This window comes from Paraburkholderia sp. RAU6.4a (assembly GCF_050435625.1).
Classification (GTDB): Bacteria; Pseudomonadota; Gammaproteobacteria; order Burkholderiales; family Burkholderiaceae; genus Paraburkholderia; species Paraburkholderia tuberum.
Map to the genome: position 1 here is coordinate 172608 of NZ_JBNDKQ010000003.1, position 922746 is coordinate 1095353.

At 62.9% G+C, this 922746-nt stretch carries 806 protein-coding genes, 1 tRNA gene and 64 pseudogenes (1 of these 871 cut by a window edge); 380 read left to right on the forward strand and 491 right to left on the reverse strand.

The annotated features are described in order from the left end of the window. Positions 1-94: 94 nt before the first annotated feature. From OKW40_RS25265 to OKW40_RS25280, 4 genes are read right to left on the reverse strand one after another with little or no spacing between them, the layout of a single operon-like run. Positions 95-691, reverse strand: coding sequence for a TetR/AcrR family transcriptional regulator (locus OKW40_RS25265; RefSeq protein ID WP_184050414.1), 597 nt, complete (start codon positions 689-691; stop codon positions 95-97). A 21-nt stretch (positions 692-712) separates the two neighbouring features. Continuing rightward, positions 713-1714 (reverse strand): 4-hydroxythreonine-4-phosphate dehydrogenase PdxA, encoded by a 1002-nt coding sequence (pdxA, locus tag OKW40_RS25270; RefSeq protein WP_429492253.1) that lies wholly within the window; start codon positions 1712-1714, stop codon positions 713-715. Further along, positions 1711-3045 carry a four-carbon acid sugar kinase family protein gene (locus OKW40_RS25275; RefSeq protein ID WP_429492255.1) on the reverse strand — a complete coding sequence of 445 codons (1335 nt, stop codon included), beginning with the start codon at positions 3043-3045 and terminating at the stop codon, positions 1711-1713. The genes pdxA and OKW40_RS25275 overlap by 4 nt, the downstream gene beginning before the upstream one ends. Before the next feature lie 2 nt (positions 3046-3047). Beyond that, entirely contained in the window at positions 3048-4040 is a 993-nt protein-coding gene (locus OKW40_RS25280; protein WP_026226515.1) for a 2-keto-3-deoxygluconate permease, read from the reverse strand. A 334-nt stretch (positions 4041-4374) separates the two neighbouring features. Between OKW40_RS25280 and OKW40_RS25285 the strand changes: the two genes are divergently transcribed. Further along, a complete protein-coding gene (locus OKW40_RS25285; protein WP_429492257.1) occupies positions 4375-5139 on the forward strand; it encodes a DeoR/GlpR family DNA-binding transcription regulator in 765 nt (254 codons plus the stop codon). 47 nt (positions 5140-5186) lie between these two features. Here the strand turns inward: OKW40_RS25285 and OKW40_RS25290 are convergent, their stop codons facing one another. The 7 genes from OKW40_RS25290 to OKW40_RS25320 all read right to left on the reverse strand — a co-directional run bounded on the left by OKW40_RS25290 (position 5187) and on the right by OKW40_RS25320 (position 13543). Continuing rightward, positions 5187-5588: a RidA family protein gene (locus tag OKW40_RS25290; RefSeq protein WP_184050423.1), complete on the reverse strand. Its 402-nt coding sequence runs from the start codon at positions 5586-5588 to the stop codon at positions 5187-5189. Positions 5589-5664: 76 nt separating this feature from the next. Next, positions 5665-8046 carry an acetamidase/formamidase family protein gene (locus OKW40_RS25295; protein WP_429492260.1) on the reverse strand — a complete coding sequence of 794 codons (2382 nt, stop codon included), beginning with the start codon at positions 8044-8046 and terminating at the stop codon, positions 5665-5667. A gap of 271 nt (positions 8047-8317) precedes the next feature. Continuing rightward, on the reverse strand, positions 8318-9568 hold the full coding sequence (locus tag OKW40_RS25300) for an acetamidase/formamidase family protein (protein WP_429492262.1): 1251 nt from the start codon (positions 9566-9568) through the stop codon (positions 8318-8320). 64 nt (positions 9569-9632) lie between these two features. Further along, positions 9633-11243 (reverse strand): amino acid ABC transporter permease/ATP-binding protein, encoded by a 1611-nt coding sequence (locus OKW40_RS25305; protein ID WP_429492264.1) that lies wholly within the window; start codon positions 11241-11243, stop codon positions 9633-9635. Continuing rightward, positions 11243-12169, reverse strand: coding sequence for an ABC transporter substrate-binding protein (locus OKW40_RS25310; protein WP_187619524.1), 927 nt, complete (start codon positions 12167-12169; stop codon positions 11243-11245). Before OKW40_RS25310 ends, OKW40_RS25305 begins: the two co-directional genes overlap by 1 nt. A 240-nt stretch (positions 12170-12409) precedes the next feature. After that, on the reverse strand, positions 12410-12646 hold the full coding sequence (locus tag OKW40_RS25315; protein ID WP_184050433.1) for a hypothetical protein: 237 nt from the start codon (positions 12644-12646) through the stop codon (positions 12410-12412). A gap of 24 nt (positions 12647-12670) precedes the next feature. Beyond that, on the reverse strand, positions 12671-13543 hold the full coding sequence (locus tag OKW40_RS25320; RefSeq protein WP_429492266.1) for an efflux RND transporter permease subunit: 873 nt from the start codon (positions 13541-13543) through the stop codon (positions 12671-12673). Between OKW40_RS25320 and OKW40_RS25325 the strand changes: the two genes are divergently transcribed. Next, positions 13500-13937: a hypothetical protein gene (locus OKW40_RS25325; RefSeq protein ID WP_429492268.1), complete on the forward strand. Its 438-nt coding sequence runs from the start codon at positions 13500-13502 to the stop codon at positions 13935-13937. The genes OKW40_RS25320 and OKW40_RS25325 overlap by 44 nt on opposite strands. A gap of 240 nt (positions 13938-14177) precedes the next feature. Beyond that, positions 14178-14387: an EAL domain-containing protein gene (locus OKW40_RS25330; RefSeq protein WP_429353547.1), complete on the forward strand. Its 210-nt coding sequence runs from the start codon at positions 14178-14180 to the stop codon at positions 14385-14387. A 165-nt stretch (positions 14388-14552) separates the two neighbouring features. Here the strand turns inward: OKW40_RS25330 and OKW40_RS25335 are convergent, their stop codons facing one another. From OKW40_RS25335 to OKW40_RS25350, 4 genes are all read right to left on the reverse strand, one after another. Next, positions 14553-16817, reverse strand: a complete 2265-nt coding sequence (locus OKW40_RS25335) for a molybdopterin cofactor-binding domain-containing protein (protein ID WP_429492270.1) — start codon at positions 16815-16817, stop codon at positions 14553-14555. Beyond that, complete coding sequence (locus OKW40_RS25340; protein WP_026226223.1) at positions 16817-17269, reverse strand: (2Fe-2S)-binding protein; 453 nt, start codon at positions 17267-17269, stop codon at positions 16817-16819. The genes OKW40_RS25335 and OKW40_RS25340 overlap by 1 nt, the downstream gene beginning before the upstream one ends. 71 nt (positions 17270-17340) lie before the next feature. Beyond that, positions 17341-17652 carry a high-potential iron-sulfur protein gene (locus OKW40_RS25345; RefSeq protein WP_184059819.1) on the reverse strand — a complete coding sequence of 104 codons (312 nt, stop codon included), beginning with the start codon at positions 17650-17652 and terminating at the stop codon, positions 17341-17343. 16 nt (positions 17653-17668) lie between these two features. Continuing rightward, positions 17669-18667, reverse strand: coding sequence for an aldo/keto reductase (locus OKW40_RS25350; protein ID WP_429492272.1), 999 nt, complete (start codon positions 18665-18667; stop codon positions 17669-17671). 145 nt (positions 18668-18812) lie between these two features. Between OKW40_RS25350 and OKW40_RS25355 the strand changes: the two genes are divergently transcribed. Both OKW40_RS25355 and OKW40_RS25360 read left to right on the forward strand, forming a co-directional pair. Continuing rightward, a complete protein-coding gene (locus OKW40_RS25355; RefSeq protein WP_184050443.1) occupies positions 18813-19268 on the forward strand; it encodes a winged helix-turn-helix transcriptional regulator in 456 nt (151 codons plus the stop codon). 122 nt (positions 19269-19390) lie between these two features. Then, positions 19391-19621, forward strand: coding sequence for a hypothetical protein (locus tag OKW40_RS25360; RefSeq protein WP_221309100.1), 231 nt, complete (start codon positions 19391-19393; stop codon positions 19619-19621). A 62-nt stretch (positions 19622-19683) separates the two neighbouring features. Here the strand turns inward: OKW40_RS25360 and OKW40_RS25365 are convergent, their stop codons facing one another. From OKW40_RS25365 to OKW40_RS25375, 3 genes are all read right to left on the reverse strand, one after another. Then, positions 19684-20442, reverse strand: a complete 759-nt coding sequence (locus OKW40_RS25365; protein ID WP_429492274.1) for a sulfite exporter TauE/SafE family protein — start codon at positions 20440-20442, stop codon at positions 19684-19686. A 102-nt stretch (positions 20443-20544) separates the two neighbouring features. Then, positions 20545-21285, reverse strand: coding sequence for an aspartate/glutamate racemase family protein (locus OKW40_RS25370; protein WP_429353542.1), 741 nt, complete (start codon positions 21283-21285; stop codon positions 20545-20547). Positions 21286-21332: 47 nt separating this feature from the next. Beyond that, the gene (locus OKW40_RS25375) at positions 21333-22061 is read right to left on the reverse strand and encodes a GntR family transcriptional regulator (protein ID WP_429353541.1); all 729 of its coding nucleotides are present in this window, start codon (positions 22059-22061) and stop codon (positions 21333-21335) included. A gap of 333 nt (positions 22062-22394) precedes the next feature. Here OKW40_RS25375 and OKW40_RS25380 point away from each other — a divergent pair, with 333 nt between their 5' ends. The 9 genes and pseudogenes from OKW40_RS25380 to OKW40_RS25420 all read left to right on the forward strand — a co-directional run bounded on the left by OKW40_RS25380 (position 22395) and on the right by OKW40_RS25420 (position 31449). Beyond that, complete coding sequence (locus tag OKW40_RS25380) at positions 22395-23435, forward strand: ABC transporter substrate-binding protein (RefSeq protein WP_429353540.1); 1041 nt, start codon at positions 22395-22397, stop codon at positions 23433-23435. Between the two features lie 13 nt (positions 23436-23448). After that, the gene (locus OKW40_RS25385; RefSeq protein WP_429492277.1) at positions 23449-24270 is read left to right on the forward strand and encodes an ABC transporter permease; all 822 of its coding nucleotides are present in this window, start codon (positions 23449-23451) and stop codon (positions 24268-24270) included. Positions 24271-24274: 4 nt separating this feature from the next. Then, positions 24275-25045 (forward strand): ABC transporter ATP-binding protein, encoded by a 771-nt coding sequence (locus tag OKW40_RS25390; RefSeq protein ID WP_184050455.1) that lies wholly within the window; start codon positions 24275-24277, stop codon positions 25043-25045. Next, complete coding sequence (locus OKW40_RS25395; protein ID WP_429492279.1) at positions 25045-26016, forward strand: NAD-dependent epimerase/dehydratase family protein; 972 nt, start codon at positions 25045-25047, stop codon at positions 26014-26016. The genes OKW40_RS25390 and OKW40_RS25395 overlap by 1 nt, the downstream gene beginning before the upstream one ends. Positions 26017-26020: 4 nt before the next feature. Further along, positions 26021-26821, forward strand: a complete 801-nt coding sequence (locus OKW40_RS25400; protein ID WP_429492281.1) for an SDR family NAD(P)-dependent oxidoreductase — start codon at positions 26021-26023, stop codon at positions 26819-26821. Continuing rightward, positions 26818-28206 carry an amidohydrolase family protein gene (locus tag OKW40_RS25405; RefSeq protein WP_429492283.1) on the forward strand — a complete coding sequence of 463 codons (1389 nt, stop codon included), beginning with the start codon at positions 26818-26820 and terminating at the stop codon, positions 28204-28206. Before OKW40_RS25400 ends, OKW40_RS25405 begins: the two co-directional genes overlap by 4 nt. Then, the gene (locus OKW40_RS25410; protein ID WP_184050461.1) at positions 28203-28928 is read left to right on the forward strand and encodes a maleate cis-trans isomerase family protein; all 726 of its coding nucleotides are present in this window, start codon (positions 28203-28205) and stop codon (positions 28926-28928) included. Before OKW40_RS25405 ends, OKW40_RS25410 begins: the two co-directional genes overlap by 4 nt. Position 28929: 1 nt before the next feature. Beyond that, positions 28930-30369, forward strand: a complete 1440-nt coding sequence (hydA, locus tag OKW40_RS25415) for a dihydropyrimidinase (protein ID WP_429353537.1) — start codon at positions 28930-28932, stop codon at positions 30367-30369. Positions 30370-30759: 390 nt separating this feature from the next. Continuing rightward, positions 30760-31449: pseudogene (locus OKW40_RS25420) on the forward strand (IS6 family transposase). A gap of 85 nt (positions 31450-31534) precedes the next feature. On the opposite strand, the pseudogene OKW40_RS25425 reads toward OKW40_RS25420, so the two are convergent. Further along, a pseudogene (locus tag OKW40_RS25425) lies at positions 31535-31765 on the reverse strand (transposase); the annotation flags it as partial. 71 nt (positions 31766-31836) lie between these two features. Continuing rightward, entirely contained in the window at positions 31837-32745 is a 909-nt protein-coding gene (locus OKW40_RS25430) for a LysR substrate-binding domain-containing protein (RefSeq protein ID WP_184068784.1), read from the reverse strand. A gap of 129 nt (positions 32746-32874) precedes the next feature. Between OKW40_RS25430 and OKW40_RS25435 the strand changes: the two genes are divergently transcribed. From OKW40_RS25435 to OKW40_RS25460, 6 genes are all read left to right on the forward strand, one after another. Next, the gene (locus OKW40_RS25435) at positions 32875-33897 is read left to right on the forward strand and encodes an ABC transporter ATP-binding protein (RefSeq protein WP_184068787.1); all 1023 of its coding nucleotides are present in this window, start codon (positions 32875-32877) and stop codon (positions 33895-33897) included. Further along, complete coding sequence (locus OKW40_RS25440) at positions 33894-35027, forward strand: ABC transporter ATP-binding protein (RefSeq protein WP_429402991.1); 1134 nt, start codon at positions 33894-33896, stop codon at positions 35025-35027. The genes OKW40_RS25435 and OKW40_RS25440 overlap by 4 nt, the downstream gene beginning before the upstream one ends. A 102-nt stretch (positions 35028-35129) precedes the next feature. Continuing rightward, a complete protein-coding gene (locus tag OKW40_RS25445) occupies positions 35130-36632 on the forward strand; it encodes an ABC transporter substrate-binding protein (protein WP_184068793.1) in 1503 nt (500 codons plus the stop codon). A gap of 6 nt (positions 36633-36638) precedes the next feature. Continuing rightward, complete coding sequence (locus OKW40_RS25450; RefSeq protein ID WP_184068795.1) at positions 36639-37583, forward strand: ABC transporter permease; 945 nt, start codon at positions 36639-36641, stop codon at positions 37581-37583. Next, the gene (locus OKW40_RS25455) at positions 37583-38479 is read left to right on the forward strand and encodes an ABC transporter permease (protein WP_184068798.1); all 897 of its coding nucleotides are present in this window, start codon (positions 37583-37585) and stop codon (positions 38477-38479) included. Before OKW40_RS25450 ends, OKW40_RS25455 begins: the two co-directional genes overlap by 1 nt. Positions 38480-38541: 62 nt before the next feature. Next, positions 38542-40179, forward strand: a complete 1638-nt coding sequence (locus OKW40_RS25460; protein ID WP_184068801.1) for a gamma-glutamyltransferase family protein — start codon at positions 38542-38544, stop codon at positions 40177-40179. Positions 40180-40411: 232 nt separating this feature from the next. On the opposite strand, the gene OKW40_RS25465 is transcribed toward OKW40_RS25460, so the two are convergent. The 12 genes and pseudogenes from OKW40_RS25465 to OKW40_RS25520 form a co-directional block, all read right to left on the reverse strand. Continuing rightward, positions 40412-40627: a hypothetical protein gene (locus tag OKW40_RS25465; RefSeq protein ID WP_184068804.1), complete on the reverse strand. Its 216-nt coding sequence runs from the start codon at positions 40625-40627 to the stop codon at positions 40412-40414. 22 nt (positions 40628-40649) lie between these two features. Then, a complete protein-coding gene (eutC, locus tag OKW40_RS25470) occupies positions 40650-41447 on the reverse strand; it encodes an ethanolamine ammonia-lyase subunit EutC (protein ID WP_260321468.1) in 798 nt (265 codons plus the stop codon). After that, a complete protein-coding gene (locus OKW40_RS25475; RefSeq protein WP_184068810.1) occupies positions 41444-42838 on the reverse strand; it encodes an ethanolamine ammonia-lyase subunit EutB in 1395 nt (464 codons plus the stop codon). Before OKW40_RS25475 ends, eutC begins: the two co-directional genes overlap by 4 nt. Positions 42839-42866: 28 nt before the next feature. Continuing rightward, positions 42867-43523 carry an HAD family hydrolase gene (locus tag OKW40_RS25480; RefSeq protein WP_184068813.1) on the reverse strand — a complete coding sequence of 219 codons (657 nt, stop codon included), beginning with the start codon at positions 43521-43523 and terminating at the stop codon, positions 42867-42869. A gap of 82 nt (positions 43524-43605) precedes the next feature. Continuing rightward, on the reverse strand, positions 43606-45138 hold the full coding sequence (locus OKW40_RS25485) for a sodium:solute symporter family protein (protein WP_429492287.1): 1533 nt from the start codon (positions 45136-45138) through the stop codon (positions 43606-43608). Then, positions 45135-45392: a hypothetical protein gene (locus tag OKW40_RS25490; RefSeq protein WP_184068819.1), complete on the reverse strand. Its 258-nt coding sequence runs from the start codon at positions 45390-45392 to the stop codon at positions 45135-45137. The genes OKW40_RS25485 and OKW40_RS25490 overlap by 4 nt, the downstream gene beginning before the upstream one ends. A 278-nt stretch (positions 45393-45670) precedes the next feature. Continuing rightward, entirely contained in the window at positions 45671-46606 is a 936-nt protein-coding gene (locus tag OKW40_RS25495; protein WP_184068822.1) for a choline kinase family protein, read from the reverse strand. A gap of 4 nt (positions 46607-46610) precedes the next feature. Continuing rightward, on the reverse strand, positions 46611-47561 hold the full coding sequence (locus OKW40_RS25500) for an aminoglycoside phosphotransferase family protein (protein WP_260321469.1): 951 nt from the start codon (positions 47559-47561) through the stop codon (positions 46611-46613). Between the two features lie 5 nt (positions 47562-47566). Then, positions 47567-48847, reverse strand: a complete 1281-nt coding sequence (locus OKW40_RS25505; protein WP_429492289.1) for a Zn-dependent hydrolase — start codon at positions 48845-48847, stop codon at positions 47567-47569. Continuing rightward, a complete protein-coding gene (locus OKW40_RS25510; RefSeq protein WP_429291300.1) occupies positions 48825-49583 on the reverse strand; it encodes a DeoR/GlpR family DNA-binding transcription regulator in 759 nt (252 codons plus the stop codon). The genes OKW40_RS25505 and OKW40_RS25510 overlap by 23 nt, the downstream gene beginning before the upstream one ends. Positions 49584-49841: 258 nt before the next feature. Further along, positions 49842-51275 (reverse strand): amidase, encoded by a 1434-nt coding sequence (locus tag OKW40_RS25515; RefSeq protein WP_429353530.1) that lies wholly within the window; start codon positions 51273-51275, stop codon positions 49842-49844. 1106 nt (positions 51276-52381) lie between these two features. Beyond that, a pseudogene (locus OKW40_RS25520) lies at positions 52382-52582 on the reverse strand (IS6 family transposase); the annotation flags it as partial. 256 nt (positions 52583-52838) lie between these two features. On the opposite strand from OKW40_RS25520, the gene OKW40_RS25525 reads away from it, so the two are divergent. Further along, positions 52839-53036, forward strand: a complete 198-nt coding sequence (locus OKW40_RS25525; protein WP_184068834.1) for a tautomerase family protein — start codon at positions 52839-52841, stop codon at positions 53034-53036. Positions 53037-53114: 78 nt separating this feature from the next. On the opposite strand, the gene OKW40_RS25530 is transcribed toward OKW40_RS25525, so the two are convergent. From OKW40_RS25530 to OKW40_RS25540, 3 genes are all read right to left on the reverse strand, one after another. Continuing rightward, entirely contained in the window at positions 53115-54050 is a 936-nt protein-coding gene (locus tag OKW40_RS25530; protein WP_429492291.1) for an SMP-30/gluconolactonase/LRE family protein, read from the reverse strand. A 16-nt stretch (positions 54051-54066) separates the two neighbouring features. Next, entirely contained in the window at positions 54067-54921 is an 855-nt protein-coding gene (locus OKW40_RS25535; RefSeq protein ID WP_429492293.1) for an SDR family NAD(P)-dependent oxidoreductase, read from the reverse strand. Positions 54922-55093: 172 nt separating this feature from the next. Then, positions 55094-56008 carry a LysR family transcriptional regulator gene (locus tag OKW40_RS25540; RefSeq protein WP_184068843.1) on the reverse strand — a complete coding sequence of 305 codons (915 nt, stop codon included), beginning with the start codon at positions 56006-56008 and terminating at the stop codon, positions 55094-55096. A 206-nt stretch (positions 56009-56214) separates the two neighbouring features. On the opposite strand from OKW40_RS25540, the gene OKW40_RS25545 reads away from it, so the two are divergent. The 3 genes and pseudogenes from OKW40_RS25545 (at position 56215) to OKW40_RS25555 (ending at position 59030) form a co-directional block, all read left to right on the forward strand. Beyond that, entirely contained in the window at positions 56215-57276 is a 1062-nt protein-coding gene (locus OKW40_RS25545) for an aldo/keto reductase (protein ID WP_184068846.1), read from the forward strand. 166 nt (positions 57277-57442) lie between these two features. Further along, positions 57443-57986, forward strand: a pseudogene (locus OKW40_RS25550) (IS6 family transposase). A gap of 93 nt (positions 57987-58079) precedes the next feature. After that, the gene (locus OKW40_RS25555; RefSeq protein WP_429402986.1) at positions 58080-59030 is read left to right on the forward strand and encodes an aldo/keto reductase; all 951 of its coding nucleotides are present in this window, start codon (positions 58080-58082) and stop codon (positions 59028-59030) included. Positions 59031-59256: 226 nt separating this feature from the next. On the opposite strand, the pseudogene OKW40_RS25560 reads toward OKW40_RS25555, so the two are convergent. After that, positions 59257-59572: pseudogene (locus OKW40_RS25560) on the reverse strand (IS3 family transposase); the annotation flags it as partial. 24 nt (positions 59573-59596) lie between these two features. Between OKW40_RS25560 and tnpA the strand changes: the two are divergent. The 7 genes and pseudogenes from tnpA to OKW40_RS25595 all read left to right on the forward strand — a co-directional run. Further along, entirely contained in the window at positions 59597-60049 is a 453-nt protein-coding gene (gene tnpA / locus OKW40_RS25565) for an IS66-like element accessory protein TnpA (RefSeq protein ID WP_429353528.1), read from the forward strand. Next, entirely contained in the window at positions 60046-60378 is a 333-nt protein-coding gene (gene tnpB / locus OKW40_RS25570) for an IS66 family insertion sequence element accessory protein TnpB (protein WP_184068849.1), read from the forward strand. The genes tnpA and tnpB overlap by 4 nt, the downstream gene beginning before the upstream one ends. 31 nt (positions 60379-60409) lie before the next feature. Then, positions 60410-61896 (forward strand): annotated as a pseudogene (tnpC, locus tag OKW40_RS25575) (IS66 family transposase). A 340-nt stretch (positions 61897-62236) separates the two neighbouring features. Then, positions 62237-62803, forward strand: a pseudogene (locus tag OKW40_RS25580) (IS30 family transposase); the annotation flags it as partial. 592 nt (positions 62804-63395) lie between these two features. Beyond that, a complete protein-coding gene (ltrA, locus tag OKW40_RS25585; protein WP_429492295.1) occupies positions 63396-64916 on the forward strand; it encodes a group II intron reverse transcriptase/maturase in 1521 nt (506 codons plus the stop codon). Positions 64917-65001: 85 nt separating this feature from the next. Continuing rightward, positions 65002-65458, forward strand: a pseudogene (locus OKW40_RS25590) (IS30 family transposase); the annotation flags it as partial. Between the two features lie 19 nt (positions 65459-65477). Beyond that, positions 65478-65717: pseudogene (locus tag OKW40_RS25595) on the forward strand (GNAT family N-acetyltransferase); the annotation flags it as partial. 34 nt (positions 65718-65751) lie between these two features. Here the strand turns inward: OKW40_RS25595 and OKW40_RS25600 are convergent. Next, positions 65752-67002: an IS256 family transposase gene (locus tag OKW40_RS25600; RefSeq protein ID WP_429492297.1), complete on the reverse strand. Its 1251-nt coding sequence runs from the start codon at positions 67000-67002 to the stop codon at positions 65752-65754. Positions 67003-67067: 65 nt separating this feature from the next. On the opposite strand from OKW40_RS25600, the pseudogene OKW40_RS25605 reads away from it, so the two are divergent. The 7 genes and pseudogenes from OKW40_RS25605 to OKW40_RS25635 form a co-directional block, all read left to right on the forward strand. Beyond that, a pseudogene (locus OKW40_RS25605) lies at positions 67068-67163 on the forward strand (GNAT family N-acetyltransferase); the annotation flags it as partial. A 242-nt stretch (positions 67164-67405) separates the two neighbouring features. Beyond that, complete coding sequence (locus OKW40_RS25610; protein WP_187619027.1) at positions 67406-67915, forward strand: GNAT family N-acetyltransferase; 510 nt, start codon at positions 67406-67408, stop codon at positions 67913-67915. 118 nt (positions 67916-68033) lie between these two features. Continuing rightward, positions 68034-68384 (forward strand): VOC family protein, encoded by a 351-nt coding sequence (locus tag OKW40_RS25615; protein ID WP_429353526.1) that lies wholly within the window; start codon positions 68034-68036, stop codon positions 68382-68384. A 400-nt stretch (positions 68385-68784) separates the two neighbouring features. Further along, on the forward strand, positions 68785-69102 hold the full coding sequence (locus OKW40_RS25620; protein WP_429492299.1) for a hypothetical protein: 318 nt from the start codon (positions 68785-68787) through the stop codon (positions 69100-69102). A 125-nt stretch (positions 69103-69227) separates the two neighbouring features. Further along, entirely contained in the window at positions 69228-70076 is an 849-nt protein-coding gene (locus OKW40_RS25625; protein WP_429492300.1) for a PadR family transcriptional regulator, read from the forward strand. 64 nt (positions 70077-70140) lie between these two features. After that, positions 70141-70977 (forward strand): siderophore-interacting protein, encoded by an 837-nt coding sequence (locus OKW40_RS25630; RefSeq protein ID WP_429492302.1) that lies wholly within the window; start codon positions 70141-70143, stop codon positions 70975-70977. Positions 70978-71043: 66 nt separating this feature from the next. Continuing rightward, entirely contained in the window at positions 71044-72327 is a 1284-nt protein-coding gene (locus tag OKW40_RS25635; RefSeq protein ID WP_429353401.1) for an MFS transporter, read from the forward strand. Between the two features lie 48 nt (positions 72328-72375). Here OKW40_RS25635 and OKW40_RS25640 read toward each other — a convergent pair whose 3' ends face one another. From OKW40_RS25640 to OKW40_RS25685, 10 genes and pseudogenes are all read right to left on the reverse strand, one after another. Then, the gene (locus OKW40_RS25640) at positions 72376-73470 is read right to left on the reverse strand and encodes an AI-2E family transporter (RefSeq protein ID WP_184066111.1); all 1095 of its coding nucleotides are present in this window, start codon (positions 73468-73470) and stop codon (positions 72376-72378) included. A 248-nt stretch (positions 73471-73718) separates the two neighbouring features. Further along, positions 73719-73901 (reverse strand): CsbD family protein, encoded by a 183-nt coding sequence (locus tag OKW40_RS25645; protein ID WP_018425391.1) that lies wholly within the window; start codon positions 73899-73901, stop codon positions 73719-73721. 179 nt (positions 73902-74080) lie between these two features. After that, the gene (locus tag OKW40_RS25650; RefSeq protein ID WP_429492304.1) at positions 74081-75358 is read right to left on the reverse strand and encodes a hypothetical protein; all 1278 of its coding nucleotides are present in this window, start codon (positions 75356-75358) and stop codon (positions 74081-74083) included. Next, positions 75358-77001, reverse strand: a complete 1644-nt coding sequence (locus tag OKW40_RS25655) for a hypothetical protein (protein ID WP_429492306.1) — start codon at positions 76999-77001, stop codon at positions 75358-75360. The genes OKW40_RS25650 and OKW40_RS25655 overlap by 1 nt, the downstream gene beginning before the upstream one ends. 300 nt (positions 77002-77301) lie before the next feature. Then, positions 77302-78466: pseudogene (locus tag OKW40_RS25660) on the reverse strand (enoyl-CoA hydratase/isomerase family protein). Further along, positions 78463-79263, reverse strand: coding sequence for an enoyl-CoA hydratase (locus tag OKW40_RS25665; protein ID WP_184066126.1), 801 nt, complete (start codon positions 79261-79263; stop codon positions 78463-78465). Before OKW40_RS25665 ends, OKW40_RS25660 begins: the two are co-directional and overlap by 4 nt. Continuing rightward, positions 79260-80177, reverse strand: coding sequence for a 3-hydroxyisobutyrate dehydrogenase (mmsB, locus tag OKW40_RS25670; protein WP_429492308.1), 918 nt, complete (start codon positions 80175-80177; stop codon positions 79260-79262). The genes OKW40_RS25665 and mmsB overlap by 4 nt, the downstream gene beginning before the upstream one ends. Before the next feature lie 31 nt (positions 80178-80208). After that, on the reverse strand, positions 80209-81750 hold the full coding sequence (locus OKW40_RS25675) for a CoA-acylating methylmalonate-semialdehyde dehydrogenase (protein WP_429492310.1): 1542 nt from the start codon (positions 81748-81750) through the stop codon (positions 80209-80211). Positions 81751-81867: 117 nt separating this feature from the next. Next, positions 81868-83559, reverse strand: coding sequence for an AMP-binding protein (locus OKW40_RS25680; RefSeq protein ID WP_429492312.1), 1692 nt, complete (start codon positions 83557-83559; stop codon positions 81868-81870). 153 nt (positions 83560-83712) lie between these two features. Continuing rightward, a pseudogene (locus tag OKW40_RS25685) lies at positions 83713-84847 on the reverse strand (acyl-CoA dehydrogenase family protein). Positions 84848-85068: 221 nt separating this feature from the next. Between OKW40_RS25685 and OKW40_RS25690 the strand changes: the two are divergent. The 7 genes from OKW40_RS25690 to OKW40_RS25720 all read left to right on the forward strand — a co-directional run bounded on the left by OKW40_RS25690 (position 85069) and on the right by OKW40_RS25720 (position 91839). After that, a complete protein-coding gene (locus tag OKW40_RS25690) occupies positions 85069-86115 on the forward strand; it encodes an AraC family transcriptional regulator (protein WP_429492314.1) in 1047 nt (348 codons plus the stop codon). 85 nt (positions 86116-86200) lie between these two features. Continuing rightward, positions 86201-87829, forward strand: coding sequence for an NfeD family protein (locus tag OKW40_RS25695; RefSeq protein ID WP_429492316.1), 1629 nt, complete (start codon positions 86201-86203; stop codon positions 87827-87829). Next, positions 87826-88596 (forward strand): slipin family protein, encoded by a 771-nt coding sequence (locus OKW40_RS25700; protein WP_184031463.1) that lies wholly within the window; start codon positions 87826-87828, stop codon positions 88594-88596. The genes OKW40_RS25695 and OKW40_RS25700 overlap by 4 nt, the downstream gene beginning before the upstream one ends. A 214-nt stretch (positions 88597-88810) precedes the next feature. Beyond that, a complete protein-coding gene (locus OKW40_RS25705; protein WP_429353390.1) occupies positions 88811-89077 on the forward strand; it encodes a DUF4148 domain-containing protein in 267 nt (88 codons plus the stop codon). Positions 89078-89217: 140 nt separating this feature from the next. Further along, on the forward strand, positions 89218-89712 hold the full coding sequence (locus tag OKW40_RS25710) for a YaiI/YqxD family protein (RefSeq protein WP_429492318.1): 495 nt from the start codon (positions 89218-89220) through the stop codon (positions 89710-89712). A gap of 165 nt (positions 89713-89877) precedes the next feature. Then, on the forward strand, positions 89878-91179 hold the full coding sequence (locus OKW40_RS25715) for an NCS2 family permease (RefSeq protein WP_184062724.1): 1302 nt from the start codon (positions 89878-89880) through the stop codon (positions 91177-91179). Positions 91180-91305: 126 nt separating this feature from the next. Then, on the forward strand, positions 91306-91839 hold the full coding sequence (locus tag OKW40_RS25720) for a cytochrome b (RefSeq protein ID WP_090810140.1): 534 nt from the start codon (positions 91306-91308) through the stop codon (positions 91837-91839). A gap of 165 nt (positions 91840-92004) precedes the next feature. On the opposite strand, the gene OKW40_RS25725 is transcribed toward OKW40_RS25720, so the two are convergent. Then, positions 92005-92295: a DUF1488 domain-containing protein gene (locus OKW40_RS25725; protein WP_026226687.1), complete on the reverse strand. Its 291-nt coding sequence runs from the start codon at positions 92293-92295 to the stop codon at positions 92005-92007. A 305-nt stretch (positions 92296-92600) separates the two neighbouring features. Between OKW40_RS25725 and OKW40_RS25730 the strand changes: the two genes are divergently transcribed. After that, the gene (locus OKW40_RS25730) at positions 92601-92909 is read left to right on the forward strand and encodes a 2Fe-2S iron-sulfur cluster-binding protein (RefSeq protein WP_184062727.1); all 309 of its coding nucleotides are present in this window, start codon (positions 92601-92603) and stop codon (positions 92907-92909) included. Between the two features lie 54 nt (positions 92910-92963). Here OKW40_RS25730 and OKW40_RS25735 read toward each other — a convergent pair whose 3' ends face one another. The 3 genes from OKW40_RS25735 to OKW40_RS25745 are packed head-to-tail and all read right to left on the reverse strand — an operon-like array spanning position 92964 to position 94125. Then, entirely contained in the window at positions 92964-93158 is a 195-nt protein-coding gene (locus tag OKW40_RS25735) for a YqaE/Pmp3 family membrane protein (protein ID WP_090806541.1), read from the reverse strand. Positions 93159-93179: 21 nt separating this feature from the next. Next, positions 93180-93422, reverse strand: a complete 243-nt coding sequence (locus tag OKW40_RS25740; RefSeq protein ID WP_184066150.1) for a DUF1653 domain-containing protein — start codon at positions 93420-93422, stop codon at positions 93180-93182. 58 nt (positions 93423-93480) lie between these two features. Continuing rightward, on the reverse strand, positions 93481-94125 hold the full coding sequence (locus OKW40_RS25745) for a helix-turn-helix transcriptional regulator (RefSeq protein ID WP_018425410.1): 645 nt from the start codon (positions 94123-94125) through the stop codon (positions 93481-93483). A gap of 237 nt (positions 94126-94362) precedes the next feature. Here OKW40_RS25745 and OKW40_RS25750 point away from each other — a divergent pair, with 237 nt between their 5' ends. The 6 genes from OKW40_RS25750 (at position 94363) to OKW40_RS25775 (ending at position 98328) form a co-directional block, all read left to right on the forward strand. Beyond that, entirely contained in the window at positions 94363-94581 is a 219-nt protein-coding gene (locus OKW40_RS25750; RefSeq protein WP_184054544.1) for a hypothetical protein, read from the forward strand. Positions 94582-95173: 592 nt separating this feature from the next. Then, positions 95174-95455: a hypothetical protein gene (locus tag OKW40_RS25755; protein ID WP_429492320.1), complete on the forward strand. Its 282-nt coding sequence runs from the start codon at positions 95174-95176 to the stop codon at positions 95453-95455. Positions 95456-95590: 135 nt separating this feature from the next. After that, the gene (infA, locus tag OKW40_RS25760) at positions 95591-95860 is read left to right on the forward strand and encodes a translation initiation factor IF-1 (protein WP_090806547.1); all 270 of its coding nucleotides are present in this window, start codon (positions 95591-95593) and stop codon (positions 95858-95860) included. A gap of 244 nt (positions 95861-96104) precedes the next feature. Beyond that, positions 96105-96566, forward strand: coding sequence for a hypothetical protein (locus OKW40_RS25765; protein ID WP_429494012.1), 462 nt, complete (start codon positions 96105-96107; stop codon positions 96564-96566). Between the two features lie 27 nt (positions 96567-96593). Further along, positions 96594-97169 (forward strand): ANTAR domain-containing response regulator, encoded by a 576-nt coding sequence (locus tag OKW40_RS25770; RefSeq protein WP_090806551.1) that lies wholly within the window; start codon positions 96594-96596, stop codon positions 97167-97169. A 7-nt stretch (positions 97170-97176) separates the two neighbouring features. Then, positions 97177-98328: a CmpA/NrtA family ABC transporter substrate-binding protein gene (locus tag OKW40_RS25775; protein ID WP_429492322.1), complete on the forward strand. Its 1152-nt coding sequence runs from the start codon at positions 97177-97179 to the stop codon at positions 98326-98328. Positions 98329-98420: 92 nt separating this feature from the next. Here the strand turns inward: OKW40_RS25775 and rhaS are convergent, their stop codons facing one another. The 6 genes from rhaS to rhaM all read right to left on the reverse strand — a co-directional run bounded on the left by rhaS (position 98421) and on the right by rhaM (position 104409). After that, positions 98421-99431 carry a rhamnose ABC transporter substrate-binding protein gene (gene rhaS, locus OKW40_RS25780; RefSeq protein ID WP_184066155.1) on the reverse strand — a complete coding sequence of 337 codons (1011 nt, stop codon included), beginning with the start codon at positions 99429-99431 and terminating at the stop codon, positions 98421-98423. Positions 99432-99470: 39 nt separating this feature from the next. Then, on the reverse strand, positions 99471-100502 hold the full coding sequence (locus OKW40_RS25785; protein ID WP_429492324.1) for an ABC transporter permease: 1032 nt from the start codon (positions 100500-100502) through the stop codon (positions 99471-99473). Then, positions 100495-101550 (reverse strand): ABC transporter permease, encoded by a 1056-nt coding sequence (locus OKW40_RS25790; RefSeq protein ID WP_184031485.1) that lies wholly within the window; start codon positions 101548-101550, stop codon positions 100495-100497. Before OKW40_RS25790 ends, OKW40_RS25785 begins: the two co-directional genes overlap by 8 nt. Further along, on the reverse strand, positions 101547-103076 hold the full coding sequence (locus OKW40_RS25795; protein WP_429492327.1) for a sugar ABC transporter ATP-binding protein: 1530 nt from the start codon (positions 103074-103076) through the stop codon (positions 101547-101549). The genes OKW40_RS25790 and OKW40_RS25795 overlap by 4 nt, the downstream gene beginning before the upstream one ends. 47 nt (positions 103077-103123) lie before the next feature. Continuing rightward, positions 103124-104017 carry an amidohydrolase family protein gene (locus OKW40_RS25800; protein ID WP_429492328.1) on the reverse strand — a complete coding sequence of 298 codons (894 nt, stop codon included), beginning with the start codon at positions 104015-104017 and terminating at the stop codon, positions 103124-103126. A 74-nt stretch (positions 104018-104091) separates the two neighbouring features. Further along, entirely contained in the window at positions 104092-104409 is a 318-nt protein-coding gene (gene rhaM / locus OKW40_RS25805; RefSeq protein WP_090806566.1) for an L-rhamnose mutarotase, read from the reverse strand. A gap of 121 nt (positions 104410-104530) precedes the next feature. On the opposite strand from rhaM, the gene OKW40_RS25810 reads away from it, so the two are divergent. Next, the gene (locus tag OKW40_RS25810; RefSeq protein ID WP_184054564.1) at positions 104531-105526 is read left to right on the forward strand and encodes a LysR family transcriptional regulator; all 996 of its coding nucleotides are present in this window, start codon (positions 104531-104533) and stop codon (positions 105524-105526) included. A 19-nt stretch (positions 105527-105545) separates the two neighbouring features. Here the strand turns inward: OKW40_RS25810 and OKW40_RS25815 are convergent, their stop codons facing one another. The 5 genes from OKW40_RS25815 to OKW40_RS25835 form a co-directional block, all read right to left on the reverse strand. After that, positions 105546-106328, reverse strand: a complete 783-nt coding sequence (locus OKW40_RS25815; RefSeq protein WP_184011280.1) for an SDR family NAD(P)-dependent oxidoreductase — start codon at positions 106326-106328, stop codon at positions 105546-105548. Between the two features lie 57 nt (positions 106329-106385). Further along, positions 106386-107564 (reverse strand): L-rhamnonate dehydratase, encoded by a 1179-nt coding sequence (gene rhmD / locus OKW40_RS25820; protein ID WP_429492330.1) that lies wholly within the window; start codon positions 107562-107564, stop codon positions 106386-106388. Between the two features lie 121 nt (positions 107565-107685). After that, complete coding sequence (locus OKW40_RS25825; protein WP_090810144.1) at positions 107686-108438, reverse strand: SDR family NAD(P)-dependent oxidoreductase; 753 nt, start codon at positions 108436-108438, stop codon at positions 107686-107688. Positions 108439-108600: 162 nt separating this feature from the next. After that, positions 108601-108834, reverse strand: a complete 234-nt coding sequence (locus tag OKW40_RS25830; protein WP_184066177.1) for a hypothetical protein — start codon at positions 108832-108834, stop codon at positions 108601-108603. 144 nt (positions 108835-108978) lie between these two features. Further along, positions 108979-109596: a copper-binding protein gene (locus OKW40_RS25835; protein WP_429492332.1), complete on the reverse strand. Its 618-nt coding sequence runs from the start codon at positions 109594-109596 to the stop codon at positions 108979-108981. Positions 109597-110540: 944 nt separating this feature from the next. On the opposite strand from OKW40_RS25835, the gene OKW40_RS25840 reads away from it, so the two are divergent. After that, complete coding sequence (locus tag OKW40_RS25840; protein WP_184066183.1) at positions 110541-110816, forward strand: hypothetical protein; 276 nt, start codon at positions 110541-110543, stop codon at positions 110814-110816. A gap of 118 nt (positions 110817-110934) precedes the next feature. Here the strand turns inward: OKW40_RS25840 and OKW40_RS25845 are convergent, their stop codons facing one another. Beyond that, positions 110935-111243 (reverse strand): hypothetical protein, encoded by a 309-nt coding sequence (locus OKW40_RS25845; RefSeq protein WP_429492334.1) that lies wholly within the window; start codon positions 111241-111243, stop codon positions 110935-110937. Positions 111244-112030: 787 nt separating this feature from the next. Here OKW40_RS25845 and OKW40_RS25850 point away from each other — a divergent pair. Further along, complete coding sequence (locus OKW40_RS25850) at positions 112031-112357, forward strand: H-NS family nucleoid-associated regulatory protein (RefSeq protein ID WP_184011295.1); 327 nt, start codon at positions 112031-112033, stop codon at positions 112355-112357. Here OKW40_RS25850 and OKW40_RS25855 read toward each other — a convergent pair. Both OKW40_RS25855 and OKW40_RS25860 read right to left on the reverse strand, forming a co-directional pair. Then, complete coding sequence (locus OKW40_RS25855) at positions 112354-112974, reverse strand: arsenate reductase ArsC (protein WP_429492336.1); 621 nt, start codon at positions 112972-112974, stop codon at positions 112354-112356. The genes OKW40_RS25850 and OKW40_RS25855 overlap by 4 nt on opposite strands. Positions 112975-113257: 283 nt before the next feature. Further along, positions 113258-113971 (reverse strand): J domain-containing protein, encoded by a 714-nt coding sequence (locus tag OKW40_RS25860; RefSeq protein ID WP_184066189.1) that lies wholly within the window; start codon positions 113969-113971, stop codon positions 113258-113260. 727 nt (positions 113972-114698) lie between these two features. Between OKW40_RS25860 and OKW40_RS25865 the strand changes: the two genes are divergently transcribed. From OKW40_RS25865 to OKW40_RS25875, 3 genes are all read left to right on the forward strand, one after another. Then, entirely contained in the window at positions 114699-114914 is a 216-nt protein-coding gene (locus OKW40_RS25865) for a hypothetical protein (RefSeq protein ID WP_008917353.1), read from the forward strand. Positions 114915-115116: 202 nt separating this feature from the next. Beyond that, positions 115117-116571 carry an indoleacetamide hydrolase gene (gene iaaH, locus OKW40_RS25870; protein ID WP_429492338.1) on the forward strand — a complete coding sequence of 485 codons (1455 nt, stop codon included), beginning with the start codon at positions 115117-115119 and terminating at the stop codon, positions 116569-116571. 103 nt (positions 116572-116674) lie between these two features. Beyond that, a complete protein-coding gene (locus OKW40_RS25875; RefSeq protein WP_429492340.1) occupies positions 116675-117463 on the forward strand; it encodes a CDP-diacylglycerol diphosphatase in 789 nt (262 codons plus the stop codon). A gap of 51 nt (positions 117464-117514) precedes the next feature. Here the strand turns inward: OKW40_RS25875 and OKW40_RS25880 are convergent, their stop codons facing one another. The 18 genes and pseudogenes from OKW40_RS25880 to OKW40_RS25965 form a co-directional block, all read right to left on the reverse strand. Then, positions 117515-119179: a glycoside hydrolase family 44 protein gene (locus OKW40_RS25880; protein ID WP_429492342.1), complete on the reverse strand. Its 1665-nt coding sequence runs from the start codon at positions 119177-119179 to the stop codon at positions 117515-117517. Beyond that, positions 119157-120332, reverse strand: coding sequence for an alginate O-acetyltransferase AlgX-related protein (locus OKW40_RS25885; RefSeq protein ID WP_187610752.1), 1176 nt, complete (start codon positions 120330-120332; stop codon positions 119157-119159). The genes OKW40_RS25880 and OKW40_RS25885 overlap by 23 nt, the downstream gene beginning before the upstream one ends. A 4-nt stretch (positions 120333-120336) precedes the next feature. Beyond that, positions 120337-121746 (reverse strand): MBOAT family O-acyltransferase, encoded by a 1410-nt coding sequence (locus tag OKW40_RS25890; RefSeq protein ID WP_429492344.1) that lies wholly within the window; start codon positions 121744-121746, stop codon positions 120337-120339. A 153-nt stretch (positions 121747-121899) separates the two neighbouring features. Next, complete coding sequence (locus OKW40_RS25895) at positions 121900-122595, reverse strand: cell division protein FtsQ (protein WP_429492346.1); 696 nt, start codon at positions 122593-122595, stop codon at positions 121900-121902. Positions 122596-122645: 50 nt separating this feature from the next. After that, positions 122646-123296 carry an SGNH/GDSL hydrolase family protein gene (locus tag OKW40_RS25900; RefSeq protein ID WP_184066211.1) on the reverse strand — a complete coding sequence of 217 codons (651 nt, stop codon included), beginning with the start codon at positions 123294-123296 and terminating at the stop codon, positions 122646-122648. A 52-nt stretch (positions 123297-123348) separates the two neighbouring features. Continuing rightward, complete coding sequence (locus tag OKW40_RS25905) at positions 123349-127395, reverse strand: cellulose synthase subunit BcsC-related outer membrane protein (protein ID WP_429492348.1); 4047 nt, start codon at positions 127393-127395, stop codon at positions 123349-123351. A gap of 12 nt (positions 127396-127407) precedes the next feature. Continuing rightward, positions 127408-129774, reverse strand: a complete 2367-nt coding sequence (bcsB, locus tag OKW40_RS25910) for a cellulose biosynthesis cyclic di-GMP-binding regulatory protein BcsB (RefSeq protein ID WP_429492350.1) — start codon at positions 129772-129774, stop codon at positions 127408-127410. 82 nt (positions 129775-129856) lie between these two features. Beyond that, positions 129857-132193 (reverse strand): cellulose biosynthesis cyclic di-GMP-binding regulatory protein BcsB, encoded by a 2337-nt coding sequence (bcsB, locus tag OKW40_RS25915; protein WP_429492352.1) that lies wholly within the window; start codon positions 132191-132193, stop codon positions 129857-129859. Beyond that, positions 132190-134445 carry a UDP-forming cellulose synthase catalytic subunit gene (bcsA, locus tag OKW40_RS25920; RefSeq protein WP_429492354.1) on the reverse strand — a complete coding sequence of 752 codons (2256 nt, stop codon included), beginning with the start codon at positions 134443-134445 and terminating at the stop codon, positions 132190-132192. The genes bcsB (OKW40_RS25915) and bcsA overlap by 4 nt, the downstream gene beginning before the upstream one ends. Positions 134446-134548: 103 nt before the next feature. Beyond that, the gene (gene bcsR / locus OKW40_RS25925; protein ID WP_429492356.1) at positions 134549-134971 is read right to left on the reverse strand and encodes a BcsR/BcsP family cellulose biosynthesis protein; all 423 of its coding nucleotides are present in this window, start codon (positions 134969-134971) and stop codon (positions 134549-134551) included. A gap of 484 nt (positions 134972-135455) precedes the next feature. Further along, positions 135456-135650 (reverse strand): annotated as a pseudogene (locus tag OKW40_RS25930) (tetratricopeptide repeat protein); the annotation flags it as partial. A 91-nt stretch (positions 135651-135741) separates the two neighbouring features. Further along, positions 135742-136883 (reverse strand): annotated as a pseudogene (locus tag OKW40_RS25935) (mannitol dehydrogenase family protein). A gap of 25 nt (positions 136884-136908) precedes the next feature. Further along, on the reverse strand, positions 136909-137919 hold the full coding sequence (locus tag OKW40_RS25940) for a zinc-binding alcohol dehydrogenase family protein (protein ID WP_429492358.1): 1011 nt from the start codon (positions 137917-137919) through the stop codon (positions 136909-136911). A gap of 113 nt (positions 137920-138032) precedes the next feature. Beyond that, the gene (locus tag OKW40_RS25945) at positions 138033-138347 is read right to left on the reverse strand and encodes an L-rhamnose mutarotase (RefSeq protein WP_221311446.1); all 315 of its coding nucleotides are present in this window, start codon (positions 138345-138347) and stop codon (positions 138033-138035) included. A 57-nt stretch (positions 138348-138404) separates the two neighbouring features. Beyond that, complete coding sequence (locus OKW40_RS25950; RefSeq protein ID WP_429492360.1) at positions 138405-139421, reverse strand: aldo/keto reductase; 1017 nt, start codon at positions 139419-139421, stop codon at positions 138405-138407. A 114-nt stretch (positions 139422-139535) separates the two neighbouring features. Further along, positions 139536-140480 carry an ABC transporter substrate-binding protein gene (locus OKW40_RS25955; protein ID WP_184066235.1) on the reverse strand — a complete coding sequence of 315 codons (945 nt, stop codon included), beginning with the start codon at positions 140478-140480 and terminating at the stop codon, positions 139536-139538. 68 nt (positions 140481-140548) lie between these two features. Further along, positions 140549-141577, reverse strand: coding sequence for an ABC transporter permease (locus tag OKW40_RS25960; protein WP_429492363.1), 1029 nt, complete (start codon positions 141575-141577; stop codon positions 140549-140551). Further along, positions 141570-143342: a sugar ABC transporter ATP-binding protein gene (locus OKW40_RS25965; RefSeq protein ID WP_429492365.1), complete on the reverse strand. Its 1773-nt coding sequence runs from the start codon at positions 143340-143342 to the stop codon at positions 141570-141572. The genes OKW40_RS25960 and OKW40_RS25965 overlap by 8 nt, the downstream gene beginning before the upstream one ends. Before the next feature lie 19 nt (positions 143343-143361). On the opposite strand from OKW40_RS25965, the gene OKW40_RS25970 reads away from it, so the two are divergent. The 5 genes from OKW40_RS25970 (at position 143362) to OKW40_RS25990 (ending at position 150915) form a co-directional block, all read left to right on the forward strand. Further along, complete coding sequence (locus OKW40_RS25970; RefSeq protein WP_187626522.1) at positions 143362-144102, forward strand: FadR/GntR family transcriptional regulator; 741 nt, start codon at positions 143362-143364, stop codon at positions 144100-144102. 465 nt (positions 144103-144567) lie between these two features. After that, positions 144568-145872, forward strand: a complete 1305-nt coding sequence (locus tag OKW40_RS25975; protein ID WP_429402951.1) for an ATP-grasp domain-containing protein — start codon at positions 144568-144570, stop codon at positions 145870-145872. Positions 145873-145882: 10 nt separating this feature from the next. Continuing rightward, complete coding sequence (locus tag OKW40_RS25980) at positions 145883-148582, forward strand: CoA-binding protein (RefSeq protein WP_429492367.1); 2700 nt, start codon at positions 145883-145885, stop codon at positions 148580-148582. A gap of 198 nt (positions 148583-148780) precedes the next feature. Next, positions 148781-150079, forward strand: a complete 1299-nt coding sequence (locus OKW40_RS25985) for an MFS transporter (RefSeq protein WP_184066240.1) — start codon at positions 148781-148783, stop codon at positions 150077-150079. 53 nt (positions 150080-150132) lie between these two features. After that, positions 150133-150915 (forward strand): substrate-binding domain-containing protein, encoded by a 783-nt coding sequence (locus tag OKW40_RS25990; protein WP_429493952.1) that lies wholly within the window; start codon positions 150133-150135, stop codon positions 150913-150915. Positions 150916-150955: 40 nt separating this feature from the next. On the opposite strand, the gene dctA is transcribed toward OKW40_RS25990, so the two are convergent. Both dctA and OKW40_RS26000 read right to left on the reverse strand, forming a co-directional pair. Continuing rightward, on the reverse strand, positions 150956-152278 hold the full coding sequence (gene dctA, locus OKW40_RS25995; protein WP_429492369.1) for a C4-dicarboxylate transporter DctA: 1323 nt from the start codon (positions 152276-152278) through the stop codon (positions 150956-150958). Further along, a complete protein-coding gene (locus tag OKW40_RS26000) occupies positions 152275-153243 on the reverse strand; it encodes a LysR family transcriptional regulator (protein ID WP_429492371.1) in 969 nt (322 codons plus the stop codon). The genes dctA and OKW40_RS26000 overlap by 4 nt, the downstream gene beginning before the upstream one ends. A 479-nt stretch (positions 153244-153722) precedes the next feature. Between OKW40_RS26000 and OKW40_RS26005 the strand changes: the two genes are divergently transcribed. Both OKW40_RS26005 and OKW40_RS26010 read left to right on the forward strand, forming a co-directional pair. Then, positions 153723-155870 carry a molybdopterin-containing oxidoreductase family protein gene (locus tag OKW40_RS26005; protein ID WP_429492373.1) on the forward strand — a complete coding sequence of 716 codons (2148 nt, stop codon included), beginning with the start codon at positions 153723-153725 and terminating at the stop codon, positions 155868-155870. A 458-nt stretch (positions 155871-156328) separates the two neighbouring features. Beyond that, positions 156329-156640, forward strand: coding sequence for a hypothetical protein (locus tag OKW40_RS26010; protein WP_429492375.1), 312 nt, complete (start codon positions 156329-156331; stop codon positions 156638-156640). Between the two features lie 6 nt (positions 156641-156646). On the opposite strand, the gene OKW40_RS26015 is transcribed toward OKW40_RS26010, so the two are convergent. From OKW40_RS26015 to OKW40_RS26025, 3 genes and pseudogenes are all read right to left on the reverse strand, one after another. Then, on the reverse strand, positions 156647-157540 hold the full coding sequence (locus OKW40_RS26015; RefSeq protein ID WP_429402945.1) for a class I SAM-dependent methyltransferase: 894 nt from the start codon (positions 157538-157540) through the stop codon (positions 156647-156649). A 252-nt stretch (positions 157541-157792) separates the two neighbouring features. Then, a complete protein-coding gene (locus OKW40_RS26020; RefSeq protein ID WP_429402944.1) occupies positions 157793-158464 on the reverse strand; it encodes a SagB/ThcOx family dehydrogenase in 672 nt (223 codons plus the stop codon). A gap of 250 nt (positions 158465-158714) precedes the next feature. After that, positions 158715-158859: pseudogene (locus OKW40_RS26025) on the reverse strand (nitrate reductase); the annotation flags it as partial. 181 nt (positions 158860-159040) lie between these two features. On the opposite strand from OKW40_RS26025, the gene OKW40_RS26030 reads away from it, so the two are divergent. The 4 genes from OKW40_RS26030 to OKW40_RS26045 all read left to right on the forward strand — a co-directional run bounded on the left by OKW40_RS26030 (position 159041) and on the right by OKW40_RS26045 (position 165597). Continuing rightward, the gene (locus tag OKW40_RS26030) at positions 159041-159874 is read left to right on the forward strand and encodes a class II glutamine amidotransferase (protein ID WP_018422973.1); all 834 of its coding nucleotides are present in this window, start codon (positions 159041-159043) and stop codon (positions 159872-159874) included. Between the two features lie 309 nt (positions 159875-160183). Beyond that, on the forward strand, positions 160184-161476 hold the full coding sequence (locus OKW40_RS26035) for an NRAMP family divalent metal transporter (protein WP_429492377.1): 1293 nt from the start codon (positions 160184-160186) through the stop codon (positions 161474-161476). A 212-nt stretch (positions 161477-161688) separates the two neighbouring features. Beyond that, positions 161689-163050, forward strand: a complete 1362-nt coding sequence (locus OKW40_RS26040; protein ID WP_184066268.1) for a metallophosphoesterase family protein — start codon at positions 161689-161691, stop codon at positions 163048-163050. Positions 163051-163350: 300 nt separating this feature from the next. Continuing rightward, entirely contained in the window at positions 163351-165597 is a 2247-nt protein-coding gene (locus tag OKW40_RS26045; RefSeq protein ID WP_429492380.1) for a sensor domain-containing protein, read from the forward strand. Here OKW40_RS26045 and OKW40_RS26050 read toward each other — a convergent pair. From OKW40_RS26050 to OKW40_RS26090, 9 genes and pseudogenes are all read right to left on the reverse strand, one after another. Further along, entirely contained in the window at positions 165578-166489 is a 912-nt protein-coding gene (locus tag OKW40_RS26050; protein WP_429492382.1) for a LysR family transcriptional regulator, read from the reverse strand. The genes OKW40_RS26045 and OKW40_RS26050 overlap by 20 nt on opposite strands. A gap of 63 nt (positions 166490-166552) precedes the next feature. Next, positions 166553-166832: pseudogene (locus tag OKW40_RS26055) on the reverse strand (type II 3-dehydroquinate dehydratase). Between the two features lie 49 nt (positions 166833-166881). Then, a complete protein-coding gene (gene aroE / locus OKW40_RS26060) occupies positions 166882-167715 on the reverse strand; it encodes a shikimate dehydrogenase (RefSeq protein ID WP_429492384.1) in 834 nt (277 codons plus the stop codon). Next, positions 167715-168935 carry a CaiB/BaiF CoA transferase family protein gene (locus OKW40_RS26065; RefSeq protein ID WP_429492386.1) on the reverse strand — a complete coding sequence of 407 codons (1221 nt, stop codon included), beginning with the start codon at positions 168933-168935 and terminating at the stop codon, positions 167715-167717. Before OKW40_RS26065 ends, aroE begins: the two co-directional genes overlap by 1 nt. Next, entirely contained in the window at positions 168935-169396 is a 462-nt protein-coding gene (locus OKW40_RS26070; RefSeq protein ID WP_429492388.1) for a MaoC family dehydratase, read from the reverse strand. The genes OKW40_RS26065 and OKW40_RS26070 overlap by 1 nt, the downstream gene beginning before the upstream one ends. 3 nt (positions 169397-169399) lie before the next feature. Then, positions 169400-169792 (reverse strand): VOC family protein, encoded by a 393-nt coding sequence (locus OKW40_RS26075; protein WP_429492390.1) that lies wholly within the window; start codon positions 169790-169792, stop codon positions 169400-169402. After that, on the reverse strand, positions 169789-170739 hold the full coding sequence (locus tag OKW40_RS26080) for a ketopantoate reductase family protein (protein WP_429492392.1): 951 nt from the start codon (positions 170737-170739) through the stop codon (positions 169789-169791). Before OKW40_RS26080 ends, OKW40_RS26075 begins: the two co-directional genes overlap by 4 nt. A gap of 134 nt (positions 170740-170873) precedes the next feature. Continuing rightward, the gene (locus OKW40_RS26085) at positions 170874-171194 is read right to left on the reverse strand and encodes a DUF4148 domain-containing protein (protein WP_429492394.1); all 321 of its coding nucleotides are present in this window, start codon (positions 171192-171194) and stop codon (positions 170874-170876) included. Between the two features lie 171 nt (positions 171195-171365). Further along, the gene (locus OKW40_RS26090; protein ID WP_429492395.1) at positions 171366-172121 is read right to left on the reverse strand and encodes a hypothetical protein; all 756 of its coding nucleotides are present in this window, start codon (positions 172119-172121) and stop codon (positions 171366-171368) included. Positions 172122-172419: 298 nt separating this feature from the next. Between OKW40_RS26090 and OKW40_RS26095 the strand changes: the two genes are divergently transcribed. Then, positions 172420-172569, forward strand: coding sequence for a hypothetical protein (locus tag OKW40_RS26095; RefSeq protein ID WP_429492397.1), 150 nt, complete (start codon positions 172420-172422; stop codon positions 172567-172569). Between the two features lie 59 nt (positions 172570-172628). Continuing rightward, positions 172629-174389: a tannase/feruloyl esterase family alpha/beta hydrolase gene (locus OKW40_RS26100; protein WP_429492399.1), complete on the forward strand. Its 1761-nt coding sequence runs from the start codon at positions 172629-172631 to the stop codon at positions 174387-174389. 47 nt (positions 174390-174436) lie between these two features. On the opposite strand, the gene OKW40_RS26105 is transcribed toward OKW40_RS26100, so the two are convergent. The 23 genes from OKW40_RS26105 to tssA form a co-directional block, all read right to left on the reverse strand. After that, a complete protein-coding gene (locus OKW40_RS26105) occupies positions 174437-175894 on the reverse strand; it encodes a serine/threonine-protein kinase (RefSeq protein WP_429492401.1) in 1458 nt (485 codons plus the stop codon). A gap of 40 nt (positions 175895-175934) precedes the next feature. Next, positions 175935-176813 carry a c-type heme family protein gene (locus OKW40_RS26110; RefSeq protein ID WP_129959255.1) on the reverse strand — a complete coding sequence of 293 codons (879 nt, stop codon included), beginning with the start codon at positions 176811-176813 and terminating at the stop codon, positions 175935-175937. Positions 176814-176899: 86 nt separating this feature from the next. Then, the gene (locus OKW40_RS26115; protein WP_429492403.1) at positions 176900-177925 is read right to left on the reverse strand and encodes a hypothetical protein; all 1026 of its coding nucleotides are present in this window, start codon (positions 177923-177925) and stop codon (positions 176900-176902) included. Positions 177926-178093: 168 nt separating this feature from the next. Then, on the reverse strand, positions 178094-178645 hold the full coding sequence (locus OKW40_RS26120; RefSeq protein ID WP_429492404.1) for a DNA/RNA non-specific endonuclease: 552 nt from the start codon (positions 178643-178645) through the stop codon (positions 178094-178096). A 53-nt stretch (positions 178646-178698) separates the two neighbouring features. Next, entirely contained in the window at positions 178699-179625 is a 927-nt protein-coding gene (locus OKW40_RS26125) for a hypothetical protein (protein ID WP_429492406.1), read from the reverse strand. 21 nt (positions 179626-179646) lie between these two features. Beyond that, positions 179647-180252: an OmpA family protein gene (locus OKW40_RS26130; protein ID WP_184066294.1), complete on the reverse strand. Its 606-nt coding sequence runs from the start codon at positions 180250-180252 to the stop codon at positions 179647-179649. Positions 180253-180412: 160 nt separating this feature from the next. Further along, the gene (tagF, locus tag OKW40_RS26135) at positions 180413-181129 is read right to left on the reverse strand and encodes a type VI secretion system-associated protein TagF (protein WP_184066297.1); all 717 of its coding nucleotides are present in this window, start codon (positions 181127-181129) and stop codon (positions 180413-180415) included. After that, positions 181126-184671 (reverse strand): type VI secretion system membrane subunit TssM, encoded by a 3546-nt coding sequence (gene tssM, locus OKW40_RS26140; protein ID WP_429492408.1) that lies wholly within the window; start codon positions 184669-184671, stop codon positions 181126-181128. Before tssM ends, tagF begins: the two co-directional genes overlap by 4 nt. 46 nt (positions 184672-184717) lie before the next feature. After that, on the reverse strand, positions 184718-186007 hold the full coding sequence (tssL, locus tag OKW40_RS26145) for a type VI secretion system protein TssL, long form (RefSeq protein ID WP_429492410.1): 1290 nt from the start codon (positions 186005-186007) through the stop codon (positions 184718-184720). A gap of 23 nt (positions 186008-186030) precedes the next feature. Next, positions 186031-187365: a type VI secretion system baseplate subunit TssK gene (tssK, locus tag OKW40_RS26150; RefSeq protein ID WP_429492412.1), complete on the reverse strand. Its 1335-nt coding sequence runs from the start codon at positions 187363-187365 to the stop codon at positions 186031-186033. A gap of 20 nt (positions 187366-187385) precedes the next feature. Beyond that, the gene (gene tagH / locus OKW40_RS26155; protein ID WP_429492414.1) at positions 187386-187859 is read right to left on the reverse strand and encodes a type VI secretion system-associated FHA domain protein TagH; all 474 of its coding nucleotides are present in this window, start codon (positions 187857-187859) and stop codon (positions 187386-187388) included. Beyond that, positions 187856-189133: an FHA domain-containing protein gene (locus OKW40_RS26160; protein WP_429492416.1), complete on the reverse strand. Its 1278-nt coding sequence runs from the start codon at positions 189131-189133 to the stop codon at positions 187856-187858. The genes tagH and OKW40_RS26160 overlap by 4 nt, the downstream gene beginning before the upstream one ends. Before the next feature lie 31 nt (positions 189134-189164). Next, positions 189165-191156, reverse strand: coding sequence for a type VI secretion system Vgr family protein (locus OKW40_RS26165; RefSeq protein ID WP_429492417.1), 1992 nt, complete (start codon positions 191154-191156; stop codon positions 189165-189167). Between the two features lies 1 nt (position 191157). Then, complete coding sequence (locus tag OKW40_RS26170) at positions 191158-191547, reverse strand: DUF4280 domain-containing protein (protein WP_018422989.1); 390 nt, start codon at positions 191545-191547, stop codon at positions 191158-191160. Positions 191548-191570: 23 nt separating this feature from the next. Further along, the gene (tssH, locus tag OKW40_RS26175; RefSeq protein WP_429492419.1) at positions 191571-194348 is read right to left on the reverse strand and encodes a type VI secretion system ATPase TssH; all 2778 of its coding nucleotides are present in this window, start codon (positions 194346-194348) and stop codon (positions 191571-191573) included. Between the two features lie 4 nt (positions 194349-194352). Further along, positions 194353-195432, reverse strand: coding sequence for a type VI secretion system baseplate subunit TssG (tssG, locus tag OKW40_RS26180; RefSeq protein WP_429492421.1), 1080 nt, complete (start codon positions 195430-195432; stop codon positions 194353-194355). Beyond that, on the reverse strand, positions 195417-197312 hold the full coding sequence (gene tssF / locus OKW40_RS26185; protein ID WP_429492423.1) for a type VI secretion system baseplate subunit TssF: 1896 nt from the start codon (positions 197310-197312) through the stop codon (positions 195417-195419). Before tssF ends, tssG begins: the two co-directional genes overlap by 16 nt. A 4-nt stretch (positions 197313-197316) precedes the next feature. Continuing rightward, the gene (tssE, locus tag OKW40_RS26190; RefSeq protein ID WP_018422993.1) at positions 197317-197829 is read right to left on the reverse strand and encodes a type VI secretion system baseplate subunit TssE; all 513 of its coding nucleotides are present in this window, start codon (positions 197827-197829) and stop codon (positions 197317-197319) included. Continuing rightward, complete coding sequence (locus OKW40_RS26195) at positions 197822-198658, reverse strand: type VI secretion system accessory protein TagJ (protein ID WP_429492425.1); 837 nt, start codon at positions 198656-198658, stop codon at positions 197822-197824. Before OKW40_RS26195 ends, tssE begins: the two co-directional genes overlap by 8 nt. A 95-nt stretch (positions 198659-198753) precedes the next feature. After that, positions 198754-199242 (reverse strand): Hcp family type VI secretion system effector, encoded by a 489-nt coding sequence (locus tag OKW40_RS26200; protein ID WP_184031795.1) that lies wholly within the window; start codon positions 199240-199242, stop codon positions 198754-198756. A gap of 45 nt (positions 199243-199287) precedes the next feature. Next, a complete protein-coding gene (tssC, locus tag OKW40_RS26205) occupies positions 199288-200784 on the reverse strand; it encodes a type VI secretion system contractile sheath large subunit (RefSeq protein WP_184031803.1) in 1497 nt (498 codons plus the stop codon). A 25-nt stretch (positions 200785-200809) separates the two neighbouring features. Further along, positions 200810-201316: a type VI secretion system contractile sheath small subunit gene (gene tssB, locus OKW40_RS26210; RefSeq protein ID WP_018422997.1), complete on the reverse strand. Its 507-nt coding sequence runs from the start codon at positions 201314-201316 to the stop codon at positions 200810-200812. 87 nt (positions 201317-201403) lie between these two features. Then, on the reverse strand, positions 201404-202435 hold the full coding sequence (gene tssA, locus OKW40_RS26215; protein WP_429492428.1) for a type VI secretion system protein TssA: 1032 nt from the start codon (positions 202433-202435) through the stop codon (positions 201404-201406). A gap of 783 nt (positions 202436-203218) precedes the next feature. Between tssA and OKW40_RS26220 the strand changes: the two genes are divergently transcribed. From OKW40_RS26220 to OKW40_RS26230, 3 genes are read left to right on the forward strand one after another with little or no spacing between them, the layout of a single operon-like run. Then, positions 203219-203995: a hypothetical protein gene (locus OKW40_RS26220; RefSeq protein WP_429492430.1), complete on the forward strand. Its 777-nt coding sequence runs from the start codon at positions 203219-203221 to the stop codon at positions 203993-203995. Positions 203996-204029: 34 nt separating this feature from the next. After that, positions 204030-204827, forward strand: coding sequence for a PP2C family protein-serine/threonine phosphatase (locus OKW40_RS26225; RefSeq protein WP_429492432.1), 798 nt, complete (start codon positions 204030-204032; stop codon positions 204825-204827). Between the two features lie 34 nt (positions 204828-204861). Next, positions 204862-205662 (forward strand): glycosyltransferase family 2 protein, encoded by an 801-nt coding sequence (locus tag OKW40_RS26230; RefSeq protein ID WP_221309323.1) that lies wholly within the window; start codon positions 204862-204864, stop codon positions 205660-205662. Here OKW40_RS26230 and OKW40_RS26235 read toward each other — a convergent pair. From OKW40_RS26235 to OKW40_RS26245, 3 genes are all read right to left on the reverse strand, one after another. Continuing rightward, positions 205659-210218 (reverse strand): beta strand repeat-containing protein, encoded by a 4560-nt coding sequence (locus OKW40_RS26235; RefSeq protein ID WP_429492434.1) that lies wholly within the window; start codon positions 210216-210218, stop codon positions 205659-205661. The genes OKW40_RS26230 and OKW40_RS26235 overlap by 4 nt on opposite strands. 86 nt (positions 210219-210304) lie before the next feature. After that, entirely contained in the window at positions 210305-211978 is a 1674-nt protein-coding gene (locus tag OKW40_RS26240) for a ShlB/FhaC/HecB family hemolysin secretion/activation protein (RefSeq protein ID WP_429492436.1), read from the reverse strand. A 20-nt stretch (positions 211979-211998) separates the two neighbouring features. Beyond that, positions 211999-212892: a CHAT domain-containing protein gene (locus OKW40_RS26245; protein ID WP_429492438.1), complete on the reverse strand. Its 894-nt coding sequence runs from the start codon at positions 212890-212892 to the stop codon at positions 211999-212001. A gap of 310 nt (positions 212893-213202) precedes the next feature. On the opposite strand from OKW40_RS26245, the gene OKW40_RS26250 reads away from it, so the two are divergent. From OKW40_RS26250 to OKW40_RS26265, 4 genes are all read left to right on the forward strand, one after another. Further along, on the forward strand, positions 213203-214246 hold the full coding sequence (locus OKW40_RS26250) for a hypothetical protein (protein WP_429492439.1): 1044 nt from the start codon (positions 213203-213205) through the stop codon (positions 214244-214246). Between the two features lie 295 nt (positions 214247-214541). Further along, complete coding sequence (locus tag OKW40_RS26255) at positions 214542-216527, forward strand: protein kinase domain-containing protein (protein WP_429492441.1); 1986 nt, start codon at positions 214542-214544, stop codon at positions 216525-216527. Between the two features lie 37 nt (positions 216528-216564). Next, the gene (gene mltA, locus OKW40_RS26260; RefSeq protein ID WP_429492443.1) at positions 216565-218217 is read left to right on the forward strand and encodes a murein transglycosylase A; all 1653 of its coding nucleotides are present in this window, start codon (positions 216565-216567) and stop codon (positions 218215-218217) included. Between the two features lie 86 nt (positions 218218-218303). Next, a complete protein-coding gene (locus tag OKW40_RS26265; protein ID WP_018423007.1) occupies positions 218304-218897 on the forward strand; it encodes a ParB-like protein in 594 nt (197 codons plus the stop codon). A gap of 199 nt (positions 218898-219096) precedes the next feature. Here the strand turns inward: OKW40_RS26265 and OKW40_RS26270 are convergent. Beyond that, positions 219097-219531, reverse strand: a pseudogene (locus tag OKW40_RS26270) (type VI secretion system baseplate subunit TssG); the annotation flags it as partial. A 722-nt stretch (positions 219532-220253) separates the two neighbouring features. Further along, positions 220254-220550: a hypothetical protein gene (locus OKW40_RS26275; RefSeq protein ID WP_429492445.1), complete on the reverse strand. Its 297-nt coding sequence runs from the start codon at positions 220548-220550 to the stop codon at positions 220254-220256. Positions 220551-221400: 850 nt separating this feature from the next. Between OKW40_RS26275 and OKW40_RS26280 the strand changes: the two genes are divergently transcribed. The 3 genes from OKW40_RS26280 (at position 221401) to OKW40_RS26290 (ending at position 224113) form a co-directional block, all read left to right on the forward strand. After that, complete coding sequence (locus OKW40_RS26280) at positions 221401-222615, forward strand: cation:proton antiporter (RefSeq protein WP_429492447.1); 1215 nt, start codon at positions 221401-221403, stop codon at positions 222613-222615. 410 nt (positions 222616-223025) lie between these two features. Beyond that, a complete protein-coding gene (locus tag OKW40_RS26285; protein WP_018423012.1) occupies positions 223026-223304 on the forward strand; it encodes a DUF1488 family protein in 279 nt (92 codons plus the stop codon). Positions 223305-223321: 17 nt separating this feature from the next. Beyond that, positions 223322-224113, forward strand: coding sequence for a phosphate/phosphite/phosphonate ABC transporter substrate-binding protein (locus tag OKW40_RS26290; RefSeq protein ID WP_184064717.1), 792 nt, complete (start codon positions 223322-223324; stop codon positions 224111-224113). A gap of 33 nt (positions 224114-224146) precedes the next feature. On the opposite strand, the gene OKW40_RS26295 is transcribed toward OKW40_RS26290, so the two are convergent. The 4 genes from OKW40_RS26295 to OKW40_RS26310 are packed head-to-tail and all read right to left on the reverse strand — an operon-like array spanning position 224147 to position 229945. After that, complete coding sequence (locus tag OKW40_RS26295) at positions 224147-226216, reverse strand: acetyl/propionyl/methylcrotonyl-CoA carboxylase subunit alpha (RefSeq protein WP_429492448.1); 2070 nt, start codon at positions 226214-226216, stop codon at positions 224147-224149. Between the two features lie 52 nt (positions 226217-226268). Further along, entirely contained in the window at positions 226269-227054 is a 786-nt protein-coding gene (locus OKW40_RS26300; RefSeq protein ID WP_429492450.1) for an enoyl-CoA hydratase/isomerase family protein, read from the reverse strand. A gap of 49 nt (positions 227055-227103) precedes the next feature. Further along, positions 227104-228711 carry a carboxyl transferase domain-containing protein gene (locus OKW40_RS26305; protein ID WP_184054650.1) on the reverse strand — a complete coding sequence of 536 codons (1608 nt, stop codon included), beginning with the start codon at positions 228709-228711 and terminating at the stop codon, positions 227104-227106. A gap of 52 nt (positions 228712-228763) precedes the next feature. After that, a complete protein-coding gene (locus OKW40_RS26310; protein ID WP_429492452.1) occupies positions 228764-229945 on the reverse strand; it encodes an isovaleryl-CoA dehydrogenase in 1182 nt (393 codons plus the stop codon). Between the two features lie 247 nt (positions 229946-230192). Here OKW40_RS26310 and OKW40_RS26315 point away from each other — a divergent pair, with 247 nt between their 5' ends. The 3 genes from OKW40_RS26315 (at position 230193) to OKW40_RS26325 (ending at position 233320) form a co-directional block, all read left to right on the forward strand. Further along, positions 230193-230975, forward strand: coding sequence for a TetR/AcrR family transcriptional regulator (locus OKW40_RS26315; RefSeq protein ID WP_187610721.1), 783 nt, complete (start codon positions 230193-230195; stop codon positions 230973-230975). A gap of 39 nt (positions 230976-231014) precedes the next feature. Continuing rightward, a complete protein-coding gene (locus OKW40_RS26320; protein WP_429492454.1) occupies positions 231015-231938 on the forward strand; it encodes a DUF72 domain-containing protein in 924 nt (307 codons plus the stop codon). A 263-nt stretch (positions 231939-232201) separates the two neighbouring features. Next, positions 232202-233320: a 3-deoxy-7-phosphoheptulonate synthase gene (locus OKW40_RS26325; protein ID WP_429492456.1), complete on the forward strand. Its 1119-nt coding sequence runs from the start codon at positions 232202-232204 to the stop codon at positions 233318-233320. Positions 233321-233564: 244 nt separating this feature from the next. Here OKW40_RS26325 and OKW40_RS26330 read toward each other — a convergent pair whose 3' ends face one another. After that, complete coding sequence (locus tag OKW40_RS26330; RefSeq protein ID WP_013092091.1) at positions 233565-233843, reverse strand: HU family DNA-binding protein; 279 nt, start codon at positions 233841-233843, stop codon at positions 233565-233567. A gap of 349 nt (positions 233844-234192) precedes the next feature. Between OKW40_RS26330 and OKW40_RS26335 the strand changes: the two genes are divergently transcribed. Further along, a complete protein-coding gene (locus tag OKW40_RS26335) occupies positions 234193-234576 on the forward strand; it encodes a hypothetical protein (RefSeq protein WP_429402904.1) in 384 nt (127 codons plus the stop codon). A gap of 241 nt (positions 234577-234817) precedes the next feature. Continuing rightward, positions 234818-236791: a putative bifunctional diguanylate cyclase/phosphodiesterase gene (locus OKW40_RS26340; RefSeq protein ID WP_429492458.1), complete on the forward strand. Its 1974-nt coding sequence runs from the start codon at positions 234818-234820 to the stop codon at positions 236789-236791. Between the two features lie 27 nt (positions 236792-236818). On the opposite strand, the gene OKW40_RS26345 is transcribed toward OKW40_RS26340, so the two are convergent. After that, positions 236819-237532 (reverse strand): DUF899 family protein, encoded by a 714-nt coding sequence (locus OKW40_RS26345; RefSeq protein ID WP_429353311.1) that lies wholly within the window; start codon positions 237530-237532, stop codon positions 236819-236821. Between the two features lie 286 nt (positions 237533-237818). Here OKW40_RS26345 and OKW40_RS26350 point away from each other — a divergent pair. Together OKW40_RS26350 and OKW40_RS26355 are read left to right on the forward strand one after the other, a co-directional pair. Beyond that, positions 237819-238110: pseudogene (locus OKW40_RS26350) on the forward strand (LysR family transcriptional regulator); the annotation flags it as partial. Continuing rightward, positions 238085-238603: pseudogene (locus tag OKW40_RS26355) on the forward strand (MFS transporter); the annotation flags it as partial. The pseudogenes OKW40_RS26350 and OKW40_RS26355, both read left to right, overlap by 26 nt. A gap of 42 nt (positions 238604-238645) precedes the next feature. Here OKW40_RS26355 and OKW40_RS26360 read toward each other — a convergent pair. Beyond that, positions 238646-239251 carry a peroxidase-related enzyme gene (locus OKW40_RS26360; protein ID WP_429492460.1) on the reverse strand — a complete coding sequence of 202 codons (606 nt, stop codon included), beginning with the start codon at positions 239249-239251 and terminating at the stop codon, positions 238646-238648. A 177-nt stretch (positions 239252-239428) separates the two neighbouring features. Here OKW40_RS26360 and OKW40_RS26365 point away from each other — a divergent pair, with 177 nt between their 5' ends. The 5 genes and pseudogenes from OKW40_RS26365 (at position 239429) to OKW40_RS26385 (ending at position 245001) form a co-directional block, all read left to right on the forward strand. Further along, on the forward strand, positions 239429-239845 hold the full coding sequence (locus OKW40_RS26365) for a cupin domain-containing protein (RefSeq protein ID WP_429492462.1): 417 nt from the start codon (positions 239429-239431) through the stop codon (positions 239843-239845). Positions 239846-240340: 495 nt separating this feature from the next. Beyond that, positions 240341-240544, forward strand: a complete 204-nt coding sequence (locus OKW40_RS26370; protein ID WP_260330502.1) for a hypothetical protein — start codon at positions 240341-240343, stop codon at positions 240542-240544. 308 nt (positions 240545-240852) lie between these two features. Then, on the forward strand, positions 240853-242187 hold the full coding sequence (locus tag OKW40_RS26375; protein WP_187610714.1) for a glutamine synthetase family protein: 1335 nt from the start codon (positions 240853-240855) through the stop codon (positions 242185-242187). 49 nt (positions 242188-242236) lie between these two features. Further along, positions 242237-243691, forward strand: coding sequence for an aspartate aminotransferase family protein (locus OKW40_RS26380; RefSeq protein ID WP_429492463.1), 1455 nt, complete (start codon positions 242237-242239; stop codon positions 243689-243691). Between the two features lie 580 nt (positions 243692-244271). Beyond that, positions 244272-245001 (forward strand): annotated as a pseudogene (locus OKW40_RS26385) (DUF2278 family protein). Positions 245002-245133: 132 nt separating this feature from the next. On the opposite strand, the gene OKW40_RS26390 reads toward OKW40_RS26385, so the two are convergent. The 3 genes from OKW40_RS26390 to mdlC form a co-directional block, all read right to left on the reverse strand. Further along, positions 245134-246552 carry an MFS transporter gene (locus OKW40_RS26390; RefSeq protein ID WP_429492465.1) on the reverse strand — a complete coding sequence of 473 codons (1419 nt, stop codon included), beginning with the start codon at positions 246550-246552 and terminating at the stop codon, positions 245134-245136. A 130-nt stretch (positions 246553-246682) separates the two neighbouring features. Continuing rightward, on the reverse strand, positions 246683-248134 hold the full coding sequence (locus OKW40_RS26395; RefSeq protein WP_429492467.1) for an aldehyde dehydrogenase: 1452 nt from the start codon (positions 248132-248134) through the stop codon (positions 246683-246685). Between the two features lie 37 nt (positions 248135-248171). Continuing rightward, entirely contained in the window at positions 248172-249815 is a 1644-nt protein-coding gene (gene mdlC / locus OKW40_RS26400) for a benzoylformate decarboxylase (RefSeq protein WP_429492469.1), read from the reverse strand. A gap of 104 nt (positions 249816-249919) precedes the next feature. Here mdlC and OKW40_RS26405 point away from each other — a divergent pair, with 104 nt between their 5' ends. From OKW40_RS26405 to OKW40_RS26430, 6 genes and pseudogenes are all read left to right on the forward strand, one after another. Continuing rightward, the gene (locus OKW40_RS26405) at positions 249920-250837 is read left to right on the forward strand and encodes a LysR family transcriptional regulator (RefSeq protein WP_429353302.1); all 918 of its coding nucleotides are present in this window, start codon (positions 249920-249922) and stop codon (positions 250835-250837) included. 129 nt (positions 250838-250966) lie between these two features. Next, positions 250967-251248 (forward strand): annotated as a pseudogene (locus tag OKW40_RS26410) (5-oxoproline transporter, DUF969 family subunit); the annotation flags it as partial. A 58-nt stretch (positions 251249-251306) separates the two neighbouring features. Continuing rightward, positions 251307-251480 (forward strand): annotated as a pseudogene (locus OKW40_RS26415) (5-oxoproline transporter, DUF979 family subunit); the annotation flags it as partial. Positions 251481-251490: 10 nt separating this feature from the next. Further along, on the forward strand, positions 251491-252501 hold the full coding sequence (locus OKW40_RS26420) for a DUF2891 domain-containing protein (protein ID WP_429492471.1): 1011 nt from the start codon (positions 251491-251493) through the stop codon (positions 252499-252501). Positions 252502-252656: 155 nt separating this feature from the next. Next, the gene (locus tag OKW40_RS26425) at positions 252657-255068 is read left to right on the forward strand and encodes a DNA polymerase II (protein WP_429492473.1); all 2412 of its coding nucleotides are present in this window, start codon (positions 252657-252659) and stop codon (positions 255066-255068) included. Positions 255069-255483: 415 nt separating this feature from the next. After that, the gene (locus OKW40_RS26430; RefSeq protein WP_184064654.1) at positions 255484-255855 is read left to right on the forward strand and encodes a BON domain-containing protein; all 372 of its coding nucleotides are present in this window, start codon (positions 255484-255486) and stop codon (positions 255853-255855) included. A 111-nt stretch (positions 255856-255966) separates the two neighbouring features. On the opposite strand, the gene OKW40_RS26435 is transcribed toward OKW40_RS26430, so the two are convergent. The 4 genes from OKW40_RS26435 to OKW40_RS26450 all read right to left on the reverse strand — a co-directional run bounded on the left by OKW40_RS26435 (position 255967) and on the right by OKW40_RS26450 (position 261416). Continuing rightward, complete coding sequence (locus OKW40_RS26435; RefSeq protein ID WP_429492475.1) at positions 255967-257457, reverse strand: MFS transporter; 1491 nt, start codon at positions 257455-257457, stop codon at positions 255967-255969. A 134-nt stretch (positions 257458-257591) separates the two neighbouring features. Continuing rightward, positions 257592-259547, reverse strand: coding sequence for an aconitase family protein (locus tag OKW40_RS26440; RefSeq protein WP_429492477.1), 1956 nt, complete (start codon positions 259545-259547; stop codon positions 257592-257594). Between the two features lie 133 nt (positions 259548-259680). After that, entirely contained in the window at positions 259681-260583 is a 903-nt protein-coding gene (locus OKW40_RS26445; protein WP_184064430.1) for a LysR family transcriptional regulator, read from the reverse strand. A 104-nt stretch (positions 260584-260687) separates the two neighbouring features. Continuing rightward, positions 260688-261416 (reverse strand): 2OG-Fe(II) oxygenase, encoded by a 729-nt coding sequence (locus OKW40_RS26450; protein WP_184064427.1) that lies wholly within the window; start codon positions 261414-261416, stop codon positions 260688-260690. A gap of 213 nt (positions 261417-261629) precedes the next feature. On the opposite strand from OKW40_RS26450, the gene OKW40_RS26455 reads away from it, so the two are divergent. Then, entirely contained in the window at positions 261630-262277 is a 648-nt protein-coding gene (locus tag OKW40_RS26455; RefSeq protein WP_429353295.1) for a DsbA family oxidoreductase, read from the forward strand. 187 nt (positions 262278-262464) lie between these two features. Here OKW40_RS26455 and OKW40_RS26460 read toward each other — a convergent pair whose 3' ends face one another. Next, positions 262465-262785 carry a pyrimidine/purine nucleoside phosphorylase gene (locus OKW40_RS26460; protein ID WP_008917257.1) on the reverse strand — a complete coding sequence of 107 codons (321 nt, stop codon included), beginning with the start codon at positions 262783-262785 and terminating at the stop codon, positions 262465-262467. Positions 262786-262982: 197 nt separating this feature from the next. On the opposite strand from OKW40_RS26460, the gene OKW40_RS26465 reads away from it, so the two are divergent. Beyond that, on the forward strand, positions 262983-263558 hold the full coding sequence (locus OKW40_RS26465) for a cysteine hydrolase family protein (protein WP_429492480.1): 576 nt from the start codon (positions 262983-262985) through the stop codon (positions 263556-263558). Between the two features lie 55 nt (positions 263559-263613). Continuing rightward, positions 263614-264000, forward strand: coding sequence for a BON domain-containing protein (locus OKW40_RS26470; RefSeq protein ID WP_090806852.1), 387 nt, complete (start codon positions 263614-263616; stop codon positions 263998-264000). Positions 264001-264143: 143 nt separating this feature from the next. On the opposite strand, the gene OKW40_RS26475 is transcribed toward OKW40_RS26470, so the two are convergent. Continuing rightward, positions 264144-264917 carry a hypothetical protein gene (locus tag OKW40_RS26475; protein WP_429492482.1) on the reverse strand — a complete coding sequence of 258 codons (774 nt, stop codon included), beginning with the start codon at positions 264915-264917 and terminating at the stop codon, positions 264144-264146. A 518-nt stretch (positions 264918-265435) separates the two neighbouring features. Between OKW40_RS26475 and OKW40_RS26480 the strand changes: the two genes are divergently transcribed. The 4 genes from OKW40_RS26480 (at position 265436) to OKW40_RS26495 (ending at position 269970) form a co-directional block, all read left to right on the forward strand. Continuing rightward, positions 265436-266626, forward strand: a complete 1191-nt coding sequence (locus tag OKW40_RS26480; protein ID WP_429492483.1) for an L-dopachrome tautomerase-related protein — start codon at positions 265436-265438, stop codon at positions 266624-266626. Between the two features lie 214 nt (positions 266627-266840). Beyond that, on the forward strand, positions 266841-268046 hold the full coding sequence (locus tag OKW40_RS26485; RefSeq protein ID WP_429492484.1) for a paraquat-inducible protein A: 1206 nt from the start codon (positions 266841-266843) through the stop codon (positions 268044-268046). Further along, entirely contained in the window at positions 268043-269338 is a 1296-nt protein-coding gene (locus OKW40_RS26490; protein ID WP_429492486.1) for an MlaD family protein, read from the forward strand. Before OKW40_RS26485 ends, OKW40_RS26490 begins: the two co-directional genes overlap by 4 nt. Continuing rightward, the gene (locus OKW40_RS26495; protein ID WP_429492488.1) at positions 269335-269970 is read left to right on the forward strand and encodes a PqiC family protein; all 636 of its coding nucleotides are present in this window, start codon (positions 269335-269337) and stop codon (positions 269968-269970) included. The genes OKW40_RS26490 and OKW40_RS26495 overlap by 4 nt, the downstream gene beginning before the upstream one ends. 30 nt (positions 269971-270000) lie before the next feature. Here the strand turns inward: OKW40_RS26495 and OKW40_RS26500 are convergent. From OKW40_RS26500 to OKW40_RS26510, 3 genes and pseudogenes are all read right to left on the reverse strand, one after another. Then, positions 270001-270354 (reverse strand): annotated as a pseudogene (locus OKW40_RS26500) (GNAT family N-acetyltransferase); the annotation flags it as partial. Between the two features lie 173 nt (positions 270355-270527). Next, a complete protein-coding gene (locus OKW40_RS26505) occupies positions 270528-270887 on the reverse strand; it encodes a protocatechuate 3,4-dioxygenase (protein ID WP_429492490.1) in 360 nt (119 codons plus the stop codon). Continuing rightward, positions 270887-271729: a gallate dioxygenase gene (locus OKW40_RS26510; protein ID WP_184054301.1), complete on the reverse strand. Its 843-nt coding sequence runs from the start codon at positions 271727-271729 to the stop codon at positions 270887-270889. Before OKW40_RS26510 ends, OKW40_RS26505 begins: the two co-directional genes overlap by 1 nt. Positions 271730-272120: 391 nt before the next feature. Here OKW40_RS26510 and OKW40_RS26515 point away from each other — a divergent pair, with 391 nt between their 5' ends. From OKW40_RS26515 to OKW40_RS26525, 3 genes are all read left to right on the forward strand, one after another. Next, entirely contained in the window at positions 272121-272822 is a 702-nt protein-coding gene (locus OKW40_RS26515; RefSeq protein WP_429492492.1) for a GntR family transcriptional regulator, read from the forward strand. Further along, positions 272819-274123: a LysR family transcriptional regulator gene (locus tag OKW40_RS26520; protein ID WP_429492494.1), complete on the forward strand. Its 1305-nt coding sequence runs from the start codon at positions 272819-272821 to the stop codon at positions 274121-274123. Before OKW40_RS26515 ends, OKW40_RS26520 begins: the two co-directional genes overlap by 4 nt. Before the next feature lie 290 nt (positions 274124-274413). Then, positions 274414-275010: a molybdopterin-dependent oxidoreductase gene (locus OKW40_RS26525; RefSeq protein ID WP_429492495.1), complete on the forward strand. Its 597-nt coding sequence runs from the start codon at positions 274414-274416 to the stop codon at positions 275008-275010. Here OKW40_RS26525 and OKW40_RS26530 read toward each other — a convergent pair. After that, the gene (locus tag OKW40_RS26530; protein WP_184064755.1) at positions 275005-275205 is read right to left on the reverse strand and encodes a hypothetical protein; all 201 of its coding nucleotides are present in this window, start codon (positions 275203-275205) and stop codon (positions 275005-275007) included. The genes OKW40_RS26525 and OKW40_RS26530 overlap by 6 nt on opposite strands. A 139-nt stretch (positions 275206-275344) precedes the next feature. Between OKW40_RS26530 and OKW40_RS26535 the strand changes: the two genes are divergently transcribed. The 5 genes from OKW40_RS26535 (at position 275345) to OKW40_RS26555 (ending at position 281822) form a co-directional block, all read left to right on the forward strand. Continuing rightward, entirely contained in the window at positions 275345-275755 is a 411-nt protein-coding gene (locus tag OKW40_RS26535; RefSeq protein ID WP_018423374.1) for a DUF2946 domain-containing protein, read from the forward strand. 184 nt (positions 275756-275939) lie between these two features. Next, the gene (locus OKW40_RS26540; protein ID WP_429492497.1) at positions 275940-278213 is read left to right on the forward strand and encodes a TonB-dependent receptor; all 2274 of its coding nucleotides are present in this window, start codon (positions 275940-275942) and stop codon (positions 278211-278213) included. A 70-nt stretch (positions 278214-278283) separates the two neighbouring features. Next, complete coding sequence (locus OKW40_RS26545) at positions 278284-279786, forward strand: PepSY-associated TM helix domain-containing protein (RefSeq protein ID WP_429492499.1); 1503 nt, start codon at positions 278284-278286, stop codon at positions 279784-279786. 99 nt (positions 279787-279885) lie between these two features. Next, the gene (locus OKW40_RS26550) at positions 279886-280680 is read left to right on the forward strand and encodes a DeoR/GlpR family DNA-binding transcription regulator (protein WP_429492501.1); all 795 of its coding nucleotides are present in this window, start codon (positions 279886-279888) and stop codon (positions 280678-280680) included. Continuing rightward, positions 280677-281822 carry an MFS transporter gene (locus OKW40_RS26555; protein WP_429492503.1) on the forward strand — a complete coding sequence of 382 codons (1146 nt, stop codon included), beginning with the start codon at positions 280677-280679 and terminating at the stop codon, positions 281820-281822. The genes OKW40_RS26550 and OKW40_RS26555 overlap by 4 nt, the downstream gene beginning before the upstream one ends. 183 nt (positions 281823-282005) lie before the next feature. On the opposite strand, the pseudogene OKW40_RS26560 reads toward OKW40_RS26555, so the two are convergent. From OKW40_RS26560 to OKW40_RS26615, 12 genes and pseudogenes are all read right to left on the reverse strand, one after another. Continuing rightward, a pseudogene (locus OKW40_RS26560) lies at positions 282006-282725 on the reverse strand (sterol desaturase family protein); the annotation flags it as partial. Positions 282726-283341: 616 nt separating this feature from the next. Beyond that, positions 283342-283689, reverse strand: coding sequence for a M23 family metallopeptidase (locus OKW40_RS26565; protein ID WP_429492505.1), 348 nt, complete (start codon positions 283687-283689; stop codon positions 283342-283344). Positions 283690-283763: 74 nt separating this feature from the next. Further along, entirely contained in the window at positions 283764-283991 is a 228-nt protein-coding gene (locus OKW40_RS26570; RefSeq protein ID WP_013092139.1) for a hypothetical protein, read from the reverse strand. 97 nt (positions 283992-284088) lie between these two features. Continuing rightward, complete coding sequence (locus OKW40_RS26575) at positions 284089-284232, reverse strand: hypothetical protein (protein ID WP_167368704.1); 144 nt, start codon at positions 284230-284232, stop codon at positions 284089-284091. 50 nt (positions 284233-284282) lie between these two features. After that, positions 284283-284573, reverse strand: a complete 291-nt coding sequence (locus OKW40_RS26580) for a hypothetical protein (RefSeq protein WP_429353281.1) — start codon at positions 284571-284573, stop codon at positions 284283-284285. A 246-nt stretch (positions 284574-284819) separates the two neighbouring features. Next, positions 284820-285152, reverse strand: a complete 333-nt coding sequence (locus OKW40_RS26585; protein ID WP_184064378.1) for a DUF2322 family protein — start codon at positions 285150-285152, stop codon at positions 284820-284822. Between the two features lie 45 nt (positions 285153-285197). Beyond that, positions 285198-285476: a hypothetical protein gene (locus OKW40_RS26590; RefSeq protein WP_429494013.1), complete on the reverse strand. Its 279-nt coding sequence runs from the start codon at positions 285474-285476 to the stop codon at positions 285198-285200. Positions 285477-285654: 178 nt separating this feature from the next. Further along, on the reverse strand, positions 285655-286506 hold the full coding sequence (locus OKW40_RS26595) for a carbohydrate ABC transporter permease (protein WP_018423397.1): 852 nt from the start codon (positions 286504-286506) through the stop codon (positions 285655-285657). A gap of 10 nt (positions 286507-286516) precedes the next feature. Then, entirely contained in the window at positions 286517-287491 is a 975-nt protein-coding gene (locus tag OKW40_RS26600) for a carbohydrate ABC transporter permease (RefSeq protein ID WP_184064375.1), read from the reverse strand. Positions 287492-287548: 57 nt separating this feature from the next. Further along, positions 287549-288802, reverse strand: coding sequence for an ABC transporter substrate-binding protein (locus OKW40_RS26605; protein ID WP_184025475.1), 1254 nt, complete (start codon positions 288800-288802; stop codon positions 287549-287551). Between the two features lie 85 nt (positions 288803-288887). After that, positions 288888-290867: a beta-galactosidase gene (locus tag OKW40_RS26610; RefSeq protein ID WP_429492508.1), complete on the reverse strand. Its 1980-nt coding sequence runs from the start codon at positions 290865-290867 to the stop codon at positions 288888-288890. Positions 290868-290887: 20 nt separating this feature from the next. After that, positions 290888-292054, reverse strand: a complete 1167-nt coding sequence (locus OKW40_RS26615) for an ABC transporter ATP-binding protein (RefSeq protein ID WP_429492510.1) — start codon at positions 292052-292054, stop codon at positions 290888-290890. A gap of 192 nt (positions 292055-292246) precedes the next feature. On the opposite strand from OKW40_RS26615, the gene OKW40_RS26620 reads away from it, so the two are divergent. After that, positions 292247-293290, forward strand: a complete 1044-nt coding sequence (locus OKW40_RS26620) for a LacI family DNA-binding transcriptional regulator (protein ID WP_429402802.1) — start codon at positions 292247-292249, stop codon at positions 293288-293290. A 73-nt stretch (positions 293291-293363) separates the two neighbouring features. Here the strand turns inward: OKW40_RS26620 and OKW40_RS26625 are convergent, their stop codons facing one another. After that, positions 293364-294572, reverse strand: coding sequence for an MFS transporter (locus tag OKW40_RS26625; RefSeq protein WP_429492512.1), 1209 nt, complete (start codon positions 294570-294572; stop codon positions 293364-293366). A gap of 449 nt (positions 294573-295021) precedes the next feature. On the opposite strand from OKW40_RS26625, the gene OKW40_RS26630 reads away from it, so the two are divergent. The 4 genes from OKW40_RS26630 to OKW40_RS26645 all read left to right on the forward strand — a co-directional run bounded on the left by OKW40_RS26630 (position 295022) and on the right by OKW40_RS26645 (position 299224). Further along, the gene (locus OKW40_RS26630) at positions 295022-296026 is read left to right on the forward strand and encodes a sugar ABC transporter substrate-binding protein (protein ID WP_184064342.1); all 1005 of its coding nucleotides are present in this window, start codon (positions 295022-295024) and stop codon (positions 296024-296026) included. Between the two features lie 97 nt (positions 296027-296123). Then, the gene (locus OKW40_RS26635; RefSeq protein WP_184064339.1) at positions 296124-297113 is read left to right on the forward strand and encodes an ABC transporter permease; all 990 of its coding nucleotides are present in this window, start codon (positions 296124-296126) and stop codon (positions 297111-297113) included. A 20-nt stretch (positions 297114-297133) separates the two neighbouring features. Continuing rightward, on the forward strand, positions 297134-297937 hold the full coding sequence (locus OKW40_RS26640) for an ATP-binding cassette domain-containing protein (protein ID WP_184025447.1): 804 nt from the start codon (positions 297134-297136) through the stop codon (positions 297935-297937). Positions 297938-297979: 42 nt separating this feature from the next. Next, on the forward strand, positions 297980-299224 hold the full coding sequence (locus OKW40_RS26645) for an ROK family transcriptional regulator (protein ID WP_429492515.1): 1245 nt from the start codon (positions 297980-297982) through the stop codon (positions 299222-299224). A 5-nt stretch (positions 299225-299229) separates the two neighbouring features. On the opposite strand, the gene OKW40_RS26650 is transcribed toward OKW40_RS26645, so the two are convergent. Both OKW40_RS26650 and OKW40_RS26655 read right to left on the reverse strand, forming a co-directional pair. Then, positions 299230-302343, reverse strand: a complete 3114-nt coding sequence (locus tag OKW40_RS26650; RefSeq protein WP_429492517.1) for a transglycosylase domain-containing protein — start codon at positions 302341-302343, stop codon at positions 299230-299232. Between the two features lie 309 nt (positions 302344-302652). Then, positions 302653-303591 carry a LysR family transcriptional regulator gene (locus OKW40_RS26655; protein WP_429492519.1) on the reverse strand — a complete coding sequence of 313 codons (939 nt, stop codon included), beginning with the start codon at positions 303589-303591 and terminating at the stop codon, positions 302653-302655. A gap of 159 nt (positions 303592-303750) precedes the next feature. On the opposite strand from OKW40_RS26655, the gene OKW40_RS26660 reads away from it, so the two are divergent. From OKW40_RS26660 to OKW40_RS26670, 3 genes are all read left to right on the forward strand, one after another. Then, positions 303751-304683 carry a dihydrodipicolinate synthase family protein gene (locus OKW40_RS26660; protein WP_429492521.1) on the forward strand — a complete coding sequence of 311 codons (933 nt, stop codon included), beginning with the start codon at positions 303751-303753 and terminating at the stop codon, positions 304681-304683. 89 nt (positions 304684-304772) lie between these two features. Next, on the forward strand, positions 304773-306062 hold the full coding sequence (locus OKW40_RS26665; RefSeq protein WP_429492523.1) for an NAD(P)/FAD-dependent oxidoreductase: 1290 nt from the start codon (positions 304773-304775) through the stop codon (positions 306060-306062). A gap of 105 nt (positions 306063-306167) precedes the next feature. Then, positions 306168-306908 (forward strand): TetR/AcrR family transcriptional regulator, encoded by a 741-nt coding sequence (locus OKW40_RS26670; protein ID WP_429492525.1) that lies wholly within the window; start codon positions 306168-306170, stop codon positions 306906-306908. Between the two features lie 215 nt (positions 306909-307123). On the opposite strand, the gene OKW40_RS26675 is transcribed toward OKW40_RS26670, so the two are convergent. The 3 genes from OKW40_RS26675 to aroQ are packed head-to-tail and all read right to left on the reverse strand — an operon-like array spanning position 307124 to position 309956. Beyond that, positions 307124-308503: an MFS transporter gene (locus OKW40_RS26675; protein ID WP_429492527.1), complete on the reverse strand. Its 1380-nt coding sequence runs from the start codon at positions 308501-308503 to the stop codon at positions 307124-307126. A gap of 50 nt (positions 308504-308553) precedes the next feature. Continuing rightward, positions 308554-309504: a shikimate dehydrogenase gene (locus tag OKW40_RS26680; protein WP_429492529.1), complete on the reverse strand. Its 951-nt coding sequence runs from the start codon at positions 309502-309504 to the stop codon at positions 308554-308556. Beyond that, entirely contained in the window at positions 309501-309956 is a 456-nt protein-coding gene (aroQ, locus tag OKW40_RS26685) for a type II 3-dehydroquinate dehydratase (RefSeq protein WP_090806916.1), read from the reverse strand. Before aroQ ends, OKW40_RS26680 begins: the two co-directional genes overlap by 4 nt. A gap of 319 nt (positions 309957-310275) precedes the next feature. Between aroQ and OKW40_RS26690 the strand changes: the two genes are divergently transcribed. The 10 genes and pseudogenes from OKW40_RS26690 to OKW40_RS26735 all read left to right on the forward strand — a co-directional run bounded on the left by OKW40_RS26690 (position 310276) and on the right by OKW40_RS26735 (position 317673). Then, positions 310276-312168, forward strand: a complete 1893-nt coding sequence (locus OKW40_RS26690) for a bifunctional sugar phosphate isomerase/epimerase/4-hydroxyphenylpyruvate dioxygenase family protein (protein ID WP_429492531.1) — start codon at positions 310276-310278, stop codon at positions 312166-312168. 168 nt (positions 312169-312336) lie between these two features. Next, complete coding sequence (locus OKW40_RS26695) at positions 312337-312669, forward strand: hypothetical protein (protein ID WP_090806920.1); 333 nt, start codon at positions 312337-312339, stop codon at positions 312667-312669. A gap of 153 nt (positions 312670-312822) precedes the next feature. Beyond that, positions 312823-313077: a hypothetical protein gene (locus OKW40_RS26700; protein ID WP_090810191.1), complete on the forward strand. Its 255-nt coding sequence runs from the start codon at positions 312823-312825 to the stop codon at positions 313075-313077. A gap of 244 nt (positions 313078-313321) precedes the next feature. Beyond that, positions 313322-313675, forward strand: a pseudogene (locus OKW40_RS26705) (tlde1 domain-containing protein); the annotation flags it as partial. Between the two features lie 86 nt (positions 313676-313761). Then, positions 313762-314046, forward strand: a complete 285-nt coding sequence (locus OKW40_RS26710; RefSeq protein WP_429494014.1) for a hypothetical protein — start codon at positions 313762-313764, stop codon at positions 314044-314046. Continuing rightward, positions 314043-314312, forward strand: coding sequence for a hypothetical protein (locus OKW40_RS26715; protein ID WP_429492533.1), 270 nt, complete (start codon positions 314043-314045; stop codon positions 314310-314312). Before OKW40_RS26710 ends, OKW40_RS26715 begins: the two co-directional genes overlap by 4 nt. A gap of 66 nt (positions 314313-314378) precedes the next feature. Then, a pseudogene (locus OKW40_RS26720) lies at positions 314379-315688 on the forward strand (IS4 family transposase). Between the two features lie 445 nt (positions 315689-316133). After that, positions 316134-316598: a hypothetical protein gene (locus OKW40_RS26725; protein ID WP_429492535.1), complete on the forward strand. Its 465-nt coding sequence runs from the start codon at positions 316134-316136 to the stop codon at positions 316596-316598. A gap of 39 nt (positions 316599-316637) precedes the next feature. After that, positions 316638-317198 carry a lysozyme gene (locus OKW40_RS26730; protein WP_184025388.1) on the forward strand — a complete coding sequence of 187 codons (561 nt, stop codon included), beginning with the start codon at positions 316638-316640 and terminating at the stop codon, positions 317196-317198. Next, positions 317182-317673 (forward strand): lysozyme inhibitor LprI family protein, encoded by a 492-nt coding sequence (locus OKW40_RS26735; RefSeq protein ID WP_429492537.1) that lies wholly within the window; start codon positions 317182-317184, stop codon positions 317671-317673. The genes OKW40_RS26730 and OKW40_RS26735 overlap by 17 nt, the downstream gene beginning before the upstream one ends. A 476-nt stretch (positions 317674-318149) precedes the next feature. Here the strand turns inward: OKW40_RS26735 and OKW40_RS26740 are convergent, their stop codons facing one another. The 7 genes from OKW40_RS26740 to OKW40_RS26770 all read right to left on the reverse strand — a co-directional run bounded on the left by OKW40_RS26740 (position 318150) and on the right by OKW40_RS26770 (position 324075). Beyond that, entirely contained in the window at positions 318150-318479 is a 330-nt protein-coding gene (locus OKW40_RS26740) for a hypothetical protein (RefSeq protein WP_429492539.1), read from the reverse strand. 17 nt (positions 318480-318496) lie between these two features. After that, entirely contained in the window at positions 318497-319264 is a 768-nt protein-coding gene (locus OKW40_RS26745; protein ID WP_187626420.1) for an AraC family transcriptional regulator, read from the reverse strand. A gap of 159 nt (positions 319265-319423) precedes the next feature. Then, entirely contained in the window at positions 319424-320716 is a 1293-nt protein-coding gene (locus OKW40_RS26750; protein ID WP_429492541.1) for an NAD(P)/FAD-dependent oxidoreductase, read from the reverse strand. Continuing rightward, entirely contained in the window at positions 320713-320988 is a 276-nt protein-coding gene (locus tag OKW40_RS26755) for a 2Fe-2S iron-sulfur cluster-binding protein (RefSeq protein WP_184063018.1), read from the reverse strand. The genes OKW40_RS26750 and OKW40_RS26755 overlap by 4 nt, the downstream gene beginning before the upstream one ends. After that, positions 320975-322132 (reverse strand): NAD(P)/FAD-dependent oxidoreductase, encoded by a 1158-nt coding sequence (locus tag OKW40_RS26760; RefSeq protein ID WP_429492543.1) that lies wholly within the window; start codon positions 322130-322132, stop codon positions 320975-320977. Before OKW40_RS26760 ends, OKW40_RS26755 begins: the two co-directional genes overlap by 14 nt. Then, entirely contained in the window at positions 322129-323085 is a 957-nt protein-coding gene (locus OKW40_RS26765) for a 4-hydroxyproline epimerase (RefSeq protein ID WP_429492545.1), read from the reverse strand. Before OKW40_RS26765 ends, OKW40_RS26760 begins: the two co-directional genes overlap by 4 nt. 282 nt (positions 323086-323367) lie before the next feature. Beyond that, positions 323368-324075 (reverse strand): response regulator transcription factor, encoded by a 708-nt coding sequence (locus tag OKW40_RS26770; protein ID WP_429493953.1) that lies wholly within the window; start codon positions 324073-324075, stop codon positions 323368-323370. 293 nt (positions 324076-324368) lie between these two features. Between OKW40_RS26770 and OKW40_RS26775 the strand changes: the two genes are divergently transcribed. Beyond that, complete coding sequence (locus tag OKW40_RS26775; protein WP_429492547.1) at positions 324369-325670, forward strand: MFS transporter; 1302 nt, start codon at positions 324369-324371, stop codon at positions 325668-325670. Between the two features lie 67 nt (positions 325671-325737). After that, positions 325738-327198: an MFS transporter gene (locus tag OKW40_RS26780; protein WP_429492549.1), complete on the forward strand. Its 1461-nt coding sequence runs from the start codon at positions 325738-325740 to the stop codon at positions 327196-327198. 20 nt (positions 327199-327218) lie between these two features. Here OKW40_RS26780 and OKW40_RS26785 read toward each other — a convergent pair whose 3' ends face one another. The 6 genes from OKW40_RS26785 to OKW40_RS26810 all read right to left on the reverse strand — a co-directional run bounded on the left by OKW40_RS26785 (position 327219) and on the right by OKW40_RS26810 (position 329785). Next, positions 327219-327491, reverse strand: coding sequence for a hypothetical protein (locus OKW40_RS26785; protein ID WP_090810195.1), 273 nt, complete (start codon positions 327489-327491; stop codon positions 327219-327221). Between the two features lie 94 nt (positions 327492-327585). Beyond that, a complete protein-coding gene (locus OKW40_RS26790) occupies positions 327586-328020 on the reverse strand; it encodes a DoxX family protein (RefSeq protein WP_184054217.1) in 435 nt (144 codons plus the stop codon). A 103-nt stretch (positions 328021-328123) separates the two neighbouring features. Then, positions 328124-328531, reverse strand: a complete 408-nt coding sequence (locus tag OKW40_RS26795) for a VOC family protein (RefSeq protein WP_018423431.1) — start codon at positions 328529-328531, stop codon at positions 328124-328126. Between the two features lie 36 nt (positions 328532-328567). After that, positions 328568-329032: an RbsD/FucU family protein gene (locus OKW40_RS26800; RefSeq protein ID WP_429492551.1), complete on the reverse strand. Its 465-nt coding sequence runs from the start codon at positions 329030-329032 to the stop codon at positions 328568-328570. A gap of 80 nt (positions 329033-329112) precedes the next feature. Further along, positions 329113-329394 (reverse strand): hypothetical protein, encoded by a 282-nt coding sequence (locus OKW40_RS26805; protein ID WP_429353151.1) that lies wholly within the window; start codon positions 329392-329394, stop codon positions 329113-329115. Positions 329395-329416: 22 nt separating this feature from the next. After that, positions 329417-329785 carry a nuclear transport factor 2 family protein gene (locus OKW40_RS26810; RefSeq protein WP_176379337.1) on the reverse strand — a complete coding sequence of 123 codons (369 nt, stop codon included), beginning with the start codon at positions 329783-329785 and terminating at the stop codon, positions 329417-329419. A 285-nt stretch (positions 329786-330070) separates the two neighbouring features. Here OKW40_RS26810 and OKW40_RS26815 point away from each other — a divergent pair, with 285 nt between their 5' ends. The 6 genes from OKW40_RS26815 to flhC all read left to right on the forward strand — a co-directional run bounded on the left by OKW40_RS26815 (position 330071) and on the right by flhC (position 333922). Next, positions 330071-330460 carry a type II toxin-antitoxin system RelE/ParE family toxin gene (locus OKW40_RS26815; RefSeq protein WP_429492553.1) on the forward strand — a complete coding sequence of 130 codons (390 nt, stop codon included), beginning with the start codon at positions 330071-330073 and terminating at the stop codon, positions 330458-330460. Beyond that, positions 330457-330759 carry an addiction module antidote protein gene (locus OKW40_RS26820; protein WP_184064273.1) on the forward strand — a complete coding sequence of 101 codons (303 nt, stop codon included), beginning with the start codon at positions 330457-330459 and terminating at the stop codon, positions 330757-330759. Before OKW40_RS26815 ends, OKW40_RS26820 begins: the two co-directional genes overlap by 4 nt. 88 nt (positions 330760-330847) lie before the next feature. Next, positions 330848-331696 (forward strand): helix-turn-helix domain-containing protein, encoded by an 849-nt coding sequence (locus tag OKW40_RS26825; protein WP_184054209.1) that lies wholly within the window; start codon positions 330848-330850, stop codon positions 331694-331696. A 41-nt stretch (positions 331697-331737) separates the two neighbouring features. Then, positions 331738-332274, forward strand: a complete 537-nt coding sequence (locus tag OKW40_RS26830; protein WP_429402778.1) for a GNAT family N-acetyltransferase — start codon at positions 331738-331740, stop codon at positions 332272-332274. 743 nt (positions 332275-333017) lie between these two features. Further along, positions 333018-333338 carry a flagellar transcriptional regulator FlhD gene (flhD, locus tag OKW40_RS26835; RefSeq protein WP_184007179.1) on the forward strand — a complete coding sequence of 107 codons (321 nt, stop codon included), beginning with the start codon at positions 333018-333020 and terminating at the stop codon, positions 333336-333338. Positions 333339-333352: 14 nt separating this feature from the next. Further along, a complete protein-coding gene (gene flhC / locus OKW40_RS26840; RefSeq protein WP_018423439.1) occupies positions 333353-333922 on the forward strand; it encodes a flagellar transcriptional regulator FlhC in 570 nt (189 codons plus the stop codon). A gap of 139 nt (positions 333923-334061) precedes the next feature. Here the strand turns inward: flhC and OKW40_RS26845 are convergent. The 5 genes and pseudogenes from OKW40_RS26845 to OKW40_RS26865 all read right to left on the reverse strand — a co-directional run. Beyond that, positions 334062-334564: pseudogene (locus OKW40_RS26845) on the reverse strand (divalent metal cation transporter); the annotation flags it as partial. A 46-nt stretch (positions 334565-334610) separates the two neighbouring features. After that, positions 334611-336278 (reverse strand): efflux transporter outer membrane subunit, encoded by a 1668-nt coding sequence (locus tag OKW40_RS26850; RefSeq protein WP_429492557.1) that lies wholly within the window; start codon positions 336276-336278, stop codon positions 334611-334613. A 13-nt stretch (positions 336279-336291) separates the two neighbouring features. Next, positions 336292-339477, reverse strand: coding sequence for an efflux RND transporter permease subunit (locus tag OKW40_RS26855; protein ID WP_429492559.1), 3186 nt, complete (start codon positions 339475-339477; stop codon positions 336292-336294). A gap of 43 nt (positions 339478-339520) precedes the next feature. Next, on the reverse strand, positions 339521-340741 hold the full coding sequence (locus tag OKW40_RS26860) for an efflux RND transporter periplasmic adaptor subunit (RefSeq protein ID WP_429353147.1): 1221 nt from the start codon (positions 340739-340741) through the stop codon (positions 339521-339523). Between the two features lie 34 nt (positions 340742-340775). Beyond that, the gene (locus OKW40_RS26865; RefSeq protein WP_429492561.1) at positions 340776-341642 is read right to left on the reverse strand and encodes an alpha/beta hydrolase; all 867 of its coding nucleotides are present in this window, start codon (positions 341640-341642) and stop codon (positions 340776-340778) included. 175 nt (positions 341643-341817) lie between these two features. Here OKW40_RS26865 and OKW40_RS26870 point away from each other — a divergent pair, with 175 nt between their 5' ends. The 3 genes from OKW40_RS26870 (at position 341818) to OKW40_RS26880 (ending at position 344658) form a co-directional block, all read left to right on the forward strand. Continuing rightward, positions 341818-342822 (forward strand): LysR family transcriptional regulator, encoded by a 1005-nt coding sequence (locus OKW40_RS26870; protein WP_429402776.1) that lies wholly within the window; start codon positions 341818-341820, stop codon positions 342820-342822. A 211-nt stretch (positions 342823-343033) separates the two neighbouring features. Then, positions 343034-343345 (forward strand): DUF4148 domain-containing protein, encoded by a 312-nt coding sequence (locus OKW40_RS26875; protein ID WP_429492563.1) that lies wholly within the window; start codon positions 343034-343036, stop codon positions 343343-343345. Positions 343346-343677: 332 nt separating this feature from the next. After that, positions 343678-344658: an aldo/keto reductase gene (locus OKW40_RS26880; RefSeq protein ID WP_018423448.1), complete on the forward strand. Its 981-nt coding sequence runs from the start codon at positions 343678-343680 to the stop codon at positions 344656-344658. A gap of 139 nt (positions 344659-344797) precedes the next feature. Here the strand turns inward: OKW40_RS26880 and OKW40_RS26885 are convergent, their stop codons facing one another. The 4 genes from OKW40_RS26885 to OKW40_RS26900 form a co-directional block, all read right to left on the reverse strand. Continuing rightward, positions 344798-345703 carry a cation diffusion facilitator family transporter gene (locus OKW40_RS26885; RefSeq protein WP_184064256.1) on the reverse strand — a complete coding sequence of 302 codons (906 nt, stop codon included), beginning with the start codon at positions 345701-345703 and terminating at the stop codon, positions 344798-344800. A 172-nt stretch (positions 345704-345875) separates the two neighbouring features. Then, the gene (locus OKW40_RS26890) at positions 345876-350714 is read right to left on the reverse strand and encodes an NAD-glutamate dehydrogenase (RefSeq protein ID WP_429492564.1); all 4839 of its coding nucleotides are present in this window, start codon (positions 350712-350714) and stop codon (positions 345876-345878) included. 197 nt (positions 350715-350911) lie between these two features. Further along, the gene (locus OKW40_RS26895; RefSeq protein ID WP_429492566.1) at positions 350912-351772 is read right to left on the reverse strand and encodes an alpha/beta fold hydrolase; all 861 of its coding nucleotides are present in this window, start codon (positions 351770-351772) and stop codon (positions 350912-350914) included. Beyond that, positions 351769-352806, reverse strand: a complete 1038-nt coding sequence (locus OKW40_RS26900; RefSeq protein ID WP_187611215.1) for a M14 family zinc carboxypeptidase — start codon at positions 352804-352806, stop codon at positions 351769-351771. Before OKW40_RS26900 ends, OKW40_RS26895 begins: the two co-directional genes overlap by 4 nt. Before the next feature lie 312 nt (positions 352807-353118). On the opposite strand from OKW40_RS26900, the gene phnC reads away from it, so the two are divergent. From phnC to OKW40_RS26920, 4 genes and pseudogenes are all read left to right on the forward strand, one after another. Next, a complete protein-coding gene (phnC, locus tag OKW40_RS26905; RefSeq protein WP_429364178.1) occupies positions 353119-354003 on the forward strand; it encodes a phosphonate ABC transporter ATP-binding protein in 885 nt (294 codons plus the stop codon). A 59-nt stretch (positions 354004-354062) separates the two neighbouring features. Then, on the forward strand, positions 354063-355040 hold the full coding sequence (phnD, locus tag OKW40_RS26910) for a phosphonate ABC transporter substrate-binding protein (RefSeq protein WP_429353141.1): 978 nt from the start codon (positions 354063-354065) through the stop codon (positions 355038-355040). Further along, positions 355037-355876, forward strand: a complete 840-nt coding sequence (phnE, locus tag OKW40_RS26915; protein WP_090807070.1) for a phosphonate ABC transporter, permease protein PhnE — start codon at positions 355037-355039, stop codon at positions 355874-355876. Before phnD ends, phnE begins: the two co-directional genes overlap by 4 nt. A 98-nt stretch (positions 355877-355974) precedes the next feature. Continuing rightward, a pseudogene (locus OKW40_RS26920) lies at positions 355975-356208 on the forward strand (EamA family transporter); the annotation flags it as partial. A 199-nt stretch (positions 356209-356407) separates the two neighbouring features. On the opposite strand, the gene OKW40_RS26925 reads toward OKW40_RS26920, so the two are convergent. After that, positions 356408-356752 (reverse strand): DUF4148 domain-containing protein, encoded by a 345-nt coding sequence (locus OKW40_RS26925; RefSeq protein ID WP_184064234.1) that lies wholly within the window; start codon positions 356750-356752, stop codon positions 356408-356410. A 244-nt stretch (positions 356753-356996) separates the two neighbouring features. Between OKW40_RS26925 and OKW40_RS26930 the strand changes: the two genes are divergently transcribed. Both OKW40_RS26930 and OKW40_RS26935 read left to right on the forward strand, forming a co-directional pair. Beyond that, positions 356997-357524 (forward strand): thioesterase family protein, encoded by a 528-nt coding sequence (locus OKW40_RS26930; protein WP_187611210.1) that lies wholly within the window; start codon positions 356997-356999, stop codon positions 357522-357524. 2 nt (positions 357525-357526) lie between these two features. Next, a complete protein-coding gene (locus OKW40_RS26935; RefSeq protein WP_429492569.1) occupies positions 357527-358492 on the forward strand; it encodes an alpha/beta hydrolase in 966 nt (321 codons plus the stop codon). Between the two features lie 41 nt (positions 358493-358533). Here OKW40_RS26935 and OKW40_RS26940 read toward each other — a convergent pair whose 3' ends face one another. Next, positions 358534-359496, reverse strand: a complete 963-nt coding sequence (locus OKW40_RS26940; protein WP_429492571.1) for a response regulator — start codon at positions 359494-359496, stop codon at positions 358534-358536. 587 nt (positions 359497-360083) lie between these two features. Between OKW40_RS26940 and OKW40_RS26945 the strand changes: the two genes are divergently transcribed. After that, a complete protein-coding gene (locus tag OKW40_RS26945; protein ID WP_429492573.1) occupies positions 360084-360866 on the forward strand; it encodes a hypothetical protein in 783 nt (260 codons plus the stop codon). Between the two features lie 12 nt (positions 360867-360878). Here OKW40_RS26945 and OKW40_RS26950 read toward each other — a convergent pair whose 3' ends face one another. Further along, a complete protein-coding gene (locus tag OKW40_RS26950; RefSeq protein ID WP_018423463.1) occupies positions 360879-361553 on the reverse strand; it encodes an HAD family hydrolase in 675 nt (224 codons plus the stop codon). A 148-nt stretch (positions 361554-361701) separates the two neighbouring features. On the opposite strand from OKW40_RS26950, the pseudogene OKW40_RS26955 reads away from it, so the two are divergent. Further along, positions 361702-361906: pseudogene (locus OKW40_RS26955) on the forward strand (hypothetical protein); the annotation flags it as partial. A 44-nt stretch (positions 361907-361950) separates the two neighbouring features. Here OKW40_RS26955 and OKW40_RS26960 read toward each other — a convergent pair. Beyond that, on the reverse strand, positions 361951-362832 hold the full coding sequence (locus OKW40_RS26960) for a LysR family transcriptional regulator (protein ID WP_187611205.1): 882 nt from the start codon (positions 362830-362832) through the stop codon (positions 361951-361953). Between the two features lie 120 nt (positions 362833-362952). Between OKW40_RS26960 and OKW40_RS26965 the strand changes: the two genes are divergently transcribed. Together OKW40_RS26965 and OKW40_RS26970 are read left to right on the forward strand one after the other, a co-directional pair. After that, positions 362953-363705, forward strand: coding sequence for a TerC family protein (locus OKW40_RS26965; RefSeq protein ID WP_429492575.1), 753 nt, complete (start codon positions 362953-362955; stop codon positions 363703-363705). A 7-nt stretch (positions 363706-363712) separates the two neighbouring features. Further along, entirely contained in the window at positions 363713-363973 is a 261-nt protein-coding gene (locus OKW40_RS26970; protein ID WP_090807087.1) for a zf-TFIIB domain-containing protein, read from the forward strand. Between the two features lie 47 nt (positions 363974-364020). On the opposite strand, the gene OKW40_RS26975 is transcribed toward OKW40_RS26970, so the two are convergent. From OKW40_RS26975 to OKW40_RS26990, 4 genes are read right to left on the reverse strand one after another with little or no spacing between them, the layout of a single operon-like run. Beyond that, the gene (locus OKW40_RS26975) at positions 364021-364653 is read right to left on the reverse strand and encodes a DUF2894 domain-containing protein (RefSeq protein ID WP_429492577.1); all 633 of its coding nucleotides are present in this window, start codon (positions 364651-364653) and stop codon (positions 364021-364023) included. Next, on the reverse strand, positions 364646-365299 hold the full coding sequence (locus OKW40_RS26980; protein ID WP_018423468.1) for an OmpA family protein: 654 nt from the start codon (positions 365297-365299) through the stop codon (positions 364646-364648). The genes OKW40_RS26975 and OKW40_RS26980 overlap by 8 nt, the downstream gene beginning before the upstream one ends. Next, positions 365296-367653 carry a DUF802 domain-containing protein gene (locus OKW40_RS26985; protein ID WP_429492579.1) on the reverse strand — a complete coding sequence of 786 codons (2358 nt, stop codon included), beginning with the start codon at positions 367651-367653 and terminating at the stop codon, positions 365296-365298. Before OKW40_RS26985 ends, OKW40_RS26980 begins: the two co-directional genes overlap by 4 nt. Before the next feature lie 10 nt (positions 367654-367663). Next, entirely contained in the window at positions 367664-368566 is a 903-nt protein-coding gene (locus OKW40_RS26990; protein WP_429492581.1) for a DUF3348 domain-containing protein, read from the reverse strand. A 253-nt stretch (positions 368567-368819) separates the two neighbouring features. On the opposite strand from OKW40_RS26990, the gene OKW40_RS26995 reads away from it, so the two are divergent. Further along, positions 368820-370052 (forward strand): NAD(P)/FAD-dependent oxidoreductase, encoded by a 1233-nt coding sequence (locus tag OKW40_RS26995; protein ID WP_184064204.1) that lies wholly within the window; start codon positions 368820-368822, stop codon positions 370050-370052. A 175-nt stretch (positions 370053-370227) separates the two neighbouring features. Here OKW40_RS26995 and mctP read toward each other — a convergent pair whose 3' ends face one another. Together mctP and OKW40_RS27005 are read right to left on the reverse strand one after the other, a co-directional pair. After that, positions 370228-371709, reverse strand: coding sequence for a monocarboxylate uptake permease MctP (mctP, locus tag OKW40_RS27000; protein WP_184064201.1), 1482 nt, complete (start codon positions 371707-371709; stop codon positions 370228-370230). Further along, positions 371706-371903 carry a DUF3311 domain-containing protein gene (locus OKW40_RS27005; protein ID WP_090807102.1) on the reverse strand — a complete coding sequence of 66 codons (198 nt, stop codon included), beginning with the start codon at positions 371901-371903 and terminating at the stop codon, positions 371706-371708. Before OKW40_RS27005 ends, mctP begins: the two co-directional genes overlap by 4 nt. 240 nt (positions 371904-372143) lie before the next feature. Between OKW40_RS27005 and OKW40_RS27010 the strand changes: the two genes are divergently transcribed. The 4 genes from OKW40_RS27010 (at position 372144) to OKW40_RS27025 (ending at position 375133) form a co-directional block, all read left to right on the forward strand. Next, the gene (locus OKW40_RS27010) at positions 372144-373559 is read left to right on the forward strand and encodes a cache domain-containing protein (protein ID WP_429291581.1); all 1416 of its coding nucleotides are present in this window, start codon (positions 372144-372146) and stop codon (positions 373557-373559) included. Continuing rightward, complete coding sequence (locus OKW40_RS27015) at positions 373556-374209, forward strand: response regulator (protein ID WP_429492583.1); 654 nt, start codon at positions 373556-373558, stop codon at positions 374207-374209. Before OKW40_RS27010 ends, OKW40_RS27015 begins: the two co-directional genes overlap by 4 nt. A 50-nt stretch (positions 374210-374259) precedes the next feature. Beyond that, positions 374260-374802 (forward strand): hypothetical protein, encoded by a 543-nt coding sequence (locus OKW40_RS27020; RefSeq protein WP_184064195.1) that lies wholly within the window; start codon positions 374260-374262, stop codon positions 374800-374802. A gap of 124 nt (positions 374803-374926) precedes the next feature. Continuing rightward, positions 374927-375133 carry a hypothetical protein gene (locus tag OKW40_RS27025; RefSeq protein WP_244144817.1) on the forward strand — a complete coding sequence of 69 codons (207 nt, stop codon included), beginning with the start codon at positions 374927-374929 and terminating at the stop codon, positions 375131-375133. Positions 375134-375166: 33 nt separating this feature from the next. Here the strand turns inward: OKW40_RS27025 and cls are convergent, their stop codons facing one another. From cls to OKW40_RS27045, 4 genes are all read right to left on the reverse strand, one after another. Further along, the gene (gene cls, locus OKW40_RS27030; protein WP_429353128.1) at positions 375167-376441 is read right to left on the reverse strand and encodes a cardiolipin synthase; all 1275 of its coding nucleotides are present in this window, start codon (positions 376439-376441) and stop codon (positions 375167-375169) included. A gap of 151 nt (positions 376442-376592) precedes the next feature. Further along, positions 376593-377099 carry a hypothetical protein gene (locus OKW40_RS27035; RefSeq protein WP_429492586.1) on the reverse strand — a complete coding sequence of 169 codons (507 nt, stop codon included), beginning with the start codon at positions 377097-377099 and terminating at the stop codon, positions 376593-376595. A 22-nt stretch (positions 377100-377121) separates the two neighbouring features. Continuing rightward, on the reverse strand, positions 377122-377955 hold the full coding sequence (locus OKW40_RS27040) for an H-NS family nucleoid-associated regulatory protein (RefSeq protein WP_429492588.1): 834 nt from the start codon (positions 377953-377955) through the stop codon (positions 377122-377124). A 211-nt stretch (positions 377956-378166) separates the two neighbouring features. Next, positions 378167-378505 carry a hypothetical protein gene (locus tag OKW40_RS27045; RefSeq protein ID WP_187611310.1) on the reverse strand — a complete coding sequence of 113 codons (339 nt, stop codon included), beginning with the start codon at positions 378503-378505 and terminating at the stop codon, positions 378167-378169. Between the two features lie 412 nt (positions 378506-378917). Here OKW40_RS27045 and OKW40_RS27050 point away from each other — a divergent pair, with 412 nt between their 5' ends. Beyond that, on the forward strand, positions 378918-379169 hold the full coding sequence (locus OKW40_RS27050) for a hypothetical protein (RefSeq protein ID WP_429353125.1): 252 nt from the start codon (positions 378918-378920) through the stop codon (positions 379167-379169). A gap of 53 nt (positions 379170-379222) precedes the next feature. Here OKW40_RS27050 and OKW40_RS27055 read toward each other — a convergent pair whose 3' ends face one another. From OKW40_RS27055 to OKW40_RS27065, 3 genes are all read right to left on the reverse strand, one after another. Continuing rightward, on the reverse strand, positions 379223-380296 hold the full coding sequence (locus tag OKW40_RS27055; RefSeq protein WP_184064180.1) for a DUF6765 family protein: 1074 nt from the start codon (positions 380294-380296) through the stop codon (positions 379223-379225). A gap of 276 nt (positions 380297-380572) precedes the next feature. Continuing rightward, on the reverse strand, positions 380573-381034 hold the full coding sequence (locus OKW40_RS27060; protein WP_184025218.1) for a DUF488 family protein: 462 nt from the start codon (positions 381032-381034) through the stop codon (positions 380573-380575). 103 nt (positions 381035-381137) lie between these two features. Further along, on the reverse strand, positions 381138-381488 hold the full coding sequence (locus OKW40_RS27065; RefSeq protein ID WP_373685682.1) for an FKBP-type peptidyl-prolyl cis-trans isomerase: 351 nt from the start codon (positions 381486-381488) through the stop codon (positions 381138-381140). 251 nt (positions 381489-381739) lie between these two features. On the opposite strand from OKW40_RS27065, the pseudogene OKW40_RS27070 reads away from it, so the two are divergent. The 6 genes and pseudogenes from OKW40_RS27070 (at position 381740) to OKW40_RS27095 (ending at position 391873) form a co-directional block, all read left to right on the forward strand. After that, positions 381740-383856: pseudogene (locus OKW40_RS27070) on the forward strand (helicase-related protein). Further along, on the forward strand, positions 383853-384515 hold the full coding sequence (gene pdeM, locus OKW40_RS27075) for a ligase-associated DNA damage response endonuclease PdeM (protein ID WP_429492590.1): 663 nt from the start codon (positions 383853-383855) through the stop codon (positions 384513-384515). The pseudogene OKW40_RS27070 and the gene pdeM overlap by 4 nt, the downstream one beginning before the upstream one ends. A gap of 219 nt (positions 384516-384734) precedes the next feature. Next, a complete protein-coding gene (locus OKW40_RS27080; RefSeq protein ID WP_429492592.1) occupies positions 384735-386981 on the forward strand; it encodes a hypothetical protein in 2247 nt (748 codons plus the stop codon). A gap of 894 nt (positions 386982-387875) precedes the next feature. Then, positions 387876-389264: an FAD-binding oxidoreductase gene (locus OKW40_RS27085; protein WP_429492594.1), complete on the forward strand. Its 1389-nt coding sequence runs from the start codon at positions 387876-387878 to the stop codon at positions 389262-389264. Positions 389265-389530: 266 nt separating this feature from the next. After that, positions 389531-390121, forward strand: coding sequence for a BPSL1445 family SYLF domain-containing lipoprotein (locus tag OKW40_RS27090; RefSeq protein ID WP_184007138.1), 591 nt, complete (start codon positions 389531-389533; stop codon positions 390119-390121). 264 nt (positions 390122-390385) lie between these two features. Then, entirely contained in the window at positions 390386-391873 is a 1488-nt protein-coding gene (locus tag OKW40_RS27095; RefSeq protein WP_429492596.1) for a SulP family inorganic anion transporter, read from the forward strand. A gap of 69 nt (positions 391874-391942) precedes the next feature. Here OKW40_RS27095 and OKW40_RS27100 read toward each other — a convergent pair whose 3' ends face one another. Then, positions 391943-393502 (reverse strand): methyl-accepting chemotaxis protein, encoded by a 1560-nt coding sequence (locus OKW40_RS27100; RefSeq protein ID WP_429492598.1) that lies wholly within the window; start codon positions 393500-393502, stop codon positions 391943-391945. Positions 393503-393612: 110 nt separating this feature from the next. After that, positions 393613-394167 (reverse strand): YbaK/EbsC family protein, encoded by a 555-nt coding sequence (locus OKW40_RS27105; RefSeq protein WP_429492600.1) that lies wholly within the window; start codon positions 394165-394167, stop codon positions 393613-393615. 192 nt (positions 394168-394359) lie between these two features. On the opposite strand from OKW40_RS27105, the gene OKW40_RS27110 reads away from it, so the two are divergent. Both OKW40_RS27110 and OKW40_RS27115 read left to right on the forward strand, forming a co-directional pair. Further along, the gene (locus tag OKW40_RS27110) at positions 394360-395628 is read left to right on the forward strand and encodes a YihY/virulence factor BrkB family protein (protein WP_090807133.1); all 1269 of its coding nucleotides are present in this window, start codon (positions 394360-394362) and stop codon (positions 395626-395628) included. Positions 395629-396060: 432 nt separating this feature from the next. Continuing rightward, the gene (locus tag OKW40_RS27115) at positions 396061-397245 is read left to right on the forward strand and encodes a porin (RefSeq protein WP_429402755.1); all 1185 of its coding nucleotides are present in this window, start codon (positions 396061-396063) and stop codon (positions 397243-397245) included. Between the two features lie 154 nt (positions 397246-397399). Here the strand turns inward: OKW40_RS27115 and OKW40_RS27120 are convergent. The 6 genes and pseudogenes from OKW40_RS27120 to OKW40_RS27145 all read right to left on the reverse strand — a co-directional run bounded on the left by OKW40_RS27120 (position 397400) and on the right by OKW40_RS27145 (position 404508). Beyond that, positions 397400-398273: pseudogene (locus OKW40_RS27120) on the reverse strand (peptidase). Between the two features lie 172 nt (positions 398274-398445). Beyond that, on the reverse strand, positions 398446-399246 hold the full coding sequence (locus OKW40_RS27125; RefSeq protein ID WP_429492602.1) for a transglutaminase family protein: 801 nt from the start codon (positions 399244-399246) through the stop codon (positions 398446-398448). Between the two features lie 12 nt (positions 399247-399258). Further along, entirely contained in the window at positions 399259-400209 is a 951-nt protein-coding gene (locus OKW40_RS27130) for an alpha-E domain-containing protein (protein WP_090807140.1), read from the reverse strand. Between the two features lie 159 nt (positions 400210-400368). Beyond that, positions 400369-401778 carry a circularly permuted type 2 ATP-grasp protein gene (locus OKW40_RS27135; RefSeq protein WP_187631537.1) on the reverse strand — a complete coding sequence of 470 codons (1410 nt, stop codon included), beginning with the start codon at positions 401776-401778 and terminating at the stop codon, positions 400369-400371. Between the two features lie 413 nt (positions 401779-402191). Then, entirely contained in the window at positions 402192-402644 is a 453-nt protein-coding gene (locus OKW40_RS27140) for an HU family DNA-binding protein (protein ID WP_090807144.1), read from the reverse strand. Positions 402645-403020: 376 nt separating this feature from the next. Continuing rightward, positions 403021-404508, reverse strand: a complete 1488-nt coding sequence (locus OKW40_RS27145) for a PLP-dependent aminotransferase family protein (RefSeq protein WP_429353117.1) — start codon at positions 404506-404508, stop codon at positions 403021-403023. A gap of 85 nt (positions 404509-404593) precedes the next feature. Here OKW40_RS27145 and OKW40_RS27150 point away from each other — a divergent pair. Next, positions 404594-404778, forward strand: a pseudogene (locus OKW40_RS27150) (carboxymuconolactone decarboxylase family protein); the annotation flags it as partial. A gap of 27 nt (positions 404779-404805) precedes the next feature. Here the strand turns inward: OKW40_RS27150 and OKW40_RS27155 are convergent. From OKW40_RS27155 to OKW40_RS27185, 7 genes are all read right to left on the reverse strand, one after another. Then, positions 404806-405105 (reverse strand): hypothetical protein, encoded by a 300-nt coding sequence (locus tag OKW40_RS27155; protein WP_184063128.1) that lies wholly within the window; start codon positions 405103-405105, stop codon positions 404806-404808. Positions 405106-405193: 88 nt separating this feature from the next. After that, a complete protein-coding gene (panE, locus tag OKW40_RS27160; RefSeq protein ID WP_184063518.1) occupies positions 405194-406129 on the reverse strand; it encodes a 2-dehydropantoate 2-reductase in 936 nt (311 codons plus the stop codon). A gap of 231 nt (positions 406130-406360) precedes the next feature. Further along, positions 406361-407782, reverse strand: coding sequence for an efflux transporter outer membrane subunit (locus OKW40_RS27165; protein WP_184063515.1), 1422 nt, complete (start codon positions 407780-407782; stop codon positions 406361-406363). A gap of 9 nt (positions 407783-407791) precedes the next feature. Continuing rightward, positions 407792-409363 carry a DHA2 family efflux MFS transporter permease subunit gene (locus OKW40_RS27170; RefSeq protein WP_090810214.1) on the reverse strand — a complete coding sequence of 524 codons (1572 nt, stop codon included), beginning with the start codon at positions 409361-409363 and terminating at the stop codon, positions 407792-407794. Between the two features lie 7 nt (positions 409364-409370). Beyond that, entirely contained in the window at positions 409371-410471 is a 1101-nt protein-coding gene (locus tag OKW40_RS27175; protein WP_429492605.1) for an HlyD family secretion protein, read from the reverse strand. 81 nt (positions 410472-410552) lie between these two features. Beyond that, entirely contained in the window at positions 410553-410975 is a 423-nt protein-coding gene (locus OKW40_RS27180; protein ID WP_090807154.1) for a MarR family winged helix-turn-helix transcriptional regulator, read from the reverse strand. Between the two features lie 83 nt (positions 410976-411058). Further along, positions 411059-411481, reverse strand: coding sequence for a MarR family winged helix-turn-helix transcriptional regulator (locus OKW40_RS27185; protein WP_090807156.1), 423 nt, complete (start codon positions 411479-411481; stop codon positions 411059-411061). A gap of 417 nt (positions 411482-411898) precedes the next feature. Here OKW40_RS27185 and OKW40_RS27190 point away from each other — a divergent pair, with 417 nt between their 5' ends. From OKW40_RS27190 to OKW40_RS27205, 4 genes are read left to right on the forward strand one after another with little or no spacing between them, the layout of a single operon-like run. Further along, positions 411899-414244 (forward strand): TonB-dependent receptor, encoded by a 2346-nt coding sequence (locus tag OKW40_RS27190; protein WP_429492606.1) that lies wholly within the window; start codon positions 411899-411901, stop codon positions 414242-414244. 21 nt (positions 414245-414265) lie between these two features. Continuing rightward, complete coding sequence (locus OKW40_RS27195) at positions 414266-414889, forward strand: MotA/TolQ/ExbB proton channel family protein (RefSeq protein ID WP_090807159.1); 624 nt, start codon at positions 414266-414268, stop codon at positions 414887-414889. After that, complete coding sequence (locus tag OKW40_RS27200; protein WP_184007118.1) at positions 414889-415287, forward strand: ExbD/TolR family protein; 399 nt, start codon at positions 414889-414891, stop codon at positions 415285-415287. The genes OKW40_RS27195 and OKW40_RS27200 overlap by 1 nt, the downstream gene beginning before the upstream one ends. 31 nt (positions 415288-415318) lie before the next feature. Beyond that, positions 415319-416023, forward strand: a complete 705-nt coding sequence (locus OKW40_RS27205) for an energy transducer TonB (protein ID WP_429492608.1) — start codon at positions 415319-415321, stop codon at positions 416021-416023. A 7-nt stretch (positions 416024-416030) separates the two neighbouring features. On the opposite strand, the gene OKW40_RS27210 is transcribed toward OKW40_RS27205, so the two are convergent. Beyond that, positions 416031-417755 carry a tannase/feruloyl esterase family alpha/beta hydrolase gene (locus OKW40_RS27210; protein WP_429354190.1) on the reverse strand — a complete coding sequence of 575 codons (1725 nt, stop codon included), beginning with the start codon at positions 417753-417755 and terminating at the stop codon, positions 416031-416033. 243 nt (positions 417756-417998) lie between these two features. After that, positions 417999-418963: pseudogene (locus OKW40_RS27215) on the reverse strand (GlxA family transcriptional regulator). Between the two features lie 110 nt (positions 418964-419073). On the opposite strand from OKW40_RS27215, the gene OKW40_RS27220 reads away from it, so the two are divergent. After that, the gene (locus tag OKW40_RS27220; RefSeq protein WP_184025141.1) at positions 419074-419364 is read left to right on the forward strand and encodes a hypothetical protein; all 291 of its coding nucleotides are present in this window, start codon (positions 419074-419076) and stop codon (positions 419362-419364) included. Between the two features lie 58 nt (positions 419365-419422). On the opposite strand, the gene OKW40_RS27225 is transcribed toward OKW40_RS27220, so the two are convergent. Both OKW40_RS27225 and OKW40_RS27230 read right to left on the reverse strand, forming a co-directional pair. Next, complete coding sequence (locus OKW40_RS27225; RefSeq protein WP_311734747.1) at positions 419423-420235, reverse strand: DUF4377 domain-containing protein; 813 nt, start codon at positions 420233-420235, stop codon at positions 419423-419425. A 273-nt stretch (positions 420236-420508) separates the two neighbouring features. Further along, positions 420509-421042 carry a hypothetical protein gene (locus tag OKW40_RS27230; RefSeq protein WP_090807165.1) on the reverse strand — a complete coding sequence of 178 codons (534 nt, stop codon included), beginning with the start codon at positions 421040-421042 and terminating at the stop codon, positions 420509-420511. A gap of 88 nt (positions 421043-421130) precedes the next feature. Between OKW40_RS27230 and OKW40_RS27235 the strand changes: the two genes are divergently transcribed. After that, positions 421131-422063, forward strand: a complete 933-nt coding sequence (locus tag OKW40_RS27235) for a LysR family transcriptional regulator (protein ID WP_184063497.1) — start codon at positions 421131-421133, stop codon at positions 422061-422063. Positions 422064-422093: 30 nt separating this feature from the next. Here OKW40_RS27235 and OKW40_RS27240 read toward each other — a convergent pair. The 6 genes and pseudogenes from OKW40_RS27240 to OKW40_RS27265 form a co-directional block, all read right to left on the reverse strand. Continuing rightward, positions 422094-422171, reverse strand: a pseudogene (locus OKW40_RS27240) (transposase); the annotation flags it as partial. Positions 422172-422318: 147 nt separating this feature from the next. Further along, complete coding sequence (locus OKW40_RS27245; RefSeq protein ID WP_184063493.1) at positions 422319-422786, reverse strand: universal stress protein; 468 nt, start codon at positions 422784-422786, stop codon at positions 422319-422321. Between the two features lie 181 nt (positions 422787-422967). Beyond that, on the reverse strand, positions 422968-423153 hold the full coding sequence (locus OKW40_RS27250; protein ID WP_090807171.1) for a hypothetical protein: 186 nt from the start codon (positions 423151-423153) through the stop codon (positions 422968-422970). 296 nt (positions 423154-423449) lie between these two features. After that, a complete protein-coding gene (locus OKW40_RS27255; RefSeq protein ID WP_429492610.1) occupies positions 423450-423674 on the reverse strand; it encodes a hypothetical protein in 225 nt (74 codons plus the stop codon). Between the two features lie 41 nt (positions 423675-423715). Beyond that, positions 423716-424066, reverse strand: coding sequence for a helix-turn-helix domain-containing protein (locus OKW40_RS27260; RefSeq protein ID WP_311734746.1), 351 nt, complete (start codon positions 424064-424066; stop codon positions 423716-423718). A gap of 22 nt (positions 424067-424088) precedes the next feature. After that, on the reverse strand, positions 424089-424316 hold the full coding sequence (locus OKW40_RS27265; protein ID WP_260321343.1) for a hypothetical protein: 228 nt from the start codon (positions 424314-424316) through the stop codon (positions 424089-424091). Between the two features lie 62 nt (positions 424317-424378). Here OKW40_RS27265 and OKW40_RS27270 point away from each other — a divergent pair, with 62 nt between their 5' ends. Beyond that, positions 424379-424681, forward strand: coding sequence for a hypothetical protein (locus OKW40_RS27270; RefSeq protein ID WP_429492612.1), 303 nt, complete (start codon positions 424379-424381; stop codon positions 424679-424681). A gap of 187 nt (positions 424682-424868) precedes the next feature. Here OKW40_RS27270 and OKW40_RS27275 read toward each other — a convergent pair whose 3' ends face one another. The 5 genes from OKW40_RS27275 to OKW40_RS27295 form a co-directional block, all read right to left on the reverse strand. Beyond that, positions 424869-425225, reverse strand: coding sequence for a response regulator (locus OKW40_RS27275; protein ID WP_429354189.1), 357 nt, complete (start codon positions 425223-425225; stop codon positions 424869-424871). 121 nt (positions 425226-425346) lie between these two features. Beyond that, positions 425347-425970 carry a response regulator transcription factor gene (locus tag OKW40_RS27280; protein WP_184063482.1) on the reverse strand — a complete coding sequence of 208 codons (624 nt, stop codon included), beginning with the start codon at positions 425968-425970 and terminating at the stop codon, positions 425347-425349. After that, positions 425967-427970 (reverse strand): sensor histidine kinase, encoded by a 2004-nt coding sequence (locus OKW40_RS27285; protein ID WP_429492614.1) that lies wholly within the window; start codon positions 427968-427970, stop codon positions 425967-425969. Before OKW40_RS27285 ends, OKW40_RS27280 begins: the two co-directional genes overlap by 4 nt. 215 nt (positions 427971-428185) lie before the next feature. Continuing rightward, positions 428186-428953 (reverse strand): hypothetical protein, encoded by a 768-nt coding sequence (locus OKW40_RS27290; RefSeq protein ID WP_429492616.1) that lies wholly within the window; start codon positions 428951-428953, stop codon positions 428186-428188. Positions 428954-429044: 91 nt separating this feature from the next. After that, positions 429045-429557 carry a hypothetical protein gene (locus tag OKW40_RS27295; RefSeq protein WP_429492618.1) on the reverse strand — a complete coding sequence of 171 codons (513 nt, stop codon included), beginning with the start codon at positions 429555-429557 and terminating at the stop codon, positions 429045-429047. A 318-nt stretch (positions 429558-429875) separates the two neighbouring features. Here OKW40_RS27295 and OKW40_RS27300 point away from each other — a divergent pair, with 318 nt between their 5' ends. The 4 genes and pseudogenes from OKW40_RS27300 to OKW40_RS27315 all read left to right on the forward strand — a co-directional run. Further along, a complete protein-coding gene (locus tag OKW40_RS27300) occupies positions 429876-431561 on the forward strand; it encodes an arylsulfatase (protein ID WP_429492620.1) in 1686 nt (561 codons plus the stop codon). Positions 431562-431646: 85 nt separating this feature from the next. Continuing rightward, complete coding sequence (locus OKW40_RS27305; protein ID WP_429492622.1) at positions 431647-432750, forward strand: HAD family hydrolase; 1104 nt, start codon at positions 431647-431649, stop codon at positions 432748-432750. A gap of 91 nt (positions 432751-432841) precedes the next feature. Beyond that, positions 432842-434128 carry an anaerobic sulfatase maturase gene (locus OKW40_RS27310; protein ID WP_429492624.1) on the forward strand — a complete coding sequence of 429 codons (1287 nt, stop codon included), beginning with the start codon at positions 432842-432844 and terminating at the stop codon, positions 434126-434128. Between the two features lie 279 nt (positions 434129-434407). After that, a pseudogene (locus tag OKW40_RS27315) lies at positions 434408-435025 on the forward strand (DUF72 domain-containing protein); the annotation flags it as partial. A 315-nt stretch (positions 435026-435340) separates the two neighbouring features. Here the strand turns inward: OKW40_RS27315 and OKW40_RS27320 are convergent. The 7 genes from OKW40_RS27320 to OKW40_RS27350 all read right to left on the reverse strand — a co-directional run bounded on the left by OKW40_RS27320 (position 435341) and on the right by OKW40_RS27350 (position 444572). Then, on the reverse strand, positions 435341-435835 hold the full coding sequence (locus OKW40_RS27320; protein WP_429492626.1) for a hypothetical protein: 495 nt from the start codon (positions 435833-435835) through the stop codon (positions 435341-435343). Next, positions 435832-436509: a M35 family metallo-endopeptidase gene (locus OKW40_RS27325; RefSeq protein WP_429353100.1), complete on the reverse strand. Its 678-nt coding sequence runs from the start codon at positions 436507-436509 to the stop codon at positions 435832-435834. Before OKW40_RS27325 ends, OKW40_RS27320 begins: the two co-directional genes overlap by 4 nt. A 233-nt stretch (positions 436510-436742) precedes the next feature. Next, positions 436743-436910, reverse strand: coding sequence for a hypothetical protein (locus OKW40_RS27330; protein WP_429492628.1), 168 nt, complete (start codon positions 436908-436910; stop codon positions 436743-436745). Positions 436911-437116: 206 nt separating this feature from the next. Then, positions 437117-437356, reverse strand: coding sequence for a hypothetical protein (locus OKW40_RS27335; protein ID WP_184063464.1), 240 nt, complete (start codon positions 437354-437356; stop codon positions 437117-437119). A gap of 183 nt (positions 437357-437539) precedes the next feature. Continuing rightward, positions 437540-438430, reverse strand: a complete 891-nt coding sequence (locus tag OKW40_RS27340; RefSeq protein WP_429492629.1) for a transglutaminase family protein — start codon at positions 438428-438430, stop codon at positions 437540-437542. Beyond that, complete coding sequence (locus OKW40_RS27345) at positions 438427-441057, reverse strand: circularly permuted type 2 ATP-grasp protein (protein WP_429402739.1); 2631 nt, start codon at positions 441055-441057, stop codon at positions 438427-438429. Before OKW40_RS27345 ends, OKW40_RS27340 begins: the two co-directional genes overlap by 4 nt. Positions 441058-441086: 29 nt before the next feature. Continuing rightward, complete coding sequence (locus OKW40_RS27350; protein ID WP_429492631.1) at positions 441087-444572, reverse strand: DUF2126 domain-containing protein; 3486 nt, start codon at positions 444570-444572, stop codon at positions 441087-441089. Between the two features lie 325 nt (positions 444573-444897). On the opposite strand from OKW40_RS27350, the gene OKW40_RS27355 reads away from it, so the two are divergent. Further along, entirely contained in the window at positions 444898-445998 is a 1101-nt protein-coding gene (locus tag OKW40_RS27355) for a zinc-binding metallopeptidase family protein (RefSeq protein ID WP_429492633.1), read from the forward strand. A 118-nt stretch (positions 445999-446116) separates the two neighbouring features. Here OKW40_RS27355 and OKW40_RS27360 read toward each other — a convergent pair. The 3 genes and pseudogenes from OKW40_RS27360 to OKW40_RS27370 all read right to left on the reverse strand — a co-directional run bounded on the left by OKW40_RS27360 (position 446117) and on the right by OKW40_RS27370 (position 448828). Beyond that, positions 446117-447401: pseudogene (locus OKW40_RS27360) on the reverse strand (DUF3443 domain-containing protein). A 32-nt stretch (positions 447402-447433) separates the two neighbouring features. Beyond that, a complete protein-coding gene (locus tag OKW40_RS27365) occupies positions 447434-447883 on the reverse strand; it encodes a DUF2844 domain-containing protein (protein WP_429493954.1) in 450 nt (149 codons plus the stop codon). A gap of 519 nt (positions 447884-448402) precedes the next feature. Then, complete coding sequence (locus tag OKW40_RS27370) at positions 448403-448828, reverse strand: phasin family protein (RefSeq protein WP_184063446.1); 426 nt, start codon at positions 448826-448828, stop codon at positions 448403-448405. Between the two features lie 375 nt (positions 448829-449203). Here OKW40_RS27370 and OKW40_RS27375 point away from each other — a divergent pair, with 375 nt between their 5' ends. Continuing rightward, on the forward strand, positions 449204-449656 hold the full coding sequence (locus tag OKW40_RS27375) for a hypothetical protein (protein ID WP_184046564.1): 453 nt from the start codon (positions 449204-449206) through the stop codon (positions 449654-449656). 577 nt (positions 449657-450233) lie between these two features. After that, entirely contained in the window at positions 450234-451025 is a 792-nt protein-coding gene (locus OKW40_RS27380) for a DUF4410 domain-containing protein (RefSeq protein ID WP_429492635.1), read from the forward strand. A gap of 111 nt (positions 451026-451136) precedes the next feature. Here the strand turns inward: OKW40_RS27380 and OKW40_RS27385 are convergent, their stop codons facing one another. Next, positions 451137-451568: a response regulator gene (locus OKW40_RS27385; RefSeq protein WP_429492637.1), complete on the reverse strand. Its 432-nt coding sequence runs from the start codon at positions 451566-451568 to the stop codon at positions 451137-451139. 314 nt (positions 451569-451882) lie between these two features. On the opposite strand from OKW40_RS27385, the gene OKW40_RS27390 reads away from it, so the two are divergent. Beyond that, positions 451883-454093 carry a TonB-dependent receptor gene (locus OKW40_RS27390; RefSeq protein WP_429492639.1) on the forward strand — a complete coding sequence of 737 codons (2211 nt, stop codon included), beginning with the start codon at positions 451883-451885 and terminating at the stop codon, positions 454091-454093. Between the two features lie 125 nt (positions 454094-454218). On the opposite strand, the gene OKW40_RS27395 is transcribed toward OKW40_RS27390, so the two are convergent. The 3 genes from OKW40_RS27395 to OKW40_RS27405 form a co-directional block, all read right to left on the reverse strand. Beyond that, on the reverse strand, positions 454219-454356 hold the full coding sequence (locus OKW40_RS27395) for a hypothetical protein (RefSeq protein WP_167368721.1): 138 nt from the start codon (positions 454354-454356) through the stop codon (positions 454219-454221). Between the two features lie 48 nt (positions 454357-454404). Beyond that, complete coding sequence (locus OKW40_RS27400) at positions 454405-454902, reverse strand: universal stress protein (protein ID WP_429353090.1); 498 nt, start codon at positions 454900-454902, stop codon at positions 454405-454407. Positions 454903-455454: 552 nt separating this feature from the next. Beyond that, complete coding sequence (locus tag OKW40_RS27405; RefSeq protein WP_018423542.1) at positions 455455-455772, reverse strand: DUF1840 domain-containing protein; 318 nt, start codon at positions 455770-455772, stop codon at positions 455455-455457. 301 nt (positions 455773-456073) lie between these two features. Between OKW40_RS27405 and OKW40_RS27410 the strand changes: the two genes are divergently transcribed. The 3 genes from OKW40_RS27410 (at position 456074) to OKW40_RS27420 (ending at position 459576) form a co-directional block, all read left to right on the forward strand. Next, positions 456074-457240 (forward strand): HPP family protein, encoded by a 1167-nt coding sequence (locus OKW40_RS27410; protein ID WP_429492641.1) that lies wholly within the window; start codon positions 456074-456076, stop codon positions 457238-457240. 117 nt (positions 457241-457357) lie between these two features. Beyond that, complete coding sequence (locus OKW40_RS27415; protein ID WP_184007094.1) at positions 457358-457774, forward strand: MarR family winged helix-turn-helix transcriptional regulator; 417 nt, start codon at positions 457358-457360, stop codon at positions 457772-457774. Between the two features lie 2 nt (positions 457775-457776). After that, a complete protein-coding gene (locus OKW40_RS27420; RefSeq protein WP_429492643.1) occupies positions 457777-459576 on the forward strand; it encodes a chloride channel protein in 1800 nt (599 codons plus the stop codon). A 68-nt stretch (positions 459577-459644) separates the two neighbouring features. Here OKW40_RS27420 and OKW40_RS27425 read toward each other — a convergent pair whose 3' ends face one another. Both OKW40_RS27425 and OKW40_RS27430 read right to left on the reverse strand, forming a co-directional pair. Continuing rightward, positions 459645-459956 carry a hypothetical protein gene (locus OKW40_RS27425; RefSeq protein WP_244145126.1) on the reverse strand — a complete coding sequence of 104 codons (312 nt, stop codon included), beginning with the start codon at positions 459954-459956 and terminating at the stop codon, positions 459645-459647. Between the two features lie 215 nt (positions 459957-460171). Beyond that, entirely contained in the window at positions 460172-461074 is a 903-nt protein-coding gene (locus tag OKW40_RS27430; RefSeq protein ID WP_429492645.1) for a glutamate/aspartate ABC transporter substrate-binding protein, read from the reverse strand. 258 nt (positions 461075-461332) lie between these two features. Here OKW40_RS27430 and OKW40_RS27435 point away from each other — a divergent pair, with 258 nt between their 5' ends. After that, positions 461333-461956, forward strand: a complete 624-nt coding sequence (locus tag OKW40_RS27435) for a LysE family translocator (RefSeq protein ID WP_184007090.1) — start codon at positions 461333-461335, stop codon at positions 461954-461956. Between the two features lie 23 nt (positions 461957-461979). Here the strand turns inward: OKW40_RS27435 and OKW40_RS27440 are convergent, their stop codons facing one another. Beyond that, positions 461980-463395: a PLP-dependent aminotransferase family protein gene (locus tag OKW40_RS27440; protein ID WP_090807223.1), complete on the reverse strand. Its 1416-nt coding sequence runs from the start codon at positions 463393-463395 to the stop codon at positions 461980-461982. Positions 463396-463581: 186 nt separating this feature from the next. On the opposite strand from OKW40_RS27440, the gene OKW40_RS27445 reads away from it, so the two are divergent. Beyond that, the gene (locus OKW40_RS27445; RefSeq protein WP_090807225.1) at positions 463582-464910 is read left to right on the forward strand and encodes an aspartate aminotransferase family protein; all 1329 of its coding nucleotides are present in this window, start codon (positions 463582-463584) and stop codon (positions 464908-464910) included. A gap of 99 nt (positions 464911-465009) precedes the next feature. Here OKW40_RS27445 and OKW40_RS27450 read toward each other — a convergent pair whose 3' ends face one another. After that, complete coding sequence (locus OKW40_RS27450) at positions 465010-465534, reverse strand: DUF6496 domain-containing protein (protein ID WP_090807227.1); 525 nt, start codon at positions 465532-465534, stop codon at positions 465010-465012. A 195-nt stretch (positions 465535-465729) separates the two neighbouring features. Here OKW40_RS27450 and OKW40_RS27455 point away from each other — a divergent pair, with 195 nt between their 5' ends. Next, complete coding sequence (locus OKW40_RS27455; RefSeq protein ID WP_018423554.1) at positions 465730-465981, forward strand: hypothetical protein; 252 nt, start codon at positions 465730-465732, stop codon at positions 465979-465981. 128 nt (positions 465982-466109) lie between these two features. Here OKW40_RS27455 and OKW40_RS27460 read toward each other — a convergent pair whose 3' ends face one another. From OKW40_RS27460 to OKW40_RS27510, 11 genes are all read right to left on the reverse strand, one after another. Next, a complete protein-coding gene (locus tag OKW40_RS27460) occupies positions 466110-467318 on the reverse strand; it encodes an ABC transporter substrate-binding protein (protein ID WP_090807229.1) in 1209 nt (402 codons plus the stop codon). A 103-nt stretch (positions 467319-467421) separates the two neighbouring features. Then, positions 467422-471069, reverse strand: coding sequence for a molybdopterin cofactor-binding domain-containing protein (locus OKW40_RS27465; RefSeq protein ID WP_429492648.1), 3648 nt, complete (start codon positions 471067-471069; stop codon positions 467422-467424). Further along, positions 471066-471572 (reverse strand): (2Fe-2S)-binding protein, encoded by a 507-nt coding sequence (locus OKW40_RS27470; RefSeq protein WP_090807233.1) that lies wholly within the window; start codon positions 471570-471572, stop codon positions 471066-471068. Before OKW40_RS27470 ends, OKW40_RS27465 begins: the two co-directional genes overlap by 4 nt. Before the next feature lie 31 nt (positions 471573-471603). Then, positions 471604-472803 carry an amidohydrolase family protein gene (locus OKW40_RS27475; RefSeq protein ID WP_090807235.1) on the reverse strand — a complete coding sequence of 400 codons (1200 nt, stop codon included), beginning with the start codon at positions 472801-472803 and terminating at the stop codon, positions 471604-471606. Between the two features lie 34 nt (positions 472804-472837). After that, entirely contained in the window at positions 472838-473551 is a 714-nt protein-coding gene (locus OKW40_RS27480; protein ID WP_429402728.1) for an ABC transporter ATP-binding protein, read from the reverse strand. Next, a complete protein-coding gene (locus OKW40_RS27485; RefSeq protein ID WP_429492650.1) occupies positions 473548-474357 on the reverse strand; it encodes an ABC transporter ATP-binding protein in 810 nt (269 codons plus the stop codon). The genes OKW40_RS27480 and OKW40_RS27485 overlap by 4 nt, the downstream gene beginning before the upstream one ends. Beyond that, on the reverse strand, positions 474354-476306 hold the full coding sequence (locus tag OKW40_RS27490) for an ABC transporter permease (RefSeq protein ID WP_429492651.1): 1953 nt from the start codon (positions 476304-476306) through the stop codon (positions 474354-474356). Before OKW40_RS27490 ends, OKW40_RS27485 begins: the two co-directional genes overlap by 4 nt. A 173-nt stretch (positions 476307-476479) precedes the next feature. Beyond that, a complete protein-coding gene (locus tag OKW40_RS27495) occupies positions 476480-477064 on the reverse strand; it encodes an amino acid synthesis family protein (RefSeq protein ID WP_184024981.1) in 585 nt (194 codons plus the stop codon). A 50-nt stretch (positions 477065-477114) separates the two neighbouring features. Beyond that, the gene (locus OKW40_RS27500; RefSeq protein ID WP_429492653.1) at positions 477115-477705 is read right to left on the reverse strand and encodes an amino acid synthesis family protein; all 591 of its coding nucleotides are present in this window, start codon (positions 477703-477705) and stop codon (positions 477115-477117) included. Continuing rightward, a complete protein-coding gene (locus OKW40_RS27505) occupies positions 477681-478619 on the reverse strand; it encodes a UPF0280 family protein (RefSeq protein ID WP_429492655.1) in 939 nt (312 codons plus the stop codon). Before OKW40_RS27505 ends, OKW40_RS27500 begins: the two co-directional genes overlap by 25 nt. Before the next feature lie 24 nt (positions 478620-478643). Then, positions 478644-480233 (reverse strand): 6-hydroxynicotinate reductase, encoded by a 1590-nt coding sequence (locus tag OKW40_RS27510; protein ID WP_429492657.1) that lies wholly within the window; start codon positions 480231-480233, stop codon positions 478644-478646. Between the two features lie 289 nt (positions 480234-480522). On the opposite strand from OKW40_RS27510, the gene OKW40_RS27515 reads away from it, so the two are divergent. Continuing rightward, complete coding sequence (locus OKW40_RS27515) at positions 480523-481215, forward strand: TetR family transcriptional regulator (protein WP_184063388.1); 693 nt, start codon at positions 480523-480525, stop codon at positions 481213-481215. Here the strand turns inward: OKW40_RS27515 and OKW40_RS27520 are convergent. Next, entirely contained in the window at positions 481205-481531 is a 327-nt protein-coding gene (locus tag OKW40_RS27520; protein WP_429492659.1) for a hypothetical protein, read from the reverse strand. The two genes, OKW40_RS27515 and OKW40_RS27520, sit on opposite strands and share 11 nt — an antisense overlap. Before the next feature lie 154 nt (positions 481532-481685). Between OKW40_RS27520 and OKW40_RS27525 the strand changes: the two genes are divergently transcribed. The 5 genes from OKW40_RS27525 to OKW40_RS27545 all read left to right on the forward strand — a co-directional run bounded on the left by OKW40_RS27525 (position 481686) and on the right by OKW40_RS27545 (position 483802). Beyond that, positions 481686-482057, forward strand: a complete 372-nt coding sequence (locus OKW40_RS27525; RefSeq protein WP_184063214.1) for a tlde1 domain-containing protein — start codon at positions 481686-481688, stop codon at positions 482055-482057. After that, positions 482054-482443, forward strand: coding sequence for a hypothetical protein (locus OKW40_RS27530; RefSeq protein WP_184063216.1), 390 nt, complete (start codon positions 482054-482056; stop codon positions 482441-482443). The genes OKW40_RS27525 and OKW40_RS27530 overlap by 4 nt, the downstream gene beginning before the upstream one ends. A gap of 14 nt (positions 482444-482457) precedes the next feature. Beyond that, positions 482458-482850, forward strand: coding sequence for a hypothetical protein (locus OKW40_RS27535; RefSeq protein WP_429492661.1), 393 nt, complete (start codon positions 482458-482460; stop codon positions 482848-482850). Positions 482851-483406: 556 nt separating this feature from the next. Then, positions 483407-483610 carry a hypothetical protein gene (locus OKW40_RS27540; RefSeq protein ID WP_429402720.1) on the forward strand — a complete coding sequence of 68 codons (204 nt, stop codon included), beginning with the start codon at positions 483407-483409 and terminating at the stop codon, positions 483608-483610. A gap of 33 nt (positions 483611-483643) precedes the next feature. Beyond that, positions 483644-483802, forward strand: coding sequence for a hypothetical protein (locus tag OKW40_RS27545; protein ID WP_429353079.1), 159 nt, complete (start codon positions 483644-483646; stop codon positions 483800-483802). Between the two features lie 67 nt (positions 483803-483869). Here the strand turns inward: OKW40_RS27545 and pcaC are convergent, their stop codons facing one another. From pcaC to OKW40_RS27570, 5 genes are all read right to left on the reverse strand, one after another. After that, positions 483870-484271: a 4-carboxymuconolactone decarboxylase gene (gene pcaC, locus OKW40_RS27550; RefSeq protein ID WP_187619599.1), complete on the reverse strand. Its 402-nt coding sequence runs from the start codon at positions 484269-484271 to the stop codon at positions 483870-483872. Further along, a complete protein-coding gene (gene pcaD / locus OKW40_RS27555; RefSeq protein WP_429492663.1) occupies positions 484268-485059 on the reverse strand; it encodes a 3-oxoadipate enol-lactonase in 792 nt (263 codons plus the stop codon). The genes pcaC and pcaD overlap by 4 nt, the downstream gene beginning before the upstream one ends. 5 nt (positions 485060-485064) lie before the next feature. Beyond that, positions 485065-486444, reverse strand: a complete 1380-nt coding sequence (locus OKW40_RS27560) for a 3-carboxy-cis,cis-muconate cycloisomerase (protein WP_429492665.1) — start codon at positions 486442-486444, stop codon at positions 485065-485067. 295 nt (positions 486445-486739) lie between these two features. Then, positions 486740-487399, reverse strand: a complete 660-nt coding sequence (locus OKW40_RS27565; protein ID WP_018423570.1) for a 3-oxoacid CoA-transferase subunit B — start codon at positions 487397-487399, stop codon at positions 486740-486742. Between the two features lie 13 nt (positions 487400-487412). Beyond that, the gene (locus OKW40_RS27570) at positions 487413-488120 is read right to left on the reverse strand and encodes a 3-oxoacid CoA-transferase subunit A (protein WP_062131411.1); all 708 of its coding nucleotides are present in this window, start codon (positions 488118-488120) and stop codon (positions 487413-487415) included. Positions 488121-488539: 419 nt separating this feature from the next. Between OKW40_RS27570 and OKW40_RS27575 the strand changes: the two genes are divergently transcribed. The 3 genes from OKW40_RS27575 (at position 488540) to OKW40_RS27585 (ending at position 491575) form a co-directional block, all read left to right on the forward strand. Beyond that, a complete protein-coding gene (locus OKW40_RS27575; RefSeq protein WP_090807267.1) occupies positions 488540-489469 on the forward strand; it encodes a LysR family transcriptional regulator in 930 nt (309 codons plus the stop codon). A gap of 136 nt (positions 489470-489605) precedes the next feature. After that, positions 489606-490244, forward strand: coding sequence for a GTP cyclohydrolase I FolE (folE, locus tag OKW40_RS27580; RefSeq protein ID WP_184063367.1), 639 nt, complete (start codon positions 489606-489608; stop codon positions 490242-490244). Between the two features lie 218 nt (positions 490245-490462). Continuing rightward, positions 490463-491575, forward strand: coding sequence for a VTT domain-containing protein (locus tag OKW40_RS27585; RefSeq protein WP_429492666.1), 1113 nt, complete (start codon positions 490463-490465; stop codon positions 491573-491575). A 66-nt stretch (positions 491576-491641) separates the two neighbouring features. Here the strand turns inward: OKW40_RS27585 and OKW40_RS27590 are convergent, their stop codons facing one another. Together OKW40_RS27590 and OKW40_RS27595 are read right to left on the reverse strand one after the other, a co-directional pair. Further along, positions 491642-493237, reverse strand: coding sequence for a diguanylate cyclase (locus tag OKW40_RS27590; protein ID WP_429492668.1), 1596 nt, complete (start codon positions 493235-493237; stop codon positions 491642-491644). Between the two features lie 103 nt (positions 493238-493340). After that, complete coding sequence (locus OKW40_RS27595; RefSeq protein WP_184063345.1) at positions 493341-494186, reverse strand: CHAD domain-containing protein; 846 nt, start codon at positions 494184-494186, stop codon at positions 493341-493343. 222 nt (positions 494187-494408) lie between these two features. On the opposite strand from OKW40_RS27595, the gene OKW40_RS27600 reads away from it, so the two are divergent. After that, a complete protein-coding gene (locus tag OKW40_RS27600; protein ID WP_090807273.1) occupies positions 494409-495002 on the forward strand; it encodes a short chain dehydrogenase in 594 nt (197 codons plus the stop codon). A gap of 228 nt (positions 495003-495230) precedes the next feature. Further along, a complete protein-coding gene (locus tag OKW40_RS27605; protein WP_429492671.1) occupies positions 495231-496817 on the forward strand; it encodes an inorganic phosphate transporter in 1587 nt (528 codons plus the stop codon). A gap of 98 nt (positions 496818-496915) precedes the next feature. Here the strand turns inward: OKW40_RS27605 and ppk2 are convergent, their stop codons facing one another. Both ppk2 and OKW40_RS27615 read right to left on the reverse strand, forming a co-directional pair. Then, positions 496916-497842 carry a polyphosphate kinase 2 gene (gene ppk2, locus OKW40_RS27610; protein ID WP_429492673.1) on the reverse strand — a complete coding sequence of 309 codons (927 nt, stop codon included), beginning with the start codon at positions 497840-497842 and terminating at the stop codon, positions 496916-496918. A 162-nt stretch (positions 497843-498004) separates the two neighbouring features. After that, on the reverse strand, positions 498005-498403 hold the full coding sequence (locus tag OKW40_RS27615; RefSeq protein WP_429492674.1) for a VOC family protein: 399 nt from the start codon (positions 498401-498403) through the stop codon (positions 498005-498007). 176 nt (positions 498404-498579) lie between these two features. Between OKW40_RS27615 and OKW40_RS27620 the strand changes: the two genes are divergently transcribed. Together OKW40_RS27620 and OKW40_RS27625 are read left to right on the forward strand one after the other, a co-directional pair. Next, positions 498580-499629: a S1C family serine protease gene (locus tag OKW40_RS27620; RefSeq protein WP_429492676.1), complete on the forward strand. Its 1050-nt coding sequence runs from the start codon at positions 498580-498582 to the stop codon at positions 499627-499629. 208 nt (positions 499630-499837) lie between these two features. Further along, a complete protein-coding gene (locus tag OKW40_RS27625; protein ID WP_429492678.1) occupies positions 499838-500992 on the forward strand; it encodes a Fic family protein in 1155 nt (384 codons plus the stop codon). 40 nt (positions 500993-501032) lie between these two features. Here the strand turns inward: OKW40_RS27625 and ggt are convergent, their stop codons facing one another. The 6 genes from ggt to OKW40_RS27655 form a co-directional block, all read right to left on the reverse strand. Next, complete coding sequence (ggt, locus tag OKW40_RS27630; RefSeq protein WP_429492680.1) at positions 501033-502778, reverse strand: gamma-glutamyltransferase; 1746 nt, start codon at positions 502776-502778, stop codon at positions 501033-501035. Between the two features lie 35 nt (positions 502779-502813). Then, the gene (locus OKW40_RS27635) at positions 502814-504217 is read right to left on the reverse strand and encodes an MFS transporter (protein ID WP_429493955.1); all 1404 of its coding nucleotides are present in this window, start codon (positions 504215-504217) and stop codon (positions 502814-502816) included. Between the two features lie 139 nt (positions 504218-504356). After that, a complete protein-coding gene (locus OKW40_RS27640) occupies positions 504357-505121 on the reverse strand; it encodes an NTP transferase domain-containing protein (RefSeq protein WP_187614221.1) in 765 nt (254 codons plus the stop codon). Positions 505122-505149: 28 nt separating this feature from the next. Beyond that, the gene (locus OKW40_RS27645; RefSeq protein WP_429492682.1) at positions 505150-506226 is read right to left on the reverse strand and encodes a lysylphosphatidylglycerol synthase domain-containing protein; all 1077 of its coding nucleotides are present in this window, start codon (positions 506224-506226) and stop codon (positions 505150-505152) included. Then, complete coding sequence (locus OKW40_RS27650; RefSeq protein WP_184063302.1) at positions 506223-507038, reverse strand: HalD/BesD family halogenase; 816 nt, start codon at positions 507036-507038, stop codon at positions 506223-506225. The genes OKW40_RS27645 and OKW40_RS27650 overlap by 4 nt, the downstream gene beginning before the upstream one ends. After that, on the reverse strand, positions 507035-507736 hold the full coding sequence (locus OKW40_RS27655; RefSeq protein ID WP_184024834.1) for a CDP-alcohol phosphatidyltransferase family protein: 702 nt from the start codon (positions 507734-507736) through the stop codon (positions 507035-507037). The genes OKW40_RS27650 and OKW40_RS27655 overlap by 4 nt, the downstream gene beginning before the upstream one ends. A gap of 240 nt (positions 507737-507976) precedes the next feature. Here OKW40_RS27655 and OKW40_RS27660 point away from each other — a divergent pair, with 240 nt between their 5' ends. Further along, the gene (locus OKW40_RS27660) at positions 507977-508408 is read left to right on the forward strand and encodes a hypothetical protein (protein WP_184063297.1); all 432 of its coding nucleotides are present in this window, start codon (positions 507977-507979) and stop codon (positions 508406-508408) included. 146 nt (positions 508409-508554) lie between these two features. On the opposite strand, the gene OKW40_RS27665 is transcribed toward OKW40_RS27660, so the two are convergent. Next, positions 508555-509076, reverse strand: coding sequence for a hypothetical protein (locus OKW40_RS27665; protein ID WP_184024828.1), 522 nt, complete (start codon positions 509074-509076; stop codon positions 508555-508557). Positions 509077-509837: 761 nt separating this feature from the next. Between OKW40_RS27665 and OKW40_RS27670 the strand changes: the two genes are divergently transcribed. After that, a complete protein-coding gene (locus tag OKW40_RS27670) occupies positions 509838-510191 on the forward strand; it encodes a hypothetical protein (RefSeq protein ID WP_090810230.1) in 354 nt (117 codons plus the stop codon). A gap of 149 nt (positions 510192-510340) precedes the next feature. Further along, entirely contained in the window at positions 510341-510853 is a 513-nt protein-coding gene (locus OKW40_RS27675) for a metal-dependent hydrolase (RefSeq protein WP_090807301.1), read from the forward strand. Between the two features lie 52 nt (positions 510854-510905). Here OKW40_RS27675 and epsC read toward each other — a convergent pair whose 3' ends face one another. Both epsC and OKW40_RS27685 read right to left on the reverse strand, forming a co-directional pair. Beyond that, positions 510906-511832 (reverse strand): serine O-acetyltransferase EpsC, encoded by a 927-nt coding sequence (gene epsC / locus OKW40_RS27680; protein ID WP_090807303.1) that lies wholly within the window; start codon positions 511830-511832, stop codon positions 510906-510908. Positions 511833-511979: 147 nt separating this feature from the next. Next, positions 511980-512213: a hypothetical protein gene (locus tag OKW40_RS27685; protein ID WP_013092363.1), complete on the reverse strand. Its 234-nt coding sequence runs from the start codon at positions 512211-512213 to the stop codon at positions 511980-511982. A 329-nt stretch (positions 512214-512542) separates the two neighbouring features. On the opposite strand from OKW40_RS27685, the gene OKW40_RS27690 reads away from it, so the two are divergent. Then, positions 512543-512995: a DUF3005 domain-containing protein gene (locus OKW40_RS27690; RefSeq protein WP_429402703.1), complete on the forward strand. Its 453-nt coding sequence runs from the start codon at positions 512543-512545 to the stop codon at positions 512993-512995. A gap of 143 nt (positions 512996-513138) precedes the next feature. Continuing rightward, entirely contained in the window at positions 513139-513744 is a 606-nt protein-coding gene (locus OKW40_RS27695) for a short chain dehydrogenase (protein WP_429492685.1), read from the forward strand. A gap of 3 nt (positions 513745-513747) precedes the next feature. Here the strand turns inward: OKW40_RS27695 and araD are convergent, their stop codons facing one another. From araD to OKW40_RS27730, 7 genes are all read right to left on the reverse strand, one after another. Next, positions 513748-515484 carry an L-arabinonate dehydratase gene (araD, locus tag OKW40_RS27700; protein ID WP_429402702.1) on the reverse strand — a complete coding sequence of 579 codons (1737 nt, stop codon included), beginning with the start codon at positions 515482-515484 and terminating at the stop codon, positions 513748-513750. Between the two features lie 32 nt (positions 515485-515516). Continuing rightward, complete coding sequence (locus tag OKW40_RS27705) at positions 515517-516458, reverse strand: ABC transporter permease (protein ID WP_184063285.1); 942 nt, start codon at positions 516456-516458, stop codon at positions 515517-515519. Beyond that, positions 516458-517345, reverse strand: coding sequence for an ABC transporter permease (locus OKW40_RS27710; RefSeq protein ID WP_090807312.1), 888 nt, complete (start codon positions 517343-517345; stop codon positions 516458-516460). The genes OKW40_RS27705 and OKW40_RS27710 overlap by 1 nt, the downstream gene beginning before the upstream one ends. After that, positions 517342-518421 carry an ABC transporter ATP-binding protein gene (locus OKW40_RS27715; RefSeq protein WP_184063283.1) on the reverse strand — a complete coding sequence of 360 codons (1080 nt, stop codon included), beginning with the start codon at positions 518419-518421 and terminating at the stop codon, positions 517342-517344. The genes OKW40_RS27710 and OKW40_RS27715 overlap by 4 nt, the downstream gene beginning before the upstream one ends. 172 nt (positions 518422-518593) lie before the next feature. Then, positions 518594-519763 (reverse strand): extracellular solute-binding protein, encoded by a 1170-nt coding sequence (locus OKW40_RS27720; protein WP_090807316.1) that lies wholly within the window; start codon positions 519761-519763, stop codon positions 518594-518596. 248 nt (positions 519764-520011) lie between these two features. Continuing rightward, positions 520012-520956, reverse strand: a complete 945-nt coding sequence (locus OKW40_RS27725; RefSeq protein WP_018423605.1) for an SMP-30/gluconolactonase/LRE family protein — start codon at positions 520954-520956, stop codon at positions 520012-520014. Then, positions 520953-521942 (reverse strand): dihydrodipicolinate synthase family protein, encoded by a 990-nt coding sequence (locus OKW40_RS27730; protein WP_429492687.1) that lies wholly within the window; start codon positions 521940-521942, stop codon positions 520953-520955. Before OKW40_RS27730 ends, OKW40_RS27725 begins: the two co-directional genes overlap by 4 nt. A 56-nt stretch (positions 521943-521998) precedes the next feature. On the opposite strand from OKW40_RS27730, the gene OKW40_RS27735 reads away from it, so the two are divergent. Both OKW40_RS27735 and OKW40_RS27740 read left to right on the forward strand, forming a co-directional pair. Further along, on the forward strand, positions 521999-522187 hold the full coding sequence (locus OKW40_RS27735; RefSeq protein WP_429353058.1) for a hypothetical protein: 189 nt from the start codon (positions 521999-522001) through the stop codon (positions 522185-522187). Positions 522188-522518: 331 nt separating this feature from the next. Continuing rightward, positions 522519-523223, forward strand: a complete 705-nt coding sequence (locus OKW40_RS27740) for a helix-turn-helix transcriptional regulator (protein ID WP_090807322.1) — start codon at positions 522519-522521, stop codon at positions 523221-523223. On the opposite strand, the gene OKW40_RS27745 is transcribed toward OKW40_RS27740, so the two are convergent. Beyond that, on the reverse strand, positions 523207-523524 hold the full coding sequence (locus OKW40_RS27745; protein ID WP_429492689.1) for an XRE family transcriptional regulator: 318 nt from the start codon (positions 523522-523524) through the stop codon (positions 523207-523209). The two genes, OKW40_RS27740 and OKW40_RS27745, sit on opposite strands and share 17 nt — an antisense overlap. Positions 523525-523680: 156 nt before the next feature. Here OKW40_RS27745 and OKW40_RS27750 point away from each other — a divergent pair, with 156 nt between their 5' ends. Next, complete coding sequence (locus OKW40_RS27750) at positions 523681-524274, forward strand: acyl-homoserine-lactone synthase (RefSeq protein ID WP_184063270.1); 594 nt, start codon at positions 523681-523683, stop codon at positions 524272-524274. Between the two features lie 55 nt (positions 524275-524329). On the opposite strand, the gene OKW40_RS27755 is transcribed toward OKW40_RS27750, so the two are convergent. Next, on the reverse strand, positions 524330-525019 hold the full coding sequence (locus OKW40_RS27755; RefSeq protein WP_090807327.1) for a FadR/GntR family transcriptional regulator: 690 nt from the start codon (positions 525017-525019) through the stop codon (positions 524330-524332). A gap of 281 nt (positions 525020-525300) precedes the next feature. Here OKW40_RS27755 and OKW40_RS27760 point away from each other — a divergent pair, with 281 nt between their 5' ends. The 3 genes from OKW40_RS27760 to OKW40_RS27770 all read left to right on the forward strand — a co-directional run bounded on the left by OKW40_RS27760 (position 525301) and on the right by OKW40_RS27770 (position 528206). Further along, positions 525301-525768 carry a universal stress protein gene (locus OKW40_RS27760; RefSeq protein ID WP_429353056.1) on the forward strand — a complete coding sequence of 156 codons (468 nt, stop codon included), beginning with the start codon at positions 525301-525303 and terminating at the stop codon, positions 525766-525768. A gap of 221 nt (positions 525769-525989) precedes the next feature. Continuing rightward, positions 525990-526757: a helix-turn-helix domain-containing protein gene (locus OKW40_RS27765; protein WP_429353055.1), complete on the forward strand. Its 768-nt coding sequence runs from the start codon at positions 525990-525992 to the stop codon at positions 526755-526757. 114 nt (positions 526758-526871) lie between these two features. Next, positions 526872-528206, forward strand: coding sequence for an SUMF1/EgtB/PvdO family nonheme iron enzyme (locus tag OKW40_RS27770; protein WP_429492691.1), 1335 nt, complete (start codon positions 526872-526874; stop codon positions 528204-528206). A gap of 55 nt (positions 528207-528261) precedes the next feature. Here OKW40_RS27770 and OKW40_RS27775 read toward each other — a convergent pair whose 3' ends face one another. The 5 genes and pseudogenes from OKW40_RS27775 to OKW40_RS27795 form a co-directional block, all read right to left on the reverse strand. Further along, positions 528262-528957: a hypothetical protein gene (locus tag OKW40_RS27775; RefSeq protein WP_429494015.1), complete on the reverse strand. Its 696-nt coding sequence runs from the start codon at positions 528955-528957 to the stop codon at positions 528262-528264. Positions 528958-529086: 129 nt separating this feature from the next. Continuing rightward, a pseudogene (locus tag OKW40_RS27780) lies at positions 529087-529506 on the reverse strand (TniQ family protein); the annotation flags it as partial. Then, a complete protein-coding gene (locus OKW40_RS27785) occupies positions 529499-530881 on the reverse strand; it encodes a TniQ family protein (protein WP_429492693.1) in 1383 nt (460 codons plus the stop codon). The gene OKW40_RS27785 and the pseudogene OKW40_RS27780, both read right to left, overlap by 8 nt. Continuing rightward, a complete protein-coding gene (locus OKW40_RS27790) occupies positions 530878-531984 on the reverse strand; it encodes an AAA family ATPase (RefSeq protein ID WP_429492695.1) in 1107 nt (368 codons plus the stop codon). Before OKW40_RS27790 ends, OKW40_RS27785 begins: the two co-directional genes overlap by 4 nt. Further along, positions 531962-534745, reverse strand: a complete 2784-nt coding sequence (locus OKW40_RS27795; RefSeq protein ID WP_429492697.1) for an integrase catalytic domain-containing protein — start codon at positions 534743-534745, stop codon at positions 531962-531964. Before OKW40_RS27795 ends, OKW40_RS27790 begins: the two co-directional genes overlap by 23 nt. 759 nt (positions 534746-535504) lie before the next feature. Here OKW40_RS27795 and OKW40_RS27800 point away from each other — a divergent pair. After that, positions 535505-536599: a hypothetical protein gene (locus tag OKW40_RS27800; protein ID WP_429492699.1), complete on the forward strand. Its 1095-nt coding sequence runs from the start codon at positions 535505-535507 to the stop codon at positions 536597-536599. Positions 536600-537050: 451 nt separating this feature from the next. Then, a pseudogene (locus tag OKW40_RS27805) lies at positions 537051-538142 on the forward strand (ISL3 family transposase); the annotation flags it as partial. A gap of 776 nt (positions 538143-538918) precedes the next feature. Here the strand turns inward: OKW40_RS27805 and OKW40_RS27810 are convergent. From OKW40_RS27810 to OKW40_RS27820, 3 genes are all read right to left on the reverse strand, one after another. After that, positions 538919-540424, reverse strand: a complete 1506-nt coding sequence (locus OKW40_RS27810; protein ID WP_429492701.1) for a hypothetical protein — start codon at positions 540422-540424, stop codon at positions 538919-538921. Between the two features lie 5 nt (positions 540425-540429). Continuing rightward, the gene (locus OKW40_RS27815) at positions 540430-541323 is read right to left on the reverse strand and encodes an ATP-binding protein (protein WP_429492703.1); all 894 of its coding nucleotides are present in this window, start codon (positions 541321-541323) and stop codon (positions 540430-540432) included. 90 nt (positions 541324-541413) lie between these two features. Continuing rightward, entirely contained in the window at positions 541414-543465 is a 2052-nt protein-coding gene (locus OKW40_RS27820) for a hypothetical protein (protein WP_429492705.1), read from the reverse strand. A gap of 151 nt (positions 543466-543616) precedes the next feature. Here OKW40_RS27820 and OKW40_RS27825 point away from each other — a divergent pair, with 151 nt between their 5' ends. Both OKW40_RS27825 and OKW40_RS27830 read left to right on the forward strand, forming a co-directional pair. Then, positions 543617-543790 (forward strand): hypothetical protein, encoded by a 174-nt coding sequence (locus tag OKW40_RS27825; protein WP_429492707.1) that lies wholly within the window; start codon positions 543617-543619, stop codon positions 543788-543790. A 505-nt stretch (positions 543791-544295) separates the two neighbouring features. Continuing rightward, a pseudogene (locus OKW40_RS27830) lies at positions 544296-544553 on the forward strand (DDE-type integrase/transposase/recombinase); the annotation flags it as partial. Between the two features lie 63 nt (positions 544554-544616). Here OKW40_RS27830 and OKW40_RS27835 read toward each other — a convergent pair. The 11 genes from OKW40_RS27835 to OKW40_RS27885 all read right to left on the reverse strand — a co-directional run bounded on the left by OKW40_RS27835 (position 544617) and on the right by OKW40_RS27885 (position 560464). Continuing rightward, positions 544617-545954, reverse strand: coding sequence for an MFS transporter (locus tag OKW40_RS27835; protein WP_429492709.1), 1338 nt, complete (start codon positions 545952-545954; stop codon positions 544617-544619). 571 nt (positions 545955-546525) lie between these two features. Further along, positions 546526-547842 (reverse strand): c-type cytochrome, encoded by a 1317-nt coding sequence (locus OKW40_RS27840; protein WP_429492711.1) that lies wholly within the window; start codon positions 547840-547842, stop codon positions 546526-546528. A 28-nt stretch (positions 547843-547870) separates the two neighbouring features. Beyond that, entirely contained in the window at positions 547871-550087 is a 2217-nt protein-coding gene (locus OKW40_RS27845) for a molybdopterin cofactor-binding domain-containing protein (protein WP_429492713.1), read from the reverse strand. 32 nt (positions 550088-550119) lie between these two features. Beyond that, the gene (locus tag OKW40_RS27850; protein WP_429492715.1) at positions 550120-550581 is read right to left on the reverse strand and encodes a (2Fe-2S)-binding protein; all 462 of its coding nucleotides are present in this window, start codon (positions 550579-550581) and stop codon (positions 550120-550122) included. 772 nt (positions 550582-551353) lie between these two features. Then, positions 551354-552706 carry an MmgE/PrpD family protein gene (locus OKW40_RS27855; protein WP_429492717.1) on the reverse strand — a complete coding sequence of 451 codons (1353 nt, stop codon included), beginning with the start codon at positions 552704-552706 and terminating at the stop codon, positions 551354-551356. 17 nt (positions 552707-552723) lie between these two features. After that, positions 552724-553677, reverse strand: a complete 954-nt coding sequence (locus OKW40_RS27860; RefSeq protein ID WP_429492719.1) for a Bug family tripartite tricarboxylate transporter substrate binding protein — start codon at positions 553675-553677, stop codon at positions 552724-552726. Positions 553678-553701: 24 nt separating this feature from the next. Further along, on the reverse strand, positions 553702-555117 hold the full coding sequence (locus OKW40_RS27865) for an aldehyde dehydrogenase family protein (protein WP_429492721.1): 1416 nt from the start codon (positions 555115-555117) through the stop codon (positions 553702-553704). An 11-nt stretch (positions 555118-555128) separates the two neighbouring features. Beyond that, positions 555129-556292, reverse strand: a complete 1164-nt coding sequence (locus tag OKW40_RS27870; RefSeq protein WP_429492722.1) for an iron-containing alcohol dehydrogenase family protein — start codon at positions 556290-556292, stop codon at positions 555129-555131. Positions 556293-556294: 2 nt separating this feature from the next. After that, positions 556295-557911, reverse strand: a complete 1617-nt coding sequence (locus OKW40_RS27875; RefSeq protein ID WP_429492724.1) for a class I adenylate-forming enzyme family protein — start codon at positions 557909-557911, stop codon at positions 556295-556297. A gap of 89 nt (positions 557912-558000) precedes the next feature. Beyond that, entirely contained in the window at positions 558001-559257 is a 1257-nt protein-coding gene (locus tag OKW40_RS27880) for a CaiB/BaiF CoA transferase family protein (protein ID WP_429492726.1), read from the reverse strand. A gap of 37 nt (positions 559258-559294) precedes the next feature. Then, positions 559295-560464: an FAS1-like dehydratase domain-containing protein gene (locus OKW40_RS27885; RefSeq protein ID WP_429492728.1), complete on the reverse strand. Its 1170-nt coding sequence runs from the start codon at positions 560462-560464 to the stop codon at positions 559295-559297. Between the two features lie 355 nt (positions 560465-560819). Between OKW40_RS27885 and OKW40_RS27890 the strand changes: the two genes are divergently transcribed. The 4 genes from OKW40_RS27890 (at position 560820) to OKW40_RS27905 (ending at position 565763) form a co-directional block, all read left to right on the forward strand. Then, on the forward strand, positions 560820-561422 hold the full coding sequence (locus OKW40_RS27890; protein ID WP_429492730.1) for a DUF2889 domain-containing protein: 603 nt from the start codon (positions 560820-560822) through the stop codon (positions 561420-561422). Between the two features lie 64 nt (positions 561423-561486). Then, positions 561487-562278, forward strand: coding sequence for a crotonase/enoyl-CoA hydratase family protein (locus OKW40_RS27895; RefSeq protein ID WP_429492732.1), 792 nt, complete (start codon positions 561487-561489; stop codon positions 562276-562278). 39 nt (positions 562279-562317) lie between these two features. After that, positions 562318-563802 carry an MDR family MFS transporter gene (locus OKW40_RS27900; protein WP_429493956.1) on the forward strand — a complete coding sequence of 495 codons (1485 nt, stop codon included), beginning with the start codon at positions 562318-562320 and terminating at the stop codon, positions 563800-563802. 143 nt (positions 563803-563945) lie between these two features. Next, on the forward strand, positions 563946-565763 hold the full coding sequence (locus OKW40_RS27905; protein ID WP_429492734.1) for a carboxylesterase/lipase family protein: 1818 nt from the start codon (positions 563946-563948) through the stop codon (positions 565761-565763). Between the two features lie 157 nt (positions 565764-565920). On the opposite strand, the gene OKW40_RS27910 is transcribed toward OKW40_RS27905, so the two are convergent. The 3 genes and pseudogenes from OKW40_RS27910 to OKW40_RS27920 all read right to left on the reverse strand — a co-directional run bounded on the left by OKW40_RS27910 (position 565921) and on the right by OKW40_RS27920 (position 568661). Further along, positions 565921-566388 carry a (R)-mandelonitrile lyase gene (locus OKW40_RS27910; RefSeq protein ID WP_429492736.1) on the reverse strand — a complete coding sequence of 156 codons (468 nt, stop codon included), beginning with the start codon at positions 566386-566388 and terminating at the stop codon, positions 565921-565923. 109 nt (positions 566389-566497) lie between these two features. Continuing rightward, positions 566498-567532 (reverse strand): alpha/beta hydrolase, encoded by a 1035-nt coding sequence (locus OKW40_RS27915; protein WP_429492738.1) that lies wholly within the window; start codon positions 567530-567532, stop codon positions 566498-566500. 135 nt (positions 567533-567667) lie between these two features. Further along, positions 567668-568661: pseudogene (locus OKW40_RS27920) on the reverse strand (aldo/keto reductase). A 324-nt stretch (positions 568662-568985) separates the two neighbouring features. Between OKW40_RS27920 and OKW40_RS27925 the strand changes: the two are divergent. The 6 genes from OKW40_RS27925 (at position 568986) to OKW40_RS27950 (ending at position 575662) form a co-directional block, all read left to right on the forward strand. Beyond that, entirely contained in the window at positions 568986-569903 is a 918-nt protein-coding gene (locus OKW40_RS27925) for a LysR family transcriptional regulator (RefSeq protein WP_429492740.1), read from the forward strand. 13 nt (positions 569904-569916) lie between these two features. Further along, positions 569917-570807, forward strand: a complete 891-nt coding sequence (locus OKW40_RS27930; RefSeq protein WP_429492742.1) for a LysR family transcriptional regulator — start codon at positions 569917-569919, stop codon at positions 570805-570807. Between the two features lie 330 nt (positions 570808-571137). After that, complete coding sequence (locus tag OKW40_RS27935; protein WP_429492744.1) at positions 571138-571926, forward strand: carboxymuconolactone decarboxylase family protein; 789 nt, start codon at positions 571138-571140, stop codon at positions 571924-571926. A 2-nt stretch (positions 571927-571928) separates the two neighbouring features. Continuing rightward, the gene (locus OKW40_RS27940; protein WP_429492746.1) at positions 571929-573011 is read left to right on the forward strand and encodes an alpha/beta hydrolase; all 1083 of its coding nucleotides are present in this window, start codon (positions 571929-571931) and stop codon (positions 573009-573011) included. Positions 573012-573350: 339 nt separating this feature from the next. Next, positions 573351-574154 carry an SDR family oxidoreductase gene (locus tag OKW40_RS27945; protein WP_429492748.1) on the forward strand — a complete coding sequence of 268 codons (804 nt, stop codon included), beginning with the start codon at positions 573351-573353 and terminating at the stop codon, positions 574152-574154. A gap of 206 nt (positions 574155-574360) precedes the next feature. Continuing rightward, positions 574361-575662 carry a Bcr/CflA family multidrug efflux MFS transporter gene (locus OKW40_RS27950; protein ID WP_429492750.1) on the forward strand — a complete coding sequence of 434 codons (1302 nt, stop codon included), beginning with the start codon at positions 574361-574363 and terminating at the stop codon, positions 575660-575662. 70 nt (positions 575663-575732) lie between these two features. Here the strand turns inward: OKW40_RS27950 and OKW40_RS27955 are convergent, their stop codons facing one another. The 6 genes from OKW40_RS27955 to OKW40_RS27980 form a co-directional block, all read right to left on the reverse strand. Beyond that, on the reverse strand, positions 575733-576095 hold the full coding sequence (locus OKW40_RS27955) for a BON domain-containing protein (protein ID WP_429492752.1): 363 nt from the start codon (positions 576093-576095) through the stop codon (positions 575733-575735). Positions 576096-576761: 666 nt separating this feature from the next. Then, positions 576762-577907 (reverse strand): porin, encoded by a 1146-nt coding sequence (locus OKW40_RS27960; protein WP_429492754.1) that lies wholly within the window; start codon positions 577905-577907, stop codon positions 576762-576764. 266 nt (positions 577908-578173) lie between these two features. Next, complete coding sequence (locus OKW40_RS27965; protein ID WP_429492756.1) at positions 578174-579739, reverse strand: tripartite tricarboxylate transporter permease; 1566 nt, start codon at positions 579737-579739, stop codon at positions 578174-578176. After that, entirely contained in the window at positions 579740-580225 is a 486-nt protein-coding gene (locus OKW40_RS27970) for a tripartite tricarboxylate transporter TctB family protein (RefSeq protein WP_429492758.1), read from the reverse strand. It abuts the gene before it with no gap. 82 nt (positions 580226-580307) lie between these two features. Continuing rightward, positions 580308-581294: a tripartite tricarboxylate transporter substrate binding protein gene (locus OKW40_RS27975; RefSeq protein ID WP_429492760.1), complete on the reverse strand. Its 987-nt coding sequence runs from the start codon at positions 581292-581294 to the stop codon at positions 580308-580310. Positions 581295-582498: 1204 nt separating this feature from the next. After that, positions 582499-583410, reverse strand: a complete 912-nt coding sequence (locus OKW40_RS27980) for a LysR family transcriptional regulator (RefSeq protein WP_429492762.1) — start codon at positions 583408-583410, stop codon at positions 582499-582501. A 297-nt stretch (positions 583411-583707) separates the two neighbouring features. Between OKW40_RS27980 and OKW40_RS27985 the strand changes: the two are divergent. Continuing rightward, positions 583708-584050 (forward strand): annotated as a pseudogene (locus OKW40_RS27985) (Mu transposase domain-containing protein); the annotation flags it as partial. Positions 584051-584162: 112 nt separating this feature from the next. Here the strand turns inward: OKW40_RS27985 and OKW40_RS27990 are convergent. Then, positions 584163-584987 (reverse strand): SDR family NAD(P)-dependent oxidoreductase, encoded by an 825-nt coding sequence (locus OKW40_RS27990; RefSeq protein WP_429492764.1) that lies wholly within the window; start codon positions 584985-584987, stop codon positions 584163-584165. Between the two features lie 138 nt (positions 584988-585125). Here OKW40_RS27990 and OKW40_RS27995 point away from each other — a divergent pair, with 138 nt between their 5' ends. Further along, entirely contained in the window at positions 585126-585341 is a 216-nt protein-coding gene (locus OKW40_RS27995) for a hypothetical protein (RefSeq protein WP_429492766.1), read from the forward strand. Positions 585342-585410: 69 nt separating this feature from the next. Here OKW40_RS27995 and OKW40_RS28000 read toward each other — a convergent pair whose 3' ends face one another. From OKW40_RS28000 to OKW40_RS28010, 3 genes are all read right to left on the reverse strand, one after another. Beyond that, positions 585411-586808 carry an MmgE/PrpD family protein gene (locus OKW40_RS28000; protein ID WP_429492768.1) on the reverse strand — a complete coding sequence of 466 codons (1398 nt, stop codon included), beginning with the start codon at positions 586806-586808 and terminating at the stop codon, positions 585411-585413. 72 nt (positions 586809-586880) lie between these two features. After that, positions 586881-587858, reverse strand: a complete 978-nt coding sequence (locus OKW40_RS28005; RefSeq protein ID WP_429492770.1) for a tripartite tricarboxylate transporter substrate binding protein — start codon at positions 587856-587858, stop codon at positions 586881-586883. A 14-nt stretch (positions 587859-587872) separates the two neighbouring features. Next, positions 587873-588142, reverse strand: a complete 270-nt coding sequence (locus tag OKW40_RS28010; RefSeq protein WP_429492771.1) for a hypothetical protein — start codon at positions 588140-588142, stop codon at positions 587873-587875. Between the two features lie 214 nt (positions 588143-588356). Between OKW40_RS28010 and OKW40_RS28015 the strand changes: the two genes are divergently transcribed. From OKW40_RS28015 to OKW40_RS28040, 6 genes are all read left to right on the forward strand, one after another. Next, a complete protein-coding gene (locus OKW40_RS28015) occupies positions 588357-589607 on the forward strand; it encodes a CaiB/BaiF CoA transferase family protein (protein ID WP_429492774.1) in 1251 nt (416 codons plus the stop codon). A 12-nt stretch (positions 589608-589619) separates the two neighbouring features. Further along, positions 589620-590816, forward strand: coding sequence for a serine hydrolase domain-containing protein (locus OKW40_RS28020; RefSeq protein WP_429492776.1), 1197 nt, complete (start codon positions 589620-589622; stop codon positions 590814-590816). Between the two features lie 36 nt (positions 590817-590852). Continuing rightward, positions 590853-591314, forward strand: a complete 462-nt coding sequence (locus OKW40_RS28025) for a MaoC family dehydratase N-terminal domain-containing protein (RefSeq protein WP_429492778.1) — start codon at positions 590853-590855, stop codon at positions 591312-591314. Further along, positions 591311-592813, forward strand: a complete 1503-nt coding sequence (locus OKW40_RS28030) for an alpha/beta fold hydrolase (protein WP_429492780.1) — start codon at positions 591311-591313, stop codon at positions 592811-592813. Before OKW40_RS28025 ends, OKW40_RS28030 begins: the two co-directional genes overlap by 4 nt. Before the next feature lie 73 nt (positions 592814-592886). Then, complete coding sequence (locus tag OKW40_RS28035; RefSeq protein ID WP_429492782.1) at positions 592887-594269, forward strand: MmgE/PrpD family protein; 1383 nt, start codon at positions 592887-592889, stop codon at positions 594267-594269. Positions 594270-594671: 402 nt separating this feature from the next. Next, complete coding sequence (locus tag OKW40_RS28040; protein WP_429492784.1) at positions 594672-594998, forward strand: DUF4148 domain-containing protein; 327 nt, start codon at positions 594672-594674, stop codon at positions 594996-594998. Positions 594999-595354: 356 nt separating this feature from the next. On the opposite strand, the gene OKW40_RS28045 is transcribed toward OKW40_RS28040, so the two are convergent. From OKW40_RS28045 to OKW40_RS28085, 9 genes and pseudogenes are all read right to left on the reverse strand, one after another. Beyond that, on the reverse strand, positions 595355-596593 hold the full coding sequence (locus tag OKW40_RS28045; protein WP_429492786.1) for a dienelactone hydrolase family protein: 1239 nt from the start codon (positions 596591-596593) through the stop codon (positions 595355-595357). A 723-nt stretch (positions 596594-597316) separates the two neighbouring features. Beyond that, positions 597317-597997, reverse strand: a complete 681-nt coding sequence (locus OKW40_RS28050) for a hypothetical protein (RefSeq protein WP_429492787.1) — start codon at positions 597995-597997, stop codon at positions 597317-597319. A gap of 55 nt (positions 597998-598052) precedes the next feature. After that, on the reverse strand, positions 598053-598901 hold the full coding sequence (locus OKW40_RS28055; RefSeq protein WP_429492789.1) for a 3-hydroxybutyryl-CoA dehydrogenase: 849 nt from the start codon (positions 598899-598901) through the stop codon (positions 598053-598055). A gap of 18 nt (positions 598902-598919) precedes the next feature. After that, complete coding sequence (gene bktB / locus OKW40_RS28060) at positions 598920-600107, reverse strand: beta-ketothiolase BktB (protein WP_429492791.1); 1188 nt, start codon at positions 600105-600107, stop codon at positions 598920-598922. A 57-nt stretch (positions 600108-600164) separates the two neighbouring features. Further along, positions 600165-601859 carry an electron transfer flavoprotein-ubiquinone oxidoreductase gene (locus OKW40_RS28065; protein ID WP_429492793.1) on the reverse strand — a complete coding sequence of 565 codons (1695 nt, stop codon included), beginning with the start codon at positions 601857-601859 and terminating at the stop codon, positions 600165-600167. 16 nt (positions 601860-601875) lie between these two features. After that, positions 601876-603666, reverse strand: coding sequence for an acyl-CoA dehydrogenase (locus OKW40_RS28070; protein WP_429492795.1), 1791 nt, complete (start codon positions 603664-603666; stop codon positions 601876-601878). A 169-nt stretch (positions 603667-603835) separates the two neighbouring features. Next, entirely contained in the window at positions 603836-604861 is a 1026-nt protein-coding gene (locus OKW40_RS28075; RefSeq protein ID WP_429492797.1) for an AraC family transcriptional regulator ligand-binding domain-containing protein, read from the reverse strand. 120 nt (positions 604862-604981) lie between these two features. Then, positions 604982-605371, reverse strand: a pseudogene (locus tag OKW40_RS28080) (IS110 family transposase); the annotation flags it as partial. Between the two features lie 297 nt (positions 605372-605668). Continuing rightward, positions 605669-606718 carry an NAD(P)-dependent alcohol dehydrogenase gene (locus OKW40_RS28085; protein WP_429492799.1) on the reverse strand — a complete coding sequence of 350 codons (1050 nt, stop codon included), beginning with the start codon at positions 606716-606718 and terminating at the stop codon, positions 605669-605671. 440 nt (positions 606719-607158) lie between these two features. Here OKW40_RS28085 and OKW40_RS28090 point away from each other — a divergent pair, with 440 nt between their 5' ends. The 3 genes from OKW40_RS28090 to OKW40_RS28100 all read left to right on the forward strand — a co-directional run bounded on the left by OKW40_RS28090 (position 607159) and on the right by OKW40_RS28100 (position 609172). Then, positions 607159-608043 (forward strand): IclR family transcriptional regulator, encoded by an 885-nt coding sequence (locus tag OKW40_RS28090; protein WP_429492801.1) that lies wholly within the window; start codon positions 607159-607161, stop codon positions 608041-608043. Positions 608044-608105: 62 nt separating this feature from the next. Further along, a complete protein-coding gene (locus tag OKW40_RS28095; RefSeq protein ID WP_429494016.1) occupies positions 608106-608528 on the forward strand; it encodes a hypothetical protein in 423 nt (140 codons plus the stop codon). Positions 608529-608821: 293 nt separating this feature from the next. Further along, positions 608822-609172 carry an antibiotic biosynthesis monooxygenase gene (locus tag OKW40_RS28100; RefSeq protein WP_429492803.1) on the forward strand — a complete coding sequence of 117 codons (351 nt, stop codon included), beginning with the start codon at positions 608822-608824 and terminating at the stop codon, positions 609170-609172. Positions 609173-609467: 295 nt separating this feature from the next. On the opposite strand, the gene OKW40_RS28105 is transcribed toward OKW40_RS28100, so the two are convergent. The 6 genes and pseudogenes from OKW40_RS28105 to OKW40_RS28130 form a co-directional block, all read right to left on the reverse strand. Continuing rightward, positions 609468-610145, reverse strand: a complete 678-nt coding sequence (locus OKW40_RS28105; protein ID WP_429492804.1) for a hypothetical protein — start codon at positions 610143-610145, stop codon at positions 609468-609470. Continuing rightward, positions 610139-613087 carry an SIR2 family protein gene (locus OKW40_RS28110; RefSeq protein WP_429492805.1) on the reverse strand — a complete coding sequence of 983 codons (2949 nt, stop codon included), beginning with the start codon at positions 613085-613087 and terminating at the stop codon, positions 610139-610141. Before OKW40_RS28110 ends, OKW40_RS28105 begins: the two co-directional genes overlap by 7 nt. Before the next feature lie 99 nt (positions 613088-613186). After that, positions 613187-614005, reverse strand: a complete 819-nt coding sequence (locus OKW40_RS28115) for a DUF5677 domain-containing protein (protein WP_429492807.1) — start codon at positions 614003-614005, stop codon at positions 613187-613189. 332 nt (positions 614006-614337) lie between these two features. Further along, positions 614338-614619 carry a hypothetical protein gene (locus OKW40_RS28120; protein WP_429492809.1) on the reverse strand — a complete coding sequence of 94 codons (282 nt, stop codon included), beginning with the start codon at positions 614617-614619 and terminating at the stop codon, positions 614338-614340. Positions 614620-615136: 517 nt separating this feature from the next. After that, positions 615137-615574: an SET domain-containing protein gene (locus tag OKW40_RS28125; RefSeq protein WP_134137927.1), complete on the reverse strand. Its 438-nt coding sequence runs from the start codon at positions 615572-615574 to the stop codon at positions 615137-615139. A 341-nt stretch (positions 615575-615915) separates the two neighbouring features. After that, positions 615916-616187: pseudogene (locus OKW40_RS28130) on the reverse strand (HU family DNA-binding protein). Between the two features lie 412 nt (positions 616188-616599). Here OKW40_RS28130 and OKW40_RS28135 point away from each other — a divergent pair. Beyond that, the gene (locus OKW40_RS28135; RefSeq protein WP_429492811.1) at positions 616600-616923 is read left to right on the forward strand and encodes a type II toxin-antitoxin system RelE/ParE family toxin; all 324 of its coding nucleotides are present in this window, start codon (positions 616600-616602) and stop codon (positions 616921-616923) included. A gap of 636 nt (positions 616924-617559) precedes the next feature. On the opposite strand, the gene OKW40_RS28140 is transcribed toward OKW40_RS28135, so the two are convergent. Continuing rightward, positions 617560-617838 (reverse strand): HU family DNA-binding protein, encoded by a 279-nt coding sequence (locus OKW40_RS28140; RefSeq protein ID WP_134137930.1) that lies wholly within the window; start codon positions 617836-617838, stop codon positions 617560-617562. A 717-nt stretch (positions 617839-618555) separates the two neighbouring features. Here OKW40_RS28140 and OKW40_RS28145 point away from each other — a divergent pair. Next, positions 618556-619599: an AraC family transcriptional regulator gene (locus OKW40_RS28145; protein ID WP_429492814.1), complete on the forward strand. Its 1044-nt coding sequence runs from the start codon at positions 618556-618558 to the stop codon at positions 619597-619599. Between the two features lie 181 nt (positions 619600-619780). On the opposite strand, the gene OKW40_RS28150 is transcribed toward OKW40_RS28145, so the two are convergent. The 10 genes from OKW40_RS28150 to istA form a co-directional block, all read right to left on the reverse strand. Then, the gene (locus OKW40_RS28150; protein ID WP_429492816.1) at positions 619781-621019 is read right to left on the reverse strand and encodes a porin; all 1239 of its coding nucleotides are present in this window, start codon (positions 621017-621019) and stop codon (positions 619781-619783) included. Between the two features lie 288 nt (positions 621020-621307). Further along, the gene (locus tag OKW40_RS28155; protein ID WP_429492818.1) at positions 621308-622642 is read right to left on the reverse strand and encodes an MFS transporter; all 1335 of its coding nucleotides are present in this window, start codon (positions 622640-622642) and stop codon (positions 621308-621310) included. Positions 622643-622757: 115 nt separating this feature from the next. Continuing rightward, on the reverse strand, positions 622758-623519 hold the full coding sequence (locus tag OKW40_RS28160; RefSeq protein ID WP_429492820.1) for a carboxymuconolactone decarboxylase family protein: 762 nt from the start codon (positions 623517-623519) through the stop codon (positions 622758-622760). Positions 623520-623550: 31 nt separating this feature from the next. Next, entirely contained in the window at positions 623551-624372 is an 822-nt protein-coding gene (locus OKW40_RS28165; RefSeq protein WP_429492822.1) for an SDR family NAD(P)-dependent oxidoreductase, read from the reverse strand. A gap of 42 nt (positions 624373-624414) precedes the next feature. Next, positions 624415-625470, reverse strand: a complete 1056-nt coding sequence (locus tag OKW40_RS28170; RefSeq protein WP_429492824.1) for a 3-keto-5-aminohexanoate cleavage protein — start codon at positions 625468-625470, stop codon at positions 624415-624417. Positions 625471-625930: 460 nt separating this feature from the next. Next, on the reverse strand, positions 625931-627139 hold the full coding sequence (locus tag OKW40_RS28175) for a CaiB/BaiF CoA transferase family protein (RefSeq protein WP_429492826.1): 1209 nt from the start codon (positions 627137-627139) through the stop codon (positions 625931-625933). A gap of 150 nt (positions 627140-627289) precedes the next feature. Further along, positions 627290-628111 carry an SDR family NAD(P)-dependent oxidoreductase gene (locus OKW40_RS28180; RefSeq protein WP_429492828.1) on the reverse strand — a complete coding sequence of 274 codons (822 nt, stop codon included), beginning with the start codon at positions 628109-628111 and terminating at the stop codon, positions 627290-627292. Positions 628112-628528: 417 nt separating this feature from the next. Further along, on the reverse strand, positions 628529-628753 hold the full coding sequence (locus OKW40_RS28185; protein ID WP_200654721.1) for a hypothetical protein: 225 nt from the start codon (positions 628751-628753) through the stop codon (positions 628529-628531). Further along, the gene (istB, locus tag OKW40_RS28190; protein WP_429492830.1) at positions 628750-629517 is read right to left on the reverse strand and encodes an IS21-like element helper ATPase IstB; all 768 of its coding nucleotides are present in this window, start codon (positions 629515-629517) and stop codon (positions 628750-628752) included. The genes OKW40_RS28185 and istB overlap by 4 nt, the downstream gene beginning before the upstream one ends. Then, entirely contained in the window at positions 629504-631006 is a 1503-nt protein-coding gene (istA, locus tag OKW40_RS28195) for an IS21 family transposase (protein WP_429492832.1), read from the reverse strand. Before istA ends, istB begins: the two co-directional genes overlap by 14 nt. Positions 631007-631212: 206 nt before the next feature. Here istA and OKW40_RS28200 point away from each other — a divergent pair, with 206 nt between their 5' ends. Then, a complete protein-coding gene (locus OKW40_RS28200; RefSeq protein ID WP_429492834.1) occupies positions 631213-631431 on the forward strand; it encodes a hypothetical protein in 219 nt (72 codons plus the stop codon). A gap of 812 nt (positions 631432-632243) precedes the next feature. Then, positions 632244-633923 carry a fatty acid--CoA ligase gene (locus tag OKW40_RS28205; RefSeq protein ID WP_429492836.1) on the forward strand — a complete coding sequence of 560 codons (1680 nt, stop codon included), beginning with the start codon at positions 632244-632246 and terminating at the stop codon, positions 633921-633923. A 610-nt stretch (positions 633924-634533) separates the two neighbouring features. Here the strand turns inward: OKW40_RS28205 and OKW40_RS28210 are convergent. The 5 genes from OKW40_RS28210 to OKW40_RS28230 form a co-directional block, all read right to left on the reverse strand. Further along, positions 634534-635082, reverse strand: a complete 549-nt coding sequence (locus tag OKW40_RS28210; RefSeq protein WP_121319894.1) for an MbcA/ParS/Xre antitoxin family protein — start codon at positions 635080-635082, stop codon at positions 634534-634536. A 3-nt stretch (positions 635083-635085) separates the two neighbouring features. Beyond that, the gene (locus tag OKW40_RS28215; protein WP_429492838.1) at positions 635086-635694 is read right to left on the reverse strand and encodes a hypothetical protein; all 609 of its coding nucleotides are present in this window, start codon (positions 635692-635694) and stop codon (positions 635086-635088) included. Continuing rightward, positions 635633-636028: a hypothetical protein gene (locus tag OKW40_RS28220; RefSeq protein ID WP_429492840.1), complete on the reverse strand. Its 396-nt coding sequence runs from the start codon at positions 636026-636028 to the stop codon at positions 635633-635635. The genes OKW40_RS28215 and OKW40_RS28220 overlap by 62 nt, the downstream gene beginning before the upstream one ends. A gap of 259 nt (positions 636029-636287) precedes the next feature. Then, positions 636288-637073 (reverse strand): metallophosphoesterase, encoded by a 786-nt coding sequence (locus OKW40_RS28225; RefSeq protein WP_429492841.1) that lies wholly within the window; start codon positions 637071-637073, stop codon positions 636288-636290. A 4-nt stretch (positions 637074-637077) separates the two neighbouring features. Further along, complete coding sequence (locus OKW40_RS28230; protein WP_429492842.1) at positions 637078-637512, reverse strand: hypothetical protein; 435 nt, start codon at positions 637510-637512, stop codon at positions 637078-637080. Positions 637513-637777: 265 nt separating this feature from the next. Here OKW40_RS28230 and OKW40_RS28235 point away from each other — a divergent pair, with 265 nt between their 5' ends. The 3 genes from OKW40_RS28235 to OKW40_RS28245 all read left to right on the forward strand — a co-directional run bounded on the left by OKW40_RS28235 (position 637778) and on the right by OKW40_RS28245 (position 641245). Next, positions 637778-638065 carry a helix-turn-helix domain-containing protein gene (locus tag OKW40_RS28235; protein WP_429492844.1) on the forward strand — a complete coding sequence of 96 codons (288 nt, stop codon included), beginning with the start codon at positions 637778-637780 and terminating at the stop codon, positions 638063-638065. 475 nt (positions 638066-638540) lie between these two features. After that, positions 638541-639596, forward strand: coding sequence for a DNA-binding protein (locus tag OKW40_RS28240; RefSeq protein ID WP_429492846.1), 1056 nt, complete (start codon positions 638541-638543; stop codon positions 639594-639596). Next, on the forward strand, positions 639593-641245 hold the full coding sequence (locus OKW40_RS28245; protein WP_429492848.1) for a tyrosine-type recombinase/integrase: 1653 nt from the start codon (positions 639593-639595) through the stop codon (positions 641243-641245). Before OKW40_RS28240 ends, OKW40_RS28245 begins: the two co-directional genes overlap by 4 nt. Positions 641246-641554: 309 nt before the next feature. On the opposite strand, the gene OKW40_RS28250 is transcribed toward OKW40_RS28245, so the two are convergent. The 3 genes from OKW40_RS28250 to OKW40_RS28260 are packed head-to-tail and all read right to left on the reverse strand — an operon-like array spanning position 641555 to position 643437. After that, complete coding sequence (locus OKW40_RS28250) at positions 641555-642013, reverse strand: DUF6527 family protein (RefSeq protein ID WP_429492849.1); 459 nt, start codon at positions 642011-642013, stop codon at positions 641555-641557. Next, on the reverse strand, positions 641988-643205 hold the full coding sequence (locus tag OKW40_RS28255; RefSeq protein WP_429492851.1) for a ThiF family adenylyltransferase: 1218 nt from the start codon (positions 643203-643205) through the stop codon (positions 641988-641990). Before OKW40_RS28255 ends, OKW40_RS28250 begins: the two co-directional genes overlap by 26 nt. Beyond that, positions 643180-643437, reverse strand: a complete 258-nt coding sequence (locus OKW40_RS28260) for a multiubiquitin domain-containing protein (protein ID WP_429492853.1) — start codon at positions 643435-643437, stop codon at positions 643180-643182. The genes OKW40_RS28255 and OKW40_RS28260 overlap by 26 nt, the downstream gene beginning before the upstream one ends. A 125-nt stretch (positions 643438-643562) precedes the next feature. Here OKW40_RS28260 and OKW40_RS28265 point away from each other — a divergent pair, with 125 nt between their 5' ends. From OKW40_RS28265 to OKW40_RS28295, 7 genes and pseudogenes are all read left to right on the forward strand, one after another. Then, on the forward strand, positions 643563-644408 hold the full coding sequence (locus OKW40_RS28265) for a TIGR04255 family protein (protein WP_429492855.1): 846 nt from the start codon (positions 643563-643565) through the stop codon (positions 644406-644408). Continuing rightward, entirely contained in the window at positions 644405-645088 is a 684-nt protein-coding gene (locus tag OKW40_RS28270; protein ID WP_429492857.1) for a hypothetical protein, read from the forward strand. The genes OKW40_RS28265 and OKW40_RS28270 overlap by 4 nt, the downstream gene beginning before the upstream one ends. 26 nt (positions 645089-645114) lie before the next feature. Next, positions 645115-645780 (forward strand): zeta toxin family protein, encoded by a 666-nt coding sequence (locus tag OKW40_RS28275; RefSeq protein ID WP_429492859.1) that lies wholly within the window; start codon positions 645115-645117, stop codon positions 645778-645780. A 373-nt stretch (positions 645781-646153) separates the two neighbouring features. Beyond that, on the forward strand, positions 646154-646966 hold the full coding sequence (locus OKW40_RS28280) for a restriction endonuclease (RefSeq protein ID WP_429492861.1): 813 nt from the start codon (positions 646154-646156) through the stop codon (positions 646964-646966). After that, complete coding sequence (locus tag OKW40_RS28285) at positions 646947-647132, forward strand: hypothetical protein (RefSeq protein ID WP_429492863.1); 186 nt, start codon at positions 646947-646949, stop codon at positions 647130-647132. The genes OKW40_RS28280 and OKW40_RS28285 overlap by 20 nt, the downstream gene beginning before the upstream one ends. Positions 647133-647826: 694 nt before the next feature. After that, positions 647827-648332 (forward strand): annotated as a pseudogene (locus OKW40_RS28290) (transposase); the annotation flags it as partial. 398 nt (positions 648333-648730) lie between these two features. Beyond that, positions 648731-649480: a response regulator transcription factor gene (locus OKW40_RS28295; protein ID WP_184063219.1), complete on the forward strand. Its 750-nt coding sequence runs from the start codon at positions 648731-648733 to the stop codon at positions 649478-649480. Here OKW40_RS28295 and OKW40_RS28300 read toward each other — a convergent pair. Continuing rightward, on the reverse strand, positions 649422-651425 hold the full coding sequence (locus OKW40_RS28300; RefSeq protein ID WP_429492864.1) for a hybrid sensor histidine kinase/response regulator: 2004 nt from the start codon (positions 651423-651425) through the stop codon (positions 649422-649424). The two genes, OKW40_RS28295 and OKW40_RS28300, sit on opposite strands and share 59 nt — an antisense overlap. A 424-nt stretch (positions 651426-651849) precedes the next feature. On the opposite strand from OKW40_RS28300, the gene OKW40_RS28305 reads away from it, so the two are divergent. Then, positions 651850-652116 (forward strand): hypothetical protein, encoded by a 267-nt coding sequence (locus OKW40_RS28305; protein WP_184063215.1) that lies wholly within the window; start codon positions 651850-651852, stop codon positions 652114-652116. 170 nt (positions 652117-652286) lie between these two features. Next, positions 652287-652835 carry a hypothetical protein gene (locus OKW40_RS28310; protein WP_262420019.1) on the forward strand — a complete coding sequence of 183 codons (549 nt, stop codon included), beginning with the start codon at positions 652287-652289 and terminating at the stop codon, positions 652833-652835. A 140-nt stretch (positions 652836-652975) separates the two neighbouring features. Here the strand turns inward: OKW40_RS28310 and OKW40_RS28315 are convergent. After that, positions 652976-653134 (reverse strand): annotated as a pseudogene (locus OKW40_RS28315) (M20/M25/M40 family metallo-hydrolase); the annotation flags it as partial. Positions 653135-653230: 96 nt separating this feature from the next. On the opposite strand from OKW40_RS28315, the gene OKW40_RS28320 reads away from it, so the two are divergent. The 7 genes and pseudogenes from OKW40_RS28320 to OKW40_RS28350 all read left to right on the forward strand — a co-directional run bounded on the left by OKW40_RS28320 (position 653231) and on the right by OKW40_RS28350 (position 659881). Next, the gene (locus OKW40_RS28320) at positions 653231-653686 is read left to right on the forward strand and encodes a hypothetical protein (protein WP_429492866.1); all 456 of its coding nucleotides are present in this window, start codon (positions 653231-653233) and stop codon (positions 653684-653686) included. Then, positions 653683-654543: an ABC transporter ATP-binding protein gene (locus OKW40_RS28325; RefSeq protein WP_090807368.1), complete on the forward strand. Its 861-nt coding sequence runs from the start codon at positions 653683-653685 to the stop codon at positions 654541-654543. The genes OKW40_RS28320 and OKW40_RS28325 overlap by 4 nt, the downstream gene beginning before the upstream one ends. After that, positions 654536-655348, forward strand: coding sequence for an ABC transporter permease (locus tag OKW40_RS28330; RefSeq protein ID WP_184063209.1), 813 nt, complete (start codon positions 654536-654538; stop codon positions 655346-655348). Before OKW40_RS28325 ends, OKW40_RS28330 begins: the two co-directional genes overlap by 8 nt. Continuing rightward, positions 655345-656322 carry an ABC transporter substrate-binding protein gene (locus OKW40_RS28335; RefSeq protein WP_429492868.1) on the forward strand — a complete coding sequence of 326 codons (978 nt, stop codon included), beginning with the start codon at positions 655345-655347 and terminating at the stop codon, positions 656320-656322. The genes OKW40_RS28330 and OKW40_RS28335 overlap by 4 nt, the downstream gene beginning before the upstream one ends. Positions 656323-656324: 2 nt before the next feature. Continuing rightward, a complete protein-coding gene (locus tag OKW40_RS28340) occupies positions 656325-657635 on the forward strand; it encodes an amidase (protein WP_429492869.1) in 1311 nt (436 codons plus the stop codon). 47 nt (positions 657636-657682) lie between these two features. Continuing rightward, complete coding sequence (locus OKW40_RS28345) at positions 657683-658348, forward strand: GntR family transcriptional regulator (protein WP_429402583.1); 666 nt, start codon at positions 657683-657685, stop codon at positions 658346-658348. A 163-nt stretch (positions 658349-658511) separates the two neighbouring features. Then, positions 658512-659881: pseudogene (locus tag OKW40_RS28350) on the forward strand (amidase). 469 nt (positions 659882-660350) lie between these two features. Here OKW40_RS28350 and OKW40_RS28355 read toward each other — a convergent pair. Next, positions 660351-660752 (reverse strand): nuclear transport factor 2 family protein, encoded by a 402-nt coding sequence (locus tag OKW40_RS28355; protein WP_429492871.1) that lies wholly within the window; start codon positions 660750-660752, stop codon positions 660351-660353. Between the two features lie 469 nt (positions 660753-661221). On the opposite strand from OKW40_RS28355, the gene OKW40_RS28360 reads away from it, so the two are divergent. Continuing rightward, on the forward strand, positions 661222-661512 hold the full coding sequence (locus OKW40_RS28360; RefSeq protein WP_184063196.1) for a hypothetical protein: 291 nt from the start codon (positions 661222-661224) through the stop codon (positions 661510-661512). 517 nt (positions 661513-662029) lie between these two features. Here the strand turns inward: OKW40_RS28360 and OKW40_RS28365 are convergent. The 7 genes from OKW40_RS28365 to OKW40_RS28395 all read right to left on the reverse strand — a co-directional run bounded on the left by OKW40_RS28365 (position 662030) and on the right by OKW40_RS28395 (position 668697). Next, on the reverse strand, positions 662030-662419 hold the full coding sequence (locus OKW40_RS28365) for a VOC family protein (RefSeq protein ID WP_184063553.1): 390 nt from the start codon (positions 662417-662419) through the stop codon (positions 662030-662032). A 220-nt stretch (positions 662420-662639) separates the two neighbouring features. Beyond that, complete coding sequence (locus OKW40_RS28370) at positions 662640-665030, reverse strand: beta strand repeat-containing protein (RefSeq protein WP_429492873.1); 2391 nt, start codon at positions 665028-665030, stop codon at positions 662640-662642. 592 nt (positions 665031-665622) lie between these two features. Continuing rightward, positions 665623-666045 (reverse strand): hypothetical protein, encoded by a 423-nt coding sequence (locus OKW40_RS28375; RefSeq protein ID WP_429492874.1) that lies wholly within the window; start codon positions 666043-666045, stop codon positions 665623-665625. 366 nt (positions 666046-666411) lie between these two features. Beyond that, positions 666412-666966, reverse strand: a complete 555-nt coding sequence (locus OKW40_RS28380; protein WP_429353034.1) for a TetR/AcrR family transcriptional regulator — start codon at positions 666964-666966, stop codon at positions 666412-666414. A gap of 77 nt (positions 666967-667043) precedes the next feature. Continuing rightward, the gene (locus tag OKW40_RS28385; RefSeq protein WP_429492877.1) at positions 667044-667772 is read right to left on the reverse strand and encodes a GNAT family N-acetyltransferase; all 729 of its coding nucleotides are present in this window, start codon (positions 667770-667772) and stop codon (positions 667044-667046) included. Between the two features lie 44 nt (positions 667773-667816). Beyond that, positions 667817-668155, reverse strand: a complete 339-nt coding sequence (locus OKW40_RS28390) for a hypothetical protein (RefSeq protein ID WP_429492878.1) — start codon at positions 668153-668155, stop codon at positions 667817-667819. Continuing rightward, complete coding sequence (locus OKW40_RS28395; RefSeq protein WP_429492879.1) at positions 668152-668697, reverse strand: NAD(P)H-binding protein; 546 nt, start codon at positions 668695-668697, stop codon at positions 668152-668154. Before OKW40_RS28395 ends, OKW40_RS28390 begins: the two co-directional genes overlap by 4 nt. A 185-nt stretch (positions 668698-668882) precedes the next feature. On the opposite strand from OKW40_RS28395, the gene OKW40_RS28400 reads away from it, so the two are divergent. The 5 genes and pseudogenes from OKW40_RS28400 to OKW40_RS28420 all read left to right on the forward strand — a co-directional run bounded on the left by OKW40_RS28400 (position 668883) and on the right by OKW40_RS28420 (position 674323). After that, complete coding sequence (locus OKW40_RS28400; RefSeq protein WP_429492881.1) at positions 668883-669944, forward strand: alpha/beta fold hydrolase; 1062 nt, start codon at positions 668883-668885, stop codon at positions 669942-669944. Between the two features lie 62 nt (positions 669945-670006). Beyond that, positions 670007-670999: an alpha/beta hydrolase gene (locus tag OKW40_RS28405; RefSeq protein ID WP_184063183.1), complete on the forward strand. Its 993-nt coding sequence runs from the start codon at positions 670007-670009 to the stop codon at positions 670997-670999. Between the two features lie 76 nt (positions 671000-671075). Continuing rightward, positions 671076-671720 (forward strand): annotated as a pseudogene (locus tag OKW40_RS28410) (tyrosine-type recombinase/integrase); the annotation flags it as partial. 21 nt (positions 671721-671741) lie between these two features. Continuing rightward, positions 671742-672911, forward strand: a complete 1170-nt coding sequence (locus OKW40_RS28415) for an IS91 family transposase (RefSeq protein WP_429492883.1) — start codon at positions 671742-671744, stop codon at positions 672909-672911. Between the two features lie 470 nt (positions 672912-673381). Then, a complete protein-coding gene (locus OKW40_RS28420; RefSeq protein WP_429492885.1) occupies positions 673382-674323 on the forward strand; it encodes a GNAT family N-acetyltransferase in 942 nt (313 codons plus the stop codon). 381 nt (positions 674324-674704) lie between these two features. Here the strand turns inward: OKW40_RS28420 and OKW40_RS28425 are convergent, their stop codons facing one another. The 5 genes and pseudogenes from OKW40_RS28425 to OKW40_RS28445 form a co-directional block, all read right to left on the reverse strand. Then, positions 674705-675250: an SRPBCC family protein gene (locus OKW40_RS28425; protein ID WP_184063177.1), complete on the reverse strand. Its 546-nt coding sequence runs from the start codon at positions 675248-675250 to the stop codon at positions 674705-674707. A 688-nt stretch (positions 675251-675938) separates the two neighbouring features. Continuing rightward, complete coding sequence (locus OKW40_RS28430) at positions 675939-676472, reverse strand: DUF5943 domain-containing protein (protein WP_429492887.1); 534 nt, start codon at positions 676470-676472, stop codon at positions 675939-675941. Between the two features lie 93 nt (positions 676473-676565). Beyond that, positions 676566-677537, reverse strand: coding sequence for a dipeptidase (locus OKW40_RS28435; protein ID WP_090807390.1), 972 nt, complete (start codon positions 677535-677537; stop codon positions 676566-676568). Between the two features lie 70 nt (positions 677538-677607). Beyond that, a pseudogene (gene glyA, locus OKW40_RS28440) lies at positions 677608-677775 on the reverse strand (serine hydroxymethyltransferase); the annotation flags it as partial. 30 nt (positions 677776-677805) lie between these two features. Further along, positions 677806-679161, reverse strand: coding sequence for an MFS transporter (locus OKW40_RS28445; RefSeq protein ID WP_184063173.1), 1356 nt, complete (start codon positions 679159-679161; stop codon positions 677806-677808). Positions 679162-679615: 454 nt separating this feature from the next. Between OKW40_RS28445 and OKW40_RS28450 the strand changes: the two are divergent. Then, positions 679616-679783 (forward strand): annotated as a pseudogene (locus tag OKW40_RS28450) (DAK2 domain-containing protein); the annotation flags it as partial. 17 nt (positions 679784-679800) lie between these two features. Here OKW40_RS28450 and OKW40_RS28455 read toward each other — a convergent pair. The 3 genes and pseudogenes from OKW40_RS28455 to OKW40_RS28465 all read right to left on the reverse strand — a co-directional run. After that, positions 679801-680209, reverse strand: a pseudogene (locus OKW40_RS28455) (aldehyde dehydrogenase family protein); the annotation flags it as partial. Positions 680210-680212: 3 nt separating this feature from the next. After that, positions 680213-680401, reverse strand: a complete 189-nt coding sequence (locus OKW40_RS28460; protein ID WP_429492889.1) for an aldehyde dehydrogenase family protein — start codon at positions 680399-680401, stop codon at positions 680213-680215. Then, complete coding sequence (locus OKW40_RS28465) at positions 680398-681339, reverse strand: LysR family transcriptional regulator (RefSeq protein ID WP_184063167.1); 942 nt, start codon at positions 681337-681339, stop codon at positions 680398-680400. The genes OKW40_RS28460 and OKW40_RS28465 overlap by 4 nt, the downstream gene beginning before the upstream one ends. Before the next feature lie 290 nt (positions 681340-681629). On the opposite strand from OKW40_RS28465, the gene OKW40_RS28470 reads away from it, so the two are divergent. The 10 genes and pseudogenes from OKW40_RS28470 to OKW40_RS28515 all read left to right on the forward strand — a co-directional run bounded on the left by OKW40_RS28470 (position 681630) and on the right by OKW40_RS28515 (position 694295). After that, positions 681630-683123, forward strand: a complete 1494-nt coding sequence (locus tag OKW40_RS28470) for a UbiD family decarboxylase (protein WP_429492891.1) — start codon at positions 681630-681632, stop codon at positions 683121-683123. Beyond that, positions 683116-683739 (forward strand): UbiX family flavin prenyltransferase, encoded by a 624-nt coding sequence (locus OKW40_RS28475; RefSeq protein WP_090807398.1) that lies wholly within the window; start codon positions 683116-683118, stop codon positions 683737-683739. Before OKW40_RS28470 ends, OKW40_RS28475 begins: the two co-directional genes overlap by 8 nt. Then, complete coding sequence (locus OKW40_RS28480) at positions 683736-686765, forward strand: xanthine dehydrogenase family protein molybdopterin-binding subunit (RefSeq protein WP_429492892.1); 3030 nt, start codon at positions 683736-683738, stop codon at positions 686763-686765. Before OKW40_RS28475 ends, OKW40_RS28480 begins: the two co-directional genes overlap by 4 nt. After that, positions 686762-687583, forward strand: a complete 822-nt coding sequence (locus OKW40_RS28485; RefSeq protein WP_429492894.1) for an FAD binding domain-containing protein — start codon at positions 686762-686764, stop codon at positions 687581-687583. Before OKW40_RS28480 ends, OKW40_RS28485 begins: the two co-directional genes overlap by 4 nt. Next, positions 687556-688122, forward strand: a complete 567-nt coding sequence (locus OKW40_RS28490; protein ID WP_090807404.1) for a (2Fe-2S)-binding protein — start codon at positions 687556-687558, stop codon at positions 688120-688122. Before OKW40_RS28485 ends, OKW40_RS28490 begins: the two co-directional genes overlap by 28 nt. Beyond that, positions 688115-689671 carry an AMP-binding protein gene (locus tag OKW40_RS28495; RefSeq protein WP_429492896.1) on the forward strand — a complete coding sequence of 519 codons (1557 nt, stop codon included), beginning with the start codon at positions 688115-688117 and terminating at the stop codon, positions 689669-689671. The genes OKW40_RS28490 and OKW40_RS28495 overlap by 8 nt, the downstream gene beginning before the upstream one ends. A 6-nt stretch (positions 689672-689677) precedes the next feature. After that, a complete protein-coding gene (locus OKW40_RS28500; RefSeq protein WP_184063157.1) occupies positions 689678-690484 on the forward strand; it encodes an enoyl-CoA hydratase/isomerase family protein in 807 nt (268 codons plus the stop codon). A 33-nt stretch (positions 690485-690517) separates the two neighbouring features. Then, positions 690518-692263: a GMC family oxidoreductase gene (locus OKW40_RS28505; RefSeq protein WP_429492898.1), complete on the forward strand. Its 1746-nt coding sequence runs from the start codon at positions 690518-690520 to the stop codon at positions 692261-692263. Positions 692264-692360: 97 nt separating this feature from the next. Further along, a pseudogene (locus OKW40_RS28510) lies at positions 692361-693738 on the forward strand (MFS transporter). 314 nt (positions 693739-694052) lie between these two features. Further along, on the forward strand, positions 694053-694295 hold the full coding sequence (locus tag OKW40_RS28515; RefSeq protein WP_429353021.1) for a hypothetical protein: 243 nt from the start codon (positions 694053-694055) through the stop codon (positions 694293-694295). A 7-nt stretch (positions 694296-694302) separates the two neighbouring features. Here the strand turns inward: OKW40_RS28515 and OKW40_RS28520 are convergent, their stop codons facing one another. The 6 genes and pseudogenes from OKW40_RS28520 to OKW40_RS28545 all read right to left on the reverse strand — a co-directional run bounded on the left by OKW40_RS28520 (position 694303) and on the right by OKW40_RS28545 (position 701153). After that, on the reverse strand, positions 694303-695211 hold the full coding sequence (locus OKW40_RS28520) for a LysR family transcriptional regulator (RefSeq protein WP_184063151.1): 909 nt from the start codon (positions 695209-695211) through the stop codon (positions 694303-694305). A 798-nt stretch (positions 695212-696009) separates the two neighbouring features. Next, entirely contained in the window at positions 696010-697011 is a 1002-nt protein-coding gene (locus OKW40_RS28525) for a transketolase family protein (protein ID WP_090807419.1), read from the reverse strand. Beyond that, positions 697008-697853 (reverse strand): transketolase, encoded by an 846-nt coding sequence (locus OKW40_RS28530; RefSeq protein ID WP_184063147.1) that lies wholly within the window; start codon positions 697851-697853, stop codon positions 697008-697010. Before OKW40_RS28530 ends, OKW40_RS28525 begins: the two co-directional genes overlap by 4 nt. 38 nt (positions 697854-697891) lie before the next feature. Beyond that, a complete protein-coding gene (locus OKW40_RS28535) occupies positions 697892-699220 on the reverse strand; it encodes an MFS transporter (RefSeq protein WP_429353019.1) in 1329 nt (442 codons plus the stop codon). Positions 699221-699298: 78 nt separating this feature from the next. Continuing rightward, positions 699299-700048: an SDR family NAD(P)-dependent oxidoreductase gene (locus tag OKW40_RS28540; protein WP_184063143.1), complete on the reverse strand. Its 750-nt coding sequence runs from the start codon at positions 700046-700048 to the stop codon at positions 699299-699301. 207 nt (positions 700049-700255) lie between these two features. Further along, a pseudogene (locus OKW40_RS28545) lies at positions 700256-701153 on the reverse strand (LysR substrate-binding domain-containing protein). Between the two features lie 255 nt (positions 701154-701408). On the opposite strand from OKW40_RS28545, the gene OKW40_RS28550 reads away from it, so the two are divergent. The 4 genes from OKW40_RS28550 (at position 701409) to OKW40_RS28565 (ending at position 705950) form a co-directional block, all read left to right on the forward strand. Next, the gene (locus OKW40_RS28550; RefSeq protein ID WP_429492900.1) at positions 701409-702890 is read left to right on the forward strand and encodes an ATP-binding cassette domain-containing protein; all 1482 of its coding nucleotides are present in this window, start codon (positions 701409-701411) and stop codon (positions 702888-702890) included. A gap of 39 nt (positions 702891-702929) precedes the next feature. Further along, positions 702930-703925: an ABC transporter permease gene (locus tag OKW40_RS28555; RefSeq protein ID WP_184063137.1), complete on the forward strand. Its 996-nt coding sequence runs from the start codon at positions 702930-702932 to the stop codon at positions 703923-703925. 25 nt (positions 703926-703950) lie between these two features. Beyond that, positions 703951-704973, forward strand: a complete 1023-nt coding sequence (locus OKW40_RS28560) for a substrate-binding domain-containing protein (RefSeq protein WP_429492902.1) — start codon at positions 703951-703953, stop codon at positions 704971-704973. Between the two features lie 89 nt (positions 704974-705062). Continuing rightward, positions 705063-705950, forward strand: coding sequence for an amidohydrolase family protein (locus tag OKW40_RS28565; RefSeq protein ID WP_429493957.1), 888 nt, complete (start codon positions 705063-705065; stop codon positions 705948-705950). A 266-nt stretch (positions 705951-706216) separates the two neighbouring features. Here the strand turns inward: OKW40_RS28565 and OKW40_RS28570 are convergent, their stop codons facing one another. The 4 genes from OKW40_RS28570 to OKW40_RS28585 all read right to left on the reverse strand — a co-directional run bounded on the left by OKW40_RS28570 (position 706217) and on the right by OKW40_RS28585 (position 710562). Beyond that, complete coding sequence (locus OKW40_RS28570) at positions 706217-708358, reverse strand: xanthine dehydrogenase family protein molybdopterin-binding subunit (RefSeq protein ID WP_429492904.1); 2142 nt, start codon at positions 708356-708358, stop codon at positions 706217-706219. Beyond that, a complete protein-coding gene (locus OKW40_RS28575) occupies positions 708355-709365 on the reverse strand; it encodes an FAD binding domain-containing protein (protein ID WP_429492906.1) in 1011 nt (336 codons plus the stop codon). The genes OKW40_RS28570 and OKW40_RS28575 overlap by 4 nt, the downstream gene beginning before the upstream one ends. Beyond that, the gene (locus OKW40_RS28580) at positions 709362-709904 is read right to left on the reverse strand and encodes a (2Fe-2S)-binding protein (RefSeq protein ID WP_429492908.1); all 543 of its coding nucleotides are present in this window, start codon (positions 709902-709904) and stop codon (positions 709362-709364) included. The genes OKW40_RS28575 and OKW40_RS28580 overlap by 4 nt, the downstream gene beginning before the upstream one ends. A gap of 358 nt (positions 709905-710262) precedes the next feature. Beyond that, a complete protein-coding gene (locus OKW40_RS28585) occupies positions 710263-710562 on the reverse strand; it encodes a filamentous hemagglutinin N-terminal domain-containing protein (protein WP_429402566.1) in 300 nt (99 codons plus the stop codon). 410 nt (positions 710563-710972) lie between these two features. Here OKW40_RS28585 and OKW40_RS28590 point away from each other — a divergent pair, with 410 nt between their 5' ends. Then, the gene (locus OKW40_RS28590; protein WP_429492910.1) at positions 710973-712040 is read left to right on the forward strand and encodes a diguanylate cyclase domain-containing protein; all 1068 of its coding nucleotides are present in this window, start codon (positions 710973-710975) and stop codon (positions 712038-712040) included. A gap of 327 nt (positions 712041-712367) precedes the next feature. On the opposite strand, the gene OKW40_RS28595 is transcribed toward OKW40_RS28590, so the two are convergent. The 5 genes from OKW40_RS28595 to OKW40_RS28615 form a co-directional block, all read right to left on the reverse strand. Beyond that, positions 712368-713273 carry a lipid A biosynthesis lauroyl acyltransferase gene (locus OKW40_RS28595; RefSeq protein ID WP_184061669.1) on the reverse strand — a complete coding sequence of 302 codons (906 nt, stop codon included), beginning with the start codon at positions 713271-713273 and terminating at the stop codon, positions 712368-712370. 566 nt (positions 713274-713839) lie between these two features. Then, entirely contained in the window at positions 713840-715084 is a 1245-nt protein-coding gene (locus OKW40_RS28600; protein ID WP_187613146.1) for a citrate synthase, read from the reverse strand. A 108-nt stretch (positions 715085-715192) separates the two neighbouring features. Then, on the reverse strand, positions 715193-715582 hold the full coding sequence (locus OKW40_RS28605) for a VOC family protein (protein WP_429492912.1): 390 nt from the start codon (positions 715580-715582) through the stop codon (positions 715193-715195). Positions 715583-715608: 26 nt separating this feature from the next. Beyond that, a complete protein-coding gene (locus tag OKW40_RS28610; RefSeq protein WP_429492914.1) occupies positions 715609-716925 on the reverse strand; it encodes an MFS transporter in 1317 nt (438 codons plus the stop codon). A 52-nt stretch (positions 716926-716977) separates the two neighbouring features. After that, positions 716978-717736: an SDR family oxidoreductase gene (locus OKW40_RS28615; RefSeq protein ID WP_429353012.1), complete on the reverse strand. Its 759-nt coding sequence runs from the start codon at positions 717734-717736 to the stop codon at positions 716978-716980. Positions 717737-718045: 309 nt separating this feature from the next. Between OKW40_RS28615 and OKW40_RS28620 the strand changes: the two genes are divergently transcribed. The 3 genes from OKW40_RS28620 to OKW40_RS28630 all read left to right on the forward strand — a co-directional run bounded on the left by OKW40_RS28620 (position 718046) and on the right by OKW40_RS28630 (position 721349). After that, positions 718046-719008, forward strand: a complete 963-nt coding sequence (locus OKW40_RS28620; protein ID WP_187619784.1) for a 2-hydroxyacid dehydrogenase — start codon at positions 718046-718048, stop codon at positions 719006-719008. Positions 719009-719204: 196 nt separating this feature from the next. Then, positions 719205-719330, forward strand: a complete 126-nt coding sequence (locus OKW40_RS28625) for a hypothetical protein (protein WP_260321215.1) — start codon at positions 719205-719207, stop codon at positions 719328-719330. Between the two features lie 54 nt (positions 719331-719384). Then, positions 719385-721349 (forward strand): enterotoxin, encoded by a 1965-nt coding sequence (locus OKW40_RS28630; protein WP_429492916.1) that lies wholly within the window; start codon positions 719385-719387, stop codon positions 721347-721349. Positions 721350-721369: 20 nt separating this feature from the next. Here OKW40_RS28630 and OKW40_RS28635 read toward each other — a convergent pair whose 3' ends face one another. Continuing rightward, positions 721370-723241 (reverse strand): beta-galactosidase, encoded by a 1872-nt coding sequence (locus OKW40_RS28635; protein ID WP_429492918.1) that lies wholly within the window; start codon positions 723239-723241, stop codon positions 721370-721372. A gap of 300 nt (positions 723242-723541) precedes the next feature. On the opposite strand from OKW40_RS28635, the gene OKW40_RS28640 reads away from it, so the two are divergent. Then, the gene (locus OKW40_RS28640; protein WP_090807449.1) at positions 723542-724033 is read left to right on the forward strand and encodes an aminoacyl-tRNA deacylase; all 492 of its coding nucleotides are present in this window, start codon (positions 723542-723544) and stop codon (positions 724031-724033) included. A 122-nt stretch (positions 724034-724155) separates the two neighbouring features. Here OKW40_RS28640 and OKW40_RS28645 read toward each other — a convergent pair whose 3' ends face one another. Continuing rightward, positions 724156-724419 carry a hypothetical protein gene (locus tag OKW40_RS28645; RefSeq protein WP_429492920.1) on the reverse strand — a complete coding sequence of 88 codons (264 nt, stop codon included), beginning with the start codon at positions 724417-724419 and terminating at the stop codon, positions 724156-724158. A gap of 131 nt (positions 724420-724550) precedes the next feature. Here OKW40_RS28645 and OKW40_RS28650 point away from each other — a divergent pair, with 131 nt between their 5' ends. Further along, positions 724551-725726 carry a diguanylate cyclase domain-containing protein gene (locus OKW40_RS28650; protein WP_429492922.1) on the forward strand — a complete coding sequence of 392 codons (1176 nt, stop codon included), beginning with the start codon at positions 724551-724553 and terminating at the stop codon, positions 725724-725726. A gap of 170 nt (positions 725727-725896) precedes the next feature. Then, positions 725897-726589 (forward strand): cytochrome b/b6 domain-containing protein, encoded by a 693-nt coding sequence (locus OKW40_RS28655; protein WP_429492924.1) that lies wholly within the window; start codon positions 725897-725899, stop codon positions 726587-726589. Between the two features lie 44 nt (positions 726590-726633). Here the strand turns inward: OKW40_RS28655 and OKW40_RS28660 are convergent, their stop codons facing one another. Beyond that, positions 726634-727095 (reverse strand): CHRD domain-containing protein, encoded by a 462-nt coding sequence (locus tag OKW40_RS28660; protein WP_429492926.1) that lies wholly within the window; start codon positions 727093-727095, stop codon positions 726634-726636. Positions 727096-727411: 316 nt separating this feature from the next. Between OKW40_RS28660 and OKW40_RS28665 the strand changes: the two genes are divergently transcribed. Next, a complete protein-coding gene (locus OKW40_RS28665) occupies positions 727412-727609 on the forward strand; it encodes a hypothetical protein (RefSeq protein ID WP_429492928.1) in 198 nt (65 codons plus the stop codon). A 140-nt stretch (positions 727610-727749) separates the two neighbouring features. Here OKW40_RS28665 and ilvD read toward each other — a convergent pair whose 3' ends face one another. Then, positions 727750-729612 carry a dihydroxy-acid dehydratase gene (gene ilvD, locus OKW40_RS28670; RefSeq protein ID WP_429492930.1) on the reverse strand — a complete coding sequence of 621 codons (1863 nt, stop codon included), beginning with the start codon at positions 729610-729612 and terminating at the stop codon, positions 727750-727752. Between the two features lie 479 nt (positions 729613-730091). Between ilvD and OKW40_RS28675 the strand changes: the two genes are divergently transcribed. Then, positions 730092-731483: a short-chain fatty acid transporter gene (locus OKW40_RS28675; RefSeq protein WP_429492931.1), complete on the forward strand. Its 1392-nt coding sequence runs from the start codon at positions 730092-730094 to the stop codon at positions 731481-731483. Between the two features lie 102 nt (positions 731484-731585). Here the strand turns inward: OKW40_RS28675 and OKW40_RS28680 are convergent. From OKW40_RS28680 to OKW40_RS28700, 5 genes and pseudogenes are all read right to left on the reverse strand, one after another. Then, positions 731586-731702, reverse strand: a pseudogene (locus OKW40_RS28680) (ABC transporter substrate-binding protein); the annotation flags it as partial. A 39-nt stretch (positions 731703-731741) separates the two neighbouring features. Continuing rightward, positions 731742-732185 (reverse strand): NUDIX hydrolase, encoded by a 444-nt coding sequence (locus OKW40_RS28685; RefSeq protein ID WP_429402556.1) that lies wholly within the window; start codon positions 732183-732185, stop codon positions 731742-731744. Between the two features lie 23 nt (positions 732186-732208). Further along, on the reverse strand, positions 732209-732853 hold the full coding sequence (locus tag OKW40_RS28690; protein WP_429492933.1) for a LysE family translocator: 645 nt from the start codon (positions 732851-732853) through the stop codon (positions 732209-732211). Between the two features lie 89 nt (positions 732854-732942). Then, complete coding sequence (locus OKW40_RS28695; protein WP_429492935.1) at positions 732943-733923, reverse strand: substrate-binding domain-containing protein; 981 nt, start codon at positions 733921-733923, stop codon at positions 732943-732945. Then, positions 733920-735284, reverse strand: a complete 1365-nt coding sequence (locus tag OKW40_RS28700; protein WP_429492937.1) for a leucine-rich repeat-containing protein kinase family protein — start codon at positions 735282-735284, stop codon at positions 733920-733922. The genes OKW40_RS28695 and OKW40_RS28700 overlap by 4 nt, the downstream gene beginning before the upstream one ends. 300 nt (positions 735285-735584) lie before the next feature. Between OKW40_RS28700 and OKW40_RS28705 the strand changes: the two genes are divergently transcribed. Both OKW40_RS28705 and OKW40_RS28710 read left to right on the forward strand, forming a co-directional pair. Continuing rightward, complete coding sequence (locus tag OKW40_RS28705; RefSeq protein WP_429492939.1) at positions 735585-736208, forward strand: methylated-DNA--[protein]-cysteine S-methyltransferase; 624 nt, start codon at positions 735585-735587, stop codon at positions 736206-736208. Between the two features lie 134 nt (positions 736209-736342). Continuing rightward, positions 736343-736648 carry a panthothenate synthetase gene (locus tag OKW40_RS28710; protein ID WP_429492941.1) on the forward strand — a complete coding sequence of 102 codons (306 nt, stop codon included), beginning with the start codon at positions 736343-736345 and terminating at the stop codon, positions 736646-736648. An 8-nt stretch (positions 736649-736656) separates the two neighbouring features. Here OKW40_RS28710 and OKW40_RS28715 read toward each other — a convergent pair whose 3' ends face one another. The 4 genes from OKW40_RS28715 to OKW40_RS28730 all read right to left on the reverse strand — a co-directional run bounded on the left by OKW40_RS28715 (position 736657) and on the right by OKW40_RS28730 (position 740398). Further along, on the reverse strand, positions 736657-737901 hold the full coding sequence (locus OKW40_RS28715) for a Zn-dependent hydrolase (RefSeq protein ID WP_429492943.1): 1245 nt from the start codon (positions 737899-737901) through the stop codon (positions 736657-736659). Next, positions 737895-738224 carry a hypothetical protein gene (locus OKW40_RS28720; RefSeq protein ID WP_429492945.1) on the reverse strand — a complete coding sequence of 110 codons (330 nt, stop codon included), beginning with the start codon at positions 738222-738224 and terminating at the stop codon, positions 737895-737897. The genes OKW40_RS28715 and OKW40_RS28720 overlap by 7 nt, the downstream gene beginning before the upstream one ends. A gap of 66 nt (positions 738225-738290) precedes the next feature. Continuing rightward, complete coding sequence (locus OKW40_RS28725; RefSeq protein WP_429492947.1) at positions 738291-738998, reverse strand: dienelactone hydrolase family protein; 708 nt, start codon at positions 738996-738998, stop codon at positions 738291-738293. 227 nt (positions 738999-739225) lie between these two features. After that, positions 739226-740398 (reverse strand): porin, encoded by a 1173-nt coding sequence (locus tag OKW40_RS28730; RefSeq protein WP_429492949.1) that lies wholly within the window; start codon positions 740396-740398, stop codon positions 739226-739228. 369 nt (positions 740399-740767) lie between these two features. On the opposite strand from OKW40_RS28730, the gene OKW40_RS28735 reads away from it, so the two are divergent. After that, a complete protein-coding gene (locus OKW40_RS28735; RefSeq protein WP_429493958.1) occupies positions 740768-742276 on the forward strand; it encodes an MFS transporter in 1509 nt (502 codons plus the stop codon). Positions 742277-742412: 136 nt separating this feature from the next. Here the strand turns inward: OKW40_RS28735 and gudD are convergent, their stop codons facing one another. Together gudD and OKW40_RS28745 are read right to left on the reverse strand one after the other, a co-directional pair. Continuing rightward, positions 742413-743762, reverse strand: coding sequence for a glucarate dehydratase (gene gudD / locus OKW40_RS28740; RefSeq protein ID WP_429492951.1), 1350 nt, complete (start codon positions 743760-743762; stop codon positions 742413-742415). 130 nt (positions 743763-743892) lie between these two features. Beyond that, positions 743893-745224: an MFS transporter gene (locus OKW40_RS28745; RefSeq protein ID WP_429492953.1), complete on the reverse strand. Its 1332-nt coding sequence runs from the start codon at positions 745222-745224 to the stop codon at positions 743893-743895. 417 nt (positions 745225-745641) lie between these two features. Here OKW40_RS28745 and OKW40_RS28750 point away from each other — a divergent pair, with 417 nt between their 5' ends. Continuing rightward, positions 745642-746352, forward strand: a complete 711-nt coding sequence (locus tag OKW40_RS28750; RefSeq protein ID WP_184024710.1) for a FadR/GntR family transcriptional regulator — start codon at positions 745642-745644, stop codon at positions 746350-746352. 55 nt (positions 746353-746407) lie between these two features. Here OKW40_RS28750 and OKW40_RS28755 read toward each other — a convergent pair whose 3' ends face one another. Genes OKW40_RS28755 through OKW40_RS28765 form a run of 3 tightly spaced genes read right to left on the reverse strand, consistent with a single transcriptional unit; the run spans position 746408 to position 749403 of the window. Then, positions 746408-746713, reverse strand: a complete 306-nt coding sequence (locus OKW40_RS28755; protein WP_184061648.1) for an AtuA-related protein — start codon at positions 746711-746713, stop codon at positions 746408-746410. A gap of 1 nt (position 746714) precedes the next feature. Further along, the gene (locus OKW40_RS28760; RefSeq protein WP_429492954.1) at positions 746715-748073 is read right to left on the reverse strand and encodes an acyclic terpene utilization AtuA family protein; all 1359 of its coding nucleotides are present in this window, start codon (positions 748071-748073) and stop codon (positions 746715-746717) included. A 25-nt stretch (positions 748074-748098) separates the two neighbouring features. Beyond that, on the reverse strand, positions 748099-749403 hold the full coding sequence (locus OKW40_RS28765; RefSeq protein WP_184024701.1) for a CitMHS family transporter: 1305 nt from the start codon (positions 749401-749403) through the stop codon (positions 748099-748101). 98 nt (positions 749404-749501) lie between these two features. Here OKW40_RS28765 and OKW40_RS28770 point away from each other — a divergent pair, with 98 nt between their 5' ends. Continuing rightward, complete coding sequence (locus OKW40_RS28770) at positions 749502-750398, forward strand: LysR family transcriptional regulator (protein ID WP_187610565.1); 897 nt, start codon at positions 749502-749504, stop codon at positions 750396-750398. 361 nt (positions 750399-750759) lie between these two features. Continuing rightward, complete coding sequence (locus OKW40_RS28775; protein WP_013092475.1) at positions 750760-750987, forward strand: hypothetical protein; 228 nt, start codon at positions 750760-750762, stop codon at positions 750985-750987. 188 nt (positions 750988-751175) lie between these two features. Here OKW40_RS28775 and OKW40_RS28780 read toward each other — a convergent pair. The 10 genes and pseudogenes from OKW40_RS28780 to OKW40_RS28825 all read right to left on the reverse strand — a co-directional run bounded on the left by OKW40_RS28780 (position 751176) and on the right by OKW40_RS28825 (position 762662). After that, positions 751176-753405, reverse strand: a pseudogene (locus OKW40_RS28780) (NADP-dependent isocitrate dehydrogenase). A gap of 466 nt (positions 753406-753871) precedes the next feature. Next, positions 753872-754222 (reverse strand): type II toxin-antitoxin system ChpB family toxin, encoded by a 351-nt coding sequence (locus OKW40_RS28785; RefSeq protein ID WP_184046355.1) that lies wholly within the window; start codon positions 754220-754222, stop codon positions 753872-753874. Beyond that, positions 754216-754467, reverse strand: coding sequence for an AbrB/MazE/SpoVT family DNA-binding domain-containing protein (locus tag OKW40_RS28790; protein WP_429492957.1), 252 nt, complete (start codon positions 754465-754467; stop codon positions 754216-754218). The genes OKW40_RS28785 and OKW40_RS28790 overlap by 7 nt, the downstream gene beginning before the upstream one ends. A gap of 190 nt (positions 754468-754657) precedes the next feature. Beyond that, a complete protein-coding gene (locus OKW40_RS28795; protein WP_429492959.1) occupies positions 754658-755542 on the reverse strand; it encodes an alpha/beta fold hydrolase in 885 nt (294 codons plus the stop codon). A gap of 81 nt (positions 755543-755623) precedes the next feature. Then, complete coding sequence (mhpT, locus tag OKW40_RS28800; protein ID WP_429492961.1) at positions 755624-756886, reverse strand: 3-(3-hydroxy-phenyl)propionate transporter MhpT; 1263 nt, start codon at positions 756884-756886, stop codon at positions 755624-755626. Between the two features lie 101 nt (positions 756887-756987). Next, entirely contained in the window at positions 756988-758019 is a 1032-nt protein-coding gene (gene dmpG / locus OKW40_RS28805) for a 4-hydroxy-2-oxovalerate aldolase (protein ID WP_187610570.1), read from the reverse strand. A 13-nt stretch (positions 758020-758032) separates the two neighbouring features. Beyond that, positions 758033-758983 carry an acetaldehyde dehydrogenase (acetylating) gene (locus OKW40_RS28810; RefSeq protein WP_184046345.1) on the reverse strand — a complete coding sequence of 317 codons (951 nt, stop codon included), beginning with the start codon at positions 758981-758983 and terminating at the stop codon, positions 758033-758035. A gap of 35 nt (positions 758984-759018) precedes the next feature. Next, entirely contained in the window at positions 759019-759828 is an 810-nt protein-coding gene (locus OKW40_RS28815) for a 2-keto-4-pentenoate hydratase (protein ID WP_429492964.1), read from the reverse strand. Between the two features lie 18 nt (positions 759829-759846). Next, a pseudogene (locus OKW40_RS28820) lies at positions 759847-760798 on the reverse strand (3-carboxyethylcatechol 2,3-dioxygenase). Position 760799: 1 nt separating this feature from the next. Beyond that, positions 760800-762662 (reverse strand): bifunctional 3-(3-hydroxy-phenyl)propionate/3-hydroxycinnamic acid hydroxylase, encoded by a 1863-nt coding sequence (locus OKW40_RS28825; RefSeq protein ID WP_429492965.1) that lies wholly within the window; start codon positions 762660-762662, stop codon positions 760800-760802. A gap of 221 nt (positions 762663-762883) precedes the next feature. Between OKW40_RS28825 and OKW40_RS28830 the strand changes: the two genes are divergently transcribed. Further along, positions 762884-763723 carry a DNA-binding transcriptional regulator gene (locus tag OKW40_RS28830; RefSeq protein ID WP_429492967.1) on the forward strand — a complete coding sequence of 280 codons (840 nt, stop codon included), beginning with the start codon at positions 762884-762886 and terminating at the stop codon, positions 763721-763723. Positions 763724-763876: 153 nt separating this feature from the next. Here OKW40_RS28830 and OKW40_RS28835 read toward each other — a convergent pair whose 3' ends face one another. The 3 genes from OKW40_RS28835 to OKW40_RS28845 form a co-directional block, all read right to left on the reverse strand. Further along, the gene (locus tag OKW40_RS28835; RefSeq protein WP_429492969.1) at positions 763877-764917 is read right to left on the reverse strand and encodes an ABC transporter substrate-binding protein; all 1041 of its coding nucleotides are present in this window, start codon (positions 764915-764917) and stop codon (positions 763877-763879) included. Between the two features lie 127 nt (positions 764918-765044). Further along, the gene (locus OKW40_RS28840) at positions 765045-766430 is read right to left on the reverse strand and encodes a sensor histidine kinase (RefSeq protein ID WP_429492971.1); all 1386 of its coding nucleotides are present in this window, start codon (positions 766428-766430) and stop codon (positions 765045-765047) included. A gap of 2 nt (positions 766431-766432) precedes the next feature. Continuing rightward, the gene (locus tag OKW40_RS28845) at positions 766433-767110 is read right to left on the reverse strand and encodes a response regulator (protein WP_018423692.1); all 678 of its coding nucleotides are present in this window, start codon (positions 767108-767110) and stop codon (positions 766433-766435) included. 292 nt (positions 767111-767402) lie between these two features. On the opposite strand from OKW40_RS28845, the gene OKW40_RS28850 reads away from it, so the two are divergent. From OKW40_RS28850 to OKW40_RS28890, 9 genes and pseudogenes are all read left to right on the forward strand, one after another. Beyond that, positions 767403-768422, forward strand: a complete 1020-nt coding sequence (locus OKW40_RS28850; RefSeq protein ID WP_018423693.1) for an ABC transporter substrate-binding protein — start codon at positions 767403-767405, stop codon at positions 768420-768422. A gap of 39 nt (positions 768423-768461) precedes the next feature. Beyond that, positions 768462-769256: an ABC transporter ATP-binding protein gene (locus OKW40_RS28855; protein ID WP_184024643.1), complete on the forward strand. Its 795-nt coding sequence runs from the start codon at positions 768462-768464 to the stop codon at positions 769254-769256. A 16-nt stretch (positions 769257-769272) separates the two neighbouring features. Beyond that, a complete protein-coding gene (locus OKW40_RS28860) occupies positions 769273-770136 on the forward strand; it encodes an ABC transporter permease (RefSeq protein ID WP_184061632.1) in 864 nt (287 codons plus the stop codon). 287 nt (positions 770137-770423) lie between these two features. Then, on the forward strand, positions 770424-771896 hold the full coding sequence (locus OKW40_RS28865; RefSeq protein ID WP_429492974.1) for a tetratricopeptide repeat protein: 1473 nt from the start codon (positions 770424-770426) through the stop codon (positions 771894-771896). A gap of 54 nt (positions 771897-771950) precedes the next feature. After that, on the forward strand, positions 771951-772433 hold the full coding sequence (locus OKW40_RS28870; RefSeq protein ID WP_429492976.1) for a glycoside hydrolase family 108 protein: 483 nt from the start codon (positions 771951-771953) through the stop codon (positions 772431-772433). After that, on the forward strand, positions 772433-773125 hold the full coding sequence (locus OKW40_RS28875; protein ID WP_429492978.1) for a hypothetical protein: 693 nt from the start codon (positions 772433-772435) through the stop codon (positions 773123-773125). The genes OKW40_RS28870 and OKW40_RS28875 overlap by 1 nt, the downstream gene beginning before the upstream one ends. A gap of 151 nt (positions 773126-773276) precedes the next feature. Continuing rightward, positions 773277-774821, forward strand: coding sequence for an alkaline phosphatase family protein (locus OKW40_RS28880; protein ID WP_429492980.1), 1545 nt, complete (start codon positions 773277-773279; stop codon positions 774819-774821). Between the two features lie 198 nt (positions 774822-775019). Next, positions 775020-775181: pseudogene (locus tag OKW40_RS28885) on the forward strand (MFS transporter); the annotation flags it as partial. Next, on the forward strand, positions 775162-775404 hold the full coding sequence (locus OKW40_RS28890) for a hypothetical protein (protein WP_429494017.1): 243 nt from the start codon (positions 775162-775164) through the stop codon (positions 775402-775404). The pseudogene OKW40_RS28885 and the gene OKW40_RS28890, both read left to right, overlap by 20 nt. A gap of 488 nt (positions 775405-775892) precedes the next feature. Here OKW40_RS28890 and OKW40_RS28895 read toward each other — a convergent pair whose 3' ends face one another. After that, positions 775893-776891: a class I SAM-dependent methyltransferase gene (locus tag OKW40_RS28895; protein WP_184061629.1), complete on the reverse strand. Its 999-nt coding sequence runs from the start codon at positions 776889-776891 to the stop codon at positions 775893-775895. Between the two features lie 566 nt (positions 776892-777457). Between OKW40_RS28895 and OKW40_RS28900 the strand changes: the two genes are divergently transcribed. The 6 genes from OKW40_RS28900 (at position 777458) to OKW40_RS28925 (ending at position 784186) form a co-directional block, all read left to right on the forward strand. Continuing rightward, positions 777458-778363: a LysR family transcriptional regulator gene (locus OKW40_RS28900; RefSeq protein ID WP_429492982.1), complete on the forward strand. Its 906-nt coding sequence runs from the start codon at positions 777458-777460 to the stop codon at positions 778361-778363. Positions 778364-778484: 121 nt separating this feature from the next. After that, on the forward strand, positions 778485-779564 hold the full coding sequence (locus OKW40_RS28905; RefSeq protein WP_429404235.1) for an isocitrate/isopropylmalate dehydrogenase family protein: 1080 nt from the start codon (positions 778485-778487) through the stop codon (positions 779562-779564). Positions 779565-779575: 11 nt separating this feature from the next. Further along, complete coding sequence (locus tag OKW40_RS28910) at positions 779576-780502, forward strand: ketopantoate reductase family protein (protein ID WP_184061626.1); 927 nt, start codon at positions 779576-779578, stop codon at positions 780500-780502. 298 nt (positions 780503-780800) lie between these two features. After that, positions 780801-782117, forward strand: coding sequence for an MFS transporter (locus OKW40_RS28915; protein WP_429492984.1), 1317 nt, complete (start codon positions 780801-780803; stop codon positions 782115-782117). 265 nt (positions 782118-782382) lie between these two features. Then, entirely contained in the window at positions 782383-783108 is a 726-nt protein-coding gene (locus OKW40_RS28920; protein WP_429492986.1) for a hypothetical protein, read from the forward strand. 433 nt (positions 783109-783541) lie between these two features. Beyond that, positions 783542-784186 carry a hypothetical protein gene (locus OKW40_RS28925; RefSeq protein ID WP_429492988.1) on the forward strand — a complete coding sequence of 215 codons (645 nt, stop codon included), beginning with the start codon at positions 783542-783544 and terminating at the stop codon, positions 784184-784186. Between the two features lie 243 nt (positions 784187-784429). Here OKW40_RS28925 and OKW40_RS28930 read toward each other — a convergent pair whose 3' ends face one another. The 3 genes from OKW40_RS28930 to OKW40_RS28940 all read right to left on the reverse strand — a co-directional run bounded on the left by OKW40_RS28930 (position 784430) and on the right by OKW40_RS28940 (position 787843). Next, positions 784430-784912, reverse strand: coding sequence for a 2OG-Fe(II) oxygenase (locus OKW40_RS28930; RefSeq protein ID WP_090810248.1), 483 nt, complete (start codon positions 784910-784912; stop codon positions 784430-784432). A 508-nt stretch (positions 784913-785420) separates the two neighbouring features. After that, on the reverse strand, positions 785421-786737 hold the full coding sequence (locus tag OKW40_RS28935) for a hypothetical protein (protein WP_429492989.1): 1317 nt from the start codon (positions 786735-786737) through the stop codon (positions 785421-785423). Between the two features lie 167 nt (positions 786738-786904). After that, complete coding sequence (locus OKW40_RS28940) at positions 786905-787843, reverse strand: nitrilase-related carbon-nitrogen hydrolase (RefSeq protein ID WP_184061622.1); 939 nt, start codon at positions 787841-787843, stop codon at positions 786905-786907. Positions 787844-788962: 1119 nt separating this feature from the next. On the opposite strand from OKW40_RS28940, the gene OKW40_RS28945 reads away from it, so the two are divergent. Next, on the forward strand, positions 788963-789148 hold the full coding sequence (locus OKW40_RS28945; RefSeq protein ID WP_184061621.1) for a hypothetical protein: 186 nt from the start codon (positions 788963-788965) through the stop codon (positions 789146-789148). Between the two features lie 572 nt (positions 789149-789720). Beyond that, complete coding sequence (locus OKW40_RS28950) at positions 789721-790023, forward strand: VF_A0006 family four-cysteine protein (protein ID WP_184046296.1); 303 nt, start codon at positions 789721-789723, stop codon at positions 790021-790023. 227 nt (positions 790024-790250) lie between these two features. Here OKW40_RS28950 and cysQ read toward each other — a convergent pair whose 3' ends face one another. From cysQ to OKW40_RS28970, 4 genes are read right to left on the reverse strand one after another with little or no spacing between them, the layout of a single operon-like run. Next, the gene (gene cysQ, locus OKW40_RS28955; RefSeq protein WP_187610588.1) at positions 790251-791078 is read right to left on the reverse strand and encodes a 3'(2'),5'-bisphosphate nucleotidase CysQ; all 828 of its coding nucleotides are present in this window, start codon (positions 791076-791078) and stop codon (positions 790251-790253) included. Continuing rightward, positions 791071-791688 carry an adenylyl-sulfate kinase gene (gene cysC / locus OKW40_RS28960; RefSeq protein ID WP_429492990.1) on the reverse strand — a complete coding sequence of 206 codons (618 nt, stop codon included), beginning with the start codon at positions 791686-791688 and terminating at the stop codon, positions 791071-791073. Before cysC ends, cysQ begins: the two co-directional genes overlap by 8 nt. Positions 791689-791734: 46 nt before the next feature. Next, positions 791735-793543 carry a carbamoyltransferase family protein gene (locus OKW40_RS28965; RefSeq protein WP_187610589.1) on the reverse strand — a complete coding sequence of 603 codons (1809 nt, stop codon included), beginning with the start codon at positions 793541-793543 and terminating at the stop codon, positions 791735-791737. An 11-nt stretch (positions 793544-793554) separates the two neighbouring features. Next, a complete protein-coding gene (locus tag OKW40_RS28970) occupies positions 793555-794736 on the reverse strand; it encodes a sulfotransferase (protein ID WP_429492991.1) in 1182 nt (393 codons plus the stop codon). Between the two features lie 314 nt (positions 794737-795050). Between OKW40_RS28970 and OKW40_RS28975 the strand changes: the two genes are divergently transcribed. Next, entirely contained in the window at positions 795051-795932 is an 882-nt protein-coding gene (locus tag OKW40_RS28975) for a LysR family transcriptional regulator (RefSeq protein WP_090807532.1), read from the forward strand. A 9-nt stretch (positions 795933-795941) separates the two neighbouring features. Here OKW40_RS28975 and OKW40_RS28980 read toward each other — a convergent pair whose 3' ends face one another. The 3 genes from OKW40_RS28980 to OKW40_RS28990 all read right to left on the reverse strand — a co-directional run bounded on the left by OKW40_RS28980 (position 795942) and on the right by OKW40_RS28990 (position 798871). Continuing rightward, entirely contained in the window at positions 795942-797234 is a 1293-nt protein-coding gene (locus OKW40_RS28980) for an ATP-grasp domain-containing protein (RefSeq protein WP_429492992.1), read from the reverse strand. A gap of 2 nt (positions 797235-797236) precedes the next feature. Further along, complete coding sequence (locus tag OKW40_RS28985) at positions 797237-798460, reverse strand: MFS transporter (protein WP_429404210.1); 1224 nt, start codon at positions 798458-798460, stop codon at positions 797237-797239. Between the two features lie 126 nt (positions 798461-798586). Continuing rightward, positions 798587-798871, reverse strand: a complete 285-nt coding sequence (locus OKW40_RS28990) for a YciI family protein (protein WP_429492993.1) — start codon at positions 798869-798871, stop codon at positions 798587-798589. 489 nt (positions 798872-799360) lie between these two features. On the opposite strand from OKW40_RS28990, the gene OKW40_RS28995 reads away from it, so the two are divergent. After that, entirely contained in the window at positions 799361-800704 is a 1344-nt protein-coding gene (locus tag OKW40_RS28995) for an IS4 family transposase (protein ID WP_429491420.1), read from the forward strand. Between the two features lie 110 nt (positions 800705-800814). Here OKW40_RS28995 and OKW40_RS29000 read toward each other — a convergent pair whose 3' ends face one another. Beyond that, the gene (locus OKW40_RS29000; protein ID WP_429492994.1) at positions 800815-803739 is read right to left on the reverse strand and encodes a bifunctional diguanylate cyclase/phosphodiesterase; all 2925 of its coding nucleotides are present in this window, start codon (positions 803737-803739) and stop codon (positions 800815-800817) included. Then, complete coding sequence (locus OKW40_RS29005; protein ID WP_429493959.1) at positions 803736-804971, reverse strand: ABC transporter substrate-binding protein; 1236 nt, start codon at positions 804969-804971, stop codon at positions 803736-803738. The genes OKW40_RS29000 and OKW40_RS29005 overlap by 4 nt, the downstream gene beginning before the upstream one ends. A gap of 780 nt (positions 804972-805751) precedes the next feature. On the opposite strand from OKW40_RS29005, the gene OKW40_RS29010 reads away from it, so the two are divergent. After that, on the forward strand, positions 805752-806066 hold the full coding sequence (locus OKW40_RS29010) for a DUF4148 domain-containing protein (protein ID WP_184024579.1): 315 nt from the start codon (positions 805752-805754) through the stop codon (positions 806064-806066). A 274-nt stretch (positions 806067-806340) separates the two neighbouring features. Here the strand turns inward: OKW40_RS29010 and OKW40_RS29015 are convergent, their stop codons facing one another. After that, entirely contained in the window at positions 806341-806589 is a 249-nt protein-coding gene (locus OKW40_RS29015) for a hypothetical protein (protein WP_129961873.1), read from the reverse strand. Between the two features lie 184 nt (positions 806590-806773). Continuing rightward, positions 806774-807820: a phytoene/squalene synthase family protein gene (locus OKW40_RS29020; RefSeq protein WP_429492995.1), complete on the reverse strand. Its 1047-nt coding sequence runs from the start codon at positions 807818-807820 to the stop codon at positions 806774-806776. A gap of 92 nt (positions 807821-807912) precedes the next feature. Here OKW40_RS29020 and OKW40_RS29025 point away from each other — a divergent pair, with 92 nt between their 5' ends. The 4 genes from OKW40_RS29025 (at position 807913) to tehA (ending at position 811452) form a co-directional block, all read left to right on the forward strand. Further along, the gene (locus OKW40_RS29025) at positions 807913-808380 is read left to right on the forward strand and encodes a hypothetical protein (RefSeq protein ID WP_429492996.1); all 468 of its coding nucleotides are present in this window, start codon (positions 807913-807915) and stop codon (positions 808378-808380) included. Continuing rightward, entirely contained in the window at positions 808328-809893 is a 1566-nt protein-coding gene (locus OKW40_RS29030; RefSeq protein WP_429492997.1) for an RAD55 family ATPase, read from the forward strand. The genes OKW40_RS29025 and OKW40_RS29030 overlap by 53 nt, the downstream gene beginning before the upstream one ends. Positions 809894-809899: 6 nt before the next feature. Continuing rightward, positions 809900-810250, forward strand: a complete 351-nt coding sequence (locus OKW40_RS29035) for a response regulator (RefSeq protein WP_184061613.1) — start codon at positions 809900-809902, stop codon at positions 810248-810250. A 179-nt stretch (positions 810251-810429) separates the two neighbouring features. Next, the gene (tehA, locus tag OKW40_RS29040; protein ID WP_429492998.1) at positions 810430-811452 is read left to right on the forward strand and encodes a dicarboxylate transporter/tellurite-resistance protein TehA; all 1023 of its coding nucleotides are present in this window, start codon (positions 810430-810432) and stop codon (positions 811450-811452) included. Between the two features lie 65 nt (positions 811453-811517). On the opposite strand, the gene OKW40_RS29045 is transcribed toward tehA, so the two are convergent. Continuing rightward, positions 811518-812009: a DUF4126 domain-containing protein gene (locus OKW40_RS29045; protein ID WP_429404199.1), complete on the reverse strand. Its 492-nt coding sequence runs from the start codon at positions 812007-812009 to the stop codon at positions 811518-811520. 340 nt (positions 812010-812349) lie between these two features. Here OKW40_RS29045 and OKW40_RS29050 point away from each other — a divergent pair, with 340 nt between their 5' ends. Next, positions 812350-813228 (forward strand): LysR family transcriptional regulator, encoded by an 879-nt coding sequence (locus OKW40_RS29050; RefSeq protein ID WP_429492999.1) that lies wholly within the window; start codon positions 812350-812352, stop codon positions 813226-813228. Between the two features lie 4 nt (positions 813229-813232). On the opposite strand, the gene OKW40_RS29055 is transcribed toward OKW40_RS29050, so the two are convergent. Together OKW40_RS29055 and OKW40_RS29060 are read right to left on the reverse strand one after the other, a co-directional pair. Then, positions 813233-813484, reverse strand: coding sequence for a hypothetical protein (locus OKW40_RS29055; protein WP_184061610.1), 252 nt, complete (start codon positions 813482-813484; stop codon positions 813233-813235). A gap of 40 nt (positions 813485-813524) precedes the next feature. Further along, complete coding sequence (locus OKW40_RS29060) at positions 813525-814046, reverse strand: lecithin retinol acyltransferase family protein (protein WP_184061609.1); 522 nt, start codon at positions 814044-814046, stop codon at positions 813525-813527. Between the two features lie 449 nt (positions 814047-814495). On the opposite strand from OKW40_RS29060, the gene OKW40_RS29065 reads away from it, so the two are divergent. Further along, positions 814496-814783 (forward strand): hypothetical protein, encoded by a 288-nt coding sequence (locus tag OKW40_RS29065; RefSeq protein WP_090807566.1) that lies wholly within the window; start codon positions 814496-814498, stop codon positions 814781-814783. A gap of 5 nt (positions 814784-814788) precedes the next feature. Then, on the forward strand, positions 814789-815559 hold the full coding sequence (locus OKW40_RS29070) for a PP2C family protein-serine/threonine phosphatase (RefSeq protein ID WP_429352965.1): 771 nt from the start codon (positions 814789-814791) through the stop codon (positions 815557-815559). A 45-nt stretch (positions 815560-815604) separates the two neighbouring features. Here the strand turns inward: OKW40_RS29070 and OKW40_RS29075 are convergent, their stop codons facing one another. The 9 genes and pseudogenes from OKW40_RS29075 to OKW40_RS29115 all read right to left on the reverse strand — a co-directional run bounded on the left by OKW40_RS29075 (position 815605) and on the right by OKW40_RS29115 (position 828305). Then, the gene (locus tag OKW40_RS29075; protein ID WP_429493000.1) at positions 815605-816960 is read right to left on the reverse strand and encodes a sigma-54 interaction domain-containing protein; all 1356 of its coding nucleotides are present in this window, start codon (positions 816958-816960) and stop codon (positions 815605-815607) included. Beyond that, positions 816957-820027: pseudogene (locus OKW40_RS29080) on the reverse strand (peptidase domain-containing ABC transporter). Before OKW40_RS29080 ends, OKW40_RS29075 begins: the two are co-directional and overlap by 4 nt. 39 nt (positions 820028-820066) lie before the next feature. Next, positions 820067-820819, reverse strand: coding sequence for a peptidylprolyl isomerase (locus OKW40_RS29085; protein WP_184024541.1), 753 nt, complete (start codon positions 820817-820819; stop codon positions 820067-820069). Between the two features lie 38 nt (positions 820820-820857). Then, positions 820858-822231, reverse strand: a complete 1374-nt coding sequence (locus OKW40_RS29090) for an HlyD family efflux transporter periplasmic adaptor subunit (protein WP_429352962.1) — start codon at positions 822229-822231, stop codon at positions 820858-820860. Further along, entirely contained in the window at positions 822209-824821 is a 2613-nt protein-coding gene (locus tag OKW40_RS29095; protein ID WP_429493001.1) for an FHA domain-containing protein, read from the reverse strand. Before OKW40_RS29095 ends, OKW40_RS29090 begins: the two co-directional genes overlap by 23 nt. 239 nt (positions 824822-825060) lie before the next feature. Next, a complete protein-coding gene (locus OKW40_RS29100; protein ID WP_221309169.1) occupies positions 825061-826437 on the reverse strand; it encodes an efflux transporter outer membrane subunit in 1377 nt (458 codons plus the stop codon). A gap of 349 nt (positions 826438-826786) precedes the next feature. Then, positions 826787-827065 (reverse strand): hypothetical protein, encoded by a 279-nt coding sequence (locus tag OKW40_RS29105; RefSeq protein ID WP_184061603.1) that lies wholly within the window; start codon positions 827063-827065, stop codon positions 826787-826789. A gap of 252 nt (positions 827066-827317) precedes the next feature. After that, entirely contained in the window at positions 827318-827755 is a 438-nt protein-coding gene (locus OKW40_RS29110; protein ID WP_429493002.1) for a DUF4399 domain-containing protein, read from the reverse strand. Positions 827756-827801: 46 nt separating this feature from the next. Continuing rightward, positions 827802-828305, reverse strand: coding sequence for a DUF4399 domain-containing protein (locus OKW40_RS29115; protein WP_429493003.1), 504 nt, complete (start codon positions 828303-828305; stop codon positions 827802-827804). A 312-nt stretch (positions 828306-828617) separates the two neighbouring features. On the opposite strand from OKW40_RS29115, the gene OKW40_RS29120 reads away from it, so the two are divergent. Beyond that, on the forward strand, positions 828618-830657 hold the full coding sequence (locus tag OKW40_RS29120) for an SUMF1/EgtB/PvdO family nonheme iron enzyme (protein ID WP_429493004.1): 2040 nt from the start codon (positions 828618-828620) through the stop codon (positions 830655-830657). A gap of 28 nt (positions 830658-830685) precedes the next feature. Here OKW40_RS29120 and OKW40_RS29125 read toward each other — a convergent pair whose 3' ends face one another. Further along, entirely contained in the window at positions 830686-832776 is a 2091-nt protein-coding gene (locus tag OKW40_RS29125; RefSeq protein ID WP_429493005.1) for a protein kinase domain-containing protein, read from the reverse strand. A 424-nt stretch (positions 832777-833200) separates the two neighbouring features. On the opposite strand from OKW40_RS29125, the gene OKW40_RS29130 reads away from it, so the two are divergent. The 5 genes from OKW40_RS29130 to OKW40_RS29150 all read left to right on the forward strand — a co-directional run bounded on the left by OKW40_RS29130 (position 833201) and on the right by OKW40_RS29150 (position 835208). Further along, on the forward strand, positions 833201-833467 hold the full coding sequence (locus OKW40_RS29130) for a hypothetical protein (protein WP_429493006.1): 267 nt from the start codon (positions 833201-833203) through the stop codon (positions 833465-833467). A gap of 91 nt (positions 833468-833558) precedes the next feature. Next, positions 833559-833861, forward strand: coding sequence for a hypothetical protein (locus tag OKW40_RS29135; RefSeq protein WP_429493007.1), 303 nt, complete (start codon positions 833559-833561; stop codon positions 833859-833861). A 195-nt stretch (positions 833862-834056) separates the two neighbouring features. Further along, a complete protein-coding gene (locus OKW40_RS29140) occupies positions 834057-834275 on the forward strand; it encodes a hypothetical protein (protein ID WP_184005151.1) in 219 nt (72 codons plus the stop codon). 346 nt (positions 834276-834621) lie between these two features. Continuing rightward, the gene (locus OKW40_RS29145; protein ID WP_184072833.1) at positions 834622-834828 is read left to right on the forward strand and encodes a hypothetical protein; all 207 of its coding nucleotides are present in this window, start codon (positions 834622-834624) and stop codon (positions 834826-834828) included. A gap of 224 nt (positions 834829-835052) precedes the next feature. Beyond that, positions 835053-835208: a DUF3309 family protein gene (locus tag OKW40_RS29150; protein WP_018423731.1), complete on the forward strand. Its 156-nt coding sequence runs from the start codon at positions 835053-835055 to the stop codon at positions 835206-835208. Between the two features lie 125 nt (positions 835209-835333). On the opposite strand, the gene OKW40_RS29155 is transcribed toward OKW40_RS29150, so the two are convergent. Next, entirely contained in the window at positions 835334-835522 is a 189-nt protein-coding gene (locus tag OKW40_RS29155) for a hypothetical protein (protein ID WP_429404184.1), read from the reverse strand. A 470-nt stretch (positions 835523-835992) separates the two neighbouring features. On the opposite strand from OKW40_RS29155, the pseudogene OKW40_RS29160 reads away from it, so the two are divergent. Continuing rightward, positions 835993-836070: pseudogene (locus OKW40_RS29160) on the forward strand (AsnC family transcriptional regulator); the annotation flags it as partial. A gap of 16 nt (positions 836071-836086) precedes the next feature. On the opposite strand, the gene OKW40_RS29165 reads toward OKW40_RS29160, so the two are convergent. From OKW40_RS29165 to OKW40_RS29175, 3 genes are all read right to left on the reverse strand, one after another. Continuing rightward, entirely contained in the window at positions 836087-836875 is a 789-nt protein-coding gene (locus OKW40_RS29165) for an alpha/beta fold hydrolase (protein ID WP_429493008.1), read from the reverse strand. 88 nt (positions 836876-836963) lie between these two features. Next, on the reverse strand, positions 836964-837311 hold the full coding sequence (locus tag OKW40_RS29170; RefSeq protein ID WP_429493009.1) for a DUF4148 domain-containing protein: 348 nt from the start codon (positions 837309-837311) through the stop codon (positions 836964-836966). A 376-nt stretch (positions 837312-837687) separates the two neighbouring features. Next, complete coding sequence (locus OKW40_RS29175; protein WP_429493010.1) at positions 837688-838731, reverse strand: alpha/beta fold hydrolase; 1044 nt, start codon at positions 838729-838731, stop codon at positions 837688-837690. 304 nt (positions 838732-839035) lie between these two features. On the opposite strand from OKW40_RS29175, the gene OKW40_RS29180 reads away from it, so the two are divergent. The 3 genes from OKW40_RS29180 to OKW40_RS29190 all read left to right on the forward strand — a co-directional run bounded on the left by OKW40_RS29180 (position 839036) and on the right by OKW40_RS29190 (position 841445). After that, a complete protein-coding gene (locus tag OKW40_RS29180) occupies positions 839036-840007 on the forward strand; it encodes a LysR family transcriptional regulator (protein ID WP_429493011.1) in 972 nt (323 codons plus the stop codon). A gap of 180 nt (positions 840008-840187) precedes the next feature. Further along, a complete protein-coding gene (locus tag OKW40_RS29185) occupies positions 840188-840904 on the forward strand; it encodes a cytochrome c biogenesis CcdA family protein (RefSeq protein WP_429493012.1) in 717 nt (238 codons plus the stop codon). Position 840905: 1 nt separating this feature from the next. Beyond that, positions 840906-841445 carry a thioredoxin family protein gene (locus tag OKW40_RS29190; RefSeq protein WP_429493013.1) on the forward strand — a complete coding sequence of 180 codons (540 nt, stop codon included), beginning with the start codon at positions 840906-840908 and terminating at the stop codon, positions 841443-841445. An 84-nt stretch (positions 841446-841529) separates the two neighbouring features. Here the strand turns inward: OKW40_RS29190 and OKW40_RS29195 are convergent, their stop codons facing one another. Continuing rightward, positions 841530-842396, reverse strand: coding sequence for a MipA/OmpV family protein (locus tag OKW40_RS29195; protein ID WP_429352950.1), 867 nt, complete (start codon positions 842394-842396; stop codon positions 841530-841532). 508 nt (positions 842397-842904) lie between these two features. On the opposite strand from OKW40_RS29195, the gene OKW40_RS29200 reads away from it, so the two are divergent. Next, positions 842905-844371 (forward strand): amidohydrolase family protein, encoded by a 1467-nt coding sequence (locus tag OKW40_RS29200; protein ID WP_429493014.1) that lies wholly within the window; start codon positions 842905-842907, stop codon positions 844369-844371. A gap of 60 nt (positions 844372-844431) precedes the next feature. Here OKW40_RS29200 and OKW40_RS29205 read toward each other — a convergent pair whose 3' ends face one another. After that, positions 844432-846648 carry a beta-glucosidase gene (locus OKW40_RS29205; RefSeq protein WP_429352949.1) on the reverse strand — a complete coding sequence of 739 codons (2217 nt, stop codon included), beginning with the start codon at positions 846646-846648 and terminating at the stop codon, positions 844432-844434. 399 nt (positions 846649-847047) lie between these two features. On the opposite strand from OKW40_RS29205, the gene OKW40_RS29210 reads away from it, so the two are divergent. Next, on the forward strand, positions 847048-847635 hold the full coding sequence (locus OKW40_RS29210) for a helix-turn-helix domain-containing protein (RefSeq protein WP_429333336.1): 588 nt from the start codon (positions 847048-847050) through the stop codon (positions 847633-847635). Further along, positions 847632-848159, forward strand: a complete 528-nt coding sequence (locus tag OKW40_RS29215) for an N-acetyltransferase family protein (protein WP_429493015.1) — start codon at positions 847632-847634, stop codon at positions 848157-848159. Before OKW40_RS29210 ends, OKW40_RS29215 begins: the two co-directional genes overlap by 4 nt. 13 nt (positions 848160-848172) lie before the next feature. Here the strand turns inward: OKW40_RS29215 and OKW40_RS29220 are convergent, their stop codons facing one another. From OKW40_RS29220 to OKW40_RS29245, 6 genes are all read right to left on the reverse strand, one after another. Next, entirely contained in the window at positions 848173-849801 is a 1629-nt protein-coding gene (locus OKW40_RS29220; protein ID WP_429493016.1) for an MFS transporter, read from the reverse strand. 6 nt (positions 849802-849807) lie between these two features. Continuing rightward, on the reverse strand, positions 849808-850752 hold the full coding sequence (locus OKW40_RS29225) for an ornithine cyclodeaminase family protein (RefSeq protein WP_429493017.1): 945 nt from the start codon (positions 850750-850752) through the stop codon (positions 849808-849810). A 53-nt stretch (positions 850753-850805) separates the two neighbouring features. After that, positions 850806-851822 (reverse strand): 2Fe-2S iron-sulfur cluster-binding protein, encoded by a 1017-nt coding sequence (locus OKW40_RS29230; RefSeq protein ID WP_187610616.1) that lies wholly within the window; start codon positions 851820-851822, stop codon positions 850806-850808. A gap of 66 nt (positions 851823-851888) precedes the next feature. Further along, positions 851889-852368: a GlcG/HbpS family heme-binding protein gene (locus OKW40_RS29235; RefSeq protein WP_184061585.1), complete on the reverse strand. Its 480-nt coding sequence runs from the start codon at positions 852366-852368 to the stop codon at positions 851889-851891. Positions 852369-852424: 56 nt separating this feature from the next. Further along, the gene (locus tag OKW40_RS29240) at positions 852425-853885 is read right to left on the reverse strand and encodes an aldehyde dehydrogenase family protein (RefSeq protein ID WP_429493018.1); all 1461 of its coding nucleotides are present in this window, start codon (positions 853883-853885) and stop codon (positions 852425-852427) included. Positions 853886-853990: 105 nt separating this feature from the next. Further along, positions 853991-854722 (reverse strand): TenA family transcriptional regulator, encoded by a 732-nt coding sequence (locus OKW40_RS29245; RefSeq protein ID WP_090807609.1) that lies wholly within the window; start codon positions 854720-854722, stop codon positions 853991-853993. Positions 854723-855048: 326 nt separating this feature from the next. On the opposite strand from OKW40_RS29245, the gene OKW40_RS29250 reads away from it, so the two are divergent. The 3 genes from OKW40_RS29250 to OKW40_RS29260 are packed head-to-tail and all read left to right on the forward strand — an operon-like array spanning position 855049 to position 856005. After that, a complete protein-coding gene (locus tag OKW40_RS29250) occupies positions 855049-855357 on the forward strand; it encodes a 2Fe-2S iron-sulfur cluster-binding protein (protein ID WP_184061583.1) in 309 nt (102 codons plus the stop codon). Beyond that, positions 855354-855674 (forward strand): hypothetical protein, encoded by a 321-nt coding sequence (locus OKW40_RS29255; RefSeq protein WP_187610618.1) that lies wholly within the window; start codon positions 855354-855356, stop codon positions 855672-855674. The genes OKW40_RS29250 and OKW40_RS29255 overlap by 4 nt, the downstream gene beginning before the upstream one ends. Before the next feature lie 52 nt (positions 855675-855726). Continuing rightward, positions 855727-856005 carry a 2Fe-2S iron-sulfur cluster-binding protein gene (locus OKW40_RS29260; RefSeq protein ID WP_090807615.1) on the forward strand — a complete coding sequence of 93 codons (279 nt, stop codon included), beginning with the start codon at positions 855727-855729 and terminating at the stop codon, positions 856003-856005. A gap of 212 nt (positions 856006-856217) precedes the next feature. On the opposite strand, the gene OKW40_RS29265 is transcribed toward OKW40_RS29260, so the two are convergent. Next, on the reverse strand, positions 856218-857771 hold the full coding sequence (locus OKW40_RS29265; RefSeq protein ID WP_429493019.1) for a hypothetical protein: 1554 nt from the start codon (positions 857769-857771) through the stop codon (positions 856218-856220). Positions 857772-858083: 312 nt separating this feature from the next. On the opposite strand from OKW40_RS29265, the gene OKW40_RS29270 reads away from it, so the two are divergent. The 6 genes from OKW40_RS29270 (at position 858084) to OKW40_RS29295 (ending at position 864359) form a co-directional block, all read left to right on the forward strand. Then, on the forward strand, positions 858084-858779 hold the full coding sequence (locus OKW40_RS29270) for a GntR family transcriptional regulator (protein WP_429493020.1): 696 nt from the start codon (positions 858084-858086) through the stop codon (positions 858777-858779). Positions 858780-858948: 169 nt separating this feature from the next. Next, positions 858949-860433 carry an amidase gene (locus OKW40_RS29275; RefSeq protein WP_429493021.1) on the forward strand — a complete coding sequence of 495 codons (1485 nt, stop codon included), beginning with the start codon at positions 858949-858951 and terminating at the stop codon, positions 860431-860433. Positions 860434-860490: 57 nt separating this feature from the next. After that, positions 860491-861825: an MFS transporter gene (locus OKW40_RS29280; RefSeq protein WP_429493960.1), complete on the forward strand. Its 1335-nt coding sequence runs from the start codon at positions 860491-860493 to the stop codon at positions 861823-861825. A gap of 108 nt (positions 861826-861933) precedes the next feature. Continuing rightward, the gene (locus OKW40_RS29285; RefSeq protein WP_429493022.1) at positions 861934-862389 is read left to right on the forward strand and encodes a MarR family winged helix-turn-helix transcriptional regulator; all 456 of its coding nucleotides are present in this window, start codon (positions 861934-861936) and stop codon (positions 862387-862389) included. A 60-nt stretch (positions 862390-862449) separates the two neighbouring features. Beyond that, positions 862450-863718: a M20 family metallopeptidase gene (locus tag OKW40_RS29290; RefSeq protein WP_429493023.1), complete on the forward strand. Its 1269-nt coding sequence runs from the start codon at positions 862450-862452 to the stop codon at positions 863716-863718. Then, the gene (locus tag OKW40_RS29295) at positions 863715-864359 is read left to right on the forward strand and encodes a trimeric intracellular cation channel family protein (protein ID WP_429493024.1); all 645 of its coding nucleotides are present in this window, start codon (positions 863715-863717) and stop codon (positions 864357-864359) included. Before OKW40_RS29290 ends, OKW40_RS29295 begins: the two co-directional genes overlap by 4 nt. Positions 864360-864503: 144 nt before the next feature. Here the strand turns inward: OKW40_RS29295 and OKW40_RS29300 are convergent. Next, a pseudogene (locus OKW40_RS29300) lies at positions 864504-864797 on the reverse strand (type II secretion system F family protein); the annotation flags it as partial. On the opposite strand from OKW40_RS29300, the pseudogene OKW40_RS29305 reads away from it, so the two are divergent. Together OKW40_RS29305 and OKW40_RS29310 are read left to right on the forward strand one after the other, a co-directional pair. Continuing rightward, positions 864786-864938: pseudogene (locus tag OKW40_RS29305) on the forward strand (methyltransferase); the annotation flags it as partial. The pseudogenes OKW40_RS29300 and OKW40_RS29305 sit on opposite strands and share 12 nt — an antisense overlap. Then, positions 864935-865309: a GtrA family protein gene (locus OKW40_RS29310; RefSeq protein WP_429404151.1), complete on the forward strand. Its 375-nt coding sequence runs from the start codon at positions 864935-864937 to the stop codon at positions 865307-865309. The pseudogene OKW40_RS29305 and the gene OKW40_RS29310, both read left to right, overlap by 4 nt. A gap of 23 nt (positions 865310-865332) precedes the next feature. On the opposite strand, the gene OKW40_RS29315 is transcribed toward OKW40_RS29310, so the two are convergent. The 4 genes from OKW40_RS29315 to OKW40_RS29330 form a co-directional block, all read right to left on the reverse strand. Further along, positions 865333-866568 carry a YbfB/YjiJ family MFS transporter gene (locus OKW40_RS29315; protein WP_429493025.1) on the reverse strand — a complete coding sequence of 412 codons (1236 nt, stop codon included), beginning with the start codon at positions 866566-866568 and terminating at the stop codon, positions 865333-865335. 78 nt (positions 866569-866646) lie between these two features. Beyond that, a complete protein-coding gene (locus OKW40_RS29320) occupies positions 866647-867510 on the reverse strand; it encodes a MurR/RpiR family transcriptional regulator (protein WP_187610637.1) in 864 nt (287 codons plus the stop codon). A 94-nt stretch (positions 867511-867604) separates the two neighbouring features. Next, a complete protein-coding gene (locus tag OKW40_RS29325; protein WP_429493026.1) occupies positions 867605-868687 on the reverse strand; it encodes an ABC transporter ATP-binding protein in 1083 nt (360 codons plus the stop codon). Between the two features lie 78 nt (positions 868688-868765). Further along, the gene (locus OKW40_RS29330) at positions 868766-869575 is read right to left on the reverse strand and encodes an SDR family oxidoreductase (RefSeq protein ID WP_429493027.1); all 810 of its coding nucleotides are present in this window, start codon (positions 869573-869575) and stop codon (positions 868766-868768) included. A 319-nt stretch (positions 869576-869894) separates the two neighbouring features. Between OKW40_RS29330 and OKW40_RS29335 the strand changes: the two genes are divergently transcribed. From OKW40_RS29335 to OKW40_RS29345, 3 genes are all read left to right on the forward strand, one after another. Beyond that, on the forward strand, positions 869895-871127 hold the full coding sequence (locus OKW40_RS29335) for an ABC transporter substrate-binding protein (RefSeq protein ID WP_429352927.1): 1233 nt from the start codon (positions 869895-869897) through the stop codon (positions 871125-871127). Between the two features lie 174 nt (positions 871128-871301). Continuing rightward, positions 871302-872192 carry a carbohydrate ABC transporter permease gene (locus OKW40_RS29340; protein WP_090807639.1) on the forward strand — a complete coding sequence of 297 codons (891 nt, stop codon included), beginning with the start codon at positions 871302-871304 and terminating at the stop codon, positions 872190-872192. After that, the gene (locus OKW40_RS29345) at positions 872189-873040 is read left to right on the forward strand and encodes a carbohydrate ABC transporter permease (RefSeq protein WP_090807642.1); all 852 of its coding nucleotides are present in this window, start codon (positions 872189-872191) and stop codon (positions 873038-873040) included. Before OKW40_RS29340 ends, OKW40_RS29345 begins: the two co-directional genes overlap by 4 nt. A 51-nt stretch (positions 873041-873091) precedes the next feature. Here OKW40_RS29345 and OKW40_RS29350 read toward each other — a convergent pair whose 3' ends face one another. Beyond that, complete coding sequence (locus OKW40_RS29350) at positions 873092-873385, reverse strand: DUF1330 domain-containing protein (protein ID WP_018423759.1); 294 nt, start codon at positions 873383-873385, stop codon at positions 873092-873094. A gap of 272 nt (positions 873386-873657) precedes the next feature. Here OKW40_RS29350 and OKW40_RS29355 point away from each other — a divergent pair, with 272 nt between their 5' ends. Next, a complete protein-coding gene (locus OKW40_RS29355; protein ID WP_429493028.1) occupies positions 873658-874809 on the forward strand; it encodes a peptidyl-alpha-hydroxyglycine alpha-amidating lyase family protein in 1152 nt (383 codons plus the stop codon). A gap of 66 nt (positions 874810-874875) precedes the next feature. Here the strand turns inward: OKW40_RS29355 and OKW40_RS29360 are convergent, their stop codons facing one another. The 9 genes from OKW40_RS29360 to OKW40_RS29400 form a co-directional block, all read right to left on the reverse strand. Then, entirely contained in the window at positions 874876-875316 is a 441-nt protein-coding gene (locus OKW40_RS29360) for a hypothetical protein (RefSeq protein WP_429352925.1), read from the reverse strand. A 203-nt stretch (positions 875317-875519) separates the two neighbouring features. Beyond that, positions 875520-877226: a fibronectin type III domain-containing protein gene (locus OKW40_RS29365; protein ID WP_429493029.1), complete on the reverse strand. Its 1707-nt coding sequence runs from the start codon at positions 877224-877226 to the stop codon at positions 875520-875522. A 231-nt stretch (positions 877227-877457) separates the two neighbouring features. After that, positions 877458-877682, reverse strand: coding sequence for a hypothetical protein (locus tag OKW40_RS29370; protein ID WP_184072767.1), 225 nt, complete (start codon positions 877680-877682; stop codon positions 877458-877460). 115 nt (positions 877683-877797) lie between these two features. Next, positions 877798-878220, reverse strand: a complete 423-nt coding sequence (locus OKW40_RS29375) for a hypothetical protein (RefSeq protein WP_429493030.1) — start codon at positions 878218-878220, stop codon at positions 877798-877800. A 29-nt stretch (positions 878221-878249) separates the two neighbouring features. Continuing rightward, a complete protein-coding gene (locus OKW40_RS29380; protein ID WP_429493031.1) occupies positions 878250-880199 on the reverse strand; it encodes a putative bifunctional diguanylate cyclase/phosphodiesterase in 1950 nt (649 codons plus the stop codon). Positions 880200-880530: 331 nt separating this feature from the next. After that, positions 880531-881472, reverse strand: coding sequence for an ABC transporter substrate-binding protein (locus OKW40_RS29385; RefSeq protein WP_090807654.1), 942 nt, complete (start codon positions 881470-881472; stop codon positions 880531-880533). Positions 881473-881589: 117 nt separating this feature from the next. Continuing rightward, entirely contained in the window at positions 881590-882618 is a 1029-nt protein-coding gene (locus tag OKW40_RS29390) for an ABC transporter permease (protein ID WP_429493032.1), read from the reverse strand. 13 nt (positions 882619-882631) lie between these two features. Further along, positions 882632-884149, reverse strand: coding sequence for a sugar ABC transporter ATP-binding protein (locus OKW40_RS29395; protein ID WP_429493033.1), 1518 nt, complete (start codon positions 884147-884149; stop codon positions 882632-882634). 91 nt (positions 884150-884240) lie between these two features. Then, positions 884241-885002, reverse strand: coding sequence for a GntR family transcriptional regulator (locus OKW40_RS29400; protein ID WP_429493034.1), 762 nt, complete (start codon positions 885000-885002; stop codon positions 884241-884243). 191 nt (positions 885003-885193) lie between these two features. On the opposite strand from OKW40_RS29400, the gene OKW40_RS29405 reads away from it, so the two are divergent. From OKW40_RS29405 to OKW40_RS29420, 4 genes and pseudogenes are all read left to right on the forward strand, one after another. Continuing rightward, complete coding sequence (locus OKW40_RS29405; protein WP_429493035.1) at positions 885194-886489, forward strand: L-fuconate dehydratase; 1296 nt, start codon at positions 885194-885196, stop codon at positions 886487-886489. 15 nt (positions 886490-886504) lie between these two features. Further along, positions 886505-886692, forward strand: a pseudogene (locus tag OKW40_RS29410) (RidA family protein); the annotation flags it as partial. 27 nt (positions 886693-886719) lie between these two features. Beyond that, positions 886720-887916: an aminotransferase class V-fold PLP-dependent enzyme gene (locus tag OKW40_RS29415; protein ID WP_429493036.1), complete on the forward strand. Its 1197-nt coding sequence runs from the start codon at positions 886720-886722 to the stop codon at positions 887914-887916. A gap of 78 nt (positions 887917-887994) precedes the next feature. After that, complete coding sequence (locus OKW40_RS29420; RefSeq protein WP_429493037.1) at positions 887995-889014, forward strand: D-cysteine desulfhydrase family protein; 1020 nt, start codon at positions 887995-887997, stop codon at positions 889012-889014. A 93-nt stretch (positions 889015-889107) separates the two neighbouring features. On the opposite strand, the gene OKW40_RS29425 is transcribed toward OKW40_RS29420, so the two are convergent. Continuing rightward, positions 889108-889192, reverse strand: a tRNA-Leu gene (locus tag OKW40_RS29425). Between the two features lie 265 nt (positions 889193-889457). On the opposite strand from OKW40_RS29425, the gene OKW40_RS29430 reads away from it, so the two are divergent. From OKW40_RS29430 to OKW40_RS29445, 4 genes are all read left to right on the forward strand, one after another. After that, positions 889458-889655 carry a hypothetical protein gene (locus OKW40_RS29430; RefSeq protein ID WP_162634082.1) on the forward strand — a complete coding sequence of 66 codons (198 nt, stop codon included), beginning with the start codon at positions 889458-889460 and terminating at the stop codon, positions 889653-889655. Positions 889656-889704: 49 nt separating this feature from the next. Beyond that, a complete protein-coding gene (gene yfcF, locus OKW40_RS29435; protein ID WP_429493038.1) occupies positions 889705-890361 on the forward strand; it encodes a glutathione transferase in 657 nt (218 codons plus the stop codon). 587 nt (positions 890362-890948) lie between these two features. Next, complete coding sequence (locus OKW40_RS29440) at positions 890949-891674, forward strand: cytochrome c oxidase assembly protein (RefSeq protein ID WP_260321208.1); 726 nt, start codon at positions 890949-890951, stop codon at positions 891672-891674. Beyond that, positions 891671-892183 carry a CopD family protein gene (locus tag OKW40_RS29445; RefSeq protein ID WP_429493039.1) on the forward strand — a complete coding sequence of 171 codons (513 nt, stop codon included), beginning with the start codon at positions 891671-891673 and terminating at the stop codon, positions 892181-892183. The genes OKW40_RS29440 and OKW40_RS29445 overlap by 4 nt, the downstream gene beginning before the upstream one ends. Here OKW40_RS29445 and OKW40_RS29450 read toward each other — a convergent pair. After that, positions 892147-892659 (reverse strand): DUF2231 domain-containing protein, encoded by a 513-nt coding sequence (locus tag OKW40_RS29450; protein WP_184040085.1) that lies wholly within the window; start codon positions 892657-892659, stop codon positions 892147-892149. The two genes, OKW40_RS29445 and OKW40_RS29450, sit on opposite strands and share 37 nt — an antisense overlap. A 51-nt stretch (positions 892660-892710) precedes the next feature. On the opposite strand from OKW40_RS29450, the gene coxB reads away from it, so the two are divergent. From coxB to OKW40_RS29490, 8 genes are all read left to right on the forward strand, one after another. Beyond that, positions 892711-893397 carry a cytochrome c oxidase subunit II gene (gene coxB / locus OKW40_RS29455; protein WP_429352913.1) on the forward strand — a complete coding sequence of 229 codons (687 nt, stop codon included), beginning with the start codon at positions 892711-892713 and terminating at the stop codon, positions 893395-893397. Further along, positions 893394-895931, forward strand: coding sequence for a cytochrome c oxidase subunit I (gene ctaD / locus OKW40_RS29460; protein ID WP_429493040.1), 2538 nt, complete (start codon positions 893394-893396; stop codon positions 895929-895931). Before coxB ends, ctaD begins: the two co-directional genes overlap by 4 nt. Further along, positions 895928-896263, forward strand: a complete 336-nt coding sequence (locus OKW40_RS29465) for a hypothetical protein (protein WP_184055744.1) — start codon at positions 895928-895930, stop codon at positions 896261-896263. Before ctaD ends, OKW40_RS29465 begins: the two co-directional genes overlap by 4 nt. 51 nt (positions 896264-896314) lie before the next feature. Beyond that, complete coding sequence (locus OKW40_RS29470) at positions 896315-897640, forward strand: ferredoxin reductase family protein (RefSeq protein WP_429493041.1); 1326 nt, start codon at positions 896315-896317, stop codon at positions 897638-897640. Positions 897641-897816: 176 nt separating this feature from the next. Beyond that, positions 897817-898587, forward strand: coding sequence for a tetratricopeptide repeat protein (locus OKW40_RS29475; protein WP_429493042.1), 771 nt, complete (start codon positions 897817-897819; stop codon positions 898585-898587). Between the two features lie 20 nt (positions 898588-898607). Continuing rightward, positions 898608-899306 carry a hypothetical protein gene (locus OKW40_RS29480; RefSeq protein ID WP_429493043.1) on the forward strand — a complete coding sequence of 233 codons (699 nt, stop codon included), beginning with the start codon at positions 898608-898610 and terminating at the stop codon, positions 899304-899306. An 86-nt stretch (positions 899307-899392) separates the two neighbouring features. Next, positions 899393-899548, forward strand: a complete 156-nt coding sequence (locus OKW40_RS29485; RefSeq protein WP_167368682.1) for a hypothetical protein — start codon at positions 899393-899395, stop codon at positions 899546-899548. A gap of 267 nt (positions 899549-899815) precedes the next feature. Then, positions 899816-900205 (forward strand): YunG family protein, encoded by a 390-nt coding sequence (locus OKW40_RS29490; RefSeq protein ID WP_429493044.1) that lies wholly within the window; start codon positions 899816-899818, stop codon positions 900203-900205. A gap of 62 nt (positions 900206-900267) precedes the next feature. On the opposite strand, the gene OKW40_RS29495 is transcribed toward OKW40_RS29490, so the two are convergent. The 6 genes from OKW40_RS29495 to ehuA form a co-directional block, all read right to left on the reverse strand. Beyond that, a complete protein-coding gene (locus OKW40_RS29495; RefSeq protein WP_184061532.1) occupies positions 900268-901617 on the reverse strand; it encodes an MFS transporter in 1350 nt (449 codons plus the stop codon). A 209-nt stretch (positions 901618-901826) separates the two neighbouring features. Further along, positions 901827-902600 (reverse strand): ectoine utilization protein EutA, encoded by a 774-nt coding sequence (gene eutA / locus OKW40_RS29500; protein WP_429493045.1) that lies wholly within the window; start codon positions 902598-902600, stop codon positions 901827-901829. 3 nt (positions 902601-902603) lie between these two features. Further along, entirely contained in the window at positions 902604-903263 is a 660-nt protein-coding gene (gene ehuD / locus OKW40_RS29505; RefSeq protein ID WP_429468289.1) for an ectoine/hydroxyectoine ABC transporter permease subunit EhuD, read from the reverse strand. Positions 903264-903267: 4 nt separating this feature from the next. Beyond that, the gene (ehuC, locus tag OKW40_RS29510; protein ID WP_018423791.1) at positions 903268-903927 is read right to left on the reverse strand and encodes an ectoine/hydroxyectoine ABC transporter permease subunit EhuC; all 660 of its coding nucleotides are present in this window, start codon (positions 903925-903927) and stop codon (positions 903268-903270) included. Positions 903928-904001: 74 nt separating this feature from the next. Continuing rightward, entirely contained in the window at positions 904002-904844 is an 843-nt protein-coding gene (gene ehuB, locus OKW40_RS29515; protein ID WP_429493046.1) for an ectoine/hydroxyectoine ABC transporter substrate-binding protein EhuB, read from the reverse strand. A gap of 83 nt (positions 904845-904927) precedes the next feature. Next, positions 904928-905833: an ectoine/hydroxyectoine ABC transporter ATP-binding protein EhuA gene (ehuA, locus tag OKW40_RS29520; RefSeq protein ID WP_311541786.1), complete on the reverse strand. Its 906-nt coding sequence runs from the start codon at positions 905831-905833 to the stop codon at positions 904928-904930. Positions 905834-906122: 289 nt separating this feature from the next. Between ehuA and doeA the strand changes: the two genes are divergently transcribed. The 10 genes and pseudogenes from doeA to OKW40_RS29570 all read left to right on the forward strand — a co-directional run bounded on the left by doeA (position 906123) and on the right by OKW40_RS29570 (position 912125). Continuing rightward, positions 906123-907343 (forward strand): ectoine hydrolase DoeA, encoded by a 1221-nt coding sequence (gene doeA, locus OKW40_RS29525; RefSeq protein ID WP_187610658.1) that lies wholly within the window; start codon positions 906123-906125, stop codon positions 907341-907343. A gap of 65 nt (positions 907344-907408) precedes the next feature. Beyond that, positions 907409-908500 carry an alcohol dehydrogenase family protein gene (locus OKW40_RS29530; RefSeq protein WP_429493047.1) on the forward strand — a complete coding sequence of 364 codons (1092 nt, stop codon included), beginning with the start codon at positions 907409-907411 and terminating at the stop codon, positions 908498-908500. 192 nt (positions 908501-908692) lie between these two features. Continuing rightward, entirely contained in the window at positions 908693-909052 is a 360-nt protein-coding gene (locus OKW40_RS29535) for a hypothetical protein (RefSeq protein ID WP_262413556.1), read from the forward strand. Beyond that, complete coding sequence (locus OKW40_RS29540; RefSeq protein WP_184040040.1) at positions 909052-909555, forward strand: DUF4123 domain-containing protein; 504 nt, start codon at positions 909052-909054, stop codon at positions 909553-909555. Before OKW40_RS29535 ends, OKW40_RS29540 begins: the two co-directional genes overlap by 1 nt. Beyond that, positions 909542-909886, forward strand: coding sequence for a hypothetical protein (locus tag OKW40_RS29545; RefSeq protein WP_429493048.1), 345 nt, complete (start codon positions 909542-909544; stop codon positions 909884-909886). The genes OKW40_RS29540 and OKW40_RS29545 overlap by 14 nt, the downstream gene beginning before the upstream one ends. Continuing rightward, positions 909886-910509 carry a restriction endonuclease fold toxin 5 domain-containing protein gene (locus tag OKW40_RS29550; protein ID WP_262413558.1) on the forward strand — a complete coding sequence of 208 codons (624 nt, stop codon included), beginning with the start codon at positions 909886-909888 and terminating at the stop codon, positions 910507-910509. The genes OKW40_RS29545 and OKW40_RS29550 overlap by 1 nt, the downstream gene beginning before the upstream one ends. A 7-nt stretch (positions 910510-910516) precedes the next feature. After that, positions 910517-911248: an immunity 52 family protein gene (locus tag OKW40_RS29555; RefSeq protein ID WP_429493049.1), complete on the forward strand. Its 732-nt coding sequence runs from the start codon at positions 910517-910519 to the stop codon at positions 911246-911248. A 64-nt stretch (positions 911249-911312) separates the two neighbouring features. Then, positions 911313-911660: a hypothetical protein gene (locus OKW40_RS29560; RefSeq protein WP_429493050.1), complete on the forward strand. Its 348-nt coding sequence runs from the start codon at positions 911313-911315 to the stop codon at positions 911658-911660. Beyond that, positions 911660-911905: a hypothetical protein gene (locus OKW40_RS29565; protein ID WP_429493051.1), complete on the forward strand. Its 246-nt coding sequence runs from the start codon at positions 911660-911662 to the stop codon at positions 911903-911905. The genes OKW40_RS29560 and OKW40_RS29565 overlap by 1 nt, the downstream gene beginning before the upstream one ends. After that, positions 911906-912125, forward strand: a pseudogene (locus OKW40_RS29570) (hypothetical protein). Between the two features lie 60 nt (positions 912126-912185). Here the strand turns inward: OKW40_RS29570 and OKW40_RS29575 are convergent. From OKW40_RS29575 to OKW40_RS29605, 7 genes and pseudogenes are all read right to left on the reverse strand, one after another. Then, positions 912186-913584, reverse strand: a pseudogene (locus OKW40_RS29575) (aspartate aminotransferase family protein). Between the two features lie 44 nt (positions 913585-913628). Then, positions 913629-915152 carry an NAD-dependent succinate-semialdehyde dehydrogenase gene (locus OKW40_RS29580; RefSeq protein ID WP_429493052.1) on the reverse strand — a complete coding sequence of 508 codons (1524 nt, stop codon included), beginning with the start codon at positions 915150-915152 and terminating at the stop codon, positions 913629-913631. A 166-nt stretch (positions 915153-915318) separates the two neighbouring features. Continuing rightward, positions 915319-915810, reverse strand: a complete 492-nt coding sequence (locus tag OKW40_RS29585; protein WP_429352898.1) for an Lrp/AsnC family transcriptional regulator — start codon at positions 915808-915810, stop codon at positions 915319-915321. 7 nt (positions 915811-915817) lie between these two features. After that, positions 915818-916855, reverse strand: a complete 1038-nt coding sequence (gene doeB / locus OKW40_RS29590) for a N(2)-acetyl-L-2,4-diaminobutanoate deacetylase DoeB (RefSeq protein WP_429493053.1) — start codon at positions 916853-916855, stop codon at positions 915818-915820. Positions 916856-916908: 53 nt separating this feature from the next. Beyond that, positions 916909-917913: a cyclodeaminase gene (locus OKW40_RS29595; RefSeq protein ID WP_429493054.1), complete on the reverse strand. Its 1005-nt coding sequence runs from the start codon at positions 917911-917913 to the stop codon at positions 916909-916911. Beyond that, the gene (eutB, locus tag OKW40_RS29600; protein ID WP_429493055.1) at positions 917910-918956 is read right to left on the reverse strand and encodes a hydroxyectoine utilization dehydratase EutB; all 1047 of its coding nucleotides are present in this window, start codon (positions 918954-918956) and stop codon (positions 917910-917912) included. Before eutB ends, OKW40_RS29595 begins: the two co-directional genes overlap by 4 nt. A gap of 183 nt (positions 918957-919139) precedes the next feature. Next, positions 919140-920538 (reverse strand): annotated as a pseudogene (locus tag OKW40_RS29605) (PLP-dependent aminotransferase family protein). A gap of 404 nt (positions 920539-920942) precedes the next feature. On the opposite strand from OKW40_RS29605, the gene OKW40_RS29610 reads away from it, so the two are divergent. Then, positions 920943-922358: a PQQ-dependent sugar dehydrogenase gene (locus OKW40_RS29610; RefSeq protein WP_429493056.1), complete on the forward strand. Its 1416-nt coding sequence runs from the start codon at positions 920943-920945 to the stop codon at positions 922356-922358. Positions 922359-922378: 20 nt separating this feature from the next. On the opposite strand, the gene OKW40_RS29615 is transcribed toward OKW40_RS29610, so the two are convergent. Beyond that, on the reverse strand, positions 922379-922746 hold the 3' portion of the coding sequence (locus tag OKW40_RS29615) for a chromate transporter (RefSeq protein WP_429493057.1). It continues 169 nt past the right edge of the window; 368 of the gene's 537 nt are visible here — the last part of the coding sequence; the start codon falls outside the window, past its right edge; the stop codon is at positions 922379-922381.

A 922746-nucleotide genomic window follows, 5' to 3' on the forward strand; every position in this document is an offset into this window, starting at 1 on the left:
TTCCTGCATTGATATGACCGGTCGTCTCAACTGCGGACAAACCGCGCACCGCAGAGCGATTGCGCGCCGCCCGGCGTGCCGACCTCGCTTACTGTTATTGCCGGGACTTGAAAAACAGATCGAACATCGAATGCACACAGGCCTTCAAAGGTTCGACCGAGTCCTCCAGCTTCATCCGCAACAGGCTGCCTTCCCACATGTTCCAGAAAAGGTCTGCCATTGCTTCAGCCGGAAGATCGCGGCGCACCGAACCGAACTCCTGTCCTCGGCGCAGGTACTCCGCACAACGCATGCGCCATTCGTCGACCGTCAGGCGCGCCGCACGACGGCACAGATCGCTCGACTGCGCGATCTCGCCGGCAAAATTGCCTAACAGGCATCCGCAACGATCTTCACAAGCCTCGTAGTCGGCCACCATGCGCTCGTAGATGCCGCGGAGCGCGAGCAGCGGATCAGGCGCATCCGCTTCGATCGAATACTGCTTCCACTCTGCCGCCTGCTCGTCCGCGTAGTGACGCAGGATCGCCGCGCCAAACGCTTCCTTGCTGTCGAAGTAGTTGTAGAACGAACCCTTCGGCACGCCCGCGCGCGCAACGATGTCCTTCACGCCGGTGCCGTGATAACCGGTTTCGGCAAACAGCGCGACGCCGGCCTCCAGCAGCTTCTGGTGAAAGTCCGCGGTTCTGCGCACAGGTGCTCCCATCGCCGCGTCTCAGGCTCGCCGCGTGGCGAGCTCGGCGCCCTGACGCAAGGCTTCGAGGAGACTGCGCTCATCGGCAATGCCCTTGCCGGCGATGTCGAACGCCGTGCCGTGATCGACCGAGGTGCGGATCACATCCAGACCGACCGTCACATTGACGCCCGCCTCCAGCCCAAGAACTTTGACCGGACCGTGACCCTGATCGTGATACATCGCGACCACCAGGTCGAAATCGCCGCGTCCGGCGCGGAAGAAAAGCGTGTCGGCAGGCAACGGACCTTCAATGTCCCAGCCTCGCTCGCGAAGACGCTGCACCGCGGGAACGATCTTTTCTTCTTCCTCGCCGTAACCGAACAGGCCGTTCTCGCCCGCATGCGGATTGATGCCGCACACGGCGATGCGCGGATTGGCGATGCCGGCCTTCACGAGCGTCGCATGACCGCGTTCGATCGTGCGCTGCACGAGGCCCGGTTCGATCTTGCGAATCGCATCGATGATGCCAATGTGCGTGGTCACGTGAATCACGCGCAATTTAGGCGCGACGAGCATCATCGAGACTTCGTCGATGCCGGTGAGATATGCGAGCATCTCGGTGTGGCCGGGATACTTGTGACCGCCTGCGTGAAGCGCCTCCTTGTTCAAGGGCGCCGTGCAGATCGCGTCGATCTCGCCGGCTTTTGCCAACTCGACCGCGCGCGCAATGTAGCGGTAGGCGGCGTCGCCCGCGAGTGCCGACAGCTTGCCAAATGGCAGGTCGACGGGAATCAGCGCGAGGTCGATACACTCGATGGTCCCCCGCTCATAGCGGGCCTCCGACGCGTTCTCGATACGACGCACCGTGGCGCTACCGCCGAGAATCTCATTAGCGCGTTCGAGGCGTGCCGCATCGCCGATGACAAGCGGGCGGCACTGCTGATAGACCGACTCGTGCGTCAGGCTCTTGACCACGATCTCGGGACCCACGCCGGCTGCGTCGCCCATCGTGATGCCGATGACAGGAAGATAGTTGCTCATAGTGTTTTGGCTGAATTCCGTGGGCTCGTGTTGCAAGTCGTTGAGGGTGTGGAGGGGCCGGCCGGGCTGCTGACTTCCGGCCCGCCGCGCGCGGAGTCGGTCGCGCTCCTCAGATGAAGGTAAGCGCCGTACAGCGCATGCGCGCTGCCGAATGCGCCGGCCTTGGTGACAATCCTGAGGTGCTCGCGGCCATGCGGACGCGCTACCGCTACGCCCGGCTCGATCTCCGACAGCAATTGCAAACTGGCGATACCGACCGCGCTCAGCATCGCGCGCGCCGTTTCGCCGCCGGTGGCGATCAGTCCGCTGAGATGCGCAAAGGATGGCGCAACGAGCGCCGCCAGCGCCTTCGACAGATGCGCACCTTCGGCCGGATCGAACGCTTCGTCGCGCCCGATTCGCAGCAGCAGATCGGTGCGTTCGCCAAGGTGAGCGGCCACGCGGGCCTGCCAGCCCGGCCATTGCGGATGCCGCTCGGCGTCTCGCAGCAAGGCGGGCGGCACCACGAACTCGGCGATGCCCGCCCGCTCGCGCAGCATCGCGCATTGCTGCTCCGAGACCGCCGAGAGGCTGCCGACCAGAATCAGCACCGCGCCGTCCTGCCGGTACATCTGCGGCGGCGCCGCGTTTTGGTCCGGCGCGGGCGCGGACCGGCCGCTCACCAAAGCCAACTCGCGAGCCAGTCCGCCGGAGCCGACCCAGAAGAACGCGCCGTCCAGCGACGCCGTGGCCTCGGCGAGCGCCCTGAGGTCCGCATCGGTTTGCGCATCGACGACCAGCGCCTGCATGCCGCCGCGCATCACCGCGCCAAGCGTCTCGCGCAATGCCTGCCGATCGCCGCGCAGCGCCGCGACCGTCAGCGGCGCCGTGGTGAGGCCCGCGGACTCCAGCATCGTCGCGAGGTCGGCAGAACGTTCAGCGTGTTCGAGCTGCCAGGTTTCGGTCTCTTCGAGCGGAATGCCGTGCACGAAGACCCGGCCGTCACACACAGTACGCCCGGTTGCCGGGTAAGCCGGCGCGACAATGGCGAGCCCCGCGAGCGGCTGCAAGCCGGCGACTTCGGCGGCCCAGTTGCCGCGCAAGGTGGAATCGATTTTTTTGTACAACCGGCAGGCCGGCGCGCCGTATACCTGCCACGCCGCGCCCGTGCAACGTGCCGCGTCAGCGGGCGACATACGGCGCGTGTCAGTATCCACCGCGATCACTTCGGCGTGCGGTATCGCCTGCGCCGCCGTGAGGCTCACCGCCGTGCGCAGACCAGCAGCGGCGAAGGCAATCGCGCAATCGGCGGCGCCGGACAGGTCGTCGGCGACGATCAGAACTTTGGTCATGCTCAACGTGTCGCTCCGACGGTCGAGTCTCTCGCTTCCGTGCGCGTGGCGACACGCTTTGCGACAGCCGCGGTGAGTATGGGCGAGACGATGGCCGTCACGACCACGCACGCGGCAACCAGCAGCGTCGCACTTTTGGCGGCTTCAGCGTAGACCGGATTGGCCGCGGCGATCAGCGCCGGCACCGCCGCGCCGTTGCCCGCCGTGTTGGCGGCCGCCACCCCAGCGACACCCGTGCCGCCCGTCAGCCGATCGGTCAGGTAAAGGGGAATGCCCGTGACGATCACCACGGCAATGCCGAGGCCGATGCCCAGCAGGCCCGCTTGCCATACCTTGTGCAGGTCGAGGCTCGCACCGAGCGCCAACGCGAAGAACGGAATCATGACCGGCACGGCGCGGCCAAGAAAGGCGCGCATTTCCCGGTCGAGATTGCCCAGCAGCATGCCGGCCGCCAGCGGCAGGACGCTGCCGACCAGCGTCTGCCAGGGAAACGCCGAAAGCCCGGCCACGCCGAGCGTGACCATGGTGAGGAACGGGCCGGATTCGAGCGACATGATCGTGTACGCGCCGACGTCTTCAGATTTGCCATATTGCCCCATCAACGCCATGTAGAGGCCGCCGTTGGTGTCGTTCATCGCGGCGACCACCGCGAGCGTCGACATGCCGGCGAACAGTCCGGAGGAGACGGGCATCTCGCCAAGAAAATGGCCCAGCACGAAACCGACGACAATCGCCGTCCCCACCTTCGCGGCAAACAGCGCGCCGCCCTTCTTCAGCAGATAGGGCGTCGCCTTGATATCGATGGACGAGCCCATGCACACGTAGAACACAGCAAGGATAGGCAACGCACCCGTAAACAGCGCATTCGTGAAGGAGCCGAAGAATTTCGGCATGCCCGGCAGAAAGGTGGCGATGACTGCGCCGAGCAGGAGCGGGACGATCATCATTCCGCCGGGTACGCGTTCGATTGCGCGCTTGATGGGTAGCTGGGCCATAGTTGTCTCACGGTTGTTTGTGATCGACATGATCACTTTAATGATCGATTCAATCATTTATGAGTCTACGCCCGCCCCTCGCTTCACGCAAATTTTTCTGGAATATCCTCTTTTTGCAGATGGAATTTTGAAAATGATGGTGGAGATGGCTTTCGCCTGAATTGATCGATTCAATCAATTTAGTCAATTTGACGCAACAGGCCTGCAGCCGCAGGCGGGCACATTCGCGCGGCGCACACCTGCCCGCCCCGCCCCATTGCCCCGCCAGCCCGTTTGATTACACTTACGCGATTCGACGCCTTTACACGGCGCACCACCCAGGCAAACCCTCACCATGAAAGTTACGAACCGCCGCGAGGCAATGCTGCAGGCCGTCCTCTCCGGCATGACCGATGTGAGCGCGTTGTGCGAGCACTTCGGCATGTCCGAGGCGACGGTTCGGCGCGACCTGCGCGCGCTCGCCGACGAACGGCGCATCGTGCGCACCTACGGAGGCGCGGCCGCTTCGCTCGGTATTCACGAACCCGAGGAATCGCTCGATAGCCGCCGCGAGAGTTTTCGCGAGCAAAAGGAGGCCATCGCGCGCGCGGCCGTGAGCCATGTGCAGGATGGCGACGCCATCTTTCTCGACGGCGGCACCACCACCGCGGCAATGGCACGTTTGCTCGCCGGCCGTCGCGAGGTTCGCGTTGTGACCAACAATCTGTTGGCCGTCAACACGCTCGCTGCGAGCGAAGTGCCCGTCACGCTGATCGGCGGCGATCTGCGTCCCACCAGCATGAGCACGCTCGGCCCGCTTGCGCAGCTTGCCTTGAGCCGCCTGTCGGTCGACAAGGCATTTCTCGGCGCGGACGGCGTGGTGGCTGACCGAGGCCTCTGCGAGGCGTCAGCGGAGCAGGCCTACCTGAAGGAATGCGTCATCAGGCAGGCTGCCCAACTCTTCGTACTGGTCACCTCGCACAAACTGGACCGCGCAAGCCAGCAATACTGGACACCGCTCGAACGCGAGTGGACGCTCGTGACCGATGCCCGTCGCGACGCACCTGAGATGACCTCATTCCTGTTGCACGGCGAGGTGACCGTCGAGACGACGCGGTAGCATGGGCACATTGACTGCCAGGTATAACGGCTGCATCGAGTCGCTGTTCAACTCGGCCTGCGAGCAATGAAGTCAATTTCGACGAGCGCGTCACGCGCCAATCCGGTTACGCCGATACAGGTCCGCGCCGGCAATCTCCCGGCCGGAAAATAAGCTGCATAGACCGCGTTCATCGTCGCGTAATCCCGTTTGAATTCGGTCAGGAAAATCCGCGCCGAAAGGACATGTTCGAGGCCCAGACCCATCCCCTTCATCACCAGGATCAGATTGTCCATCACTCGTGTCGTCTGGGCGGCCACGCCTTCGGGAAGCGGTGCGTTGTCGTCCTCCGGCGACGTCGGCATCTGGCCTGTGAGAAACACCCAGCCGTCGTGCTCGGTTGCATGGGAGAAAGGGCCTACCGGTGTCGGGCCGCCCTCGACCATCCAGAATTTTGTAGATACATCCATTCGAAGTAACTCCGGAAAAAGGAAAGCACCGTGCGCACCGCTTCGGCAGACCGATCGCGCACGCACGACAAGATGATTATTCCGTGAACAAGGCCTTGCGGATGATCGCGTGCACACCCCAGTTGCCGTCGACGACCTGTGTCACACCAAAGTCGACTGCGACCGACATCAACGAGATTGCTTCGTCTTCGGTAAGGCCCTTGGTCGTCATCAGAAAGCGGCGCGTCTTGATGAACGCGTCACGCATCGCGAGATCCAGCGTCGACTTCTCGTAGACCTTGCTCTGCGCGTGCGTGCCGAATTCAGCCAGATAGTTGGCATGACTGAATCCATGCAGCACCCACTCGTCGTCGGTTTCGACGAGCGGATACGTGAGATCCGCATACGGTTGGCCGGCCAGAGTTGCTCTCTTGTGCAACACCAGTTGGAACTCGCCCGTCAGCGAGCATTCGATCGCCGTCCCACATAGCTCGGAATCGCCCTGCGATGCGTGCGGATCCCCGACCGACAGCAATGCGCCGGGAACACCCACCGGCAGATAGACGCTCGCACCCTGTGCGACGCGCCAGTTGTCCAGGTTGCCGCCGAACGCGGACGGCGGAATCGAGTCGATGAGACCGTCCTGTTGCGGCGCGACCGCGATCAGACCGAAATGCGGGCGCACCGGAATCTTGACACCCTTGAGAATTCCATAATTTTCCTCAACGGTGGAATGATCGACCGGAACGCCCGGATAGTCGATGGTCGGATGCACGACACCGAACGGATCGCATTGTGGCGTCCAGCGGTAGTTGTAGACCGCGCGCGCAAAGGGCGTGCCCTGGTCCGGCCGGGGCTCTGCGTCGAGTTCGTAAATCGTGACGACTTCGCGCGGTTTAGGCTCGGTCAACAATTCACGGTAATGGAAACCCCACCACGCGGCCGCATTGCTGCCGAACGCCCGCCCGCTGAATTGCGGATTCGCGCAGCGCCGCGGATGCACCTCGAGGATCCTGACTTCCAGTATGTCGCCCGGCTCGGCGCCACGTACCGCAATCGGGCCGGTGCAGATATGCACCCCAAACCCTTCGCCTGCGCCTCGACCGTAGATCGATGCGTCGATCGGTCCGGCGCCGCGCCGGTTCACGTTTTTGCGCTCGGCGGTCCAGTGGAACACGCTTTCAGCGCCTGGATCGCCGGCCACCATACGCGCCCAGTCGTCCGACGCATGCTGCGTCAGTGTCTCGATCGTCACGCTATCGCCGCTGTCGACTTCGAGCACCGGCTTCAGGTCGTGTGAGAAATAGCCCCAATGCACCGTGTTGGCCGTTGCACGCAACAGGTGGTGGCGCGGCTTGCCGGACCGGCTGCTGATTGCCTGCCTCGAGCCGGTTCGCGTGTCGACGGGGCGACTGGCCACGATCGCGCCGGCAGCGTCGAGCGTTGCTTCCCGCGCCGCGGCTTGCGCGGGAACCAGCAGCGCATCCGTGTTGAGCGGCAATCCGCGCGAAATGCGCTGCACCACATGCCGGGCCAAATCGAGGCTCGCTTCATGACGGAAGGCGCGCGGCGACGTCTTGTACTGCTCGCGAAACGCACGGCTGAAATGCGCCGGATCGTTGAAGCCCCAACGAAAACAGATATCCGAAATCGACGTCTTTTCGTGGAGCGGATCGACGAGTTCGGCCCTGCAGCGTTCGAGTCGGCTGAGCCGCAAATACGTGGAGAAGCTCTGGCCGGCACTTTCGAACAGCTTTTGCAGGTAGCGCTGCGAGACGCGCTCTTCTGCGGCGAGACGCGTGAGACTGATGTTGGGGTCGCCCAGTTGCGCATCGATACTGCGGCACACGCGCGAGAAGATGGCCGCCTGTGACGATGTCAGTCCGCTAATCGGCGTTTCGCGCTGTTGCACGGACAGAATCGCCACCAGAAACTCGACCAGTGCGAGCTCGAGCGGACGCAGGTCGTTGGCGGACAACATCTCCACGCCTTCCGCAAGCGACGCAAGAAAACCGGAAAACACATGCCCGACACCGACATCTCCGGCGATCCGGCCGGCGTTCATCGACGATGCAAACAGCCGCCCCCTGATCGCCGAGCGCGGTACACGCGCGACAAAAGCGCGGAAATCGGTCGCGAAGAGCAGCGAGGCGCCTTCGCCCGACGGCAGAAAGACGAGGTCGTTCACTGCCAGAGGCTGACGTCCGCTGTTGGCCTGCAGCGTCGCCACACCGTCAAGGTGCAGCACAATCAGCACGCCGTCGCCACCGGCAGCGTTCGGTTCGAGCGTCTGCGCCACCGACGCCAGCAGGCCCAGATCGAAACCGCCGGGCGAGCGCTGCGCGACGATCGTGCCACGCAACGCCCGCACAGAAGCAATCGCACCGCTACGCCACCCCATCGTGTCAAGCGCTTTAACCCACGCGCGAAGCCGTTCGGCCTCCGAATAGGACTCGGTAGTAAAGCGCAGCAAATCCAACGTTGACTCCAGAACAGACGCCCGTCGCACGAGCGCAACGCCCGCTACCCGAGGACAGATTCGACGAGCGGTACGGGTCGCCCAAAAAAGCAATAACCGCACCAACTCGGGTCGGGTGCATCGCGAGGGCGCGGCGGCCCGAGCGCCGGTGGCCGCCCGACCGCGATGATTGCGCGCGCAGGCACCAGCAACGCCCCTGTGCACTGATCTGACGCATACGGGACGCCCGCGCACACGCGCGGCGAATCGCCTGCGGCCCGAGCGGGACGTCTCAGCGGCCGGCGCCGCCGACAAAGACGTTCTTGCGAATTGATCCATGCACACCCCAATTGCCGTCGACCACTTGTGTGACGCCGAAATCCGCGGCGACCGACATCAGCGCAATGGCCTCATCCTCGCTTAGCCTGTGCACGGTCATCAGGAAACGGCGCAGCTTGCGGAACGCGTCGCGCATTGCCTTGTCGAGGCTCGCGTGCTGTGCCACCTCGGTCTGTCCGGCCGGGCCGAGTTCTGCCAGGTAATTGGCGAAAGTAAATCCGTACACGGACCATTGGTCGTCGGTTTCCAGCATCGGGTGCGTGAGGCCTTCGAGAATCGTGCCGCCGAGGTCATTCTTCTTGTGCAGCACGAACTCGAAGTCGCCGGTGAGCGAGGTTTCGATCGCCGTACCGCCAAGTTCACTGTCACCCTGCGCTGCATGAGGATCGCCGACAGAAAAGAATGCGCCTTCGACCGCGACCGGGTAATACATCCGCGCACCTTTTCCGACGCGCCAATCGTCGATATTGCCGCCGGTGTAGCTGGGCGGAATCGAGCTGACATAGTCGAGTTCCGCCGGCGCGAGCCCCATCGTGCCGAAATGCAGCCTGGCCGGCACCTTCACGTTCGGCAGGATGTTCTCGCGTTTGTTCACCCGCGTAGGGTCGACCTTGACGCCCGGGTAATCGATCATCGCGTGGACCACGCCGTCCGGGTCGGTTTGCGGCGTCCACACGTAGTTGTAGACCGCACGCGCAAATGGCTCGCCCGAGGTATCGAGCTCGAAGATCGTCACGACTTCACGGGGCTTCGGCTCCTCGATGAGATCGTGGTAATGAAAGCCCCACGATGCGGCGACATTCGAACCGAAACAACGGCCGCGATAGCACGCATTGCAGCTCGGCCGCGGGCGCACGTCGAGGATTCGCACTTCGAGCACGTCGCCGGGCTCGGCCCCTTCGACCGCGACCGGCCCGGTCAGCAGATGCACGCCGACACCTTCGCCCGACCCAAGCGTAAACGGTCCATCGGTTGGCCCCGCGCCCCGGCGCGGCATGGCCTTGTGCTCGCGAGTCCAGTGGAAGATGCTTTCGGCGCCGGGGTCGCCCGCGACCATCCGTTCGTGGTCGTCGTTGGCATGGTGGGTCAGCGTCTCGATCGTGATCCGGTCGCCGGAACGCACCATCAACGCGGGCGCGACCTGCTTGCTGAAGTAACCCCAATGAACCGTTTCAGGCGAAACCGGGAGTGTATGGTGCTTCATGTCTGTTCGAACCTCGTAAGACGCCCGGCACGAACGGCCGGGCGATGCTGAATGGCGCGCGCCGTCAAGACGCGACTTCGAGCCGGTCGTCCGCGCCCATCACGCTCAGGAATCGAGCTGTCAACGGATGGCGCGGCTGGGTGAGCACTTCATGCGTGGGTCCCTGTTCGACCACCGCGCCGCCGCTCATGAACACGACGCGATCGGCGACCTGATCGGCAAAGCGCAACTGGTGCGTGGAGATGATCATGGTCAGGCCGCCTTCGTCCACGAGCCGCTGAATCACGTCGAGTACCTCGCCGACGAGTTCGGGGTCGAGCGCGGAGGTCGGTTCGTCGAGCAGCAGCACGCGAGGATTCGGCGCCAGCGCGCGGGCAATCGCGACGCGCTGCTGCTGGCCGCCCGACAGATGTCGCGGCAACGCATCCGCGCGATGACTGAGGCCGACGCGTTCGAGCAGTTCGCGCGCGCGGCGCTCGGCGTCGGCCGGTGGCATCCCGTGTACCCAGCGCAGCGGCCCGGCGATGTTCTCGCACGCCGTCAGATGGCTGAATAGATTGAAATGCTGGAACACCATGCCGACGCCGGCACTCGCTCGCTCGTTGGCGAGGTCGCCCTGTGTCATTGGCTGACCGTCGACCCGAAAACCGATGCGCTTGCCGCCGATACGGATTTCGCCGGCATCCCACTGCTCCAGGTGATTGATACAGCGCAGCAGCGTGCTTTTGCCCGATCCGCTCGGCCCGAGCAGCGCAATGACCTCGCCGAAGCGGACCGTGAGGTCGAAGCCGTCGAGCACCGTCTGCTTGCCGTAACGCTTGCTCAGCCCTTTCACCTGCACCGCCGCTTTCTGCTTCTGCAATAGCTCGTAGCGGCTTGCGCGCTCCGCATGGGCCTTGCGCGCAACCGGCACGGGCGCGGCGTCGAGCTGCGCACCGACGGATAGCGTCGCGCTTGCGGCGGAGGGCTCCACGGCGAGCGCGGCCCGGCGCCACGGCAGCAGTCGCGCAAAGCGTCCGGACGGACTGCGATCGAGATCGAGCGCGGTTTCGGCGAATAGCTGGATCGCGGCAATCAAGCCGGTCAGCACGAGATACATCAGCCCGGACGCAAAGAAGATCGAGAAGAAATCAAACGTCGACGACGCGAGTTGCGTGCTGCGCAAGGTCAGTTCGTCGACCGCGATCACGGAAGCCAGCGACGAGTTCTTCAACGCGCTGACCGATTCGTTGCCGAGCGCCGGCACCATGGTGCGGATCGCCTGCGGCGCGATCACACGGCGCAGCAACACGGTCGGCGTCATGCCGAGCGCCTGCGCCGCAAGAACTTGCCCACGGTCGACGCCGAGCACGCCGGAGCGCAGGATTTCCGCGATGAACGGCCCCTCGTTCGCCGCAAGCGCGAGACCCGCGGCGCCCATCGCGCTCAGCTTCAAACCGATGTGCGGCAGCGCGTCGTATGCGAACACGAGTTGCAGGATCAGCGGCGTTCCGCGAAAAATCACCGTGTAGCCGCGTGCGATGACGGCAAGCGGCCCCACCTTGCTCAGTTGCATGCTCGCGAGCACCAGTCCCACGATCAGACCGCCTGCCAGCCCGAGGAGCGTGACTGCGATGGTGAAACCGATGCCGCTTAACAGATACGGCAGGCCGACATAGTGCAGGAACAAATTCATCAGTTCGAGGCAATCAGCTTGGGAGTTTCGAGATTTTCAGCACCAAGCGACCACTTCTTAAGCAGCTCGGTCTGGGTGCCGGACTTCTGGATCGCGACGAGCGCCGCCATTACCGCCGCGCGCATTGCCGGATTCGTTTTAGGTACGCCGATACCGATCGAATACGGCAGTGTCACCGCATTGGCCTTTTCGAGCTGGCCCGGATACGCCTTGACCGCCTGGTCCACCGTATTGACGTCGTTGATGTACGTATCGGCGCGGCCTGAGAGAATCGCCTGGATTGCGTTCGCGTTGTTGTCGTACAGCTGCACGGCGGCTTCCGGCTTATTCGCCGCCTTGCAAGCCGGTGCGAGCTTCTGGATCAGCGGGACTTCGACGTAACCGGTGTTCTCCGCAGCAGTCGTGCCGCACATCGTCTGGTTGATGCCGCTGATTTTCTTCGGATTGCCCTTCGCAACCAGCACGCCGTCGAACACTTTCGAATAGGTGATGAAGTCCGCCGCCTTCGCGCGCTCCTCGGTCGCATAGATATCGGAGATCACGATGTCGGCCTGACCGCTTTGCAGCGTCGCCAGCAGCGCAGAGAACGCGACAGGCTTGTACGCCATCTTGAAGCCGAGGCAATTGCCGATCGCCTCGCCGAGATCGATGTCGAAGCCGATGTATTTCGTCGGATCGTTCGGGTCCAGCGCTTCGTAACCCGGCGTGTGCGGGTTGATCGCGTTGATCAGCGTCTTGCCCTTGAATTGCGGGTATTTCGCCTGCAACGCGGCGCACTCGGCGGGCACCGGCGCGGCGGCTTGAGCGTGACCCGACATCAGCAGCGCCAGCAGACTGGCTGCGCCGAGAAGCAGCTCGCGCCAGCGGCGGCCAAAACCGCCTGCGCGCGGCATGCCACGTCCATGACCGACAATATTTGTGTTCATCCCCATACTCCTGAACGGCAGATGTCAAAGGCCCACCCTATGTACGCCTCGTTGCATCGCACGAGGCCAAGGGTAGGTGAACGAAATTCCGTGGACTTGTTCCAGCGCGCCCAAATGCTTGCACGGGCGCGAAGCAGGACATCAGCGCCGCGAGCGGGTCGATGCTGTCGCACGGCCAGTCGAGTCGGCAGCGCGCCCGGCAAGCTGGACGCTTCGACTGCCGGGCGCAATGCGTCGTACTCAATGCGATGACGCCGTCCCCGCCTGCAGCGTGGCGGCAGGTATTTGCGCTTCGCGCGGGAAGTAGCACGCCGGCGATTTGACGTGCACTTGCTGATTGCCACCGGGCAGGCCCGCATAGTCGACGGTCCGGGTTGTCGCAGTCTGCGCAAGCGGCGCACGGTGAGCCTGTGCCGACGAATAGGCGCAGCCGTTCAGCAGAGCGACGAAGATCAGGCCAACGAGAGTTCGTATCATGAGGAATGTGTCGCGTGATCCGACTCAATGAGCTTCTTTTAGCGCCGCGCTCGAGACCAGCGCATCCGACCTGTTCCACCAGCCGCCGCCGACGGCCTGAAAGAGCGCCACCGTGTCCGCGAGCCTCGCAGCCCTCGCCTGGATCGCGGCAACGTGCGCCGTTTCATAGCTTTGCTGTGCCGTCAGCACGGACAGGTAAGCGATCTCCCCCGTCTGCAGCTTCCGGCGAGCGATATCGAGGCTGCGCGATGCAGCCTGTTCGGCGGCCACGGACGCTTCCAGCGTCTTCGCATCGGCTTGCACACTTTGCAAGACATCGGCAACGTTCTGGAACGCGTTGATGAGCGTCAGGCGGTACTGCCCCGGCCTGCTCGTAGACCGCCTGTGCGGCGCGCTGGCGGTGCAGCAGCGCCCCGCCCTGAAAGATCGGCTGAAGCGCATCGCACTGCAGCGCCCGTTGCTTTTCGAGCGGCGGTACCCGAGCGGAAGCTTGACCTGCGTGGCCACGGCATGTTGCGCAGCGAGCACGAACCCGGCGAAATCGCGGCCGCGCACGTTGGCCTGCACCATGATCACGCGCTGCCCCTGTTCGCGCTCGATCGTCGAAGGACCGGGCTCCATCCGGATGTCGGCGACTTCGGCGAGCGGCACGGCCTTGCCCGCGCCGTTGCTCACGCGTAGCGCGCCGACTCGCGCCACATCAGTGCGGTCTTGCGGCGTCAGACGAACGCGTATGTCGAAGCGGCCATCGTTATTCGAAATCGAGCCAACGGTGCGGCCTCCAAGCGCCTGCACCACGTCGAGCACCTGGCTCGCATTGAGGCCGTAGCGCGCCACCGCATCCCGGTTCACGATGATGCGCAAGTACGGCTGGCCGACCGTCTGTCGCGCTTGCACGTCGGCGGCTCCCGGCACGCGAGCGATCACGCTCGCAATACGCTGCGCGGTAGAGCGCGCCGGTTGCCTGCTCGAGCGCGCTGGCCTGGAGCTCGGTGCGCGCGCCAAGATCGGCATTGCCGGCGGCAATCGCGTGACTCATGCCGGCGACTGCATCGGCGCCATCGCGCACCTGTCCCACGATGTCCGCGAGCGCTTCTCTCATCCGCACGACAGTCGCCATCACCCTAGCCGTATCGCCGGTGCGCAACCCGGCGCGCTGGGAAAGATCGCCGCGCCGAATCGCATCGGCGAACGCGATCAGCTCACGCGGCTCCGCGCCGAGCGAGGGGCCGATGTTGCGCACGACAAGCACCGCAACGCCACCACCGATCACGCACGCAAGTCCGGATAGCGCAAGCATCATCCAGCGGAAATCGACGCTTATCTGACGTGCCTCGGCACCGCCCTGCCGGTTCAGCGCTTCCTGAAAGTCGATCAACTGGTTGATTGCCGCGAGCCACTCGACCAGCGCGGGGCGCGCTTGCTGGAGCAGCACGGTGCGCGCCCCTTCGGTGTCGCCGGAGGTTTGCCGTGCAACTACCTCGTCGATAAACGGCGTGGCCTTGTTGCCCGCATCGATCACGCGCGCCCAGTGATCCGCAATGCCGATAAGGGTGCGCCCTTCGCAGCCGCTATTCGCGCGTCGGCTGAACAGTTCTGTAAGCTCGGCTGCAAGGTGCTTGCTGAAGGTGTCGAAACGGCAGCCCAGCACGACGCATTGCAGAACTGCGGCATCGAACTTGCGCAAGGGTGGCTTTACGGCAAGCCGGCGGCCGTTGCGTCATTGCCAGGCCGCAGATGACCCAACGGCGGGTTCGCAAAACGATTTCGAAAGAACTGGCGCGCACCGAAGCGCACTGAACACCGCCGCCCGCGCACAGCGTTCCGTTGACGCGACAGCTCTATCGTTTAACGCTGATTTCATTCTCACGGTAGGCAGCCGCTCGAACTCCGTTGCATTTTGCCGCTACGCCCGTTTCAGCAGCGACGTATCCACCGGCAACGCACGAATGCGCTGGCCGGTCGCATTGAAGATCGCGTTGCAGATGGCCGCTGAAGTCGGCGGCACGCCCGGCTCGCCAACACCGCCCGGCGGCGCATCGCTCGGCACGATATACACGCGTGTCTCGGGAACGGAATCGATACGGGCAACCTGGTAGTCCGTGAAGTTCGATTGCTCCGACGCGCCGTTCCGGAAAGTGAGTTCACTGTATAACGTGTTGCCGAGCGCCATCACCACCGCGCCCTCGAACTGCGCAATAACCCGATCGGGATTGACGATGCGCCCGCAGTCGACGGCCAGATCGACGCGTGTCACACGCACCGAACCGTCGTCGGCCACCTGCACATGCGCGACCGCCGCCACGTAACTCAGAAAGCTGCGATGTACCGCAATCCCGCGCCCATGCCGCGCCGGCAATACGGTCGACCACCCGGAGCGCACGGCGGCCGCGCGAACCACGGCCGCATGGCGGGCGGTGTCGATCGGATACTCGTCGATCGACGCGCCGTAGTTCGGGTAATCGACCCCTAGTGCATGCAGATCGACATGCCGCGGCGTGCCGAGCAGCGTGAGCAGGTGCTGCACCGGATCCTGCCGCGCGGCCGCGGCAAGTTCATCGACGAACGCCCCTAATGCGAAGCCGTGGGGAATGTTGTATACCGATCGATACCAGCCGATGCGCGTGTGTGCAGAGGCGGCGCCGTTCTCACACCGCACGTTGGCGATGTCGTAAGGCATGTCGGTCACGCCCTGCCCCAGTTCACCCGCCGCCCCGTAACGGACATCAGCCTTGAATGTCGAACTGATCGACGGAAACACCGTGCGGTGCAACCACGCGACCGTCTTGCCTTGCGCATCGAGCCCGCCTTCCATGTGCTGGGCGCACACCGCATGGAAATAGTCATTGTGCACATCGTCTTCGCGAGTCCACGTGAGCTTCACGGGCGCGCCGACCTCGCGTGACAGGAACGCCGCCTCGGCCACGTAGTCAGGCTTGGACTTACGGCCGAAGCCGCCGCCCAATAACGTGACATTGATCGTCACGGCCCGCTCCTGCACGCCGAGCACCTGTGCCACGGTCGTGCGAGCCTGCTGTGGATTCTGCGTCGCGGTCCAGACTTCAACCGCACCGTTCGCATAGGACGCGGTCGCGGCGAGCGGCTCCATCGCCGCATGCGCCAGGTGCGGCACGTAGTAGTCCGCCGAGACATGGTGGGCGGCGCTCTTTAGCGCAGCCGCTGTGTCGCCGTTGTTGCGAACGATTTTGCCCGGCTGCCGCGCGGTGTCCTCGAGCGCCTTGCGATAAGCCTGACTGTCATACGATGCATTCGGCCCAAGGTCCCAGTCGAGCCTCAATTTCCGCCGCCCTTGCATCGCAGACCAGGTGCTGGTTGCCACCACCGCGATGCCGCCCAGCGGCTGGAAACCGGCGGGCAACGGCGCAGCGGGAATGCGGACCACATGCAGCACGCCGGGCACTTTCATCGTTTCGGTCGAATCGACGCTCTTGAGCGTCGCGCCATAGACCGCCGAATGTTCGATCGACGCGTACGTCATTCGGGGCAACACGACATCGATACCGTACGTCGCCCGGCCGTGGACGATGTCGTCGAGATCGACGATCGGCAGCGACTTGCCGATATAGCGCCATGTACCCTCGTCTTTCAGATGCAGCGTGTCACGGCTTGGCACCGGCTGACGCGCCGCCGCCGTTGCGAGCGCGCCGTAGGCGACGCGCCGCCCGCTCGCCGCATGCACGACATGACCCGGCTCGGTGTGACAGGTCGCTGGCGCCACGCGCCATTGCACGGCGGCCGCCGCCACGAGCATCTGCCGGGCCGTGCCCCCTGCTTCGCGCAATGGCTGGAAGAACTGGCGGATGCTGCGCGAGCCATCGGTATTCTGGTCGCCATACTTCGCATCGCCTTGCGCCTGCACGACCTTGACGGCGTTCCAGTCGGCGTCGAGCTCGTCGGCAAGAATCATCGCGAGACTGGTGCGGATACCGGTCCCCATCTCCGAACGATGCACGACCAGAATGATCTCGCCGGACGGCGCGACCGAGACATACACGTTCGGTGCGAAAGCCCCTTTCGCGCCATTCGCGGATGACAGCACGCTCGCCGCGAGCGCGGTGCCCGCGCCGCCGATTTGCAAGCCCAGCACAACCCCACCCGCCAAGGTCCCTTTCAACACCCCTCGCCGGCTCAGATTGACGATTTCGCCCATCACGCCTCCGACGCTGCCGCCTTGATGGCGGCCTTGATGCGTTGATAGGTGCCACAGCGGCAAACATTGCCGGACATCGCTTCGACGATCTGCTCGTCACTCGGCTTCGGCGTCTGCTTGAGCAACGACGCGGCCTGCATGATCTGTCCCGGCTGGCAGTAACCGCACTGCGGCACATTGGCGGCCTTCCACGCGCGCTGCACCGGGTGATCGCCGCCTTTGCCGAGTCCCTCGATGGTCGTTACGGGCTTGCCCTGAACATCCGCCAGTGCGGTCACACACGAACGCACAGCGACACCGTCCAGATGGACCGTGCATGCGCCGCACGCACCGACCCCGCAACCGAACTTGGTCCCGTGCAGCCCGAGCAGATCACGGACTGCCCACAGCAGCGGCATATTCGCATCCGCATCGACGTTGTGATGCACGCCGTTCACAATGAGTTCCATCAACTGATTCCTCGTAGTCGATGCGAACGGCCCAACGTCGTCATGCGCCGTATCGCTTTACCCGCACAAGCCGATCAGGCTCTCGCCTGATAGGCGTTGCACCATCCCGCGCCGCTCACCTGCTTCGCACCGAACAGCGCGCAAAGCGCGCTCGTGTCGGCTGGCTTGCCCTGATAAAACTGGCAATTCGAGCAGTGCTGGTTGGCGCTGAAGCGCGGATATTCCGCGTGATCGACACGCGATGCGTCGGTCCGGTAGCCGAGCGCCTGCGCGGCCGGATCGCCTTCCTGAAGCTGCGTGGGCGCGGCCCACGCAGTGCCGCCGGTCATTGCCAGCGCCGCGGCGCCAACGGTATGCACAATGAAGTTTCGTCGATTGGTTCGCATGTTCAATACACTCCTTTCACGACACCAGAACACGTTGCGGCGGTGCCATAAACTCCGGACCTACCGGGTCCTTGACGAATTGCGAGACGATCGCGTCGATTTGCGCAAAGGCCTCGTCGTCGAGTCGCCAGCCGAACGCGGCTTCGAGTCCGTCCAGTTGCGACGGACGGCGCGCACCCCACAGCGCGATCGTCGGGCCGCGGTCCAGCACCCAGCGCACGGCAAGCGCAAGCACCGACTTGTCGAAGTTATCGCGCGCGAAGACGTTCAGTGCTTTCACAGCGTCGACATACTGCTGACGACGCGGCGCACGGAACTTCGGGTCATGTTGACGCAGATCGTCGCCCTCGAAACGCGTTTCGGCGCCGATGCGCCCTGCCAGCAATCCGCGGCACAGTGCGCCATAGGCGAGTGCAACCAGCCCATGCTGTTTCACATAAGGCAGCACGTCGCGGTCGATGTCGCGTTCAAACAGGTTATAAGGCGGCTGGGTGGCGGACAGCGGCGCCACGCGACGGAACGCGTCCATTTGCGCCGCAGAGAAATTGCTGACGCCAAGCGCGCGAACCTTGCCTTCCTTGCGTAGGTCGTTCAGCACCGCGGCCGTCTCTTCGATTGGCACGAGCGGATCGGGCCAGTGAACCTGGTATAGATCGATGTAATCTGTCCGCAAGCGCCGAAGTGTATCCTCTACTTCGTGACGAATGCGCTCCGGCGAAGCATTGCGAAATACCTTGCCGTCCTGCCATTCGAGAGCGACTTTAGTCGCGATGACTGCCTTGTGGCGATATCCATCGGCCAGTGCTTTGCCGACGATTTCCTCCGACGCGCCGAAGCCGTACGCCGGCGCCGTGTCGATAAGGTTCACGCCGCTGTCGAGCGCCCGGCGGATCACCGCAATCGAGTCCTTCTCATCAGTGCCGCCCCACATCCATCCGCCGATCGCCCACGTGCCCAGGCCGATACGCGATACAGGCGTCGATAAACCCTCAACTTCAATTGTTTCAATAGTCATGCGATGCTCTCTGGTTAAAGCGCCGCATCCATGTCGAATGCGGTCCGAGAAAATGCGACGTGCCAAAAGGACGGGCAAGCGAGTCGATTATTTCAGCCGCATCCGGCGATCACAAGAAGGCACCTGAAGGTTCCATACTTTCCCCATGGAAACAAATTGCTACGACGGCCCTCACGCCGCCGAGAACCCGCAGAAGAAAACCGATGACCTCGCGCGCAACGTCATCGAGCAGATCGCCGACAAGTGGACGATCCTCGTGATCGATGCGCTGGGCACCCATGGCGAGATGCGTTTCTCGCGGCTACGCGACGAGGTGGGGGGCGTCAGTCAGAAGATGCTCACGAAGACCTTGCGGCAACTCGAACGCGACGGTCTCGTCACGCGCTATGTGCATCCCGTGATACCGCCTCGTGTCGACTATCAGTTGACGCCGCTAGGACGCAGTCTGCTCGACAAGATCTGTGGGATCTGGGACTGGGTGGAAGCGCATATGACGGAAATGGAATCGGCGCGACGGCAATTCGATCTCGGCGAAAAGCGTACCGATCGCGCGCCTTCGAACCGTGACGCGGAGTCCGGCTCACAAACGCGCCTGGAATAGCCGAACGCGTTCGCAGCGCGCTTGCCATGGGTGGTCGAGTCGCCGGTGTCTTCCTGAACCGTCTCAAGACACGCGAGGCCGGCCACGATCGATAGCGGCTGTTGCTCGGATTGAAGGCCACCATGAGCGAGGCCGAACTGCATCTCCTGCGTGCCCGGCTGGACGGGATATTCGCAACAAGGCCGCCCGTGGCGAATTGCGCCGCGGCCTGCCCACCGGGATGGGTGTGGGGCGAAGCCGACGGCGAGGTCAGGCTGCACCCCGACGAAGCCGTCGTCGGAGCATTGCGCACCGTGTTCGCACGTTTTGGTGAGGGTTCTGTCGCAGTAAGGCCTTCCACCCGTCTGATTTAAGTGAAGGCATGCACCAATGCGACGCTCGAGCTAGCGACGAAGTCTTTCGGACATCGATGAATTCATCGACCCCACGCGATGAGCCAAGGAATAGCAGACGCGAGAGAGGCCGCCCCCGACACTGTTAGCAGTCCAAGCACGATTTTCCGGAACGCGACTTCACTCATGCCAATGTAAAGCCGTGCGCCGATTACGGATGGGACGACCATTGCCGGCGCCACTACGGCAAACATTGGAAGGTCCGTTGCCGTAATCGTTCCGCTGAAAGTGTACGTGACCATGGTTACCGAAAGTATCGTGAGATTGAAGTTTTGAACGAGCCCGCGCTGATGATCTTTATCGAATCCACGAAGTACGCACCACAGGTTCGGAAATACACCTGCAAATCCCCCGAGGCCGCTCATGACGCCACCCAACAGGCCAACCACGCCGTCGGCCATGGGACCGCCGCGTGAGATTCGCGGCAATCTGGTGGCGAAAAACATGATTGGGCACCATAGCACCAGTAGGGCGCCAAGGAAGGCCTTGAACCGGTTGACGTCCAACACCGGGAGGAGCGCAGCGCCGACCGGAATCCCAATCAAGCCGCCCAGTATGAACGGCAAAAGATCCCGCCAGCAGATCCTTCGACGCACGGTGATAACCGACATGATCTGGCCGGTCAAGGCTCCAAAAATCGCTAGCGGGGCTGCGAGCTGTGGGTCGAGGCTCCATACCCATATGGACATTGCCACAAGGCCAAAAGCAAAGCCAGAGAGCCCCTGAACAAAGCCGCCCGCTGCAGCGCCTACCGCTACGACAATAACGGAGCTGACTGACATGGTAGCGGCCTTCTTCCTGGCTACGAACTGCGATTGATAGATTGCAACCAATGCACGGCATGCGGACCGACGATCAACCCCGTCGATTCAACCTATCCCGCTCTACGACCGAAGCAACCCGCGGATCGCGGCCGACAACCCCGCATCAGGCTTTTCAGGTGGCTTGGCAAAGCTGCCGATTTTCGGGCTGACCGGGCGCAAGCGGCAAAGCGTCTCTGCCTGGCAAACCGCGCTGGATACGCCATCGATGACAGGTACCGGAAGCCTGTCCGCGACCGTTCGCGCGAGACCCGCGAGCGGCGCACCGGCAAGGATTAGCACGTCAGCCCCGTCTTCCTGAACGGCCTGATCGCACAGATCCAGCAACATGGACGCATGGTCATCCTGGACCGTTGAGGCGTTGCGCAGTGGACGATCGAGATGGCGAATACCTGCCAGTCTGCTCAGCATGCCGTATCGATCGACGGACTCGCGATACCAGGCGGTGATGCGCCGCGAGATGGCGATGATGCCGATGCGCTGGCCCATTTGCGCAGCCGTCATCAGCGCAGCCTCGGTCATGCCGACCACCGGCACGTCGAGCACTTCGCGCAATTCGAGGAGACCCGGATCGCCGAACGCCGCGATCATCACTGCGTCGTGTTGTCCAATGCGCTCACCTGCGATGGTTGCTGCCGCGTGAGCACCGAGCAGCGCTTCAAACCGCGTTTCGATATAGGCGACCCCACTCGCCGCCGTTGCCATTTCAATTTGCGTCTCGCTGGCGGCAACATGCCGCGCTTCGGCCTCGATCAAGTCGGTCACGCCGATAGATATATTCGGGTTGATGATCAACAGTTTCATGTTCACTCTCGAAGGATGACTGTCCAGGCGCAGCCACGAGGCGGCGACTAGCCGAAGATCGCGGAAAGATCGACTTCCGTGTCTTCCGGCAGAGAGAGATCAAGAGTTGCCTCGATATGATCGAGATGCGTGATCGCTGCTGCTACCGCCGCAGTCAGATCGCCCCTCTGCATCAGTTCGACGATTTCCGTGTGTTCGTGATTCGGACACGCGGGCACGTTCGGGGAATCGAACAGCAGGATGATCAGACACGTCAGTGACGCGAGTTCCCGCATCAATTTGGTCAGCGGCGGGCTGCCGACCATCTCGGCGATCAGGAGATGAAATTCGCCAGACAGGCGAATGACGGCGTGCTTGTCGCCCTTGTCGCGAGCCGCCCTCTCCTTCGCAATATGCGCGTGCAGCCGGCGGAAATCGTCCTTGTCCGCGCGCTCGACCAATGTGCGAATCAGCGCTGGCTCCAGAATGCGGCGAGCCTGGAAGATATGACGTGCGTCATGCACCGATGGACTGGCGATATAAGCGCCGCGATTCGGAATAGTCGTCACGATGCCTTCGTGCGTCAGCCGGGCAAGCACCTTACGAATTTGCGTGCGGTTCACCTTGAATACGCCTGCCAGCTTCTCTTCCACCAGCTTCGTACCCGGGACGAGCCGGTGCTCCATCACGGCCGTCAGGATGCGCCTGTAAATGGCATCGAGCTTGTCGTCATCGACGCCCAGTATCTGTTCGGTGCTGCGCGCCTTGCGCGAGCGTGGCTCTTTCTCGGTCAACACTTCGGGCACCCTCGTCAAGCATGTTTGTGTCGATGCAATTGTAGATTGTTACAAAACAAATTGGAATTGTTCAACTGTGCACTGCCATTGTTCAGCAGCACCATGTGCGCGCTTAACAATACTCGGCCGCACCTGAAGAGTGCCGCCGACGCGTCAACGCTTGACTTCCGCCAAGGCGGCCACGCGAGGATCACGAACTGGCAGATACTGCGCCGGTCGCGGCTCACCCGCAATTCAGACCGCCGAGACGACTAAACCAGACGAAGATTGGCACATGAGTTGCTTTGTCTGTCACAACGACAATCTATTTTGTGACAAAAAAGGAATCTCCTGATGCAGCTTGCCCGTCTGTCTTTCTCTACGCTGAGGCGTGCCGCCCGGGCGCTCGTCGCACCCGTCATGATGGCCGTCGCACTCGCCCCGACCGCCGGCCATGCGACGGACGCCGATCCGGTACAGCTTGGATACGCGAAGTGCGCGCATTGCACGCCATTGTCGCTGACTCCCCAGTACGCAACTGGCGTGAAATTAACCGCGGTGCCGTTCAACACGGGCAACGACGTGCTTACCGCGCTACTGTCGAAGAGCATCGACATCGCGCAGGTCACCTACCTCCATTACGTGACCGCACTCGACAAGGGGTTCAAGGTCGTGGCTGTCTCCGGCCAGATCAACGGCGGATCGCGCATTCTGGTAGCGAACAGCCTTCCGGTTCAGCCGGGCGACTGGGACGGCCTTAAAAAGCTCATCATGGAATACAAGAAGGAAGGCAAGCCTTTCCGCGTCGCCGCCTCCCGCGGCAATGCGCAGGATATCCATATGCGTGGCGCGTTTCTAACGCACGGCATCGATATCAACAAGGACGTTCAGTTCATCAACATTCCGAATCCGTCCGATCACGCTTCAGCGCTCCGCCGTGGTGAGGTCGAACTGATCACGTCGGTCGAGCCGTTCGCGACGCAGATCAGTGCCGTGAAAGCCGGCAAGTTCTTCGCCTTTCCGTACGACCAGGCTGCGGGCAAGCTGACCAACCTGATCGTCACGCGCCCGGACGTGATCGAGACCAACCCCCAGGGTGTGCTCGAAACAGTCCGTGCCATCGTCAAGGTCGATGAACTGATGGCGGGTAACAAGCCGCTTTTTATCGACACGATCCAGAAAGTGACCGGTCTCGACAAGGAGATCGCGACGGGTGCGGTACAGAACCTTGATCCGGACTACAAGATGTATCGCACCTCGGCAGTGGCCATTGCCAAAATGATGCACGACCTGAGGTACGTGAACTCGGACGTGAGCGACGCGGTCCAGAAGAACCTCGACTACAGCTTCCTGGAGAAGGTGACCGGCAAGCCCAAGGCTCAACTCGGCTATTAATTCGGATCGCGTGATGACATCGATAACTTCATCGCGTTTCTACCGGCACATCGAGCGGGGCATTGTCCCGGTACTGCTGATCGCCGGCTGGGAAGCGTTCTCACGCTCAGGCATCCTACCGGCGGCGCTGCTGCCCGCGCCTTCGCAGGTGCTGATCGCCTGGGCTGACTGGATCTTTTCGACCGATGGCAACACTCAGACCTATTCGGGCCACTGGATCTTCGACATTGCGGCGAGCGCCGGCCGCGTGTTCGCGGGGTTTGGAATCGCCACGGTAATGGGTGTCGCAATTGGCATGGCGATCGGGTGGTCGCGATCGGTCGAGTCGCTCGTCGAGCCGACATTGCAGACGCTGCGCCCGGTTCCGCCTGTTTCATGGATTCCGCTCGCGATCATCTGGTTCGGCATCGCCAACAAACCGGCGATCTTCCTGGTGTTCATGGGCTCGTTCTTCCCCATACTGCTGTCGACGATCCATGGCGTCAAAACCTGCGACCGTAACCTGCTGAGAGCGGGCGCGATGACGGGCGGCACGGGCTCCATGCTGCTGCGTCACATCGTCTTCCCGGCGGCACTTCCCAGCATCTTCTCCGGTCTGCGCATCGCCATTGGCTCCGCGTGGATGCTGACGGTGACCGCTGAGATGGTCGCGGTCAAAAGCGGCGTCGGCTATGTACTCTGGGACGCCTACTACTTCCTTCGATACGACGTCGTCATCGCGTCGATGGTCAGCATCGGCCTGCTGGGCTTCCTGAGCGACTACGTGATCAAGGCAATCTCCGCGCGCGTCCTGCGCTGGCAACGGGGTTCCACACTGCAGGCACGGGAGCGCTGAAAACATGGCACTTATCACAATCGATCGCGTCTCGCGCACCTTCGAAGACACAAAACGCAAGCAGACCGTTACCGCGCTCGATAACGTCAGCCTGAGCGTCGAGCGCAACGAATTGCTGTGTCTGCTCGGCCCAAGTGGCTGCGGCAAGTCGACGTTGCTCAACATGATTGCGGGCTTCGACAAGCCTACTGCGGGCACCGTCAGCGTAGGCGGTTCGGTCGTCGAGGAGCCCGGCGCCGACCGTGGCGTCGTCTTTCAGCAAGCCAACCTGATGCCATGGCTACCCGTGTGGGAAAACGTCGCCTTCCATCTGAAGATGCGTAACGTGGGGAAGTCCGAGCGACGCGAGCGTGCACAGCGATACATTGAAATGGTGGGGCTGAAAGGCTTCGAAAACCATTTCCCGAGCGAGTTGTCGGGAGGTATGAACCAGCGGGTCGGCATCGCGCGTGCGCTCCTGATGAATCCGGAAGTGATTCTGATGGACGAGCCATTCGGCGCGCTCGACGAGCAGACCAAGATGGATATGCATGCCGAACTGATCCGGATCTGGCGCGAGAGCCGCAGCACGATTGTTTTTGTGACGCACGGAATCGACGAATCGCTTGCACTCGGCACGCATGTCGCAGTGATGTCGGCGCGGCCGGGACGCATCCGCGAACTGCTGCCCATCGAGCTGGAACGGCCTCGCGATCCGACCAGCGCAACATTCAACGACTACAAGCGCCACATCCTGTCCTTGCTGCGTCCCGAAACCGTGGCGGAGCTGGTTTGATGACAACCTTTGTCACAGGAAGCAGCGGCTTTGTCGGACTGGCGCTGACCGAGCGGTTGCTGGCCGAGGGCGAAACGGTCATCGGCTTTGATTGCAGCGCGCCGCGCGATGCCGCGTTGCGCGCGTTCGCCGCCCTGCCCGGCCGCTTTGTTGCCCTGACCGGCGATACCCGCGACATCCGTGCGCTGACAGATGCGATGCGTACGCACCGGCCATCGCGTCTGGTCACGCTGGCAGCGATCACTGCGGATGCCGCCCGCGAGCGCGCCATGCCGCAGACCATCTTTGACGTCAACGTCGGCGGCGCACTTGCCGCGCTCGCTGCGGCAGCGGCAGTGGGCGTCGAAAGGATGGTGCATGGCAGCTCCGGCTCAGTCTACGGTGCCAGCGGCCGGCAGAACACGCATCAGCTTAGCGAAGATCTGACGCCGCTGTTACCCGAGGCGCTTTACGGCGTCTCTAAGCGAACCGCTGAAGAAGCCGTGCTGCGGCTTGCACGGCTGCATGGGCTCTCGCTGACCATTGGCCGTATCGGCACATGCTTTGGACCCTGGGAAGCCGACTCGGGCGTGCGCGACACGCTTAGCGCACCGCTCCAGGTACTGGAACGGGCACGCAGAGGCGAGACGGTCGTGCTGCCGCGCACTCATCGCCGCGACTGGCTGTACGTGCGCGATGCGGCGGCAGCGCTGGCTGCATTGCTCGCGCAGTCAGCGCTTGCGCACGTCGCATACAACGTGGCAGCAGGTTTCGAATGGAGCGTTGCCGACTGGTGCGACCGGCTTGCAGCAAGGTATTCCGGCTTCGATTGGCGGATCGCCCGCGAAGGCGACGTGCCCAACATCGATTACTACGCGGACTACGATCGCGCGTCGATGGATATTACCCGCCTTCTAAACGACACCCCATTCGTCCCGCAATACGACCTCGCTGCCGCGGAAGCGGACTTCGATCGATGGATAAAACGCTGATTCCATGAACGCCAAACCGCATTTGACTGCAAGCCTGAGCATGGAAGGCAAGGTCTGCATCGTGACGGGCGCCGCGTCCGGCATCGGACGCGCCATCGCGCGTCAGCTCGCCGCGAACGGTGCGGTTGTCGTGATTGCGGACATAACGACCGACGTCATCGAAGGCGGTGAGCCGACTGCGACATTGATTGTTCGCGACGGCGGCATAGCACACTTTATTTTTACCGACGTGAGCGACACGGCCCAGGTCGATGCACTCGTTGCGCAGACAGTCGCGCGTTTTGGCCGGCTGGACGTGCTGGTGAACAATGCCTGCATCCGGCATGCGCGCCCCCTGCTCGACATGGAAGAGGCCGACTGGCAGCGCGTGCTCGACGTGAATCTGACTGGCGTCTTTCGCTGCAGCCGCGCCGCCGTGCGGCAGATGACCGGCCAGCCGCCGGTAGATGAAGTGCGCGGTCGCATCGTTAATCTGTCGTCGCAACACGGCATGATCGCGGCGCCGGGGGATCTCGCTTACGGCACCGCGAAAGCCGCGATCGACTACATGACGCGGCAGATCGCAACCGACTACGCGCCCCGCGGCATTGTCTGCAATGCCGTCGCACCCGGCAAGATTCAAACCGGTGCTAGCGGCCGCGCAATGGATCCCGTGGTGCTCGATCGCGCGACCCGGCGAACGCCGTGGCCGCGCCTCGGTCACCCGGACGACATTGCGCGCGCCGTTCTTTTCCTGGCAAGCGATCTCTCCACGTTCACGACCGGCACCACGCTGATGGTCGACGGTGGCTGGATGGCCGCATGAGCGCACACGACGATCTGCACGCTCCACTCGATCTGCTGATCACCGATGCCACGCTGCTGCTCGCAAATGGCCAGGCGCAGCGGGCGTCGCTCGGTATTCGAGGCGCACAGATCGCGTATATCGGAAGAGCGGCCGACGCGGCGCCGCCCGCCGCTCGGCGCGTAGTGCCGCTTCCGGGACGCGTCATCACGCCCGGATTCATCAATACGCACTACCATGCGGGGCTGAACTTCGTGCGCGGCGTCGCGGCGGACTGCGGGTTTGCGCCGTCGTACACGCCCGGCTTACCGCAGGCGTCCTGGCTCACGCCCGACGAAGCGTGCGTGCTGTCGCGGTTCGGCGCGCTCGAAGCGTTGCAAGCGGGATGTACAACGCTCGTCGATAGTTTCGTGCATGCCGAGGCCACGGTCGAAGGCATCGCCCAGACAGGCGTGCGCGTCTTCGCGAGCCAGCGTCTGGCCGACGTCGATTTCACGTCGTTATTGGCGGGCGAGCGGCGGTTTGAACGCGCCCGTGGCGAGCGTCAGCTCGAACGCGCCGAAGCGTTCGTTGCACGATGGGCGGGCTGCGCCAACGGACGAATCCAGACCCACCTGACTGCTCACGCGCCCGATACCTGTTCGATCGACATGCTGAAGGATGTCGATGCGCTAGCCCGCCGCCTGAATCTGCAGGTCAGCACGCACCTCGCGCAAAGCGCAGAAGAAGTGGCGTGGGTTCGAGCGCAGTATGACCGCTCGCCGGTCGAACTGCTCGATGAACTCGGACTGCTCAATGAGCGCCTGCTGGCCGCCCACTGCATACACGTCAATGACACGGACATCGCACTGCTTGGCAAGAGCGGCGCACACATCGTCCATATTCCATTGGGCAACGCGATATCTGGACGCCTTGCGCCGACGCGCCGCCTGATGGAAGCAGGCGCGTCCCTGTGCCTCGCCACCGACACCATGCATGGCGACATGATCGAAGCCATGCGCTGGGCGCTCGCCATGGGCCGCCTTCAGGGAGGCGGCGTGGACAGTGACTGGCAACCTCACGATGTCTTCTCGATCGCTACGCGTCACGGTGCGTTGGCGCTCGGCTGGGGCGATCGCCTCGGCGAGATCGCGCTCGGCCGTCTCGCTGATCTGGTCATTCTCGATTTTCGCCGCTCACATCTCACCCCGTGCGTCGATGCGCTCGGCAATCTCGTTCACAACGCGAGCGGTGCCGACGTCGAAAGCGTCATCGTCAATGGCGAGTTCGCCGTCAGCGACGGGCACGCTCTGTTTGTCGATGAAGACGCCGTTCGCGCGGAAGCCCAAGGCGTCTGCGAGGCCGTCTGGCGACGCTGCGACACCCCACGGCGTCCCTATCCACCTGCTTCAGGTATCCACTCATGAGTCAACGCATCCGGCTGGGTATTCTCACGCCCTCTTCCAATACTTCGCTTGAACCGCTTACGCAGGCAGTTGTGGCCGCCCTTCCCGGCGTCAGCGTTCATTTCGCCCGCTTTCCGGTTACGCAGATCGCACTTAGCCCCGACGCGCTCGCCCAGTTCCAGCGCGACCATATCCTCGATGCCGCACGGCTGCTCGCCGACGCGCATGTCGACATGATCGGCTGGAGCGGCACGTCTGCAGGCTGGCTTGGCTTCGACCAGGACGAAGCACTGTGCGAGGCAATCACCGAGGCCACCGGCGTGCCGGCGAGCACCTCGGTCCTCGCGCTAAACCGCGCGCTCGGTGCCCTCAAGATCCGCCGGCTCGGGCTCGTGTCGCCGTACCTCGCCGACGTTCAGCAGAAGATCATCGCGAACTACGCGGCACGCGGCATCGATGCGTCGTGCGAAAGCCATCTCGGCATTCAGGACAATTTCGCCTTCGCTCTGGTGGACGAACCGACGTTGGACCGCCAGGTGGCCGACGTGGTCGCTGCCGGCGCAGAAGCCGTAACGACTTTCTGTACCAATCTGTATGCCGCGCACCGTGTCGTTCATTGGGAACAGCAGCACGGCGTGCCGGTGCTCGACACTGTGACGACCGTCGTTTGGGACATGCTTCGCCGCCTTAACGTGGACACTCGCCGCATCGACGGCTGGGGCCGACTTTTTCGGGAAATCTGATATGCCTGCCTTCGATACTGTCATTCGCAACGCACGTGTGGTCACGGCCGCGGACATCTTCAGCAGCGACATTGGCATCCGCGATGGCCGGATCGTCGCCCTCGGACTCAGCCTGGACAGCGGCGAGCGTGAAATCGACGCCGCCGGCCGTCACGTGACACCGGGCGGCGTCGATAGCCACGTGCACTTCGACCAGCCAACCGGGGACGGCTCCATCATGGCCGATGACTTCCTGTCCGGCACGACATCCGCAGCGTGCGGGGGCACGACCACGGTGATTCCGTTTGCCTGTCAGCAGAAGGGACACACGTTGCGCGAAGCGATCGACGATTACCACCACTGCGCCGGCGCGAAAGCCGTGATCGATTACTCCTTCCACATGATCATTACGGACCCGACGCCTCACATCCTCAAGGAGGAACTGCCCGCGCTGATCGCCGAAGGCTATACCTCCTTCAAGATCTACATGACGTACGACGCGCTCAAGCTGAGCGACCGGCAAATGCTCGATACGCTGTCGGTGGCGCGCAATGAGGGTGCGATGGTGATGATCCACGCGGAAAACGCCGACTGCATTGCCTGGCTGACGGAGCGCCTGCTCGAAGCGGGTCATACCGCGCCACGCTATCACGCGACGTCGCGACCGATGCTCGTCGAGCGCGAAGCCACCCATCGCGCAATCGCCTTCGCCGAACTGGTCGACGTGCCGATTTTGATCGTGCACGTGTCGGGCCGGGAGGCCGTCGAGCAGATTCGCTGGGCTCAAAGCCACGGTCTGAAGGTCTACGGCGAAACGTGTCCGCAATATCTATTTCTCACCGCCGACTCGCTTGGCTGCGACGACAGTTTCGAAGGCGCCAAGTGCATCTGCAGTCCGCCACCGCGTGACAAGGCGAACCAGCAGGTGATTTGGGACGGCCTCGAAAACGGTTCGTTTGAAGTCTTCTCGTCCGACCACGCGCCGTTTCGCTACGACGGCCCAGATGGCAAGAAAGCGCACGGCGAGAACGTTTCGTTCGATCAAGTCGCCAACGGTATTCCCGGTGTCGAGACGCGCATGGCTTTGCTGTGGTCCGAAGGCGTGCGTCAAGGCCGCATCACGCCGCAAAGCTTTGTCGCGCTGACGTCGACGAATGCAGCAAAACTGTATGGGCTGTATCCGCGCAAGGGGAGTATCGCGATCGGCGCCGACGCCGACCTCGTCATCTGGGACGAAGGGCTTGAATTCGAGATCAAGAATGAAAACCTTCATCATAACGTCGATTACACCCCATACGAAGGCATCCAACTGAGCGCGTGGCCCGCCCTCACGATGGCGCGCGGAGAGGTAGTATGGGACGGGCAGAAGCCTTGCGGGGAATCGGGACGAGGCCAGTTCCTGCCTTGCGCGCGACCCGATCCGGCGAAGCCCCGGCGGCGCAAGACGCTGTTGCCGCTTTGATTATCCGCCTCGAAGTCCGGGGGCTCGCGCGGCCCTGCCTCGCGTGTCTAGCACTTCAAGCCATGCGCTCTCAATTGTCCACATCGCGCATTTTCGCGCCAGCGCGGGCGATAGGCGCGTGCAGTTGTCGCCGGTCAGGCCAGTGTCTCCGTCCCTGAGAAGGGACGGATTGAACCGCTGACGAGCCGCCGCCTGCACGTATGGGTTGTTGCATTAAAAGGCCAGACTTAGAACCCTTAACAAAATGAACGAAGGGGCTGTTAAGGAAGGTCTGCATAACCCCTCTTTCGGAGCGCTGACGTTTTAGTGTCAGCACGAAGAATACGGGCTTTGTCGCATTAACGCGGGGGAGGTAAGCTTCGAGGCTGATGAAAACGCTTCGTTCGCACAATGAAGAAGACACTGACACCACGAACTATGCTTGCTCCGGCCGTCGCCAAGGTTCTGAAGCGGCTGCACTATCCCTTTGAAGTGATGCTGTTGTGCGTGCGGTGGTACGTGGCCTACTCGCTGAGTCTTCGGAACCCTGCGGAAAATGCTGGCTGAGCGCGACATTGAGGTCGACCATTCGACGGTACATCGCTGGGTCATCAAGCTGGTGCCGCTGTTTGAAAGACGTTTCGCAAGTACAAGCGTCCGGTCGGCAAGAGCTGGCGGGTTGATGAAACCTATATCAAGGTCAAGGGCTCGTGGAAATATCTTTACCGCGCAGTGGATAAGGCGGGCAATACCATTGACTTTCTGTTCAGAGCAAGGCGGGATAAGCCTGCTGCGCGGCGTTTCTTCAAAAAGGCAATCGGTCAGAACGGTTCGCACGAGACGGTGACCATCGACAAAAGCGGCCCCGCGCTTAACGCGGTGAATGCCGAGCGCGAGATGCCCGTCAAGGTTCTTCAGATCAAGTATTTGAACAACATCGTGGAGCAGTACCATCGGGCCATCAAACGCCGAACCCGACCGATGCTCGGATTCAAGGATCTCAACTGTGCGCGTGTCATTCTGAGTAGCGTCGAATTAATGCACATGATCAAGAAAGGACAGCTGCAATGTTCTGGCAACAGCCCGCTGTCTGCCGCCTAGCAATTTTACTCGTTGGTTTCATAAGCTATCAGAACAGCCCGTTGGCAGGATTCATATGCGGCAACACCCAGCGTCTTACTCGCTAAAGCAGAGCAGTATTTGACCACTCTGATTTCAAAACGAAGTGATGCAACGACTGGTGCCGCGCGCTGACACTTTCAGGTTCGAGGTGGGCGGCCAGCGGCTCCACGCTTTTACGCCGCGACGGCAACATCAAGCCTTGGCAGTATCCCACCAGCCCAGCGTTGCGATCGCTGTGCCCGAGTGCCTCGCAAAGATGCTCCAGGTACTCATCGAACGACAATTTCCCGACCATCGCTTCCTCATGCCACGTCTGAAGGAGTTTCTGCAATGGCATGAATTTATCGACAGAGTAAAGTTAGTCCTTCACGGATCCGCAAGCGGCCTGGATATCGAAGGGTCAAGCGCCCAGTCGCTGTGCAGCGCATCGATAATCGCCCGCGTGATGCCGGGCCGGTCATATGACGCGCGCTGGATCATGCCGACCGTGCGCAACACCGGCGGATCCGAAATCGACAGCACGCGTAGTAACGGATCGTTTTGCCAGTTGCCGCGATGCAGAAGCGGCAGCACCGTGACGCCGACATTTTCGCGCACCAGCGCGACGATCGTCTCGATCGAGTTGAGTTCGAGGAATTCGTTGACCGTCACGCCGGCTGTCTGCAGTGCATGCTCGACGACGCGCCCGGTGCGCACCCGCCGGTCGAAGCGCAGAAAGGGGTGGCTGCGCAGGACCCTCTGCGGATCGTTGTCGCCGATTTCGCGGCTAACCACCAGCATCAGCGGCTCCGTGTATAGCGTCGTCCACTTCAGCGTGTCGGATAGCGTCGTGTCGGCATGCGCGACGATCGCCGCGATATCGACCTCACCCGCCTCCACCATCCGCGCCAGTTCGTCGGAGCGTGACGACAGCAGCCGCACGTCCAGTTGCGGATGCGCGGCCTTCAAATGCGCGACGACCAGCGACAGCGCGCCGATCACCGACACCATCGCGCCGATGGTCACCGGCCCGACCATCGAACCCGCCGGCGTCGCCTCGAGTTCGGCCAGCAGGTCGAAAATCTGCTCGACTTTCGGCCAGATCTCTTGTCCGTGGCGGCTCAGCGCAATCTGCCGACCGCTGCGGTCGAACAGTTGCCGGCCCAGCGCCTGTTCGAGCCCGCGCATCTGCAAGCTGACCGCCGCTTGGGTCAGCGCGACGCTCCCGGCCGCTGCCGCGAATGATCCGGTCCGCGCGACGGCTCGAAAGGTTCTTAACATGCGGAGGGTCGGCATCGCTCATGCTCAAGGAAAAGTTAAGTATCGGTAAGAAATATTAATATTTTCCATCGTGAAGCGCACCACATACTTTCCGCCAGCACAGCCTTTGAACAGGACTAGCAGCACGATATGGAGTTTCCCAGCATGACCGATGCCGCCCGCCGACCGGTTCTGGAGGTCCGCGGCTTTTCGTTGAAGTTCTCGCGCGCCGCCGAGGTGCCGAACCTCGTCCACGACGTGTCGTTCTCAGTCGGCACTGGCGAGACGCTATGCATCGTTGGTGAATCGGGCTGCGGCAAGAGCGTGACATCGCTCGCACTGATGGGGCTGCTCGCGAGTCCGCCTGCGCAACGCGTCGCCGGCACCGCGCACTTCGAAGGCAAGGACCTGTTCTCACTGTCGGAGCGCGAACTGGCCGACATTCGTGGCAACCGGCTGTCGATGATCTTTCAGGAGCCGATGACGTCGCTGAACCCGGCGTTCACGGTCGGCGAGCAGATCGGCGAAAGCATCCGGCGGCATCGCGATATCGGGCGCGGGCAGGCGCGCGAGCAGGCGCTCGAGATGCTGCGGCTAGTGCGGATCCCGGCGCCGGAAACCCGGCTCGATGCGTACCCGCATCAGCTTTCCGGCGGCATGCGCCAACGCGTGATGATCGCGATGGCGCTCGCGAACCGCCCGCGCCTGTTGATCGCCGACGAGCCGACGACCGCGCTCGACGTGACGATCCAGGCGCAGGTGCTGGCGCTCGTGAAACATCTGCAAGCCGAGACCGGCACTGCGATGGTGTTGATCACGCACGACCTCGGCGTCGTCGCGGAAGTCGCCGACCACGTGGCGGTGATGTACGCGGGACGCATCGTCGAATACGGTACCGTCGCCGATCTGTTCGACGACCCGCAGCATCCTTACACGATCGGCCTGATGGGCGCAATTCCGTCGGTCGGCAAGCGCGAAGGCGCGCTCGCGACGATCCGCGGTTCAGTGCCGTCGCCCGAGTTGATGCCGCACGGCTGCCGCTTCGCGCCGCGCTGCCCGTTCGCCGAGCAACGCTGTATTGACGCCGCGCCGCCCGACAGGGTGATCGCCGGCGTGCATCGCGTCGCGTGCTGGCTCGCTCCGGTCGAACAGATCGCCGCGCCGCTATTGCGCAAGGAAATTGCATGACGACGCCCACTAAACCGACGCCGCACGCACACCCGGCCTCGAATTCGCCGACGCCGATCATCGAGGCGCGCTCACTGACAAAGCATTTTGGCGGTACGCGGCAGCTCTTCACGCGCACGCCAACCGTCTATGCACTCAACGACGTGTCGTTCGCGGTCCACCCCGGCGAGACGTTCGCGATCGTCGGCGAATCTGGCTGTGGCAAGTCCACGCTGGGCCGCTTGCTGCTCCGTTTGATCAACTCGACAGACGGCCGCGTCTTCTATCAAGGCAAGGACATCACGCATCAGCAAGGCGCGCCGCTGCGGCGGCTGCGCCGCGAAATGCAGATCATCTTTCAGGATCCGTTCGCGTCGCTGAATCCGGGCATGACCATCGGCCAGATCGTCGGCGAGCCGATCGCATTGCACGGGCTCGCGCGCAACAACGCCGAGCACCGCGAGCGCGTCGCCCAACTGCTGCGCACGGTCGGCCTGCAACCGGCCTACGCGGACCGTTACCCGCACGAATTCTCCGGCGGCCAGCGACAACGGATCGGCATCGCGCGCGCATTGGCCGGTGAGCCGAAGCTGATCGTCGGCGACGAGCCGGTGTCGGCGCTCGACGTCTCGGTGCAGGCGCAGGTGATCAATCTTCTCGAGACACTGAAACAGGACCTCGGCCTCACGCTGATCATGGTTGCGCATGACCTCGCGGTGATCCGCCATATGAGCGACCGCGTCGCCGTGATGTATCTCGGCGAGATCGTCGAACTGGCCGATGTCGATGCACTGTTCGACGCGCCGCTGCATCCGTACACGCAAGCACTGCTGCGCGCGATTCCGGCGAGTAGCCCGCACGAGCGGCGTGCGAAGCCTTCGTTGTCCGGCGATCTGCCGAGTCCGACCGCGCCGCCTTCCGGTTGCCGTTTCCATACGCGCTGTCCGCATGCGAAGCCGTACTGCGCGCAAGCGCGGCCAACCAGCGAACGACTCGAGGACGGACGGCAGGTCGCGTGCCACTTCTGGCGCGAGATCCAGAACGCCGGCGGCGGCGCGCCGCTGGCCACGAGCGTCAGCCCGAAATTGATCGAACGGCTCGCGATCTACCGCAACCGCCAAACGACGCTGGCCGCGGCCGGTGGCGACTGAGCCGGTGGTCGAGATGAAATTCCAGTGAAGAATCGAGCCGCGCGCCGCGCCGCTGCCCCTTCACCAAACCATTTTATGAATTGGAAACAAAGGGAACTCCTCATGCGAAGAATGTTGATTGCCGCAGCGCTCGCACTCAGCGCCAGCGCCGCGATGGCCCAGACCGGTCAGACGATACGGATCGGCTTGCAGGACGACATCGGTTCGCTCGACCCCGCCCGCAGCGTGCAGCTCGTCGACCGGATCGTGTTTGCGTCGATGTGCAACGCGCTGGTTGATATCACGCCCGATCTGAAGATCGTCCCGATGCTGGCAACGTCGTGGACGACGAGCGCCGACGGCAAGACGCTGACGTTCAAGCTGCGTCAAGGGGTGAAGTTCCAGGACGACGAGCCGTTCAATGCGGCCGCGGTCAAGGCAAACCTCGACCGCGACCGCACGCTGCAGACGAGCAACCGCAAGAGCGAACTCGCGTCGGTCGATCACGTCGACGTGATCGACGACTACACGGTTGCAATCGTGTTGAAGCAGCCGGACGCCGCGCTGCTCGCGACGCTGACCGACCGCGCCGGCATGATGCTCGCGCCGAAGACGTTCGCCGATCCGGCCGGCGTTGCCGCGCATCCGGTGTGTTCGGGTCCGTACAAGTTCGTTCAGCGCGTGCAGAACGATCGCGTCGTGCTCGAGAAATTCCCTGGCTACTGGGACGCCGACAAATACCCGATCCAGCGCGTGATCTTCTTGCCGATTCCGGACAGCACCGTGCGCCTCGCCAATCTGCGTTCGGGTTCGCTCGACATGCTCGAGCGCCTCGCGCCGTCCGATGTGGCGTCGGTCAAGAGCGACACCAACTTCAAGTTCGCGCCGGTCAGCGGCTTCGGCTACTACTACGTTACGTTCAACATCGGTAACGGCAAGCGCAGCAACGCGGTGCTGAGAGACAAGCGCGTGCGGCAGGCATTCGAACTCGCGATCGACCGCGACGCGATCAACCAGGTGATCGGCGCGGGTATCTTCGCGCCGGCGAATCAGGCGGTGCCGAAGTCGAGCCCGTACTACAACGCGTCGCTCCCAATGCAGCATCGCGACATCGCGAAGGCGAAGGCGCTGCTGAAGGCGGCGGGCCACGAGCACGTCGACATCGAGTTCACTTACCCGAACAACACGGTGTCGAGCCAGATCGTGCAGATGATGCAGGCGATGGTCAGCGAAGCCGGCTTCAACCTGAAGCTGCGGCCGACCGACTATGCGACCGAACTCAATGCCGCGCACACCGGCGACTTCGAGGCGATGTATCTCGGCTGGTCGGGCCGTGTCGATCCGGACGGCAACCTGCATCAGTTCAACACGTGCGCCGGCAACCTCAATTACGCGCGTTACTGCAACCCCGGAGTCGACCAGTTGCTCGACGCCGCGCGCGTGAAACTGACCACCGCGGACCGCAAAACAGAGTACGACGCGGCGTCGAAGCTGCTCGCCGACGATGATCCGATCATCTATGTCTATAACCAGCCGTGGCCGTTCGAGCTGTCGAAGAAGGTGCAAGGCTTCACGCCCTATCCCGACGGCCTGATCCGCCTGCGCGGCGTCAGTATCAAGGGCTGACCGATCATGCTGCCGATCATTGCAAATCGCGTGCTGGTCGCCATTCCGACGCTGATTCTCGTGTCGATGCTGATCTTTGGCCTGCAAAAGCTGCTGCCTGGCGATCCGGTGACGGCCATGGCCGGCGAAGATCAGGATCCGCAGTTGATCGCGTCGCTGCGCGTCAAGTACCACCTCGACGAGCCGGTGCCGACGCAGTACGCGCTGTGGGTCCGTGACGTCGTGCATGGCGATCTCGGCGCGTCGCTGCGCACCGACGTGCCGGTGACGTCGCTGATCGCGCAGAAGCTGCCGGTCACACTACAGCTCGCGGCGATGGCGATGACCTTCGCGATCGGTATCGGTATTCCGGCGGGCGTCATCTCCGCCGCAAGCCGCGGCGGCGCGCTCGATTACGGCGCGAATATCTTCGCGCTATCCGGCATGTCGATTCCGAACTTCTGGCTCGGCATCATGCTGATCTTCATTGTGTCGGTGCGCTGGCATCTGTTGCCGTCGTCCGGCTACGTGTCGCCGACCGAAAACTTCTGGCTCAGCATCAAGACCATGCTGATGCCCGCTTTCGTGCTCGGCGCCTCGCTCGGCGCGCAATTGATGCGCCACACGCGCAGCGCGATGCTGAGCGTGCTGCGCACCGACTATATCCGGACCGCGCGTGCCAAAGGGCTGCTGCGCGGCACCGTCGTCATCAAGCACGCTTTTCGCAACGCGCTGGTTCCGATCGTCACCGTGCTCGCGCTGCTGTTCGGCGAACTGCTTGCGGGTGCGGTGCTGACCGAGCAGGTTTTCACGATCCCCGGCTTCGGCAAGCTCATCGTGGATGCCGTGTTCAATCGCGACTACGCGGTCGTGCAGGGTGTGGTGCTCGTCACCGCGCTGTGCTTCATCGTCGTGAACCTGTGCGCCGACGTGTTGTACGTCCTTCTCAATCCCCGACTGAGACGCAGCTGATGGCTACTCCCGCCACCCCCGTTCACGCATCGGCCGCTGCGTCGCAGACGACGGTACTGCCGCGCCGCAAGCGCCGCGGACTCGTGAAATTCATGCGCAATCGCGCCGCCGTGTTTGGCGCGGCGCTCGTGCTGCTCATCGTCTTCATGGCGGTATTCGCGCCGTGGCTGTCACACTACGACCCGGTGCAGGCCAGCTTCATGACCGTGCGGCAGGCGCCTTCGGCCGCGCACTGGTTCGGCACTGACGAACTCGGCCGCGACGTGCTGAGCCGTCTGCTATGGGGCGCGCGCGCGTCGCTGCTGGCGGGCGTCGTGTCGGTCTGCATCGCGGTCGTGATCGGCGTGCCGCTCGGCTTGCTGGCGGGCTATTTCGGCAAGCTCGTCGACGGCGTGATCTCGCGAATCGCCGATGCGTTGCTGTCGATTCCGTTCCTGATCCTCGCCATCGCGTTCGCCGCGTTCCTCGGACCGAGCCTGACCAACGCGATGGCCGCGATCGGCATCTCCGCGATGCCGCGCTTCGTCCGGCTGACGCGCGGCCAGGCGATCACCGTGAAGGCCGAGGAATACGTCGAAGGCGCGCGGGCAATCGGCCTTGGCCACGCACGGATCATCGTGCGGTACATCCTGCCGAACGTGCTGCCGCCGATCATCGTGCAGACCAGCCTGACGATCGCGACCGCGATCATCGCCGAAGCGAGCCTGTCGTTCCTCGGGCTCGGCCAGCTGCCGCCCGCGCCGTCGTGGGGTTCGATGCTCAACACCGCGAAGGATTTTGTCAGCCAGGCGCCGTGGATGTCGATTTTCCCGGGCATCGCGATCTTCCTGGCCGTGCTCGGTTTCAACCTGCTTGGCGACGGTCTGCGTGATGCGCTCGATCCGCGCGAGTCGTAACCGGATTCCATCACCGCTTCAATCGGCCGACTACCCTCCCATCACTTTCGTTTGAGTTTTCAATGACACGTTTCAATTGGCAAAACCCGTATCCAACGCCCCGCTTGCCCGTGTTCGCGCGCAACATCGTTTCGACGTCCCATCCGCTTGCCGCACAAGCCGGCCTGCGCATGTTGTGGAAAGGCGGAAATGCCATCGATGCGGCGATTGCCGCGGCCGCGGCAATCACGGTCGTCGAGCCAGTCTCTAACGGCCTCGGCAGCGACGCGTTTGCGCTCGTCTGGGACGGCAAAAAGCTGCATGGCCTGAATGCTTCCGGCGTATCGCCGGCGGCATGGAACGTCGATTACTTCAAGCGTAAGTACGGTGAGGAAAACGGTCTCGCGAAGCACCCCAAGCGCGGCTGGGATGCAGTGACGGTGCCGGGCGTGATCGCCGGCTGGGAGGCGTTGCATCAGAAGTTCGGCTCGCTGCCGTTCGCCGATCTGATGGAGCCGGCCATCGAGATCGCCGAGCGGGGCCATGCGGTGGCGAGCATCGTTGCGTACAAGTGGGCGGCGGCCGTGCCCGAACTGAGGAACCAGCCCGGTTTCGCCGACACGTTTATGCCGCACGGCCGGGCGCCGGAAGTCAGTGAACTCGTGCGCTTTCCCGGTCACGCGAAGACGCTGCGCAAGCTCGCTGAACAAGGCCCGCGTGCGTACTACGAAGGCGAGATCGCAGAAGAGCTCGCCGCGTTCTCGCGCCAGGGCGGCGGCGCGCTCACGATGGACGACCTGCGCAACTACCGCGTCGACTGGGTCGAACCGATCAGCAAGGACTATCGCGGCCACACGGTGCACGAAATTCCGCCGAACGGTCAGGGCATTGCCGCGTTGATCGCGCTCGGCATTCTCGAACAGTTCGACGTGGGCTCGCTGCCGGTTGACGGCATCGACTCGCAGCACCTGCAGATCGAAGCCATGAAGCTCGCGTTCGCCGACGTCTACCAGTACGTCGCCGATCCGCGTTCGATGGAGGTCACGCCCGAACAGATGCTCGACGACGCGTACCTGAAGTCGCGCGCGAAGCTGATCGACCCGAAGCGTGCCACGCAATTCGACTTCGGCATGCCGAAGGCGGGCGGCACGATCTACATGTCGGTGGCCGACGAGCGCGGCATGATGGTCAGCTTCATCCAGTCGAACTACATGGGTTTCGGCTCGGGCATCGTGGTGCCGGATTCCGGCATTTCGCTACAGAACCGCGGCTACGGGTTCTCAATGGATCCGAAGTCGGCGAACGTGGTCGAGGGCGGCAAGCGCCCGTTCCACACGATCATCCCTGCTTTCCTGACCCAGCAGGCGGACGGCAGGCAGGAAGCGGTGATGAGCTTCGGCGTGATGGGCGGTGACATGCAGCCGCAGGGGCATTTGCAATCGATCGTGCGCATGCTCGACTACGGCCAGCAACCGCAGGCCGCCTGCGACGCGCCGCGCTGGAAGGTCAATCGCGACTTCTCGGTCGACGTCGAGGCGACGCTCGATGAGGACACGGTGCGCGCGCTCGAGGGTCTCGGCCATACGATCAAGTCGGTCGAGGATCCGTATATGGACTTCGGCTCCGGGCAGTACATCTGCAAGCTCGATCGCAACGACCCCGAGCGCGGTTATGTCGCCGCGAGCGACAGCCGGCGCGACGGACTGGCTGCCGGGTTCTGATTCGGCAGCCGTGCTGTTCAGAGTGCATGGGCCTCGCAGGTGGCGACCCGCCGCTTGCGAGGCTCGGCCGCCATTCATGCGCTTGGTGAAGCGCTTCACGGCACGTGAGTCTATCTGTCCCTAAGCAACTTCCTTGGAAGGCGGACCGTGCGATTGATCGGCTACCGTGTCTGTCAATCCGTCCGGCCTGTCGATCGCGGACCTCGACTTTCATACTCAGGCCGGTTCGGCATTAGTGGTTCAGACAGAAGCACGCGCTCACAGCTTCAGCAGGCGACAGGCCGGCGCGGAAAAAAGACTGCAATCGCCGGACGAACGCGTCGTCAGGTTCCCAAGGCACGCGAATGAATCCCTCTCCGAAGGCTTCTTCGTACACGGCGTTTGTCCATGCGCGCAGGTCGAGTTCGAACGAAAGAGGCAGTGCTGTCTGATTGGACTGGATGACCATGACAACCTCCACAACATCGAAGTTAGTTGGCGTCCGGTGCTGCGATCGCCGTAGACGCGTCTTTGGCCGCCTTTTCCAGCAATGCATCGCTCTCGTCTTTAAGTCCCACGCCAGTGAGGCCCAAGCGGCGCGCATGCGTCAGCAGATAGTGCAGCTTGTGCGCGGCTGCGCCGTGACTCAATCCTTCGGGGCGCACGTTCGAAATGCAATTGCGTTGCGCATCGGCGCACCCTACTTTAGGCGCGTACGTCAGGTAGATGCCGAGGCTATCCGGCGAGCTCAGCCCGGGACGTTCGCCGATCAGCATCACGACGAGCCTGGTCCGCAGAATTTCGCCGATCTCATCGCCAAGCGCTACCCGTGCTTGCCGAGCGACCACCACCGGACCGATTCTCCAATCCGCAAGGCGTGAAGAGACGGCCCTCAAAAGCGGAATGGATTGCTTTGCAGCAGCACAGGCCGACAGCCCATCGGCAATCACGAACACCACTTCCGGCGCTTCGATGGAGGCTTGCGCAAGCGCCTCGCGGCTCTCCTCCGACAGGCGTCTCCCCAGATCCGGACGCCGCAAGTAATGCTGACGGTCCGGCGCAGCACTATGCACATCGAGCGTGGTGAAGCCGTTCGCGCGCAACTGCTCATGCAGCGAATCAGCGTCGAGCGGATGATGCACCGCATCGCGTGCCTGCGCGTGCGATAGATTGAACGCGAGCAGCGGCCCAGTCGGCAGGCTGTTGCCGGCACGACCCAATGCGATACGCGCATTGGTGAACTGACGCAATGCGCTCCAGGGGTTCTTTTCGAGGAAGTCGTTGCTCATGCGATCCCCATCCATTCGCGCGCACCTTCCAGCAATGGTTGCCGTATCGCGCCATTGAGCAACACGCCGAGCGCGTCGGCGACCTGCATCGACTCCAGCCACTCTTCGAATTCCGGCGCACGCCTTAGGCCCAATACGTCGCGCACATAAAGCGCATCGTGGAATGAGGTGCTCTGGTAGTTCAGCATCACATCGTCCGCGCCGGGGACGCCCATGATGAAGTTGATTCCCGCGACGCCGAGCAGCGTCAACAGGTTGTCCATATCGTCCTGATCGGCTTCCGCGTGGTTCGTGTAGCAAATGTCGCAACCCATCGGCACGCCGAGCAGCTTGCCGCAGAAGTGATCTTCGAGACCCGCGCGCGTGATCTGCTTGCCGTCATAGAGGTATTCCGGGCCGATGAAACCGACCACCGTATTGACGAGAAACGGATTGAACTTTCGTGCCACCGCATAGGCGCGCACTTCGCAGGTCTGCTGGTCGACGCCATGATGCGCATTCGCCGACAACGCGCTGCCCTGCCCCGTCTCGAAATACATCACGTTGTTGCCGACTGTGCCGCGATTGAGCGAGAGCGCCGCTTCATAGGCTTCCTGCAGCAACGCAAGCGAAATGCCGAAGCCGGCATTCGCTTTTTCCGTACCGGCAATCGACTGAAACACCAGATCGACCGGCGCGCCCTTGCCGATTGCGGCAATCGTGTTGGTGACGTGCGTCAGTACGCATGATTGCGTCGGCACCTGATAGCGTTGCCGGAAATCGTCGACCATCAGCAGCAGCGTGGTGATCGCGGCCAGGCTGTCGGTAGCCGGATTGATGCCGATCATCGCGTCACCGCAGCCGTACATCAGGCCGTCGAGCATCGAGGCGGCGATGCCCTTGACATCGTCGGTCGGATGATTCGGTTGCAAGCGCACTGACATGTGGCCAGACAATCCCACGGTGTTGCGAAAGCGTGTGATCACCGGACGCTTTCGCGCCGCCGCGATCAGGTCCTGGTTACGCATCAGCTTCGACACCGCGGCGACCATCTCCGGTGTGAGGCCGGCGGAGATACGCGTGAGTGCATCGGCATCCGTCTCGCTGCTGAGTAGCCAGTTGCGGAAATCGCCGACCGTCAGATGGGATATCTCGGCGAAAGCTTCGGGCGAGTGATCGTCTATGACAAGGCGCGTGACTTCATCGCTTTCGTACGGAATCAATGCCTCGTTGAGGAAGGTGCGCAACGGCACCTGCGCGAGTGCCATCTTGGCTGCGACGCGTTCTTCCTCACTGGCCGCCGCGGTGCCGGCGAGCTGATCGCCCGAGCGCAGCGGGCTCGCCTTCGCCAGCAACGTTTTGAGATCGTCGAACCGGTAGGTGCGTGTGCCGATCGCTTCGGTATAGCTCATCTCGCGTTGCTCCAGAGTGCCGCGCACGTTAGTGCCATGTCAACACAGGCCACCCACACTCCTTCGCGTGCGCTGCCAGCACCCGGTCCGGATTGACCACGTGCGGCCTGTCGACCTCGCACAGCAGAGGTAAATCGTTTCGCGAGTCGGAATAGAAGCTGGCACCGGCCAGGCTTTCGTCGTGCGCCTTTAGCCATGCGCGCAGCCGAACTACCTTGCCTTCCCGATACGTCAGTACGCCGGAGGTGCGTCCCGTATAGACACCGTCCTCCGTCTGGATATCAATCGCCAGAACATGATTGATACTGACTCGCGCCGCAATTGGCTCGACCAGATGCGCGCTCGACGCCGAGATCACCAGCAGGGTGTCGCCACGCTGGCGATGGGCGTCGATCACATTCCGCGCGTCGGCCCGAATCCTCGGCTCGATCACCTGTTCAACAAACGCATCGATCTGATGGCGCACATCAACGACGCGGCGACGGGCGAGCGGTGCGAGTGTTGCTTTCATGTAATCGTCCATCGTAAGCAACCCTTCGCCGTAGGCACGCATCATCTCGTCGTTTTGCCGTACAAATGCATCGGCGTCGCCGACCCATCCCAGGCGTGCCATCTCGCTGCTCCACAAATTCGCGCAATCTCCATTGATAATCGTGTCGTCAAGATCGAAAATCGCTAAAGTCATCCGGCCTCCGTTGAGTCAAATTCTCGATGCCGCGGCAGCATCAAAATGCGAGATCCATGCCGGCCGCCGCGGCCGCTTTTCCTTAATGTGTTACCGGTACGGCGACCGTCGAAGGTGCGCGGCCGCGCACAGGCTTCGCGAACAGCCGGTCGAGCCGGGCGATCTCGTCGGTCGACGGCTTGATCGCTAACGCAAACACGACGAACACGACGAAGTTCGCTGCGAGCCCGACAATCCCGCTGGTCAGCGAACCGAGCGCGCGGATGTCGTCCGGATAGACGGAAGTCAGCACGATCGCGATTGCAATGCCCACCAGCATTCCCGCAATCGCGCCCTGCTTGTTGCCACGCCGCGTGAAGATGCCGAAGAACAGCGGGACCGCAAGCTGGATGATCCCTTGATATGAAATCTGCGCGAGTAATTGCAGTCGGCTGTAGTCGAAAGTCAGATATGCAAGGATCGCCGCTGCGACGATGAACACGACCATGCCCGCCTTGGACAACACCATCAACTGGCGATCGGTGCGCGGCGTATTCCACGTCGCGAGGTCGTTGGCGAACTGCGTGCCGCAGACCTGCACACAACCGTCGACATGGCCGATGCTCGCCGCAAGCACAATCACGATTGCCACCGCGAGAAGCCACGAGCCGCCGATATCGGCGAGTGCGACGAACCAACCGTGCTGCGGCTGTGCGGCTACGTTCGGGTCCTGACTCGCGGCAGCCGCGAACAGCATCAGGATGCAATAGAAGCCGCCAACCAGCAGCATCGTCAGCAGCGTGCCCTTCTTGACGGCCCTTACGCCGCTCGCCGTATAGATCCGCTGGAAGCTCATCGGCCAGCACATTGAGCCGATCACACCGGTGAAGATCAGGCTGAACATGTACCAAGGACCGTAACCGGTACGCGCGTCGCCGGGAATCAGCAGCATCTTCGCCGGCAGTTGCGACAGGTGCGAGAATGACGCGCGGTTGCCGAATAGCAACAGGATGCACAGCACCGCGCACAGCACGTACGCAATCAGCCCCTGGAACATGTCGGTCATGATCAGCCCCCGCATCCCCATGCTGACGGTCCAGTACTGGCGGATCAGTACAATCACAACACCAGCAGTCAGGCAAGCCGTCACGGTCCACTGGCCGAACGTTGCGAACTGGAATAACGTCGCGAGCGCCTGGATCCCCATCACGACCCACGGAAACACCGAGATGATCCCGATGATCGACGCGATTCGCTTGACGACCGGGCTGTTGTAGCGCATGCCGAGGAGGTCCGGCTGCGTCGTCAGGTTGAACTGCCGGCCCCACGACCACGCCCGGTTTGCCATCAGATACATCGCGGTCACGCCGAGCGTCGCGTAGACCATCCCGTAGAAACCGAGCACGCCGCCGACCGACAGTGCGAAGAACGCGGTGAACGTCGAGCCGGGCCACCACGAGTTCGTGTAGCTCATCGCGACGAACCACGGGCCGTACGAGCGGCCGCCGACGGCATAGTCGGAGAAGCTTGTGCTCCGGCGGTTGGTCGCATACAGAACCGCGATCATCGCAACGAGAAACACGACGATCATGCCGAACGTGACGACCGGGTTGCCGGGATTCGTGAAGTGGGTCATGTCGGTTCTCCTTCGTTGGCGAGTTCGCCGGACACGCCTTCGGCCACGTACAGCGCCCATATGCCGAGCCCGACCAGGACCGCGTTCGCGATCCAGTAGAAGATCGGCAGCGGTACGCCGAGCACGAGTTGCTTACTGCCGCTGACGCCTAGATAGAACGGCGGACACAGCGCCATCAGAAGAAGCAGGAAGAAATAGATGCCGAATACAATCTTCTTCGAATTCGGCATCGAGCTTTGGATCGATTCAGCCATGATCGGCTCCTCGCGAGCGGCGGGTTGAGGGACACGAATGGAACGCGCTGTCATCTCGCGCGCCCAGCCGATAGGCACCGCCTTCGGCGTGCCGGACCGAAGATGGCGTCAGATCCGCCCGGACGCGGCCAATCGCTTTAAATTTCGCTCTGGATTCCTTAATAACCATAATGCCTTCCCATCCTGAAAATGAAATCGGGTTCTCAATAGGTCGTCGAGCTCAAGCGTCGGCGCAGAACCAGTTTATGCACGGAGCTGTTTTCAAGCGCCTAGTCTCTTCACGCCTGCCTCAGCCATGTTTCCCACTGCGGATCCTGAAAGACGATGCGAGCGCGCATCTGTTTCCAGAACCCGTACTTATAGAAATCGAAATCGAGCCGCGACACCGCACGCTGCACCATCGCCCACGTCGACCATTTCAGATCGGCGAGCGCCTTGTTCAACTGCACACGCGCGACGACCTGGGGCGTCACGCGACCGAAATAGTCCTCGAGCAACGCGAGTTCCATCCTAGGCGCGAAGAACATCTCGCCGAACCACAGGGCGAGCTCGTAATGCCGGTCGTTGTTCGACGCGTACTCGAAATCGACCAGGCGAATCTCGCGCGCATCGTTCAGCATGAAGTTGCCGGCGAGGGTATCGTTCATGCAGGGCGCGAGATCCAGACCCGACGCTTCGAGCGCCGCACGGGCACGACGGTATTGCTGGCACAGCCAGTCGTGATCCGGGGGTTTAACCGCGTGCAACGCTTCGACCTGCTGCTGATGTTCGTCGATCATGTCAAACATGGTCTTCGTCTGAGCGAGCACCGGCTGATCATTGAACGCCTTCAGTGCACGCAATGCGTTGTGCCGGACCTCACGCTCGAGGAAGTCGAGGTTTGACGACGCGCGCCAGCCTTCCATGAACTCGAACACCTCGACGCCCAGGTCCTCGAGGAACGCGAACACCGGCGCGCCGTAGCCGGTTATCGCGGCCTTCACGCTCGCTTCGTGTGCAGTGCGGCGGTCGATAAACATCTCTGTGCCCTGACCCGGCACTTTGAAAAAATACGCAGTCTGCGCGCCGTCGACTTCGACGCGCCAGTTCGTGTTCGAGATGCCGCCACCTACCGGTGCGTAGCGAATATCGTACCCTTTCCATGCAGGCAATTCACGAATCGCAGCTTCAATCTCGTGTTCATGATGGGTCTGAGCCTGACCGAGTGCTTTCATCGAATCATCCCTTCAGCAGACGAAGCCAGCCTTCGAAGCGCGCGTCCTGAATGCCTTGTCGGCAGCGCAACGAAGTCCATTGAGCGAGTTTCGTGAATTCGAGACGGCGCGGTGACGTCGTGCCTAGCCACAATCCCCACAGTGTCCAGTACCAGTCGTTGACAAGCGCATACAGACGGCAACGCGCGTAGTCGGCTTCGTCGCAACGGCCAGCCCAGCGCACGATACCCTCCCGCCATTGCGGCTCGAACTGATACAACTCGTTCAGCGTGATAGCCACGTCGTACCAAGGGTCGCCGCAGCCACCGTAATCGAAATCGATCAGCTTGAGTTCGCCTTGCGGGCCAACCATCACGTTGCTCGCAAGGCCGTCACCGTGCAGTGGCACGACCTCTACGTCCGATGCCTGCAACGCATTCCATGCACGATCTATGCAGTCATCGGTCCGCAACCCGTCGATCGGCAATTCCACCGCATCACGTCGACACAGCGCCCGAAGTCGGGCGATGTCGTCCATCGGAGACGAGACAAACATGGGCGCTGGACCGTCATGCACTTGCCGCTTCGCCGCCCACAGCGCGTCGAGACGCTCGGGTGACGCCAGATCGTCAACGCGCGCCCAGCGCCATTCGGAGGCCTCCAATCGATCGAACAGCAGCACGCCGCGCTGCATATCAACGATGCGCAGCGCGACCGTTGCTTCCGCTTGTGCCGCACAGCGGCTCGCGTCGACGGTCCGCGCAACGTCGATCAATTCTTTCATATCGTCGTGCAGCACTTTCGCATACCACGATTGAGCGCCCACCGCGACGACGAAGCCGGCCCATTCGGTCGCGAGCCGCGTCGGCGACGCGACTGCTCCGGTACCGTGCCCAACCTGCGCGTCGTTGCCTAGCCCTACTGCATGCAGCGCGTCGAGCAATCGAAGGGATTCAGGCGATTCCGTCAGCATCATCGTCCTCAAAGGTAGCTCGACGATTCAGTGCAGATGCGCTCCAGCAACGCGCTCAACAGACGCAGGCCGTTGTGCAGATCGGCATCAGCGGTGTACTCGGCTTCGTTGTGCGAGACGCCCCCGCGACTAGGTACGAACAGCAGGCACGTCGGCGTGACGCGACTCATGCTAATCGCATCGTGGCCGGCGACGGTGACGCTATCGCCCGCTGGCAAGTCGAGTTCGAGGCTGACGTCGTGGGCAAGTCGCGACAGGCCATCATGCAGCTTCAGCGGGGCGCGAAGCTGGCGGCTTTCGATCTCGATGCGCGTGCCGGTCTGTTCAGCGATATTCCGCAACGTCGCCTCGAAGCATGTTGCAGTGCCGTCCAGCAGCGCAGTGGACGGCGAACGGAATTCAATGTGTAGTATCGTCCTCGACGGCACGACGTTCGGCGAATTCGGATATACGTCGAGGCGGCCAACCGAACTGTGCATTTGCGCGCCGTGCCGCACGGCTTCCGCATGGACCGCGGCGATCGTGTGCGCTGCCGCCAGCAATGCATCGCGCCGGTCGGCCATCGGTGTAGGGCCGGTGTGATTCTGCTCGCCGTCGAAGCGCACTCGCCATTTCAATGCGGCCCACGTCTCGCGGACCACGCCAATTGCGAGCCCCTCGCGCTCGAGATTCGACGCCTGCTCGACGTGCATCTCGACATATGCGGCAATAGACAGATCGAGCATCGCATCGCCGAGATAGCCAATCTGCTCCAACGCACTCTTCAGCGTGACGCCTTGCCGGTCCTCGCATGCCCACGCGTCGTCGAGCGACATCGCGCCGGTGAACACGCTGCTACCCGTCAGGCTCGGCTGGAAACGCGCGCCTTCTTCGTTGGTCCAGTCAACGACCGCCAGATTGCATGGCGCACGGTGACCACTCGCGCGAAGCCTCTGCGCGATGCCGACGATCGCGGTCGCGCCGGCAAGCACGCCGTATACACCGTCAAAGCGGCCGGCGCTCGGCTGGCTGTCGAGATGCGACCCGCACAACACGTACGGCGCGCCCGGCGTCAAAGTCACAAGCCCGAAGACGTTGCCGATTGCATCGATGTGCACATCGAAACCGTGCTCGTCGAGCCAGATGCGGAACAGATCACGAACCTGTCCGTCCTGGGCCGACGCCGCGAGCCGATGCAGACCGCCGGCCGGCGTCGCGCCAATCGCGGAGCTTGCGCTGAACAGCGCGTCGAACGCGCGCAACTCATCGGCGTTGGGTTGAACCAGTTCAGGGATGGACGATATCGACATGAGCTTGTTCCAGGCGGTCTATGTAGTCGGCCGACAGCGGGCGGTTTGTGACGAGCGTCGCGATCGCGTCGAACGGTAGTGTGTTGATGAACGTGCGATGGCCAAACTTGCCATCGTCGGCGAGCACGACGCTACGCACGCAATGCACAACAAGCGTTCTGCGCAGCATGGCTTCGGATTCTTCGTAATCCATCAGCCCGAGCTTCAGATCGACCGCGCCAATGCCCATAAAGGCGATGTCGTAATGGAACTGACGGGCGAATTCGAGCGTGTGCGGGCCGATCAATGCGTTGTCGTTACGACGGACGTCGCCTGGTGTGACGAGCACGTGGTTGTCGCTCTGCTGCGTCAACAGTTGCGCAATGTCGAGCGAGTTCGTGACGACTCGCAACTGGCTGAAGCTTGTCAGCTGATGCGCGAGTGCGAGTGTTGTCGTGCCGGTGTCGAGGAACAGCGCCATTCCCTCCTGCACGAGGCCGCTTGCGCATTCGGCAATCTTCGCTTTCGCCTGTGTCCTGATCCGGTTGCGGACCTGCAGCGGTTGCTCCTCGTTAAGCCGCGGCAGGATCGCGCCGCCGTGAACGCGACGCAACTTGCCGAGTTCTTCGAGATATTTGAAGTCGCGGCGAATCGTTTCTTCGGAGACGACCAGCTGCGTAGCGAGGTCGGCGGCCTTCACGCGTTTCTGCTGGCTCAGAAAACGCATGATTTCTTCGAGGCGAGGCTGATTCAGCATAGGTAGATGAGTCCGGCGTACAGGGAAGCAACCAGTGTAACGAGGTTTGCCGCGCGTTCGGATCACGCGGTGGCAGCGCCCGGATTGTGCCAACAGGCGGTGGTGCGTCGGCGTGGCATCGTCCGCGTCGAGACGTTGCGCCACTCGCAACTTCGTCTGTTGCTGGAGCACAGGTCTCGGCGGTGCCATCAGCGCGCGCCGTTCTGGCCAGGCACCGACTTGATGTGCGTCGAAATTGCAGATCGTCACGGTACGCTCCTAGCCGACGAGCAACGGCGGCAGCCGATGTTCCCACGGCGCAATTGCCTCGAACGCCGCGCAGAACTGCAGCACGTCGCCATCTGCGAAGCGCGGCCCGATGACCTGCAAGCCGATTGGCAAACCTGACGGACTCCAGCCGCACGGCACGCTCGCCGCTGGGTTGCCGGACAGATTGAATGGGTACGTGAACGGTGTCCAGCGCGCCCACGGCACCGCGGTGTCGTCGACGCCATCGAGGTCAGATGGCGCAATCCGGTCCGCGTCGAACGGAAGAATTGGCAGCGTTGGCGTCAGCAGCAGATCGAAGCGCTCGAACAGCTTGTGGACTTTGCAAGCGAACGCCGCGCGCTGCTGGACCGCGGTCAGATAGCCGGCCAGATCGTAGTCCGCAGAACGTTCGATTAGCGTCGCGAAGCCCGGTTCGAGCTCCTCCTTGCGATTGGCAAGCGACTTGCCGTACACGATTCCGCGGCCGCCGACCCATAGGGCCTCGAACGTCGGCAACGGGTCATGCCATTCGAGCGCGGGCATATCAATCGTGACTGGCAGCGTCCGCGCAATCTGATTGACCGCCGCTTCAACTGCTGCCGCAACAGCCGGATCGACGTCAACGTTGAACAGCGTCGGACAAAACGCGACGCGCAGCGGCCGCAGCGGCGAATCGCAACGCGCGAGGAACGTTTCAGTCGGTGCTGGCAACGCCTGGTGATCGCGTGGGTCGGGACCGGATAGCACGTCGAACAGCAGCGCGCTGTCGCGCACCGTCCGTGTGATCGGACCGGCATGGCTGAGCATTTCGGTCGCCGACCAAGGCCACGTCGGAATCCGGCCGAGCGAGCCCTTGAGCGCGAACGTGCCACAAAACGCACTGGGAATCCTTACCGAACCGCCACCGTCCGAGCCGAGCGACGCGGGCACCATCCGTGCGGCGACCGCGATTGCCGAACCCGAACTGGAGCCGCCGCTCGTGAGTTGTGGGTTCCAGGGATTGCGGCCGTTGCCGAATACGCGCGACAGGCTCGCGCCGCTCCAACCGAACTCAGTCGTCGCGGTCTTGCCGACGATGATCGCCCCCGCATCCTTCAGGCGTCGGATAATCGGCGCATCATCCGACGGCACATAGTCGAGCGCGGTCAGCGAACCCCGCGTCGTCCGCAGACCAGCGGTCGAAAACAGGTCCTTGACGCCGAACGGAATGCCATGCAGTGGCCCTCTAAAACAGCCGCGGGAGGCTTCGAGCGTCAACGTTTCGGCCTCAGCCGCCGCCGTTTCGGCGTAGATGTCGCCGAATGCGTTCAATGTGGGATTGTGGGTTTCTATCGCTTTCAGGCTGTGCGCTATCAACTCACCCGGCGTCAGGCTGCCGTTCCTGATCCGATCAGCGGCATCAAGAACCGTCGGTGCAGAGACGCATTTTGACTCGTATTTCATCCTAAATCCTGAATGGGACAGCGCATTGGCTGGTTGGATGCATTACAGGTTGGACAAAAACTGGTGTCAAGCGCGTTTTATTGGTTTTGTTGGTTTTGTTGGATATGTTGGGTCCGACCATCCACTCAAGGGCTCTCGCTGGCAAATCAGGCGCTCGAGAATTTGCGTCGATCAGGCAGGAACAGTCTCACGAGTTCGCAACCGGAATCCTCCCGGCCCAACTATGCCCGCCCAAGGCCGCGTCGTCAGCCACAGAATTGGCGGGCAGCGCATTGGTTCTGACTGAACCTGAAAAAGTAGGTCGGATGTGACGCAACAGTCGAAAAAAGCCTACAGCGACCGGGCCGGGGCGGCGCAATTACGTGACTCTGGGCTGTCCATTTAACCGGAGTTAGGGATTTGCCTCCACGGGCGACTCGGCGAAGGTCGCTCCAAGCTGGGCGGATGCCGGTGTCCTGGCCTTCGCCCCTGGCTCACGTGGAGCACCAGAAAACCGTCGGTACCAGGCCAATGTCCAGGGGTTGAGACATCAATGTGATTAGGTGTGTGGGTATCCGTTAGAGGCATTCGATACCCCGTTCGCAGCCCGCACCTGGGTTGCAGAACTGGTGCACTGGTACAACCACGAACACCGCCACAGTGCGATCCGCTTCGTGACACCGGCCCAGCGCCATGCCAATCTTGCTCAGGACATCCTCGAGCGCCGCACAGCGCTCTACGAGGTTCGCGCGAACGTCATCCGCTACGATGGAAAGGTGCCACGCGGGACTGGCAGCGCGCGTTCATGTCGTGCACCTCAATCCCGATCGGGCTGAGCCGACCGTCGACATTCGACAATCTCATAACCAGGAGTTAAAAGCAGCCTGAATTCCAAACGTCGAGGCGACAACTAGCTGGAAAACTTCCCGTTGAAGGCGGAATGCCAACGCACTGCGCAACTGATGACTGCAGCCGGAAAGCGGTGGCCGAATACGGTGCGGTCATTGCACAAACAGCGTTGAAAGTACGGCAGCAGCTTCCGGCGATTATTGACGACGAACACAACGAGCTAACAGCGTTGAGTCGGTCAATGATCCGCGATATGTACGAGCGGTATTGTCAACTTGACGCTTCGCGACCGCCAGACCGAACTTCGTCGCCCAGCACCGCACCGTTTCGTACATAAGCTCGATTCCCCGTGCCGCCAGCATCTCCTCAACCATGCGCCGGCTGAGCGGGAACCGGTAGTACAGCCACACCGCGTAGCTGATGATGTCCGGCGGAAATCGATAGCCCTTGAACGAGATCGGCGCCTCGGCCGACAGCAAAACGGAAACGGAAGCTTTCTTGATGCCCCATATATTCGTCGACCCCGGTGCCAACTTGACAATACCTCGACGCGTCCTGACCACGGCTGCAAGATCAGCTGGAACTTGCCACCGACCGCGGCCGCTTGAGCCGCTGAAAAATCGCCGGGAATCAGTTTCAGGCGTATGTTGGCTTCGGCGGCCAGGCTTGAGCACACGCCGTCCAGTGACGCTATGATTGCGCCTGCAGTTCCTTGCCAATCCACTGGAGTACGTCATGCCGGAAGTCGTTGTTTACGCAGTAGCAGGGCGCTCACCCGAGCAAAAGAAAGCGCTGATGACGGGGATTACCAAAGCTGTGGTTGACAGCCTCGGTGTCCTCGCTGAACAGGTTGTCGTGCAGATCGTGGAATCTCCAGCAGACTCCAAGTCAAGAGGCGGCATTCCGTTCAGCGAGCGCCAGCGCACGTCCTAATTCGCACGAATCCACATCATCACCGCCCCGTGCGCGGTGGCACCGCCGACCGGGCGCGGACGTAATCCGCCGGCGCGCTCAGGTTGCGACCGCCGCAGCCGTATCGACGTATAGCGCATACAGTGACTGCCCGGCCGCCATGAGCAGCCGGTTGTGCGCTGCGCCGCCGAAGCAGACGTTCGCGCAGCGTTCGGGCAGGGCGATGCGGCCAATCGCGCTGCCGTCCGGCGCGAATACCATCACACCGTTCAGTCCCGGGCCGGTGCCCCAACCGGCCCACAGGTTACCGTCCGTGTCGCAACGGAAACCGTCTGGCGCGCCGTTCTCGCCCGCATCGACGAATACGCGTCCGTGCACGAGGCGCCGACCGTCCTCGACATCGTACACACGGATGCGCCTTGGCTTCGAGCCCGATTCGACGATGTAGAGGCGGCGTTCGTCGGGCGAGAAGCAGATGCCGTTCGGATTGACGATGTCGCCGGCGACCACCTCCGCCCGGCCGGTGGCCGGGTCGAGGCGGTAGACGTTGGTCGGCAGCTCGGGCTCAGCCTTGACACCCTCATAGTTGTTAGAGATGCCGAACGGCGGATCGGTAAACCAGATGCTGCCGTCGCTCTTCACGACCACGTCGTTTGGCGAGTTCAGCCGCTTGCCGTCGAAGCGGTCGAGCAACACGGTCAGCGTGCCGTTGTATTCGGTGCGCGTCACGCGCCGGTTGCCGTGCTCGCAGGTGATGAGCCGCCCCTGGCGGTCCCGTGTATTGCCGTTCGCGTACCCGGAGGGCTTGCGAAATATCGAAGTCGCGCCGGATTCCTCGTCCCACCGCATGATGCGGTTGTTCGGAATGTCGCTCCACAGCAGGAAGCGGCCGTCGCCGAACCACACCGGTCCTTCGCCGAAGCGCATGCCAGTCGCAAGCCGCTCGACCGCCGCGCTCGTGATCCGGTATTTGAGGAAGCGCGGATCGAGCACTTCCACTGCGGGATCGGGATAGGTTTCGCTTTGCTGCCACATGGTGCTGGCCCTTGAGTCAGCGGGGCTGCTTGATGAACGCTTCGAATGCCGTGGCGTAGTCCGGATGCCAGCGCGACAACGCGGGCCGGTTCTCGACGATATCGCCCGCCGCCCATAGAATGCGCCGTTCGTCGAGCGAACGCGGCACGTCGTTGTCGGGACACAGTATGTAGAAGTCGCCGGCGTCGAGACGCTCGAACATGAAATCGACGGTCTGCTCGGGCGTCCATGCGGCGGCGGGCTTTTCCACACGGCCGTTCCGTGTGAGTTCCGTGAACACGAAGCCGGGAATCAGCAGATGAGCGCTGATCCGGCCGTCGGCGGTATTGCGCAGTTCGTGCTGCAGCGCTTCGGTGAATGCTTTCAGACCGGCCTTCGCAACGTTGTATGCGGGGTCGCCCGGCGGCGTCGTGATGCCTTGCTTTGAACCGGTATTGATCACGAGCCCCGGACGGCCGCGCTTGATCATGCCCGGCACGAAGACCTGCGTGCCGTGGATCACGCCCCACAGGTTGACACCCAGCACGCGCTCCCAGTTCGCGGTTGGACCGAACATGCCGCTGCCGGGCTGAATGCCGGCATTGTTCATCAATACATCTGTTCCGCCGAAGCGTTCGACGACGGTTGCGTGCAGGCGGCGAACATCGTCGGCGACACTGACGTCGGTCTCAACCGCAAAGACGTCTTGCGTACCGTTTGCGCTCAGCGCGGCGATTTCCTCCACCGCCCGCGCGAGGCGGTCGGCGCCGAGGTCGGCAATGCAGATGCGCAGCCCAAGCTGCGCAAAGCGTTTGGCAGCAGCCAGGCCGATGCCGGCGGCGGCGCCGGTGATCACGGCGACGGCGCCGGGGGTCAGGGCAGAATGAGTCATCAGAATCCTCGTTGATGCGTGCCGGATTCGCGACGCCAACCAGCGACTGCGATCGCGATCCGTTGGAACAGTGAGTCGGCGATCCTAGCATGAACTTTTTTGCGTGACCGACGGCGCTCCCGCTGATGAGTGGTCCGAAGCATGCGCGGTACCGTGCGGTGCCAGTCAAGCGTCAGTTCGCCACCTCGGGCAATTTGAGCAAGTCCAGGAAAGCACGGGCGACGGGTATGAGCGGTTCTCCGGCGCTTCCCCTAAAAACCGCCGCGAGTTCCCAGCAGGGCTCATCGGCTTCGCGCAGGCTCGCCGTTGCGACCGGCGCCCCGCGCGTGTTGCTCCCCCTTGCGGCGGCCACCGATTCGGGCACCATACTGATCGCAAGCCCGTGCGCGGCCAGTTCAAGCAACATCGGCATGTCGTTGACCTCGAAGCTGGTCTGGCGCTGCAGTCCTGCCGCCGCAAAACTCCGATCGACGAGCCGCCGCACGCTCCACTCCGGGCGCAGGTCGGCGAATGTTTCGTCGACGAGATCGGCCAGCGCCAGCCCGCTGGCGCCCGCAAGCCGATGATGTGTCGCGCAGACGACGACCATTCCTTCGCATGCGAACATGTGCGATCCGAGGTCGTCGAGCGGCGTATCCGGTGGCTGTGTGAACGCGAGGTCTAGGCGCCCCTCCCGCACCCCGTCGATCAATGCGCGCGAGCCGTCCAGTGTCAATTCGATGTCGATCCCACCGAACGCGGCCCGAAACTGTCCTAGAGAAGCGGGCAGGTCGACGAAAGGCGCGAGCCCGTGAATCGCACCGATACTCAGCCTGCCGCGTGCAAGCCCGTGGACCTGCGTTACGGCGTGCCGCGCGTCGCGCGCGGCAGCCAGTACCCGCTGCGCCTCGGCGAACAGCACTTCGCCGGCAGGCGTCAAAGCGACTCGCCTCGTGCTGCGATTGAACAACGGTCCGCCCAAGTCTTCTTCCAGCGAGCGGATCGACGCAGACAAGCCGGACTGCACGAGGTTCAGACGCCGCGCCGCGCGCGTGAAATGTCGCTCTTCCGCGACCGCCACGAAATGTTCCAGCTGCTTCAAATCCACGTTTGCACTCTTTCTTGCAGAGACGATTAATCACAAAAATTGCACGATTGAATCACATCTTTCTATTGGCATGATAATTCAGTCTCCGTTATCGTGGGATCCCTGGGCACGTCAAAGAACACTGGGCACCCAATGCGGGCGCCATCGGACTGAACTACCGCCCGCCGGCTGTGAATCCTTGCAACATACATGGAGATTGCTTCATCATGGACTACCGTCAACTCGGCCGTTCGGGCCTCAAGGTGTCGACCATCACGCTAGGCACGATGACGATGGGCGGCAAAGGCAAATTCGCCAGCGTCGGGGAGGTCAGCCTCGACGAGGCGCGCCGCCAGATCGACATGTGCATCGACGCGGGCGTCAACCTGATCGATACGGCGGACGTCTATTCGAACGGTGCGTCGGAGGAAATCGTCGGCCAGGCGCTCGGCGGCAAGCGCAAAGGCGGCGTGCTGATCGCGACGAAAGCCCGCTTTCCCATGGGTGACGGCCCGAATGACCGGGGCCTGTCGCGGCATCATTTGATAGAAGCCTGCGAGGCGAGCTTGCGCCGTCTCAAGACCGATGTGATCGACCTCTACCAGGTGCACGAATGGGACGGACTCACACCGCTCGAAGAAACGCTTGAAGCGCTCGAGCTGCTGGTCCGGCATGGCAAGGTCCGATATGTCGGCTGCTCGAACTACTCAGGCTGGCACCTGATGAAAGCGTTGCATGTAAGCGAACGCGATCGCCTGTCGCGCTTCGTGAGCCAGCAGATCCATTACACGCTCGAAGCACGTGAAGCGGAGTACGAACTCGCGCCTATCGCGCTCGATCAAGGCTTGGGCATTCTCGTCTGGAGCCCGCTCGCAGGCGGCTTGCTGTCGGGTAAGCACCGCCGCGACTCGACACCCGAGGGCACGCGTCAGCTCGCGGGCTGGACGGAGCCGCCGATTCGCGACGCCGAACGACTGTGGTCGATTGTCGATACACTTGTCGAGATCGCCAGCGAGCAGAACGTCTCCGCCGCTCAGGTCGCGCTCGCATGGACGCTCGGGCGCCCCGCCGTCACGTCGGTCATCATCGGCGGGCGCAACGAGAAGCAACTGCTCGACAACCTCGGTGCGGCGAATCTCAGGCTGAGCGCCGAAACGCGCGAACGGCTCGACAAGGTGAGCGCGCCGCCCCTGCTCTACCCGTACTGGCATCAGGTGCAGACCGCACACGATCGTCTTTCAGTTGCGGACCTGTCACTGCTGGGGCCCTATCTCAAGGCGTCGCGGTGATGCGGCGACATCGACCTGCGGCCGTCCTGAAGGATCGCAGGTCTACACGGCTATCGTCGGCTGTAGAAAAGTCGGTCATATTTCCATGCCCGGGCGCTCTCGAAGGTTCTGTTGCAATAGCGGAGGCGGGCATGCTGCGGGACCTTACGGAATGATGTGAACGACAATGAAAGCGCTGAGTCCGACGGTAGCCAAAGTGCTGAAGCGGTTGCACTATCAGCTCGAGATAATGTTGGTGTGCGTGCGTTGGTGCGTGGCCTACCCGCTCAGCTTGCGCAATCTCTAGAAGATGATGGCCGAACGGGGTGCGCGGTCGATCATTCGACCGTGCACCGGTGGGCCATCAAGCTTCTGCCGGTGCTTGAAAGGGCGTTCCGCCGCTGCAAGCGCCCGGTCGGCAAGCGCTGGCGGATGGACGAAACCTATGTGAAGAGAGCGGTGCCAATCTGGCCGGCCTACATGCCGTGAATGCCGAGCGTGAGACGCCCATCAAGATCCGCCAGGCCAAGTATCTGAAAAATATCGTGGAACAAGGCCATCGGGCGATCAAGCGCCGTACCCGGCCCATGTTGGGATTCCATGATTTCCCTTGTGCCCGCATCTTGTTGAGCGGCATCGAACTCATGCATATGATCGCCAAAGGGCAGATGAAAGACGCACGCAAACTCAAGCCATCGGCCGCCCGGCAATTCTACTCGCTGGCGATGTAAGTAAGCCTCATCATATCGCTATCGTTCACCCAAATCGCCTTACCGCGACAGAACCCTTAGTGTTTCCAACCCACGTCTCAGAGTAGAGAAAAAATGCAACAACACACCATTGGAACGTCGGATCTTCGAATCGCACCCCTCGTCTTTGGCGGCAACGTGTTCGGCTGGACAGCCGATGAGCGCACGTCGTTTTCCATCCTCGACGCCTTTGTCGACCTTGGCTTGAACTTCATTGATACCGCCGACAGCTATTCGCACTGGGCCAAGGGCAATCAGGGCGGCGAGTCCGAGACCATCATCGGCAAGTGGTTCAGGCAAAGCGGCAAGCGGGAAAAGATCGTGCTCGCGACCAAGGTAGGCATGTGGAAGAAGCGGCCAGGGCTGTCGGCGGCGAACATCGAGGCAGCCGTCAACGAGTCGCTGCGCCGGCTACAAACCGATTACATCGACGTCTATTTCTCCCACATCGACGACGACAAGACGCCGCTCGAAGAGACGCTCGGCGCATATCAGAGGTTGATCGAGGCGGGGAAAGTGCGCGTGATCGGAGCGTCGAACTTCAGCGGCGAGCGGCTCGAGGCAGCACTGAAGGTATCAAAGGAATCGGGGTTGCCGGCGTATCAGGTTCTTGAGCCGGAGTACAACCTTTACGATCGGGAGGGCTACGAAACCGATCTCGAGCCAGTCGTGCAGGCGCACAAATTGGCGGTGGTTACTTACTTCAGCTTGGCAAGCGGTTTCCTGAGCGGAAAGTACAGTTCGAAGGCCGACGCCGCGAAGGGTGCGCGCAGCGCGCTTGTGGACAAGTATTTCAACGACCGCGGGTTACGGATCATCGATGCTCTTGTTGAAGTCGCGAAGCGCAACAACACGACACCTGCAACGGTGGCAATCGCTTGGATCATCGCGCGGCCGAGCGTGACGGCGCCGATTGCCAGTGCGACGTCCGTCGAGCAACTGAAAGGGTTGGCTGCAGCAACTCACTTGCAGCTTTCTTCCGAAGACATGAAGCTGCTCGACGAAGCCAGCGCAGCGGCGCAATAACCGAGCAGGTACTGTCACCCATTGAAAGGCGCTTGCCAACTGGTTGCGCGTTTCGAGCAGGCTCGGCGCAGCGCGGTGGGACAAGCCCATGGGATCGGAAGGAATCGCGACAGCCAGGCGTGCGATTCGACGATGTGTGTTGTTGTGTCGTTGTGCGAAGTTATCGGCATGGTGCGGGCGAGCGTCGTGCGCTGCTACGTCGACGAAATCCCGATCCACCGGCTCCCCGATTTGCGGTTGCGGCATCTGGCTTCGGCATGAAGGCGACATCGTCACGCTTCATCGTTTCCACGAAGCTTTCTGCCATGCCGTTACTTTGCGGACTGAACACCGGTGTGGTCAACGGTTTCAAACCAATGTCAGACGCAACGGTCCTGGTTTTCTCCGGCTGTGTAGCCTGAGCCGTTGCCCGTCAGCCATTCAATTTCAGCCGGTGCCTTCGAGACGTTGCCAAAGCGCTTCTCGACGGCTGCCAGCATGACGTCACGCACCACGTCGCCACTGTGGCCACCAGTTGTCGCCACCCAGCTCATCGCTTCACGGTAAGCACCTCACGACGACCGTCGTTGACGGCGGCGAGAAGCGACATCAAAGTGGTGCCCATCATTTTCGATTTGATGGACATCACTGTGACAGAGTCGGAAGCCAAGCCGGGTAGCCGCAAGGGACGCCTGAATTATGATCGCGAGTTTCGACGCCGGCTTGCGGCCGCTGCATGCGAGCCTGGTGCATCGGTCGCGAAGCTGGCGCGGGACAATGGCATCAATGCAAATATGCTGTTCACCTGGCGGCGTCGCTATCGCGAGCAATTGCAGGCGGAAACGACGTCGCTGATTCCCGTGGCGGTGGTCCATGAAACGCCGCCGCAGTGGCGATGCCCCCAGATGCAAGGGACGTCGGCAACCGGACTGCACGAGCCGGGACGATCGAGATCCAAGTTCGGTGACGTGGTAGTCAAGGTGGACGGCATCGTCGACGCCGATACGCTACGGGTCGTACTGGGGAGCATGCGATCGTGATCTCTGTTCCCACGGGCACACGCGTCTGGCTGGTGGCAGGCGTCACCGACATGCGCTGCGGGTTCCAGGGGCTGGCGGCGAAGGTGCAGACGGCGCTCGAGGACAATCCGCTGGGTGGCAACGTGTTCATCTTCCGGGGCCGGCGCGGCGATCTGGTGAAGGTCATGTGGGCGACCGAGGACGGGCTCTGGCTTCTTGCGAAGCGGCTTGAGCGGGGCCGCTTCGTCTGGCCGCAGGCCGATCATCTGACGGCGGCGCAATTGTCGATGTTGCTCGAAGGCATCGATTGGCGGCAGCCGCGTCGCACCGCTGCACTGTCGATGTTGTAAACCGAGCAGAAGACTCGTAAACATGCGCCGCATGTCGAACGGCGCCGAACTTCCTGACGATGTTGAAACTCTGCGAGCCTTGCTGGTCGAGGCTCGTGCCCAGCTTGCCGAGCGCGATCTGGAGATCGAGCAGCTCAAGGCGCAGCTCGACAAGCTTAGGCGCATGCAATTCGGGCGCAAGTCCGAGCAGTTGGACCGGGAGGTTGCACGGCTCGAAACCGCGCTCGAGGACTTGACGGGCGAGCGCGGCGTCTCTGATGTGCGGCGCGCCCGCCAATCAAGCGCGAGCACGCCTGTGGGCAACGCATCGCCGAAAGAAGCGCTGCCGCCGCATCTGCCACGCGAAGAACGCGTACTCGACGCCGACGCAACGTGTCCGAAATGCGGCAGCGCGAGATCCGGCGCAAGACGGTCTGTCCGTGCGGCCACCACTTCTCGCAGCCGCCGATGCCCGGCCTGCCGATTACGCGCAGCATCGCCCATCCGAGCCTGCTGGCCGACATCGTCGTCTCGAAGTACGCTGACCACGCCCCGTTGTACCGGCAGTCGCAGATTGCCGCGCGCGACGGCGTGAAGCTCGATCCGGCCAGCATGGGCCGCTGGGTCGGCCAGTGCGAGGCCCTTTGCGATGCACTGACCGAGGCACTGCGCCGCCACACGATGGCACCGTCGAAGCTGCACGCGGATGACACGCCGATCCCGGTGCTCGAGCCGGGCAAGAAGAAGACAAGGACCGGGCGACTGTGGGTGTATGTGCGCGATGACACCCGTTCGGGCTCGACCGAACCGGCCGCGGTGTGGTTTGCTTACTCGCCCGACCGCAAAAGCATCCACCCCCAGACCCATCTCGCTGGATTCGAGGGCATCCTGCAGGCCGACGCCTACAGTGGCTTCAACGAACTGTACGAGAGCGGCAAGATCCGTGAAGCTGCATGCTGGGACCACGCGAGACGGTACATATACGACGTGCATGCCCGAACGCCTACCGAGGCGACCCGAGAGGTGCTCGAACTGATCGGTGGACTTTACGGCATCGAGGCGGATATCCGTGGCAAACCCGCTGCTGAACGGCTGCGCGTGCGGCAGGAGAAAAGCGTGCCGCTGCTCGCGACCATCAAGACGTGGATGACGGACAAGCTCGCGACGCTGTCGAAGAAATCCGACCTTGCCAAAGCGATCCGTTACTCGCTCAACCAGTGGGACGCGCTCGCGCTGTACTGCGAAGAGGGCCGTGCTGAGATCAGCAACGCCCTGGCCGAAAACGCGCTGCGCTGTGTGAGTCTGGGCCGCAAGAACTTCCTGTTCGCCGGCTCCGACAGCGGAGGCGAGCGGGCAGCCGCGATGTACGGTCTGATCAGCACATGCAAGCTCAACGGGATCAACCCGCGCGCCTACCTCGAATACGTACTGACCCATATCGCTGACCATCCCATCAACCGTATCGACGAACTGTTGCCCTGGAACGTGGCCACGAAGCTGCCTCGGCAGTCTGGCCCATCGGCGTCTGCAGACACGTAACCCGATTCCCGATCATGCCTCACGCGGGCGCCGCGTTGCGGACGGCCGTCGCGAGGTGCTTACGCTTCACGGTCACAGCAATCCAGAGCGAACGTGAGTGTCACCAGGCTCACTCGCGCATTGAGTTGCGGGAGTTGCAGCGCAAGAGACCCGATGAACCCTGTAGCCACGGCGTTGCGCGCGGTGTACACGGAAAGCAGAGGAAGCGGCTTGAATGTCACTTTCGAGCGTCCAACAGGTGACGCTTTAGTTTGAGGTTGCAACGAGCATGTAGCCGAGGCCCCACACTGCTTAGTCTCTAGTTCCAAGTGCAACACCTTGAATGAGGTAGGGTGTTGCGATGAAGAAGAACTACAAGCATTTGAGTGCGGAAGAACGCGCGGCGATCATGATCGAACATCAAAAGGGCGGCAGCATAAGAACTATTGCGGGGCTGCTGGGGCGCAGCGCTTCGACGGTGTCGCGCGAACTGGCGCGTAATTGCAGCGTGGACGCGCCGCGCTACTGTGCGACGCAGGCGGCCTCGGCCTATCGGCTGCGTCGTCGGCGCTGCGTACGGCCGCGCAAGTTGATCGAAGGCAGCGCGCTTTATCGGCATGTGCATGATCACCTGGTCTACTGGCGCTGGTCGCCGCAGCAAATCGCTGCCAAACTGCGGGCCATGTATCCAGACGACCCAAGTCAGCACGTCAGCCACGAGACGGTCTATGCTGCCATTTACACCTATGCACGTGGCTCGCTGAAACCAGCCATGATCGCAGCCTTGCGCCAAGAAAAACCGGCGCGCGGAAATCGGCGCACGACGCTTGCTGGCGGCAGCTATGTTCCCGAGGATTTGCGCATCCAATATCGCCCCGGGCAGATCGAGCAACGGCTGTTGCCGGGGCACTGGGAGGGCGACTTCATCGTGCGACCTGCAAGTCGCATGTTTCTCTGTTTCAAGGGGGTAGGCATGACCTGACGAAACCGGCTGTTCCATCAGCTGTTCCCTACCCGCGCATGCAGAACCGGTAACAGTGCTGTGTGAAGCCTCGGGGACAACGTAGCCGCCGGATATCCGGTACGCCGAGCCGCGAGGCAAGGCGGAATCTGCCAGCACGAAGGCGGAGAGGCGCAAGGGATGGATGGGTACGACCAACACATGTGAACGTCTCAAACGCGCCGTTACGCCTAACAAGCCAAACGTGCTGACAGGCTTGAACCAAAACGGTATGCGGCAAGGAATGGCCTCTGATGAATGGGCCATCATGGACAGAACGCCGCCGGCGCATAGGACGGGTCCGCACCATCCTGAGATTCATGCGGAACAGGGTAAGCCCATAGTGCTGCCGGCAACGGCAGGCGAACCGCAAGGAACGCTGTTGGCGCTGCGGGTAAAGGAATGCGGAAAAAGCGAAGGCCCGCCTGTAATGGACGGGATACGGACTGAGACATCGTCCGACGCGAAAGCGGGCTGACTTCCGCGCGGTCATTCATGGCGAGAAAAATTTGACGAATCGTTGTACGAGGAAAAGCAGATGACGGCGAACGATACGCTAGTGTCGGGCGCTGGTGCGTCCTCGCGCGCCGCCCAGATGTGGGACCAGGCGAACTGGACATACATCGAGGCAGAGGTGAAACGACTTCAGTTGCGTATCGCCAAGGCAGTCCGGGAAGGCCGATGGGGCAAGGTGAAGGTCTTGCAACGTCTGCTGACCCGCTCGTATCACGGCAAGATGCTGGCCGTGAAGCGGGTGACAGAAAATCGCGGCAAGAGAACGCCGGGGGTGGACGGGAAGATCTGGTCATCACCGGCGGCCAGATGGAACGGAATGCTGTCGCTGCGTCATCGTGGCTATCGCGCGATGCCGCTGCGACGTGTCTACATTCCCAAGAGTAATGGAAAGAAGCGTCCGTTAGGAATTCCGTGTATGCGGTGCCGGGCGATGCAGGCTTTATGGAAGCTCGCACTGGAACCCGTGGCCGAGACACTGGCGGATCCGAATTCCTACGGCTTTCGGCCCGAGCGCTCGACTGCCGACGCCATCGAACAATGCTTCATCGCTCTGGCTAGGCGTGTATCGCCAGAGTGGATTCTGGAAGGTGACATACGAGGCTGTTTCGACAACTTCAGTCACCTCTGGCTTCGGGAGCACATACCGATGGATAAGGCGATCCTGCGCAGGTGGCTTGAGGCCGGATATATTGATGAGGGAACCCGGTTCGAGTCGCGGGCGGGCACACCCCAAGGGGGTATTGCCTCGCCCGTGATCGCGAATATGGCGCTGGATGGACTTGAGGCGGCAGTACACGCGAGCATCGGTGTCTCGAAACTCGCACGTCGCACGGCCAAACTCAACGTTATCCGGTATGCCGATGATTTCGTGGTGACCGGTGCTTCGAAAGAAGTACTGGAATCCGTGGTTCTTCCTGCGATCCGTCGCTTCATGGCGGTTCGTGGTCTGGAACTGTCGGAGGAGAAAACCCGGATTACACGCATAACGGAGGGTTTCGATTTCCTGGGCCAGAACGTACGCAAGTACGGCGGCAAACTGCTGATCAAGCCAGCGAGGAAAAGTGTCAGCTCGCTGCTTGAGAAGGTCAGGGGAATCATCAAGGGTAACGCAAGCGCCACGCAGCGCGCGCTGATACAGCAACTCAACCCGGTCATCCGGGGATGGGCCATGTATCACCGCCACATCGTGGCGAAGGCCATCTTCTCATTGATAGACTCACACATCTGGCAACTGCTCTGGAGGTGGGCATTGCGCCGGCATCCCACCAAAGGAGCACGATGGGTCAGGAGGCGATACTTCCGGACCGACGGACAAAGGTCGTGGGACTTTGCGACGGAGGCAGTTCGGTCTGACGGCAGTATCGGTAGCCTGCGGCTCTTCCGCGCAACGACGGTCGCGATTACGCGTCACGTTAAGGTTCGTGGACCGGCCCATCCGTTTGATCCGGCATGGACGCCCTACTTTGCCCGTCGTCGCGCCGCGAAACATCCGGTCGGTCTGTCCGGTGCCACCCCATGGTGCTGAAGAATGGCTTGAGCCGGATGCGGGGTGACTCGCCCGTCCGGTTCTTAGGGGAGAACGTGCCGGTAACGGCACGTTCTTACCCGACAAGGGTGCGTTTAATCGTTCCGCCGTGGGCACGCTGGTCGAACGCAAGACGCGCTTCGTGATTCTGTGCCGCATGGATGGCTGTACGGCCAAGGATGCGCTGGAAGGCTTCTCGCGGCAAATGAAGAAGTTGCCGGCCTTTCTTCGCGAGAGCCTGACCTACGGATCGGGGAACGGAAATGGCCTGCCATGTCGAGCTCTCCAGGCGGCTCAATATCGATATCTGGTTTGCTGATCCGCATGCGCCCTGGCAGCGCGGCAGCAATGAGAACACCAACGGCTTGCTGCGTCAGTTTCTGCCAAAGGGCACAGACCTTTCGACGCTCTCGCAGACCCAACTCAATGACATCGCCAAATTGCTTAACGGGCGGCCTCGCCAGACGCTCGGCTGGGACTCCCCCGAGGAAGCAATGGCTAAAGAGTTAGAGAAGGCTGGATTAGCTAAACGTTGCACTTGACTCTTGAGACTGCCAAGTGGCATCGATTCAAATTGTCGGTGTGGTGAACATTAACGAAATAGTAATGGGCGCTTTTCGCAGCGCCTATCTCGGGTATTACGGAATGTCGAACTTCGCCCGGGCAGGGTTGATGACGGACGCGGTACGGGCAGCTGTGATCTATGCTTTCAGCGAACTTGGATTGCATCGGGTGGAGGCAAATATTCAACCAGGGAATATCGCGTCGATCGCACTTGTGCGGCGGTTGGGTTTTAAACGGGGGTGTCCGGAATTTTGTGTAAACGGGTTGAGGTTTAACCCGGCACCAGCCGCTCTTCGAACTGGATCGTGAAGCGGTTCAGTGCGGCCTTCCAGTCGCGGATCGGCATCGTCCACTTCTTGCTGATGTTGTTCAGGGCCAGGTAAAACAGCTTGGTGACGGCCTCATCGGTCGGGAACGAGCTGCGGGTCTTGATCACCTTGCGCAGGCTCATGTTGATCGATTCTATGGCATTCGTGGTGTAGATCACCTTCCTGATCTCCGGTGGGTAATCGAAGAACGGAATCACACGTGCCCAGTTGCGTCGCCAGCTCTGTCCGATGGACGGATAGTCCTTGTCCCACCTGGCCTCGAAGGTGCCCAGCATCTGTTCGGCCATCTCGACGGTCGATGAAGTGTAAATCGTCTTCAGGTCGGCGGCGACTTCCTGCTGCATTTTCCACGGCACGAAGTTCAGGCTGTTGCGCACCATATGCACGATGCACAGTTGCACGGCCGCTTTTGGGTAGACCGCTTCAATGGCTTCAGGAAAGCCTTTAAGCCCGTCGACGCAGGCGATAAAGATGTCCTGCACGCCGCGCGTCTTCAGCTCAGTGACCACCTGCAGCCAGAACTTGGCCCCCGCGGTCTGGGCGATCCACAGTCCCAGGACTTCCTTGTGGCCGGCCATGTTCACGCCGATGGCCAGGTACACCGCCTTGGTCCGCACCGCGCCGCTGTCGCGCACTTTGACGTGAATGCAGTCGAGATAGACAATCGGATAAAGCGCGTCGAGCGCACGGGCCTGCCAGACCTTCACCTCATCACTGACGGCGTCGGTGACCGCCGAGATCAGCGTCGGCGAGACCTCCGTGCCGTACATTTCTTCCAGGTGCCCCTGGATCTCGCGCACGCTCAGGCCACGCGCATACAGCGAAATGATCTTGTCGTCGAAGCCCGTCCAGCGCGTCTGATGGCGCTCCACCAGCTTCGGCTCGAACGCCCCCTGACGGTCGCGCGGGATATTGAGCGGCAACTCGCCAAACTCCCCCTGCAGCGTCTTGGCGCTATGGCCATTACGGGTGTTGCCCGTGGCATTGGTCACCGTTTCGCTTTTGCCATGGCCCAGGTGTTCGGACATCTCCGTCTCTAACGCACGCTCCACCAGCATCTTGGTAAGCTGCTTGAGCAGGCCGTTCTCGCCTATCAGGTCTTCCGGCTTCTGGTAATTCGCCAGCAGGCTGTCTGCCAGCTTGACGAGTTCAGCATCGGGTTTCTCTCTTTTATTGCGTTTCGCTACGGTCATCTATGCTCCTGTTGCTGGCAGTCTCCTGCCAAATGACCGTTTACACAAAACTTTTTACACCCTCTTTTAAACAGGAAGGTTTTTCTCCTCGCTATCTCCGCGTAAATGGCGAATGGCGCGACCACGAGCGATGGGCGTTGCTGGCCGATATGCCCGGTTAGACACAGCCGCCACTCAAAAAAATAATGTGCTCACGCAGAAATTGTTTTTGTGCCAATATTAACAGCATGGAACTTCGTAACGTCCCGAGCAAGGCTCACCACCATCATCACGGTCGCTATCCGCTGCGCCGTGGGTCGTTACGTCCATAGCAAGGAATTCGACCTCACGGTCCATTCCATGTGCAAACGACCAAGGCGCTTAAGGCGCCTTTTTTTATTTCCCCCACCATCAAGAGCTGAAGATGACCGACTCGATAAGCTATCGCCGCGCAACCGTGGACGACATTTTGAAAATTTGCGAGTTGGGTCAAATCTTGAACGCGATCCACCATCAGGCACGTCCTGACGTCTATGCAAACGCCACTGAAGAGTTCGCTCGAGACAAGCCGCACTGGCTATCAAGCCTTCAGGGAGAAGATCGAGCCATGTTTCTCGCCGAGCATGGCAGCACGGCGGTCGGCTTTATCACCGTTCAAGTGATGCAGCCGACAAGTCCACTGTTGCAACCGTTGACCGTTGGCCGCATTGGCTCAGTCGCTGTTTTGGAACGACTGCGGGGACGCGGCGTCGGGAGCACGCTGATGAAACTTGCTGAAGAGTGGGCACGAAAAAACGGTGCCAACGACATGAGGCTGACCGTTTGGGCGTTTAATGAACAGGCGGTCGATTTGTATCAGGAACTTGGCTACGAGCTTCGTGCGTTCGAGATGGGAAAGCAACTGCCTATTGCTGGGGATATGCCAGTCGCATGAGGCGATGCTCGGCCAGTCTATATTCGTGCATAGATCGTGGACAATTAATTGTTCACGTGAAACTTTTGAAACCTCTATTATCTGTTGCGTCTTTCCGAAAACGTTCTTGGAGCATTCAATGCGGATTAGAACCACCTATTTGAAAGTGTCGGACATGGAACGCAGTTCTGCTTTCTGGGAAAACCTGTTGGAACGCGCGCCGATCCGCAGGTCGGATAAGTGGACCGAATTCTCGCTCGGTGAAGTCCGCTTCGGGTTGCTGCTAAATGATTTTGGCGATGAGTTCGTCGGGAGCGGATGCGTTCCTGTGTTCGAATTTGACGTATCCGCCTTGCATATATTTCTGGATCGCGCCAAGGCTTTTGGGGCAACAGTCGCTCTCGACGGGCTAAACAATGAAGCCATGAAGAGCATTGTGTTCGTTAGCCCTGATGGCCATGAGTTCGAACTTTGCGCATGTCACGACTAATCGGTTGTTCTACCCCGAAAATCTAGGCCCGCGTTGCCCGTCGCGAGTGTCCGTTCCTAAGGGCGTCAACGGGCTGTTGTGGGTCGTAAGTACGCGTTGGGGATGGCGAGACGCGTCGCTCACGACCGCTGAGGGTGTGAACGGCCGGAGAGTGTCGTGAAGCCGACCGACCACAGCCAATAGCTGACCGTCGGCAATGGCCGACATTGCGCCACTCGAAACTGCCCGCGAATGTCGCCCGATTCCGGCGATGGGCTAGTCACGAGCCTGGCCCGCACCTCCTTCCCGCCTTAAGAAGGCCACCGGCATGAAAGCGCATCGAAACATTCGTGGAGCGCCGCCTCCGGCGGGACGAATGCGCACCCTCATGTAGTCAGCCATACCATCTCCGAGCGCCAGCATGCATTCCGTAGCGGAGCTGGTGTGGAATGAGAATCTGGCGCTGCCGCGGATCAATGTCGACGAGGCCGACCAGTGGACGTTGCGCGTCTTCGGCAAGGGCGACAATCTCCGCATGAGCAAGAGTCCGAAAGTCATGAGTCGAAGACGTCTGCTTGATCCGAGGCACGGGATCACTTCAATCCATCCCTATTTAAGCGACCGAAAAAACGCCATTGCTTCCGCCCTACTTTCAGGCGTTCAAACCCTGCTAACCCCGGCAGAAAATGCTGCATTGCAATGCGCTTTTTGGACTTGCTGCAGACTTTGTTGTCTCTGAAAGCGGGGTTTTCGTATGCCGCAGACTTTGTTGTGCGCCGATAAAGATCGCAAAAAGAGTTTGACAGACAATCTTAAGATATATATCTTAAGATGCATCTTACGACACTCATAGGAGAGTCCCAGATGCGTCATCCTCATCATTTTTCCGGTCCGCGCGGCGCGCGCGACCGTTTTCATGCCGGTTTCCGCCTTCCGTCGCCGCAGGCGAGCGAAATCGCCGACCTGGGCGCCGCCGAAGCATGCGCTTCCTCCGGCGCCCGCCACCACTACCTGCTGCACGTTTTGCGTCACGCCTTTGGCCGCCATCACGAGTGGCGCTTGGGCGGCCGTGGCTCGCGCTTCGGCGGTGGTTTCGGTGGTCCGGGCGGATACGGTGGTTTCGGCGGCGGCCCCGGCGGCTTCGGCGGCGACGGCGATGGTTTCCCGCGTGGCCGCAAATTCAGCTCCGACGATCTGCAACTGCTGCTGCTATCGCTGATCGAAGCGCAGCCGAGTCACGGCTACGAGTTGATCAAGGCGCTCGAAACGCGCTCGAACGGCTTCTACAGCCCGAGCCCCGGCATGGTCTATCCAGCGCTGACCTATCTCGAAGAACTCGGCTACGTCACCGTGCAGCTCGAAGGCAACCGCAAGCGCTATGAGCTGGCGGATGCGGGCCGCGAATATCTGGCCGCGAACCGCGAGCGCGTCGAGCTGATGCTCGCGCGACTCTCGCATATCGCACGCAAGATGGATTCGGTGCGCCGCGCGTTTGCCGGCGAAGAGCCGGCCGACGTCAGCGAAGGCGGCTGGGTGCCCGAGCTGAATGAAGCGCGCCGCACGCTGAAGAACGCGCTGCTGCGCCGGGACAACGCGCCGGCCGACGAACAGCGCCGCATCGCAGCGATCCTGATGCGCGCGGCCAAAGAAATCGAAGGCGGCAACCGTGGCGACATCGCAAAGCCCGGCAACGACAGCGAGCCGACCGCCTGACAACGCGCGCCCGTCCACGAGGCGACCCGCGCGTCCTCCCGAACCGAACCGGAGCATCGCCCACATGCAAGAGCAAAACACTCGCCCTGATCTCGCCGTGCATCGCGTACGGCATCCGTTGAAGTTTCGTCTGCTGCAGGTCAAGCAGGTGCGCGCGCTGACGCCGCACCTGATTCGCGTGACCGTCACCGGCGCCGATCTGGACGACTTCGTCTCAGCCTCGTTCGACGATCACATCAAGGTCTTCTTCCCCGACCCCGGCGCCGACAAACCTACGCTGCCGCAAGCCGGCCCCGACGGCCCGGTGTTCCCGGAAGGCAAGCGGCCGACCGCGCGCGATTTCACGCCGCGCCGTTTCGATCGCGACGCCCGCGAGCTCGACATCGAGTTCGCGATGCACGACGCGGGCCCCGCGGCGACGTGGGCCGCGCAGGCGCAGGCGGGCCAGTATCTGGGCGTCGGCGGCCCGCGCGGTTCGCTGGTGATTCCGACCGGCTTCGACTGGCATCTGCTGATCGGCGACGACACCGCGCTGCCCGCGATCGCGCGCCGTCTCGAAGAGTTGCCGGCCGGCACGCGCGTCGCCGCGGTGATCGAGGTCGCCGATCCGTCGGCGCGCATCGAGTTCACGACGCAGGCCGAGGTGCATCTGGTCTGGTGCTATCGCAACGAAGCCAACACGCAAAACGGCGCGCGCAGCGAAGCGCTGTTGCACGCGGTGCGCGATACCTGGCTGCCGGTGAACGGTGAAGGCTATGTGTGGGCCGCCGGCGAAGCGGCGACGATCCGCGCGGTGCGTCAGCATCTATGCGGCGAGCGCGGCGTCGACAAAACGCGGATTCGCGCGGCCAGCTACTGGAAACAGGGCGCGGTCGCGGTCCACGAAACGATCGACGACTGAGCTTCTGCTCGCGTGGCGCGCGGCATTAGCGGCGTACTTCGAACAACGACAAAAGGAAATCAACCGATGTACTCAATCACTGCACGGCACGAGCGTCGTTTGTTGTGGCTGCTCGCGCTCACGCAGTTCACGATCATCATGGACTTCATGGTGATGATGCCGCTCGGCCCGCAGATCATGAGCGCGTTCCAGATCGCGCCGGCCGCGTTCGCGACGGCCGTATCCGCGTATTCGTGGTGCTCCGGGCTGTCGGGCCTGTTCGCGGCGACCTATATCGACCGCTTCGACCGGCGCCGTCTGCTGCTCACCATTTACGCGCTGTTCGCGCTGTCGAACCTCGCGTGCGCGCTCGCGTCGACGTTCGCGCTGCTGCTCGCCGCGCGCGCGTTCGCGGGCATCACCGGCGGCGTGCTCGGCTCCGTGATCATGGCGATCGTCGGCGACGTGATCCCGCTGCAACGGCGCGGCGCCGCGACCGGCACGATCATGACCGCGTTCTCGCTCGCGGCGATCGCCGGCGTGCCGGCCGGCGTGATGCTCGGCGCGCAGTTCGGCTGGGCGGCGCCGTTCTTCCTGCTGGTCGCGTTGTCGCTGCTGGTGTGGTTCGCGGCCTCGCAACAGGTGCCGTCGCTGGCCGCGCATCTGAGCCGCCGGCAGCCGCCGCTCGCGGAAGTACTGCCCGAGCTGTGGCGCCTGCTGAGCAACCGAAGCCATCTGAACGCGTTCGCGCTGACGTTCATGATGATGATCGCGCACATGCTGGTGATCCCGTTCATTGCGCCGATGCTGGTCGCCAATCACGGCGTCGCGCCGCGACAGCTGTCGTGGCTGTACATGGCCGGCGGCGCGGCGACCTTCTTCACGTCGCGCCTCGTCGGCAGATTCGCCGACCGCTTCGGCACGCAGCGCGTGTTCCGCTGCGCGGCGCTGCTGTCGTTCGTGCCGGTGCTGTTCATCACGCATCTGCCGAACCTGCCGTTCTACGCGCTCGTGCTGTTCTTCCCGTGCTTCCTCGTGTTGATGAACGGCCGCATGGTGCCGATGCAGGCACTGCTGACCACGGTCCCCGAGCCCGCGCGACGCGGTGCGTTCCTGAGCGCGAACAGCGCGCTGCAGGCGCTCGGCACCGGCACTGGCGCGTGGCTCGGCGGCTTGATGCTGAGCACGTCGGCTGATGGCCGCATCGCCGGGTATGGAACCGTCGGCTGGGCGGCGGTGGCGGTCGCATGCGCGGCGGTGCTGTGGGTCTCGCGCGTGAAGGGCGTGCCGCGCGAAGTGGCGGCGGCCAGCGCCGCTGGCGCGACGATGCCTCGCGCCGGCATCGAAGCTCACATCGCTGGAGAAGGTTAGCGATGCCAGGCAGCGCGCGGTGTCGCTGCGCCAACTGCGAGCCGCGCGCTACGCCTCGTCGTCGGTGCTGCCCGTCAGCGCGCGCCGCGCGGCCTCGCCCTGCCCGTGCGACGCCGAGTAAAACACGCGCGCCCGGCCGATCACGATTTTCAGCGTCGCGATGACGGGCACCGCGAGAAAAATCCCAGCGACGCCGCCAAGCTGATCGCCCGCGAGCAATCCGACGATCACCAGAAACGGACTGACCTCGACGCCTTCGCTCATCAGATACGGATTGAGCACGTAGTCCTGGAACAGCCGGTACAGCCCGATAAAAATCACCAGCCACAACAGGTGCGGATAGCCGCTGAACACCGCGACCACGAGCGTGATCGCGACCGCGGCAAGCGGCCCCGCGAACGGCACGAATTCGAGCAGCCCCGCGCTGACCGCGAGCAGAAACGCGTACGGCACGCCGAGCAGCGAGAACACGACGCCGTAGCTAAATAGCGTGGCGAGCGACAGAAACAGCAGCGCGCGCACGTACTTCGACAGCAGCACGTTCAGATCGTCGACGATCTCGTTCCACAGCACGCGATGCCGGCTGTTCAGCAACGCCAGAAACGCGTCGCGCATCCGTTCGCCGTCCTTGATCAGCAGGAAGCTCAGGATCGGAATCAGCACCAGGTAGATCAGGTTGCTCGCCGCGTGGACGACGCCGAGCCCGAGGCTGCGCGCCAACGGCACGGCGTTGTCCGAGCCGGTCTCGATCTGGCTGCGCACGAAATCGACGATCCGCTCGCGCAGCGGTTCGAGAAAATGCGGCAGCGGAAAACGGTTCGGCACATCGGTGCGCAGCAGCGCGGGCAGTTGCGTGAAGAGGCGCGTCGCCTGATCCTGCAATTCCACGCCGAACAGTGAGCCAACCACCGCGAGCAGCGCGACCACGACGATGAACACGACCGCGATCGACACGACGCGCGGCATGCGGCGCGGCCTCACGCGTTCGACCAGCACCACCATCGGGTAGATCAGATAGCTGAAAAACACCGCGAACACGACGACGAGCACCGTCGTCGACGCGATATAGATGAGGAAAAATAGCAGCGCGAGCAGAGACGCGGTCCAGACTTTCCTGGCCGCGCCGACGTCGAATCCCAGCATGAAGCGTCCTCGAATGGGCGATGCGGCGCCGGCGCGACGAGTGCGCCGGCTGACTCTGGACCGTAACAGAAATTTACACGTTCCGTGTGTCGAACGCCGCGCCGCGAGGGCGCGACGCGGCGAGCACCGGCAGCGTGCGAGGCGCTACGCACGCGGTGCGTCATTGCACGGCTTGCGTGCCTGACTTGATGCGCCCGAAACCGGGGGGCGGGATAAATGAAGCTGCGGGTACGTGAAGTTTCGGCTCGCTAACTCTTCACACGCTCTCGCACCTCTTCGGTTTCTTCGCCGATTCTCGCCTGTATCCTGCCGGCTATTTTTTCGGCCGCTCCTTCGGCCTGTTTCGCGCGATTGCCGGTGACCTTGCCAATCGCTTCCTTGACCGAGCCCTTGAGCTCCTTCGCTGTACCTTCTACACGATTCCTGTCCATGGTGCCTTCCTGCTAGGTTTGACTGTGGAGTTGCCTGCTGGTGTTGCAACGAAACAGCCAACGTACGGCGCGACGCGCCTCGTTATGGCGCGGATCGCTTCGCCAGAGGCGATCCGCGTCGGAGCAACCATAAAATTCCTAGCATCCGGCGTTCCCGATACCCAGTGCGCCGCGCATCGTCACCTCACCGTGACGGTGTCCTTCGCGGCGTCGTTGGCGGCATCCTTGCCGTGAGCCGGATCAGGATGATCATCTTTCGCGCCATGAAAGATATGCTTGAAAAGTTCCTTGTTCTTTGCGCCATTCAAGAGGTTTCGCAGCGCGGCTTCGTCATCAGCCGGCTTGAACGAAAGCACTCTCTTGCGGTAGCGCTCCCTGCGTTCATCGAGCATGTAACTCGCTGGTAGCGGCAGTTCGCGGCTGCCCACGTCGAGATCGATGCCTTCGAAGGTCAGCAGCCCCGCATCGTGATTGATGAAGCACGCGGGAGGCTTGGTCCGGTCGATCACGTAGACGCACTGCTTCTGCAGATTGCCGGCGTCGGGCAGCTTGCCGCGGAAGATCTTGTCACGCAGGAACGTGCACATTTCTTCCCAGCACTCCTCGGTGGATTTTCCCGCCGCGCAGGACCGCAAAATTTCGGTCTTCAGAATGGCCTGTGGCACGGCATAGTAAATCGGATAACCGGCCCTCAGGTAAAGTTGCAGTTGCAACACTTCGTAACAGCGGCCCAACGCATGGATCGACGGCACGAGCAAAGACCGTTCATCCGACTCGTCGCCTTCGGTGGGTCCGGTCGCCGTCTGACTGCGGATCGACGGATGTTCCGGCAGCCCGGAATTCTCCGGTTCCGGCTGTCCGCCGCCCCACAGGATCAGATCGCGAAACAGGATCATCGGCAGGAACGAATGGACGATCAGATCCGTCGACGCCCTGCGTTTGGCGCGCTCGTTCGCGTCGGCTTCCACCGGCAGCGTGGGATGCCACTTGCGCGACGAGCGCACGATATCGCCGATCGCCTTCGCCACGCAGATGCCGTTCGGTAGCCCGCCCCCCTCCTCGTCGGCCCAGGTCTGCACCAGGTCCCACGGCTCGCCAATCGGCACGCCGAGAAAGTAAAGACCGAGCGACACCGCCGTCAGCAACTCGACGTAGAACTGATTCGCCTGATATGGCGCCGCAGGAATGCCCCGCATCAACTGCGAATCGGCGAGCAGCTTCTTGCCCGATCCGACCTTGCACAGCGCGCCGGCGCAGTGCTTGAGCCGGTCGACGAGACCGCGCACGTCGCGACCGGCAAGCGGCGACTGCCCGCCGACCAGATGGTGTCTGACCATCAGCGAGATCGGCGTCGTGAAGTTCGAGCGGTCCGTGGTTTTCGTCGGCACCACGAGGGACATCACCAGGTCGCTGATGATCTCCAGGTCGGCCAGCATCGCATCGATGGAAGTAGTCATCACTCGACCTCCGCTGCTATCTCTTCGATCGACGGATCGTATTGGCCGTCGATGGTCGCCGTCTGCCCCGGCTCGGACGTGGCGATGATCGCCACGGCATCCCGGATCAATCCCTTGCAGCGCGCGGCCAACACTCGCTTGCGAATTCCCGATGGCGCGTCTCCTTCGTTCGCCCATTCCTTGAATCCGAGTCTTTCGAGTACGTGATCCTCGTTCTGTCCGAAGGTGGCCGCGCCGTCCGCGGGTATGGCCTGATGGGCATCGGTCAGGCAGGTGCAGATGTACTCCTCGACGGTCGGGCCACGCGCCGCCAGTGTTTGAATTTCACGCTTGGCCCAGCGGGCGAGCGATACCGAGATCTCATCCATGTCGTGCGTCAGGTTGCGCACCTTGACGTCCTTGCCGCGATCGTCGCCGAGAATCTGATAGACGGTCCGGTCGACCACATGCAGCCACAGCGAAGTCTGCGCAATGCGGATCTTGTGTTCGCACACGACGTCTTTCGAGTCGGCCTCGAGCGCGCGCCGTACGTGCCACAGCACGACGTAATGCCATACGAGTCCAATGAACTTGCCGAAGAAGAGTGCCTTGTCCTGCATCGAGCCGTCGTCGAACTCGGGATATTCGAGAGGCGTCACCAGCGTCATCTTCGTGCGCGCGCCTTCCTTCAAGGTCCGGTAGAGCGTCGCCGCGGGGCTGCTGCGATAGCCGTCCCAGGACTCGCGCGCCCACCATTGCTTGTCGATATCGAAGAAACGATAGATCGAAAAAATGCCTTTTTCAGACTCATGAACGTTCGCCGCGCCGCCGTGAGCCTGGTGCGCCGCGCCGGGCTGCAAGCGCTTCCTCTCCTCTGCGCGGGACTGGTCGTGGTTCGGGTCGCGATAGGCGTCGTAGATCACGCGAAGACCATAGCGGGTTCCCATCGCGTTATCGATGCTGGCCACCTTGTCGCTGAGTTCCTTGCGGATGGTCTCGAGCACCGCTTCCTGCTCGTCGACGAGCTTGCGTTGCTGCTCGAGCGCGGAATAGTGTTCCGCGGCCACGTAAATGGCGGCGAGCGCCAATGCGAGTACGACCGCATCGGTATAGCCTTCCCATATCTCTCCGCCGAACAGCAATACCGCCGGGACGTAGCAGAACACCGGAATGCACCAGCGCGACGCGAACCAGCTTCGCAGGATGCCGACTACACCCTTCGAGCGGGAGTCGACGTCGGGAGCGGCCTCGCCTTCCTCTTCCGCGATACGCTTCTTCTGCTCGAACTCGCGTTCCGCGATGGTCCGCGCCCGTTCTTCTTCTCCACGGCAAATGTGGACATAGAACACGAGGAACGTGAAGGCCGTGACCAGCAACGCAAGCAGCCAGCTCTCGCCCATGCTGGTTGCGCGATCCGCGTCGCTGACTTCCTTCATCACCGCGGCGATCTTTTTAACGCACTCGATGCCGGGAGGAAAGCAATCCGCATCCGGCACGCGATGCGAAAAGGTCACCACCCAGTAGATACCGCTGCCCACCAGAACCGCAATGCCGCCTAGCGCGGTGAGGGCGAGCTTTTTTGCATGAGGGCCCTGCTCGAGGTGGGAAGCGGGTTTGTCGCCGAAGGGTTTGGAGCGGCGATTCTCATCTGACGGCTTTTCCATACGCATTGCCTCCTGATCGATCAAGAGTACGGGAATGCGGGAAGCGGTGACGTATAAACGCACCGTAGGTCGGACGAGCGCCGTGATGAGGGCTGCGAGCAGGCTTTGCCGGTCGGGACGGGGCTGAACTATCTATCTAAGATTGCGCCCGGAAAGATGTCAATTGGCGCGCGTAGTCTGTGTCCGCCAGACCACAATTGGCACCGGCGGCTGATCGGCGGGACATGCCAAGCAGACCTAAGGGCGGGCGCGGGTGCGCCGGGCCGCGCGCCCCGCGCGGCATGCGATACGCCGCGCAAGTCAGTCGCCATGCTCCGCGCCCAGCGCCGCCAGTGGATGCGCGTCGCCATGCCACGGCGAACTCAGGAAATGCCGCACGCGCTCGGGTTGCACATCGGCGAGCGTCGCCGGTGACCAGCGCGGCCGACGGTCCTTGTCGATCAGTTGCGCGCGCACGCCCTCGCGGAAATCGCCTTCCTCGATCGAGCGCTTCACGATGCCGAGCTCCATCCGGAAGCAATCGGCAAGCGTCATCTGCCGGCCGCGCAGCAGCGCTTCGCGCGTCACGTGCAGCATCGTCGGCGAATGGGCGGTCAGTGCGTCGTAGGTCGCTTGCAGCCATTGCCGCACCTCGCGCGGCGGTTCGCGTTCGAGATCCTGACGCAGCGTCGCGACGATGCGCTCGACGCCCGAACGCCGGTCGAAGTGGCGCAGGATCAGTTGCGTCAGCGCGCCGAGCGGTGCGTGCGGCACGATATTGCACGGCGGCTCGAACACGGCGCGCAGCGCGTCGATGCGCTCGCCGTCGTGCGACATGCGCTGCAAACGTTCCTCGAAGCTCGCGAGCCAGTCGGCCGGCACGCACAGGTCGGCCAGTTGCAGGCGCATCGCGTCGGGCGCCCGCTAGCGTCGCGCCGGTCAGCCCGACATACAGCGCAAGCTCGGCCGGCATCACGCTCAGAAAACGGCTCGCGCCGACGTCGGGCACGAAGCCGATGCGAGTCTCCGGCATCGCGATGCGGCTGCGTTCGGTCACGATGCGCAGCCGCGCCGCCTGGCCGAGGCCCATGCCGCCGCCCATCGCGATGCCGTCGAGCAGCGCGACCACCGGCTTCGGAAACGTGTGCAACGCGTAATCGAGCCGGTATTCGTCGACGAAGAACGCGAGCCAGCGTGGGTCGCCCTGCGTCGCCAGCCGATGGACCTCGCGCACGTCGCCGCCCGCGCAAAAGCCCTTGTCGCCAGCGCCCTTCAGCACCAGCGCGACGATCCCGGCATCGGTGCGGCAATGCTCGACCAGCACCGCGAGTTCGCGCACCATCGCGTGCGACAGCGCATTGAGCGCGGCAGGCCGGTTCAGCGTGATGATCGCCACGCGGTTGACAACGCGAAACAGCACGTCGGGTTCGGCTTGCGGGTTCGTCGCGGCGCGCATTTCGACCGCAAAGCCGTGCAAAGTGCTCATCGCTGCGTCTCCCGCGATGCACGGCTCGTCTGCCAGCGCGGCGCGCGTTTTTCGAGGAACGCGTTGACGCCCTCGCGCTGATCGGCACCATCGAACAGATCGACGAAGCGCTCGCGTTCTAGCGCGAGCGCGGCGGCGCGCGGCACGCCATGCCGCGCCTGATGGATCAGCTCCTTGCTGAAGCTGACCGCCTGCGGGCTCAAACCGGTGACGCGCTGCGCCATGTTCAATGCGGCTTCACGCGCGGCGCCGCGCTCCACCACTTCTTCGACGAGACCGATGCCGAGCGCGGTCGCCGCATCGACGCGCTCGCCGGTCAGCATCATCCGCTTGGCCCAGCCTTCGCCGACGAGCCACGGCAGCGTCTGCGTGCCGCAGCCGCATGGCAGCAGACCGACCGCCGTCTCGGGGAGCGCCAGCACCGCATGCTGCTCGGCGATGCGGATATCGCAGGCGAGCGCGCATTCGAGACCGCCGCCCATCGCAAAGCCGTTGAGCGCCGCGACGACGACGGGCCGCGCGTTCTGCAGCGATTCGAAGGCTGCGCCGAAACGCGCGGCCGCGGTGCGCGCGACTTCGCGATCGCCGTCGGCGAACGTGTTCAGATCGGCGCCCGCGCTGAAAAACTTCGGACCGTCGCCGGTGATCACGAGCGCGCGCACGCGCGCATCGGCGTTCAACTGCTCGACGGTGCGTTGCAATTGCAGCAGACCGTCGGGCGTGAAAGCGTTCGCGGGCGGCCGTTTCAACGTGATCAAAGCAACGGCGCCGTCATGTGCGTAATCGAGCTCGATCATTGCGTGCCTCCCTGGCCGTTACCGCCGCGCTCACACGAGCGATACAGCTTGATCACCGCCGAAAAGTCCAGGCGCCCCGCGCCGTTCGCGCTCATCGTTTGATAAAGCTGCTGCGCGAGCGCGCCGAGATAGACCGGTTGACGCACGCCGCGCGCGGCATCGGTGGCGAGGCCGAGGTCTTTCAGCATCAGGTCGGTGCCGAAGCCGCCGGTATAGCCGCGCGAGGACGGCGCGGTCTCGATCACGCCCGGCATCGGGTTATACGTGTCCGAACTCCAGCAGCGCCCGGTCGACGTATTGATGATGCTACCGAGCACCTTCGTGTCGATACCGAGCGCCTCGCCGAGCGACATCGCCTCGGCGACGCCCGCCATCGAGATGCCGAGCACGAGGTTGTTGCAGATCTTCGCGACCTGGCCCGTGCCGGTGTCGCCGCAATGCACGATGTTTTTTCCCATCGCCGACAGCACTGGCTTGACCTGCTCGTACGCGCTCGCACTGCCGCCGACCATGAAGGTCAGCGTGCCCGCCGCCGCGCCGCCGGTGCCGCCCGAGACCGGTGCATCGACGAAGCAGTTGCCGTGAGCCGCGGCGAGTTCGGCAAACGCTTTCACGCTGGCGGGATCGATCGTGCTCGAATCGATGATCGGCACGCCCGGCGCGATGCCGGCGAGGATGCCATCGTCCGCGACGAGCACGCTGCGCACGTGAGCCGCGGCGGGCAGCATCGTGATCACGCATTCGACGTCGCTCGCGGCGGCTTGCGGTGAGCGGGCCGGCTGCGCGCCCGCGTCGACGAGCGCGCGCACAGCTTGCGCGCTGAGGTCGAACACGGTGAGCGCGTGGCCCGCCTTCAGCAGGTTCAGCGCCATCGGCGCGCCCATATTGCCGAGTCCGATAAAGCCTATTTTCATGGTGTCGTCTCCGGGTGTGCCCTCAGTGCCTTCAACGCAGGCGGATCGTCGTGTTGACGCCATCGTTGACGGTGTCGTCGTCGAACCAGCGCGCGGTGACCGTCTTGGTCTGCGTGTAAAACTGCACGACCTGCTTGCCGTAGGGACCGAGATCGCCAAGCTTCGAGCCGCGCGAACCGGTGAAGCTGAAAAACGGCACCGGCACCGGGATAGGAATGTTGATACCGACCTGGCCGATATCGATCTCGCTCTGGAACTTGCGCGCCGCCGCGCCGCTTTGCGTGAAGAGGCCGACGCCGTTGCCGAACGGGTTGGCGTTGACGAGCGCGATAGCATCGTCGAGCGTCGCGACGTTCAGCACCGCGAGCACCGGCCCGAAGATTTCGGTGCGGTAGATTTCCATGTCGGCCGTCACGTCGGTGAACACCGTCGGGCCGATGAAGTTGCCCTGCTCGTAGCCGTGCACGTTCACATCGCGGCCGTCGAGCACGAGCGTCGCGCCCTCTTTCACGCCAGCGTCGATCAGACCGAGAATGCGCTGCTTCGCGGCGCGCGACACGACCGGCCCGACATCGGTGCCCGGCTCGTGACCCGCGTTGACCTTCAGCGTCTTCGCCTTCGCGACGAGATCGGGCAGCCACTCGCGCGCGGCACCGACCAGCACCGCCACCGAACTCGCCATGCAGCGCTGACCGGCGGCGCCGAACGCGGCGCCGGCGAGCGCGTTGAGGGTCTGTTCGCGATTCGCGTCGGGCAGCACGACCGCGTGGTTCTTCGCGCCCATCATCGACTGCACTCGCTTGCCGTGTTCGCTGCCGAGGCGATACACGTGCGTGCCGACCGCCGTCGAGCCGACGAACGAAATCGCCTTCACCAGTTCATGCGTGCACAGCGCATCGACGACTTCCTTGCCGCCGTGCACGACGTTCAGCACGCCCTTCGGCACGCCGGCTTGGAGCGCGAGTTCGACGAGCTGCATCGTCGACAGCGGGTCCTGCTCGGATGGCTTCAGCACGAAGGTATTGCCGCACACGAGCGCCATCGGGAACATCCACAGCGGGATCATCGCGGGGAAATTGAACGGCGTGATGCCGACGCATACGCCGAGCGGCTGGCGCAGCGTGTAAGTGTCCACACCACCGGCGACGTTCTCGGCGAACTCCCCCTGCTGCAACGTGCCGATCGAACACGCGTGCTCGACGACTTCCAGACCGCGGAAGATGTCGCCCTCGGCATCGGGAATCGTCTTGCCCTGCTCGGCCGACAGCGTCTTCGCGATGCGCGGCATATGCTCGCGAATCAGCGCCTGGTACTTCAGCATGATGCGCATGCGCGCGCCGATCGGCGTGTCCTTCCACGTTTTGAACGCGGCGTGCGCGCTGCGCACCGCCGCGTCGACTTCCGCGACGGTCGCGAACGGCACGCGCGCGAGGACCGCCTGCGTGGCCGGGTTCACGATGTCGCCCCACTCGGTCGTCTTCGATTCGACGAACTCGCCGTTGATCAGCAGTTTGACGGTGGCCACGGCGCCGGCAACGTCGCGGCCGGTCTCGTTCGAAGCAAGGGTGCTCATGCTGAAACTCCTGTGATTTAGAAAACAGTGCCCCGACGCGTCGAATCCGAAGCTCGAATTCAACGCGTGCGATTCAAACCGGGGCGGCAAACCAGCAATGGCGAGGAATAAAGACAGTCACCGCAAGTCGGGAAAATCCTCTTCCCAATACTCGTCCGGCAGACGCGCTGGCTCGGCCGCGCGCTCCATTTCGCGGCGCCGCAATTCGACGCGGCGGATCTTGCCGGAGATCGTCTTGGGCAGTTCGCTGAATTGCAGACGGCGAATCCGCTTGTACGGCGCGAGTTTTTCACGCGAGAACGCGAACACCGCGCGCGCGAGTTCGGGACCGGCTTCGTAGCCGTGACGCACGGTGACGAACGCCTTCGGCACCGACAGACGCAACGCGTCCGCGCTCGGCACCACGGCCGCCTCGCCGATCGCCTCGTGTTCGATCAGCACGCTTTCGAGTTCGAACGGACTCAGGCGATAGTCGGACGACTTGAACACGTCGTCCGAGCGGCCGACGTACACGTAGTAGCCGTCGTCGCGACGCAGCGCGACATCCGACGTGCGATAGAGGCCGTTGCGCATCGACTGCGCGGTCGCGTTGGCGTTGTTCGCATAACCCGTCATCAGGCCGAGCGGCCGTTCGGCGAGCGGCAGCGCGATTTCGCCTTCGCCGACCGGTTGGTCGTCGGCGTCGAGCAGCTCGACCCGGTAGCCCGGCAACGGACGCCCCATCGAGCCGGCCACGACCGGCTGGCCCGGCGAATTGCCGATCTGGCAGGTCGTTTCGGTCTGGCCGTAGCCATCGCGAATCGTAATGCCCCACGCGTGCTTGACGCGCTCGATGACCTCCGGATTCAGCGGCTCGCCGGCGCCGACGATTTCGCGCAGCTTCACCGGATAGTCGCCGAGCGGCTCCTGCACGAGCATGCGCCAGACGGTCGGCGGCGCGCACAGCGTGGTGACGTTGAAGCGCACGAGCGCGGCGAGTGTGTCTTTCGGCACGAAGCGCGGGACGTTGAACACGAACACGCAGGCCTGCGCGTTCCACGGCGCGAAGAAGCAGCTCCACGCGTGCTTGGCCCAGCCCGGCGAGCTGATGTTCCAATGGATGTCGCCGGGTTGCAGGCCGATCCAGTACATCGTCGACAGATGCCCGACCGGATAGCTCTGGTGCGTATGCTCGACCAGCTTCGGCTTCGAGGTGGTGCCGGACGTGAAGTACAGCAACAGCGGATCGCTGGCGTGGGTGACGCCGTCCGGCGTGAAATGCGGCGAAGCCTCGTACGCGGCGGCAACATCGATCCAGCCGTCGCGCGGCGCACCGACCGACAAGCGGGTGAGCGGCACGTCGAGCGCATCGAATTTGCCCAGCTCCGCGCTGTCGACCACGACGAACTTCGCGCCGCCGATCTGCACGCGCTCGCGCACGTCCTCGGCGGATAGCTGCGTGGTGGCGGGCAGCACGATCGCGCCGAGCTTCATCGCGGCGAGCATGACGTCCCATAGCTCGACGCGGTTCGGCAGCATCAGCAGCACACGGTCGCCGCGGCCGACGCCCGCGCCGCGCAGAAAGTTCGCCATCCGCGACGAGCGCTCCGACATCTGCGCGTACGACAGACGCAGGCCGTCGCTGGAAGGATCGTCGACGATCCACAGCGCTGGGTTGTCGTTGTCATGCGCGATCGCATCGAAGTAGTCGAGCGCCCAGTTGAACTCGCCGAGCGCGGGCCACGCGAATTCGCGGTACGCGCGCTCGTAGTCGGTGCGATGGCGCACTAGCAGATCGCGCGCTTCGAGAAAGGCTTTCGCTGCTGTCATCGTCGTCTCCTGTCGACCAGAGTTAGCGCTTTAGCGCTTACTCCGGTCTCATGCAACGTAGTTGCGAGTGGCGCGGGGCGCGCTCGGTTTTTTTCGCCGCGGAGATCCAAGCGGGCATCCACGGCCAGGCTATTGTGCGCTCAAACGCCGCCCTCAAACATGGCGCGCGATCACCATCCGCTGCACTTCGCTCGTCCCTTCGTAAATCTGCGTGATCCGTGCATCCCGATAGTGGCGCTCGACCGCATAGTCCTCCAGATAGCCGTAGCCGCCATGAATCTGGATCGCGTTCGAACAGATCTCCTCCGCAAGCTCCGACGCAAAAAGCTTCGCCTGCGACGCCTCCGACAGACACGGCCGCCCCGCCGAGCGCAGCCGTGCCGCGTGATGTACGAGCAGGCGCGCGGCATTCAGGCGCGTCGCCATGTCGGCAAGCATGTTCGCGATCGTCTGGTGGTCTTTCAGCGGCTTGCCGAACTGTTCGCGCTCGTTCGCGTAGCGGCGCGCGGCGTCGAACGCGGCGCGCGCAATGCCGACTGCCTGCGCGGCGATGCCGATGCGTCCGCCTTCGAGATTCGACAGCGCGATGCGCAGACCCTCGCCCGGCTCGCCGAGCAGATTGGCCTCGGGCACCGCGCACTGATCGAGCGAGATCGGACAAGTGTCGGACGCGCGAATGCCGAGCTTGTGCTCCGGCCGGCCGACGTCGAAACCCGGCGTCGAGGTCGGCACGATGAAGGCGGACAGGCCGCGCTTACCGCGCTCGGGATCGGTGACCGCGAACACGATCGCGAGACCGGCGCGCGCGCCGTTGGTCACGAACTGCTTGCTGCCGTTGCAGAATCCACTGCCCGTCGCGCCGCTGCGCGCGGGTGCGCAGATTGTTCGCCTCGGAGCCCGCCTGCGGCTCGGTCAGGCAAAACGCGCCGATCGTCCGGCCGATGGCGAGCTCGCGCAGATAGCGGTCTTTCTGCGCGGCGCTGCCGAAGTTCAGGATCGGCGCGCAGCCGACCGAGTTGTGCACGCTCATCAGCGTCGCGCAGGCGGCGCAACCGGCCGCGATCTCTTCCAGCGCGAGCGCATAGGCGACGTAATCGGTGTAGGAGCCGCCCCACTCGGCCGGCACCATCATGCCCAGAAAGCCGAGTTCGCCCAACTGCGTGACGACCCCGGCCGGCAGTTGCGCGTCGCGATCCCATTGCGCCGCGTGCGGCGCGAGACATTCGGTCGCGAAGTCGCGCGCGGCGTCGCGGATCATCCGTTGTTCGTCGGTGTAGAAGCTGTCCATGACTGCGTCCTCGTTGGTGCTGACGGCCGTGCTGGCGATCGCGGTGATGCGGCAAGTGTAGGCAAGCGGCCCGCGCCGTTCGATGCTCGCTCCGCTCATTCTTGCTGAGCGCTTTTGCCATACTGCTACCATGCACGTGCATGGAGCCTCGCCATTTCAGGGGCTTCATGAACCACGACCCAGCCTATGCTGAGCGCTTTTGCCAGAAAAGCCGAATCCCGATGAAAAGCGACAAAGGCACGATCTCCGTCAGTCTCGTCGAGGAAACCCTCGCGCTCGCGACGGCGCGCGGCCTCGACGCGCGAGCGCTCGCCGAAGCGGCCGGCATTGCCAAGGCGATGCTCGCGTCGCCGAAAAGCCGCGTATCGTCGGCGCAATACGGCGCGCTGTGGGCCGGCATCGCACGCGCGCTCGACGACGAATTCTTCGGCCAGGACTCGCATCCGATGAAAAGCGGCAGCTTCATCGCGATGACGCAGACGGCGCTGGGCGCGCGCAACGGCGCGCAGGCGCTTGCGCGCGCGGTCGGCTTCATGCGGCTCGTGCTCGACGATCTCGGCGCGACGATCGACACCGACGCGCAGCGCGTGCGCCTGAAGTTCGTCGAGCGCGCGGGCACGCGCAAGCCGGCGATGTTCGCTTACGCGACGTATTTCATCCTCGTGTACGGGCTCGTGTGCTGGCTCGTCGGCCGGCGCATTCCGTTGCTCGAAGCGCGCTTTCGCTGCGCCGCGCCGCCGGCCGCGCACGAATACCGGCTGATGTTCTGCGAAGAGATGTATTTCGACGAGCCGGAGTCGTCCGTCGATCTCGACCCTGCGTTTCTGGAACTGCCGGTGATCCAGACTTCGCGCTCGGCGCGGCCGTTTCTGCGCGATGCGCCGGGCAGCTTCATCGTCAAGTACCGCAATCCGGGTTCGCTCGCCGCGCGCGTGCGCAAGACGCTGCGCGCGCTGCCGATGTCGGGCTGGCCCGCGGCCGATCAGATGGCCGCGCGCCTGCACGTCGCCGAGGCGACGATGCGGCGGCATCTGAAGCAGGAGGGCCACACGTATCAGTCGATCAAGGACGCGCTGCGGCGCGACATCGCGATCGCCGAACTGCAGCGCACGCAGCGCACCATCGCCGATATCGCCAACGCCGTCGGCTTCGCGGAGCCGAGCGCGTTTCATCGCGCGTTCCGCAAATGGACCGGCATGCGCCCGACCGACTACCGGCCGGCCCGGGCCGCGGGGCTCGATCTCACGCGACGCGCCGAATCGGACTAAGCTTTAAGCGGCAACAGGCCAGCCTTGATCGAGGGTAGGGGCCCGCGCCGCCGGTTCGCACCGGCTGGCGCGACGGCCGTCAGCGATGAACACGACTCCGCGTCTCCCGCTCCGGCAGTCCGGTCCGCGCAGGCCGCTTATCCGCGGCGGCATCGTGGGCCGTTTGATGCGCGGCATCGCCGTGCTCGGCGTGCTATGCGCGTTCGGCTTCGCGACGCGCGAAGCGCTGGCGCCGCTGCAAGCGGCCAATGCGGCGAGCGCGGCGAACGTCGCCACCGCGACCGCCAACAGCGTCGTCGTGATTCCGGTGAATGGCGCGATCGGACCGGCCACCGCCGATTTCATCGTGCGTGGTTTGCAGCGCGCGGCCAGCCAGCGCGCACAGCTCGCGGTCCTGCAACTCGATACGCCCGGCGGCCTCGATACGTCGATGCGGCAGATCATCAAGGCGATCCTCGCCTCGCCGGTGCCGGTCGCGACCTTCATCGCGCCGAGCGGCGCGCGCGCGGCCAGCGCCGGCACCTACATCGTCTACGCGAGCCATATCGCGGCGATGGCGCCGGGCACCAATCTCGGCGCCGCGACGCCGATCCAGATGGGCATCGGCGGCAACGAGCCGCCCGCCGGCGGCCCGCCGGTAACGCCAGCCACCCCAGGCACGCCGGGGCTGCCGGACATGCGCACGCTGCCTGGCGGCGCGTCCGCGCCTGCGCCTGCGTCACCCGGCGCATCATCCGAAGCCGCCAGCGCACTGCCGCTCGACACCCAATCGACCGAACTGCGCAAGCAGGTCCACGATGCCGCCGCCTACATCCGCGGCCTCGCGCAGATGCGCGGCCGCAACGCCGACTGGGCCGAGCGCGCGGTCCGCGAAGCGGTGAGCCTGTCCGATGAGGAAGCGCTCGCGCAGCACGTCGTCGATATCGTCGCGCGCGACGTGCCGGACCTGCTGCGCCAGCTGGACGGCCGCACGTACGTCACGAGCGCGGGCAGCGTCACGCTGCACACCGCGCATGCGCCGCTGATCACGCTCGAACCCGACTGGCGCAGCCGCTTTCTCGCCGTGATCACCGATCCGAGCGTCGCGCTGATTCTGCTGATGCTCGGCATGTATGGCCTGTTCTTCGAATTCGCCAATCCGGGCTTCGTGCTGCCCGGCGTGGTCGGCGCGATCAGCCTGCTGCTCGGCCTGTTCGCGATGCAGATGCTGCCCATCAGCTACGTCGGCCTCGGGCTGATCTTTCTCGGCATCGCCTTCCTGATCGGCGAAGCGTTCCTGCCGACCTTCGGCTCGCTCGGCTTCGGCGGCGTGGTCGCGTTCGTGGTCGGCGCAACGATGCTGATGGATACCGACGTGCCCGGCTACGGCATCCCGCTGCCGCTGATCGCCGCGGTCGTCGTGTTCAGCGTCGCGTTCGTGCTCGGCGTGTCGCGGCTCGCGCTGCGCGCGCGGCGGCGGCCGGTCGTGACGGGCTCGGAGGCGCTGATCGGCTGCGTCGGCGTGGTGCTGGACGGCGGCTTGCTGCCCGAACCCGAACACGCGGCGGGCGGCCCGCTGGCCGGCTGGGCGCGCGTGCACGGCGAGCGCTGGCGCGTCTCGAGCGCCACGCCGGCCGCGTCGGGTCAGAGCGTGCGCGTGACGGCGCGCAACGGCCTCACACTGACCGTGGTGCCCGTCACGTCGGTCGACGCCTTACAAGGAGAACGCTCATGATCGGCTTCACATTCGGCTTCGGCAGCATCCTGATCCTGCTCGTGGTCGCGCTGATTGCGTCGTCGGTGCGGATTTTTCGCGAGTACGAACGCGGCGTCGTGTTCATGCTCGGCCGCTTCTGGAAGGTCAAGGGGCCCGGGCTCGTATTGATCATTCCGATCGTGCAGCAGGCGGTGCGCATGGATTTGCGCACCATCGTGTTCGACGTGCCGACGCAAGACGTGATCACGCGCGACAACGTGTCGGTCAAGGTCAACGCGGTCGTGTATTTCCGCGTCGTCGATCCGGAGAAGGCGGTGATCCAGGTCGCGCGTTACTTCGAGGCGACCAGCCAGCTGGCGCAGACGACGCTGCGCGCGGTGCTCGGCAAGCACGACCTCGACCAGTTGCTGTCGGAGCGCGAGCAGCTGAACACCGACATCCAGAAAGTGCTCGACTCGCAAACCGACGCGTGGGGCATCAAGGTATCGATCGTCGAGATCAAGCACGTCGATATCAATGAAACGATGATCCGCGCGATTGCGCGTCAGGCCGAAGCCGAGCGCGAACGGCGCGCGAAGGTGATTCACGCGGAAGGCGAGTTGCAGGCATCGAAGCAGTTGCTGGAGGCGGCCCAGACGCTCGCGCGGCAACCGCAGGCGATGCAGTTGCGCTATCTGCAGACGCTGGTGACGATCGCCGCCGACAAGAACTCGACGATCGTGTTTCCGCTGCCGATCGACCTCGTGAGTGCGGGGCTGGAACGCTTCAACAAGCCATCGGCGTGATAGGACGATATTTGTCAGGACATCCATTCGGCGCGGATTGGCGTCGACGTTTCGGCATACCCGCCCGCTTGCGCGTTGCTTGCGCTGACGTGGCGAACGAGGCTCGCGGCGGGTTCGATTTGCCGGCAGAAATGGTGCGTTGCTTGTACCGCCTTACCCGGCGCACCGAAAAACCACCAGGTCCGGCCGTTTTTCCGCTCCGCAGGAGCCCGCCATGAAACTGTCTTCCCGCATTGGACTCGGCGCGCTGTTGGCCGCCGTGGGTATCAGCACCGTCTACGCGCAAGCGGTGACGCAGCCCGCCGACCCGTCGGCGCCGAAAACGCGCGCCCAGGTCCGCGCTGACCTCGCGGAATGGCTCGCCGCCGGCTACGACCCGTTCGACTGGATCGACTATCCGGAGAACGCGCAGCGCGCGGGCCGCATCGTCGCGCAACACCGCGAGCAGCAGCAAGGCAACGCCCCGACGGCCGTGCAGTAAAGCGGTCGCGGCTTGCGTAGTTGCAGCCTGAATGCCGCCCGCCGCGAGCGGCATGGCACGGCTTGCGTCGCGCCAAGGTATCATCCGGTCCCGCCATCCCTCACGCAGCAAACCAGCCGCACACAGCCGGAACCCGCACCATGCCAATCTGGGTCGATGCCGACGCCTGCCCGGCCGTCGTCAAGGACATGCTTTATCGCGCGGCGCGCCGGACCGGCATGCCGCTGACGCTGGTCGCCAATTCGTTCCTGCGCGTGCCGCCGTCGCCGCTGATCCGCGCGATCCAGGTGCCGGCCGGCTTCGACGCCGCCGATCAGTTGATCGTCGAGCGCGTCGTCGCGGGCGACCTCGTGATCACCGCCGACATCCCGCTCGCCGCCGCCGTGCTGGCAAAAAATGCCCACGCGCTCGATCCGCGCGGCAACTGGTACTCGCCCGGCACGATCGAAGAACGGCTGCGCATGCGCTCGATGCTCGACCAGTTGCGCTCGAGCGGCGTCGACACGGGCGGGCCGGCCGCCTTCAGCGCGCGCGATGGCAAGACGTTTGCTGGCGAACTCGATCGCTGGCTCGCGCGTCAGGCGCCTCGCGGTGATGCGCAGGCGCCACAGTCGCACGGCAAACCGCCCGCCTGACGGGCCCGGGCGGCGTGCTGGCGCCGCCGCAGGCGCCGGGGCGCTGCCATTCGTGATTACAATTCCGCCGTAACGCCGCCGCGCGGCCTGCCTTGCCGCGCCGCGCTGTCACCGCCTCGATGACAAAAACACTGTCTGAACGACGAAAGAGAGGAAACCCGCCACATGGACTCGATCAAACGCTACTTCGGCTTCGACGCCGTCGACACCAACCTGCGCACCGAAGTGCTAGCCGGCGTGACCACTTTCCTGACGATGGCCTACATCATCTTCGTGAACCCGGCGATTCTCGGCGACGCCGGCATGCCGAAGAGCGCGGTGTTCGTCGCGACCTGCCTCGTGGCCGCGCTCGCGTCGCTGATCATGGGTCTGTACGCGAACTACCCGATCGCGCTCGCGCCCGGCATGGGCCTGAACGCGTACTTCGCGTACACGGTCGTCAAGGGCATGGGCTACACGTGGCAGGCCGCGCTCGGCGCGGTGTTCATCTCCGGGTGCCTGTTCCTGATCGTCACGCTGTTCCGCGTGCGCGAGGTGATCGTCAAGGGCATTCCGCATTCGATCCGCATCGCGATCACCGGCGGCATCGGTCTCTTTCTCGCGATCATTTCGCTGAAGTCGGCCGGCGTGGTGGTCGGCAATCCGGCCACGCTCGTCACGCTCGGCAATCTGCATGACCCGCACGTCGTGCTCGCGGCGGTCGGATTCTTCGGCATCGTCACGCTGGATCATATGCGTGTGCGCGGTTCGATCCTGATCGGTATCGTCGGCGTGACGATCCTGAGCTTTTTCTTTGGCGGCAACCAGTTTCACGGCATCGTGTCCGCGCCGCCGTCGATCGCGCCGACGCTGTTGCAGCTCGATATCCGCAGCGCGCTGTCGAGCGGCGTGCTGAACGTGGTGCTGGTGTTCTTCCTCGTCGAGCTGTTCGATGCGACCGGCACGCTGATGGGCGTCGCGAACCGCGCGGGGCTGCTGGTGGAAGGCAAGATGCATCGGCTGAACCGCGCGCTGCTCGCGGACAGCACCGCGATTCTCGCCGGCTCGATGCTCGGTACTTCGTCGACGACGGCGTATATCGAAAGCGCATCGGGCGTGCAGGCCGGCGGCCGTACCGGCATGACCGCGATCACGGTCGCCGTGCTGTTCGTCGCGGCGCTGTTTTTCGCGCCGCTCGCCGAAGTGGTGCCGCCGTATGCGACCGCGCCCGCGCTGCTGTACGTGTCGTGCCTGATGCTGCGCGAACTGGTCGACCTGCCGTGGGACGACGCGACCGAAGTCGTGCCGGCCGCGCTGACCGCGCTGCTGATGCCGTTCACCTACTCGATCGCGAACGGCGTCGCGTTCGGCTTCATCTCGTACGCGGGACTCAAGCTGCTGACGGGCCAGGCGCGCCAGGTGAAGCTGGTCGTGTGGATCATCGCGGCGATTTTCCTGTTCCGGTATTTCTATCTCGGCAGCGAATGAGGAGGTCGCGCTCGCGCGGCCGGGGGGTCGAATGTGTCGTCGGGTTCGGGGACCGTTTATCATCCGATGTTTCGAATGATGATCGACCCGGTCGCAGCGGCACGGGTCGCCACCCCAGGAGCCTCGATGTCCTCATATAACCGCACGACGGACCGCTACACGAAGCCCGCGATTTTCTTTCACTGGATGATTTTTCTGCTGGTCGCGCTGGCCTATCTGGCCATCGAAATCCGCGGCCCGCGCGGCTCCGACAGCCGCGCGTTCTGGACCGGAGTGCATTTTTGGGCCGGAACGCTGGTGCTCGGGCTGGCCGTGTTGCGGCTGCTGTGGAGATTGTGGGCCGGCGCGCCGGAGGAGCTCGAAAGCAATCGGCTGCTCGCTTTTCTCGGGCGCTCCGCGCACCTCGCGCTCTATGTGTTCATCTTCGCCCAGCCGCTGCTCGGCATGCTGATGGTCAATGCGGGCGGGCGGCCGGTGTCGCTCGCATGGACGGACATCAGCTTCACGCTGGTGCGTGCGGATGCGATCGCGCGGCCGCTGTTGAAGGACGCGCACGAGTGGCTCGGCAACGTGTTCTATTGGGTGATCGGACTGCACGCGCTCGCGGCGATCGCGCACCATGTGGTGTTCAAGGATCGGGCGCTGCGGCGGATCATTTGAAAGTAATGGAGCTGGCTGCGTGCCGCCGATGCATTGCACGCGGTCGCGGCTTGCGCGCAGGCCAGCCAGCGGCAGCGGCACGGGTGAATCCGAACTTCGCGCTTCGGCAGCAGTCGCGCTTGCCGAAGCTTCGGTACCGGTAGCCAGCCGATAGTTTCAGATCGGTCAGTTACGCCAGTTCGCCTCGTAAAACCGCACGTAACCGCTTCTGAGCACGAGACACTGCGCGCGCGTTTCCGACAACAGCCGGCGCGTGGCGGCCTCGATGCGCGGCCGGTGCGCGTCGAACGCGACGATCATGTCCTCCAGCCGGGGGGACGCGGCGCCGAAGTGATCTTCGAGCGCTTCCGCGGTGATCATGCACTCCACCCTCTGCCCATCGACCATTGCCGGAAACGCCAAAGTAAGTTCGCGACCTGAGTATTCAGGGGCTTCGTTCGGGAATTGGATCTGCATGGGAGTCACCTGGAAGAGTGCGCGCACGATGCGCTCGGGTAATGCACGCGCTGATTGCTTGCTATCGCGTCCGCCGCTCGTTCCTCCTTGTCCCATGCAGCCGACGCGGGCCGTCGCCTCGACGCGGCATCGTCAGTTCGCGCCACGCGGAGGTGAATTGATTCACTTTAGACGAGTTCGGCCCAGGTGCAAGATTTCCCCGATTTTTTCTTGAAGGCGCGACTGACGCGCCGATGTTGCGGCGCGGCATAAAGCGCTGTCCGATCCCGTGTAAAGTGTCGCGCACCTAGTCATTGACCTGCACGATGTCCGCCCCCACCCGCCCGCCTGTGGTTCGCGTCGAACCGCTCGGCCAGAGCTTCGAAGCGCCCGATTCGCTGACGATTCTCGAAGCCGCCGCTTTCGCCAATCTGCGTTTGCCGCGTTCGTGCCGCAACGGCACGTGCCGAACATGCTTGTGCCGGATGACGTCTGGGCGTGTGCGCTACTCGATTGAATGGCCCGGCGTGAGCCGCGAGGAAAAGGCGGACGGTTATATCCTGCCGTGCGTGGCGGTCGCGGAAACCGACGTGGTGATCGAAGTGCCGGATGCGGTCGCGATACCGGCACGATGAGCGGGAGCGTGGGGGCCTGGCGCCCCGCTCGCCGACGCTTTCACGCGCTGTGTCTTAGCGCCCGTTGCCCATTGCGCGGGCGATTTTCTTGTCCGTGTTGTACTGGCTCAGCGAATACACCGACCAGATGGCCGCCGGCACCCAGCCGATCAGCGTGATTTGCAGAATCAGGCAGATGATGCCCGCAAACGGACGGCCGATCGTGAAAAACTGCAGCCACGGCAGAATGATGGCAAGCAACAGACGCATTCGGTTTTCCTGTTCCTGTGATTACGGCAGCATGGGTGAGTCCGCGGGGGACGCATCTGCCTCGTTGTTGAACTCATCGAGCGGCGCAAAACGCGGCACCTCGACGCCTTCCTGCTCTACCAGCTCGAAAAACACCGTCGCTGGACGGGTCCAGATCGTACCATTGGCCGCCTTGTAGACGATCATCGTGACCGTCGGATCCGATTCGAGCGTGGCCTCGCAGACCAGTTCGTAAATGCCGCCTTTGTAGTGTCGGTAGCGCATGGTGTGTGACCTTATTTTGGGCGTCGTCGAAGCATTTTCAAGCACGGCGCGCCTGAGCTCAGCCGCCCTCTTTCATCTGCTTCAGGATCTTGTAGACGGTCGCGCGGCCCATTGTCAGCACCGCGGCCACGTAATTCGCCGAGCTGCGGCCGCGAAACGCGCCCTGCGCGTGCAGCGCCTCGACGATTTCACGCTTGTGCTCGCGCGTCAGCGCATTGATGCCGATCTGCCGGTCGCGCAGCCACGTGTGCAGATACGTGTTGATGCGGTCCTGCCAGTCGTCGCGGAACAGATCGTCGGCAGGCGCGTCCGTCATCGCGCCGCCCTTGATGAACAGATCGAGCGTCGAGCGCACATCCTCGAACACCGCGATGTTGAAGTTCACGCACAGGATGCCGGCGGGCTTGCCGTCGTCGTCGAACAGGATGTTGCTCACGCAGCGCATGCGGCGGCCGTCCCAGTTCAGTTTCTCGTAGGGGCCGATGGTCTGGCCGCGCGCCGCGAAGTGCGCGTCGTCGAGCACCGACGGCGCGCCCACCTCGAGCCGCGACAGATTGTTCACCAGATACGCGATGGTCTGATCGCGCAGATCGTGAATCACCACCTCGGCGCACGGATAGAGCAGCGCGGCGATGCCGTCGGCGATCGGCGCGTAGCGCTTCAGCAGCAGGTCTTTGACAGGAGACACGTTCGGGTTGCGCATGGAAAAAACGCGAGGTTCGAAGGAGGCGGCGCGCGATAGCGGATGACGACGAAGCCAGATGCCCGCAGTGGACGCCGGCGCGCCCGCTCGGTCCGCAATTCAGGAAGTCGCCATTGTAGCGGCCTCGCGCTGGCGCCGCGACTCGACGCCGGACGGCAATTTTGTCCACCTCGCGAGCACATTTTTTTCGTGCGATAAACACTGATCCGCCGACACCCAACCGAACGGAGCCAACCGATGGCCACACTCGAAGCGCTTCGCGCCGTGCTCGACGACAAGCGCACGCCGGAGATCATTCGCAACCACATCATCGATTCGCTGCAGTACGCGCTGCGCAACCATGGTCAGGTCTTCACAGCCAAGGAAGTCGAATGGTTGACCGGCTGGGACGATGCGCGCCTGCCGCTGGCGGCCGCGCGCGAATTGCAGAAGCGCGTCGCCGAGACGTCGCGCTGACGCACGCGTTCGGATAGGAACCTCGCGCGCGCCACTCGCGCAATTCGCGCGTCCGTCGCCCGTCCCGCCTCCGACACGACTTCGCCAACCGCCCGCGAAGCCCTGCCAGTCGGGCGTTCCGGTCGTGCGCTGAAGTTTGCACTATCCAATCAGCCCTATTTCAGGCATCATGTTGCAATTGTTGTACCTCGCACCCATATTGCACTGGCAGCACCAGGCAGTCTCAACCCGGCATCTCCGCACCACCCCCGACTGTTCGACCGCCCTTATCTGCGATCCCGTCACTCCGGCAATGCGCCGCCCGCATTCGCCGTCGCGAGAAGTACACCGAGCGGTTCAGCATCATGCGTCCGGCGCCCGAATTGACGCGCCGCTTCAGCGTTTTTTCGGTCGAATCCGCGTTTTTGCGCGACCGCTCGGGCCATTGTCATTGAGCCCGCCGGGTCTAGCAGGTCTGTGCCAACCATTTTTATCGCCGGCGCGCCCATCGGTGCTGCGCCGCCGGTCCGCGCCGTGACGCGTCAAAGGAGCGTTGCCGGAAGCAGCGCCCCGCACGCGGCGCGTGGACCACGCAATACAGGACATGTTTCTCATGAATTCAGCTGTCAGGACCTACAAGGGTTACGAAATTCACCCGCTCGTTTATCCGCGCCGCCCCGCGGGCGCGCAAGCGACCCGCAATCCGGGCGCCGGTTACGACGCTTCGGTGCGCATCTGCCGCGTCGGCGCCAATCCGGCGGCCGACGGTCGGGTATTTCGCCTGCAGTATCTGTTTCCGTTCGACGGCATGGGCAAGGCGCGCATCGCGTGCATGGCGCATGCGGAACGGCTGATCGACGGCCAGGTGAGCGGTCAGTCGGTCACCGATCTTTGAGCGGCGTCATCGGCGCGTCACTCATGTCGCGCAGCGTGCTTTCGGGCGCCGCTGCTTTTCAAACGAATCCACAGTCGCGCCGCTCGCAATGCCTGCGGCCGGTTTCCCCTTTATCCCATCGACCAGGAGTTATGCATGGCGAAAGAAGAACTGCTTGAACTTGACGGTATCGTCGACGAAGTGCTTCCGGATAGCCGCTACCGCGTGACGCTCGACAACGGCGTCGTGGTCGGCGCCTATGCGTCCGGGCGCATGCGCAAGAACCATATCCGTATTCTCGCGGGCGATCGCGTGACGCTCGAACTGTCGGTCTACGACCTGACCAAGGGGCGGATCAATTTCCGCCACAAGGACGAGCGTGCGAGTGGCGGCGGTGCGCCACGGCACGCGGCGCGGCGGAGGTAAGCAGGGGTCACGGCGCCGCCCTGCGTACCTGTGATGTTGTGCAGGCGATGCGGGCAGCCCGCCCGAACCCATGCGAAAGCGCGAGGCCCGACAGACTCGCGCCATACCTTCCGACTCCGCGTTCTGCTTGAACGCGCTACGTCAGCCTCGCCGCCCAAGCTCGTGAAATAGACGTCCCTGACATTCGGGATGCTCTCCAGCGCATGCGCGAACGTCGTACGCCGCAACACGCGCGGCGTCTTGATTGGAATCTGGCGGCACGCCGCTTCGGCGACCACGCACGTCGCCGCACGTCTCGCTAAACTCCAAACACCGCCCCCAAATCCTCCCCACCCGCGCTTTTGCGCACCTGCTCGACCACCCGCTCCTCCAGCTCCATCTGCGCCCGCTGCTGACCTCGATCAGCCCGTTGATGACGGCGATTCGCGACGCGACCGGCTTGAGCTTCTACGGCGCGTCATTGCTGACCAGTCTGCCGGTGGTCGCGATGGGCGCGATGCGCCCCTTCGGTGCATCGGGCGTCCGCTGTCCTGCATGCCCCTCGCCGGTGCAGCGCGACCGGCGTGGCCGCGTCACCTCTTTCGCGGACGATTCGCAGCGATCGCCCGCAAAAAACCCCAATCGATCCCCGCCATTCGCGCGAATGCGCTCACACACCTCGCCAAGCCCCGTCGCGCGAAGGCTGGCATGTCCATTGCTTTACTGATAGTCAGATGTCCCTTCCCCTGACTCCATGCTGCGTGTTCTCCTTGTCACCGACACCGACAAACCCATCGGCGATCTGCGCGATGCGCTCGCCTGTCTCGGCTGCGAAATGCTCTCCGGCACCGCGACGCCGCAGGCGCTGCATCGCGCGGTTCAGGACGAGCGGCCCGACGTCATCATCATCGATACGGAGTCGCCGTCGCGCGATACGCTCGAACAGCTCGCCGTGATGCACGCGACCGCGCCGCGCCCCGTGCTGATGTTCAGCCACGACGCGAACCAGCAACTGATCCGCCAAGCGGTCAACGCGGGCGTCACCGCGTATCTGGTCGAAGGCCTCGCGACCGAGCGGCTCGCACCGATTCTCGAAGTCGCGCTCGCGCGTTTCGCACAGGAGTCGCAATTGCGCGAGCGGCTCGCGCAGGCCGAAAACGAACTGGCCGAGCGCAAGCTGATCGATCGCGCGAAACGCCTGCTCATGGATCAGCAGAAACTCACCGAACCGGCCGCCTACGCGAGTCTGCGCAAACGCGCGATGAACCAGGGCGTCAAACTCGCCGAGGTGGCGCGCGAGGTCGTCGCGTCGGCCGGCTCGCTCAAATGATGCGCTCATGAATCCAGCCACTTCCGTCACCGCCGCGGCCTTTGCGGAGCCGCCTGAAAAGACCCATCTGCGGCTCGGTTTCGTCGCGTTGTCCGACGCGGCGCCGCTGATCGCGGCGAAGCTGCTCGAGTTCGGCCATGCGCACGGGCTCACGCTCGAACTGTGCCGCCAGCCGTCGTGGGCCGCCGTGCGCGACAAGCTGCTAGCCGGCGATCTCGACGCCGCGCACGCGCTTTACGGGCTCGTGTATGGCGTGCAGCTCGGCCTCCGCGGCCCGCGCACCGACATGGCCGTGCTGATGGTGCTGAACCGCAACGGCCAGGCGATCACGCTGTCGAATCGGCTCGCCGATGCGCTCGCGAAGCATGGGACATTGCGCGAGGCGCTCGCGACGCTCGGCCGCAAGCCGGTGTTCGCGCACACCTTCCCGACCGGCACGCATGCGATGTGGCTGTACTACTGGCTCGCGGCGCAAGGCGTCGATCCGTTGCGCGACATCGACAGTGTCGCGATTCCGCCGCCGCAAATGGTCGCCGCGCTTGCCGAAGACCGGCTCGACGGTCTGTGCGTCGGCGAGCCGTGGAATGAAATGGCCGAGGCGCATGGTGTCGGCAAAACGATCGCTTATTCGAGCGAGGTGTGGCCCGAGCATCCCGAGAAAGTGCTCGCCTGCCGACGCGATTTCGTCGATGCGCATCCGCGCACGACGCGCGCGCTCGTGCAGACCGTGCTCGAAGCGTGCCGCTGGCTCGACGGCGCCGGGCATCGCGACGAGATCGCCCGCTGGCTCGCGCGGCCCGATTACATCGGTATCGACGAGACGCTGATCGCGGCGCGGCTCGGCGACCACCTCGACACGGCGAACCCGCGCCGCCTGCCGATGCGTTTCTTCGACGACGGCGCGGTCAACTATCCGCATCCATTCGAAGGCGCGTGGTTCCTCACGCAGTTCGAGCGCTGGGGGATCATCGATGCGCACAACGACTACGACGCGGTCGCCGCGCGCATCAACCAGACGCAGTTGTATCGCGAGGCCGCCGCGCGCGTGAACGTGCCGGTGCCCGGCGAGGACGTCGCAAGGGAACTGATCGATGGCGCGCTGTGGGGAAGCGGCTCACCATCCGCCGCTTATGCGCGGCGTTTTGCGATCCGCCGCTGAGCGGGACCGCACGCGAAAGCCCCGAGATCCGCTGCGCCGACTGCCCACGACCCGCCAACGGCGATCAGGTGGACAGTCGGCGTTGCCGAAGCTCAGAAGTTGTACTTGTCGATGTTGCTCGCATCGAACGTGGTCGGCGGCCCGAGAATGATTTCGCCGTGCGCGCCAATCGTGCGCTTGCCGAGCTTGCCGGCGTCGAACGTTTCGCCCTCCTTACCCGTGATCGTGCCCGACGCGAGCGACGCCGCCGCGTACGCGGCCAGATAGCCGAGCTCGCTCGGATCCCACAACTGGAACGCGGTCACGGTGCCGTTCTTCACGAACGCGCGCATCTGGTTCGGCGTGCCGAGGCCCGTCACCGCCACCTTGCCCTTGCTCGACGACGACGAGATATAGCGCGCCGCCGCCGCGATGCCGACCGTCGTCGGCGCGACGATCGCCTTCAGGTTCGGATACGCCTGCAGCAAGCCCTGCGTTTCGACGAAGGACTTCTGATCGTCGTCGTTGCCGTACGCGATCTTGACGAGCTTGATCTTCGAGTACTCCGGTTTCTTCAGTTCCTCCTGCATCCACTTGATCCAGGTGTTCTGGTTCGTCGCGTTCGGCGTCGCCGACAGAATCGCGAACTCGCCCTCGCCGCCCATCAGCTTCGCGACCAGTTGCACCTGGCCGCGGCCGATGCCTTCGGCGTTCGCCTGATTGACGAACAGCTGGCGGCCCTCGGGCGCGGTATCGGAGTCGAACGTGACGACCTTGATGCCCTGACCCATCGCCTTCTTCAGATACGGCACGACCGCGTTCGCATCGTTGGCGGCAATCACGATCGCATCCTGGTGCTGCGTGATCAGCGTGTTGATGTACGACACCTGCGACGATGCGCCCGCATCCGATGGCCCGACCGCCTTGCCCACGCCGCCGAATTCCTTGATCGCGGCGAGGCCGCCGTCGTCGGCGATCACTTCGTACGGGTTGTTGATCTGCTTCGGCACGAACGCGATCTTCAGCCCGCTTTTCAGTTCCGCGGCGAACGCGCCGCCGCAGCTGATCGCGAGCAACGCGGCGCAGAGCGCGGCCATGCCGGTGTGACGTAGAGGTTTGAACATGAAGTGTCTCCTGCGTTGTTGTTGGACAGAGAGGGGAAGCTAGGTTGCGGATGAAGAAGACGTGGCGGCGGACTTCGCGATGAAACGCCGGTCGCGTGCCGCCCGCCAGCGCGCGACGAGGTTCGGAATCAGCACCGACGCGAGCAGCAGCACGCCGGTCACGATGGTCAGCGTTTCGCTCGATACGTCGTCGAGTGTCAGCGCGTTCTTGAGCACGCCGATGATCAGCAGCGACAGCAGCACGCCGACCATCGAGCCGCGTCCGCCGAAAATGCTGACGCCACCGAACAGCACCGCGGCGATCACCGACAGCTCGAAGCCCTCGCCGTTATCGCCGCGCGCGCTCGTGAAGCGCAGCGTATAGACGATGCCCGCGAGCGCGCTGACGAGACCCGACAGCACGAACAGGCGCAAGCGGATCTTCGCGACCTCGATGCCGGAGAACGCGGCGGCGGTCGGATTCGCGCCGATCGCATAGAGACTGCGGCCGAACGCGGTGGCTTGCAGCAGAACCGTGAACAGCACGGCGGCGGCGATCACGATCACGAACGGCAACGGAATGAACGTGGAGCCAAGCGTGTTCATGCCGAACGCCGTATACGCGGCCGGAAAATCCGCGACCGCCTGATCGCCGAGCAGCACATACGCGAGACCGCGAAACAGCGCGAGCGTACCGATCGTGACCGCGAGCGACGGCAGGTTCAGCTTGACGATCACGAGGCCGTTCAGCAGGCCCGCCAGCGCGCCGGCGATCAGCACCACGACGATCACGACCGGCATCGGCAGCCCCATGTGCCACAGCACGCCCATCAGCGCGCTTGACGCGCCCAGCACCGACGCGACCGACAGATCGATTTCGGCGGCGACGATGATCAGCGTCATCGGCAGCGCCATCAGCGCGATCTCGGTCAGATCGGCGAGCACGTTGCTCAGGTTCGCGCCGGTCAGAAACACCGGCGACAGCCAGCGGCCCAACACCAGCGACACGATCAGCACGATCACCAGCAACACTTCCCATTGCAGCGGCGTTTCGCGCTTGCGCGTGAGCAGCGCGGAATCGGGTTTAGCCATGATCGCGTTTCCTCATCATGCGTTTGGCGACGGAGCGGGCCAGCAGCGTATCGGCGGCGATCGCGGCGACGATCAGCGCGCCCTGGATCGCCTGCTCCCAGAATGGCGACACGTGCAGCACGACGAGCGCGATGCTGATCACGCCGAGCACGAGCGCACCGAGCGTCGCGCCGAGGATCGTGCCGACGCCGCCCGTAATCGCGACACTGCCGACCACCGCCGCCGCGACGACCTGCAATTCGATGCCCTTCGCGGTGCTGGCATCGACGGTGCCGAAGCGCGCGAGCCACAACGCGCCCGCAAAGCCCGCAATCGCCCCGGACAACAAAAAGCCCGACATCACGCGACGCTCGACGTTGACGCCCGCGAGCCGCGCGGCTTCCGGATTCGAGCCGATCGCATAGTGCTCGCGACCGCCGCGAAACTGCTTCAGATACACCGACAGGCCGGCGAGTACGACGATCGCGATCAGCGCGAGCGTCGGGATGCCGAGCAGCGTGCCGGTCGCGAGCCGCGAGTACGCGTCGGGCAGACTGGTCGCGTTGATCTGGCCGCCGTGCACCCATGCGTAATCGGCGCCGCGAAAGATGTACAGCGTCGACAGCGTCGCCACCAGCGAAGGCACGCGCCCCACCGCGACGAGCAGCGCATTGATGCCACCCGCGACGAGCCCGATCGCGAGCCCCGCGGCCAGCGCGACGAGCACCGGCATATGCGGGAACCCAACGTACAGGCTGCCCACCGCGTACGCGCTGATACCCACCGTCGAGCCGACCGACAGATCGATATGCCGCATCAGGATCACGACGGTCATGCCGGCCGTCAGCAGACCGATGATCGACACGTTCAGCAGCACGTCGCGCAGGTTTTGCAGATTCAGGAACTGCGGCTTCGCGAGCCCGGTCCCCGCGATCAGCAGGATCAGCACGACGAACAACGTGGTTTCGCGGCTCTTCGCGACGCTCGCGACGAGGCCGCCCGATGAAGCGGCGGAACGCTTCGGCAGCGACTGCCGCACCGGCGCGGGATGGGTCGAATGGCGCATCATGCTGCACGTCCCAATGGTGAAAGTCCCTGACCGAGCGCGGCGCCCATGATGCGCTCCTCGTTCGCGTCGGCGCGCGCGAGCTCCGCGCTGATGCGGCCTTCGTGCATCACGAGCACGCGATCGGCCATGCCGAGCACCTCGGGCAGCTCGCTCGAAATCATCAGCACGGCCATGCCATCGCGCACGAGTTCGGCGAGCGCGCCATACACCTCGGCTTTCGCGCCAACGTCGATGCCGCGCGTCGGTTCGTCGATGATCAGCACTTTCGGGCCGGTCGCGAGCCACTTGCCGAGCACGACCTTCTGCTGGTTGCCGCCCGACAGCGTACCGACCGGCGCCCCCGGGTCGCTCGCCTTCAGGCGCAGACGCGTGCCCCACTGGTTGGCGAGCTGCGTTTCGCTGCGCGTCGACATGAGCCCATGCCGAACGAGCCGTCCGAGCACCGTCATCGACGCATTGCGCGCGATGCTCAGTTCGAGCGCGAGCCCTTGCTGGCGGCGATCCTCCGGCACGAGCGCGAGCCCGGCGCGCACCGCGGCCGCGGGCTTGCCGGTGTCGAGCCGCTTGCCGGTCAGCCACACTTCGCCCGAATCGAGCGGATCGATACCGAAGATCGCCCGCGCGACCTCGCTGCGTCCCGCGCCGACGAGGCCCGCGAGCGCGACGATCTCGCCGGCGCGCACGTCGAACGAGACATCCTTGAACACGCCGATGCGCGTCAAGCCGCGCACCGACAGACGCACGTCGCCCGGTGTGCAATCGGCCTTCGGATAGAACGTTTGCAGATCGCGGCCGACCATCCTGGCGACGATCGCGTCGGTGCTCAGATCGGCGGTCAGCGCGTCGAAGACTTTCGCGCCGTCGCGCATGATCGTCACGCGCTGCGTCAGCGCGAATACTTCGTCGAGCCGGTGCGTGATGAACAGAATCGCGACGTCGCGTTCGCGCAGCTTGCGCACGATCGCGAAGAGCCGCTCGACTTCGGGCAGCGACAATGCGGCCGTCGGTTCATCCATGATCAGCACGCTCGCGTTCAGCGACAGCGCCTTCGCGATTTCGATCACCTGCTGATCCGCGATCGACAGACCACGCACCAGTTGATCCGCGCGCAACTCGACGCCGAGCGACGCGAGCAGTCCGTCCACTTCGCGATGCATCGCGTCGTACTGAATGCGGCCGAAGCGGTCGACCGGCTGCCGGCCCATGAAGATGTTCTCCGCAATCGACAGATCGAAGAACAACGTCGGCTCCTGATAGATGACCGCGAGCCCGGCGTCGCGCGCTTCGGCCGGCGTCGCGAAGCGACGTGGCTCGCCGTTCACCAGAAGCTCGCCGGCGTCGGGCTGATGCACCCCGGCGAGAATTTTCACGAGCGTCGATTTGCCCGCGCCGTTCTCGCCGAGCAGCGCATGCACCTCGCCGGGCCACAGCACGAGGTCGCCGTCGGACAGCGCGCGCACCCGGCCGAAGGATTTGCTCGCGTGCCGCAATTCGAGTCGCGGCACCGTGGAAGGGGATGGCTGCACTGCGTGTCTCCTTTTTTGCGGCTGTCTTCTCTTCGACGCGCCGCGCGTCAAATCCGGTAGTACCGTTGCGCGTTGCGCCGAAACAGCGCGTCCTTCTCAGCCTCGCTCGCATCGCCAATGATCGCCGCATACGCGCGCCACAAATCCGTATACGAACCAAACAGCCGGTCGACGGGAAAATTCGACGCGAACATCGCACGTTCGACGCCGAACGTATCGATCGTTTCGAGCACATAAGGCCGCAGGCTTTCGACGCTCCAGTGATGATCGAACATCGCGAGCCCGCTGATCTTCACCGCGACGTTCGGACACGCCGCGAGCAGACGCATGCCTTCGCGCCACGCGCGGTAACCGGCCACGCTATTACGATCGACGAACATGCCCGCATGATTGACGACCAGAAGCGTGTCCGCATGCGCACGCGCCAAGGCGGCAGCCTCCTCCATTTGCGACGGATACAGTTGCAGATCGAACGACAGGTCGTAACGGCGCAGCAACGCGAAATGCTCGCGCCACCGCGGCTCGCGCATGTAATGACGGCCGACGTAATCGAACAGTTTGTTGTCGTGCACGTTGAGAATCTGCCGGATGCCGCGCGTATTCGCGAACGACGCATGCGCTTCGAGCAACGCGGGCGCATTTTGCGCGGACAGGTCCACGGCGGCGACGATCGCATTCGGCATGCCGCGCGAGGCGTCGCGATCCGCGATCGACTGCAACCAGCGCGTTTCCTCGACGGGATCGGCCGGATCGTGATTCGCTTCGACGTGCACGAGCTTCAGCACGTCGACGTCGCCCGCTTCACCGAGCAGATCGTCGAGCAGATAGTCGTGCTTCAGATCGCGCGCATCGCCGACGAACGACACGCCCGGGTTCTCCAGCCACGGATAGCGATGCGTCTTCAGATCCCACAGATGGATATGCGAATCGACAACCTGCATGCGGCACCTTCGTCCGGTGAAAAGCGTTTCGAGGTTCGTGCGTCGTTGCGGGGTTCAGCTGGGTTCAGCTCGACTCAATGACTGAGACGAAAGACCGGTTCGAGCGTCTGCGACAGCGGCGTGTGATCGGGCGCGGTCTGCATGATGTCGGCCATGTAATCCCACCATTTGCGCATCACGTCGAGTTGCGGCAACTGGTCCATCGTGTGATCGCTGGTGCGCGAGAGCACCGCGAAAAGATGATGCGTGTCGGGATCGAAAAAAATCCGGTAGTCGCGCACGCCGGCGTTGTGCAGCGCGTCAACGAGCTCGGGCCAGATCTGCGTATGACGCCGTTCGTATTCTTCGCGCATGCCGGGGTTCAGCACCATCCGAAAAGCGATTGTCTCCATGGCGGCCTGTCTCCTGTCGACCTCTTCGAACGACTATAATTCCTGCATCGATAGCCTCTCAATCCGTTGTTGGGATTGGTCGATCCACAAACCGAATCGCACGGGCACTCCTACTGGCACCATGAGCCAACATTCAGCCGCCGTCGCACTCGTCAATCGTCTCAAGTTCAAGCATCTCGCCCTGCTCGTCGCACTCGACGACACCCGCAACCTGCATCAGGCCGCCGAGGCCGTCAACGTCGCGCAACCGAGCGCGAGCCGCATGCTCGGCGACATCGAGGAAGCATTCGGCTTCCTGCTGTTCGAGCGCAACGCGCGCGGCATGACGCCGACGCCGCTCGGCGTCGTCACGCTCGCTTACGCGCGCCGTGCGCTCGCCGAGCTCACACGCTTCGCCGAAGACCTCGATGTCAAACGCCGCGGCGGTCACGGCCAGTTGACCGTCGGCGCGATCATGGGCGCCGCGCCCGATCTGCTGGCGATGTCGGTCGCCGCGCTGAAGACCGAAAGCCCGCTGCTCAGCGTGCGCATCCTCGGTGAAACAAGCGATCAGGTCGTGCAATTGCTGCATCGGCGCGAGGTCGATCTCGCGCTGGGGCGCCTGACCAACCCTCTGCAGCACAACGACTTCAGCTTCGAGCCGCTCGCGCGCGAAACGCTGCTGCTCGTCGTGCGCGCCGTGCATCCGCTCGCGCGGCGCACGCGCATCACGTTGCGCGAACTGGTCGCGTGGCCGTGGGTTGCGCAACCCGTCACGAGTCCGGCGCGCGTGCTGTTCGAGGAAGAACTCGCGCGTGCCGGGCTCGCCACGCCAGTCAATCTGACCGAATGCGCGTCGATCTTCGCGACGCTGCAATTGCTCGAGAATTACGATGCGGTCGCGATGCTGCCGGAGTCGGTCGTGCGCGATCATGTGCGCGGCGGGCTGCTGGTCGCGCTGCCACTCGAAATCGGCAAGAGTCTCGCCGGTTTCGGCATTCTCACGCGCAAGGAAGAGCAGCTCGCCGAGCCGGCGCTGCGCTTCATCGAACTGCTGCGCGGCTTCTCGCGCGACCTCGCGCGCGACGATCCGGCCGCCGCACCCGGCACGCCGACTACGCCCGTCACGGTCAATTGACGCCCGCATCGCGCGTCGCTTATTGCAGGTTCACGAACAGGCCGCCGTCGACGAGCAGCGCGGCGCCCGTCACATAGCGCGCGCGGTCCGACGCGAGAAACACGACGCAATCGGCGACGTCGTCGGGACGCCCGAGGCGGCCGAGCGGAATGCGCTTTTCGAAGTAGGCCTTCTTCGCTTCGTCGGCGAGATCTTCGGCGTTCAGATCGGTCGCGATCGTGCCCGGCATGACAGAGTTGCAGCGGATGCCGAACGGCCCCAACGCGATCGCGCACGACTGCATCAGCGAATGCACACCGGCCTTGGTCGGCGTGTAATGCGTTTGCATGCCGCCGCCCACCAACGCGCTGATCGAACTCGTCGCGACGATCGCGCCGCCGGTGCCCTGCTTTTTCATCTGCTGCGCGGCAGCCTGCGTGACGAAGAACGCGCCGTTCAGATTGACCGCGACCGTCGATTCGAGCACGTCCGCCGGCATGTCGAGAAAAGCGTGAAACGGGCAGATGCCGGCATTGCTCGCGAGCACGTCGAGCTTGCCGAACGCGTCGAGCGTCCGTCGCACCAGCTCCTGGCCGGTGTCGCGCGCCGCGACGTTGCCTTCCACCGCGATCGCGCGCCGCCCCAACGCCTCGATTTCGCCGACGACTTCCTCGACCGCCGAGCGCCGGCCATACGATGCGTCGTTGTCGCCCCAGTAGTTGATCGCCACGTCCGCGCCTTCGCGCGCGCAGGCCACCGCGATCGCGCGTCCGATGCCGCGCGAGCCGCCGGTGACGATCACGACTTTGTCCTTGAGCAGCACCCTAATCTCCTTTGCGGCGATTCGCCGTTCGGCACAGGTTCAAAACGTTCGACACGTTCAATGCTGATAAGGCCGCACCAGCGCGCATTCCGGATTGAGCCGCACGCCAAAGCCCGGCGTGTCCGGCACCTTCATACGCCCGTTCACCGGCACCGGCTCGTCGAGCAGCAGCGGATTGAACATCGGCACGACCTCGTCGGCTTTCGGCGCCATCATCAGAAACTCGGAGAACGGCGAGTTATGGCGCGTGACGACGAAGTGATAGCTATACACCGACGACCCATGCGGCACCACCATCACGTTGTGCGCATCGGCGAGCGCGGAAATCTTGATCAGCTCGGTGATGCCGCCGCACCAGCCGACGTCGGGCTGGATCAGATCGCAGCACTGCATCTCCAGCAGCATCCGGAAGCCCCAGCGCGTCGCCTCGTGCTCGCCGGTCGACACCATCATGCCGCGTGGCACGTTGCGGCGCAGTTCGGCGTAACCCCAGTAATCGTCGGGAGGAAGACATTCCTCGACCCATTTGAGGCCGTATTGGTGCGCGCCTTGCGCGAGCCGCGTCGCGTAGCGCAGGTCGAGGCTCATCCAGCAGTCGTACATCAGCCAGAAGTCGTCGCCGACGCGCGAGCGCATGTCGGCGAGCTTGTCGAGGTTTTGCCGGAGTCCGTCTTCGCCTTCCGCGGGACCATGCTGCAACGGCAGCTTGCCGCCGATGAAGCCCATCTCCTTCGCGAGATCGGGCCGCGCGCCGGTCGCATAGAACACCAGCTCGTCGCGCACCGGGCCGCCCAAGAGCTGATACACGGGCTCCTTGCGAACCTTCGCGAGCAAATCCCACAGCGCGAGATCGACACCGGAAATCGTGTTCAGCACGACGCCCTTGCGCCCGTAGTACAGCGTCGCGAAGTACATCTGATCCCACATCTTCTCGATGTCGGTCACCAGTTGCCCTTCGAGAAAACGCGCGAGATGCTTCTCGACGATGAACGCGCCGATCTCGCCGCCGGTCGTCACCGCGAAGCCCACGGTGCCGTCGCTCGCTTCGATCTCGACGACCAGCGTGCCGAGCACATTGATGCCGAACGATTGGCGGCTCTGGCGGTACTCGGGGTAACGCGCCATCGGCGTCGCGATGTGATCGTCGATCCAGTGTCCGCCGGCCTGGTCGTGATAGTCCGCGCCGCCGCCGCGAACGATGAAGGCACGCACGTGCCGGATGGTAGGCATGGCCATGAAAGGGCTCCGTGAGAGAGGCGTCGAAGCGGCTCGACAACGCGCGTTCGACGCGTGTGCAATACGCTGCGGGACGTGAGCACTGCGTGAGCAATGCGCGAGCAATGCGCGAGCAGCGCGCTCAATAGGTGGCGCGGCCGCCCGACAGGTCGAATACCGAGCCGGTGCTGAACGCGCAGTCTTCGGAAGACAGCCACAGGATCAGCGACGCCGCTTCTTCCGGCAGCAGGAAACGGTTCATCGGAATCTTCGACAGCATGTAGTCGATGTGCTGCTGCGACATCGAATCGAAGATTTCGGTCTTGGCCGCGGCCGGCGTGACCGCATTGACGAGGATGTTTCTGGTCGCGAGTTCCTTGCCGAGCGACTTGGTGAGCCCGATCAACCCCGCTTTCGATGCGCTGTAGTGCGAAGCATTCGGATTGCCCTCCTTGCCCGCCACCGACGCGATATTGACGATGCGGCCGTAGCCCTGCTTCAGCATCTGCGGCACGACCGCGCGGCAGGTCAGGTACGGACCGATCAGATTCACGTCGATCACGCGGCGCCACATGTCGGGCGCAAGCTCCCAGGTCGTGCCGTTGCCGCCGGTGATGCCCGCGCAGTTGATCAGCACGTCGATCGAGCCGTGCCCGGCGACCGTTTGCGCGGTGGCCTGCTGAACCGCGGCGTCGTCGGTCAGCTCGACTGTGATGGCGCTGACCTTGCCGAGTTCGCTCAGCTCGCGCTGGCTGCGCGCGAGCCGTTCGCTATCGACGTCCCACAACGCGACCGACGCGCCCGAGCGCAACGCCCGCTGCGCGACCGCGTAGCCGATGCCGCGCGCGCCGCCGGTGATGACGACCGTGCGCCCCTCCAGATCGATCCGATTCATTGCTGTGCTCCTGTAGGCCGCCGTGCGGCGTGCCATCGAGTTGTTGTATATCGCTGCGGTCAATATACGGGCGGTGCGATGCGCCAACAATTCGACTATTGGAGGGGGCGATAGCAAAAGTGGATCGGCAGCGGGAGCGGGCGCTAAAGGGAAGCGAAGCGGCTAATCATCGGCAGCGACGAAAAGCATCGAGACATACAGAATGGTCGACACGACGATGATGCCGACGCCGAGCAGCACCTTGGTCTGGTCGAAGTTGATCCCGCCGATGATCGCAATGCCGATCCCGAACACCGACGATAACGTGCCGAGCGCCGCGAGGCCCACGTGTATCTTGCTGCGGACCAGCCGTTTGCGCTCCGATTCGGCAGTGGTTTCCGTTTCGCTCTGTTCCATTCCCCGCTCCTTCGCGCGCGACGCGATGACCATCGTGAAACCTGAGCCGCAATGGCCGGCGCGACGTCGAACCGCCGGTTGCGGTTCTACGCCGTGCACCTCGATACGCTTCAGCGTAGTTTATTTAAGCCTTCTCGATCGCCGTTATTTGACGTCCGCGCCATTGCGCGACACCGACGCCGCGATGGCCGAGACGAATACCGCGCGCACCGAATCGCCGACCTTCAGTTTCTCGAGCGCAATGTCCGGCGCCACGTCGAGCGTTTCCGTGCGCGACGGCCCGCGCAGCGTGATCGTGCGCTTCTTGCGATCGATCTTGCGCACCGTCGCGACGACCTCGATGCGCCGCGCCGATGCAACGACACCGTTGGCCGCAGGCTGCGTGACTTCGGTATCGATGCGCTGGCGGATTCCGTTCGGCGCGAGTTTGTCGACGCCGACCAGCACCGCCTTCTTGTACGCAATCGTCACGACGTCGCCGACATGCAGCTTGCTGACGTCGGCGGCTTGCGGATTCACGTCGAAAGTTTCCTCGCCGCCTTGCGGGCCGCGCAGCGTCACGCTGTTCGTCGCGGAATCGATCGCGACGACGCGCGCCTGAACGTGCAGCAGCGCGGCGGCGCCAATTGCCCGCTGTTCCGGCGCGGACGCGGCCGCGTTGTCCTGTGCCAGCGCCGGACCCGCCGCGGCGATGCAAACCACCAACGCAACCGCGATCGCCTTCACCTGCATGAGCCCGGAGTCCGTTGAATTACAAGCCATGAAATGCTCCTTTTGATTGCGTCGATGTTACGGCAAATGTTTTGTCGCGGATCGCGTACTACGCTTAGCACCGGCAGGTGCACTCGCTTCGAATAAAAAGAAAAACGGACTATTAATCGCTTTTAGCGGACGGGGTTACGCTTTCTGAAACCAATGGCGGTTCCTTTCTAATGCGTCGATTTGTCCTGGAGAGCCAATCGCGAAAAGCGCGTGCTTCTCCATGCGATGCAATCGGTATGCGGAGTCGTGGCAGATGAGCTTGCGCAAGGAGCCGCGCGGCTTTGCGCATGCGTTCCCGCGAGCGTCAGCGGAGGGGTAGAGAGCTAGCCATAACATATTCCTCGCAACGAGAAGGACTACCGGGCGACCCAACGTGAGCGGGTCCGGAAATTGCCGAACGTTATGACTATTTCAAACGGTTTCGGGGATGCTAGCAAACGCGCAAAGGAATGGCAAGACAAGTGGCTGCGCATCGCCATTCCCGATTAATCGGGTTTGCCGCGTCAAATCTTTTATGACGGTGGGCGATTCATTTGCCATAAAAATATGATCGCTGCAATTCGCTGAGCTCAGAGGCCCGGCGACGCCGTCCTCGCTCTGACTCTGTCCGGTTGCCTGACAACAGTCGAATCGGCGCATTCGATATGCATTGAAAAGCGGTGGGCGCGCGGCAGATTGGCAATCGCCGAACGACTCCGCACAAACCCTTAATGGATGATACTGAAGCGATTACGCATCGCTGCGCGACGAATACAAAAAATTGTCGTCAATCATTGGAATACTGCGAACACGGCTGTATTGATCGAGCGAATTTTGCCGTCAAGGCAACGAAAAAGGACGCCTGAGCCGATGGCCACAGTCATGTGGGCATCATAGGCACAGCCTTTGCTGAAGCTCGCGTCACCGTCTAACGCACACATTGGTTTATCGAAAGGACACCACACATGGTCACGACTCGCCCCTGCACCGCCGCTTGCGTCATCGACGGCCTCCTCGTCACGCTGACGTTCTATCCGGACAACGGCGTGTTGCGTATTGCCGATTCGTCCGGCGCCTGTCTAAGAGAAACGCGCTGGCATGGGTCATGGCGCGCTCTGCTCGAGGAGTTCCGCGGCTACTACGAAGCGGCGGAGAACGACGCGGCGCGCGGCGTCGACGATATCGTCGCTCGCCTCGGCGAGCGCTGCGCTGAGGCCCAGCGGGAATCGGCATTCGCGTGAAATGGCATGCGCTTGCGATCAAGCGCGTGAAAGGCGGCGGCGGCAGCGCTCGGCACCTGTTCGTTGCCTCGCGATCCGGGGTCGTTCCTGGCGCCCCGCTGCCGCTCGCGAACTCTGGTCATTGACCGAAATAAGTCTTGCACTCCGTGCTGAACGAGCATGACTGGCTGCGCCGGCCTCCCGCTTGCGACTCGCCCGCCGGAACACCACCATACGACGCGTTGCGTATGCCCTGCTCACGCGGGTCCCAGTTCTGACCGAACGACATGTCGGTCGTCGCCTGCGCCGATTCGTCCGCGTCGTGCTCCATCATCGCGCGACCCGACACGGCGTGGTCCGCCTGGGCGCTCAACCCCTCGGCGATGGCCGTTCTCGGCGCGAGAAACAGAACGGCGGTCGCGGCAATCATCAATATACGTACTCTCATTTCCGGACTCCTCGAATCCGGCGCAGCAGCGTTCGTCCTCCACAAGAATTGATCCGCGAACAGCCAACCTGCCCAATCGGGCCGAGGAACGGGTCGATGCCAATGCGCTACTGCTGCGACGGGTCACCGAACTAAACAGATGAAGAATTACCGCGCTTGCAACCGATACTCGACGCGTTCCCGAGCGTCGGCGGAATCGGCGCGCACAAGGCGGCTGTAAGTCTGCATTCGCAGCTTGTCGTCCTTCTTTTATAGTTCGCGCACCCCGGAATTCAATCCAGGAGCTTCCAGCAGTGTCGCCAATCGTCCACACCGTTCGATAAACCGCATTCACCGACAAATTCAACGTGAACTAAGCGTGCTTTGCTCGCGCATTGCGCTATCATGTTGCTACAACGCACAAAAAGCGAACCCGCACGTCGACGAAAGTCCGGTGAAAGACGGACAGCGTGGAATGACTCCATCCATTCGCAATCATTGCATCGAGACACAGAGTTTTTCATAGCGAACGTCAGGCTTACCGGCCTCGTTCGTCGCGTTGCGACATGCTGAAATATTTGCTGATCGAGACTCTCGGTTCGAGGGTCGGTTGTTCCAGCGGCCGTCTTTGTCCGAGGCCGTATTGCAATTCAGGGAGCAACGTTTTTTAACCCGGCACATGGCATTTCCGTCAATCGACAACCCCACCGCGGGGCGGCCCCATTCAGTCGGGCTCGATGCTTCGCAGCTTTTTCCCCGCAATCTGTCTTCGACAGCACGCTGCACGTTTTAGAAGGACGAATATCCTATGGACGAAAGGAAGCGAGATAGCATGATTGCCTATCTCCGCCATCGTATGGAAGAGTTTGGTATCAGACCAGAAGACCTTGCCGCAGCGCTGGCGACCGAGTCATTGGCCAAAAAGGCTGAGCGCTATCGCAATGCGACCGGAGACAGCTGGGACGGCAATGGCGAAATGCCGCAATGGTTGAAGCAGGCTATTAGTGCCGGCCAGAGCATTGAGCATTTCGAATTGGCCGCAAAACCGGCGCCCGCGCCCCAACCGAAAAAACAGGTGGACTGGTCGAATGACCCGTTCGCCGGCACGCGGCTCGGGCGCCCGAATAACCGCTAGGTGCAGGCCGCCGCGCTCGAAGGCGCGGGCACAATGGCTGCGGCTTCGAAACGAACCACCGTGCCACGCACCGTTTTTGCGCCACCGCTTGCCACATTGACGGCATTCACCGTATTCCCCGCATTGACGGCATCCGCCGCATCGACGAGATTCGCGTGATTCGAGGCAGGCTGCGCATATTGCGGCAGCTCGATAAGCGCGCTGACCTGCCGCACGATCTGCCAGAAGGTCTTGTCGAAAAGACAGGCCTGCTCGTCAGCGGAGCCGTGGCCGCCCGCGAGCGGATCGGTAATGGTCCAATAGACGAACGCCGGTGCGCCGGGAAATACCGGCGCGTGCAGTCCGCCGACGAATTCGTCGAGCGCGATCACGATATCCATGCGCGGCGCCCATTCGCCGGTGAATTCGAGCCAGCTTTTAGGGCTCAGCACCGCGCGCCCGGAAATGCCGGGCCGCAATTGCGCGACCGCGAGTGGATGAAGGCGCGCGGCCGGTTCAGGGCCCGCGCTGAACGCGTCGAACCGGTGCCCCGCCAGTTCGCGCAGTAAAGCTTCGGCAATGATGCTGCGGATCGAATTATCGCGGCAGAGAAACAACACCTTATATTTTCTGGACACGCTTACCCCGTACCGATGTTTTTTTATTGGCCTCTGGGCGGAATTGTGCCGCTCCAGTCTTGCGCCCCCGTGACACTACGGCGTCTTTATTATTTGCGCCTCGGGATTCGCACCAGGTATCTCGACTCACGGGCACACAGCACAACTTTGCGAACGATGGGCAGTGTACCAGTGTCCGGCCCCCTGTTTCAGCACCCTGTCAATATTTGCCAGATCAACCGACGCTGCCGTCGGCCCGCCGGTCCAGCATGATGGGCCTGGCCCGGTCGCCGTCGGCAGCGGGTCAGAACTTCAGGCTGTTGAGGAACTGAAACCACAGGTTGCCGAGCGCGCCGGCCGGATGCATGTCGCTGACGGTTTCGTCGCGCTTCGCATGGTTCTCGCGTCTGGAAGGCTGCGTGTCGTGAGGGGCGGTTTGCGAGGCCGCGCCGGTGTCTTGCGCGCGGTCCGCCAGTTCGGGCTCGGACGCCTCGGCTTGCGCCGCTTGCGCGCTGTTCGCGGTCTTTCCCGCGCGCTGGGCGTTTTGCGCGGCGTCCGCCTCGTCGCGGCGCGCGGCCTGCAACGCCGCGACGCTGTCGGCGATCTGCGCGGCGCGCTGCGGTTCGCATTGCCGCCCGAGCAGCACGCCGAACAGCACGTCGCGATTGTGGCCCTGGTCGGCGAAGCGGATCGCGATCGACACCATCTCGGCATACGCGGCTTCGTCGGCCGCGCGCGCCGCTGCCTCGCGCTTCGCCTGCGCGCGTTGCCGACGCGTGTGCTGCGCCTCCCACTCGCGCATCTGCTCGGTGTAGACCGCGTCGTAGACGTTGCGCTGCTCGGCATCGGACAGGATCGCGTACGCGTCCTTGATTTCCTGGAACGCCGCGCGCGCCACGTCCTCGGCACCGTGGTTGCGGTCCGGATGCCACTTCATCGCGGCTTTCCGGTAGGCCCGCTTGATTTCGTCGTCGGTGGCGTGCGCGGGCACGCCGAGCGTCTCATACAGGGTTGCCATGCTGGACTCGATCTCGCGAAAAATCACTGCGGGCATCGTAGCATGCTAAAAGCGGCGTCATCGTGACCCGGCCTCCACGCAAGCACGCGCATGCCGGCATTGCCGCGATGGCACGGCGGCAGATCGTCCTCCAACGGCCCACGAAAAAAAGGCCCCACCACTTGCGTAGCGAGACCGAGTCCCATGTCTAAGGAGATGTCATGGAGGAGACGAGCCCATCTTATCGTCAGACCCGCACGCGCCCAACCAACGGTTCGCCATATGCTTATCGGCCGCGCGCTCACGTGCATTGCAAAGCGCCCGCCGCGTCGAGCCATGCGACTGCAAGCCTGGCCTGCGCACCGAGCCCCGCCACCTCCATCGCCACTGACGGTCGTCCCGCGCGCGTCCTGCACGCGGTCTGAATACTCCCCGGGCACCGTGACGCCGCCGCAATCGCGCGCGGCGCCACGCTTTGCGCCGAGCGACCGTGCGCCACATAACAGACACCGCGCCTCCACGCGAATAGAGTCACCGGAAACAGCGACTTCGATCCAATCCGGGCTTCTGATTACCACTGCGGCCCCCCGCGCTGATTTGCTTTCGACGAAAGATTGGTTCAACCGCTGCAGAGCGCGCCCTACGCTTGACCTGCCCGCCGCTTCACTCACCTATGGCAACGACAGGGCCGCGCCGCACGCATTGGTATTCCGCGCGACATTCGCGGGCACACAGACAAGTCAAGATCATGAACTCACACATCCGCTACAAGGGCTACGAGGTCGAAGCGGCAACGCAACTGCTCCCCAACGGATTATTCGCCGCCAATCTGACGATCGAGCAGCGCGACGAGAATACGCGCAAGGCTTATTCGTTCGACGCGCTCGACTACTTCTTCGACGAAGAGCATGCGCTCGCCTACGCGTCGGACTGGGGGCGTATGTGGATCGATAATCACCAATAAGGCGATCCCGGAGCGCATCGATGTCGATGACAGCGAGCACGACAAGCGTTGCGCATCGCCGGCATCGGGTTTGAGGCGGATGTGCCAGAATAGGTGAACCCTTGCGTTCGCTGTCTGCCCGCGTGACCTGTCCGCTACTTCGACGGATGCAGTCGAAACTCGCGCCGCCCGCGACGCACCCATCGATACGGAGACGCCGGTCATGACATGGACCGTCGACGCACAGCTCGCGCTCAGCGCGACACAAGCGGTCGAGGCGCTGCAATCGGGCCGCCTCAAAGCCGCCGACTACGTCGCCACCCTGCTCGCGCGCGCCGCCGCGCTCACGCACCTGAATGCGCTCACCACGCTCGACTTCCACGGCGCGCTCGCCGCGGCGCAGCGCATCGACGCATTGCCGCCGGCTGAGCGGGCACGTCTGCCGCTCGCCGGTTTGCCGATCGTCGTCAAGGACAACATCAACACCGCAGGTCTACCGACGACGGCCGGCACGCCCGCGCTCGCGGGCTTCGTGCCGAGCACCAACGCCCCATCGGTGCAACGCCTCGTCGACGCGGGCGCGATCGTGCTCGGCAAGGCCAACATGCACGAACTCGCGTTCGGCATCACGAGTACCAACCTGTCCGCGCACGCGGGGCCGGTGCGCAATCCGTACGATCCGTCGCTGATACCGGGCGGCTCGTCGGGCGGCACCGCGGTGGCGATCGCCGCGCGCATCGCGCCCGCCGGACTCGGCACCGACACCGGCGGCTCGACCCGCATCCCGGCCGCGCTGACCGGCACCGCGGGCTTGCGTCCATCGGTCGGCAATGGCGGTGCCGAGCGGCGCTATCACGATCCCAACGCGGTGGTGCCGATCAGCCATACGCGCGATACCGTCGGGCCGATGGCACGCAGCGTCGCCGACCTGGCGCTGCTCGACGGCGTGATCACCGGCGACGGCGCGTTGCCTGCGATTGCGCTCGATGGCTTGCGCATCGGCTTGCCCGCGCCGCTGTGGGATGCTCTCGAGCGACAGGTCGAGGACGTCGCGCGCGCCGCACTGCAAAAGCTCGAAGCGGCGGGCGTCACGTTCGTGCCGGTCGCGATGCATGAGTTGGAGTATCTGAACGGGATGGTCGGCGGTCCGCTCGCCATTCACGAAGCGCGCGACGACGTGCTCGCGTGGTTGATCGCGAATCGGGCGCCGGTGCAAACCGTCGCCGCACTGGCCGTGCGCATCGCGAGCCCGGATGTGCGCGCGATCTACGACGACGTGCTCGCCGACGTGCTCGGCTCGCACTACTCGGCGGCGCTCAACTACTGGCGACCGCGGCTGCGGAACTACGTCGCCGCGACGTTCGCGAATGCCGGTCTCGACGCGTTGCTGTTTCCGACGACGCGGCTCGTCGCGGTACCGATCGACGATCTGAACGGCTCGTCGACGGTCACGATCGACGGCGGTCCACCGATCGATACGATGGAAGCGTTCCTGCGTAATACCGACCCGGCCAGCACATCCGGCATTCCGGGGCTGTCGCTGCCGGCGGGTATCAGCGCGAGCGGGCTGCCGGTCGGCCTCGAACTCGATGGACCGCTCGGCTCGGACAGGCGCCTGCTGGCCATCGGTGTCGCGTTCGAACAGGTACTGGGAACGTTGCCCGCGCCGGTGCTTTGAAGCCCGTGTTTCACGTGCGCGCCATCAGGTTTGTGCTTTAATGCCTGCGCGTTGCAGCCCGCATTCCGACGCTTTGCCCGCCCGAACCTCCCCCTAAGCGACGATGACGAACCCCGCCACCGCCCTCTCATCTCGCGGCCTCGTACGCCGCGTCGTTCACTTGAGCGCCGTGCTCGCGGTCGCTTTCGCCGCCAGCGCCTGCGCGCGCCTCGCGACGGTCGATTCCAACGCGCTGTGGAAGATCGTCGACATCCGCTGCGTGCCGTCGCAGCAGGCCACGGGCACACCGGGTCAATGCACGCTCGTCGATCTCGACAAACGCTACGTCGTCCTGAAGGACATTCTCGGCCGCTCGCAGTTTCTGCTGATGCCGACCGATCGCATCACCGGCATCGAAAGTCCGCTGATCCTCGCGCCCGATGCGAAGGACTACTGGCGTGACGCGTGGGATTCGCGTCATTACGTGCAGCAAGCGGTCAAACGCGAGTTGCCCGACGATCAGCTCGGCCTCGAAATCAACTCCGAATCTCGTCGCTCGCAAAACCAGCTGCATATCCACATCGACTGCATGCGGCGTGAAGTCAGCGCCGCGCTCGCCGATCACGCTCACGACACGCCCGGCGAGTGGCGTTGGCAGACGCTCGATGGCGAGCGCTACAGGATCATGCGGGTGAACTCGCTGAGCGGCGCCGACAACCCGTTCCTGATCGTCGCCCGCGACAATCCCGATCCGGCGACGATGGCCACCCAAACCATCCTGGTTACCGGCGCGGGACCGTCCGCGGCTCGGGATGGCTGGCTGATCGTCAACAGCGGCATCGACATCGAAGGCGGCAGCGGCACGGCCGAAGGGCTGCTCGATCACGCGTGCCGCGTCGCGGACGATCATTGAGCGTTTGCCGAACCCGCAGAATTGGCCCGCACCAGCATGCGAGCAACGGTGTCATTGCCGGCCCGCGCCGTGCAAAACCAGCAAGGTTACGGTTTTCGGCGGCAGAGTAAGGTGCAATTGGCCGCTCGCATAGTCGGTGTCGTGCAGACGGGATAAGGCATTGTCCATGAGTTGCCAGGTCTGGGCTTTGCCTTGAGTCACATCAAAGTTGTTGATCGCAATGGTGGCGTCAGCCGGTTGATCAAGCTGCTTGTTGATCACCACGATGGTCATGACGCGGTCGTGATCACGCACGGCGGCAAAAGACGAGACCCGATCCGGGTCGGGCTGCGTGTCGGCGATGCTGGTGGTGCCAAAGCCCGAGCCCTGGCCATCGTAGTTGCGATAGAGCTTGATCGCCTTGTAGACCGGCATGTCCCGATTCAATGTGCCCCAGCGCGTGGCAATGTCCAACCCTTCCCGGCCAAAGATGCCCAGCACGTCGGCCTGGGCCGTGGCGCCGTTCATGGTCGTATCGCCGCCCCAACTGTATTCCGTCAGCGCGATCGGCGTACCGGCGTAGTAATAGCTGTCGACCCACCGCCGCATCAACGGAATCAGGGCCACCACGCTATTGATCCAGGTCGGATCCTTGTAGCTCGTATCCCACAGGTCGCGTGTGGAGCGGTTACGGGCGAGTTCAATGGCAGGCGTTTCAGCCGTGGCCGCATTCTGGTTTTCCTTGAATTCTCCGCCCTGCGGGTAAAAGTGCAGGCTGAAAACGTCGACAGGGCGGCCGGCCTGCTTCCATTGTGTGAGCAGCCATGGGACGTAATCCATGCCGCGCGTTTCGTTTTCCCTGTCCGGCGGATTGCCCTGACCGTGCGCGGCGAAGTACTGCTGATCGAAGCCGCTAAAGCGATACCCGGTCCAACCCCACTCTTCCGGTGCCACGACCCGCGCGCCCGGGTCTGCCGCCTTCACGGCGTGCGAATAGGCGATCACCTTGTTCGCTACCTCGCTGGCATGGGCGCCGATGGGATGCATGTCGCGATGGTTGAGTTGCCACAGACTCGGCTCATTGTCCATCAGGTAGTAATGCACACCGTCCGAGCCGGCACTACCGGATCCACGCATGAGTTGCCTGACGCGCTCCTGCTGGCTCTGCGGATCGTCCAGCAACGAAGCATCGTCCGGGTCGTTCCTGATAGGGGTGCCGTCGGGTGCGATGCCGTTGCCCGCGTCAGACAAACCGTGAGCGTCGACACTCTGCTGCTTGCCGTACCTGTTGACCGAAAAACTGACGAGCGGCTTACCGTCCTTATCGAGTCGCGCTACCCTGCCGATCATCGGGATGGTCAGCATCGGTAAAGCGTGTCCGTCACGGGTAAGCGCCGCGAAACGGTCGTTATATTGGTAGATGTCTTTTGGATCGGTCGGCAGGCTTTCGAAAAACCAGTCCTGGCCCGTGTTGTGAGCGTCGAGCCGCCAGTTGTAAGCCGAAGCGGTGTTGCCGCCCGAGCGGTTGATCGGCACGCGCAGATCCCGCAGGATTTCCGCCGTCCCGAAGTTCAAGCCATAGATGAGCGGGCTGATTGGATGCCGGTTGGCCGCGGCATCTACCGTAATGGTCACCGGCAGCGGCGCGGCCATGGGCAGATCGGCGAAGAGCAGCGCGCCCGCCCCTAGCATCATCGCCATCAAGCTATGGCAGTTAAAGTGTGCTGGCTTCGACATGCGGAGTCCGTGAGTCTATGGCGCTGGATTTCGGCACGACGACCGTATCTTCCGCTTCGAGCGGCGACTGCAGATCCCGTTCGTCCAATTCCCAGACGACGAGCCTGGGCGGTGTCTGAGCATAAGCCGGACTTGCGAAATAGGCGCGCGCCGAGCCGCCGAACTTGCCGCCCTCGCGTGCGAAATTACCCACGCCTGTTCCGAGTGCCAAAGCGAGCTGAGGCACGAAATCGGACGTCGTCGAATAAGAAGTGCCGATCACGGCGATGCCAGGCAGATCGGCATCGCCGAACAGATCGTCGGCTGACGCGGCCGCCTGAGCCTGAGGAATGTAGTCACGGCTGGCCGCAATCTCAGGCCTCGGCTGCCAGGACGGCGGCAAATCATCCAGGCCGGCCAGACGCACAAGATCGCCGGGCCGCCGGCCGGGAGGCTTGTCTGTGACGCGATAGTCGGGCTTACTCGAACCCAGCGGGACCCCCATCGCACGGATGCGCTGCGCCACGGCCTGCGCCGCGGCACCCGCGCCGTCCTCGGTCCAGTGCGTGTCAGTCCGAAAAAAAGCGCCGCCCGGCGCGCCACGCAGCGCCGCACTTAGATCCAGCACCTGCACGCCGTCAGCGGTCAGACGCGAGGTCCAGTCAGCGAGACGCGCACCCAACGAAACCGGACGATACAGACTGCACAGATGTTGCGGCTCGATACGCGACTTGTCGGGCACCACGACGACCAGCAACGCGATACCGTGCCTCGCCAGCTCGCGCTGCACGGCGGCCACCGTGTCCGCGCGCGTGGCGAGATGACTGTCGCTATCGGCATACACGCTGAGTTCGTCGCGCAGGAACAACCAGCCCGGGCAGCCCTGCCGCACGCGCGGCCCGAGATCGTGCAGCGTCAGCCAGCCCAGCGCACGCTGCGCGCGCGCCGCGTCGGCGGCGATCGGCGTATCGGCCATGCGATTGGCGAGTTCTTTCGATACCGCACCGTCCAGAATGCCGGCCCGGGTCACGGCATGAGGCAACACCGATTCGGTCGTCGACGCGAACCTGAGATTGGAAAGCAGGCCCGCGAACAGGAAGACCATCAGGATGACGGCAGCGATCTTGCTGGCGCGCGAGGCGGGTAATTGAGGTAGCGGCTTGGGATCTTCCATGGCGTCAGAACTGGAAGTAGAGGAAAGGCACCGCGCCGCGCGCGACGATCAGACCGAACGACAACAGAAAACCCGCTAGCGGCCACCCTGCCTGCCATAGCTGCCGCAGCGCCGTGTCGGGAAGGCTATCCCAACGCTGTTGCCAGAGCGGCAGCAGCACGCACACGATGCCCAACCCGGCAGCCAGAGCGTGCACGGGCCGCAGCAGCACGAGCGTCGCGTCGCTCAAGCCGATGCCATTCAAACCGAACTGGCCGCGATACATGGCGAGCGCGGCAGGGAAACCCGCCGCGCGAAAGAGTGTCCACGCGAGCATGACGAAAACCAGCGTCAGCACGTGCGATATCCAGGACGGCATGGTCGGCATGTCGAACCGGCGCCAGAGGCGCGCGACCATCAGGGCGATGCCATGAACGAGGCCCCACAGCAGGAAGTTCCAGCTATCGCCGCCGTGCCACAGGCCGGCGATCGCCATGGTCAGCAACAGATTGCGGCAGGCTTGCCACTCACCGTGGCGGTTGCCGCCTAGCGGGATGTACAGGTAATCGCGTATCCAGCTCGACAACGACAGGTGCCAACGGCGCCAGAAATCCTGAATGCTGCTGGCAAGGTACGGATGGTCGAAGTTCTCGGGAAAGCGAAAGCCCAGCATCTGCCCCAACCCGATGGCCATGGCGCTGTAGCCCGCGAAATCGAAGAACAACTGCAGCGTGTAGAAACCGCAGCCCAGCCAGGCGTCGGCCAGCGTGGGCGCGTGCGACGAGAAGATCGCGTCGACCATCGGCGAGAGTGTGTCGGCCACGAGCACCTTCATGCTCATGCCCACCATGAGCCGCCTTGCGCCGGCTGCAAAACCGTCCCAGTCGATCTCGCGCGACACCAGCTCGCGCCTCACCCACGCATAGCGAATGATCGGCCCCGCGATCAGATGCACGAACATCCCCTGATAGGCGCCGTAACGGATCATGCTGCGATCGGCCGCCACCGTGCCGCGCTGCACGTCGATCAGATAGGAGATGGATTGCAGCACGATGAACGAAAGCCCGATGGGCAGCACGACGTGTCGCCAGGGGATGGACCCTGCATGGCCTGCCCCCAGCACACTGTCGAGACTATCGACCACGATGTTGGCGTACTTGTACCAGCCCAATATCAGGACGTTGACGACGATGAACACGGCCAGCCAGCCACCGCGTGCACGCTGGCTCGGCGCCCTGTCTATGACCATGCCGCCGAACCAGCCCCAGAAGGTCAGCGCGATGAACAGCAGCAGAAAGACCGGGCTCCACCAGCCGTAGAAAAGCCAGCTGCAAAACAGCAGCACGCCATTGCGCCAACGCGCGGGCAACGCGACGTAGATCGCCAGAAAGGCCGGCAGAAACAGCGTCAGGAATTCGAGGGACGCGAAAACCATGCATCGTTCTCAATCGAAAAAGATATCTGGACCGACGCGCCATCGCGAAACACACCGAACCCCGCTCTGCCCGTCGTAACCAGATGACAAACGGGGAACAGCCGGAAATCGGCGATGAGCGGCGTCGCTTTCAAGGAGGAGGCGCAAATGCGATCAGTGGCTCAGCGCGTCGTTCGCCATGAAGATGCGCGAATGCGCCCCGCCCGGCACGAGCAACACCGTATAACGCTGCCCCGCCGCGAGCGTACCCAGGCTGAGCGGCTGCCCCACAGGCTGGCCGCCGCAGACCAGCTGCACCGAGAGGGCGACAGGGTTGACCTGGCGCCGCCTGGCTTGTCCCACAGCCACGCCGTCGAGCAGCACGATGTCGCGACCCGGCACTTTCAGCGTGGGTGTCGCGCAGCCAGCGTCGAGGTTGTAGAAAGCCACCGAAGCTTTGAGCGCATTGAAGTCGTCGGGTTTTTCGCGGACCGTCACCGTATGCAGGCCACCCGCTTTATCCGCGCCATCGAGCGCAACGATGCTGACGAACTCGCCAGGCTGCACCGTCGCCGATACGTCCTGGTGCGCGCTACCGGCTCTCAGTGTGCCGGCCACCGGTTTGCCGGCGGCGATCGGAAGGAAGTGAGTGGCCGGGTTCGCGGCGTCGAGCGTCAGACGCGCTTTCGACCCCACCGCGCTCACGTCGACCGGACCCGAACCGCCATCGACAAAACGCACGAACGACGAGTCCTCCGCGGGACCGCTCGGGTATAGCGGAATTTCTGCGGCCATGGCCGGCTGCACGGACAAACCGAGACCGGACAGAGCGAAGCCGGACAACAACAGGGAGGAGAGGAAATTTTTCATTCTTTTCTCAAATGGGAAACCTGGGCAGGCGCAGCTCGAAGCCCGGCGTGTCATTTCTGCGGAACGACAGGCAGCTTGACCAGTGCCTTCATGATGTCCGTGCCCCAGTACTTGTAGCCGGTCGTCGTCAAATGCTGACCATCGACCGTCGCCCATTCGCCCGGCCTGGAAAACGTGAGCGAGTCGATGTACTGACACGGCGCGACATTGGCGGCGAGGAAAGACGACAGCTGCTTCACACGGGCGAAGCTCTTCTGATACTTGCCGCCCTCCGTGCCCCAGACCGGCCCTACCCAGACGCAAGCCGTCTTGTTGGCGGCCAGGTCTTGCGTCAGCGCCGTGACCTGCTGCCAGGCCCAGGCCTTCGGGAAATCGTCCTTGCTGTATCCGCCGATCGTGTCGCCCTGGACGATGATGACGAGCTTGGCCTTGTTCGCGGCGATCAATTGATCGACGGGTTGGGTCTTCGCGTTGTGGTCGATGACCAGGGGCGCCTTGCCGTTACGCTCGGCGCCACCGCATGTGCCGGGCACGGACTTCACCCAATCGCCGGGAATACTGCCGCAGACGCTGTAGGTATGCACCTGCGCGCCAGCGGCGATCAACTGATCCTGCAATGTATCGATGAGATAACCGGGTTCGCTCAGATGGCTATCGCCGACTATGAGAATGCTGAGACCAGCAAGTACGGAAGCAAGCATGACTCTTCGACTCCTGAAAAATAATCAATGTCCGATCGATCAGTGCGGCGGGCTACTGATCGCTGTAATGCGACTGGTAAGGGATGACCGGCATATCCAGTGCCTTCGTCTGTGGCGCAAGGGTATAGCGCAGATACAGGCCCGCCGCCCACTGCCGGTAGCTGGACGCGTTGTTGGCGCCCACCGAGGCTCCGCCAGTCAGATGATTGGTGAAGCGGTATTCGGCCGTGGCCAGCAGGTTGTAGCCGAAGCCGGTCGAGGACTGGTCGGGATGGATCGCGCCGTCGGCGAGGCCAATGGTCGAAGCCGCTGAGACTGCTGCGGCCTGCAACCCGCTGTCGGTCGGGAAATACGCCGAGCCGGCCTGGTGGTAGTACTGCACACCGACGGCCGCTTGCAGCTTGTAGGTCCAGCGCTCCGAACGCTGCGCCCACGTGAGCGGCAGGTTGAACGCATAGAATCGCTGCGGGCTGAAGTAGCCGCCGTTGCCGTAGGTGAAGTTGTTTTCGTTGTGGTCGTAGATCATGCCGCTCAGGTTCACGCCCGCGCTCAGCATGCTGTTCTCCGTGCGCAGCAGGTACCAGTACGTCCCGGCGCCGACCTCGGCACCGACGTTGGACTGGACGTTATGACCGTCCAGGTATTTCGCGGAACCGTAGCCGTAGACGCCGTAGTCCTGATTGTCGAGGCCGATCGCACCATGCACGCCGGTGGCAGTCACGCCACCCCAGCTCAAGCCGGATCGCGAATCGGTCGAGCCGGCAAAAGACGTGATGCTGTCCGTCACGGCGCGGCGCGATACGCCCACGTTGAACCAACTGCCCTGCCCGGCATCGATGGAGTTCCTGAACATCACGCCGCCAACGACATTGGTGTACTTGAAACCCAAAGGCGTGGTGCCGATGTCGGCCATCCAGTTCCCAGTCTCGTAGCCGAGACCCAGACCGACGCCGTAGGCGGTCTGTTTGCCCGGTGCGGCGACCTTGCCGGCCTGCTGCGCCCGGGTGGCGGCCGGGCCGCCGCCGAACTGACTGGCGCTGAAGACGTCGGTACCCAACGTGCCGCCCTCGAGTTCAACCGGCGTCACGCGAATGGAAAGCTTGCCGTTGTCGACCGGCAGCACCCCTTCCAGAGCTTGTTGCACGCTCGTTAACTGACCCGTACCGGGTGCTGCGTTGTTCGACGAGACGAACAGCCCACCCCTGACTTCCGGTGAACGCTGCGCACGGAGGTCGCTGAGTTCATTACGCATTTCCTCGAGCGACGGCGAACCGTCCTGAGGCTCGCTCACCGCGACCGTGTCTTGCGGCGCCAGGCCGCCGACCGGCGTGCCCGCCACGGTTGGCAGAGCGGATGGAGCAGAGGACGAGCGCTCGCGCACAGCCGTGGATGTCACGGTCGAGGCAGTCGCGCTCGCCGCGGTAGCAGCCGGAGCAGCAGCGGGCCCGAAACCAGGCTTCTGGTTCGCCAGCACGCTGTCCGGCGCCGCGGGTTGCGGGGCGAACGTTTCGGCGGCGGGCTGGCGACTGTGGCGGACCTGACGACGGTGAGCGTCGTCGTGGTGGACAAAGGGATTGCCCGCCACGTGGACGTCTTGCGCCTGCACGCCGAGCCGCTTTTCCTTGGCGGCAATGGCGGATTCCAGCAGCGACTGCGCTTCGCGGGTCTTGCCCTGCATGACGTAAATGCGCGCGGCGCCGGCCAGCACGTCGGGATCGTTCGGCGCCTTCGCAACGGCCTCTTTCAATGCCGCATCGGCAACGCTGTTCTTGCCGGCCTGCACTGCCGCCATCGCGACGCCCAGTTGCAAACCCGGATTGTTGGGGTCGTTGACGAGCGCCTTCTGGTAAAGCGACAGTGCCTGGTCATACTTGTCATCGGCGGCGTACATGCGCGCGAGCGCGGCCGTGGCGAGGCTGTCGTTGGGCCGCTTCGCGAGGATCGGCGCCAGCGTGTCGTAGGCCTGCGCGAGGTCACCTTGCTGACGTTGCTGGTCAGCCAGTCGCACGGTGTAGAGGTAGTTCAGTTCGTCCAGTTGCCGGCGCTGGTCCGCGGTCAGCGTCTGGCCCTGCAACTCGCGCATCGCGAGCCCGGCCTGGACATACTGGCCGGTCTTGAGCAACAGGCCCAGATAAGCCAGTTGCACATCCGGGCCGCTGCCCTTCAGACCGTTAGGCATCAGCCCGTGCATCAGGCTCATGGCGCGCGGCGTGTTGCCCGCGTCGACATACGCCTGCGCCAACGCGCCCACCTTGGCCGGGTCTTGACCCGCCGCGGGTTCGAGCCGCGCCAGCATACTGCGCGCATCCTCCAGATTGCCTTCGAGCGCCGTTTGCGAGGCTTGCGCCACGACCATCTGAAAATCGATCTGCTGCGCCGTCGCAACCATGTTCGGGGTGCGCGAGGCGGTGGAGATGCGCGTCATCGTGTCCTGCGCGCGCGTCCAGTCGCCCATCTGCATGGCCAGCAGCGCGCTCGCATAGAGCGCTTCGGGATTGTCCGGGTTCGTGACGAGCAGGCCGTCGACGAGTTGCTTCGCTTCGTCGGCATGCCCCTGTTTGAGATCGTAGCGCGCCAGTTCCAGGCGAATCCACGGGTTGTCGGGCGCGCTGCGCTGGGCGTCTTCCAGAATGTGCCGGGCCGTGCTCAGATCGCCACGCTGCGCGGCGGCATCGGCCCGAGCGGCGGCGACGGCGGCGCGCAGCCGATCGAGCCCGCCGATGCCGGCCTTCTGCTCGGGCGACATGCCGTCGATCAACTTCTGGGCCTCATCGGCGCGTCCCGTCTGCGCCAGGATATCGATGAGGCCGCTCGCCGCCTCGCGGTTATCGGGGCTTGTCGCCAGCACGTCGCGGTAGCCCTTTTCAGCACGCGGCAGATCGCCCTGCGCTGCATCCAACCGGGCCGACGCATTGCGCCCGCCCGGCTCGGCGGGATCCAGCCGCAGCGCCTGATCGAGTTCGCGTCGCGCAGCGGCGAAGTCGCCCACGTTTTGCGCGCCCTCGGCCTGGTTCACCAGCAGCCAGTAGCGCGCGGAATTGAGGGCCTTGGCCCAGTTCGCGCCCGCGCCCGGACGCGACACCGCCCGCGACAGCAGCGTCTGCGCCTGCGCCAGGTCGCCTTGCTGCATGCGCACGAGGCCCAGTCCCCCCAGCGCATCCGTGCTGTCGGGTTTGTCACGCAGCACAGCGGAAAAGGACTGCTCGGCCGTGGTGATGTCGCCTGACTTGAACGCGGCGAAACCGCGTGTCAGTCGTGCATCCACGACCGGACCGGCCGCTGCGAGCGGATGCGGCGCCAGCATCTGATGGCGTATTTCGTCGTCGTCCGGATGCAGCTTCAGATAGTCTTCAAACCACGATCTGTTTTTCGGCGTGGGCGTGACCCAAGTCAGCACGGAGCGCCAGACTTCCGTCGCTTCGCCGCCGATGTCCGGACGAGCGGCAAGCTTTTCCAGAAGGGCGACACCCGCCGCGCGATCCTGTTCGTCGCGCACCATATGCTGGGCCAGCGGCAACATGGTGTTCGGATCGTTCGGCGTCTCGGCATTCAGGCGCTCGAGGCCCTGGATGGCCTGATCCACACCGCCATCCGTATAGCCGAGGTAGCTGTAATACTCTCGCGCCACACTGCCCTGCGGCGCTTTACCGCCCAAGGCCTTGTTATATTCGGCGATGGCCGCCGACAACGCGGCCTGATCCTTCTGGTTGACGGCGTCTTGCGCCATCTGGCGCGCCTTGGCGAACGTGGACTTACCCGGTTCGACCGCGAGGCGCAAGCTCTGCTCGAGCAGCGGCACGAAGCGGCTGCCCGGCGCGGCCGCGCGAAGTCTGGCCAGATACCCGTTCGCCGCCGCGAACTGCTGCTTGCCGACGGCGATCGTGCCCATCCCATACAGCGCCTCGGGCTGCTTCGGGTCGCTCAGCAGCAGTTTCGACCACGACTGCGCGGCCAGATCGGGCTTGTCATGCGATTGCCAGTAGCGGCCCTGTTCCAGCAGCATGTTGGACGTAGCATCCTGCGCCCAGCCCGGGTGGCCGACCGATGCGACCATCAGTCCGAGAATCCAGGCCCGGTTGCGGCTGCGTCTGACTGACATGACTTTCCTTGCTTATGATTGTTGCTGCCGCGATGCCCGCAGCCGCTCACGGGCTTCAGCGTCGCGCCGGGCCTGGCGGCGCCGCAAGAACGAAAACAGACCAACCGCGATCAGCACGAGCGCGATGATGCCCAGCGCCTTCAGCACCCACGCGAGCGACAGGCCGAATGAAGCCAGCCACCAGTCGAGGCCGCGCCAGATGCCGAGATGCCCGACGTAGTAGGTATGCTCGCTCACGAGCGAATCGACTTCCGTGCCGCGGATGGACACGAGGCTTCCCTGGATGGGCTGCTTGCCCGAGTTCGGCGCATCCAGCAACGCGGAGACTGCATCCGTCAGGCCGTCGGGCTGATTGCTGGCCAGCATGACCACGCTGCGGCCCGGTTGCTTCGGCGATTCGAAGCCTGCGAGCACGGCGCTCACGCCCGGCCCCGACCAGGCCAGCGACAGGCGGCGGGGTTCGGCGTCGAGGCGCGGGTTGGCATGGAACCAGCCCAGCACGCGACCCGGCAGATCCGAGACGGCGAACTGCGCGCTGTGGTCATACGCCGCGGGCATGGTCCGCGCCCAGTCCTTGAGCCAGGCTTGATCCGCACCCGAGGCGATCACGAGCAGATCCTTGTCGGACGGCATCGCGTCGATGCGCTGACCGCGCAGCACGGTGACGCCGCGCGCCGGATAGCCGGTCGAGTCGCCCATGCGGCCCATCACCGCCAGATACGTGCTGTATTCCGGTGTGCCCGCGTTGGGGCCCAATACGACGTCCGTTCCGGACAGGTCGGCCATGCGCGTGAACGGGAAGCCCGCCTGGGCGAACGAGGCCAGGTTCGGCATGGCGATGTAGTGCGGATACTGCGACAGATCGATCGTCGATTCGGGATCGACCGCGCCGCGCACGTTGTCGATGATGATGTCCCGGCACTCGCCCTGCTTGATGTAGTCGTACATGTAGCGGAACTGCAACTGGGTATTCGGCTGCAACAGCGCCTCCAGCGGCACTTCCAGTTTCGCCTGGCGCGGCAGGCTGCTGTCGGGCAAAACTTCACCCCGCAGCTTGCTGCCGCCCTCGAGCCGTTCGAGCGAGAGCAGCGGAATCGACTTCATGAACTGGTCACTGACGCTGAACAGCAGCGACGAATTGACCATATAAGGCTGCGGCGTATAGCGGTAATGCAGGTCGATCGGCACGTTGGGCGCGTGCCAGCCGAACAGGTCGGGCGGCACGCGCATATTGATGCGGATCAGATCGGGGCTGTAGCCCGACACCTGCAATTGTTTGGCGTCGACGAGTTCGCCCAACGACATCGGACGGTCGGTGCGCAGCCAGCGCGGCGCATCGTACGGCTTGCGCGGCGCGAGGTCGGCGAACCGCGTGATGAGCGCGCTCGAACCCGACAGCGTCCGGCTGCCCGTGACCAGCGCGTCGGCGGCCTGCTTGAGTTCCTTGCCGTCACGGCCCATCACCAGCAACAGCTTGCCGTTGGGATCGTTGGGGTTGGTCACGACGGCGAGAGTCGGACCTTGCAGCGGCGAGTCCGCCAGGCTCGCTTGCGCCGCGCTGTCGACGATGACGACCGCGTTGCCCCTGGCAGGCACGCTAGAGATCGATACCGGGAATTGCGCGCCGCGATATTTCGCCAATGCGCCGAACCACGACGACACGGCGCCGGCCGCTTCCAGCGCGGCCGTATCAGGATTGCCGGCGAACACGAACGGCAGGTTCAACCGGCGAATATCGTGCTCGTCGAAGAAGGGTCGCGGCAGGCGAGCCAGATCGCTGGCCTGCGCCAGCGGCTGGGTGTCGATGCTCAGCGTACTGTCGTTGCTGATGTTGGCCCACAGGCTCGAATGCAGCGGGTCTTCGCACTGGTTGGTGTAGTGGCCGATCAGTTGCAGACGCAGCTTGCTGTTCGCGGTGAACAGATACGGCGGCAGCGTGATAGTGCGCTGCAGGTTGGTGCCGGACGTGTTTTTGGGCACGTCGATCGATGCCGCCACCTGATCGTTGACCAGCACATTGATGTGCGACAGATCGGGCAGCAGCGCCGGCGAATAGGCATAGCGCAGGTTCAGTCGCGCACCTGTGACGACCCGATCGTCGCGCACGCCGACCGGCAGCGTATTGCTGCCGTCGACGCCGCGCAGGTTGAGCGCGTATTGCGCGCCGAGTTGCTGCAGCGAATAGGTCACCGTCGAAGAAGCCGCGGTAGCGGCTCCGGCGTCCGGCGCGGACTGCAGCGGCGCCGCGTTGCTATCTGCCGTTGCCGGCCGCGCGGACGGGTTGGCCGCGCCGCCGGCCGAAGCCGACGCGTCCTGCCGCGCAGCGGCGGCAGCCGCCGCTGGTTGCGCGGCCTGGGTTACCGTCGATGTGACAAACATACAACCGAGCAACAGTGCCGGCCATACTGGTTGCGCAGTCATGCAACGCGCAAGGCGTGCCCGGGAGATGTCAGGCCGTCTTCTAAACATGAGAACCTCTTCGTCCTTCTTCACGTTGCGATGTCTGGGGAATATCCAGGTCTAATCGATTCAGGGCACGCCGGTGCAGAAACACGCCGCCGAGCAAACCTATGAGCACGACGCTGGCGAGCGTCGCCACGAGCAGCAGCAGGATGTGGCTCGCGAAGAACCATTCGAGCGCGAGCCCAGGCGGCAAGGACCCGATGAAATAGCTTTGATCGTTGCTCAGCGTGGTGAGCGTGCCGTCATGCACGACCACGAGGCTGCCGCTGATCTTGTCGTTCGGACGCTTGCTGATGAGGTAGCGGTTGGCTTGCAGCACGTCCACGACAGCGTCGAGACCGTCCGGCGTATTGCCCGATACGACCACCGCGCTGCGGCCGCGAGCCAGCGGCGACTCGAGTCCCGCCAACATGCCGTCATGGTCGTCGCTGCCATACAGTGCGGCGATGGCGGCCTCGCGTTCAGCCTGCGCATGCCCACCCGTCAGCTTTTCCCACCACGCGGCGATCCAGCGGTCCGATGAAGCAACCGGAGCGAAGAAGCCGCGCGGCAGATCATCACGCCATGCTTTGAGCAAGGGCTGGTTATCGCCCGACGCCAGCACGAGCAGGTCCTTGCGACGCAGCGCGTCAACCTGCGCTGGATCGCCCACCGTCACGCCCAGCACCGGATAACCCGTGGTTTGACCCATGCTGCCCATCAGCGTCAGGTAAGCGGAATAGTCGCCAGCGAGCGGCTGTGCGGGCAGGATCACCGCCGTCTCGGACAGATCGGCCATCCGCGTGAACGGAAAGCCTGCGTCTGCGAAGGCGCGCAGATCCGGCATGGCTGCGTAACGCGGCAGTTGGGAAATGTCGATCGTCGAAGTCGGATCGATGGCGCTCAGGAGCGGGCCGCCGGGCACGTCCTCGACGTGGTCTTGCGGCGCCACGGACTCGTAGCGATAGTCGAATTGCAGCGTCGTCAACGGCGGCAGCAGATAGGTCGGAACGCGTATCACCGCATCACCGTCCGACGCGTCGCCTGTCAGCGGCAAGGTCTGCAGGGGCGTGTTGCCGGCCAGCACACCGAGCTCCGAGCGCGTTGACTCCGGACGGGCCGTATAACGGTAATGCAGGTTCAGCACCGCGCCGCTGTTGTCAAAACCGAACAGACCCGGCGGCAGACGCAGGTCCACATTGATCGCCCCAGGGCGAAAGCCCTGCACCGTCAAGCGGTCCGCCGCTAGCATCTCGCCCAACTGCACCGGGCGGTCACCCGGCAGCCAGTTGGGTGCGTCATAAGGCTTGCGCGGCACAACGGAAACCGGGGCGTCGATCTTGACCCGAGAGCCCGACAGCGTCTTCGCGCCAAGCACCAGCGCGGTCGCGGCCTCGCGGATCTGCGCGTCGTTGCGGCCCATGACCAGCAGCAGCTTGCCGTTAGCGTCATTGGGGTTGGGCACGATGGCCAGCATCGGCCCTTCCACCGCAGGCAGGGTCAAGCCCGGCACCTCGCCCGGCAGCGCGAGCACCACCGCATGTCCATGCGCGGGTATCGCACCCAGGCTCGCGGAGAAGTGCGCACCGCGATAGCCCGCCTGCGCACCCAGCCACGAGGTCACGATACCGGCCGATTCGAGGCGCTGCGCGCGAGGCGCTTGCGGCAGCACGACGGGCAGGTCCACCCTGCGCACATCGCGCACGTCGAGGAACGGCGCGGGCAGTTGCGACAGGTCACTGGACAGGGTCGCCGGAACCACGGTCAGTTCCAGCGCACTGTCCGGCCCGGGCTTCAGCCACAGGTCGGAACTCAGCGGATTGTTGCCCTGATCGCTCGCCTTGCTATGCGCGATCAACTCGAGGGTGAGCTGGTTGAACCCGGACAGCAGCGACACCGGCAGATCCACACTGATATGCGCCGGCGTCCGCGGTGCCGGTTCGGGCAACGCTACGGTCGCCCCCACGACGCTGTTGAGCAACACCTTGAGATGCGAGAGCGCAGGCAGCAATGTGGACGAGTAACTGTAGTCCAGCACGAGCCGCGCGCTGACCACGCGCTCGTCGCGGCGCAAACCGAAGTCCATGCCCGCATAGGCATCCTCGCCGAGCAAGGTCAATCCCTGCTCCGCGTTTTGCCGCAGCAGCGGGATCCGGTAGGTATACGCGTCGGCCGGCGCCGCCGCGCTGAGTTCCGGGTGCGGGCTTTGCCGCACGGCATCGACCGGGACAGCCGTCGCGGGCATCGTCGCGGCCAGCACGTCGCCCGCTCCGAGCAACAGGACCGAACACAACACCGCGCCCAACCGGCGCGCGCTCGTCAAGGAGCGCAAAAGCGACAGGTAGCCGACACTCACGATTGCTTTGTTCCCAAGTCGCTTGCCGGATCTGCGGACGAACGGCCAAGGCGCTCACGCCCACCCAGGAACAGATGCCGGAACAACTCCCCGAACCCGCGCATGCCGACGCCGAGCACCTCGAACAGGCTTCGCAGCGGCCTGTCGGGACGATAGCGGCCCCATGAGGCGATCCAGCTGTCGGCGCGCGAAAACGTCGCCCCTATCCAGGCGCGCTCCTGAGCGATCGTCAGGGTCGGAAAACTCACGCCGATGGTGCGTCCGCGGCACACCTGCACTTCGGCCGGGAAAACGTCCTCGTAGTCGTCGCGCAACACCGCCACCGTGATGCGATCGCCGTGCTCCGGCAACGGTGCGCCCTCAGGCAGCACCAGCCCCAGACCACCGTGCGAATAGTCGCTGGTCTGACAGTCGATGCGAGTTCCGTCGGCGTGAATCACGGCGGCCGGCAGTTCGATCTGGACCCGCGGAGCGAGACGCAACTGTCTCGATTCGCTCGCTACGCCCGCGGCCGCGCTGAGGTTCATGATGTTGTAGGTTACCCATACCAGGTTGAACAGAATGCTCGTCGCTTCGGGCCAGCCCGGACTGCGGATCAGACCTGCGACACCCACCATGAATCCGGTCAGATTGATGAGCAGCAGAACGATGTAGGGCCGGGCCATCGCCCAGTCCAGGAAGGACTGACGGATCACCCCGCCCTTGGACGTCACGTTGAAGCCTTTGCTGCCTGGAAAGAGTACGGCTTGCAACGCGGGCAGAATCACGTACCAGGCCAGTACCGTTTCGTAGACTTCGCTCCAGAACGAATGTCGGAAACGCCCTTGAATGCGCGAGGCGCCGAGGCTCGAAATGACGAGGTGCGGCACGACATAGGCCAGCACCATCAGCGCGGAAGCATGAAAGACGTGCGCGCCAAAGAACAGATACGCCATCGGTGTGATCAGAAACACGATGCGCGGCAAGCCGAAGAAAAAGTGCATCATCGCGCTCAGGTAACACAGACGCTGAGGCAGTGTTAGCCCTGCGATCAACAGCGGGTTGAAGCGACGGAATATTTCCGCCATGCCTCGTGCCCAGCGTATGCGCTGACCGACGTGACGCCCCAGACTCTCGGTGGCGAGACCCGCTGCCTGAGGGATGGCGAGATAGGCCGTGTTGTAGCCCCTCGTGCTCATCTTGAGCGCGGTGAGCGCATCTTCCGTGACACTTTCCGTCGCCACGCCGCCTACATCCTCCAGCGCCGAACGCCGCAGCACCGCGCAGGAACCGCAGAAAAAAGCGGCATTCCACAAGTCGTTGCCGTTTTGCAGCACGCCGTAAAACAGGTCACCCTCGTTGGGCACCTTGCGGAAGGTTTCGAGGTTGCGCTCGAACGGATCGGGCGAGTAGAAGACGTGCGGCGTCTGCACCATGGCCATCTTCGGATCTTTCAGGAACCAACCCATGCAGACCTGCAGGAACGAGCGCGTGGTGACGTGATCGCAGTCGAACACTGCGATGTACTCGCCGCTCGTCCTGGAGAGTGCCGCGTTGAGATTGCCTGCTTTGGCATGCGCGTTGTCCGGCCGGGTCAGATAATCCACGCCAGCCTGTTCGCAGAATTGCCGGAATTCGTCACGACGGCCGTCGTCCAGCACATACACGCGCAGCTTGTCGGCCGGCCAGTCGAGCAGCGTGGCGGCCAGCACCGACTGCCGCACGACCTGCAGCGGCTCATTGAACGTGGGAATGTACACATCCACCGTCGGCCATGCCGAGCTATCGGCCGGCAAGCGCGCAGGCCGGCGATGCAGAGGCCAGAGCGTCTGAAAGTAGCTGCACAACAGCATGAGCACCGCGTACCCTTCGGCCAGCAGCAGCAGGCAGCCAAAGGTCATGTCGAGCGAGGTGGTAAAGGACAGCGTCTGCGTCAGGCGCCAGTACAGGTAGCGCAAGGACATAAACACCGACAATGCCACCAGGGACACCGTGATGATCCTGCCGCGAATGCGGTTCAGCAGAACCGCGACGACCATGCAAAGGATGCCAAACGTCCATTGCTTCGACACGGCCAGATTGACCGTCATGGCAGAAGTGAACAACAGCGCGGCCAATAGCGTCACTGCCAGCCGCAGCCAGTTCGACGCCCATAGCGGTGTCCCCGCTTCCAGAAGTTTGTCGTCCCAACTTCTGGCATCGTCACTCTGGTCCGTGTTGCGCGTTTGCCGCCGCTGCTCCGTCTTGCTCAGCCTGCGTTTGATCTGTGCCATGGAAAGGTCTTCTAGCGCGTGCGCCGGTTCGGCACGACGCGCTGGTTCGCGGCCACCGTGGTTTTGATCAGGCCGTCATTGACGGAAAAGACTGTGACGAAGTTCATGACGTCTGGCGTTGCGGAACACCTTCTTGAGGCTCACTCCGTTCCCGCAGGCGCGCAAACACGGCGCTCAGAGAGTCCGGCTGTTGAGGAGCGGCGACAGGTTCGGGATCGAACTGAAGGACCGGCTGTTCGGGGGCGGCTTGCAATACCGGAAGAGATCCGGACACGGCAGCGGGGACGGCTGGCGCAATCAGCTGCGGCGGCGCGGCGGGGGCCACTTCAGTCACATCGGTGGGAAGAACGGCTTCAGCCTCGCGAGCCGAGTCGTCCCGGGTCGTGTCCCCTGGCGACGAGGTGGTCTGCATGGACCAACGCCCACGCGAACCTTGCCCCTGCTCTATTCTTTCTATTTCTTGATAATGCGACGGGCTCACGCCCAACATCTGGAAGAGATTCGAAATGTCTGATGCACTGCTCATACGCCATCCCCGTCGAACTGGCCATATTGTTTGTTGCAGACTGCACCGCGTACCGGTCGGGCAATTTGCTGTAATTTTTACTTAGGAATAAGGATAACCATTATTTCCGTTACATCATCGCGTCCGCCATAATAATTCCCAAATCGTGAGGCGGCACCGTTGATACACTCGCCCTTTAGAGACCTCTTCAGGAGAGCCGCGCGCAAGCCTTATTTTTCAGCCAAGGCAACCGAGGGCCCCGCCGCTGCGGTACGAGCGTGTAACTCATGAGATACCCTTGCGCTCAGGATGAGCGGCGCGTATTGTACAGCGGAACTTAATGCGTGGACCCAAATAATTCCTATCTATATATCGGCTATTCCAGAGCAAAGTTAAGCGTTTTAATTGTTAAATATGGTCAGTCAAACGTTTGCTTTTTATTGGGCGTCCGATTATTCCCGAATTTGCGCTGGGAATCGGTTTTGAAAAGCGCGCCGTGGTGTTACGGACTGTCGTCGCGCCCGAGCATCCACACCCAATGCGGGTCGACGTCGAGCAGCAGCCGTGTCGTCACACCGAGCGTGCCCGACAGATGAGCAACCGACGTGCATACGGTAACGACCAGATCGAGATTGCCGACGAGCGCCGCCGACTCGTCGAACGACTTCAGCTCTTTCGTGCAGTCGACAACATCCAGTCCGTCGGACGCCGCGTTACGAGGGCCGACGTCGGAAATGTAACGCGGGACCGGTCGATAATCGCGTCGTACGTCTATCAGGACGTGAAGAACGTCAAGGCAAACGACATGCGACGCGCTCCAGCATCGCTCGTATTCGCAGCGGTCCAGGCTTCACGCCGAGTTTGTCGGCAAGTTGCACGAGCGGCAGAAAACGCCGCTGCAATTTTTCTGTGTGATTCTGCGCGATGTCCGCTATCCGGTGCTCAAGAGAAACGGATTGAGTAGGCGCTCGCGTAACTCGACGAGATAGGCGAGAGCCTGCTCGCGCTGACCGAGGACCGCAAATGTCGGGAGCACATCTTCCGCCCAGACAGTTTCCAGGCTGGCGCGTAGTATCGGGTCGTTCATTGCCTGACATACGGTCTCGTCAACCGGTCTGCGGTCTTCTAGCCACCGCTCCGCCAGATAGCTGTGACCGAGATTGAGCAGGAACAACTTCAGGCGCTCGAAGTGCTGCAGATCGTCAGTCAAAACGATGTTTTCATGAGTGCAGGGTAGAACCAGCCCCGGCTGCTGCTCAATCGCCCAGAGCGCATACGGTTCGGCAACGGCGCCCACCGGTTCGATCGCCTGCGAAACGATGCGGTCGACGAGCGAATTGGCCCATATGCAACGCGTTCGAAGGTAGGTAGTGAACGGCTCCGGCAGCCGCCACTTTACCGCGAGAGTCACGACAAGCTCGCGCAACGTATCGCCGTTATTGACCACGAGTTCGCATGGAAAAAGGGACAGCGGCGCATCAGGGTTTCGTTCCCAACGGGCATGAAGCAACACCAGCAGCTTGGCCGGAAAGCTCTGTGGCACGCGCTCCGGATGATTCACGAGCGTCGCGGTATCCCGGTCATCAAGCCGGAATCCCCTGTCTCCCGTATTGGAAACAATCACTTCGACGTGCTCTGCCACGGCGTCTCGCACTTGTTCCCAATGAGACTCGGCGTGCCATGCTGCGCGCACCGCGTTGCCGCTCAGCATCTCGTCCACCAGCACGCCGTGACGCATACCTCGAACCCGTACCGGATATCGCCCGCCCTCTGCCAGCGCTGCAATACGCTTCTGACTGGACTGGCTGCTGGTGGTCTGCACGACTGTAATGCCACCGAGCGCGGCACCCCGCGTCATGGCTTCCGAAACAAACAGGTCGACATGCGCCTGAAGAAAGCGGCTAGTGCCGAACTGGAGAATTGGCTGGCTCATGGCAAATATCCGATATGCGTCAGAGTCAGCATTCGATGATGGCTTTCACTACACCTGCGGACGGTTCGAGCAGTTTCGAAAATTCGGCAGGAACATCGGCAAGCTTCATCCGGTGCGTGTTGAGTGCCGCATCGGGCACCTGACCGCCACGCATGGCCCTGAGCACAGTTTCGAAATCTTCCGCAGTCGCATTGCGGCTTCCGATCAAGGTGGCTTCGCGCTTGTGGAACTCCGGATCGGAGAAAGTGATCTTGTCTCTCACCACGGAAATCAACACGTATTTCGCGCCGTGCGCAATAAACTCAAAGCCACGCTCCATGGCAGCCGGATTACCCGTCGCATCGAAGACCACATCGAAGAATTCGCCGTCGGTGAGTTTCGCCAGCTCGTCGACGTCGGTATCACCGATTTGCACAGTAGCCGCCACTTCAATTTTCTCAGCGCAGAAGTTGAGACGATCGAGCCGTGTATCGAGCGCCGTCACCGTGGCCCCGCGCAGACGTGAAAAGATCATTGCGGCCATACCGATCGGACCTGCACCGACCACCAGCACGCGCTGTCCCGCCTGAACGTCCGCGCGACGAACCGCGTGCGCGCCAATGGCGAGAAACTCGATCATTGCCGCCTGATCGAGCGTGATTCCTTCAGCCTTGTGAACGAACTGACGCGGCAAACTTAGATACTCCGTCAATGCGCCATCACGATGCACGCCCAATACCTGAATGTTCACGCAGCAGTTCGTTTTTCCGTTCCTGCAGGCAATGCACTGACCGCATGACAGGTAGGGCATCACGTAGACCGGGTCGCCGGCGTCCAGGCCGGAATCCGTGTCGGCTTCTTCGACCGTGCCCGACAGTTCGTGTCCCATCACGCGGGGGTAGGCGAGAAATGGCTGATTGCCGGTAAAGATGTGCAGGTCGGTGCCGCATACGCCGACGCGTCGCACGCGTAGCAACACTTCGCCGCGATCGCGCGGTGGCCGTGAGCGCGTCTCAGCGCGTAGTACGCCGGGAGTTTCACAAATAATAGTGAGCATGAGGTTTCCTTTTTCAGCTACAGAACCCGCGAAGCCATAGTGCGGTTTCGATGCGAGTCCGGTTAATTTGTTTCTTCATGGCGAGGTCAAACGAGTGCCGTGTCGAGACAACGCTATTCGAGGTAAAAGATCTCTTCCATCTGTGCCCAGTGTTCCGACGGCGCACGACTCACCAACGGTTTCTGGCACGGGCTGCACAGGCTCCACCAACGTTGTGTTTCCGGGTCGCTCGCAATCTCGGCCATATCGCTTTCATAGTCGGTTCCGACGTATTCCCAGTAACCAAACAACAGGTTCTCGGGCTCCCGCAGGAAAATCGAGTAGCGGGTGACATTCGAGCGTTTCAGGCGATCGAGCACCGTCGGCCACACCTGCGCATGCAAGCGTTTGTATTCGTCGATGTGCTGCGGATCGATACCGATGACCATTCCCATTCGTTGCACTACGTTCTCCCTATTAATGGTGATGTGCGTCGATACACAGGCTCACTCGACCACCTCGGGCACAGGTGCGGTGTCCGCGATCAGACCGTCCGACTTCAGCTCCTGCCACAATCCGGCTGGCAGCGCCTGCTCAAACCACGCGACGTTCTGCTGGAGTTGTTCGACACTGCGCGCGCCCACCACGCACGACACAACCGCAGGATGCGCAAGCGGAAACTGCAGTGCCGCAGCGGGTAGCGGAACCTCGAATTCGCGGCAAACCTCAGCCAGCCGGTTGACGCGCGACACGACACCGGCGGGGGCGTCCCCGTAATTGAACTTGCCGTTACCTGCCAGCACGCCAGAATTGAACACACCGCCGACCACGATCGAATTCCCATACCGTACGCAATTGTCGAGAAACGGCGCGAGACAATCCTGCTCCAGGAGGGTATAGCGGCCCGCCAGTAACGTCACATCGAGTTGTAATTCCTGCATGGCTTCATGCGCGACCTGCCACTCGTTCACGCCGAGGCCGATAGCTTTGACCACTCCCGCGTTGCGCAGCGTGTCGAGCGCGCGGAAACCGCCCCCTTCTGTCAGCTGTTTCCAGAATTCGACGTTTGCATCCCCATGTGTCATTCGACCGATGTCATGCACATACAGCAGATCGATCTGCGCAATACCGAGACGCTGCTGGCTGTCTTCGAAAGACCGCATGACCCCGTCGAAGCTGTAGTCGTAGTGCGGCCGGAAAGGAAGCGGCTCAGCCCAGCCGTCGTCGCCGCATTGAACAGTCGGATCCGGCCGAAGAAGCCTGCCGACTTTCGTACTCAGCACGAACTCGTCGCGTGGCCGCGCTGACAACGCGTTGCCCACGCGGCGTTCCGAAAGCGTGTAGCCGTAGAACGGCGCAGTGTCGAAATAGCGCAGACCGAGCGACCATGCTTCGTCCATCAGCGCGCGCGCCTGTTCCGTGGGCATCGTGCGATACAAGCCGCCAAGTTGCGAACAGCCCATACCCAGTGCGCTCAGTTGCACCCCGGCACGCGACACCTCACGCAGATCACTTGCTTTCATCAGGAATTCCGTTCCCAGGGATTCATTGCTGGATGTTCAACGCTTCACCGCGCATCTTGAGTAGCGCTGGGCTCAAGGGCGGACAACGCCGTCTGGCGTCGTCCGCATCGCGCTTCAATACAAGACATTCTTCGCGGCGGGCTGATCGATGTTGTCCTTCTCGACCATCACGACGCCGGTATCCAGTTGCTTCGTAACCGGCTTGTGTTCGATGACATCCACCGCCGTTTTGACACCCTTGTAGCCCATCTGATACGAGCCCTGGACAGCGATGGCCTGGATGGTTCCGTCCTTGATGAAGCCCTGGAGGTCCTGGTTGCCGTCAAAGCCGATCGCGACGACCTTGCCGGCTTTCCCGGACTGCGCCAACGCGCGCCCCATCCCCACAGCAGTCGGTTCATTTGCACCGAAGATGCCCTTCAGATCCGGATTGGCCGACAGCACGTCGGTCGTCTGATTGAGCGCGGTTGCCATCTGCGACTGCGAGTAGAACGGTCCGACTACCTGCAGCTTCGAGTGCTGCGCGAGATACTTCCGGAACCCACCCACGCGGCCAATCTCGGAACCGGCGCCGGCGACGTACGACATCACAGCGACTTTCCCCGTCTGTCCGACACGGTCGATCATCGCTTTCGCGCACAACTCACCGGCCTTGGCGTTATCGGTCGAGAGAAACGACTGGTAATACTGCTTGCCGGAATCGGACACGAGCGAATCGATCAGGACGACCGGAATTTTTGCCTCCCAGGCCTTCTTCATTGCCGGGATCAGCGCGTCGGGATCGGACGGCGCGAGCACGATCGCCGCGACATGCCGGTTCACCGCGTTCTCGACCATATTGACTTCGTCCGCCACGGCTGACTCGGTCGCCGGTCCCTGAAACGTCATCGTGTAGCCGTTCAGCCCTTTCATGCCCTCCGTTGCACCCTTTTGCACGTTCTGCCAATAATTCGAGTTGGCCGTCTTGACGATCACGGCGATCTCTCCGCTCGCCGCATTCGCGTGGGCCGTCGCTGCGGTCAAAAGTGCGGCGGCCAATGCCAGATACATCTTTCTCATGTCTCACTCCTTGGGTTGGTGATTGCACTGCTTTGTTGGACTTCTCGAATGGCTTCATTCGATGTGCTTCATCGACGGTTTCTGACCTGGTCGATCCAGACCGTGCCGAGAATGACCAGTCCGATGATGATTTGCTGGATGAAACTCGATACGCCGTTCATGTTCAGGCCATTGCGCAGCACGCCGATCACAAACGCACCGATGGCCGTACCGGAGATCGTGCCGACACCGCCCATCAGGGACGTCCCGCCAATCACGGCGCTGGCGATCGCATCGAGCTCGTACATGACGCCTTCGTTCGGTTGCGCCGTGACGAGGCGCGACATCAGCACACAACCCGTCAGACCGGCGAGCACGCCGGACAGCACATAGGTAAACAAGGTGACGCGGCGGACATTGACGCCGGAGAGCCGCGCGGCTTCGGCATTCGATCCGACTGCGTAGATGTGGCGGCCAAGCGAGGTGCGCGTCAGCATGATCGACACGGCCACCGCCAGCACGACCATGATGATCACGGGATACGGGATCCCCGGAAATACCGTATCGGGGAACCCGTCTGCCCCGATATGCGAGATGCGGAACAATGCGCCATTTCCGAGTTCGCCGAACGCGTCGCCGAGTCCCGAAACCGGGCGCGCGCCAGTGATCTGAAGCGCGAGACCACGCGCGACCAGCATCATGCCGAGCGTGGCGATAAAAGGCGGCAGACCCATACGCGTGACGCACAGGCCATTAACGAATCCGCACAGGCCGCCCACCACGACGCCGCCGAGCATGCCGAGAGGGATCGGCACGCCGGCCTTGACGAGCAACGCGGCGACCACACCAGACAGCGCGAGTACGGAACCCACGGACAGGTCGATTCCGCCCGTAATGATCACGCAGGTTGCCGCCACGCCGAGATAGGCAATCGACGTCACCTGCAAGGCCACTGTCATGCCATTGTCGACCGAGAAGAAAGCGGAACTGGTCAATGAAAAGACGGCCACCAGCATGATCAGACTGCCGAGCGCGGCAAATTTCTGAATCAGGTCGCGACGCCGGAGCTTCGCGCTGGTGTCGACAGAAGTGGTCTGTTCGGATGTTATTTCAAGCATGATTTCGTCCCGATGCGAAGTGCATGATTTCTTCCTGATTGGTGTGGCGCGTCTCCAGGATCGTGGCGATCCGGCCTTCGTGGAATACCGCGACGCGATCGGACATGCCGAGAATTTCAGGCAATTCCGAACTGATCAGCACAACGCCGATGCCCTGCGCGGCGAGCTGGTCCATCAGCGTGTAGATCGCGTATTTCGCGCCGACATCGATCCCGCGTGTGGGCTCGTCGAAAAACAGAATCTTCGATTTGCGAAACAGCCATTTGCCGATGACAACCTTCTGCTGATTGCCGCCGGACAGGTTGCGCGTGAGTTGTTGGACCGTTGGCGTGCGGATCCCGAGCGTTTCGACGTAACGCTGTGCGATGGCCGCTTCTTCGGCGAAACGAATGAAGCCGGCGCGACCCGACACCGCCTCGATATTGGCCAGCGTGATGTTGGTCGCGACCGGCATCTTCAGCGCGAGACCGTCGCTCTTGCGGTCTTCCGACAGATACGCGATACCGTGGCGAATCGCATCGATAGGCGAGCGGATCGAGACGCGCTCGCTCCCGATATGAATCTCGCCGCCGTCCGGTTGGTCAGCGCCGAAAATCGCCCGTGCCACTTCGGTCCGGCCTGCGCCCATCAAACCGGCGAAGCCGAGAATCTCGCCTCGCCTCAGTTCGAACGAAACCGGCCCAAATGCCGGTGCGCGCGACAGATTGTCGACGCGCAGCAGCACGTCCTGCGACGGGACCGAGCGGCGCGGCGGGTACGCATCGTTCAGCGCCCGGCCGACCATTCGCGCAACGATTTCATCCATGCTGGTCGCCGCGAAATCGTCGGTTGAAATGTGGTGCCCGTCGCGCAGCACCGTCACGCGGTCGACAATCTGCTTCATTTCGTCGAGACGATGAGAGATGTAGACAATGCCGACCCCGCTCTCGCGCAACTCCTTGATGATCCGGAACAGGTGCATGGTTTCGGATTCCGTGAGCGACGAAGTGGGTTCGTCCATGATCAGCACCTGGGCGTCGAGCGAGAGCGCCTTGGCGATTTCGACCATCTGTTGCTGGGCGATCGACAGCGTCCCCACCAGCCTCGTGGGCGGCAACGACAATCCAATGCGGGCGAGCGCGCGCTGGGCGTTCCCATTCAGTCGTGCGCGATCGATGAACGGCCCGCGTTTGGGCTCGCGTGCCAGGTAGATGTTTTCCGCAATCGACAGGTGCGGCACCAGGTTCAGTTCCTGGTGAATGATCGCAATGCCTGCTTCCTGTGCCTCGAGTGAGGACGCGAACCGCCTTTGCATGCCGCGAAAAACGATCGTGCCGGCATCCGGCTGGTATTGCCCGCTGACGATTTTCATCAGGGTTGACTTGCCAGCGCCGTTTTCGCCACAAATCGCGTGTACTTCGCCGCGGCGCAATTCGAAGTGCACGTCCTCCAGTGCAACGACACCGGGAAACCGCTTGCCCAGTCCGCTCAGTTTCAAGAGCTCCGGGGGTTCCTTTAACGCGAAGCCGTCCACCACGCGCGGGGCCAGGTCAGTGCTCAGATCTGTCACACGTGTCTCCTTCTTTTGTGTAGAGGCGCTGCCGTCGGTCAGGCCAATCTGATGCAGATTAAAGAATAAACTGCGATTTTGGTCAAGCCAATTTGCAAGATACTTCTTCTGGCCTGACCAAGGGCAAACCCGAACTGTTCCTGCGAAATGCGCTGAAAACCTTGTCAGGCTTGCGTGGTAGACTTTGATCGCTGGTCGACAGACGACCCGGGCCATTTATCCTTCCGGCAGCAAAATGAAACAGACCGAGCCAAAGCGGCTTTACCAATTGGTCGCCGACCAGATTCGCGGCCTCATCCACGGAGGGGATTTCCCGCCGGGGTCGAGACTGCCGCCGGAGCGCGAGTTGTCGCAGCAACTGGGTGTTTCGCGCCCGTCTCTGCGCGAGGCGTTGATCGCACTGGAAATCGGCGGCAGCGTCGAGACCCGTATGGGTTCGGGCGTCTATGTGCTCGAAACCGCAAACGAACGTGAGGGGTCACTGGCTGTATTAGGCGAAAGTCCGACGGAAATCATGCAGGCCCGGGCCGTCATCGAAGGCAGCCTCGTCGTGCTCGCCAGCACGCGGCTTACGGCCGGCTCTCTGGACCGGTTGCGGCGCAGCGTGGATGCGATGCATCGCCTCGCCTCTGCCGGCAAATCTCCTGTGGAACCGGACCGGCAATTCCACCTGATCATCGCGGAAACGGCCGGCAATACGGTGTTGAGCCGGTATGTGGCCGATCTGTTTGACGCGAGGCGCGATCCGATCGGGGCGAGGATTAGCGAACTCGTCGAAAATACGGCCACATGGATGGCTGCGGTCGAGGAGCACGAAAATGTTCTGCATGCACTGCAAGCAGGCGACCCTATTGCTGCAGAAGCGGCGATGCGATCGCATCTGAAATCTTCTGAAGAGCGGTGGGTCGGAAGTGACATCAAGAAAGTTGCGCCCAACGATGCCGACGGTAAAGCTGGCCGCGTGCGACTGGGTTGAGTTGCGAAGTCGACCGGTGTTCCTTCAGCTCGGCCAGTTCCCTGCGCAATCCTGAACATCGCCGTGAGGCCCACCATGAAAGCAGCACTTGTCGCCACAACGTAACGGCGTTCGACGATATTGATAACCGTTGAACATCAATGCTTCAGAAAGTTGCACTTCTCGTTCGGGGCGTCTTGAGCAAATATCGATGCTCAAGAACTTCATAAACGCGTCGACAGAGAACGCATCGGAGACAGGCGCGAAACGCACAACAGCGTTTCGCCGCATTCCAGTGCAACCCGGTCACGGGTGCCGCCAACGGTAGCCGATGCCGATCTCGCATGACCCACCTCGCGTTGTGAATCCTGCCGCCGCTTTCAAGCGAGTCCACGGCAGACGAGCATTTCGCGCCTTGCGCAGCGAGCTACGCGAACTCAGTACCTGCTTCAATCGTCATTGCCTTGAATTTCAGGAGACACTCATATGCAGATCACCGGAATGTTGCACGGCGCGCGCCTATTGCAATTCGTCGGATTCCCGGCCAGCGAAGTGCTGGGGCCGAGCGCCAGCGAAGAGGAGATAAAGTCGCTGATCGACCGCCACGGGCAGGTCTTTATCAAGCCGGTATTCAAGGGCGGCGTGGGCAAGAAGGGCAAGGCCGGGTTGCTCGGGCGCGCGACAGATCTCAAGACGGCGCTCGCCGAGAAAGAGCGACTGTACTTCGCCGAGCACGTCGTGGGTCATGTGAGGGCCAAGGCGAACGGCGTCACGTTCGAAGCAGGCGTACCGGCCAAACATGAAGTCTACTTCTCGATCACCGATTCCACCCGCTTTCGCGCTCCCACCATGACGCTGTCGCACGCGGGTGGCATGGACATCGAAGAGGTCGATCCAAAGCTCGTGGCAATGGTGCCCTTTGATGCATTGACCGGCCTGAAGGCGTTCGTCGTCGCGAATGCGTTGAGCGAGATCGGCGCGCCGCGCGAAATCATTTCCCCGCTCGTGCAGCAATTGCCGAAGCTCTGGGAGCTCTTTCACGACTTCGGCATGACGACGCTCGAGCTGAATCCGATCCGCATGCGCGAGGACAAGAACGGTCGGCTCACACCCGTGGCCTGCGACTTCAAGTGCGGGTTCGACCGTGACGACCCGCGCTTCTCGCGCCTCGGCCTGCCTGCTCACCTGTTCGCTGCCGACTACTCGGACTTCGAGCAGGAGATCAACCAGCTTCGCACGCACCAGGGTCAAAGCGATGTCTATGTGATCAATGACAAGGGAACGATCCTCGCGCCCACGTTCGGCGGCGGGGCCAACTCGCTCGTCACGGAGATGTTGGGCGACGCAGCCATCATCTCTTCGGATTTCGGCGGCAATCCTCCCTACGAAAAAATGAAGGAAGTGGCGCGCATCTGCTTCCGGCATTGGCTGAAGCAGTCCAACGTACTGTTCATCATTGGCGGCAAGTCCAACAACACCGATATCTACGAAACACTGCGCGCGATGGCCGATGCGCTACGCGAGCACTTCAGCGAGCACGGTCCCACCCCGCTTTATGTCGTCCTTGGGCGCGGCGGTCCAAACCTTGTTCGTGGCATGTCGGCACTGCGCGACACCTGTGATTCGCTCGGCCTTCCCTATCGCCTGTTCGGCTTTGACTCCGACATCAGCGAAGTGATCCAGTACGCACGGAAGGCCGATGCGTGGATGCAATCGGGAGGACGCGCGCAGGTCGCAGCGCGCATCGGCGCGCGTCAGACGCAACCGCAGGCGGATACGGCAAAGGCGTAAGGAGATCGACATGGTCAAGCAAGGCAATAATCATTTCAGGTATTTCGTCGGCATCCAGTCGCTTGCACAAATAGTCACGCGCGAGGACCGCGTTTGTGTGCTCAACATTCTGGGAGGCGAGTCGTCGGACGTGACGCCGGTGAGCCACGCGTTTTCCGGTGGGAATATCGTATTCGGCACTGCGCCTGGCAAGCGCGGGCAGGTGCTCGTGACGCCTGCCGGCGACATCCCCGTCTATAACAACGTGCGCGAAGGCCTCGAAGCCGGGCATCGTTTCAATTGCGGCGTCGTCTATCTGCCGCCGTCGGCCGCGCGCGATGGGGTGGCCGAACTGATCCGCGTCAATCCCGATCTGCGCAAGATTTTTATCATTACGGAGAAGATCTCCGTGCACGACGCCCGGGAAATTCGCGCGATGGGCCAGCAAGCAGGCATCGACATTTTTGGCGCGAACGGGCTGGGCGTCGCGGACTCCTGGCAGCGGGTGCGCATCGGGGGTGCGCTCGGCGGCGATGATCCCGGCGCAACTTTGCGGCGGGGCTCGATCGCGATCTTTTCCAACTCGGGCGGGTTTAGCACCACCATTGCGCAATATCTGCGCATGAGCGGCTGGGGTACAACGACCGTCGTATCCAGCGGCAAGGACGTCTACATCCACTATGCGGCGCCGGAGTTCGCCTTTGCCCTCGCCAACGACGCGCGCAGCAAGGCTGCCGTACTGTACTGTGAGCCGGGCGGCTACTACGAGGCCGACGCCACATTTACGAAACCCGTCATTGCCTGCGTGGTAGGCCGCTGGAAGAGTCGTCTGACGCGCGCGGTGGGGCATGCGGGCGCAATGGCGGGCGGCGCCGACGATGCTCTTGCAAAGGAGCGTTGGTTCATGGAGAAGTTCGACGTCGAGCGTCTTTTTACGCCGGACGATCCATGCTGCTCGGTGAAGGGCGCCGTTGTGACAAACATCGCGCACATTCCCGCCGCGCTCACCGCAGTGATGCGCGCGAACGCGACGATGCCCGACTTTGAGCCGGAAGGCAGCCTCTCGCTCAAACCGTGGTTTGGCTCGGATCAGGGGATCGAACTGCCAGACGACCTCGCCCTGCCGGTCGTGGAAGCGGTCGCGCCGTACAACGAACAGATTACGCGGGCGAACAGCCAGATCGGCGCAATCCCGCCGCGCCAACCCTTGAAGGACGCTTCGGGCGCCTCGCAGATGGACGCAAAAACGCAGGTGAGCAGCCTGCACGGGGTATCCATGCTCGAAGCAGCGACGCGCTCGCTCGAGGAGAACATCTGCCTCGCGCTGTTGCGGGAGTTCGGCGGGGCAAACGACACAAAGCTCATCAACGTGGCTGTTGGCGCTGCAGTGAATCTGCACGGGACACCAGAACTGGCGGCCGCGCAGGCTTCGCGCGAGGCGGGCAATGCGCCCAATGCCGTGCTCGCGGCCGCGGCGGCGATCGTCGGGCCGAATCGCCAGCGTGCTGCGCGCGAGGCGGCAGCACTGATGATCGACGGCTTCGCGACAGCCAGGCTCACAGACGCGTTCGACGAGACCTTTGATGTCAATGCAGTCCACACCGCGGACACTGCAGCGCTGTTCTGCGATGAACCCGATCCAGAGGCGCAAGCCATGCTGGGCGGGCTCGCCTCGCGCGGCGTAAGTTCCGCGATCATCCGATGGCTGTCGTGTGGCCCGGGCCATCCGCGCCCGGAAGCAGTACTCGCGGCGATCACGACGACACTCGCCTGGGGCCCGCTCATGCGCAAGCGGATCTCCCGCCTGACCGCAGAAAGCTTGCCGTGGTGGACAAAGCTCTTCGGCACCATGATCGGCGCCTCAGCGGACGCCTCGCAGCACGGCCCGGACGGATTTTGCGGCTTCGCCACCGAAGAATTACTCGGCGAACGCACTCTGACGGAAATCGCCTTCGCAGCGCTGCTAAACCTGAAACCGACTGTCGACGACCTTTTCGCGTTCAAGACCCTTGTCGGTTTGCTGCTCACGAACGGACCCGGCGCCATTTCGGCGCAAGGCGCAAAGGGCGCAGTATCTGCCGATGGCCCGGAAAGTCCCGAACGGGTGCAGCTAAACAAGGCTCTGGCGGGGTTCCTCACGCACACTGGATATACGCATGGCGGCAACGGCTACGAAGGCATTGCGTTCCTCAACGAGGCGTTCCGCAGCAGCGGCCTCGAAGATCCGACCGATGCTCGTCATACCGTGGACCTCGAAGCACTCGCCCGGCGCTCCGTCGAGCGATACGCGCAGTACAAGACGCGCCAGAAGCAGTTGGGGAGCCTCGATATTGCGAAACTTCCGGGTATTAATCATCCGGTCTTCAAAGACAAGCCGGTGAACCACGACCCGCGGGAAATCTTCATCGCCAACCTTTATGAAGCCCGCGGCGAGTACAACGCGTTTCATGCGTTTTACCGTGTGCTGGTGCAGGCTTTGTTCGACGCGGGTGTCTCGCGCAATGTCTATTGCGTCAATGTCGATGCCGTGATTGCCGCGTTGCTGTTGAAGATGCTGTGGCAGCCGCTCAAGCGCGGGGAGTTCAGCGAGGCGGACCTTGAAACGGCCGCGTTCACGATCTTCCTCTATCCGCGCATGCTGGGCTGCGCTGCGGAAATTGACGATCATTTGAACCGCGGACGCAATATGGACACGCGTACGGCCGCTTCCCAGTGTCGTTTCGTGGCCTGACTGCTGGCCTCTGATGGTCGCCGCCACGCGCTGGCGCACAGCTAACGCGCGGCGGCGAAAAAGAGGCGCCGATTGATAACCATTCGACATCAATCGTTCGGAAGATTGCACTTATCGTTTGATTGGCCACGGGCCAAAATTCCCGAACAGACAAAGAGCGGGACCACCGCATATCTCGGGATTTCAGGAGACACATTGATGCACCCCTCGCCCTCTACCCTTTCGCTGGGACATTCAAAGGCCGCGGCGGTTTTCCGCGTGACGGCCGGAAATTTTCTGGAGCAGTTCGACTTCTTTCTGTTTGGCTTCTATGCGACGCAGATCGCCAACGTCTTCTTTCCGGCCGGGAGCGAATTTGCCTCGTTGATGATGACGTTCGCGGTCTTCGGTGCCGGTTTTCTGATGCGCCCGCTCGGCGCGATCGTGCTCGGCGCGTACATCGACGACGTCGGCCGCCGCAAGGGGCTCATCGTCACGCTCTCCATCATGGCGAGCGGCACCATCCTCATTGCGTTCGTGCCGGGCTACGCGACCATTGGCCTTGTGGCGCCCGCGCTTGTGCTGCTCGGGCGGCTGTTGCAGGGCTTCTCCGCGGGTGCGGAGCTGGGCGGCGTGTCGGTGTATCTCGCCGAGATGGCCACGCCCGGCCGCAAGGGCTTCTTCACGAGCTGGCAGTCCGCGAGCCAGCAGGTGGCGATCGTCGTGGCCGCGGGCCTCGGCTTCGCGCTCAACCAATCGCTGAACGCCGCTACCATCGCGGCATGGGGATGGCGCGTGCCGTTCTTCGTCGGCTGCATGATCGTGCCGTTCCTCTTCGTGCTGCGTCGTAATCTGCAGGAAACCGAGGAGTTCAAGGCTCGCCAGCATCGCCCGAGCATGAAGGAGGTATTCACGACGCTGGTCCAGAACTGGACCGTCGTGATTGCAGGCATGATGCTGGTGGCGATGACCACCGCGAGCTTCTATCTCATCACGGTCTACGCGCCGACTTTCGGCAAGACGGTCCTGCACCTCAGCACCGCCGATAGTTTGCTTGTGACGCTGTGTGTGGCCGTGTCGAACTTCGTTTGGCTGCCGATCGGCGGAGCCCTCTCCGACAGGATCGGCCGCCGGCCGCTCCTCATCGCCATGACGGTGCTCGCCATCGCGACCGCGCACCCGGCCCTGTCGCTGCTCGCTCACGCGCCCAGCTTCCTCAACATGCTGCTCGCCCTCCTTTGGCTCTCGTTCATGTACGGCATCTATAACGGCGCGATGATCGTCGCACTGACGGAAGTGATGCCGGCGCAGGTACGCGTCGCGGGCTTCTCGCTCGCCTATAGCCTCGCGACCGCCGTATTCGGCGGTTTCACACCGGCGATCTCCACGGCGCTCATTCACATGACTGGCGACAAGGCCGCACCCGGCTACTGGATGAGCTTCGCGGCAGCGTGCGCCCTGATGGCGACGTTTGCACTCTATCGCCGCCGCGCAGCGACACTGACTCCGGCGCACTGATTCGCGTCTCGCTCCGCATGCGGCTAAACACACAACCTGACACGACTCCGATCATGAGAAATCTGTTTCTGAAACTATGCGCCGCAGCACTGGTCGCAACCTCGGCTGTTGCGGCGAACGTGCAAGCCGCCGACCTGCACGTCATGAGCTCGGGTGGCTTTACCGCAGCGTACAAGGTGCTCGGCCCGAAGTTCGCATCCGAAACGGGCAACACGCTCGACACCGCGCTCGGTCCGTCGATGGGTAAATCGCCCGAAGCGATCCCCAACCGGCTTGAGCGTGGTGAGCCCGCCGACGCCGTTATCATGGTCGGATATGCGCTTGACGAACTGATCCGGAAAGGCAAGGTCATCCCCGGATCGCGGGTCGAGCTGGCCGATTCGCGCATCGGCATGGTCGTGCGCGAAGGAGCGGTGAAACCCGATATCAGTTCGGCAGAAGGCCTCCGGCAGACCCTGCTGCATGCGAAGTCGATCGCGTACTCGGACAGCGCAAGCGGTGTCTACATTGAGCGGGAGTTGTTCAGGAAGCTCGGCATCGAGGATCAGGTCAAGTCGAAGGCGAAGATGATCCCGCGGATTCCAGTAGCCTCGGTGGTGGCGAACGGCGACTACGAAATCGGTTTCCAGCAGGTGAGCGAGTTGCTGCCCGTCAAGGGGGTGACCTTCGTCGGAAAGATTCCTGAGTCCCTGCAGTCGGTCACGCGTTTCGCCGCCGGCATTCCCGTCAGCGCACAGCATCCGAAGGAAGCGAAAGCCCTGCTCGACTACCTCGCTTCACCTGGCGTACAGGCAGACGTCAAATCGACAGGGCTGGATACCGTCTCCGCTCATTGACGCAAACCTGAATGAAGGCTTGCCTCAGGCGGCCTTCCTGTCACATCCCCGAGGTATCTCTCGAGGTATCTCTCGCGGGATCCCCCGCACCGTCCGCGCCGCCTGGCGCTGCCGCCCCGAGCATTCGCGCAAGACGCGTACGATCGCAAGCACCCTCCCACATCGAAACGAAGATCACCGCGCAGGCGTTGCTGATCACGCTCGTCAGGGCGCGCGCCTCGGACATGAAGCGGTCGATGCCCACCAGTAGCGCCACCCCGGCGACGGGCAGATCGGGAATCACCGTCAGCGTCGCGACGAGCGCCACTAATCCGCTGCCCGACACACCCGCCGCCCCCTTGGACGTGAGCAACATAACGGCGAGCATCATCGCGATCTGCGGCGCGGAAAGCGGCACGTCGCACGCCTGCGCGATGAACATCGAGGCGAGCGTCAGATAGATCGCGGTGCCGTCGAGATTGAACGAGTAGCCTGCGGGCAGCACAAGCCCCACCACGCCCTTGTCGCAGCCGAGCGCCTCAAGCTTCGCGATCAGGCGCGGCAGTACCGGCTCCGTCGACGATGTCGCGAGAACGATGAGCAACTCCTCGCGCATGTAGCGCAAGAGCCGCCAAAGTGCGAAGCCGTGCAGCCGCGCGAGCGGAGCGAGCACCAGCGCAATGAACAGCAGGCATGCCACGTAGAAGGACACCATCAACATCCCGAGCGATCCGACCGAGCGGATGCCGAAGCGGCCCACCGTGAAAGCCATCGCGCCGAATGCCCCGAGCGGAGCGAGTCGCATGATCATCGCGAGGATGCGGAACAGGGCCTGGGCAATGCCGTCGATGAGCGCGAGCACCGGCCTGCCCGCCTCCGGACAGGAATTTAGCGCAAAGCCGAAGAGCAGCGAGAGCAGCAGCACTGGCAGGACCTCGCCCTTGTCGAAGGCGCCAAGCATCGTCTCGGGGATGACGCTCAACGCGAATGCGACAAGGCCGCCCGGCTGCGCGTGCTTCGCATATTGCGCGAGGATGCTCGCGTCCAGATGGTTAGCGTCGATGTGCATGCCCGCGCCGGGTCGCAGCACGAAGGCCGTGACGAGTCCAAGCGCAAGCGCCACGGCTGTCAAAAAATAGAAGAGTCCCAGCGCCTGAAAAATTGTGCGCCCGATGGCCTTCCCGCTAGCAAGCGACGTGATCCCCGAGACGATCGTGCAGAAAACGATCGGCGCAATCATCATCCTCACGAGGCCGATGAACCCGTCGCTCAAGGGCTTGAGCAGCGGGCTCGCTTGCGGCAAGAAGTGACCGAGCGCCATGCCGAGCATCATGCCCAGCAAAACCTGCAGATAGAGCGAACGAAGCGGTCTTGCCAACCTCATGAAGCGGTTTTCCTGCCTGGCCGCTCTTTTGGAGACGTGTTATTGCCCACGGCATCGCTGCATGCGACGCCGCCGCGCTTCATCTCGACAATCGTTTTGTGAAACTCCTGCGCAGCCGGTGTAAGTGGACGTCCACGGCGTCTCACGATTCCCACGCGCCGCTTCACCACTGGTTCAACGAGCGGCACGCTCGTGAGGATGGGGTGATCGCGCCCGGGCATGGCCATCGACGGCACTGCGGCGACACCGAGCCCCGCTTCGATTAAACCGAGCATGGTCGTTACGTGACGCGTCTCGCAGACGCTCGGCGCATGCGGCGCCACCGCCGACAGCGCCTGATCGAGCAGCAGTCGGTTGCCGGAAGTTTTGTCCACCGAGACGTACTCGTGCTCGTAAAGCTCGTTCCAGGTCACGCGTTTTTTGCGCGCGAGCGGGTGATCACGGCGGCAGGCGGCCACGAAGCGCTCCTGCAGCAGAACCTTGAACTCGACCTCGGACTCCTGGCTGCCCAGAAAACTCACGCCGAAATCCGCCTCTCCGCTGATGACGGCGCCAAGCACCTCATTCGCGCTCATATCCAGCATCTTGACCCTGATGCGCGGGAAGCGGCGATGATAGCTCGCGACGGCGCTCGGCAGGAAGTAGTAGGCCACCGAAGGCACGCAGGCGATGGTGACATGTCCCAGTCGGCTCGAAGAAACATCGCGGATGCCGAGCAACGCGACGTCGAGATCATCAAGCAGCTGCTCGGCGCTCGGCGCGAATACCCGGCCGACGGTGGTGAGCGTGACGCTGCGCGTGGTGCGCTCGAATAGACGCACGCCGAGTGCTTCCTCGAGCTTGTCGATCCGGCGGCTCAAGGCCGGCTGCGAAATGCTCACCGCCTCGGCGGCCTTGCGGAAGCTTCCCAGTTCCACTACTGCTCGAAACGCCTGCAAGTCGTTCAAGTCGAAGTTGATACCCACGAGTCATCCTCCACATCCTGGATGCGGCTATTTTGCATGAAGCGGCTCAAAGCGCCCATTGCGAACTACGCCCGTTCGCTCGGCCCTCCGGCGGTACTGCAGACGTGAGGCGCGACGGGCCGGTTTCACGGACTCAGCCGTCATTCATATGAGAGACGCGGGCATCGCCCTCTGGCCGACAACGGGCGAAAGCACGGCGCGCCAAAGTCGTGTGATACAGCAGCAGGGCGCTAGAACAGCGAGGCCTCTCGATGACAGTGTCGGTCGGGCAGCGGCGCTCGCAACAGGTCGCCGGGCTATTTGCCAAAATATGAACGTCGTTTATAATAGCGAATGAACGGCCGCAATCTGGCGGCGATCTAACGCTAGTCGTATGCGGGTGCTCTGTCATCGCGCAGGTATCCGGCTCGGCTTCAACCTTTACGCCGAAAGTTGTGGGTGGTTACGAGGTGTAGGCCACACTACACAAGGAGCTCGCCGTGCCACGCGAAGCCGTCACCGCCTGCCGCATCTGCGCCGGCAACTGTTCACTGCGCTTGACCCTGGACGACGCCGGACGCGTCGTTGCTGCGCGCGGCGACCGCGACAATCCGCTCACGCGCGGCTACGCCTGCATCAAGGGTGCGTATCTGCATGAGGCGCATAACAGCGCCGAGCGGCTCCTGCACCCGCTGAAACGGCAGCCCGATGGCAGTTTCGTGCAGATGCCGCTTGACGTGATGCTGGCCGAGATCGCGGCGCAACTCCAGGCACTGATCGAGCGCCACGGCGCCGATGCGGTCGCAGCCTTTCGCGGCACCATGAACTACTCTAACCTCGCCGCCAATCATATGTTGCCCGCCTTCCTCGCGGCGCTGGGTTCGAATTCGTTTTTCTCTACAATGACCATCGACCAGTCGGCCAAATGGGTGGCATTTGAGCGACTGGGCGGCTGGGCTGCCGGCAAAGATCCGTATGCGCTCGCCGACGCGCTATTGTTCGTCGGCACCAATCCGCTGGTGTCGCTATCCACGTTCAATTTTGCATTGCAGAATCCGGTCAAGCAGCTCCACGAAGCGAAGGAGCGCGGCCTTAAGCTGGTGGTGATCGATCCACGAGAGACCGAGACCGCCCGCCATGCCGATGTCTTCCTGCAGGTGCTGCCGGGCGAGGACCCGACCGTCCTGGCTGGCCTGCTGCGCATCATTCTGTGTCGCGGCTGGCACGATGCCGAATTCTGCGCGCGCTACGTCAAGGACCTGCGACGACTGGCGCACGCGGTCGAGCCGTTCACGCCCGAATACGTCGCCCAGCGCGCCGGCGTAAGCGTCGAAGGGCTCGAAGCCGCCGCTGCGGCCTTCGCGGAACCCGTGCGGGAGGCCGGCGGCCTGCGCCGCAAGCGTGGCTCGGCCGCGTCGGGAACCGGGCCCAACATGGCGCCGCACTCCAATCTGGCCGAGCATCTGGTCGAATGCCTCAACGTCGTGTGTGGCCGCTTCGCTCGCCCCGGCGACCCTGTACCGAACCCCGGCGTAGTCGCCCCACGCTACCAGCGCCGGGCCGATGTGATTGCGCCACGCCGTTCCTGGGAATCCGGCTGGAAGAGCCGTGTCGGCGGCTATGGCATGCTGTTCGGCCAGAAGATGAGCGGCACGCTGGCCCAGGAAATCACTACGCCTGGCGCCGGCCAGATCCGCGCGCTGTTAGTCGACGGCGGCAATCCAGTCGATGCCGTGCCCGACCAGCGCCGCATCGCCGAGGCGTTGCGCCAACTGCAACTGCTGGTATGCATCGAGCCATTCATGACTAACACTGCGCGGCTCGCGCACTACGTGATTCCACCGAAGCTGATGTTCGAGCGCGCCGACCTGCATTCGCGCGACTATGAGTCCTACATCATGTTTCAGCCTTACGCACAATACTCGGCCGCCGTGGCGACGCCGCCGGAGGGATCCGAAGTCGTGGACGACTGGTTCGTATTCTGGGATCTGGCGCGGCGCCTGGGCAAGACCATCAATTTCGACGACGTTCCGCTCGATATGCGCGCAGCGCCGACCACCGAAGAGCTGCTTGCGATCCTGGTTCGCCACGGCTCGATCTCATTTGACGAACTGAAGCTGTACCCACAAGGGAAAGTCTACGAGATCGAACCGATGATCGTGCAGCCCGGCGAGCCAGGGAACGCCGCGCGCTTCGACGTGATGCCGGACGACGTCGAGTGCGAACTGGCGGGCGTACTGAACGAAGCGGGGGCGCCGCCGGGGTTCACGCATCGCCTGGCGGTGCGGCGCGTGCGCGACGTGCAGAACACCATGTACCACCACCTGCCCGCGGTCCGTCGACGCATGCCGTTCAATCCGGCCTTTGTGCATCCCGATGACCTGGCTGCTCAAGGACTGACCGAAGGCCAGTGCGTGGCCATTGTTTCGCCGCATGGCCGCATTCGAGCTATCGTCAAAGCGGACGCCGCGCTGCGCCGAGGCGTCGTGTCCATCCCGCACGGCTGGGGACCGATGCCCGACGAGGAGCCCGAAACCTACGCCGGCGCCAATCCAAACCAGTTGCTCAGCACTACAGTTGGTCTTGATCCGATCAACGCCATGCCGGTAATGAGCGCGATGCCGGTACGCATCGAAGCGGTAGTCTGAATCGCAAGAGAGAACCCCGTTCGAGTCGAACGATTTGTTTCCGAGCGCGACGATGCAGCTACCCGGCCGTCCTGCTGAATCCGCCGCTCACGACCGGACGCTCGCGCCGCTGCTGTAAGTGGCCGCAGCGGGTCGAGATGGAATGGACACCGCCCTCCCTCCGGGGAGGACCGTGCGCGTTTTCCAGCCGCACGATGGATATTCTTCGAGCCCGAACTGCGAGAACATGGCCGCGCCCCGCTCTAGCAATGATGCGCAGCGCCGGCGACACGTGGCGCGCCGCTTGCTTCGTTCACAGATGCAGGCGAGAGGGGGTGGTTTTCCCCCAATGGGGCCGCAGATGGACGGTCGAGCTTCGGAGTCGTGCGATCTGCAAAAAGCGAACAGGCAATGAGACCGAGCTGGGAAGAGTCGACATCCCGCTTGCGGCACCGAGCGGGATACGAATGAGGGTGACAATGGATAGCGTGCAGTGGGAGTACGGCGATTGCGCGGTGCTGATCCGCGCACTGCGCAACTGGGTTGACCGCTACTGCCCCGCCGACTACACGCGGGTCAAGGCCGAGATCAGGCAGCTCATCGACATGGTGGAACGGGCCGGACCGCGCGACGCGATGTTTCACGGTCGTCTCGATGCGGCCCGCTCGCTGATCGTGCTCGGGCGACTGTCGGACGCGCTGGACTGTGTCGATACGCTACTGCGGGTCGTGCAACAAACTGAGCGCAGCCCAACGCGTCGGCCGATTACCGCCCGCGGCTGGCGCCCGTAGAACACGCTAAGGCTTGACGAATCTCAGCGTCATGCGATCCGATTCACCGATTGCGGCGTAGCGCGAGCGGTCGACGTCACCGCCCGCGTAGCCCGGCGGCAGCGACCATACGCCATGCGGATAATCTTTCGTATCTCGCGCGTTCGCGTTGATTTCGCTGCGTTGCGCGAGCACGAAGCCCGCCGCCTGTGCCCGGTCAATCACGAAAGCTTCAGTCACATATCCGGTTTCGATCATCTGCTGTACCGTCGAGCCGGGCCGGGCGCGATGTTCTTCCACACCAAGTTCGCCCCCGTGCTTCAGCGCGTCATGGAACGCACGCAGATTGGCATCGAGCTGCCCATCCTTGATCCAGTTGTGAATGTTGCGAAAAGTAAGCACGCGATCGAACCGCTCGTGTGCATCGAAGCCGAAAAACTGGCCCGCGTGCAATGTGCCGACCACGACGTTTCCGTAGATTGCGGGGGCGCCCGCGAGCTTACGCAAATACTCTGCATCGATTGACCGGTCTTCCGAGGCCAGGTCCGCGGACGTGCTCAGATATTGCGCTTCGTACAGGTGACCCGCGTCGTGCAGATAGGGCGCCAGAATGTCCGTGTACCACCCGCCGCCCGGCGCGATCTCCAGCACGGTTTGCGTCGGACTCAGATCGAAGAAGCGCAACGTCTGCGCCGGGTGACGATAGACGTCGCGCGCCCGGGCGGTCTGACTGCGTTGCGGATTGGCGACCGCCAGGTCGAGCGCCTTCGCCTCGGAAACTTGCGAAGGTGTGACATGACCGCTCAGCTGTGAGGAGGAAACGCATCCGGCCATGATCGTCGCGATCACCGTCATCGCGAAACGGACAGCACGACGCTTCGAATATTCCACCAGGGTCGAGCGCACGAGAATCGGCTTCATAGGCACCACGCGGAGTTGACATGGCACACACGATACCCGCTCCTTCGAAGTTCGTGTTTGCCGCACTGCCGGCCGGTGCATCGATGTCCGCGCATGCCGTCGCGCCGGGAAGGACCCCAGTCCTCGAACCCGCGTGTCAGGGAGCGGGCGGTGCCTTATAGGTGTCTTCTATTGCCGTCAGCATATCGAACGCGAGGTCGAGCACCTTTCGTTCGCGGGTGGGGCGCGTTCATTTCATTCTCACGCAATGACTTAGACCGGAAAACCTACCGGGATCAGATAGACGACGGTCTGGGCGTGAGGCAGGCCGAGCTTGCGCGCCGCCGGAGCTCCGTCGACGGCGCCCACGGTCACCGCGACGAGCCCAAGCGTGACGACCTGGAGCAGCATGTTCTGGGTCGCGTGCCCGACCTCGAGATCGGCATACAGATTCGCTCTCCCGCCATATCTCGCGCTCAGCCGACTGGGGTCGGCGGCCACCACGAGCAAGGCCGGGGCCGCCTCGACGGACGCCTGGTTGACCGCCAGTGCTCTCAGCTCGGGGCGCAGGTCGTGGGTCGCCCGCGTCTCGGCCCGGTGGCCATCAGGCAGATAGTGCATCACCTCCGTGGCGGTCACCACGTAAAGTTCGAGCGCGTACAAAGCGCCGGCCGCCGGAGCCGCGCGCTTGCCGTCCGAGCTGGTGATGCCCTGCCCGGCCCACAGCAGTTGGCCAATGGCCTCGACCGGCAGCGGCTTTGGCGCGAATCTGCGCACGGACCTGCGCTTCTCGATGGCTTCTTCGAGGGACATCGTGCCTTTGAGGTTGGGCTTGGGCAGATCGATCTGACCGGTGAATTTCGCCTGGCTTGCCTGCGCCAGGCCGGTAGAACCCTCGGCGAGCGCGCCTGCGGCCAGCGCAACCAACAGTTCACGGCGTTTCATCGGCACCTCCATCAGCAAGAAAGCAGGCTGGCTGGCAGAGCCTGCAGCCTGCGCGAATCTCAGTGCTGCACATTTGCCGCCTCGTCTTTTGCGGGGGGAGGTCCGTCGAGCGGCAACGGCGCAGTCGACCACTCGCGCGGAGCAAACACGAACACGGCTAAGCGACGGAACCCACGACCGGTGTGCGCCGCACTTCCGACAGGTAGATCAGGATCAGCGAAACCCAGACGATCTCGGTGACGACGCCCATGGAGCGAACTATCTTGTCGTGCTGCCAGCGCTGGCGGTAAGCATCCTCCCATTGCCGGTCTTCATCTGTGACAGCACCATGACCATCCGAGATCTGGGGACGGGGGGGCCGTGAAGTAACGTAACCTGTCCAGAAAGTGGCTCATGCGCGTCCTGCCTCTATCAGATCAGGCCGGTGCAAGCTCAAAGCGATGCCCGGCACGCAAGCACCTAAACGCCATCTGGCATAGTGACAGGTACGGTGTCTGCCTCAATCGGACTTTGGTCCTACAATCGCCGCCCGCGGGTGGTGTAGGGTTGTCACGCGCAACCGACAGGAGAGCAATCATGTGCCGCTGGCTCGCTTATACCGGCAATCCGCTTCAGCTCGAAACCGTGCTGTTCAACGCCCGGCATTCGCTGATCGATCAGAGCATGCATTCCCGGCTCGGCGCCACCACCACCAATGGCGACGGTTTCGGGATCGGCTGGTATGGACATCCCACTGACATTCCGTTTCGCTACCGCTGCATCCAGCCCGCGTGGAGCGACCGCAATCTACGCGAGGCCGCGCGGGCAATCCACTCGCCGCTGTTCGTCGCGCACGTGCGCGCGGCGACCGACACGCCGTCGCAGGAAACCAACTGTCATCCGTTCCGCCACGGCCGCTGGCTGTTCGCGCACAACGGCCTGGTGCGCAACTATCCGGCGGTGCGCCGCGACCTGATGGTGAAGATTGACCCCGATCTGTTCCCGTCCATCGAAGGCTCGACCGATTCCGAGGTGCTGTTTTTTCTCGCGCTGACCTTCGGGCTGGAGCTCGCGCCCGTCACCGCGCTCGAACGGATGGTCGGATTCGTCGAAGCCACCGGCCGCCGGCATGGCGTGGATGAACCGCTGAACATGACCGTCTGCGCGACCGACGGCGAGCAGATCATCGCGGTCCGCTATTCGAGCGAAGGACAGTCGCGCTCGCTGTTTCACAGCACGTCGTTCCGTCATCTGCGCGAGTTGTATCCCGACGACGAGCGCATCAAGACGGCCGGCGAGAATGCGTTCCTCGTGTTGTCCGAACCGCTCGCGGACTTGCCGGGCTTTTGGGAGGAAATTCCCGAGAGCACGGCGGTGGTCGCGCGCGGCGGCGAGATTGGGCAGTATGCGTTCAAGCCGCGACTGGACTGAGCCGCGCCAAGCCAATCGTGCTCGAAGACTTGCCTGACGCGATCGACGAGATCCACTTGCGGACGAAGCCTCTTGCACACCATGCGTGACGGTGTCCGCCGGCACGGCCCAAAGTTCGTTACTCCCGTTTAGAAACTCGCATTTCCGCGCACTGTCAGCGGAGGCGCCTTGCGCATCTTCGCCGGTGCGCTCGTCGAGCGCGTCCATGATGTGCAGCCGATTCCTATGCCCGCCTCCCGAAGCCGCGCGACGCTGGCACGAACGCCCGGGCCCGCGACTTGCTAAACGTTGCCGCGAGGTGACACATATATGAACGACGAAAAATTGATCGAGCCGGAATCCGCCGTACGCGATTCCGTGGAGCGATCCTGGATCAGACGCCTGGGCCCTGGCCTGATCACGGGCGCCGCGGACGACGATCCGTCAGGAATCGGCACCTATTCGCAGGCCGGCGCGCAGTTCGGATTCAACCTTCTGTGGGTGATCCTGATCACGTATCCATTGATGACCGCAATACAGCTGGTGAGCGCGCAGATTGGCCGGGTAACCGGCAAGGGCCTCGCATCCAACATACGCGCGCATTATCCGGCATGGCTGCTGTACGGCGCGGTCGCCCTGCTCGTCGTGGCGAACGTGATCAACATCGCCGCCGATCTGTCGGCGATGGGCGCCGCGGCCGGATTGCTGCTGCCAGGTCCGCAGCACCTTTATGTCGTCGGCCTCGGGACGCTCTGCGTCGTTCTGCAGATTTTTGTCCCCTACGACAGTTATGCGCGCGTTCTGAAGTGGACCGCCCTCTCGCTTCTCGCGTACGTCGCGGTCGCATTCATCGTTCCGATCCCCTGGGGTGAAGTCGCGCGCGCCGTTGTGTTGCCGCGCATCTCGCTGACGTCGGACTATCTGACCATGGTCGTCGCGGTGCTGGGCACGACGATCAGTCCGTACCTGTTCTTCTGGCAGGCGTCGCAGGAAGTCGAAGAAATGCGCTCGGCACCGGAACAGGCGCCGTTGCGCCGCGTACCGCACCAGGCGCCCGCGCAGTTGCGAAGGATCCGTTTCGATACGTGGGTTGGCATGGGGGTGTCCAACTTCATTGCATTCTTCATCATATTGACGGCGGCGGCTACGCTGCATCTGCATCACATCGACGTGAAAACCTCGGCCGATGCCGCGCGCGCGCTCGAGCCGTTTGCCGGGCGCTTCGCTTACGTCCTGTTTGCGCTCGGCATCATCGGAACCGGCCTGCTCGCGCTGCCGGTCCTCGCCGGCTCGGCCGCCTACGCCGCCGCGGGCAGCTTTCGCTGGCGCAGCAGTCTCGCGTTGCATCTGACACTCGCGCGTGAATTCTATGCGGTGATCGCACTGGCCATCCTGGGCGGTGTGGCCATCACCTTCATGCATTTCGACCCGATCCGCGCGCTGTACTGGAGCGCGGTGATCAATGGCGTTACCGCGGTGCCGATCATGGTCATCATGATGCTGATGGCGCGAAGCCGGCGGGTCATGGGACAGTTCGCCGTCAAGGGCGTGCTGGCCTGGGGAGGATGGCTCGCAACGCTCGCGATGGCGCTGGCGGCTGTGGGCGTGTTCGTGCCGTCGTAACAGACGCGTGCCACCGCAAACCCGGCTTTCGCACGGAACAGCGGCGCGCCGCAATTCGGGCCGCACGGGTTGCGCAACGGCAAGCGGATCTGAACTTCCCCGTTTCGGGTTCGTCTGAACGGTGCATCCGGCCAGCGCCAGCGCCGTCACATGCTGACGGTTTGCCGACAACAGCGTGGCCGCTCCCGTTCGCCGATCAAGGAGGATTGCAAATGCCGAAAAAGCGTTCAGATGAATCGTCAGCCGCACGCGGCAACCGCAGCGACAGGATTCTCGCCGCGCCCGTTTTCTCGCAGCCACAACCCACGCCGGACCCGCAAACTTTCGTGGTCAGGCACGCATCCGATGCCGCAGCCTACAAGGTCATCGACGAACTGAACCGCGAGCACAAGCTGAAGGCGCTGCCGTTTCCGCCACCGCGCGGCGGCGCCGAGCCCCGGCTGACGTTTGCGGAGGTGGTGGACAACAACCAGAAGCTCCTCGATACGATCAGCGCGAACGGACAGATCGTCTTTCACGCCACCGGCGATTGCGGCAGTACGAAAGGTCCGGTCACCCAGAATGAAGTTTCGGACAAGATGGTCAGCGACTTCGACGAAGCCGATCCCGCCGAGGTGCCGCAATTCAACTTCCTGCTGGGCGACATCGTCTACAGCTTTGGCGAAGCGCAGTACTACTACGATCAGTTCTATGAGCCGTACCGCAACTATCATGCGCCGATTCTCGCCGCTGCCGGCAATCACGACGGAATGGTTTCGCCGTTGCAGCACGAGAAGAGCCTGCAGGCGTTTCTGAGGAACTTCTGCTCCGACTGCTTCCAGGTCTCTCCCGATGCGGGCAACCTTTCACGGACGGCGCAAATTCAGCCAGGCGTTTTCTTCACGTTCGAGGCGCCGTTCGTGCGCATCATTGCGTTGTACAGCAATACGCTCGAGGACCCAGGCGTGATCGCGGACCGTCACATCGGCAACAGCCAGCTGAAGTTCCTGAAAGCGGCGTTATTGCGAGTGAAGAAAGAGAACTATCGAGGCGCCCTGCTTTTCGCGCATCACCATCCGCCCTATGTGGCGCGCGGCCGTCATGGCTGGAGCGTCGCAATGCAACAGCAGATCGATACGGTTTGCAATGAGGTCGGTATCTGGCCGCATGCCGACCTCGCGGGACACGCGCACAACTATCAGCGCTTTACGCGAACCCGTTCCGATGGCACCCACATCCCTTACATCGTTTGCGGGAATGGCGGTCACGCCGTACAGCGACTCACCACCAACGGACAGCCGCCCCTTCGCGCGCCGCAGCTGATCCAGGCTGCGTCGAAAGACACGGATGCCGTGGTCCTCGAAAGCTACGACGACCGCAACTTCGGCTATTTACGGCTCGTCGCCAACGCGAGGCAACTGCGTATCGAATACCATCCCGCCGTTGACGGACCCAACACGAAGACCCCCGACGATCAGGTGACCATCGATCTGGCCACCCGGCAGGTCGCTCACTACGTGGCTCGCGACTCGGGAATACCCGCTCTTGCGGAGCGCATTCGTCAGTTCGCGCAGGTCAAGCCCCACCAAGGCTGATGGGCGCGCAATCCGCCCCCGATCTCATGCGAACCGCGGTTCCCGCGCGTTTCCCCGCATTAAAGATTTGTGACTTCCTACCGTAATAATAAAAGTGAGGCCGGCTCGCAGCGTTCGAGCCGTCGCTCAACCCGGTAGTCGGAGAACAGCGTGAGATTCAAAGCGACTTCGTGCCCTAAAGAAACCAAACCGATTGAGTCCCGGGTCGATAGCGACGCACATGCCAATGGCTGGTCAGCCCGCAACCAGCAGTTTCTTTCCTATTTTCTGTCGCGGTACGGTCAACGCAGGACCATACCGTTGTCGAGTCTCTGCATTGCCGTCGTTGCCGGCGTTGGCATCGGTGCTCTTGTGCATCAGGCGGCCGGTGAAGCGGCGATTACCCTACGTGTCGCATTGTCGATGGTGTCGGGCGTCGCCGGTCTCGCGATCGTTCGTCGCAAACTCGGCCTGGATTACGCGCGGCAAAGCGCCGCCACCGCACTGGCGAGCGGGCTTCTGCACGCGAATCGCGACTGCCTGAAGGTGCTCGCTACCGACGGAAAAATGCTGCGGGTGTCGGAGCATGGCGCGATGTTGATGGAAGCGGAGTCACCGGAGCAACTGTCCGGCGCGGACTGGCTCGCATTCTGGACCGGCGAGGACCGCACGGCGGCCGAGAAGGCTTTGGCGGGCGCCGTTTCCGGCAAGAGCACATCGTTCACTGGAAGCTGCGCGACGACGAGGGGGCGTACCAGGTGGTGGAACTCCACGCTCACGCCAGTGACGGGCGACGACGGTGCGGTGAGCGCGCTGCTTTGTGCTTCCGAGGACGTCACCCAGCAATCCGAGCTGTTGAAGACACTGCGCGAACGCGATGAATTGATGCATGAGATGGAGTTGCATGTCCGGCTCGTGTTCTATTCGTGTAGCTCGCATTTTGAACACTGTCATCATGTCAGCGCAGGTGTCGAAAGCGTGTTCGGCATTACGCCTCAAGAGCTTGGCAACAGGCCTTCCGCGTGGCTCGATCTCGTGGTGCCGGAGGATCTGGAGCCATTGCTCGCCGAGATGAACCGCGTCGCGTCCGAGGTGGCGGAAGGTCGCGTCGAATACCGCATCCGCCGTCCGGATGGTTGCCTGCGCTGGATCAGAAGCACGGCCTATCCCGTGTGCGACGGCTCCGCGAACGTGGTGCGCATCGTCGGTGTCAGCGAAGACATCACGCTGGAACAGGAACGCCTCGCGGCGCTCGACCGTCTGGCCTACACCGATGGCCTGACGGGTTTGGCTAACCGGGGCGCGCTGATCCGCCAGATGAAGACGCTTTGCAGGCAGAACGTCGCCTTCAGTCTGATGTTCGTCGATCTCGACCGATTCAAGGTCCTGAACGATACGCTGGGCCATACGGCCGCTGACCGTCTGTTGCAGGACATCGCCAAAGTCATTCAGGGAGCGCTTGCGCCGGATGCCTGTGTAGCGCGCCTCGGCGGAGACGAGTTCGCGGTGATCGTCAGGGGCGAGAGCGACAAGGCCACGTTGGCGAGCCTGGCGCAGTCTCTGCTGAACCTGTTTTCAAGCGACGTTCGAAAAGACCACGCCGCGCCATTCGTCACGGCGTCGATCGGCATATCGATCTTTCCCGAGCACGGCCGCGATCACGAGGCGCTGCTGACGAGCGCGGATATCGCGATGTATGCGGCGAAAAAAGGCGGTCGCAACGGCTTCCGGTTCGCCGACGAAGCATCCAGCGATGTGCTCGGCGATTTCGAACTCGAGTGCAATCTGCCCACGGCGCTGGCGTCGAACCAATTCGTGCTGCATTTCCAGGGTATTCATGAGCCAGCCTCTCTGGCGGTGAAAGGCGTCGAAGCACTGGTTCGATGGAATCATCCGGCACGAGGCCTGGTGGGTCCGGGCAGCTTCATTCCGATCCTCGAAGAAAGCGGGTTCATCGTCGAAGTCGGGGCGTGGGTCGTGGACGCGGCCCTCGCTCAACTGGCCGTCTGGCAGTCCGCCGGAAGAAAAGAGCTGTCCATGTCGGTGAACGTGTCCGCGCGTCAGCTCAGGGATGACTCGCTTGTCGCCATAGTCGACCAGGCGCTGCGAAAACATCGGGTGCCGCCGCGCTGCCTCCAGATCGAACTGACCGAAAGCGCGTTGATGGAAAACCCCTCACTCGCGCAGGCAACGCTGATGGCGCTCAAGCGGCTTGGCGTGCGCATCGCCATCGACGACTTCGGAACGGGATACTCGAGCCTGCGTTATCTGGCCGATTTTTCGCCGGACATCGTCAAGATCGACCGTTCATTCACGGCAAGGCTGGGCCGCGACGCGGCGGCCGCCTCGATCGTTCGGGGCATCATTCAGATGTCGCACGAACTCGGCATCAAAGTGACGGCCGAAGGTGTCGAAACGAATCAACAGTTGCATGCGCTGCGCGACGCAGGCTGCGACTACGTGCAAGGGTTCTTTTTGACGAAGCCGATGAATGCGGAGAATCTGGTTCAGTGCGAAAGCGCTGTGTCCTCGTCCGCAGCGGGAACGACTAGGGCCTGTTCACGCTGAGAAACAGGTCCGCGACGACCGAGCGCAGCCAGCAATTGCCGGCTTCGTGATGGTACTTCGCGTGCCAGTGCTGGCGCACCGCGAACTTGTCCACCGGGAAAGGACACGAATGGACGACGACGTCATTCATTTGCGCCAGCGTTTCGCCAATGTGTCGGGGCAACGTAGCAATCAGATCGGTCGACTTGATGATCGATCCGAGTCCGAGGAATCCGGGCAATTCAAGCACGACGTCGCGTTCGATGTGCTCACGCAGCAACGCCTGTTCGAGCAGTTGCCCGCCCGTGCCAGCCGCAATGACGACGTGCCCCTCGCTACCGTATTGCCTCAGGCTCAGCCGGGCACGCACGCGAGGATGATTCCGGTTGGCAAGGCACACCCAGTCCTGCATATAAAGCCTTTGCTGGTACATACCGCCGCCCAGCCGTGGCACGTGCCCGATCGCAAGATCCGCCTCGCCGGATTCAAGCGCCCTCTCCGTATTGCCGTCGATCCTCGCCGCTTCCAGCCGAACGCCTGGCGCCTGCGCCCGCAAGCGCGCCAACATTCTCGGCAGGAGCGTAATGTGGCTCGCGTCCGTCATGCAAATACGAAACCGTCGTTTGGCAGTGGCGGGATCGAAAGAAATCTCCCACGCAGCGAACCGACGCAGCGACTCGAGAATTTCCCTGCACGGTCCGATCAACGCGTCCGCCTGCGGAGTGGGCGTCATGCCGCCCGGCGTGCGAACGAACAGTGGATCCTGCAAATGCTCGCGCAAGCGACCCAACCAGATGCTGACCGTCGGCTGACTTTGGCCGAGTTGCTCAGCGGCGCGCGTGACACTTCTCACGTCGTAAAGCAGGTCGAAAAGCTGAAGCAGCTTGAGGTCTGGAAGGTCGGTGGTACTCATGGCTGTATTGTCGTTCGCAATATCGCCATTGTATCCATTGCATCGGGCGCATGTCCCCGGCTCTCAGCCCGCGGCAGATACGGCCGCCCGCAGTCCGAGCACATAGCTTTCAGTCCCGAACCCGCAAATCTGTCCTTTCACGATCTCCGCGAAAACCGATTTGTGCCGGAACGCTTCGCGAGCGTGGATATTCGCCATGTGAATTTCGATCACCGGCACGGTCAATATCGAGGGCCTGCAGTCGAGCGTCGATGTCTTCGAGGGTGACCGTCCCGTACTGAACGGGATCGCGTTTGCCGAACATGTTGTGGTTGATGCCGTGCAGCATCAGAAACTGTTGCATCGTGTTGGTCCAGACTCATTGAAAACCGGTGGGCGCGCGCCCGCATGCGTCAGTCGAGCGGAACGGTCAGCCGGTCGATGATCGCGTGCGTCTGCGGACGAACGCCGCGCCACCACTCGAACGCTTCGGCCGCCTGCTCGACGAGCATGCCAACGCCGTCGGCGATGCCCTGCACGCCAGCATTTCGAGCGAGCCGCAAGAACGGCGTGAGTCCCTTTCCATACGCGAGTTCGTATGCGGTTCCGGTTGGGCTGAACACGCCCGGCGGAACGGCAGGCAACTGACCGGTCAGGCTTGCCGAAGTCGCGTTCACGACGAGATCGAATGGCCCCATCCCGTCTAGTTCCCGGTAGCCGCATGCGATCAATGGGCTGCTGCTCGCGACTTGCGCGACCAGCGCCTCGGCCTTGCGCACATCCCGATTCACGACGACCAGTTGCGCCGGACGCGCCGCGATGAACGGCAGCAACGCGCCACGCGCCGCTCCGCCCGCGCCCAGCACGAGCACACGCTTGCCCGCCATCGGCTGATCGAGGTTCACTTCGATATCGCGCACGAGGCCGACGCCGTCGAAATTCTCGCCAATGATCCGGCCGTTTTCGAACTTCATCGCGTTCGCGGCGCCGGCGAGCGCGGCCCGTTCGCTGCGCTCGTCGGCAATCGCGAACGCATGCAGCTTGAACGGCGCGGTGACGTTCATGCCTCTGCCGCCCGCCGCGATAAACGTCCTGACGGTCTCGGCGAACGCGTCGGCGGGCTCGATCGGACCTTCGATCGCCGAGTAGCTGATGTCCCGTCCGGTCTCCTGCGCAAACAGACCGTGGATCAGCGGAGATTTCGTGTGTCCGATCGGATTGCCGATCACCGCGTATCGGTCGGTCATCACGCACTCCTCTTCGAAAACAGCACGCCCTGGGTCTGCATTGCGTCGATCTGCGCGGCGTCGAATCCCAACGACTGCGCGACTTCCGCGTTGTGCTGACCGAGGTCCGGGCCGACTTCGCGGATCGACGTGTCACAGTCGGAGAAGCGGAACGGCAGGTTAGGCAGGCGCAGTTTTCCGAAGCGCGGATGGTCCTGCTCGATCACCATGCCACGCGCGACGATCTGCGGATCGGCGACCACTTCATCGATACGCTGCACTTTTGCGCAAGGCACGTCGACACCGTCGAGCAGCGCCAACACTTCAGCGACCGGCCGGGCTTCGACCCACGACTTTACGACCGCGAGAATTGCCTCGCGATGGGCGTTGCGTCCGTTCAGCGTATGGAACCTCGCATCGGCGCCGAAGCCGGCCGGACCGCCGTGCTGTTCGACGAGTGAAGCAAACCGCTTCCACGAATCATCGACCTGCGCGGCGATCACGAGGTCGCCATCGGCCGCGCGGAACACGCCATAGAGCGTCGACGTCGGCATGTCGTGCCCCGTCTGCTCGGGTAGCACGCCTTGCATCGTGTAGCACTGCACCGCGTATTCGTGCATCGACACCAGCGTGTCGTACAACGCCATGTCGATGTGCTGGCCGCGACCGCTCTTCACGCGGCCGAGCAACGCGGCGTTGATCGCGGCGACCGCATGAATGCCCGTGTACATATCGCCGAGCGAGATGCGCATCAGCGGCGGCGGTTCGCCGGGATTGCCGATCATCTGCATGATGCCGCTCTTCGCCTCGGCGATCAGGCCGAAGCCCGCGCGATGCGCGTCGGGCCCGGTATGGCCGTACGCCGAAATCGAGCAGTACACGAGACCCGGATTGCGCTCGGACAACGCGGCGTAGCCGAGGCCCAGCTTGTCCAGCGCACCCGGTCGATAGTTTTCGACGAACACATCGGCCGAATCGCACAGGCGCCGCATGAACTCCTTGCCGCGCGGGTCTTTCATGTCGACGCTGACGCCGCGCTTGCCCATGTTGAGTTGCAGGAAGTAGGCGCTTTGCTGGTCGTCGAGGATGCTCGCGTGCTGCCGGCCGGCATCGCCGCTGCCGGGACGCTCGACCTTGATCACTTCGGCGCCGAGCGCCGCGAGGCAGCGGCCCACATAGGGACCGGCGAGAAAGTGGCTGTAGTCGACGACGCGAATACCTTCGAGGGGACGGGCTTGCATCAGTTCGCTCCCGGACGGCGCGGCACCATCAGGCGATGTTCGCCGCGCTGGACGACCTGGCCGTCCTGATTGATCAACTCGGACGGCAGCACGACGATGCCCCAATCCGGACGGCTGTTGCTCGCGCGCATATTGCCCACGCGGAACCTGACGTGAAGCACATCGTCGACCTTGATCGGCAGCAGGAAATCCCACGTCCAACCTAGCGACATGCCGGGCAGGAAGCGATAGTCGCTCTGCGTCTTCAGGCCGTCCGCGATCGACAAGCCGAACAGCCCGTGCGCGACGATCGACCCGAAGTGGCTCGCGTTCGCATATTCCTCGTCCACATGCACGGGCGTGTGATCGCCGGTCAAATCGGCGTAAGCGAGAATGCGTTCTTTCGTGACGGTATAGGTCGGGCTCACGCACTCGTCGCCTTCGTTCGCGTCGTCCCAGTACTTTTCGATGACCGTGCTCATGCTTTACGCCTCCGCGCGTGGATTGATCGCCAGCGCCTGCGCAACGCACGTGGCAGGTTTGGCCTGAATGAGTTCGAGCGCAAGTCCATCCGGCAGACGCAGCCAGTTGCGTCCTTGCGGCATTTCACTGACGCCGAACGCTTGCGCCGCGGCAAGCGAGGCCTCGAGGTCCTCGCACATCACGCCGAGATGCGCAAGCCGGCCCTCGGAACCTTCGTAGCGCGGATCACTGATGAACTGCAGTCCGCCGAGCGTCCAGTACTGACGCGGCTCGTCGCGCGAGCCGTCCACCTCGCGCATGGTCATGCCGAGGACTTGTTCGAAGAAGCGGATGTGCCAGTGGAGATCCTTTACCCAGATGGCGACGTGCTCCAGATAGGCTCTCGCGCCGCTCATGCCGTCGCTCCTTCTTTCTGACGGTCCGTCATCGCGCGCTCGATGCCCTTGATGCACGCGACCAGCGTCGAATTGACAGGAGTCGGAACGCCGAGGCGCTCGCCCCAACGCACGACCGCTCCGTTGATGAAGTCGATTTCCGTGACCGAGCCTTTCTCGAGGCTCTGCAGCATCGAGGTCTTGAACGCGGACGAGAGTCCGTCGGCCGCCAGCGTCCAGGCTTCCTCCGCCTTCGTCATCGAAAGATGGATGCCGGCGGCCTTCGCGGCTGCCATCGCTTCTTCGATCGCCGCCAACGCGGTGGCTTTCAAAACGGGCTCTTCGTACAGTTGCCCATACGTCAGACCGGTGATGCCGGTGATCGCGCCGGTCGCGACATTGATCAGCAACTTGTCCCACATGGTGCCGAGGATGTTGTCGCTGACCGTGGTCGTCAGACCCGAACTGTTGAACGCGTCGGCGATGGCGCGGACCCGGTCCGTCACCCGACCATCGAGCTCGCCGACGATCGTCAACTTTCCGTGCACGCCCGACTGGATCTGTCCGGGCGCCTTCAGCACGCCGCCGACATAGGTCTTGCCTGCCAGCACGCGCTCCCGCCCGACGATTTCGCTGAGCACGTCCTCGTGGCCGAGACCGTTTTGCAGCGACAACACGAGCGTGTCGGGTCCGACGAGGTCGAGCGCCCCGCGCATCGCCGAATCGGTGTGGAAAGACTTGACCAGCACGATGGCGAGGTCCACCGGCCCGACTTCGGCGGGGTTCGTCGTCGCGCGGACTTTCACGCGGCGTGACCCGGTGGCATCGTCGACTAACAGGCCGTCGCAGCGCATGGCCTCGACGTGCGCCGCGAAGCGGTCGACCAGCCACGTCTGATGGCCACCTTCGGTCAGCGCGGAGCCGATCGCGCAACCCAACGCGCCGGCCCCCAGGAATGCGATCTTCATAGGTGTCTCCGTAATATGGAGACGAAGATACGATTCCGACGTCATGCTGGCAATGCAATGAATGCAATATGAGTATTGTGTATTGCAATGACGCAGTGCGCCACCGCAGGTGGATCAACGTTCCAGCCTTTCCCTCAATGCGTGCGCAGCGTTTGCCCGCTCTGTTCCGCGTTCATCGCCGCGGCTCTTTCCGTTCGATGCATCGCGGCCACCTTTGCTTCCGCGGCCTGTAGATCGGCGGGATACGAACCATCATCGCCCGTCGACGGGTTGTATCCCGCCGCTTCAAGTTCTTCGAGTTCGTGCATGACCTCCGCGCGCGTGACTTGATGAGGCTCGGGCTCCGACACAGTTTGCGCATCCACGCTTGCAGAGCTCGCCATCAACATCACACCAACGATCACGAGGCTCAGTAGCGGGGAAACCGCGTATTGATTCAACGATCCGGATTTCATCATGTACTCCTTTTGACATGGGGATGTATTCGCGCATTTGCATTCACTTCGAACCGTCTTGTCAGATTGTGAGAGTTACGCGATGTACATCCGGTAGACGGAGATTTCTCGTTGGATATTCCCGGGCTTCGCGTCAAGGAGCACTGTGATAAGCCGGATACTTCCGGATGCCTAAATAGAACTCCCACGCAATCTTCGCCGCTCGATCCCGTTGCGCAATTGACCCGCGACGAACGCGCCGACGATCAGAGCCAGATATAAGGCCATGAGATCGTGACGCCAGGCGTTCAGCGTAAGCTGATGCGCAATCAGTTTTGGATCGGGAGCCGCAAGGATCGCCCGCTTCGCTTCGACGGTTCGCATCATCCGGACAAAGCCCGCCGCGGACAGCAATGGCAGCACGATGACCGAAGCGAACAGCACAGGCTTCATGCGAAGTGCCCATTGCATGTGACGCAAGCGAAACCATAGTCCGAGGCATCCGTGTATCCATCCGGGCGCGAGCAGCGCAAGCTGCAAACCTTGCGTACCTGTCGTTAGCAACTGGATCACGACGCGCTCGTAGTCCGGTTCGAAACCATACAGCGCGGACGCGAGCCGGGTCGTCACCGCATGACGGATCAGCAGCAGCGGCATGCTGAGTCCTGCCCACAGACGCACCCACTCCACCGCAGGCAACGCCCAGTGACGGCGCGCATAGATCGTTCGCATCGCCAGCGCGAAATGCAGCGCGGCCGCCCCGTACAACGCGATCGTTCCAGGCGCGCTGCGCCAGAGCCGCAGCGCTAGAACGAGACCACGTCCGGCAAGTTCGAGCGACCAGATTCCGAGTGCGTGATTGAGCAGATGAAGAAAGAGATAGACCAGCAACACCACGCCGGAGCCGAGTTGCATCCGGCGCAGCGCGGCTTGTATCCGCAACGTCATGCGAACGTCCCGCTGGCGTCGTGCGCCACGTGTCGGGCAAACGCGGCTTCGATGACGATCTGTTCCGATGCGCGGACCATATCGACGATGTTCATTTGATCACCCATTTGCCGTCAGTCTTACCTGCAAGACCGCGGGGATGCGGTGGTTATTCCCGATTCGATTTACGAGGCTTCGCAGTGTCGAGCGAGTACGACCCTCTCGCGTGCCCGCGATGACGAATCGGCGCGTGTCGCGTGAGTTAGCGACTATGATTGATTGGTTGATTTTGGCCGACCGGAACCACATCGACAGGCCGATGAAAGACTTCTACCAAATCGAATGCAAGTGCGAATATGCGGTGTCGGGCGGTATTGCGCGCAAGACGCGACGTGGCGTTGCGCACGCGGTGGCCGCGCCGTTGACAAAAACAACAAAGGTCAAAGGTCATGGGTACGTCATGGCATAGGGGGCTGATGCCGCGACGTCCGGTGCCGTCTCCAGGCCTCATTGGAAGGAGACACGGCGATGAACTTGAGCAGAGAGTCGTGGCGCGCGCGTGGGCGCGTGCCGTCGTGGGTGGGGGCGTGCTGTGTGCTGGCGCTGTGCGCGATGTGGAGCCACGGCGCGTACGCGGGTTCGGCAGCAGGACAATGCCAGGGCGAGGCATGCAAAAGGCACGAGCCACCACCCCGATCGAAACTCAGCTGTCCGAATCTGAATGGATTGACCATCCGCACCCGTGAGATCGGTTTGCCGACGACAGGCGCCGTCGTCACCTCGACGACCCAGGTGGCGGCGAGCGGCAGCGGCGCGACGGCTACCGGATCGTACTGCCTCGTGGCCGGCGCGATTCATCCGGTCGATCCATCCGCGCCAGACATCCTGTTCAACGTCGCGTTGCCGGACCAGTGGAACGGCAAGATCCTGATGCTCGGCGGCGGGGGGTTCGACGGCTCGATTCCCGCCATCACAGGTAACGTGCCGAGCGCGCCGGCGGCTCTGCCGGGACCGTTGTCGCGCGGCTACGCGGTGTTCGCGAGCGATTCCGGGCACGAGGCGAGCAACGGTTCGGTGAACGGCGCGTTCTCCGTCAACGCCGAGGCCTACGACAACTTCATGGGCGAAGCGCTGAAGAAAACGCATGACGCCTCGCTCGTGATCATCGACGCGCATTACGGCACACATCCGTCCAGGGCGTATTTCGCGGGCGGCTCAACTGGCGGGCGCGAGGCGCTGACCGTCGCGCAGCGCTGGCCGCGTGACTGGGACGGCATCATCGCGTTCTATCCCGCGTACGACTTTACGACGCTGAGCCTGCAGCAATTGCGCGTGACCGAAGGCTTCGCAGCGCCCGGCGCATATCTCGACACAGCGCAGCGCGCGCTGCTGCTCAACGCGGTCATGCAGGCTTGCGACGGACTCGACGGCGTGGTCGACGGTCTCATCAGCAACGTGCAGGCGTGCAATGCGACGTTCAACCCGGCGACGGCCAGCGTCGACGGCAAGCCTTTGCGTTGCGCCGGCGGTATCGCGCGCGGCGACACGTGCCTGTCGGACCGGCAGATCGCGGCGCTGAACACGATGAACACGCCGCTCGTGTTTGCGTACCCGCTCGAAAGCGGCGAAACGCTGTATCCCGGCTATAACGTGTATGGCGCCGATCTCGGGGTGGGCAGCAGTTCACCGCTCGAAGGCACCGTCACGACGCTCGCGCTCGGCACGACGCAGCCGTCGTATCCGCTGCAAAGCACCGCGATGTTCGACGGCCAGATCGCCGACGACTTCGTCCGCTACACGGTGATGGACAACCCGGACGCAGACTCGCTGCAGTACAACCCCGCGATTGCCGGTCGATGGTCCAGCCGCGTCAGCATGCTGTCGGGGCTTGACGCGACCGATGCGAACCTGACGCCCTTCATGCGGCACGGCGGCAAGTTGCTGATGGCGCACGGCACCGTCGATCAGACCGTCAGCACGCGGGCAACCGAGATCTACTATCAGCGCATGCTGGTGACGATGGGCTTTGGCGCGGTCGGCTCGTTCGCGCGCTTCTATGAGATTCCGGGGCTGCAGCACGCGGTCGGCACCGAGTTCAATGCGTCGTGGGACTCGCTGACGACGCTGGAGAACTGGGTCGAGCACGGCACACCGCCGGCGCATCAGGTGGTCACCGACACGGAGGGTGTGCCGGGACGCACGCGGCCGCTATGCCAGTATCCGGCGTGGCCCAGCTATAACGGCGCGGGCGACGTGAATAGCGCGAGCTCGTTTACCTGCGTGCAGTGAAGCCGGTCATGGAGAGGCTTGCCGGGCCTCTCCATCGGCGCTGTGGGCTAACTGGATGAATCGACATCGTGCCGGAATCGACCGCGTTGCGCGGGGTCGGTGATGCAGTCCTCGACCCGCTGGACGAACTCGTCGAAATTCGCGGCATGCCGCGCCTCGCGACTGGCGATCATCTTCGCGATCGGGCCCAGATAGACGGCCAGCTTAACGGCGACGGCATCGATGCTGGCCTGATCGATCGCACTGTCTGGCGACGTGCCCGCGGCGCTGGCGGGCGATACAGCCGATACCTTTGCGGCAGCCGTCGCGACGCGTGAGCCCGGCGATGACGAGGTCACCATCGACATATCGGGCAAGCCAGCCGTCAGCCGCGCGAAGGCCTGCTCGAATTCGAGCCGCGCCGTGTCCGGCAACGCCGCCGCCAACTGCGCGCCGAGCGTCGGCAGGTCGTTCGTCTGGGTGGCCGCGCGTCGCACCAGAAGGCTCGCGAGCGGGCCCATCTGGGTCGCGAGCTGGCGTTCGATGCGCGCGAGCATCTCAGGCGGCCAACTAGGCGGCGCCGAAGGCACGGGCACAGGTGCGGGGCCGACGCCCGTCGCATGCGCTGGCAAGGAAGCGGACGCGGACCAATACGCGGACGGCGTCACGATGGTCCGGTCATCGTCGGCCGCCGCCGGTGAGACGGCCAACGACCTCAAGCTCGCCAGCCATTGCGCGGCCGAACCGAAGCGATCGTTCGGCCGTCTCGCGAGTGCTTTCGCGACCATCGCGTCGAGCGCCGGCGGCAACGCGGAGACGATTTCCGATGGCCGGGCCGGCGCATCTTTGAGGATCTTCTGCCTGATCGTGGCCGGCGAGCCGACGAACGGCTGGCGGCCGGTCAACATGCGGTACAGCACGACGCCGGCCGAGAACAGGTCCGCGCGGGCATCGACCGATTCGCCCTCGAACTGCTCGGGCGACATGTAGCTCGGCGTGCCGATCATCCACCCGGACGAGGTGGCGGATGAGCCGATGCGCGCGACGCCAAAATCGGCGACCTTCAGAAGCCCTGCCGCCGTGACGAGCAGATTCGCGGGCTTGATATCGCGGTGCACGACGCCGGCCTCATGCGCATACGCGAGCGCGGCGAGCAGTTGCGCGAGCCAGTGGAAAGCGTCCGACAGCGGCAACGCGTGGCCCGGCACCAGCAATGTATCGAGGCCATGCCCGGCGACGTATTCCATCACGATATAAGCCCTATCGCCGTCTTCGCCGAAATCGTGGACCGTGACGATGTTCGGATGCGCGAGCCGACCGGCCGCGCGTGCCTCGTTGCGAAAACGCAGCAGCATGTCGCCACTCGTATCCTCGCCGGCGAGCAGTTCGCGACGCACGGTTTTCAGCGCCACCGGTCTTTCCAGGTGCGGGTCGAACGCGAGATAGACGACGCCCATGGCGCCCCTCCCCAGCACGCGGTCGATGCGGTACTTGCCAATGCGCGTAGGCGTTGCTTCGTTGCTCATTCGGGTTCCGGTCGAGGGGCGCCTGGCCGATCACGCCAGCTTACGCCCCCAGCATCCGCAGCGCTTCGACGAGACTCGTTTTCATGCGGTTGAACGAGACCGCGAGCGAGGCGATTTCGTCGCCGCCGCGCGTCGAAAACGATGCGGTGTCGAGCTTGCCGAGGCTGACTTCGTCGGCCGCGCGCGACAAAGCCTTGAGCCGCTTCGTCACGAGGAAATGCACCATCAGGTTCAGCGCGATCAGCACGCATCCGAACACCGCGGCGAACGACAGCATGAACGTGCGCCAAACGCTGTGCGCCTGTCCCAGCGGCAGCGACATCGGCACGGACACGACCTGCGCGCCGATCGTTTCATGCAGAGGCCAGTTGAAGCCGTTCGCCGGCCCGTATTTGTCGATCATCGTGCGCGGCGCCGCGCTGGGCGTGCTGTGGCATTCGAGGCACGCGGCCGAGTCGATGCGGGTGGGCCGCGCGATGTACAGGCTGGGGCCCGACGGCGTCGCGCGTTCGCCAATCAGTTCGGGCAATTCGGGGTGGTCATGCAGGCGCCGGATCACATCGGTCTCCCAGTCCGTGGCGCGGTCGCGCGGGTTGGTCGGATCGAGCATCGCGCTCTTGTACGAGAAGCCCGGAAACTTCTTCTGGATCGCGAGCAGGCTCTCGACGGCGGAATACGCGGGAATCGACTGCGGGACGAACGCGTATTTGATTTGCGTGGCAAGCAGCGGCGTCACCTGTTCGGACGTGTAGTTCTGCGCTGCGGTAGCGGCTTCGATCATCAGGCTCGCGTCGCGCACGGTCGTCTGCACCGCGTTTTCCTGCAACACCCGGTCGGCCACGAAACCCGTCGCGGCGAATCCCGCAGCGAACACGACGAGGAAGGCGAGATTGAATTTCAGAGTCAACGACAGGTTCATGGCTGCTCCACGCGAATGGTGTGCAAGGGCGTCAACGCCCGGTGGTGCATGGTACGTCAATGCGCGTCGGCGTCGTCCGGCGTAGGTTAGTGCCGGTATAGCCAGTTGGGGCCGAATTCGGGACGCACCGCCGGCGGCGCTTGCGCGGGCCTTTTGTGTGGCTCGCTCGCCGGCGGCGCTTGCGCGGGCCTTTTGTGTGGCTCGCTCGCCGGGCGTGGCGGCGGCGGATGCAATATCGGCCGCCATTCCGGCAAAACGTCCAGATGGGTGTCGACCTGCGCGCGGAAGGCAGGGGTTTTCAGGCGAGGCACGAAGCGTTTGACGAAGGTGGCACGCTCGCTGACGCTGCTCGTGAGCCAGTCGGAGACGTCGGCGTAGTCGACGGCGCGAAGTGGCGCGGCAAGTTCGTGCCTGCTCGCGAGCCGTCCCGCCATCCCGACCAGCGCGTCCCGAAAGCCTGGCGGCATCGTGCCGATGAACTCCGCGGATGGCCGGGCTTGCGCGCGCAGGGGCCCGTCGGCAAGTCGCTCGAGGTACTGGCCCGCGTGCAGGATTTGCCTGGGCGCCTGGGCAGGGGCGCGAACGACGACGATCGCGTCATCCCCGGACTCCGCGAAGATTGCGGCGCGCTCGCCGGTGGTCATCGCGACGACCGACCACGGACCATTGCCTGAAGGTTTGATGTCGAGGCCGTGAAGTTCGATCGACAGCGGCGGTTGCGCGCCTGCGCTCACCTTGCAGCCAACCTTGAGCCAGCCGCTCAGCATCGTGATTCGCAGCGGTCTCGCCGCGGCGTTTTGCGACGTCGACGGCGTATTGAGCAGTATTTGCGTTTGCGGCCCGAGCGCGATCAGCGTCCCCGCGCCGTCTTCGAGTTGCGCGGATTTGCCGGCGTCGGTTTCGATGATGTCGTCGTCGCGCAGCCTGGCGCCCTCGCCCGTCCGATACAGCGAGGCGCCGCGAATCACCGACACGGGACTCTCGGCGAACGAGACGACGACGTCCGCGTGGACGAGCGGCACCGCCGACGCAAACAGCGCCAGCGCGCCGCCCGCGCGTGCGCGCAGGAAGGCTGACGCCAGCATGACGAGGAAACGGTGAGCGGATGGCATCATCGGGGTCCGTTACGTCGGTGTCTGCGGTACTGTTTATCGTAGACGGTCCGATTCGTCGAGGGGTTCACCGACGAAGGCCGACACACGGCGTATTTCCCCAATCGCGGCGCGCGGCTTTCAAAAAGACGCGCATCGCGTTGTTTTTTGCGGACCGCCGCGCTTGCCTCAATTCGCAAACGTCGCCAGCTTGAACGTGCATGCAGTCGCCCCCGGCATCAGAAGCCCCTGCTCCACGCCAACGGGCACCTGACTATTGCCCGGCCCGTACAGCCAGTAGGTGAAGTAAAGCGCTCCCGCATGGCTGACCGCCAGTCGTTCCAACGCCTGGAACGGCCCCGAATTGATCTTGCCCAGCTGCGGCACGAGGTTGATATCGGTCGAACCGCCGAGCGTGTGCGCAATGGCGTGCCCCCGGTGATAGGTCCCGCCGTTGGCGAGCGGATGTCCGCGCATCCGCGTCGCGATTTCCTTGCGCGCCACCGTACTCTTTCCCTGACTGATTCCCCACGCTGCAATGAGGCGCTCGGTCGTCATATCAAACAGATATGAAAACTGGCCGACGGAACTTTCGAGCAATTCGCACGATGCCACGCGCCGAACATAATCATCAGCCCACAGGGCGACCAGCAGCGGGGCCACCTCGTCGCTAAACGCAGCGGTCGCATGCGCGTGCGACAGGCGCGGCAAAATGCGGTTGAGTTCTGCGTAATCCGTCATGCGTCACCTCGATAGCGTGTGTCGCGCGATTCGCGCGGCTCGCTTCGTCCTTGCTATCCGCCCGCTCTCGCGACCGCCTCCTGCAAGCGCCGCCGCACCTTGCCGACATCGACGCCGCCAGGTCCCGGCGTGTCGCTGATCGGCATATAGCGCGCAGGCGTATGCAGCAAATAGGCCTGCATCTCATCGATCACGATCCGGTCGCTCGGGTCGTAGCCGAGATTCTCCAGTTGCCGGGTCAACTCCGCGCGTTCCTCGAAGCTCAATACCTGCCACCAGAACGCGCGGCACGCATGTGCGTATGCGCCGTCCGAAAAGTACCGCCAATGGCCTAATTCGTGACTGAGGATCGCGGCCCTGACGGTGGCGTCGATCATCTCGCCGCCTGGCGCGCGACCCAGCCCGGGAATGGTGATCAGAAAATCGTGTGCGTTCGTCGCTTTCCAGATCCCCTGCTCCTCGCGAATCAAACGCCATCGCACGAGAATCGTCTGCAACGTGCGCTCGCCCTGGTTCAGCACCACGCCCTGCTCGCGCGCGAGTTCGAAAAAATGCGCCAACTCCTCCGTGCTGAAGTTGTTGCCCGCCGTCAGCCCGGCGGGGTCGGTGCCAAAGCGCCGCGCGTGAGCCGCGATGGCCGCCGCCGACACCACGCGGTCGCGCGGCATATCGCGGCGTTCGAGCAATGCCACCACGCGCGCGAACATCGCACCCTGTTGCTCGAGGCTGGCCGCCTGCATCACATGGAGGCCGGGTTGGTCCGTCACGGTGAACAGTTGCAGGCGCGCATCGGGGGCCAACGCGGCGGCGAGCCGGGCAAGCGGCAAGCGCACCGCTCCGGTATCGTCGTCGACGGCCGCGGGTCTGTCGGCGGCGTTGTTCGAGTCCTGCGGACCCGCGGCCAGCGCGATCGTGGTGACGCACGCGAACAGCAGCGCCGCGCCCGTCGCCACGTTGCAATACACGCGATAACGTGTCATCGGCGGCAACCTCGAAAGCGCCTAATCCGTGACCGTGACGATCGTCACCCGACGGTTCTCGGGCGCCGTCGGATTGCGCTTGTTCAACGGATCGGAAGAACCTTTGCCGAGCGACGATAGCCGCTCCGCCGAGATACCGTCTTTCTGCGTCAGATATTCGACCACCGCGGCCGCACGGTCTTCGGAGAGCTTCATGTTGGCATCGGGCGACCCGCGAGGATCGGCATGCCCTTCGACGCGAAACCGGTACGCCGCGAGTTTCTCCGACTGCAATGCACCGGCGACCTTGTCGAGCGCGGCCTTCGCGCTGTCGGTGAGCGTGGCCGAATTGGTGGCGAACGTGATCAGGATTTGCGCGGCGGGTTTTCTCGCGGGCGCGGGGCGCGGCGCGGCGGACGGCGGCTTGTTCGACAGCACGAAGCCGCGCGTCACGACGTTCTCGCCCGACTCGCTCGACTGGTCGGGCTCGAGCGCGCGCGTCACCGACTGCTCGTTGATGTCCTGCTCGTTCAGGACCGGTTCGGCTGCGCGCGAGGCCGTGCACAGCAATGCGAGCAAGCACAGCGTGGCGGACAGAACGCCGCCCGGAATGCGTCGTGCGGAAGACGGATGGGTCAGGCGTGACATACGGCGATCTCCGCAGAATGGAGTTGCGGTGAGGCCGCCAGCGCCCCTTTACGGACCGTCGGCGAACACCGGCGGGAACCGGCGTATGACAGCCTCATCCTTTAAAGACGAATGATGGGAAGTCAATTTGAAACGCTTACCCTTACCCGCGGCGGCGACCTCAGTGATGCCGTTGCTGTGCGCCCGGGTTCGAAATCACGTCGATCACCGAATCCCACTCTTGCGTGCCGACGTCGAGCAGACTCGCGAACTGCAAGCCGGTCGTCGTGCCCGCGGAAACTCTCGCCGAAGCCGGCACGGCCGGTGATCCGTCGCTCCACCAGAGCGCGTGTCCCATGGCGACGGTCTGTTCGAGCAAGGCGGCGAATCCGCCGTCGGCTGCATCAGGGATGGCGAGCCGCCACGGCATCGATGCGCGATCCCGATTGAACAGGCTCTCGGCTCGCAATGCCGCGTCGAAAGCATCGAGGGCGAATTCCTGCGTCAGTGTCGACAATGCGAGCGCCACCAAGCGGTCATACCATCCTTGCGCATCGGCCAGTCGCCGTGCGAGTTCGGCGCCTTCGATCGCCTCAGCGATCGTGAACGGAAAATAGCGTCCCACACGGTCCACGCCCGGCGTCAGAACGCCCGCCCACGCGCTCGGGCCATACAGACCCGCGCCCAGCGCGAAACACCACACCGGGGCATTCAGATACAGTTCCAGCCACTGCGCGCCAAAGCGCTGCCGAGAGAGCAACATACCTTCCTGCAAGCGCTCATCCCAACGCGTGACGAACTCGACTGGCAAGCGCCGTCCCACGAAGTCGCCATGCGTGCGCACCTTGCCGAAGAAGCCGGGCCCGGATGTCGGCTCCTGCGCAAGCTCGCCGCTCATAGCCGATCCGGACAGCGGAACTGCTCGAGCATGGCACGGCGAAACGGATTCACGATGCTGCTGGCTGCCAGTTCGAACTCCGCGCGCCGGCCATCCGAGTCGAAGCTCAGGCGAAAGCGGTCGGGTTGCGCGGTGGGTTGCAGACGCGCATCGTCCATCAGATGCAGCAGTGCCCACGGTCCGTCGGCACGCGCCGCCGGTGTGCTGCCCGGCGGCGTGAACTCGACGTGCGCCTGGCCGGTGCCCTTGCCGCTCGGCCACTGGAACACCATCGATTGCGGCGTGTCGGGTTTGACGACCATTTGCTGCCCATCGATGTCGAGCGTGAACTGGGTAATCGATGGATCGATGGTGAGCGGCTTCACCGTGAAGCGCACCGACACGTCCCGGCCGCCGGCCCGGAAGAACGCGTCGCGGATCTGCGCGGCGCGCTGGAACTGGCCGAGCACGTCGACCGGGATGCCGAGCGTATCGACGCCGCTGCGCCATTTCCACTGCGGTCCCGACATGTCGACCATCGTTGCCAGATTCTTCTGGAAGAAATCGTCGATCAGGCCGCCTGGGCTCAGCAGCCTGCCGAAATCGTCGGGCGCGACGTCGCGCGTCGAGCCGCGCACGAGAGGATACCGACCGTCGAGCGCCTGCCGGCACAGCTGCGCCACGTTCGCCTGCCACAACGCGTTCAGGCGCGCCCGCTCGCCGCCCACCATCAGCGACCCCGCCCCGCTCGCGACGCTGGTGGCCACCGTCGCAAGCGGCGGCGGCGACCCCTGGGCCACCAGCTTGAGCTTGTTCAACGCATCGCCGGGCGGCGGCGGCAAGCCCTGACGGCGCGCCGAGTCCGCGGCCTCCAGATAGGTCGCGGCGTCCTTCAGCGCGGCGAGTTGCGCGTCCAGCGGAGCCGGGCCCGGTGCGCCGGGTTTGCCAGCCAGTTCGTGCAGCGCCTGGAAATGCGCGTCGACCGGATTGAGTTCGGCCGGCGCGGGCGGTGCCGCGTCTTCCGGCTGGTTGCCGAGCGCGCTCTCGAGGCGTTTTTTGGCCGCATCGAGCTTGTTGGTCAACGCGGCAACGCCCTGCTCCGTCAGCGAACCGCCCGTTCTGGTGCTGCCCAGCGTGGTTTCCTGCGCCGCGGCCAGCATCAGCGAGCGCAGCGGCGAGTCGGGCGCCGCGAGCACATTCGCCACGCGTGCCCCCTGCTGCACGCCGTCGAACGGCACCACGTCGATATCGTTGAGCAACGCGTCCCACTGGCGGATGTACTCGTCGTAGTAAAGCCGGGTGATGCCCGCCTTCAGATCCTCGATACCGTTCGGCGTCAATACCGATTCCTGACGGCCGAGCACCCAATCGTCCTTTGCGATATCGATCACCGCCGCGTCGCGCAACTGGCCGAACTTCTGATAGCCGGCCCGCGTGTACGCGCCTGAAACACCGCGCGTCAACGGCGCGCCGCTCTTGCGCACGAGCACCAGCGCGGCATTGCGCCCGGCCGCGTCGGCGACGCTGAACTCCGGCAGTCTGCTCTGTTCGAGATCGCGTTTGACGCGGTTGAACAGACGCTGCGTTAGCGGCATTTTGGCGAGCGTCGCGCGCGCCTGCGCGATCAGATCCTTGTCGAGCGGCAGCGACGCATCGAAGCGCGCCGGCTGGAACAGCGCGGCGAGATGGCCGTCGAGATCGTTGCGCTGATCGTCGCTGGCATCGCGCAACGGCCCGCGGCGCCAATCGACATCGGCCCACAAGCGCACCGAGTCGGCGTCGAAGTGCAGCGAATCGCCCAGCATCAGATATGCGCGCAAGACTTCATACTGGAAGTCGGGATTGTTCGCGTCACCGCGGCGCAGTTCTTCTTCCATGCGGCTCACGACCAGAGGCAACAGCGTCTGCCGCAACAGCCGCCGATAACTGGTCTGCGCTTCGAGGCCGAGCTTGTCGCCCTGATAAAGTCCGAGGCGCGACAGCCACGGCACGCTCCTGTCGCGGTCCGCGTAACCACCGGGAAGGTCGCGCGCGGCATTGAGCAGCGGCAGCAGCGCAAGCGGATTGTCGCCCGGCTGGGTGGTCTGCGCGAGCTTCTGCAACTCGGCAACGTGCTGTCGAACATCGGCGACGTAAGCGCGATTGCGTTGATAGCTGACGAAGAACAGAACCAGCGCCAGCACCGTGACGATGCCGATCGCCGCCAGCGCGGCGCGCTGAAACCAGGCGCGGCGCCGCTCCAGCTTCTGGTTCACGCCCGCGAGTCCGGCTTCCTCGAAGATCACGCCGCGCAGCAGCCGCGTGATGAAGTACGCGCGCCCGCTCGCCGGGTCGGGCAACACGACCTGTTGCTGGAAGCCGAGCGCCAAGGCGACCGCGCTCATCACGCGATCGATCGGCCGGCCTTCCTGGGTGCCGCTCGTGAAATACACGCCGCGCAGCAACGCGGACTCCTCGAAGCGCGAGGTACTGAAGGTTTCGTCGAGAAAGCTTTTCAGTACGGCTTGCAGACCCGCGAACTGCTGCGGAAATCCATAGACGAGCGCACGCCGGCGCACATCGGTCTCGCGCTGCATACGGTTCAACACGCGGGCTTGCAGTTGCTTTTCCAGCACGTGGAATTCGGCGGGAAATGCGGCCAGTGCGTCGTCCGGCGAGCCTCGCTCGGTGAACGGGAACGTCATGCCCCAGACCTGTTCGCGCTCGTCGCGGCCGAGGTCGTCGAAGAATTCCGCGAAACCCGCGAGCAGATCGCATTTGGTCACGATCACGTAGACCGGAAAACGCATGCCGAGCTTGCCGTACAGTTCCCTGAGACGCTCGCGCACGGCTTGCGCCTGCTGCGCGCGTTGCGTGTCGGACAGTTGCAGCAGGTCGCGCGTCGACAAGGCCACGATGACGCCATTCAGCGGCCGGCGTGGCCGATACTTGCGCAGCAGTTGCAGGAAGCCGGCCCACGCGGCCTGATCGGCTTCGGCGAAACTATCCTGGGTGGTGAAGCGGCCCGCGGTATCGAGCAGCACCGCATCGTCGGTGAACCACCAGTCGCAATTGCGCGTGCCGCCCACGCCGCCGATCGACTGCTTGCCGAGCCGCTCGGCGAGCGGAAACTTGAGTCCGGAGTTCAACAGCGCGGTGGTTTTGCCCGTGCCGGGCGCGCCGACGAACATGTACCACGGCAACTGGTACACGTACTGACTACCGAAGCGCCCCTTGACCCGCGCCTTGCGCAAGGTCGCCATGGCGGCTTCGAAACGCTGCTTCAACGCGGCGATGTCGGCCTCGGATTCTTTCTTGCCGGGCGCGGGCTCGGCCGGTCCCTCTGCCACCACGCGAGTGAACTGGATGTTGGCGAGACGCACCGCGATCCAGCGCACGCTCCAGTACACCGCCCACACCAGCAGCAACACGATGATTGCGGCCCAGCGGCTGCTGTTGCTTTCGAGCGGCTCATGACCCGCGTACGCGACGAGCGGCCCCTCGACCCACACGATCAGCGACAGTGCGAGCACGCCGAGCAACGACAGCACGATGGCTCGTCTGAGCCAGCCAAAGATTTTCATACCCGGCTCCTCTGTGCCACCCGCGACGGACTCATCCCGTAGGCCTTCACGATGCCGCTCCCGGCGCCAGCACCGTGATATCGACGCGGCGGTTGCGCGCGCGATTCGCGGCGGTGTCGTTCGGTGCGATCGGCTCGGCGTCGCCGCGCCCTTCGGCGCTGAAGCGGGCGGGGTTGCCGGCCCGCGACGCGAGCATGTCGCGCACCGCTTCGGCGCGCGCCTGCGACAGATGCCAGTTCGACGGGAAGCGCGCGGACAATACTCGCTGGCTGTCCGTGTGACCCGCGACCACCACGTTGCCCGGCACTTCCTTCAACGCGTCGCCGATACGCTGGATGAGCGGGACGAAACCCGCGGCGAGATCGGCGCTGCCCGAGCCGAACAGGCCGTCGCCATTGATCGTGACGACGGTCCTGTCGGGCAACTCCGAGACACGCACGAGGCCTTGGGCAATTTCAGGCGCGAGGAACTGCGATAGCTTCGGCGCAGGTTTGGGCGCGGCCGCCAGTTTCGACGCAAGCACCGGAGCCGGCGCGACGCGGATGCCGTGCAGCGCTTCGAACACGCGGTCGGACATGTCGTTGAGTCTGAAGCTCAAGACCAGATTGACGATCACCAGCACGAGGCAGGCGATTGCCGCCGCCACCCACAACGGCACGAGTTGCAGCAACGGCTTGCGTTCGACCTTGACCGGCAGCCAGTGCGGCGACAGATCGCGTTCGGCCGCGCCGCGCTGGCCGCGAATCATCTGTTCGAGGCGTTCGCGGATCGTGTCGAGCTGCGTGCGGCCACCGTCGATCAGACGGTAACGTCCTTCGAAACCGAGGCCGAGAATCACGTAGATCAATTCGAGCACATCGATATTGCCCGCGGGGTTCTGCGCGAGACGCTGCAGGATCAGGAAAAAGCGCTCGCCACCCGAGGCCTCGTTGTGGAACGTCACCAGCAAGCTGCGGCTGCCCCACAAGCCCGCCCCCCACGGCGTGCTGGCGATCGCTTCGTCGAGGAACGTGCACAGGCAATAGCGCGAGGCGCCGAGCTTCTCGTCGTCGATGCCGTTGGCGCGGCCTTGCGCCTCGAAGCTGCGCACCATTTGCATCAGCTGGTTGCGCAGGTCTTCCACATTCGGATGAGTCGGCAACTGCCGCAACGGCAGCGCCAGTTCGATCAGCGGGTTGGCCGCGCGCAACAGCGGATTCAGACCGCCGCCGGCGGGCAGCATCGGCGCGGGCGTTGCCGCGGCCGCCATGAACGCCGCCCGCGCGCCGCCCGGTGTCGGAATCAGAATCGTCGCGCCGGGATCGTCGGCGGGGCCACGCGGTTCGTCTGGACTCACGATGAACTTCCTCAATCAATGCATCAGCGGCGAATTGCCCAGAACTCCATCGTCAGTCCGGGAAAGTCGCCGGCGACGTGCAACGCCATGCCCGCGGAATTCGCGAACTGTTTCCACAGTTCGTTGCCGCGATCGAGTTCGAAGTAGGTAAAGCCCGCATGGAACGGCAGTTGCCGGGGTGCCACGGGCAACGCGCGCAGGCCGACGCCCGGCAATTGCAGATTGACGAGATCGCGAATGCGTTCGATCGGGCCGATCTTCACCTGTGGCGCGAAGCCGGTCAGGATGTGCTCGGCCGGCATTTGCGCGCGCACCGCGAGCACGAAGGTGGCGCCGGCAAACAGCGTCTTGTCCGGCACGATCGCCACGCGCAAGCCGAACTTGCGCTCTTCGAGCGGGATCGCCACCGCGTGCGGGTCCATCACCATGCTCAGCGACGCGCGAATGTCGTCGATCACCGGTGCGAAGGTTTCGCGCAACCACTCATGGCGATACACCGGATACGCCGGCGGCCGCTTCGACGCCTGGCTGAAGGTCGCCAGCTCGCCGGCCAACTGCACCGCCGCCTGGTACAGCGCCTCGGGATGCAGACCGGTCATCGTCGAGAGATGCGCGGCCAGCGGCTCGTGGCGATTGATCAACTGCAGCAACAGGAAATCGGCCACTTCCGCGACACCCGTCACGCCGGGCTGTGCAAGGCGTCCGGACAACGCTTCACCGCGTTGATGCAGAAGGCCCACGAGGTCATCGACGAACGCCGCGAGACGGCGCGCCACCCGATAGTCGAGACACGGCGGGCTGTAGTCGTTTTCGAGCACGACGCGGTTGTCGGGCAGCCGTTCGAGCACGCGCGCGACGCCGAGCGCGGTGTAGGCATTCGCCACTTCGGGGGCGAGCGCGAGACGCACGCGCAGTTTGCCGATCTGCAGCAACGCCGCGCCGGCATTCGGATCGTTGCTGTCGCTGACGTCGAATTCGGTGACACGGTGTCGCGCGAAGTTCTCCTCGCTGGCTTCGTTGCCGGTTTCGGCGACACCCGGCCTGCGCACCGGCAACGCCAGTTGGACCAGCATGTTGCGGGTGCCTTCGGGAATCTCGAGCGGCTCGGGCAAGTCATCGTCGGCGGGCAGATCGAACGGTGTGCCGTCCGGCATCACGCCGGAGCACGACAGCAGCGCGAGCTTGCCGAGCTTGAGCAGCGACTCGTCGATCTCCAGCGCGGTAAAGCCCCAACTGTACGGACGCAGGCCGGCCGCGCGCGTCTCCAGTTGCCGCTGCAGATAGCGGTCGTGCTGCTGCAAGTGCTGGGGCTGCAGAAACATCCCCTCCGACCAGATGACTTTGCTGTTCCAGGACATGTTGTCTCGTTCAAACGTTTCTAGGTGGGATCGGCGGGATGCTTCGGCTGACGCTCGCGGGCCGCGCGCAGTTCGTCGATCTGGGCCTCGTATGCGTCATTGAACGCCTGACCGAAGAGCTTCTGGAAATCGTCGTCGGCTTCGCGCGCGACGGCGCCCTGCAATGCGACGAACAGATCCCACAGTTTCGCCTTGCGGTTGGACAGCACTTTTTCGAGCGCACCGGAGTCTTTCAGCTGCGCTTCGATCGAAGCGGGATCGAAGCGTCCGAGCACGTGCGCGAGCGCCGCGCGCATGCCGGCGAGCACCGCGAGCTCGTGCGCCGCGATATCGTCGAAGGCGCGCCTGAGCGCCTCGTCGGGCGGCAGATAGCCGGCCGAGCGGCCAGTCAGCATCTGCGCCAGCGCGCTGTCGACGTCCGGGAAAAACTTGAGCGGATTGTTGTCGCGCGCGACGATCATCGTCGTGTCGAGACGGGCTTCCCGTTTGGTCATCGAGCGCGCGCGCAGCACGCCCATCGTGCCGCGCAGCGCGCGTCGCGCAGCATCGTGCCGATCAGACGCGCGAACTCCGCTTCGGGCAGGTTCGGCGCGCGCGACGGATCGAGGCCGAGGCCTTCGAGCAGCGCCTGCAGGGTGGCTGGGTTCTGGCTCGCGAAAGTGGCGGCGGCCGGGTGGCGAACCGGGGCCGGCTGGGCGATCGGCGCCGGCGCGGCAGGCGCTGACGTGATCGGGCCCGCGGACGGAGCCGGCTGCTGAAGCTGCTGCGCCACAGGCTCCAAAGCGGGCTGCGCAGCGGACGACGGCCCCGGCGCCGCGCCAGGTACAGGCACCCGCGCGGTGGCGGCCTGCGGCGCGACCACCGGCACGACCACCGGCACCACGGGAGCCAAAGGGGTCGGTGGCGCAAACTGCGTCGCCGGCGTTGTCGGTATCCCGAACAGATCATCGAACGGTGTCGCGGCCGACCCTGCCGCGCCGGGATCGAGCAATCCCGGCGGCAAGCCGGTCGGGCCGCCCAAAGGCGCGGCCGCCGGCGCGGGCGCAGTGGGCCATCCCGGCAACTCGTGCGCAGGATGCGGCGCGGCCGACGAGCCGCTGCCCGGCTGCCCGGGGGTTTCCCATTGCGCCAACGCATCCGCGAGCGGGTCGTAGTCCGCCGGAATGCCCCCCGTGGGTGTGGCAGGCCGGCCGGGATCGGGCCGGGACGCTTGCGGCGCCGAAAATGCCTGCAACTCCGGCGACACATGATCGCTTTCCGAGCCCGCAAAGCCCGGACCCGACGAGACCCGCTGCGGTTCGCCGAAGCCCGGCTGCCCGAGCGGATCGAGCGCGCCCATCTGCAACGCGTCGCCTTGCGAATCGGCCGGCAACGGTCCACTGAGCACCTGCGCGGCACTCAGCCGATCACGCCCGCCCGTCAGACCGCGCACGCCGGCCACCTGCTCGCCGATCGACACCTCGAGCAGATACGGACCGATCAGCAGACGGTCGCCGTCCGCGAGCCGCGCCTCGCGCGTGCCGCCCAACGCGCGCTGATTCAGCACGCTCGGATTGCTGCCCAGATCGCACAGCAGATAGTCGCCGCCGCGAAACTCGACGCGCGCGTGAACGCGCGAGATCGCGCGTTGTTGATCGGGCAGCACCAGCGTGCAGTCGTTGGCCCGGCCAATCGTGCCGCCGGCGGGGCCGAACGCGATCGCGATCGGCTCGGCCAGCGTCTCGTCGTTGAATCGCGCAACCCGCAGCGAAAGAATCGGATAGTTCACTTGGCTCCCCACGAGCGGTCAGGTGCATCACTCACGATTTGATTTTTTTGGTTCCGTCGTCGGCGTCTTTGGGCGCGCTCGGCGCGGTCGGTGACGAGCCGCTGCCGGAGCCCGCCGAGCCGCCCGAATTGAGCAGGATCGGTGTGCCCGACACCGCCACGCTGACCGGCCCGACCACCACGAAGGCGCCGCCCGCCTTCAGCGTAATGCTCGCGCCCGCTTCGATCACGATGTTCATGCCCGCCTTGATGTGGATATTCATGCCGGCGTCGATCGCATAGTCCATGCCGACCTTTTCCTGCAACTTCTGCCCGACCTTCAGCGACGCGTTGCCATCGACCTGGGCGTTCTGGTCGCCCGTCACGGCGTCGTGGCGCGCGCCGGTGATCGCCACGAACTCGTTGCCGGTCACTTTCAGATGCCGGTCGTTGCCGACGTTACTCAGCATGTCGTTCTTGACCCAGGTCTCGTGGTCCTTCTCGGCGTGGAAGAACAGTTGCTCGCTGCCCTTGTCGTCGTCGAAACGCATTTCGTTGAAGCCGCTGCCGCCCTTGGTCGAATTGCTCTTCAGCGTCGAGAACATTTGATTGGCCGGCAGTTCGTACGGCGGCATCGTGTTCGCGTTGTAGACGCAACCGGTCACGAGCGGCCGGTTCGGATCGCCCTCGACGAACTCGACGACCACCTCCTGACCGATCCGCGGCAAGAAGAACGCGCCCCAGCGTTTGCCGGCCCAGCTCTGCGATACCCGCACCCAGCACCGCTTCATGCGCGCGTCGGCATCGGCCGGCGGAGCGAACTGCTCCCAATGAAACTGCACCTTGATGCGGCCATATTTATCGGTGAGGATTTCTTCGCCGTCCGGGCCGACCACCATGGCGGTCTGCGGGCCCGCCACGACCGGCTGCGGCGTCAGCCGCTCAGAGCGGAAGTGGTTTTCCTTGCGCAACGCGGCAAACGCGCAGTCGAAGAGCGGCAGCGAAGGATCGTGGCGCACCGTCGACACATAGACATCCGAATTGATCTCGTACGCGGCGCTGACCACCAGATACTCGTGGTTCTGCCCATCGCAGGCGTGATTCTCGAGCTTGAACTGACCGCCCGGCCAGATGCCGCGCGCGCTCGATCGGCCCGAAATGCTGTCGTTGCGCGCCTGACGGATCTCGATGCCGACCTTCGCATAGCGGTCGCCATCGCTCGACTGCGCGTGGCCGCTCAGATGTTCCTGCATCGCGTACACCGGCGGATCGTACACTTTCGGCCGCGTCGCGCGCGACAGCAGGCCTTGCTGATTGCTCAACGTGGGCTTTTCGAAATCGTAGTCGTTGACTTCGTACTTGCCGGTCTGCAATTCCGCGCCCGAACTCCACGCATACACGCATTCCTTCTCGTTCGAAGGCTCGTACCACGCATCGTACGAAATCGACGCATAGTGTTCGATCGGTCCGTGAACGTCGCTCGAATCGGTCAACACCAGCGTGTGCTTGCCCCCTTTGTGCTCGAAGTAGTAGTACATGCCCTCGTGCTCCATCAGGCGGCTCACGAAGGCGAAATCGGTCTCCCGGTATTGCGCGCAGTGCTGCAGCGGCGGATAGGTCGCCTGGCATTTATTGCTGACGTCGATGTTGTAGTCCTGGAGTACGCCGGTCACGATATCGAGCACGCTCTTTTCATGGAAAAAGCGGCTGTGCGACGCGCGCGTGAGCAGCCACAGCCGCGGACGCACCACCGCTTCATAGCGCGCCATGCGGTTGCGGGTGTTGTCGCCCGGTGCGACGATCCGGAACGCCGTGACGATCCCGTTGAATTGTCGCTCGCCGTCCTCTGGCAACGACAGCGCAATCGAGATGTCATGCCCGAGCAGATCGCCGGCCTGCAGATCGTTGCGCTTGCCAAGCAGATCGAGCCGCCATTCGCTCAGGCGCCCCAACTCCTCGGTGCCGCTCAGATGCAGAAACAGCAGATCCTCGCCGGCAGGCGCGCAACTGACGGTGACGTGTCGGTTCGGGTTTTGCGTGGTCATGTCACGGAATCATCGTCTTGACTGTCGCCGGATTGACGATCGTGACCACGCCACCCCAGTTGCACATGCAGGTCGACACGTTGTCGAGCGACGGCTGGTTGCCGAGCAGCACGGTCGGCGCGCCCGGCGTCCACGGCGTCATGGTGGCCGGAATGCACGGCATCGGCGTCAGCACGCCCAACGCCGCCGCCGTCGCGGCGGCGACGGTCGGATTGGCGGGCGAGCTGCACACGCCGAACGGCATGATGTTGACGAGCGGAATGTGATCCATGATGTTGGCCGCGGGCGGCCCTTCGCCCATCACCCGGTTGACCGGCAAGACCACGAGCGTCGAAGGCGCCGCGCCGAACGAACATTGCAGCGTCGCGCCCATGCTGACTTGTTGCGGCATAAGAAGGCATCCTCCCCTTTCGATCAATCGAACGTATAGAGAAATTCACCGTCGCGCGCGCCGATCTGCACTTTCGTGACCGGGCTGCCGTTCATCATGCGCGTCAGAAACTCGGTGCTGATGCGCGGCAACAGCGTGTTGGTCAGGATTGCGTCGATCATGCGTCCGCCGCTTTCGAGTTCGGTGCAGCGGCTGCCGATCAGCTTCACGACGTCGTCGTCGTAGCTGAACGGAATCTTATGCGACACGCGGATGCGTTTCTCGATCCGGCCGAGCTGCAGCCGGATGATCGCGCCGAGCATCTCGTCGGACAGCGGAAAGTACGGAATGACCACGACGCGCCCCAGCAAGGCCGGCGGAAACACCTTCAGCAACGGCTCGCGCAGCGCTTTCGCAATACCCTCCGGCTCCGGCATCAGCTCCGGGTCCTTGCACAGGCTCGTGATCAGATCCGTGCCGACATTGGTGGTCAACAGGATCAGCGTGTTCTTGAAGTCGATCACGCGGCCCTCGCCGTCTTCCATCCAGCCCTTGTCGAACACCTGGAAGAACAGCTCGTGGACGTCGGGATGCGCCTTCTCGACCTCGTCGAGCAGCACCACGCTGTATGGACGGCGGCGCACCGCCTCGGTCAGCACGCCGCCTTCGCCGTAGCCGACGTAGCCGGGCGGCGCGCCCTTCAGCGACGACACCGTATGCGCTTCCTGATACTCGCTCATGTTGATCGTGATGACGTTCTGCTCGCCGCCATACAGCACCTCGGCGAGCGCCAGCGCGGTCTCGGTCTTGCCGACTCCGGAGGTGCCGGCGAGCATGAACACGCCGATCGGCTTGTTCGGATTGTCGAGACCCGCGCGCGAAGTCTGAATGCGCCGCGCGATCATCTCCGTCGCATGAGCCTGGCCGATGATGCGCCGGTTCAGGTTCTCCGCGAGCTTCAGGACGTTTTCGATTTCGTTGCGGACCATCCGGCCCACCGGTATGCCGGTCCAGTCCTGCACGACGGAGGCGACCGCCTGCTGGTCGACGGTCGGCAGGATCAAAGGGTCTTCGCCTTGATGCTGCGCGAGCTGCGCCTGCAACTCGCGCAGTTCGGCGAGCCGCGCTTCGCGCGTCGCGGTGTCGCTGGCGGGGTTGTCGGTCGCGCCGGTGGCCGCTGTTTCGTCTACCGTTCCGTTCGCAGCTTCGTTCGCTTCGTTCGTGCGGCTGGCTTGCGCCGCGCCTTCCACCTTGCCGGTCTCGCCGCGCAGTTGCGCGCGCAGCGCGAGAATCCGCGTCACCAGTTGTTTTTCTGCCTGCCAGCGGGTGTCGAGCGTGGCGAGACGCGCCTGTTCGGCGGCGAGCTTTTCCGCCGCGGCGGCTTCACGCTCCCGCGTGTCGACGCCCACCGCGTTTTCCCGGCCGATGATCGCCAGTTCGGTTTCGAGCGCGACGATCCGCTTGCGCGAATCGTCGACCGCTGCGGGCGTCGCATGCTGGCTGACCGCCACGCGCGCGCAGGCGGTGTCGAGCAGGCTGACCGCCTTGTCGGGCAACTGCCGCGCCGGAATATAGCGATGCGAAAGACGTACCGCGGCTTCGAGCGCTTCGTCGAGCACCTGCACCTTGTGGTGCTGCTCCATCGTCGAGGTGACGCCCCGCATCATCAGGATCGCGCGGGTCTCGTCCGGCTCGCTGACCTGCACGACCTGGAAGCGCCGCGTCAGTGCGGGGTCCTTCTCGATGTGCTTCTTGTATTCGGCCCACGTGGTCGCGGCCACCGTGCGCAGCGTGCCGCGCGCGAGCGCCGGCTTCAGCAGATTCGCCGCGTCGCCGGTGCCGGCCGCCCCGCCCGCGCCGACCAGCGTGTGCGCTTCGTCGATGAACAGGATGATCGGCTTTTCCGAGGCCTGCACTTCCTCGATCACCTGCCGCAAGCGGTTCTCGAACTCGCCCTTCATGCTCGCGCCCGCCTGCAACAGACCGACGTCGAGCGTGCGCAACTGCACGTCGTGCAGCGACGGCGGCACGTCGCCCGCCGCGATGCGCTGCGCGAAGCCTTCGACCACCGCGGTTTTGCCGACGCCCGCTTCGCCCGTCAGGATCGGGTTGTTCTGGCGGCGGCGCATCAGGATGTCGATCACCTGGCGAATTTCCTCGTCGCGCCCGACGATCGGGTCGAGCTTGCCATTGCGCGCCTGTTCGGTCAGATCGGTGGTGAAGCGCCGCAGCGCTTCCTGCTTGCCCAGCGCGGCGGCCGGCACCGGGCCGCCCGTGGTGTCCGCGTCGCCGCCTTCGCGCTGCGCGCCGCCCGCCCGAAAACCATCGCTCGCGCTCATCGCCGCTTCCGGCGACTCGCGCAGCAGGCTGTGAAATTCGTCAACGAGCGAATCGAGCTTGATGCGCTCGAACTGACGCGAGATGCCGTAGAGCCCGTTGCGCAGCGACGGCGTCTTCAGGAGGCCGACCACCAGATGGCCGGTGCGCACCTGCGACTCGCCGAACATCAGCGAGCCGAACACCCAGCCACGTTCGACCGCCTCCTCGACTTGCGACGAGATGTCGGTCACCGAAGCCGAACCGCGCGGCAGACGGTCGAGCGCTTCGGTCAGATCGCGCGCCAACGCGGAAGGCTCGAGCCCGTAGTGTTTGATGATGCGGTGCAGGTCGGAGTCCTGCAGTTGCAGGATCTGGTGGAACCAGTGCGACAGTTCGATATAAGGATTGCCGCGCAACTTGCAAAACACGTTCGCGCTCTCGATTGCGCGGAATCCGAGCTTGTTCAGCTTGCCGAACAACGCTGCCCGTTTGATCTCGGCCATTTTTCTATTCCCTCGATGATGTCGATGGCGGCGCCCCCGCGGACGCCTCGCGGGCCGCCGCGGCAATCCGTGAACGGCCGTCCGGACCGGTCGGCCGCAACACCAGTTGACGCTGATCGCCGCGCGCCGGGCGGCCGAGCGTCCAGGTGGTGTAACCGAGGCGCGTGTGGCGCCCGAGCTTCAGGCGTGGCACGTCCTCCTGTTTCAGCACCAGCCGGAGATCCCAATCGAGCCCGTCGCGCTCGTAATTGCGCACCCAGTCGACGAGGCGCTTCAGACTCTCGCCGCCCGGCAGGAAGCGCTCGTAATCAGCGCGGCTCAACGGTCCGATGACGATGCGGAATTTATGCTGGCAATCCCAGACGCGCGCGCCGAGCAGCGTCGACACGCCGAGCGCGGCCGAACCGTCCGGTGCGCCCAGGCGCAACAACGAATTCGCGGGCAGCGTCATCCAATGGCCGACCCACTGTTCGATGTCGACCGGCAGGTTGAAAAAACGCGCCAGCACGAGTTTCAAACCGGCGGCCGGACGGGTCGGGCCGCCCAGCAATCCGGCGAAGTGCAGTTTGGCGAAATCGGGCACCGCGTCGCGCTCGCGCAGCGTCGGCTCGCCCAGCCCGAACACGCTGCCGACATAAAAGGAAAAGCGATCGCGCCCCGGACGGTCGAGACTCACGGCCGGTTGCGCATTGGCCCACACGCGATAGAACAGCGACACCATCCGGTGGTGAAAGACATCGAGAAAGCGCGCGAAGGTCGGATCGTTCGCGTTGCGGGCGCGGTCGCGAGCGTACTCGGTCAGATGGGTGGGCAACGGACCGTGCGGCCCGAGCAGGCCGAAGAACTTGACCGCGAGGCGCGCGGCGTGATGCTCGCCGGCCGGGGTGAAGTCACCGAGCGTCGTCGGATGGAAAACCAGTTCGGGCTCCTGCACGAAACGGATCGCATCGTCGCGCGGCTGCATCGACTCGCCGACGCGCGGCTTGTCCGCATACGCATTCTCCAGCAGCCGCACGACCTGGAAGAAGTCGAAGCGGCGCGCATCGTCTTCGAGCCGGCGCAACAGTGTCAGAGCGTCCGGCATTGTCCGACCCTCGCTGGCCAGCGCATGATCTCGCCGCGCGACAGCGTCTTCACGACGGTCTCGGTGAACGAGTTGATCGATACGTATTGCGCGAAATATTGCGCGAGCACGGCACCGAGCAGAAACGCGCCGGCGCCTTCGAACGCGGCTTCGTCGAGCGTCAGCGTCACTTCGAGACCGCGGCCGAATACGATCGGTCCCGCGCCCGGCAAGCGTCGCGTCACCGAGCGCGAATCGATCGAGCGCACGCCTTCGATCAGCCGCTGACTCGCGATCTCGTCGGCGGGACAGTAGAGACTCAGCAGATCGCGCAGCGCGCGGGCGCCCTCCTGTGCATCGTTATCGAGCAGCGACGAGTAGTTCAACGACAGGTGACTCAACAGCCGCCACGCCACGGCCCCGTGCGCATACGACGGCAGCGGCCGGCTCGGGCCGCTCACGCAGCGCACGCTCTGCACCGGCGCTTCGACATCGAGCGTGAAATCGGCGGGGCCGACGCCGACCGGCATCGTCAGTGGCAGGTCGCGATTCGTGCACAGCACCTGCAAGCCGAGTTGCCGCAGGTCAGCGCGAAACGGCGCATTGCTCGCGTCCACCAGCGCGATGAACATCTCGCTGCCGAGGTAGCTCGTGCGCGGGCCGCGCTCATGCTGACGCGCCGACGGCAGACGTTTTTCGCGGCGCACCTGGTAGTACGCGCCGGCGCGATAGGTGGCGCCGAGATCGCGCGCGTGATAGAACGGCTCGAAGCGCTGCTCGCCGCCGGCGCCCGCGCTATAGCCGGTCGCACTCTCGATCTGATAGATCTCGAAGTCCATCGGCCGGGTGCGATCGGCCACCACGTGATATTCGAACTGTTCGTCCGACAGCGCGATGCGATCCGTACGCCGCGCAAAGAGATTGATCGCGGGCGTGCAATGCAGCGCGAAATTATTGGCATCGAGCGATTGTTCGAGCAGCGGATCACCGCGTTTGAGCAACACGATGACTTCGATTTCGGTGTCCGCGCAACGCCGCAACGCCGCGTGCAAACCGTCGATGGCGAGAAACATGAAGCGCTGCGGAAACGCGAAATACTCCTGCAACAGCCGGTAGCCCTGGAACGACTGCCGGCTGACCGGCAGCAATGCTTCATCGTCGGCAAACCCGAGCGGCCGCAGCGCGCTCGCCGGCAACTGCACATGCCAGGACGCCGGACGTTTGGCCGGCATCACGACGACGCCGCTCACCGAACCGAGCAGACGCTCGTGGATACGCGTGGCCATCCCGTCCGCGCCGCGAAGATACAGCGTTAGCCGGTCGAGTTTCAGCTGGTTGATTCTCAGACCAGCGGTGGCGCGTAGGCGCAGCCTGAGGCCGGCCTTGACAGCGGCGCCCGCCGCCATGCTCGCCGGCAGCGCGCTGTCGATGCCACCGAGCGAGCCCGCGTGCGTAAAAAACCGCGCTTCCGTGATGTCGAGCGGCCAAAGCGTCAGTTCGTGCGCGCTGCGGTATTCGCAGCGCGTCGAGCCGTTCTTGTCGAGCACGCTGCGCAGCGTACTGCCGCGTGGAACCCGCACGCCGTCCGCGAGATTGGAGCTGGTCAGGTCCGGCTGGATCTGCACCACGGCCATCGACGGCGTGGGCGCGAGGTAATGCGGGTACACCAGCTCCGCGAGATGCTGGGTGAAGCGCGGAAACTCGTCGTCGATCTTCAGTTGCACGCGCGCCGCGAGGAAACTGAAGCCTTCGAGCAGACGCTCCACGTAGGGGTCCGCGCATTCGAGGTTTTCCAGTCCGAGGCGCCCGGCGATCTTCGGAAATTCGCGCGCGAACTCGCCGCCCATCTCGCGAAGATGCTGCAGTTCCTGGCTGTAGTATTTGATCAGGTCTGGATTCATGGCTTCAGCGCGGCCCGCCCTGGTCGATCACGCGGATTTCGCCGACTTCCAGGTCGAGTTCGGTCCTGAAGTAGAGCCGCTCCGGATACGGCTGCGCCCACAGATCGCCCTCCACCAGAAACGACACGGTGTTGTGGCGCCCGGTCGTCTCTTCGAGTTGCATCGAACTGACCCGCACGGTGTCGCGCAGAATGCGCGGCTCGAACGCCCAGATCGCATCGCGCACGAGCCGCTCGAGCCGCGACGGATCGATGCCTGAGGCGGTCTTGCCGGCAATGTCCGGCAGGCCGAAATTGATCACGGAGGTCGCGACATACGGATAGCCGCTCAGATCCTGCACCGACGCGAGGCCATTCGCGTTCAGCAGCCAACCGAGGTCGCGCTGCACGCTCTCGCGCAGCGCGCGCATCGACAGAACGCGCCGCTCGCGCGCTTCCTGCTTCGCCTCCGGTTCGAGATCGGTCAGCCGGTCGAGCAGCGACGGTTGCAGGCGATCACGCGCAGTCAGTTCAGCCATGATCCGGAGCGGCCGCGCCGTCCTGTTCGGCAGGCGCGTCGCCGCTCGTCAGTTCGATGGTGCGCACGTCGAAGAGCGCGTAGTCGTTCGCATCGGAGGCGAACATACGCTGTCCCACCGGCCGCGCGAGCACGGGATCGTCACCGATCCATTCGGTCAGGCGCGCGAGCCACAACGCTCGATTCGGCTCGGCGAGCGTGCCCGGATAGCGGGCGGGAATCAGACCGGCGCCCTGGCCGTCGTTGGCCCACGTGAAAACGGCCGGCATCCAGACGCGGTCGCGCAGGTCGGACGGCGGCTCGATTTCGATCCGTTTGATGCGCGAAAAAGGAATCCAGTAATAGCGGCCGTTCAGCACGGCTTCGAGTGTCGGGCCGAGCCGGTTGTCGGCGTCGGCGAGCCACCTGAACGGTTCGCCATTCAATGCGCCGGCGGTGGCGGGCGCCTCGTCGAGCGCCCGCGCGCGCGCGGCGGCCGCCGCGCCGCTATCGCCCGCGGTGTCGAGCCGCAATGCCTCGAGGAGCAACGCAAGCCAGCCGGTCGGCTCGCCGAAGATCAGCGGCGCGCGCTCGCCTTTGAAAACCGCTTCGCGCAGCGCCTCGCATTGCAACGCTTCACGATAGGTTTGCACCATCGGCAACGCGGCCGCGTCGAGTTCGCCGGCGACGTTCAGTTGCGTCAATGCGCGATCCCAGGCGCCCGTCACCGCGAGCAACTGGAATAGAAAGACGCGATAGGCGGCTTTCGACGGATCCTTGCGAACCTGTTTTTGCAATTCGCGCAGACATCCGTCGAGATCGCCTTCGCGCAAGCATTCTTCTGCGTTCATGCCGGTTCGCTCCGGTCTGGCTCGATTCGTCCCACCCGCCGCCGCACTGCGACGGCAGGACCGCCGCAGTGCAGTCGCCCTTTGCGCTCAGCCGATCAGGTAGTCGCGTTGGCGGGGATGTTCCACTTCACTTCGACCACCCCGCCTTCCTTCTCGCCCTTCGCGTTTTGCGGCTGGTACTCGACATGGAATTTTTCGAAGTTGAGCGTGACGTTCTCGGTGAAGCGTTCTTCGCCGCCCGAGCCGCCGGTCGAGTAGGAGCTGATCAGCACGCCGTTCAACGTGATCTTGTAGTACTCGAGCGGATTGTCGCCACCTGCCTTGCGCACCGTCAGCAACGCCGTGTCGATGTGCGTGCCTTTGGTGCAGGCTGCCATGATCGGCGGACTCGCCTTGTCGCTGTATTTGGTAAATGACAGGTCCTGCACCGACACCTTGCCGGCGCCGCCGCCCGTGCCCATGTGCATCGTGCCGCTCTGGCTCATGCCCCAGCTCCATGCGAGCACTTCGATTTCTTCCTTGTGGGTCTTGTCCTGAGACTCGCCCTTGATATCGCCCAGCTTCATGAACATGTCGATGGCCATCTTCTTCTCCGCTCAAAGCAATTCGTCACTGAATGGGGATTTCCGTCATGCCGCCTTGGCGGACGGAAGCTTCGAAACCAACCGTAGCGATACGGTCAGGCCTTCCAACTGGTAGTGCGGACGCAGGAAAAACTTCGACGTGTAATAACCGGGATTGCCTTCGACTTCCTCGACGACCACCTCGGCGGCCGCGAGCGGGCGTCGTGCCTTGGACTCTTCCGTCGAGTGCGCCGGATCGCCGTCGACGTACTGAAGGATCCAGTTCTGCAGCCAGCGCTGCATGTCGTCCCTTTCCTTGAAACTGCCGATCTTGTCGCGCACGATGCACTTCAGGTAGTGAGCGAAGCGGCTGCAGGCGAACAGGTAGGGCAGACGCGCGGCCAGGTTCGCGTTCGCGGTGGCATCGGGGTCTTCGAACTCGGCGGGCTTGTGCAGCGACTGCGCGCCGATGAAGGCGGCGAAATCGGAGTTCTTCTTGTGCACGAGCGGCATGAAGCCGTTCTTCGCGAGTTCGGCTTCGCGGCGATCGCTAATGGCGATTTCGGTCGGGCACTTCATGTCGATGCCGCCGTCGTCGGTGGGGAACGCATGCACCGGCAGGTTCTCGACGGCGCCCCCCGACTCGATGCCGCGAATCCGCGAACACCAGCCGTACATCTTGAACGAGCGGTTGATATTGGTCGCCATCGCATAGGCGGCATTGGCCCATGCGTATTTGCCGCTGTCCGCGCCGGCCGTGTCTTCCTCGAAATCGAATTCCTCGACCGGATTGGTCTTGGCGCCATACGGCGCGCGCGCGAGAAAACGCGGCATCGCGAGACCGACGTAGCGCGCATCCTCGGATTCGCGCAGCGAGCGCCACGCGGCATGCTCAGGCGTCTGAAAGATTTTCGTCAGGTCGCGCGGATTGGCCAGCTCCTGCCATGAATCCATCAGCATCACCGCGGGATCGGCGCCGGCGATGAACGGCGCATGCGCGGCGGCCGAGATCCTGGATATCTGCGTCAGCAGATCGACGTCGGGCCCGCCGTTGTCGAAGTAATAATCGGCCACCAGCGCGCCATACGGCTCGCCGCCGAACTGGCCGTATTCCTCTTCGTAGAGCTTCTTGAAGATCGGGCTTTGATCCCACGCGGTGCCCTTGTACTTCTTGAGCGTCTTGTACAGATCGCCCTTCGATACGTTCATCACGCGGATCTTCAACGTCTCGTCCGTCTCGGTGTTGTTGACCAGATAGTGCAAGCCGCGCCACGCGCTCTCGACTTTCTGGAACTCTTCCGAGTGGATGATCTGATTGATCTGGGCGGTCAGCTTCTCGTCGATCTGCGCGATCAGCGATTCGATCGTCGCGAGCACATCGCCCGAAATCACGTTCGTATCGCGCAGCGCCTGTTCGGCGAGCGTGCGCACCGCCGTCTCGACGGCTTCCTTCGCCTTCTCGCTCTTCGGCTTGAATTCCTTTTGCAGCAGATTCGCGAAATCGCTCGTTTCAAGCGACGCCTCGCCGGGTTGCGCTTGCCCTTCGGTGCTAGGTTCAGCCATGGTCAGACTCCCCTGTAGATCACGCTCATTGCTGCGGCTTCGGTGCGGACGCCAACGACTGCAGCAACGCGGGATCGTTGAGCAGTTTCGCGATCAGCTCCTCGGCGCCGGTCTTGCCGTCCATATAGGTCAGCAGGTTTTGCAACTGGCCGCGCGCCTCCAGCAGCTTCGACAACGCGTCCACCTTGCGCGCGACCGCCGCGGGCGAAAAGTCGTCCATGCTCTCGAAGGTCATGTCGACCGCGAGGTTGCCCTGACCGGTCAGCACGTTCGGCACCTGCACGGCGACGCGCGGTTTCATCGACTTCAGACGCTCGTCGAAGTTGTCGACGTCGATCTCGAGAAACTTTCGATCCGCCACCGGCGCGAGCGGGTCCGCCGGCTGACCGGAGAGATCGGCCAGCACGCCCATGACGAAGGGCAGATTGACCTTTTTCTCCGACCCGTAGACTTCGACGTCATATTCGATCTGAACTCGCGGCGCTCGATTGCGCGCGATGAATTTCTGGCTGCTTTCCTTGGCCACGACCATTCCCCTGGTTGACGCCGCACGGCCGCGAGCAGCGTGGCGCATGACTGGCGTTGCTAGAAGCGAAAAAGCCCATCCCCGCCTGACTGCTTACTCGTTTTCGATACCGCCGGCCTGCCTGGCCTGGCGCACGCCTTCTGGCGCGAGGTCCTGCAGAATTTCCATGAAGTTCCTGTCGACCAGCCGGCGCGCGCGCAGCAGCAGCAGCGGCAACGGGCTGGAGGGTTCGTGACGCTCGTAGTACGCGCAGATCTTGTCGATCATGCGGATCACGTCCTGACGGTCCGTAATGTCGCCGGACAGCGGCACCGGTGCCGGCGCCGCGCCGGCGCTTTCGCCCGGGGTCACGTCGCCGTTCGGCGATGCTTGCGGCGCTCCGCCCGGGACGTCGAGACGCTCGCCGAGAAAGTCGGCTGCACGGCGCAGCAGCCTCGATAGCGGCGACAGATCGATGGAGCGCGCCGCGCCGACACGCTCGGTCAATACCGTCTCGATGCGCATCGCGCTATGCGTGGCCGCGAGCAAGGCCGTGTGCGCTTCGGCGGCGTCCTGGCGGGCGTCGGCGATCACCGCGTCGATCGAGCTCAGCGACGCCGCCTCGACGCCCTTGGGCAGCGGCACTTCGCCGGTCGCATATTCGATGTCGCGCAAGCTGACGCCACCGTGCGCGCGCGACGACGCGAGCGGTGCGTCGCGCACGTCCACCAGCATGCCGGACGGTTCGACGAGGGCGGCGAGCGCGTTGACGCGGGCGGTCGGATCGTTGTCGTCGTCGGGATCGAGCTGTGGATAGACATGGTCCCAGCGCTGTTCGAGCAGGCCTTCGACGAGTGCGAGGCCCTCGGCGAAGCCAGGGAAACGTCGGCGATTGAGTAGCGCGCGCGCCAGGTGCACCGCGACGCGCAAGTCGCGGCCTTTTGCGAGCAGATCGAGCGATAGCGCTTCGGCCACTTTCCAGTCAGGCGGCGTGGCGGCGACCATGGTCTCGCCGAACTGCACCTCCGGCTTGCCGTGGACGACCTGCTCGAGCGCAAGGAAGTCAGGGTCGTACTCGAGGTCGTCCCCGCATGGACTGGCAGCTGATATGTCGGCAAGCATTTCGCCCGCGAGAAGCGTGGCCATGTCTGGTATCGGTCTCGGATGAGTAGTCTCGACGCACCGTAAGTGACCGGTACGGGTTGCCCTTGCCCGCCGGGAATCAACGTTCCCGGAAATACGTGTTAACTCTGATTAGATTGCCTTCGCCAGCTATTGCGATGTTTTTAGCGAGCGTTGTCCTTTCTCGGCGGCAATCCGATATGAGAATAGCACGCAGCCCGGAAAATCAAAGCCGGATAGCAATAGAAACGGATTTTGTTTAATTAAGCGAAACAGTATATGTAATACCATTCAACTCCATAAACACTTAAGAAGTTTTAACCTTTTCGTTCCGGCACCATTACAATCACAAGCTCGGACAGTCGTCTTACGACCTCACCAGCGCGCCCTTTCAGGACGGTCGATTGGCGGGATCGCCCAACATCTGGGTAAACGAATCAGGTGCCCGGATTTTTTAAAAAATTTGACCTTGCCGGATTGCCGGTAAGCGCTTACGTTGCGTTCAGGGTTAGTCCTGATAGCGATAGAACCCGTCGCCAGAGCGGTGAATAACATATTAAGTTTTACCTTGTAATAAATAAAACGTGCCAATAGACTAAGTCTGTTTTCCAATCACGCGCCGGTTGCACGGCGGAATTGCCGGTATTGCAAGCGTCTGGCATACGCAATCTGCCCGATATGGCGGCAAAGCGAGTGCCGGATTCATTGGGGACAGAAAACCGGCGCACCACACACGCGGCGAAATGGGTAGTGTCAGCAGCCGGGCTCCGCCCTTAAGAAGCGGGGCTCACCACCTCGGGGTGAAAAGTGGCAGATATCCAAAGCGCTGCAATTGCCGACCACGCTGGAGAAAGCGCACTGCCCGACCTGTGGCAACGCCGCACCTGCCTCAGCCACGACGAAATGGCGTCGATCTATACGATCGTGCGCCGCGCGCTGACCGGCTACCATCCGTCGGAATTGCAGGCGCTGGGCGAGGACAAGGAAGAACTGATCTCGCAGTTCCTCTATCTCAAGGTGTTCCGCCTCGATACCGCGCCGACGGCATTGCCCACTTTCCCGCTGCACAGCGCGCCTTCGACCAGCCATGCCGTGTGCGCCTATTTCCGCCGCTATCTGATCGACTGTCTGCGCAGCGCGAGCCATCAGCGCAACGTGTCGCTCGACGAAGGCGACGTGATGCTCGAAATCGACCGGCAAACGGCTTTTCATCCCGATCCGATCGGCTCGGTCCTGTTGCAATACGGTCTGCACGAAGCCGAGGTACGCGAATCCGCGTCGCATTTCATCGCTTCGCTCGACGACGCCGACCGCATGCTGCTCGCCGGCAGTCTCGGCTGGCTGTCGAACGAGAAAGGCGGTCTGTCGCAGGTGGCCGCGCGTTACGGCATCGCGTCGTATCACTACCGGGCGCGCAAGCTTGGCGTCACGCTGAAAAAAGGCTCGATACCCGCCGACTTCGCCCGCACGCAAATCGGCCGATGGATCGAGCACAGCCTCGGCATCGACATCTCGCCGGGCAATCGCATCGTCATCCTGCTGGTTCTGGGCATTCTGTCCGCGCAGTCGCACGCGCAGGAATGAGCTCGACAGACCGCGAGCATATGAGAGGTCAACGGTGCAACTTGCCACCGCAAGCCTGACCGATCGGGGCGACCGCCCGCGCAACGAAGATTCGTTCGGCGACTGGTCGAGCGAACGGCTCTACTATTGCGTCGTCGCCGACGGCGCCGGCGGACACGGCGGCGGCGACACCGCCTCGCGCCTCGTCGTCGCTTCGGTGCTGGCGGATTTACGCTACCTGACCGTTGCCGAATTGCCGCCGACGGGCGACCGGCTGATCAGCGCGCTCACGCATGCCAATGAGAACATCGTCGAAGAACAGTTGCGCGGCAAAGGCAATGAAAAAGACATGCGCTCGACGGCCGTGGTGCTCGCCATCGACCGCGAATGCGCGACGGCCGCGTGGGCCCATTGCGGCGACACCCGCCTCTACTGTTTCCGCCATGGCGAGATCTGCGCGCGCACGCGCGACCACAGCATGGTTCAGCAGATGGTCGACGCGCGGCTGCTCGCCGAGGAGGAGATGCGTCATCATCCGCGCCGCAACGTGCTGTATGCGGCGCTGGGCACGCGCGACGCACTCTCCATTGCGGGCGTCGACGGTACTTTCCCGCTGCATGACGGCGACGCTTTCCTGATCTGCACGGACGGCCTGTGGGAGTACGCCGATGACGCCGGCATCGCCGACGCGCTGGCCCATGCGGCGACACCCGGCGCCTGGCTCGACGCGCTCGCGCAACAGGTGCGCGCGAGCGCCAGCACGAATCACGACAACTTCACGGCGTTCGCGGTGTGGGTCGGCGACGACGACGCCCAGGCGACGCAATTGATGCCCGGCCCGGCACAGGCGTAACGCAGCGGATCAGCATCGGAACGGGGCTCGCATCATGCCGATCTCGATCATCATTCCCTGTCTGCAGATGGCGGCAACGCTTGGCCGCGCACTGGAAAGCTGCCTGATCCAGCCGGAGGCCGCGCAAATCATCGTCGTCGACGATGGCTCGACCGATGCTTCGATCGAACTCGCGCAACATTACGGCCGCCTCGACGCGCGCGTGGAAGTACTGCGCATGTACGTGAATGGCGGCGTCGCCGCCGCGCGCAACTGGGCCGCGATGCACGCGACCGAGGATCTGCTCGGATTCATCGACGCCGACGACGAATATCTGCCCGGCGCGCTGGCCGCGGCGAGTGGCTATCTGCAGCGTTGTCCGGGCGAGGCATCGGTGCGGCTCGATGTCGACTATGCGGGCTTTCCGCGCGCGATCGTCGAGCATCCCGATTTCGAAAAGTACGCGGCAATCCTCAGCAACACCGTGCCGAGCAGTCTCGTGATCCGGCGGGCGGTGTATCGCGCGCTGGGCGGGTTTCCGCTCGACGCGTTCTTTCGTCGCGTCGGCGGTGAAGACGGCGCGTTTTCGTGGGCATTGAGCAGGCTGTTCGGCAACCGGCGGCTGATCGACGCGAAGCGGGTGCGCCAGCATTACCACCCGGCCATCCACGCTGAACGATTCTTCCGGATTCACCTCGGGATGGAGCAGCCCGTCCATCAGGAGGTCGTCGAAGCATGGCGGCGCTCGCAACGGTTCGTCGCGAGCGCCGAGGCCGCCATCGCGCAACTGCGCGCGCTGCATTCGCCCGCAGGCGCCGCGCCACCCGTCCCGCCCGCTTCGCCTGGCTCCCGCTAGAAGTCACCGCAGCCGTGCTGGGTGTTCGTCAGCAGGCAGCTATTCAGGTTCGGCTGCGAACGCACCCGCTTCCATTCGACCGCGAGGATGTCCTGTTTCTCGCCAGGCGGCGTCGTGCTGAAGAGCGGCTGGTTCGAGCCGATGCAGATGTTGGTGCCCTGCAGATTGTTTTCGTAGACGAACGTCTGCTCCTGGCTGCTGAAAAACGTCTGCAGACCGCTTTGCGCGACCGGATTGGGGATCGGGCCCTGCGGGTTCGAGATCGTGCTCTGAAACGGAATCACCGTCAGCGTGCCCGGCACTTCGTTGACGATATAGCCCACGCTGGACGTGAAGTTGGGGTCGATCGGATAGCCGCCCGCCGGTGAAGTCAGAGTGGCCGTGGTCGTCTCCGAGCCGCTCAACGTGCCCGCGGCGGTATCGCCGTTGATCAGACCGGCCGTCGTGTAGGTGAACGCCGGGTTCGGCGCCCCAACGTAGCGCGTCGCGCCATCCGCGTTGACCGTGACCGTCGGCCGTGCGACATAGACGAAATGATTGCCGGTGGTGGGCACCGTGCCGCCCCAACTACAGCCCGAGCCAAACAGGCAGCCGTAGAAATTGGGCTGCGCGGTGTTCGGCTGCACGCTGCCGCGTGTCCCGCCGTTCCAGGTGCTGGCCCAGACTCGCCATGCGTTGCCGGCGCCAAGTGTGCCGGAGTTCGCATCGACGAACACGCCGTTCTCCATCACCAGATCGATCGAGCCGCCCGCGCTCAGATTCGTATTCGGAGCCGTCGCGGACGGCGTGCTCGCGCCCAGCCCGATATTGCCGGTCGTAGCGGTCGCGACGAGGCTGCCGGTCAGCGTGGAGTTCGTCACGCTCATCGGGCTCAACTGGCTCGCGGCGGAGTCGAACGTCTGGCTCGTCAGCGGGCCAATCACGAAGCCATGCGAGTTCGAGAAGTCGACGCTCCCCGCCTTGGCCATCGCCAGCACGCCGACGTCGTTTTGCGGATCGGTCAGCGTGAAGGTGCCGGGGCCGGCGAGAATCAGCCCCGCGGCCTGGATGCCGCCGGGGTCCGTGACGGGACCCGCCGACAGCAGCATCAAGGTCTGGCCCGGAGTCGAGATGCCGTAGGTCAGCGCGATCCCTTGACTGCCCGCGCCCGGGTTGGACAGCGTGAGATTGTTCGCGAAGCCCGGACGTGTCGGCACGCAAGTCGAGCCGCCCGATACGCACTGTCCGCCGACGGTGATCCGCCCGGTTTGCGTGCTGGACCCGAGCACGATGCTGGGAATCGACGCGAAGGTCGAGAAAGTCGGGGCGTCGATGCTGAGACCGCCGCCCGTGCCGAGCAGCGTGATCGGCGTCGCGTTCTGAGCGGTGATCGTAAAGCTCGACGGGTCCACCGACGCCGGCATGATCGACAGCACGCCGCCCGGCGACGACAGCGTCGCCTGCGTGATGGCGAGGCTGCTCGCCGTGCCGTCGTTGAATGCGCGCAACACGATCGAAGCGGGATTCGTCGTCGAGATCGTCACGTTGTCGGCGGTGGCATTGGCGACCGCACTCGTCACGCTGCCGCCGGTGACAATGGAGGTCGGATTGATCAGCCCAAACTCGCTCTGCTCGGTCTCGGGCACCGCAAGGCCGATCGCGACGCCCGGATCGGATGTCGTGGTCGAACCGGCAATGCCGATCGTGGTGGTACGCGTCCCGGTCGCGCTGATCGCGCCATTGGCGATCAGCACGCCATAGTCGTTCTGCTGGTTCGGACTGCTGCCTGCCGGGCCGCTCACTGCGCCGCGGATATCGATCGCCCCGCCGTTGGTCGACGTGATCGTCGTGCCGTCGGTGATCAGCACACCCTGCACGAACGGACCGGTGCCGTTGCCGAACAGGCTCACCGTGCCCGTGCCGGTCGTCACCGATACGGGGGCTGTCTGGATGCAGTCCACGCATAGCGTGTTCTCGAACATCAGCCCGATCACCGAGTCGCCGTTGACCGCGGCTCCCACGCTTTGTCCGGTGAACTTGAGGTTGCCGCTCGTCGACTGGACCGACGACCCATGCATGTCGAGGCCGATGCTGACGTTCATGTTCGACGACACGCTGCCGGCGGCGGAAATGTCGCCGCTGCCGGTGCTCAACGTGGTGCCATAAAAATAGACGCCGTCCGCGAAGGTGCCGCCGGCGGCGGTGCCGGTGACATTGCCCGTCACGCCGATCGAGCCGGTCGTGTTGGAGATCGTGGTGTTCTGAATCTCGACGCCGAAGCCCCCTTGCGCGCTTTGCGTCACGCTACCGTTGACCGCGATCGCGCCGCCCGAACTGCTGAGCCCGGGCTGCAGCGCGGGACCCTCGCCCACTGTGGCGCCGCCGGTCAAGAACACGCCCATCGCGCTGCTGCCAGAAGAACTGCCGTTCACGCTCAGTGCCCCGCTCGTCGTGCTGGCTGAAGTGCCGGATAGAAGCACGCCGATGCCCTGATCCTCGATATTCGAACTGCCGGCGCCGCTGATGGTGAGCGCGCCGCTGCCGGTTTGAATCGTATTGTCACCTTGCGCGATCACGCCGTCGTTGCCTCCGCCGCCGGCGGTAGCCGTGCCGGTGATGCGAAGCGCGCCGCTCGTCGTCGAGAGCGAGCTGGTGCCGGTGATCGCCACACCATTGGCGTTCGGGCCCAGCGCGACACCCGACAGCGAGAACACGCCGCCCTCCGTGGAAATGGTCGACGAGTCGATGAAAATGCCCGACGACAACGTGATCAGATAGCCAATCGCCACGCCATTGATCGGGAACGTGCCGGTGACCGTCAGATCGCCGCCCGCGGTGTCGATGTTCGAGTTCTGGATCAGGACCGGGCTCGCGCCACCGCTTCCCAACGTCACGCTGCCGCCGTTGGTCTTCACCGTGACGCCCTGGAACGAGACCAGACTGAGCGGACTCGTGCCGCCCACGTTCGCATCGAATACGAGGCTGAGCGGCCCCGCGCTCGACGTGATGGTGTTGTTGACCAGCACCGATCCCGTCGCGCTCAGCTTCAGCGTGGCGGGAAGCGTGCCGGTCGTGAGGTTGAGCGGCGCGTCGACGACGATGTCGCCCGCGCCGAAGTTGGGATCGGTCCCTGTCAGTACTGTCACCGACGTGCCGAGGCTCAGCGGACCGGTAAGCGCCGTGTTCAGGATGAACGTGCTGCCCGTGATCGGCCCGAACGTCATGGTGTTCGAATCGGTTGCGGTCTGCGTCGGGACCGGCGCGGCGGTGACATCCGGCACCTGCGTCACGATGTCGACCTCGAACGGATCGAGCAGCCACCTGCCGCCCTGCCCCTTCGCCGCCGATGCGTCGACGCTCATGCCGGTCGTGTCGAGCGTGTGGCCGGACGTTTCGATCAAGCCGCCGTCGCCGCCCTGCGGCCCGCCCTTCGCGGTCAACGTGCCGTAAATGCGGCTGGCCGTTTCACTGTAAGCCACGACGTTGCCGCCATTGCCGTCGACGAGCGCATCCGCGTGGAGGCTGGCGGTCGGCGACATCCAGATCGCATTGGCATTGCGAACGGAGGGGTCCGCACCCGCCGGGCCGCCGCCGAAGTGGACGGTTCCGCCGCCCGCGGCGCCGCTCGCATCGACGTACGCTCCGGCCAGCAGCGCCACGTCGTAGCCGGTCACGTCGATCCTGCCGCCGGTTTGCCCCGCGCCGCCGCTGGCGTCGAGCGTCCCGCTCACCTGTGTCACGCCGTTCGTGCCGCCGTCGAGCAGAATGCGGCCGTCGTGTTCGCTCAGGCTCTGTGCGCGCACGATGCCTTGCTGGTTGATGACGGTGCCCGCCAGCGCGTCGGCCGTCTGTGCGCTCATCACCACGGTGCCGCCGTCGGCGGCCAGCGTGCCGGTATTGCCGATCAGCGCGTGCGCCGCGCCCTGGTTGATCTTCAGGGTGGTCAAACCGTCGCCGGCAAAGTCGACGGTGATGTCGTTGCCCGCGCCCAGCGCGACGCTGCCCAGTTTTGCGCTGACCGTGCCGCTATTGCTGACCGTGCCGCCGAGCAACGCGATGGTGCCGCCCGCGGCGGCCGTCAGCGACCCCGCGTTGCTGAGCGCCGCCGCGGACGCGCCAACGAAATGGAAGTTGCCGGCGAGGAAATCGGCATTGGAGATATTGAGTGTCGAGGCGATCATCGACCCCACGTTCACCGATGATCCCGGCGCAAAGATCACCCCCGCCGGATTGACGAGAAACACCTTGCCGTTGGCCTGCAGGCGTCCGGCGATCACGCTGGGATCGTTGCCCGTCACGCGGTTGAGCAGCGCGGCGGAAGCCGACGGCTGCGAGATCCTGACCGCTTCGCCGCTACCGATCGAAAACGTGTTCCAGTTGACGATCGCATTGGACGAGCCCTGCGTGATGTGCATCTGTCCCGCGCCCGGCGAGTTGATGCTGACCGTGCCGGCCACCACCTGGGCGCCGGTCGGATTCGCGAGCACGAGCGGTATATACGACGCCGCGAACAACGCGGCGACCGCGCCGGCGATCGTGCTCACATGCCCCGGTCGCACATTGCATCGCTTGTTCATCGCACACCTCGGCACAGATTGCTGCTGCTTGTCGTTGCGTTTCGTTTCGTCTCGTTTCGTTGCGTCTCGTTGCGTTTGGCTGCCTGCTAGAACGTCTTGGTCAGTTGCACATAAAAGCGCGGCAGCCTGTCGTTGCCGGTCGTATCGGGCCCGGTCGTGCGCCATGCGACCGTGCCCTGCAGCGCAATGCCGCCCGGCGCGGCCCAGAACGCGCCGAGACCCGCGCCACTGCGCGTGATCACGTTCGACCCTTGGCCCGGACGCGGCGTGGCGTTGTACCACCCGGTACCGAAGTCGAAGAACGTGAACACGGTCGCCCGCGCATCGATCGCGAAGCGCCCTTCGAGGGTGGCGACGAACCCCTCGTCGACCAGTGCCTCGGACGGCGAATAAGCGCGCACCGCGTGCGGGCCGCCGAGCAGGAAGCGCGACGAACTGTCGAGCGTGGTTCCGGCCCACTGGCCAGACACGCCGGCGAATACGCTGAGCCGCTCGGTGATCGCGTTCAGGCGGTTGGCGAAGAAAGTGGCGCGCACTTCGGTGCCTTGCGTGTCGCGCCCGAGCGGCGAGGCGTCGAGCGCCTCGGCTTGCGCGTTGCGGAAATGCAGACTGCCAATCAACAACTCGACATCCGCGCTATTGAAGCCGCCGCCGAACAGCGCGTCGCGACTTTCATAGCTCAGGCCGATACTGCCCTCCACCAGCGATCTGGGATTGTGTTGATCGACGATGCCGACGTTGTCGATCAGGTCGCGATACTCCAGATTGACACGCCCCAACAGGCTCTGATTGCGGGTGCGCACGAGCGGATGCGTGAGCGTGAAGTCCACCACGGTCGCCTCGCCCTGCGCATCGAGCGACGCGAATTCCTGGCCGAGCGCATAGTTGAGCCGCGACACCGCGACCCCGACGCGCGTACCTTGCGCATTGATCGGCGCTTCGTAGCCGACGCGCCCGTAAAGGGTGTCGCCGCGTTCGCTGCCGAGCAGCCGCAGGTCCAGGTTGTCGCCGATCATGAACGGCGAGTTCAGGCGCGCGAGCGCACCGAGCCGCCAGGTACCGCTGGACTCCGCGCCGAAGTTGTCGACATCGAGCGCAAAGGTCCAGCGTTTGGCCGGCGCGACGCTGACGGTCAGATCGACCGTGCCCGGCTCCTCGCCCGCTTCGATTGCCGAGGAGACCTGAATACCCGGCAGATCGGACAGCAGCAGCATGGTCCGTTCGAGTTCGTGCTGCTGCAGCGGCTTGCCCAACGGAATCTGCGCGACCCGCGCGCGCAACAGATCTTCGCGGATCGGCGTGCCGGCCGCGATGTCGAGCCGCACATGGCCGACGCGCCCTTCGAGCACGCTCATTTCGACGTTGCCGGATGTGACGTCCTGCGGCGGGATCACCACCTGGGCGAGCAGATAGCCGTGATCGCGATAAATCTGCGTGATGCGCGCGGCAATCTCTTCGAGCCCGGCAAAACTGGTTTGCTTGCCGAGCTTGTCCTGAACGGGCGCAAGCAGCGCGTCGCTGGCGATCGTGTCGTTGCCCTTCAACCTGATGCTCTTCAGCAGGAAGGTCGGGCCGGGCGCCGTCACGGGCGCCGCCGGCGGCGGCACGGCGGGTAACGCCTGGGTGCCGCCCGGCGGCGCCGGCCGGGTCTCGCGCGGCGCCGTCTGGTTCAGGATGCTGCCCGCGTTCGGCAGCGTCTGGCCCCACGCGAGCGCACTACTGCAGGACACCGCCGCGGCGATCAGTCGGAGTCTGTTCATCGGTCTAGGGTTTGTTTGGTTCATCCCTGCTGCTGACGCGCGATGGTCAAACGCCAGCCACCCATCAGATCGAATGGCGCCCAGAAGAACGGATGCGCGAAGCGCGGCGTGTGCAGAACCGCCAGTTGCGCGGTGCGCATCGCGTCGATCGCGTCATGGCCTTGCGCGAGTTGCGCGTAGAAAGTGCGCATCGTCAGCGCGCTCGATTCGTCCGCGACTGGCCACATCGACACGATCAGGCTGGTGGCGCCGGCATAGAAGAACGCCCGCGTGAAGCCGAGAATTTCGTCGCCGCGCGCGATCCGCCCAAGCCCCGTCTCGCAGGCCGACAGCGTGACGAGCGAGACGTTGTTGAGCTTCAGGTTGTAGATGTCTTTGGCCAGCAGCGCGTCCGGGCCGTCGGCCGGCTGCGTCGCGGGCGCGAGCAGGATGCTCGAGTGCAACGGATCGATCGTGTCGGCCTGGGCGTGCGTCGCCACGTGCAACACGCGTCCGGCGGGCGCGTTGTCGCGAAAGCTCAGGCGCGTGGCATCGCTATGCAGAAACACCTCGTTGCGCGCGAACAGCGGCGCGATGCCCTGCACTTCCGCCTCGGCCCCTGGCAGCGCATAGGCAGGTGTGATGGTCGGATTGCCGAACGCGACCAGATCGCTCGCGATCTTCTGCTGGCGTTGCGCGAGTTGTACCGCGACGCTCGCCGATGGTTCGAGCGCGATCGCATGGCGTTCGATCAGAAAGCCGTCGGCATCGTGCAGCGCCTGAAACGGCAGATAGTGCAGCGCGCCGTGCGGCACGATGATGAGCCGCTCGTTCGCGCGCAAGCCGAGCGGCGCGATCAGCAACGCATCGAGCTTGTCGCCATAGGTCAGCGCGGCCGGTCGCCGGCGGACGATCGCATTGCGCAGGTCGGTCACGGCGGTCCTCCATGTCCGCGCGCGCAATCGGCAAGGTGTGGCCGGTCAGGCCATCGTTGCGCACCACCCAGACGATCAGCTCGTTGGGCAGGCTGTGAAATTCGACGATCGCCTCGTTGGGCCGGAGCGCGCCGCGCGTCGCGGCAAGACTCGGCACCTGCCCGTTCAATTGACGGTCGTCGACGCCGGCGTCGACGCGGTTGCGCACGACGTCGAGCAGCGCACGCGCCCGGCTGCGTTCGGACAGACTCCAGGCGCTCTCGTAGTCGCCGGCTTCGACCGTCAGCGCGATGGCCTCTTCGAATACCGTTTGCGTGTCGCCGAACAGTGCCGTCTTGAACTCGTCGCTGCGAAACCGCGCGCGGATTTTCTCGGAGTCGTCGACGGCCAGCAGGTAGGCTTCGCGCGCATGCGGCTTGTCGCCGAGCGCGAGGTCGGCGCGGCCGATTCCTTCGTGGGCCCACAGGCGGTCGTAGTTGGCGTCGCTGGAATTGCCGCTTTGGCTCAACAGCGCTTCGAACGCGTGTTTCGCATCCTCGGGCTTGCCTTCGGCCAGCAGCAGATTGCCTTCGATGCGCCTGTAGGCGGGCGCGAGTTCCGCGGTGGCCGGTGCGCCGACGGCATCGAAGGTTTGGCGCGCGCCAGGCGTATCGCCCTCGGCGAGCTGCGCGTTGATGATCGACATCAGCACCAGCGGTTTGTAACGCGGCGAGGCGGTCGTGAGCGCGTCTTCGTAGGCGGCCAGCGCCTGCTGCGGCTTGCCCCGGCGCAACGCGACATCGCCGAGCACCTTGTTGGCCGGAGCAAAGACCTGCTCGGGCGCCTTCGGCGTCGAAGCGAGCGCATCGCGGGCGTAGCGTTCGGCGTTGTCGAGGTCGCCGGCATAGCTGTAGGCGATCGCGAGATCGCGTTTGGACAGGGCCGCCAGATCCGCATTGTTGGTCTGCCCGGCCACCACCAGGGCGCGCGCCGCGGCATCGACGCTGTCGCGGAAGTCGCCGCGCTCGGCAGCCGCGACGGACATGCTGCAATAGTCGTAGGCAGGGAGTTTGACGCGGTCTCGCGACAGCAGCAGACGTCCCTCGGACGTCAACGTGTTGATCGTTTCGGCGTCGCGCTCGCGTTCATCGGCCTGACGAAAGCCGAACGACTCGGGCGCAAGGGCCACGGCGCTCGCGGGCCGCGCCGCGGCGGCGGACGTGCCAGCGGCCAGCGTATTGCCCGCCGCGCCCAGCAGCATCGAGCCCATGACGAGCGCGCCCGTGATCCACGCCGCGTCGATCCGGTGCGCCCATGCGACGACCGCGCGCCGCGAGTCGCGTCGCACGACGCGGTGTGCCATCCCGCTCGATAAGCCTTGGCGCTCGTTCACTTCAACTTCCTGCAAGAAGGCAAAAGGAAGCGGCTGGGATGGAATGCGCGTACAACCCGCAAGCTGCACGCAGCGGTTGACTAACACCATATAGACGAATCCGGCCGGCCGATTTTGAAACCGGCGGCCGCACGCGGACCATCGCTCAGGCACGCGCGCCCGCCTGATTTCAAAAAATGACCCGCTCGTTCGTCTTAAAGACGGACGCGCGTGCGCGTGAGGGTGGCGCTCGCGTGTGCCGGGCTCTGCCGTCGTACCCTCCAGGGAGCCAAAGCCGATGAGCAGCCCCGACGACAAAACCGTGATCGTGCAACGGGCGTCCGGACCGGACGGCCAGCAGAACCCCGCCGAAGCGGCGGACGCCGATCGCACAGTCGTCACGCGCCCCGCCGCGCAGGGTTCGAACGCGCAACATGCGCTGCCCGCCGGCACACGGCTCGGCGAGTTCGAGATCGTCGATCTGATTGGCGAAGGCGGCTTCGGTATCGTCTATCTCGCCTACGACACCCAGCTAGGACGTCACGTCGCGCTGAAGGAATACATTCCCGCTGCGCTGGCCTCGCGCGTCGGCGCGGCCGAAGTGTCGGTTCGCTCGGAACGTCATGAAGACACCTTTCGCGCCGGCCTGAAAAGCTTCATCAACGAGGCTCGGCTGCTCGCCCGCTTCGATCATCATTCGCTCGTCAAGGTGTACCGGTTCTGGGAGGCCAACGGCACCGCGTACATGGTGATGCCGTACTACGAGGGCGTGACGCTGCGCGACGGCTTGCGCCGCATGAGTGCCCCACCCGATGAAGCATGGCTGCGCGCCCTGCTCGCGCCGCTGCTCGAAGCGCTGGCGGTATTGCATGCGGCGCAGTGCTATCACCGGGACATCGCGCCGGACAACATCATGCTGCTCAAGGGCAGCGGCCGCCCCGTGCTGCTGGACTTCGGCGCGGCGCGGCGCGTGATCGGCGACATGACCCAGGCCTTGACGGTGATCCTGAAGCCCGGCTATGCGCCCGTCGAGCAATATGCCGAAGTGGCGGCCTTGAAACAGGGGCCGTGGACCGATGTGTACGCACTCGCCGCGGTCATCTATTTCGCGATTCAGGGCAAGATACCGCCGCCGTCGGTCGGCAGACTGATGAGCGACACGTATGTGCCGCTCGCCACGGCGGCGGCCGGCCGCTATAGCGAGCGGTTCCTGCGCGCGATCGACCATGCGCTCGCGGTCCGCCCCGAACAGCGCCCGCAAAGCGTTCAGGCGCTGGCGAACGAACTGGGCATTGCCATCGATACGCGTGATGACGCGGATGCGGCGATCGAACCCACGACTCGCGCTTCCGTCGAGACAGCGGGTACCAATGCGCCGCGAACAACGACGGCCGCGACAGTCGAGGCGAAGCGCAATGAGCCAGGCACAGCGGCCATTCCTGCGCCAGGCGGTAGTCAAAAGAAACGCACGGGCTTGATCGCAGCAGGTGCCGTTTGCGTCGTGGCGCTCGCGGCGGTCGGTACGTGGTTTGCCATGCGTTCGCCACCGGCCGCGAGCCCGGCTGTCACGGCAAGCACGGATGCGCGCGACACGGCTTCGCCGAAGCCGGCCGACACGGCTGCGCCGACGCCTGGCAATGCCGCTCAAAGCCCGGCAGCCGTTGCTGCTGTTGCCCCGGTTGCCCCGGTTGCCCCGGTTGCCCCGGTTGCTCCTGCCTCGCCCGCCACACCACCCGCGCAGGGCGACAACCTCGCGCCCTTCACCCCCGCGAGCGAACTCGAGCGAATCGTGACGCTGGCCGATCCATCGATTCAGATCACCGCCACACCGCGCAGCACGTCCGCCACGATCGGCAAGGATCATCTGCAGTTCAAACTCGATAGCAACCGCGCGGGCTACGTGTATGTGTTCATGGTCGATCCGGACGGTCAGTACCTGATGCTGTTTCCGAACGGGCTCGATCGCAACAACCGGATCGCCGCCGGTCAGACGCTGTCGTTGCCGCGCGCCAGCTGGCCGATGCTGGCGGGCAACCCGCCCGGTCCCAACCACTTTCTGACGCTGGTATCGACGACGCCGCGCGATTTTTCCGACGGTGGACTGAAGTCCGCGGCGCCGTTCCAGTCATTCCCCGCTGATGCCCAGCAGCAAGCGGCCGCGCGTCGCGGCCCGCGCTACTCGCCGTTCGCGGGCAAGCCGCGTTGCCCGGCAGGCACGGCGGATTGCGCCGGCGCGTTCGGCGCCGCCACGTTCACCATCGATGCCGTCAAGCCGACAGGCTAGCGCGCGCGACGTTCGCGATGGTCCGCAAGGAGGCCGCATGCAACGGGCTCGGCTTCTCCTGCTTGCGCTGACAGCCACGCTCGCGGCTTGCGCGAGCAACACGCCCGCGACCAGCGTCATCCTGGGGGACACGAGCCATACCGCGACATCGCCGGTCGAGCAGGCGGCGCCGACGGCGCAAGCATCGCCACCCGCGCCGCCGACGATGCCTGGGCCGACGCCGGCTCCCCTAACGACACACGCGACGGTCTCGGGCACGTCCACCGGCTCCAATAACCCGCGTCCCAAGGCTGCGTTGAGCGGCGGCTTCGCCACGCGCCACGCTTACTACGAGCCGATCGCTTTCGCCAACCTGCCCGGGTGGGACACGGACGACGTCACCGCGTCATGGGAAGCGTTTCGCCGCAGCTGCACCGTGCTCGGCGCGCGCAGCGGCTGGTCGGAACCGTGCAATGCCGCGCGAGCGGTGGACGTTGGCGACGTCGCGGCGATCCGGCGATTCTTCGAAACGTATTTCCACGCGTACCAGATCCGCAATCCCGACCGCTCGCTCGACGGTACGATGACCGGCTACTACGAGCCGCTGCTCAATGGCAGCCAGCAGTACGGCGGCGCCTATCTTTATCCGGTCTATGGCACGCCGGCCGACATGCTCTACCTCGACGCGCGGCGCCTGCCGGACCGCGCGCGAGGTGACGTGAGCGCGGCTCGCATCGATGGACGTAACGTGATCCCGCTCAGCGATACGACGAGTGGCGACCTCAAAGGCGTCTACGCGCTGGATCTGCGCGATAGCGTGCCGGATATCCGCGACAAGAAGATTCGCCTGCGGCTCGATGGCGGGCGCATCGTACCGTACTACACCCGCGCCGAGATCGAGCGCGGCGCACTGAAGGCGCCGATCCTCGCCTATGTCGACGACCCCGTGATGTTGTACTCGATGCAGCTGCAAGGCGCGGGCAAGGTCCGCATGAGCGACGGCTCGATTCGCCGCTTCGCCTATGCGGAACAGAACGGCCGGCCGTTCCTGCCGTCGCTCGCGCACAGCGGCAACGCGACGGCCGGCGCGCGCAAGCTCGTCGTGCGCGGCATGGAGATCGAGGTCGACATCAGCGACGACGGCGCGCCCGCTACGAGCAACGAAGTCAACGCGGCGCTCGCCGACGGTGACGATGGCGAACCCACGTCGCCGTTGCTACGCGGTTTCACCCTGGCGACGACCACGCCGAAACCTCATCCCGTGTATGCGGTTTCGGATCCGAGCTATGTGTTCTTTCGTGTGATCCCCGATTCACCGAACGGTCCGCTGGGCGCGTTGGGCGTGCCGCTGTCGGCGGGCCGCTCGGTGGCCGTCGATCCGCGCACCACGCCGCTCGGCGCGCCGGTATTCGTGTCCACGCGTGACGACCCTCAGGCACCCGGCGCGATCAACCGCCTGATGCTCGCGCAGGATTCGGGCGGTGCGATTCAGGGCGCCGTCAGAGCCGACTACTTCTACGGCTTCGGTCAAACCGCGCAGACCCAGGCGAGCCACACCAAAGAGCGGCTGCGCATGTGGGTGCTGCTGCCCAAGGGATTGCGCATCGCCGCGCAGCAGACGTCGTTGAAAACGCGCGGCGGCGGACCTGCCGCGTCTGATGCGGATTGTCTGGTCAGCGACCCGGTGCTGTGTGTGGACGATGCGCCGTAGACGTCTGGCGGAAAGTGGGCGACGCCTCGCCCTGGGGCATGAAATTTGCGGGAGCCGCGTCAACGCATCGAGACAAGGAGACTGACATGGACACGCGGCAAATCGAAGAGCTCCGTCCCACACAAATGACCCACGGCGCGCGGGAGGTCCGCGAAAAAGCCCGCCAATACCGGTCCCTGAGCAGCCATGACCTGGAGATGGCCATCGCCGAAAAGCCGATACCGGTCGTCTGCGGACCCAACGGCATACCGTTCGCGATCGATCATCACCATGTGGCGGCGGCGCTGTGGCAGGTGGGCGTGCGCGCGGTTCCGGTCGTGCTGGTGCGGGATCTTTCGTCGTACACGTGGGCGTCGTTCTGGCTCAGCATGGAAAACCAACGATGGACCTTTCCGTATGACGCGCAAGGCATGCGCCGGCCGTTTGCCGAATTGGCGGAGCACGTGTGGGAAATGAAGGACGATGAATACCGAAGCCTCGCGGCAGCGGTCCGCGATGCCGGCGGCTATGAAAAAACCAGTGTCCCGCTGGAAGAATTTCGCTGGGCCGACTTCTTTCGCGCGACGTTGCCGCGGCCCGATAGCGACGAGAAGTTCACAGCCTTGCTCAAGGAAGCCTTGAAGCTGGCCAGGAGCGACTCTGCATTGGGGCTACCGGGCTATCTCGGTCGCACGGATTGAGTCGGCGGCCCTCTTAATCGTGGGCCGCACTGCCCGCCGGCACTAGAAACTGATCCATCAACGAGATCTTCAACGGCTTGTCCGCATCGAGCTTCTTCTTCCCTATCACATACTTCCAACCATCCCCGCTACCCGGATTGCGATAGAACGCGACGACCGCCACATAGTTCGTGTCGGCCCGCATCGGCTGCGACAGGCTTGCCGACGCACCCGCGAGCCCTTCAGGTGTGCGCGTTCGCTGGATCAGCAGACCGAGCAGCGCGAGCATCCGCGAATCGGACAAGCCGGCGCGTTGCGGCATGTCGCCCCAGCGAAAGCCGGCGAGGCACAACAGATTGCGCGAATGCGCATCGCGGCCGCCCGCGCGAAAGCTTTCCGGATAGCGGTACTTCTTCCACGCCCGATACAGCAGCGTGACGAAACGATGATTGAACCGATCGAGAAAGGCCTCGACCGCTTCGTGCCCTTCCTCTCGCATCACGATCTCGTCGATCATGTGCGACGGCATCGCCGCGTCGACGCCGTAAAGACCCATGAACGTCGTGCGCACGGTCGGCGCCGCGGCATTGACCAGAGAATCCGGATCAGCAGCGAATTCGACTGCGGCGATCTCGCCCGCCGGAAAGCCTGTGCGCGCATGCTAGTCGAATCCGACGCTACGATTCAGATTTATTCGCGAATTCGCCGGTCGATTCGACCGCGACATTTGTTCACAGTTGCTCGGCGAGTAACTCGCTATAGTGGGCAAGGTCGATCACGGGTCCGATCGACCTTCCCAGACAGGCATTGAGTCTGTCCTTCGGCAGCCTCGATCACGCCTCGTGTTCGAGGCTTTTTTCCTTGCTGCCCCGTTAGCAAGCGATCACGTGGCCAGTGTGCCGTCCGCCGCATTCATGCGCGCGGGCCGTTCGTGAGGATCGGGACTATCGGTCTGAGTCGTCCCCGCCACGGAGACAATAACTGCAAACAGAAAGAATTTTAGAATAAGCATCATTTGTTCCGCTTGCTTTTTCACCCGCATTTGACACAGCCGACATAAATCGCGAGCTAAACATGCTCTTTTCGTGCGGATGTGGCAGTGCATTACCGAGCGCCCGCAATGTCGACTGACAAAAAAAATCCCGCACAGGGGGGCGGGATTAAAACAACAGGACGCTGAGGAGACGAGCATGCCCTGCCTGGAACCCACACGCACCGCGGGGATACACGTGGTTATTTCGACGCTCGCCACGACCGACAACCGTAGTCGACGGTCAACGATCGCGAGCGCTTTGAAATGCCGGGACCGCTTGGGCACCCCTGTGCGCGACCACGCCTGCCGCGTGGCACCGCGGCGCCGAGCGCCTCGTGTGGAACTCAGGCCGCCTTGCGCGCGAACCCGTCGCCCATCACGCTCACCACGTCGTCGACGACCCGAATGGCGGCCGCGAAACCAGCCGCCAGCACTTCCCGCAGATCGGTCGACGAACGACCGGGCACCGAAGCTACCCGGAAAGCGGTCGACCACTCGCCGCCGATCAGCCGCGTCTTCAACGTGACGCTCGCCACGTACGCGCGCCGCGCCGTGGCACTGCCGACACGGGTGGACATATCGGTCGCGCGCAACGCGTTGACCACGATGTCGAATCCCCGATAACGATAGGTTTGCTCCATGCTCTTCTCCGTCTTCACCCATTGCTACATAACAGCATTTCGCTATGTATCGATGCTGCATCATTCTCGACTCGCATTTGTCAACAATTGTCATATCCCGGGCAATTCCCGGTTAGGGCCTTCCCTGCTGTCGACCTGCCAATTCTGGCGTCAACGATGCTCAATGACGAGCAAAACAGTTTTACTGTGAGATTAGATATATGCTTTACAGATTTTGGAACAATAAATTACAAGGCTCCATGCAATGTGAAGTCATCGGACCGGCAAATTCGGATTACAGATTCATACCGTTTATTCAGATTCGATTGAATAGCCTTGACGAATCAAGCCCCGCGAACCATCTCGAAATTAAAAAGCTATATCCCAAAATAAAGACCGGAACTCCTCCGGCGCTTCAGTAGTCCGAACACTGCCATTGCCCATCGTGGCGCCCTCTGGCGAGCCTGGCTCCGCCCGGTTCGCCGTCATCCGCTCGTGGTCCAATAAAAAGCACGCTGCGTCTGACCGCATCGTCCGCTGCGTTTGAATAAAGCGTCCGTCCCGGTACGTCGCTCGATCGCCGGCGGCAAAGATCGTGTCATTACAGACCGCAGATCGCTTATCGGATTGAATGAGCCTGAATAAGGAATAGCTGGTGAAACATCTCGCTGGTTCAATATCGCAATTGTGTCGGCATTCTCTGCCTGCCTGTTTTATGCCTTGTCGCGCGAGTTACCTCGGTGCCACCCTGATCACGCGTTCGCGCCGCCGCGAAGCGGGAGAGCGTGCACGATGAGCGTCTTCCAGATTGCCGGTGCGCTGTTCGCCATCGTCGCGCTGTTCGGCGTCCTCAATTATCGATTCATCAGGTTTGCCCGACACGCTCGGCATCACCGCGGTCGGGCTCGTCGTCTGCGTCGGCATTTCTGCGCTCGGGTTCTACTATCCGGCGATGGCGATCGCCGCGCGCAAGATCGTCGTGCAGATCGATTTTGCCGACATCGTGTTTCACGGCCTGCTAAGTCTGCTGCTGTTCGCCGGCGCGCTGCACGTCGATCTGTCGAAGATGCGCACGCAGCGGCGCGCGGTGCTGATGCTCGCGACGATCGGCGTATTGATTTCGATCGCGGTGGTCGGCTTCGGCTTTTACTACGCGGCGCAATGGCTCGGCCAACCGGTGAGCCTGCCGTGGTGTCTCGTGTTCGGCGCGCTGATCTCGCCGACCGATCCGATCGCGGTACTCAGCGTGCTCAAGCGCGCGGCGGCGCCCGAAAGCCTCGAAACCAAGATTACCGGCGAATCGCTGTTCAACGACGGCACGGCCGTCGTCGCATTCGTCACGCTAGTCGGACTCGCGACCGGCGCGAACGAGTTTTCCGCGGGCGCGATCGCATTCGATCTGCTGCGCGAAGTCGCCGGAGCGCTCGTGCTCGGCGCGGCGCTCGGCTTCGGCGCGTCGCTGCTGCTGCGAGGTATCGACAGCTATCCAGTCGAAATCCTGATCACACTCGCGCTCGCGACCGGCGGCTATAGTCTCGCGGAAGCGCTGCACGTGTCAGCGCCTCTCGCGGTCGTGATCATGGGGCTCGTGATCGGCAATCACGGCGCGTCGACGTCGATGTCGGAGAAGACGCGCGAGCATCTGTTCAACTTCTGGGACCTGCTCGACGAGTTGCTCAATCTCGTGCTGTTCGGGCTGATCGGACTCGAAATCATTGCGCTGTCGCTGCGCGTCGAGATCGTTTGGCTCGGGCTCGCGGCGATTCCGGTCGTGCTGTTCGCGCGCGGCGTCAGCGTCGCGATTCCGCTGCTCGCGCTGCAGAACTTCCGGCGGCTCAGTCCGCATTCGGCTGTCGTGCTGACGTGGGGCGGACTGCGCGGCGGCATCTCGATTGCGCTCGCGCTGTCGCTGCCGGAGTTTCACGGACGCGAAATGTTCATCGGCGTCACGTATCTCGTCGTGGTATTCAGCCTGCTGATTCAGGCGACGACATTGGGCCCGCTGATCCGTCGGCTCAATATCCCGGCCGCTCACGCAACCCGGCCAGCCCCGCCGGACTCATCGCCTGCACAAAACGCGCGCTAATCGTAAAGTGGATACCTACGCCGATCTGCACCGCGAGGTTGGTGAGAAAATCCAGACACAGTCCGAGACCGGCGCGAGCGGCTCTCGCGTCGATTTCGAGATTGGATTGGAGCGCCCGATTTAAGCGTTTTCTGAGCAGTGCCGCCGCGATTCTGACCCGGGGCGGCCCACCAGCAGGCGAGACCGATGGCGAGTCGAACCGCCGCCGTCTCCCTCCGGCCACGGTTCACGCCGCGGTCCTGGCTCGGACTTCAACGAGTCCGCCGCCAGTTTCTGGCTTACTTTCCGCCAGTTTCCGGACCGTCGCGCCTGCCGCGGCCCGGGCATTTGGCCGTCAATGCCGGTTCTCCCACATACCTGGCAGGCGCGGTTTGTCATCCTGTCGATTCAGGCGTCCGAAGGAGTTCGCCATGTCGGTCTATGTCGATGAAGGGTTCCGGCCCTGTGTGACGGAATGCGCGACGGTCGCGTTCCGAGTGTGCTGCGACGATCGTGCGCAGATTTTTGAAGTCAGCGCCGACGCGCTGGTCGAGTTCTGTGGCGCCGTGAGCCGTCGCAAGCAGGACCTGTTGGTCGCGTTCGAGGATGCGCAGGACGAGATCCTCTCCGTAGCCGCGCAGCGATGGCAATTCACGCCGAGCGAGCCGGTGCGGCTCGGTCTCGACGAATTCAAATTGGTCAGACATTAGGCGCGAGAAACGCCTTCATGAGCTGGATCGCCGCCCTGCCGATGTACAACGTGACACCCGCGCTCGACCTCGAATGGCGCGAGTGGCTCGACGACGTGCTGCGCCGGGTCAAACCCGCGTGCCGCATCGTCGAACCGGACGAGGAACTGCACGGCTTCTGGCGGCGCCCGAATCTGCTGATTTCCCAGACCTGCGGTTATCCGCTGATGCAGGGGCTGCACGCGCAGGTGCAATTGGTCGCGACACCCTGTTTCGATGCGCCCGGCTGCGACGGCGCGCATTACTCGAGCGTACTGGTCACGCGCGCCGACGCGCGCTTCGACTCACTCGCCTCGTGCCGCGGCGCACGCGCCGCCTACAACCAGGACGATTCGAACAGCGGCATGAACGCATTTCGTCACGCGGTCGCACCGCTCGCGCGCGCCGGCATGTTCTTCGGCGCGGTGCTGCGCACGGGCTCGCATGTCGGCTCGCTGCGCGCGGTCGCGGACAATCGCGCGGACGTCACCGCGATCGACTGCGTGACCTTCGCCTTCGTTTGCGACGTGCTGCCGGAACTCGCGGGGCGCGTGCGCGCGATCGGCATGACCGCCGCCTCGCCGGGCTTGCCGCTGATCGCCGCGGCCAATGTGCCGCCGGCCACGATCGCCGCGTTGCGCGACGCGTTGAACGAGGCGCTGAGCGTCCGCCCCGAGCGCGCAAAACGCCTGCGTTTAAGGGGCTTTTCGACGTTGCCGCTGACCGACTACGCGCGCATCGGCGAGTTGGAAAGCGAAGCGCGCGCCGCGGGCTACGCGCGGCTCGCTTGATTCACCTACTCGCTCTTCTGCCACTCGACGCGCTTATTCACCCGCCTGCTGCACCTCCAGCACCAGCAGTTGCGCGCCGTCGGCGACCTGATCGCCGACCGCGTACAGCACCTCGGCGACCGTGCCCGCCGCCGGGGCGCCGATCGTATGCTCCATCTTCATCGCTTCCATCACGATCAGCGGCGCGCCCTTCTCGACCACCGCGCCTGGTTCGACCAGCACCGCAATCACTTTGCCCGGCATCGGCGCGGTCAGACGGCCTTCGCCGTGCTCGGCATCCGCGGCATGCGCGAGCAGGTTCTGCCATTCGAATGCGAGCGTCTCGCCATGGCAGAACACGTGGAACCTGTCGCCGTCGACGAATACACGCCCCGTCACGCGCGCATCGCCGATCGTCGCGCGGAATTCATGGGCGCCCGCGCCGACCGACCACGTGAAGTCCTCGCGCACGCCGTCGTGTTCGAGTGTTTGCACGAGCTCTTGCGTGTCCCCACTGCGCGCGAAAACGACAGTGAACGCGTCGGGGCTGTCGTCGTTGGCGCCGTCGTCGATCACGCGCCAGCCGAGCGTTTGCGTGTAGCCGCTATTGAGCCGCCAGTGCGACAACGCGTCCCACGGCGACGCGCCGTGCGCGGTGCCGCCCTCGCGCGTCAACAATGCGGCGCACGCGAGCGCGAGCGCTTCCTTGAACGGCTTCTGTGCCGGCGCGAACAGCACGTCGTGATGACGCTCGATCAAACCGGTGTCGAGCTCGCCGCTCGCGAACGGCTCGCTCGCGACGATGCGCCGCAGAAACTCGACGTTCGTATGCGGCCCGACCACCTCGCAGGCATGCAGCGCACGCGCGAGGCGCGCCAATGCCTCCTCGCGCGTCGCGCCGTGCACGATCAGCTTGGCGATCATCGGATCGTAGAACGGCGTGATCGTGTCACCCTCGCGCACGCCGCTGTCGATACGCACCGGCGCCTTGCGGCCCGGCTCGCCGAGCCCGGCCGCGTCGATCGCGAACTCGACGCCTTCGGGCATGCGCAGATGCTTGAGCGTGCCGGTGGACGGCAGAAAGCCGCGCGCCGGATGCTCTGCGTAGATGCGCGCCTCGATCGCGTGGCCGTCGAGCTTCAACTGCTGCTGGGTGAGCGGCAAACTCTCGCCCGCGGCAACGCGCAACTGCCATTCGACGAGGTCCTGCCCCGTCACCATCTCGGTGACGGGATGCTCGACCTGCAGCCGCGTGTTCATCTCCATGAAATAGAACTCGCCGGTCGGCGTCATGATGAACTCGACCGTACCCGCGCCAACGTAGTTGACCGCGCGCGCGGCGGCCACGGCCGCTTCGCCCATCGCGCGCTTGACCTCGGCCGGGAGCCCCGGCGCGGGCGCTTCCTCGAGCACTTTCTGATGACGCCGCTGCACCGAACAGTCGCGGTCGAACAGATAAACGGCGCCGCCGTGCTGATCGGCGAACACCTGGACCTCGACGTGACGCGGCCGGGTCAGATACTTCTCGATCAGCACGCGATCGTTGCCGAAGCTGCTCGCCGCCTCTCGCTTGCACGACAGCAGCGCGGCCGCGAAGTCCGCGCTGCGCTCGACCACGCGCATGCCCTTGCCGCCGCCGCCCGCGCTCGCCTTCAGCAGCACCGGATAGCCGATCGTGTCCGCCTCGCGCTGCAACAGCTGCGGCTCCTGGTCGTCGCCGTGATAGCCGGGCACGAGCGGCACCGCGGCCGCGTGCATCAGCGCTTTCGCGGCGGCCTTCGAGCCCATCGCGGCAATCGCTTCGACCGGCGGTCCGATAAAGACGATGCCGGCCGCCTCGCACGCATGCGCGAAGTCTTCGTTTTCCGAAAGAAAGCCGTAGCCCGGATGCACGGCCTGCGCGCCGGTCGCGCGCGCGGCTTCGATGATCCGCTCGATGCGCAGATAGCTTTGCCCCGCCGTCGAACCGCCGATATGCACCGCTTCGTCGCAGGCGGCGACGTGTTTCGCGTTGGCGTCGGCGTCCGAATAGACGGCCACGCTCGCGATGCCGAGCCGCTTGCAGGTCGCCGCGACGCGGCACGCAATTTCACCCCGGTTGGCGATCAGGATCTTGTTGAACATGAGTGTCTCGATGAAATGGGCGGTACGGGGCGATGCTTGTTAGCGAAGCATGTCAGTTGCGCCAGCCCGGCGTGCGCTTTTCGAGGAACGACGCCACGCCTTCGCGGCCCTCTGCGCCGGCTCGCGTTTTCGCAATCCGCACGGCGGTGTCCTCGATCAGCGCGTCGCTCAACTCGCGGCCCGCGATGTCCTGCACGAGCCGCTTGCAGGCGCGCACCGCTTGCGGGCCGTTCGCGCACAGCGTCTGCGCGAGCTGCGCGACCGTTGCATCGAGCTGCTCGGCGCTCACCGCTTCGCTGACCAATCCCAGCCGCAACGCGGTCGCGCAGTCGAACGCCTCGGCGGTGAGGAAGTAGCGCCGCGACGCCTGCTCGCCGAGCGCACGAATCACGTATGGCGCGATCGTCGCGGGAATCAGCCCGAGCCGCGCCTCGGACAGGCAGAAGTGCGCGCTTTCGACCGCGACGACGATGTCGCACGCGGCAATCAGGCCCATGCCGCCCGCGTATGCGTCGCCGCTCACGCGCGCGATTACCGGCTTGTTGCAGCGATATACCGCCGACAGCATGCCGGCGAGCCGCATCGCATCGGCGCGGTTCTCGTCGTCCGAGTAGCCGGCCATTTTCTTCATCCAGTTCAGGTCGGCGCCCGCGCAGAACGCCTTGCCGTTCGCGGCGAGCACCACCGCGCGCACGTCGTCGCGCGTGTCGAGCGCGGTGAATGCGGCAGTCAGCTCGGCGATCATCGTTTCATTGAACGCGTTGCGCACGTCCGGACGATTGAGCGTGACCGTCGCGATCTGGCCGGCAAACTCGACCTTCAGCGTTTCGTATTGCATGCGTAGCACTCCTTTGCCTTACGCGGTCGCATCGCGGTGACGTGGGCCATCACATTCTGAACACGCCGAAACGCGTGTCTTCGATCGGCGCGTTCATCGCCGCCGACAAACCCAGCCCAAGCACGTCGCGAGTTTGCGCGGGGTCGATCACGCCGTCGTCCCACAACCGCGCGCTCGCGTAGTACGGATGGCCCTGACGCTCGTATTGCTCGCGGATTGGCTGCTTGAACGCCTCTTCTTCCTCCGCGCTCCAGTTGCCGCCCTTCGCTTCGATGCCGTCGCGCTTGACGGTGGCGAGCACCGACGCGGCCTGCTCGCCGCCCATCACCGAGATGCGCGCGTTCGGCCACATCCACAGGAAGCGCGGCGAATACGCGCGGCCGCACATGCCGTAGTTGCCCGCGCCGAACGAGCCGCCGATGATCACCGTGAACTTCGGCACCTTAGCGGTCGCCACTGCGGTGACCATCTTCGCGCCGTTCCTCGCAATGCCTTCGTTTTCGTACTTGCGGCCGACCATGAAGCCGGTGATGTTCTGCAGGAACACGAGCGGAATCTTGCGCTGGCAGCACAGCTCGATGAAGTGGGTGCCCTTCAGCGCCGACTCGGAAAACAGAATGCCGTTGTTCGCGACGATGCCGACCGGGTGCCCCCAGATATGCGCGAAGCCCGTGACGAGCGTGGTGCCGTAGCGCGCCTTGAATTCGTCGAACGCGGAATCGTCGACGATACGCGCGATCACTTCGCGGATGTCGAACGGCTTGCGCGTGTCGACCGGAATCACGCCGTAGATGCTCTGGGTGTCGTAGCGCGGCGGCTTCGGCTCCTGCAATACGAGCGGCGCCGGCTTCACGCGGTTCAGATGGCCGACGATGCTGCGCGCGATCCCGAGCGCATGCGCATCGTTCTGCGCAAGATGATCGACGACGCCCGACAGACGCGTATGCACGTCGCCGCCGCCGAGATCTTCGGCGCTGACCACTTCGCCGGTCGCGGCCTTGACGAGCGGTGGGCCGCCGAGAAAAATCGTCCCCTGGTTCTTGACGATGATCGACTCGTCGCTCATCGCCGGCACATACGCGCCGCCCGCGGTGCACGAGCCCATCACGACCGCGATCTGCGGAATACCCGCGGCCGACAGATTCGCCTGGTTGTAGAAGATGCGGCCGAAGTGATCGCGATCGGGAAATACGTCGTCCTGATTCGGCAGATTCGCGCCACCCGAGTCGACGAGGTACACGCACGGCAAGCGGTTTTCGCTGGCGATTTCCTGCGCGCGCACGTGCTTCTTCACGGTGACCGGATAGTAGGTGCCGCCCTTCACGGTCGCGTCGTTGCAGACGATCACGCACTCCTGTCCCGCGATGCGGCCGATGCCGGTGATCACGCCGGCGCCCGGCGCGTCGTCGTTATACATGCCGTACGCGGCAAGTTGCGACAGTTCGAGAAACGGCGTGCCCGGATCGAGCAGTTGCGCGATCCGCTCGCGCGGCAGCAGCTTGCCGCGGCTCGTGTGCTTGTCGCGCGCGGCCTGGCCGCCGCCCTGCGCGAGTTGCTCGATCTTCGCGCGCAGATCGGCGACGAGCGCTTCGAGCGCCGCCGCGTTCGCGCGAAAGTCGTCCGAGCGTGGGTTCAGTTTCGATTCGATGATCGGCATGACGTCGCTTCTCCAGAGTGCGGCGTATTGAGGGGGCTCACGCGCGCTTGCATCACAGTGTTTCGGCAAACAGCTCCCGGCCGATCAGCATGCGACGAATTTCGCTCGTGCCCGCGCCAATTTCATAGAGCTTCGCATCGCGCCACAGACGACCGACCGGATACTCGTTGATATAGCCATTGCCGCCGAGAATCTGGATCGCCTCGCCAGCCATCCAGGTCGCCTTTTCGGCCGTGTACAGAATCACGCCCGCGCAGTCCTTGCGGAGCTGGCGCACATGGTCGTTGCCGAGCGTGTCGAGTTGGCGGCCCACCGCGTACAGATACGCGCGGCATGCCTGCAGCGTCGTGTACAGATCGGCGACCTTGCCCTGGATCAGTTGGAATTCGCCGATCGACTGGCCGAACTGCTTGCGGTCGTGGATATACGGCACGACCGCGTCCATCACCGCGACCATGATGCCGGTCGGGCCGCCCGCGAGCACCGCGCGTTCGTAGTCGAGACCGCTCATCAGCACGTTGACGCCGCCGTTCAATGCCCCAAGGATGTTTTCCTCCGGCACTTCGACGTCCTGGAACACCAGCTCGCCGGTGTGCGAGCCGCGCATGCCGAGCTTGTCGAGCTTCTGCGCGACCGAAAAACCCTTCATGCCCTTCTCGACGATGAACGCGGTAATGCCGCGCGAATTCGCTTCGGGATCGGTCTTTGCATAGACGACCAGGGTGTCGCAGTCGGGGCCGTTGGTGATCCACATCTTGGTGCCGTTCAGCACGTAACGATCGCCCTTCTTCTGGGCGCGCAGCTTCATGCTGACCACGTCCGAGCCCGCGTTCGGCTCGCTCATCGCGAGCGCGCCGACGTGCTCGCCCGACACGAGCTTCGGCAGATACTTGCGCTTCTGCGCGTCGGTGCCGTTGCGATGAATCTGGTTCACGCACAGGTTCGAATGCGCGCCGTACGACAGGCCAACCGATGCCGACGCACGCGAAATTTCCTCCATCGCGACCATGTGCGCGGTATAGCCCATGTTCGCGCCGCCGTACTCTTCGGAAACCGTCATGCCGAGCACGCCGAGGTCGCCGAACTTGCGCCACAGGTCCATCGGGAACTGATCGGTACGATCGATTTCCCCGGCGCGCGGCGCGATTTCTTTGGCGGCGAACGACGCAATGCTGTCGCGCAGCATTTCGATCTCTTCGCCGAGCGGGAACTGCAAACCGGGCAGATTGGGCATTGCGGTGTCTCCTGAGTTCGTGGGCGGCCGTTGGTGGAGCGCGAAGCGGCACGCGAAAGCATGTCAACGCGCATTTCACGCCAGATTGACGTATGCGTCAATAGGTATTTCTGAGTGTTACTCAGAAATTTACAAACCCGCATTAGCTGGCCGATTCGGTGCTACGATCGCGTTCATCGGGCATAGACGCAGCGTTCAAACGCCAGCTCGAGCCCCAATCCGCATCAAAAATCTGAATTTTACTCATATGACGGTTGCCGAGAAGGCCGGATTACCTGTCTCGCGTCGCCAGCCGGCCGGGCGCAAGTCGCAGCAGCGCGTGAAGGAGATTCTTCAGGCGGGGCGCGACGTGTTCTCCGAAAAGGGCTACGAACGCGCGACGACTGCGGAAATCGCGCAGCGCCTGGGCGTTTCCGAGGCGACGGTGTTCAGCTACTTTCGCGGCAAGCGCGAGTTGTGCGCTCGTGTCATCGGCGATTGGTACGACGAGATCATCGACGCGATCGAAGCGGGCCTGCCGCGCGACGGCAACGTGCGCCAGCAGTTCGCGTTCATCGTGCGCATGCATCTGCGGCTGATGCTCGTGAATGGCACCGATCTGTGCGCGCTGGTGCTGTCCGAAGGGCGCGCGCGGCATCACGAACTGAGCGAAGCGCTGACCGAACTGCAGCGCCGCTACACCGCGCCGTTGATGCGCGTGCTCGCGCAAGGCCAGCAAAGCGGCGAGATTCGCTCCGACATGCCGCTGCGCCTGTTGCGCTCGATGGTGTTCGGCCCGATGGAGCATGTGCTGTGGGACGCGACGCTGACGAACCGGCAGATCGATATCGACGCCACCGCCGATCAGCTGATCGACGTGCTGTGGGTCGCGCTGACGCCGCCCGACCTCGCGCTCGGCGCGTTGCAGCGCTTTCGCGTGGAAGTGGCCGCAGCGAGCCGTCGTTTCGACGAAGCCAGCGCCGCGGCCGGCGAAGGCAAGGCCGAGGCCCCCGGCCCGGCAAGCGCCGCGCGCCGCGAGAAAAGCGGCTAATCTACGAGCTTTCCCGCCGCAGCCCGAAGGAGAGCCCAAGTGCCCGCAGCGACAAGCGCGAAGGAAAGCAACAAGCGAAGCGAGAAGTCTGGCGAAGAACGCGGCGACAAACCGCAAGCCGCAAAGAAAGCGCCAACGAAAAAATCAACCGAAACGTCGTCCAGATCCACGTCCGCCGCACGCATTCGCATCGGCATCGGCGGCTGGACCTATGCGCCGTGGCGCGGGCCGTTTTATCCGGAAGACCTGACGCAAAGCCGCGAACTCGAATATGCGAGCCGGCATCTGACGTCGATCGAAATCAACGGCACGTTCTACGGTTTGCAGAAACCGGCCAGCTATGAGAAGTGGTATCAGGAGACGCCCGACGATTTCGTGTTCTCGCTAAAGGCGCCGCGTTACGCGACCAACCGCAAGGTGCTCGCCGAAGCCGGCGACACGATCGAGCGATTCTTCGCAAGCGGCGTGCTGCTGCTCAGGCAGAAGCTCGGGCCCATCAACTGGCAGTTCGCGCCGACCAAAAAATTCGACGCCGACGATTTCGAGGCCTTTCTGAAGCTGCTGCCCGCGAGCATCGAAGGACAAAAGCTGCGGCACGCGGTCGAGGTTCGTCACGATTCGTTCAGGACACCGGAACTCATCGCGCTGGCGCGCAAGTACAAGGTCGCGGTCGTGCTCGCGGCCGACAGCGAGTATCCGCAGATCGCCGACATCACCGCGCCGTTCGTCTACGCGCGCATCATGGGCACGAGCGAAAAGCAAGCCAAAGGCTATTCGACGAAAGCGCTCGACGCATGGGCCGAACGCGCGCGCCAGCTCGCCGCGGGCACCACGCCCGACGATCTCGAGACCTGCGCGGAGCCGCCCGCGAAAGCCGCCACGCGCGACGTCTATCTATATGTGATCAGCGGCTTCAAGGAGCGCAATCCGGCCGCCGCGATGGCGTTGCTCAAGAAGCTCTGAATCCGCCGCGCCGCCTGCCCGCCGGTCCACCTGCCATGAGGCCGGCGCGGGTGTCATAATCGCGCCAGCGCATCCGTGCGCGGTCGCGTCGGCTTCGCGTCAAGCCCGACGCAAGACCTTGCGTCAAACCTCGCCCGAGGCACGCAGTAACCCAACCCGCACGGTCCACGTCAAACCCACGCGGCGCCCGCACGCCCTCATCGCGGCGGCGCTCGCATAATCAGGCGGCAAGGCCGCCTCATCAACCGATTGCGGAGAACATCTTGAGCGCCCTCGACAATCCCCTGCACGATCAGGAAGTCGGCTCGGCCGACGCCACCCAGGACACCACGCGCATCGACGACGTGCGCATCGGCGCGGTCCGTCCGCTGATTTCCCCCGCGCTGCTGCAGGACGAACTGCCGGTGCCGCCCGCGGTGCAGTCGCTGGTCGAGACGACTCGCGTCGAAATCGCCGACATTCTGCACAGCCGCGACGACCGGCTCGTGCTGATCGTCGGACCCTGTTCGATTCACGACCACGACCAGGCGATCGAATACGCGCGCAAGCTGAAGGCCGCCGCCGATCACTACCGGGACGATCTGCTGATCGTGATGCGCGTGTACTTCGAGAAACCGCGCACGACGGTGGGCTGGAAAGGCTACATCAACGATCCGCGTCTGGACGGCAGCTTCCGCATCAACGAAGGCCTGCGTCTCGCCCGGCAATTGCTGCTCGACATCAACGGTCTGGGCCTGCCCACGGCGACCGAGTTTCTCGACCTGTTGAGCCCGCAATACATCGCCGATCTGATCGCGTGGGGTGCGATCGGCGCGCGCACGACCGAGAGCCAGAGTCATCGTCAGCTCGCGTCGGGACTGAGCTGCCCGATCGGCTTCAAGAACGGCACCGACGGCGGCGTGCAGATCGCCGCCGACGCCATCGTCGCGGCGCGTGCGAGCCACGCGTTCATGGGCATGACGAAAATGGGCATGGCCGCGATCTTCGAAACGCGCGGCAACGACGACGCGCACGTGATCCTGCGCGGCGGCAAGAAAGGGCCGAACTATGACAGCGCGTCGGTGCAGGCGACCTGTGAAGCGCTGAGTTCAGCGGGTCTGCGCGAGCAGGTGATGATCGACTGCTCGCATGCGAACTCGAACAAATCGCACTTGCGGCAGATCGAGGTCGCGGACGATATCGCGCGGCAACTGTCGGAGCGCGAGCGCCGCATCATCGGTGTGATGCTCGAAAGTCATCTGGAAGAAGGCCGTCAGGATCTGAAGGCCGGTGTGCCGTTGCGTTACGGCGTGTCGATCACGGATGCCTGCGTGAGCTGGGCGCAGACCGAACCGGTGCTCGCCGCGCTCGCCGAGGCAACCCGCAAGCGTCGCGCGGGCTGACAGGGCAACGCACGGACCGCCCGATCGCGATGGCCGCGGCGGGTCCGCTTTAGACTCGATCGAAGCCGGTCGAGCCCACGAACGCCTGGCTCAAGGAGCCAGACACACGCGCCGCACCAGCTGCCGGCGAATCGCCTGGCCGGGTTGGGCAGCGCGTGATCCTCACGCCCGACGCATCACTCACGCGCGCCTCACAGCGGGGCTGCGGCGCGCATCGCGAATGCTCCGGCGTGAAGCGCGTTGCTTACGACGCGTTGACGGCTTCCTTGAACGCCTTGCCTGCGGTGAACTTCACCGTCTTGGCCGCGGCGATCTGGATCTCTTCGCCCGTCGACGGATTGCGCCCCACGCGTGCCGCGCGCGCGCCGGTCGAGAACGAACCGAAACCGACCAGTTGCACCGTATCGCCGCTCACCACGGCCTTGGTCACTGCCTCGACGATCGCGTCGATGGTCTGGCCGGTTGCCGCTTTGCTTTCGCCCGTCGCTGCGGCGACTGCATCAATCAGTTCCTGTTTGTTCATAGCACTTCCCGTATGGTAATCATGGAACCGGCGCCCTCTGAGGCGCCGGGACCGACACACTAACGCATAGGCGCACCTTCGCGCAAACCCTTGGTGTAAGGCTTGTATCAAGGCAAAGCCGCCGGTTTGACGTTTTTGCGCCCCAAACTGCCATAAGAATCGCGAGCTTATGCGCGCGCGCCGCCTCATGAGCATTCGCCGCGCATCACAATCCGTTGCAATTTCAGTACTTTAGGTCGCGTTACGCGATCCCGCGCCGGCTTCCCGATGACGATAGCCCTTTTCCCGATGCGCGGGCGCACCATTTGCGACACACGTCACAAGTTAACTATCGGCAAGACATAAAGAAGTGAGAATTCGCCACTTTGCAACATGCGCGCTGCTCGCCGCGTTGTCGTCGGCGGCGGCCGCGGCCGACGACAACGCGTGCGCGACCCTCGTCGGTGCGACGAACTCCAGCGCCGCGCAGAGCTTTTCGCTACGCGACGGCGAACCGGTCGACTTCGTTGGCGGCGGAAAAACCGTGCACGGCAAGCTGCTCGTGTTCAGCGACGGCGACGTGTTTCGCGCGTACTGGCAGCCGGATGACAGCCCGGAAAAATACGTGCTCGCGAATGCTGGCGCCGACGCGGTCCGGCTCGTCGCGGCCGCGCCGCGTGGCACGCCCGCGCCGGCCGGCCAGCCCGGCACCGCCATGCGGCCGCAGCGGGTGCTGTCGTGCCCCACGCTTTGAGCATGCGCGAAGGCCGCCTTTTGCTCGAGTCTCGCGATCGGCATCCGGCACAAACGTCTGGTTCCAGCGCCGCCAACACGCGCCGCCAGGTAGTACTTACCGCCCGACTATCCGTAAGCGCGCAGCCGGTTTCACGGACCCTTGACTGCGATGCTCCGTTACCCCTTTGAGCGCTCAAGTTAATCAGCCTCGCGCCGATATAAACAGCTGCGTTTAGCGCGCAAACGTTAAAGGGATGGCGATGGCTTGGCTTGCGAGATTGAAGAAGGTACTGTCGGTCGCCGAGGGTGACCGGGAGCTGATGCGTGCGCAGTTGCACGCGTTCCGCCGCCAGGTGCCGCTTCTCTACTTCATCCTGCTCGTCAACACGGCGGCGGTGGCGGCGACGCATCTGGACAGCGCGCCGGCCTGGCTGTCGATGTATGTGCCCGGCACGCTCGGCGCGCTGTGTGTGTTTCGCTGCGTGCGCTGGTGGCGCAAACGCAACCATAAGATGACGGACGCTCAGGCGGTCCGCGAATTGCGCAGCGTGACCTGGATCGTCGGCGTGTTCGGCGTCGCGTTCAGCGGCTGGTCGGTGCTGCTGTTTCCGTACGGCACCGCCTACCAGCAGGCGCAGGTCGCGTTCTATATGGCGACGACGCTGGTCGGCAGCATGTTCTGCCTGATCCATCTGCGCAAGCCCGCGCTTCTGCTGCTTTGCATCGTCATCCTGAGTTTCTCCGGCTTCCTCGTGTCGAGCGGCTCGCCGGTGTTCTTCGCGATGGCCGTCGACATGGCGCTGGTCGGCGTCGCGCTCGCGGCGGTCATCCAGCTTTACTGGCGCACGTTTGCAGACGCGGTGCACGCGCAACGCGAACTGCAGGCAAGCCAGCACAACACCCAACGGCTCAGCGACGACAACTATCGGCTCGCCAGCATCGACAGTCTGACCGGCCTGCCGAACCGGCGCAGTTTCTTCGCGGCGCTGAGCGCGATATCGGAGCAGGCGCTCGAAACCGGTGGCGGCTTCAACGTCGGCCTCATCGATCTGGACGGCTTCAAGCAGGTCAACGACATTTACGGTCACGCGAGCGGCGACCTCGTACTGCAGGAAGTCGGCACACGGCTCGTGTTGATCGGCGAAACGGGCCTGATGTTCGCGCGTCTGGGCGGCGATGAATTCGGCGTGCTCGTGCGCCACAAGGTGTCGAACGAAGCGCTGGTCGAGTTGGGGCAGCGTATCTGCGATGCGCTCAGCCAGCCTTATCAAGTCGCCGACAATGTCGCGGAGCTGTCGGGCACGATCGGCTGGGCAGCGTTTCCCGACGCGGGCTCGACGGTCGCGCAGGTGTTCGAACGCGCCGACGCCGCGCTCTATGTCGGCAAGGAAAACCGCCGCGGCATGCCGGTGATTTTCTCGACCGAACACGAAACGCAGATGCGGCGTCTAAGCCTCGTCACGCAGGAGCTGCGCCATGCTGACCTCGAAGCGGAACTGTTCCTCGAGTTCCAGCCGATCTACGATCTGCTCACGCGCCGGCCGATCGGCCTCGAAGCGCTCGGTCGATGGCACAACGCGCGGCTCGGCATGGTCAGGCCGGAGGAATTCATTCGGATTGCAGAGCGGACCGAGCTGATCCTCGGCATCACCGACGTGCTGCTGCGCCAGGCGCTCGCCGAGGTCGCGCACTGGCCCGCCGATCTGTATCTGTCGTTCAATCTGTCCGCGATCGATATCTCGACGTCGGCGCGCGCGCGCCGCCTGATCGACATCGTCGCGGCAAGCGGCGTGTCGCCGCATCGCGTGACGTTCGAAATGACCGAAACCGCGTTGACGCGCGATTTCGAGCAGGCGCACAGCGCGATGACGATGCTGAAGCAGGCCGGCTGCCGGCTGTCGCTCGACGATTTCGGCACCGGCTATTCGAGCCTCAGCTACGTGCATCGGCTGCCATTCGACGCGATCAAGATCGACCGCAGCTTCGTGAGCGACGTCGATACCAACAGCGCATCGAAGAAGATCATCAAATCCGTGATCGACCTATGCCGCAACCTCGGGCACGAATGCGTGGTGGAGGGACTCGAAACGCCGTTGCAGGCCCAGGTCGTGAAGGCGCTCGGCGCGCGCGCGGTGCAGGGTTATCTGTTCAGCCTGCCGATGCGGGCGAGCGCGGTCGGCACGTTTCTGTGGACCGCGCTCGCCCAGAGCCACGCGGCGCAGACGCATTCGTAGCGCTCGATCGCTCCATGGCAGCGCCGCTCAATACGCCAGCTTCGGATACCAGTCGGTGCCACGGCCGCCCGGCGTCATGTCGAGGATCGTCCACAACGGCATCGGATCGGGCGCGCCGCGCGGATCCTGTCCGGGGTCCGACGTCGACGGCCCCATCTCCTCGGCCCAGAAGTGCCGCACGACGCCGCCCGTGCGCGTGAATACGTTCAGCGCGGGAAGGTCGTCGCCGGCGGGATCTTCGGCCGCGTAATCGCGATTGAACGTGTTGCCGCCCGACGAATACAGCCGCAGATGCCGCCAGCCGCGCTCCTGCCTGAACGCGACGAGCCTGTCGATCGGCGAGCGGCCGATCACCGCGAACGCGACGCGCTGCAGGATATCGGGCATTTCGCCGTCCCACGCGCTCAGTAGCGACGTGCACATCGGGCACGGCCGCGCGCGTTGCGGTCCGAACATCCAGTTGTAGGTCACGAGCGTGTCGTGCGCGCCGAACATCTGCGATAGCGTGACCGGGCCCGCTTCGCCGTCGAAGCGGTAATCCTCCGGCACGACACCGCCCGCCGGCAGCGCGCGACGCTGCGCGGCGACACGCTCGATCTGGCGGCGCAGCTCGATCTCCTCGGCGAGCAACGCGTTGCGCGCGCGTCGATATTCGGGGCTCTCGCCCGGAAAGCGCGAGGGCAAGTCGGCCAGTTCGCGGGCCGGTTTCAGCGTATGCATCGAAGTGTTTGCGTCGTTCATCAGTCATCTCCTTGTGAGAAATCGTCAGAAAACGGACGGAAGACGAGCGGGCATCGTCGCTTTGCCGCCCTTCCTGTAGGGACGACGAACGAGGCCGCGGAAAATCGACAGGCCTCGCCATGATTTTGCAGCGGGGGGCTTTTTGCGGCGATTTTGCCGGCGGTTTGACCACCCACCCGCCAGCCGCCGGCGCAAGGTATGCTCGCGCCAACCAGCAAGCTCGTTACACCCGCCAACACCACCCGGCACGCGCGCCACGCACGACGCGGCGCCTTGGGGAACGCACATGCCGCTTCGTCTGCCACCCCTGCCCGCGCTTCGCTTTTTCGAAGCGGCCGGCAGGCATCAAAGTTTCAAGCTCGCCGCCGCCGAGCTGAACGTCACGCCGAGCGCGATCAGTCACGGCATCGTTGGACTCGAGGGAGCGCTCGGCGTCGAACTGTTCGTGCGCGAGCCGCGCGGCATCTCGCTAACGGCGATTTGGCGCGGATTATCTGTCGTACGTCTCCGAGGCGTTTTCGCTGATCGCGATCGGCACGCAACTTCTGCCCAATGCCCGAGTATCTGACGCTGTGTCATATGCCGATCGGGCTGGGCGCCACCGCGCTTGCGCTGATCGGCCTGTTCAACATGGCGGGCAGTTGGGCATGCGGTTGGCTCGGCGGCCGGTTCCGCCAACATCATGTGCTCGGCTGGCTTTATCTGATTCGCAGCGCGACGATCGCCGCATTCTTCGCGCTGCCGAAAAGCGCTGTGTCCGTGGTGATTTTCGCGGCGGTGATGGGCCTCACGTGGCTCGGCACCGTACCGCTGACGAGCGGGCTAGTCGCCAAGGTGTTCGGCACCCGTCACCTCGGCAGCCTGTTCGGCGTGTGCTTTCTGAGCCATCAGATCGGCTCGTTTCTCGGCGCGTGGCTCGGTGGCCTCGTGTTCGATCTGGCGGGCTCGTACTCACTGCTATGGGTAGCGACGGTCGCGGCGGGATCGATCGCGGCACTGCTGCATTTCCCGATCGACGACACCGTGGTGATGACGCCCGCACGGCGTTCATCTCGCCCCGCGCAGGCGTGATGCGAATTGCCGATAGAGATGCTGAAGCGATTCCAGCCGAGGCTACTTTTTCGGTGCATCCGCCGCGGCTTTCGGCACACGCCCCATCAGATAGAACTCGTCGTTCGGACGCATCGAGATCACGTTGGCCATCCGGTTCGACAGCCCGAAAAACGCGGTGATTGCCGCGATGTCCCAGATGTCTTCATCGGTGAAGCCGTGGCCGCGCAGTGTCTGGAAGTCTTCTTCGTCGACCGTGCCCGACGCGCGGCACACCTTCAGCGCGAAATCGAGCATCGCCTTCTGGCGGACGGTGATGTCGGCCTTGCGGTGATTGACCGCGACCTGATCGGCGAGCAGCGGCGCTTTTTCGTAGATGCGCAGAATCGCGCCGTGGGCGACCACGCAGTAAAGACAATCGTTGACCGCGCTCGTCGCGACCACGATCATCTCCCGCTCGCCTTTCGTTAGACCGCCCTCTTTCAGCATCAACGCATCGTGATAAGCGAAGAACGCGCGGAATTCGTCGGGCCGATGCGCGAGCGTCAGAAACACGTTCGGCACGAAACCCGCTTTCTCCTGCACTTCGAGAATGCGGGCACTGATGTCTTCGGGCCACTCGCTCGGCTCGGGCACCGGGTAGCGGCTGATGGGCTGAAGCGTGGCCATGTGCTGTCTCCGTGATCTCTGTCGGGGTATGCCGACCATTGTAGCAACGCGATTTCGCGCTCGCCCGCGCTTCACCAGCTCCGCTCGATCACGTCCGACATTGCCGCCCGTATCGTCTAGACTTTCAGTTCGGCATGCGTGAAGCCGCCCGGCACGGCGGTGACGAAAGGAGCGACCATGTCAAACGTTACGCACGACGCGCGGGCCCCGGTGGTCAAGGTGCGGCCCGAACGGGAAATGGCGACGATGCAGCGGCTGCCCTATTTCGTCGGCATTTCGGCGGGCACCGCGGGCAGCACCGGGCTGTCGATGTACATGGTCGTGGTCCCGCCTGGCGGCCATGCGGAGCCGCACTTTCACGCCGACTACGAGACGGCGATCTATATGCTCGAAGGCAAGATCGAGACGCGCTACGGCCCGGGTCTGCGCGAGTCGGTTATCACCGAGCCGGGCGACTTCCTGTTCATTGCGCCGGGCGTGCCGCATCAGGCGTTCAATCTCGACGCGAACGCCGCGGCGCGCGCGATCGTCGCGCGCAATCACGCGGACGAGCATGAGCGCGTGGTGCCCTATGATCCGTCCGAGGATGCGTGAGCCAACGGGCCTCTTCCCGGACCGCCTCGCCTGAAGCGAGGCAAATCATGCTTCTCAACCCGGTTTGATCCACTTGCCGCGCGGCGCATGCAGGCCGCGCCGCGTCGTGCGCCGCGCCCATTCGTCGGTCGCGCGCGATTTCGTCGGCGTTCTTTCACGACGCCGACTCGCCACCTGTGCTAAAGCCGACCAGAACCGCCGCGAAGATCACCGCACGTCTCGCGGAGTGAATGAACAGTAGACGAAACACGCGGCATCACGCTCGATGCCGCTTTGCCAAAATCTAAAAATAAATTGACGGCATTTTTAGCTCGTATATCCTAGCTAGTGGGAGATCTTGTGGGCGGCGCGACGAATTAAGCTACTACCGTCCAGTACCGTTTCTTCTCGATCAACCCGTGTCCTGTTTCTTCAATATCCGCTGTGGACTCGAAACAGGCCGTTCAATACCCTCAACTACGCCAGTCGAGTGTCATCGTGAGAGTCCGAGGCCCTTTGGTGAATTGGAATCGCAGTCAGGCGCGTTGTACTTGCGCTGACGGCGCCAGCGCCGACGGCAGCAACGGCAGCCTTGCGTTTCGCCGCTTTCTGTCCGTCATCACAGTCCTGTCGCGTCGTTCCGTTCGACGCCGCAACGTCCTCTCCACGCGCGCGTTCATCGCGGTGCGCACAGACGAAGTCGCTTCGCTGCTGCCGTAGCGCCTCTCCTCTTTCATCTCTTTTCGCTGCTCGATTCGTCCGTTTGCACGCGTTTTCGCGAGCTGGCTGCTTGCGTCCGCGCGGCACTGACTGATCACCGCGCATCGCGACGGATTCAATCGAACCGCTTCTAATCGGGTAAGCGCTGCGCGTTATTGCGCGGATTCGCTTTGGCGTCGACTCGCCTTGGCGTTTTCCCACCTCGCCGCGCGATATTTCGCACCTTCGGCGACGCGTGTCGCCAGCGCATGCATACACGAAACCCTGCACCATGACCCAGGTAGCGGACCAAAACAGAGAGAACAATCATGCATGACATCGACGAATTTCTGAAAAAGCATCACGTCACCGAAATCGAAGCAATTATTCCGGACATGGCCGGCATCGCGCGCGGCAAGATCATTCCGCGCAGCAAGTTCGAATCGGGCGAATCGATGCGTCTGCCGCAGGCGGTGATGATCCAGACCGTCACCGGCGACTATCCGCAAAGCGATTCGCTGACCGGCGTCACCGATCCCGACATGGTGTGCGTACCCGACGCGAGCACGATCCGGATGATTCCGTGGGCAGTCGACCCGACCGCGCAGGTGATTCACGATTGCGTGCATTTCGACGGCACCCCGGTCGAAATCTCGCCGCGCTGTGTGTTGCGGCGCGTGCTCGATCTATATAAGGCGCGCGGCTGGAAACCGGTGATCGCGCCGGAGCTCGAGTTCTATCTGGTCGACATGAACCGCGATCCCGATCTGCCGTTGCAACCGCCGGTCGGACGCACGGGTCGCGCGGAAACCGGACGCCAGGCGTATTCGATCGAAGCGGTCAACGAATTCGACCCGTTGTTCGAAGACATCTACGAGTACTGCGACGTGCAGGAACTCGAAGTCGATACGCTGATACACGAAGTCGGCGCCGCGCAGATGGAAATCAACTTCATGCACGGCGATCCGCTCAAGCTCGCGGACAGTGTGTTTCTCTTCAAGCGCACCGTGCGCGAAGCGGCGTTGCGTCACAAGATGTACGCGACTTTCATGGCGAAGCCGATGGAAGGTGAGCCGGGCTCGGCGATGCACATGCATCAAAGCCTCGTCGATATGGAAACCGGCCGCAACCTCTTCACCGCCGCCGACGGCGAGCCGACCTCGCTGTTCACCGGCTATATCGCCGGCTTGCAGAAATACACGCCGGCGCTGATGCCGATCTTCGCGCCGTACATCAATTCGTACCGGCGTCTGTCGCGTTTCATGGCCGCGCCGATCAATGTCGCGTGGGGTTATGACAATCGCACGGTCGGCTTCCGGGTTCCGCATTCCGCGCCGGTCGCGCGCCGCATCGAGAACCGGATTCCGGGTGTCGATTGCAATCCGTATCTGGCGATTGCCGCGACCTTGGCGGCGGGTTATCTGGGCATTACGCAGCGGCTCGCCGCAACCGAACCGCTGGCGAGCGACGGCTATGCCCTGCCCTATCAATTACCGCGCAATCTCGAAGAAGGCTTGACGTCGATGAGCGCGTGCGAGCCGATTGCCGAAGTACTCGGCGAGCAGTTCGTCCGCGCGTATCTCGCGTTGAAAGAGACCGAATACGAAGCGTTTTTCCGCGTGATCAGTTCGTGGGAACGCCGGCACTTGCTGCTGCACGTTTGAGTGCTGCGGGCCAATCGGTCAATGAGAACCTTGAAAAGACGGAGGCAGTATGAGCTATAAGACTGAAGACGTGATGTATGCGCAAAAGGAAACGTCGCAGCATGGCGGCACGAAAGACGCGCCGACCTCGCAAGCCACATCGCGCAGCACCGCCGAATACCGCGCGCTCGATGCCGCGCATCACATCCATCCGTTCTCGGATATGGGCTCGCTCAATCGCGCGGGTTCTCGCGTGATCGTCAAGGCGCAAGGCGTGTACCTGTGGGACTCGGAGGGCAACAAGATCATCGACGGCATGGCGGGACTGTGGTGCGTGAACGTCGGCTACGGCCGCCAGGAACTGGCCGACGCCGCATTCCGGCAGATGCGGGAACTGCCGTACTACAACACGTTCTTCAAGACGACGCATCCGCCCGTGATTGAACTGTCTGCCCTGCTCGCCGAACTGACGCCCGCCCCATTCAATCACTTCTTCTACTGCAACAGCGGCTCGGAAGGCAACGATACCGTGCTGCGCATCGTCCATCAATACTGGGCGACGCAACGACAGCCCGCGAGGAAGTTCGTCATCGCGCGCAAAAACGCTTATCACGGGTCGACGATCGCGGGCGGCACGCTCGGCGGCATGGCTTATATGCATGAGCAGATGCCATCGAAAGTCGAGAACATCGTGCATATCGATCAGCCCTATTTCTTCGGCGAAGCGGCAAGCGATCAGACGGCGGAAGAATTCGCACTGGCTCGCGCGCGGCAGCTCGAAGCGAAGATTCTCGAACTCGGTGCGGACAATGTCGCCGCATTTATCGGTGAGCCTTTCCAGGGAGCGGGCGGCGTGATTTTTCCGGCTGAGACGTATTGGCCGGAAATCGAGCGCATTTGCCGCAAGTACGACGTGCTGCTCGTCGCGGACGAAGTGATCGGCGGCTTCGGCCGAACCGGCGAATGGTTTGCGCATCAGCACTTCGGCTTCGAGCCGGACCTGATCACGCTCGCGAAGGGACTGACGAGCGGTTACGTGCCGATGGGGGCTGTCGGTCTACATGATCGCGTCGCCCGCGCACTGATCGACAACGGTGACTTCAATCATGGCCTCACCTACTCCGGGCATCCGGTCGCGGCGGCCGTCGCGCTTGCGAATCTGAAACTGCTGCGCGACGAGAGGATCGTGGAGCGCGTCAAAGCGGATACCGGTCCGTACTTTCAGAACAAACTGCGTGAGACGTTCGCCGGTCATCTTATCGTTGGCGAGATCAGCGGCGCGGGCCTCGTGGCGGGCGTGCAACTCGCCGAGAAGCCGCTCGAGCGCAAGCGCTTCGCGAATGGCGGCGATGTCGGTACGACGTGCCGCGACTTCTGCTTCAACGGCAATCTGATCATGCGCGCGAGCGGCGACCGGATGTTGCTGTCGCCGCCGCTCGTGGTCAGCCGGCCGGAAATCGACGAAATCGTCTCAAAGGCAAAAGCGGCGATCGATGCGACCGCGCGGCAGGTGGGCGTCCGATAGCACTGCGTGGTTGCGATTCAGTTTCCCTCAGCCGTCGAGTGCCCGCACAGCCTTCAAATCGCCGGTCAGCCGCAGGATCGCACCAATCATCTGCCCCCCGTGACCGCCGCCGGAACGCGCGGCGGTCCTACTTTACGCTGTACCGGTCGCGCGAGCGTTCCAGGTTATGGTCAGAAAGGCCACCAGCCCTTACCGCCGTTGCCTGCATCATGGTCCGGGTGCGACCCGTCATGATGCCCGTGCGTGTCGGAGTCCCGGTCGAAGTCGAAAAGATCGAACAGGTCGCCGATCGCGGGCGCATTGACCGGGCGACTTCGTTCTGTCGAGCACCCCTCGTTGATCTGTTCGACGGCCGCCTGGCCGTCAGCCGTCGTCCGACGCGAGGAAATGCCACGCCTTGTCCTTGTGCGTCTCCAACCCGTAGCGCCACGCGTGATGACCATTGCTCGCCCACCGCAATAGCGTTGGGATAAAAACATTGCAAGCGTATGACAGCGAGCACGGTTGTTTATCGACGTGTAGCACCGTATGCTTGGATATGTCGCTTTCCGTTCGTCAACTTCGAGAAGGTCATTCAGTCATGAACGAATACTGCATGTTCAAGGGAAAACTGCTGCGCGCGGCGCCTTTCAAAGATTCGTATATAGGCAGTCCGCACTATGTGATCACGGTGACTGGCAACGACAACACGCCATTCAACATCGTCGTCAATTCGGCGTCGACGCAACCGGGCGCAAGCGGTAACGACAACGTGTACTTCTATGCCGATCTGAACTTCGCCGATCCACTCACCGCGAAACTGCAGCCCCTGAACCTCGGCCTCTACACGAGCGGCTTTCCACGGCTCGATTACTTCCAGGACAGCAGCCTGCTCGACATTCACCGCATGCGGCCCGTCCCCTACAAGGATCAGAACGGCAACCGCGCCGACGTCAACGACATCATCGACGAAATCCTCACCATCGACGAAAGCAAGCCGTCGCAAAGTCTGCCCTACGACAACGGCAGCGGCCAGTTGCACAACCGCGATTTCTGGACACCGACCACCGCGGGCATCGTGGTCTATGGGTTCGGCTTTCTGTTTCTGCCGAAGAAGGACGGTCTTCACGAGACTCACATGAATCAGGGCAATCCGCACGGCCCGCATTACAACGAAAACGGCGCGTTCCAGGACGGCGCGGTGATCGTGCAGCGCGCCGATGGGTTTGCCGCGATTTACCGCGTTTCAGACACAGTATTTGCCGACCAATGCGGCCGGCGATCCGGCGGCGAATGCAGTGGCGTTGCCCGTTTATATTCAGCGAGGTTGATAGCGTCGCTCGTGCATGGGGCAAGTGGAAACCCCCGCGATGCGCGAGAAACAGGTTGTTGCAAAGGGGAAAATCAGATCGCGCGCAAAAGTCCCTCGCGATACGAACGCACCGCGAGAGACGTCGCGTCGATCAGCGCGCGCTCGCGGCGCCTCGACGCGGAATATGCCGCTGCACCACCGCCAGCGCGATCAGCACGATGACCATTGCGATACCGAGCATCAGCAGATAGCCCGAAGCGCCACCGGCCGTGATCACCGCGGCACCGGCGAATGCGCTCAGAATCGCGCCGACGCGGCCGAACGCGAGTGCCGACGCGGTGCCCGTCGCCCGCACGCTGGTCGGATAGACGTATGCGCACAGCGCGTACATCGTCGATTGCACCGCATTGACGAACAGACCGTGCAAGCCGAGACCGACGATCATCAACGCCGTATGCTGGGTCGCGCCGACGCCGAGCAGCATCCACGCACTCGCGAAGCCGCCCGCGCAGCACAGCAGCAGCGGCCAGCGCGAGCCGTAGCGCCCGATCGCCAGCGCGCACAGCACCGCGCCGATTACGCCGCCGAGGTTGTACGCGCTCAGGCCATAGCCCGCGAGCGACACGCTCAAGCCCTCACTCGTCAGCATCGACGGCAGCCAGCTGAACGCTGCATACACCGCGAGCAGGCACATGAAGAACGCGCCCCAGATCGCGACGGTGTCGCGCGAACGGCCATCGCGGAACAGCGCGGCAAAGCCGACGTGTTTCTCAGCGCTTTGTTCGCGCACATCGGTGAAGCTCGCATCGGCCGACACGTCGCGCGCCATGCGCCGCAACAGCTTCACGAGTTCGGGCCAGCGATGCGGACGGCGTGCCAGAAAACGCGGCGATTCCGGCAGCGCCGCGAGCAGGACGATGGCGAGCACGAGCGGCAGCACACCACCCGCTACGAACAGACCGCGCCAGCCATAAACCGGCAGCACCTGGCCGGCGAACAATCCCGCGACCATACCGCCCAGCGGCACGCACAGAATGGTCGCCGTCACCGCGAAGGTACGAAAACGCGCGGGCGTGAACTCGGCGGTCAGCGTCGTCGACGTCGGCAGCGCGCCGCCGATGCCGAGCCCCGCGATAAAGCGCAGCGCCGCAATGGCCGCGACGTTCGGCGCGAGACTGATCGCGCAGGTCGCCAGGCCGAACACGAACACGCTGCCGATCACGGCCCAGCGGCGGCCGAAGCGATCGGCGAACAGCCCCGCGAACGCGCTGCCGATACCCATGCCGACCAGCCCCGACGCAACCACCGGCGCAAATGCGTTGCGCGTGATGCCCCACTCCTTGGTCAGCATCGGAATCGCGAAGCCGATCAGCTGGCTGTCGAAACCGTCGACGACGATCGACAGCGCCGCGAGCACCACCGCGATTTTCTGCAGCAACGTGTAGGGGCCGTCGTCGAGTGCATGACCGATGTCGACCGTGTTGCCGCCGCGCGCGATGCCGGCGAGCGCCGCGTCGTCGCGCGCGGTCGCGGTCGAGGCCGCGGCCGAAGCAGGAGGAACGAAACTCATGAGCCTGTCTCCGTTGTTTGCGCTGCACGCGCGTTGTTCGATTTTTTTTGCTGTCGGCAGTACGGTGCGACGCGATGGCCCGCTTCGGCGAGTTGGCCGCCGAACAGCGAGCCCATCGCGACGCTCCTCATCAGAACGGATAGTGACGCGGCGTCGTTTGCAGCGTGACCCAGCGCAGATCGGTGAATTCCGCGATCCCCGCCTTGCCGCCGAAGCGGCCGAAGCCACTCGCCTTCACGCCGCCGAACGGCATCTGCGCTTCGTCGTGCACGGTCGGGCCGTTCACGTGACAAATCCCCGACTCGATGCGTTTAGCGACGTTCAGCGCGCGCGCCGTGTCGCGGCTGAACACCGCCGCCGACAGGCCGTATTCGTTGTCGTTCGCACACGCGATTGCGGCTTCCTCGCCACGCACGCGCACGATCGGTTTGACCGGCCCGAACGATTCGTCGTGATAGATGCGCATGTCCGGCGTCACGCGATCGAGCAGCGTCGCGGGCATCAGCGTGGTTTCGCTCTTGCCGCCGCACACGAGCGTCGCGCCTTTGGCGAGCGCGTCGTCGATCAGCGCGTTGCAGCGCTCGACCGTGCTCATGTCGACTACCGAGCCGAGCACGACCGGCGCCTTGCGCGGATCGCCGAGTGGCAGCGCGCGCGAGCGCGCGGCGAGCCGCTCGACGAACGCATCGGCGATGCTATCGTCGACGATGATCCGCTCGGTCGACATGCAGATCTGCCCGGAATTCGCGAACGCGCCGAACACGGCCGCATCGACCGCGGCGCCGATGTCGGCGTCGTCGAGCACGACGAGCGGCGCCTTGCCGCCTAGTTCGAGCACGCAGGGCTTCAGATTGCGCGCGCACGTTTCGGCGATCAGGCGGCCCACGCGCGTCGAGCCCGTGAAGTTCACGCGACGCACGGCCGGGTGTCCGATCATCGCGTCGACGATGCGCGCGGCGTCGGCCGGCGCATTGGTCACGAAGTTCACGGTGCCGCGTGGCAGACCCGCCTCCTGCATCGCCTCGATGATGAGACCGTGCGTGGCCGGGCAGATCTCCGAGCCCTTCAGCACGACCGTGTTGCCGCACGCGAGCGGCAGCGCGATCGCGCGCACCGCGAGTATCACCGGCGCGTTCCACGGCGCGATGCCGAGCACGACGCCCACGGGCTGGCGCACGCCCATCGCGAGACTGCCGGGGACGTCGGATGGGATCAGTTCGCCGGCGATCTGCGTGGTCAGCGCGGCGGCCTCGATCAGCCCGGCCGCCGCGAGATGCACGTTGAAGCCGGCCCAGATGCCCGACGCGCCGGTCTCGGCGGCCATCGCGGCCGCGAAGGCGTCGGCCTTCGCTTCGAGCGCGTGCGCGGCCTTCGTCAGCAGCGCGCGGCGCTCGCTCGGTCCGAGCGCGGACCACACCGGAAATGCGGCCGCGGCGGCATCGGCGGCGGCCACGGCATCTTCGACGGTCGCGGCCGGCGCGCGCGTCGCGACTTCGCCGTCGAGCGGACTGCGGCGCTCGAAGCTCGCGCCGTTGCGCGCCTGTGTCTGCTCGCCGCCGATCAGCATCGATACGTTTTTCATCGTAGGTCTCTCTCCTTTTCGTGAATGGGAAGCGCCGTTACGCGACGATCGCTTCGACGAGCGTGGGACCGCTTTTCACGTCACCTTCGGTCAGCGCGCGACGCAACACGTCGGCAAGTTCAGCCGCCTCGCTGACGCGCGCGCCAGGGCAACCCATGCCCGCCGCGATCGTCACGAAGTCGAGGCCCGGCAGGTCCGTGCCCTGCACGGTCTCGCCAGGCGCGAAACCGAACACCGGCGCGAAATCCTGCAGCGCCGCGTAGCGCGTGTTGTTCAGGATCACGAATGTGATCGGCAGCTGCATCTGCACCGCGCTCCAGATCGCCTGAATCGAGTACATGCTTGAACCGTCGCCGATCAGCGCGATCACGCGCTCGCCCGGCCGCGCAAGCGCAACGCCGAGCGCCGCCGGCATGCCGTAGCCGAGGCCGCCGCTGTCCATCGTCAGGAACGTGCCGGCGCGCGCGATGGGCAGATAGGTCTGCATGATGGGCCGCGAGCTCGGCGCTTCCTCGACGACGATGCCATCGGGATCGCGCACTTCGGCGAGTGTCTGCAACGCGAACGCGACCGACATCCGCTCGCCCCGCGCGGGCGGCAGCGCTCGCGGCGCCACCGCGCGCGGCGCGGGCAACTCGCGCGCTTTGGGCGCGGCGCGCGCGAGCAGATCCTGCACGCCGAGCCGCACGTTGCCGACCGCGGCGATGCCCTGCGGCGTCCATGCGGCAATGCCCGGATCGTCGATCAACTGACACAGCCGCGAGCCCGGGGGCACATGCGGACCACTGCCTTCGACGTGATACGTGAACGCTGGCGCGCCGATCACGAAGATCGCGTCGTGCGCGCCGAGCAACTCGACGATGCGCTCACGCAGCGCCGGCAAAAAGCCCGCGAACAGCCGGTGCGTTTCGGGGAAGCTGCAACGTCCTGTCATCGGCGCGACGTAGACGCGCGCGGCATGCCGCTCCGCGAGGCGCACGACTTCAGCCGCCGCATCCGCGCGATCGACCGCGCCACCGACCACGAACGCGGGCCGCTCGCACGCGTCGAGCACCGTGCCGATGCGTTCGAGCATCGCCGGATCGGGACGCATGATGTGCGCGACCTCACGGTCGGCCACGCGCTCGGCAGGCTGATCCCAGTCGTCGGCGGGAATCGACACGAACACCGGGCCGCGCGGCTCCTGCATCGCGATCGCGTACGCACGCGCGATCGCGAGCGGCACATCCTGCGCGCGAGCCGGCTCGATGCTCCACTTCACGTAGGGCTTCGGCAATTCGGTGGCCTGGGTCGCGGCGAGGAACGGTTCGAACGGCAGGATCGAGCGGGCCTGCTGACCCGCGGTGACGACGAGCGGCGTGCGGTTGCGAAACGCCGTGAAGATATTGCCCATCGCATTGCCGACGCCCGCCGCCGAATGCAGGTTCACGAACGCCGCGTTGCCGGTGGTCTGCGCGTAGCCGTCGGCCATGCCGACCACGACTGCTTCCTGAAGACCGAGCACGTAGCGGAAATCCGCGGGGAAATCGCGGAACATCGGCAGTTCGGTCGAGCCCGGGTTCGCGAAGATCGTCGTCATGCCGACGCGGCGCGCGAAGTCGATGACCGCGTCGCGTACGGTCCACCGCCTGCTCTGTTCTTTTGCGTGTGCCTGATTCTGCTGCGGCGCGCTGCTTGTCATGCGAAGTCTCCTGTCAGGTGAGCGCGGAAAATCGAATGGCCATTATCACGGCCGCCGGGGTAGCCGAAAATTGCCCAATTCGCAAAAAGGCATTACCTTTCGGCATGACTTACAACCTGCAACAACTGCAGGCGTTCGCGGTGATCGTCGAGAGCGGCAGCCTCGGACGCGCCGCCGAAGCCCTGCACATCACACAGCCGGCCTTGAGCCGGACCATCCGCCGTCTCGAGGAACAGGTCGGCGCGCCGCTGTTCGAGCGGCATTCGCGCGGCATGCATCTGACCGCGGTCGGCGAGGCGCTGCTGCCGCACGCGATCCAGTTGCAACGCGAAGCCGAACAGGCGCGCGAGGAAATCGACGCGATGCGCGGCCTCGCGCGCGGCACGATCCGCGTCGGCGCGGTCGGCAGCATCGCGAGCCTCGTGCTGCCGCTCGCGGTGAGCGGCGTGTTGACGAAGTGGCCGAACCTGCGCGTGGAGATCATCGAGGGCGTGTGGGACCGGCTCGCCGATGCGCTCGTCAAACGTCAGATCGATCTCGCGCTCAGCATGGCCGTGCCCGATACCGACGAGATCACCGCGATCGCCGATTGCCGCTGGGAAGACGCGAGCTACGTGGTCGCCGCGCTCGATCATCCGCTGCGGCGCAAGCCTGACCTCACGCTCGCCGACACGCTGGGCCAACGCTGGGCGATTCCGCCACGCGGCACCGGCCCGTTCGAGCACATGCAGAGTGTGTTTGCCGAGCGCGGGCTGGGACTGCCGAACGTCGTCGTCGAAACGCGCTCGGTCACGGCGCTGAAGAGCCTGGTCGCGCGTTCGGGCTTTCTGAGCTGGATGGCGTCGACGATGTACGTGACCGAAAGCAAGGCCGGCGTGTTCGATACGCTCGGCGTCCCAGGCGTGGTCGGGCGGCGCACGTTGACCGCGTTCCGGCGGCGCCAGGGGATTCTGCCGAGCCCGGCGGTCAAGCTGCTGGAGCAGTTGCGGCAGTTGACGGCGGAGGGTATGACCGCGGGTTGATCGTTTCCCGCACACGCTGCCACTTTCTCGGCGTTTACCCGATAAGTAGATTTTATCGACTATTTATCAATAAAGTCTCGCGTTAGATTCCGTCGCCATGCGTCGAGGAAACGAAGCAAGGAGAGCCGGATGGGGGTTTTGATTGGCGTGCCGATCGTGGTGCTCGGGTTCGCATTGCACTTCAACGCGCTGCTGGTGGTGACGATCGCGGGCGTCGCGACCTGGATAGCCGGCGGCTTGCAGACGGTGGAGATCGTCAGCGCGTTCGGCAAGGCATTCGCGGATAACCGCTACATGGGCCTGATCTGGCTCACGCTGCCGGTCATCGCGCTGCTCGAACGCAACGGTCTGAAGCAACAGGCGCGGCATCTGATCTCGCGCCTGCATGCGGCCACCACCGGCCGCGTGCTCTCATCACGCTGGTCGGTACGCTGACGCTCAAGTACGCGCCCTTCGTCGAAACGAAGAATCTGGTTTCTGCGGCACGCTGATGACGCCGATGGCGGCGAACTTCAACATCGTCCCCGCCGCGCTGCTCGAACTGAAGGACCAGAACGGCGTGATCAAGGCGCAATGGCCGACCGCTTTACTATTGCTGATCGTCAACAGCATACTGTTGTACGTGTTCGTATTCCGCTTCTGAGGAACCGCCGATGACCACCCAGCTCACCCGCGAATTCGCGTCCAGATTCGCCAATGTCGCACTCGCCCACCTCACGCGCGAATACCCGAACAAGCTCACGCACTCGCTCGAAGGACCGCAGGACGTGCAGGGTCCGCGCGCCTTGCATCCGATCTTCTACGGCAGCTACGACTGGCATTCGTGCGTGCACGGTTACTGGCTGATCCTGCATCTGCTCGAACGCTTCCCCGATCTGCCCGAGGCCGCGCGCATCATCGCCGTGGTCGACGAGCATTTCACCGCGGCGAACGTCGCCGGCGAACTCGCGTATCTGGAGCTGCCGCACAACCGCGGCTTCGAGCGGCCGTATGGCTGGGCGTGGCTGCTCGCGCTCGGCGCGCAGTTGCAGTCGATGAAAATCTCGGAAGCCGCGCGCTGTGCGAAGACGTTCGCGCCGCTCACTCAGGCGTTCGTCGAGCGCTTCGAGGAGTTCCTGCCGAAAGCAACCTATCCGCTGCGCGTCGGCACGCACTTCAACATGGCGTTCGCGCTCGCGCTGACGCTCGATTTCGCGCGGCAAACCTCGCGCGAATCGCTCGAGGCGCTGATCGTCAGCACCGCGGAGCGCTGGTATCTGGACGACGTCGCGTGTCAGGCATGGGAGCCGGCCGGCGACGAGTTCCTGTCGCCGTCGCTGATGGAAGCGGAATTGATGCGGCGTGTGTTGCCGTCGGCGCAGTTCGCCGACTGGTTCGGACGCTTCCTGCCGGACCTCGGCGCGAAAAAACCGGCGACGCTGTTCGAGCCCGTCACCGTGACCGATCGCAGCGACGGCAAGATCGCGCATCTGGACGGCCTCAATCTGAGCCGCGCGTGGTGCCAGCGTGCGCTCGCGCGCGCGCTGCCCGCCGGCGACGTGCGTCGCACCGTGCTGTTCGATGCGGCCGAGCGTCATCTGCACAGCGCGCTGCCGCATGTGACCGGCGACTACATGGGCGAGCACTGGCTCGCCACGTTCGCGACGCTGGCGCTCGAAGCTTGAGCGAACCGGGAACGAACTGAACCGGCTTTGAAGAGATAAAGCCGTGCTGGTTGGGGCGCTTCAGTACGAAGCGCCCTTTTCATTGCCCGTTCAACAGTCCCTGCCTGCGGCGGTAAAATCGCGCAAGGCGATTGCGCCGCTTTAAAGGTGGAAGTTTGACTGAGTTCGAGCAGGGTTTCATTTTGACCCGACATTGGCGGGACACGCCCGCCGGCACGGAAATCGAGTTCTGGCTGGCCACGCACAGCGGGCCGCGCCACATCCGTCTGCGCCCTCAGCCGTCCGTCGCCTTCATTCCGGCCGAACATCGCGAACGCGCCGAAACGATCCTGCGCCGCGACGCGCCGCTCGATCTGCGTTCGCTCGAATTGCGCGACTTCCAGCATCGGCCGGTCAGCGGGCTTTACTGCGCGCAATACCGGCAATTGAAGGGCTTCGAGAAGCGCCTCAGAGAAGGCGGTGTCGATGTCTACGAAGCCGATATCCAGCCGCCCGAGCGCTACATGATGGAGCGCTTCATCACCGCGCCGGTGTGGTTCAGCGGCGTGCCGCAGCAGAATGGTTCGGGGCTCGATGGCCCCTGGCTCGACAGCGAACTCAAACCGTCCAACGACTATCGTCCGCCGTTGAAGCTCGTGTCGCTCGACATCGAAACGAGCGCGCATGCCGAGCTATATTCGATCGCGCTCGAAGGCTGCGGCGAGCGGCAGGTGTATATGCTTGGGCCGCCGAATGGCAACATCGGCAACAACGGCAACATCGGCAATGTCACCGACGCCATCGACTTCAAGCTCGAATACTGCGAAACCCGCGCACGGCTGCTCGAAAAGCTGATCGAGTGGATGGAGCGGCACGATCCCGATGCGATCATCGGCTGGAACCTCGTGCAGTTCGATCTGAAGGTACTGCAACAACATGCCGAGCAGTATCGCGTGCCGCTGCGCATCGGACGAGGCGGCGCGGTGATGGAGTGGCGCGAACACGGCGTCACGCGCAATCACTTTTTCGCGGGCGTGGCGGGTCGTTGGGTCATCGACGGCATCGAGGCATTGCGTTCGGCGACGTGGAGCTTCCCGTCGTTCAGCCTCGAATACGTGTCGCGCTCGGTGCTGGGCGAAGGCAAGGCGATCGACAATCCGTATCAGCGCATGGACGAAATCCAGCGCCGCTTCGACGAAGACAAGCCCGCGCTCGCGCGTTACAACCTGAAGGACTGCGAGCTCGTCACGCGTATCTTCGCGAAGACCGAGTTGCTGCCGTTCCTGCTCGAACGCGCGACCGTGACGGGCCTGCCCGCCGATCGCAGCGGCGGCTCGGTCGCGGCGTTCACGCATCTGTACATGCCGCGCATGCATCGGCAGGGCTATGTCGCGCCGAATCTCGGCGACGTGGCCGGCGCCGCGAGCCCCGGCGGCTTCGTGATGGATTCGCGGCCCGGGCTCTACGACTCGGTGCTCGTGCTCGACTACAAGAGCCTGTATCCGTCGATCATCCGCACGTTTCTGATCGACCCGCTCGGTCTGGTCGAAGGCATGCTGCATCCCGACGACGCGAGCTCGGTGCCGGGCTTTCTCGGCGCGCGCTTTTCACGCACGCGTCACTGCTTACCGTCGATCGTCGCGCAGGTGTGGCAGGCACGCGAAGCGGCCAAGCGCGAGCACAACAAGCCGCTGTCGCAGGCGCTGAAGATCATCATGAACGCGTTCTATGGCGTGCTAGGCTCGACCGGCTGCCGCTTCTTCGATCCGCGGCTTGCGTCGTCGATCACGATGCGCGGCCACGAGATCATGCACACGACACGCGAGCTGATCGAGGCGCAAGGCTACGAAGTGATTTACGGCGACACCGATTCGACCTTCGTCTGGCTCAGGCACGCGCATGACGAGGAAGACGCCGCGCGCATCGGCCGCGCGCTCGTCGAACATATCAACGCGGCGTGGCGGCAGAAGCTGCAGGCGCGCTTCGGTATCGACAGTGCGTTGGAACTGCAATTCGAGCGGCACTACCGGCGCTTTTTCATGCCGACGGTGCGCGGTGCCGAGGAAGGCAGCAAGAAACGCTACGCAGGACTTACGGTATTGCCGGACGGCCGCGAGGACGTGGTCTACAAAGGGCTCGAAACCGTGCGCACCGATTGGACGCCGCTTGCGCAGCAGTTTCAGCAGGAACTGTATCGGCGCATCTTCAAGCAGCAGCCGTATCAGGATTACGTGCGCGACTATGTGCGCGATACGCTCGCCGGCCGGCTCGACGATCAGCTCGTCTATCGCAAGCAGTTGCGCAGACCGATCGACGCTTACGAGCGCAACGTGCCACCGCATGTGCGCGCGGCACGCGTCGCCGATGAGTTCAATCGCCGGCAGGGACGTCCGCTGCAATATCAGAACGGCGGCTGGATCAGCTACGTGATGACGGTGGCCGGCCCCGAGCCGCTCGAAACGCTGCGCTCGGCGATCGACTACGAGCACTATCTGACGCGGCAATTGCAGCCGGTTGCCGACGCGATTCTGCCGTTGCTACGCGACGATTTCACGACGCTGATGTCGGGGCAGAAGCAGTTGTTCTGATCGTGGCGGCGAACGCGCGGCTGCGAGCATGGACGAATTGCCTACTTCACCATGGACGGCGGCTCGGCCTCTTCATCGGAGTGCGTGTTATGCACAGCAAAGGTGCGGCAGGGCGAGTTGCCGCGGCTCGCGTATCGCATGCTCCGCGCTACCGGTAATCCGTGATTAAAGGCGGAAAAAAACTAATCCCTGGTTTTGATTTGCAACCCTATCAACAGAATTAGAGCGCCATCATAATTTGAAGTATTGTAATTTCTTCGGTTGTCCGCGCAATTGGCCGGTTTGCATTGCTGCTTGACCTAACCCTTTATTGTCCTATAGTGCCATTTGATCCGCCTCAGAAATATTGTGGGGGCGTGTGTCTGATATCCCTGAATCTGTAGCCCCAACGATCTGCAACGACAGGAGAAGATGCATGAAAGCAATCCACGCCGTCAAACTGGTCGGTACCGCCCTTCTGATTTCGGGTTCGATTCACGCCTATGCGCAGGCGAGCAACGCTAACGCCCCTGCGTCTGCCCCGACCACGACGCCCGAAGCCCGATCGCATTACAAGTCAATGAAAGCAGCGAACCGGGCGCTACAGCGTCAGGTTCGAAATGCGCTGGTGAAAGATAGGAACATCTCCACGGCCAATATCACAGTTCGCGCCCGCGATGGTGCTGTCACGCTGCAGGGCAGCGTACCGCTTCAGGCAGAAAGCGACCGGGCAACCGAGGTGGCGAAAGGGGTGCCTGGCGTAACTTCGGTCAGGAACGCGCTGTCGATCCGTCCTGTGGGCACCTGAAGCAGTCCTGGACCCCGCTTTGCAGGAAGGCCGGCGCTCTGACCGTGCATTCCATTGAGGGCATAGCCAATGCGGCACATGGTGGCGGGCCGGCTCGACAGCCGGCCTTCGCTATGCGGATATCTTCTCGAGTTCGAGCCCTTTCGTCTTCGGCCCCATCAAGCCAATCGCCAGCATCACGATCAGCATCGCGCCCGCGATGAACACGAACACGCCGGTCGTGCCGAAGTAGCGCAATACGGCCGCGATCAGAAAGGCCGTGAAAATCGCGGAAAAGCGGCTCCACGAGTAGACGAAGCCGACCGCGCGCGCCCGGATGCTGGTCGGAAACAGTTCGGCCTGGTACGCGTGATAACTGTACGAAATGATGTTGCCGGCCAGCGTCAGGCACACTCCGAGGCTCACGAGGAGCACCGCACCCGATACCTGACTGAACCACAACCCGCACACGATATTGACGCCGGCCATCACGACGATTACCGTCTTGCGCTCGAAGCGGTCGCCGATAAACAGCCCGATGATCGGACCGAGCGGCGCGGCCAATGCGATCACGCTCGAATACATCAGGCTCGTCGTGATCGTGATGCCCTGCTTGATCAGCAGCGTCGGCACCCAGTTCGCGAAGCCATAGAAGCCGACCGTCTGGAAGATGTTGAAGATCGTCATCATCAGCGTGCGGCTGCGGTACGGCGGCACCCACATGTCGCGGAAGCTGCCGCGCGGTGGGATCGGCACCGGCGGCGCCGGCGGCGGCAACTCGCGGCCATATTCGTGACGTACCTTCGCCTCGAGCGCGTTCATCACGCGGTCGGCTTCGGCGAGACGTCCTTGCTGCGCGAGCCAGCGCGGGCTTTCCGGCAACGCGCGGCGAATCCACCAGACGAATAGCGCGCCATGCGCGCCGATCAGCACGACCCAGCGCCAGCCGTCCAGACCGAACAGCGTGCGCGGCACCAGCAGAAACGATAGAAACGCGACCACCGGCACGGCCGTGAAGCCGACCGCCTGCTCGCACGCGAACGCGCGGCCGCGGATCTGCTTCGGCACCAGCTCGGAGATGTACGTGCCGATCGTCACCAGTTCGACGCCGATGCCGACACCGGCGACGAAGCGCCAGAAATTAAGGCCCGTCGCGGTCTCCTGAAACGCCATCACGAGGTTCGCCGCGGTGTACCACAGCAGCGACCAGGTGAACACCGCGCGCCGCCCGAAGCGATCCGCGAGGAAACCGCACGCGATCGTGCCGATAAACAGGCCGCCAAACAGCGCGGCGATGAAACTCGCGACGCCGGTCGAGCCGAACAGGCCATGCGTGGTCGCGGTCAACATGCCGCTTTTCACGAGGCCCGGCGCGATATAGCCGGAGTACAGCAGGTCGTAGAGTTCGAAGAAGAAGCCGAGGCTCAGCAGCACCACCAGCTTCCAGACGGAGCGCGTGGCGGGCAAGCGGTCGAGGCGCGCCGAAATGCTGCCGGCGTCGAGCGATGCGTGGCCCGCCACCTGCGCGGGCGTGCTGCGCTCGGCGCTGCCGGCCGCGTCAGTGGAATGCGCCACGGTACCGCCGCTGCGCGCGACGGACCCCGCGGGATCGGGGAATGCCATGTTGTCTGTCTCCTTCTGTTGCGACTGCTTTTACGGCAGGGCTGATCGCTTACCGCGGCCGGTTCGATGCCGGCCTTGCGTCCTGTCGCGCGTCGCACGCGCCACGATGGGTCGGCCGGAGTCCGGCCAGCATTCTAGCCGTGCCCGCGTTGCAATTGTTCGAACGTGGTGATTTTTCCGGCCAGCGCGCTCGCCGCGACCGTGTACGGGCTCGCGAGCCAGACGTCGCCAGGTCCCGAACGGCCGGGGAAATTGCGGTTGATCGCGCTGATCGTCACGTCGTTCGGGTTGGCCGATTGTCCCGGTCCGCAGTTTGCGCACGAGCCGCAGCCAGGCATCACGAGCGTCACGCCCGCGCGCTCGAACACCGGCAGATAGCCCTGCTCCTCGCAATACGCGCGCACCGCCATCGTGCCGAATTGCAGATACAAACGCGTGCGCTCGGGCACCCGTAGGCCGTGCTCGACGCCCCAGCGCAGCACCTCGTGATAGAAATCGAAGTCCTCGCGCTTGCCCGCGGTGCACGAGCCGCCGTACGCGATATCGATCGCGACGTCCTGTTCGAGCCGCGGCGCCGGCACGCCATTGCCGGGGTCGCCCGGACGCGCGAGCATCGGTTCGATCGCGTTCGCATCGATATGGATCGTGTCGCGATAGGTCGCGTCCGCGTCGCTTTTCATCCAGCCTTCCAGCACGAAATCGACGCCGCGCCGCTCCTTCAGGAACGCGACCGTGCACTCGTCCGGTTCGACGATGCCGGTGAAGCCGCCGAGTTCCGCGACCATGTTGGTCAGCGTCGCACGTTCGTCGATCGACATCGCGCGCACCGCCGCGCCGCCGTATTCGAACACGAGGCCGATCGCGCCGCCCGAGCGAATCGCCTCCATCCGCAGCAGATGCAGCACGACGTCCTTCGCGGTCACGCCGTCGCGCAACTGGCCGTCGATCTCGATGCGCATCGTCTCCGGCACTTTGCAGCGCACGTAGCCCGTGACCCAGCTATTGGCGATCTCGGTCGCGCCCGCGCCAAATGCGAGGCAGCCGAGCGCGCCCGAGTGCGGCGTGTGCGAATCGGTACCGCATGCTACCTGGCCCGGCAGCGCGTATTGCTCGGCCATCAACGCATGACAGATGCCCTCGGAGCCGGGCACACCATCGAGCGCACCGTGCGAGCGCACCGGGTAGTCGCGCGAAAACGTCGTGTGGCCTTCCATCAGATTCGCGACGCCCGGCAACAGACCGTCGCGCACGTGAGGGATGCTCTGCGGCGCGAGCACCAGATGATCCTGGAACGCGATGATGTGATCCGGCGCATGCAGCGGCGCGGGCTTGCCGAACGCCCGATGCATCAGATGCGCGCACATGCCGGTGAAATAGTCATGGCTGAAGCGCCAGTCGGCGGCGATGAACACGCCGTCGCCGCGCTGCGCGCTCGCGGTGCCCGGATGCAGATGACGGTCGATGATCTTCTCGACCAGCGTTCTCGGCTCGGCGCCCGGCGCCTCGTTCGGGGCATCGCTCGCGCGCTCGCCCGGCGCGGGCCACTCCGCAAACCGGCTATACGCGAGCAGCCCGCCGCTGCGGATGATCTGCTGCGTGAGCGAGTCGCGGCCTTTGAGGAATTCGTCGATCGGCACCGCTTCGCCTGCAAGCAGGCGATCGAGCACGGAAAAATCGGTCGTGGTCAGAATGCCGATGTTGTCGCAGTTCTGCTGATAGATACGCTCGAAGCTCTCGGCAACGATCAGGCGAATACCTGCGGACAACTCCGCGAGCGGGCTCGATTCGCGCGACGAGCCCTTGCCGTAGCGCTTGCCGGCCACCGTCACGCGAAAGCCGCCGTCCTTCACCGCATTGCGGCCGATCGGCAGACCCTCGCCGGCCTTGAAGCCGACGTACGGGTACTGGCCGAGGCGCTCGTCGTAGGTGAGCATTACGGTGACGGGCGTGATCTCGTCCGTCGACACGTTGTCGCGCAACGGCCCCGCCGTGTCGCGAGTGAAGTTTTCGCCGGCCAGTTGCGCCTCGATCACGGCCGGGTCTTGCGACAGGTACAGCACGCGGCCGTCCAAACGAATCGTATCGCTCATCACTGCATTCTCCTTGCGCTCACTATACGGCGCGCAAGGTGGATGCCGAAGTGCCGGTGCGGCAACGCTGCCGTCTCGTTTCGCGAATGCTCGATGGCGGAGCCGCGGCGCGCAGTGCGGGCGGTGGAATCGTCTAAGGCGGATTGCCGAGGAACGACACCAGCGCGGCCGCGCTCGCGCTCAACTGCTCGCGCGCCTTGAAGATGATGATCAGATGACGCTCCGCCCACGCATCGGCAAGCGGCAGCAGCCGCACGTCGAGCGTGTTCACGTAGAGCAGGCCGACCGGCTCGGGCACGATCGCGATGCCGAGCCCCGCATGCACCATCCGGCACAGCGCATCGAGACTGCTCACGCGCATCCGCACGTCGAGCTGCTGGCCCGCGCTCGCCGCCTGCTGCGCGAGCAAACGCGTGAGCGCGCTTTCGCTGCGCAAGCCGACGAAGCTGTCGTGCAACAGATCGTCGAAGTTCACCCGCGCCGCGCTGGCGAGCCGATGCCCACCCGGCACGAGCACCGCGAGCCGGTCCTGGCGATACGGCACCTGCTCGAACGCCTCACTGCCAGCAACCGGATTGCAGATGCCGAAGTCCGCGCCGTGTTCGTCGACGATACGCAGCACGTCCGCACTGTTTTCTTCTTCGAGTTCGATCGCTACATCCGGGAACGCGCGGCCGAACGCGGCCACGTCTTCAGGCAGAAACTGCACGATCGACGACAGATTCGCAACCACCCTCACGCGCCCTTTGACGCCCGTCGAAAAGCGCGACAACTCCGCGCTCATCTGCTCGATATTGCCGATGATCGCGAGCGCGTAGCGCAGCACGGTCTCGCCGACCGGCGTCACGGTAATGCCGCGCGACTGCCGTTGAATCACCGGCAGGCCGATCAGCGCCTCGATCTCGGCGATGCGCCGGCTCACCGCCGACGACGCGATGAACTCGCGCTCCGCCGCGCGCGCGATATTGCGCTCCTGGCAAACGGCGACGAACAGACGCAGCGAAGTCAGATCGAGTTTCTTGAGCAGGTTTTCCATGGGACGAGGCGACGGATCTTACGACAATGGCGGCAGATCGCTGGAATCGTGGCCGTTATCGTCTCACGGCACGCGGTGTTGCGCCATTGCGCCGACAGCGGCCCTCACAGCGCATCATGAAAGATGATGCCGACCGTATGCCGATGTCCCGAGCGCAGGCGGCTCACGCCGTGCCGCAGATTCACGCGATACGGCCCGCGCGTACCCTGCACGGGCCGGCTGTTCACGGTGAACACGACCGCGTCGCCCTTCGCGAGCGGCACGACTTCGGCACGCGACTGCATGCGCGGACGCTGCTCGGTCATCACGAACTCGCCGCCTGTGAAGTCGCGCCCCGGCTCCGACAGCAGTACCGCAACCTGCAGCGGGAACACGTGTTCGCCGTACAGATCCTGATGCAGGCAGTTGAAATCGCCCTCGCCGTATTGCAGGATCAGCGGCGTCGGACGCACCTGGCCGGCGTCATGGCAGCGTCGAATGAAATCCGCATGTTTCGGCGGATAGCGCACGTCGATGCCCATCGCCATGTTCCAGCGGTTCGCGACCGGCACGAGGTGCGGATAAAGGGCACCGCGCAAGCCGCCGACGAGCGACGGCAGCGGATACGCAAAGTACTTGTATTCGCCGCGACCGAAGCCGTGGCGCGCCATGACGACGCGGCTGCGATAAAGCGCGTCGCGTGTATAGAGCGCGCTCAGCGCGTCGCATTCGCGGGGCGTCAACAGTTGCGGCACGGCGGCGCAGCCGTACTGATCGAGATCGTGTTCGATCCGCGGCCAGTCGAGTGCGTCGACGCGTTGGTCGATCGTTTGGGTGGGAGCGATTGCGTTCATCGTCGATGAGTGGGCGGCGCGGGCTCGTCGCCCGCGCCATCAAAGTAGGTAGCTCGATGAACTTAGTGTACGAGTGTGGTGGCGGGAAAACACTCCGGGTCTTGCGGTCAAATTCAGCCGCACTGCACGGACGGACGATTCACGCTACGCTGTCGGTATCGTTGCGGCCGCACTTGCCGCCGCCGCATCGCACTTCATTCCGCCAGGACAACCATGAAACAGCAACTCACCATCGATTTTGTTTCCGACATCGCCTGCCCGTGGTGCGCGATCGGCCTGTCGTCGCTGCAGCTCGCGCTCGCGCGGCTTCAGGACAAAATCGACGCGCGCATCGTCGTGCATCCATTCGAACTGAATCCGCAGATGGGACCGGACGGCGAAGACATCGTCGAGTATCTCGGCAAGAAATACGGCCGCACGGCCGAGCAGATCGCCGAAACGCAGGCGATGATCCGCGAACGCGGCGCGAGCGTCGGCTTCGATTTCGGTCCGCGCATCCGCACCTACAACACGTTCGACGCGCACCGCCTGCTGCATTGGGCCGGCCTGAAGGGCCACCAGTTACCGCTGAAGCTCGCGCTATTGCGCGCGTATCATGCCGACGGCAAGAATCCGGGCAATCATGACGTGCTGGTCGAAGCGGCCCAGTCGGTAGGACTCGACGCCGACGAAGCGCGCGACGTGCTGACGAGCGGCGCGTATGCCGATGAAGTGCGCGAAGCGGAAAAGAACAATCAGGAAATGGGCATTCAATCGGTGCCGTCGATCATTTTCAACCGCCGCTATCTGGTGACCGGCGGCCAGCCGGTCGAGCAATTCGTGCAGGTGATCGAGGAGATCGGGGCGAAAGAGACAGCGTAAGGTTCATCGTCGAAGCGAAGCGTAATGGACGGCCCATTCTGAGCACCTGGCTCAGGCATGCACTCGCGAATGCTTGTGTGTTATCTCTTCAACACATCTGAGCAACGAGAGCCTGGGTCCATTGTCCAAGCCGTCCCGGCTGCTTGCAACAGCTCTTTCTTATCCCACTGCACGCGCCTAAAGCCGCTTACAGATAGCTGCAAACGTAGTCCAGCGTTTCGACCACATCGATATCGAAGCGGCTCTTGCCAGGCACCGAGAACGATTCGCCCGCGCCATAGGTCTTCCACTCATCGCTGCCGTCGAGACGGATGCGGCATTTGCCCGCCTGCACTTCCATCAGCTCCGGCGCGTCGGTGCCGAAGTTCAGCGTGCCGGGCAGGATCACGCCGAGCGTCTTGCGCGTGCCGTCGGCGAACAGCACGGTGTGCGACACGCACTTGCCGTCGAAGTACACGTTGGCTCGTTTGACAACAGAAACCTGGTCGAATTGCGTTGCAGCCGTCATGGCGGTCTTCCTCTGGATCATCGTGAAGGGATGCGTTGCGGCCCGGTGGGCGCGGCAGACGGCGCGCGATCCGCGCAAGCCGCCCGCGCAGGGCGCCCTGCCGTGCGCGAGCCCGCCATCATACATGGCTATTGATGGCGGCAATACGGTAAAGTCTGCCAGAACCATATCGACACCTACACAGACTCATTCGACCCATGCGCTCTCCCGCTCCTTCCGCCGGCGCCGTATTGTTGTTGATCGATCTGCAACGCGCGATCGATCATCCGAGCTGGGGCGAGCGCAACAATCCCGCAGCCGAGACGCAGGTGAGCCGCTTGCTCGCGCATTGGCGTAGCCGAGGCTGGCCGGTGTGGCATGTGCGGCACGACTCGACGGAGCCTGGGTCGCACTATCGGCCGGGTCAGGCGGGACACGAATTCAAGGCGTCCAACGTGCCGTTGCCCGACGAACCGGTGATTGCGAAACGCACGAACAACGCGTTCATCGGCACGGGACTCGAGGACCGCCTGCGCGCCGCCGGCCACACGACGCTGGTCGTGGCGGGTGTCATCACCAACAACTCGGTCGAGACGACGGTGCGGATGGCCGGCAACCTCGGCTTCGATACGTATCTCGTGGCCGACGGCTGTTTCACTTTTGCACGGACCGACTGGCACGGAACGCCGCGCAGCGCCGACGACATTCACGCGATGTCACTGGCCAATCTCGATCACGAGTACTGCACGGTCGTCACGACGGACGCGCTATTGGGCAACGGGCAAGCGCAATAGCCGCAACGTCGATCTGCTGCGCGGCGAGCGACAATCAGGTGGTACAGGAGGACTTGTGAGAAAAGACAGCGCGAGCACCCTAATTGGCGCCATTGCCGCGGCAGCGATTGCGATCGGCACTGCGACCTGTGCGAATGCGCAAACCAGTGGCGGCATGCCGAACGATGCTTCCGCGCAAAGCCAATCCATCGCGGCATCGCCGGCTCGCAACAGACCCGATAGCGAACTCGCGCGCGACGTGCGGCGCGCGCTCGCACGCACACCGAACCTGCATTCAACGTCGATTCACGTGCAGGCGCGCCGCGGTATCGTGACGCTGACCGGTTGGGTACCGCAGCGCGCTCAGGTGCAACGCGCGGGCAGTGTCGCGAGATCGGTGCGCGGAGTCAGACAGGTGAATAACCATTTGAATGTGCGCACGAGAGGTGCCAGCGGTCACTAGCGCAAAAACGAATAAAAGAAAGTACTCAGCCCGCCACGAATGCGGCGGGCTGAGTACTTTCTATCGGCCAATCAATCGATGCGTGCGAGTATTCGCCGCGGCGGTCCATTGCTGCGCAACGCCGCCACGACTCGCGCAATACCTCAACGCCACATACGATAGCTGTAGACCGGCGCGCGATACGCATACACGCGCGGCTGCGCCCAATAGACCGGCGGACGATAAACCTGATAAGCGACAGGCGCGGCCGGTTGAACCACCGTTTCCACGACCTGCGGCATTTCATCGTATTGCGCCTGCGGATAAACCGGCACGTACTGCACGGGCGGCTGAGGATAGTCCTGCCGCACGTATACCGGCTGGTTGTCGTAGACCGGCTGCATCTGCGCGTAGGCCGGCGCCTGCTGGTATTGCATTGGCGGCGCGTATTGCGGCTGCTGGTACACCTGCTGATATTGCTGTTGCGGCGGCGGTTGCGGCACCTGACGCTGCGCGTATTGGACCGGCCGCGGCTTCTGAGGCTGCGGCGGAATGCTCGTGTACTTCGAGTTATCGTCTTCGGGAACGCCCGGCGGCAGCGGCGGCACGTCGACCCGCGCGACGTCGGTCCTGGCGGGTTGCCGCTGACCGTGATTGTGCGAGTCGATCATTGCCTGGTAATCGGCCTGATCCTGCTTGCCGCGATTGATATAGCCATTGCGATACGCGCGGGCCACGTCCGACATCTTCGCATTCGGATCTTCTTTCATGCCGTCCGCATTGACCTTGTACTCGTTCGGACTGAGCGAGCCAGCCGGCACCTCGTCGTCGGACGCATAGGCCGCTTCGGGCCCGTCGGCCCACGCTGGATAACATTGCAGCGTTAGCACCGAAGCGACCGTCGTCACCCCGAGCCCCCAAAGCGTCGTTGTTCTCATGATCCACCTCGCGGCCGATTAAGAGTATTGAAAGCCGAAATTTTTACTTGCAGGCGTTGCTATTTGTCTGCGCGTGCAATTGTTATTTTCTAGCACATTCCTTTGACGTCGGCATTATTTTTTCTTTGCAAATGAGCGGTGTAGCGCACGAGTGACACGGCGGGTCCAAAGGCGAGTCAGGAGAAACCCTGAGAGTCAGAGTTGCCGAAATGGACCGTTTGGTACGGCGGCTCCGCACGCCGCCGCGGCGCGATTCTTTTCGCCCTGAATGACGTAGTAGCAACGCGGCCTTTTAGCGCGCCATGTCGTATCAAGCGCCACGCGACAACTCGGCTTTCCCTATTGCGCGCACTACCGTTCTCTGCTCGCGCGAAAGTCAAACAATTCGCATAAAGGACGGTCCGCAATTCACGTTGAATACCTTCCGAAAGATTCGCGGATTACGATTCACTTTATCTTTGCACGCGACATTCGCTTTACTGAATACGGACATTTCCGTCCTGTCCCGGAGGCAGCCCATGAAAGACACCGCCACGCCAACCGCCGCCGATCGGGTTCCACTGACCGCCGCGCCTGCATCGAGCGCCGGTGACGACGGCTCGCTGCCGCATCTGCGCGAGATTGCGTCGTTCGGGCACCAGGTGACCGGCGTCGCCGTCGCCGCGGACGGACGCATCTTCGTCAACTTCCCGCGCTGGACAGAAGACGCGCCGATCTCCGTCGGCGTACTCACGCCCGATGGCGACGTCCGTCCTTATCCCGACGATCGATGGAACGGCTGGCGCAATGCCAGGCGTGACGAGTTGAACCCGCAGGATCGCTGGGTCTGCGTGCAGGCGATGCTGTGCGATTCCCAAAACAACCTGTGGGTACTCGACCCCGGCGCGCCGGCCCAGGCGTTCGTCGTGCCGGGTGCCCCTAAACTGGTCCGCATCGATCTTGCGACGGATAGCGTCGTCGGCTGCATTGCGTTCACGCTCGACATCGCGTCTCAGGGCAGCTATCTGAACGACGTGCGCATCAGTCCCGACGGCCGTTTCGCCTACATCACGGACTCTGGAACACGCGGCGCGATCGTGGTGGTCGATCTCGGCACCGGTCAAGCGCGCCGCGTGCTCGACGGGCATCCGTCGACGCAAACGGATCCGGGCGTCACGGTCCATGCTGGCGGCGCACCATTGCGGCGTCCCGATGGACGCGGCGTCGAATTGGCGGCCGACGGCATCGCGCTCACTCGCGATGGACTGTATCTGTACTGGCAGGCGGTGAAGGGCAAAACGCTTTACCGCGTGCCCACCGAAGCGCTTCGCGATACCACGCTCGCGACCGATGAAGTCGGCAACCGCGTCGAGAAAGTGCTCGAGCATCGCCCCGCCGACGGGCTGCACATCGACCGGACGGGACGCCTGCTGATTACCGCGGTCGAAGAACACGCGGTGAAGGTATGGGACGGCGCGACATTGACGACGTTGCTGCACGAGCCCGGCCTGCGATGGCCGGATACGTTCGCGGAAGGGCCGGACGGCACGATCTACCTGACCGATTCACGCATTCCCGAGATGAACTGGTTCAAGCCGGGCCACCCCGACGCGCTGTCCTCGAGGTTGCTGATCATTGCCGACGCCGCTCCGTCAGCGGCGCCGAACACCAAACCGGGCACGCCGCCCGGCTCGCAAAGCGAAGCGGATCGGAACCGCTCACCCGACTGACGCCACACCGCCGCCGCCGACCGTCCGCGCTGCCCGGCGCGCCGAGGCCGGCCGGGAACGCGCCATGCTAGTGCAGGACAAGAGCTGGCGCGCGCCAGCGCGTCTGCCGTACATGCACGCGCCAAACGGCGCCCGGGGGTCGAGGGATGATCGGCGAAACCTCATTCGCAACGCGCTGCCCGCCTGAAAACGGACAGCCGATGGAGAACGTCGCATGACGATCGGCTGCCCCGAATGCGGCGCGCTCGAAGACATCCCGCCGCTCACCGCCCATACCTACGCGCGTTGCCGCGCCTGTCACTTTCCGCTCGAGCGGCGTAGCGGCCGAAGCCAGACCGCAGCGCTCGCCTGCGCGAGCGCGACCTTCGTATTGCTGTTTCCGGCCAACCTCGCGCCCCTGATGTATGTCCACATGCTCGGCGTCGAACGCTCATCACTGCTGTCGTCGGGCATCGTGGAGATGTGGAACGATGGCTGGTTCATTCTCGCGGTACTGCTCGGCACCTTCGGTATCGTGCTGCCATTCATCCGCTTTGGCGGCCTCGTGATCGTCCTCGCCGCGCTGCGGCTCGGCCGGCGTACCAGAGGAATCGGCGCGCTGTTTCGCTGGACCACCTCGCTCGATATCTGGACCATGCCCGATGTCTATCTGGTCGGCTGCTTCGTCGGTTACGCGCGCGTGACGCAGAATCTGACCGGCACGATCGCCCCCGGCGGCTACTGCTTCATCGCCGCGGCGCTGCTGTCGATGCTCACGCGCGCGTCGCTCGACCGGAGAACCGTGTGGCGCGCGATCGCCGCGGAAAACGAGTTGCCGGAACATGAAGCGCCGCTGTCCTGCACGGTTTGCGATCTGGTCGTGCCGATGTCGCAGGAGGGGCGCCCCTGCCCTCGCTGCGCACTGACGTTGCGCGCTCGCAAAACCGACGCCGACGTGCGCGCGGCTGCGCTGTCGCTCGCCGCGCTCGTTCTGACGATCCCGGCCAACTTCTTTCCGATGACCACTTCGATGCAACTCGGGCGGACCCACTCAACCCGGATCATCGACGGCGTCTACCAACTGTTTCACGCTGGCCTGTGGCCGCTCGGCATTCTGATCATCTGTACGAGCATCGTCATTCCGGTGGCGAAGATTCTCGGCATGGCATGGTTCGTCGTCTCCGTTCGGCGCCGTTCGCGCCGGCATCTGCGGGTCAAGGCGCATCTGTACCGCCTGATCGACGAACTCGGCCGATGGTCGTACGTCGACGTGTTCACGATCGCGGCGTTCGTGCCGCTGGTCCGGTTCGACGGCATCGCCGCGGCGCGACCCGCCATTGGCGCCACCGCGTTCGCGCTGGTCGTGTTTCTGACGATGGCCGCTTCGCGCGCATTCGACCCGCGCCTGATGTGGGACGTCCACCCGCGGAGCAAGCGATGAGCGGCACGCGTCCCCGTCGTTCGCAGGCCCAGGTGCGGCGCAGCGCGTGGCCCGGCTGGATCTGGGCGGTGCCGGTCGCAGCCTTCGCGATGGCCGGATGGCTCGGCGTTCGCGCGTTGATGAATCATGGCGAGACGGTCACGGTAACCTTCGACAACGCGTACGGCATGAAGCCCGACGACACGATTGTCACGCTGCGCGGCGTGAAGGTCGGCGCCGTCTCGGAGATTACGCTCGCGCCCGATGGCCAACACGTGAAAGCCGAACTCAAGATAGATCGCGCCGAAAAAAAGTATCTGCGCAGCGAGACCAGGTTTTTCCTGCGCGGCGCCCACGTGGATCTCAACGATCCAGCGTCGATCAAGGCAGTGCTGTCCGGCCCCGAGATCGTGATGGAGCCCGGGCCCGGCGAACCGGCATCGCGTTTCGACGGAGTCGATCGCCGCCCCGCGCTCGCGCCGGGGCACGGCCCGGTCGTCACCTATCTGGTGCGCTTCGACGGTGCGGTCGGCGACCTGAAGAGTGGTGCCGATGTGCAATTGCGCGGTTTCGACGTGGGCACCGTCACCAGCGTGCGCCTGAACTACGACGCACGCACGGGCGCGCTGAGCACCCCGGTGCAGATCGCGCTGAACCCGTCGCAGCTTGGCATCGTCGGCGCGCCGCCACCGGCCAACGGGGACTGGCGCCCGCTCGTCGATGGCATGCTCACCCGCCTCGTCGCCACAGGCTTGCGCGCGCGGTTGTCGCAAGATCCGCCGCTCGTCGGCGCGGACAAGATCAACCTCGACTTCGTGCAAGGCGCGCCGGTGGCGACGCTCGCCAGCGAGGACGGCCTGCCCGTCATTCCGAGTGTCGCCGCCGCGAATCTCGACACGACGATGGCCAAGGCCAACGAGGTGATCCAGAAAATCGACGATCTTCCGATCCGGCAAACCGGCGAACAGGTCCGCAGTATCGCCGCGCATATCAACGCCCTCAGTTCCTCGCCTCAGATCAAGGACAGCCTGACGCACATCGACCACTCGGTCGCGCAGATCGATCACACGTTGCAGCAGGTCTCGCCACAGATCGGTCCGCTCGTCGCGCAATTGCGCGAGACGGCGAACGCGGCCGATCGCACCGTTGCCGCGGCGAACCGGACGCTAGGCGGCGACGCGTCGAGCCAGAACGACCTGCCTGCCGCCATGCAGGAGCTGACCGACACCGCACGCTCGATTCGGGCACTGGCCGACTATCTCGACCGCCATCCGGAGGCGCTGATCCATGGCAGGCAGCAGGAGGCTCAATGATGACGAGGTCCACGTTCCCCGTCGGACGCGCCGTCGCGGCATTGCTCGCGACGAGCGCCAGGACGGCGGCGTTTGTCGTAACCGTCGTGGCGATGACGCTCGCCGGATGCGGACACAGCATACCGACACGCTATGTGACGTTGAACCCGATGCCCGCCGACGCGCCGCCCGCCACGGCGCCGATCCCACCGATTCAACTGACCGCCGTGCATATTCCCGCGGTGCTCGATCGGCTCGAAGTCGTCACGCTGGCTTCGCAGAACCGGCTGACGATCGACGATAGCGACCTGTGGGGCGCACCGCTCGCTCTGATGATGCGCAAAACGCTTGCACAGGACTTGCTCACGCGGCTGCCCGCCGGATCGTTCGTCGTTCCGGATGCACCCGCGCCGCCCGGCACGCGCAGGCTGGTCGTCACCGTGCTGAATGCCACGGCCGACGAGAGCGGCACGCTGACGCTGCAAGCGGAGTGGACGCTGCTGGCCGGGCACTCGGATCAGGCGCCGCTGCGGCAGCAGGTGACGCTCGACTCCGCAATCGATGGACACGGTGCGCTCGCGCAGGCGGCCGCGTTGAGCCGCGTTCTCGGCGAATTGGCCGACCGGATCGCGGGGTCGGTCCTCGCGCACTGACCGACGGCGTCGAGTTCGCTGCCGCGCCGATCACGCAGTACCGTTATCGCCTTCCCTTGCGCAAAGCCGGTTGAAACGCTGCTCGACCACGCGTGTTCCCCATTGCGTGCCTTCCGATTCTTCACTTAGCCGAAAGCCGAATGACTCGTACAGATGACGCGCCGCGTCGAGCCCCTTGAACGTCCATAGATAGGTTTCGTCGAACCGCTCGTCGACGAAACGCATGGCATGCGACAGCAATTGCCGTCCAATCCCGGCGCCGCGCAAAGAATCGTCGACGATGAACCAGCGCAAATGAGCGACACCCGTGTCGTTATCCCCGTCGATCACGACAGACGCGAGCGTGCGGCCGTTTTCGACGTATAGCCAAAGCCCTTTACCTTTCAACCGCTTGACGGTCAACGCCAACGGCACAGCAAAGAAGATATGCGACATGAACCCGCCGATAATCACGGCCGGGTCGAAGTAAGCCAGGTGGCTTGAACTACACATCGGAACCTCAAATCGGATTGCCCGGCGGACAGCGCTGCCTTGATGCGCGCCTTGATGCGCGGCCTTTAAACGGCGTCGGGTACCTGACGAGTCTTCAGAAACGCTTCGAGCGTTTCGCCGCGCATGCTCGCGTACACGCCGAGATTGGTGATCTTCACCACACGCGCGAACTTCTCGAGCACGAAGAAAGACACCCCATAACGGATCAGACCGATCCAGTCGGTGTTGTCGACCAGCCTGCGTTCTTCCGGCGTCAGGCCGGCCGCATCGTATGAGGCGGTGCGGTTTTCGAGCCACAGCGCGCGCGCCGACGCTTCGCGCATCTGCCAGAAAAAGCGGTTCAGGCGCATCGCCTTCATGCTCTGGCGGATATCGAACGGATACGTGCCGGTCAGTTCTTCGACGCCAACCAGTTGCGGATTCATTACGCCACCTCTTCTTCGTAGATCGTCACGGCCATCGCGGTGCTGGTCGCCAGGTAGTAGCTGCGATGCAGTTCGCGGACCTTCTGACCCAGCGCGCCGCGCATCGCGAGCCACATGATCGTCTCGACGCTTTCCGCGCCGCCGAGGCGCACGTAATCGACGTGCTTCATCGCGGCAAGACGCTCCGGATCGCTGACGATCAGGTCGAGGAATTCCATGTCCCATTCGGTGTTGTTGAAGCCGCTGCGTTCGCCATGCACCTGGTGCGACAGCCCGCCCGTGCCGACCACCACGACCTTCAGATCCTGCTCGAACGATTCGATCGCGCGACGCAGCGCCTGGCCGAGCCGGTAGCAGCGATTCGCGGTGGGCAGCGGATACTGCAGCACGTTCACTTCGAGCGGCACCAGCGACAGCGGCCAGCCGCCCTGATGCGGCAGCATCAGCGACAGCGGCGAATTGACGCCGTGATCGAGCGGGCGGTCCTGGAAGACGGTCAGATCGAATTCGTCGGCGACCAGTTGTTCGACGATATGGATCGCGAGATCCGGATGACCGGCGATGTCGGGCAGCGGACGCTTGCCGGCGCCTTCATCGGCGAACTCGTGGTTGGGCGACACGCCGAGCGCGAACGTGGGATAGCAGTCGAAGAAGAAGCTGTTCGCGTGGTCGTTGTAGAACATCACCATCACGTCGGGCTTCTGCTCGGCCAGCCACTGCGCCACCGGTTCATAACCCTTGAACATCGGCGCCCATGCCGGTTCGTTCTGCTTGCCCTTGTCGTACGCCAACCCGATCGTGGGTACATGGGACGTGCCGATACCACCAATGATTCTTGCCATCTTCGTTCTCTTCCGTCACTTCGTGCTGCTGCCAATCGGATAGGTCGCCAGGTTTACCGCGCTAGTCACCATGACCGTCTTGGGATACAAAGATAGAAATTGTGCCGCGATACGGGAAGCACGGGTATACCTCAGGCAGCGCCGGGTTGACGAGTAAAAACCCGGCATTTGCGCGGCCAAAGCGCGGATGAAGCGCACCCCGACCCACGCCGCGCAGGGCTCCCTCGGTATCCCAAGCCGGTGAGGCAAGCCTTCCGCGACGCCTTGGCATCTCGGCACGCGATAAATAAAACAGATGGCCCGGAAAACAACTCGCAACGCACATTTCCAAGGCTTGGAGCGGTGCTGCACGCGTGGCTATACTGCGCTGCTTCCGACGAGCGACGAAACGATGAACGAGACCACCCAGCAAGCGATTGTGCAGACCTTACGCGAGAAGATCCTGTCGGGCGAACTGTCGCCCGGGCAGCGGCTCGTCGAAGCGCAGCTTGCGCAATGGCTCGGCGTGTCGCGCACGCCGCTGCGTTATGCGTTGAGCGTGCTGTCGTCGGAAGGCCTGCTCGATCGTTCGGGCTCGCGCGGTTACGTCGTGCGCCGCTTCAGCGTGCGCGACGTGCTCGACGCGATCGACGTGCGCGGCGTGCTCGAGGGACTCGCCGCGCGCTCGGTCGCCGAAAACGGCGTGAGCCCCGCGCTCGCCGCCGCGCTCGACGACTGCCTGCGTGAAGGCGACGCGATCTTCGAGCAAAAGCATCTGCAGCCAGGCGACGACGTGCGCTACGCGCAGATGAACGGCCGCTTTCATGCGCTGATCGTCGAAGCGGCGCAGAACCAGGCGGTCACGGCCGCGCTCAGTCTGAACGACAAGGTGCCGTTCGTGTCGCCGTTCACGATCGCGTTCGACGAATCCGCGCGCGAGCGTCAATTCATGATGCTGACGTACGCGCATCGCCAGCATCACGCGATCGTCGACGCGCTGAAAAAAGGCGAAGGCGCGCGCGTCGATGCGTTGATGAAGGAGCACACGCAGATCTCGAAGGAAAGTCTGAATCTGTCGCTGCCGTCGTTGCATCTGATCGCGGGCGCGGCATGAGCAACGACACGCTTTCCGCCGCCACCAGCCAGGCGAGCGCCAAAGCGCCGCTGTCGGTCAGCAAGGACCTGCTCAATCTCGCGCAACTGCGCGCATTCCGGCTCGTCGCCGATATGGGAAGCGCGACGCGCGCGGCGGCCGCGTTGTTTCGCGCGCAGTCGGCGGTCACGCGCTCCGTGCAGGAGCTCGAGTCGGCGCTCGGCGAAGCGCTGTTCGATCGCGGTCCTTCGGGCATGCTGCCCACTCCGGTCGGCCGCGCGGTGCTGCATCGCTGCGAGCGGATCTTCGCTGAACTCGAAGAACTCGCCCGATGGTGCGCCGCGCGACAGACGCGCCGCCGGCCCGTCGCGGAAGGCGCATTGCCCGCGTATCTGCTCAACACGCGGCGGTTGCAACTATTCGCGGCGCTCGCGCGGCATCGGCATATGCCGAGCGCGGCAAAAACCTTCGGCATCAGCCAGCCCGCGGTGAGCACCGCGATCCGGGTACTCGAAAGCGGCTCGGGACTGAGTCTGTTTCACCGCAGCCCGCGCGGCATTCTGCTGACGGCCGAGGGCGAGACGTTCCTGCTTCACGTGCGCCGCGCGCTGAACGAACTGCGCCACGTCCCCGACGATATCGCCGCATTGCACGGCAAGATTCAGGGCTCGGTGACAGTCGGCGCGTTGCCGCTCGGGCGCACGCTGATCCTGCCGAAGGCGATCGCGCGAATGACCTCGGAGAATCCGGGCGTGCGCGTGGTCACCGACGAAAGCGCATACGAGACGCTCGTGGCCGGTCTGCGAGCGGGCGACATCGATTTCATTCTCGGCGCGCTGCGCGACAACGACGCGACGAGCGGCCTGAAAAACGAGCGGCTGATGTCGGAAGACATGGTGGTGCTGGTGCGCCGCGGTCATCCGCTGACTCACGCGCACGATCTGACCATCATGGGTCTGCGCGACGCGCAGTGGATTCTGCCGCGCAGCAACGCGCCGGCGCGTGCGCTGTTCGAAACGCAATTCAAGCGGATGAAGGTGAAGCCGCCTCTGCCGACCGTCGAAACCGCCGACCTCGCGGTGATTCGCGGCCTGCTGCTCGGTACCGACATGGCGGCGGCCTTGTCGGCGCAGCAGCTGCATCACGAGATTCAGTCCGGGCAATTGGTGGTGCTCGATGTACCGCTGCACAACACGCGGCGCGAGATCGGCCTGACGATGCGCGCGGCGGGCACGCCGTCACCGGCCGCGCGCGCATTGATCGACGCGATCCGGCTGTCGGTCGTCGATGTGACGCGCACCGTCAGTATCGGCGCGAACTGAGCACTTCCATTGATTAGGGCGACAAAGAGTGGAGGCTTCTTGCGTTGCGCCTGGTTCGTGCGTCCATGGGCATTGGAAAAGGACTTCGTCATAAACCTGCGAAGACGCGCACCGCATTGGACCGCCGCGCATGGAACCGTGCCGGCTCCGGCACGAACCGCAAGCGGAAATAGCATAGCGAATGACGCGTTAATGAAGCATCGCCGTATCACGTGCGGCGACAATTCTCCGACAATAGAAGAGCGCGCACCTCACCACGCGGCGCCTCGACGACACCCGGAGAAAACGTAATGAACAAACGCCAGTTCCTGACCAGCGCCGCGGCACTGGGCGCGGCGGTCGCGCCCGCATTTGGCGCGAAGCGCGAGCACGCCGAATGCGGGCCGTCTCCGGTCGTCCTGACGATCTCCGGCGCGATCAAGCACAGCAATCGCGGCGCGCTCAATCCCGCTTTCGATCAACTGCTGGCGAAGCACCAGGTGAAGTTTTCGCAAGCGTACGGCGTCGATCTGCCGTGGCTCGCCCGCATGAAGACCGTGACGATCCATCCGACGATCGAATACGATGCGCACATGCATACGTTTAGCGGCCCGCTGCTCACCGACGTGCTCGCAAACGTCGGCGCGCCCGACGCGGGCAGCACGCAAATCGTCATGCACGCGGTCGATGGCTACGCGGTGTTGACGACGCTCGACAAGGTGCGCGAGTATCACTTCATCGTCGCGACACAAATGGACGGCAAGCCGCTGGCGCTCGGCGGCGTGGGGCCGTTATGGGCGATCTACGACGCCGATCAGATTCCCGAACTCGCGGCCAAGCCACTGAAGGACCGCTTCGAATTGTCGCCGTGGGGCCTGTATCACATGCAGCTCACAGAAGCGTCATAGCGCGCCGCCGAATCGCTCGACGCACGCCTGCCGCACGCGCTCGACCGAGCTCGCCCACTGACCCAGCGCGAACGAACACGCACCGGCAATATTGAACGCTTCGGCCCGCTGATCGTTCGGCAAGGCGGAATCTTCGAGCTGCGGCGCGACGAGGGGCAACGCGTCGACGAACTGCCCGGCCGAACATAGCGCCACGGCTCGCTGGTTGTCGCCTCGGCCTCGGCGCCCCGAAATAAGCGCTTTTTCACCGTCGAATCCGCCGTTATGCCCGTCATTGCGAATGAAAGGATCGCGCGGTGATGCTAGAATCGCGCCCGTCTTTTCTTCGACGATCATGACTCGACACTCGCGCAACCACCTGACCGCATGGCTTGGCCTCGTCGCCATGTGGCTCGTCGTGTTCGCGCCGCTCGTGAGTCAGTTGCTCGAATCGGGCCGCGCCCACGAGCCGATTGCCGCGCTATGTTCGGCGCTTCATCCGGCTGGTGCAAGCAATGTGAGCGATGCGAGCGTCGTCGCTCAAACCAGCCCCGCGCCCGTGCATCTGAGCCACGACGATGCCTTCGGCGCCTGCGGCTACTGTCATCTGCTCGAACATCACGTCGCGATGCCGACGCTCGCCGCCGTCGAGCCGCCGGCCGCGCTGCCGCTGGCCGGCACTGCGCCGCCCACGCTGTCCACCCGCTTCACCCCGCTTGGCGCCTTCCCGTCGGGACGTCCGCGCGCCCCACCTGCCGTTTCCTGATCGCTACCGGTTCTGATCGCGCCTTCGTCGCCCACATCGACGAGGCCTGCGATCGCCTGTTCAATGCATCGAGGAAACGCTCATGTTCAACTTCGCGCTGCGAAGGCTCTCTTATTGCGTCCGTCGTGACGCTGTCTTTTCCGCTCATCGCGTGGTTCGTCGTTCCGTTCTATGGCCCGCGCTCATGCCTGCCTTCGTGCCGGCTTTCGTCGCAACACCCACGCATGCCGCCGACGCAAACACCGACGCGACGCTGCCCGCCGTCAGCGTCAGTGCAAGCGCAAGCGCGAGCGCCGCACCGCGCGCCGTCGACCCGAACCTGCCGGCCTCCGTCGAAACCGTGACGCGCGATCAGTTCGCGAACTGGAACGTCGTCAACACCGAGGACGTGCTCAAGTACATGCCGAACCTGGCGGTACGCAAGCGCTTTACCGGCGATCTGAATTCGATCATCGCGGTGCGCGGCACCAGCAATACGCAGAGCGCGCGCGGCCTCGTCTATGCGGACGGCTTGCTGCTGAGCAACCTGCTTGGCAATAGCTATTCGTTTCCGCCGCGCTGGTCGATGGTGTATCCCGACGAAATCCAGCAGGTCGACGTAATCTACGGGCCGTTTTCCGCGCTGTATCCGGGCAATTCGCTCGGCGCGACCGTGCTGATCAGCACGCGCATGCCAAAGCAGTTCGAGGCCAACGCCGACGTGAAGGCATTCACGCAGCACTTCAGCCTGTTCGGCGTGAACCAGAGCTTCAACGGCAGCGAAGCGAGCGCGTCGATCGGCGATAGCATCGGCAAGTTCTCGTACCGGCTCGGCGTCAATCATCTCGAGAACACGAGTCAGCCGCTGCAATTCGCAACACTCGCTAAATCGACCACGCCCGCCAAGGCCGGCGACACGCCCGTCACCGGCGCCTATTTCTACAACAACCAGACCAATGCGCCGACGGCCGTGCTCGGTGTGAACGGCGAAGGCATCGAGCACACGGTGCAGGACCAGTTCAAGCTGAAGATGCAGTACGACTTCACGCCGACGCTGCAGGGCGGCTTCACGCTCGGCTACTGGCACCAGACGTACAACAGCGAAACATCGACGTTCCTGCGCGACGCGGCCGGCAACCCTGTGTACAGCGGCAACGTATCGATCAACGGTTACCACTACACGATTCCGGCGGCCGCGTTTGCGCCGGGTGTCGGGCACAGCGAGAACTGGCTCTACGGCGTGTCGCTGAAAACGCGCAACGCGACCGGCTGGAACGGCGAGGCGATCGCCTCGTATTACGACATCGGCAATGGCGTCGCACGCACCGCGAATGCCGGCGGCCCGGGCAATGGCCCCGGCACCGTGCTGTTCAACGACGGCACCGGCTGGAAGACGCTGGACCTGCGCGGCACCTATACGCCCGCGACGAACCAGCCAGGACTGGCCAATCACGCACTGAGCGTCGGCTACCACTACGACAACTACTTCGTCGACAACCAGACCTACAACACGCTGAACTGGCGCGACGGCGACGCGACCTCGTTCGCCAACGCGTTCACCGGCAAGACGCAGACGCAAGCTCTTTATGCGCAGGACGCGTGGCGCTTTCTGCCGCGCTGGAAGCTCGTCTACGGCGCGCGCTATGAAGACTGGCAAGCCTACGATGGCGCACAGTCGCTGCCCGGCACGACGATCGCGTACAGCGATGCCAGCCAGCGCCACCTTTCGCCGAAGGCGTCGCTATCGTTCGATGTCAGCGACGAGCTGACTTTGCGCGCGTCGATCGCTCGCGCGTATCGCTTTCCGACCGCGAGCGAACTGTTCCAGGGGCAAATCAACGGCTCCGCGATCGTCAACAACAATCCATATTTGCAGCCCGAAGACGATCTGTCGAAAGAGCTGAGCGCCGAATGGGCGCATTGGAATGGCGTGTTCCGCTTCTCGCTGTTTCAGGACGACGTGAAGAACACGATCTTCAGTCAGACCGACACCACCGTGATTCCGAACGTGACGAACTTCCAGAACATCGGCAAGGTTCGCTCGCGCGGCGTCGAAGCAAGCTATTCGGGCGAGGACGTGTTCGTGCGCGGGCTCGATCTGCTCGCGAGCGTCGCGTACACGCAGTCGAAGATCCTCGAGAACGCACGGAATCCGGCCTCGGTCGGCAAGTACTTCTACCGCATTCCGCTGTGGCGCGCGAATCTTGCCGCGACGTATCACTTCGACGCGCGCGCGGCGCTGACGCTCGCTGCGCGTTACTCGGGTCGTCAGTACAACACGCTGACGAATACCGACACGAACCCCAACGTGTTCGGCGGCACCAGCACCTACACGGTTGTCGACGCGAAGTTCACGTTCAAGCCGACGAAGCTCAGCGAACTCGGCATCGGCGTCGACAACCTGTTCGACGCGCGCTACTTCGTCTACCACCCGTATCCGGGCCGCACGTTTTATGTCGAAGCGAAGCTGCATATCTAAGCCTGATGCAAGACGCGGCAAACCGCTTGTCGCACACGAACCATCGACCCATTTGCCCGACGAGGATTTCATGTCCACGACTCGAACCGCCGAACGCGTGCGCGCGCAGAACGGTACAACCGCCGCCACGAGCGGCCCGACACATCCAGGCTATCGAACCCTGTGGCGCTGGCACTTTTATGCGGGCCTCTTCGTGATGCCTTTTCTACTCGTGCTCGCCATCACCGGCACGCTGTATTGCTTCCAGCCGCAGATCGAGCCGCTGCTTTATCGACAGCAACTGGTCGTCGCACCGCAGGCCGTCCGGAGGCTGGCCGACAACGCACTGCTCGCGAAAGCGCGCGCGGCGATGCCGCCCGGCTCGATCGCGACGACCGCCGTGATCACGCGCGATCCGCAACGCAGCGCCGAATTCGTATTTCGTCTCGCGGACGGCACGCAGCAGAGCATCTATCTGAATCCGTATAGCGGCGAGGTGCTGGGCACGCTGAGCGTCGAGCATCGCTTGATGCAGGTGGATCGCATGCTTCATCGCAAGCTGCTGCTCGGCAAGCCCGGCGAACTGCTGATGGAACTGGCCGCATGCTGGACGCTCGTGATGATTGGCACCGGCGTCGCACTATGGTGGCCGCGCGGCAAAACCACCGCGCGCGCGGTGCTGCTGCCGCGCCTGGCGCTGAAAGGACGTCCGCTATGGAAAAGTCTTCACGCGGTGATCGGCATCTGGCTCGCGCTTGGCGCACTTGCGTTCGTATTGACGGGGCTGCCGTGGACCGGCTCGTGGGGCAAACAGTTCAAGGCGTTCGCGACCGCGACGAAGCTTGGCGCTCCGCCGGGCGCGTGGGGCGGTTTGCCGTTGCGCTCCATCGTGCCGGGAACGCCCTCGGACCACCCGGGCCACGCGAGCGCCACGCTCGCGCATGCCACGCGCGCCGACATGGGTTCGATGCCCGGCATGGTCATGGACGACCTGCCGTTGCCGCTGACGCCGTGGGCCGCGGGCAACGCAAGCGTGCCCTCTTCCGCGGCCACCGACGCGGCGCAGCCTCTGTCGCTCGGGCATATCGTCGCGCTCGCCGCGTCGCTCGGTATCGCGGACGGCTACCGCATCGTGCTGCCGAACTCCGCAGCCGGCGTCTACACGCTCTCCTATTTCCCCGCGAATCCCAAAGACGAACGCACGCTGTACGTCGACCAATACAGCGGCGCGATCCTGAAGGACATTCGCTACGGCGATTACGGCGCGATCGCGAAGGCCGTGTCGTACGGCACCTCGCTGCATATGGGTCGCTACTTCGGCGTCGCGAATCAGATACTGTGCGCGGCCATTTCGCTCGGCCTTGGCGCGCTCGCTGTGACCGGCTTCGTGATGTGGTGGAAACGTCGGCCGCAACGCTCGCTCGGCGCGCCGTCGCGCGAGCGCGCCGCACCGCCGATGCGTGGCTGGACAACCGGCCTCGCGCTTCTCGGCGTCGTTTTCCCGCTGATGGGCGCAACGCTCGTCGCGGTGTGGCTGCTCGACCGGCTGGTTTTCGGCCGTGACTCACGACCGGAACCGAACGGCGTCGCGTGAGATCAGGACGAGCCGGGGCGCACCGCTTGTGCCCCACGAGCGTTTACGATATATTTTGCTCGATTATGATCGATTCACGCCGAAACGGAGACGAGATCCATGCAGCGAACCCGGGAAGATGCGATCAACGGGCTACTGCCCGAGCAGCGCGAAGCACTGATTCTGGAGCGATTGCGCACGCGTGGTCGCGTGCTCGCGGCCGAGCTGGCCGCCGAGCTGCAGATCTCCGAGCACACCGTGCGCCGTCATCTGCGCGATCTCGCGGATCAGGGGCACTGCAAGCGCGTGTACGGCGGTGCGCTACTGATGTCGCCCGCCGACAAACCCGCGGCGCTGCGCATGCATGAGGCCGTCGATCGCAAGGCACGCCTTGCCGCGGCGGCCGTATCGATCGTTCGTCCGAAGCAGATCGTGCTGCTCGACGCGGGCACGACGAACGTCGCGATCGCGTCGGCGCTGCCCGACAACGCCGGCCTGACCATCGTCACGAATTCGCCCGAGGCCTGCGCGCGGCTGCTGAACCGCCCCGGTATCGACGTGATCCTGATCGGCGGCCGCATCGCCGGCGGCGCGGCGGGCTCGCTCGGCGCGACCGCGCTGCTGCAGATCCAGCAGATCCGCGCGGACCTCTGTTTTCTCGGCGCCTGCGCCTTCGACCCCGACGAAGGCGTCGCCGTATTCGACGCAGAGGACGCCGAACTGAAACGCGCGATGGTCAAAGCGAGTAGCCAGATCGCCATCGCACTGACCTCGGAAAAGCTCATGACAGCGGCGCCGTTCGCGGTAGCGCCTGTTTCGGCCGTCGATTATCTGTTCGTCGAAGCGGACGTGCCGGACGCGCGTCTCGCGAGCCTCCGGGCCGTCTGCGATAACGTGATGGCGGCACGCCCATGAACTCACTCGTCAGGGAACGCATCGCGACGCTCGCCGTCTTTCTCGCCAACGGTTTCGGCATCGGCGCATGGGCGGTCGAGGTGCCGCGCATCAAGGAAAGCCTGGCGCTCAGCGACACCTCGCTCGGCATCGCGCTGTTCTGCTTCGCGCTCGGCGCCATCGTTGCGATGCCGCTCGCGGGACAGCTCGCGCCGCGCGTCGGCAGCGGCCGCGCCACCGCGCTGCTCGGCGCGGCATTCGCGATCGCGCTGCCGTTGCCCGCGCTCGCGCCGGGCATGCTGACGTTGTGCGTGGTGCTGTTTGCGCTTGGCGCGTCGAACGGCGCGCTCGACGTGTCGATGAACGGACATGCGAGCGCGATCGAAACACGCTGGCGCGCGCCGATCATGTCGTCGTTTCATGCCGCGTGGAGCGCGGGCGGCCTGCTTGGCGCGGCGAGCGGCGCGATGTTGCAGAAAGGCGGCGTCGGCGTCGTGGGCGGGCTGTTCGCGCCCGATCTGTTGATCGCGGCCCTGATCATTTTCGCCGCGTCGTTTGCGTTGCGCGATATCGGTCCGCGCGCGGCCGCCGCGTCGAGCGGCTTCGCATGGCCCGACAGCAGCGTGATGAAACTGGCGCTGCTCGCGTTCATGTGCATGCTCGTCGAAGGCGCGGTGGCCGACTGGAGCGCGGTGTACCTGCGCTCCACGTTGAACCAGGAAGCGAGCGTCGCCGCGATCGGCTACTCCGCGTTCGCGTTTTCGATGGCGGCCTGCCGGATCGCCGGCGACGCATCGGTGCGGCGCTTCGGTTCGAGCAAGGTCGTCGCGCTCGGCGGTCTGATCGCGCTCGCCGGACTCGCGCTCGTGCTGAGCCTGCCGACGGTGCTGACCGCGTGCGTCGGCTTCGCGATGGTCGGCATCGGTCTCGCGAATATCGTTCCGGTGATTTTCAGCGCGGCGGGTCGCTCGAACGCGACGCCGGCGATCGGCGTGTCGATGGCGGCCACGTTCGGCTATGCGGGCTTTCTGGTCGGGCCGCCGCTGATTGGTTTCGGTGCCGGCGTGCTCGGCCTGCGCGCGGCGCTGGGCGTGCTCGTGATGGCCACGCTGATCGTGTCGCTGCTGGGCGGCAAGGCGGTGCGCGCCGCGCAACCCGCCTAGCCAGCGTTATTTCGCTTTCTTGTCGAGCACGGCAAGCGGCTTGCGAACGGGTAACGCATCGCGTGCCGCATGCTGACCCAATGGCCAGCTGAACGCGCCCAGCAGCGAGCTCGGCTGCGTACCATCGTCGAGACCGGTGGCCGGCCACTCGTGTTTCGCGGGCACCCAACGCGTGCCGAACACGTGATCCCACATCGGCAATAGCTGCGTGAAGTTGTGATTGAAATGCTCGGCGCGAATCGAGTGATGCAGCCGGTGATACTGCGGATTGTTGACCCACGTGACGTAGCGGCCAAGGTCCATGCGCAGATTCAGATGCGCGAAGTAGTTGCCGAACATGAACACGATCGAGGTTGCACCGACGATCCACGGCTCGACCTTGAACAGTACGCCGACGAGCGGATAAAGCAGGCAGCCCTTGAGCAGCACTTCTATCCAATGATGCCGCAACGTGATCGTCACGTTGAAATCCACCGCGCTATGGTGCAGCGAATGCAGCTTCCACAGGATGGGCCATGTGTGCTGCAAGCGATGAAACGCGTATTCGAGGAAATCGATCGTCAGCAGCACGATCACGAACGAAGCTAGCGCGCCCCACCCGCGCGACACCAGCACCACCATCCCGCCGCCGAGTGCATTGACGATCGCGACGCTCGCGGCTGCCGTCAGCGGCTTCGTGGCTTCCGCCAACGCCAGATACAGGCCCGCATACGCCATGTTCAGACGCTGCCCCGCGCGCGATTGCAGCAATGCGGCTGGCCAGCGACGCTCGAGCAACGCACCGACGCCCATCATGACCAGCACGAGCGCGTAGGCTTGCAGCCATAGGCTCGCGTGGTGCAGCAATGCGGGAAACGGGCTCGACGCTAACATGAAATTCCCTGATGCGGCGGTCGTTAGCATGATCTTCGCAGCCCGCCGGCCCGCACGCAAGCGCCCTTTAGCGGGGGCCCGCCGCGAATTCAGCTTCACCCGCAAGCACGGAAAAAAATGGCGGGGTCATCGCTTCACGCCGTCACGATCGCGAGCGGACGTTAGATGCAGCCGTATCGTCCGCTCGCGTCGTCGTTGTTTGTCGACATCCGTTTGCTATTGGCCCCGCCGCACCTCGCAAGTTGCGCCAAGCTCCCCGAGCGCGAATCGCGAGACTTTTGCTGCCGTCGGCATTTGTTCACTGCGTGAAATTCCGGCTGCAACATGTGTAGTTCTTGTGCATTCGTCATTGCAATGGCTATGCCATGCTGGAATGAAGGCCTGCTACGTATGGAGAAATGCCTGCCGGGGCAGTTCGAAGCGGGCCTGATCGCACGCAATGCATCGGAAATGAGACGCCGCGGGGATGCCCCGACGCCTTCGTGCTGGCTCGTACACGTCGTTCCACGCGCGCGGGAATACCCGAACGCGCATTGACGGACCAAGGTTTGCGACCCGTACCAGTCAACATGCCGACACGTCATGCGACGAAAGCGCGCCTGAATCATGCGGACCGGCGTGTCGCAAAGTTGAGACGGCAAGCGGCTTACAGCAGCGCGGTCAATTGCGCGACACGCGACTCGAACTGCCGTAATTCATCGCCGGCAAGCGACCTCTTCTGCGGCAGGTCGACCTTGAGCGGATCCTGCGGCACATCGTTCACGTGGACCTCGAAATGCAGATGCGGTCCGGTTGCCCAACCGGTCTTGCCGACATAGCCGATCACCTGATCGCGCATTACGCGGCTGCCGGAGCGCAGTCCTTTCGCGAAGTGCGATAGATGCGCGAACGTCGTAGAAAACGGTGCGGGGTTCTGAATGACGACCACGTTGCCATAACCGGCCTGACGGCCGATAAAGCGGATTACGCCGCGCGCGGTGGCACGCACGGGCATGTCGGCGCAATCGCGCTGCGCCGACGAGAAAACAAGCCGGAATATTCGACTCGGCCGCGCGGACGTCGACCGGGTTACGACAACGAAGCAAGCATGTTCGACAGCCGTCGGACATGGGCCTTGAACGCGTCGCTCGTTTCGCGGTTCGTGGTGGGATTCAGATGCGAGCTTTCGGCGAGTTGCGCCTGCTCGTGAAAGTCGTTGGCGATCCTGCGCTTGATATCGTCGGGCAGCGACCGCACGATGGAGACCAGCAAAGCCTCTTCGGCATGCAGCATGCCGAGAATCGAATGTGTGTCCATACGGGAACCTCCGTGGGGAACATCGTCGGTGCCGGCCGGCAGTGGCGCCGGCGCTCCTCATGTTACCCCGTTGGTTCCGCGTCGTTGGTCGTGCGCGTTACTCTGCGATCGAATAGCGCGACGGACGAGCACGCGGCTGCTCCGCCTCACGCTCGACGCGCGGACTCGCGCCGCGGATGAACAGGACCGCGCAAAACGCGACCATGGCCCAGATGCAAAGAATGACGGTCAAAGCGCTCATGTCAGTTTCCGGTACTTCGGGATAGTACGGTGATGCTGCCGCGTAGGTTGTCAATGCAGCGTGGACCGCTCGGGCGCACCGAACAGCAGCTCATCGATCAGGGCGGTCGTGAACGTCAGCTGCGTTTCGAGCGATTGGCGCGCGGCTTGCGCGCCGGCTTCGTCGCTCCGGGCGACGGCCGCGTGTGCCTGCGTGGCCAGACGCACGATGGCTTCGGAACCGCGTTGCAGTTCGCGCATCGCGCGGTCGTCCGGACCCGGCGTCGGCTGATCCCGTTCCGAGGTGGTGAGTTCCGGCAGGTCGGCGTCGAACCGGTGGGGTTTATTGTGACGGGAAGACATCCGGGGCTCCTGACGGAAAAGCGCGATATACGCGACGGGACGAACCCAGTGTGCGCCGCCCCCCGCGTTTCAATTCACCGAACAGAAGCCGAATCTGAAGCCAATCCGGGGGCTTCGGGAAAAACGAGGGTTTTTACCAAGCAATTAGCGCAGGTGGGCCGCAAATCCCGTCGCCGGGGCGTTGGAATTCGCGGCAGCGGCAGGAAAACGTCTACCTTGCCGGCGCGGAAAAGACTTTGAGCGGCCTCAAGCTGCCGGAACAACGTCGATGCGCAATGCCTCGCCGCCGGCGGCAATCGCCAACAGGTGATCGACGTTCGGATGCGCGCCCGGACGGTTGCGCGCGTCGGCCGTATGCTCGGCAAACAGCGCGAGGCCGTGTTCGGCCGCCTTCGCGTCGAGCGTGCCGAACGCGCCGCGCAGGTAGTTGTACACCGCGAGCGAGCCCTGCTTGCCAGGTTTGTTCTCGATGCTAGCGACCACGGTACCGCTGCCATTGACCAGATCGATGCGTGCGATGCCGTCGATCGCCGGCATTCTGGCGAGATTTTCCTTGAAAACGTTGCTCGGTTCGATCATTGAAACCACTCCTTCCGTTCTAAAAAATGCATGGCGGGCCGTATCTTATCCGATGGGCGGCGAGCGGGCGAATGGGTGGCCACGACGGATAGGCACGCGCATCTGATACCTGGTGTACTTCGCCTGTACGACCAACCCGTTCGCGTTGACGGGCGGCGCCAGCCGCACGCTGACGTGGACGCTGAAGTACGCTGATCCGGCCTGATAGCGGCAGGCGCCTTCCTTCCTGTTTTCAGGCAGGAAGGCCTCGTTCGATGGTTGATACGGGTAGCAGCCATACCGGTAGCAGAAGTTGGACTTCGCGATCGAAGTCGGCGAAGGCAAGCGGCCTCTCGATAGTGCGCGCGCGGCGTTGAATGCCGTTATGCAGCGGGTCAACCCGGCGTCAGCTGAAAAGCGTTGATCGAGAAGTCCGCGTGCGAGCAGCGGTTCGCCACACCGAAAAAAAGCCCGCTTCCGCGGGCAACCCTTCTCTACGCAGCAGCGCCACGCGTGAACAGCATCACCCCTTCGTCGCGCCAAACGTCAGACCCGCGACGAAATGCTTCTGCATCGCAAAGAACATCATGACCGATGGCAGCGCCGCCAGAATCGATCCCGCCGAAACGAGATTCCACGCGGTCGTCCACTGCCCTTTCAGCGCGGCCACGCCGACCGTGATTGGCGCGGCGTCATCGCCTTGCGTCAGACACAAGGCCCAGAAATAGTCGTTCCACACGAACGTGAACACGAGGATCGCCAACGCCGCGAGCGCGGGACGAATCAGCGGCAGCACGATCCTGAAGAACACGGTCCACTCGTTCGCCCCTTCGATGCGCGCCGCCTCGACCAGCTCGAATGGCAGCTGCTTGATGAAGTTGCGCAGAAACAGCGCGCAAAAGCCGGTCTGGAACGACACATGAAACAGAATCAGCGCGCTCACGGTATTGAACAGACCGAGTTGCAACGACAGATCCCGCACCGGAATCATCAGCACCTGGATCGGCACGAAGTTGCCCGCGACGAACGTCGCGAACAACGTCGAATTGCCGCGAAAGCGATAGATCGCCAAGGCAAAGCCCGCCATCGCCGCGAGTGCGATCGAACCCACTACGGAAGGAACCGTAATCAGCACGCTATTCCAGAAGTAATGCAGCATCGGCGACGTCGTCAATGCCTCGCGATAGTTATCGAACATCGCGAAGTGCTTCGGCCATCCCCAGTAGTTGCCCTCGCTCAGTTCTTCGGTCGAACGCACGGACGTGACCAGCACCGCGATCATCGGCAACAGCCAGATCACGAGTGCAATCGGCAACGTCAGTTTGTATGCGCGGCGCGTGGCCGGCTTCCATTTGTCGATCGGAATCGGAAACATCAGCGGCTCCTCATTGCTCGGCGCGCAGCATCCGCCGCAGGTGATAGACGATGTACACGAGCATGATGCCGAACAGCACCACCGCGATCGCCGCCGAATAGCCGATGCGGTAGTACTTGATCGCCTGGTCGTACATGAAATAGGCGAGCACCGTCGAGCTTTCGAACGGACCGCCGCCCGTCATCACCGAAATCAGATCGAAGCTGCGCAGCGCGCCGATGATCGTCACGACGATCGCCATGAACGTCGTGGGCCGCAACTGCGGCAGGATGACATGCCAGAGCATCGACCAGCCCTGCGCGCCTTCCATTCGCGCAGCTTCGATCTGCTCGGCGTTCAACGTGGTCAAGCCGGTCAGATAAAGAATCATGCAGTACGCGGTTTGCGGCCACAGCGCCGCGAACACGATGCCGAGCGTCGCATAGCGCGGATCGCCGAGCACCGGCACGCCGTGGCCGAGCATCATCGCGAGCAGGCCGAAGGTCGGATCGTAGAACCATGAAAAGATCAGTCCGACCACGACCCCCGACAACACGAATGGCGCGAAAAACAGCGACTTGACGATGCGGATGCCCGCCACCGCCTGATTCAGATACAGCGCGACGGCGAGGCCCATCGGCGGTGCGAGCAAAAACAGCACGAGCCAGATCAGGTTGTTCTTGAGCGCCGTATAGAAGGTGGGCGTATGGACCAGCTCGATATAGTTCGCGAGGCCGACGAAGGTCGGCTCGGTCATCCCATCCCAGTTGAAGAAGCTCAGACGGATCGTCGAGAGGATCGGCCACACCACGTACACGGCCACCATGAAGCAGGCCGGCGCGAGAAACAGGAACGCGGCGCGCCGCTGCCGCCGCGCGGTCGGCGTCGGGCCGCGCCGGCGCGACGCGACCGACGCGCCGCTCAGCGCACCGCTCGACGCCGGCAAGCCCGGGCCGCCGGGTTCAACAGGACCGTCGACGCTACGACGGCTGACGGAATGCGACACGATCAATCTCCCGATCCAATCCGATGCATCGGACAGCGGCCTTGCGGCCGCCGCCGCTCACTTCTTGTAGATACGCTGACGCGTCTGCTCGAGCTGCGCGAGGATGTCGTCCAGTTTCGACGGATCGGAGACGAACTGCTGCATCCCCTTCATCCCTTCGTCGGCCATTTCCTTCGTCATGTCGCGATCGTAGAACTGCGCGATACCACCCTTCGTATTCGACAGGATCTGGAAGCCGATCTTCGAAATCGGATCTTCAGGCTCCGGCGATTTGCTGTTCGCCGACAACGAGCCGAGTCCCTTTGCGAGTTGCGCACCGATCTGAGGCGTCTCGACGAACGCAAGGAACGTGTGCGCATCGGACTTGTTCTTCGCTTTCGACGGAATATGCAGCGATTCGACCGGTCCATCCTCGGCGGTCGGCACCTTGGAGTCGATGATCGGGAACTGGAAGTACCCCATTTGCGGCTTCACGTTGTCCGGGAAACCCGCCGCAATGAACGTCCCCATCAGCATCATGGCAGCCTTGCCCTGGAACAGGAACGGCTGCACCGCGTCGAGATCGTAGGACAGTGAATTGTTGATGAAGTAGCCGTCGTCGATCAGTTGCTTCCACGTCGTATAGACCTTCTTCACGCGCGGATCGGTGTACGGAATTTCGCCGGCCATCAGCTTCTGGTGAAACGCATTGCCGTTCAGGCGCAGATCGAGATAATCGAACCAGCCGGCGAGCGTCCAGGCATCGCGGCCCGCCACCGCGATCGGCGCAATGCCGGCGGCCTTCAGCTTTTTCGCGGCGTCGAGAAACTCGTCCCACGTTTTCGGCTCGCCCTTGATGCCCGCCTTCTCGAACAGGTCCTTGCGATAGAACATCCCCCACGAGTAGTACACGGTCGGCGCGGCATACTGCTTGCCCTTGTACGACGATGCTTCCTTCGTCGACGCATACATGTCGTTCCAGCCGTTCTTCTGCCAGTCGCCGGTCAGATCCTCGAACAGGCCACGCTGCGCGTAATACGCCATACGCTCGCCGTCGTGCCAGTTGACGATATCGGGCGCGACAGTCGAAAGCCAACCCGGCAACTGAACCTTGTAGGCTTCCTCATCGATGAACGATACCTTCACGTCGATCCCGGGATGCGCCTTCTTGAACTCGTCGACCACCTGCTGCCAAACCGCGCGCTGGCTCGCGCCCTTGTACGCGATGTTCATCGCGAGCGTGGCCGCCTGCGCGGTGCTGACGACCGAGGTCCCCGCGGCAACCGCGGCCAGCGCGAGCGCCAACAGAATCTTGCGTGGTTTCAGTTTCATCCTGACTGTCTCCTTCTTTCCATGGTTTTTACGTCGTTGTCGCTTCTATATCGAATGACTGCGTGGAATTGCCAAGGCCAGACTTCTATTGCGAGCGGTAGACCGCTACCCCTTGCGGCGCCACCTCCCGGGAGCCGATCACGAATGCGTCGTCGGAAATGTCGTCGAGCGTGTGGGTGCTATCGCCATAGTTGAACACATACGTCATTCCGCCGCGACGGCTGATGCGCACGCTGTCGCCGAGTGCCTGCGTTTCGAGGCCCGCTTCCTGCGCGATGCGCGCGAACAGGCGCACGGTCAAGGCGTCGTCGAACAGGCTCGCGAAGTAGTGATACGCGCCGCTTCGCACGTACGCCGGATGATCGTCCGCGAAACGCGCGCGCACGTCGAATGAAGATGATGCATCGCTGTCGATGAAATCGCGCCAGTGTCGCGCGAAGCCCTCGGCGGCACCGCCCTGCTGTTCGAGCACCACCGCTTCGGTCACGTTCGGCCGCATCGATTCGACGCGCCACACGCGCAGCGGCAGCACCGACGTCAATGCGCCCGGCGGCAGATTCGCCGGAATCCGCAGCTCGCGCGTCTTCGAGCCGGTGCGTGGACCGAGCACGACCTGCGCGCCCGAGCGTGCGAGACGTTCGGCGAAATCGTCGGGCACGACCGGCAGCGGCGGCACGACGACGAGGCTATAACCATCGAACGATGCATCGGCCGGCACGACATCGACGTCGAGTCCAAGCGCGCGCAAAGCCGAGTAGTACTCGAACGCGAACCGCGGATAGTGAAAGTCCGCGCCCTGCGGATGAATCTCGAACAACCACTTCGCTTCATAGTCGTAGACGAGCGCGACTTTCGAGCGGATCGACGCATTGGCATCGGCGTTCGCGGCGAGCACCGCGTGAATTTCGGACGCCACCCGCGATGCTTCATTGCCGCCGACGTCGAGCCGGTTATCGGGCGTATTGAGACCCGCGTGCATCTGCTCCTGCGCGAACGGCGCCTGACGCCAGCGGAAATACGACACGCAGCCCGCGCCGTGGGCGAACGCTTCCCAGCTCCACAGCCGCACCATGCCCGGCAGCGGCGCCGGATTCCACTGCGCCCAGTTCACCGGTCCCGGCTGCTGCTCCATCACCCAGAACGGCAGCTTCGACATGCCGCGATAGACGTCGTGATTGAACGACGCGAAGTCCGGATGACCAGTGCGCAACCAGCGCGCCTTGATGTCCGGCGCGAACCACTGCTCTTCGAGCGCGCCGAGCGGATAGCTGTCCCACGTTGCGACGTCGAGATCGGCCGCGACCTTGTAGTGATCGAACTCGGTGAAGAGCTGCATGAAGTTGTGCGCGACCGGCCGCCCCGGCGAATGCGCGCGAATGATCTCGACCTGCATGCGGTTGTAGCGCGCCACTTCGTCGGATGCGAAGCGCCGGTAGTCGAGACGATGCGAAGGATGCGCCTCGGTCACGGTGCCGACCGGCGCGTCGATTTCTTCGAAGCCGCGGTACTCCATGCTCCAGAACACTGTGCCCCACGTCTCGTTCAACGCCTGGATCGTGCGATAACGCGCCTTCAGCCACTCGCGAAAGCGCGCGACCGCGGCCGGCGAATAGCTGACCACCGTGTGATGACAACCAAATTCGTTATCGGTCTGCCAGAAAGCGACCGCCGGATGCTTGCCGTAACGCTCGGCCACCGCCGTGCAAATACGACGCGAAGCCTCGAAATACGCGGGCGACGAGAAGTCGTAATGACGCCGCGAGCCGAACGCGCGCGGACGTCCATCGGCGCCGACCGGCAGGATCTCCGGATGACGATCGATCAGCCACTTCGGCGGCGTCGCGGTCGGCGTACACATGACGACCTTCAGGCCAGCCGCGCCGAGCACGTCGACGGCGCGATCGAGCCAGCCCCAGTCGTATTCGCCGGGAGTCGGCTCGATCCGGCTCCAGGCGAATTCCGCAATCCGCACCTGCTCGATGCCGAGCGCTTTCATCCGGCGCGCGTCGTCGTCCCACATCGACTCGGGCCAGTGCTCCGGGTAATAACAGACTCCAAGACGCATCCCTATGTCCCCAGTGTTTTTCAAGCGTAGTGTTCGATGGATTCGAGCGACGCGGCCGCGAAACCGTCCTCGGTAAACAGATGACAGGCCGTGCGCGACACCCGCAGGCTCGCGCGATCGCCTGGAGCGAGGCGCGTGTTGCCGGGCGCCTTGGCGATCAGAACGGCGCCGCCGGGTTGATCGAGGTGCACGTAGCTGTGTTCGCCAAGCTGCTCGACGAGCGATACGGTGCGCGCGAGCACGCCGTCTTGCGACGCGGCCGCATTCGTCGTGGCCGATGCATCGACGAACTCGAGATGCTCGGGACGCACACCGAGCGTGACCGGCTGCGCTGGCTGCAGTCCGGCGCTGCTGACCGGCACACGCACGTTCTCGCCGGTGTGATCGAGCGTGACGAGCGCGCCCTGCGCATCGAGTGACGCCACCTTGCCCGGCAGAAAATTCATTCGCGGCGAGCCGATAAAGCCGGCCACGAAGCGGCTTTTCGGGCGGTGATACAGCTCGAGCGGGGCGCCGATTTGCGCGATGCTGCCGTAACGCTCGGTGTCCTTGCCCGAATGCAGCAGCACGATCTTGTCGGCGAGCGTCATCGCTTCGATCTGATCGTGCGTCACGTAGACCACGCTCGCCTTCGCAAACTGCTTATGCAGACGTGCGATTTCGACGCGCGTTTGTCCGCGCAAGGTTGCATCGAGATTGGACAGCGGTTCGTCGAACAGAAACACGCCGGGCTCGCGAACGATCGCGCGGCCAATCGCGACGCGCTGCCGCTGCCCGCCCGACAGCGCCTTCGGCTTGCGCTCGAGCAGTGCCTCGAGTTGCAGGATGCGCGCGGCTTCACGCACCTTGCGCTCGATTTCATCCTTCGGGGTCTTCGCGAGTTTCAGGCCGAACGCCATGTTCTCGAACACGCTCATGTGCGGAAACAGCGCATAGCTCTGGAACACCATCGCTACGCCACGCTGCGCGGCCGGCACGTCGTTGACGATCTTCCCGCCAATCGACAGGTCACCGTCGGTCACATCCTCGAGCCCGGCGATCATGCGCAACAGCGTTGACTTGCCGCAACCCGACGGGCCGAGAAACACGCAGAACTCGTTTTCGCCGATGTCCAGATCGACGTTGCGAATCACCGGCGCACCGTCGCCATACGCCTTCTGCACGCCTCGTAACGAAATGCTCGCCATTGCATCGACTCCGTGATTTAATCGGGGCGAAGTCGGAGATTAAGCGCTTAATCAGCATGACCGAAAAATCGATCGCAAGGCGATCGTTGGTCTGTCTCCGATATCGTTTTGTACGTTGTTCGATGACAGATGTTGCCGCGCCTCGCGCCGCGACGCAAATGTCGGACAGCCATCCCAAATATTGACAACATCATGCCCACACTCAGCGAAGTCGCGCGTCATGCCGGCGTCACGCCAGCGACGGTTTCCAACGTGCTGCGCAAGCGCGGCCGCGTTGGCGAAACGACCCGGCAACGCGTGCTCGAGGCAGTCGCGGCGCTCGGCTATCGCCCGCATCTCGCCGCACGCGCGCTCGCCGAAGGCCGCGCGCCGACGCTCGCGCTGATGGTGTCGAGCATCGCGAATCCGTTCTATCCGGAGTTCGCGCTCGCGGTCGAACGCGCTGCGCGCACGAGCGGCCACTTCGTGATCATCTGCAATACCAACGACGATCCGCTAAGCGGCCGCGCGTACCTCGACCAGATCGCCGGCACCTTGTCCGAAGGCGTGCTCGTGACCAACGCGAACCTCGATTTCGCCGATCTGCACGAGACCGAAGCGCGCGGCACGCCGGTCGTGCTGTGCATGTGGGAGCGGCCCACCGAGCCGCCCGGGCTGCCGTGCGTCGCGGTCGATTTCCGGCTGGCCGGCAAGCTGGCTGGCGAGCATCTGCTCGAACTCGGGCATCGGCGCTTTGGTGCGATCGTCGGCAGCAAGGTGTCGGGCATTCACGTGGCGCGCTTCGAAGGTTTCGTCGACGCGTTGCGCGCGGCCGGTGTGACGAGAAATCGCGTGCGACACGCGGCCGACACGATCCACGGCGGCTACCTGGCGGCCCGCGCGCTGCTCGAAGCCGATCCGCAACTCAGCGCGATCTTCGCGACCAACGATTTGCCTGCGCTCGGCGCGATGCACGCGGCCGCGGATCTGGGCCTGCGCGTGCCGCACGAACTGTCCGTGATCGGCATCACCGACATCCAGCTCGCGCGCGAGTCGCGCCCTGCACTGACGACGGTGGCGGTGCCGACGGTCGAGGTCGCCGGACTTGCAGTGGAACTGCTGCGCGAGCTGATCGAGACTTCGTACGGACAGCCGGGACGCGCCGCGCGGGACATGCCGGCGCCCGTGCCGATGCGGATTTCGTCCGAGCCGAAACTGGTCGTGCGCGCATCGACGGCCGCACCGCGTTCGCGTTGATGTGGCAGTTACAGCCGCGCCGCAACGTTGCAGTTCGTCGCAGTTGGACCAGGCTCGGCCAGCTTGCCGCGCGTCAACTCGCGTGACGAGGCCGGCGCGCACCGACCGCCAACGCAATACAGGCCAATCCCGCGGAAACCGCCGCGAACGCGACGTTCGCCCACAAATGTCCGACCCGGGTCGACAGCAGCGCTATGCCGACCGCCGGCAACGAGTTGCCGGTGTAACAGCAGAGCAGATACGCCGATAGCAATTCGGCGCGTTGGTCCGCGGGCGCGATCCGGTTGATCTCCTGCAAACTGCCGCGAAACCCGAGCGCGGCTGCGATGCCGCACAGCGCGGTCGCCGCGCTCAGCACTACGATCGACGCGACGACCTGCGCCGACAGCAGCAACGCGAGACTCGGCGGCAACAGCCACAGTCCGGCGAGCATCGCGGTGCGAGCGGCGAGTTTCGACGTGACCATCACGGTGATCGTGCTCGCGGCGAACAGTTCGGCGACGAGCGCCCCGCTCAGCGCGGGGCTGTGCAGATGCATGCTGTTCGCGATCAGATTGGGCAACAGCGCCGCGAAAAAGCCGAGCAGCGCGAAGGTCGCGAATGCGGTGACGGCAGGCACGACGAATGCCACGCGCAATTGCGCGGGCACGCCGATGCGTGGCGCGAACGACACCTGTGCAAACGTCCGGGCGCGCGCCTGGACCGTTTCGCATGCGAGCGCCGCCAACGCCGCGGTGACCAGAAGCGTCAACAGATAAACGACGAACACCGTGCGCAATGGCCAGGGCGCGAATTGCGCGAGCAGACCAGTCAGCAGCGGTCCCACTCCGAGCCCAGCCAGATTGACCGCCGCGGCAAGACGGCTGGCGGGCGCCTTGTCGGCGCCAACGTGCAATTCCGCGATCCACGCGGTCGCCGTGGCGGCACCGACGCCGATCGCAAGGCCGCTCGCCGCCCGGGCGACGAAAAGCCACGTCGCATGCGTGGCGAACAGAAAACACATCGTGCTCGCGATCGCGGCTGCGAGCACGAGCAGACTGACCGATCGGCGCCCGGCCTGGTCGGACACGCGACCGAATAGAAACAAAGCGCCGAGATTGCCGATCACGTAGGTCGCGTACACGAGCGTGATCGTCAGATCGGACAAGCCGAACCGCCGTTGATAGAGCGGATAAAGCGGCGTGACCATCGTGCTGCCCGCGTACAGAACGCCGATCACGAGGGCGGCGGCGATCAGCGATGCGCGGGAGCCGAGTCGTCGCTGCCACCAGTGCGAAGGCATGGGTCTCTCCGAAAGGTTCGCATTCTGTCGAGGCGAGCAAGCGCTGTTCCGCCGCGACCTCCCGCAAACATTCATCGCCCACTGAAAAAGCGCGTTACGCACCGCGAATTGCGTTGAAAAACCATCGTTGACATTTCAACCCGCTTTCAGACCAGCCAGGACTTTCCCCAAGCCGAGAAGCGCCGCTTCGCACCGCAGCACGGCGCCAAAGCGTTACCACACAAGGCTCTCAGCCTGCACGCGGTTCGCGGCGCGGCGAATTTCCGCGTTCACATTTCCTTGACGAGCAGTCGCGGGCCTGCTGTACTAAATCAACCAAAGTGATTTAGGCGATTTCCTTCGGACCACATTGCGTCGAAGCGTCATCGTCAAACGTCAAGCCCGCAGCTTCGCAGTTTCGATCTATCTGCAGTCCCATACGTCGTTGCCAATAACCGGAGGAGCGTCTCATGAATCTGAATTTCCACAGGCGTCCTGTCGCCAGGACAATCGCGTCGATGTGCGCCGCGGCCGCGGCGCTGTGGTGCGCAAGCGCGAGTCAGGCCGCCGACCAGCCCGTCATCGGCCTGATCACGAAGACCGATACGAACCCGTTCTTCGTCAAGATGCGCCAGGGCGCGGACGCGGCCGCGTCGAAAGACGGCGCGAAACTGATCACGGCCGCCGGCAAGTTCGACGGCGACAACGCGAGTCAGGTCACCGCGATCGAAAACATGATGACGGCCGGCGCGAAAGCAATCCTGATCACGCCGAGCGACACCAAGGCGATCGTGCCGAGCATCAAGAAGGCGCGCGCGGCCGGTGTGATGGTCATCGCCCTCGATACGCCGACCGATCCGCAGGACGCAACCGACGCCCTGTTCGCCACCGACAACTTCAAGGCCGGCGTGCTGATCGGCAAATACGCGAAGGCCGCGTTGAACGGCAAGCCCGCGAAGATCGCCACGCTCGATCTCGCGCCGGGCGTGTCGGTCGGCGTGCTGCGCCACAACGGCTTCCTCGAAGGCTTCGGCATCAAGGAAGGCGACCCGTCGATCGTCTGCAGCCAGGACACCCGCGGCGATCAGGCGAAAGGCCAGACGGCGATGGAAAACTGCCTGCAGAAAGCGCCCGACATCAACGTGGTCTACACGATCAACGAACCGGCCGCGGCCGGCGCGTATCGCGCGCTGAAGGCGGCGGGTAAGGACAAGGGCGTGATGATCGTGTCGATCGACGGCGGTTGCGAAGGCGTGCGCAACGTGAAGGCCGGCGCGATCGCGGCGACCTCGCAGCAGTATCCGCTGAAGATGGCCGCGCTCGGCGTCACCGCCGGCGTCGACTACGCGAAGACCGGCAAGAAGGTGTCCGGTTATCACGACACCGGCGTCACGCTGATCACCGACAAGCCGATGTCCGGCATCGACAGCAAAGACACGAAGTTCGGCCTCGACAACTGCTGGGGCAACAAGTAACGCGCATTGCACAGCGGCCCGTTGCGCGTCGCACCGGGCCGCCAATTGATTTGCAGCGTGACCTTCATGTCACGCTCATGTACCGAGGACTGCCATCATGTCGACCCCTTCCGCGCCCGCCGGCCGGCCGCGCCCGTCTTTCACCGAGCACCTGCCGTCGCTGTCCGAAATCGGACCGCTGATCGCGCTGGTGCTGGCCTGCGCATTCTTTGTCTCGCAGAGCAGCCGCTTTCTATCGTTCCAGAACCTGTCGCTGATCCTGCAACAGACAATGGTCGTCGCGGTCATCGCGATCGGCCAGACACTGATCGTGCTGACCGGTGGCATCGATCTGTCCTGCGGCATGGTAATGGCCTTCGGCTCGATCATCATGACGAAGTTCGCGGTCGTGCTCGGCGTGCCGCCGATCCTCGCGATTCTGTGCGGCATCGGCGCCAGCACCTTGTTCGGCTTACTGAACGGTCTGTTGATCACGCGCATCAAGTTGCCGGCGTTCATCGTCACGCTGGGTACGCTGAACATCGCGTTTGCGCTCACGCAGATCTACTCGAACGCGGAAAGCGTGTCGAACCTGCCCGATGCGATCATGTTCCTCGGCAGCACGTTCAGGCTCGGACCGGCGGAAGTCACGTACGGCACCGTGCTGACGCTGCTGATGTATGTGGGCACGTGGTTCGTGCTGCGCGACACGGTGCCCGGCCGGCATCTGTACGCGCTCGGCAACAACGCCGAGGCCGCGCGACTGATGGGCCTGTCGTCGCAGCGGATTCTGCTGACCGTCTACACGCTTGCCGGCGCGATCTACGGCATCGCCGCGCTGCTGTCGGTAGCGCGCACCGGTGTCGGCGATCCGCAGGCCGGGCAAACCGAGAACCTCGACAGCATCACCGCGGTCGTGCTCGGCGGCACGAGTCTGTTCGGTGGACGCGGCTCGATCGTCGGCACCTTGCTTGGAGCGCTGATTGTCGGCGTATTCCGTAACGGCCTGACGCTGATCGGTGTTTCCTCGGTGTACCAGGTATTGATCACCGGCATCCTCGTGATTCTCGCGGTCGCCGCCGATAAACTCTCGCACCGCGGCCGTTGATCCCGCACAGGAGCCTTGTCATGTCGACCTCCACCTCCTCTTCCACGTCCGCTGCGATGCCGGTTCTGCAGGCACGCGGGCTCGTCAAACGTTACGGCAACGTGACCGCGCTCGACGGTTGCGATTTCGAAGTGCTGCCCGGCGAGATCCTCGCGGTGATCGGCGACAACGGCGCGGGCAAATCGTCGCTGATCAAGGCGCTCTCGGGCGCCACGGTGCCCGACGAAGGCGAGATTCTGCTCGACGGCAAACCGGTCAAGTTCCGCAGTCCGCTCGATGCGCGCGCACAAGGCATCGAGACCGTGTACCAGGAACTCGCCGTCGCGCCGGCGATGAGCATCGCCGAAAACCTGTTTCTCGCCCGCGAATTGCTGAAGCCCGGCTGGCGCGGCTCGCTGTTCAAGATGATCGACAAGCGCCGCATGCTCGACGAAGCGACCGCGGCCATGAAGGATCTGCAAATCGGCATCCGCTCGATGCGCCAGGCGGTCGAAACGCTGTCCGGCGGCCAGCGCCAGGGCGTCGCCGTTGCACGCAGCGCGGCATTCGCGCGCCACGTGGTGATTCTGGACGAGCCCACCGCCGCGCTCGGCGTGAAGGAAGGCAACATGGTGCTCGAACTGATCCGGCGCGTGCGCGAGCGTGGCCTGCCGGTGATTCTGATCAGCCACAACATGCCGCACGTGTTCGAGATCGCGGACCGCATCCATATCCAGCGGCTCGGCCGGCGCGCGGCGCTCGTCAATACGAAGGACGTGCACATGTCGGAAGCGGTCGCGATCATGACCGGGGCGAAGGAAGCCGACGTGAAGGCGATCGCATGACGCGCCGCCCAATCCGCTGAGCCACGAGGCCGGTACACGACAATGGACACCCCCAGCACCAGCAGGCGTTCGCCGGTCAAACGCACGGTCGGTTCGAATCAGGTCGGCATGCGGCAATTCAACGAGCGCATCGTGCTGCAAACGATCCGCTTGCATGGACCACTGCCGAAGGCCGAGGTCGGCCGCCTCACGCGTCTTTCGATGCAGACGGTGTCGATGATCGTCGACCGGTTGATCGCCGACGGCCTGCTCGAAAAGCACGCGCGCGTGCGCGGCAAGATCGGCCAGCCGTCGGTGCCGATCGCGTTGTGCGCGGACGGCGCGTACACGATCGGGATCAAGGTCGGACGCCGCAGTCTCGACGTGCTCGCGATGGACTTCGCCGGGCGCATCGTATGCCGCGACGTATTCGAGTATGCGTATCCCGATCCGCGCGCGCTGTTCCCGGCGCTCGAAAACAAACTCGCGCGCGTGAACCAGACGCTCGGCGCGAAGGCGGGCAAGGTGGTCGGCGTCGGTGTCGCGGCGCCGTTGTGGCTCGGCGGCTGGCGCGACTTTCTCGGCGCGCCGCCCGACGCGCTCGACGCCTGGAACGACATCGATCTGCGCGCGCGCATCGCGACGATAACCGGCCTGCCCGTCGAGTTCGCCAAAGACACCACGGCCGCCTGCGCGGCCGAACTCGTGATGGGCCAAGGCCGCGGCATCCACAACTTCCTGTATCTGTTCGTCGGCACGTTCATCGGCGGGGGTCTCGTAATCGACGGACGTCTGCATGGCGGTCCACACGACAACGCGGGCGCGGTCGGTTCGATCCCGCTGCGCGAAGGCGGCGCACGCAAACCCGCGCGGCAGTTGCTGCACGCGGCATCGGGCTTCGTGCTCGAACGACTGTTCAGCGATGCGGGCGCGCCGGCGGCCGCGGCGCATGATCATCGCGCGTTGTCGCCCGAGTTGTGGCGGCATACCGAGCGATGGCTCGACAGCGCGTGCCCGGCGATCGCGAATGCGCTAACCAATGCGGCCGCGTTGCTCGATCTCGAAGCCGTCGTGATCGACGGCGAGTTCGACCGGCTACTGCTGCGCGAGATCATTCGCCGCACCGAGCGCGTGCTCGATCGTTTCGAATGGGAAGGGATGGTGCGGCCGCAATTGCTCGAAGGCGCGATCGGCGCCGATGCCCGCGCGATGGGCGGTGCGATTCTGCCGCTATATGCGCATTTCGCGCCGGTGCATGAGCTGTTCCTGAAGCCGGCGGCGTCGGAGACGGGTTATGACGAGCGGTGAGCGATTCACTGCGCGGCAACTTTCGTCGCCGCAGGCGTCGATCCCGCCGGCGCCGCGGTCACGGTTTTCTGAACCGGCTTATCGAGCAACGGCTGCAACGCCGGTGCCATCGACTTGAGCAACTGCACCGCCAGCGCACTCGTGAAGTCGTAACGCGCGGCATACGGCTCGTGCACCCACGCGGTCAACGTGCCGTAGAAGCGGTCGCCGAGCGCGAACACGAAGGTCGCGCTGCGATTCACCTTGCGCGACTCGATCAACCGCGCGCCCTTCGCGTACACGTTCAAGCGCTGATCGCCGGTGCCGGTCTTGCCATAGACTTCGAGCGTTTCGCCGTTCGGGAACGTCATGCCTTGCGCGAGACGCCTCGCGGTGCCACCCGTCACGACGTCGCGCAACAGCATCCGCACCTCCCCGGCAATCTCCGGCGACACCTGCTGCTGCGGCGCGACCACCGCGCGCCTGAAATGCGTTTCGTACGGCGTGTCCTTCGCGAAGTCGATTTGCGTCAGCGTTTCGGTCGGCACCTTGTTGCCGCCGTTCGTGATCACGCCGATCAGTTGCGCGAGCGCCGCCGGACGATCGCCCGACGCGCCGATCGCCGCCGCATACGACGGCGTCAGCGACGCGAACGGATAGCCGAGCGCCTGCCAGGATTTGCCGATCGCGTCGTAGGCGCGCAACTCGACCATGCGCTTGATGCGGTGATCCTGGGTCACGTGATAGCGCGTCTTGAAGAGCCACGAGTAAGTCGACAGGCGCACGTCCTGGCTCGCGGCTTCGATCTGCGCAAGCGTCGCATCCGGATGCGAGCGCAGGTAGTTCAGCGTCCATAGTTCGAGCGGATGCACACTCGAAATATAGCCGCGGTCGTTCAGGTTGAAGCGGTTGATGCCGTACTTGTCGTACAGATTCGCGAGATCTTCGTCGTCGAGCATCGAAGCCGCCGGCGTGTTCTTCAACGCCGCGTACATCAACTTGTTGAACCACGCGTTCGATTGATCCGGCGCGACGCTGCGCAACGCGGTCGCCACTTTCGGGGGCGACTTGCGCACCCCTAGCAGCAATAGCGTGATCTGCTGATCAGGCGTCTTGCCGTGGTACTTCGTGTAGAAACGCTTCATGTACACGCGGCTTTCCTGATCGGCGAAACGCGTCAGGTACATCTTGCGGGTCGCCGGATCGCCGAGCCATTGCGACGACGGCCCGGTGGTCTGCACCATTTCATAGTGCACGATATCGCGCATCAGCCGCACGAACACGAGGTTCACCGAATGCTGGAACGCGCGATGCACGGTCAGGATGCGGCTGTTGTCGTCGGACTCGAAGTTCGTGAAGGCCTGCGCGCCGCCGCCCGTAAAGAACGTTTCGCCCGGGCTCGCCGAGTATTTACGCTCGACGGCGGCGTCGAGCATAGGCTGCAGCGAATGGTCGCGCGTGTGCAGCAGATAGTCGATCGCCCAGCGCGTCAGCCGATCGTTCGGATCGGGCGTGATCGCCTTCAGTTGGGCATTGCTCAGCGATGCGTACCGTGTGTGCAAATCGGTGACGATCTGCAGATACGTGATGACGGTGCGCAGTTTCGCGGTCGAGCCGAGGTTCAGGCGCGCGCCGGAATTGATGTCGAACGGCTGGTTCACGCTATCGGTCTGCACGCGCACGAGGTTCGCGTCGCCTTGCCGCTCGAACAGCGTGAAGCTGTAGGCGATATGCGACGGATCGTCGGACCCGCGCAACATTTCGTAGCCGACGAGACCCGCGGCCTTCGCGCCGTCTTTCGTCGCGGCGGCGGCGAGGCGCTCGGCAACGGCTTGTTGCACGTCATTGTTCAGCGTGCCTGTCGCCTGCACGTCGAGGCGGTCCAGTTCATAGAAACTACGCACGCCGAGCGCGGCGAGCAGATGCGAGCGCATCGACGTGACGGCCTTGCGCGACACGAACGAACCGAGATCCGGTGTGCTGCGCGGCGCGCGATGCAGTTCGACGTGCGCCGCCAGCGCCGCGTCGCGCAACTGCTCGGTGATCACACCGCCACTCGCGAGCAGCCGCATGTAGCTGTCGGTCAGCCGTTCGAGCTCGGGATAGCCGCGCTGCAGAAAAAACGACGGCGCGCGCTGCGCGATCATCAGCGACAGCACTTCGCGAAACGCCAGACCCTGGTCGGGCAGATTTGCTTCGGTCGACGGCGCCTTCAGCAGCCGGTTGGTCTCGCGGAAATCGCGCCCATACCAGGCGGCGAGCCCATCGCCGATACCGTTGATTTCGCCGACGCCGGGCTGCGCGGCAAGCGGCACCGAGTTCAGATAATGGACCACGATCTGTTCGCGCGCGGGCAGCGTTTGCGGTCCGTTCAGATAAGCGCGCACCGACGCCGACGCGATTTGCCGCAGCTTTTCCGGCGGCGTCGCGGTGCGGCCGCCCGCCGAGTGACGGAATTTCTCGATCTGCGTCGCGAGCGTGCTGCCGCCGGGCGTCTGCTGATGACGATTGAACACGCGCGCGCCCTGGTCGACGAGCGCGCGGCTGAAGCGCCCCCAGTCGATCGCCGGATTGCGGTTCGGCTGATCCGGATCGAGCAGATAGCGGTCTTCGATGAACAGCAGCGAGTCCACCACGAGCGGCGGAATCGCGCCGAAGCTGTCGTACACGCGACCGGGAAACTGAGCGCTGTATAGCGGCACGCCGGTGCCGTCGAACAATTGCAGGCCGGCCGTGTCTTTTTCGTCGTAAGGCAGGAACAGGCCGTCATCGGCTAGCGAAAGCATGCGTTCCGAATCGCGCGCCTGCGAGCTGATTTCGAAGCCATGTTGCAACAGACGCTGCTGGATAGCCGGCAACAGCGCGTAGCCGAGGCGCGCGTCGTACGGGCCCTTGTCGGCTTGCGGAAAGCGGATGGAATGACTAGGACCGTCGGTGACCGAAAAAGCGACGTCGCGGGTCAGCTCGGAAAGGTACCGCGCCTGCAGTCGCGAGGTCTCGATCTCGATCTGCACGAGCCGTGCAATCAGCGCCACCGCGAGCAGCAAAAACGCGCCAAGCCCCCATTTGAGCCAACGCCAACTCCGCACGGGCACGGTGCTGGTCACGCGAAGCGGAAACCGAAGCGGTGGCCGATTCATGGCTGCTCTCCCCGAGCGATGGCCAGGAGGTCGAGCCTGGCTCAGTTCATTCAAACCAGTGTAGCTCGGAACGAGAAACCCTCATCGGTTCGGATTGATGCGACAGTGTCGCGGCTACAACACCTGCTGGCGTCGGATGACAGAATGCGAACCGGCATGAGATATTGAAGCTCTTTTCACACGAATAACAAACCGCCTTTTCGGGCGGTTTTGCCGTTTCTGGCGGGCCTTGCCGAAAGAAAGTCGCTTTTTGGCTGGCATTCTTACCGGCAACCGGGCGGACAGCGGAGCAATCTGTTTGCGCAGCGCCTAAATTCGCGCTTTCGTCTGTGCACGCAACAGCGCGATAAACCGTTCCGCCGGCGGCGACAGCACGCCGCCCTTGCGCGTGACGATGCCGAACGTCTGCGATGGCGATTTGAGCCTGACCGGCACGACGCGCAGCATCTTGTGCCGCACGAACGGCCCAGCAATTGCACTCGGCAGCAGCGAAACGAGTTCGGCGCTGCTTTGCAGCAGTGCAACTGTCACGAACGTGGAAGCCGTCGAAATCGGATTGTCGGGCATGTCGAGGCCGGCGAGATCCATCTCGCGTTCGAGCAGCGCATGCAGCGGCATGTGTGACGGATACATGACCCAGCGATGCCCGGCGAGATCGCGCAACATCATCTCGCGGCGCGGCAACGGCGCATGCTGATAACCGACCACCACCGCCAACGGCTCGTCGCCGAGCGGACGATACTGATACTTCGACGGATCGGCCGCGACCGCCGCTCGGCCGACCACCAGATCGAGCCGCCCGTCGTCGAGCTGTGCGAGCATTCGTGCGCTGGTGTCCTCGACCACTTCGATCGACAGAGCCGGTTGCGCCGCATGCAATTGATTCAGCGCGGGCACCACGCAGTCGGGAATCGCGCCCATGATCGCGCCGAGCGCGAGCCGCCCGCCGCGCCCCGAACGAATTTCGGCGACGTCCTGGCAGAGCGCGGTCAGGTCCGACGTCACGACGCGCGCATATCGGATCACGCAATGACCGAGCTGGTTCGGGATCATGCCACTTTTCGAGCGCTCGAAAAGCGGCGCGTCGAGCATCGATTCGAGCTCCTGCAGCGCCTTGCTCGCCGCCGATTGCGTCATCGACATCACGCCGGCCGCTTTGTGCAGCGATTTGTGATCGTCGAGCGCGATCAGCAGATGCAGCTGCTTCATGCGCAGCTTCGACAGCAGGACGTTGAGCGTGTCTTTCATCGGTGGGGTGAGTCGCAAAAGCGATCACGATATGGAAACAATTCAATATACCCGCGAGGCCCAGCGCCGTATAGTCGCCGAAGGAGACATTCATCCAGTTGCGCCGCCCGTTCGCGGGCTCGAGCGCAATCCTTCCATCCCCGTACGGACCACATCGCCATGAGCCAAGCGTCACACTCTCCCGCCCTGCGCGGCGTCTTCCCCGTCGTGCCGACGATCTTCGACGACGCCGGGCGTCTCGACCTCGAAGGCCAGAAGCGCTGCCTCGATTTCATGATCGACGCCGGCTCGAACGGCCTGTGCATTCTCGCGAACTTCTCCGAGCAGTTCGCGCTGTCCGACGACGAGCGCAACACACTGATGCATCTCGCGCTCGAACACGTCGCGGGCCGCGTGCTGGTGATCGTCACGACCACGCACTTCAGCTCGTACCAGTGCGCGGAGCGCAGCCGCGCAGCGCAGGCCGCGGGCGCCGCGATGGTGATGGTCATGCCGCCGTATCACGGCGCGACGATCCGCATCGGCGAGCGCGGCATCTACGAGTTCTATCGTACGGTGTCCGATGCCATCCAGATTCCGATCATGATCCAGGACGCGGCGGTCAGCGGCACGCCGTTGTCCGCGCCGTTCCTCGCTCGCATGGCGCGCGAGATCGACAACGTGTCGTACTTCAAGATCGAAACGCCGCAGGCCGCGAACAAGCTGCGCGAGCTGATCGAACTGGGCGGCGACGCGATCGTCGGTCCGTGGGACGGCGAGGAAGCGATCACGCTGATGGCCGACCTCGATGCGGGCGCGACCGGCTCGATGACGGGCGGCGGTTATGCCGATGGCATCCGCCTGATCGTCGATGCCTATGCGGCCGGTGATACCGAGGCCGCCGCCGCGCACTATCAGCAGTGGCTGCCGCTGATCAACTACGAGAATCGCCAGGGCGGCCTCGCATCGTGCAAGGCGCTGATGAAAGAAGGCGGCGTGATCGGTTCGGACGCGGTGCGTCACCCGCTGCCGCAGATGCATCCGGCGACGCGCGAAGGGCTGTTGAAGATCGCACGCCGGCTCGATCCGCTGGTGTTGCGCTGGGGTCGATAACGCAGAGCGAAGCGCGGCGGGGCGCCCGTCGACGTGCGGGCTCACGCGGGCTGGACGGGCACACGCGATTGCCGCTAACCTATGGCCCCATGCAAAGTTTCTACGAAGCCACCGTCACCCGCTCCTCCGCCTGCGCGCCGCTCAACGGCCGACGCAGCGCGCACGTCTGCATCGTCGGCGGCGGACTTGCGGGACTCTCCACCGCGCTAGGACTCGCCGAACGCGGCGTCGAAGACGTCGTCGTGCTCGAGGCGCAGCAGGTCGGCTTCGGCGCATCGGGACGCAACGGCGGCTTCGTGTTCGGCGGCTACAGCCTCGATTGCGCCGACCTGCTGAAGACGCTCGGGCCGACTCGCGCGCGCGAACTCTATGCGCTGACCACCGACGCGGTCGAGCTGATGCGCAAGCGAATTGCGCGCTATCGGATCGATTGCGACCCGACCGATGCCGGCGTGATCCTCGCGAACTGGTTCGACGAACCTGCGCGTCTCGAAGCGCAACGGCGTCTGATGCGCGATTCGTTCGGCATCGACTGGGAACCGATCGCTGCCAGCCAACTCGCCGCGCAACTCAAAACGAGCCGCTATCACGGCGGCCTGTTCGAGCGCAACGCGTTCCATTTTCATCCGCTCAAGTACGTTGTCGGCGTCGCCGCGGCGGCCGCGCAAGCGGGCGTGACGATACACGAGCGCTCGCCGGTCGTCAGCTTGCGGCGCGACGGCGCGGGCTTCGTCGTCGAGACCCCGCAAGGTGCGCTCGACGCGCGTCACGTCGTGATGGCGGGCGGCGGCTATGCACGCAACGTGTACGCGCGCGTCGAGCGCGCGGTGCTGCCTATCGCCACCTACGTGATGGCAACGGAGCCGCTCGGCGAACGCTTGCACGACGCAATCGCCACACGCGCCGCGATCTATGACACCCGCTTCGCGTTCGACTACTACCGCCCGTTGCCCGACACGCGCATCCTGTGGGGCGGCCGCATCTCCGTGCGCGACCGCGAGCCCGAGGCGATCGCGCGTCTGTTGCGACAGGATCTGCTGAAGGTCTATCCGCAGCTGCGCGACGTGCGCATCGAGCACGCATGGGGCGGCCTGATGAGCTACGCGCGACACAAGATGCCGCAGATCGGCCAAAGCACGGACGGCGTCTGGTACGCGGTCGGTTTCGGCGGACACGGCATGGCGCCGACCACGGTGTCGGGCGAACTGCTGGCCGCGGCTATCTCCGGTGAACGGCCGGTGCCCGACGCGTTCGCGACCTTCGGCCTCGCGCGCACGTACGGCGCGCTCGGCCTCGCGGCCGCGCAGCTCACGTACACCGCGATGCAAACACGCGACGCACTCGCCGCGCGCCGCCGGCCCACGCGCCCGGTCGCGTAAGCGCCACGCAAGCTCCTTCGAGATGCCTTCGTCGATGCCCGAGACCCACGCCAGAGGCCCATTTCGCCATGCTAGAATGCGCCGTCACTGCCGCTCGAAACCACAATGAAAAAGGGAAGCAAGGCCGCCGAGCCTGATACCAACGGCATCGTGTCTGGCACGCCGCACGCCGACGCGCGACGTACCGGCGCCAGGCGTACCGACGCCCCGCGTGTGGACGCCCCACGCAAATACGATCCCGAGCAGACTAAGCGCAACATCCTCGACGTCGCGACCCAGGAGTTCTCCGCGATGGGGCTGACGGGTGCCCGCGTCGACGCGATCGCGGAACGCACGAACACCACCAAGCGCATGCTGTACTACTACTTCGGCAGCAAGGAAGGGTTGTACCAGGCGGTGCTGGAAAAGGTGTATGGAGACATTCGCGCGCTCGAACAGGACCTGCACATCAGCGAACTCGATCCGGTCGAAGGCATGCGCGCGCTGGTCGAATTCACGTTCGACTACCACGACCGCCAGCGCGATTTCGTGCGCCTCGTGACGATCGAAAACATTCACGGCGCGAAGTACGTCGAGCAGGTCAAGACGTTCAAAGGACGCAACGTCACCGTGATTCACACGATCGAGGATCTGCTCGCGCGCGGCATCGCGGCGGGCCAGTTCCGCAGCGACATCGATCCGATCGATCTGCATCTGATGATCAGCTCGCTGTGTTTCCATCGCGTGGGCAACCGGCATACGTTCGGCACCGCGTTTGGGCGCGATCCGTCGCATCCGCGGCTGCGGGCGCGGCATCGGGCGATGATCGTCGATGCGATCTTGCGGTTCGTGAAGAAGGAAGATTGACGCCGGTTGCGCGGCGACCGGCTGAAATGGAAACGGGATGTGGTGAAAGCCACATCCCGTTTTTTATCGCTTCGAGAAACGCAGCGCGTTCAGCGGCTTACTGCCCCGGCAAACCGGTGACGGCAGTCGCCGTGGTTGCCGCCGCACCGCGACGACAACCGGGGATTCGAAGGGAACTACGACCGTCACATGAAGCGACGGCTCAGCGGGAAGACTCAATCCACCAGTACGATCCGCTTGATATCGCCGACGACGAAGATATACGACAGCGCGCCGATCAACGCGATGACACCGATAAACACCAGCGCGCCCACGAACGAACCGGTCGCCGCGACGATCAGGCCCACCACGAGCGGCGTCACGATACCCGCCAGGTTCGCAGCGAAGTTGAAGATGCCGCCGGTCACGCCGAGCAAGCCCTCGGGCGCGATATCCGACACCAGCGTCCAGCCGAGCGCGGCCATGCCCTGCGCGAAGAACGCCACCGACAGAATCGCGATCACCACGACGTTGCTCTCGACATAGTTGGCGAGAATGATCGTCGACGCGAGCAGCAGACCCGCGATGATCGGCAGCTTGCGCGCGACGTTCGGCGATTTGCCACGGCGCAGCAGCCAGTCGGAGAACACGCCGCCGAACATCACGCCGATCGAAGCCGCGATGAACGGCATGATCGCGAAGAAGCCGATCTTCAGCCACGCCATATGACGTTCGGTGGCGAGATACGTCGGGAACCACGTGAGGAAGAACACCAGCGTCGAATTGCCCGCGAACTGGCCGAGGCAGATGCCGGTCAACTGGCGATGCTTGAGCAGTTGGCCAATCGTGCCCCATTGGAAGCCGCTCTTCTTTGATGCCGCAGCATCGGGTGTACCCGCGGCCGCACCCGCGACATCCTTGTTGCGTTGCGTGAGACCGCCGCCCGCCTCGATATAGTCGAGCTCTTCCTGATTCGCCGACGGATGATCGCGCGGCTCGCGATACAGCAGCCACCACACCACGCCGAACGCGATACCGACGCCGCCGACCACGAGGAACAGCGAGCGCCAGCCGAATGCGCCCATCAGCATGAACAGGAACGGGCTGAAAAACGCGAGGCCGATATATTCGCCGACCGTGTAGGTGCCGGTCGCCATCGCGCGCTCGCTTTGCGGAAACCACGTGGCGACCACGCGGCTATTGGTCGGAAAGCATGGCGCCTCCGAAACGCCGAGGCCGAGACGGAAGGCGAACAGCCCGCCGATGCTCCCCACGAGCCCTTGCGCGAGCGTGCAGAGCGACCAGAACGTCATCGACAGGAAGTATGTGAGCTTGCTGCCGAAGCGGTCGAGAAACAGGCCGCCCGGAATCTGCGAGGCCACGTAGCTCCACGAAAACACGGAGAACAGCAGGCCCATCAGCGCGGCGTTGATGCCGAGCTCCTTCGTCAGCTGCGGTGCCGCGATGCCGAGCACGGTGCGGTCGAGATAGTTGATCATCGTGCCGACCGCGAGCAGCGCGAGGATCTTGTAACGGGCTTTCGAACGGCGCGCGGGGCTCGCCGCCTTGTTCTGCGCGGGCGAGCCCGCGGAGCTGGATTGGAACGATTGCGTCATGGCGTGCTTGTCTCCTCGATCAGCTTGGGTGCCGGTCTCTACGCGGCCGGTTAGCGTTGCAACAACGATTGAAAGTGGGTGTAGACGCGCTCGGCGTCCGGCTCGAGGCCCGTGAAAATACGCATGGCGTCGACCGCCTGGTAGACCGCCATGCCGCCGCCACTCAGCGTGCGGCAGCCAAGCGCCTCGGCCGCCTGCAGCAGCGCGGTGCGAATCGGAAAATAGACGATGTCGGCGACCCACAGGTCGCGGTGCAGCAATTCGGCCGGCAGCGGCAGGCCCGGCATTTTAGCCATACCGGTCGGGGTAGCGTGAATCAGGCCTTGCGCGGCGCAGAGCGAATCTTCGAGCGACGTGCCCGCGCTGACCCTGGCTTTCGGGAAACGCGCCTGCAACTCGTCGGCGAGCGACTGCGCGCGGGCGGCATCGACGTCGAACAGCGTCAGCGACTGCGCGCCCATGTTCAGCGCCGCATGCGCGACCGCCGCGCCGGCGCCGCCGGCGCCAAGCTGCACGACGCGTTCCAGCGACACGTCCGGCAGGCCGCGCTGGAACGCACGCGCGAAGCCGGACCAGTCGGTGTTGTGACCGATGCGCTTGCCGTCCTTGAACAGCACGGTGTTGACCGCGCCGAGCGCGCGGGCGTCGTCGGACAGTTCGTCGAGCAGCGGAATCACCGCCTGCTTGCACGGATACGTGATGTTCAGGCCGTTGTAACCCATCCGTTCGGCCGCTGTCAGCAGCTCCGGCAGCGGGGCGGTGTCGAGCTTCTGCGCATCGAGATCGATGCGTCGATAGACATAGTGCAGTCCGAGCTTGCTGCCCTCTTCCTCGTGCATCGCGGGCGTGAGCGAACCGCTGATGCCCGAGCCGATCAGGCCGACCAGAAAGGAGTGGGGAGTGGCCCGCAAGCTCGCCTGCGCATTGGCCAACGCGGCGATCTGCGCGTCGGTCCGGGAATTTCCCCGAGTGTTCGCTTGAGTGTTCGCTTGAGTGTTCATTTCGCCGCCCTATTCTTAAGAATCGTCGCCATCCGTTCCAGCGCGAGCACATAGCCCTGCGTGCCACAGCCGACGATGATCGCGTCCGCCACCGCCGACACGTACGAGTGATGCCGGAACGCTTCGCGCCGATGCACGTTCGAGATATGCACCTCGATGACGGGCTTTTCGATCGCGCTCAATGCGTCGGCGATCGCGACCGACGTATGGGTGTAAGCGGCCGGATTGATCACGACGCCGTCGACCTTGGTGCGCGCCGCGTGCAGCCAGTCGATCAGCTGATGCTCGGCGTTCGACTGGCAGAAGTCGATCGCGAGGTCGAGGCGCTCGCCCGCGTCGCGGCACAGCGTCGCGACGTCGTCGAGCGTTTGCGCGCCATAGATGGCCGGCTCGCGCGTGCCGAGCAGATTGAGGTTCGGTCCGTTCAGGACCAGTACGGAGGCAAAGCTCATGACAACGACTCCCGCAAAATAAGGCGCGACTCGAACCGCGGCACCCGCGGCGGTTCTTCGACGCATGGCGAAGTGTGCGCGCATCGGCCGTCGTCGTCATTCGGGGTTTCTACGAATTTGTACCATCTAGTTAGTTTGCATAGACTATCGAAACTCCCGGGTAGTGTGGGGTATTCTGGCCTGCGTCTTGCTTCAGTGCGTAACGAACTAGCTCGTTTTTGCGCATTGCAGCAAGCCCGGCAGGCCGCGCCTCCAGGCGCGCCGCCGCGGTTTTTCTCTGAGTTTCCCCCTCGTTTGTCCGTTTTTGCAGGAGCCGTTCATGCAACGTTCGATTGCCACCGTGTCGATTAGCGGCACCCTCGTCGAGAAGCTGAGCGCGATCCGCGCGGCGGGTTTCGAAGGTGTCGAAATCTTCGAGAACGACCTGCTGTATTTCGACGGCTCGCCCGCCGACGTGCGCCGCATCGCCGACGACCTCGGCCTGAAGATCATGCTGTTCCAGCCGTTTCGCGATTTCGACGGTGTCAGTCCCGAACGGCTCGAGCGTAATCTCGACCGCGCGAAGCGCAAGTTCGACGTAATGCACGAGCTAGGCACGGACCGCATCCTCGTGTGCAGCAACGTGTCGCCGGACACGATCTGCGACGACTCGCTGATGATCGACCAGTTGGGCGCGCTCGCCCGCGCGGCCGAAGCGGCTGGCGTGCTCGCCGGTTACGAAGCGCTCGCCTGGGGCAGGCACGTAAAGACCTATCGCCACGCGTGGAAGCTTGTCGACGCCGTGAATCATCCGAATCTCGGGCTCGTGCTCGACAGCTTTCATACGCTGTCGCTGAACGACACGCCCGACGCGATCGCCGCCATTCCTGGCGAGCGCATCGCGTTCGTGCAGATCGCGGACGCGCCGAAGCTTGCGATGGACGTGCTCGAATGGAGCCGCCACTACCGCTGCTTCCCCGGCCAGGGCGACTTCGATCTCGCGAACTTCACCGCGCAGGTCGTCAAAGCCGGCTACAAGGGCCCGCTTTCGCTGGAAATCTTCAACGACGGCTTTCGCGCCGCCCCCACCACGATCACGGCCGCCGATGGCCATCGCTCGTTGTTGTTCCTCGAAGAGCAAACTCGCGCGCTGCTCGAAGAGCAACAGCAGCCGCGCAAAACGACAGGCGGCCTGTACCGCTCGCCCGCCGCGCCCGCGCACGTCGGCTATCAGTTCCTCGAATTCGCGGTCGATCACACCACGCGCACGCAGCTAGCCGACTGGCTCGGCAAGCTGCGCTTTCGCCAGGCCGGCCAGCATCGCTCGAAGGACGTAACGCTGTATCAGCACGGCGCGGCCTCGATCGTGCTGAACGCCGAGCCTGATTCGTTCGCGAACGCGTTTTTTCAGCAGCATGGGTTGTCGCTGTGCGCATCGGCGTTTCGTGTCGATGACGCGAGCCACGCATTCGAGCGCGCGGCCGGCTTTGGCTACGCGCCGTTCTCCGGCCAGATCGGGCCGAACGAGCGCGTGCTGCCGGCCGTGCAGGCGCCGGATGGCAGTCTCAACTATTTCGTCGACGAAACGCCCGATCAGCCCACGCTGTTCGAGGCCGATTTCGTGCTGACCGACGTCAACGGCCCGACCGAGGTGGGACCGCTCGAGCGCATCGATCACGTGTGTCTGTCGGTGCCGGCGAGTGCGCTCGATACGTGGGTGCTGTTTCTGCGCACCGCGTTCGGCTTCCTGGCCGAGCCGGGGGTGCTCGTTCCCGATCCGTACGGCCTCGTGCGCAGCCGCGCGCTGCGCAGCCCCGACGGCTCGGTGCGGATCGCGCTGAATGCATCGGTGGATCGCCATACGGCGGTGGCCGAGGCGCTGCACACGTATCACGGCTCCGGACTGAACCACGTCGCGTTCAGTACCGGCGACATCTTCAGCGCTCTCCCCGAGTTCGTCGCCGACGGCGTGCCGATCCTGCGCATTCCGCGCAATTACTACGACGACCTCGCGGCCCGCTACGCGCTGTCCGACACGCTGCTCGAAGCGATGCGCGCGAACAATATCCTGTACGACCGCGACGAACGCGGCGGCGAGTTTTTCCACGCTTATACGGAGCAACTGGACCAGCGCTTCTTCCTCGAGATCGTCGAGCGGCGCGGCGGCTATGACGGCTACGGCGCGGCCAATGCGGCGGTGCGGCTCGCGGCGCAGGCGCAGCGGCGCAAGTAACGGGCGGACACCGGAGGCACGACGGCGGCTTCGTCATTGGAAGTCGCCGCGTCGATACGGATTTCGTCTTTTCAGGCACGCGAGCTGCGTCCCCGATCGGGGCAGGCTCGCCGTCTCGATATAATGGCGCCTGTTCAGCCGAATCGCCGAATCAACGCCAGGAGAGATATGAAGAAGTTCGCTGCAGTCCTGTCCCTTTCGCTACTGCTCAGCGCTTGCGCGTATTTCCAGAAAGACCCGGATTCCGGCGAACCCGTCACGGACACGACGACACAGCGTTCCGTCGACGACGTGGTCGCCTGTCTGACGCAGATGGCCAATCATCACAACGCCGCGTTCAAGTCGACCGGGATCCCGCAGGGTCAGATGCTCGACTTCGGCGACTCGAACGTCGTCAAGGTACGCAGCGACAACGGCGCGACAACTTACCGTTTCTATGCGGGCAAGCGTCATGTAAGCAACCTGTGGATCGAATCGGCAAGCAAAACCTGCGCGCCATAAGGCTTTGTGGCGCATAAAGGCGAAGTTGCAGGCGCCGGAATCTGATCCATTGCAACGTTCATGTCACGGTGTTACAGGACAATGGAGTCTTAAGAATCGTTTAAGACTTCGTCCGCAAGATCCCCGGACATGTCCCCGCACGAGGTGCGCTCCATGAATCAGCCCGAAATCAACACCAACGAAACACCGGCGAAACGGCCTACTATCCTGCGCCGTCTGTTGAGCCATCACGAACTCGCGACGCTGCTGCTGCTGCTGCACGCGCCGATCGATGCATCCGCAAAACCCGAAATTCCGCAGCTTTACGAAGCAGGTCTCGTCGAGACCGTTTCGAACGATGCGGGCACGCCGCATATCCGTCTGACGTCCGAGGGTAATGCGGTGTTGCGAGGGCTTGGGGTGAAGTAAGCAGATCGGCTCGCGACCCGGTCATCCGAGGCCGCGTCAGCGCTTTGCGTTGACGCGGCTTTTTTCTATTCAGGCACAGCCATTGAGCGTGGCCTACGTTTTTGGCGATAGATCAGACCGCCGCGCTTCTGCATCAGTTTCGTAGACATGCGAGGCATCTTTAAGAACGCTCCGATTGTCTGGCACCGACGTACACGCAATAGTCATTGCTCCGCCACCTCAGGGAATTCTGGAGCAAAAACCAATGACTGTAAGCCGTACCTTCGAGTTCAATCGGAAAGAAACTTCACGATTCGTCTGCTCAGGCTTTGGCGCGGTCGAAGCCTATTCAGGTCAGAGAGCCGGCAGGGACAATCCCGACAATGTCGCGGATGTGGATGTCGGCCCGATACCTCCCGGCACGTACTACCTGATTGACCGCCAATCCGGCGGACGCATCGGGGGACTAAGGGACTTTATCGGTGAACACTTCGGAAGTAGTGATCGGCACAAATGGTTCACGCTGTGGAATCCTCACGGCGGCGACGTGACGATGATTCAAGGCATCCGGCGGGGTCAATTCCGCCTTCATCCCGAAGGGTCGAGGCATCTAAGCCAAGGTTGCATTATCCGCCCAGTGCGGAAGAGCGAGCGAGATGGTCCAAGCAGCAATGGCGGCCAGATCTGCTCTAAGCCAAACTCGATATGCTGCCAGAAGAAATGGTCATCAGGGTGCCCTGGAACGAATTTGCACAGGGGCGGTACAAATCGCGCATTACCGCCGCCAAAGAGGTCGGATTCGATGCAGGTCATATCGTCGCGGAACAGGCAAAGGTTGATGCGTTTCACATGACACGCATGATCCTGCCCCAGGACTGCCGGCCCCAACTGCCCAAAGGTGTCGCCAAGGTATGGGCGTTGGCCGCCTTCCCCTCACTACTCGCATATCGGGAAGATCAGGCACTCGCGTCGAAACCAGTCCTGCTGTGACTGCCGAGGAAAGAAACGAACACCGCAACCTGCTGGAGATGATGACCCAGCTCGGCGAGGACTACCACGCCGACAATCGCTGCGATCAGGAACTGTTCACGATGCTTGCCCTCGACGCCAAGCGGCTTCCTAACCGCCAACCGACACCGCAGGACGCCGCAGCGATTCTCGCTGACGCTGCGCACGGCGCGAAAAGCACTAACCGGCGTCGATCACTTACGGAAAAAGCGGCTCAATGCCGTAATGCCGTTCAGTTAAGCGACTGAACGGCATTTTTGTTTTTGGCGCAAACCGGTTGTAAACGGGACGCGGCGATGTTAACTTTCATCGCCATGCTGGTCGATGATCTGCGCCTCCTTGTTGAATCCCGGCCGCCGCTCGATTGGGGCCGGCTGGGTCAGCATCTGCCATACGAATGGATCGAGTATGCAGTGCAGGCCAGTGGCAGTGCCAGCGTACGTCGGCGTCGGCTGCCCGCGCAACAGGTCGTATGGCTGGTGATTGCGCTGGCGTTGTACCGGCACCGGTCGATCAGCGAGGTTGTCGATGAACTGGACCTTGCGTTACCTGTGGCCGATGCGTCGTTTGTCAGTAAGAGCGCCATCACCCAGGCGCGGCAGCGCGTCGGCGCGGCGCCACTGGCGTGGCTGTTTCACGAATCAGCCAGAAACTGGGTTGCGCAGGATCAGGGGATTCTCGCTGTTCGCGATGGATGGCACCACGCTGCGCACCGCCGACAGTGCCGCCAACCGCAGACATTTCGGCGCCTCGGCCGCAGCCCATGGCCGCATTGGCAGCTATCCGCAACTGCGCGCGGTAACGCTCACCGCGCTTGCGACGCATCTGGTGCGTGATGCTGTGTTCGGTCCTTACAACATCAACGAGATGGTCTCGGCGCGTGAACTCATTCCTCGCGTGCCGGCCAATTCCATCACCGTATTCGACAGGGGGTTCATGTCGGCCCAGCTCCTGTGCAATCTGGTCTCGGGCGGTGAGAACCGGCATTACATCATTCCGGCCAAATCCAATCTGCGGTGCGAGTTCGTGAACGAGCGCGACGGTGACCGGATCGTGCGTATGCGAGTCTCGCCGCAGGCCCGCGCGAAATGCCCGGAATTGCCCGAATCCTGGCAAGCGCGCCGTGCTCGCCGCGGATGCCAGTGGGCGGCAACGGACGCTGCTGACGTCCCTGACTGATCGAAGACGTTTCAAGGCTGCCGACATTGTGTCGTGCTACGAGCGTCGCTGGCAGATCGAGACCAGCTACCACGAGCTCAAGCAGTCGATGCTGGGCATGGAGCTGACCCTTCGCAGCCAGACCGTGGAAGGCGTCTATCAGGAATTCTGGGGCGCGCTAATTGCCTATAACCTGATACGTCTGGAGAGGGCCAAGGCAGCACTTGCGGCCGGACATGCACCCGATGAACTGAGCTTCATCCGCGCGTTCCACACCATTCAGTACGAGATGACCTGGGCGGCCGTGACGCGCTCGTACGGCAAACTGCCCGCGCTGCTCAAGCGCCTGCGTGAGCGGCTCAGGCAACTTCCCAATGAGAAACGGTCTGGGCGCAGTTGCGCTCGAACCGTCAAATCCCGACCGTTTCGCTATACCGTTCGAGTCCTTAAAAGAGACCTTAACTGAACGGCATTAGGCTCAATGCCGCTTTTTTTGTTGGACGGTGACACCGGAAAAATGCACCTGAAAATGAGACGGCCAGCGCAATTGTGAATATCTGTCAAAACAGTTTCATCTCAATTTAAAGTCGTTGACCGTGTCGCGTTTTAGATGGTTAATTTGTCGGGTGTGTTCTGGAAAATCAGCAGAGGTCAGATGGAACAACAGAAACAGGATGAAACCGGGGGCAAGGAAGAGTGCGGGCTTTGCCGTATCACCTATTCAGTCTACTCGAACTTCCCGCCAATGCCGTCCGCAGTGGCGCTAAACGCCGAAACCGGCGAATTCTTTCCACCGAATAGGCTTGGTTGTATTCGATCTGAACCATAACACGGAGGATCACCGCTGGTGCTCTTACGCGTGCTCAATGGTCTGATGGTCTAAGAGCGCGAATTAACCTACGGAGGGTCAAATGTACGAAAGGATGCGCTCCGCAAAGGAGATCATTGAAGAAATGAAGACTCGCTTTGCGGATATGTTCGAGGGATCAGATAGCCGGGAATGTCTTGATTGTCGTATCACGTTCAAGATATACAAGGCGTGGCCTGATATGCCTCAGGCAATGACGATAAACCAGAAATCCGGGGAGCGGATTCCGATTAATGCGATCAGGGCTCTCCCATCCGGCTACGACATGAGGCAGGCTTTAGGGCAAGACGAGGAATGCGGCTGTCGCAATCGACCTGCGGGCCCGTTCGATGAAGAGTTCACGCTTCGCGACGCCAACGGATCGCCACTCGCCGACACGTATTACACGATTGAGTGGCGAGGTTTCCTAACGCGCGGCGTCACTGATTCCATCGGACGTACACAGCGGCACAAGACAGACGGCGCGCAAGCGGTGCGTATGTATCTTGGACACCGCGAGTCTGTCTAACAATTCCCGAATGGAAATAACTCATACAACGGAGTAAATGTGACCGACCCACTGCACGAATGCGTAACCAATATTGATCCCAATTCAAATGTCACCGTATATTCTTCGCGCTTGTGTAAACCGTGGAAATTTTCCGAACAGGGAACTAAGTTCCTTAAAGGTTGGGAACAGTTCAGCGCGACCATGTACGACAAGGACGGCAGCAAAGCCGGAAATGCAACAGTTGGATATGGGCACCTTGTTCATTTGGGGAAAATATCCGGCGCCGCATCGGAAAAGCCATTTCAGAAAGGAATAACCGAAGCACAGGCCGAGACGCTACTTAAGGAAGACGTCAAGTGGGCGGAAAATACGATCAATCGAAAAATTCGGCTCCCGCTGTTTCAATTTGAATACGATGCACTTGTGTGCTTTATGTACAACCTTCAACATCATGGCGACAGTCTGCTCGATTTCGTTAATACTGGTGATTACAACAAGGTAGGTGATAAGATGAGGCAGTACGCCACAGTTAAGGGCCACCCGCTTAGAGGGTTACTGCGGCGTCGACACCGTGAAGCGGAAATGTTTGAGGCGGGGGTCTATGATTCATCGCACTAGTCTAATAGTAGCGCTCGCGCTCACGATCGCTCCGATCATTGCACCCGCTAAGACCGTGTATTCCGGTAAATTCGATTATCACTATTTTAAATCGCCGGATCAGTATTTTTCAGGTCATAGCGCCGCCGATGTGGCTCATATGTGTGACACTGGGGAGCATGCAAGCAATGACGACTTGGCGGAGTGTTCGCACCGCAAATTCGATCATGCGGCCCGTGCACTGGATAAGATCCTGCGATCGGCGAAATCCAAGATTGGAGGCAATGACAGGTCACTTAAAGCAGAAGGCGAACCGTTAGCTCTCCCTTACTTTTTGAAGTCGCAAGACGCTTGGTCACAGTACCGCGATAACGAGTGTTACACCGAAACCTATATGATGGGTGAGGCTGCCGAGCGCTATATTTTCTTTTGGGAGTGTATGGCAAATATCACCCAAGACAGAGTCAAGGAATTGCAGGAAGTCTTAAGAGACTAGACCATTGCTGCTATGTGTTGTGCCCCGCTTCGGCGGGGCCATACCGTAAAAAATCTGGCTGGCTTTGAGCGGCTGCAGCGCTATATCCGTCGGACTTCGCCAACGCTGCCAATACCAGGAACTAACATGCAAGCTTACGGGCGAGTAGAAGTGCGATGAGAGACGCCCGATTGCTTCGATGGTGCATCAGTGCACTTGGGATATGGGTCGCATTGGGCACTGCACTCGCATGGGGCACGCAACAACTATCGTTCCAGATACCGTTATGGTTCGCCGGTTCCGTTCGATGGCTACTGCGTTGCCTATATCCCAATTGGGAGCCCGACGCCTACGATGTCGAGGCTTGGGGCAACTTTGTGCTGATCGTTTCGGGATATATCGTCGCCATCGCATTGGTAGTGCCGGCAAGCGTCATCGCATGGCGGCGAGCACATTGAGCACGCTCGTCACAATGGAATTCGGCCGCGTCAAGCCTTTCAAGCCTGCCATACCCCATACCCCGCCTCGCGCAGCCCGATCGCCAATTCCACTTCCATATCCTGCGCGCCGCGGTAAGGCATCGGGTTGAACACGTCGTACAGTTCGGGCATCAGACGCAGGCCGTAGTCGCGCACAAAGCGATTCGCCTGAATGCCCGCCTTGTGCCGATCGAAGCGCAAGTCCGGGTCGAGCCCCGTCATGCCGACGTACACGCACGGCTTGTCGAAACGGTAACCAGGATTCGCGCGACGAAAGCGCGCCTCGTTCCACACCTTGTCGTCGAGCGCGACGACGTACACGTAGTAGTGATGCGCGCGACCCGCCATGACACGCCCGACGCCGTTCAGCCGCGCAGCGTACCGTGCAGCAACATCCGGTATTCGGTCGGTGTGACGCCGACGGTCGCCTTGAATTGCCGTGTGAACGCGCTGTGATCGGTGTAGCCGCAACGCGCGGCGACGTCGGTGACCTTGTCGTGCGACACCAGCAGCGCGGTCGCCGCATCGAGTCGCGTTTTCAGGAGCACCTGGCGCGGCGTCAGATGAAACACCTTGTGAAAGTAGCGCTCCAGCTGCGCGACCGACATGTCCGCCATTGCCGCAAGCTGCTTCAGGTTCAGCGGCTGCACGTAATTCTGCTGGATCGACTGCACGACGGCGGCAAGCCGGCTGTAGGCCGGATGGCTGCTTTCGTCGGCTTTCAGATCGCGGGAGATGCCGGCGAGGCCGACCACCTTGCCCGTCGCATCGCGCAACGGTTGTTTGCAGGTCAGGCACCAGCCCGGTTGACGGCCCGGATACAGATGCAGTTCGAGCTGATCGAGCATCTGGTTGCCGACGCCGATGATCGCCTTGTCCTGCGCGGTATAGATGCGCCCGAAGCGGCGCGGAAACACGTCTTCCGCGGTCTTGCCGAGCAGCGCGGCCTTTTCCTTGAAGCCGCAACGCGAAGCGAGCGTGCGGTTGACGAGCGCATACCGCGCGTCGGCGTCCTTGACGAAGAACACGACGTCCGGCATTGCATCGAATACCGGCTCGAGCAACCTGAAATGCGACAGCATGCCGGGCAGCGTCGTATCGTCGGGTTCGAGCGGATGAGCCAGCGTGTTCATCGTGCGGTTCCGTGGGTGCGTGCCTGGTTGATTGCGTTAGGTTGCGTTCGCGGATCGCTGCGCCGGTGCGGCCGGGCAGCCTGCTCGTGCGGTTGATTGCGGTCGATTATAGAGCCGCGCGTCGCCCGCCAATATCTACCGAGGGTAAGCGCGGAGCCGTCATGGCGCCGCAGTCGGCGGTTCGGCGGCGCTCATCAGCGTGCCGATTTGCGCCGGACTGAACGGCGGACGCGCCGCGGCGGTCGGCCAGCCGAAGTACAGGCTCGCGGCCGCCCCGCAGATGCGCCCCTGGCAAGGGCCCATACCGCAGCGCGTCTGCAGTTTCGCGTCACGCCAGTCGGCGCAGCGGCGCACCTCGCCGACGCTCACGTCCTCGCAACGGCACAACAGCGTCGCGTCGGCGGGCGGCGTGCGCGCGGCCTCGCCCAATGCGAACGACGCCGCGACGCGCGCGCCAAAGCCCCGCCAGCGAGCGCTTTGCGCGACCAGCGCCGCCAGCGCGGCGCGTTGCGTGCTCGCCGCGCCGCTCGCCACGAGACCGGCGATCTCGCCTTCCGCGCCAGCGAGCTCAGCGCCGCCGACGCCCGTGCACTCGCCCGCTGCATAAACGCATTCGAGCGAGGTGCGCTGTCCGTCGTCGATGACGATTTCGCCCGCGTCGTTGATCGCGCAGCCGAGCGCCTGGGCAAGCGTGACGTTCGGCAGCAGTCCGAAGCCGCACGCGACGCGGTCGCAATCGAGCGTCACCTCGCGTTCACCGCGCCGGATCGTCACCTGTTGCACGCGCTGCGCGCCACGGGCTTCGCTCACGATGCTGCCGGTCCAGTAGCGCAGTCCCGCGAAGCCGCGCGTGAGGCTGATCGCCTGACGCAGCTTCGCGGGCTCGCGCAGCAGCGACACGCCGAAACGCGTGACCTCGGCCGCCGATGCCTGCTCGACCACCGCGATCACGCGCGCGCCGGCTTCTCGCGCGGTGGCGAGCGCGGCCATCAGCAGCGGGCCGCTGCCGGCGATCACGATCCGTTCGTCGCGCACCGGCATGCCGCCTTTGATCAACGCCTGCAATGCGCCCGCGCCGGTCACGCCGGGCAAGGTCCAGCCGGGAAACGGCAGAAGACGCTCGCGCGCGCCGGTCGCAAGAATCAGTCTGTCATAGGTGATCGACACGCCGCCGTGTTCGGCGGATTCGAGCAGCAAGCCTTGCGCGCCGAGCGGCGCGATCACGCGCGTCGATGGCCAGTAAGTGAAGTTTTGCTGCGATTGCAACGCCGTGAGTAGCGCCTGCAACGCTGCTTGAGGCGGATAGGCGGGTCCCTGGCGCCAGACCTGGCCGCCGGCGCGCGGATTGTCATCGATCTGCGCGACAGTCGCGCCCGCCTGCGCCGCCGCTCGCGCGGCATTGAGCCCGGCCGGACCACCGCCGATCACCACGATGTCGAAGTGCTGCGTCATGCGTGTACTGTCCCGTTTCGTGTCTGCACGCGCTGGCCGTCGCGGCATAGCGTCTGACACGCGAGCGCGTGCGCGCGACCGTCGATCGTCACGCGGCACTCCTGGCACACGCCCATCCCGCACAAGGCTTCGCGCGGCTCGCCCTTGACCGACAGCCGCGAGCCGCGCACACCCGCGATCGCGAGCGCCGCGGCTATGGTCGTGCCGGGTTTCACTTCGATGCTGCGGCCGTCGACGCTCAAACGGATGCGGGCCGCGTCAGTGTCGGTCATGAGCCACCTGCTCTGCAAAACGCACCGGTAGGTAAGGTTCGCACGGAATCGGCGCGGCATGGCCCGCGATCTGCGCCGCGAGTAGTTTCGCGGTCGCGAGCGAGGTCGTCACGCCAAGCCCTTCGTGGCCGACCGCGAGCCATAGGCGAGATGCGGAGCCAGAGCCGACATCGGGCGCGAACTCGCCGGCCGGTCCGATCAGCGGCAGGCCGTCCGGCGACGCCGCGCGAAACCCCGTCCACGCGCGGATGCCGCTGAGCGCCGGCAACCCCGGCAGATACTGCGCGGCGCGTTGCAGCATCTGGGCGAGCACCGGCATCTCGACGGCCGGATCGGTTGTTTCGAACTGGCGCGACGAGCCGATCAGCAGTTGCCCGGTCGGACGCGGCTGTGCGTTGAACGCGACCGACGTGCCGCTCGCGTGATGCGCGCTCTTGATATAGCCAAGTTCGAGCAGTTGATGACGGATCAGCCCCGGGTAGCGGTCGGTGATCAGCAGATGGCCTTTCTTCGGCTGCAACGGCAGCCACGGCAACAATTGCGCCGCCCCGAGGCCGTTCGCGACGACCACGTGCGCCGCGCTGGTGCGCTCGCCGCACGCCAGGGTCACGCCACCCGCACCGACCGACGCGACCGACGCTCCAGGTCGCACGCTGATATTCGCTGCATGCGGCGACTGCGTGAGCAGCCATTCGGCGGCAGTCGGCGCATACACGATGCTGTCGTGCTCGATGCGCAAGCCGCCCGCCATCGATGGTGCGAGCGCCGGTTCGCAGGCGCGCAGTTCGGCCGAGTCCAGCAATTGCGCGGCGACGCCTTGGCTCTCGAACGCCGCCTGCATTGCGCGGGCGACTTGCCGTTCTTCGTCGTCGGCTGCGACCCACAGCGTGCCGCAGCGCGCGAACGCGTCGCGCGCGCGCAGCTGCGGCGCGAGCTCGAGCCATAGCTCGCGCGAATAGCGGCTCAGCGCGAATTCGGCAGGCGAGTCGTTCATCACGACGATATGGCCCATGCCGGCCGCCGTCGCGCCGCCGCCGATGCACTGCGCATCGAGCACGTCGACGCGCATGCCGAGCGCGGCCAGTTCCGCCGCGCACGCGGCACCGACGATACCGGCTCCGATGATCAGCACGTCCGGGCTCATGCGGTCCGGATACCCCAAGCGAACGGATCGCGCTCGTCGAAACACAGACGCCCTTCGGCCATGATGTGCGCGTGACCGGTGATGGTCGGAATCACGTGGACGCCGTCGCCCGCCGTGCGATAGCTCGCCTCGAACACGCTGCCGATGATGCTCTCCTGGCGCCACACCGCGCCTTCGGCAAGCTTGCCGTCGGCCGCGAGACACGCGAGCTTCGCGCTCGTGCCGGTGCCACACGGCGAGCGGTCGTACGCATTGCCGGGACACAGCACGAAGCTGCGGCTGTCGAGGCCCTCGCGCGAGCCCGGTCCGAACAGCTCGATATGGTCGATCAGCGCGCCGTTCGCGCCGGTGATGTTCCGTGCGATCAGCGCGTCGCGAATCGCCGAGCTGAAAGCCGTCAGGCTCGCGATGTTCGCGGCTTCGAGCTCGTGCCCATGCTCGGCGACGAGGAAAAACCAGTTGCCGCCCCAGCCGATGTCGCCGGTCAGTGCGCCATAGCCTGGCACGTCGACCTGCACCGCCTTGCGGTGGCGATACGCGGGCACGTTGCGCACCGCGACGCCGCCGTCTTCGTTCAGCGTCGCCTCGACCCTGCCGACCGGCGTTTCGATGCGGTGTCGTCCCGGCCCGATCCGCCCCATGTGCGCGAGCGACACGACGAGCCCGATGGTGCCGTGCCCGCACATGCCGAGATAGCCGACGTTGTTGAAGAAGATCACACCGGCCGCGCAAGTCGGATCGTCGGGCTCGCAGAGCAACGCGCCGACCACCACGTCCGAGCCCCGCGGTTCGGTGACGATGCCGGCGCGCCAGTCGTCGAAGCGGGTGCGGAACACCTCGAGCCGTTGCGCGAGCGTGCCGCCGCCCAGATCCGGGCCACCCGACACCACGAGGCGGGTGGGCTCACCGCCGGTGTGCGAGTCGATGATGTTGAGGGTTTTCATGTCGCCCATGGTAGGAATCGCGGGCCGGTGGGTCTTGGTGCGCGTGCGCGCGGATTGAGACGATTTCGGCATAGCGGCGCGATGCGTGAGCCGCCGCGCGCGCGGCGCGCGAAACGTCCCGCTATTCGGTATCGGCGTCGACGACCCTCGGCGCAAACACGGCAACCCGGCTAACCGATACGGACACGTAAGGAGAATGAACACCGCTGGCGAGCGCGACCGGCTGCAACGCGGATTTCAGCATATACCTGGCCGTGGCGACCTCATGCCGTGCGCGCCGACTGCCAATCTTCACTCCCTGAGCACATGGTCGTGAAGCCGCAGCAACCGGTAGCCGCTTCTGTATACCGGCTGCAGCCGGAAACCATTGTGCGGCTCGATCGCGAGCAGCAGACGCAGCCGCGAAACGTGACTGTCGATGGTCCGCGTGAACTCGCGCAGTTCGCGGCCCCACACCGTCGCGAAGATATGGTCGCGCGACATCACGCGATCGACGTTGGAAAAGAACAGCGCCGCGATCCGGTACTGGGTGGGCGACAGCGACACCGGCTCGCCGCGCAGCGTGACCGCCCGGCGGATCGTGTCGAAGCAATAGGGGCCGATCTCGAAACAGGTCGCGGCGCTGAAACGCTCCGGATACGCGCGCCGCAGAAGCGCCGCGACTCGCGCGCGAAACTCGGCGTCCCGCAGCGGCAACGCGAGGTAATCGTCGGCACCGCCGGCGAGCGCGCGCACCATGCTTTCCTCCGAGCCGTCGTCCGACACGAACATGATCGGCACGTGCTCGCCTGCCACGCGGCGCACCGAGCGCAACAGGTCCGCGCCGGCGGGCCGCATATCCTGCCAGTCGAGCACCAGCAGATCCATCGTGGAGCGCACGAGCGACCTCGACAACGCAACGCCGTCGTCATAGGCCGCGCAGAAATGGCCGGCTCTCACCAGACTTGATTCAATGGACTGACGCATGACCGGGTCACGCTGAAGAACTGCAACGCGCATGGGATAGACTCTCGACAAGGACATGCAGGCCATTCTCCGAGCCGCACCCCGGTCCCTCCCTTCGGAGCATTCCTATTTTCCGCCGCTTTCTTCGCCCAACTGGGCGCTCCCGCAGGACTTCCGCTTTCATCCTGTAAAATCCGCGCCGGCCTCCGTCGTCAGCGCGCCCGCCCTATCAGGACGGCGCGCCCGTGTCCCGTGCTCTACCCAGCGCCTACCACACTTCTCGCCCGACGAACGCCGTATGTCCACGCGTCTCCCGCGTGGCTCACAATTCATCAAAAGACATGGCAATGCAAGCGACAAATCTGGGTGGAGCGCAGGCTGTCACCCCCCGCCCGCTTGGGCAGAGCGATTACAAGACACTCGGTCTCGCCGCGCTCGGCGGAGCGCTCGAGTTCTACGACTTCATCATCTTCGTTTTCTTCGCGCCGGCGATCGGCCAGTTGTTCTTCCCGGCGGCGATGCCGGACTGGCTGCGTCAGGTGCAGACCTTCGGCATTTTCGCGGCCGGTTATCTGGCGCGGCCGCTCGGCGGCATCATCATGGCGCACTTCGGCGACCTGTTCGGCCGCAAGCGCATGTTCACGCTGAGCGTGCTGCTGATGTCGGTGCCGACGCTGCTGATGGGCCTGATGCCCACCTACGCGAGCATCGGCGTGCTCGCGCCGGTGCTGCTATTGCTGTTCCGCGTGATGCAGGGCGCGGCGGTCGGCGGCGAAGTCCCGGGCGCATGGGTGTTCGTCGCAGAGCATGTGCCCGGGCGGCACGTCGGCTATGCGTGCGGCACGCTGACGGCCGGCCTCACGGCGGGCATTCTGCTCGGCTCGCTGATTGCGTCGGCGGTCAATCGCCATTTCACGCCGGCCGATATTTCCGAATATGCGTGGCGTGTTCCGTTCCTCATCGGTGGCGTGTTCGGCATGTTCTCGGTCTATCTGCGCCGCTGGCTGCACGAGACGCCGGTGTTCGCCGAACTGAAGCAACGCAAGGCGATCGCCGCGGAAGTGCCGCTGAAGGCCGTACTGCGCGATCACGGCCGCGCGGTGATCGTGTCGATGCTGCTCACCTGGATGCTGTCGGCGGCGATCGTCGTCGTGATCCTGATGACGCCGACGCTGCTGCAAAAGCAATTTCACATCGAGCCGGCCACCGCGCTGCTCGCGAACTGTGTCGCGACGCTGTGCCTGACGATCGGCTGCGTGGTGGCGGGTTCGATCGCCGGACGCATTGGCGCGGGTCGCACGATTTTCGTCGGCGGCGTTGCGCTTGCGATCACGTACTACGTGATGTTTCGCCAGTTGGCCGTCGATACGTCCCTGCTCGTGCCGATGTATGCACTGGCCGGACTTTTCGTCGGCGTGATCGGCGCGATTCCGCTCGTGATGGTCCGCGGATTCCCGCCGGTGGTGCGCTTCTCGGGCATCTCGTTCTCGTACAACGTCGCGTATGCGGTGTTCGGCGGTCTGACGCCGATCGCCGTATCGCTGATGATGAAGTCGAACCCGCTGGCCGCGCCGCTGTACGTCGCGGCGATCTGCGTGCTGGGCGCGCTGACCGCGCTGTTCATCAAGGATGCGCCGCGGGCGCGCTGATCCGGCGACATCCATACTTCACGCCACGCCGAAACGTGGCGCGCTGCATCGGGCTTACGATGCAGTCATGAACTCATCCACACCCTCCTTTTCGCCCGCCCTCGGTCGCGTTCTCGCGACCGTCAGCGTCGGCTTCGTGGTCACGCAACTCGACGTGACCATCGTCAACATCGCGTTGCCACGAATCGGCGCGGACCTGCACGCGAACGTCGCGGGACTGCAATGGGTCGTCGATGCGTACACGCTCGCGTTTGCGGTGCTGATGCTGTCGGCCGGCGCGCTCGGCGACCGCTTCGGCGCGCGGCGCATGTATGCGTGCGGAATCGTGCTGTTCGCGCTCGCGTCGCTGGCCTGCGGGCTCGCGCTCGACGCCCCGATGCTGATCGCCGCACGCGCGGTGCAAGGCATCGGCGCGGCCGCGATGCTGCCGAATTCGCTCGCGCTGCTCAACCAGTCGTTCGGCCACGAGCCGAAGCTGCGGGCACGCGCGGTCGGCCTGTGGACCGCCTCCGGCGCGATTTCGATCGCGGCCGGGCCGGTGGCTGGCGGCCTGCTGATCGCGGCGTTCGGCTGGCGCAGCATCTTTCTCGTCAATCTACCGATCTGCGCGGCCGGCCTGCTCGCGACACTGCTGTGGATTCCGCGTCCGCAAACCTCGCAACGCGGCGTGCCGGCCGCCGCTCGCGGCAACACCGGCGCGACGCCACGCGGCATCGATCTCGGCGGCCAGTGTCTCGCGATCGTCGCGCTAACCGCGTTCGTCGCCGCGGTGATCGAATGGCGGCCGCTCGGGCTCGCGCATCCGCTGGTCGCCGGCGGCTTCGTGCTGGCGCTGCTGGCGGCGGGTGCGTTCGTGTTCGTCGAAGCGCGCGTCGCGCGCCCGATGCTGCCGCTGTCGCTGTTCGGCACGCGCACGTTCAGCGCGGCGGTGCTGTTCGGCATCTGCGTGAATCTGACGTATTACGGCATGGTGTTCGTGCTGAGCCTTTACCTGCAGCGCGTGCGCGGCTACACGCCGTTGCAGGCGGGCCTCGCGTTCCTGCCGCTGACGGGCGGCTTCCTGATCTCGAACGTCGCGAGCGGCTGGGTGATCGGCCGCCTGGGAGTGCGCGTGCCGATGATCCTCGGCGCGATCACGGCTGGTCTCGGCTATGGCCTGCTGCATCTCGTCGACGCCGAGACGCCGCTGATTGGCCTGCTGCTGCCGTTTTTGCTGATTCCGTCGGGTATGGGACTCGCGGTGCCGGCGATGACCACGGCGGTGCTCGCATCGACCGAAGCGCGGCGCGCGGGCACGGCGTCGGCGGTATTGAACACGGCGCGCCAGGCCGGCGGCGCGGTGGGTGTGGCGGCCTTCGGCGCGCTCGCGGGCGGTGCGGCCGCGACGCAGATCGTGCCGGGGATGCAAGCGGCGACGACTATTTCGGTGGGACTGCTGGTGCTGGGTCTCGTGCTCGCGTGTTTCGTGCATCCGGAGCCGCAAGCGGCGGCATCGTCTGCGCGCGGCGCGAGCGCCGCGAGTAAGTAAGCGGTGTGTAATGCAGGCGCCTACAGCGACGCCTCCTGAATCGTGCCGGTAGCGATTGCGCGCTCGATCAGGCCTTCGTTGCGCGCTTTGGCGATCGCATCCGCGAGCAGCTTTTCCGGGTCCTCGATGTCCGCCTTCAGCGTGCCGATGAATCCGGACGCATCCAGAACCACCAGCGTCTTCGCCGACTCGGCGAGGCTGATGATCACACGATGCGGCGTCGGCCCTTCGCCGAGACTCGCGCACAGTTGCGTGAGCTTGCCGCCGATCATTTGCTCGAAGTTCTGAATCATCATCTGCTCCCATGATTGGCGCGGACTGGAAATCCTGCTGTGTAGCAGGATGCGGGCCGCGCCGACTGCGCGCGCTCACGCTTTACAGCCCGCTTTACAGGCCGCCGAGTCCGCCGCGCGGCGCGCGCGCGTTGTCGATGCTCAGACGCCCCGCGCCGGTAACGAACAGCAGCAGGAAACCGCCCGCGATTCCGATGTTCTTCCAGAAATGAATCACCATGTCGTGCTGCAAGGCCGGGTCGGTGATATTCCAGAAGTCGTGGCCGAGCACCGCCGTCGCGACCGTATACGCCGCCATGACCAGCGCGAGCGGCCGTACCTTGAAGCCGACCACGAGCAGCAGGCCGCCGAGCACCTCGATCGCGGTTGCGATCGGCGCGGCGATCTGCACGAACGGCACGCCTTTCGAATGCAGGTAGCCGACGAAGCCCGCATAGCCCAGCAGTTTCATCACCCCGCTCCACAGGAACAGCACGGAAAGCGCAAGACGGGCGATGAAAATAATGCCGAAATCGACGGGACGCGACATGGGGGTACTCCTGTAATGAATAAGCAGCAGACCCGAATGGAAGGGCTCAGTTCCCCGCCTCGCCCCTGAGCATATGAGCAATGGCCGCGATTTCCAAGCCCGCTCAAGCTGACGGATACGTGGCGACCTCGATCAGGTTGCCGTCCGGGTCGCGGCAATACACCGAGGTCATCTTGCCGCGCGCGCCGTCGCGCTCCACCGGCCCCGCCTCGATAGCGACGCCTTGCGCAAGCCAGTGCGCCTTGACGTCGTCCGGGCTTGCGGTGGTCACGAAGCACAGGTCCGCGGTGCCCGGCACCACCTCGCGCGACGTGAACCAGGCGACGGTATCGGCCGACGCGGGACGCAGATTGATCTTCTGATTACCGTAGTTCATCGCCACGCGCGTGCCGGTGCGCGACGCGAACTCGGTGCGTCGCATGCCGAGCATCCGCGCGTACCACGCCGCGCTCACTTCGACGTCGGCGACGTTCAGAACGAGATGATCGAGACTGGCTAGCTGGAAGCTCATGGGTTTGTCGTGATGAATCGAGAAAGGTGGTAACGACTATACGCGTGGCGCGTCCGGCGCGAGCAACACGCCCTTCGTGAATACGAAGCAGCCGTAGCCGCGCTCCTCGCCCGTCGCGATCACACAGTATGCCTGGCGCGCACGCTCGTAAAACGCGAACCGCTCGATCGACACGAAGGGCACCTCGCGCCCCTCGCCCGCGTTGACCTCGGCTTGCGCTTCGCGCTGCACCGCGGGAATCGTGTGCGGCTCGCCAACCACTTCCATGCGCGACGCGGGATGCTCGATAAAGGTGTCGAGCGGCAGCACCGACAGCACCGCGCGGATCGCGCGCGGCGAACTGACGCCGTCGAGACGCAGCGGCTTGCCGAGCACGGTATCGCGCGCGACGGCGTCGGCCGGGAAGTTGGCGTCGCAGATCACGAACTCGTCGCCGTGGCCCATCGAGCGCAGCGCGTGCAGGATATCGGCGTTCAGTAGCGGGTCCAGATTTTTCAGCACGGGGTCTCCAGGTCGTTCGGTTGGGAACATGCTGAGGGGGTGAGGTCGTGAGCTTTGCGCAAGGCGATGCGTGTCACGCTTCATCCGCACGACGATCGATTGTAGCAAGCGCGCCGGACGTCTTGCGGCGCTGCGCTCGCACCGCATTGCCAGCGCAGCCATCCGACCAGAGCGAGCAGCACGAGCCCCGCGCCGCCGAGCACCGGCTCGCGCCAACCGAGCAGTGCGATGAACATGAACGCCCGCGCCCCGCCGAGCAGCGCGAAACCGGCGATCGCGCTCGATAACGCATCGAGCGCGGCCGCGACGCGCAGCAACGCGAGATGGACTTGTACGGGCTTGGCAGCGGCGGGCTCATGCATGATCGTCTCCGTGAAAGACGCCTCAGGCGGCGCCGGGGGTTTCGTCGAGAAAACCGGTGACCGCTTGCAGACGCCCATGCGCGTCCACCACGCCGAAGTCCGAGCCCTTCACGATCGCCTCGCCCGCGGGGGTCGTCAGTGCCCACGAGAAGCGCAGGCGATTCGCGAAGCCGTCGACGTCGGTCGTACGGCGAAACGTGTGATGCGGAAAACGCTCATGCACCGCGCGGATCATGGCGTCGATGCCATCGTGGCCCGCGCCCGCCAGCAGCGGGTCGCGATAGTCGGCATCGGCGCTCCACGTTGCCGCGATCAACTCGCGACGACGCGCGCCATCGGTCTCGTTCCAGGTATCGAAATAACGGTCGATCAAATCGGTATGCGCATTCATCTCGAACTCCTCGATTGACAGGACTGAGCACTTCGCGCGGCATGCGCATCGCATGCGGCGGGCTCGGAATGAAGATTGACGGCTCGCGTGCATTGCGTCGATTACGTGAGAGGTAATCAAGCGGATGCAGCCTTCGCTGTCACGCAGCGCTTTTCACTGTTTTTCTCGCCAAATAGGTCATTCGGCCGAGTCGTCAAAAAACCTTCGCACCGCTAACCTCAAGTGACTCATCGAAGCCCGCCGACGACATCGCGAGGCGGGCAATGCAATGAACAGGAGGACCGCTTGGACCGCTTTATCGAGACGCTTTTCTCGCTTGCACGACCGTATCCTTGGAGATACAATCATCCGCAGATCGAAACACCGCGCGTGTACACGATCAACTGCACCGAAGAGTTCGACCGTTGGCTTCACGGCCTCACCGACCTCAAGGCGAAGGCGCAAATTCTCGTGCGGATCCGCCGCGCGGAACGCGGGCTTTTCGGCGACGCGAAGTTGCTGGAAAACGGCGTGTTCGAGATGCGCATCGATTGCGGGCCGGGTTACCGGGTCTACTACGCGCGCGAGGAACGCATGATGTATCTGCTGCTCTGCGGGGGTAACAAGGCCACGCAGCAGGCGGATATCAGGCATGCCGGAGCAATGTGGACAACCATCAGAAAGGAACAGTCATGAGCAAGATCAAAACGGCACGCTTCGACGCATCGAAGTACCTCGACAACGACGAAATGGTCGCGGCCTATCTGAACGCCGCCCTCGACGAAGGCGACTCCGATCTGCTGCTCGCCGCCATCGCGGATATCGCCAAGGCACACGGCATCACGAAGATCGCCGCCGCAGCGGGCCTGGGCCGCGAAAGCCTCTACAAGACACTCGCGCCCGGCTCCAAGCCACGCATGGACACGGTCCTCAAACTGGCGAGTGCGATCGGCGTCAAATTCACCGCCGTGCCGTTGCGCCTGGCTGCCGCCTGAGCCGGGCACGCGTCTCGTTGACTGAAATTCGCGGGGCATTACCTCTCAGGTAATCGATTGCTTGCACGCTTTGACTATGATCGGTGGCATGAACACACTCTCTATTGCACAAGCGGCTCCATCATCCGCGCCGATCGGCACTCGGGCGGTCGGCGAACTTCTCCGCGAATGGCGCCAGCGGCGGCGCATGAGTCAGTTGCTGCTCGCCACGGAGGCTGACATTTCGACCCGCCATCTGAGCTTTGTCGAATCGGGGCGCGCGCTACCGAGCCGGGAAATGGTCATGCATCTCGCCGAGCGCCTCGACGTGCCGTTGCGCGCGCGCAATGCTCTGCTCGTCGCGGCCGGTTACGCGCCGCTGTTTCGCGAACGTCCCCTCTCCGACCCGCAGCTCGCCGCCGCACGCGAAGCCGTCGAACTGGTGCTCAAAGGACATGAGCCCTACCCGGCCCTCGCGATCGACCGGCACTGGACCATCGTCGCGACCAACAATGCGATTGCGCCGTTGTTGAGCGGCGCGAGTCCCGAACTGTTGAAGCCACCGGTCAACGCACTCCGCCTGAGTCTGCATCCGCAAGGCATTGCGGCGTCGATCGTCAACTGGCATGCGTGGCGCGAGCATGTGCTGGGCCGCCTGCAACGGCAGATCGACGTCAGCGGCGACGACACGCTGAGCGCACTGCGCGACGAACTGGCCGGCTACCCCGCGCCGCCGGATGCAGACGCCTCGACGCTGGACGATGCAGTCCTCAACCAGATCGCCGTGCCATTGCGGCTGCGTACGCCGCTTGGCGTGTTGTCGTTTTTCAGCACCACCACGGTGTTCGGCACGCCCGTGGACGTTACGCTGTCGGAACTCGCCATCGAGGCGTTCTTTCCGGCGGATCGGCAAACCGCGTCGGCGCTGCGCGAATTTGCCGAACATCAGCGCGGCTAGCCGCTCGCGTACCACCGCTCCACTCACCACGAATAAGTGAGATGTCCGTCAACGCCGACACCCTGCTGATCCGCCAACTCGGACCCGCCGACCGGGACGCCTATTTCCAGCTTCGTCTGCGCGGGCTGAAGGCGCACCCCGCTTCGTTCGGACAAAGCCACGACGAAGCGCTGGCGAAAGGCGCCGGGCAGCATGACGCGACACTGCAGGGCTCGGAGACGGAAGGCACGTTTCTGCTTGGCGCGTATGCGTCGGCCGACGCTCCGCTGATCGGCGTCGTCGGTCTGCTGCGCAATAAAGCCCACAAGGAGCGGCACAAGGCGAACGTGGTCGGCATGTATGTCGCACAGGAAGCGGCTGGTCGTGGGGTCGGGCGCGCGCTGCTCGGCGAGTTGCTGACGCGCGCGGCGCGCGTCGACGGTTTGCGACAGGTGCAGCTAACCGTGGGTAGCCGCAACGACGCTGCGCGCAGGCTGTATGAATCGCTCGGCTTTCGCAAATATGGGTGCGAAGTCGGCGCCTTGAACGTCGACGGGGTGTTCCATGACGAGGATCTGATGGCGCGATTCCTGGCGTAGCGCCCCCGGGAATCATTGACGACGCCTCCTTGCGGCCATTCCCGGCGCCTCGTCAACGTTGTAATGTCGTCTTATTGCACCGACATCGTGTCAGGCAACCTGCACGGCACTGGCTTCTCGCAGCCTCCGTCCGCAACGTGATCGGTACGCATCTGCGACCGCTGTTCGGTCTCGGGGTCGAACGCGTGCGACAGACCGGCTGCCCATCCTCATCGAGCCGTTACAAAGCCGGCCCTCGTTTGCGTAGTTTGTAACGGGGGACGCTTCATACGGTTACAGGCTCCATCCGCCCCTCACGCGCCCCCCAGCACGAGTATTTATTACCGTCCATTCCATCGCTTTCCGTTCCTTTCTAATCCAAAACAAATTTACCGATCGCCGCGCGGTGCGGACGCACGTCTCGGACAATCGCGTAGGATTCCCATCCAGCAAGGGTTTTCATGGATTAGAGGCCAGTGTCGAAAGGCTATAAATTCACTTGGCATCATTCATTACAATGGCGTGAAAAACTTACCGAAAAATGATGTAGCTTTTTGAGATATTTTTTTGAGAAAGGATTGATTTCTGGTTTTAGCCTTCATACAATTCGTCCCGAGCTGTTACGAAATGTAACCTCTTGTATCAAATGTTCGCTGGTTGTAGCAAGTAGCAACATGTAGCCGGAGGCCACGTTGCCGGCGAGGCAGAAAAGACATAACGGCGCAAAGCCGACATAGTAATTCGGGGCTTCGGAAACAGACAAAATGGACCGTAGCAGCGAGACGCTGGATTCAATCCGCGAGATCAACTTGTCTTACATCATGCTCGCGCAACGCATGTTGCGCGAGGACAAACCGGTCGGAATGTTCCGGCTGGGACTGTCGTCGGAACTGGCTGACTTGCTTGCCGGGCTGTCGCTCGCGCAAATCGTCAAGCTGGCCGCTTCCGACCAGCTTTTGTGCTTCTTCCGCTTCAACGACCACGCGATGCTGTCGGCGTTGACGCAAACGACGAAGCACACCGCAGTTGCACCGACTCACACGGCGATCCTGCTTGCAGGCCAGCCCGCCGAGCAATTTGCCTGATCGAGGTGACTGCAATGCTCAAGCGAAGCCTGACCGAAGATGCACAGGAAGTATTTCGCGCGATCGCACTGATCGAGCTCGGCGCCCGCATGCAGGTGCTCGAGAGCGAGTTGACGCTGTCGCGCGACCGTATGATCCGCCTGTATCGCGAGGTCAAGGGCGTATCGCCGCCCAAGGGCATGCTGCCGTTCTCGGCGGACTGGTACATGACGTGGCTCGCGAACATTCACGCGTCGCTGTTCTACAACACGTACCTGTTCCTCAAGAACGAAGCGCGCTGCTCGCATCTGGATGCGCTGACCAAGGGCTATCGACTGTATCTCGAACACTGTCAGCACAGCGAAACCGAGCCGGTGCTCGATCTGACGCGCGCGTGGACGCTCGTGCGTTTCTTCGACGCCGACATCCTGCAGTTGACCAGATGCTGCCGCTGTACCGGCAAGTTCGTCGCGCACAAGCACGACCTGCAGCACAACGTCGTGTGCGGCGCCTGCCAGCCGCCGTCGCGTGCCGGCAAGACGAAGAAGGCAGCAGCCGCGCGCCGGGAAGCGCTCGATGCGGCGCAGGTTGCGCAGGCCGCTTGACCGATCGATTCGCCGTCGCGAGACGCGCTCGACCCGATTCAAACCGAAGCTCACATGATTCCGCGCAGTGATTGAACTGCGCGGATTTTTTTCGCCTTCGCCCCGGGCAAACGGGCGTGCCGAATACCGGTCGTTCAGATCAACCGGCCCGCCCCACCGTCTGGACAACGAGCCACAGATTCGCCGCACTGATCGTAACAAACAGCGTCCACACGAGCAGGCGCGTCGGCAGCGTGTTGGCGAATTCGCCCATCAGCGATCGGTCGCTCGTCATGCGGATCAGCGGATACAGCGCGAACGGCAGTTGCAGGCTCAGCACGACCTGACTCGCGACGAGCAGTTGGCAAACCGCGCCATTGCCGAGCATCCGCACACCGATCAGCGCCGGGATCAGCGCGAGCGCTCGCGTGATGAAGATCTGCGTGACCTGGTCGTGGCCCGTCGCGTAAACGCGGCGGCCGCGAGAATCAGGATCGCCATGTTGATCAGCGCCGCGATCACGAGCGATGCGATCGTGTCGATGCGTGACGTGCCGATCGCCGAGCGGATGCTGGCCGGATCGCGCTTCACCGCGCGGGTCTGCACGATCGACGAGTGCAGATACAGGTTATGCGGCATCACCGTCGCGCCGAGAATGCCAAGCGTCGTTGATGAGGTCGATGAAGCGCTTGCCAACAGGCTTAGGAATTCAGCGCTTCGCCACCCGCTGCTGCGCTGACACCGATGCGGCCCCGGCCGTAGAGCCGGAAGCCGCAGCCAGCGAAGCCGCCGCGCCGCCGGAAGCACCAACCGGCACCGGCGCCGCCCCCACCGCCGTATCCCCCGCCGTCACATCGCCCCAACCGCCACCGAGCGCGCGAATCAGATTCACGGTCGCGACCGCCTGCGTGCCCGCCAGATGGCTCGCCTGCAATTGCGACTGCAGCACCTGCCGCTCGCCATCGATCACGTCGAGATAGCTGACCGCGCCCTCCGTGTACTGCGTGCGCGACAGATGCGCGGCGCGCTGCGACGCATCGACCGCGTCGTTCTGCTCGCGCATCTGATCGTCGAGCAAACGCAGATCGGCAAGATTGTCCTCGACTTCACGGAACGCCACGAGCACCTGCTGGCGATATTGCGCGACGTCCTCGTCGTACTTCGAACGGGCCTGCGCGAGATTGGCCTTGCGGCGGCCGCCGTCGAAGATCGGCACCGTCAGCGCGGTACCCGCGAACGGACCGAGGATGAACGCGCGGCTCGACCACATGAACAGATCGCCGAGCGTCGCCGATTCAAAGCCGAACGCGCCCGTGATGTCGAGCTTCGGGAAGAACGCCGACTTCGCGAGCCCGACGCGCGCATTCGCTGCCTGCATCGCGCGTTCGGCTGCCGCGATGTCCGGCCTGCGTTCGAGCAGCGCCGACGGCAAACCCGGCGGCACGCGCACCGCCACCGGCGCGAGCGGTTCTTCCGCGAACGAGAAATCCGCGGGCGGCTTGCCGAGCAGAATCGCGAGGCTATGCTCCGAGGCCGCCCGTTGCCGCGCGACGCCGACCGCATCGGCACGCGCGCTCGCGAGCTCGTTACGCGAGCGCGACAGATCCAGCTCGCTGATATCGCCTTCCTTGAAGCGCCGCTCGACGAGCTTCAGCGTGTCCTCGCGCAACGCGACGGTGCGGCGATACAGATCCTGGTCGGTGTCGAGCTCGCGCAACTGGAAGTAGTTCTGCGCGACATCGGCCTGCAGCGACAGCTGCACCGAGCGAAACAGCGCTTCGCTCTGCTGCTCGTCCGAGCGCGACGCGTTCACGTTCGAGCTGACCCGCCCGAACAGATCCGCCTCATACGACGCGCCGACCTGCGCGCGCCAGATCGTGCCGGTCGTACCGCCCGCGCTGTCCGGCAGGAATTGCGACGCAGCCGACGCACGCTCCCGGGTCGGGCCGAAGCCCGCGTCGAGCTTCGGGAACCAGTCGGACTTCGCCGCCTGCGTGACCGCGCGCGCCTGCTGCACGCGCGCGGCTGCGGCCTTCAGGTCCTGGTTCGCGGCGGCGGCCTGCTCTTCGAGCGCGTCGAGCTGCGGGTCGCCGAACACCTTCCACCATTCGCCACGCAGGGCGTCGTCGGCGGGCTGGGCCGGCTTCCACGTGCCGGTGTTTTGCGCCGGCGCGGCCGAACCAGCCGCCACGCCCGACGCCGCCGCAGCCGACGTCGCCATCGCGGGCGCTTCCTTGAACGCCGCCGGCGTATCGACGTCGGGCCGCTTGTACGTCGGCTCGACCGAACAAGCGGCCAGCAGGGCGATCAGCAGACCGCTCGCGGCCGCGCGGCCCCATCCGCGCAAAGAGTCAAAGCGAGATTCAAAGCGTTTCATTGTTGTTTTCTCCTCAGGCGTCCGTAACGGGCGCGCCGTAGCGCGGCGCATCCTTCTGCGCGACGTGAATCGTCCCGCCCGCGAGCGAGCGCAGCACCACATAGAACACCGGCGTCAGCATCAGGCCGAACAGCGTGACGCCGAGCATGCCGAAGAACACCGCGACGCCCATCGCGTGACGCATCTCCGAGCCCGCGCCGCTCGACAACACCAGCGGCACCACGCCCATGATGAAGGCGATCGACGTCATCAGAATCGGCCGCAGACGCAGACGGCTCGCTTCGATCGCGGCCTGCAGCGGACTGCGTCCGTCGTGTTCGAGCTCACGCGCAAACTCGACGATCAGGATCGCGTTCTTCGCGGACAAGCCCACCAGTACCATCAAACCGATCTGCGTGAAGATGTTGTTGTCACCACCGGTGAGCCACACGCCGGTCAGCGCGGACAGCACGCTCATCGGCACGATCAGGATCACGGCGAGCGGCAGCGTCAGGCTTTCGTACAGCGCGGCGAGCACGAGGAACACCAGCAGCACGCTGATCGGGAACACCCACATGCCCGCATTGCCGGCGAGGATCTGCTGATACGTGAGGTCGGTCCACTCGAGCTTCACGCCGCGCGGCAGCACCTCGGCGGCCACGCGTTCGGCCGCGGCCTGCGCCTGTCCCGACGAAAAGCCGGGCGCTGGGCCGCCGTTGATGTCGGCGGCCGTGTAGCCGTTGTAGCGCACCACCATCTCCGGTCCGTAGGTCGGCGTCACCGTGACGAGCGACGACAACGGCACCATCTCGCCCGCCGCGTTGCGCGTCTTCAGTTGCAGGATGTCGTCGGCGCGTTGACGGAACGGCGCATCCGCCTGCACGCGCACCTGATACACGCGACCGAAGCGGTTGAAGTCGTTCACGTACAGCGAGCCCAGATAGATCTGCATCGTGTCGAACACATCCGTGACCGGCACGCCGAGCTGCTTCGCCTTCACGCGATCGAGATCGACGTTCAGCTGCGGCACGTTGATCTGATAGCTGGAGAAGGTCGGCCCAAGTTCGGGCGTTTGCGCCGCGCGCTTCACGAATGCTTCGGCAGCCTTGTTGAGTTCCGCGTAACCGAGCGCGCCGTGATCTTCGAGCTGCATCTTGAAGCCGCCGAGCGTGCCGAGCCCGAGCACCGGCGGCGGCGGGAACACCGCGACGAACGAGTCCTTGATCGCGCCGTACTGCTGGTTCAGCGCACCGGCAATCGCGCCTGCCGAGAGCTTCTTGTTGCCGCGCTCCTTGAACGGCTTCAGCGTGACGAACACGATGCCCGCGCTCGAACTATTCGTGAAGCCATTCACCGACAGACCAGGGAAGGCCACCGCGCTTTCGACGCCCGGCTGCTTCAGCGCGATCGCGCTCATATCGCGGATCACCTTCTCCGTGCGATCGAGCGAGGCACCGTTCGGCAACTGCGCGAACGCGATCAGATACTCCTTGTCCTGCGCGGGCACGAAGCCGCCCGGCACGACCCGCGCCACCAATACGGTTGCACCGATGAGGATCGCGTACACCGCGAGCATCGCGCCCTTGCGGCGCAGCACGCCGGTCACACCACGGCCGTAGGCTTCCGAACCGCGATGAAAGACCTTGTTGAAACGCTTGAAGAAGCCGCCGAGCACACGGTTCATCACACGCGTCAGCCAATCTTCCTTCTCGCCGTGGCTGCGCAGCAGCAGCGCGGACAACGCCGGCGACAGCGTCAGCGAATTGAACGCCGAGATCACCGTCGAGATCGCGATGGTCATCGCGAACTGCTTGTAGAACTGGCCCGTGAGACCCGTCATGAACGCGAGCGGCACGAACACGGCGACGAGCGTCAGCGCAATCGCGATGATCGGCCCGCTCACTTCGCGCATCGCCTTGTAGGTCGCCTCGCGCGCACTGAGCCCGCTTTCGATGTTGCGCTCGACGTTCTCCACCACGACGATCGCATCGTCGACCACGATGCCGATCGCGAGCACCATGCCGAACAGCGACAACGCGTTGATCGAGAAGCCGAACGCAAGCAGCAGCGAGAACGTACCGACGATCGACACCGGCACCGCGATCAACGGAATGATCGACGCGCGCCACGTCTGCAGGAACACGATCACGACGATCACGACCAGCGCGATCGCTTCGAGCAGCGTATGGATCACCGCCTCGATACTCGAACGCACGAACTGCGTCGGGTCGTAGACGATCCGGTATTCGACGCCGGCCGGCATGTCTTCGGCGAGTTCCTTCATCGCCGCGCGCACCTGCTCTGAAATCGCGAGCGAGTTCGCACCCGGCGCCTGATTGATCGCGAGCGCAACCGCGGGCTTGTTGTCGAGCAGCGAACGCAGACCATATTCCGACGCCGCGAGCTCGATCCGGGCGATATCGCGCAGATAGGTCACGCCGCCGTCGGGCGCGGTCTTCACGATGATGTCGCCGAATTCGCCCTCGGTCTTCAAACGGCCGCGCGCATTCACCGATAACTGCAATTGCGTGCCCGGTACCGACGGCGACGCACCGATCACACCGGCCGCGACCTGGATGTTCTGCTCGCGGATCGCGTTGACGACTTCGGTCGCCGTGAGACCGCGTTGCGCGACTTTCTGCGGATCGAGCCAGATACGCATTGCGTAATCGCCCGAGCCCCACAGCTGCACTTCGCCGACGCCCTGAATCCGCGCGAGCCGATCCTTCACGTTGAGCAGCGCGTAATTGCGCAGATACGTCATGTCGTAGCGATCGTTCGGCGAGATCAGGTGCACGACCATCGTCAGCGTCGGCGAACTCTTGATCGTCGTCACGCCGAGCCGCTGCACGTCTTCCGGCAGACGCGGCAGCGCCTGATTGACGCGGTTCTGCACGAGCTGCGTCGCGAGGTCGGGATTGGTGCCGAGCTTGAACGTGACGGTCAGCGTCAGATTGCCGTCGCTATTGGCCTGCGACTGCATGTACAACATGTTCTCGACACCATTGATCTGCTCTTCGAGCGGCGCGGCGACCGCCTCGGCGATCACCTTCGGATTCGCGCCCGGATACTGCGCGTGCACCACCACCGAAGGCGGCACCACTTCCGGATACTCGGAAATGGGCAGCTTGAACAGCGAGATGATGCCCCCGAGCAGGATCAATACCGATAGCACGCCTGCGAAGATCGGGCGATCGATGAAGAATTTGGATATGTTCATTGGAAGCTCTTAACGTTGGAGCATGCGCGTTGGAGCATGCGGCTCACGAATTGCCTTTCGCGCCGGCCTCGGCCTTGGCACGCGACTGCGCGAGCGCTGCGCTGTTCGGGTCGTCGTCGGTCGTCATCGGCACCATGTGCGCTCGGACCGTATCGCCGGGACGCACGCGCTGAACGCCGTTGACGACGATCCGATCGCCCGGCTTCAAGCCGTCCTTGACGACGCGCAGATTGCCTTGCATCGAACCCGTCGTGATCCCGCGATAAACGACGTGGTTGCCCTGATCGACGACCAGCACGAACTTCTTGTCCTGGTCGGTGCCGACCGCGGCATCGTCGATCAACAGCGCCGGATGCGGTGCGCTGCCCCCCACCTTGAGGCGCGCGTAGAGGCCCGGAATCAGCGTGCCGTCCGCGTTGTCGAACTTCGCGCGCACGCGGATCGTGCCCGACGACGTGTCGAGCCGGTTGTCGACCGACTCGATCGTGCCGCTGCGCGAGTAGCCGGATTCATCGGCGAGACCGAGTTCGACCGGCACCTTGCTGCCGTCCTTCGCGCGGCTCAGGTATTGCAGGTAGGTCTGCTCGTCCGCGTCGAACGACGCGTAGATCGGCGACACCGACACGAGCGTCGTCAGCGGCACCGAACTGGCGCCCGCCGACACCACGTTGCCGACCGTGATCTCCGCGCGCGACACGCGGCCCGACACCGGCGCGACGATCTTCGTGTAGCCGAGATTGATGCGCGCGGTTTCCAGCGCGGCTTGCGCGGCCTTCAGGTTCGCGCTCGCCTCGCGCGCGGCGTTCTGCTTCTCGTCGTAGTCGCGTTTGGCGATCGCGTTGTCGACGATCAGCCGTTGCGCGCGTTCCCAGTCGCTTTGCGTGTAGCCGGTGCGTGCCTGCGCGGCCGCGAGCTGCGCTTGCGCGCGATCGACTTCGGCCGCGTACGGACGCGGATCGATCACGAACAGCGTGTCGCCCTGCTTCACGAGCGCGCCGTCCTTGAAGTTGACTGACACGATCGTGCCCGGCACCTGCGAACGCACGTCCACTTTCTGCACGGCTTCGAGACGGCCCGAATAAGACTGCCAGTCGGTGATCGTCTTCTGCACGACGGTCGCCACGTCTACTTCCGGCACGATGGTGGGTGCGGCCGGCGAGCTCGCATCGACACGAATCGCGCCGAACGTGCCAAGCCCGGCAAGGACGACGACGACCACGGCGGCTAACGCCACGCGGCGGCGGGAAAGAGGAAGGATAGTCATGTGTAGCTCCCGGTATCGTTGATTGAATTTCTGTTTATCGATGAGCGCGCGCGTCGAAGCGCCACTGGAAAAAGCGCACCGCTTCCTGCAAAGCGGGCGGATGATCGGCGAGCGCCGCGTGCGACACGCTCGGAAAGCGCACCACCTGGGTCTGCACGCCCGCGTCGATCAGATTGCTTGCATACTTCTCGGCCTCGACGTGCAGCACGTCGTTCTGCGCGGTCGCGATCAGCGTGGCCGGCAAGCCGGCGAGCCGCGACGATTCGAGCGGCGCCGCATACGGATGCATGCGCTGAGACGCTTGCGGCAGATACGCGCGATAACACGCGGCGCACTCGCGCGCGGTGATGTCCGAACCGAGCCGCTGCTCGTCGCCGAGCCGCGTCAGGCTCGGATCCAGCATCGGGCCGAACAGCGCCTGCGCGCTGATCGGCACGTCGTTACGATCGCGCGCAATGAACGCGAGACAATTGGCGAGTTGGCCGCCCGCGTCATGGCCCGCCACGCCGATCTTTCTGCTATTGCCACCAAACGCCCGCGCCCGCGTCTGCACCCACAGCGCCGCGCGATGCGCGTCTTCCGGCGCGGCTGGAAACGGAAACCGCGGCGCGAGCGAATAGCCGACCGACACCACGAGCGCCGGTAAGTGTTCTGCGAAATACCGCGCGGCGAAGTCCGCGCACTCGATCGAACCCTTCGTAAAACCGCCGCCGTGAAAATAAAGCAGCACCGGCAACGCGGTTTTTTTCGTCAGCCGATACAGGCGCAACGTAATGGGTTGAGCGTACCCATCGATATCCACGTCGGTGACTTCAAGCGTTGCGTCATTGGCCTCAGCGCCAGTGTCTTCGGCGGAAACGCCGGTGGAAAAAGGCGGGTACGGCGATTTGAATGCATCCATGTCGAGCCGCGCAAATGCGCATAGAACTTCAATGGTGCGAATTGTGGGTTCGGCAGACTCGCAAATAAATGCCTATAATCCGGCAACACAATTCGGTGCCTTTGAACAATCCCGATGTGATTGTTTTCGCGGACTCCATTCCCGCCTGTGCACCAGCCCCTTCTGGAGGTTTGCAATGGACCGGCTTCAGGCCATGCAAGTGTTCACGCGCGTCGTCGACACCAACAGCTTTACCCGCGCAGCGGAAACGCTCGACCTGCCGCGCGCATCGGTTACTACGATTATTCAGAACCTCGAAGCGTTTCTCGGCACGCGGCTGATGCACCGGACCACCCGCCGTCTGTCGCTGACGCCCGATGGCGCCGCGTACTACGAGCGCTGCGTGCGCATCCTCGCGGATGTCGAAGAGACCGAGGCGAGTTTCCAGAGCGGCAACAAGAAGCCGCACGGCAAGCTACGCATCGACATGCCAGGCTCGATTGGCCGTCTGCTCGTCATTCCGTCGCTGTGCGAATTCCACACGCGCTATCCGGACATCGATCTGCAACTGGGCCTGACCGACCGGCCCGTCGATCTGCTGCAAGAAGGTGTCGATTGCGTGGTGCGTGTCGGCGCGTTGCAGGATTCGTCGCTGGTCGCGCGCCGCATCGGTCTGTTCGAGGGCGTGACCTGCGCGTCGCCCGACTACATCAAGCGCGCGGGCGTGCCCGCTTCGCTCGAAGATCTCGACAATCACAAAGCCGTCAACTACTTCTCGAGCCGCACGGGACGCACGCTCGACTGGGCGTTCCTGGTGAACGGCAACGAAGTGGAAGTGAAGATGAAAAGCATCGTGTCGGTCAACGACGCGGATGCCTACGTGACCTGCGGACTCGAAGGCTTCGGCCTGATTCAGCCGGCGCGCTTCATGGTGCTACCGCATCTGGGCTCGGGTCAGCTCATCGAAGTACTGCCGGACTTGAAACCCTTGCCGATGCCGATTTCGGCAGTCTATCCGCACAGTCGTCATCTGTCGCCGAAAGTCCGCGTTTTCGTAGACTGGATCGCGGAGCTGTTCGATCGTTGCCCATTGCTGAGCGGACGCGGCACTCTCGACGCCACCTGCACGAAGCGCACATTCGAGCAGCGCGAGTCCGCGCCGGCACTCGACACGCCGGTGATGACCGAATGGGTCGCATGAAGTACGGGAAGTGAAACAGTGAATTCCAGCCGCGGCGCCAATGCCGCGGCAACCGTGCAATCGCACGGCCCCGATGAAGCCTCGCTCGCGATTGTTCCTGAATCGCGACAATTCATTTCGCAAAACCGCGATTTATCCACACCGCGTCGACGTCTACATTTCACCCTGTCGCAGCGCCATCGCGCTGCCAATGAATCGACAGGAGTGAATCATGAAACGCAATCTGTTGGCAGGCCTCGCTCTGTCGCTGCTCGTCAGCGTTCCGGCATTTGCGCAAGGCGGCGGCGGTATCGGCCGCGCGGGAACGTATGACACGCAACCGGCGCCGAGCGCGAGCACGAGCACGAAGACACGCGCCGAGGTCAAGGCCGAACTGGTCGCCGCGTATCGCGACGGCTCGCTGCCCTCACTGAATCGCACCTCCTATCCGGACAAAGGCCTGATCGGCCAGACGCAAGCCGCGCGCATCGCGTTGCAGGAAGGAACGAACGGCGAAGTGACGCGCGTTGCGAAGGGCCAGTAACGAGTTAGAAGAAGTTGATTCAGAACCCGGCGCGCTTGCGGCGCAAAACTGCGTGCCTCTCCATCGAGGAGCACATCATGACACCATCGGAACTCGACAACTGGAATACCGACACGCCCGTGTGGACACCGTATCGCCCGGTACAGCATTGAACGTTGGCTGTCGTTCACGGCACTCGCCGTCGTGCGCCCGCGAAGTGGCTTCGCGGGCGCATTTGCATTGAAGCGATCGAAAGCGGTGCGGCCTGTGACGACGCGCTTGCCGTCGTTTCCCTATAATCGAATATCCTTCCCTCGCAGCGGGTTTGTGCGCTTCACTATAGGAGCAACACGATGGATTATGTGAAACTCGGCCGCACCGGCCTCGATGTATCGCGTCTCTGTCTCGGCTGTATGAGTTATGGCGTACCCTCGCGCGGCACGCACCCCTGGTCGCTCGACGACGAAGCCGCGCGGCCTTTCATCAAGCAGGCGCTCGATCACGGCATCAACTTCTTCGACACGGCCAACGTCTATTCGGACGGCACCAGCGAGGAAATCGTCGGCCGTGCGCTGAAGGACTTTGCGAAGCGCGATGAGATCGTGCTCGCCACCAAGGTCAATAGCCGCATGCATCCGGGCCCGAACGGCGCGGGGCTGTCGCGCAAGGCGATCATGGCGGAGATCGATAACAGCCTGCGGCGGCTCGGTACCGACTATGTCGACCTGTATCAGATCCATCGCTGGGACTACGGCACGCCGATCGAAGAAACGATGGAAGCGCTGCACGATGTCGTGAAAGCCGGCAAGGCGCGCTATCTCGGCGCGTCGTCGATGTACGCATGGCAGTTTGCCAAGGCGCTGCAGGTGGCCGAGCGCAATGGCTGGACGCGCTTCGTGACGATGCAGAACTACGTGAATCTGCTGTACCGCGAGGAAGAGCGCGAAATGCTGCCGCTGTGCGAAAGCGAAGGCATCGGCGTGATTCCGTGGAGTCCGCTTGCCCGCGGACGCTTGACGCGCGACTGGGACACCGAAAGCGCGCGCTCGGAAACCGATGAATTCGGCCGCACGCTGTACGCGCACACGCAGGAAGCGGATCGGCGTATCGTCGAGCGGGTCAGCGAGATCGCGAAAGAGCGCGGCGTGCCGCGCGCGCAGGTTGCGCTAGCGTGGGTGCTGCAGAAGAAGCCGATTACCGCGCCGATTGTCGGTGCTACCAAACTGCATCATCTCGACGATGCGGTTGCGGCGCTCTCGTTGAAGCTCAGTGACGACGAAGTTCGCCGGCTCGAAGAACTGTATGTGCCGCATGCGGTGGCGGGGTTCAAATAAACGCTGTGAAGCGTACTGGCATCCAGCCGGGACGGGCGGAATGACCCGCGATTGCAGCGCACGTCGCTTCGCCTCCGCTCGCCTCCTCTCGTCCGCAGGGTTCATGGACCCGATTCATGCCCGAGTGGAGAAGTCTTCTTTAATTGCGCGGCACATCCGGTTCGAAGAACACCCAGCGCACCTGAGGAAACGTGGCCTGCAGATCGGCCTCGATGACGTTGATCGCATCGACCATCGCGCGGCCGCTCGCGTAGTCGATCATTTCCGCCTGCACCGCCACCACCACGTGACGCCCCCACTGCAGCGTGATCAAGTTGATGATGCCGCGAATCTCGGGACGCGCGCGCAGATGCGCGTCGATGGCGCTGCGCACTTCCGGGCTCGCCGATTCGCCGACGAGCATCGACTTCACTTCACGCGCGACAAGCCACGCGATCGTCATCAGCAGAAGACCGATCCCCACCGAGCCGAGCGCGTCATACACGGGGCTGCCGGTCACCATCGTCGATAGCACCGCGACGAAGGCGATCGCGAGACCGAATAGCGCGGCAATATCTTCGCCGGCCACGACCAGCAGATCCGATTCGCGCGTCTCGCGAAACCAGTGCCACAGATTTTTATCCGGATGCGTCTTGCGAATCTCCTTGACCGCGCCCCACAACGATAGCGATTCGAGCACCACCGACACACCGAGCACCGCCAACGCGACGAACGCATATTGCAACGGCTCGCGCGCAATCAGTCGATGCACGCCCTCATACACCGAAAACGCACCGCCGACAAAAAACAGCAGCAACGCAACCAGCAGCGAATAGAAGTTGATTTCGCGGCCGCTGCCCATCGGATGCAAAGGGCTCACCGGCTTGCGCGCTTCGCGCAGTCCGAATAGCAGCAGCAGTTGATTGCCGCAGTCGGCGGTGGAGTGAATCGCTTCGGCGAACATCGATCCGGAGCCGGTAAACGCCGCCGCGGCGAACTTGCAGACGGCGATGCCGAAGTTGGCGGCGAGTGCGTAGAAAATGGCTTTCGGCGATTCTTCTTTCATCTGCTGGCGGGGGTCGGTGAGTGGGCTGGGTATTGTTGGGTATTGCACGAGCGAAGTGATCGGCAAGTACTCGATATTATGGATGACAACGACACACCCGGTCGCAGGAATCGGACCTGATGTGCCGTCGTGCCGCCAGTTCCCCAGGCGTCCTTCGCACCATTCGTGCGGGTCACGCCCTCTCGAGCGCCGCCATCTCCCGCACGACAACCAGCAGCACCGAAAGACTCGCGCCGCCCGTCGCGCGCAGATCGGTCAGCAGACGCGTATAACGCTCGAGCTGTGCCGCGCGTTTGTCGCGCCACGCTTGCACCAGCGAATCGGGCGTCGATGCATCGGTCGCGCCGGCCAATGCGCTCGTGGTCAGCGCGCGCTTGAGCCGCGCGAGTTCGGCGAGCGCCGATGCGCGCGCGAGCATGTCCCAATGCGTCGGCGCCGGCAACGAGGCGGCGCGCTCGCTGATCCAGCTGTAATTCAGCAGCGTGCCGAGCGCGAAGTAGACGCCCGCGACCTGTTCGAGATTGCGCCCGCACGTCGACGCGACTTCGGCGATATCGAGCAGAGCGGCCGACACCTCGCCGCTCGCGATCCGCACCGCGAGATCGCTATCGACACCCGCATCGACGAACACCCGTTGCCGCTCCGACAACGCTTCGAGGTCCGCACCAGGCAACAGCGTCGGCCATTGTGGCGCGAGACGCTGCGCGGCGTCGCGACAGCGCGCGAGCAGGCCGGTCACGTCGTCGCCGGCCGCGCCCGTTTGCAGATGCCGCAGGAACCACAGCGCCGAACGTTCGACGAGCCGCGCGACCTCCGCGAACATGCGTGCCTGCACGTCGTCGGGAACGCGGTTGTCGAGCGCGTCGATGCTGCGCCAGATCTGATCGAGATCGAACACGTCGCGCGCCATGATGCACGCGCGCACGATGTCGCCGGGCTGTGCATCGGTCTCCTCCATCAGCCGATGCACGAACTCGCAGCCGACGCGATTCACGAGCGCATTGGTCAGATGCGTCGCGAGGATTTCACGGCGCAGCGGATGGCGCTGCATCGGTTCGCGGAAACGCTGCCGCAGAGGTTTCGGAAAGTACTCGATCAACATATCGCTGACGAGCGGATCTTCCGGCATCGACGATTCGAGCAGCGCGTCATAGAGCCACATCTTGCTGTACGCGAGCAGCACCGCGCGCTCGGGTGTCGTCAGTCCCTGCTTCGCGGCCGCGCGCTCGGCGATGTCCTCGTCGGTGGGCAGAAACTCGATCACGCGATTGAGCCGCCCCGCCTTCTCCAGATAGCGCATCAGGCGCGCTTCGGCATCGAGCAGCTCCACGCCAAAACGGCCCGCGATCGACAAAGCCTGGGTCTGATAGTAGTTGTCCGTCAGCACGAGCAGACCGACTTCGTCGGTCATTTCGGCAAGCAACGCATTGCGCTGCTTCTCCGTCATCTCGCCGTCGGCGACGACGAGGCCCAGCAGAATCTTGATGTTGACCTCGTGATCCGAGCAATCGACACCGGCCGAATTATCGATCGCATCGGTATTGATGCGGCCGCCGCGCTGCGCGAACTCGATGCGCCCGAGTTGCGTCAAGCCGAGATTGCCGCCCTCGGCCACGACCTTGCAGCGCAGATCCGCACCGTTCACGCGGATCGCGTCGTTCGCGCGATCGCCCGCCTGCTGATTGGTCTCGCGGCTCGCCTTCGCATAGGTGCCGATGCCGCCGTTGTAAAGCAGATCGACCGGCGCCTGCAGAATCACGCGCATCAGCTCGGCCGGCGAGAGCGCCGCCGCGCTGATCCCGAGCGCCGCCTGCACCGCCGTCGACAGCGGAATCGTCTTCGCGCTGCGCGGGAACACGCCGCCGCCGGCCGAGATCAGCGACGGATCGTAATCGGCCCAGCTCGAACGGTCGAGCATGAAGAGCCGCGCGCGCTCCGCCATGCTCGCCGCGGGATCGGGATTCGGATCGAGAAAGATATGGCGGTGATCGAACGCGGCGAGCAGCTTGATATGCGGCGACAGCAGCATGCCGTTGCCGAACACGTCGCCCGACATGTCGCCGACACCGACCACCGTGAAGTCCTCGCTCTGCGTGTCGACGCCGATTTCGCGGAAGTGCCGCTTGACCGACTCCCACGCGCCGCGCGCGGTGATGCCCATCTTCTTGTGGTCATAGCCGACCGAGCCGCCCGACGCGAACGCGTCGTCGAGCCAGAAACCGTATTCCTGCGAGATCGCATTAGCGTAGTCGGAAAACGTGGCCGTGCCCTTGTCGGCGGCGACGACCAGATACGGGTCGTCGGGATCGTGGCGCACCACGTCAGGCGGTGGCACGACGTCGGTGCTCGCCAGATTGTCGGTCACGTCGAGCAAGCCGCACAGGAAGGTCTGATAGCACGCGACGCCTTCGCGCATCCACGCATCGCGCTCACTCTGCGGCGGCGGATTCTTGACGACGAAGCCGCCCTTCGAGCCGACCGGCACGATCACCACGTTCTTCACCATCTGCGCCTTCATCAGGCCGAGCACTTCCGTGCGGAAATCCTCGCGCCGATCAGACCAGCGCAGGCCGCCGCGCGCGACGCGCCCGCCTCGCAGATGGACGCCCTCGACGCGCGGCGAATAGACCCAGATCTCGAACATCGGTTTCGGCTCGGGCAAGCCGGGCACCTGGGCGGGATCGAACTTGAACGACAGATACGGCTTCGGTTGGCCCAGAGCGTCATGGCGGTAGTAGTTGGTGCGCTTGGTCGCCTTGATCACCCCGAGGAACTGCCGCAGGATGCGGTCTTCGTCGAGATTGGGCACCTGGTCGAGCGCGCTGTCGATCGTCTCCAGACAAGCGTTGACACGGGCCTCGCGTACCGCGCCGAGCGCCGGATCGAAGCGCGCGATGAACAGGTCGACGAGCATGCGCGCAATCGCCGGATTGCCGGTCACCGCGCGTTCGATATACGCGTCGCTGAACGTCGAACCGACCTGTCGCAAGTACTTCGCGTAAGCACGCAGAATCGTCACCTCGCGTGCATTGAGCTGCGCGCGCAGCACGAGGCGGTTGAAGTCGTCGCTTTCGATCGTGCCGGTCCACACCTGCTCGAACGCCTGTTCGAACAGATCCTTGACCCGCTCGATGTCGAACTCGGTATCGTCCGCGAGTTCGAGGCCGAAGTCGTGGATCCACGCGGGCATCGCACCGGGCGCCTCGATCAGATAAGGCCGCTCTTCGTCGACGCGCACGCCCAGATGTTCGAGCATCGGCAAGCTGCGCGACAGTGCGATCGGCAGCCCCGCGCGATACACCTTGAAACGGAACGCGCGCAGTCCCGATTCGATCGGCCTGTACAGGTTCATCGCGAGCCGCTCGCTGCCCTGCACGCGCTCGATCAGTTCGATATCGCGCACGGCCGTGCGTGCCGGATAGTCGTCGCGATAGCCGGCCGGGAACGAATCGGCGTAGTGCTGCAGCAAACGGTTGCCCTGCTCTTCTCCGTACGCGTCGAGCAATGCGTCGGCCAGATCGTCCTGCCAGCGTCGCGCGACCTGCACGAGGCGCGCTTCGAGCTCGCGTGTGTCGACGCTCGGCATGCCGCCCGCCTTGGCATGGACGACGAAATGAATTCGCGCGAGCGTCGACTCCGACAGCAGCGGCGTGAATTCGACGTTCTCACCATTGAATGCGTCGGCGAGCAGGTTCGCGATGCGCTGCCGCAGATCGGTGTTGTACTTGTCGCGCGACACGAACACGAGGCACGATACGAAGCGATCGAAGCGATCGCGCCGCACGAACAGCCGCGTGCGCTGATGCTCCTGCAAACGCAGCACGCCGAGGGCGGTGTCGTACAGCTGGTCCTCGTCGGCCTGGAACAATTCGTCGCGCGGATAGGTCTCGAGCACCGTCACCAGCGATTTCGCCAGATGACCTTTCGGCAGGAATGCGGCGCGTCTGACGATATTTGCGCATTTGCGCCTCACGATCGGAATCTCCGCGGCCGACACGAAATAAGCGGTCGACGTATACAGGCCGATGAAGCGCCGCTCGCCCGTCACCTTGCCATCGGCGCCGCTCAGCTTGATGCCGACATAGTCGAGATAGCCGGGCCGGTGCACCGTGGCGCGCGAATTGGCCTTAGTCAGAAAGATCGGCGACGACCCGGAGATGATCTCCGCGGCCGCCGGCGGCAACGGCGTGACTTCCGCCGCGCCGCCCGGCTGCTGCGCATCGCGCAGAATGCCGAGACCGGAGCCCGCGACCGCCCGCAAACCGAAGCCGCCGTCGTGCTGCACCAGTTCGTAATCACGGTGGCCGAGGAACGTGAAATGATCGGCGACCATCCATTCGACGAACGCGCGCGCTTCGACGCCCTCGGGACCGCTTTCGCGCGCCTTCATATCTTGAATGGTCTGCTTCGCGCGTTCGATGATCTTCGGCCAATCCTCGACCGCCGCGCGCACGTCGCCGAGCACGCGCGCGATGTCGTCGCGCAACGCGTCGAGTTTTGCGGCATCGCCACAACGATCGACCTCGAAATGGATGCACGAGGTCAGATGCGAGCGCGTATCGCCGGCTTCTTCGGCGCCTTGGCTCACGCGCGCGATGCTGCCGTCCGGCGCGCGCCAGACCCGAAATACCGGATGGACGACCGAATGCAGCGCGAGCCGATGCCGGTTGACCGACATCGAGACCGAATCGACGAGGAACGGCATGTCGTCGTTGACGATTTCGATCACCGTGTGATCGGAATGCCAGCCATGCTGTTCGAGGATCGGGTTATACACGCGCAGCCGCTGCTCGCCCGGCACGAAGCGCTGCGCGGTCTGCCAGTGGGCCAGCGCCGCGCCGTACAGATCGGCGATCGAGCGGCTTTGCAGATCGCCCGCGTCGACGAAATCGTAGTAATGCCGCAGGAAGGGTTCGACGATATTGAAGGCCGGCTCCGGCAACCGCCCCCGCGCGAATTCGACAACATCGTTCAGCAGGTGTGTGACGGCTTCTTCGTTCTTTGCTTGCATGATCGACTCCCCTGGCTGGCGGCAATGGTGAGTATCGCGTGATTCGCAGGCAGCGTCTGACTTGGAATTATGCGCCTGCCGTACGCGATACGGCCGTTTCGCGCAGTCAGGTAATACCCGCTGACCGGTCGTCGAAGAATCGCCGCCCTCCCACATAGCATCTAGCATCGCTGCGGCGCGGCAACGCCGTGCGCGGCTCAGCGCGCGGGCTTTGCGGGCGCCGGTGCCGGCGCGGCCGCATCGCTATTCTCGGCGCGCTGGGTGAGCCACGCGCGAATCTGCGCGGCCGTCCACGCGGGATCGTCATGCGGTAGATCGTGGCCGGCCCACGGATGCTTGCGATGCGGCGCGCCCCACGCCGCCGCGAGCTTCGCCGAACAGACCGGGTTGACGAGCCCATCGGCATCCGACGACAGAATCAGCAGTGCACACTCCGGCGCGGCGGGCGTCGCGCTAAAGCACGCGGCCGCCCACAATTGCCGCAGCGCATTCGCGCGGCTCACCGGCGCGCTGCGGCGAATCGCGGTCCAGGCAGCGAGATCCGCGCCCAAGGTGCGGAGGTTATTGCACGTGAGTCGATGGATGCCGCTCTCGGCATCGGCGGCATCGCTCCAATGCGCCGCGACGCCGAGCAGACCAGGCCACGCCGACGGCCGCAGCCGCTCGTGCATGCGGCTGAATGGCCGCATGCTCGTATTGATCAGCACTAGCCGTTCGATCTCGCCGGGATGACGCTGTGCCCAGTGGGTCGCGACCATGCCGCCGAGCGACATCGCGAGCACGTTGTAGGGGCCCGGCACACCCGTTTCGAGCGCTGCCTGCCGCACGAATGCGACCATGCCAGCGACGCTCGCGGGCGCGCGCCGCCGCACGTATTCACCGTTGCCAGGCAGATCGAGCAGCAGCAAACGCAAGCCGGTCGTGCTCGTTGCGGCTGGGGTTGCATCGCGCAAGCGATCGCCCGAAATTTGACCCAGGGTTTCGCGCAACGCCGCCGGCAAGCGCCCCCAATGCCGCGTTTCCCGCGTCAGTCCGCGCAGCAAAATCCATGTGCTCATACGCGATCCGGCCCGTACCAGTGATCGAGCGCGCTTTGCAGCAACTGCTCGCGACGGTTGCCTTGCGGCAGCCAGCGCTGCGCCGAAAACGCCGCGCGCGCGAGGAAGTCGAACAGGTTCGCATGGCGCCGCAGCACGCGCGCGGTGCGATGCTCCATGACCGGATTGAACATGCCCTGCCGCGAAAACAACTGCCGCGGGTTTTTCTTGATCCACAGCCACGAGCCGAGTTCGAGCGTCATCGGCAGAAAGACGTTCGGCGCCGGCGTGCGGTCATACGCGTAGTCCCACAGGTCGCCGTGCAGCAGATACTGATGGCTTTGCGGCTCGAACGTGTAGCCGTGATGCGGATGCGCGTGTTCGAACATGCTCTTCAACACGTACATTTCGGGCAGATGCGGCATCTGCCGGCGGGTTCGGGCGTACGGAAACCAGATGCTGTCGCTCCAGCCGTAGCCGGAATGGCAATCGAGCGCGATGCTCAACGGCCGCGCGGCGAGCTGCGTCTCGACGACATGCAGCAGCGCGGCCGCCTCGACCTCCATCGGCTCGCCCGCGCGGCCGCGATACCAGGGCAACCACGCGCCGACCCGCTGGCCGCCCGCCAGCAGCGGCACGCGCGCGTCGGCGTCTTGCGGTGCGTTGCGCATCAGGTCGACGCCGCGCGGATTCGCGCGCGTCGCTGCCCACATGCCGCCGGGATTCGCGATCGGTAAAAAGATCAGCCGGATGGACTGCAATTGCCGCACCAGCAATTCGTCCCATTCGAGCCGAGCGAGCAACGCGCGCATATAGTCGAGGACGAGTTGCGAGCCGATTCGCTCGAGCCCGTGAATCCCGCCGAAAAAGCCAATGGCTGGCGCGAGCGGATCGGATGAACCGATGCTCGCGGTGTAGACGGAAAAGCGCCGGCCGCGTACCTCGGTCTCGCAGACCGCGCGGATTTCGAAGCTCGCCCTGCCCTGGTCGAGTATCGACTTGAGATCTTCATATTCGGCAAAACTGTCCGGAAGAAAGCTCAAAGGAGTCGGCATGACGGCGTGACCGGAGTGTCGGGATTATTAAGGACGGCCGGAAAACCCGCACTATAGCCTGGCTGTGTGTCAGCACGCGCGAGCGCGCACGTGTGCACGCGAATCGTGTCATCCGTATGTCACTGTCCGTTCGAATCACTGACTTCGCAATGACTTCGTTTTGCCATCCTGACGACACATGACACAGCGGAAAACGCGACGCACAAAGATGTAGTCGTCTAGACGTTGCGATGCCTTCACTCAACCGTCACAGTCGCTTCCTAGAATGTGCCCACACCTGCCGGCAGTGGCCGGATGCAAGAGGGAATACAGATGGAAGCGATCCGTGAAGCTATTCGAATCGAGCGTTTGAGCAAGACGTTCGGTAACGGCCGCAAAGCGCTCGACGAAATCGATCTGCGCGTCGCGCCCGGTGAAATGGTCGCGCTGATCGGCGCGTCCGGCTCGGGAAAATCGACGTTGCTGCGGCATATCGCGGGCTTTACCGCGTCGGACGCGCAGCCGTCGCAAATCGAGATTCTCGGCCGGCCGATCCAGCAGAACGGCCGCATCGTGCGCGAGGTGCGCAGTATTCGCCGCGACATCGGCTTCGTGTTCCAGCAGTTCAATCTGGTGAACCGGCTGTCGGTCGAAACCAACGTGCTGATCGGCGCACTCGCGCGCCTGCCGTGGTGGCGCCGTCTCTCCGGCCGCTTCCCGCGCGCGGAACGCGCGCTGTCGCGGGCCGCGCTGCACGAGGTCGGGATCGGCGAATATGCGCGCGAGCGGGCCGCGAACCTGTCGGGCGGTCAACAGCAACGTGCCGCGCTCGCACGGGCGCTCGTGCAACGTGCGCAAATCGTGCTCGCCGACGAGCCGATTGCCTCGCTCGATCCCGAGTCGTCGCGCCGCGTGATGGACATGCTGCAAGCGCTGAACGTCGAGCACCGGATCACGGTGCTGGTGTCGCTGCATCAGGTCGACATCGCGCTGCAGTACTGCGCGCGCACGGTCGCGCTGCGTCGCGGCAAGGTGGTCTACGACGGCCCTTCCAGTGCGCTGACACCGGCGCTGCTAAAGAAACTCTACGGCGGCGATGCGCGCGAACTGCTCGACGACGCGACGCACGACGCAGACGAAACTCACGACGAGCCTGACGCCCCCGACACCGCCGCCGCGCGCTACGCGTTCGCGTTGAACGCCGCGCCGTCGAACTGAACCGCGCACGCTGTCGCGCGCTTTTGATTCTCTCCGTCCACTCAACCGGATCTCAACCGATGAAATTCCTGCGCTCCCTGATCACGCTCGCGGCCGGCGCTGCCGCTTTTGCCTGCATCACCGCGGCCCACGCCGAGGACATCAACCTCGGGATCATCTCGACCGATTCGTCGGCGGTGCTCAAGCAACGCTGGGAACCGCTGATCGATGACATGAAGAAACAGACCGGCCTGAACGTGAAGGCATTCTTCGCGACCGATTACGCGGGCATCATCGAAGGCATGCGCTTCAACAAGGTGCAGGTCGGCTATTTCGGCAACGCGTCGGCGATCGAAGCCGTCGATCGTTCGGGTGGCGAAGTATTCGCGAAAGCGCAGCACGCGAACGGCGACAGCGGCTACTACTCGCTGCTGATCACCAACGTGAACAGCCGCTTCAAGACGCTCGACGACGTGTTCAAGGACACGAAGAGCGTGACGCTCGGGTTCGGCGATCCGAACTCGACGTCGGGCACGCTGGTGCCTGGCTACTACCTGTTCGCGAAGCACAACGCGCCGGTCTACACGTCGTTCAAGAGCGTGCTGCCGTCGAGCCACGAAGCGAATCTGCTGGCCGTCGTCAACAACAAGATCGACATCGCGACCAACAACAGCATGATGATGGAAACGCTCAAGCGCGAGCATCCGGACAAGTTCGCGCAGGTGCGCGTGCTGTGGACCTCGCCGCTGATTCCTTCGGACCCGCTCGTGTGGCGCAAGGATCTGCCGGAAGCGACGAAGGACAAGCTGCGCAAGTTCTTCCTGAACTACGCGAAAACCGATTTGCACGAAAAAGCGGTGATGGCCGGCATCACCGAGTACAGCGGCTTCGAGGCATCGTCGGATCGGCAACTGCTGCCGATTCGCGAGATCGTGCTGTTCCAGCAGAAGCAGAAGATCGAGAACGATGCGCATCTGTCCGATAGCGACCGCAAGACGCAATTGGCCGCTCTCGACGCGAAGCTGAGCGCGCTCAGCAACGCACAGTCGAAGCAATGAACTCCGCCGATCTGAGCACGTCGCCCGCGCGCGCGAGCGAAGCGGCCGCCGCGCAGACGGCGCAAGATAAAGATCGTGCCGGCAAGCGCAGCTGGTGGTCGTTGCTCGGCTGGATCGCGGTGCTCGCGGTGCTCGGCGGCGCATGGCACGGCGCCGACATGCGGCCGCTCGATCTGCTCAGCGACTCGGCCAACATGGGCCAGTTCGCCGCGGACTTCTTCCCGCCCGACTTCACCGAGTGGCGCAGCTACGTGCACGAGATGTACGTGACGCTGGCGGTCGCGATCTGGGGTACCGCGCTCTCCCTCGTCTGCGCGGTGCCTTGCGGCCTGATGTCAGCGCACAATCTCGCGCCGCAGTGGGTCGTGCAGCCGATGCGCCGCCTGATGGACGCATGCCGCGCGATCAACGAGATGGTCTTCGCGATGCTGTTCATCGTCGCGGTCGGCCTCGGGCCGTTCGCCGGCGTGCTCGCGCTGTGGGTGCATACGACGGGCGTGCTCGCCAAACTGTTCGCAGAAGCGGTCGAGGCGATCGATCCGCGCCCGGCCGAAGGCGTGCGCGCAACCGGCGCGACGCGCCTCGACGAAATTGTCTATGCGGTGCTGCCGCAAGTGCTGCCGCTGTGGATCTCGTACGCGCTGTATCGCTTCGAGTCGAACGTGCGCTCGGCGATGGTGGTCGGCATGGTCGGCGCGGGCGGCATCGGCGTCGTGCTGTACGAAGCGATCCGCTCGTTCAACTATGCGCAGACGGCCGCGGTGATGATCATGGTGATCGTCGTCGTGACGGTGATCGATCTCGGCTCGGCGTGGCTGCGTGAACGGGTGATCTGAGGATGGAGCGCGTTCGCGCGCGCGGCACTGAGCAGCCGGATTCAAAACGCCATTCCGGCCTTGTTGCTGCCGCTGCCGGTGCTGACCGTGACCGCGTGGCCGCGTGGCCGTATATCGTTGCGTCGGCAGTGCTCGAGTGGGGCTATCTGCTCGCGCTGATTCGCGCCTACAGAAGCGGCGATTTCGGTCAGGTCTATCCGATTGCGCGCGGTCTTTCGCCGATGCTCGTGTTCGTCGGCGCACTCGTGTTCGCGGGCGAGGTGCTGAAGCCGCTCGTCGCGCCCGGCATCGCGCTCGTGTCGTGCGGCATCGTCTCGCTCGCCTTTCGGCGCTGACGAGCAGGTCGACGAAGCCGAAATCGTAGGTCGCGCCCGCACCGAGGATGCGCTGCTGGTCGGTGCCCGCGCCCGTCGGGCTCACGACGAACGGTGAACTGAAGCCTCAGCCCGTGCTGTCGGCCGCGCCGCTCGTCAGATTCGACGGCGTCGCGTTGCTGCACTTCGCAAGTGACGTTAGTTGTACACGCTGCAATCAACGCGTGTAATTCACCACCGGCACGGAATACGAAGTCGGCGCGAAATCGGTGCGGCCACTGCGCTGCGACGAGCCATTCGACGGCGCACCGTAGCCGCTATTCTGCGCAGCCTGGTTTTGCGCCGCGACCTTTGCTTCGGCCGCCTGGATATTGGCCGGATAGTCGATCACGTTCGCATTGGACGGATCATGACCGGCCTTTTCGAGCTGAATCAGTTCGGTGCGGACCTGGGCGCGCGCGAGCGGCTGATCGGCCGGATTCGACTGGGCAAACGCCGCGAACGGCGCGGCAACGAGAGCGGCGATAGCCCCTGCTTCGATCAGCGACCTGATGGACTTCATGATTTCCAACCTCCCGAGATGGCTTCATGCGATTGCCGCGGAGCCTGGTGCGACCATCGGCCATCCGCAGCGGTTAAGGCAGTTTAGAAGCCGGTCGAGCCACGTAGTAAGCCCTGAACCATGAATTCACTGTTGCTCAATTCGAGGCCACCACGTTCCGGCGCAGCCTCAACGCGATGCACTACACTGATAACGCCCAACGACGCGCCGCAGCCATCGCATTCGATCGAGGAGGTAGACGCTCATGTCGCACCCCGTTGCCCTGCCCTCTTACCGCGACGGCGTGCGCGCCGAATGGGTCGATTACAACGGCCACATGCGCGACGCGTTCTACCTGCTGATCTTCAGTCTCGCCGTCGACGGGCTGATCGATCTGATCGGCCTGCCCGATGCGGTGCGCAAAGAGCGGCATCGATCGATCTACACGCTCGAGGCGCATCTCAACTATCTGCATGAAATCAAACAAGGCACGCAGGTGCGTGTCGACATGCGCGTGCTCGGCTACGACGCGAAACGTATTCACGTGTACGTCGAAATGTTTGCGCTGGACACGACGCAAAGCCAACGCACCGGCCCCGTCGCCGCGGGCGAGCAGATGCTGCTGCACGTCGATACCAGCGGACCGCGCGGCGTTGCTTTCGATCCGGACGTCAAAGCGCGCGTACACGAACTCGCGCAAGCCCATGCGGCATTGCCGCCGGCGCGTTTCGCGGGACGTGTGATCGCTTTGCCATGCGCAGCGCAAACGGGAAACACTACTCAAACGGAGTGACCATGCTCGAGCCGGAAATCGCCGCCTTTATCGAACGAGCGAGCGCGCTCTATCCGTCGCATCACGCGGCGATGACGCCGCGCGAGCAGCGTGAGCTGTATGACCGCTACGCCGCGACGTTGACGCCGCCACTGCCCAGCGAACTCACCACACAGGACGCAAGCTTTCGTACCGACGCGGGCCATGCGATCCCGCTACGGCTCTACCGGCATCCAGCGAAGGCAAGCGAACACGGCACGATCCGCGGCACGGTGCTGTATTTTCATGGCGGCGGCTTCGTGCTCGGCTCGCTGAACAGTCATCAGATGGTGACGGCGCGCCTCGCCGCCGACACCGGCCTCGACGTGATCGCGGTCGACTACCGGCTCGCGCCTGAGCATCGCGTGCCGGCCGCGCACGACGACTGCCTCGAGATCACGCGTGCCGCGTTGAACCACCGCCTGCCGTTCGACCTCCAAGAGCGCGCCGCATTGCAACTCGCGGGCGATAGCGCCGGCGGCACGCTCGCGGCAAGCGTCGCGCTACGCCTGCGTGACGAATGTGCGAGCGGGGTGCGCGGCATCGCGCTCGTCTATCCGATGCTCGGCACCGAGCCGCAATTGCCCGCGCGCGACACCGAGTCCGATGCGCCGATGCTGACGCTCGCGGACGTGCATAAGTTTCGCGACGCTTACTGGGGAAAAGGAGAGGAAGCCGACCCAACGCCCGGCCCCGCGTGGACGATCCCGCTCGCCGCAACCCGCTTCGACGGGCTGCCGCCGACGCTGGCCATCGGCGCCGAGCACGACCCCCTACGCGACGACGCGCGCGTGTTCGTCGAGCGGATTCGCGAAGCTGGTGGAGATGCGCGGCTGCTGGTCGGCACGGGGCTCGTGCATGGATGCTGGCGCGCGCTTGAAACAAGCCCCGGCGTGCAGGCCATGCACAGGGCTGTATGCGAATTTCTCCGCGAAAACGCTCGCCATTAACGCGGCGATATGCACCGCCGCGCCCGGCGCGTTATCGCGGCTCAGCGATGGCGGTCGCTGCGCCACTGCGCGAACGTGACGAGATCGAGGCCGACCTCGGCCGGCTCTATGCGGGTCCAGCCGAAGAACGCGTCGTCCCAGCCAGGAATGCTTTGGGGCGTCAGCGACCGGAACTTCATGCCGCCACGATACGCGAGGTCCGGCCAGAACAGCGGCATCACCTCGCGCGTGGCGAGCTGGCGCAGCAGGTCGGACGGGCCACCCTCGTCGGCGACGATCTCGCCCTGCGAGATCCAGTCGTTCTCGGCCCACGCGACGAACACGCTCGGGTTGCCCGCGGCGTCGAACATCAGGATCACGTTCTGCTCGGGCCGCCAGTAATACTCGACGATGCCCTGAGCGGCCACCACTTCGTCGATCATCTTGCGCGTGCGCGGATCGCAGTAGGTCATGCCGTTTTCGCCGAGCGCGAGCCAGCCCGACTCCGCGCAATGGCGGCTTTTGGCGTCCTTCAGGAAATGCGTGAGGCGATTGGCCGAATCCGCGTCGGTCTTGCGCAGGTACAGGTCGACGATGCCGGCGTTGAAGGCCTTCACCGCGACGGTTTCATCGGCGACGCCGGTAAGCAATACCTTCGCGCAACGCAGGTGCGAGATCGACGACAAAAACTCGACGCCGCCGATGCCCGGCATGTCGTAGTCGACGACGACCGCCGCCACTTCCTCGAAGCGCGACGGCTGCGCGACGATGTCGCGCTCCGCCGAGGTCTCGACGAAGCGCTCGACGCCCGGTTCGCTCAGACACGCCGACGCTGCCGCGAATTCGAGCGAATTCTCGCGTGCGTGCTGGCGAATATAGTTGAGGGCCGCTTGCGGACGCGTGAAAAACAGGTTCGTGTAGGTGCCCGGGAAGAAACGGCGGAGCGCGTCGAGGTAACTGTCGTTGTCGTCGACGAAAACTACTGTGGACGGATAAAAAACGGGAGGTCGAATAAAGTTGTTCATATCTTCACGTGTTTCTCACGCCGCCGCGAATGCCCCCGACCGACCGGTCGGTCGATCTGACGTTTCGCCAGGCGACTGCCCAAGGAATGCCGGGCGATGCCTCGCCCGCGGGTCCGCATGATCAATGGGTTCTTGTCGCTACTACCGGTGACCGTCTGCCGTCGCTGTTCGCGCGTCTCGGGTGCCGCAGCCTGGCGCGGGCCTGCCGGCATGTGCGCTGCGAGCCAGTCGCTGCAAGTCGCTTTCACACGTCGGATAATCGAACCGTGGCTGCCGGTCGTCTGCATTGGTTCGTATAGTACAGGCTCCACGCATTGGCGGCACAACTTAAATCGCATTCCTGCAGGCGCCGGCCGCGCAATTGCGGGGGACTAATTGGTCGAAAAAGAAAATCGCGGCATGCGGAAAAAATGTCCGCTTCCGTCGTGCCGGCGAATGGCTTTAGCGGCAAGCGCGCGCCGTTCGTGCCAGGTCCGTTCGGACATCAATCATCGTGACGCGCCGCAATATGCCGACAAGAAGCGTCGATGTCGAAATGGTCGTTTATCATCAGTCAATCGCAGTTGCTTAATGGTTGTTGCTTAGATATGACGAATACCGGCAAGATGATGATAGTCGGGCTGCTCGTGGTCGATGCGGGCGTCGCCGGTTATCTGCTGTACCCCAGGGACGATCAGGCGCCGGCCGTGACCGGCGCGGTGACCCGCAGCGTCACCGGCGCGGTGGAATCGGAACCGCAGACCGATGCGACGCGTGCCGCTGGCGCCAGCGTGAGGCCTGCGCAACCCGTGAGCCCGCCCGCGCCGCAATCGGCGCTGCCGCAGATGGAGTCGGCCACTCCGGCTCCGGGCGCCGCTCAGGCGCCTGCTGCGGCGCCCGCCCCCGCCCCGTCCCTGCCCGCCACAGCGGCCGCGCCCGTGCCGAGCGTCACGCCCCAGTCGAGCCAGACCGCGAGCGGCCGCATCGATAACGCGGCGCCGCCCGCGGCCAATCCGGCCGCAGGCGCGCACGCCCCCTCGAAGTCGCAGTCGTACGCACAGGAAAAAGCTCAACCGAGGCCACAGTATGGGCCGCGCATCGACCAGACCCATGCCCGCCGGCGCGACGACACGCACCCGAATGGCGCCAACCCGGTCGCCGCGATGCTGACGGACCAACTGGTCAAGGAATCGGCGAAACCCGACCCGTCGCTGCCGATGCCGTCCGGCGTCACCGTGCCGTTGCAGTCTGCCAATCCCCCGGGGGCTGGCGCGGGTAGCGGCCGCGGCACGAATCCGGTCGCGTCGGCGATGACCGATCGGCTGGTCCGCGAATCGTCGAAGGTGGGACCGACGCAGCCCGCCGCGGAGCCGCCCATCATCAAACCCTGAGCGACGCGGCGCTCACGGCCGCGACGCCACCTCGTCGAGGTGCGCGAGCAGATCGGCCGGATCGTCGTAGACGCGCAACGCCCCCGCGCGCTCCAGTTCCTCGGTGCCATAGCCACCCGACAGCAGGCCGACACCGAGCGAGCGGCAGCGGCGGGCCGCAAGCATGTCCCAGATGCTGTCGCCGACCACGACCGTGTGCTCGATCGACACGCCGAGCCGCTCGGCCGCGGCGAGGAACAGGTCGGGATCGGGCTTCGCGTATTTGACGTCGTCGCGCGTGACGACAACCGCCTTTGCCGGATCGACGCCGAGCGCCGCCAGATTCAGCGCGGCGGTTTCCATCCGCCCGCTCGTCGCGACGGCCCACGGCGTGCCGGCCTGGGTCAGCGCGTCGAGCAGTTCGCGCGCGCCCGGCAGCGGACAGACCTGGGCGCGCATCCGCTGATAGGCGGCCGCATGCGCGTGCCGCAGCCGTTCGGCGCGTTCGACGCTGATCTCGCCGTGTGTCTCACGCAGCAACTGGTCCGTGAACAGCCCACCGCTCATGCCGATCTTGCGATGGATACGCCAGACGGACAGCGGGATACCTTCGCTGTCGAGCGCCTCTTTCCACGCCAGCACGTGCTGATAGACGCTGTCGACGAGCGTGCCGTCGAGGTCGAAAAGAAAGGATGTCTGGATGCGCATGCCGGCCTCCGGTGATGATGGGTTCAATCACTATGCCATGTGTCGATGAAACGGCCAGGGCGGCTCGTCGCCCTTGACGACGCTCACGGTCTCTACACGATGTGCGCAAATTCCCACAGATGGGCGCGTATTTGCCCCGATTTCGCTTTACCACGGTCTCACGTTCGAGACGATGTACTCGTTCAGCAAAGGCCGGCAACGTCGCGAACAACCGCTCGTACGGCTTCGGCCTTTCATACGCGCAGGGCCCGCCGACCGATTCGGTGTTGTCGCACGCGACTCTCAACACGCTGCCGCCGTCGTCGACGAATACGCGGGTCGCGGTCACGGTGGGCATGCCTCACGCGTTCTGATGCTGCGCGGCGCAGGCGTGGCGCGCCGCGACAGTGCGATGCCCTCACGACTGCGCCGCCGCGATCACCTGCGACGCGAGCGCATGATGCTGGCCGCGTCGCGAGCGGATTGCGTGAATCTCCTCGATCACGCCGTCCGCGCGGCCGAGCCAGCGCAAGCCCCTCGATAACGTGAGATCTTCGGCGCCGAGCTCGGCGAGCGGAAACACGCCGAGCCCGCGCGCCGCGAACACCGCCATCAACGCGCTGTCCTCGAATTCGCCGACGACGCGCGGCCTGATTCCCTGAGACTCGAACCATCGGTCGAGCCGCGCGCGCAGCGCGCCGTGACGGGTCGGCAGCAGCACGGGCAGGTCAGCGAGACAGAGCGGAAAGCCGTCGCGCGCCGACTTGCGTACGACCTGCGCGGGCCCGTACCAGTCGACCGGCGAGCCCGCGACGCGCTGGCTCAGCACGCGCAGATCCGCGCCGTGCGGCGCCGGCTGACAGGCGAGCACCAGATCGAGCCGATGCAGCGCAAGCTCCGACAACAGCTGCGCGGGCTCCCCCTCGTGACACAGCAGCCTGAGCGACGGCGTGGCCAGCACCGGCGCGAGCAACGCATGCGCGGCGAGCTTCGAAATCCCATCCGACAGCCCAACCGCGAGCCGCACCGAGTCCGCGCCGCTCGCTTCGCGCATCTCGTCGAGCAACGCCTCGCCCAGCTGGAAGATTTGCTCCGCGCGATCGAACGCCTGCTCGCCGGCCTCGGTCATCGCGACGCCGCGCCCGGCCGGCTTCAACAGCTGGCGCCCAAGCGCTTTCTCGAGCTCGCGCACCTGCGCGCTGATCGTTTGCACGGCCATGTCGAGCCGCCCGGCCGCGCGCGCAAAGCCGCCCTCCTTCACGACGATCCAGAAGTAGTACAGGTGACGATAGTTGAGCATGCTAATCCGATACTTCGAAAAATCCGAAACGTCGTTCAGGTTATCACTGGTTCATTCGAACCGCGAATAAGCCCATGATGGCGGTTCCGCCGCTCGCGGCGCACTCGATTCCGCCACCTCATGGACTCCCTGTTCGCACTCGTTGCCGATCCCGCCGCGTGGGCCGCGCTCGTCACGCTGATCGTGATGGAGATCGTGCTCGGCATCGATAACCTGATCTTCATTTCGATCCTCAGCAACCGCTTGCCGGAAGCGCAACGCGCGCGCGCGCAGCGCATCGGGCTGCTGCTCGCGCTGGTGATGCGGCTGCTTCTGCTCAGCACCATCGCGTGGATCACGAAGCTGACCGCGGTCGCGTTCACGCTGTTCGATCATGGCTTTTCGTGGCGCGATCTGATCCTCGTCGGCGGCGGCCTGTTCCTCGTGTGGAAGGCGACCACCGAAATCCGTCAGCACATGATCCCCGCTGACGAACTCGCCGCGAAAACCAGCTCGACCGTGCAGTTGACCTTGGCGGCCGCGATCGGCCAGATCATCCTGCTCGACCTCGTGTTTTCCGTCGACAGCATCATCACCGCGGTCGGCATGACCGAGCACCTGCCGATCATGTTCGTCGCGGTGATCGTGTCGATCATGGTGATGCTGTTCGCGGCGCAGCCGCTCGCGCGCTTCATCGATCGCAATCCGACCATCGTGATGCTGGCGCTGAGCTTCCTGCTCGTGATCGGCATGACACTGATCGCCGATGGTTTCGGCTCGCACGTTCCGAAGGCGTATATCTATGCGGCGATGGCGTTTTCCGCGTTCGTCGAGGCGATGAACATGCTCGCGCGGCGCGCGAAAACGAAACGTCTGGCAAGCAGCGAGGAGTGATGCCGTGATGAAATGCCCAGTCTGCAAAACGACCGATCTGCTGATGACCGAGCGCCGCTCGATCGAAATCGATTACTGTCCGGACTGCCGAGGCGTATGGCTCGATCGCGGCGAACTGGACAAGTTGATTGCGCAGGATGACGGCGACGGCTCGCGGCGCGGCGAGCGTGCCCTGGAAAGCGAGCGGCAGCGTTACGAGGAGCGTCGCGACGAACATCGCGGGTATCAAAAGAAGCGCTCGATTTTCGATGTGTTCGACTTCGACTGAACGCTTCGGCGGCTTGGCGCACGCAAATTCCAACCGCCGTTAGCGCATCAGCGCGCCTTCTTGCGAGCGCCCTTGCCGGTCGTCGCGGCGCGCGGCGCTTCCTTCTCGAGCGGTGCGCCGCCGTTCATCTGCTCGAGCCACGACAGCGTATCGACATACGACAGAAATTGCTTCAGATATTCCGGCGACAGCTCGCGCATCAACGACAGCGCGCGATGTACGAGGCTGCTCGAATTGAGCGGCCCCGCGTTGCCTGGCACCTGCGCGAGCGACTGGCGCAACTGCTTTTCGGTGCGCAGTTTGGACCAGACTTCGCGGAAGTAGTCGACTGCGGGCAGATCGGGATAGGCGGCGGCGTGCGGAGCCTCGGCGCGCGCGTGGTGGCGGGCGAGGCGTTCGATCAGCGCCGCGAGCGTGGCGTCGTTGGCCGCGTTGGCTTCACCGGACGTGGCTTGCGACGCGCTCTCGTCCGCAGCGGCACGCTCGACCTCGGCCGTATAGTCGGCCAGCAGTCCTGCCAATCGTTGCTCGAGCACTCGTCGCGGTTCGCCGCTGTGCTGTGCCGCGCGCCGCGTAAGCGCGTCGAGCAGATGAAAGCGCACCGGATCGAGCCGAGCCGCGCCGCTCGCGCGCCATGCATCGAGCCTCGCGCGAGCCGCGTGGATCGCGTCGTCAAACACCGGACTTCTCCGCTGCCGCCGCACTCGACGGCCGCGGCACCGGCGCGATTTCGACGCGGCGGTTTTTGGCGCGGCCGGGTTCGTCGGCATTCGAACTGACCGGCTGCTCCGAGCCGAACGCCGCCGCAAACACCGACGACGCCGACACGCCCTCGTCGATCAGCGTGCGCGTGACCGTCAACGCGCGCTGCGCCGACAGCTCCCAGTTATCGGCGAAGCGTCGATTGCCTTCACGCAGGCGTTGATCGTCGGTGAAGCCGCTGACCATCAGGATCTGATCGCTCGCGCGCAGATACGCGGACAGCGGCCCGGCGAGACTCTTCAGCAGCGCGCGACCCTCAGGCTGCAGCTGGGCGGAGTTCAGCGCGAACAGCACGTTGCCGCTAATGCCGATGCGCCCATTGACGAGCGTCACGCGCCCCGCCGCGAGCGGTCCCGCGAGTGCCTGTTCGAGCGTCTTGCGGCGCTGCGTTTCAGCCTGGCGCTGCTTGACCTCCTGCTCGAGCTTGCTCGACAGTTCGAGCTGCACGCCGATCACGCTGACCAGAATCAGCACGAACGCGCCGACCAGCACCGACATCAGATCGCCGAACGCGGCCCAGATCGGCGCGGAGGTTTCCACGCCGCCGTCGATGTCCTCGCTCATACCGCGTCGGCTCCGGCGCTCGCGCGCTGGGCGGCCAGCAACTGCAGGTCTTCGACGATCTGCTTCTGCGACATCACGCTGAGGTCGACCACGTCACGCGCCTGCGCGACGTAGTAGGCGAGCTGTTCGTCGCTGCGCGCGAGCGATTTGTCGAGCGCTGCTTCGATGCGTTCGAGATGTGCGACGAGCTTGTCGTTCGCTTCGCCGAAGGTGTGAACGGCCGCGCCGAATGCTTCGCCGAGGCTCGCGACTTCGACCGCGCTGCCGGTGACCTGCGCGGCGACCGTGCCGAGCTTGCCGGTCTCGTGCTCGAGGTGTTCGGTGAAGCGATTGCCGACGCGTTCGAGCAGACCCGCCGACGTCGAGACCAAGGCATCGACGGCCGTGCGTTGCTCGGTCGACGCGTGGTTGACTGCGTCGAGCAGCGTCTCCAGCGTGGCGAGCAGACGACTGCGCTCTTCGAGCATCGCGGTGTCGCGGACCATGCTGTCGGAGAGCTTCTGGCGCAGCTCGGCGACGACTTCGGCAGCGGCCTTCGGCGCTTCCGACGCCGCTTGCACGAGGCGCCCGATTTCGGCGATCGTCGCGCTGGCATGCGTTTGCGTCTGCGCGGAGATATCGCGTGCGGTTTGCGCGAGTGCGTCGCAGATTTGCTGCTGACGGGTCGCGGTTTGCGAACCCGTTTGCTGCCATTGTTCGTCGAGCTTTGCGGTCATCGCGGCGAGCGCTTCGGTCCATGCCGCGAAGCGCTGTTCGTCGCGCGCGGCGAGTTCGGCTTGCAGGTTTGTCGCCGCCTTCGGTGCTTCAGCCGCGGCTTGAACCAGTCGATCGATTTCCGCGATCGTCGCGCTGGCATGCGTTTGCGTCTGCATGGAGATATCGCGTGCCGTTTGCGCAAGCGCGTCGCAGATCTGCTGCTGATGGCTGGCGGCTTGCGCACCCCTCTGCTGCCATTGTTCGCTGAGCTTCGCACCCATCGCGTCGAGCGCCTCGGCCCACGCGCCCAAACGCTGCTCGTCGCGCGCGCTCAGTTCGGTCTGCAAGTTCGCATGCGAGCTACCGACCGCGCTCAGCAACGCCGCGGCATGCTGCTCGAACGTCGCGGCGGCGCGCGCCAACGCCTGTTCGTTGTTGGCGGCGAGTTTGTCGCCCGCGCTTTGCTGCTGAGCCAACGCGTCGCCCCAGGCCTGCGACATGCCGCTCGCCGTCGCTTCGAGCCGCGCGGACACGCCGTCGAGCAGCGCGAGCGAGCGCTGTTCGAACGCTTCGGCAACGCGTTCGACCGAAGCGCGCTGTTGCGCAGCCAACTCGTCGCTCGCCTGCCGATGTCCGGCGAGCGCGCTGTGGCAAATCTCGGCGACGTTCGCGCTGGTCGCCGCGAAGCCGCTCGACATGCCGTCGAGCTGGCGCTGCACGGCCTGGGTGACCGCGTCGTGCAACGCGGCGGTTTCGCGCGAGAGGCCGGCCATCGTCGCTTCGACGACCGGCTGCAGGGCCTTGCCGGCGGCCTGCGCGCTGCCGGCCACGCTGTCCTTCAGCGACTGCTCGATCACACCGGCGAGCCGCAGATAGGCGGCTTCGGTGCGGCCGTAAAACGCGTCGAGGCTCGCGATCTGCCGCTCGTTCGACGCGGCGCTCTGCTGTTCGAGCGCGCTCATCATCGTCTGCAGACGTTCGACCAGCAGCGGCGTCGCTTCGGCCTGGCGTTGCAGCAGCCGGAAGCTTTCTTCGCGCTGATGGCTCTGCGAGTAGACGCGCAAAGTCGTCGCGATCTTCGCGTCGAGCTGTTGCGCCGCTTCGAGCCGCTCGCGGCGGGACAGCGCGGACAGCAGCCCGAGCATCGCGGACGTCGCGACACCCGCGATCGACGTGCCGAACGCGAAGCCCAGCCCCTTGACCGGCGCGGCCAGCGATGCGCGGATCGCCTGCAGGTCGCTCGCGCTCTCCAGCGCAAGGCCGGTGCCGCGCAGCGTCATCACCATGCCGAGCAGCGTGCCGAGCATGCCGAGCAGCACTAGCAGACCGACCAGATACGGCGTCAGCGCCGGTCCCGGCAACGCGACGCGCTCGCCTTCGACGCGCAGCCGCACGCTATTGCGCAGACTCGGATGGACAGGTTCGAGAAACGCGGCGAGGCTCGGCGGTGGTCCGGACAACGCGGCGAGCGCGCCTGTCAGCGTGGCGGTCGCCTGACCATAGCGGCGCAATTCGAGCGCGCCTAGCACGTAGAAGACGCCGATCAGCAGCGTGACGACGAACGCGAGCGGATTGGAAACGGCATAACCGACGGCGATCCAGCATGCCGCGGAGAGCCCCGCGAGAAATACAACGAGATCGATACGATATCTGGACATGGGGTCCCAGTTAGCAGGCGCGAAGAGCCGCTAGCAGCCCTTCGACCGGTTGAAAACGAACCTCCAGCTCGGCCAGCAAAACGCTCTGCATGTCCTTGCGGAAGACGTCGAGCCACGCCTCGGACGCGAGCGGCACGGCAGCGTTGCCGCCATCGGTCGACCTGGCGAGCCGCGTGGCTGCGGTGCTTGCTTTGACGTGAGCCAAGGCTGCTTCCGGCTGCATGGCTGCAGCGCCGGCTTCGACTTCGGCCGACTGCTGCCGCGTGGGATCGGCATCGGCGGCAACTTCGGCCGCTGCTTGCGCCTCCGCCAACCTCCGCTTCTCACCCTCGCGCAAGCGCTCGAAGTGCCCGCCGAGCAACCCGGGCACCGCGCCGAGCAAACTCCGCTCGCGCTCGCCGAGCGCACGCTCCATCACCGCATCGACGACCGCGAGCCGCGCGAGCGACGGCGCCTGCGTCGCCAGCAGCGCGCGCAGCCGGCCACGCAACGTGCCGATCGACGTTTCCATCGACTGCTGAAGCGCGAGATAGCGCTGTCGGAACACCGTGTAGTCGGCCTGCGTGTCGACCGCCACGCGCGGCGCCGACATCCGGGCGGACGACGGCGACGGGCCGCGCCGCCGTGAGCCGGCGAGCACGCTATCGCTCGCGATTGCGCTCACCAGCGAGCGGCGCACGCGCGTGCACTCTTCCTCTTCCGCACGGCCGAACGCGCGCGCGCCACCAGCGACGGACGGCGGCTTGCCATCCAGCGCCGACGACAACGCGATCGCGTCGGTCCAGCCGAGCCACTGGCTCAGCCGATCCGCCAGCGATTGTCGCGATTCGGCGACGTCGGCCTCGGCGAGACGGGCCAGTAAGCGAACGAGCGCAGGCCCAGTGAGGGCGCTGCGCTGAGGGGCTTGCAACATACCACCGGACGCAAAAAAGTCAGCAGTCTACACGCTGACGCCAGCGAGTCCGAAGTCGCCCGCTCGATCGTGCGTCGAAAGACACGGTTTTGCCCGATCGAACCTGGCATTCGGGCGTTTTCCCGAGCGCGGTTTTTTGCCAATAGCGAAGCGGACCTATCCCTGTATAAGATGAAAGCTGGCGCCTCGCTGCGCACTGGAACACGGCGGAGCGTCGACAACACACAGAACACACGCAAGGCGGACAGGGAGCATGAAATTCGATACCGTGGTGCTCGGCGCCGGCATTGTCGGGGTGTGCGTCGCCGTGCATCTGCAGAAACGCGGCCGCGCGGTTGCGCTGATCGACCGTAAGCAGGCGGGCAACGAGACCTCGTTCGGCAACGCCGGGCTGATCCAGCGCGAAGGCGTCTATCCGTACGCGTTTCCGCGCGGGCTCGGCACCCTGCTGCGCTACGCGCGCAACCAGTCGCCCGACGTGCGCTATCACGCCGACGCGATGCTGCAGGTTGCGCCGTTCCTGTGGCGCTACTGGCGCAACTCGCATCCGGCGAAGCACGCGGAAATCGCGAAATCGTACGCGACGCTGATCGAGCATTGCGTCAGCGAACATCGCGCGCTTGCCGCGGACGCCGGTGCCAGCGCGCTGCTGCGGCCGATCGGCTGGATCAAGGTGTTTCGCCATGCCGCCGCGCGCGACGCCGAAACCAGCCTCGCCGAACAGTGGCATCGCGAGTACGGCGTCGAGTTCGAAACGCTCGACGCGCCGCGCCTGCAACAGCTCGAACCCGATCTCGACAAGCGTCTGCAAGGCGGGCTGCGCTATCCGCAATCCGATTCGGTCAGCGATCCGAACGCGCTCGTCACCGCATACGCGCGGTACTTCGAAGCGCTCGGCGGACGGTTCTTCATCGGCGATGCCGATACGCTCCGTGAAGGCTGGCAGGTCGAGACGCGGGACGGGGCGATCACGGCCGAGTCGGCGGTGATCGCGCTCGGACCGTGGTCGGATCGCGCGAGCACGCGGCTCGGGTATCGGCTGCCGCTCGCGGTCAAGCGCGGCTATCACATGCACTACGCGCCGCGTCGGAGCGCGCGGTTGAACCATCCGATTCTCGACGTCGAACACGGCTATGTGCTCGCGCCGATGGCGCGCGGCATCCGTTTGACCACGGGCGCCGAAATCGCGCGACCCGAGGCGGCCAAGACGCCGGTGCAACTCGACGCGGTCGAGCCGATCGCGCGCACGCTGTTTCCGCTCGGCGAACGTCTGGATGCCGAACCGTGGATGGGACGCCGCCCCTGCACGCCGGACATGATGCCGATCATCGGGCCCGCGACGAAACATCAGGGACTGTGGTTCGCGTTCGGCCATGCGCATCATGGTCTGACGCTCGGACCGGTGACGGGGCGGCTGATCGCCGAGATGATGACCGGCGAGCAGACGCTGGTCGATCCGCGGCCGTTTCGAGTCGAGCGGTTTTAACCGGATGGTCTGAGGCCCGCTCGAAATCTCCGCTTTCATCGCGCATTTATCGTCATCTCAGGCTAAAGCCGCCCTCATGGCACGCCTCCGACCAAGCCGCCAGCCGTCGAAGCAATAAAAAACGCCGCGGGCCAACAGCCCCGCGGCGTTCTTCATCGAGCCGGACAACCGTCGATCAGGCCGTCACGGCAGCCCGTCGCGGCGACACTGCCGACACCGCGAAGCTCACGACGATATTCGCGACGAGCGCGATCAGGCCGATATACAGCGGATAGTTCTCGTGGCCGAAATGCAGGCCATACACCGGCTTGAGCCCTTGCGAAATCGCGAGGCCCGTGCCGAGCACGATACCGACGAGCCAGCCGACGAACAGACCCGGCGTGTTCAGACGGCGCGTGTACAGCGTGAACACGATGGCCGGGAAAATCTGCAGAATCCACACGCCGCCGAGCAGTTGCAGATCGATCGCATACTGCGTCGGCAGGAACACGATGAACAGCAGCGCCCCGAACTTGACGACCAGCGAAACGATCTTCGCATTGGCTGCCTCCGCCTCGGGCGAGATGTTCGGCGACACCAGCGGACGCCACAGATTACGCGTGAACAGATTCGCCGCGCCGATCGACATGATCGCGGCCGGCACCAGCGCGCTGATCGCAATCGCGGCAGCCGCGAAACCGACGAACCACGACGGGAACAGCGTGCCGAACAGGGTCGGCACCACGTCGCTTGCCGACTTCACGTTCACGCCAGCGGCGATCGCCATATAGCCGAGCAGCGCGATCAGGCCGAGCAGCACCGTGTAGGCCGGCAGGAAGATCGCGTTCTTGCGCACCGTCTTTGCCGACGCCGACGACAGCACCGCCGTCATCGTATGCGGATACATGAACGCCGCGAGCGCCGAGCCGAGCGCGAGCGATGCGAACGCCGTGTACTGATTCGGCTTCAGCAGGATACCGGTCGCGCCGCCCTTCGCCTGGAAGTGCGCATCGGCCAGTGCGAACACGTGCCCATAGCCGCCGAGCTTCACCGGAATCAGCCATACCGCCGCGATCACGACGATATAGATCATGATGTCCTTGACGAACGCGATCATCGCCGGCGCGCGCAGGCCGCTTGCATACGTATAGAGCGCGAGGATCACGAACGCGACGATCAACGGCAATTCGCCGCTGACGCCCAGCCCCTTGATCACGACCTGCATGCCCACCAGCTGCAGCGCGATATACGGCATCGTCGCGACGATGCCGGTCAGCGCGATGGCCGCCGGGAACCACTTGCCGCCGTACTCGCCGTGCACGTAGTCGGCCGCGGTGATGTGGTTCTTCGCGTGCGCAACCTTCCACAGCTTCGGCATCACTGCGAACACGAACGGATAAACGATGATCGTGTACGGCAGCGCGAAGAAGCCATACGCGCCCACCGAATAAACGAGCGCGGGCACCGCGATCACCGTATAGGCGGTATAGAAATCGCCGCCGACGAGGAACCACGAAATGACCGTGCCGAACTGCCGTCCGCCGAGACCCCACTCGTGCAGTTGCGTCAGATCGCCGCGTTTCCAGCGCGCCGCAAAAAAGCCGATCACCGTGACGAGCACGAAGAACGCGATGAAGACCGTCATCGCAACCGGGTTCACAGGATTCAGATCGCTCATTTGAGACCTCGATACACGATGTAAATCAGCAGCGAGGTCAACGGCACCCACAGAAACTGATACCAGTAGAAGAACGGAAAGCCCGCGAGCGGCGGATGCGTGTCGTTATAGAACGGCAGCCACAGCAGCGCGATATAAGGGATCAGCAAAATGAGCCAGAGCCATGAACGGCCGGCCGAGGGGGAGGTCTCCACGAACGTCTCCTGAGTATTATCGACAGCGCGCGCGATGGCTCGTGGCCCGACGCGCAAATGCCCGGTTGCCTGAGGTCAGGCGGAAAATCGGGGAACGTCGCACACTCGAGCGCCAGGCCTCGCGCGGCGCGGTATGCGACGGGCATGTAGTATTCGCCTTCGCGCGCCTGCTTTCAAGCGCGCAACTACGTAAGCCGTCTACGTAATATTACGTAGCCCGTTGACTGGCTTTTTTCAACGATGAAACTCAAAGCAAAGATAGTGCTGCTCGCGATCGTGCCCTTTCTGGCGGCGATCGCCAGCATCGAGACGGGCGTGCGCCGCGAAGCGACCGCACTCGCCGAGCGGCAGCACGCGACCACCCAGGCCGCGTACATGGCGAGTAAGGAGATCGAGCTAAAGCACTACGTCGAACTCGCGACGACTGCGATCGCGCCGCTCTACGAGGCCGGCGGCGACAACGCACGCGACGACGCGCTGCTGCGCACGCGTGCGCTCGCGGTGCTCGAAAAGATGAATTTCGGCGAGGACGGCTACTTCTTCGTGTACGACCTGCACGGCCGCACGCTGATGCATCCGCGCGAGCCGGATCTGGTGGGTCGGGATCTGTGGTCGTTGCGCGATAGCCATGGCACGCCGACGATCCAGCAGCTACTCGCCGCAGCCGCGCGCGGCGGCGGCTATGTGCGCTATCTGTGGCATCGGCCGTCGACCGGCAAGGAGGAGTCGAAACTCGGCTACGTGGTGCCGCTCGAACGCTGGGGCTGGATGCTCGGCACCGGCATCTATCTCGACGACGTCGACACGACGCTCGCGCACATCGACGGGGAGGCCGCGGCCAATATCGATCGCACGATGAAGTGGATCGACGCGATCGCGGTGGCCGGCCTCGCGGTCATTGCGCTGTGCGCACTCGTGCTGAACGTGACCGAATATCGCAGTGCCGACGCGAAGCTGAAGCGGCTCGCGCAGCAGGTCGTCGAGTCGCAGGAAAACGAGCGAGCGCGCCTGTCGCGCGAATTGCACGACGGCATCAGCCAGATGATGGTGTCCGTGAAGCTGCTGCTCGAATCGGCGCTCGCGCGGCTCGAACGCGGCGACGCACGCGTGCCCGCCGCCGAGGCCGCCCTGTCCACCGGACTCACGCGGCTCGGCGATACGCTGCGCGAAGTCCGGCGCATTTCACATGCGCTGCGTCCGTCCATGCTCGACGATCTCGGTGTCGCGGCCGCCCTCGAACAACTGACGCGCGAACTCGGCGACGAGTCCGGCATCGCGATCGGCTTCACGCAGATCGCGCATACGCATGCCGCCACGTTGCCCGACACGGTCAACACCGTGCTGTTTCGCATCGCCCAGGAAGCGCTGACGAACATCGTGCGACATGCGCAGGCGTCGAGCGCGGCGCTTGCGCTCGAGGTTTCGCGCGATGCGGTCACGCTGACGATCTCCGACAACGGCCGCGGCTTCGACGTGACCGAAGCATTCGTCGGCGGACGTGAAGGTGTCGGCCTGCGCAACATGCGCGAACGGCTCGAAGCGCTCGGCGGCACGCTGTCGCTGAACTCGCAGCCGGGGCACACCGTCGTCGCCGCGCGCGTGCCGCTGCCCACGACGCATGCAACGGTGCCGTCCCTGCAGGAACTCTCATCATGAACGACACGACCTCTCCTTCCATCGCGCGTCTGCTGCTCGTCGACGATCATCCGCTCGTGCGCGACGGTCTGCGCGCACGGCTCGAAGCAGTGCACCACTTCGAAGTGGTCGGCGAAGCGGGCGACGCGCAGCAAGCGCTCGCGCTGGCCGAACGACAGGCGCCGCATCTGGCGCTGATGGATGTCGGCATGAAAAGCGGCATGAACGGCATTGCGTTGGCGGGCCTCTTTCACGAGCGCTTTCCGGCGATTCGTGTGCTGATGCTGTCGATGCACGACAACCTCGAATACGTGACGCAGGCGGTGCGCGCGGGCGCGGGCGGCTACGTTCTGAAGGATTCGCCGGCGCTCGAAATCATTCAGGCGATCGGCGCGGTACTCGACGGCAAGACGTTCTTCAGCGCGGAGATCGGTGCTCGACTGATCCAGGCTTCGGCAACGCAATCGCCGGTCGAACGCTTGACGCCGCGCGAGCGCGACATTCTCGATGCGCTTGCCGAGGGACTGTCGAGCAAGCAGATCGCGCAGCGCAACGATCTGTCGGTGCGAACCGTGGAGACGCATCGGCTGAATCTGAAGCGCAAGCTCGATATCGAAGGACAGGCCGAGTTGATCAAGTTCGCGGTCGAGAACCGGCGCAACAAGCGTTGAGGTTCGCGGGCGCGCGATAATGAGCGGTCTACACCTGGAGCGACCACGGCATGAAGCGCGTGTTCGAACTGAGTCTTGCCGGTCTGATGATTTGCGTGGCCACGGCTCGCGTTGATGGCGAACCGGCGCGCGTCAATCGCGGCCACGATCCATTCCTGCAGATATCCAAAGCGATCGCCGATTGCCCAACTCCGCTTGGCCCATTCGAAACCGAAAAGGAATGGCTCGACGAGAGCCATTACAGAATCGAACGCGGCAATAGCTGCTGGATCGAAGGCCGTTGCCGTTTGCCGAACGCGTATCTGTACGACGCGGAAATCGCCGAGAGCGTGCAACGGCGTCTCGCGAATCTGAACGTCGCGACGCACTGGCGCGAGCAATCGACGCTATGGCTCACGCTGCAACGCCGCTTTATCTACGTCGAAGGCTGCGTCGCGCCGGGCTTCGACAAGAAGACTTTCCTCACCGAACTCGCCAAAACGGCGGACGTCGAGCGCGTGATCGACAACACGATCACCGATCCTCACGCCGCGCAGTTGCCTTACCGCACCCAGGCGGACCCGGACAAGCCCGTGCTCAATCCGGGCAATTAGCGCGGTAGTCTCGGCTACTCCGACATCCACGCGTTCGGCGGCGAAATCAACACGCCCAATCTCGATGCGCTGGTGCAATATCCTCGCGCTGCCGTGAGCGGTGCATCGACTATATCGACACCAGTTGGCGCTGATCGAACGCAGCATCGCGCAAGCGCTCACACGACGCCGGCTCGACGACCGTCCGGTCACGCAACAACTGCGCGGCTTTGCCAATGCGTATCAACACGCAAAGGCGCGCCTCGTCGATGTGGCTGCCGTTGAACGCCGCAACGGCAAGCGAGCAGTGCGCCCCGACGTCGAGGCGTATCTGAGCAGCGCCGTTCACTGATCCGTCGGCGCTTCGTCTCGTTCGCACCGGCATTCAAAGCTGCGTGTCCAGTAGCCGCACGAATTTTTCGACGAGCTTCTCGGTGAACGAACGCCGCGTCCATGCTTCGAGCGTGACGCGCTTCGACTTCGCGATGTCGTCGTCGAACGCGGCGGTCTGCTGCGTGGCGAAATCACGGTCGTAGATGTTCAGGTTCGCTTCGTCGTTCAGCTTGAACGAGCGGCTATCGAAGTTCGTCGAGCCGACCGACACCATATACTCGTCGACTACCAGCAACTTGCAATGGAACATGGTCGGCTGGTACTCGTAGATCTCGACGCCCGCTTTCAGTAGATCGCCCCAACACGCACGCGACGCTTCGCGCACCGTGTGCGTGTCGATGCGTTTGCCCGGCGTGACGATCTGTACTTTCACGCCGCGTTTCGCGGCTTCGACGATCGCGTTGATGGTGAGCTTGTCGGGCACGAAGTACGCGCTCGCAAGCTGCAAACTGCGCGTGGCGGCGGTGATGGCCATCAGATACATCAACTGCATGTCGTCACTGCCGCCCGACGGCGAACTGCTGAACATATGCGCGAGACCCTGGCCCGCTCCTTTCGGCTCGGCATCGATGTGCGGAAAATACTCAGGACCGTGCAATACGCTGCTGGTCGCCTTGATCCAGTTGTCCATGAACACGGCCTGCATATGGCCGACCACTGGACCCGTCACGCGAAAATGCGTATCGCGCCAATGCTTTTCGTCCTGCGCATTGCCAGTCCACTCCGGCGCTATGCCGACCCCGCCCGTAAAACCGATCCGGCCGTCGATCACCAATAGTTTGCGGTGCGTACGGTCGTTCATGCGACCGAGTCCGGTCCAATGCGGCTTGTGATACCTGACCACTTCGGCGCCGGCCTCCCGCAGCAGTTGCAGATAGTGCCGATCCATTTTCGACGAACCGACCCAGTCGAGCAGTACATGCACGGCGACACCTTCGCGCGCCTTATCGGCCAGCGCACGCGCAATCTGTCCGCCGATCTCGCCAGACCAGTAAATGAACGTTTCAAATGTGATGGTTTCGCGCGCCGACCGAATGCCCTCGAGCATCGACGGAAAGATCTGGTCGCCGTTGAGCAGCATCTCGAAGCGATTACCCGGCACCACGGGTGGACCGAGCAATAAACCCATCGAACGAAGGAATTGCGGATCTTCGCTCTTATAAAGCCGCTCGATTCTGTGTTCTATTTTCTTCTCGCCGCTCGACAGATTGGCGATCAGGAGAACGATCACGAGCGTGACGAACGCGGTAATAGAAATGGTCAGCATGCGTGGCCTCGATGGCAGGCGGCGGGTCACGGCATACGACTCCCGCATCCGGCGGGGGAATGCCGCACTCGTGCCTGGCTTTCACTATCAGCACGTCATGCACGGCGCGTGCCCGGATCAGGACCGCGCCTTGCTTTCTGGTTCCAATGCTTTATCTGACCAAAGCAAACGCCTCGCGGCTTGCGATTTCGCCCGCGCCGAATACGCCGATGACCGTATAGTCCGACGCCACGCATTCGAACGTCGATGCCTGAAACGTAATGACGAAATGCCGCCGCGCCGGTGCCTCGGGAGCAATGGCGACGGAGTCTGTCGCCACGGCGGCAATCTCGGCGCACAACGACGAATTGACGACTTCATGCACCGCGCAGCCGACGAGACCTTGGGCCGCGAGCGGATGAATGGCGAGATCGTCACCGCCCGGCGGCCCGAGACGGTGAAAGATGGCGTCGGCGAACAGCACCGCGCAAAAAGGATCGTCGTCGGGATCGAATGGCCCGAACCGTTCAAAGTCCGACTCCGCAATCGGATAAGTGAGGATCACGCGGCGATCGCTGGCGACGATGAATGGTTCGGCGGCATCGGCTGCCGGATGAGGAGCGGAGTCCAGCAGGAAGACCTGATCTTCCTGCCGGGGTGCATCGAACGTGCTAACCATCTACTTCACGACTCCACGGCTATTACGCGCTTGCTTGCGTCTCTGGCGTTTGGGGAGCCGCCGCGACGGGTGCGGCCGTACTCTTTGCAGCAGCCTTGCGCGCCGGTGCTTTTCTTGCCGCCTTCACAACGCTTTTGCGGCCGGCGGTCTTCTTCACTGCGGCTTTCCGGCTTGCCGGAGTTACCTTTTTGGCTGCGGTCTTTTTCACGGCCGTCTTGCGCGTTGCTTTTTTCGCCGCGGTCTTCTTGCCTACCGCACTCGCTGTCGCTTTCGCCTGGCTGCTCTTTGCCGCCGTTTTCGCCGCTTTCGGAGCGGCAGCCATGCTCGCGCCATCGATCAGGAATTTGCTGCGGTCCTTGACAGCCGCGAGCCATGCCGGCGCCGGACCGCGGCCGCTCCAGGTCGCACCGGTTTTCGGATTCAGGTACTTCGGCGGCTGGGCGCCTTTCGGCTGTCCTTTGCCGCCCTTCGCGGAGGGAGCAGCCGCGGGCTTGCTTGCGCTCGCAGCGTCGATCAGGAACGCCGTGCGGTCCTTCACGCCGGCGATCCAGCCAGGCGCGCGGCCGTGCCCCGTCCAGGTCGCGCCGGTTTTGTGGTCGCGATACTTCGCCGGGGTTGCCGACCTGGCGGCTTTGCTCGCGCCCGCAGGTCTTCCGCGACCCGCCGGATTGCCATTCAGACCATGCGCGGCACGTCGTGCCTTCGCCTGTGCTTCGATATCGGCAGTCGTGAGACCGTGCTTGAGCATCAATTCGCGAATCTGGTCGACCGCGGCTTGTGCTTTTCTGGCAATGAGAACGTCAGCTTGCTCCTGGAGCTTCTTAAGCTTGGCTTGGATTTGCTCTAACGAAGGCATTTGATTGCTCCTTATGTGGTAATCGTCGAACTATGCCATGAATGACGGAAGAAAGGCAGTGTATTGACCTATCCCGAGCTTCAATACATCGATACGAGCACCGATGCGGCGTTCAAATGACGAAGCTTTCAGGTTTTTTACCGGGTCATCGAAGCTTTCTTCCTTTTTCTTCCCTCCTGATTCTTCTTTTTCATTTCGGTTCCACCACCACTCAGATAGGTGTAAAAACGACGACCTGGCGATCGGCAATGTACCTCACACTCCGTATGAAGCGGTAGTGTTGACCGTCCGCCGTTATCCGGTTCAGGCCCAGGCGGGTCAGTACCAGCATTTCATCTGCCTGGAAAGCGTCGACGACGCCGGAATCCGTTAAATCCTCCAATGCCCCGGATGGATTTCCGACATAAACGCTGCGCGCCTGCTTGCCGATCCGCATCACGACCACGCTTTTTCCCTCGTCGAGCGCCAATTCGAGAAAGCTCGCGAGCGTGCGCAACGACTCCGGCGTGCAAGTCCTGGTCTGATAGATCGCTGCATTCGGTGGCGTCATTTGTGTTTCCCCGTCATCCGCATCGGCGACAGAAAGGGGCACCGCCGTGCTTTCTGGCATTAGTCGCTTCTACTATAGCCAGGCCTTTGGATATTCAAAGGAGAGTAGTCCACTTTTTATTTGAAAACGGTCTTTTTTCGTGGCCCGCTATAGCGAACGGATTCAAGCATGCGCGAAACGCCACTGACGACGCGTGCAAAGGCACGGCCCCGGCTCCGGTAACGTGCCGTTACGATCTTGCAGCACCTGTTGCTCCTGTGCCGGCCAAGTCCATTTACACTTCGTATCCGGGCCCAGCGGCGGACGTATGGCCAATAGAGAGTCCTTTGTCAGCCGCCATGCTCGCAGCGGCTATTGAAATGGACGCCGGGCCACCCTAATTCCGATCCACTCAAACACGATGGTACTTGCAATGAAAGCTGGTTTTATTCAGATCGCCCTCGGGGCAATGGCAGTCTCGTTGGCAATGGCCGGCACCGCGAACGCGGCCGGTTGCCTGAAAGGAGCGGTAGTGGGCGGCGTCGCCGGGCACTACGCGGGACATCATGCGGTGGTCGGCGCGGTCGGCGGCTGTATCGTCGGACGGCATATGGCCAAAAAGCACGCCGAAGAACAGCAGGCGGCGGCTCAGGCTGCGCCGCATCAGCAAGCCCGAATGCAGTGACTGGAGAATACGGGCGCCGCCGCAAACGTTCGCACGCGCCCTGCTCCGATCACTTAGGCAATGCGTAATCCGCGCGCGGGCAAGATCTCCTGAGTGGTCACGAAACGGTGCTGTTTGACCGCGTCGTGAAAGAGCCGGTAGTCGCTCTTCTCGAAGGCGGTCGTCCACTCCGGTCTGTCCCCGGTGTCGTCATCGCACAACAAACCGGTGGCCTGGTACTTCCACGATCCTTGTCCTTTGGCGATATAGCCGGGCACGGGTTCTTTCAAACCTGGAATACGGCCTGCATTCACCCATTCGCAAACGGTTCTCAGACGCAGGTTGTCGTCGGGTTCGCGGTTCGTATCGAGCAGCCGGGTCAGTGCGTCTTTAACGTCGTCCGGCATGCCTGGCTGGTTTTCGAAATCTTCGCGTCCGGCCAGATAAGCTCGCACGACACGACAACTCATGTCCGCCGCCTGCACGAAATCCGGCAAATTATGTCGCGAGATGAAGTGATTGCGGCCGTCGATGTAATGCCAGCGCGCCCATGGCTGGTCGGGATAATGCAACGCGGCGCCATGGCCGACCGGCAACGCGATCGTCAGAACGTCCTCCTCGACATGCTCGATCAGATGCGCGACCGCTAGTTCGAGGCTCGCGAGCCAGCCTTTGCGCGTGCAATCCTGTGCCTCGAGAAGATGCACGCGATTCCACGGGCTTTCGATGCCCGCGAATCCCTGGTGCGCCCACGTATCGACATAGGTATGAAGCGTCACGCCGAGCCGGTGCAACGCGGTCTCCGAATCGCGCTGCCGGATCGCGCGCCGCACGACTTCGCGCGCAACTTCACTGTCGGGCCGGCAGACCGCCTTTTCCTCGAGACTTTCACCCTCGCCAGCCGGCAGAAAATGGAACGGCGTCCACACGAGCCGGTTCTGGTCGTTCTCGGTATTGGCGTAATCGAATAACTTGTGCGCGGTCGCGAATCGCTCGAATGTCTCGCCGCCTTTGAACCGCAGTATTCCGCTCGTCGTTGCGTCGTCGACATATTGGCAGGCATGCGCGATGGTTTGCGCATCGCCGGCCGTCATGCCGCCGACGCGCGCGGCAATGTAGACCACGCCGTAATGAAAGTCGATGTTCATGGCAAGCGCTCCTGGCGCGCGTAATCACGGCCGGTTCGTGGCCGGCGATAGGGCGAGACGAATAGAGGGAGCTGCGCGTGAGTAGATAGTAGACGAGCGAGCGGCACACGCATTGAAAAAACATGCGTACTGGACGCGCTTTTCCACGTTTCGCGCCACGCAACCATTCGGGCTACTGAAGGAAACGCGGGCGCAGCCGGCGAGATGTAAGCTGCCGGCACGGAAAGCCGCCGGCCAATGAGGCGGAAAAACGTAATCCGGCCCGATCGGCGCCGGTCAGGTCAAATGTGTAACGGAAAGACGACTATTCCAGTGCTGGTTCAGATACTCGAGCGCAAACATCCGGTGGCAATGATGTGGTAAATGTTCACTGCAAAGCAGGCAACCCGATTCGAATAGCGCGATATCCAGATTACTTTCCACGCGGCGGCGCGCGATGAGGTCGAAATATTCCTCCCGAAAGTTCTCCCAGCTCAATTGCTTGCCCTGGTAGCGTTTGAGCAGGTCCGGCTCGGGAGCCAGTTCCGGTATTTCCACGTACGCCGCATTGCACAACTGGTCGAGAAAGTAAGGCAGATCCTGCTTTTTCGCAAAGCCCGCGAGTTGCGACGTGTTGTTCAGGCGAACGTCGAGCACCGTGCGCACATGGGCGTCCTTCAGCAAACTGAAGAATTTCTGGGCGCTCTTGCCGGTAAAACCAATGCTGGCCACCTGCACGCTACTTTTGTCACGTTTCATGGTGAATCCCCTGGCAGGCCATTCGGCGCCCATAAAAAAGCCTCGCTGCGATTGGCGCAGCGAGGCTCGGGTGTCAGTGCATCTTTAGCGCCGCTCGCGTGCTTTATTTGACGATGTCGACCAGTTCGACTTCGAAGGTCAGATCGGTATTCGGCGGAATCGGGCCGACGCCGCGATCGCCGTATGCGGTCGCCGCCGGGCACGTGAGTCGCGCCTTGCCGCCGACTTTCATCTTCTGCACGCCTTGCGTCCAGCACGGAATCACGCGATTGAGCGGGAACGTGGCCGGCCCGCCATGCTTGGCCGAGCTATCGAATTCGGTGCCGTTGGGCAGCGTGCCGCGATAGTTGACCTTTACCACGTCGGTCGCGGACGGTTGCGGGCCCGTGCCTTGCGTCAGATGTTCGACGATGACGCCGGACGGCAGCTTCTCCGTGGTCGGCGCGGCAGCCATCGCGGTCGAGGACAGAACGGCTGCGGCCAGCAAAGCAACGAGTGATTTCAAAGCGAATCTCCAGTGGGGTAGTCCGTTTGATTGTAACGGATCGGGTGTCGGCCGAGGCTCCCACATATTGCCCGATGCCGCGGGTCGTTGCGCGCCCATCAGGAACCTCGCTGAACCGTCGCGCGACCCCGCGGTCCACATGAACGTCCGGCGCGAGTCGCCGGCAAGCGAATCCGCCACACTTGTTGAGAGCGCTTTCGATGACCGAGCCGGCCCATTCCGACGACCCCGCTTACGATCTCTCCGCAGCGCCAGCCCCCTCCGACGAGCGCGTTCGCGCGCCAAGGCCGCGCCGGATTCCACGCAGCCGCGCGCAACAGGCGCGGCTCGATGCGCGCGCACCCGCGTTCGAACCGCTACCGTTCCCCTCGTATTCACCTGACGACGCGCGCCGCCTGTTCGCCGACAAACTCGACGCAAGGTTCGGCTCGTGATCGTCGACGAACGGCATGAATTGCTCGGCAACAAACGCGGCACGCAGACCCAACTCGCGCTCGCGCGTCTCACGCATTGGCGGCCCGGCTTGCAGGTGTGGGGGCTGTCGGCGACGCTCGGCAATCTGTCGTTCGCGACCGAGGTACTGCTCGCGCCGGTCGCGACGCCGCGCGTCAGCGTGCACGGCGCGCTGCCGAAAGCACTGATCGTCGACACGATCATTCCCGACACGATCGAGCGCTTTCCGTGGGGCGGTCATATGGGCATGCTGCAGGTCGATGCGGTCGCGCGCGCGATCGACGAAGCACGCACGTCGCTCGTCGTCACGAACACGCGCTCGCAATGCGAGGTGTGGTACCAGGCGCTGCTCGAGGCGCGCCCCGAGTGGGCCGGAGTGATCGTGCTGCATCACGGCTCGCTCGATCAGCAGGTACGCGAGTGGGTCGAACGTGGGTTGAAGAACGGCTTGCTAAAGGTTGTCGTGTGTACGTCTAGTCTCGACCTCGGCGTCGATTTTCTGCCGGTGGAACGCGTGTTCCAGATCGGCTCGCCAAAAGGCGTCGCGCGCTTGATGCAGCGCGCGGGCCGCTCGGGACATGCGCCCGGTTTGCCGTCTCGCGTGACGATCGTGCCGACGCATGCGCTCGAATTGATCGAAGCGGCGGCCGCGCGTGAAGCCGTCGACAAGCGGCAGATCGAAAGCCGCGATACGCCGCAAAAGCCGTTCGACGTGCTGGTGCAGCAGCTCGTCACCGTTGCGATCGGCGGTGGCTTCGACGCGCTCGAGCTGTACGATGAACTTCTGCATACCTATGCATATCGTGATCTGACGCAGCAGGAGTTCGACTGGACGCTGGGTTTCGTCGAAGGCGGCGGCGCGACGCTGCGCGCATATCCCGACTACCATCGCGTCGCGCGCGATAGCGACGGTCTGTACCGCGTCCCGCGCAACGATCTCGCGCGCCGGCATCGCAACAACATCGGCACGATCGTCGCGAATGGCACGTTGAACGTTGCGTATCTATCGGGCGGGCGCATTGGTGCAATCGAGGAATCGTTCATTTCGCGGCTCAAGCCCGGCGATGTGTTCACGTTCGGCGGCCGCGCGCTCGAACTGATCCGCGTTCAGGACATGACGGCGTGGGTGCGGCGCGCGAGCTCATCGCGTGGCGCAATGCCGCAATGGGCCGGCAGCGGCATGCCGCTATCGTCCGAGCTCGCCGACACCACATAACTCGTCGTCGAGCTGCTCAAATCGCGCGAGGGTCACCGCTTCTTCTGCTATCCGTTCGCGGGACGCATTGCGCATATCGGACTTGGCGCTCTGCTCGCGTGGCGAGTCGCGCGCGACAAGCCCGGCACGTTTTCGATTTCGATCAACGACTACGGTTTCGAATCGCTGTGCGCGCAGGCTTTCGATTGGGCCGCGCAATTAGAGAATGGCCTGCTTTCACCTGACGAACTCGATCACGACATTCTTGCGAGCCTCAATTCGTCCGAACTCCCCCTGCGACGTTTTCGCGAGATTGCACGAGTGTCGGGACTCGTGTTTCAGGCGCATCCGGGACAGCAGAAGAGCGCGCGGCAATTGCAGGCATCGAGTGGGCTTTTCTACCAGATCTTTCGTCAGCACGATCGCGGCAATCTGCTGCTGGGCCAGGCCGATACCGAAGTACTGCTGCAGGAACTCGACGTGCGGCGCATTCGTTTTGCGCTCGAACGAATGAACGCGAACCGCGTCGTGCTCACGCGGCCCAAGAAGCCGACCCCGTTCACGTTTCCGTTGATCGTCGGACGCCTGCGCGAAAAAGTCAGCACCGAGAAGCTCGCCGATCGCGTCGAGCGAATGCTGGCCGAGCTCGAACGGGCGGCGCAACGATGAAGCCGACCTCGCTCGCGATCGACGTCGGCGGACGACCTCTCGTGCTGTCAAGCTTGCGCGCGTGTTTCGATCCGGCGCTGCGCGCGCTTTTTATCGCCGATGCGCATTTCGGTAAGGATGCGGTGTTTCGCGCGCGCGGCATTCCGGTGCCGACTGGTTCGACCGCGGAGAATCTGCTGCGGATCGAACGTCTGATCACCGAGTTCGAGCCGGCGACGCTGGTGTTTCTCGGCGATCTGCTGCATGCGCGCGAGTCGCTGTCGACGCTCACGCTCGATGCGTTGCACGCGTGGCGCGCGCGGCATGCGTCGAGGCGCGTGGTGCTCGTCGAGGGCAATCACGATCGGCATGCCGGTGCGTTGCCGCTTACGTTGGATGTCGAGTCCGTGCGCGAGCCGTGGCATATCGGGGCCTGGGCGCTGTGCCATCGCCCGCATGGGGTCGATCACGCGTATGTGCTCGCGGGGCATGTGCATCCGGTCTTTCGGATCGCGACGCGGACCGATTCAGTGCGCGTGCCGTGCTTTCGCTTTGGGATCGATCGGGGGGTGCTGCCGGCGTTCGGTAGTTTTACCGGAGGCGCGCGTGAGACGGGGCGCGTTCTGGGGGAGAGGGTTTTTCTGGTGGTACAGCAAAGAGTGATCGAGTTGAGGAGTTGAGTGGACGGCGGGGGCCGTCCATTTTGTTGCCTGGTTGGTTTTTTGTTTGCGGATTGGTTGGCCGGTTCGCTGGCTGGGTTTTTTGCTGGCTCTTTCGCTGCAAACTCCCCGCGGCGCGCGAGTGCGGTCGGTGTGGAGGCCGGGCGGCGCCGGCCTCCACCCTCGGGAGCCCCGCAAGGTTCGCGGGACTCCTGCCACTGGTTAGTGGTTGCCGCCGCCGTGGCCACCATTGCCGGAGCCACCGCCGCCGTAGCCGCCACCGTGGCCGCCGCTGCCTTGACCGCCGCCGTTGCCGCCGTTGCCGCCGTTGCCGCCGTTGCCGCCGTTGCCGCCACGGCCACCGTGGCCTCCGTTGCCGGAGCCGCCGTTGCCCTGGCCACCGCCGCCTTCACCGCCATGGCCGCCGTTGCCGTAGCCGCCGTTGCCCTGGCCGCCACCGCCTTCACCGCCATGGCCACCGTTGCCGGAACCGCCGTTGCCCTGGCCGCCGCCTTCACCACCATGGCCGCCGTGTCCAGAGCCGCCGTTGCCCTGGCCGCCACCGCCCTCACCGCCATGGCCACCGTTGCCGGAACCGCCGTTGCCCTGGCCGCCGCCTTCACCACCATGGCCGCCGTGGCCGTAGCCGCCGTTGCCCTGGCCGCCACCGCCTTCACCGCCATGGCCACCGTTGCCGGAACCGCCTTTGCCCTGGCCGCCGCCTTCACCACCATGGCCGCCGTGGCCGTAGCCGCCGTTGCCCTGGCCGCCACCGCCTTCACCGCCACGGCCGCCGTTGCCGGAACCGCCGTTGCCCTGGCCGCCGCCTTCACCGCCATGGCCGCCGTGGCCGTAGCCGCCGTTGCCCTGGCCGCCACCGCCTTCACCGCCATGGCCACCGTTGCCGGAACCGCCTTTGCCTTCGCCACCGCTGCTGCCGTGGCCGCCGTCACCATGACCGCCGTCACCGTGGCCGCCGTCACCGTGGCCGCCGTCGCCATGACCGCCATCGCCATGACCGCTGGCGCCGTGGCCGCCATCGCCGCGGCCGCCGTCACCGTGGCCACGACCGCCATCACCATCACCACCTTGGCCATGGCCATGACCGCCATCGCCGGCACCATCACCGCCGTGCCCATGGCCATGGCCGCCATCGCCGTCACCATCGCCAGCGTGACCATGACCGTGACCGCCATCGCCGTCACCATCGCCAGCGTGACCATGACCGTGACCGCCATCGCCGTCACCATCGCCAGCGTGACCATGACCGTGACCGCCATCGCCATCACCATCGCCAGCGTGACCATGACCGTGACCGCCATCGCCGTCACCATCGCCACCGTGGCCATGTCCATGGCCGCCGTCGCCGTCACCATCACCGCCGTGGCCATGACCATGGCCGCCATCGCCGTCACCATCACCACCGTGGCCATGTCCATGGCCGCCGTCGCCGTCACCATCACCGCCGTGGCCATGTCCATGGCCGCCGTCGCCGTCACCATCACCGCCGTGGCCATGACCATGGCCGCCGTCGCCGTCACCATCACCGCCGTGGCCATGTCCATGACCGCCATCGCCGTCACCATCACCGCCGTGGCCATGTCCATGGCCGCCATCGCCGTCACCATCACCGCCGTGGCCATGTCCATGGCCGCCATCGCCGTCACCATCACCGCCGTGGCCATGACCATGGCCGCCATCGCCGTCACCATCACCGCCGTGGCCATGACCATGGCCGCCATCGCCGTCACCATCACCGCCGTGGCCATGACCATGGCCGCCATCGCCGTCACCATCGCCGCCGTGCCCATGCCCATGACCATGACCATGACCACCATCCCCACCACCGTCCCCGCCGTTATCACCGCCTCCGGTACCGCCGCCATCGCCGCCCGTGCCGCCATTCCCCGAGCCGTTCCCGCCACCACCGCTACCCGCGCCGCCGTTACCGTTGTCGCCGGCACCGCCATTGCCGTTGTTGCCGCCGGTATTTCCCGAGCCCACCCCGCCCGGGCCGGAATTAGCCGAGCTATTCCCGCCCCCGCTTCCCGCGCCCGTGCCCGTCGAGGACGTCCCGTTGCCCGCCGGCGAGCCGGTGGGCGATGTCGGGCCGAGCCCCGCCGCCGCGACGCCGAAGGCGCCCGCCCCGAGCTGCCCGAATCCCTGCGACGTGCAGCCCGGCCCGCCGCCCGACGGACATCCGCCGTGCACGCTAGCCTCGGCGAGCACCATCACTGCGGGATTCGTTGCCGGCGCGGCGGTGCTCCCCGAATTCGTCTGCGCACCCGCCATCGCCGCATAAAGACCGACCGCGACCGCCAAAGCCGCCCGTCGCGTTCCCAATATCCACGCGTCCCCGCTTTGCTTCTTCATTTCACTCTCCGAATTATTTCACCAAAAAGACCGGTCCAATTAACGAGTGAATCTCCGCTCGTCAACAAAACGAAAAGTCAAAGCCTTTGCGCAGCTTCGCTTTATGCGAATTAAAAATGCATTCGCACTAAACACTTCTCTCACGGAAAATCCCCGGTCCGATTTGGCGTGCTTCGAGAGAATCGGCTGGCCGTGCGCGCACGTGATCGTGAAAGCAGCACAGCGAGGCTTGATGGACGTTGAAGTTATTCGCAGCGCAATCGCTCGACCGTGCGCTAGACCACGCAATGCGATATTGCCGATACGGCCCGTCAGGCGGCGTTAAACGACGATCCGCCCGCCAAATCCGCTACTCCACATTCTTCAGACAGGAAGTTAAAAAATCTCGCGCTCAATGCAATCTGATCAGAAAAACGAAAATTAGCCTTTGGTTTTATCGGACAAATACTGTCCATTTACACATCATTGGTTTTATTCATGTGGCCATTCGCACATAAAAATAGAAATAGAAAAACCCAATGAGAGCAACCCAATAGACAACGCAATGAAAATCACCGAAACGCGCGTGCGAAACATTACGCGTCGTCGGGCAATGCGCGTGCGTCGCGAAAATCGCTGTCGCCATGTGCGCTACCTCGCACAGTCGTCGAACGTGTGCCTCGGTCGCACGCGATCACGAGCCACGCCCATATGCAAAGTGTCGTGGCACAACCACCAGCGCGTCGGATAACCAACACATCAGCGCGCACGCTTTTCCCGGAGCATTCCCACCATCTTCGGCAGTACCGCCGCGTATCGTCGTTGCCCTGCCCGCAAAAGCCTGTCCCCGCGAGCCACCGCGCGGAATCGCCCACGAACGCGGGTAAACCTTTGTTTGACTTCGACGCGTCGCCCCGTTTACTGCACGCAGCCGAACCTCTCAATCCGCTTTCATTCACCGCCCGCATTTTTGGTTGGTCTGCGGAGCAGCGTTCTGCGAGCGCCTCCCCCTCTTCGACGAGGTACAACATGGTTACTATCTCCAGCAGCGCGGTCGACGAATTCAAATCCGGACTTCGCGGTCAGCTTCTGCTGCCCGACACGCCGGGCTTCGACACGGCGCGCAGCATCTGGAACGCAATGATCGACCGTTCTCCCGCGATGATCCTGCGCTGCGCGGGTGTTGCCGACGTGCGCCGCGGCGTCGCCTTCGCGCGTGACAACGGCCTGCCGCTCGCGATTCGCGGCGGCGGCCACAACATCGGCGGTAGCGCTGTGTGCGACGACGGCCTCGTGCTCGATCTGTCCACGATGAAATCGGTGCGCATCGACCCGCAAGCGCGGCGCGCCTATGTCGAACCGGGCGCGACGCTGCACGATCTCGATCACGAAGCGCAGGCATTCGGACTCGCGACGCCGCTCGGCATCAACTCGACGACCGGCGTCGCGGGTCTGACGCTCGGCGGCGGCTTCGGCTGGTTGAGCCGCCGCTACGGCATGACGGTCGACAACCTCGTCGCGGCCGACATCGTCACCGCGGACGGTGAATTGCGCCGCCTGAGCGCCACTTCGCACGACGATCTGTTCTGGGCGATTCGCGGCGGCGGCGGCAATTTCGGCGTCGTTACGCTATTCGAGTTCGCGCTGCATGAGGTCGGCCCGCTCGTGTACGGCGGCCTCGTCGTGTTGCCGCTCGCCGACGCGAAGGAAGCGCTGATCAAATACCGCGATGCCGTGCCCGCGATGCCCGACGAGCTGGCCGTCTGGGCCGTCGCGCGGCTCGCGCCACCGCTGCCGTTCCTGCCGCCCGACGTGCACGGCCAACCCGTGCTGGTGTTCGCGATGTGCTACAACGGGCCGGTCGAAAAAGGCCCAGCCGCGGTGGAAGCCGTGCGCGGCTTCGGCAAGCCGCTCGGCGAACATCTCGGTCCGATGCCTTATGAAGTTTGGCAACAGGCCTTCGATCCGCTGCTCACGCCGGGCGCGCGCAACTACTGGAAGTCGCACAACCTCGCCACCATCGACGATGGACTGATCGACGCGCTGATCCGTGCGATCGACACACTGCCGTCCGCGCAATGCGAAATTTTCTTCGGCTTGATCGGCGCGCAAACGCAGCGCGTGGCGGTCGATGCGACCGCTTACCCAAGTCGCGAGACGCAATACGCGATGAACGTGCACGGCCGCTGGGACGATGCGCGCGACGACGAGCGCTGTGTCAAATGGGCGCGCGACTTTTTCGACGCGGCGCGCCCCTTTGCGCTAGGCAGCGTGTACGTCAACTTCATGACGCAGGAGGAAGGCGGCCGTATCGCGGATGCCTATGGGCCCAACTATGAGCGGCTCGTCGCCGTGAAGAACCGCTACGATCCGCGCAACCTGTTCCGCCATAACCAGAACATTCGCCCAACGGCGTAGCGACGACGCGTGACGGAAAGCGGCGCAAAAACCCGAACTGCAATGGCCGCGCCGCTCTCGCGCAAGGCGGCGCGGCCATTGGGCACGCTACCTGCTGTTTGAGCGGTGGATGTCCGCGATGCGAACGTCGCGGCACGCCGCCGCCTGGCTGCGATGACCGCGCGCACGGAACCTCCAGCGTGCATATGAGAACAAAGCAAAGCAGGCGACTCGCCGCACTCTTCCAAAACGTACAACACGCGTGAGAAACGCAAAGGAAAACCGTCATGCGCAGACGACAATTCATCATGACCGGCAGCGCTGCATTGGCCGTCGCAGGCCTGAGCCTCACCGGTTGCACGACGACTTCGCCGTCCTCGAACGCATCGCCGTCTGCCAACGCCGGCAAGCGCGACACGATCAACGCCGGCGTCGACTCGACGCTCGCGCGTCTCTACGAAAACGTCGACGGGGCGCGTGAGCTCGTCGCGAAAGCGCGCGGCGTGCTGGTGTTTCCATCGGTGATCTCGGCCGGCTTCTGGGTCGGCGGACAGTATGGTGAAGGGGCGATGCGCATCGGCGGCCGCACGGTCGGCTACTACAGCACGGTCGCGGGCTCGTTCGGGTTGCAGATCGGCGCACAGTCGAAGGCGCTCGTGTTTCTGTTCATGACGCAGGAAGCGCTCGACGAATTCATGCACAGCCAGGGCTGGGCAGTCGGCGCGAATGCGACCGTCGCCGTGCTGAAAGTCGGCGCGAACGGCGCGGTCGATTCGTCGACCGCGACGAGCCCGGTGCAGGCTTTCGTGCTGACCAACGGCGGCTTGATGGCCGGCGTGTCGCTCGAGGGCACGAAGGTGTCGCGGCTGATTATCTGAGTATCCGAGCGGAGCTTTCCCTCGTGCGGATTTGTGGCGCGAGCGCACCGCGCGATTGCGCGACAGATCCGCGCCGCGCGTTCGGGCCATGGCGTTCCCGCCCGCTTCGCCAGCGCCGTTCATCGCGCCACGGTAGAATTCACGCCTTTCGTCAACCGTCCGCGCCCAGCGGACGCAATCCTTCGCGCAGCCGCGCGTTGCCACGCCAGTCCAGCGCGGCCCATACAAGCCTCAGCATTGCGCTCGCGCGCCACCTCGTAGAACATGAACACCGCTAGTCCCGCTTCCGGTCGGCCCGCCTGGCTGTCCGGCATTCGCAGCAACGTGCTCGCAGGCTTGACCTCGTCGTTCGCGCTGGTGCCCGAATGCATCGCCTTTGCGCTCGTCGCCCATCTGAATCCGTTGATGGGTCTGTACGGCGCATTCTTTATCTGCACCGTCACCGCGCTATTTGGCGGACGTCCCGGCATGATTTCGGGCGCGGCGGGCTCGATGGCCGTCGTGATCGTCGCGCTCGTCGTCGAGCACGGCGCGCAGTATCTGCTTGCGACCGTGATCCTGAGCGGCCTCCTGATGATGCTGTTCGGCATATTGCGGCTCGGCAAACTGATCCGCATGGTCCCGCATCCGGTCATGCTCGGCTTCGTCAACGGACTCGCGATCGTCATCGCGACCGCGCAGCTCGCTCACTTCAAAACGGTCACGCCGCACGGCGAAGCCTGGCTGCACGGCAGCGCGCTCGCGACGATGTGCGCGCTCGTCGCGCTGACGATGGCGATCGTCTATCTGCTGCCGCGACTTACGCGAGCCGTGCCACCGGCGCTCGTGGCCATTCTCGGCATCGGCCTTTTCACGCAGCTGCTGCATCTGCCGACGCGCACGCTCGGCGACATGGCGCATGTCGCCGGCAATCTGCCGACGCTGCATCTGCCCGACGTGCCGCTCGATCTCGCGACGCTTCGCATCATCCTGCCGTACGCCGTGCTGATCGCGATCGTCGGTCTGCTCGAAACGCTGCTGACGTTCAACCTGACCGACGAAATCACCGAAACGCGCGGTCAGCCGAATCGCGAATGTGTCGCGCTCGGCGCGGCGAACATCGCATCGGGGCTGTTCGGCGGCATGGGCGGTTGCGCGATGATCGGCCAGACCATGATCAACCTGAATTCGGGGGGACGCTCGCGGCTGTCGGGAATCGTCAGCGGCGTGATGATCCTGCTGTACATCCTGTTCCTGTCGCCGCTGATCGAGCGAATTCCGCTCGCGGCGCTGGTGGGCGTGATGTTCGTGGTCGCGCAGCAAACCTTCGCGTGGGGATCGCTGCGCGTGCTCGGCAAGGTGCCGCGCAACGACGCGCTCGTGATCGTCGCGGTCACGGTCATCACCGTGTTTGCCGATCTCGCGATCGCGGTGATGTGCGGCATCGTGATCGCCGCGCTCAACTTCGCGTGGCAGCACGCGCGCGAAATTCACACGCATGCCGAGGATCGAGCGGGCCATAAGACCTATGTGCCGCGCGGCACGCTGTTTTTCGCGTCGACGACGCGCTTTCACGAGCTGTTCGATCCGGCGCGCGACCCGGCGAGCGTGACCGTCGATTGCAGTCACCTGCTGCTCGCCGATCATTCGGCGCTCGCCGCGTTGCAGGGTCTGGCCGAGCGCTATCGCAAGGCAGGCAAGCAATTGCGCATGAAGAATCTGTCGGAGCGCAACCGCCAATTGTTGAGCCGCGCGGGGATCGGCCTGGCGTGAGACACGCACCGCGTTGCGAGCCCCGCGTGCGGTGAATTCTCGCGCGCGTCGACAACGCGGCCTGGTGCTTTAGCGCTGCTCGGGCAACCGGAACACCGCGATCGCCGCCGACAACTGCCCGGTCTGCGTCTTCAGCACATCGGCCGCCGCGCTCGCCTCCTCGACGAGCGCCGCATTCTGCTGCGTCGTCTGATCCATGCTCGCGACCGCGATGTTGACCTGCTCGATGCCCGAGGTCTGCTCGGCCGACGCCGCGCTGATCTCGCCCATGATGTCGTTGACACGACGTACCGCCTGCACGACTTCCTGCATCGTGTCACCCGCGCGTCCGACGTGCTCCGAACCGCCCGCGATCTGCGCGGCCGATTCCTCGATCAGCGCCTTGATCTCCTTCGCGGCCGCCGCGCTGCGTTGCGCGAGCGTGCGCACTTCGCCCGCGACCACCGCGAAACCGCGGCCCTCCTCGCCCGCGCGCGCCGCCTCGACGGCCGCGTTCAACGCGAGAATATTGGTTTGGAACGCAATCCCTTCGATCACGCCGATGATGTCGCCGATCCGGTGCGACGACTGTGAAATCCCGCGCATCGTGTCGATCACCTGACCGACCACCGCGCCGCCGCGCGCCGCTGTCTCCGACGCGTTGTGCGAGAGCTGGCTCGCCTGCTTCGCGTTGTCGGCGTTCTGACGCACGGTCGCGGTGATCTGCTCCATGCTCGACGCGGTCTCGCCGAGCGCGGCCGCCTGCTGCTCGGTGCGGCGCGACAGGTCCGAATTGCCCGCGGCGATCTCGTTCGACACCGACGAAATCAGCGTCGCGCCGGCGCGAATCTGCTCGATCGCCTGCGCGAGACGCTGCTGCATCCGTTTCATCGCGGCGAGCAGGCTCGTGCTGTCGCCGGCCTTCGCGTCGACGACCACGTCGAGGTCGCCGTCCGCGATACGCGACGCGATCTGCAGCGCGTACGCCGGTTCGCCGCCAAGCTGACGCAGAATGCTGCGCAGAATCACGCCGATCACCAGCGACACGAGTGCGCAAAGCACCACCGCCGCGATCAGGTATTGCACGAGGGTGCGGTAGAACACGCCGTCGATGTCGTCCGTGAAGACGCCGGTGACGATGGTCCAGTCCCACGGCTTGTAAAGCCGCATGTAGTTGATCTTCGGCGCAAGCTTGTCGGTGCCGGGCTTCGGGAACTGCAGATGAACGAAGGCCTCGCCTTCGCGCTGCGTTTGCTCGGAACCTTCCTTGAACACGTGGCGGCCGTCCGGATCGGTGACGTTGGTCATGTCCTTGCCGACGAGGTCGGCGCGCGTGGCATGCATCAGCACGTGCGCCTGGCTATCTTCGAGCACGAGATAGCCGCCGGCACCGTCGTAGCGCATTGCGCGCAGGTCGTCCATCGCGGCGCGCTGCGCGTCGGCGAGCGGCATCGTGCCGGCCGCGACGAGCGCGTTGTAGCGATCGAGCACGCTGTACGCGATGCTGACCACGTTTTTCAGCTCGCCCTCGCGATCGGCGATCATCGTGTCTCGTGTCGTGAACGCCCCCCACAGGCCGATCGCCAGAATGCCCATGCACATCACCGCGAGCGCGAGCCACAGCCGCACTTTCAGGCGAAACCGTTCCATCTTCCGTATCCCTTGTCGTGGTCGGCGGCTGTCCGCGCGAACGGACGCCGCAAACGTTTCATGTCGTTGTCGGGATTAACGGCGCGACGGAGGAAAACTTCAGTGCGGCTTCAAGGTTGCGGGTTTCCGTCCGCAGGCAGCGTCAGCGCCGCCACCTCGCAGCGCGGCCATTGCCGCAGCACGTCGGGCGACGTCAGCAGCTTGGCCGCGCGCACGCCGGCGCCCATCACGATCTGCGCACGCTCCATCACGGCGACGTCGACGAGGATGCACCAGTCGGCCGGCAGACCGAACGCGGTAATTGCGCCGAACTCCATCTGGCTATGCTCGACCGCCGCCTCGCGCTTCGCGAATGACAGCCGCTGTGCGCCGAGCGCGGCCTTCACCGCGCCGTTGATGTCGAGCCGCCGCGAGCCGAGCGACACGAGCGCCGCATAGTGCTCGCCACCCTCTTTCCTGTAGCGGATCACGATCGTGTTCGCGCAGTCTTCGAGACCGAAGCCGTAGCGAGCGCTGAATGCGGCGGTGTCGGAGGCGTCGTCGGTGACGGCGAACACCGTGATCCCGCGCGCCGGCAATTGTTCGATGACGTGCGCGGGCAGATGCGCGCCCCACTGGTCGCGCTCGATGACGTCCAGTTGCTGTACGAGTTCGTGCGAATGCATGATGAGCGGAAAGGTGACATTAACCCGCTGCATTCTAGCGGTACGCGCGGGCGGCCGCGAAACGGGCCGCAAAACAGGCCATGAACGCAGGCCATGCAGCGCGCCGCTTAACTTGTATAGTGACGGGCACGAGGTTTGCGAAAGGCAATGAAGCAAACACCCTGAAGGCGCCCTCACGATTCAGACACGATCATGGACATCGACACGCTCTCTCGCGAGAACCTCCAGCAGGCCGCGCGTCATCAGGCCAATTGGGCGATGGGCGCACTGCGGCAGTTCGCGGAGAACCGCTGTCCTGCGTTGGCGGCGAGCATCGCGTTCTATGCGGCGTTTTCGCTCGCGCCGACGCTCGTGATGGTGCTCGCGGTGGCCGGCTGGTTCTTCGGCCCGGCGGCCGCGCGCGGCGAGCTGTTCGGCCACATCAACGGCCTGATCGGCGACCAGGCCGCGGCCGGCGTGCAGACGATCGTCGAGAACGCGCATCACGCGGGCGCCAAAGGCGGCATCGCGACGATCATCTCGTTCTCGCTGCTGGCGATCGGCGCGTCGGCGACGTTCTCGTCGCTGAACAGCGCGCTCAATATAGTGTGGCCGTACAGCGGGCCGCGCACTTCCAGCTGGCTCGCGCTGGTGCGGGTGCGACTGATTTCGTTCGGGCTCGTGCTCGGCGTCGCGTTCCTGCTGATCGTGTCGCTGGTGCTCGATACGGTGATCGTCTTTATCGGCAACTGGCTGTGGGGCGACTCGCCGTATGTCGTAATCGGCAATCTGCTGCAGCTCGGCGTCGGGCTGTTCGTGCTGATCTTCGCGTTCGCCGGACTGCTCAAGTTTCTGCCCGACGCTCGGGTGCTGTGGCGCGATGCGGTGGTGGGCGGCATCGTCGCGGCCGTGTTGTTCACGGCTGGCAAGAAGCTGTTCGCGCTGTATCTCGCGCATGCGGGAATGGCCAGCGCGTTCGGCGCGGCCGGCTCGCTCGCGGTGCTGCTGATGTGGCTGTACTTCTCGGCGTTGGTGCTGCTGCTCGGCGCGGAGTTCTCGGCGGCGCGCGGCCGGCTGCACGATCCGCGTGGCGGCTGGGGCATGCAGGGCGAGTCGCCGCCGGGCAGCCGCGCGAAGCTCGCGTCGGTACTGGCGGCATCGACCGTCGCGGCAAATGCCGCGCCGTCTGCTCCCGCTGCTGTAGGTGTTGCCAGCCAAACGGCTACGCCGCTGCCCGCGGGAATCAACGCGGCGGCGCAAAGGCGCTCCGCGCATGAGACCGCGGTGGACGTTACGCGCAAGGTGCTCGACGCCGAAGCGCAAGCCACCCGTTTCGCGGCGTCCGCCCTCGTCGAAGCGCGCCGCCAGGCGACTGCCGCCGACCGCTACGTGCGACGCAACCCGTGGACCTCCGTGCTGCTCGCGGCCGCCGCGGGGCTCACGGCCGCGGCCATGGCGCGCCGTGGCGCCGACCGGCGCTGAAGCGGGCGCTTCTCACCACGCTACCGTCCATACCCTTATAGATGCACGTGTTGCGCCGTCAATCCAGTCGATTGCGCCTGGACACACAACGCGCCCCGTCTGTCCAGCCTGTCTAGTCCTTTCGTCAGCCGTCTCTTTTATGATTTCACTACAAAGGCGAGTGGACGTGTAGACGACTAGATTACATTTAGCATGCAAATCGATGCTGATAGTGTGTTCGTTCACCCAGTCACTATCAACAAATCAACAATAATGCACATCAGACCAATAAATGTTGCGCAAATGGAAACAATCGCTGAGAGCTTTAAATACAAGGGTTTGCATCGATTGTCAGTTTTTGGCGACACTCTTTTTTTTCCGTTTCTACCCCGCCGAGCCGCTGAGCTATTCTGCTTTCCGCAACAACGAACAATCATCTGCGTGGAGAAATGGATGAAACGAATCGCACTGTCTACCCTCTCACTGGCGCTCCTCGGCGTCGCCGGTATCGCTCACGCGCAAAGCAGCGTGACCCTGTATGGCGTGCTGGATGAATCGGTCCAGTACGTGAACAACGCTACGCCCAACGGCGGTAGCCTCGTACAAATGTTTGGCGGCAACCTGCAAGGTAACCGTTTCGGCCTGAAGGGCACGGAAGACCTCGGCGGCGGCCTGAAGGCAATTTTCCAGTTGGAAAACGGCTTTGACATCAACTCCGGCAAGCTCGGTCAAGGCGGCCTGATGTTCGGTCGTCAGGCTTACGTCGGTCTGACGGGCGACTCTTGGGGCACCTTCACAGCTGGTCGTCAATACGACCCGCTGGTCGACATGATCCAGCCGCTGACGGGCGACAACTACTTCGGCAGCACGTTCGCTACGCCGGGTGACGTCGACAACAACGACAACAGCTTCCGCGTGAACAACTCGCTGAAGTATGTGTCGCCGGTGTGGTCGGGCTTCCAGGTCGAAGGCATGTACGCTCTGGGCGGCGTCGCAGGCGCGACGGGTTCGGGTCAAACGTGGGGCGGCGCAGCAACGTACGCAACGGGTCCGTTCAGCGTCGCGGGTGGCTACCTGAGGACTGACAACGCAAGCACCAACCTTCCTGTCCGCACGGGCTGGAACAGCACGACGGTCCCAGGCGCTACGTTCGACACGAACTTCCCGAACAACGCAGGCATCAACCAGGCTTACACCACGGCGAAGTCGATCAGTATCGCTTCGGCAGCTGCTCAGTACGTGACGGGCCCGTTGACGGCTAACCTGTCGTACAGCAACGCGCGCTACAAGCCGGACGCACAATCGGCGTTCACGTCGACGCAGATCTTCAACGTCGGCCGCGTGTACGTCGGCTACCAGATCACGCCGGCAGCCCTGCTGGGTATCGGCTACGCGTACACCCGCGGTACGGGCGACGCGGTGGCAACGTACAACCAGGTTTCGCTGGGCGGCGACTACTCGCTGTCGAAGCGCACCGACCTGTACACGGTCGCCGCATGGCAGCATGCAAGCGGCCAACAGCGTGATCCGGCTACGGGCGCACTCGTTTCGTCCACGGCTTCGATCGGTTCGTATGGCAACCAGTCGAGCACCAACAACCAGGTCATGGTCAGCGTTGGTATCCGTCACAAGTTCTAATCGGACTTCGAATCGGACCTGCTACGCAGCCGACGGGCTGCGTAGCCAGAGACCAGAAACCAGCCAGAGTCGATGCCGATGGCTGGTTTTTTTTCGTCCTGAGGTTTTGGTGCGGGCCCAAGCGAGCCTGACGCGCGCTCCGAACCCAACGCAGCTAGCGCCGCTGCGCCTTGCCCTTGTCGGCCTGCGCGAGAATCTGCGCGGGCGACACATCGTGCTCATGCTCGACGCCATCGGCGCCGACCGGCGCGCGATATAGCACCAGCGCCCGCTCCGACTGCAGCGACGGCGCATCCAGCGACTGCTGCCAGTCCGGATCGGGAATCTCGGCGAACACCTGGCGCAGACGCTCGCCCCACGTGCGGTGAAGCATGTCGAAGTACGCGTTGTCGCGATCGATCGACACGAACCGCGTGACCCGCAGCGCATCCTTCTCGTACACGAGCAGATCAAGCGGCAAGCCCACTGACAGGTTCGAGCGCAGCGTCGAGTCCATCGAGATCAGCGCGGACTTCGCTGCCTCGTCGAGCGGTGTGGACGGCGTCAGCACCCGATCGATGATCGGCTTGCCATACTTCGCCTCGCCGATCTGGAAATACGGATTCACGGCCGACGCCTCGATGAAATTGCCCGCCGCGTAGATCATGAACAAGGCGCATCCGGTTGCCCGCGATCTGGCCGCCGAGAATGAAGCTGCAATTGAAGTCGACACCGAACTTCTGCATCGCCTCGGCCTCGCGCTCATGCACGCGACGCACCGCGCTGCCGACCACGCGCGCGGCGTCCGCCATGGTCGGCACGCTCCACAGCGTGGGCTCGCTGGTATCGGCGGGCTCGGACAGCTCGTGCAGCACCGCTTGCGTGATCGACAGATTGCCGGCGCCGAGCAGCACCAGCATGCGTTCGCCGGGTTGCTCGAACACCGACATCTTGCGCGCGGTACTGATGTGATCGACGCCCGCATTGGTACGCGTGTCGGACAAAAATACGAGGCCGTCGTTGACGGCCATCGCTACGCAGTAAGTCATGAGGAATCCGCGGAAGGCAAAGGAACGGAGCTATTGTAATGCGGCGCACAGGCGCCTTTTATCCGTGTTTACGGCCCTTTTTTGCAGCCTTTTTTGCAGCCTTTTGGCAGCTGATTCCGAACACGTGGCAGGAATGTTAAATGCGGTCGCGCGCGTTGGCGTTGCAATGCGGCTACTGCGACATCTGCGCGCTGACCGCCACCGCCACGTGAAGCTCCTCTTCGAGTCCGCCGATGCGTCGGCCGCGCACCGGTGCCGCGGCCTCATAGTCACGGGCGACCGCGAGCCGGCAGTAGATCTCGCTAGCAAACCCGGCATGCGTGACGTCGATCGAAATCCACCCTTTGCCTTCGAGCCATACGTCGACCCACGCGTGACTCGCGCCATGCGGCACGTCGCCGGGTTCGATATATCCGCTCACATAGCGCGCCGGCACGCCGCGCGCGCGGCAGCACGCGAGCATCAGATGCGCATGGTCCTGACACACGCCGTTGCCGAGCGCGAGCGCCTCGGCGGCCGTGCTCGTAACCTCGGTCACGCCGGGCCGGTACTGCACGCGCTGCACGATCTGCTCGGACAGCGTGAGCAGGCTTGCCGGGCTCGCCAGATTCGCCACCGACTCCGCCAGTTCGCGGATCGCGCCGTCGGCTTCGGTCAGATGCGTCGCGCAGGTGAAATGCTCGAGCGGAATCGGGCCGGGCGGATCACCCAGCACGCCGTCGACGAGCGGCATCGTGTCCACCTCGCCCGACACGCGCAGATGAATCTCGTCGTGCGGCTTGTTCATGACGAGCGTGTGCAGCACGTTGCCGTAGGCGTCGAGCGTCGCGTCGAGCTTGCCCGGCGCGTCGATGTTCCAGCGCCGCACGGTCTGTCCGGCGCCGCTCGCGGGCGTCAGGCGCAACTGCTGGATCGAATAGTGAACCGTCGCTTCGTAGCGGTAGGAGGTGTCGTGGCGGATCGTCAGGTACATGAGAAAACTCCGTCAGGCCACTGGCAGCATCAGATAAGTACGCGCCACCAGATTGCCCAGATCGAACACGCGAGCGAGGAACTGCGTCAGATAGGCGTGCAGACCGCTTTCGAAAATCTGCCGGATGTCGGCATACAACAGCTCGGCGCGCAGCTTGCCGGCGAAGCGCTCGCACTGGTTCGAGCCCGAGGTGCGCAGCATTGCGAGATTGCTGCACACGCCGTCGAGCGAGGCGAGCAGCGAGCGCGGCATCTGCTGATTGAGGATCATCAGCTCGACGACGCGCGCGGGCGTCACGACGTCGCGATATACCCTGCGGTAGATCTCGAGCGCCGACACCGAACTCAGGATCGAGGTCCAGTAATAGAAGTCCTCGAGCTGGCGCGCCGCGTCGCGTGAATTCGGCTCGACGTTCGCGAAACGCACATCGAGAATCCGTGCGGTGTTGTCGGCGCGCTCCAGATACGTGCCTAGCTGCGTGAAGAAGAACGCGTCGTCCTGCAGCGCGGTGCCGATCGTCACGCCGCGCGACAGATGCGAGCGGAACTTGACCCACTCGAACAACGAGCCCGGATTGCTCGCGGCCTGCCCGCTCGCGAGCCGCTCGTTGAATTCGAGCCACGTGTCGTTGATGGTTTCCCACCACTCGGTCGTCAGCGTGCCGCGCACCGCGCGGGCGTTTTCACGCGCGGCCTGCAGGCACGAATGAATGCTCGACGAATTACTTGCGTCGGCGATCATGAAGTCGAGCATGTGCTCGCGCGTCGGTTCGTCGTAGCGCTGCGCGAAGGCGCTTTCGAGCTCGGAGATGCGCAGCACCGAGCGCTGCGCGCGAGCCTCCTGTTCGGCCGTCTGCGGCAGCAGTTGCGCCTTCAGGTTGATGTCGAGCATGCGGGCGGTGTTCTCCGCACGCTCCATATAGCGGGCCATCCAGAAGAGGTGATCGGCGGTTCGGCTAAGCATGACGACGTTCCATGTCTGTGATCTGAACGCGCGAGGCCTTCGTCAGCGACGAAAGTCCGCGCTGGTTATCCGTTGAGCGCCAGCGGCGCATCAGGTTGCGAGTGTCGCGCCCTGCTCTGCTCTGTTGCGAGCGAGGCGAAAAGCGCGGCGGCAACCGCGTCAGTCGACCATCCAGGTGTCCTTGGTCCCGCCTCCCTGCGATGAATTGACGACGAGCGAGCCCTCCTGCAACGCGACCCGCGTGAGGCCGCCCGCCACCATCGTGGTGGTCTTGCCCGACAGCACGAACGGCCGCAGGTCGATATGGCGCGGCGCGATGCCCGATTCGACGAAAGTCGGACACGCGGACAGCGCCAGCGTGGGCTGTGCGATATAACCGGCCGGACGCGCGATCAGCCGCTCGCGGAAGGCCTCGACTTCGGCCTTCGTCGAGGCGGGGCCGACCAGCATCCCGTAGCCGCCCGCGCCGTGCACTTCCTTGACCACCAGCTCCGGCAGATGCGCGAGCGTATAGGCGAGATCCTCGGGCTTACGGCACTGATAGGTCGGTACGTTGTTCAGAATCGGCTTTTCGCCAAGATAAAACGCGATCATGTCCGGCACGTACGGGTAGATCGATTTGTCGTCGGCGATGCCGGTGCCCATCGCGTTCGCGAGCGCGACGCGGCCGGCGCGATAGGCGGTGAGCAGACCCGGTACACCGAGCGCGGAGTCGGGGCGAAACGCAAGCGGATCGAGAAAATCGTCGTCGACGCGCCGGTAGATCACGTCGACGCGCTTCGGTCCTTGCGTGGTGCGCATGAACACGTAGTTGTCGTCGACGAACAGATCCTTGCCTTCGACGAGCTCGACGCCCATCTGCTGCGCGAGGAACGTATGCTCGAAATACGCGGAGTTGTACATGCCCGGCGTCAGCACGACGACGACCGGATCGTCGACGCCCGCGGGCGCGACCGAGCGCAGCGTATCGAGCAGCAGGTCGGGATAATGCGCGACCGGCGCGATGCGGTTCTGCACGAACAGCTCGGGAAAGAGCCGCATCATCATCTTGCGGTTTTCGAGCATGTACGACACGCCCGACGGCACACGCAGATTGTCTTCGAGTACGTAGAATTCGCCTTCATCGCCGGCGCGCACCACGTCGACGCCCGCGATATGCGCGTAAACACCGAGCGGCACGTCGACGCCCTGCATCTCGGGACGATACTGCGCGTTGGTATAGACCTGGTCGGCCGGCACGATGCCTGCGCGCACGATATTGCGATCGTGATAGACGTCGTGGATAAACAGATTGAGAGCCTGCACGCGCTGTCGCAAACCCGCTTCGAGCGTCTGCCATTCGCCGCGCGGGATGATGCGCGGAATCAGATCGAAGGGAATCAGCCGTTCGGTGCCTGACAGGTCGCCGTTCACTGCGAACGTGATGCCGACGCGCCGGAACAGCAGGTCCGCTTCCGCGCGCTTGCGTGCGATCGCTTCATCGCCCTGACTGTCCAACCATCGCTCAAAGCGCGCGTAATGCGGCCGTACGCCATCGGCGTGATGGCGCATCTCGTCATAGCATCGCATGTCAGCCCCAGTCTTGTTGTCAAATAGAAGGCGAATGCGCTGCGCATTCGGTATTCGACCTTCGATCAAGCAAGCGTTATGCCATTGAATGTGTCGGGATAGAGCGCGTTGACGTGCCCCCTAACGGCGCATCCGCAGGGCGTCGGATTGCCTTGATCGTACTGTCGTGGATCATGATGCGCCAGTCAGGTGCGTGTGCGCCATCAGGGAGCACACTATGAGAGGCGCGCTTGCCGTTTCGCCAATGGACTCGACGCACACTACGAAGCGAGCGCATAAAAAAAGTCCCCGTGAATCTTCATCCACGGGGACTTCGATCACCTGCATGCAGGCGCTTTTTCACGCACTCAAACGTCAGGCATGGTTAAACACAACAGCGCCATGCCGACGCCTGAGTCGTGCGAGCAACGCGTTCAGGCTGCCGCTGCGTCCTTCAGCTTCTTCAGCGCGCGTGTCTTGATGCGCACGCTGGCCGGCTTGGCCGGGAACCAGCGCTCTTCACCCGTGAACGGGTCCTTGCCGAAGCGCTTCTTCTTCGCCGGCACAGCCTGCACGACGATCTTCAGCAGACCCGACAGCGTGAATTCGCCAGCGCCCTTCTTGTGCACCGTGCCGAGGATCGTGTCTTCGAGCGCGGCCAACACGGCCTTGGCGGTCTTCGGTTCCACTGCAGCGCGTTCAGCGATGTGAGCTGCCAACGAGGCCTTCGTGAAGGTGTCCTTGATCGGCGACGGTGCGCCAGACGCCTTCACGGCGACCTTCTTGGCTGCGACGGCTTTCTTCGCAGGAACTTTCTTTGCAGCAACCTTCTTGGTCGGTACCGGGGCAGCAGCCTTCTTGGCCACCTTTTTTGCGGAAGTCGGCATGTTTCTCCTACCTGTTGTGGTCAGTGAATTGCTCGAAGCGCACACCGTATGTGCACGCTTCAACGCCGGATTCTACAAGCGCTAAAGCGATTTGCGCGACTCTTTTATGTATTGCGATGAAGTTTTTTGCGCGGCGCCGACGGTGCAACACGTTTTAGTCCCTGTTTTAGCGGCTAAAACGCGCGTGGCGAGCGCTTTGACATGCAGGAGTAACGCTCGTTACAGTTCGTTTCGGCCGTGGTTTCGAGGCGGTTGCGTCGGGGCGAGCCGATGTTTTCGCCCCTTGAAACAGGGCATTTTCTTCGTTTGACGCGTCAAGCAACGCACCCCCCAACGTTTCGACGATGCCTGCGCCTCGCTTGCGGCGAGCTCCGTTTCAGCGTGCGATGCGCTGCAGGATGTCGGCGAGCGTCGTCAGCGCCGTGTCGATATGTTCGGCCGCGATGCTGCCATAGCCGAAGATCAACCCAGGCTGTGGTGTCACGCGATGGTGAAATGGCGCGAGTCCATAGAGGCCGATCGACGCTTCACGCGCGGCGGCAACGAGCACCTCTTCGCCGAGCGACGCCAACGGCCCCTTGAGCCGCGCCGCCAGATGGATGCCGGCGGTCGGCACGATCGGCTCGAACCAGCGCGCGAGACCGCCTTGCAGATGCTCGAGCAGCATCGCGCGGCGGGCCGCGTAAGCCTTGTGCATGCGCCGCAGATGACGCGCGAAGTCGCCATTGAGCATGAACGACGCGAGCGCCGTTTGCGTCAGCGTGCAGCCGTGACAATCGGCGATCTGCCGCGCCTTCAGCAGCGGGCCGTGCAACGACGCGGGCGGCACCAGGTAGCCGATGCGCAGCTCGGGGAAGATCGTCTTCGAAAACGTGCCGACGTAGGCGACGAGGCCGGCGCGATCGAGGCTCTTCAGCGGCTCCATCGGCCGGCCTTCGAAACGGTACTCGCAGTCGTAGTCGTCCTCGATGATGACCGCGCCGCGCTTTTGCGCCCATTCGAGCAGTTCGACGCGACGCTCGAGGCTCATCGGCATACCGAGCGGAAACTGATGCGAAGGCGTCACGTAGACGAGCCGTGCCTTGTCCGGCAGCTTGCCGACGATCAGGCCTTCGCGATCGACCGGTACCGGCACCACGCGCGCGCCGGTCACCTTGAAGCATGCATGCGCGGGCGGGTAGCCGGGGTCTTCGATGGCCGCGATCTCACCGGGCCGCAGCGTGATGCGCGCCATCAGATCGAGCGCGTGCTGCGCGCCCTGCGTGACGATCACGTCTTCCCAGTTGCTCGACACCGCACGGTTGAAAGCGAGGTAGCGCGAGATCGCGAGCCGCAGCTGCTGCTCCCCCGCGGCGTCGCGATAGGTGCCGGGGCTGCGCGCCTGGCCGCGTAGCGCATGATTCACGCAGCGGCGCCAGACGTCGAAGGGAAACAGCGTCTTGTCGGTCGCGCCGCCGATAAAGTCGAGCGGCGACGGCACCGACGGCCGCGGCAACGGCAGACTGTCGGGCATCTGCTCCCACAGCGGCTGCGCGCGCGCGGCGGCCTTCGCTTGCGCGGCGGCCCGCGCGCGCGAACGAGCCGCCGCGCGCGCGTGGGCGGAACGCTCGGCCGGCAACCGTTCGAGTCCGTCGGCGACGAAGGTGCCCGAACCGGCGCGGGCGCTCAGATAACCTTCTGACAGCAGCCGCTCGAATACGTCGAGCGTGGTCTTGCGCGACACACCGAGTTGCGTCGCGAGATCGCGCGTGGACGGCAGACGCGTGCCGCCGGCAAGGCGCCCTTCGAGAATGCCCGCGCGCAACTGCCGATAAATCTGTCCGGACAGATCGTGATGGCCTTCGACCGCGATGTGAATGTCCATTCGGGTGGTTACCTCAAATAACGGTGAAATGGTTATTTCGACCGACCAGTGGCGAACGCAAGCTTACCGCCACGGACGCCCGACGCGCGAACGCGCGGCGCTCGAATGGACGGAGGCGGTGACGCTGGTCGCGCAAACGCGCGTGCGGATACGGTATGGGACGCGGTGAAGCCGCATTTCAGCGAGCAGGAAATCAGCGACCTGACGCTGCTGATCGTTGCGATCAACGGCTGGAACCGCATTGCGGTCTCGTTCAGGAAGATGCCGGAGCAAGCAGCGGCGCGTCTTCGCGGAGCTTCAGAAGATCACGGAGACCGCCACCGCGAGCCAGATCGCGGTCACGCCCGCGAGAAACAGATGCCGCGCGATACGCACGCGTGAGTCGCTGTTCTCCGGCTCGACGGGACTCGTCGCCATCCATGGCACGAGGCCCAGGCACGCGAAGCCGGCCAGCGCGAGCACAAAGACCACGACGTCGGCCTTGTGCCAGGCAGTCGGCTCATACATACCCCAGTAGCCGAGAAACACGATGCCGATCGAGAACACGGTCGCGGAAGCGGCGCTGAGCGCGGGCACCGATCCAGTTGGAGCCGGCATGCTTGACCTCCGATCGTCAGGTTGCGGCGGCGCTCGCGTGCGTCGCGCCATCCGCCCGATCCGCGTTCGCGTCGGCCGCGGCGAGCCGTCAGGAAGTGCGGGTCTGGCGAGCTTCGTACGTCTTCAGATGACTATAGGCGATGCGCAGCAGCGACACGCCGTGTTCGCCCTTTTGCGCGTCGCCGCCGCGCGAGATCAGGTCGCCGAGGATATGATCCGCCTCGGTGTGCGAGCGGTTTTCGACGTCGCGCAGCATCGACGCGGTCAGCGGCGACGGCGTCAGCAGCACCTGGGTGGCGCGTACCTCGAAGTCCGCGGCCATCGTGAAGCCGTTGTGCTCGGCCGCCGCGCGGCATTCGCCGAGCAGATTCTCAATCACGCGCTTGCCGTCCGGCGCAGCCAGGATATCGCCGACCGAACCGCGCATCAAGCACGTACTCGCGGCCAATGTGGCGAGGAACACCCATTTTTCCCACATGCGCAGCAGGATGTTGTCGCTGATTGCGACGTCGAAGTTCGCGCCGGACATTGCATCGGCAAGCGCCTCGGTGCGCTCCGAGGTGCCGCCCACGAGTTCGCCGAACGTGATCGCGTGCATGTCGTTCAGATGCACGATGTGCTGCTCGGCATCGAGCGTCGCGGCGATCACGCACTGACCGCCGAGCACGCGCTCCTTGCCGAAGCTCGCGGTCAGCACGTCGATATGGCGCATGCCGTTGAGCATCGGTAGGATCAGCGTGTCTTCGCCGACGAACGGCGTGAACGAATCGATCGCGTCGTCGAGACTGTAGGCCTTGCAGCTCAGCAGCACGAGGTCGAACGGCTCGGCGGCGACACCGGCCAGTATCGTCTTCACGTCGGGCAACTGGAGATTGCCGCGCGGGCTGTTGATGACGAGGCCGTCGCTCCGTAGCTTTTCCGCGCGACCGGCGCGTACGAGGAAGGTCACGTCCTGCCCCGCCGCGGCCAGACGTCCGCCGAAATAACCGCCTACCGCGCCCGCTCCTACTACCAGAATTCGCATCTTGAGCCTCTTGAAAGATTTCGATTTGCCGATCATGCGCGTCGCTGGCGGACGCATCTTCATGGTGCCGCGTATTCGGTGCTTGTGCAGGAATGTAGCAAAGATTGGGGGATCGGTTCCGGGGAGCGTTGCCGGCAGGCGGGTGGTGTCGGCCAGATGGCGTGTGCGAGGCACGATTGCGAAACGCTTGATCGGACTTCAACCCTCCCATACGCTTTCATGTCGCTGCCTTCACTGCGCCGCCACCGTTTCCCCCTGCTCCCACCCGCCCCCCAGCGACCGGTACAGCGCGATCGCCGAAAGCGCGTGCTCGCGACGGGCCTGATTCAGCGACTCCGAGTCGCGCAGATACGCTTCCTGCGCGTCGAGCACATCGAGGAAGCTCGACGCACCGCCCTTATACAGCTCGGTCGACAAACGCAGCGCGTGATTCGACGCATCGAGCGCACCGGCCAGGCGCTGCACCTGCACCGCGCCGCTGACGAGATCGCTGCGATTGTCCTCGACTTCCTTCAGCGCCTGCAACATCGTCTGTTGCAAGCCGAGCTGCGATTCGCGCATGCGGCTCTCGCTCGCGTCGATGTTCGCGGTAATGCGCCCGGCGTTGAAGATCGGGCTCGTCGCATTCAACGCAGCGCTGAACAGATTGTCGGTCAGCGTCGGCAAGCCAAGGTACGACGATGCGAGCAGCCCATTCGTCAGGTTGATCTTGAACTGCGGATAGCGCTGCGCCTTCGATACCCCCACTTCCGCCGCACGCTGTTCGACGAGCGCATAGGCGGTGCGCACGTCGGGTCGATGCAGCAACGCGTCGGACGGCAACACCTGCGGCGCGCTTTGCGCAGGCACCGGAATCTCGCGCGCGTTGGAAAGCAGCAGCGTATCGAGGCTTTCCGGCGTACGCCCCGAATACACGGCGATCAGACTCAGTTGATGCTGCACCGCCGATTGCATACGCGGAATCTGCGCCTGCAAGTCCTGCAACTGATTCTGCGCGCGGGCGACGTCGAGCTGCGTCGACAGGCCGTAATGCAGACGCTCCTGCGTGAGCTTCAGCGCGCGGCTGCGAATCTGCTCGTTGTCGTCGAGGATCTGCAATTGCGCCTGCGCCCAGCGTAGATCGATATACGCCGCCGCCGTGTTCGCGGCGAGCGCGAGCCGCAACTGGTTCAGCGCCGCAACGCTACCCGACACCTGCGCCTGCGAGGCGAGCACCGCGAGACGTTCGCCGCCGAACACGTCCGGCGTCCAGCTCGCGGCGAGGCCGAAGCCGGCCTGGCGCACATAGCCGAGCGGCGGCGGCGTGTTCTGCCGCTCGGTCGATGCGCCCGCGTTCGCATTCAGCTCCGGCAGCAGCGCCGCGCGATTCTGCGTCACCAGGTCCTGCGACTGCTTCACGCGTTCGGCCGCGGCCTGCACGTCGAGGTTGCCGGTCAACACCGATTCGATCAGCTGATGCATCACCGGGTCGCCGAATTGCGCCCACCAGGCATCGGTGTTCACGCTGTCTTGCGGCGCGTCGACGCTCCACGCGGCCGGCGCGAGCGTCTGCACCGTATGCGGCAAATCCGCGTGCGTCGCGGGTTGCACCGCGCAGGCCGCGAGCGTCAGGAACGCCGCGCTCGCCAGTAACTTCATCACGATTCGTTTCATGTTGGTCTCCTAATGGGCATCGGGCGGGGGCGCGCTGTTGCCGAACGGGCGCGAAAACAGCACGCTCAGCAAGCCGACCACGAAGCACAGCGCAACCGCCAAAAAGGCGTCCGAGAATGCGAGCACCAGCGCTTCGCGCATCAATGCCGCGTGCAATTCGGCGAGCCCCGCACTCGCGGCGTTCAAGACATCACCACCAACGGCCGACAGATACTCGGCCTGCTTCTGCAAGATCGATTCGACGACCGGACGGCCCGCATTCAGATGTTCGTCGAGCCGTTCGTAGTGCAGGTTCAGACGGTCGTTCAACATCGTGCTGCTGACCGCGATGCCGATCGCACCGCCGAGATTGCGCATCAGATTGAACAGCCCGCTCGCGGAGCGCAGCCGCGACGGCGGCAACGCACCCAGCGCCATCGTCACGATCGGCGGAATACAGAATTGCTGGCCAATTCCGCGCAACGCTTGCGGAATCAGCAACTGCTGCCAGCCCCATTGGTTCGTCAACGGCACGTACAGATAGCAGCCGATGCCAAACAGCGCGAGTCCGAACACCATCAGCATGCGCATATCGACGAAGCGCGCGAGCGTCGAGTAGGCGGCCAGCGCGAGCAGCTGAAAACAGCCAACGGACAGCAACGCGAGACCAATCTGCAACGAATCGAAGCCGCGCACGCGCGCAAGAAACACCGGCGTCAGAAACACGGTGCAGAAGATGCCGATCCCGGTAATGAACGACAGCAGACTGCCGATACCGAAATTGCGCAACGCCAGTGCGCGCAGATCGACGATCGGTTCCTTCGCGGTGAACGCATGCACGAGGAACAGAAACCCGCAGATGGCCGCGACCCACGCGCACAGCACGATCACGTCGTCGCCGAACCAGTTTTTGCGCGGTCCCTCTTCGAGCACGTATTCGAGGCAACCGAGAAAACCCGACATCAGCAAGATGCCGAAGTAGTCGCCCTTTTTCAGCAAGGACAGATCGACCTTGTCGATATGCACGTACTTCGGCACCAACAGCGTGACGGCGACGCCCGGTACCAGGTTCAGATAGAACAGCCAGTGCCACGACCATTGCGACGTGATCCAGCCGCCGATCACCGGGCCGATCGTCGGCGCAAGCGACGCAAGCGCGCCGATCGTCGTCGACGCGATCAAACGCTGCTTGCCGGGAAACAGTACGAACGCGGTCGTGAACACGGTCGGGATCATTGCGGCACCGAGCGCGCCTTGCAGACCGCGAAACAGGATCATCGAGTTGATGTCCCACGCGAGACCGCACAGCATGCTGGTTACCGTGAAGCCGAACGCGGAGAAGGTGAAGACCCAGCGCGTCGAGAACACGCGCGTGAGCCACCCCGACATCGGAATCACGATGATCTCCGCGATCAGATACGAGGTCTGCACCCAGGAGAGTTCATCCTGACTGGCGGACAGTCCGCCGCCGATATCGCGCAGCGACGATGCGACGATCTGGATATCGAGCGTCGCCATGAAAAAGCCGACGCACATCAGCGCGAATGCGAAGACCTTGGTGCGGGTCGGCTGGTCGGCGGGGTTGTCAAAAGCGTGAGTCATGATCGGTTCATCCCTGCGCGGCCGGATGGCCCGCGTCGAGGTGCACTTTCACGGTCGCGGACAGGCCCGGACGCAGCACGCCCTGCATGTCCTTCGGCACGTCGAGGCGCACGCGCACCGGCACGCGCTGCACGATCTTCGTGAAGTTGCCGGTCGCGTTTTCCGCGGGCAAGACGCTGAAGGTCGCACCGGTCGCCGGTGCAAGACTGTCGACCACGCCGTGCAGCGTTGTGCTCGACGCATCGAGTTCGACGTCGACGCTGTCGCCCGAATGCATTTTGCGCAGCTGATCTTCCTTGAAGTTCGCGTCGATCCATAAACCGCTCGCCGGCACGACGGTCAGCAGCGACACGCCCGTGTTGGCGAGCAGCCCAACGCGAGCCGTGCGATTGCCGACATAGCCATCGATCGGCGAGCGGATCGTCGTGTACTCGACGTTCAACGCGGCAACGCGCTGCGCGGCCTGCGCGGTCGCGATGCGCGCTTTCGCGTCGCCGATCTGAGCGTCGAGCACCGCGATCTGGCGTTGCGCCGCGAGCAGCGCCGCGCTGCTGCGATCGACCGCGGCGCGCGCTTTGGCCAGATCGGCGTCGGCCTTCTCGACGACCTGGTTCGACACCGCGTCGTCTTTCACGAGCTCGCGGTAGCGCGTCTGGTCGGCGGCGCTGCGTGTGAGCTCGGCGCCCGACGCGCGGACCTCGGCGGCCTGCTCGTTGATCGCCGCGAGTTGCAGTGATTTCTTCGCTTCGAGTTCGGTGACGGCGGCCTGCGCGCTCTCCACTTCAGCGCTGGCCTGGGCGAGGCGCGCGTCGTAGTCGCGGGCATCGAGACGCACGAGCACCTGGTTGGCGTGCACGAACTCGTTGTCGTGCACGAGCACGTCGGTGACGAAGCCGTTGACCTTCGGCGCCATCACCGTGACGTCGCCGCCGACGTACGCATCGTCGGTGCTCTCGACGAAGCGGCCGACGAAAAACCAGTACGAAGTGGCAAGCGCCAACACGACGAGAACGGAGAGGATCGCGAGCAGCATCCACGGGATACGCCGCACCTGTCTGGCGGGTTGTACCGCGCTTGGCGGCGCGACGGTCGAAGGAGTTGTGGACATGGTGTCGATATGTGCGTATGCACTCTTCAGATTGAAAAAAACGGCGCAGTGCGCCGGCCTCCGCTATCTTCAGCGTTTATGTCAAAGCGTATCCCGGGTGATCGCAAACAGCTCGGTGCGCAGTGCAGCCGCGCGCTCCTCGCCGAAGCGGTGCTCGAACTCGGCCTGTGCGGCATACCAATGAGCGCGGCCTGCGTCTTGCCGCTCTTCGCCCGCGGCGGTCAGCGAGATCAGCAGCGCGCGCGCATCCGCGCCCATCGCCTCGCTCGACACCAGCCCGTCGCGTCGCAGCGGTTGAATCGTACGGACCAGCGTGGTGCGCTGCATGCGCATGGCCTCGGCAATCTGCTTCATCGTCATCGGACCGGTGCGCTTCAGGCGCCCCAGCAGCGAAAACTGCGTGATGGTCAGCCCGACGTTCGACAGGTGCCGGTCGTAGATCTGCGATATGTGACGCGCGGCCTGGCGGATCGCAAAGCAGTCGTCGTCGAAAAGCGCTTCCATTCGCTGCACTTCCTTTGCTCGTTAGTGCATATGCACATTAAGCGGCGTCATAAAACCCGCCGAAGCGGGTTCCTACGCGCGATCTAACCGGTGATGCTGAACAGCTCGGTACGCAGCGTCTTTGCGCGGGCGCGGCCGAACTTCTTTTCGAATTCGTCCTGCGCGGCGCGCCATGCGACGGAGGCCTGATCGAACGTCGTCTCGCCTTTTTCCGTCAGGCTGAACAGCAACGTGCGGTTGTCGTGGTCCGCCGCCTCGGCCAGCACGAGGCCGTCGCGCTGCAGGGGCTTCATCGCGCGGACCAGCGTGGTGCGCTCCATCACCATCGCGTCCGCGAGCTCCGCCATAGGCAGGTTCGGTGTGCGCGCGAGCTTGGCGAGGATCGTGAACTGCGCAGCGGTCAGCCCGACGCTGCCGAGATGGCGCTCGTACATCTGCGTGACGTGCCGCGCCGCCTGGCGCAGCGCGAAGCAGTTGCATTCGTCGTAGGAGAGAGGACGGTTCATGGAGCGAAGTTTATGTGTGCATATGCACTGCGTCAAGTTTTTCGAATGGCAACGGGCAAATGCCTCACCCGTTGCGCTACGAAGGCCTTCATCTTGCGACTTGCCAGCTGTAATTGTTATGTTATAACATGACCAAAAATTGGCGCTCCAGCCCTGCCGTTTTTCACACCGGCCCACTGCGACGTCCAACAAAATCCGTCCGACCTATGAGCGGACAGTCCATGCTCAACGACCACTTATGACCGTCATCGCCATTACCGTTCTCATCGAAAAGTAGGCCTGATCGACGGGCCTGCTATCGCGCGTCGTCAACCTCCAGTTCGCCTGTCCTTCCCCTGCCGGCCAGGGGCGAGGTGGGTGAGCTTTTGCCGAACGCTTCTGTTCATCAACGCATCGTCCTTAGCGCGAGCAACAACAATGAAAAACCGCACACTGACCGCACAGGCGGCGATCGTGTTCTGTACCGCCATCTCGAACGCATGGGGTGCGCCAGGCAACGCCATGTTGACGGGCACGGTCTCCGATCGCGCGGGCCATCCCGTCGCTCACGCGAAAGTGGAGGTACAGGACACGAGCGGCGCCTCCATCGGCGCGTCGAACACGGACACGTCGGGCCACTTCTCGATCGACGGCGTGGCGCCCGGCACGTATGCGGTCGTCGTCACCGCGGCCGGTTTTGCAAGCGGCAGCAGCATCGCGACCGCCCAGTCCGGCGCCCCGGCGAGCGTCAGCGTACAACTGCAAAAGAGCGACACACTCGATGTACAGGTCAACGCACAACGTCTGAACGCTGCCCGCAACGGCTTGCTGCCCGAAACGGGCAGCAGCGTCTATCGCTTCACTCAGGCGGATATCGCCACGATGCCGGCGGGCGCGAACACGCCGCTCAATCAGGTGCTGCTGCAAGCGCCCGGCGTCGCCAACGACTCGTACGGCCAGCTGCACGTGCGCGGCGAGCACGCCAATTTGCAATACCGGATCAACGGCATCATCATTCCGGAGCCGATCAGCGGCTTCGGCCAGTCGCTCGACACGCGCATCATCGATCAAATGAACCTGCTCACTGGCGCCCTGCCCGCGCAGTACGGCTACCGCACGGCCGGTATCGTCGACATCCGCACCAAATCGGGCGACATGGGCAGCGGCGGCTCGATCGACGTATTCGGCGGCAGCCATCAGACCGTCAAAACGAGCGCCGACGTGTTCGGCAGCGAGGGACCGTTCAGCTACTACCTGAGCGGCTCGCTCGGCATGAACAATCTCGGCATCGAGAATCCGACGGCGAGCGCCAGTGCGATTCACGATCACACGCGCCAGGGCAATGCGTTCGGCTATCTGTCGTATCTGCTCAATCCGCTCACGCGTGTGAGTCTGTTGTTCGGCGCGACCAGCAACCAGTTCGAGATTCCGAACACGCCGGGGCTCACGCCGAACTTCGCGCTCAACGGCCACAGCACGTTCGATTCGTCGCAACTAAACGAAACGCAATCGGAGCTGAACAATTTCGCGGCGCTCGCGCTTCAAGGCACCAACGGCGGCGCGCTCGATTACCAGGTCGCCTTCTTTACGCGCTATACGCGCACGAAGTTCAACCCCGATCCGATCGGCGACCTCATGTTCAACGGGGTAGCATCGGAGGACTTCCATAGCAACACAGCCAACGGCGTGCAGGTCGATACGACCTGGCGCATCAACGACAGTCACACGGTTCGCGCGGGCGTCTTCTTCCAGCAGGAACACGCGATATTCGACAATAACGTGTCTGTGTTCCCCGCCGACGCGGACGGCAACCAGCTCTCCGACGTGCCCTTCAACATCCAGGACAGCAGCAGCAAGACCGGCTATCTGTACAGCCTGTACGCCCAGGACGAATGGAAGCTGACCGACCGGCTCACGCTGAACTATGGCTTGCGCTACGACCGCATGGACGAGTACACGAGCGCGAGCCAGTTGAGCCCGCGCGTCGGCCTCGTCTACACGCTCACGTCGTCGACGACGCTGCACGCCGGCTACGCGCGCTACTTCACGCCGCCGCCGTTCGAACTCGTGTCCGGCTCGACGATATCGAAGTTCGACGGCACGACGAATCAGAGTTCGGTAACGCAGAACGATCCTGTACAGCCGGAACGCAGCCACTATTTCGATCTCGGCATCACGCAGAAACTCGGCCCTGCGGTCACGCTCGGACTCGACGCGTACTACAAGAAATCGACCGACCTGCTCGACGAAGGACAGTTCGGCTCCGCGCTGATCTACACGCCGTTCAACTACCAGTACGGCAGAACGTATGGCGTCGAATTCACCGCTAACTACAAACAGGACAATCTCTCCGCGTATCTGAACCTCGCGTATAGCCGCGCGCAAGGCAAGAACATCAACTCCGCGCAGTTCAATTTCGGTGCGGACGAACTGGCGTACATCTCGAACAACTGGGTGTACCTCGATCACGACCAGCGCGTGACCGCATCGTTCGGCGCGGCATACGACTTCCACCAAACCACCTTCACGTTCGACGGAATCGTCGGCTCCGGCCTGCGCAGCGGCTTTGCGAACACCGATCGCCTGCCCGTCTATGCGCAGTTCAACCTCGGCGTAATCCAGCACTTCAACGAGCCGATGATCGGCAAGTTCGACGCGCGTCTGGTGGTGATCAACGCATTCAACCGCGTGTACGAGTTGCGTGACGGCTCGGGCATCGGCGTCGGCGCGCCGCAGTACGGTCCGCATTTCGCGGTTTATGCGGGCGTGACCAAGTACTTCTGATCGACGGCAGGGAGAATCATCATGCAGGAATGGACAGGCTTTATCGCGGCGATGCGCACCGGCGGATGGATCATGTATCCGCTCAGCGTGCTCGGCGTGCTCGCATTGACCATCATCATCGAGCGGGCGTATGTGTTTGCCCGCTTCGCAAGCGCACCGGCGCGTGTTTTGCAACCCACGTCGTCAGCCGATGACAACCGTCTCGACCGCCTCGCCCCGCACCACGCGTTTCGGCGCATGGCCGCACCGTGGCTGTCGGAATCAGACTCGCCGCTGTGGCTGCGCGAGGCGTCGGCGCAATCGATCGCATCGCAGATCGAGCGCGACATGGGCCGCGGTCTGTGGCTACTGGAGACGATCGTCACGGCGGCGCCGCTGCTCGGCTTGCTCGGCACGATCGTCGGGATGATGAAGTCATTCCAGCTGTTCGGCGGCAATGGCCTCGTCGATCCGGGCGGCGTCACGGGCGGGGTGGCGCAGTCGCTGGTGGCGACCGCGATCGGACTCATCGTCGCGGTCTTCGCACTGTTCGCATTCAACTATTTTTCACGGCGGCTCGAGCGTCTGATGGATGAACTCGAACTGTTCGCCAACGCGCGACTCAGCGCGCTGCGCCTGCAACAAGAGGCGCGAGGCGAGCGCTGATGAAACTCAAACGCTCGCGCGCCTCGCGGCGCGGCCGCATCGAAATCATTCCGATGATCGACGTGATGTTTTTTCTGCTCGCGACCTTCATGCTCGCCTCGCTGGCGATGCAACGTCTCGACGCGGTGCGGATCAATCTGCCTTCGGGACGCGCGCAGCCGATCAGCACGAGCGAGCCGCTGACGATATCGGTGAACGGCAACGACGAGGTCTCGGTCAATCGCCACGTCGTTCGCGCGGATCAGATCGAGCCTGAAGTGAAGCGCCTGCTGCGCGCGGACGGCAACGTCGTCATCGCGGCCGACGATCACGCGGGTCACGGCGCGGTCGTGCAGGCCATGCTCGCGGCACGACGTGCGGGCGCCGAACACTTTCTGATCGCCGTGCATCGTGATTAAAGCTTGCCGCGAGCTGTCCGAGGGGCACGCTGTGGGAACGCTGGGTACCGCCGTCGCCTGTCTGATCTCGCTGGGTATCTGGCTTCTGGTGCTGGCGGCGCTCTCGTCCGGGTTGCTGAAGTCGAGTCAGCCAGCCCCACCGCCTGCTCCACTGGATATGCGCGTGGTCGTGCTCGACGAGCCTGCGCCGCCTGAATCCCGTCCGTCGCAAACTCCGGTTGCGGTTCCAGCGGAACAGGCGCCACGGCACGCGCAGACGCAATCGCGTACCTCAGCGCATCGCGCGGTGCCGCCTGTGCCAACCAGGCCGCAGACGCTGACGACGCCCGCTGCGGCAGCGCCGTCGGTACCGGTTGCTAGTCAGGCACAACGCCCGTCGCAAGATGATCAGCCGGAACAAACGGCCGCCGCGGGATCGCAGCAATCGTCCGCACAGCACGACGCCGCTCCAGCCGCCTCGGCAAGCTCCAACACCGCCGCCCGCTCCATCTCGCAACCGCTACCGACGCTGCCCGACGACTTGCGCGAGCAGGCCTATCAGACGATCGCGACAGCCCGCTTCACGATCCACGCCGACGGCTCGGTCGATGTCGAGCTCATTCACGCGACGCCGAACCCCCGTCTCAATCAGTTGCTGCTCGACACGTTGCGGCGCTGGCGCTTTTTTCCCGCGCTGCGCGATGGCCGGCCCGTCGAAAGCACGCAAAACATCCGCGTGCATTTCAACGTCAGTTGAACAGCGCCTACTGGCTTGCGCAGGTGAAATTCGCCGCGACGTTCACGTCGCCCGAGCCGTTATAGCGCGGAAAGGTCGGATATTGGCACAGCGGCCGTGTGCGTCCGGGCACGCCCGCCGTATCGGCGACGATCTGCGCGGGCGGCACCACGCCGTTTTCGACCCAGTTTTCGAGCGTCGTCAGCGAATCCCACGAGGCGTTGAACACGGTGCTGAGCGCATGGCCATAGCCGGGAATCTCGTAGAAGCGCACGAAGTTCGCCACGGTGGACACGCCCATCGTCGCTTGCAGACGCTGATAGTACTGCTCGGTCGAACGCGTGCTGACGAGCGCGTCGGCCATGCCGTGCGCCATCAGGATCTTGCCGCCCTTCGCATTGAAGGCCGACAGATCCGTCTTGTTGACGTCCTGCAGGCCCGTCAGCTGACTGATGCGCGCCTGCAGACTGCCCGGATTCTGCGGATCGACGGCGAGCGAGTTGTAGTTCGGGTCGCGCGTGACGAAGTAGCGGATCCACTGGTCCCAGAACACGCTCAGATACGGCGCGGTCGTAGGCATCGGCGATGCGGGCTGTGACATGCCGAGCGCGAGCGTGGTCACTGTCGGCTGCAACGCCGAAGGATTCGCGATGCCGAGATCGGCGCCGTACACGTTGAAGCCCGGATACTGCGTCTCGCCGCTCGCGAGGGTGTAGCCGAACGTGATCGGCGTGTTGTACACGTTTAGCGCCGCGATCTGCGCGTCGGACAGACAGGTGTCGCCGGTATCGGCGCCGCCCGCGCAACGCAGCGGCGCGCCGTTCAGCGTCGCCGTCGCGGGATTGAAGGTCGCGTTGCACGCGGCGACATTGCTGATCAGACCGTCGGCAACGCCGTCGAGCGCGTCGCAACTCGCGAGCACCGTGTCGAGCAGCACCTTGCGCTTCGCCTGGTCGAGATAGGCACCCGGCGCCGCCAGTGCGCGCGTGATGCGGCCGAACTGCAGATCGAGGCTCGCGGCCGCCCATGCCGGATACAGCACGATCGAGCCGTCCCAATCCTGCGGCCAGCGTTGCACCACCGCCAGCGCCTCGCGTCCGCCCGACGAGCCGCCCGCGAAATACGCCCGCTTCGGCGCCTTCACCGCGTAGCGCGCGTCGATCAGATAGACGGCCGCGTCGCGGGTTTTCTTCAGTGCGTCGCCGTTGAAGTTCTGCATCGCTTCGTCGTTCACGCCGAACGACGCGTCCTCGCTGCCGAGCGCATTGGCCTCGTGTCCCGAGTCACTCGCGAACACCGCGTAGCCGCGGCCAAGCGGAGTCAGTTGCGCGGTCGGGCCGGCCGGCACGTTGCCTGTCGGCGCGGGAATCGTGCCGTCGTAGCCGCCGCCGCCGAACATCATGATCTTGCTGTTCCAGTTGGTCGGCATCGCGATCTGGAATTTGATTTGCGGCGCCGCGGGATCGACGGGACTGATCGCGCCGCTGACGAGGCAATACTCGCCGGTCGCTTGCGCGCCCGAGCCGGACGCGGGCATCACGGTCGCCGCGGTCACAGTCGCGCCGGTGGTCGGCAAACCGATTGCTGACGCCGGCACGTTCTTGCCGGTCAACTGCGCGCAGCCAAGCGGCGCGGCGGCGGTCGACTGAATGTTGTCACTGCCCCCACAGCCGCTCAACGATAGAACCGCGAGCAATGACGCGACGGAAATGACCGGAACAAAAGAGAAGGATGACGGAACGGCGCGCTGCATGGGCATGACTGTCTCCATCTTGGTTTAGAGACGCGGTCGCACGAGTCGGCTTCATCTCGCACGCCGTGTCTGCGCTGGGGGATGTGAGGCGCGAAGGTATACGGCAATGCGGTGCATAGCAAGCGGCGTGCCGCGAGCCGCCGGCGGGCCACGCATGCATTGCAGCCAGGCGTCGGTTGCGATCCGGAAAGCGCGTAAGAGTCGACTTTGCAATCGGCTTCACTGCCGCGCTCGCTATAGCCTTCAACGCAGATCCGCACGAAGATCGCGCACGCCTTTGCCGAGCCGTTGGCGCAACAGCGTGCGCAACGTGGCACCGTCGACATAGCCGACCTCGGCCGCAATCGCGTCGATGCCGAGGCCGCTGCCATGCAGCAGCGACTGCGCATACTCGACACGCAGGTCCTGAAAGTAAGCCAATGGCGATTTGCCGAGCACGTCCTGGCAACGACGCTGCAGCGTACGCGCGCTCGTCGCCAGTGCGGCCGCAGCATGCTGCAGCGAGAACCCTTCCTTCAGATGATCGCGCGCCCATCGCTCGAAACGCTGAATCAGCGGATCGGCCTGAGCCAGATGGTTCGGGATGATGTACGGCGCCTGCGATGAGCGCAGGTCGGCGAGCAGGTAGCGCGACACGAGCGTAGCCAGCTCGGGGCTCGCGCGGCGGATCAACCACAGCGCGAGATCGAGATGCCCCATCGCCGCGCCCGCAGTCACACCGACGTCCGATGGCACCAGCATGCGCGACTCGTCGAGCAACACGGCCGGATAGCGTTGCCGGAACAATGGACCCAGCCACCAGGTCGTGGTCGCTTCGCGATGATCGAGGAGTCCGGTTTCCGCGACGAGGAACGTGCCGATGCACGACGCGGCGATCAACGCGCCCTGTGCATGCCATGCCAGCATCTGCGCCTGGCGTCGCGCACGTCCGGCCGCTCGAACGCGGGTACCAGCTGCTCCGGCGTACCGGTACTGAGCGCGGGAATGATCACCCAGTCCGGCTTCAGGTCCGCGGTGATCGCTTGCACGGGGATGGTCAGCCCCTGCCCTGAGCGAACCTTCTTGCGCACGCCGACGACCGACAGTTCGAAGTGCGGCCGCCCGCCCATCTTCGCGGCCGCGAACCGGTTGGCGAGCGAGAACGCGTCGAGCATGACGGTGAGACCGGTGTCGAACAGCCCCTGCAAGGCGAGCACGGCGATGCGCATGGCGTAAATGACCCTAAAGTTGTCATTTGCGACGATACAGCTTTTCCCGGCCGAGGGCTACAGTGAGCCCCGTTGTACATCGCAACCAACGTCGACCCAGGAGGTCACTGATGAAAGTTTTCGCCATCGCAACCGCACAACCGACCCTCACCCCGGACAAGCTCCAGCAGCACATGCCCCACGAGGTGCCGGCCACGCTCCAGCTTTATCTCGACGGCAAGGTCGAGCAGTTCTGGTTCCGCGACAAGGCCGGACCGATTTTCCTGATGAACGTCGGGTCGGTCGACGAGGCCAAGGCAATACTCAACGCGTTGCCGCTCGTGGCTGACGGGCTGATGAAGTATGAATACCTGCCGGTGGGACCGCTCGCGCCGCTGGGGCGGCTGATTCAGAAGGGGTGAAGTCACGCTGGTGGGGAGCCGTGCCGCCAATGTGCCTGGCGGCACGTTTGAAGAAGCATTACTGCCCGACCTTCTCCGATTCGACGACCAGGTCGAGCACATAAGCGACCGACGGCCCATCGGCAGGCGGGTTCCTGACTGTGAAACGCTTCACGCGCACGACGTTACGGATGCCCGGCGTGTGCGTATAGCCTTCGATATCCTGATTCAACGGGTGCCACGGACCAGGCGTGCCGGTCGCCAGGCCCTGCTCGTCGAAGAAGCGATCGCGCACGAGCAGACATTGCGCGTTCGGCATCAACGGATGGTTGCACGGCACGGACTGCGCCGCCACTTCAAGGAACGCTATTTGACCGGGGCCGCCGTAGCGCATCTCGGCCGTGGGCACACCGGTAAAGCTCAGCGTGTCGCCGCTATCGGTGACCAGTTGCAGGCTCGGCGCGTTGTCCCGCGCGAGCAGGGTCACGTTGACGCTGCCGCGCACACGCTGCGAGATCGCATCGTCGAGTGCGGCAAGCGCGGCATCGTGGCAGGCCATCATCGTGCTGACCATCGGGCCGATCTGCAAATACCCTTTCCTGACGGTGTAACCCGCTCCCATGCTGTTGCAGCTATTGACGACGGTGATCCGGTACGGACTGAAGTCGAGCTGCACTGGCCTGTCTGGGCGGACGAACAGGGCATCGATGTGCGTGCCATTGCGATCGATCGCGTTGTTCAGTTGCCAGTGGTATCGGGTCAACAGATCGGTGCCGGTCGGCGACGCCGGGTTGGCGGCCGCCGTGGTTGCCGATGGTGCCGGCGCTGTCACTTCCGGTGCCTGTGCGCAGGCGGCGAGAACGAGCGGCAGAAATAGCATGCAGTATTTCACGTCGGCACCTCGCTGAGTTCAGTGGTCGTTCCGGGCGTTTGCTCGCGTCGTCGGGCCAAGGGACGCGAGAATCAGCTCGCATGCACGAAAGCCGGAAGTGCCAGTGAAGGGTACCACCCGGCCGCATCAGGCCGGGTTTGCGCACCTGCTTCGTTCAGGCCGCGAGCATCGACTCGACGACCGACAGCATAACGCAGGTGGAAGGCGTAAAAACGTCGCTCGATGCTGATCGGATTCCTCGTTACGTGGCCGAACTGCGCCCAGTGCAGCAGGCTACGCCTGGGAGATGTCACGGCCGACGGAAGGACGGGCGTGACGCCGCTTCAGCCGAGGGCGCAACATCAGATAGAAGGCGGCAACATGCGTGATCGCCAGCGTCGGCACATAGATGATCGGAATCGCGTACAAGGCGCCCAGCTCGCCTGCATGCGCGGGCAGATCGGCCGCGGTTGCGTGGTAGTAGTCGATGATCAGGTCGGCCATACCAACAAGATTGAAAGCGACGACGAACGACCAGAAAAGCGGACGTATCCGGGCCGTCAGCAACGCCAGCATCGCCAGCACCCCCGTGGCGAAATCCCCATAGGCGGCGAACACGGCGAAGCTCGCGGACAGTTGCGGACTGACGACACCAGGCAACAGAAAGGCGAGCCCGAAGAAGCGGAAGCTGTGCAACGTGGCGATCGCGCGTTGCGCGTCGAATGGAGCCATCGACTTGAGCTTCGGCCACACGTAGGTGCCGAAGCACAGCAGCCAGGCGAGATAGCCCAAAACGAGGTGCAACTGGAACAGAAGCCGCGATGACATGGTGCCTCCTTGTCAAGTGTTGGATGCGCAGGTGTTAGGTGTACCATCGTCTCGCGCGGGTGACTATTCCTCACAATGTTGACAGGCTATGAAGCAGAACTTCACAGTCAGGCAGGGCGCGCTCGACGGCGTCGAAGTCTTCCTCAGCGTTGCCGAGCATCGCAGTTTTCGCGGGGCCGCCGCGCAACTGGGCGTGACGCCGTCGGCCGTCAGTCAGGCGGTGCGTGTGCTCGAAGTCCGCCTCGGTGCGACGCTCTTCATCCGCACCACGCGCAGCGTCGGCTTGACCGAAGCCGGCGAGCGCTTTCTCGCTCGGGCCAAGCCCGCCTTCGAGGAACTCGTCGCCGCCAGCGAGGTGGCGCGCGGACTCGGCGAGCGACCGTCCGGCCTGTTGCGTCTTTCCGTGCCGCGTGCAGTCGTGCCGATCCTGCTGGAGCCGCTGATCGCGTCATTCTGCAAGGCCAATCCCGAGGTCGAGGTGGAGATAGCGGCCAGCAAGGAGCTGATCGATCTCGCGACGGAAGGCTTCGACGCCGGCATCCGGCTCGGTCAGTTCGTCGCCGCCGACATGGTCGCGGTGCCGCTCACGGCACCGTTCCGTTTTGTCGTCGTGGGAAGTCCCGCCTATTTCGCGGCGCGCGGCCGCCCCGAGCAAATGGACGATCTGCGCGAGCATGCATGCATTCGCTGGCGGCGCTCCAGCGGCGCGCTCGCGTTGTGGTCGTTCAACGACAACGGCCAGCCGATCGAGATCGCCGTCTCCGGTCCTTTCATCGCCAGCGATTTTCCGAGCGTGCTGGGCGCGGCGATCGAAGGCGTTGGCCTTGCCCAGCTACCCGAGCCGATGGCCGCCGAGGGGTTGCGAACGGGAAAGCTGGTGGACGTTCTGAAGGCGTACGCGCCGATGGTCCCGGGTGTGTTTCTCTACTATCCGAGCCGCCGCCAGATCATGCCGAAGCTGCGTGCGTTCATCGATCATGTCAAGAGCCGCGCGACGCGCTCGATGCCTGGCGACAGTTGACGAAGTTGATGATGTCGTCGAGGAAGCTCAAAGGTCTTCGCATAGCCGTCGCTCGGACCGGACACCGAAGCAGTAACCCACGATCAGCATGCGAATCATGAGCTCCGGCGTTTCGGCAGCGAGCTGATAGGCGCGGCCATGCGAGCTTTTGTTCGTCAACGCAAGCGTTCCAGCGTCTCTACGCTCAAGCCGCTTCCAGCTTGCGAGATCGGTCGCGTTTGTCCTGAGCCCATCATCTGCAGCAGTTTGCGGATTTTATGCCGATGGTGCTTCGCTCTCATGCCGCGATTTTTTCATCGTCGCCGGATCGCGCACGATGGTGACCGCGCACGGCGCGTAGGCGAGCACCTGGCGGGCGACCGAACCGATCAGCCAGCGATCGAACGGCGTATGTCCGCGATGCCCCACCACGAGATGGTCGATAGCATGCCGCTCCGCGTAAAGCACGATCTCCTTTGCCGGCGGGCCGACCACGAGATCGAACTCCACGGCCCCGATCGAAGCGGCGAGCTTCGCCTTGATGTCGTCGAGGATCGCGGTGGCATGGCGCACTTCCAGATCGATCAGATTTTTTCGCTCAACTTCTATCGCACCCCAGTCCGGCGTGCGCGCGACGACGAGCACATGCAAGCGCGCGTCGAAACGCTTCGCGAGATCGACCGCGAAAGCAACGGCATATTGCGCGGACGCCGACCCGTCATAACCTACCAGCACGTTCTGCATGATCTGCTCCTGTGCGATTCAAACTGGGCCGTGACTTTGTTGGACGAAATGCATCGAGCCATTTGCGTGAACCGCGAGCGCTCCCCGACTTCACGGCGTCGGCGCGAAAGCATGCGCGAACCACTCGCGAACCCGCCGCGTGGATTGTCATGCGGACGACGTCGGCACCTGCGGTGTTGAATCAGTTGTCGTCGCTTCTGGACGGGAGGTGCTCGTGAGGCTCGGGCTCTGCCGCGTCGGCGTTAGGAAGGTCGTCTGGGGCCGGATTTTTCAGGCCCTTCGGATCGGGCTGGCGAGTCTTGCCGGCGGAAGTTTTCGCGGGGTCGAGAGAGGTGCCGGTCGGCTCAGCGGATGGATTGGAGGTCATGATGTGCTCCTGCGCTGATGAATACAGCTTCTACCATGATAGTTCACCTGGCCGATTTGAGTCATACGCGCTGTCACGCCAGCACTACTGTCACGCCCGCCCGCTGTTTCTAGCCACGCTAACCACAGGATCGCCCCGCGCGCCTTTTGTTGCCGCTGGCGGTGCACGCAAGCGGGCCTACCGAGGAAAATTCCGCGTTCCGAACCACACCGAAAAAAGCACAGGAAGAAACGCCCGCCGGCCCACGTGAGGACGCGGGCGGGAGTCGTAGGTTGATGGAATCATTGCACATAGCCTTACTGCGGGCCGGCGCCTTGCTTGAAAGCATCACACGGCAACTGCCAGTCAATGGGCAACGTCGGGATCGACTCGGGGTAGTCCGATGACAGTGCCAAATGGGCCACCGTCTCGTCGTACTCGTCAGCCTTACCCTCGTTGGCCAACTGATGCACCGTCGTCCGGCACACGCGCCCGATGATTGGCGTAGTTCGGCCCCAGTTCCAGCCGTTCGACACGGGCATTCAAAATCGTTTAAAACATAGTCAGACATGACTCTTTCTCATCACTCACCCTGACGGGTGCTCTTGCGATAGTCAAAAGGACTACTGCCGGTCCAATGTTTAAATGCGCGGCAGAAACCGGTGGCGTCGGAAAAGCCAAGATCGAACGCCGGCACTGCCACGCTCGTGTTCGAGTTTGTCAGCCGATGGACAGCGATATCCCTTCGCAGTCCGTCTTTCACGAGCTGGAAGACTGGACATTCAGCGCATTTCATCACGGTTCCATCGTGGCTAAAACGCGCGACTATCTTGAACAGAATATTGCGCAGCCGGTAACCATACAGGATCTTGCGCAGGCATTGCACACATCTGTACGCACGCTCAACCGTAGATTCGCAGAGGAAGGAACGCACCCGAGTGCCCCCGCGCACCAGACTAGCGATAGTTGACGAAGTCGATCAGGTCATTGAGGAACCAGGGCAGAATAAGTTGCGTGTCGGAATAGCTGGTGCCGACAGTGAGTCTCGGTGGTCTTGACGTGGAGTCAGCGGACGGTGCGGCGTCTGGAACATGCAGGATGTAGGCGTTCGTATCGACCGCCGGCTGATTGTTCGCCGGAGTCGATGTGCAGCCGGTAGCGAGAACGACGAGAACTGCTGCCAAGCAACGAGACTTCATGAGCGGGTGAACTCCGGCGACGTTTTCTACATTATGGCTGAACTGACTTGAATACCGGCAACGAACTGAACCCCATCGCAAAGTCAACACCGTTACGCCCAGTGTCGTCCGATGTGCGCCCGCCGCCGACGATCGTCCCAGGGCTGGTGGCCGAACAGATGTACCCGGACGAGCTACACAATGGACCGAACCGCCTGAGTGCGCGACTAGGGCTCGCGCAGGTGGTCGGAAGAAAACAGAAGCACGCACTCGAACAGCGTTATGGTTTTCGCCGCCTTGATGTAATCACCCGGTGGGAGCAGCAATCGCAGGGCTTATCTGGACCGCAGAGCCACGGCGAAGGAACGTGATGGCCGGATTGCCGGCGCGAATTCGCTAGACTGACGCGGATGTCGCCGGCCGGCCAATTTGAGACGATCGCCCGGCAGCCCTGAATGTCCGCTTGCAAGTTTGCTACGGCCCGACGCGATACCACATCGAACGTCACGTCGCGCAAATTTCTCAAAGCTGGTCAGCCGGCATATCCGGAGTGCGATGTCACGGAGCCGGACCGCCGCCTGGTGCCACCCGCGAAATCGCGTCGAGAAGATCTTTGGCTACAAACGGCTTGATCAGCAATTCCTGGCCGCCAGCGCACGCGACGGCGCTGCGCGTTTCCGGATTGTCGTGCGAGGTGATGAACACGGCTGGAGGACGACGATAACCGAGCTGCTCGTAGAATCGGGGCCCTGAAATACCGGGCAGTTGAACGTCCAGCACAAGGCAGTATGGTACGCGCATGCAGTTCGCGTGGGAGTATGCCTCAGCGCTGCCGAACAACAGGATGTCGAAGCCCGACACGCGCAACAGGCGCTGCAATGCCCGACCCATGCCGGCGTCGTCTTCGACGATCACGATCAACTCTCTGGTATGGTTCATTGCCCGCCAAGGTCTCATGCCTCAAGTTTCGTGTGAGCCAAGGTCCGGCGCTATCAGGGCATGGGGCAATCCGGTTGCCCTTTGGGGCAAGCCGGGTTCAGGTCGAGGCGTGTGCGCGAACAATTGGCTCAGCCAGTATCACCAGATCGGCGAACGAATTGGCGTGCAGCTTGCGCATGAGGTCGGCCCGGCACGATTTGATGGTTCGTTCGCTCACAGCCAGTTCCGCGGCGATCTGCTTGTTAAGGCGACCAGCGACAATGCCGCGCAGTACCACAAGCTCGCGCGCGTTCAGATGGTGTGCGTCGGCCAGTTTGCCTGGCTCGGCCGGAGAAGGAACAACGACTGCGGCCGCGAGCGCATTGTCTATCGCGGCGAAGAGAGTCTGCGCCTCGATTGGCTTGACGAGGAAGTCGCATGCACCTGCCTTGATCGCCATCACCGTTCTGGGAATATCACGGTGCGCGCTGATGAAGACGATGGGCATCTGCCTGCCCAGCCGTTGCAGCGCGTGCTGCAAGTCGAGGCCGCCCGGGCCGGGCAGCTCCAGGTCCAGCAGCAGGCAGCCTCGCGACGGGTCAAAGTCTGCGACGAGAAATTCCCCGGCGCTCGGATAGCCCTTTACTGTATATCCTGCCTGAGTCAGTAGTCGCGTCAAGGCGGTGCGCATGGCGGGATCATCGTCAACGACATGGATGACCGTTGCGGCGTGATCAATCACGGTTGTCCCCCTTGCGGCATCGGCCGAGCCTTCAAGGCGGCCTTTTCAGTGGATGTATCGAACTCTGCCCGAACCGGCGAGAGCGTGTGTCCCGCGACGGACGGCAGCCACACGGTGAAAACACTACCGCCGCCGTCTCGAGGCGCGCCCCAGACCCGTCCACCGTGCGTTGAGACGATAGTGCGCACAATCGAAAGTCCAAGTCCCATGCCCTGCGGTTTGGTCGTGAACAGCGAGTCAAAGAGCCGTTCTGTGGCATCTGCCGGAATGCCGTGCCCACGGTCGGCGACGATCAGCTCGTAGCCTGTTCCCGCCACCCGGGTCGAGATGGAGACAATGCGCTCCGCGACGGGCGTCTCCTCCATCGCGTCCATTGCATTAATGACGAGATTGACCAGTACCTGCTGAAGTTGCACGCGGTCGCCTAGCACGCAGGCGTCTTGCGCCGCTAGATTCGACTCGACGGCGATGCGTCTGCGTCGCGCTTCGAGACCGAGCAAGGCCAGCCCTTCGTCGAACGCCGAATTGAGGTCGAGTGGGACCAGGTCGAGTGTATGCTTTTGCAGGAGCGCCCGAAGTCGCTGCACCACCTGGTTTGCGCGAAGCGCGTCCCGACGTATGTCCGCAAGGATAGAGTGAAGTTCGTCCTCCTCGGGCTCGTCTTCGAGCATCATGCCGGCCGCGTCCGCATTGCTGAGAATCGCGCCAAGCGGCTGGCCGATTTCATGTGCGACAGACGCGCTCAGTTCACCCGCTGAAGCGAGCCGTGCCGCGCGAGCCAGTTCGTCGGATCGCAGCGTTGCTTCATCCTCGGCGATGCGGCGGCGCTTGCGCTGCCAGAGCAAAGCCGCAATGGTCAGCGCCTGCAGCAAAACAACTGCAGCCGCGCCGAGCACGATTACCCGGTACTCCCGCCAGAGCGAAGGGCGCACGTTGATCAACTCACAACCATCGGGCAGTCCGGTCGCGTGTAGCCCGAATCTCTCGATCATCCCGAGGTCCGCAATGCAGTGAGACATGCTGGCCGATGAGACGGCACCATGGCGGGGCGCCTTGCCGAGCAGAATCGATGCGGCGAGCGCACCGGTATTACGGCCGTTGGCCTCGAAGCTGACTACCGAACCCGCCATCATCCCGTGACCGATATAGGTGGGATACCAGCCATATATCGGGGCGCCAGAGACCTTTGCCATCGGCTCGACGACCTCGTAGGGAAAAAAGGTCCGACCGGTGCGATCGCGATACATCGTCGTATAGAGGACGGCCGCGTTACGGTCGAGCGCGGCAAGGCGCTGCTGCAGTTCGGGGACGGCCAGGCCGCTCCACACATCGACGGTCCACTGGCGTGACATGCGCGCACGCGCCGTATCGGCAGCGCGCTGCGCGAACCGGAGGTCCAGTTTCGCCGAGCCGGACACTATGACGAGACGCCGTGCGCCCGGTTGAAGAGTCTCCGCTAGCGCGAGAGTCCCATCGACATCGAAATCCGTCGGCACGTAGGCGAAGGCCGCAGGAATGTCTTTTTTCCGGCTTTCCGCGACACTGGAGATCACGACCGGTACGCCCGGCCAGATCTCGTCGTGGTAGCGCTTCGTAAAGTCGAGTGCAAAGTCTGCTAACCCGATCACTACGTCGACCTGTTTATGTTCGTATTTCCTCTTCAGAAGCGCCAGAAAGCTCGGCATCAATTCGGCGTTGTCGAATCGTAAATCGTCAAGTGAGTCTGTGTAAAACTCCACACCGCCCGGAGCGGCAGCGGCAATCGAATGGCGTATCGCGCGAATCTGCTCCTGGGCCGCCGGCTGGGTGGGGTCCGCGCCTGGCAGAATGACCACCCGCCAGGTGTGTTCCGCATTAGCGCACGTGCAGAAACCGAGCATGACCAGAAACACCCAACGCATAATGCGAGCCTGCGCGAAGGCTCGCCGCGCGCGGGCTGCCGCAACGATCGTCCGCGCGCGGGCTGCCGCAACGATCGTCGGGGCGCTTTCCTCTTTCATGGCTCTGACAGGACTTGTGCGTCATGCTAACTATGCCAGAGCCTTTTACCATCCGAACAGCTTTTATCAGTTGATTGTCCGCTAAGGACTACTGTTTCTTTGATATGCAAAGCAGATCATCTATTCGCAGACCGCATAAATCCACATACGCTGTTGACATCGCAGTGCAGCATTCGCGCGATAGGCTATATAGTCCGACGAAGTGGCCGACGTCATCACGGCTTGTGCAAAGATTGCGCGCTGCTAATCAGGTTTTGCGGGATCACACGGATGATGCCGTTGCGAGGGCTATCGATGTCCGCAATCAGCATGAACGAGAGCGACACGGTCAGCGGCATGATCAGCAAGAAGCGGTTTTTGCCGGTCGAATTCTTCACTCCGTAACCCACCAGCACATTGGCGAACACGCCAATCAGCAGCATCATGATCCAGGCGGCCACGGGAATCCGGTTGAGCCATGCCGCCTGTGTGTAACCTTGCGTGTTGATCACGTCGTTCATGCCCGCCACCGCGAGGGCAACCACCGGGCTGGGCTGCGTAACAGCGCCGCTTCTGGCCGAAGACCACAACCGGCGTTGCAGATCCGCAGTGGCTGCATCGATCTGCGCGACGCGCTGCGCGTCGCGAGTCTGGTAGTACTCGATTCGCAGGTCGAGATACTGGGCGAGGTCCGCGCGGATTGCGGCGGCTGCACTCTGCGGCAAAAGATCCGCGCGGATAAATTCCGTCCCGATGGCGTTGGCTTCCTCCTCTTCGTAATTCTTTCGCTGGTCGTAGCGGCCTACCGCCATGGACAGACTGAAACCGATGACCAGCGCTAGCAGCGTCAGCGTGGCGGACTGCACAATCCTGAAGTCGTCGAGCGAGTCTTCGTCGAGCGTAATTCTCCTACGTAGGACCGAGTTTCCGAACTGGGCGGCCAGCGCCATCAGTGCGAAGGAAGCGACCAGCAGAATGAGGGGATGTCTGATGAGTTGCTGCATGCATTGCTCCCGGTGAATCCACTCGCCCGGCGCGTCGCAGCCACGATGCGAGATTGCGGTACTTTATTAGGCATCACTCAGTAGCGTCCAGCTATTCAGGAGGTGCAGGGAGGGGGCCAAAGAAAATGGTCTTGAGCCCGTGGTGGCCGATCACTCGCGCCAGTTCGCCGATCGCGCAGTACATAAGAATCAGTGTCACAAGCAGAATCTGGATTGCCCAGAAACGCGCCCAGCTTATATCGGCCATCAGCGCACGATTGGCGACTACCAGGTTCGGGGCTTCCTTCCAGTACTCATATAGTCGTTCCAGATAGTGGACGATGAGCGCGACGATCGCATAAATCAAGGTCTTCCACGACACATTCCAGATTAGCGGCTTATCGGGGAAACGGTTGATAAACGGCAGCATATCGGCGACGAGAACCGATTTCCCGAGTATGAGCGAGGCGATCAGCACGGACGTCGTCGTGGGAATCGACAAGCCGGTGCCTTTTACCATCAGGCTGCGAATCAGCGACACAACATGGAGAATAAAAAAGAAGAACAGAGTCGGCGGCATCGCCTTCATGATTTCGTGCTTGATTTTGCCGGGCAGCGTGCTCACGATCCGATCCTCTCTTCCACAGGCGGCTATCGATGGGAAGCCCGCCAGCGGCGGACGAGCGTCGTCATAACAGGTGAATGTCAGTTACCGTCCCGGCCGGGGACGCCGATGACGTATCGCCCGGCAGCTGCACAGATCAATGTAGTGGCCATCTATATGAAAGAAAAGGCACGAATCTCGTATTGCCCGAAGGGGCAATCGGCTTGCCCCAAGTACCTATAGCACCGCACTGCCTTCCAGGCAAAAAATGCGCAGTGTCGAACATGCTATCGCGCAGAGGGAATGTCGATACCTGTCAATTGATACCCGGGATACATGATGAAACCTGAAACATGCTTCGTGGCGCCAGCCAGGCCGGTCAAACGCGCGCCTTTCGCTTTGTTGGCCGCCGCGTTGTTGAGCGTTGCGATAAGCGGCCAGGCACAAACGGATTCGCAGCAGCCCACGCGGCCTAACATCGTGCTGATTGTAGGCGACGACGTGGGGTGGGGTGATCTTGGTGCCTACGGCGGCGGTGAGGGGCGCGGTATCCCGACTCCCAACCTCGATAGACTGGCTGATGAGGGCATGACATTTTTCGACTTCTATGGCCAGCCGAGTTGCACGCCAGGCCGGGCGGCCCTTCAGACTGGCCGCAACCCGAATCGTAGTGGCATGACGACCGTAGCGTTCCAGGGGCAAGGCGGCGGCCTGCCTCATGCGGAATGGACGCTGGCTTCCGTGCTGAAACTCGCGCACTACAGCACGTATTTCACGGGTAAATGGCACCTCGGCGAAGCGGACTACGCCCTTCCGAATGCACAGGGCTACGACGACATGAAGTACGTAGGCCTGTATCACCTGAATGCGTACACATATTCCGACCCGAAATGGTTTCCTGAGATGGATCAGCAGACCCGCGACCTGTTCATCAAGGTGACAACGGGCATGCTCTCCGGCAAGGCGGGTGAAAAGCCTCACGAGGACTTCAAGCTGAATGGCCAGTATCAGAATGAGCCTGACAAGCATATCGTCGGCATTCCGTTTGTCGATCGCTACATCGAGAAAGCGGCGCTCGACGATATCGACGATGCGGCACAGCGCGGACAGCCGTTCTTCATCAACGTGAACTTTATGAAAGTCCACCAGCCGAACATGCCCGATCCCGACTACATCGGCAAGTCTTTGTCGAAGTCCAAATACGCCGACTCGCTGGTTGAACTGGACGCGCGTGTCGGTCACATCATGGACAAGCTTCGCGAGAAAGGACTAGACAAAAATACGCTCGTATTCTTCACGACGGACAACGGCGCCTGGCAGGACGTTTATCCAGATGCGGGCTACACCCCCTTTCGCGGCACCAAGGGAACCGACCGCGAAGGTGGAGCGCGCGTTCCTGCTATCGCGTGGTGGCCCGGCAAGATCAAGCCGCACACGAGAAACTTCGACATCCTGGGTGGTCTCGACTGCATGGCGACCTTTGCGGCATTGGCGGGCGTCGATTTGCCCAAAAATGATCGTGAAGGCAAACCGATCGTCTTCGACAGCTACGACATGTCGCCCGTGCTGTTTGGCACAGGCAAGAGCAAGCGTAATGCGTGGTTCTACTTTACCGAGAATGAGCTGACGCCGGGCGCCGTGCGGGTCGGACAGTTCAAGGCGGTGTTCAACCTGCGCGGCGACGAAGGCAAGGATACCGGCGGGCTGGCGGTGGACACCAATCTCGGCTGGAAGGGACCGGAGAGTTACGTCGCGACCGTTCCGCAAGTATTCGATCTGTATCAGGACCCTCAGGAGCGTTACGACATCTTCATGAACAACTATACGGAGCACACCTGGACACTTCCTACCTTCAATGCCGCGGTCAAGGGTCTGATGCAGACCTACGTCAAGTATCCACCGCGCAAGCTGCAAAGCGAAGGGTATTCCGGGCCGATCACTCTCACACAGTACGAACGGTTTAAATACATTCGGGACGAACTGAAAGAGAATGGCTTCAACATCCCGCTGCCAACCGGAAACTGATCGGCTTAGCGTGCCGGACAATCGGAGCGCCCGATCGTCCGGGGGCGGCAATGCGAGCTGATTTTTCAGCGGGCTGAGGATAACAATGCGTTTCGTCGAACATCGCACGTGGTCACGGCCCGTGTCGCGTCACCTGACCGGACTGATCATCTGCGCATGCTCGGCGATGAGCGCGTGTGTTATCCATGAAGCGCCGTCGGCGGATTCTGCGACGGCGGACACACAGCAGCAGGCGCTTTCAAGAGAGTTATCGACGAAAGCATTGCCTTCGTGGCAGGACGGCGGTGCTCGGGATACCATTTTGAAGTTCATCGCCGACGTGACGCGCAAAGGTTCGGCGACCTACGTGGCACCCGAAGCACGAATCGCGGTCTTTGATAACGACGGCACGCTCTGGAGCGAGCAGCCTATGCCTTTCCAGTTGTCGTTCATGATCGAGCAGGTGAAGGCCGCCGCGCCACGACACCCCGAGTGGAAAAACAATCCAGCATTCAAGGCACTTGTCGTGCACGACACGGCTGCGCTCGCGCAGAACCGGAAGGCGCTCCTGAAGATTATCGGTGTGGCAAATAGCGGCATGACGACTGACGAATACGACCAGTCCATCCGTACATGGCTGGCCAGTGCGAAACACCCGACGCTGAACCGTTCCTATACCGAACTCGTCTATGGGCCGCAACTCGAACTGCTCGATTTACTGCGGACGAACGGCTTTAAGATCTGGATCGTTTCGGGCGGTACGGCGGAGTTCATGCGCGTGTGGGTGACCGAAGCGTACGGCGTGCCGCCTGAACAGGTGGTAGGCACCGAAGAGAAGCTGAAGTATGAAGTCCATGACGGCAAACCCGTGCTGATACGTCAACCAGGCTTTGATTTTGTCGACGACGGACCGGGTAAACCTGTCGGCATTTTTCGCGCGATTGGCAAGCGTCCGATCCTCGCGGTCGGCAATTCCGATGGCGATCGGGAAATGCTCGAATACACAGCGAGCGGGCCCGGCGAAACGCTTGCACTGCTGGTGCATCATGACGACCCCGAGCGCGAGTTCGCCTACGACCGCCAATCTTCAATGGCACGGCTCGACAAGGCGTGGGACGAGGCCGTTGCGCGCGGCTGGGTTGTTGTCAGTATGAAGCGGGATTGGAAGACGGTGTACGCCCCGCTTCGAGGACAGCGATCGCCGCAATGACCGACCTTACCGATTCACGCTGTATTTACCGCTGACTGCCTGCGGCCACGATACGCACGCACTGCCCGAAGTTGATCTCAGGAGCCAACCCATGCAGAACAGCCATGACGCGAAAGCTGAACAGCCAGTGATCTTCTACCCGGCGCGATTGTCTGAAGCGGAGCCGGCCGTACCCGAGCAGAAAGGACGCTTTCATGCGATGGCCAAGCCCATTGGCTCGACCTGCAATATCGATTGCACGTATTGCTACTACCTGCACAAGGAGCACCTGCTTAACCAGCATCGTGGTCGTCGAATGGAACCGTCCATGCTGGAGCGCTATATCCGGCAGTACATCGAAGCGCAGAACGGCGACGAGATCATATTTTCATGGCAGGGCGGTGAGCCGACCATGCTCGGCATTGCGTTCTTTCACGACATCGTGGAGATTCAGAAGCGGCATACCCCCGCGAACCGCCGGATCTCGAATGACCTTCAGACCAACGCGACCTTGCTCAACGACGAATGGTGCGAGTTCCTCAAGGAGAATAACTTCCTGGTCGGCGTGAGTATCGACGGGCCGCGTGAATTGCACGATGCTTTCCGATTGGACCGGAAAGGACAGCCGACTTTCGATAATGTGATGCATGGGATCGGTCTGCTAAAAAAGCATGGGCTAAGATTCAATACGCTCACCGTCGTCAACCGCCTTAATGCGAAGCGGCCCGTGGATGTCTACCGGTTTTTACGTAACGAAATCGATTCGACCTACATCCAGTTTATTCCCTGTGTCGAACCGAACAATTTCCATAGCGTCGCACCACAGCATTGGCCAGCAGAGTCGATGCCGATGCTGGGAAGCGCAGCGGCAAAGCCGGGGCAACCAGACTCTGTCGTGACCGAGTGGTCAGTCGATCCCGACGATTGGGGCTACTTCCTTTCGCGAACCTTCGACGAGTGGTATAGAAAGGATGCGGGCCGTGTTCTGGTGAACCTGTTCGAGACGGCCGTCGTACAGACCTTGGGCAAGCCCGCGCAAACCTGCGTGACCGCCCAGTTTTGCGGTAAGGCACTGGCGATCGAGCACGACGGTGAAGTCTACTCATGCGACCACTACGTCTACCCTGCCTACTCGCTGGGGAACATCCGCGAGAGACACCTGGGTGAGATGGCTTTTTCAGCGGACCAGCAGAACTTCGGCTATGCAAAACGAAATGCTCTCCCTGCGTTTTGTCGACAGTGCAAGTATCTGAATCTGTGCTGGGGCGAGTGTCCGAAGAATCGCTTTGTGCGGAGCCCGGACGGTGAACCTGGCTTGAACTATCTCTGTTCAGGGATTCGCCGGTTTTTCGACCATGCGGGCCCGGCCCTCAGGCAGTTGGCGAAACAATCCGCGTGATCGTCGCACGTCTGCACTTGAGCAGCAAGGGCGAGCCTTTGATCACGTAGAGCCCTTATCCCAAAGGGTGTCGACGAGAGATGGCGGTGCGCGCAAGTCCACAGTGACGCGATCGATAAGGTCTCAACATAGGAATATGCGGCGTCGCGCGACCCTGAATCATCGTGATGGGACGTGCGATTTCTGTGTGCGAACCCTGCGGGACTGTTACACGTACTGCGACCGATACGCCGACGGATGCATAGTCGTGCGTGTTCGGGAAGGGGAATCGATTGCGAATTCCGGCTTTCCACCGGCCACCAGACCAAGCCCATGTTTTTCCCGAAGGATCTGCAGGCCGAATTGCCGAACACCGGCAAGAAGAATCTCTATTACAAGGATGTACCGCCGCCAGTTATCGAGGAACTGTGGGCGCGCTTCTTTGCGGCCCTGCAGCCACTGCACGTGGGGGGCAAACTCGGCGCGGTGCTATTCCAGTTTCCGCACTGGATAACCGCAGTACCGAAAGCGATGAGGCACGTCGAGCACTGCGCCGAGCGCATGCACCCGTTTGTGACCGCGTTCGAATTTCGGCACGAGAGCTGGTTCAGCGAGAAGCACCGCGAGTCAACGCTTGCGATGGAGCGTGAACGCGGGATCGTTCACGTGATTCTGGATGCGCCGGAAGGCATGACGAAGCGCGCGCACTCAGTTTGGGAAGCGACGTCGCCCGAACTCGCGATCGTACGGCTGCATGGCCGCGACGCGTCGACATGGAGCGGCGCCGAGTCGGCGGCGGAACGGTTCAACCATGACGATAGCGACGACGAGCTTCGCGAACTCGCGCCACCGATTGAGGACATTGCGGGGCGCACGGCGCGCACACACGTCCTGTTCAACAACTGCTATCGCGATATCGAAGCTGCCGAGCCGGTGATCGGCGACGTAACCATCAATCACGAACAGCCCGCGCAATACAAGCGCACCAGCAAGGTGGCGAGCTTCCAGCAATCCGGCTCGGCAGATGCGCAACCGCTGCCGCCGCTGCACGATGTTGAACTGAGCTGGATGGGTCCTAACGGCTTCGTGCTGACCGGCATCGAGTTCATCGGTGATATCGCCTATGCTCGGTCGTGGTGGTGCCCGGCCGCTGCATGCCTCGGCGCGCGATCTGTGATTCTGTTTCACGCTGGAATGAAAAGGCCCCGCCGAGGCCGGGCCCTATTCGTGTGCTTACGGGTTGATAACCTTGGTGCGTGGGGTCACTCTTGGATCGTTGCACATCCATGCGCAGCTACCTTTACAGATCGGATGCAACTCAACTTCGATCTGGCGGACAGCTAGTTCACCGTCAGCCCGCTTCACCACGAACCCATCCGTAAGAGTTTTCGGCACGATATAGATATTCTCACTTCTGATACCGAGCTTCCTCAAATACGCTTGCACGTTTGCCCCGCGGCGCTCCTGCAAAACGTCAAGATCGTGCTCGCCAATATATGCACCGGCCATCACAATCGCCTGAATCTGCACGTCAGGCCACTTCTTTGCCTCTTCCACCGCCTCTGCGATTGCGCGCCGATTTTCCTTTGAAAGTTCAACCGTGTTGAATGGCAACTCAATAGCCGCTACCTCTCCGATAGTACAAGCAATAACCGGGCGTCCCAAGCAAAACCACACGGCAAGCAATGCCGCGAGAAGGCCACCGCGCAAAATCGGTTGTCTACTCATGGTGCGATATTTACTCCATCGAATGTCGCTATGTAGCCAGCGATGCTGTCCGCGTTGCCAATCGCCTGATGAGGCTTATTTCTCGCGAAGATCATCGCCCCCGCTTCGCTGTCGAGATACATGTGGTCTTGCGAATTAAAAGTGTCTGTGAAGTGCGTACATTCGTGGATTATCGTCTTGACCTTGCATATTCCCCACAACTGGGCAAATGGACTTTCACAAAACTTCGAGTAAATAGCGATAACCCGTTTTTCCGAATCTGGTTTGCAGACTGCGGCGTGATTGACGCCCGAATCCGGCGTGACCGCACACGACAGGTGCCTGTTTGTTTCACTGTCCCATCGCACAATCCTTTCTGGCTCAAGTTGCTGCATCGCTGCAAGCAATCTCGGAAGCCCTTCGCTAAGTACCCTCTTTGCATGTACGTCCGCACTTGCAAAGAAGTTCGTCAGCCGGTCCTGCTCTTTCGTGTCCCAACGTGCAAGGCCCTCAATGCGTTTTTTGATTAACTCGACGCCGATATCGCGTGCCCGCATAGCCTGTCTGCGAAACTCCTTGTTGGTCATGTTCGGGCAGATAGAGGTCGTGTTGATCGTGACGTCCCTATTTGAACCAGGAGTCGTGTTTGTAAAAGCAGTGTCATCGAGTGTTACCCATTCGGTGTTGTCGTTCACTTTGCTAACGCTCCACTTCAATCGTAAGAAACTTGAAACCCTGCGTTGTAACGCGAGAAGTCTGCCCGGCTGCGTTTGTCTTGCCGCTACAGATTTCTTTGCCTTCGGCGAGAATCCGGTATCGCACATCTGGTACAGGGTTGCCGTTGTAATCCCTGATCGTGAACCGTTCATCGAACGGGCCTGCAGGTCGATTGCGACAGAGCACCATCAGTTACCCTCCGCGTTATGGTTCAGATCGAATACAACTGAAGCCTATCCTGCGGGAAAAATTCGCCGGATTCGACATTCAGACCCATTGCAGACGGTATTGGCGTGAAGTTTAAGTAGACTAAATAGGTGATACGGCAAAGCAGGCATTCTTCCTTGCCCACGGCACCATCCTGTTTCAGTTTTCCCACTAGAGCTCTTCTGTTTTCCAGAAAAACATCTATCGAATAAACCATTTAAACGGGTCACCGTCAATGACTTTAATTCGAGATAATCCGGTTTTGACAGATATTCACAATTGCTCTGGCCATCTCATTTTCAGGTGCAGTTTTCCAATATCACCGTCCAACAAAAAAAGTGGCATTGAGCCGCTTTTACCGTAAGTGACCGACGCCGGTCAGTGCTTTGCCCATGAAGCGTCCATAGCCGCCAGTTTCCCGTTCGCGCCCTGCGCAGGGTCAGCGAGAAGCGCTGCCGCGTCCGCCGGTGTCAGTTGGCGGTTAGGAAGCCGCTTGGCGTCGAGCGCAAGCACGGTGAACAGTTCCTGATCGGTGCGATTGGTCGCGTGGTAGTTCTCGCCGATCTGGATCATGAACTCCAGCAGGTTGCGGCGTTCGTGTCTTTCCTCGACAGTCACAGCAGGACTTCTAGCGGAGCCTGAATTGCGCGAGAAGGCCAATAATCGTAGCTGGTCGATCAGCGTTCCGGGCCACAGACAGTCAACGCGATTCGGCTTTATTCGCGTTCTGCTCGGCAATGAGTTGCGGGGCGAATAGTTGGCCGACCTCGGTCCAATACCGGCCCCGAACCGCGCCCGCAATCACAACTCCAGCACCGTCACCCCGACTTCCATCCGATGCGCGCCGCCGCCGAGAATCGTCCCGCGAAGCAGTGACACGTCGCTGTAATCGCGCCCGATCGCGAGCGTCACATGATCCAGATCGGCGAGCACGTCATTGGTCGGATCGAGATCGATCCAGCCGCTGGCCGGACAATGCACCGATACCCAAGCGTGCGAAGCATCCGCGCCAATCAGGCGCGGGTGTCCCGGCGGCGGATCGTTGCGCAGATAGCCGCTGACGTAGCGGGCGGGCAAGCCAAGCGAGCGCAGACAGCCGATCATCACTTGCGCGAAATCCTGACACACGCCGCTCTTCAGCTCAAACGCGCGTTCGGCCGGCGTGTCGAACAGCGTCGCCGACGGCTTGTACGCGAAGTCCTCGTGAATCCGATGCATCAGATCGATCGCGCCCGCGACGAGCGGCCGGCCTGGCGTGAAGCTCGGCAACGCATACGCGCGCAGCGACGGCCGCAGCGCAATATTCGGCGAAGCGAAGCAGTACTCCGCCTCGGCACGGAACGCGCCGCCCACGCGAAACCGCAGCGCCTCGGCCACCGTCTCCCAGGGCGGGGTGGCCTCGGCGTCGAGGCTGGTCCAGCGCGGCGTCAGCGCGACCGTGGTTTCGCTGACGAGTTGCAGGCGCTCGTGCGGTGTATCGAGCGCGAAGTACAGCACGTCGTTGCCGAATGCGTCGATGCGGCTATGCTGATACGACGGCTGCGGCTCGATCCGCTCGCTGCGTGAGATCACACGCTGCCACGGACACGCGAGCGGCCGGATCGTCGCCAGATGCTGCGCGGTTTCGACATACGTCGAGTAATGGTAAACAGTGCGATGCGAAACAGACAGCACCGTCGACGCGTTCTTCATGCCCACACCTGCGAGGCAACCGTGGTCGCGTGACTGAAATAGCGCGCGCTGATCTCATGCGCGGCCGCATTGGCGAAGCTGCCGATCTGATCGCACAGCGCAATCAGCTTGCCATACGAGCCCTGTTCGTCGACCTCGCACAGCGATTCGAGCGTCGGCAGCGATTCGACGGGCGGCAGCAACTCCGCGAACGGCCGATGCCGCACGCTGCCCGCCGCGATGGCGATCTCGTCGAGTTTGTTGCGCAGGCGCTCGTACACGCCATAAATGCCGCGCGGATTATGCGGTTCGATCACGAGCAGATCGAGCAGCGCCGGTACTTCGAAACGTCCCGGATACAGCGAGCGATACGTGAGCGTGCTGTCGAACATTTGCAGCAGCAGATCGAAGCCGGCCGGCGTCGCGAGCTGGCCGTTCACGGCGACGCCGCGCATGAACGCGGCCATCGTCGCGACGCGCTCGATATGACGTCCGACGAACAGCAGCCGCCACGCCTCATCACGCGTCATGCGGTCGCCTTGCGCGCCGCTGATCGCCGAGAGCTGCACCGACAGATGCTCGAGCGCATTTGCGAGCGTCACGCGGTCGTAGCGATCGAACGCATTGCCGCTGCTCGTGGCACCCGCGCCGCCGTTGCCCGCGCCCACGGCTGGCGACAACACCTGCAACGCGTCCTGAAAGTCGTTGCGCGCCGCGAGGATCATGCGCCAATGATCATTCGACAAACGCCCGCGCACCTCGCCGTTCGCGCGCGCCTGGCAATTGAGGTTCTGGCTGATGCTGACGCTGCCCGCGCTCTCGCTGAGATTCGCGACGAGCGCGCGCTCGAACGTCTGCGGCGACGGCAGCCCGTGCGGCGACGCCAGGTCGCCAGGCTGCACGAGGCCGCACCATGTCGCGAGTTCGACCAGCGTCGCGAACATCGAATCGGCGTCGTTGCCTTCGAGCGAGCCGAGAATCAGCCGCAGCAGGCGCACGTTGTTTTCCGCCCGCTCGCCGTAGCGGCCCGCCCAGAACAGGTTCTCCGCGGCACGGCTCGATACCGTACGATGCTTGCGCGTGAGATCGGCGGGCTGCATCGGCGAAGGCAGCAGCGTGAACGTCGAGCTTGGCTGGCTCGACAGCACCCAGGTATCGACGCTGCTGCCGCCGTGCTGCATCGATACCGTGGTCTGACGCTCCGCGGCCATGCGCGTGAAACCGCCCGGCATCACGTGCCAGCCGCCGTTGACGTCGGCGATCGCATAGACGCGCAGCACCGACGGCCTTCCGCCGATCGTGCCCTCCTCGAAGCGCGGCGTGCAGGAAAAGCGCTGCTCCTGCTGGATCGTGAACGCGTCGGGCAACGCGTCGATGCGCTCGCGCCATGTCGCGAGCGGCTGCCTGCCCCCTTCGATGCCAGGCGGCGTGTCGCGTCCCGCGAGCGGCCAGGTCGGCACGATGAACGCGTCGTCGAGATGCGCGAACGCATGCTCGCGCGCGGCCCGTTCGCCGCACCACCACGTCGGCACGCCGGGCAGCAGCAGCTCTTCGCCGAGCAACGCTTCGGCGATACCCGGCATGAAACCGTGCAACGCCGGCGACTCGGCGAACCCCGAGCCCGGCACGTTCGACACGATCACATTGCCCGCGCGCATCACCTGCAACAGCCCCGGCACGCCGATCGTCGAATCGGCGCGCAGTTCGATCGGGTCGCAGAATGCGTCGTCGAGCCGGCGCAGCACGACGTGCACGCGTTCGAGGCCGGCCAGGGTCTTCAGATAGAGCCGGTCGCCGCGCACGGTCAGATCCTTGCCTTCGACCAGCGTGACGCCGAGATAGCGCGCCAGAAACACATGCTCGAAATAGGTTTCGCTGTACGGCCCGGGCGTGAGCAGCGCGATATGCGGTGACGCGTCGGCGCTTTCCTCGTTGCGCATCGTCGCTTGCGCGGCCTGCACGAGCGTCGCGATCAGTTGCGAATAGAGCGGCGCGAGCCGGCTCACGCGCAGCGAGCGGAACGGCTCCGCGAGGAGCGTCGACACGATCAGGCGGTTTTCGAGCGCGTAGCCGAGACCGGACGGCGCCTCGGTGCGATGCGCGATCACGCTCCACTCGCCGCCCGGCGTACGCGCGAGATCGAGCGCGACGACCTGCAGATACTGACCGCCGGGCGGCGTGAAGCCCTTCACCGAACGCAGATAGCCCGGATGGCCGAACACCAGCGCGGGCGGCAGTCGGCCATCTTCGAGCAGCGTCCGCGGTCCGTAGATGTCGGCAACAATCGCGTTGAGCAGATGCGCGCGCTGCGCGACGCCGCGCTCGAGATGCGCCCACTCGGCCTCGCTGATCAGGAACGGCAGGAGGTCGAGCGCCCATGGCCGTGACTTGCCGTTGTCCGCGTAGACGTTGTAGCTGATGTCGTTGTCGCGGATCTGCTGCGCGATCGACGCGTGATGGTCCGCGAGCCGCGCCACGCCGTCTTCGTCGAGCAGTGCGAAGAACTGCCGCCACGGCTCGCGCAGCGCGCCCGACTCGTCACGCAGCTCGTCCCAATGTCCGTCATGACCCGGCAGCAATCGCAACAGGGACGAAGCGTCCGCCGGCAGCGCGGACGCCTCGAAGGGCAAAGTCGATTGAAAGGCCAAGGTCGTGTGATGTCAGTGATGCGTGTTTTTCAACTGTGGCGCAGATCGAGTGTGAACGGAAACTCGAGGCTGCGCTGCGGCGTGCCCACGGCGAGCGGCCCCGGCGTATGACCCGACGCGAAGAAACGCGAGCGTCGCCGGCTTTCCGCCTCATAGGCGTTGACCGGGAAGGTCTGATAGGTGCGCCCGCCCGGATGAGCGACATGATACTGGCATCCGCCGAGCGAGCGGCCGCTCCATGTGTCGACGAGGTCGAACGTGAGCGGCGCGTGTACGCCGATCGTCGGATGCAGCGCCGAGGGCTGCGACCACGCGCGAAAACGCACGCCGGCCACGTACTCGCTGACGCGGCCGGTCGGCTGCAAAGGCACCGGCACGCCGTTGACGCTCAGCACGTGACGATCGCCGTTCAACCCGAGCGCGCGCACCTCGAGCCGCTCGACCGACGAATCGACATAGCGCACCGTGCCGCCGCTGGCGCCCTCCTCGCCCATCACGTGCCACGGTTCGAGCGCATTGCGGATCGTCAGGTCGATGCCGCTCAGCGTCATCTCGCCGACGAGCGGGAAGCGGAATTCGAAGTGCGGCGCGAACCACGCGCTATCGAAGGCGAAGCCGGCTTCGCCGAGCTCGGCGAGCACGTCGTCGAAATCCATCTTCACGAAGGTGCCGAGCAGGAAGCGATCGTGCAACTCGGTGCCCCAGCGGGTGAGCCGCTGCGTGTACGGCATGCGCCAGAATCGCGCGACCAGTGCGCGCAGCAGCAGTTGCTGCACGAGACTCATGCGCGCGTGCGGCGGCATCTCGAAGCCGCGCAGCTCCAGCAGGCCGAGGCGGCCGGTCGGGCCGTCGGGCGAATACAGCTTGTCGATGCAGAACTCGGCGCGGTGCGTGTTGCCGGTCACGTCGATCAGGATGTTGCGCAGCGCGCGGTCGATCATCCACGGCGGCAGGTTGCCGCTGTCGCGGCCGCCGAGCAAATCGACCTGGCGTTGCAGTTCGGAGAACGCGATCTCGAGTTCGTAGACCTGATCGTTGCGCGCTTCGTCGACGCGCGGTGCCTGGCTCGTCGGTCCGATGAACAGCCCCGAGAACAGATACGACAGCGACGGATGGTTGTGCCAGTACGCGATCAGGCTCGCGAGCAGATCGGGCCGGCGCAGGAACGGGCTGTCGGCCGGCGTAGCGCCGCCGAGCACGAAGTGATTGCCGCCGCCGGTGCCAGTGTGGCGCCCGTCGAGCATGAACTTCTCGCTGCTCAGATAGCTGTGCGCGGCCGACTGATAAAGGTACTCGGTGTGATCGACGAGCTCGTCCCAGTTCGCGGCCGGATGAATGTTGACTTCGATCACGCCGGGGTCCGGTGTCACCTGCAGCACTTTCAGACGCGGATCGCGCGGCGGCGGATAGCCTTCGAGCACGATCTGCATCTTCAGCTCCGCGGCCGTCGCTTCGACTGCGGCGAGCAGGTCGAGATAGTCGTCGAGATCGGTCAGCGGCGGCATGAATACGTGCAGCAGCGTACGGCCGCTGCCGAACGAATCGGCTTCGGCTTCCGGGCCGGCCGCGCGTTTCGGGTCGCGCGCCTCGACGCACACCGCGGTACGCAGCGTGTCCTTCGACGATTCGCCAAGCGCGGGCAGCGATTCGTCATGGCGCTGCGACGCATACGCGAGCACGCCGCCGTACGGCATGCCGCTCAGCAGATCGGCCGCCGGCAGCGACAGCGCGGCCGCCTGCCGCGCGCTGGTCTGTTCCTCGGCGATCTGCCGGCCCTCGCGCCCGCCTTCGTACTGCACGCGCAACTGCGCGGCCGTGCGCAGCGGCTGCGGCGGTGCGAACGGATCGTGCGCGTGCTGATACGGATAGTCGGTCTTCGAGACCCACGGCAGCGATTCGAGCGGCAGCCGGTAGCCCATCGGCGAATCGCCGGGAATCAGATACATGCGGTCGTCGCGGAAGAACCAGCGGCCCGTGATCCACGTCGGCGTGATGCCCGGCGCGCCGCGCTCGCGGCCGAGCGGCAGCACATAGCCTGACGGACTCGCGAGCCCCGCGTCGAACACGCGCCGCAGTCGCACGCGTTCGAGCTCGTCGTCGAGCCGCGCGTCGAACGGATCGACGTTCACCGGCAGGCGGCGCTCGCGCCACAGGTAGTACCAGGTGTCTTCGTAGCCGGGCTGGATGCAGTCGGGGTCGAGCGACAGCTTCGCGGCCAGATGCGCGATGAAGCGTTGCGCGTCGGCGGCCGTGTAGCGGCCCGGCTCGCGTTCGTCGGCGAACAGGGCCGGGTTGTGCCAGCACGGCTCGCCGTCGGCGCGCCAGTACAGCGACATCGCCCAGCGCGGCAGTTGCTCGCCCGGATACCACTTGCCCTGGCCGATATGCAGGAAGCCGTTCGCGCCGTAGCGGTCGCGCAGCCGGTCCACCAGCGCGACCGCGTAGCCGCGCTTGGTGGGTCCAAGCGCGTCGGTGTTCCATTCGGCGGCGTCGCGATCGCGCACCGATACGAAGGTCGGCTCGCCGCCCATCGTCAGTCGCACGTCCATGTCGGCGAGTTCGTAGTCGACCCGCGCGCCCATCTTCAGCACGTCGTGCCACGCGGCTTCGCTATACGGCTTCGTGACGCGCGGCGACTCGAGCACGCGTTCGATCGACATCGTGTGTCCGAACTCGACCTCGCTTTCGTCGACCGCGCCCGAGATCGGCGCCGCGCTGCCCGGCTCCGGCGTGCACGCGACCGGTATGTGCCCTTCCCCCGCGAACAACCCCGAGGTCGGATCGAGCCCGATCCAGCCCGCCCCTGGCAGGTAGACCTCGCACCACGCGTGCAGGTCGGTGAAGTCGACCTCGGTGCCGCTCGGGCCGTCGATCGATCTGACGTCGGGCGCGAGCTGCAGCAGATAGCCCGACACGAAGCGCGCCGCGAAGCCGAGCTGCCGCAGCGTCTCGACGAGCAGCCAGCCCGAATCGCGGCACGAGCCCGCCGCATTGGTCAAGGTTTCCTCCGGCGTCTGCACGCCCGGCTCCATCCGGATCAGGTAGCGGATCTCGCGTTGCAGCCGCTGGTTCAGCGCCACCAGGAAGTTCGCGGTGCCGGCCGGCGTGCGCTCGATGCTCGCGACGAACTCGGCGAAGCGCGGCGTCATCGGCCGCTTCACGCGGTAGGGCGCGAGTTCGGCCGCCAGCTCCGGCGCGTAGTCGAATGGAAATTGCTCGGCCGACGGTTCGAGAAAGAAGTCGAACGGGTTGTAGACGGCCATTTCGGCGACCAGATCGACGCTCACCTTGAACTCACGGGTCTGCTCGGGAAACACGAGCCGCGCCTGATAGTTGGCGAACGCGTCCTGCTGCCAGTTGATGAAGTGCCTCGCGGGTTCGACGCGCATCGAGTACGACAGGATCGGCGTACGACAATGCGGCGCGGGCCGCAGCCGCACGACCTGGGGTGACAGCGTGACCAGCCTGTCGTAGCGGTAATGAGTAACGTGATGCAACGCGACGCGTATGGACACTCCGGACTCCTCGACGAAGGGGGGCAGCCCGCCAAAAAAGCAAGCTCTATGCCGTTGCTGGACAAACCCGTATGAATCGTTTGGTGTTGTCTGAACTGCGTTTGCGTTGCGTACCTCGCGCGCTGCCGCGGGCTCGCCTCGGACCGTGCACCAAAGCGGCGCAGCGCCGATGCACGATCATGACCGTACTGTGCGTTAAAGCGGTGACGTCTGGCAATCGCGGCATGAAGATTGCGACCGGCTTTCGTCCGCTATCGCGTTGATGATGGCGCTTACCATGGCTCATCATCGCAAACGACATAGCACCGATCACGAGGCCCGCCCGATGAAAACTTTCCACTGCAATCGCTGCGCGCACCTCGTGTTCTACGAGAACGTCCGCTGCGAGCGCTGCGAGTCGCTGCTCGGCTATCTGCCTGAACTGCGGGAAATCAGCGCGTTCGGGGACGCCGGCGACGGCCGCTGGCGCAGCCTGCATCCCGAGGCGAATGGCGCGCTGTTCCGACAATGCCACAACTACGCGGTCGAAAACGTCTGCAACTGGATGATCCCAACCGATTCGCCCGACACGCTGTGCCACGCCTGCCAGTTGACCAGCACGATTCCGAACCTGAGCGAACCGGAAAACCGGCTCTACTGGTACCGGCTCGAAGTCGCGAAGCGGCGTCTGCTGTACACGCTGGGCGAGCTTGGCCTCGACGTGCGATCGCGCGACGCGGACCCCGAGCGCGGTCTCGCCTTCGAATTTCTCGCCGACGGCGGCGCCGGCAAGCCCGTGATGACCGGTCACGACAACGGGCTGATCACGCTGAACATCGCCGAGGCCGACGACGCGCATCGCGAGAAAGTGCGCGCCGCGATGGGCGAGCCGTACCGCACGCTGCTCGGCCACTTCCGCCACGAGACGGGCCACTACTTTTTCCGCCACCTGATCGAAACCGAGCCGCGCTGGCTCGAACCGTTTCGCAAGCTGTTCGGCGACGAGCAGGCCGACTACGGCGAAGCGCTGGACGCCTACTATCGCGACGGCGCGCCGGCCGACTGGCAGGCGTCGTACATCAGCGCTTACGCGACGATGCATCCGTGGGAAGACTGGGCGGAGACATGGGCGCACTATCTGCTGATCGTCGACGTGCTCGACACGTCGACGTCTTACGGCCTCGCGCTGCTGCCCGACGATCCGAGCGAGCCGACGCTGACCGACCGCACGCCGGTCGAGGACGCGAGCTTCGGCAATCTGATGAAGCGCTGGTTTCCGCTCACGTATGCGCTGAACAGTCTGAATCGCAGTCTCGGCATGCCCGACGGCTATCCGTTCACGCTCGCCGCGCCGGTGGTCGACAAGCTGCGCTTTGTGCATCGCGTGATCGCGGCAGCGGGTGACAAGCGCGACAAGCGGGGCATCCGCGAACCAACCAGCGCATAAAAAAGCCCGCCGCCGGCCCAGCCGGCAGCGGGCGCATATGACGCGCATCATCGAGCCGCGAGCAACGGGCTACACGCGCTCGGCTCGCCACTTCAATACGCCACTTCAGTACGCCACTTCAGTACGCCACATAAGGCCCCGTCCCACCCGGCGTCGACTGCTGCTCGATCGCCGCATAGACATTGCGACCGTAGAAGAACGGCAGCCCCCAGTCGAACACCGTCGACGTGACGAATGCCGGGCCCGCGAGCAGCGGCAATGCCGAGTCGCCGCTATCAGTCTGCGCGATCGACATCGCATTGCCGACGTTGAACGTCACCGCGCTCGTCGTGCCATTCACACCTTCGATCATCGCGCTCAACTGCTGCGTCGAGCTCGGGCAGTAATAAGCGCTGTTTGGGCTCGCGCAGGCCGGCATCAAGGGTGGTCTGGAAGAAGAGTCCCGTCGAGCCGCTGTCCATAATGCTGCGCGTATACGTGGTGCCGTTCTGCACCGTCGTGAACGTGCCGTTCGACGGGCTCACACCGACCACCTGCGCCCCGCCGAGCGCATTGTTGCTCTGCGTGCCGATGCCGAACACGAGTTGCCCCGACACCGATGGCGCGCCGCCCGGCACGGTCGGCAGACTGAGCATCGAGCCGTTGTTGTCGGTCGCGAAGTACGGCACCGGATTGGCGACCTGGTACGTCTGCGCGAGCGGTATCGACGTGCAGCTGGTGCCGCCGCAACCATAGTAGGTCGCGGGGATCGCCTGCTGCACGCAGTTCGCGCCGCAGTCGTGCTTGAACACGCCGATGCCGAGAATGCCGTTCGCCTGCAAGGCGGCCGGCGTGTTGCGCGCCGCGCCGACGGCCGCGCAATCGCCCGGCAGCGACGCGTAGCCCGGATCGATCACCTGGATCGGCAGCGCAGCGGCTTTCTCGCCGGCGATCTGCACATCGGCGAGCTTCACCGCGCCCCACGTGTAGCCGTCGAAGAACTGCATGCATTCGGCAACCAGGTTGCCCGAGCCGTCCTGCTGCTGCGGCAGGCTCATCGACGCGGGCAATTGCGACGCGAACACGCGCACGCCCCACGAGCCGGTGTCGACGAGCACGTGATCGATCGTCTGGCAGTTGCTGGTGCCGGGCGCGCAGATCGTGATGCTGACGAACGGCATGTTCGGCACGTTGCTGAGGCCCGAATCGACCGTCACGCGCACCGCGTTGGCGGCCAGCACCTGCGGCGACGGCGACGTGTTGGTCACGGTCGAGCCCGACGAGCTGGTCGAGCTGCCCGAACCGTTCGAGTTGCTGGAGGTGCTCGAATTGGCCGTGGTGCTCGCGCTGCCGCCCCCGCCGCCGCCGCACGCGCTCAACACCAGCACCAGAACCACGAGGGGCGCCGCGCCCAGCAGAGTCATCCACGAAGACCTGGATCGCATGATTCGCTCCGTTATTGAATAACGCTGACGTCGACGCCCGCGGGCACCGCCTGCGGCAGATAGGCGTAGCCGGTGAACGCGCGCAGATGGCCGCTCGAGAACACCACGAGGTCACTGTTCGAGACCGCGAGCGGCGCGCCGCGCCGCGCCGCGCTGGCGGCCACGTAGGCATCGAAGGACGCGCCGAGCGTCGCCTTCAGATCGGGCAGCGTCGGGCCATCCCACGCGACGCCGAACACGATGCCGTTGGCCGCCACGTATTCGCGCACCTGGGTGCCGGACGGCAGCGTCAGCGCATGCACCGAATACGCGCCCTGTGCGCTGGCCGCGCGAGCAACCGCATGCAGGCGCGTCCGATCGCCGTCGACGGTGCTGGCGTTCTGGCCGAGCGTCGCGTGCGCGCCGAACGGCAACGCGCAGCTTGCCCCGAGCATTGCGCAGGCAATGCGGGTGAGAAGCATCGGTTTCAAGAGATTTCCTTCGAGGTGAAACGCCGCGACCTGCATGTAGCCGATCACAAACGCGAGACTAGGGGCGCACACCTGACCGGCAAAGCCGGTTGCCTTCACGCCGGTTGGGCTGCGTGAATGCGTCTACGGAAAGGCGAGGCGAAACTTTAGTCAGGGGAATGGCGCGCGCCATCGTTTGCGGCGCGATTGAAACTGTTCGGAGTTGTTGAATCGATCGACCGGGTTTGATCAGCGTGGGCAAAAGCCTTTTGGCGACAATGCTTTGACGCTTATTCGGTTTCCGTCTGACATTTAGAACTGACCGACTGCGGAAATTGCGGCCGCCACGCGTAAAAGTTGCGAACGTGAACAGCGCTTGTTCATCGATGTAAGCGTCTGCCGAATAACGAGCGGGCGGAGTCCGCATTCCTCTGGCTACATGAGGCTTGCAACGCAAATCCCGACGGGCAAAAAAAGCGGAGGGCCTGGCGGCCCTCCGCGTCATAGATCGTCCGGAACTCGCGGCGTGCGCTACTTCTTCTGTTGCTGAAGAAGCGACTTCAACTCCTGCACGTTCTCCTCGACGCGTTTCGCGATCACCCCATACGACTCCGCCTGGGTCTGATACGCGGCTTGTGCGAGCTGTTGCATGTCGGCGAGCGATTTGTGCAGGCTCTGCTGGATCAGCTCCGCGGTTTTGCTCGACGGCGCTGTGCCGGCCGCCGTGAGCTGCGCAGTCAGCGCCTGTAGCTCGCCCAGCGTGGTGCGCAGCATGTCGGCCTGTTTCTGCGCGAGCGACTGCATCCCCTGGAATGCTGTCTGGTTCGCCTGAACCAGCGCTTCCATGTCCTTTCGGCGCGCTTCCATGATGGCGGGCACGTCGAAGCCGGGGAGCTTGAACTGCTCCAGCATTTTGGTTAGATCGCCAAACGGATTGGCTGCATCGGGTCGGTCCATGCGAAATCCTCCTTGCGGTTGAAGACTCATCGCCTCTGCGTCGCCCGCACCAGGCGCGACGCCGATGCCGGCGGCTGCGTGTGCCGCGCGTGCCGCCACAGCAAGATGCTTTTGGGGTCGCACGGCACATCGGAGCAATCATGCGCTATCCGGCTGGGTTGCGCCAGCGGACTCACCCTGGCGAAAACCGGTTCACGGCAACGTGCGTCGCTTCGGGGTCTGCGCCGCAGAACCGCGCGCCGCTAGGCCGCGCGCCGCGAAAGGCTCGGAAAGTTACTGAATGGCTTTCGTAACCCGACGAATCAGCGGGTCGACTATCGTTGCGAGGAGCCGGTCCATCGTCGCGCCGGCGCTGTTTTCGATGGGAGCGACATCATGAGAAACGCATTCTTCGGCGCGGCCGTGGCCGCGGTTCTTGGCATCATCGCGACGGCCGCGCTCGCCGACGACGGCATGCCGCCGCCCCCGCCCGCCGCTATGCACGACGGCGGCCCACGCGGCGACGGGCCGCCGGGGCATGGTCCGATGATGGGTCACCCGAGCCCAGCTTTCGCGGTGATCAATGATCTCGAACAACTGCGCCGTCTGTATGCGCTAAACGGTCATGAAGGCGAGATCGTCGCCGTCTACCACGACGTGCTGAACAAGACCCAGGATCCGATGCTGCGTCACTACGTGTACGACTCGCTCGCACGCGAGCAGCTGAAGCCCGCCAATCCCGAGCAGGCGATCGCGACGCTACGCACGAGTCTCGCCGAAGATCTCGTGGCGGCGAACAAGGCCCCGCATGGTACGCCGCCGGGTCAGCCAGCGGCACAACCGCAATAAATTTTCATCGCGAATTGCGAATAAAGCGCCGCGCCACGCGGCGCTTTTTCTTTGCGCCGGAGCATGCGAGCGCGATCGAGCGACCGCTGCATCGCCGCATCTCGTCCGTGCGCTCCCGCAGCCCCGCCCCGCGCGGCTTTCCGGGACTACGTTGCCTGTCCCACATTGGCGCTTCACTGATGCTTTTCATCTTCCGTCAGGTGATTACGATAGGAGCTCCGCAACGTCAGGGCAGGGTGAAGGAATGCGCTATCCAATGGACATGGCCATTGCCGCCGCCCTGCTAGTTTTCGTCCTGTGCTGCATCGTCAAGCTCGCTTTGAGCTGATCGGCGGCTCGACGTCCGCGCGCTCTTCTTCGTCTCGCCGTGACATCGCTCGAAATAATTGTTGAATGGAGTTCGGCGAGCCGCTCACACATACTTCGTTCGCTGCCGGTGCGTGACGAATCACAGACGCATGAGATCGAAAGGCTTCACGTGCGAATCCCTTCGCCGATGATCGACGATCCCACGGTTGCCCGATCATCGGCGATGGACTCGAACAGACTGGCACCGCGTGCCGACCACAGGATCATCATGTTGACTTCAGTGAACTTCATCAAAAAGAACGCCGCCCGTTTCACCTGCATGGCACTCGTGTGCGGCGGCGCGCTGCTGAGCGGCTGCGCCGGCGCCAGCGTCACGAATCTGAGCGCGACGAGCACGTCCGCGACGGCCGACGCAGGCACGCAATCGACGATGCATCCGGACACGATCTACGTCTACACGTTCGATGCCGATCCGCAGCAGGTCAAGCTCGACAACGGCGGCATGCTGCAAAAACTGAAGACGCAGATGTCGGGCTCGTCGGACGCGCAGAAGCAGGTTGCCGATGCCGCCCAGGTGCGCGAGCAGGTCGCCGACGAGATCGTCCATCAGCTGCAGGCGATGGGTCTGCACGCGGTGCGCACCGACGCGCCGGTGCCCGCCGGCCAGAACGTGCTGCTCGTGCAAGGCAGCTTCGAGACGATCGACGCCGGCAATCGCCGCCGCCGCACGCTGATCGGCTTGGGCGCGGGCAAGAGCGAGGTGAGCAGCGCGGTGCGGATCGTCTACCAGCCCGCAGGCGGCACGCCGCGTGTCGTGCAGAGCTTCACGGCCAACGCGGACAGCGGCAAGATGCCCGGCATGGTCGAAACCGCCGGGGTCGGCGCGGCGGCCGGCACCGTCGCGACCGCGGCAGCGGCCGGCGCGGGCCTGCACGGCGTGACCGAAACGAAGCGCGCGGGCGTGTCGGACGATGCAAAGCGCCTCGCCGATGCAGTCGCGAAACAGATCGCGCAGTTCGGCGTGCAAGCCGGCTGGATGCAGACCGCGCGAAAGAGCTGAGCGGTTGAGCGCGGCGGGTTGCGGGTCCGACTAAAGAGCGCGGCTGAAAAGTGCGGCGGTGTGGAGCGATGTCCACGCCGCCGCGTTTTTTTATCGACGCGCGCCCCGTCGCTAGCCGCGCCACAACCCTCGCAGCAGTGCGAGCAGCGCGGCCGGCGCCGTGCCCTTCTGGCAATAACCGTCGAAGTTGTGGCGCTCGCGGCCGGTTTGCCTCACGTGGTCCTCGTCCAGCGACGTAAACGCGACGATGCCGAGACTGTGCGTCGGCAGATAGCGGCGCAGCGCGCTCGCCGTTTCGTAGCCGTCGCGCTCCGGCATCATGATGTCGAGCACGACGACGTCGGGCACCCAGTTGCGCACGCAGTGCAGCGCCGCGGTGCAGCCGGTCGCGGCGCGCGCCTCGACACCCTCGTAGGAAAGCCAGGTGGCAAGCGCTTCGCCGGCGTTCTCGTTGTCGTCGATGACGAGCACGCGCGGCACGCCGTGCAATAGCTGGACCTCTCGGGCGCTCCACCTCTGGCAAGTAGTCGGATTTCGTGGCATGTATGGCGGCCTGCGAGTAAACCTTTGGGTGGGAAGCAAGCGCTGTACCGCGGCTGCGGCGGCGTCAAACCCGCGCGTCGCGGCCGCTCGACGTCATCGAAAACATCCACTTTTGCCATCAGTTCTGTAAATCGTTGCGTCTCTATAATAGGAATGATTCCTATTTGCACTATAATTCCGCCGAACCTTTCGTTCTGCGATCGGACTGCTTACATAAACGGCATCATCCGCGCGTGCAACCAGGAAAAATGCCGCCCGGATTCCAACTAGCGCCCCGGGACGGAAGATCGACGACCACGCCTACTTTCCAATTCATGTCCGTTTCACGCTGGAATCGCCCGCAGGCCACGCCTGCTCAAGCCACTCTGCATCGCGCCACCATCCTTGCCGCCATCGCCGTCGCTTACAGTGTCCCGGCCAGCGCGTTCGCTCAATCCACCGACTCCGCCCCCGCCGCCGACGGCACGCTGCCCGCCATCAAGGTTCAGGCGGCCGCCGTCGAAGAGTTGCCCGGCGACCTGTCGCCGACATACGCGGGCGGCCAGGTCGCGCGCGGCGCCGACTACGGCGTGCTCGGCAAGCAGCGCAACATCGACATGCCGTTCAGCATGACGACCTACACGGCCAAGCTGATCAAGGATCAGCAGGCGCGCACGCTCGCCGACGTGGTCGAAAACGACCCGTCGGTGCGAACCGCGTACGGCTACGGCAACTTCTCGGAAGTGTTCGTGATTCGCGGCTTCCAGCTCAATGCCGACGACATCTCGATCAACGGTCTGTACGGCGTTACGCCGCGCCAGTTGGTCTCGACCGCGGCGGTCGAGCGGGTCGACGTGTTCAAGGGCGCCAACGCGTTCCTGAACGGTGCTTCGCCGACGGGCTCGGCGATCGGCGGCGGCGTGAACGTGCAGCTGAAGAGAGCGGAGGACACGCCGACCACCAACGTGACACTCGCAACCAGCGGCTCCGGCGAGTTCGGCGCGCAGGTGGACGTCGGCCGACGCTTCGGCAGCGAAGGCCAGTTCGGGATCCGCGTGAACCAGGCGAATCGTGACGGCGAGACGAGCATCGACGGCGAACACCGCCGCGACACCACTACGGCCGTCGCGCTCGACTGGCGCGGCGACAAGCTGCGTCTGTCCGGCGACTTCCTGTATCAGCGCGAGCACGTCAGCGACGGCCGCCCGGTCGTCTACTTCACCGACGCGATTCCCGCCGTGCCGCCGGCAACGTACAACTACGCGCAGAACTGGTCGTACACGAACCTCGAAGACACCGTCGGCATCCTGAAGGCCGAATACGACTTCCTGCCTGGCTGGACCGCCTATGCGACCGGTGGTGTGCGCCGCACGGTCGAGCAAGGTGAGTACTACTCGCCGACCTATTCGTCGACCGGCGTCACCGGTGCCCGTCTCGGCGTGCCGTACAACCAGAATTCGAGCTCCGCCGAAGTCGGCGTGCGCGGCCGCTTCGACACTGGCCCGGTGTCGCATAGGGTTGCGGCGGGCGGCGCCATCACGAGCGAGAACACCAACTCCGCGTGGACCTACGCCTTCATGGGCCCGGTCTCGCTCTACAACACGGTGCAGACGCCTTACCCGGCCACGACGATGTCAGGCGGCAACCTGGCCGATCCGGGCATGACGGCCACCACGGTGATCCGCAGCGTGTCCGCGTCCGACACGCTCGGCTTCCTGCATGACCGGGTGCTGTTCACGGTCGGTGCGCGTCGCCAGCAGATCGCGACGGCCAACTACGACAACACGGGCATCGGCAGCGGCAACTACAGCGACGGCATCACGACGCCGCTGTTCGGCCTCGTTCTGCGCCCGACGCAGAACGTGTCGATCTTCGCGAACCGCAGCGAAGCGCTCGCAGCGGGCAGCATCGCGCCGGCGGGCACGCTGAACTACGGTCAACAACTGGCGCCGGTCCGCACGAAGCAGTGGGAAGTGGGTGTCAAGTACGACACCGAAAGGCTCGGTGCGTCGTTTGCCGCTTTCCAGATCGAACAGCCGTCGGCGTTCACCGACCCGGCCACGCATATCTATGGCCTGAACGGCAACGAGCGCCATCGCGGTCTCGAAGCCGAAGTGCACGGCGAGCCGCTCAAGGGCCTGCGTCTGCTGGCCGGCGCTTCGCTGATGGACGCGACGCTCGAGAATACACAAGGCGGAACCTACGACGGCAACCGTCCGGTGGGCGTGCCGACTTTCCTGTTCAACCTGGGCGCCGATTACGACATTCCGATGGTGCCGGGGCTCGCGGTCAACGCGCGCTGGATCCATACCGGCGCGCAGGAAGCGAACGCGGCCAACACGCTGTCGATCCCGTCGTGGAACCGCTTCGACCTGGGGGCGCGTTACGAGACGTCCATCTACGGCAAGAGGACGACGTTGCGCGCCACCGTGCAGAACGTGACGAACAAGGCGTACTGGTCAGCCGTGTCGGCCTACGGCGCGACGACGTACCTGACCCAGGGCGCACCGCGTACGTTCCTGTTGTCGGTCAGCACCGACTTCTGATTGTCTGACGTGACGTCGGTCGCCTGTGCAGCGACTTGCATGTATGACTAAAACGCTGCCAGGCTTTCGGGCTGGCAGCGTTGTAGTGTTTCCGCGCAAACTGAACGGCGTGGCGCCGCCCCACGTCACTCGACCGGCGGCTCGCCTTCGGGTTTTTTCTTCGGCCGCTGCGCATCGGCGGCGCGCTGCGGCAGCTTGCTCTTTTCGTTATCGCTGTGCCTGACGGGCTGAGGATGATTGAACTGTTCGTCGACGTCTTTCATGGTGTGCCTCCGTGCCAACGCAACGCAACTCAACACACAACACAACGCTCATGAATGTTCGGCGGACCGTGCGGTCTCGCCCGTGCCTGCGGCTGCGGCCGGCGCATCGGTTGCCGCGCCCATCGTGACCAGCACGCTGCACGTCACGCGATCGAGCAGCAGCCCGTCGTGCCGGCCACCCCACCATCGCGCGAGTCCGTGACTGCGACGATGACCGACGACGACCAGATCGGCCTTCAGATCGTTAGCGAAAAACGGAATCTCATCGAGTGGTTCGCCGATCGCGAGATGACCGGTCGCGCGAATTCCGCGTGCGGCGAGCTTCCGTAAGCCCTCGTCGAGCAGCGTTTTGGCGGATTCGTTGATGAAATCGACCGGCACCGCGGACGTGATGTCCGCGCCCTGCATCCACGCCGTATTGTTGAGCACGGAAAGCAGGTGCACTTCTGCGTTCAGGTCTTGCGCGAGAGCGGCACCGTCCTTCAACGCGTGTTGTCCTTCGCGAGTTCCGTCGTAGCAGAGAAGAATGCGCTTGAAGCTCGACATGAGAATCTCCTTGCGCCGTGCGGCACGTGATCAATTAATTATATGTCAGTTCGTGATATATACCGCGCGACACCGATGCACGCAAATACCTACAGAAACGCGGTCAAACAGGCACTATTCACGAGTTTCGGCGGCCACCGAATCCCTGCCCTGAAATAGCGGTTGCTCGGCGCGGCGATCAGGAACACCGCGCTACGACTCAGGCCACAGAAAGAAAACATGAGCAGCGTTTGCCGCGGGATCGACGGGCAAACCATAGCCATGCGACCGAGCGGTCCATGCCTCGTGCGGCGAACCGTTCGGCCATTTCACGAGCACCACCGCTCCGCTGGACAACTGGTCGACAACGGTGCCGCCATACACGCCGATCACACTGCTTCGCACCCCCGTGCCGCACGATGCGGTGCAAGAGCCGCACACCGGCTGCGGGTATCGGCCGGTCTGCTGCGCGGGTGAGAACGCATAGGCAAGCGGAACGGCGCAAACCGAAATGAGGACGATTGCGAAACGTCGACACGACGCAAGTCGTTTCATCGCGATTCCCTCGACGAACTACAGCCCCCAGATGATGTCCGCGTCCGAGTCGCGCGCCGCACGCATCATGTCCAGAAACGGCCACGCGCGCTGCGACAGCCGGTTGCGCGACTCGCGTTGATTACTGGTTGAGCAGTGCAATGCTTCGAGGGTCGTTTCCGCGGCCGCGTCTTCGGTGATGGCGGTTTCGAGCCGATCGATCGCGCGGGGCAGCTCGTCGTGGCTGATAACACCCCGCGCGCCGAGCCGCTTGCCGATCAGACCAAGCAGATATTGTGCGAGATCCCTGAGCATGACGACATCCGGCGACGCCGTCGATTGAAATGTGATCATCATGATGGCTCCTTTATCGGTCTATCAGGCAACGGGCCAACGAGTCCTCCCAATCCGCCTGCTCTCATTTTATATCACGACGTGACAAAAAAGAACGCGCCGAGGGTTGATTTAAGGGCCATGCTGAAGCACGTCGGCTGTGGTCTCGACTGTCTGCGAGATGCGACAGATTCCGCGCGCCGCGCGGGGGGCGGAGAACTTTTATATCATATTGACATATAATCATGACCAGACTGTATTCGCGTTGCCAGGGTTTCCCCGGTAATGTCGGGCCCGGCATCATCGACTACTTTCTGCTCCTATCTTGTCCCGCTCTCCTGCTCTCGGCTGGCTTGCCAGCTTTCTCCCTGCACCGGTCACCGTGAAATGGCACGAGCGTGCGCGTTCGTGCCTCGGCGCGCTTCTCGGCATCGCGTTCACCGGCGGTCTGATGTATCTGCTGCTCGGCCCTGTCGCAAATATTCCGCTGCTCGTCGCGCCGATGGGCGCTTCCGCCGTGTTGCTGTTCGCGGTGCCCGCGAGCCCGCTGGCGCAGCCGTGGTCGATCATCGGCGGCAACCTCGTGTCCGCGACGGTCGGCGTAACCTGCGCGATGCTGATCGGCGATCCGACGCTGGCGGCCGCCCTCGCGGTGGCGCTGTCGATCTCCGGCATGTTCGCGCTGCGCTGCGTGCACCCGCCGTCGGGCGCGGTCGCGTTGACCGCGGTGCTGGGCGGCCCGGTCATTCATGCGCTCGGCTACCGCTTCGTGCTCGAACCGATCGCGATCCAGTCGGCCGCGCTGCTGTTCGCGGCGCTCGTCTATCACGCGGCAACCGGCCACCGTTATCCGCATGCGGGACGCCAGGACCGCGCGACACCGAGCCAGGCCGCCGACGAAGCCGCGCGCGTCGGCTTCACGCGCGAAGACGTCGCAGCCGTGCTCGGGCGCCGTGACGAACTGCTCGACATCGACACCGACGATCTCTATTCGCTGCTGCGCGAAACGCAGCTTCAGGCGTTCTCGCGCAGCTTCAACGAACTGCGCTGCGAAGACGTGATGTCGCGCCACGTCGTGTCGGTATCGCCGGGCACGCGCGCCGCCGCCGCATGGCAGTTGTTCAAGCGCCACAACGTGAAGGCGCTGCCGGTCGTCGACGCGGCGCAGAAACTGCTAGGCATCGTTACGCGCGCCGATTTCGTCGACAGAAGAAGCTTCGGCGCGCTCGGTCCGATCCTGAACTACTTCGACGGCTGGCTGCGCGGCGATGCGCTTCGCACGTCGAACGTCGGCAGCGTGATGACCACCGACGTCTGCACCGTCGCCGCCACCGATCCGATCACGGAACTGGTGCCGATGTTCGCGAACTTCGGCCATCACCACATCCCGGTGCTCGATCGCGCGGGCCGCGTGGTCGGCATGATCACGCAGGTGGACCTGATCTCCGGCCTGTATCGGCAAACCGCCACCCGAGCCCGCGAGGCGGCCTGATTTTCAACTAAAAGACCGAGGAGACCTGCCGCGCGATGCCGTTGCGACCGCCGCAATTCGCTTACATACCTCATAACGTGATATATTTTCGGTTTTCTTCGCATCGGCGGATTTGCCATGAAAGTACGGACTCGCAAGCTCGTTAAGAGCGATTTCGAGCAGTTGTCGCAGTTTCGCTATCAGATGCGGCGCTTCGAGCGCTTCTCGGAGCAGGCCGCGCAAAGCGAGGGCATCACGCCGTTGCAATACCTGTTGTTGCTGCACATCAAGGGCTATCCGGAGCGCGACTGGGCGACCGTCGGCGAACTCGCGGAGCGTCTGCAGGCGCAACATCACGGCGTCGTCGCGCTGGTATCGCGCTGCGAGGCACTGAATCTCGTGCGCCGCCAGGTCAGCGAGACCGATCGCCGCCAGGTTGAAGTACACATCGAAAGAGCGGGAGAACGGGTACTCGAACGGCTTGCGGAACTGCATCGCGCCGAATTGAGATCGCTCGAAGGCTCCTTCCAGGTTCCACGGATCGACCTCGACTAACCATGAGCATGGATTCCCACAAACGCGACTTCGCGGCGAATGCACGGCTGCCCGGCATCTTCGCGCTCGCCGCAGGCATCGGCTTCGTCAGCACGATTGCCGCCTTTGTTCTGCTGAACCTGATTCGCCTGTTCACCAATCTGTTTTTCTTCGGCACGCTGTCGTTCGTCGACCGCTCGCCCGCCACCAATACGCTTGGCATTTGGGTGATCGGCGTGCCGGTGATCGGTGGTTTGATCGTCGGGCTGATGGCGCGCTTCGGCTCCGAAAAGATTCGCGGCCACGGCATTCCCGAGGCGATCGAGGCGATCCTGTTCGGCAAGAGCAAGATGTCGCCGAAAGTGGCGGTGCTCAAGCCGTTGTCGTCAGGCATCGTGATCGGCAGCGGCGGGCCGTTCGGCGCGGAAGGCCCGATCATCATGACCGGCGGCGCGCTCGGCTCGCTGATCGCGCAGTGCGTGAAGGTCACGTCGGCGGAACGCAAGACGCTGCTCGTGGCGGGCGCGGCGGCCGGCATGACCGCGGTGTTCGGCACGCCGCTCGCGGCCGTGCTGCTCGCGGTCGAACTGCTGCTGTTCGAATGGCGGCCGCGCAGCTTCCTGCCAGTCGCGGTGGCGTGCGCGGTCGCTGGCTTCGCCCGCGTAATTTTCTTCGGTACAGGTCCGCTGTTTCCGCTACAGACTGCCGCGCCCGATGGCTGGTCGCTGCTGTCGTGCGCGGTCGCGGGCGGGTTGTCGGGCGCGCTGGCGTCCGGCCTGTCCGCCTCGCTCTACAAGGTGGAAGACCTGTTCGGCAAGCTGCCGATCCACTGGATGTGGTGGCCAGCGCTCGGCGGCATCGTCGTCGGCATTGGCGGCTGGCTCGAACCGCGCGCGCTCGGCGTCGGTTACGACGTGATCGGCGATCTGTTGCATCAGCACATTGCGGTGCAGGTCGCCCTTTTGCTGCTCGCCGTGAAGGCGGTGATGTGGGTCATCGCGCTCGGCTCGGGCACGTCGGGCGGTGTGCTCGCACCGCTCCTGATGCTCGGTGCCGGACTCGGCACGGTGCTCGCGCATTGGCTCCCGGGTAGCGAACCGGCGCTGTGGCCGCTCGTCTGCATGGCCGCGACGCTTGGTGCCACGCTCGGCGCGCCGCTGACGGCCATCGTGTTCGCGTTCGGCCTCACGCACGACGCCAACGCGCTGTTGCCGCTGCTGACGGCAACGCTGATCGCGCACGGCTTCTCCACGGTCGTGATGCGGCGCTCGATCATGACCGAGAAAATCGCGCGACGCGGCTATCACATCTATCGCGAGTACGGCGTCGATCCGCTCGAGCGCCACTATGTCGACGAAGTGATGACCGCCTCGGTCGAATCGGTCGATGCCGCCACGACGGTCGGCGCAACGCTGCAGACGCTGTTCGGCGCGAACCAGCTGCACCGCGCGTATCCGGTGGTGCGCGACGGCGCGGTGATCGGCGTGGCCGACCGCATGTTGCTCGAACGCTTCTGCGCCGAGGACACGGAACGCAAGCGCGCGATGACGCTCGCCGACGTGTTCGCGCAACACAACACCGAGTTTGCCTTGTCATCCGAAACCTGCCGGCTGGCGGCGACGCGGCTCGCCGTGCTCGGGCTCGAACGCCTGCCGGTGGTCGCCGATCGCAACAGCATGCGTCTGGTAGGCATCGTGTCGCGCAGCGATCTGGTCAAGCCGTCGCTCGCGCACTTCGAAGAAGAGCACAAACGGGAACGTTTCCGTCGTATCGGGCCGTCGTTCAGCAAGCGGCGCTTCGCGCCGGTTCGGAAAGCCCGCTAAAAAGACCGCAGCAAAAAATCAAAGGCCGAGCCCCGTTAGGGCCTCGGCCTTTTTATTCGCGCATGGAGCTATTTGCCCGCACCACGCGACTCGACGCAACCCAGCACGAGCGTGTCGCCCGATTTCGCGCCGGGACCCAGCGCCGCCGTGTGGAAGTCCGCGTGGTCGCAATGCCATTCGGCGTGGAAGTCGCGTGGGCATGCCATCGTCGTGCCACCTTTGTGCAGGCCGGGCAGCGCGTAATCGCAAGTTTCCCGTCCGTTGCAATGACGCTCGAGCTCACGAGTCAGGTTGCCGCGCGGCGCGCCGCAATTCTCGCCATAGGTGCCCGATACGATCGTAATCGCGCGCGTTTGTGCGTCGGCGTTTGCGGACACCATGAATACGCCGCTTGCCAACGCCAGCGCGGCACGAAGAATTCCACTGGGGAAAATCCGTCCGCGCCGCGAAGATTCCATCGGCCTCTTCACTTTGCCCCTCCGTTCCCGCTATAGGCGACGTTCAACCGAAACGCGCCGCCTATAGCCAGGTATAGAGGAAAGAGCAAAAGACTGCCACTAGAAACCATTCCTACGCGCAATAGCGGCCAAAGCCGTTATTCGAGCGCCTTGTCGTTCGGCTGCGCGTACAGCTGTTTCAGCGAATCGCTCATCGGAAAGTCGAAGCTGATGTTCTTCGGCGGCACCGGCTTGATGAACCATCGGTCGTACATCGTGTGGATTTCCGGTCCTTTCATCACCTGTTCGAGCGTGTCGTCGACGAGCTTTCTGAACTCCGGATCGTCGCGTCGCAACATGAAGCCATACGCTTCCGACGATTGCGGCGTGCCGGTGATGATCCAGTCCGACGGCTTCGCGGTCAGCGTGCGCGTGCCGGCAAGCAACACGTCATCCATCATGTACGCGACGGCGCGGCCGCTTTCGAGCGTGAGACGCCCTTCGCCGTAATCTTTCGCGCTGATGATCTGCATGTTCATCTTCTTGTCCTCGTTCATCTTGCGCAGGATGCGCTCGGACGTCGTGCCCTGATTCGTCACGACCGTCTTGCCGGCGAGATCCGGAAAGTCCTTGATGCCCGAGTCCTTGCGCGTCAGAAGACGCGTCGTCGCGACGAAGAACGTGTCGGCGAACGCCACCTGGCTTTGGCGCGCGACGAGATTGGTCGTCACGCCGCATTCGAGATCGACCGTGCCGTTCTGCACGAGCGGAATGCGATTCTGCGAGGTGACCGGAATGAAGCGCACCTTGAGGTCCGGACGCTTCGTTTTCGCCTTGACCGCATCGATGACCTTGTTGCACAGGTCCTGCGAAAAGCCGACCACCTCGTTGTTCGCGTCGACGTACGAGAACGGCACCGACGTCTCGCGATGGCCAATCGCGATCACGCCGCTTCGCTGGATCTTCGCGAGCGTGGACGTCGCGTCCTGCGCAAACGCGCCCGGACTCGCCAACGTTGCCGCCACGAGCATGGAAACAGTGGACCAATTCATCACTTTCATGGGTATCTCCAATCGTACGGCAGGTTCCTGATGGATAGCGGGCTGCTGCGCCAGCCGTCTACATATGTTGCCATTAAAAAAATAAATGCAACATATGTTAACTACCGAGTGTTGAAACGCCGCGTGGCGACGCTTTCCGGCCAATCAAGTCATCATCGATCCGTACCGGACATCATTTTCAAAACCGTACAGGTACTGTACCGGCCTCTGTCGCTAGAATGAACTTCACCGTTTTCTGTTGGCGACACCGGAGCCCCCATGTCTTTCGTCACTCTCAGCGCGCTGCCAGCCGGCATCCTGTTCGCGCTCGTCACCTCGATCACGCCCGGTCCGAACAACACGATGCTGCTCGCGTCGGGCGTCAATTTCGGCTTTCGCCGCACGCTGCCCCATCTGTCCGGCATCAGCGTCGGCGTGGTGCTACTAATGTTGTCGGTCGGCATCGGCCTCGGCGAGGCGTTCGTGCATTTCCCCGTGCTGTACACGGTGCTCGAAGTCGTCAGCGTCGCTTATCTGCTGTATCTGGCGTGGAAAATCGGCACGTCGGGCGAACTGAAGCTCAGGAACGGCGAGCGTCGCCCGATGCGCTTTCACGAGGCGATCGCGTTTCAGTGGGTCAATCCGAAGGCGTGGATGATGGTGCTGACCGCCGCGACGACGATTCACCTGAGCAACAGCTTCGGCATGAACGCCGTCGCGATGGCTGCGGTGTTCTATGTGATCGGCTTTCCGTGCATCTGCGTGTGGGCCGGTTTCGGCACCGCGATGCGCGAGGTGCTGTCGAACCCGAAGCGGCTGCGCGTCTTCAACATCGCGATGGCGCTGCTGCTGGTCGCGTCGCTGTATCCGATCGCGCTGAAGCTGATCGGGCACGGCGGCTGAGCTTTCGACGCGCGCCGCCGCGTCTACCACGCCCCCTGCCCGACCCGTTCGATGAAGCGCCACAACGCGTCGTCGCTCGAATACGGCGCGTTGAAGCGGAACCACGCGCTCGGCGCGTCGTCGGGACGGAAGTAGGAGCCCGGTGCGAGCCAGATGCCGTGCGCGAGCGCGGCGGTCGCGACCTCGGCGGCGCGCTCCGCTTCGATCGGCAGACGCGCCAGCATGAAGAGCCCCGCGCGCGGCCGGTGAAACACCTCGAGCCCGAGCGCGTCCAGCCGTTCTTCGAGTGCCACGTGCGCGAGCTTGAGCCGTTCGTTGACCATCTCGACGTGGCGCGCGTAACGCCCTTCCACCAGCACCTTGTCGACGATCCGCTCGATCGTTTCCGACGACGTCAGCCCCACCGCCATCTTCGTGCGCGCGAGTTCGCGCAGCACCGCCTGCTCGGCCACCACATAGCCGCAGCGCAGCGACGGCGTCACCGTCTTCGAAAAGCCGCCGACGTGCAGCACGCGCTGCAAGCCTTCCATCGCCGCCAGTAGCGGCGCGCCGGCCGGCGCGAGTTCGCGGCTCACGTCGTCCTCGATCACCCAGATGCGCTCGCGCTCGGCGATCTGCAGCAAGCGGAACGCGGCCGACATGCCGAAGGTCGCGCCGGTCGGATTCTGGAGCGTGGTGTTGACGAAGATCGCCTTCGGCTTGTGCCGCGCGACCAGCGTTGCGAGAACGTCCGTATCGACGCCGGCCGGCGTGCGCGGCACGCCATGCACGACCAGCCCGGCGAGCTTCAGGATCTGCAGCAGATTGCAGTAGCCGGGATCTTCGACGATCACCGCATCGCCCGCGCGCAGCAGCGTGCGCACGATCAGATCGAGCCCCTGCGTCGCGCCCTGCGTGAGCAGCACGTTCGCGACGTCGACGGGCAGCCCGCGCCGGTCGAGCTGTTCGGCGATGCGCTCGCGCAGCGGCGCGAAGCCGTACGGATGGCCATAGTCGCCGAGCCGCGCGGCCGGCACCCGGCTCAGCGCGCGCAGCGAGTGCTGCAGGCCGCTCTCGTTGGTCCATTCGCTCGGCAGCCAGCCGCAGCCCGCCTTGATCGGCACCGAGTGATCGGCGAACACGTCGGACAGCAGCCACGTCGCGGTCAGGCTCGGCGGCGTCCAGTCGGCGACGGCCGCGCGCGTGGACGACGAGCGCGCCGCCACCCGATAGCCGGAGCCGCGCCGCGCGACCACGAGCCCCATCGACACCAGCCGGTTGTACGCCTCGGTCACGGTGAAGGTGCTCAGCGCGTGGCTTTGGGCAAGCTGCCGCACCGACGGCAGCAGCGCGCCCGCGCGCAGCGATTGCGAGTCGATCGCGCGCGCGAAGCTCTGCACGACCTGTTCGACGAGCGTCGGCGCCGCGCGCCGGTCGCGTTGAAGGTCCAGTTCGATCATGTTTCGGGCGAAAAACGAGGGGCAAAAAGACGAACCGCGGACCGCCCGCCTACCGGAACAGTTCGCGCGAATCCACCAGCACGGTTGACACCACACTTGGTCAACTGTTTATGCCGCCATTAAACCGCGAGGGCTACAGTTTGGCTACGCTTAAAGCCCCAACCGACACCACTTCGAGGAGATGCCATGACTTCGCGCCCCGTCATCGACGATCTGTCGTCCTTCTGGATGCCCTTCACCGCCAACCGCCAGTTCAAGGCCGCGCCGCGCCTGCTGGAATCGGCGAAGGGCATGTACTACCGAAGCACCGACGGGCGCGAGATTCTCGACGGTTGCGCCGGGCTGTGGTGCGTGAACGCCGGCCATGGCCGCGATGAAATCGTCGCCGCGATCACCCAGCAGCTGTCGACGCTCGACTTCGCGCCGACCTTCCAGATGGGCCACCCGCTTGCGTTCGAAGCGGCGAAGAAGGTTGCCGAGCTGATGCCGGAAGGGCTCGATCGCATCTTCTTCACGAACTCGGGCTCCGAATCGGTCGACACCGCGCTGAAAATCGCGCTCGCCTACCATCGCGCGCGCGGCGAAGGCCAGCGCACGCGTCTGATCGGCCGCGAGCGCGGCTATCACGGCGTCGGTTTCGGCGGGATTTCGGTCGGCGGTATCGCGCCGAATCGCAAGACGTTTTCGGGGGCGCTGTTGCCGGCGGTCGATCATCTGCCGCACACGCACAACCTCGAACACAACGCGTTCTCGAAGGGCCAGCCCGCATGGGGCGCGCATCTGGCCGAGGAGCTGGAGCGCATCGTCGCGCTGCACGACGCTTCGACGATCGCCGCGGTGATCGTCGAACCGGTGGCCGGCTCGACCGGCGTGCTGGTTCCGCCGCAAGGCTATCTGCAAAAGCTGCGCGAGATCTGCACGAAGCACGGCATCCTGCTGATCTTCGACGAGGTGATCACGGGCTTTGGCCGCCTCGGCAAGGCGACCGCGAGCGAACACTTCGGCGTCACGCCGGACCTGATCACGCTGGCGAAGGCGATCAACAACGCGTCGATTCCGATGGGCGCGGTCGCGGCGAGCCGCACGATCCACGACACGGTCGTGGGTAGCGGCGCGCCGGGCGCGATCGAGCTGTTCCACGGCTACACGTACTCGGCGCATCCGGCGGCTGCCGCGGCCGCGATCGCGACGCTCGATCTGTACCGCCGCGACCAGTTGTTCGAGCGCGCGGCCAGCCTCGCGCCGACGTTCGAAGCCGCCGCGCATGGACTGCGCGACGCGAAGCACGTGAAGGACGTGCGCAATCTCGGCCTCGTCGCGGGCATCGAGCTCGAATCGCGCGACGGGGCGCCGGGCGCGCGCGCCTACGAGGCGTTCGTCAAATGCTTCGAGGCAGGCGTGCTGATCCGTTTCACCGGCGACATCCTCGCGTTCTCGCCGCCGCTGATCATCGACGAAGAGCAGATCGCGCGGCTCTTCCGCACCGTTGGCGAGGTGCTGGCGACGGTGCAGTAAGAAGGCCCGCAAGCGCGCCACCAGGCGACGACGAAAGAGCGGCGGCACGCGCATGCGTGCGCCGCTCTTTTTATTGCTGCCGCTTTGCGAGCCGCAAGCTCAGTGATGCGCGCGCGACGCCCGCGTTTGCGCGGCCTTTTTCGCGGCAGCGGAGCGTCCGGCCGCGCCCTTCGTCGCAGCGGCCTTTTTGGCTGCGGCCGAGCGGCTCGCGGCTGGCCGCTTGGCCGCCGCGGACTTCGCCTGCTTCGACATCGCCGCCGACGACGCCCCGGCCTTGCTCTCGCGCTTGAGCACGCTCTCCGACACACGCGAGCGTTTCGCGCTCGACTCCTTGCTCGCACTCTTTTTCGCGGCGCCTTCGTGCTTGCCCGCCGCGCTGTCCTTCTGCGCTTTCTTGCGGGTCGCCTCGCTCGTGGCGCCCTTCTTCGGCGGCTTCAGGTCGACGCCCGCGCGCCGCGCCTCGGACAGCCCGATCGCGATCGCCTGCTTCGGCGAGCGCACGCCGTGCTTGCCGGCGCGGACCTTGTCCACCTGTTCCTTGACGAACTCTCCCGCTTGAGTACTCGCTGATTTGCCGGCGCGTTTATCGGCCGCGGCACGCTTCAAGGTTTTCTGCTCTGGCATGACGGTTCTCCGGTTGTGGGTGAGTCTCTATCATTCAGCAACGAGCGTGCCGGAGCGCCCATCCGCGCCATGCTCCGGCGGCGGTTGCGCGGCGGGACTCGCGTGCGTCGGCGGGACGGCGTATGGTGGTGGACATGGGACGGGAGTAAGCGCCGAAGCGCTAACTCAAATCGGCCGCCTTGCATGGAGACAGCCATGAAGATAGTTACGGTTCGCGCTGGCACGCATATCGAGGGCGTGCACTGGATCGCCGAGTACGTCGAAGACGTCCACGAAATTCGCGTGTTCCGCGAGGGGCAGGAAGTGGACGTGCACAACGCGCCGTCCACACTGTTCGGCGATGAAGAAAACGCGGGCTCGAAAAACACCGCCGATCATCGCGCGATGGAAGCGGCCGTGCTCGCTTATCTGAAGCGCTTCGTCACGGAGCACGACGCGGAAGAGTAGGTTTCGCCGACGGCAACCGCCGTTTTCAAAGCCGCCCGCTCGTGGCAAAAGCCGCTGCGGACGTGCATTCACCAACACTCGCGCGGCCATTGCGCGGCAGTCACGACGGACCGCCGCGCGCCACGTCCTCAATCCGCCGGGCGCAGTTTCTTCACCTCGGCGTCCGATGGCTGCACGCTCGCGCCATCCACATAGCGGTACGACGTCATCACACCCTTGCCGTCCTTCACGCCGGTCACGCCGACATACGCGCCCATCGTCGACTGATTGTCCTGCGCGCGGTACATGATCGGGCCGAAGGGCGTCTGCACGTTGAGCCCCTTGAACGCGGCGGCGAGTTTGTCCGGATCGGTCGAACCCGCCTTCTTGATGCCGTCCGCGATCGACATCAGCGCCGAATAGCCGACCACCGAGCCCAGCCGCGGATAGTCGTGATATTTCGCCTGATACGTGTCGACGAACTGCTTGTTCGCGGCCGTATCGATCGAATACCACGGGTAGCCGGTCACGATCCAGCCGGTCGGCGCTTCGGCGCCGAGCGGATCGAGGTAGTCGGGCTCGCCGGTCAGCAGCGACACCACCGCGCGATCCTTGAAGAGCCCGCGCGTATTGCCCTCGCGCACGAACTTGCCGAGGTCGGCGCCGAACAGCACGTTGAAGATCGCGTCGGGCTTCGCGTCGGCGATCGCCTGGGTCACGGCGCCCGCGTCGACGTTGCCGAGCGGCGTCGCCTGTTCGACGACGAACTGCACGTCCGGCTGCGCGGCCGTCAGCAGCTTCTTGAAGGTCGCCACCGCCGATTGCCCATACTCGTAGTTCGGATACACGATCGCCCAGCGCTTCTTCTTCAGCTTCGCGGCCTCGGGCACCAGCATCGCGACCTGCATGTAGGTCGAAGGACGCAGACGGTACGTGTATTTATTGCCGTCGGCCCAGACGATCTTGTCGGTCAGCGGTTCGGCCGCGAGGAAGAAGATCTTCTTCTGCTTCGCGAAGTCGGCGAGCGCGAGGCCGGTGTTCGACAGGAAGCCGCCGAACAGCACCTGCACCTGCTCGCGCGCGATCAGTTCCTGGGCGACGCGGATCGTGTCGCCGGGGTTGCCGTTGTCGTCGCGCGAAATAACTTCGAGCTGCTTGCCGAGCACGCCACCCGCCGCGTTCACCTGCTCGAGTGCGAGATTCCAGCCTTGCTTGTAAGGCCCGAGAAAGGCGGGCTGCGCCTTGTAGCTATTGATCTCACCGATCTTGATGGTCTGCTGTGCGCTCGCGCCGAGCGCGGCAAACGAGCACACGGTCGACACCATGAGGCGAGAGATCCATCCTGCGCGCGTGGTCATGCGTTTCTCCGTTATCAGAAGGAATGGTGGTTTTAGTCAGACATGCGAACGTGCGGACGTGCAAGCGCGTGGACCTGCGCACCTTCGGACGACGGCCGGCGGCTCATTGCTCGCGCGGTTCCGCGCGGATTCTGGCCACGTTCGCGGCGACGTCCTGCCATGCCGGCTTGCCGCCCGCGAACTGCGCGCGCAGGAACGACACGAGCTCGGCGACCTGGGCGTCGTTGAAACTGTCGCGGTAAGCCGGCATCGTACCGAGTTCGGGCCGCGCAGGCGAGCCGATGCCGTCGAGAATCACGCGAATCAGGTTGTCCGGCGTCGCGCCGTGCAGGTTCGTGTTCAGCGCCAGCGACGGATGTGCGCCGAACAACTGAGGTCCGCTGCCCGCGTGATGGCACGCGGCGCACGCGCCGTCGAAAAGCCGCGCACCCGCCGTGACCGGCGCGCCCGTCATCGCGCTGGCCTGTTCGTATTCGCGCGCGGTCGCGGCCGGATCGGCGTTCGGCTCCAGCGGATTGAGCGACGCGAGATAGACGGCCATCGCGCGGATATCGCTGTCGGGCAGCGCCGCCAGATCGCCGATCACCGGCGCCATCGGCCCGGCCGCGACGCCGTGCAACGGCGCGTGACCGTCGCGCAGATAGCGGAACAGTTCGTCCTCGCTCCACGGCACCGGCGCATTCGACAACGCCGACAGCGCGGGCGCTTCCCAGCCCTCGGCGCTGCCTCCGCCCATGAACGCCGCGCCGGTTTTCTCGGCGCCGAACGCGTTGCGCGGCGTGTGGCACGCGCTGCAATGGCCAAGGCCATTCACCAGATACGCGCCGCGATTCCATTGCGCGCTCTGCGCGGGGTTGGCGGCAAACGCGGTGCGGCCGAGAAACAGACCGTTCCATGCAGCCATCAGCGGACGCACGCTGAAAGGAAACGCGAGCTTCGTTTCGGGCGGCCGGCTGCGCACCGGCGTTTGCGACATCAGATACGCGTAGAGCGCGTGCAGATCGTCATCGGAGATGTTCTGGAACGACGTGTACGGAAACGCCGGATACAGCCGATGACCGTCGCGACTGATGCCGTGCCGCATCGCGCGCACGAACGCTTCGAGCGACCAGTGGCCGATCCCGGTCTGGCCGTCGGGCGTGAGGTTGGTGCTGTAGACGATGCCGAACGGGGTCGCGAGCGGCTTGCCGCCGGCGTTCGGCACGCCGTTGTGGGCGGTATGGCAAACCGCGCAATTACCGAGCGACGCGAGCAGCTTGCCGCGCGCGACCAGTTCCGGCGCAAACGCGCTTGCAAGCGGCGGCGTGATCGGCGCAAGCGGCGCGCTGGAAACCGAGGCGAACGACAGCGCGCCAAGCCAGCCGACCGCGCCCGCGGCCAACAAGCCGAAAAAGCCGCGCCGCCAGCGCTTTTTCCTGCGCGCCGCCGCCGCGTCTTGCGCCTGCGCGTCGGCGAGCGCGGCGCGGATCTTTTCCGGCGTGAACGGCGGGCGACGGAAACGCACCCCCGTCGCGTCGTACAGCGCATTGGCGATGGCGGCCGCGCCGGGCAGCGACGCCGACTCGCCGGCGCCCATCGGCGGCTCGCCGTGGCGCGGCATCATCACGACGTCGATCACCGGCACTTCGCGGAACGTCAGGATCGGATACGCGCCCCACTCCTGGCTCGTCACCGCGTTGTCGCCGAACCTGACCTGCTCCTTCAGCGCGCGGCTCGTCGTCTGGATCACGTTGCCGTGAATCTGGTGACGCACGCCATCCGGATTGACCATCGTGCCGGTGTCCTGGCCGACCACGACGCGCGTGACCGCCAGTTCGCCGCTGTTGCGATCGACTTCGACCTCGGCTACCCACGCGGACCATGCGGCGCCGAACCCCGGGAATTTGCTGTGCACGTAGCGCGCGTACGCGATGCCGCGGCCGCGCGCGATGTTGCCGTCTTCGTCGTCCTCGCCGCGCGTTCTGAACGCGGGTTCGCGCGGTTCCCACCCGGCTTTCGCCGCGACCGCCTTGACGAGGTCGATCGCGCGCGGATCGGTCAGATGCGTGAGGCGGAACTCGACCGGATCGACGCCGGCCTGCTCGGCCAGTTCGTCGATGAACGACTCGTGCGCGAACGTGTTCGGCAACGCCGACACGCCGCGCAGCCACGCGGCGCGCACGATCGGCGGCGTGTCGTCGCAGACGATGCGCATGCTGCGATAGTCGTACGGCGGCACGGCCGTACGGTCGCCCATCTCGAACACCTGCGGCTGCGCGGGAATCGTGCCGGTCAGCAGCAGCGCGAGCGTGGGGGCGTCGTTCGACGGATAGCGCGTCGCAAAGTCGTAGGCGGCCAGTTCGCCTTCGGCGGTGAGCGCGCCGCGTACGTCCATCAGTTGCGCGGCGCCCTTCGGTTCCCACGCGTGTTCGTCCTCGCGCGATAGCTGCACGCGCACCGGCGCGCCGACCGCGCGCGACAGCAGCGCGGCGTCGGCGGCGACGTCGTCCGCGCAATTGCGTCCGTAGCAGCCCGCCGCATCCATCCGCACGATGTCGATGCGCGCTTCGTCGAGCGTCAGCAATAACGCGAGGTCGGCGCGCAGCGAATGCGGGTTCTGCGTGCCGGACCAGATTTTCAGCTGCGTGTCGTCGCCGTCTCCGCTGCGATAGTCCGCGACCGCGCACGACGGCCCGATCGATGCGTGCATCTGGAACGGCCACACGTAAGTGCGTTCCAACGTGCGCGACGGGTCTTGCGCGAGCGCCGCATCCACGTCGCCTTCGATCACCAGATCGCGCCGCGTCGCCGGATTCGCGCGCAACGCCGCTTCGACCTGCTCGCTCGTGTCGAGCGGCGGCAGGCCATCGACCGTTTTCCAGCGCACGTCGAGCCGCTGCGCCGCCTGTTGCGCAATCTCCTCACGCTCGGCGACGATGCCGACGAAATCGCGAATCACGACCACCTTGACGATGCCAGGCAAATCGCGAATCGCCGCTTCGTTCACTTCCAGCAGGCTATGCCCGATGAACTCACCCTGCGCGACGCCCGCATAAGGCGGCCGCACCACGCGTCCATGCAGCATGCCGGGCACGCGCACGTCATGCACGAAGCTCAGCTCACCGGTCGCCTTCGCGGGAATGTCGACACGCGGCGCGCTTTTACCGACGACGCGGTACGCGTGCGGCGGTTTCAAAGGCGCATCGTTCGACAGCAGCAGTTCGACACGCTGGCCTTTGATCAGCTCGCCATAGTGAATGCCCTGCGCCGGGTCGCCATCGCGTGGAAACACGCGGCTGTCCTGCACGTCGAGATCGTTCGCGTCTACGTTCAGGCGCGCGGCCGCTTGCGCGACCAGATACTGACGCGCTTGCGCCGCCGCCTGCCGCAGCGGCACCGCCGAAATCTGGATCGTCGCGCTGGCGATCGTCGGCCCCTGGTTCGGCGCTTCGCCGGTATGGCCGAGCACGATCGACACACGCGTCAACGGCACATCGAGTTCTTCCGCGACGATCTGCGCAAGCGCGGTGCCAATGCCGGTGCCAAGATCCACGTGACCGTTGAACGCGACCACGCTGCCATCGTCTCGCACGACCAGAAACAGATCCGCCTCGGTCGGCACGAACGAAGAACGCGAACCCGGCTGGCCGCGCACGGCCTTGACCGGTGCATGCGGCGGCCGCGCGACGAGCAGCACGCTGTGCGCGTCGTACAACTGCTTGCGCGACGGCGTCGCGCCACGACGATCGACGCTGAAGTCCGGCCCGGTCATACGCGCGCTCCGTCGTCCACGTCCGTTTGCGCGTCGAGCAATTGCGCCGCGCGCTGCACCGCGCGCACGATCTCGACATGCGTGCCGCAGCGACACAGATTGCGCGACAGCTCGCGCTGGATCGTCGCGACGCTCGGATGCGGATCGCGATCGAGCAGCGCCTTCGCGGTCATGATCATGCCGTTCAGGCAGTAGCCGCATTGCGCGGCCTGTTCGTCGATGAACGCCTGCTGCACCGGATGCAACGCGGTGCGCGTGCCGAGCCCTTCGAGCGTCGTGATCTCGCGGCCCAGCGCGACTTCGGCGGTCGTCACGCAGGCGCGCGTCGGCATGCCGTCGAGCAGCACGGTGCAGGCGCCGCATTCGCCGAGACCGCAACCGAATTTCGGCCCGTTCAGCGCGAGATCATTGCGCAACAAGTAGAGCAGCGGTGTCTGCGCCGCCGCGCTGACCACATGCGTCGCGCCGTTCACCTTCAGCACGAGCTGAGCGGCGCGGTTCATCATGATGCGAGCACCCTGTCGCGCCGCGCGTTCACAGCACCACCGGCACTTCGGTCGCGGGCGGCGTATTGCGGCTGCGCCGGCAGCGGATCAGACCATCGATCATCACCATCCCCACACCCGGAATATCCCCGAGTTGCACGCTTTCGAGCAGCGTGTCGGCGGCCGTATGCTGCGCGCGGTCCATGAACACGAGATCGGCGGGACGGCCCACCTCGATCAGCCCCTGGCGCAGGTGGCGCTGCCGCGCGGTATTGCCGGTCGCAAAGCAGAACGCGATTTCGGCGGGGACGTCGGCGAGGCTCGAGATCAGCGCGATCATGCGCAGAATGCCGAGCGGTTGCACGCCGGAGCCGGCCGGGCTATCGGTGCCGAGAATGATCCGGTGCGGGCACTTCAATTCGATCGCATGGCGCGCGGTCAGCAACGCGATCCGCTCGTTGCCGTTGTGGACGATTTCGAGCGCGCGGCTCGACTGCTCGCACAAATCGCACACGTGCCGGTACGACAGCGACGTATGGCCGCCATTGACGTGGCCGATCACATCGGCATCGGCGGCGAGCACCACGTCCCGATCGATCAGGCCGGAGCCCGGAATCGACGGACCGCCCGTGTGAATCGTGCTCTGGATACCGTACTTGCGCGCCCACGCGACCATCTGTTGCGCTTCCTCGCCGCCCTTCACGCTGCCGAGGCCGACTTCGCCGAGCAGCTTCACACCGGCTTCGGACAGCTCCTTGAAGTCCTGCTCGACCATGCCCTTCTCGATCACCGGCGCGCCTGCCAGCACCTTGACGCCGCCACCGACGCCCGCCGCGCGCATGCCGTCGAACGAGCGCTGCGCGGTGATCGCGAGCGCCTTCACGCCGAGCACGTCTTTCGGACGGCCAGGCAAATGCACTTCGCCGGCCGAGATCATCGTCGTCACGCCGCCGTTCAGATTCGACTCGATCCAGCCGAGCTGATTCTGGCGCGGCGTCCAGTCGCCGAACACCGGATGCACGTGCGAGTCGATCAGGCCCGGTGCGACCGTCGTGCCCTTGCAGTCGACCGTCGTGCGCGCGCCTTCGAGATCGCAGTCTTTCTCGCGGCCGAGCGCGACGATCACGCCGTCGTCGATCACCAGCGTGTCCGCGTCGAGAATCGGCTGATCGATATCGCCCGACAGCAGCAGCCCGATGTTCGTTACCGCGACCTTGCCCGACAAGCCTGTCAACGTCTCTGCCGCCATCTGCCTCTCCTTTCGCCGACACTACCCGATGAATTCACACGCTCAGATAAGCGCGCCTCACTGCTTCGTTCCGTGCGAGTTCGCCGATCGTCCCGCTGAAACGGATCTGCCCTTTCTCGAGCACATACGCGCGGTCGCTGACCAGCTCGGCGAAGTGCAGATTCTGTTCGGATAACAGAATGGATAGCCCTTCGCGTTTCAGTTCGAGAATCATGTTCGCCATCTGCTCGACGATCACCGGCGCGACGCCTTCGGACGGTTCGTCGAGCAGCACCAGATACGGATTGCCCATTAGCGTGCGCGACACGGTCAGCATCTGCTGCTCGCCGCCGCTCATCTGGCCGCCGGGGCGCTTCGGCATTTCGCCGAGATTCGGAAACAGGCGGAACAGCTTGTCGGGCGTCCATTGCGGCGCGCCTTCGCGCGGCGGCTGGCGGCCCGTGTCGAGGTTTTCCATCACCGTCAGGTCCGCGAACACGCGGCGGTCCTCGGGCACGAAACCGACGCCCATGCGCGCGATCTTGAACGGCGCGAGCGCGCTGATGTTCTGGCCGCGAAACGTCACTTCGCCGTGGCGGCGCGGCAGCAGTCCCATCACCGCTTTCATCGTCGTCGATTTGCCGGCGCCGTTGCGGCCCATCAGCGCGACCACCTCGCCGCGGCCGACTTCGAGGCCGACGTCGAACAGGATGTGGGCGCGACCGTAGAACGCATTGAGGCCGGAGACTTTCAGCATCGGTTCGCTCATTGCAATGCTCCACGATCCCGCACGCTGCCTGACGCGTCTTGCAGTGGCGCGTGCGGCCGGAACGTCTTGCCGGTGCCGAAATAGACCTCCTGCACGCGTGCGTCGTTGCGGATCGTGTCGGCGTCGCCTTCGGCGATCAGCTTGCCGCGCGCGAGCACGATCATCCGGTCGGCGTACGCGAATACGACGTCCATGCTGTGTTCGGTGAACAGCACGCCGATCTCGTGTTCGGTCACCAGCCGCTTGGTCAACGCCATCAATTCGTTGCGCTCCTTCGGCGCCATGCCGGCGGTCGGTTCGTCCATCAACAGCAGCTTTGGCCGGTTCGCGAGCGCGATCGCAAGCTCGACGCGCTTCACGTCGCCATACGCGAGCACGCCGCACGCGCGCTTCGCGTGCGCGCCCATGCCGACCTGTTCGAGCAGCGCGAACGCTTCGTCGGCATGGTGCGAGCCCGCTGGCTTCCAGAGGCCGAAGGTCTTTTTCTCGCGCGACACCAGCGCCATTTGCACGTTTTCGAGCACCGTCATCGAGTTGAACGTCGCGGCGATCTGGAACGTGCGGCCGACGCCGCGCCGCCAGATATCGCGCGGCCGCATGCCGACGAGTTCATGACCGTCGAGCAGAATCGAACCCGACGACGGCTGCAACTGGCCGTTGACCATGTTGAAACAAGTCGATTTGCCCGCGCCGTTGGGGCCCAGCAGCGCCAGCAGTTGACCCGCTTCGAGATCGAATGAAACGTTATCGACCGCCTTCAGTCCTCCGAACGATCTCGACAGACCGCCTACGCGCAGCAGACTCATAGCCCCTCCTTGACCGCGGCGGCCCGTTGCGACGGCGACGCGGCGCCGCCGTTGGTCTTGTCGGCCTGATCGGCGTTCGCGTCGCCGAAACGCTCGCGAATGAAGCCGACGATACCCTGTGGAAACGCGATCACCAGCAGCAGGATCGCGAGGCCGAGCAGCGCCTGCCAGTAGTCGGTCTGGCGCGCGACCGTGTCCTGCAGCCACGTGAACACGGCCGCGCCGACGATCGGCCCGCTCAACGTCTGCAAGCCGCCGAGCAGCACCATCACGAGGCCATCGACCGAGCGGCTCACGCTGATCACTTCGGGCGAGATGTTGCCCTTCGAAAACGCGTACAGCGATCCGGCGAGTCCGCAGAACAACGCCGCGATCACGAACGACGCCCACTGAACCCGCTTCACGTCGATGCCGATCGCCTCGGCGCGTAGCGCGGAATCGCGCGACGCGCGCATCGCATAGCCGAGCGGCGAGAACAGCATGCGGCGCAGCAGCCACACGCCGAGCACCGCGCACGCTAACGTCAAGTAGTAGAACGCGACCGGCGACGACAGCCAGTTCGACGGCCACAGGCCTAGCACGCCGTTGCTGCCGCCGGTCACGTCGTCCCACTGGAACACGACCGACCAGACGATCTGCGCGAATGCGAGCGTCAGCATCGCCAGATAGACACCAGACAGGCGCACGCAGAACCAGCCGAACACGAGCGCGCCCACCACCGCGAGCAGCGGCCCGAGCAGCAACGCGGCTTCCATCGGCAGATTCAGCACCTTCAGAAACAGTGCCGCGCCGTAAGCGCCAAGTCCGAAGTACGCGGCATGGCCAAACGAATGCAGGCCGCCCGGACCCATGATGAAATGCAGGCTCGCCGCGAACAGCACCGCAATCAGGATTTCAACCAGCAGCACCGGCATATACGGAAACGCGTTGGCCGCGAGCGGCGCCAGAACCAGCACCAGCAACACGAAGGCGGCCAGCCCCTTCAGACGCCTGCCCGCCGGACGCAATGGCGTTTCCGGCGTACCCATCGCGCGCACCGCGGCGCTCGCGCGGCCGAGCAGACCCCAAGGCCGCACCACCAGCACGACCGCCATCACGACGAATTCGGCCACCAGCGTGAAGCGGCTCAGCGATAAACCGATGCCGAAGATCGTCACGTGCCCGATACCGATGCACAGCGCCTTGATCTCGGCGATCAGCAACGCCGCGACGAACGCGCCCGGAATCGAACCCATGCCACCGACCACGACGACCACGAACGCATTGCCGATCGTCTCGAGGTCGAGCGACAGGTTCGCCGACATGCGCGGCCCTTGCAGCGCGCCGCCGAGTCCCGCGAGAAACGCGCCGACGAAGAACACGCCGGTAAACAGCCACGCCTGATTGATGCCGAGCGCGCCGAGCATCTCGCGATCCTGCGTCGCGGCGCGCACGAGCGTGCCCCAACGCGTGCGCGTCAACGCGTACCACAGCAGCAGCAAGACGACCGGACCGATCACGATCAGCGCGATGTCGTACGTGGGCAGCGGATGGCCGAGAAAGTCGACCGCGCCCGCGAGATGCGGCGCGCGCGGGCCGAACAGATCCTCCGGGCCCCAAAGCCATAGCGCGGCGTCGCGAAAGATCAGCACGAGCGCAAACGTGGCGAGCAGATGGAATAACTCCGGCGCCTGATAGATCCGCCGCAACACGACGATTTCGACGAGCGCGCCCAACACCGCGACCGCGAGCGCGGCGGCGAGCACCGACAGCCAGAAGCCGCCCGCCGTGTGGCCAAAGCGGCTCGCGATGCTATACGCGACGTAAATGCCGAACATATAGAACGAGCCGTGCGCAAAGTTGACGATGCGCGTCACGCCGAAGATCAACGACAAACCGGCGGCGACCAGAAACAGCGTCGACGCGTCGGCGAGTCCATTGACCAGTTGTACCAGCAGATTCGAAAGCATCGCGACCCTCGGCAGCTCGCCGAACGGCGCGCGCGCAACATGCGCAGCGGCCCGATCGGCGGACGTTGCAGCGCGGGCGGCCCCATGCGCGCCCGCGTCAACGGCAGGACACTACCAGCGAAACAACCCGCAAAACAAGCGACGGCAAACAGGCGGCTGAAAAAAACGATCGCTCAGCGCAGGCCGTCCTCGCCTTTGATCTCGTTCGCCTGCAAGCCGCCGATGCGCGGCAGCGGCCGGCCCGACGCGGTCACCGCGACCGCCACGACGATTTCGTTCGCGCGCGGCGCATCGGCCACGCGCGCCTCGATCGCGTCGAAATGGCTGCGCACGTAGGCGGCGTCCTTGTGGCCGAGCGGCACGTCGATCGCGGTGCCGAGCGTGCCGATCTTCTTCGCCGACGGCACCAGCGCCGCGCCCTTCTCGACCGCCGCGCGCAGCGGCGCGCCGAGCTTCGGATGCAGGATCGCGGCCGCATGTTCGAGCTCGCCCGCCTCGCCGACGATCGCCGCCTTGCCGTAGCTTTGCGCCTCCCCGGGCGCGATGCCCAACGCCTCGACGCAGCGCTTGCCGAGCAGCGCGCCGAGTTCCTCGCCAGCTTCGATCAGCGCGTCGAGCTTCGCCTCATAGCGGCCCGCATACGGATTATCGATCACCGCGATCGCGACCGCGCGGCGCGCGGGCGGCTCGACGGTCTGGCCCATTTCGATGCGTGTTTCGTCGACCTGCACGACCAGCTTGCGAAGCCTGATTGCCATTTGCGCTCTCCGAGTTTGGTTGCCTTGCTGTCTGGTTGCCGCGCGCCGCTTCAGCGCAAGCCATCCTTGCCGACGATCGCCTCTTTCGCGAGGCCGCCCACCCGCGCATGCACGCGCTGCCCCGTGCTCATCACGAGGATGTAGACGATCTCGTCGGCGGCGGGCGCGCCGGGCACGCGTACTTCGATCGCATCGAAGTGGCTGCGCACGTAGCTCGCGTTCACATGCGTGAGCGGCACGTCGAGCGCGGTGGACGGCGCGCCGACCTTCTTCGTCGACGGCACGATCGCGTGGGTCGGCACGCCGTGCTTTTCGAGCAGCTCGCGCATCGCGTAGCCGCCGGGCACATGCCATAGCGCGCCGTGCTCGAGTTCCCCGCGCGCGCCGACGATCGCGCCCTTCCCATAGCTTTCGATCGACGCATGCGGCACCGCCATCGCCGTCAGCAGCCGTTGCGCCATCTCGAAGCCGATCGGCTTCAGCGCTTCCATCGCGTGTTCTATTTTCGGCTCGTAGCGGCCCGCGAACGGATTCGTCATCACCGCGGCGATCGCGCCTCGTCTGAGCGGCTGCGCGGGCGCGGGGCCGAACTCGTGGAAGATGTCTTCGACGTGCGTCAGCACGCGGCGTATTTCGAACACGGAGCCTCCGTTGTCAGTGAAGCGCGCGTGGCGGACAACGCGCGTGAATCGTCGATGCCGGTGACCCGCGCCCGTCCTTGCAGGAACAGCGCGGCGCCTTCGATCAAACCCTGGCCGCGCAACCGCTTCGCGACATCGACGCCGCGCGCGAGCGCGAAATCGATCAGCGGCTGCGGCAGACGCGGCACGTCGACGGTCACCAGCAGATCGCCGAGATCGCTATCGTCCTTCAGCGACGACGCGGGACGCCGCACGATTCCCGCATGGTCGAGATCGACCGCGTTCGCGATCATCGTCGCGGCGGCGTCGGCGCTCGCGGCATCGCGCGCGAGCACGGTCACGCTGTCGGCGATGCCGAGACTGAAGCTGCGGCCGCGCCAGCCGCTCGTCGCGACGCCGCGAATCGGCTGCCGAGCGTCGAGCGTCAGATGCGCGTCGAGCGCAGGGTCGAGCGCGAAACGCGTGCCCGAAATTTGCGCGAGGTCCGCCAACACGCCCACCCGATACTGCTGCCCCGCCGCGAGGTGCAGCGCGATGTCGCCGCCGTTGTTGATGAAGGCGCGCGCGATGCCGTCGCGCGCGAACGTGGCGATCAGTTCGTCGGCGACGCTGCCCGCGACTGCGGCCATCGGCGTGATGAAGCTCGAACGATGCGGATGACACGCATGCCACATACGCGTCGCGACCGGCCCTCGAAGCGGGCAATCATGTCGTGCCGCCACAGCCTGCACTGGTTGCCGAAGCACGTTCAATTCGCGGACCAGCTCTTCCAGCACAGGACTGAAGCGCTCCCAGCATGCGTCATATGCAGCACGCACCGCGTCGGGCTCGCCGTCGGCGCCGAGGATCAGGTCGATCGGCCCGTGCTGCCAATGCCAGCGGTGTTCGTCGAGGCGGGTTCGGGTGGGGGTCATCGTGTGATTTTTTGGTCAGGGTGCTTAACCGGGCATTGCAGGCGGCCACGGATTGTCCGGATCGCGAGCCAGCGTCCGCCGCGCGAGCGGCGCGCCTTCCGTATGCGTCGGCCCGCTCGCGAGCACGCTCTGCAACGAGCGCACCGCCTCGACGTGGCCGCCGAGATCGCGGTACGTGTCGTACGTCATCGTGAATTCGATCGGCGCGACGAGCGCCGGTGTCGGCACCGTGCCGAACGAGCGGTCCGGCATGCGCGTCACGTCGACCATCACGGTGATGCCGCCGCCCGGCCACACATAAGCCGGCGCGCCGCCGCACGTGACGTTGACGTGCTTGCGCTTGATCGCGCGCGTGAGCAGCACCGGATTCTCGGTCGCGCCGGCGCGCAGACTGCCGCCCGCGCCGCCGAGAAACAGCACCGTCGCGAGCGACGGCTCGCAGTTCTCGCCGATCCGCTCGACCGTGCGGCGCACCGCGTCGGGCATCGGCGCGATGCGCGGCACGAGCTGTGCGTCGAGTTCGTACCATTGCGCGTGTTCGCCGGTCGTCGAGACCATCAGCACGCGCATGCCCGGCTTCGCGACCGACGGATCGAATCCTTCGACGATCGCGAGCGGGTCCTGAATGTCGGTGCCCCCCCAACCGGTGCCGGGATTGGCAACCTGGAAATAGCGGCCCGGCGTCGATTTGCGGCCGCGTATCTTGAGTCCCGAGCGCGTCATGCCGAGGCAGCGGCCCGCCTGGTGCTCGGTCAGCACGCCCGTAATGTGATCGTCGACGACCACCACCTCATCAACGTGGCCGAACCATTGCTTCGCGAAGATACCGATCGTCGCGGAGCCGCAGCCGACGCGCATGCGCTGCTCCTCGACACCGTCGACGATCGGCGCGACGCCGGCGCGAATCACGAGACTGGCGCCGCCGTCGATACCAAGCTCGACCGCCTCCTTGTTGCCGAGCGCGAGCATCATGTCGCAGGTCACGCGGCCTTCTTTCTTGCTGCCGCCGGTCAGATGATGGACGCCGCCGAGGCTCAGCATCTGCGAGCCGTATTCGGCCGTGCTCACGTGACCGACGATCTCGCCGTCACAACGCACGTTCGCCTGTTCCGGGCCGAGAAAGCGGTCGGTGTCGATCTTCACCTTGAAGCTGCAATAGCTGAAGATGCCTTCGGTGACGACGGTGACCATGTCGATGTCGTCGAGCTTCGACGCGACGATGAACGGCGCGGGCTTGTAGTCGGGATAGGTCGAGGAGGCACCGACGCCGGTGACGAACAGCGCGGGTTCGGTGGTGCCTGGGTCCGCGGCGGGGGCTGTGCCGAATTCGATCGCCGCATTTGCCGGATCGGCGTCGGCATCGTTCGCACGCGACAGAAACACCACCGGATCGACGCGTATCAACCGCCCATCCGCATTCGCATAACGATCGCACGCGCCGGTGCGCCCTTCCGAGATCTGGCACAGCACCGGACACGCATTGCATTCGATCTTGTTCGCGGCCATGCGCTCGCTGCGCGGCGCCGACTTTGCGAGCACGGTTGGGCCCGGCGTCGACGCGGTATCGCGATCGACACTCTCTGCACCGAAATCGACCTTCGTATGTTCCGTCATCGTGGGGTTCCCTACGACATCACAGGCGCGACATGGCTGGCGGTGCTGCGTGGTGCGCGAATCGTCCCGGTTTCAGGGCATTTCCGCGTGGGCCGCCCATTTTCATGTTGCGGTCACTCACCGTTCATGTAGTATCTTCTACACCAAACTCGATTGAAATCTACTCGATCAAAATCGACTGTGCAACGTGTTTTCCGTCACGCGGGATCATGGTGCAATGCGGCATCGGCGTGCTGAGTCTGCGCGCCCGCCGTTCAAACCGACGCTGACAAAGAGATCCGAGACCGTCATGAGCCCCACCGCCGCCCGCAAGCCGGGCGCCATCGGTATCCGCGCGAAACAGGCGCAGGACACGCGCGCCAAGATCCTGAAGGCGGCCATCAGGGTGTTCGCGAAGCAGGGTTATGCGAGCGGCCGCATCGAAAGTATTTCGAAGGCCGCGCGTTCGCACGACCGGATGATCTATTACTACTTCGGCAGCAAGGAGCAGCTGTTCATCGAAGTGCTGGAGACGATCTACACGCAGTTCAACGAAGCGGAAAGCAAACTCGATCTCGATCTGCGCGATCCGGTGCATGGCCTCGAACAGATGGTCGAGTTCGTCTGGCAGTACTACCTCGATCACCCGGAGTTCGTGACGCTGCTGTCGAGCGAAAATCTGCACCAGGGCAAGCATGCGAAAAAATCGCAGAAGCTCAAGGAGATTTCGGGCTACGCGATTTCGGTCGTGCAGAGGCTATTGGAGGCGGGCCGCGCGCAGGACGTGTTTCGCGCCGATATCGCGGCACGCGACGTGTATCTGATGATCGCGTCGCTCGGCTATTTCTATAACGCCAATCAGTACACGCTCGGCGCGTTTCTCGGCGAACCGCTGATGGACAAGGCGGCGCTCGCGCATTGGCGCGAGGTGATCAAGGAGACGGTGTTGCGCGCGGTGTGCGTGCAGGTGCCGGTGAGCGTCGTAGCGACGACTACCGCATAAAAAAATATCGGCGCCCGCCGAATTCGCGAATGAATGCCGTGCGGATTCCTTCGATACCAATCCTGAACGGCGCGCATTCCTTCACAACGGTAACAGGCGTCTTCGTTTTGCGGCTTTCGTTTGCTGCGGCTTTCGTGGCTTGAGGCTTCGCTGCGCCGACCTTCGTAACGTCCGGCTTTTGCACATCTGCGTTTTGAACATTCGTTGCGGCTGCATCTTCGCGTTCTTTTTTGTCGCTTTGATTCGCATTCTTTACATTGTGTTGCGCCGGCAATCGTTGTGGCGTGGTTCTGTTTTCCCCACGAATCGGCCCCATACTCATATTCGCCGTGATCTTTCGCGATCAATTGCACTTGCCTCTGTCGGCTCGATACGCGGATGCAGATCAAACTGACGTATATCTTAAAAATTGTGTTCAGCCAGATGATCTGGTGTAATCGTTGGTTCGCACAACCAATTAGGAAAAGACGATGGTGTGGATTTACAAGCATGAGAGCCACTTGTTGTATCACAACGACAAATTAATCACAGATAAGGGATATTCCGGCAAGGGAGAGCACAAGAATAAACACAGTAGCCAGTATGTCCGCGACTGGGGACCAATCCCCGTTGGCCTGTATGAAATTACGGCACCGTTTCCGCACCCTAAAACTGGACCGTTCTCGATGCGGCTTAACCCGGTATGCGGAACGTGCTTAGGCGAACGTTCCGCCTTCATGATCCACGGCGACAGCCAGACCGATCCCGGCAACGCGTCAAATGGATGTATCGTTCTGCACTTGCCATACCGCAAGCAAATCTGGAACAGTGGCGACAGAATGCTTAGGGTGAAACATCCATGAAACGCACCTTTGCAGTCCTGCTGCTATCCCTTCCCGCGCTATGCCTGGCGCAAGGCAGACCGAACCCGCCATGCGACGGGTGGCCGACCAACATCGCCGAAAACAGCCTAAAAAAGGCTGGCATGCTTGGCAATATCGACTATACGAAAACCCAAGCCGTGCAACTGGCGTCCGAGAAAATAGGAAAAGATGAGGATGGCGAACAGTTGTGGCGTGAGGTCTATCACATCACCTTTCACGAAAAAAACGGAAACAAGGTCAAGGTGATTGCTGTGAACGACGCTGGCGAATTTGAATGCTCAATGAGTGCCGTAGAGGTTTTTGTCGTTTCGAAGCATTTGCTGTCAAGAGTCGAGGCTGACAGAATGTTCAAGCAGATAGAGTGAGGTCCTTTGAATCCATGAAACACGCTTTTGCAGTCCTGCTGCTATCCCTTCCCGCGCTATGCCTGGCGGAACCCGGACCATACCCGCCATGCGGCGACCGGTTTCCGGCCTATGTGGCCCAGATGGCGCTAAGAAAAACTGACATCCTCTCCCTGGATTTCGATGCTACGAAAACAAGGGCCGTGCGACTGGCGTCCGAGAAGATCGGTAAATATGAGGATGGCGAACCAATGTGGCGCGGGGTCTATCAGATTACCTTTGAGGAGCGAAGCGGAAATAAGATCAAGCTGATTGCTGTGTACGAGATAGGCGAACTGGAGTGTACGATTAGTGACGAACAGTTTCTTATCGTTTCGAAACAGTTGCAGCGTGGCGGCGGGGACACTCGGTACAGGCATATCGAGTGAACCGCGCCAGTTCAGACCCGGACCCGCATCGCACGGGTCTTTTTTTGCCTGCGAGCGGCGCGTCATAAGGCCCCTACCTCGCTCTGTTTCAGTCATTACACCCCTTGCCCGCGCGGCCTGTACGTCTGGTTCGGGTCTGTCTGTAGGCTTCCACGAAATAGTCGCCAAGGCGGGAAATCGATCCGAAACGCTTCCGGCGCGAAAGCCCGTTGCGGGCCGCATGTAACCATCGCCCTCCCAGTCTTCGCACGCGTCGAGTACGGCCAGCTGCGTGGCGCGGAAGTGTCTGGCCGCCTCCCGCACGGTCAGATGCGAACGGATGGTTGGAGCTGATGGAGCCAGTACAGCCGGACTTGACGCAGCGGCTGCTGACGATCTTTTCGGTATCACCAGCGACGGGGATGCGACCATACGGAAACCGACCGCGTTGCAGGACTACGCGCGTAAAGCGCAGCGGGTGTGCGGCATCGATGGCAGCCGGAAATATTGAAAAAGAAGTCAGCCGTGCGTCGTTATACTCAGCTCTGCCCGTCAACTTTAAAAAATGGAGGTATGCGTGGGCGCTCTTTCCATATGGCACTGGATGGTGTTTGTTCTTGTTGTCGTCATCGCGGAGATTATCCCGCTATGGCTGATCCTGAAGAAGGCGGGATATGCGGGCGCCTGGTCGCTGCTCGCCTTCATTCCGGTGGTGAACGTCATTCTGCTGTGGTTCATTGCCCTGGCCCGCTGGCCTGCATTGAACGCAAGACAGTCCTGACCTGTCGCGGCCGGCCGGAATGGACGAACTGAAATGGCCGGCCGCTACCGCAACCCTTCCTACCGCCAGTACTTGCCGCAGGAACTGCTCGATGAACTGCGCGCGGTGTCGAAGGCGACCCACCGTTGGGTGCAGCAGATCGTGCGGGTGGCCGTGCAGCGTTTCCTGCGTGAGCTGCGGAGTCCGTCGTGAGCAAGCCTGCCCTCACCTTCGACCTGATCCTGCGCGATGCGCAGGATCAGTTACGTGTGCTCAGTCCTTACGACTTCGCCGCCGCGGCCGCCGCATCATCCTCGCGAAACAGCTTGTCGGCCAGATGGAACGCGGAGTTGGCCGCCGGCACGCCGCAGTAGATCGCGGTCTGCAGCAGCACTTCCTTGATCTGCTCGCGCGTCACGCCGTTGTTTTTGGCGGCGCGCAGGTGCAGCGCTAGTTCTTCGCTGCGATTCAACGCCACCATCATCGCGATCGTCAGCAGGCTACGCGTATGACGCGGCAGACCTTCACGCGTCCAGATCTCGCCCCATGCGTAACGCGTGATCAGGTTCTGGAACTCCTCGGTCAGTTCGGTGCGGTTCGCGAGCGAACGGTCGACGTGCGCGTTGCCCAGCACCGCGCGACGCACCTCCATACCGGCTTCGTAACGGTCTTCGTCGTTCATTTTGCCTCCGTCAGGAAGTCGAGCACGGTCTTCGTGAACTCACCGGCCTTTTCGATGTTGGAGATATGCGAGGCGTTGAGCTCGACGTAGCGCGCGCCCGGAATCGACTGCGCAAGTTCGCGGCCTTGCGCGGCCGTGGCGGCCAGATCGTGCGTGCCGCTAATCACGAGGGTCGGCAGCTTGATACCCGGCGTTTCGGGCCGCAGGTCGGCCGCGTCGATCGCGTCGCAGTTCGATGCGTAGCCTTCCTTGTCGGTATGCACGAACACGTCGCGGATCATCGCCAGCACGACCGGCTCACGCTCGATGAAGTCTGCCGTGAACCAGCGCGGCAGCACCGCGTCGGCGAGCGCGAACATGCCTTCGCTGCGCGCCTTCGCGGCACGCGGCACCCAGACTTCCGGCGAGCCGATGCGCGCGGCCGTGTTGCACAGCACGACGCGCTCGAAGCGGTCGCCGTGACGGGCGGCGAGTGCGACGCCGGTCAGGCCGCCCATCGATATGCCGCAGAAATTCGCGCGCGCGATCTTCAGCGTATCCATCAGGCCGAGCACGTCGCCGCTCAGCTGGTCGATCGTGTACGGACCCTTCGGCGCTTCCGAATGACCGTGGCCGCGCGTGTCGTAGCGCAGCACGCGGAAGCGCTTCGACAACGCCGCGACCTGCGGCGTCCACATGGACATATCGCAGCCGAGCGAATTCGACAGTACGAGCCATGGCGCGTGGCCGTGACGATCGCCGTCGATACGATAGTGAAGCTCGGTGCCGTTGACTGCGGCGTAGGGCATGCCGGTTACTCCTTGGAATGGGCGCGCTGCGCGCGCGTGGTGTGAAGCGCCAGTGCGGCGTCGACATATGCGTGCGCCTGGCCGACGTATTGAGCGGGATCGAGCAGCTGCTTCAGGCGCTCGAGCGAAAGATGTTCGGTGACGGCCGCGTCGGCGGCGAGCACGTCATACAGCGTCTTGCCGTCGCGGATCGCCGCCTTCGACGCGCGCTCGACCAGGTGATGCGCGTCGAGCCGGCCGATGGAATCGCCGAGCGCGAGCATCACCGCTTCGCCGAGGATCAGGCCGTGCGTGACGTCGAGATTCGCGGCGAGGCGCGGTATGTTCACGCTCAGGCCGGACACGATCTGTTCGATGTTCGCGAGCGCGCCGCCCGCGAGGCGCGCGAGATCCGGCAGCGCGTCCCATTCGGCCTGCCAGCCGCCAAGCGCGCGTTCGTGCTCCTGCACCATGCCGGCGAACACGGTCGCCACGAGGCCGGGCGCGCGCGTCGCGGCCGTCAGTACCGCCGCGCAACCGACCGGGTTGCGTTTGTGCGGCATCGTCGACGAACCGCCCTTGCCGGCCGCGGCCGGTTCGGCGAGTTCGTCGATTTCGGTTTGCATCTGCAGCGACACGTCGCGCGCGATCTTGCCGAGCGTGCCGATCAGCATGCCGAACAGCGACGCCGTCTCGGCGATGCGATCGCGCTGCGTGTGCCACGGCAAGGTCGGTACCGCGAGGCCGAGTTCCTTGGCGAGCGACTGCGTGACCTGCGGCGCCGCCTCGCGCAGACTCGCGAGGGTGCCGGCCGCGCCGCCGAATTGCAGCACCAGCACACGTTCGCGCAACGCACCGAGTCGCTCGCGATGACGCAACAGCGCGTCGAGCCATTGCGCGAACTTCAGACCCAGCGTGATCGGCAGCGCCTGTTGCAGCCACGTGCGGCCGATCATCGGTGTCGCGCGATGGGTGGCCGCGAGTTTCGCGACCGCGTCGCAGGTGGCTTGCAGGCCGCTGTCGAGCAGGTCGAAGGTGTCGCGCAGTTGCAGTACCGTCGCGGTGTCGATGATGTCCTGGCTCGTCGCGCCCCAATGCACGTATTTGCCAGCTTCGGCATCGGCGGCTTTGACGCGTGCAGTCAGTTGCTTGACGAGCGGAATCGCGAGATTACCGCCGAGCGCGGCGTCGCGTGCGAGCGCATCGGCGTCGAGCCGGTCGGCCTGGCAGGCCGCTTCGATCGCGGGGACGGCGGATTCGGGAATGACTTTGTGCGCGGCAGAGGCACGCGCGAGCGCGGCTTCGACGTCGAGCATCCGCTGCAGCGTGGCACGCGGCGCCCAGATGTCGTTCATCGGCTGTGTGCCGCAAAGAAGGCCAGTCAGACGGGCGCTGGAGTCGAGCATGGTGACGACGATGTTTGAGGGAATCGGAAGCGAAGAAGCGGCACGGCGCGCGGCGGTTCGAACCAGACGCCGTGGCGGAGCAAGCCCTCGTGCCGCGCTCGTGCCGGGCGTATGACGCGGTTTGTGCTGCGTATTGTGCGCCAAACGTGGTCAGCACGTCGCTGAAGTTGCCAGGCCAGCGCTGACGAGGAGTTTGCCCCGGCAGCGCTGACCCGTTCGCGCAATGCTGCTTTCAGACGAGACGCCATCGACGCGGCCGCAAAGCAGACCGCCGCCGCGACGCCTCAGCCAACCATCAGGCCGCGCGCGCGGCCTGCGTGCCGTCGGTCATCGGCACACCGGTCAGCTTCAGCAGTTCGTCGAAGCCGATGTCCGTGAAAATCTCGCGCACGACGAGGCCTTCCTTCGTGACGTCGATCATTGCGAGGTCCGTATAGATACGGGTCACGCAACCGATACCGGTGACCGGGTACGAGCACTCGGCGGTGATCTTGCTCTCGCCCTGCTTGGTCAGGTGCTCCATCATCACGTAGACCTGCTTCGCGCCGATCGCGAGGTCCATCGCGCCCCCGACCGCCGGAATCGCGTCTGGTGCGCCGGTGTGCCAGTTCGCGAGATCGCCCTTCGCCGACACCTGGAACGCGCCGAGCACGCAGAAGTCCAGATGGCCGCCCCGCATCATCGCGAACGAATCCGCGTGATGGAAGTAGGCGCCGCCCGTCAGCAGCGTGACGTGCTGCTTGCCGGCGTTGATCAGTTCGTCGTCTTCCTGGCCCTTCGCCGGGGCCGGGCCCATGCCGAGCAGACCGTTTTCGCTGTGCAGGAAGATTTCCTTGTCTGCGGCGAGGTGGTTCGCCACCAGCGTCGGTACGCCGATGCCGAGGTTCACGTAAGCGCCTTCAGGGATGTCCTGGGCAACGCGCTTGGCCATTTCATCGCGAGTCAGTTTCTTCATGTCGGTCTCCGGGTCAGGCAGCAGCGTCGTGAGGATTGGGCGTGGGGGCATGCGCCGCTTGCGGCACCGCGATCACGCGTTGCACGAAAATGCCGGGCGTGACGATTTCTTCCGGATCGAGGCCGCCGAGCGGCACCACTTCCGACACCTGCACGATCGCGGTCTTCGCGGCGCTCGCCATGATCGGCCCGAAGTTACGCGCGGTCTTGCGATAGATCAGGTTGCCCCAGCGATCGCCCTTGTACGCCTTGATCAGCGCGAAGTCCGCGTGCAGCGGCGCTTCGAGAACGTAGTGACGGCCGTCGATCAGGCGCGTTTCCTTGCCTTCGGCGAGCTTGGTGCCGTACGCGGTCGGCGTGAAGAAGCCGCCGATGCCCGCGCCCGCCGCGCGGATGCGCTCGGCGAGGTTGCCTTGCGGCACGAGTTCGAGTTCGATTTCGCCGGCGCGATAGAGCGCGTCGAACACATACGAGTCGGTCTGGCGCGGGAACGAGCAGATGATCTTGCGCACGCGCTTGGCCTTCAGCAGCGCCGCGAGGCCGATATCGCCGTTACCTGCGTTGTTGTTGACGATGGTGAGATTGCGCGCACCCTGCTCGATCAGCGCGTCGATCAACTCGGACGGCATGCCGGCCGTGCCGAAGCCGCCGATCATGACGGTCGCGCCGTCGTGGACATCGGCGACCGCCGATTGAAGTGTCTCGAAAATCTTGTTGATCATGTCGAATTTCCTTTGGGGGCGCTACGTGCCGCTGGGCTGACAGCCGTAACCGGCAAGGCTCGCGCGGAAACAGTCTCCGGGCATGCTGACGACGGCTCGCGAGGGGGAGAGCGGGCTGGCGCCTTCGATTGCTGCGCCGCTGAATTGTTCGTTGAGTGAACAGTGATTCGTTTAGCGAACGCTTCGGCGATTATGGTTGTCCTGTGGGCGGGTTGTCAAGGCAGGGAAACCCCCTTCATCATAGGTCGCCGCGCGCGGCGGCGAAGGTCCGGGATGCCCTCGTCCAGCGCTCGCCCTGCGCGCGAAAATGCCGGCCGCGCAAAATCCCACTATGCTTACGGGCGATTTTTCAACTAGGCTCTATAGCGATACGGCATAAGCATTCCCTTGCCCCGCCGGCCCCGCGAGCCATAACAAGCATGTCCGAGACACATCTGGATCTGAACCTGATCCCCTATCTGGTCGCGATGGAAGACACGCGCAACGTGAGCCGCGCCGCCGAGCAGCTCGGCGTGAGCCAGCCGCGCGTGAGCACCGCGCTTGGCCGCCTGCGCGAATACTTCGACGATCCGCTGTTCGTGCGCACATCGAAAGGCATGGAGCCGACACCGCGCGCGCTCGCGATCCTGCCCGCCGCGCGCGACGCGTTGCTGCGCATCGAGAAAGGCATGCTCGACGTGCAGGATTTCGATCCGGCGACGAGCACGCACACGTTTTCGATCGCGCTGTCCGACGTCGGCGAAATCGTGTTTCTGCCGCGTCTTTTGCAGCTGTTCGCCGAGCGCGCGCCGTCCGCGAAACTGCGCTCGGTCACGCTGTCGCCGTCGCAAGTGGAACGCGGGCTCGAATCGGGCGATGTCGACCTCGCCGTCGGCTATTTTCCGGACCTGGCGGGCAACAACTTCTTTCAGCAGCGGCTCTTCACGCATCGCTTCATCTGCCTGATGCGCAGCGGACATCCGCTGTCGAAGGGGCCGCTCACGCTCGAGCAATACGTGGCGTCAGGGCATGCGGTCGTGCGCGCCGAGGGACGCAGCCAGGAAGTGCTCGAGCAGTACCTCGAAAAGAAGCGCATCAAGCGACGCGCGGTGCTCGAAACGCCGCACTTCATGAGCCTGCCTTTCATCCTCGCGCGCACCGACCTGCTCGCGACCGTGCCGCACGCGATCGGCTTCGCGTACGTGTCGGAGCATGCGTCGATCATGCTCGTCGAGCCGCCGCTGCCGCTGCCGCGCTTCGACCTGCGGCAGCACTGGCATCGCAAGTTTCATAACGATCCGCGCGGCAGCTGGCTGCGCGGCGTGGTCGCCGAGCTGTTCAACGATGCGATGGACGAATGGCCGAAGTAGCCGTGCGCAGCACGCCCGCGACTGCCTCGGCCGCGAAAGGGGCATCGGCACCTTCGGCGCAAAACATGGAACAATGACCTCAGTTACTGACCCCGCGCGGCGCGCAGCGTCGACGCGCGATCCAGGAGGACGACGCATGACCAGCAGCAAGGCAAAGAAGACCAAACCCGTAGCGGCCGCCGAACGCCCGAGCCGCGAAGAAGCTGAGGCAGCCGTGCGCGTGCTGCTGCGCTGGGCCGGCGACGATCCGCAGCGCGAAGGCCTGATCGACACGCCGGCACGCGTGACGCGCGCTTACGACGAGTTTTTCGTCGGCTACCAGGTCGATCCGCGCGACATCCTCGCGCGTACCTTCTCCGAAGTGGACGGCTACGACGAAATGATCGTGCTGAAGGACATCCGCTTCGAAAGCTATTGCGAGCACCATATGGTGCCGATCATCGGACGCGCGCACGTCGCGTATCTGCCGAACCATCGCGTGGTCGGCATTTCGAAGCTCGCGCGCCTCGTCGATGCGTTCGCGAAACGGCTGCAGATCCAGGAAAAGATGACGGTGCAGATCGCCGATACGCTGAACGACGTGCTGCAGCCAGCCGGCGTGGGCGTGATTCTCGAAGCCGCGCATCAGTGCATGTCGACGCGTGGCGTGCACAAGGCGGGCGTCACGATGGTCACGTCGCGCATGCTCGGCACGTTCCGCACCGATCCGTCGACACGGCGGGAGTTTCTGGCGATCGTCGGGAATCCGGGCGTGGTGGCAGTGCCGAATGCCTGATGAGGTGGACCCGGGGGCTGCTCGTGATTCGTTGACGATGCAGCCCCCGCCCCTGCGAATCCAGCGTGCGCGCTCGCGCGCACTCTCTTCAAGCGCGCCGGCCACCTTGCGGTGGGCACGCGGGGTTGACAGTTAGTTGCGTATTGACGATTGAGGCCGATGGTCGATACCGGCCGTCCACGCATGCCAGCCCAACAGCAGCAACAGGAGCGCCTCAATTGGTCGAGTTTCCGTTGTCGGCGGTTTCAACCTGGGGCAGCGCTATCGTGTTCGTCAACGTCCTGCTGACGCGCCTCGGCGTACCGATTCCGGCCGTGCCGATGCTGCTGTTCGCGGGCTCGGCGATCGCTGCGGGCACCCTGGCGTTCTGGCCGACCCTCGGCGCGGCGGTGCTGGGCGCATTGATCGGCGACGGCACCTGGTTCGCGGCGGGCCGTCTGTATGGACGCAAACTGCTCGCGTGGCTCGGCCGCTTGTCGCCCGCCGTCGATACGAGGCTGGAAACCGCGCGCGCGCTATTCGAACGCTATGGCGTGCCGCTCGTGTCGATTTCGAAGTTCGTGCCCGGCCTCGGCCTGATTACGCCACCGCTGATGGGTACGACCGCCGTCGACATCCGCATCTACGCACTATGGGATCTGGCGAGCGTGATCGCGTGGGCGATGTTCTGGCTGCTCGGCGGCGCGGCCGTGGAACGCGAGGTGCATATGCTGCGCGCGTTCGTCGAGCAGCGCGGCGGCACGATCGCCGACATTCTTCTTGCGGTGGCGCTCGTCTATCTGCTCTACCGGCTGTATCTGCGATATTACGAACGGCGCCGGTTCACGCGAGCCACGTCGGCCCAAGCTGCGCCGATGCAGGCCGCGCCGACGCAGGCCTCATCGGCGAGTGCCGCCGCGTCGAGCATGCCGTGGCGCTGGCGGTGCTCCGGCCGCCTGCGCCGCATGGCGCCGTCCCGCGTGCTCGATGCGCGGCCCGGCGCTCCGCTGCTCGATCTGCGACGCCAGATTCCCGACGCGCGCGCGCTCGATCCGCATTCGCCTGAACAGATCGACGGCGCGCTGCGCACGCACGACATGGTCATCTATTGCATCTGCCCGGACAGCGCGACCGCGCTCGAAGTCTCGCAACATATGCGCAGCAATGGCTACACGCGGATTCGCGCACTGCGCGGCGGGCTCGATGCATGGCAGCGGCGTGGCTTCCCGGTGGGCTTGCTGGCTTACGCGGATGGTTCGGCCGCCGATCGGCCGCGCTCGGCGTTGCGGGACGAAACACCAGCGGCGGTGACGTTGCGCGGCTTCGCGCCGCGCAGTGCGGAGCGCGCCTGAATTGCGCTGCGTCGCGACAATCTGGGCCGGGAAGGCGCTCACGCTCACGCGAACGAACACCTGGCGTTAAGGCGCCGCCCCCGTGCGCGAGACCCCCTGCGCCGCCGAATACTCGTCCCACTGCGCCGACCGGGTGCGATTGCGCCCTTCGTTCTTCGCCACATACAACTGTCCATCAGCGGCCGCCATCAGCTCGAGTCCGTTCGCGACATCCGTGGCGCTCGGCAGCGCCGTCGCGCAGCCGACGCTCACCGTCACCGCCTGCGGCGCATCGTGTCCGCGCACGATGACCTGGTTTTCCACCTTGCGACGAATCTGCTCCGCGACCGCGAACGCGCCCTGCGCGGTCGTATCCGGCAGCACCACCGCGAACTCTTCGCCGCCGTAGCGCGCGACCAGATCGGCCGAGCGCCGCACCACGGACGCGATGCAATCAGCCACCGCGACCAATACCTCGTCGCCGCTCTCATGGCCGTAGGTATCGTTGAAACGCTTGAAGTGATCGATATCGATGAACAGCACCGACAGCGGCTTGTTCTCGCGTCGCGCACGCTTCCATTCGTCGTCGAGCCGCTTGTCGAGCACGCGGCGATTGTTGAGCCCGGTCAGCGGATCGGTCGCGGCAAGACGCAGCAGCGCGGCCTGCGCGCGCTGTTTGTCGCGCAGCGCGAACGCGAGCAGCCACGACACGAGCACGAACACCGAGCCGAACGAGATGGTCAGCGCGGCGGCCACGTGGCTGCGACGCTGCCACGGCGCGAGCACGTCATCGACAGCGGGCGCGATCGCCACGATCAGCGGCGTGCCCGATACGTGCGTGTAGGTGAAGATGCGACGCACACCGTCGACCCGCGAGACCGATACGTAGCTGCCGGAGTCGTGCACCGTCATCGGTGCGAAGGTCGGCGACTTTGCGACGCTGGTGCCGATAGCGCGCGCGTCGAACGGCTTGCGCGCGAGCAGCGTGCCGTCCGCCATCACGATGAAAACCGAGCCCTGCTCGCCGGTGTCGATCCGGTCCAGCAGGTGCTGGAAGTACTCGATGCGGATCGCGAGCAGCGCGATGCCGGCGAAGCGGCCTTGCGCATCGTCGATGCGCCGCGTCAGCGCGATCGACAGCTTGCCGCCGCGCAGCCGCGACATGAACGGATGCGAGAAATAGAGGCCCGCCGCCGGATTGCGCTGATGCACCTGAAAGTATTCGCGATCGTCGAGATGGACGGTGGTGTTGGCGTCGGCGTACTGCGCGGCGGCCACTTCACCGTCGGCGCCGACTATATACGCACCGCCGAGAAACGCGGCGGTGGTCGCGCGATCGAACAGCATCGCCTGGCGCACCGGGACCGGCAGCGTCCAGGTGAGCGGATCGCCCGCGGCATCCACCATCGATTGCAGCGACAGACTATAAATTTCGACGTTGCGCGCGAGATCGGCGGAAATGATCGACACGAGGTTTTGCGACGTCTGGCGCGCATGATCGAGCATTTCGCGGCGACCTTCGCCGACCTCCACCGCCGTCAGGATCGACATCGCCAACGCGACGAGCGTGCCGGCGACGCCGGCCACCCACGGGCGGTTGCCCACATAGCGGGTCATCCCGGCTCGAACGGCGCGCAACGTCAGGCGCAGCCGATGACGCAGCGAAAGCCCATGCGGTGCCACGCTCCTCGCCTCCTTCGCGGACTATTCTTTCGGGCCGCAGCGCGGTGCGCCGTGCATTTTGGGCTGCGGATCCTCCGCGCTAGCGAGGACCGAACGCGCTCTCTCAGCCCAGTAGCTCCGACGCCGCGCGCAAGCGGCGTTTGCGTTTCCTGTCGAGCCAACCCAACGCGGCTTCGATGTGGTCCGCGTCGGCAAACGATGCGGCATTGTCGCGCAACAGCGTTTCGCTCGCGACGGTATCGTTGAGCATGCCGAAGCGCTTCTGGATTTTTTTCAGGCGCTTGAGCGTGCGCTTATGGCTGGTTTTAAGCACCGGCCCGAAAAACTCGAACAGATAGCGCAGTTTCTTGCCCGCTTTTCTGACATCGTGAAAGGCTGCGTAATTCGAGCGTTTCGCATGGCGCGCGCGTTTGATGCGCTTTTTCAATGAGCGCTCCGACGCCCCTATGCGTCGAGCGGCAAATTTGCGCAGCGCAATAGCCGAATCGTGCGTGGCCTGCAGTTGCGCGGAAGTGGTGGCCAACGCATCGCGCAGCAGGTGTTTGACGTCGGCGTTCAACAACGTCTCGCGGCTGGTCGCCAGTGTGTCGCGGCGCGCCTGCTCGAGCTTCGGCATCAATGCTTGCGCGCCGCTGTCTTGCTGCCTGAGCAACGCGATCAGGATGTCCCAATCGCGCGTTTTACCCGCCGCGGTGGCGAGAAACTTGTAGACCGCGCGTTGCCGGGAATTTTCGCCCTTGTCGAGCAGCGGTGCGAAAGCCCACCATAACGAACGCAAACGCCGCAGTGAAACGCGCAGTTTGTGCAGCGCTTCGGGTGACGCGTCGCCATGCACCCCTTTGGCGAGCCGGATCGCCTCATCGACGAGGGGCGCTGCATAGGAAGTGAAGGCTCGCTGTGCCGGTTCGTCCTCTACCGGCTCGTTGACTGTCTCGCTGTCTTGCTTCATCGACGCTCCCGGGAAACATGACCTTACTTCCAGCGTAGCAAAAATGATGCTCAGGAGGATCGCGGCGCGTGTCAGCCGGCTCTTCCCTCACGCATTGGCGCGTCGCGCCGGCAGCGTCTATCCTCGACCGATAGGATCGCGCGTTGCACGGTTCGGCGAGTGCTCCGGCGACGATGCAGTGTGCAGTGCGGCAAATGCCGCAAACAGACCTTAGGAGGATGTATGCGAATACTCGTTGTCGGTGCGACCGGCCTGCTCGGTTCGCACATCGTGAGGCTGCTCGCCACGGAACATGACGTGGTCGGCGCGAGCCGCAAAGGCTCCGAACTGCACGTCGACCTGTCGGACAAACGCAGCATCGAAGCGATGTATGCGCAAGCCGGCAGCTTCGACGCGATCATCTGCGCGGCCGGCTCGGCGAAATTCGCGCCGCTCGCGGCGCTTGGCGACGAAGACTTTTCTTTTAGTCTTGCCAATAAACTGATGGGGCAGGTCAATCTGGTGCGCTGCGGCGTGGACCATGTGTCGCAAGGCGGCTCGTTCACACTGACGAGCGGCGTGCTCGCGCAACAGCCGATGGAAGGCAGCGCCGCGGTCAGCATCGTCAATGCGGGTGTCGAAGCGTTCGCGCGCTCGGCCGCGCTCGAGTTGCGAGGCAAGGCCCGCGTCAATGTGGTGAGCCCGGGGTGGGTCGCCGAAACGCTCGAATCGATGGGCCGCGATCCGTCGCAAGGGGTACCGGCGGAAATCGTCGCGCAAGCTTATAAACGCACCCTCGGTGGCAGCGCAAGCGGCGAAGTAGTCAGCGCATCGTAAGCGCAACCGAAGCCCGCTCGCCGCTCGTGCTCTTGCTTAGTTCGGTTCGGACATCTTGCTATTCCCGTCCGCCAGCCCGCGTAGTATTTACCGGCGTGAGCGGCGTAGCATAGGGCGCGCCGCGCCTGCTTTTCCCGCACCCCCAATGCCGTCACGTAGTTGTCATCGTTGCGACACACAGCGAAAGCAGCATCAAGAACTCTGCGACCACTTTTTGGGGCTCACGTCATGCCGGAACTTTCGTATCCGCAACCAGGCGCCGCCAGCGGCAAAGGCCGTAACGCGGGCCTGGTCATTTTCGTTGCCCTGCTCATCGCGGGCGTCGTGTACTGCGGCATTCATCTGATAGACGATCTGCAGCCCGTACGCGAAAGCTCGGTACTGCCGTATCTGCTGCTCGGTGTCGCGCTGCTGATCGCGCTCGGTTTCGAGTTCGTCAATGGCTTTCACGATACGGCCAACGCGGTCGCCACCGTCATCTACACCCACTCGCTGACGCCGAATATCGCGGTGGTCTGGTCCGGCACGTGGAATTTTCTGGGCGTGCTGACGTCGAGCGGAGCGGTCGCCTTCGGCGTGCTGCAACTGCTGCCCGTCGAGTTGATTCTGCAGGTTGGCAGCAGCGCCGGCTTCGCGATGGTATTCGCGCTGCTGATCGCCGCGATCATCTGGAATCTGGGCACGTGGTCTTTGGGCCTGCCGTCTTCGAGTTCGCACACGCTGATCGGCTCGATCATCGGCATAGGTCTGATGAATCAGATGCTGCATGGTGCGAACGGCACCAGTGGCGTGGACTGGAATCAGGCGCTCGGCGTCGGCAAGTCGCTGCTGTTTTCGCCGATCGTGGGCTTTCTGCTTGCGGGCCTGCTGCTGCTGATCCTGAAGGCCGTCGTGCGCGTGCCCGCGCTGTATGCCGAGCCGAAGGGCAAGGAGCCGCCGCCGTTCTGGATTCGCTGTCTGCTGATTCTGACCTGCACGGGCGTGTCGTTCGCGCATGGCTCGAACGACGGCCAGAAAGGCATGGGGCTGATCATGCTGATCCTGATCGGTACCGTGCCCACCGCCTACGCGCTGAACAAGGCGGTCACGCCGGCGCAAACGCAGAACTTCGTCGCGGTCGCGCATCAAACCGCGGCGACGCTGTCGCGCTACACGCAGGGCGCGGCGCCTTCCGCGGATCCGCGCGCCGACGTCGAGGCCTTCGTGCGCACCCGTCAGCTGACGCCCGCCACGCTGCCGGCGCTGCAGCAGCTGACCGAGCAGATCGGTCGCCAGGTCGCCGAGTCGGGCTCGATGGCCGCGGTGCCGCAAGGCATCGTCGATAACGTGCGCAACAACATGTATGTCACCTCCGAGGCGATCCGTCTGATGCAGAAGGCCAATCAGCCGCAGTTCTCGCCCGAAGACGCGAAGGTCATCGCCAACTTCAGAACGCAGATCGACCACGCGACCAAGTTCATTCCGCCGTGGGTCAAGGTGGCGGTCGCGATCGCGCTGGGTCTCGGCACGATGGTCGGCTGGAAGCGCATCGTCGTTACGGTGGGCGAGAAGATCGGCAAACAGCATCTGACGTACGGCCAGGGCGCGTCGGCTGAACTCGTCGCGATGATCACGATCGGTGCCGCCGACGTCTACGGTCTGCCGGTGTCGACGACCCATGTGCTCTCTTCCGGCGTGGCCGGCACGATGGCGGCCAACGGCTCGGGTCTGCAATGGGCCACGGTGCGCAGTCTGATCCTCGCATGGGTGCTGACGTTGCCCGTGTCGATCGCGCTCGCGGGCGGGCTGTTCTGGGCGTTCCGTTCGGTGTTCTGAGTTCGCCGATCTGGCGGGGCGAAGCACGAAGAAAAGCGCGGTACGCTGATATACGTACCGCGCTTTTTCGTTGGCCGGCTATTTCATACGATCCGCTGTTAATACAGCTCAGGCACGATCATCGACTGAGGCACCGGCTGACGGCTATAGTCTTCGTGATAGACACGCGACGGCAAGTCGATCTGCGGATGCTCGATCTCGTGATACGGCACCTGGCTCAGCAGATGCTGAATGCAGTTCAGGCGCGCGCGTTTCTTGTCGACGGCCTGCACGACCCACCACGGCGCCTCGGGGATATGCGAGCGCTGCAGCATCACCTCCTTCGCCAGCGTATAGGCTTCCCAGCGGCGCCGGCTTTCGAGATCCATCGGACTCAGCTTCCACTGCTTGAGCGGATCGTGAATGCGGTTCTGGAAGCGGATTTCCTGCTCTTCGTCGGTGATCGAAAACCAGTACTTGAGGATCTGCACGCCGCTGCGCGCCAGCATCTTTTCGAACTCCGGCACCGAGCGGAAAAACTCTTCGTATTCCTCGTCGGTGCAGAAGTTCATCACGCGCTCGACGCCCGCGCGGTTGTACCAGCTGCGATCGAATAGCACCATCTCGCCGCCCGCCGGCAGGTGCGATACATAGCGCTGGAAATACCATTGCGTGCGCTCGCGATTGTTCGGCGCGGGCAATGCGGCCACGCGGCACACGCGCGGATTGAGGCGCTGTGTGATGCGCTTGATCGCGCCGCCCTTGCCGGCCGCGTCGCGCCCCTCGAAGATCACGACGAGCCGGTGCCCGGTCGCGACGATCCAGTCCTGCAGCTTGACCAGTTCTCCCTGCAGCCGGAACAGTTCGCGGAAGTACTGCTTGCGCGCCTCGCGATGCTCGGGCGTCAAGCCGTCCGGGCCGTCGATGATGCGGTCGTCGACCTCCATTTCGAGTTCTTCGTCGTAGGCATCGATGAGGTCTTCCTCGAAACGGCGTTGCCGCTCCGCCATCAGTTCGATATTGGGTCTCGGGTCCGGCTCTTTCATTGCGGCTCTCCTCGCAACAGGAATGGGATGGCGCGCGGCGGCTAGCGCGACGCGGTCGCGTTCGATTATCGAAGCGCGAGGTGTCAGCCGTGTTACCGCGTGGGCGGCCGCTGCACATGCGTGGTAACCCCATGATAGCGAGTTTTGCCCCGACTTCGGCCGCTAGGGCAGCGGCCGCGCGAAGCTCAGTTCGTGGCCGTCCGGATCGGTGATATGAAAATAGCGCTCGCCCCACGGCGCATCCGACGGCGCGAACGTCGGCTGCAAGCCTGCCGCCACCGCCCTGGCATGGAACGCGTCGACGTCCGAAACGTAGATGATCACGCGCCCCCACCAGTTGACCGGCGCGCGCGCATCAGCGATCAGGTTCAAATACGAACTGCCGAACGCGAACGACGTGAAGGCCTCGCGCGGACCGCCGAACTTGATCGGGAAGCCGAGCGCTTCGTAGAACGCGACGGCGCGCTGCATGTCGCTGGTGGCGAGCGTGATCGCGCTGAACGACTCGATGCGTGGACCCGGCTGCGGGGATTGCGGCGCTGAAGCGTTAGATGCGGACATGAACAGGTCTCCGTGGCGCGAGCGAGCGGCGAGCGACGGCCCGCCCGGGAAAGTGTCTCACGGGCAGTGGCCACCGGTCTGGCGTCCCGGCCGCGCCGCCGCCGACGCCCCCGCGATGCACTTGAAAACTCGCGCACCGTCCCGCATCTCGGAGCCCGTCTATCCGGAGCATCGTTATGGGAAGCCGCCCACGCTTCATCGATGACCTGTCGAGCGCCGCATCCGACGCCCCCGGGCCCCAGTCCACCGACCTTTTGACCCACGACGACGACGCGCTGCTCGACGCCTACTCCCGCACCGTGATCGGTGCACTGGAGCGCGTGCAGCAGGCGGTCGCGTTTATCGCCGTCGAACGCCGGCTGCCCGGCGACGCGTCCGCGCATGGGCGCGGCGCGCGCGGCGGCACCGGCTCGGGCTTCCTGTTCACGCCCGACGGCTACCTGCTGACCAATAGCCACGTCGTGCATGGCGCGACGCATATCCAGGTGACGCTGGCCGACGGCGCGAAGTTCGACGCCGATCTGGTCGGCGACGATCCCGGCAGCGATCTCGCGGTGCTGCGCATCGGTTCGCCGGAACCGCTGCCGCATGTCGAACTCGGCGAATCATCGAAGCTGCGCGTCGGGCAGATCGCCATTGCGGTCGGCAACCCGCTCGGGCTGCAACAGACCGTGACGACCGGCGTCGTTTCGGCACTCGGCCGGTCGCTGCGCTCGAACTCCGGCCGCATGATCTACGACGTGATCCAGACCGACGCGGCATTGAATCCGGGCAACTCGGGCGGACCGCTGATCAATTCGGCAGGTCAGGTGATCGGCGTGAATACCGCGATCATTCCTGGCGCACAGGCCATCTGTTTTGCGACCGCGATCGATACCGCGAAGTGGGTCATCATGCAGATCTTCGCGCACGGTCGCGTGCGACGCGCGTATATCGGCGTGGCCGGCACGACGACGCCGCTGTCGCGGCGCGTGCAGCGCTACTTCGGGCTCGGCACGCAAAGCGGCGTGCGCGTGATGGAGATCGTCAAAGGCAGTCCGGCGGCGCTCGGCGGCTTGCGCACCGACGACACGATGGTCGCGATCGACGCGCAGCCGGTGCAGGATGTGGATGCACTGCAACGCACGCTCGATGCTTCGCGTATCGACAAGCCGGTCAACGTGACGGTGTTGCGCGGCGCGCAGCGGGTGGAGTTGACGGTGACGCCGGTGGAGCAGGCAGGGTGATGGGGGGATTGCCGGGGGACTCCGGGGTGGACAGTCAGGCGCCACCCTACCGCAAACCCTACATTAGACTCTACAAGAAATAATTAAAATCCTTATAAATCAATTTATTGAACGATATAATCAACAACATCTAACTCTACATTAAACCCTACAATCCGCGATGACGACCGTCGTATCGTTCGAACCCTTGTTTCCTGAGGACCGTGTATTGGATCCGCTGATCGAGCGCACGACCGAACTCGTCGACTCATCGCAAAAGCTCCTTGCCGTAAGCGGGACGCCATTTGCCGCGGCGCTCGTCCCGCAATTGCGTGCGATGAATTCGTACTACACAAATAAGATCGAAGGCCAGCACACCACGCCCGCCAGGATCGAGGCCGCTCTCAAGCGCGACTATTCAGCTGACGTCGCCGAGCGCAAAAAGCAGCGCCTTGCGATGGCGCATATTGCAACGGAATCCTCGCTCGAAGAAGAGTGGGATTTGCTTGCGACGCCCGCCCTGTTCGAGCCCGCACGACTTACGGCCATTCATGAGCGATTTTTTTCCTATTTGCCGGTCGCTGAGAGATTTACCAGCGAGGGCGAACCAATCGTGCCGGGCGAACTTCGCAGATCGGACGTCACCGTGGGCCGGCATGTCGCGCCAGAACCTGAAATGATCGCGCCATTGCTCGATGCATGGGCCAAGCGATATGCGCGCCTACGGATCAAGGACCATCAGTTGATCGGCATCGCCTGCTCGCATCATCGGTTGGCATGGACTCACCCGTTCGCAGACGGCAATGGCCGGGTGGCACGTCTGCATTCACATCTCGCTTTACGATCGGCCGACTTGACGCATGGCCTATGGTCTCCGCTTCGCGGTCTCGCACGCGAACATGAGCTGTACTACGCAAGATTGAGCGAAGCCGACCAGACGCGCCGCAATGACCTCGATGGCCGAGGCAATCTATCCCAGGAAGGCCTGGTGCGTTTCGCGCGGTTCTTTCTCGATTGCTGCCTGGACCAGGTGAGCTTTATGGTTCGCATGACCGAGTTCGATGGCATTGCAGATCGCCTGCTCGATCTATTGCGCTACCTCGATTCGAATCCGTGGATGATCGGCTCCGAAAAATCGGTGATCAAACCGGAGGCCTCGGCACTGGCGATGGAGTTTGTGGCGACGCGGCGTGCAGTCAGCCGCGCCGAATTCAATCAGATACTTGGCGTTACTGATGTCCTGGCTCGCCGGATTACGCGCTCTCTACTTGATATTGGACTGCTCGACTCGCCTTCCCATCGCGGCAATCTCTCGTTCGGACTCCCATTGAAAAGTCTTCGATTTCTATTCCCGAGACTATGGCCCGAAGTCGATCAGGACTAGGCTGATCGTCGAAGAGAATGGCTGCAACCGACTCTCCTCCCTACCGAACCACCCGCGTCACCCCTCGCCCACGCGGATCGGCCGCCGCCTCCGGCTCGTCCCCATCGATCCTGATCACCTGAACATCGCCGGTGAATTCCTGCCCTTCCAGCTTGTAGCCCTTCGCCTCGAGCTGCTGGGCGAGTTCGCCCTCGATCGGCTTGTACGGCTCCGAATAGATCGTATTCGGCGGCAATAGCTGGTGATGGAAACGCATCGCGGCGAGCGCATCCGGCAACGGCATGTCGAAGTCGTAGATGTCGTTGATCACCTGGAAGATCGTCGTGAAGATCCGCGATCCGCCCGGCGTGCCGATCACGAGCGCGACCTTGCCGTCCTTCGTCAGAATCGTCGGCGCCATCGACGACAACGGGCGCTTCTTCGGCTCGATCGCATTCACGTCGCTGCCGACCACATCGAACATGTTGGCGGCGCCCGGCTTCGCGGAGAAGTCGTCCATCTCGTCGTTCAGCGCGATGCCTGCCCGATCCACCACGACGCCCGAGCCGAACGCGCCGTTCAGCGTGTACGTGTTCGACACCGCGTTGCCCCATTTGTCGACCACCGAAAAATGCGTGGTCTCCGCCTTCTCCGGCATCGAGGTCCCGAGCCCCGGCTGAATGCTCTTCGTGTCCGACGGCATATTCGGATCGACCTCGGCCGCGCGCTTGGCCAGATACGGGTCGTCGATCAGTTGCGCGACCGGCACCTTGTAGAAATCCGGGTCGCCGAGATACTGCGCGCGGTCCGCGAACACGCGCTTCTCGAGCTCCGCGATCAGATGCACGTATTGCACGGAATTGAGCGGCACGTTCTTGAACTCGGGCGCGATATCGGCCTTCATCTTCAGCAGTTGCACGAGCCCGACGCCGCCCGAACTCGGCGGCGGCGCGGTGATCACGCGGTAGCCGTTCCAGTTCGCCTGCACCGGCTCGCGCCAAACCGCCTTGTACTGCGCGAGATCGGCCTTCGTAATCAGGCCGTGGCCGCGCATTGAAGCGGCGATCAGATCCGCAGTCTTGCCCGTGTAGAAATCTTTCGCGCCCTGATCGGAAATACGCTGCAGGACCGCGGCAAGGTCAGGCTGCCTGAAGGTGACGCCCTGCTTCAGATTGCCGAAGTACGTGTCGAAATTGGTCTTGCCCGCGAAGTTCTTCGCCGCATCGTCGCGCCGCTTCTGCAGTTGCGGGGCGACCACGAAGCCGTCGCGCGCATAGTGAATAGCCGGCGCGAGAACCTGCTGCCATTTCAGCTTGCCGAAACGGCGCTGCGCTTGCCACATGCCGTCGACGGTGCCCGGCACGCCCACCGCGCGATAGCCGACGAGGCTCATGCCTTTGATGATCTCGCCCTTGTCGTCGAGATACATGTTCTTCGTCGCGGCGAGCGGCGCGCGCTCGCGATAGTCGAGGAAATACGGCTTGTTGTCGACGTACAGCGTCATGAACCCGCCCCCGCCGATGTTGCCCGCATCCGGGAACGTGACCGCAAGGGTGAAGGCGATCGCGGCGGCCGCATCGACCGCATTGCCGCCTTCGTTGAAGATCTGCTCGGCGGCATCGGCGCTGTATGAGTCCGGCACCGCAATCGCCGAACCGGCAAGCACGGCCGGTTGCGTCTTCGCGGGCGCTTTCGCGACAGCAGGCGCCGCCTCGAGAAACCCGGTTGAAACGCAGAGGATTGCGATCAGGGCAAGACCGCTGATCGAAGCACTGGTTGAAGCTTTGACGTTGCGAAACAACTTCATGACCTCCTCATCTACGACGACATCCGCATGATGGCTTACGCGCGCCCGCGACGGCCGCGCGAGATCTCATCGCCCGCGTCTCGCGGCAGCCGCCGCGTAATCGGAATCGACAGGCACGAGAACAGACCGACGACGAGAAACGCCGGCCAGAAATCGGAGAACACGATGTTCGGATGCCCTTGCACACGATGCGAAATCTGCAGCACGATGCCCGAGATCGTCACGCCGAGGCCGAGCGACATCTGCTGGATGACGCTCGCGACACTCGTCGCGCGGCCGACGTCGCTGCCCGGAATATCGGCATAGGCCAGCGTATTGAGCGACGTGAATTGCAGAGAAGGAAAGAAGCCGCCCACCAGCACGATGCACCAGATCACCCAATGCGGCGTGCCGGGAAAGAACAACCCGTACACGGCGATCGCGAGACCCGCGCACGCGGCGTTGACCATCAGCACGGTACGAAAGCCGAAGCGTTCGAGAATGCGCGACGCCACCGTCTTCATGAAGATCGAACCGAACGCGGACGCGCACGTGATCGCGCCGGCTCTAAACGCGGTCATGCCGAGCCCTTCCTGCAACGCGAGCGGCAACAGGAACGGCACGGCGCCAAGACCGATCCGAAACAGCGAACCGCCGATCACGCTCGCATGAAAACTTGGAATGCGCAGCAAACGCAGATCGAGCACCGGCAGCGCGACGCGGCTCGCATACAGCACATAAAGCAGCAGCAACACGATGCCGGTCACGCACATGCCGACCGATAGTCCCGTCGACACCAGTTCGCCGCCGACCAGCGAGAGCCCGAGCATGAACAGCGAAGCCCCGCTAGCCGACAGCACGAAGCCGAGCCAGTCGAGCCGGCCCGGATGCGGCTCGCGCGTATTGGCGATGTATTTGTTGGTGAGCCAGATGCCGAGCAGGCCGATCGGCACGTTGATCACGAAGATCAGACGCCAGTGCAGATAGGTCGTGATAAAGCCGCCGAGCGGCGGCCCGACCACCGGACCGAGCAACGCCGGCACCGTCAGATAGTTCATCGCGCGAATGAACTCCGACTTCGGCAGCGACCGGAAGATGATGATGCGGCCCACCGGCACCATCAGCGCGCCGCCGATGCCCTGCACGAAGCGCGCGAGCACGAAGGTATCGAGCGAAGTCGAGGCCGCGCACAACAGCGAGCCCGCCAGGAAGATGCCGATCGCGGTCCGGAACACGGTGCGCGAACCGAAGCGGTCGGCGACCCAGCCGCAGATCGGGATAAAGACGCCAAGGCCGATCACATACGCGGTGACCGCAAGCTTCAGCGTGATCGGATCATGACCGAGGTCGCGTGCCAGAACCGGCAGCGACGTCACGATGACCGTGCCGTCCACGTTTTCCATGAACATCGCGCACGCGACGATCAGCGGAACGATGAAAGTGCCTAAAGCAAGCAGCATTGTCATGGCGACGGGCGGCCAGCCATCAATGGAAAGCGTCGATTATGGCATCGCGGCGACAACAAATGTTGTCGCGCGACGGGATTTTGCCGGGTGCCATCGCGCGCTGCCGTGCATCTTCGCGCGCGGCACGGACGCCTCAGCGCGATGCGCTGACGAGCGGCTGCAACTGCGGCAGGATCTCGTTGGCGGCGCGCGCGACGTCGTTCGGGAAGTCGATCTCGATCCACGGCGCGCCGCTCACGTCGGCCGTGTCGAACAGCTGGCTGCGCTCGAGCAGCAGGTCGCGCACCGCCTCTTCGTGCGGCATGTTCGCGCGGCCGCTGTCGATATAGCCCGCGACGATCTGCGTGAAGCGTCGCGCGGTTTCCTCGCGGAAGCGGAAGAAGCCGACCGACTCGCCGATCGTGTCGTACTCCAGATTGACCGCGAGCTGCTTGCGCAACTCGACCGGCACGCCGTCCTTCAGGCACAGCTTGACGGGCTCGTCGCCCGCTTCGAAATCGCGGTCGATCAGCAGACGGTTCACCGACTCGCCCGCCACCAGCGCGCTCAGGATGCGCTCGTCGTACAGCACGTCGGCGTCCATCAGCAGCACGTCGCCGCCGCGCGTCAACGCGTCGGCAACGGTATGCACGGTCAGCACGCTGCCAAGATCGAAGCGCGGATTGAGCACGGTCTCGACCTTGTGCGGCCAGTCGATGCGCGCGAGTTCCGCCTGCACGGATTCCGGCTGGAAACCGAGCGCCAGCACGACGTCGGTCACGCCAGCGGTTTTGAGCATCTGCAGATGCCGTTCGAGCAGGCTCATGCCGTCGAACTGCAACAGGCATTTCGGAAACTGGGCTTGCGGCGGCTGCTGGAGACGCAGGCCGAGGCCCGCTGCGAGAATGATTGCGCGCATGCGCGGTCCTTTGAAAAAAGTACGGAGGTCAATCGGCAACCGGCACGCGCCGTGGAGCGCGCCGCCGTTGCCAGCTTCGTTCGCTGAAGTGCAATACAAGCAGGCCCGGCAGGCCCAGCAGGAGTTCACGCGCACGCTTGGCGAGCGACAACGCCAGCGCCGCGTCGGGCGGCAAACCCACCAGCGGCGCGAGCAGCAGATAGCCGCCCTCCTGCACGCCGAGCGAGCCCGGGATCATGAAGGCCGCGCCGCGAATCGCCTGGCCGATGCTTTCCAGCAGCAGCGCGTCGATCCAGCCGACCGGATGACCGAGAAAACGCAGCGCGAGCCATACCTCGGCCGTGCCGACGACCCATCCCACGAGGCTCAGCGCAAAGCTCGCCGCCACGCGGCCGCGCTCGCGGTACAGCGACTGCACGGCGGCATCGACGGCTTCCGCGCGCGTCATCAGCGACGACCAGTCGCGCTTGCCGAACACCTTCGACACCACGCTCAGCAGCCGGCCGAACAGACCGCGCCGCTGCGCGAAGTAGAACGCGGCGATCAGCGCGCCGAGCACGCCGGTCGCAATCAGCGTTGCGGTGCGCAGGTCGTGCAGCGTGCCGTGCGCGGCGTACGCGCCGAACATCGCGAGGCCACCGAGCGCGAACACGATTTGCGCGAGCGCCTGCCAGGTCGTGCTGACGGTGATCGCGGCGGCCGCGTCGCGCAGCAGCATGCCGCGCTGCGACAGTTGACGCACCATCACCACCGGGCCGCCGATCTGCCCAGCGGGCAGCAGGCTATTCACCGACTCGCCGATCCAGCGCGCGGACAACGCATCGCGCAGCGAGGGTTCGGCTCGCGCAGCGCTCGTCGCGCCGCTGGTTGCACCGCTTGCCGGACCTTCATGCGCACCGTCACGCGAAGGTTGATCGCGCCTGAACAGCACGGCGATCGCAGCCGCATCGAGCACGAGCGGCACCACGTGGAACGCGGCGACGACCGCGAGGCCCCAGCCGGCTGCGAGCAAGGTCGACGCCACCGAGCCGAAGCCCTGCCAGGCGAGCAGGCCGACGAACAGCGCCGAGCCGATCGACAGCAGAAGCAGGGCCGCCCGACTCACGCGGCGTCCTTGCCGCGCGAGGCCATCTGACGGAACACCTGGCGGAAACCGAAGTACGCGATCGCGTCCTTCATGTTGGAAACGAAGCGGCGCCACGGCCGCATGTTGGGATCGGTGACGTATTCGAACGTCAGCGACACACGCATCTCGTTCGGCCCGGCCGGCGTGATGCGATGACGCAGCTTGTCGCCATCGAAAAACACGAGGCCGCCCGGCGGAATCTGCACCGAGCCCGGCTGGTCCGGCACCTCCGGATTGCGCGTATGCAGTTCGTAGTCGAGCCGGCACGACGATTCGTCGATCACGCCGAGCAGCAGCGTGTAGCGGCGTCCCTCGTAATACGAAGTATCGTAGTGCCAGCCGATATGGTCGCCGGGGCGCGTGTAGTAGTAGAGCGCGTATGCGTGCGGATCGTCGGCGGGCGACATCTGCAACTGGTCGCCGCTCAGCTGCTCGAGCCAGCCGATCAACTCCTTCGAGCGATACAGCTCGGCGATGAACGGCGCGAGACGGTCGATCGTATGGCGGCTGACACTGCCGCCCTGCTTGTGACCCGGCAGATAGTTGCGGTTCACTTCGTCGAGCAGCGAGCGCGCGCTGTGTACCAGCTGCGCGGTCACTTCCGGGGCGAGGAAATCGTCCAGATACAGAAACGCGTCCTGCGCGGCGAAGTCTTTACGCAGACGCGCGTTGTCGAACGTGCGGGTACGGCTCGCGACAGCGCGGTCGGCATCGGGCGCGGGCGTGAGCGCCGCCACGGGCGTGCCTGACGACACGGGCGCGATAACCTCGTCTTCGGCGTGCAGATTCATTTGCTGGCCCACTGTTGACGGGATTCAGACGCGCTGGCGGCCTTGGCCGTCCGGCGAGCGCTACGGCGCGCGACGCGCCAGTAGTCGATCACCACCCATACGGCGAACAGCGGCGCGCCGATCGACGCGACCACCACGAACGGCGCAATGACATTCGTCAGCGTGACGATGGGCAGCAGGTACAGCACGTCCTCGGTTTCGAAGCCCCCCATCGACGCCTGCTTCGTGCCGGCCTTGCCGACCATTTCCTCGATCCGCATGCGCAAAAAGAAGATCAGGGCGACCGCGACACCAGCCACCGCGCCGAGCACGCCGGGCGCGAGCTTCAAAGCGTCGATCTGCGCGCCGCCGACACCGATACCCATGCCGACGAACAGCATCACGGTCACGAGCGCATCACAGGCGAGATCGTAAAAATGACCGATGCGGCTCGACTTGCCGCCCACTCGCGCGAGTTCGCCGTCCGTGTGATCGACGAAATTCGACAGGACGATCAGCAGTGCGCCCGCATTGGCCCACGCGAATCCCCCGTGCGCAAGGCACAGCGCGCCTGCGACGCCGATCAGCAGGCGCAGCGTGGTCAAATGGTTCGGGGTGACCCAGGTGTCGACTAGCGGTGTCACGAGCCGGCGGGCGAGCCGGGCGTCCCACGTACGTGGCGGCGGAACGTTGATTGGAGGTCGGGGTTGCGAAGTCATAGGGCGGAAATATATACGGGATTCTGAAAGCTTGCTGTTATGCCGTACGTTGCTCTGCAATTTGCAGATACCGTTCGTGTGTCCGTCACAAAGCGGAATTCACCGAATCGCTGTAAAGTGCGAATCCAGTTGTGCCAGTCACGCGGAATCTGTTCGATGTGCAGCACCGCTCGTGCCCTCCGGGGGATGGCGCAGTGGTTGCTAATCCACGACATCGACTGTTGACGCCCGCCTACGCTCATGAACCGTCTCCTTGTCCCTCTGCTGTTTGCCGCCGCCGCCGCGCTGCCCCTTTCTTCGTTCGCCGTGGAGCTCGACGCGCCGCTGACATGCAATGAGAGCGGCCACCAGTTCATTGCCGATCTGATGCAGCAGCAGCTGATCAAACCGAAGCCAAGTCACGTCGAAAGCAACTCGATCAACGCGTTCTCGCCGATGCCCGATGTGCATCTGACCGCGTTCGGTTTCCGCGTATTCGCGGTGGTGGGCTTCGAAAAGGACGACCCGATGTTCCGGGTCGGCGACGGCGAACCGGTCGCCCAGTCCGCGTATGGCGCGGTCGTGTTCGGCAGCGACGACAATGTTAAAAGCGCGCTTGAAAACGCCGGCAGCACGGCGATTGTGCATCACGTCGCGCCGCTCATCACCGCGATTTTCTGCAAGCGCAGCTAGGGTTTGGCGAGACGTCGTATCCGACCGTTTCGCCACGATCGTCGATATCTTCGACCACGAGCCAGTTCGAGTGGCCAGCCATGATCGCCGGCAGTGTCAGCGACCAGCGGAGCCGATCACGACGCAACCGCGCCTATAACCGCCACTTACCCCGGCCGACGAAACTCGTTTGCCACCCACGCCGCGGCGCTCGCCTTGCTGAGCTTGAACGTCGGCGCAACCTGCACTTGCGCGATCTGCTCGCCGAAAATATCGAGCGCGCTCAACAGTGCGTACGGCTCGTCTTCGTCGGGGACGATGTCGAGCGTGATGTCGAGTTCGTCGTTGCCGTCCGCGCTCGGCACGCGCACTGTCTTGTGGAGTTGCGCGCGCAGCTGCTGCTCGTGACGACGCAGCACTTCCGCCGCGGTTTTCACGAGCGTGTTGAACGCCGATACGTCGAGCGGCTTCGGATCCTTCTTGTTGCGGCCCATCGTCCACGGTCCGACGAGCGCAGGCTCCGCCTCGCCGTCCTTGATCATTTCGACGGCCCAGCCTTCGTCGTCTTCGTTCTTGATGATGCGCGCGGTCCAGCCGTTGTCGCGCCACAGACGTTCTTCATGCACGCTGTCGTCCGGTCCGAGGAACTCGGCATTCGTGTCAGTCGAGGGAAAGGGCGTGTCGGTCATCACAGGTTCCTCACTTCGCGGGGCGCACAAACAGATTTCGAACCCGCGATTCTACCTGCCCAGCCGCTTGGCCCTGCTCGCTCTGACGAACGGACAAGGCGCGTTCGGAACGGCGCCGCCGCTCAACGCGCAAAAAGTTATATTTACCTACGCGACGATTTATAAATCCGCTTTAAATGTCAGATAAAAAAACGCGGCCCGAAAGCCGCGTGTAAAAATGAAAAAGACACCCTTTGGTCGAAGGGGTCTACCAAAATTATAAGTGGCATCCCCCTTGATTTAAGGCTTTCTTCGAAAGACTGCATTGCGCAAAACCGTGGGAATCAGCGCAAACGGCCTCGTCCGCTTTCCCCTTGTGCTCGCCGCGAGGCCTTGAGCCGTTACCGCCCGACAACAGCCCCTGACCTGACAGCGCGTCCCGCCATTCATCGTTAAAAATAATTTCCTTTTGCGGACCGGCACTTACGCGATTAATTCACATAATCCCGGATTCGAAAATAAACCGTTGTAAGGCGCGCAATTAAATATCCGCATAGCGGCAATTACACTTCGCTGCGCATCGACACCAATAAACGCATGGCCGCGCTAGTGACGACGTCGACACATGCTCGGTATACTGCCCCGGCCGCCGTGCGACGCCGCGAAACCGCGCCGCCTGCACGGCAGCTTCGTCGCGAAGCATCGCGCTGTACGTCAGCGCATCGCGCTTCGCCCGCGCCTCACCCTTCCCATGCATGACCGGGAATGCCGACGATCGGATCATGAAAAGACTTCTCCTGCTTGCCCCAGCTGTCGCCCTCACCGCCACCCTCGCCGCTTGCGGTTCATCGGGCGGCCCCGCGCGCGATGCGTCCGCACCGCTCGTGTACGTGTCGTCGTCACGCACGCCTGCGTCCATCGCCGCCTGCCTCGAAGAACGTCTGCCGCGCGTGCGCACCTCGCACGCCGGCGCGGCGACCGAACTTGCGGTCGGTGCCGATTCGCACAACTCGTACTTCGTCACGCTGACCCCGCTCAACGGCAACACGGTCATCAAGGTCGTGCATCCGGCCAATGCGCCCGACGATCCGCCCGAGGAGGAAATGCGCTTCGATATCGCGCGCTGCGCGACCTGAGCGGCGCGGCGCGCTTGAACGCCGTGCGCGTCATGCACGGAAGGCCGGTGCGCGAATTTTTATCTGGCGCATCGGCTATTTTTTTACGCGCCCATCTGCGAACATAGCCGCCCTTTGTCTTTCGCGCGGCACGTGTGCCGCGAGTTTCGATGGCATCCAGCAAAGCGCATCATGCGACCGGTTTCGCAGCCGGCATCATCGCGGCGGCGATCGTCGCGCGCAACGGCGGCGGTCCGTTTCATGCTGGCGTGCTGCTGAGCTTCATCGCCGGCGTGGCCGGCAGCACCGCGCCGGACTGGCTCGAAGTCGCATGGTGGTCGCGCGCGCGGCGGCTGTGGATCACGCATCGCACATTGACACATTGGGGCATCGGCTGGCTCGCGCTGCTCGCGGTGTCGTATCACACGCTCGGACATTCGATCTTCGCGGCGCCCGCGTTCGGCTTCGCGTGCGGCGGCCTGATGCATCTGCTCGCCGACTGGCCGAATCCGCTCGGCGTGCCGTGGATCGCCGGGCGACATTCGTTGAATCTATGGAATAGCGGGCACTGCGATCTGATCGTCGTCGCGGCGTCGTGGGCGGCCGCGTGGTTTATCGGCGAGCATGTGTGGCTGCATGGCATGCATGCGTTGCCGTGGTTGCGCCATTGGCCGATCGGCTAGGCGCAGCGCGATGCAATCGGCCCGGCGCGCGGGCGCGGCGGCTAGCCGTGCATCATTGCCGTCCGTTGTCGGTGCGCTCTCCTTCGCGGACCTTGCCTTGCGATACGCTGCTGCCCGGCGGCACGCTATGCGTGAGCCACACGTTGCCGCCGATCACCGACCCGCGCCCGATCGTCACGCGTCCGAGAATCGTCGCGCCCGCGTAGATCACGACATCGTCCTCGACGATCGGATGCCGGGCATTGCCCTTGATCAGCGTGCCGTCCTCATCGGCCGCGAAGCTCTTCGCGCCGAGCGTGACCGCCTGGTACACGCGCACGCGCTCGCCGATGATCGCTGTCTCGCCGATCACCACGCCGGTGCCGTGATCGATGAAGAAGCTCGGCCCGATCGTCGCGCCCGGGTGAATGTCGATGCCGGTCGCCGAGTGCGCGATCTCGTTGATGAAGCGCGCCAGCAGCGGCACGCCGAGCCGATGCAGCGCATGCGCGAGCCGATGATGCGTCATCGCCCACACGCCCGGATAGCACAGCAGGATTTCGGTGATGTGCTGCGCGGCGGGGTCGCCGGTGTACGCAGCCTGGATGTCGCTGACGAGCAGCGCGCGTATGCCCGCCAGCTGCGTCGCGAACTCGCGCGCCACCGCGAACGCGCGCTCCCGCAACTCGGCGTCCGGCGTCTCGCCGAACTCGGGCAGGAAGCGCAGCGCGCGGCGAATCTGTTCGGCGAGCAGCCGCAACGTGCTTTCGAGCGTGTGGCCGACGTAGTAGTCGACCGTTTCGTCGGTTAGATCGGGCGCGCCGTAATGCGTCGGAAACATCGCGGCGCGCAGACCGGCCACGATATTGACCACCGCTTCGCGCGATGGCAATTCGCGAATGCCGAGCGGATGCCGCGTGCGATGCAATTGCTCGCGCGAGGCGCGCAGGTCGGCGACGATCTGTTCAAGGCCCCAGTTATGGGAAGGCTCGTTGGGCATAAGGGACGGCGCCGTGCGGCGTGCACGGTTCGAAGTGGTTATCGAGCAGAGATTACCGCGTTTTAACGGTGCCCGCCCGGCAGCGCGCAGGTCGGCTCGGATTCATTGCGTCGACGCGCGCTGGCATGCACGCATCGTTCCCTGACTTCAGATAGTCAGACTGCTCGCGTCGATCCAGCGCACTGCCCAATCGCGCGCGTGCGCGATGGCAGCGGCTTCGTCGGAGAAGCGCAGTTCCGTGGGAAAGAAACGGTTAGCGACCAGTTCGCCGTCGCTCGAGCGCGAGATCACCACATACGGTTGCCAGGAGCCGTCGCCCGAGCGCGCCGGTTCGCAATTCAAAAGATAGCCGCGATGTGTGAATGCAGCATCGAAGTGCATGAGTCACCCGCCCCTGAAGCCCCGTAACATTTTCTCAGTCGCGCGGCCATTTGTTTGTTAGTTTTTCCGACCATGCTGGAACAGCCGGAGCATGCCGCCAATTTATCCGCGCGTCGGTCGCAGGAGTAAGATCATACTCTGTAGAAAATACGCGTCCATTGAAAAAAACGAAATGAATCGCGGACGTCATCGCCGTTTAATCGCGAGGTAACGCCACTCGCATCGAAGGATGGCGGAGAACGCATCGCGACTCTCGCGCACCGCGGCGCCGTGTCAGTCGGAACGGCTTTTGCTCTTTTCTTCGAATGTCCGCTTCAGGAGAATGCACGATGAACAGCGCGATCAACAAACCCGAAAACGCCGGTACGAAGCCGGACCCGAAGGACCCACGAAGCACGGACCTGCACAACGACCGCACGCACGACAGCACGGTCGACACCGACGGCAAGAACCGCGAAGCGGCCCGTCTGGCGGGCCACGGCGCGATCTCGCCCGACGCGGTCACGACCAGCAATGCGACGCTCGACAACAGCGTGCCCGAGTCGCTCGATGGCATGGCCGGCTTCGACAGCAGGGTCGGCGGCAACCACCTGCTGCTCGCGCTCGAGCCGGGCTACTCGGTGATCGACAAGGGCATGGCCGAGCCGCTCGACGTCTACTCGGCCGACCATCAGTACGACGACCCGCGTCCGGTCGGACAGCGCCACGATCGTGGCCGCATTCACTATGCGCTCAATCATTTGCGGCCCGCGCGCGTAATCGAATTACATCGGGTGAAATAGGCGCGCGCGCATCATCCCTTTAGACGCGCGCGTTTGAATTACCGGGTTTATTCCGATTTATCAGGCAATCACGCAGCACGCACTGTTTTATTCTGGTGCGTGCTTTGCTTGGTTTAACGTGGGTTCGTTTAACGGAGTTGCGGATGAAAAGAATCGTCGTCATCGGTGCCACGGGCACGCTGGGCCAGGCGATCCGCGCGGAGCTGAAGGCGCGTCACGAAGTGATCGAGGTGGGCGCGACGCGCGGGCAATATCACGTCGATAGCACGGACCCGGCGAGCGTCGAGCGGCTGTTTCGCGACATCGGCAAGGTGGACGGCGTCATCACCGCGACCGGCAAGGTGCATTTCGGTCCGCTGGAGCAGATGAGCATCGAGCAGTTCTGGGTCGGGCTGCGCGACAAGCTGATGGGCCAGATCAACGTCGTATTCGCGGCGCTGCCGTATGTGAACGACGGCGGATCGTTCACGCTGACGAGCGGCATTCTGGGCGACGAGCCGATCCCGCAGGGAGCGAGCGCGACGACCGTCAATCTCGCGCTCGAGGGCTTCGTGCGCGGCGCCGCGATCGAACTGCCGCGCGGGCTGCGCATCAACGTGGTGAGTCCGACCGTGCTGACCGAGTTGATGGAGGCTTACGCGCCGTTCTTTCGCGGCTTCGAGCCCGTCAGCGCGCAACGCGCGGCGCTTGCTTATCTGCGCAGTGTGGAAGGGGCGCAGACGGGGCGCGTGTATCGCGTGGGGTATTGAACCTCAGTGAATCTCCGGCTCGCCCGAGCTATTGGGACTCACGCCGCCGCGCTGCAGGAAGTCGAAATCGCAGCCTTGATCCGCCTGCATCACGTGCGCCTGATGCAGGGCGCCATAGCCGCGCTCGAAGCGCGCAGCGGGTTTGACCCACGCGGCCTTGCGGCGCGCGAGCTCTTCGTCCGATACCAGCAGATTCAGCCGGCGGCGCGGCACATCGAGCTCGATCAGATCGCCGCTTCGCACCAACGCCAGCGGCCCACCGACGAATGCCTCGGGCGCCGCGTGCAGCACGCACGCGCCATAGCTCGTGCCGCTCATCCGCGCGTCAGAGATGCGCACCATGTCGCGCACGCCTTTTTGCAGCAGCTTGCGCGGAATCGGCAGTTGACCCCATTCGGGCATGCCCGCGCCGACCGGCCCCGCGTGCTGCAGCACGAGCACGCAGCTTTCGTCGATGTCGAGCGCGTCGTCGTCGATGCGCGCGGCCATGTCGTCGTAGTCGCTGAACACGACCGCACGGCCCGTATGCACGAGCAGATGCGGCTCGGCCGCACCCGGCTTGATCACGGCGCCGTCGGGCGCGAGATTGCCGCGCAGCACCGCGAGGCTGCTGTCGCGCAGTAGCGGATTCGTGCGGCGGCGGATCACGTCGTCGTTGAAAATGCGCGCGCCGGCAAGGTTCTCGCCGAGCGTGCGGCCGTTCACGGTTTTCTGCGAGCCGTCGATCAGTTCGCCCAGTTCCGCGAGCAGCCCGCGCAAACCGCCCGCGTAGAAAAAGTCCTCCATCAGATAGGCGCCGGTCGGTCTGATGTTCGCGAGCACGGGCGTGCGGCGCGCGATCTCGTCGAAGCGGTCGAGCGTCAACTCGATGCCCGCGCGCCGTGCAAGCGCGATCATATGCACGACCGAATTGGTCGACCCGGACAGCGCGACACAAGTCGTCACCGCGTTATCGACTGATGCCGCCGTGATCAGGTCCGACGGCTTCAGATCCTCCCACACCATCTCGACGATACGCATGCCGGTTTGCGCGGCCATCTGCGCATGCCGCGAATCGGGCGCGGGAATCGACGCGAAGCCGGGCAGCGTGAAGCCCAGCGCTTCGGCCGCGCTCGTCATCGTCGATGCGGTGCCCATCGTCATGCAGTGACCGGGCGAGCGCGCGATGCCACCCTCGACGCCCTGCCAGTCGTCCGGCCTCAGCGTGCCCGCGCGCAGTTCGGCCCAGTAGCGCCATGAATCGGAACCCGAGCCGAGCGTCACGCCGTTCCAGTTGCCGCGCAGCATCGGGCCGGCGGGCAGAAAGATGGCGGGCAGATCCATCGAGATCGCGCCCATCAACAAAGCGGGCGTGGTCTTGTCGCAGCCGCCCATCAACACGACGCCGTCGGCGGGATACGAGCGCAGCATCTCCTCGGCTTCCATCGCGAGGAAATTGCGGTACAGCATCGTGGTGGGCTTCTGGAACGGCTCGGACAGCGTCTGCACAGGCAGCTCGATCGGAAAGCCGCCGGCCTGCCAGATGCCGCGTTTCACTTCCTCGACGCGCTGCTTGAAATGCGTGTGGCACGGATTGATCTCGCTCCACGTGTTCAGAATCGCGATGACCGGCTTGCCCGCGTATTCGTCGCGGTTGTAGCCCATCTGCGCGGTGCGCGAGCGGTGGCCGAACGAACGCAGATCGTTCGCGCCGTACCAGCGATGACTACGCAATTCCTCGGGGGTCTTTCTATTCGTCAACGTCTACTCCAACGATTGGCGCCGACCATGCGTCAGCGCCTCTGTTCTTTCACGCGGGACACGATCTGCGTCGGGCTCACGAATTGTAGTGCGATCAGCACCCAGATCAACGTGATCGCCATATAGATCATCGCCATCGCATCGATCGATTGCGGCGCGCGCACGCCGGTCGAAAACACAGCGTAGTACAACGCGACCACCAGCGTTTGCGTGGCCGGACCGGCTGTAAAAAACGTCAGCTCGAACATGCCGATCGTGCGCACCAGCACGAGCAGCCCCGCCGCCAGCATGCCCGGCACGAGCAGCGGCAGCAGCACGTAACGGAAATAGCGGAACGTGTTCGCGCCGAAAATGCGCGCGGCCGCTTCGAGATTCGGATCGATCTGCTCGATGAACGGCGTCATCACCAGAATCACGAACGGCAGCGCCGGTACGAGATTCGCAAGAATCACGCCCCATAGCGTGCCGGCGAGTCCGACCTTGTACATCGCGGTCGCCATCGGAATGCCGTAGGTGACGGGCGGCACCATCAACGGCAGCAGAAAGATCAGCATCGCAAGGCGCTTGCCGCGGAATTGCACGCGCGCGAGCGCATACGCAGCCGGCACGCCGAGCAGCACCGACAGCAACACGACCGCGCCGACCACCTGCACGGTCACCCACAGCACGCTCGCGAGCTGGAAGTCGCTCCACGCCTGCGCATACCAGTGCAACGTGAAACCTTGCGGCAACGCGGTGCCGAACCAGCGCGTCGCGATCGAATTCACCGCGACGGTCGCAATCAGCAGCACGACGTTGATCAGGAAGAACGCCATCACGGCCCACACCAGCACCTGCCAGATGCGGCCCGGCAGATTCGCGCGCTGACGCGCATGTTGTGCTGGCTCGCGGGCGCCGTCGCCCGGCTGAGGCGCCGCGCAAGCGGAGGTGGACGCGGACCAGTCGGGCTGCGTCGCGCGACGATCGGTCGTCATCAGCCTTTGCCTCCCGTTACGGGACCACGATAGAACCAGCGGCGCGCGCCGAGCAGCGCGGCGACCACCAGCAGTTGCACGAAGCCCATCACCATCGCGATCGCCGATGCGAGCGAATAGTCGTAGCTCTCGAACGCGGCTTCGGCCGCGGCAATCGACATCACGCGCGTCGGACCCGCGGGCGCGCCGAGCAGCACCGCCGACGGAAACACCGAGAACGCCTGCACGAACGACAGACACGCGGCCATCGTGAGCCCCGGCACGAGCAGCGGCAGATAGATGCGGCGAAACTGCTGCCACGGACTCGCGCCGAGCGTCGCGGCCGCGCTTGCGAGCGTCGGGTCGATGCCGGTCACGTACGACAGCGTCAGCAGAAACGCGAACGGAAAGCCCGACACGATCAGCGACAGCAACACGCCCGTGAAGTTGTGCGTGAGCCGCACCTCTTGCGTGTACAGATGCAGCGCCTGCAACGCCTGCGGCAGCCAGCCGTGCGGACCGAAGTACGTGAGCATGCCGTCGGCGATCAGCACGGTGCCGAGCGTCACCGGGATCACCAACAGCGTCGTGACGATCTTCTGATACCGCGAGTAGCGGCGCAGCGCGAACGCGACTGGCACCGACACGCCGACGTTGATCAGCGTGGCCGGCACCGACAGCTTCAGCGTAACGAAAATCGTCGGCCACATCGACGTGTCGGTGAAGAACGTCAGATAGTTGGCCCACACGCCGCCGCCGTTCATCGGCCGGAACGACAGCGCGAGACCATACGCGAACGGATAGATGAACAGCGCGACGATAAAGAGCAGCGCGGGCGCGACGAGCCAGGCCTTGGCATCGCGCGGCGCGCGGGACGTAAGCGGGGGGACGAGCGTCGGCGTGTTCATGCGGCCTCGGCGTCGTAGACGAGCACGCACGACGGCCGCACGCGCAGCGTGATGCGCTCGCCCTCCGCGCATTCACCGGTCACGCGCGCCCACACGTCGCCGAACGCGGTCTTCACGCGCAGCAGCGAATCGTGGCCGCCGTATTCGACCGCGTCGATCAGCGCCTCGAACGCGTTGTCGGCGCCGGGCTCGGCGCGCTCCATGTCTTCGGGGCGCAGCGCGACACTCACGCGTTTGCCGTCGAAGCCGGCCATCGGCGTGCCGATAAGCCGCACGCCGTTCGCAATGACCACGACGCCATCGCCTTGCATGCCCTCCAGCGTGAACTCGGCGACATTGCGATAACCCATGAAGCGCGCGACATGCAGATTGCGCGGCCGCGTATAGACCTCCTTCGGCGTCGCGACCTGCTGCACGACGCCCTCCCTCATCACGACGATGCGATCGGCCATCGACAGCGCTTCGTCCTGATCATGCGTCACGTACAGCGTCGCGCGTTCGAGCTGCGTATGGATGCGGCGAATTTCCGCGCGCATTTCGATGCGCAGCTTCGTATCGAGATTGGACAGCGGCTCGTCCATCAGGATCAGCGGCGGCTCGATCACGATCGCACGCGCGATCGCGACACGCTGCTGCTGGCCACCGGACAATTGGCCGGGCAGCTTGTGCTCATGACCGGTCAGTTGCACCAGTTTCAAGGCCTCGCGTGCACGGCGCGCGATCTCGCTTCTGCCGACGCCGCGCATTTTCAGCCCGAAGCCGACGTTCTCCAGCACGCTCATATGCGGGAACAGCGCGTAGTTCTGGAACACCATGCCGAAGCCGCGCTTTTCCGGCGGCAGCACGTCGATGCGCCGCTCGTCGAGCCAGATGCCGCCGCCGGTGAGCGGCTGCAATCCGGCGATGCAGTTCAGCGCCGTCGATTTGCCACAACCCGACGGCCCCAGCAGCGCGATGAACTCGCCGCGCCGGATCGTCAGATCGAGACCCTGCAGCGCGGCGATCGCGTGGCCTTGCGGGTTCGTGAAACTGCGGCTCACTGAATCGAGCCGCAACTGCTCAAAGTGATGCTTCATGGCGGTTCCCTGCTCCGCGTGAGGCGACGGATGTCGCGAGTGCCGCGCTTGCGGTGGGCGCGGCGCATCAGGCACTCAAGCCGAGACGCGCGTGATCGCTGAAAACACGCAGCGCGGCGGAACCTCACGCCGCGCTGCGTTTTGCCCCGTTTCCCGTCGCATTGGTGAAGGCCTATTGGGTCTTCTGCGCGCCGATCTCGCTATCCCACTTCTTGAAGGCGGCGACCATCGCCGCTGCGTTCAGCGGCAACGCATGCGGATGATCGGCCAACATCTTCGCGTATTCGGGGCGGCCATACTTTTTCAGCACCTCCTGGCTGTGCGCGGGCGCCTGCTCGACGGTGACGCCCTTGATCGCCGGACCCGGATAGAAGTAGCCGTCGTCATAGGTCAGCGCCTGCTGCGCGGGCTCCAGCATAAAGTTCATCATCTTGTACAGCACGTCGAGCTTTTCCTTCGGCACGCCCTTCGGAATCACCATGTAGTGCGCATCGTTGACCCACGTCATGTTGTCGAACGGCTGTACGCGGAAGTCGGCCGGCACGATGCCGAGCGCGCGCGGATTGATGTCCCAGCCGGTCACGGTCACGGTCATGTCGCGCGTGCCTTCGCCCAGTTCCTTCATCACCGCCGAGGTGCCGCCCGGATAGTACGGTATGCAGTCGTTCAACTGCTTCAGGAACGCCCACGTCTTGTCCCAGCCGTGCACCGGGTCCTGCGGGTCCTTGTCGCCGAGCACGTAGGGCAAGCCCATCAGGAACGTGCGGCCAGGACCGGAATTGGCCGGCCGCGCGTAGATCAGCTTGTCGGGGTGGGCCTTGCACCATTGCAGCAGTTGCTCGGGTGTCTTCGGCGGATCGCTGACCTTGGCCGGGTTGTATTCGAGCAGCGGACCAGCCGGCATATACGCGACCTCGAGCCCGTAGCCTTGCGCGAGATCCTGCATCTTGCGCGGGCCCGGCGCGTACTTGTCGAGCACGCCGGGGAACTGCGCCGCGTTGTCGGGCAGCAGCTTGATCCACAGGTTCTGTTCGATGCCGGCCGCGAGCGCGTCGGTGCCGGTCAAAACGAGGTCGATGTCGGAGCGGCCCGCGGCCTGCATCGCCTTGATCTTGCCGGGCAATTGCGGCGCGGGCGCGTTCGTGAACGTGATGTTCGCGACGAGATTCGGATTCTTCGCCTTGAACGCCTCGAAGCCCTTCTGCGTGAGTTGAAGATCGCCGGCCACGTCGACGATATTGATCGTGACCGGATCGGCCGCGTGCGCGGCAAGGGTGAACGCCGCGCTCGCGGCGATACAGACGGATACCAGCTTGAACGACAACCTGTGCGAAACAGTCATTGCGTCTCCTCGCTTCTTGGTATGGAAGCCCGCTGGTCGATGCGTTGCGGGCGGTGTCTTTCTACCAAGGGAACATAGCGAAGCGCAACAGCCGATGTCAAGCAAATAGTCGAGATGTGGGTCGGGCGAGAAAATGGCTCGTTTAACCTGAAATCCTTGTCGTTCAATGCCCGGCACCGCGGGTTAAGGGCAAACCCGAGCCCTCGCCGCGAGTAGCAATACATGTTGTCTGGTTAGCGGACAACTGCTCAACCTCCGCGCACGCCCTGCGTATTGACGAACAGCGAATACAACCCGTGGCTCGCCGCCATGAACAGACGGTTGCGATGCCGTCCGCCGAAGCAAACGTTCGCGCAACGCTCTGGCAACGCGATGTGGCCGAGCGGCTCGCCTTGCGGGCTGAACACGCGCACGCCGTCGAGCTCGTCGGTGCCCATGCCCCACCCGCACCACAAGTTGCCATGCGTGTCGACACGAAAACCGTCCGGGGTGCCCGGACCCGCGTCGATCAGCACGCGGTTGTTCGACAGCGTCGTGCCTTTGCCATTGGCCTCGACATCGAATACGCGGATCTTGCGCGGCTCGCCGCGCGATTGGACCACGTACAGCAGCGATTCGTCCGGTGAGAACGCGAGACCGTTCGGGGCGAGCACGTCGTCGATGACCATCGACACCTCGCCCGACTGGCCGTCGATCCGATACACGCACGCCTTCAGCTCCGACTGTTGCTGCTCGCCCTCGTAGAAACCTTCGATGCCGAAGGTCGGGTCGGTAAACCAGATCGAGCCGTCCGATTTGACGACCACGTCGTTCGGCGAATTGAAGCGCTTGCCTTGATAGCGATCGGCGAGCACGGTAATCGAGCCGTCGTACTCGGTGCGCGTCACACGCCGCGTCAGGTGCTCGCAACTGACGAGACGCCCTTCGCGATCGCGCGTATGGCCGTTCGCATTGTTCGACGATTGACGGAACGTGCTGACCGCGCCCGTCGTTTCGTCCCAGCGCAGGATGCGGTCGTTCGGAATGTCGCTCCACAGCAGATAGCGGCCGTCGCCGAACCACACCGGCCCCTCCGACCAGCGCGTGCCCTGATACAAGCATTCGACCGACGCCGACGCGATGATCAACGACTTGAAGCGCGGATCGAACACACGGATGGAGGGATCGGGATAGCGTCGGCTGTGATCGGTCATGGGGTTGTCTGCGTGTCGGAGCGGTTCGATTGGGTGGGCGCGAACTCGCGCTCGAGAGCGAGCAGCGTGCGCGCGGTCTGCGCGATCTTCGCATGATGCTCGCGCGGTGTCGAACTGAGCAGCGGCTGCAGCGGCCCCATGTCGGCGAGGCCCGTGAACGTGATTGCATCGTGCAGCACGCGGATCAGCGAGATGTCGTTGCGCAGCGTTTCGAGCGGCATGAACGCATCGTAGAGACGTTGGGCGGTGTCGTGATCGGCGCTAACGGCGTTACCGGCGCTCCGGCCGCTTTGCACCGCGCGCAGCAGCGCCATCACCATGCTCGGCGCGATACAGCCGCTTCCGGTCGTCCACGCTGCGAGCCCGAACTCGCGCAGATGCACGAGCGCCGGCCGCTCGCCCATGCCCGATACGATCTTCGCGGCCGGCACGCGTTGCAGCAGCCGGCGCAGATATGGATCGTCAGCGGGGTTGTCGCGCGGGATCGCATATTTGACCGCGCTCAGCGTCCCACGCTCGACGAGCCGCGCGAGTGTATCGACAGCGACGTAGTTTTCGCTCTTGATATACAGCGTGAGCGGCGTGCCGGCCGTGTCGGCGATCCGCGTGAGGCCCGTCTCGACGCCCTCGGACGTCGTGAAGCCGCCGAGCGGCAGCACCATCGCCGTGCGGTAACGCGTCTGCGCGAGGATGCGCGCCTGATCGAGCATCTTGCCGTAGTCGGGACCCAGCGCCGGAATCACCCGTGTCCCGGGACCCGCAGCCTCGGCGAGCAGGTCCAGCAGCTCGCGGTATTCGCTGACCGCGACGTGATAAAGGTTCGCATTGCCGCCATACAGTAGCGTGCGTACGCCGCCCGCTTCGATATGGCGGATCAGCGCGAGATTCTGGGCAGGGTCGAGCGTGTAGTCGGCCCGGCGCGCGAGCGGCGGCACGGCCATGACCGACGCGGCGAACTCGCCGTCGCTAAGCGGTGATTCGTTCATGATGGTTGACGCGGAAACGCGCTAGGCGGAGGTTTCACGGTAGCATCGGCATCACAATGTTGTCAAACAACCTGCGCGTGACGATTGCCCAGCATGCCATCGGCGGCGATTTGCGCGGGAGCCGATCACGAAATTTCCTTTTGTATAACAATGAAGCGGGCCCGCAGCCAGCGGAATCGGCGCAGGCTTTTTTTGGCAACAAGGACACGGCGAGCAATAACCCGCTTTCCGAGATAATCGAGTAAATACGATTTAGTTTAAAGCGCGACGAAATAATGCCGTCAACGAAACATATTAAAATCTGTCGCCGGATGCCGATTAGCCGCGCCGCGCACCCGAGAAGCCCGGCCGGGTTAAAGATTTATTTCAATCAGCATAATAATAGGCGACGCCGGCGTTGCTATCACGTGGCGGCTATCGTTTACCCCGCGGAGCACCGGCGCATTGCGTTCGAGTTTTTAGTGATAGATTATGCGGACCAAAAGAGCGGACCGAAGTTTGTCTGCCAATAACCGCGAACGGGATGTTTGCGAGCCTGAGAGAGCCAAAAAATTGCCGCTACACTTTATCGAGCAGATGGCACCGCTACTGGACGCCGCCGACGAGGCGGAATGGTTCGGCGTAATTACGGGCTTTGCCGAAACGTGGGGCTTCGACAAGATTCTGGTCGCGATGCTGCCGCGGCCAACCATGCGTCTCGAGGACGCTTACCTGCGCAGCACTTACGCACCGGCATGGCGCCAGACGTACGACGAGCAAGGCATGGTGCATATCGATCCGACGGTCGCACACTGCCTGTCACGCTCATCGCCGCTGGTCTGGACGCCCGAGATTTTCGCCAGCCCGGCGCAGCAATCCCTGTATGAGGAAGCTCGCTCGTACGGCCTGAGCGCGGGCGTGACGCTGCCAATTCATGGGCCGAATCAGGAAGCCGGCATGATGTGCTTCGTCAATGACGACAAGCCGTCAGACGGGTTCAGGCGCCATGTGAACGCCGCGTTGCCGAACCTCGTGCTGTTGCGCGACCTGGTGATCGACACCAGCAAACAGCATCTGAATTCACATGCGCAGACCTTGATGCCAAAGCTCACGCCGCGCGAGCGAGAATGTCTGAAATGGACCGCACGCGGCAAATCCACGTGGGAGATATCTCACATCCTGAGTTGCTCGGAAGCGGTGGTGAACTTCCATATGAAAAACATCAGGGCGAAATTCGGCGTGAATTCGCGGCGTGCGGCAGCCGTGATCGCGGCGCAGCTTGGGCTTATTGACCCGGGTTGAGCAGCGCGGCCGCGTCGCGGCTGTACATCACACGCTCGGCGCGACCCAGATCGGCGTCCGACACGGTCTTCATGAAGTACAGACCCAGCAGGATCGACACCGGCGCCGGGATCTCCGCGCCCGACTCGAAGCGGCTGCCGCGCGATTGCGTGACGCCAAAGCGAGCCCAGAAACGGCGCTGGCTCTCTTTTTTCTTCTTCCGGTAGGCAATGATCAGAACGCGATCCACTGCCGAAGAGAGCTCCGAAGGACGCGCCTGGAGGTGGGTTTGCGGTTGCCAGTGATTGTCGAGGAGTTCCATTTTGGACCCTTGTAGGTTGGGGGCGGAGACGTGTCTGAATTCTGATATACCCGATAAGCATCCACACCTATCCAGGTAGGTAGGTGGCGCAAAGATTCAGAATGCATAAGTTTTCCTGCGTATCTGGCAGCCCCCCAACGCGTACAGGAGAACGTCATGCAAACCACGATCCGAATTGGACTCCGGCAGGAATTCGACAACGAACTGATCAACGAGATGTACCGCTTGCGCGCCCGTGTCTTTCACGGCCGGCTCGGCTGGGAAATTCCGACCATCGCGGGAATGGAGATAGACGGCTACGACGCGCTCGGGCCGTACTACATGCTGATTCAGGGCGAAGACGAACGGTTGCGCGGCTGTTGGCGCCTGATGCCGACCGAAGGTCCGAACATGCTGAAAGACACCTTCCCGCAGCTACTGCATGGCGCGGCCGCGCCGGTCGGGCGACATATCTGGGAACTGAGCCGCTGGGCGATCGAGACCGGCGGTGAGGAACAGTCGTTTGGTTTCACGGATATGACAATCCGCGCAATTCAGGAAGTGATGTGCTTCGCGCAGCACATGGGCATCACGCATTACGTCACGGTGACCACCACGCCGATCGAGAGGATGCTGCGCCGAGCCGGCCTCGACATCAGCCGGCTCGGGCCGCCGCTGCAGATTGGCATCGAGCGGGCCGTCGCGCTCGACGTCGCGGTGAGCGCGAAAACGCTGACCTCGCTGTTCGGGCCGGTCGCCGTCGCTGCTTGAGCCGCGCCGAAGCGCGGCCTGACAAAAGTCGCGACGCCTTCACCCGCGCGCGGACTCAGGAACCGAACATCCGTTCCAGCGCGTTCTCGAGATGCGCGCGCATTGCGGCCCCTGCGCCCGCCGCGTCCTTGCGGCGGATTGCGTCGAGCACCGCCATGTGTTCGGCCTGCACCAGCCGCTGCCGCTCCACCGTCTTGACGAGCGACAGATTGCGCGACAGGTTCATGCTGAACAGGATCTGCTCCTCGATGAACGACATCACCGTGATGAAAAACGGATTCTTCGACGCGCGCGCGACCGCCTGATGAAACAGGAAGTCATCCTTCGCGCCGATCCCCTGCGCCTCGATGATGCGCTCGAGCTCGTCCCACGCGTGCTGGATCGCGGCGATGTCGTCGGCGTCGGCCTTCAGCGCTGCCTGCGCGGCCGCGCCCGCCTCGGTCACGATGCGAAACTCATAGCAGCGGCGGATATCGGACAGCGTTTCGAGCGGCGCGAAGCGGCGTACGTCCGGATCGGGGCGCCGCGCGACGGTCGTGCCAGAGCCGTGCCGCGTCGAGATGATGCCGTCGGCCCGCAATCGCGCGAGCGCTTCGCGCACGGTCGGTCGGGACGTGGCGAAACGCTCCGCCAGCGCGTGCTCGGTCGGCAATCGCTCGCCTTCCTTGTACTCGCCTTCGAGGATGCGGTTGAGAATGTCGCCGTAGATCTGGTCGGGTAAGCCCTTGGTTTTTCGATCGTTCATCAGCGGACTGGCCAGCTTGTCTGAATATGGCTTGATTGTAAGGCCAACCCTGTTTCGGCTTCAGCAAAGTTCTACGGGTTGTAAGCATGCCAGGCTGCTTCGCGCACGCCGCCGCGTCCGCCATTTTGTCCGCGCCGCGCCGGAATATTTGGCCAGTGTTTGATTTACATCCTGGTCCGGTGCATCTTTTCGGGCAATCATCTAAGCTTCATTGGTATAAAAGATCAATAAACCTGCCGCGGTTAGCAATGTGGCAGACGCATTTTTGACTCGGAGCCGATATGTACACTCGCATCCTTGTAGCGGTCGACGGCAGCAATACCTCGCGCCGTGCGTTCGAAGCGGCGCTCGATCTCGCCAAATCGAATGGCGCGGTGTTGCGGCCATTTTATGTCGTCGAAAACACGCCGATGTACTTTGAGGCGCCCGGCTACGACCCGTCGATCCTGCGCAACCGCCTGATCGAGGAAGGCCAGGAGCTGCGTGCCGAGTTTTCGAAAGCGATGGCCGAGCAAGGTGTGAAGGGCGACCCGGCGGTCTCCGAGGCTTCGTCGCTCGGCGATGTCGCCGAGATCGTGCTGCAGGCCGCCGCCGAATTCAACGCCGACCTGCTCGTGATGGGCACGCACGGCCGGCGTGGCTTTCAGCGGCTGATTCTCGGCAGCGTCGCTGAACGCTGCGTGCGCCAGGCCACTCTTCCGGTTCTGCTGGTACCGTCCGCCGCGGGCACCGACAAGGAACCCGCCTGACTCTTTCATCAGGCGCGGGGCGGCACGCCACGCCCTGCCTTGCCGGAATCGAGCCACGCTACCCGTCGACGGGCGACGTCGATATAGGCCGCGGCGGCTCACCTTCTCACTTTCGTCAGAGCACCGCCGTTGCTCGGACTGCCGAGCAGCGAACGCGTCACTTTGCCGCCAGTTGCGGGTCATAGCGGGTGGGACAATTTCACCACTACCAATAATCGAACATGCTGAATCCTACTGCTGTGACCCGTTCCTCGACCCGCTCCGCCGGCAACCGCGAGGCCGTGGCGGCACGCGCAGCCGCACGTACCGCCGCGCGCTGCTCCAGCTGTTCGATGCGTGAGATCTGCATGCCGCAGGGGCTGTCGGCGGAGGAACTGCCGAAGCTCGAAACGCTGATCTGTTCGGCGCGCTCGGTGCCGCGCGGCGAAGCGCTGTATCGCAGCGGCGACCGCTTCGACAATATCTACGCGGTGCGCTCCGGCTCGATGAAGACCGTGATGGTCCACCGCGACGGCCGCGAGCAGGTCACCGGGCTGCGTCTGGCCGGCGAGCCGCTCGGGCTCGACGGCATCAGCGCGGACCTCCATGCGTGCAGCGCCGTCGCGCTGGAAGACAGCACGGTGTGCATCGTTCCCTATAGCGCGCTGAAGCTGCTGTGTCGCGAAATCAGTTCGATCCAGGAACGCATGCACAAGCTACTGGGCACGCAGATCGTCAGCGAAGCCGCGCAGATGATGGTGCTCGGCTCGCTGTCCGCCGACGAACGCGTCGCCGCCTTTCTGCTGGACGTGTCACAGCGCAATGCGCAGCGCGGCTACTCGTGGTCGGAGTTCAATCTGCGTATGACGCGCGAGGACATGGGTAGCTACCTCGGCATGACGCTCGAAACGGTCAGCCGTACCCTGTCAAGATTTCAAAAACGCGGCCTGATCGACACGCGGGGCAAGCACATTCACATCGTCGATCTCCAAGGCTTGCGGCAGGTCTAGCGGCCGGGCTGGCCTGGACGGTCGCGCTGTTAGTCTTGGCACGCCGCCTGCGAGCGGGTAGAGTTTTCAGACCGTCCCCCTACGGCAACCGTGTTGCATGGAGACCCGGCCCCAATGAATCGCGACCCTGTCCCGCATCATCCGCTCGTGCAGCGCCTGCTCGACGCGCGTCAAGTCACCGACGACCTGTTTGCGATCGTCAAACCCGACTACCTCTATGAACGGCCGATCCGCGAGCGTCACCGCGTCGTGTTCTACATCGGCCATCTCGAAGCGTTCGATCGCAATCTGCTCGACCAGCGTCTGTTCGATCTGCCGGCTTTCGCGCCGGAACTCGACCAGTTGTTCGCCTTCGGCATCGATCCGGTAGACGGCGGCTTTCCCACCGATCAACCCAGCGATTGGCCGTCGCTCGCCGCCGTGCGCGAGTATGCGACGCGCGCGCGCCGGCAGATCGACACCGCGCTCGACGAACTCGGCAGCGCGGCGCACGACAAGGCGGCCGTGCAACTGCTGAACGTCGCGATCGAGCATCGGTTGATGCATGCGGAAACGCTCGCGTACATGCTCCATCAGTTGCCTCTCGCGCAGAAGAACACCGCGTTGCGCGAGCCGGTGGTGACGAGCGATGAGCAGCGCGACGCGTTGTCGTCGATGGTTAGCGTGCCGGCCGGCACGGCCGTGCTCGGCATGCCGCGCGAGGCCGGCCGCTTCGGCTGGGATAATGAGTTCGGCGAAATGAGCGTGGACGTGCCCGCGTTCGAGATCGATCGATACATGGTCACGAACGGTGCGTTCCTCGAGTTCATCGAAGACGGCGGTTATCGCGAGCCGAAGTGGTGGTCGCCGAAGGACTGGGCATGGAAGGAAGCGGAGCGCATCGAGCATCCCGCTGGCTGGTCGCAACCCACGGCGCAAGACGGTCGCCCGGCATGGACGCTGCGCACGATGTTCGACGACGTGCCCTTGCCGCTCGACTGGCCCGTCTACGTGAGCCACGCCGAAGCGAGCGCCTACGCGCGCTGGGCCGGCAAAACCCTGCCGACCGAGGCGCAATGGCAACGCGCGGCGCACGGTGCGCCGCAAGCGGCGTCGGGGAACTTCGATTTCCGCAGTTGGGATCCACGGCCCGTCGACGCGCATCCGGACAACGTCAGCACGTTCGGCGCGGAAGGTCAGTTCGGCAACGGCTGGGAATGGACCTCGACGCTTTTCGAAGCGCTGCCGGGCTTCGAAGCGTTTCCGTTCTATCCCGGCTATTCGGCCAACTTCTTCGATGGGCAGCACTACGTGCTGAAGGGCGGCTCGGCGCGTACCGCGCTGTGCATGCTGCGGCCGGAATTTCGCAACTGGTTTCAGCCGCATTATCAGTATGTGTATGCGGGGTTTCGGTGTGTGCGGGTGACAAATAAAGCGGAAGTTGATACCAAAATGCAGCTTCCGCTTTAATGCAACTTTTCTCAAGATATGCTTAACTCTGTCAGCATATGCTTTAATTTATTCTTCATGCCAAGCGATCTCGCACGAAATGGTACAACCGGATCTCCTCCTCGCATCGCGGTATCACCTTAACACATTGAAAAAGGCTCACGGTGGTTAGCTGGCGCCCAGCATCTTCTAGCTGACGCTTGGCGGTTCGCAGCTTCCGCGCGAACCGCAGATGCACTCTCCAGCGCTCCAGAGACATCCGTTTCAGTCGATTAGCGCGCAGTTGCTGCACCACATCGGGCAGCTTCCGATACAACACGCAAGATTTCACGCCTATTCGATCGGCGAGTTGCCCGATCCTGATATCGGGCTCACTTTTCAATATGCCGTTGACCTCGCGCCGCAACACGCTGCCGTCTCGTAGCTGCTTCTGAGTCGTGAAGTACCGCGGGAAAATAATCGGCTCGCAATTTTTAAGCGTAGCACGCTTGCCTCGCAAGAGATCAACCAGTCCTATATCAACGGAGGAGCACAATGAAAGCAGAAGCCGCAATCCGACCGACGCCTTACCCGTGGATGCCGAAGACACCGTATTAAATGCCAAACCAAGTGACCTTGCGGCTTGGTTCGTAACTCGCCACCTATGTCGAATGATGCGCTCCACACCATCACACAATTTTTCTAAGTTGAACTTTTCACCGTTAGATACGGCGGCAATCAGATCTCCTACCTGGCGCGACACCCATAGCTGTTGAACGGAAGCCTTTCTCACCTTAGTCCGAACACAAGAAAAACCTTTCTTACGGCAGCTCCTGCAAACACCGGGTATATAAGCTCGATCACTTTGATATACCCAATCGCTGGGTTCGCCGCCGCACGTTGAATCTACGAGCAGAACGCCATGATCGGGGCATGCTTCGACCAGATCTATGGTCCAAAGGAGACGGCTCCATCCCTCAGGATACGACACCTGCTTGACGCACTTTGGACAATGCCGTTGCATCCGAAAGTTTCTGGTTTTGTGTAGATGAACAACGTCACTGAGTCCTTCTAGCGAACATAGCGATATCAAAGGATTCCCCGTCAAGCGCATGACAGTTTCAATGAATGCGTCTGGGACTCGAAGGGAGAGGTTCACGACCGGATTCCTCCACGACTCCCAATCCGCCTCCGCTGTATGCATGCGCACAAAATCACATAACGCATTGAGTGATACATTATGCGCGGCGGCCAATCTCGCCATGTAACTGAGAATAGTTTCACAATTCCACGTACCAACACCATTCGGCACCAGTGGATATAGCACGGTAGCGTTAGTCATCTGGATCACTCTCCGATATTGTTAAGGGCTTAATATCAACGGACGCTTCGTGGAGCTTCATCCACGCCTTTTCAAACCTCGATTGGCTCGTGACCATGATTCTCGTACGAAGCCAGATGTTCCTCTTTGTGACGCGGAATCCTTGCGCTCGCAATTCTGCGGCAACGCCTGCGATCAACTGGTCGGCTTCCAGCTGCCGTTGCAGCGTCCGTCGATGCTGCGCTTTGCGATGTCGGCATACGATTTCACGAGCCTCGACCGGGTAACATTGTGAGAGATACTTTGTACTTAACCCGATTGAGCGTGCTACGCTGGCTAAGGATGGACATGCACTGTCTCTCCCCGCGTCCCGTATCAGATCATCCCGCTTTAAAGGCGAAACCGCATCTCCACTACCGCGGACCGGCGAATATTTGTGGCTTACCCGTTTCCCGCTGGCTCCAACTTCGCCCCGCAATGCGTCGAGGAGACTGATTCCTGCAGCCGCGCATAAGGCGACAAGAGGAGCAAGGCGAATCAACTTTTTTTGATTAATCCAGTCAAAAAGACGAGCTTTGCTGATTCCACAAATAGACGCCGTGCGGTAGGGATAACCGTCCCCAATCAACGACGCCAGATGCATAACACTCCGATGTACATTGCCAGTCAGAAAAGTCTCGCCCGATGTGACACGAGCAACGACATCTCCTAACTCCTGGGCAACCCACACGTCGGAATCACTGACGGATACCTCCTCATTAGCAGCGCACTGATAGCCTATACTCCCGCATGTCGAACAAGCGCCGGAGATATGATGTCGGTTCCAAAGCGACAGTCTGCTGCGCCGCGCAGCTCCACATACCGACGGCATGAGCGCCACACCGTGTTCCGGGCAGACTCGAACCAGCTTCAGATCCCACAGTAGCGGCCGATAACTACGCCGCCAATCCAAATCCTTGGCGTAGCATTGGGGGCAGTGGCGTTGAATGTCGGACGACGCTCCGCGCAGGTCACATACCTCGCCAAGCGCACCTAGTGATAGATTTTCAAGTGCCACGACACCAGTTGCCATCTTCAACGCAGAAAGCAGCTGCGTCGTTCTTCTTGTCGTGAATATGTTTATTGCCGCGCTCCTTTTCCACGTCGAGAAATGGCGCCAGATAGCGAAATCGTCGTCGCAATATCTCGCAAGGACTTGGTTCACGAGTACATCGACAGCGACGTGATGTGCACTAGCCAATCGGCAAAGATAACTCACAGAAGACTCACTTAACGGCGTCCCGAAGGCGATTGGTATCAGCGGGTATAAGGCGGTGTCGGAAAAACCACCCGACATTGGATGGTCTTCAACATGCATGCCTTCAGCAAAATGAATCGGATTAGCGTCTGTATTCATGCCGTCCGCCTGATTACGCGAATGGCTTCCGCGAATACTGGAGCTCCATCGTTGAAGAAGCCTTCATTCCGCATTTCTTTCTCGCCGCTCTCCACCTCTTTTCGTATCTTTTTGATAACGTACGGCTTCTTCATGGCGCGACGAACGAAATCGTTGTCCCATTTCCCGTCATTTTCCATCTGTAGAACAAGACACTGTGTCATAAACTCCTTTAACAGACCGACGATTCCCAAGGTCATAAGGAGGAGGTCAGAGGCCAGATTTGCGAACTGCGGAACATCTTCCAAGGGCCACTTATCCTGTAGTTTTCTAATGATATTCCTGTACTCTTCGACATCTCGTGCATCTGCTTCTTTATCTGAATTTCCTTTTTCATCAACGTTGTGTCCATACCGGCCGAGATAGAAGATCTCCTCACGCCGAGCGACTTGTCCATAGGTCGTCGCAAGACCGAAGAGGTCGTACGATCCAATCAGAAGGATCTGACACGATGTTTCGTCGGCAAGACTCTTGAACGTATCCATTAAAGCTTCGTGGTTTCCAAAACGCAACATATGAAGTACTTCATCTAGGGCGAGAATTTTAGTCTTGCGATTTATCAACATACTCATGACCGCGTCTCGCAAAGCTGACAAGCTGCCCATAGAATTGCTACGGACTTTGACTGTCTCACCTGTCATGTCAGTTACACGCTTTTGATCGATCAGCGGTTCCCGACCGGCACGTAATATCTTCCGGTACATCTCGCTCCAAGGGACTTTGTTGCTGCCGTGCGCCGGGGTCGACACCGAGACGAATGGAATTTGGCCCATCTCTGTGGCTTTGAGACGATTCGCTAGCACGTTTAAGATCAGTGATGTTTTCCCTGCGCCAGGTGGGCCAATCAGCGTTAGGATTCTTGTATCAGTATCGCCACTGATATAACGAGATATCTCTTTCTCTACAGTTAAGAGGTTCCGATGTTTCACTTGGATTGAATAAAAGTATCGTCGCTTCTCCTCCGCAGAAAGATTCAAAGCCTTATCGCGAGACAGGCGAGCGTAGTAGAGACGTTCTTCGATCGAGATCTCGCGGATGTGATCAGAGCATTCCAGTTTCTTCATCGATATCTCCGATATGACGGACATTTTCAAAAGGTTCAAAGGAAGATTGTTGCGCTGGCCGAACATCGGCCTCGGACTCGCTAATTAAGATCTCTTGCGGCGCATCGAGCGACCTATGCCGTGATTGCAGAGTTAGACTGCCTCGGTCCTCCAAAAGCGGCTTTGCTTCATGTTTTGCCACTGAGAGACCGAGGGAGTGGTAATAGTCACTCATGACTCGCTGTTTTGCAGCGATCGTCTCGTCAAAGTTGAGCGGCTCTCGGGATTCCACAAGGCGTTTTGCGCGCTCTGGCTTACGGCGCTCTCTGGTCGCCTGCAAGCGTGCAAAGCGCTCTTTCTCGCGGATGGCCTGATTGAGTTCGTATCGTGTCCGGCCTCGCAATGGCTCAACGTCTCGAGCCGTCGCCACATCCCATCGCGACCCGGTGTAGACGTAAATGATCTGCGCCAACCATGGTTCTATTCTCACGTCGAGATTCTTCCGAGTGAGTTTGGAAAAACTGCTGTGCCAGTAGTAGCGTCCGTTTTCCCATATGCCACGATGCGGATAGACGCAATGCTGCGGTCGAGGTGGCGTGGGACACGTGAGGATCAGCAAATTCTCGTCGAATTCGATAGATATGTGATCTCTCCGGCCAGTTTGCTGAAGCCTCGCATCTTCAAATTCTCGTGGCGGTATTCCGAGCCGTGGATGAACATCCAACGGACGTACCTGGAACAGGTAGTGATCTAGCGCACGGCACAAGGCAGGGAACGTCCACTTTCGATACTGGTTTGGCGAGGTCGACTTCGTCGTCATTCGCGCCTCCTTCAGCTGGATCGAACTCCCTTCAAGTCCCGTAAAGAATTCCTGCTCCGTCACACCGAACATCCGCTCAACCGGTGCACCACCTCGCGGACGCCCAGGTCCCCGATAACGTATGTCAATGCCGAATATCTTGCAAAACAGCTGAAACGCATGGGTGCGAAACTCCTTCCCGCCGTCAACGACGACAACTCGCGGCAAGCGTCGCCACCTACGGACGTAGTCACGCAACACCATCAGGGCGGACCACGCAGACGGTGCGTCATAGCTAACATATAACGCCCGCGGCGTAGGGACATGAGCGTCCACCGCGACCGATATCCAAACCTTTTCCCAATCTTCGCCATGGGGACCGGCGGTCATGAGATTAGGTTGCGTGTGGTCAATATAGATAACTTCATGCGGGAAAAGCCCATGAACCGGTTCACGAATGTCTAGGACCAAGGGAATGTCGGAATCGCTATACGCGACACGCTTTCCGTGTCGGTCGTGGATACTACGATGCTCCTTGACCCGACAAAGGAAGGTCACATATGACATGGGACACAGTCCCTGCTCCGCGCACTCGATGATATATTTGTTGAACACCTGCTGCGCGCTCGGAGCGTTTGGCGTGTTATATTCCTTTGTGATCCAGTCCTTTGCTAATGCTTCAACAGCAGGAGGAAGACGGGGAGCTCGAGAACCCTTGTCCGCGTCGCGTGGTGCAAGCGCCAAGATCGCTTCAGTAATCGAGTTGGCTTTTTTAATCTCGCATCGAGCTCTCGAAAGCGTTGCCTTGGAAAAGGTCCAGGTGCCGTCCCTGATAGCTGCGTACTTGGCCGCGGCCCTCTTCAGCGCGGTTGAACTGAGATTCGCGAGTGAACGTCGCTTCTCCCAGTCAAGAATCTCACGCCGCGCTTGCTGATCAGCTTGCGCTAGCACAAGCTGTAGAGCTTCATTCCGCGGTTTTACCAACTGATGACCCTCTCGCGTCCGAAAGAGCACCTCGGGCTGATCATCCAATCGTTCATGAATGATTTCCCACTCCTGGTCGTCGAAGCGTACGATCATGCCGAGCTTCAAACTTCCAAGCCCAGGCAACGGCAGAGGCTCCTGAGGAAGCTGGCTCTCCACCATACATCTGTACGCGCTACTCATGCCTTCATCACGGAAGAGCATCAGATTTTCGAAATCCCGAACTGCCACCCGCGATAGGTCGACATAGACGACCCCCGAAGCGATCGCTGAAAGGAGCGCATCGGCACCCAACCCATCGCGATCAAGCGCTTCGGTATACCGCACGGGCTCGCGAGCGACCATTTCACGAAGACGCGCTTCGGTGTCGGACGACAGTAAAGGATTTCGCTCATCAAGAAAATCATCCAGCATCCGCATGTTCTCGAGAAAAATGCGGGGAATATCGCGACTGGTGCAGAGCCGATACGTAAGACCCAGCTCTGCACACTTTTCTTCGAGCAACCGGTCGTGCCAGCGACCACTCCCGTCGCGGTAGTAACGCGTCATTTTGATGGAGCGCTCAGCGTCCCGTTTTTCCCTTTCGACAAGGTCACTTTCTTCTCGCCAGTCTTCAAAGATGGGCTCGCCTTCCAGCACCAACGCCTGGATGGTGTGTGACTGACGATTGCGGACACGCCCGTTTTCGTCGCAGTTGACTAGATCGAAGGTATGTACATTTGTGTAGTACTCGAGCACTTTCGAGTTAGATTCGTGCCACTTCATAGCGCTCGCATGAAGAGAGCGGCTTCGTGTTCGAAACTGGCGTCCTCGCATTTTTTTGGACGTCATGTACACGATTGAGTTGTCGCGCTGGCGAACGTCTATGGCGTTGTCGGGCACGCGATCACGAATGCTTTCGATGAGAGTCAACTTGTGCCCGGATAGACCGAGCTTTGCTGCGTACTTTTCAAATTCATAGTTTGAAAGCATCTTCATTCCCACAGTAGAACTGCTCATTGGGTCTCGCATCGCTGGAAACAACCGCTAACTTGTGCAAAAACCACCTCGCGATAGCACGAAAGTGGCCGCCACCATTGCACGATCGGCAGGCTTGCGTTTCTGATTGCGGTTTATTCCACTCGCTGCACTCGCATCTGAGCAGGCAATGTCTCGAGACGTGCGCGACCAGCGACCTTGATGAACAAGGTCGCAATTCGCTTGACACGGGGGAAGAGGCTGACTAGGATGAATGCGTCGACACACCAGTTCGATGCAGTTCAATTAAGGCCTCTCGGGTTGTCGCCCGTGAGGCCTTTTCCTTATCAGCCCTCTTAGTCAGGGCTCGTTCATGCGTTCCTCCATGTCAGACGAAAGGACGACCCTTTCGCATGATGTCAATTCCTTATCAACTACCGTCCGGCTCTCTTGCTGCCGGGTACGTCGTTTCGCAGCATCGACCGTCGGCCACAACGAAGTGTGTTCGGACAGGTGTTACAGGCGCGTCTACGTGCGCTGGCGCACATTTAGCTCTAGCTTCAGACGTCGAGTAAAGCGTAAATTGAGCGCGCTTTTCTGGGTTAACGAACTGGTGTATTCGCGAGCATGAGACAAGATCCTGGTACGCGCACCTACTCTTCACGAAACGACGGGCGTTGGCTCGGCCTGCTTTGGCCGCCCACAGCTGATGTGCAGGCGCAAGGTGAGGTGCCTCTGGCCCGTCGAATCAACGGCCTCAGAGGGATGGCATGGGCGTGCGCCGCTTTAATTGGCACTGGTATGACGGCATCGAAAGCCAGCATCTTTTTTCGTGCGACAGCGTACCCTGACGGCACCCCATGTACGGCCGCACCCAGCAGCAAACTTTTCTATCAGTATCTTCGCGGGTTGCGCGCACCGATCCCTGGCGCTCGCGGCAAGTATGGCTACGATCTCATAGCCGAGGTTGACCGGTTTCCAGGCGCTCAACGCGCGAAGGTATGGTTGGACCTTCCGCTGTGGGCTCTTATTGAAATGCGGCTGACACCGGATGAACTCCGGCATGTTCTCGATGTAACGCCCGCTGGGCAAGACGCAAGTTCGTTGGACTGTTACGTCCATGCATGGGCAGAATTCCGGCTGGCGCAAGTGCGCGGCGCAGATCGAGAAGAGTGCGCGTCCCTAGCTACCCGCATCGCCATGTTCCACAGGAAGCTTTACAACGCTGATCCGGTATTCCGGTACATTTTCGACCCGTACATGACGCTACTCGCGAGTCGCGAACCCTCCGTGGTACGGAGAGGTGACGTTTCAATAGGTCTACCGAAGAGCGTCAAAGTAGTGCGGATAGCTACAATACCAGGATTTGGTCCTGAGGCGCGCCGGCGGGAGAAACGCTTCTGGAACATGGTTGCACGCCTCATCCGGTCTGGCGACCGCCCGCAACGCTCCTTCCTTGCAGAGTTTGAGAAGCAGTGGTTCCGGCTGCTGGAATCGGCCCTTTGGGATGACGATGGTGCTATCGAACGGATGCGCCTCGGACTGGCACCCACTTATATTTCACAAACATGGCCCCATCTGTTAGAAAACGTCTTTCCAAAACCTACTTCATACGGCGTTAATATAGGTGCGCGTCCAATGCAACGTGGCGGGAACGAAGAAACAAGGGAAAATTTGCGCCTGTTCGACAAAGAAACGGGTAGTGCTCACAGGCTGCTACAGCCTCAAAACTCCCTGTCCTCTAGTCGCGACGATTTCAGAAGATACGAAATTGAAAAGAGGAGACTGCAGATGGAACGTCGCCCCAGCTTTTTCTACAATCATCCGCCAAAACCAACCGATTTCTACAATTACCCACCAAAACCACGCCATTTGGTGATCCGCGACGGGCCCTGATCCCCCACTCAACTGCGCACGCCCCAGCAAGACGGCGACGGCCACCTCGGCGGAAGAACCCTTTCGGATGTCCGGGCAGAATAATACCCGACGGTCTCCTGATCGCTGGTCGTCTTTAGAGCCGAAATTGAGGAACCGCAGTCTCAGGCTGCGATATTTTTTGGGCGGCGGTTTTTTGAAACGTTACCGCTCCTCAATCTTAAAGCGGATCTTCGCGGAAAAGTGTGATGGTTTTTCATGATGAAAACGTCGGAGAGCCAATCTGGGTAAGGGTTCGCGCGTCTTGATTGCCTCGCGAAATCGGGCATGATTTCGCGATGGCTACTTCACGCAAACTCAAGCGTCTTTCCGACGCATACCGGTTCGACGGATTCCGTCCTTGCGAAGCGCTGCGCGGTGTCTTCGGTGATCGCATGGCACGCGTAGTCACGCTGGTTCGGCGCTCAAAAAAACGGCCTGCAAGGGATGTGGTCGACGGTGCTCGATCCACGATCGCACGGTGCGTCGCGTTCGAGATCTGCCGAACGGCGACGTACGGATTTACCTGGAACTCGAAGCTCGTCGGGTCCGCTGTCGATGCGATGGCAGCGTGAAAGGCGAACGACTGAGCTTTCTGGCGGACAACCCTCACTACACGAAGCGCTTCGCGTGGTACGTTGGTCGTCGCTGTCGCGAGAGCACGATCAAGGACGTGGCCGACGAACTGCGATTGCACTGGCACACGGTCAAGGACCTCGAGATGCAGTACATGCGGGCGCAACTGGAGCGGTTCGGCACGCCTGGGCCGAAGGTCATCGGCATAGACGAGATTTCGATTGGCAGGGGACAGACGTACCGCATTGTTGTGAGCGACCTGATACGGGGCCGTGCGATCTGGTTCGGTGGCGAAGATCGAAAGGAGGCCAGCATGCATCAGTTCTATGACTGGCTGGGCGAGAAAAAGGCCCGCGGCATCCGGCTTGTCGTGATGGACATGTGGCGGCCGTTTTACAACGTCGCGCAGGAACGCGTGCCGCATGCGGCCATCCTGTACGACAAATTCCACGTCATAAAGCAGCTCAACGAAGCCCTGGATGAAGTGCGCAAGAGCGAATAGGCTCGCCTGCAAGGCGAGCAGCGGCGCTACATCAAAGGCCAGAAGTACGTTCTGCTTAGTCATCGCGAAAACCTGTCGATGGAAGGCAGGAACTCGTTGAAGACGCTTCTCGCAGCGAACCGACGGCTGAATACCGCGTACCTGCTCAAGGAGTCGTTCGGACAGTTGTGGGACTACGAGCGCGAAGGCTGGGCACGTCGCTTCTTCGAGAACTGGAAATCCAGCCTGAGGTGGCAGCGTTTGAAGCCCTATGAGAAGTTTGCCGCGATGGTCGAGCGTCATTGGGAGGGGATTGCTTCCTATTGCAAGCCAGAAAACAAGGTGCCGCTCGGCTTCGTTGAGGGACTCAATAACAAGATTCGGGTCATCCAACGACGCGCGTACGGATTGCGAGATGAGGAGTATCTGCGCCTGAAGATCCTCACTTGCATGCTGCCTCGAATCTGAAAAATGGAGATTTTTCATCACACTTTTCCGCGAAGACCCCTTAAAGCTTAAGATCTGAAGGTGATACGGACTCAGAGCAGGCATATTCCCAAGGCCCAAGGACGCGGTACGCGGTAGATGCGAATCGCCTGCTTCCATTTGCAGGCTCTGGCGGTCCGTGACCGGCATCCCTTTCAGGCCACAAGTTTGCTCGGCGCCAACGTCCGCTTCGTGGCTGCATCGACGCACCCCTCGTATCGCTGGAAGTCGGCTATGGCCGATCAGCCGCCGGATGGTGCTCCAACCCTCTCCCGCGCGCGGCACGCCAAGAGCGCTTGCCGCGATAAGGCGCGGGTTATCACCGCTACGCCCCGGGCAACTCCGGCGGCGTCTCCCTACGTGCTGACTCGTATGGTTCGGATGGGACCCCGGCTTAGAAAACATCCGCACCTATGCCAAGCACTCCTACAAGAAAACCCGATGACAATTATATTTATGTCAAATTGACACCGATGCTCGCGCGGCTTGTGCGCCTGCCGTTGGTTCAAGTAAATTTGTTCCCGTTTTGCAAGTAATTTTGTTCCCCACCCCTGGCTAGCTACCAGGCGTGGGCTTTCCGGTGCGTCGTGATAGTCGGCCAGCGGCTCAGTGAGCAGCCCGTACACTCCACGCAGCAGGATAACGCAGATAGATCATGAGCGCGGCCACGCCGAGCCGGTCATGATCGCCGCGGAGTTGCCGCACGCTCATCGTCAGGAAAGGCCAGCAGTTCGAAGCGCTGGGTCACAGTAAGCAGCTCACGCCGGGGCATTTTTGTTGGTCTCCACGCCGTTATTCTGTTTCCCGGTCCAGCCGGTTCGTCGCGAAACGCCTGCAGAAGGCTGCCGGCCCTTCGAGTTTTTGACCCACCGAATGAGCGACAAACCATCGTCGGTTTCGCGCAGGCGGGTGCAATATTTTGGGTCATCTCGTTGCCCTGGCTGAAGACCATGATCAATGTTATTTAACCACCGCGAAACAGCGATGTGTGCCGCCTCGACTTCCCAGTCGGCCGCCTTTTCGAGTAAGTCTGAGAGCACTGAATCGTGAACCCACTCGCAACACGACGCAATCTGTTGATCGGTATAAAGGTATCCTTTGGTTGATAACTTCGAACCCTTTGCATATCGGACAAGCCCCGCAGCATGCATTTCCTGAGCCAGTCCAACGAAACACAACAGGTTTTGCGTTGGATTGCGGCTGATTTGCCCCGGATCCTGACGTGCCCAACAGAGATCAAGTTCAGCAATCGCAACGTCAAATGGACATCGGAACGACCAGTGCTTGCGTTCCTCCGCATGCACCTTGACCCAGTTGGGGTGCCACCCTTCAACCGTCAGTTCCCATTCACACCGACAGATGCCGTGGCGCTCCCGGAGAGAGTCCTGGGCATGCCTGGCGCGGGTGACAAAAGAAGGCCGGGCCGCTGAAAACGCGCCGATGCACTTATAGAAGTCCAAGATGCGGGCGAATCCGAGACCTCGTGACTGGAACTGCTCGAGCTTGATTCTGGTCTGCTGCGGAAACCGACAGGTCTCCATGCCCCAGGTGTCTCCGGCTTCCGCAAAGAGAGACTCAATTGCTTCAGGCATCGGCACCAGAGCACGCAACTGCCCAAACGCCTGGGCCAACGAGAGGTCTCCCGGAAATCCGTCGTCTCCTGAACGCCATATCTCTCTTCGCGACCGGGATTCTGCGGCCAGGCTAGCGCGGGTGACCCAGTCTCCAAGAAGCGACAGATATTCATCTTCGCCGGGAGGAAACGAGTTGTCGCAATGCGGCCACGACCTGCAGCGCTCCTGCATCACGACGTTGAGTGCAGCCATGTGTCCGACGGCGACGGAATCTGCATGCACTCCGACCCATGCGTCTTTCAGTTCGCACATATGGAACGGACATCTGGAAAGCCAACCCAGCTCATGCAGATAGCTGTGGTAGCCGCGCTGTGCACATGCGTCGCAATAGCGCACGCGATGACGATCGCGCCTGTTTGGCGGGGGAGCGTAGTGCCCACAATTTTCGAAAACGATGGATGGTGAAAAGATAGCCAGGACATCCGGCAACGCTTCATGCAGGATCTCCGACAGACGAACTGCCTCCTCGTGCGGCAGCGGCGAATCTGGGTTCAGGGCAATGTTCACAAAACTTAGACACCGGTGGCTGCTGATGCCGTTCAACGCCCGGAAGCGGACAACAACCGACAGCCTCGATTCATACGGGCGGAGATTCCCGGGCCACCAGTTGACGGAGGGATAGGCGGTCATATCGTTCAGTTGCCGGTGGCGATGATTCGCATGTGATCCGAAAAATTGGATTTCGCGAGCTCTCGCAACCAGCTTTCGTAGGACGTTACCTCGTCCCAGGCCTCGCCTACGGCCAACTGGAAGAGTATCGCCTCAGTTGCCCTGGCGATATGCTGCATGGGAAGCTCGAAATGCCGGCTTGCAGAATCGGGCGAAAGCTCGACAAGCGCTTCCCATAGCTGACCGGCGCAGTCCGCGAGCCGGCGCCCTTCCCTGAATTCGCCCGGTGCGAAGTATTGCAGGTATGAAACGCTGCTCCCGGGTGGCCACTCCGAATCGATGTCGTAGCCGTTGAGCACGTATGCGATTTCATCCTGCGAGCGCAGACCATGAAACCGCGCATGCGCAGCCATAAAACGCGCGGCCACGTGAGCGTTGCCCGTGATCGCCATATACTCATGACGATAATTCAGCTGGTGCGAGCCGACGGAAAAAACGCTCAGCAGGTAGCCTTCGTAATCGAGGTCATTCTGGATACCGAGCAGCCATTTCCATTCCCGGAACGTGATATCCTGCGCCTCGTCAATGATTAGCATCACGTAATTTCGCTTCGCGTTATTCGCAAGCGCGATGAAACGCTGTTTGCACAGGTAGATCCCTTCCGCTTTTTTCGGTGGTTTCGTCGGATGGGCGAATTCGAAGTGCGAAGCGAGCAGCAGTTGATGCCAGAATCCCGCCTCGCTTGTCTGACTGTCCGGACGGCGGTTCCACACCACCAGTGGCACCGCGACGCTCAAGCGCTCTTGCAGCACCTTTTCAACATACCACTGTACGCAGCGCGACTTGCCCAGCCGCGAGGCGCCATAGATGTAGCCGCCCGGTCGTTGCTGGTCGATCCATTCGCCGATCTGCTCGATCATTTCGTGCATGGGTGGCGTATATACCGCGTACTGTTTCGTCACGATGCAGTGTCGCGGATCGACGCGCTCGGGCAGTGAGAACCGCATGGCCTACCTCGATTCCGCCATTCGACGTGGCGGGAGCGTGGCGGCCAGACCTGCCTGCCTCGGTGGGGCCGCCGCGCCGTGCCGCACCGGGCTGCGTGTGGCCTTACCGCTCGTGCTGTCGTCGCCGGAAGCGCCGCTGGCCGCCTGCTGGGCCCGAGCCGTCGCTGCGTCCAGCATGGCAGCCCCGATTGACGGGTCGGCAGCCGCAGACAATATGCGCCGTGCTTCGAGGTAGGCCGGATGGACGGGCAAGCGATGGTGCGCGTGGCTTTCTACATAACGCATGAAGGCGTCGATGGCATCTGCGCCCGCCGGGATCGTGAACTGCCCGCGCGAACAGGCCTGACGGATTGCAGCACGGACGGAAAGACTGTGCGGCGAGATGTTCCAGGGCGGCGCCGCCCGCAGCACGCCGAGCGACATGCCGTCGAGCGTGGAGGCGAGCGCGACCCGGCAATCGTCCTCCTTGTGACAGACCACCCAGATTGCGGACCCGACGAGGTCGTGCCGATTGTGAAGCACCTCGTTCGTGTAGCGTCCGTAATAGAACTCGACAAACGGGGCGCGCCCCGTCCGGGCGCCGCCGCGCACGATACAGCGCTTGCGAATACTCAATAGTGCGTCCACAACAGCCGGATCGGCTCGACGCAAGGTTTGCTGCGAATGCTGATACAGGAACTTCGCGTACGCCAGCGGCGTCCGGTTGCCGACGCCGCTGTGTGGCGTGGCGTTATAGTTTGCGACGAGCACGTCAAGCAACTCTTCCGCATACTCGTACTGGAATCGGCTCGCCAGGGCAACCTCTTCCGGCTGCCGGCCCTTGCGGTCCTGAGGCTTGCCGCCAGTGGTGTTGGAAAGGCGCTGAAAGCCCTGTCCCGCCAGGTTACGAAAAAAAGCTTCAATGAATGGGCGGTCGTCCTTGCTTCGACGTTTCGAGAACGAGTTTTTTGGGTCGAGCACCGTGGCGCCAACCGCATCGCGCAGCGCATCGCGCACGTGCTGGCAGGTCTCCGCCAGGGCGCCGTCTACGCTGGTCTCATCCCAGCACAGTCCGGCGAAATCGTCGCCAAGCCCCGAGAGGAGCCCGGCTTCCGACAGATATGGTTTGTCGCAGAAACTCACCGGGCGCACGCACCACCTGCTCAATGCCCGCTTGAGCGCGCGCAGGACGTCGTCTTTTGATACTTCCCGCCTCATGCTGAAGTAGTAGCCCAGTACCGCGCGCGAAGCCACCTCAAGGATCACGATGACCCACAGGCGATGAACGATCTTCTCCTGGGAACCGCCCCCCATCAGTGGAAGCGACACACAAAAACGTCCGTCGAGCTTGTGCGCATCCATCTCGACACGCTGCATGAACTTCATAACCGGCCGTCCAGCGCCGTCCCCGGTCTTCAGCTTCGAGACCAGGTCCGGGCCGCCGCTCGTCGCGGCTAGCGCTCTTGGGTTCGCCGACAGCACGCTGTCGACGTACCGGCCAATCGAGACATAACCCAACCTCGTCGTATTAAACGGCCACTCGCCGCGCTGCTCATATCCAAGGCCACGAAGTTGGTCGAGAAACCATGCGCAATGGCGCCTTTTCGACTGCTTCGTTTCGACCAGCCGCTTGCCTGAGACGCCCGCCAAAATACGTGCTTCGAATGCCTGACGAAGCTCTGGCCTGGCATCAAGTAGTGCCTGCAGCGCGCCAACGGCACCGCCACCGAATTGGTCGAGTTGGATCTTCCGACACCGCCGGTAGTGCTTCAGCCGCACCCACGGCACCAGCCCACGCCAACCGTAGGGCCGCCCGTCTGGGTGGGTTTCGAGGCAACGTTCACGAATCAGACGATAGGCCTGTTTTGCGCCAAGTGAGGTAAGCCGCTTGATGGTGTCGGCCGTCGCACCGGAAAGATACAGCGAGACCGCTTCCTTCCTCGCAAAATACAGCGCGCGCCGGCCGCCTTCGAGCGCACCCTCATCGGGACTGGCCCACTGCGATGTGTCGATAGTTCGCCTGCCCATCGTCCGGGTGGAGCAGTAAAGGCTGTCGTCAACGTCGCCTGCTTCCATGGACGCTCCATAGCGCCCGCTCGCCGATAGCCAAGGGGCGGATGCCTATAAGACCATAGAGCGCTTTCGCAGGAATGCAAGGCGAAGATCGGCCGCGGTGTCGAAATGGATACACAATTGCTTGAACTGTCGGCCGAAGGAACAATTTTGCTTGAACTTTTTGCAAGCAATTTTGTTCCCGATGGTCGTGGCAGCCGCTAATTTCCGGCCATCCAGTGGTAACGAAATTACTTGCACCGACGACCTTGCCGTTGGTTCAAGTAATTTTGTTTCCGTTTTGCAAGTAATTTTGTTCCCAACCCCCAAGGCGAGCGACCAAGGGTGAGCTTTCCGGCGCGTCGTGCTCGTCGTTCAGCGGCTCGGCGAGCAGCCCGTACATCCACTCTGCAGGACAACGCAGACAGATCATGAGCACGGCTACGCCGAGCGGGTCATGATCGCCACTGGTCCGCAGTGAGCAGCTCACGTCGAAGCATTTTTGTTGGGCTCCACGTCGTTATTCTGTTTCCTGGTCCAGCCGGTCCGTCGCGAAACGCCTGCAGAAGGCCCCAGCCCTTCGGGCTTTTGACCCACCGAATGAGCGACAACGTGTTGAAAAGGATACAAAATTGCTTGTACTGTCGGCCGAAGGCACAATTTCGCTTGAACTTTTTGCAAGCAATTTTGTTCTCGATGGTCGTGGCAGCCGCTAATTTCCGGCGGTCCAGTAGTAACAAAATTACTTGCACCGACGTCAAAAGGATGCCCTCCCGCGAATCGACGATTTGCAAGCGTTTGTTTTGAAAAGAAAAAACAAGGCAAACCGCCAGACACGAAAAGGACGAATACCCCTACAAGTGCTCAACGCTGGACGTGAGACGCCGATCAAGATCCGCCAGAACAAATATACCTGAACAACGTCGTGGAGCTGGACCACCGTGCCATCAAGCGCCGCACCCGTCCCAATGCTGGGATTCGGAGATTTTCGCTGTCCCCGCATCATTCTGGGTGGCATCGAAGTCATGCATATGATCGTCAAGGGGCAGATGAAATGCGTTCGCGGCACTCAACAATCCGCCGCCGAGCGATTTTACTCGCTGGCGAAGTAAGTAGTCCTCTTCATCGCACTTTGCTCGGGCCGTTGTCTTATCGCGACAAAACCGTCACCCGTGCTATTTCGTTTCCATATTAACGTCGAGCGCTCGGTGCTTCGTCTCCGGGAGGGCTATGCAACAGCAAAGACAGACGAAACACATAATCGCTAGCACCGTGCCGAACACGATTGTGCCGTACGCTGAAATGATTGGACCGGCAATGAGAGGAGGTACGGCACCGCCAAGAATGCCAGACGCGTTATAGCAAAGGCCTACCGCGGTATATCGATAGCGCGTATCAAAAAGTTCGGACATGTACGAGCCGATCGGGCCAAAAATGAAGCCAGCGATGAACATCGTCACAACGACAGCCACCGCATACGCCGCGAACGTACCCGCGTGCAACACGGGGAACAGAAGCACCGCCCACAAGGTTGCCAGCCCATTTGCACCGATAAGTGTGGCCCGTCTGCCAATGCGGTCCGATAACCTCGACGTCACCAGGACTCCGAGTAACATAATGATGCCGCTGGCCACGGATACGAGCGTCACTGTGGTGTACCCGAGCCTCAATTCACTTGCGCCGTAATTCAAGACATACGTCACGACAAGGTAGAGCATCGTAAATGCAGGAACGGCGACCATACAACTCAAAGGCATGTCGCGTGGCTGACTGGCAATCGCGTCGAGTACCGGGAAGCGGGACGCGCCACGCAGTCGTAGCTCTTTGGCGAACACCGGCGTTTCGTTCATCCGGAGTCGGATATAGAGACCCAGTAGCAACAGGACGGTACTAAACAAAAATGGAATGCGCCAGCCCCACGTGCGAAACGCGTCTGCGCTCATCGCCATGCTGGTCACCGCAAACGTGAGAGCTCCGGCACTCAGCGCGACAGCTCCACCCATTGCCGGAAGCGCACTCCACGCCCCTCGCTTTTCAACGGGTGCGTTCTCCGAGATAATGAGGGCTGCACCAGCAAATTCGCCACCGGCCGCCAGGCCCTGCACGACACGAAGAGAGATCAGCAGAATCGGGGCAATAATCCCAATCTGTTCGCTCGTCGGAAGCAACCCTACAAGTACCGTGGATAGCCCCATCATCAGCAGGCTGACGACGAGTGTCTTCTTGCGTCCAAGACGATCGCCAAAATGTCCGAAGATGATGCTGCCTAACGGGCGTGCGATGAAAACCACGCCGATCGTTCCAAAAGCCGCCACGGTTCCCGCCACGCGCCCCAACTGCGGGAAAAAAACATGGGCGAATACGAGCGCAGCAGCCGTCGAATAAATCTGCAAGTCGAAGAACTCAATGACGGTTCCGACAAAACCGGCCACACCAATACGTCTCATTTCACGATCGGCATTCGGCGAGCCCGGCAGAACCATGGGCAAGACGTCTGACTTGTGTGCGTGCATGTCTCCTCCTGAGATCAGGAATGGGCACTGGTTTCATTGTTCGTATATGCGATTTACTAATCGTATATACGGAATTGTAAACGCTTGGGTACGTCTGTCAATCCGGAAAGATCATCGATCGGGCAAACCCGTAGGCCGGCGGTGCACGGCCGGACGGCAACTAGACGACATGATGGATTTGGCGTCGACGCATCGATCGATCTGCGCTGCTGCTAACGAGTGGCGAGAGCGGAAAAAAAAGGGATAGCAGGAGCGCTACTCGCAACTTTTGCCTCATCACGGCATCATCAGCATGGAGATTTCGTGCAACCCGCCTCCGAGAAGTCACGTCTCGCCCACGACAGCCACGGGATCGTGGAGGACTGTCAATAGTTTCACATGCGTGGCAACCGGACCTTCGAATTTGCGTAGAAGTGCCATGCGCGGCCCCGTCATTTGAACTCAAACGGCAGCGAAACAATCTCTTCACGTCATGATGGCGCCACCTCTCGGTAGGAAAGGAAGCTGTCACGTTGAACGGGTATCGGCAACCCGCGTGAGCGTTGCCTCTTGATCGCGTCGCAGCCGGCGGTCACTGTATCGCGCGCTGCTTGCCGACCTGCTCGGCCGTGACCGTGCCTGTCTTCGATCCAAAGTGCGCAAGCACATAGTCTGCGACGGCCGCAATGTCAGCGTCCGAATACGCGCCGCCGAAGCCTGGCATCAACTGCTTCCTGCCGCCCACCTCGAGGCTGCTGCCGTGCAATAGCACTTGCACGAGCGCGGTACCGGATGGATCGTTGACTGCATGGCTACCGGTGAGCGATGCATATTCGGTCTCTCGGCCAACGCCGTTCCACTGGTGGCAACCTGCACAATCGCCTTCGAACAGTCGCTGGCCACGCCGCAATACGTCCTTCGCCGGATGCACTCCGGGCAGCACAGCATTCGACGCGCGCACTGCTGACGGATCGAGCTCGATAGTTCCGGCCGTATCACCCGTCGCCGGGGTCACGCTGCGCAGATAGGTCACGAGCGCGCTGATGTCGCCGGGCGTCAGATATTGTAGGCTATGCTCAACGACCTCGGCCATCGGGCCCGACGCAGAGCTGCGCCCCGACGCATGGCCTCGCGACAGATACGCGGTCAGTTGCGCGTCAGTCCAGCCGCCAATCCCGTAGCTTGCCTCCGACGTGGTGTTGTACGCCTTCCAGCCCTGCACGCCAGCCCCCGATAGGTAGTTTCGCGACTGCATTGCGAAACCGGCATTGCGCGGCGTATGGCATTCGCCGCAGTGGCCGAGCGCCGTTGCCAGGTACGCGCCACGATTCCATTGCACATTCTTCTGCAAATCCGGCACGAAGCGCTGCTCGTGGAAAAACAGGAAATTCCATAGCGTCATCCCCCATCGCTGATTGAACGGGAACGACAGCGAGTTCGCTGGCGTCGGCTTATGCATTGGCTGCAGCGAAACCAGATAGGCCTTGATCGCAAGCACGTCGTCGCGACTCATTTCTGCATACGACGTGTATGGCATCGCAGGATACAGATGCCCGTGCGAGCCGATCCCCGAACGCACGGCTGCAACGAACGCATCGTCGGACCAGTTGCCGATTCCCGTCTCTGGATCCGGCGTGATGTTTGTCGCGTAGATCGTGCCGAACGGTAACGCGAACGCCCGGCCGCCTGCGAACGGCGTACCGTTCTGCGCAGTATGGCAGGCGACGCAATCGGCAGCAGCGGCCAGATACGCGCCGCGCTTCAATTCCGGAGGCAAGTCTGCTGGTGTGCCGGCGACGGGCGACACGGGCTCTGCCCCCTTCGGTGCGAAATGCGAACCGACGGCGAACACGGCGAACGCGGCCACGGCCGCAGTGGCTGCTCCGGCAGCCAGACGACAAAGTCTCACTTTACGAATCCTGACGAGATGACTGGGGTCACGATGCGCTAATCGCATCGCCAAGCGGGAGCGTCCGGATCACGGTACCGGTTGCCATTGCGAGCGCGTTGACCACGGCAGGCACGGCGGGCGGCACGCCGGGTTCGCCGACCCCCGTCGGCGCTTCGTGCGACGGGGCGATATGAACCTCGATGCGGGGCATGCCGTTCATCCGCAGGACCGGGTAATCGTTAAAGTTACCTTCAAGGATGCGTCCGTTATCGAGACGGATCGCCTGCCGTAGGAACGACAGCCCGAACCCGATCCCGCCTTCCATCTGCGCAGCGATCACGTTCGGATTGATCGCGAAGCCGCAATCGACCGCACAGACGATTCGGTCGACGCTGAATGACCCGTCGCTCTTGACCGTCACTTCGGCGATCTGCGCGACATAAGTGCCAAACGCGAATTGGAACGCGATTCCGCGTCCGCGCCGCTCGCCCACCGCGCCGGCTCGCAGCGGCGCCTGCCAGCCCGCCTTGTCGGCAGCGAGGTCGAGTACCGCGCGTTCGCGCGGCCGTGAAACGAGCATTGAACAACGGAATCGGTAAGGATCCTGGCCGGCAGCGCGCGCCGCCTCGTCGATCATCGTCTCGTTGACAAAGGCCGCGTGCGTGTGACCCACCGAACGCAGCCACTGCGTCGGCACCGCGACGTTATCCGGAATATGCTGGTCGATTCGGATGTTCGGAATGTCGTAACGGATGCTCGTTGCGCCTTCGACGAGACCGCGGTCGATCGCATCCGGCGTCTTCGGTTTCGTGAAGCTCTGCCCGACAATCACCTGATGCCACGACACGAGCTTGCCACTACGGTCGACGACAATCCGGACCTTGTGCACGGTCATCGGCCGGTACTGCGTGGCACGCATGTCGTCCTCGCGCATCCATACCATCTTCACCGGCGCGTCGATCCCCTGCGCACGCGTGGCACGCGCGATCCGCACCGCTTCGCGCACGTAGTCGGAGCGTGGGTTTGCGCGGCGGCCGAAACTGCCGCCAGCATAGAGCTGCGTGATCGTCACCTGACCGGGCTTGAAGCCCAGTTCCTGGGCGACAGCGTGCTGGTCGGCCGTATGCCATTGCTCGCCGTTCCAGATCTCGCAGCGGTCTGCATGCAGATAGACGACACAGTTCATCGGCTCCATCGCCGCGTGCGCAAGGTACGGCTGTTCATAGACCGCCTCGATGAGCTTACCGCCGTCGGGTGCTTTCTCGAGCACAGTGCCGTGCATCATCGCCGTCGGCCCCGGAGTGTCGGCGAGGGCGCGGTACTGCTTGCTCAACGCGTCGGATCCGAGCGAGAGCGCGTGCGTATCGTCCCAAGTGATCGACAGTGCGTCGCGGCCCTGCCGCGCGACCCAAGTGTTCTTGGCGAGCACTGCAACGCCCGCCTGCACGTTGTCGTCTCCGTCAAGCTGGACGACCGCAACCACACCGGGGATCGCCTTCGCCTTCGACGCATCGACATACCGGACCTTCGCCCACAGTCGTGGCGGATGCGCGACGACAGCGACAAGCATTCCCGGCAGCTTTATGTCCTGTGTGTATATCGCCGAACCATCAACCTTCGCCGGGACATCGACGCGCCGCGTTGTCGGCTGGCCGATCAGCCGAAATGCTCGAGCCTGCTTGACCGCGACGTTCGTAGGCACCGGTTCGCGCGACGCATCGGCGACAAATGCGCCGTAGCCCGCTCGACGTCCGGACGCAACATGAATGATCGTCCCGTTCTCGACAGTAAGCGAGCCCTGCTCCACCTTCCAGCGCTTCGCCGCCGTGGACACGAGCATCGCGCGCGCGGTTGCCGCCGCCTGGCGCATCTGCGACCACGCCCCAGCCATTGCGCTACTGCCACCCGTGCCTTGCACCGCGTACCCCCGCTTAGCGAGCACCGGATTCGTATAGCGGCTGGCGTCGGCGGGTGCCGCGACCACGTCGACGTGTTGCGGATCGACGTCGAGTTCATCGGCCGCGAGTGTCGCGATGCCGGTGAATGTGCCCTGTCCCATCTCAAGATAACTGGACACGACGGTCACGCGACCATCGGCGCTGATCCTGATGAATGCGTTCGGCTCGAACGTCTCCGGTACCACACCCTTCGGCGCGGCGAGCACAGTGCCGCTGCGGAAGCTGATCGTGAGTGTCAGCGCGGTCATGCCAGCGAGGAATTGCCGGCGATTGACACCACCGGCGATAGTCACATCGTCGTCCATGCGTGGCGATATTCCGTCAGTCGGAAGTGTTGTCATGTACGCAGCGCCTCCGCCGCCTGATGAATCGCCGAACGAATCCGGCAGTAGGTCGCGCAACGGCAAATGTTTCCGCTCATTGCCGTATCGATGTCGCCGTCGGTCGGGTTGGGTTGCGTCGACAACAATGCGACGGCCGACATCACCTGTCCTGACTGGCAGTAACCGCACTGCGGCACTTGTTCCGCGATCCACGCAATCTGCACGGCCTTACCGATACGCTGCTTGCCGACCGCCTCAACCGTCGTGACCTTGTGTGTTGTAACGGTGCTGATTGGCGTCATGCACGAGCGTACCGGCTTGCCGTCTACGTGCACGGTGCACGCACCGCACAGCGCCATCCCGCATCCGAACTTCGTGCCGGTCAGTCCGAGTTCATCACGCAGGTACCAGAGGAGCGGCATCTCGGCATCGCCATCGAACGTATGGCGCTGTCCATTGATATCGAGTTCAACCATGTCGAGTCACCCATTTCGTCGAACGGAAAGAGACCGTTCATCATAGGTGCGTCCTCTTGGCAAAGTAAGGTATCGATTCTGAATGGCCTTGTGAGCAGCATTCATGAATGCTTCGTGCGCGAGATCACTAACAGAGCGCGCCAGTGAGCCGATGAGTCCGGGTCTCAAACGGCTGGAGCATAACGCCGGAGGAGCAAGCAAACCAGATTCGCAGCGGCCCGCACGACCGCTTTGTTCCTCATCTTTGCACGCATCAGCTTCGCCAGCCCCCCGGCGAGGGTGAGCGGGGGGCCATGCGCGAATTCGTGCATGGAGCCGCCGCGATCGCAATCGGTACCTGTCCTTATTGGAATGCGGACGCGTCAACCGAAGTGCAGCATCATGCTTGGCTCTGAAGGGGGCTTGTCACATGCCACGCGAAACCAATCTCAGGACGTCTTCCTTCCGGAGGGAACACGTACCATGACCCGTCGTCATGACGAAAGAACAGAATCGAGAATGGGCCGGACCGCGCCGCCGCCTCGACTCGCACGCAACGACACTGATGCTGCGAAGCGTGGCCGGCGCGCGTGAGACGAATGCTCGCCGATAGGTCAGACCCGAACCATTTTTCAATGCCCCGTCGCAGCGACTGTTTATCCGCACTCATTTGACACTCCAGCAAGCGCCACAACCTGGCACTCATCTCGCCGGCACGGCGACGCCGCGACGGCGCGGTTTAACAACCCAAGTCAGCCCCTACCGCTTGACGAAAGGCACAAGAGCCCACAGATCAGCTCTTTGGCGTGAACGTATCCAGCAACTCGGTCACGTCCTCGATATCCTCCAGCCGCTGAGCGATCGAGATCATCCTGTCGACGTCGCATTCCGGCAGCCCTTCGTACCATTTGCCAGCGAGCTCAGCCCAGGTGAGACCACCTCGCTTGCTATGCCCCTTCGGATGATCGATCCGCATGGATACCGTAGCGCCATCCACGGTCGTAATGGTCACGATGGCCCCGCGTCCGTCGGGCTGGTCCCGATCGAGCTCCGGATCGCCACGCAGTTCGACACGCGGACGCAGGCGCGAGAACGCCGGATCTTCCAAGACCGCCGGAAATGGCGACTCGCGCAGTTTCAATCTGCCTTGAACCAGAGCGGCACTCAGCATGTCCTGCAGGCAGATGTTGTGCATGTCGCGCCCGTCCACCACCTTCATCGTCTGAGTCGGCATGCCGACATAGATGGATTCGATCGCATCGACGCGAAGGCCATGCTTGGCAACCAGGGTCAACGCAGCCTCGACCGGAGCATGAATCGGATATCCCGCGTTCATCGCCTTGAAGTTGGCATCCGTGATGGTGAAATGCTCGCCCAGGCCTCGGACGATGGCATCCCTCTGGCCATCCTCGCCCCATGCGTGCAATACGCCGTACGGGCCATCGAGGATGTCTTCATGGCCTTCCAGGCCCGCGACCGACATGAGGGCCGAGCTCACGCCTGCAAAAGCGAACTGCCCATTGCAAAATGACTTGCTGATATGCCGCTTCTCCGAATAGAGCGCGCAGAGTGCATTGGTCTGAAACGTTGCGAGCGCCATCGCATGGCAATGCCGGACAGGATCGAGACCGAGCAGCCGGCTCGCCGCCACCGCGGCGCCAACGACGTACAGGAAATCGGAATTCAAGCCGAAGCGGTTTTTGACCGAGTAGAGCTTCCCGCATGCTTCGACGACACGCGTACCGACGTCGTAACCTAGCACCACTGCATTAAGCAATTCGGCGCCCGTCACGCGTTGGCGCTCGGCCATGGCGACGGCGGCATGAACGATGGTTGCGCCGGGGTGGCCCCCCACGATATGTGCGCCGTCTACTTCCTCGCCATGGCCGGCGGCGCCGTTCGCGAGCGCCGCGTAGGGGGCGGAGACGCGCTGCCCGGTCGCGTAGATTCGGGATTCCGCCGTGCCGCCGCACTGCGCTGCATAGCGGGCACCCAAGTCGCCGGCCAGACTGCGACGGCCGAAATAGGCGCACGCGATCTCATCGAAAATGACCTGCTTGGCGCGCTCCTGCACCTCGACAGGAATATCCCCGCATGAGGTAGCGGCCGCGTAGCAGGCTACGGTCAGAGTAAGGTTCTCAGACATGTCGCTTTTTTCCTCTGTCATTCCGGTTGTATGTTGGCTTCGCGCGCCAGACGTACCCATTTGGCAGTCTCCGCACCGATAAAAGTTTTGAGCTCGTCAGGTCCCATGACCAAGGGCACCATGCCATGTATGGCGAGTCGGTCGGCGATCTCCTTCTGCTTTTGCGCGTTGAGGACCGCCGCACTCAGCCGGTCCACGAGCTCGCGCGGCATGCCTGCTGGACCAACAAAGGCATTCCATGATGGAAAATCAAAACCCGGCAGCGTTTCAGAGATCGCGGGCCAATCAGGCGTGACCGGATTGCGTTTCAACGAGCTGACCGCCAGTGCCCGCAGTTGCCCGCCCTTCACTTGTGCCAGCGCATTGCCGGGGTCCGTTAGCGTCGCGTCCAGCACGCCGCCGATGACATCGCTGATCGTGGCAGGCGATCCTTTGTAGGGCACGGCCATCAGTTCGATGCCGGCCAACTTGTTGAGGGTGGCAATCTGCACCTGCACCGAGGTGGTGGAGTAGCCGACGGTCACCTTGCCAGATCTTTGCTTCGAGTAGGCGATGAATTCGGCCAAGGTGCGGATTGGAGAGCCGGCCTTGACCATCAACACGTGATTGGTCAGACTCGCCCCGCAGATTGGTGTGAGGTCGCGCCGTGGGTCGTATGGCAGGTTCTTCACGAAGGCTATATTGGCCGCCAACGGCGAATTGGAGGCGAGCAGCAACGTCTGCCCGTCCGGTGCCGCCCGCACCACCTCCATGGTGCCGATAACACCGTTTGCGCCGGCCTTGTTATCGACGATGAACGTTTGGCCGAGAGTACGGCGCATCTGCTCGGTCAGCAGACGGCCGATAAGGTCATTGGAACTGCCGGCCGGCAACGGAACGACCACGCGCACGTTGCGACCTTGAGCCAACGCGCCAGCGGCGGGCATGCCCAGCGAAAGGCCGACCAATTGGATAAAGCTGCGTCTTTTCACAATAGTCTCCCCCAACTGCGGCCGTTATCCGAGCACCGACTTGTATTCGAGAAATTCTTCGATGCCGAAGCGCCCCCATTCACGGCCGACCCCTGACAGCTTGAACCCGCCATGCGTCCCGCGCTTGTCGAGGGGAGCACCGTTGATCCGCACACGCCCCACGCGCAGCTTCGACGCAACCGCGCGTGCGCGGGTAACATCGCTGCTCCATACGCCGCCGGCAAGGCCATATTGCGAATCATTGGCAATGGCGATCGCCTCGGCCTCGTCCTGAAACGGGATGATGATCACGACCGGGCCGAAGATCTCTTCGCGGGCGATGCGGCAGGTGTTGTCACCGGAAAATACCGTCGGTTTTACATACCAGCCCCGCGGCAATCCTTCGGGCATCTCAGGGCCGCCGGTCAGCATGCGCACGCCTTCGTCCAGCCCCGAGCGGATGTAACCTCTGACTCGCTCGCGTGCCGCCGCCGTCGCGACCGGCCCGAGCGTTGTCGCGGGATCGAAGGGATCGCCAAGGACATAGCTCTCGGCCTTGCGCACCGCGTGTGCCTCAGCCTCCGCGAGCCGCTCCCGCGGCACTAGCATGCGGGTAAGCCCACCGCATACCTGCCCGGCGTTGCGCAGTGCATCCCCGATGCCGTCGCTGACGGCACGCTCGAAGTCGGCGTCGGCAAAGATGAGGTTGGGCGACTTGCCACCAAGCTCCAAATGGACACGCTTGATCGACTCCGACGCAAGCTGCATCACGCGACGGCCGGCGCCGACGGAGCCGGTCAGCGACACCATATCGATCAGCGGATGCGACGCGATAGCCTCGCCGACCTCGGGTCCAGTGCCGCAAACCAGATTGAACACCCCGGCGGGGACACCGGCTTCGGCGATAATTTCCGCAAAGATAAATGCAGTAAGCGGCGCGACTTCGGCAGGTTTGCACACGACCGTGCACCCTGCGGCCATCGCGGCGCCAGCCTTCGATATGATGGAGCGCAACGGCGCATTCCACGCGGTGATGGCGCCCACCACTCCGGAGGGTTCGCGGCGGACCTGCGTGGTGCCGACTTGTTCAACCCACGAAATCTCGCGCAGACTTTGGGCGATGATCTCCAGCTCTTCCACCGCGCCGGCGGTCTGCGATTTGGCCACCCATGCGCTCGGGTATCCCAGTTCGGTGACAATAGTGTGCGTGATCTCTTCGGCACGTGCCTCTGTCAGACGGGCGAGCCCGGAGAACACATCGATGCGCTGCTCCACGGAGGACTGCGACCAGCTCGCGAAAGCCTTGACCGCGGCTTGCACGGCGCGATCGACATCCTCGACCGATCCTCGCGGGACAGTGGCGATCGGTTCCTCCGTCGCCGGGTTGACGACGGTAATCGTACTGGCGCCAGTGGAATCCAGCCACCTGCCACCAATGAAAATCTGCTTACGTTCAATCATTGAAAGTCTCCTCACCAGGCCGCTTGAAGGACCTGTTGCAATTCGGAATCGCTGCGAACCGGACGCGGATTGCCGCGCAGGAACCAGTCACCAATGGCGTGTGCGGCAATTTCTGGCAACGCGTCCTGCGCAACACCAACTTCGCGTAACCGACGTGGAATGCCGAGCCGGCCAAACAGCGCATCGACGGCTTGCACGACCGCCTCGATGAGTGCCGCGCCATTTGTTTCAGGCAGACCCAGCGCCATCGCGACCTTCTGCAAGCCACTCTCCGCCGAAGTGCCGTTGAACCGAAGGACGTGCGGAAGCACAATGGCATTGGCAATACCGTTGTCCAGGTGGTGACGCGCGCCGATTGCATGACCAAGGACGGTTGTGATCCCTGCCCCCGTATGGTCTGTGCCTTGGCCACACAGCACGGCAGCAAGCATCAACTCCGCACGCACGTCGGGATCGTCGGCCAGTTGCGGACCCGGCAGGTGCTGTGCCGCAAGTCGCAGAACATGCATGAGCAGTGCGTCCGATATCGGATCGCCCGAGCGCGATGTCAAGCCTTCGATTGCCATCGAGAAGGTGTTCAGGCTCGCACTTATGGCAAGCTCGCGCGGCGACGACAGAATTGCATCCGGATGGATAAAGATCGCATGGGCACGCGTCTTCGGATCGAACATCGCGAGGCGCTCGCCGGTGGCCGGGTCGAAAACCGCGCTGCCGGCCTTGACCATGGCCGTTGTCGGAGTCGTCGGCACGATGAATTGCGGCAGCTTTGGCGCGAGCAGTTTCGGGCTGCGCAGTTGCCCGTTTGCGTCTCGCGTGGTGCACAGGCTGCGCGGATCGCCATTCTCCGCCACGAGGATACTCGCCGCCCGTGCGGTCACAATGGCCGAGCCGCCACCGAGAGCGACGACTGCGTCCGCTTCGAAGCGCCTGAGCTCGCCGGCGGCTTCCTCGACAGACGCCACCGGACTATGCGCAAGGACCCCGGCATAGACGCCCGCACACCGGTCTCCCATCCCGGCGCGCACTGCATTCAACAGCGGCCCCTCAGCCCACGGGCCGCAGAAGACGACAGCACGGCGGCTGCCAATGCGCTCGAGTTCGCGGCCGAGGGCATCGAAGCTATCGGGACCGCTGAACAGACGCAGCGGCGGTGTAATGTGTTGGAACGATCGCATGTTTACTCCTCGTCCGTCTGTCGTGCGCCGGCTTTCGCACGTTCCTGCGCGATCTCGGCGCGCGCATGCGCGGCGAGTGCCGGCTTGTCGACTTTGCCGGTATGGTTGGTCGCGAGCGGGTCCTTCTGGATGCGCCAACGGCTTGGCACCGCGAAGGAGGCCAGACTCGAGCGCAGCGCCCCTTGGAGCTGCTGCGGCGTGAGATCGCGCTCGACCACGACGATTGCCATGACTTCCTCGCCGAGGTCGGGATGCGGCACACCGAAAACCACCGCCTCCGCTACGCCAGGAATGGCGACCAGTGCGCGCTCGATGGCGACGGGCGCGATGTTCTCCCCGCCTCGGATAATCATGTCCTTGCAGCGCCCCGTGATCCACAGGTTGCCCTTGTCGTCCAGCCTGCCCAGATCGCCCGTGTGCAGCCAACCTTCTTCGTCGATAGGCGATTCATCGAGCCCGTAGAAGCCGGACATCTGCGTGGGCGAGCGCAGCAGGATCTCCCCGTCAGGCAGGCCAGGATGGGGAAGAAAGCGGATTTCGACGCACGGCAGCGGCTTGCCGGCGGAGCCCAGTTCCTCAATGTCCTCCGAGCCCGCGGCGGCAGTGGCCTGTCCGCCGTTCTCTGTCAGACCGTAGCCCGTGGGAATTCTCGGGCTGACGCTGGGCAGTTGGGTGCGGATGCGCTGCATCAGCTCCGCATGCACAGGCGCGCCGCCGATGCTGATGGACTTGAGACTGCTCAGGTCCCTGCGGGGCACGTCCGGATGGTCCAGCAGCCGCGTTACCATGGTCGGCACGGCATTCCAGCGCCTGACCTTGTTGCGTTCTATCGACGCGAGCACCTCGGCGGGGTCGTACCTGCCTTCCGAGAGCACCAGTGTGTCGCCGACGACGACTGCCCGCATGAGGGTCTGCATGCCGCCCACATGGAACAGGGGGCCCGTGATCAGCGTCACGTCGCGCGCTGTCTCGTCGATCTGGTGCGGCAACTTGCGCGTGATGTGCAAGGTCATCTGCAGGCGCGCCAGCAGCGCACGATGCGACAGCACCACTGCCTTGGGCTGGCCCGACGTGCCCGAGGTGAAGATGATGAGCGCGGTCTCTTCCTCGCCGCGCGCACCTTCCGCATCCGCGAGGGCATCGCTACCTTGCGACCACGTCCAGTCGATGCCCCAGGGCCCAAGGCGCGATGCCGCCGGCACACGCGCCGCGCAACGCTCGTCGGCCAGCGTCATGGCAGGTTGCAGGGCTTCCAGACCGTTGCCGACCTCCGCCTCGCTCCACCAGGCGTTCGCAAGCACAGGCACGGCGCCGACGAGAAGACAGGCCCAGAAGTTGATGACCCACTCCGGACTGTTCCAGCCGAGGATGAAGATGCGATCACTCCGGCGAATACCGAGACCGGCGAGTTGGCGCGCCTTGGCAACCGCACCCTGATGCAGTTCCTCGAAGGTGACGACCCGCTCGCCCTGGATGATGTGAGGCCGATTGCCCCAGCGGCCGGCGAAGTCGAGCAGCCCTTCAACCCGGCGTGGACGCTCTGCATACATCCGGAACGGAACCCCGCCGATCATTTCCGTCGCAATTTCCTTGCCCCATGATGCTGCTGTTGATGACATCAATGTCTCCATATCGGTGTGACTGGCGCGCGTTCTGGGCTGGTGATCACGACCTGGCCTGAGGAGACGCACGCCCTCTCACTGAATGTTCAGGATTTCTTGTATCGATCCAGGATCGCGTTGTCCTGGCCGAGCGCCGGCGCAGGTTTGGCAGGACACCATTTGCCATCGAACTTGATCGGTATCCGCACGCTGCGAATCGCGCCGACCGCGCCCGGATACTCGACGTCGGTGATCCCGCCAGAACCGCTGGCGGCTTCCATTTCCAGCGCCTCCCCGAGACTGCGGACCACGCCACAGGGAATTCCCGCCTCGTGCAACCGCCGCACGATCTCCTCGGAAGTGAATCCGGAAAACACCTCGCTGAGTAATGCGTCGCAAGCGTCCCGATGAACGACGCGGGAAGCCGCGGTCACGAATCGCGGATCTTCCGCAAGTTCAGGGCGATCCATGGCATCAACAATCTTCTTCCACGAACTGTCGCTGAAGGTAGAAAGCAGGATGTTTCCATCGGCGGCCCCGTACTGGCCATATGGCACCACGCCCGGATGGCGCGACCCCATCCGCTTGGGTGTTTCGCCGGTCACGAAATACCGGGTTGCGTTGTAGACGGAGAGCGACAGCAGGGAACTCATCATGCTGACTTCGACGAGCCCGCCCTTGCCGGTCCGCGACCGCCGCAGCAGTGCGGCGAGGATGCCGTGAACCGAGAACATTCCGGATGTCAGGTCGGCCACCGGAAGACCCAGCTTGCTGGGCGGTCTATCGCCTTCGCCGTTCAGGCTCATAACGCCGGATTCCGCCTGCACGATCAGATCGAAGGCAGCCCGTCGGCTCTCGGGTCCCGTTCCCCCGAAGCCAGAGATCGAGCAATAGACCAACCCCGGATTGAGCTTGGAGAGGACGTCGTATCCGAATCCGAGTCGCTCGGCGACGCCCGTACGGAAGTTCTGGATGAAGACGTCGCAATCCGCAATCATGGCGTGAATGAGTTTTCTGCCTTCCTCGGACTTCAAGTCGATTTCCACCGAAGTCTTGCTCCGGTTGACGGTGGAGTGATAGAAGCTCACGTCGCCCTGGAGGGGCGCAATGTGTCGGGTGTCGTCACCGGTTTCGGGCACTTCGACCTTGATGACCTCCGCGCCCATTTCTGCGAGCAGCAGCGTCGCGTAGGGCCCAGAGAGGTACCGTGTCAAGTCGAGGACGCGTACCCCGCTAAGCGGCAGCGATGCGTTCTCCTGTGCCCGATCACCATCGTCGCGCGCCGGTTCGGCGGACGCGGTCGAATGACGTTCTTCACCCTTCTCTTGCGCGATCGACGTGTCGCCGAATGTGGCCATGGTCATTTCGCCTCCTGCTTCGTTCATGGAAAGGACCGCCCGCTCAAGCCGCAGGGCGCTTGGGCAGCGCCACCACCGCTGTTCCGGGCATCACCTGCTGGCCACGCTGGTTCGTGGCCCAGGTAGTGAGCTTGACCACGTGCTGACCATCGGGGTCGATTTCCTTCGCGTCGACGCGGCCACCGAGGCGCACGACGTCGCCCAGGTAGACGTGAGCGCGGTACTGGCCGGTGAGCGCGAGCAGCCGGCCGTCATCGCCCATCCAGTTCGTCAGCGAATGGATCTGCCAGCAGGTACGCTGGATGCCCACGTCGTAGGCAATCTGCGCGCCCTGCAACTGGGCCGCATAGTCGTTGTAATGAACCGAGTAGACCGGCTCGAGTGCATGTGTACGCGGGTCGCGGAAGGCCCATTTGGGATGCTTGTGGTAGCGTTTGAGCGAGACCGCGTGCGCCGCAACGCGCGGGATCGGCGCCGCGCCAGCGGCGATGAAGGCGATGAAGTCCGTCAGGCCCAGCGGTCCCTTGGTAATGACGTCCATCTCGTCACCGACCTGCACGTCATCCCAGTAGCGCGGCTCGGCGCCACGTGGCCTCTCGGCCAGAATCTGCGCCTCGATCTCGGCTATCTCCTCATCCTTCCAGGGGTGCGGCACTTCAATCGCGCGGCCCTCGCGGCGCTTTTGCATTTCGCCGCGCTCGAAGCGCATCCGCGAACAGATGAAGGTGGCCTTGAGATCGCCCTCCTCGTTGCGGTATTCCTGGCGCAGGTAGTCCTTGATGCGGCGGCCGCCGAAGTTGCTGTCCGCGATGGGACCGTCGAAGCCATCGAAGGTCACCTTGGCGGTGATCTTCTCGCCGACTCGGATCGGCTGATTGAAGGTCATCCTGGTCTCGGCGTGGAAGCCGCCCAGACCTGGCCAGCCGACCTGCACTGAACCGAGACAGGCAAAAATGAAGCTGGGGGGCGCCACCAGCGTACCGAAGGGGCCAGCTTTAGCGTACTCGGCGTCGGTCCACAGCGGGTTGTCGTCGCCAATGCCCTCGCAGAACCGCATCACGGCCAACCGCGTGGCGTACTCGTTGTTAAGGCAGGACTCGGTGCGCAGTTCGGTGCCGATCAGCGCGCGCATGTCGTCCAACATCTTGTCGGTGAACTTGCCGAGGGCCAGTTCTTTAGTGATGCCTGCGGGAACAGCAACGGAATCTGTCATAGGTGTCTCTCCATTTATTCCTATATACGCACTCATGATCGTATATACGATACACACCAACTTTAGGCTTCCCTAGGTGCTGATGTCAATGGGGATTTCCAGGGTAGGAGACGTTCGCCGACGAGCCGTCCTCCCGAATTCGCCCTACCGGGGGTGGAATCCGATTGACACGAGCTAGACGCAGCACTTATCGTGCTCGTATTTCGTAGATACGATACATCGTTCTTATTTACGAACACAAAGAATTGTCCGACCCTTAAATTGCTCGGATGGTCGTGACCAGAACGCCGGGACTTCGCTGCCTCAAGGAACGGGGAAGTGTTCTTCCCGGTGAACTTCACGGACTATCGTTTGGATGGAGGCTGAATTGACTTCCGGATTGCAAACTGGATCGTCATCTGCGAATGCCGATGTCACGCGCGAAGAACTCCACTTCCGGCGAATTGACATGCGTGGCTTTCGTCGTAGTGATGGACTCTTCGAGGCCGAGGCCCACCTGATCGACCGCAAGCCGTACGATTTCACACACGCGAATGCGGAGCGCACCGTTCCGGCAAATGCACCCATCCACGACCTGGGCGTGCGACTTGTCTTCGATGAGGCAATGGTGATTCATGACGTGCAGACGTTCACCGATTCCGCGCCGTACGATATTTGCCCAGAAGGCGGCCGCGCGCTCCAGTCCATCAAGGGACTGCGGATCGCTGCAGGCTGGAGCAAAGAGGTCCGCTCCCGCCTGAGCGGCGCTCGCAGTTGCACGCATTTGATGGAACTCCTGATCCCGCTTGCGACCACCGCTATTCAATCGACGAGCATCCTGCGTCAAAGTCAGCCGGAACCGCTTGATGCCAACGGTCGTCCCAAGAAGATCGATAGCTGCTACGCATACTCGGCGGAACGTGAAGTCGTGTTGCGCCGCTGGCCTCGGTTTCATCAACCCGCATCGCCAAAGACCTAGCCAACGAAGCGCCCGGGTTTCACGGCGCCTCCGTTTCATTCACTCACGCTGAGCAGAATTCCACATGTCTAACTTTCTGATCTACGAGCAGGATGGCCCGATCGTCACTCTGACGATGAACCAGCCGGAGCAGCGTAATCCGCTGACCGGTAACAGCGCTGTGCCCGAATTTCTCGCTGCCATCGAGCGCATTCACGATGACCGACAGGTCCGTTGCGTCGTCCTGACCGGGAATGGACCGTCCTTCTGCGCGGGGGGCGACATCCGCGAAATGAAGCGGCAAGCCTCGCCTGAAGTGGCCGAAATGGATATCCGGCATGAGTACCGTCGAGGCATTCAACGTCTGACGCTATGCCTCTTCGACCTCGAGGTCCCCGTTATCGCTGCCGTCAATGGTCACGCGATCGGAGCCGGGCTGGACCTCGCCTGCATGTGCGACATCCGCATTGCATCCGAAAAGGCCAAGTTCGCAGAGAGCTTCATCAAGTTGGGCATCATCCCGGGAGATGGTGGTGCATGGTTGCTGCCACGTATCGTCGGGATGTCACGCGCTGCCGAACTCGCCTTCACCGGAGACATGATCGATGCTGAACAGGCGTTGGCCATCAATCTGATCTCCCGCGTCGTACCGCACGACCAACTCCTGACCGCCTCGCGAGAGCTCGCGGAGAGAATCAGTCAGCATGCATCCCACGGTCTACGCCTGACCAAGCGCCTCATGCGCGAAGCACTGCATTCGCGTCTGGATACCGTGCTTGAACTGTCTGCCGTTTTTCAGGCAGTCGCGCACAAGACGCCGGATCACAGCGAGGCCGTCGACGCCTTCTTGGAAAAGCGTCCCGCCCGATACAATTAACTGGCCATCGCGAGCCCGACACCGCCGCCCGTGAAGATCATGCTCAAGTCGACCCACGCGACTCGCGCCCCCGTCGTCGCTTCCGTCATGATGTCCATGGCGATGATTGCGATCGAAGCGACGATCGTCTCGACTGCGATGCCTCAAATCGTTGCCCAGTTGGGAGGCCTGGAATATTACAGCTGGGTCTTCACAGCGTTCCTGTTGACACAGACGGCAACGACGGTCATTTTCGGCAAGCTTGCCGATCTCTACGGACGTAAGCCGACCGTGCTTGCCGGGATAGCCGTTTTCCTGATCGGCTCGTTCCTGTGTGGTATCGCACACTCGATGCCCGAGATGATTGCCTACCGCCTGATACAAGGCATCGGCGCCGGCGCGATTCAGCCCGTGGCGATCACCATCATCGGCGATCTCTTTCCTGGCCACGAACGCGGCAAGGTTCAAGGCTATCTCGCCAGTGTTTGGGCGATTTCGGCAGTTCTGGGTCCGGTGTTGGGTGGATTGATCATTCGCGATCTGTCGTGGGCCTGGATTTTCTGGATCAACATTCCCATCGGTATCGTGGCAGCGCTCGGCTTCTGGTTGTTTCTGCATGAAAAGAAGCCAGCGCAACGCTCGACCATCGACATCCGGGGTGCCGTTCTCTCGACGGTCGCGATTGCATCCCTGATGGTGTGCCTGACGCAGGTCAGCACCTCGCAAGAGCCTCTCGCAATACTGACTTTCATTTTGTTTCTTGTCGGTTCGGTTATGTTCATCCGGCATGAACGAAGGGTCGAAGATCCGATGATTTCCTTCGAACTATGGAGACGGCGGCCTATCCTTGCAGCCAATCTGGCAAGCATGCTCGCCAGCATGACTCTGATAGGGCTGACGTCGTTCCTGCCGATGTATGTGCAAGGCGTTCTGCAGCGCTCGCCCACGGTCGCCGGCCTCGCTCTGACGATGATGTTGGTCGGATGGCCGGCAAGCGCCACCATTGCGGCACGAATCATTCACCGTGTAGGCATCAAACCGCTCTTCTTCACCGGAAGCATCTGTCTCCCGTTGGGCGCATCCTTGTTCGTCGCGCTCGGCCCGACGAGTTCTCCCGCAATTGCAGCCGTCGGATCGTTGATCATGGGGTTCGGCATGGGCAACATCAGCCTTTCTTCGTTGATTCTCATTCAGGAAATTGTGAGTAGCTCTCAAAGAGGAAGTGCCACTGCGTCGAATATTTTCTCGCGCAATATTGGCAGCACGTTAGGTGCGTCGCTCCTTGGGGCGGTTTTCAACGTCGCACTCGCAAACGAATCGCATCCCGGAAAGCTAGTGGCTGACAAACTTCGACAAGCGCTGAATGTGGGCGACACGCCGCTTGCGGTTGACCCATCTGTACATCACACCCTTCAGCAAGCACTGCATTTCACCTTCCTCGCCATGGCGCTAATGTCGCTCTTGATTGTCCTCGTGGCGGCGTGGATGCCACCGATCAAGCTGGAACGGAAACCCGCTGATATCCCCGCAGCCGAGCTCGGCTAGTCATCAGCGCATCAGACGGCCCCCCGCTCCGACCAAACGTAATGCCGAAGTCGCGATGGAGCCCAGATCCATTTCCGAGTTTATTCAAGAGCCGTACTACCACGCATCATCGAGATGTCTGGAGCAACTCCGATGCAACGCGTATGGCCGAACGCGTCAGCCTGATCAACTCATCGGCCAGTGAGGGGCTGTTAGCACTAGAGGATCAAGTGCCAAGCAGTTTCATAATTGAAGTCGAAGTGTCGTCAATCCAAAGCAAAAATCCTGGATATCAAATGCTTTCCAAACTACTCTCGCATAACCAGTGGACGAAATTTCTCATATTCGTCTTTGGCCTGGCGCTATGGGTAACAACATCGACCGCAACCGCAGGATTGTCAGGACTTGAAAACAACTTCGACTTTGTGAGCGTTGGCACGGAAACAGGCGCGGTACGAGGCAAGTTATCGAACGATGGTGCCGTTGAGGTGTTCAAAGGCATCCCTTACGCTGCTCCGCCCGTCGGTGAGCTGCGATGGAAAGCCCCACGCCCTCCGCTGCCGTGGTCGGGAATTCGTGATGCATTCGATGCGGGTAGCCCTTGTCCGCAGACGGGTCGGCTGGCAAGCGTGAACGAGGATTGTCTCTACTTGAATGTTTGGGCGCCGCATCACCGGCCGCAGCACGACCTTCCGGTCATGGTCTTCATTCACGGCGGAGGTCAACGCGTTTCAGCGGCAAACGAGTACAACGCGGACTGGCTCGTTACTCGCGGCGCTCCCGTCGTATATGTTTCCATGAACTATCGACTCAATATCTTCGCATTCTTCGCGCATAAGGCCCTTACCGCCGAAGGTCGCCAGTTGGGATCCGGGAACTATGCGACGTTGGACCAACAGCAAGCCCTACGATGGGTTAGGGCCAATATTGCAAAGTTCGGCGGCGACCCTGAGAACATCACTATTTTTGGTGAATCAGGCGGCGCTCAAGCCGTTTGCGTTCTTCTCGCATCGCCCCCCGCGCGCGGACTTTTTCAGAAGGCGATTATAGAAAGCGGTCCTTGCCAATGGCAATTTTTTCCGTCGCTGACTGCGGCTGAGGAACGTGGCACAGACACTGCCGCGCAGCTTGGATGCACCGAAGCAAACCCGCTCCCCTGCCTGCGCGCTTTGCCTGCACAAGTGATCCTTTCGAAAGAACGAGGTGCCACTTCCGACACCTCCGGCGCCCAGCCGGCTTGGGGCGGTGGAGCATTCCCAATACCGATTCGCGAGGCCATCGCTTCCGGTCGCTTCAATCAGGTCCCATTGATACAGGGCTCGAATCGCGATGAGGCGATGTTTGATCTGGCGCTACGATATGACGGAAAGGGTAAGTCGATCACCCCGGCCCAATATCCCACGATTCTGGAGCAGTACTTTGGGCAATCTCGAGTCGCCGCAATTCAGCAACAATACCCGCTCGCCGACTACCCAACTCCCATGCGCGCGTTGATCGCGGTGCTGAGTGACTCTGGAATGGTAACGAACGATCGGATCGGGCTTTGCAATTTGCATTTGGCAAGCCAATTGGCGTCGCCGCATGTGCAATTGTATACATACGAATTCGCCGACGGTACGGCGCCCTATCCCGCTCCTATATTCGACGCACCAGGCAATCAAATCGGCGCCGCCCACACGAAAGAGCTTTCGTATCTTTTTCACCAGACCGAACTCACTCCCGCTCAGCGGAAAATCTCTGACGCGATGATCGGATATTGGACGAACTTTGCGACGAAAGGCAATCCAAACGGGAAGAATTTGCCCATCTGGCCGGCCTACAAACCCGACCAACAGTCTGTCATGAAATTCGACACGACCAGCGTAAACGCGGACACCGACTTCTATGCTCGACATCGATGCGCATTCTGGGAGGAACAGGGATATGGTCTGCTCTCCGGACCCTACCCCACCCCCACAGCGAGTGGTCCCGACTATCGATAACGGCCAGCGAGTCTCGCATCGATCATTCAAATCGTCGAGAGATCGCCATCGTCAAGCGGCGTGGTCCATTGAGCCGCCGCCGTGCTCAATCTGTCGACAACGTTTAGGCAGCAACCCGTCGATGCGGATGGGCGACGTGCGATGTCATGGGCCGCAATTACCGTCCGTACTGTTCGTCGCTGACCTTTTCCATCCACTCCACCGATTTGCCATCCAGGGACTCGGCAATCGCGATGTGGCTCATACCCACCGTGGGACTAGCGCCGTGCCAATGCTTGACGCCCGGCGGAATCCAAACCACATCGCCCGGACGGATTTCCTGAACCGGGCCACCCCATTGCTGAACCCGTCCGACACCTGCGATGACAATCAACGTCTGCCCCAGCGGATGCGAATGCCAGGCCGTACGCGCGCCAGGCTCGAAGGTGACAAGGGCGCCACCCACGCGCGCTGGCGCAGCGGCCTGGAAGCGCGAGTCCACGCGCACCGAGCCGGTGAAGTTCTGCTCCGGGCCGGCACCGGAAGGCTGGGAGTCGACTCGCGTGACCGTGATCAGCGCCGGCTCCGTGGCGGCGGCGGTCGACAGCGCGAGAGATAGGGCAATGGCGGCGGCGGGTAATTTCATGATCGTCCTTGCTGCAGTTTCTTTGGGTACAAATTGTGGTCGTCAGATATTGGACCCCGACCTGGTTGAATCTGCACCGTTTCCGGTTGGCTTCCATCTACCGCCGGGATCATCGCGCTCTCTTGGACCGCTCGTCACATGTCCATTCCTCTTGCAGCCGGATTTCCCTCTCCCAGAACTGAACAGCCTGACCAATCCAACCATCCGCACTAGTGCCTTGGCCCGTTCCGAATCCGTGCCCCACCCCCGGATATTTGCGGTATTCGACCGGCGTTCCCATGCGTCGAAGCGCAGAGACCCGCGTTTCCATCACGTCGGGCCGCGCTATACCGTCGCGGTCGCCCACGACGACAAAGGTGGGTGGCTCGGATGCGATGACTTCCGAATGACCGGTGTAAGCCATCACCACGACGGAAGATTTCGGCAACCGCGAACCGCCAAAGTGGGCGGTGCCGTGCGAGCCAATCGCGGCAGCCATCCGCGCACCTGCGGAACTGCCCCACAGCGAGTAGCTCGCCGTACCGACCTGCAGCGTATTCGCGTGTTGGAAGATGTACGAAACTGCCGCGGCCAGATCCTCGGTGGCTACCCTGCCGCCATGACCAGCTCGATACTTCAAGACGAAAGCATTGAATCCCAGTTTGCTGATCTCCGCGGCATAAGGAAAACCTTCATGCACGGAGCCTACGTAGGAAAACCCGCCGCCCGGGGCGACGACAGCAAAGGGCGCACCGGGTTTTCCCCGGAAGAAGAACAGACCGGTGTACTTCAACGGCGGGTCCACTCGCTTCTCGGCCTCTGTATGGAAGTCGTAGAAAACGATGCGGCCGGCGTTGGCGTCGTCCACCATGCGATTGAGCGACGCGACAACGACGCCGGGATCCACATGGGTGTGATAAGGCAGGAGTCGATCGATCGATCGCAGCGGCATCGCCTCGTCGTAAGTCTGTCCATCCCACGGCAACATCCGATGACTAAAGCCCTGAAAGGCGGGATGCTTCAGCAGGTCGCCGAGGCAATCGTCCGGGCGCAGATGGAGAGACTGGGGTTTGCCACCGCCCACCGGGGAAACATGAACCGCAGTCATGTCCGCCGACGCGGCATCCGTTTCACTGGCTTTTTCGCCTGGCGACGCAAGAAGCACGGGCGGCCCCCTGTCTGCCGACGTCCGTGCATGGGAAGGCCAATACGCTTTCGTCATGGCGTCACCCTGCTGACATCGAAGCGTCGCGCGCGTGACAGGGAAACTGCTCGATCAGTCATGTGCGGTTCGACCAGCTCACTGCCCGGTCATCTTCAGCGCTGCCTCCGGCAGGCGTTCGCCCTGAACCTGGATCTTCGACACCTCGTCGTTGATTTGATCGAGATCGTCCTTACTCAGGTCGAGATCCACGGCGCCCAGATTTTCTTCCAGGCGGTGCAGCTTCGTCGTGCCGGGAATAGGTACGATCCAGGGCTTTTGCGCCAGCAGCCAGGCAAGCGCCACTTGTGCCGGTGTGGCGTTCTTGCGCGCGGCAACGTCTTTGACAGACATCAACCAGCGCCAGGTTGGCCTTGCGCGCGTCGGGAGAAAAACGCGGTACGTTGTTGCGGAAATCCGTGGGATCGAACTTAGTGTTCTCATCGATCTTGCCTGTGAGAAACCCAGCACCCAGCGGACTGAACGGCACGAAACCGATGCCGAGTTCCTCAAGTACCGGCAGAAGCTCCAGTTCAGACCCGCGCCAGAACAGCGAATATTCGCTTTGCACGGCCGTCACCGGCTGCACGGCATGGGCGCGGCGGATCGTCTTGACACCTGCTTCCGACAGGCCGAAATGCTCGACCGTGCCCTCGGCGATCAAGTCCTTGACTGCGCCGGCCACCTCTTCGATCGGCACGTTGGGGTCCACGCGGTGCTGGTACAGCAGGTCGATACGATCGGTGCGCAGGCGCCTGAGGCAAGCCTCCGTTGCAGCCTTGATGTGCTCAGGACGACTGTTGGTGCCGCCGCGACGTTCGCCGCTCGCCAGGTCAATATCGAAACCAAATTTGGTCGCAATGACGACCTGGTCACGGATGGGTTGCAGGGCTTCGCCGAGCAAATCTTCATTGGTGAAAGGGCCGTAGGATTCGGCCGTATCGAACAGGGTAACGCCGCGGTCGTGAGCTGCGCGGATGAGCTTGATCATCTCTTGCCGATCGGCGGGCGGCCCGTACAGCGCACTCATACTCATGCAGCCCAGCCCAAGGGCCGATACTTGCAGGCTATTTCCAAGTTTGCGATGGTTCATGATTCGTTACTCCTTTTGTTGGGGTTGCGGCGATTGGCAAGGCGGATGTCTGCAGTGGACCGCCACCTGATTCGCTTGATCTCGACGTTGCTCAATCAGCTCGTCACGCGCTCCGTCGCTCGCCTATCCTTGGCTCGCTTGACTGGCTGCCGCCGAGCCTTGGGACACTGGGCAACAAACGGAATCAAGGTCTCGCCGGAGGGGTCGTGCCCAATGGGAAAGATCAAATTTCGTCGCAGGATCGCGTCACTTCGCAATGTATCAATCACATTTTGGTACGACTAGATGCTAAAATCAGCAAATACTTGTGAGGCAAACTCATAAATGGCGAGAGAGAGCTATAGTGACTTGCTGGCGTTTATTGCCGTGGCGCGCGAGCGAAGCTTCACACGCGCCGCGGCGCAGCTCGGCGTGTCTCAATCGGCGCTGAGCCACCTCATCCGCGCACTCGAATCCAAGATGGGCGTCCGATTGCTGACCCGGACCACACGTAGCGTTTCTCCGACCGAGGCGGGAGAGCGATTGATGCGAAACATCGCCCCTTGTTTTGAAGAAATCGCGGCGGAGCTGATGGCAGTGGGAGAACTGCGTGACGAGCCTGCGGGCACGATCCGCATCACTGCGACAGAAAACGCAGCCGAGACGGTGCTCTGGCCGAGGCTCGCCAAGTTGCTCCCCAAGTATCCCCAGATCAAGGTCGAGATGGTCGTGGAGTCCCGTTTCATAGACATCGTGACAGAGCGGTATGACATGGGCGTTCGCCTCGGTGACGAAGTGGCCCGAGACATGACCGCCGTACGCATCAGCCCCGACATGCGCGTCGCGATCGTTGGCTCACCGGCCTATCTGGCAAAACATTCTGCTCCCAAGGCACCGCAGGAACTGGTCAATCACGAGTGCATCAATCTGCGCTCGATGAGCCATGGAGATTTCTATGCCTGGGAACTCAAGAAGGGCAAACAACAAATCAATGTGCGGGTAGAGGGCCAGCTTGCCTTCAATAGAACGAGGCAGATCCTCCATGCAACGCTGGCGGGATTCGGTCTCGGATACTTGCCTCTGGAGATGGTCCAATCCTATATCGTCAAGCGGCAACTCGAGCAGGTTCTCGAAGACTGGTGCCCGGTGTTTCAGGGATACCACCTCTACTATCCGAGTCAGCGACAGTTGTCCCGTGCCATGACCGTGCTGATCGACGCGCTGCGCTATCCGGCCAAAGTGACAAATCGCAATAGCAAATGAACCGGGCTCACGAATGGCCATAGAAAGCTTCAACGACGTCCTAGCCTTCGTCCGTGTCGTGCGCGAAGGCACCTTCACCCGGGCAGCCGCGCTGCTCGACGTGTCGCCCTCCGCGTTGAGCCATGCGGTTCGTGGACTCGAAACTCGGCTCGGCGTCCGACTGCTGACGCGCACCACACGCAGCATAGCCCCGACTGAAGCAGGCGAAAGACTATACCTCCGTGTAGCGCCGCAGTTCGACGAGATCGATGCTCACATCGCGGCCGTGGAGGAACTGCGTGACAGGCCTGCCGGGACCATTCGCATTACGTCGGCCGAGCACGCTGCCAATAGCATCCTCTGGCCTAAATTATCCACAGTCCTTCACAACTATCCCGACATCAACGTCGAGATCACTGTCGACTACACGCTGTCGGACATCGTGGCCGAACGTTATGACGCAGGCGTTCGCGTAGGTGACCGGGTGGCCAAGGACATGATCGCGGTGCGCATTAGTCCGGATTTACGCAGCGCTGTCGTGGCGACGCCTGGATATTTCGCCACCCGGCCAAAGCCTGGCTCACCGTATGAACTAACCCAGCATAGTTGCATCAGCCTGCGACTACCCCATGGTGGATCCCTTCCATGGGAGTTTGAGAAGGATGGCCGAGAGATCAAGTTCCGTGCGACCGGCCGATGGATGTTCAACAGCAGCCTGCCCATTGTCAGGGCTGCCTTGGCGGGCTATGGTCTCGCCTTGGTACCAGAGGATATGGTGTTGGAGCACATTGCCAAAGGAACATTGGTCCGAGTGCTTGACGACTGGTGCGAACCTTATCCGGGATACCATCTTTACTACCCGAGTCGGCGCCAATCTTCCCGTGCGCTGAGCGTCGTCGTTGAAGCTTTGCGACATCGCGAGTAGTTTTTGGAAGGCCTGCCGAGGTTCTGGATGCATCGATGCCCAAACCACACGGCTTGTCCTACTCTACTGCTCGATCCAAAAGCCTGACCTCTTACTTTCAAGACACAACGCCACTTCATCGCCGGGTCGATTTATTAGTTCTATTCAGCAGTTCATGCTGAATCACGAGCTTAATCGAAACGGCTACGATGCGTACGATTCCGTTTACAAAAAAGAAAGGGCGAACGACCAGGCGTCTTCTGGCTCCCGCCTTTCGCCACCGGCATGCCACTTGGTCTCGGCCTGCGCGCGTGCTGCCATGAATGTGCAAACGGATGGAGCAATTGACCGATGACCCACGGGACGCCCGTTAAATTTCGCAAGACCGGTGCTCTAACCGCCGCGTTGGCCCTCAGCCTGGGGCTGACCCTTGCACCGAGCCACGCCGCTCAAAACGCCGAGGCACCGCAAGCCATGTCCGACACTCAAGCTCCCTCCGGCACGCTCTCCGTCAAGCAGCAGGCCGTTCTCTTGATCGCGACCTTCATGGCCACGAGTGATATGCCCCAGCTCGACGTCGCGTTGAACCAAGGACTGGACGCCGGTTTAACTGTCAGCGAAGCCAAAGAAATTCTGGTGCAGCTTTATGCCTACGTCGGCTTTCCGCGCAGCCTCAATGCGCTGGGTGAGCTGATGAAAGTGGTAGAGGCGCGTAGACAGCGTGGCATCCAGGATGCGCCTGGACGCGAACCCAGTCGCGCCATTCCCACCGGTGCGGCCCTGCTGGCGGCAGGCAGGGCCAATCAGACCCGAATATCTGGCGGCCCTGTCAAAGGCCCGGTGTTCGAATTCGCGCCGGTCATCAATCAGTTTCTGCAGGCCCACCTGTTCGGCGACATCTTCGAACGCGACAACCTCGACTGGCAAAGCCGCGAACTGGCCACAGTCGGAGCCCTCGCCTCAACGCCGGGTGTCGAGCCGCAGTTGCGTTCGCACTTGCGTGCCAGTATGCACGTAGGCCTCAGTGCTGCGCAGTTGCGTCAAGCGGTCCAGGTATTGAGCGAGCACGGTGATGAGCAGGCCGCCCAGCGTGCAGGCGCGGCCTTAACACAAATGCTTGCTGTTCCCTCGGGAGGCTGAACATGAAAATGACCAAAACGCTGCTGACCACGACCATGATGGCTTTGCTCACTGCCTGCGCAACCCATCCCAGTGAGCCAGGCAATTCCGCCGGCCCCTTGCTGATTCAAGAGCAAGGCAGTTTCGCCGCCGGAGGCATGATGACAACCGCGTCAGGCGCATTCAACCCGCGCAAGCCCATGGCGCCAGACGGGCAGACCTACCACGGCGACCATGCCTACGTGTTCTACCAAATCCCGGTGGATGTCCGAAAGCTACCCATCGTCATGTTGCATGGCGCCGGCCAGTTCTCAAAGACCTGGGAAACGACAGCTGACGGCCGCGAAGGCTTCCAAACTATCTTCCTGCGTCGCCGGTTCGGCGTGTACCTGATCGATCAGCCGCGGCGTGGCAATGCCGGGCGCAGCATGGTCGAGGCGACCCTCAAGCCGATACCGGACGAACAGCTCTGGTTCAACCAGTTCCGTGTCGGTCTGTGGCCAAACTATTTCAGTGGCGTGCAGTTCGACCACCGCCCGGAGACGCTTAACCAGTTCTTCCGAGCCATGACCCCGAACACCGGGCCATTCGACACGAACGTTATCTCCGACGGCGTGTCGGCAGCATTCGACAAGATTGGCCCAGGTATTCTGTTCACCCATTCCCAAGGTGGAGGGCCCGGTTGGTTGACTGCGATCAAGAACCGCAATGTCAAGGCCATCGTGGCCCTTGAGCCGGGCAGCAGTTTCATCTTCCCGCAGGGCGAAGTGCCGCCCCCGATTCCGAGCGCGTTCGACACTGTGCAAGGCGAAGCCATACCACTTCCGAGGTTCATGGCGCTGACGCGGATTCCGATCCTGGTGCTCTACGGTGACAACATCCCTGAGCAGCCCATGGATCTGCCAGCCCAGGATAGTTGGCGTGCCCGCCTGCAAATGGCTCGCCTGTGGCGCGATACCGTCAACCGCCATGGCGGTGATGTGACGTTGGTGCACCTACCCGAAATCGGCATCAAAGGCAACACCCACTTTCTGATGTCGGACCTGAACAATGTCCAGATTGCGGACCTAATTTCAAAGTTTCTTGCCGAGAGGAAGCTCGACTGATGGGCGGGAGACGCATCGTGTTCCGCTCGCAATTCCCACCTATGGGACGATCTCTGCCGCGCCCGATCCTGACGGTCGTGGGGGTGAAGGCCGATACCGTTCTGGAGCGACGAGGTGCTTGAAAAGGCGCAAGAACCGAAGGAACTCTTCGTCCAGTGCGCGACGCACATGAAAATGTACGACAAGCCGCAATACGTGGGCCGACGATCGAAAAGCCGAATGATTTTACCGTCAGTACCTGGGACACCCAAACGGCTCAGAAATGAACTATGTATCGGAGCACACGCTTCGATCAGGAACCGTGCGGGCCAGTATCCGCCCGAGTAGAGGAAGATAGCAATGGATGAGATTGCTCCGCCCGCCGTGGTTCTGGTCGTTGGCGCCACCGGCAGCATCGGCCGCTTGGTGGTTGCCGAGGCCCTTCGGCAGGGATATGCAGTTCGAGCATTGGTACGAGACGCTGCAAAGGCCTGTCGCATGTTGCCATCCGAAGCGCAGCTGATCGTCGGCGAAGTCACGCGCCCGGATGGCCTGGCCAAGGTGGTCGGGGGCGCCGATGCCATCATCTTCACGCTGGGTGCAGGAAGCATACGTGGAGAGCGTGCCGAGGAGGTCGATTATGGCGGCGTGCTCAATATATTGACTGCGCTGGGCCAGCTAAAACCGAGGATCGCGCTTATGACAGCCATTGGCGTGACCAAGCGTGAGGATGACCGATTGGGCGTTCTCGGAGGTCACGATTGGAAGCGACGCTCAGAACGGTTGGTGCGCGCCAGCGGATGCGCCTACACGATCGTCAGGCCCGGTTGGTTCGATTACAACGAACCCGATCAGCAACGTCTGGCATTGCTGCAAGGCGATACCCGTTGGGCCAGCGATCCCAGCGATGGCGTTGTCTCGCGCCAGCAGGTCGCCGAGGTGCTCGTGCGTAGCCTGTCAACTACCGCTGCCGCCTTCAAGACCGCTGAGTTGGTTGCGGAATATGGGCCTGCGACTCAAGACTTCGACGCGCTGTTCGCGCCACTGGCCGTTGATCCGCCCAGTGCAGTGGACGCTGCGCGGGACGTTGACAACATGCCGCCCGAAAAAGAACCCCTTCGGGTTTGTCAACACCTGATTGCACTGCGCGCCGCCAGCAATTGAAACGTTGCGTGCCAGTCACATGAAACCATGGTGGCTCTGCAGCCACGACGCAAACCAAGCCTTCACATCGTGTACCTCCGGCCCCATTCGCCGGCCGTAGATACGCGTCAGAAATTGAATCCATCATCCGCATGGCTTGGATCAATAAGGCGCTCGGCCACACGGAAAATGCCGCTGTGATCAGCGCCTTGTGATCGACATGCCACATGGTCAATCTGATAAGCCAACATGATGGGAATTCTGCTGAAATGACTTCGTGTCAATCATCTCCGACCATCGCGTCTGCCGCCAAAGACGAAGAGACGCGTGATACCGTTCCTCGGCCTACGAACGAGCTACACCTGCTGCTCATCCTTAGCGCGTTGATGTCGTTCGCTTCCATCTCCACCGACATCTATTTGCCTGCCCTACCGACTATCGGCCGTGCCCTGCGCGTGACCTCGGCCGGTATCGAACTGACCTTTTCCGCGTTTTTGGTCGGCTTTAGCCTGGGCCAGTTACTGTGGGGGCCAATCAGCGATAGATGCGGCCGGCGAATTCCTATCGCCGTCGGGATGGTGTTGTTCACGATCGGCTCGATGGGCTGCGCCATGTCCACCACGGTAACGCAAATGATGGGCTGGCGCGTGATACAAGCGCTCGGTGCCTGCGTAGGGCCAGTGCTTTCCCGCGCCATAGTGCGAGATCTCTACGGTCGGGAGCGGTCCGCACGAATGTTATCGACTCTGATTCTGATCATGGGCATCGCGCCGTTGCTCGGGCCTTTAGTTGGCGGGCAAATTCTCTTGTTCTGGTCCTGGCAAGGGATATTCTGGACACTGGCGGGTGTTGGCCTGCTAACCCTAGTCTCCCTTCTGGCGCTGCCCGAGAGTCTGCCGGTATCTCAACGCTCGACTACACCACTGTGGCAAAGCCTCTCCGATTATCTGGACTTAGTGCAAGATGTCCGGTTGATGCGCTATGCACTGTCCGGCGGGTTCTTCTATGCCGGCGCTTACGCTTTCATCGTCGGTACGCCATTCGTGTATATCGAGTACTACCATGTCTCGCCGCAGTCCTATGGCTGGCTGTTCGCCGTGAACATCGCAGGCATGATGGCCGCCAACTTTATCAATGGCCGACTGCTGCGGCAAGCGGGCAGTGAGCGACCCTTTCACATAGGGACCTGGATTGTGGCTCTGTCTGGCCTCACGCTGATAGTGAACGCCTGGTCTGGCTGGGGTGGCATGATCGGTCTGAGCGTGCCGATTTTCTTTTACATGTCCATGAACGGACTCATCGTAGCCAATTCGGTCGCCGGCGCACTGGCAAACTTTCCGCACAAAGCCGGTTCGGCTTCCTCGCTCCTTGGTGCAATGCATTATGGCAGCGGCATCCTGAGTGCGGCAATGGTGGGATGGTTCGCGAACGGCAAGCCCTGGACAATGGCGTGGATCATGGGTTTGGCGGGCTTTGGAAGCCTGGCGACTTCTGCGATCTCCGTCCGCATCCGCACCGCCAACACATAGTCGAGAACCCAGAGTGTTGGGCCGCCGAACACTGCTGCTCCACTACGGGACAATGTTCGGATCGGCACCGTTACTGCCCGGCCGGCCGTACCATCAACTGGTTGTTCACCGAGTTCACGCCGGACACACCCTTTGCGACCTGTGTCGCCACAGGGATTTGCGACTCATCGGGCACCCCTCCCTGCAATGTGACCACACCACTTCGCGCACGCACCGAAATGCCAGAAGCGCTGATGCCTTTCGTACGCGCCAATGCTTGCCTGACTTTCTTTTGAAGTAGGCGATCTTCTCGCCGTACCGCTTTGGCGTTTGAAGACGCAGTGACAGCGGGCGCCGCCACATGGGCCTCGCTATTGCCTTGCGCGATAGCGCCACAAGCCGTCAGAGCGAGAAGGGCACCACCAATGCACCGCGTTGCGTGAAAGAGCTTCATTGATTATTCTCCTGTCGTCTTAGAAAAGGATACCGACTTATCGCTGTAGGGATGTCCATTACTGAACACCCGCATAGATTTCGGCGTGCCCAATTCAGCCAACATCATCTGCGTATAGCAAGATGATGACGTTGCGTTTGGCTTCGCGCCGTCGCCACTGGTAGGCCCAGAGGTCAAAGAAGTAGTAGCAGATACACGTTCGCGAAAAGCGGTGAAGCCACTGGTCCCGTGGCGTACCTAACCACCGACGCTTAACTCTCCATCTTCAAGCACACCGCCTTGAGCCACTTGCGCGCAAGTCGGATGATGCGTTGGTCACCAATCCGGTGCTGCATGAATCGAATCAGCCATTCCCGGCGAACCGAGTCGAAAAAAGCTGCCGTACACGTTTCAGCAGGTGTGGCACGCTTGCCCGGTTCCACACCCAGCACGTGCGCGGCCGACGCGCGTTCCCCGTGGCACCCACCCTTGGCTCCGCACAGTCCGGGACATGTTTCCCGACGTTGTTCGCAGACTGCTGTGTACGCTTCGCCGACCTCGTTCTTCCACGTCGCAACACTCGCCGGCTGGCGATCGCTACCCCACTTGCGTCAGACTCGCACCGACCGGATCGCGCCAGCTTTGCCAGCGAACCACCAACTACTCCTTGCCGGTCTCCCGGCGCCCTCAAAACTTGTGACGGATACCGACCACGGCCACGACTTGCGTGGTCGTGGTCGACGGGGCGCCGATTGTATTCAGCCACGCATGCAAATGTTGGGATGTCTTCTGGTAAAAAGCGTTTACATAGAGGTCCGTACTCTTCGAAAGGAAGTACTGAAAGCCAGCGCTCGTCTGCCAATAGTTGCCTGAGCCCGAGCCTTGGGTTGCGTGCGTGTATGTTTCCGCCACCGATGCCAGCAAGAATGGCGTGAAGTAATAGCGGGCACTGCCCTCGAGGTTTTGAAAGCGCACCGAACCACTTCCTCCGCCGCTGCCCGTGGCGCCCGAAAAGAGCGAGCCGGAGGTGGGATTCCCGAAGAGCGAGCCAGTGTACAAGAGGCCGAATATTGCACTTCCGGCGGTGTACGTACCAGCGACGCCCCATTGCTGGATGGTCGAAGCGGTGGCAAGGAACGGCATCGTGGTAAGGCTATAGAAATTGTCCGACGGAATCGCGCCGACCGTATCCTTGTTGAACGCTGGATTGCTAAGGCGTACGTAAGCCGCGGCCACGCTGACAGACCCACCCGAGTAGGTCGCACCTACACTGTATGCACGGTTCACTGCGAAACTCGTCGAGTTGGAGAACGCGTACGAAGCCTCCCCTTGAAACCCCGAGTAATTCTGCGTCCTGTACTTGATCTCGTTGTTGGTCCGGTACGTGTTACCCAGATTGTCGTTATCGAGCGGATGCGTCCCGTACACCGTAAGCGATGTGCTGGTGGAGATCTGCAGCGGTGCGACGAAATCCTGCATGGCGTTGTACTGGCGGCCAAGCGTAAGCGTGCCGTACCTGCCCGAGGACAGTCCCACCCATGCCTGTCGGCCGAACAGGCGGCCACCTTGAGCAAGCGTGCCGTTCACGAGGCTAAACCCATTTTCCAGTTGGAAGATCGCCGTCAGGTCACCACCCAGGTCCTCGACGCCTTTGAGGCCCCAACGGGAGCTCTGCTCATTGCTACTGGTCATCCGCCACGATGAATGGCCACCGTCGTTGTTCGTGTAAGTGAAACCGGCATCGACGATCCCAAACAGCGTAACGCTACTTTGTGCATGAGCAACGCCTCCAAACGCGGTCAAAGCCGCGATCGCGAGAAACGACTTTTTCATAAGGTGACCTCCAGTGAGTAATTTAATGATTTATTTTTTGAATGCATAAATTCCGGGAATACCTACTTCTCATTATTTATATATCTTCTACAACTAATTAATTCTTGCGACAAATAGACTCACCGCCTTTCCTTTGCACCGACAAGGAAAGCTATCAAAAACATTACGAAAATAAAAATCAAACTAAGCTTGAATGTTATTTCACGGGGCATTCTATGAAAATTTCACCATGGCTCGTTCAGGATTCGAACGAACCCTCGGTCAAATCATGCGTCTGTAGCAGCGTCTACGTTTGCAGGCTGGCCAGCGGTTTCGGATGATGCAGAGCCGCCTTGTACGCCTTGCCGTTTCCGGCGCAACCAGAAGGCGATTTGAACAGCCACCAGCAGCGTGCACATTGCAATAAAGGCGGCACTGATTGGTCGCGTAACAAACACGCTCAGATCGCCGCGTGACAGCAGAAGTGCCCGGCGAAAATTCTCCTCCACGTTTGGTCCGAGCACGTAGCCAAGGAGAATAGGCGCCACCGGGAAGTTAAGCGCGATCAGGATTGCGCCGATGATGCCGAACACAAGCACCTCGCCAACTTCAAAGAGACTGTTGTTTGTGCTGTAGACTCCTACCGCAATGAAAAACATCGCGGCCGGAAACATAAGACGGTAGGGCACGCGCAGAATTTTTACCCATACGCCTATCAATGGAACGTTCAGCAAAATAAGCAATACGTTACCAACCCAAAAGCTGGCAATGAGTCCCCAGAACAGGTCTGCGTGCTCGGTGATCAGCTGTGGCCCAGGTTGAATGCCCTGGATCAAAAGTGCTCCCAGCAATAGCGCCATCACTGCGTCGCCCGGGATGCCAATGCTCATTGTTGGGATGAAATCCACTTGCGTCTTGGAGTGTGACGAGGCCTCAGGACTAGCCACTCCCTCAATCGCCCCCTGCCCGAAGCGCTCCGGCGTCTTCGATATTTTCTTCTCTAGCGCATATGAGATAAAGGTGGTGATGGTCGGCCCTGTTCCCGGCATTGCACCGAACAGTGTGCCCACAAGCGTGCCCCGGACCATTGGCCAAAAGGCCTGCCTCACTTCCGACATGCTCGGACGCATGTCGCGCAGTCTCACATTCACCCCCCCACCTATATCCTGCAATCGATTCACGTTATGCAGAAAATCTGCAATGCCAAACAATCCAAGAGCCAACGCCACGAGTTCGATGCGATCCGAGAGTTCGATAAATCCGAAGGTGAAGCGCGGCGTTCCGGAATTGACGTCAGTGCCAACGATGCCCGCCAACAGGCCTAGACAGGTCATCGCTACCCCTTTTGTCGGTGAGCCACGCGACATCGTGCCTCCGGCTACGAGGCCAAGCAGCATGATCGAAAACAGTTCCGCGGGGCCGAACTTGAACGCCACTCTGACAAGTAACGGAGAAGCGAAGATCATCACCAAGATGCCAACGGACGCCGCGAAGAACGACGAGATCATCGCGATTCCCAATGCGGTTCCGCCCTTGCCCTGCCTTGTAAGGGGATAACCGTCGAGGCACGTGACCGCATGCGGCGGATGACACGGCAGATTCAGCAAGATTGCGCCGATGGCTCCGCCATACTGCGACCCATAAAAGATCCCGGCGAGCATGAGGATTGCCGGCACCGGATGCAAGCTGTAGGTCAATGGCAAAAGAATTGAGATCGCAGAAAGCGCGCCCATACCGGGGAGTACGCCGATCAAGTTGCCAACCAATACACCAAAGAACGACCACATCAGGTTATTGGGTGCAAGCGCAACACCAAAGCCATGCCACAGGTCGATCAGAGATTGTTCCATCATTTAGCCCCACCGAAACAAGGGAAGCTGCAGCTGCAGCGCCCAAAAAAAGACAATTGCGCTAACTGCGACCATCGCAAGCGCCAGCATGATTGCGCTCTTGAAGGTGTTTTGCCGGTCGCCCAGAGCAGAGATGAACGTCACCGCAAACGTAGCGGGTATCAGGCCGCCATAGCGGCCGAGCAAAACAAACGCAACGTTGGCCAGGATGATGCAGATCCAACCACGCCATTCAGGCGGGTGGCGCGCGCTGGACGCAGCCGGGGCCTGTCGACGCGCGCCCATGGCGATCAGTACACCCATGGCTGCCAGCACCAACCCGACGGCTACCGGAAAATAGCCTGGTCCCATGTGCGTCAACGAACCAACTTGATAGCCTAATCCCTTGAAAACTACGCCGGCACCAATCAGAAGCATCAGCACGCCTCCGTAGTAGTCCCTGCTGTACTTGCTCAAAGTCAGCAAGCCGACACGCTGTTCTCTGTGCATTCTGGGTCTTCCTCCATTACGTGCGTGGCTTCGCGACCGAGCCACCTCCAGCCAACGGTCTTGAACAAGACCCAGTCGCTTCCTAGTTGCCATCCAGCTTGATGCTGCCGCTTTTGACGAGCTTGCTCAGCTTTTGGGTATCGGAATTGATCAGCGCTGCGAATTGATCGGGCGTTGAAATTAACGGCTCCACGCCTTCTTTTTCAAGTTGCTGCTTCACACTCGACGAAGTGAGTATTCGAGCGATTTCAGCTGACAACTTTTCGACAATAGGCCTCGGCGTGCCAGCCGGCACAAACACGCCTTGCCATGCCCTCTCGTCATAGGCCGGCAGGCCGGCCTCGCTGAACGTCGGCACTTGGGGCAACAGCGCGAGACGCGTCTTACCCGAGACCGCAAGTGCTTTGAGTTGCCCCGACTTGATGTATGGCGCCGCAATCATCGGCGTATTGAACGAAACCTGGACCTGTCCGCCGATCGCGTCGGTCATCGATTGCGCCCCGCCCTTGTACGGGATGTGCTGCATCTGAACGCCCGCCAACTCGTCGAACACTTCCCCCGCAATATGAGCGCCCGAACCGCTTCCGGACGATCCGAAGTTCAATTGACCCGGCTTGGATTTTGCTAGTGCGATGAACTGTTGCAGGTTGTTCACTGGTACGGACGGATGAATCAGCATTACGAACCTTGCACTTGCCAACGTGGCCACCGGTACGAAGCTCTTCACTGGATCGTATGGCAGGTTAGGCTTGAGCAGAGGAATGATGTCGTGTGTATTCGACACCACCAGCAAGGTGTAGCCGTCCGGAGCCGATCGTGCCGCCAATTCAGTTCCGATGATGGTGTTGGCACCGGGATGGTTCTCAACGATGACCGATTGGCCCCAACTTTCCCGGAGCTTTTCTGCGAGCAACCGCGCCATGCTATCGGTGCTACCGCCTGGCGTGAGCGGAACGATGATCCGAATCTGCTTGCTTGGATAGGATTGCTGCGCGACCGCGTAAAGCGACAGAACAGCCAGGACGAAACCCACGAGCGCTCGTACTGTGTTTCTCGAAAGTTGATACACGAATGTCTCCATGCGTTTTATTAGCGAACGACCTACAGTGAACTTCGCCAGACAACTCGGCAGCCCGGAGGGTCAACATCTATTTGGTCGTATATATGAACCGTGCGACGTATATGCGACTAATGTACTCGAACCGCCGGCGTGTTCCATTGGGGTTTGTACGTGGGGATACCGCGCCGGATTGCGCGATAGCCCAACCCTCGTCAGGGTACATGGCTGTCATGTCCGAACTGAACACTTGATTGGGCTCGGTGGGCGTGAACTCGCAGTTCAGCAGATTCCTTCGCAACGGACCGTTTGAGTTGAGAGCCGGTTTCTTACCCGTTATGGCACCTTATGCCGTTACCGGATGTCCACGCCAGCATCGCGACGACAGGGCGCTGCGTTGCAACAAACATGCAGATGAAACGCGGTGCGCCGGAAAGCATTCCGGCAGCAGGCGGAGAGTAAGATCCGGCGAAGTGTGACTGGTGTGATGAGAATTTTCCGTTGCGCAAACGGCCCCGAAGCCTCCGTCATCCTGAGCCTTGACGAAGTGACTCGTTTCTTCGAGTCTATTGCCAGCCTGAAACGGTGCACCATCCTGATGACTTCCTACGCGCCGGCCGACGGGTGTCGAAAGTCGTCCTCCTGAAGGTCACCGATATCGACAGCAAGCGAATGATCAGTGTCCGCCAAGGTAAGGGTCGCAAGAATCGTTACGGAATGCTCGCTGGCGAGCAGCACTGTTATGGGCAATCACCGGTCCTGGCGGCAGTTTTACGAACTGCATGTCGCGCTGCCGAAAGCCCTGAACACCGAAGCCATCGAGCGCATTGGCGCGCTGCACAAAAATCCAGGAGGCGATTCTGGAGAATACAGAGTCGCGACTCGCTGCGCGCTAATCCGATTGCAGATCATTCAACATCCTACGTTCTTTGAGTCGTCGGAGGCTTTCCCGTGCGCGAGGAGTTTAGCGGCGGAGCGCTGCTAGCGGTCGACCTACTGTGCACATCGTATGGTGCGCACCATGGCACAGCGGAATTATTGACAAACGATTTTCCGCCTGCTTTCATTTCATCGCCGCAACGGTGCCGGTAGCGTTTTCTCCTTTGCGAGTCTACAGGCCGAAGTCGGATCCGAATTTCGCCAAGGCCAAACCGAATAGGTAAACGAACGGCGATCACACGTCCTCGACATCGCCCCCATTCAGCGGAAAGCCTTTTTATACATCTAGCGCCGCTTTGGTCAGCTTCATTTCAGGCCAAGAGACTTTGGCGGCTTCGATGAACGCTTGGACGAGAGGGTCGTCCTTGCGACTCGATTGATGAGCGACTGACAAGGCGAGTTCGGTCTGTACGATGGGCGAGATGGCCAGATGCCCCTCTCTTTCGCCTTGCACCGCGTACTCTTCTCGCACCAGCATCATGCCTGCGCCCGCTTGAAGCGCGGCACGGCCTACCGCAGCATTGTCATATCGGACAACAATATTCAATTCAAGCCCCTTCTCGCCAAATAGCTGCGCTTGCAATGCCGAATAAGCCTGACTCGCACTCGGCGTCAGCCACGGCAGGCTCGCCAGTTCGGACCAGTCAGCAGCGCTGATTTTTTCCTTCCAAGCAGCAGGACCCGCCACCCTGTATTGCACTGTGGTCAGCTGGTAGTAGGTGAAGTCTGCGTCGATGGGTCGACCAATTAGAACGCCCACATCAAGCTCGCCACTCTTCAGCCCCTGGCGGGTTCCTGAAGATGGGCGCGCATACAGATCTATGCTGACTAGAGGATGCCGGGCGCGAACCGTAGCGATCATCTCCCCAATACGTGTACCTGGTTCGCTACTGGTGCCCACCACGAGTTTCCCTTCCATTTTCCCTCGAAGCTCGCGGGCGAACGACATGAACAGCGCCTCCTCATTCAGAAGTGCTTTCGCTCTCTGAACCAGCAATTGCCCGGCACGTGTCAGCTCGAGGCTGCGATTAGTGCGAACAAATAGCTGAGTGCCGAGGCGCTCTTCGATGGCACGCACATGGGCGCTGGCCGCAGATTGGCTGATATAGAGCCGCTCGGCGGCGCGCGTGAGGTGCTGTTCCTCCGCCACTGCTACGAAAGTTCTCAGCTGGACGAGGTCCATCACCATGAGTTGTCTCCAGTTTTCTCTATCTCGATCGTTCGCAAACCTGGCAGACGGCGTCTCCAAAAACGCAATGGACTTGCCGCAGCCGCGCCTCCTACACTACCTACGAGCGATGGGTATCATGGCCGTTCAGACGACGGTCGATAAGTGTCGATTATCACTCAATTTTTCCGTGGGTTTTCTGCGGTGATTATCGGCCGCACGATGCTCGGATGAACCGACATTGCATTACGCGGCGTGAACCAGCGCGAGCATGCGGGCAATGTGCGGCGCGATCGATTCAACCGGCTATCCCGCCACAGCTTCGTCGCCCTAGCCGACGTGGCCCGGCGCGGTATACATGGCAACATGAAGACCGTCGTGGACAAGGTCAAAAAGGGCAAGGGCCGCATCCTCAACGAGCGCTTCGCGATTCAGCGTGGCCGAGATGCTCGAACACGGGCACTCGCACCCGATGCGCATGCCGCCGCCCTTCGACGGCTATGGCGAGAAGCCCGCGCGCTTGTCCCGCACCTGCCCGGTGTATCGGTGGCTCGCAACCGCTACTCGGTGCCGTGGCGAGTTGTTCGGGCAAGTGGTCAGCACCCGGCTGTATCCGGCCGGCGTCGTCGCGGCGGCCGAGGACCACATCGTCGCGCGCCACGGCCACCAGGCAACCCCGGCGAGAGCACAACAAAGATCCCAAGCCGATCAAGTGGAGATACGACGATCCGTCGCGGCGAATTGGGCCGGCGCCAATTCGTTGACGCAGTCGACTAGCGCATGTTGAGGGGGCGCTTGTTCGTCTCCATCAGCGTGCTGCTGATGCCGCCATCGACTAGGATCTCCTGCGCATTGATGTAGTCGGACCGGTCGCTGGCCAGAAATGCGATGACGTTAGCCAAGTCTGCGGGAACACCCATCCGCCCTGACGGTACCGCGCGTTCCCGCGCTGCCGCCAGTACGGGATCACGGTATACGGCTTCCGAGGCCGGTGTCCGGATCTGTCCGGGAGACACGACGTTGCTGCGGATGCGGTGCGGGGCCAGTTCGAGCGTGAGCGTGCGCGACAGCGTGATCATGGCCGCCTTGCTGGCGCAATAGGGACCGCTGCCGCCCTGGGGGAAGTGGGCAATGAGGGATGCGACATGAATGAGGCTGCCGCCTTGGCCCGCGGCAATCATTTGCGCCGCAAAGGCCTTCGTGCAAACCAGCGCACCGGTGAGATTGACCGCCAGCACGCGATTCCATACGTCGAGCGGAAGCTCCATCAACGGCTGCCGGTGACGTATTGCAGCATTATTCACGAGGACACGGCACGGACCCAACTCCTGTTCGACGCGCTTCGCAGCAGCGAAGACGCTGTCGGGCTCACCGATGTCCGTGCAGACGCCGATCGCGCGCCCGCCGTCTCGCTGGATCTCCGATGCCACCTCGGCTGCCGCCGCATCGTCCCGGTCCAGCACCGCAATCGAGGCGCCAACCCGCGCCAGTTCGCGGGCGGTTTCGGCCCCGATCCCGCTTCCAGCACCCGTAACCACACAGACGCGACCGTAAAGGCCCAGCCATTCCGATGCGGCGGGGGAGTTGCTTTGTGTCATGGGTTATCGTCCGATTGCTGGATGTGGAGAATCGTCGACACATCGGTCGACGAAAGGACGCTACGGCACGTTTGCAGCACCGGCTGCGCCTGATGTAGCGAATACGCCGGCTGCACGCTGGCAAGGAATCTGGCGTCGATGTCTGCACTGGTCATGGGCCGGGCCAACGAGCCGACGGCATGCTCGATCGATACGTCGACGGTGCGGCCGTCCCTTGCCGTCGCGGTGCGCGGTGGCCTTGCACAGATCGTCCTTGAAGGCCGGGCGCCAGCACGGTGCATTCTTCTTGGGGCTGATGGCGGCATAGCCAATATGCGTGTCGATATGCGGCGGCCGGCGCGTGAGCAGCGTTGACAATCTTCCAAGATCGCAGCGAACCGGGTGCGGCCACCGCGGCGGCGCGGCCCCCACTTGGACGGTGTATTAATCAGATCGGGCTGGCTCAGCGATCGTCGCGCGGACCAGCTCGCTGATATCGGGAAGTGATTCAAGCCCCTCAACGAGGGAGGTAATGTTTGCTGCCATATCCTTGGGCATTGGCCGGCCGCTGAACGCAATGCAGTCCGCCAGTTTGCGGGCGAAGCCGGCCTGATTCATGGCATGCGGGTGATCTACCCGGTGCTCCGGGAGTTGGCCGTCGGTGGTTTCGATGCGGATGATGACCGGACAGACCCGGGCTCTCCAACCCCGCTCCAATTCCTCATCGACCACGCCGTCAACTTTGGCTGCCAGTTCGAGAACCTCCGTACGCTGGAGGGCCGCCGATGTGAAGTCGGCCAGGCCGACCCGACCATGCACCAGGGCGGCGGCGACGACGTAGGGAATACTGAACTGGGCATCTATCGGAGTGCCAGGCGCCTTTTTCGCTTCAACCGGGGTGCAGCCTGCGGAATAGGTGTGTTCGTTAAACCTCAGTTCTACCCGGCGAATCTGCTCCGGAGCCAAGTGCCACTTTTCCCGCGCCTCGAGCGCGGTATCGATCGGAACGTGCATGGGGCGCATGCACGGGTAGGGCTTGAAGGACAAATTCTCGTGTTCGAAACGGGTGCCCAATCCCGCTGTGATGACTTCCGGGCTGTAGCGGTCGCGGAGGTACACCCGATAGAAACCGTCGATACCCTGGAAGGTGTTCTGTGTCCCGCGTATGCCCTTCTTGGCCATCTGGACTGAGATCAAGGCGGCCTTGGCGGCAAATCCCGGCTGCATCCGTTTGGTCAAGGCCGAGTCGCGAATGACTTGGTAGTTTCCGGCGGTCTGGCTATAGGCAATGCCGATGGCATCGACCATTTCGGCCGGCGTGAGTCGCATGACCCGGCCAGCTGCAATCGTTGCGCCAAACGTACCGAGTAGTTGCGTATAGATAAAGCCACTCTCGACAATGCCGATTGTGCTCGCCAAGCCCAAACGGCAGACCACGTCCAGTCCTGCAGTGACACCCACGAGCAGCTCGTCGCCGCCTGCTCCACCCGCCAATTCCGCAGCGGCCAGTGCGGCAGGAATAACGGTCACCCCGGCGTGCAGCATGGCGACGTCGTGGTTGTCGTCGTAATCGTTGGCATGAGCCATAGATGCGTTGACCCAGGCAGCATGGTGGGCCGGGACTCGCCGGCCGTGCACCAACACGGTAGCCTTCTCGCTCCCACCCCACTCCTCGATCAAGTTCAACAACTCGCCAATCCCCGGGGATGAGGTACCCGCAATCGTTGTGGACAACGTATCAAAGATGTCCAGTTTGGTAGCTGCGATTGTCGACGTCGGAAGATCCCTCATCTGCAACGAAGCAGCATATTCGGCCAGGGTAAAGGCAATATCTTGAGACACTGAAAAATCCTCTTCCAATTGCGGTTGGGCTGCCGTCACCGGAAGCCAGATAGGACATGCCCAGGCAGCCGTTTATTGCGGCTCGATCTTGAACTTCGTGTAGTCCTTTTGTGCGATCGCTTCGACGTTGCGCATGTCGGTATCGAACTGTCGATAGTCACCCTCGTAGGGCGTTTGGTCCGCCTTTTTCAGCGCCGCCACGACACTCGGCTCCTTGAGCGCGTCGGCAAGCGCTTTCCTCAATTTGTCCAGAATCGGTTTGGGCGTCCCTGCGGCAACCCAGATGCCACCGTAAAGGACATCTGTCATCTGCGGGTATCCCAACTCCGCGAACGTCGGAACATTGGGGAGCTGCTTGCTTCGCTTGTTGCCCGTCACAGCCATGACCGCGATGTTGGGGTAACCGACCATGCTGCTCGCCGCGTAGGAGAGCGTGAAGTAGACATCCATGGTTCCACCCACCACGTCGGACATGGCTTGCGCCCCGCCCTTGTAAGGAACTTCTCGGTAACCGATCCCGGAGACATCCTTGAACCGCTCTGCGACGAGCCCGGGGGTGCTGCCCGGCCCGAGTGACGCAAAGGTCAGCTTGCCGGGGTTGGACTTTCCGAATGCAACGAACTCTTTCAGCGTTTTCGCCTTGCTCGACACCGTATTGACGAACATGGCGTAGGGCGCATAAGCGACACCACCGACAGATTCGAAGTCGGACCATTTATACCCGGGTTCCTTCATGCCGACGAGGTTATACGCCATGTTGGTGGCGTTGTATAACAGCGTGTACCCGTCGGCCGGTGCTCTCGCCACCCTTTGCGTGGCGATCGCAGAGTTCGCGCCCGGACGGTTATCCACGAGAACCCGGACGCCCAGCAACTTTGACAGCCCTTCTGCGGTCGCGCGCGCGAGAAAGTCCGAAGAGCCGCCAGGAGGAAAGCCCACGACCATGGTCACCGGCCTCACTGGATATTCCTGTGCCTGGGCAGCGGCAAACGGGGCGGCGCCGACGAGCGCCATGGCACTTGCGGTAGTCAAAAGGAGGTTCAGTCTCATTTGAAGGTTCGTTCTCATTTGGGCCCCGCGTATTGCGTGTCGTTGACCTTCTCGAGCCATTGGACGGTCTTCCCATCCAACTGCTCCGTGATGGCGAGGTGGCTTATGGCGCCGCCGGCTGATGCAGGGCGGCGAGACAGAGCGAAAACGCCGCTGCGGCGCATCCTCGGGGGATCTTCAATTTCGTATTCCGCATCGTCACCATTCGTGCAGTGTAGACAGCACACGTCGCGCGCGTCCAAGTCCTTTTTCGGGAGGCCGCGTCCACGGATCGCGAACGCCATCCCATTCGGCTTTGCTGATTTCCGCCAGCAGGAAATCGCGTTGGACGCGGCCCGCCCCGGACGCGAACATTCACACCGAGGCTCGGAACACCCAAGACGATATAGGGCATTAGGCTTTGAAGCGCTCAGCCGACTGTCGCAGCCGAGAGCCTGATCAACGTCGTCGTCGCAGGCTAGCGTCTGCAACCGCCAACCCTTTCCACGGAAGACTCAAATGCAAGCAAATCCCCCCCTATCAGGGATTCGCATCCTCGACGCCGCGACCTTCCTCGCCGCGCCATACTCCGCTTCGCTGCTCTCGGAGTATGGCGCCGAAGTGATCAAGGTCGAACTGCCTTCCGGCGACCACATGCGCGACATTGGCCCCTTTCGCGGCGATGTCTCCCTGTGGTGGAAGGTCATCGCTCGCAATCGACAGAGCGTCACGCTCGACCTGAACACCGAAGATGGAAGACGTGTCTTCAAGCAGCTCGTGAGCAAGTGCGACGTGGTCATCATGAACTACCGCCCCGACGCGCTGAAGAAGTGGGGGCTCGAGTTCAAGGATCTGGTGCAGTGCCGCAGCGACCTGGTGTACTACCACTTGACCGCCTTCGGCGCGGGGCCCTATGCACAGCGGCCAGGGTTCGCGCGGGTCGCGGAGGCGTACGCGGGACTCACCAACAGGACTGGTTTTCCTGGAGAGCCCCCGGTGCAAAGCGGGTATGCGATGCTGGGCGACGGGATCGCCGGAATCTACGGCGCCTTCGCACTCATGCTCGCGCTCCGGCAACGGGACCTGACGGGCGAACCCCAAATGATCGACCTCGGGCTGTACGAGCCCCTGTTGAGCGTCATCGAAGACCAGATCATTACCTACGACGAGACGGGGTCGAGGCTGGAGCGGTTGGGCAACGCAAGCCCTCGCTGGGCACCGCACGGCCTTTTCCGAACCAAGGATGGGTTGTACGCCACCATTGCCTGTTCGACCGAGAAACTGTGGCGTCAACTGCGCAAAGTCATGGGCGACGAGTCCCTGGCTCGCTATGACAACGACAACCATGCTCGCGTAGCCGACCGCGAGGCGCTCGAGGGGAGGGTGAGCAGGTGGACAGGAAGCTACGATCTTCGCGATCTCCTCGAGATCTGCGGGAACGCCGATCTTGCCATTGGCCCGATCTATTCCCCCGCCGAGATCGTCAATGACCCTCACATCATCGCAAGGGATTCGATCATCACCGTGGACGAACCCGAAACGGGGATGCCGATCCGCATGGCCGCGCCAGCCGGCAGGTTTTCCGGGTTCAAGGGCAGCGTCCGCCATGTCGGACCGCTGCTGGGCGAGCATACCGATTCCGTCCTCACTGAGTTGCTGAACTATTCGCCGGAGCAGATCGAAGCGCTGCGGCAAAAAGGCGTCATCAGTAAATCGATGGAAAGGGCGACGAGCAACGCGGAATCGAGGCGCGCCGAAGAGGACCTTTGACCCGAGGAAAGCATGGCCGATTTGAACGGACATTGTGACTCGCGATTCGCGCGCGTCTACGATACGCTGGCGACCAACATAGAGGCAGGCGAGGAGATCGGTGCCAGCCTCTGCGTCAACATCGATGGCGAGAACGTCATCGACTTGTGGGGCGGTTGGCGCGATCGGGAACACTCGGCAAGGTGGACCGAGGACACGATCGTCGCTGTTTTCTCGGCAACCAAGACGGTGACGAGCCTCGCAGTTCTCATGCTTGTAGACCGAGGCCAGCTCGACCTCTATGCGCCGGTTGCCAAATATTGGCCGGAATTCGCTCAGAACGGCAAGGACAAGCTCGAGGTCCGTCACCTGCTCAGCCACACGGCGGGCCTGCCCGCGTGGGATCCTCCCTTCAGCATGACGGAGGCGATGGACGTCGAAGCATCGACGGCCAGGTTGGCAGCCCAAGCTCCCTGGTGGGAGCCAGGAACTCGCGGCTCGTATCACGCGAGCAGCTTCGGCCACCTCAACGCCGAGCTGGTTCGCCGAGTCTCGGGAATGACGCTCAGCCAGTTTATCGCCAAGGAAATCACTGGCCCGCTCAACGCCTCCTTCTACCTCGGTCTTTCGGAAGAAGCGCAATTGGCAAGAGTAGCGACGATCTATCCGGCGCCGGACGAGCGACCACGCGGGGTGCCGAAGGCCGCTGCCGCTTCGACCGACGATCTGGCCGTCGAGCGCGAAATCTCGGCCAGAACGCGGCTCGGCTCGTTCTCTGGCATGAAGCGTGATCCGTTGGCGCTTTTCAACTCGCCCGAGTGGCGCCGCACAGAGTTTGGTGGCAGCAGCGGTCACACGAACGCCGAGGGCCTTGGGAGAATCGTCGCGGCGCTCAGCCTGGACGGCGTCAATCGGGGCGTAAGGCTGCTCTCCCCCGATGCGATCGACTTGATCTTCCAGGAGCAGGCAAGTGGCATCGACTCCTACTATATGAGGCCCATCCGATGGGGCATCGGCTATGCGTTGGCATCGGGGGAAGACAACAGCCGCGGACCGCTCCCCTTTCTTCGCCCGAGCAAGAGAACGTGCTTCTGGTATGGCAGCGGCGGTGCGCTCGCAATCGCGGATGTCGAGCGACGTATCACCTACACCTACGCAATGAACCAATGCCAAGCCGGCAGAAACTCGGTCAACGGTGTGTACTACAAAGCCTTCTACGACAGTCTTTGAGCGAGCTGCGGCAACTTTCAACAAGGGTTTGAACAGATGTATATCGATCGCGCCAAGGCGTTGCAGCTTGAGATCGCTCCGATGTCGTTCGACGTCGAGCGCGGCCGGCTGCGCTTTTTTGCCGAAACGATCGGACTCACCGATCCCATTTATTTCGACGTCGATGCCGCGCGACGCGCAGGTCACCGTGACCTGCCCGTTCCACCGACATTCCTCGGAAACTCACTGGAACTTGAACTTCCGAATCCACTCGGCTGGCTCAAAGCCGTTGGCGGCGACTTGACAAAGACCACCCATGCGGAACAGGCGTTCGTCTACCACTCGATGGCGTATGCGGGAGACAGCCTGGTCCTGCACCGGAGGATCGTCGACGTCTACACAAAGAAGAACGGCGCCCTGGAATTCGTCGTCAAGCAGACGGACGTCAAGCGCGGCCAGGAAACGCTGGTCGAGACCCTGAGCGTGATTGCGCTGCGGCACCCGGAGGTAAAAACATGACGATTCAGGGGGTCTTCGTCGGCATGGAGCTCCCGCCGCTGCAAATGGGACCCATCACTCGCACAACGCTGGCGCTTTACGCCGGCGCGTCAGGCGATCATCAGCCGACCCATATCGACATCGATGCTGCCAAGGCCAAAGGCCGGCAAGACGTGATCGCGCACGGAACGCTGATGATGGCGTACCTGGGGCGCATCCTGATGGATTGGGTACCCCAGGAAAGGATCCGCTCGTACAAGGCCCGGTTCATTGCAGTGACACCCGTCCTTGCCGTGGCGACGTGCAGAGGCCGTATCGTCGCGATCGAGGACGGATTGGCAACCGTCGAGCTGTCGATCAGCCTCGCCGACGGAACGACAGCAGTGCGCGCAGAAGCGGTGTTGGACATTCACGACACGTGTGGGCTGCGCGAAGTCGGTCGCTCCCCGGTTTCTGACGTGCTCTCCGCCGCCGCAGGGTCCGCCGAGAGATCGACAGCGAGCTCGCCGTGCGACCCTGGCGCGAATCCGCCGCCCCTGGTCATCCAGGAACAGGGCAGCTTCGCCGTCGGCGGTTCGGTGCTACGGCATCCGGGAAGCTACGATCCGAAGCGGGCCGGCCCCGAGGGCCAGACTCTGCATGGAGACCATGCTTTTGTTACCTATCAAATTCCGGTGGACGTCCGCGGGCACCCTCTCGTGTTTGTGCACGGCAACGCCCAATTCTCTAAGACATGGCAAACAACGCCGGACGGTCGCGAAGGGTTCCAAAATATCTTCCTTCGCCGCGGCTTCGCGACTTACCTCGTCGACTCGCCCCGACGAGGCGCTGCTGGACGTAGTACCGAAGCTGCAGCGCTGACGCCCACGCCCGAGGATCAATTCTGGTTCGACATGTTCCGCGTCGGCACGTGGCCCGACTACTTTCCCGGTGTGCAGTTTTCGCGTGATCCGGCGATTCTCGACCAGTACTTCCGCCAGATCACCCCGAATACAGGTCCGTTCAATTTGAACGTGGTCTCCGACGCCGTGACCGCGCTCTTCGACAGAATCGGACCGGCGGTACTCGTCAGTCACTCGCAAGGCGGCGGCGTCGGCTGGTTCACCGCGATGAAGAGCCCTAACGTCCGTGCGATTGTTTCATATGAGCCGGGCAGCAACTTCCCGTTCCCGCAAGACGAAGTACCTGCGCCGTTGCCAAGTGCGGCCGGCCCGTTCGGCGCCGTCGGAGTATCCGTGGAAGAGTTCATGAAGCTCACCGGGATTCCCATCATCATGTTCTATGGCGACTACATCCCAGAGCAACTGACCCCGAACCGCGGTCAGGACCAATGGCGCGTACGACTGGCCATGGCCAAGCGATGGGCAGAGGTCGTGAACCGCTATGGCGGCGATGTGACGGTTATCCGTCTTTCCGACGTGGGCCTTCATGGCAATACTCATTTTCCGTTTTCCGACCTCAACAACATCGAAGTAGCCGGCGAGATGGGCAAATTCTTGACTGCGAAGGGGCTGGATTGACCACCCCATCGTCGATGTGGCCCCCGTCTACGCAGGAGCGCGCACCGCGCACCGCCCCCGCCCCGACCATTTCATGAGCATCCAAAGCCTCAACAGCAAACAGACCCAGCCGCTCGCCATCACGCGAAAGCTGGCGCTATACGCCGCGCAAGCTCGGTACGCGATGCTTCCTGAGAATGTGCGGCTTGAAGCATCGCGTGCCTTCTTGAACTGGATGGGATGCGCGTTGGGGGGGAGCCGAGAACCAGCGGTTCAGCTCGCGGCCGCGACGGCGGCTGACCTCGGCGGCAGCCCGCAGGCATCCATCATCGGGCATGCGCACCGTACCGACATTGCGAGTGCGGCGTTCGTCAATTGCATCAGTTCGAGCGTACTCGGGTTCGACGACGCCCATCTTCCGACAGTGGCACACCCCAGCGGCCCGGTCAGCTCCGCGGTGTTTGCGTGGAGCGAAAAGAATGCCGTGCCCGGTGACGCTTTCCTGGCTGCTCTGGCGTTGGGCATCGAGATCACCTGCAGGCTGAGCAACGTCCTCGTCCTGCCCCCGTCGAAGTTCAATGTGGGCTTCTACGTCACGGGGCTGACCGCCCCGATTGGGGCGGCGGTTGCGGTCGGTAATCTTCTTCAACTCGATGAGGAGAAGATGAACTGGGCCATCAGCATCGCAGCTTCGCAATCAGGCGGCTTCCGGGCAACACAAGGCACGATGACGGCACATTTCCGCCCTGGCCATGCCGCCCGCAGTGGAGTCTGGGCGGCTCTTCTCGCCCAGAGGGGCTTCACCGGCAACGAGTTCGCTCTGGAGGCAGACAAGGGTTTCGTCGACGTGTTCTCCGAAGACGCCGATCTCGAGAGAGCCGTGGACAGGCTCGGGGAGCATCACGAACTGCTGAACAACGCTTACAAGCCCTACCCATGTGGCATCGTCATCCATCCCACGCTCGATGCCTGCCTTGACCTCCATGGCCAGTACGGTGAAGGAGTCGTGCCGATGCGTGCGAAGCTACGAGTCCACCCGCTCGCCCTGTCGCTGTGCGGCATCAGGGAACCGACTACGACCCTCGAATCGCTCAACAGCATCTATCACTGGGCTGCGGCGGCGCTCGCCCGCGGTCGTGCCGGTGTCCCTGAAATGCTGCCCGACTGCATCGCAGATCCGCGTGTAGCACAGCTTCGTTCGCGAATCGAGGTGGTCACGGACCCCGGCGTCGGGAGTGGACAGGCCGAAGCGGAGGTGGCGCTTGCAGACGGACGCACCCTGCAGGCACGCGTCATGCATGCTCGGGGCAGCAGGATGCGTCCGATGACCGACGAGGATCTTGACGCGAAGTTCAGGTCCCAAGCCGGCCTGGTTCTCCCGGCCGCGAGGGTCGAGAATTTGCGCGACCTGTGCCACGGTACGGCCTCGCTGCGCAGTGTCGGTCGCGAGATCGCGGCCGTACTGAGTGGGCCCTGAACAAATCGCGAAGGCCTGTGCTGAAGATCGAACAGATAATCGCCGAGCTGGATGACGATCTCCCGGCGGTAGGGCGATGATATCTAGAGTATATCGGCATCGATCCGTTGCCCCATTTCCTGAAACTCGCTCAACTTGCGCGACATCCACTGCACGTTGGAAGACGCGGTGAATCGCACTCCAGGAAAGGGACGTGGACCGCCGACGCTCGCCGAAAATCGCCTCCGTGCTCGCCGGATATTGCCCAGCGAAGGAGGCGCGGATAGCTGCCTTTCGCGAAATAGTGTCTTGATAAAAATAGGAATTATCGCCCTGCCCCAAAGCGCACTAGACTCAACGATAGGGTGACAGCGAAGCTGCCAGCCGCGACGTAAAACAGAAACAACTCCGGAGTTGGTCATCATGAAATCGCTCATCCAGGTCGTCGTGATTGGCGCCGCCCTATCGGCGCCGATCGTTTCGTTCGCGCAGTCGAGCGCGCCGCTCACGCGTGCCCAAGTGAAAGCCGAAGTTGTGGAACTTGAAAAGATGGGATATCCCCCTGCCTCGGCCAATGACTTCAACTATCCGCAGATCACCCAGGCAGCCGAAGCGCGCGTCGCGGCGAATAGCGGTAACGGCGTTAGCGGCGAGGCTGCAACGGGTTTCGGTGGCGCGGTCGATCATTCGAACATATCGGGGTCTCCGGCAGGCAAGGACAGCACCCATTCGCCTTACCTCGGCTACTAATTTCCGGATCGGGCAGGCTGCCGCGCGCGCCATCCTGCAACGACCCCGGTTTACCTTTCCCTTACGCCCTCTGGTGATCGCGCCCTCCAAGTGATGGCACGATCGCGGGGCGATTTGAAGCGATCAAGCAGGAGACATTAAAGGCTGGTTGCTCGCAAGCGATGCCCTCGCGTGGCCGCACACGCCCAAAGCACACGTCTTTCGCATAGTGCTGAACCGCCGCGCTAGAATTGTCGCTCCCTGTCTCTTCCCTCCGCATAATCGGAACCCATCGGCCGCTATATGATTTGCCCGCAATCCGTTGGCGTCCGTGATCACTTGCCCCGTTCCGGTTGTTCTGGCGTCGGGACGTTAAATTACCGGGAAGCTGTCTGGGTGGTATCGTCATGCCACACGACCGCATCGTCCACGGCGTATAGGCGGCACGATTGGTGGCTCTCTTTCTGACAGCCGGCGAGTGCGATCGACATCGGGTCATCGCCGCCTTCGGCCCACGACCAAGCGCCCGAATTCGAGACTGCGAACGCGCGGCTAGAATACTGTTTTAGAAAATCCCGATAGGCAGCGCGACCGCTTTCGTCGACATAGGGCACCGCCGACACGGTATCGAGTGGCGCATAGCCGCTCGGCCGCGGCGCCTGCTGCTCGGAGACCTCATACTCGACGGCCGTCGGCATGCCGACTTGCGCGAGGAACGCCTTGACCCGCGGCCACCAGATCTGTACGCCGTCGCGATCGCCTACGAGCCGGTGCGCGTCGTTCTTGTAGTTGCCGAAATTGAACATCTGCGCCTTTGCGCCATCCACGGTAAATGCCGTGAACATTTCGTCGGCAAGCGGGCCTGGCCAAACTGAATCGTTTGCACCGTAAAGCCAGAGCGAAGGCAGGCGGACGTGTTCGCCGTATGTGCCGAACGCCTGTGTGAGGATTTTCTGCCAGCCGCTGCATTCGTCCTGACGGAGGCCGCCCGAGAAGTTGATGAGTCCGCGCACACCAGGCGCGCTAACGGCATCGCGTGCGCCGTAGGCGATTGTGGTGAGGCCGCCGTGCGACGTGCCGGCAATCACGATGTGTGTCTTGTCGACGTACGATTGTTCGCTCATGTAGGCAACGACTGCCGCGACATCGTCCGCCTGTGCGTAGCCGTTGGCTTCGACGTTGCAGCCGTTGCGCGCATATTCACCGCCGGAGTCCGCAAAGCCGCGTCGATTCGGCACGGCGACGATATACCCATGCCGCACGAATTCACGCGCCAGTGCGAGCGGGCGGCTGCGTGGCTGATTGCGCGGAGCGCCGGGAAGTTTTCCGTGGTTGAACACGATCATCGGGAACGGTCCTGCTCCAACGGGTTTAAACACCGTGGTCTCCAGCGTGACGTCGGCCGAGGGAATGCCGATGACTGTTTCGTTGAGTGTGTCAGGAACTGAAGGAAGTGAGGCGTCGGCATCACTGCTTCGCCTCTCGCCGAATGCTGTGCCCGAAAGACTGGCTCCCTGCCGAACACCGCCTTTTGGTTCGGCATGCGCGAAGGTATGCATCGCGCAGAGCGCACAAAACACGCTGAATCCGACTATTAGACAAGTTCTGGTTCCCATCACATCCCAACCGCTTCGTGACTTAAACACCCGATGACATGTCAGCCCGTTCTGAAGTCAAATAAATCAACTCGCTGCGTCGAAAGCAGAAAGGTGACTGAACTTCAAGAATCACTGACGGAAATAAAGCATGGATTCAACAACCATCCGCGAGGCATGGAGCTCGCTAAGGCGCTCTAAATCGAATTCCTGATCGACGACCGGTTCGTATGTACGATCTCTCGATCTCATATATGAACTACATACTATGCCGTACGTGTGCAAGCGCCATTAGGGTTTTCGCCCAGTCACTTGGAACGTTGGCATCTGTCGGAGACACTGTGCGTGGCGATTCGCGTGGACGACCGGGGCGCGTGGCTCACGATGCTGGTAGCGAAACATCACATGAAATGGTCGCAGCGGAGAGCGCCCATTCGACATGCCTCAACGGCGTCGCGAAATTCTGATTGAGGACAATCGCTGACCGATTGCAAGACCGTCAGGCTTTACGGTGCCGTGTCTCCGATACGTCCTCGAAGGAACGAGAGTCGGTGGAGACCGAAATCAACCACGCGAAGTAATTGATATCAACAGCGGCATCGTCGGGTGCGCGGTGCACCCGGCTATCAGCTACCGCAGCCAAGACGTGGCTAATGCGCTGGGCAGCCGAACGGTCTCACTGCACGGTAGGGGCAGAGTTGCAGTTTTGAACGGGCAGATTTGGCCCCGTCGTATGTCGGCGCTTCAAATTGCCGGATCGCGCCACGGCAATGAGTCGAGCCGGTGCCAGTAGACGCGCCGACCAATGGACAGATACGTCACGATGCGGTAGGCCGCGTGCCGGAAGGTGGATTCACTGGCAATCAGTTTCTGTGCACGGATATGGCACTGCTCCGGATAGGCGTGCAACGGCGTCGGAGCACTTCGGAAAGTGCAATCCCACCCGTTCGAACGAGGCCATGCGCGCGCCGCCCCGGACATGCCAGGACAGACGATGGCGTGTCGCCCGGTTCCTGAGCCGACTCGCCGCAGCATTTCGGGAAGAAGTTCCGTGGGGCGCAACGTTCCTTCCTCTGTGCCATGCTGCCGAACACCAAGCTGCATCTGGCGGCGGATACGGCAGGCAGGCCTTCGACCGACCGAACCGAAAGACGCGTCCACGACATCTCGTGTGCGAAGAAACTCGTCGAGCATTTGCGCGGCAAGTTCCTCATTGCAGAGAAGCGCATCGATTCCGATCCATTCATTGCACGGAGTTTGCTCAACTTGCGACAAACTTCTCATTCGTTGGTTTCGAGCTGCAAGCGGGGACGCCTCTACAGCCAGACGCTGTAGCGCATACGCGATCGGGTCGAACGCTTCCTCGGCGTACCAAGCATTTTCGTCGGGTCCCAATTCGTCATGAAGAACTCGCGGAAGCTGCATCGAGTTCGCGTCCCTGCCTGTGCGTTGTGGCCATCCTTGGAAATGTGCATACAGCCTAATACTTGTAGACGCCTTGGCCGGTTTTGCGACCCAGTCGTCCCGCCGCTACCAGTTCGCGCAGCAGCGGACACGCGCGGTATTTGGAGTCGCCGAAATCTTTCAAATACACGTCCATTACCGAAAGACACACGTCAAGTCCGACCATGTCCGCAAGCGCGAGCGGTCCGATAGGGTGATTGGCACCAAGCTTCATACCCGCGTCGATTTCCTCCGCTGTGGCAACGCCTTCGGCGAGCACGAAGAAGGCCTCATTGATCATCGGCACGAGGATGCGATTGACCACGAAGCCAGGCGAATTCGTGACGGCGATCGGCGTCTTTCCCAGCCGGACGGCCAGTTCGCGCACGGCATCCGCAGCGGCTGCACTCGTTTGCAGACCGCGGATAATCTCGACCAGCGGCATCAGCGGTACCGGGTTAAAGAAGTGCATGCCGATAAAGCGTGACGAGTCGGCGAGCACTGCACCCAGAGAAGTAATCGAGATCGAAGACGTGTTCGACGCGATGATCGCATCGGGGCGAGCCATCAACTCGGTCTGTTTCAGAATCTGGATCTTCAGATCGATTTTTTCGGTCGCGGCCTCGATGACTATGTCCGCAGCGGCAAGATGCTGATAGTCGGTCGATGTTTCGATGCGCGCAAGCGCGGCGTCACGGGTAGCGGCGTCGAGCTTCTGCTTGTCCACGAGGCGTCCGAGGCTCGATGTCAATGTGGACATCCCCTTCCCAAGCGCGGTATCGGTGACATCAATCATGGTTACGTTGAGTCCGGCAACGGCAGCCATCTGCGCGATGCCGCTGCCCATCGTCCCGGCACCGATCACAGCCAAAGTTTCAATTGCCATAATTTGCTCCGCGTACGCTCAGATAAGGCTTTCGAAGATGGCAGCGATTCCTTGACCGCCGCCGATGCACATGGTGACGAGCGCGTAGCGTCCGTTGATACGTTGCAGTTCGTGCAGCGCTTTGACGGTGATCAGCGCGCCAGTTGCGCCAATCGGATGACCGAGCGAAATGCCTGAACCGTTCGGATTCACTTTGGCGGGATCGAGTCCGAGCTCTTGCGTCACCGCGCAAGCCTGGGCTGCGAACGCCTCGTTCGCTTCGATCACGTCGAGCTCGCCGATAGATAGGCCAGCTCGCTGCAATGCGATGCGCGTCGCCGGCACAGGGCCGATGCCCATGTACTGCGGGTCGACGCCCGCGTGCGCATAGGCGACAAGACGCGCCGTCGGCGTGACTCCGCGTCGCTCAGCCACTTCGCGGGACATCAGCAGGACTGCCGCAGCCGCATCGTTGATGCCCGACGCGTTGCCTGCGGTCACGGTACCGTTCTCCTGCGCGAAGACGGGCCGCAGCTTCGTAAAGTCATCGAGCGTCGCGTTGTCGCGGAGGTGTTCATCGGTATCAAACACGACCTCACGGCCCTTGACGGTTCGTGCCATCGGTACGATCTGGCTCTTGAAGCGGCCTTCCGCAATTGCCCGCTCTGCGCGGCGGTGCGATTCCAGAGCAAGTGCGTCCTGCTGCTCACGCGAGATACCGTACTTGCGCGCGACGTTCTCGGCGGTCACGCCCATCGGCACGGCATGGAACGGGTCGTTCAACGCACCCAGCATCATGTCGACGAGACGCGCGTCGCCCATGCGCGAGCCGAAGCGCGCGGTAGTCGAAATGTACGGCGCGCGGCTCATGTTTTCCGCGCCGCCACCGATTGCCACGTCTGCATCGCCGAGCATGACGGTTTGCGCCGCGGATATGATCGCCTGCAGGCCTGAACCACACAGGCGGTTGACATTGAAGGCCGGCGTGGACTCGGGAATGCCAGCATCGATTGCCGCGACGCGCGAAAGGTACAGGTCTTTGGGTTCGGTGGCAATCACGTTGCCGAACACGACGTGGCCGACTTCCTTGGCCTCGACTTCCGTGCGCGCAAGCAGTTCGCGCAAGACGGTCGAGCCCAACTCGGTGGGCGCAAAGTCCTTCAGGCTGCCACCGAATTTGCCGATCGCAGTACGCACGCCCCCGACCACCACTACTTCTCTGCTCATGGATATTCCCTCACAGTTGATGCGTCTTATGGCAGGCGGAATTGCGCCCGTCGCGGTTCACATATTCGGATAGTTCGGGCCGCCACCGCCTTCCGGCGTGACCCACACGATGTTCTGCGTCGGGTCCTTGATGTCGCAGGTTTTGCAGTGCACGCAGTTTTGCGCGTTGATCTGCAGGCGGTCTTCGTCCTGATCGTCCTTCACGAACTCATAGACTCCCGCCGGACAGAAGCGCGTTTCTGGGCCCGCATACGTTTGAAGGTTGATACGGACCGGCACCGTGATGTCTTTCAGTGTCAGGTGCGCTGGCTGGTTCTCCTCGTGGTTCGTATTGGAAATGAACACCGAGGAGAGACGATCGAACGTCAGCTTGCCGTCTGGCTTCGGATACGTGATTGGTTTGCACTGCGAAGCCGGCTTCAGCATCTCGTGATCGGAATGCTGGTGATGCAGCGTCCAGGGCACGTTGCCGCCGAGCAGCTTCTGCTCGAGACCGACCATCAGCGTGCCGAGGTAGAGACCCTTGCTCATCCACTGCTTGAAGTTACGCGCGCGATACAGTTCGGTGTACAGCCACGACGTCTTGAAGGTTTCCGGATAAGCGCTCAACTCGTCGGCCTGACGGCCGGCCTGCACGGCGTCGAACGCGGCGTCGGCTGCGAGCATGCCGGTCTTGATCGCCGCATGCGAACCCTTGATGCGCGACGCGTTCAGGAAGCCCGCGTCGTCGCCGACCAGCGCGCCACCCGGGAACACCAGCTTCGGCAGCGACAGCAGGCCGCCGGCGGTGATCGCGCGCGCGCCATACGACACGCGCTTGCCGCCTTCGAGGATCGCGCGGATCGCCGAATGCGTCTTGTAGCGCTGGAATTCCTCGAACGGCGACAGATACGGATTCGAGTAGCCGAGACCGACCACGAAACCCACCACCACCTGGCTGTTGTCCATGTGATAGAGGAACGAGCCGCCGTACGTATCGTTTTCGAGCGGCCAGCCGACCGTGTGCATCACCAGACCCGGCTTGTGATTCGCTGGATCGATTTCCCACAGTTCCTTGATGCCGATGCCGTAGACCTGCGGACCGACGCCTTCGCGCAGTTTGAATTTATCGTTCAGCTGACGCCCGAGATGGCCGCGCGCGCCTTCGCAGAACAGCGTGTACTTCGCGTGCAGCTCCATGCCGAGCTGGAAGTTTTCGGTCGGCTCGCCGTCCTTGCCGATACCCAGATTGCCAGTGGCGACGCCTTTCACGAAGCCATCGTCGTTGTACAGGATTTCAGCAGCCGGAAAGCCCGGGAAGATTTCCACGCCCAGTGCCTCAGCCTCCTGGCCCAGCCAGCGCGTCACGTTTGCGAGGCTGATTACGTAGTTGCCGTGGTTCTTGAAGTTGTCCGGCAGCGCCCAGGTCGGCACGCTCTTCGAACCCGTTTCGGTCAGGAAGAGAAACCTGTCTTCGGTCACGTCCACCGTAAGCGGCGCGCCTTTTTCCTTCCAGTCCGGAATCAGTTCGGTGATCGCGCGCGGGTCCATCACCGCGCCCGACAGGATATGCGCCCCGATCTCCGAGCCTTTTTCCAGTACGCACACGCCAAGCTCGACGCCTTGTTCGGCCGCCAGCTGTTTCAGGCGGATCGCTGCGGACAGACCGGCCGGGCCGCCGCCGACGATCACGACGTCGTATTCCATCGACTCGCGCGGGCCATATTCCTCGGTCAATCGTCGCGACTGTTCTACTCGCAGGTTTTCCGTCATCCCTAGGCTCCGGCGTTCAGAATTGATCTTCTGACAACGCCAGCACACCCTCGTTGCCCTTCGCATTGACGATCGCCACTTCGAGCGCCGCCGCCTGCGGCAGCACATGCTCGGCGTAAAACCGCGCGGTCGCGATCTTCGCGTCATGGAACGCGGGATCCTCGTCGCGCCTGGCCGCCGCGGCAAGCTGCGCACGCGCCATCTGCCAGCCGCCAAGCACAATGCCCGCGAGCTTCAGATACGGCACGCTGCCCGCGAACACCGCATTCGGATCGCCCTTCGCGTTCGCAACGACGAAATCGACGACCGCGCCCAGCGCGCGTTGGCCCTGCGCGAGCTGCGTCTTCATCGACGCGAAGGCCGCGCCCTGCTGCGCGCCAAGCGCTTCCACCGTTTCGGCGACACCAGCGAGCAGTTCCTTCGCAATCTTGCCGCCGTCGCGCAGCGTCTTGCGACCGATCAGGTCGTTGGCCTGGATCGCGGTCGTGCCTTCGTAGATCGGCAGAATGCGCGCATCGCGGTAGTACTGCGCGGCGCCGGTTTCTTCGATGAAGCCCATGCCGCCGTGCACCTGCACGCCGAGGCTCGTCACGTCGATCGACAGCTCCGTGCTCCAGCCCTTCACGATCGGCACCAGGTATTCGTAGATCGCCTGATGCTTCGCGCGCGTCGCGTCGTCCGGATGACGATGCGCGAGATCGCAATGCGAGGCTGCGACATACGCGAGCGCGCGCGACGCCTCGGTGAGGCTGCGCATCGTCGACAGCATGCGGCGCACGTCCGGGTGCTGGATGATCGCGACCGACTGCTTCGCGGAGCCATCGACGGGACGGCCCTGCATGCGCTCCTTCGCATACGCGACCGCCTTCTGATACGCGCGATCCGAGATCGCGACGCCTTGCATTCCGACCGCGAAACGAGCGGCGTTCATCATAATGAACATGTATTCGAGGCCGCGATTCTCTTCGCCGATCAGCTGACCGATCGCGCCGCCGTGATCGCCGAACTGCAGCACCGCGGTCGGGCTCGCCTTGATGCCGAGCTTGTGCTCGATCGACACGCAATGCACATCGTTGCGCTCGCCGAGCGAGCCGTCCTCGTTGACGAGGAACTTCGGCACGAGGAACAGCGAAATGCCCTTCACGCCTTCCGGCGCGTTCGGCGTACGCGCAAGGACGAGATGGACGATGTTCTTCGCCATGTCGTGCTCGCCCCACGTAATGAAAATCTTGGTGCCGAACAGCTTGAACGAACCGTCGCCCTGCGGCTCGGCGCGCGTGCGCACGAGCGCGAGATCGGAACCGGCCTGCGGCTCGGTCAGGTTCATCGTGCCGGTCCACTCGCCGGAGATCAGCTTCGGCACGCAGGTCTGTTTTTGCGTTTCGGTGCCGGCGGTCAACAGCGCTTCGATCGCGCCGTCGGTCAACATCGGGCACAGCGCAAAGGACAGATTGGACGCGTTGAGCATTTCGATGCAAGGCGTCCCGATCAGCCTCGGCAGTCCCTGCCCTTCATAGTCGAGCGGATGCTGCACGCCCTGCCAGCCGCCCTCGGCGAACTGGCGGAACGCGTCTTTGAAACCTGGCGTCGCGGTGACGACACCATCCTTCCACGTGCTCGGATTGCAATCGCCGTCGACGTTCAGCGGCGCGAGCACTTCGCCGCATAGTTTCGCCGACTCGTCGAGCACGGCCTGCGCGGTGTCGAGACTCGCGTCTTCAAATCCGGGCAGTTTCGCGATTTCTGCGAGTCCGCTCAATTCGTTGAGCACGAACATCATTTCTTTAACGGGTGCGATGTAACTCATGGTGGCTCTTTCAATCAAGCGGTCAATGTCAAACTGCCACTGCGCCGGAAAGAAAAAATCAGGCCGTGACTCGACCAGCCGATCGTATCGGCATCTGCATGTGAGCAGGCTGACCAACGCTGCCTACTTAGTGACAAATCTGGCCACTACGAGTCAGGTTTCGCGTGAGTTAGTCGGCGCTTGATTGAGCCGGGAAAGGACGGCGATACATTCCCGGTGTGCTGCCGGTCCAGTGGCGGAATGCGCGATGAAACGCGCTGGGATCGTCGAATCCAATGTCACCGGCGATGACTGCGATGGAGTCCTGCGTGTCAGTCAGCCGCTGGATAGCGATGTCGCGCCTAAGCTCGTCCTTGAGCGACTGAAACGTCGTCTCTTCGGCGGACAAACGCCTACACAGCGTCCGCACGGAGCAATGCACGCTTTTCGCGGCTTGCTGGATGGTCGGCAGATCAGGCAGTTCTCCGGCAAGATACTGTCTGATGCGATCGCTGACAATCTGCTCGCTAAACGACCCGAAGATCCATTCACCTGGAGAACGGGCGAGAAACTTGCGAAAGTTGCGTTTCCTTTGCCGAATCGGCATGTCGAGAAATCCAGCGCTGAAGCGCATCAGCGTGGCATCACAGGCGAAGCTCGTCCGGCCCGAGAAGAAGTATCGGTAATCCATGGCATGGACTGGTTGAGAACACGCGAAGTCGACGTTCAACAGAGGAATCTTCTGGCCGATCAACCAAGAAGATACGCCGTGCGCTAGCTTGAGCATCAACTCCTGCCCAAGCGGCCCAATGCTTCCGTAAGCAGAGTTGGGCCGCAGTGCTACTTCTGCGACCAGGCCGCTGCGATGCGACTCCAAACGGAAATCGTCGAGGACAATGTGAAAAAACTGGCCGAAACGGTGCAACGCCGTCTCGAGGCTAGATGCGTCCAGGAGACTAAGACAAAGAAACTTCAACGTGCCGCTGCGAAGCGGACGACTGAAGATACCTGGCATTTCATCGTCTAGTTCGATGGCGAGCATGCGATACAGCATCGAAAACTGTTCCTCAGTCACGCGGGCGCCTGGCTGGCCGCGCAGTTCAGGCGTGATGCTCGCCTTATGAAGATAGTGACGTACGATATCTGGCTTTGCGCCAGCGGAGTCTAGAAGACCATTCACGAGTGAGATCGGGACAGTTGCACTTGGAGCTTGCATTCTCTCGCCTGGTTCCAGTGTTGGCTAAATCGCGATAAACCGGGTAACGTTATACACGACGATGTCAGGCCAACATTCCTGCAGCCGTTAGTGGGGCAGCACATTCTGCCGGATTCCGCTCGCATGCAGGTTGATGACCAGCCTGCTTGCATCCAGCCGGTCCGTCTTGGCGCGCTGCTTCTGGCGTTCAGCGGGGAGGCTCGCGGGATCGATGAGATAACATTCGATCCCGCGAGCCTGCAAGGCGCGATAAATCCAGAACGCGTGCTGGCCGGCCTCGTAGCTTACGACGATCCGTAGATCGGCCGGCAACGCCCACTTCTGCCTGTGCTGTTCAATCAGGGACAGCACCGCCTGCAGACGGGATGCGGACTGTGGCTGCGTGACCGCATGCACGGCTGGCTGATCGCGGCGGCCATCATGCAGCGCAACGTTCCACTTCGCCATTGCCAGCTCGAGCGACGACGCCGGTACAACTTTCTCGGCGCATGGTCTGGAGACCCGTCCCATCGCGAAGAGTGCCGTGGACTTTGAAAGGTCATAACTGGTGAAGGGACCACCGAGGTAGTACTTTGGTGTTTCGCCATTGTAATTAACCTTGCCCGCGGTATAGATAAACGAAGCGCCCACCGCAAATACCGGAGTCCCATGGTATTTTCCCCAAACACGGCGTTATAAAGCAGGAATGCCTGGCCGTTGCCGATACGAGGCGTCGCTACGGCTTCTACCGGAGAGGAATAGGCCATCCGCCAGAGAATCTCATCAATCGCGCGTTCATGTAGAACCTCAGGGCATTCGCGTCGGCGGCTATCCATTAGCCATGGTGGCAATGTCGATAACAAAGCGATAACGAACATCCCCAGTGAGCAAGCGATGGTATGCCGCGTCAATTTGGTCGGCACCGACAATTTCCACCTCGGCGCCAATGCTGTGCTTCGCACAGAAGTCAATCATCTCCTGCGTTTCCGGTATTCCGCCGCTGCGAGTGCCTGCCATCGATCTACGATTGTTCAGGAGTGAAACTGCAGCAACACTTAGCGGCTTTTCAGGAACACTCAGATTTACAAGCGTTCCATCAAGCGCCAAGAGCCCGAGGAATGCATCGAGGTCTACATTACCCGGAACTGTTGAGATAATCAGGTCAAGCGAATTCGCAAGTTCGACGAACGTAGAAGGATCAGTCGTCACACGAAAATCGTCTGCTCCCATGCGAAGAGCGTCCTCCCGTTTGGCGAGCGACAGATCGAGCACCGTGACATGAGCTCCCATTGCGTGTGCAATTTTCACTCCCATGTGCCCTAACCCTCCGAAACCTAGGATACCCACTCTACTGTCGGGGCCCGCACGCCAGCGGCGCAGCGGAGAGTAGAGCGTGATCCCCGCACAGAATAATGGAGCAGCATTCTGCAGTGGGATACCGTCAGGTATGCGCAGTACAAAATTCTCGTCTACCATGATCTTTTCACTGTACCCGCCATGCGTCGGCTCTCCGTCACGCCCGATCGAGTTGTACGTCATCACTCGCTTGCCGCTGCAATACTGTTCCATCCCAGCTTTGCAGTTCGAGCAAGTCCCGCACGAGTCGACCATGCATCCCACGCCAGCGCGGTCTCCCACTGCAAACTTCGTCACTTCAGAACCCACTGCAGACACAACCCCCGCTATCTCATGCCCTGGGACAAGAGGATAGAGTGTCGTATTACGCATACTGTAGGCATGGTCGATATCGGAGTGACAGATTCCCGCATAGACGATATCGATGAGGACGTCGTGCGGGCCCAGGTCACGACGTTGAACTTTGAAGGCTTTGAATGGATCTCGCGGACCACAAGTACAGCGGGCATTGACGACCAACACTGCGGCCCCTCCAATCTGATGATTGCAATTGTCATGAAATTCGCCGTGAGACTCTTTGTTGGCGCACGCATCGTGCGTGTGACTCGGGACCGAACGTCCCACATCTTGAAGAGATTTGTCTCTTCGGTGAATTTGCCACGCCCAGGTTGGTCGCAGATTACACCGGACTCTGACACCGTGCGCTCTTTCGGCCACGGTGTACATAAATGCGAACATACGGTCGTATATACGATCCTAACCTTATCGCACAGACCAATCCAATGTCAATGAGGGTTTTCTTGGCATGGCCCGTTGGCGTTGCCCGCCGTCCCAGTTGACAATCCGACCGGTCGCCCATAATGTCTCCTATATACGATTCAACGTTCATAGTTGCGACCACGAGAAATCGTGCAACAGCGCTCATGTGCCTACGCACCGTTTGAACCGGATTTGCACGTGGAATGACGACGATCGTCGCAAAAAGAGCACGGGGGAATTTGAGATACCAGCCGTTGGTATCCTTCCGCCCCGACCACCCATTGACGAAACGGGACAAACTGATGCCCAACGATGAACCCGAACTGGCTGAAAACGGAAAGCACAAACGTGACCCTCAACCCCATCGCACGGTTGATCGGGTTACAAGCATCTTGGAAGAAGTCGTTTACAACCCCGGCATGACCTTCGCCGAACTTGTGAGAGCGCTGGATGCCGCAAAAAGTTCTGTCTACGGGTTCATCCAAGGGTTACTGGCCAAGGGTTGGCTATTCGAAGATCAGAATCGCTTTTACCTCGGACCCGCGGTATACGGACTTACGCTTGCGAGCGGCCAAATTCGCGCCGGACTCGTAACACACGCAGATCTCGAGACACTTCACAAAGCCACGGGGCTTGCAGTTTTCCTGGGCGTACAAGCCGGAGACCACCTCATCTACATTTCCGAAGCAGGCGCTGACGCGGTCGAGGGTTTCGAGGCACGTTCGAACATTCGACGCAAACTCCTTCACACAGCCGGCGGCAAGATACTCGTCGCAGCCAAGACTGACTTGGCTCGGAACGCCTTTTTGCGTCGTCAGAGCAGCGACGAGAGAGAGGTGGTCGAGGAATTCCTTGCAGAGCTTGTTCAGATCAAGACGTCGAGAATTGCGACCAATCTTCGACGTGGTGGATCGCGATATGCCATTGCAACACTCGTCCACAGCTCATTAGGAGAGCCAGTGGCATCGGTCACGCTTGTCGGCCCCACCGATAAGGTAAAGCCTCGAGCCGACAGACTCGGTAAACTGCTGATCAAGAGCGTCGATTCGTGGGCCGAGCGCCCCATGTCCCCGAGGGAAGCCGTCTAAAACGCGACGACCACGACGGCAAGTCATGCTGGAAATCATGCCCTTCAGTAACGTGCGCACGATTGAATCCGGTAAAGCTATTGTCGAGGGGGGCGAACAAGGCGAACGCTGGCCTGCTGCTTGACATCTGGCACCTGAGCCGCGGCAATGTCGACTTCAAGGAAATTGCCACAATCAAGCCGGAATTCATCAAGGGCATCGAGCTCGACGACGCGGACCGCTATGCAATCGAGCCGCTGTGGATGGACACCTGCCACAAACGCCGCCTGCCGGGCGAAGGCGTACTAGACGTGCAGGGCTTCATCAAGGCAGTCCATCTGCCGACCACTGACGGACGCGAGCTGATCCTGTCTCGCTACACCCAGCCAGAACCAGAGCACCGCCTGCTGCTTGACCATTTGCGCCTGACCTTGCCCGCAGAGCCACCGCCAAAAATCACGGCCCGGCCATTGCCAGTCGCGGCTACCAGGACGCACGCCCTGTAGTGAAGACTCTTGACATGCACGTCATTTAAAATCAATGACTTGGCATCATTCGGGGCTGCGAATAGCGAAAGTTGGGCTAGAAGAGATGGCCTCGCGTGCGTATAACGCGACGATCCGACAGTTCGAGAATTAAGAGGCGGCGCTGGAATGATTAGCCGAACGGTCGCGACCAAGAGCTTGCGGCCGTTTTTCTTTTGACACTTCGAGACACAGCCCATATTCGCCAGATGCTTCTCTGAAGAGATGCGCACTCGCGTAACGCGCTTTCAACGCAACAATATCAGGACAGGCCAATGCTATCTCTCTACGTACGTTTCAAGCTCGTTCCCTCGACCAAGGTCCTTTTCGTAGCGCACCTCGCAGAGCTCATGAAGACTATGGCGGAAGAGCCGACTTTTGTGAGCGCCGTGCTCAGCGAAGACACTGCGGCCGAAGACGAACTGGTGTTGTTCGAGGTATGGAACGGCTCCCAGAAGAATGGCTCAGCGAGCAGCCTCAGAAACCGTACCGAGCGGTCTATGAAGATGCTACGAAGGACTTTGTTGCCGACAAAGAGGTTCGATTTCTGTCGCCGGTTGTGCTTCAAAATTAGCCTCATCGTGGCGGAGCGCCAATGTCGCGTAGGTCAGAAAAGTTGTCGTTGACCGCAAGGAGACCAGCGGACAGATGCGACATGTCAATGCGGCGTCAGGCCCGGCGCGCGTCAAGCAGGTTGTCGCCTCACTCATGCAGCAGAGGCTGTTTATTTGCACCGATCGGCACACCAAGACACTAGCTCGACGCAACGGCGGATTTAAAGAAGCAACGTCATGCCGTCGCAAAATATCGTCCGATTGCTCGAAAACCGATCTGGGCAGAAAGATAACTACACACCGAACTGATGCTGCGTGCGCTAGACATAGTGGCAGTGGCGCTACGGCTAGCGGCAATTCTAAACCCCTACGTCAATCGAATCACGCGGTTCTGCTCCAGCCATTGCAGGCGTCTGTCCACTTCCAGATCGGGTGCCGCTTCGACGATCTTGTCCAGCATGTTCGCGAGCTCTGCCGAGCGGCCGGATGCTCCCGGGCCGGATAAGAGCCAAAGAAAATGCAAAGAGGTTGCCGGATTCGCACTGGCAGCCCCCGACTCGTCGAGCAGTGACACCCCGTACCAACCTCCATCAATCGGCGTCAAAAAATAACGCAATACTGAGAACGCCTCGTCGAACGCCGTTCCGGCCGTTGCGCAAAGCGCGGCGAGTTCCCGTGACACCGCTGCCCGTTTGAATCGCGCTTCATATGGCCAGACAGCTTCGAACAGTGGTCCCGCAAAGTGTAGCCAAGCTCGCCCGGGCGAATTACCGATCTGCCGTACGTACTGCCTGAAGCACTGCGCAGCCCCGATGAGCACGTTCTGCGGCACTTTCGTTAATAGTCGTCTCACTTCATCGAGCGAAAGTGGTGCCTTCCCGGTACTCGGGCTGATTCTCCAGCTAAACAGTGGATGGAGAAACTTCGAGGCGGCGAACGCCGCACCGTGTTCGGTCCTGGCAGCGGTCTCACAGGCTGCCATGAAGAGCGCACCCTTGAATGCCCGTGTCGCGGCGAAACTCAGTTGTGTGCCGGCGATCAGCACCGTGCGAAGCCTGACCCCTTCCTCGCTGCTCTCGCCCAAACGCTTGCGAAATGCGCCAAGCGCAAGGCGCCAGTCGACATGCAGGATGAACCCCGCACTGTGGGCGAATGCCCCACGCCCCAGCGAGCCAGCGAGCCAGCGGGTGTATCCGACAAAACCACTTTTCTCAGCCTCTGGCGATCGTTAATCGCTGTCCCGGCCGCAGCGTTTCTACGTTCAATTAGCAGCAACAGGAACTCAGCAAGTCGCCCTGCTGGCCGGTTGATCACCCGATCATAGAACCGTTCCATATCCTTTCGATCGATGGGGTCCTCGTGCCGTTCGGCCATGTCCCAGAGCCGGTCCCACCAATGGTTTATGGCATTGTCGTCTGCCCGCTTCGCATAGGTTCGAAGCAGATAGCTCAGCGGCGATACCAGTGAGGCCAGCACTTCGTCATCCGCCGTCACGAGACGCTCGAACGAACGCGCGACGAGCTGTTCGTTGTCATGCGTGGGGTCGTTGTTGACCACCGTCAACGTCGTGAGCGCCTGCAGAAAATCAGACCACAAACCAACATTTTCCGGCGCAAGGTCGGCCCCCTGCAGGACCTCAAACGCTGCCGCCGATTGCCCCGAACAGTACGCGGACCAACTCAGTTGCGCCGTGAAATCGCGTTCATCGCGGAGCGTGCGCGCGATGCGAAGACGGTCTGCGGCATCTGCGCCCACCAAAGGAGCAGGATCTCCCTGAACCGACTGCACACCCGTAGAAAAGCTGCCGAACAGGTCGCTTTCCTTGTAATCGCCCTTTATGAACGGGTGCCGTGTTGCAATGGCCTCGAGCTGGGTATGCCCTGCATCGGGTAACACGCCGGCCAGTCGGATCGCCGAGAGCAGCAACCAGACGCGATGATCCCGTGCCTGAGGGCGCCAGTCCGCGCCTTCGATTTCATACTCCAGATAAATCGACGGATACTCGGTCAGGATTCGGCTCACGATCGCTTCGACCAGCCGTTCCGCGGCGTCACCCAGTCTCTCACGCATGACCAGGACCAGTTCCCGTCGCATGGACCAGAATGCCCCGCCCGGCAACTGAAGGATCGCGGTGGCGGCTTCCTCTGCGCTGAACAGCGCAGGGTTCCGCTGCGCGTTGATCCACAGTCGCAGACCGAGCCCACCCGGAACACGCTTCCACGACGCTGCCAGTTCGCGCCCATACGCGCAATCCTCAACGGCAATTCTGCCGAGCAGCTCGCTGAGCACGACGCACAGATGAACGGCGCCATCGTGATAGCGGTTTTGTTCGTGCGCCTCCACGGCTGGAACGCCGTTGTCGAGCGTGTCCCAGTCGCTGCTTATAGCACCGGCTTCGTGCGCTGCGATACCTGTGTTGAAAAGGGATTCGTTGCACAGCTGCGCGATTCTTCGCTCTTTCTCGCGCATGTCGAGGATGGCCGTCACAAGACGGTCAATATCGGAGACATCCTCGAGTGACAGCGATACCCTGACGATGTCTCTGAGCAATATCGGCGTCTCTGCGGCACTTTCGCCTGCAGGTCTCCATTGAGTCTTGATTTCAACGTCGGGGGTGATGGCCAGAATCGCATCCCGCAGATCACGATCATCGACAAGCGGGCTTTCAAGGGCCTGTGAAAGTCTGAAGTGATGCATGACCGCGTCGCGCGGTTTTGCCCGCATTCTGGCGAGGATTTTCCAAGCCTGCGCCCAAGGCTGGGCGGTATTTCGTAGCTGGAAGATCAGGCGCTCGTAGTGAAGGTCGGTGAAAAGCTGCCCGAACCTGTGATGCCAGTCGATTGCCGTCTCGAGACGCGTCCGGTCGGTGAGCCTCGCACAACACCAGTTGGCCCAAATCCGGCTCTCGTCGGCGGCCTGCCAGACCCTCGTGCTACGAAAGAACTCGAACCAAGCTGGGTCTTCGATGTTTCCGGTGATGACATCCCAAAGATCACCCTTACCGGCAAGGAGCCACTCCGCTCCCTCCAGTTCGGACGCGGTTGCCGTTTCAAAGGGCTTTCGGAACACTTCGGCCCGAGCCAGGCGCGCGCGTCGCGGCTGCTCGACCAGATCGGCAAGGCTGGCCAGATCGGCCCAGAGTGCGCGATGTTCGTCGGGCTTCGGGCCCTTACGGTACGGCAACGGCGTAACCGCGATCGTTTCCCAGCGCGCTTCTGTCTCGGCGGCGTCGGTGTCGTATGAATCGAGCGCGTAGACCGTCCGCAGATCCTCGAAGCGATCCCGGTCGCCCTCGAGCAGATTCAGAAAATAGCGAACGGGGGCATCGTTCGCGCTGTATCCGACAAGGACAAGCGTTTTGCATCGCACGAGATCGAAGAGGAACCGCGATGCCCAGCCCGACCGCATATAGGCGTCACCGTATTCGGCGCTTGTCAGCACCAGCGGCGTAGCATCTAACCCTGCCTCACCGTCTTGGGTTCGGCCATGCAAATGGATGATGCCATGACACGCCTCGGAGCCTGGGGGCGGTAAAGCCTGTCCTGCGAGGCTTAAGGTTTTTCCCCGCCCCCGGCCCTCATTCTTGTCGACACCACGTTCGAACAGACATTCAAAGTTGGTGGTGACAAGCAGTAACCGATTGTCCCGGGCGCGCGATAACCGTAGCAGCGTCGTGTGATGGTCCAGATCGACGGCATCGAGTGTAAGAATATTGGTGACTTCACTATAGATCCGCGCAGGATTGGCCAGCCGACGCGAGACGGCACCCAGTGCCTCTTCGTATCGTCCATTCTTTATCGCAAGCGCTTCGGCTGCTGTCGGTTCGATGCCGATTTTTTCATACACACGATCGACCAGCGATCCAAACATCGGCATTTGCGGCGCGCTGACACCAGCGCCGCACAGAAACACAACTTCGCCCTCGATCATGCGGTCGATCAATTCGGCCGGAAAGGCGGGGCCTTCTTCGGAAAATCGCAGGATCAATTTTTTGTCCTTTCTTGTTGCGCGGCCGGAGCGACGGGGAATCGGACTCCAGACCGGTTTGCTGCCTGTCGTCTCAGGATTCTGCGTCCCGCGACTGGCCTACTCGGCCGATTCCTCCGCGGCCTTTGCTTCGAGATCGGCGCGGATCGTGAACCAGTGCAGCCTCAAATCCCGCAATTCGGGGGCGAACTCCCCGCATTCCATGCCACTCACAGCAAGGTCAATACGCTCGGTGATCGCTACGCTCACGGTCAACAGCGTGGACGCCATACCCGCGATGTCCGGGCCAAAGAAATAGCCGTGGTTGCCCTCCTCCGCTTTTATATGCCGAATCAAAGCACCCAGTGTCGCGTGCGCGCCGTCTCCTGACGTGTATCGGTAGGCAATTTCGTAGAACATCTCCAAGGCCGTATTCAGCGCCAGCGTTCGATAGTTGAGTGACCGGCGCTTTGGAAAAGCGAGTTCCAGCTCAGCCCTGGTTCCTCTGAGTCGCTCAAGCGACTCTTCGTCTGGCTGGGCATTAGCGGCGTTCAACCCGATGATGTTAGTAATCGCGCGGATGCTGTGTTCCGCGTCACTCTCGCGCATAATTTCGAGTGTGCCCGGCAAGTTGACCAGTCCCTTCGCAACGATGAGGGTCTCGGCGCATAGGCGTGCCAATGCGCGCGCTTCTGGCATCGCACCGCGCTCAATCATCAGGACAGAGCACTGGAATGCGCCGGTCGCCCGTGCAAATGCCGCGATGGCCCACTTCATCTCCTCCGAGATGCCTTGCATCGGTATGGCTTTCATAGCCCGCAATGCCATGCCGTTCGCACGGTACGCGTAACCAAACGCTGGGGCGTATGCCTCGTGTGCCGCGTGTTTCCACTGGTCCAAGTCGTCGGATAGAAAGCCGACCGCTTCGAAAGTCGCCATAACCCCTCGTCTGCCCGTTTTAGTCGCTTCTGGTCATTGGCCGGAGCCATCGCCCAATGATAGGGCATTGAATCGCGGCGGCATCCGCAAACCAGCGCCGCGGACCGAGGCGTCGCTGGTCGAACCTCCCTAAACGCCCGACATCTCGCTGGGCTTGGGCTCTCCGCAAACGAAGGGTATGAAAGCCATAACTCTCATGCCCGTTCCGAGCGAAACGCCGCCGACTCGCCATCAATGTCCGCAACTGAAGCTACGATTTGCTTCATCTGAGCGACGTGGGCGAGTGCACCCTCCCGCCGCCCGCCCCTCACGGATACGCGGTGCGACCGTGCTCACTGCTCGCAAATTGAATCCCGGAACAGATCCAGGGTCGTGGCACGCTGCCGCTCCGGCAGTGTCCCGCTGCGGACCTGGGCCACCACTTCCTGCGGCAGCCACGCGTCTTCCATCGCGCCGATGCCCTTCTCGATCAACTGCTTGAGAAAAACGACTGGCTGCGCCCTGTGACTTCCGCCAGCAGTCTCAATCGCTGTTCGATCGCCGGCTCGACGCGGACCGCGATGACGTGCGAGCTGTTCCCTGACTTCCTTCTCAACCTCGGCTCCTGATTGCATCTGTGCGCCGCAGACCGGCGCATTCGCGCGCTGTTTTACCACAGTCGGACCGAGCGGCGTCGGATAGCGCAGATCGCTGCAGGGAGTCGCACCGCGTTGACGCGTAAATGATGATCCCCTCGCGGCCCATCCGGCCTCGGGCGAGGGTAACGAAGTTACCGTCGATACGGACACCGCGCGATCCCTCACAAAGGTGCCCACACCAATCCGTGAAGATACGTTGGGGAAAATGCATCGCGAAACCCGTCTATATAGATAAGTTTTCTTCTCGTAACAGCAGGGTTTCGAGGCATTACTGGTCCAATTACTGTCTGCACCACCGCTCACCGTGTCCGCGCCGGCAGTGACCGGTCAGCCAGGCGCGCGATCATATTGCTTTTAAGCATAACTAACGATAGTTGTTGCAGCTGACTCAACCTTCAGCAAGCTCCGATCCTTGAACCGATCGCCGCATCCTGGTCCGGCGTGTGACGTACCGGCAGAAAACGGCATGGTCGACTATCAACCGGACATGCGGTCACCCCGAAAGCATGGTGCCTCGACAGTCAGCCGCACGACAGCGGCAGACGTACGCCCGGGTGATTCCAGCCGTCCGGCGGCCTTCGATCTGTAACTGATAGTCGATGTAAAGCTCAGAGCCTTTTCCGATGGGTCGGATCGTGCGGATGAAGACTCGCTCCCCCGCCTGTTCGGCCTCGCAGTTAGGAAAGCAACTGTGATTGAGCCACCTGGCAGAGTTTCCTCTCTGCCCACCGTCAATTACCCGACCATCGTCGAGCCCGAAGAAGAAAGTGTGACCCCACTCGGCGGCGGAGCGTTCATAGGCCCGTTGGGCGCGCCTCCACGAGACGAGCGTGCCCTTGTATTCGAGAATCAATGTTCCGGTTTTGATATTGGCGAGTGCGAAGACGCCACGACCATGCACGGGGGAACTGCGAACGACGATACGGCGCATACGGGTATATTTGACGATATGGACAATAAGCGGACGGATTCGCGGACGGACGCCGCTTCGCCATAATGGGGCAGTCATAAACCGCTGTCACGCCCATGGCCGGTTCACCTGTCCGCGCAGCCAGAAAAGGCAGGCCTGTGCGCGATACCCCTCTGCTATCGGAACCGCCTGGTCGACGCGCCCGGCGAAGCGAGGGGGCAGCGTGTGATGCGCTGCCCGAGCCACACCGACGATGCCGGACGCCGCGCGGATGTGAAGTGGATCAATCTGCCGCTGCGCGACCGCCAGCGGTCCGGGTGCCCTGCGCGGTGTCCGGTCCGGGCAAAGGTCCAGCCCGGCAATTACCGGTTGACCGCCGCCTTGAACGCCTTGCCGGCGGTGAACTTCACCGTCTTCGCTGGGGAACCTGGATCTTTGCACCTGTCGCCGGGTTGCAGCCCACGCGCGCGGCGCGCGCGCCCGTCGAAGACGAGCCGACACCGACCAGCAGGACGGACTCGCCCTGCGTGACGGCATCCGTGACCGCTGCGATGAACGCGGGGATCGCGTCAACCGTTGCGGAGTAGCTTTCACCTGTCGCGGCGGTGACCTCGACCGGTTCCTGTCTATTCAGTGATGCTCCCCCGTTGAATGAAGCCGTCACCCTGCCGGTCGCCGCGCGCCCGCGCCACGGCTCAAGCAACGGGCGTGAAAAGTATTGCCCGCGGGCGGGCGCATTGCCTATCATGTAGAGGTGGCTCGTGCTAACAGCACGTGGCCGCAAAACGGAGCACAGGCGGGGCTGGCGGGATACTGGCCGCCCGTCTGTGCTCCGCCACGACGGGTCCGCGAAGGGTGCGGGCCGTTTTTTTGTCGGCTTCAATGGCGTCAGGTCGTATCACCGTTGCGTTTAATGGCTGACGTGCGGTGTGGCAGACGTGCGTGTGCGTTCGACGACAGGCGTTATGTCATGGGGCATTCATTCCTTCGCGTCGCTCGCCGGGTGATTGTTACACGGCCTCCGGCCTTTTCCGTCGAAGGATTCGTTGCCCGAGACTCGACTGGCCCAAGAGGACGTAGAAGACGAGCTCACGCACTACTTCCTGGACGAAGGATCGGAAGACGCCGCGCTCAGGTTCATCGCGGAGATCGACCGGGCATACGCGCATCTCGCCAGGCACCCCAGCACCGGGTCTCCCCGTTACGCCTACGAGCTGGATATACCAGGCCTGCGGTCATGGCCGCTTGATCGGTACCCGCATCTGATCTTCTACATCGAGCGCAAGCATCACGTCGAGGTCTGGCGTGTCCTCAACGGCAAGCGCGATATCCCGGCGTGGCTGTCGAGCGACGACGGCGAGACTTACTGACACCGTCGGTACGGCAAAAGGCCCGCGAGCAGCCTATCAGCGTCGCTGAACTTCTTCAATTCTGCGCTTTGCGCGCTTGTGCACAAAGATCCGCGTGCCGGACATCGGGCAGGCGCTCATGGGCGCGAGCAGCTGGAGGGTTGCTACCATCGGCCCGATCCCAGCAAAGAATATTCGACGACGCGATCGTCCATCCAGGCTTGCCTGCTACGGTCGACAATGTCCGCCAGGCTGTCGATGCAAGCGAGCCTTGATATTACCTTCAGGACGGTGAATCGTGCGAATGTGTTAAGCCGATACGCACAGCCTGTCCGGAGCGGCGTTGGTTCGCGCATGCGGGCTCTGCCGCGGTTTCAGGTACCGACGACGTGCGCAGCGTAAGCCTTGGTTCGTTGCATGCCGGAGGGTGCCGCGGTCGCTGCACCGGTTTTCCCCGCGCGGCACCGGTTCCCGGGCACAGCCGTCCTGAGGCGTGACAGAAGGCAAGTCATCGCCGCAGCATGCATGGACCGGGAAGCCGTATGCGTTCGTGCCCACTATGGTCGTTGGGCTGCGGGGGGGCACACCGCCTTTCTGGTATCTCCAGGAACATATTCGTCAACTCAAGGCGGACCGGGAGACCGGATGCAGCGGGTCTCAGGCGCCGTTCACTGCCTCCTTGAACGCCTTGCCCGCCGTGAACTTGACCGTCTTCGCGGCCGCGATCTGGATCTCGGCACCGGTCGCCGGGTTACGGCCGACCCGCGCCGCACGTGCCCCGGTCGAAAACGACCCGAACCCGACCAGTTGGACCGTGTCGCCCTTTGTGACCGCCGCCGTGATGGTGCCGATCAGCGCATCGAGAGTTTCGGCGGCCAACGCCTTGCTCGTACCGGCCTTCGCGGCGACCGCGTCGACGAGTTCCTGCTTGTTCATGGGGGTGTCCTGTTGACGTGATGAGAATCTGCCACCCTACCCGATTAACCGGCCTGAGCGCCATCCGCCCCGGGGCCCGTCGCTTTTCCGGCAGTCGGGCACCCGTCGGCGGAGACCGCGTCGTCCGGTGTCCGGCCGGACGGGTCCTGCGGACCCAAAGCCGGAGACGCTGGGGGCAAGGTGTACGGCTAGGGTTCTGCGCCTCAGGGCTCGATTGACGCCGCAAGGCAACGACCTGCGTCGATCACGGCTGGTGAGTTCTTCTGCCCTGCTTCCCGGCGCCGCAGTCATCCGCCGCCCCTTCAGACAAGGTCTGTTCACGCCCGCACGTTCGCCTACGGGCTGCTGCGGACGGCTCCGGGCTTTCAACCCGTTGAATTCAGTCACCGGAAAAGAACAAAATATCCTGAAACGAAGGGTCGGATAACTACTATCCGGGCCTTCATACCGACCGTGTCCGATCGGTCAGCCGTGGTAACTGCCTGCTTATCGCGGCAATAGGCGTATCCAAAAGCGATAGACCGGTGTCGACCCACTCCGGACCTACGGCTGCTCATCATTCGAATGACAGCGGATGCATGGACAGAGACACCGCTGTGTCACTAACGGCAGTTATTCAGGAATCGCCAAATAGCTGGCTGGAAGGCAGTAAAATATTCGGATGCCAGCAAGATCGCGTACCCGTCCACACAGGAATTTTCGGCAAGAGCCAGAGATATGAAGCGAGCATCAACAGCGGAAAAGTCCATCCCGATCGGCGCGCTCAATTCGCTGCCGTCTGTCATGCGCGAGCACGGTGCCGACCCGTGGCCACTTCTTGAATCGTTCGGCGTGACCCGCAGCGCATTGGCATCACGCCTGAGTCCCCTCTCTACCGTAACGCACGGTCGGATTCTCGAAGCCGCAGCGAAAAAGATTCACTGCGAACACGTGGGATTGCTCCTCGGTCAAAGGGCGACACTGGACAATGCGGGACCGTTGCGCTTTCTCGTCCTCAATGCTCCAACGGTGCGCGAGGCGATCGAAAGCCTTATTCGTTTCTGCGGTCTCTGGTATCGCGGGTTGCACGTCCGCATGACGGAAGACGAAGGCTACGCCTGCATGTCGGTTTCGATCGACTCGAACATTCCTGGAGCGCGGCACTTGCTCACCGCCTATCTGGCAGCCAACGTCCGGATTCTGGAAATCATCCTCGGACGTTCGTGGCGGCCGACGCTCGTTCGGATCGCGTTTCGAAAGCCAAAAACGAGCGCATTGTACGAGCAATATTTCCAGGCGCCGGTCTGGTTTGGTCAGGCTCAATACGAGGTCCTGTTTCCACAGTCGCTGCTCGATCAGCCGAGGTCGAGTCACGATCAGCAACTTGGACGCTTCCTTCACCAGCACATGACCGAGTTGCAGGCTCGTCAGGGCGGCGATTTCAGCTCGCGTGTAAGAGAGGTAATCGAAAAGCTGTTACCAGACGGCTGTACGTCTCAGAAAGTTGCGGAGTTCTTCGCGATACACCGCTTTACCCTGTATCGCCATCTTGACGAACAGGGCACAAGCTACGAGTCATTGCTCGAAGATGTCAGACGCAATCTGGCGAACCAGTTGCTGGCACAGACCGATCTGCAGATCGCCGATATCGCGACGCGCCTGGGTTACGAGAATCAGGGTAACTTCACCCGGGCCTTCCGGCGCTGGTATGGCCGCACACCCAGCGAATGGCGTAGGACTGAGGCCCGCACACAGGCACGTGCCGTCGAGGACACGCACTGACGCAGACCGCTCCGCGCGATGCAGATCCAGGATGGTCGGCGTCGCACCTGCGCAGCGAGCGCAATGTCCTGCCAGATGGCCCGTGTTCGCTTGACCTTGCTTTGCAGGCACGCCCGCCATGCGCCGGACGATCAGAAACCCGGCTCACTCACATTATTTTGCGAGCCAGGTGCTCAACCGATCAGAAGTTGTGACGCAGGCCGATATTGACCGCCGCAGTACCCATTCCCGGCGCGACCAGTGCTCCGTAGGTAATACCTTGAGTCATATCTCCGTGGTTGTTGACCCAACCTACCTGTGCATAGACCACAGTGGACTTGGAAAGGCTGTAATCGGCTCCGGCCGCCACCTCAAGCGAGCTGTTTTTCGAATCGTTTCTGTCCTTGATGTAATAGAGGCCGCTCGAGATCTTGAACGCAGGCGTAAACCGGTAGCCGAGCCCAACCGAATACAGGTCCAGGCTGATACCACCATTCGGATTCAACGCACTCCTCGGAGCGGGATTTGCGCCGTTGCTGTACGAGGCCGACACCGAGAAATCCTTGATCGTGTAGAGAGCACCAAGGTACCAGTAGCGGTTGTTGTTTAGCCCGCTGGCGGGGACGGCCGTTGCGGCGGTTGACGAGACGGTCGTGAAAGGATTCGTATCGTGCGCGTTGTAGTACACCGCGGCGAGTCGCAGGCCGTAACCCGAATATTTCAGCACCGCTGACTCGCGCGTGCCCCCTTGAAAATGCCCCGGCACGCCACCCGGCGCGTATTCCAGATCGGCGCTCACGCCGTAAAAGGTCGGCGACTTATAGACAATTGCGTTGCTGTCGTAGAGTGCGCCGATTGGCCCATTGGTGCTGGTTCCAGGCCAGCCCGCTGCTGAGTTCAGGCCGATCCAGGCACCGAGGATACTGCCGAAATACTGCGCGTGGCGAGCGTCCGTCTCCCCCATCGCGTAGATCATCGGCGCGATCTGGCGACCCGCGTCAATCAAGCCGAACGGGCCGCTCACGCCGACCGTCGCAATCTGGCTGAAGAACCCGGCGACCCCCGCCGTGTCGGACTGGCCAGACTTGCCGGTACCAGTGTCGAACGTGCCTTGCAGCCTGAAGTTCGCCGCGTAGCCGCCACCGAGATCCTCGGTTCCCTTCATGCCCCAGACACTTGAATAGATGCCGCCGTCCTTGTAGCGATAGACCGCCCCGAGATTCTTCAGGGCGTTTGCCACTGATGCCGCCGCAGCCGGAGGAAGTCGCGTGCCTGGCGGAAGCCCCGTCAACGTCGACGGGTTGGCGCTGACGACTGCCGCCGAAGTGCTTTGATATAGCAGGCCTGCGTCAAGGACGCCATACAGCGTCACTGACGAATCCGCATACGCCGAATTCCCGATTACGGCCACCGCGGCAGCGGCCACCAGTTTCAACTTCATACCGTCTCCTTGTTGTCAATTGCTTTGCTAAACCCACAACTGCCTGAATTCGGGAACGCTGGCGTCACGTCTCTTCGCCCACATGACGTCGCGGTCCTTCTCTATTGACCACATTCTCTAATCAGAATATTTGCAGTACTAATCGTGCACAGTCTCGTTGCATCAGTCGATGCAGACCATATTCCGGACCCTGTTACTTGGTTACAGATCGCGATCTTCCTGCCCTTGCGGCACGGACAGACGCGGTCGCAGTACGCCGGGATATCGCGGGTCTTTTGGCGCGCGACCTTACGCCTGGCGTTCGTGAAGGCGGGCCGCCGGTATGCCGGCGAGCAGGGCGACGGTGCCGACCAGCAGCATGCAGCCGATCACGTCGAAGGCGACATACAGGCTACCCGTATGCGTCTTGATGGCACCGACGGTGACCGGGCTGAGCACCGCGGCCAGGGAACCGATGCTACTGACGAGCGCGATGCCACCCGCTGCCGCGTTCGCGCTGAAAAACGCGGGCGGAATCGTCCAGAAGAGCGGCACCGCCGCCAGGCACGCAGCCGCGCCGATCGTCATGAAGAGGGTCGAGAGCAGCACGTCAGCTTGCAGTACATGCATCAACCAGAACGAGGCCGCGGCTGTCAGCATGGTCGCCGCGAGGTGCCAGCGGCGCTCAAGGTGCCTGTCCGAACTGCGCCCGAGCAGATACATCGCGGCCATGGCGAGAACGTATGGGCCGCTCGCGATCACGCCAATGCGGCGCAAGTCGGTAATCCCCACGCTTTGCAGCAACGAAGGCATCCAGTAAGCCACCGTGTTGGTCCCGGAATAGAGCGTGAAAAACACGATGCCGGGAATATAGGCGCGCGGATCTCGTATGACCTGTCCGAATGACTGACTTTCGGTAGCTCGCGAGGCCTGATCCAGCCGAAGATTCTCGACGACGATCGCCTTTTGCCGATCGGTGAGCCACGTGACGCGCGCCGGGTTGTCATCGAGCCAGAACCAGGCGAACGCGCCAAGTGCGACAGCGGGAAGACCTTCGAGAACGAAGAGCGTTTGCCAGCCCTTCATGCCTTGCCAGCCTTCAAGACCGGTCATGATTGCACCGGCAAGCGGCCCGCTGACCATCCCCGCGACAAATCCCGCCATGAAAAAGATCGCGGTCACGCGCCCGCGTTTCCATGACGGAAACCAGTACGTGAGATAAAGGATAACGCCGGGGAAGAACCCCGCCTCGGCGACACCCAGTGCAAAGCGGGCGATATACAGGTGCGTGGGTGTGTTGACGAAGCCGGTCAGCGTGGTGACGACTCCCCACAAAATCATGATGCGTGTCAGCGTGGCGCGTGCACCTACCCGCTGCATGTACAGGTTGCCAGGTATTTCGAACAGGATGTAGCCGACAAAGAACGCGGTGGCGCCGAACGCATACGCTGCATCGCTCAGACCAAGGTCGTGCGCCATGCGCAACTTGGCAAACGAAATATTGATCCGGTCGATCGAGTTGACGGCATACGCGAGAAAGAGGAAGGGCAGCAAACGCCATGCGATTTTGCGGTACGTCTCCCGTACTTCCGACGACGAGCGCGTGTCGGTGATGGCCTCGGCCTGCGATGCAGCATGACTCATGATGTCTCCAGCTATTGCATTTCGATGCCGCAGAACTCGGTCGCCGGCATCGGGTTATGACAGATTCCGCGCGTATGCCTTATACGACACGCCGGAGAGAATCCACGGCCGTCGCTTAAAGAGTCTTCCGTTGCGCCCGTTCGAACTCTGCGCATTCCGCCTGGAGCAAAGGCACGCCGAGTTCACAGGCTTCGATACCCTGCAGGCTGACGATCTTCAGCACCTCGAGAATCTGCTCGCGGGTCGCGCCCAGTTCGAGCGCTGCCCTGGTGTGCCGGCGGGTGCCGTGCGCATACAGATGAGTAATGGCGGCATCGCCCGCGATGCACAGAAATTCGATCCACAGCGGCGGCAGGATGTTGTCGGTCCACAATCCCAACCCCATCGCGAGGAATTTCTCCAGGTACTGGGGATCCCATCGATAGATCGTCTCCCACAGCGGATTGAACATACCGTTCGCGCGCACCTTATCGCATACGGGCGTCGCCGGGGCGGAAGCGGCTTCGTCAGGAATGCCCGCATGGGCCAGTTCTTCGGCGAGGATCGGCACCCCCAGCGCGCAGGCATGAATGCCGACCACGCTTGCTAGCTTGAACACCTCCATGATCTGCGCACGGGTCACACCCAGACGCAGCGCATCGCGCACATGGCGGCGAACACCGGCACCGTACAGATGTGTCGCCGTCACGTCGATGTTCAGGCGAATCAGCGCGACTAGTTGCGGGTCGAGGACGTCACTCGTCTGCACATTCTGGCTGAGCTCCATGAAGGACTCGGTCCATGCCGGATCCCACTGCGCGAGCGTGTCCAGTGCGGGATCAGCGAGGCCCGCTGCGCGCATCGTGTCGTAATTGGGTGTAGGTTGTCTTGCGTTCATTTGGACTGTTGGACTGGAAGGTGGATGGGGCTCAGATTACCGAGCCGCCGTTGGGGCTGATGACCTGGCCAACCAGGTAATGCTCGCCCGCCAGATAGACGACCGTCGACGCATACTCTTCCACCGTGCCAAAGCGGCCTAACGGACAGCTTTGCCACAGTCGATTGCGAGCGTCTTCGCCGATTTTGTCGAGATAGTCGTTGAATGCCGGGGTGGCTACGCCGCCGGGAGCCATGACGTTGACAAAAATATTGGCTCCAGCCACTTCGAATGCGACCGACCTGGTGAAGGCAATCACGGCCCCCTTGGTGGCACAGTAATGCGGGCTGTGCGCGCTCCTGGTCGAGAGCCCAGCAATCGACGCGATGTTGATGATTTTCCCGTCACGCTGCGGCTCCATCAGCTTCAATGCTTCGCGCGTGCAATAGAACACGCCGTGCACGTTGACGCCCCAGTAGCGATGCCACTCTTCATCGCTGATCTCGCTGGTGAAGCCCAGGGACTGGCGCGGCATCGGCGTCTGCATGTACGCGTACAGTTTGTTGCGGCGCTCGGTATCGATGGGGCGATTAGGCGTCAGCGCGGCGTTGTTGACCAGGATATGCAAGGTGCCGAACCGCGCGACAATCTGCGCGAACAGGGTCTTGACCTCTGCGCTGGACGACACGTCGCACCGCACCGCAAGACATTTGGCACCGCGGGCCTCGACGGCGGCACGAGCTGTCGCCAGCGCATTCTCGTCGACGTCGCATACGACGACGCTCGCGCCCTCGTCGGCGAGCGCGACCGCGCACGCGAGTCCGAGACCAGGGCCTACGCCCGTGACCAGGGCAATCTTGTCACGTAGTTTCATGTTCATTCCAGTCAGAGTGTGGAAGTAACGCGCGCCTGGGTGTCAGGCGTGTCCCGGCACCGTAAAGCCGCGCTGGGCGGATTTGCGATTCGGCGCCATGCCGAGCGCGGCGATCGTTTCGTCTGCGCTTTGATACCACTCGCCAATCTGATAGATGCGTTTCGCGTCCGCACCGGTCGCGATATCGCGGCCGAGTTCGCGCGCGATACGCACGGTCTGTTCGATCTGCTGTACCGACGTGATGCGCTCACCCTTGCGGCCCCACAGGTTGTCCTCGATCCCCACGCGCACGTGCAGGCCCATCGCGATGGCCATCGCGTTCATCGGCAGTACCGCGCGCATCGCGCTTTCAATCGTCAGCACCGAACCGTCGGGCGTGCGGCGCACGAATTCGATCAGGTCGGCCGGATGCAGGCCGGCGGCGCCGCCGCCGATCGCGACATAGTTGAGCACCAGCGGACCGGTGTAGAGACCGCGGCGGATCAGGCGCTCGACGCTCTCGAGTTGATGCACGTGACCCAGCATGAAGTGGGGCTGAATGCCGGCCTTCTGCAGGCGGCGCAGGTGTTCGACGAAGAACGACGGCTTCGCATCGACGATCATTTCCGAATAGGCATTGAAGTATTCGGGTTTTTCGAGGATGGTGCCGGCGACGTCATCAGGCGTGAGCAACTCGCAGATGTTCATCTGGCTGGTGTTGATCGCGATCGTAACCTGATCGGGTTTCGGATCGAGCTCCGCCAGCATATGGCGCGTGTCGTAATCGAGCCACTGGGCTTCCTGCCCTTCGCTTTCCGGCGCGAACGAAATCGAACCGCCCACCTGCAGGACCATATCGGGGACCGCCTCGCGCAGCCGTGCAAGACTCTCATTGAACTTGGACAGGCGCTTGGAGCCCTTGCCGTCTTCCTCGCGTACATGCACGTGCAGCACCGTTGCGCCGGCGTTGTAGCAGTCCACCGCCTTCTGGATCTGGGCGTCCATGCTAACGGGGATGTCGCCCGAGTCGCTCGGAATCCACTGTGGGCCGAACGGCGCCACCTGAATCACGAGTTTTTCTTGAACTTCGGGGAAAAGACTATCGTCGAGAAAATTCATAAGGCATCTCCAGCAGGTAAGGGATGACCGGCCTTGATCAGGCTGATCCGTCCATTCAACTTTAAGGAAATGCGCAACAATGTATTTATCATTTTGTCACCCACTTTTATCATTTCGTCATCACGTGCATCGGGATTTACCCGTTCGGAGACCGGCGCATTGGGAAAGGCGGAGACAGGCGATCGCTGCTTGGGAACAGGTGCGCGCAGGCAGCCACTGCGTACGAGCGGGCCTGCAAAACGCGAGGTCGGGTGCTTGCTATTAAATGGGGACGGCCCGCGGTACCGTGCAATGGCTCGGGCTCGGCGGGCGCTATTCAGGCGCGAGGGCGGGACAGTGCTGCGGGGCGATGCGGACCCGGTGAGGTCAGGACGTATTGCGCATTCAATCTGCCGAGCCGACCGCGCTCGCCCCAGGCGCATTCATCGACGGCCTTGCGATACTGGTAAGGAAAGCGCGATCAGATCACGCCTGCAGCCTTCAACTCACGGAGCCGTTCAGCGGAGACATCGAGCAGCTCGCTCAGTATGTCTGATGTTCCTTCGCCCAATGGCGGGGGAATGCTGCGCACGGGCAAGCGTTCGCCGTCGAAGCGGTACGGAGGCGCGAACACATTGACGTTACCTGCCACTGGATGCCGATGCGACGTGACCAGCCCGGCATCGCTGGCGCGTCTTGACGTGAGTGCTTCGTGCAGGCCCAGTACTTCACCGCAAGGGATGTTCGAACGGGTCAGTTGATCGAGCAGGTTCTCCCGCTTGCGTTTGCGGAGCTCGTGATCGATTTCCGGAAGAAGCGCGTCGCGATGCTTCGACCGTTCGAGGTTGGACTGGAATCGCGGATCGGTGGCAAGGTCTGGCCGCTCGATGACGTCGCGGCAAAAGCGGGCGAACTGGGCATTGTTGCCGACCGTGATAACAAGCGGGCCGTCGGCAGCGTCGAACACGCCGTACGGAACGATCGACGGATGCGCGTTACCGTGGCGCGGCGGATCTTCGCCCATCAGCAAGGCCTCAAGGCCGTAGTAGGCGGTGATCATCAAACCGCAATCGAAAAGCGCCATCTCGATCGAGCGGCCACGGCCAGTGCGCTGTCGCTGGTACAGCGCTGCGAGTATCGCCTGGGCCGAGTACATGCCGGTGAACAGGTCAACAACCGCCACACCGAATTTCAATGGTGGCTGGTTCGCCTCGCCGTTCATACCCATCAGGCCCGCCTCGCCCTGAACGACGAGGTCGTAGCCCGGGCGCGTGGCTTCGGGGCCGGTGTGGTCGTATCCGGAAATCGAGCAGTAGATCAGATCATCCCGCCCGGCACGCAGATCGTCATAGCCAAGCCCAAGCTTAGCCGCACCGCCGACCTTGAAATTCTGGATGACGATGTCGCATTCTCTTGCCAATGCGCGCGCCAATTCAGCACCTTCTATCGACTGCAAGTTGAGGCTGACGGAACGTTTGTTCCGGTTGACGCTATTGAAATAGGCCGTTTCGGAAGCACCGACTCGTAACCCCCAGTCACGCGTGTCGTCCCCCCTTTCCGGATGTTCGACCTTGATGACCTCGGCGCCCAGATCGGCCAGCACCATGGCGCACCACGGTCCGGCAAGAATGCGGGAAAGGTCCAGGACGCGCACGCCCGCTAGCGGTAGCGCCGTTTTGTCAGTCTGCAACGTGTCTCTCCGTGTTGAGTTGTATACGACAGCATTCGTAGATACGTCACAAGACGATAAATGAAGGATGATTCACCAGACCGGCCGAGCATTCGGCTGGGGAATTTCGGCTTGGCAGCCGTCGTACATTTCGATTTCATATAACAGTGGTCAAATGACCGAGCCGCCGTTCGGGCTGAGCACCTGACCTACCAGGTAGTGTTCACCCGCCAGATAGACGACAGTCGACGCGTACTCTTCCACAGTACCAAAGCGGCCCAGCGGGCAGCTTTGCCACAGTCGATTGCGACCTTCGTCGCCGATTTTGTCGAGATAGTCGTTAAATGCCGGGGTGGCCACTCCTCCCGGCGCCATCGCGTTGACGAAGATATTCGCGCCGGCCACTTCGAATGCAACCGACTTCGTGAATGCAATCATCGCTCCCTTGGTTGCGCAGTAATGCGGGCTATGCGCGCTCTTGATCGACAGTCCAGCAATCGACGCGATATTGATGATCTTCCCGTCGCGCTGCGGCTCCATCAGCTTCAACGCCTCCCGTGTGCAATAAAAGACGCCGTGGACATTGACGCCCCAATAACGGTGCCACTCCTCATCGTCAATCTCACTCGTGAACCCCAGCGACTGGCGCGGTACCGGCGTTTGCATGTACGCATACAGCTTGTTGCGACGCTCTGTGTCAATTGGACGATTAGGAGTCAGCGCTGCATTGTTGACCAGAATGTGCAGTGTCCCAAAGCGCGCGACGACCTGCGCGAACAGTTTGCTCACCTCCGAACTGGACGAAACATCGCATCGCAAGGCGAGGCATTCGGCACCGCATGCTTCGACCTCGGCGCGGGCTTCTTCCAGCGACTGATCGTTGACATCGCAAATCACCACGCGTGCGCCTTCTTTGGCCAGCGCTTCCGCACAAGCCTTGCCGAGCCCAGGCCCCGCGCCGGTAACGAGTGCCACTCTGTCTCTAAGTTTCATCAAGCAACCTCTTAAAGGGTGATAAGGCGATCAATCCTGCAACAGCCCTGTCGCAACGGGAAACCGCGCCGGACAGGCGTCGCGTCTCGATTCAGTGTAAGGACGCAGCTGATTTCCCGTTATTCTTCTCGTCACGCATTTTTATCTTTTCGTCACTTTGGATCTAGGCGACACATCTTCCGGGCATTGAACCGCATGCCCGTCTTGCAGAGGCAGATTGTCAGATTCGACATCGACGTCGACCAATTGCGCGAGAAATGTCAACCTGGCGACCGAGCGTTGATCGGGCGCTCGATGGTGGACGTGTTAGCGGCGGTGCAAATCCGACACTAAACGGCGGCGCAAGGAGGCCTTTCAATGATTATCAACAACCGTGGTCAGTCGTTGGCGCCGATGGTCGAGCGTGCCGGTCGTTAGTCAGAATGGGTCGGCCTCGTTGTCACGAGGAGGGTGAGGGTTTCCAGGAGGCGAGCGCTGTTCGCGCAGCAGTTCATTGAGCGCAATCTGATAGTGCCCGACGATGCGCTCGCGGAGATCGTCGATAAGTTCGACGACAGCGAGCGCCTGATCAGCGGACCAGTTCTCCGCAATCAGGAACTCGAGCCCGTGGGTGATACCTGAAGGCTGATGAAGGGGCTTCATGGTTTTGTCTTCCCGCCGCGTGCCGCACCGCGCCTGCTTGCCCGCTGCTCGGCGCGTTCACGGGCTTCCTCCACCCGGTATGACTCGCCTTCGATGGCGATGACTTCCGCGCGGTGCACCAGCCGGTCTACCAGCGAGACGACGCACGCGGCGTTTGGAAACACCTCTGACCATTCTGCAAATGGTCGATTGGTTGTCACGACTGTACTCGCGACTCCATACCGGCGGCTGATCAGTTCGAACAGCAGGTCGGCATTGCGATTGGAATAGGACAAGTATCCGAGCTCGTCAATGACGAGCACCGCAGGCGACGTATAGCGGTGCAGCCGCCGGCGTAAGGCCGAGTCACTGTCGAGTGCTGCGAGCTCACCGAGCATCTGGCCGGCGCTCGTAAACAGCGCCGTGTGCCCGTTCACGAGCGCCTGGTAGGCCAGGTTTAGCGCCAGCGTCGACTTGCCCACGCCGTTCGGGCCAATCAGTACTACGTTGGCGTTGTCCCTGACGAACTCGAGCGACATCAGCTCTTCGACCGCGAGCCGGTCGCAGCGCGTGGGCCACGCCCAGTCGAAGTCGCACAGCGGTTTGAAGTTACCCAGATGGGCATCACGAATGCGTCGTTCAAGCGAACGGCGGGCACGCTCGTCTTCCTCCCATTGCACGAGCGGTTCGACCCAGTCAGCATTGGTGAGCTCGGGCCAGTGCGCCAGCAGTCCGTACAGGCGCAAGGCGTTTGCGCGGCTTTGCAGATTCTCAGTCGTGCTCATCGTGCGCTCCATTGAGCTGATCGTAGATGTCGAGCCGGTGGGGCGTCACCAGCGTGTCTTTGTTACGCACGTGTTCGGGCAGACTGATGGTCACCGGAGGAGGTGCCTGGCGGGCTTCGCGTCGACGCTCGAGCGCCAGACGCACCGGATTCTGGTGAGGCGCGGCATCGCTGGCGAGCGTTTCCTCAATCGCCGCCTGCAGCTCGGCTGCGCCATAGCGGTCAAGCAGGCGCAGCAGCTGGGCGGTGATGTTGCCCAGATTGGCGCCGCGCTCAGCGGCGCGCAGCATCAGGGTCCGGCTGGCCGGCGCCGCATGGGCCAGATGGTCCAGACCGCGATGGTGGCGCGCCTCGCGTTTGCTGGCGACGAGCGCGTCCAGATGTGCCGCGATCTCGATCTGCGCACCACGATCGTAACTGCGCTCATGGGTCGCGAGCAGATCGGCGCCGTCGAGAATGCGCACCCGCCCGGGGTCGGCGCGTACCGTGAGCGTGCGGCGCACGTGGGTATGCGGGATCGAGTAGTCGTTCAGATCGAAGCGGACATACGGCTGTTTGCCGACCGTCACGGCCAGTTGCAGTTCACACGGGTACGGATTCTCCGGCAACGCGAGCAGGCTGGGTTGCTCGCGGGCGAAGGCCTCACGTACGGTGATCGTGGGCTCCTCGCGGCAGGGGCGATCGGCTGCTGGCCCCGCGCACCAGAGTGCGGCCTGGGCGTTCAGATCATCAAGGTCAGTGAATTTGCGCGCGGCAAAGAACGCGTCGCGTACAAACCTGATGGCACGCTCGACGCGCCCCTTCTCGTTTCCTCTGGCTATGGCCACGGGACGGGGTTCGTAGTGATGATGCGCGGCGAACGCGAGCAGTTGCGGATTGAAACGGATCGCGTCGCCCTGGCGCTCGAGCACGGCACTGCGCAGATTATCGTATTTGATGATCCTGGGTAATCCGGACCATGCTGCGAAAGCGCCGGCGTGACCCGCCAGGAAGCTGTCCATGCGCGCATCCAGGAAGAAGCGCAGATAGATCTGACGTGACCACGACAGCACCATCACGAAGGCCATCAAGGGCCGACGCGCACGCCCGATCTGCAGGCGATCGAAATGCGCCCAGTCGCACTCGCCGACTTCCCCAGGCAACGTGCGCAGGCGCAGGTAAGCCTCGGCAACAGGCCGAGGGCGGTGCAGCGCCACCTGGTGGCGGAAATGGTGGAGGTTGCCCCGGTAGCCGCGCTCGCTGACCATCGCATACAGCCTGCTCGCCGTGAGCGAGGGAAACTTCTTCAGCGTCTCATGGATGAACGGCAGGTAGGCATCGATCTGCGCGGGTCGCAGCACTGCGCCAATCCGTGGCAGGCCAGCCTGTGCAAGGACGCGCTGCACGGTGCCGCGGTGCACGTGCAACTGGCGCGCGATGGTGCCGCAACGCCACTTCTCAACGTGGTAGTAGCGCAGGATCTGCGCCTCGAGTTCGACTCCGATGGTCATGGGTCACCTGTGTAGTGAGTAGCAGTACGAACATCACGGAAGACCCGACGGCGAAGTGGACCCAGGCGTACGAAACCCGCACAGACGCAGTGGCAGAAGTGGCAATGCTCAGGCACAGGTGCGGTGTGCGTGGATACCGCTGCTGTGGCCGATGTCGTCGAAGTCGGTGTCAGTAAAGCATCGGCGGCAGGCTCAGCGGAACCCTGATGCGTCACTTTATTGTTGCGGCTGCGATAGCGGCGCATCCGTTCGGCGTGCGCAAAACGGCCGTGGCGGGTGCGCTGGTAGCGTTGACCGGCCACACGCATGCTGGTTTGATGGGCGAGCAACGAACAGTCGCCGTCGCAATAGATCTGGCCGCGGTCGCAACGGCGGCAAACGATGACCTGCGCCCGGCAACGGGCGCAGACAAAGAGGCGGGCTGAGCTCGGCACCGGCAATCCCTGTCAATGCCGATGCGATATCGACAGGGCTGACGGGCAGTGCCATACTTGGGCACACCCGCACCCTGTCGTGCGCGTGCTGGGCTCGACACCGGATTGAACTTGGCGGTTTGCGCCGGTGTCGGGCCTGTTTCTTCGGCGGCAAATCCTCTTTTACCGCATCAAGCCTGCTGCGTCACCCCTTCCTGAACCGGCTCCCGCCGGGGCGCATCTGCACTCGCCCTACGGGCTCCTTTCGATGCGCCCCATAACCTCAGCGCCACCCGTATCAGTCATCTCGGATTAGCCCGGAAGACTAGAAAACATTCCGAATTCCTGACTGACGCCGCCGTTTAATGTCGGATTTCGACCGCCGTTCACAGGACGCGCCAATCGATCAGAGATACCAAATATCTAGTGGAGAGCAGTTAGGAAACTCGGGCAATTCCCAATGCGGGGAGTGTCGAAATGATCAGCATCAGTTACGAAATGATGAACTCACTCCGGGAAACCTCTCTACAGTTGCCTGCACTAGCACAGCAAGACTCGCTGTACGTGATGACGTTGCCCAGCCGGTATCCAGCGCCTGCGGAACAAGCATTTGGTCAACCACCTGCGCGGACCCCTTACATCGTTTTCCGATGTCGGGTTTTTATGATTCTTTTATTCACGAGTTCTGCTCATGTTCCTCAGCAGTCCGCCTATTTCCATTGGAATAGGCAAAAACGATACGGGCGATCGACGATAATCGACGTAAAGATTTTATGATCTGGCGTTCCTAGTCGATACACATGACACAACCGGAAGGTGCCGTAATGAACCGACAAACAGTACAAGAGCAGGCGATGGATACGAAGGTATCAGCCTATGCGTACCCACTATTGATCAAGCAGTTGCTGCATACGCCGCTCGCCCATGCACCCGAACAGGAAATCGTTTATCTCGGCAACCGAAGGCTGACTTATTCGATCCTGCCAGAACGCATTGCGCAACTGGCAAACGGTCTGAGCGGCCTTGGCGTAGAACATGGCAGCACAGTGGCGATCATGGATTGGGATAGTCATCGTTACCTCGAATGCTATTTCGCGGTACCCATGATGGGAGCCATATTGCAAACCGTCAACGTCCGCTTGTCCCAGGCGGAGATCCTGTACACGATCAATCATGCCGGCGCCGAGGTGCTGCTCGTTCATACCGATTTCCTGCCGACGATCGAAGCGATCAAGGAGCAGTTCGAAACAGTGCATACCATTGTTCTGATCGACGACGACGGCGGGCAATGCACACACACGATCCGGTTCTCCACCGAGTATGAGGCGATGCTCGCCGCAAGCTCGCCGAGGTTCGACTTTGCAGACTTCGACGAAAACACTCGCGCCACTACGTTCTACACGACGGGCACCACCGGATTACCAAAGGGCGTCTACTTCACCCATCGCCAACTAGTTTTACATACCCTTTCAATGATGGCCGCACTGGCTAGCCCTGTAAGTGGCCAGCGCTTTCATCGCGGCGACGTGTACATGCCGCTCACGCCAATGTTTCATGTACACGCATGGGGCATGCCCTACGTCGCGACCATGCTGGGTGTGAAGCAAGTCTATCCCGGCCGCTACATTCCGGACCGATTGCTCGAACTGATACGCGATGAAAACGTCACGTTCTCGCATTGCGTCGGCACCATCCTGCACATGCTGCTGAGTTCGTCGTTGTCCAGACATATTGATCTCAGCCACTGGAAGGTCGTGATCGGCGGCGGTGCGTTGCCTCATGGTTTGGCGCGCGCGGCGCTCGAACGGGGCATCGACATTTTCGCCGGATACGGCATGTCCGAAACCTGTCCCGCCCTCAGCCTCGCGCAACTGAAACCGGGGGACGCTACGCGCGATGCCGCCGAACAGTTGCGCTTGCGCTGCACTACGGGACTGCCGTTACCGCTGGTTGAGCTACGCGTTGTCGACGAGCAGATGCGCGACATGCCGCACGATGGCAAGGCGGCGGGTGAAATCGTCGTGCGCGCGCCCTGGTTGACCCAAGGCTACCTGAAAAACGAAGCGGCCTCCGCGCAACTGTGGGCGGGCGGCTATCTGCATACGCAGGACATCGCCAGCATCGGCACTGATGGCTATCTGCAGATCACCGATCGTCTCAAGGACGTGATCAAGTCCGGCGGCGAGTGGGTGTCCTCGCTTGAAATCGAAAGTCTGATCTCCCGACATCCAGGCGTTGCTGAGGTTGCCGTAATCGGAGTCCAAGATACGAAATGGGGCGAACGCCCGGTGGCGTTGATCGTGCTCGCAGAGGACCACACTCCTCCGGTCACCGAGGATGAAATCACCAGGCACGTCCTCACGTTCAGTGACAAAGGGGTGATCTCCAAATATGCGGTGCCGCAGATCGTCAAGTTCGTCGACTCGCTGGAGAAGACAAGTGTCGGGAAAATCAACAAGAAGCGGTTGCGCGAACAGTTTCCCCAATCAATAACTGGCAGGTGACGCTACGAGTATTCTCGAATATTAGTTACAACACTTCCGGTGTTGTCGATCGCGAGGTGGGCTTTTCGGAATGGGTCGTCGGCGCCCAGACACGCATCGACGTCTTCGTGCATTGCGTCGGCGAGACCCAGTGGATTTACGTCAACGCGGAGCATGGGGACCGAGTATGCCCTTATGTATGTCGGCACGATCGCGCATGGAATGCCGAACACCCGACGCACTGTCCGAAGGCCGAACGACCGTTAGCGAGAGTGAAGCCGACGAATGAATGTCCACTCAAGCGACTTGGCGAACGTCTCTTCATGGCCGACTGTACGCGTTCAGCAACGGAACCTTGATCAGCCATTCGCAGGCTCGCACGATGCCACCGGCCGCTTCGTGGCTTGATAGCTCAGTGAGCGCAACCCGAGCGCACCGGTCAGCCGGATGTCGGGGCTAAAGACCGTTTTCCGGTTGCGTCCGAAACTGCGCGGCGAAAAGGCTTGCTCAAGGGGATGCCCAGCGACAACATACAAGTTATCGCATCGGATGATCGTCGGCTTTAGGCGATGTGCGGATGCGCAATCGGGCAACAAGTTCTTCAGTCGCGCCCCCAAAGTCCGGCCTTTTGCTATCCGTACCCTTCGTCAATCCGCACCAGCGCTTCCTCAACCAGCCGTGCGTCATCCTCGGTCTTCGCCATTTCGAGCGCAGTTCGGCCGGCAAACTGCTTGTGCGGCATGACCAGCCACCGGATCGCCTTATCCTGCTCCCGGAAGACGGCTATCGCCTGCGCGACTATTTTCGCGAGACGTGTCGCAAGGAGTAACGTGCCACGGGACTCGTCTTGCTCGCCGAACAGCAGTGGATTCATCTGGTCCACAGTTACCCGCACGTCGGGTCGGGAAACGACGCCCTTCAAGGCTTCAATCACGTTATCCGTTGCGGACGGCGGATCGACCCGCAGCCATGACCCGAGCGTATCGCGGAGACACTGCTGACAAAGGTCAATGCTCAGATGGGCACCGTCGCCAAAAACCGAGCCAAAGCCGCCGCGCCAGTCGAGCGACACTTTTTCATACCACTCCCCCTGGTCATCATCGGGCGACATGCGCTGGCTGCAGCGGTCGCATGTGCAGGCGGCGATCTCCTGCACCATCCTGTCACGGTATTCGCGCATGACCTACTCCCTTTCCCAGCCCGACTTTTTCCAGCCCGGAGGCACGAGACCCAGCTGCCTCGCGGTGGCGACCGGCAGGCGCAACAGCACCGTGCCCGGCCCGCGCTCCAGGTTCCCGAGCATCGTGACTTCAGCGGCTACACCGTCAAGTTCCAGATACACGACGTCCTCTGGCTCAAAAATCTCGGCGTAAAGATCCCAGCCGGGCTGACCGCCCTCTTTCGCCTGATACCGGATGTGGTCCCTGCTGCTCATCAATCGCTGTTCCTTTTGCGGGCGTTTAGCCGACGCGCCACGTGTCACGGGCAGTCGCTTCAGATACTGGACGCAATCCGCGTCGTCAATGACATAAGCCTTTTTCTGCCACGCGGCGGTCGCGCGTTCGGACATGTGCCCATCAGATCGGGCTGACACCTGCATCCTGGCATCAGCGATGCCCGTTGAGAAAGTCGAACCAGTCTTGCGCGTCAGCGCAACCTTGATCGGGAATGCCCGAACCGGACCGTTTCCGGTCGGAAAGGTCCTGTCGGGTCGGGAAATTCGTCCATGGTTATGCTCCGAATGTTCCGCGGAACCGGCGTGCGGCATCAACGACCGCAACGTGGTGATCAAGCGCATCCTTGGGCGCGATCGGGGCGGTACAACCCTCCTCCACAATCCAGCCGTTGGGAAAGTGAAACCAGGCGGCAATTGTCCACGGGTCCGTGGCGGGTCCGAGCTCTGCCAGAATGTCCCTGATGACCGGCAGCGGCTGATCACGATCATCGAACTGGTATCGGGCAAAGTACCGCTGACCTTCAGCTTCCACGCCAAAGATCCAGCCGCGTTGCTGCCATCCGGCTACGTCCGCGGGAACGGTGTCTGCCCCAATCCACTCGCCCTCGGCCAGTATTTTCAGGATCGTGTCTTCTCGCTGAACCTGAAGACTGTGGAGGGCTGTCGTCATCGCTGTTCCTGTTTTACGCGCGGCGAGCGCAAAGGCATTCAGGCGCGCCCGTAACTGTGCGCTGCTCCCGTCAGGCGGCAATGACTGTCGCCGCCTTTTTCGCCGGTTCGCCCTGGTCAAGCGCACTCCATGTCGAGATGCTCCCTCGAGTCCGTCGTCCTGGGGGTCAACCATTTTTTTGCAGGCGAGCTCCTCTCGGCAGCGCCCATGCACATTGCCAGAACGTTTGCGCCGCCTCAGCGCGCCACGGCATAGCTGCTCACAACTCGATCATCAGCGCCGGATCAAACGCCGGGTTTTCCCATTCCAGGTCGGTCGGCGCAACCGCCATCAGACGGTTCGTCGCATAGCCGCGCGGGTTGGCAATCACCCGCGACTGGCCTACGCGATAATCGAACGAGTCATGCACGTGACCGTGAATCCACACGTCGGCCAGCTCGAGCACAGGTCGCAGGTCACTCACGAATGCAGCGTTGACCGGGTCGTTCGCATAGCGCGGATGCACCGACGGCGGAGCAACGCCGTGATGGGTCACGACGACCGTGCGCCCGTCGAAGGGCTTTGCCAGCTCGGTCCGCAGCCACTTCACTGTCTTTTCGTGCTCCGCCAGCGCGTGCTCCGGCCGAAACCGTGTGCCGTCGCCGACGCGGATCACACGATGGTCATGCAGCATCCGCCCGGCCAGCGCCATACTCCGGCCGCGCACGCCACTGAGCGCATAGTCTGTCCAGAGGCAACCACCGAGAAACCGCACATCACCCATGACCAACGTGTCGCGCTCAAGGTAATGAATCGCAGTACCGGCCGCGCGCATACGGATGGAGTTGGCCAGCGTGTCGTACTCCGTGCCATACGCTTCATGGTTGCCATGCACGTAGATGACGGGCACCGGCCAGCGCGCAAACGGCTCAATCGCATCGGCCCCTTTCGCAATGTCGCCCGCGAGCACCAGCACGTCCGCATTGGACCGCACGACCGGGTTGAAGCCTGGAAAACTCTGGTGCACGATCTCCAGATGCAGATCCGAGGCGATCTGGATACGCATGCCGTCAACTCGTACCTGCGACATCAACCGTCGGTTTCCGGCGGCCACCCTTTGACGAACGCGCCGGCGTGGACGGGTAGATGCGCTTTCCGGGAGAGTGTTTCTCGGCGATACCGACAGGCATCGAGAATTCCTCACCCCCTGCTGTCGTGAATCGCGCAAACGAGACCAGCGGATGGTCCTCGTCATAGGCTGCGGTTGCGCCGATGTGAATTTCGCTCAGCGGCTGCAGACTCCATTGTGCCGAGTCCTTGTGCGGTTTCGCGCTCAGCACTGCCGCGCCCCGCACGATCTGGCCGTCTGCCGTCAGTTGCAGCAGCGTCTTCGCAGCACCCGACGCGAATTCCACCATGACAACCCGGGGCAGGTCGCGTTTGCTGGCGGCAAATTGCAGGATGAGCACATCACCACAACCCGCCATCTCGGCAACGGCCGACAACGTCACTCCGGGTCCTGCCGGCAGGCGGTTCTGTTCACACGTTAAAAACATAACTTCAGCTTCTCAAATCATCAGCAGTAAGTGTCGCCCGGTCGCAGGGCGCAGTGCCAGCGTCGACCTGCCCGTGTCCGTTTCCCCGACAACCGGCCGCTTGCATGCAGGCCGCGACGGGAAATTATGCAAAATTATATCAAATGAACACTATAGATTGTAGCCCTTTAGTATTCGCGATGAGTACATCAAGTCCTTTATCAGGAGGACTTGCATGCGCCCCACAGCCGCCATCGGCACCGCCCTACAACGGCTTCGAGAGCTAAAAAACCTGACACAGGAAGACTTCTCGCTGGTATCCAGCCGCACCTACCTGAGCACGGTCGAGCGAAACCTGAAATCGCCTACGATCGGAAAGATTGAACAGTTTGCCGAAGTGCTTGGTATCCATCCGCTAACGCTGCTGGCCGTCGCCTACATGGACAGACTCACTCCGAAAGAGATCGAACGGGTCACCGCCGCATTGCACACTCAACTCTTGCACACCCTCGCTGACCGATAGCGCGTCCCGGAGTTGACGTACTCCGGCGGCACACAGTCGCATCGCATGGTAGTTCGACGGGCCCCGCCCTCGTTCAAGACGAACAGTCACCGGGGTGGGCCTGACAGCTGCAAGGCGTCAAACGGGAATTTTTCGAACGGGCATTTCTCGCAATGCGGCGTCAACCGCCCGATCCGGATCCTGCCGTCAGGCGCCGCTGACGTCCCCGGCACTTCGATTTCTGGCAAGGCACAGCGGTACACCGTCAGTTGTCGAAGTGAGCGTCCCATCTTGCTGGTCGCACGAGCGTGAGGTGGCCCGCGCGCCGTCGTGGGAGCCGTCCGCGTTTTCCGGTGATAAGGGCGTTTATCACCGCAACACGCGCCATTTCCGCGCGAAAAATGGTTTCCTGACGTTCGGCGCGTGCGTGAACTAGACTAAAGCGGTTACCGATTCACCGCCGCGCCCCCGTCCCATGGGGCGCCGGAGTCCCGCCATGGCCCGCCCCGCCGCCGTCACCCCCGACCAGATCCGCACCACCGTGCTGGCGATGCTCGCCGAGGCCGGCGACGCGGGAGCCACCGCGTCGGCCTCACCGCCCTCGCCGGCCTCTGCGTCTTCATCTGCCGCGCCCGTCACCCGTGAACGCTTCCGCCGCGCGGTGTCGGTGCGGCGCCTGCGCGCGCGCCTGGGCGCCGGTGACCCCGCGGTGCTGTCGCGCGCGCTGAACGACCTCGAGGCGGAGCTCGTGCAGGCGGGCATCGCGCAGGTGGCGCTGCCGGGCCTGCCCGAGCCGATCGCCGAACAGATGCGCGCCCTGTGGGCCGCGGCCGTCAGCGTGCAGCTCGACGACGTCGTCCGGCTGCAACAGCACACGCGACAGGTGGCGGCCGACGCCGACACCGCGCGACACGACGCGGATGTGCGCAGCGAAATGCTGCGCATTGAGCTCGGTGAGTTGCGCGAGCGGCTTTCCGCCCGCGACGCCGAGCTGACGGAATTACGCGCCAGCAGCCGCCACGCGACCGAGCGCGCGCAGACCCTGACCGCGGACGCGGCGGCCCTGCAGACGCAGCTCGATACCGCGCGCGTCACGCTCGAGGCCCTGCGAGACACCCACACGACGGAACTGGCCGACATGCGGGCCCGCTATGACGGCCTGTCGAAGCGCCTGCTGCAGGAGACGGAGCACCAGCGTCACGCGCTCGCCGCCGAGCGCGAGCGGCTTGCAAAACAGTTCGCCGACGCGCAGAGCCGGATCACCGCGCTCGAGGGACTGCGCGAGCGGCTGCTCGGGGACGTGGCCACCGCACGCGACGCCCACCGGCAGGCAGCCGCCGAGGCCGCGGCACTCGCGACCGTGGTCGCCGGACAGCGCCATGCGCTGGAGGCCATCCAGACACTCAAGCCGCGACAGCCTGCGCACCCGGCCACGCCGGCCCTCCCGCCCCGCCACAAGGCCCCACGGAACGCGAACGCCGGGCACGCCGTCGCCGCTGCGCCGCGCCTTGAGTCCCGCTCATCCCGCTCGCGCAAAAGTCCGTCATCATGACGCCCGCCGACTGGGTCGATGCGGGCCTCCTGCCACCGCAGCGGCTGCCGCCCGGAGTGGACGCCGCGCTCGCCTATCTTGAGGAGGCGCTGGGTCACGTGGTGTACCGCCGCTGGACCCTCGCCGAGCTGAAACGCGCGGCGCCGTCGCTCGCCGATGCGAAGCGGGCGCACCCCGCCGTGTTCGCGCTGCTGCTCGAGCACGATGCCGCGATCGAGTACTGGGCGCACGGACGCCTGCACTTCGTGGCCGCCGCCGCAGCGCCCTCACCCGATTCCGTGCTCGCCCGCGTGCTGCACGCGCGCCGCCGCCGGTTCTGCCATCTGCCCGACGGCACAGCGAACAGCACAGACCGGCCTGGCGTGACTGCGGGCAGTGAGGGTGACGGGGTCGTCCCTCCCGCTGATGTGACTGTCCAGACCACCGGTACGGAGGTCGCCGACGCGATGTCACTGGTCGCCCTGGTCTCAACGCCTCGCAGCGATCCCACGACGCTGCGCATGTGGCTTACCCGCGCCGGCCGCTTCGTGAACGTGACGCCCACCAATTCCCTCGGGGTGACCGACGACGCGCGGGCGCTCGCGCTGTTTCTGCGCGACCGCGCGCAGCGCTCACCCCACACCTTGCGCGCGTACCGCACGGAAGTGCGCCGCCTGATCGGCTGGTGTGAGGCGCACCGGCGCGGGCCGTTATCCGACCTGACGCGCGACGACCTGCTCGCTTTCCGCCAAACGCTCGGCCCTGCGGGCAGCATCGGGGGCGCCACGTCCAGGATCCCGTTCCGACCCGATGCGGCACGTGCTGGCAAACCGTCCCGCAGCGACGCGAGCCGTCGCCGCGCACTCGCGGTCATCTCGAGCCTGTTCCGTTACTGGCAGAAGACCGGCTACCTGGTGATCAATCCGGCCGCCGAGCAGTCGGGCGGTGGCGCCGCCCGCATGACGTGGACGCCGGCGCGGATCCTGCCCGCCCGGGTGCTCGCGCTGTGCGACACGGTGACGGCCGGTGTGCGGCCGCCGGGAATATCCCCCCTCGTCTGGGCGCGCCGCTGTGCGATCTGGTCGCTGTACCGGTTCGCCGGCGTGCGGCTGGCCGAACTCGAGTGGTCCGCGGAACAGGGACTGCCACGCCTGAGTGTCGAGCCGGACCCGGCCACGGCGGCCGGCCCGGCGAACGCACCGTCTGGCGCGACCGACGGTCACTGGACGCTGCACGTGCGCGGCAAGGGCGGCAAGCTTCGCGCGATTCCACTCCCGTCGCGCTGCGCGCCCGTGCTGCGTGGCTATCGCGTCCTGCGGGGTCTGCCCGCCGAACCCGCGCCGTTCGAGTCGGTGCCGCTGGTTCACAGCGAGAAGCGCGACGCGCTCGGGCACAGCGGCCTCTACGATGAAGTCAAAGCGGTGCTGCTGGCGGCGGAAGCAAAGGTTCCGGCCGGCGACACGGCGACCGGCGCGCTGATCCACGCAGCGTCGACGCACTGGCTGCGGCACGGCTATGCGCGCACGCTGGCGGTCGATCACGCCGTGCCGCTCCCCGTCGCGCAGACGCTGCTCGGGCACGCGTCGGTGCAGACGACGGCCGCGTATGCGCGCACGGACCTCACGCAGCTGCGGGACTTTGTGGAGGGAAGTTTTCCGGATCCAAACTGAGTTGAGTGTTCGAGTCTCGAGATACGATCGGGTGCCCGGGCCCTTGGCCGCTCGTCGGTGCCATTGCCGACATTCGACTCTCGTTGATCGAGAGGCAGCTTCAGGTAGCTCATCTGTCATTCGTCCCCCGTGGCCGCGAATGTCGATCTTGCTATCCACAAATGCGCACTTTCGACCCCGACCTAACGATGATTAGGGCTGGACTCACGGAAGACAGCCGCGACCGTCCTTGAGGCGGTCGCGGCAATCAAACTGGTCGGGTTATGCGCAAAAATGCATGCCGACAGTTGAATCTGGCAGTTCCGGAATTTAGCCCATGAGCCAACGCCAGATAGCGCGCAAGCGTGCCCACCAGTTTGCCTTTTGCACCTTCGGCAGCTCGCTCGACGGTGATGCGTCAGGCATATGGGAAGCATCCTGTTCGGCCTTGCGATGTAGTGCGCGCAAAGCGCGCTGATCACGGGCGAATACTGCCTTGGTCTCTTTGGCCGTCAGCGGGTCGCACCAAATCACGCGGTTATCCCGTATGAAATAGTGCGACCGACAGGCCATCGCCCCGTTGCCTACTGACGGGGATAAAGTCGCGCGTCCGTTCGACACCTCAGCATGCCATTCGGCGGGCGAAAGCGGAGTGACTACTTTCTCCCCGCAACCGCAACAACACAGATGGACCGCCGCACGATACTTGCTACTAATGTATAGCCGCCCCGGTTGAAGCTCGCGCGGCGCCAGTTCGATCAGTTCAGGCGTTATCTGATGGAGTCTCATGTCCGCCTTCCGATTTTTCACTTCGCACAAGTGTCATGGTGTTCGTCACGAATTCCATTTGATGCCAGTCCCAGTTCATCGCATAAAAGCCGAAATGCTGTTTCCATCGCATGACCGCGAGAATGCCGTTCAGCGCGTTCGCGTCGGCGATCTGGATGTTCTGGTCATACAGCCCATCGCCGGCATCTTCCATCGTCGGTGCGCGCTCGAAAAAATGCTGACTCATGCCTTGGCGGGCCATCGTGACGCGGCAAGTTCCGTAGATCTGATCATTCGTCGACAGAGACATGTCCATCCCGCAGTCGACAAATGCGATTCCGCAGTCGATGAGATGAGAGCAGATCAACTTGCGTGGCGATCCTTTGTCGATGCAGACGAAGACGAAATCGTATTGGCACAGCAGGCCAACATTAACCTCGGTTAAATACGTTTCGTGCGCGACGATGCCTGTATGCATCGCATCGTACAGGTCACGGAAGTACGCGACTTTCATCTTGCCGAAAGCAGATTCTTGCGCAGCCGATGGTGCTCGGAACGCATTGTGAATCTCGAACTTATCTCCATCAAAGAGGTGAATCTCGTTCACAGGTGTTTTCGCTACCTGGTCGAGCACGTAAGAGCCAGTTCCGCCGAGACCCACGATGGCGATACGAAGCTTGGCCAGTTTCTGGGAAGCCATTTCGAATCTGCCACGCGCGGAAGCCGCGTCCGGATACCGGAAAGGGCTTTTTCGAGCTTCCACCTGCGCAGACCCAGCCGCCAGAGGTTGGGTGCATTGCGGGTCTATCACGCGCGCCTGGTCCGTAATGATCCGCCAGTAGTGCATCAACTGGTCGAAATGCGTCGCGTAGCCGTTCCAGCCTTCGTCCTTATTGGAGAAGAAGTATTTGCCAGGCACCTCCTCTGCGATGAATCCTCCGGCGACGTCCGAATGCCGCAACTGCTCGAGCGCCGTGCCGTCGGCAAAGCAAGGGAACGGGCCGTCGAACCACACCTGATGCGTGGCCGGCGGGGATATTTGACTGTCGGTGTAGACAATCGTCGCGATGAGGGTCCCAAGACGCAGCTGCCGTTTGTCGTCGACGACAGGTACGTCATGAAGAAGCAGGTAGGAACCCTGCACCGATACGCGCAGCCCCTTCGTGACGAAGGGGGCTAACGTCGACTCAAGAACGGCCGGTTTTGCGGACATTGCAGACCATCCCTTGTTTGATAGGCACGGGTTTGTCGCCACGAGCGAACGAAATGGTTTCACCGTTCTCGTATTCGATCGTGATCGTGTAGATGTTGTCCGACGTGTCTGCGGGGGGATCCTGCGGATACGCCAGAAACACGAGTTGGGCGTAGCTCAACTCTTCATGGTGGTGCTCAACCTCATTCAGATTGAGGATGAACTTCGGCTTGTGGTGCTCTGCGTGTGACATGACACACTCCTTGTCGGGTAAAAACTGTAAGATTTCTTGTAAGGCAAGGATATTGTGTCAGATTTTGTGTAAGGTGTAAAGTGACGTGTAAAATGAATTTCACCGACGACAGATATGGAGGCCGCTTGGATAGCGACACCGCCCGCCAGAAAGGGCAATGGGCGTCTGCGCCCCTAGTCTTTGTGCTTGCGCAGGTTCGATTTCTGCCTAGTGCAGCTGCAGCCCCTGAGCATCTGCGCGACGCAATCATAAAGAGGGTCGGATATAAATTTCCGACGATAAATCAGACGAACGCGCTGAACTTCGAAATCACGCTGGACGCCCCGACTCCGAGCCCGAATCGAGCGGCCCAGTCAGTCATTTACGACCTTGTGAACAGTGAAGTGGATGCAATGGTGCGAGTTGAGCAGAGCGCGCTCACCTATGCAGTTACGTCGTATTTCGATTCGCACAATTTCAGAAATCAATGGCTTGAAATCACGGAAGCGCTCAAAGACGTCGACGTATCCTCAGTGATGCGTCTTGGCTTGCGATATGTCGACTTCATAATTCCGCAGTCAGGCCGTAAACCAGAAGAGTATGTAAAAGCCCCCTGGAATCTTGCAGGTATGCCAGTTTTGCCCGGTGCGCTGCGCAGTCCTGATTTGAGCGTTTCCATGATGGATCTGGCTTACCCAGAAGGTAGGCTACGGCTACAGTTCATGCGAGGAATTGGTGTGCCGTCACTTCCCATGGATTTGCAGGGCATGCTTACCCCACGTCAGCAATCAGCCAGTGCAATACATGCTGAATGTGGAGTAATTGACAGCGATCGATGGATTGATGGCAATGAGCATTCCGTAGATCGGGCGAATCTCGACGAGCTTTTTAGACAGATGCATACTGACGTATCTTCTGCATTCCGCGCGATGATCAGTCCCTTGGCTGATGAAGAATGGAATCCAACAAAAATTGAAGGAAGGGCCTCATGATCTACGCTTCGGAGCACGACGCAAAGTTGGCATGGATGTTCGGCTCGGATGCAATGTGGCGCAAATCTGGCGCTACTGGCGTATGCAATGTGACGGCGAATTCGGTTGACGTAGGGACTGCTATTGCAACGGTGGCTCTCTTTCTTGAGGAGCCTGGGCAATATAAAGGCACAAGTATTAACGCTGCAGTACCTCTGCAATTCAAACTTGGCTTTGATACCCGGCAATCTGAGGCAACATTAACTACGCCAGCAAAGATGGTAGAGGAGTTGCGAGAAGCGTTTGGACTGAACGTTACGCAGCTCGCGCAAGTTCTGCATATCGAGCGGATAACCGTTTACGCATGGCTACGAACCGATTTACTGGAAAAACTCAATCAATCCAATCGAGGCCGTCTGTGGAGCCTCTACAAGATAGCCAAGCAGTGGCGTGGTTACGCTCCATTGAGCGGAAAGTATCTGGTAGAGCCAATTCCAGGCCAGGATGCCACGGTTTTTCAAATGCTTTGCCGGGACAATCTGGATTCGTTGCAATTCGCGCGAGCATATGAACTCCTTGCAAGAGCAACAGCTCCGAGTGTCCGGGTGCAGCAGCATCAGACAGAGCAACGTGTTGCCCTCAAGAGAGGCATTGATAAGCTGCAGAAGAATTCAGATAAATTTGGGATGAATCTCGATTGAGTGGCGACGAGCTTCTGAAGTGTTTCTTGAGCGAACTTCAAGCCAGTGCAAGAACAAAACCGGCAATGGTCATGATTGCCGGCCCGAACGGGGCAGGTAAGACCACGCTTTGGCGTGAGATGCTTGAGCCGATGCTGGAGGGCGAGTGGGAGGCTGAGTACGTCAACGCTACCGAGATTGAACGCGAACTGAATGTCGTTGCTCCACATAATCAAGCTACCCATCAAGCATCGGAAGTCGCCAGGACAGGGCAAACAGAAGCCACTCGTCGTCGGGCATTGATGCTATCGGCACCTCCGGAGGCGCAGTGGCACTTCGTCTACGAAACTGTTTTTTCGGATACCACGGGATACAAGCTTGCTGAACTCACGCGAGGCGTAAAGGCAGGATATTTTGTCGTAATGTTGTTCGTCGGACTGGATGACATCACTCTTGCGGAGGAACGCATTCGCGCTCGCGTTCTGGCAGGAGGGCATGACGTGCCTACCGATGTCCAGCAAGCGCGGTTCCCACGCGTCTTTGAGAACGCGAAGCGAGGAATGCAGATTGTGCCATTGGCGATGTTCTTTGATAACACGGAGGAACTCGAGGCCGGACGAGGGACACATAGGCCCATTGCCGTTGTAAAAAATAAAGTCGTTATAGCGCAGCGCGATGATATGCCAGAGTGGTGGCAGCTGATCGTTCGATAGACCGACAATCGACGCTGACAGAAGCGTCATCGATATCTACGTCTGTTATCGGCAAAGTCGAGGGCCTTTTATGCATCGACAAGGCCCGTTCGCCAAAAGCGAAAACCGACATTCGCCGCCACGGCGTCACGAATCTCGGCAATGCTGCCTGCAACTGCCGTCGGTCGTTCGATTGGCGACCGTCCGCAACACGCCCTGAGCCAGTCCGTCAAGTGGTTTCAGATGAGCGCGCGGCGCATCCCGTTTCGCCGCTCGCTGAATGGTTGTATCTGGCAAAGCACCTGCGGTTTCGCCCGCTAACCAATAGCAGCCGTTCAGCTGCCATTTTTTGATACCATTTCTCCGCAAAGCGGCCAACAGCTGAGGATTTCGCGTGACTGACCTGAAGCTTCGAAATTTGCTGGAGGTACCCGCTGGTGCTGATCGTTATTGGTTCCAGCAGCGCGGTAGAGCCTTTGAGCGAGTGCTCAAAGAGATCCTCGCGCGCGAGAAGATGGAGCCTCGGGCCAGTATGCGCCCCGGTGGTGAAGAAATCGACGGCTCGTTTGCGATGGGCGATCGCTTTTTCCTGCTAGAAGCCAAATGGCACGCCAACCCCATTCCGGCGTCTGCTCTATATGCCTTTAAAGGGAAGGTCGACGGAAAACTCGAAGGCACTATCGGTACCTTCTTTTCCATGTCTGACTTCAGCACCGAAGCTGTGGATGCGTTGCTGTGCGGCAAAGAGTTGAACCTCATCCTCTTTGGCAAAAAAGACCTACTGTTGATTGAAGACGGAAATATCACCATGCGCGAGGCTATGCGCGTGAAGCTTCGCTATGCAGCCGATTATGGACAGCCCTTCTTTCCGTTGGAAACATATCTGGCGGAGCAATCAACGCTGGGCGCGGAAGCCTCCGTTTCAGAGTGGATTATCTTGGTCGAAAGTGTGGACGATGTTGGAACTTTAAGAGAACTGCTAAGTCGGTTTGAGACGCCAGCGAAGATCTCGGTCTTCCCGGCCGGAGGTCAACTCTCCGTGGCACCGTTGGCAGAGCATCTTCGGAGAGAAGGTAAAAAAAACGTTGCGGCGATTATTACACCGATCTCGGACTTCGAACTCCAACAAAAACACATGGAGAACCTTAACGCCAGCGGGCGCAGAACTGATCGCCTTACAGGAGCCATTGGAGGATTGGCTTGGTAACTACGTTTCGACCGACTACTACAACTCCACCATGATGCTGTCCATTCGCAAGGGAAAGATGGCACGTCGCTATGCGCGCAACACCGAACTAGATCAACTGCTTACTGCAACTCCGTCATTTGCCGCACTCATCGAAAAGCTAGAAGCTCGCCCCATAGGGCGCTGAAGAGCTATTGAAGGCGAACTAACCAGACATTCGTGCAGAAGTATCTACGGTCCGCCTGTGTTTAGATTTGTACGACGCCTGCCCGCATGCGCCTGTGGCCCGCGCTCATGTCCGTGGTCGAGGGCAGGCATCCTACAAATCTAAACAACATCGGACCGTAAAACCACTAGCCGTTCGCACGCATGCCGGCCTGACGGTTCAAATTCTGCTTAACTCTCCGCCATGCACCGTCTCGCGACGCATTCCCGCGACCGAGTGCTCAAGATCTGCTTTAAGGCACCAATTACTCACAAGGTAATTCCCGAATAATCAATGGTTTAGCCACGCGTTGCAATTGAATTCACTTTTTGACTAATTTCTGCAAGAAACGCTCAATTTGTGGTTTAACCATCGCGTTAACGCGAGATCCGGCCCCCTACTTACCGTTCGGGTTTTACTTTAAATTTGTTCGCCTTTTGCTTTATTCGACAGCGGGTGAGGAATTAAGCGATAGTTGATGCAAGAGACAAGCTATCGCTTTACCTCTAGAAAGGTCAACTATCGGTTAACTTTGCGATCGCAGTCGTTATTGATATCTACCATGAAAGTGCTTCGAAGGACTTTTCAGACCTTCGGCCGCCGTCTAATCCCCCCGCGTCACAATGGTTGTCGCCTGGATAAAATTGGAATCTGGGGGCGATAAAGAGAGAACAAGTTGGCGCGTTACGGAAAGACATTCAAGGACAGAGCGGTGGCGCGGTTGCTGCCGCCGGAGAGCGCATCAGTGGAAAAGGTTGCGCGAGAGATCGGTGTTGGCGCGCAGACGCTGGAGCGCTGGCGCAGTGATGCGCTGTCCATGCCCGCTCGCGAGCGGGCATGGACAGCGGCCGCCCGTTTCGAGGCGGTGTTGAACACGGCAGCGATGGACGAGACGGCGCGCAATGCGTGGTGCCGCGAGCATGGCGTGTATCCGCAGGAACTGGCGCAGTGGCGGCAAGCGGCCACGCAGGCGCTGGCCGAGCCCGAAGAAGCCCGCACGAGCCCGCAGCAGACGAAGCAGGATCAGCGCCGCATCAACGAACTGGAACGCGAACTGCGGCGCAAGGAGAAGGCGCTGGCTGAGACAGCAGCGCTGCTGGTACTGTCAAAAAAAGTCGCGGCGATCTTCAACACGGACAAGGGCGATCGCTCTGCCCAAGTAGGCGTTCCCGAACAACTCTCAGCGGCTTACGCAGCAAGAATCCGATGCGGAAATGGAGTTGCGTGATTTACATGGTGCATGCATATTGCCGCACGAATCCTGCAAATTTTGACGAAGTGGGGATTGGCCCGAAGACTCCGGTGCCAGAGGGAGATTTCTTCCGCCAACCGCTGCGCGAGCAGGTGAAGTTGAAGCGTCCGCTCGTGAGTTTATCCCCATTCCGGTAGGCTTGAATCGCCGGACGACGGGCAAAAACCGCCACATTCGAGGAAATGTCCTATTGGTCAGCCGTCGCCGTCCGGGGCATCGGTACACTGCATGTACTATTGGTCTGACACAACGCAAGACCGCCACGGATGTAGCATCATCCGCTGCGTCATTGCGGCCCGCTTCGAAAGCGGTTCAGGGAGACGATGGAATGCGCGTACTGATCGTCGACGATCACGAACTGTTCAGAGCCGGACTGGCGCTTCTGCTGAGACAGATCTTTCCGGACATCGAGTTGCTGCACGCGAGTACGTTGTCACAAGGTTTGAATCATGCGCTCGGCGAATTCCTGAACATCGTTTTTCTCGACCTCGACCTTCCCGATGGTCACGGTTGCGACGCGCTTGCCGAATTGAAGGAGTCGCGCCCATCTTTACCGGTGATTGTGATCTCGGCCGACGGTAGCGTGGAAACCATTGGCCGATGCATCGAACTTCGCGCCATGGGATACGTGCCCAAATCGTCATCTCCTGAAGCGCTCCATGCGGCGATAAGCGCGGTGCTGGCCGGCGGCGTATTCCTGCCTGCGTCAAGCATCGCGACGCTCAGGCGTGACATGAGCACAGACGACGCCCCCGCGGATGAACCTCGGAACCACCAGTCGGGAGGCAACTCAGAAATGAGCACCGCATCTGAACTGGGACTGACTCCGAGAGAGTTCGAAACCTTGGCGTGGCTGGTGCGCGGGCTTCCATCCAAGGTCATCGCGCTGAAAATGGGGCTCGAGGACATTACCGTACGGAAATACATCAGTCATCTGCTCGCGCATTTCAATCTGCGGCGCCGTACGGAACTGATCGTGATGCTTGCAGATAGAGGGATCAAACTTGGCGTTCCGCCAGTCACGGATCCCGCACATGACAAAAGTCTGCCGGCTGTTGGGCGGCAACGAACCGGCTGACTTCAACGAGCGTGTTTTCTGGCGCGGAAGACTTGCGCAGCAACACGAAAGGCTGGGAAAAATCGCGAAGTGAGGGCGGGGAAATCAGCTCGCCCGTGATGAACGCAACGGGCAGCGCGCCCGCCCAGTCGAAACGCCGCCTGATCCGTTCGGCAAGCTCAATGCCGTTTGGCCCTTCGCGCAGCCGTATATCGGTGACGAGGACGTCGGGTGCGCGGCCTTCATCGGCCAGAATCGCTTCGAAGCCCGTCATTGACCCGGCAGTATCCACGAGTGCGCCCGCGCTGATAAACAGCCGCCGCAGACCTTCGAGAACGGTCGGTTCGTCGTCGCAAAGCAGGACGTATTTGCCCTTGAGCACGGATGTGTATGCATCATCCTTTCGGTCCTCCGTCCCGATGACCGGCGTCATTATCGAAATTGGAGCGTACAGGGAAAAGTGCGACCCGCGCCCTTCGACCGAATAGAACCTCAAGCTGTGCCCCGGCAGAATCCCAATGACCCGTTGGACGATGGACAGCCCGAGCCCCAAGCCTTTCGAGCGATCGCGGCCCGGGTTGTCAATCTGATAGTACTCGGCGAATATCGCATCCCGATGTGCGGGCGAGATACCGACGCCCGTATCCCAGACGTCGATGCGAAGCCGTTCACCGACCTCCACCCACCCGATAACGACGCCTCCCATGCGGGTGTTCTTGATCGCGTTCGATACGAGGTTGGACAATACCCGCTTGAACAGCGAGCGGTCGCTTTCAATGGGCGGCGGGCGGCGCAAGCGCATGGTGCTTCTGATTTCGATGCCCTGCGATCTCGCCGGTTCAAGATATTGTTCAAAAACATCGGCCAGCACGGCTTGTGTATCGATCGGCGACAGGCTTGGAACGTACGAACCTAGTTCGCTGTAGTCCTGAATGTTCTTGAACATGTCGAGGATGTCGCCTGCCGTCTCCTCGATGACGTCGAGATCATGCGTTGCGGCGTGACCAGCTTCGAGCTTTGTCCGCGCGCTGCGGATGAAGAGGTTGATTGCGGCGAGCGGCTGCTGGATGTCGTGATAGGCCGATGAAAAGAACCGTTCCTTCTCTCTGACCAGCTCTCTCATGCGTTCATTCTGCCGTTTGACAGCGGAGGACGCCGCCTGAACGCGTGCGTTTGCTGCGCGCAATGTCCGCCTGAACATAAATTCACGGCGGGCAGCGCGTTCAAACTGAATGCAGATGACAACGCCCATAAAATACATGATGGCCAACACAGACCCACGCGACGCCCAGCCAGCGCCCACCGTGGAAGCGCCCGTCCGTGGCCAGAGAGAAAGGGTAAGGTGAAAGCTTACAACGCCCAGCCCGACTAACCACGCTGCCGTGATTGCTCGAAGTCGGAGCAATGTGAATATCGTGAAAAGGACAAGTAAAAATTCGGGGAATACTTCCCGGAAAGCCAAGGCCGCCGGGTAAAGCTCCATCAACTGCAAGAGGGTGAACCAGCAGCTCAGCATCCATACGCAAAGCAATCCGACCACCCAGCGTTCGTCGAAGGCACGCGGTCCCCACATCAAACATATCGGCACAGCCATACCCACGGCACCTGCGAGCCGCAGATAGCCAACGTGAAAGATGATGCCGGGATCGACCCGGGTCAGCAGCCACCAATCGCGGCGAGCAAACAGGATCCACAGCAGGAGGCTGGCGGCGCCAGCCAGCCTGCGTTGGCCGGCGTAGCGGCGCGCATAGTCAGTACGGAACGCGCGCTCGAGATCTGCCGAGGCAAACTTGCGTACCACGAAGCCTGACAATTTCATAAGGCCTGCCGGACCAGAAAAATCACCGTGGGATAGTGCTCCACATCGATGAGCTTTATCGCCGCACCACTGGCTGGAAAGATCTCCACCGATCGTGGCTAACGGAGCAATGCGGCGAATTGCAGCGAAAGCGATGTCGAAGGCCACGGATGCACAACGCCCTCGTCCGTAGCCGCGGTGCGATAAAAACAGAATAGCAGGTCGCCCTCCCTACCATCAGCCACAAATGTATCAGCGACGTGACGTGCCCGCAGTTGGACCGTTCAGGAAGGACCGCCGTCGGGAGGCGAATGTCCGACACGTCATCGGGATCGGGATTGGGATCGGACATCGACAGTGCATACATCTTTCGCCGACGGTGGTTGTTCATCGCCTACGCATGTGCGTTGCGATGGCGTTTCGGCTGGCCAAGAATGAATATGACAGCAACGCTGACAGGGCAGTCATCGAGTGCACCTGGATCGGCTGATCGTCGCAAGGAGGCCGAATCTGCGTTGGCTCGTGCGAAGAATGCTGTGGGTCGGCGAGAGAGTGAACACGCCGATCTCTTAAACTTCGAAGGAGTACTCTCATGAAACTTTATCAATCGGTTACCGTCTGTCTTGTCGTGGTGGCTGGAGTGACAGCAGATGGATGCTTCGCCCAATCAGCGACCAACCAGCAGGAGTCCGTAGCGGCTGGCAGCACCCAGCAGGCTCCGGCGGTCGCGGTTCCGGCTGCCACATCGGCAGATCCTGTTCTCCCCGGAAAAACACGCGAGCAGGTGATGCGCGAGCTGGAGGATTTCCAGAAAAATGGCGAAGCAGCGAAGATGGTCGAGCTTTACCGAGGCAGCTAGGTGAGGGGCGCGGGCCAGAAGGATGTTTCGACTATCGAACCGTCACCTTCACCGTCGTCGGCGTGTATAGATCCCTCAGTTCTGGATCTCAACGATGCTATTTCGTCGAGCGGAGGGCCGTCGAGCTGCTCAGTGTCTGGACGATCAGTTGCTGGTGCGCGGTCCTGAGAATGGTGCAGATCTATCCGGGCGACCTGGCTTGGCGGCAAGCCTATCCGATCCTGACGTTTTCCCTTTTCATGATATTCATGGCATTCCGGCTCCGAGGGATCACGGCGGCGTGGCTGATCGGGCTATGCGTTGTCAGTTACTTGGTCATGCTCTATTTCAAGCCCAGCGGCCAGAGCGTCGACGCGCGCGTGGAGTCGGTGATTGCGCACGCCACGATGGTGCCGATGATGTATATCGTCGGTTTGCTCGTCACCATTCCACTGGAACGTGCCGCGAGCGCGGGCGCGTTCGTGCACGCCGCAGAATCGATGGATGGATTTGACGTCATCCTCGCCGATGACAGCCGCATTCCCGATCTCATCGTCACCGATATCCGGCGGCGCGACGGAGCCACTGGCAAGGAGGTTGCTGATAGCATTAGGCGTCATTTCGCGTGGGCAGGCGTTATTCCCGTCGCATTTCTCACCGGCGAGCTGCTGTCCGATCGCGTCCTTCGACTTCCCCGAAGCGTGGTGATCTGGGCGATGTTCTTCATCAGACCACGATAGCGGGTCTTCACGTAACCGCAATGACGGGCGTTGCCGCAAGCGCTTCATCCAGCGCATCTCCAAACCGGATGCCTCCGGCGTCGCGCGATTCGCGGTAGCCCGCGAGCAATGCGGGATCGAGAACGCACTCGAACCCCCGCGCCGGGCGCAAAACGACTGCCTTCCTCGTTCGTCCACGCGACGACCTCGACAGGATGCCGTGTCGCGATGCCCGCTGGATCCAGCGCGCGAAGCACTTCGAGCCCTGCCAGCCCGCCGTAAGCGCCGTCCAGGCGTCCGCCTGCGGGCTGTGTATCGATTGCCGGTCAGGACCGGTGGCAGATCCTCGAGACAGTTGCGACGAAAGGACAGGTTCGCGCAATCGTCGACGTAAGTCTCCCAGCCGCGATCTCGCGGTGTCAGCGCTTCTCGAGACACGCGCCATCGGTGCGGTGTCCGAACGCGGCCAGTCGATCGATAGACAGGATCAAGCTGTCGCCGTCGAGCAAGCTGACGATTCGGGCGGCTATCGGCTGATCGCTCGTGCACGGATCGAACACTTCCTGTCTTTGCAATCGCTCTTTGCAGTGGCTTTCCAACGGAATGAACGTCGTTCAAGAGACTTGCACGAAGCGATTAATGTGCCATTGAATTCACGCCTCGCCCCGCACAGTTTCATCGCAACATGCACCGATTCGCACAGCGACGCGCACTGCAGAGGCGCAGCGGCACCAGGTTTGCGCACCGACGCATCCCATGCGAGTCCACCGAGAAAAAACTTTTTTGACGAGGACAGCTTCCGATTTTTGATTGTGCATTATGCATTGCAGCAACTACTTCACCAGTACGAGACCTTGCGAGGAACGACATGAAGGGATCGAACGCAACAGTCAACACGTTCGCGGAACCGCTGCGCGTGCGGCAGCTCAGTCACGGATTTCAATCGCCCGATCGCTCGACCGTGACCATCTTCGACCGGCTCGACTTCTCCGTGGGACATGGCGAGATCGTGTCCATCGTCGGACGAAGCGGCGCGGGCAAGAGCACCCTCTTCAATCTCATCTCGGGCCTGCTCACGCCGCAGTCAGGCGAGATATCGGTCGGCAGACGCGCAGATGGGGAAGCGGGCCGCATCGCTTATATGTTGCAGAAGGACCTGATGATGCCGTGGCGCACAGTGCTGCAAAACGCGCTGCTCGGCATTGAGTTGTATCGCAAGGTCCGGCCCGATGATGTCGCCCGCGCGCGGCAGATGCTCGCGCGCTACGGGCTCGGCGCCGTCGCCGATGCCTATCCGCATTCGCTTTCAGGCGGCATGAGACAGCGCGTTGCGCTCACGCGCACACTGCTCGTCGATCCGACGCTCGTGCTGCTCGACGAACCCTTCTCCGCGCTCGACTACGAAACGCGTCTCGCACTCGAGGACGACATCATCGCGCTGCGTGCGCAAAGCGGCACGAGTGTCGTGCTCGTCACGCACGACATCGAAGAAGCCATCGCGATGAGCGATCGGGTGATCCTGCTTGGCGGGCGGCCCGCACGCATCGAAGACCAGATCGACATCGAACTGACGACGCACGGACCGCGCAATGCCGTCTCCGCGCGCGAGGCGCCCGAGTTCCGCGGCTATCACGCGCGTGTCTGGAACGGTTTGCGCGGACACGTCACCTCGCGCGACGCAGATGAAGTCGCTCCATCGAGCATCCTTGCAGGAGCCGTCCATGACTGAAGCCGTTCTGTCCACCAACGTCACGCCAAGGAAAGCCGTACGCCGTACGCGCCGCAAGTTCGGCACGACGGGCGCCGTCTTCGGTATCGTCGTTGCGCTGGTCCTTGCCTGGCAACTTGCCGTTAGCGCGGGCTGGATCAACGGCAAGCTGCTCGGCTCGCCGTCCGGCATCTATGAGGCCGCCGTCATCGGGCTGACGCAGGGCACGCTCGTGTCCGACACCTGGGTCACGCTCTATGAAACGCTGGCGGGTCTCGCCATCGGTAGCGGCCTCGGGATCGGTCTCGGCCTGCTGCTGTGGTTTCTGCCGACAGTCTCGGGTGTCGCCGAAGGATTGTCCGTCATCCTCAACAGTATTCCGAAGATTGCGCTCGGACCGCTCATCGTGATCTGGTTCGGTTCCGACGCCTCGTCGAAGATATGGCTCGCCGGCATCTCCACATTCGCCGTCGCGATGATCTCGTCCTGCGCCGCCGCGCGTGAAGTCGACAAGGACCTGCTCAATCTCTTCCATTCGTTCAAGGCGAAGCCGTCGATGATCTTCACCAAGCTCATCGTTCCGAGCGCGCTGCCGTGGATCTTCTCGACGCTGCGCGTGAACATCGGCTTCGCGTTGATCGGCGCGGTCGTCGGCGAATACATTGCATCGCAGTCGGGGCTCGGTCACGCGGTGTTCGTCGCGGGCTCGCTCTTCGATCTCAATACCGTCTGGCTCGGCATCATCGTGCTGACCTTGATGGCCTCGGTTCTCAGCTGGATCGTTCAACTCGCGGAAGCGAAGATCATTTCCTGGAAGAAAAAATGAAGAAGACACACGCTCTGCTCAATAGTATCGCGGCCGCATGTCTGGTCGCATCCGGAATCGGCGCGACGAGCGCTCAGGCCGCCGAGCCGGTGGTCATCTATCAGGCATTTCAGTCGATCCAGTACCTGCCGCTCTATGTGGCTATCGACAAAGGCATCTTCGAGAAGAACGGCCTTGCCGTGCAGAAGGTCACTGCGGGCAGCGGCGCGGCGGGCGTTGCAGCGGTGATCGGCGGTCATGCGGACTTCTCGCTGCAAGACCCGATGACCGCCATGCTCGCCAACCTCAAGGGCGCATCGCTCGTGAACGTGGCCAACGTGGTCGCCGGCGTGCCGGTGTGGGTGATCGCGCCGAAGGATTCGACGGTCAAGGGCGTCGGCGATCTCGCAGGCAAAAGCGTCTCGACCGCACTGCCGCCGTCGACGAGCACGTATCTGCTGCAACGGCTCATCAGCGAACAGAAGCTCGCGGACGTGAAGATGAACACCGTGCAGATCGGCACCGAACTCGCGCCGGTGATGGCGGGGCGCTCGGAAGCCGCCGCGCTCTATATGCCGCAAGCGGAAACGGGGCTCGCGCAGGGTTATCGCATCGTGTATGCGTTCCCGAAGGCGTATCCGGGCGGCTATGCATTCTCGACCATCGACACGCTCTCTCTCACCGTCAAGAGCAAGCCGAAGATGGTAGCCGCGTTCGTGAAGTCGATCGGTGAAGCCGAAGCTCTGATTCAGCAATCGCACGACACGGCGAAGAGCGTCGCGCGCGCCGAATTCCCATCGCTCGATCCGAAGATCGTCGATTCGGCGGTGCAGCGTCTCATCGATCAGAAGATCTATGCGGCCACGCCCGATATTTCCGAGCAGGCCTTCCGCAATGCGCTCGATCTGCAGGAGTCGATCGGCAACATCAAACCCGGCGCAATCACTTATGCCCATGGCGTCGACAACACGTTCGCCGCAGCCGCGAGCAAGTAACGATGAATCGATCAGATCAATCATTGCTCACAACACTGCTCGCTAATCGTCACGACGAAGCCGCCGCGCGCGCGACGCTGCTGGACGCGCAGGCCCGCGCCGATGCGCTGGAGCCGTGGCTTCGGGCCTTCGTGCATCGGCCGGATACGTACGCCGTGCGCGGCGCCGTTGCGCGTGCGCTCGTGGGCGTGCCCATCGGAGTCAAGGATCTCGCCGATACCGCCGACATGCCCACGGGCTACGGCTCGCCGGCTTACGACGGGCATCGGCCCGAGCGCGACGCGCGCATCGTGTCGATGATCCGCGCGCTCGGCGGGACGGTCTTCGGCAAGACCGCGACGACCGAATTCGCCTGGCGCGGACCGGCTGCGACCGTCAACCCGTGGAACCGTGCGCACACGCCGGGCGGCTCGTCGAGCGGATCGGCGGCGGCCGTCGCAGCGGGCATCGTGCCGCTCGCCATCGGCACGCAGACGGTCGGATCGATCATTCGCCCGGCCGCGTATTGCGGCATCGTCGGCTACAAGCCGTCGTATCGCGCGGTGCCGAGCGAAGGCGTGCATCCGCTGGCTGCGTCGCTCGATCACGTCGGATTCTTCGGGCGATCCGTCGACGATGTCGCCGTCGCGCATGCGTTGTTCGTCGAAGGCGCTCTTCAGGCGGTCGAAAGCGAAGCGGCGTGGCGCGATCACTTTCCGCGCGGCACCTCCGCGCTCACGCTCGGCGTCGTTCGCACGCCGTTCTGGGACGAACTCATCGCGCCGCATCAACGCGCCAATTTCGATGCATCGCTGCGGACGCTGAGCGAAGGCGGCGCGCGCATCGTCGAGTTGGACTACGGCGCGGACCTGCCGCAAATGCGCGAAGCGACACTGACGATTCTCGCGGTCGAGGCGTATCGCGCCATTGGCGATGTAGCCGCACGCGCGCCCGCGCTGATGAGCGAACACATGCGCGTGCTGTTGTCCGAAGGCCAGGCGATGCCGCTCGAGCGCTATCAGCAAGCCTTGCTGTTGCAGGCGCACGTGCGCTCGCAGTCTGCCGCGCTGCTGCAAGGCTGCGACGCGCTCGTGACCTTGCCCGCCAGCGGTGAAGCGCCCCACGGACACGCCGATACGGGCGACGCCCGTTTCTGCGCACCCTGGAGCCTGATGGGGGCGCCCGCCGTCAATGTGCCTTCCGGCTGGAGCGATGCAAATCTGCCGCTCGGCTTCCAGATCGTCGGCGCTTTCGGCGATGATGCGAAGCTGCTGCGCGTTGCCGCGCGCATCGAAAGCATGCTGAAGTTCGAAAGACGCGCCGTCACCATTTGATCGACGAAATGCGCAACATACGATAACAACCGCTCACGGAGACGAACATGAGCCAGCCCTTTCGTACGATTCAGCAATACGTGCTCGGCACGTTGCGCGCCGAGATTCTCAACGGCGTGTATCCACCGAACACGCGGCTGCGGCAGGAAGAGATCGCCAAACGCCTCAGCGTCAGTACGACGCCGGTGCGCGAAGCGTTCCGCGACCTGCGCGCGGAAGGGCTGGTCTCGATCGATCCCAACAAGGGCGTCGTCACACGCGCGCTCACGGCCGCGGACGTCAGCGAAATCTACGAACTGCGCATGGTGCTCGAGCCGATGCTGTCCCAACGCGCCTGCACGCATGCCACCGATGGCGAGCTCGCCTCCGCCGAAAAGGTGCATGATGAAATGTGCGCGACATTGTCGTCCGAGAGGTGGGCCATCCTCAATGAGGAGTTCCACAAGCATCTGATGGCGAGCGCCGCCGGCACGCGTCTCTTTGAACTGGTCGAAGGGCTGTCGCTGGTCGCGCGGCCTTACGTGTCCCTCTCGATGCACGTCAAAAGCGATATCCTCGACAGCAACAACCGCGAGCATGCCGATCTCCTCGACGCCTACCGCGCCCGCGATATGCGCGCCGTGCATGAGCAGACGTACGCGCATCTCGAGAACACGCGCGATGCGATCATCGCCTGTGTCGAGCAGGCCTTGCCTTCGCCAGCGGCGGCTTGAGCTCTTATCCGATTCCTCCTCGATGCCCATGACGCACGACTCTCTCGTCTCTCTCTCCGCCGTCGATGCGCGCCGACTGATCGGCGATCGCAGTGTCTCGCCAGTCGAACTGCTTGACGCGTGCATCGCGCGCATCGAAGCGATTAACCCTGCCGTCAACGCGATGGCGGCGACGTGTTTCGAACGTGCGCGCGACGAAGCGCGTCGCGCGGAAGCGGCGGTGATGCGTGGCGAGCCGCTCGGCTTGCTGCATGGCGTGCCCATCGGCGTGAAAGATCTGGAAGAGACCGCCGGCGTACTCACGACGTATGGCTCGAAGCTCTTCCGCGCAAACGTTCCGGACGAGGACAACGGGATGGTCGCACGCATTCGGGCGGCGGGCGCCATCGTGACAACCAAGACCAACACGCCCGAAATGGGCGCGGGTGCGAACACCCGCAACGACGTCTGGGGCGCGACGGGCAACCCCTTTGCGCCGCTGCTGAACGCGGGGGGTCGTCGGGCGGATCGGCCGCAGCGCTCGCAACCGGCATGCTCCCGCTCTGCACCGGCTCGGACACGGGCGGATCGCTGCGCATTCCAGCCGCGGTCTGCGGGATTGTGGGACTGCGGCCATCGCCGGGACTCGTGCCGGGCGACCGGCGCGAACTCGGGTGGGCGCCGATTACCGTGAGCGGCCCGATGGCACGTACCGTCGGCGATGTGCGGTTGCTGCTTGCCGCGCAGGCTGGCTTCGACGCGCGCGATCCGCTATCTTACGACGTCGATTCGGCCGCGCTTGCGCAGCGCCGTCCGATCGATGCGTCGGGGCTGCGCATCGGCTTTACCGATGACTTCGGGGTATGCGCGCTCGACGACGCATCCCGCGCGACGTTCCGCGCGAAGGTCGACAAGATCGCACGGCACGTGGCGGTGTGCGAACCGGTATGCATCGACATGAGCGGCATCGACCGATGCTTCGACGTAATGCGCGCGCAGAACTTCGTTGCGCAGTTCGCGGAAATCTATGAGCGCGATCCGTCGCAGCTTGGACCCAATACGCGCGCGAACTTCGAGCTGGGCGCATCGATGACGCTCGGCGACGCCGTTTGGGCGCACAAGATGCAAACGACGCTGTATCGACGCTTCCAGTCGCTCGTGCAGCACTATGACGTGATCGTTTCGCCGACGGTGTCCGTCACGCCATTTCCGTGGTCCCAATGGCATCTCGAAGCGATCAATGGCAAGCCGCTCGATACGTACTATCGCTGGCTGGGACTGACTTACCTCGTTTCGCTGATGACCAATCCGGCGTTGTCGCTGCCGTGCGGGGTCGATCATGCCGGCATGCCGTTTGGTGTGCAGTTGGTCGGCCCAGCGCGTGGAGACGGGCGGTTGCTGGACATTTCGGAGGCGCTCGAAGCGGCATTTGCTACGGACGACGCGCTGCGGCGACCTGCGCCGGATCTTAAAGCACTGTCCGAGCCGGTCCCTGAGCTGCGGTCTATCGTGTCGTCCCCGCCGATCTTATCGAATCGTTCGAGGATGGCCTAGTGACGGCTTGACGACAAACTCAGGCTGTCATTCGTGATGCGAGCCCAAGAGGGATCTTGCCAGCTCTCTTGGCGATATTCGATAACTGGACTTCAGCATAAAGACATGCTTACAAGGCCTGTCGTGCGATGCAGGAGGCGCAGGCGGATAGCCTTCTCCGGTGCGCTGAAACGCCGGGACAGGGCCGAATCCGGCGCCCAGATCCGTCCCACGCGAAAAGCGGGCTAGTGGCGCAACGGGGCGGGCCTTTGACGAAAGAGAATGCCCCGAGCGCGTTATTCGTCAAGCGAAGCGTTGCGGTGACCCACACGAGGCATCCAGGCGCGTGCGGGAGGGGACGATGTTGCGGATCGATGCACGCCGCCGCTGGTGGTACCGAAGAAAATTACCGAAGAAAATCGACATGAGGGCCAAACTCGCGGTCGCTGAACGTTGCCTCGGCTTTAATCAAGGTAGACCAATGTTTCTATCACCGATGGGCCGCCGCTTCAGCCGCAGTGTCATGGTATTCCTTGAATTTCGTGATTCTTCCGTTTTCGATCGTGAAGACGTGAGCCCACTCATCCTCATACGTAATGCCAGTTGAATTTACGCGCCAGCGCTGCACCCCAAGCACGACGACCTTGTCTTCGCTGGCAATAAAATTGAGAGGTTCGAACCGTTCGGCAGTCTGAGTCGCAGCAAGCGCACTGAAGAATTCCTCGACCTCCTGAGGGCCGTGCCTTCCACCAGCGAATGGGATGATCTCCGTAGGCCCAGGTATGAACCAGTCGACATTTTCGGCGAGCGTTTTCAGGACGCCCCCGATGTCGGCCTTGCTGAAAGCATCGTATGCTTGCTGCACCAATTGAACATTTTGTTGCTCGCTCATTGCGCCTCCCACAATCGCCGTTTCGAGATCTTGCTGTATTACTGCGGAATCGAGGCCATTACCAGATCATCATAGTCGAGTCACCGAAAACCGTGCGCTCGCCAACCAGCAAAAAGCTGAGAACCTGCCGGCCGCACCAGGCTCATGGATGGCCGTTGGATCCTAAAATCTGCCGTTGACTTGGTGCCGGGTCCGACGGCAACTAGGGGTCGAGGGCTGTCGACCGCTGCCCTGCGCGGTTCGGGGGTGTGGCCGCGTGCATGGTGCAGTAAACGGCCATTTGCGGGCGTTGCGTTTACTGCGACGGCACAGTTACTACACTGATAGGTAAGGGTCGCGGATATCAGGTGGGGCGGCCTTCTCAATTAGTTGCACGCACTACACGCTGTCGGAAAGAGCAGATCGAGCCTCCACATTATTTTGTGCGGCGTGCTCGTCTCGTTGGTCCATCAAACAGGAGGATCCAATCATGCAAACTGTTATAAGGACATATTCCGGGAAGGGTGCAAAGGAATTATTCGATCTGCTGGAGAACCGAGCGACTGACGTCGAAGAACTGCTGCGTTCGGTCATAGGCTTTGTCGGCTACACCCTCGCGCGCAGCGGCGATGGCGGATTCTCGGTAACTGTTTGCCAGGACAAGGCAGGCATTGATGAAAGCGTGCAAAAGGCGAAGGACTGGATCGCGAAAAACGCCGGAAACACGGGCGCAGCCGCGCCGGAAATATCGGAGGGATCAGTCCTCATTCACCTGAAGTAACTTCGCCTTGCGACTGGCACCGTATGAGTTCGGCGGCCGGATTGGCAGGTACGTAACCAGCTTCACCGGCTGCTCCTCACGCACACTGTTTACCGAGTTCGTCCAGACCGGCCTTTGTACGTTGAGCAGGAAGATCCCACGGAGCGGATTGAGAATTCCGCGATCTCATAATGGGCTGCGGATGGCTTGTCTTGAACTAGGCAGCGCTCTTCGGGAACAAGCGGCACCACGCCGCTCGCCGGTTCCACGTATGGCAATCCGATTTCTTCTTCATCGCTTCATCGAGCGGCGAGTCGGGGACAAGCCGCGCACGCGACTCATGTGAAACGTTGAACGGCTGCTTCGGAGGGGATTGACTGGCCGGAGCGGGTCCGGCTGCTGTCGATCGCTGCATCGCGCTGCCCTGGCGTGCATACGCCGCTTGCATGAGGCACTGAACGGCCGGTTGCGGACCTGCGCAGCGAAGGCGCAAATGCTCGATAGTAGCCATTGGCCGCGCGACCGCCTGATGGAAGTGTTAGGGCGGGTCGAGCGCACTCACCATGACGTAGTACCCGTCAGGATCGCGGAGCGCAAACTCTTTGGTTCCGGTGTTGGGGTTCACGTTGGGCTCCTCTTCGAGTCCGGCGACAAGCGCGCGGGCTCTCGGCAGCGCATCGTCGAAATCATCGATACGAAAGAACAAAAGCAGTCCGTTGCCAGGTTCCGCACGGTAGCGACTAGCCAGCGGAGGATGCTCGTGCGCGCCCCACTGGTGAAGGCATAGCAAGACCGTTCCATCCGTGTCGACGATTTGCCCGAAGTAGTCATGCGCTGGCAGCGTTTCCGGTTGTCCGAACAGCGACTGATACCACTTGAAGCTGCGGGCCACATCAGCAACACCAATGATTGTCCATGTGCGTTTCATCGGCTTCTCCTGCGGCCAATATATGACGTCCGCTTTCCCAGCGATTGAACGACCGCTGCCAGGCAGCTTGAAGGGCCGTATCGGGTCGACTTGCGCCAACCGCGCCGGCTGCGCGCTTTGCCGGTGACGCCCAGTCGAGATATGGTTGCCAGTCCACGAAGCGGAGTCGCTCGAAACTGGCACTAAGCCTTACACAGAACTGTAGTCGAGTGCCCGGATATCAGGATCCGCTCAACCAGCGGAGCGTCGGGTAGGGAAATCCGACGACCCAAACACCGTTCGCGCTGAAGTCCCACGTCGGGCCGAAGCTCGCCGGCTCGGTCAGTTGTTCGTCCGTGAGTCCGCTTGAGCTCGCCACCGGTGTGCCCGAGCCGACGCCTGCCGTCGCCCCGGACGACTCGCTGTTCCAGAACACGTCCGCGGCGATCCGGCCGCTATTCGTGCCCGCGATACCGCCTGTCGTTGCACCCGGATCAGGCGCGAGTGTCGACTTGGCATAGGACTCGCGAATAACGCCCGCATTGCTGCCGACCAGTCCGCCGACCACAGCGCCGCCCGTCAAGATTTCGATTGCGTTCGATTGGTTAATGCCGCCATGATTCGTGCCGACGAGTCCCCCGATCGTGGCTTTCGCACCGGCACCCGCCCTATGTTCGGCCACAGACTGTTCGATGCAACCATCGTTCGTACCGGCAAGGCCACCGACCATGCCCGCGCCGCTGACTTGCACCGCAGCGAACGACTGTTCGACGAGGCCGCGATTTTCGCCGACCATCCCTCCGGCCACGCTGCTTGTGTCGCCCGTGGATTGGACGCTACCGAAGGTGCTGACCCGCACGATGAGCCCATAGTTCGTGCCGGCGAGCAAGCCGACCGGTCCTCCGGAAGAGGTCGCTGAGCTTTCTGAAAGACCAAAATTGCGCACGACGCCGGTCTTGCCGATCACGCCGAAAAATCCGGTATCGGCGTCGCCGGAGATGTTGAGTCCCGTGACGACATGGCCCATACCGTCGAACTGACCCGTGAACGGTGTGGCAGCGGTGCCGATGCCGCCGAAATTCACCGGATCCAGGAAATCGATTGACAGGTTGCCCAACGCATAGTTGCCCGCGAGATTGTTATTCACCGCATTAAGGTCCGCCAGGTAGTTAATTAGCTGATAGGCGGTGATCTGCGTCACCAGGCCACTAAACGGCGCGGCACTCCAGGAAGGATTGCTGCGCAACGTACCGGGCGTGTATCTGCCGTTCATGTCGTAGAGCGCCGTGACGATGCCCGTGCTTCGCGACCAGTCGATGGTGCCCAGGTTGGTCACGCTGCCGCCGTTGTCGAAGCCATGCCAGTCGGCATTGAGAATCAGCGAGCCTGTGCCGCGATTGGCGATGGTCGCGTTCGGCGCAATGGTCAGCGAGTGCGCCGCGTCGAGCGTCAGCGACGCGGCGCCGTGCCAGCGAATGCTCGCGTCGATAGCGATGTCTCCCTCGCCGGTCGCCCCTAGCAGGCCGTCGCCGCCGTTCGCGTCCACGTTGATCGAGGCACCGTGGCTCAGGCTTGCACTCAGCGTGCGAGCGGTGGAGGCGTCCGTGATGAAGTCCCCCGTTGTGATGTTCCAGGTTTTCGCCTGAACGTCCGCGCCGCCGACCTCGACCTCCTTGCCGGACATATCGACCGCGCCGCCGCTGCCGTCCGCATTGCGTGCGCTGATCTGCGCGCCGCGCGCGTCGACGCTACCGGTGTTGATAACTGAAGTGGCGGTATCGGTGTTCGCGACGAGCCACACGTGGCCGGCGCGTGACGCAGTGCCGGTGGCGCGCAGCGCTCCCGAATGACCCGCGAGCGCGAAAATGTTGCCGTCGGCCGCCTGCAAATTGATGATAGCCGCCTGCACCGAGCCCGTGTTCGTCACCGTGCCGCCGCTTCCGACGTCCACGAAAACTTGCTGATCCGTGCCGTCAAGCAGACGGACCTGACGCCCCACGGCAAGTTCGGCATTGCCGGTTGGCGCATCGATTGTCCCTGCGTTCGTGACCTTGTTAGCCGATATGAGGAACACGTCCCCGCCCGACGAGATGAGTCTGCCGAGATTGATCACATTCGCCGTGGAGCTGCCCGTGTAGACCGACCCACCGATCGCGGGCGGATTCAAAAATGTGTCGTTGGGGATGTCGAGCGTCGAAGCGACGAAGCGCCCGCCCGTCGAGACCACGCCGTTTCGCCCGATTAGAACCCCATGCGGGTTGACAAGGTAAATACTCCCGGTGCCGCTCAGCGTGCCGAGGATCGCGGAGAAGTCGTTACCCGTCACGCGATTGAGTGTCGCGCCCGTGCCGTTGTTGATCGAAACCGTGCCGTGCGGTCCGATCGAGAAACTGTCCCATTCGATGATCCCCCGTGAGCCCGTTTGCGTGATGTTCAGGTTCGTGCCGTTCTGAGCAATGCTTCCTGAGCCGCCTACGAAGCGGCCGCCTTGCGGCAGCGGTCCTGCCGCGAAGGCCTGTTGCCCAGAGAACAGTTCAGTCAGTGCAAGCGCGATGACCAGCGAGATGTTTCGCGACGACCGACAGCTTCCAGATGCGCGCCGTAGACGCGACAATCTAGCAGCAGGGCTCATACGTCCCCCGTGTAAGCGCAAGACGGTCGGCACGCGCGAGGAAAGGGCGCGAACTGCGCGACCCGTGTATGAAGAATAGCGGGAGACGTTGTCGGGATGCGCCTAAATCTACGCGCTTTGCGCCCCTTGTCGGCACGTGTGTGCTCTGCTCACTGTCAGTTGTCCCTTGGATATCTGCCGTAGAGCCTCCACGAGACAGAGTGGCGGCAACGGGTCGCGCAGAGACGTTCGAGACGCCCAGCGTAGCGCGCTTAGCGTACGAAAAGTCCGTTTAGGTGATGAACCGCTGCGCCGCGATCGAAATCCCCCGCCTAGGGTTGCCGCCGATCCAAGTTGCGGGCGGGTGAGCGTAGGCTAAGAATGATCCACCGAGGGTGCCCGTCGCCGGGCGACCCGGCAACCGTCAGGGAGATAAGTCATGCGTGTTATGGTGAAGTTCTCGTTTTCCGCTGATGCCGGCAACTCCGCCATCCGCGCCGGCAAATTAGAAAAAGTCTTCCAACAGCTAACCGAGGATCTGAAGCCCGAAGCCGCTTATTTCCACGCCGAGAATGGCGACCGGGGCGGCTTCTTCATCGTGAACATGGCGGAATCATCGCAGATTGCCGATACCGCCGAGCGGCTCTTCTTTGGTTTGAACGCCAAGATCGAACTCGTGCCGGTCATGAATGCCGATGACCTGCGCAAAGGTCTGTCGAGCGTGCAGGAAACGATCCGCCGCTACGGCTGAGTCCCCCTGGACGATGACCTCGCCCTTGCCGGCCGCCGCGTCGTAGTCGCGCTCGAGCCATAAGCGGGCATAGCACCGGAACGGAGCCAGCTTCTGATGGTCGCGGCGCAAGATCGCGTCGGCCTCGACGATCTCGGGCACGACGTCGGGGTCGTAGTTGAGGTTCATGGCGAAGACGCAGCGCGAGCGGTTGTCGGCAGTGCCGAACCGCTCGCGCACGGCCTCCTTCGCGCGTTCTAGGCGCTTCTCGAGCTGGCCGAGGATCTGCCGGCCGCGCTCCACCATCCCCCGCGCCACGGCGATGCCGTCATAGCCGCGCCGATCGGCAAAGGCGACCGTTTCGTAATCGGGGTACCGTCAAGATTCGGACGTTTACGTACGTCAACGGCGAAACTGTCAGATTTGGTCCTGAGACTTTGCAGCGAGGGTGTCAATTTACGTTGGAAATACCTTAATCTGACGCGTTCCCCGCCGGGCTCTGACGTCCGGCTGAAGTACGCTTCAACTGGACGACACGCAGGCTTATGAGTCAGCAGTCGGCCAACTGCGGCCCTCCGGCCGCTGATCCGCGCAGACATTCGAGCGTCCGCTCTGCTCCATCAACCGGCTTATGATCGAAGCCAGCGAATTATCCTTTTCCGCTGATCGACATCATTCGTACATCTTGAGCATCTCCGCCAGCGCTCCTTCGATTATCCTGTTCGACAGACTCGGGTCATTCACGGCGCGAGCGAGCGCTATTGAACCAACGCAGGTGCTGAAGATCATCACCGCTTTAGCATGGGCGTCTTCTGTATCCGGCAAAGACTGTGCGAGCAAAGCGATGATCTCACTGACACGTTCGGTGAATGCCTCGCGGGTTGCTTCGGGCGCGCGCGGTACGTCGTTGACTAGCGCTGAAATTGGACAACCTCTGCCGAGGTTGTTCCGATGGCTTTCCGACACATATGTGCTTATCGCGCGCTCAGGCGCCGTCTTGAGCGCGGCCTGAATATGCTCGATGTCCTGCAATGCCATGATGAAAGCCTCCGTCACGAGCGCATCGCGTGACTCGAAATGCTTGTAGAAGCCGCCGACGGTTAAGCCGGCTTCTTTCATGATGTCGCCGACACTGATTCCCTCAATGCCGCGCTCGCGCAAACGCCGTGCGGCGACCTGCACAATCCGCTGATGCGTGGCCAGTTTGCCAGCTTGTGAGTGCCCCATTTTCCAGTCTCAAAGATGCATTGTGCTACGAGTCAACCTGAGGCAATGCCGTTCGCCCGGTGCTCCCGCAGCAGCGGTTAGCTCTCGCCCGACGACCTCACAATTGCCGTCAGTTGCAAAGTCCTGGCAATGCGAAAACCGAGCTCCCGATACAGACGAACGGCGGAAACATTATTCGTGAACACATGAAGGAACGGTATTCTGTCGCGTTCCTGGATGGTTGCCGCCAGGTGCTCCATCAACAGTCGACCCAACCCTCGGCCGCGCCACTCGGGGTGCGTGCACACGGCGCTGATTTCGACGTACTTGCCGGCAGTCATTCGTTCGCCCGCCATCGCCACCAGCTGGCCGCTCTCCCTAACGCCAAAGAAGTGACCCAATTCGTTGGTCCGGGCGTTGAATGGTCCAGGCTCCGTCATTTCGGCGAGTCGGAGCATATCAGGTGTGTCGTAGACACCGAGTCGCATGATCCGCTCATCGGACGATACGGTGAACCTGTTGGCGGCAACCATCTGATTTGCAACAGCCTCGCGCACCACTTCGAAGCCGGGCGGCAAGTCCGGTTTGGCCGCCGTGAAGAATGAAAGGCGCTGTCCCGGCTGGAGCATTGCTGCAACTTGAGAGACGCTTTGCGCGGTGTAATTTTGCGCGGCCCCGAACGGCGCAAATTCCGGGCCATACCGGGCACCGCCTTCGCGGCGCTCGATGAAGGCCGGAGGCGCTTCGCTCAGAGCGATCCATACGGGATTGGCGAGGTATTCCTCGGTCCCGATCTCACTGGCTGCATCAATGCGGGAGGACTGCATGACAAGCTCCTGTTTTGTTCGTCTTCTCTGCTGTGGAATCGCGGTCAGGCGAACCGTGCCGCGTGCTTCCTGATAAAAGCCTGGACCGTCATCGGCGGAGTACCGGTCAAATCCTCAATGAAGGAATTGGTGCCGGCGAAAACGCCTTCCTGGTAATCGACGGCAACCGACAGGAGATGCTGCGTGAAGGTGTCGCTGAATTTTGCATCCGTATTCAGGCGCTGTTTGAACAGATCGAGATCGACTGGTTGGTACGAGACCGTCCTACCCAACGCCTTGCTCATCTCCGCCGCAATCTCATGGTGATTCATCTCGACCGGCCCGTAGAGCGGATAGACCTTGCCCGCGTGCGACGCCGGATCGCGAAGGATCGCGGCAATCACGCGACCCTGATCCTCGGCTGCAATCGGCGCATGGCGCCCTTCGCCAAAAGGCAGACGCAGCATCCCGTCCTTTTTGACGGACGCGACTTGACCCGGTAGGTCAACCATTGAGCGAAGAACGTGGGGCGCAGATGCGTTACCGACGTGCCGGCCCAGTCGAACACCTGTTCCGAGATCCAGTGGTCTCGCGCGGCATGGCTTTTCGCTTCACGGCGAGCCGAAATCTGCGACATGTTCACAATCGATTCGATTCCGGTCTCACGGGCGGCCTGTGCAAACGAAGCGCTGGCCGCTATCCCACCAGCCTCGATCGGATAAACGAAATAGGCCGATGAGATGCCTTGAAGAGCGCGTGCGACATCGTCGATATCCGAGAGATCGCCAACCAGCACCTCGACGCCCTGTGCGCGCAGCCGCTCTGAGCGAGCGTCCTCGCGTCGCACCAGGGTTCGTACCTGTTCGCCTGCAGCTAAAAGGGCCGTTGTCGCTGCTCCGCCCGTGTCACCAGTCGCGCCTGCGATAAAAAATTTACGAAAAGCCATTTGAAAGCTCCGCTCCATTCGTTAATTGGGAGGGTGATGAACGTTTCAGTCACCGGATCTGAGCTGGAGTATAGTCATAATCCTGAACGGCGATAGATGAGAATTCCGTACTAGTCTTTTGCGGAATGCCGTTCTCGAGGCGGGCGGCAAGTGAGTCACGCTGCGCTTGCGAACTCACGCTGCAAATGGAATCGAAAATCGCGTCCTTTCTGGACGACCGACCACCGGAGAATGCTCCTGCCATGATCGCCCACACGTTCGCCTCACCCCGCCATTCCACGCGCTATTGGGAGGCCGGGCCCGCCGAGGGGCCACTGATGATCCTCCTTCACGGCTGGCCCGGGCTCGGTCTGATGTGGCGCGCGCAGATCGAGGCTTTCGCGTCGGAGGGCTGGCGCTGCATTGCACCGGACATGCGCGGATACGGCGGCTCATCGACACCAGGCGCGCCCGATGCCTATGCACTCAAAGAGATCGTTGACGATATGGTCGAGCTTCATGACCATCTGGGCGCAAGTCCGGCAATATGGGTCGGCCACGACCTCGGAAGCCCGGTGGCCGGGGCGCTGGCTGCGCATTACGCGAAGCGCAGCCGTGCCGTTGTGTTCGTCTCCGTTCCGTATATGCCCGAGAGCTTCGGGTTGCGCAGTCTGCTGCCCCTGGTCGATCGCACGCTCTATCGCGCCGACCAGTATCCGGACGGGCAATGGGACTACTACCGCTTCTATCTGACTCATTTCGATCAGACCGTTACCGACTTCAATGCCGACATAGCGGCGACACTGGCGGCGATCTATCGGTCTGGAGACCCGAAATCCGTGGACCACATCTATCGCTCTGCGCTGGTCTCGCGCAATGGAGGCTGGTTCGGGTCGGCACGTCGCGCGCCGACGGTGGCGCCGGACGCGGCGCTCTGGCCGTCGGCTGACTTCGACGCGCTGGTTAATGTGTTCCGTGTGACCGGTTTTCGTCCGGGTAACGCCTGGTATCTGAACGATGACGCCAACATCGCCTACGCTCGAATTGCGCCCGACAGCGGCCGCCTGAGCCAGCCTGTGCTGTTCGTGAACGGCGAATTTGATGGCATCTGCGATATCACCCGCAGCGCTCTCGGCGAGCCCATGCGAAACGCCTGCACGGATCTGTCTGTGGCGACGCTGGGCGCAGGCCACTGGCTTCCGCTCGAACGCAAGGCTGAACTCGTCCAGGTAATCCGCGCCTGGCTCGAGGCGAAAAGGCTGTCGTAGCCATCACGGTCACATCCTGACCCGGATAGGGTCCTGCAGGTCGACTAAAGGAGTTGAATGAAATGAGCGCATCGAACAGCGATGAAGTGATTTCAGATTTGAGCGATGGCATCAAACAATACGACATTGCGACCAACGGCATTACCTTGCATGTAACGGAGCAAGGTGAGGGGCCAGCAGTGCTGTTCTGCCACGGTTTCCCGGACACCGCCTATACGTGGCGGCGGCAGATGAAGGCCATTGCGGCGGCGGGTTTTCGTGCGATTGCCCCGGATATGCGCGGTTATGGGCGAAGCTCGGCTCCAGTCGACGCAAACCTCTACACACCGTTGCACACGGCAGGCGACCTGATTGGCCTGCTCGATGCGCTAGCGATTCCCCGCGCCGTCCTCGTCGGACATGACTGGGGGGCGACCCATGCATGGAACGCGGCGCTGATGCGCCCGGACAGATTTCCGGCGGTGTTCTGCCTCAGTGTCCCTTTCGTGCCGCGCGGAGACGCTAGTGTTTTCGACAGAATGCGAAAGGCGGGGCTTCAAGACAAGTTCTATATGTTCGAGCAAATTCGGGCCGACGCCGACGAAATCTGGGCCAACGCAGCGGTGACCATTCCCGGCATTCTGTATTGGGCATCGGGTACCGCGCCAGCTGGCCAGCAGTGGAGTCCACTGGATCCGGCTCGAAGCCTTCATCGTACTGCCCCTGGACCGTTGCCTTCGTGGGCCCCAACAGACTATGTAGCGCATAACATCGCGGAATTTCAGCGTACCGGTTTCCACGGAGGGTTGAATTACTACCGCGCGGCGGAGCCGTATTTCGCCTTGTCCGCTCCGTGGAAGGGCGCGAAGATCGTTCAGCCGTCGTTTTTTATCTGGGGCAAGGCGGACGGTCTGAAAGAGCTATATCCGCTTAGCCTCGACGACCTTCGCGCCGGCTTACCGGGCCTTGTAGGAGGACTCGAACTCGATAACGTGGGGCATTGGGTTCAGCATGAGGCCGCCGCCGATGTCAGCGATCAACTGCTGAAGTTCGTGCGTACCCTTGATCTCGCATGATCGTTTCGGACACTGTCCGGTGTAGTCTCTGCTCCTGGCTCCGTTTAATCGAGCGAAGAAAATGGCGGCGTAACGGGGCCTGAAGTTCTTCTTCACAGTCACGCTCGACCGGCCCGAGCTGATGGTCAGGATGCAACCGGTGCGCGTGCCCCGCATATTGCCCGTCGTGCTCAGTCCCGATGAAGTGCGGCGACTGATCGAGGCGGCCGGCAACCTGAAGCACCAGACCACGCTGTCGGTCGCGTACGGCGCGGGGCTACGCGCCAGCGAAGTGGTAGCGCTGAAGGTCACCGACGTCGACAGCGAACGCATGACACTGCGCATCGAGCAGGGCAAGGGGCGCCGTGACCGCTACGCCATGCTCTCGCCGGTGCTGCTCGAGCGTCTGCGTGTGTGGTGGCGCGTGGCCCGTGCGCAGGGCAGGATGCTCGATGGCGGGTGGCTGTTTCCCGGGCTCGATCCGCTCGATCCGTTAAGCACGCGACAGTTGAACCGTGCCATTCATGCCGCCGCCGAGGCTGCGAACATCGACAAGCGCGTGTCCATGCACACGCTGCGGCATAGCTTTGCGACACACCTGCTTGAACAGAAGGTGGACATCCGCGTGATCCAGGTGCTGCCCGGCCATGCGAAGCTTGAGAACACCGCGCTCTGCGTCCAGGTGGCCACCGACCTGCTGCACGAGGTCACCAGTCCGCTGGACCGCCTGCCTGCCGGGTAGGCCCGCGCGCTGTAACGCCTCATGCTGGAGGTTGCGGACATCTTCCGCAGCCATGGACCAGCGTGGCAAACCACGACACACCTGAGCCTGGGGCAGCTGAAGGTCATGTCGGCCATCGAACGGTGCCGCACGGCGGCACTGGGTGGACATGTGCTGCGCTGTTCAGGCTGCGCAAGGACAGAGGTGTCCTTCAACTCGTGCCGGAACCGGCATTGCCCGAAGTGCCAGGCCAGCGCCGCCCACCGCTGGCTGGAAGCACGCCAGGCCGATCTGCTACCCGTCGAATACTTCCACGTCGTCTTCACGCTCCCCGCGCCCGTCAGTGCGATCGCCTGGTACAACAAACGGATCATCTACGGCCTGCTGCTCGACATCGCCGCCGACACGCTGCGTACCATCGCCGCGGATCCCAGGAACCTCGGCGCCCGGGTCGGCGCCACGCTCGTACTGCACACCTGGGGCTCGGCGCTCACGCATCACCCGCATGTGCACGGCATCGTGCCCGGTGGCGGGCTGTCGCCTGACGGTGAGCGCTGGATCGCCTGCCGGCCCGGCTTCTTCCTGCCCGTGCGCGTCCTGTCACGCCTGTTCCGGCGCCGCTTCCTCGAGGTACTCCAGTCGGTTCACCACCGTGGCGACCTGCAGTTCTTCGGCGAGTACACCGGGCTCGCTGACCCCGCCACCTTTGCCCGGTGGCTTGCGCCGCTACGTACCTGCGAATGGGTGGTCTACGCCAAGCGCCCGTTCGCCGGACCGAAGGCGGTGCTCGAGTACCTCTCACGCTACACGCACCGCGTCGCCATCTCCAACCAGCGCCTGGTCACCTTCGATGAGCGTGGCGTGACGTTCCGCTGGAAGGACTACCGTGCGAAGGGACGCACCCGCTACAAGACCCTGACCCTCGAAACCGGCGAATTCATACGCCGCTTCCTGCTCCATGTGCTACCCGGCGGCTTCCATCGGATCGGTCATTACGGACTGCTCGCCAACCCGGTGCGCCGTACCAGTCTCGCGAGGGTGCGCAATCTGCTGCACGTCGCACCCGAGATCAGCCCGTCACCGGACGAGGCCATCGTCGCAACCCGCCCCGTCTTCATCTGCCGGCACTGCGGCGCACCGATGATCGTCATCGACATCCTCGCGCGCAGCGCCCAGATCCGTGCACCGCCAATGCGCCGGGATCAGACATGAACTCCACGGTTCCTCGACCTGCCTGTCGAACGTTCGCTCTGCGGCAACGCGGCCCAGGGGCGGACGTTTGCGCGTGTCGCTTCGCGAAGCGCTTCGCCCGCGCGCGTCATCCTCGCGCATGCACGACTGCACCGCTCCGCCACGGCGTCAGCGCCCGCTTGGCACCTCGCCTGACCGTGCCGCATCCGACGCCACTCAGCATCCCGGTCTATCAATCGCCATAGCCGTGAAGCTCCGAGCGCATCGGAGCACTCCGCGGTTTCCTCCATCGGGCTTATTCGACGCCTGCCGACATGCGCGGAGGCATGCACATTCCTGCGGCCGATGGCAGGCATCGAATAAACCTTAACGACCTCGGCCTGACGGGGCCGCCCGTAAACCTCAACAGACCTCCGCCCCGCCTATTCGCGAGGACCCGACCGTATGCTACGATCGTTGCAGGTCATGGCCGAGGACGGGGGATTGCCAACATGCTCAACGTTCGTCCACTTGAAGAGCGCGACCTGCCGGAGGGGCAGCGCATCGTGCGGCGCGCCTTCGGTACCTTCTTCGGCGTCGCCGATCCCGATAATTTCTGGACCGATTTCGACTACGTCTATGGCCGCTTCGGATGCGAGCATACCGCCGCCTTCGCTGCCGACCACGACGGCACGCTCGCCGGCGTCAACTTCGCCACCAACTGGGGCAGTGTCGGCTTTTTCGGCCCACTCTCGGTTCGCCCTGATCTGTGGGACAAGGGCATCGCCCAGCCGCTGGTCGCAGCGGTCTCGGAACAATTCGCGAACTGGGGCACGCGCCATGCCGGCCTGTGCACGTTCGCCCAAAGCACGAAGCACATTTGGCTCTATCAGAAGTTCGGCTTCTATCCGCGCTTTCTCACCGCGATCATGGCGGCGCCGGCGGCGGCGTCCGGCCCGCTGCCGCAGGACGCGCGCTATACGGCGCTCGCGGCCGGCGAGCGGCGGGCGGCGGAAGAAGCGAGCCGCGCGCTCAGCGACGAGATCCTCGACGGCCTCGATCTCTCCGCTGAGATCCGCACCGTCGCCGCGCGCGGCCTCGGCGACGCCCTGCTGTTATGGGAGCGTTCGGGCCAGCTGGGCGGCTTCGCGGTTTGCCATTGGGGACCGGCGAGCGAGGCCGGTGCCGATTGTCTCTTCATCAAATTCGGCGCGGTGCGCCCCGGTCCGGGTGCCTCCGATCGGTTCGGCGCGCTGCTCGACGCCGCCGGCGCGCTCGCCACCGCATTGGGGATGGCGAGGGTCCTGGTTGGGGTCAATACCGGGCGCGAGCAAGCCTATCGCCAGATGATGGCACGCGGTTTCCGCAACCAAATGCAGGTGGTGACCATGCATCGGCCTAACGAGCCTGCCTACAGTCGCCCTAACGACTTCGTCCTCGACGATTGGCGCTAGGAAGTTCTGCTCATCGCCTGCCCCCACCGATCTCGGCGACATGTGGCCGTCGATGCTTCTCACGATGGAAGACGAGGCGGATTTCCCCGCCCGTCGACATGAAGACAGAGTCGGTTTCCTCTCCATTGCGCCACCGTCTATCGGAGCCCCTGCCGCGCGAGCGGTCTAGGCCCGCGATCCGAAGCGGACTTTCCAATGAATAGCGGATTCAACCTGTGTGAACGGACACTCAAATGTCCAAATCGTGGCAATGGCGAACGACCGTATATGGCACCCTCTTGCGCTTCGATTGCCCTCACGAATGGCCGCTAGCAGACTTGTACCCAAGGATTCAGTCTCGTCGTGAAAACGCCAAGTCACAACGCCAGCCGAGCGACGTTGCTAATGCTGCGGTGACGCTTCCACAAGGCTCTTAAGTCGCAAGACTGCCGTATCCGATTCAGATTGAATCCGCGCGCGCAGCACGGACCAGTTCAATATCGCGAACCACAACGACGGCGCGCGATAGGTGAATTCACGTTCGAAACGGGTTCCGCTCACAGTCGATGTCAGCGAATAAGTGACGGTGCCGGCCGATCTGCCGTCAATCTTTCCTGCTATCACCCACTTGCTCGGACGCACACGTGCCGCGACTGTCCACACAACGCGGCCACGCCTGCCCGCCACCCTGAATTCCTCCGTTACCTGCTCGCCCACATCGAGCGAATGTTCCACCGAACCGCTGACCGCGAGCGATGACGGATGCCAGATTGGCCAGTGAGCCGGCGTCGTGACATAGTCGAACACGACCGTGGGAGGGCGTTGTATCGACGCAACCGAAATGATGCGCGTGTCGAGCGCAATTCGCTGCGGCAACGGGATAAAGAGCACCGCGATGGCGACGAGCACCGCCAATATTGCGGTGACGAACCGCGTACGGATTTTCATAGCGCCTTGTACTCTCCGCTGTCACAGGCGAAGCTATTTTACGGCGGAGTGGAAAGGACGGCGATCGGCGGCATCCGCCAGGTGCAACGGCCATTCGCTCGGTCAGATTGGCCAGCACATTGTCGGCCTAAGCGGTCAGTCCCCATGGTGCTCAGTAGCGACGCGGATATCTGCTTTGAATTCGGACCGCTCCGTAGGGGGGCGAATTGCGGGGGCCGGATTTCGTTCCGTGACCCTGTCGGCCCTACTTGCACAGCGGATTTTATATGTCACGCTATGACACTTTTGCGGGGGAGTCGCTAATGGTACATAACCCCGGCGCTTATGACAGGAAATCGCGCCTACCGGGGCCCCCCTAATAGACCTAATAGAGCCGTAAGACTTCCTTGATCTGACGCATGGATAACCTGTTGTTCGGCATTCGCACTCCCGACGCAAAAACGTCGAGGGTGCCATGGGTTACCCGCGTGGTTACCTCACATTCCAGCGCTCGACTTCACGTGAAATTCATGCTCGGGCAGTCGTGGAATCCGCGCTCGGGCAAGCGTGGAATCTGCGCTCGACTTGCCGTCGAATACGCACTTGTACGTCGCGTCAGGGACACGATGTCCGTTCTCGCGTACTGCAATGGCCTACGCTCCGGCGCCGTCTCTCAGCATCTCAGGTCAGCTTATTGCGAGAAAACGGTTTATTGCGCGACTGGCGACACTTCGAACAGGCAGTGGTCGTGGCCTTCCGCTGCGCATTGCACTTCCTTCGACTGCGAGCGCGGAGCGCCCTCGCCAGCTTCAGTAGTGTCGTTCACCCAGTCCATAGCGCCGGCGAACCAGCCCGCGAACATGTAGCAAAGCTTGCCGTGCTTGCCCGGTTGCGCCAGCACGAAGGATGAGTGACGGAGTTCGACGCGCGCACGCGCGCTCACCGGATCGACTTCGACGATCGTGAAGATGCCCCATCCTCGTTGCGAAAGACGCTTCACGTAATGCTCGAATACGGCTATGCCACTGATGCCGTGCTGCTTTGCTTCCTTGTCGCACCAGTGATAGGCCGACTTGTAACCCGCCTTGTAGAGGATCTCCGCGTAGGCATCACGCCCGAGCGCCTCTTCGACAGCCGTGTGATTGTTCGTGAAGAAATGGCGCGGGACGTACAGCATCGGCAGTGCGTCAGAGGTCCAGACGCCAGTGTTCGGATCGACGTCGATCGGCAGTTGCGGTTGCATCGCGAGGGTGCTCCGAGGGGTGAGTTTCGGTTCGCGCGGGCGCTCGTCACGGCGCCCGTCGCGTTTCGATGAATGAGGATCGGTCTTCGGTGCTTATGCGCCCCAGACATCGCGGAACACGCGCACCCAGTTTTCGCCCATGATCTTGCGGATGCGCGTCTCGCTCCAGCCTGCGCGCTGCATGGCCGCGGTGAGGTTCGGGAACTCGCCGATCGTGCGGATGCCTTCCGGGTTCACGACCTTGCCGAAGTTCGTCAGACGGCGATAGCGGCCCTTGTCGTGCGTGAGCCAGTCGAAGAAGTCGACGCTGTAGCCCTGCGTGAAATCGGTGCCGATGCCCACCGTATCTTCGCCGGCCAGGTTGACGACATAGTCGATGGCTTCGATGTAGTCCTCGACCGTCGCATCGATTCCGCGCTTGAGGAACGGCGCGAACATCGTCACGCCGATGAAGCCGCCGGCCTCGGCGATTTCCTTCAGCTGTTCATCGGACTTGTTGCGCGGGTGCTCCTTGAGACCCGACGGCAGGCAATGCGAATAGCAGACCGGCTTCTTCGAGAACGCAATGGCCTCCGACGACGTATTGCCACCAACGTGCGACAGATCGACCATGATCCCGACGCGGTTCATTTCGGTAATCACTTCGCGGCCGAAATCCGACAGCCCACCGTCGCGCTCATAGCAACCGGTGCCGACCAGGTTCTGCGTGTTGTAGCAAAGCTGCACGACGCGCACGCCCATGTCGGCGAAGGCTTCGATATAGCCGAGGTTGTCCTCGAACGCATGCGCGTTCTGGAAGCCCAGGATCACCCCAGTGCGGTTTTCCTTCTTCGCACGCGCGATGTCTTCGGTGGTGCGCACGAGCGTCAGCAACTCACTGTTTGCGCGGATCTGCTGCTTCATCAACGAGATGTTGTCGACGGTCTTCGTAAAGCTCTCCCACACCGACACCGTACAGTTGGCCGCGGTGATGCCGCCCTTCCTCATGTCCTCGAACACCGAGCGGTCGAATTTCGAAATGTTCAGGCCGTCGATGATGATGCTGTTCTCATGCAGATTGCTCATTCGATGCTCCGTATAGGCTTCTGGCGTGTGGGGTCGCTATGGCTGTGCGCAAGCTTGGCGATTCGGCGAATCAGTAAATCGGAATGCGTTCGCACAGCGCGAAAATCTCACGGCGTACGCGCTGTTCAGTGGCCGCATCCCTATCCGGATGGTGGCCCAGCGCATCGAACACTTCGAGGATCAGGCGGCCAACCTCGCGGAATTCGCCGACGCCAAGGCCGCGCGTCGTGCCGGCCGGCAGTCTCGGGAAAGCTTCGAACGATCCGGGCTACCTGAGCGGTCGCTGCGCTCCGAGCATCTCGCCTATAGCTGGGTCGTTGTCAGTGCCCACATCTTGCAAGGACATTCGTGAAGTTTCTGGAAGCATCATCCCGCCGATCAGGCCCATGAAAGATACGGCGATCAGATACAAAGCGGGCGACATATTGTTTCCGGTCGTGCCGATCAACCAGGTAGCGACCAACGGCGCGGTGCCCCCGAAGATCGTGTAGGCGAGGTTATAGGTAATGGCCGACCCGGTATAGCGCATCCTGGTTGGGAACACTTCCGACAACAACGCAGCCGTCACCACGCCCGACAACACCGCGCCTGTCGCGAGCATTGCCACGCCGATCAGTGCTGACAGAAATTGTCCCGAGCCCGCGAGCGAGAACGAGGGATAGACGATTACAATCAACAGCGCGCACGTGGTGAATAATGTCATGCGGCGCCCGGCGAAATCAGAATACAGGCCGGCAAGCGGACAAATGGCCGCAGCAAACAGAAGTGCCACAACGGTGATCAGCAGCGAAGTTGCGCGACTCATGTGTCCTACGACCTGCAGATATGTCGCGAAATAGGTAGTAAAGGTATAGAAGGACAATGCTGTCACTGAAATAAATGCACCGAGCTTCAGAATGCCGCCCGCCTGCGTACGGAACGTTTCGCGCAACGGCGCATGCGCCACCTGGTGCTCGCCTTCAAGAGCGCGGAAGGCGGGTGTTTCATTGAGACTGATGCGCAGGTACAGCCCGATGAGCCCGATGGGTGCGGACGCGAGGAACGGCACGCGCCATCCCCACGCGCGCATTGCATCAGCCGAAAGCGTTGCATCAAGCGCATACGCGACGACGGCCGCGATCGCAAATGAAGAAAAAGTCGACACGGGAATAAAGCTGCCGTACCAGCCGCGTTTGTTTTGCGGGGCGTGCTCCATTACGTAGGCACAGGCGCCAGCATACTCACCACCGGCCGAAAAGCCCTGCACGCAGCGAATCACGGTTAGCAACAACGGCGCGAGAGCACCGATGGCGGCGTAGGTCGGCAGCAGGCCGATCAGTGTGGTCGCCCCGGCCATCATCAAGATGGTCAGCGCCAGCGTGCGTTTGCGCCCAATCCTATCTCCAATTACGCCAAACACTATGCCACCGACCGGACGAAATGCGAAAGCCACTGCAAACACCGCGAAAGTCTTCAGGAGGCCCGCGGATGGATCGCTGCTCGGAAAAAACTCGCTAGTGAGGATAGTTGCGAGGAAACCATACGCTGCGAAATCGAACCATTCAACAAAGTTACCAATCGAGGCAGCCATGATGACTTTGCGCAGTGTTCTAATATCGACTTCAGGGGACGGTGCCTTAGACATTCGATACTCCCGTAGTTGCTGTGAGCGTGCCGTGAAAGCATCACCCACATGCGTAATCGATCGCGCTTCAAAAAGTGAGGATCGGTAGTGAGTAGAAGGGACCAAAAGTCGGCGTCATAGAACATTCCCGCCATTACGTTGTAACGAGAGCGCCAGGTTTTCAGCGCGCTGATTCGACTTCCGGTATTTTGAGCGAGGCGGAGGGTCGGCCGGGATTCGCAAAAAATCCGCCGTATCCCGCATCTCCCATCTCGGCCTAAGCCACTGATTTGAATGCGAAATCGATCGTCGGATCGAGCGGAGGCACGGGTCGCCGGAGATCGGGCAGATAGTCATCGAGCGCGTCGTCCAGGCTGAAGAAGCGCTGATTGCGTAGGCGGGCGATGACCCATCTCTGCGCCAGAAGGACCGACAACTCTGCTTTCGGCTTATCGCGGGGTTTTTTACTCCGGGCTGGAATGCGGCCTCGACGGCTAAGGGCGCGGACGAAACCGCGAGCATGGCGCCACGCGCCGGACGCGCGAGCTATCTCGGCGCGCGTGCGGTGGGTTGGCCCGATGGCGGCGCGGTGGCGGTCGCGATCTGGCTTGCCGCGTTGATGCCGCATAGCAGCGGACGCTAGCACGCGCCTTTGGCGCATCAACGAAGCGGAGCCACGCCTTCCACGATGCCCGCCGGCATGCAGATGTGCTTGATCTCGGTGAAGTCGGCGAGCGCGTCGTAACCGTGCAGACGCCCGAGCCCGCTTTGCCGGTAGCCGCCCGTTTCCGCTTCCGCGAACAGCTTGTTGTGATCGTTGATCCACACTGTCCCGTTGCGCAGCGCGCGCGGTGCGCAACGCGCGCGCGCCGTCGTGCGTCCACACGCTGGCCGACAGGCCGAAAACCGTATCGTTGGCCTTCTCAAGTGCTTCCTGCTCGCTTTCAAAAACTTCGAGCGCGACGAACAGCCCGAAAATCTCGTCCTGACAGAAGAACGCCTTCGGATCGCCATGCTCGACGAGCGTCGGCGACAGAAACGCATGGCCGGAGCCCGCGCCGCGCAGCACGTCCTAACGCAGACGTGCATCCTGCGCCCACGTCGTGCGATCGAACACATGGCGCGCGGCGGCGATGGCGGCATCGGCTTCATCCGCGCCGCCGTCGGCGAACCGGTCGATGGCCTCGCCCGTGGCGGGATCGATGCTGTCGAGCGTAGGCGTGCCGGTCCATTCGCCGGCAATCCAGCGTGATGCGTTCATGCGGAGCGTTCCTTCAAAGAAGGGGATGGTTCGTTACACGAAATATTCGAGGCTTGATGCAGCTCGTCGCCGATGATCGCGATCAGCGCTTCGGCCGCCGCGCTCAACGGCCTTCGCGGATGGCTCACGCAGACGACATGCCGCACGATGCGCGGCGCGAGAATCGGGCACGCGCGCAAGGTGCCATGCCGCGCGGCGCGCTCGACCACGATGCGCGGCAGGATCGTCGCAAAGCGCGTGTTTTCGACGAGCTTGAGGATGGTCGAGAGCACGTCGATTTCGAAGCGCGGCGCGAGCAGCACGTCTTCATGCTGCGCGGCGCTGTCGAGCACGCCGCGCAGGCCGTGGCGCTTGGTCGGCAGCACGAGTTCCAGTTCGGGCAGCTGCGCGAGTTCAATGGCGTGCGGCAGATCGGGGCCGTGCGCGGCGCTGGTTGCGAGCACCATCTCTTCGTCGAGCAGCGCGCGGGAGTCGAGCGACAGACGCGCGCGCGGCTTGTTGATGATCGCGGCTTCCAACTGACCGCCCGCCACCCAGTCGATGAAAGTCGCGCTGTAGCCGTCGGCGACCGTGACTTCGACATCCGGATATTGCGCGTGAAAGCGCGAGAGCGAATCCGCGAGCACGCTCTCCGTGACGGACGCAATCAGCCCGATGCCGACGTGTCCCGTCACGACTTCATCGCGCTGAACGATCTGCTGCCGCGCGTGTGCGAGGTCGCGCATGATCGGCAGAAACAGGCGATACATCAGCCGCCCCGCCGCGGTCGGCGCCATGCCGTGCGCGCCGCGCTCGAAGAGTTGCTGATGCAGTTCGTCCTCGAGCTTCGCGATCTGCATGCTGAGCGCGGGCTGCACGATATTCAGGCGCTTGGCCGCCCGCGTAACCGAGCCGTCCTCGAACAGCGCGATGAAGTACTGAATTTGCTTGAGGTCCATCTCACCCCTCGTGCATCAGCGATGCTAATAGCCTCCACCTGCATTATCACGTCGAACGGTGCGTGCCTGCCGCGCGCCGTTGCCGCCCGCGCCCGCCAGTACGGGTTGCGGGACGGATCTATTGATACGTAACTGGAAGAACGCTGTCATCGGGGCTAATACTGATATAAGCGGCAATGATTCAGCGCATCAGAAAACACTATTAGAAGTTATGGCGCGATATCGCTACGCTTGACCCCATCGCTCGCTGCGGCATCACTTTGCCGGGCACAGCACAGATGGAGACGCTAATGAACATACGCGATGCCGCAAAGAACGGCATTTCCTCATTCTCGTGGGCCGCGGAAGGCTCGGAGGCGGGCTCGCTCTCGCTGCGCGACTGGCTCGCGCATCTCGCGAAGACGGGACGCCTCGCGACCATCGACAAGCCGGTTGCGCTCGAACACGAACTCGCCGCTATCGCCAAACGCCTCGACGGCACGCAAGCGGCGTTTTTCACGCGCCCCGGCGGCCATGCGGTTCCGGTCGTGAGCGGATTCATGTCGAAGCGGGCGTGGATTGCCGAAGCAATGGGCGTCGACGAAGCCGCTTTGCTCGCACGTTTTTCCGCCGCTGCCGCCGAGCCGCTCGCGTCGAAAGTCATTGCGCGTGAGGACGCGCCGTGCCAGCAAGTGGCGCATACGAGCGGAATCGATCTGCACGCGCTTCTGCCTATTCCCACGCATAGCGAGCATGACAACGGCCCGTACATCACCGCGGGTCTCGTGATTGCGCGCAATCCGCGCACCGGCGTGCAGAACGTGTCGATCAACCGCATTCAGGTGCATGGCCGCGATCGCATGGCGATACTGCTGCTGCCGCGCCATCTCTACGCGTTCCAGCGCGCCGCCGAGGAAGCGGGCGATGCGCTCGACGTGGCCGTCACCATTGGCGTCGATCCGCTGACGATGCTCGCTTCGCAAGCGATCACGCCCATCGATAACGACGAACTCGAAATCGCTGGCGCGCTCCACGGCGCGCCGCTGCCGGTCGCGCAATGCGTGACGAGCGGTGTGCATGTGCCCGCGTTCGCGGAGATCGTCATAGAAGGACGCATTCTGCCGAACGTGCGCGAGCCGGAAGGCCCATTCGGCGAGTTCCCAAAGTACTACAGCGCGAAGGAAGCGCGCGAAGTCATTGAAGTGACGGCGGTGACGCATCGGCGCGACCCGATTTTTCATACGATCGTGCCGGCCGAAATGGAGCATCTGCTGCTCGGCGCGATTCCGCGCGAAGCGACGCTCCTCGCGCACCTTCAGCGCAGCCATCCGGCGGTGAAGGACGTGCATCTGTCGGTAGGCGGTGTGTGCCGCTATCACCTGTGGGTGCAGTTCGACAAGAAACGCGAAGGCGAAGCGAAGAACGTGATTCTCTGCGCGTTCGGCGCGCATTACGACATCAAGCTGGTCGTCGTCGTGGATACGGACGTGAACGTGCACGATCCCGCAGAAATCGAATGGGCGATTGCGACGCGCTTTCAGGCCGACCGCGATCTCGTCGTCGTCGCGGGCGCGCAAGGCTCGCCGCTCGATCCCTCGACGACGGTCGGCCAGCCCGACGACGCCCCCGCGCATCTGCAAGGCATCAGCGCGAAGATGGGACTCGACGCGACGCGCCCGGTCGTCTATCCGGCGCATGTCTTCACACGCGTGCGCATCCCGGGTCAGGACACCGCGGATCTGACCGCGCTCGTCGCCGCCGACAACAGCGCGCTCGACGCCTACCTCGCGCGCGATCATGGCTGAGCGGAAGAAGCGCATCGTCGTGGGCATATCGGGCGCGAGCGGCGCGGTCATCGGCGTGCGGCTGCTCGCTGCGCTGCGGCGCCTCGGCACGCACGAGACGCATCTGATCGTGTCGGCGTCGGGTGCAGTGACGGCGGCGCAGGAGCTCGGCCTCACGCGCGGCGACGTCGACCAACTCGCGGACGTCGTGCATAACGTGCGCGATATCGGCGCGGCCGTGGCGAGCGGTTCGTTCCTCAGCGAAGGCATGGTGATTGCACCGTGTTCGATGAAAACGCTCGCGGGTGTCGCGAACGGCTTCGCGGACAATCTGCTGACCCGCGCCGCCGACGTGATGCTCAAGGAGCGCCGCCGCCTCGTGCTGGTCGCGCGCGAGACGCCGCTCAATCTCGCGCATCTGCGCAACATGACGCTCGCGACCGAAATGGGCGCCATCGTAATGCCGCCGGTGCCGGCGTTCTATGCGCATCCGAAGACCATCGACGATGTCGTCGATCACACGGTCGGGCGCATTCTGGATCTGCTCGGCATCGAGCACGGCGAGATTGCGCGCCGCTGGAGCGGTCTCGCCGATGAATTCGGCAGCCGCGGCGAAGATGACGGAGTGACGCCATGAATCAGCGCGAAACCGGATTTGCCGATATCAACGCGCGCGTGGCCGACAGCGATGCCGCGAAGCCGCAGCGCCACGTCGGCCAGCCGCTGCAGCGCTTCGAAGACCCCGCGATTCTCACGGGCCGCGGCCGCTACGGCGACGATATCGCCGTGAAGCCCGGCACGCTGCACGCAGCGATTCTGCGCTCGCCGCACGCGCATGCGGAACTCGTTTCCATCGATACCGAAGCCGCATCGAAGCTGCACGGCGTGGACGCCGTGCTCACGCGCGACGATCTGCGTGCGTGGTCGCGACCCTTCGTCGTCGGCGTGAAGTCGCCGATGGAGCAGTGGGCGCTCGCGATGGACCGCGTGCGCTACGTCGGCGAGCCGGTGGCGGTGGTGATGGCGGAATCCCGCGCGCTAGCGGAAGACGCGCTCGACCTCATCAAGGTCGACTACGCGATGCTCGATCCGGTCACGTCCATCGAACAATCGGTGCGGGGCGATGCGCCGGTGCTGCACGAGCGCGTCGGCAGCAACGTGATCAGCGACCGGCGTTTCCGCTATGGCGAACCGGAAGCCGCGTTCGAAAACGCGCCGCATCGCGTGAAGCTCGTCGCGCACTATCCGCGCAACACGTGCGCGCCGATCGAATGCGGCGTGGTCATCGCCGAGTATCTGTCGGGCGGCGAAGGCTATGACGTCACATCCAATTTCATGGGACCGTTTTCGCTGCACGCCGTCATGGCGATGGCGCTCAACGTTCCCGCGAACCGTCTGCGTCATAAGGCCCCGCGCGATTCAGGCGGCAGCTTCGGCGTCAAGCAGGCGGTGTTTCCGTATGTCGTGCTGATGTGCCTCGCCTCGCGCAAGGCCGGCGCGCCGGTGAAATGGGTCGAGGACCGGCTCGAACACCTGAGCGCCGCGACTTCCGCGACCGCGCGCCTTTCGACCATCGAAGCGGCCGTTGAAAGCGATGGCCGCATCGTCGCGCTTTCCTACGATCAACTGGAAGATATCGGCGGCTACGTGCGCGCGCCCGAACCCGCGACCTTCTACCGGATGCACGGCTGCCTGACGGGCGCATATGCCATTCCGAATCTCGTCGTGCGCAACCGCGTCGTGCTCACGAACAAGACGCCGACCGGCCTCGTGCGCGGCTTCGGCGGACCGCAGGTCTACTTCGCGCTGGAGCGGCTCATTCAGCGTATCGCCGTCGAACTGAGGCTCGATGTGCTCGATGTGTACCGCCGCAACTTCGTTCCCGCCGATGCCTTTCCGTATCGCGCGACGGCGGGCGCGCTGCTCGACTCCGGCAACTACCAGGAAGCGCTGCGCCGCTCGATGACCGAAGGCGGCTACGACGAACTCGTCGCGCGACGCGACGCGGCGCGCAAAGTTGGGCGTCTTTATGGCATCGGCTTCGCGGCGATCGTGGAGCCGTCGGTATCGAACATGGGATACATCACGACTGTGATGCCGCCCGACGCCCGCAAGAAAGCCGGGCCGAAGAACGGCGCGATCGCCAGCGCGACGGTGAGTGTCGATCTGCTCGGCGGCGTGGTCGTCACCATCGCGTCGACGCCAGCGGGCCAGGGCCACATGACGGTGTGCGCGCAAGTCGTCGCGGATGTGCTCGGGCTCGACCCGAAGGACATCGTCGTGAACGTCGAATTCGATACGCACAAGGACGCGTGGTCCGTCGCGGCGGGCAATTATTCGAGCCGATTCGCGGGCGCGGTGGCCGGCACGGTGCATCTGGCCGCGACCCGCGTGCGCGAAAAGCTCGCGCGCATTCTCGCGAAGCAGTTCGGCTGCGCGCCCGGCGACGTGCGCTTCGAAGGCGCGCGCGTCTTTCCGAACGGTGCCGAAGAGCGCGCGTTGCCGTTCGCGCGCGCCGCAAGCAATGCGCCGCACTGGGCGCCCGCGCTGTTACCGGAAGGCGAGGAGCCGGGTCTGCGCGAGAGCGTCTTCTGGTCGCCGCCGCACATGGACGCGCCCGACGAGCAGGATCGCATCAACACGTCGGCGGCGTATGGCTTCGCGTTCGACATGTGCGGCGTGGAAGTAGACCGCGTGACGGGGCGCGTGCGCATCGACCGTTATGTGACGACGCACGACGCCGGCACGCTACTCAATCCCGCACTCGCCGATGGCCAGATTCGCGGCGCGTTCGCGCAAGGCGTCGGCGCGGCGCTGATGGAAGAGTTCCGCTACGGCGCGGACGGCAGTTTCCAGTCCGGCACGCTCGCCGACTATCTGATGCCGACGACCTGCGAAGTGCCCGACCCGGTGATCGTACATCTGGAGACGCCGTCGCCCTTCACGCCGCTCGGCGCGAAGGGGCTCGGCGAAGGCAACAACATGAGCACGCCGCCGTGCATCGCGAATGCGGTGGCCGATGCCCTCGGCGTCGACGATATCCGCCTGCCGCTCACGCCGCCCAAAGTGATGGCGCTGATCGGCATCGACGATCCCGAACCGTCGCGGCCCGAACTGCGCGAAGCACCGGCTGCGAAGCCCGCGACGCCGGGCGGCAAGGCGTTGACGGCGCGCGGCACGGTCGATTTGCCCGCGACGCCCGAAGCCGTGTTCGGCGTGCTGCTCGACCCGAAGGCGCTCGCGAAGGTTATTCCCGGCTGCCATGCGCTCGACGAGACCGCGCCGAATCAGTATCGCGCGGACGTGACGGTGGGCGTCGGCATGATCAAGGCGCGCTTCGAGGCGCGCATCGGCTTGTCGGAGATCGACGCGCCGCACCGGCTGCGGCTCGCGGGCGCGGGCATCTCGCCGCTCGGCAGCGCGCGCGGCAACGGTCTCGTCGAACTGACGCCGCAGGGAACCGGCACGCGCCTCACTTATGACTATGAAGCGCAGGTGTCGGGCAAGGTGGCGGCGGTCGGCGCACGCATGCTCGAAGGCGCGGCGAAGGTCGTGCTCAAGCAATTGTTCGAATCGCTCGGACGGCAGGCGGCGGGCCAGCCCGTCGAGCAGCGCAAGTCGTGGATTGCGCGGATTTTGAGCTGTTTCAGGAGGCACGCATGAAGCCCGCGCCGTTCGATTATCTGCGCGCCATGACGACGCAAGACGCGCTCGACGCCCTCGCGCAAACCGGCGACGACGCGCGCGTGCTGGCGGGCGGTCAATCGCTGATCGCCGTGCTCAACATGCGGCTCGCGCAGCCGCGCGTGTTGGTCGATATCTCGCGCACCGCCGAACTCGACGCCGTGCGCGTGGATGACAAAGCAGGCCATCTCGTCGTGAGCGCGGCGGCGACGCAAGGCAGCGTCGAATGGCGTCCCACGCTGCGCGACGAAGTGCCGATGCTCGCGATGGCGTTCCCGCATATCTCGCATTTTCAGATTCGCAATCGCGGGACGGTGTGCGGCTCCGTCGCGCATGCGGACCCGAGCGCAGAACTGCCGCTCGTGCTGGCCGCGCTCGGCGGCGACGTGATGCTGCGCTCGAAAAAGAAGCGCCGCACGCTCGCCGCGCAGGACTTTTTTCAGGGAATGCTGATGACCGCGCGCGAGCCAAACGAACTCGTGGAAGCCGTGCGCTTTCCGCTCAGGAAGCCCGGCGAACGCTATGCGTTCACCGAGTTCTCGGCGCGGCACGGCGATTTCGCGATCGTCGCGTGCGCGGCGGTGGTGACGGACGATTCGATCCGTATCGCGGTCGGCGGCGTCGCGGACCGGCCGGTGGCGGAAAGCTGGCCGCGTCTGACAGGCGACGACCTGCGCGGCGCATTGAACGACCTGAGCTGGAAACTGAACGCGCAGGACGACGCGTACATCAGCGCGAAATATCGACGCAATCTCGTCCGGCAACTGGGATGGCGCGTGATCGAGGAGGCTACGTGAGCAGCAACACATCGGACAACATCATGCGGCAAGGGGAGCAGCGGCGCATCACGCTGACGCTCAATGGCCGCGAACGCAGCGGCCATTGCGAGCCGCGCGAACTGCTGTCGGATTTCATCCGCCACGAACTGGGCGCGACCGGCACGCATGTCGGCTGCGAGCATGGCGTGTGCGGCGCATGCACGGTGCACGTGGATGGCGTCGCGGCGCGCTCGTGCCTGATGCTCGCGGTGCAGGCCGATGCGCGGCGCATCGACACAGTCGAAGGTCTTGCGCCCGACCAGACGCTCGGCGATTTGCAGCAGGCGTTCCAGCGCCATCACGCGCTGCAATGTGGCTTCTGCACGGCGGGCATTCTGATGTCATGTGCGGACTATCTGCAGCGGGTGCCGAATCCGACCGAGGATCAGGTGCGCGACATGCTCTCGGGCCATATCTGCCGCTGTACCGGCTATACGCCGATCGTCGCGGCCGTGCTCGATGTGGCAGCGCGTCGTCAGGTCGAGGCGCGCGGCGAGAAGGAGGCCGAACATGCTTGATCTCGGCCGCACGTTTCTGCAAAGCGTCGAGCGCAGCCCGAACGCGCTCGCGCTCGTCGATGGCGACATGCAACTGACCTATGCGCAGTGGCATCGCATGATTCTGAATGTCGCCGATGCCCTGCGCGAACTCGGGCTGCAACGCGGCGACCGGTTGCTCGTCGTGCTGCAAAACCGCTGGGAAATGGCGACGCTGCACTGGGCGGGGCAATTCTCGGGCATCGTGATCGTGCCGCTCAACTGGCGCGCGAAGCCGGAGGAAGTCGAGTACTGCGTGACGGATGCGGGCGTGAAGGCGATCGTCTACGAACCCGTTTGCGCCGATGCCGTCGTGGAAAGCGCCGCCGCGCAGCACGTGCCGCGCATCGGTCTGGACGACGCCCCCGGCCGCACGATGGCCTTCGACGCGCTGCTCGCGGAACGCACGCGCACCGGCGAAACGACGCACGCCACCGCCGACGATATCTCGCTGATCCTCTACACCTCCGGCACGACCGGCAGGCCGAAGGGTGTCCCGCGCCGTCATCGGCATGAACGCGCCGGCGCGCTCGCGCACGTCGCGCAGAACCTGTACCGGCGCGGCGAACGCACGCTCGGCGTGATGCCGCTTTATCACACGATGGGCGTGCGCTCGCTGCTTTCGATGGCGCTCGTCGATGGCGTCTTCGTCTGCGTGCGTCGCTGGAACGCGAAGCTCGCGCTCGAATCCATCGCGAAGTACGCGCTCACGTGCCTCTATCTCGTGCCGACGCTTTATCACGATCTGCTCGCGGACAGCGCGTTCGCCAGCACCGATACGTCGTCGGTCAGAAAGCTAGGCTTCGCGGGTGCGCCGATGAACGATGGTTTGCTCAAGCGCCTGTCGGCTGCGTTCGAGCCGGAGATCTTCGTCAATCACTACGGTTCGTCCGAGGTCTACACGGTCAGCATCGATCAGGACGCGACGCGCAAGCCGGGAAGCGCCGGGCGCGCGGGCGTGAACACGCGGCTGCGCGTCGTGAAGCTCGACGCCGTGTCGCCCGATGAGATCGCACAGGCCGGCGAGGAAGGCCAGATCATCGCGGACCTGCTCGGCGACGAAGCATTCGAAGGCTACTGGAACCGCCCGGACGCGAACGCGAAGTCGCTGCGCGAGGGCTGGTATTTCACCGGCGACACCGGCTATTTCGACCGCGACGGCGATTTGTACGTGACCGGCCGCGTCGACGACATGATCATCAGCGGCGGCGAAAACATCTCGCCGGTGGATATCGAATCGGTGCTCTCGCTGCATCCGGCCGTCGATGAAGTCGCGGTCGCGGGCGTCAAGGACGAGCGCTGGGGCCAGCGCGTGGTCGCGTTCATCAAGCGCCGCGAATACGTCGATGCCGAGGCGCTCGACGCCTGGTGCCGCCAGTCCGACCTCGTCAACTTCAAGCGCCCGCGCGACTACGTGTTCGTCGACGATATTCCGAAGTCGCCGGTCGGCAAGATTCTGCGCCGCAAGCTCTCGGCGGGCGAATACGCATCCGACGGCAACGTTCAACCCACACAGACCACAAAGGAGTAACCCGATATGAGCGATTTGAACCATCGCGGCCAGACGCTGCTGCAAGGACTCGACGGCTTCTCGGTCGAGATCGACGCCGAACGCGAGCGCGCCGACATCATCCTGCATCGGCCGCCGTTGAATGTCATTTCGATGCGCGCGCGCGACCAGTTGCGCCTCGTCTTCGAGGCGCTGGACGACGACGAGCGCGTGCGCGTGATCGTCGTGCGCGCGACGGGCGAGCACTTTTCGAGCGGCGGTGACATCAAGGGCTTTCTGGAAGCGTCGCCGGAGCACGTGTCGAAGCTCGCGTGGAATATCGCGGCGCCCGCCCGTTGCTCGAAGCCGGTGATCGCGGCCAATCGCGGCTTCTGCTTCGGCGTGGGGTTCGAGCTGTCGCTGGCTTGCGATTTCCGCATCGTCACCGAAACGACCTTCTATGCGCTGCCGGAGCAAAAGCTCGGGCAGATTCCCGGCTCGGGCGGCTCGGCTCGTCTTCAGGCGATGGTCGGCATCGGCCGGACGAAGGACATCGTGATGCGCTCGCGCCGCATTCCGGGGAAGCAGGCTTACGAGTGGGGCATTGCGGTGGACTGCGTGGCCGACACGGAACTGGAAACCGCCACCGATGCGCTCGTCGACGAACTGCGCGCGTTCTCACCGCTCGCTCAGCGCACCGCGAAGAAGCTGCTGAACGATTCGGAAGATGCGCCGCTTTCCATTGCTATTGAACTTGAAGGGCATTGCTATAGCCGGCTGCGCACATCGGACGATTTCCGCGAGGGCGTCGAGGCGTTCCATGGCAAGCGCAAGCCGGTGTTTCGCGGAAGTTGATAAGCAGCGTCACAGAAGAACAGGAGACAGAGGATGGAACGCTTCGATTACGTAATCGTGGGCGGCGGCTCTGCGGGATGCGTGTTGGCGCATCGGCTGTCGGCCGTGCCGTCGCTGCGCGTCGCGCTGATCGAAGCAGGCGCCGATACGCCGCCGGGCGCGGTGCCCGCCGCCATCCTCGACAGCTATCCGATGCCCGTCTTCTGTGGCGAGACCTACATCTGGCCGGACCTGAAGGCGAAAGCCACCAGGGACGCCGCGCCGCGCGTCTACGAGCAGGGCCGCGTGATGGGCGGCGGGTCGAGCATCAACGTGCAATCGGCCAATCGTGGCCTGCCGCGCGACTACGACGAGTGGGCTGCGAACGGCGCCGATGGCTGGGCGTGGCGTGACGTGCTGCCGTACTTTCGCAAGCTGGAACGCGACGTCAACTTTCCGGGCGGCGAACTGCACGGCAGCGACGGCCCCGTGCCGATTCGCCGCATCATGCCGAAAGACTGGCCGCCGTTCTGCGATGCGTTCGCCAAGGGCTTGCGCGCGAATGGCGTCGCGCAATTGCAGGATCAGAACGGCGAATTTGGCGACGGCTTTTTCCCCGGCGCGTTCTCGAACATCGACGACAAGCGCGTGTCCACGGCCATCGCCTATCTCGACGAAGCCACGCGCAAGCGCCCGAATCTCACGGTGTATTCGAACCTTCGCGTCGAGCACATCGTGATGGAAGGCGCGGCGGCGCGCGGCGTGATCGCGCTGGCGCAAAGCGGCGAGCGCGTGCGTTTCGAGGCGGGCGAAGTCGTGCTGAGCGCGGGCGCTCTGCAGTCGCCTGCGCTGCTGATGCGCGCGGGTATCGGCGATGCCCGCGAACTCGCGGCGCTCGGCATCGCGTGTGCGGTGGATCGGCCGGGCGTCGGGCGCAATCTGCAGGATCATCCGTCGCTCACGTTCTGTCATTTTCTCGAACCGCGCTTTCGCATGCCGCTCGCGCGACGCCGCGCCAGTATGATGGCCGCGCGCATGAGCTCCGGCGTCGCGGGCTGCGACGAGTCGGACCTGTATCTGTCGAGTGCGACACGCGCGGCATGGCACGAGCTGGGCAACCGGCTGGGCCTTTTCTTCCTGTGGTGCAACCGGCCGTACTCGCGCGGCCGCGTGCAGCTCGTATCCGCCGATACCGCCGCTGCGCGTGTCGACCTGAATCTGCTCGACGACGAACGCGATCTGCAACGGCTCGCTACCGGCGTGCGGATGCTCGCGAGCGTGGTCGAGGCGTCGGGGCTCGGACGCGATCCGCGCGACTTCTTTCCAGCGGCGTTTTCTCCGCGCGTCAAGGCGTTGAGCCAGGTCGGCGAGCGCAACGCGCTTTTGACTTCGATGCTCGGCACGCTGCTCGATACGCCCGCGCCGCTGCGTCGTTTTCTGATCGAACGCTTCTTCACGCGCGGGCTGGACATGGCCGCGCTCCTGGCCGACGACCGCGCGCTTGCCGACTTCATCCGCGCGAACGTGTTCGGCGTGTGGCATGCGAGCGGCACATGCCGCATGGGCGGCGCGCAGGATCGCGACGCCGTCACGGATACCGAAGGGCGCGTGCACGGCGCGCAGGGACTGCGCGTGGTCGATGCATCGCTGATGCCGAGACTGCCTTCGGCCAACACCAACATACCGACCATCATGATCGCCGAGAAGATCGCCCACGCGATGGTCGCGCAGCGACGCGCGAGCTTGGCATCGGGCGCATCCAGCGACTCCGCTGCGCCGCCGCTCGCCGCCGCGCACTGACGATTTTTTAACCTCGACAAGAGCACGCCAAAAGACCAACGTGCCTGCGACACGGGGGCGATCGAAAGACGGCCCAGTGACATACAAGGAGATGCAAATGTCCGTAGCAGCGCAAGAAGGTGCCGCCGCGCTTCACGTCAATCAGCGCCAGGTCATGGGCGCAGTCGTGGCCTCGTGCATGGGTTGGGCGCTCGATCTGTTCGACCTGTTCGTGTTGTTGTACGTGGCGCCGGTGGTCGGGCGTCTGTTCTTCCCATCCGAGCACGCGATGCTCTCGCTCGCGGCGGTCTATGCGTCGTTCGCGGTGACGCTGCTGATGCGCCCGCTCGGTTCCGCGCTTTTCGGCTCCTACGCGGACCGTCATGGCCGCAAGGGGGCGATGATCGTCGCGGTCGTTGGCGTTGGCCTCTCGACGGCGGCCTTCGGCATGCTGCCGACGGTCGCGCAGGTGGGCCTCGTCGCGCCGGTCCTGTTTATGCTGCTGCGCCTCGTGCAGGGCGTGTTTGTCGGCGGCGTGGTGGCTTCGACGCATACCATCGGCACGGAATCCGTCGCGCCGAAGTATCGCGGCGCGGTTTCGGGGCTGATCGGCGGCGGTGGCGCGGGCCTTGGCGCACTGCTCGCGTCGCTCACGTATCTCGCGATGTCGTCGCTTTTTTCCCGGCGATCTCTTCGACGTCTGGGGCTGGCGCTGCATGTTCTTTACCGGCATCCTGAGTTCTCTGCTCGGCCTCTTCGTATTCAATAGCCTGGAAGAATCGCCGCTCTGGAAGAAGCTCGCCGCCGAGAAGGCCGCCAAGGCCGCCGCGCAGGTCAAGAGCGGGCAGGTGGAAGTGGTGCGCTCGCCGGTTCGCACGCTGTTCTCGCGGGACTATCGCAAGGTGCTGTTCGTGAACCTGCTGCTGACCATCGGTGGCGGCAGCGGCTATTACCTCACGTCGGGCTATCTGCCGACCTTCCTCAAGGTCGTGAGCCACGTGCCGAACGGCGCGGCCGCCGCGATCCTGATGATCTGCAGCGTGGCGGTGGTCGTCGCCTCCGTTGCGGCGGGGCATCTGAGCACGTTCATCGGGCGCAAGAGCGCGTTCGTGTGGCTCGGCCTCATCCGGCTGGTCGCGCTGCCTGCGCTCTTCGTGCTGCTGCCGAGCGCGCAGAACATCACGATGATCGGCGTGTACGCGGTGCTGCTCTCCGCGCTCGGCAGCGCGGGCTATGCGCCGATCCTGATCTTCCTGAACGAGCGCTTTCCGACTGCGATCCGCGCGACCGGGACGGGTCTTTCATGGAACATCGGCTTCGCGATCGGCGGGATGATGCCGACCTTCGTCTCGCTCGTCGCGAAGGATGCGAGCCAGTTGCCGTCGACGCTCGCGATCTTCGTCGGCGCGATCAGCGTGATCTTCCTGATCGGCGCGTTCGTCGTGCCCGAGACGCTCGGCAAGCTCGAAAACGGAGCGGCGCGCAATCCGTCCTGAAGCATGCAAGCATCGGCGGGCGCGCCGAAGAGCGCGCCCGCGCATCGTCCGATAGAAAGAGGAGACGCTCATCATGAAGTATGACGACGACATTCGCGCGCGATCCTACAAGTTTCGCGACGAATATGTGCAGGCGACGCCGTGGTGGTATCGCGGAGAGATGCATCTCGGCTTCACGCTCATTTTCACGACGGCGGTGATCGTCTATTGCGCCGCGCAGCTTCATGCGCCGACGTTCGCGGAATGGCTCGCGGTCGTGCCGCTCTTTCTGTTCGGCAACTGGGCGGAATGGGCCGCGCACCGCTATGTGCTGCATGGCCGCGTACTATCTGATGTACGAAGGGCTGCGCACGCTTTCGCATGTGACGGACAGCCCGTTTCTCGACCGCGTGCCGCTCATCAACACAGTCCGGCGCCTGCACGTCACGCATCACGATCCCGAACTTATGGCGACGCAGAACTTCAACCTCACGTTCCCGATCTGCGACACGCTGTTCGGCACGCGCAGCGATGCGTCGTGCAGCGCGCGTGAACCGATGAGCCCGAGCGGCGGTTGAGTTTTCACTAAGCCCGCGCGCCAGTGGTCACGCGCCGGATCTCCTCGGTGATGATCGCAATGAGCGCCTGCGCCGCCGGCCCGATCGGGCGCTTCGGGTGCGTGACCTGAATGATGTGACGCACGATCGGCGGCGAGTCGATCGTGCGCGCCCGCAGCAGGCCTTCGTCCACCTTCGCCTGCACCACGACGCGCGGCAGGATCGTCGCGATGCTGCTCTGCTCGACGAACTGCACGATGGTGCTGAGCAGATCGATCTCGAACTTCGGCTGAATGACGACGTCGGCGGCCATCAAGGCGGCGTCGAGCGCGCCGCGCAGTCCGTTGCGGCGCGTGGGGAGCACAAATTCGATACCGGACTGCGTGACCAGATGCATCGTCTCCGGCAGATCCGGCCCGTGCGCCGCGCTCGTCACCAGCACCATTTCTTCCACCAGCAGCGGCTCCACGTCGAGCGTGAGCCGCCCGCGCGGCTTGTTGATGATCGCGGCATCGAGTCGGCCCGCTTCGACGGCGTCGATGAGTTGCGCGCTGAAGCCGTCCGCGACGGACACTTCGACTTGCGGAAAAAGGGCGTCGAACCGTGCGAGCGATTCGGGCAGCACGCTTTGCGCCTCCGACGACACCATCCCGAGCGACACGCGTCCCGTCACGATGACATCGCGCCGGCTCAGATGCTCGCGGGCATGTTCGATGTCGCGCATGATCGGCGTGTAGAGGCGGTACATGAGCCGCGCCGCTTCGGTCGGAGCCATGCCATGCGGGCCGCGCGCGAAAAGTGTCTGCCGCACTTCGGCTTCGAGCTTCGAAATCTGCATGCTGAGCGCGGGCTGCGCGATGTTCAGCCGCTTGGCCGCGCGGGTCACGGTGCCCTCCTCGAAGAGAGCGATGAAATACTGGATCTGCTTCAGTTCCATGGGGCGGCGGTCGAGCGGAAGGAATCGGCTGTCGGTTGAACGCAGATATCGTAACGCCGCGCGGGATTTGCGTCGCCCTTAAGACGTCGGGCCGCTCGCCGTTAACCCGTCGTAGGGAATCCCCATTTCGCGAAGTACCAGGCAAGCGAGAGCATGCATGTCGACCTTATTACCCTTTACTTCCTCTCCGTCGGGACGCTGCTATCTTGATAGCCTCGGATAGGGACGGACGCCGTGAGTATTCTTTGTCGAATCAAGATTGCCGTGACGGCCTGCTCGGTTGCCGCCGGATGCGTGTCGCAGCCCATAGGGCCGGCGGTAGCCGTGAAGCCGGGGCGCGACAAGCCATTCACCGTTTTTCTGCGGGACGATGCGCAGTGCAAACAGTATGCGAGGGAGCAGCTGGCGAGCGGTGTCGACACGCGCGCCGCGAGCGACGCCCACGTGCCGCGGGCACAACTGAACGTGCAGCAAAGATACGATCTCGCGTACCTGGAGTGCATGCACGCGAAGGGGAATGATGTGTCGGAGCGTGCGGAGCCAACGACGGAGCCTGAATAAGGGACCTTTCGCAGGACGACTACATACAGGTGCCGGACGGCGGCGCCGACAGCGCGGCAGGCGTAGGCACATAACGTATCGCCGCTCCCCGTGTGCTGTCTCATTCAACCGATAGAAGGCGCTGACACGCGCTTGCGTTTCTGAGGCAGTTACAGCTTGCTTTCCGGACATTCGCACCTCGGCAGCCGCGAATTTCCCCTGATTCCGAGTCACCCGTCTGACGGCGAGTGCCTTGCCTCAGACCAACCACCGCTTGATCGCCTCAACCATCGTCGACGTGGAAATTCCGTAGCGGTCATGGAGCGTAGGTAACGCACCGGCAGCAAGGAACGCATCCGGCAGTCCCACCTGCCGGAACGGACAGGACACGCCCGCGCGCATCAGTTCCGCCGCCACCGCTTCGCCGAGACCGCCAATTACCGTGTGATTCTCCGCTACCACCACGAGCCGACCCGAGCGCTTCGCTTCGCGGAGAATCGTCTCGGTGTCGAGCGGCTTGACGGTCGGTACGTGCAGCACGCCCACGTCGATCCGATCTTTTTCAAACGCCTTCGCCGCTTCAAGTGCGCGCATCGTCATGATGCCGGAGGAGATGATCAGCACGTCGGCGCCGTCGCGCAGCATCTTCGCTTTGCCGAGTTCGAAGGTGTAGTCGTATTCGTCGAGCACAGCAGGTACGTTGCCGCGTAGCAGGCGCGCGTACACCGGTCCTTTATGTGCGGAAATCGCCGGCACCATCTGTTCGATATCGAGCGCATCGCACGGGTCGATCACCGTCATGTTCGGCATCGCGCGCATCAACGCGATATCTTCAGCCGCCTGGTGGCTCGGACCATAGCCAGTAGTCAGACCCGGCAATGCGCAGACGATCTTGACGTCGAGGTTGTCCTCGGCGATGGCCTGATGCATGAAGTCATAGGCGCGGCGCGTAGCGAATACCGCATAGGTCGTGACGAACGGTTGCGCGCCCTCGTGCGCAAGGCCGGCCGCCGCGCCCATCAGCAATTGCTCCGCCATGCCCATCTGGTAGTAGCGCTCGGGAAACTCCCTGGCGAAAATGTGCAGGTCGGTGTACTTGCCGAGGTCGGCCGTCATGCCGACGACGTTCGTGTTCTGCCGTGCCAATTCCACCAGTGCGTGGCCGAAAGGCGCCGAACGCGTGATCTGTCCTTCGCCAGCGATCGAGGCGATCATGGCCGAGGTCTTCAGGCGCGGCTTGCTTGTCGTTGCGTTGCTCATGCTTGTCTCCCTGCTTCGAGTGCCTGCAGCGCCAATTGCCATTCGTGGGCATCGACGCGGATAAAGTGGTTCTTCTCGCGTTCTTCGAGAAACGGCACGCCGCAACCCATGCGTGTATCGGCGATGATCATGCGCGGTTGCGCAATGGGATGCGCGCGGGCCGCGTCGAACGCAGCGGCCACGGCGGCAATATCGTTGCCGTCGACGCGTTGCGTGAACCAGCCGAACGCCTCCAGTTTTTCGACAAGCGGCTCGAACGCCATGATCTGCGTGGACGGGCCGTCGGCCTGCTGGTTGTTCACGTCGACCACCGCGATCAGGTTGTCGAGCTTCCAGTGGCTTGCCGACATGATGCCTTCCCAGATCGCGCCTTCATCCAGTTCGCCGTCAGAGAACAGCGTGTACACGAACGAAGCAGAATGCTTGCGCTTGAGTCCGAGGCACCGTCCGACCGCGATGGTCAGGCCGTGGCCGAGCGAACCACCGGACATCTCCATGCCAGGCGTATAGCTGGCCATGCCGGACATCGGCAAGCGGCTATCGTCGCTGCCGTAGGTTTCTAGCTCTTCGGCCGGCAGAATGCCTGCTTCGAGCAGCGCCGCATACAGCGCGATTGCGTAATGTCCGTTGGACAACAGGAAGCGGTCGCGCTCTTCCCACTCAGGGTCTTCGGGGCGATAGCGCATCGCGCCAAAGTAAGCAACGGCCAGCACATCGGCGATGTCGAGCGCCTGCCCGATGTAGCCTTGTCCCTGGACTTCGCCCATCAACAGGGCGTTTCTGCGGATACGGTAAGCGTGCTCGGCAAGCGATGCCGTCGAGGCATTGGATGGACTGTTCATGTCGTCTCCTGTGATCAGTCGGAATGGGTGAAGGAGGTTCAGCGGTTCACGGTTTTAGCGGGCACCAGGAAGACAAGGCAGGCACCGAGCGTGATAGCGGTCGAGATGAAGATCAGCCCCGCTGTTGACTTACCTGTCAGGTCGTTCAGCCAGCCCACGATCGCTGGAGAAAAGAAGCCGGCGAGATTGGCGACGCAGTTCACGGCAGCTATTCCGGCTGCGGCAGACATGCCGCCTAGCAAGGCTGTCGGCAACGACCAGAACTGCGACGACGAGGCGAGGATGCCTGCTGCCGCGATACTCAAACAGACGATCGAGGCGGGGATGCTGCCGAGCGTGGGCAATACGGCGAAGCCCGCGGCGGCGACCAGCATGGGAATCGCCAGGTGCAGCCGGCGCTCGCGGCGACGGTCAGCGCTCATGCCGATCAAGGGCAGCGCGATGATGGCGCACAGATACGGGATCGCAGTGAACAGTCCCACCCACAGCGGATCGGCAACGCCGGACTTGCGGATGATCGTCGGCAGCCAGAACGTCAGACCGTACTGGCCGAGCACGACGCAGAAGTAGATCGCGGCCATCAGCCACAAGCGACGGTCCCCGATGAACGATCTGACCGAGATGTGGGCGATCTTATGCGCGTTATCGCTCGCGACATTGCGTGCGAGCAGGGTCTTTTCCGATTCGGTGAGCCACTTTGCCTTGACAATGCTGTCATCGAGATACAGCAGGATCGCTATACCGAGCACGAGCGAGGGCAACGCTTCGAGCAGGAACAGCCATTTCCAGCCGGCCATATCCAGCGTGCCATGCAGCGAGTGCAAAATCCAGCCCGAAAGCGGGCCGCCGATTATGCCGGCCAGCGGAATCGCCATAAAAAACAGCGAGAGCGCCTTCGCTCGGCGGGCAGCCGGAAACCAGTAGGTCAGATAGAGAATTACGCCAGGTGCGAAGCCCGCTTCAGCGACGCCCAGCAGAAATCGCAACACGTAGAACGCCGTCGGTGATTTCACAAAAACGAAGCTCGCGGAAATCACCGCCCACGTGAGCATGATTCGCGCGAGCCATTTGCGCGCGCCGACACGGTGAAGGACGAGGTTGCTCGGCACTTCGAACAGAAAATAGCCGAGAAAGAAGATGCCTGCGCCCATGCCGTAGACCGTCTCGCTAAAGCGCAGATCGTTGAGCATCTGAAGCTTCGCGAAGCCGACGTTGACCCGATCGAGATATGCGCCAAGGTAGCACAGCATGAGGAATGGGATGAGCCGGCGGCTTACTTTCGCGTAGGTCTTCGATTCGAAGCTGGGCGAGTCGGCAAGGGGCAACACGCCGCCTTCGATGGGCGAAGCGGTACTCTTGGATTTCATGTTTTGTCTCCATCCACTGGCCCCGGGTTGGCCCGGGTACCTGGAATTCAGCGCCCTCTCTCGGGCGCACGGTGTCAGTCAATGAATAAGCATGCCGCCGTTCACGTCGAGCGTGATGCCGGTGAGATACGTTGACAGATCGCTCACCAGAAAGAGGCACGCGTTTGCGACATCGGCAGCATCGCCAAGCCGGCCAAGCGGAATGCCTTTGATGATGTCCACGCGCATCTCCGCGGTGAGTTTGTCGCCGGTAATGTCGGTCTGGATCAGACCGGGCGTGATCGAGTTGATGCGAATGCTGTCGGGACCGAACTCTCGCGCCATCGCACGGGCGAGACCGAGTACGCCGGCCTTCGCGGCGCTGTAATGGGGGCCGCCGAAAATACCACCGCCTCGTTGCGCCGACACCGACGACATGCATACGATGCTGCCGCCTTTCTGCTCTTTCATCGCCGGCAATACGGCTTGCGACATATAGAGCGTGCCACGCAGATTGACGTCGACGATTGCGTCGAAGCCCTCGGCGGTGATGTCCAGTGTGCGCACTGGCTGCGTGATGCCGGCGTTGTTGATGAGGCCGTCGATGCGGCCGTATCGTTCGAGCGTCGCCTTCGCGGCCTTCACGCAAGCGTCTTTGTCGGTGACGTCGCAGGCGAGCCCGAGATGGGCTTCGCCGAGATCGGCAGCGGCCTGTTTCGCGTCTTCTTCGCGCAAGTCGAGGATCACGATTCGCGCGCCTTGCTCGGCCAGTGCTTTGGCGGTGGCTTTGCCGATTCCGCGCGGTGAAGCCGCGCCCGTGACGATAACGACCTTGTTGTCGAGCAGCATGATTGTCTCCTGGGTGTTGATCTGATGACGCAGTGTCCGGCACGCGGTCACTCGCATCAACACCGTGGCGCTCAACTATGCTTGAGAAATTTTCAGGTAACCGGCTGCCAGCCCGCGAGGCATGCCGGGTCGCTGTGTCGACGCGCCGAAACAACCCGCATGCTCATGCACGTACCGGAATACCCTGATGCCGATTCGGCGCAGTCATTACGCCGTACGGTCCCTGTGACCGATTTCCCGCTCGATCCAGGCGATGAACCGCGCAACGCGTGGGAGCTCCGCGTTCTGGGGCGGATAGACCAGATGATGCGCGCCCACTTCGACAGAGTGCGAATCAGCGAATACCGGCACGAGCGCACCTTCCTTGATTCGTACCGACGCGAGCATCAGGCTTTCTAACGCAATGCCCAGGCCAAGTGCGGCCGTCTCGAGCGACATGTACGAGCGGTCAAACGAGAAATCGAAAGTCTTGTGCGCAGCGGACACGCCGGTGCGTCCGAACCACTGCTTCCACTGGACGAGCGGCGTCTCCGAATAGATCAGACGATGCTCCAGAAGGTCTTCCGGCGTTCTGACCGGATGGCTTTCCAGATATCTCGGCGAGGCGAGCGGCGCGATGAATTCATTGCGCAGTGTCCTGACCTCGAGATCGCGCCAGTTCGCATAGCCATGCCGCAAGTCGATGTCGTAGTAGCCACTGGTAAACGATACATCTTCATACGAGCAGGCCAGATTCAACTGGATATCGCCATTGGCTTCCTGAAACGACGCGAGCCTGGGCAACAGCCACATGAGCCCGAAGCTGGGGCTGGAATGCACACGCAGGATATCGACGTCGGCGCGGCTCGATGCGCGCTCGGTCGCGCGGCCTCAGATCAGCAAGAGAGCCCGTCACGTCCGACAGATAGCGCTCGCCTGTCGGTGTCAGGACGAGACCCCGGCCCGACCGATAGAAAAGTGGTTGGCCGATGATCGATTCGAGGTTGCTGATCTGATGGCTCACCGCCGAAGCGGTCAGACCAAGTTCTTCGGATGCACGGCTGACACTCCTGGTTCGGGCCACGCTCTCGAAAGCGACGATAGCTTTCACGGGTGGGATGCGCATAGTGAAATTTATTTCAGTCGAAGTTGAATGAAACCGCCTTGTTAGCACGCCATCCGCACTGCCATTCTGTGGGCAAGCCGCTTAACCCGGGGCCGTGAAGTTTCCTGATGCTGACAGCGTCAATGCACCGGCAGCACCGCGGTAAACCATAGACATATATTGCGCAACGCAACAGCTGCGCAGGAGACAGCGATGAATTATCCGTCCTTTCTGCTGACGGCGCGTTCGATCGTCAAAAGCTTCGGACCCACGAGCGTGTTGAAGGGTTTTGATATTTCAATCGCCGCAGGCGAAGTGCACGCGTTTCTGGGCGGCAACGGCGCAGGCAAATCGACGCTCATCAAAATCATCTCTGGCCAGTTCGACCGCGACGGCGGCTCGCTCGAATTCGACGGACAGGACATCGGCACATCCGTGGGCGGCCATGTCGCCGCGGGCACCATTGCCGTGGTCAATCAGGAACTGGCGCTGCTGCCGCATCTATCCGTCGCCGAGAACATCGCCATGCCGCGCTTACAGCGCGGGTGCGCCCGCTACAGCGAACGGGCTTCGATGGCCATCGCCATCGAAGCGCTCTCACTGATCGATCCTCACTTCGCGCGCGAATCGGCAGGACGGCTCGTCAGCAGCCTGACGCTGCATGAGCGCCAACTGGTGGAGATCGCCCGCGCGCTCGGCTCAGGGGCGAAGCTGCTGCTGCTCGACGAGCCGACTGCAAATCTGACCGCGGCGGAAACGGGCCGGCTCTTTTCGGTGATACGCCGGTTGATCGCCGACGCGGGGCTCGCTGTGCTGTTCGTCTCGCACCGAATGCGCGAGATCCGCCAGATAGCCGATGTCTGCACGATCATCCGCGATGGCAAGACAGCGGTCGACCGTGCCGCGCTCGGCGCGATCACGGACCGCGAAATCATTGAATGCATGGGACAAAGCGTCGTGGTCGACGACGCGGCGGAAAGCGTAGCGGGCTCGGCGCAGTTGACACAAGCCGCGCCGCTTGCCGACCGGGAACCTCACGATGGCGCCAAGGCCCACTCCGCCGGCGTGATTCGCATCGAACGTGATGGCGTGGCGATCGAGGTTCCCCAAGGCGCGATTGTCGGCCTCGCTGGCGCACCTGTCGGTCCATCGTCGCTTATCGATGCGCTAACCGGTATCGCACCCGCCGGAGCGTGGGCCATCACGCGTGATGGCACGCGCGTGAGATACGCCCACCCCTCCGCCGGCGCACGCGACGGTGTCGGCTTTGTCTCCGGCGACCGCTCCAACAAAGGCATCCTCGCTACCCTGCCAATCGTCGACAACCTCGTCGCCGCTGCGCGTGTCGTCGGGCGGCGCCAAGTCGTGGGTCGCGCGGAGATCGAGCAAAGCACCCAACTACTTGACGCACTGAAAATCCGCGCAGGCTCGCTGTGGGACTTGCCCGCAACGCTCAGCGGCGGCACCCAGCAGAAACTGCTGGTGGCCCGCTGGCTGTTACTGCGGCCCAGGCTGCTGGTGCTCGAAGAACCTACACGCGGCGTGGACATCCGCACGAAGCGGGAAATCTACGGGCTGATCCGCAGGATGGCGCAGCAGGGCACGACGATCGTCTGGTGGTCAACCGAATACATCGAACTCGTCGAGTTGTGCGACACGGTACTTGCGTTCGACCTCGACGGCAGGCCGACCGAAGTGTTGCGTCATGCCGACGTGAACGAGACGCAACTGGCTGCCGCGACCGGCATGGCTGCCTAGACCGCTTTGCATACGAACGATATTTATCTGGAGACAGTCATGAAATCAGTCACTCAGCCGATCGCGGGCGAGCATCGCCAGTCTGGCGGCGCATTGCGCCGTTTGCTGTCGACGTATCGCACGGAGATCGCCATTGCGATCGCCATCGTCGTGATCGAACTCGCGGTCGGCATGATCGTGCCGGCGGCGCTGTCCGGTGGCAACATTTCCAATGTGACGCAAGCGGCCGCGCCGCTCGTGATCATGGCGTTCGGCGTGCTGCTCGTGATCATCACGGGCGGGATCGATCTGTCCGTCGGCTCGGTGTTCTCGCTAACCGGCATGGTCACGGGTCTGGCCATGACGCACGGTTACGGCGCAATCGTCAGCAGTCTCGCGGGGCTGTCGGTCGGAATCGTGATCGGCGCGCTCAACGGTGCGCTCGTGACCTTCGTCGGGCTGGCGCCGTTCGTCGTGACGCTGAGCACGTACGCAATCGCAGGAAGCCTCTCGTTCATCGTCACAGATGGTCATTCGCTGCCCATTTCAGATCCCAACTACTACCTGCTGAATTCCGGAACGCTGATTCCCGGCCTGCCGAACTACGCGCTGTGGTGCGTGCTGCTGCTCGTCGCGATCGAGTACTGCCTGCGCAAGGTCGTCGCGGGGCGGTGGCTGTATGCGATCGGCAGCAGCAGTTCATCGGCCCGCGTGATCGGCATCCCGGTCAATCGCGTGCGGCTGGGCGCCTACCTGCTGTCGGGACTGTTCGCTTCATTCGCGAGCATCGTCAGCGTGTCCTACATCAGTAATGCGGAAGCGACCGCGGGTTCGAGCCTGATGCTGCAGGCAATCGCGGCAGTCGTGATCGGCGGAGCGAGTCTGTTCGGCGGAACAGGCTCTGCGATTGGCGCGCTGCTTGGCGCACTCATGATCACCATCATTCAGAACGGCGCGAATCTTATCGGTGTCAACAGCTTCTGGCAAGGCACCGTCACAGGCGTCGTCATTCTCATTGCGGTCCTCGTCGACCGCGTTACCAAAGCCCGGCGTTAAGCACGGGCCAGCTCAGGAGACGGAGATGGACAAGCACACGTTGCAATCAGCCGGCAGGTTTTCAGACCGTCCGCTTGGACGGTTGATCGGGGCATCGGCATTGGCGATCAGCATGGCCTTCGCGTCGCAGATGTCGTTCGCCGCGGACCGGCAGACCGTCGCGTACATCGCGCCGTCACTGGATATTTCGTACTGGCAGTGGGTGGCCTACGGCGTGAAGCAACGAGCGAAGGAACTCGGCATGGATTACGTCGAGTTCACCTCCGAGAATTCCCCGGCCAAGCAGATGGACAACGTCCGCACGGCGATGACACGCGGCGTGAGCGCGATCGTCATGGGGCCGGTCAGTTTGACCAGCACGCCGCCGGTGCTGCGTCTGTTGAAGTCGAAGTCGGTCCCGGTCGCATTCACCGGCATCGGGCCGCAAGCCGGTCAGACCGACTATACGTCGGCGGTCACCGCCAATAACTACGACACCGGCAAGGCAGAGGGCGCCTATGTCTGCAAGCTCGCGAAGGAGCGCGGCAGCAACAAGGTGGCAGTGCTGTCGCTGCCGCAGGATCGCGAGAACGCGCAGAAGTATTTGAAGGGCGCGCAGGAGTCGTTCAAGGCTGATGGGTGTGAAGTCGTCCAGGTGTTGGAGACGCACGGCCTGACCGTCAACGAGGCGGTCACCCAGGCGAACGACGTGCTGACGGCGCATCCGGACGTCAAGGCGATCTACGGCATGTACGACGAAGCCGCTACGGGCGCCGCGAAGGCGCTGCAAACGCGCGGCATGGTCGGCAAGGTTGCCGTCGTGACCGCCGACGGCAGTCCGACGACGATCAGGCTGCTGCGCGATGGCGCGATCCAGGGGATATTCCTGCAGGAGGCGGTCGGGCAGGGAATCGACGCGACCACGCAGGTCTTCAACGCACTGAACCATCAGCCGACCACCCAGGAACTGGCGCTCAAGGAGCCGCTCGTGACGAAAGAGACCATCGATAAGCCGGAGGTACAGGCGACGGTCAAGCGAGTCTATCCGCCTTCGGCGGGCAACTACTAATAGTGCATGGCGGTTGTGGCGTTGACGTTCGTACGCCGCGAGCGGCAACGCATTCCGGCTTACTCTAAACGGGAGACATCATGGACAATCTGTCGATCATCGACCCGCATCATCATCTCTACGATCTCAAAACCGGTAACTATCCCTGGCTGCAGAGGCCGATGCTGGAGCGCGTATTCGGTGACTATTCGGCCATTCGCCGCGACTATCTCATCGACGATTTCCTCGCCGACATCAGGAACCAGAACGTCGTGAAGTCGGTTCACCTGCAGGTCGAATATGACCACAACGATCCTGTCGCCGAGACGCGTTGGCTCCAGGGCGTCGCCGATGTTCACGGTTATCCGCACGGTATCGTCGCATTCGCGGACCTCGCCTCGCCGAACACGCAGGCTGTGATCGAGGAACACTGTGTGTTCGCCAACGTGCGGGGCATCCGTCAGTGTCTGAATTTCCACCGCGATCCGGTGAAGACGTTTATCGATAACCCAAATCTGATGAGCGATCCGCAATGGCGTCGAGGCTATGCGTTGCTCAAGCGATACGACCTGTCGTTCGACCTGCAACTCTACTACACCCAGATGGAAGAGGCCTTGTCTCTCGCACGGGAGTTTCCCGATACGCTGATGGTGCTCAACCACACCGGCATGCCAGTCGACCGGATGCCGGAAGAAATCGAAGGCTGGAAGCAGGGCATGAAATCGCTCGCATCGGCTCCCAACGTTTTCTGCAAGATATCCGGACTGGGCATGGGAGACTGGAAATGGACGGTGGATAGCATCCGGCCGTTCGTGCTGCACGCGATTGAAGCGTTCGGGGCGAACCGCTGTATGTTCGCGAGCAATTTCCCGGTCGACAAACTGTTTAGCAGCTATGACGCCGTATTCAACGCATTCAAGGAAATTACGCAAGAATTTTCGTCCGACGAGCGGCGCGCGCTATTTCACGACAATGCGGAGCGGGTGTATAGGCTCTGAACTGAGCGTTTTTCCGGCTTGCTGCGAAAAGCAATCTGCCGAGGGGGCACTTCGGGACATGCCCGACTTGCCGATGTGCCGCAATTGGGCTCGTGAACTGCCGTTCGCAGGCGCCTCGCGACAGTCTGTACAGGATCGCGAAAAACCGTGGGAACACTTCCCGGTCGCCGGTCAGCGGGAACATCCGCTCGCTGAAATAAACCTGTAACTCCCGGTGTGCGGGTGCAATATGTCAGCGAGCGTTGTCACACAAGGCACAGATGGTGCTATCCCGCAGCGGCGTGCTGACTCGAAAGGCCTGCCAGTATCTTGCCCGGCAAAATGGGCAGGTCGCGCACACGCAAGCCAATGGCGTCGTAGACGGCTGCGGCCACTGCGGCATCCACGCCGGTCGCGCCGAGTTCTCCGATGCCGCGGGTACCGATCGCACTTGCATGCGGATCATACTCACTGACGAAGTGGATCTTGATATCGAGCGGAATGTCCGCATTCACCGGGACCGCCACGTTCGACAGATTCTTCGCGAGCCAGCCACCGGTATTGGGCTCCTGCACGCTTTCTTCCATCGTCGCCTTGCCCCAACCCCAGATGATCGCGCCCGTCATCTGGCTTCGCGCCGTTTTCGGATTGATGATCCGGCCCGCGGAATAGGCACCCACCGCCCGGCGCAAGCGCACGAGGCCAAGCTCGGGATCGACGCCTACTTCGACAAAGATCGCACCCCACGTCCGCATCGCGTATGGCGTACCGTCCCCGTCCGCGCTGAAGCTGGCGCCACCCGGAAGCGTGAACGCACCGTCCGCGACCATCTCCGGTAGATTAGCCCGCCGCAGGCTCGCGCGAACGTCTTTCCCGCCGAGCGCATCGAGCTTCGCGTTGATTTCCCGGCAAGCCAGTGCGATCGCGCTTCCCGTGCTGCCCGTGGCGCTCGATCCATAGACGGGACTCGCCGGGTGAAGGTTGGTATCGCCCCACACAATCGACACGTTCTCGATCGGCAAGCCCAGCTCTTCGGCCGCGATCTGGCAAAAGACCGTCTGCGTGCCGGTGCCGATATCGTGCGTGTTCGCCTCGATCAGCGCCGTGCCGTCGGACCTCAGGCGCACGCGCGCCCCGCCGGGAAAGCGGAAATTGCCCATTGAGCTCGTCGCCATCCCATGTCCAATGCGCCATGCTCCGTCTCGTCGTGGCGTCTCGCCGCGCGTGCGCCAGCCATAAAGCCGCGCGCCTTCCTCATACGCCTCGCGAAGCTTTTTTGACGACCAAGGCTTGTTCGTATGCGGATCGACCTCGGCGTAGTTCGCCAGTCGTAGATCGAGCGGGTCGATCTTCAGCGCCACGGCGAGTTCGTCCATCGCGCTTTCGAGCGCCCATAGTCCCGGACCTTCCACCGGCGCGCGCATTGGCGTGGGCACGTTGATGTTGCGCCGCTCCAGCCACTGCTTGGTGCGAATGGCGGGCGACGCATAAAGCGTCTTGCTTGCTTCGCTTGCGGGCTCCAGATGCGTGTCCGCAATCGCGCTCGAATTGACGATTTCGTGATCGATGGCGCTGAGCCGGCCGTCCGCCGTTGCCGCAAGCTTGATGTCCTGTTTCACCCACGGCTGATAGCCGACGCAGACGAACTGATCGTGACGCCGCAGATGAAGCTTCACGGGCCGCCCCGCGACGCGTGCCGCGGCGGCGGCAAGAATCTGGTGCGGCCACACATATCCCTTCGAGCCGAACCCGCCGCCCGTGTGCGGTGCAATCACGTGAATGTCGTCCGGCCTCATGCCGAGTGCCGCGGCTACGACAAGCGGCACATTCTCGCTCGCCTGAACCGCATCCCACAGCGTGAGCTTGCCGTGCTCGAATCGCGCAACGGTGCCCGATGTCTCCATCGCATTGTGGTGACGCGCGGCTTGAATATACGTCGCCGCCACGCTTGCCTGTGCGGTTCCGAAAATCGCATCGACGTCGCCCATCTCCAGATCGTCGCCGAGCATGCGTGGCTCGGGCGGCGGCTCGCGCGGCGCGGCACCGGGAAGGATGGGGTCGTCGCGCTCGCAACGGACAAGCACGGCATCGCGGCCGGCTTCCGCCGCCTCGATGGATTCCGCAAGCACGATTGCGACCGGCTCGCCTTCGTACCGGATCGCGTCGTTTTGCAACGGCAGTGCGAGCACCGCCGCTGGCGGCTGAACCGCACCGAATCGCGGCATATCGTGCGCGGTAAGCACCCGCACCACACCCGGTAAGGTAAGTGCCGTGGTGGCATCCACGTCGATCAGCCGGCCCGACGCGACGGGCGCGCCGACCAACGCCGCATGAAGCGTGCCGGGCGGCGTGTTGTCAGCCGCGAATTTCGCCTGTCCCGTGACCTTCGCCTGGCCTTCCACGCGGGAGACCGCCGTGCCGATGCTCATGATCGCCCTGCTGCCGTCAGTAACGCACGCACCGCGGCATTGCGCGCCATCGTCACCTTGTAGCCATTGTGAGCGAGCGGCCGGGCGTCGCTCATTGCCGCGTCGACAATCGGCGTGACCACTTCCCTGGTCGGCGCCTGCCCGGCCAGCGACGCCTCCGCGGCTGGAAGGCGCCACGGACGTTGCGCCACCGAGCCAAGTGCGATGCGCGCCGACACAATGCGATCCCGATCGAGCTCCACGGATGCGGCTGCCGAGACCAGCGCATATTCGTAGCTGGCGCGCTCGCGGACTTTTACGTAGGCCGATCGTGCGTCCGCGCGGATGGGTATGTGAAAGGAGACGATCACTTCGTCGGCAGCCAGTCTCGTCTCGAGCCGGGCGGCATCGCCGCCCATGCCGGCCGCTTCCTGCTGCGTCAGGTGGAACTCCGTCATCTTGATCATTCGACCGCCGTTCGGCCCGATGACCTCAGCTGTCGCATCCAGACAAGCCAGTGCCACAGCCGGATCGGACGGTTGAACCGCGACGCATGCATCGGTCCAGCCAAAAATTGCATGCCGTTCGTTGATGCCATTGCGCGCGGGGCAGCCCGACCCGGGATTGCGCTTGTTGCAGCCCCATGGCAACGGCGCTTCCGAACGAAAATAAGCGCATCGCGTCTTTTGCATCACATTGCCGCCGAGCGTCGCGCGGTTGCGCACCTGCGCCGAGGCGGCGAGCAGACAGGCTTGAGCCAGCGCGCTCGCGTGGGCGCCGACGAGCGCGTCTTCACCGATCACGTTCAGGTCCGTCAGCGCGCCGATCACCAGATCGTCACGCTCGCGCACAATACGAACGAGACCTGTGAGTCCACCGACATCGACGACGCGATCGGGCGCTGCGATGCCGAGCCGCATCCAGTTGAGCAGCTCCGTACCGCCCGCGATGATCGCCACGTTGCCCGCCGCCAACGACGCGACTACCTGTTGCGTGGTTGCGCCACGCGCGTATTCGAAGTTTTTCATCGTTCGTGCCCGGCCGCGCCGGCGGCATCGAGCACGGCCGCCGCGATCTGCGGATAGCAAGAGCAGCGGCACAGATTGCCGCTCATCCATTCGCGAACGCTCGCCTCATCGGTCGCGTGCCCTTCAGCGATGCAGGCGACCGCGGAGACGATTTGCCCGGGCGTGCAATAGCCGCACTGAAAGGCATCGTGCTCGATAAATGCCTGCTGTACCGGATGCAGCGTCCCGTCGGAGGCGGCCAGACCTTCGACAGTCGTGACCTCGCAGCCGTCACATTGCACGACGAGCGTCAGACAGCTGTTCATCCGCTTGCCGTCGACCAGCACGGTGCAGGTGCCGCATGCGCCTTCATTACAGCCCTTCTTGGCGCCGCTGAGACCCGAGACTTCGCGCAACCAGTCCAGCAGCGTGACGCGCGGGTTCACCGTAGCGGCCCGCGGCTGGCCGTTCACACGCATCGCCACCGTGATGCTGCTTGACCAAGGCAGCCCGGCGTCTCCATTTGGAGCTAATTGCTCCCCGAAAGTAGCGTCGCCCATTCCCAATTCCTTGCCGGTTTCAACAATCACTCTGCTTGTATATAGACCATATGGAGTTGATATCAAGGGACGATATCCTTCCTGCTTCCGCACCGTCTCCCAAAGAATCGATCCGGCTCGAACTGCAACGGCGAGCTGCTCGCATGCACCCGCTCGACACTTGCAAGCGGGCCAGGATTAGGTGAGCCGATTTCGACCTGATGCTGATTGAGGCCCCAGGTCCCAGGCCCCAGGCGCCAGCGAAATGCAGTCGATGTAGGTGATGGCTACCCTTCTCCGTCGAGAACTGGCCGGTTTGCAACGACCTGTGCCTGACGTCGGTTGGCTGCACGCGTTAAAGGTTATTCGACGTCTGCCCTCATTCACATGGCTGTGAGTGTGCCGCGTTGGCGGTGAGCTTGCCGAGAATCGATGACGGATCGCCGCCCGTGACACGGTTCAGCGTCGCGCCCGACCCGTTGTTGAAGGCGACGGTGTTGCCGTTGCCGATCGAGAAGCTGTGCCAGTCGATCACGCCGCGGGACGAGGACTGGTCGATCGTTAGCGAAGTGGTGCCGCTCGTCATCGCGCCTTGGCCCCGGACGAAGGCGCCGCCCTGCGGCAGTGGTCCGGCCGCGTGGGCCATCGGCACGCACCACGCGGCGAGCGCGAGCGGCACCCAAAGTGCAAGCGGCAGCGGGCGCAGAGCACGGTTCCACGCGGAAGGCCGCGACCGAGGCGCGATGAGTGCCGCGCCGGCATACGCCAGCGAAAAGGATAGCCCATTGCGCGGGGTTGGGGGCGTCGTCGCGGAACGCAGATTGTTGCGACCAGGCAAGGCGCGAAAGCCGCCATACCGCACAACACAGCCTAATGTGTAGCAGCGCGTTTCAAAAGACCAACCGGTATTTGGGCATGCACCCGGTGCTTGCCGGTACCGCTTCAGGCGGGGATGTGTGTCGGTCGCCGCGGCGGCAGGAATGGCCGTTCAACCCTCGGAAGCGGACGGAGAGAGCGGCAAGAAGCATTGGTCGCCGGCAAAAGCGATAGAATGCCCGCTCCAAAAGACAATATTGACGGGTAGACGGCATGGAGCGGCCGGGCGCGCAGCGTTGGCATGAGCAAACGTTTCTAGGTGTCTTTCGCGGACAACCTGAGAAGGAGCAGGCGCTCCTCCGGATATGCCTGGGCACGGTGGTGTTGATCGGCTATATCGCCGTCGCCGCGCTCCAACGCACGGCCGCCGCGTATGACACTCTGGGTGTGGTTTTCGCATACGTTGTATTCGGTGTGGCGACATACGTAGCCGCGACCGCCGCGACAGTTCGGCCGCGCCTTCGATTGACGGTCACCACCATTGCAGACCAGGCGCTTGTCATGACTGCCTTGGCGCTCGGCGGGCGCGTGGCGCTGCCCTTGCTCTGGGTCGTGTTCTGGTTCCTTGTGGGTGCCGGTTGCCGCCACGGCAAGCGGCCGTTGCTACTTTCATGTGCAGTTGCGCTTGCAGGCGTCGTGATTTTGATGCGCGTCGAGCCGTGGTGGAGAGAAAACCTCGCGGTGGGATTGGGCATCATGCTCAGCATCGCGGCGACTTCCGTGTACTTGATGGCCCTCGTGCATCGGCTCGAACGGCAGGCTGCGACGGACCCTCTGACAGGACTCAGCAACCGCACTCGCCTCGAGCAGGCGATCGCTAAAGCGACTGCGGCGCGAGACGACGATAAAGGACAGTCTGTCTTGCTGTTCATCGATCTCGACGGCTTCAAATACGTCAATGACGCTTATGGGCATGCGGTGGGTGATGAACTGTTGCAGTGCTTCGCCAACGGTCTGCAGACACGCATTCGCCGCGGCGATACGGTTGCCCGCCTGGGAGGCGACGAGTTCGCGGTGCTCGCCCGCCACGTGCATGGCGACGCCGGCGCGCGGGCGATTGCCGACGGTATTCACGACATCCTTCATGGGCTTCGAGAGATCGGCGGTCATCCCGTCGCCGTATCGGCCAGCATTGGCGTGCGCATGCTCGGTACCAATAGCGCGGACGAACGTCTTGATGTACACGCCCTGATGCGCCAGGCCGATAGCGCGATGTATCGCGCCAAAGCGAACGGGACGGACAAAACCTCATTCTTCGATGAGACGGGTGCCGGCGCGTAAGCGGATAGGGTTCCCCGCGGTGCCCTGCTCGTGTTGGCGAGCGCATTTGATGCAGGTGCAGGGCCGCGGACGCTCGTATCTGGGAGCATGTGCGCGTCGTCTCGCTGCGGAAGGTAGTTTCATTTCGCGGCTGGAGTTTGGCCCGGAGTGGGGCGAACTGAGACGGTCGCCATCCGGCCACGAACGGCCATACGCTCGAGCATTCGGACAGACACTCAAACGTCCGGTCCACTCAGATAGCGGACCTATGCCTGTCAGTCGAGCTCATTGCGTTACCTCACGGAAGCACACAACCAGGAACGGTCGCATGCCTTACGGACGGTGTGCTCAGTACACACCTGGTACGCCCGGTGGACGATTCTTGAAGCGTCGATGCACCCAGTAATATTGCTCTGGGCACCGATTGATCTGCGTTTCAAGAAATTCATTCAATCGGCGCGCGTCGATCGTCTCACTTTCTGAAGGAAAGTCGCTGAGCGGCTCGAAGATGGTCAGCTTATACCCGCGGTAGTCGGGCAATACTTCAGTCATGAATGGTACAACCCGCGCATGGGCCAGTCGAGCAAGGCGCGAAACCGAAGTGAGTGTGCACGCGGGGACGCCAAAAAACGGCACAAAAACGGAGTTGTGTATGCCGTGATCCATGTCAGCAGCCAGCATGACTGGTTTGCCTGAACGAAGTAAGCCGACGATCTTTCTGGCGCTTGTCGAACGTTCAATCATCTCGGCGCCAAATCTGCCGCGTTGCCGCTTGGCTAGACTGCAAAGGCGCGCGTTCGACATGCGTGTATACAGTGAGGCGGCGGGCAGGCGCGTTGAGTAGAGTATGCAGCCGACCTCGATGCTCACGAAATGGAAGCCCAGAAAGATGGTCGGTGGAGCATTCCTGTCTTCCAGATCGATTCGACTTTCGATGTGGACCAGCTTCCGTATCCTTTGCGCGCTGCCATACCATTGAATCCCTCGTTCGAGATAGCTTCGAACGACGTGGCGAAAATGGTTTCTGGCAAGGTCGTCGTACTCGCACTCGCTCTTGCCCGGAAAACAGAGACGCAGATTGACGAGAGCGATATGTTTTCGGGAGCTTGGAAGTGCATATAACATTGCCCCAAGCGCGCTGCCGAACCTCGCGACGAGCGTATAGGGAAGGACTGCGAAGACGCGCAGCAGCACTACAATCAAGACATAGCCTAATCGCCCCAAGAACCTCCCCCGCTTGCGAGAATCACTCATCGCGACACGGAAAAATACGAATACTTACGGATGTATAACAAAATTCGAGATCCTGGTGGCATAGCATGGCGATGGCAGCAGAGAAGTATCGCACGTACTGCGTTGTGACGGGCTACCCAGGTGGACGCCAGGGGTTCTCGGTTCTCCCTGGCGAAAACGACTGCGTATGGGCGGCAAGCGCCTGCAGCGCGGATGCACCACCAGGCGGCCGTTCTACTTTGAAAGCCGCCGCCGAGTCCACATTAGGGCGAAGGGCAGATCCGGGTCGCGAGCCGCCGACCGCCGTCAGGCAGGAGTCGGCCCAAGAGCGGCCGCTCGGACGCACGTTGATGCAACCCCTGGAATGTCGGCGCCCGCCCAGACTCCAGACCTTCCGTCCGCAATCCGGCCATGGTCTGGCGTCGCATGCCCCATCCATCGCCATAAGCATGGTGGCAACGTCTTCGAAGCTACCGACGCCGCTTCGCTCAAAACGCTTACGTCCACTGGAACAAGCCGGCCCTCTCGGCAAGAGCCGATCGGCGTCGAGGTTTTTTGTTTCGGCAAAGATCCAGGTGACGCGTCTCTCAGCGCCCAACCGGCCTGAATAAGCGATTCTTGTCGAGCGTGGCTGGATCGAGCGTATTCTCGCTGCCTTCCGCAGGCGACTCGGGGGCGGCGTCTTCCAGCGCCGGCCCGGTATAGCGGCCTCGTGGCCGTATGACCTTGCTCACCCGGAGTTGCTCAATGCAGTGCGCGAGCAAACCCACGCTCCGGGCTGTTGCGAACAACGCGAACGACGCATCGCGCGGCAACGCCAGTTGAGCCGTCAGGGCCGCAAGCGCAACGTCGATATTTGGCTTGAGCCCGGTCAGCTCAACCACCTTGTTGATGAACGACATGATCTCTTGAGGCGGATTCAGCACTTCGAGCACCGCGGCCGCCCTCGGATCGCCGTCCGGATACAGATGATGTCCAAACCCGGGGATTGGAATGGCCGACTGCAAGTGATGGGCAACCACGTGCTGCGCACCGAGTCTTCCGACGTCGTCGAACACGGCCCGCACGCGGCCTGACGCGTCGCCATGCAGTGGGCCGGAGAAAGTCGCGAGTCCCGTGAGCAGGCATCCGGGCAGCGACGCGCCGGTGGAGGCGGTAATCCTGGCGGCGAACGCGGAACTCGTAATCTCATGGTCGGCCACGAGGACTAAGGCACGGCGGATAAGTTCGGCGCCATCGCGGTCCTGGCCCCAACCAAGCGCGAGCCGCTCATGCGTCATTTGTGCGTTCGCGCCGCGTCGCGCACCAAACGCTTGTGCGATCAGCGCCACGAGCCGGCCGGCCTCGACATGCAGTGCGCTGTCCGTGCGTCCGAGGGTCGAGTGTCCACAGGCCGCGAGCGCTGCCAGCGATGTGAACGCGCATTGCCTGCCGCGCTCGTCGCCCTGTAGCGGCAACTCGCCGCTTTCGAAGGAAACGGGGGCGCGCGCGTTCCAGAGAATGGCCGCCACGTCTTCAAGCGTCGCCGCGTCCGAAAGCCGGATGCTATCCCGCCCCCGGTAGTAGGGCCGGCCTTTTGAGAAGGTGGTAATGCTGCTGTAAATGCAGGGTTCCGCACCGAATATGGTCCCGGCGGCGAGCGCTTCGCGCTTGCGTCCCACCTGCTTTTTTCGGCACAGACCGGCGACGTCCTCCGCGCGATAGAGGCTCTTGCGTGGGTCGAGCGGATCCGGCATGACGGCGATGGTACCTCGACTTACATACGCATAGACAGTCTGCGCCTGCACTCCGAGTTGTCGAGCCGCTTCAGTCAGAGTGATCCAGTTTCGCATGGGATGGCAAGCAAGGTGATGCAGCGCAACGGGGCAACGGGGGAGTGACGACGCAGATCGCGCCTTGCACTCGAGCACGCCCGATCCAGCGCCAATATTGACGTTTTTTCAGGTAAAAGTCATCTCGGCGGGTCGCCGCTCCAGTATCTCAACGAGAACGTCACCGGGCGAGCGCACGAAGCAGGCTCTGACGCCGGGGCGAACCTGCTTGATCGGTTCGACGATTTCCGCGTCGCAGAGCAACAGATGCACGAACGCCGCGTCGATATCGTCCACGACCACGCCGAAATGATCTATGCCCTGCTGCCGCTCGCAGCGAGGGTGGCCGGCCTGGGCGCTCGCCAGCGAGGTGATGAAAAGGTTGATGCTGCCGATGCGCAAATCCACTCGCCCAGGACGACGCACGATCTCGGCGTTCAGGCAGCGCGCAAACCATGCCGCAGTGGCTTCGGCGTCCGCCGAGCACAGTTGCAGATGATCCCACTTGAATTCAATCATCCGATTTCACCGTATAGTTGAAAGCATCACAGTTCGATGCGGGAAAGCTTGCCCAGCAGCACGGAATACGAAAACGTTCCGAGCAGGCAGATCGCGCCCATCAGGTTGAGGGCCCAGTAGAAGTGGCCGGTGTGCTGGGTGATGTAGCCGATCATGAGCGGCGTGGTGACGGCCGCGATGTTGGCCGCGAGGCTCGTGATGCTGCTGGTCAGTCCCACGTACTGTCGAGGCGCGATTTCGGAAACGGCGGCCCACGACATCGACCCGACGCCCTGCGCGAAGAACGCGATCGTCAGGATGGCGATCACCAGCTCGTTCGACTCGACGAAATTGACAAGCACGATAGACGCGCCGAGCATCGTGCCGATGATGAGCGGAGCCTTGCGCGCTGTCGAAAGCGCCACTCCGCGCCGAATAAAAAAGTCCGAAAGGGAGCCGGCCGCGAGAATGCCGACCGTGGCGCCGATAAAAGGCAGTGCCTGGAAGATCCCAACCTTGATCATCGACATGTGACGCGCTTCGATCAGATAGGTCATGAACCACGTGGTGAAGAAGACCAGCAGCGTGTTGTTACAGAACTTTCCGAGACAGATGGCGAGAACCTGCCGGTAGGTGAGCAGCTTGAGCGCCATGCGCCAGTCGAACTTCTCGCGGGGCTTGCGCGTCGCCGCGGCACCTTCATTGATGTATTGCAGCTCGGTGGCATTCACGCGCGGGTGCTGATGCGGATCGCGGTAAACCCGGTACCAGAGCAGACTGAACAGAATGCCGAAGCCACCGGTCACATAAAAGACCGTCCGCCAACCATACGCGGCGGAGATCCACAGCAACAATCCGGTGAACAAGGGCGTCCCGATGTATTGCCCCATTACGTAGACGCTGGTCGCGAAGCCGCGTTCCCGGGCGGGAAACCACAAGGTCACGGCGCGTGCGTTTGAAGGGAAGGCCGGCGCCTCCAGTGCGCCGATGGCGAGCCGCGACCCGAGCAGCATCTGATAGCCGGTCGCGAAACCCTGCGACAGCGTGGCGAACGACCAACCGACCAGAGACAGCGCATAGGCGAGGCGTGAGCCGAGAATGTCGGTCAGCACTCCGCCGGGCACCAGCGCAATGGAATAGGCAAGACCAAATGCAGCAAACAGCTCGCCCATCTGCATCTTGTTGAGCGCCAGCCCCTTCGAGAGGCCCGGCGCAACGATGCCCAGCGCCGACCGGTCCACGTAATTCAGAATGGTGGCCATGAGCAACATCGAGAGCACGACGTAGCGGACTCTGGAGCGATTCGTGGTATCCGCGTAAGCCGGGGTTCCCACCGGCAATGTTTGTTCCTCTGCGATTTTCATCGGTGTCTCCGTAACATTAGCCTGTTGTTTTTTTAGTTGGCTTAAGGGCGATTTATCCGCGGCCGACGAACGGCATGGCGGTCGCCATGATGGTCATATTGAGAACATTGGCTTCGAGCGGAAGACTGGCCATGTGCACGACTGCATTCGCCACGTGCGTCACATCCATTCTTGCTTCGGGTGCCAGGCGTCCGTCCGCTTGCAGTACGCCGTGGTTCATCCGTTCAGTGAGCGATGTGGCGGCGTTGCCGATGTCGATCTGGCTGCAGGCGATGTTGAATGCGCGTCCGTCCAGCGCGATCGATCTGGTGATGCCAGTCACAGCATGTTTTGTTGCCGTATAGGCAATGGTATGCGGCCTTGGCGAGTGGGCGGAGATCGATCCGTTGTTGATGATTCGTCCGCCTTGCGGGGACTGTGCCTTCATCAAACGATAAGCGGCGCGAGCGCAGAGGAAAACGCCGGTCAGATTGGTGGCCACGACGTCGTTCCAGAAGTCGACTTCGTAGTCTTCCAGAGGGACAGCCCCAGCATTGCGCCCCGCGTTGTTGAACAGCACGTCGAGCCGACCGAATGCCTCGGCAATTCCCGAAAACGCGTGCTCGACCGATGCTGCGTCGCCAACGTCGGCCTGGAATACATCCGCTTCTCCCCCCGCCCTGCCGATTGCTTCCTTTGTTTCCAGCAGCGGCTCGGCTCTGCGCCCGATCAGCGCGACGGCGAATCCTGCGTTAGCAAGTGCGACGGCGGCGGTTCGGCCGATGCCGGAGCCGGCGCCCGTCACGGCTGCGAACTTCTTCGATGCAGACATTTCCTTTCCTCTCGTCAAGTCAATTGGACATGGGAAACAGAGTCGCATTCGCATCAGGGGTTGAGCAATCTTGATTCATTGAATCAACATCCGCGGGCCTTGCGGATGGGGATCGCATCAGGGTTTTCCTGATGCGCGTGTGGCCGCAAGCAAGATTGAAGAGGGACAAGACGGAAACAGATCGCAACGCGCAGGCGCCGCGAACAATAGGGGCGAGTCATCACCGAGGAGTTGATTCATCCAATCAACATTGACGGCCCGGTCAGCGATTTCGTAGTCTCTCGACGTGTGCCTACCAAAGGAAAAACCATGTCGGAAGATAAACGCACCAGCCTGTTGATTGCGCGAACGGTTCCCACCGCCGTGGCTAATCGCGCTGCGGCCGAATTCCATGCCTTCGTGACCGAGTCCGATATGAATTCGTGGTCTGTCGTCGACTTCTGCAAGAAGCACGACGTGCCGGCCGTACTCATCGGGAAAAAATCCGGCCTGCAAGCGGAACACATTGCCGCGCTGCCTTCGACGGTCAAGATTATTGCGAACGCGAGCGCGGGCTTCGATCACATGGACGTAGCGGCGGCCCGTGAAAGGGGAATCGTCGTGACGAACGCGCCCGACGCGTTGACCGAGTGCACAGCCGATTTTTCCATGCTGCTCTTGCTGGCTGCGTGCCGTCGCGCGTCAGAATACGAACGGATCATGCGCAACGGATGGGGCAAATCGTTCGGCATGACCGAGATGCTGGGTATGCGAGTGAATGGCAAGACGCTCGGCATCGTCGGATTTGGGCGTATTGGACGGGCGGTCGCTAAGCGTGCGCAGGGATTCGGCATGCGCGTGATCTACACGGACATGCACCGTGCGGCCCCGTCGCTGGAAAATGGCGCGACCTTCTATGCCACTCTCGACGAAATGCTGCCGCACTGCCAGGTCCTCACGCTGCACGTGCCGGGTGGAAGCGTCCCGCTCATGACGAAAAGAGAGTTTGGACTCCTTCCCGCAGGCGCGATTTTTGTTAACGCGGCGCGTGGCGGCCTGGTGGACGAAGATGCGCTTTATGACGCCCTGACGTCGGGTCATCTGTTCAGCGCGGCTCTGGATGTGTACCGGAACGAGCCCAACGTCGACAAGCGGTTTGCTGAGCTCGACAACGTGTTCCTGACGCCCCATATGGCCAGCGCGACGATCGAGACCCGCGACCAGATGGGCTTTACGGCGCTGGACAATATCGCCGCCGTGCTGGAAGGACGGCCCGCCTCGAATCCTGTCTAAGGCTCGCCCTCATCGTGACAGTAACGTTGCGACGCCGGCTGACCAGCCGTCTCCCGATAAACATCGACCAACGGCCGTTGTACACGCAAGCAGCCGTTGGTTTCGCATCGGGCCGAAGGGCGGCAGTGGGTCGTAAGTACGCGCTGGCGGATTTGAGAGTCGCCGCTCCGGAGCCGCCTCGGGCGAGCGCTACGGTGTGCCCGGCAACGAAGCGGTGCTCAACGCGTTCTTGCGCTACCACCATACGCAGGGGCTTTCCGAGCGGATAATGACTATCGACGAACTGTTCGCGCCTTCCACCACGGCGCAGTTCGTTATCTGACGCCATTCGCGGAGCGGCGAAAATCTCTTCCTCTGGCCCGAGACAGGTTTCTCCATGCGCGCCAACCATGCTTCGCCTACGCAAACTGGCATGCCCGTGCTCCAGACGACGGGCCATATCTCCTCGTTCGGCAACGACGCGATTTCATTGCGCTGGACGAACGAGGACAAACGTCTCGCCGGTTTCTCACTGATCGATTGCGAGCGCAAACGCACGTTGCGCATCGTAGCGCCGTTCACGCTCACGCTCGCTGACGGAACCACCATCGGCCTGGCCGAGCTGAGGGTCGTTGCGCCCGTGAGCGACGCTGCGCTCGAACCCAACCCGCATGCGTCCCGCTTGGCCGAACGAATCGCAGGGCGACGCGCGAGCGTCTCCCTGGTAGATACACATGGACGCCTAAAGGTGCAATGGAGCGTGGTGCAGCGCGAAGGGTCACGATATCTGCGCGTCCAGCTGGCGATTACCGCGCTTCTTCAGGACGAAGCAATTGCTGCCGTGTCGTTGCTGAAGACGCGCGCTCCAGGCGCCAGGGCCAGTAGTGAGCGCAAGGGCACGCCGGTCATTGCGGGCAACTTCTATCTGGGCTTCGAGCACCCGCTGGCGACAAGTCAGGTGAAGGGCGACAGCCTCAGCTTCATGCTGCATCGCGCGTTGCCGCTGGAGAAAAACAGGACGCTGGTCTACTCCGCTGTGGCAGGTGTAGCCAGCGACGGCCAGGTTCGGCGCGACTTCGGCATCTATCTGGAGCGGGAACGGGCTCGCCCGTATCGCCCGTTTCTGCACTACAACAGTTGGGGCGACATCGGCTACCTCACGCCGTACACGCAGGAGCAGGCCCTCGAGCGCATCGCAACAATCGGCCACGAGTTGCACACAGCGCGCGGGGTGCAGATCGATTCGCTTCTGTTCGACGATGGCTGGGACGACCTTGGCGGCGGCTGGCAATTCAGCAAGGCATTTCCACATGGCTTCGTTCCGCTGCGCGACGCTGCCGCGCGATTCGGTGCCGCTCCCGGCATATGGCTTTCCCCGTGGGGCGGCTACGGTGCGCCGAAACAGGAACGCGTGACGCGAGGACGTGCCGCTGGTTATGAGGTCATCGACAACGGTCTCGCATTATCGGGGCCGACGTATTACCGGCGCTTTCATGAAGTCGCGATGGACTTGCTCGACAAGGGCGGCGTCAACCATTTCAAGTTCGACGGCACAGGCAATGCCGACAGGGTGTTCCCCGGCAGCCTGTTCGACAGCGATTGGGACGCGGCGATTCAACTGATCGAGGACATCCGCGCGGCCAAGCCCGAAACCTTCATCAATCTCACGACAGGTACGCATCCGTCGCCGTTCTGGCTGCGCCACGTCGACTCCATCTGGCGCGGCGGCAGCGACGATGGCCTGGCGGGCAGCGGCACCAACCGCGAGCGCTGGATCACATACCGCGACATGCAGACGTATCACAACGTCGTGGAGCGCAGTCCGCTCTTTCCACTCAATTCGCTGATGCTGCACGGCATCCTCTACGCGCAGTGCAATCCACGCCTCAATGCGTCGGCGGGCGACGCATTCTCCAACGAAGTGTGGTCGTACTTCGGGACCGGCACGCAATTGCAGGAGCTCTACATTACGCCGGCGCTGCTGGGCGAGCACGACTGGGATGTGCTTGCGCGCGCCGCCCAATGGGCGCGCGAAAACGGCGACATTCTTCGCGACAGTCATTGGATCGGCGGAGCGCCGGACGAACAGGCGGCCTACGGTTGGGCAGCGTGGGCGCCGCACAAGGCGATCGTGACCCTGCGCAATCCTCACAGTCGCACGCAACGCTTCACACTCGAGCTGCGGCGCCAACTGGAACTGCCGGATCACGCGGCGGCACGATTCGAATCGCGCAGCCTTGGGCGTGCGGGGGATTCCGGTATTCCTGCTCAACTGGACGCTGATCTGTCGCAAGCAGTGCAACTGGCGCCGTTCGAAGTGCTCACGCTCGAACTGCTGCCGGTTGCCGCCGCGAAGCGGTGAAGGGGGACGAAGCGTAGGCCCTAGTACAACCTGTCGGCCAGTTGAATCAGCTTTGCCTCGATCTGATGGAGGTCGAAGACCAGCACCTCGTTGTTACCTTGCACGAGCCACGGCGCGGGACAATACAGGCGCTTTTGCGGGCCGATGTTCCAGTAGCGTCCGAGATTGTGGCCATTGACCCAGACGATACCCTTAGTCCAGTTGCTCATGTCGAGCCAGGTGTCGCCGACTTCAGTCAGCAGCACGTTCGCCTTATAAAAGAGACCGGGTTTCCGTGGGTTCGTGCAGTCTTCGTTGAGGTTGGCGATAAACGTTTCATCCATCGGCAGCAGGTAGATGTCCCATTCCTCGAGCAACGCGAGCGAGCCGTCGACGTGTTTCATCGTGACCGGCTCGAGCAGACCTTTACGGTCAACGATCGCGGGTCCGAAGTTGACGCGCCCCATGGCCTCGACGAGTATCTCCAGCGCTACCTGGCCGTCCGGGTTCGACCCGTGCTTGTGCCGCGCCGAAGGCAGGGCAAGCGGCGCGCGATGCATCATGTGGAGCGACTGCGCGTACTTCTGCGGCAGTTGCGCTCTCGATACGCCGCCCGCGTACCGTTCACCAAGGAAAACCGTTGCGTAGTCGTGAACGGCGCTGATATCCAGCACACCGCGCGCGTGCTCCGGCAAAGACTTGCGATACAGCACGAAGCCAAACGCCTGACCGTAGCGTTCAAACGACTGCGGCTCGACGCCATGCTCGCGTGGCAGTGCCGCGGGCAGGTTGTCCCAGATCGAGGCGTAGAGCGTTGGCATCAAGGCCTCAGCGCCTGCGCAGTCAAGCGTGGCGATGACCTCGGGTATGGCTGGCAAGGGTTCGGGCAGATAGCCGGCGATCAGGTCTCGATACTTCATGTACTTCGGCGTCGCCATGCCTTGCTCGCTGATCGGCGCGCAGTAGTCGTAGCTCGTGATGTCGGGCTGATAGTTGCCTGAAGCGTCCACGTTCGCGCCGGCAAAAAAGCCAAAGCTCGTGCCGCCGTGAATGACATACAGGTTGAACGACAGTCGCGCCTCCATGAACGTGGCCAAGGTACTGGAGAGGTCGTAGTCCACGCCCGCGAACCCCGCTTCGCCCCAATGCGTGAGCCACCCTGGGTACACCTCGCCAGCCATCGCGGGCACCGAGGGGAATTCGCGGCGCACGGTTGCGATCTGCGCTGCGTCGCCGTTGCTCAGCGCGATCGCGCCGCCCGTTACCGTGGTGCGATTGCGTTCGAGTTGCGGGAGACCGTCTTCGGTGTAGAACGGCCCGGTTATGCCTCCTGCTAGCCAAAGCTGCCTGAGCTCTTCGAGGTAAGCCGGATTGCTCGCATACGAACCGAATTCGTTCTCGATCTGGATCATCAGGATCGGTCCGCCGTGCTCGCTCATCAATGGCTTGATATGCGGAACCAGTTCGTCGATATAGCGAGCCACCGCCGCCATGTAGCGAGGATCGGTGGCCGAGTCGGTCCGCAACTGGATGTCCGGATCGCGCAACAGCCAGGAAGGGAGGCCGCCCAGATCCCACTCCGCGCACACGTAAGGTCCGGGGCGCAACAGCACCCACATCTGCTCGGCTTGGCACAGGCGGATGAAGGCCTCGATATCGCGATTCCCGCTGCGGAAGTCGAACACCCCTCTATGCGTCTCGTGGTAATTCCACATGATGTACAACGCGATGCAGTTCATCCCCATCGCCCTTGCCATGCGGATCCGGTGTCGCCAGTACTCGCGCGGGATGCGGGCTGGATGCACCTCGCCGCTGCGAATCTGGAACGGCAGGCCGTCGAGCAGGAAATGTTCGCCGTCGGGGCTAAAGGAGAAGGTATGGCTGCGTTCGAGGTTCACGATGGGCGTTGTCAAGTTGACGAATGCAGGCTACTTGTAAATCGGCTGCACCTGCGAGAACGGTAGAACGCAGTTCCTTAACGATCAACAGCTTGCGAACTTTTTCGGTCCGCGGCGGCGCCATGCCTCGCACGGACCAAAGGTGTCGTTCGCCGGACCGGCCGACCAACGTCAGCTGAGGAACGGCGGATTCAACCGGTGGATGCGATCGCTCGATGGAATCGTTCAGCTGGCGTGCGTATTGCCGGTGCGTGAACTATTCTGAAAAGATCGCAATTGTTCATTCCTTTTCAGGTATTCGACAGGAGGTGTGCCATGTCGATGTCGCCAACCTTGCAGGACTGCCTGCGCAGCAAGGGTTCCCGCTACGAAGTCGTGCGTCACCCATACAGCCACTCGAGTATCGAAACGGCTGCTGCGGCGCACATTCCGGGCGACCGCCTCGCCAAGACCGTGCTCCTCGAAGACGAACACGGCTACGTGGCCGCCGTGCTGCCGTCAACTTACGCCGTGCAGCTCTCCGAACTCTGGAGCAAGACAGGGCGCCGGCTCGCCCTGGCCACGGAAGTCGAACTGCGCGAATTATTCAAGGACTGCGATGTGGGTGCGCTGCCGCCAATTTGTATGGCGTATGGCATGAAAACCTACCTGGAATCCAGCCTGGCAGGCCAGCCCGACGTCTACTTCGAGGCGGGCGATCACGAAGAACTGATTCATATGGAAGCGGATCAGTTCCTCATGCTGATGGACGATGCGGAGCGCGCCCATTTCGCCCGGCGGATGCGAGGGTTGAGCGGGCGGGCCTGACCCAACTGGCCAGCTCGTGCGCCGGCCACGATAATTTGACCGCCTTTTGCTTCATTTGTCAGGGGGTAACTAATCAGCGGAAGCTAGAATTTTTTTCCAACTTCCGCTTGATTAGTCACGCGTCATTGCGCCAACTGCCAGCGCAGCACCGGATGCGTCGCGCCGGCAGGCATCGCCCACACCCCCGTCGGACCGAAGTCATCACCCCCGAATGATGCCGGTGTGCTCGTCTGCGCGGTGGTCAGCCCGTTCACCGCGGGAATCGGCGTGCCGTACACGACGCCGGCTGTGGCGGTCGTGGTGTCGGTGTCCCAGTACACATCGTTCCCGATCGTGCCTGTATTGGCCCGCGCGATGCCGATCGGCTGATAGGACGGCTGAGTCACGAGAACGGTTGCGAATCTCCCCACGACCCATTCCGATATCATTTCGCAAGGATGCGCGGCATTTGCCGTTATCACGTATGTAGTCTCTAACCTTTTCCCCGTTGCAGCGGGGACGCGCTCTGAAGTCAGCGATGAAAGTCGATCTAGCCACGCTTTACCTTCTTGTGATCGGAACCTTGTTTGCCAGTTCCGCCATGATGTATTGGGAACACCTGTCCCATCCCAAGCGCGGCAAGGAATTGCGAATGCTGGCGGCCGGCTATGCGACCCTCGGAATCGGTTGCGCGGCGGCTACATTTCGGGTTCAACTGCTCGGTGCAGCTGGCCCCGCAGTGAGTAATCTCGTGATTCTCACCGGCTATCTGCTCGTCCTGGACGGTGTGGCAATGTTCAACGGCCGGCGATATCTCGCGAGTTCGATCGGGTTGCTTCTGCTGATGGGGCTCACGTGGGCCGTGGCTGGCGTGCGTTGGCAGGCTGCCGTCTGGATGTACGTCAGCGCCATCCCGATCGCGCTGGCTTCCGCCATGACGTCGCTCGAACTGCTGCGAGGCGACGGCATGCCGGCGGTTCAATCCCGGCGTGTCGCCGTGGCGGTAACGGGCATCCACGCGCTGTTCTACGTCGCCCGGGCTTTCGTGCTGCCATGGCTGGTGCCGATCTTCGGGCCGCGCGTGCTGGCTGTCTCCAGCGAAATCACGATGTACGAAGGGGTTCTCTACTCGGTCATTTTGCCGATGACCTTGCTCCGGCTGACCCGGGAAGAAATTCATGGTGAGCTTTTGCAGGAGTCCCGCACGGATTACCTGACTCGCCTCGGGAATCGAAAGTTGTTTTTCGAAGAGGGGGAGCGGGTTATCAGCGACCACGGCATAAATCGACTACCCGTCACACTTCTTGCGTTCGACCTCGATCACTTCAAGAGAATCAACGACCACTTTGGGCACAAGACCGGCGACGAGGTTTTGAGGTCATTCGCGGAAACCGTTCGAGCCGTGACGGGTATGGACGCGATTCTGGCACGCATCGGCGGCGAAGAATTTGCCGCCCTGCTGCCGGGCTACGACAGCGACCGCGCAAAAAAACTAGGCGAGAACGTTCTCAGCCGGTTCGCCGCAATGTCCCATGGCGCCGACGGCGATCGGATTCGCGCCACTGTCAGCATTGGACTCGCCGAGTCAAGTCGCGAAACGGCTTCCCTCACCGACCTGCTCTCAGCCGCCGACCAGGCGTTGTATCGAGCCAAGTCGCTGGGCGGCAATCGGCTTGAACAGACGCCAACGACCGCGCTCGCCGCCGCCAGCTGATCTTCGAGTGGCAATCGGATTCAAGCTCCCGCCGGCTAGTGTGTGGGGAAGTTTCCGGTCCCGCTCGAAACACTGAATTCGTTTGCCAGCACGGCTCCGTCGATTTTCCGCGTGGCCGAGGAGCCACGCGGATTTTCGTCCGAGCGCGATTGCGCACGCAGGTACGACACATGGATGCTCACGAACCCGACACGCGGCCGACCCAGCCCGTAACCCGCCCGGTCCTTGTCTGGGACGCGCCGGTGCGGTTGTTTCACTGGCTGGTGGTCGTGCTGGTCACGGCCGCGTATGTCACGTTGAAGCTGAACTGGATCGACTGGCACGTGCGCGTCGGCGAGACGCTGCTCGCCCTTGTTATTTTCCGGCTGCTGTGGGGCTGCTTTGGCAGTGAGACCGCCCGCTTTCGCAGTTTCGTGGCATCACCCGCGGCTGCGCTTCGTCATTTGCGCCGCCTGTTTCATCGCGAGCCCGATGTGCAGGTAGGCCACAATGCGGCCGGCGGCTGGATGGTTCTATTTCTGCTCGTCTTGCTGCTGACCGAGACGCTGAGCGGACTCTACGTCAACAACGACATCGCCGACGAAGGGCCGTTTAGCGAACTGGTGCCCGTGTGGCTCGCCAACGCAATCTCGGCGTTGCACGGCCTTGTCTGGTACGTGCTGCTCGCCGCGGTGGTACTGCACGTGCTCGTGATCGCCCTCTACGCGGTAGCGAAGGGACACAACCTGCTGCGCCCGATGCTGACCGGCTACAAACTGCTGCCCTCGTCCGTGGACGCGCCGCGGCAGGCGCCAGCGCTGCTGGCGCTGCTGCCATTCGGCGTCGGCGTTGCCGTGGTGATGCTGTTCGCGGCTTATCTGTGAGCCTGCCGCAAACCCGCTCTCCGGGCGCGGCTACCGTGCCTGCTTCAGCTGCCCTTCGGCGGCTTCACCTGGCCGCGAATTTCGCCATTCGGATTGTTCTTCGTGTGAACGTTGATGTACATGTCACCGGCTTCGAACATCTTGGCGTCGTCCGGAGATAGCGTGGCCTGACCGGTGATCGGGCTCGTCACCTCCATGTTGCCCTTCTGCGACAACCAGACTTTTATGCCTGCGTTTTTACCGGCCGGGGCGGGTCCGTGGAAATGCGCCATCGTGGTCGGACTCGTCAATCCGCTGAAACTGATGTTCCAGGTGACGACCCGCGTGCTGGGGTCGTACGTGAGCTTGGCGGTGCCGCTGCCAGGCGTCTGCACCGGCGGAACCTGTTGGGCGCCCGTCAAAGGCACCTCGAACGAGACGGGCGCCGCTTGCGCCAAGGTCAGCGTACCCGCGAAGGCCAAACCACAGAACACCATGAAAGCGCGCCGCGTGATGGATCGTGACATCTGGTTTTCTCCTGTTGGGTTTGCCCTTGGTGAGCGGGCGATTATTGAAGACTGCAGAAGACCTCGTCGGCGTTGTTGGCAGCCAAACAAGTGAGTCAAGCATAGACGCAAGCAGGCCGTAACGCGAAGGTTGCATGAGGCCGAAATCCGGCTATGCGTGGCAACCGCCCCGTTACGTCGACGCCAGATGAGTCTGTCCAGCGATTCGACAGGAAATCGTCGGGCGAAAATCGTTGAAATTTGATCTGGCGCGAAAAATTCTTCCGGTACGAGATGCGCTTTGTGCGGAGGCAGCGGATGTAACTGGCGCGACCTGGTGTTGCGCCAGGAGCCTTTCGGTGACGGCGACACCGTTGCCTCGGTGATGGCGAGAGCCGATACAGCGCTCTATGCCGCGAAAGCCAACGGCAGAAACTGCGTGATGCTGGCGGGGTCGTCGCAGCGTGCCGATGACATCGTTTTCAGTTTTCCGGCTTGGGAAAGCTCCGCGCAGGGCTGCGCAGGAGACGCCTGATCGATCGTCCATTCGCACTGCCACCGCAAAAAAAAACCGGCATGCAGTCGCCCGCATACCGGTCTCTATTGGGGCCCAGTCGCGTCACCGCGAACAGGGCCGCCGCGCTGATCCGCGCCAGTCCGCGCTTTATTGGCGCTTTACTTGCGCTTCAATTGCGAAATATCGCGCACCGCGCCGCGATCGGCCGAGGTCGCGAGCGCCGCATACGCCTGCAATGCCTGCGACACGACACGCTCGCGATTGGTCGGCTGCCATGCGTCGTCGCCGCGCGCTTCCATCGCCGCGCGACGGCGTACGAGCTCTTCGTTCGACACCGCGAGATGCATCTTGCGCTGCGGAATGTCGATCTCGATCACGTCGCCGTCTTCGACCAGACCGATCGTGCCGCCTTCCGCCGCTTCCGGCGACGCATGGCCGATCACGAGGCCCGACGAGCCGCCCGAGAAACGGCCATCGGTAAACAGCGCACAGCTCTTGCCGAGGCCCTTCGACTTCAGATACGAAGTCGGGTACAGCATTTCCTGCATGCCCGGACCGCCCTTCGGACCTTCATAGCGGATCACCACGACGTCGCCCGGCACGACCTTGTCACCGAGAATCGCGTCGACCGCGTCGTCCTGGCTTTCGAACACGCGCGCGCGACCCGAGAACAGCCACTGCGATTCGTCGACACCCGCGGTCTTCACGATACAGCCCTTCTCCGCGAGATTGCCGTACAGCACCGCGAGGCCGCCGTCCTTCGAGTACGCGTTGTCCTTGCTGCGGATACAGCCGCTCTTGCGGTCCGTGTCGAGCGTCGCGTAGGTCGCTTCCTGGCTGAAGGCGACCGTGGTCGCAATGCCGCCCGGCGCCGCGCGGAAGAATTTCTGCGCTTCCTCGCCCGCGTCGCCGGCGATGTCCCACTTCGCGATCGCGTTGCCGAGGGTGCCGCTATGCACGTTGCCGCACGACAGATCGAGCAGCTCCGCGCGCGCGAGTTCACCGAGAATACCGACGATGCCGCCCGCGCGATGCACGTCCTCGATGTGGTACTTGTCGGTCATGGGTGCGGCCTTGCACAGGCACGGCACCTTGCGCGAGATACGGTCGATGTCCGACATCGTGAAATCGACGCCCGCTTCCTGCGCGGCGGCCAGCAGGTGCAGCACGGTGTTGGTCGAGCCGCCCATCGCGACGTCGAGCGTCATCGCGTTTTCGAACGCCTGCTTGGTGGCGATGCTGCGCGGCAGGACCGAGGCGTCCTCTTCCTGATAGTAGCGGCGGCACAGATCGACGACCAGGCTGCCCGCCTGCTCGAACAGGCCCTTGCGCCATGCGTGCGTCGCGACGATGGTGCCGTTGCCCGGCAACGCGAGGCCGATCGCCTCGGTCAGGCAGTTCATCGAGTTCGCGGTGAACATGCCCGAGCACGAACCGCAGGTCGGGCACGCGCTGCGCTCGACTTCGGCGACTTCGGCGTCGCTGATCTTCGGATCGGCGGCCTTGATCATCGCGTCGATCAGGTCGATCTTCGCGATCACCTGGCCGTCGGTCGGCGACTTGATCTTGCCCGCTTCCATCGGACCGCCCGACACGAACACGACCGGAATGTTAAGGCGCATCGCGGCCATCAGCATGCCCGGGGTGATCTTGTCGCAGTTCGAGATGCAGACCATCGCGTCCGCGCAGTGCGCGTTGACCATGTACTCGACCGAGTCCGCGATCAGTTCACGCGACGGCAGCGAATACAGCATGCCGCCGTGGCCCATCGCGATGCCGTCGTCGACGGCGATCGTGTTGAATTCCTTCGCCACGCCGCCGGCCGCTTCGATCTGCTTCGCGACCAGCGCGCCCAGCTCGCGCAGATGCACGTGGCCCGGCACGAACTGCGTGAACGAATTCACGACCGCGATGATCGGCTTGCCGAAATCATCGTCCTTCATGCCGGTGGCGCGCCACAGCGCGCGGGCGCCGGCCATGTTGCGGCCATGAGTCGAAGTGCGTGAGCGATAGTTAGGCATCTGTATCCTCAGGTATTGCTGTTATCGGTTTTGATGAGCGCCCGCGCGGGCGTGGGGATCGCAGCGCGGACTTTGCGCTGGGAACGAATAGTGCAAGAACGCCAGTAAGACGTCCAATATATTTTTTCTGCGTAATTAGGTCGAGGAAAGTATTAAACGATGCCGCGACCGCTCGGCCGATTTCACCTTTCTTGACATTGCCCGCTCCCACCGCGAATAATGCAGCGTTCGTTTAACGAAACCGTGTTCACCGTAAGAACATTGAAACGGAAACAGAGGTCTTTTCGAGCGCAACACCGGGTTCGAGGCCAGGCGCGCCCAAGCCTGGGCCCACCTTCCTGGATTCGCGCCAATCTGTCCGCTGTGATCAAGATCAGGTAAGGCAAGTTTGCCGCCAATACGCGCCAGCACCCCGCGCCGGCGCGCCGTACCCGCCCCTCCGCCCAGCACAGGGCCGGGCACTACACAGAGTCACACACATGAAGCGAGACACTCCCCCTCACGCCGCCGGCCGACCGGCCGCTTCGCGCGGCATCGTCGAAGGGCTGGTTTATGTTTTCGAGCAGGTCATGCCCGACCCGTTCGTACTGTCGATCTGCCTGACGTTCTTCGTCGCCGTGCTGGCGATGCTGATCGCACCGAACGGCACACTGCCGACGCTGCTCGATTCCTGGTACACCGGCACGTTCGGCATTCTGGGCTTCGCGCTGCAGATGATCCTGATCCTCGCGACCGGCTACGCGATCGCGGAAGCGCCGATCGTGCAACGCGGTCTGCGCGCGCTCGCCTCGCATGCGAACTCGCCGACGCGTGCCGCGCTGCTCGTGTTTCCGGTCGTCGCGGTTGCCGCGTGGCTCAATTGGGGGCTCGGGCTCATCGTCGGCGCGTTGCTGTCGCGGGAAATCGCGCGGCGCGTCGACGTCGACTTCGCATGGCTCGTCGCGGGCAGCTATTCGGCCTGGTCGATCTGCAACAGCGGGCTGTCAAGTTCGATCGCGCTATCACAGGCATCCCACGGCAATGCGCTGAATCTCGTCGAGAAAGCGACCGGCCACGTAGTGCCGCTCAGCGAAACCATCTTCGCGCCGTTCGTGTTCATTCCGACCGTGCTGGTCGTCGTCGTGATGACCGCGATCTTCATCAAGATGCATCCGAAGGCGGAGAACGTCGTCGCGTTTCGTCAGAGCGGCGAAGCAGCCGCCGACGCGCCGAGCGACGACCCGCATGCCCGCGCGAGCAGCGAGACATCGCTCGCGGCGCGCCTCGAACAGTCGATGCTCGGCACACTGCTGATGCTCGCGCTCGGCATCGGCTATCTGGCGCTGACGTGGCACAAGGAAGGATTCGATCTCGACATCAACAACACGATCCTGATCTTCCTGATGATCGGTCTCACGCTGCAACGCACGCCGATCGCGTACGCGAATTCGATTCGCCGCGCCGCGCGTCAGACCGGCTCGATGCTGCTGCAATATCCGATGTACGGCGGGATCATGGGCATCATGAAGGGCACGGGTCTCGCGTCGATGATCGCGAAAGCGTTCGTGACGATCGCGTCACCGGTCACGCTGCCGCTGTGGAGCTATCTGAGCTCGCTGATCATCACGCTGCTGGTGCCGAGCGCCGGTGGCCACTGGGCGGTGCAGGGTCCGTTCGTGCTGCCCGCGGCGCTCAGCCTGCATGCGTCGGTGCCGCGCACCGCAATGGGCGTCGCGATGGCCGAGAATGTATCGAACATGCTGCAACCGTTCTGGGCCGTGCCGATCGTCGCGATCGCGGGTATCCGGATTCAGCGCGTCATGGGCTATACGGCGGTGACGTTCGCGGTGTCGCTGGTGATTTACGCGGTGGCGTTGTGGCTCGTGCCGTAACCACAATGACCTGAGTCGAACGATCTCGCTACCGTCAAAACAAAGGGCCGATGAAGCAATGCTTGATCGGCCCTTTGTGCTTTCGCGGCGTACCGTTCGCTGTTACATCTTGACGACGTCCAGCAGCGTCTTTTTGCCGTCCTTGTAGTCGTACAGCGAGATCACGCCGTGCTGAAGGTCGCCCTTCGCGTCGAACGTCGTTTCGCCGGTCACGAGCGTCGCTGTAGATCTTCGAGGCCGGAATCGACGCGCCCGAGTTCAGGTGGCCCACCACGGCTTGAAATCGGCCAGCATCACACCGTCGCGGATATGCGCGAGAGCGGCCGCCACGTAGTCGACGACCGGTGCCGGTGGATGGTCCGGCTTCGCCCACACGAAGCCCGAGCACTTGTGCGGCTCCATGTTCGCCAGTTCGCCCTGCCATGAACGGCACACGAGAAAGAAGCTGATGCGGTTCGTGTCCGAGTCGCGCCGCATCACGAGTTTGAATTCGAGCGCGCCGGGCGCGATCGTCACACCCGCTTCTTCTTTCGATTCGCGAATCGCGCATGCCTCGATCGATTCGCCCGGTTCGAGATGGCCCGCAATCAACGCGTACTGGCCGTCCCTGAAACCGGTATTCGCGCGCTGGATGAAAAGGCACTCGCCCTGCCCATTCAGGAACAGCACGTTCACATCGACGATGCTTTGCATTCGGCTCATTTTCTTGCCGGCATCATGACGGACTAGCCGCGTTGCGCGGTCAGCAGCTTGATGCCGAGCGCGACGAAGACGAGCCCGCTGCCGCGTTTGATGGCCGCGACCCAACGGCTGGCTCCGACGCGCGTATGGATACCGCGCACGCCGAGCGAATAAATGGTGTGCACGAGCGCGACGGTGACCGCGATCGTCAGATACATCACGATGAACTGCTCCGACAGGCCGCGCTCGTGGTCGATAAATTGCGGCATGAACGCCGATAGAAAGATCATCGTCTTCGGATTGCTGCCCGACACGAGCAAGGCTTCACGGAATACCTTCTTGCGCTCGAACGTATAAGCGGACGATGCGACGCCCGCCGGCTGCGCGGCCCGCGATGCCTCTTTGTTGCCGCCGCGCAGTTGCCTGATGCCGAGATACATCAAATAACCCGCGCCGAGCACTTTCATCGCGACGAAGAGCGGCGGCAGCGTCGTCAATACCGCGCCGACACCTAGCGCCACGAGAGCGACGACGACTCCTTGCGCGAGCAGATTACCGGCGACGCTCGCCGCCGCGCCGCGGTTTCCATAGCGGACCGAATTGCGGATCACGAGCAGAACGTTCGGTCCCGGCGAAATGGTGGTGAGCAGATAGGCACTGGCGAAAAGCAACCAGGTATGGAAGGACATGGCAGGCCCAGCAGTTCGTTGTGGTTGAATACCAATACACCGGACATCATCATGCCACGGAAAAAATCGCTGCCGCGTCGCGCGCCGCCTCAACGCTTCGAGCCCGTCACCAGTTGCAGCGGCGTCTCGATCACCTTCGACAACTCGCGCTGCTTGCGCCGCTCGGTCACCGCCTTCAACGCGAAGTCGATGCCGAACACGGTCTGGCGGCCGGCGAACTGGTTCATCGTCGCGAGCACGCGGCCGTCGGCGAGTAGCGGCTTGATCGCATCGATCGCGTCGTAGCCGGTGACATAGACGCCGCCGCCGCGACCCGCGTCGCGAATCGCGTCGACCGCGCCCATCGCCATGTTGTCGTTGCCGCATAACAGCGCGCGCAGCTGCGGATGCTCGGCCAGCATTTTCGCGGCCACGTCGCGGGCCTTGCCGTACTCCCAGTCACCCGACTCGACCGCGACGACCTGCACGCTCGCGGCATCCATCGCATCGCGGCTGCCGGCCGTGCGCTGCTGCGCATTGCTGCTCACCGAAATGCCTTCGATGATGCCAACCTGATCGCCGGGCTTCAGCCGCGCGGCCAGATATTGGCCGACCTGCTTCGCGCCGTTGCGATTGTTCGGCCCGACGAACGGCACCGAGATGCCGGCGGCCGCTTGCGCCGCATCGTCGAGCGGGTTGTCGATCGTGATCGTGATGATGCCGGCCTTGATCGCGCGCGCGATCACCGGGACCAGCGCCTTCGAGTCGGTCGGCGCGATCACGATCGCGTTCACCTTCGCCCTGATCGCCTCGTCGACCATGCGGATCTGCGCGGCGGTGTCGGTCTGTTTGGCCGTGCCCCGAATCGTCAGGCTGAATTGCGACGAGAAGTGGTCCTGGTAATTGCGCGCAGCGTCGACCATCGCGACCGTGAACGGGTCAGACATCGATTTGAGTACGAGCGCGATCTTCGGCTTCGTGCCGGGCGGCACGTCGGCGCCGGCATCGTCCGCGAACAGCGCGATGCCAGTGAGACCGGTTGCGGCCAGCGCGCCCGCGAGCAGCACGCGGCGGCGCATGTTCTGCGTCATGGCTTGACTCCTTCGCGGAGGTGCCGGTTGCGGACGGGCCGATCGAACGACGCGACGCTGGCGGCAATTTCGTCGAAGAGCGGCCGGCTGTCGATATCTTCGCTCAGACAACGCGTCTTCAAGGCGGCGAGTTGCGCGTCGAGTCCACCGGATACGTCGCAACGCTCGAGCAGTTCTTCGAGCAGACAGCCGTACGCCCTCACTTCGAGCCGCTGCAACGCGATAGCGAGCTCGCGATCGCCAGCGTCAAAAAACGACGCCGCCCCGAAATCGCCGAGCAGCGCGCGCCCCGCGCCGCCGTGCAGGATATTGTGCGCGTACAGATCGCCGTGCATCACGCCGCCCCGATGCAGATGACTCGCGACCTTCGCGATGCCGCTCGCGATACCGAGCACCGTCGCAAGGTCGAAGCGCGCGTCGTCGCGATAGATGTCGCGCGTACACGATGCGAGGCTCGGCGGCCCGGCGAGATTGGCGAAGCGCGTATCGATCAATCCCATCACGAGGCCATGCGTATCCGACGGATGCCCGATCACCTTGCCGAGCACGGGGATCAGGTTCGCATGTTCGCCGCCGCGAATGCAAGCAGCCATCTCGCAGTCGGGCAAACCGTCGCTCGTCACCGCGCCCTTGAACAGCTTGACGGCGACCGCACGCGGCGCGGGCTCGGTGTCCGCGTGCAGCGCCGCGCGATAGATGACGCCCGATGCGCCCTCGCCCAACGGCCGTTCGAGCTGCAACGCATCCCAACGAATGCCGCTGATCGGTGTGTCGATGAGCGCCGCCTGTTCGAGCGCCGCGTTGAACGGATTGCCCGCATACGCGAGCCACGCAAGCCGCGGCAGACGCAGCAACCAACGCGGCAATGCATCGAAACGATTCGCCGCGAGCCGCAGCAATTCGAGCCGCTTGCATGCGGCCAACTCCTCGGGCAGCGCGCGCAGCCGGTTGCCGGCAAGCATCAGCTTCTGCAGTTGCGTGCAGCGGCCGAGCTCCGCGGGCAAGCGTTCGAGATCGTTGTCGGTCAGAATCAGCCAACGCAGCAGCGGCGGCAGCGCGCGCGCCGGCACCTCGCGGATGCGATTCGACTTGAAGCCGATCATGCTCAGTTGCGCGCATTCGCCGAGCACGCCGGGCAATTCGGTGAACGGGTTGTTGGACGCGAACAGGATGCGCAGTTTGCGCAGACGCGGCAGATCGTCCGGCAGCGTCGTCAATGCGTTGTTCGACAGGTCGAGCACTTCGAGCGTATCGGCGAGATCGAAAATCTCGCGCGGAAATTCGCTCAGGCCGCACGCGAGTTTGAGTTCGCGCGCACCCGCCAGTCGCCCGGCCCGCAGTTGTTCTAGAGTCGTGGTCACAGTCGTGGGAAAGAAGATCGGGTAGCGCCCGCAGCGCGTCGTACCGAAGCTGTCGATTTTACTGAGTCGAAGGTCATCTGGGGTTCTCTGCGGTACAGTGATGCGAGCGTCGCGGGGGTCACGGCCGTCGCGGCCATGTCGAATGCGAATGAGACAGCAATATCTGGAGCGCGTTCGGGCCACGCAAGCGACACACTATCGGATAACGGCGCAGCCTTCATGCAGTTTTGCGCGTCCGGTCGTCGAAACGCCGCCGCCTCGCAAGTCCTTGCGCCGCCACCCTGTCAGGAGCCTGAGAAAGTGACGTATGCATACAAGTTGATCGATTCGCCGGTCGGTCAGTTGAAGCTGGTGGCGAAAGGCGAATGCCTCGCCGCGATTCTGTGGGAGCACGACAAGCCTGACCGCGTGCGACTCGGCGAGATGAGCGAAGCGAACGAGCTAGCGGTGCTCGTCGAGACCGCGCGGCAATTGCACGAGTACTTCGCGGGCACGCGCCAGGCCTTCGATCTGCCGCTCGACTTTCAGGGCACCGAGTTCCAGAGGCAGGTCTGGCGAGCGCTGCTGACCATCCCGTTCGGCCAGACCCGCAGCTACTCGGAGATCGCGCAGCAGATCGGCAACGTCAATGCGGTGCGCGCGGTGGGCGCGGCAAACGGCCGGAATCCGATCTCGATCGTCGCGCCGTGTCATCGCGTGATCGGCGCGTCGGGCGAGCTGACGGGATTCGCCGGCGGCCTCGCCAACAAGATGCTGCTGCTTTCGCTGGAGGCGGGGCAGACCTCGCTCGAAGCAGCGGCGGACCACGCGCAAAGGCAGGCGCCTGAGCGGGGAGCGGCGCAAGCGGTCAAGGACGATGCGCCCGCGAAACCGGCGCATCGTCAGCCGAGCCGGGGAACGCAGGGTTCGCTGTTCGGCAGCTAAAGCAGCGCACACCCGGCACGATGCGCCACCCACCGGCCGTAATCGCCGATGCTTCGTCCGCGATCAGCACCATCGCCCGCGCATGCAACACCTATCCTTAAGATGCCCTTTGGGGTATCGAACAGGAGGATGACATGCGCATGCTTCTCAACATACAAATACCGAACGAACCGTTCAGCACACTCGTGCGCGAAGGCCGAATCGGCGACCTGATGAGAAAGATCCTCGAGGACATGAAACCAGAAGCCATCTACTTCACCGAGCAGCAAGGCAAACGCGGCGCGGTGGCGGTCGTCGAGGTCACCGATGCATCGGCGATCCCCGCGCTTGCCGAACCGTGGTTCCTGACGCTCGACGCCGACTGCGAGCTGCGCATCGCGATGCTGCCCGAGGATCTGATGAAAGCCGGGCTCGACGCGCTCGGCGACAAGTGGAAGTAGCGCGGCCCTCAGGAATGCCCAGCCGCTAGCTGCAGCAGCAGCATCGAAGCCGCGGCCGTCGCCGCGACCTGGCAGCCGAGCACGATATGCGCCTCGGCCGTGTCCTCGATAAAGTCGTGACTCACGCCGCCGATGCTCGGCACGAACATCATGCACGCCGGCATGCAACGCGCGATCACCTGCGCGTCGTGCGCGGCGCCGCTCGGCATGCGCAGCCACTGGCCCGGCGCGAGTGCTTCGGCGGCTCGCGCGATGTGCTCCGCGAGCGTGGCGTCCATGCTGACGGGTTCGATCGGCTCGTCGAGCGTCTGCAATTCGACGCTCACCGCGTCGTGCGCGTTGAAATCGCGCACCAGTTCCGCGAGCGCGCGTTCCATGGCCTGAAGCCGTGCGGGGTTCGCATCGCGGAATTGCAGGTACATGTCGGCCGCGCCGGGCACGACGCTCATCGAGCCCGGATCGAGATCGATGCGGCCCACGGTCCAGACGGTATCCGCGTCCGCCAGCTGCCCGAACGCGTCGTTCATCCGCGCGATGAACGCGACGAGCGCCGCGCCCGCGTCGCGGCGGATCGCCATTGGCGTCGTGCCCGCGTGATTGCGCTGACCCGTGAAGCGCAGCCGCGATTCGCGCAGCCCGACGATCGTCGTGACGACGCCGATCGCTTTGCCGATCGCTTCGAGACGTCCGCCCTGCTCGATATGCGGCTCCAGATACGCGACCTGGCGCCCTGCCTCGAAACGCGCACGCGGCCGGCCCGCCAGTCCAGCGGCCTCGAGTACGTCGGCGAGGCGTTCGCCCTGCCGATTCGTCGCGCCGCGAATCGTGTCGTCGACCACCTCGCCGACGAAGCTGCGGCTGCCGAGCAGGCCCGAGAACGTGCCCTCCTCGTCGATCCACGACGCGACGTCGACGGCGAGGTGCCGCGTCGCGTCATGCTCCGCTAGCGCGCGGGCGATTTCGAGCCCGTACATCACGCCCATTGCGCCATCGAGCCAGCCGCCGGTCGGCTGCGTGTCGGTATGCGAGCCGATCACGAGCGCGGGACCGCTATTGCGCGAGCGTCCGAACACGGTGCCGACGCCGTCGATGCGCGCGTCGAGCCCCGCCTCAGTCATCCGGCCGACCAGCCATTCGCGCGCCGCCAGATCGACCGGCGACAGCGCGAGCCGGACCACGCCGGGACCGGTCGCGCCGAAACCGCGCAGCCGTTTGAGGTCGGCCATCAGCCGGTCAGGATCGATCTTCACCACGTTGTCATCTCCATGAATTGATTGCGGATATACGCGTGAAGCCCACCCTCCGGCTCGAACAATCGATACAGCGTGGGCCGCGACAGCTGCGACATGGCCAGCACGCTGTCGACCGTCAGATCAGGTTGGCCGAGATTTGCGTCGATATAGCGACGCGCTGCCGTGAACATCGCGGTGCGTGCCACCGCCCGCGCACTGCCGGTCAAGCCTGTTTCCTTGCCGAACGCCGCCGCCATCAACAGCGCGCAGATGTGGAGCGCTTCCTGAGCCGCGGGCGCGTCCATCGTGGGCAACGTGCGGCACAGATCGGACGGCCGTATCAAGAAAGCGCCACGACCGCAGGCACTCTCACGAAGCGGACGAACCGTCCGCTTCCGCCATTCACCAACTCATTTCCACAGCGTGCGGCCAAAGAACGTCAACGTACGATCCCATGCCTGTTGCGCCCAGACCGGGTCGTATTGCGTCCTCGCGATGCGGCCCGACCCGACCGCCGTTTCGTTCGCGAACGCGTGACGCGCCAGATAGCGATGAAACTCGACGTCGACTTTCGCGTCGGTGAGTTTCTTTTCGAGCGCGTCGACGGTGTCGGCGGCGAAGAACTCGTCCTGCAGACCCCAGTGGCCCATCACCGGAACCTTGATCTTCGACGCGTCGATATAGTCGAGCGGCGGGAAGCCATACCAGACGACGCCGGCCGCCACTTCAGGCACGTTGCACAGCGCGAGGAGCGTCAGCGCGCCGCCCATGCAATAGCCGGTCAAGCCAACCTTCGCCGCGTGCTGCTGCAGATACTGGACCGCGCCGCGCACGTCCTGCGTTGCGGCATCGCCGAAATCGAGGCCGCTCATCAAGTGGTGCGCCTCATCCTCTTCGACCGTCGACTTGCCGCGATACAGATCGGGCACCAGCGCGAAGTAGCCGGCTTTCGCGAGGCGATCGGCGACGCCGCGAATCTGGTCGTTCAAGCCCCACCATTCCTGGATCACGACGACCGCGGGCGCGCCCGCGGTTTTTTCAGGCTTCGCGAGATAGCCCTGTAGCTGCTTGCCGTCGGGACGGTTGAACGTGATCATCGAACCTGCGTGTTGGGTCATCGGTCGCTCCTCGAGTAGACGAAACCGCTAGCATAGCGCCGCTACCCCGTTTTCTGTTCAATCGGAATCGTGCCGACGCGCGAGCGTGATCCCGCGGAATCTGCGCGTTATGTGAAACGCGCCGCAGAAATCAGGCCCGCGCGACATGTGATTTCGCGCACGCATTCAAGCGCTTTTATCCAATGGGTGAATGACTCGACTGAAAGCTAGACGTATTGCGATGCGCGCTAGAACCGCTCTATCACACCGAATTGGACGCCCGCGACCGGCGCGCCCGGATAGGCAACGGGCAGCCCGGTCACGTTGACGCCGCGCAGCGTGAAGCGCGAGTCGTCGTGATTCGCGAGATAGGCGGCGCTGAAATACAGCAGCAGCGTCGGCGACATGCTGTATTCGAATGCCGCGCTGAACTGGTCCGCGCTGCCGCCAGGCGTCGTGTAGTCGCGCACGTGCGCATAGCCGAGCGAGGCACGCGCATTGGTCGAAAAACTGTACTGCGCCGACAGCGAGCCGCCCGCGCCGTGATAGACCGGTGTGCCGCCATCGCCGTTGAAAAAGGACAGCCACACGCGCAGCTTGCCGAAGGCGTAGTTCGCGCCGCCGAGGTTCGCGCGCAGCGCGCCGGCACCGTGCGTCTGCTGGCGCGCGTACAGCAGATGCAGGTGGTCGAGCCGATACGACGCGCTCACGTAATAACCGTCGATGCCGTTGCCGTCGGCCTCGGACGGATCGCGCATCGCCATCATCAGCGTCGCACTGAAGCCGGCGATGCGCGGCGACAGATACGCAACCGCGTTGTTCGCATACGGCGTGATCTTCGACAGATTGTTGAGCCCCGAGGCGATCGTGCCGGCGCCGAACGCGTCGAGATCGCCCTTGAACGGGATATAGATCGGCGAATACTGACGGCCGACGCGCAGTTCGCCCCAGCTGCCGCTCGCGCCGATCCATGCCTGACGATTGAAGATCGAGCCGGGCACCTGCAAGCTGCCGTCGGTCGAGCTGAAGCCGTTTTCGAGCGTGAACACGATCGCGTTGCCGCCCCCGAGCGGTTCCGCGCCATGCAGCCCGACCCGCGAGCCGCGATACGCGCCGGAGTCCATGCGCGCGACCCAGCCCGAACCGGGGTCGGTGATTTCGACGCTCGTATCGATCACGCCATACAGCGAGACGAAGCCGGTGTTGATTCCTGAGGCGGTGCCGGTGCCCGTATCGATGTCGGTGACGGCGGCTGCGCCGTGCGCATAGAGCAGAAGCGCGCCACCTCCCCAAACCGCTCTCGCGCCGACGCTGATCGTCAAGGCTTCGCGGACTGTGTTCAGCAGGCAAGCCATGGCGTGACGCAGGATGAGTTCCTCCTCGAACACATCGATCGGATATACCGCGAGCGAACTTACCACGTTCGGGCGAACCCGTGCGCACCGTCCAGTACGCTCGCGCACATCCCTACGATGCAAGCGCGCGCCAGCGTCCGCGACTGGAGGACGGCGATGCAGGAGTCGCCGCGGCCCGTGTGCGGCGCCGTGCCCGGGGCACCACCTTTTTCCCGCGCCGTGTGGTTTTTCGCGCGACGAATTCTTTTGACCAGGGGAAACCCGTATAATCCTCAAGACGTCAGACAACCTGCGTACAATCGCCGGCAGCCTGACCGCGATCCGCCGTGCAGCGTCCACCCCGAACCGCCTTCTGCCCGATCCGTGAATTCCACCGCCCCCGCCAGTTCCGCCGCCGCCGCCCCCGCCCTGCCGTTTCGTCACGCGCTTTACGCGATGCTCGGCATCGGCCTCGTCAACATGCTGGTCGCGCTCGACCAGACCGTCGTCAGCACCGCGCTGCCGTCGATCGTCGCCGAGCTGCACGGCTTCGAATATTTTGCGTGGATCGCAAGCGCGTACCTGCTCGCCTCGGTCGTCACGGTGCCGGTGTTCGGGCGGCTCGGCGACTACTTCGGCCGCAAGCGCTTCGTGATCGCCGCGGTGATCACGTTCACGGTCGCGTCCGTGTTGTGCGGCCTCGCCAACAGCATGCTGTTTCTCGCGATCGCGCGCGGACTGCAAGGCGTTGGCGGCGGCATGATGGTCGGCACCGCGTTCGCGTCGATTCCCGATCTGTTCCCCGACCCGCGCACCCGCGTGCGCTGGCAGGTCGTGCTGGCCGCGGCCTACGGCATCGGCACGGCGGCCGGCCCGTCGCTCGGCGGCTGGATGAGCGAGCACCTCGGCTGGCGCTCGACGTTTCTCGTCAATCTGCCGGTGGGCGCGGCGGCGCTCTATTTCATCTGGATGCATCTGCCGAATTTCCGGCGGCCGCATGACGGCGAAGTAAAGATCGACTGGCTCGGCGCGGGGCTCGTCGCGGGCGTGCTCGGCGGCTTGCAGGCGTTTATCGAAGCGGTGCCGAAGCACGGCCTCACCGTGGGCAATCTCGTGCTCGGCGCGTGCGTGATCGCCGGCGCGATCGCACTCTTCAGGTGCGAAAAGCGCGCCACGCATCCGATCGTTCCGCTCGATCTGTTCAAGGACGCGCAGCTCGTCACGCTATTCACGCTCGGCATGCTGTCCGGGTTCGTGATGTTCTCGCTGATCTTCTTCGCGCCTTTGCTGCTGCAAGGCGGCTTCGGTCTTTCGCCGCAGCAGGCCGGCCTGCTCGCGACGCCGATCGCCGCGTGCATCGCGCTCGGTAGTGTGGTGAACACGCGCATCGTGATTCACATGAAGAAGCCCACGCGCATTCTGACGATCGGTTTCGCGCTGCTGATGTTCGCGTCGATCGCGCTCGCGTTCGCCAATCCGGACACGCCGCACTGGCGCATCGTGCTGCCGATGGGCGCGGTCGGCATCGGCCTCGGCTTCATCCTGAACAACCTGAACGTGTTCGGCCAGGAGATCGCCGGACGCGAGCGCTTCGGCATCACGACCGCGCTATTGCAATCGACGCGCATGGTCGGCGGTATGCTCGGCACCAGCATCGTCGCGACTGTCGTGCAGCATCACTATCGCAACGTCGTCACGCGCACGATGAGCGTGCTCGGAGAGCCGGCCTCATCGCAATGGCGGCCGCGTTTCGTCGATCTGCGCATCCTGATCGACGAAGCGTCGCGCACACAGCTGATTGCGGATATGAAGAAGTCGGGACTCGATACGCTCGCGCTGATCGATAGCGCACGCGACGCGCTCGTGCAGTCGATTCATATCGGTGTGTGGCTGACGGCGGTGGCATCGCTCGCGGCCGCGCTGCTGGTGCAGCGGATTTCGCATGTGGTGTTTCGCAAGAGCTGACAAGTGGCCCGATGATGGCCGCCGACATCCGCGGTGCGGCTATCTCGCACCGTGCAATGCAAAAGGAAACAAAAAAGCCTGGTGAACCGCATCTTTCGTGCGGCCCGCCAGGCTTTTTGATTGAGTTAAATCGTCCTTAACGCACGAGACACGGCCGTTTGTTGTCGAACTTCCAGTTCGGAATCAGATATTGCATGGCAATGCCGTCGTCGCGCGCGCCGAGGCCGTGCTGCTGATACAGCTCGTGCGCCTTCTCGAGCGCATCCATATCGAGTTCGATGCCGAGCCCCGGCTTCTGCGGCACCTTGACCTTACCGCCGACGATCTGCAGCGGATCTTGCGTCAGGAACTGACCATCCTGCCAGATCCAGTGCGTATCGATCGCGGTGATCTTGCCCGGCGCCGCGGCCGCGACGTGCGTGAACATCGCGAGCGAAATGTCGAAGTGGTTGTTCGAATGCGAACCCCACGTGAGGCCCCAGTCGTTGCACATCTGCGCGACGCGCACCGAGCCCTGCATGGTCCAGAAATGCGGATCGGCGAGCGGAATATCGACCGATTGCAGCTGGATGGCGTGACCCATCTGACGCCAGTCGGTCGCGATCATGTTGGTCGCCGTCGGCAGGCCGGTCGCGCGACGGAACTCGGCCATCACTTCGCGGCCCGAATAGCCGTTCTCCGCGCCGCATGGATCTTCCGCGTAGGCGAGAACATCGTGCTTGTCACGGCACAGGCGCACCGCTTCCGCGAGCGACCATGCGCCGTTCGGGTCGAGCGTCACGCGCGCTTCGGGGAAGCGCTCGGCGAGTGCCGTGACCGCTTCGATCTCGGCGTCGCCTGGCAGCACGCCGCCCTTCAGCTTGAAGTCGTTGAAGCCATAGCGCGCCTTCGCGGCCTCGGCAAGACGCACGACCGTCTCCGGCGTCAGCGCTTCCTCGGTGCGCACGCGCTCCCAGTCGTCACGCGCGCCGACGTTGTTCGCGTACGGCAGATCGGTCTTGTTGCGATCGCCGATATAGAACAGGTAACCAAGCATTTCCACTTCGTCGCGCTGCTGGCCTTCGCCGAGCAGTGCCGCGACCGGCACGCCGAGATGCTGCCCGAGCAGGTCGAGCAGCGCGGCTTCGAGCGCGGTCACCGCGTGAATCGTCGTGCGCAGGTCGAAGGTCTGCAGGCCACGCCCCCCAGCGTCGCGATCGGCGAACTGCGTGCGCACCTTGTTCAGGATCGCCTGCAGATTGCCGATCGACTGACCGACCACGAACGGCCGCGCGTCGTCGATCGTCTTGCGGATGTTCTCGCCGCCCGGCACTTCGCCCACGCCGGTATGGCCCGCGCTGTCGCGCAGAATCACGATGTTGCGCGTGAAGAACGGACCATGCGCGCCGCTCAGATTCATCAGCATGCTGTCGCGACCGGCGACGGGCACGACGCGCAGTTCGGTGACGACCGGCGTGGCGTTCGATTCGGTAGGTTTGGTGGACATGGGAAAAGCACCTGTGTGATGAAGTAGGCCGGCCGGCGGAAGCCGCCGCGCGCTGCGTGCGTGTTCGACCGGACCGGATGAGAACTCGAATACAGAAAAATCGACGGCCGCATACGAGCCGTCAGTGTAGTCAATGCGTGTTGCCGTGCAACGAATCGGGCAACGGTTCGCGATTGCCGGGCTTGTTGCGCGTCAGGAAGCCGGCCGCCGCCGCGAGCAGCGACGCGACGCCGAGACCGTACAACCCGCCCGTGATCGAGCCCGTGTGTTGCTGCAGATAGCCGAAGGTGGCCGGCGCGAAGAAGCCGCCGAGGTTGCCGAGCGAATTGATCAGCGCGAGCACGCCGGCGGCGACGCGCGCATCGAGGTAGCCCTGCGGAATCGGCCAGAACAGCGACGACGCCGCCTTGAAGCCGATCGCCGAGAAGCAGATCGCGACGAACGAGAACACCGGGTTGCCCGACGTCGACGCGAACAGACCGACCGCCGCGATGACGAGCGCGACCGCGAGCCAGCCCTGCTGATGTCGCCATTTCGCCGATACGACCGCGAACCCGTACATCGCGACCATCGAGATCAGCCACGGAATCGCGTTGAACATGCCGACCTCGAAGTCGGACAGGCCGCCCATCTTGCGGATGATGGTCGGCAGCCAGAAAGTGGCCGCGTAGATGGTCAGCTGGATCGCGAAGTACAGGAAGCAGAACAGCGCGATTTGCGGGTCCTTCAGCAGCTTCACCGTCGGCAGATGCGCGCCGCCTTGCGCTTCGCGCTCGCCCTGTTCGGCCGCGATCGATTGTTCGAGCACGCGCTGTTCTTCGGCCGTGAGCCAATGCGCGTCGCGGATGCGCGACTTCAACAGCAACCAGCTGACGACGCACAGCGCGATCGAGAACGCGCCTTCGATCAGGAACATCCACTGCCAGCCTTGCAGGCCGAGGCCGCGAATCGACAGCAGCGAGCCGGTGATGGGACCGGACAGCACCGACGCGAGCGCCGAGCCCGACAGAAAGATCGCCATCGCCTTGCCGCGTTCCTTTTGCGGCAGCCACTGCGTGAAGTAAAAGACGACGCCGGGAAAGAAGCCCGCCTCGGCGACGCCGAGCAGGAACCGCAGCACGTAAAACGACGTGTCGTTCCAGACGAACGCCATTGCGCCCGCCACCAGCCCCCACGTGCCCATGATGCGCGTGAGCCAGGCGCGCGCGCCGAACTTCTGCATCAGCACGTTCGACGGCACTTCGAACAGCGCGTAGCCGATGAAGAACAGCCCGCTGCCGAGCCCGTAGGCGGCCGCGCCGATGCCGAGATCGGCCTTCATGTGCGCGTTGACGAAGCCGATGTTCACGCGGTCGATATAGTTCGCGATGAACATGATCAGGAAAAGCGGCAACACGTTGCGCTTTACCTTCGCGACTGCCGATCCCAGCGGGTCGAGCGCGGTGGTCAGAACTGATGTCAAGTTGTGTCTCCTGTCGGCCCCGAGGCCTGATGGAACGCAGCGCGGCGCACCCGGTGGGTGCAAGACCCTGCTCTACGCCTGATATGTTGTCTGACGACAGTCTACCGCGTTACTTTTGTCAAATCCAGTGGGGTGTTTACCCTGTGGTTCCAGAGTGAGCGCCTTGAAAGACCGGCAGATTCAAAGGTTCATAGCCCTGTTGACTAACCCGCAATCCGCCTCGAACTAGGACGTCTGATGTCTACAATTGACAGACTGTCGTCTGCAGCCCATGCGTTTGCGCAAATGTCCGCCTCATCCCCGCCCCCAACCGCGCATCCGCACGCAAAAAATAGCCCGCGCCGATGCCGCCGAACGCGGCAGAATCGAGTACAGTCCTGTGCGATACTTTGCAGGATCAGTCAACCAGCCACAAAAATGAGCAGCCTAACTGAAAAGGTGGTGGCCACCCTTTCCGATGAGATTCGCCGCGGGGCGCTGAGGCCAGGCGACCGCATCCCCACCGAAGTCGCGATGATGAAGCAGCTGTCCGTGAGCCGCTCCGTGGTCCGCGAGGCGATTTCGCGTCTGCAGGCAGAGAGGATCGTCGAGACGCGCCATGGCATTGGCACGTTCGTGCTCGCGCCCGCCGCCGAAAAGCCGATGCAGCTTCCCGCCGCCGATCTCACCAGCATGCTCGACGTGATGGCGATCATCGAGTTCCGGATCGACGTCGAAGCGGCCGCGGCCGCGCTCGCGGCATCGCGGCGCACCGAGCAGAACCTGAAGCAGATCCGCACTGCGCTCGATCGATTCGAGTCGGAGCTCGAGCGCGGCAGCACCGACACGCTCGCACACGACATCGAGTTCCATTTGCAGATCGCGCGCGCGAGCGGCAACCGCTATTTCTTCGACGTGCTGAGCCAGCTCGGCCGCTCGGTCAGCCCGCGCACCCGGCTCGGTTCGGCCGAGATCGCGGAGCTAGACCATATCGAGGTGTTGCGCAGCGTGCTCGGCGAGCATCTGATGATCTATCGCGCGATCGAGCGTCAGGATGCCGACGACGCGCGCGCCGCGATGCGCATGCATCTGAGCAACAGCCGCGAGCGACTGCGCCGCGCGCATGACCTGACGAAGGCTGGCGTGTGATCACATGCGGGGCCGAGCGGCCGCTCCGCAATACGACACGCCGCCGGCAATGCCCTCACTGCCCCACGTCGAGATCCATTAACGCCGAGCTCAGCGATTTGCCATGCGCGTCGAGCGCGAGCGAACGCGTAACGCCGCCGCCGAGCGCGTCGCCGAGCACGAAGTTGAATGCGGCAAGGCCCGGCAACTCATGGCGCACCACCTCGCCGCGCACCACATCGCGCAGATGCGTCTTGACGCGCTCGGGCGTCAGCACATCGCGCAACCGCTCGTAATGCAGCGCGTCGTAGCAGATCACCGAGATATTGAGCGTATTGCCCTTGTCGCCGGTGCGCGAGTGGGCCAGTTCTCGTAGTTTCATCTCAAGCCTCCATCAGCGAGAAAGCCGGCGCCGCATACTCGCGCGGCAGCAGCACCGATTGCACCGCGACCACCTCGCGCGCCGCCTTCGTCACGCCGCCGCCGCCCGCCGGTCCGTTCGTGTACAACGTCTCGACCTCGTTGCCGATGCGCAGCGCCTGCGCGAGCGACGCCGTGCGTCCCGCCACCCGGGCGCGCACTTCGTACGGCTCGCCATGACCGGCCGCCACTGCGTCACCATGCAGTGCGTTCACGCCGATCAGATCGAAGCGCAACTCGCGCGTCTGCACGCCGGTCAGCGCGAGACGCTCGCGCACGATATCGAGCGCGAGCCGCGCCCGCGCGAGCGCGCCGGGTCCGCCGTACGAAATCTGCCCCTCGCCGATATAGCCGTCGAAATACGCAACCGACACTTTCAACGTCGCGGTGCGCTCCGTGCCGCCACCGCCGGTGACGCGCACCCGGTCCACGGCTTCCTGCTCGACGCGCACCTGCGAGAAATCGGCGACCACGTCGGGCTGCAGATAACGACGCGGATCGTGGATCTCGTAGAGCAACTGCTCCTTGCAGGTCGCCTCGGTCACGAGCCCGCCACTTTGCGCGAGCTTCGTGATCACCACTGAACCGTCCCGCGCAACTTCGGCGATCGGAAAGCCGAGCCGCGCGAGATTCGGCACGTCCTTGAAACCGGGGTCCGCGAAATAGCCGCCGGTGATCTGCCCCGCGCATTCGAGCAGATGGCCGATTACCGTCGCCTGGCCGAGCATCGGCCAGTCGTCCATGCGCCAGCCGAATTCGTGGATCAGCGGCGCGACGAACAGCGACGGATCGGCGACGCGCCCGGTCAGCACGATCTGCGCGCCGGCCGAGAGCGCCTCGACGATGCCGCTCGCGCCGAGATACGCATTGGCCGATATCAGCCGGTCCGCGCACGCGGCCACCGCCTCGCCCGATTCGACGAAATGGAAGTCGCCCGCGCGCACGACGTCGAGCACGTCGTCGCCGGTGACTGCGGCAATCCTCAGGCCGCCGAGACCCAACTCGCGCGCGATCTGCGCGGTCCGGCGCGCTGCCGCGAGCGGATTGGCCGCGCCCATGTTCGACACGATACGCACGCCGTTGCGCGCCGCGACGGGCAGCACCGCGCGCATGCGCGCTTCGAGCAGCGGGTCGTAGCCGAGCTCCGGGTCCTTGCTGCGCGCCTGCTGCGCGATCGCGATCGTGCGTTCGGCGAGGCATTCGAACACGAGATAGTCGAGCTGGCCGTGTTCTGCGAGTTCGAGCGCGGGTTCGATACGGTCGCCCGAATAGCCCGCGCCCGCGCCGATGCGCACGACGCGTCGAGGTTCAGTGGCTGTCATGGTGCTCCCGTTCCTTCAGTGAAGCTCACAGTGGAAAGATCCCGAGCACGACGCACGCGATCGTCATCACGACCGACGCGCCGAACAGCAGGGGAAACGTGAATCGTTGATGATCGGCCAGATCGATACCGCACAGCCCGACCACGAGGAACGTCGCGGGCGTGAGCGGACTGACCGGAAAACCGGTGGTCATCTGTCCAAGCAACGCGGCCTGACCGACGTGCACCGCCGGCACGCCGAGCTGGCCGGCCACTTCCGCGATCACCGGCAGTACACCGAAATAAAACGAATCGGGATCGAACAGCATGCTGAGCGGCATCGACAGCAGGCCGAGCACGATCGGAATATGACTCGCCATCGCCGGCGGCACGAAGCCGACGGCCGCCTGCGCCATCGCCTTCAGCATGCCGCTGCCCTGCATCACGCCGGTGAACACGCCGGCCGCGAGCAGGATGCCGGCCATCATCAGCGCGGCGCGCGCATGCGCGTCGATCCGTTTGCGCTGCATGTCCACATTCGGATAGTTGACCATCAATGCGATGCACAGGCCCACCATGAACATGATCGCCGGCGGAATCTTCTCGCCCATCACGACCATCGTGCCGAGCACGACGAGCGTCAGCACGATGTTGAACCAGAAGTTTTGCGGGCGGCGCAGCGCCTGTTGTTCCGGCGTCAGTTCGCGTTGGGGCATCGGCACGGAACCGCTCGCAGCGTTGAGACCGAGGCGCTTTTCCTCGCGCCGCCCGAGCCAGTACGCCATCGAGAACACAAATACGAGGCCGATCGCCTGCACCGGAATAAGCGGATTGAACAGCGCCGAGATCGGCAGATGCAGCGACGCGGACGCGCGAATCATCGGCCCCGTCCATGGCAGGAAATTGATGCCGGCCGCCATCGATACCGCCGCGGCGAGCACGCGCCGGTCCATCTTCAGGCGGTCGTAGAGCGGCAGCATCGCCGGAATCGTGACGAGAAAGCAGACGGCGCCGGAGCCGTCGAGGTGGATCAGCAGCGCGAGCAGCGTGGTGCCCATCACGATGCGCGTGGGCCGTGTGCCGACCGCGCGCAGGATGCGCTCGATGATCGGGTCGAGCGTACCGGCGTCGGTGATCGTGCCGAAGTACAGGATCGCGAAGACGAACATGCAGACGACGGGCGCGAGGCTCTTGAGGCCATCGACGACGAACTTGCTCGTCTGCAAGCCGAAGCCGCCGAGCAGCGAGGCCGCGAGCGGCACGATGATCAGCGCGACGAGCGGCGACATGCGTTTGGACAGGATCGCGCCGAGCAGCACGACGATGGTAGCCAGCCCCAGCAATGGCAGCATGAGCTTGTCTCCAGGTTGTTTTTTAGTGTGATCGAGCGTAAGTTCGGGGCAGCAATAATGCAATTGAAATGAATTGATTGCAGCAATCACAAATCATCATGGATCTGAATCTCCGGGACATCCGCGCGTTTATCGCGGTCGCGCAAACGGGCAGCTTCACGCGTGCGGCCGCGCGGCTGCATCTGTCGCAACCGGCGTTGACGGTGCAGATTCGCCGGCTCGAGGAAACGGTCGGCCTGCGCCTGTTCGATCGCAACAGCCGCAACGTCGCCCTGACGCCGACCGGCCGCGAGCTGCTGCCCGTGCTGCAGAAATCGCTGCACGACATGGAGCACGTGCTGCTCGACGCGCGCGCGCTCGGCGAAGGCGGGAGCGGCACGGTGCGCATCGCGTGTCTGCCGACCTTCGCGGCGAGCGTGCTGCCCGAACTCGTGCAGGCGCTGAGAAAAGCCGTGCCGCGCGTCGGCTTCGAGGTGCGCGATGTCGTCGCGAGCATGGTCAACACGTTGGTGCGCAACGAGGAAGCCGATATCGGACTGACGGGCGGCGAGCTGAACGATAGCGGGCTCGAGGTACTGCATGCGGGCATCGACCGGCTCGTCGCCGTGCTGCCGAAGCAGCACGCGCTCGCGCGGCGGCGCCGGCCCGTCACGCTCGCCGATCTCGCCAGCGAGCCACTCGTGCTGACCGCGCAGGGCACGAGCGTGCGAGCGGTCGTCGACAGCGCGTTCGCCGACGCGCAATGTGAGCCGCGCATCGCCTGCGAACCGACCTACATGATGAGCGCGGTAGCGATGGCGCGCGCCGGGCTCGGCATCACGATCCTGCCGGCGTCGGCGCGCGAGGTGCGCGCGGAGCCCGAGCTGGTCGCGCGACCGATCGACGAAGCCGCGTTCACGCGACGCATCGCGCTGATCAAAAAGCGCGGCCGAACCTTGCCGCCGGTGACCGAGACCTTCGTCGCGATGCTGATCGAACGGCTCGGCGCGTCATAGGGCCGCACAGCGTCGTTTGTGCGCTTCGCGCGCAGCCCCTAATTTTCACGATACGAAACGATGCCGCGCGTCGTAAAAAATCATGTTGCGGGGCACAAAGCGGCCATTTCACGATGCCCGGCGGCGTTGCACATCGCAAAACGGATCGCACAAGCCTTTGTTTTTACAAGAATATTTTTAATATAAAGACCGGTTCGACGCCCAATTGCCCGCCGATTCGCTGACGTAGACTCTTTCACAAGAGCACGCGCTTCACGCAGTCGGATTCGAGGGGCCTCACGACACGGCCACCCAAATCCCGCAGATTGCGAAGAAGCCGTCACGAATCGCGGCTTTTTTTATTGGAACTGGGAGACTAAAAATGAAAGGCTTTCGCTTTGGTTCGACGCAGGGAGCGTTCTACATTCTGCCGGGTCAGGACGGCTGGGAAGCCACCTACGGCAACGAAACGCTCGGAGAATTCTCGAGCCCGCAACAGGCCGCCGACGACCTCGCGCGCGGTCTGAGCTGCGAGCATCTGTCGGAGCTCGACACGTCGACGCTCGAAATTCCGGAGAAGCTCGCCGATTGGGAAATCGTTCACGTATAAGGACGGGCATGACCGACGGCGACGTAGCAGTGACAGTAGAAACGACAATGGCGCCCGAAGGCGCCATTGTCGTATTTGCGGTCCTGCTTGCGGCTTTGTCCGCGGTTGTACTGCGTGCTTACCGCGCGGCTTTCGGGGCCAGCGCAGGTGCGGCCGCGGCGCTTACCGCATCAGTCGCCCGCGCGAGTTCAAGCCACCGAATCGACGATTGCGTTCAGCGTCGCGCTCGGGCGCATCGCCTTGCTAGTCAGCTCGACGTTCGGACGGTAGTAGCCGCCGATATCCACCGGCTTGCCCTGCGCCGCGCCGAGTTCCGCGACGATCTTCGCCTCGTTGTCGGCCATCGCCTTCGCGACGCCCGCGAACTGCGTCTGCAGCGCGGCATCGTCGGTTTGCGCGGCCAGTGCTTCGGCCCAGTACATCGCGAGGTAGAAGTGGCTGCCGCGATTGTCGATACCGCCGATCTTGCGCGCCGGCGACTTGTCGTTGTCGAGGAACTTGCCAGTCGCCTGATCGAGCGTGTTCGCAAGAATCTGCGCCTTCGGGTTGTGATACGCGGTGCCCAAATGCTCGAGCGATGCGGCCAGCGCGAGGAATTCACCGAGCGAATCCCAGCGCAGGAAGCCTTCCTCGACCAGCTGCTGCACGTGCTTCGGCGCCGAACCGCCCGCGCCGGTTTCGAACATGCCGCCACCGGCCATCAGCGGAACGATCGACAGCATCTTCGCGCTGGTGCCCAGTTCCATGATCGGGAACAGGTCGGTTAGGTAGTCGCGCAGCACGTTGCCGGTGACCGAGATCGTGTCCTTGCCGGCGCGGATGCGCTCGACCGAGAACTTCGTCGCTTCGACCGGCGTCATCACGCGGATGTCGAGACCGTTCGTGTCGTGATCCTTCAGGTACTGCTCGACCTTCCTGATGATCTGCGCATCGTGCGCGCGCGCCGCGTCGAGCCAGAATACGGCCGGCGTGTTGGAAGCGCGGGCGCGGTTCACCGCGAGTTTGACCCAGTCGCGGACCGGCGCGTCCTTGGTCTGGCACATACGGAAGATGTCGCCCTGTTCCACCGGCTGCTCGAGCAGCACCGCGCCGGCTTCGTCGGTGACGCGGACCACGCCGTTCGCCGGGATCTGGAACGTCTTGTCGTGTGAACCGTATTCTTCGGCGGCTTGTGCCATCAGCCCGACGTTCGGCACCGTGCCCATCGTGACCGGGTCGAACGCACCGTGCTTCTTGCAGTATTCGATCACCGCCTGGTACACACCGGCGTAGCAACGGTCCGGAATCACCGCCTTCGCGTCGTGCAGCGCGCCATCGGCGCCCCACATCTTGCCCGACTCGCGGATCATCGCCGGCATCGATGCGTCGACGATCACGTCGCTCGGCACGTGCAGGCTCGTGATGCCCTTGTCCGAGTTGACCATGGCGAGCGGCGGACGCTGTTCGTACTGCGCCTTGATGTCGGCTTCGATCGCCGCGGCCGTTTCAGCCGGCAGATCCTTCAGACGCGCGTACAGGTCGCCGATACCGTTGTTCGGGTTGAAGCCGACCTTGGCCAGCGCTTCCGCATGCTTCGCGAGCACGTCCTTGTAGAACACCGACACCACGTGACCGAAGATGATCGGGTCCGAGACCTTCATCATCGTGGCCTTCAGGTGCACCGAGAACAGCACGCCGTTCGCCTTCGCCTCGGCGATCTGCGCTTCGATGAAGCTGCGCAGCGCGTTCTTGCTCAGCACCGACGCGTCGATGATTTCGCCTGCCTGCACCGGCGTCTTCGCCTTCAGGACCGTGATCGTGCCGTCGGCGGCGGCCAGTTCGATCTTCACGCTACCGGCCTGCGCGACCAGCGCCGACTTCTCGCTGCCGTAGAAATCGCCATCGCTCATGTGCGAGACGTGCGACTTCGAGTCCGCGCTCCATGCGCCCATTCTTGTGCGGATGCTTGCGCGCGTAGTTCTTCACCGACAACGGCGCGCGCCGGTCCGAATTGCCTTCGCGCAGCACCGGGTTCACCGCGCTGCCCTTGATCTTGTCGTAGCGGGCCTTGACGTCCTTCTCGGCGTCGGTCGTCGCGACGTCCGGGTACGACGGCAGCTTATAGCCCTGGTCGCGCAGCTCGGCGATCGCGGCCTTCAACTGCGGCACCGACGCGCTGATGTTCGGCAGCTTGATGATGTTCGCTTCCGGGCGCATGGTGAGTCCACCGAGCTCCGCCAGATCGTCGGAAGCCTTCTGCTCCGCGCTCAGGTAGTCCGGAAATGCGGCAATGATCCGGCCGGCGAGCGAGATGTCGCGCGTTTCGACGAGCACGTCGGACGAGCGCGTGAACGCCTTGACGATCGGCAGCAGCGAGTACGTCGCCAGTGCGGGCGCTTCGTCGGTCAGGGTGTAGATGATCTTCGGCGGTGTGGACATGATTAATGCTTTGCTAGGAAGTGATAGACAGAGCGTTGGCAGTCGAAGCCAGCGCAAATCGTGGCGCGACGGCGACGGCGTCAGTTCGGCACGACGCAACCCCGCGACCTTCGTTTTGCGATACGACCGAGAGTATATGCGCGTTTTCCACTAAATGTGACTAGACAAACAGGTCGCGAGACCCCACCCAAACGGGTCGATCCATGACTGGCAAGGGTTTGCGGCCGATTACCCCGGTCTTAAGACAGATATCTTATAGATGACTTGCGGGATATTATTTTTGGATGAATGCGAATTGGTCGCATTGACGCGCCGCAAATGCCCCCACCGAGCCGTGACTGCTGCCCTCCAGCGGACGACGCCGCGGGTAGTGATGGGCGGCTGCCGAAGAGTGTGACTCGGATGCCGGCGGCGCAGTGATGGGGTCGCTCGCCGCGGATTGGTTTAGTTCGTATCGTCTTTCCCGTCATTCCAGAATCGTTTGAAGTCGGGCGAGCGCGTCCTCGACTACCTCGGCCGGAGCGCGCTCGACTTTGCGTGCGCCGCGGGCCTCGAGGTCCAGAGTGCGCACCATATTCACCAGAGCCACCCCCTGAGTCTCTGTTCCCGAACCCGAGAGCGGTACCGCGAATCCAGCGTATCGAGCGAACTCCCCCCCCTGCGTGATCGGCGCAACGAGCGCGACCCCAAGAGCATTGAATGCGGCAGGCGACAAAACCAGCGCGGGACGGAAATCGCCTTGCTGCTCCTTGCCAGGCGTCGGATTCAGGCTCACGCGCACGATATCGCCGCGCTCGAACTTGATGCGCCTTACCATGCTTCGCGCCCCGCCGGCTTGACTTCACTCCAGACGTCGAGATCGGCTGGCAGTGGCGCCTTCGGATCGCACTGCGCGACGAGTTCATCCAGTGAATACTTGCGACGCGCAGGCGTAAGCAACACCCCATCGGGGCGCACGTCCGCGTTCAGCGAACTGCCCACCGACGCATGAATTTGCTCCAACAACACGGCCGGCAACCGTACTGCAGCGCTGTTGCCCCACTTCTGAATCTTGAGTTTCATATCCCAGCTCCAAATGTATATCCATTGTAGATACGCACAGCGAAAACAGCAAGTCGCCCGTATCTACATTGACTCTACATTTGGACCTTGAAATCGCCTGTTAGTCGGCGAAGAAAAGAACCCAAACCTAAACGAGGCAACCAGCCCGCCGCCGCAACGACGCACCAGTCGCCCACAACGACAACCCTGCTTATTGCCCGCGTCCCAGAAACTCCCCCACCATCCGGTTGAACTTGTCCGCATGCTCCCACTGCGCCCAATGCCCGCAGCGGCCGAACACATGCAGATCGGCGTTCGGCATCCCGGCAACGAGCCGCAGGCCGATGTCCATCGGCACGAAACGATCGTCGCGCCCCCAGATCACGAGCGTCGGCGCGGTTACTTCGCCAAGGCGCGGCCCGTAGTCGTTGAACTGCTTCGGATTCGCGGCGAGGCTCGCGACGAAGTTCTCGAGGTGATCGCGGCGCGCCAGCATGTTCGCGAGGCGCGCTTGCATCAGGTCGTCGGTCAACGCCTTCGTGTCGAACACGAAGACGCTCATCATGCGCTGCAGGTTCTCGATGGTCGGGTTGCGGTACAGCCCTTGCAGCAGCTTGATGCCTTCGGTCGGCATCGGCACGAACTGGCTCGGGCCGCCGGTGCCGCCGCCCATCAGCACGAGCTTGCCGACGCGTTGCGGCTCGGCGAGCGCGAACGCGACCGCGCTATGCCCACCCATCGAGTTGCCGATGATATGCGCGCGTTCGATATCGAGCGCATCGAGCAGCGCCTTCAGGCAGCGCGCATTCAGTTCCGAGCGCGAGCCCTTGCAGACGATCGGGTCGCTCTTGCCCCAACCGAGGCAGTCCATCAGGATCACGCGATAGCCCGCCGCGACGAGCGGCTCGACGTTCCGATTGAAGTTGGCCCAGCCGGTCGCGCCCGGTCCCGAGCCGTGCAGCATCACGACCGTTTTCGCACCCTGCCCCACGTCGTTGTAGTGAAGCTGCATCTCGCGGCCGTCTTCGGTGATGCGGACGAATCGGCTGGTCGCTTCCTCGGTGATCGCCGCTGCTTGCGTGTTGGTGTTGCTCATGTCGAATTCCTTTGTTTCACGGATTAAGTGACCGCGAGTCGCCGTTGACGGCGGACCCGCGCGGTATTTCGGGCTGCAAAGCTATTGCGCGGCCACCGGGGTATAACGAAGTGTCGAGCGATTCACGACGAGCCACGCGCCAATCGCGGCGAGCGCGATCAGCGGAATGCTCGCGCCGAGCAGCACGCTCGCACCCTGACCGATCGCGAGCAGTTGCCCCGCGATCAACGGTCCGAGGATCGAGCCGAGACGGCCCACCGCCACGGCCGCGCCGACGCCGGTGCCACGCACTTCGGTCGGGTACAGGCTGCTCGCCAGCGCATACAACACCGACTGGCCGCCGACCAGGAACAGCCCCGCGAGCAGACCGCCCCACGCCATCGACGTGCCGCCATTTGCGCTCAGCAACGCGCCAAGCGCAACGACGATGCCGACATACATGCCCGCGACCGTGCGGCGCCGGCCCATCCGGTCCATCATGCCGGCGATCACGATCGCGCCGATGCCGCCGCCGATGTTGAACATCATCTGTACGACACCGGACTGCACGCGCGTCAGACCGCGCGTCAAGACGAGCGACGGCAGCCAGTTGATCAGGAAATACAGCACGATCAGCGTGCCGAGATAGCTGATCCACAACGCGATCGTCGTGCCCGCGCGCCCTTCCCGCCACAGCGCGTGCGTCACGCTAGCCGACGCATCGCGTCGCGCGCCTTTGGTTGCACGCGCCGCGACGAACTGCGTCGACTCGCGCAGGAACAGTGCAAGCAGCGGCAGCACCAGCAACGGCCCGAAGCCGCCGACGTAGAAGATATGCCGCCAGCCCGCGTCGCCCGGACTGATGATGCCGACCACCGCCGCGAGCGCCGCGCCGAACGGCATGCCGCAATACATGGCGCCGACCGCGGTGTTGCGCTGATGGGGCGGCGCCGCTTCCGAGCACAGCGCGATCAGATTCGGCATCGCTGCGCCAAGACCGAGGCCGGTCAGAAAGCGCGCGGCGAGCAGGCTGTTCAGGTCCCACACCTGCGCGGTCGCGAGCGAGAAGATGCCGAATAGCGCGACCGACCACATCAGCACGCGCTTGCGCCCGAGCCGGTCGGCGAGACGTCCGCCGATCGCGGCTCCTGGCAGCAGCCCGAACGCGCCGATGCTGAACGTCCAGCCCATCTGCGCGACCGCGAGATGAAATTCGCGCGCCATGCGCGGTGCCGCGAGGCCGGTCGATTGCAGGTCCACGCCTTCGAGCAGCGCGACGATCAGGCAGAGCCCGATCGTCAGCGCGCCGTCGGCAAGAGGTTTCGTCGACTGTGTTGTTTGCGTTGCTTGCGTTGACTGCCGCATAAAAGTCTCCAATGTTGAGTCAGCGTCGCTCTTACGGCGACCTTGCTGGATGAAATGAACGCTGCGCGCGCGGCATGCGGCGCCGCCGCGCAGCGTCCGGGTCATGAAGCCACTGCGTCGGTTGCGTGCGCGCGCTTCAGATCCAGTGCCACGTCGACGATCATGTCTTCCTGGCCGCCCACCATGCGGCGCTTGCCCAGCTCGACGAGAATGTCCACGGTCTTCAGGCCGTATTTCTTCGCGGCCACTTCCGAGTGGCGCAGGAAGCTCGAATACACCCCCGCATAGCCGAGCGCGAGCGTTTCGCGATCGACGCGCACCGGCCGGTCCTGCAGCGGACGCACGATGTCGTCGGCGGCGTCCATCAGCGTGTAGAGGTCGGTGCCGTGATTCCAGCCCATGCGCTCGGCCGCCGCGATGAACACTTCGAGCGGCGCGTTGCCCGCGCCGGCGCCCATGCCCGCGAGCGATGCATCGATACGGTCGCAGCCCTCTTCGACCGCGACCATCGAGTTGGCCACGCCCAGCGACAGGTTGTGGTGCGCGTGCATGCCCGTCTGCGTTTCGGGTTTCAGCACCGCCTTCACCGCGCGGAAGCGGTCACGCACGTCGTTCATCGTCAGCGCGCCGCCCGAGTCGACCACATAGATGCAGGTCGCGCCGTAGCTCTCCATCTTCTTCGCTTCGATGGCGAGGTTCTCCGGCGTAGTCATGTGGCTCATCATCAGGAAGCCGACGGTGTCCATGCCGAGTTCGCGCGCGTATTCGATGTGTTGCTTCGAGATGTCCGCTTCCGTGCAATGCGTGGCGACGCGCACCACGCGAGCGCCCGCGTTGTAGGCGGCCTTCAGATCGTGGATCGTGCCGATGCCAGGCAGCAGCAGGGTCGCGATCTGAGCGTGCTCGACCACGTCAGCCACCGCTTCGATCCATTCGAGGTCGCTGTGCGCGCCGAAGCCGTAGTTGAAGCTCGAACCCTGCAGGCCATCGCCGTGGGCAACTTCGATGCTGTCCACCTTTGCGCGGTCCAATGCGCGTGCGATGTCCTGCACGTTCTGGATCGAGTACTGGTGACGAATGGCGTGGCTGCCGTCGCGCAGCGTCACGTCGGAGATATACAGTTTCTTGTCCATGCGGGAAGTCTCCTTAAGCCTCTGATGCCTGCACGAGCGCCTGCGCCATGCGCTCCGCGGTCGCGAGCGCGGCCGAAGTCATGATGTCGAGATTGCCCGCATACGCAGGCAGATAGTGCGCGGCGCCTTCCACCTCGATGAAGACCGAGGTCTTCAGACCGCTGAACTTGCCGAGGCCCGGAATGTTCAGCGGCGCGCTCGCGCTGATTTCGTCGAACTGCACCTTCTGCTTCAGGCGATAGCCCGGCACGTACGCCTGCACCGCGGCGGCCATCTGCTCGATCGACTGCTCGACCTTGTCGAGGTCGGCCAGCTCCGACAGCGTATAGACCGTGTCGCGCATCATCACCGGCGGCTCGGCCGGGTTGAGTACGATGATCGCCTTGCCCTTCGCGGCGCCGCCGACCACTTCGATCGCCTTCGAAGTCGTCTCGGTGAACTCGTCGATGTTCGCGCGCGTGCCTGGGCCCGCTGACTTGCTGCTGATCGACGCGACGATCTCCGCGTAATGCACCTTCGCGACGCGCGACACGGCCGCGACCATCGGAATGGTCGCCTGTCCGCCGCACGTGACCATGTTCACGTTCGGCGCGTCGAGATGCGTGTCCAGATTGACGACCGGCACGCAGTACGGGCCGATCGCCGCCGGCGTCAGATCGATCACGCGAATCGAGGGCTTCAGCTTTCGCAACAGCGCATCGTTCTTGACGTGTGCGCCGGCCGAGGTCGCGTCGAACACGAAGTCGATGTCGTTGAACACGGGTAGACGCGTCAGACCTTCGACACCATCATGCGTGGTCGCGACGCCAAGCCGCGCGGCGCGCGCGAGGCCGTCGGAGTTCGGATCGATGCCGACCATCGCCGCGACTTCGAGATGCTTGCCGTGACGCAGGATCTTGATCATCAGATCGGTGCCGATGTTGCCCGAGCCGATGATCGCGGCCTTCAGTTTTTCGCTTGCCATATGAGTTCCCAATCGAGTGCTTGCGAGTGCATGTTTTATGCGGAAAAAGTCGCGCGGACGCTGCCGAGACCTTCGATCTGCGCGCAGTAGGTGCCCGGCTCCTTGACGGCGACCATCGGGCCCAAAGCGCCCGTCATCAGCACGTCGCCGGCACGCAGCGGCGTGCCGAGCCGGACCATGCGATCCGCGAGCCAGGCGGCGGCATTCAGCGGATTGCCGAGACACGCGGCGCCATTGCCGCGCGACAGGACTTCCGCATCCTTCGATAGCGTCATTGCGCAGGCCGCGAGATCGATATCGCGCAGTAGGACCGGCCGGCTGCCGAGCACGAAGCGCGCGCTCGACGCGTTGTCCGCGACCGTATCGACGAAACGGATGTTCCAGCCTTCGATGCGGCTGTCCACCACTTCGATCGCCGCGACCGCACACGCGGTTGCGCGCATCAGATCGGCATACGTGTGGCGCTCGTGCAGCAGATCGTGTTCGAGCACGAGCGCGATCTCCGCTTCGACCTTCGGCTGGATCAGCTCGTCCAGCGGAATCGGCTGGCCGTCGCCATACGCCATCGATGCGAACAGCGCGCCGAAGTCAGGCTGGTCGACACCGAGTTGACGCTGCACCGCCGGCGACGTGAGTCCGATCTTGCGGCCGACGACGCGCTCGCCCGCCGCGATGCGCGCGGCCACGTTGGCCTGCTGCACCGCGTACGCGAGCTCCTCGGCGTCGGCCGGGTACGACAGTTCGACGAAACGCGGGTCGTCGCGCAACGGCGCGATGGTCGCGCGCGTACGTTCCGATTCGCACAGGCGCAGGGCCAGCGCGTCTATATTGCTTTGAGTGGTCATAGCGGGTTCCTGATTCGGTTAGACGTGGGCCGTGACGGGTCGCGCGTGCATCGCGCCAAAGCCCGCGATCCATTCGGGGATCGGACGGTAGTAATCGAGCGACGCGTGATACGGGCCGCTCGCGTTCAGTGCGCCGAACGCGGCGATCCACGTGCGGATTTCGTGCGCGGACTTGCCGGCCTCGCGCGTGATCGCGCGGTTGGTCAAACCGTCGAGCGCGGTGAGTTCGCCGTCTTCGAGCAGCTTCAGGAACGCGCGATCCCATTCCGGATTGAGCGGATGCAGACGGCTGTCGCCCGCGGCGAACGCGCGCGCCGCCGCGATCGTGCGCGCCTCACGCGCCGCACGCGATTCGGCCGACGGATTGCGGCCCGCGATCAGACGCTCGGCGACTTCCTCGCTCGCGCCCGCGAGTTCCGGCACCGGCGGCTCGTGCGAGATGCCGCCCGAGCCGATCACGAGCACGCGTTGCTTCGAGCGTGCGAGCGCTCGACCCAACGCATCGCCGAGCAGACGCGCGCGGCGGCATGAAGCCATCGGCGCGGCCACCGAATTGATGAATACCGGCACGACCGGATATCGATCGAGGCCCGCCCGTCAGGATCTCCAGCGCTTGCGCGCAACCGTGATCGACCTGCATGCGGTACGAGACGGCGACGTCGACGTCGCTCGCGAGCACCGCTTCGGCAAGGTCGAGCGCGGTATCGGCGGGCACCTCCAGCGGACCGGCGAGGCTCTTGAAGTCGCCGATCGCGCTCGCCGATGCGCCGATGCAAAACGGCGGCATCACGTCATAGAAGAAACCGTTGTAATGATCGGGCGCGAACACGACGACCAGTTCGGGATCGAACTCGACGACGCGCGCACGCGCTGCCGCATGCACGCGCTCGACTTCCGCGACGACTTCGGGCGCGGGATCGTAATAGCCGTGCAACGGCGTGTGCGAAAGGCATTCGAGCAGCATCGGCATATCAGGCTCCGGCGGTTGCAGCGGTGGCGAAAGTGGCGACGGCATCGGGCGCGAACGCTGCTTCGTTGCCAGAACCGGCCACGTCGGCCCGCCCCGCCACGTCGAGATGCAGCTGCCGCGCGAGTTCGACGACGAGTTGCGACACCTGCTGCGGCGAGCCCATGCCCGCGACGAAACGATCGGGACGCAACAGCACGACCGATTCCGGCACTCGCGTGAACCAGTCCTTCAGCCGCGTGTTCACATCGCCGATCGCGATGACGTCTTCTGGCACGTCGTCATGGAAAGACAGCTGCGTGTCCGGCTTCGCGACCACGAAGCAGCCGCCGAGCCGCCGCCAGATCGCACGCGCCTGCTCCGACAAACCGAAGGTCGGTTCCGCGCCCCAGCCGACGATCGCGAAGCGGTTGCCGAGCACGTCGTCGAGTCGCACGACCTCGCCGCTCTCCGTGCGCACGCACGGTTGAATGAACATGCGGCCGACCGGCGAATGACAATGCGGGTCGCGTCCATACACCAGACGGCCGAGCCGCGACTCGCGTTTCTCGCTCATCAGACCGAGCAGGCGGCCCGGCGCCGAATGCCCCGAGCGTTCGAGCACGCGCGCGAGCCAGCCACGCTTGCGCGGCGTGCGCGCCAGCAATACGACGCCGCTTTCATAGCGTGGCATCGGCTTGAAACGCATTTCGACGAAGTAGCGCTTGACCGCCGGGAACCAGTTGAACGTACGCGCGAACGCGTCGCGAAACTTGATGCCGAAGCGGCTCGTCGGCGCGAAGATGTCGCCCGCGACCTCAGAGAGGTGGATCATCGAGCGCGCATGCGAGCGGCGCTCGGCGGTGTAGCTATCGAGCAGCGCATCGCCGGCGACCCCCTTGACCACCATCGCGAGTTTCCAGCCGAGGTTGCTCGCGTCGCGAATACCGCTGTTGTAGCCCTGGCCCTGCCACACCGGCATGATGTGCGCGGCGTCGCCGGCGAGCAGCACGCGCTTCACGCGGAAGCTGCTCGCGAGGCGCGCGTTGTGCGTATAGACGCGCTTGCGGATGTAGTCGACCTTCTCCGGCTCGGCGACGACCTTGCGGATCAGCGCGGCCATGTTCTCCGGCTTCGACAGCTCTTCCTCGGTCTCGCCCGGCATTACCATGAATTCGAAGCGGCGAATCCCGTGCGGCAGCGCGGCCGACACATACGGGCGCCGCGGATCGCAATGCATGTACACGTGCGGCGAGCCGATCGGGTCGTTGCGCACGTCGACGACGATCCACTGATTCGGTTTCGTGCGGCCCTCGAACGGCACGTCGAGGGTGCGGCGCACGAAGCTGTTGCCGCCGTCCGCACCGACCATGTACGACGCGCGGATCGTGCGGCGGCCGCTCTGCGCGTGTTCCGCTTCGATCGTGACGCCGCTGCCGTCCTGCGTGAACGAGTCGACCGTGTGGCCGAACAGCACCTCGACGTGCGGGAAGCGTTGCAGGCCGTCGCACAACACGCGATCGGCCAGCGGCTGAATGAACGCGTTGCGGCGCGACCAGCCGAATTCGTCGGTGCGCGGCTCGATCGATGCGAAGCAGTGACCGTTGCTCGTGACGAAGCGCATCCAGTGATCGGGGGTCGTGTGCGGCAGCAATGCATCGGCGAGGCCGACGGACTGAAACACGCGCAGCGCTTCGTCATCGAGGCCGATTGCGCGCGGATAGTCGATGATCCCGTCGAGCTTTTCGATCAGCACGACGCGCACGCCCTGCAGGCCGAGATAGTTGGCGATCATCAAACCGACCGGGCCGGCGCCGATGATCGCGACGTCGGTGGTGAGGGGTCCACTGTGGCCTTGCGCGGCCACCGGGTCGAGCGGTTGGGGCATGTTGTCTCCGTATGTCGACCAGAGTGACCGGGTCGAGATATTCACGGAGCGCGGCGGCGGGAACCGGCTGTCGCCATGGCGAAAAATCGCCTGCGGACAACAGCTTGCTGTCTCCATGAAATCGTTGATTTGTTGGCAGTCTAGGACCGGCCACCTGCCCGCTCAACAAAATCTGGAAATTGTGCATAGAATGCACATAGTTGATTTGATTGAGGTTTCAAGTGACCAAATACACGAACGTGCGAGGTCTGTCGCGCGGCTTGCAGGTGCTGCAGGCGCTCAACTCGATGGACAGCGGCCGCGCGACGAGCCAGCAGATCAGCGAGCTGACCGGCCTGCATCGCACCACCGCGCGGCGGCTGCTCGAAACGTTGATGGAGGAAGGCTTCGTGCGGCGCAGCGCGTCGGACGACAGCTTCCGGCTCACGCTGAAGGTGCGCGCGCTGAGCGAAGGCTTCACCGACGACGAACGTATCGCGACGATCGCGCCGCCGGTGATGGGGCGTCTGCTGCAACGCGTCGCGTGGCCGTCCGATCTGACCACGCCCGACGGCGACGCGATGATCGTCCGTGAGACCACACACCGCTTCAGTCCGCTATCGTTTCATCGCGCGATGGTCGGCCGCCGTTTGCCGATCCTGCTGACCGCGGCGGGTCGCGCGTACTTCGCGATGTGCCCCGATGAGGAGCGCGAGGACATTCTCAATCTGCTGCGCGCGGGCGCGGGCGGCGAGGAGCAGAAGGCGCTCGCGTCGAACGACGCGTTGATTCGCAGTCTCGTGCGACGCGTGCGCGCGGATGGGTTCGGCTCGAATCACGGCGACTGGGCGGATCAGGGGAAGATCGGCGCGGTTGCCGTCGCGATCGTGTTCGAGGAACGCGTGCTCGCGAGCTTGAACGTAGTGTTTCTGTCGCGCGCGGTGTCGCTCGCGGAAGCGAAGCGGCGCTATGTGCCCGAGTTGCAGACGGCCGCGCGGGAGATGGTCGAGGAACTCGCGGCGCAGACCCGCGCGAGGAGCGAAGCGGGCAAGACGCGTGCGGGACGCGAGCGCAAGTCGTGAGGTGGCTTTCGCAAGCCGTCCCGCAACTCAGAACCGCGTGCGAATGCCCGTCGTCAATTGCAACTGGTTCTTCGCGCCAAACGTCGTCGCGACGACGCAACCATTGTGAAGCTTCATCTTGTGCTCGAAGCGACCCCCGCGGTCAACCCGCTTTCAAGGCTTCACCTCATCGACGAACCGATTGGTAAACGTGCGCGACAGATCGATATGCCGCCCCTTCACCGCCGGATTGAAGCTCGACAGTACCTTCAGCACCGTCTGCGGACCGTCGGCTGGCATCTTGCCGTCGACGGTGTACATCGGCAGCGAGGCCTGCAATGCGCTGATATACAGCGCCCTGTCGTTGCCGATGTCTTCTTTTGGCATCTGCGCGGCGATTTGTTCCGCGTTGTGGGTGCGCATATAGCGCAGCGTCTTGACGAATGCGCGCGCGAGTTTCGCGGCTTCGTCGGCATGCGCGTCGAGCCACGTGCTTTGCACATAGAGGCTCGACGCCGGATACATGCCTCCGAGCGCGGCGCGCGTGCCATCGACATTGCGCATGTCGACGAGTACTTTGGCGTCGCCCGCTTTCAATAGTTGAGTAACGGTCGGCTCGGTCGTCATACCCGCGTGAATGCGTCCTTGCCGCATCGCCGCGATGAAACTGCTGTCCGCGCCGACCGGCAGCAGCGTGTATTGCGTGGACCGCACGCCCGCGCGCTGTGCGAGGTACTGCGTGAGAAAACTCGTCGAGGAACCGAGCCCCGTCACGCCGAGCGTTTTACCGCGCACGTCGGCCATGCTCCGGATCGAATCGGCCGATTTCGCCGCGACCAGTTGCACTTCGCCGGGCACCTGGCTGAACACGACGATCGTCTTCACTTCCTTGCCGCGTGTCTGCAGATCGATCGTGTGATCGTAGAAGCCGACCACGCCCTGCACCGCGCCCGCGAGCATTTCGTTTTCGCCGTCTATTCCAGTCGGCTGCGACAGCAGTTCGACGTCGAGCCCTTCGGCCTTGAAATAGCCGAGCCGTTCGGCAAGACGCGCCGGCAGATAGATGAGCTTGTTGGTACCGCCCACCATGATCGCGAGTTTCTCCGGCGCGGCGGCTTGCGCAGGCGTCGCGAGTCTCGCGAGCGCCCACAGCGCGAGCGACGCCGCGACGGCGGCATAGGCCGCGCGCGAGCAACGCGTCAAGGAAAGCGTCATTGGGGGTGTCTCCGTTATCTTGTGTCCGGGCGCCGCGCGGGTCGCCTGCCCGTGATTTTGAAGGTGCGAATCCTTCCCGATGCTTTTCACGGCTGTGCATGTTGCGCGAACCTCGGGTTTGTCCCGATCACTTCGGCGTTGCGCGCGGAAACGTCACGGCGATATGCACACCCTTGCCGCCCTCGCCCGCCTTCAGCGTGATCTCGCCGTGATGGGCGTCCGCGATTTCGCGCACGATCGCAAGACCGAGGCCCGTGCCCTCGGTATCCGTCGACGCACGAAAGAACGGCTCGAACACGCGGCTGCGCGATTCGGCCGGAATGCCGGGGCCGTTGTCGGTCACGCTGACCGTCACCGCATTGGCCGCGGTATCAGCGTTCACGGCGACCGTCACGTGACCACCGCTGCCCGTATAGCGAATCGCGTTCTCGGCGAGATTCGCGATCAGTGCCTGCAACAAGCCGCGATGTCCGAGCACCGGCGCCGCGCCGTGCAATTCCGCGCCCAGATCGATTTCACGTGCCTGCGCGAGCAGGCCGAGATCTTCGACGACCTCCATCGCGAGCGGCACCAGATCGACGCGTTCCATGGCGAGCTGCGAGTTGTCGGCGGCCTCGGCCTGCGCGAGCAAAAGCAGCTTGTTGGTGAGCCCGACCATCGAGCGGTTGCTGCGATGCATCGCGGCAAGCGCTTCGTCGAGCGCGGGATTGAGGCCTTCCTGCTGCCGCGCGAATTGCAGTTGCGTGCCGAGCAGCGTGAGCGGCGTGCGCAACTGATGCGCGGCGTCGGCGATAAAGCGCCGCTGCGCCGCCACCTGCACGCCGAGCCGCGCGATGCACTGATTGATCGCATCGACGATGGGCCGCAGTTCCGTATGCAGACGCTCGACGCGAATCGGTTCGAGCTGCATCGGATCGCGGTCGGCCACCTCGTCTTTCACCTTCATCAACGGCCGCAACTCGAACGTGAGCCCGATGCAAACGAGCGCCACCGCCAGCGCGATCATTTCGAGCTGGCGCACGAGTTGCGGCCGCCACAGCTGTTGCGTCATCGCATCGCGCGAGCGCACGGTCTTGCCGACCGTCACGCGCACGGGACGCGTCGCGCCGTTGTCGTACATGAGCCGCACGATGTCGACAGCGCGCACCTGCTGGCCGTGCAACTGCGTGTAGTACGAATCCGGCACGTCGGGCGCCCGCAGCGGACGCGGCGGGAAATCAGGCGTACCCGCGAGCAGCCGCCCATCGTCGACACGCACGCTATAGAACACCTGGTCGCGATACGGCGATGCGAAGATCTCGAGCGCGGCGGGCGGCACATCGACACGCAGAAAGCCGTCGCTCCATTCGACCTCGCCCGCGATCATCCGCGCCGACGCGACCAGCTGATTGTCCTGCACCAGATTCGCGGTGTGCCGCGCGTTGTCGTACTCGGTCTTGCCGGTCACGAACACATAAAGCGCGAGCGGGACGAGCAGCCACCACAGCAGGCGTACGCGTAGGCTATTGGCCATCGTTACTGGTCGTCTTCCCGCTTGCGCAGCAGATAGCCGAGCCCGCGCAGCGTGACGATCGCGGCCGAGCTGCCATCGAGCTTCTTGCGCAGACGCGAAATGTAGATCTCGACCGCATCCTCGCTCGGCTCGTCGGCGAGCGTGAAGATCGCATCGACGAGCGCCGGCTTCGTCACCGTCTTGCCGAGGCGCAGGATCAGCGCTTCGAGCACCGAACGCTCGCGCGGCGTCACGTTCAGCGGCGCGCCCTTCAGCGTGAACTGGCGCGTGTCGATGTCGAACGACAGATCGCCGCACACCACCTCGCCCGCTTTCGACGGCGACTGCCGCCGAATCGCCACCTTGATGCGCGCGATCAGCTCGCGCACTTCGAACGGCTTCACCAGATAGTCGTCGGCGCCGGCGCCGAGCAGCTCCACCTTCTCGTCGATCGAGCCGCTCGCGGTGAGGATCAGCACCGGCGTCGCGTCGCCACGCTGACGCAGCCGGCGCAGCACGTTCTTGCCCGACAGCTTCGGCAGGTTCAGGTCGAGCAGGATTACGTCGTAGTGATTGGTGCGCAGCAGGCGGTCGGCTTCATCGCCGTCCTGCACGGCGTCGAGCGCGAAGGCTTCCTGCTCCAGCATTTTCGCGAGCCAGTGCGCAAGCGTGGGGTTGTCTTCGATCAGCAGCAGCTTCATGGCGGCAACGGCAAAAGTCAGGTCGTCGATTGTGCCTTAAAACAAGAGGGCCGCGCGCATACCGTGTGGTTTGCCGCATACGTCCAGTGCCCGCCGCGAGCGCAGTGCCGATCCGCGCGCAATGTCGGCGCATTTTCGGCGCATTTTCGGCGCTTTTTCGGGTTAACACCCATGTTTTGCGCCAAACCCCGAAAGCTGCCAGAAGGTTTCGCGTTTCTATAATCGCCCCCATTGACCCAGAAAAGCGCCGCGCACCACGGGGTCGCGGCGACCCACCTAAGGAGACTGCTTCATGCGTACCTTGCGCCAGATTGCCGCTGTGTCAGGAGTTGCGTTCGCCCTTGCCGCCGCTTCGGCCGCCGCTCACGCCGAGAAGATCACGATCATGGTCGGCGGCGCCACCAAGATCATCTATCTGCCGGCCAAGCTCACCGAGCAGCTCGGTTACTTCAAGGACGAAGGCCTCGACGTCGAGATCCTGTCGCAGCCGGCCGGTGTCGATGCGGAGAACGAACTGCTCGCGGGCGCGGTGCAAGGCGTGGTCGGCTTCTACGATCATACGATCGACCTGCAGAGCAAGGGCAAGGAAGTGCAGGCGCTCGTCGTCTTCGGCCAGGTGCCGGGCGAAGTAGAGATGGTCTCGACGAAGGCGGCCGATTCGCTGAAGAGCATGGCCGACGTCAAAGGCAAGACGCTCGGCGTGACCGGCCTCGGTTCGTCGACCAGCTTCCTCACGCAGTACCTCGCGCAGCGCGCGGGCGTGCCGTCGACGCAATACACGATGTTGCCGGTCGGCGCGGACAACAGCTTCATCGCCGCCGTCAAGCAAGGCCGCATCGACGCCGGCATGACCACCGAGCCGACCGTCTCGCAACTGCTCAAGACCGGCGACGCGAAGGTGCTGGTCGACATGCGCAACGTGGACGGCACGCGCGCCGCGCTCGGCGGCACCTACCCCGCTTCGAGCTTCTACGTGCAGCGCGCGTGGGCCGAAGCGCACAAGGACGAGGCCGCGAAGCTCTCGCACGCGTTCGCGAAGACGCTGAACTACATCGCGACGCATAGCGCCGAGGACATCGCCGCACAGATGCCGAAAGACTACTACGGCAACAACAAGGACCTGTACGTGAACGCGCTGAAGGCGTCGCTGCCGATGTTCACGAAGGACGGCAAGATGCCCGCCGACGGCCCGGATACGGTGCTGAAGGTGCTGTCCGCATTCAATCCGTCGGTGAAGGGCAAGCATATCGATCTCGCCAAGACCTACACCAACGACTACGTGTCGGCGCCGGTCAAGACCGCGTCGAAGTAACGCTTCTTTCATCTTCACAGAACTGCGAGGCACCCGCCGATGAATCAACCTATGTCACGCGAGACGCCAGCGATCGAAATGCGCAACGTGTCGTGCCGTTTCATTTCCCCGGACGGCAAGGCCACGATCGCGCTGCGCGACTTCAGCATGTCGGTGGCACGCGGCGAATTCGTCGCGGTGGTCGGCCCGACCGGCTGCGGCAAGTCCACCACGCTCAGCATGATCACCGGCTTGCTGAAGCCGACCACCGGCGAAGTGCGCGTGATGGGCGCGCCGGTGGACGGCATCGATCCGCGCATCGGTTTCGTGTTTCAGGCCGATGCGGTGTTTCCCTGGCGCTCGGTGCTCGACAACGTCGCGGCGGGTCCGCTGTATCGCGGCCGCTCGAAATCGGCCGCTTACGATGAAGCAAACGAATGGCTGCGCCGCGTTGGCCTCGACAAGTTCGGCAAGCACTATCCGCATCAACTGTCCGGCGGCATGCGCAAGCGCGTCGCGCTTGCGCAGACCTTCATCAACAAGCCGGAAATCCTGCTGATGGACGAGCCGTTCTCGGCGCTCGACATGCAGACGCGCACATTGATGCAGGACGAGTTGCTGCAATTGTGGGGCGGCGCCGGCTCGGTCGTGTTCGTCACGCACGACCTCGAAGAAGCGATTGCGCTCGCCGACCGCGTGTTCGTGCTAACTGCCCGCCCCGCCACGCTGAAGAAAGTCTACGAAATCGATCTGCCGCGACCGCGCGTCACATCGGAGATCCGCTACGACTCACGCTTCATCGAAATTTCGCGCGATATCTGGCATGACCTGCGCGAAGAAGTGCAGATCGGTTAATCAAGGAACGGCAAACATGTCTACACCCTCTCAACAGATGATGCCCTCGGGCATCGACGCCGCGTCGCTCGCTCACGTCGAGCGTATTGCGCAGAAGAAGATCCGCCAGCGCCAGGTTCTGGTGATTTCGCTGCGCATTCTCCTGCTCGTGGTCGTGCTCGGCGGCTGGGAACTGTCCGCGCGCCTGAAGTGGATCGACCCTTTCTTCTTCTCGATGCCGACCGAGATCTTCGCTCAGATCGTCGACTGGTTCGTGAACGGTACCTCGCAAGGGCCGCTGCTCACGCAGGTGTGGGTCACGCTCGAGGAAACGGGGCTCGGCTTCATCATCGGTTCGATCGGGGGCATCTTCTGCGGCATCGTGCTCGGCCGCAACAAGCTGCTCTCCGACGTGTTCAGTCTCTACATCAAGATCGCCAACTCGATCCCGCGCGTCGTGCTCGGCTCGGTGTTCGTGATCGCGCTCGGGCTCGGCATGGCGTCGAAAGTCGCGCTCGCGGTCGTGATGGTGTTTTTCGTCGTGTTCGCCAACGCGTTCCAGGGCGTGCGCGAAGCGGATCGCTACATGATCGCGAATGCGCAGATTCTCGGCGCGTCGCGCCGTCAGGTGACGACCTCGGTCGTGATTCCGTCGGCGCTGAGCTGGATTCTCGCGAGCCTGCACGTGAGCTTCGGCTTTGCGCTGGTCGGCGCGGTGGTCGGCGAGTTTCTCGGCTCGAAGCAGGGCATCGGCTTGCTGATCTCCACCGCGCAGGGCGCGTTCAATGCGGCCGGCGTGTTCGCGGCGATGATCGTGCTGGCGGTGGTCGCGCTTGCCGCCGACTACCTGCTGACCGCGGTGGAGAGTCGATTGTTGAAGTGGCGGCCGAGTTCGGTTTAAGCCAGGGCAGCGCAGAGTCCACAAACAGTAGTTCGCTGCACCGATGCCGCTCAGTCTTCTGGACTGAGCGGCATTTTTATTTGCTAACGCACATCCTGTCTCCCGCCAGCAAACTGTTTTTCGCAATACGTTGGTCACCTCGCAACACTTCTTTCTTTCAATCCCCCACCAGAAGCCAACATCCGGCTGCCCAGCCGGTTCCATGCGCTATGGCACGCTCGATGCGTACCCCACCGCGCAAGTCAGGCGATTGCCAACATCGATCGCGGATCGAAGCGAGGTGAGTCATGTCGAGTGCACAGAGTCAACGCCGGTCAACCAACGGGTACGGCGGCCCGTTCATGCGCGCCGCGAATCGCCGCGATCGTCATCATTCGAGCGGATTCGTGCTGTTCGGCTTGCGCACCGCCGGTGTGATCGGCCGCGGACCGAAACGCCTCTGGCCGTATGTCCTGCCCTGGCTGTTCATCCTACTGACGATCGGTTCCATCTGCCTCGTCGTGCGCGGCGTGCTCACGCGTCAATTGCTGGTACCGCCGGTGGAGACACCGCAAACGTTGACCGAGCGCGGCTATACGGCGAACTTTCTCGCCGAGCGGATCATGTCGGCGATGAAGGAAATCGGCCAGGATGCCGAATCGATTCCGCACGACACGATGACCAGCAACGACGCGCAACAGGACATCCAGATTCCGGGTCAGGAAATGTCGTATGCGACGACGGTGCGCTTCATCAAAGGGGTGCTCCAACGCGACGATGTCGCCGTGCACATCGGCATCACGAAGACGAATGGCAGCACGGATTCATACGTCGCGCACGTGCAGATAGAACACGGACCGTTCAACGGCCGCGAAAGCACGGTGCCGTTCGAAGGGCGCGACCTCGAAAAGCTCGTGCGCGACATCGCAGTCACGGCGATGCGCCTCGCCGAACCTAACATCCTCGCCAGTCATCTGTTCACGCAGGTCCAAAAAAAGACCAAATGCTCGCTCGCGCAATGCGACTATCGCGAGATCGTCGGGATCTATGACGAAGTCCTCGCGTTGCCCTCATCCGAGCAAGCCCAATGGGCAGTCGCGGGTAAGGCGTGGTTGCTCGACAGTCAGCAGCGCTCGACAGAAGCCGAGCAGCAGATCCGTGAAGCATTGACCCAATACAAGCACTCGGCGGTGCTGCGCGCGAGTCTCGGCATTGCGCTCGAACAGCAGAACCGCATCGACGATGCGCTAAAGGAACTGCGGGCCGGCGCGAAGGAAAAGTCGCGCACCGCTGAAAACCTGCGACTGCTCGGCGACGTGCTGTTGCATTCGAAGAAGCACGATCGCGAAGCTCTCGCAGCGTTCAGGCAGGCTGCCAAGATGAACCCCGACTCCGTCGACACGCTGCACGACTGGGCCGAGGCGCTCGTCAAAACCGGCCACGACGACGAAGCAATCGACAAGCTGTCGCACGCCGTCGCGTTGCGTCCCGATCTCGCGCCGTCCTATGTGGAATGGGGCCACGCGCTGGAACACAAAGGCGCGCTGCGCGAGGCCGCGCGCAAGTATGCACAGGCATTGCAGCTCGACGCCGGCACGTTGTCGGCGCGCGAACGCGAGCTGGCGCTCTCGACGGACGCACCGCCCGACGAAGCCGACACCCGGACATCGAGGCCTGACCTGCGCGTCAAGCCCGTTTCGAATCCCATGACGTCGCACCCGCTTCGGGCATCGCTCGATACGGTAAGCGACGCCGTAGGACGGGCGATGCGAGCGGCCTGAGCCGCGCGCATTCGCCATTTGAGTTGGCAACACAGCCGAACAGGAGACAGTTCGATGGACAGCTTCGAAGATGCATTCAAAGCCTTGATCGGAAACGAAGGCGGGTACAGCTTCAATCCGGCCGATCCAGGCGGCGAAACGATGTGGGGTGTGACAGCGCGCGTCGCGCGCAGTGAGGGCTATAACGGCGCGATGAAAGACCTGCCGCTCGATACCGCCCATCAGATCGCCAAGCGCAGGTACTGGGACCCGTTGCATCTCGACGAACTCGATCCGCGCGTGGCTTTCCAGATTTTCGATGCGAACTACAACGGCGGCCTCGTCGTGCTGTGGATGCAGAAAGCGTCCGGCGCCAGGGAAGACGGCAAGTTCGGCCCCGACACGCTCGATGCAGTCAAGAACGCCGATCCGATGAAGTTCGTGATGCGCTTCGCCGCGTATCGTCTGCGGTACCTGCGGAACCTGCATTCGTGGCCGAGTTTCAGCCGCGGCTGGACCGAACGCATTGCAGCCAATCTTCTCCTGGGAGCAGCATGATGGACTGGTCTAAAGTAGCGAAGAATATCAACAGCACCGCCCCGCTTCTCGCCGGGCTCGTAGGGGGGCCGGTCGGCCTCGGCGTGACCGCTGCCGCCGCGATCATCTCGCACGCGCTCGGCACGCCGAGCGACCCGGCCTTCGTGGAACCCGCGTTGAACGACCCCGGCGCACTCGAAAAACTTCGCCAGGCCGAAAGCGCGAATTCGCTGCAATTGCAGCAGTTGATGGTGACGGCCGCGCAGTCGAGCCTCGCGCACGACGCCGACATGGCCCGCATCGCCACGAGCGACACCGCGAATGCACGCGCGATGGGTGTCGCCAATCGCGACTGGGTCCCGAAGGTGCTCGCGATGGCCGTCACCGCCGGCTTCTTCGGCATTTTGCTGCTGATGGCGTTCCAGCCTTTGCCGGGTACCAACAAGGATCTCGTCAACGTGATCGTCGGCGCGTTGGGAACCGCGTGGATCAGCATCATCGGCTATTACTTCGGCACGTCGGTCGGCTCGATGCGCAAGACCGAGCTGCTCGCGAAGCCGAGCGTGCCGATCACGGCCGATAGCGCGTTGACGTTGCGCGAACCGGCGTCGCAGTCGGGAGCGCAAGCACCGGCGGCGGCCGCGCCGTCCGGCGACCACTTCCCATCGTTCGCGCCGGGCGGGCAAGGTCCGATCTTCTCGGGCGGCAGTTGAGTCGATGCTATGTTAAGCGAATCATGCATGCGACGAAGTACATTGACCGTCGCGTGCATGTCCGCCTCAAAGCAGGGCTCTTTCGCCAGCGCGCGTTTTGCGCTAAGTTGGCAACGCGAAGTCCATCCCGTCCCGAGTGGAGCGATAAAAGATGAGTGACGTCGAGCAGAACGCGCAGAACGATCCGATCGAACACGTCATGCTACTGTTGATGGAGAATCACTCGTTCGACCAGATGCTCGGCTGCCTCGACGCCGTGCACGACAAACTGGACGGCGTGCGCAACGCGGCCGGCAAATCGAACGCCGACGGTCAAGGCCACACCTTCTATCCGCGTGAAACGCGCGAGCGGCAGATGAAGCACGATCCGAATCACGAGCACAAGGCCGTGATGGAACAGATCGCCGCCGACAACAGCGGTTTCGTGCGTACGTTCGTGAACGACTACCCGAAGAGCAGCCTCGCCGCGCGGCAAGACGTGATGGGCTATTACCCGCTCGGCTTTCTGCCCGCGCTGCACACGCTCGGTTCGCAATTCACCGTGTGCGACCGGTGGTTCTCGTCATTGCCGGGGCCGACGTGGCCCAACCGTTTTTTCGCGCTGACGGGTACGTCGAAAGGCGAGATCGGAATGCCTTCGGGACTCGACGGGCTCAATCCGCACTGGTACACCGAGCAGGATCAGGACACGATTTTCGATCGGCTGAACGCCGCGCGCAAAACGTGGAGCGTCTATTTCTACGACTTCCCCGCCTCGTTGCTGCTGAAGAACCAGCGACGCGCGGAAAACCTTGCGAATTACCGCTCTTTCGATCAATTCTTCGAGGACGCAGCGGGACCCGCCAGTCAGTTTCCGCAATTCGTACTGATCGAGCCGAAGTACTTCGGCGAAGCGCAGAACGACGATCATCCGCCGCACAACATCATGAAGGCAGAGAAGCTGATCGGGGATACCTACAATGCGCTGCGCTCGAATCAGGCGCTGTGGGAGCGCACGTTACTGGTGGTCCTCTACGATGAGCACGGCGGTTTCTACGACCACGTATCGCCGCCGGCCGACGTGCTCGCGCCCGACGACCACACCGCGAGCTTCGATTTCAAACGACTCGGCGTGCGTGTTCCCGCCATCCTGGTGTCACCGTGGTGCGAAGCCGGCGTGTGCAACGAACGATTCGATCATTGCAGCCTGCTGAAGTACCTGTGCGACAAGTGGCAAATGCCACCGCTCGGCAAGCGCACCGAGGCGTCCGCGAACCTCGGTGTGGCGATTCGCCGTGGCGGCGGCGCGCGCACCGATACGCCGCCGTTTATTCGCGTGCCCAATCAATCGCTGATTGCGCAGCACGTCGAACTGGAGCGCAAATCGTCGAATGGCAATCAGCATGGCCTGCATCACTTCGCCGACTATCTGCACGCGGAACTGGACCGGCTCGCCGCCGAGGCGGTCGAGGCGGCCGCGCAACTGGCGCGCACCGGCAACGCATGGGTGCGCTTCAAGAGCGCGTTGGGCTCGCTGATGATGAGTCTCGGCCAGTGGCTCAGCAAGGACTTCTACGACGCACGCGACCAACGCGATGCACGCACGAGCCAGGCGTTCACGCGCTTGCGGCAATCGGTCCGTGAGACGACGCCGGGCATCGCGCGAGACGATGCGGAAGAAACGGCCTCGCCCGTCAGTCCGGTCCCGGAGAAATAGCACGCCGCAAAGCGGTGGTAGTGCGGAACGTCGGCGGATGCCAGAGTTCGTGAAATCGGGGACCTTGGATTTCTTCGACTATTTCAATAGTCTTGACGCAGTGGCCGGTTGGCAGTGCCCGGTTGGCAGTGACGGTATCAGTGAAGCGGACGGTGAATCGTGCCACAGAAACCGGGAATTTCGGTTCGGGACCGCCGCAGCGCAGCGCTGCCTGCCATTCAGAGGGAGCTCCACGCGAGCGTTGCGGCGATGCAGTGGATCGTCAACGCCTACCTGCTCTTTCTCGGGTCCTTTGTGCTGGTGGGCGGATCGATGGGCGACAAGCTGCCAGACCGGGCGGTTGCTGGAGCCGGACGCGCAAGCCGCGGCGGCAGCCGGCGATGCTCATACGCCGCCGCAGACACCCGTGGCGAAGGCGGAAGCCGACGCCATCACTGACGCGCTGCGCGCAGTCGCGCTGGTGTCCGGCGCGTGCGCGTTCGCAGGAGCGGGTCTCGCGGTGGCGACCATCCAGCCCGCAAGTGATGTGCTTGGCGTCGCCGGACGCGCCTGCTTTCGGCATCCGTACTTCGATCTCCGCTGAAACGTACCGCCTTCAGGCAGGCAACGATTATGCGCGGCCCGCTGACGGATCGCCGTGTACACGTTTGCTGCCAATCGCGCCGCAACCATGTGCGGGGACTGAGCCGTGGACAAGGTGCGGAACCCTTCTTGAAAATTCCGTGAAGCAATGAGGGGGTGGTCGAGCGTCCTGACGAATGCTCTGCGCATTCTTTCGGTATCGCCAAATCCGGTCTCTCTGGCGATTACTGCAAGTGAGAGTTCTCCGGTATCGACGAGGCTGCGAGCGGCATCGACCCGCAGGATGAGCAAGATCGACCAGGTTTTGTACGTCAGCAAGAGCATACGTCGTCGGGCGTTCGCGACGGCGGAAGATAGCCGCCCGCGCCCGTGCCGAGCACACCCCGGCGTCGACCGTCAGGTCGGCCGGCAGCGCAACCTTCAACATCGACATCGTCTGAACGCCGTCTCCATTACGAAATGCGGTGCCTGGAGCGCGAGGGGTGTGCGCTACTCGAATGCAACGAGGGCTTGCGGCGAAGGTGGCAGCGGCATCACCGTTACGTTGGAAAAGCCGGCTTCGCGGCCCATTTGCTCGAGTTCGCGCGCGGTGTACGCGTCGCCTTGCGGCGTGGACGCAAGCATCATAAAGGAAAACGCGGCGGCGAACGGCGGCGACACGCGATCCTCGTCGGGAACAAATTCCACCGCGAGCGCTCGCCCTGCGGGACTGAGGCTCCTGCGGACTTTCGAGAGTAATTCCACGCAGGTTGGCGGATCGAAGTGGTGCAGGAAGTTCGTGACCAGCGCCAGATCGAAATTCGTACCCCAATCGACTTCGAACGCACTGCCGGCGACCGTGCGGTAACGCGAACTGACACCGGCCGCTGCGGCGTTCTCCGTCGCGACCTCGAGAACCGGTTGCCAGTCGGTCGCCACGATTTCCGCGCCGGGAATCGCTTCGGCGATCGCGATTCCGAACAGCCCATGCCCGGCTGCAATGTCCAGCACGCGCTTCGGTGCCTGAGGCCGCGCACTCACGTGTTGCGCGATGCTCTGTGCGGTTTGTGTCACGAACGGTGCCATCGCACGCGCAAACTTCACCCAGACGGGATGCTCGGGCTCGATGTTGCCCAGCCCCACGGCTCCTCCGTTGCGAACGAACGCGGCGGGGTCGTCCAGCCACAGTGCCGTCATTTCAGGAGCCGCCAGGAAATCCACGATGCTCCCCATCCAGGCCGGCGAGGAAGTCGTCAGGAATGCGGTGGTCGACGGCGTCAATCGGTACTGTCCCGTTTCCTTCTGCAGAAACCCGTGCACGGTCAGAAAGTCGCAGAGTATGCGCACACCGCGCTCGGCGGCCTTTACCCGCTCGGCTATACGCTTAACGTCGCCGTGCTCGTCCGCTATCGCGGTGAACAGATCGAGCTCGACGGCGGCTTTCACCGCGGCAGTCTTCTGATAGGCTATCGCGGCATCGACGAAGGCCTGCGGAGAGATGTCGTCCATGGTCGGTAGCCTATCGTGAGATACCCTGCAAACAGATGTTTGAATCGAGTCTTTCTTGGCGGGTTTTCAACGCGTTTGTGCAGCATGGGGCTTCTGATAAGCCTAGTCGAATAATGGCTGCGTGTCGAACCTCTGATTGGAGCGGGGCGAGCGGCCACTCCGCAGGCCTGCTCGCATTCAGCGGAATCCCGAATTCGCGGCGCTGGCGCACTCCGTGAGTCTCGGCCGGAACCCGAATTTCTGGGTTCGGCCATAAGTCGACGTTTGACAGCCGCCGCAATCCGACATCCAAATGACCAGTCCCACCCTGGTACCGGCCAGCCATCCAAGTATCCAGGCGAATCGATGCATCAGTACCGGAACAAGCGCTATCAAAGTGCGACCTCGAGAGGCGCCCTTTGAGGGATTGCACCGTTGACATTGGGCTAGCGCGGGATCAATACACTGGGCACTGGGCGTTCGCCCGGGGGGCGCCACGAGTGGGTCAGTTAAACTCCTCCCCTGATGCCAAAGGGACGCTGAAGCAATGAATTTAGTGCGTGCAACGAATGGCCAGAGAGCCGCCTATGAAGCTTGATCCCGTTTCTCTCAGCTTTTTCATCGCTGTGGTCGAAGAAGGAAGCATCGCAGCCGCCGCGGAACGAGAGCACATCGCCGCGCCGGCCGTGAGTAAGCGCATCAGCGCGCTCGAAGAAACACTGCGAACCACTTTGTTGACGCGCCATCATAAAGGCGTCGAGCCAACTGCTGCTGGGTATGTCTTGCTGAATCTTGCACGTCGCGCCGTCAACTACCTCGACGACATTCACAGCGAGATGCTGGATTTCGCCTCCGGTACGCGGGGGCAGGTGCGAGTTTTTTCAAATATCTCGGCGATAACCCAGTTCCTGCCCGATGACCTCGGGACCTTTCTTGCCGACCATCCGGCAGTCGAGATCCGGCTCGAGGAACGCAACAGCCTTGTCACGCTGCGTTCAGTCGCTGAGAACGCCGCAGACGTCGGAATCTTCACTGTCGAGCCTCACGCAGAGAGCGTCGAGACTCTGCCCTATGAGGAAGACGAGTTGGCCGTGGTGGTGCGGCGCGACCATCCGCTGGCAGGCAGAAGACATACCCGGTTCGAGGAGACTCTCTCGTGGGATTTCGTAGGGCTTCGTACTGGGAGTGCGATCAACACTCAGCTCACCCAGATCGCCAATCGGCTCCAAAAGGAGTTCAGGCTCCGGATACAGGTCACCGGCTACGATGCTCTTTGCTTGATGGTTTCGTCAGGCCTTGGCATTGCGGTTGCTCCTCGCAACCTCACCAAACTTTTCGTCAAACGCTTAGGAATTACCGAAGTGCCCCTCGAGGAGCCTTGGGCACGTCGTCGCCTCGGCATCGCGATTCGCAACCGCGAAGCCCTCTCGCCAGCGGCTGAGAGCCTTGTAGTGCACCTTCAGGCTCGCGCGGCCGCGCGCCGTGAGGCGTGAGGCAGCCATAACGGTTCGTTACGGCTGGCTAGCGAAAGACTAATTCACGGACCAGCCCGCCTTCTCCATTATTTGACCCAACGGCACCGCAACGGCGCCGGTTAGATCTGGAGACACGAAGATGAGCAAGGCGCAATACGAAATCGCCCTCCTGCCGGGCGACGGTATCGGTCCTGAAGTGGTTGACGCTGCGGTTGGCGTCCTGAAGGCGGCGGCTGGGAACGAAGGCGTCGAGCTGAAATACACGACCTACGAAGCAGGCGCAAACCTCTACCAGCGCACTGGCGAATCAATGGCCGAAGCTGACGCGGTTGCCGTCGGCGAGGCAGACGCTGTTCTCCTGGGCGCGATGGGTCTGCCGACTGTTCGCAAGGATGACGGTACCGAAATTGCGCCTCAAATCGATCTGCGCGAACGCTATGGCCTGTTCGCGAGCTTGCGTCCCTGCGAGCTGTTCCCCGGCGTGCCGACGCGTGTAAAGGCCGAGAAAGTAAACATGCTCGTCATCCGTGAGACGACGGAAGGTCTGTTCGCTGGTCGTCACGACAAGCAGGAATCCAGCAATGAAGCTGTCAGCGATCGCCTGACGATCACCCGCGCTACCAGCGAAAAACTCTTTGAACTGGCGTTCGAGCAAGCCAGGCAGCGTCGCGAGACACATGGCACGCCCGGTCACGTCACGCTGCTGGACAAGTCGAACGTGCTGCGCAGCAACGCCTTTCTGCGCAAGGTGTTCGATGAAGTCGCGGAACGTCACCCCGACATCGGCACTGCCCGGATTTACATCGACGCCGGTTCGATGATGTTTGTCACCAACCCGGAACGCTATGACGTGGTGGTGACTGAGAACGTTTTCGGCGATATCACCTCGGAAATCGCAGCCGGTGTGGTGGGTGGTCTCGGCGTCGCACCCTCGGGCGACGTGAGCCTGAAGCACGGCATCTTCCAGCCGAGCCACGGCAGCGCGCCGGACATCGCCGGCAAGGGCGTAGCCAACCCGGTTGCAACGATCTTGTCCGCTGCGATGATGCTCGAATGGATCGCCCGACAGAATGACGATCCGCGTTGCGAAAAGGTTGCTGCGGCGATTCGCCAGGCGACTGCCAAGGTGTTGCAAGACGGTCCGCGCACCCCGGACATCGGCGGCAACGGCAACACGGAAAGCGTCACGAAGGCAATCATCTCCGTGCTTAGCCACTAAGGAGCACGGAAATGGCGAAGATAGCGATTGTAGGCAGCGGAGCAATGGGCTCCGTATACGCTGGTCTGATGGTGAGCGCCGGCCACGAAGTACATGCGATCTGTCTGTGGCCCGATCACGTGGCCGCGATGCAAAAGAAAGGACTGCGTGTTGAAGGTGCCAGCGGCGACCGCACGGTGCCGATTCACGCCAGCACGACAACCGATGGTATTGGCGAGTGCGATCTCGTCATCATCGCGACGAAGGCGTTCGACGTTGAGGCTGCCGCTCGTGCCTCGGAACAACTCCTCGGTCCGAAGACAGTTGTTCAAACCATTCAGAACGGTTTGGGCTCTGCCGAAAAGGCTGCGACGATCCTCGGAGAGAACCGGATCGCGATAGGCGTTGTAGGAGGCTTTGGAGCATCGATTCGCGCACCCGGTCATGCACACCACAACGGCATGGAAATGATTCGCTTCGGCGCTTATCGTGGTCTGTCGCGTGATGACCTCGAAGCGTCTGCTGAAATCTGGCGCTCGTCGGGCTTCAAGGTTGCGATCTTCGGCGATCTTGATCAGATGGTTTGGGAAAAGCTGATCATGAACGTCGCGTTCTCGGGCACCACGTGTGCAACGGGAATGACCATCGGCGAAGTAATGGCGAACCCCAGTGCCTGGAGTGTAGCAAAGGGCGCGGCGGAAGAAGCGATTGCGGTGGCGAAAGCCGCTGGCATCCGCCTCGATGTGGGCGATCCGATCGAGCACATTCGCAAGCTTGGAAGCAAGATTCCCAATGCTCGCCCCTCGATGCTGCTCGACTATAACCTCGGCCGTCGCGGCGAAGTCGAAGCGATCAACGGATCAATTTCTCGCGAAGGCAGGAAGTACGGCGTGCCGACTCCTGTCAATGACACGGTAGTCGCGATCATCAAGGCGCGCGAAGCCAACTTCACCAAGTAATGAGATCCACCCACCCGGCAACGGGTGGGTGTCGTTCTTCCTCCGACAGTGACAGGTGCATCGCACCGATACTAAACAAGCGAAATGGAGACAATCATGAGCCGCCAAGGCAAATAGCGAATCAGTCGCGTGCAGGAACAGCTCCTTGGAAACGAGAACGCAAAAAAAGATTCCGGGCCTGCGCAGTTGAACTGAGCCGTTCCTATCGAGCCGAACTTACCCGGACATACGGTTTTGGACGCTGCGTTAAAACAACGCCGCGACACCTACCCTTTACCAGAGACATAAGGGGCAGCATATGCAAATCAATAAGGCATTGGAAGGTGGCGTAGCAATACGCGATGCCGAAACAGCGCTAATGTTGAAGGTCAAACTTCGCGTTATTCCGCTCATCATCATCTGCTATCTGTTCGCATGGTTTGATCGAATCAACATCAGCTTTGCGAAATTTCATCTGCAGAAGGAGCTTGCGCTGAGCGATACTGCCTACGGCCTGGGTGCTGCCCTGTTCGTAGTGGGGTACGTTGCCTGCGAAGTTCCGAGCAATCTGTTTCTCTTTCGTGTCGGACCGCGCAAATGGATCGCGCGCATCATGATCTCGTGGGGCATCGCCACGGCGTGCATGGTCTTCGTTCGGAGCGAGACGCAGTTCTACATTGCTCGCTTTATCATCGGCGCGATGGAGGCGGGTTTCGCACCAGGCGTCCTCTATTACCTTTCGACCTGGTTTCCTGCGAAGCATCGCGGCCGCGTCAGTGGGCTGCTTTTTCTCGCCCTGGCGTTCTCCGGCGTCCTCGGTGCGCCTTTGTCGGGCTTCATCCTCTCGCACTTCGACGGCTTCATGGGTATGGCCGCATGGCATTGGATCTTTCTGATCGGTGGCTTGCCCTGCGTGCTGCTGGGGTTCGTGGTGCTCTTCCGCTTTGACGATCGTGTCGAAGATGCCAAATGGCTCAATGACGACGAGAAGATTCTTTTGCGGTCCAAACTCGATGCCGACGCGAAGAAGGCCGAAAGCCACTCGTTTCTCGGTGCGTTGAAGTCGAAGGCCTTCCTGATTCTGGCGCTGGCGTACTTCCTCGTTCAGATCGCGTCCTACGGAATGAACTTCTGGATGCCACAGCTCATTCGCTCGTCGGGAATTAAAGACCCCTCTACCATCGGTCTACTCACAGCCCTCCCGTACTTGTTTGGTGGCATCGGGATGCTCACGATGGGCAAGCTGGGCGATCGTTCTGGGAATCGTCGAATGGTTTTCGCAGGTTGCATGCTGCTCACCGCCTTAGGCTTTCTTGGCGCGGGCATCTTCGCGAAGAACCCGGTTGCGCTGGTCGTCGCCCTGATTGTTCTCGGTACGGGCATGCTGACCACGATTCCGGCGTTCTGGACACTCCCGCCTAAGGTTGTGACCGGTGTGGGTGCTGCGGGCGGTATCGCACTGATCAATTCGATCGGGCAATTGGGCGGCATCGTCAGCCCTGTGATGGTCGGCCGTATTAGCGATTTGACCGGAAGCACAACTCCTGCGCTCTACACGATCGTCGCATTGTGCGTGCTTTGCGCAGCGATCGCTATCTGGGCCTTCCCGGCTCAACTTCGAGCCAAGGACGTCTAAGCCAACTCGGAACGACAGCCTTGCCGTTAGGGCGGGGCTTCCTTTTCCCCGAGCTATTCGTCCACTGTGTAACAGAGCACGCCCACGTTGAAGGAATGGAACAGATGCGTTTCGATCCCGCTGCCGCCGCGGCCCACTTGGAATGGTCGTGGCAGACCGGGCTGGGGCTTGGAGACTTGCCGCCCGGATCAAGACCCAGTTCGCTGAGTGGCGGCTACGCCGCACAGGCGCTTTTTGTCGAGCGTATCGGCGAGCCAGTGATTGGATGGAAAATCGCGGGTGCCTCGCCGCGCGGACTGCGCGGCGAGTTAATCAACGCTCCTGCCACCGGGTGCTTGGTCCAATCGCGAGTCCACCTTCGGGCAGCATCCTCAATTTTCGCGTCGATAGTCGTGCGACGCTTGAAACCGAGGTTGCTTTTCGCTTCGGTCGCACGGTTTCTCCTGCAAAAGAGGCGTTCGATACGTCAATGCTTGATCGTGCTTTTGTTGCCATCGAGGTCGTGTGTAGCCGATACATCGACAGGAAAGCAGTCGCACAGCCTAGCTTCGTTGCCGATAACCTTGGATTCCACGCACTAATCTGCGGCGAGCAAATCCCCTTTGCAGATGATTGTTCCTTTGATGAGGATGCGGGCATCTGGCGCAACGGTGAGCGTATCGCATCAACGCTTAATGGCGATGATCGAACTCGGCCGTTTGAATCCCTTGCGTTCCTTTGGAAGGAGTTCGCGCGCCAAGGTCGGACGCTGGAAAGAGGAGCGATCGTGACAACCGGCACCCTGAGTGCACCGGTAGACTGCACGAGCAGCGCAAATCTGACAGCACGGTTTGCGGACGCCACCGTCGGTGTGGCGCTGAGATTTTCGTCGGATAACGCTCAAGATGACGACGGCAACGTTCGCAACAAAGGTGTACTGAAGTCAAGAGTCAATGTTGAGCATTACGACTGGCTCAATGGTGCATCGCCGTTCCCGCAGTCCGAATTCTAGTGGTAAGCCTTTGCGATCAGCCGCCACGGCGCTTGCTTGATAACTGGGTCAATTCCTTCCGGGGCGCGGGAGAAGCTAGTCGGAATGCAGGCGTGCCAAGTGGCTCAATCGCCTCTGATACCGGCCGTAGAATTCCACTTATCGTGACCGTCTGCAAAGGGTGGCGGATTCAACCGGTGGATGCAATAGTTTGCTGGAATCGTTAGACGCCCGTCCGCTCATCCTCTGATCCTGTGCGAGGATCGACCCGTCTGATGTCCGGCGGCAGGAGCGGCGGCATAAGCCGTGCCATTGCCGCCGCGCAAGCCGGTATAACATGCGAATAGCGCAGAATAGGATCGTGAGCATCTTCAACCGCGCGTGAGAGGAAGTGGCGCCCGATTTCGGTCGTTATGGCCTACGCGTTAGCGACAACCTTGTTGCAGAGAGCCAAATGAAGAAAGCAAAGACGAAACTTACCCGCCATGATGCTGAGCGCCTTTTCGAGGGTCTGCCTAATGGGAACGTGAAAGTATCGAGCCGGCCAGAGAACCCATTCGATGCAGGGGTGTTCGACGAGGTCGAGCGCGTCGACGACGAAGCCAAACTCTGGAAAGACAACCTCATTACTCTTCCGATGGCGATCGAGTTGCCTGCTGCCTACGAGTCGGTATCTCGCATGCGCGAGTCGATGGCGAGGGCATGGCGGGCGAAGTGGGTAAGGGAAGGTAAAAACGAGGTTGTCACTGAGTTTCCTGAAGGTTGGACAGCCGTTCGCCCGGAAAGCGGACCCGTAGAGTTGCGAGATCCGTCCGGCGTGGTCCGCGCCATATACGGGTGGGCCGAGGATGCTGAGCTCAGGATTCTGCCGCGGTATCTGGTTGAGTCACAGACGAACAGTTCAAGCGGACTGGGCAGCTTGCTCGTCCGTGATCGCGTGAACGGTCGAGTACTTGAGAGGTCGTCGATCTGGTCGGCTCAAACTGGTACCAACCATCCCGATTGGGCCAGGTTGTCAGAGTGGCTCAACTTACACTATCCACAACATCGCGACCCGCTTCGGTACTGGGAAGATTGCGAGGAAAATCTCCAACGCTGAGCTACTTTTTGAGGACTCTGTTCCCGCGTCTGCTGCACCCAGGGTGACGGGGGCGAAAGGAGGGCTCACGGCTTGATTGAGCTTCCGAGCTCGGCCACATTGTCGTGACTCGGCGTTGGCTTCGCGCGTATGCCATCGGCACCATGCCGAACTGGACGCTAACGAAATCCGGCAATTGATTGTCAAGCTGATCCGAAAGGGCGCGATCCTGGACGCTAACCACAGATGCGCACGCGGTTCGGCTTACACCCGCTGCCTCATCCAGCATGCAATGCTCATGCGGTCGCGCGTGGCGGGCAGCACCTCGTGTTCAAACTCCGCCGAGAGAAACAAGAGCAGCGTTCCGGCGCGCGGAAAGACGTCGTGATAAGACTGATCGGCAAGGTATAGCCGCAGTGCGCCGCCCTCGGCGTCCTGCCACGCTTCGTTGAGGTAGAACACAGCGGAAATCACGCGGCTGTCACTGTTACGCAGGCAGTCGAGGTGGCGTGCGTATCCGGCACCTGGCGGATATACCGCGTAGTGTGATTCGCTATCGACCAGACCGAGAAACAGGTCGCGGTTGAGCGCGTTCCGTAGCGCGTCGATGCGATCGGCGAACGCCTGCTGCCGCGTGCTCAGCGCGTCGGGTTGGAACCAGTGCGTGCTATCGCCGCGCAAAAGTGTGGCAGCGCGATTGGCCCCCACACGGGCTGGTGTCAGCAGCTGCGCGTCGTGCATGGCCATGCATTCGGTCGATAAGGCCTGCGTCTGGCTCTGTGACAAAAAGTTCGACACGACACACCAGCCGTCGACGGCGAGCGCGCGTGTCGCGATGTCGAATTCGCTGGATCGGGAATTCGACGCGACATCGATTGCCTCGTCCGGCGCGGCGTCGTCGATCAGGCAATCAACCAGCAATTCGATTTCCGCTTCAATCAGGGGGTGTTCCAGAAATGCATCCGTTTTATTTGTTCTTCCGCTGGCGGCTCGATCGAGTACTCGCTCGGGTCTGCTACCAGCTGGTCAAAACCATCAAGCGTTGTCGGGGGCGCGTCGAACGCGGGCATTGACACACGCCGGACCCAGGAGGAAGAGCCGGGTCGAGGTGGTCGATCTGTTGGGACAACCGCGCAGTCTACACGAGTGGGACGAAGGCTGAACGAGCGACCACGAAAGACCCTGGATTACGAAACATCGGCTGAACGATTCGATCGAACTATTGCATCGACCGGTTGAATCCGCCAGGTTGACGCTAGCGGCCAAACTTCTTTAGCCAGCTCACTGGAAGCCCGTGCTTTCTGGGAATCTCCGCGTTTCGTTTCGAGGTTTGCCGCAGTCCGGTTCGACCGCGTCTGACATTCATACCTTTCAGGCGGCTGGTTGCGGCTTCAACCAACGTCGTTCGCACCTGCACGCGGGTCGCTTCGTCAAAGATAGAACTCGCGATCTCGTCGATCGCTAGTGCAATGAGCGCATCGCGCTTTTCCGGCTGTAGTTGCAGCCAGGGGCCCCACGGATCGATTGGAATCGGCCTTCCGCCAAGAACTAGCGAACCACCTGCGTCATCGGCCACACCCCCGAGAAGGCGCCCTACAAGTACCGGCAACGGAAAATGCCACCATGGCCAGCTCGTCGTGGGTGACAGCATGAAAGCCGTCAAAGTGCCGTTCTGCTTCCCCATCCCGATGATCTGTCCGCTAGCGTTGATATCGAACACAACCTCCAGATGCCATCCGGGATCCGAAATCAGCTTGTCCAGAAGCGTCGTCGTTCCGTTTTGATAGAGAAAAGCTCCAAAATGAAAGCCGTTGTTTAACGACGGATCGTCAAACACGCAACTGCCGACCACATCACCACTGTTGTTGATTGCCGTTGCAGTACCCTCGGTTGCTCCAGCGGGCAGCGGGATAGGCTGAAAGACCGGCGTCGCCTGCCGTGTGTCGCACGTTCCCGGAACGGCCTTGTATGTGGGCGGCGTGCCGGCTGCTCCGCAGGCTACCCCGGCGTCGTTAATGCCGTACGCGCTTTCCATCGCATCCAGCATCTTTGTGGTGCCGCTCGCGACGCTATGTACTCCCGGCTTCCCGGAATCACTAAAGCCAACTGCTTCTCCCTGGTTGTTTATCACGGCAAGATTAAGCGCCGGAACAGTGGCAACGAGACGGTTTGCGGGCACGCTGAACAGGAAACCCTCTCCGTTAGTGCCGCCGCCGCAAACGAGCCCCTGATCGTTGACATCGGCCGCCCATGAGATCGGCCCGACCAGGTTCGAGAGGTCAGTCACATTCCCGGCGTCGACGATGATGGCGGACTCGGTTGCGTAGTTGTCCGTTGTCATGCTGCCCACAGCGATAAGGCCGTCGTTGATACCCCAGAGGGTCGTGTGATTCGGAGGCGCAAGGGTAGAGGTAAGCCAGCCGTTTAGCCATTGCGCGCCAACCGGCCGCGATTGCCCCTCGTCGTTCACAAATGTGGTTCCGGCTGCCTGACCATCATTACCCAATGAGTATGCTTCCGCGCTCACGGGGGCGTCAGGATCAGGTCCCAATATTGGCAACAAGGAATACATAGCGTCCTCCATCGCCCGAGAACCGGGCATCATTCGCCTGTTTCAGGAAGGCACGGCGAAGTGCCGCAATGAAATGCATACTGAGACCGAATGTCCTCGGTGATGTCGCGACCGACGTTAGGCATCCGTGCGAGGCCGTTTCGGAGAAACAGCCCGACGAGGCGCAATCAACGGTTCTGCTCAAAGACGACGGGTGGGGTAACCGACTCATTTACATGGAGGCGGAATATATCCGGACGTGCGTAGTGCCCTACGACATCGAAGTCGTATTTTCCCCTCGCGAGGTCAGCGAGATCCAGTTCATGAACAAGCAGGGCGTCTTCATCGAACACGGGCCCGGCAAGCACCTCTCCGAGTGGTCCCACTATGCAACTGCCGCCACGCATGAGGACGGTATCCGGATTGTTGCCCTGGACGGCAGCATAGTTGTCCGGCGCATCGCGGCGCCGTAAATGCTGACACGCAGAGAGCACAAAACAGCGGCCTTCCATCGCAATGTGCTGCATTGAAGCAACCCAGGTGGGCCGACTGTCCGCTGTCGGCGCGCAATAAATCTGTATTCGCTTCGCGTACATGGCCATGCGCAAAAGCGGCATGTAGTTTTCCCAACAGATCACCGCACCCAGCCGACCGAAAGGCGTATCGAATACGGGAAGCGTCGACCCGTCGCCAAACCCCCAGATCAACCGCTCGGCCGCTGTGGGCATCAGCTTTCGATGTTTTCCCAGCAGTATTCCATCGGGCGCCAGGAAGATGACAGTACAGTAGAGCGTACCGCCGTCGCGCTCAATCACACCGACGATCAGGTATTGCCTCAGGTCGCCTGCGATCTGCGCGATTCGATTTGTCCACACAGATGGCACCTCGATCGCGCTGTCAAAGTACCGGCGATAGTCCTCTCTGCCTTCAGGCGTCCTCTCGCCGACGGGAGCGCCGAAATGCAGTCCCTTGGGATAGGCGGATACGAAGGCTTCCGGGAACACAATCAATTGCGAATCGAGTTTCGACGCCGCGACTACGTCCCGTTCGAGCTTGGCCAGCGTTCGTTCGACATCGAACATGGCCGATCCCGTTTGCATGACCGCTGCACGCAGAACTTGCTCCATTCTGACCTCCGGTTCGAAGGCGTTAGTTCACTTTATTAAAGGGCGAGAATTGGTGCGCGCATAGATTTTTTGGCCATCGTTCAGATCTCACATCGTTGAACGCCCGTCAGCCCGTCACTACGCCCTTTTCAGCGGATGACAAAGGCAGGTGGATTGATTCGCCGAGTCGGGCAACTGCGCCGGAGGACCCAGACACGTCGGAATGTGGGCAGAGAAAAGTCGTGATCGTGATGTGGCGGCAATTTCAGTTTAGACGCGGCGCTACTCCCTGCTATATGCCATTCGCCATATGCACAGACGGCTCGCGGAAGCCTTTCGACGCTGGATTTGCCTGTGTAGTGGGGCACGCTTGTCTCATCCGCGCCCTTGAATACGGAAAAACAGACGGTGCCGTTCACGCCCGCTTCGCGCGACCTTCAATTGAACTGGCGCTCTCGGCCATGTTCAGCCGGTCGCCCGCTCACTCGGCCAGACATTCGAAAGTCGCTTTCATGCTGAAAGCTGCCGCTCGCTTTGCTCCGTGACCCGGAAGAGGCTTGCCGTTGAACCTCCGACTATGGGTTGTATGCGCTTCCGTCGACAACAGTTAGTCCAGGCGGCTTGGCGAGTATTCGCATCGCTGCTGCAGCGAGCGTCTTCGATGACCTGCATGAGTGCCTCGCAGGAGAACGGCTTGTGCAGATAGACATCGAAGAGCCGGGCAATGTCTCGCTGACTGACAGCATCTCCCGTCATTGAAACGAGGAAAGCCGCGGAGCGAATCGGCGTTTCCCTCAGCGACCGTGCGACAGACTCATTGTCCTCAGGCTTCGATCGGATTCTAAGCCTCGAGGACATCGTACAAACACGGGATACGGAGGCGGACCGCATGTGTCGCGATCTAACCCACAGCGCCAGACGGAGAGTTGGATCCGACCCACCGGTCGCAGCGCGCATGTCGGTCTACCAATTCACACTGTTCGCCATTAAAAATCCAATATTTTCAATTAGTTGTGTGATCGCTTACCGCGGTGCCACCGTTTGGCACGCACTTTGCCTTGATCCTCATCGAGGAGTATCTACACCCTCAAAACAAGCTCTGACATTCCTGACTGACTAATTTACCCTTGGAGAATCGAAATGAACGCGCTGGTAATCAAAGACCTCCCCGTAGTCGTTGAGATGGATCGTACTGCAATGACCGCCGTCAGCGGCGGCAGGTTGCCGCAGCAGATCGTGAACATCATCCAGGCCGTTGGCGACTATGCAAATGACGCTCCTACCCAGCACAGTTTTACTGGCAGTGGGACTTCTGTGACGTACTAACAGAAACACGGTGATTTCGTAGCTCAAGGCCCCGCCAACGAGGGGCCTCTTTGAATTCGCGTCCGGTGACTTTATCTGCGCCGCCCCGATACCGACCGTTCCGCTTCAATTCGACGGGTTGTTGTGAGCGTGAGCATTCTTTCTGAGGGCATTACGACCGTTTTCTTGTTCACGATCGATGAGGTACTGGGCCTCCGGTTCCTCACCAGGCGTGCTCAACTTTTCTCCTCGCAAAACAACGGACTCCCACGCGGACCGCGGACGCGAAACACCATGACGACGCAGGTCCCAGCACCTCGTTGGCTTAAGCTGCCGTCGGTGTGGCGACCGGCCAGCGGCGGCTAAGTCGAATAGTTGTTCCCGAAAATGCCACTTGAACGTACGGACCGGTCAGTTTTCTGCCAGTGAGAGCGCGCACCGTGACTGGCCGTTGAGGGTCGGTCTGAGGCATTCACATAGGTGGGCCGAGTGTTTGACTCGGCCCTGCCACCACCGGTCATTCGACACTGACGCCTGAATCGCTGATAATCGGTAACTGCCCGCCGTTATATCCCTGAGTCTTGGTCGCAATCATGCTCAAACTCGCCTATCTGTTTCTCTCGATCACGCTCGCCACCCCGCTCTCGGCCCTAGCGTACGGTAGTGATAATCCAGACTACGATCAATGCATTCTGCATTCGTTGGGAAACAGTCAGAGCAGCTTTGCGGCTCGCCAGATCAGCAACTCGTGCGACGCGATTTACAGAAATGGCGCAATGCTTTTGCCGCGCGAAAGAGCGTATCACCTGTGTGTCCTGCAAAATGTGCAGACCGTGAGAGGAGCATTTGCGGTCAACGAGATACTGCATGCATGCCGACGTCAAAATCAGATGTAGGACGGACGCCATTGACGATTGCAGCCCTGAGATTCGCAAGATTTAATTTCGATTGCGTTCATTGACCTCGCCCCGTGGAGACGTGGCGAGACACTGGCACGAACGGCTGCTTCCGGAAAATGCCAAGGTCCGCTTCGGGTCCGACTACTGCCCGACCCGAGGCATCAATGGCGGAGCACGCCGTCAGCTCATCGTCGGACCGGGTGCGGCCAGGAAGGGACCGTCGGCTAGATAGAGCCGCTCGGGCCACCCTCCGCCACAAACCACGGATTCGCGAAATCGACGTCGCTGCTCTGCCCGCGCTTGCCGTAAGTCAACACCGTGCCGTCCATCGACATGACGCGACCACCCGCGGCCGACAGCACCGCGTGCCCCGCGGCGGTGTCCCACTCCATTGTCCGGCCGAGCCGCGGGTAGATATCCGCCGCGCCGCTCGCGATGGCGCAAAATTTCAGCGACGAGCCGACCGACACACATTTTGCGTCGGGGTAGCGCTGGATAAATTCGTCGGTATCGGCCGACGCGTGCGATCTGCTTGCGACGATGGTCGGCGGCTCGCAACGGGCGCGCACCGCGATTCGCTGCCGGTTGCGTATTCCGCGATCAGCACCGACCTCCGACATGCACGCGTAACCGGGGCGGCCCGAGTACAGCATGCGCGTCGCCGGTGCAAGCACCACGCCGATCAGTGGCGTACCGTCCCGTATCAACGCGATGTTCACCGTGAAATCGTTGCGGCCCGCGATGAACTCCTTGGTGCCGTCGAGCGGATCGATTAGAAAAAAGGCTCGCCCCAGCACGTTCGGCATCACGCCCGCCGATACCGCCTCTTCGGCCACGCACGGCACGCCGCGATACACCGCGCGCAATCCGTCCACGATGACCGCCTCGGCGGCGTGATCGGCTTCGGTTACCGGCGACCGGTCCGCTTTGGCCCATACCGGGCACCGGTTGTCAAAATACTCGAGAATCTTTTCGCCCGCCGCGATGGCGAGCTGCTCGAAACGGTCCAGCGTGCTGGCATCCACCGACAACGCGTCTTCCTGTTCAATCATTCAAAAACCCCCGCTCCTTCAACCATACCTCCACTCGCTCGACCGTTTTCTCCACCGAGTGCCCGACGGTATCGAGCCGGATCTCCGGTGACTCGGGCACCTCGTACGGAGAATCGAGTCCGGTGAAGTTCTTGATCTCGCCGCGCAGCGCGCGCGCATACAGGCCCTTTGGATCGCGGCGGACGCACTCCGCAATCGGTGTCTCCACAAACACTTCGATAAACTCGGTCTCGTCGAACAGTTCTCTCGCCGCGTCGCGATCCGCGCGAAACGGCGAGATGAACGATACGATGACGAGCAGTCCAGCATCCACCATCAGCCGCGCGACTTCGGCCACCCGTCGGATATTCTCGACCCGGTCGCGGTCCGAGAAACCCAGGTCGCGATTCAGGCCGAAACGTATGTTGTCGCCATCGAGAACGTACGTATGTGACCCGTTGCTATGCAAGCGCCGCTCGAGCATCGAGGCGATCGTCGATTTTCCAGACGCCGACAGTCCGGTCAGCCACAACACGGCCGCCTTCTGGTTTTTCTGTTTGGCACGCGATAGTTTGTCGACATGCATTGTGTGCCAGGAGATATCGCAGCCGGCGATATCGGTCAGGTCCATGTCTTTCCCCTATTCTTTTCGACTGGCCGAAATGCGGGACGCCGCATCAAGAAATGGTATCTAGTTGTGCGTCGCTGCGATTCGCCGCCGAGACCGTCACGAACGAAGCGGGCGCACGTTGCGGCGAAGCGGGCAGCACGACCGGTGTTTCGCCAACGGCCATGGGCGCTTTCTCGACGATGAAGTCGCCCATTACCAGCACGTCCAATCCTGTCGAAAAGAAGCATCGAATCGCGTTCAGCGGCGATTCGATGATAGGCTGATCCATGATGTTGAAGCTTGTATTGAGAATAACCGGAATGCCGGACAACTTCTCGAACTCTTTGATCAGACCGTAGTAGCGCCGGCTGGACGTCGCCGACACTGTCTGTAGGCGCGCGGTGCCGTCGACGTGCGTGATGGCTGGCAACAGCGCCTGCTTGTCGGGCAGCACGTCGCACACCATCAGCATGAACGGCGATTCGCCCGAGAAGTCGAAGAACTTCGACACGTCTTCCGCCGCGACGGACGGCGCAAACGGCCGGAACAACTCGCGATGCTTGACCTCGGCGTTGATCTTGTCTTTCATGCCCGGCAGCGTTGGATCCGCGAGAATGCTGCGGCCGCCGAGCGAGCGCGGACCGAACTCCATCTTGCCCTGAAACCACGCGACGATCTTGCCCTTCCGCAGAATGGATGCGGTTTCAGCGCAGACGTCGGCCGATCTCCGATAAGCTACCTTCGATTGGCGAAGCACGTCTTCGATCGCCTCGTTCGAGTGCTCGGTGCCGATATACGGGTGCTCGTGGTGATAGCGCTTCTCGCCCTTCAGCAGGCCGTTGTACAGGTAATACGCCGCGCCGATGCAGGTGCCGTTGTCGCCCGCGCCCGGCATCACATAGATGTTCTTGAACTGGGTTTCGCGCATCACGCGCCCGTTCGCCACGCTGTTCAGCGACACGCCACCGGCGAGCACGAGGTTGCGCGTGACGGTCTTCTTTTCGAGCACCCGGCACAACTGCAGGATGCTTTCCTCGATCACCCGCTGAAACGCCGCCGCGACATCCCGGTGATGATCCTCGAACGGTGCGCCGCGCTTGCGTGGCGCGCCGAATGCCTGGTAGAACGCGTCGTTGCAGAAGCGGCCGGTGACTTGCGGGAAGTCGAACAGCGACAGATCCAGTTCGATCTCGCCGGCCGCACTGATCCGCACGAGCGACTTCGCCTTGTCGTAGAACCGCTCGGGATCGCCGCAAGGCGCGAGGCCCATCGTTTTGCCTTCGTCGTAGTTCGGCTTGAAGCCGCAGAACTCCGTCGCGGCGGAATAGAAGCAACCCAGAGAATGCGGAAACAGGCTCTCGCCGAATGCCTGCAGCATGCGGCCCTTCGCATGGCCGAGCCATGTGGTCGACCACTCGCCCCAGCCGTCGATCGACAGCAGCGCGGCTTCGTCGAACGGTGAGACGAAATAGCTGCCGCCGATATGCGACAAGTGATGGTCGATGAAATGCACTTTGGGACGCGCTCCGCGCCGGTCCCACGTTCTGTTGTACCAGCTCCAGAACGCTTTCTGCCGCGCTCTCAGTCGCAAGAACTCATAGGAGATGAAAGAGCCCGCGGCCCGGTGCAGCGACGCCGCATACAGTGCCTTCGTGACGACATGCTTGTTCGGATTGAACGAGATCGCGATGTGGTCGATGTCCGATGCTTTCAACCCGCTGCGCGCGAGACAGCTTTCGATCGCGCGCTCCGGAAACTTCTGGGAATGTTTTTCGCCCGTCAGGCGCTCGTCTTCCACGGCAACCAGCAGTTCGCCATCGGCAACGACACATGCGGACGAGTCATGAAAAATGTAGTTCAGACCAAGGATGTTCATCAGACGGACTCTTACAGGTTGTGTTGGGTCGCGAGACCGTGTTCGGGAGCGCCGGCCCCGATGCGGGCGACGAACGCGCCGAAGGCTTCGAAGCCGTCGACACTGCGCGGCGCGTTCACATAGCCGGAATCGCGCCGGTCCTGCTCCGCCTGCATGTCCGCGAGAAGCCGTGCATAGTCGCTGCTCAGCGGCACGCCGATGGCCGCATAAATGCGTTCGACGGTATGCTGGATTTCCGTGGTGAACTGGTCGAACGTCAGGTAGGTGATCGCGTTGCTTCGCTCCAGCTCCCCGCAGAATTCAATCAGTTTCAAACACTCCTCTTTACGGAATTTCATGTTTTCTTTATCCCAATCCGCGATGAGTTGCGGGTCGACGCCGTGCTTCGCTTTTGTACAGATATCCGACATCGTCACGTACGAACTGACAAATCCTTCCGGCGGCCTGACAATAGCCACGAAATTAGCGTCATTGAATTCATCGTGCAATAATTTATACAGATCGACACTCTCATTTTCTTTCGTCAGCCATGTACGACCGCCGCCACGATAATAAGCGGTCTTTTGAACTGTTTTTCTGAATGTGAGCAAAAGTTTGCGTTTTTCTCTCGCGCTCAGCATTTGCACTTCCATTACACGCTTCAGAACTTCAATAAACGGGAAGCGCCGGAACGTGAAATAATGGTGATACATGCGTTCTTCAAAAAATATTCCGTGCTCCTCGACACTGCCCAACTGATGTTCGTGAATCTTCGCGGCAAGCCGGCCTAATTCGGTATTCGGCCAATAGCTGATTCCCTCGACGCATTTTCGCAAACCCAATATATCGAGGATTTTCCACAGCGTGATGAACGGAAAGCGCCATTCCAGATGCGTCAGGGAAAAGAAGGTATTCGCGTCGAGCGACAGCGTCCGCAGCAGGAACGTGGTTCCGCTCCGCGGCTGGCTCATGATGAAAACCGGCCTGGCCAACTTCTGCTGCGTAAACCGTGAAAACAGAATCTCGTCAAGATACCAGAGCACGGTGAAAAACGGTGCATAAATCAATTCCTTGCAAAGATGCCATGCCATGCTGCGCTTCTGATTCAGCGTCACCTCGCGGCTTCGAATAACCTCCCTCGCGACGACAAGAAATGACCGCCACAAAAAGAACGGACAACAGGTAACCAGAAAAAAATAACTGATCAATAGCATAAACAACACCACTCACCTCCCCATACTTCAGTTTAAAAATTAATTCCTTCTGAAGAACGATGTGCGTTATCACGAAATTGACTTTGATTATCATATATCTACAAATGGTCTCGATGCATCTGCAGATTTGCAGTCTTGAACTGCAAAATTGCAGTGCATAACAATTTATACAGACGTGCCTGCACTTAATTATCCATATTGATTTAAAACAGCGGCGCGCGACCAGTGATTTCACATTGTTTGACTATTGGCGCATATCGGTGATGCAGTTATGATCCGATCCAGACGATAGATCGCGTAAGGAAATACGGTGTATGTCAAAAGAAAACTGGGACGACCTGCGGGTCGTGCTGGCCGCTTCGCGGACCGGCAATTTCGGCGAGGCGGCGCGTCTGCTGTCAGTTAACGAAAGCACGGTGGTCAGGCGGATTGCTCAGGTCGAAGAGCGGTTGGCCGCGCGCCTGTTCGATCGCGTCAAAGGCAAACTGACGCTGACGGATGCGGGCCTCGAAATCGCCAGCCTCGCCGAGCGCATCGAGATCGAAGTGCAAAGCTCCACGCGGACGATTTCCGGCGCCGATGTTCGCGTCGCCGGCACCGTACGCGTCACGTCGGTGCCGATCCTCACCAACCGTATTCTCATTCCGGCGTTGCCGAATCTGCTCGGCCAGCATCCAGACCTCAACGTCGAACTGGTCGCTGAAGCGCGTTCGCTGAGTTTGACCAAGCGTGAAGCGGATATCGCGATTCGCCTCGCGCGGCCGCGCGACGAAGTCAGCGTGGTCGCGAGAAAACTGGGCGATCTGCCGTATGGTGTCTATCTGCGCGAGGGCGCGGCAGAAGACACGCTGCGATGGCTCACCTACGATGATCGGATGAATGATCTGCCGCAAGCGGAGTGGATGGCGAAAACCATCGGACTTGGACAAGGGTCGGCGGGCCAGGTGATGGTCAACGATGCGGAGGCGCTGCTCGCCTGTGTACAGGAAGGTCTGGGCAAAACGCTGCTGCCGGTCGCCGTCGGCGAGAGCATCGGCGGCCTTGTCCGTGCGACGCAATTTCCTTGCGACCTGACACGCGAAATCTGGCTGCTCGTGCATCCCGACCTGCGCAAGCTGAACCGGGTGCGCACGGTTATTGACTGGGCCGCGGCGACGGTGAACGCGCTCGCGTCGCGCCACGCCGCCGGGTGTTGAGGCGAGCGCTTAGCGGAACAGATAGTCTTCGCTCGAACTGCGCAGTTTGATGCCGGTCGCCCGAGCCGTTTGACCGATGATCCACTCGGCCAGTAGGCTGCTTTCGTGCGCCGATGCGCCGACCACCTGAAAGTGAAACGGGCACGTACTGCTGTCCATTTTCGCCACCCGCGTGCCGCGGCTGACGTCGAAGCGCCAGCCGGCCAAACGTTCCTTGAACGGCGCGTTCCAGTGCGGCGCGATCGCTTTTTCCACCTGCGTCGATTCCGCCGCGCCGATCATTCTGGTGGTCGCCGCCTGGATCGGCACGATGTCGCGGCACGCGACCGGCATCGCGCGCGTCAGGTACATGTCGACGAGCAGATCGTAGGCGTCGATGTCGGTCGCGAGCTTGAAAACCGTCGGCATGTTGCCGCCCATGATGCGTGGATTCGCCTCCACCAGCACCGGCCCGTGTTCGCTCAGAATGAGCTCAATGTGGAAGATGCCGAAGTCCAGCCCCACGCTGCGCACGACCTCGACTGCGTAAGCGCGCAACGCATCCGCCACTTCCGACGACACGGGAGCCGGCATCGTCGTGCCCAGTTCGATCGCGGGTTCGTCAATGCAGCGCTTTCTGGCGGAGACGATCAGCGGCACCACTTCGCCGGCGGCCGCCGCGACCTCGACGGATAACAGCGGCCCGTCGATGTAATCCTCGAGCAGCGTTTGCGGTGAAATCGCGTCCAGCAAACCGGCAGGCAACGCAAGCTGCTTGCCCAGCGAGGCGAAGTACGCGCGCAGCCGGTCTTCGTTGTCGATCTTCTCGGCCAGGATACTGCCGCCGCCGCTCAACGGTTTCGCGATGACCGGATAGCCGATGTGCGCCGCGCGCACGAGTGCCAGCTCAAGGGTGTCGACGACGAAATGGCCGACAGACCTCAGGCCGCTCGCGCTGATCCGGTCGCGGCAAGCGGCCTTGTTCTGCGCCAGCGACAACGCGGCCGGGTCGGTGCCCGCGAGGCCCAATCGCTGCGCGCAACGCGCCACCGAACTCGCGCAGTACTCAAGCACCGTCACCACCGCGTCGAGCGGATGTTTACGGTTCAGCTCGGACAGCGCGGCAAACAGTTCGTCCTCGTCTCTCGACGCATCAATGCGGACGATCCGGTCGGCCAGACCGCGTGCTTCGATCGCCGACAGATCGCCGAGAAATTCGACAAACTGCTTCGACGAAACGAACGTGACTTCGTGTCCGCGGCGCTTCGCGGCAAGCAGCGCATTCAATCCGACCGGATTACTGTCGACAAACGCGATATGCATGATTACCCCACTTCTTTTTCAAGGAAGCCGGCTTGGTTCCCGAACGCCGCCCGGCGAAACCGGGCGAACAGCGGCACCAGCGCGGCGATGACTATCACGATGAGCGTGACCGGCGCGAAGCCGATTTCGCTCACCAGATAACTGCCGCCCAGCGAGACGGCCAGCATCAGGCCGAGCGCCCACGCATTCGCGTTGGCCATGATTCTGGGCATGCTTGCCGACGGCACAGAGGTGAGCACGAAGCGCATATGCACGCAGTACGCGGCCTCGAAGCCGAACGCGAACACCGCGTACATCGGCACGCCGAACGCAGGGCGCGTGATGAAGATCAGCGGAATCAGCGTGGCGAGCGCGAGGCAGTGCGACAGTGGCCCGATCGTGCGATAGCGGCCGCCCGCGACACCGATGCGCGCCGCCGCGAGCGCGCCGACCACATACGCGATATTAGTAACGGCCTGCAGCAGCGCGATACCCGATGCCGGCATGCCGAGTTGGTCGACCGCGAAGACCGAACGGGCGATGTTGTGATACCCCTGAAAGAGCGCCACCGCGGCAATGAAATAGACGAGCGCCGATTGCGCATCCGGATCGGCGCGCTCGTTCACCGCGCGCGATTTGCCGGACTGATCGGCGGGTTGGCGTGCTTTGGCGACCGTCGCATAGCTGCAGGCCGAAATCAGGTGAAGCGCGATCGACAGTGCGATGACCTGCTGCGAACTCAGACGCGGCAGGAACAGCGCGCCGGCCAGCGCACCCACACCGCCGCCGAACAGCATCGCTGTGTTGTAGTACGACGCGGCGCGATCCAGCGTGGCGCCCGTAAAAAGCCGCTTGACCGCGACGGGGCGCGCGACCTTCGACAGGTTGTCGAACGTGCCCTTGACAACGAGAATCCCGAGCAACGGATAGAGATCGTTCAGCAGCCGCATCGCGACCAGCAACGAAAGCGCCGAGCCCACTTCCGCCGCGATCAGAAGCGAGCGCCCGTCGTATCGCGAAGCGAGCGACCTAATCAGCGGCAACGCCAGCACTGCCGGCACCCACTGTGTCAGGACGATGCCGTTTGAAAAGACCGGGGAGTGGGTTTGTGTGAACACGGCGGCTGACAGTGTCATCAGCAGCAGGAAGGTTGCGACCGTTGACGCGAATATCGCCGCCCAGATTCGCACGAACGTCGCGTCGCGCACGACCCAGGTTTCCGGCAGGTTGAGTGACCGTTGATTCACGGAATCCTATGCCTTTTCGGCTAGTTAAATGATCGAGATGAACTTGATAAAGCCGCGCACGCTGAATATAAGCGGCGATGCTAAAAATTCAATTTCTTATCTAAAGTAAGCATCCAACCAGCGAAGCTATACATTCCGCCTAACCGTCGAAAACACCTGGGGCCATTCAAAAATGCGAAACGACTTTCTCAAACCGGTCGGCCAGAATGGATCTTCCTTGATTAAACCGAGGACCTGCTCCGGCGTTTCCGCCTCGACCACCCACAGGCCGCCTGCACCGGTGCCGTCAGCCGTGTCGATCAGCGGTCCGGCCTGCAGAAACGCCGCCCTGTTTTTTTGAAGAAACGCCAGATGGAGTTTCATATTTTCCGCACGAGCAGAGGCAATCGCCTCGTTGTCCTCGAACTGCACACAGTAAATCATTTTATTTTCCCGAATGACGCTATGCTGGACATAGTAGCATCGGTACGGCAGGTTTTACTCGCGCATATTTGCCTGGCAGAATTGCATTAATGCGGGCGGTGGGGATGAACTTTGCGCTGTTCAATCCCATGGATTAGAACCGCAGTCCGTTGAGAAACTGAAACCAGAACTCGCCGGGCATAGCGGCGGGATCGTTACGCGCTCAACTGGTCGCCGGTTTCCGGATGGAGCTGAATTTGTCTGCAAGCCCTGCCGGTAGATGCTTGTTTAGGCTTTGAAGATAGCGATAACGGTGCCCACGCGGCTGCTAGTGCCGGTATGGCTGTGGCCGTCGTTCCAGAGCTAAAACCCATAGCGTTATACACATTTCGTTGTCCGCGCCGCCCGCGCCAGCAAGCCGTTTACATTCAATGACTTGGAGGCTGGGCTTGTAAACTTTGGCCGAATCGCGTCTACTCTTGCAATTTGGGCGGGCGCGTGACGAAGGCTGCACAGCAGTGGATCGAGCAGGAATTTGCGGGGCTGGACCTTGGCGACGCCCGCCTGGACAGGAGGGCAAAGAAATTGATGGAACGACTTGCGGCCAATCCGACGGCCAGTATCCCGCAGGCGTGCGATAGCTGGAGCGAGACGTGCGCAGCGTACCGTTTTTTGCGCAATACGGATGTGGCCTGGGAAGCCATACTGGAGCCGCATTGGGCGAGCACGCAGGAACGCATGCGCAGCCAGTCGGTGGTGCTGTGCATCCAGGACACGACCGAGCTTGATTTCAACGGCCAGGACATCGACGGGCTGGGGCCGTTGAACTACGAAGCAAGGCGCGGGCTGTACTTGCACCCCACCTATGCGGTGACGACCGAACGCGAACCGCTGGGCGTGCTCGACGCGTGGATGTGGGCGCGTGAGGAGCTTGATGCCGATGGCGTTCGTCCTGGTCCGAAAGAAAGCACACGCTGGGTCGAAGGCTACGAGCGCGTGGCGGAAATGGCGCCGGACATGCCGCACACGCGACTGGTGTACGTGGCCGACCGCGAGGCCGACATGGTGCAAATGATGCGCCGGGCCAGCGAGCTGGGCACGCCGGCGGACTGGCTGGTGCGCGCCAAACATGACCGCTGTTTGCCCGGCGGCGACGGCGCCAGGCTGTGGGCGAGTACAACCAGCGCTGAGCCCTTGGGTGAAATCACCTTCGTGACCGGCGCCCGCGAGACTCAGAAGAGTCGCACCGTGCGCCAGCAACTGTGGGCTCGCGAAGTCGAGATCGCGGACGGCGAGCGCGGCAAGATCAAGGTTCACTGCGTAATCGCACGCGAAGTCGGGGCGCCGGCTGGCATCAAGCCGATTGAGTGGCGTTTGCTGACCAACCGAGCCGTCGCAACCCAGGAAGAAGCGGTCGAACTGATCAATTGGTACCGGGCGAGATGGGAAATCGAAATCTATTTCCATGTCCTCAAGAATGGCTGCGAAGTCGAGACCCTGCAATTGGCCGCTGTCGACCGGATTGAGCGCGCGCTGGCCTTGTTCCTGGTGGTGGCTTGGCGCGTGACGTATTTGATGCGCAAAGGCCGAACCTGCCCGGATCTGGATGCCGCCTTGTTCTTCGATCCGGACGAAATTCGTGGCGCCCATCTGCTGGCAAAAAAGAAGATGCCGGCGACGCCGCCCACTGTGAATGAGGTCGTGCGGCTGATTGCGCAAATCGGTGGCTTCCTCGGCCGAAAGAGTGACGGTGAGCCGGGCGCCAAGACCATCTGGCGAGGGCTCGATCAGGTACTCGCTGCCGCTGACACGCTACGCGCGCTCCGCGAAGGGCTCGGCTAATGACTTCTGTATAACGCTATGGCTAAAACCAGCGGCTGCCGAGGTCGCCGAATTGAGCTTTCGGATATTGGGGAAACTTGACGTAGCGGTTGAACACGTTGCTGACTGGTTCAAGACGCGCGCCTGGCTGTCGGCCACACCCGCTCCTCAAATTGATCAGATGGAACCGGCTCCGAATACAAAAAGCCTTGCGCAAAGTCACAACCCACGGCGGCGAGAAAATCACGTTGATCCGTCGTCTCGACCCCCTCGGCAATAACCTGCAATCCCAACTTGTGAGCGAGCATGACCATTGCTTCGCAGAGCGCCTGATTGCCGCCGTCGAAACCGAGGTTCTGTACGAATGAACGGTCGATCTTGAGATAATCGATGTCGAAGCGCTTCAGATAGGCCAAGGACGAGTAACCGGTCCCGAAGTCGTCGATCGAAATCCCGATTCCTGCCTCGCGGAAACTCAGCAACTTCTCGTTCAATTCGGCGTCCAGTAACAGTCCTTCGGTTATTTCAATTGCCACGCTCTGTCTAGGCATGCCTTGCCGAATGAGGTATTCCGACCATTGGATACACACCAGATTGTCCTGGCGAATCTGCACCGGTGAAATGTTGACACTGATCTGAAACGATGGATGGAATCGTCGGCGCCATTGACGCGCCTGGCGCACGGCCTGTTTGAACACCCAATCGCCGATCGGAACGATGAGCCCCGTGTCTTCGGCCAATGCGATGAAATCCAATGGACTGATCGTGCCGCGCACAGGGTGCAGCCAGCGAATTAGCGCTTCAGCTTTGTAAATTTCGCCAGTCGCCAGATTGACGATAGGCTGGTAATAAACACGGAACTGTTCGACTTGCAGGGCGGTACGTAGATCGCTCGTGAGACGCTGGCGCTTTTCTGCCGCCACTTGCAACTCGGGCGTAAAGTAGTGGAAACGGTTGCGCCCCGCGGCTTTGGCCGCGTACATAGCCTGGTCGGCATTCTTGAAGAGAACATCCAGTTCTGTCCCGTCGTCAGGGTAAAGCGTGACTCCGACACTCGCAGAAATGAAAGCCTCGTCCGGACCAAGCTTGAAGGGTTGGGCCAGCGCGGCGATGATCGTCTTCGCGATCTGTTCGATGCTCCCGGTGTCGTCCAACTCGGGCAGAATCACCGTGAACTCGTCACCGCCAAGTCGAGCGACCGTGTCGAATTCACGCACACACGAGGTAATGCGCCTCGCGGCCTCGATCAGCAGGATGTCGCCCATATCGTGTCCGAGCGAGTCGTTGACCTCCTTGAAGCGGTCGAGATCGATCAGCATCAAGGCCATCGGCCGCCCGGAGCGATTGGACACGCCGGCTTCATGCTCGAGACGGGCATGAAACATCTGGCGGTTCGGGAGATGGGTCAGCGCATCGTAATTAGCCTGTTTCCATATCGTTGCCTCGAATGCCATCCGGTCCGACAAATCACGACCGACCGCCAACACGGAGTTCACCTCGCCCGACGCGTCGATCTCTGGAGTGAGCCTGATATGGCTGCACTGTTCCTGTCCGTCCTTACTGAGCCATCTCAGTTCGAATTGGCGACTTTTCCCGGTTGCAATGGTTTCGCTGATCTTCTTCTCGTAAGCCAGCGCGTTAGCACCGCCCGGTATCTCTGAGGGCCGTTTGCCGAGCGATTCGCGAAGGCTGCGGGCCGCCGAGACACAGAAAGCCGGATTGGCGTAGGTGCGGCGCAGCTCCCGGTCGTAGCGCGTGATCGTGTCAGGTGAATTCTCGATCAACGTGCGCGACTCCTGCTCTTTGGCGACGAGCTCGGCCGTTCGCTCGATGACCGTCTGCTCCAAGGTAGCGTTGATCTCGTTGATCTTCTGGATCTTCTGCCCGATCGCCGCACTCATTCGTTCGAACCTGTGCGCCAATCTGCCCAATTCATCCTTTACGCCAATCTCACTGCGCGCGTCCACCGATGCCTCCGCCTCTGCGCCTGCATCGCTACCGGTGTCGTCCATCCTTCGCACCAGATCTTTGAGCGGTACAGAGATGCTGTGTGAAATGAAGTTGGCGAGGAAGATCGAAAGCAGAAACCCCGAAATGCCCACCAGTATGATCTGATCGCGTACGGACTGTGCCTCCGCCGTCAACTTCTTCTCCGGGATCGTACTGACCACAAACCATTTTGTGCCGGCGATACCCGTGTATGCAGCGAGATATCGGTCGCCATTCTTGCCATGGAAGTCGACGAAGCCATTTGGCTCGCCGTGCGGATCGGCGTTTGTGATTCTTTCGAGCAGACCCGGTTCAGACTTTCCGTCGGTGCTCATTGAAGAGCCGTCGGCACGAACAATCAGCTTGTCGCTGCTGGCGTCAAGTACATAGATCTCCGTTCCACTGCCCACGGCGACGTCATTGAAAATCGATGAGAAATACTCGGGGCGAATTACTAGAACCAGATTACCGATCTGCCGATTGTCGCTCTTGTCGATGATGGCGCGCACCATCCCGAGATCTTGCTGACCGGCTCCGTTGTCATAGCTACTCCAGTAGGGCCGGCCATTTCGATCGGGAGCCTGTTGGACCAGATGCACCACACTTCGCGTCAATTGCGCGAACGCCTGGGTGTCCGTGATCCGGTTGTCCTTGTCGAGCAAATATTTCTGATTGATGAAATCAACCGCGCCGTAGTGCTCCAGGAGCAGTCGGGTCAGATCCTGGCGAGCTTCGCTCTGCTCCTTTTCATTGCCGTGTGCGACGCGGGTCAGCGCGTCTTGAACCTGATCGGAGAGCACCAGAAGACTGCTCTCCGTCTCGATCTGCTCCATCCGCAACGAGATGTTTTTGGATACCTGTTTGACTACCTCTTTGGAAAATATCTCCGCTTTGTGCTTGAACTCTGCTGTTGACTCCACATACGAAATGTAGCTGGAGACAAGTATCGGTATCAGCGAAAGCAGGATAAACGCGGTTATCAGCCGGTAGCGAATTTCGACCCGGCGCAGCAGATCCAACGAGAAGTAGGCGAATGCGCTTCGCAGCCAGGCGATCAGTGGGCTCATTTGTAGTGCATCTTCGCTTCATTCTTAACAGACTCGTCCAGGAGTTTTGCAGCCTGCATTGGCGTTATTTTCCTGAACAGCACATCCTGTATCAATCGATGCAAGCGCTCGATGGAATTGGAAGGTAGAAACGAATAGTACGGGCTGCCGGTCACAGCATAGCGACTGACCATGTTCGTGTAGTCGACAATCTTCTGATCGCTCACCACCATGCCCGGGAACTGCTTGAATGGGGAAATGTTCTGGCGCTTGATCTGGAGGATGGAAAACCCCTGCCCAGCGACGAACTCGAGAAAACGCATTGCCGCGGCCTTGTTGGGCGTTTCCGACACCGCAAACCCGGTTTCGCTGCCGATCACGGGCACCACCTGCTCGCCTGGCGCGTTCCAGGGCGGGATGAGCACGCCAACTTCAAAGGGATTGCCGTGCAGCAACAGACCGGCTGCCCAACTACCGTGAAAAGCCATTGCGACTTTGCCCTCCTTGAATAGCCGTATGCCATCATCGTAGCCAGTTGTCGTGAACGATTCCTGTACGAAACCCCGTTCCGGCATCAGCCTGATCTTGGCGAAAATATCCGCTACCTCGGGAGTGTTCAAATCCAGCGTGCCATCGCTGATTTTGTCCTTCCAGTCTGGCTCGCGCGCAACCACATTGTTAGCAAAGCCTGAACTGAAGGGGCCGTTGCCGAGCATATTTGGGAAGCCGCCGTTCCACATTATTGGCGTATAGCCCGCACGTTTGAGCTGTTCGCAAACCGCCAGGAATTCGTTGAAATTGGTCGGCAGCTCCCTGATCCCCGCCTTCGCAAACATGTCCTGGTTGTAATAGATCAAAGTCGTAGCCATTCCCCCCGCTATTCCAAAGTGCCTGGATTGGCGACTGGTCCAGTCTTTTTTGAGAGGATCGAGCATGTTGTTCCAGGCGGATGTCTTGCTAACGTCGGCGAGGAGCCCTTGATCGGCCAGGTCGGCCGCGTAGGCATTCGGGTTGATACTCACCAGATCGGGCAAGTTGCCGGAGGCGATCCGCGGCTTGATATTTTCTTCCACCGAATTGCCAATCATGAACTGCACATCCACGTGTATGTCCGGATTCAGCTTGCTGAATTCGGCTGCAATCTGAAGCATTTCTTCCGGCCAGTCAGGAGCCCAGACCAAGGCGGTGATGGTGGTACCGGCCGGCCCGCTCGTGCTCGAAGAATCGTGGTCTCGCTGATGGCAACCGCACAACGAGAAAAGAATGAAACAGGCCAAGACCGACAGCAAGGAGCCAAACTCAGTTTGTCGCACGTGGGGTTCACTTTTTCAGATTCGGCTTGGATTGGGCGGCCCTCGGCAGAGGCTATGGGCGCATTCGACGGCAAACCGGTGAAACTTTCATCGCGGTCGAATCACTTGCATAACCATGGCGGCGTCCCTGCAGCGGTAAGTTGTGACGAAGCCCGGCATGCCGCTGCGGATTTCATCACAAATCTTTCTCGCTGCCGGCCGATCTTTTGTCATCGACGACGCCTATCGATCGGCACCTGAATGTCTATAAAACAGGGCTGCTCAGAGCTCTTGACGGGTAGGCACTCACACGGCATATCGGCAACAGACGCAGATACTTTAACTGAAGGGAACGCCTGTACTTCCGGTCGTCCGCTCAGGGCCGATGACCTGCCGAGCGACTGGCAGGAATGGATGGCCGCTGTAGTTTGGAAGCTGCCGAATATGTGGTGATGGGTTCACGCGGACCACCTTACTCCCGCAAGGGATGTCGACCGCCCGGATCAATCACGAACTGTGCTAGCAGTCGTTCACCGACCTCGCATAGTTTTCATTTCCTGTGACACCGGCCACACGTCTACGCGTTAACCCTAAAAGTTCCGTCTCTTTATATCAATTTTCGCAACAAACATTACCTACCTCACGACTTACTCTGTCCAGTTCGCCAAATTACAATGCAATCACTGACTACGAACATGCAAGTTCGCAGCAAAATAAAACCCTGAACTGGAGGTAAGTATCATGAAATCGCTGATTCAAGCCGTTGTCATCGCCGTCGCTGTCGCCGCTCCGGTCGCCGCGTTCGCGCAAGCCAACCAGCCCGTGACCCGCGCTCAAGTGCGCGCCGAGCTGATCCAACTGGAAAAGGCCGGCTATCAACCTGGTCACGCCGACCCGCACTACCCGGCTGACATCCAGGCTGCGCAAGCCCGCGTCGACGCGCAAAACGGCGTCGGTCAAGCCGCTACCGGCTTCGGTGGTGTGGTGAGCGGTACGTCGCAAACGAGCCATGCGGCTCCGACGAGTGGCCCGAAGTCGGTCTACTTCGGTCAGTAAGCGGTAGGTGGCAGGCGGTTCGTCAAGCGCAGCTGTGTGGCCACGAAGCCCTACGGCGAAACGAACCGCGAGCACTTCCAAATAGCGCGTCCTTGCGACGCGCACCCCGATTCAAATGAACTGGCCCGCGACTCGGGTATCTCCGAGCGCGGGCCAGTTCGTATGTGGTTACCTCCGTCATCGGGCTCCCGATGACTTCGCCCAGGCCTTCACGGTCTGGGCGCTTTTTCGCGCCGCTCCGCGTGCGCCGCGATGAATTCTCAGCTGCCCGCGCTCAGTCGCGTGCGATCAGATTGCCGACCTGGCCGCGCCCGGTCACGAGGCAACTCGACAGGAAGCTCTCGCTCTGCGCGCTCGCGCCAGCGTCACCAAAGCCCTTTTTCAACGCGTCCGATTTGACGAGCGCCGCGCCCTGGTGACATGTAATCGTGCCGACCTCGCCCGCCTGCGCACGCATCAACGCCCGATCCGCCATCAGATAGCCAAGCAAAAGCACCAACGCAATATTGAACGCTTGTCGCATGGGTCGCCTCCTTTTCGAAGAGACTAACGTGAAGCGCGAATGCAGTGGCCTGGGGCTTTCCCGATTGTTGAAGATTCAATGATCCAGAATAAATCGCGGCTACTGCGGGCGATTCGTAGCGCCTTGAAGCGATTCAGTTTTATTCGATGCGCGTGACTGTGCGCGCAACCGTAGGCGTTTACGCCTACAGCCGAGTTTCGATCCGCGCGATGCGGCTATTGATCGCATGGCGCACCAGCGCATTCGACGGCACCAGCAGCAGCGACGACGCGATGATCCGATACACGTCATGGCGCGTCACCTTCGACACTTTCGCCGGATCGAGCCACGCGTCGTTATCCGCGAGCAGCAGTAAGGTGTCGAGGCCGATGAGGATCGGCCACAGGCAGGCGAGCCGCAAGCGCACCGCGCTCACCGGAATCGCGAGCGTATAGTCGAGCGCCGTGCGGAAATGATCGAGCGTCTTGCGCAGCAGTTCGACGAGCAGCGGCCGCGCGCGCATCGAATTGGCCGGTTGCAGCAGATCGCGCGCGCTCAGACCGTGGCGCTCGAGCATGCTCTGCGGCAGATAGCAGCGGCCGATGCGCAAATCTTTTCCGCAATCGCGCAGCACGTTGGTCATTTGCAATGCCTTGCCGAAACGCACGCCACGCTGCTTCATCGTGTCGGGTTGTTCTTTCAGCGTGCCCGGCATGTGCGCGTAAGTCATCGTGGTCCAGAACTCGCCGACGCAGCCCGCGACCAGATACGTATAGCGATCGAGTTCGTCGTATTCGCGCAGCGCCGCGATCTGGCCGGAGCGTTCGTCGGGGAACGTGCGCAGATCGAATTCCATGCCCTCGGTCAGCGTCGTGACGATCGCGCGCACCGAGTGGCGGTCGGACTCGCTCAGTTGCGCGAGCACGTCGAGCGCGGGGCTCAACGATTCGAGCAGCAGCTTTTCATCCGACTGCGCCTGCTGACCCGCGACTTCCGCGGCGATGCGCTGGAACGGCGCGCTGTCGACGGCCACGCCATTGACCTGATCGCGCAACGCGAGCAGCAATTCGAGGCGTTGGCCCGGCGCGATCAGCGAGGTGTCCGCAATCGTATCGGCCGCGCGCGCGAGCAGATACGCAAGGCCGATCGGATCGCGCATGCCGATGGGCAGCACGCGCAGCGTCAGATAGAAGGAGCGTGAAACGCCTTTCAGGAGCGGGCCGAGCAGAAAGGCCCGGGTCGGATTCGGCATGGGTTGGATCGGTTGGCAAATAGGCGGGGGAAAGCCCGCTGGGATCAGGCGCTGCCGAATTGTATACGGCGAGGCGCGTCACCCGGTACACCATGAACCAGCATCAGAAGCCGTCCGCCGAAGCCGGCGCCACTCGCAGCCGCCGTTCGAACCTGCACCTGACCTATCTGATCGGCAGCCTCGACCGCAGCCTGCGGCGCCGTATGAGCGAAGCGCTCGCCTTTCCGTTTGATTGCATCGGTTTGCAAGTTCGACCGGCCACCGCACTTCACTCCCCCCTCATACCGCATGCACCGGGCTTCTCGCCGCCGGCCTTTTTCGCCCTCTCACGCCGCCATGTCGAGCACATGCCGTTCGCCGAGCACGCGTTGCCGGATAGACTCCCCGCATTTCACGCCGCGGGACACTGTCGCTCGCGATCGGGAATGGGGATTGCTGCCGCAACGGGGTTGAGCACAGGACGGTTACGACCAGGCCGTCGCTTGCACTTTGAACGACACATCGACAATGACTACCGACGCATCCAACACGTCCCGCCCGTCCGACGCGGCGCGACCTAACGCGGCGCGACCTAATGCGGCCCGACCTGACGCGGCCCGACCTGACGCGGCCCGACCTGACGCGGCCCGACGCAATGTCGAAACCGGCGTGCCCGGTTTCGACGAGATCCTCGGCGGCGGTCTGGTGAGCGGTGGCGTCTATCTACTGGAGGGCATGGCCGGCGCCGGCAAGACGATCCTGTCGAGCCAGATCGGTTTTCATCGGGTGCGGCAAGGCGAGAAAGTGCTGTACATGACGCTGATCGCCGAATCGCACGACAAGCTGCTCGGTCACCTGAAAGGCCTGAGCTTTTTCGACGAAGCCGCGGTCGCGCAGCAGATGCTGTTCGTGTCCGGCTATCACGAGCTGATGCAGGATGGACTCGACGGTTTCCTGAAGCTGATCGCGTCGAGCATCTACGACTATCGGCCGAGCCTGATGATCATCGACGGCTTTCGCAGCGCGCGCGAATTCAGCGAAACCGAGCTGTCGCTGTCGAAGTTCATTCACGAGCTGAACGCGCTGGTCGCCGCGATGGACTGCACGACGCTGCTGCTCGCGCCGCTGTCGGGCAACGAGTCGCATCCCGAGCACACGCTGGTGGACGGTCTGATCGAGCTGAACAGCTATCACGACGGCATGCGGCGCGCGCGCGAAATCGAAGTGCACAAGATGCGCGCGCGCGATCATCTGATGGGCAAGCACTTCTTCCGCATCGCCGGCAGCGGGCTGCTGATGTTCCCGCGCCTCGAAGCGCAGTGCGCGGAGCAAGCGGGCCCCGTCGATCTGAAAGCACGGCTCGGCTTCGGCTTGTTGCACCTGGACAACCTGCTCGGCGGCGGCTTCGCGCAAGGCGCAACGACCACGCTGATCGGCCCGTCGGGCGTCGGCAAGACGCTGCTGTGCCTGCAGTTCCTCGCGGCCGGTCTCGCACGCGGCGAGCGTTGCGTGTATCTCGGCTTCTACGAGAGTCCGCAGAGACTCATCGGCAAGGCCGAAGCGGTGTCGATCGCGCTTGCCGATGCGTGGCAGGACGGTCGTCTGATGGTGCTTTGGCAGCCGGCGATCGAACTCGCGGTCGATGAAATCGCGTCGAAAGCGCTCGCCACCGTCAAGCAGACCGGCGCGACGCGCATCGTGATCGACGGCGTCGAGGGCTTTCGCGATTCGGCGTTGCGTACCGAGCGCTTCGGCCTGTTCCTCAATGCACTGCTGCATCAGTTGCGCGAAGCGACCGTCACGACGCTCGTCACGGAGGAGCTGCCGCTGTACAGCGATCCGGGTCACGCGAAGGCCGTGCGCGTGTCGGCGCTGACCGAAAACCTCGTGCTGCTGCGCTACGCCGAGACCGAAGGCGGACTGCGGCGCGTGATTTCGGTGGTGAAGCAACGCGAAAGCGCGCACGACACGTCACTGCGCGAACTGTCGATTTCGTCGCAAGGACTCGACGTGATCGACGGCTCGCCCGGCGCCGCGGGCATCCAATCGACGCCGGGCCTGTCGGCCACGCTGCAATTGGGGCGAAAAACCTAGCCGCCCATGAAAACCATTCTGGTGGTGGACGACGAGTTCGACATCCTCACGGTGTGGCGGCTGCTGCTGGAACGACACGGCTATGCGGTACGGACGGCGTCGAACGGCTCCGTCGCGCTCGAACTGGTCCGTTCGAGCCGGCCCGATATCATCGTGTCCGATTGCATGATGCCGGTCATGTCGGGCCTCCAGTTGTGCGCGACGCTGTATGAGGACCCAGAGCTGCGCGAGATTCCGATCATCCTGTGCAGCGCCGCGTCGGACATTCCGGTGCAGCCGAATCCACATTTTGCCTACGCGCGCAAGCCGCTTTCGTTCGACCAGCTGCTGGCGATGCTGGTGCGCATGGGCGGTTGACGGCCGCCCTTCCTCCCCCGCCTTCTCTGCCCCTTTCCCCCGCTAAAACACAGCTTGAGACGCTCGCGCCATTTGTCGAGCGTTTGCAGCGTTCTGCGATTCTCCGTGGCCTTTTACAGTAGGCCATCGATCGCGCATGGCCAGCAACCCGCAGCGCGACGCAACTTTCGGAGGTCGTCATGAACAGCAATCGTGGTGCGGTTCCCGCTGGCTTCTTGAGCATCGCGGTGGGCTCGTTGGCGCTGGCCAACCTGTGGCGCGTAGCAATCCGCCTGTGGCACTTGCCGGCCGTCGCCGGCAGCATGGTGACGATCGCGGCGCTCGCCGTCTGGGTCATCATTCTGTTCGCCTACGCGCACAAGTGGTTCGCACGGACCGCCGACGCACGCGCCGAACTGGACCATCCGGTGCAGTCTTCGTTCGTCGCGCTCGCGCCGATCTCGACGCTGCTTGCCGCGCAACTGCTGCAGCCGTACGCGCATACCCTCGCGCTGACGCTGTACGGCATCGCGGCGATCGCGCAACTTGGGCTCGGCGTCTATCTACAGGGCAAGCTGTGGCAAGGCGGCCGCAAGCCCGAACTGACCACGCCGGCGATCTATCTGCCGACGGTAGGAGCGGGCTTCGTCGCGGCGGCGAGCTCGGCCGCATTCGGCTTCCATCAACTGGGCGAGCTGTTTTTCGGCGGCGGCATGCTGGCGTGGCTCGCGCTCGAATCGATGATCCTGCATCGCGCCGCCGTGCATGAACCGCTGCCCGAAGCGCTGCGCCCGACCCTCGGTGTGCAACTCGCGCCGCCAGTCGTCGGTGGTGTCGCGTATTTGAGCCTCACCAGTGGCACGCCCGACCTGTTCGCCTACGCGCTGCTCGGCTACGGTCTCTATCAGGCGCTGACGCTGCTGCGTTTGCTGCCGTGGATCCGCCAACAGGCATTCGTGCCCGGCTACTGGGCGTTCAGCTTCGGCGTAGCGGCGTTGCCGACGATGGCCCTGCGTCTCGTCGAACGCGGCGCGACGGGTCCGATCGAATTCGCGGCACCGGTTCTGTTCGTGGTGGCGAACGCGATCATCGCGATTCTGGTCGTGAAGACGCTTCAACTGCTCGTGCAAGGCAAGCTGATGCCGGCCGTGGCGGCGAGTTCGACGGCGGCGGCGCCGGTCACGCAAGTCGCGACGGCCGCGCGAATCGCCCGGGTTCAATAAGCTGCGGGCAGCGACCGAACGCGGCGGCGACGCGCAAAGCGTCCCGCCGCGTTTTTGCGTTTGTGTCAGAACCCGTGCAACGACACGACGATCAACGCAGCCGCGACGATCGCGACCACGTCCTCGATCAACGCCGCGGGCGCATCGCGCCCGAACATGCTGGCGAGCGAACTGCGCACCTTCGCGCCGCCGAGCGTGCCGATCACCGCGCCTACCGCGCCGACCACCGCGCCCACCACCCCGACGATCATGCCGCCCGCCAGGCCGCCATGCGCGCCGCTAATCGCCGCGCCGCTCAGCGCACCGAGCACGATTCGCGCGCCGAACTGCAGCGGCACCTTGCGGCTCGGCGTTTCGGGCAATTGATCCGTGATCAGTTCGATGACCGCCAGCACGGTGAAGATATACGGCGTGGCCGCGAAGCCGAGGAAGGCAAGCGACGTGCCTTGCAGCGGCAGCCATCCCAGACGCGCGGCCCAGCTGACGGCGGTGGGGGCGATCATCGCGCGAAGGCCGGCGACGACGCCAATCAGCAAGGCCAGAACATACACGGACATAGCGGACTCCCGATCGAGGGCAATGATGCAAGCTTGCACGAGCCGACGGCTTACCTGGACGAACGTCGGCAGAACATGTCGAGCATTCCATCTGGACAGTCAACTTCTCACCACCTACATCGAGGCAATCCGCGGCGGCCGTTCACCGTTGCTCACAATTGCCGGCTCTTCATTGCCGACTCGCCACCGCGCGTCTGGCGCGGCGCCGGGCATGCGATTGCCCCCGTCGATGTGGCCCTAGTGTCGCACAATTCGACTGGCGAATAACAGACAGGGAGTCGGCGAAGTGGGCCGATGGTGATAAGTTAGCCCACTCACAAGAAAATCTTGTATCTGCACCATGAGACCGTATCTTCCGCTCAACGCGCTGCGCGCGTTCGAATCGTCCGCGCGGCATCTGAGCTTCACGCGCGCGGCGCAAGAGCTGAACGTGACCCAAGCCGCGGTCAGCCAGCAGGTGCGCTCGCTGGAGGAGCGGCTCGGCACCGCGCTATTCAAGCGTTTGCCGCGCGGCCTCGCGATGACCGACGAAGGGCTCGCGCTGCGCCCCGTGCTGTCCGACGCGTTCGATCGTATCGAGGCGGTGCTCAAGCAGTTCGACGGCGGGCATTTTCACGAGGTGCTGACGGTCGGTGTGGTCGGCACGTTCGCGGTCGGCTGGCTGATGCCGCGCCTGAAGTCGTTTCGCGACGCGCATCCGTTCGTCGAGCTGCGGCTGCTGACCAATAACAACCTCGTCGACCTCGCGACCGAGGGCCTCGATTTCGCGATCCGTTTCGGCGACGGCACGTGGCCCGGCTCGCTCGCCACCAAACTGCTCGACGCGCCGCTCGCGCTGCTCTGCACGCCCGAGATCGCCGCGCGCCTCGCACGGCCCGACGATCTCGCCAACGAAACGCTGCTGCGCTCTTACCGCATGGACGACTGGCTGAACTGGTTCGCGGCCGCGGGCATCGCGCCGCGGCCGGTGCGCGGACCGGTGTTCGATTCGTCGCGGTTGATGGTGGAAGCGGCGATACAGGGTGCGGGCATCGCGCTCGTGCCTGCGTTGATGTTCGAAAGGGAGATCAATACCGGGCGTCTGGTGCGCCCGTTCGACGTCGAGGTCAAGGCGGGCAGTTACTGGCTGACCTGCCTGAAGGGCAAGCCGATGACGCCGGCGATGTTGCTGTTCAGTCAGTGGCTCGCCACGGAAGCGGCCACGGCGGGTCACGCATGAGTTTCTACGCGGCCGTGCGGCAATACCCGTTCATCGCGGGCCGCTCGGCTTGCGGCGGGAACACGTTCCACGAACCGTCGCCGTGGCGGAAGAAGAAAATCGACAGCAATCCTTCCGGCTTCAACGCCTGCACACATACATAGCGTTGCTGTTGCGACGCGTGATGGCAGAACCGCACCACGCGCGCGGGCATCGACGGCGTGGGTGCGAGCCATTTGTCGACGGCCCAGTGCAAGCTTTTTTCTGCGGCTACCATGATGTTCTCCTCGAATCGTCCCATTCCTGACGCGCTGCGTTCACGCGACTTGCGCGAGTTGCGCCATGCGGTGTTCGTTCCTCGCCCCGCTCTCGACAAACGCCTTCACGAGGCACAGCAGTGCGCGCATGCCCGTGCTCGGATGGCGCAAGCAGCAATGCACCTGTTCGCTGCGGCTTTCGCCGAGCAGACACCACGCGCAAAAGTGTTCGCAGTTGTTGGTCAGCAGGCGATAGCGGTTCTCGCCGAGGCGGGAGCGCGCGCGGCGCACCGCATCGGCGCCGACGTAGATCGCGCTCGGCGTCGCGCGAACCGACAGCGAATGGCCGGCGGCGAAGCGCGCGAGTTCGACTTCCTCCACCGGTCCGGGATGCGCGGAGGCCGCAAAGCCCGAGTAGTGCACGACGCGGCCATTGCCGACATAGATGCCGTGATGCTCGTAGCCGTTGCGTTGCGTGACCAGATGTGCGCCGATCGGCAGATCGATCGTCGATGATGCGGTGTCGCAAGCGGCTGCGGATTGCGGGTCGTCGTCGCGTGTATCGAGCGTTTGGGTGTTCATGGCTGGCCTCGTTCGCATTTCCAACACTGTTGCGACAGCTTTTGCATCATCCGGGCCAGGCGCCGGAAAACCCCTGTTTACAGGGTTGACGGCCGATCGAACGGTTTTCTGAAGAGGTAGATGTCAGAACGGGACCAACAGAAATCGCGCTGATCTGTCGGTGTGCGACGCTCATTTGCGAGCGTGTCGCCGGTTGATTTCAACTGAATGGAGAACTAGTGGGACCCCGCCGAATGTGTTGGGTCTCACACCTGTTCGAATGGGGGCTTGTTGGCCGCGAGCCGACCGATCGCGTCGACCGCGTTCGTGGTAAAGCCGCGCAAGCCGCGCCAGTCAATGCGCCGCGGGCTTCGCGTCGAATCCGCCCCCGATTGGCATGGCCTTTGCACCGTGTGGTGCAGAGTCCATTCAGCCGCGCGCATTGCGCTCGCGGCCAACCGGAGAACGACATGTCCTGCATCAAATTGAACGACCTCTCGCTGAACCTCGCGCTCGATCGCAAAGCGATGGCGGCGATTCGCGGCGGCGGCGGCGCGCCATGGATCTATGGCTGGATTCAGCCGTACGTGCCGCAAACGCCGAGCATTGGGCCGGTGGTCAATCTGTACGAGGTCTCCAACAACTTCTATGCTAACCAGATGATCAACCAGTTCCAGTCGGTCGACGTACGCAACACCGGCGCGAACGCGAACCTCACCGTGTCTCCGGACGCACGCAACCGAAACGATATGGTGTAGCCGTTGTGACATGCGAGAGCCAATTTCGCTGGACGTCGTCCGCGCGTTCCGACACGGGACGGGTCCGCGAAATCAACGAAGATGCCTGCCTCGACGAGCCCGAAGCGGGACGCTGGGCTGTCGCCGATGGGATGGGCGGTCACGCGGTCGGCGACGTTGCCAGCCGCACCGTGATCGACGCGTTGACTCAACTGGCGGCGCCGCACGGCCTCAGAATGCTGATCGCCGATGTACGCACGCGTCTGCAAACCGCGAACCGTCAATTGCGCGACGAAGCCGCGCGCCGCCAGGTGCAGCGCATCGGCAGCACCGTGGTCGTGCTGCTTGCATGCGATCGCTTCTGCGGCTACGTGTGGGCCGGCGACAGCCGCATCTACCTGTACCGCGCGGGGCAATTGCGGCAACTGACGCGCGATCACAGCCAGGTCGAGGAGCTGCGCTCGCTCGGCGTCATCACCGACGAAGAGGCGCGCCATCATCCCGCGCAGCACATGATCACGCGCGCGGTCGGGGCAACGGATTCGCTCGAACTCGACGAAGACGCGATCGAAGTTGCCGACGGCGACGTGTTCCTGTTGTGCAGCGACGGTCTCAGCAACGAACTGAGCGACGACGAGATCGCCGCCGTGCTGACCACGGCGGAGCGCGAAAACGCAAGTTGCGAACTCGTCGACCTCGCGCTCGCGCGCGGCGGGCGCGACAATATCACCGCAGTGGTCGTCGAAGCGCAGGACCCGAATGCCGCGGACAAGACCTTGCTGAACCCGGCGCCTTGATGATCTTCAGGCGCGCGTTTCACCGAGCGTTCAGTGGTCGTTCACTCAGCCTTCGTCTTCTTCCTCGTCGCGCTCGTTCGCGCCGTTCTTCGTGGGCGACGCATTGCGATTGCGGAAATCCTTCGAATGCAGGCCGTGCTTTTTCAGCAGCATCTGCAAGTGCGAGCGATTCATATCGATGCGCCGCGCCAGTTCGGCGACGGTCCCGCTGACTTCACGCAGTCCGCGTTCGAGGAACGCTTTTTCGGCGTCGTCGCTGGCCGCCCGCTTCGCGTCGCTCAACGACATCAGATTCGCGACGCTGATCGGCTGCTCGCCGCTCGCCTGCCCGCCCTCCGCCTGCGCCGCCGGCGAACCGGGTGCGGCGGGTCGCATATCGAGCGGCAAATGCTCGATGTCGGCCATGTCTGCAGCCAGACATGAGATGCGATACATCACGTTGCGCAATTCGCGAATGTTGCCCGGATACGCGTAGCTCAATAGAAAGTCCCGCAAACGCGGCGTCAACCTGACTGGCCGGCGTTTCAGGGTACCCGCAGCTTCGTCGCCGAACCACGCAATCAGCAACGGAATTTCGTCGCGCCGTTCGCGCAGCGGCGGCAACGTCACGTGAATCACGCTGAGCCGGTAGAACAGATCCTCGCGAAACCGGCCTTCCTCGCTGAGCTTGCGCAGATTGCGATTGGTCGCCGCGACGATGCGCGTATCGACCGCGATCGTTTCGTCGGAGCCGACGCGTTGAATCTCGTGCGCCTCGAGCACACGCAGCAGCTTGACCTGGCCCGCGAGCGGCAACTCGCCGATTTCGTCGAGAAAGATCGTGCCCGTATGCGCGCTTTCGAATTTTCCCTTGCGGTCGCTCGACGCGCCGGTGAATGCGCCCTTGCGATGCCCGAAAAGTTCGGATTCGAGCAGATTTTCCGGAATCGCGCCGCAGTTCACCGAAACGAACGGCTTGTCCGCACGCGAGCCATTCGCGTGAATCACTTTCGCCATCAGCTCCTTGCCGGTGCCGCTTTCTCCATCGATCAACACCGGCAAATCGGTTGGCGCCGCTTTTTCCGCGATTTCGAGCGATTCGAGCAAACGCGGGTTGTCGCCGAACGTGCCCTCGAAAATGAAGCTGCGTTCGAGTAGTGCCTTGCGGCGCGCACCGCGCGATTGCTCCGCACTCGTCTGCGGCTCGCCCGCGGTGGCCGCCTGCACGAAGCGCTCCTTGTGCGAAAGCTGCATCACTTCGTCGCGCAACGACGTGGCCTGCCTCAGCAGCTTATCGATATCGGCGCGTTCGAGCCGCGACGACCAGCGCAACGTGGAGCGCAGGATCTCGATCCGCTCGATCAGTCCCGCGTACGAAATCGCGGGACTCGCCTCTTCAATCTGGTCGAGTATCTTCATCATGATGCACTCAACTGTTTCTGCACGAGCTGATAGTACATGCCGCCGCGCTGGATCAGCTCCTCGTGACGGCCCTGTTCGACGATCGCGCCTTCATACAGCACGAGAATCTTGTCCGCGCGCATGATCGTGCTGAGCCGATGCGCGATGATCACCGCCGTGCGGCCCTTCAGGATGTCGTGCATATTGCCGAGAATATTGCTTTCCGATTGCGAGTCGAGCGCCGAGGTCGCCTCGTCGAACACGAGCAGACGCGGATCGTGATACAACGCACGCGCAATGCAAAGCCGCTGGATTTGACCGCCCGACAAACCGATGCCGCGCTCGCCGACGATCTGCTCATATCCGAGCGGCATCTTGCTGATGAAGCCATGCGCGTCGGCCATTTTCGCGACTTCCTCGATGCGGCGGCGCTCCGGCGCGTCGTCCCCGCTTGCGATGTTCTCGGCGATCGTGCCCGAGAACAGCAGATTGCTTTGCATCACGTAGCCGATTTGCGCGCGGAAATAAGTCTTGTCGATCACGCCGGAGTCATAGCCGTCGATCGTTATTTTCCCTTCGCTCGGCCGATAGAAGCCAACCAGCAGCTTCGCGAGCGTGGTTTTTCCCGAGCCGCTGCGCCCGACGATCGCGACCAGTTCACCCGGCTTGATATCGAAGCTGATGTTCTCCAGCACATAAGCGGAATCCTCTTCGCCATAGCGGAAGTACACGCCTTGCAGGCTGATCTCGCCTTGCAGCTCCGGCAGCATCACGCGCGAGGGCAAATCCTGCGGCTTCTGTTCGGGCTCGATATCGAGCACATCGCCGAGCCGTTCCATCGCGACACCCGCATCGTTGAGCATGCTCCACAAGCCGACGAGACCCATCAGCGGACTCAATACACTGCCCATGAATGCATTGAACGCGATCAGCTGACCGATCGTCAATTCACGCGCGAGTACCAGATTCGCGCCGACCCAAAGAATCGCAATCGTCGTTGCCGCATTCAGCAATTGACTGCCAAAGCCGACCAGAATATTGAATGCGTGCGCGCGATACTGCAATTCGAGCGCCTTTGCGTATTTCTTCTCCCAGCGCAACCGTACCGGCCGCTCGATGCCCATGCCCTTGACGGTCTCGACGCCGGACAGAGCTTCCATCAGGAACGACTTCGCCTCGGTCGACGCCGTGAACACCTCGCGGGCGTAGCCCTTGATCTTCGGCGTCGCGATCACCGTGAGTCCCATGATCGGAATCACGAACGCGATCAACACCAGCGTCATCTTCACGTTGTACACGAACATGATCGTGAAGTAGATGAAGATCATCAGCAGATTCAGCGCGGTCGTCACGGTGGATTCGGTCAGGAACGCGCGGATCGTCTGGTTTTCCTGAAAGCGCGCGAAGATATCGCCGGTCTTGCGCTTCGCGAAGAACGAGAACGGCAGCGACAACGTATGCTTGAAGAACTGCGACGAATCATCGCGAAGTCCATGTTGCGAACCATGAAGTTCGCCAGATACGCGCGAATCGTCGACATCAGCTGCGTGAAGACATTGGAGATGATGAGCCCGCCGATCAGCATATGCAGCAGACTGACGTTCTGATGCACGATCACGCCGTCCAGAATGTTCTGAATGATCAGCGGTGGAATCACGCCGAGCACCTGAATCACGAAGGTCGCCAGAAACAGATAGCCGAGTATCTTGCGGTACGGCTTCAGGTAGCCGACAAAGCGAATCCACGGCGAGCGCTCGGCCGACATCTGCAGCAGCTGCGATCCGCCGGTAAACAATAGGCAGGTGCCGCTCCACCCGCGTTCGAAATCTTCGACGCTCAGCTTTCTGAAACCGAGTGCCGGGTCCGCCACCCAGACATAGTCTTTCGACAGCCCGTACACGACCACATAGTGATAGCCCTCCCAATGCACGATGAACGGCAGATCGAAGCCGCGCAGCGAATCGAACGTGCATTGCACGCCGCGCGTCGTGAAGCCGAGCGACTCGCCCGCGCGCGCGAGGCTGTCGAGCGTCGCACCCTGCGTCGTCACGTTCGCGAGTTCGCGCAATTTGCCGAGCGTCATCGGAATGCCGTAATGGCGGCAGATCATCGCGAGACACGCGGCGCCGCAATCCATCTCCTCGGCCTGCTCGACGAGCGCGAAACGCCGGATGATCTTCTCGCCGAGTTCCGGTTTGCTCTGCAGGTCGAGCATCAACGGCAGCTTGCGCCGCTGTTCGAGCCGCTTTTGCCGCTGTAATTCGCGGTCGCCATAGCGGATGCGCTCGTCGAGCACTTCTCGCAATTTCGGATTGCGCTCGAGAATGAAATGAACGGTGCGCTCGGGGATGACCAGCAGCCGCGTGTCCGTGGTTGCAACGACCGATGCCATCTGTTCCTGGCGCATCAGGCACGCCTTCTCGCCGAATATCTCCCCTTTGCCGAGCGTCGCGAGCGTATAGTCGTGGCCCTCCTCCTGCCGCACGATGCGCACCTGGCCTTGCCGCACCACATAAAGCCGCCTGTCGTCGCGGCCGTCCTGTTTCAGAATCTCCTTGCCGGCAGCGACCCGTTTTGCGCCGACGCTGCGCACGTACTCTTCGAGTTCCGCCTTGTTCAGCTTGCCGCGCAGATCGAACAATTGCGCGACGAAGCCCCCGGCCGAATTGATCGCCACATAGCTGGCGACGAACGCCAACGCGGCGGCGTTGCCCGCCATCACCGGTTCGATCGCGCTGCGCGGAATGAACAGCACTTCGGTCTTGCCCGACGAACGTACCGACGCTTCGTGAACGTACGAGCGCAACATCGCAATGTCGGCAAAGATCTCGCCCGACTTGCGCACGCCCATGCTGGTTTCCTTGCCGTGCTCCTCGGAGAAGATACGTACCGTGCCCGAGCGGATCACATAGAGACCTTCGGCCACGTCACCGGCCGAGCACACCGTTTCGCCAAACGGATAGAACTTTGCCTGCGCGTACTCGGCAAGCCGCTCGATTTCGTCGCGCGAGAACGGCGACAGGATCTCCACCGAAGCGAGAAATTCGGCGGTGGAAGGCGCGGATGGCGCGGTCTGGAGGGCGTCCATGTATCGGTGAGCCTCGCTTTATCGGGCGCTAGTCGGGCACTAGCGCGCTTCGATCACGTGTTCCTGGGCGCGGGCAATGAGCCAGCTCTCGCGCAGCAAACGGCGGATTTCGGTGGCCACGTCGGCATCGAGCGTGGCCGGATATTTGGCCGTGACCGCGAAGATCTCGAAACACGAACGGTCGGCCGACGGAAACGGCCCAAGCAGATCGCCGACCGCCGCATTGAAGATCTTCGCCTCGATATCGGGCTTCAGCGAACCGCGCAGTACCTTGCCGATCACGCCGCCCGACTCGCGCGTATCGGCAATCGAATGCTCGCGCGCCATCTCGCCGAAGGCGTCGGGGTCGTCGTGCAGGTACGAGATCATTTCCTTCGCCTTACCTTCGCTATCGAGCACGATATGGCTGACTTCGATCGCGTCGAACTTCGGTGAATTCAGCGCGAAGTAATCATGGATCGCCGCGTCGTTACCGATGTCGTCGAGCATCTTCTCCTGATAAAGCCCGTCGGTAATGAACGCCTCGAATTCGTCGAGGCTCACGTGCAGCGCGTCGAGATAATGATTCATGTCCGCCGCGCGATGCAGCCCGCGCACGCGGCGAAACTGGTCCGCGCGCTGCTGGATTTCGTCGGCGCTGACGGCGACGCCCTGCTTCTTCGCCGCATGGACGGTAAGCTTGTCGCGCACGATCTGCTCGACCAGGCTCTCGAACTGGCCGGTCAGTTTCAGAAGACGAATGAACTCGTCCACGTCCACGACTTCGTCATCGATACGCACTATCGCGGTCATTTGCCCGGCTCCTTTCGTGGATGTTTTGATTCGCGCGCTCAACCCGCCACCTCTCTGAACGGATCGAGACCGAGGTCGATCAGGCGCCGCTCGCGCACGACGATTTCCGCATTGGCGGTCATGCCGTAACGCAGCGGATAACGCGTGCCGGCCACCTGGTAGTAGTCCTTGTCCAGCGTGACACGGCCTTCGTAGACCGGTTGCTTGTCCTGCGCGGATGGCTTCGTGGCCGGCGAGATATAGGCGAGCGTGCCGCTGATCAACCCGTAGCGCTGGTAAGGAAACGCGTTGAACTTCAATTTGACAGGCAGGCCGACGTGCAGAAAGGCGCGGTCGTGTTCGGAGATTTCGATCTTCAGCACGGGCCGCGCGTCTTTTGGCGCAATGCCGCCGAGCGGTGCGTTCGCCTGAATCTTGTCGCCGCGCTGCGTCGACGTGACGTCGGTGATCACGCCTGAAACCGGCGCGAGAATCAGCAAAAAATTGTCTTTATCGATGTTCTCGAAACGCACCCGCGCGGCGGCATCGGCTTCGAGGCGCGCGCTTTGCAGTTGCACGCGCAGTTTGTCTTCCGCATCGGTGATGTCGCGCACCGCCTGATCGTATTGCAGCTGCAGATCGGTGCTTTGCTGGCCGCTCGTCGCGAGTTGCGCATTGGCCTGCGCGTATTCATGGCTCAGACGAAAGTCGAGCTCGGCCAGCTTCGACTGCGCGACACGGTAAGCGTTATCCGCTTCGAGCGCGGCCGTGCGTTTCTGCTCGACCTGTAATTCGGCAATGCCACCGCCGCCCGGCTGCGCGAACAGCCGCGAATAGCGATCGAGTTCCTGATTCGCCGCTTCGCGCGTGCGGCGCGCGTTGTCGAGCGAGCTGCGCGCTTCGTCGAGTTCGGCCTTCTGCCCTTCGGCAAGCTTCGTCGTGCCTTCTGAAACGCGATTCTCGTGCAAGCGCTCCTCGACTTCGAGTTGCGCCTTCAACGACGTGGCCTTGCGTTCCATCAACGCCTTCTTCTCCGGGAACTGCTTCCATTCGCGTTCGGCGTCTTCGAGCTTCACTTGTGCCTGTAACGCGTTGCTCGCTGCCTCGATCGCGCCGCGCGCATTGAGCCGCGCGAGCACGTCGCCTTTCGACACCGGCTGCCCCTCGGCGATATACAGATCCGCGAGTTCGCCGTCGATCGGCGTATAGATGCGCCGCACCTCCGACTCCGGCGCCAACGTGCCGGGCGCGCTGACGATCACATCCGCGCGGCCGACGAACGACCACAGCAAACCCGACACGACGAGCGCGACCATCGCCCAGATCAGCGCGCGCGCAAGCCGCACCGGCTCGGACGTCAGAATCGCAATGCCTTCGACGCTATGATCTTCGAGCGCCTCCGACAACGGTCTAGGGTGAGGATCGCGTTTCACTCTGATCGCCTCCAATCAACGCGAGCTTCGCTTTCAGCAGCCCAGGGTCCAGCACCATGCGCAACTCGGTCAACGAGCGGCGCTGCAAACTCGCTTCGGCTTCGATATCCGCGAGCAGGCGATCGAAGTCGGCGGGATGATCGGCCTTCAGCTGCGTATAGATGCGCATGCCCTGGCGTGCCGCCGTCTGCGCCTCGTTCAGCAGACGCGCCTCGTTGCGAAAGCCCGGCGAGATGCCGGCTTCGAGCCGCTGCGTGCCGCCGATCGGGCCGTTCGCGCGGTACTCTTTCCACAGGCTTTGCGCGCGCACCAGCAGATCTTGCGCATGCGCGAGTGCTTTGTCATGCAATGCGGCCACGTCTTTCTGGATCGCCTGCACGAACCATGCGTCTATCCGCGGATCGAGGCTCGCGTAGAACGACAGCAGACGCTGGTCGTAATCTTTCCCGTCACGCGTTTTCCGCAGATCGTTGTATTGATCGGACAACGCCTGCTTGTGCGTCGCTTCGGCCGCGAGCACATCGGACCACGGGCTCGCCGGCATCGACTGCAAATCATTCAGCGCCTGCTGCGCGTCGCCGCGCTGCCACGCGGCATCGACCGCGTCCTGCCGTTGAACGATGTCCGCCGACGGCAAGCGCGTCGCCGCAAGCTGCTGGAATTGCGCCTGAAAAGGCGGCGTGCTGAAGCGCACCGTTTTCATCATCGCCAGCAATGACGTCAATTGACGGCTCAACGCGGCATTCAGCAACCCGGTGTATTGGCGCAAATCGTCGCGCACTCTATCGAGCCCCGCGAGCCGCGGATAACGCTGCGCGTAATCGTCGAGTACCGGCGGCAGCGCGTCGGGTTTGTCGCGCGAAAGTTCGGTATGAATTACACCATTGAGCCGATCGATCGCGGCGACGTACACCGAATCGTCGCTTTCGAGCTTGCGCAGATGGCTGAGCGTGTGGGCGTAGGGCTCCGCGAAGACCGGCACGTAACTCGCAATCCGATCGAGCGCGCGCTGGTGACTCGCCGCGTCGTCGTCCCAGCGGTGCAGCAGACCGTTGATCGTCGCTTCGTCCGTATACATGCGGATCGGCGCGTCGACGCCGCCACGCGCCGCGACGAAGCGTTCGAGATCGCCGACCCATTGCAATTCGCCGACCAGCGACGCGGCATCGGCGTCATTTCCGCTCAACGCCCTCATGTTCTTCAGCAGCGTGTCGGCCTGGTCGAACTGCGCTTTTTGCACGGCTTCGATCCAGCCCGGCAAGTTCGCTTTCAACAACGCCTCGCTCGCGAGCGCGCTGATTTTCGTGTCCGCCGGATGCGTGGCCAGATAGCCGCGCGCCATCGTGAGGGCGCTCGAGTAATCACCGCTCGCGAGCAGGCTCTTCAACTCCCGTTCCGATGAACCGTGCAGATAAAGGCCCACGCCAAGCGCAACCACGATCGCGATAGCCGCTGCGCCCCATGCCGCCGCGCGCCGCACATTGGTGCGCTCGCCGTCCGCTAACGCCTTGTGGAGTTCGCCGGCGACCATCTTCCAGCGACGCGGCTTACCTCTTGCCGCGCTGTTAGCTTTGCCGCTTCTTTCGTTCGCGCCGTCTCTCGTATCGGCGGGATGCCCCGCCTGCGCACCTTTGGCGCCCTGCGCGCCATTTGCCGTCCCTACTCCGTCACGCTTCGCGCGCGCGGAGCCCGGCTGCGCCGCTTCATTCACTTCGTCTTCGCGTCGCAGCGCCGGATCGACGCAAAAGATGTCGAGAAACGAATGCGCAGCGCCGACGAAGGTCGTCTTGTCGGCATCGGCGGCACTGTCGACAGCGGGCTGAAGAGAGAGCTGGGTCACGGTGGGTTCGACGTCGGCGGAGTCCTGTAGCGACACCCTGTAGACGAAGTGGTCGCCGCCAAATGCAACGACGTCGCCCTCCGCCAGTGCAAGCGCCGATTCGCCGATCCGCTGTCCATTCACGAACGTGCCGTTGGTGCTGCCGAGATCCTCGACATACAGCTCGCCGCCCTTCAGAAACAGGTGCGCATGGCGCCGGGAAATGTAATTGACCTGGTGCGGATAACGGTCTTTGTAGCGCGAGAAAACCTCGTCCGTTTTGCTGATCAGAAATGGAAAAGCCAGCACGTCGACCGGTTGCAGACCCAGGTCATCGCGCTGCGGCACCAGCAATAGATGAATGAGGGGAGAAGCGCTTCCACCCGTGACGACGCGCGCGCGCGGCTCGATGCCGACGCGATAGCGCAGTTCACCGCCAAAGCAGAGTTCATCGCCGGCGCGTACACGCGCGGGGGTTTGTCGCACCGCGATGCCGTTGACCGTCGTGCCGTTCTTGCTGCCGAGATCGGCAACATAAATCGCGCCATGCTCGATGAAAACGCGCGCATGTCGGCGCGAGAGAGCGGCGGTCCATGGTGCGGGATAGTCGCTGAACGGCGCTTCGCTGCGGCCGATGGCGAACAGGTTGTCGACGATGCGAATGGCGTCGAGCGCGGGGCGCTGCGCGCAGGCAACCGGTGACAACACCACGTCGAAGGCAGCGTCCACTGTCACGCGCATTTCAGCAATCGGAGCTTCGCCGGTGGCCATTTTATCTGGATCGCTAAGCGTTTACCTGCCGCGGCGGGAACGCGGGGCGAACTGGACGAAGAACAACGGCGCAACGATATTGTCGTGAAGAGCCACGCAAACGCTGACCCCTAAAGGATTGTAAGTCACGCATCGAGAGTGTCAATTTGGATATCGCCGGATGAGAAGACCGCGGATAAGCCGTCAGCCGACGAAATACCCGCGCGGTACGCCAACTCGTGGATTAGCTCAATGTTTCGTTACTTCTCTTTGACCTGCGCTTGCACGTCGACACCGGGCCATCCGCCGCCGAGCGCCTTATAAAGCGTTACCGTGTCGGACAGAATCAATTGGTGGTTTTCCAGCAACGCCTGTTGCGCCTCCAGCAAGGTCCGCTCGTCTTCGAATACTTCGAGCTGCGACACGACGCCAAGGCGCAGTTGCGACTGGATCTGATCAGCGACGATCTGCAGGCGCGACACCTGCTGCAGCAATTCCGCATGCTGCGCCTTATGGGCACTCAGATTGACGAGCGCGTTCTCCACTTCCTCGAATGCGCCCATCACGGCCACGCGATATTGCTGCTCGGCGACTTTCGATTGCGCCTCGGTCACCTTCACATGTGCGCGCACGCCCGGATCGAACAGCGGAAAATTGATGCTCGGCATCAGGCCGAACGTGAACGACTTCAGCAGCTGGTTAAGCGCGTAACTTGCCGTGCCGCCTTGCGCGGTGAGGCCGATGCTCGGCAATTGCGCGAGCTTCGACTGACCGACGAGGTCATAGGCCTCGAGCACCCTGAATTCGGCCGCCACCACGTCGGGGCGGCGCGACAGCAATTGCGCGGGCAAACCATCGGGCACGCCCGGCAATTTCACGCGCTCCTGTAAATGGCCCTGCGGCACATGGAATTCGCCGGCCGGCACGCCGAGCAACGTGCATAGCGCGTTGTCGGAGACCGCCCGCGATCGGCGCAGATCATAGAGATCGTTGGTGAGCCGGTTGATCTCCGCCTGCTGGCGCAACACCTGCGTTTGCGGCACGAGCCCATTGCGCGCCTGGCCTTCGTAGATCGCCAGGATTTGCTTGTTCGTGGCGATGGTCTTTTGCTGCTGTGCGATCTGGTCGTCGAATTGCAGGATCTGGAAATAGGTACTGGCCACATTCGCGACGAGTTCGAGATACCCCGCGCGCCAATCCGCCTCGCTCGCGTGGAATTCGGCCTTTTGCGCCTGCACGCCTTTTTCGACCTTGCCCCAGATGTCGATGTCCCAGTTCACCTGCAGCGCGAGGTTGTACGTCTTCGTCAAAGGCTGGCCAGTCGTCTTCGTGTAGTCGGCGCCGGCACCGAGGTCCGCCGTCGGCAATGCGGCCGCGCCTGTCTCGCTGATCTGCGTGTGCGCGACTTCGATACGCGCGGCCAGCACCCGGATATCGAAGTTGCCGTCGATCGCCTTGTCGATCAGCGTATCGAGGTACGGGTCCTGGAAGCCCTTCCACCAGTCGCGCTCGATCGTCTCCGCGGCCGATACCGGCGCGCCATTGCGATCCGACCACGATGTCTTGGCCGGCGTGTCCGGGCGTTGATAAGCCGGCATGCTGACGTCGACGCACGCGCTCACTGCCAAAGCGCACATCGTTGCCGCGCAGATCCCGCGCAGTACACGGGCTATGCGGCGAGGCGTCCTGGCTTCAGCAGGAACCCGCTGAAGGTCCAGCGAATCACACGACGAATCGAACGATGATTCCGGCAGTGCTGACACGGTGGTCTCCAGTTGCACCCGCCTGTTTCGCGCGAGATGCCCGGTTTTTCAGCCCGAGCCGCTTCCGCGCGGCTTCGGCAATGAAGCGGCGGAAAAGTCGATGCGGGGAGCGGCGGATACGCGAAGGATGCGTGGAAAGGACGATTGGATTAGCGGTCTTTTTGAGCGATGCGCCTGTTGGGGCACGCACACGCGGCCGCCCGGGCCGCGCGTGCGCCGCTCACTACCCGTTGTTGACGTTGCTCGAGTAAATGGTCGGTTGGATGTAGGTGGCCGTACCGCTGACTAGCGCCGAGTCGTTGCCGTTAGCGCTCTGGATGTTCATTTCCGTGTTGATCATCTGCGTCGTGGAGACGTTCTTGATGCTGGTCGGCGCATAGACGGGCGCATAGCTGAGGTACGACGGCATCGAATAGTAGCCGTTGCCACCGCGCACGGCGCTCATCGCCTTGCTGTCGAGTTGTTCGGTGTTGGACAGGTCCTTGATCATCAGCGTGTTCATGGCAAATCTCCTGGGAGTGGGAAAGCGCATCATCGAGCGTCGGGATTCGAGCAACTTGTCTGCTCGGGCGCTACTGACGCATGGGCTATGCCAGGAGTGCCTTGCTTTCGTCATTCGCGTCCTGAACGCCTTATAGCAAAGGCCTGGAAGTTCGCACCCGCTGTCCCGACGCTGACGAGCGGCAGAGCGAGACCAGTGAATGGTGGATCGCAGCCAACAGCGCGCGCGACATTGTTGGCTGCGTGATAACAGTCAGCGCGCGATCACCGTGATCTTCTTCGAATACACCGGCGGGTTGTGCGGCATATGCATGTCGTCGCCCATCAACAACTGCAGCGTATGCCTGCCTGGTGGCAATGAAATCATCGTTTCCGTTTCGCCCGCGCCGAAATGCAGATGATGGCGATCCGAGGGTATCTCCTGATCCATCGGCGGCAGATCGGTATCGATCAGAAGATGATGGTGGCCGGTGTTCGGGTACTTCACGCCTTTCGGGGCGACCCCCATGAAACGCAGACCGAACCACACGCGAAACGGTTTATTGGCGGGCACCACCTGGCCATCGTTCGGATAGCCGATATACGCGTAGGCGCCGGGCGGCGACGGCGTCGCTGCCCACGCGCCCTGCGGCGCGGTCGATACCGTCAGCGCCGCTGCGACGAATGCCGCGGCCGCAATGATCTTCTTCATCAGGACTCTCCGTTCCGGCTTGACCAGTTCGAACGAACGGACCGCGTTAGTTCTTTAGCACGGTGATGGTGATCTTCTTCGAATACACGGGCGGCACGTGCGGCACGTGATTATGGTCGCCGAGAATCAGCTGCAGCGTGTGCTTGCCGGGCGGCAACTCGATGCGCGCGTCGGTTTCGCCCGCGCCGAAATGCAGGTGCTGGCGATCCGATGGAATCTCCTGATCGAGCGCGGGCAAATCCGTGTCGATCAGAAGATGATGGTGGCCGGTATTCGGAAACGCGACGCCCTTCGGACACACGCCCATATTGCGCAGCCCCATGCGCACCCACAGCTTGCCGCCGTGAATCACCGCGCCATCCGACGGCCAGATGATGTACTCCTCGGCCCCCGGCGGAGACGGTGTCCGCTCGGCGCGCGCAACGCCGCCAGTGCCGATACCAAGGTAGACCGCGACGAGCGTCGCGTACACCGCCGCGCGTAATCCGCCGCGACGCGCTTGCGCCGGATCACGACTGCCGAAAAGAAAGGAAACACGGGTTCTTCGCATAGCGCACTCTCCCGAACAGGAGTCATGGCTGGGGCCCGGCTATCGATGACCTTCCGGGTGTTCGAGCGGCACGTCGCGGGTTGAATCCGGCAGGCAGCCACCTAGTTAAAACGACCGTGTGACGTGACTTTGTGAATCAGCTTAGGACGTATCTTGCCAAAAAGATACGCAATGCTCGTTAACCGTATGACGCGTTAAGGACTCCCGGACAGTTGTGACGCAAAGCGCGTGCTATCGTTAATAAAGAGCGCGGGCAGCGCGAGCCTGGTGCACGAATGCCTGAACTCTGTCCGGTACAAACGGGATATAAAGATGTGGCGACGATTCCTGCTGGTGTGCATGGTTGGGGCAATCCAGGCGCAGTGGGACGGTGCCGCTGCCGCGACGCAACGTGAAAGCATCGAGCCGAGCCCGGCTTGGGTAGCGAGTCATCCGGCGCGGCCGGCGGACACCGCTTTGCTCCTTTCACCCTTTGCTTCGTCACGCGACGACACGCATTCGCGGCGTGTCGCGCTCGTGATCGGAAATGGCGAGTACGGTGACGCCACTAACCCGATCCGCGCCAACGCGCCGCGCGACGCCGAATCGCTCGGCGCTGCGCTCCGTACGCGTGGCTTCGAAGTCATCACGCGCACGAATGCTACGCCGCCGCAAATGCGCGCGGCCATCGACGAATTTCAACGACGATTGCGAACAGGCGATATCGGACTGTTCTATTTCGCCGGACACGGCATGCAGGTAGGCGCACAAACGCTGCTTTTGCCGGCGGGACTCGATGCGCGAGGCGATATCCGCGCGCCGGTGTCGCTACTGAATAACGGCGTCGATCTGAATACCGTTTTGCGTGCGATGCAATCCGCCCGTGCCGGCCGGCTCAATCTCGTGATTCTCGATACGTGCCTCGACAATCCATTTGCCCCCGCCGCGGTTGCGATCGATAAACCGAGGATCGCTGCCAACACCGTGATTGCCTATGCAACCGCACCGGGCGGTTTCGCGGCGGACGGTCCGCGGCATGGCGTCTATACCGATGCCTTGCTGCAAGCGCTCAACGACGCCGACGCATCGTCTCGATCGCTCGCCGCGCTGTTCCGACAGGTCGGCGCCGAAGTACGCGCCGCTACACGCGGAACGCAGCAACCATGGCTCTCTGTCGCGCGGTCATCCATTCCCACAAGTGGCGAAAGCGCTATCGAGTCGTCGAATACGTCGGAGCGTCGCGCCATCACGCCGCGCAGTCGCGGCATCATGCCCAAGGAAAGCGGCGAACAATACGAAATCACGTTCTGGGAGTCGATCAAGGACAGCAACTACCCAGCCGATTACGAGGCTTATCTGAAGGCCTATCCGAATGGCCGCTTCGCCACACTCGCGCATGCGCGTATCGATCGATTGCGCGCGGCGGCATCGGCTCCCGCGGTGAGCGCCGCGCCGGCTGCACCGCCAGCCGCGCCCGCGACGCAGAGCGGTCACGTCGCGCCACCCACACCGCCTGCCCACGTCACGCATCCCGCGACGCAAGCCAGCGCAGCCGCGCCGCCGCCGCCGCGCCCCGCTGCCGCGCCATCGCCAACGCCGCCCGCCACGGCCGCCGCGGCGCCATTCGCCGAAAAGACCGTCGCCCATCCACCGACGGCCGGTGAAATCCGCGACTGCGCGGCCTGTCCGGTCATGATCACGGTACCCGCCGGCTCGTTCGCAATGGGCAGCAATACCGACGATCCGTCGGAAAAGCCCGTGCATCACGTGAGCATTGGCGCGCCCTTCGCGATCGGTAAATTCCCCGTGACGGTCGAGCAATGGAATGCGTGCGTCGCCGCCGGCGCCTGCCAGAAGCTGACGCCAGAGAGCAATAGCATCAAGACCGCACCCGCGCGTGATCTCAGTTGGGACGACGCGCAGCAGTACGTCAAGTGGCTCGCCAAAACGACCGGCAAACCGTACCGTCTGCCGACCGAAGCCGAATGGGAATACGCGGACCGCGCCGGCACCACGACCCCGTACTGGTGGGGCGAGCAGATGCGCAAGGGCAACGCCAATTGCAAGGACTGCGGCGACCCGTGGCACAAGGAAGGCCCGGAAAACGTCGGCACGTTCGCCGCGAATCCGCTGGGTCTGTACGACATGAACGGCGGCGTCTGGGAGTGGACCGCCGACTGCTGGCACAACACCTATCAGGGCGCGCCCGTCGATGGCCACGCGTGGGACTCGCCCGGCTGCGAGATGCGCGCGATTCGCGGCGGCTCATGGCGCGAAGGCGGCGACTACATGCTCAGCGCGACGCGCTTCAAATACAGCGCGGGCGTGCGCCAATCGCAGAACGGTTTTCGCGTCGTCAAGGATCTGCACTAAAAGCCGTGTCGATTGGCTCCCTGACGGATCATCGCGTCGCGGGTTTGGTCGTAATCGGGGCGAAGTCCGCCAACAGGCGATCCTGCCCGTATTGACCGCCAATCTGCTTGAGCCGGGTCTCGAGCGCGCGCAGATAATCGGCGCGCGCTTCGCTTTCCGGGCGCAGCTTGTCGAACAGCGGCACCGGCGTCACCACCAGCACCACCATTTCCGAGCCGAACGGCTTCGATACGGTCCAATCGCCCGCGTTGCTGCCGATCGTGTACGGACCGCCGTTCGCCTGCATCTGATTGTCCGGCCACAGACGACTGGGCACCATGTGCACGACGTGGCCGTCTAGCTGGTAGTAGTCGACGGTCGCAAAGGAATCGAACGGCGGCGCTTTCAGGTCCACCACCAGCGAGTCGTTCTCGGTCAGAAAACCGCTTGGCGGACGCATCTGCAGCGACGCCACGCGCCCCGCCTGCCAGTTACGCACCAGGAACGGCGCGAGCGTTTTGACGAAGTCGCATTTATCGTCGGCGAGCGGCCGCACGTCTAGCGAAACGGTATCGACGCCAGGCAGCGCCGCCAACGTCTCCTTCAGATGCGCGGCACCGTATCGCTGCGACAGGAAACCGCGTACCGTCAGTGCGTGGTCCTGCACCGCGCCCGATAAAGCTGAACACGGCACCTGGGCAAGCGTGGGCGTGATCGCGGCGAGCGTCAACGCGGGCTTCGGCGCAGGCGCCGGCGTTGTCTGCGCGACATTCGTTGCAGGCGCGACAGCGGACGCCCCAGCCGCCCGATCGACCTGATCGCCCTGTGATCGCGCCGCCTCGGTTTGCGCGGCTTGCTGCCGGCTGGACCCCGAGCGAAAAGCGAACACGCCCACCGTGACCGCGCACACGACGGCGAGGCCAGCGAGCCCGACCCACGCGAGCGTCCCTGACTTCTCCGCGCGCGCTTCATTGTCGAACTCGGCGATAAAGCGCACGACGCTCGGTATCCGCGTATTGCGATCGAACGACAACGCGGCACGCAACGCGCGCCACTGTCGCGCATCGAGATTCGCCGGACGCTGCGGCTTGAAATCGGCATTGCGCGCCTGCGTGGCCGACAGGCGATCGAACGGATGATGTCCCGTCAACAGCTCGTACGTGATGCAGCCAAGCGCGTAGATATCGTCGCGCGGGTCCGGCTCGCGATGCTCGATCATCTCCGGGCTCGCATAGGCCGGCGTCAACGCGCCCAGACTGCCGGGATCGAACACTGTCGCGTCGCTCTCCTCTTCAGGCCGCTGGAATACGCGCGCGATGCCGAAGTCGATCACTTTCACTTCGGCATTCGTGGTCAAAAACACGTTCGCGGGTTTGAAATCGCAATGGACGAAGCCGCGCTCATGCGCGTACGCGAGCGCCGCGCACATGCCGCGCACGATCGGCAGCGCGGCCCGCACCGGCATGCCCTGATAGCCCGGCGTGCGCAGCAGCTGGCTCAAGGGTTTGCCGCTCAGGTACTCCATCGTCAGATAGACGATCGGCCCGTCGCGGTCGAAGTCGTAGACGGTGATGATGTTGCGATGCGCGAGTACCTGCGCCTTGCGCGCCTCGCGCTGCAGCGCGACCAGCGAATTCGGATTGCCGCGAAACTGGACGTTCAGCACCTTGATCGCGAGATAGGGCTTGCGATCCGACGCTTCGAGCTTGCGCAGATCGAGCGCCTTGTACACGGTGCCCATGCCGCCCACGCCGAGGCACTCCTCGAGCACGAAGCGGTTGTTCAGCGTATCGCCGATGCCTTTGATGGTCTCGTGCGCGGCGCTGCCGGCAGTACTCGCGGCGCCCGCACTGCCTGCGCTCGACGAACGCAGCGACGGTAGATCGACCGTGGTCTGGATGCCGGTTTCCTCGCCACCCGCCGCGACGTTCGACACGCGCAGCAGCTCGATGCGCCGCCGCACTTCCAGGTAGAGATCGTCGGGCAACGGCGACCGATGATGCGCGGCGTACAGCATCTCCAGCAGCCGCGTCGGACCGAGTTGCTCGGTCGCCAACGCGCTGTCGAGCTGCGCGACGAACTCGTCTCGCGACAGCTCGCCGCTCTGGAAGTCGAGAATCACACGCGCAAGGCTAGCCATTTGTGCGAAGCACCACCGTTGCCGCTGGACCGTGTCGCATGCGACCGACGCCACGCGGGTCGATAGAAAACCTGTCGTATCCAGTTACATGTGCCGTTTCGATACTAGCTCCCGGTCCGCGCTTTCGCAAACCAGGCATGAGCCGCGCGCCGCGCCGCGTGCTGGCTCGCGCAATGTCGTGCGCCATCCAACAGGGTCCGCCGCGATGTCGGACCGCGGCCACCGCTCCGAGCGCGTCAGCGTGTTTCGAGCTGACCGGCACGGTGGTCCCTCCACGCGCAAAACCCTTATACGACAGGGCTTCGCCGATTTCCTCAGGATCCTTGATTAATACTGGCACAGCCCGTGCGTTAGTGATGTCCGAGCAAACGAATTGCTCGAAACCACTCGCAACACTGCGAAAACTTCTTTCAGGAGACTCACCATGAAAACGCTGATGATCAAAGACCTGTCCGTCACCGAACAACTCGACAGCAAAGCCATGCAAGCCGTACGCGGCGGCTTCGGCCCGAGCAAGTACTACAGCTTCGCCCCGGTCTATGCACCGACCAGCGTCAAGAACACCACCACCACGCAACAGATCAGTAACGAACTGAACTTCCAGAACGCCAACGGCAACGATGTTGCGCTCGCCAGCGGCATCACGTCGGACTTCTCGCCGTATATCGATTCGAGCAACAGCAACCACTAATAGTGCGTGGTGCGGCGAGGCGCCCGCAGCCGCGGGCCGCTTCGCCGCGAGCCATTCATGTCCGCTTTCCGTACGTCTTTGGAGAAACGCCATGTCATCCCTCATGATTCGCGATCTGTCCGGCACGCGCGAACTCGACCGCCGGGCCATGTCCGGGATCGCCGGCGGCACCGGCAGCAACGTGCCCATGCCCTCGGGCCTTGGTGGTCTCGGCAGCCTTGCCGGCATCGCCAACGTCAACGTCAACGTCAACGTCACTCAGAATCTGGATCAGAAGCAAATCGTCAACGTCGCAGCGCTCAATGACATCGGTTCGATCGGCCCAGGCGTCGTGCTGCCGCTGAAGCTGAAAGTCGACCCTATCCTGTCGGGCGCCAATTACTCCGCCGTGTAAGCCGGGGCAGCAGCGGGGGACTGGGGGTTCCTTCACTGCCGCGGCAACACCACGGCCATGCGCGTCGCGAATGGATTTCCTATACTGATAGTGCGTTGAGACCTCAATACAACGAATGACACGCCGAACACATTCCGAGCACGGCGGCCGGCACCCGAACGGGTCTGGCCGCCGGAGCGTCTTTCTGGAGCCATCATGGCCAAGCTGAGCATCAAGGATCTGACCGAAAGCGTCGAACTGGACCGCGAGGCGATGGCCGCGATCGTCGGCGGCGCCCGTGTCGGCGCGCGCTCGAGTCTCGCCGCGCCGCTGGTGCCGGCCGCGATGCGCGTCGTCGAGTACCCGCCGGGCTTTCCGGCCGCGCATCTGCGTATCGCGGAAGCAGCCTCGCCGCGTAGACGCCAGCGCCGCTAGCATTCCTCGCCGGGGCGTTTCACCATCACGGCACGCGCATATGGCGCGTGCCGTTTCTGTTTGCGCTTGCGATTGAGTGTTGGACGCCTGAGTTCGCCACGCGCGACGCTGCGCTGCGCCCCAACCATTCGCTCGTGACTCGTGGGACGCGCGCAAACACATCGACGCGCAATCGCGATCGTGTTCAGTGCGATTCAACGCGGCTATCGCGCGGATCCTTGCCAGGCTTCGCATCGCGGCCCCCGCTCCATGTTGCGGCGCACGTTCCCTCACATTGGCATAGGCCTTGCAGAAATCGATGCGGGCGCCGCACTGTGCTCGCCTTTCCACGTCAAGGAGAAATGCCATGAAAGCCACTGTGATCATCAAAGACCTGCCGCCCGGCGCGGGCGAGCCATCCGACGAGAAAACGCTGAGCGCCGAACAGATGAAGACGCTGCGCGGCGGCCGCTCGGTAGTCGTCAAGGTGGACGGTGGCGGCACGGGTACCGTCGACGATTGGGACATCAACACCGCGATCTTCGAAGGCCGCATCAGCGGAACCTATCTATAGGACGGGCGACGTGTCCGCAATTGGAAAACGGCACCCGGCTCAGCTTTTGAGCGCGACGGGTGCCGTTTCAATTGGCTCGAGAATCTCCGCACGCGCCGCGCGCCGCCCCGGTGATCTGATTAAAGGATCGACCTTGGGCACAAGGTTTGCTGCCTGGGGATTACCCTGCGGCCTTGTGGCCAACGTAGATAAAGCAGGTCTCTCAACCAGGCGGAGGTCATAACATGCTAGGAACCATTCTTCTAATCGTGCTGATTCTGCTGCTGATCGGCGCATTTCCAGCGTGGCCACACAGCCGATCGTGGGGCTACGGTCCGACCGGTGGACTCGGCATCGTACTGATCGTGGTGATCGTTCTGCTGGTTGCCGGTGTGATATAGACCACGCGTAGTGGACTGGAACATGAGGCGGGCCGCCGTCTATCCGCGCGATGTCGCGTGCCGACAGGTGGCGGCTTCGCTTTTTCGTGGTTGCCGAAGCACTCGATGGAAAAGTTACTGGCCAATCAGGTCGCGCCGATTACCGGCGCGAGTTCGGAATCGGCTATGGCATCGATATGGCTAAAGCCCGATACGCGGACCATCGGCGTTGCCGTCGTTCGATTGCTCGAATAGATCGACATCTTCGAGCCAGGCACGCTGCCTGCTGAAACTCCTGCGTATTCGAACTCCAATACGAAAGGAGATGACATCATGCCTTACCTACTTGGCTGGCTGCTCGGCGTTCCAGTGATCGTACTGATCATCCTGTACCTCATTTTCCATTGATATCGCGCGGTACAGACGATAAGGATGACGTTGTTCCCGCGGCGGCGGTATGCGGATCGTTTCATGGTCAGCGTACCGCCGCCATCAGCGTGCCCATCCCTACCAGCAAGCTCCCCCCTCAGACGGTTCACGATGCGCAGCCGCGTCGGCCGCTGTAGAACCCGTACGCAGACGGTGCGGGAAGATTGCCGCCGATGCCACGCCCAACGCGAATATCAGCGCAAAAGTACTGCCCAGCAAAAGGTACTGATGATTGGCCGACCAAGGCGCTTCATTCGACGAGGTACTGATGGGACAGAACCGGTGAAACCGCAAACGTGCCGTATCTCCATTGTCTGAAGCCTCGAAAACGAAGGGTATTTCCGCGGCTATGTCGCATTGCTCGATCAGCAAAAACAAGATCGCAGGCATTCGCCATAGCCGCTCGATGTTCGCGCTGCGCTGCATGACGAGCATTCCGTCAATCGCAATCTGATAAGACTGCGTGCGCTTCAATGCGCGGCCCGCGAGGCGGCGATGATCGCGTCGGCCACGGCCTGCGGCTGGCTCAGCATCGCGACGTGGCTGGTGGCGACGCGCGTGATCTTCGCGTCGATGTGTTTCGCCATCTCCAGTTGCAAGGACGGATCGATCATGCGGTCGCGGCCCGACACCACGAAGTACGACGGCTTGCCATGCCACGCGGCGTTCGTCACCTTGTCGTCGATACAGCCAGCGGCCCAAGGCTGCTGGGTCGCCGCGATCAGGCGCTTCTGCGGCAGCGGCAGATCCTGCGCGAAGTCGTCCAGCACCGCCTGGGTCGATAGCGTCAGATAACCCGCCGAGTCCTTGCGCAATTCGCTCGCCCAGACTGGCGCGGGTTGGTCCTTCGTGATGTCGGCAATGGACTGACTGTTGTCCGGCGCAAATGCCGCGACGTACACGAGGCTCTTCACCTTGTCGTCGTTGCCGGCCTCGCTGACCACCACGCCGCCCCATGAATGGCCGGCCAGAATCACAGGCCCGTTCTGCTGCGCGATCACGCGCCGGGTTGCCGCCACGTCGTCGGCGAGCGAGCTCAGCGGATTCTGCACGGCCACCACGTGCAGGCCGCGCGCTTCGAGCAATGGGATCACTTTGTCCCAGCTGGACCCGTCAGCGAAAGCGCCGTGTACGAGAACGACGTTCTTGCCCTTCAGGTCATCGGACGGCGCGGCCTGCGCGGACTCCGTGGCCTGCAACGCGAACAGTCCGCCCAGCAACAGAACGGAACCCAGAATTTTTTTCAGCAGCGTGGTCATCGTTTTTGTCTCGACAGGTTGAGTTAAACAAGGAGTCCGCGCGTCGACGTGAGCCGATGCACGCGGACGGCCTGCTCATTTGCATCGATCACGAATGCGCGTAGATGGAACCGAGGCCGACGACGTGGGAGCCGTCGTACACGCGATCCGCCGCCGCATGCTTCATCGGCACGTGCGAGCCCGAAGCGGAACTGCCGTTCGCGACGCCACCGTAGGTGGCCGCGTCATGGCCCGCGCTGATGCGCGCCTCGGCCGCTTCGATGTTCTGCGGGTATTGCGTGTTGTCGCTGGCCGGGTTGTAGCCGGCCTTTTCCAACTGGAGCAGTTCCGCGCGGACTTCGGAACGCGTGAGTGCCTGTTGCGGCTGCGATTGCGCGAACGAAACGACGGGAACGGCGACGAGTGCGGCGACGATCAGCGATTGAACGAGTTTCATGAGTCTTCTCCGGGTATCGAACCATCAGGGATAAGGATTGAGCGGGACGCGAAGCCATCGACGCAGATACACTGTGACGTCCCGCCTGATTCACACGCAACGTTGTGAATCAACCTTGCGTGAAGACATTAGAACGCTCCAACGTATCTGCAGTGTTTTCGTCACCCCCCATTTCTGCAAGCGTGTTTGTCTGCGTATGCCGTTGATACATTGCGATACAAAAACCGACTTCCGAACATGCCGTGCAGGGGCGGCGTCGCATGCGTCGTGCGGTTTGCAGGTGGGTTGCAAATGGCCCGCTCATGAAAAAACCCCAGCAGCCGTACGTTCGACTGCTGGGGTTCCGTTCAGAAGAAGCCGGCGCGCGCCGGCTCCATCAAAGGCGGGTGACGTCGAGAATCGCATCCGCAAAGGCTTTCGGCGCTTCCTGCGGCAGGTTATGGCCGATGCCGCCGCTGATATTGCGGTGCTGATACTTGCCGGTAAACTTCTTCGCGTATGCTGCGGGCTCGGGATGCGCGGCGCCGTTCGCATCGCCTTCGAGTGTGATGGTCGGCACCGCGATCGTCGGTCCGGAGGCGAGGCGCTTTTCGAGTTCGTCGTATTGCGGCTCGCCCTGCGCGAGTCCCAGACGCCAGCGATAGTTGTGAATCACCACGGCAACATGGTCCGGGTTATTGAACGATTCGGCGGAGCGCTCGAACGTGGCGTCGTCGAAATTCCATTTCGGCGAGGCGGTATGCCAGATCAGCTTGTTGAAGTCATGACGGTTCGCTTCATAGCCCGCGCGGCCGCGCTCCGTGGCGAAATAGAACTGATACCACCACGCCAGCTCGGCCTTCGGCGGCAACGGCGCGCGGTTCGCGTCCTGGCTGCCGATCAGATAGCCGCTCACCGACACCATCGCCTTCACGCGTTGCGGCCACAGCGCGGCGACGATGTTCACCGTGCGCGCGCCCCAGTCGAAGCCGCCGAGCACGGCCTTGTCGATTTTCAGCGCGTCCATCAGGTTGATGATGTCGACCGCGACCACCGCCTGTTGACCGTTGCGCGGCGTATCCGCCGACAGAAAACGCGTGCCGCCGTAGCCGCGCAGGTAAGGCACGATCACGCGATAACCGGCCGCCGTCAGCAACGGCGTCACTTCGGCGAAGCTGTAGATGTCGTAAGGCCAGCCATGCAGCAGAATGACCACCGATCCGTTCTGCGGCCCCGCTTCCGCGTAGCTGACGTTCAGCGTGCCCGCATTGATCGAGCGAATGTTCTCGAACGACGCCACGCGCGCGCCCGCTTTCGCATTGCCGGCCGCGTCGGCCGATTGCGCATGCGCGAGCCCGCTCAGTCCCAATTCGAGCAGGCTGATACCGGCAACCGCCGTTCCGAGAAAGCGGCGGCGGCGACTATTGATCTGATCCGACATGGCTGTTCTCCTTCAAGCAAAGGCTTTGATATGGAATTGATCGGGTCCGCTCGCGGGTGATATCGCACAGCCGCATGCGAGCGCCGTGCAGGCAAAGCGGACTTCAATGGCAATCTGAAACGAATCGAACGAGACGGGTAGAGCGAATCTGAAACCGGAGATGCCTTGACGACTGAACCACTGGCTTACCGCGGTCGCGACGCTTGAGATGGATAGTGACAGCGCAAGTCTTCATCAGCAAGAGCAACTAAGTTCACAAATCGTTGCCTTGTGGGCAACACATTAACCGCAATCGACAAATCACATGCGCGAGATCAACCAGCAACGCCTTCGCTACTTCAACGAGGTGCTCACGCACGGCACCATCCGCGGCGCCGCCGAAAGCATCAATACGTCGCCCTCCGTGATCACGCGGCAGATCAAGCTGCTCGAGGACGAACTCGGCGCGGTGCTGTTCGAGCGGCAGCCGCGCGGAGTCAGGCCGACCGAAGCGGCCACGCATCTGCTCGAATTCTGGCGCGGCTACCGTTCGCAGCAGGAGAAGCTCGAAGATCAATTGCATGCGTTGAAAGGCCTGCAGCGAGGGCAGATCCGGCTCGCGGTCAGCGAAGGCTTCGTCGATACGCTGGTCGACGATGTGCTCGCGCCATTCTGCGTCCAATATCCAGAACTCGAAATCGGCCTCGATATGCTCGCGGTCGACGCGATCCAGGAAGAAGTCGCCGAAAGTCGTGCGCATATCGGGCTTGCGTACAATCCGCCGCCTCATGCGCGCCTCGAGCATCGCGCGAGTTCGCCGCAGCCGGTCGTGTTGTTGCTAAGAAGCGACCATCCGCTCGCGAAGCGCAAGCGACCCGCGACGCTCGACGACCTGCGCGCGTGGCCGCTCGCGTTGATGCCACCGACCTTTGGGATCGGTCATGTCGTCAAGATGACGGAACTCGCCGAAAACGTGTCGATTCCCGCGACGCTGACCACCAACTCACTGAGCGCATTGAAGCGCTTCGTCACGGTCGACAACTTCATGACGCTGATCGGCGAATTCGCTGCCTACCGCGAAATCGCGAGCGGCGAATTGACGACGATACCGATCGCGCATCCGCTGTTTTCCGGCGCGCAGGCGCGTGTGCTCGTCAAGACCGGCCGGCCGCTCGCACCGGGACCTCTCGAATTGCTGCGCTGGATCGAGGAGCGTATGCCGATGTTCTCCACGTCCAGCGCAAATAACGTCGCAGCCGCGACCGGAACCGCGGTGCGTAAGCGCAGGGCGCGCTGATCCAGCGTTCGGCTACCGCCGCCTCGCCCCCCGCGCGCATCGGTTGCTCAACCGATTTGTGTCGCAATGTATCCGCGCCATACGCAGACACACTACATTGCAAGCGCGCCCGGTCCCCGACATAAACCAGATACGTGCGGGCGTTCCAATACGGCCATCCCAGCCAACGGAACGCCCATCATGCACAGTACTCTCGAAACTCCGCTCGCCCTGCTCGCCGGGCTGCTGACGATTGCCTCTCCCTGCGTGCTGCCGGTGATGCCGATCCTGCTCGGCACTTCCGTCGAACGACCGAGCCGCACGCGGCCACTGTTCATCGTCGCCGGCTTCATTCTGACTTTCGCGTCTTTCGCGCTGCTATTGGGCGCGGAGTCGAGCACCGTGCACGTCGCGCAACAGGTACTGCGCAATACCGGCATCGCGTTGCTCGCACTGTCCGGGCTTCTGCGTATCTGGCCGCGACCTTACGACTGGCTCGTCGCGCAACTGCAAGGGCCGCTCGAGCGCATCGGCGCGGCCATTGCGCCAGCTACGCAACCCGGCAGCGGCAACGCGGGCGGCTTCGTGCTCGGCATGTCGCTCGGCGCGGTATGGACGCCCTGCGCCGGCCCCGTGCTCGCGTCGATTCTGGTGCTCGTCGTGAAGGCTCAGGATCTCGGTTGGTCGGCTCTGCTGCTCACGCTGTATGCGATCGGCGCGGCGATTCCGATGCTCGCGATCATCTACGGCGGCCATTACGTGACGCGTCATGTACGTGTGGTCTCACGTCACGCGGAGCGCCTGCAACAGGTATTCGGCGTACTGGTGATGCTGACCGCCCTCGCCATCTATTTGCAGTACGACGTGCTGCTGTACGCACGGCTCGCCGGTCTTTTCCCCTCACTCAAAGGACTTTGACATGACTACCCGCTTGAAAACCTTCGCACTGTCCACCGCGTTTGCCGCCTGCGCGTTGATCGCGACGAGTACGGTCGCCATCGCCGCGCCGCAGGAAAGCGGCTCGCCCGCACCCGAGCTCACAGGCATCACGCAATGGCTCAATAGCGAGCCGCTCAAATTGCAGCAATTGCGCGGCAAAGTGGTACTCGTCGACTTCTGGACCTATAGCTGCATCAATTGCGCCAACACGCTGCCTTACGTAAAAAGCTGGAACCAGAAGTACAAGGATCAGGGGCTCACGGTGATCGGCGTGCATACGCCGGAATATCCGTTCGAACGCGACACCGGCAACGTGAAGACCGCGCTGAAACGGCTCGGTATCAGCTATCCGGTTGCGCAGGACAACCAGTACGCGACCTGGAATGCCTATAACAATCAGTACTGGCCCGCGTTCTATCTGATCGACAAGCAAGGTCATATCGTCTACACGCACTTTGGAGAAGGCGCCTATGCGCAGACCGAAGCCAGGATTCAGGCGCTGCTCGCGCAGAAGAATTGACGAAGCGCTTGCTGACTCGTAGAACGGGAAAGCCCGCTGCACCCACGCGATCGGGTGCAGCGGGCTTTCGTTTTTGGCGGACGACTAAAAGAGGTAATTGGCGAAAAGGCCGTACGTAATCTGACTCGTCTTTTCGGTGATGGGGCTGTCGGTCGCGTCGCCGCGCAGCCACGCGAACGACACGCTCGCGCCAACGTTCCAACGCGTTGCGATCCGATAAACCCCGTTGACTGAGAAGCGCAACTGGTTCAAACCGGAGCTGGCCGAGTAGGTCGGCAATCCCGAGCGCGCGCTCTGCTCGGAATTCACGCCAAAATAGGTTTCGTTGTACTTGTCGCTTCCCCACGTCAGGCCCGGGCCTGCGCTGAGCGTCAGTTGCGCAATGGGTTGATAGCGTCCCAACAGATCGAAAGTCGCGACGGTGCCGCGATCGTTGCCGGCAATATCGGTCAAAACGCTCGCGCGCGCCGTGACGAACTCCCACGTATAAACACCGAACAGCTCCGCGTGCGCGGTGCGTTTGACGTCGCCGAGTCCGTGCAGCCGCGAGTCGTCGGACTCGCTGCGCGGTTCGATGAAATCGTAGGTCACCGCCGCGCCGACGCGCCAGTTACTATCACGATACAGATATGCGCCCAGCGATAGCACCGAGCCCGCGTCTGGATTCGCGCCGATAAAGAAGCGGTCGTAATTCACGCTCACCGACGGCACCGCCTCCCATTTCGTGCCACTCGCGCCCGGAAATTTCGGCATGTTCACGACCCCTGCGCCAACCGCAAAGCGCCACGGGCTCGCGCCCGCGCCAGGCGCCTGCGTCACTTCCGGCGCGCCGATGGAGAACAGGCTTTCCGACAAACCGAGCGTATCGTCGGCCATCGCGGTGACGGCAAACAGCGACAAGCCAGCCCCCGCCAGCACCTTGAGCATACGCGGCTTTGACACATCGATCATTTCTGTTTCTCCGTGAAAAAATTAAAAAAGACTGAATGCGACTTTTCCGATCCCGGCATTCATGGAGTGGCGGCGAAATTGTGAAATAGTTGAGTTTCTAATTGCAGCGGCGTTAAAAGAATGACCGATCGCCTCGCTCGATAATCGCGATGATAGAAAATACGTTTGTAATAGCCGATGCATCCGCTTTATTGGGACGTTTGTTTGGCGCATCTCCCCCCAAGCGGGGTAGGGAATCGCGCCTTATTTCGGGGGATTCACTTACAGAATACGTGGCGTGAGCATAGCCCGTTCTTTTCGCCCGTCGCAAGCATATTTTTCTATTTACATGCTGCAGCCGCGTAATCGAGTAATAGATGCAATTTCAATGCTTGTATCAAGCGACGCGGAATTTGCCATCCTCGTTCGTAGGCGATAATCTGTGCGGGCTTGACTTTCGCGTCGCCAGGTGTGAAATGTAGTCAGATGGCGGCTTTCGATGCACGGTGATCTACGTTACGGGTGAGCTATGCCTTCAGGAAAGTACATCGGCGATAAAACAGTCAGTTCGTCGTTTTCGTGTCTTTGTGACAAGTCTCAAGCGCAGTATGCCAACCGCCGTATCAGTGCCGATCTGTCGCGGCGCGGCTTCGTCACCGGTCTCGCCGCTTCGATGCTGAGCCTGGTTCTGCCCGGTCTTGGCAATGCTCAAACCACCCAACCGCCAGCACCGCCGGACAAGCCGGTGCTGTTCACGAACTTCCGCTTGTTCGACGGCAAATCGTCGACGTTGCGTGACGGCCTCTATATGGTTGTCGAGGGTGACAGCATCAGCCAGTTGGGTCGGGGTCAACCGGCTTCGATCGACGGCAAAACGCTCGTCGATTGCGGTGGCAAGGTGATGATGCCCGGCATGATCGACATGCACTGGCACGCGCTGCTCGCGGCAGTGCCGATTCAGGTCATCCTTCAATCCGACATTGCTTTCGTCCATCTTGCGGCAAGCGCTGAAGCCGAACGTACGCTACTGCGCGGCTTCACAACGATACGCGACGCGGGCGGCCCGTCATTCGCGCTGAAGCAGGCAATCGATAGCGGCATGATTTCCGGGCCGCGAATCTATCCGTCCGGCGCGATGATCACGACCACCGGCGGTCACGGCGATTTTCGTGCGCTGAGCGATCTGCCGCGCGCCGGCAACCAGGTCACCCAACTGGAACGGGACGGTGGCTTCGCGATCGCCGACAGCGAAGACGAAGTCCGCTTGCGGGTGCGCGAGCAGTTCATTCAGGGCGCGACGCAGATCAAGCTGGTCGGAGCCGGTGGGGTATCGACGCCGCGCAGCCCTCTCGACATGCTCACGTTTACCGAAAGGCAGTTGCGCGCGGCCGTCGAAACAGCAGCCGACTGGGGCACCTATATCCTCTCGCATGCGTACACGTCCGAAGCGGTTCAGCGCTCCGTTGCGGCAGGCGTGCAGTGCATCGAGCACGGTCATCTGATGGACGACAGGACTGCGGCGTTGATGGCGAAGAACGGCACGTGGTTGAGCACGCAGCCGTTCGTCAACGAAGACGACGCGGGTCCGCTCGCCCCACCGATCCGCGAAAAATTTCTTCAGGTGATCGCGGGCACCGACAGGGTTTTCAAGCTCGCGCGCAAGCATGGCATCAAGGTCGCGTTCGGCACAGACCTGATCTTTTCGCAGGCCGTGGCCGCACGGCAAGGCACGATGCTCACGCATATGAAGGCGTGGTATAGCGCAGCCGAAGCATTGGGCATCGCAACGGGCACCAATGGCCAGCTACTCGCGCTGTCCGGGCACCGCAATCCGTACCCGCGCAAGCTCGGTGTACTCGAGGAAGGTGCGTACGCCGATCTGCTGCTCGTCGACGGCAATCCGCTCGAGAATCTCGACCTGATCGCGAACCCGGAGCAGAACCTGCGCATCGTGATGAAGGATGGAAAGTTCTACAAGAACACGCTGATAGCGTAATCAACAATACAGGCGGGCGCGCAACCTGGCGCGCCCGCATTCGCTACACCGTCACACTATTTAGCCGTGCCCCTGCAGACGGATGTCGCGCGACGATGCGCCGACGTACACCGAGCTGCCCGGCACATAGAGCCAACGGTTGCTCGTCGTATCCCACACGCTCTGCATGCGCTGCGTCACGACAACGTGCACACGACGCGATTCGCCCGGGTTCAGACCCACCTTGTCCCAGCCGACGAGACGCCGCGGCGGTTCACCCTGATACGGCACGCCGAGGTACACCTGCGGCACTTCCGCACCGGCGACGCGACCATCGTTACGCACGTCGAACGACACGTCGATCAGGCCGCCCGGCAGATGCTGAACCGACAGACCCGAGTAGGCGAAGTGCGTGTACGACAGGCCATAGCCAAACTCGAACATCGGCGTGATGTTCTGCGAGTCGTACCAGCGATAGCCCATATCGAGCTTCTCGGCGTACACCGGGTTCGCCGCGAACGCGCCATTCGTGCCCCACGTCGGCGTATCCTGGTCGCGCACCGGGAACGTGACGGGCAGCTTGCCGGAAGGATTGACCTTGCCGAACAGCACGTTCGCAATCGCATTGCCGCCGCCTTCGCCCGGATACCATGCTTCGATGATCGCCGACACGCTATCCTTCCACGGCATCAGCACCGGGTTGCCGCTTTCGACGACGACGATCGTGTGCGGATTGGCCGCCGCAACCGCTTCGACGAGTGCATCCTGGTTGGTCGGATTCGCGAGGCCCAGGCTCGGCAGATCGCCGATATCCTCACCGGCCGGCTGCGCGACCACGACGATCGCGACGTCGGAGTTGGCCGCCAGCGTGGCCGCCTGGGTGATCTGCTGCTGCGTGTAGGCGGCAAACGGCGACTGCTGATCGCTGTTGCCGGCGAAGGTCACGGTGGCCTGCGGCGCGAGCGCCTTGATCGCCGACACGATCGGCGTATTCAATTTCAGCCACGGGTTGGTCCACCAGCTGCAGCCCGTCTCCGTGCCGAACGTCAAGCCGCCGCAACCGGCGAACGCGCCCGTCACCGGATCGCGCGTGTTGCCTGAACCGCCGCCCGTCAGCACCGCCGCGTCGGCATGGCCGCCGATCACCGCGATACGCGACAGCGAACCAGCGGCAAGCGGCAACTGATTGCTGGCGTTCTTCAGCAGTACCATCGACTGCTCTTCGACCGACTGCGTGAAGGCTCTCGCGGCCGAGAAGTCGATGGTCGCGCCACCCTTCGGCGGATCGTCCATCACGCCCGTGCGGATCATCACATACAGCTTGCGCTCGACCATGTCGTCGAGGCGCGCGGTCGACACCGAGCCGTTCGCGATCGCCTGTTTGACCAGCGTGGGCGTCAGATAGACGGTCGAACCGACGTCTTCCTCCTCGTCGAGACCCGCATTGATCGCCGGTGCCGTGCTATGCGTCGCGCCCCAGTCCGACTGCACCTGACCTTCGAAGTGCCAGTCGTTCTTCAGCACGTCGTTGAGAATGTGCGGGTTCTCGCAGGCCTGGATGCCGTTGACCTCGTTGTAGCTGCACATCACGCTGCCGGGCTGCGCGCGGCGCGCGGCGATTTCGAACGGCAGCAGATAGAGCTCGCGCATCGTGCGCTCGTCGATCTGGCTATTGCCGCCGCCGCGGTTATGTTCCTGCTCGTTGCCCATGTAGTGCTTGATCGTCGCGATGACCTTCTGGCTTTGCGTGCCGTCGGTGCGCTCGGCGAGCATCTCGCCGGCAAGCACCGGATCTTCGCCGAGATACTCGAAGAGCCGGCCACCGCGTGGCTCACGCGCGAGGTTGGTGCCACCGCCGAGCCCCATGCCGAAGCCCTGTTGACGCAACTGGATCGCGATCTGCTTGCCGAAGTTCCACGACAGCGCACGGTCCCAGCTCGCCGCTACCGCGAGCGTCGCCGGGAAGGTCGTCGATGGCTGGTTGGTGCTGCCCGAACCCGTGGCCGAGTCGACCATGTTCAGGTCGGGAATGCCGAGACGCGGCACGCCCTGAATGTAGCCCGCGCCGCCGCCCGGCACGGCGGACATCGCGTACTGCGAGTGAATGAACTGCAGCTTTTCGTCGATCGTCATCTGGTTGACGAGCGTTTCCGCGCGCCGATGCGCCGCGGCCGACGCGAACGCGTTCAGCACCGTCGACATGGGCGCGAAGTCGAGACCAGGAGTGGGAGTTTCCGCGTGCGCAGCGGCGCTCACGGCCGCCGCTATCGCGACGGCCGGCCATAGTTTCTTCTGCATAGGTGTCTCTCCGAAATTGTGCTTTTCTGGGGCAACGGAGCGCGTCGGGGGATGGAAAACGGACGCGAAAACAGGCATGCAGCGATGACTGCAAACGTTTGCCTGTGGGAAGAAGAATCGGCGCAACTGGATGGGCTGTAGCGACTCTTCGTGGTGAGTAATGTAGGAATGTAGTCTGACTACAGCATCGGTATTTATACCAATACGTGTAATTTTATGCGTAATGGGGCGTAAGGCTTTTCCGACACAGGCTAATTGAAAGTTAGCGAATCAAAGCGAATAAAGAGTCGGCAATGTTGTGCGGATTTTTATTCAAATTGGTGAGTGGGCATTTGCGCATTGACAACAAAAAAGCCGCCGTCTAGTTTACTGGAAACCGCATCCCTTAAACTGGATTACATGGACATCAACGCCCAGATCGCGCGCCGGATCAAGGAACTGCGCGACGCTCAAAATTGGTCGCTCGATGCACTGGCCGAGCGCAGCAAAGTCAGCCGCTCGAATATCTCGCTGATCGAGCGCGCTCAGAGCAGCCCTACCGCGACCGTGCTCGACAAACTCGCGACCGCGTTGAACGTGCCGCTCGCGTCGCTATTCGAGCAGGATGGCGCGCCGGCTGCCGAGCCATCGCCGGTCAGTCGCGCGACCGAGCAGGCGGTGTGGACCGATCCGAGCTCGGGGTATGTGCGACGTCATCTGTCGCCGACCGCGCGCTCGGCGATCCAGTTGGTCGAGGTCAACTTTCCCGCCGGTCAGCGCGTCAGTTACGAAACCGGCGCGCGCGACGCGGACATTCATCAACAGGTGTGGATGCTCGACGGGTCGATGGAAATCACGATCGGCGACACCAGCTGGCGGCTCAAGACCGGTGACTGCCTGGCAATGCGGCTCGACAGCCCGATCGTGTTCCGTAACCCCACTCGCAAACGCGCGCGCTATCTCGTCGCGCTGACCACATCGCCAGTCAACGAACGGAGAAACGGATGAGCGATAACGTGACCATACGGCGCGTGGGCGCGAACGAAGCTTTGGCCTGCGTCGAAGCGCTCGCCGACGTGCTGATCGACTGCGTGGAAGGCGGAGCATCGGTCAGCTTCATGCTGCCGATCTCGCGTAACACGGCGCTCGCGTTCTGGCGCAACGTCGTGGAAAGCGTCGCGCGTGGCGAGCGCGTATTGCTGATCGCCGAAGATCACAGCGGCGATATCGTGGGCACCGTGCAGCTGATTACCGCGCAACCCGAAAATCAGCCACATCGCGCCGACGTCGCGAAGATGCTCGTGCACAGAAAAGCACGCCGGCGCGGCGTCGCGCACGCTCTGATGAGCGAACTCGATCGCATCGCGCGGGAAGAGAAGAAATCGGTTCTCGTGCTCGACACCGTGACCGGCGGCGATGCCGAGCGACTCTATCAGCGCGCCGGCTGGCAACGCGTCGGCAGCGTGCCGAATTACGCGCTGATGCCCGACGGGGCGTTTTGCGACACGACCTTCTATTGCAAGCAACTTTGACCCGCACCAGCGCTCATTCGCTTACTGCGACTGACGCGACCTCGCGTCCCAATCGCTGCACGCGAATCAGCGGCACGAGCGACACGGCGAGGCATGCGAGCACCATTGCCGCACTCACCGCGAGCAACGCGTGGTCGATGGCCTGCACGAGCGCGACGCGCGCCGCGGCGATCAGCGCGTCGCCGTCGAACCCTGCCGCGTGGGCATCGCGAATGAAGCTCGCGACGTCGCGAGACGTCAGCAGTACTTGCGGGCTGTGCGCGGCGGGCGCAACCCACGGCGCGTCCGTATCGATACCGTGCCCCTGCAAAACATCGGCCACGCGTTGGCGATACAGCACGTGCACGATTGTGCCGACCACGGCCGTTCCAATCATGCCGCCCACCATCCGCGCCGACTGGATCATAGCGGTCGCAATGCCAAGCTGACGCTTGCCCGCCACCTGCTGCGCAAACACGGTCAGATTCGGCATCACGAGACCGATCCCTACGCCGCCCGCAGTCAATGCGGCCATCAACGCATGACCGGTCTCCATGCGTTCGGCCGCGACGCCCCAACACGCCACGCCCAGCAACGCGAAGCCGACGTACAGCAGCACGTTGGGCTTACGCAGACGCGTGACGACGCGCGTATTTGCGATCGTGCCGACGGTGATGCATAGCACGAGCGGCGTCACCATCACGCCGGCGCGATCCGCGTTGAGACCCATGCCGCCTTGCAGCAGCAACGGCACATAGAACAGCAGCGCGAACATCGCCAAGCCCATCAGCATCGACAACGCGAGCAACGCGATGATGGCCCGCTCGCGCAGCAACGCCGGTGGCAGAATCGGATCGGCCGCGCGCAGTTCCTCGCGCACGAGCAGCGCGCCCGCGCTCAATGCCACCACGCCGAACGCGATCGTCGAAACCTTCAGCGTCTGCTGCGCGAGCGATTCGACGAGCAGTTGCAACGCACCGAGTCCGGCTGCGATCAACAATGCGCCGCGCCAGTCCGGGCTCAGCTTGCCGCGCAGTTGATGGCGAATGTTCGGTAGATGTCGGGCAGTCAGATAAAGACTGAGCACGCCGACCGGAAGGTTGACGAGAAACGCGGAGCGCCAGCCGTAGTGCTCGCTCAGAAAGCCGCCCAGCGAAGGCCCTACCGCATTCGCGACGCCGAACGCGCTCGAAAACAGCACCTGCCAGCGCAGACGCACGACGGGATCGGGAAACAGATCGGGAATCGACGCGAAGCAGGTGCCCACCAGCATGCCGCCACCGATCCCTTGCAACGCGCGAAACAGCACCAGCGCCTGCATGCTGTGCGCGGCACCGCACAGCACCGACGCGGCCGTGAACACGACGATCGCGATCACGATCAACGGCTTGCGTCCGAACCAGTCACCGAGCCGCCCGAAGATCGGCACCGTGATGACCGAGGCGAGCAGATACGCAGTCGCGACCCACGCATAGAGATTAAAGCCTTTCAGCTCGGCGACGATGGTAGGCAACGCGGTGCCGACCACGGTCTGATCGATCGCGACCATCATCACGACGCTCGACAAGCCAAGCATCGCAAAGAGCGACTGACGGAACGAGCGGGCCGTGTTGGGCGGCGACGTCGCGTGCGGTATGGCGCCGGGTGGCGTGCCGTTGCTCATCGGCGTTCAGGCGCGCTGTGCGGCCGCTTCGCGAGCGACATGCTTGCGCCACGCGAGCCCGGCGAGCGCAACGTCCTGCAAGCCGATGCCGACCGCCTTGTAGACGACGATGTCCTCGGACCGCACGCGTGCGCTGGCGCGCCCTTCCAGCACGTCGCCGAGTTCGACTACGTTGCGCCAGTCGAACGTGCCGGGCGCGGCCTGCACCAGGTCGCCGGCCTCTTCCCTTGCCTGTTCATGCAGTTCAACCACGATGCGCGACGCGCGCGCGAGCGTCGTGTCGTCGAGCTCGCGCGTGTAGGGCAGGCTCGACCCGATGGCCGCGACCATCGCACCGGGCGCAAGCGTCGCGCCATCGAACAGCGCACCGGTCGCGCGCGTCGCGGTGACGATCACGTCGGCATCACGCACCGCCTCGGCGGCTTCGCCTGCGGTGGCCTTCACGCCGCGCGCACGGTGACGCGCGTTGAGTTCGTCGACGACCTGCTCCACGTTATCGAGGCCGACGATTCTGAACGACTGCAAACCGGTATGCGCGGCGAGCGCCTGCGCATGCGCGCGCCCCTGCACGCCGGTGCCGAAAATCGCGACGGCGCGCGCATCATCGCGCGCGAGCGCTCGCACCGCGAGCACCGTGGTCGCGGCCGTGCGGATTCGCGTGAGCGCGTTCGCGTCGAGCGTGGCGAGCGGGCGGCCGTCGTCGGTCGAAAACAGCACGATCGAGAACGAGAAGCGGCCGTTGATCGTCGTGTACACCTTCGCGCCGGTCACGCCAGCTTCGGGCAACACGGCGCCGAGCGTCGATAGCTTCACGCCGCCCGCTTCGGTGCGCACGCGCCGCTGCACCGCCGCGCGTCCCCGCGACAGTGCGCGAAACGCCTGCTCGAGCGTCGGGATCGCTTCGTCGAAACCCACGAGCGCATCGATCTGCGCGTCGTTCAGATGAATCATGGAGAATGCTTCCTTGTGCGAATCTGATGACTGGATGGCGCGCGTGCCGCGCGCTACACGAGCGCCGCTGCGGCGTGCTGGAACGTAAAGCTGTCCGAGTACAGATGATCGACGCTCGCGCCCTTCGCGATGAAGGCGGCCTTCGCCTCTGCGATCATCGCGGGCGAGCCGCACAGATAGACCGCGTGCTCCGACAGGTCCGCATGGTCCTCGCACACCGCATGCTGCACATAGCCGCGCCGCCCGCTCCATGCCGTGTCCGCGCGCGACAACACCGGCACATAGCGGAACTCGTAGAGACGCTCCGCCCAGCGGCCGATTTCGTCATGCAGATACAGGCCGTCGGCCGTTCTCGCGCCCCAGTACAGCGTGACGGGCGGGCAATCGGGATCGTCCATCAGCGATTCGAGCATCGCTTTCACCGGCGCCAGGCCGGTGCCGGTCGCGACCATCAGCAACGGACGATAGTCCTCTTCGTGCAGTCGGAATCCGCCGAGCGGCAGTTCCACGTCGAGGCGGTCGCCCGGTTTGAGCTGCGCCACCACACGATCGGTGAACCGGCCGCCCGCGATCTTCCGCACATGAAAGTCGACGAGGCCGCCCGCGCGCGCGGCGGATGCCATCGAGAAGCTGCGATGACTACCGTCTTCGAGCATCACGTTCATGTACTGACCGGGCCGGTAAATCATTTCGGCATCCTCTGGAAGCGCGAGCGTGAGGTGCGTGACGTCGTGCGCCAGCAAGCGTACCGCCTCGACGCGCACCGTATGACGCGCCGGCTCCGATGTCGGCGCACCGGCGTGGCCCGCGCCGATCACAATGTCGCTGCGCGGCCGCGCCTGACACGCGAGCGCAAATCCCGCCTGCGCCTCCTCCTCGGTGAGTCCGAGCGGAAACTCCTCGTAGTCGAGCGTGCCCTCGTGCACTTTCACGCGGCACGTGCCGCAACCGCCGAACTGACAATCGTGCGCAAGCGGCACGTCCGCGCGTAGCGCGGCGGCGAGCAGCGATTCGTCGCGCTCGGCGCTGAAGCACGCTCCTGTTTCGAGCACCTGAATCCGGTATGACATGACGCCACCTCATGACGATGCGATGCGAACGACAGGACCGCCGGCATGCACAGGCGGCCCGTGGCGTCATTTCTTGATGTCGGCTTCCACGAGCACGCTATGCCCCTGCGCCGCGAGTAGATCGTGCAGCCCCTGCAAAGCGGCGAGGCCGCACTGCGTGTCCTGCTCGCCGTTGCCGCCGCTCAGGCCCACACCACCCACCACCTGGCCATCGACGACAACAGGAAAGCCGCCGACGAATGCCGCGAACTTACCCTCGAAGCTCCATTGAATGCCGAACGCTTCGTTGCCCGGCAACGCGGGACCGTTGGGCCGCTGGGTGAACAGATGCGTCGAGCGCTTGTGGCCGGCTGCCGTGAACGCCTTGTTCCACGCAATCTGCGGCCCAGTGATGCGCGCGCCGTCCATCCGTTCGAGCGCGAGCGGATAGCCGCCCTCGTCGACGATGCAGACCGATTCGAGCACGTCGATCTGCTGCGCCCGGCCGATGGCCGCGCGGATCATTTCGCGCGCTTCGGCCAGTTCCAGGCGAAATATCTGTTTCATTGCAACCCCCTCATTGTTGATTGATTCATTGATTCGGAAAGCTGATCTCGCCGCGCTCAGATGCCGCGATAGACCGTCTTGATCTGCGTATAGAACTCGAGACCGCCACGCCCCGATTCGCGAAACGTCGACGTGCTCGAACGCTTGAGCCCCCCGAACGGCGCGTTGATCGCGTTGCCCGTCGTCGTGCGGTTGATCTTCACGGTGCCCGCCTCGATGTCGTCCGCGAAGCGATGCATGTGGCGTGGATTCGACGTGACGATCGCGGCGGAGAGCCCATACTCGGTGTCGTTCGCCTTCGCGATCGCGTCCTCGTAGCTGGTCACGGTGACGATCGCGATCACCGGCCCAAAGATTTCTTCGCGGCAGATACGCATGTCCTGCGTCACGTCGGTGAAGATCGCCGGCGTGACGTAATAGCCGTGCTCGTAATCGGGACCGCTCAGGCGCTCGCCGCCGTACAGATGCGTGGCCTGTGCCTTGCCGGAGGCCACGTAGTCGAGCACGGTGTCGAGCTGCGTCCGGGTCGCGAGCGGACCGATGTCCATGCCGGGCGTGAGGCCGCTGCCGATCTTGAGCGTCTTCACTTTAGCGAGCAGTTTCTCGCTGAACGCATCGCGCACGCTCTGCATGACCAGCACGCGGCTCGTGCCGGTGCAGGCCTGGCCCGTCAGCGAGAAGCCGCCCTTGATCGTCAGGTCGACGGCGCGGTCGAGATCCGCGTCGTCCATCACGATCAGCGGGTTCTTGCCGCCGAGTTCCATCTGCGTGCGCGTGGTCAGCGGTAGGGAGCGATGAATCTGTTCGCCAGCGGCGGTCGAACCGGTGAACGACACGGCCCTGACGACCGGCGACGCGGTAATGACGGAGCCGATTTCCGACGCGCGTCCCGTGATGAAATTCAGTACACCCGATGGAATGCCCGCCTGCGCGAATGCTTCGGCGAGCCGGTAGCCGATCAGCGGCGCATCCGACGACGGTTTGAAGATCACCGTATTACCGGCGATCAGCGCCGGCGCGATCTTGCGCGCCGGGATCGAGATCGGAAAATTCCACGGTGTAATCACGGCGACGACGCCGAGGGGTTCGCGCTGAGTGTGGACGGTCATGTCGGGATCGTCGCTAGGAAACGTCTCGCCGGAATACGACTGACCTTCCACCGCATAGAAACGCAACACCTGCGCCGAGCGCAGAATTTCGTCCCTGCTCTGCGCGAGCGGCTTGCCTTCTTCGCGCGTGAGTTCGTTCGCGAATCCGTCCGCATGCTGTTCGAGCCACGCCGCCGCGCGATTGAGAACGGCCGCGCGCTGCGCGACCGGCGTGCGCCGCCACGCGGCGAACGCGCCAGCCGCCGCGGCCAGCGCGGCGCGCGCGTCCTCGGCCGAAGACGCCTGGAAGCGGCCGACGATGTCGCGCGTATCGGCGGGATTCACGTTGTCGAACATGCCGCCGCTCACGCTGGCGGTCCACTCGCCCGCGATGAGATTCTTGAACTCTGGTGTTGCCGGATTGCTCATGACGGATACCTGTGCTGTTGCCGCAATGGCCGGCGCCATGCCGGCCGGCTGGCTCGCGGCGATGCCAACGGAAGACGGCGCCGCGTTGCGCGCGCCGCCGCGGGTTCAACTCGCGAGTTCGAGTTCGGGCAGCGCCAGGTCCTGCTCGACGTAGTCGTAATAGAGCGCGGTCGTATAAAGCAGACGCATCTGCGCGCCGATCTCGCAGATCTTCAGGCAGCGTTGCTGCAACTCGGGCGTGTCGGCATGTTCGAGCACGATCTGATAGCCGCGCTCGCCATGAATCTCGTCCGACACGATGTGCAGATCGAAGAACTCCACCTCCTCGTCGGTGAACTGGTATTTGTCGCGCAGCGTCGGCGTCTGCTTGCGATAGATCGACGGCACCTGCGATTCCAGTCCCACGACGAGCGCCGCGACCGCGACGATCGGGTCCTCGCGCATCGCCACCGAATAACACCATGCCTGCAGGCCTCGCGTGGTCGGCGACATGTTGTCGGGATCTATCACGCGCTCGCGCGTCGTGCCGCACGCTTCGGCGAAACGGATCAGCAGATCGGTATGACGGTCACCGCCGATCTCCTCTTCGTACATGTTGGCGAGCAGAAAGTCCTTAGCCTCGGTGAAGCGGTCCGGCGTGCGCGCATAGATGTAGGCCAGATAGTCGGCGAACGGGCCCACGTAGTGATAGTGGTTCTCGGCCCAGCGCGCGAGATGCGCGCGGCTCAGCTTGCCGCTCGCCCATGCGATGCTGAACGGCGCCTTGTTCGCACTCTTGCCTTTGATGGCGTCCTCGAGCGCGGCGCGGAAGTCATCACGGTTCATCAATTCAGCCATTTCAAGCTCCTGACAGGTAAGTAAAAGGTTGGCGTTGTCGAAAGCCCGAATGCCGTCGGGCACGGACGGAACAGTTGAGCTAGTGTAGCCTCTTTAATGAATACTGTATACCGCAATCTCTGAATTGCGCGAGCCGTTCTTGGGAAGAGCGCTCCGTCTACGCGCCGTTTCATTGCGGCCTCACCGCGGAAAGCCTTAAGAAAACTGGAACTAATGCGCGCCAACCGCCGCTGTCTTCGGCCCTCGCCGGGGCCCGTCCGGCAGTAGACGGTATACTATATCCTTTTTTCAACTAGACTAGATCCGAGCGAATCACGGAGAGCGTTATGCCAACAGTGGTATTTCACAAAAATGGCGCGACCCATCAGGGCGAGGTCAAGGAGAACACCAACCTCGTCGTGCGCGCCGGCATCAGGCAATTCCCGTTTCCGCATCTGCGCTACGAATGCGGCATGGGCAAGTGCTCGAAGTGCGCGTGTCGCGTGATGTCCGGCGCGCAGTATCTGCCCGAGCCCAACTGGAAGGAAAAAAAACAGCTCGGCGAGCGGCTTGCGCAGGGTTATCGCCTCGCGTGCCAACTATGGATCGAGCACGACATCGAACTCGCGCAGGACGATCTGGAGCAGGCAGCATGAATACGCGCTCCGTCGCGGCCGGCACGCACGTGATTCTGACGAGCAAGCCCGGCCAGTACCGCACCGAGGCGACCGAAGGCATCGTGCCGCTCGCCACCTTCGACTACCTCTACGGCGGCCGGCATATCGCCACGTTCGTCATCGCCGCGCTCATGAAAGAAACGAAGATCAGGGTGATCGACGAAGCCACACCGTCGGCGGTCAATCTCGTTCCCACCAGGTTCCTCGAAAAATTCGCGACGCCTGAAGCCGCGCTCGAGTCGCTGCGGCAGCTCGCGGGCCACGGCAACGGCGCCGCGCAACTGACCCCGCGCTAGTTGCCGCGCCGTTTCATCCCCTCCTCTCCGAACCCAATACGTAAGCCTCCGAATGATCCAGATTACTTTCCTCAGCAACGACAACAAGTCGGTCAGCGCGCCGCCCAACAGCAATCTGCTGCGCGTCTCGCTGCGCGAAAAAGGCGGCATTCCGTTCAAATGCGGCGGCGGCTTGTGCGGCACCTGCAAATGCAAGGTCGAACACGGCATCGAACATACCGATAGCGTGAAGGACAAGGAAAAACGCCATCTGAGCGAAGACGAAATCAAAGCTGGCTATCGGATGGCCTGTCAGACTTTCGTCAATGGCAATGTCAGCGTGTCATGGTGAGTTAGCAACACAACGTAGTGAGTCAAACTGGGACGCCGGCTTCGATGCACTGAAGCCGGCGTTTTTGCTTGTCGTTGCGAGGCGTAAGACGTAGGCCGCAACTCGCGGGCAAAGCGCGCCGACGATCAAACCACCAAGGCCTTGCGCATCGGCAAACCAACGCGCAAGGCCCGGCAAAAACCGCGCGGACGACACGCGCGTCCCGCCCCCCATCACCAGATCAGAATCGCCACCAACGTCGACACCACCAGGCCGCACACCACCGGCAGCAACAGATTGCGCACCGCCTGCAACACCGGCACACGCGCGAAGCTCGCCACCGCCGCGAGCGCCGACCATGCGGTCAGCGTCTTGCCGGTCCACACCGAACCCATCTGGCCGATCGCCGCGAGGGTCGACACGTCGAAGCCCACCGTGCGGCCGAGCGCGCCCGCCAGCGCGCCGGTCAACGGCAAACCGGCGAAGCCCGAGCCGTCGATGCCCGTCACCATGCCGGCCAGCAGAATGCCGTACGAGACGAAGAACGCGTTGTGCGGAATGTAGACCTCGCCCGCTTTCACGAGATCGGCAAGCAGGCCGGGGGCATGGGTACCGGCGGGCAAGCCGAGGATCGGCGCCGCAGTGCCGGCCACGCCGATGAAGAAGAAGCCCGCAATCGGCAGCACCGAGCTCATCGCGCGAAACGAAAACACGAAGCCCTCGGTGACGTGCTCGGCCGTGCTGCGGCAGATCGCGCGATAGTCGCGCGCAGCGGCTACCGCCACCATCAGCAACGCGGAGACGCCGCCGACGAGCGCCGCGGCCGCTGCACCGCTCGCGCCCTTGAAGCTGGGGATCAGATGCGGCAACACCATGTAAGCGACGATCGCGAGAAAGGCGACGGGGATCACGATCGCGAAGCAGCGGGACCAGCGCTCCTGCCACGGCGTCAACAGGTCGCGCGACGACAACAACGCCCGCGAGCCGCTCGCGCCGCTGACCTGGCCGCCGTCGCCGACCGACGCATGCTGCGGTTTGCCGCGCCGGATGCGCGCGCGACTCGTGCCGGCCGCGGGCGTGACAACGGCATTCGCCGTGACCTGGGTCGCTTCCCAGCGTTCGAGATGGCGCGCATCGGGCGCCTGGATCTGCTTGCGGATACGCAGATAGGCGATCAGGAACGCGATGCCGCCCGTGATCAGCGACAGTAGCAGCGCCTTGTCGGCAACGTCCGGCATCGCGACCGCGGCCGCTTTCGCGCTGATGCCCGGCGCGACCTTGATCACGTAATCCGACGACAAGGCCGTGCCGAGTCCCGCGATGCCGATGCACAACGCCGCGCCCAGCGGCGGCACGCCCGCGTAAATCGCGGCCGGCAGCAGAATGCCGGCGATCAACGGCACGGCCGGCGTCGGCCAGAAGAACAGCGACAACACGTAGCTCACGAAGCCGAGCACGAAGAAGCCGACGTGCCCGTTGACCATGACCGCGCGAAACGGCTGGACCATGCGCACATCCGCGTTGATCCGTTTCAGCGCGTTGAGCAACGCGGTCATGAGCGAAATCACGAGGAAGATATTGAACAGCTCGCGCGCCGCCGTAAGCGGCGCGAAGAACACCGCTTCGATCGCGGTCGACACCTGGCCGGAAAACGCGTAGACGGTGGCGAAGGTCGCGAGAATCGCGGGCGCGACGACATTGGCGCGAAACACCAGCGTCGCGATGATAGAGACGACACCACACAGATAAACCCAGTGCGCCGACGTTAGAACGACGTGAGATTCCATTGCTTCTCCTGACTGCGCGGACCTGCGAGCGCGGGTGGATGCGGCTGATTTGAGATAACCGCTTGGTATACTATGTACTAAATAAAACAGGATCAACGGCTGCTTGCTTGAGGTTTACCCGCATTCGTCGCGGCATTTCAAAGCAGGAGAATCGAGCGGCAGCAGCCACGAGGAAGCGCGGCGCGTGCTTCAATGCCCCGCCAGACAAGGCCGAGCCGGCTATTTCCGTATAAGGTCTACAGTATTCGTGACGTGCACTGAGGTAAAATCGCCTGCATCACACGCCATCAGCAACACAGGTTGGAGATCCTTATGAAGACCGAAGCGGACACGACCGCGGCAAGCGGCGCACAGGGGCAATCGAGCGCGCCGATCATGCATCGGCAGCTGTCGCATCTCGTCACCGCGCGGCTGCGCGAAGCAATCGTCTCGGGCACGTACGCGCCCGGCGAGCGGCTGGTCGAAGGACGCATCGCCCAGGAGCTCGACGTCTCGCGCGTGCCGGTACGCGAAGCGCTGCGCGCGCTCGCCTCGGAAGGCCTCGTCGAAGTGCGGCCGCGGCACGGCGCGGTGGTCGCGTCGCTGCAGCCGTCGGCGGCACGCGAAATGATCCAGATCCGCGCGACGCTCGAGGGACTCAACGCCCGGCTCGCCGCCGAACATCGAACGCCCGAACTGGTCGGCCAGATCGAACAGGTGCTCGCTGAAGGCAAGGCAAAAGTCGACGCCGGCGAGACGGCCGGCCTGCTCGAACTCAACGCGCGTTTTCACGACCTGCTCTACGCGGCCGGGGCCAATACGATTCTGAGCGACCTGATGCGCTCGTTGCGCGACCGCACGCGCATGCTGTTCACGAACGCGAGCGATGCGGAAGTCCGCCAGACCTGGGACGAACACGCCGCGATCCTGCGCGCGGTGCAGTCGGGCGATGCGACGCTGTCGGCGCTGCTCGCCGAGCGGCATGTGATGCGCGCCGCCCAGCACTATCTGGCGAACAATGCGCGTTGAAACGGCCTTTGAAACGCGCGGCATAGGAAGCGAGGCGCGGCACACGCCACCGCGCTCGCTTTACGCCACCCGATAATTTCGTCGACTACGCTGCAAGCCACTTGACAGGCTGAATTTGGCGATAGACGGTATACAACATACCGCCCATCAATCGCCCTCTAGGCCTTTCATGACACCAAGCTCCTCCCCACCCGCCGCCAGTCAGGCGGCGCGCTACCGTTACGCCACTGTCCAGCAGGCCGCGCACGACATGCGCGCCGGCGAGATCGACGCCGTCTCGCTCGTCGCCGCGTGCGAAGCCGCATTCGAGGCCGACAACGGCCTGCTGAACGCGGTCGTCGTATCCGATTTCGACGCCGCCTACGCCACCGCCGAAGCACGCGACGAGGAACGGCGCGGGGGGCGGCTGCGCGGCCCCTTGCACGGCATTCCGTTTACGATCAAGGAATCTTTCGACGTCCGCGGCTGGCCGACGACCCTTGGCGACCCCGCGCATCGCGAGAACATCGCGAGCGCCCATGCGGACGTCGTGCAACGCCTGCTCGACGCGGGCGCGGTGCTGCTCGGCAAGACCAACGTGCCGATCTATCTGCGCGACTGGCAAAGCTATAACGACCTCTACGGCACGACCCGCAATCCGCGCGATCCGTCCCGCACGCCGGGCGGTTCGTCGGGTGGCAGTGCGGCGGCCGTCTGCGCGGGCATGTCATTCTTCGACGTCGGCTCGGATGTCGGCTCGTCGATCCGCAACCCCGCGCATTTCTGCGGCGTCTTCTCGCACAAGACCACGCATGGCATCGTGTCGCTGAAAGGCCATGGCATCGGCGGCGGCATGGCGCAGCCCGACATCAACGTCGCGGGTCCGCTCGCGCGCTCGGCGCGCGACCTCGAACTCGTGCTCGGCGCGATCGCCGGTCCGGCCGGCGAAGCCGCGAGCGCGCTGCGGCTCGCACTGCCACCCTGCGAGCGCACGGACCTGCGTGAATTCCGCTTCGGCGTACTGACCAATCATCCGCTCGCCGACGTCGACGGCCCGGTAGAGGCGTGCCTCACGCGTCTTGGCCGGCAGCTCGAAGACGCCGGTGCGACGGTGGTCTGGAACGCGCGCCCCGCGCTCGACGCCGCGCAACTGATGCGCGCCTACGTGCTGCTGCTGCGCGCGTCGACCTCGCACTATCTCGACGACGACGCCTTCGCCGCCGCGCTCACAGCAAGCGCCGCCGTGCCCGCCGACGCGTCGTCGTACGCCGCCTTGCAATACGCGGGCACCGCGTTGCGTCACCGCGACTGGCTGCTGCTGCAAAAGCAGCGCGACGCGTTTTGCGAAGCATGGCGCGAGCTGTTCGGCACGATCGACGTGCTGCTGTGCCCCGCCGCCGCGACCGCCGCCTTCACGCTCGACGAAACCGGGGCGCCGTGGCAGCGCACGCTCGACGTCAACGGCCGCCCGCAGCCGATGACGACCCAGCTGTTCTGGGCCGGCCACTCGGGTCTGTGCGGCCTGCCATCGACCGTGGCCCGCGCCGGCACGACCGCGGACGGCCTGCCGATCGGCGTGCAGATCGTCGCGCCGCTCTATCACGACCTGCGTTCGCTGCGGGTGGCCGCGCTGCTCGAGCAGGCGGGACTGTCGTTCGTCGCGCCACCGCTATAACACCCACTCGCATTCTCGAGGCGCCAGCCGCCACCTCATCCTCGCCCGGAGTCCTCCATCATGGTCTGGTTCGAATCGCTGTCGAAGAACGAGAAGAAAGCCTTTGCGGGCGCGTTCATGGGTCATGCCGTCGATGTGTACGACTTCATGATCTACTCGTTCCTGATTCCCGTGCTCGCCGCGACCTGGCACATGAACAAGGCCATCGCGGGCAGCATCGTCACCTACACGCTGATCGCGTCGCTCGTCGGTGCGATCGGCGCGGGCCTGCTCGCCGACCGCTTCGGGCGCGTGCGCATTCTGCGCTGGACCATCGTGCTATTCGCGCTCGCGTGCTTCGCGTGCGGCTTCGCCAACTCGCCACTACAGCTCGCGCTGTTTCGCATGCTGCAGGGGCTCGGCTTCGGTGGCGAATCGTCGCTATGCATGGTGCTCGTGACCGAGATCATCAGGAATCCCGCGCATCGCGGCAAATTCTCCGGCTTCGCGGCGAGCAATTATTCGTTTGGCTGGGCCGCCGCGGCGATCGTCTATAGCGTGCTGTTTTCGTGGCTGCCGGCGGAGTGGGCGTGGCGCGGCTGCTTTTTTATCGGCATCGTGCCGGCGCTGCTGGTTGTGTATCTTCGGCGCGATCTGAAAGAGCCCGAAGCGTTCTCGCGCGCGCTCGGAAAACAGCACTCGCCCGCCGCCTTGGAAGGACTACGCCGTGTCTGCGCGCGGCCGCTCGCCGGCAAGACGATCCTGTGCAGTCTGCTGTCGGGCGGCATGCTCGGCAGCTACTATGCGATCGCGACGTGGATGCCGACCTATCTGAAGCTCGAACGCGGCCTGTCGATCTTCGGCACGAGCGCCTATCTCGCGATCATGATCCTCGGCTCGTTCGTGGGCTACGTGCTCGGTGCGTATTCGTCGGACCGCATCGGCCGACGCCTCACGTATATCGTGTTCGCGGCGGGCGCGTTTTCCATGGCGCTCGCCTATATGGCGATTCCCGCGTCGAACGGCGCGATGCTCGTGCTCGGCTTTCTGCTCGGCGTGCTGATGCAGGGAACGTTCTCGGGCATCGCCGCGACGATCTCGGAGAGCTACCCGAACGAAATCCGCGCGACCGGCTACGGCGTGGCCTACAACATGGGGCGCGTCATCGGCTCGCTGTTCCCGCTTGGCGTGGGCTGGCTCAGCACCGGTCATATGGCGCTCGACTCCGCGATTCCGCTGGTCGCGGGCGTCGGTTATCTGTGCGTGATCGTCACCGCGTGGATTCTGCCCGAGACCAACGGCATCAGCCTCGATTCGCTCAGCGGCGAGCAGACCGATTCAAGTGCTTTGATCGAACCGATGGGTGTCGCCGCCCGCGTGGCCCAATCCGGCTCCGGGCGCGACGCTCGCTAACACTTCACCTGTCTCGCACCAGGGCGGCGCCCACGCAAGTATTTGAAAATTTCAACTACTTGCCTATAATGCCTGCACTGCGTATGACACGGACAGCGGAGCAAATTCTTGTATTCGGACTTCCTGACTTTCAGGCTCGATCTGACCAGCGCGTTGCTGATCAACCGCGCGAACATGGTCTACCGCGAGCGCTGGGATCTCGACGTGCGTGCGTTGCGCGTGCTGCGCCTCGTCTGCGCGGAGCCCGACATCACGCCCAAATCCGTTTCACAGCGCGCGCTGATCGAAAAAACGCTGCTTTCCAAAGTCCTCGCCGAGCTTGAAACGCGCGGCCTGATCACGCGCAACATGCATGCGTCGGACCGCCGCAGTATCGCGTTGCGTGCCACGGCGCAAGGCCTCGAAGTCGCGCAGGCGTCCGAAGCGGTGGGCACCGAACTCGAGGTCGAGCTGGCGAAGGCGCTCAGCGCGAACGAACGCAAAACGCTCGAACGTCTGCTTGGCAAGCTTTCGCACAGCCTGCTCGAAAGCGAGTCCGCAAGCGCGCCGCCTGCGCGATCCTGACAGACGGTCCGCATTCCGCCGCCTTCCTTCCCTGGCGTTCATGGCAACAAGGAGCCCTCCATGTCGAAGCTGATCGAAACGATGTCGAGCGCGATCGACGCGCTGCTGCCTGAACTCGAAGCGATCTACAAAGACCTGCACGCGCACCCCGAACTGTCGATGCAGGAGGTGCGCACCGCGGGCATCGTCGCGGACTACGTGGAAAAGCTCGGTTACGAGGTGACGCGCAACGTCGGCGTGACGGGCGTCGTTGCGTTGCTGCGCAACGGCGACGGTCCCACCGTGATGCTGCGCGCCGACATGGACGCGCTGCCGATGGCCGAAGCGACCGGCCTGCCCTATGCGAGCACGGTGAGGGCGAAAGACGAAGACGGGCTCGAAGTCGGCGTCGCGCATTCGTGCGGCCACGACATGCACGTCACATGGCTGCTCGGCGTCGCGCGTCTGATGGCAGGGCATCGCGACGCATGGCGCGGCACGCTGATGGCCGTGTTCCAGCCCGGTGAGGAAGTCGGCCGCGGCGCGCGCAGCATGCTCGACGACGGCATGACCACGCGCTTTCCGAAGCCCGACGTGATTCTCGGCCAGCACGTGATGGTCGGCGCGGCGGGCTCGGTCGGCTATCGCAGCGGCACGATCCTGTCGGCCGGCGACAGCATCAAGATCAAGCTGTTCGGGCGCGGCGCGCACGGCTCGCAACCGCAGACGTCGATCGATCCCGTGATCATGGCAGCGTCGACGACCTTGCGTCTGCAAACCATCGTGTCGCGCGAAATCGCGCCGAGCGACAGCGCCGTGCTGACCATCGGTTCGCTGCAAGCCGGCACGAAAGAGAACATCATCCCCGACGACGCGACGCTGAAGCTCAACATGCGCACTTACGACGATGACGTGCGCGAGTACATGCTCGGCGCGATCCGCCGCATCTGCTGCGCCGAATGCGTGGCGTCGAACGCGCCGCGCGAGCCAGAATTCACGACACTATCGAGCTACCCGCTGACGATCAACGACGCGGTCACGACCGAGCGTGTGCGCAACGCGTTCGAGGCGCAGTTCGGCGAGCGCGCGTACGAATCGCCGCCGGCCGCCGCAAGCGAAGACTTCAGCGTGTTCGGCCGCGAATGGAACGTGCCGTACTCGTTCTGGTTCGTCGGCGGCACCGAGCCCGAAGTGTTCCGCCAGGCGCGCGCCGCGAAAAAACTCAACGAAATTCCGAGCAATCACTCGCCGAAATTCGCGCCTGTGCTCGACCCGACCCTGCGCACGGGCCTCGAAGCCATGCTGTGCGCGGCCGGTGCCTGGCTCGATCAACACGAAACCACTCAGTGAATTCACACGCCGTCTACACCATTCTCGACCTGATCGGCACCTTCGTGTTCGCGATCAGCGGCGCGGTGGCCGCGCGTCAACGACGGCTCGACCTGCTCGGCATCGTCGTGATCGCCTTCATGGTCGCGTGCGGCGGCGGCATCGTGCGCGACCTGTGCATCGGCGCGATCCCGCCTGCGGGGCTGTCGAACTGGCGCTATCTGGCGACCGCGCTCGCCGCGTCGGCCGTGACGATTCTCGCGTATCCGCAGGTGCGCCGGCTGCGTCAGCCGGTGCTGTTCTTCGATGCGATCGGGCTCGGTCTGTTCGCGGTGTCGGGCGCGCAGAAAGCGCTCACGTACGGCCACAATGCCGAACTCGCGATTCTGCTCGGCATCGTCAGCGCGGTCGGTGGCGGCGTGATGCGCGACGTCGTGCTCTCGCGCGTACCCGCGATTCTCGAACGCGAGATCTATGCGTCGGCCGCGCTGTTAGGCGCGGCGGTGCAAGTCGGTTTTTCGTACGCGGGCTGGACGGACTGGTGGACGCCGTGGTTCGCGACATTGGCTTGCGTGTTGGCGCGGCTCGCGTCGCTGCGCTACGGCTGGCGGCTGCCGGTCTTCCAGGGCAGACCCACGGCCGAGACGCGCGACAATCCATAACAGGTCCTGCGCGCTTCAGCTCGCGGTTTGCGCAATCAGCACCGCCGCCGCGCCACGTTGTCTCGTGCGTTCCACCGGCTCTCTCCGTTCATTCCACATGTCGATCCGCTCGCGACGAAGTGCGTGGTCATGTGCCACCCGCCATGCTCGGCAGCCGAACGGCAGCAGGCCGAGCACCCACGCGGACATCTTGTCTTCGGCGGCGAGCACGCGAACCTTGTCGAATAGCTTGAAGCGGTCGCGGATCAGCGCGGTGATGCCGTCGAGCACTTCGGCGAGATTGCCGCCCGTCTCGCGCTGGATCACGACGGCGATCACGAAGTAACGCAGATCGCGAATCGGCACGCGCGTCGCGAGATTCGTCAGCGCCTCGCTGATCGACACGCCGTAGCTGATCTCGTCGAACACGATGCGGAACTCGCCGCTCATCGGCTCGGCGACGCGATCCCGCCGTGGCTGCTCAACGCGGCGCTGTACCGCGTCTTCAGCGCCGAGCGCCACTGGCTCGCGCGTGCGCCGCTGCCTTATGGCGTATCGCTGTTCGCGATCCTGCGCAAGCGCGAGGGAGCGTCGCGATGATGCCGGTCGAACGGGTCAGGCTGATGCGCTTTGGCGCGAGCGGCGTCATCGCGACCGGCCTGCATGTATGCATTGCGCTGACGCTGATCGCGGACGCCGGCATGTCACCGCCGTGGGCCAACGCGATCGCGTTCACCTGGGCGACGGCGGCCTCTTATCTGTTGAACACGTTCTGGAGTTTTTCTGCGCTGCCTGCGTTGCTGAACGCTGGGCGGTTCGTGGTCGTGTCGCTGGGCGGTCTGACGTCGACCGCGCTCGTATCGCACCTGACGCAGCTTGCGGGCGGGCCGCCCGCGCTCGGCATCGCGCTAGTCGTGTGCGTGGTGCCGCCGCTCACGTTCGTCGCGCATCGGTGCTGGACGTATCGCTGAATACGAAGCACGCATAAGGCGACTCACGGCGCACGCAACGCCTTCTGACACGCCGCGAGTACCGAGCCGGCCGCCAGCAGCAGCGCCGAATACACGAGCCCGCGCGCGAGCCCGGCGCCATCCGACACCCAGCCGATCACGACCGGCCCGACGATCTGCCCGAACGCGAACACGATCGTGAAGGCGCTGATGCCCTTCGCCCAGTGGCTCGCGGGCAGATTGTGGCGCACGAACGCGGTCGTCGACGCGACCGCCGACAGGAACGTCGCGCCGAACAGCGCGCCCGAAACGAACGCGACCCACGGCTGCGTGAAGAGCGCGGGCAGCAGCGTCGCGATCGCCAGCAGCGCGTTGAGCAGGGCGAGCGCCTGGCCCCCGCGCATGCGATCGAGCAGCGTCGACCAGATCCGCGCCGACACCACGGTCGCCGCGCCGAGCAGTAGATAGAAACCGGTGACGACCGCCGCGCTCATGCCGGCGTTGCGCAGCAGCGCGACGATGAACGTCATGTAGCCGATATAGCCGACGCCGAACAGTCCGTAGCCCGCGAGCGCGGCCGCGAAGTGCGGCCAGCCCGGGGCAGGGGTGGCGGCGGCTGCATGCGCCGCAGCCGCCGCGCTCGAGTACGCGCGCTCGATCCTGCGCGACGCGCCGATCGCGACCGCGGCGAACAGCGCGCAGGCCGCCGCGAGCGCGAACCACGCGAATTGCCAGCCGTGGGCGGCATCAAGGATCGCCACCGGCACCAGCACCGACGACGCGACGATCCCCCAGCCGGTACCGCCGTAATACAGACCGAGCACGAGCCCCGCGTCGCGCGGTCGCGCTGACGCAAGCCGCGCCGCAAGCACGCCGCCGCCGATGAAGATCGCCGCGCTGCTCGCACCGGTGATCACGCGCAGCGTCAGCAGCGCATGCGTGCTGGCGGTGAGGCCGCTGCCGGCCATCAGCAGCGCGGTCAGCACGCAACCGGCCGCGAACAGCGCGCCGGCCGACCAGCGGCGCGCGAGGCGCGGAAACACGAGCGCGCCGAGCAGATAGCCGAGCGCGTTGGCGGTGTTCATCGCGCCGGCCTGCGCGAAGCTCCAGCCGAGGTCGAGTTTCATCGACGGCAACAGCAGCGCGTACGCGAAGCGCGCGAAGCCGAGCGCTGACGCGCTGCCGAGCGATAGCGCGGCGGCCAGCAGCAGGGTCGGCACACGTTCGGCGGCGGTCGTTGATGGGGCGTGCGATGCGGTGTCGGCGGAACGGGAGGACATGGGCGGACGGACGTAAACGGGAACGCTGCGAGCCGATTCTACCTGGAGCGACGACGAAAGTCGCGGAATGTGCGCGCCTTACCCGCCCGCCCCTTCCGGCTCATGCGGCATGAGCCGCGCCTTCGCGTGGCGCATCTTTTCCAGCGTCTCGGGCCCGGCCTTCAGCGCGACGCCGATCGCGAGCGCATCCATGATGCACAGATGCACGAGCCGCGACACGCCCGGCGTGTTCGGATCGATCGGGCTCGCCACGCGCAGCAGCAGCGGAATATCGACGAGCCATGCGAGTCGCGAGCCGACGTTGGTCAGCGCGATCGTCGTCGCGCCGCGCTCCTTCGCGATCTGGATGCTTTCATTCACTTCGACGCTGCGCCCCGAATGCGAGATCGCAAACGCGACGTCGCCCGGCTCCATCAAACCCGCGTATAGACGCTGCAAATGACCATCGGTAAACGCGGCCGCCGCGATGTCGATGCGCAAAAAACGCAGCGCCGCGTCCTGCGCGACGAGCCCCGAGCCTGAGCCCACGCCGAAGAAAAACACGCGCCGGGCGCTCGAAAGCGCCGCGATCGCGCTTTCGACCACGGCAGGATCGAGCGCGCCGCGCGCATGCGTGATGCCGTCGATCGCCGCTTCGCCGACCTTGTCCATCAAGGTCTGCACGTCGTCGTCGCGCGCGACCGCGGTCGATGCATACGGCAGCCCGCCCGCGACGCTCTGCGCGAGCTGCATCTTGAAGTCGCGCAGACCGTGCGCACCGATCGCGCGGCAAAAACGCGTGACGGAAGGCTCGGATACTTCGGCGCGCTGCGCGAGTTCGGTGATGCTCGCGCGCATCGCGAAGTCGACGTCGGCGAGCACCATGTCGGCGACCTTGCGCTCGGCGGGCCGCAGACTCGCGAGTGCGTTGCGGATGTGGGGAATCAAGTTCGGTGCGGACACCCGGTGTTCCTTAGGGGCTGTTTCATATGGATCCGCGTCGCTCGCAGCTTGTTCGGCTTGAATCGGCCTGATCAAAGTTCAAGCCGCACGCGGTTCAGACCAGCCTGCGTCCACTCTCCGTATCGAACAGATGGATGTGTTCGGCCGGCAGACGCAGCGTGACACGCTGACCGGGCTCGATCTTCGAGCGCTCGCGCGTGGTCACGCACCACGAAGCGCCGCCTATTTTCCCGTACAGGTGCGTTTCGGCACCAGTTGGCTCGATCACTTCGACGTCGAGCGCGGCATCCGGTATCTGCGTCGTGATCTCGACGTGCTCGGGCCGCACGCCGAGCGTGGCCTTCGCACCGACCACGGCCGACGCAGGCGTGCGTTCGAGCGCGACCTCGCTGCCGTCCGCGAGCTTCAACGCGAGGCCCGCACCCTGCGTGCGATTGACGATCACGCCCTCGGCGAAATTCATCGACGGCGAGCCGAGGAAGCTCGCGACGAACAGATTCGCCGGCCGGTCATAGAGTTCGAGCGGACGGCCGATCTGCTCGATACGTCCCGCGTTCATCACGACGATGCGATCGGCCATCGTCATCGCTTCGATCTGGTCGTGGGTGACGTAGATCACCGTGTTCTTCAGGCGCTGATGCAGCGCCTTGATTTCGGTGCGCATCTGCACGCGCAGCTTTGCGTCGAGATTCGACAGCGGTTCGTCGAACAGGAACAGCGACGGCTCGCGCACCACCGCGCGGCCCATCGCCACGCGTTGCCGCTGACCGCCCGACAGTGCGCGCGGCAAGCGGTCCAGATAGTCACTGAGGTTCAGCATCTTCGCGGCCGCATCGATGCGCGGCTTGAATTTCTCCGAGGATTCTTTGCGGATTCTCGGACCGAACGCGATGTTTTCATACACCGACAGATGCGGATACAGCGCGTAGCTCTGGAACACCATCGAGATGTTGCGCTGCTGCGGCGCGAGCGTATTCGCGCGCGTGCCGCCGATCATCAGATCGCCGCCGCTGATTTCCTCGAGCCCGGCCACCATCCGCATCAGCGTGCTCTTGCCGCAGCCCGACGGACCGACCAGCACGACGAACTCGCCGTCGTCGATGTCGAGATCGATGCCGTGCACGACCTGGGTGTCGCCATAGCGTTTGAAGATGCCGCTCAGTTGCACTGCTGCCATGCTGTCCTCATTGTCTTGCTGTGTGTTGTATTGCCGATGTTGTATTGCCGGTGCCGTAGTGCACGCGCCGCGCGCGGCTCAGAACGACTCGAGCGTCAGCTCCTGCGCCATCAGGCGGTTGCCCGCCATCAAGCCGCCGTCGACCGGCAACGCGACGCCGGTGATCACGCGCGCTTGCGGCGATGCGAGGAACAGCACCGCATCGGCGATGTCGTCGGGCGTCGCGAAGTCGCGCAACGGGTACCACTTCTTCAGTTCCTCGAACACCTGCGGATTCTTCTCGACACGCGCCTGCCACGCCTGCGTCTTCACAGTGCCCGGACACACGATGTTCGCGCGAATGCCAAAGCGGCCCAGCTCGATCGCGAGCGCCTTCGTATAGCTGATCAGGCCGGCCTTCGCGGCGCTATATGCCGGATGACCGAGCGCGGCGAGACCGTTCACCGAGCCGATCAGCACGAGCGCGCCGCGCTGCCGTTCGATCATCGACGCGCGCACCGCCTCCACCGTGTGATACGTGCCGTTCAGATTCAGATGGATGTCGCGCTGCCAGCTTGCGGCGTCGGTGGTCGCGAGCGACGCGCCGAGCGCCGCGCCCGCGTTCGCGACCAGCACGTCGACCGGTCCACGCTGCGCGACCGCCGCGGCCACCGCGTGCTGCACCGCAGCGGCGTCGCCGAGATCGACCGCGACCGGCACGACCTGGTCCGCGCCCTGTTGCGCGCCCTGTTGCGCGCCCCGTTGCGCGCCGAGTCGCGCGCTCAACGATTGGAGCGCGGTCGCGTCGATGTCGAGTGCGAGCACGGTGTCACCCGCCTCGACGAAGCGCTCGCATAACACGCTGCCAATACCGCCGCATGCGCCCGTCACCAATACGACACGATCCATGTGTTCCTCGCTCGTTGGCCTGGCCGTTTCGGCCGTCTTGCCGGCGCCGTCCGCCACCCGGCTCGCGCTCCGCGCAACGCTGTAAATTTCCTACATATCCGACCCGCGACGACTGCCGGCCATCCCGAAGAGTGGGTTTCCATCCCCGTCGCGCCGTGCAGAATACCCCATGCTTTACAGCATCTTATGCACAAAACAGCCCGAGAAAAAATATCGCAGACCCTACGTGACAAGCTATTTTGCGTCATGTAGGATTTTTTCAAACAATTTACCCAAGGCGGCCGGCGACGGCAGCAAACCACCCACAGGAGAGAGAAAAATGTCGTTGCATGCCCGTGCTTCCCTCGCGCTAGGCAAAGTCGCCGTGGCGCTCGCGTTTGCAGGTATCGCCGTCTCGGCCCATGCCGAGACGGTCCGCGTGACGGTCGCTCACTACAGCGACGCGACCGCGCCGTACTTCGAGAAAATGGCCCGCAACTTCGAGAAGGCCAATCCCGGCACGACCATCAAGATCGAAGACGTGAACTGGGACACGCTGCAACAGAAGCTGCAAACGGACATTTCCGGCGGCGCCAACGCGGACCTCGCGATCGTCGGCACGCGCTGGCTCCTCGACTTCGTGAAGGACGACGTCGCCGAGCCGCTCGACGGCTATATGGACGCGAACTTCAAGGCCCGCTTCATCGGTCCGTTCCTCGCGCCTGGCCAGATCAACGGCAAGACCTACGGGCTGCCGATCGCCGCTTCCGCCCGCGCGCTGTACTACAACAAGGATCTGCTCGCGAAGGTCGGCTACCCCGACGGCCCGAAGACCTGGAACGAGGTGATCGATGCATCGAAGAAGTTGAAGGCGCAAGGCATCGCCGGCTTCGGTCTGCAAGGCAAGGAAATCGAAACCGACGTCTACTTTTACTACGCGCTGTGGACGATGGGCGGAGAAGTGGTCGGCAAGGACGGCAAGGCCGCGTTCAATTCGCCGGCGGGCGTGAAGGCCGCGACGATGTACAAGCAGATGATCGACCAGGGTCTCACGCAACCGGGCGTCACCGGCTATAGCCGCGAAGACGTGCAGAACCTGTTCAAGCAGGGCCGCGTCGCGATGGTGATCTCCGCGCCGTTCCTCGCCAAGCAGATCAAGAAGGAAGCGCCGAACCTGAAGTACGGTATCGATCCGGTGCCGATGGGCACGACGCACGCCACCTACGCGGTCACCGACTCGATCGTGATGTTCAAGAACTCGAAGGTGAAGAAGACCGCGTGGAAGTTCCTCGACTATCTGTTCACGAAGGAACCGCGCGTCGAGTTCACGACGACCGAAGGCTTCCTGCCGACCACGAAGGCCGAAGCGGCGGACCCGGCGTTCAACGATCCGGACATCAAGGCATTCGTCGCGCTGCTGCCCACGGCTCACTTCGCGCCGACCGTGACCGGCTGGGAAGACACCGCGAAAGCCGTGACCGACGCGATGCAGGCGATCTACCTGAACAAGGCGCAACCGGCGGAAGCGTTGAATGCGGCCGCTGCGCAGGCGAACAAGTCGCTCGGTCACTGATACGCGGCTTTTGACAGTAACGAGACGAACAGGGGACGCGCGGCGCCGTAGCTCACGCGCCACGCGTTGCGCCACGCCACTCCCACATTCGAGCCTATGCAGCACGATGCACCCTCCGGCCCATTCCGTCGTGCCCGCCGCCAGAGAGCGGGCGCGTCTTACGATCGAGCACGCATGAGCCGTTCCGTTTCTTCGCGCGCGCAGGCGCCCTGGTTGCTGATCGCGCCGAGCCTCGTGCTCGCGCTGTTCATCATCAGCTATCCGATTTTCAACATCGTGTGGCAATCGCTGCATGAGGTATCGCGCTTCGGCGCGATCCGCGACTTCACCGGCGCGCAGAACTTCATCAACGTGTTTCAGGACCCGGTGTTTCTCGATTCGGTACGCCGCACGATCATCTGGACCGTGTGCGTGGTGGGCGGCACGGTGCTGATCTCGGTACCTGTCGCACTGATTCTGAATCAGGACTTTCACGGTCGCGGCGTGGCGCGCACGATCGTGATGCTGCCGTGGTCCGTCTCTTTGACGATGACCGCCGTCGTCTGGCGCTGGGCCTTCAACGACGACTACGGCATGGTCAATGTCACCCTGCAGCGGCTCGGCCTGATCGGCGGGCCGATTCACTGGCTCGCTACGCCCGAGTTCGCGTTCCCCGTCGAAATCGCGGTCGGCATTCTAGTGTCGATTCCGTTTACGGTGACGATTTTTCTTGGCGGCCTGTCTTCGGTGCCAAGCGATATCTACGAAGCCGCGCGTATCGACGGCGCGAGCGCCTGGCAGCAGTTCCGTCAATTGACGATGCCGCTGCTGCGCCCGTTCATCAACATGGCGATCCTGCTGAACGTGATCTACGTGTTCAACTCGTTTCCGATCATCTGGGTGATGACGCAAGGCGGCCCCGACAACAGCACGCACATCCTCGTCACCTACCTGTACGAACTCGGCTTCCGGCTCGGACGGCCCGGCGAAGCGGCCGCCGTTTCGCTGATCATGCTCGTGATGCTGTTCGTGTTCTCGATCGCTTATCTGCGTCTGCAACGCGCGAAAGAAGGAGTGCCATCATGAGTCTGAGCGCGAAGACGAAACGCTCGCTGTGGTGCTGGATCGCGCTGACGCCGCTCGTGATCGTCATACTGTTTCCGTTCGCGGTGATGTTCTTCACCGCGGTCAAACCGGCCTCGGAGATCTTCGTCTATCCGGCGCGCTGGCTGCCGGTGCAGTGGCAGTGGCGCAATTTCATCGACATGTGGGACGCGGCCAACTTCGGCGTCGCGCTGCGCAACAGCACGATCATCAGTTTCCTGTCCACCGCGCTCGCACTCGCGGTGTGCCTGCCCGCCGCTTACGCGCTCGCGCGCTTCCCATTTCGCGGACGCGGCCTGTATCGGCAGTTCCTGCTCGTCACACAGATGCTGTCGCCGATCCTGCTGGTGGTCGGCCTATTCCGGCTCGCGGCGATGATTCCGTGGGGCGACGGCAACCTGGTCGATTCGAGGATCGGCGTGATCGTGTCGTACGCGGCGTTCAATATCGCGTTCGCGGTGTGGATGCTGTCGTCGTACTTTCAGACCGTGCCGCAGGATCTCGAGGAATCCGCGTGGCTCGAAGGCTGCAGCCGCACGCGCGCGGTGTTCAAGGTGTTTCTGCCGCTCGCGGTGCCGGCAATCGTCGTGACCGCCATCTTCACGTTCATCAATGCGTGGAACGAGTTCGCGGTCGTCTATACGCTGATCCGCTCGCCGGAAAACAAGACGCTGACCGTGCAGGTGACCGATATGGTCGCGGGCAAGTACGTGGTCGAATGGCATCTGGTGATGGCCGCGACCTTGTGCGCGACGTTGCCGGTTTCGATCGTGTTTGCGTGGTTGCAGCGTTATATGGTGAAGGGGCTCGCGCTCGGCGCGGTGAAGTGAGTGACTGCGCGGCACTTACTTGCCGCGCAGTGTTCGCTTGCGGGTCGCGCGTCAGTCGGTGCCGCGCACGATGCGCAGATCGCGTTCGACGCCATCGCCCAATGCGGCCAGCGCCTTCTTGTACTCCTCGCTTTCGTAAGCGGCGACGGCCGCCTCGTACGTCGGGAACTCGATCACGACCGTGCGCTCCTTGAGGCCCTGCTCGCGCGCCTCGTCCGCCACGCCTCGCACGAGGAACTTGCCGCCCGCCGCCGCCACCGCGGCAGGGGCCAGTTGCGCGTATGCGGCCAGTTTCTGCGGATCGTTCGTCTTGCGGTACGACGATACCCAATAACCTTTGCTCATTCGAATCTCCTTGTGTGATGGACCAACGCGGGACTAAAGCGGACCTAAGCAGTCGCGGTCTTACATAGTAGCAAAGCGGGCTGGCTCGCGACGCCGAGCGGTACCGCGCCGCCGCGCGCCGCGACCTGGACAGCATCTGCCACCACCAGCACGTGATCGCGCATAACGGGAAGTGTCTCTTTCAGCATCGCCAAAACGATTTAGCCATTAAACGTTTTGTGCACTAGGCTTGCCTTTGCACACTTCAAGCGATGGACCAAAGGAGACAACGAATGAGCGAGCGATACGAGTCGTTTTGTGCATGCTGCGGCGGTCCCGACCACCGGGCGATGAGCCGACGGACTTTCATGAGCCTGCTTGCGGGTAGCGCCGCCGGAATCGCCATGCCGTCCGCGTTCGCCGCGGACACACCCGCCGTGCCCACGATTGCTTATGACTCGATTGCCAACCCCGTACGTTTGCCGAACGACAGGTACTTCGGTGAATGCTCGGGCGTCGCGCTCAATTCGCATGGCCATATCTTCGTGCTGTCGCGCGGCAACACCACCGGCCCCGCATATGGCGCGGCCGCCGCGCAACTGCTCGAGTTCGCGCCCGATGGACGCTTCGTGCGCGAGATCGGCCACAACCTGTATGCGTGGTCGTTCGCGCACACGGTGAAGGTGGACCGGCACGACAACATCTGGGTCACCGACAAGGGCTCGGACATGGTGATCAAGTTCACGCCGGAAGGACGCGTTGCGATGGTGTTCGGCCGCAAGCAGGAAGCATCGGACGAGGAGACCGCGCCGCTCAAGCATCCGAATCCGCCGCTGCCGTCCGAACCCGGACGCTTTCGCCAGGTGACCGACGTCGCGTGGGACAAGGCGGGCAACACCTATATCAGCGACGGATACATCAACTCGCGCGTCGCGAAGGTCGATCGCGACGGCAACTGGCTGAAGTCATGGGGCGATCGCGGCACGGGACCGGGGCAGTTCCATACGCCGCATAGCATCGCGGTGGATGCGCACGGCCACGTTTATGTGGCCGATCGCAGCAACCGGCGCATCCAGGTGTTCGATACCGAGGGCACGTTCCTGCGCCAGTTCACGATCGACGTACCGGTGCCGCCGGACGCGCGCCCCGCGATCGGTAACATGCCGAGTGAAGCGGACCTCGCCGCGGGCACGTTCGCGCCGGGCTCGCCCTGGGCGATCTGCATCTCGCCGGGACCGAATCAGGTGCTCTATAGCGCCGACGCGTTTCCGGGCCGCATCTACAAGATGACGCTCGACGGCAAAGTGCTCGGTGTGCTTGGCAAAGCGGGCAAACAGCCGAAGCAGTTCGGCTGGATTCACGAGATGGCGTGTCCTTCGGAAAACGTATTATTCGTTGCCGAGTTGCTGAACTGGCGTATTCAGAAACTGGTTCTGCATGCGTGATGGACGAGGGCCGCTGCATTCGTCTGTGATGCGGACGCGGACCGGCCCTGTCGATGTCGTGCCGTCTCAGTCGTAACGACGATGCTTATGATGGTGCTTGCCCGATTGGTGGCCGCGGGAGTAGTCGTTGGCATACGAGTTCGAGCGCGAGATGTTGCCGCCGAGCGCCGAACCCGCGCCGCCGCCGAGCGCGGCGCCGACCAGGCCGCCGGTGCGGCCGCCCATCGCGTTGCCGGCCGCGGTGCCCGCCCCGCCACCGAGCGCGCCGCCAATGATCGCGCCGGTACGTTCGTGACGATTCGACGTGACCGCGCCGCCCGCCCCGCCGCCCACCGCGCCGCCGATCACCGCGCCGGTGCTGCCGCCCACCGCGCCGCCGACTGCCGCGCCAGCGACGCCACCGAGCGCGCCACCGAGCATGTTGTTCATATCACCGGCGAGTGCCGGCAACGACGCCGCGGCGCTCAATGCAGCCACGGCAACCATCTGGATGATTTTCTTCGACATATCGGGTCTTTGTTTTAGTGAGACGGCGCCGAGTATAGCGGGGCTTTCGAAAGGCCTTTGTAACCACGACAGTCCGTGGCGGTAAGACGTGTAACAAAATGAATGGGGCATTGTTTTTTGCGGTGACCGTGAAAAAACAAGGGCCGCTCGTGATGAGCGGCCCCTGAAAATTGAATGCCGATCAGTGAATCGAATCTATCCTTCTACCCGCGCCGCTTCTTCTTCAATTCGATCGTCTCGAACAGATCATATTCCGGTGTCGGCGTCTGATCCGCGCCCGGCGCATGGTAGTAGTTCATCGTGATCGTGGTGTCGCCGCCGGGCTGCCCCGGATCGTAATCGAACACCGCGATGCCGTAACCGGTGCCGGTGTCGCGTTGGGCGGACCAGATCGCGTCTTCGACCGCGTCGGCGCTCGCGCGCACGAACGTGCCCGCGGTCGTCGACGGCACCGGGCGATTCGGCTTCGTGAAGATGCGCGCTTGCGGCAGGCCTGTGCCGGTATCGACGCCGTACACGTCGAGCGGCGCGCTCGTGCCGCCGCCGCCGAGAATCAGGTGGATCGTGCCGTGGCTCGTATCGAACGTCGATGCACCCGCCGATACCGCCGACATGATCGGCTTGGGCTGCAACGTATCGACCGGGTGCCCCGTCGCGATGTCGGTGCCCTTGTTGTGATTACAACCGCGCACCGGATAGCTGCGCTCGTAGTCGTGATCGTGACCGCACAGCACGAGGTCCACACCATAGCGATCGAACAGCGGCAGCCACGCTTCGCGAATGCCCTTGTCGGAACCATTGCCGGTCTTCGACGAGCTGAGCGCGTCCTGATGCATCTGCACGATGATCCAGTCCACGTCGTTATCGTGCGATGCATGCTGCAGCACTTTTTCGAGCCAGCGTGTCTGCTCGCCATTGCTATAGCCGCGCACGTATAGCGACGTGCCCGCCGGAATCGGCGGATTGCCGGTACTCGCGACCGGCGTCAGCGGCGCGGGCCCGGCGACGAAAGCGGCGGCGTCCTGATAGACGACGTCGTCCGCATCGAGCGAAATGAACAGCACCGAGCCGACGCGGAAGCTGTACCAGCGGCCCGGAAAACGCGTGTGATTATCGGGCAGCACGTAGCGCGACAGATACGACGCAAGGCCCTGCTCGCCGTTGTTGAATTCGAGCTCGTGATTGCCGGGACACGGCATCCACGGCCGGTTCGACGCCGACGTCTGCGCGTTGTCGCCGAAGTCGCGCCACACCTCGGGCTGCTGCGTCGGATTCAGATTCGCATAGCAGAGGTCACCGTTCAGCAGATGGAAGAGCGGCTGAAAGCGCTCGACGGCCGCCACCGCGAAGCGGCTTTGCGGCGACGACAGCACCCAGTTCGTATTCGGCGTAGCGAGATCGCCGTAGCTCGTCCAGCGAAACGGCGCGCGGCCGCGCGGCGCGGTACGAAAACTCGCGGTGAAGGGTTGCGCTGCATTGCCGTCGTTATCGGCCGTCACTTCGTACTGATAGCTCGTGTCGGCCTTCAACTCGCGCACGCGCGCGTGATAGTTGAATACGACCTCGCCGTTGATGCCGTCGGTGTACGTGCTTTGCACCGCGTGCACCGTATGTTTCGCGTGGTCCCCGTTATTGACGCCGCTTATGCGCACCTGCGGATTGACCGCGGGCGCGAGCGACGACCACGACACGGTAATTTCGCTCGTCGGGTCGCGGCCCCAGGTCAGATGGATCTGTTCGGGCGTGCCATCGGGTGTGCCGCTATTGGCGCCGCGCGCGGTCGATGCGAGCGCGCCCGCCGCCGTCGCGAGACTCGATGCGCCGGCGAACTTCAGAAAGCCGCGACGCGAGACGATCGATGCGCCGTGCTCATCGGCAGGCGTTGTCTTGACGATTTTTCTGTTCGACATGTCCGGTATGGTTGTTCAGGTGGAAGAATGCCAGCGCAAAACAACGCCCCGCGGGGCGAGCGCGGACGGAAAGTGACGGACGATCGTAGCCGGACGGCGATGACAGCCCGATGAAACATCGGGCGAATAGCGGAAGGAGAGTTCGATATCGAAAGGTTTATAAACACAGATTGCCGGTGCAGCGCGTGATTCGATCGCGCGCATGCAACCGGCAATCCGCTTGACGTCCGTTCAGGTCTGGGAGCTTGTATCGTCCGCGGCTTGAGCGTTGTCGGCGTCGTCCTGCTTCTCTTCTTCTTTCTTTTCCACCAGCGATTCCAGCTTTCCAGCGCCTTCGAAACCGGCGATAGCGGCCACGCCTTTGGTCAGCAGACCCGCTTCGGGATCGACTTTCTCCGCGGCTTCAACGGCGGCAACCGCACCGGCAATCTTGCCCACTTCGTCCAGAAGTCCCATGTCGTGCTCCCACAAAAATAAGTGAAATTGCATCGTCTCACGAACTTCGCGGCATGTCCTCAAATGTTAAACCGCTTGACCATGAAGCTTTCGGACTGAAATTTAAGCGGCTGCCTCACACGCGCGCGGGCGGCTGCGGATTGTTTCCGGGATTCGTGTCGTACCGTGACACGCGAACAATACCGTTCGCGTCGATCAGCTTCGACAAGCCGGCCTCGAGAGCATCGGCGACGTCCTTGTCATACACTTCGTCGCCATTCACATGGAGCGTGAACGACTGCAGGTACTTCGCTTTCTTCTGCGGGTTCTCGATGGTTTGCCGTGTCCATTGATAAAGCGGGTAGTTCTCGATGCCCATTCTCTGCGCTTCGCTCACGTAGTCCGCGAATGCATCGAACTGGCATTTGAGCGTTGCGTGATGCGTTTGCAAAATGGCACGTAGCGCTGGATGCGCGGCGCACGAAGGGTCCGCGCGCAGCGAGTTGGCAAGTTCCATCGACGCGGTGATTCGCAGTTGAAATTGCAAGGGAGACGACATCACGACCTCGATCGCATCGGTAACGGATATCAAAAGTCCGCAGGCGCGGCCTTGTCGGCGACACGCGCGTCGAGCACCGCTTCGCACTGCTCGATTTCTTCGTTGCACATCGGCTTGCCGAGCAGATAACCCTGCGCATGCGTGCAACCGCATACGCGCACGAAATTGAGCTGCTCCTGGGTTTCGATGCCCTCGGCCGTGGTCGGCATGCCGATCTCGCGCGCCAGCGCGACGATGCCGCGCACCACGGCCGCCGATTCGCGCCGATGCACGGACTCGCGGACGAACGAACTGTCGATCTTCAGCTTGTCGAACGAGAAGCGCACGAGCGTGGACATCGTCGAAAAGCCGGTGCCGAAGTCGTCGAGCGCCAGCCCGATACCCAATGCGCGCAATCTGGTGATATTGCGGCGAGTCACTTCGTCGTCGTTCAGCAGTGCCGTTTCCGTGACCTCGAGATTGAGCCGCGTCGGCGGCAGCCTCGTTTTCCGAAGTATTGCCGTCACCGTCGATGCGAACGATTCCTCGCGCAATTGCACCGGCGATACATTGACCGCGACGATCACCTTGTCGCGCCACGCCGACGCCGCCATGCACGATTGCAGCAGCACCCATTCACCCAATGCGAGGATCAGGCCGGTGCGCTCGGCGGTCGGAATGAACGCGGACGGCGACAACTCGCCGCGCGTCGGATGGGCCCAGCGAATCAGCGCCTCGCGGCCCGCTACCGCGCCGGTATGCAGATCGATGATCGGCTGATACTCCATGCGCAAACCATCGAACGACTTCAGCGCGCCTTCGAGGTCGCTGCGCAGCAGGCTCAGGCTTTCGTCGGATACGTGCTTCTCGGCATCGAAAATCGCAAACGCGCTTTTGCCGCTGCGCTTGACGCCGTACAACGCGCGGTCCGCGCAGATCAGCAATTGCGGACCCGTTTTTGCATGTTCGGGATAGAGCGCGATGCCGACGCTCGCGCCGATATGCACGAGCGCTTCGCTCAACACGAACGGCCGCGCCAGCGTTCTGACGATGCGATCGGCCAGCACGCGCACGTCGCGAAGCTGCCCGGCGTCGTCCGAAATCGCGACGAACTCGTCGCCCGCCAGGCGGCCAACGTGGTCGCCGCTCGGCAGCAGATCGCGCAAACGGGAGGCCGCTTCCTGCAGAATCTGGTCGCCGGCGGCATGACCGAGACTGTCGTTGATCGCCTTGAAGCCGTCGAGGTCGATCAGCAGCACCGCGAACGCCTCGCCCTGCCGCGTCGAACTCTCGCCGGTGCGTTCGATCAGCAGCTCGTTGATACGCGCGCGATTCGGCAAACCGGTCAGGCTATCCTGGCGCGCGAGGCGATGACTGTTTTCCCGCGCGAGCAGCAACGCAACGGTGTCGCGATTACTGCGCAGCGCGACCGTGAAGAAGCCGGCCGCGCAAAACGGAGCCTGAAATAGCAGCACGAGCTTGCCATTGCCCGGCGACATCGCCGCGCCGACACTCAGAAAGCCGAGAATAAAAACGATCTGCAATAACGCAAGCCGCGGCGTGCCCGCATTGCGTCCGGACAATCCGCCGATCACACCGACCGCACAGACGTTTCCAAGCAGAAAAAGCGTGGGACTTCCGCTGATATTGCACAGGAATGTGCCAAACCCGAATAACGCGCTCCACAACAGACTCGCGAAAATAAACGCGGAAGTCGGCGTGGGCAGCCCAAGGGCTGCCCGCGTGCGGCATAACCAGATCAGCGTGAGCCGCGCGATCAGCAATGCGACGACCGCAATACCCCACGCGGCATATAGAGGAATCGGATAAAGATAATACGCGGTTGCGCATACGCTGATTTCGCAAATCGACGCGAAAACGATCGATGCGGTTCGCGTGAACAGGTTGGCAAGCAGGATCTGCCGGTTGTCCGGACTCAGGTTCTGGGCCGAGGACACGACCCACCTGGAAAATGGAGACCTTGGTTCGGTAAAAGCCATGACCTGCGCATTCGACGGTGGGTGGGTCCGAATCGGCATGCGAATGGACGGCTCGTGCAGCGATTACATCAACATAAAGTATCAGATTAATGCATGCAATGGTGTGAAATGACCGGCAGCCGTGGATCAAAAGCACTGCATGAGCGCGAATCCCGACTTGCTCGATGGAGTACGAGCGTTCGGATAACATGTTGTTGCGGCACAACGGACCGCTCGATATAGCGCGATTCCGAAGTTGCGGAACGGCAATAAAAAAAGAGGAAGATCGTGGCTCTCCCTCTTTGATGATTGTCGCAGCCTCGGCTTGCCGAGTCGCGATCGCCGGCCTCGCTTAGTCGTACAGCACGGCTGCGATCTTCGGATCGTTCATGTTGGTCTTGTCGTACCAGTAAAAACCGGTGTCGATCTTCTTCGGCAGCTTCTCGCCGTGCAGCGCCTTGACCGCCGAGTCGACCGTGCATTTGCCGATACCGACCGGATTCTGCGTAATCGCGCCGGCCATCAAGCCCGACATGATGTTCTCCTTCTGCTCCTTGCCGGAGTCGAAGCCGATCAGCACGAGTTTCTTGCCCGATTCCTTGACGCCGATCGCCGCGCCTTCCGCGGAACCTTCGTTTGCACCGAAGATACCCTTCAGGTTCGGATTCGCCTGGATCATGGTCTTGGCGATTTCCGCGGACTTCAGGTGATCGCCGGCGCCGTATTGCACGGACACAATCTTGATGTTCGGATGCTTCGACTTGATCTGATTGACGAAACCGTCGCGGCGATCGACACCAGTGCGGCTCGTCTGGTCGTGCACGATCACGCCGACTTCGCCGGAATTGCCGATCAGCGCGGCCATCTTGTCGGCGGCGAGCGCGGCGGCGGCGACGTTGTCCGTCGAGCAGGTCGTCAACGGAATATCGCTGTCGACGCCCGAGTCGAATGCAATCACTGGAATCTTTTCGTTCTGGGCGCGCTTGAGCAAGGGGATGGCCGCCTTACTGTCGAGCGCCGCGATGCCGAGCGCCTGCGGCTTCTTCGCGAGCGCGGCCGACAGCATGTCGATCTGCTTATCGACCATCGCTTCCGTTTCCGGTCCCTCGAACGTGATCCTGACGTTGTTCGCTTTCGCGGACTGCTCGGCGCCCGATTTGACGGCTTGCCAGAACTGATGCTGGAAGCCTTTCGAAATAAGCGGAATATACGGCTCGTCCGCATACGCGAGACTACTTCCGCCGACGAGCGCACCGACACCGACCACGATACCGATCAGTCTTCTCTTCAACATGGGGCCTCCTCCAATGGTTGGGCTATCAAGCCGCTATCGAGCTTTCGAGGGAGCCTTCACGTGCCCTCTCTCTCCTGCTCCTGCGTTCCCTGCTTATTTGCTGCTTCTGCTCCTGCGTCAACTTCTCCGGCTGCGCCGCAGGATGTCCGCATACACCGCCAGAATGATGATCAAACCGGTCACGACGATCTGCCACTCCTGCGCGACCGACATGATGCGCAGTCCGTTGGTCAGCACGCTCATGATGAAAGCGCCGATGATGGTGCCGAGTATCGTTCCCGAACCGCCGCTCAACGACGTGCCGCCGATCACGACCGCCGCGATCGCATCGAGCTCGTAGCCTTGACCGAGCGCCGGCTGCGCCGAATTGAGCCGCGACGCGATCAGCAGACCCGCGATGCCGCAGATAGCGCCACCCACGCCGTAAATCGCGATCTTCCAGCGATCGACATTGACGCCCGAGAGCCGCACCGCTTCCTCATTGCTGCCGAGTGCGAACGTATAGCGGCCGAGCGCGGTGCGATTGAGCGTAATAGAGCTGACGATCGCGAGAAAGAACAGGATCAGTACCGCATTCGGAATCGGCACGCCCGGCAGGAAATAGCCGATCAGCGAATCCTGGGAAATACGGTAGAAGTTCTCGGTATCGGTGAAATAGATCGGCTTGTCCGCCGACACGACGAGTGAAAGACCTTTGAGCAACATCATCATGCCGAGCGTCGCGATGAATGGCGGGATCTTCATTTTGGCGGTCAGCGTGCCCGATACCGTGCCGCATACCGCGCCCGTCGCGAGTGCCGCGAGCACGCCCGTCCACATCGGCAGATGCCAGTACGTGAGAAACACGCCGCAAATCACGGCGGTAAATGTCATCAACGTACCGACCGACAGATCGATGCCGCCCGTAATGATCACGAACGTGGCGGCGATCGCCAGCACGCCGTTCACAGCTGTTGCCTGAAAAATGCCGAGAATGTTGTCAATCTGCATGAAGGCCGGCGATGCGAAGCTGAAGAACACCAGCAGCAGGATGAGGCTCGCGAACGCGAGCATCTTTTGCACGGCGGTCGGCGCGAAAATTCGGGCTTTCAGCCCGGAAGTGCGCCTTTCGTTGTCCAGCGCCGCGGTATCCGTTCGCAATGTCATGTCGTAGACCTCTTCAGGCTTGTACCGTTTTCAGGGTTTCGCGCAGCGTCGCGAGATGCATGATGCGCTCCTGCGTCGCTTCGCTGGCGGACAGCTCGCCGGTAATGCGGCCTTCGCACATCACGACGATGCGGTCGCTCATGCGCAGAACTTCCGGCAGCTCGGAGGAGATCATCACGATCGCCTTGCCTTGCGCCGCCAGCGAGCGCAGCAGCTTGTAGATTTCGCTTTTCGCGCCGACGTCGATGCCGCGCGTCGGTTCATCGAAGAACAGTACGTCGCAATCGCGCTCGAGCCATTTCGCGATCACGATCTTCTGTTGATTGCCGCCCGACAGAAGCCGCACCTGCTGCGTCGCCGAAGGCGTGCGAATCGCAAGCAGCTTGATGAAGTGCTGCGCTCTTTTGCGAATCTGCGCGCGGCGCAGAAACATATTGATTGACAGGAACTTGCCGAGATCGGCCATCACGATGTTCGATTCGACATCCATTCCCGTAGCGAGACCGAAGCGCTTGCGATCTTCGGACAGGTAGCCGATGCCGCGCTTGACCGCATCACTGGGCCTCTTGATCGACGCCTTCACGCCTTTCACGAGTATCTCCCCCGATTCGACCGGATCGGCGCCGAACACCGCGCGCGCGACCTCCGTGCGGCCCGCGCCCATCAAGCCTGCGAAACCGAGTATTTCGCCCTTGCGCAATTCGAAACTGACGTCGCGCACGAGCGGACCTGCGACGAGATTTCTCACTTCGAGCGCGAGTTCGCCTTTCACCGGCGCGCTCTCGACCGGCGTCACGTCGCCCAGCGTGCGTCCGACCATCATGCCGATGATCGTCTCGACGCCGGTGCCCTCGGTCGGCACGGTGGCCACATACTCGCCGTCGCGCATCACGGTCACGCGATCGGTGATCTGCTTCAACTCGTCCATCTTGTGCGAGATATAGACGACGCCGACGCCGCGCTCTCTCAATTGACGGATGATCCGGAACAGCTCGGCGATCTCGGCATCGTTGAGCGCGGACGTGGGTTCGTCCATGATCAGCACGCGCGAATCGAAAGACAGTGCTTTCGCGATCTCGACCATCTGCTGACTCGCGACGGTCAGCGTGCCGACCATCGTGCGCGGATCGAGTTTCACGTGCATGCGGGCGAGGATCTCGCTCGCCTGCGCATTCAGTTTGTCTTCATCGAGGAACAGACCCAGACCCTTGCGCGGCTCACGGCCGATAAAGATGTTCTGCGCGATGCTCAGATGATTCATCAGTTGCAGTTCCTGATGAATGATGCCGATGCCGACAGCTTGCGCGTCGCGCGGACCTTGAAAATCGACGGGCTTGCCGTCGAAGAGAATTTCGCCGGAATCGCGCGTATAGACGCCGGCGAGAATTTTCATCAGCGTCGACTTGCCCGCGCCGTTCTCGCCCATCAGCGCATGGACCTCGCCGGCCATGAGTTCGAACCGGACGTCATGAAGCGCTCTTACGCCCGGAAAGCTCTTGCAAAGATTGTTGACGGAAATGAGTGGGTTCATGTGCTGATCTGTCGACGGCTGCCTATATCACCAACGTTGTTACGGTGGAGCTTTTTACGGCTTGAACAACGGCTTTCATTCCAGCTTTCATTCAAGGCGCGAACAGGTCGGGCCGCTCTTTTGCGGACCGCTGCAATTCGGCGACGACCTGGTCGAGATGATCGTGCATCGCTTTCGCGGCCGCATCGCCGTCGCCGGCGCAAAGGGCCTTGAAGATGCTCTCGTGCTCTTCCAGCGTATGCGTGAGCCGTTCTGGACTCGCGAGCAATTGTCTCGCGCGGTCCAGCGCATTGCGCGACACCGCGACGATCTCCTTCACGCGCGGCAGCTTCACCGCGTCGAGCAGGATTTCATGGAAAGCCAGATCGAGCGCGTGAAACGCCAGACGTTCGCCACTTCCAGCCAGACTGCGCTGCTGATCGAGATTGCTTGCCAATGCGTCGAGCGTCGCCGTGTCGTGCATCAGCGCGACCCCACGCACCGTCTCGACTTCCAGTGCGCTGCGGATGAACAGATGCTGGCGGATGTCGTCGAGCGCGATCGGTTTGACGCGCGTGCCGCGTTGCGGCAAAACCTCGACGAGACCCGCATGCGCAAGCCTCGCCAACGCGGATGACACCGGAAAACGCGACACCCCCATGCGTTCGCACACGGCCATCTTGTCGATCATCATGCCGGGTTCCAACGCCAACGTAACAATCGCTTCTCGCAACGCCGCCTCGACCGCGTCGGTCAAGCTGCCGCGCTCGCCGCCGCCGACTTTTTGCAGTGCGACATACGGGTCCCCGGCGGCATTCTCAAGTTCGGTCGAGGAATTCACGAAGGCCTTGATTTCGAGAAGACATGCTAGCATGCTAGAAAGTGAATACCGCGTTGTCAACGCGTACAAATGCCTGGAAATAACTATGGATGCCTGGTATCTGGCAACTCCGGGCTTACCCGTATGCGCAGCAGGAACGCGCACACAGAGAACGTGCGCAAGAAACCGATCCGTCTGCGTCCGCAGACGACAAGCCGATAGCCACAGCCCCGGAGGGTGCGCAGATGACAACGATCACAAGGCTGTCCGTTCGGGACATCCGGTTCCCCACCTCACGTTCGCTGGACGGCTCCGACGCGATGAATGCCGCGCCGGACTACTCCGCCACTTACGTCACGCTCGAAACCGACACGCCGAATCTCACCGGCCACGGCCTCACGTTCACGATTGGCCGCGGCAATGAAATCTGCGTGAGCGCCGTGAATGCACTCACGCCGTTGATCGTCGGCAAGAAGCTCGAAGATATCGCCGCGAATATGGGCGCTTTCTGGCGCGCATTTACTTCGGATAGCCAACTGCGCTGGATCGGCCCGGACAAAGGTGCGATTCATCTTGCCACCGCGGCGGTCGTCAACGCGGTGTGGGACCTGTGGGCGAAATCCGTCGGCAAGCCGGTCTGGAAGCTGCTGGTCGACATGAGCCCGGAAGAACTCGTGCGCTGCCTCGACTTTCGCTACGTGACGGATGCAATCACGCCGCACGAAGCACTCGCGATGCTGCATCGTCATGCGAAGACCAAGGGCGAGCGCGAAAAGGAAATGCTCGCGCGCGGCTATCCGGCCTATACGACATCGGCGGGCTGGCTCGGTTACGACGACGACAAGATTCGCCGTCTCGCGCGCGAAGGCGTCGCGCAGGGATGGACGCATTTCAAGCAGAAGGTCGGCGGCGATCTGGAGGAAGACGTACGGCGCGCGCGCATTCTGCGCGAAGAGATCGGCGAGAACCGGAAGCTGATGATGGACGCGAACCAGGTGTGGGACGTCGATGAGGCGATCGCGAACATGCGCCGTCTCGCTGAGTTCGACCCGTGGTGGATCGAGGAGCCCACGAGTCCCGACGACATCCTCGGTCATGCTGCGATTCGCCGGCGGCTCGGTTCGATTGGCGTCGCAACCGGCGAGCATTGCCACAATCGCGTGATGTTCAAGCAACTGCTGCAGGCGCAAGCCATCGACTTCTGCCAGATCGACAGTTGCCGGCTCGGCGGGCTCAACGAAGTGATCGTCGTACTGCTGATGGCCGCGAAGTTCGGTGTGCCGGTGTGCCCGCATGCGGGTGGTGTCGGCTTGTGCGAGTACGTGCAGCATATTTCGCTGTTCGACTATATCTGCGTGTCGGCGTCGCTCGAGAATCGCGTGCTCGAATACGTCGATCATTTGCACGAGCATTTCGTGGATCCCGTGGTGATCCGCAACGGGCACTATATGCCGCCGCAAAGGGCCGGGTATAGCATCGAGATGCTGGAAGGGACGCTGGACAGGTACTGGTATCCGGAAGGAGAAGCGTGGCAGGAATGATGCTGGAGGGTAAGGGTTGGTGTCGTCGCGCAGATCGTCGCGGCGACGGGCGACCGGCTCGAGCGCGTGGCACGCATCGTGCGCCTGAACGTGTTCATCGCGAGCACGCCGGCCGTCACGCGCGCAGCGCGGTGGGTGTTGCGTCGCTGCCGGCAGGGGTCGCCGTCGAAGTCGAAGCGGTTGTCGCCTTGAAGAACGTCTGAATTGAACTCATACACTCGGAGCCGCCAATGTCTTCTCCGCCGTCGCCCGCTGTCATCGACGCAATACGTGCCCGCACACCCGGTGTGCGCAGTACCACGCACTTCAATCATGCGGGCGCGTCGCTGCCGTCGGCCGCCACGCTCGAAGCGATTCACGCGCATCTGTTGCGCGAAGCCTCGATGGGACCCATGGAAGCGGGCGCGGCTGCCCGCGAACAGACCGAACGGGCGCGCACGCTCGCCGCGCGACTGCTGAACGCTCAGCCCGCCGAGATCGCGTTGACGACGGGCAACTCGCCGGGCTGGGGCGCTGCTTTCGCGGCATTGGGTCCGTGGCGCGAGGGGCAACGCATCCTCGTTGCGCGGCACGAATGGGGCGGCAATCTCGCGACGATGCGCCTTCTGGCGCAGCGCGCGGGCGCATCGATAGAGACGATTCCTTCCGATGACAGCGGCAGGGTCGATCCTCGCGCGCTCGAAGCGATGCTCGACGACCGGGTCCGACTGATTGCGCTGACGTGGCTGCCGGCCAATGGCGGACTGATCAATCCGGCCGCCGCGATTGGGCGGATCGCACGCCGTCACGGCATTCCGTATTTCATCGATGCGGCGCAGGCCGTCGGACAGCTTCCGATCGACGTCGTCGAAGTCGGCTGCGATGTGCTGGCCGGCGCGGGCCGCAAGGCACTGCGTGGACCGCGCGGCACCGGGCTGCTATACGTCCGGAGGGATTTTCTGTGCCGCTTGACGCCGGCCTTCGTCGACACGTATTCCGCGCCGCTCGACGCCAATGGCGACCCTGTACTGCGCGACGATGCCGTGCGTTTCGAATCATCGGAAGCGTCGCTTGCACTGCATTGCGGATTGGCGAATGCATTGGACGAAGCGCTGGAAATCGGCATCGACAACATCCGCGCGCAGATCGACCGGACCGCGCAGACATTGCGCGAGCGGTTGGCCGCGATGGAGGGCGTGTGGGTGCTCGACCAGGGTGTCGAACGATCCGGTCTGGTGTCGTTCAACGTCGCCGGACTCGATGCCATGTCGGTGCGACGCGCGTTGGCGGCACAGGGCATTACGATCGGCTCGAATGGCGTCGCGTACACGCCGTTCGATATGACTAGCAGAGGGCTGACACAGATCGCGCGCGCATCGGTCAGCTATCTGACCACCGACGCCGAAGTTGATAAATTACTGGCTGGGATAGGGACGTTGACGCATTGAGCACTCGAGTCAAAGAGAACTTTGCGTCAGTCAAATGAATGGAAACGTCTCTTTCAACTCAATCGCGCGCACACGACCATGAACTCCGCCTCATCGCACCGCCTCGATTTATCAAAGTTTCCGCGCCATGCGCTTCTCGAAGGCCCGACGCCAATTCAGCACCTTGCGCGTCTGAGCGCTCGCCTCGGCGGGGCGGACATCTACGTCAAAAGAGAAGATCTGACGGGACTAGGTGGCGGCGGCAACAAGTTGCGCAAGCTCGAATTCCTGATTGGCGAAGCGCTCGCGCGCGGCGCGGACACCATCGTTACCGTCGGCGCGCGGCAATCGAATCATGCGCGCCTCACGGCGGCCGCGGCGGCTCGCGTCGGACTTCGATGCGAGCTGGTGCTGACGAGAACCGTGCCACGTTTCGACCACGACTACATGGAGAACGGCAACGTGTTGCTCGATGCGCTATTCGATGCGCGCGTGCATGACCTTCCCGGCACGGCCGACGCATTGCAATTCGCCGAGGAACGCGCGAACGAGTTGCGAGCGCAGGGCCGTAACGTCTATGTGTGTCCGTTGGGCGGTTCGAGCCCGGTCGGTTGTCTCGGCTACGCGGACTGCGCAGCTGAACTCGTCGCGCAATCGCAAGCGCAAAACGTGGCCTTCGATCGCGTCGTGGTGCCGAATGGAAGCGGCGGCATGCATGCGGGGCTGGTCGCGGGTTTTATTGCGCTGGGCGTGGATCCGTCGCGTATTGCAGCATTCACGGTGTATGGGAATGCTGGCCACGCGCGCACGGTTACTTTGGATAAGGCGAATCAGACGGTCCGACTGATCGACCCAGGCCTAAGCGTGAGTGATGACGCGATCTCGATCGACGAAGCGCAGCTCGGACCCGGCTATGGCGTTCCAACCGATAACATGCGCGCGGCTGTTCGGCTGATGGCATCGACGGAAGGTCTGTTGCTCGATCCCGTGTACAGCGGCAAAGCATTTGCGGGTCTTGTGGAAAACGTGAGCAACGGGAAGTACAGTACCGGACAGAAAATTCTATTCGTGATGAGCGGCGGTCTTCCGGGGCTATTTGCCTATCGGAACGAGTTCTGAGCGCAGAAGCGGAGACAACGCGATGGTCTGATACGGCCGCCGTTGTCTGAAGAAAGCGCGAAGCGCTTGAAGATTCGAATCGACGATTCGAAATGGTGCCCAGGGCGGGATTTGAACCCACACGCCTTTCGGCGCTACCCCCTCAAGATAGTGCGTCTACCAATTTCGCCACCTGGGCAGAGGGGCGCCATTGTATCAGCCTGATTATTTTTTTGAAGCCCCTCGCGCGATATTGTTCTGCAGTTGCAATACCGGTCGAAAAACCGACTGCGCGTTCACCCCGTATCGCTGCCCGGCGACCGATTCGAGCGCGGCCCGGCGCCTCGCAAGCGCTCGTAAGGTCTGACGCTTGTGGGCCGCTACTCGGGTGAATGCGACAAATGGCGGACCGCTATGCTCGTACGCTGATGCGCTGAAAGAGCGCCCTTCACGGCGAACATATCATGTCACCACGACGCACATCTTCTTCGCGACTTCGGTATCGTCTTTTTCTCGCGTCGCTGCTGACGTCGATAACGCTGCTGCAGGGTTGCGCAACGACGGCGGAGAACCTTGCCGTAGGATTTGGTCTCGGCGCGGTCGGCACCGTGTCGGCGTTAGGCTGCCTGCTCGCCTGCGAGATGGCCAATCCGCACTGGTGAGAGGCTGCACGGCGCGCGACGAGCAGCTAGTATTCGAAGCTCGACGTCAATGACTAACGAAAACGGAGCCCCTGTGGCACACCCGCCCTTTCACCTCTACGCCGACGCCCAATTCGCCAGCCCCTACGCGATGTCCGTCTTCGTGACGCTTCGCGAGAAGCGCTTGCCGTTCGACCTTTCGACCGTCGATCTCGCGAACAAGGCGAATCACGCCACCGACTATGCGGCCCGCTCATTGACGCGGCGCGTGCCGACCCTGATACACGAAGACTTTGCGTTATCCGAGTCGTCGGCGATCACCGAGTACCTCGAAGAGACTTTCCCGGACACCCCGGTCTATCCTCAAGATCGGCGTCCGCGCGCGCGAGCGCGCCAGCTGCAGGCCTGGCTGCGCAGCGATCTGCTACCGGTTCGCCAGGAGCGTTCCACCGAAGTCATTTTCTACGGATCGCGCGGCGGCCCGCTTTCCGCCAGCGCACAAGAAGCGGCACAAACACTCTTCGCCGCCGCCGATGCATTGCTTCCGGCCAATTCGCCAAATCTGTTCGGCGAGTGGTGCATCGCCGATACGGACCTCGCATTGATGCTCAATCGCCTCGTGCTGAATGGCGATCCCGTTCCGCACAAGCTCAAGGAGTACGCCACGCAACAATGGCAGCGCGCCAGCGTGCAGCGGTGGGTCCAATTGGAGCGTCCACCGCTATAAAGTCGACCGGCGTGGCTGCCGCCACGCCGAAAAGCCGTCGATAGAAGTAACAAAGACCAGCAAAATAGCTGAATACGAAAGTCTTAAAAGATGCGGTAAAAGCGAATATTACATTCGCGTTTTATCAGAGCTTCGCTGCTCCGCCATGGCCCGATTCCGCGCCCGCTCCCTTTGTTTCCTCGCGCGTACGATGCTGACAACGATCAGCACGATCGCAAGCAATGTCAATTCGATCATTGCGGGAATTCGGATGGGATCATGAAACATGGCGGGTCTCCGTCACATGATTTCATCATAGTACGCCGGGCAGGTCAGCCTGAAGTATTGCGCCGCACCATTGCAATCTTACCGCCGCCATTACACCGGCTTTTATCCAGCCGGCAAAAGCCTCGAGTGACAAATTGAAAACATTCTGTCACGCAAAAACTAACAGGATTCAGATAGCCGTCCCTAAACAGTTTATTTGCGCTAGAGTACGTGAGCGATCAGTTGGATCGTGAGCCGTCCCGACAATTCGAAGGCGTTATCTGTCACGCGTTTGCTTGCGTGTACTGAAGAAGCACCTGGACTCGTTGAAGACATCGCCCATGCCATATTTTCCTGTCGCCTACTGTGGTCCCGCGGCTGTCCCCGAAAGCTTGTGGCTGCGCTGGAATACGGATCCGCCATTGCTCGTCGCGCTCGCGGCGCTCGCATGGTTCGTGGCCAGCAACCGCTCGGCGAATGCACGGGCGGGATGGGGAGCCGTCGCATTGATGGCCCTCGTGTTCGTGTCGCCGCTCTGCGCGTTGTCCTCGGCATTGTTCTCCGCGCGCGTCACCCATCACATCATTCTGATCGCTGCCGTCGCCCCCCTGCTCGCCCTCGCGTTTCCGCTGCCGCGCCTCGCGCATCCGCCGCTCGTGCCGGTGGTCGCCGCTCATGCGGTGATCATCTGGCTGTGGCATGCGCCTGGGCCTTATGCGTGGGGACTCGCGACGGTACCCGGCTACTGGCTGATGCAGATTACTTTGCTTGGCAGTGCATGGCTCATGTGGCGCAGCATCTTCTCGCCGTCGCTGCCGACCGGCCCCGCGCTGATGGCGCTCGTCGCGACGATCGGCCATATGGGATTGCTCGGCGCGTTGATCGTGTTCGCGCCGGTGCCGCTCTACGTCGCGCACTTCGCGACCACCGCCGCGTGGGGGCTCACCCCGCTCGCCGACCAGCAACTCGCCGGACTGTTGATGTGGGTACTGGCGATGATCCCTTATCTCGCGGCAGGACTTTCGCTCGTCTGGTCAAGCCTGCGCGTCAGAGAGCCCGCGCTGTGACGACCCTGCTGAAGTTCATTCATCTGGCCGCGATCGCCGTCTGGTCGGGCGGTTTGATCGTGCTGCCGTATCTGTTCTGGCAGCGCCGCGGGCTCGCGGCGGGCACCGAACTCGACCGGCTGCACCGCATCACGCGTCTCGTGTTCGTGGAGTTGACCTCGCCCGCCGCTTTCGTCGCGATTGCGAGCGGCACCGTGCTGATTTTTCTGCAGGCCACCTTCGTCGAATGGTTCACCGCGAAGATGGTGTTCGTCGGCATCATGGCGATGCTGCATGTGCTGGCCGGCCTCGTACTGCACGATCTGTATCTGCCCAACGGCAGGTTCAGCCGTGCCTCGGCGATCGCGCTGACCATCGCTTATCTGATCGTGATCGTCGCGATCATCTGGATCGTGCTGGCCAAGCCTCACATCGACTCGAACCTGCTGGCCCCGCATCTGTTCGAGCCCGGTGGACTTGGCCGCTGGCTGCATCACTCCTTCGGCGAAACGAGAATTCCGACGCCATGATCGAACACGAGCTTGCCCCCATGCCAGCCGGCGAAGCCCGTCATCACCGAGCTGAGCACCGACAGCACGAGCCCATGCGGCAGGATCTCATCGGGGTAATAAAGGCGCACGCCCCAGTTCGCACCCGCGAGCGCGACGAGCGTCATCGCGGCGACCGCATGCGACCAGCTCGCCTCCTTCAGGCGGATACCGCGCACCAGCAGCAGCTCGGCGGTACCGACCACGCTCGCAGCCACGCCGCTCCAGAACGCGAAGCCGGCGGCCCACAATCCGGCGCGAATCCAGAACGGGTCGCCCGTCCACCAGTAGATTACGTCGACGCCCAACGTCGCGACGACGAACGCGATCGGGAAATGCACCATCATCACGTGAATCGGATGACCGACGAGCGCCACCACCGACCCCTTGTCGAGCCGCAACAGCTCGAGCATCACTTCGCTTCGCGTCTCGTTTCCAGCATTGCCTTTGTTTGCCATGGTGGTGTGCCCTCGCATCGGATGCCTGGTGGTGCAAACCATCATAGCTGCTTGCGCCTGGCCGTCCAAGCCGGATCGCTCGCCGCGTTGTCCGGCTGCACCGGGCCGCTCTCGACGCTCGAGCCATCGGGTCCGGCCGCCGCATCGATCGCCGGGCTGTGGTGGGTGATGCTGGCGGGCGCCGCGATCCTGTTCGCGATGGTGCTCGTACTGTTTCTGATGACAGTCTTCCGGCCCGGCTGGGGCTCGCACGTGTCGCCCGCGCGCTGGATCGTGCTCGGCGGTCTCGTGCTGCCGGCAGTGATCCTGATCCCGTTGATCTGCTACGCGCTGTACGCGGGCGAATTGCTGCTGCCGCTGCGCGCGCATGCGCCCGCGCGCATCGAGGCGATCGCGCAGCAATGGCGCTGGACCTTCCGCTATCCGGAACTCGGCAACGTCGAAACCGGGAACGTGCTGCACCTGCCCGCAGGCACGCCGGTCGACATCGTCGTGACCAGCATGGACGTCGTGCACGCATTCTGGATTCCGCGCTTCGCGGGCAAGATCGACGCGGTCCCTGGCCACCACAACCTGCTGCGTATCCAAGCCGATCAGCCCGGCCAGTACGCCGGACAATGCAACCAGTTTTGCGGCATCGGTCACGCGGGGATGCACTTCACCGTGATCGTCGATCGTCCGGAAGATTTTCCGGCTGCTGTCAAAAACGCCGCCGCCAACGGGGAGGTGAAGAAATGAGTGTGCCCGTCGAGCCGCCATCACAGGGCATCAACGCGCTGCGGCTGCATCGCCAGCTTGCGGCGATCTGGGCCACCGGACCAGGCGTGCAGAGACTTACCTCGGTCAACCATACCGTCCTCGGCTTGCGCATCATGATCACGTCGTTTGTGTTCTTCGCGATCGCCGGGATTCTCGGCATGCTCACGCGCGTGCAGCTCGCGACGCCGCATGCGGCCTTCATGGATGTGGAGACCTATAACCAGGTCTTCACGATGCATGGATCGATGATGCTGTTCCTGTTCGCGATCCCGATGGTGGAAAGCTTCGCGGTCTACCTGGTGCCGAAGTTTCTCGGCGCGCGCGACCTCGCGTTTCCACGGCTGACCGCTTACGGCTACTGGTGCTATCTGTTCGGCGGCACGATCCTGACCGTGTCGCTGATCCTGCACTCCGCGCCGGACGGCGGCTGGTTCATGTACACGCCGCTCAGCTCGAACGTCTACACGCCGGGTCTCAATGCCGATATCTGGCTGCTTGGCATCACGTTCGTGGAGATTTCAGCGCTGTCGCTCGCGGTGGAACTCACCGTCTCGATCCTCAAGATGCGCGCGCCGGGCATGTCGATCGATCGCATGCCGATCTTCGCGTGGTACATCCTCGTCACCGCGATGATGATGATCGTCGCGTTTCCGCCGCTGATTCTCGGCTCGATCCTGCTCGAGGTGGAGCGCGCGTTCAACCTGCCGTTCTTCGATCCGACGCGCGGCGGCGATCCGCTGCTGTGGCAGCATCTGTTCTGGCTGTTCGGCCACCCGGACGTGTACATCATCTTCCTGCCGATGGCCGGCGTGCTGTCGACGATGATCCCCGTGTTCGCGCGCCGCAAGCTCGTCGGCTATCGCACGATCGTCGTCGCGATCATCGCGCTCGCGTTCCTGAGCTTCGGCATCTGGGTGCATCACATGTTTACGGTGGGCATTCCGCATCTGGCGCTCGCGTTCTTCTCGGCGGGCTCGGCGATCGTCGCGGTGCCCACCGCGATCCAGTTCTTCGCGTGGCTCGCCACGCTGTCGCACGGCCGCCCGCGCTGGGACGTGCCGATGCTGTACATCTTCGGCTTCTTCTTCGTGTTCACGTGCGGCGGGCTGACCGGCGTGATGCTCGCGATCGTGCCGTTCGACTGGCAGGCGCACGACACCTACTTCGTCGTCGCGCACCTGCACTACGTGGTGGCCGGCGCGCTCGCGTTTCCGATGCTCGCGGCGTTCTATTACTGGTTGCCGCTGCTGACCGGGCGCACCGCCGTGCATAACGTTTCGGTGGCGGCGTTCTGGCTCGTGTTCATCGGCTTCAACATGACGTTCTTCCTGATGCACCTGACTGGCCTGCTAGGCATGCCGCGGCGCGTCTTCACCTATAGCGGCGACGAAGGCTGGAACTGGCTCAATCTGCTGTCGTCGGTGGGCAGCTTCGTGATGACGATCGGCTTCGCGCTCGTCGTGATCGACATCGTCGTGCAATTGCGTTTCGGCCAACGCGTGCGACGTAACCCGTGGCAATCGACCACGCTCGAATGGGCGATGCCGATTCCGCCCACGCCGTACGCATTCGCGTCGATCCCGCACATGGACGCCGAAACCGAAAAGGTGCCCCCTGGCCAGCTAGCGACCTCTCTGGCGCGCGGCGAGGGTTACCTCGGTTTCACGCGCAACGGCTGGCAGGAGACGCTAGGCGTGCATATGACATCGGGCGAGCCCGAACAGCTGATCGTGCTGCCGAACTCAACCTATCTGCCGCTCGTCACCGCGCTCGTGACCGCCGCGGCGGTGCTCGCGATGCTGTTCAAGTTCTATCTGCTGTCGGTCGCATTCGCATTCGTGACGTTTGGCCTCTTCATCTACGCGGGCCAGAGCGCGGGGCACGCGCGCGATTACGGCGCGCTGCCGGTCGGCCGAGGCGTCAGCGTGCCGCCGCATACCGAGGTCGTCGGTTCGCCGTCGTGGCTTTCGATGATCTGCGCGCTGATCGCGAACAGCACGCTGTTCACCTCGCTGATCTTCGGCACGTTCTACCTGTGGATTGCCGCGCCGAACTGGCCGGCAGCCGTGACGCCGCATCCGAACCGCGGGCTCGCGCTCGTCGCGGCCGTCGCGCTCGCGGTCGCCGCAGCCGCCACGCGTGGCTCGTTGCGCGCGGCCGCCGCCGAGCGCAAACCGCACGGCACGATCGGGCTGAGCGCGATCGCGCTGATCGTCGCGCTCATCGCCTGCGTGATGCTGATCAACGGCGTGACACCGAATCCGCGCGAGCATGCGCTCGGCGCGACGGCCGCGGCGCTGCTCACGTACATCGCAGTTCACGCGGGCGTCGGGTTGTTGTTCCTCATCAGCAACGTGCTGCGCGTCGGCGCGGGCTTCGTTTCCGCGCGACGCCTGACCGATCTGCGCCTCACCCGCCTGTGGGTCGATTACACGCTGGCGACAGGCATCATCGCGCTTGGACTCGTGCTCGCGCTGCCGAGCCTCGTCGCCGTGCTGGGAGCCAGACCATGAATGCGCGTCCGCTTTCGCCGCGGCGGTTGTGGTGGCTCGCCGTCGGCTTCGCGATCTGGTGTCTCGCGTTCGTGATCCTGTATGCGCTGCACGCGATCGGCTGCGCGTTCGCGTGGCCCACCGGCCCGCTGCGCGCGAGTCTCGCGATCATTCTGCTGCTGCATCTGATCGCGATCGGCTGGCTATGGCGCTATCGCGCCGCGACCCGCGACCCTGGTCCCGAACGCATCAGCTCGTTCATGCATACCGTCGTCGTCTGGACCCTGATCGCGGCGCTGGTCGCGACCGTGATCACGTTCGGGCCCGCGCTGCTGCTCACCACCTGCGTTTGAACGCGGACTGAGCGCGAGCGCGACCGCCGCACCCGGCATGGAGAAGCACCGATGCAGTCTCGAGATCTCGTGCGCAAGGCCGTCTGGTCGGTCATCTATCTACTGTTCATTCTCGCGCCGCTGTTTGCGCTGCTGACCGGCACGCTCCCGCCCGCGCGCAACTTCGGCACCGAATTCTCGGTGGCGCTCGGCTATTCCGGACTCGCGATGATGGGCCTGCAATTTGGCCTCACCGCGCGCTTTCGTCACGTGACCGAGCCGTGGGGCGAGGACGTTATCTATCATTTCCATCGACGCGTGTCGCTGCTCGCGGTCAGCCTGGTCGTCGTGCATCCGCTGATCCTGTTCGCGATCCGCTCGGACAAGGTCGCGATGCCCGGCTCGCTGCTCGAGGTACCGTGGGGTGCGTGGTTCGCGTTCCTGTCGATCGGCTCGGTGATCGTGCTGGTGATCACCGCGCTATGGCGCAAGCAATTGAAGATTCGTTACGAGCTGTGGCATTTGTCGCATATCGGGCTCGCGCTCGTCGCGATCTTCGGCGGCGTGCTGCATATGATCGGCTGGGGCTTCTATCTGACCGATCCGTTCAAGCGCACGCTGTGGATCTGCATGACAGCATTCTGGGTAGCGCTGCTGCTGTACGTGCGTCTGTTCAAACCGCTCTTCATGATCAGGCGTCCGTACCGGATCGCGGAAGTGCGCGCCGAACGCGGCGACACGACGACGCTCGTGATGCAGCCCGACGGCCACGCTGGCTTTCGCTTCAAGCCCGGCCAGTTCGGCTGGCTCAACGTGTGGGGCAGCCCGTTCAGGATCACCGGACATCCTTTTTCGTTCTCGTCGAGCGCCGAGGCCGCGAACGGTCGCGTCGAAATGACGATCCGCAATCTCGGCGATTTCACGAGCCAGGTGAAGACGATCGAGGCAGGTCGGCGCGTGTATCTGGACGGACCGTATGGCGCGTTCACGATCGGGCATCCGACCGACATGCACGTGCTGATCGCGGGCGGTATCGGCATCACGCCGATGATGAGCATGATCCGCTCGCTCGCCGATCGCGGCGACCAACGTCCGCTCGTGCTACTGTACAGCGGCAAGACCTGGGACTCGCTGACTTTCCGCGAGGAGTTCGATGCGCTGAAAGCGCGGCTCGATCTGCGCATCGTCTATGTGCTGTCGGACCCGCCCGAAGGCTGGAGCGGGGAAGTCGGGCGCATCGACGCCGCGATGTTCCGGCGACATCTCCCGCCCGAGTTCGCCGATCACGAGTATTTCATCTGCGGCCCGGACTCCATGATGGATGCGATCGAAACGGCGCTCGGCGAAATGAAAGTGCCGCGCATCCGCTACCATTCCGAACGCTACAGTTTCGTCTAGGAGACTTGCGATGCGCCGACTGTTGGCCAACCGTCTCGTCATTGCCACCGGCGTGATCGTCGTGGCGTTGTCGCTTCTATTCGCGTATCTGCGGGTCGGTTCGCTGCATTAGGGCCCGGTTACGCCAATGACGGGCTCGCGGCGCGCTTTTCCTCATGCTCGAAGGTTGAATCGATATGCCCTACTTTTTTGGAATTGGTCTTCACGTTTTCATCGCGATCTTCTTCGCCGTCCACGCGATGCGCAATAACCAGGGCATCTACTGGCTATTCATTCTGTTTGCTTTTCCGCTGCTCGGCAGTGTCGTGTACTTCTTCGCGATCTATCTACCGGATCTGCGCCACTCGCGCGGCGCGCGGGTGGCCACGCAGGCGATCACGCAATTCGTCGATCCGAATCGCGCGCTGCGTGAAGCGCGCGCCGCATTCGACCGCGCGCCGACCGTGCAGCATCGGATGCGGCTCGGCGAGGCCTTGCTCGCGGCCGGCAATCCGCGCGAAGCGCTCGAACATTTCCAGACCGCGGCGAACGGCCCATTTGCAAACGATCCTGCGCTGCTGCTCGGACTCGCGCGCTCGCAGTTCGCGCTCGGCGACTACACGGCCGCGGATGCGACGTTGGCGGATCTGTTCTCGGTCAATCCGCGGGCACGCAACCAGGGCGAGCCGGCGCTGCTGAACGCACGCACGCTGGCCGCGCGGCATGCGCCGGGCGCACGCGCGGCATTCGAACAGGCGCTGACCTGCGCGACCGACGTCGCGCCGCGCTGCCTGTTCGCCGACTGGCTCGCCGCGCAACCGGAAGATGCGGACCGCCGCCGCGCCGGCGCGCTCTATGCTGAAATCGTGCAGGACGCCAAACATTGGCCGCGCCACGCGCGCGAGCATAATCGCGAGTGGCTGCAGCGGGCGCAGGCCGCGTTGGCGGCCGGCGCGGCTCGAGCGTGAGCAAGCCGAGGAGAACTTCGATGCGACGCACGACCCGGTCTTTTGCTTCGGCGCTGTGCGCCGCGCTTGCGGCGATTGCATTCGGTGCCGGTGGCGCTTCGACTTCCGCGCAGGCAACTGGCATGGAGAAACCGTTCGAATGGCCCGCGTCGTTCGTCGTGCTCGGCGATGGCTATCCGCACTCGGGCGATGCATGCCGGCGGCTCGGCGAGTCGGCCGCGACCGTGAACTATCTCGACCATATGGCGATGCTGGTCGGCTGTCCGGGCTCGCGCGACAGCGCCGCCGTGCGCGCGATCGTCGGGCATCAGCGGCGCGCGCGCGTGGTCGGCGAAGCGGAAGGCGTGACGCTGATTTCGATTTCGACTGAAAGCGCTCAGGCCGGCTCGCAGAACGGCCGCGGGCCCGTGAAGGAATCGCCTATCAGCGCGAGCGGCACGTTGCCGTGCGAGCGCGGCAACGGACAGACCAAAACGATGTGCAAGTTCGGCGTCGTGCATCACGGCGATCGATCAACTACGGTCGTGGTCTACTGGCCCGATGGCGCCACGCGGGCGATTTTCTTCGGCGTCAACGGCCGGGTAGTCGGCACGGCCGCGTCCGCGAGCGATCGGCCGATGCCCGGCGACACGCTGACGCGCAAGCATGCCGGCATCAATCTGATTTCAGTTGGCAATGAGCGCTACGAAGTCGAGGACACGGTTCTGTCCGGCGGTTGAATTGCGTTGAAGCACATCGGCGCAAGCCATCCGCGGTCGAACGCCTGATTCGACGCGCGCCACGTTCATTTCTATCCCCAGTAACGATGACGCTGACGGCACCGGCGGGATCGAACAACGCGCAGGTATTCATCGATCCGCCGACGTCGAGCAGCGCAGGCGTGCGCTCGCAGCAGGCCGCGTATCTGAGCGCGACGCACTACTGCCCGAGCCTCGCGATCCTGAGCGGCGCGAAGTCGTAAGCACGGTCAGCGCGACGCAGTTATCGATGATTCGTTGACGCGTCGCGCAATCGAAGGCACACTCGCTCACTATGCAAGCCCTCAAGTACCGCCCGACTGCAAAGCATCATCATGCGCATGCCCGCGTGGGACTGCCTGTGGGGACTCGCATACGCATACGCCGCTAGACATCATTCGCAGCGACATGCGCCAGAAAGCCCCGCCGGCAACGACGGGGCTTTTTGTTTTCCGCGACCTTATCCGCTCATCGAACGAAGGATTGCCGCCATGACACAGGAAGCACAGACGCCTGCCGTATCGAAGTCCTTTGCGACGCCCATCGATCTATACCGCGTCCTTGCACGCGTATGGGCCGGCGATACGTCGAGCCCCACGCACGCGTGGTCGTCGACGAATCCCGCGCAGAATCATTGCAGCGTTACGTCTCTGATCATGCAGGACTATTTCGGTGGCGAGATTCTGACGACGCGTACGTCGGGGGGCACGCACTTCTACAACCTGATCGACGGCAGCAGATGGGATCTGACGGTCAGCCAGTTTGCCGAGCCGATTCCATTCGACGATACGGGTTCGAGTCGTGAGGCGGCGTTCGCTGATACGTCGCGGGAGAAATACGAACTGCTGAAGTCGAGGCTCGCGCAAAGCCAGCTGAAATAAACGCTCAATCAAACACGCGTGGCCGAACTGCATCGATACGCGGTTGGCCACGCCATGTCACCTCAAACAATCACTTCCTGCTTCCCCGGAATGCCTTGCCCGCGCAACGAACACCCGCGCGTTTCAGGCACGTAGATCAACGCAATCGCCCCCACCACGCACGCGGCCATCATGTAATAAGCGGGCACCAGCGCATTGCCCGTATGCGCGACCAGCCATTCGTTCGCCATCGGCGCTGTGCCGCCGAAAATCGACGTCGACACGTTATACGCAATCGCCATCCCCGCGTAACGGACCTGGGTCGGAAACATCGCGGGGAACATCGCCGAGATGCTGGCCAGTTGCGGCACGTACAACAGCCCGAGCACCGCAAAGCCGATGAACGCGCCCGCCACGCCGAGCTTCATCAGCAGGAACATCGGAATCGCCGCGACGAACAGGCCAATCAGCGAAAACCACCAGACGTTCTTGCGTCCCACGCGATCCGAGAACGTGCCCGCGAACGGCAGAAACACCATCATCGCGAGCATGCCGATCAGCGGCACGAGCAGGGACATGTTGTCGCTCATGCCGAGCTGCTTCTGCATGAACGTCGGCATATAGGCGAGCAGCACATAGTTGACGACATTCAAAGCAACCACGAGTCCGCCGAGCTGAATCAGCGGTTTCCAATAGTCGCGCAGCAATGCCTTCAGCGTGACGCAGCTATGCTGCTCCTTGTGCATCGTTTGTTCGAGCTCGCGAAAGACCGGCGTGTCTTCGAGCCTGGAGCGCAGATAGAAACCGATCAGGCCGAGCGGCGCCGCAATCAGAAACGGCAGACGCCATCCCCACGCATGCATTGCCGTGTTGCCGAGCACCACGGAGCAACCGAGCATCAGAAACGCGCCGAGCGAGAAACCCGACAGCGTCGCGAATTCGAGGAAGCTGCCACAAAAGCCGCGCTTATTGTCCGGCGCGTACTCGGCCATGAAAGTCGCCGCGCCGCCATATTCGCCGCCCGTCGAAAAGCCCTGGATCATCCGCAGAACGACGAGGATAACCGGTGCCCACCAGCCGATGCTCGCGTAAGTCGGCACGAGTCCGACCAGCAGCGTTGCGACCGACATCAGGATGATCGTCAACGCGAGTACGTGCTTGCGGCCGAGGCGATCGCCGAGCGGCCCCCAGAACAGTCCGCCAAGCGGACGCACGAGAAACGAAATGGCGAACGTCGCGAGCGCGAACAACGTGGCCTGCGCGGTGCTGCCGGGAAACAACGCGGCCGAAATATAGCTCAGGCCGTAGGCGTAAATACCGTAGTCGAACCACTCGGTCGCGTTTCCGAGTGCCGACGCCGCGATTGCGCGTCGCAGCAAGCTGCGCGCCTGCGGTTGCGCGCTCTGCGCGGTCCATGAATGTACGTAGTGCATGTCTTCTCCTAGGATGTTTCTATGCGACACAGGCAACGTCGCCCGAATCCACGATACCGGCGACCCGCGCTTGCAACGATGTTCTAGGACGATGCAGGCATCGGGGTTTTCCATAAAGCCTGCAACGGATGTGGTAATCCGTACGCGTGCGTCGGCGACGCGTCGCGCGCGTTCGGGAAAAACAACATGATTGGCGTCGCGCAGTGCTCTCAGCGCATCAGCAACGGCAGCGTCATCAAATGACCCTGCTGTGGCCTCGCCTCGTTCTCGCCGCAAAGGCGCAAACACATCCACGCGGTCGCGAGGTTGCTGCTCACTACCGGCTTGCCGATGGCGGCTTCGATTCGCGCGATGATCGGCGCGGCTCTCACCGCGGTGCACGAAATAAACAGCGCATCGGAGTCGGGCGCTGTCGCATCGCGCGCGAAGGCGACGATATCGTCGTGCGAAATCCGTGCCATCTCCCGGTCGTCGGTCAGACCCAGGCATGAGAAGCGGTCGATCGCAAAGCCTTGCGCGGCAAAGTACTCGAACATCGGCCGACTGGTTTCGGCGGTGTACGGCGTCAGCACGCTGATACGCCGCGCGTCCAGCGTGCTCAGCGCAGTGACCGCGGCAGCGGTCGGGGTGACGACTTTGGCCGATGGCTTCGCCGCATGAATGGCGCGCTCGATCTGCGCATCGCCGATCATCACGGATGCCGACGTGCACGAATACATCACGACGTCGAGCGTTTCGTCGGGCAGGATCAGCGCCGCGCCCGCGCTCAGCGATGGCTGCATCGCGCGCAGATTGTCGGGCGTCACCGGGTTCGCATACGGCACGCGATTCACATAGATGCCGATACGCTCGTTTGCGACGAGTGCCGCGAAGTCCGGCTCGGTCGTGTGATCGGTTGCGAGGATCACGAGGCCGATACGTTTGTCGAAAGCGCGTTCGATCAGATGCGGCGCGCGCTCGAACTGTCGAATGGTTATTTGCATCGTTCAATGCCCCGGAGCCGGAAAACGCTTTTCAAGAAGTCGCACACCGGCCACCGCGATCAGGCTGATAATCAGGAACAGCACGCCGACAAGCGTCATCGGCTCCAGATAGCGGTAATCCGTATTCGCGATGATCTTGGCCTGATTCATCAATTCGAGGACCGTGATCGCCGACAGTAACGGCGTCTCCTTGAACATGGAGATCAGATAATTGGCGAGCGCGGGCACCATCGGCGGCACCGCTTCGGGCAGGATCACGTGCTGCCACGTTTGCGCGGGACTCAGGTTGCAGGCCTTTGCTGCTTCCCATTGCCCGCGCGGAATGTTTTCGATGCCGGCGCGATAAACCTCGGCCGCATACGTCGCGTAATGCACGCCGATTGCGAGCACACCGGCTGCGAGCGCCGGCATCCGTATGCCGATGTCGGGCAGCACGTAGAACACGAAGTACAACTGCACGAGCAGCGGCGTGCCGCGAATGAAACTCGCGATCGCCGACGTGCCGCGCGACACCGCGCGATTCGGCGCCAGCCGCAAAATGGCAATCGCCATGCCGACCACGGCCGCCACCACCGCGCCTAGCAAAGTGGCGAGCACGGTGATCTCCAAACCTTGCAGCAGGGTCGGCAGAATCTCGCGCACGAAGCTCCAGTCCCATTCCATTCGTCTATCTCCTGATGCGGTCGAGACCGAAACTCATCCGGCTTTCCAGCTTGCGCATGCCGAACGAGATCAGACAGGCCATGGCGAAGTACAGCGCGAGAATCGTCGCGAACGGGATCAACGTATTGCCGGTTTGCGAGCGCACCACCTGCGCCTGGAACGTCATGTCGCCGAGCGAGATCAGCGACACGACGGCCGTGCCCTTCAGCAGCTCGATCGCGTTGTTGCCGAACGTGGGCAGCATCAGCGGCAAGGCCTGTGGCAAGATCACGTGCCGCATGCGCTGATAGCGGGAAAGATTCAGCGCAATGCAGGCGCTGCGCTGCTCGTGGCCGATCGCGGCGACCGCGCCGCGCACCACTTCAGCGCCATACGCGCCGACGTTCAAACCGAGCGCGAGCACGCCGGCCTGCAGCGGCGTCAGCGTGAGGCCGGCCATCGGCAACACGAAATACGCCCAGAAGAGCTGCACGAATATCGAGGTGCCGCGAAAAAACTCGATATACGACGTGGCCAATGCCCGCACCACGAAGAAACGCGACAGGCGCCCGAGTCCAGCGACGAATGCCATCACGAGCGCGAGGACCGCGCCCATCAGCGTCAGTTCGACGGTCGTCTGCGCTCCCTGCAGAATCAGCTGCAAATAGCCGGACCAGTGGTTCATCGACGCACCTCGCGCACAATGTGTCATGGGCCATGCGCGCTATCGCGTTGCGCGCATGGCGTCTTATCGCGGACTCAGTTCTTCGCCGCGCACAGTTTCTCGCGGCTCGTCGACATTGCCGCCTTCGCCGAGAAGCCATAGGGCTCGACGATCTTCGCGAACTCGCCGGACTCCTTCATCTTCTTCAGCTCGACGTCGAATGCATCGCGCAGCGCGGTGTCCTGCTTGCGGAACGCGACGCCGTCGCACTGCACCGGCGTGTTCTGCACCGGCGCGATCGATGCGAGGTTCGGGTCTTTCGCCTTTGAGAGCAGATCGGTGATCGACAGCAGCGGCAACGCAAACACGTCGATGCGGCCGTCCTGCAGCATCTTCAGACCGCTTTGCCCGTCCGGCACGATGATCACGCGATCGGTCGGAATATTCGCGGCGGTCGCGAGCTTCTGTTCGGTCGTGCCGCCTTCCACACCGAGCACCGCCTTCGGATCTTTCGCGATTTCCTCGTAGGTCTTGATGCTCTTCGTGTTGCCTTTCTTGACCGCGAACGCTTCGACCGCGCATAACACCGGCTGCGAATAAGCGACGGCCGCGCAACGCTGCGGCGTCATGAACAGCCCCGCCGCTATCGCGTCATGCCGCCCGGCCGCGAGGCCCGGAATCATCGCGCCATACTCGGAGACCGACGCGACGACGTCGTTGACGCCGAGCTTCTTGAACACCGCACGCGCGACGTCCGGCGCCGCGCCCGTCACCTTGCCGTCGGCGCCGACTGCGGTGAAAGGCGGTTCGTTCGCGATCGCGATCCGCGCGAAGCCTTGCTGGCGCAGCTGCGTGAGCTTGTCGTCGGCGGCATGTGCGAGGCTCGCGAGCGTCAGCAGCGACAACCCTCCCGCAATCAGAATCCCCTTTAGCTTCATGATTTTTGGCTCCTAAGGCGTAGTGGTATGACGTAGTAGTGGGTGACGTGCAGCGTGGGAAAAGCAATCTCTTACGGCTCTGCTCAGATTCGATGTCCCGCGGCGAGGATCTTGCGCAGAAACGTCTGAGTCCGCTCGTGCGTCGGATGCGTGAAGATGTCCTCGGGCTTGCCTTCCTCGACGATCCTGCCGCGGTCGAAGAACAGCACGCGGTCGGCGAAGTCGTGCGCGAAGCCCATTTCGTGCGTGACGAGCAGCATCGTCATGTCGGTCTCACGCGCGAGCCGCTGCATCACGTTCAGGACTTCCTCGACGAGTTCAGGGTCGAGCGCGGACGTCACCTCGTCGAACAGCATGATCCGCGGTGCGAGCGCGAGCGCCCGCGCGATCGCCACGCGCTGTTTCTGCCCGCCCGACAGTTGCGCCGGACGGCTCTTCGCCTTATCGGCCATGCCGACCATGTCGAGCAGTTCGAGCGCGCGCCTCTGCGCCGACTCACGGCTCTCGCCCTTCGTCAGCATCGGCGCGAGCGTCACGTTGTCGAGCACGCTCTTGTGCGGAAACAGATTGAAGTGCTGAAACACCATGCCGATCTTCTCGCGCATCTTCTGCAGATGCCGTTCGTTCGCAGGCACCATCTGGCCGCCGCGCGGCATATGGAACAACTGTTCGCCGTCCACTTCGATATGGCCGCCGTCGATCGTTTCCAGCGTCATCAGGATGCGCAGGATCGTCGTCTTGCCCGATCCCGACGGACCGATCAGCGCGAGCTTCTCGCCGGGCATCACGTCGAGCGACAGTTCGTCGAGCACGGTCAGCGCGCCATATCGTTTCGTGATCCGGTCGAGCCGGATCAATGGCTTGCTCGCCGGGCTTTCGTCTCGGCGCGCCGGTGTGCTTGCGGAGGCGACCGCGCGCTCCTCGGAGGAAAGACTTGCCGGGGCGATGCCTGAAGCGCTCAACAGATCGGTAACTCGCGCAGTGTTCATATCGATTCGGTCCCGTTCGTCGTACGTGTAGTGCGAACCAGAATACGCAGCCATATTTGCGATCCAGATTGCTCTAGAACAATTCTTTTCTATGCGCGGACAAGGGCGGCGCAGCGTGCACTGCAACAAACATCCAGCGTCCGTCGACAACATCACGAACATTGAACTAGCACATTCAGCGGCGTTTTTTCGCGGCATTAGACTGCGGCGAGAGATACCCGTGGACGCCCCGTTCACTTGCACCGGGCGCCACTTTCCGCAACGACGTCACGCTCAGAGTGAGGGGAAGATGTCAGATACGACGCAACACGAATCGCGAATCGCGGCGCCCGTCGTGCGCCTGCCGTTCGAACGCGACGAATACGCCGCGCGTCTCGCGAAAACGCGCAAGGCCATGCAGGCGGCCGGCATCGAACTATTGATCGTGTCGGACCCGACCAATATGGCCTGGCTCACCGGCTACGACGGCTGGTCGTTTTACGTGCATCAGTGCGTGCTGCTCGCGCTGGATGGCGAGCCGGTCTGGTTCGGCCGCGGTCAGGACGCGAACGGTGCCAAGCGCACCGTCTTCATGCAGCACGATCAGATCGTCGGCTATCCGGATCATTACGTGCAATCCACCGCGCGGCATCCGATGGACTACCTCGCGCGCGACGTGATCGCCGCACGCGGCTGGGCCAACGCGAAGATCGGCGTCGAAATGGACAACTACTATTTCAGCGCCGCCGCTTATCGCTCGCTCGTCGCGCATCTGCCGGACGCGAAATGGCAGGACGCAACCGGCCTCGTCAACTGGCAACGCGCGGTCAAATCCGCGCGCGAGATCGAGTACATGCGCGTGGCCGCGCGCATCGTCGAGAAGATGCACGCGCACATCGTCGAGCGAATCGAGCCGGGCATGCGCAAGAACGACCTCGTCGCGGAGATCTACTCGGCAGGCATTACCGGCATCGACGGTTATGGCGGCGACTATCCGGCGATCGTGCCGCTGCTGCCGACCGGCGCCGACGCGGCCGCCCCGCATTTGACCTGGGACGACACGCCGTTCGCGAAGGACGCCGGCACGTTCTTCGAAATTGCCGGCTGCTTCAAGCGTTATCACTGCCCGCAGTCGCGCACCGTCTACCTCGGCAAGCCGCCGAAGCATTTCATCGAAGGCGAACGCGCGGTGGTCGAAGGGATCGAGGCCGGGCTCGCCGCGGCGAAACCGGGCAATACCTGCGAGGACATCGCCAATGCGTTTTTCGCGGTGCTGCATAAATACGGCATCGAGAAGAACAGCCGCTGCGGCTATCCGATCGGCGCGAGCTATCCGCCGGACTGGGGCGAGCGCACGATGAGCCTGCGCCCTGGGGACAAGACGGTCCTCGAACCCGGCATGACGTTTCATTTCATGCCGGGCCTGTGGCTCGACGACTGGGGCCTCGAAATCACCGAGAGCATTCTGATTACGCGGACCGGCGTCGAGACCTTTTGCAGGACGCCACGCAAGCTGTTCGTCAAACCGTGATTGCGCGGGCGTCGTGCCCGCGTGAACTCGCTAAGCACGACGCCCGTTTCAACGAAAGGGGAAACATGCTTCCGAAAACGATGAAGGCCGTCGTGCTGACCGCGCACGGTGGCCTCGACAAACTGGTCTATCGCGACGACGTGCCGGTTCCCTCGTGCGCGGCTGGCGAGGTACTGATCGACGTCACCGCATGCGGTCTCAACAATACCGACGTGTGGGTCCGCCAGGGCGCCTACGGCACCGACGACGATCCGCAAGCGGTGTCGACGTGGCGACGCGGCCGCTCGACGCTGACGTTTCCGCGCATTCAGGGCGCGGATATCGTCGGACGCGTGGTCGCGGTGGGTCGCGGCGTCAGCGACGCGCGTATCGGCGAGCGCGTGATCGTCGACGCGTCGATCTACAACCGCGACGACGACAGCCTCGCCGATATCGACTACATCGGCCACGGCCGCGACGGCGGCTACGCCGAATACACGGCCGTGCCCGCGGAAAACGCGCATCGGGTCGACTGCACCTATTCCGACGCCGAACTCGCTACGTTCTGGTGCGCTTATCACACCGGCGAGCAGATGATCGAACGCGCGGCCGTCAAGCGCGGCGAAGCGGTGCTGATTACCGGCGCGTCCGGCGGCGTCGGCTCGGCCATCATCCAGCTGTGCCGCGCGCGCGGCGCGATTCCGTATGCGGTGGTCAGCAAGGGTAAGGAAGAGGCCGTGCTAGCGCTCGGCGCGCAAGGGGTGATGCTGCGCGACAGCGGCGATTTCGTCGGGGACGTCGAACGGATGACCGAGGGGCGGGCCGTCGATGTAGTCGCCGATCTTGTCGGCGGGGCGCTGTTCGGCAAGCTGTTGAACGTGTTGCGGCCTGAGGGACGATATACGACCGCGGGCGCGATCGCGGGGCCGGTCGTGCAGCTCGATCTGCGCACGATGTATCTGAAGCAGTTGCAGTTGAATGGATCGTCGCAGGGCACGCGCGGTGCGTTCAAACGCGTGCTGGACTATATTCAGAGCGGGACGATCCGCCCGGTTCTGGCGGCGACTTATCCGCTGTCGAAGTTTCACGACGCGCAGACGCGGTTCATGGAGAAGCGCTTTGTGGGGAATATCGTTGTGATTCCGGATCGGCATTATGGCGAGGAGGCCGCGGATTAGTTTTCGGTAACTCCCGGTGCAATCGGAACATGCGAGCCCACCCAGCAAGGCGGGCTTTTTTTTCGCGCTTGGCAAGTACTGGAATTGTGAAAACCTGTCAAAGCGGCTTTATCTCAATTTAAAACCGTTGACCTTGTCGTGATTTTGATGGTTAATTCCTCGACTGTGTTCTGAACAATCAGCAGAGGTCAAATGGAACAACGGAAACAGGATGAAACCGGGGACAAGGAAGAGTGCCAGCTTTGCCGCATCACCTATTCAATCTACTCAAACTTCCCGACAATGCCGTCGGCAATGGCGCTGAACGCCGAAACCGGCGAGTGGTTTCCGTTCGATAGTCTGAAGTCCTGTGCAACCGGTTACGAGATGGCCGAAGCCCTGGGTTACGCATGGGCATGCGATTGTCGCGGACGCGCCCCTGATGCCGTGCAGAAAAAAGGCCCGATATCGCTCGACGGCGCAACGCCCCGGTCGGTGCTTCCGCAGTCGTCCATCTGTCTCGAATGCATGATCCACGCTGCCGGGCAAGGCGCGATGACCCTGGAGCGCTGATGATCCCCGCCTCGGTCAATGAACAGCTTCGCAAGAACGGGGAACGGCACTTCAGTGGCCACGTGCTGGCGCTGGTGGACGGTATCCAGTACCAGCAGCATACCGGCCAGCAACTGATGCCCGAAAACGATAGGACGGTTTCGCTGTTCGCGGGCACGAGCGACATGGCACTCGCACACGCGGGGCCGTGGCTGTTTGATCCGAAGACGACGCCCGATCATCTTGCGGAGCTGCGCGAACTCGAACAGGCCCGCCCTGGCGTGATCTGGCTGATCACCTCAGAGACCCTGGAAAGGCAGGCCGCAAAGCTGCGCCCACACCTGAGTATCCGAATACCGGACGGACGATCCGCCCTGCTGCGCTTCTGGGACCCCAGGGTGTTGCATGCGCTCAATGTGGTATGCCACGGTAAGAGCGAGCGCGAGCTTTTCAGGTCTGCCGACGCGTGGCACTACCTCAACGAAGGACGACGGTTCACCATCAACGACAATGGAATTTACTGAAGGACAATGGGCGCTTCTGAAAGACTACGAAGACCGTAACTATGTGGACTTTATCCGTGGTCATATCGTGCGAGACTATCCCGCGCTGGCCAATGATCCGACCTTGCGCGACCGGCTTAATGCGGCCTTCGCGCAAACCAAGGTACTCCGCTTTACGCGTGACGTGCCGATAGTCGATTTCCTGTATGCGGAAGCCACCACGCCGGGGTTTTACTGGATTCCGGCGGTCACGGCATGGCTGCACAAATCAGGCGTTCCGGCTGAACAGCAATTCGAAATGCTGCTACAGGCGACGGGTAAAAGACAACAGGAAATGAAGGAGAAACGCTGATGGGTATTCCATTCCCGGCGACGCTCGCACGCGCAGCAAACGCAATGGCGCAGGCAATGCCTATGCCTGTTCCGGTCCCCACCACCGCACCGTCTGCTGGTCCTGCGGGCAGCAGCGGCACTGGCGCGGGTGCAGACGGCGGATGGGGCGAACTGCCGCGTGACCGGAGCCGCGAACGAGAAAGACCGTGCAAGTGCCCGCCTGAAAAGAGCGGTGAAAAAGTGCGGCGAAACCACAATATGAATCCCAAGCCGCGACGTTACCAGGCCCGCATAACAGCGTTTGAGTATGGGATAGTCGCGGACGGAAATGGCAAGGAGACCAGCCAGGGCTGGAGCATGGAGTGGAGTTGGCTCGGCACAGACTTCGATGGGTTTCAGCCCTCCCAATGTCTCTTGCAGGAAGCCAAGGGGAACTATGACCAATTTATCGGAGGGAATGATAAGCCAAAGCCGTTTTTCGCGGGCTTCAAGAAAATGGCGGACCAGATAATAGACCAAGGGGCTAAAGTGCGCGCCAATCCTCCGGCAAGGCTAATGTGGTATTTCCAGACCCCAAAGACGAGGCAATATATGCTTTCGACGCTTCGGATCGCCGGAGTGCCGTCTGTCAATCAACCTTGATTCAATCATGAATCTATTCGCACAACATCGTGATAGCGGCGCCGTTTCCTCTTCGGCCTTTGAATTTCACATTCGCCGGCTGCGACTTCTTGTTGATTTAATCTCACAAAAAGACAGCACCTTGGCTAATTGGTATATTCAAGCTGATACGATCGTGGAGGCGTTGCAGTGCAACGTCTACGAGAACAATGAGCCATCTAAGGCCGCGATTCTCGCATTGTCCAATGAATACAAAAATGTAAGTCAGAGCGCGACAAAATCGATCGGAATTTGGAATGGCACCGAATCAGAGGAAGAAGGAGCCACCGCTTACGTTTCGTTCGATGGCGGGGGGGAAATTTCCCAAATGATTGATCTGGAGATGAGTGAGAAAAATTGTCACTCATCTAGATTGGGCGATTACAAATCCGTTGCTGAAGTTATAGCGAGAACGGTAGGAATTTATGAGTCGCTTTATGTGACGTTTGGACCGCGTAAGTACGCTACTGAAGCTGTTTTCGACGACCGCCCAGGCGTAAGCTGGATGCTCTACCTGCCGCACGTTCTCACGCTGGCCCAGGTGCCAGAAGCGCGCGCCCTGATTCAGGTCGTGCGCGACGGAAGACAACAAGGCACGATCATCGTCAGCGTGACGGATGAAGTCTTTGACGTGAATAACCGGGAGCATGTCAAGGCGGCAAACGATATCGAAATCCGCCTCGCCGATCAGAACCTGTTGCCGCGTTTCGTTGATCTCTGAGTCCGGCTTGCTACCCCGATGGTTTCCGCAGGATAGGCTTCGGTCGTATTCGACCGGTTACGCAATGGCCAAAGCCCTGGGTTACGCATGGGCGTGCGATTGTCGCGGGCGCGCGCAACAAGCGGACGACGTTAGCATGGCACGCTCGCAATATGGCAGCAGCCCGCCCATACCGCAGAATCTGGGCGATGCCCAGCCGTTCGAGTATTCTGACACTTCGACAGGCGGAGATGTGACGATCCTTGGTGCACGCGGTGTGAGCGAACGGCAAGAGATCGAGTGCGAGATGGAATATGAGCGCAATATGATCGCGTGCAAGATGCTGTCAAAAACATACGGCGGCGATTTGAGAACTCGCTTTGCGTGCGAGCAACGTGCTTTTGAAACATACAACCAGTGCAGAGGCTATTGATGGTCCGAGACCTTGCTGTCGTCTTTATCTACGACGACGACACGAATACGCTCAAAATGAGCAACGTGTCGCGTCGTGCTATTCAATCAACCCTGGATCGGGCGATGTTCCTCGATATTCCTGAAGCACCGGAAACTTCATTGGATGACGAATCGGCCCGCAAGCTTGGAGCGCTGGCACTTCGATGTCTAGGCGAAGCGCATCCGGATCTGGCCGCGCGACTGAATCTTTCAGCGCCAAAGTAGCTGTTCTTGCGATCTCAGGTCGCGCTATTTTTCGGCCTTTTCGTTCTGTCGATCCATTATGTCCACCCATACCCCTATCCGTGGACGGAAAGCGAGGCGCTCGCATGGTGGCGTGCTTCGGATTCTATATTTCGTAGTGTGGATGACTATTGAATTGATCGTGGCAGCGCTTGCCTATGTGGCCATCATGAAGCTATGGCGCCACTACCGCACGAAGTAAATGAAAGCCCCGACCATGAACCGCATCGCAGCGGCCGAGGCTCTCGTTCACCTCACTTGATCAAAGCGAAGCAGCCGGCGTAAACACCTGCGACGCCACCTCATCCACCGCCTCGCGCGTCAGCTTCACGATCTCGTCCACGTCGCCGCGCGACGTCACCAGCGGCGGCGCAAAGCCGAGAATGTCGCCGTGCGGCATCGCCCGCGCGATCAGTCCGCGCTGCATCGCGGCAGCCGACACACGCGGCCCGACCTTCAGCGCCGCATCGAACGGCGTGCGGACATCCTTGTCGGCCATGAACTCCAGCGCGGCCAGCATGCCCACGCCGCGCACTTCGCCGACGAGCGGATGCGAGTCGAACGCCGCATGCAATTGCTCCAGCAGATAAGCGCCGGTTTGCGCCGCATTCTGCATGAGGTTCTCGCGTTCGAGAATCTCGAGGTTGGCGAGCGCCGCCGCCGCGCAGATCGGATGGCCCGAATAGGTCCAGCCATGCCCCAACGCACCCGATTCCTGCGATGCCTTATCGATCACGTCCCATACGCCTTCGCTGACGATCACGCCGGACAGCGGCGCGTAAGCACTCGTCAAACCCTTGGCGACAGTGATCAGATCGGGTTGAATGCCGTAGTGCTGCGCACCCATCTTCGAGCCAAGCCGGCCGAAACCGCACACCACTTCGTCGCAGATCAACAGGATGTCGTGCTTCTTCAGCACCTGCTGGATCGCGGGCCAGTAACCGGCCGGCGGCGGTACGATGCCGCCCGTGCCCATCACCGGTTCGCCGATGAAGGCCGCGATCGTATCGGCGCCTTCGCGCGCGATCAGTTTTTCGAGTTCGTCGACGCAGTACGCGACGAACTGCGTTTCATTCATACCGGCCGGCGCGCGACGATACCAGTGCGGACACACGGTATGCTTGACGCGTTCGATCGGCAGATCGAAGAACTGGTGGAAGCTCGGCAATCCCGTGAGACTGCCGGTGACGATGCCCGAGCCGTGATAGCCGCGCTCGCGCGAAATGATCTTCTTCTTGTTCGGGCGGCCCTTCACATTGTTGTAGTACCAGACGAGCTTGATCTGCGTTTCGTTCGCGTCCGAACCGGACATGCCGTAGTACACCTTCTTCATGCCCTGCGGCGACCAGTCGATGATGCGCGACGACAGCTCGATGATCGTATCGGTCGAGTGGCCGACATACGTGTGGTAATACGCGAGCTTCTTCGCCTGCTCGTAAATCGCTTCGGCCACTTCGGTGCGGCCGTAGCCGATGTTCACGCAATAAAGGCCGGGCAAATGCATCGATAAAAGTCTTGCCTTGATGGTCCTCGATGCGGATACCTTTCGCGCCGGTCACGATCCGGCCCGGCAGCGCGCCGCTCGCGTGATCGTGCGCGTGCGTCGACGGATGCATGAAGTGCGCGCGATCGGCGCTCAGCAGTTGATCGAATTGAGTCATGGGTCGCTCCTTCGTGTGATGTCTGGATGAATGAATCGGTAGGTTCAGGCCGTTGCGTCCGTCGCCATCGCATGTGCAGCGGCACGAGCGGGGGCGCTGTCGCTGACCGGCAAGCCAAGCTGGCCAAGGCAGAAATAACGTGTCTCGACGAACGGCTCGAAGCCTTCGACGCCGCCTTCGCGTCCAAGCCCCGACGACTTGATGCCGCCGAACGGAATCGGTGCGCCGGTGAACTTCGCGCCGTTGATGGACACCATCGCGAAGTCGAGTCGGCGGATCAGTTGAAACACGGTGTTCAGATCTTTCGCGCACACGTAGGCGGCAAGTCCATACTCGGTGTCGTTCGCGCGTTCGACCACTTCGTCGAGCGAATCGAACGGCGTGACCGCCGAGATCGGCGCGAAATTTTCTTCGTCGTAAATGCGCATGCCGGGCGCCGCATCGACGACCACGGTCGGCTCGAAGAACCAGCCGCCGCGCTCGTGCGCCGCGCCGCCTACCGTGACGCGCGCACCCTTCTCACGCGCGTCGGCGACGCGCTGCACGGTCGTGTCGAACGCGGCCTGGTGCATCAGCGGGCCGACGTCCACGTTCGGGTCGAATGCGCCGCCCACTTTCAACGCCTTCACGGCATCGCTATATCGCGCGACGAACGCTTCATACAACGAACGCGCGACGAAGATCCGGTTCGCCGCGCAGCAGTCCTGGCCCGAGGTCTGGAACTTCGCCGCGACCGCGACGCGCACGGCCTGTTCGAGGTCCGCATCTTCGGTCACGATGAAAGGCGCGTTGCCGCCCAGTTCGAGCGCGGTCTTCTTGATGCCTGCCCGTGCGGCCGTTTGCATCACTAGCGCGCCGACACGCGTCGAGCCGGTGAAGCTGACCGAGCGCACGCGGCTATCTGAAACCAGCGTTTCCATCGCCATTTGCGGCTCGCCGAGCACGACGTTGAACACGCCGGCCGGAAAGCCCGCTTCTTCGGCGAGTTGCGCGAGCGCGAGCGCGGAGAACGGCGTCTCGTGCGCGGGCTTCGCGACCACCGTGCAACCGGCGGCGAGCGCGGCGGCGGCCTTGCGGGTGAGCATCGCGCACGGGAAATTCCACGGCGTGATCAGCGCGGCCACGCCGACCGGCTCGATGATCGTGCCCAGATGAGCGCCATCGATATGGGTCGGAATCGTGCGCCCATTCAGGCGCCGCACCTCATGCGCGAACCATTCGACGAAGCTCGCGCCATACGCAATTTCGCCGCGCGCTTCAGCAAGCGGCTTGCCCTGTTCGAGCGACAGAATCGCGGCGAGATCCTGCTGATGACGCAGAATCAGCTCATGCCAGCGCAACAGCAGCGCCGAACGTTTGGCGACCGGCACCCAGCGCCACGTGTCGAACGCGCGCTGCGCGGCATCGACCGCGGCGGTGATCTGCGCCGCGTCGAGCATCGGCACATGGCCGAGCACTTCCTGATTCGCGGGATTCTGCACCGCGACGCTCGCGGCGCTCGCGCTATGAACCCAGCGTCCATCCACGTAGCACAGCGATTTGAATAAGACCGGATGACCCAGCAACATGACGACCTCCTGTGTGCGATGTCTGCTATCACTGTAGGTCCGGCGGCACTGCGGCTTTTTTTGTTGTCGCTTGTCGAAGGCTACGTTTTTTCTGCAATTCGCCGCATGGTTATCGTTTTTTCGGGTGGGGCTTTTCGTCGTACGTCGACCGCAAGTAGCGCGCCACTCAGCCGTTCTCGCCAATCGATTGTTCCGCCCATTCGGGCAAGCCTTCGGCCCCGCTTTTCACCACCTTCGTGACGATATAGGTGAAGTACTTTTCGATGCCCAATTCGTCGGTCAGCAACGTATCGATGAAGCGCTGATAGTGGTCGATATCGCGCGACAGCACCTGCATCACATAGTCGACACCGCCACCCGTCGCGAGGCATTGCACGACTTCGGGCGCGGCCGCGATGCGCTCCTCGAAGCGCCGCATGTCCGGCGCGGTATGACGCGCGAGCGTGACCTCGACCACCACGCGGCTGCCTTTGAACGCGCGCACCCAATCGATATCCGCGCGATACCCGCGAATCACGCCCTCTTCTTCGAGGCGCTTCACGCGCTCCCATGCTGGCGAAATCGACAGATTGATTTCTTCGGCGAGGCGCGACTTCGTGATGCGGCCATCGCGCGCGAGAATGCGCAAAATCGCGAGATCGTAGCGGTCGAATTTCATCACGTGTTCAGACCGTTACCGGTATGCCTCGTTCGAGCACGTCGGCGACCACCGCAACCGTGTCGCCAATCTGCACGAGCCCCGGAAAATGCCGCGCGGACAGCATGCCGCCGCGTCGCGCGCGATATTCGATCGGCGCGGCGCCGGTGCGCTTCGCGTCGTAGATCCGCGCGATCACCTCGCCGCCGTCGACCATGTCGCCGAGGTCCTTGCACAGTTCGAGCAGACCATCGTGCTCGCTCGTCGTGTAGCAGGTGCCGTCGGGCATATCGAGCAGCGTCGTCGTGCGCGGCGCGCTCGTGCTCGAGTGACCCATTGCTTCGTCTTGCCTGATGATTCCCGCATGCTGCAGAAAGCCGCGCACACCGCGCTCCGTAATCGCCACGCTGTGCACGGTCGCCGTGCCACCACCCCCGAGTTCGGTCGACACGAACACCTTGCCCGCTTCCTCGACGGCCGTGTCGTAAAGGCCGACGCTATCGAGTTCGAGCATCCGCATCGAGTACGGCGCGCCGAATGCGCGCATCGCTGCCTCGCAGCGCGCTTGCTGCGTCGTGTCGGGCAGCACGTGAATCGCGGCGAACGGCACGAAGTCGAGCGTGCGGCCACCCGCGTGCAGATCGAGCACATAGTCGGCGAGCGGCAGCAGATAGCGCTGAAAATAATCGGCGATCTTCTCGGTCACGGTGCCGTCCGGCTTGCCCGGAAAGCTGCGATTCAGATTGCCGTGATCGATCGGCGACGTGCGCGTGCCCGCGCGAAACGCCGGAAAATTCATGAACGGCACGATGATCACGCGCCCGAGTACGTCACTCGCCTTCAACGTGGCGGCGAGCTTCGACAGCGCAATCGGCCCTTCGTATTCGTCACCGTGATTGCCGCCCGTTAGCAGCGCGGTCGGTCCCTCGCCGTTGCGGATCACGGTGATGGGGATCATCTCCGCGCCCCATGCGGAGACGTCGTGCGAATGAGGCAGCTTCAGGAAACCATGCTGTTCGCCGTCGGCGTTGAAATCGACCGTCGGTTGAATCGGGGATGCCCGCATCTGTGCTACTCCTTCGTGAGCCGCTTGCGCGGCGTATTGCCGTTCATCGCGCGTCATTTAGGCGGCGCGTCGTTGCCAAATGTCGTTCCCGCCTTCGCGGCACGCGCGCGCTGCAATGCGAGCGCGGCGATAGCGGTGTCCTGCGCGCCGGTTCCGGTCAGATCGCAGATCGTCACGTCGGCGTCGCTCGTGCGGCCCGCGGCCTGTTTCGCGATCACCTGGCCCAATTCGACGATCGCCGCATCGTCACGCATCGTGCCCGCGGCGAGCGCGTGATGCAGTTCGCCGAGCACGCGCGTTTGCTGCGCGCGGTCGCATACGTAGCGCGCCGCCGCCAGCGCGGCCGGCGCGATTTCGTTCTTGTGCTCGGCGTCCGAGCCCATCGCAGTGATGTGCAGGCCCGGATGCAGATCGGCGGCGTCGATCAGCGGCGTGCGGCTCGGCGTGGTGGTAATCGCGACGTCCGCTTCGGCGAGCGCGTCATGAACGCTGGCCGCGACATCGCATCGCACGCCGAGCGTGTCGTTCACTTCCGCGGAGAAACGCAACGCGCTCGCCGCGTCGCGCGCCCAGACGCGTATGTGTTCGACGCGGCGCACCAGCATCAAGGCCCGCAGTTGCAGACGCGCCTGCTCGCCCGCGCCGATCACCGCGACCTGCGGCGTGTGCGCTTTCGCGAGCCAGCGCGCCGCGACCGCGCCGGCGGCCGCCGTGCGTATGGCGGTCAGATAGCCGTTGTCGAGCAGCACCGCTTCGGTCAGCCCGGTCTTCGCCGACAACACCAGCATCAGACCATTCAGGCTCGGCAGACCGAGCGACGGGTTGTCGAAGAAACCTGGACTGACCTTGATCGCGAAGCTGTCGAGGCGCGGCAGCCACGCGGTCTTCACGTCGACTTCGCCGTTATGCGCCGGCAGATCGAGCCGCAGGATCGGCGGCATCGCGACCGCCTCGGTCGCGAGCGCGACAAAGGCGGCTTCGATCTGATCGATGGCCGCGAGATCGAGCGGCACGAGTTTGCGAAGCTCGGCTTCGCCAAGGAGCGTGATCGAGGTCATGATGGGGTGTGTGAGTTCGGTGACGGCGCGGCTTGCGAGGATTCGTTGCCGATGATCCGCCGATGCAGATTCATATCGATGTTCGCGCCCGTCACGACGAGCACGAGCGGCCCGCGCGCGATGCGTTCAGCGGGCAGCGCGTGATCGAGCACCGCGGCAATCCCCACCGCCGCCGCGCCTTCGACGACGAGCCGTTCCTGCCGATACGCATGCGCGATGCCGCGCGCAATCGACGCCTCGTCGAGCAGCACGGTCTCGTCGATCAGATCGCGCGTCAGCGCATACGTATAGCGGTTTTCCAGTCCGATGCCACCGCCGAGCGAATCGGCGAGCGTGTCGACTTCCTCGACCAGCACCGGCCGTCCGGCCGCGAGACTCGCATGCATCGCGGCGCCGCGCGCCATCGTGACGCCTGTCAAGCCAATCGTGGGATTGGTGCTTTTCGCCGCGAGCGCGATGCCGGCAAATAGGCCGCCGCCCGACAACGGCACCACGATGTTCGCGACATCGGGCAAGGCCTCGACGATTTCGAGCCCGATCGTGCCCTGTCCGGCGATCACGCGCGGATCGTCGAATGGCGGCACGTATGCATAGCCTTCTTCGCGCGCGAGCCGCAATGCTTCGTGCTCGGCCTCGTCCTGACTTTGGCCGGTAATGCGCACGTGCGCGCCGAGCGCCCGTACCGCGTCGACCTTGTTGGCGGGCACGAGGCGCGACAGACACACGGTTGCGTCCATACCGAGCGCGCGCGCCGCATGCGCGAGCGCGCGGCCATGATTACCGGTCGATGCGGTCACCACGCGAGTGCAGCCCTGCTCGGCCAACTGCGCGAGCGCATTGGTCGCGCCGCGCAGCTTGAAGCTGCCGGTCGGCTGCACGGTTTCGAGTTTCAGATAAACCGGCGTGCCCGCGTGCGCCGACAGGCTCGGCGATTCGACGAGCGGCGTACGGCATACGCGACCGTCGATACGGCTGCGCGCGCGGTAAATGTCGGCTAACGAAAGATCGGCTGACAATGGAACGGCTGACGATGGAACGGACATGCACCAGGCCCTGCATCAAAGAGGTCGATTCGCTATTCGATGCGGGCACGGCTATCGCAGATAAACGCAGTGACTCGCGACCGCATCGCTTTCCATGCAGCCCAGTCTAGTGTTCTAAAAAAGGATTTTTATTGTCCTAGTTCATTTCGGTCAGCGCGTTACGCAATTCGCGCACCGGCGCGATCAGGTGAAATCGTGCACCTGCGGGTACTGCTCGAACACGTCGCGCATCGTTTCGAGCGCGGCTTTATAGGTGTCTTCGCTGACCTCGGCGCCGACGCAAACCCGCACCGCGTTGGGCCGGTCGGCGTCGCGCACGAGAAACGGATCGGGCGACGTGACTGCGATGTCGCGGTTGCGCAGTTCGCGCACCAGCCGATCGGTACGCCAGTGATCGGGCACCCGCAGCCACGCCGATAGCGCCTGCGGATGCGCGCCCAGCACATATTTACCGAGCGTCTGCTGCAATTGCGACTGACGCCGCCCGAGCCGCTCGCGCTGAATTTCGACGAGCCGCGCGGCCGTGCCGTCGACAACCCAGCGCGTGGCGACCTCGGCCATCGGCGGCGTCGCCATCCAACTGCTCACGCGCAGCACGCTCTCGGCGCGCAGCGCGAGCCGGCGCGGCGTCGTCATATAACCGATGCGCAAGCCGGCCATCACCGACTTCGTAAAACTCGTGCAGTAGAACGAAAGATCCGGAATCAGGCTCGAAATGGGCGTGGAATGTTTGGCCGGCAACGGCCCGTACACGTCGTCCTCGATCACGTATACGCCATAACGTTCGGCGATTTTCGCAATCGCGCGACGCCGTGAATCGGGCATCAACGCAACGGTCGGATTGTTCAGCGTCGGTGTGCAGACGAGCGCCGAGATGCGCTCGCTGTCGCACATCTCCTCGAAATGCTCGGGGTGAATGCCGTACTCGTCGATCTCGAGGCCCTTCAGCGTGAAGCCGAGCACGTTGGCCGAACCTATCACGCCGTGATCCGTCAAGCTTTCGCACAGCACGGTGTCGCCCGGCCCCACCAGCGAAGCGAGCGCGAGAAAAATGCCGTGGGCGGCGCCGTTCGTGACGAGCAGCGTATCGGCCGAAGCCGGCATGCCGAGCGACGCGAGCCATGCAATACCCGCCTGGCGATGATGCTCGAAGCCCGCGATCGGCCGGAACGCGCGAATCCACGGCTGATCGTCGAGCGTCGACAGCGTCGCGCAGACCTTGCGCCACATCGCGTCATGCTCGGACGTGTGAATGATGCGCGCGATCGAAAAGTCGACCACCGAACGCTCGGCCGTATCGAGCATGTAGCTCGACATCGTTTCGGTGACGCGCGCCGCGACGAAGCTCCCGCGCCCGACCTCGCAGCGGATCAGGCCTTGCCGCTCCAGTTCCTTGTACGCGTTGGTCACGGTCTGCACGCTGATCGCGAGTTCGGCGGCGACGTCGCGTTGCGGCGGCAGGGCGCGCGCCCGGCGGCAGCGACGTGTTCTCGATGTCGCCGGCAATCGCCTTGACCAGTCGCTTGTATTTCGATTCCACGCCGTGCACCGCGCGCACGGCCTCGCGCCACTGCTCGATCACCGCTGCTCCTATGTTGTGGTGGATGCTGGCTCCGTGAGGAGTCGGCGTCGTCTCGCTTGATCTCCCATAGTGCGGCAGAAACGGGGGAGGAAATTAATGTCCTATGGCATTTAACGCGAAAAAATGTGGGGCAGGATCTCGCCAAGCGGCGCCATCCAAGGATGACGGTTGAACGAGGCCACCTGTTCCAGCGTCGCCAGTTCAACATGGAAAACGCGTGAGTGGACGTTATGTGGCTTGCGTGAGGTGGCGTGCGGCGGCAGAGAATTGGCCACCATTCGCGGGTACGAGTCCTATCATTCAACCATTCACAATTCGCGAATCGCGATGCACATACAGCAGTCAATGCTCCGGTCGTACGTCTGCAGGTGTTTTTGTATTCAACTCGCGAACAGGAGGATAAGGTGTCGCCCCCTATTTTCTGGCGGGCAACTCAGACCCGCGTGATCGTCATACTGGCAGCGCTGCTGGGGTTGGCATGTTTCGCCGATCCGGCGCGCGCCAATCCTCCCAGCAACCCTGGTGTACCGACCTCTGTCGCCATTGGGCAATCGGTCATATGTCAGCCCGTCTCCACGACCAGGCCGCAGCCGGTGCTTCCAAAGGGATTTACAGAGCGGATTTTATACAGCGGTTGTCTCAATCAGCCGACGGCAATCAGTTTCAACGCAAGCCAGACCAGGGTCTTCATCGCCGAAAAAGGCGGCAGGGTTTGGAATTGCGACCTGGCGACGCCTACCTGTACGTTGATTGCCGACCTCAGCAATGAAGTCTGCAACGATGTCGACCGGGGACTTCTCGGGATTGCGGTCGATCCTCGGAACGACGGCAAAATTTACGTGCTTTACACGACGCCTCCAGCTACAGGCGCCTGTAGCGGAAACGTTCTGACTCACGGCCAGCTTTCGCTGCTGACAACGGCGGGAGCGGGCACGACCGAAACGAAGATCCTCCCTCCCGCAGGGTCAGGCAATCAAACGTGGTGTTTTTTCTACACGTCTCACAGTATTGGCGGACTAGTCTTCGGAGTTGACAACAGAACGCTGTACGTTAGCGCTGGCGAGGGCGCGAGCTTCGATCAGGTGGACTACGGACAGTTGGATACTGCGTGCGGCGATGGCACGAATCTGCCGCAGGGCGCGTTTCGCAGTCAAGGCGTGTCTCCCTATAGCGACGGCGCTGTTCTCCGGATCACGAACCCGGGTTCGACAACTCAAAGCGTTGCCCTGGTTGCGCAAGGCTTACGCAATCCGTTCCGGTTCGCCCGCCTGCCTGGTAGTACGGACGAGCTGTATATCGGCAATGTGGGCTGGAACAGTTGGGAGGCAATCGATCATGTCACTGTCGACGGCCAAGACTTCGGCTGGCCGTGCTACGAAGGATGGAGCCCTGGCGCCAACTTCGCTGCGGCTCCCGAGCCCGACTATCAAAACACGGGCTACTGCGGAAAGTTCGTGGGTGCCACGGCGCCGTTTTATGCGTACGCTCACACGAGCTACATTTCACCCGATGACAGTCGCGGAAGAACCTGCGGCGGCAAGCGGAACGGCGGAGGGCCGGACCAGAACGGCAGTGTCATCTCTGCGATCGGGTTTACCGACGATACGAGCACAACCTACCCTGCTCAATTCAAAAACGCACTGTACTTTGGTGATCTTCTGCGGCAATGCATCTGGACCATGCAACCTCCGAACAATGTGCCCCAGACTTTCGCAAGGGGTCTGCAGGGAGGACCGGTGGATCTGAAGGCGGGCCAGAATGGCGACCTGTTCTACGTGGATCTCGTAACCAGTACGATCAGGCGAATTACACACAACTAGGAAGAAGTACCGGTGGCGCGCTACAGCAACCCCTCAAAATGCGCCACCACAAACACAACCGCGCCGCCCGCGATCAGCACCAACGCATTGATACGCGTCGTCATCACGAGCACGGTCGCGATGACCGCGGTGAGCCACGCAATCCACCCGCCTTCGAGCTCCTTGATCAGTACATAGACGGCCGCGAGAATCAACCCGGCCGCCACCGGCCGCAACCCGGCCTGCAACGCATTCAGCCAGCGCGCGCCTTCGTGCCGGTTCCATACGTGCACGACGCCATACATCAGAAACGCAGTCGGCCCAAATAGCGCGACGGTCGCGACGAGCGCGCCACCGAGTCCGCCGACCTGATAGCCAATCAGCGTCGCGAGCAGCGAGCCAGGACCGG

What these genes read in the sequence shown, in the direction of transcription:
- OKW40_RS25665 (WP_184066126.1), bottom strand. Translation starts at nt 79,263, where the DNA reads ATGATCGAGCTCGATTACGCACATGACGGCGCCGTTGCTTTGATCACG.
- OKW40_RS28270 (WP_429492857.1), top strand. Translation starts at nt 644,405, where the DNA reads ATGATCTACGCTTCGGAGCACGACGCAAAGTTGGCATGGATGTTCGGC.
- OKW40_RS27845 (WP_429492713.1), bottom strand. Translation starts at nt 550,087, where the DNA reads ATGGACGACGATGTGACTATCGCCGGTGGTGTCAATCGCCGGCAATTC.
- tssC (WP_184031803.1), bottom strand. Translation starts at nt 200,784, where the DNA reads ATGGCTGAACCTAGCACCGAAGGGCAAGCGCAACCCGGCGAGGCGTCG.
- OKW40_RS25730 (WP_184062727.1), top strand. Translation starts at nt 92,601, where the DNA reads ATGTCCGCCCCCACCCGCCCGCCTGTGGTTCGCGTCGAACCGCTCGGC.
- OKW40_RS27800 (WP_429492699.1), top strand. Translation starts at nt 535,505, where the DNA reads ATGACGGCATCGAAAGCCAGCATCTTTTTTCGTGCGACAGCGTACCCT.
- OKW40_RS26645 (WP_429492515.1), top strand. Translation starts at nt 297,980, where the DNA reads ATGGACACCCCCAGCACCAGCAGGCGTTCGCCGGTCAAACGCACGGTC.
- OKW40_RS25880 (WP_429492342.1), bottom strand. Translation starts at nt 119,179, where the DNA reads ATGTCGAAGCCAGCACACTTTAACTGCCATAGCTTGATGGCGATGATG.
- OKW40_RS28150 (WP_429492816.1), bottom strand. Translation starts at nt 621,019, where the DNA reads ATGAAGTTGAAACTGGTGGCCGCTGCCGCGGTGGCCGTAATCGGGAAT.
- OKW40_RS26820 (WP_184064273.1), top strand. Translation starts at nt 330,457, where the DNA reads ATGAGCAAGATCAAAACGGCACGCTTCGACGCATCGAAGTACCTCGAC.
- OKW40_RS29340 (WP_090807639.1), top strand. Translation starts at nt 871,302, where the DNA reads ATGAGCCGTTCCGTTTCTTCGCGCGCGCAGGCGCCCTGGTTGCTGATC.
- OKW40_RS26745 (WP_187626420.1), bottom strand. Translation starts at nt 319,264, where the DNA reads ATGAACACGCTGGCTCATCCGCTCGAACCCGACGATACGACGCTGCCC.
- OKW40_RS27875 (WP_429492724.1), bottom strand. Translation starts at nt 557,911, where the DNA reads ATGTCATCAACAGCAGCATCATGGGGCAAGGAAATTGCGACGGAAATG.
- OKW40_RS29595 (WP_429493054.1), bottom strand. Translation starts at nt 917,913, where the DNA reads ATGACCTCGATCACGCTCCTTGGCGAAGCCGAGCTTCGCAAACTCGTG.
- OKW40_RS28305 (WP_184063215.1), top strand. Translation starts at nt 651,850, where the DNA reads ATGAAACTTTATCAATCGGTTACCGTCTGTCTTGTCGTGGTGGCTGGA.
- OKW40_RS25770 (WP_090806551.1), top strand. Translation starts at nt 96,594, where the DNA reads ATGCTGCGTGTTCTCCTTGTCACCGACACCGACAAACCCATCGGCGAT.
- OKW40_RS27130 (WP_090807140.1), bottom strand. Translation starts at nt 400,209, where the DNA reads ATGCTTAGCCGAACCGCCGATCACCTCTTCTGGATGGCCCGCTATATG.
- OKW40_RS26565 (WP_429492505.1), bottom strand. Translation starts at nt 283,689, where the DNA reads ATGCCCGTGCGTGCCACCGCGCGCGGCGTAATCCGCTTTATCGGCCGT.
- OKW40_RS27620 (WP_429492676.1), top strand. Translation starts at nt 498,580, where the DNA reads ATGGGAAGCCGCCCACGCTTCATCGATGACCTGTCGAGCGCCGCATCC.
- OKW40_RS27060 (WP_184025218.1), bottom strand. Translation starts at nt 381,034, where the DNA reads ATGAAACGTGACAAAAGTAGCGTGCAGGTGGCCAGCATTGGTTTTACC.
- OKW40_RS26870 (WP_429402776.1), top strand. Translation starts at nt 341,818, where the DNA reads ATGGACCGGCTTCAGGCCATGCAAGTGTTCACGCGCGTCGTCGACACC.
- ehuB (WP_429493046.1), bottom strand. Translation starts at nt 904,844, where the DNA reads ATGAAGCTAAAGGGGATTCTGATTGCGGGAGGGTTGTCGCTGCTGACG.
- OKW40_RS27380 (WP_429492635.1), top strand. Translation starts at nt 450,234, where the DNA reads ATGTTGACTTCAGTGAACTTCATCAAAAAGAACGCCGCCCGTTTCACC.
- OKW40_RS27165 (WP_184063515.1), bottom strand. Translation starts at nt 407,782, where the DNA reads ATGAAACGAATCGTGATGAAGTTACTGGCGAGCGCGGCGTTCCTGACG.
- OKW40_RS26780 (WP_429492549.1), top strand. Translation starts at nt 325,738, where the DNA reads ATGAACTCATCCACACCCTCCTTTTCGCCCGCCCTCGGTCGCGTTCTC.
- OKW40_RS28345 (WP_429402583.1), top strand. Translation starts at nt 657,683, where the DNA reads ATGAGCCAGCCCTTTCGTACGATTCAGCAATACGTGCTCGGCACGTTG.
- OKW40_RS29420 (WP_429493037.1), top strand. Translation starts at nt 887,995, where the DNA reads ATGAACTCCGCCTCATCGCACCGCCTCGATTTATCAAAGTTTCCGCGC.
- OKW40_RS28245 (WP_429492848.1), top strand. Translation starts at nt 639,593, where the DNA reads ATGACGCCCGCCGACTGGGTCGATGCGGGCCTCCTGCCACCGCAGCGG.
- OKW40_RS25840 (WP_184066183.1), top strand. Translation starts at nt 110,541, where the DNA reads ATGGTCACGACTCGCCCCTGCACCGCCGCTTGCGTCATCGACGGCCTC.
- OKW40_RS26040 (WP_184066268.1), top strand. Translation starts at nt 161,689, where the DNA reads ATGCCGAAAAAGCGTTCAGATGAATCGTCAGCCGCACGCGGCAACCGC.
- OKW40_RS27755 (WP_090807327.1), bottom strand. Translation starts at nt 525,019, where the DNA reads ATGAACGATCGAAAAACCAAGGGCTTACCCGACCAGATCTACGGCGAC.
- OKW40_RS28735 (WP_429493958.1), top strand. Translation starts at nt 740,768, where the DNA reads ATGCTCGGCATCGGCCTCGTCAACATGCTGGTCGCGCTCGACCAGACC.
- OKW40_RS27990 (WP_429492764.1), bottom strand. Translation starts at nt 584,987, where the DNA reads ATGACACAAAGCAACTCCCCCGCCGCATCGGAATGGCTGGGCCTTTAC.
- OKW40_RS29060 (WP_184061609.1), bottom strand. Translation starts at nt 814,046, where the DNA reads ATGAACACCCAAACGCTCGATACACGCGACGACGACCCGCAATCCGCA.
- OKW40_RS27015 (WP_429492583.1), top strand. Translation starts at nt 373,556, where the DNA reads ATGAACGACACGACCTCTCCTTCCATCGCGCGTCTGCTGCTCGTCGAC.
- OKW40_RS26615 (WP_429492510.1), bottom strand. Translation starts at nt 292,054, where the DNA reads ATGGCGAGCATTTCGTTACGAGGCGTGCAGAAGGCGTATGGCGACGGT.
- OKW40_RS29390 (WP_429493032.1), bottom strand. Translation starts at nt 882,618, where the DNA reads ATGACATTGCGAACGGATACCGCGGCGCTGGACAACGAAAGGCGCACT.
- OKW40_RS29540 (WP_184040040.1), top strand. Translation starts at nt 909,052, where the DNA reads ATGATCCCCGCCTCGGTCAATGAACAGCTTCGCAAGAACGGGGAACGG.
- OKW40_RS27400 (WP_429353090.1), bottom strand. Translation starts at nt 454,902, where the DNA reads ATGTCGAGCTTCAAGCGCATTCTTCTCTGCTACGACGGAACTCGCGAA.
- OKW40_RS27885 (WP_429492728.1), bottom strand. Translation starts at nt 560,464, where the DNA reads ATGACAGATTCCGTTGCTGTTCCCGCAGGCATCACTAAAGAACTGGCC.
- OKW40_RS28615 (WP_429353012.1), bottom strand. Translation starts at nt 717,736, where the DNA reads ATGTCTGCATCGAAGAAGTTCGCAGCCGTGACGGGCGCCGGCTCCGGC.
- OKW40_RS25305 (WP_429492264.1), bottom strand. Translation starts at nt 11,243, where the DNA reads ATGAATTTGTTCCTGCACTATGTCGGCCTGCCGTATCTGTTAAGCGGC.
- OKW40_RS27125 (WP_429492602.1), bottom strand. Translation starts at nt 399,246, where the DNA reads ATGTACCTGACGATCCGCCACGACACCTCCTACCGCTACGAAGCGACG.
- OKW40_RS25445 (WP_184068793.1), top strand. Translation starts at nt 35,130, where the DNA reads ATGCGAAGAATGTTGATTGCCGCAGCGCTCGCACTCAGCGCCAGCGCC.
- mhpT (WP_429492961.1), bottom strand. Translation starts at nt 756,886, where the DNA reads ATGCGGCAGTCAACGCAAGCAACGCAAACAACACAGTCGACGAAACCT.
- OKW40_RS28575 (WP_429492906.1), bottom strand. Translation starts at nt 709,365, where the DNA reads ATGAAAAACTTCGAATACGCGCGTGGCGCAACCACGCAACAGGTAGTC.
- OKW40_RS26940 (WP_429492571.1), bottom strand. Translation starts at nt 359,496, where the DNA reads ATGAACAACTTTATTCGACCTCCCGTTTTTTATCCGTCCACAGTAGTT.
- OKW40_RS28185 (WP_200654721.1), bottom strand. Translation starts at nt 628,753, where the DNA reads ATGAAGCCCCTTCATCAGCCTTCAGGTATCACCCACGGGCTCGAGTTC.
- OKW40_RS26085 (WP_429492394.1), bottom strand. Translation starts at nt 171,194, where the DNA reads ATGAAATCCGGATCGTTGAATCAATACGCGGTTTCCCCGCTACTGAGC.
- OKW40_RS26895 (WP_429492566.1), bottom strand. Translation starts at nt 351,772, where the DNA reads ATGAGCACATGGATTTTGCTGCGCGGACTGACGCGGGAAACGCGGCAT.
- OKW40_RS27725 (WP_018423605.1), bottom strand. Translation starts at nt 520,956, where the DNA reads ATGACCGATCACAGCCGACGCTATCCCGATCCCTCCATCCGTGTGTTC.
- OKW40_RS29055 (WP_184061610.1), bottom strand. Translation starts at nt 813,484, where the DNA reads ATGGTAGCCGCAGAAAAAAGCTTGCACTGGGCCGTCGACAAATGGCTC.
- OKW40_RS25355 (WP_184050443.1), top strand. Translation starts at nt 18,813, where the DNA reads ATGGAAACAAATTGCTACGACGGCCCTCACGCCGCCGAGAACCCGCAG.
- OKW40_RS27745 (WP_429492689.1), bottom strand. Translation starts at nt 523,524, where the DNA reads ATGGAACTCCTCGACAATCACTGGCAACCGCAAACCCACCTCCAGGCG.
- OKW40_RS25350 (WP_429492272.1), bottom strand. Translation starts at nt 18,667, where the DNA reads ATGACTATTGAAACAATTGAAGTTGAGGGTTTATCGACGCCTGTATCG.
- OKW40_RS27200 (WP_184007118.1), top strand. Translation starts at nt 414,889, where the DNA reads ATGAAACTCAAACGCTCGCGCGCCTCGCGGCGCGGCCGCATCGAAATC.
- OKW40_RS27105 (WP_429492600.1), bottom strand. Translation starts at nt 394,167, where the DNA reads ATGCATTCGCACGAACTCGTACAGCAACTGGACGTCATCGAGCGCGAC.
- OKW40_RS27530 (WP_184063216.1), top strand. Translation starts at nt 482,054, where the DNA reads ATGAAACGCACCTTTGCAGTCCTGCTGCTATCCCTTCCCGCGCTATGC.
- OKW40_RS27085 (WP_429492594.1), top strand. Translation starts at nt 387,876, where the DNA reads ATGGTTACTATCTCCAGCAGCGCGGTCGACGAATTCAAATCCGGACTT.
- OKW40_RS29265 (WP_429493019.1), bottom strand. Translation starts at nt 857,771, where the DNA reads ATGGAATCTCACGTCGTTCTAACGTCGGCGCACTGGGTTTATCTGTGT.
- mctP (WP_184064201.1), bottom strand. Translation starts at nt 371,709, where the DNA reads ATGAGCGATCTGAATCCTGTGAACCCGGTTGCGATGACGGTCTTCATC.
- OKW40_RS28355 (WP_429492871.1), bottom strand. Translation starts at nt 660,752, where the DNA reads ATGAGCGAGCAACAAAATGTTCAATTGGTGCAGCAAGCATACGATGCT.
- OKW40_RS29045 (WP_429404199.1), bottom strand. Translation starts at nt 812,009, where the DNA reads ATGTCCGTGTATGTTCTGGCCTTGCTGATTGGCGTCGTCGCCGGCCTT.
- OKW40_RS27510 (WP_429492657.1), bottom strand. Translation starts at nt 480,233, where the DNA reads ATGACGGAACATACGAAGGTCGATTTCGGTGCAGAGAGTGTCGATCGC.
- OKW40_RS28815 (WP_429492964.1), bottom strand. Translation starts at nt 759,828, where the DNA reads ATGACCACTCAAAGCAATATAGACGCGCTGGCCCTGCGCCTGTGCGAA.
- OKW40_RS27485 (WP_429492650.1), bottom strand. Translation starts at nt 474,357, where the DNA reads ATGAGTCTGCTGCGCGTAGGCGGTCTGTCGAGATCGTTCGGAGGACTG.
- OKW40_RS26115 (WP_429492403.1), bottom strand. Translation starts at nt 177,925, where the DNA reads ATGCCATCCGCTCACCGTTTCCTCGTCATGCTGGCGTCAGCCTTCCTG.
- OKW40_RS28325 (WP_090807368.1), top strand. Translation starts at nt 653,683, where the DNA reads ATGAAGGGATCGAACGCAACAGTCAACACGTTCGCGGAACCGCTGCGC.
- OKW40_RS28365 (WP_184063553.1), bottom strand. Translation starts at nt 662,419, where the DNA reads ATGAAACGCACATGGACAATCATTGGTGTTGCTGATGTGGCCCGCAGC.
- OKW40_RS26095 (WP_429492397.1), top strand. Translation starts at nt 172,420, where the DNA reads ATGAAAGACTTCTACCAAATCGAATGCAAGTGCGAATATGCGGTGTCG.
- OKW40_RS25905 (WP_429492348.1), bottom strand. Translation starts at nt 127,395, where the DNA reads ATGTCAGTCAGACGCAGCCGCAACCGGGCCTGGATTCTCGGACTGATG.
- OKW40_RS29170 (WP_429493009.1), bottom strand. Translation starts at nt 837,311, where the DNA reads ATGAAACTCGTTCAATCGCTGATCGTCGCCGCACTCGTCGCCGTTCCC.
- OKW40_RS28485 (WP_429492894.1), top strand. Translation starts at nt 686,762, where the DNA reads ATGAAGCCCGCGCCGTTCGATTATCTGCGCGCCATGACGACGCAAGAC.
- OKW40_RS26240 (WP_429492436.1), bottom strand. Translation starts at nt 211,978, where the DNA reads ATGAACAGACTCCGACTGATCGCCGCGGCGGTGTCCTGCAGTAGTGCG.
- cysQ (WP_187610588.1), bottom strand. Translation starts at nt 791,078, where the DNA reads ATGATTGAACAGGAAGACGCGTTGTCGGTGGATGCCAGCACGCTGGAC.
- OKW40_RS29205 (WP_429352949.1), bottom strand. Translation starts at nt 846,648, where the DNA reads ATGCAGAAGAAACTATGGCCGGCCGTCGCGATAGCGGCGGCCGTGAGC.
- OKW40_RS25865 (WP_008917353.1), top strand. Translation starts at nt 114,699, where the DNA reads ATGAACTCACACATCCGCTACAAGGGCTACGAGGTCGAAGCGGCAACG.
- OKW40_RS27435 (WP_184007090.1), top strand. Translation starts at nt 461,333, where the DNA reads ATGTCTTTCGTCACTCTCAGCGCGCTGCCAGCCGGCATCCTGTTCGCG.
- OKW40_RS27405 (WP_018423542.1), bottom strand. Translation starts at nt 455,772, where the DNA reads ATGATGATCACATTTCAATCGACGGCGTCGCCGGATGTCGTCATGCTC.
- OKW40_RS29465 (WP_184055744.1), top strand. Translation starts at nt 895,928, where the DNA reads ATGAATGCGCGTCCGCTTTCGCCGCGGCGGTTGTGGTGGCTCGCCGTC.
- OKW40_RS25715 (WP_184062724.1), top strand. Translation starts at nt 89,878, where the DNA reads ATGGACTCGATCAAACGCTACTTCGGCTTCGACGCCGTCGACACCAAC.
- OKW40_RS28790 (WP_429492957.1), bottom strand. Translation starts at nt 754,467, where the DNA reads ATGAAACTCAAGATTCAGAAGTGGGGCAACAGCGCTGCAGTACGGTTG.
- OKW40_RS26900 (WP_187611215.1), bottom strand. Translation starts at nt 352,806, where the DNA reads ATGCCGACTCCTTTGAGCTTTCTTCCGGACAGTTTTGCCGAATATGAA.
- OKW40_RS29470 (WP_429493041.1), top strand. Translation starts at nt 896,315, where the DNA reads ATGCAGTCTCGAGATCTCGTGCGCAAGGCCGTCTGGTCGGTCATCTAT.
- OKW40_RS27250 (WP_090807171.1), bottom strand. Translation starts at nt 423,153, where the DNA reads ATGACCTCCAATCCATCCGCTGAGCCGACCGGCACCTCTCTCGACCCC.
- OKW40_RS27750 (WP_184063270.1), top strand. Translation starts at nt 523,681, where the DNA reads ATGCAAACCACGATCCGAATTGGACTCCGGCAGGAATTCGACAACGAA.
- OKW40_RS28620 (WP_187619784.1), top strand. Translation starts at nt 718,046, where the DNA reads ATGTCGGAAGATAAACGCACCAGCCTGTTGATTGCGCGAACGGTTCCC.
- OKW40_RS25535 (WP_429492293.1), bottom strand. Translation starts at nt 54,921, where the DNA reads ATGACTCATTCTGCCCTGACCCCCGGCGCCGTCGCCGTGATCACCGGC.
- OKW40_RS26690 (WP_429492531.1), top strand. Translation starts at nt 310,276, where the DNA reads ATGCAACGTTCGATTGCCACCGTGTCGATTAGCGGCACCCTCGTCGAG.
- OKW40_RS25290 (WP_184050423.1), bottom strand. Translation starts at nt 5,588, where the DNA reads ATGGATGTATCTACAAAATTCTGGATGGTCGAGGGCGGCCCGACACCG.
- OKW40_RS29450 (WP_184040085.1), bottom strand. Translation starts at nt 892,659, where the DNA reads ATGGCAAACAAAGGCAATGCTGGAAACGAGACGCGAAGCGAAGTGATG.
- OKW40_RS28170 (WP_429492824.1), bottom strand. Translation starts at nt 625,470, where the DNA reads ATGAATTTTCTCGACGATAGTCTTTTCCCCGAAGTTCAAGAAAAACTC.
- OKW40_RS27020 (WP_184064195.1), top strand. Translation starts at nt 374,260, where the DNA reads ATGAAGCGCGTGTTCGAACTGAGTCTTGCCGGTCTGATGATTTGCGTG.
- OKW40_RS27820 (WP_429492705.1), bottom strand. Translation starts at nt 543,465, where the DNA reads ATGGAAGCAGGCGACGTTGACGACAGCCTTTACTGCTCCACCCGGACG.
- OKW40_RS27650 (WP_184063302.1), bottom strand. Translation starts at nt 507,038, where the DNA reads ATGAATCTGCACGCCGAAGACGAGGTTATCGCGCCCGTGTCGTCAGGC.
- OKW40_RS27835 (WP_429492709.1), bottom strand. Translation starts at nt 545,954, where the DNA reads ATGCACGCACACAAGTCAGACGTCTTGCCCATGGTTCTGCCGGGCTCG.
- OKW40_RS28090 (WP_429492801.1), top strand. Translation starts at nt 607,159, where the DNA reads ATGACGACGATCGTCGCAAAAAGAGCACGGGGGAATTTGAGATACCAG.
- OKW40_RS26795 (WP_018423431.1), bottom strand. Translation starts at nt 328,531, where the DNA reads ATGAGCTTCCAGCTAGCCAGTCTCGATCATCTCGTTCTGAACGTCGCC.
- OKW40_RS27940 (WP_429492746.1), top strand. Translation starts at nt 571,929, where the DNA reads ATGAAAATGACCAAAACGCTGCTGACCACGACCATGATGGCTTTGCTC.
- OKW40_RS28220 (WP_429492840.1), bottom strand. Translation starts at nt 636,028, where the DNA reads ATGACGACAGCCCTCCACAGTCTTCAGGTTCAGCGAGAAGACACGATC.
- OKW40_RS26200 (WP_184031795.1), bottom strand. Translation starts at nt 199,242, where the DNA reads ATGGCCATCGACATGTTCATGAAGCTGGGCGATATCAAGGGCGAGTCT.
- OKW40_RS25510 (WP_429291300.1), bottom strand. Translation starts at nt 49,583, where the DNA reads ATGCTGAATCAGCCTCGCCTCGAAGAAATCATGCGTTTTCTGAGCCAG.
- OKW40_RS27675 (WP_090807301.1), top strand. Translation starts at nt 510,341, where the DNA reads ATGGCATCCAGCAAAGCGCATCATGCGACCGGTTTCGCAGCCGGCATC.
- OKW40_RS26625 (WP_429492512.1), bottom strand. Translation starts at nt 294,572, where the DNA reads ATGCCTTCGCACTGGTGGCAGCGACGACTCGGCTCCCGCGCATCGCTG.
- OKW40_RS27815 (WP_429492703.1), bottom strand. Translation starts at nt 541,323, where the DNA reads ATGATCGAGCAGATCGGCGAATGGATCGACCAGCAACGACCGGGCGGC.
- OKW40_RS29035 (WP_184061613.1), top strand. Translation starts at nt 809,900, where the DNA reads ATGAAAACCATTCTGGTGGTGGACGACGAGTTCGACATCCTCACGGTG.
- OKW40_RS29405 (WP_429493035.1), top strand. Translation starts at nt 885,194, where the DNA reads ATGACAACGATCACAAGGCTGTCCGTTCGGGACATCCGGTTCCCCACC.
- OKW40_RS27175 (WP_429492605.1), bottom strand. Translation starts at nt 410,471, where the DNA reads ATGTCCACAACTCCTTCGACCGTCGCGCCGCCAAGCGCGGTACAACCC.
- OKW40_RS28835 (WP_429492969.1), bottom strand. Translation starts at nt 764,917, where the DNA reads ATGACGCTTTCCTTGACGCGTTGCTCGCGCGCGGCCTATGCCGCCGTC.
- OKW40_RS29095 (WP_429493001.1), bottom strand. Translation starts at nt 824,821, where the DNA reads ATGGCCACCGGCGAAGCTCCGATTGCTGAAATGCGCGTGACAGTGGAC.
- OKW40_RS26360 (WP_429492460.1), bottom strand. Translation starts at nt 239,251, where the DNA reads ATGGCCACGCTTCAGCCCATCAGCCGCTACCCGGTGCCCGAGCCGAGC.
- OKW40_RS25365 (WP_429492274.1), bottom strand. Translation starts at nt 20,442, where the DNA reads ATGTCAGTCAGCTCCGTTATTGTCGTAGCGGTAGGCGCTGCAGCGGGC.
- OKW40_RS25945 (WP_221311446.1), bottom strand. Translation starts at nt 138,347, where the DNA reads ATGGTCATCGGTATCGATCCGCAGCACATCGACGAATACAAACGCTTG.
- OKW40_RS25370 (WP_429353542.1), bottom strand. Translation starts at nt 21,285, where the DNA reads ATGAAACTGTTGATCATCAACCCGAATATATCTATCGGCGTGACCGAC.
- OKW40_RS29050 (WP_429492999.1), top strand. Translation starts at nt 812,350, where the DNA reads ATGAGACCGTATCTTCCGCTCAACGCGCTGCGCGCGTTCGAATCGTCC.
- OKW40_RS26285 (WP_018423012.1), top strand. Translation starts at nt 223,026, where the DNA reads ATGTCGGTCTATGTCGATGAAGGGTTCCGGCCCTGTGTGACGGAATGC.
- OKW40_RS29580 (WP_429493052.1), bottom strand. Translation starts at nt 915,152, where the DNA reads ATGTTGCTGGGTCATCCGGTCTTATTCAAATCGCTGTGCTACGTGGAT.
- OKW40_RS27285 (WP_429492614.1), bottom strand. Translation starts at nt 427,970, where the DNA reads ATGAAAGAGGAAAGCGCCCCGACGATCGTTGCGGCAGCCCGCGCGCGG.
- OKW40_RS27255 (WP_429492610.1), bottom strand. Translation starts at nt 423,674, where the DNA reads ATGCCCGTGTCGAACGGCTGGAACTGGGGCCGAACTACGCCAATCATC.
- OKW40_RS25495 (WP_184068822.1), bottom strand. Translation starts at nt 46,606, where the DNA reads ATGAAAGCACTCGGTCAGGCTCAGACCCATCATGAACACGAGATTGAA.
- OKW40_RS25300 (WP_429492262.1), bottom strand. Translation starts at nt 9,568, where the DNA reads ATGAAGCACCATACACTCCCGGTTTCGCCTGAAACGGTTCATTGGGGT.
- OKW40_RS29150 (WP_018423731.1), top strand. Translation starts at nt 835,053, where the DNA reads ATGCTAGGAACCATTCTTCTAATCGTGCTGATTCTGCTGCTGATCGGC.
- OKW40_RS28570 (WP_429492904.1), bottom strand. Translation starts at nt 708,358, where the DNA reads ATGAGCATCGGCACGGCGGTCTCCCGCGTGGAAGGCCAGGCGAAGGTC.
- OKW40_RS26960 (WP_187611205.1), bottom strand. Translation starts at nt 362,832, where the DNA reads ATGCTCAACTATCGTCACCTGTACTACTTCTGGATCGTCGTGAAGGAG.
- OKW40_RS28870 (WP_429492976.1), top strand. Translation starts at nt 771,951, where the DNA reads ATGGACAGCTTCGAAGATGCATTCAAAGCCTTGATCGGAAACGAAGGC.
- OKW40_RS28405 (WP_184063183.1), top strand. Translation starts at nt 670,007, where the DNA reads ATGAGCGCATCGAACAGCGATGAAGTGATTTCAGATTTGAGCGATGGC.
- OKW40_RS26790 (WP_184054217.1), bottom strand. Translation starts at nt 328,020, where the DNA reads ATGTCGCGTCCCGTCGATTTCGGCATTATTTTCATCGCCCGTCTTGCG.
- OKW40_RS27095 (WP_429492596.1), top strand. Translation starts at nt 390,386, where the DNA reads ATGAACACCGCTAGTCCCGCTTCCGGTCGGCCCGCCTGGCTGTCCGGC.
- OKW40_RS26595 (WP_018423397.1), bottom strand. Translation starts at nt 286,506, where the DNA reads ATGTTTCCGATTCCGATCGACAAATGGAAGCCGGCCACGCGCCGCGCA.
- OKW40_RS29440 (WP_260321208.1), top strand. Translation starts at nt 890,949, where the DNA reads ATGCCATATTTTCCTGTCGCCTACTGTGGTCCCGCGGCTGTCCCCGAA.
- OKW40_RS27770 (WP_429492691.1), top strand. Translation starts at nt 526,872, where the DNA reads ATGAATCGCGACCCTGTCCCGCATCATCCGCTCGTGCAGCGCCTGCTC.
- phnD (WP_429353141.1), top strand. Translation starts at nt 354,063, where the DNA reads ATGAAATTCCTGCGCTCCCTGATCACGCTCGCGGCCGGCGCTGCCGCT.
- OKW40_RS26660 (WP_429492521.1), top strand. Translation starts at nt 303,751, where the DNA reads ATGAGCCAAGCGTCACACTCTCCCGCCCTGCGCGGCGTCTTCCCCGTC.
- OKW40_RS29250 (WP_184061583.1), top strand. Translation starts at nt 855,049, where the DNA reads ATGCCAACAGTGGTATTTCACAAAAATGGCGCGACCCATCAGGGCGAG.
- OKW40_RS27740 (WP_090807322.1), top strand. Translation starts at nt 522,519, where the DNA reads ATGGCACCGCTACTGGACGCCGCCGACGAGGCGGAATGGTTCGGCGTA.
- OKW40_RS27710 (WP_090807312.1), bottom strand. Translation starts at nt 517,345, where the DNA reads ATGAACACGCCGACGCTCGTCCCCCCGCTTACGTCCCGCGCGCCGCGC.
- OKW40_RS29135 (WP_429493007.1), top strand. Translation starts at nt 833,559, where the DNA reads ATGTCATCCCTCATGATTCGCGATCTGTCCGGCACGCGCGAACTCGAC.
- OKW40_RS26520 (WP_429492494.1), top strand. Translation starts at nt 272,819, where the DNA reads ATGAGCAACGACACGCTTTCCGCCGCCACCAGCCAGGCGAGCGCCAAA.
- OKW40_RS25675 (WP_429492310.1), bottom strand. Translation starts at nt 81,750, where the DNA reads ATGAGCACCCTTGCTTCGAACGAGACCGGCCGCGACGTTGCCGGCGCC.
- OKW40_RS26545 (WP_429492499.1), top strand. Translation starts at nt 278,284, where the DNA reads ATGTCCACGACTCGAACCGCCGAACGCGTGCGCGCGCAGAACGGTACA.
- OKW40_RS29000 (WP_429492994.1), bottom strand. Translation starts at nt 803,739, where the DNA reads ATGAGCCCACTGATCGCCTGGCTGCGAAGCGCATTCGCCTACTTCTCG.
- OKW40_RS29380 (WP_429493031.1), bottom strand. Translation starts at nt 880,199, where the DNA reads ATGGCTTTTACCGAACCAAGGTCTCCATTTTCCAGGTGGGTCGTGTCC.
- OKW40_RS28895 (WP_184061629.1), bottom strand. Translation starts at nt 776,891, where the DNA reads ATGGACGACATCTCTCCGCAGGCCTTCGTCGATGCCGCGATAGCCTAT.
- OKW40_RS29485 (WP_167368682.1), top strand. Translation starts at nt 899,393, where the DNA reads ATGACGCTGACGGCACCGGCGGGATCGAACAACGCGCAGGTATTCATC.
- OKW40_RS25800 (WP_429492328.1), bottom strand. Translation starts at nt 104,017, where the DNA reads ATGCAGGTTGTCGATTCGCATATCCATCTGTGGGATCTGAAGACGCAT.
- OKW40_RS27065 (WP_373685682.1), bottom strand. Translation starts at nt 381,488, where the DNA reads ATGGCTGCCGCGCCGACCACGGAGAAGCTGCCGTCCGGCGTCATCGTC.
- OKW40_RS28400 (WP_429492881.1), top strand. Translation starts at nt 668,883, where the DNA reads ATGGAATCGAAAATCGCGTCCTTTCTGGACGACCGACCACCGGAGAAT.
- OKW40_RS25700 (WP_184031463.1), top strand. Translation starts at nt 87,826, where the DNA reads ATGATCGGCTTCACATTCGGCTTCGGCAGCATCCTGATCCTGCTCGTG.
- OKW40_RS28260 (WP_429492853.1), bottom strand. Translation starts at nt 643,437, where the DNA reads ATGTCACACGCAGAGCACCACAAGCCGAAGTTCATCCTCAATCTGAAT.
- OKW40_RS26430 (WP_184064654.1), top strand. Translation starts at nt 255,484, where the DNA reads ATGAAAGCAATCCACGCCGTCAAACTGGTCGGTACCGCCCTTCTGATT.
- OKW40_RS28875 (WP_429492978.1), top strand. Translation starts at nt 772,433, where the DNA reads ATGGACTGGTCTAAAGTAGCGAAGAATATCAACAGCACCGCCCCGCTT.
- aroQ (WP_090806916.1), bottom strand. Translation starts at nt 309,956, where the DNA reads ATGAGCTTTGCCTCCGTACTGGTCCTGAACGGACCGAACCTCAATCTG.
- OKW40_RS26775 (WP_429492547.1), top strand. Translation starts at nt 324,369, where the DNA reads ATGCAAGCGACAAATCTGGGTGGAGCGCAGGCTGTCACCCCCCGCCCG.
- OKW40_RS28470 (WP_429492891.1), top strand. Translation starts at nt 681,630, where the DNA reads ATGAACATACGCGATGCCGCAAAGAACGGCATTTCCTCATTCTCGTGG.
- OKW40_RS28940 (WP_184061622.1), bottom strand. Translation starts at nt 787,843, where the DNA reads ATGGAGCAAGTTCTGCGTGCAGCGGTCATGCAAACGGGATCGGCCATG.
- OKW40_RS27370 (WP_184063446.1), bottom strand. Translation starts at nt 448,828, where the DNA reads ATGGACCGACCCGATGCAGCCAATCCGTTTGGCGATCTAACCAAAATG.
- OKW40_RS27535 (WP_429492661.1), top strand. Translation starts at nt 482,458, where the DNA reads ATGAAACACGCTTTTGCAGTCCTGCTGCTATCCCTTCCCGCGCTATGC.
- OKW40_RS27760 (WP_429353056.1), top strand. Translation starts at nt 525,301, where the DNA reads ATGTACACTCGCATCCTTGTAGCGGTCGACGGCAGCAATACCTCGCGC.
- OKW40_RS26675 (WP_429492527.1), bottom strand. Translation starts at nt 308,503, where the DNA reads ATGACGCAATCGTTCCAATCCAGCTCCGCGGGCTCGCCCGCGCAGAAC.
- OKW40_RS27995 (WP_429492766.1), top strand. Translation starts at nt 585,126, where the DNA reads ATGTCTGCACTGGTCATGGGCCGGGCCAACGAGCCGACGGCATGCTCG.
- OKW40_RS25500 (WP_260321469.1), bottom strand. Translation starts at nt 47,561, where the DNA reads ATGATGCTGACGGAATCGCCTGAATCCCTTCGATTGCTCGACGCGCTG.
- OKW40_RS26665 (WP_429492523.1), top strand. Translation starts at nt 304,773, where the DNA reads ATGCAAAGTTTCTACGAAGCCACCGTCACCCGCTCCTCCGCCTGCGCG.
- epsC (WP_090807303.1), bottom strand. Translation starts at nt 511,832, where the DNA reads ATGCCCAACGAGCCTTCCCATAACTGGGGCCTTGAACAGATCGTCGCC.
- bcsA (WP_429492354.1), bottom strand. Translation starts at nt 134,445, where the DNA reads ATGGCACAGATCAAACGCAGGCTGAGCAAGACGGAGCAGCGGCGGCAA.
- OKW40_RS28120 (WP_429492809.1), bottom strand. Translation starts at nt 614,619, where the DNA reads ATGCAATCAGGAGCCGAGGTTGAGAAGGAAGTCAGGGAACAGCTCGCA.
- OKW40_RS25385 (WP_429492277.1), top strand. Translation starts at nt 23,449, where the DNA reads ATGACATCGATAACTTCATCGCGTTTCTACCGGCACATCGAGCGGGGC.
- OKW40_RS27050 (WP_429353125.1), top strand. Translation starts at nt 378,918, where the DNA reads ATGAAAGCTGGTTTTATTCAGATCGCCCTCGGGGCAATGGCAGTCTCG.
- OKW40_RS25740 (WP_184066150.1), bottom strand. Translation starts at nt 93,422, where the DNA reads ATGCGCTACCGACACTACAAAGGCGGCATTTACGAACTGGTCTGCGAG.
- OKW40_RS27910 (WP_429492736.1), bottom strand. Translation starts at nt 566,388, where the DNA reads ATGAAATTACCCGCCGCCGCCATTGCCCTATCTCTCGCGCTGTCGACC.
- OKW40_RS29115 (WP_429493003.1), bottom strand. Translation starts at nt 828,305, where the DNA reads ATGCGAAGAACCCGTGTTTCCTTTCTTTTCGGCAGTCGTGATCCGGCG.
- OKW40_RS29155 (WP_429404184.1), bottom strand. Translation starts at nt 835,522, where the DNA reads ATGATGTCATCTCCTTTCGTATTGGAGTTCGAATACGCAGGAGTTTCA.
- OKW40_RS26750 (WP_429492541.1), bottom strand. Translation starts at nt 320,716, where the DNA reads ATGACGCAGCACTTCGACATCGTGGTGATCGGCGGTGGTCCGGCCGGG.
- OKW40_RS28610 (WP_429492914.1), bottom strand. Translation starts at nt 716,925, where the DNA reads ATGAAAATCGCAGAGGAACAAACATTGCCGGTGGGAACCCCGGCTTAC.
- OKW40_RS29480 (WP_429493043.1), top strand. Translation starts at nt 898,608, where the DNA reads ATGCGACGCACGACCCGGTCTTTTGCTTCGGCGCTGTGCGCCGCGCTT.
- OKW40_RS26030 (WP_018422973.1), top strand. Translation starts at nt 159,041, where the DNA reads ATGTGCCGCTGGCTCGCTTATACCGGCAATCCGCTTCAGCTCGAAACC.
- OKW40_RS27640 (WP_187614221.1), bottom strand. Translation starts at nt 505,121, where the DNA reads ATGCGCGCAATCATTCTCGCAGCGGGCCTCGGCCTGCGTCTCCAGCAG.
- OKW40_RS26860 (WP_429353147.1), bottom strand. Translation starts at nt 340,741, where the DNA reads ATGACTATCCTTCCTCTTTCCCGCCGCCGCGTGGCGTTAGCCGCCGTG.
- OKW40_RS27685 (WP_013092363.1), bottom strand. Translation starts at nt 512,213, where the DNA reads ATGCACTTCGATGCTGCATTCACACATCGCGGCTATCTTTTGAATTGC.
- OKW40_RS26575 (WP_167368704.1), bottom strand. Translation starts at nt 284,232, where the DNA reads ATGAGCGCTTTGACCGTCATTCTTTGCATCTGGGCCATGGTCGCGTTT.
- iaaH (WP_429492338.1), top strand. Translation starts at nt 115,117, where the DNA reads ATGACATGGACCGTCGACGCACAGCTCGCGCTCAGCGCGACACAAGCG.
- OKW40_RS28710 (WP_429492941.1), top strand. Translation starts at nt 736,343, where the DNA reads ATGCGCATGCTTCTCAACATACAAATACCGAACGAACCGTTCAGCACA.
- OKW40_RS28490 (WP_090807404.1), top strand. Translation starts at nt 687,556, where the DNA reads ATGGCGCGTGATCGAGGAGGCTACGTGAGCAGCAACACATCGGACAAC.
- tssB (WP_018422997.1), bottom strand. Translation starts at nt 201,316, where the DNA reads ATGGTCGTGGCCAAGGAAAGCAGCCAGAAATTCATCGCGCGCAATCGA.
- OKW40_RS28035 (WP_429492782.1), top strand. Translation starts at nt 592,887, where the DNA reads ATGAGCATCCAAAGCCTCAACAGCAAACAGACCCAGCCGCTCGCCATC.
- doeB (WP_429493053.1), bottom strand. Translation starts at nt 916,855, where the DNA reads ATGCGGGCATCCCCGATTCAACCGACGGTCGATTTCAACGCCGACGGC.
- OKW40_RS25610 (WP_187619027.1), top strand. Translation starts at nt 67,406, where the DNA reads ATGACCGACTCGATAAGCTATCGCCGCGCAACCGTGGACGACATTTTG.
- OKW40_RS27230 (WP_090807165.1), bottom strand. Translation starts at nt 421,042, where the DNA reads ATGTCATCGCGGCTTCTGTTCCAGTTGCACCTCGTTTTGGGCTATCTC.
- OKW40_RS27795 (WP_429492697.1), bottom strand. Translation starts at nt 534,745, where the DNA reads ATGAGCAGTTCTACTGTGGGAATGAAGATGCTTTCAAACTATGAATTT.
- OKW40_RS27935 (WP_429492744.1), top strand. Translation starts at nt 571,138, where the DNA reads ATGACCCACGGGACGCCCGTTAAATTTCGCAAGACCGGTGCTCTAACC.
- OKW40_RS27870 (WP_429492722.1), bottom strand. Translation starts at nt 556,292, where the DNA reads ATGCGATCGTTCCAACACATTACACCGCCGCTGCGTCTGTTCAGCGGT.
- OKW40_RS26850 (WP_429492557.1), bottom strand. Translation starts at nt 336,278, where the DNA reads ATGAAACGCTTTGAATCTCGCTTTGACTCTTTGCGCGGATGGGGCCGC.
- mmsB (WP_429492308.1), bottom strand. Translation starts at nt 80,177, where the DNA reads ATGAAAATAGGCTTTATCGGACTCGGCAATATGGGCGCGCCGATGGCG.
- OKW40_RS27605 (WP_429492671.1), top strand. Translation starts at nt 495,231, where the DNA reads ATGCCGGAACTTTCGTATCCGCAACCAGGCGCCGCCAGCGGCAAAGGC.
- OKW40_RS27210 (WP_429354190.1), bottom strand. Translation starts at nt 417,755, where the DNA reads ATGCAGCGCGCCGTTCCGTCATCCTTCTCTTTTGTTCCGGTCATTTCC.
- OKW40_RS25485 (WP_429492287.1), bottom strand. Translation starts at nt 45,138, where the DNA reads ATGACCCACTTCACGAATCCCGGCAACCCGGTCGTCACGTTCGGCATG.
- dmpG (WP_187610570.1), bottom strand. Translation starts at nt 758,019, where the DNA reads ATGGACAAGAAACTGTATATCTCCGACGTGACGCTGCGCGACGGCAGC.
- phnE (WP_090807070.1), top strand. Translation starts at nt 355,037, where the DNA reads ATGAACTCCGCCGATCTGAGCACGTCGCCCGCGCGCGCGAGCGAAGCG.
- OKW40_RS26535 (WP_018423374.1), top strand. Translation starts at nt 275,345, where the DNA reads ATGACTCGACACTCGCGCAACCACCTGACCGCATGGCTTGGCCTCGTC.
- OKW40_RS28655 (WP_429492924.1), top strand. Translation starts at nt 725,897, where the DNA reads ATGGATGCTCACGAACCCGACACGCGGCCGACCCAGCCCGTAACCCGC.
- eutB (WP_429493055.1), bottom strand. Translation starts at nt 918,956, where the DNA reads ATGTCCGTTCCATCGTCAGCCGTTCCATTGTCAGCCGATCTTTCGTTA.
- OKW40_RS25860 (WP_184066189.1), bottom strand. Translation starts at nt 113,971, where the DNA reads ATGGCAACCCTGTATGAGACGCTCGGCGTGCCCGCGCACGCCACCGAC.
- OKW40_RS27495 (WP_184024981.1), bottom strand. Translation starts at nt 477,064, where the DNA reads ATGGCAATCAGGCTTCGCAAGCTGGTCGTGCAGGTCGACGAAACACGC.
- OKW40_RS27190 (WP_429492606.1), top strand. Translation starts at nt 411,899, where the DNA reads ATGAAAAACCGCACACTGACCGCACAGGCGGCGATCGTGTTCTGTACC.
- OKW40_RS29325 (WP_429493026.1), bottom strand. Translation starts at nt 868,687, where the DNA reads ATGGCAGCAGTGCAACTGAGCGGCATCTTCAAACGCTATGGCGACACC.
- OKW40_RS29255 (WP_187610618.1), top strand. Translation starts at nt 855,354, where the DNA reads ATGAATACGCGCTCCGTCGCGGCCGGCACGCACGTGATTCTGACGAGC.
- OKW40_RS29395 (WP_429493033.1), bottom strand. Translation starts at nt 884,149, where the DNA reads ATGAACCCACTCATTTCCGTCAACAATCTTTGCAAGAGCTTTCCGGGC.
- OKW40_RS26065 (WP_429492386.1), bottom strand. Translation starts at nt 168,935, where the DNA reads ATGCAAGCCCGTCCCCTCGAAGGTATTCGCGTCGTCGACTACAGCCAC.
- OKW40_RS28145 (WP_429492814.1), top strand. Translation starts at nt 618,556, where the DNA reads ATGAAGCGAGCATCAACAGCGGAAAAGTCCATCCCGATCGGCGCGCTC.
- OKW40_RS27245 (WP_184063493.1), bottom strand. Translation starts at nt 422,786, where the DNA reads ATGCAGAACGTGCTGGTAGGTTATGACGGGTCGGCGTCCGCGCAATAT.
- OKW40_RS28580 (WP_429492908.1), bottom strand. Translation starts at nt 709,904, where the DNA reads ATGGGCGACGCTACTTTCGGGGAGCAATTAGCTCCAAATGGAGACGCC.
- OKW40_RS25600 (WP_429492297.1), bottom strand. Translation starts at nt 67,002, where the DNA reads ATGACCGTAGCGAAACGCAATAAAAGAGAGAAACCCGATGCTGAACTC.
- OKW40_RS25405 (WP_429492283.1), top strand. Translation starts at nt 26,818, where the DNA reads ATGAGCGCACACGACGATCTGCACGCTCCACTCGATCTGCTGATCACC.
- OKW40_RS25390 (WP_184050455.1), top strand. Translation starts at nt 24,275, where the DNA reads ATGGCACTTATCACAATCGATCGCGTCTCGCGCACCTTCGAAGACACA.
- pcaC (WP_187619599.1), bottom strand. Translation starts at nt 484,271, where the DNA reads ATGAACGACGAAGACCGTTACGAAGCCGGTATGGAGGTGCGTCGCGCG.
- OKW40_RS28555 (WP_184063137.1), top strand. Translation starts at nt 702,930, where the DNA reads ATGAAATCAGTCACTCAGCCGATCGCGGGCGAGCATCGCCAGTCTGGC.
- OKW40_RS27905 (WP_429492734.1), top strand. Translation starts at nt 563,946, where the DNA reads ATGGCCGAACGCGTCAGCCTGATCAACTCATCGGCCAGTGAGGGGCTG.
- OKW40_RS27340 (WP_429492629.1), bottom strand. Translation starts at nt 438,430, where the DNA reads ATGAAGAACGCGTCGACGGTGCTGTCTGTTTCGCATCGCACTGTTTAC.
- OKW40_RS27185 (WP_090807156.1), bottom strand. Translation starts at nt 411,481, where the DNA reads ATGAACCGTCCTCTCTCCTACGACGAATGCAACTGCTTCGCGCTGCGC.
- tssG (WP_429492421.1), bottom strand. Translation starts at nt 195,432, where the DNA reads ATGCCGGACGCTCTGACACTGTTGCGCCGGCTCGAAGACGATGCGCGC.
- pdeM (WP_429492590.1), top strand. Translation starts at nt 383,853, where the DNA reads ATGAAGCCGACCTCGCTCGCGATCGACGTCGGCGGACGACCTCTCGTG.
- OKW40_RS29025 (WP_429492996.1), top strand. Translation starts at nt 807,913, where the DNA reads ATGAACCAGCATCAGAAGCCGTCCGCCGAAGCCGGCGCCACTCGCAGC.
- OKW40_RS28010 (WP_429492771.1), bottom strand. Translation starts at nt 588,142, where the DNA reads ATGGCGTTCGCGATCCGTGGACGCGGCCTCCCGAAAAAGGACTTGGAC.
- OKW40_RS25465 (WP_184068804.1), bottom strand. Translation starts at nt 40,627, where the DNA reads ATGGTCATCCAGTCCAATCAGACAGCACTGCCTCTTTCGTTCGAACTC.
- OKW40_RS26985 (WP_429492579.1), bottom strand. Translation starts at nt 367,653, where the DNA reads ATGTCCAGATATCGTATCGATCTCGTTGTATTTCTCGCGGGGCTCTCC.
- OKW40_RS26945 (WP_429492573.1), top strand. Translation starts at nt 360,084, where the DNA reads ATGACGAATACCGGCAAGATGATGATAGTCGGGCTGCTCGTGGTCGAT.
- OKW40_RS29275 (WP_429493021.1), top strand. Translation starts at nt 858,949, where the DNA reads ATGACACCAAGCTCCTCCCCACCCGCCGCCAGTCAGGCGGCGCGCTAC.
- OKW40_RS25680 (WP_429492312.1), bottom strand. Translation starts at nt 83,559, where the DNA reads ATGACAGCAGCGAAAGCCTTTCTCGAAGCGCGCGATCTGCTAGTGCGC.
- OKW40_RS28905 (WP_429404235.1), top strand. Translation starts at nt 778,485, where the DNA reads ATGAGCAAGGCGCAATACGAAATCGCCCTCCTGCCGGGCGACGGTATC.
- OKW40_RS29100 (WP_221309169.1), bottom strand. Translation starts at nt 826,437, where the DNA reads ATGTGCGCTTTGGCAGTGAGCGCGTGCGTCGACGTCAGCATGCCGGCT.
- OKW40_RS27715 (WP_184063283.1), bottom strand. Translation starts at nt 518,421, where the DNA reads ATGAAGCATCACTTTGAGCAGTTGCGGCTCGATTCAGTGAGCCGCAGT.
- OKW40_RS26695 (WP_090806920.1), top strand. Translation starts at nt 312,337, where the DNA reads ATGAAGAAGTTCGCTGCAGTCCTGTCCCTTTCGCTACTGCTCAGCGCT.
- OKW40_RS29430 (WP_162634082.1), top strand. Translation starts at nt 889,458, where the DNA reads ATGTCACCACGACGCACATCTTCTTCGCGACTTCGGTATCGTCTTTTT.
- OKW40_RS28530 (WP_184063147.1), bottom strand. Translation starts at nt 697,853, where the DNA reads ATGAACAGTCCATCCAATGCCTCGACGGCATCGCTTGCCGAGCACGCT.
- OKW40_RS29375 (WP_429493030.1), bottom strand. Translation starts at nt 878,220, where the DNA reads ATGTCGTCTCCCTTGCAATTTCAACTGCGAATCACCGCGTCGATGGAA.
- OKW40_RS25620 (WP_429492299.1), top strand. Translation starts at nt 68,785, where the DNA reads ATGCATTCCGTAGCGGAGCTGGTGTGGAATGAGAATCTGGCGCTGCCG.
- OKW40_RS27635 (WP_429493955.1), bottom strand. Translation starts at nt 504,217, where the DNA reads ATGCTGCTTGCTTTAGGCACTTTCATCGTTCCGCTGATCGTCGCGTGC.
- OKW40_RS29125 (WP_429493005.1), bottom strand. Translation starts at nt 832,776, where the DNA reads ATGGCTAGCCTTGCGCGTGTGATTCTCGACTTCCAGAGCGGCGAGCTG.
- OKW40_RS28640 (WP_090807449.1), top strand. Translation starts at nt 723,542, where the DNA reads ATGTCGATGTCGCCAACCTTGCAGGACTGCCTGCGCAGCAAGGGTTCC.
- OKW40_RS27735 (WP_429353058.1), top strand. Translation starts at nt 521,999, where the DNA reads ATGTTGTCAAACAACCTGCGCGTGACGATTGCCCAGCATGCCATCGGC.
- OKW40_RS27420 (WP_429492643.1), top strand. Translation starts at nt 457,777, where the DNA reads ATGAGCATGGATTCCCACAAACGCGACTTCGCGGCGAATGCACGGCTG.
- OKW40_RS27290 (WP_429492616.1), bottom strand. Translation starts at nt 428,953, where the DNA reads ATGCAGCAACTCATCAGACATCCCCTCATTCTGCTGGTCGCTTCCTTC.
- OKW40_RS28685 (WP_429402556.1), bottom strand. Translation starts at nt 732,185, where the DNA reads ATGAGCCGAATGCAAAGCATCGTCGATGTGAACGTGCTGTTCCTGAAT.
- OKW40_RS29415 (WP_429493036.1), top strand. Translation starts at nt 886,720, where the DNA reads ATGTCTTCTCCGCCGTCGCCCGCTGTCATCGACGCAATACGTGCCCGC.
- OKW40_RS26490 (WP_429492486.1), top strand. Translation starts at nt 268,043, where the DNA reads ATGAGCGGCACGCGTCCCCGTCGTTCGCAGGCCCAGGTGCGGCGCAGC.
- OKW40_RS29210 (WP_429333336.1), top strand. Translation starts at nt 847,048, where the DNA reads ATGGACATCAACGCCCAGATCGCGCGCCGGATCAAGGAACTGCGCGAC.
- OKW40_RS28695 (WP_429492935.1), bottom strand. Translation starts at nt 733,923, where the DNA reads ATGACGCAGAACATGCGCCGCCGCGTGCTGCTCGCGGGCGCGCTGGCC.
- OKW40_RS27615 (WP_429492674.1), bottom strand. Translation starts at nt 498,403, where the DNA reads ATGTCCGCATCTAACGCTTCAGCGCCGCAATCCCCGCAGCCGGGTCCA.
- OKW40_RS27895 (WP_429492732.1), top strand. Translation starts at nt 561,487, where the DNA reads ATGTCTAACTTTCTGATCTACGAGCAGGATGGCCCGATCGTCACTCTG.
- OKW40_RS26605 (WP_184025475.1), bottom strand. Translation starts at nt 288,802, where the DNA reads ATGAAACTGAAACCACGCAAGATTCTGTTGGCGCTCGCGCTGGCCGCG.
- OKW40_RS28115 (WP_429492807.1), bottom strand. Translation starts at nt 614,005, where the DNA reads ATGGCGACTTTCGAAGCGGTCGGCTTTCTATCCGACGACTTGGACCAG.
- flhC (WP_018423439.1), top strand. Translation starts at nt 333,353, where the DNA reads ATGCTCAAGCGAAGCCTGACCGAAGATGCACAGGAAGTATTTCGCGCG.
- OKW40_RS25515 (WP_429353530.1), bottom strand. Translation starts at nt 51,275, where the DNA reads ATGAAATACGAGTCAAAATGCGTCTCTGCACCGACGGTTCTTGATGCC.
- OKW40_RS29140 (WP_184005151.1), top strand. Translation starts at nt 834,057, where the DNA reads ATGGCCAAGCTGAGCATCAAGGATCTGACCGAAAGCGTCGAACTGGAC.
- istA (WP_429492832.1), bottom strand. Translation starts at nt 631,006, where the DNA reads ATGACCATCGGAGTCGAACTCGAGGCGCAGATCCTGCGCTACTACCAC.
- OKW40_RS27865 (WP_429492721.1), bottom strand. Translation starts at nt 555,117, where the DNA reads ATGATTGAACGTAAGCAGATTTTCATTGGTGGCAGGTGGCTGGATTCC.
- OKW40_RS28765 (WP_184024701.1), bottom strand. Translation starts at nt 749,403, where the DNA reads ATGCTGCCATTGCTGGGGCTGGCTACCATCGTCGTGCTGCTCGGCGCG.
- OKW40_RS25985 (WP_184066240.1), top strand. Translation starts at nt 148,781, where the DNA reads ATGCACCCCTCGCCCTCTACCCTTTCGCTGGGACATTCAAAGGCCGCG.
- OKW40_RS29195 (WP_429352950.1), bottom strand. Translation starts at nt 842,396, where the DNA reads ATGATCGATGTGTCAAAGCCGCGTATGCTCAAGGTGCTGGCGGGGGCT.
- OKW40_RS29365 (WP_429493029.1), bottom strand. Translation starts at nt 877,226, where the DNA reads ATGTCGAACAGAAAAATCGTCAAGACAACGCCTGCCGATGAGCACGGC.
- OKW40_RS25720 (WP_090810140.1), top strand. Translation starts at nt 91,306, where the DNA reads ATGTCCTCATATAACCGCACGACGGACCGCTACACGAAGCCCGCGATT.
- OKW40_RS26485 (WP_429492484.1), top strand. Translation starts at nt 266,841, where the DNA reads ATGACGATCGGCTGCCCCGAATGCGGCGCGCTCGAAGACATCCCGCCG.
- OKW40_RS26435 (WP_429492475.1), bottom strand. Translation starts at nt 257,457, where the DNA reads ATGGCATTCCCCGATCCCGCGGGGTCCGTCGCGCGCAGCGGCGGTACC.
- OKW40_RS26555 (WP_429492503.1), top strand. Translation starts at nt 280,677, where the DNA reads ATGAACTCACTCGTCAGGGAACGCATCGCGACGCTCGCCGTCTTTCTC.
- OKW40_RS28370 (WP_429492873.1), bottom strand. Translation starts at nt 665,030, where the DNA reads ATGAGCCCTGCTGCTAGATTGTCGCGTCTACGGCGCGCATCTGGAAGC.
- tssK (WP_429492412.1), bottom strand. Translation starts at nt 187,365, where the DNA reads ATGTCCTGGAACAGCAAAGTCATCTGGTCGGAGGGGATGTTTCTGCAG.
- OKW40_RS29235 (WP_184061585.1), bottom strand. Translation starts at nt 852,368, where the DNA reads ATGAAACAGATATTTCGCCTGGAACTGGCCGAAGCGCGCGAAATGATC.
- OKW40_RS28725 (WP_429492947.1), bottom strand. Translation starts at nt 738,998, where the DNA reads ATGACCCAACACGCAGGTTCGATGATCACGTTCAACCGTCCCGACGGC.
- OKW40_RS28025 (WP_429492778.1), top strand. Translation starts at nt 590,853, where the DNA reads ATGTATATCGATCGCGCCAAGGCGTTGCAGCTTGAGATCGCTCCGATG.
- OKW40_RS28240 (WP_429492846.1), top strand. Translation starts at nt 638,541, where the DNA reads ATGGCCCGCCCCGCCGCCGTCACCCCCGACCAGATCCGCACCACCGTG.
- OKW40_RS25970 (WP_187626522.1), top strand. Translation starts at nt 143,362, where the DNA reads ATGAAACAGACCGAGCCAAAGCGGCTTTACCAATTGGTCGCCGACCAG.
- ilvD (WP_429492930.1), bottom strand. Translation starts at nt 729,612, where the DNA reads ATGCCTAACTATCGCTCACGCACTTCGACTCATGGCCGCAACATGGCC.
- OKW40_RS27950 (WP_429492750.1), top strand. Translation starts at nt 574,361, where the DNA reads ATGGTCAATCTGATAAGCCAACATGATGGGAATTCTGCTGAAATGACT.
- OKW40_RS27305 (WP_429492622.1), top strand. Translation starts at nt 431,647, where the DNA reads ATGCGTTTCGTCGAACATCGCACGTGGTCACGGCCCGTGTCGCGTCAC.
- OKW40_RS25315 (WP_184050433.1), bottom strand. Translation starts at nt 12,646, where the DNA reads ATGATACGAACTCTCGTTGGCCTGATCTTCGTCGCTCTGCTGAACGGC.
- OKW40_RS29560 (WP_429493050.1), top strand. Translation starts at nt 911,313, where the DNA reads ATGGCCAAAGCCCTGGGTTACGCATGGGCGTGCGATTGTCGCGGGCGC.
- OKW40_RS28970 (WP_429492991.1), bottom strand. Translation starts at nt 794,736, where the DNA reads ATGCTATTGATCAGTTATTTTTTTCTGGTTACCTGTTGTCCGTTCTTT.
- OKW40_RS26620 (WP_429402802.1), top strand. Translation starts at nt 292,247, where the DNA reads ATGCCCACACTCAGCGAAGTCGCGCGTCATGCCGGCGTCACGCCAGCG.
- OKW40_RS26825 (WP_184054209.1), top strand. Translation starts at nt 330,848, where the DNA reads ATGAACACACTCTCTATTGCACAAGCGGCTCCATCATCCGCGCCGATC.
- OKW40_RS28310 (WP_262420019.1), top strand. Translation starts at nt 652,287, where the DNA reads ATGGTGCAGATCTATCCGGGCGACCTGGCTTGGCGGCAAGCCTATCCG.
- cls (WP_429353128.1), bottom strand. Translation starts at nt 376,441, where the DNA reads ATGCTGACCATTTCTATTACCGCGTTCGTCACGCTCGTGATCGTTCTC.
- OKW40_RS25450 (WP_184068795.1), top strand. Translation starts at nt 36,639, where the DNA reads ATGCTGCCGATCATTGCAAATCGCGTGCTGGTCGCCATTCCGACGCTG.
- OKW40_RS28155 (WP_429492818.1), bottom strand. Translation starts at nt 622,642, where the DNA reads ATGAGTCATGCTGCATCGCAGGCCGAGGCCATCACCGACACGCGCTCG.
- OKW40_RS28055 (WP_429492789.1), bottom strand. Translation starts at nt 598,901, where the DNA reads ATGGCAATTGAAACTTTGGCTGTGATCGGTGCCGGGACGATGGGCAGC.
- OKW40_RS28065 (WP_429492793.1), bottom strand. Translation starts at nt 601,859, where the DNA reads ATGACGGAAAACCTGCGAGTAGAACAGTCGCGACGATTGACCGAGGAA.
- OKW40_RS26540 (WP_429492497.1), top strand. Translation starts at nt 275,940, where the DNA reads ATGCCTGCCTTCGTGCCGGCTTTCGTCGCAACACCCACGCATGCCGCC.
- OKW40_RS29490 (WP_429493044.1), top strand. Translation starts at nt 899,816, where the DNA reads ATGACACAGGAAGCACAGACGCCTGCCGTATCGAAGTCCTTTGCGACG.
- OKW40_RS28225 (WP_429492841.1), bottom strand. Translation starts at nt 637,073, where the DNA reads ATGCGTATCCAGATCGCCTCGGATCTGCATCTGGAGATCGTGCACCAG.
- OKW40_RS26100 (WP_429492399.1), top strand. Translation starts at nt 172,629, where the DNA reads ATGAACTTGAGCAGAGAGTCGTGGCGCGCGCGTGGGCGCGTGCCGTCG.
- OKW40_RS29545 (WP_429493048.1), top strand. Translation starts at nt 909,542, where the DNA reads ATGGAATTTACTGAAGGACAATGGGCGCTTCTGAAAGACTACGAAGAC.
- infA (WP_090806547.1), top strand. Translation starts at nt 95,591, where the DNA reads ATGGCGAAAGAAGAACTGCTTGAACTTGACGGTATCGTCGACGAAGTG.
- OKW40_RS26610 (WP_429492508.1), bottom strand. Translation starts at nt 290,867, where the DNA reads ATGCGTCTTGGAGTCTGTTATTACCCGGAGCACTGGCCCGAGTCGATG.
- aroE (WP_429492384.1), bottom strand. Translation starts at nt 167,715, where the DNA reads ATGACCGACCGATACGCGGTGATCGGCAATCCGATCGGACACACGAAA.
- OKW40_RS27375 (WP_184046564.1), top strand. Translation starts at nt 449,204, where the DNA reads ATGAGAAACGCATTCTTCGGCGCGGCCGTGGCCGCGGTTCTTGGCATC.
- OKW40_RS25705 (WP_429353390.1), top strand. Translation starts at nt 88,811, where the DNA reads ATGAAACTGTCTTCCCGCATTGGACTCGGCGCGCTGTTGGCCGCCGTG.
- OKW40_RS28590 (WP_429492910.1), top strand. Translation starts at nt 710,973, where the DNA reads ATGGAGCGGCCGGGCGCGCAGCGTTGGCATGAGCAAACGTTTCTAGGT.
- OKW40_RS29065 (WP_090807566.1), top strand. Translation starts at nt 814,496, where the DNA reads ATGTCCTGCATCAAATTGAACGACCTCTCGCTGAACCTCGCGCTCGAT.
- OKW40_RS28825 (WP_429492965.1), bottom strand. Translation starts at nt 762,662, where the DNA reads ATGCCCCAACCGCTCGACCCGGTGGCCGCGCAAGGCCACAGTGGACCC.
- OKW40_RS26630 (WP_184064342.1), top strand. Translation starts at nt 295,022, where the DNA reads ATGAATCTGAATTTCCACAGGCGTCCTGTCGCCAGGACAATCGCGTCG.
- OKW40_RS28770 (WP_187610565.1), top strand. Translation starts at nt 749,502, where the DNA reads ATGGATCTGAATCTCCGGGACATCCGCGCGTTTATCGCGGTCGCGCAA.
- OKW40_RS26880 (WP_018423448.1), top strand. Translation starts at nt 343,678, where the DNA reads ATGGATTATGTGAAACTCGGCCGCACCGGCCTCGATGTATCGCGTCTC.
- OKW40_RS27220 (WP_184025141.1), top strand. Translation starts at nt 419,074, where the DNA reads ATGAAAGTTTTCGCCATCGCAACCGCACAACCGACCCTCACCCCGGAC.
- OKW40_RS28650 (WP_429492922.1), top strand. Translation starts at nt 724,551, where the DNA reads ATGAAAGTCGATCTAGCCACGCTTTACCTTCTTGTGATCGGAACCTTG.
- OKW40_RS26700 (WP_090810191.1), top strand. Translation starts at nt 312,823, where the DNA reads ATGAATCAGCCCGAAATCAACACCAACGAAACACCGGCGAAACGGCCT.
- OKW40_RS26640 (WP_184025447.1), top strand. Translation starts at nt 297,134, where the DNA reads ATGTCGACCTCCACCTCCTCTTCCACGTCCGCTGCGATGCCGGTTCTG.
- OKW40_RS27140 (WP_090807144.1), bottom strand. Translation starts at nt 402,644, where the DNA reads ATGCCGACTTCCGCAAAAAAGGTGGCCAAGAAGGCTGCTGCCCCGGTA.
- OKW40_RS26580 (WP_429353281.1), bottom strand. Translation starts at nt 284,573, where the DNA reads ATGTCTTCCCGTCACAATAAACCCCACCGGTTCGACGCCGACCTGCCG.
- rhaS (WP_184066155.1), bottom strand. Translation starts at nt 99,431, where the DNA reads ATGTTCAAACCTCTACGTCACACCGGCATGGCCGCGCTCTGCGCCGCG.
- OKW40_RS26680 (WP_429492529.1), bottom strand. Translation starts at nt 309,504, where the DNA reads ATGAACACTCAAGCGAACACTCAAGCGAACACTCGGGGAAATTCCCGG.
- OKW40_RS28880 (WP_429492980.1), top strand. Translation starts at nt 773,277, where the DNA reads ATGAGTGACGTCGAGCAGAACGCGCAGAACGATCCGATCGAACACGTC.
- OKW40_RS27690 (WP_429402703.1), top strand. Translation starts at nt 512,543, where the DNA reads ATGAACAGCGCGATCAACAAACCCGAAAACGCCGGTACGAAGCCGGAC.
- OKW40_RS27395 (WP_167368721.1), bottom strand. Translation starts at nt 454,356, where the DNA reads ATGAAAGACGTCGACGAACAGTTCAATCATCCTCAGCCCGTCAGGCAC.
- OKW40_RS27300 (WP_429492620.1), top strand. Translation starts at nt 429,876, where the DNA reads ATGAAACCTGAAACATGCTTCGTGGCGCCAGCCAGGCCGGTCAAACGC.
- OKW40_RS26655 (WP_429492519.1), bottom strand. Translation starts at nt 303,591, where the DNA reads ATGAAAGACACGCTCAACGTCCTGCTGTCGAAGCTGCGCATGAAGCAG.
- pcaD (WP_429492663.1), bottom strand. Translation starts at nt 485,059, where the DNA reads ATGCCCTACGCCGCAGTCAACGGCACCGAGCTTCACTATCGTATCGAC.
- OKW40_RS25625 (WP_429492300.1), top strand. Translation starts at nt 69,228, where the DNA reads ATGCGTCATCCTCATCATTTTTCCGGTCCGCGCGGCGCGCGCGACCGT.
- OKW40_RS27475 (WP_090807235.1), bottom strand. Translation starts at nt 472,803, where the DNA reads ATGGCGGCAGAGACGTTGACAGGCTTGTCGGGCAAGGTCGCGGTAACG.
- OKW40_RS25455 (WP_184068798.1), top strand. Translation starts at nt 37,583, where the DNA reads ATGGCTACTCCCGCCACCCCCGTTCACGCATCGGCCGCTGCGTCGCAG.
- OKW40_RS28540 (WP_184063143.1), bottom strand. Translation starts at nt 700,048, where the DNA reads ATGCTGCTCGACAACAAGGTCGTTATCGTCACGGGCGCGGCTTCACCG.
- OKW40_RS28425 (WP_184063177.1), bottom strand. Translation starts at nt 675,250, where the DNA reads ATGAAAATCCGTACGCGGTTCGTCACCGCAATATTGGCGGTGCTCGTC.
- OKW40_RS28160 (WP_429492820.1), bottom strand. Translation starts at nt 623,519, where the DNA reads ATGAACGCAAGACAACCTACACCCAATTACGACACGATGCGCGCAGCG.
- OKW40_RS26495 (WP_429492488.1), top strand. Translation starts at nt 269,335, where the DNA reads ATGATGACGAGGTCCACGTTCCCCGTCGGACGCGCCGTCGCGGCATTG.
- OKW40_RS28930 (WP_090810248.1), bottom strand. Translation starts at nt 784,912, where the DNA reads ATGGCCATGCACGACGCGCAGCTGCTGACACCAGCCCGTGTGGGGGCC.
- OKW40_RS26890 (WP_429492564.1), bottom strand. Translation starts at nt 350,714, where the DNA reads ATGCAAGCAAAGAACGAAGAAGCCGTCACACACCTGCTGAACGATGTT.
- OKW40_RS28505 (WP_429492898.1), top strand. Translation starts at nt 690,518, where the DNA reads ATGGAACGCTTCGATTACGTAATCGTGGGCGGCGGCTCTGCGGGATGC.
- dctA (WP_429492369.1), bottom strand. Translation starts at nt 152,278, where the DNA reads ATGAGGTTGGCAAGACCGCTTCGTTCGCTCTATCTGCAGGTTTTGCTG.
- OKW40_RS26120 (WP_429492404.1), bottom strand. Translation starts at nt 178,645, where the DNA reads ATGACGGATTACGCAGAACTCAACCGCATTTTGCCGCGCCTGTCGCAC.
- tssM (WP_429492408.1), bottom strand. Translation starts at nt 184,671, where the DNA reads ATGAAAATCTTTGGCTGGCTCAGACGAGCCATCGTGCTGTCGTTGCTC.
- OKW40_RS27705 (WP_184063285.1), bottom strand. Translation starts at nt 516,458, where the DNA reads ATGACGACCGATCGTCGCGCGACGCAGCCCGACTGGTCCGCGTCCACC.
- OKW40_RS26290 (WP_184064717.1), top strand. Translation starts at nt 223,322, where the DNA reads ATGAGCTGGATCGCCGCCCTGCCGATGTACAACGTGACACCCGCGCTC.
- OKW40_RS28340 (WP_429492869.1), top strand. Translation starts at nt 656,325, where the DNA reads ATGAATCGATCAGATCAATCATTGCTCACAACACTGCTCGCTAATCGT.
- mltA (WP_429492443.1), top strand. Translation starts at nt 216,565, where the DNA reads ATGCAACGGGCTCGGCTTCTCCTGCTTGCGCTGACAGCCACGCTCGCG.
- OKW40_RS28205 (WP_429492836.1), top strand. Translation starts at nt 632,244, where the DNA reads ATGAACCGACAAACAGTACAAGAGCAGGCGATGGATACGAAGGTATCA.
- OKW40_RS28690 (WP_429492933.1), bottom strand. Translation starts at nt 732,853, where the DNA reads ATGTCCTTCCATACCTGGTTGCTTTTCGCCAGTGCCTATCTGCTCACC.
- OKW40_RS26015 (WP_429402945.1), bottom strand. Translation starts at nt 157,540, where the DNA reads ATGAAGCCGATTCTCGTGCGCTCGACCCTGGTGGAATATTCGAAGCGT.
- hydA (WP_429353537.1), top strand. Translation starts at nt 28,930, where the DNA reads ATGCCTGCCTTCGATACTGTCATTCGCAACGCACGTGTGGTCACGGCC.
- OKW40_RS28600 (WP_187613146.1), bottom strand. Translation starts at nt 715,084, where the DNA reads ATGCGAAACTGGATCACTCTGACTGAAGCGGCTCGACAACTCGGAGTG.
- OKW40_RS28295 (WP_184063219.1), top strand. Translation starts at nt 648,731, where the DNA reads ATGCGCGTACTGATCGTCGACGATCACGAACTGTTCAGAGCCGGACTG.
- OKW40_RS26345 (WP_429353311.1), bottom strand. Translation starts at nt 237,532, where the DNA reads ATGAACGACGCAAACACTTCGATGCATACGCTGAAACCGGCCCGCGAA.
- OKW40_RS25965 (WP_429492365.1), bottom strand. Translation starts at nt 143,342, where the DNA reads ATGGCCCGGGTCGTCTGTCGACCAGCGATCAAAGTCTACCACGCAAGC.
- OKW40_RS25275 (WP_429492255.1), bottom strand. Translation starts at nt 3,045, where the DNA reads ATGACCAAAGTTCTGATCGTCGCCGACGACCTGTCCGGCGCCGCCGAT.
- OKW40_RS26755 (WP_184063018.1), bottom strand. Translation starts at nt 320,988, where the DNA reads ATGACCGACACTGACGCGGCCCGCATCCGTTTGAGCGTCGACGGCCGC.
- OKW40_RS28775 (WP_013092475.1), top strand. Translation starts at nt 750,760, where the DNA reads ATGAAAGGCTTTCGCTTTGGTTCGACGCAGGGAGCGTTCTACATTCTG.
- OKW40_RS27055 (WP_184064180.1), bottom strand. Translation starts at nt 380,296, where the DNA reads ATGAACATCGACTTTCATTACGGCGTGGTCTACATTGCCGCGCGCGTC.
- OKW40_RS26480 (WP_429492483.1), top strand. Translation starts at nt 265,436, where the DNA reads ATGAAAGACACCGCCACGCCAACCGCCGCCGATCGGGTTCCACTGACC.
- OKW40_RS25850 (WP_184011295.1), top strand. Translation starts at nt 112,031, where the DNA reads ATGGACGAAAGGAAGCGAGATAGCATGATTGCCTATCTCCGCCATCGT.
- OKW40_RS29495 (WP_184061532.1), bottom strand. Translation starts at nt 901,617, where the DNA reads ATGCACTACGTACATTCATGGACCGCGCAGAGCGCGCAACCGCAGGCG.
- OKW40_RS26525 (WP_429492495.1), top strand. Translation starts at nt 274,414, where the DNA reads ATGAACAAACGCCAGTTCCTGACCAGCGCCGCGGCACTGGGCGCGGCG.
- OKW40_RS25475 (WP_184068810.1), bottom strand. Translation starts at nt 42,838, where the DNA reads ATGAGCTATACCGAAGCGATCGGCACACGCACCTACCGGTTCGACGAT.
- OKW40_RS26635 (WP_184064339.1), top strand. Translation starts at nt 296,124, where the DNA reads ATGTCGACCCCTTCCGCGCCCGCCGGCCGGCCGCGCCCGTCTTTCACC.
- OKW40_RS25505 (WP_429492289.1), bottom strand. Translation starts at nt 48,847, where the DNA reads ATGTCGATATCGTCCATCCCTGAACTGGTTCAACCCAACGCCGATGAG.
- OKW40_RS25890 (WP_429492344.1), bottom strand. Translation starts at nt 121,746, where the DNA reads ATGGTTTTCGCGTCCCTCGAATTCCTGACGCTGTTTCTGCCGGCCTTT.
- OKW40_RS26170 (WP_018422989.1), bottom strand. Translation starts at nt 191,547, where the DNA reads ATGCCGCAACAAGTCAGCATGGGCGCGACGCTGCAATGTTCGTTCGGC.
- OKW40_RS27900 (WP_429493956.1), top strand. Translation starts at nt 562,318, where the DNA reads ATGCTCAAGTCGACCCACGCGACTCGCGCCCCCGTCGTCGCTTCCGTC.
- OKW40_RS25775 (WP_429492322.1), top strand. Translation starts at nt 97,177, where the DNA reads ATGAATCCAGCCACTTCCGTCACCGCCGCGGCCTTTGCGGAGCCGCCT.
- OKW40_RS27525 (WP_184063214.1), top strand. Translation starts at nt 481,686, where the DNA reads ATGGTGTGGATTTACAAGCATGAGAGCCACTTGTTGTATCACAACGAC.
- OKW40_RS28435 (WP_090807390.1), bottom strand. Translation starts at nt 677,537, where the DNA reads ATGAGCAATCTGCATGAGAACAGCATCATCATCGACGGCCTGAACATT.
- OKW40_RS26420 (WP_429492471.1), top strand. Translation starts at nt 251,491, where the DNA reads ATGACCACCCAGCTCACCCGCGAATTCGCGTCCAGATTCGCCAATGTC.
- OKW40_RS27600 (WP_090807273.1), top strand. Translation starts at nt 494,409, where the DNA reads ATGCGAATACTCGTTGTCGGTGCGACCGGCCTGCTCGGTTCGCACATC.
- OKW40_RS28480 (WP_429492892.1), top strand. Translation starts at nt 683,736, where the DNA reads ATGAATCAGCGCGAAACCGGATTTGCCGATATCAACGCGCGCGTGGCC.
- OKW40_RS27010 (WP_429291581.1), top strand. Translation starts at nt 372,144, where the DNA reads ATGAAACTCAAAGCAAAGATAGTGCTGCTCGCGATCGTGCCCTTTCTG.
- OKW40_RS27170 (WP_090810214.1), bottom strand. Translation starts at nt 409,363, where the DNA reads ATGACTCACGCTTTTGACAACCCCGCCGACCAGCCGACCCGCACCAAG.
- OKW40_RS27110 (WP_090807133.1), top strand. Translation starts at nt 394,360, where the DNA reads ATGGACATCGACACGCTCTCTCGCGAGAACCTCCAGCAGGCCGCGCGT.
- OKW40_RS27425 (WP_244145126.1), bottom strand. Translation starts at nt 459,956, where the DNA reads ATGGTGTCCGCAAACGCCGACGCACAAACGCGCGCGATTACGATCGTA.
- OKW40_RS29565 (WP_429493051.1), top strand. Translation starts at nt 911,660, where the DNA reads ATGGTCCGAGACCTTGCTGTCGTCTTTATCTACGACGACGACACGAAT.
- OKW40_RS26340 (WP_429492458.1), top strand. Translation starts at nt 234,818, where the DNA reads ATGGCTTGGCTTGCGAGATTGAAGAAGGTACTGTCGGTCGCCGAGGGT.
- OKW40_RS26010 (WP_429492375.1), top strand. Translation starts at nt 156,329, where the DNA reads ATGGATAGCGTGCAGTGGGAGTACGGCGATTGCGCGGTGCTGATCCGC.
- OKW40_RS28915 (WP_429492984.1), top strand. Translation starts at nt 780,801, where the DNA reads ATGCAAATCAATAAGGCATTGGAAGGTGGCGTAGCAATACGCGATGCC.
- OKW40_RS29350 (WP_018423759.1), bottom strand. Translation starts at nt 873,385, where the DNA reads ATGAGCAAAGGTTATTGGGTATCGTCGTACCGCAAGACGAACGATCCG.
- OKW40_RS26735 (WP_429492537.1), top strand. Translation starts at nt 317,182, where the DNA reads ATGATTCATCGCACTAGTCTAATAGTAGCGCTCGCGCTCACGATCGCT.
- ctaD (WP_429493040.1), top strand. Translation starts at nt 893,394, where the DNA reads ATGAGTGTGCCCGTCGAGCCGCCATCACAGGGCATCAACGCGCTGCGG.
- OKW40_RS27730 (WP_429492687.1), bottom strand. Translation starts at nt 521,942, where the DNA reads ATGAACGAATCACCGCTTAGCGACGGCGAGTTCGCCGCGTCGGTCATG.
- OKW40_RS29230 (WP_187610616.1), bottom strand. Translation starts at nt 851,822, where the DNA reads ATGTCATACCGGATTCAGGTGCTCGAAACAGGAGCGTGCTTCAGCGCC.
- OKW40_RS29530 (WP_429493047.1), top strand. Translation starts at nt 907,409, where the DNA reads ATGCTTCCGAAAACGATGAAGGCCGTCGTGCTGACCGCGCACGGTGGC.
- OKW40_RS26380 (WP_429492463.1), top strand. Translation starts at nt 242,237, where the DNA reads ATGAGCTATAAGACTGAAGACGTGATGTATGCGCAAAAGGAAACGTCG.
- OKW40_RS26505 (WP_429492490.1), bottom strand. Translation starts at nt 270,887, where the DNA reads ATGAATCCGCAACTGGTTGGCGTCGAAGAACTGACCGGCACGTATCCG.
- OKW40_RS28660 (WP_429492926.1), bottom strand. Translation starts at nt 727,095, where the DNA reads ATGTCACGATCCATCACGCGGCGCGCTTTCATGGTGTTCTGTGGTTTG.
- OKW40_RS28810 (WP_184046345.1), bottom strand. Translation starts at nt 758,983, where the DNA reads ATGGCAAGCGAAAAACTGAAGGCCGCGATCATCGGCTCGGGCAACATC.
- OKW40_RS28030 (WP_429492780.1), top strand. Translation starts at nt 591,311, where the DNA reads ATGACGATTCAGGGGGTCTTCGTCGGCATGGAGCTCCCGCCGCTGCAA.
- OKW40_RS28850 (WP_018423693.1), top strand. Translation starts at nt 767,403, where the DNA reads ATGCGTACCTTGCGCCAGATTGCCGCTGTGTCAGGAGTTGCGTTCGCC.
- OKW40_RS26110 (WP_129959255.1), bottom strand. Translation starts at nt 176,813, where the DNA reads ATGAACCTGTCGTTGACTCTGAAATTCAATCTCGCCTTCCTCGTCGTG.
- OKW40_RS25645 (WP_018425391.1), bottom strand. Translation starts at nt 73,901, where the DNA reads ATGGACAGGAATCGTGTAGAAGGTACAGCGAAGGAGCTCAAGGGCTCG.
- OKW40_RS29310 (WP_429404151.1), top strand. Translation starts at nt 864,935, where the DNA reads ATGATGCCGGTCGAACGGGTCAGGCTGATGCGCTTTGGCGCGAGCGGC.
- OKW40_RS25525 (WP_184068834.1), top strand. Translation starts at nt 52,839, where the DNA reads ATGCCGGAAGTCGTTGTTTACGCAGTAGCAGGGCGCTCACCCGAGCAA.
- OKW40_RS26265 (WP_018423007.1), top strand. Translation starts at nt 218,304, where the DNA reads ATGGACACGCGGCAAATCGAAGAGCTCCGTCCCACACAAATGACCCAC.
- OKW40_RS28415 (WP_429492883.1), top strand. Translation starts at nt 671,742, where the DNA reads ATGCTGGAGGTTGCGGACATCTTCCGCAGCCATGGACCAGCGTGGCAA.
- OKW40_RS28595 (WP_184061669.1), bottom strand. Translation starts at nt 713,273, where the DNA reads ATGAGTGATTCTCGCAAGCGGGGGAGGTTCTTGGGGCGATTAGGCTAT.
- panE (WP_184063518.1), bottom strand. Translation starts at nt 406,129, where the DNA reads ATGCGAATTCTGGTAGTAGGAGCGGGCGCGGTAGGCGGTTATTTCGGC.
- OKW40_RS25900 (WP_184066211.1), bottom strand. Translation starts at nt 123,296, where the DNA reads ATGCTTGCTTCCGTACTTGCTGGTCTCAGCATTCTCATAGTCGGCGAT.
- OKW40_RS25335 (WP_429492270.1), bottom strand. Translation starts at nt 16,817, where the DNA reads ATGGGCGAAATCGTCAATCTGAGCCGGCGAGGGGTGTTGAAAGGGACC.
- eutC (WP_260321468.1), bottom strand. Translation starts at nt 41,447, where the DNA reads ATGAGCAACGACTTCCTCGAAAAGAACCCCTGGAGCGCATTGCGTCAG.
- OKW40_RS25545 (WP_184068846.1), top strand. Translation starts at nt 56,215, where the DNA reads ATGGACTACCGTCAACTCGGCCGTTCGGGCCTCAAGGTGTCGACCATC.
- cysC (WP_429492990.1), bottom strand. Translation starts at nt 791,688, where the DNA reads ATGGACCTGACCGATATCGCCGGCTGCGATATCTCCTGGCACACAATG.
- OKW40_RS29555 (WP_429493049.1), top strand. Translation starts at nt 910,517, where the DNA reads ATGAATCTATTCGCACAACATCGTGATAGCGGCGCCGTTTCCTCTTCG.
- OKW40_RS29240 (WP_429493018.1), bottom strand. Translation starts at nt 853,885, where the DNA reads ATGAGCAATCCGGCAACACCAGAGTTCAAGAATCTCATCGCGGGCGAG.
- OKW40_RS27445 (WP_090807225.1), top strand. Translation starts at nt 463,582, where the DNA reads ATGACTTCGCGCCCCGTCATCGACGATCTGTCGTCCTTCTGGATGCCC.
- OKW40_RS28795 (WP_429492959.1), bottom strand. Translation starts at nt 755,542, where the DNA reads ATGAGCAACACCAACACGCAAGCAGCGGCGATCACCGAGGAAGCGACC.
- OKW40_RS26330 (WP_013092091.1), bottom strand. Translation starts at nt 233,843, where the DNA reads ATGAACAAACAGGAACTGATTGATGCAGTCGCCGCAGCGACGGGCGAA.
- OKW40_RS29165 (WP_429493008.1), bottom strand. Translation starts at nt 836,875, where the DNA reads ATGACCACGCTGCTGAAAAAAATTCTGGGTTCCGTTCTGTTGCTGGGC.
- OKW40_RS25630 (WP_429492302.1), top strand. Translation starts at nt 70,141, where the DNA reads ATGCAAGAGCAAAACACTCGCCCTGATCTCGCCGTGCATCGCGTACGG.
- OKW40_RS28475 (WP_090807398.1), top strand. Translation starts at nt 683,116, where the DNA reads ATGGCTGAGCGGAAGAAGCGCATCGTCGTGGGCATATCGGGCGCGAGC.
- OKW40_RS26130 (WP_184066294.1), bottom strand. Translation starts at nt 180,252, where the DNA reads ATGTCACGCCTGACCCATCCGTCTTCCGCACGACGCATTCCGGGCGGC.
- OKW40_RS27570 (WP_062131411.1), bottom strand. Translation starts at nt 488,120, where the DNA reads ATGATCAACAAGATTTTCGAGACACTTCAATCGGCGGTCGCCGATGTC.
- ehuD (WP_429468289.1), bottom strand. Translation starts at nt 903,263, where the DNA reads ATGGAATGGGACTGGAGCTTCGTGCGCGAGATTCTGCCGACCCTGCTG.
- OKW40_RS26445 (WP_184064430.1), bottom strand. Translation starts at nt 260,583, where the DNA reads ATGGAAAACCTGCTCAAGAAACTCGATCTGACTTCGCTGCGTCTGTTC.
- OKW40_RS26090 (WP_429492395.1), bottom strand. Translation starts at nt 172,121, where the DNA reads ATGACGTTGCGGATACAAGCCGCGCTGCGCCGGATGCAACTCGGCTCC.
- rhaM (WP_090806566.1), bottom strand. Translation starts at nt 104,409, where the DNA reads ATGGAGACAATCGCTTTTCGGATGGTGCTGAACCCCGGCATGCGCGAA.
- OKW40_RS25755 (WP_429492320.1), top strand. Translation starts at nt 95,174, where the DNA reads ATGAATTCAGCTGTCAGGACCTACAAGGGTTACGAAATTCACCCGCTC.
- OKW40_RS25400 (WP_429492281.1), top strand. Translation starts at nt 26,021, where the DNA reads ATGAACGCCAAACCGCATTTGACTGCAAGCCTGAGCATGGAAGGCAAG.
- ehuC (WP_018423791.1), bottom strand. Translation starts at nt 903,927, where the DNA reads ATGAACCACTGGTCCGGCTATTTGCAGCTGATTCTGCAGGGAGCGCAG.
- OKW40_RS28075 (WP_429492797.1), bottom strand. Translation starts at nt 604,861, where the DNA reads ATGCAAGCTCCAAGTGCAACTGTCCCGATCTCACTCGTGAATGGTCTT.
- tssA (WP_429492428.1), bottom strand. Translation starts at nt 202,435, where the DNA reads ATGGCCACGCTTCTCGCGGGCGAAATGCTTGCCGACATATCAGCTGCC.
- OKW40_RS27465 (WP_429492648.1), bottom strand. Translation starts at nt 471,069, where the DNA reads ATGACCGGGCCGGACTTCAGCGTCGATCGTCGTGGCGCGACGCCGTCG.
- OKW40_RS26255 (WP_429492441.1), top strand. Translation starts at nt 214,542, where the DNA reads ATGAGCAGCCCCGACGACAAAACCGTGATCGTGCAACGGGCGTCCGGA.
- OKW40_RS25810 (WP_184054564.1), top strand. Translation starts at nt 104,531, where the DNA reads ATGAGCCAACATTCAGCCGCCGTCGCACTCGTCAATCGTCTCAAGTTC.
- OKW40_RS26275 (WP_429492445.1), bottom strand. Translation starts at nt 220,550, where the DNA reads ATGGAGCAAACCTATCGTTATCGGGGATTCGACATCGTGGTCAACGCG.
- OKW40_RS28980 (WP_429492992.1), bottom strand. Translation starts at nt 797,234, where the DNA reads ATGCATATCGCGTTTGTCGACAGTAATCCGGTCGGATTGAATGCGCTG.
- OKW40_RS27045 (WP_187611310.1), bottom strand. Translation starts at nt 378,505, where the DNA reads ATGACGCCACCGAATGCAGCGATCTATCAGACCAGGACTTGCACGCCG.
- OKW40_RS27720 (WP_090807316.1), bottom strand. Translation starts at nt 519,763, where the DNA reads ATGACTGTTTCGCACAGGTTGTCGTTCAAGCTGGTATCCGTCTGTATC.
- OKW40_RS28165 (WP_429492822.1), bottom strand. Translation starts at nt 624,372, where the DNA reads ATGAAACTACGTGACAAGATTGCCCTGGTCACGGGCGTAGGCCCTGGT.
- OKW40_RS28525 (WP_090807419.1), bottom strand. Translation starts at nt 697,011, where the DNA reads ATGAGCAACGCAACGACAAGCAAGCCGCGCCTGAAGACCTCGGCCATG.
- istB (WP_429492830.1), bottom strand. Translation starts at nt 629,517, where the DNA reads ATGAGCACGACTGAGAATCTGCAAAGCCGCGCAAACGCCTTGCGCCTG.
- OKW40_RS29130 (WP_429493006.1), top strand. Translation starts at nt 833,201, where the DNA reads ATGAAAACGCTGATGATCAAAGACCTGTCCGTCACCGAACAACTCGAC.
- OKW40_RS26805 (WP_429353151.1), bottom strand. Translation starts at nt 329,394, where the DNA reads ATGCATGAGCCCGCCGCTGCCAAGCCCGTACAAGTCCATCTCGCGTTG.
- OKW40_RS28070 (WP_429492795.1), bottom strand. Translation starts at nt 603,666, where the DNA reads ATGAGTTACATCGCACCCGTTAAAGAAATGATGTTCGTGCTCAACGAA.
- OKW40_RS27660 (WP_184063297.1), top strand. Translation starts at nt 507,977, where the DNA reads ATGAACCGTCTCCTTGTCCCTCTGCTGTTTGCCGCCGCCGCCGCGCTG.
- OKW40_RS27695 (WP_429492685.1), top strand. Translation starts at nt 513,139, where the DNA reads ATGAAAAGAATCGTCGTCATCGGTGCCACGGGCACGCTGGGCCAGGCG.
- OKW40_RS29335 (WP_429352927.1), top strand. Translation starts at nt 869,895, where the DNA reads ATGTCGTTGCATGCCCGTGCTTCCCTCGCGCTAGGCAAAGTCGCCGTG.
- OKW40_RS27145 (WP_429353117.1), bottom strand. Translation starts at nt 404,508, where the DNA reads ATGGACATTCACATCGCGGTCGAAGGCCATCACGATCTGTCCGGACAG.
- OKW40_RS28865 (WP_429492974.1), top strand. Translation starts at nt 770,424, where the DNA reads ATGTCGAGTGCACAGAGTCAACGCCGGTCAACCAACGGGTACGGCGGC.
- OKW40_RS26315 (WP_187610721.1), top strand. Translation starts at nt 230,193, where the DNA reads ATGACGGTTGCCGAGAAGGCCGGATTACCTGTCTCGCGTCGCCAGCCG.
- OKW40_RS27945 (WP_429492748.1), top strand. Translation starts at nt 573,351, where the DNA reads ATGGATGAGATTGCTCCGCCCGCCGTGGTTCTGGTCGTTGGCGCCACC.
- OKW40_RS28945 (WP_184061621.1), top strand. Translation starts at nt 788,963, where the DNA reads ATGAACGCGCTGGTAATCAAAGACCTCCCCGTAGTCGTTGAGATGGAT.
- OKW40_RS28860 (WP_184061632.1), top strand. Translation starts at nt 769,273, where the DNA reads ATGTCTACACCCTCTCAACAGATGATGCCCTCGGGCATCGACGCCGCG.
- OKW40_RS25310 (WP_187619524.1), bottom strand. Translation starts at nt 12,169, where the DNA reads ATGAACACAAATATTGTCGGTCATGGACGTGGCATGCCGCGCGCAGGC.
- ppk2 (WP_429492673.1), bottom strand. Translation starts at nt 497,842, where the DNA reads ATGAAAGAGCCGGACCCGAGACCCAATATCGAACTGATGGCGGAGCGG.
- OKW40_RS28495 (WP_429492896.1), top strand. Translation starts at nt 688,115, where the DNA reads ATGCTTGATCTCGGCCGCACGTTTCTGCAAAGCGTCGAGCGCAGCCCG.
- OKW40_RS29315 (WP_429493025.1), bottom strand. Translation starts at nt 866,568, where the DNA reads ATGTCCTCCCGTTCCGCCGACACCGCATCGCACGCCCCATCAACGACC.
- OKW40_RS25345 (WP_184059819.1), bottom strand. Translation starts at nt 17,652, where the DNA reads ATGCGAACCAATCGACGAAACTTCATTGTGCATACCGTTGGCGCCGCG.
- OKW40_RS27115 (WP_429402755.1), top strand. Translation starts at nt 396,061, where the DNA reads ATGAAACGAATCGCACTGTCTACCCTCTCACTGGCGCTCCTCGGCGTC.
- OKW40_RS28045 (WP_429492786.1), bottom strand. Translation starts at nt 596,593, where the DNA reads ATGGGAACCAGAACTTGTCTAATAGTCGGATTCAGCGTGTTTTGTGCG.
- OKW40_RS29585 (WP_429352898.1), bottom strand. Translation starts at nt 915,810, where the DNA reads ATGAAATTCGACCGCTACGATCTCGCGATTTTGCGCATTCTCGCGCGC.
- OKW40_RS25280 (WP_026226515.1), bottom strand. Translation starts at nt 4,040, where the DNA reads ATGGCCCAGCTACCCATCAAGCGCGCAATCGAACGCGTACCCGGCGGA.
- OKW40_RS26375 (WP_187610714.1), top strand. Translation starts at nt 240,853, where the DNA reads ATGCATGACATCGACGAATTTCTGAAAAAGCATCACGTCACCGAAATC.
- OKW40_RS25845 (WP_429492334.1), bottom strand. Translation starts at nt 111,243, where the DNA reads ATGAGAGTACGTATATTGATGATTGCCGCGACCGCCGTTCTGTTTCTC.
- OKW40_RS29360 (WP_429352925.1), bottom strand. Translation starts at nt 875,316, where the DNA reads ATGTCGAAGAAAATCATCCAGATGGTTGCCGTGGCTGCATTGAGCGCC.
- OKW40_RS26725 (WP_429492535.1), top strand. Translation starts at nt 316,134, where the DNA reads ATGTACGAAAGGATGCGCTCCGCAAAGGAGATCATTGAAGAAATGAAG.
- flhD (WP_184007179.1), top strand. Translation starts at nt 333,018, where the DNA reads ATGGACCGTAGCAGCGAGACGCTGGATTCAATCCGCGAGATCAACTTG.
- OKW40_RS27355 (WP_429492633.1), top strand. Translation starts at nt 444,898, where the DNA reads ATGAAAACTTTCCACTGCAATCGCTGCGCGCACCTCGTGTTCTACGAG.
- OKW40_RS29075 (WP_429493000.1), bottom strand. Translation starts at nt 816,960, where the DNA reads ATGATGAAGATACTCGACCAGATTGAAGAGGCGAGTCCCGCGATTTCG.
- OKW40_RS27450 (WP_090807227.1), bottom strand. Translation starts at nt 465,534, where the DNA reads ATGCCAGAGCAGAAAACCTTGAAGCGTGCCGCGGCCGATAAACGCGCC.
- OKW40_RS26465 (WP_429492480.1), top strand. Translation starts at nt 262,983, where the DNA reads ATGCGCTCTCCCGCTCCTTCCGCCGGCGCCGTATTGTTGTTGATCGAT.
- OKW40_RS26440 (WP_429492477.1), bottom strand. Translation starts at nt 259,547, where the DNA reads ATGAGCGATACGATTCGTTTGGACGGCCGCGTGCTGTACCTGTCGCAA.
- OKW40_RS29220 (WP_429493016.1), bottom strand. Translation starts at nt 849,801, where the DNA reads ATGAGCAACGGCACGCCACCCGGCGCCATACCGCACGCGACGTCGCCG.
- OKW40_RS27490 (WP_429492651.1), bottom strand. Translation starts at nt 476,306, where the DNA reads ATGCTTTCGAATCTGCTGGTACAACTGGTCAATGGACTCGCCGACGCG.
- OKW40_RS28430 (WP_429492887.1), bottom strand. Translation starts at nt 676,472, where the DNA reads ATGCAACCGCAACTGCCGATCGACGTCGATCCGAACACTGGCGTCTGG.
- OKW40_RS29400 (WP_429493034.1), bottom strand. Translation starts at nt 885,002, where the DNA reads ATGCTAGCATGTCTTCTCGAAATCAAGGCCTTCGTGAATTCCTCGACC.
- OKW40_RS29185 (WP_429493012.1), top strand. Translation starts at nt 840,188, where the DNA reads ATGCACAGTACTCTCGAAACTCCGCTCGCCCTGCTCGCCGGGCTGCTG.
- OKW40_RS25555 (WP_429402986.1), top strand. Translation starts at nt 58,080, where the DNA reads ATGCAACAACACACCATTGGAACGTCGGATCTTCGAATCGCACCCCTC.
- OKW40_RS26935 (WP_429492569.1), top strand. Translation starts at nt 357,527, where the DNA reads ATGCTCGAGCCGGAAATCGCCGCCTTTATCGAACGAGCGAGCGCGCTC.
- OKW40_RS28235 (WP_429492844.1), top strand. Translation starts at nt 637,778, where the DNA reads ATGCGCCCCACAGCCGCCATCGGCACCGCCCTACAACGGCTTCGAGAG.
- OKW40_RS26760 (WP_429492543.1), bottom strand. Translation starts at nt 322,132, where the DNA reads ATGAGCCCGGACGTGCTGATCATCGGAGCCGGTATCGTCGGTGCCGCG.
- doeA (WP_187610658.1), top strand. Translation starts at nt 906,123, where the DNA reads ATGTCAGATACGACGCAACACGAATCGCGAATCGCGGCGCCCGTCGTG.
- OKW40_RS26885 (WP_184064256.1), bottom strand. Translation starts at nt 345,703, where the DNA reads ATGAAAGAAGAATCGCCGAAAGCCATTTTCTACGCACTCGCCGCCAAC.
- OKW40_RS28855 (WP_184024643.1), top strand. Translation starts at nt 768,462, where the DNA reads ATGAATCAACCTATGTCACGCGAGACGCCAGCGATCGAAATGCGCAAC.
- bktB (WP_429492791.1), bottom strand. Translation starts at nt 600,107, where the DNA reads ATGAGCAGAGAAGTAGTGGTGGTCGGGGGCGTGCGTACTGCGATCGGC.
- OKW40_RS26765 (WP_429492545.1), bottom strand. Translation starts at nt 323,085, where the DNA reads ATGGGCGACATGAAAACCCTCAACATCATCGACTCGCACACCGGCGGT.
- OKW40_RS27970 (WP_429492758.1), bottom strand. Translation starts at nt 580,225, where the DNA reads ATGCACAGAGAACAGCGTGTCGGCTTGCTGACTTTGAGCAAGTACAGC.
- OKW40_RS25615 (WP_429353526.1), top strand. Translation starts at nt 68,034, where the DNA reads ATGCGGATTAGAACCACCTATTTGAAAGTGTCGGACATGGAACGCAGT.
- OKW40_RS27595 (WP_184063345.1), bottom strand. Translation starts at nt 494,186, where the DNA reads ATGAAGCAAGACAGCGAGACAGTCAACGAGCCGGTAGAGGACGAACCG.
- OKW40_RS28375 (WP_429492874.1), bottom strand. Translation starts at nt 666,045, where the DNA reads ATGGTGGAGCGCGGCCGGCAGATCCTCGGCCAGCTCGAGAAGCGCCTA.
- OKW40_RS27560 (WP_429492665.1), bottom strand. Translation starts at nt 486,444, where the DNA reads ATGCTCGACTCCAGCGCCCGTCTGACTGGCCTTCTTTGCGGCACACAG.
- OKW40_RS28250 (WP_429492849.1), bottom strand. Translation starts at nt 642,013, where the DNA reads ATGAGACTCCATCAGATAACGCCTGAACTGATCGAACTGGCGCCGCGC.
- OKW40_RS26650 (WP_429492517.1), bottom strand. Translation starts at nt 302,343, where the DNA reads ATGAATCGGCCACCGCTTCGGTTTCCGCTTCGCGTGACCAGCACCGTG.
- OKW40_RS29030 (WP_429492997.1), top strand. Translation starts at nt 808,328, where the DNA reads ATGACTACCGACGCATCCAACACGTCCCGCCCGTCCGACGCGGCGCGA.
- OKW40_RS25490 (WP_184068819.1), bottom strand. Translation starts at nt 45,392, where the DNA reads ATGGCTGAATCGATCCAAAGCTCGATGCCGAATTCGAAGAAGATTGTA.
- OKW40_RS26080 (WP_429492392.1), bottom strand. Translation starts at nt 170,739, where the DNA reads ATGAAGATCGCATTCCTGGGGGCCGGCGCGTTGGGTTGCGCGATCGGC.
- OKW40_RS25530 (WP_429492291.1), bottom strand. Translation starts at nt 54,050, where the DNA reads ATGTGGCAGCAAAGCGAAACCTATCCCGATCCCGCAGTGGAAGTGCTC.
- OKW40_RS25955 (WP_184066235.1), bottom strand. Translation starts at nt 140,480, where the DNA reads ATGAGAAAGATGTATCTGGCATTGGCCGCCGCACTTTTGACCGCAGCG.
- OKW40_RS26300 (WP_429492450.1), bottom strand. Translation starts at nt 227,054, where the DNA reads ATGCAATACGAAACGCTGAAGGTCGAGTTTGCCGGCCAGATCGCGACG.
- OKW40_RS28840 (WP_429492971.1), bottom strand. Translation starts at nt 766,430, where the DNA reads ATGGCCAATAGCCTACGCGTACGCCTGCTGTGGTGGCTGCTCGTCCCG.
- OKW40_RS25950 (WP_429492360.1), bottom strand. Translation starts at nt 139,421, where the DNA reads ATGAAAGCAAGTGATCTGCGTGAGGTGTCGCGTGCCGGGGTGCAACTG.
- OKW40_RS25790 (WP_184031485.1), bottom strand. Translation starts at nt 101,550, where the DNA reads ATGATGCGCCATTCGACCCATCCCGCGCCGGTGCGGCAGTCGCTGCCG.
- OKW40_RS25640 (WP_184066111.1), bottom strand. Translation starts at nt 73,470, where the DNA reads ATGCTGGGATTCGACGTCGGCGCGGCCAGGAAAGTCTGGACCGCGTCT.
- OKW40_RS29355 (WP_429493028.1), top strand. Translation starts at nt 873,658, where the DNA reads ATGAGCGAGCGATACGAGTCGTTTTGTGCATGCTGCGGCGGTCCCGAC.
- OKW40_RS26365 (WP_429492462.1), top strand. Translation starts at nt 239,429, where the DNA reads ATGTCAAACGTTACGCACGACGCGCGGGCCCCGGTGGTCAAGGTGCGG.
- OKW40_RS27965 (WP_429492756.1), bottom strand. Translation starts at nt 579,739, where the DNA reads ATGATGGAACAATCTCTGATCGACCTGTGGCATGGCTTTGGTGTTGCG.
- yfcF (WP_429493038.1), top strand. Translation starts at nt 889,705, where the DNA reads ATGACTAACGAAAACGGAGCCCCTGTGGCACACCCGCCCTTTCACCTC.
- OKW40_RS27470 (WP_090807233.1), bottom strand. Translation starts at nt 471,572, where the DNA reads ATGAACCGCGCCGCTCAGCTCGTGCTGAAGGTGAACGGCGCGACGCAT.
- OKW40_RS25325 (WP_429492268.1), top strand. Translation starts at nt 13,500, where the DNA reads ATGATGCGCAAGTACGGCTGGCCGACCGTCTGTCGCGCTTGCACGTCG.
- OKW40_RS26980 (WP_018423468.1), bottom strand. Translation starts at nt 365,299, where the DNA reads ATGAGCGAGGACATCGACGGCGGCGTGGAAACCTCCGCGCCGATCTGG.
- OKW40_RS26515 (WP_429492492.1), top strand. Translation starts at nt 272,121, where the DNA reads ATGAACGAGACCACCCAGCAAGCGATTGTGCAGACCTTACGCGAGAAG.
- OKW40_RS28420 (WP_429492885.1), top strand. Translation starts at nt 673,382, where the DNA reads ATGCTCAACGTTCGTCCACTTGAAGAGCGCGACCTGCCGGAGGGGCAG.
- OKW40_RS28020 (WP_429492776.1), top strand. Translation starts at nt 589,620, where the DNA reads ATGGCCGATTTGAACGGACATTGTGACTCGCGATTCGCGCGCGTCTAC.
- OKW40_RS29270 (WP_429493020.1), top strand. Translation starts at nt 858,084, where the DNA reads ATGAAGACCGAAGCGGACACGACCGCGGCAAGCGGCGCACAGGGGCAA.
- OKW40_RS25480 (WP_184068813.1), bottom strand. Translation starts at nt 43,523, where the DNA reads ATGACTTTAGCGATTTTCGATCTTGACGACACGATTATCAATGGAGAT.
- OKW40_RS27855 (WP_429492717.1), bottom strand. Translation starts at nt 552,706, where the DNA reads ATGTCTGAGAACCTTACTCTGACCGTAGCCTGCTACGCGGCCGCTACC.
- OKW40_RS29015 (WP_129961873.1), bottom strand. Translation starts at nt 806,589, where the DNA reads ATGCGACAAGCGTTCAATATTGCGTTGGTGCTTTTGCTTGGCTATCTG.
- OKW40_RS25980 (WP_429492367.1), top strand. Translation starts at nt 145,883, where the DNA reads ATGGTCAAGCAAGGCAATAATCATTTCAGGTATTTCGTCGGCATCCAG.
- OKW40_RS27320 (WP_429492626.1), bottom strand. Translation starts at nt 435,835, where the DNA reads ATGAGTAGACAACCGATTTTGCGCGGTGGCCTTCTCGCGGCATTGCTT.
- OKW40_RS26930 (WP_187611210.1), top strand. Translation starts at nt 356,997, where the DNA reads ATGTCGCACCCCGTTGCCCTGCCCTCTTACCGCGACGGCGTGCGCGCC.
- OKW40_RS28125 (WP_134137927.1), bottom strand. Translation starts at nt 615,574, where the DNA reads ATGCGCCGTATCGTCGTTCGCAGTTCCCCCGTGCATGGTCGTGGCGTC.
- OKW40_RS25285 (WP_429492257.1), top strand. Translation starts at nt 4,375, where the DNA reads ATGAAAGTTACGAACCGCCGCGAGGCAATGCTGCAGGCCGTCCTCTCC.
- OKW40_RS25975 (WP_429402951.1), top strand. Translation starts at nt 144,568, where the DNA reads ATGCAGATCACCGGAATGTTGCACGGCGCGCGCCTATTGCAATTCGTC.
- OKW40_RS25940 (WP_429492358.1), bottom strand. Translation starts at nt 137,919, where the DNA reads ATGCTCACTATTATTTGTGAAACTCCCGGCGTACTACGCGCTGAGACG.
- OKW40_RS25435 (WP_184068787.1), top strand. Translation starts at nt 32,875, where the DNA reads ATGACCGATGCCGCCCGCCGACCGGTTCTGGAGGTCCGCGGCTTTTCG.
- OKW40_RS28460 (WP_429492889.1), bottom strand. Translation starts at nt 680,401, where the DNA reads ATGAACGCATCACGCTGGATTGCCGGCGAATGGACCGGCACGCCTACG.
- OKW40_RS26875 (WP_429492563.1), top strand. Translation starts at nt 343,034, where the DNA reads ATGAAACGCAATCTGTTGGCAGGCCTCGCTCTGTCGCTGCTCGTCAGC.
- OKW40_RS28015 (WP_429492774.1), top strand. Translation starts at nt 588,357, where the DNA reads ATGCAAGCAAATCCCCCCCTATCAGGGATTCGCATCCTCGACGCCGCG.
- OKW40_RS25735 (WP_090806541.1), bottom strand. Translation starts at nt 93,158, where the DNA reads ATGCGTCTGTTGCTTGCCATCATTCTGCCGTGGCTGCAGTTTTTCACG.
- OKW40_RS28395 (WP_429492879.1), bottom strand. Translation starts at nt 668,697, where the DNA reads ATGGCTTTTCGTAAATTTTTTATCGCAGGCGCGACTGGTGACACGGGC.
- OKW40_RS27390 (WP_429492639.1), top strand. Translation starts at nt 451,883, where the DNA reads ATGTCCGTTTCACGCTGGAATCGCCCGCAGGCCACGCCTGCTCAAGCC.
- OKW40_RS28935 (WP_429492989.1), bottom strand. Translation starts at nt 786,737, where the DNA reads ATGTATTCCTTGTTGCCAATATTGGGACCTGATCCTGACGCCCCCGTG.
- OKW40_RS27090 (WP_184007138.1), top strand. Translation starts at nt 389,531, where the DNA reads ATGCGCAGACGACAATTCATCATGACCGGCAGCGCTGCATTGGCCGTC.
- folE (WP_184063367.1), top strand. Translation starts at nt 489,606, where the DNA reads ATGACCAGCAGCAAGGCAAAGAAGACCAAACCCGTAGCGGCCGCCGAA.
- OKW40_RS26475 (WP_429492482.1), bottom strand. Translation starts at nt 264,917, where the DNA reads ATGAGAACAACGACGCTTTGGGGGCTCGGGGTGACGACGGTCGCTTCG.
- OKW40_RS28465 (WP_184063167.1), bottom strand. Translation starts at nt 681,339, where the DNA reads ATGGACCTCAAGCAAATTCAGTACTTCATCGCGCTGTTCGAGGACGGC.
- OKW40_RS28950 (WP_184046296.1), top strand. Translation starts at nt 789,721, where the DNA reads ATGCTCAAACTCGCCTATCTGTTTCTCTCGATCACGCTCGCCACCCCG.
- OKW40_RS27040 (WP_429492588.1), bottom strand. Translation starts at nt 377,955, where the DNA reads ATGCCTTCGTTAGAGCAAATCCAAGCCAAGCTTAAGAAGCTCCAGGAG.
- OKW40_RS29260 (WP_090807615.1), top strand. Translation starts at nt 855,727, where the DNA reads ATGATCCAGATTACTTTCCTCAGCAACGACAACAAGTCGGTCAGCGCG.
- OKW40_RS26035 (WP_429492377.1), top strand. Translation starts at nt 160,184, where the DNA reads ATGAACGACGAAAAATTGATCGAGCCGGAATCCGCCGTACGCGATTCC.
- OKW40_RS27385 (WP_429492637.1), bottom strand. Translation starts at nt 451,568, where the DNA reads ATGCCACGAAATCCGACTACTTGCCAGAGGTGGAGCGCCCGAGAGGTC.
- OKW40_RS29175 (WP_429493010.1), bottom strand. Translation starts at nt 838,731, where the DNA reads ATGTCGGATCAGATCAATAGTCGCCGCCGCCGCTTTCTCGGAACGGCG.
- tehA (WP_429492998.1), top strand. Translation starts at nt 810,430, where the DNA reads ATGAACAGCAATCGTGGTGCGGTTCCCGCTGGCTTCTTGAGCATCGCG.
- OKW40_RS26305 (WP_184054650.1), bottom strand. Translation starts at nt 228,711, where the DNA reads ATGCCGATCATCGAATCGAAACTGAACCCACGCTCGGACGACTTTCGC.
- OKW40_RS25690 (WP_429492314.1), top strand. Translation starts at nt 85,069, where the DNA reads ATGAAAAGCGACAAAGGCACGATCTCCGTCAGTCTCGTCGAGGAAACC.
- OKW40_RS26390 (WP_429492465.1), bottom strand. Translation starts at nt 246,552, where the DNA reads ATGAGTTTCGTTCCTCCTGCTTCGGCCGCGGCCTCGACCGCGACCGCG.
- OKW40_RS26235 (WP_429492434.1), bottom strand. Translation starts at nt 210,218, where the DNA reads ATGAACAAGCGATGCAATGTGCGACCGGGGCATGTGAGCACGATCGCC.
- OKW40_RS26970 (WP_090807087.1), top strand. Translation starts at nt 363,713, where the DNA reads ATGAAATGCCCAGTCTGCAAAACGACCGATCTGCTGATGACCGAGCGC.
- OKW40_RS28910 (WP_184061626.1), top strand. Translation starts at nt 779,576, where the DNA reads ATGGCGAAGATAGCGATTGTAGGCAGCGGAGCAATGGGCTCCGTATAC.
- OKW40_RS27520 (WP_429492659.1), bottom strand. Translation starts at nt 481,531, where the DNA reads ATGGGGCCGATTCGTGGGGAAAACAGAACCACGCCACAACGATTGCCG.
- mdlC (WP_429492469.1), bottom strand. Translation starts at nt 249,815, where the DNA reads ATGACAAGCAGCGCGCCGCAGCAGAATCAGGCACACGCAAAAGAACAG.
- OKW40_RS28965 (WP_187610589.1), bottom strand. Translation starts at nt 793,543, where the DNA reads ATGAACATCCTTGGTCTGAACTACATTTTTCATGACTCGTCCGCATGT.
- OKW40_RS29020 (WP_429492995.1), bottom strand. Translation starts at nt 807,820, where the DNA reads ATGCCGAATCCGACCCGGGCCTTTCTGCTCGGCCCGCTCCTGAAAGGC.
- OKW40_RS27480 (WP_429402728.1), bottom strand. Translation starts at nt 473,551, where the DNA reads ATGAGCGAACCGATGCTGAAAGTCTCCGGCCTCAATGCGTTCTACGGT.
- OKW40_RS26020 (WP_429402944.1), bottom strand. Translation starts at nt 158,464, where the DNA reads ATGAAACGCCGTGAACTGTTGGTTGCGCTGGCCGCAGGCGCGCTCGCC.
- OKW40_RS26855 (WP_429492559.1), bottom strand. Translation starts at nt 339,477, where the DNA reads ATGAACATATCCAAATTCTTCATCGATCGCCCGATCTTCGCAGGCGTG.
- OKW40_RS28785 (WP_184046355.1), bottom strand. Translation starts at nt 754,222, where the DNA reads ATGGTAAGGCGCATCAAGTTCGAGCGCGGCGATATCGTGCGCGTGAGC.
- OKW40_RS27310 (WP_429492624.1), top strand. Translation starts at nt 432,842, where the DNA reads ATGCAGAACAGCCATGACGCGAAAGCTGAACAGCCAGTGATCTTCTAC.
- OKW40_RS26950 (WP_018423463.1), bottom strand. Translation starts at nt 361,553, where the DNA reads ATGCGCATCCAGACATCCTTTCTTTTCGACCTCGACGGCACGCTCGTC.
- tssH (WP_429492419.1), bottom strand. Translation starts at nt 194,348, where the DNA reads ATGGCCGAGATCAAACGGGCAGCGTTGTTCGGCAAGCTGAACAAGCTC.
- OKW40_RS25990 (WP_429493952.1), top strand. Translation starts at nt 150,133, where the DNA reads ATGAGAAATCTGTTTCTGAAACTATGCGCCGCAGCACTGGTCGCAACC.
- OKW40_RS25695 (WP_429492316.1), top strand. Translation starts at nt 86,201, where the DNA reads ATGAACACGACTCCGCGTCTCCCGCTCCGGCAGTCCGGTCCGCGCAGG.
- OKW40_RS27785 (WP_429492693.1), bottom strand. Translation starts at nt 530,881, where the DNA reads ATGAATACAGACGCTAATCCGATTCATTTTGCTGAAGGCATGCATGTT.
- OKW40_RS28180 (WP_429492828.1), bottom strand. Translation starts at nt 628,111, where the DNA reads ATGAAACTTAGAGACAGAGTGGCACTCGTTACCGGCGCGGGGCCTGGG.
- OKW40_RS25655 (WP_429492306.1), bottom strand. Translation starts at nt 77,001, where the DNA reads ATGGAAAAGCCGTCAGATGAGAATCGCCGCTCCAAACCCTTCGGCGAC.
- OKW40_RS27100 (WP_429492598.1), bottom strand. Translation starts at nt 393,502, where the DNA reads ATGGAACGGTTTCGCCTGAAAGTGCGGCTGTGGCTCGCGCTCGCGGTG.
- OKW40_RS27155 (WP_184063128.1), bottom strand. Translation starts at nt 405,105, where the DNA reads ATGCCGGCTCCAACTGGATCGGTGCCCGCGCTCAGCGCCGCTTCCGCG.
- OKW40_RS25440 (WP_429402991.1), top strand. Translation starts at nt 33,894, where the DNA reads ATGACGACGCCCACTAAACCGACGCCGCACGCACACCCGGCCTCGAAT.
- OKW40_RS27565 (WP_018423570.1), bottom strand. Translation starts at nt 487,399, where the DNA reads ATGAAGAAACTGACTCGCGATGAAATGGCCAAGCGCGTTGCCCAGGAC.
- OKW40_RS28535 (WP_429353019.1), bottom strand. Translation starts at nt 699,220, where the DNA reads ATGAAATCCAAGAGTACCGCTTCGCCCATCGAAGGCGGCGTGTTGCCC.
- tagH (WP_429492414.1), bottom strand. Translation starts at nt 187,859, where the DNA reads ATGACCAAACGGGAAGCCCGTCTCGACACGACGATGATCGTCGCGCGC.
- OKW40_RS27850 (WP_429492715.1), bottom strand. Translation starts at nt 550,581, where the DNA reads ATGGTTGAACTCGATATCAATGGACAGCGCCATACGTTCGATGGCGAT.
- OKW40_RS28515 (WP_429353021.1), top strand. Translation starts at nt 694,053, where the DNA reads ATGGCCGCGTACTATCTGATGTACGAAGGGCTGCGCACGCTTTCGCAT.
- OKW40_RS27880 (WP_429492726.1), bottom strand. Translation starts at nt 559,257, where the DNA reads ATGACCATGGCCACATTCGGCGACACGTCGATCGCGCAAGAGAAGGGT.
- OKW40_RS27235 (WP_184063497.1), top strand. Translation starts at nt 421,131, where the DNA reads ATGAAGCAGAACTTCACAGTCAGGCAGGGCGCGCTCGACGGCGTCGAA.
- OKW40_RS28445 (WP_184063173.1), bottom strand. Translation starts at nt 679,161, where the DNA reads ATGTCTAAGGCACCGTCCCCTGAAGTCGATATTAGAACACTGCGCAAA.
- tssF (WP_429492423.1), bottom strand. Translation starts at nt 197,312, where the DNA reads ATGAATCCAGACCTGATCAAATACTACAGCCAGGAACTGCAGCATCTT.
- OKW40_RS26105 (WP_429492401.1), bottom strand. Translation starts at nt 175,894, where the DNA reads ATGAGCAACGAAGCAACGCCTACGCGCATTGGCAAGTACCGCATCGAC.
- OKW40_RS29345 (WP_090807642.1), top strand. Translation starts at nt 872,189, where the DNA reads ATGAGTCTGAGCGCGAAGACGAAACGCTCGCTGTGGTGCTGGATCGCG.
- OKW40_RS25960 (WP_429492363.1), bottom strand. Translation starts at nt 141,577, where the DNA reads ATGCTTGAAATAACATCCGAACAGACCACTTCTGTCGACACCAGCGCG.
- OKW40_RS29245 (WP_090807609.1), bottom strand. Translation starts at nt 854,722, where the DNA reads ATGGCTGAATTGATGAACCGTGATGACTTCCGCGCCGCGCTCGAGGAC.
- OKW40_RS27670 (WP_090810230.1), top strand. Translation starts at nt 509,838, where the DNA reads ATGAAAAGACTTCTCCTGCTTGCCCCAGCTGTCGCCCTCACCGCCACC.
- OKW40_RS25785 (WP_429492324.1), bottom strand. Translation starts at nt 100,502, where the DNA reads ATGGCTAAACCCGATTCCGCGCTGCTCACGCGCAAGCGCGAAACGCCG.
- OKW40_RS28760 (WP_429492954.1), bottom strand. Translation starts at nt 748,073, where the DNA reads ATGACAGCCACTGAACCTCGACGCGTCGTGCGCATCGGCGCGGGCGCG.
- OKW40_RS29010 (WP_184024579.1), top strand. Translation starts at nt 805,752, where the DNA reads ATGAAATCGCTGATTCAAGCCGTTGTCATCGCCGTCGCTGTCGCCGCT.
- OKW40_RS27430 (WP_429492645.1), bottom strand. Translation starts at nt 461,074, where the DNA reads ATGAAAGTGATGAATTGGTCCACTGTTTCCATGCTCGTGGCGGCAACG.
- OKW40_RS28335 (WP_429492868.1), top strand. Translation starts at nt 655,345, where the DNA reads ATGAAGAAGACACACGCTCTGCTCAATAGTATCGCGGCCGCATGTCTG.
- OKW40_RS26770 (WP_429493953.1), bottom strand. Translation starts at nt 324,075, where the DNA reads ATGCGCGTTGCAGTTCTTCAGCGTGACCCGGTCATGCGTCAGTCCATT.
- OKW40_RS26395 (WP_429492467.1), bottom strand. Translation starts at nt 248,134, where the DNA reads ATGAAAAACGTATCGATGCTGATCGGCGGCGAGCAGACACAGGCGCGC.
- OKW40_RS25830 (WP_184066177.1), bottom strand. Translation starts at nt 108,834, where the DNA reads ATGGAACAGAGCGAAACGGAAACCACTGCCGAATCGGAGCGCAAACGG.
- OKW40_RS29145 (WP_184072833.1), top strand. Translation starts at nt 834,622, where the DNA reads ATGAAAGCCACTGTGATCATCAAAGACCTGCCGCCCGGCGCGGGCGAG.
- OKW40_RS26125 (WP_429492406.1), bottom strand. Translation starts at nt 179,625, where the DNA reads ATGACACGTTATCGCGTGTATTGCAACGTGGCGACGGGCGCGGCGCTG.
- OKW40_RS27035 (WP_429492586.1), bottom strand. Translation starts at nt 377,099, where the DNA reads ATGGTTAGCACGTTCGATGCACCCCGGCAGGAAGATCAGGTCTTCCTG.
- OKW40_RS27765 (WP_429353055.1), top strand. Translation starts at nt 525,990, where the DNA reads ATGCTGAATCCTACTGCTGTGACCCGTTCCTCGACCCGCTCCGCCGGC.
- OKW40_RS27665 (WP_184024828.1), bottom strand. Translation starts at nt 509,076, where the DNA reads ATGACCGACACGCCCTTTCCCTCGACTGACACGAATGCCGAGTTCCTC.
- OKW40_RS26990 (WP_429492581.1), bottom strand. Translation starts at nt 368,566, where the DNA reads ATGTTGCAAGCCCCTCAGCGCAGCGCCCTCACTGGGCCTGCGCTCGTT.
- OKW40_RS29085 (WP_184024541.1), bottom strand. Translation starts at nt 820,819, where the DNA reads ATGACCGCGATAGTGCGTATCGATGACGAAGTCGTGGACGTGGACGAG.
- OKW40_RS27195 (WP_090807159.1), top strand. Translation starts at nt 414,266, where the DNA reads ATGCAGGAATGGACAGGCTTTATCGCGGCGATGCGCACCGGCGGATGG.
- OKW40_RS27960 (WP_429492754.1), bottom strand. Translation starts at nt 577,907, where the DNA reads ATGAAAAAGTCGTTTCTCGCGATCGCGGCTTTGACCGCGTTTGGAGGC.
- OKW40_RS27575 (WP_090807267.1), top strand. Translation starts at nt 488,540, where the DNA reads ATGTCCGAGACACATCTGGATCTGAACCTGATCCCCTATCTGGTCGCG.
- OKW40_RS29180 (WP_429493011.1), top strand. Translation starts at nt 839,036, where the DNA reads ATGCGCGAGATCAACCAGCAACGCCTTCGCTACTTCAACGAGGTGCTC.
- OKW40_RS29370 (WP_184072767.1), bottom strand. Translation starts at nt 877,682, where the DNA reads ATGGGACTTCTGGACGAAGTGGGCAAGATTGCCGGTGCGGTTGCCGCC.
- OKW40_RS26585 (WP_184064378.1), bottom strand. Translation starts at nt 285,152, where the DNA reads ATGATCGAACCGAGCAACGTTTTCAAGGAAAATCTCGCCAGAATGCCG.
- OKW40_RS28975 (WP_090807532.1), top strand. Translation starts at nt 795,051, where the DNA reads ATGTCAAAAGAAAACTGGGACGACCTGCGGGTCGTGCTGGCCGCTTCG.
- OKW40_RS26550 (WP_429492501.1), top strand. Translation starts at nt 279,886, where the DNA reads ATGCAGCGAACCCGGGAAGATGCGATCAACGGGCTACTGCCCGAGCAG.
- OKW40_RS29105 (WP_184061603.1), bottom strand. Translation starts at nt 827,065, where the DNA reads ATGAACACGCTGATGATCAAGGACCTGTCCAACACCGAACAACTCGAC.
- OKW40_RS28500 (WP_184063157.1), top strand. Translation starts at nt 689,678, where the DNA reads ATGAGCGATTTGAACCATCGCGGCCAGACGCTGCTGCAAGGACTCGAC.
- OKW40_RS25725 (WP_026226687.1), bottom strand. Translation starts at nt 92,295, where the DNA reads ATGCAGATCCAATTCCCGAACGAAGCCCCTGAATACTCAGGTCGCGAA.
- OKW40_RS26710 (WP_429494014.1), top strand. Translation starts at nt 313,762, where the DNA reads ATGCTGCCAGAAGAAATGGTCATCAGGGTGCCCTGGAACGAATTTGCA.
- OKW40_RS29550 (WP_262413558.1), top strand. Translation starts at nt 909,886, where the DNA reads ATGGGTATTCCATTCCCGGCGACGCTCGCACGCGCAGCAAACGCAATG.
- OKW40_RS28200 (WP_429492834.1), top strand. Translation starts at nt 631,213, where the DNA reads ATGCGTCACTTTATTGTTGCGGCTGCGATAGCGGCGCATCCGTTCGGC.
- OKW40_RS28100 (WP_429492803.1), top strand. Translation starts at nt 608,822, where the DNA reads ATGCTATCTCTCTACGTACGTTTCAAGCTCGTTCCCTCGACCAAGGTC.
- OKW40_RS25380 (WP_429353540.1), top strand. Translation starts at nt 22,395, where the DNA reads ATGCAGCTTGCCCGTCTGTCTTTCTCTACGCTGAGGCGTGCCGCCCGG.
- bcsB (WP_429492350.1), bottom strand. Translation starts at nt 129,774, where the DNA reads ATGTTTGTCACATCGACGGTAACCCAGGCCGCGCAACCAGCGGCGGCT.
- OKW40_RS25710 (WP_429492318.1), top strand. Translation starts at nt 89,218, where the DNA reads ATGCCAATCTGGGTCGATGCCGACGCCTGCCCGGCCGTCGTCAAGGAC.
- OKW40_RS27545 (WP_429353079.1), top strand. Translation starts at nt 483,644, where the DNA reads ATGGCCGGCCGCTACCGCAACCCTTCCTACCGCCAGTACTTGCCGCAG.
- OKW40_RS26865 (WP_429492561.1), bottom strand. Translation starts at nt 341,642, where the DNA reads ATGGATGCATTCAAATCGCCGTACCCGCCTTTTTCCACCGGCGTTTCC.
- OKW40_RS28140 (WP_134137930.1), bottom strand. Translation starts at nt 617,838, where the DNA reads ATGAACAAGCAGGAACTCGTCGACGCGGTCGCCGCGAAGGCCGGTACG.
- OKW40_RS28630 (WP_429492916.1), top strand. Translation starts at nt 719,385, where the DNA reads ATGCGCGCCAACCATGCTTCGCCTACGCAAACTGGCATGCCCGTGCTC.
- OKW40_RS26310 (WP_429492452.1), bottom strand. Translation starts at nt 229,945, where the DNA reads ATGCCCAATCTGCCCGGTTTGCAGTTCCCGCTCGGCGAAGAGATCGAA.
- bcsR (WP_429492356.1), bottom strand. Translation starts at nt 134,971, where the DNA reads ATGAGCAGTGCATCAGACATTTCGAATCTCTTCCAGATGTTGGGCGTG.
- OKW40_RS27655 (WP_184024834.1), bottom strand. Translation starts at nt 507,736, where the DNA reads ATGACTTCGCAACCCCGACCTCCAATCAACGTTCCGCCGCCACGTACG.
- OKW40_RS26450 (WP_184064427.1), bottom strand. Translation starts at nt 261,416, where the DNA reads ATGAACGCAATCGCTCCCACCCAAACGATCGACCAACGCGTCGACGCA.
- OKW40_RS28040 (WP_429492784.1), top strand. Translation starts at nt 594,672, where the DNA reads ATGAAATCGCTCATCCAGGTCGTCGTGATTGGCGCCGCCCTATCGGCG.
- OKW40_RS27890 (WP_429492730.1), top strand. Translation starts at nt 560,820, where the DNA reads ATGGAGGCTGAATTGACTTCCGGATTGCAAACTGGATCGTCATCTGCG.
- gudD (WP_429492951.1), bottom strand. Translation starts at nt 743,762, where the DNA reads ATGTCCACCAAACCTACCGAATCGAACGCCACGCCGGTCGTCACCGAA.
- OKW40_RS25835 (WP_429492332.1), bottom strand. Translation starts at nt 109,596, where the DNA reads ATGGCTTGTAATTCAACGGACTCCGGGCTCATGCAGGTGAAGGCGATC.
- pdxA (WP_429492253.1), bottom strand. Translation starts at nt 1,714, where the DNA reads ATGAGCAACTATCTTCCTGTCATCGGCATCACGATGGGCGACGCAGCC.
- eutA (WP_429493045.1), bottom strand. Translation starts at nt 902,600, where the DNA reads ATGCAAATAACCATTCGACAGTTCGAGCGCGCGCCGCATCTGATCGAA.
- OKW40_RS27515 (WP_184063388.1), top strand. Translation starts at nt 480,523, where the DNA reads ATGAGCCCCACCGCCGCCCGCAAGCCGGGCGCCATCGGTATCCGCGCG.
- OKW40_RS26050 (WP_429492382.1), bottom strand. Translation starts at nt 166,489, where the DNA reads ATGAGTACCACCGACCTTCCAGACCTCAAGCTGCTTCAGCTTTTCGAC.
- OKW40_RS25745 (WP_018425410.1), bottom strand. Translation starts at nt 94,125, where the DNA reads ATGCGCAACCCGAACGTGTCTCCTGTCAAAGACCTGCTGCTGAAGCGC.
- OKW40_RS25635 (WP_429353401.1), top strand. Translation starts at nt 71,044, where the DNA reads ATGTACTCAATCACTGCACGGCACGAGCGTCGTTTGTTGTGGCTGCTC.
- phnC (WP_429364178.1), top strand. Translation starts at nt 353,119, where the DNA reads ATGGAAGCGATCCGTGAAGCTATTCGAATCGAGCGTTTGAGCAAGACG.
- OKW40_RS27180 (WP_090807154.1), bottom strand. Translation starts at nt 410,975, where the DNA reads ATGGAAGCGCTTTTCGACGACGACTGCTTTGCGATCCGCCAGGCCGCG.
- OKW40_RS28605 (WP_429492912.1), bottom strand. Translation starts at nt 715,582, where the DNA reads ATGATTGAATTCAAGTGGGATCATCTGCAACTGTGCTCGGCGGACGCC.
- OKW40_RS25750 (WP_184054544.1), top strand. Translation starts at nt 94,363, where the DNA reads ATGGCCACACTCGAAGCGCTTCGCGCCGTGCTCGACGACAAGCGCACG.
- OKW40_RS29535 (WP_262413556.1), top strand. Translation starts at nt 908,693, where the DNA reads ATGGAACAACGGAAACAGGATGAAACCGGGGACAAGGAAGAGTGCCAG.
- OKW40_RS25395 (WP_429492279.1), top strand. Translation starts at nt 25,045, where the DNA reads ATGACAACCTTTGTCACAGGAAGCAGCGGCTTTGTCGGACTGGCGCTG.
- OKW40_RS25650 (WP_429492304.1), bottom strand. Translation starts at nt 75,358, where the DNA reads ATGACTACTTCCATCGATGCGATGCTGGCCGACCTGGAGATCATCAGC.
- OKW40_RS28005 (WP_429492770.1), bottom strand. Translation starts at nt 587,858, where the DNA reads ATGAGACTGAACCTCCTTTTGACTACCGCAAGTGCCATGGCGCTCGTC.
- OKW40_RS28210 (WP_121319894.1), bottom strand. Translation starts at nt 635,082, where the DNA reads ATGCGCGAATACCGTGACAGGATGGTGCAGGAGATCGCCGCCTGCACA.
- OKW40_RS28750 (WP_184024710.1), top strand. Translation starts at nt 745,642, where the DNA reads ATGAGCAGCCTAACTGAAAAGGTGGTGGCCACCCTTTCCGATGAGATT.
- OKW40_RS26830 (WP_429402778.1), top strand. Translation starts at nt 331,738, where the DNA reads ATGTCCGTCAACGCCGACACCCTGCTGATCCGCCAACTCGGACCCGCC.
- ehuA (WP_311541786.1), bottom strand. Translation starts at nt 905,833, where the DNA reads ATGAACACTGCGCGAGTTACCGATCTGTTGAGCGCTTCAGGCATCGCC.
- OKW40_RS26810 (WP_176379337.1), bottom strand. Translation starts at nt 329,785, where the DNA reads ATGAATGCGCATACCGATTTGATCGACCGTTATTTCGATACCTGGAAC.
- OKW40_RS26195 (WP_429492425.1), bottom strand. Translation starts at nt 198,658, where the DNA reads ATGAACGCAGAAGAATGCTTGCGCGAAGGCGATCTCGACGGATGTCTG.
- OKW40_RS26785 (WP_090810195.1), bottom strand. Translation starts at nt 327,491, where the DNA reads ATGATTCAGAACTTCGAGCAAATGATCGGCGGCAAGCTCACGCAACTG.
- OKW40_RS27810 (WP_429492701.1), bottom strand. Translation starts at nt 540,424, where the DNA reads ATGACCGCCTATCCCTCCGTCAACTGGTGGCCCGGGAATCTCCGCCCG.
- OKW40_RS25825 (WP_090810144.1), bottom strand. Translation starts at nt 108,438, where the DNA reads ATGAATCGGATCGATCTGGAGGGGCGCACGGTCGTCATCACCGGCGGC.
- OKW40_RS25430 (WP_184068784.1), bottom strand. Translation starts at nt 32,745, where the DNA reads ATGCCGACCCTCCGCATGTTAAGAACCTTTCGAGCCGTCGCGCGGACC.
- OKW40_RS26075 (WP_429492390.1), bottom strand. Translation starts at nt 169,792, where the DNA reads ATGAGCGGCGCGAGAGCCTATCTGGAGCACGTCGCCATCTGGGTAAAG.
- OKW40_RS27415 (WP_184007094.1), top strand. Translation starts at nt 457,358, where the DNA reads ATGAAAGTACGGACTCGCAAGCTCGTTAAGAGCGATTTCGAGCAGTTG.
- OKW40_RS29120 (WP_429493004.1), top strand. Translation starts at nt 828,618, where the DNA reads ATGTGGCGACGATTCCTGCTGGTGTGCATGGTTGGGGCAATCCAGGCG.
- OKW40_RS27135 (WP_187631537.1), bottom strand. Translation starts at nt 401,778, where the DNA reads ATGCGATGCTATGACGAGATGCGCCATCACGCCGATGGCGTACGGCCG.
- OKW40_RS29225 (WP_429493017.1), bottom strand. Translation starts at nt 850,752, where the DNA reads ATGATTCATCTGAACGACGCGCAGATCGATGCGCTCGTGGGTTTCGAC.
- OKW40_RS27455 (WP_018423554.1), top strand. Translation starts at nt 465,730, where the DNA reads ATGAAGATAGTTACGGTTCGCGCTGGCACGCATATCGAGGGCGTGCAC.
- OKW40_RS29190 (WP_429493013.1), top strand. Translation starts at nt 840,906, where the DNA reads ATGACTACCCGCTTGAAAACCTTCGCACTGTCCACCGCGTTTGCCGCC.
- OKW40_RS28380 (WP_429353034.1), bottom strand. Translation starts at nt 666,966, where the DNA reads ATGGGGCACTCACAAGCTGGCAAACTGGCCACGCATCAGCGGATTGTG.
- OKW40_RS27505 (WP_429492655.1), bottom strand. Translation starts at nt 478,619, where the DNA reads ATGACCCCCACCCGAACCCGCCTCGACGAACACCGCTGGCATTGGCAG.
- OKW40_RS28255 (WP_429492851.1), bottom strand. Translation starts at nt 643,205, where the DNA reads ATGTCCGCAAAACCGGCCGTTCTTGAGTCGACGTTAGCCCCCTTCGTC.
- OKW40_RS28360 (WP_184063196.1), top strand. Translation starts at nt 661,222, where the DNA reads ATGCAAACTGTTATAAGGACATATTCCGGGAAGGGTGCAAAGGAATTA.
- OKW40_RS27980 (WP_429492762.1), bottom strand. Translation starts at nt 583,410, where the DNA reads ATGGTGATGGACCTCGTCCAGCTGAGAACTTTCGTAGCAGTGGCGGAG.
- OKW40_RS27955 (WP_429492752.1), bottom strand. Translation starts at nt 576,095, where the DNA reads ATGAAGCTCTTTCACGCAACGCGGTGCATTGGTGGTGCCCTTCTCGCT.
- OKW40_RS26230 (WP_221309323.1), top strand. Translation starts at nt 204,862, where the DNA reads ATGCCGATCTCGATCATCATTCCCTGTCTGCAGATGGCGGCAACGCTT.
- OKW40_RS26455 (WP_429353295.1), top strand. Translation starts at nt 261,630, where the DNA reads ATGAAACAGCAACTCACCATCGATTTTGTTTCCGACATCGCCTGCCCG.
- OKW40_RS28560 (WP_429492902.1), top strand. Translation starts at nt 703,951, where the DNA reads ATGGACAAGCACACGTTGCAATCAGCCGGCAGGTTTTCAGACCGTCCG.
- OKW40_RS27440 (WP_090807223.1), bottom strand. Translation starts at nt 463,395, where the DNA reads ATGATCGAACTGGACCTTCAACGCGACCGGCGCGCGGCGCCGACGCTC.
- OKW40_RS29215 (WP_429493015.1), top strand. Translation starts at nt 847,632, where the DNA reads ATGAGCGATAACGTGACCATACGGCGCGTGGGCGCGAACGAAGCTTTG.
- OKW40_RS28385 (WP_429492877.1), bottom strand. Translation starts at nt 667,772, where the DNA reads ATGCAGTCCTCCCGCATTGATGCAGCCAGTGAGATCGGGACCGAGGAA.
- OKW40_RS25875 (WP_429492340.1), top strand. Translation starts at nt 116,675, where the DNA reads ATGACGAACCCCGCCACCGCCCTCTCATCTCGCGGCCTCGTACGCCGC.
- ggt (WP_429492680.1), bottom strand. Translation starts at nt 502,778, where the DNA reads ATGAAGTTGTTTCGCAACGTCAAAGCTTCAACCAGTGCTTCGATCAGC.
- OKW40_RS28900 (WP_429492982.1), top strand. Translation starts at nt 777,458, where the DNA reads ATGAAGCTTGATCCCGTTTCTCTCAGCTTTTTCATCGCTGTGGTCGAA.
- OKW40_RS27460 (WP_090807229.1), bottom strand. Translation starts at nt 467,318, where the DNA reads ATGACCACGCGCGCAGGATGGATCTCTCGCCTCATGGTGTCGACCGTG.
- rhmD (WP_429492330.1), bottom strand. Translation starts at nt 107,564, where the DNA reads ATGGCCATGCCTACCATCCGGCACGTGCGTGCCTTCATCGTTCGCGGC.
- OKW40_RS28925 (WP_429492988.1), top strand. Translation starts at nt 783,542, where the DNA reads ATGAAGAAAGCAAAGACGAAACTTACCCGCCATGATGCTGAGCGCCTT.
- OKW40_RS25410 (WP_184050461.1), top strand. Translation starts at nt 28,203, where the DNA reads ATGAGTCAACGCATCCGGCTGGGTATTCTCACGCCCTCTTCCAATACT.
- OKW40_RS29475 (WP_429493042.1), top strand. Translation starts at nt 897,817, where the DNA reads ATGCCCTACTTTTTTGGAATTGGTCTTCACGTTTTCATCGCGATCTTC.
- OKW40_RS26925 (WP_184064234.1), bottom strand. Translation starts at nt 356,752, where the DNA reads ATGAAGTCCATCAGGTCGCTGATCGAAGCAGGGGCTATCGCCGCTCTC.
- OKW40_RS26165 (WP_429492417.1), bottom strand. Translation starts at nt 191,156, where the DNA reads ATGACCACGCAAAACCCGAACCGACACGTCACCGTCAGTTGCGCGCCT.
- OKW40_RS26740 (WP_429492539.1), bottom strand. Translation starts at nt 318,479, where the DNA reads ATGGCGGGTCGCGCGCATCACTACTACGTGTACGTCGTCGCGCTCGAC.
- OKW40_RS26570 (WP_013092139.1), bottom strand. Translation starts at nt 283,991, where the DNA reads ATGGACACACATTCGATTCTCGGCATGCTGCATGCCGAAGAGGCTTTG.
- OKW40_RS26405 (WP_429353302.1), top strand. Translation starts at nt 249,920, where the DNA reads ATGACTTACAACCTGCAACAACTGCAGGCGTTCGCGGTGATCGTCGAG.
- OKW40_RS26070 (WP_429492388.1), bottom strand. Translation starts at nt 169,396, where the DNA reads ATGAGCACGGTCATCGAAAAGTACTGGGACGACGCGAACGAAGGCGAC.
- tssE (WP_018422993.1), bottom strand. Translation starts at nt 197,829, where the DNA reads ATGGCTGAACTGACTGCGCGTGATCGCCTGCAACCGTCGCTGCTCGAC.
- OKW40_RS29110 (WP_429493002.1), bottom strand. Translation starts at nt 827,755, where the DNA reads ATGAAGAAGATCATTGCGGCCGCGGCATTCGTCGCAGCGGCGCTGACG.
- OKW40_RS27365 (WP_429493954.1), bottom strand. Translation starts at nt 447,883, where the DNA reads ATGCTTCTCACCCGCATTGCCTGCGCAATGCTCGGGGCAAGCTGCGCG.
- OKW40_RS25885 (WP_187610752.1), bottom strand. Translation starts at nt 120,332, where the DNA reads ATGGAAGATCCCAAGCCGCTACCTCAATTACCCGCCTCGCGCGCCAGC.
- OKW40_RS26460 (WP_008917257.1), bottom strand. Translation starts at nt 262,785, where the DNA reads ATGACGGCTGCAACGCAATTCGACCAGGTTTCTGTTGTCAAACGAGCC.
- OKW40_RS25360 (WP_221309100.1), top strand. Translation starts at nt 19,391, where the DNA reads ATGAGCGAGGCCGAACTGCATCTCCTGCGTGCCCGGCTGGACGGGATA.
- OKW40_RS28920 (WP_429492986.1), top strand. Translation starts at nt 782,383, where the DNA reads ATGGAAAATCGCGGGTGCCTCGCCGCGCGGACTGCGCGGCGAGTTAAT.
- OKW40_RS26965 (WP_429492575.1), top strand. Translation starts at nt 362,953, where the DNA reads ATGGACTCCCTGTTCGCACTCGTTGCCGATCCCGCCGCGTGGGCCGCG.
- OKW40_RS29385 (WP_090807654.1), bottom strand. Translation starts at nt 881,472, where the DNA reads ATGTTGAAGAGAAGACTGATCGGTATCGTGGTCGGTGTCGGTGCGCTC.
- OKW40_RS27930 (WP_429492742.1), top strand. Translation starts at nt 569,917, where the DNA reads ATGGCCATAGAAAGCTTCAACGACGTCCTAGCCTTCGTCCGTGTCGTG.
- OKW40_RS29330 (WP_429493027.1), bottom strand. Translation starts at nt 869,575, where the DNA reads ATGGATCGTGTCGTATTGGTGACGGGCGCATGCGGCGGTATTGGCAGC.
- OKW40_RS27925 (WP_429492740.1), top strand. Translation starts at nt 568,986, where the DNA reads ATGGCGAGAGAGAGCTATAGTGACTTGCTGGCGTTTATTGCCGTGGCG.
- OKW40_RS28520 (WP_184063151.1), bottom strand. Translation starts at nt 695,211, where the DNA reads ATGGAACTGAAGCAGATCCAGTATTTCATCGCTCTCTTCGAGGAGGGC.
- OKW40_RS25460 (WP_184068801.1), top strand. Translation starts at nt 38,542, where the DNA reads ATGACACGTTTCAATTGGCAAAACCCGTATCCAACGCCCCGCTTGCCC.
- OKW40_RS28845 (WP_018423692.1), bottom strand. Translation starts at nt 767,110, where the DNA reads ATGAAGCTGCTGCTGATCGAAGACAACCCCACGCTTGCGCACTGGCTC.
- OKW40_RS25895 (WP_429492346.1), bottom strand. Translation starts at nt 122,595, where the DNA reads ATGAAAAATTTCCTCTCCTCCCTGTTGTTGTCCGGCTTCGCTCTGTCC.
- OKW40_RS28050 (WP_429492787.1), bottom strand. Translation starts at nt 597,997, where the DNA reads ATGCAGCTTCCGCGAGTTCTTCATGACGAATTGGGACCCGACGAAAAT.
- OKW40_RS29200 (WP_429493014.1), top strand. Translation starts at nt 842,905, where the DNA reads ATGCCTTCAGGAAAGTACATCGGCGATAAAACAGTCAGTTCGTCGTTT.
- OKW40_RS26670 (WP_429492525.1), top strand. Translation starts at nt 306,168, where the DNA reads ATGAAAAAGGGAAGCAAGGCCGCCGAGCCTGATACCAACGGCATCGTG.
- OKW40_RS26510 (WP_184054301.1), bottom strand. Translation starts at nt 271,729, where the DNA reads ATGGCAAGAATCATTGGTGGTATCGGCACGTCCCATGTACCCACGATC.
- OKW40_RS27790 (WP_429492695.1), bottom strand. Translation starts at nt 531,984, where the DNA reads ATGAAGAAACTGGAATGCTCTGATCACATCCGCGAGATCTCGATCGAA.
- OKW40_RS28755 (WP_184061648.1), bottom strand. Translation starts at nt 746,713, where the DNA reads ATGAAACTACGAGAACTGGCCCACTCGCGCACCGGCGACAAGGGCAAT.
- OKW40_RS28675 (WP_429492931.1), top strand. Translation starts at nt 730,092, where the DNA reads ATGAAGCGAGACACTCCCCCTCACGCCGCCGGCCGACCGGCCGCTTCG.
- OKW40_RS28330 (WP_184063209.1), top strand. Translation starts at nt 654,536, where the DNA reads ATGACTGAAGCCGTTCTGTCCACCAACGTCACGCCAAGGAAAGCCGTA.
- tagF (WP_184066297.1), bottom strand. Translation starts at nt 181,129, where the DNA reads ATGAGCGGCGAGCTTGCGCAGGAGCCGACATCCGGGCCCGGCTTCTTC.
- OKW40_RS26995 (WP_184064204.1), top strand. Translation starts at nt 368,820, where the DNA reads ATGAAATTCGATACCGTGGTGCTCGGCGCCGGCATTGTCGGGGTGTGC.
- OKW40_RS29290 (WP_429493023.1), top strand. Translation starts at nt 862,450, where the DNA reads ATGTCGAAGCTGATCGAAACGATGTCGAGCGCGATCGACGCGCTGCTG.
- OKW40_RS26295 (WP_429492448.1), bottom strand. Translation starts at nt 226,216, where the DNA reads ATGTTCAACAAGATCCTGATCGCCAACCGGGGTGAAATTGCGTGCCGC.